General features: G+C 72.4%; 689 protein-coding genes, 3 tRNA genes, 2 other RNA genes, 6 pseudogenes and 1 riboswitch (2 of these 701 running past the window's edge). Of the genes and pseudogenes, 357 read left to right on the top strand and 343 right to left on the bottom strand.

Going from position 1 to position 922,746, the window contains the following annotated elements:
• A protein-coding gene (locus tag WME89_RS40295; protein WP_438004895.1) for a glycosyltransferase family 4 protein crosses the window boundary here: on the top strand, positions 1-65 show its 3' portion. The gene continues 982 nt to the left of window position 1, outside the view; the window shows 65 of its 1,047 coding nt (coding positions 983-1,047); the start codon falls outside the window, past its left edge; it ends in the stop codon at positions 63-65.
• An 83-nt stretch (positions 66-148) separates the two neighbouring features.
• On the opposite strand, the gene WME89_RS40290 is transcribed toward WME89_RS40295, so the two are convergent.
• Complete coding sequence (locus WME89_RS40290) at positions 149-568, bottom strand: hypothetical protein (RefSeq protein WP_438004894.1); 420 nt, start codon at positions 566-568, stop codon at positions 149-151.
• 68 nt (positions 569-636) lie between these two features.
• Entirely contained in the window at positions 637-1,095 is a 459-nt protein-coding gene (locus WME89_RS40285; RefSeq protein ID WP_438004893.1) for an ABA4-like family protein, read from the bottom strand.
• 124 nt (positions 1,096-1,219) lie between these two features.
• Here WME89_RS40285 and WME89_RS40280 point away from each other — a divergent pair, with 124 nt between their 5' ends.
• Positions 1,220-2,023: a class I SAM-dependent methyltransferase gene (locus WME89_RS40280; protein ID WP_438004892.1), complete on the top strand. Its 804-nt coding sequence runs from the start codon at positions 1,220-1,222 to the stop codon at positions 2,021-2,023.
• Positions 2,024-2,072: 49 nt separating this feature from the next.
• Here WME89_RS40280 and WME89_RS40275 read toward each other — a convergent pair whose 3' ends face one another.
• Complete coding sequence (locus WME89_RS40275) at positions 2,073-3,074, bottom strand: hypothetical protein (RefSeq protein ID WP_438004891.1); 1,002 nt, start codon at positions 3,072-3,074, stop codon at positions 2,073-2,075.
• A 449-nt stretch (positions 3,075-3,523) separates the two neighbouring features.
• Here WME89_RS40275 and WME89_RS40270 point away from each other — a divergent pair, with 449 nt between their 5' ends.
• From WME89_RS40270 to WME89_RS40260, 3 genes are all read left to right on the top strand, one after another.
• On the top strand, positions 3,524-4,183 hold the full coding sequence (locus WME89_RS40270; protein ID WP_438004890.1) for an RNA polymerase sigma factor: 660 nt from the start codon (positions 3,524-3,526) through the stop codon (positions 4,181-4,183).
• Positions 4,170-5,381, top strand: a complete 1,212-nt coding sequence (locus WME89_RS40265) for a hypothetical protein (protein WP_438004889.1) — start codon at positions 4,170-4,172, stop codon at positions 5,379-5,381. The genes WME89_RS40270 and WME89_RS40265 overlap by 14 nt, the downstream gene beginning before the upstream one ends.
• A gap of 162 nt (positions 5,382-5,543) precedes the next feature.
• On the top strand, positions 5,544-6,224 hold the full coding sequence (locus WME89_RS40260; RefSeq protein WP_438004888.1) for a hypothetical protein: 681 nt from the start codon (positions 5,544-5,546) through the stop codon (positions 6,222-6,224).
• Positions 6,225-6,435: 211 nt separating this feature from the next.
• Here WME89_RS40260 and WME89_RS40255 read toward each other — a convergent pair whose 3' ends face one another.
• From WME89_RS40255 to WME89_RS40245, 3 genes are all read right to left on the bottom strand, one after another.
• A complete protein-coding gene (locus WME89_RS40255) occupies positions 6,436-6,756 on the bottom strand; it encodes a hypothetical protein (RefSeq protein ID WP_438004887.1) in 321 nt (106 codons plus the stop codon).
• 432 nt (positions 6,757-7,188) lie between these two features.
• Positions 7,189-7,830, bottom strand: a complete 642-nt coding sequence (locus WME89_RS40250) for a TonB family protein (RefSeq protein ID WP_438004886.1) — start codon at positions 7,828-7,830, stop codon at positions 7,189-7,191.
• Between the two features lie 60 nt (positions 7,831-7,890).
• Positions 7,891-10,305, bottom strand: coding sequence for an ArnT family glycosyltransferase (locus WME89_RS40245; RefSeq protein WP_438004885.1), 2,415 nt, complete (start codon positions 10,303-10,305; stop codon positions 7,891-7,893).
• 128 nt (positions 10,306-10,433) lie between these two features.
• Here WME89_RS40245 and WME89_RS40240 point away from each other — a divergent pair, with 128 nt between their 5' ends.
• The 6 genes from WME89_RS40240 to WME89_RS40215 all read left to right on the top strand — a co-directional run bounded on the left by WME89_RS40240 (position 10,434) and on the right by WME89_RS40215 (position 16,919).
• The gene (locus WME89_RS40240; RefSeq protein WP_438004884.1) at positions 10,434-11,240 is read left to right on the top strand and encodes a Uma2 family endonuclease; all 807 of its coding nucleotides are present in this window, start codon (positions 10,434-10,436) and stop codon (positions 11,238-11,240) included.
• A gap of 569 nt (positions 11,241-11,809) precedes the next feature.
• On the top strand, positions 11,810-13,474 hold the full coding sequence (locus WME89_RS40235) for a hypothetical protein (protein WP_438004883.1): 1,665 nt from the start codon (positions 11,810-11,812) through the stop codon (positions 13,472-13,474).
• A 36-nt stretch (positions 13,475-13,510) separates the two neighbouring features.
• The gene (locus WME89_RS40230) at positions 13,511-14,347 is read left to right on the top strand and encodes an HmuY family protein (RefSeq protein ID WP_438004882.1); all 837 of its coding nucleotides are present in this window, start codon (positions 13,511-13,513) and stop codon (positions 14,345-14,347) included.
• On the top strand, positions 14,344-16,131 hold the full coding sequence (locus WME89_RS40225; RefSeq protein WP_438004881.1) for an MXAN_6640 family putative metalloprotease: 1,788 nt from the start codon (positions 14,344-14,346) through the stop codon (positions 16,129-16,131). The genes WME89_RS40230 and WME89_RS40225 overlap by 4 nt, the downstream gene beginning before the upstream one ends.
• Before the next feature lie 117 nt (positions 16,132-16,248).
• A complete protein-coding gene (locus WME89_RS40220; RefSeq protein WP_438004880.1) occupies positions 16,249-16,452 on the top strand; it encodes a hypothetical protein in 204 nt (67 codons plus the stop codon).
• 38 nt (positions 16,453-16,490) lie between these two features.
• Positions 16,491-16,919 carry an STAS/SEC14 domain-containing protein gene (locus WME89_RS40215; protein ID WP_438004879.1) on the top strand — a complete coding sequence of 143 codons (429 nt, stop codon included), beginning with the start codon at positions 16,491-16,493 and terminating at the stop codon, positions 16,917-16,919.
• Between the two features lie 2 nt (positions 16,920-16,921).
• Here the strand turns inward: WME89_RS40215 and WME89_RS40210 are convergent, their stop codons facing one another.
• The 3 genes from WME89_RS40210 to WME89_RS40200 all read right to left on the bottom strand — a co-directional run bounded on the left by WME89_RS40210 (position 16,922) and on the right by WME89_RS40200 (position 20,656).
• Positions 16,922-18,511, bottom strand: a complete 1,590-nt coding sequence (locus WME89_RS40210) for a S8 family peptidase (RefSeq protein ID WP_438004878.1) — start codon at positions 18,509-18,511, stop codon at positions 16,922-16,924.
• A gap of 535 nt (positions 18,512-19,046) precedes the next feature.
• Entirely contained in the window at positions 19,047-19,691 is a 645-nt protein-coding gene (locus WME89_RS40205; protein ID WP_438004877.1) for a hypothetical protein, read from the bottom strand.
• A 485-nt stretch (positions 19,692-20,176) separates the two neighbouring features.
• A complete protein-coding gene (locus tag WME89_RS40200) occupies positions 20,177-20,656 on the bottom strand; it encodes a hemerythrin domain-containing protein (RefSeq protein WP_438004876.1) in 480 nt (159 codons plus the stop codon).
• A gap of 215 nt (positions 20,657-20,871) precedes the next feature.
• Here WME89_RS40200 and WME89_RS40195 point away from each other — a divergent pair, with 215 nt between their 5' ends.
• A complete protein-coding gene (locus WME89_RS40195; RefSeq protein ID WP_438004875.1) occupies positions 20,872-21,507 on the top strand; it encodes an FMN-binding negative transcriptional regulator in 636 nt (211 codons plus the stop codon).
• A gap of 202 nt (positions 21,508-21,709) precedes the next feature.
• Here the strand turns inward: WME89_RS40195 and WME89_RS40190 are convergent, their stop codons facing one another.
• The 6 genes from WME89_RS40190 to WME89_RS40165 all read right to left on the bottom strand — a co-directional run bounded on the left by WME89_RS40190 (position 21,710) and on the right by WME89_RS40165 (position 27,125).
• A complete protein-coding gene (locus tag WME89_RS40190) occupies positions 21,710-22,432 on the bottom strand; it encodes a pirin family protein (RefSeq protein WP_438004874.1) in 723 nt (240 codons plus the stop codon).
• A 126-nt stretch (positions 22,433-22,558) separates the two neighbouring features.
• Positions 22,559-23,518, bottom strand: coding sequence for a GNAT family N-acetyltransferase (locus tag WME89_RS40185; protein WP_438004873.1), 960 nt, complete (start codon positions 23,516-23,518; stop codon positions 22,559-22,561).
• A 55-nt stretch (positions 23,519-23,573) separates the two neighbouring features.
• Complete coding sequence (locus tag WME89_RS40180) at positions 23,574-24,749, bottom strand: hypothetical protein (protein WP_438004872.1); 1,176 nt, start codon at positions 24,747-24,749, stop codon at positions 23,574-23,576.
• Positions 24,746-24,976, bottom strand: coding sequence for an acyl carrier protein (locus WME89_RS40175; RefSeq protein ID WP_438004871.1), 231 nt, complete (start codon positions 24,974-24,976; stop codon positions 24,746-24,748). The genes WME89_RS40180 and WME89_RS40175 overlap by 4 nt, the downstream gene beginning before the upstream one ends.
• A gap of 14 nt (positions 24,977-24,990) precedes the next feature.
• On the bottom strand, positions 24,991-25,794 hold the full coding sequence (locus WME89_RS40170) for an acyltransferase (protein WP_438004870.1): 804 nt from the start codon (positions 25,792-25,794) through the stop codon (positions 24,991-24,993).
• 260 nt (positions 25,795-26,054) lie between these two features.
• Entirely contained in the window at positions 26,055-27,125 is a 1,071-nt protein-coding gene (locus WME89_RS40165; protein ID WP_438004869.1) for a lysylphosphatidylglycerol synthase transmembrane domain-containing protein, read from the bottom strand.
• A 137-nt stretch (positions 27,126-27,262) separates the two neighbouring features.
• Between WME89_RS40165 and gor the strand changes: the two genes are divergently transcribed.
• Positions 27,263-28,687, top strand: a complete 1,425-nt coding sequence (gor, locus tag WME89_RS40160) for a glutathione-disulfide reductase (protein WP_437659324.1) — start codon at positions 27,263-27,265, stop codon at positions 28,685-28,687.
• A gap of 177 nt (positions 28,688-28,864) precedes the next feature.
• Positions 28,865-29,455, top strand: coding sequence for a DUF420 domain-containing protein (locus tag WME89_RS40155; RefSeq protein ID WP_438004868.1), 591 nt, complete (start codon positions 28,865-28,867; stop codon positions 29,453-29,455).
• A 47-nt stretch (positions 29,456-29,502) separates the two neighbouring features.
• On the opposite strand, the gene WME89_RS40150 is transcribed toward WME89_RS40155, so the two are convergent.
• The 7 genes from WME89_RS40150 to WME89_RS40120 form a co-directional block, all read right to left on the bottom strand.
• Entirely contained in the window at positions 29,503-30,171 is a 669-nt protein-coding gene (locus WME89_RS40150) for a sulfite oxidase heme-binding subunit YedZ (protein ID WP_438004867.1), read from the bottom strand.
• A gap of 2 nt (positions 30,172-30,173) precedes the next feature.
• The gene (msrP, locus tag WME89_RS40145) at positions 30,174-31,205 is read right to left on the bottom strand and encodes a protein-methionine-sulfoxide reductase catalytic subunit MsrP (RefSeq protein WP_438004866.1); all 1,032 of its coding nucleotides are present in this window, start codon (positions 31,203-31,205) and stop codon (positions 30,174-30,176) included.
• Positions 31,206-31,249: 44 nt separating this feature from the next.
• Positions 31,250-32,032, bottom strand: a complete 783-nt coding sequence (locus WME89_RS40140; RefSeq protein ID WP_438004865.1) for a DUF5995 family protein — start codon at positions 32,030-32,032, stop codon at positions 31,250-31,252.
• Between the two features lie 1,179 nt (positions 32,033-33,211).
• A complete protein-coding gene (locus tag WME89_RS40135) occupies positions 33,212-33,985 on the bottom strand; it encodes a succinate dehydrogenase/fumarate reductase iron-sulfur subunit (RefSeq protein ID WP_437501812.1) in 774 nt (257 codons plus the stop codon).
• Positions 33,985-35,898, bottom strand: a complete 1,914-nt coding sequence (locus tag WME89_RS40130; protein WP_438004864.1) for a fumarate reductase/succinate dehydrogenase flavoprotein subunit — start codon at positions 35,896-35,898, stop codon at positions 33,985-33,987. Before WME89_RS40130 ends, WME89_RS40135 begins: the two co-directional genes overlap by 1 nt.
• Positions 35,899-35,917: 19 nt before the next feature.
• Positions 35,918-36,613: a succinate dehydrogenase cytochrome b subunit gene (locus WME89_RS40125; protein WP_437659330.1), complete on the bottom strand. Its 696-nt coding sequence runs from the start codon at positions 36,611-36,613 to the stop codon at positions 35,918-35,920.
• Positions 36,614-36,784: 171 nt separating this feature from the next.
• Positions 36,785-37,645 (bottom strand): response regulator, encoded by an 861-nt coding sequence (locus WME89_RS40120; RefSeq protein ID WP_438004863.1) that lies wholly within the window; start codon positions 37,643-37,645, stop codon positions 36,785-36,787.
• 1,248 nt (positions 37,646-38,893) lie between these two features.
• On the opposite strand from WME89_RS40120, the gene WME89_RS40115 reads away from it, so the two are divergent.
• The 3 genes from WME89_RS40115 to WME89_RS40105 all read left to right on the top strand — a co-directional run bounded on the left by WME89_RS40115 (position 38,894) and on the right by WME89_RS40105 (position 45,117).
• A complete protein-coding gene (locus tag WME89_RS40115; protein WP_438004862.1) occupies positions 38,894-40,204 on the top strand; it encodes a class I SAM-dependent methyltransferase in 1,311 nt (436 codons plus the stop codon).
• A 162-nt stretch (positions 40,205-40,366) separates the two neighbouring features.
• On the top strand, positions 40,367-41,503 hold the full coding sequence (locus tag WME89_RS40110) for an aminopeptidase (RefSeq protein WP_438004861.1): 1,137 nt from the start codon (positions 40,367-40,369) through the stop codon (positions 41,501-41,503).
• A 1,409-nt stretch (positions 41,504-42,912) separates the two neighbouring features.
• Positions 42,913-45,117: an ATP-binding protein gene (locus WME89_RS40105; RefSeq protein ID WP_438004860.1), complete on the top strand. Its 2,205-nt coding sequence runs from the start codon at positions 42,913-42,915 to the stop codon at positions 45,115-45,117.
• Between the two features lie 58 nt (positions 45,118-45,175).
• Here the strand turns inward: WME89_RS40105 and WME89_RS40100 are convergent, their stop codons facing one another.
• From WME89_RS40100 to WME89_RS40085, 4 genes are all read right to left on the bottom strand, one after another.
• Positions 45,176-45,694 carry a nuclear transport factor 2 family protein gene (locus WME89_RS40100; RefSeq protein ID WP_438004859.1) on the bottom strand — a complete coding sequence of 173 codons (519 nt, stop codon included), beginning with the start codon at positions 45,692-45,694 and terminating at the stop codon, positions 45,176-45,178.
• A gap of 132 nt (positions 45,695-45,826) precedes the next feature.
• Positions 45,827-46,237 (bottom strand): response regulator, encoded by a 411-nt coding sequence (locus WME89_RS40095; RefSeq protein ID WP_438004858.1) that lies wholly within the window; start codon positions 46,235-46,237, stop codon positions 45,827-45,829.
• A gap of 111 nt (positions 46,238-46,348) precedes the next feature.
• Positions 46,349-48,718, bottom strand: a complete 2,370-nt coding sequence (gene purL, locus WME89_RS40090; RefSeq protein WP_438004857.1) for a phosphoribosylformylglycinamidine synthase subunit PurL — start codon at positions 48,716-48,718, stop codon at positions 46,349-46,351.
• Positions 48,719-48,912: 194 nt separating this feature from the next.
• Positions 48,913-50,184 carry a SpoIIE family protein phosphatase gene (locus tag WME89_RS40085; RefSeq protein ID WP_437659338.1) on the bottom strand — a complete coding sequence of 424 codons (1,272 nt, stop codon included), beginning with the start codon at positions 50,182-50,184 and terminating at the stop codon, positions 48,913-48,915.
• Between the two features lie 317 nt (positions 50,185-50,501).
• Here WME89_RS40085 and WME89_RS40080 point away from each other — a divergent pair, with 317 nt between their 5' ends.
• Genes WME89_RS40080 through prs form a run of 3 tightly spaced genes read left to right on the top strand, consistent with a single transcriptional unit; the run spans position 50,502 to position 54,510 of the window.
• The gene (locus tag WME89_RS40080; protein ID WP_438004856.1) at positions 50,502-51,515 is read left to right on the top strand and encodes a LolA family protein; all 1,014 of its coding nucleotides are present in this window, start codon (positions 50,502-50,504) and stop codon (positions 51,513-51,515) included.
• Positions 51,515-53,590, top strand: a complete 2,076-nt coding sequence (locus WME89_RS40075; protein WP_438004855.1) for a class I SAM-dependent methyltransferase — start codon at positions 51,515-51,517, stop codon at positions 53,588-53,590. The genes WME89_RS40080 and WME89_RS40075 overlap by 1 nt, the downstream gene beginning before the upstream one ends.
• The gene (prs, locus tag WME89_RS40070; RefSeq protein ID WP_438004854.1) at positions 53,587-54,510 is read left to right on the top strand and encodes a ribose-phosphate diphosphokinase; all 924 of its coding nucleotides are present in this window, start codon (positions 53,587-53,589) and stop codon (positions 54,508-54,510) included. Before WME89_RS40075 ends, prs begins: the two co-directional genes overlap by 4 nt.
• A gap of 38 nt (positions 54,511-54,548) precedes the next feature.
• Here the strand turns inward: prs and WME89_RS40065 are convergent, their stop codons facing one another.
• Positions 54,549-55,091 (bottom strand): DUF4833 domain-containing protein, encoded by a 543-nt coding sequence (locus tag WME89_RS40065; RefSeq protein WP_438004853.1) that lies wholly within the window; start codon positions 55,089-55,091, stop codon positions 54,549-54,551.
• 702 nt (positions 55,092-55,793) lie between these two features.
• On the opposite strand from WME89_RS40065, the gene WME89_RS40060 reads away from it, so the two are divergent.
• Positions 55,794-56,012 (top strand): hypothetical protein, encoded by a 219-nt coding sequence (locus WME89_RS40060; protein WP_438004852.1) that lies wholly within the window; start codon positions 55,794-55,796, stop codon positions 56,010-56,012.
• A 458-nt stretch (positions 56,013-56,470) separates the two neighbouring features.
• Positions 56,471-56,941 carry a ferritin-like domain-containing protein gene (locus WME89_RS40055; RefSeq protein ID WP_438004851.1) on the top strand — a complete coding sequence of 157 codons (471 nt, stop codon included), beginning with the start codon at positions 56,471-56,473 and terminating at the stop codon, positions 56,939-56,941.
• A gap of 12 nt (positions 56,942-56,953) precedes the next feature.
• On the opposite strand, the gene WME89_RS40050 is transcribed toward WME89_RS40055, so the two are convergent.
• A complete protein-coding gene (locus WME89_RS40050) occupies positions 56,954-57,622 on the bottom strand; it encodes an HAD family hydrolase (protein WP_438004850.1) in 669 nt (222 codons plus the stop codon).
• Positions 57,623-57,761: 139 nt separating this feature from the next.
• On the opposite strand from WME89_RS40050, the gene WME89_RS40045 reads away from it, so the two are divergent.
• On the top strand, positions 57,762-58,559 hold the full coding sequence (locus tag WME89_RS40045) for a leucine-rich repeat domain-containing protein (protein ID WP_438004849.1): 798 nt from the start codon (positions 57,762-57,764) through the stop codon (positions 58,557-58,559).
• Positions 58,560-58,655: 96 nt separating this feature from the next.
• On the opposite strand, the gene WME89_RS40040 is transcribed toward WME89_RS40045, so the two are convergent.
• Together WME89_RS40040 and WME89_RS40035 are read right to left on the bottom strand one after the other, a co-directional pair.
• On the bottom strand, positions 58,656-60,293 hold the full coding sequence (locus WME89_RS40040; RefSeq protein WP_438004848.1) for a M23 family metallopeptidase: 1,638 nt from the start codon (positions 60,291-60,293) through the stop codon (positions 58,656-58,658).
• Positions 60,290-60,886 carry a hypothetical protein gene (locus WME89_RS40035; RefSeq protein ID WP_438004847.1) on the bottom strand — a complete coding sequence of 199 codons (597 nt, stop codon included), beginning with the start codon at positions 60,884-60,886 and terminating at the stop codon, positions 60,290-60,292. Before WME89_RS40035 ends, WME89_RS40040 begins: the two co-directional genes overlap by 4 nt.
• Positions 60,887-61,330: 444 nt before the next feature.
• Here WME89_RS40035 and WME89_RS40030 point away from each other — a divergent pair, with 444 nt between their 5' ends.
• The gene (locus WME89_RS40030; RefSeq protein ID WP_438004846.1) at positions 61,331-61,972 is read left to right on the top strand and encodes a TetR/AcrR family transcriptional regulator; all 642 of its coding nucleotides are present in this window, start codon (positions 61,331-61,333) and stop codon (positions 61,970-61,972) included.
• Here WME89_RS40030 and WME89_RS40025 read toward each other — a convergent pair.
• The 3 genes from WME89_RS40025 to WME89_RS40015 form a co-directional block, all read right to left on the bottom strand.
• Entirely contained in the window at positions 61,940-62,737 is a 798-nt protein-coding gene (locus tag WME89_RS40025) for a glutaredoxin domain-containing protein (RefSeq protein WP_438004845.1), read from the bottom strand. The two genes, WME89_RS40030 and WME89_RS40025, sit on opposite strands and share 33 nt — an antisense overlap.
• Positions 62,734-64,860 (bottom strand): ABC-F family ATP-binding cassette domain-containing protein, encoded by a 2,127-nt coding sequence (locus WME89_RS40020; protein WP_438004844.1) that lies wholly within the window; start codon positions 64,858-64,860, stop codon positions 62,734-62,736. The genes WME89_RS40025 and WME89_RS40020 overlap by 4 nt, the downstream gene beginning before the upstream one ends.
• Positions 64,861-65,069: 209 nt before the next feature.
• The gene (locus WME89_RS40015) at positions 65,070-65,747 is read right to left on the bottom strand and encodes a glutathione S-transferase family protein (protein ID WP_438004843.1); all 678 of its coding nucleotides are present in this window, start codon (positions 65,745-65,747) and stop codon (positions 65,070-65,072) included.
• Between the two features lie 746 nt (positions 65,748-66,493).
• On the opposite strand from WME89_RS40015, the gene WME89_RS40010 reads away from it, so the two are divergent.
• The 6 genes from WME89_RS40010 to WME89_RS39985 all read left to right on the top strand — a co-directional run bounded on the left by WME89_RS40010 (position 66,494) and on the right by WME89_RS39985 (position 90,771).
• Positions 66,494-82,000, top strand: coding sequence for an SDR family NAD(P)-dependent oxidoreductase (locus tag WME89_RS40010; protein WP_438004842.1), 15,507 nt, complete (start codon positions 66,494-66,496; stop codon positions 81,998-82,000).
• Positions 82,001-82,008: 8 nt separating this feature from the next.
• Positions 82,009-85,971 carry a type I polyketide synthase gene (locus WME89_RS40005; protein WP_438004841.1) on the top strand — a complete coding sequence of 1,321 codons (3,963 nt, stop codon included), beginning with the start codon at positions 82,009-82,011 and terminating at the stop codon, positions 85,969-85,971.
• A gap of 277 nt (positions 85,972-86,248) precedes the next feature.
• Positions 86,249-86,656 carry a DUF7793 family protein gene (locus WME89_RS40000; protein WP_438004840.1) on the top strand — a complete coding sequence of 136 codons (408 nt, stop codon included), beginning with the start codon at positions 86,249-86,251 and terminating at the stop codon, positions 86,654-86,656.
• An 89-nt stretch (positions 86,657-86,745) separates the two neighbouring features.
• The gene (locus tag WME89_RS39995) at positions 86,746-87,759 is read left to right on the top strand and encodes a PAS domain S-box protein (RefSeq protein WP_438004839.1); all 1,014 of its coding nucleotides are present in this window, start codon (positions 86,746-86,748) and stop codon (positions 87,757-87,759) included.
• 100 nt (positions 87,760-87,859) lie between these two features.
• Positions 87,860-90,097 (top strand): DUF3160 domain-containing protein, encoded by a 2,238-nt coding sequence (locus WME89_RS39990; RefSeq protein WP_438004838.1) that lies wholly within the window; start codon positions 87,860-87,862, stop codon positions 90,095-90,097.
• A gap of 287 nt (positions 90,098-90,384) precedes the next feature.
• Complete coding sequence (locus tag WME89_RS39985) at positions 90,385-90,771, top strand: hypothetical protein (RefSeq protein WP_438004837.1); 387 nt, start codon at positions 90,385-90,387, stop codon at positions 90,769-90,771.
• Positions 90,772-91,052: 281 nt separating this feature from the next.
• Here the strand turns inward: WME89_RS39985 and WME89_RS39980 are convergent, their stop codons facing one another.
• The 8 genes from WME89_RS39980 to WME89_RS39945 form a co-directional block, all read right to left on the bottom strand.
• Positions 91,053-93,311 (bottom strand): ATP-binding protein, encoded by a 2,259-nt coding sequence (locus WME89_RS39980; RefSeq protein WP_438004836.1) that lies wholly within the window; start codon positions 93,309-93,311, stop codon positions 91,053-91,055.
• Entirely contained in the window at positions 93,308-95,257 is a 1,950-nt protein-coding gene (locus WME89_RS39975; RefSeq protein ID WP_438004835.1) for an ATP-binding protein, read from the bottom strand. Before WME89_RS39975 ends, WME89_RS39980 begins: the two co-directional genes overlap by 4 nt.
• A 203-nt stretch (positions 95,258-95,460) precedes the next feature.
• Positions 95,461-96,516, bottom strand: coding sequence for a YihY/virulence factor BrkB family protein (locus tag WME89_RS39970; RefSeq protein ID WP_438004834.1), 1,056 nt, complete (start codon positions 96,514-96,516; stop codon positions 95,461-95,463).
• 253 nt (positions 96,517-96,769) lie between these two features.
• Positions 96,770-97,111, bottom strand: coding sequence for a hypothetical protein (locus WME89_RS39965; protein WP_437501720.1), 342 nt, complete (start codon positions 97,109-97,111; stop codon positions 96,770-96,772).
• A gap of 220 nt (positions 97,112-97,331) precedes the next feature.
• Positions 97,332-98,891, bottom strand: a complete 1,560-nt coding sequence (locus WME89_RS39960) for a DUF1552 domain-containing protein (RefSeq protein WP_438004833.1) — start codon at positions 98,889-98,891, stop codon at positions 97,332-97,334.
• A gap of 64 nt (positions 98,892-98,955) precedes the next feature.
• On the bottom strand, positions 98,956-100,407 hold the full coding sequence (locus WME89_RS39955) for a DUF1592 domain-containing protein (RefSeq protein ID WP_438004832.1): 1,452 nt from the start codon (positions 100,405-100,407) through the stop codon (positions 98,956-98,958).
• 263 nt (positions 100,408-100,670) lie between these two features.
• The gene (locus tag WME89_RS39950; RefSeq protein WP_438004831.1) at positions 100,671-100,817 is read right to left on the bottom strand and encodes a hypothetical protein; all 147 of its coding nucleotides are present in this window, start codon (positions 100,815-100,817) and stop codon (positions 100,671-100,673) included.
• Positions 100,810-101,613, bottom strand: coding sequence for an RNA polymerase sigma factor (locus WME89_RS39945; RefSeq protein WP_438004830.1), 804 nt, complete (start codon positions 101,611-101,613; stop codon positions 100,810-100,812). The genes WME89_RS39950 and WME89_RS39945 overlap by 8 nt, the downstream gene beginning before the upstream one ends.
• A 714-nt stretch (positions 101,614-102,327) precedes the next feature.
• Here WME89_RS39945 and WME89_RS39940 point away from each other — a divergent pair.
• The 4 genes from WME89_RS39940 to WME89_RS39925 all read left to right on the top strand — a co-directional run bounded on the left by WME89_RS39940 (position 102,328) and on the right by WME89_RS39925 (position 107,927).
• Complete coding sequence (locus tag WME89_RS39940; RefSeq protein ID WP_438004829.1) at positions 102,328-102,669, top strand: hypothetical protein; 342 nt, start codon at positions 102,328-102,330, stop codon at positions 102,667-102,669.
• Entirely contained in the window at positions 102,666-103,859 is a 1,194-nt protein-coding gene (locus tag WME89_RS39935) for an alpha/beta hydrolase (RefSeq protein WP_438004828.1), read from the top strand. The genes WME89_RS39940 and WME89_RS39935 overlap by 4 nt, the downstream gene beginning before the upstream one ends.
• A gap of 205 nt (positions 103,860-104,064) precedes the next feature.
• Positions 104,065-107,118, top strand: coding sequence for a TIGR03960 family B12-binding radical SAM protein (locus WME89_RS39930; protein ID WP_438004827.1), 3,054 nt, complete (start codon positions 104,065-104,067; stop codon positions 107,116-107,118).
• A gap of 119 nt (positions 107,119-107,237) precedes the next feature.
• A complete protein-coding gene (locus WME89_RS39925; protein ID WP_438004826.1) occupies positions 107,238-107,927 on the top strand; it encodes a sensor histidine kinase in 690 nt (229 codons plus the stop codon).
• Positions 107,928-107,972: 45 nt separating this feature from the next.
• Here the strand turns inward: WME89_RS39925 and WME89_RS39920 are convergent, their stop codons facing one another.
• The 3 genes from WME89_RS39920 to WME89_RS39910 all read right to left on the bottom strand — a co-directional run bounded on the left by WME89_RS39920 (position 107,973) and on the right by WME89_RS39910 (position 111,249).
• A complete protein-coding gene (locus tag WME89_RS39920) occupies positions 107,973-109,187 on the bottom strand; it encodes a vWA domain-containing protein (protein ID WP_438004825.1) in 1,215 nt (404 codons plus the stop codon).
• 2 nt (positions 109,188-109,189) lie between these two features.
• Complete coding sequence (locus tag WME89_RS39915; protein ID WP_437620036.1) at positions 109,190-110,029, bottom strand: AAA family ATPase; 840 nt, start codon at positions 110,027-110,029, stop codon at positions 109,190-109,192.
• A 71-nt stretch (positions 110,030-110,100) separates the two neighbouring features.
• Complete coding sequence (locus WME89_RS39910; RefSeq protein WP_438004824.1) at positions 110,101-111,249, bottom strand: phospholipase D-like domain-containing protein; 1,149 nt, start codon at positions 111,247-111,249, stop codon at positions 110,101-110,103.
• 379 nt (positions 111,250-111,628) lie between these two features.
• Here WME89_RS39910 and WME89_RS39905 point away from each other — a divergent pair, with 379 nt between their 5' ends.
• The 5 genes from WME89_RS39905 to WME89_RS39885 all read left to right on the top strand — a co-directional run bounded on the left by WME89_RS39905 (position 111,629) and on the right by WME89_RS39885 (position 119,285).
• Complete coding sequence (locus WME89_RS39905) at positions 111,629-113,542, top strand: glycoside hydrolase family 2 protein (protein WP_438004823.1); 1,914 nt, start codon at positions 111,629-111,631, stop codon at positions 113,540-113,542.
• A 278-nt stretch (positions 113,543-113,820) separates the two neighbouring features.
• On the top strand, positions 113,821-114,936 hold the full coding sequence (locus WME89_RS39900) for a glycosyltransferase family 1 protein (RefSeq protein ID WP_438004822.1): 1,116 nt from the start codon (positions 113,821-113,823) through the stop codon (positions 114,934-114,936).
• Between the two features lie 3 nt (positions 114,937-114,939).
• Entirely contained in the window at positions 114,940-116,061 is a 1,122-nt protein-coding gene (gene glf, locus WME89_RS39895) for a UDP-galactopyranose mutase (protein ID WP_438004821.1), read from the top strand.
• Positions 116,058-118,280 carry a family 1 glycosylhydrolase gene (locus WME89_RS39890; RefSeq protein WP_438004820.1) on the top strand — a complete coding sequence of 741 codons (2,223 nt, stop codon included), beginning with the start codon at positions 116,058-116,060 and terminating at the stop codon, positions 118,278-118,280. The genes glf and WME89_RS39890 overlap by 4 nt, the downstream gene beginning before the upstream one ends.
• A gap of 435 nt (positions 118,281-118,715) precedes the next feature.
• The gene (locus WME89_RS39885; RefSeq protein WP_438004819.1) at positions 118,716-119,285 is read left to right on the top strand and encodes a hypothetical protein; all 570 of its coding nucleotides are present in this window, start codon (positions 118,716-118,718) and stop codon (positions 119,283-119,285) included.
• 164 nt (positions 119,286-119,449) lie between these two features.
• Here WME89_RS39885 and WME89_RS39880 read toward each other — a convergent pair whose 3' ends face one another.
• Positions 119,450-120,307: a helix-turn-helix domain-containing protein gene (locus WME89_RS39880; RefSeq protein ID WP_438004818.1), complete on the bottom strand. Its 858-nt coding sequence runs from the start codon at positions 120,305-120,307 to the stop codon at positions 119,450-119,452.
• A gap of 676 nt (positions 120,308-120,983) precedes the next feature.
• Between WME89_RS39880 and WME89_RS39875 the strand changes: the two genes are divergently transcribed.
• Complete coding sequence (locus WME89_RS39875) at positions 120,984-121,547, top strand: ExbD/TolR family protein (protein ID WP_436621413.1); 564 nt, start codon at positions 120,984-120,986, stop codon at positions 121,545-121,547.
• 162 nt (positions 121,548-121,709) lie between these two features.
• On the opposite strand, the gene WME89_RS39870 is transcribed toward WME89_RS39875, so the two are convergent.
• The 10 genes from WME89_RS39870 to WME89_RS39825 all read right to left on the bottom strand — a co-directional run bounded on the left by WME89_RS39870 (position 121,710) and on the right by WME89_RS39825 (position 133,313).
• The gene (locus tag WME89_RS39870; RefSeq protein ID WP_438004817.1) at positions 121,710-122,291 is read right to left on the bottom strand and encodes a hypothetical protein; all 582 of its coding nucleotides are present in this window, start codon (positions 122,289-122,291) and stop codon (positions 121,710-121,712) included.
• Between the two features lie 29 nt (positions 122,292-122,320).
• On the bottom strand, positions 122,321-123,157 hold the full coding sequence (locus WME89_RS39865; RefSeq protein WP_438004816.1) for a hypothetical protein: 837 nt from the start codon (positions 123,155-123,157) through the stop codon (positions 122,321-122,323).
• Positions 123,154-125,199, bottom strand: a complete 2,046-nt coding sequence (locus WME89_RS39860; protein WP_438004815.1) for a BatD family protein — start codon at positions 125,197-125,199, stop codon at positions 123,154-123,156. The genes WME89_RS39865 and WME89_RS39860 overlap by 4 nt, the downstream gene beginning before the upstream one ends.
• Entirely contained in the window at positions 125,196-126,281 is a 1,086-nt protein-coding gene (locus WME89_RS39855) for a tetratricopeptide repeat protein (protein WP_438004814.1), read from the bottom strand. The genes WME89_RS39860 and WME89_RS39855 overlap by 4 nt, the downstream gene beginning before the upstream one ends.
• The gene (locus WME89_RS39850; RefSeq protein WP_437620023.1) at positions 126,268-127,422 is read right to left on the bottom strand and encodes a vWA domain-containing protein; all 1,155 of its coding nucleotides are present in this window, start codon (positions 127,420-127,422) and stop codon (positions 126,268-126,270) included. The genes WME89_RS39855 and WME89_RS39850 overlap by 14 nt, the downstream gene beginning before the upstream one ends.
• Complete coding sequence (locus WME89_RS39845; protein ID WP_438004813.1) at positions 127,419-128,564, bottom strand: VWA domain-containing protein; 1,146 nt, start codon at positions 128,562-128,564, stop codon at positions 127,419-127,421. The genes WME89_RS39850 and WME89_RS39845 overlap by 4 nt, the downstream gene beginning before the upstream one ends.
• Positions 128,561-129,835, bottom strand: coding sequence for a hypothetical protein (locus tag WME89_RS39840; protein ID WP_438004812.1), 1,275 nt, complete (start codon positions 129,833-129,835; stop codon positions 128,561-128,563). The genes WME89_RS39845 and WME89_RS39840 overlap by 4 nt, the downstream gene beginning before the upstream one ends.
• Complete coding sequence (locus WME89_RS39835; RefSeq protein ID WP_437620019.1) at positions 129,832-130,740, bottom strand: DUF58 domain-containing protein; 909 nt, start codon at positions 130,738-130,740, stop codon at positions 129,832-129,834. The genes WME89_RS39840 and WME89_RS39835 overlap by 4 nt, the downstream gene beginning before the upstream one ends.
• On the bottom strand, positions 130,737-131,723 hold the full coding sequence (locus tag WME89_RS39830; protein WP_438004811.1) for an AAA family ATPase: 987 nt from the start codon (positions 131,721-131,723) through the stop codon (positions 130,737-130,739). The genes WME89_RS39835 and WME89_RS39830 overlap by 4 nt, the downstream gene beginning before the upstream one ends.
• Positions 131,724-131,957: 234 nt before the next feature.
• A complete protein-coding gene (locus tag WME89_RS39825) occupies positions 131,958-133,313 on the bottom strand; it encodes a serine/threonine-protein kinase (protein WP_438004810.1) in 1,356 nt (451 codons plus the stop codon).
• A 199-nt stretch (positions 133,314-133,512) separates the two neighbouring features.
• Between WME89_RS39825 and WME89_RS39820 the strand changes: the two genes are divergently transcribed.
• A complete protein-coding gene (locus WME89_RS39820; protein ID WP_438004809.1) occupies positions 133,513-134,715 on the top strand; it encodes a hypothetical protein in 1,203 nt (400 codons plus the stop codon).
• Positions 134,712-136,385: a hypothetical protein gene (locus WME89_RS39815; protein WP_438004808.1), complete on the top strand. Its 1,674-nt coding sequence runs from the start codon at positions 134,712-134,714 to the stop codon at positions 136,383-136,385. Before WME89_RS39820 ends, WME89_RS39815 begins: the two co-directional genes overlap by 4 nt.
• A gap of 19 nt (positions 136,386-136,404) precedes the next feature.
• On the opposite strand, the gene WME89_RS39810 is transcribed toward WME89_RS39815, so the two are convergent.
• The 3 genes from WME89_RS39810 to WME89_RS39800 form a co-directional block, all read right to left on the bottom strand.
• A complete protein-coding gene (locus tag WME89_RS39810; protein WP_438004807.1) occupies positions 136,405-137,970 on the bottom strand; it encodes a dipeptidyl-peptidase 3 family protein in 1,566 nt (521 codons plus the stop codon).
• Positions 137,971-138,066: 96 nt separating this feature from the next.
• Entirely contained in the window at positions 138,067-138,996 is a 930-nt protein-coding gene (locus WME89_RS39805; RefSeq protein ID WP_438004806.1) for an SDR family oxidoreductase, read from the bottom strand.
• Positions 138,993-139,904 carry a 1-acyl-sn-glycerol-3-phosphate acyltransferase gene (locus WME89_RS39800; RefSeq protein ID WP_438004805.1) on the bottom strand — a complete coding sequence of 304 codons (912 nt, stop codon included), beginning with the start codon at positions 139,902-139,904 and terminating at the stop codon, positions 138,993-138,995. Before WME89_RS39800 ends, WME89_RS39805 begins: the two co-directional genes overlap by 4 nt.
• 422 nt (positions 139,905-140,326) lie before the next feature.
• Between WME89_RS39800 and WME89_RS39795 the strand changes: the two genes are divergently transcribed.
• Positions 140,327-140,797, top strand: a complete 471-nt coding sequence (locus tag WME89_RS39795; protein WP_437659386.1) for a GNAT family N-acetyltransferase — start codon at positions 140,327-140,329, stop codon at positions 140,795-140,797.
• On the opposite strand, the gene WME89_RS39790 is transcribed toward WME89_RS39795, so the two are convergent.
• The 3 genes from WME89_RS39790 to WME89_RS39780 form a co-directional block, all read right to left on the bottom strand.
• Entirely contained in the window at positions 140,764-141,084 is a 321-nt protein-coding gene (locus WME89_RS39790; RefSeq protein WP_437659387.1) for a hypothetical protein, read from the bottom strand. The two genes, WME89_RS39795 and WME89_RS39790, sit on opposite strands and share 34 nt — an antisense overlap.
• 447 nt (positions 141,085-141,531) lie before the next feature.
• Positions 141,532-143,424 carry a protein kinase domain-containing protein gene (locus tag WME89_RS39785; protein WP_438004804.1) on the bottom strand — a complete coding sequence of 631 codons (1,893 nt, stop codon included), beginning with the start codon at positions 143,422-143,424 and terminating at the stop codon, positions 141,532-141,534.
• A gap of 209 nt (positions 143,425-143,633) precedes the next feature.
• Positions 143,634-145,520, bottom strand: coding sequence for a radical SAM protein (locus WME89_RS39780; RefSeq protein ID WP_438004803.1), 1,887 nt, complete (start codon positions 145,518-145,520; stop codon positions 143,634-143,636).
• Between the two features lie 216 nt (positions 145,521-145,736).
• On the opposite strand from WME89_RS39780, the gene WME89_RS39775 reads away from it, so the two are divergent.
• From WME89_RS39775 to WME89_RS39760, 4 genes are all read left to right on the top strand, one after another.
• Positions 145,737-147,917, top strand: coding sequence for a HEAT repeat domain-containing protein (locus tag WME89_RS39775; protein ID WP_438004802.1), 2,181 nt, complete (start codon positions 145,737-145,739; stop codon positions 147,915-147,917).
• Positions 147,914-148,270: an exodeoxyribonuclease VII small subunit gene (gene xseB, locus WME89_RS39770; protein ID WP_438004801.1), complete on the top strand. Its 357-nt coding sequence runs from the start codon at positions 147,914-147,916 to the stop codon at positions 148,268-148,270. The genes WME89_RS39775 and xseB overlap by 4 nt, the downstream gene beginning before the upstream one ends.
• Before the next feature lie 16 nt (positions 148,271-148,286).
• A complete protein-coding gene (locus WME89_RS39765) occupies positions 148,287-149,015 on the top strand; it encodes a competence/damage-inducible protein A (RefSeq protein WP_437620005.1) in 729 nt (242 codons plus the stop codon).
• A 178-nt stretch (positions 149,016-149,193) separates the two neighbouring features.
• The gene (locus WME89_RS39760; protein WP_438004800.1) at positions 149,194-149,982 is read left to right on the top strand and encodes a JAB domain-containing protein; all 789 of its coding nucleotides are present in this window, start codon (positions 149,194-149,196) and stop codon (positions 149,980-149,982) included.
• 98 nt (positions 149,983-150,080) lie between these two features.
• Here the strand turns inward: WME89_RS39760 and WME89_RS39755 are convergent, their stop codons facing one another.
• A complete protein-coding gene (locus WME89_RS39755) occupies positions 150,081-151,271 on the bottom strand; it encodes a tetratricopeptide repeat protein (protein ID WP_438004799.1) in 1,191 nt (396 codons plus the stop codon).
• Between the two features lie 136 nt (positions 151,272-151,407).
• Complete coding sequence (locus WME89_RS39750) at positions 151,408-152,127, bottom strand: hypothetical protein (protein WP_438004798.1); 720 nt, start codon at positions 152,125-152,127, stop codon at positions 151,408-151,410.
• A gap of 223 nt (positions 152,128-152,350) precedes the next feature.
• Between WME89_RS39750 and WME89_RS39745 the strand changes: the two genes are divergently transcribed.
• The 4 genes from WME89_RS39745 to WME89_RS39730 all read left to right on the top strand — a co-directional run bounded on the left by WME89_RS39745 (position 152,351) and on the right by WME89_RS39730 (position 157,980).
• Positions 152,351-153,688 carry a Stp1/IreP family PP2C-type Ser/Thr phosphatase gene (locus WME89_RS39745; RefSeq protein ID WP_437659401.1) on the top strand — a complete coding sequence of 446 codons (1,338 nt, stop codon included), beginning with the start codon at positions 152,351-152,353 and terminating at the stop codon, positions 153,686-153,688.
• A 209-nt stretch (positions 153,689-153,897) separates the two neighbouring features.
• Positions 153,898-155,490, top strand: coding sequence for a hypothetical protein (locus WME89_RS39740; protein ID WP_438004797.1), 1,593 nt, complete (start codon positions 153,898-153,900; stop codon positions 155,488-155,490).
• A 61-nt stretch (positions 155,491-155,551) separates the two neighbouring features.
• A complete protein-coding gene (locus tag WME89_RS39735; RefSeq protein ID WP_438004796.1) occupies positions 155,552-157,030 on the top strand; it encodes a hypothetical protein in 1,479 nt (492 codons plus the stop codon).
• 5 nt (positions 157,031-157,035) lie between these two features.
• The gene (locus tag WME89_RS39730) at positions 157,036-157,980 is read left to right on the top strand and encodes an RluA family pseudouridine synthase (protein WP_437619998.1); all 945 of its coding nucleotides are present in this window, start codon (positions 157,036-157,038) and stop codon (positions 157,978-157,980) included.
• A gap of 132 nt (positions 157,981-158,112) precedes the next feature.
• On the opposite strand, the gene WME89_RS39725 is transcribed toward WME89_RS39730, so the two are convergent.
• The 4 genes from WME89_RS39725 to WME89_RS39710 form a co-directional block, all read right to left on the bottom strand.
• Entirely contained in the window at positions 158,113-159,033 is a 921-nt protein-coding gene (locus WME89_RS39725) for a M23 family metallopeptidase (protein ID WP_438004795.1), read from the bottom strand.
• Positions 159,034-159,244: 211 nt separating this feature from the next.
• Positions 159,245-161,545: a CapA family protein gene (locus WME89_RS39720; protein ID WP_438004794.1), complete on the bottom strand. Its 2,301-nt coding sequence runs from the start codon at positions 161,543-161,545 to the stop codon at positions 159,245-159,247.
• Positions 161,546-162,720: 1,175 nt separating this feature from the next.
• Positions 162,721-164,754 carry a hypothetical protein gene (locus WME89_RS39715; RefSeq protein ID WP_438004793.1) on the bottom strand — a complete coding sequence of 678 codons (2,034 nt, stop codon included), beginning with the start codon at positions 164,752-164,754 and terminating at the stop codon, positions 162,721-162,723.
• A 186-nt stretch (positions 164,755-164,940) separates the two neighbouring features.
• Positions 164,941-165,996, bottom strand: coding sequence for a hypothetical protein (locus WME89_RS39710; protein ID WP_438004792.1), 1,056 nt, complete (start codon positions 165,994-165,996; stop codon positions 164,941-164,943).
• A 100-nt stretch (positions 165,997-166,096) separates the two neighbouring features.
• Between WME89_RS39710 and WME89_RS39705 the strand changes: the two genes are divergently transcribed.
• On the top strand, positions 166,097-167,956 hold the full coding sequence (locus WME89_RS39705) for a hypothetical protein (RefSeq protein ID WP_438004791.1): 1,860 nt from the start codon (positions 166,097-166,099) through the stop codon (positions 167,954-167,956).
• A 174-nt stretch (positions 167,957-168,130) separates the two neighbouring features.
• Here the strand turns inward: WME89_RS39705 and WME89_RS39700 are convergent, their stop codons facing one another.
• The 6 genes from WME89_RS39700 to WME89_RS39675 all read right to left on the bottom strand — a co-directional run bounded on the left by WME89_RS39700 (position 168,131) and on the right by WME89_RS39675 (position 173,058).
• The gene (locus WME89_RS39700; protein ID WP_020739535.1) at positions 168,131-168,379 is read right to left on the bottom strand and encodes a hypothetical protein; all 249 of its coding nucleotides are present in this window, start codon (positions 168,377-168,379) and stop codon (positions 168,131-168,133) included.
• Between the two features lie 212 nt (positions 168,380-168,591).
• A complete protein-coding gene (gene rraA, locus WME89_RS39695; RefSeq protein ID WP_438004790.1) occupies positions 168,592-169,083 on the bottom strand; it encodes a ribonuclease E activity regulator RraA in 492 nt (163 codons plus the stop codon).
• A 240-nt stretch (positions 169,084-169,323) separates the two neighbouring features.
• Positions 169,324-170,721, bottom strand: coding sequence for a sigma 54-interacting transcriptional regulator (locus WME89_RS39690; protein WP_438004789.1), 1,398 nt, complete (start codon positions 170,719-170,721; stop codon positions 169,324-169,326).
• Positions 170,722-170,852: 131 nt separating this feature from the next.
• Complete coding sequence (grxD, locus tag WME89_RS39685; protein ID WP_438004788.1) at positions 170,853-171,776, bottom strand: Grx4 family monothiol glutaredoxin; 924 nt, start codon at positions 171,774-171,776, stop codon at positions 170,853-170,855.
• Between the two features lie 261 nt (positions 171,777-172,037).
• Entirely contained in the window at positions 172,038-172,556 is a 519-nt protein-coding gene (locus WME89_RS39680; protein WP_438004787.1) for a hypothetical protein, read from the bottom strand.
• Between the two features lie 79 nt (positions 172,557-172,635).
• Positions 172,636-173,058, bottom strand: coding sequence for a hypothetical protein (locus WME89_RS39675; protein ID WP_438004786.1), 423 nt, complete (start codon positions 173,056-173,058; stop codon positions 172,636-172,638).
• A 143-nt stretch (positions 173,059-173,201) separates the two neighbouring features.
• Between WME89_RS39675 and WME89_RS39670 the strand changes: the two genes are divergently transcribed.
• Complete coding sequence (locus WME89_RS39670; protein WP_438004785.1) at positions 173,202-173,843, top strand: RNA polymerase sigma factor; 642 nt, start codon at positions 173,202-173,204, stop codon at positions 173,841-173,843.
• Positions 173,840-174,100 (top strand): hypothetical protein, encoded by a 261-nt coding sequence (locus tag WME89_RS39665; RefSeq protein ID WP_437659429.1) that lies wholly within the window; start codon positions 173,840-173,842, stop codon positions 174,098-174,100. Before WME89_RS39670 ends, WME89_RS39665 begins: the two co-directional genes overlap by 4 nt.
• Before the next feature lie 54 nt (positions 174,101-174,154).
• Here the strand turns inward: WME89_RS39665 and WME89_RS39660 are convergent, their stop codons facing one another.
• Entirely contained in the window at positions 174,155-177,205 is a 3,051-nt protein-coding gene (locus WME89_RS39660) for a beta-propeller domain-containing protein (RefSeq protein ID WP_438004784.1), read from the bottom strand.
• Positions 177,206-177,675: 470 nt separating this feature from the next.
• Between WME89_RS39660 and WME89_RS39655 the strand changes: the two genes are divergently transcribed.
• Positions 177,676-178,536: a hypothetical protein gene (locus WME89_RS39655; RefSeq protein ID WP_438004783.1), complete on the top strand. Its 861-nt coding sequence runs from the start codon at positions 177,676-177,678 to the stop codon at positions 178,534-178,536.
• Positions 178,537-178,824: 288 nt separating this feature from the next.
• Here the strand turns inward: WME89_RS39655 and WME89_RS39650 are convergent, their stop codons facing one another.
• Complete coding sequence (locus tag WME89_RS39650) at positions 178,825-181,680, bottom strand: Hsp70 family protein (protein ID WP_438004782.1); 2,856 nt, start codon at positions 181,678-181,680, stop codon at positions 178,825-178,827.
• Between the two features lie 345 nt (positions 181,681-182,025).
• On the opposite strand from WME89_RS39650, the gene WME89_RS39645 reads away from it, so the two are divergent.
• The 3 genes from WME89_RS39645 to WME89_RS39635 all read left to right on the top strand — a co-directional run bounded on the left by WME89_RS39645 (position 182,026) and on the right by WME89_RS39635 (position 186,739).
• Positions 182,026-182,505 carry an OmpA family protein gene (locus WME89_RS39645; protein WP_438004781.1) on the top strand — a complete coding sequence of 160 codons (480 nt, stop codon included), beginning with the start codon at positions 182,026-182,028 and terminating at the stop codon, positions 182,503-182,505.
• A 673-nt stretch (positions 182,506-183,178) separates the two neighbouring features.
• Entirely contained in the window at positions 183,179-183,751 is a 573-nt protein-coding gene (locus tag WME89_RS39640) for a hypothetical protein (protein WP_438004780.1), read from the top strand.
• A gap of 546 nt (positions 183,752-184,297) precedes the next feature.
• On the top strand, positions 184,298-186,739 hold the full coding sequence (locus WME89_RS39635) for a GH36-type glycosyl hydrolase domain-containing protein (RefSeq protein WP_438004779.1): 2,442 nt from the start codon (positions 184,298-184,300) through the stop codon (positions 186,737-186,739).
• Positions 186,740-186,884: 145 nt separating this feature from the next.
• On the opposite strand, the gene WME89_RS39630 is transcribed toward WME89_RS39635, so the two are convergent.
• Entirely contained in the window at positions 186,885-187,853 is a 969-nt protein-coding gene (locus WME89_RS39630; protein WP_438004778.1) for an amidohydrolase family protein, read from the bottom strand.
• Positions 187,854-188,751: 898 nt separating this feature from the next.
• Between WME89_RS39630 and WME89_RS39625 the strand changes: the two genes are divergently transcribed.
• A complete protein-coding gene (locus WME89_RS39625) occupies positions 188,752-189,201 on the top strand; it encodes a hypothetical protein (protein WP_438004777.1) in 450 nt (149 codons plus the stop codon).
• A gap of 160 nt (positions 189,202-189,361) precedes the next feature.
• On the opposite strand, the gene WME89_RS39620 is transcribed toward WME89_RS39625, so the two are convergent.
• The 4 genes from WME89_RS39620 to WME89_RS39605 form a co-directional block, all read right to left on the bottom strand.
• Positions 189,362-190,234 (bottom strand): transglutaminase family protein, encoded by an 873-nt coding sequence (locus tag WME89_RS39620; RefSeq protein WP_438004776.1) that lies wholly within the window; start codon positions 190,232-190,234, stop codon positions 189,362-189,364.
• Entirely contained in the window at positions 190,231-192,108 is a 1,878-nt protein-coding gene (locus tag WME89_RS39615; protein ID WP_438004775.1) for an Hsp70 family protein, read from the bottom strand. Before WME89_RS39615 ends, WME89_RS39620 begins: the two co-directional genes overlap by 4 nt.
• Positions 192,105-192,755, bottom strand: a complete 651-nt coding sequence (locus WME89_RS39610; RefSeq protein ID WP_438004774.1) for a DUF2760 domain-containing protein — start codon at positions 192,753-192,755, stop codon at positions 192,105-192,107. Before WME89_RS39610 ends, WME89_RS39615 begins: the two co-directional genes overlap by 4 nt.
• A 101-nt stretch (positions 192,756-192,856) precedes the next feature.
• The gene (locus tag WME89_RS39605) at positions 192,857-193,507 is read right to left on the bottom strand and encodes a hypothetical protein (RefSeq protein ID WP_438004773.1); all 651 of its coding nucleotides are present in this window, start codon (positions 193,505-193,507) and stop codon (positions 192,857-192,859) included.
• A gap of 373 nt (positions 193,508-193,880) precedes the next feature.
• Between WME89_RS39605 and WME89_RS39600 the strand changes: the two genes are divergently transcribed.
• The 3 genes from WME89_RS39600 (at position 193,881) to WME89_RS39590 (ending at position 197,991) form a co-directional block, all read left to right on the top strand.
• On the top strand, positions 193,881-194,075 hold the full coding sequence (locus WME89_RS39600; RefSeq protein WP_438004772.1) for a twin-arginine translocase TatA/TatE family subunit: 195 nt from the start codon (positions 193,881-193,883) through the stop codon (positions 194,073-194,075).
• 108 nt (positions 194,076-194,183) lie between these two features.
• Complete coding sequence (locus WME89_RS39595; RefSeq protein ID WP_438004771.1) at positions 194,184-197,330, top strand: MXAN_5808 family serine peptidase; 3,147 nt, start codon at positions 194,184-194,186, stop codon at positions 197,328-197,330.
• Positions 197,331-197,445: 115 nt separating this feature from the next.
• Positions 197,446-197,991 (top strand): TerB family tellurite resistance protein, encoded by a 546-nt coding sequence (locus tag WME89_RS39590; protein ID WP_438004770.1) that lies wholly within the window; start codon positions 197,446-197,448, stop codon positions 197,989-197,991.
• Positions 197,992-198,021: 30 nt separating this feature from the next.
• Here WME89_RS39590 and WME89_RS39585 read toward each other — a convergent pair whose 3' ends face one another.
• On the bottom strand, positions 198,022-198,315 hold the full coding sequence (locus WME89_RS39585; protein ID WP_438004769.1) for a hypothetical protein: 294 nt from the start codon (positions 198,313-198,315) through the stop codon (positions 198,022-198,024).
• An 81-nt stretch (positions 198,316-198,396) separates the two neighbouring features.
• Here WME89_RS39585 and WME89_RS39580 point away from each other — a divergent pair, with 81 nt between their 5' ends.
• Positions 198,397-199,377 carry a uroporphyrinogen-III synthase gene (locus tag WME89_RS39580; RefSeq protein WP_438004768.1) on the top strand — a complete coding sequence of 327 codons (981 nt, stop codon included), beginning with the start codon at positions 198,397-198,399 and terminating at the stop codon, positions 199,375-199,377.
• On the opposite strand, the gene WME89_RS39575 is transcribed toward WME89_RS39580, so the two are convergent.
• Entirely contained in the window at positions 199,356-200,165 is an 810-nt protein-coding gene (locus WME89_RS39575; RefSeq protein ID WP_438004767.1) for a hypothetical protein, read from the bottom strand. The genes WME89_RS39580 and WME89_RS39575 overlap by 22 nt on opposite strands.
• 161 nt (positions 200,166-200,326) lie before the next feature.
• Positions 200,327-203,101: a tetratricopeptide repeat protein gene (locus WME89_RS39570; RefSeq protein ID WP_438004766.1), complete on the bottom strand. Its 2,775-nt coding sequence runs from the start codon at positions 203,099-203,101 to the stop codon at positions 200,327-200,329.
• 788 nt (positions 203,102-203,889) lie between these two features.
• Between WME89_RS39570 and WME89_RS39565 the strand changes: the two genes are divergently transcribed.
• From WME89_RS39565 to pdxA, 3 genes are all read left to right on the top strand, one after another.
• Positions 203,890-205,335 carry a TldD/PmbA family protein gene (locus WME89_RS39565; protein ID WP_438004765.1) on the top strand — a complete coding sequence of 482 codons (1,446 nt, stop codon included), beginning with the start codon at positions 203,890-203,892 and terminating at the stop codon, positions 205,333-205,335.
• 108 nt (positions 205,336-205,443) lie between these two features.
• Positions 205,444-206,409, top strand: coding sequence for a winged helix-turn-helix domain-containing protein (locus WME89_RS39560; protein ID WP_438004764.1), 966 nt, complete (start codon positions 205,444-205,446; stop codon positions 206,407-206,409).
• A complete protein-coding gene (pdxA, locus tag WME89_RS39555; protein ID WP_438004763.1) occupies positions 206,406-207,503 on the top strand; it encodes a 4-hydroxythreonine-4-phosphate dehydrogenase PdxA in 1,098 nt (365 codons plus the stop codon). Before WME89_RS39560 ends, pdxA begins: the two co-directional genes overlap by 4 nt.
• 163 nt (positions 207,504-207,666) lie before the next feature.
• On the opposite strand, the gene WME89_RS39550 is transcribed toward pdxA, so the two are convergent.
• The 4 genes from WME89_RS39550 to WME89_RS39535 form a co-directional block, all read right to left on the bottom strand.
• Positions 207,667-208,659 (bottom strand): ketopantoate reductase family protein, encoded by a 993-nt coding sequence (locus WME89_RS39550; RefSeq protein WP_438004762.1) that lies wholly within the window; start codon positions 208,657-208,659, stop codon positions 207,667-207,669.
• Between the two features lie 67 nt (positions 208,660-208,726).
• Positions 208,727-209,176, bottom strand: coding sequence for a D-aminoacyl-tRNA deacylase (gene dtd / locus WME89_RS39545; RefSeq protein WP_438004761.1), 450 nt, complete (start codon positions 209,174-209,176; stop codon positions 208,727-208,729).
• A gap of 2 nt (positions 209,177-209,178) precedes the next feature.
• Positions 209,179-209,643 carry a hypothetical protein gene (locus WME89_RS39540; protein ID WP_437619952.1) on the bottom strand — a complete coding sequence of 155 codons (465 nt, stop codon included), beginning with the start codon at positions 209,641-209,643 and terminating at the stop codon, positions 209,179-209,181.
• Positions 209,640-210,374 (bottom strand): hypothetical protein, encoded by a 735-nt coding sequence (locus WME89_RS39535; protein ID WP_438004760.1) that lies wholly within the window; start codon positions 210,372-210,374, stop codon positions 209,640-209,642. The genes WME89_RS39540 and WME89_RS39535 overlap by 4 nt, the downstream gene beginning before the upstream one ends.
• A 618-nt stretch (positions 210,375-210,992) precedes the next feature.
• Here WME89_RS39535 and WME89_RS39530 point away from each other — a divergent pair.
• From WME89_RS39530 to WME89_RS39490, 9 genes are all read left to right on the top strand, one after another.
• The gene (locus tag WME89_RS39530; RefSeq protein WP_438004759.1) at positions 210,993-212,576 is read left to right on the top strand and encodes a YcbK family protein; all 1,584 of its coding nucleotides are present in this window, start codon (positions 210,993-210,995) and stop codon (positions 212,574-212,576) included.
• A 12-nt stretch (positions 212,577-212,588) separates the two neighbouring features.
• Positions 212,589-213,137 carry an NUDIX hydrolase gene (locus WME89_RS39525; RefSeq protein ID WP_438004758.1) on the top strand — a complete coding sequence of 183 codons (549 nt, stop codon included), beginning with the start codon at positions 212,589-212,591 and terminating at the stop codon, positions 213,135-213,137.
• Positions 213,138-213,463: 326 nt separating this feature from the next.
• Positions 213,464-214,663: a serine hydrolase domain-containing protein gene (locus WME89_RS39520; RefSeq protein ID WP_438004757.1), complete on the top strand. Its 1,200-nt coding sequence runs from the start codon at positions 213,464-213,466 to the stop codon at positions 214,661-214,663.
• 260 nt (positions 214,664-214,923) lie between these two features.
• A complete protein-coding gene (locus WME89_RS39515) occupies positions 214,924-215,283 on the top strand; it encodes a hypothetical protein (RefSeq protein ID WP_438004756.1) in 360 nt (119 codons plus the stop codon).
• Between the two features lie 100 nt (positions 215,284-215,383).
• Positions 215,384-215,932, top strand: coding sequence for a hypothetical protein (locus WME89_RS39510; protein WP_438004755.1), 549 nt, complete (start codon positions 215,384-215,386; stop codon positions 215,930-215,932).
• Entirely contained in the window at positions 215,929-216,921 is a 993-nt protein-coding gene (locus WME89_RS39505; RefSeq protein ID WP_438004754.1) for an HTTM domain-containing protein, read from the top strand. Before WME89_RS39510 ends, WME89_RS39505 begins: the two co-directional genes overlap by 4 nt.
• Before the next feature lie 94 nt (positions 216,922-217,015).
• A complete protein-coding gene (locus tag WME89_RS39500; RefSeq protein ID WP_438004753.1) occupies positions 217,016-217,387 on the top strand; it encodes a hypothetical protein in 372 nt (123 codons plus the stop codon).
• Positions 217,308-218,141, top strand: coding sequence for a Smr/MutS family protein (locus WME89_RS39495; RefSeq protein WP_438004752.1), 834 nt, complete (start codon positions 217,308-217,310; stop codon positions 218,139-218,141). Before WME89_RS39500 ends, WME89_RS39495 begins: the two co-directional genes overlap by 80 nt.
• Positions 218,138-218,848, top strand: a complete 711-nt coding sequence (locus tag WME89_RS39490) for a hypothetical protein (RefSeq protein WP_438004751.1) — start codon at positions 218,138-218,140, stop codon at positions 218,846-218,848. The genes WME89_RS39495 and WME89_RS39490 overlap by 4 nt, the downstream gene beginning before the upstream one ends.
• A gap of 125 nt (positions 218,849-218,973) precedes the next feature.
• Here WME89_RS39490 and WME89_RS39485 read toward each other — a convergent pair whose 3' ends face one another.
• Both WME89_RS39485 and WME89_RS39480 read right to left on the bottom strand, forming a co-directional pair.
• Positions 218,974-219,807 carry a hypothetical protein gene (locus WME89_RS39485; RefSeq protein ID WP_438004750.1) on the bottom strand — a complete coding sequence of 278 codons (834 nt, stop codon included), beginning with the start codon at positions 219,805-219,807 and terminating at the stop codon, positions 218,974-218,976.
• Between the two features lie 24 nt (positions 219,808-219,831).
• Positions 219,832-220,848: an isocitrate/isopropylmalate dehydrogenase family protein gene (locus WME89_RS39480; protein WP_438004749.1), complete on the bottom strand. Its 1,017-nt coding sequence runs from the start codon at positions 220,846-220,848 to the stop codon at positions 219,832-219,834.
• Between the two features lie 278 nt (positions 220,849-221,126).
• Between WME89_RS39480 and WME89_RS39475 the strand changes: the two genes are divergently transcribed.
• Positions 221,127-222,011 (top strand): OmpA family protein, encoded by an 885-nt coding sequence (locus WME89_RS39475; protein ID WP_438004748.1) that lies wholly within the window; start codon positions 221,127-221,129, stop codon positions 222,009-222,011.
• Between the two features lie 93 nt (positions 222,012-222,104).
• Here WME89_RS39475 and WME89_RS39470 read toward each other — a convergent pair whose 3' ends face one another.
• Positions 222,105-222,974, bottom strand: a complete 870-nt coding sequence (locus WME89_RS39470; RefSeq protein WP_438004747.1) for an AraC family transcriptional regulator — start codon at positions 222,972-222,974, stop codon at positions 222,105-222,107.
• Between the two features lie 75 nt (positions 222,975-223,049).
• Between WME89_RS39470 and WME89_RS39465 the strand changes: the two genes are divergently transcribed.
• Complete coding sequence (locus WME89_RS39465) at positions 223,050-223,832, top strand: class I SAM-dependent methyltransferase (RefSeq protein WP_437619924.1); 783 nt, start codon at positions 223,050-223,052, stop codon at positions 223,830-223,832.
• A gap of 14 nt (positions 223,833-223,846) precedes the next feature.
• Here the strand turns inward: WME89_RS39465 and WME89_RS39460 are convergent, their stop codons facing one another.
• Both WME89_RS39460 and WME89_RS39455 read right to left on the bottom strand, forming a co-directional pair.
• A complete protein-coding gene (locus WME89_RS39460; RefSeq protein WP_438004746.1) occupies positions 223,847-225,670 on the bottom strand; it encodes a hypothetical protein in 1,824 nt (607 codons plus the stop codon).
• A 222-nt stretch (positions 225,671-225,892) separates the two neighbouring features.
• Entirely contained in the window at positions 225,893-228,511 is a 2,619-nt protein-coding gene (locus WME89_RS39455; protein ID WP_438004745.1) for an alpha/beta fold hydrolase, read from the bottom strand.
• Positions 228,512-228,734: 223 nt separating this feature from the next.
• On the opposite strand from WME89_RS39455, the gene WME89_RS39450 reads away from it, so the two are divergent.
• Positions 228,735-229,067, top strand: coding sequence for a transcriptional regulator (locus tag WME89_RS39450; RefSeq protein WP_436621496.1), 333 nt, complete (start codon positions 228,735-228,737; stop codon positions 229,065-229,067).
• Positions 229,068-229,112: 45 nt separating this feature from the next.
• On the opposite strand, the gene WME89_RS39445 is transcribed toward WME89_RS39450, so the two are convergent.
• Positions 229,113-230,081: a hypothetical protein gene (locus WME89_RS39445; RefSeq protein WP_438004744.1), complete on the bottom strand. Its 969-nt coding sequence runs from the start codon at positions 230,079-230,081 to the stop codon at positions 229,113-229,115.
• Between the two features lie 352 nt (positions 230,082-230,433).
• Between WME89_RS39445 and WME89_RS39440 the strand changes: the two genes are divergently transcribed.
• The 3 genes from WME89_RS39440 (at position 230,434) to WME89_RS39430 (ending at position 232,848) form a co-directional block, all read left to right on the top strand.
• Positions 230,434-231,045, top strand: coding sequence for a hypothetical protein (locus WME89_RS39440; RefSeq protein WP_438004743.1), 612 nt, complete (start codon positions 230,434-230,436; stop codon positions 231,043-231,045).
• Positions 231,046-231,353: 308 nt separating this feature from the next.
• Entirely contained in the window at positions 231,354-232,553 is a 1,200-nt protein-coding gene (gene thrS, locus WME89_RS39435) for a threonine--tRNA ligase (protein WP_438004742.1), read from the top strand.
• A gap of 160 nt (positions 232,554-232,713) precedes the next feature.
• Positions 232,714-232,848, top strand: a complete 135-nt coding sequence (locus WME89_RS39430; RefSeq protein WP_438004741.1) for a hypothetical protein — start codon at positions 232,714-232,716, stop codon at positions 232,846-232,848.
• 16 nt (positions 232,849-232,864) lie between these two features.
• Here the strand turns inward: WME89_RS39430 and WME89_RS39425 are convergent, their stop codons facing one another.
• Together WME89_RS39425 and WME89_RS39420 are read right to left on the bottom strand one after the other, a co-directional pair.
• Positions 232,865-234,208: a cytochrome P450 gene (locus WME89_RS39425; protein WP_438004740.1), complete on the bottom strand. Its 1,344-nt coding sequence runs from the start codon at positions 234,206-234,208 to the stop codon at positions 232,865-232,867.
• A gap of 211 nt (positions 234,209-234,419) precedes the next feature.
• Positions 234,420-234,842, bottom strand: a complete 423-nt coding sequence (locus WME89_RS39420; protein WP_438004739.1) for a Nif11 family protein — start codon at positions 234,840-234,842, stop codon at positions 234,420-234,422.
• A gap of 280 nt (positions 234,843-235,122) precedes the next feature.
• On the opposite strand from WME89_RS39420, the gene WME89_RS39415 reads away from it, so the two are divergent.
• Positions 235,123-235,692: a sugar O-acetyltransferase gene (locus WME89_RS39415; protein ID WP_437304061.1), complete on the top strand. Its 570-nt coding sequence runs from the start codon at positions 235,123-235,125 to the stop codon at positions 235,690-235,692.
• A 54-nt stretch (positions 235,693-235,746) separates the two neighbouring features.
• On the opposite strand, the gene WME89_RS39410 is transcribed toward WME89_RS39415, so the two are convergent.
• Positions 235,747-236,586 carry a phytase gene (locus tag WME89_RS39410; RefSeq protein ID WP_438004738.1) on the bottom strand — a complete coding sequence of 280 codons (840 nt, stop codon included), beginning with the start codon at positions 236,584-236,586 and terminating at the stop codon, positions 235,747-235,749.
• 644 nt (positions 236,587-237,230) lie between these two features.
• Between WME89_RS39410 and WME89_RS39405 the strand changes: the two genes are divergently transcribed.
• Complete coding sequence (locus tag WME89_RS39405) at positions 237,231-238,442, top strand: pectate lyase family protein (protein WP_438004737.1); 1,212 nt, start codon at positions 237,231-237,233, stop codon at positions 238,440-238,442.
• 377 nt (positions 238,443-238,819) lie between these two features.
• The gene (locus WME89_RS39400) at positions 238,820-239,143 is read left to right on the top strand and encodes a hypothetical protein (RefSeq protein ID WP_438004736.1); all 324 of its coding nucleotides are present in this window, start codon (positions 238,820-238,822) and stop codon (positions 239,141-239,143) included.
• Positions 239,144-239,188: 45 nt separating this feature from the next.
• On the opposite strand, the gene WME89_RS39395 is transcribed toward WME89_RS39400, so the two are convergent.
• Positions 239,189-239,974 (bottom strand): DUF481 domain-containing protein, encoded by a 786-nt coding sequence (locus tag WME89_RS39395; protein ID WP_438004735.1) that lies wholly within the window; start codon positions 239,972-239,974, stop codon positions 239,189-239,191.
• Positions 239,975-240,108: 134 nt separating this feature from the next.
• On the opposite strand from WME89_RS39395, the gene WME89_RS39390 reads away from it, so the two are divergent.
• Both WME89_RS39390 and WME89_RS39385 read left to right on the top strand, forming a co-directional pair.
• Positions 240,109-241,440, top strand: a complete 1,332-nt coding sequence (locus tag WME89_RS39390; protein WP_438004734.1) for an aminotransferase family protein — start codon at positions 240,109-240,111, stop codon at positions 241,438-241,440.
• 107 nt (positions 241,441-241,547) lie between these two features.
• Complete coding sequence (locus WME89_RS39385) at positions 241,548-242,375, top strand: Uma2 family endonuclease (protein WP_437619908.1); 828 nt, start codon at positions 241,548-241,550, stop codon at positions 242,373-242,375.
• A 123-nt stretch (positions 242,376-242,498) separates the two neighbouring features.
• On the opposite strand, the gene WME89_RS39380 is transcribed toward WME89_RS39385, so the two are convergent.
• The 6 genes from WME89_RS39380 to WME89_RS39355 all read right to left on the bottom strand — a co-directional run bounded on the left by WME89_RS39380 (position 242,499) and on the right by WME89_RS39355 (position 249,865).
• Complete coding sequence (locus WME89_RS39380; RefSeq protein ID WP_438004733.1) at positions 242,499-243,782, bottom strand: RNA polymerase sigma factor; 1,284 nt, start codon at positions 243,780-243,782, stop codon at positions 242,499-242,501.
• Positions 243,783-243,875: 93 nt separating this feature from the next.
• Positions 243,876-244,325: a YciI family protein gene (locus WME89_RS39375; protein WP_438004732.1), complete on the bottom strand. Its 450-nt coding sequence runs from the start codon at positions 244,323-244,325 to the stop codon at positions 243,876-243,878.
• A gap of 195 nt (positions 244,326-244,520) precedes the next feature.
• A complete protein-coding gene (locus tag WME89_RS39370) occupies positions 244,521-245,531 on the bottom strand; it encodes a tetratricopeptide repeat protein (protein ID WP_438004731.1) in 1,011 nt (336 codons plus the stop codon).
• Positions 245,522-247,075: a protein kinase domain-containing protein gene (locus WME89_RS39365; protein ID WP_438004730.1), complete on the bottom strand. Its 1,554-nt coding sequence runs from the start codon at positions 247,073-247,075 to the stop codon at positions 245,522-245,524. Before WME89_RS39365 ends, WME89_RS39370 begins: the two co-directional genes overlap by 10 nt.
• Before the next feature lie 361 nt (positions 247,076-247,436).
• Positions 247,437-248,111: a VTT domain-containing protein gene (locus WME89_RS39360; RefSeq protein WP_438004729.1), complete on the bottom strand. Its 675-nt coding sequence runs from the start codon at positions 248,109-248,111 to the stop codon at positions 247,437-247,439.
• Between the two features lie 227 nt (positions 248,112-248,338).
• Positions 248,339-249,865, bottom strand: a complete 1,527-nt coding sequence (locus WME89_RS39355) for a deoxyribodipyrimidine photolyase (protein WP_438004728.1) — start codon at positions 249,863-249,865, stop codon at positions 248,339-248,341.
• 137 nt (positions 249,866-250,002) lie between these two features.
• Between WME89_RS39355 and WME89_RS39350 the strand changes: the two genes are divergently transcribed.
• The 3 genes from WME89_RS39350 to WME89_RS39340 all read left to right on the top strand — a co-directional run bounded on the left by WME89_RS39350 (position 250,003) and on the right by WME89_RS39340 (position 254,281).
• A complete protein-coding gene (locus tag WME89_RS39350; protein ID WP_438004727.1) occupies positions 250,003-251,202 on the top strand; it encodes a hypothetical protein in 1,200 nt (399 codons plus the stop codon).
• Entirely contained in the window at positions 251,199-251,957 is a 759-nt protein-coding gene (locus tag WME89_RS39345) for a ferritin-like domain-containing protein (RefSeq protein ID WP_438004726.1), read from the top strand. Before WME89_RS39350 ends, WME89_RS39345 begins: the two co-directional genes overlap by 4 nt.
• Positions 251,958-252,145: 188 nt before the next feature.
• On the top strand, positions 252,146-254,281 hold the full coding sequence (locus WME89_RS39340; RefSeq protein ID WP_438004725.1) for a S9 family peptidase: 2,136 nt from the start codon (positions 252,146-252,148) through the stop codon (positions 254,279-254,281).
• 93 nt (positions 254,282-254,374) lie between these two features.
• On the opposite strand, the gene WME89_RS39335 is transcribed toward WME89_RS39340, so the two are convergent.
• Both WME89_RS39335 and WME89_RS39330 read right to left on the bottom strand, forming a co-directional pair.
• The gene (locus WME89_RS39335) at positions 254,375-254,833 is read right to left on the bottom strand and encodes a response regulator (RefSeq protein ID WP_438004724.1); all 459 of its coding nucleotides are present in this window, start codon (positions 254,831-254,833) and stop codon (positions 254,375-254,377) included.
• 178 nt (positions 254,834-255,011) lie between these two features.
• A complete protein-coding gene (locus WME89_RS39330) occupies positions 255,012-255,797 on the bottom strand; it encodes a TerC family protein (RefSeq protein WP_438004723.1) in 786 nt (261 codons plus the stop codon).
• Between the two features lie 435 nt (positions 255,798-256,232).
• On the opposite strand from WME89_RS39330, the gene WME89_RS39325 reads away from it, so the two are divergent.
• A complete protein-coding gene (locus WME89_RS39325; protein WP_438004722.1) occupies positions 256,233-258,413 on the top strand; it encodes a hypothetical protein in 2,181 nt (726 codons plus the stop codon).
• 62 nt (positions 258,414-258,475) lie between these two features.
• Positions 258,476-258,856 (top strand): STAS/SEC14 domain-containing protein, encoded by a 381-nt coding sequence (locus WME89_RS39320; RefSeq protein WP_438004721.1) that lies wholly within the window; start codon positions 258,476-258,478, stop codon positions 258,854-258,856.
• Between the two features lie 85 nt (positions 258,857-258,941).
• Here WME89_RS39320 and WME89_RS39315 read toward each other — a convergent pair whose 3' ends face one another.
• Positions 258,942-261,281, bottom strand: a complete 2,340-nt coding sequence (locus WME89_RS39315; protein ID WP_438004720.1) for an Rv1355c family protein — start codon at positions 261,279-261,281, stop codon at positions 258,942-258,944.
• A gap of 76 nt (positions 261,282-261,357) precedes the next feature.
• Positions 261,358-261,786, bottom strand: a complete 429-nt coding sequence (locus tag WME89_RS39310) for a hypothetical protein (RefSeq protein ID WP_437753246.1) — start codon at positions 261,784-261,786, stop codon at positions 261,358-261,360.
• Positions 261,787-262,421: 635 nt separating this feature from the next.
• Between WME89_RS39310 and WME89_RS39305 the strand changes: the two genes are divergently transcribed.
• The 6 genes from WME89_RS39305 (at position 262,422) to WME89_RS39280 (ending at position 270,754) form a co-directional block, all read left to right on the top strand.
• Entirely contained in the window at positions 262,422-263,870 is a 1,449-nt protein-coding gene (locus WME89_RS39305) for a CoA-acylating methylmalonate-semialdehyde dehydrogenase (protein WP_438004719.1), read from the top strand.
• Positions 263,870-264,742, top strand: a complete 873-nt coding sequence (locus tag WME89_RS39300) for a nitrilase-related carbon-nitrogen hydrolase (RefSeq protein ID WP_436621524.1) — start codon at positions 263,870-263,872, stop codon at positions 264,740-264,742. The genes WME89_RS39305 and WME89_RS39300 overlap by 1 nt, the downstream gene beginning before the upstream one ends.
• 199 nt (positions 264,743-264,941) lie before the next feature.
• Positions 264,942-266,345 (top strand): dihydropyrimidinase, encoded by a 1,404-nt coding sequence (hydA, locus tag WME89_RS39295; protein WP_438004718.1) that lies wholly within the window; start codon positions 264,942-264,944, stop codon positions 266,343-266,345.
• Positions 266,346-266,398: 53 nt separating this feature from the next.
• Positions 266,399-267,799, top strand: coding sequence for an FAD-dependent oxidoreductase (locus tag WME89_RS39290; protein WP_438004717.1), 1,401 nt, complete (start codon positions 266,399-266,401; stop codon positions 267,797-267,799).
• 3 nt (positions 267,800-267,802) lie between these two features.
• A complete protein-coding gene (gene preA / locus WME89_RS39285; RefSeq protein ID WP_438004716.1) occupies positions 267,803-269,191 on the top strand; it encodes an NAD-dependent dihydropyrimidine dehydrogenase subunit PreA in 1,389 nt (462 codons plus the stop codon).
• 84 nt (positions 269,192-269,275) lie between these two features.
• Positions 269,276-270,754, top strand: a complete 1,479-nt coding sequence (locus tag WME89_RS39280) for an NCS1 family nucleobase:cation symporter-1 (protein ID WP_438004715.1) — start codon at positions 269,276-269,278, stop codon at positions 270,752-270,754.
• Positions 270,755-270,796: 42 nt separating this feature from the next.
• On the opposite strand, the gene WME89_RS39275 is transcribed toward WME89_RS39280, so the two are convergent.
• Positions 270,797-271,054, bottom strand: coding sequence for a hypothetical protein (locus tag WME89_RS39275; protein WP_438004714.1), 258 nt, complete (start codon positions 271,052-271,054; stop codon positions 270,797-270,799).
• 248 nt (positions 271,055-271,302) lie between these two features.
• Between WME89_RS39275 and WME89_RS39270 the strand changes: the two genes are divergently transcribed.
• Both WME89_RS39270 and WME89_RS39265 read left to right on the top strand, forming a co-directional pair.
• A complete protein-coding gene (locus WME89_RS39270; RefSeq protein WP_438004713.1) occupies positions 271,303-272,160 on the top strand; it encodes an aldo/keto reductase in 858 nt (285 codons plus the stop codon).
• Between the two features lie 333 nt (positions 272,161-272,493).
• Positions 272,494-272,913: a hypothetical protein gene (locus WME89_RS39265; protein WP_438004712.1), complete on the top strand. Its 420-nt coding sequence runs from the start codon at positions 272,494-272,496 to the stop codon at positions 272,911-272,913.
• 49 nt (positions 272,914-272,962) lie between these two features.
• Here the strand turns inward: WME89_RS39265 and WME89_RS39260 are convergent, their stop codons facing one another.
• Both WME89_RS39260 and WME89_RS39255 read right to left on the bottom strand, forming a co-directional pair.
• On the bottom strand, positions 272,963-275,059 hold the full coding sequence (locus WME89_RS39260) for a DNRLRE domain-containing protein (RefSeq protein WP_438004711.1): 2,097 nt from the start codon (positions 275,057-275,059) through the stop codon (positions 272,963-272,965).
• Between the two features lie 555 nt (positions 275,060-275,614).
• Positions 275,615-276,838, bottom strand: a complete 1,224-nt coding sequence (locus WME89_RS39255; RefSeq protein WP_438004710.1) for a hydroxymethylglutaryl-CoA synthase family protein — start codon at positions 276,836-276,838, stop codon at positions 275,615-275,617.
• Between the two features lie 445 nt (positions 276,839-277,283).
• Here WME89_RS39255 and WME89_RS39250 point away from each other — a divergent pair, with 445 nt between their 5' ends.
• Positions 277,284-278,618, top strand: a complete 1,335-nt coding sequence (locus tag WME89_RS39250) for a hypothetical protein (protein ID WP_438004709.1) — start codon at positions 277,284-277,286, stop codon at positions 278,616-278,618.
• Between the two features lie 217 nt (positions 278,619-278,835).
• Here the strand turns inward: WME89_RS39250 and WME89_RS39245 are convergent, their stop codons facing one another.
• Entirely contained in the window at positions 278,836-280,266 is a 1,431-nt protein-coding gene (locus tag WME89_RS39245) for a formylglycine-generating enzyme family protein (protein WP_438004708.1), read from the bottom strand.
• A gap of 171 nt (positions 280,267-280,437) precedes the next feature.
• Positions 280,438-284,295: a serine/threonine-protein kinase gene (locus tag WME89_RS39240; protein WP_438004707.1), complete on the bottom strand. Its 3,858-nt coding sequence runs from the start codon at positions 284,293-284,295 to the stop codon at positions 280,438-280,440.
• Between the two features lie 376 nt (positions 284,296-284,671).
• Between WME89_RS39240 and WME89_RS39235 the strand changes: the two genes are divergently transcribed.
• The 6 genes and pseudogenes from WME89_RS39235 (at position 284,672) to WME89_RS39210 (ending at position 289,523) form a co-directional block, all read left to right on the top strand.
• The gene (locus tag WME89_RS39235) at positions 284,672-285,283 is read left to right on the top strand and encodes a Dps family protein (protein WP_438004706.1); all 612 of its coding nucleotides are present in this window, start codon (positions 284,672-284,674) and stop codon (positions 285,281-285,283) included.
• A gap of 163 nt (positions 285,284-285,446) precedes the next feature.
• Positions 285,447-286,199: a hypothetical protein gene (locus WME89_RS39230; protein ID WP_438004705.1), complete on the top strand. Its 753-nt coding sequence runs from the start codon at positions 285,447-285,449 to the stop codon at positions 286,197-286,199.
• Between the two features lie 415 nt (positions 286,200-286,614).
• A complete protein-coding gene (locus WME89_RS39225; RefSeq protein ID WP_438004704.1) occupies positions 286,615-287,355 on the top strand; it encodes an enoyl-CoA hydratase/isomerase family protein in 741 nt (246 codons plus the stop codon).
• A 457-nt stretch (positions 287,356-287,812) separates the two neighbouring features.
• A pseudogene (locus WME89_RS39220) lies at positions 287,813-288,046 on the top strand (RHS repeat-associated core domain-containing protein); the annotation flags it as partial.
• Between the two features lie 78 nt (positions 288,047-288,124).
• Positions 288,125-288,598: a YwqJ-related putative deaminase gene (locus tag WME89_RS39215; RefSeq protein ID WP_438004703.1), complete on the top strand. Its 474-nt coding sequence runs from the start codon at positions 288,125-288,127 to the stop codon at positions 288,596-288,598.
• 10 nt (positions 288,599-288,608) lie between these two features.
• On the top strand, positions 288,609-289,523 hold the full coding sequence (locus WME89_RS39210; RefSeq protein WP_438004702.1) for a hypothetical protein: 915 nt from the start codon (positions 288,609-288,611) through the stop codon (positions 289,521-289,523).
• 655 nt (positions 289,524-290,178) lie between these two features.
• Here the strand turns inward: WME89_RS39210 and WME89_RS39205 are convergent.
• From WME89_RS39205 to WME89_RS39160, 10 genes are all read right to left on the bottom strand, one after another.
• Positions 290,179-290,523, bottom strand: a complete 345-nt coding sequence (locus WME89_RS39205) for a DUF4288 domain-containing protein (protein ID WP_438004701.1) — start codon at positions 290,521-290,523, stop codon at positions 290,179-290,181.
• A 413-nt stretch (positions 290,524-290,936) separates the two neighbouring features.
• A complete protein-coding gene (locus WME89_RS39200; protein WP_438004700.1) occupies positions 290,937-291,206 on the bottom strand; it encodes a hypothetical protein in 270 nt (89 codons plus the stop codon).
• Between the two features lie 355 nt (positions 291,207-291,561).
• Positions 291,562-292,110, bottom strand: a complete 549-nt coding sequence (locus WME89_RS39195; protein ID WP_438004699.1) for a hypothetical protein — start codon at positions 292,108-292,110, stop codon at positions 291,562-291,564.
• A gap of 860 nt (positions 292,111-292,970) precedes the next feature.
• Positions 292,971-294,050: a hypothetical protein gene (locus tag WME89_RS39190; RefSeq protein WP_438004698.1), complete on the bottom strand. Its 1,080-nt coding sequence runs from the start codon at positions 294,048-294,050 to the stop codon at positions 292,971-292,973.
• A gap of 239 nt (positions 294,051-294,289) precedes the next feature.
• Entirely contained in the window at positions 294,290-295,903 is a 1,614-nt protein-coding gene (locus tag WME89_RS39185) for a protein kinase domain-containing protein (protein WP_438004697.1), read from the bottom strand.
• Positions 295,897-296,901 (bottom strand): hypothetical protein, encoded by a 1,005-nt coding sequence (locus WME89_RS39180; protein ID WP_438004696.1) that lies wholly within the window; start codon positions 296,899-296,901, stop codon positions 295,897-295,899. Before WME89_RS39180 ends, WME89_RS39185 begins: the two co-directional genes overlap by 7 nt.
• A gap of 156 nt (positions 296,902-297,057) precedes the next feature.
• Positions 297,058-300,828 (bottom strand): ATP-dependent RNA helicase HrpA, encoded by a 3,771-nt coding sequence (hrpA, locus tag WME89_RS39175; RefSeq protein ID WP_438004695.1) that lies wholly within the window; start codon positions 300,826-300,828, stop codon positions 297,058-297,060.
• A gap of 144 nt (positions 300,829-300,972) precedes the next feature.
• A complete protein-coding gene (locus tag WME89_RS39170) occupies positions 300,973-301,677 on the bottom strand; it encodes a hypothetical protein (protein ID WP_438004694.1) in 705 nt (234 codons plus the stop codon).
• A complete protein-coding gene (locus WME89_RS39165) occupies positions 301,674-302,612 on the bottom strand; it encodes a PEGA domain-containing protein (protein ID WP_438004693.1) in 939 nt (312 codons plus the stop codon). The genes WME89_RS39170 and WME89_RS39165 overlap by 4 nt, the downstream gene beginning before the upstream one ends.
• Before the next feature lie 12 nt (positions 302,613-302,624).
• Entirely contained in the window at positions 302,625-303,989 is a 1,365-nt protein-coding gene (locus tag WME89_RS39160; protein WP_438004692.1) for a serine/threonine-protein kinase, read from the bottom strand.
• A 927-nt stretch (positions 303,990-304,916) separates the two neighbouring features.
• On the opposite strand from WME89_RS39160, the gene WME89_RS39155 reads away from it, so the two are divergent.
• The 6 genes from WME89_RS39155 to WME89_RS39130 all read left to right on the top strand — a co-directional run bounded on the left by WME89_RS39155 (position 304,917) and on the right by WME89_RS39130 (position 315,443).
• Positions 304,917-305,564 carry an Isoquinoline 1-oxidoreductase subunit gene (locus tag WME89_RS39155; RefSeq protein ID WP_438004691.1) on the top strand — a complete coding sequence of 216 codons (648 nt, stop codon included), beginning with the start codon at positions 304,917-304,919 and terminating at the stop codon, positions 305,562-305,564.
• The gene (locus WME89_RS39150) at positions 305,561-306,019 is read left to right on the top strand and encodes a (2Fe-2S)-binding protein (protein ID WP_437619861.1); all 459 of its coding nucleotides are present in this window, start codon (positions 305,561-305,563) and stop codon (positions 306,017-306,019) included. The genes WME89_RS39155 and WME89_RS39150 overlap by 4 nt, the downstream gene beginning before the upstream one ends.
• Before the next feature lie 2 nt (positions 306,020-306,021).
• Positions 306,022-308,304, top strand: a complete 2,283-nt coding sequence (locus tag WME89_RS39145; protein WP_438004690.1) for a molybdopterin cofactor-binding domain-containing protein — start codon at positions 306,022-306,024, stop codon at positions 308,302-308,304.
• Positions 308,305-308,604: 300 nt separating this feature from the next.
• Positions 308,605-312,747, top strand: a complete 4,143-nt coding sequence (locus WME89_RS39140; RefSeq protein WP_438004689.1) for an RHS repeat-associated core domain-containing protein — start codon at positions 308,605-308,607, stop codon at positions 312,745-312,747.
• Positions 312,744-313,943, top strand: coding sequence for a hypothetical protein (locus tag WME89_RS39135; protein ID WP_438004688.1), 1,200 nt, complete (start codon positions 312,744-312,746; stop codon positions 313,941-313,943). The genes WME89_RS39140 and WME89_RS39135 overlap by 4 nt, the downstream gene beginning before the upstream one ends.
• Positions 313,944-314,156: 213 nt before the next feature.
• The gene (locus WME89_RS39130) at positions 314,157-315,443 is read left to right on the top strand and encodes a hypothetical protein (RefSeq protein WP_438012031.1); all 1,287 of its coding nucleotides are present in this window, start codon (positions 314,157-314,159) and stop codon (positions 315,441-315,443) included.
• Positions 315,444-315,474: 31 nt separating this feature from the next.
• Here WME89_RS39130 and WME89_RS39125 read toward each other — a convergent pair whose 3' ends face one another.
• Positions 315,475-315,930: a GNAT family N-acetyltransferase gene (locus WME89_RS39125; RefSeq protein ID WP_438004687.1), complete on the bottom strand. Its 456-nt coding sequence runs from the start codon at positions 315,928-315,930 to the stop codon at positions 315,475-315,477.
• Positions 315,931-316,154: 224 nt separating this feature from the next.
• Between WME89_RS39125 and WME89_RS39120 the strand changes: the two genes are divergently transcribed.
• The 8 genes from WME89_RS39120 (at position 316,155) to WME89_RS39085 (ending at position 328,199) form a co-directional block, all read left to right on the top strand.
• Entirely contained in the window at positions 316,155-316,847 is a 693-nt protein-coding gene (locus tag WME89_RS39120; RefSeq protein ID WP_438004686.1) for a DUF969 domain-containing protein, read from the top strand.
• A complete protein-coding gene (locus WME89_RS39115) occupies positions 316,844-317,800 on the top strand; it encodes a DUF979 domain-containing protein (protein ID WP_438004685.1) in 957 nt (318 codons plus the stop codon). Before WME89_RS39120 ends, WME89_RS39115 begins: the two co-directional genes overlap by 4 nt.
• Before the next feature lie 13 nt (positions 317,801-317,813).
• Positions 317,814-318,827, top strand: a complete 1,014-nt coding sequence (locus tag WME89_RS39110) for a DUF2891 domain-containing protein (protein WP_438004684.1) — start codon at positions 317,814-317,816, stop codon at positions 318,825-318,827.
• 603 nt (positions 318,828-319,430) lie between these two features.
• Entirely contained in the window at positions 319,431-319,613 is a 183-nt protein-coding gene (locus WME89_RS39105; RefSeq protein WP_438004683.1) for a hypothetical protein, read from the top strand.
• 42 nt (positions 319,614-319,655) lie between these two features.
• Entirely contained in the window at positions 319,656-321,170 is a 1,515-nt protein-coding gene (locus tag WME89_RS39100) for an RICIN domain-containing protein (RefSeq protein ID WP_438004682.1), read from the top strand.
• A 243-nt stretch (positions 321,171-321,413) separates the two neighbouring features.
• Positions 321,414-322,844 carry an RICIN domain-containing protein gene (locus WME89_RS39095; protein WP_438004681.1) on the top strand — a complete coding sequence of 477 codons (1,431 nt, stop codon included), beginning with the start codon at positions 321,414-321,416 and terminating at the stop codon, positions 322,842-322,844.
• Positions 322,845-323,755: 911 nt separating this feature from the next.
• Positions 323,756-327,124, top strand: a complete 3,369-nt coding sequence (locus WME89_RS39090) for a Kelch repeat-containing protein (RefSeq protein WP_438004680.1) — start codon at positions 323,756-323,758, stop codon at positions 327,122-327,124.
• Positions 327,125-327,332: 208 nt separating this feature from the next.
• Entirely contained in the window at positions 327,333-328,199 is an 867-nt protein-coding gene (locus WME89_RS39085) for an endonuclease/exonuclease/phosphatase family protein (RefSeq protein WP_438004679.1), read from the top strand.
• 155 nt (positions 328,200-328,354) lie between these two features.
• Here the strand turns inward: WME89_RS39085 and WME89_RS39080 are convergent.
• Positions 328,355-328,429 (bottom strand) — tRNA-Gly (locus WME89_RS39080).
• A 322-nt stretch (positions 328,430-328,751) separates the two neighbouring features.
• Here WME89_RS39080 and WME89_RS39075 point away from each other — a divergent pair.
• The 7 genes from WME89_RS39075 to WME89_RS39045 all read left to right on the top strand — a co-directional run bounded on the left by WME89_RS39075 (position 328,752) and on the right by WME89_RS39045 (position 336,416).
• A complete protein-coding gene (locus WME89_RS39075; RefSeq protein ID WP_438004678.1) occupies positions 328,752-329,459 on the top strand; it encodes a FadR/GntR family transcriptional regulator in 708 nt (235 codons plus the stop codon).
• Complete coding sequence (locus WME89_RS39070) at positions 329,456-330,847, top strand: FAD-binding oxidoreductase (RefSeq protein ID WP_438004677.1); 1,392 nt, start codon at positions 329,456-329,458, stop codon at positions 330,845-330,847. The genes WME89_RS39075 and WME89_RS39070 overlap by 4 nt, the downstream gene beginning before the upstream one ends.
• A gap of 463 nt (positions 330,848-331,310) precedes the next feature.
• Positions 331,311-331,535, top strand: coding sequence for a hypothetical protein (locus WME89_RS39065; RefSeq protein WP_438004676.1), 225 nt, complete (start codon positions 331,311-331,313; stop codon positions 331,533-331,535).
• 132 nt (positions 331,536-331,667) lie between these two features.
• Entirely contained in the window at positions 331,668-332,939 is a 1,272-nt protein-coding gene (locus WME89_RS39060; protein ID WP_438004675.1) for a hypothetical protein, read from the top strand.
• On the top strand, positions 332,936-333,481 hold the full coding sequence (locus WME89_RS39055; protein ID WP_438004674.1) for a glycine-rich domain-containing protein: 546 nt from the start codon (positions 332,936-332,938) through the stop codon (positions 333,479-333,481). Before WME89_RS39060 ends, WME89_RS39055 begins: the two co-directional genes overlap by 4 nt.
• Complete coding sequence (locus WME89_RS39050) at positions 333,478-334,647, top strand: MFS transporter (protein ID WP_438004673.1); 1,170 nt, start codon at positions 333,478-333,480, stop codon at positions 334,645-334,647. The genes WME89_RS39055 and WME89_RS39050 overlap by 4 nt, the downstream gene beginning before the upstream one ends.
• Before the next feature lie 125 nt (positions 334,648-334,772).
• The gene (locus WME89_RS39045; RefSeq protein ID WP_438004672.1) at positions 334,773-336,416 is read left to right on the top strand and encodes a flavin-containing monooxygenase; all 1,644 of its coding nucleotides are present in this window, start codon (positions 334,773-334,775) and stop codon (positions 336,414-336,416) included.
• A 93-nt stretch (positions 336,417-336,509) separates the two neighbouring features.
• Here the strand turns inward: WME89_RS39045 and WME89_RS39040 are convergent, their stop codons facing one another.
• The 3 genes from WME89_RS39040 to WME89_RS39030 form a co-directional block, all read right to left on the bottom strand.
• Entirely contained in the window at positions 336,510-337,949 is a 1,440-nt protein-coding gene (locus WME89_RS39040; RefSeq protein WP_438004671.1) for a PLP-dependent aminotransferase family protein, read from the bottom strand.
• A 3-nt stretch (positions 337,950-337,952) separates the two neighbouring features.
• Positions 337,953-338,540: a LysE family translocator gene (locus WME89_RS39035; protein ID WP_438004670.1), complete on the bottom strand. Its 588-nt coding sequence runs from the start codon at positions 338,538-338,540 to the stop codon at positions 337,953-337,955.
• Positions 338,541-338,632: 92 nt separating this feature from the next.
• Positions 338,633-339,163 carry a GNAT family N-acetyltransferase gene (locus WME89_RS39030; RefSeq protein WP_438004669.1) on the bottom strand — a complete coding sequence of 177 codons (531 nt, stop codon included), beginning with the start codon at positions 339,161-339,163 and terminating at the stop codon, positions 338,633-338,635.
• 621 nt (positions 339,164-339,784) lie between these two features.
• On the opposite strand from WME89_RS39030, the gene WME89_RS39025 reads away from it, so the two are divergent.
• Positions 339,785-341,050: a carotenoid oxygenase family protein gene (locus WME89_RS39025; RefSeq protein WP_438004668.1), complete on the top strand. Its 1,266-nt coding sequence runs from the start codon at positions 339,785-339,787 to the stop codon at positions 341,048-341,050.
• Positions 341,051-341,131: 81 nt separating this feature from the next.
• Here the strand turns inward: WME89_RS39025 and WME89_RS39020 are convergent, their stop codons facing one another.
• Positions 341,132-342,313 carry an FAD-dependent oxidoreductase gene (locus WME89_RS39020; protein ID WP_438004667.1) on the bottom strand — a complete coding sequence of 394 codons (1,182 nt, stop codon included), beginning with the start codon at positions 342,311-342,313 and terminating at the stop codon, positions 341,132-341,134.
• 214 nt (positions 342,314-342,527) lie between these two features.
• On the opposite strand from WME89_RS39020, the gene WME89_RS39015 reads away from it, so the two are divergent.
• Positions 342,528-345,392, top strand: a complete 2,865-nt coding sequence (locus tag WME89_RS39015) for a penicillin acylase family protein (protein WP_438004666.1) — start codon at positions 342,528-342,530, stop codon at positions 345,390-345,392.
• Positions 345,393-345,520: 128 nt separating this feature from the next.
• On the opposite strand, the gene WME89_RS39010 is transcribed toward WME89_RS39015, so the two are convergent.
• From WME89_RS39010 to WME89_RS38995, 4 genes are all read right to left on the bottom strand, one after another.
• Positions 345,521-345,925 carry a hypothetical protein gene (locus tag WME89_RS39010; protein WP_438004665.1) on the bottom strand — a complete coding sequence of 135 codons (405 nt, stop codon included), beginning with the start codon at positions 345,923-345,925 and terminating at the stop codon, positions 345,521-345,523.
• A gap of 223 nt (positions 345,926-346,148) precedes the next feature.
• Positions 346,149-346,565: a GFA family protein gene (locus WME89_RS39005; protein ID WP_438012030.1), complete on the bottom strand. Its 417-nt coding sequence runs from the start codon at positions 346,563-346,565 to the stop codon at positions 346,149-346,151.
• A gap of 237 nt (positions 346,566-346,802) precedes the next feature.
• A complete protein-coding gene (locus WME89_RS39000) occupies positions 346,803-347,711 on the bottom strand; it encodes a sigma-70 family RNA polymerase sigma factor (RefSeq protein WP_438004664.1) in 909 nt (302 codons plus the stop codon).
• Between the two features lie 3 nt (positions 347,712-347,714).
• Positions 347,715-347,846: a hypothetical protein gene (locus WME89_RS38995; protein WP_438004663.1), complete on the bottom strand. Its 132-nt coding sequence runs from the start codon at positions 347,844-347,846 to the stop codon at positions 347,715-347,717.
• A 1-nt stretch (position 347,847) separates the two neighbouring features.
• Here WME89_RS38995 and WME89_RS38990 point away from each other — a divergent pair, with 1 nt between their 5' ends.
• Positions 347,848-348,327, top strand: a complete 480-nt coding sequence (locus tag WME89_RS38990; protein WP_438012029.1) for a carboxymuconolactone decarboxylase family protein — start codon at positions 347,848-347,850, stop codon at positions 348,325-348,327.
• Between the two features lie 262 nt (positions 348,328-348,589).
• Here the strand turns inward: WME89_RS38990 and WME89_RS38985 are convergent, their stop codons facing one another.
• From WME89_RS38985 to WME89_RS38975, 3 genes are all read right to left on the bottom strand, one after another.
• A complete protein-coding gene (locus WME89_RS38985) occupies positions 348,590-349,675 on the bottom strand; it encodes an alpha/beta hydrolase family protein (protein ID WP_438012028.1) in 1,086 nt (361 codons plus the stop codon).
• A gap of 454 nt (positions 349,676-350,129) precedes the next feature.
• On the bottom strand, positions 350,130-350,693 hold the full coding sequence (locus tag WME89_RS38980) for an RNA polymerase sigma factor (protein ID WP_438004662.1): 564 nt from the start codon (positions 350,691-350,693) through the stop codon (positions 350,130-350,132).
• A gap of 125 nt (positions 350,694-350,818) precedes the next feature.
• The gene (locus WME89_RS38975; protein ID WP_438004661.1) at positions 350,819-351,925 is read right to left on the bottom strand and encodes an RNA polymerase sigma factor; all 1,107 of its coding nucleotides are present in this window, start codon (positions 351,923-351,925) and stop codon (positions 350,819-350,821) included.
• A 177-nt stretch (positions 351,926-352,102) separates the two neighbouring features.
• On the opposite strand from WME89_RS38975, the gene WME89_RS38970 reads away from it, so the two are divergent.
• The 4 genes from WME89_RS38970 to WME89_RS38955 all read left to right on the top strand — a co-directional run bounded on the left by WME89_RS38970 (position 352,103) and on the right by WME89_RS38955 (position 357,917).
• A complete protein-coding gene (locus WME89_RS38970) occupies positions 352,103-353,230 on the top strand; it encodes a PEGA domain-containing protein (protein ID WP_438004660.1) in 1,128 nt (375 codons plus the stop codon).
• Positions 353,231-354,684: 1,454 nt separating this feature from the next.
• The gene (locus tag WME89_RS38965) at positions 354,685-354,885 is read left to right on the top strand and encodes a hypothetical protein (RefSeq protein WP_438004659.1); all 201 of its coding nucleotides are present in this window, start codon (positions 354,685-354,687) and stop codon (positions 354,883-354,885) included.
• Positions 354,886-355,132: 247 nt separating this feature from the next.
• Positions 355,133-356,503: a hypothetical protein gene (locus tag WME89_RS38960; RefSeq protein WP_438004658.1), complete on the top strand. Its 1,371-nt coding sequence runs from the start codon at positions 355,133-355,135 to the stop codon at positions 356,501-356,503.
• A gap of 589 nt (positions 356,504-357,092) precedes the next feature.
• Entirely contained in the window at positions 357,093-357,917 is an 825-nt protein-coding gene (locus tag WME89_RS38955; protein ID WP_438004657.1) for a hypothetical protein, read from the top strand.
• A gap of 670 nt (positions 357,918-358,587) precedes the next feature.
• Here the strand turns inward: WME89_RS38955 and ssrA are convergent.
• Positions 358,588-358,931: a transfer-messenger RNA gene (gene ssrA, locus WME89_RS38950) on the bottom strand.
• A gap of 426 nt (positions 358,932-359,357) precedes the next feature.
• Between ssrA and WME89_RS38945 the strand changes: the two genes are divergently transcribed.
• Entirely contained in the window at positions 359,358-359,648 is a 291-nt protein-coding gene (locus WME89_RS38945) for an oxidative damage protection protein (protein ID WP_437619814.1), read from the top strand.
• Positions 359,649-359,777: 129 nt separating this feature from the next.
• Here WME89_RS38945 and WME89_RS38940 read toward each other — a convergent pair whose 3' ends face one another.
• Positions 359,778-360,527 (bottom strand): hypothetical protein, encoded by a 750-nt coding sequence (locus WME89_RS38940; RefSeq protein ID WP_438004656.1) that lies wholly within the window; start codon positions 360,525-360,527, stop codon positions 359,778-359,780.
• Between the two features lie 358 nt (positions 360,528-360,885).
• Between WME89_RS38940 and WME89_RS38935 the strand changes: the two genes are divergently transcribed.
• Together WME89_RS38935 and WME89_RS38930 are read left to right on the top strand one after the other, a co-directional pair.
• Positions 360,886-361,965 carry an alpha/beta fold hydrolase gene (locus WME89_RS38935; protein WP_438004655.1) on the top strand — a complete coding sequence of 360 codons (1,080 nt, stop codon included), beginning with the start codon at positions 360,886-360,888 and terminating at the stop codon, positions 361,963-361,965.
• Between the two features lie 160 nt (positions 361,966-362,125).
• Complete coding sequence (locus tag WME89_RS38930) at positions 362,126-363,901, top strand: hypothetical protein (RefSeq protein WP_438004654.1); 1,776 nt, start codon at positions 362,126-362,128, stop codon at positions 363,899-363,901.
• 25 nt (positions 363,902-363,926) lie between these two features.
• On the opposite strand, the gene WME89_RS38925 is transcribed toward WME89_RS38930, so the two are convergent.
• The gene (locus tag WME89_RS38925) at positions 363,927-365,168 is read right to left on the bottom strand and encodes a BamA/TamA family outer membrane protein (RefSeq protein WP_438004653.1); all 1,242 of its coding nucleotides are present in this window, start codon (positions 365,166-365,168) and stop codon (positions 363,927-363,929) included.
• Positions 365,169-365,763: 595 nt separating this feature from the next.
• Here WME89_RS38925 and WME89_RS38920 point away from each other — a divergent pair.
• On the top strand, positions 365,764-367,440 hold the full coding sequence (locus tag WME89_RS38920; protein ID WP_438004652.1) for an NTP/NDP exchange transporter: 1,677 nt from the start codon (positions 365,764-365,766) through the stop codon (positions 367,438-367,440).
• A 13-nt stretch (positions 367,441-367,453) separates the two neighbouring features.
• On the opposite strand, the gene WME89_RS38915 is transcribed toward WME89_RS38920, so the two are convergent.
• The 5 genes from WME89_RS38915 to WME89_RS38895 form a co-directional block, all read right to left on the bottom strand.
• Positions 367,454-369,046, bottom strand: a complete 1,593-nt coding sequence (locus WME89_RS38915; RefSeq protein ID WP_438004651.1) for a GDSL-type esterase/lipase family protein — start codon at positions 369,044-369,046, stop codon at positions 367,454-367,456.
• Between the two features lie 52 nt (positions 369,047-369,098).
• Positions 369,099-370,604: an FHA domain-containing protein gene (locus WME89_RS38910; RefSeq protein ID WP_438004650.1), complete on the bottom strand. Its 1,506-nt coding sequence runs from the start codon at positions 370,602-370,604 to the stop codon at positions 369,099-369,101.
• Between the two features lie 470 nt (positions 370,605-371,074).
• A complete protein-coding gene (locus WME89_RS38905; RefSeq protein ID WP_438004649.1) occupies positions 371,075-371,761 on the bottom strand; it encodes a TIGR00266 family protein in 687 nt (228 codons plus the stop codon).
• A 15-nt stretch (positions 371,762-371,776) separates the two neighbouring features.
• Positions 371,777-372,445 carry a TIGR00266 family protein gene (locus WME89_RS38900; RefSeq protein WP_438004648.1) on the bottom strand — a complete coding sequence of 223 codons (669 nt, stop codon included), beginning with the start codon at positions 372,443-372,445 and terminating at the stop codon, positions 371,777-371,779.
• Between the two features lie 31 nt (positions 372,446-372,476).
• Positions 372,477-373,172: an AIM24 family protein gene (locus WME89_RS38895; RefSeq protein ID WP_437303977.1), complete on the bottom strand. Its 696-nt coding sequence runs from the start codon at positions 373,170-373,172 to the stop codon at positions 372,477-372,479.
• 159 nt (positions 373,173-373,331) lie between these two features.
• Here WME89_RS38895 and WME89_RS38890 point away from each other — a divergent pair, with 159 nt between their 5' ends.
• Positions 373,332-375,935 carry a protein kinase domain-containing protein gene (locus WME89_RS38890; protein ID WP_438004647.1) on the top strand — a complete coding sequence of 868 codons (2,604 nt, stop codon included), beginning with the start codon at positions 373,332-373,334 and terminating at the stop codon, positions 375,933-375,935.
• A gap of 73 nt (positions 375,936-376,008) precedes the next feature.
• On the opposite strand, the gene WME89_RS38885 is transcribed toward WME89_RS38890, so the two are convergent.
• The 3 genes from WME89_RS38885 to WME89_RS38875 all read right to left on the bottom strand — a co-directional run bounded on the left by WME89_RS38885 (position 376,009) and on the right by WME89_RS38875 (position 379,773).
• Complete coding sequence (locus tag WME89_RS38885) at positions 376,009-376,530, bottom strand: hypothetical protein (protein WP_438004646.1); 522 nt, start codon at positions 376,528-376,530, stop codon at positions 376,009-376,011.
• A gap of 9 nt (positions 376,531-376,539) precedes the next feature.
• Positions 376,540-378,564, bottom strand: a complete 2,025-nt coding sequence (locus WME89_RS38880; protein ID WP_438004645.1) for an ABC1 kinase family protein — start codon at positions 378,562-378,564, stop codon at positions 376,540-376,542.
• Positions 378,565-378,630: 66 nt separating this feature from the next.
• Positions 378,631-379,773, bottom strand: coding sequence for a serine hydrolase domain-containing protein (locus WME89_RS38875; RefSeq protein ID WP_438004644.1), 1,143 nt, complete (start codon positions 379,771-379,773; stop codon positions 378,631-378,633).
• A gap of 130 nt (positions 379,774-379,903) precedes the next feature.
• Between WME89_RS38875 and WME89_RS38870 the strand changes: the two genes are divergently transcribed.
• From WME89_RS38870 to WME89_RS38845, 6 genes are all read left to right on the top strand, one after another.
• Positions 379,904-380,776: a protein-L-isoaspartate O-methyltransferase family protein gene (locus WME89_RS38870; protein ID WP_438004643.1), complete on the top strand. Its 873-nt coding sequence runs from the start codon at positions 379,904-379,906 to the stop codon at positions 380,774-380,776.
• Positions 380,777-381,258: 482 nt separating this feature from the next.
• Positions 381,259-382,476 (top strand): type II secretion system F family protein, encoded by a 1,218-nt coding sequence (locus WME89_RS38865; protein ID WP_438004642.1) that lies wholly within the window; start codon positions 381,259-381,261, stop codon positions 382,474-382,476.
• Complete coding sequence (locus tag WME89_RS38860) at positions 382,473-383,963, top strand: sensor histidine kinase (RefSeq protein ID WP_438004641.1); 1,491 nt, start codon at positions 382,473-382,475, stop codon at positions 383,961-383,963. Before WME89_RS38865 ends, WME89_RS38860 begins: the two co-directional genes overlap by 4 nt.
• A 359-nt stretch (positions 383,964-384,322) precedes the next feature.
• Positions 384,323-384,928, top strand: coding sequence for an MlaC/ttg2D family ABC transporter substrate-binding protein (locus WME89_RS38855; RefSeq protein ID WP_437619797.1), 606 nt, complete (start codon positions 384,323-384,325; stop codon positions 384,926-384,928).
• Positions 384,929-385,070: 142 nt separating this feature from the next.
• Positions 385,071-387,677: a tetratricopeptide repeat protein gene (locus tag WME89_RS38850; RefSeq protein WP_438004640.1), complete on the top strand. Its 2,607-nt coding sequence runs from the start codon at positions 385,071-385,073 to the stop codon at positions 387,675-387,677.
• Between the two features lie 80 nt (positions 387,678-387,757).
• Positions 387,758-389,038: an aspartate kinase gene (locus WME89_RS38845; protein WP_438004639.1), complete on the top strand. Its 1,281-nt coding sequence runs from the start codon at positions 387,758-387,760 to the stop codon at positions 389,036-389,038.
• Between the two features lie 75 nt (positions 389,039-389,113).
• On the opposite strand, the gene WME89_RS38840 is transcribed toward WME89_RS38845, so the two are convergent.
• Entirely contained in the window at positions 389,114-390,811 is a 1,698-nt protein-coding gene (locus tag WME89_RS38840; protein WP_438004638.1) for a hypothetical protein, read from the bottom strand.
• Between the two features lie 361 nt (positions 390,812-391,172).
• Between WME89_RS38840 and WME89_RS38835 the strand changes: the two genes are divergently transcribed.
• The 6 genes from WME89_RS38835 (at position 391,173) to WME89_RS38810 (ending at position 395,425) form a co-directional block, all read left to right on the top strand.
• On the top strand, positions 391,173-392,210 hold the full coding sequence (locus WME89_RS38835; RefSeq protein ID WP_438004637.1) for a DUF4388 domain-containing protein: 1,038 nt from the start codon (positions 391,173-391,175) through the stop codon (positions 392,208-392,210).
• On the top strand, positions 392,207-393,235 hold the full coding sequence (locus WME89_RS38830) for a PAS domain-containing protein (RefSeq protein ID WP_438004636.1): 1,029 nt from the start codon (positions 392,207-392,209) through the stop codon (positions 393,233-393,235). The genes WME89_RS38835 and WME89_RS38830 overlap by 4 nt, the downstream gene beginning before the upstream one ends.
• Positions 393,236-393,446: 211 nt before the next feature.
• On the top strand, positions 393,447-393,656 hold the full coding sequence (locus WME89_RS38825; RefSeq protein ID WP_437619790.1) for a hypothetical protein: 210 nt from the start codon (positions 393,447-393,449) through the stop codon (positions 393,654-393,656).
• A 7-nt stretch (positions 393,657-393,663) separates the two neighbouring features.
• Complete coding sequence (locus WME89_RS38820) at positions 393,664-394,386, top strand: hypothetical protein (protein ID WP_437619789.1); 723 nt, start codon at positions 393,664-393,666, stop codon at positions 394,384-394,386.
• Positions 394,383-394,946 (top strand): TlpA family protein disulfide reductase, encoded by a 564-nt coding sequence (locus WME89_RS38815; protein WP_438004635.1) that lies wholly within the window; start codon positions 394,383-394,385, stop codon positions 394,944-394,946. The genes WME89_RS38820 and WME89_RS38815 overlap by 4 nt, the downstream gene beginning before the upstream one ends.
• Positions 394,947-395,038: 92 nt before the next feature.
• Positions 395,039-395,425: a VOC family protein gene (locus WME89_RS38810; protein ID WP_438012027.1), complete on the top strand. Its 387-nt coding sequence runs from the start codon at positions 395,039-395,041 to the stop codon at positions 395,423-395,425.
• A 466-nt stretch (positions 395,426-395,891) separates the two neighbouring features.
• On the opposite strand, the gene WME89_RS38805 is transcribed toward WME89_RS38810, so the two are convergent.
• Together WME89_RS38805 and WME89_RS38800 are read right to left on the bottom strand one after the other, a co-directional pair.
• Entirely contained in the window at positions 395,892-396,728 is an 837-nt protein-coding gene (locus WME89_RS38805) for an SHOCT domain-containing protein (protein WP_438004634.1), read from the bottom strand.
• A gap of 265 nt (positions 396,729-396,993) precedes the next feature.
• On the bottom strand, positions 396,994-398,271 hold the full coding sequence (locus WME89_RS38800) for an aminotransferase class I/II-fold pyridoxal phosphate-dependent enzyme (protein ID WP_438004633.1): 1,278 nt from the start codon (positions 398,269-398,271) through the stop codon (positions 396,994-396,996).
• Between the two features lie 470 nt (positions 398,272-398,741).
• Here WME89_RS38800 and WME89_RS38795 point away from each other — a divergent pair, with 470 nt between their 5' ends.
• A complete protein-coding gene (locus WME89_RS38795) occupies positions 398,742-399,440 on the top strand; it encodes an alpha/beta hydrolase (protein ID WP_438004632.1) in 699 nt (232 codons plus the stop codon).
• Positions 399,441-399,702: 262 nt separating this feature from the next.
• On the opposite strand, the gene WME89_RS38790 is transcribed toward WME89_RS38795, so the two are convergent.
• Both WME89_RS38790 and WME89_RS38785 read right to left on the bottom strand, forming a co-directional pair.
• Positions 399,703-401,631: a 2-hydroxyglutaryl-CoA dehydratase gene (locus tag WME89_RS38790; RefSeq protein WP_438004631.1), complete on the bottom strand. Its 1,929-nt coding sequence runs from the start codon at positions 401,629-401,631 to the stop codon at positions 399,703-399,705.
• Between the two features lie 71 nt (positions 401,632-401,702).
• Positions 401,703-405,311 (bottom strand): BadF/BadG/BcrA/BcrD ATPase family protein, encoded by a 3,609-nt coding sequence (locus WME89_RS38785; RefSeq protein WP_438004630.1) that lies wholly within the window; start codon positions 405,309-405,311, stop codon positions 401,703-401,705.
• 299 nt (positions 405,312-405,610) lie between these two features.
• On the opposite strand from WME89_RS38785, the gene WME89_RS38780 reads away from it, so the two are divergent.
• The gene (locus tag WME89_RS38780) at positions 405,611-406,342 is read left to right on the top strand and encodes a TetR/AcrR family transcriptional regulator (RefSeq protein WP_438004629.1); all 732 of its coding nucleotides are present in this window, start codon (positions 405,611-405,613) and stop codon (positions 406,340-406,342) included.
• A gap of 33 nt (positions 406,343-406,375) precedes the next feature.
• Here WME89_RS38780 and WME89_RS38775 read toward each other — a convergent pair whose 3' ends face one another.
• Positions 406,376-407,122, bottom strand: coding sequence for a glutamine amidotransferase (locus WME89_RS38775; protein WP_438004628.1), 747 nt, complete (start codon positions 407,120-407,122; stop codon positions 406,376-406,378).
• 78 nt (positions 407,123-407,200) lie between these two features.
• Between WME89_RS38775 and WME89_RS38770 the strand changes: the two genes are divergently transcribed.
• On the top strand, positions 407,201-407,872 hold the full coding sequence (locus WME89_RS38770; protein ID WP_438004627.1) for a YkgJ family cysteine cluster protein: 672 nt from the start codon (positions 407,201-407,203) through the stop codon (positions 407,870-407,872).
• 172 nt (positions 407,873-408,044) lie between these two features.
• On the opposite strand, the gene WME89_RS38765 is transcribed toward WME89_RS38770, so the two are convergent.
• Positions 408,045-410,561 (bottom strand): SUMF1/EgtB/PvdO family nonheme iron enzyme, encoded by a 2,517-nt coding sequence (locus WME89_RS38765; RefSeq protein ID WP_438004626.1) that lies wholly within the window; start codon positions 410,559-410,561, stop codon positions 408,045-408,047.
• Positions 410,562-410,660: 99 nt separating this feature from the next.
• Between WME89_RS38765 and WME89_RS38760 the strand changes: the two genes are divergently transcribed.
• The 3 genes from WME89_RS38760 (at position 410,661) to WME89_RS38750 (ending at position 414,407) form a co-directional block, all read left to right on the top strand.
• Positions 410,661-411,218, top strand: a complete 558-nt coding sequence (locus WME89_RS38760; protein WP_438004625.1) for a DJ-1 family glyoxalase III — start codon at positions 410,661-410,663, stop codon at positions 411,216-411,218.
• Between the two features lie 346 nt (positions 411,219-411,564).
• Positions 411,565-412,521, top strand: coding sequence for a zinc-dependent alcohol dehydrogenase family protein (locus WME89_RS38755; RefSeq protein ID WP_438004624.1), 957 nt, complete (start codon positions 411,565-411,567; stop codon positions 412,519-412,521).
• A gap of 143 nt (positions 412,522-412,664) precedes the next feature.
• Positions 412,665-414,407: a carbon starvation CstA family protein gene (locus tag WME89_RS38750; RefSeq protein WP_438004623.1), complete on the top strand. Its 1,743-nt coding sequence runs from the start codon at positions 412,665-412,667 to the stop codon at positions 414,405-414,407.
• A gap of 198 nt (positions 414,408-414,605) precedes the next feature.
• On the opposite strand, the gene WME89_RS38745 is transcribed toward WME89_RS38750, so the two are convergent.
• Positions 414,606-415,655 carry a Glu/Leu/Phe/Val dehydrogenase dimerization domain-containing protein gene (locus WME89_RS38745; RefSeq protein ID WP_438004622.1) on the bottom strand — a complete coding sequence of 350 codons (1,050 nt, stop codon included), beginning with the start codon at positions 415,653-415,655 and terminating at the stop codon, positions 414,606-414,608.
• 289 nt (positions 415,656-415,944) lie between these two features.
• Here WME89_RS38745 and WME89_RS38740 point away from each other — a divergent pair, with 289 nt between their 5' ends.
• Both WME89_RS38740 and WME89_RS38735 read left to right on the top strand, forming a co-directional pair.
• On the top strand, positions 415,945-417,474 hold the full coding sequence (locus WME89_RS38740) for an AlkA N-terminal domain-containing protein (RefSeq protein ID WP_438004621.1): 1,530 nt from the start codon (positions 415,945-415,947) through the stop codon (positions 417,472-417,474).
• On the top strand, positions 417,455-418,033 hold the full coding sequence (locus WME89_RS38735) for a methylated-DNA--[protein]-cysteine S-methyltransferase (protein WP_438004620.1): 579 nt from the start codon (positions 417,455-417,457) through the stop codon (positions 418,031-418,033). Before WME89_RS38740 ends, WME89_RS38735 begins: the two co-directional genes overlap by 20 nt.
• 277 nt (positions 418,034-418,310) lie before the next feature.
• On the opposite strand, the gene WME89_RS38730 is transcribed toward WME89_RS38735, so the two are convergent.
• The 4 genes from WME89_RS38730 to egtD form a co-directional block, all read right to left on the bottom strand.
• Positions 418,311-419,018: a TlpA family protein disulfide reductase gene (locus WME89_RS38730; protein ID WP_438004619.1), complete on the bottom strand. Its 708-nt coding sequence runs from the start codon at positions 419,016-419,018 to the stop codon at positions 418,311-418,313.
• A complete protein-coding gene (locus WME89_RS38725) occupies positions 419,015-419,713 on the bottom strand; it encodes a hypothetical protein (RefSeq protein ID WP_436621635.1) in 699 nt (232 codons plus the stop codon). Before WME89_RS38725 ends, WME89_RS38730 begins: the two co-directional genes overlap by 4 nt.
• A gap of 7 nt (positions 419,714-419,720) precedes the next feature.
• Positions 419,721-421,067, bottom strand: coding sequence for a vitamin K epoxide reductase family protein (locus tag WME89_RS38720; RefSeq protein WP_438004618.1), 1,347 nt, complete (start codon positions 421,065-421,067; stop codon positions 419,721-419,723).
• A gap of 126 nt (positions 421,068-421,193) precedes the next feature.
• On the bottom strand, positions 421,194-422,150 hold the full coding sequence (egtD, locus tag WME89_RS38715; protein ID WP_438004617.1) for an L-histidine N(alpha)-methyltransferase: 957 nt from the start codon (positions 422,148-422,150) through the stop codon (positions 421,194-421,196).
• 219 nt (positions 422,151-422,369) lie between these two features.
• Between egtD and WME89_RS38710 the strand changes: the two genes are divergently transcribed.
• The 9 genes from WME89_RS38710 to WME89_RS38670 all read left to right on the top strand — a co-directional run bounded on the left by WME89_RS38710 (position 422,370) and on the right by WME89_RS38670 (position 433,462).
• The gene (locus WME89_RS38710; RefSeq protein ID WP_438004616.1) at positions 422,370-422,912 is read left to right on the top strand and encodes a hypothetical protein; all 543 of its coding nucleotides are present in this window, start codon (positions 422,370-422,372) and stop codon (positions 422,910-422,912) included.
• Positions 422,913-423,059: 147 nt separating this feature from the next.
• On the top strand, positions 423,060-423,611 hold the full coding sequence (locus WME89_RS38705) for a hypothetical protein (RefSeq protein ID WP_438004615.1): 552 nt from the start codon (positions 423,060-423,062) through the stop codon (positions 423,609-423,611).
• Positions 423,612-423,697: 86 nt separating this feature from the next.
• A complete protein-coding gene (gene ygfZ, locus WME89_RS38700) occupies positions 423,698-424,711 on the top strand; it encodes a CAF17-like 4Fe-4S cluster assembly/insertion protein YgfZ (RefSeq protein ID WP_438004614.1) in 1,014 nt (337 codons plus the stop codon).
• Between the two features lie 313 nt (positions 424,712-425,024).
• Complete coding sequence (locus tag WME89_RS38695; RefSeq protein WP_438004613.1) at positions 425,025-425,597, top strand: contractile injection system protein, VgrG/Pvc8 family; 573 nt, start codon at positions 425,025-425,027, stop codon at positions 425,595-425,597.
• A gap of 352 nt (positions 425,598-425,949) precedes the next feature.
• Positions 425,950-426,963 carry a phosphogluconate dehydrogenase (NAD(+)-dependent, decarboxylating) gene (gnd, locus tag WME89_RS38690; protein WP_438004612.1) on the top strand — a complete coding sequence of 338 codons (1,014 nt, stop codon included), beginning with the start codon at positions 425,950-425,952 and terminating at the stop codon, positions 426,961-426,963.
• Positions 426,960-427,922 (top strand): hypothetical protein, encoded by a 963-nt coding sequence (locus WME89_RS38685; RefSeq protein WP_438004611.1) that lies wholly within the window; start codon positions 426,960-426,962, stop codon positions 427,920-427,922. Before gnd ends, WME89_RS38685 begins: the two co-directional genes overlap by 4 nt.
• The gene (tkt, locus tag WME89_RS38680) at positions 427,919-430,015 is read left to right on the top strand and encodes a transketolase (protein WP_438004610.1); all 2,097 of its coding nucleotides are present in this window, start codon (positions 427,919-427,921) and stop codon (positions 430,013-430,015) included. Before WME89_RS38685 ends, tkt begins: the two co-directional genes overlap by 4 nt.
• 127 nt (positions 430,016-430,142) lie before the next feature.
• Positions 430,143-431,546, top strand: coding sequence for a mercuric reductase (locus WME89_RS38675; RefSeq protein ID WP_438004609.1), 1,404 nt, complete (start codon positions 430,143-430,145; stop codon positions 431,544-431,546).
• A 677-nt stretch (positions 431,547-432,223) separates the two neighbouring features.
• Entirely contained in the window at positions 432,224-433,462 is a 1,239-nt protein-coding gene (locus WME89_RS38670; RefSeq protein WP_438004608.1) for a hypothetical protein, read from the top strand.
• Between the two features lie 335 nt (positions 433,463-433,797).
• Here WME89_RS38670 and WME89_RS38665 read toward each other — a convergent pair whose 3' ends face one another.
• Positions 433,798-435,132 carry a hypothetical protein gene (locus WME89_RS38665; protein ID WP_438004607.1) on the bottom strand — a complete coding sequence of 445 codons (1,335 nt, stop codon included), beginning with the start codon at positions 435,130-435,132 and terminating at the stop codon, positions 433,798-433,800.
• 825 nt (positions 435,133-435,957) lie between these two features.
• Between WME89_RS38665 and WME89_RS38660 the strand changes: the two genes are divergently transcribed.
• Positions 435,958-436,524, top strand: a complete 567-nt coding sequence (locus WME89_RS38660; protein ID WP_438004606.1) for a hypothetical protein — start codon at positions 435,958-435,960, stop codon at positions 436,522-436,524.
• Between the two features lie 1,252 nt (positions 436,525-437,776).
• Here the strand turns inward: WME89_RS38660 and WME89_RS38655 are convergent.
• The 8 genes from WME89_RS38655 to uppS form a co-directional block, all read right to left on the bottom strand.
• Positions 437,777-438,001 (bottom strand): hypothetical protein, encoded by a 225-nt coding sequence (locus WME89_RS38655; RefSeq protein WP_438004605.1) that lies wholly within the window; start codon positions 437,999-438,001, stop codon positions 437,777-437,779.
• Positions 438,002-438,702: 701 nt separating this feature from the next.
• Entirely contained in the window at positions 438,703-440,286 is a 1,584-nt protein-coding gene (locus tag WME89_RS38650) for a protein kinase domain-containing protein (protein ID WP_438004604.1), read from the bottom strand.
• A complete protein-coding gene (locus WME89_RS38645) occupies positions 440,280-441,236 on the bottom strand; it encodes a hypothetical protein (RefSeq protein ID WP_438004603.1) in 957 nt (318 codons plus the stop codon). Before WME89_RS38645 ends, WME89_RS38650 begins: the two co-directional genes overlap by 7 nt.
• Positions 441,237-441,860: 624 nt before the next feature.
• Positions 441,861-442,961 (bottom strand): hypothetical protein, encoded by a 1,101-nt coding sequence (locus WME89_RS38640; protein WP_438004602.1) that lies wholly within the window; start codon positions 442,959-442,961, stop codon positions 441,861-441,863.
• A 911-nt stretch (positions 442,962-443,872) separates the two neighbouring features.
• Positions 443,873-444,745, bottom strand: a complete 873-nt coding sequence (locus WME89_RS38635; RefSeq protein WP_438004601.1) for a hypothetical protein — start codon at positions 444,743-444,745, stop codon at positions 443,873-443,875.
• 602 nt (positions 444,746-445,347) lie between these two features.
• A complete protein-coding gene (locus WME89_RS38630; protein ID WP_438004600.1) occupies positions 445,348-446,673 on the bottom strand; it encodes a Glu/Leu/Phe/Val family dehydrogenase in 1,326 nt (441 codons plus the stop codon).
• Between the two features lie 257 nt (positions 446,674-446,930).
• Positions 446,931-447,752: a phosphatidate cytidylyltransferase gene (locus tag WME89_RS38625; RefSeq protein ID WP_438004599.1), complete on the bottom strand. Its 822-nt coding sequence runs from the start codon at positions 447,750-447,752 to the stop codon at positions 446,931-446,933.
• A gap of 3 nt (positions 447,753-447,755) precedes the next feature.
• Positions 447,756-448,607 carry a polyprenyl diphosphate synthase gene (uppS, locus tag WME89_RS38620; RefSeq protein WP_438004598.1) on the bottom strand — a complete coding sequence of 284 codons (852 nt, stop codon included), beginning with the start codon at positions 448,605-448,607 and terminating at the stop codon, positions 447,756-447,758.
• Between the two features lie 58 nt (positions 448,608-448,665).
• Here uppS and WME89_RS38615 point away from each other — a divergent pair, with 58 nt between their 5' ends.
• Together WME89_RS38615 and WME89_RS38610 are read left to right on the top strand one after the other, a co-directional pair.
• Entirely contained in the window at positions 448,666-450,051 is a 1,386-nt protein-coding gene (locus WME89_RS38615) for a 3-keto-5-aminohexanoate cleavage protein (RefSeq protein ID WP_438004597.1), read from the top strand.
• Positions 450,048-452,768, top strand: a complete 2,721-nt coding sequence (locus tag WME89_RS38610; protein ID WP_438004596.1) for a hypothetical protein — start codon at positions 450,048-450,050, stop codon at positions 452,766-452,768. The genes WME89_RS38615 and WME89_RS38610 overlap by 4 nt, the downstream gene beginning before the upstream one ends.
• A gap of 96 nt (positions 452,769-452,864) precedes the next feature.
• Here the strand turns inward: WME89_RS38610 and WME89_RS38605 are convergent, their stop codons facing one another.
• Together WME89_RS38605 and WME89_RS38600 are read right to left on the bottom strand one after the other, a co-directional pair.
• Positions 452,865-453,773 carry a sigma-70 family RNA polymerase sigma factor gene (locus WME89_RS38605; RefSeq protein ID WP_438004595.1) on the bottom strand — a complete coding sequence of 303 codons (909 nt, stop codon included), beginning with the start codon at positions 453,771-453,773 and terminating at the stop codon, positions 452,865-452,867.
• Positions 453,774-453,976: 203 nt separating this feature from the next.
• Complete coding sequence (locus WME89_RS38600) at positions 453,977-455,152, bottom strand: DUF882 domain-containing protein (protein ID WP_438004594.1); 1,176 nt, start codon at positions 455,150-455,152, stop codon at positions 453,977-453,979.
• 294 nt (positions 455,153-455,446) lie between these two features.
• Between WME89_RS38600 and pilM the strand changes: the two genes are divergently transcribed.
• From pilM to pilQ, 5 genes are all read left to right on the top strand, one after another.
• Positions 455,447-456,508, top strand: a complete 1,062-nt coding sequence (pilM, locus tag WME89_RS38595; RefSeq protein WP_437303898.1) for a type IV pilus assembly protein PilM — start codon at positions 455,447-455,449, stop codon at positions 456,506-456,508.
• The gene (locus WME89_RS38590) at positions 456,505-457,149 is read left to right on the top strand and encodes a PilN domain-containing protein (RefSeq protein ID WP_437619750.1); all 645 of its coding nucleotides are present in this window, start codon (positions 456,505-456,507) and stop codon (positions 457,147-457,149) included. The genes pilM and WME89_RS38590 overlap by 4 nt, the downstream gene beginning before the upstream one ends.
• A complete protein-coding gene (locus tag WME89_RS38585; RefSeq protein WP_438004593.1) occupies positions 457,149-457,787 on the top strand; it encodes a type 4a pilus biogenesis protein PilO in 639 nt (212 codons plus the stop codon). The genes WME89_RS38590 and WME89_RS38585 overlap by 1 nt, the downstream gene beginning before the upstream one ends.
• The gene (locus WME89_RS38580) at positions 457,784-458,431 is read left to right on the top strand and encodes a pilus assembly protein PilP (protein ID WP_438004592.1); all 648 of its coding nucleotides are present in this window, start codon (positions 457,784-457,786) and stop codon (positions 458,429-458,431) included. The genes WME89_RS38585 and WME89_RS38580 overlap by 4 nt, the downstream gene beginning before the upstream one ends.
• A gap of 88 nt (positions 458,432-458,519) precedes the next feature.
• On the top strand, positions 458,520-460,895 hold the full coding sequence (gene pilQ, locus WME89_RS38575) for a type IV pilus secretin PilQ (RefSeq protein WP_438004591.1): 2,376 nt from the start codon (positions 458,520-458,522) through the stop codon (positions 460,893-460,895).
• A gap of 54 nt (positions 460,896-460,949) precedes the next feature.
• Here pilQ and WME89_RS38570 read toward each other — a convergent pair whose 3' ends face one another.
• Positions 460,950-461,888 (bottom strand): LysR family transcriptional regulator, encoded by a 939-nt coding sequence (locus WME89_RS38570; RefSeq protein ID WP_438004590.1) that lies wholly within the window; start codon positions 461,886-461,888, stop codon positions 460,950-460,952.
• A 283-nt stretch (positions 461,889-462,171) separates the two neighbouring features.
• On the opposite strand from WME89_RS38570, the gene WME89_RS38565 reads away from it, so the two are divergent.
• The 5 genes from WME89_RS38565 (at position 462,172) to WME89_RS38545 (ending at position 473,789) form a co-directional block, all read left to right on the top strand.
• Positions 462,172-463,527: a hypothetical protein gene (locus WME89_RS38565; RefSeq protein ID WP_438004589.1), complete on the top strand. Its 1,356-nt coding sequence runs from the start codon at positions 462,172-462,174 to the stop codon at positions 463,525-463,527.
• A gap of 11 nt (positions 463,528-463,538) precedes the next feature.
• Positions 463,539-465,362, top strand: coding sequence for an NAD(P)/FAD-dependent oxidoreductase (locus WME89_RS38560; protein WP_438004588.1), 1,824 nt, complete (start codon positions 463,539-463,541; stop codon positions 465,360-465,362).
• A 283-nt stretch (positions 465,363-465,645) separates the two neighbouring features.
• Complete coding sequence (locus WME89_RS38555) at positions 465,646-470,973, top strand: AAA family ATPase (RefSeq protein ID WP_438004587.1); 5,328 nt, start codon at positions 465,646-465,648, stop codon at positions 470,971-470,973.
• A gap of 583 nt (positions 470,974-471,556) precedes the next feature.
• Complete coding sequence (locus WME89_RS38550) at positions 471,557-471,847, top strand: hypothetical protein (RefSeq protein WP_437659848.1); 291 nt, start codon at positions 471,557-471,559, stop codon at positions 471,845-471,847.
• Between the two features lie 349 nt (positions 471,848-472,196).
• Complete coding sequence (locus WME89_RS38545; RefSeq protein WP_437659850.1) at positions 472,197-473,789, top strand: peptide chain release factor 3; 1,593 nt, start codon at positions 472,197-472,199, stop codon at positions 473,787-473,789.
• A gap of 145 nt (positions 473,790-473,934) precedes the next feature.
• Here the strand turns inward: WME89_RS38545 and WME89_RS38540 are convergent, their stop codons facing one another.
• The 5 genes from WME89_RS38540 to WME89_RS38520 all read right to left on the bottom strand — a co-directional run bounded on the left by WME89_RS38540 (position 473,935) and on the right by WME89_RS38520 (position 479,951).
• Positions 473,935-475,776, bottom strand: coding sequence for a DUF885 domain-containing protein (locus tag WME89_RS38540; protein WP_438004586.1), 1,842 nt, complete (start codon positions 475,774-475,776; stop codon positions 473,935-473,937).
• Between the two features lie 67 nt (positions 475,777-475,843).
• The gene (locus WME89_RS38535; protein ID WP_438004585.1) at positions 475,844-477,082 is read right to left on the bottom strand and encodes a hypothetical protein; all 1,239 of its coding nucleotides are present in this window, start codon (positions 477,080-477,082) and stop codon (positions 475,844-475,846) included.
• Between the two features lie 68 nt (positions 477,083-477,150).
• Positions 477,151-477,801 carry a DNA-3-methyladenine glycosylase gene (locus WME89_RS38530; RefSeq protein WP_438004584.1) on the bottom strand — a complete coding sequence of 217 codons (651 nt, stop codon included), beginning with the start codon at positions 477,799-477,801 and terminating at the stop codon, positions 477,151-477,153.
• A 14-nt stretch (positions 477,802-477,815) separates the two neighbouring features.
• On the bottom strand, positions 477,816-478,289 hold the full coding sequence (locus WME89_RS38525) for a peroxiredoxin (RefSeq protein WP_438004583.1): 474 nt from the start codon (positions 478,287-478,289) through the stop codon (positions 477,816-477,818).
• Positions 478,290-478,466: 177 nt separating this feature from the next.
• On the bottom strand, positions 478,467-479,951 hold the full coding sequence (locus tag WME89_RS38520) for a sigma-54-dependent transcriptional regulator (RefSeq protein WP_438004582.1): 1,485 nt from the start codon (positions 479,949-479,951) through the stop codon (positions 478,467-478,469).
• Positions 479,952-480,253: 302 nt separating this feature from the next.
• On the opposite strand from WME89_RS38520, the gene frr reads away from it, so the two are divergent.
• On the top strand, positions 480,254-480,811 hold the full coding sequence (gene frr, locus WME89_RS38515; protein WP_438004581.1) for a ribosome recycling factor: 558 nt from the start codon (positions 480,254-480,256) through the stop codon (positions 480,809-480,811).
• A 474-nt stretch (positions 480,812-481,285) separates the two neighbouring features.
• Positions 481,286-482,149: a Stp1/IreP family PP2C-type Ser/Thr phosphatase gene (locus WME89_RS38510; protein WP_438004580.1), complete on the top strand. Its 864-nt coding sequence runs from the start codon at positions 481,286-481,288 to the stop codon at positions 482,147-482,149.
• A gap of 212 nt (positions 482,150-482,361) precedes the next feature.
• Here the strand turns inward: WME89_RS38510 and WME89_RS38505 are convergent, their stop codons facing one another.
• The 4 genes from WME89_RS38505 to WME89_RS38490 all read right to left on the bottom strand — a co-directional run bounded on the left by WME89_RS38505 (position 482,362) and on the right by WME89_RS38490 (position 486,227).
• Positions 482,362-482,928 (bottom strand): hypothetical protein, encoded by a 567-nt coding sequence (locus tag WME89_RS38505; protein ID WP_438004579.1) that lies wholly within the window; start codon positions 482,926-482,928, stop codon positions 482,362-482,364.
• A 201-nt stretch (positions 482,929-483,129) separates the two neighbouring features.
• Positions 483,130-484,293: a cystathionine gamma-synthase gene (locus tag WME89_RS38500; protein WP_438004578.1), complete on the bottom strand. Its 1,164-nt coding sequence runs from the start codon at positions 484,291-484,293 to the stop codon at positions 483,130-483,132.
• 16 nt (positions 484,294-484,309) lie between these two features.
• Complete coding sequence (locus WME89_RS38495; RefSeq protein WP_438004577.1) at positions 484,310-485,251, bottom strand: protein kinase domain-containing protein; 942 nt, start codon at positions 485,249-485,251, stop codon at positions 484,310-484,312.
• A 55-nt stretch (positions 485,252-485,306) separates the two neighbouring features.
• Positions 485,307-486,227, bottom strand: coding sequence for a hypothetical protein (locus WME89_RS38490; protein WP_438004576.1), 921 nt, complete (start codon positions 486,225-486,227; stop codon positions 485,307-485,309).
• A gap of 258 nt (positions 486,228-486,485) precedes the next feature.
• Between WME89_RS38490 and WME89_RS38485 the strand changes: the two genes are divergently transcribed.
• The gene (locus WME89_RS38485) at positions 486,486-487,148 is read left to right on the top strand and encodes a hypothetical protein (protein ID WP_438004575.1); all 663 of its coding nucleotides are present in this window, start codon (positions 486,486-486,488) and stop codon (positions 487,146-487,148) included.
• Between the two features lie 17 nt (positions 487,149-487,165).
• Here the strand turns inward: WME89_RS38485 and WME89_RS38480 are convergent, their stop codons facing one another.
• Positions 487,166-487,687: a YqaA family protein gene (locus WME89_RS38480; RefSeq protein ID WP_437619727.1), complete on the bottom strand. Its 522-nt coding sequence runs from the start codon at positions 487,685-487,687 to the stop codon at positions 487,166-487,168.
• A gap of 170 nt (positions 487,688-487,857) precedes the next feature.
• Positions 487,858-488,361, bottom strand: coding sequence for a response regulator (locus WME89_RS38475; protein WP_438004574.1), 504 nt, complete (start codon positions 488,359-488,361; stop codon positions 487,858-487,860).
• A gap of 429 nt (positions 488,362-488,790) precedes the next feature.
• Between WME89_RS38475 and WME89_RS38470 the strand changes: the two genes are divergently transcribed.
• Complete coding sequence (locus WME89_RS38470) at positions 488,791-489,078, top strand: hypothetical protein (RefSeq protein ID WP_437659875.1); 288 nt, start codon at positions 488,791-488,793, stop codon at positions 489,076-489,078.
• Positions 489,079-489,148: 70 nt separating this feature from the next.
• On the opposite strand, the gene WME89_RS38465 is transcribed toward WME89_RS38470, so the two are convergent.
• On the bottom strand, positions 489,149-490,531 hold the full coding sequence (locus WME89_RS38465) for a hypothetical protein (RefSeq protein ID WP_438004573.1): 1,383 nt from the start codon (positions 490,529-490,531) through the stop codon (positions 489,149-489,151).
• Positions 490,532-490,853: 322 nt separating this feature from the next.
• On the opposite strand from WME89_RS38465, the gene WME89_RS38460 reads away from it, so the two are divergent.
• On the top strand, positions 490,854-491,444 hold the full coding sequence (locus WME89_RS38460; RefSeq protein WP_438004572.1) for a Uma2 family endonuclease: 591 nt from the start codon (positions 490,854-490,856) through the stop codon (positions 491,442-491,444).
• 306 nt (positions 491,445-491,750) lie between these two features.
• Positions 491,751-492,341, top strand: a complete 591-nt coding sequence (locus WME89_RS38455) for a Uma2 family endonuclease (protein WP_438004571.1) — start codon at positions 491,751-491,753, stop codon at positions 492,339-492,341.
• A 55-nt stretch (positions 492,342-492,396) separates the two neighbouring features.
• On the opposite strand, the gene WME89_RS38450 is transcribed toward WME89_RS38455, so the two are convergent.
• Together WME89_RS38450 and WME89_RS38445 are read right to left on the bottom strand one after the other, a co-directional pair.
• Positions 492,397-492,472, bottom strand: a tRNA-His gene (locus WME89_RS38450).
• Between the two features lie 321 nt (positions 492,473-492,793).
• Positions 492,794-493,906 carry a histone deacetylase family protein gene (locus tag WME89_RS38445; RefSeq protein ID WP_438004570.1) on the bottom strand — a complete coding sequence of 371 codons (1,113 nt, stop codon included), beginning with the start codon at positions 493,904-493,906 and terminating at the stop codon, positions 492,794-492,796.
• 81 nt (positions 493,907-493,987) lie between these two features.
• On the opposite strand from WME89_RS38445, the gene WME89_RS38440 reads away from it, so the two are divergent.
• Positions 493,988-495,436 carry an MXAN_5187 C-terminal domain-containing protein gene (locus WME89_RS38440; RefSeq protein WP_437619720.1) on the top strand — a complete coding sequence of 483 codons (1,449 nt, stop codon included), beginning with the start codon at positions 493,988-493,990 and terminating at the stop codon, positions 495,434-495,436.
• 114 nt (positions 495,437-495,550) lie between these two features.
• On the opposite strand, the gene WME89_RS38435 is transcribed toward WME89_RS38440, so the two are convergent.
• The gene (locus WME89_RS38435) at positions 495,551-496,780 is read right to left on the bottom strand and encodes a hypothetical protein (protein ID WP_438004569.1); all 1,230 of its coding nucleotides are present in this window, start codon (positions 496,778-496,780) and stop codon (positions 495,551-495,553) included.
• Between the two features lie 175 nt (positions 496,781-496,955).
• On the opposite strand from WME89_RS38435, the gene WME89_RS38430 reads away from it, so the two are divergent.
• The 4 genes from WME89_RS38430 to WME89_RS38415 all read left to right on the top strand — a co-directional run bounded on the left by WME89_RS38430 (position 496,956) and on the right by WME89_RS38415 (position 502,858).
• Entirely contained in the window at positions 496,956-497,939 is a 984-nt protein-coding gene (locus WME89_RS38430; protein ID WP_438004568.1) for a hypothetical protein, read from the top strand.
• A 202-nt stretch (positions 497,940-498,141) separates the two neighbouring features.
• On the top strand, positions 498,142-500,400 hold the full coding sequence (locus tag WME89_RS38425; protein ID WP_438004567.1) for a transglycosylase SLT domain-containing protein: 2,259 nt from the start codon (positions 498,142-498,144) through the stop codon (positions 500,398-500,400).
• Between the two features lie 120 nt (positions 500,401-500,520).
• Positions 500,521-501,837: a hypothetical protein gene (locus WME89_RS38420; RefSeq protein WP_438004566.1), complete on the top strand. Its 1,317-nt coding sequence runs from the start codon at positions 500,521-500,523 to the stop codon at positions 501,835-501,837.
• 322 nt (positions 501,838-502,159) lie between these two features.
• On the top strand, positions 502,160-502,858 hold the full coding sequence (locus WME89_RS38415; RefSeq protein ID WP_438004565.1) for a DUF4230 domain-containing protein: 699 nt from the start codon (positions 502,160-502,162) through the stop codon (positions 502,856-502,858).
• A gap of 45 nt (positions 502,859-502,903) precedes the next feature.
• On the opposite strand, the gene WME89_RS38410 is transcribed toward WME89_RS38415, so the two are convergent.
• On the bottom strand, positions 502,904-503,632 hold the full coding sequence (locus WME89_RS38410; protein WP_438004564.1) for a class I SAM-dependent methyltransferase: 729 nt from the start codon (positions 503,630-503,632) through the stop codon (positions 502,904-502,906).
• A 386-nt stretch (positions 503,633-504,018) separates the two neighbouring features.
• Between WME89_RS38410 and WME89_RS38405 the strand changes: the two genes are divergently transcribed.
• On the top strand, positions 504,019-506,916 hold the full coding sequence (locus tag WME89_RS38405; protein ID WP_438004563.1) for an endo-1,C4-beta-glucanase: 2,898 nt from the start codon (positions 504,019-504,021) through the stop codon (positions 506,914-506,916).
• Positions 506,917-507,077: 161 nt separating this feature from the next.
• On the opposite strand, the gene WME89_RS38400 is transcribed toward WME89_RS38405, so the two are convergent.
• A complete protein-coding gene (locus WME89_RS38400; protein WP_438004562.1) occupies positions 507,078-507,896 on the bottom strand; it encodes a Uma2 family endonuclease in 819 nt (272 codons plus the stop codon).
• A gap of 1,121 nt (positions 507,897-509,017) precedes the next feature.
• On the opposite strand from WME89_RS38400, the gene WME89_RS38395 reads away from it, so the two are divergent.
• Positions 509,018-509,551: a putative metal-binding motif-containing protein gene (locus WME89_RS38395; RefSeq protein WP_438004561.1), complete on the top strand. Its 534-nt coding sequence runs from the start codon at positions 509,018-509,020 to the stop codon at positions 509,549-509,551.
• 55 nt (positions 509,552-509,606) lie between these two features.
• On the opposite strand, the gene WME89_RS38390 is transcribed toward WME89_RS38395, so the two are convergent.
• The 4 genes and pseudogenes from WME89_RS38390 to WME89_RS38375 all read right to left on the bottom strand — a co-directional run bounded on the left by WME89_RS38390 (position 509,607) and on the right by WME89_RS38375 (position 513,867).
• The gene (locus WME89_RS38390; protein ID WP_438004560.1) at positions 509,607-510,659 is read right to left on the bottom strand and encodes a M20/M25/M40 family metallo-hydrolase; all 1,053 of its coding nucleotides are present in this window, start codon (positions 510,657-510,659) and stop codon (positions 509,607-509,609) included.
• Positions 510,660-510,982: 323 nt separating this feature from the next.
• A complete protein-coding gene (locus WME89_RS38385) occupies positions 510,983-512,374 on the bottom strand; it encodes a protein kinase domain-containing protein (protein ID WP_438004559.1) in 1,392 nt (463 codons plus the stop codon).
• Between the two features lie 272 nt (positions 512,375-512,646).
• A pseudogene (locus tag WME89_RS38380) lies at positions 512,647-512,841 on the bottom strand (VOC family protein); the annotation flags it as partial.
• 699 nt (positions 512,842-513,540) lie between these two features.
• A complete protein-coding gene (locus WME89_RS38375) occupies positions 513,541-513,867 on the bottom strand; it encodes a hypothetical protein (RefSeq protein WP_438004558.1) in 327 nt (108 codons plus the stop codon).
• Here WME89_RS38375 and WME89_RS38370 point away from each other — a divergent pair.
• Entirely contained in the window at positions 513,848-514,552 is a 705-nt protein-coding gene (locus WME89_RS38370; protein ID WP_438004557.1) for a hypothetical protein, read from the top strand. The genes WME89_RS38375 and WME89_RS38370 overlap by 20 nt on opposite strands.
• A gap of 44 nt (positions 514,553-514,596) precedes the next feature.
• Here WME89_RS38370 and WME89_RS38365 read toward each other — a convergent pair whose 3' ends face one another.
• Positions 514,597-515,004 carry a hypothetical protein gene (locus tag WME89_RS38365; RefSeq protein WP_438004556.1) on the bottom strand — a complete coding sequence of 136 codons (408 nt, stop codon included), beginning with the start codon at positions 515,002-515,004 and terminating at the stop codon, positions 514,597-514,599.
• Between the two features lie 43 nt (positions 515,005-515,047).
• Positions 515,048-515,551: an RNA polymerase sigma factor gene (locus WME89_RS38360; RefSeq protein WP_438004555.1), complete on the bottom strand. Its 504-nt coding sequence runs from the start codon at positions 515,549-515,551 to the stop codon at positions 515,048-515,050.
• Positions 515,552-515,744: 193 nt separating this feature from the next.
• On the opposite strand from WME89_RS38360, the gene WME89_RS38355 reads away from it, so the two are divergent.
• On the top strand, positions 515,745-515,963 hold the full coding sequence (locus WME89_RS38355; protein ID WP_438004554.1) for a hypothetical protein: 219 nt from the start codon (positions 515,745-515,747) through the stop codon (positions 515,961-515,963).
• Positions 515,964-516,059: 96 nt separating this feature from the next.
• Here WME89_RS38355 and WME89_RS38350 read toward each other — a convergent pair whose 3' ends face one another.
• Both WME89_RS38350 and WME89_RS38345 read right to left on the bottom strand, forming a co-directional pair.
• Positions 516,060-516,635, bottom strand: a complete 576-nt coding sequence (locus WME89_RS38350) for a hypothetical protein (protein ID WP_438004553.1) — start codon at positions 516,633-516,635, stop codon at positions 516,060-516,062.
• A gap of 1,161 nt (positions 516,636-517,796) precedes the next feature.
• A complete protein-coding gene (locus WME89_RS38345) occupies positions 517,797-519,215 on the bottom strand; it encodes a family 43 glycosylhydrolase (protein ID WP_438004552.1) in 1,419 nt (472 codons plus the stop codon).
• A gap of 120 nt (positions 519,216-519,335) precedes the next feature.
• Between WME89_RS38345 and WME89_RS38340 the strand changes: the two genes are divergently transcribed.
• Positions 519,336-520,751 carry a sugar porter family MFS transporter gene (locus WME89_RS38340; protein ID WP_438004551.1) on the top strand — a complete coding sequence of 472 codons (1,416 nt, stop codon included), beginning with the start codon at positions 519,336-519,338 and terminating at the stop codon, positions 520,749-520,751.
• Between the two features lie 16 nt (positions 520,752-520,767).
• Here WME89_RS38340 and WME89_RS38335 read toward each other — a convergent pair whose 3' ends face one another.
• Positions 520,768-521,523, bottom strand: coding sequence for an SDR family oxidoreductase (locus tag WME89_RS38335; protein ID WP_438004550.1), 756 nt, complete (start codon positions 521,521-521,523; stop codon positions 520,768-520,770).
• A 110-nt stretch (positions 521,524-521,633) separates the two neighbouring features.
• Between WME89_RS38335 and WME89_RS38330 the strand changes: the two genes are divergently transcribed.
• From WME89_RS38330 to WME89_RS38295, 8 genes and pseudogenes are all read left to right on the top strand, one after another.
• Positions 521,634-522,392, top strand: coding sequence for a helix-turn-helix domain-containing protein (locus WME89_RS38330; protein WP_438004549.1), 759 nt, complete (start codon positions 521,634-521,636; stop codon positions 522,390-522,392).
• A gap of 240 nt (positions 522,393-522,632) precedes the next feature.
• A pseudogene (locus WME89_RS38325) lies at positions 522,633-523,007 on the top strand (sigma factor-like helix-turn-helix DNA-binding protein); the annotation flags it as partial.
• A gap of 120 nt (positions 523,008-523,127) precedes the next feature.
• A complete protein-coding gene (locus tag WME89_RS38320; protein WP_438004548.1) occupies positions 523,128-525,335 on the top strand; it encodes a type VI secretion system Vgr family protein in 2,208 nt (735 codons plus the stop codon).
• Positions 525,332-527,488 carry a type VI secretion system Vgr family protein gene (locus WME89_RS38315; RefSeq protein ID WP_438004547.1) on the top strand — a complete coding sequence of 719 codons (2,157 nt, stop codon included), beginning with the start codon at positions 525,332-525,334 and terminating at the stop codon, positions 527,486-527,488. The genes WME89_RS38320 and WME89_RS38315 overlap by 4 nt, the downstream gene beginning before the upstream one ends.
• Positions 527,481-527,993 carry a hypothetical protein gene (locus WME89_RS38310; protein WP_437619686.1) on the top strand — a complete coding sequence of 171 codons (513 nt, stop codon included), beginning with the start codon at positions 527,481-527,483 and terminating at the stop codon, positions 527,991-527,993. Before WME89_RS38315 ends, WME89_RS38310 begins: the two co-directional genes overlap by 8 nt.
• Positions 527,990-530,536, top strand: coding sequence for a type VI secretion system Vgr family protein (locus WME89_RS38305; RefSeq protein ID WP_438004546.1), 2,547 nt, complete (start codon positions 527,990-527,992; stop codon positions 530,534-530,536). Before WME89_RS38310 ends, WME89_RS38305 begins: the two co-directional genes overlap by 4 nt.
• A complete protein-coding gene (locus tag WME89_RS38300; RefSeq protein WP_438004545.1) occupies positions 530,533-532,974 on the top strand; it encodes a hypothetical protein in 2,442 nt (813 codons plus the stop codon). The genes WME89_RS38305 and WME89_RS38300 overlap by 4 nt, the downstream gene beginning before the upstream one ends.
• Positions 532,916-533,650, top strand: a pseudogene (locus WME89_RS38295) (DUF6531 domain-containing protein); the annotation flags it as partial. The gene WME89_RS38300 and the pseudogene WME89_RS38295, both read left to right, overlap by 59 nt.
• Here WME89_RS38295 and WME89_RS38290 read toward each other — a convergent pair.
• Positions 533,581-533,838 carry a hypothetical protein gene (locus WME89_RS38290; protein WP_438012093.1) on the bottom strand — a complete coding sequence of 86 codons (258 nt, stop codon included), beginning with the start codon at positions 533,836-533,838 and terminating at the stop codon, positions 533,581-533,583. The pseudogene WME89_RS38295 and the gene WME89_RS38290 overlap by 70 nt on opposite strands.
• An 82-nt stretch (positions 533,839-533,920) precedes the next feature.
• Between WME89_RS38290 and WME89_RS38285 the strand changes: the two genes are divergently transcribed.
• Positions 533,921-537,040 (top strand): RHS repeat-associated core domain-containing protein, encoded by a 3,120-nt coding sequence (locus WME89_RS38285; RefSeq protein WP_438012026.1) that lies wholly within the window; start codon positions 533,921-533,923, stop codon positions 537,038-537,040.
• 125 nt (positions 537,041-537,165) lie between these two features.
• On the opposite strand, the gene WME89_RS38280 is transcribed toward WME89_RS38285, so the two are convergent.
• From WME89_RS38280 to WME89_RS38270, 3 genes are read right to left on the bottom strand one after another with little or no spacing between them, the layout of a single operon-like run.
• Complete coding sequence (locus WME89_RS38280; RefSeq protein ID WP_438004544.1) at positions 537,166-538,200, bottom strand: hypothetical protein; 1,035 nt, start codon at positions 538,198-538,200, stop codon at positions 537,166-537,168.
• 21 nt (positions 538,201-538,221) lie between these two features.
• The gene (locus WME89_RS38275) at positions 538,222-539,496 is read right to left on the bottom strand and encodes a hypothetical protein (protein WP_438004543.1); all 1,275 of its coding nucleotides are present in this window, start codon (positions 539,494-539,496) and stop codon (positions 538,222-538,224) included.
• Positions 539,489-540,478 (bottom strand): DUF2169 family type VI secretion system accessory protein, encoded by a 990-nt coding sequence (locus WME89_RS38270; protein WP_438004542.1) that lies wholly within the window; start codon positions 540,476-540,478, stop codon positions 539,489-539,491. Before WME89_RS38270 ends, WME89_RS38275 begins: the two co-directional genes overlap by 8 nt.
• Positions 540,479-540,639: 161 nt before the next feature.
• On the opposite strand from WME89_RS38270, the gene WME89_RS38265 reads away from it, so the two are divergent.
• Together WME89_RS38265 and WME89_RS38260 are read left to right on the top strand one after the other, a co-directional pair.
• Complete coding sequence (locus WME89_RS38265; protein ID WP_438004541.1) at positions 540,640-540,864, top strand: hypothetical protein; 225 nt, start codon at positions 540,640-540,642, stop codon at positions 540,862-540,864.
• A 138-nt stretch (positions 540,865-541,002) separates the two neighbouring features.
• Positions 541,003-541,212: a hypothetical protein gene (locus WME89_RS38260; RefSeq protein ID WP_438004540.1), complete on the top strand. Its 210-nt coding sequence runs from the start codon at positions 541,003-541,005 to the stop codon at positions 541,210-541,212.
• A gap of 1,072 nt (positions 541,213-542,284) precedes the next feature.
• On the opposite strand, the gene WME89_RS38255 is transcribed toward WME89_RS38260, so the two are convergent.
• Complete coding sequence (locus WME89_RS38255) at positions 542,285-542,413, bottom strand: hypothetical protein (RefSeq protein ID WP_438004539.1); 129 nt, start codon at positions 542,411-542,413, stop codon at positions 542,285-542,287.
• Positions 542,414-543,018: 605 nt separating this feature from the next.
• Here WME89_RS38255 and WME89_RS38250 point away from each other — a divergent pair.
• The 4 genes from WME89_RS38250 to WME89_RS38235 all read left to right on the top strand — a co-directional run bounded on the left by WME89_RS38250 (position 543,019) and on the right by WME89_RS38235 (position 544,692).
• Positions 543,019-543,462, top strand: a complete 444-nt coding sequence (locus WME89_RS38250) for a tyrosine-type recombinase/integrase (RefSeq protein WP_438004538.1) — start codon at positions 543,019-543,021, stop codon at positions 543,460-543,462.
• Positions 543,459-543,695, top strand: coding sequence for a hypothetical protein (locus WME89_RS38245; protein ID WP_438004537.1), 237 nt, complete (start codon positions 543,459-543,461; stop codon positions 543,693-543,695). The genes WME89_RS38250 and WME89_RS38245 overlap by 4 nt, the downstream gene beginning before the upstream one ends.
• Before the next feature lie 157 nt (positions 543,696-543,852).
• Positions 543,853-543,935, top strand: a tRNA-Leu gene (locus WME89_RS38240).
• Positions 543,936-544,491: 556 nt separating this feature from the next.
• On the top strand, positions 544,492-544,692 hold the full coding sequence (locus WME89_RS38235; protein ID WP_437659976.1) for a hypothetical protein: 201 nt from the start codon (positions 544,492-544,494) through the stop codon (positions 544,690-544,692).
• A gap of 121 nt (positions 544,693-544,813) precedes the next feature.
• Here WME89_RS38235 and WME89_RS38230 read toward each other — a convergent pair whose 3' ends face one another.
• The 3 genes from WME89_RS38230 to WME89_RS38220 all read right to left on the bottom strand — a co-directional run bounded on the left by WME89_RS38230 (position 544,814) and on the right by WME89_RS38220 (position 547,429).
• Entirely contained in the window at positions 544,814-545,119 is a 306-nt protein-coding gene (locus WME89_RS38230) for a hypothetical protein (RefSeq protein ID WP_438004536.1), read from the bottom strand.
• A gap of 149 nt (positions 545,120-545,268) precedes the next feature.
• Positions 545,269-546,804: a histidine ammonia-lyase gene (gene hutH / locus WME89_RS38225; RefSeq protein WP_438012025.1), complete on the bottom strand. Its 1,536-nt coding sequence runs from the start codon at positions 546,802-546,804 to the stop codon at positions 545,269-545,271.
• 478 nt (positions 546,805-547,282) lie between these two features.
• Positions 547,283-547,429, bottom strand: a complete 147-nt coding sequence (locus WME89_RS38220) for a hypothetical protein (protein WP_438004535.1) — start codon at positions 547,427-547,429, stop codon at positions 547,283-547,285.
• On the opposite strand from WME89_RS38220, the gene WME89_RS38215 reads away from it, so the two are divergent.
• From WME89_RS38215 to WME89_RS38205, 3 genes are all read left to right on the top strand, one after another.
• Positions 547,428-549,137: a hypothetical protein gene (locus WME89_RS38215; protein WP_438004534.1), complete on the top strand. Its 1,710-nt coding sequence runs from the start codon at positions 547,428-547,430 to the stop codon at positions 549,135-549,137. The genes WME89_RS38220 and WME89_RS38215 overlap by 2 nt on opposite strands.
• A gap of 229 nt (positions 549,138-549,366) precedes the next feature.
• Positions 549,367-549,870, top strand: coding sequence for a biotin/lipoyl-containing protein (locus WME89_RS38210; RefSeq protein ID WP_438004533.1), 504 nt, complete (start codon positions 549,367-549,369; stop codon positions 549,868-549,870).
• A gap of 52 nt (positions 549,871-549,922) precedes the next feature.
• A complete protein-coding gene (locus WME89_RS38205; RefSeq protein ID WP_438004532.1) occupies positions 549,923-550,912 on the top strand; it encodes a D-cysteine desulfhydrase family protein in 990 nt (329 codons plus the stop codon).
• A 252-nt stretch (positions 550,913-551,164) separates the two neighbouring features.
• On the opposite strand, the gene WME89_RS38200 is transcribed toward WME89_RS38205, so the two are convergent.
• Positions 551,165-551,935, bottom strand: coding sequence for an NTP transferase domain-containing protein (locus WME89_RS38200; RefSeq protein WP_438004531.1), 771 nt, complete (start codon positions 551,933-551,935; stop codon positions 551,165-551,167).
• A 142-nt stretch (positions 551,936-552,077) separates the two neighbouring features.
• Between WME89_RS38200 and WME89_RS38195 the strand changes: the two genes are divergently transcribed.
• Positions 552,078-552,851 carry an acyl-CoA desaturase gene (locus WME89_RS38195; protein ID WP_437619645.1) on the top strand — a complete coding sequence of 258 codons (774 nt, stop codon included), beginning with the start codon at positions 552,078-552,080 and terminating at the stop codon, positions 552,849-552,851.
• Between the two features lie 96 nt (positions 552,852-552,947).
• Here WME89_RS38195 and WME89_RS38190 read toward each other — a convergent pair whose 3' ends face one another.
• Positions 552,948-554,048, bottom strand: coding sequence for a hypothetical protein (locus WME89_RS38190; protein WP_438004530.1), 1,101 nt, complete (start codon positions 554,046-554,048; stop codon positions 552,948-552,950).
• Positions 554,049-554,195: 147 nt separating this feature from the next.
• Between WME89_RS38190 and WME89_RS38185 the strand changes: the two genes are divergently transcribed.
• The gene (locus tag WME89_RS38185) at positions 554,196-555,113 is read left to right on the top strand and encodes a TIGR01777 family oxidoreductase (RefSeq protein ID WP_438004529.1); all 918 of its coding nucleotides are present in this window, start codon (positions 554,196-554,198) and stop codon (positions 555,111-555,113) included.
• Between the two features lie 586 nt (positions 555,114-555,699).
• Here WME89_RS38185 and WME89_RS38180 read toward each other — a convergent pair.
• The gene (locus WME89_RS38180; RefSeq protein WP_438004528.1) at positions 555,700-557,571 is read right to left on the bottom strand and encodes a HEAT repeat domain-containing protein; all 1,872 of its coding nucleotides are present in this window, start codon (positions 557,569-557,571) and stop codon (positions 555,700-555,702) included.
• Between the two features lie 151 nt (positions 557,572-557,722).
• Here WME89_RS38180 and WME89_RS38175 point away from each other — a divergent pair, with 151 nt between their 5' ends.
• Entirely contained in the window at positions 557,723-559,060 is a 1,338-nt protein-coding gene (locus WME89_RS38175) for a glycosyl hydrolase family 18 protein (RefSeq protein WP_438004527.1), read from the top strand.
• Between the two features lie 152 nt (positions 559,061-559,212).
• On the opposite strand, the gene WME89_RS38170 is transcribed toward WME89_RS38175, so the two are convergent.
• Positions 559,213-560,298 (bottom strand): acyltransferase family protein, encoded by a 1,086-nt coding sequence (locus WME89_RS38170; protein ID WP_438004526.1) that lies wholly within the window; start codon positions 560,296-560,298, stop codon positions 559,213-559,215.
• 175 nt (positions 560,299-560,473) lie between these two features.
• On the opposite strand from WME89_RS38170, the gene WME89_RS38165 reads away from it, so the two are divergent.
• Positions 560,474-560,680: a hypothetical protein gene (locus WME89_RS38165; protein ID WP_438004525.1), complete on the top strand. Its 207-nt coding sequence runs from the start codon at positions 560,474-560,476 to the stop codon at positions 560,678-560,680.
• Between the two features lie 192 nt (positions 560,681-560,872).
• Positions 560,873-561,460 carry a thioredoxin family protein gene (locus WME89_RS38160; protein WP_438004524.1) on the top strand — a complete coding sequence of 196 codons (588 nt, stop codon included), beginning with the start codon at positions 560,873-560,875 and terminating at the stop codon, positions 561,458-561,460.
• 159 nt (positions 561,461-561,619) lie between these two features.
• Here WME89_RS38160 and WME89_RS38155 read toward each other — a convergent pair whose 3' ends face one another.
• Both WME89_RS38155 and WME89_RS38150 read right to left on the bottom strand, forming a co-directional pair.
• Complete coding sequence (locus WME89_RS38155) at positions 561,620-563,128, bottom strand: hypothetical protein (protein ID WP_438004523.1); 1,509 nt, start codon at positions 563,126-563,128, stop codon at positions 561,620-561,622.
• Positions 563,129-563,130: 2 nt separating this feature from the next.
• Complete coding sequence (locus WME89_RS38150) at positions 563,131-565,371, bottom strand: SUMF1/EgtB/PvdO family nonheme iron enzyme (RefSeq protein WP_438004522.1); 2,241 nt, start codon at positions 565,369-565,371, stop codon at positions 563,131-563,133.
• Between the two features lie 480 nt (positions 565,372-565,851).
• Here WME89_RS38150 and WME89_RS38145 point away from each other — a divergent pair, with 480 nt between their 5' ends.
• Positions 565,852-566,310: a VOC family protein gene (locus WME89_RS38145; protein ID WP_438004521.1), complete on the top strand. Its 459-nt coding sequence runs from the start codon at positions 565,852-565,854 to the stop codon at positions 566,308-566,310.
• Between the two features lie 130 nt (positions 566,311-566,440).
• On the opposite strand, the gene WME89_RS38140 is transcribed toward WME89_RS38145, so the two are convergent.
• Positions 566,441-567,340 carry a hypothetical protein gene (locus WME89_RS38140; RefSeq protein ID WP_438004520.1) on the bottom strand — a complete coding sequence of 300 codons (900 nt, stop codon included), beginning with the start codon at positions 567,338-567,340 and terminating at the stop codon, positions 566,441-566,443.
• A 450-nt stretch (positions 567,341-567,790) separates the two neighbouring features.
• The gene (locus WME89_RS38135; protein ID WP_438004519.1) at positions 567,791-568,003 is read right to left on the bottom strand and encodes a hypothetical protein; all 213 of its coding nucleotides are present in this window, start codon (positions 568,001-568,003) and stop codon (positions 567,791-567,793) included.
• Positions 568,004-568,043: 40 nt separating this feature from the next.
• Here WME89_RS38135 and WME89_RS38130 point away from each other — a divergent pair, with 40 nt between their 5' ends.
• Positions 568,044-569,318: a DUF4832 domain-containing protein gene (locus tag WME89_RS38130; protein WP_438004518.1), complete on the top strand. Its 1,275-nt coding sequence runs from the start codon at positions 568,044-568,046 to the stop codon at positions 569,316-569,318.
• Between the two features lie 230 nt (positions 569,319-569,548).
• Here the strand turns inward: WME89_RS38130 and WME89_RS38125 are convergent, their stop codons facing one another.
• The 3 genes from WME89_RS38125 to WME89_RS38115 form a co-directional block, all read right to left on the bottom strand.
• A complete protein-coding gene (locus tag WME89_RS38125) occupies positions 569,549-570,841 on the bottom strand; it encodes a lactonase family protein (protein WP_438004517.1) in 1,293 nt (430 codons plus the stop codon).
• A gap of 101 nt (positions 570,842-570,942) precedes the next feature.
• Positions 570,943-571,632, bottom strand: coding sequence for an NrsF family protein (locus WME89_RS38120; RefSeq protein ID WP_438004516.1), 690 nt, complete (start codon positions 571,630-571,632; stop codon positions 570,943-570,945).
• Positions 571,622-572,323, bottom strand: coding sequence for an RNA polymerase sigma factor (locus WME89_RS38115; protein WP_438004515.1), 702 nt, complete (start codon positions 572,321-572,323; stop codon positions 571,622-571,624). The genes WME89_RS38120 and WME89_RS38115 overlap by 11 nt, the downstream gene beginning before the upstream one ends.
• 135 nt (positions 572,324-572,458) lie before the next feature.
• Here WME89_RS38115 and WME89_RS38110 point away from each other — a divergent pair.
• Positions 572,459-572,797: pseudogene (locus WME89_RS38110) on the top strand (transposase); the annotation flags it as partial.
• Positions 572,798-572,897: 100 nt separating this feature from the next.
• Here the strand turns inward: WME89_RS38110 and WME89_RS38105 are convergent.
• The 8 genes from WME89_RS38105 to WME89_RS38070 form a co-directional block, all read right to left on the bottom strand.
• A complete protein-coding gene (locus tag WME89_RS38105) occupies positions 572,898-573,482 on the bottom strand; it encodes a hypothetical protein (protein ID WP_438004514.1) in 585 nt (194 codons plus the stop codon).
• 197 nt (positions 573,483-573,679) lie between these two features.
• Complete coding sequence (locus tag WME89_RS38100; RefSeq protein ID WP_438004513.1) at positions 573,680-574,579, bottom strand: hypothetical protein; 900 nt, start codon at positions 574,577-574,579, stop codon at positions 573,680-573,682.
• Positions 574,576-575,115: an RNA polymerase sigma factor gene (locus tag WME89_RS38095; RefSeq protein WP_438004512.1), complete on the bottom strand. Its 540-nt coding sequence runs from the start codon at positions 575,113-575,115 to the stop codon at positions 574,576-574,578. The genes WME89_RS38100 and WME89_RS38095 overlap by 4 nt, the downstream gene beginning before the upstream one ends.
• A 101-nt stretch (positions 575,116-575,216) precedes the next feature.
• Positions 575,217-576,290 (bottom strand): hypothetical protein, encoded by a 1,074-nt coding sequence (locus tag WME89_RS38090; protein ID WP_438004511.1) that lies wholly within the window; start codon positions 576,288-576,290, stop codon positions 575,217-575,219.
• A 58-nt stretch (positions 576,291-576,348) separates the two neighbouring features.
• On the bottom strand, positions 576,349-577,281 hold the full coding sequence (locus WME89_RS38085) for an HvfC family peptide modification chaperone (protein ID WP_438004510.1): 933 nt from the start codon (positions 577,279-577,281) through the stop codon (positions 576,349-576,351).
• Positions 577,282-577,329: 48 nt separating this feature from the next.
• Entirely contained in the window at positions 577,330-578,202 is an 873-nt protein-coding gene (locus WME89_RS38080; protein ID WP_438004509.1) for a DUF692 domain-containing protein, read from the bottom strand.
• A 23-nt stretch (positions 578,203-578,225) separates the two neighbouring features.
• The gene (locus tag WME89_RS38075; protein WP_438004508.1) at positions 578,226-578,612 is read right to left on the bottom strand and encodes a hypothetical protein; all 387 of its coding nucleotides are present in this window, start codon (positions 578,610-578,612) and stop codon (positions 578,226-578,228) included.
• Between the two features lie 146 nt (positions 578,613-578,758).
• A complete protein-coding gene (locus tag WME89_RS38070) occupies positions 578,759-579,598 on the bottom strand; it encodes a hypothetical protein (protein ID WP_438012024.1) in 840 nt (279 codons plus the stop codon).
• Between the two features lie 395 nt (positions 579,599-579,993).
• Between WME89_RS38070 and WME89_RS38065 the strand changes: the two genes are divergently transcribed.
• Together WME89_RS38065 and WME89_RS38060 are read left to right on the top strand one after the other, a co-directional pair.
• The gene (locus tag WME89_RS38065) at positions 579,994-580,629 is read left to right on the top strand and encodes a hypothetical protein (protein WP_438004507.1); all 636 of its coding nucleotides are present in this window, start codon (positions 579,994-579,996) and stop codon (positions 580,627-580,629) included.
• 147 nt (positions 580,630-580,776) lie between these two features.
• Positions 580,777-581,169, top strand: a complete 393-nt coding sequence (locus WME89_RS38060) for a hypothetical protein (RefSeq protein ID WP_438004506.1) — start codon at positions 580,777-580,779, stop codon at positions 581,167-581,169.
• 56 nt (positions 581,170-581,225) lie between these two features.
• Here WME89_RS38060 and WME89_RS38055 read toward each other — a convergent pair whose 3' ends face one another.
• The 3 genes from WME89_RS38055 to WME89_RS38045 all read right to left on the bottom strand — a co-directional run bounded on the left by WME89_RS38055 (position 581,226) and on the right by WME89_RS38045 (position 585,940).
• Positions 581,226-581,483, bottom strand: a complete 258-nt coding sequence (locus WME89_RS38055; protein ID WP_438004505.1) for a hypothetical protein — start codon at positions 581,481-581,483, stop codon at positions 581,226-581,228.
• 134 nt (positions 581,484-581,617) lie between these two features.
• Positions 581,618-584,179, bottom strand: a complete 2,562-nt coding sequence (locus WME89_RS38050; protein ID WP_438004504.1) for an ATP-binding protein — start codon at positions 584,177-584,179, stop codon at positions 581,618-581,620.
• 138 nt (positions 584,180-584,317) lie between these two features.
• On the bottom strand, positions 584,318-585,940 hold the full coding sequence (locus tag WME89_RS38045) for an ABC-F family ATP-binding cassette domain-containing protein (RefSeq protein WP_438004503.1): 1,623 nt from the start codon (positions 585,938-585,940) through the stop codon (positions 584,318-584,320).
• Between the two features lie 538 nt (positions 585,941-586,478).
• Between WME89_RS38045 and WME89_RS38040 the strand changes: the two genes are divergently transcribed.
• Positions 586,479-587,291, top strand: coding sequence for an SMP-30/gluconolactonase/LRE family protein (locus WME89_RS38040; protein ID WP_438004502.1), 813 nt, complete (start codon positions 586,479-586,481; stop codon positions 587,289-587,291).
• A 220-nt stretch (positions 587,292-587,511) separates the two neighbouring features.
• The gene (locus tag WME89_RS38035) at positions 587,512-587,868 is read left to right on the top strand and encodes an arsenate reductase family protein (RefSeq protein ID WP_438004501.1); all 357 of its coding nucleotides are present in this window, start codon (positions 587,512-587,514) and stop codon (positions 587,866-587,868) included.
• Between the two features lie 135 nt (positions 587,869-588,003).
• On the opposite strand, the gene WME89_RS38030 is transcribed toward WME89_RS38035, so the two are convergent.
• Both WME89_RS38030 and WME89_RS38025 read right to left on the bottom strand, forming a co-directional pair.
• Positions 588,004-588,717: a hypothetical protein gene (locus WME89_RS38030; RefSeq protein WP_437660038.1), complete on the bottom strand. Its 714-nt coding sequence runs from the start codon at positions 588,715-588,717 to the stop codon at positions 588,004-588,006.
• Between the two features lie 353 nt (positions 588,718-589,070).
• Positions 589,071-591,134: a hypothetical protein gene (locus tag WME89_RS38025; protein WP_438004500.1), complete on the bottom strand. Its 2,064-nt coding sequence runs from the start codon at positions 591,132-591,134 to the stop codon at positions 589,071-589,073.
• 209 nt (positions 591,135-591,343) lie between these two features.
• On the opposite strand from WME89_RS38025, the gene gndA reads away from it, so the two are divergent.
• Positions 591,344-592,876 carry an NADP-dependent phosphogluconate dehydrogenase gene (gndA, locus tag WME89_RS38020; protein WP_438004499.1) on the top strand — a complete coding sequence of 511 codons (1,533 nt, stop codon included), beginning with the start codon at positions 591,344-591,346 and terminating at the stop codon, positions 592,874-592,876.
• A 110-nt stretch (positions 592,877-592,986) separates the two neighbouring features.
• On the opposite strand, the gene WME89_RS38015 is transcribed toward gndA, so the two are convergent.
• The 5 genes from WME89_RS38015 to WME89_RS37995 all read right to left on the bottom strand — a co-directional run bounded on the left by WME89_RS38015 (position 592,987) and on the right by WME89_RS37995 (position 601,435).
• Positions 592,987-593,475: a hypothetical protein gene (locus WME89_RS38015; protein WP_437660043.1), complete on the bottom strand. Its 489-nt coding sequence runs from the start codon at positions 593,473-593,475 to the stop codon at positions 592,987-592,989.
• A 387-nt stretch (positions 593,476-593,862) separates the two neighbouring features.
• A complete protein-coding gene (locus WME89_RS38010; protein ID WP_438004498.1) occupies positions 593,863-595,005 on the bottom strand; it encodes a hypothetical protein in 1,143 nt (380 codons plus the stop codon).
• A gap of 130 nt (positions 595,006-595,135) precedes the next feature.
• On the bottom strand, positions 595,136-596,365 hold the full coding sequence (locus WME89_RS38005) for an AgmX/PglI C-terminal domain-containing protein (protein WP_438004497.1): 1,230 nt from the start codon (positions 596,363-596,365) through the stop codon (positions 595,136-595,138).
• Between the two features lie 167 nt (positions 596,366-596,532).
• On the bottom strand, positions 596,533-596,958 hold the full coding sequence (locus WME89_RS38000; protein WP_438004496.1) for a response regulator: 426 nt from the start codon (positions 596,956-596,958) through the stop codon (positions 596,533-596,535).
• Positions 596,959-597,310: 352 nt separating this feature from the next.
• A complete protein-coding gene (locus WME89_RS37995; RefSeq protein ID WP_438004495.1) occupies positions 597,311-601,435 on the bottom strand; it encodes a chemotaxis protein CheB in 4,125 nt (1,374 codons plus the stop codon).
• 269 nt (positions 601,436-601,704) lie between these two features.
• Between WME89_RS37995 and WME89_RS37990 the strand changes: the two genes are divergently transcribed.
• Complete coding sequence (locus tag WME89_RS37990) at positions 601,705-602,370, top strand: hypothetical protein (protein WP_438004494.1); 666 nt, start codon at positions 601,705-601,707, stop codon at positions 602,368-602,370.
• Positions 602,371-602,514: 144 nt separating this feature from the next.
• On the opposite strand, the gene WME89_RS37985 is transcribed toward WME89_RS37990, so the two are convergent.
• Positions 602,515-603,132 carry a hypothetical protein gene (locus WME89_RS37985; RefSeq protein WP_438004493.1) on the bottom strand — a complete coding sequence of 206 codons (618 nt, stop codon included), beginning with the start codon at positions 603,130-603,132 and terminating at the stop codon, positions 602,515-602,517.
• 99 nt (positions 603,133-603,231) lie between these two features.
• The gene (locus WME89_RS37980; protein ID WP_438004492.1) at positions 603,232-605,733 is read right to left on the bottom strand and encodes a M1 family metallopeptidase; all 2,502 of its coding nucleotides are present in this window, start codon (positions 605,731-605,733) and stop codon (positions 603,232-603,234) included.
• A 314-nt stretch (positions 605,734-606,047) separates the two neighbouring features.
• Here WME89_RS37980 and WME89_RS37975 point away from each other — a divergent pair, with 314 nt between their 5' ends.
• The 10 genes from WME89_RS37975 (at position 606,048) to WME89_RS37930 (ending at position 631,711) form a co-directional block, all read left to right on the top strand.
• A complete protein-coding gene (locus WME89_RS37975) occupies positions 606,048-607,310 on the top strand; it encodes a hypothetical protein (protein ID WP_438004491.1) in 1,263 nt (420 codons plus the stop codon).
• Between the two features lie 11 nt (positions 607,311-607,321).
• Positions 607,322-608,779: an OmpA family protein gene (locus WME89_RS37970; protein WP_438004490.1), complete on the top strand. Its 1,458-nt coding sequence runs from the start codon at positions 607,322-607,324 to the stop codon at positions 608,777-608,779.
• Between the two features lie 445 nt (positions 608,780-609,224).
• The gene (locus tag WME89_RS37965) at positions 609,225-610,301 is read left to right on the top strand and encodes a PAS domain-containing protein (RefSeq protein ID WP_438004489.1); all 1,077 of its coding nucleotides are present in this window, start codon (positions 609,225-609,227) and stop codon (positions 610,299-610,301) included.
• A gap of 712 nt (positions 610,302-611,013) precedes the next feature.
• Positions 611,014-618,177 carry an acyltransferase domain-containing protein gene (locus WME89_RS37960; RefSeq protein WP_438004488.1) on the top strand — a complete coding sequence of 2,388 codons (7,164 nt, stop codon included), beginning with the start codon at positions 611,014-611,016 and terminating at the stop codon, positions 618,175-618,177.
• Positions 618,174-623,897 carry a type I polyketide synthase gene (locus WME89_RS37955; protein ID WP_438004487.1) on the top strand — a complete coding sequence of 1,908 codons (5,724 nt, stop codon included), beginning with the start codon at positions 618,174-618,176 and terminating at the stop codon, positions 623,895-623,897. The genes WME89_RS37960 and WME89_RS37955 overlap by 4 nt, the downstream gene beginning before the upstream one ends.
• Positions 623,894-627,166 (top strand): type I polyketide synthase, encoded by a 3,273-nt coding sequence (locus tag WME89_RS37950; RefSeq protein WP_438004486.1) that lies wholly within the window; start codon positions 623,894-623,896, stop codon positions 627,164-627,166. Before WME89_RS37955 ends, WME89_RS37950 begins: the two co-directional genes overlap by 4 nt.
• A gap of 87 nt (positions 627,167-627,253) precedes the next feature.
• A complete protein-coding gene (locus tag WME89_RS37945; RefSeq protein WP_438004485.1) occupies positions 627,254-627,916 on the top strand; it encodes a glutathione S-transferase family protein in 663 nt (220 codons plus the stop codon).
• A gap of 87 nt (positions 627,917-628,003) precedes the next feature.
• Positions 628,004-629,410, top strand: a complete 1,407-nt coding sequence (locus WME89_RS37940) for an amidohydrolase family protein (protein WP_438004484.1) — start codon at positions 628,004-628,006, stop codon at positions 629,408-629,410.
• 85 nt (positions 629,411-629,495) lie between these two features.
• Entirely contained in the window at positions 629,496-630,122 is a 627-nt protein-coding gene (locus WME89_RS37935) for a hypothetical protein (RefSeq protein ID WP_438004483.1), read from the top strand.
• A 443-nt stretch (positions 630,123-630,565) separates the two neighbouring features.
• Positions 630,566-631,711 carry a cytochrome P450 gene (locus WME89_RS37930; RefSeq protein ID WP_438004482.1) on the top strand — a complete coding sequence of 382 codons (1,146 nt, stop codon included), beginning with the start codon at positions 630,566-630,568 and terminating at the stop codon, positions 631,709-631,711.
• A gap of 71 nt (positions 631,712-631,782) precedes the next feature.
• On the opposite strand, the gene WME89_RS37925 is transcribed toward WME89_RS37930, so the two are convergent.
• The 6 genes from WME89_RS37925 to WME89_RS37900 are packed head-to-tail and all read right to left on the bottom strand — an operon-like array spanning position 631,783 to position 638,568.
• Positions 631,783-632,817 carry a hypothetical protein gene (locus WME89_RS37925; RefSeq protein WP_438004481.1) on the bottom strand — a complete coding sequence of 345 codons (1,035 nt, stop codon included), beginning with the start codon at positions 632,815-632,817 and terminating at the stop codon, positions 631,783-631,785.
• Entirely contained in the window at positions 632,795-634,375 is a 1,581-nt protein-coding gene (locus tag WME89_RS37920; RefSeq protein ID WP_438004480.1) for a protein kinase domain-containing protein, read from the bottom strand. The genes WME89_RS37925 and WME89_RS37920 overlap by 23 nt, the downstream gene beginning before the upstream one ends.
• Before the next feature lie 4 nt (positions 634,376-634,379).
• Positions 634,380-634,529, bottom strand: a complete 150-nt coding sequence (locus WME89_RS37915; RefSeq protein WP_438004479.1) for a hypothetical protein — start codon at positions 634,527-634,529, stop codon at positions 634,380-634,382.
• 31 nt (positions 634,530-634,560) lie between these two features.
• The gene (locus WME89_RS37910; protein ID WP_438004478.1) at positions 634,561-635,598 is read right to left on the bottom strand and encodes a TOMM precursor leader peptide-binding protein; all 1,038 of its coding nucleotides are present in this window, start codon (positions 635,596-635,598) and stop codon (positions 634,561-634,563) included.
• 22 nt (positions 635,599-635,620) lie between these two features.
• On the bottom strand, positions 635,621-636,403 hold the full coding sequence (locus tag WME89_RS37905; RefSeq protein ID WP_438004477.1) for a SagB/ThcOx family dehydrogenase: 783 nt from the start codon (positions 636,401-636,403) through the stop codon (positions 635,621-635,623).
• Positions 636,404-636,414: 11 nt separating this feature from the next.
• A complete protein-coding gene (locus WME89_RS37900; protein ID WP_438004476.1) occupies positions 636,415-638,568 on the bottom strand; it encodes a TOMM precursor leader peptide-binding protein in 2,154 nt (717 codons plus the stop codon).
• A 228-nt stretch (positions 638,569-638,796) separates the two neighbouring features.
• Here WME89_RS37900 and WME89_RS37895 point away from each other — a divergent pair, with 228 nt between their 5' ends.
• Complete coding sequence (locus tag WME89_RS37895; protein ID WP_438004475.1) at positions 638,797-638,976, top strand: hypothetical protein; 180 nt, start codon at positions 638,797-638,799, stop codon at positions 638,974-638,976.
• A gap of 613 nt (positions 638,977-639,589) precedes the next feature.
• On the opposite strand, the gene WME89_RS37890 is transcribed toward WME89_RS37895, so the two are convergent.
• Together WME89_RS37890 and WME89_RS37885 are read right to left on the bottom strand one after the other, a co-directional pair.
• Positions 639,590-641,722 (bottom strand): TOMM precursor leader peptide-binding protein, encoded by a 2,133-nt coding sequence (locus tag WME89_RS37890; RefSeq protein ID WP_438004474.1) that lies wholly within the window; start codon positions 641,720-641,722, stop codon positions 639,590-639,592.
• Between the two features lie 257 nt (positions 641,723-641,979).
• Complete coding sequence (locus WME89_RS37885; RefSeq protein WP_438004473.1) at positions 641,980-642,303, bottom strand: hypothetical protein; 324 nt, start codon at positions 642,301-642,303, stop codon at positions 641,980-641,982.
• 411 nt (positions 642,304-642,714) lie between these two features.
• Here WME89_RS37885 and WME89_RS37880 point away from each other — a divergent pair, with 411 nt between their 5' ends.
• Entirely contained in the window at positions 642,715-644,601 is a 1,887-nt protein-coding gene (locus WME89_RS37880) for an amidohydrolase family protein (RefSeq protein ID WP_438004472.1), read from the top strand.
• A 79-nt stretch (positions 644,602-644,680) separates the two neighbouring features.
• On the opposite strand, the gene WME89_RS37875 is transcribed toward WME89_RS37880, so the two are convergent.
• A complete protein-coding gene (locus WME89_RS37875; RefSeq protein ID WP_438004471.1) occupies positions 644,681-645,772 on the bottom strand; it encodes a serine/threonine-protein kinase in 1,092 nt (363 codons plus the stop codon).
• Between the two features lie 1,068 nt (positions 645,773-646,840).
• On the opposite strand from WME89_RS37875, the gene WME89_RS37870 reads away from it, so the two are divergent.
• From WME89_RS37870 to WME89_RS37860, 3 genes are all read left to right on the top strand, one after another.
• On the top strand, positions 646,841-648,109 hold the full coding sequence (locus WME89_RS37870; RefSeq protein WP_438004470.1) for a hypothetical protein: 1,269 nt from the start codon (positions 646,841-646,843) through the stop codon (positions 648,107-648,109).
• A gap of 51 nt (positions 648,110-648,160) precedes the next feature.
• Positions 648,161-648,796 carry an MBL fold metallo-hydrolase gene (locus WME89_RS37865; RefSeq protein WP_438004469.1) on the top strand — a complete coding sequence of 212 codons (636 nt, stop codon included), beginning with the start codon at positions 648,161-648,163 and terminating at the stop codon, positions 648,794-648,796.
• 387 nt (positions 648,797-649,183) lie between these two features.
• The gene (locus WME89_RS37860) at positions 649,184-650,305 is read left to right on the top strand and encodes a branched-chain amino acid aminotransferase (RefSeq protein WP_438004468.1); all 1,122 of its coding nucleotides are present in this window, start codon (positions 649,184-649,186) and stop codon (positions 650,303-650,305) included.
• Positions 650,306-650,404: 99 nt separating this feature from the next.
• Here WME89_RS37860 and WME89_RS37855 read toward each other — a convergent pair whose 3' ends face one another.
• From WME89_RS37855 to WME89_RS37815, 9 genes are all read right to left on the bottom strand, one after another.
• Complete coding sequence (locus tag WME89_RS37855) at positions 650,405-651,799, bottom strand: sigma-54-dependent transcriptional regulator (protein ID WP_438004467.1); 1,395 nt, start codon at positions 651,797-651,799, stop codon at positions 650,405-650,407.
• A gap of 194 nt (positions 651,800-651,993) precedes the next feature.
• Positions 651,994-652,422, bottom strand: coding sequence for a CBS domain-containing protein (locus tag WME89_RS37850; protein ID WP_438004466.1), 429 nt, complete (start codon positions 652,420-652,422; stop codon positions 651,994-651,996).
• Positions 652,423-652,603: 181 nt separating this feature from the next.
• The gene (locus tag WME89_RS37845; protein ID WP_438004465.1) at positions 652,604-653,035 is read right to left on the bottom strand and encodes a response regulator; all 432 of its coding nucleotides are present in this window, start codon (positions 653,033-653,035) and stop codon (positions 652,604-652,606) included.
• Between the two features lie 96 nt (positions 653,036-653,131).
• Positions 653,132-654,751: a protoglobin domain-containing protein gene (locus tag WME89_RS37840; protein WP_438004464.1), complete on the bottom strand. Its 1,620-nt coding sequence runs from the start codon at positions 654,749-654,751 to the stop codon at positions 653,132-653,134.
• Positions 654,748-655,287, bottom strand: coding sequence for an adenylyl-sulfate kinase (locus WME89_RS37835; protein WP_438004463.1), 540 nt, complete (start codon positions 655,285-655,287; stop codon positions 654,748-654,750). The genes WME89_RS37840 and WME89_RS37835 overlap by 4 nt, the downstream gene beginning before the upstream one ends.
• On the bottom strand, positions 655,284-656,402 hold the full coding sequence (locus tag WME89_RS37830) for an aminoglycoside phosphotransferase family protein (protein ID WP_438004462.1): 1,119 nt from the start codon (positions 656,400-656,402) through the stop codon (positions 655,284-655,286). The genes WME89_RS37835 and WME89_RS37830 overlap by 4 nt, the downstream gene beginning before the upstream one ends.
• A gap of 255 nt (positions 656,403-656,657) precedes the next feature.
• Positions 656,658-658,643 (bottom strand): multicopper oxidase family protein, encoded by a 1,986-nt coding sequence (locus WME89_RS37825; RefSeq protein ID WP_438012023.1) that lies wholly within the window; start codon positions 658,641-658,643, stop codon positions 656,658-656,660.
• A gap of 327 nt (positions 658,644-658,970) precedes the next feature.
• Positions 658,971-660,044, bottom strand: coding sequence for a D-xylose ABC transporter substrate-binding protein (xylF, locus tag WME89_RS37820; protein WP_438012022.1), 1,074 nt, complete (start codon positions 660,042-660,044; stop codon positions 658,971-658,973).
• Positions 660,045-660,123: 79 nt separating this feature from the next.
• Positions 660,124-661,794 carry a glycoside hydrolase 5 family protein gene (locus tag WME89_RS37815; RefSeq protein WP_438004461.1) on the bottom strand — a complete coding sequence of 557 codons (1,671 nt, stop codon included), beginning with the start codon at positions 661,792-661,794 and terminating at the stop codon, positions 660,124-660,126.
• 495 nt (positions 661,795-662,289) lie between these two features.
• Between WME89_RS37815 and WME89_RS37810 the strand changes: the two genes are divergently transcribed.
• From WME89_RS37810 to WME89_RS37800, 3 genes are all read left to right on the top strand, one after another.
• Positions 662,290-663,411 (top strand): sterol desaturase family protein, encoded by a 1,122-nt coding sequence (locus WME89_RS37810; protein ID WP_438004460.1) that lies wholly within the window; start codon positions 662,290-662,292, stop codon positions 663,409-663,411.
• A 214-nt stretch (positions 663,412-663,625) separates the two neighbouring features.
• The gene (locus WME89_RS37805; RefSeq protein ID WP_438004459.1) at positions 663,626-664,741 is read left to right on the top strand and encodes an ADP-ribosylglycohydrolase family protein; all 1,116 of its coding nucleotides are present in this window, start codon (positions 663,626-663,628) and stop codon (positions 664,739-664,741) included.
• 272 nt (positions 664,742-665,013) lie between these two features.
• Entirely contained in the window at positions 665,014-666,018 is a 1,005-nt protein-coding gene (locus WME89_RS37800) for a GH12 family glycosyl hydrolase domain-containing protein (protein ID WP_438004458.1), read from the top strand.
• 71 nt (positions 666,019-666,089) lie between these two features.
• On the opposite strand, the gene WME89_RS37795 is transcribed toward WME89_RS37800, so the two are convergent.
• Positions 666,090-667,211 (bottom strand): hypothetical protein, encoded by a 1,122-nt coding sequence (locus WME89_RS37795; RefSeq protein WP_438004457.1) that lies wholly within the window; start codon positions 667,209-667,211, stop codon positions 666,090-666,092.
• A gap of 427 nt (positions 667,212-667,638) precedes the next feature.
• Between WME89_RS37795 and WME89_RS37790 the strand changes: the two genes are divergently transcribed.
• The 9 genes from WME89_RS37790 (at position 667,639) to WME89_RS37750 (ending at position 677,433) form a co-directional block, all read left to right on the top strand.
• Positions 667,639-669,582: a DUF1585 domain-containing protein gene (locus WME89_RS37790; RefSeq protein ID WP_438004456.1), complete on the top strand. Its 1,944-nt coding sequence runs from the start codon at positions 667,639-667,641 to the stop codon at positions 669,580-669,582.
• On the top strand, positions 669,579-670,454 hold the full coding sequence (locus tag WME89_RS37785) for a hypothetical protein (protein ID WP_438004455.1): 876 nt from the start codon (positions 669,579-669,581) through the stop codon (positions 670,452-670,454). The genes WME89_RS37790 and WME89_RS37785 overlap by 4 nt, the downstream gene beginning before the upstream one ends.
• A 10-nt stretch (positions 670,455-670,464) precedes the next feature.
• Complete coding sequence (locus tag WME89_RS37780) at positions 670,465-671,829, top strand: DUF1501 domain-containing protein (RefSeq protein ID WP_438004454.1); 1,365 nt, start codon at positions 670,465-670,467, stop codon at positions 671,827-671,829.
• Positions 671,826-673,157, top strand: a complete 1,332-nt coding sequence (locus tag WME89_RS37775; RefSeq protein ID WP_438004453.1) for a c-type cytochrome — start codon at positions 671,826-671,828, stop codon at positions 673,155-673,157. Before WME89_RS37780 ends, WME89_RS37775 begins: the two co-directional genes overlap by 4 nt.
• Positions 673,158-673,214: 57 nt before the next feature.
• The gene (locus WME89_RS37770; protein WP_438004452.1) at positions 673,215-674,072 is read left to right on the top strand and encodes a helix-turn-helix domain-containing protein; all 858 of its coding nucleotides are present in this window, start codon (positions 673,215-673,217) and stop codon (positions 674,070-674,072) included.
• A gap of 55 nt (positions 674,073-674,127) precedes the next feature.
• Entirely contained in the window at positions 674,128-674,622 is a 495-nt protein-coding gene (locus WME89_RS37765) for a VOC family protein (RefSeq protein WP_438004451.1), read from the top strand.
• Positions 674,623-674,846: 224 nt separating this feature from the next.
• Positions 674,847-675,338 carry a DUF1360 domain-containing protein gene (locus WME89_RS37760; protein WP_438004450.1) on the top strand — a complete coding sequence of 164 codons (492 nt, stop codon included), beginning with the start codon at positions 674,847-674,849 and terminating at the stop codon, positions 675,336-675,338.
• Between the two features lie 122 nt (positions 675,339-675,460).
• On the top strand, positions 675,461-676,684 hold the full coding sequence (locus tag WME89_RS37755; RefSeq protein WP_438004449.1) for a hypothetical protein: 1,224 nt from the start codon (positions 675,461-675,463) through the stop codon (positions 676,682-676,684).
• A complete protein-coding gene (locus WME89_RS37750) occupies positions 676,681-677,433 on the top strand; it encodes a ferritin-like domain-containing protein (protein WP_438004448.1) in 753 nt (250 codons plus the stop codon). Before WME89_RS37755 ends, WME89_RS37750 begins: the two co-directional genes overlap by 4 nt.
• Positions 677,434-677,586: 153 nt before the next feature.
• Here the strand turns inward: WME89_RS37750 and WME89_RS37745 are convergent, their stop codons facing one another.
• Positions 677,587-678,465 (bottom strand): hypothetical protein, encoded by an 879-nt coding sequence (locus tag WME89_RS37745; RefSeq protein ID WP_438004447.1) that lies wholly within the window; start codon positions 678,463-678,465, stop codon positions 677,587-677,589.
• A gap of 720 nt (positions 678,466-679,185) precedes the next feature.
• On the opposite strand from WME89_RS37745, the gene WME89_RS37740 reads away from it, so the two are divergent.
• Positions 679,186-680,187, top strand: coding sequence for a hypothetical protein (locus tag WME89_RS37740; protein ID WP_438004446.1), 1,002 nt, complete (start codon positions 679,186-679,188; stop codon positions 680,185-680,187).
• A gap of 168 nt (positions 680,188-680,355) precedes the next feature.
• Here the strand turns inward: WME89_RS37740 and WME89_RS37735 are convergent, their stop codons facing one another.
• Entirely contained in the window at positions 680,356-681,384 is a 1,029-nt protein-coding gene (locus WME89_RS37735; RefSeq protein WP_438004445.1) for a hypothetical protein, read from the bottom strand.
• 750 nt (positions 681,385-682,134) lie between these two features.
• Between WME89_RS37735 and WME89_RS37730 the strand changes: the two genes are divergently transcribed.
• Positions 682,135-683,538, top strand: coding sequence for an RNA polymerase sigma factor (locus WME89_RS37730; RefSeq protein WP_438004444.1), 1,404 nt, complete (start codon positions 682,135-682,137; stop codon positions 683,536-683,538).
• Between the two features lie 451 nt (positions 683,539-683,989).
• Complete coding sequence (locus WME89_RS37725; RefSeq protein ID WP_438004443.1) at positions 683,990-684,562, top strand: RNA polymerase sigma factor; 573 nt, start codon at positions 683,990-683,992, stop codon at positions 684,560-684,562.
• Between the two features lie 49 nt (positions 684,563-684,611).
• Here the strand turns inward: WME89_RS37725 and WME89_RS37720 are convergent, their stop codons facing one another.
• Both WME89_RS37720 and WME89_RS37715 read right to left on the bottom strand, forming a co-directional pair.
• Complete coding sequence (locus WME89_RS37720; protein ID WP_438004442.1) at positions 684,612-685,517, bottom strand: hypothetical protein; 906 nt, start codon at positions 685,515-685,517, stop codon at positions 684,612-684,614.
• The gene (locus WME89_RS37715) at positions 685,501-686,865 is read right to left on the bottom strand and encodes an AAA family ATPase (protein WP_438004441.1); all 1,365 of its coding nucleotides are present in this window, start codon (positions 686,863-686,865) and stop codon (positions 685,501-685,503) included. The genes WME89_RS37720 and WME89_RS37715 overlap by 17 nt, the downstream gene beginning before the upstream one ends.
• A gap of 420 nt (positions 686,866-687,285) precedes the next feature.
• Between WME89_RS37715 and WME89_RS37710 the strand changes: the two genes are divergently transcribed.
• Positions 687,286-688,206: an undecaprenyl-diphosphate phosphatase gene (locus tag WME89_RS37710; RefSeq protein WP_438004440.1), complete on the top strand. Its 921-nt coding sequence runs from the start codon at positions 687,286-687,288 to the stop codon at positions 688,204-688,206.
• Here WME89_RS37710 and WME89_RS37705 read toward each other — a convergent pair.
• Positions 688,188-688,466, bottom strand: coding sequence for a cupin domain-containing protein (locus tag WME89_RS37705; RefSeq protein ID WP_438004439.1), 279 nt, complete (start codon positions 688,464-688,466; stop codon positions 688,188-688,190). The genes WME89_RS37710 and WME89_RS37705 overlap by 19 nt on opposite strands.
• A gap of 683 nt (positions 688,467-689,149) precedes the next feature.
• Between WME89_RS37705 and WME89_RS37700 the strand changes: the two genes are divergently transcribed.
• Both WME89_RS37700 and WME89_RS37695 read left to right on the top strand, forming a co-directional pair.
• Positions 689,150-689,554 (top strand): RNA recognition motif domain-containing protein, encoded by a 405-nt coding sequence (locus WME89_RS37700; protein ID WP_438004438.1) that lies wholly within the window; start codon positions 689,150-689,152, stop codon positions 689,552-689,554.
• A 108-nt stretch (positions 689,555-689,662) separates the two neighbouring features.
• Positions 689,663-689,845, top strand: coding sequence for a hypothetical protein (locus WME89_RS37695; protein ID WP_437619520.1), 183 nt, complete (start codon positions 689,663-689,665; stop codon positions 689,843-689,845).
• 733 nt (positions 689,846-690,578) lie between these two features.
• Here the strand turns inward: WME89_RS37695 and WME89_RS37690 are convergent.
• Both WME89_RS37690 and WME89_RS37685 read right to left on the bottom strand, forming a co-directional pair.
• On the bottom strand, positions 690,579-690,944 hold the full coding sequence (locus tag WME89_RS37690) for a hypothetical protein (RefSeq protein ID WP_438004437.1): 366 nt from the start codon (positions 690,942-690,944) through the stop codon (positions 690,579-690,581).
• 384 nt (positions 690,945-691,328) lie between these two features.
• A complete protein-coding gene (locus tag WME89_RS37685) occupies positions 691,329-691,541 on the bottom strand; it encodes a hypothetical protein (protein ID WP_438004436.1) in 213 nt (70 codons plus the stop codon).
• Between the two features lie 611 nt (positions 691,542-692,152).
• On the opposite strand from WME89_RS37685, the gene WME89_RS37680 reads away from it, so the two are divergent.
• The 4 genes from WME89_RS37680 (at position 692,153) to WME89_RS37665 (ending at position 698,525) form a co-directional block, all read left to right on the top strand.
• Positions 692,153-693,229 carry a DUF72 domain-containing protein gene (locus WME89_RS37680; protein ID WP_438004435.1) on the top strand — a complete coding sequence of 359 codons (1,077 nt, stop codon included), beginning with the start codon at positions 692,153-692,155 and terminating at the stop codon, positions 693,227-693,229.
• Positions 693,230-693,475: 246 nt separating this feature from the next.
• Complete coding sequence (locus WME89_RS37675) at positions 693,476-696,793, top strand: hypothetical protein (protein ID WP_438004434.1); 3,318 nt, start codon at positions 693,476-693,478, stop codon at positions 696,791-696,793.
• Between the two features lie 68 nt (positions 696,794-696,861).
• Positions 696,862-697,965 carry a deoxyhypusine synthase family protein gene (locus tag WME89_RS37670; protein WP_438004433.1) on the top strand — a complete coding sequence of 368 codons (1,104 nt, stop codon included), beginning with the start codon at positions 696,862-696,864 and terminating at the stop codon, positions 697,963-697,965.
• 23 nt (positions 697,966-697,988) lie between these two features.
• The gene (locus tag WME89_RS37665) at positions 697,989-698,525 is read left to right on the top strand and encodes a hypothetical protein (protein ID WP_438004432.1); all 537 of its coding nucleotides are present in this window, start codon (positions 697,989-697,991) and stop codon (positions 698,523-698,525) included.
• A 17-nt stretch (positions 698,526-698,542) separates the two neighbouring features.
• Here WME89_RS37665 and WME89_RS37660 read toward each other — a convergent pair whose 3' ends face one another.
• The 4 genes from WME89_RS37660 to WME89_RS37645 are packed head-to-tail and all read right to left on the bottom strand — an operon-like array spanning position 698,543 to position 702,540.
• On the bottom strand, positions 698,543-699,703 hold the full coding sequence (locus WME89_RS37660; RefSeq protein WP_438004431.1) for a homogentisate 1,2-dioxygenase: 1,161 nt from the start codon (positions 699,701-699,703) through the stop codon (positions 698,543-698,545).
• On the bottom strand, positions 699,703-700,854 hold the full coding sequence (locus WME89_RS37655; RefSeq protein WP_438004430.1) for a 4-hydroxyphenylpyruvate dioxygenase family protein: 1,152 nt from the start codon (positions 700,852-700,854) through the stop codon (positions 699,703-699,705). Before WME89_RS37655 ends, WME89_RS37660 begins: the two co-directional genes overlap by 1 nt.
• Positions 700,855-700,891: 37 nt before the next feature.
• A complete protein-coding gene (maiA, locus tag WME89_RS37650; RefSeq protein ID WP_437619505.1) occupies positions 700,892-701,566 on the bottom strand; it encodes a maleylacetoacetate isomerase in 675 nt (224 codons plus the stop codon).
• The gene (locus WME89_RS37645) at positions 701,563-702,540 is read right to left on the bottom strand and encodes a fumarylacetoacetate hydrolase family protein (protein ID WP_438004429.1); all 978 of its coding nucleotides are present in this window, start codon (positions 702,538-702,540) and stop codon (positions 701,563-701,565) included. Before WME89_RS37645 ends, maiA begins: the two co-directional genes overlap by 4 nt.
• Positions 702,541-702,680: 140 nt before the next feature.
• On the opposite strand from WME89_RS37645, the gene WME89_RS37640 reads away from it, so the two are divergent.
• Together WME89_RS37640 and WME89_RS37635 are read left to right on the top strand one after the other, a co-directional pair.
• A complete protein-coding gene (locus WME89_RS37640) occupies positions 702,681-705,125 on the top strand; it encodes a substrate-binding domain-containing protein (RefSeq protein WP_438004428.1) in 2,445 nt (814 codons plus the stop codon).
• Between the two features lie 160 nt (positions 705,126-705,285).
• Positions 705,286-707,718, top strand: coding sequence for a substrate-binding domain-containing protein (locus tag WME89_RS37635; protein WP_438004427.1), 2,433 nt, complete (start codon positions 705,286-705,288; stop codon positions 707,716-707,718).
• Positions 707,719-707,754: 36 nt separating this feature from the next.
• On the opposite strand, the gene WME89_RS37630 is transcribed toward WME89_RS37635, so the two are convergent.
• Together WME89_RS37630 and WME89_RS37625 are read right to left on the bottom strand one after the other, a co-directional pair.
• Positions 707,755-708,126: a DUF1801 domain-containing protein gene (locus WME89_RS37630; protein ID WP_438004426.1), complete on the bottom strand. Its 372-nt coding sequence runs from the start codon at positions 708,124-708,126 to the stop codon at positions 707,755-707,757.
• A 265-nt stretch (positions 708,127-708,391) separates the two neighbouring features.
• Positions 708,392-709,798 (bottom strand): NAD-dependent succinate-semialdehyde dehydrogenase, encoded by a 1,407-nt coding sequence (locus tag WME89_RS37625; protein WP_438004425.1) that lies wholly within the window; start codon positions 709,796-709,798, stop codon positions 708,392-708,394.
• Between the two features lie 221 nt (positions 709,799-710,019).
• Here WME89_RS37625 and WME89_RS37620 point away from each other — a divergent pair, with 221 nt between their 5' ends.
• Genes WME89_RS37620 through WME89_RS37610 form a run of 3 tightly spaced genes read left to right on the top strand, consistent with a single transcriptional unit; the run spans position 710,020 to position 712,270 of the window.
• Positions 710,020-711,009: a hypothetical protein gene (locus tag WME89_RS37620; RefSeq protein WP_438004424.1), complete on the top strand. Its 990-nt coding sequence runs from the start codon at positions 710,020-710,022 to the stop codon at positions 711,007-711,009.
• The gene (locus WME89_RS37615; protein WP_438004423.1) at positions 711,006-711,752 is read left to right on the top strand and encodes a metallophosphoesterase family protein; all 747 of its coding nucleotides are present in this window, start codon (positions 711,006-711,008) and stop codon (positions 711,750-711,752) included. Before WME89_RS37620 ends, WME89_RS37615 begins: the two co-directional genes overlap by 4 nt.
• 23 nt (positions 711,753-711,775) lie before the next feature.
• Positions 711,776-712,270, top strand: a complete 495-nt coding sequence (locus WME89_RS37610; protein WP_438004422.1) for a metallophosphoesterase family protein — start codon at positions 711,776-711,778, stop codon at positions 712,268-712,270.
• Positions 712,271-712,332: 62 nt separating this feature from the next.
• On the opposite strand, the gene WME89_RS37605 is transcribed toward WME89_RS37610, so the two are convergent.
• The 6 genes from WME89_RS37605 to WME89_RS37580 form a co-directional block, all read right to left on the bottom strand.
• Positions 712,333-713,154 (bottom strand): alpha/beta hydrolase, encoded by an 822-nt coding sequence (locus WME89_RS37605; protein ID WP_438004421.1) that lies wholly within the window; start codon positions 713,152-713,154, stop codon positions 712,333-712,335.
• 186 nt (positions 713,155-713,340) lie between these two features.
• Positions 713,341-714,000 carry a glutathione S-transferase family protein gene (locus tag WME89_RS37600; protein WP_438004420.1) on the bottom strand — a complete coding sequence of 220 codons (660 nt, stop codon included), beginning with the start codon at positions 713,998-714,000 and terminating at the stop codon, positions 713,341-713,343.
• Positions 714,001-714,121: 121 nt separating this feature from the next.
• Positions 714,122-714,667, bottom strand: coding sequence for a hypothetical protein (locus tag WME89_RS37595; protein ID WP_438004419.1), 546 nt, complete (start codon positions 714,665-714,667; stop codon positions 714,122-714,124).
• 110 nt (positions 714,668-714,777) lie between these two features.
• Positions 714,778-715,245, bottom strand: a complete 468-nt coding sequence (locus WME89_RS37590) for a peroxiredoxin (protein ID WP_438004418.1) — start codon at positions 715,243-715,245, stop codon at positions 714,778-714,780.
• A 100-nt stretch (positions 715,246-715,345) separates the two neighbouring features.
• On the bottom strand, positions 715,346-716,548 hold the full coding sequence (locus WME89_RS37585) for a serine/threonine protein kinase (RefSeq protein ID WP_438004417.1): 1,203 nt from the start codon (positions 716,546-716,548) through the stop codon (positions 715,346-715,348).
• Positions 716,549-716,653: 105 nt separating this feature from the next.
• Positions 716,654-718,099 carry a hypothetical protein gene (locus WME89_RS37580; RefSeq protein WP_438004416.1) on the bottom strand — a complete coding sequence of 482 codons (1,446 nt, stop codon included), beginning with the start codon at positions 718,097-718,099 and terminating at the stop codon, positions 716,654-716,656.
• A gap of 173 nt (positions 718,100-718,272) precedes the next feature.
• Here WME89_RS37580 and WME89_RS37575 point away from each other — a divergent pair, with 173 nt between their 5' ends.
• Entirely contained in the window at positions 718,273-719,004 is a 732-nt protein-coding gene (locus WME89_RS37575; protein ID WP_438004415.1) for a hypothetical protein, read from the top strand.
• A gap of 165 nt (positions 719,005-719,169) precedes the next feature.
• On the opposite strand, the gene WME89_RS37570 is transcribed toward WME89_RS37575, so the two are convergent.
• The 4 genes from WME89_RS37570 to recA all read right to left on the bottom strand — a co-directional run bounded on the left by WME89_RS37570 (position 719,170) and on the right by recA (position 723,229).
• Positions 719,170-720,141 (bottom strand): HDIG domain-containing metalloprotein, encoded by a 972-nt coding sequence (locus tag WME89_RS37570; protein WP_438004414.1) that lies wholly within the window; start codon positions 720,139-720,141, stop codon positions 719,170-719,172.
• A gap of 222 nt (positions 720,142-720,363) precedes the next feature.
• Positions 720,364-721,224 (bottom strand): hypothetical protein, encoded by an 861-nt coding sequence (locus tag WME89_RS37565; RefSeq protein WP_438004413.1) that lies wholly within the window; start codon positions 721,222-721,224, stop codon positions 720,364-720,366.
• Positions 721,225-721,518: 294 nt separating this feature from the next.
• A complete protein-coding gene (locus WME89_RS37560; RefSeq protein WP_438004412.1) occupies positions 721,519-722,028 on the bottom strand; it encodes a SixA phosphatase family protein in 510 nt (169 codons plus the stop codon).
• 19 nt (positions 722,029-722,047) lie between these two features.
• Complete coding sequence (gene recA / locus WME89_RS37555; protein WP_437619486.1) at positions 722,048-723,229, bottom strand: recombinase RecA; 1,182 nt, start codon at positions 723,227-723,229, stop codon at positions 722,048-722,050.
• 342 nt (positions 723,230-723,571) lie between these two features.
• Here recA and WME89_RS37550 point away from each other — a divergent pair, with 342 nt between their 5' ends.
• A complete protein-coding gene (locus WME89_RS37550) occupies positions 723,572-724,939 on the top strand; it encodes a serine/threonine-protein kinase (protein WP_438004411.1) in 1,368 nt (455 codons plus the stop codon).
• On the opposite strand, the gene WME89_RS37545 is transcribed toward WME89_RS37550, so the two are convergent.
• From WME89_RS37545 to WME89_RS37535, 3 genes are all read right to left on the bottom strand, one after another.
• Positions 724,887-727,001 (bottom strand): ATP-binding domain-containing protein, encoded by a 2,115-nt coding sequence (locus WME89_RS37545; protein ID WP_438004410.1) that lies wholly within the window; start codon positions 726,999-727,001, stop codon positions 724,887-724,889. The two genes, WME89_RS37550 and WME89_RS37545, sit on opposite strands and share 53 nt — an antisense overlap.
• 102 nt (positions 727,002-727,103) lie before the next feature.
• Positions 727,104-727,727 (bottom strand): TetR/AcrR family transcriptional regulator, encoded by a 624-nt coding sequence (locus tag WME89_RS37540; RefSeq protein WP_438004409.1) that lies wholly within the window; start codon positions 727,725-727,727, stop codon positions 727,104-727,106.
• A gap of 92 nt (positions 727,728-727,819) precedes the next feature.
• The gene (locus tag WME89_RS37535) at positions 727,820-728,545 is read right to left on the bottom strand and encodes a tyrosine-protein phosphatase (RefSeq protein ID WP_438004408.1); all 726 of its coding nucleotides are present in this window, start codon (positions 728,543-728,545) and stop codon (positions 727,820-727,822) included.
• Positions 728,546-728,615: 70 nt separating this feature from the next.
• On the opposite strand from WME89_RS37535, the gene WME89_RS37530 reads away from it, so the two are divergent.
• Positions 728,616-729,161, top strand: a complete 546-nt coding sequence (locus WME89_RS37530; RefSeq protein WP_438004407.1) for a hypothetical protein — start codon at positions 728,616-728,618, stop codon at positions 729,159-729,161.
• Positions 729,162-729,365: 204 nt separating this feature from the next.
• The gene (locus WME89_RS37525; RefSeq protein WP_438004406.1) at positions 729,366-730,592 is read left to right on the top strand and encodes an ArsA family ATPase; all 1,227 of its coding nucleotides are present in this window, start codon (positions 729,366-729,368) and stop codon (positions 730,590-730,592) included.
• Positions 730,593-730,726: 134 nt separating this feature from the next.
• Here the strand turns inward: WME89_RS37525 and der are convergent, their stop codons facing one another.
• Together der and era are read right to left on the bottom strand one after the other, a co-directional pair.
• Entirely contained in the window at positions 730,727-732,688 is a 1,962-nt protein-coding gene (gene der / locus WME89_RS37520; RefSeq protein ID WP_438004405.1) for a ribosome biogenesis GTPase Der, read from the bottom strand.
• Positions 732,685-733,617: a GTPase Era gene (era, locus tag WME89_RS37515; protein ID WP_438012021.1), complete on the bottom strand. Its 933-nt coding sequence runs from the start codon at positions 733,615-733,617 to the stop codon at positions 732,685-732,687. The genes der and era overlap by 4 nt, the downstream gene beginning before the upstream one ends.
• Before the next feature lie 639 nt (positions 733,618-734,256).
• Between era and WME89_RS37510 the strand changes: the two genes are divergently transcribed.
• Together WME89_RS37510 and WME89_RS37505 are read left to right on the top strand one after the other, a co-directional pair.
• Positions 734,257-736,998 carry a glycosyltransferase family 39 protein gene (locus WME89_RS37510; protein ID WP_438004404.1) on the top strand — a complete coding sequence of 914 codons (2,742 nt, stop codon included), beginning with the start codon at positions 734,257-734,259 and terminating at the stop codon, positions 736,996-736,998.
• A gap of 213 nt (positions 736,999-737,211) precedes the next feature.
• Positions 737,212-737,628: a TIGR02266 family protein gene (locus WME89_RS37505; RefSeq protein WP_438004403.1), complete on the top strand. Its 417-nt coding sequence runs from the start codon at positions 737,212-737,214 to the stop codon at positions 737,626-737,628.
• Between the two features lie 165 nt (positions 737,629-737,793).
• Here WME89_RS37505 and WME89_RS37500 read toward each other — a convergent pair whose 3' ends face one another.
• Both WME89_RS37500 and WME89_RS37495 read right to left on the bottom strand, forming a co-directional pair.
• Entirely contained in the window at positions 737,794-738,765 is a 972-nt protein-coding gene (locus WME89_RS37500; protein WP_438004402.1) for a zf-HC2 domain-containing protein, read from the bottom strand.
• 19 nt (positions 738,766-738,784) lie between these two features.
• Positions 738,785-739,405 carry an RNA polymerase sigma factor gene (locus WME89_RS37495; protein WP_437619474.1) on the bottom strand — a complete coding sequence of 207 codons (621 nt, stop codon included), beginning with the start codon at positions 739,403-739,405 and terminating at the stop codon, positions 738,785-738,787.
• Between the two features lie 930 nt (positions 739,406-740,335).
• Here WME89_RS37495 and WME89_RS37490 point away from each other — a divergent pair.
• The 10 genes from WME89_RS37490 to WME89_RS37445 all read left to right on the top strand — a co-directional run bounded on the left by WME89_RS37490 (position 740,336) and on the right by WME89_RS37445 (position 754,464).
• Positions 740,336-740,902, top strand: coding sequence for a hypothetical protein (locus WME89_RS37490; protein WP_437619472.1), 567 nt, complete (start codon positions 740,336-740,338; stop codon positions 740,900-740,902).
• A gap of 25 nt (positions 740,903-740,927) precedes the next feature.
• The gene (locus tag WME89_RS37485) at positions 740,928-743,336 is read left to right on the top strand and encodes a tetratricopeptide repeat protein (RefSeq protein ID WP_438004401.1); all 2,409 of its coding nucleotides are present in this window, start codon (positions 740,928-740,930) and stop codon (positions 743,334-743,336) included.
• Positions 743,333-747,727: a tetratricopeptide repeat protein gene (locus WME89_RS37480; protein WP_438004400.1), complete on the top strand. Its 4,395-nt coding sequence runs from the start codon at positions 743,333-743,335 to the stop codon at positions 747,725-747,727. Before WME89_RS37485 ends, WME89_RS37480 begins: the two co-directional genes overlap by 4 nt.
• On the top strand, positions 747,724-749,082 hold the full coding sequence (locus WME89_RS37475) for a tetratricopeptide repeat protein (RefSeq protein ID WP_438004399.1): 1,359 nt from the start codon (positions 747,724-747,726) through the stop codon (positions 749,080-749,082). Before WME89_RS37480 ends, WME89_RS37475 begins: the two co-directional genes overlap by 4 nt.
• Positions 749,083-749,096: 14 nt before the next feature.
• Positions 749,097-749,345: a hypothetical protein gene (locus WME89_RS37470; protein WP_436621872.1), complete on the top strand. Its 249-nt coding sequence runs from the start codon at positions 749,097-749,099 to the stop codon at positions 749,343-749,345.
• 61 nt (positions 749,346-749,406) lie between these two features.
• A complete protein-coding gene (locus WME89_RS37465) occupies positions 749,407-749,997 on the top strand; it encodes a hypothetical protein (RefSeq protein WP_438004398.1) in 591 nt (196 codons plus the stop codon).
• 259 nt (positions 749,998-750,256) lie between these two features.
• Positions 750,257-751,636 (top strand): AgmX/PglI C-terminal domain-containing protein, encoded by a 1,380-nt coding sequence (locus WME89_RS37460; protein WP_438004397.1) that lies wholly within the window; start codon positions 750,257-750,259, stop codon positions 751,634-751,636.
• 211 nt (positions 751,637-751,847) lie between these two features.
• A complete protein-coding gene (locus tag WME89_RS37455) occupies positions 751,848-752,423 on the top strand; it encodes a hypothetical protein (RefSeq protein WP_436621875.1) in 576 nt (191 codons plus the stop codon).
• A 38-nt stretch (positions 752,424-752,461) separates the two neighbouring features.
• Positions 752,462-753,871: a hypothetical protein gene (locus WME89_RS37450; protein WP_438004396.1), complete on the top strand. Its 1,410-nt coding sequence runs from the start codon at positions 752,462-752,464 to the stop codon at positions 753,869-753,871.
• Between the two features lie 77 nt (positions 753,872-753,948).
• Positions 753,949-754,464, top strand: a complete 516-nt coding sequence (locus tag WME89_RS37445) for a polysaccharide biosynthesis/export family protein (RefSeq protein ID WP_437619464.1) — start codon at positions 753,949-753,951, stop codon at positions 754,462-754,464.
• A gap of 67 nt (positions 754,465-754,531) precedes the next feature.
• Here WME89_RS37445 and WME89_RS37440 read toward each other — a convergent pair whose 3' ends face one another.
• Both WME89_RS37440 and WME89_RS37435 read right to left on the bottom strand, forming a co-directional pair.
• The gene (locus WME89_RS37440) at positions 754,532-755,440 is read right to left on the bottom strand and encodes a PPC domain-containing DNA-binding protein (RefSeq protein WP_438004395.1); all 909 of its coding nucleotides are present in this window, start codon (positions 755,438-755,440) and stop codon (positions 754,532-754,534) included.
• Positions 755,437-757,395 (bottom strand): OmpA family protein, encoded by a 1,959-nt coding sequence (locus WME89_RS37435; RefSeq protein ID WP_438004394.1) that lies wholly within the window; start codon positions 757,393-757,395, stop codon positions 755,437-755,439. The genes WME89_RS37440 and WME89_RS37435 overlap by 4 nt, the downstream gene beginning before the upstream one ends.
• A 233-nt stretch (positions 757,396-757,628) precedes the next feature.
• Between WME89_RS37435 and WME89_RS37430 the strand changes: the two genes are divergently transcribed.
• The 3 genes from WME89_RS37430 (at position 757,629) to WME89_RS37420 (ending at position 760,153) form a co-directional block, all read left to right on the top strand.
• Positions 757,629-758,288 carry a Maf family protein gene (locus WME89_RS37430; protein ID WP_438012020.1) on the top strand — a complete coding sequence of 220 codons (660 nt, stop codon included), beginning with the start codon at positions 757,629-757,631 and terminating at the stop codon, positions 758,286-758,288.
• The gene (locus WME89_RS37425; RefSeq protein ID WP_438004393.1) at positions 758,285-759,802 is read left to right on the top strand and encodes a hypothetical protein; all 1,518 of its coding nucleotides are present in this window, start codon (positions 758,285-758,287) and stop codon (positions 759,800-759,802) included. Before WME89_RS37430 ends, WME89_RS37425 begins: the two co-directional genes overlap by 4 nt.
• An 87-nt stretch (positions 759,803-759,889) precedes the next feature.
• Entirely contained in the window at positions 759,890-760,153 is a 264-nt protein-coding gene (locus tag WME89_RS37420) for a hypothetical protein (protein ID WP_012238561.1), read from the top strand.
• Here WME89_RS37420 and WME89_RS37415 read toward each other — a convergent pair.
• A complete protein-coding gene (locus tag WME89_RS37415; RefSeq protein WP_438004392.1) occupies positions 760,134-761,165 on the bottom strand; it encodes an RluA family pseudouridine synthase in 1,032 nt (343 codons plus the stop codon). The two genes, WME89_RS37420 and WME89_RS37415, sit on opposite strands and share 20 nt — an antisense overlap.
• Positions 761,166-761,230: 65 nt before the next feature.
• A complete protein-coding gene (locus WME89_RS37410) occupies positions 761,231-761,791 on the bottom strand; it encodes an SMI1/KNR4 family protein (protein ID WP_438004391.1) in 561 nt (186 codons plus the stop codon).
• Between the two features lie 785 nt (positions 761,792-762,576).
• Here WME89_RS37410 and WME89_RS37405 point away from each other — a divergent pair.
• Together WME89_RS37405 and sixA are read left to right on the top strand one after the other, a co-directional pair.
• Positions 762,577-764,481: a MopE-related protein gene (locus WME89_RS37405; protein ID WP_438004390.1), complete on the top strand. Its 1,905-nt coding sequence runs from the start codon at positions 762,577-762,579 to the stop codon at positions 764,479-764,481.
• An 81-nt stretch (positions 764,482-764,562) separates the two neighbouring features.
• Complete coding sequence (gene sixA, locus WME89_RS37400) at positions 764,563-765,084, top strand: phosphohistidine phosphatase SixA (RefSeq protein WP_437619457.1); 522 nt, start codon at positions 764,563-764,565, stop codon at positions 765,082-765,084.
• A 24-nt stretch (positions 765,085-765,108) separates the two neighbouring features.
• Here the strand turns inward: sixA and WME89_RS37395 are convergent, their stop codons facing one another.
• Positions 765,109-766,143, bottom strand: coding sequence for an AAA family ATPase (locus tag WME89_RS37395; RefSeq protein WP_438004389.1), 1,035 nt, complete (start codon positions 766,141-766,143; stop codon positions 765,109-765,111).
• 130 nt (positions 766,144-766,273) lie between these two features.
• On the opposite strand from WME89_RS37395, the gene WME89_RS37390 reads away from it, so the two are divergent.
• A complete protein-coding gene (locus tag WME89_RS37390) occupies positions 766,274-767,794 on the top strand; it encodes a flavohemoglobin expression-modulating QEGLA motif protein (protein WP_438004388.1) in 1,521 nt (506 codons plus the stop codon).
• Between the two features lie 58 nt (positions 767,795-767,852).
• Here WME89_RS37390 and WME89_RS37385 read toward each other — a convergent pair whose 3' ends face one another.
• Positions 767,853-768,704 (bottom strand): RNA polymerase sigma factor, encoded by an 852-nt coding sequence (locus WME89_RS37385; protein ID WP_438004387.1) that lies wholly within the window; start codon positions 768,702-768,704, stop codon positions 767,853-767,855.
• 128 nt (positions 768,705-768,832) lie between these two features.
• Complete coding sequence (locus WME89_RS37380; protein WP_437619454.1) at positions 768,833-769,624, bottom strand: enoyl-CoA hydratase/isomerase family protein; 792 nt, start codon at positions 769,622-769,624, stop codon at positions 768,833-768,835.
• An 84-nt stretch (positions 769,625-769,708) separates the two neighbouring features.
• On the opposite strand from WME89_RS37380, the gene WME89_RS37375 reads away from it, so the two are divergent.
• From WME89_RS37375 to WME89_RS37355, 5 genes are all read left to right on the top strand, one after another.
• On the top strand, positions 769,709-769,975 hold the full coding sequence (locus WME89_RS37375) for a phosphopantetheine-binding protein (RefSeq protein ID WP_044989135.1): 267 nt from the start codon (positions 769,709-769,711) through the stop codon (positions 769,973-769,975).
• Between the two features lie 25 nt (positions 769,976-770,000).
• On the top strand, positions 770,001-772,319 hold the full coding sequence (locus WME89_RS37370) for a beta-ketoacyl synthase N-terminal-like domain-containing protein (RefSeq protein WP_438004386.1): 2,319 nt from the start codon (positions 770,001-770,003) through the stop codon (positions 772,317-772,319).
• Positions 772,316-773,236 carry a hypothetical protein gene (locus WME89_RS37365; RefSeq protein ID WP_438004385.1) on the top strand — a complete coding sequence of 307 codons (921 nt, stop codon included), beginning with the start codon at positions 772,316-772,318 and terminating at the stop codon, positions 773,234-773,236. Before WME89_RS37370 ends, WME89_RS37365 begins: the two co-directional genes overlap by 4 nt.
• The gene (locus tag WME89_RS37360; protein WP_438004384.1) at positions 773,233-775,140 is read left to right on the top strand and encodes a beta-ketoacyl synthase N-terminal-like domain-containing protein; all 1,908 of its coding nucleotides are present in this window, start codon (positions 773,233-773,235) and stop codon (positions 775,138-775,140) included. The genes WME89_RS37365 and WME89_RS37360 overlap by 4 nt, the downstream gene beginning before the upstream one ends.
• A 116-nt stretch (positions 775,141-775,256) precedes the next feature.
• Positions 775,257-775,742: a hypothetical protein gene (locus WME89_RS37355; RefSeq protein WP_438004383.1), complete on the top strand. Its 486-nt coding sequence runs from the start codon at positions 775,257-775,259 to the stop codon at positions 775,740-775,742.
• A 153-nt stretch (positions 775,743-775,895) separates the two neighbouring features.
• Here WME89_RS37355 and WME89_RS37350 read toward each other — a convergent pair whose 3' ends face one another.
• The 4 genes from WME89_RS37350 to asnS all read right to left on the bottom strand — a co-directional run bounded on the left by WME89_RS37350 (position 775,896) and on the right by asnS (position 780,203).
• Complete coding sequence (locus WME89_RS37350) at positions 775,896-776,810, bottom strand: patatin-like phospholipase family protein (RefSeq protein WP_438004382.1); 915 nt, start codon at positions 776,808-776,810, stop codon at positions 775,896-775,898.
• 41 nt (positions 776,811-776,851) lie between these two features.
• Positions 776,852-777,607: a hypothetical protein gene (locus WME89_RS37345; protein ID WP_438004381.1), complete on the bottom strand. Its 756-nt coding sequence runs from the start codon at positions 777,605-777,607 to the stop codon at positions 776,852-776,854.
• Positions 777,582-778,418, bottom strand: coding sequence for a class II glutamine amidotransferase (locus tag WME89_RS37340; protein ID WP_438004380.1), 837 nt, complete (start codon positions 778,416-778,418; stop codon positions 777,582-777,584). Before WME89_RS37340 ends, WME89_RS37345 begins: the two co-directional genes overlap by 26 nt.
• A gap of 444 nt (positions 778,419-778,862) precedes the next feature.
• A complete protein-coding gene (gene asnS, locus WME89_RS37335; protein ID WP_438004379.1) occupies positions 778,863-780,203 on the bottom strand; it encodes an asparagine--tRNA ligase in 1,341 nt (446 codons plus the stop codon).
• Positions 780,204-780,279: 76 nt separating this feature from the next.
• On the opposite strand from asnS, the gene WME89_RS37330 reads away from it, so the two are divergent.
• Both WME89_RS37330 and WME89_RS37325 read left to right on the top strand, forming a co-directional pair.
• The gene (locus WME89_RS37330) at positions 780,280-781,104 is read left to right on the top strand and encodes a PDZ domain-containing protein (protein WP_438004378.1); all 825 of its coding nucleotides are present in this window, start codon (positions 780,280-780,282) and stop codon (positions 781,102-781,104) included.
• A gap of 15 nt (positions 781,105-781,119) precedes the next feature.
• Entirely contained in the window at positions 781,120-781,647 is a 528-nt protein-coding gene (locus WME89_RS37325; RefSeq protein WP_438004377.1) for a TrmH family RNA methyltransferase, read from the top strand.
• A gap of 23 nt (positions 781,648-781,670) precedes the next feature.
• Here the strand turns inward: WME89_RS37325 and WME89_RS37320 are convergent, their stop codons facing one another.
• The 3 genes from WME89_RS37320 to groES form a co-directional block, all read right to left on the bottom strand.
• On the bottom strand, positions 781,671-782,204 hold the full coding sequence (locus WME89_RS37320) for a GNAT family N-acetyltransferase (RefSeq protein WP_438004376.1): 534 nt from the start codon (positions 782,202-782,204) through the stop codon (positions 781,671-781,673).
• 128 nt (positions 782,205-782,332) lie between these two features.
• A complete protein-coding gene (gene groL / locus WME89_RS37315) occupies positions 782,333-783,961 on the bottom strand; it encodes a chaperonin GroEL (protein ID WP_438004375.1) in 1,629 nt (542 codons plus the stop codon).
• A gap of 33 nt (positions 783,962-783,994) precedes the next feature.
• The gene (groES, locus tag WME89_RS37310; protein ID WP_020738934.1) at positions 783,995-784,285 is read right to left on the bottom strand and encodes a co-chaperone GroES; all 291 of its coding nucleotides are present in this window, start codon (positions 784,283-784,285) and stop codon (positions 783,995-783,997) included.
• A gap of 452 nt (positions 784,286-784,737) precedes the next feature.
• Here groES and WME89_RS37305 point away from each other — a divergent pair, with 452 nt between their 5' ends.
• The 11 genes from WME89_RS37305 to WME89_RS37255 all read left to right on the top strand — a co-directional run bounded on the left by WME89_RS37305 (position 784,738) and on the right by WME89_RS37255 (position 800,255).
• Positions 784,738-785,343, top strand: coding sequence for a hypothetical protein (locus WME89_RS37305; protein ID WP_438004374.1), 606 nt, complete (start codon positions 784,738-784,740; stop codon positions 785,341-785,343).
• Positions 785,343-786,008: a hypothetical protein gene (locus WME89_RS37300; protein ID WP_438004373.1), complete on the top strand. Its 666-nt coding sequence runs from the start codon at positions 785,343-785,345 to the stop codon at positions 786,006-786,008. The genes WME89_RS37305 and WME89_RS37300 overlap by 1 nt, the downstream gene beginning before the upstream one ends.
• A 140-nt stretch (positions 786,009-786,148) precedes the next feature.
• Complete coding sequence (locus WME89_RS37295; RefSeq protein WP_438004372.1) at positions 786,149-787,186, top strand: response regulator transcription factor; 1,038 nt, start codon at positions 786,149-786,151, stop codon at positions 787,184-787,186.
• 335 nt (positions 787,187-787,521) lie between these two features.
• Positions 787,522-789,468, top strand: a complete 1,947-nt coding sequence (locus WME89_RS37290; RefSeq protein WP_438004371.1) for a hypothetical protein — start codon at positions 787,522-787,524, stop codon at positions 789,466-789,468.
• Positions 789,469-789,540: 72 nt separating this feature from the next.
• Entirely contained in the window at positions 789,541-790,545 is a 1,005-nt protein-coding gene (locus WME89_RS37285) for an AAA family ATPase (protein WP_437619436.1), read from the top strand.
• 18 nt (positions 790,546-790,563) lie between these two features.
• Positions 790,564-791,535: a DUF58 domain-containing protein gene (locus WME89_RS37280; RefSeq protein WP_438004370.1), complete on the top strand. Its 972-nt coding sequence runs from the start codon at positions 790,564-790,566 to the stop codon at positions 791,533-791,535.
• Positions 791,536-791,537: 2 nt separating this feature from the next.
• Positions 791,538-793,457 (top strand): vWA domain-containing protein, encoded by a 1,920-nt coding sequence (locus tag WME89_RS37275; RefSeq protein WP_438004369.1) that lies wholly within the window; start codon positions 791,538-791,540, stop codon positions 793,455-793,457.
• Entirely contained in the window at positions 793,454-796,276 is a 2,823-nt protein-coding gene (locus WME89_RS37270) for a VWA domain-containing protein (protein WP_438004368.1), read from the top strand. Before WME89_RS37275 ends, WME89_RS37270 begins: the two co-directional genes overlap by 4 nt.
• A gap of 256 nt (positions 796,277-796,532) precedes the next feature.
• A complete protein-coding gene (locus tag WME89_RS37265) occupies positions 796,533-797,474 on the top strand; it encodes a homocysteine S-methyltransferase family protein (protein ID WP_438004367.1) in 942 nt (313 codons plus the stop codon).
• Positions 797,475-797,546: 72 nt separating this feature from the next.
• The gene (locus WME89_RS37260; RefSeq protein ID WP_438004366.1) at positions 797,547-798,878 is read left to right on the top strand and encodes a glutamate--cysteine ligase; all 1,332 of its coding nucleotides are present in this window, start codon (positions 797,547-797,549) and stop codon (positions 798,876-798,878) included.
• Between the two features lie 63 nt (positions 798,879-798,941).
• The gene (locus WME89_RS37255; protein ID WP_438004365.1) at positions 798,942-800,255 is read left to right on the top strand and encodes a hemolysin family protein; all 1,314 of its coding nucleotides are present in this window, start codon (positions 798,942-798,944) and stop codon (positions 800,253-800,255) included.
• A 1,805-nt stretch (positions 800,256-802,060) separates the two neighbouring features.
• On the opposite strand, the gene WME89_RS37250 is transcribed toward WME89_RS37255, so the two are convergent.
• Complete coding sequence (locus WME89_RS37250; protein ID WP_438004364.1) at positions 802,061-803,989, bottom strand: HEAT repeat domain-containing protein; 1,929 nt, start codon at positions 803,987-803,989, stop codon at positions 802,061-802,063.
• A gap of 185 nt (positions 803,990-804,174) precedes the next feature.
• Between WME89_RS37250 and WME89_RS37245 the strand changes: the two genes are divergently transcribed.
• The 5 genes from WME89_RS37245 (at position 804,175) to WME89_RS37225 (ending at position 809,616) form a co-directional block, all read left to right on the top strand.
• Complete coding sequence (locus tag WME89_RS37245; protein WP_438004363.1) at positions 804,175-805,146, top strand: XdhC family protein; 972 nt, start codon at positions 804,175-804,177, stop codon at positions 805,144-805,146.
• On the top strand, positions 805,143-805,778 hold the full coding sequence (locus WME89_RS37240) for an NTP transferase domain-containing protein (protein WP_438004362.1): 636 nt from the start codon (positions 805,143-805,145) through the stop codon (positions 805,776-805,778). The genes WME89_RS37245 and WME89_RS37240 overlap by 4 nt, the downstream gene beginning before the upstream one ends.
• 111 nt (positions 805,779-805,889) lie before the next feature.
• A complete protein-coding gene (locus WME89_RS37235) occupies positions 805,890-808,229 on the top strand; it encodes a xanthine dehydrogenase family protein molybdopterin-binding subunit (RefSeq protein WP_438004361.1) in 2,340 nt (779 codons plus the stop codon).
• Positions 808,226-808,708, top strand: coding sequence for a (2Fe-2S)-binding protein (locus WME89_RS37230; RefSeq protein ID WP_438004360.1), 483 nt, complete (start codon positions 808,226-808,228; stop codon positions 808,706-808,708). The genes WME89_RS37235 and WME89_RS37230 overlap by 4 nt, the downstream gene beginning before the upstream one ends.
• Complete coding sequence (locus WME89_RS37225) at positions 808,705-809,616, top strand: FAD binding domain-containing protein (protein WP_438004359.1); 912 nt, start codon at positions 808,705-808,707, stop codon at positions 809,614-809,616. Before WME89_RS37230 ends, WME89_RS37225 begins: the two co-directional genes overlap by 4 nt.
• Here the strand turns inward: WME89_RS37225 and WME89_RS37220 are convergent, their stop codons facing one another.
• The 4 genes from WME89_RS37220 to hisF all read right to left on the bottom strand — a co-directional run bounded on the left by WME89_RS37220 (position 809,617) and on the right by hisF (position 814,182).
• Positions 809,617-809,814, bottom strand: coding sequence for a hypothetical protein (locus tag WME89_RS37220; protein ID WP_437500728.1), 198 nt, complete (start codon positions 809,812-809,814; stop codon positions 809,617-809,619).
• 400 nt (positions 809,815-810,214) lie between these two features.
• A complete protein-coding gene (locus WME89_RS37215; protein ID WP_438004358.1) occupies positions 810,215-810,598 on the bottom strand; it encodes a TerB family tellurite resistance protein in 384 nt (127 codons plus the stop codon).
• A 33-nt stretch (positions 810,599-810,631) separates the two neighbouring features.
• Complete coding sequence (locus WME89_RS37210; protein ID WP_438004357.1) at positions 810,632-813,373, bottom strand: hypothetical protein; 2,742 nt, start codon at positions 813,371-813,373, stop codon at positions 810,632-810,634.
• Positions 813,370-814,182, bottom strand: a complete 813-nt coding sequence (gene hisF / locus WME89_RS37205) for an imidazole glycerol phosphate synthase subunit HisF (RefSeq protein WP_438004356.1) — start codon at positions 814,180-814,182, stop codon at positions 813,370-813,372. Before hisF ends, WME89_RS37210 begins: the two co-directional genes overlap by 4 nt.
• Before the next feature lie 173 nt (positions 814,183-814,355).
• Here hisF and WME89_RS37200 point away from each other — a divergent pair, with 173 nt between their 5' ends.
• Both WME89_RS37200 and WME89_RS37195 read left to right on the top strand, forming a co-directional pair.
• Positions 814,356-816,347 carry a zinc-ribbon domain-containing protein gene (locus WME89_RS37200; RefSeq protein WP_438004355.1) on the top strand — a complete coding sequence of 664 codons (1,992 nt, stop codon included), beginning with the start codon at positions 814,356-814,358 and terminating at the stop codon, positions 816,345-816,347.
• Positions 816,344-817,600, top strand: coding sequence for a hypothetical protein (locus WME89_RS37195; RefSeq protein WP_438004354.1), 1,257 nt, complete (start codon positions 816,344-816,346; stop codon positions 817,598-817,600). Before WME89_RS37200 ends, WME89_RS37195 begins: the two co-directional genes overlap by 4 nt.
• A 61-nt stretch (positions 817,601-817,661) precedes the next feature.
• On the opposite strand, the gene WME89_RS37190 is transcribed toward WME89_RS37195, so the two are convergent.
• A complete protein-coding gene (locus WME89_RS37190; protein WP_438004353.1) occupies positions 817,662-819,932 on the bottom strand; it encodes an alkaline phosphatase D family protein in 2,271 nt (756 codons plus the stop codon).
• A 214-nt stretch (positions 819,933-820,146) separates the two neighbouring features.
• Between WME89_RS37190 and WME89_RS37185 the strand changes: the two genes are divergently transcribed.
• From WME89_RS37185 to WME89_RS37175, 3 genes are all read left to right on the top strand, one after another.
• Positions 820,147-821,598, top strand: a complete 1,452-nt coding sequence (locus WME89_RS37185) for a DUF6986 family protein (protein ID WP_438004352.1) — start codon at positions 820,147-820,149, stop codon at positions 821,596-821,598.
• Positions 821,599-821,655: 57 nt separating this feature from the next.
• Positions 821,656-821,997 carry a hydroxyisourate hydrolase gene (gene uraH / locus WME89_RS37180; RefSeq protein ID WP_437619413.1) on the top strand — a complete coding sequence of 114 codons (342 nt, stop codon included), beginning with the start codon at positions 821,656-821,658 and terminating at the stop codon, positions 821,995-821,997.
• Between the two features lie 126 nt (positions 821,998-822,123).
• Positions 822,124-823,266 (top strand): formylglycine-generating enzyme family protein, encoded by a 1,143-nt coding sequence (locus tag WME89_RS37175; protein WP_438004351.1) that lies wholly within the window; start codon positions 822,124-822,126, stop codon positions 823,264-823,266.
• A 258-nt stretch (positions 823,267-823,524) separates the two neighbouring features.
• On the opposite strand, the gene WME89_RS37170 is transcribed toward WME89_RS37175, so the two are convergent.
• Positions 823,525-824,223 carry a TetR/AcrR family transcriptional regulator gene (locus WME89_RS37170; RefSeq protein WP_437619411.1) on the bottom strand — a complete coding sequence of 233 codons (699 nt, stop codon included), beginning with the start codon at positions 824,221-824,223 and terminating at the stop codon, positions 823,525-823,527.
• A 286-nt stretch (positions 824,224-824,509) separates the two neighbouring features.
• Between WME89_RS37170 and WME89_RS37165 the strand changes: the two genes are divergently transcribed.
• Entirely contained in the window at positions 824,510-824,947 is a 438-nt protein-coding gene (locus WME89_RS37165) for a CHRD domain-containing protein (protein ID WP_438004350.1), read from the top strand.
• A gap of 177 nt (positions 824,948-825,124) precedes the next feature.
• Here WME89_RS37165 and WME89_RS37160 read toward each other — a convergent pair whose 3' ends face one another.
• The 3 genes from WME89_RS37160 to WME89_RS37150 all read right to left on the bottom strand — a co-directional run bounded on the left by WME89_RS37160 (position 825,125) and on the right by WME89_RS37150 (position 828,950).
• Positions 825,125-826,669, bottom strand: coding sequence for an allantoicase (locus WME89_RS37160; protein ID WP_438004349.1), 1,545 nt, complete (start codon positions 826,667-826,669; stop codon positions 825,125-825,127).
• Positions 826,648-828,003, bottom strand: a complete 1,356-nt coding sequence (gene allB / locus WME89_RS37155; protein ID WP_438004348.1) for an allantoinase AllB — start codon at positions 828,001-828,003, stop codon at positions 826,648-826,650. The genes WME89_RS37160 and allB overlap by 22 nt, the downstream gene beginning before the upstream one ends.
• Before the next feature lie 68 nt (positions 828,004-828,071).
• The gene (locus WME89_RS37150) at positions 828,072-828,950 is read right to left on the bottom strand and encodes an MBL fold metallo-hydrolase (protein ID WP_438004347.1); all 879 of its coding nucleotides are present in this window, start codon (positions 828,948-828,950) and stop codon (positions 828,072-828,074) included.
• A gap of 370 nt (positions 828,951-829,320) precedes the next feature.
• Between WME89_RS37150 and WME89_RS37145 the strand changes: the two genes are divergently transcribed.
• From WME89_RS37145 to WME89_RS37130, 4 genes are all read left to right on the top strand, one after another.
• Positions 829,321-830,139: a DUF3025 domain-containing protein gene (locus WME89_RS37145; protein WP_438004346.1), complete on the top strand. Its 819-nt coding sequence runs from the start codon at positions 829,321-829,323 to the stop codon at positions 830,137-830,139.
• Positions 830,140-830,367: 228 nt separating this feature from the next.
• On the top strand, positions 830,368-831,345 hold the full coding sequence (locus WME89_RS37140; protein WP_438012019.1) for a LysR family transcriptional regulator: 978 nt from the start codon (positions 830,368-830,370) through the stop codon (positions 831,343-831,345).
• Entirely contained in the window at positions 831,342-832,055 is a 714-nt protein-coding gene (locus tag WME89_RS37135; RefSeq protein WP_438004345.1) for a glutathione S-transferase family protein, read from the top strand. Before WME89_RS37140 ends, WME89_RS37135 begins: the two co-directional genes overlap by 4 nt.
• Before the next feature lie 53 nt (positions 832,056-832,108).
• Positions 832,109-832,813: a glutathione S-transferase N-terminal domain-containing protein gene (locus tag WME89_RS37130; RefSeq protein WP_438004344.1), complete on the top strand. Its 705-nt coding sequence runs from the start codon at positions 832,109-832,111 to the stop codon at positions 832,811-832,813.
• A gap of 11 nt (positions 832,814-832,824) precedes the next feature.
• Here WME89_RS37130 and WME89_RS37125 read toward each other — a convergent pair whose 3' ends face one another.
• The 6 genes and pseudogenes from WME89_RS37125 to WME89_RS37100 form a co-directional block, all read right to left on the bottom strand.
• Positions 832,825-833,607, bottom strand: coding sequence for a class I SAM-dependent methyltransferase (locus tag WME89_RS37125; protein ID WP_438004343.1), 783 nt, complete (start codon positions 833,605-833,607; stop codon positions 832,825-832,827).
• A 105-nt stretch (positions 833,608-833,712) separates the two neighbouring features.
• On the bottom strand, positions 833,713-834,345 hold the full coding sequence (locus WME89_RS37120) for a DUF2306 domain-containing protein (RefSeq protein WP_438012018.1): 633 nt from the start codon (positions 834,343-834,345) through the stop codon (positions 833,713-833,715).
• 227 nt (positions 834,346-834,572) lie between these two features.
• Positions 834,573-835,229 carry a response regulator gene (locus WME89_RS37115; protein WP_438004342.1) on the bottom strand — a complete coding sequence of 219 codons (657 nt, stop codon included), beginning with the start codon at positions 835,227-835,229 and terminating at the stop codon, positions 834,573-834,575.
• The gene (locus WME89_RS37110) at positions 835,226-836,383 is read right to left on the bottom strand and encodes a sensor histidine kinase (RefSeq protein ID WP_438004341.1); all 1,158 of its coding nucleotides are present in this window, start codon (positions 836,381-836,383) and stop codon (positions 835,226-835,228) included. Before WME89_RS37110 ends, WME89_RS37115 begins: the two co-directional genes overlap by 4 nt.
• Positions 836,380-840,126, bottom strand: a complete 3,747-nt coding sequence (metH, locus tag WME89_RS37105; protein ID WP_438004340.1) for a methionine synthase — start codon at positions 840,124-840,126, stop codon at positions 836,380-836,382. The genes WME89_RS37110 and metH overlap by 4 nt, the downstream gene beginning before the upstream one ends.
• A gap of 97 nt (positions 840,127-840,223) precedes the next feature.
• Positions 840,224-840,343: pseudogene (locus WME89_RS37100) on the bottom strand (ArsR family transcriptional regulator); the annotation flags it as partial.
• Between the two features lie 424 nt (positions 840,344-840,767).
• Here WME89_RS37100 and erpA point away from each other — a divergent pair.
• On the top strand, positions 840,768-841,091 hold the full coding sequence (erpA, locus tag WME89_RS37095; RefSeq protein WP_272094801.1) for an iron-sulfur cluster insertion protein ErpA: 324 nt from the start codon (positions 840,768-840,770) through the stop codon (positions 841,089-841,091).
• Between the two features lie 428 nt (positions 841,092-841,519).
• Positions 841,520-842,371, top strand: a complete 852-nt coding sequence (locus WME89_RS37090; protein ID WP_061609350.1) for a sigma-70 family RNA polymerase sigma factor — start codon at positions 841,520-841,522, stop codon at positions 842,369-842,371.
• 162 nt (positions 842,372-842,533) lie between these two features.
• On the opposite strand, the gene rnpB is transcribed toward WME89_RS37090, so the two are convergent.
• The 3 genes from rnpB to proC all read right to left on the bottom strand — a co-directional run bounded on the left by rnpB (position 842,534) and on the right by proC (position 845,838).
• Positions 842,534-842,998, bottom strand: an RNA gene (gene rnpB / locus WME89_RS37085) — RNase P RNA component class A.
• 479 nt (positions 842,999-843,477) lie between these two features.
• Positions 843,478-844,176, bottom strand: coding sequence for a hypothetical protein (locus WME89_RS37080; protein WP_438004339.1), 699 nt, complete (start codon positions 844,174-844,176; stop codon positions 843,478-843,480).
• 804 nt (positions 844,177-844,980) lie between these two features.
• Positions 844,981-845,838 (bottom strand): pyrroline-5-carboxylate reductase, encoded by an 858-nt coding sequence (gene proC, locus WME89_RS37075; protein ID WP_438004338.1) that lies wholly within the window; start codon positions 845,836-845,838, stop codon positions 844,981-844,983.
• A gap of 278 nt (positions 845,839-846,116) precedes the next feature.
• Here proC and WME89_RS37070 point away from each other — a divergent pair, with 278 nt between their 5' ends.
• Entirely contained in the window at positions 846,117-847,598 is a 1,482-nt protein-coding gene (locus WME89_RS37070; protein WP_438004337.1) for a Do family serine endopeptidase, read from the top strand.
• A 60-nt stretch (positions 847,599-847,658) separates the two neighbouring features.
• Here the strand turns inward: WME89_RS37070 and WME89_RS37065 are convergent, their stop codons facing one another.
• Positions 847,659-848,900: a lysylphosphatidylglycerol synthase transmembrane domain-containing protein gene (locus WME89_RS37065; RefSeq protein WP_438004336.1), complete on the bottom strand. Its 1,242-nt coding sequence runs from the start codon at positions 848,898-848,900 to the stop codon at positions 847,659-847,661.
• A gap of 336 nt (positions 848,901-849,236) precedes the next feature.
• Between WME89_RS37065 and WME89_RS37060 the strand changes: the two genes are divergently transcribed.
• Entirely contained in the window at positions 849,237-850,361 is a 1,125-nt protein-coding gene (locus WME89_RS37060) for a 6-phosphofructokinase (RefSeq protein WP_438004335.1), read from the top strand.
• Positions 850,362-850,565: 204 nt separating this feature from the next.
• Positions 850,566-853,913: a response regulator gene (locus WME89_RS37055; RefSeq protein WP_438004334.1), complete on the top strand. Its 3,348-nt coding sequence runs from the start codon at positions 850,566-850,568 to the stop codon at positions 853,911-853,913.
• Between the two features lie 34 nt (positions 853,914-853,947).
• On the opposite strand, the gene WME89_RS37050 is transcribed toward WME89_RS37055, so the two are convergent.
• Positions 853,948-854,409 carry a cytidine deaminase gene (locus WME89_RS37050; protein ID WP_438004333.1) on the bottom strand — a complete coding sequence of 154 codons (462 nt, stop codon included), beginning with the start codon at positions 854,407-854,409 and terminating at the stop codon, positions 853,948-853,950.
• A complete protein-coding gene (locus WME89_RS37045; RefSeq protein ID WP_438004332.1) occupies positions 854,406-855,257 on the bottom strand; it encodes a purine-nucleoside phosphorylase in 852 nt (283 codons plus the stop codon). Before WME89_RS37045 ends, WME89_RS37050 begins: the two co-directional genes overlap by 4 nt.
• Before the next feature lie 101 nt (positions 855,258-855,358).
• On the opposite strand from WME89_RS37045, the gene WME89_RS37040 reads away from it, so the two are divergent.
• The 3 genes from WME89_RS37040 to WME89_RS37030 all read left to right on the top strand — a co-directional run bounded on the left by WME89_RS37040 (position 855,359) and on the right by WME89_RS37030 (position 858,350).
• Complete coding sequence (locus WME89_RS37040) at positions 855,359-855,745, top strand: hypothetical protein (protein ID WP_438004331.1); 387 nt, start codon at positions 855,359-855,361, stop codon at positions 855,743-855,745.
• Between the two features lie 365 nt (positions 855,746-856,110).
• Complete coding sequence (locus WME89_RS37035; protein WP_438004330.1) at positions 856,111-857,046, top strand: RNA polymerase sigma factor; 936 nt, start codon at positions 856,111-856,113, stop codon at positions 857,044-857,046.
• Positions 857,043-858,350 (top strand): FecR family protein, encoded by a 1,308-nt coding sequence (locus WME89_RS37030; RefSeq protein ID WP_438004329.1) that lies wholly within the window; start codon positions 857,043-857,045, stop codon positions 858,348-858,350. The genes WME89_RS37035 and WME89_RS37030 overlap by 4 nt, the downstream gene beginning before the upstream one ends.
• Before the next feature lie 75 nt (positions 858,351-858,425).
• On the opposite strand, the gene WME89_RS37025 is transcribed toward WME89_RS37030, so the two are convergent.
• Positions 858,426-858,731: a PilZ domain-containing protein gene (locus tag WME89_RS37025; protein ID WP_437660337.1), complete on the bottom strand. Its 306-nt coding sequence runs from the start codon at positions 858,729-858,731 to the stop codon at positions 858,426-858,428.
• A 178-nt stretch (positions 858,732-858,909) separates the two neighbouring features.
• On the opposite strand from WME89_RS37025, the gene WME89_RS37020 reads away from it, so the two are divergent.
• Complete coding sequence (locus tag WME89_RS37020) at positions 858,910-859,986, top strand: hypothetical protein (RefSeq protein ID WP_438004328.1); 1,077 nt, start codon at positions 858,910-858,912, stop codon at positions 859,984-859,986.
• A gap of 37 nt (positions 859,987-860,023) precedes the next feature.
• On the opposite strand, the gene WME89_RS37015 is transcribed toward WME89_RS37020, so the two are convergent.
• From WME89_RS37015 to WME89_RS37005, 3 genes are all read right to left on the bottom strand, one after another.
• Positions 860,024-860,587, bottom strand: a complete 564-nt coding sequence (locus WME89_RS37015; RefSeq protein WP_438004327.1) for a hemerythrin domain-containing protein — start codon at positions 860,585-860,587, stop codon at positions 860,024-860,026.
• 134 nt (positions 860,588-860,721) lie between these two features.
• The gene (locus WME89_RS37010) at positions 860,722-862,965 is read right to left on the bottom strand and encodes a hypothetical protein (protein WP_438004326.1); all 2,244 of its coding nucleotides are present in this window, start codon (positions 862,963-862,965) and stop codon (positions 860,722-860,724) included.
• Between the two features lie 60 nt (positions 862,966-863,025).
• Positions 863,026-863,430, bottom strand: a complete 405-nt coding sequence (locus tag WME89_RS37005; protein WP_436621957.1) for a PilZ domain-containing protein — start codon at positions 863,428-863,430, stop codon at positions 863,026-863,028.
• Positions 863,431-863,477: 47 nt separating this feature from the next.
• On the opposite strand from WME89_RS37005, the gene WME89_RS37000 reads away from it, so the two are divergent.
• The 3 genes from WME89_RS37000 to WME89_RS36990 all read left to right on the top strand — a co-directional run bounded on the left by WME89_RS37000 (position 863,478) and on the right by WME89_RS36990 (position 867,317).
• Positions 863,478-865,217, top strand: a complete 1,740-nt coding sequence (locus WME89_RS37000; protein ID WP_438004325.1) for a class I adenylate-forming enzyme family protein — start codon at positions 863,478-863,480, stop codon at positions 865,215-865,217.
• A 52-nt stretch (positions 865,218-865,269) separates the two neighbouring features.
• Complete coding sequence (gene dnaJ, locus WME89_RS36995) at positions 865,270-866,370, top strand: molecular chaperone DnaJ (RefSeq protein WP_438004324.1); 1,101 nt, start codon at positions 865,270-865,272, stop codon at positions 866,368-866,370.
• 101 nt (positions 866,371-866,471) lie between these two features.
• On the top strand, positions 866,472-867,317 hold the full coding sequence (locus WME89_RS36990) for a pyruvate, water dikinase regulatory protein (RefSeq protein ID WP_438004323.1): 846 nt from the start codon (positions 866,472-866,474) through the stop codon (positions 867,315-867,317).
• Positions 867,318-867,345: 28 nt separating this feature from the next.
• On the opposite strand, the gene WME89_RS36985 is transcribed toward WME89_RS36990, so the two are convergent.
• The gene (locus WME89_RS36985; protein WP_438004322.1) at positions 867,346-868,266 is read right to left on the bottom strand and encodes an MBL fold metallo-hydrolase; all 921 of its coding nucleotides are present in this window, start codon (positions 868,264-868,266) and stop codon (positions 867,346-867,348) included.
• A 34-nt stretch (positions 868,267-868,300) separates the two neighbouring features.
• Positions 868,301-869,161, bottom strand: coding sequence for an ATP-dependent sacrificial sulfur transferase LarE (larE, locus tag WME89_RS36980; protein ID WP_438004321.1), 861 nt, complete (start codon positions 869,159-869,161; stop codon positions 868,301-868,303).
• A gap of 190 nt (positions 869,162-869,351) precedes the next feature.
• Here larE and WME89_RS36975 point away from each other — a divergent pair, with 190 nt between their 5' ends.
• Complete coding sequence (locus WME89_RS36975; RefSeq protein ID WP_438004320.1) at positions 869,352-870,170, top strand: OmpA family protein; 819 nt, start codon at positions 869,352-869,354, stop codon at positions 870,168-870,170.
• A 47-nt stretch (positions 870,171-870,217) separates the two neighbouring features.
• On the opposite strand, the gene WME89_RS36970 is transcribed toward WME89_RS36975, so the two are convergent.
• Positions 870,218-872,707 carry a fused MFS/spermidine synthase gene (locus WME89_RS36970; protein WP_438004319.1) on the bottom strand — a complete coding sequence of 830 codons (2,490 nt, stop codon included), beginning with the start codon at positions 872,705-872,707 and terminating at the stop codon, positions 870,218-870,220.
• Between the two features lie 307 nt (positions 872,708-873,014).
• Positions 873,015-873,545, bottom strand: coding sequence for a hypothetical protein (locus WME89_RS36965; RefSeq protein ID WP_437660355.1), 531 nt, complete (start codon positions 873,543-873,545; stop codon positions 873,015-873,017).
• A gap of 132 nt (positions 873,546-873,677) precedes the next feature.
• Here WME89_RS36965 and WME89_RS36960 point away from each other — a divergent pair, with 132 nt between their 5' ends.
• A complete protein-coding gene (locus WME89_RS36960) occupies positions 873,678-874,883 on the top strand; it encodes a M14 family metallopeptidase (RefSeq protein WP_438004318.1) in 1,206 nt (401 codons plus the stop codon).
• 9 nt (positions 874,884-874,892) lie between these two features.
• Here the strand turns inward: WME89_RS36960 and WME89_RS36955 are convergent, their stop codons facing one another.
• The 3 genes from WME89_RS36955 to WME89_RS36945 form a co-directional block, all read right to left on the bottom strand.
• Entirely contained in the window at positions 874,893-876,092 is a 1,200-nt protein-coding gene (locus WME89_RS36955) for an MFS transporter (protein WP_438004317.1), read from the bottom strand.
• A 190-nt stretch (positions 876,093-876,282) separates the two neighbouring features.
• Positions 876,283-876,897 (bottom strand): N-acetyltransferase family protein, encoded by a 615-nt coding sequence (locus WME89_RS36950; protein WP_438004316.1) that lies wholly within the window; start codon positions 876,895-876,897, stop codon positions 876,283-876,285.
• 241 nt (positions 876,898-877,138) lie between these two features.
• Positions 877,139-882,073: a hypothetical protein gene (locus tag WME89_RS36945; protein WP_438004315.1), complete on the bottom strand. Its 4,935-nt coding sequence runs from the start codon at positions 882,071-882,073 to the stop codon at positions 877,139-877,141.
• A gap of 606 nt (positions 882,074-882,679) precedes the next feature.
• Between WME89_RS36945 and WME89_RS36940 the strand changes: the two genes are divergently transcribed.
• The gene (locus WME89_RS36940) at positions 882,680-884,731 is read left to right on the top strand and encodes a protein kinase domain-containing protein (protein ID WP_438004314.1); all 2,052 of its coding nucleotides are present in this window, start codon (positions 882,680-882,682) and stop codon (positions 884,729-884,731) included.
• Between the two features lie 151 nt (positions 884,732-884,882).
• Here WME89_RS36940 and WME89_RS36935 read toward each other — a convergent pair whose 3' ends face one another.
• On the bottom strand, positions 884,883-885,992 hold the full coding sequence (locus WME89_RS36935; protein WP_438004313.1) for a THUMP domain-containing class I SAM-dependent RNA methyltransferase: 1,110 nt from the start codon (positions 885,990-885,992) through the stop codon (positions 884,883-884,885).
• A 306-nt stretch (positions 885,993-886,298) separates the two neighbouring features.
• On the opposite strand from WME89_RS36935, the gene WME89_RS36930 reads away from it, so the two are divergent.
• The 8 genes from WME89_RS36930 to WME89_RS36895 all read left to right on the top strand — a co-directional run bounded on the left by WME89_RS36930 (position 886,299) and on the right by WME89_RS36895 (position 895,493).
• On the top strand, positions 886,299-886,652 hold the full coding sequence (locus WME89_RS36930; RefSeq protein WP_438004312.1) for an SPW repeat domain-containing protein: 354 nt from the start codon (positions 886,299-886,301) through the stop codon (positions 886,650-886,652).
• 189 nt (positions 886,653-886,841) lie between these two features.
• Complete coding sequence (locus WME89_RS36925; protein WP_438004311.1) at positions 886,842-887,579, top strand: pyridoxine 5'-phosphate synthase; 738 nt, start codon at positions 886,842-886,844, stop codon at positions 887,577-887,579.
• Between the two features lie 768 nt (positions 887,580-888,347).
• Complete coding sequence (locus WME89_RS36920) at positions 888,348-889,787, top strand: pectate lyase family protein (protein ID WP_438004310.1); 1,440 nt, start codon at positions 888,348-888,350, stop codon at positions 889,785-889,787.
• A 175-nt stretch (positions 889,788-889,962) separates the two neighbouring features.
• Positions 889,963-890,023: riboswitch (guanidine-III (ykkC-III) riboswitch) on the top strand.
• Positions 890,024-890,044: 21 nt separating this feature from the next.
• Positions 890,045-890,362, top strand: coding sequence for a quaternary ammonium compound efflux SMR transporter SugE (gene sugE / locus WME89_RS36915; RefSeq protein ID WP_437660375.1), 318 nt, complete (start codon positions 890,045-890,047; stop codon positions 890,360-890,362).
• A gap of 65 nt (positions 890,363-890,427) precedes the next feature.
• Positions 890,428-891,453: a dipeptidase gene (locus tag WME89_RS36910; RefSeq protein ID WP_437660377.1), complete on the top strand. Its 1,026-nt coding sequence runs from the start codon at positions 890,428-890,430 to the stop codon at positions 891,451-891,453.
• 83 nt (positions 891,454-891,536) lie between these two features.
• A complete protein-coding gene (locus WME89_RS36905) occupies positions 891,537-892,301 on the top strand; it encodes a class I SAM-dependent methyltransferase (protein WP_438004309.1) in 765 nt (254 codons plus the stop codon).
• Between the two features lie 121 nt (positions 892,302-892,422).
• Complete coding sequence (locus WME89_RS36900) at positions 892,423-893,661, top strand: NAD(P)/FAD-dependent oxidoreductase (RefSeq protein WP_438004308.1); 1,239 nt, start codon at positions 892,423-892,425, stop codon at positions 893,659-893,661.
• Between the two features lie 68 nt (positions 893,662-893,729).
• Entirely contained in the window at positions 893,730-895,493 is a 1,764-nt protein-coding gene (locus WME89_RS36895; protein WP_438004307.1) for a serine/threonine protein kinase, read from the top strand.
• Between the two features lie 30 nt (positions 895,494-895,523).
• Here WME89_RS36895 and WME89_RS36890 read toward each other — a convergent pair whose 3' ends face one another.
• From WME89_RS36890 to WME89_RS36880, 3 genes are read right to left on the bottom strand one after another with little or no spacing between them, the layout of a single operon-like run.
• Entirely contained in the window at positions 895,524-896,402 is an 879-nt protein-coding gene (locus tag WME89_RS36890; RefSeq protein ID WP_438004306.1) for a hypothetical protein, read from the bottom strand.
• Entirely contained in the window at positions 896,399-897,304 is a 906-nt protein-coding gene (locus WME89_RS36885) for a hypothetical protein (protein ID WP_438004305.1), read from the bottom strand. Before WME89_RS36885 ends, WME89_RS36890 begins: the two co-directional genes overlap by 4 nt.
• Before the next feature lie 9 nt (positions 897,305-897,313).
• Positions 897,314-899,491 (bottom strand): TonB-dependent receptor, encoded by a 2,178-nt coding sequence (locus WME89_RS36880; protein WP_438004304.1) that lies wholly within the window; start codon positions 899,489-899,491, stop codon positions 897,314-897,316.
• A gap of 369 nt (positions 899,492-899,860) precedes the next feature.
• Between WME89_RS36880 and WME89_RS36875 the strand changes: the two genes are divergently transcribed.
• From WME89_RS36875 to WME89_RS36865, 3 genes are read left to right on the top strand one after another with little or no spacing between them, the layout of a single operon-like run.
• Positions 899,861-900,832 (top strand): MbnP family copper-binding protein, encoded by a 972-nt coding sequence (locus tag WME89_RS36875; protein WP_438004303.1) that lies wholly within the window; start codon positions 899,861-899,863, stop codon positions 900,830-900,832.
• Between the two features lie 5 nt (positions 900,833-900,837).
• On the top strand, positions 900,838-902,094 hold the full coding sequence (locus tag WME89_RS36870) for an MbnH family di-heme enzyme (protein ID WP_438004302.1): 1,257 nt from the start codon (positions 900,838-900,840) through the stop codon (positions 902,092-902,094).
• Positions 902,095-902,108: 14 nt separating this feature from the next.
• Complete coding sequence (locus tag WME89_RS36865) at positions 902,109-902,786, top strand: hypothetical protein (RefSeq protein ID WP_438004301.1); 678 nt, start codon at positions 902,109-902,111, stop codon at positions 902,784-902,786.
• 22 nt (positions 902,787-902,808) lie between these two features.
• Here the strand turns inward: WME89_RS36865 and WME89_RS36860 are convergent, their stop codons facing one another.
• Genes WME89_RS36860 through WME89_RS36850 form a run of 3 tightly spaced genes read right to left on the bottom strand, consistent with a single transcriptional unit; the run spans position 902,809 to position 909,273 of the window.
• Entirely contained in the window at positions 902,809-905,715 is a 2,907-nt protein-coding gene (locus WME89_RS36860) for an FG-GAP repeat protein (protein WP_438004300.1), read from the bottom strand.
• A gap of 14 nt (positions 905,716-905,729) precedes the next feature.
• A complete protein-coding gene (locus WME89_RS36855; protein WP_438004299.1) occupies positions 905,730-907,511 on the bottom strand; it encodes a PEGA domain-containing protein in 1,782 nt (593 codons plus the stop codon).
• Positions 907,512-907,536: 25 nt separating this feature from the next.
• On the bottom strand, positions 907,537-909,273 hold the full coding sequence (locus WME89_RS36850) for a serine/threonine-protein kinase (protein WP_438004298.1): 1,737 nt from the start codon (positions 909,271-909,273) through the stop codon (positions 907,537-907,539).
• A gap of 376 nt (positions 909,274-909,649) precedes the next feature.
• Between WME89_RS36850 and WME89_RS36845 the strand changes: the two genes are divergently transcribed.
• The 5 genes from WME89_RS36845 to WME89_RS36825 are packed head-to-tail and all read left to right on the top strand — an operon-like array spanning position 909,650 to position 914,503.
• The gene (locus tag WME89_RS36845; RefSeq protein ID WP_438004297.1) at positions 909,650-910,234 is read left to right on the top strand and encodes a hypothetical protein; all 585 of its coding nucleotides are present in this window, start codon (positions 909,650-909,652) and stop codon (positions 910,232-910,234) included.
• Between the two features lie 49 nt (positions 910,235-910,283).
• Positions 910,284-912,062 (top strand): OmpA family protein, encoded by a 1,779-nt coding sequence (locus WME89_RS36840; RefSeq protein ID WP_438004296.1) that lies wholly within the window; start codon positions 910,284-910,286, stop codon positions 912,060-912,062.
• Positions 912,063-912,065: 3 nt separating this feature from the next.
• Positions 912,066-912,587, top strand: a complete 522-nt coding sequence (locus WME89_RS36835) for a Rab family GTPase (protein WP_438004295.1) — start codon at positions 912,066-912,068, stop codon at positions 912,585-912,587.
• Positions 912,587-913,738, top strand: coding sequence for a sensor histidine kinase (locus WME89_RS36830; protein WP_438012017.1), 1,152 nt, complete (start codon positions 912,587-912,589; stop codon positions 913,736-913,738). Before WME89_RS36835 ends, WME89_RS36830 begins: the two co-directional genes overlap by 1 nt.
• A gap of 3 nt (positions 913,739-913,741) precedes the next feature.
• A complete protein-coding gene (locus tag WME89_RS36825; RefSeq protein ID WP_438004294.1) occupies positions 913,742-914,503 on the top strand; it encodes a response regulator in 762 nt (253 codons plus the stop codon).
• A 161-nt stretch (positions 914,504-914,664) separates the two neighbouring features.
• Here the strand turns inward: WME89_RS36825 and WME89_RS36820 are convergent, their stop codons facing one another.
• The 5 genes from WME89_RS36820 to WME89_RS36800 all read right to left on the bottom strand — a co-directional run.
• On the bottom strand, positions 914,665-915,399 hold the full coding sequence (locus tag WME89_RS36820) for a high-affinity nickel-transport family protein (protein WP_438004293.1): 735 nt from the start codon (positions 915,397-915,399) through the stop codon (positions 914,665-914,667).
• 411 nt (positions 915,400-915,810) lie between these two features.
• Positions 915,811-916,146: a hypothetical protein gene (locus WME89_RS36815; RefSeq protein ID WP_438004292.1), complete on the bottom strand. Its 336-nt coding sequence runs from the start codon at positions 916,144-916,146 to the stop codon at positions 915,811-915,813.
• Between the two features lie 61 nt (positions 916,147-916,207).
• Entirely contained in the window at positions 916,208-918,916 is a 2,709-nt protein-coding gene (locus WME89_RS36810; RefSeq protein ID WP_438004291.1) for a vWA domain-containing protein, read from the bottom strand.
• A 204-nt stretch (positions 918,917-919,120) separates the two neighbouring features.
• Positions 919,121-921,502: a protein kinase domain-containing protein gene (locus WME89_RS36805; protein WP_438004290.1), complete on the bottom strand. Its 2,382-nt coding sequence runs from the start codon at positions 921,500-921,502 to the stop codon at positions 919,121-919,123.
• A 172-nt stretch (positions 921,503-921,674) separates the two neighbouring features.
• Positions 921,675-922,746: the end of a S8 family serine peptidase gene (locus WME89_RS36800; protein ID WP_438004289.1), read on the bottom strand. The gene runs 2,618 nt beyond the window's last position; only the last 1,072 of its 3,690 coding nucleotides appear in the window; its start codon lies off the right edge, out of view; it ends in the stop codon at positions 921,675-921,677.

Below are 922,746 nucleotides of genomic sequence, written 5' to 3'. Positions count from 1 at the left end.
GGTACGAGGCGCTCTACCGGACCCTCATCGACCCGAGGCGCGCCCAGGGCTCCCGGGCCGCATGAGCCCGCGGAGGATTGCCCCTCTCGCGCGACGCGGCGCGGTGCTCGTCGAGCGCGCTGTCCGCCGCCGCGCCGCCGCGCCGCCGCTATGCGCCGTGCGTGAAGGGGTTATAGAACACGGACCCCACGAGCAGCATCATCGCGACGAGCGACACGGCGCGACAGGCCACGTACTTTCTGATGTAGGAGCCCGGCAACCCCAGCGCTCGCAGCTTGCGCACCGCGAGGACGTTGCCCGCGATCAACAGAGCGACCGTGAGCGCGATCACCGCGGCGAAGATCTCCGTCGTGCGCTCGGGCGCGAGCTTGATGGCCGCGTAGTTGAGGATCAGGAGCGCGATCACGGGAACGAGGGTGAATATCCGCTGCTTCGAGAAGCCGTCGACCAGACGGGCCTTGTCGCTCGCGCTGAGCGCGGACAGCGCCCTCTCGCTCATCACGCGGCTGCCGACGATCAGCAGCAAGGAAACGATGAGCCACGCGAACTGCCACGTCCCTTGATCCATGCCGCCGGACCGTACGTGGGGGGTGATCGCGTGTCAACGCGGCCTGCGCTGCCCGCGCGGCCCGGACCTCACGGCGATCGCGGTGACGGCGCAGCCTCGCCGACGTCGTCGACGCTGAACCGGCGCCGCAGCGCCGCCCGGAGCACCAGGTAGAGCAGGAACCCCATGGGCCCGAAGAGCAGCGTCAGGGCCAGGCAGGGCACGACGATCCAGCGCGGTATCCCGAGCTTCACCGCGTCGCGCGCCTCCCAGGCCCCCGTGAACAGGTCGAACACGAGATAGTGGATCCAGCCGACCAGCAGCACCTCGGGCCGCGCGAAGAGCTGCGCGACGTCGTGCAGGCTGCCAAAGCCGCCTCCTCCCTTGCCGAAGGTGGGCACGATCGCGAGCACGTACACGAGCGCCAGCGCCGCCGCGGTGCCCGCGGCGACGCGCTGGGTCCACCTCCAGCGTGGAGCGAAGGCGAGCAGCAGCCATCCGGGGAGGACCGCCGCATTGCAGAGAGAGAACACCGCCTCGAGGTCCATGCGCTCCGCGCAGGGTAGGTGAGCGGGACCGGAAAGGACAGAAAGGCGAGCCGGGCCGCCCGTGCCGGCGCGCGCGCCCGGCGCGGGTCTCCGGGAGCGTGGGGCGCCGTGGTAAGAAGCGTCGATGAACGAGCTCTTGCAGGCCCTGCTCCGGCGCCCGTCGATCGGGCGCGCGGCGCGGGCCGCGTCGGACTGGGTGGATCTCCAGCTGGCGCACGTCGTCGACTCGCTCGCTCGCCTCGCCCCGCGGGCGCGCGGGCGGCTGCTGGACGTCGGCTGCGGTGACAAGCCGTATGAGCACCTCTTCCGCCCGCACGTGCTCGAGTACCTCGGCGTGGAGCACGAGGCCACCTACGGCGCCACGGCCGCGCGCTCGCGCGGCAAGGCCGACATGCTCTACGACGGCGAGCGGCTGCCCTTCCCCGACGCGAGCTTCGACACCGTGCTGAGCGTGCAGGTCCTCGAGCACACCCCCCGCCCGGACGCGCTCGTCGCCGAGATGGCGCGCGTCCTCCGCCCCGGCGGCCTGCTCATCCTGAGCGCGCCGTTCTCCTTCCGGCTGCACGAGGAGCCGCACGACTACTTCCGCTTCAGCCCCCACGGCCTCCGCGCGCTCTGCGGCCGCGCCGGCCTCGTCGTCGAGGAGATCCACCCGCACGGCAGCCTGTGGAGCCTGCTCGGCCACAAGCTGAACAGCTACCTGGCCCTGCAGGTCGCGCAGATCGGCGGCGTCGCGCAGTCGATGGGCAAGCTGGGCCACGAGGCCGCCGCGGAGGGCAGGGCGCGCGTCTGGACGCTGCCGCTGGTCGCGCCGGCCATGGTCGCGGTCGCCGCGGGCGCGCGCGCGCTCGATCGCGCGCTGCCGGACCGCACCGAGGCGCTCGGCTTCACCCTGGCCGCCCGGCGCTCGACGGCTCAGGCAGCCTGAGGGGAGGAGAGGGGCAAGGAGGGGAGAGGGGCACGAGCGCGCGAGGAGATCAGTTGATGTTCGGCGGGATGGCGACCTGGCACTCGTTGGCCGGCGTCAGCCACTTGATGGCGTTGAGCCAGAAGCGCTCGACCTGGTAGTCGGGGTGCTCGACCCACTCGCTGTTGTAGGTGATCCACTCGTCGCCCCAGACGAGCACCCGGCCGTCGCCGGACTCCAGCGCCTTCAGCACGTCGTGGCCGTCGCCGGTCGCCAGCGTGGTGCCCTCGCCGGCCACCGGGTAGCCGTTGTCCACGCCGACGGCCTGGATCCCGTCGAGCACCGGGTGCGCGCCGCCCCACTCCGTGATCGGGATCGTGGAGCCGCCGTGCTGCGGCAGGATCTGCTGCGCGTCGTAGCCGACCCCGAGCGGCTCGAGCAGCGTGTTGACGTTCTCGCGCTCGTCCGGGTCGCCGTAGCCGATCAACGTCATCAGGCCGCCGCCCTTCGCGATCCAGTCGCTCAGCGCCTCGACCTCGGCGCTCGAGTACGTGCGCCCGATGACGCTCACGTCCTGGACCACGATGACCTGATGCTTGCCGAGCTCCTCGGCGGTGAGCTCGGCGTCGTTCAGGTCGACGGCCCCGTTGATGCTGCGCTTGTTCAACCAGGCCTCGAACACGTCGCCCTCGCCCCATTCGCCCGGCTCGCCCAGGGTGGCGATGCGGAGGCAGTCGCACACGCCGTCGCCGCCGGCGTCCACGTCGTCGATGATGCCGTTGCCGTCGTTGTCCACGCCGTCGCAGCTGTCCTCGTTGCCGGTCACGCCGCTGCCGGAGCTGATGCTGCCGCCGCCGCCGGCGCCCACCGCGACGCCGCCGAAGTCGTCACCTCCGCCGCTGCCCGCGCTGCCCGCCGTGTCGCCGCTGTCGCCGCTGCCGCCGCTGGTGCTGGCGCCGTCTCCATCGCTCGAGCACGCGGCCGCCTGCAGCGCGACACCGATGCACGCGACCTGCAGCAGCTGTCCGACCGGAACCCGACCCAAGGACCAAAGGTAAGATCTCGAGTTCATGGCACTCTCCAAGAAGTTCGACGTTGATGACGACGGCCCCGGCGCGCCGTCGATCGCGCTCGGGTCGAAGACTTGGAGTGTCTCCCGGAGCGCGGCTCTTCGCAACGCGAAAGAGCGAGCTTCGATGAGAGACACGTTGGCTGACCGTGTGTGTCATGGTCTCCAGGTCTCCTGGCGTGATGATCCTGGTGATGCGGAGTGCGATTGAGGAGGAGTTGAACTGCCAGGCTCGATGAAGATATCAAGGACAGAATTTTCCATGTCCCTTGGCGTCTTGGCAGCGTCTGCGCAGCGTCCGCGCAGCGTCTGCCCCCGGCCCGGCGCGCGGCCCCGACCGCCGCGCGCCCGCAGCCGGCGGGGGACCCGCTGCGCGAGGCGGCGCGAGCGTCCGATCGACAATCCAGGAAACTGACGGCCGGCTCGTGTGTGATGGCAGCAAGGGACCCTCCTTGCCCAGCCCCGACCTCGCCTCCTCGAACCTCGCCGAGGCGCTCCGTCCGCTCTCCTGCGAGCAGCGGTCCGACGCGCCCCCGCCCGCCGTGGCCTCCGGGCGGCCCGCCGACGCGGCGCCCGCCGCGCCCATCGCGTCGCGGTCGGTCGACGGCGTCGAGGCGCTCTACCGCCGCCACCACCGGCTCGTGCACCGGCTGGCGCTCCGCTACGGCAAGGGGAACCTCGCGTGGGCCGAGGACGTCACGCAGGACGTCTTCCTCGATCTGTTCAAGGCGTTGCCGACCCTCACCGATCACGACGACCTCGAGGGGTGGCTGTACCGGGCGACCACCAACCGCTGCTTCAACCGCCTCCGGCGCGAGCGCTTCCTCTCGCTCGCCCCGGTCCGCTGGCTGCTCGGCGAGCAGCCGCAGGAGCCCCGGCCGCCGGACGCGCTCGCCATCGCCCGCGACGACCTCCGCCGGGCGTTCGACGCGCTGAACGCGCTGCCGGTCAAGGAGCGGGTCGCTTTCTCGATGTACTACCTCGACGGCAAGGAGCAGGAGGAGATCGGGCGGGTCCTCGGCCACTCGAAGGGCTACGTCTGCAAGCTCATCCAGCGCGCGGTGCAGCACCTCGGCGGCGCCGGATGGAAGGTGGATCATGGCGACGTCTGATCGCGACGACCTCGTCTCGCAGCTCCGGGCGCTCGACGAGCAGCTCGCCAGCGTGCCGCCGCGGCCGCACCTCGAGGCGCGGCTCCGCGCGCGCCTGCACGCCGCGGAGGCGGCCCCGGCGGCGCCTGCGCTGCGGGACGCGGTCCGGGGCTTCCGGCGCCCGCTCGCGGCCGGCCTCCTCGCGGCCGCGGCGCTCGCGCTCGGCCTCGACGACGGCGCCCGGAGCGCGATCGAGCGGTGGGGTGTGGCCGCCCGCAGGCTGGCCGCGCCCGCCGAGCCGGTCACCGGAGAGCCCCGCGCCGACAGCGGTCCAGCGGAGCCGGGACCCGCGCGGCCCAGCGTGTCGCCGCCGCCCGCGCCGGTGGCCCCCGCGCCCGATCCGCGCCGCCGCGCGCTCCTGCCCGATCCGCGCCGCGCCGTCGAGGAGCCGCCGCCGGCCGACGTCACGAGCTCCCCGCCGCCCGCGCCGGCGAGCCCGCCCGATCCGAGCAGCACGCCCGCGCCGCCGGAGCGCGGGCGCGATCTTCGGTTGCTCCGGCGCGACCCCGGCGGCTCGGCGCTGCCGGGCGTTCGCGAGCCGTCGGTCTTCTGGGTGCCCCGGACCGAGGAGCGCGGTCCGGGCGCGGCAGGGCGCGCGGGCGACGAGGAGGCAGGGCGCACGGGCGGCGAAGAAGTGGCGCGCGGGGGCGACGAGGCGGCGGAGCGCGCGGTCCCCGAGGCGAGCGTGACCGCCGAGGAAGAGGCGTGCTCGACCGATCTGCTGTTCGACGGGGTGACCTGCCCGGACGACTGCACGAGCGGCGTGCTGGGCGACGGGGTGACGTGCCAGGACCCCAACGCGCTGATCGAGCAGGGCGCCCCGATCTGCGAGGAGATCGGGCTGGTCCTGCGCGATCTTCAGATCGACAAGGCGGACTACGCGGTGTGTGACGGGAAGGTGCTGCGGGCGAACTACCTCTGCTGCCCGGCGTGGGAGGCGCCGCCGGAGGAGCCCAGGGAGCCGCCGCCGCCGCCCGAGGCCCCTTGCGAGACGACCGGCGTGGTGGGGGACGGCGCGACGTGCGAGGACCCGAGCGCGCTGAAGTACGAGGCGCTCGCGCTCTGCCAGGCGCTGGGGCTGCCGCTGAGCCACTTCGATGCCTCGATCGCGCCCTGCGCGGGCGGCACGCTCGAGGCGACGTATGCCTGCTGCCCGTAGCCGGACTGCCGATCTCGGATCGACGTCACGAAGCGGCGCGCGCCCAGGAAACCGGAGCCCCCTTCGCGGTTGGATCATGGCGAATGACGACGCGGCGCCGCGCGATGGCCGGCCGCGCGTCGCAGCCATCCTCGCGGCTCACCGCGAGGCCAAGGAGATCCCATGCGATTGGCTCATCACCACATCACCGCTCTCTCGATCGCCGGCGCCGCGCTGCTGGCGGGTTGCTCCACGTATGTCAGGTCCGGCGAGGATCTCGACACGAACACCGTCGACCAGAGCGTCGCCCCCGAGGAGGCCGTCGACGCCCCCGAGAGAGAAGCGGGCGACGCGCCCGAGAAAGCGGCAGGCGACGCCCCCGCGGCGGCGGATGACACCCCCGGGGAGGCGTGCTCGACCGATCTGCTGTTCGACGGGGTGACCTGCCCGGACGACTGCACGAGCGGCGTGCTGGGCGACGGGGTGACGTGCCAGGACCCGAACGCGCTGATCGAGCAGGGCATCCCGATCTGCGAGGAGATCGGGCTGGTCCTGCGCGATCTTCAGATCGACAAGGCGGACTACGCGGTGTGCGACGGGCAAGTGCTCCAGGCGAACTACCTCTGCTGCCCGGCGTGGGAGGCGCCGCCGGAGGAGCCCGTCGAGCCGCCGCCGCCGCCCGAGCCCCCTTGCGAGACGACCGGCGTGGTGGGTGACGGCGCGACGTGCGAGGACCCGAGCGCGCTGAAGGACGAGGCGCTCGCGCTCTGCCAGGCGCTGGGGCTGCCGCTGAGCCACTTCGATGCGTCGATCGCGCCCTGCGAGGGCGGCACGCTCGAGGCGACGTATGCCTGCTGCCCGTAGCCGGGCTCCCTCGCTGCAGGCAGGGGCCTGCCGCGGCATGACGCGCTGCCGCGCGGAGGAGCGCGCAGCACACGGCCGGTAGCGCTGTCCGTCGTGCTGCGCGCGCGGCGCGCGAAGGTGCTCGTCGCGGCGAGATCCTGTGAACGCAGGGCGGTCGCCCGGCTTCCGGACGGGATCAGCGCTGCGCGGCCAGGGAGCGGATGAGGAGGGGCTACTGGCCCGGGGCGGGCGCCAGGCCCGGCTTGAGCTCCCTGGCGATGCGCTGCACGCTCTGCATCAGCGTCTTGATCTGATCGCCGACGACCGGGCCCGCGTCCTCGACGAGCCCCTCGATCTGCGCGAGCACGGGCGGCAACCCCTCTGCGGTGACCTCGTTGATCCGCTCCCCGCCGAGCTTCGCCTCGATGCGAGCCAGCTCGTCCTTCAGCTCCCCGAGCGCCTGGGACACATGCTCCCGGTGCTGCACATGCTCGTGCCGCGAGAGCTCATAGGCAATCGCGATGGCGCTCCGAACATCCCGCTGAACTTCCATCCTCTCCATGCTTCTTCACCCGTGCCGTCGCCGGCGGTAGTTGATCTCCATGCCAACCGGCCGCGGGGCGTCGCGCCGCCTGGCCGCCGGCATATCCATCATGGGAGTGGTTTGCTCTGGTCGTCTGCCGGTCGCGCCCGCGGGGCGGATCAGGCAGTCGGCTGTTGCTGGTACTTCAGCGTTCCAGCGTTCCAGCATGTCAACATTCCGAGTCTCGACACGCGACGTCGTAGCAGCTTCCGTGCCCTCACCGGCGCAGCGCCCTCTCGGGCCGCCCGGGGGAAGGCGCGGATCGGGCGCGCGAGCTCAGCGCTGGATCGATGGACGATCCGCCTCAGTTGTCGTGAATCGCCACGGTCTGCGCGGCGTGACAGGTCGGCTGTTCGCCGGGCGCGGTCCCCGGGCGAGCCGTGTTTCCGGGCAGGGGTCTCCTCAGGGCTGCACCAGCTCGACGCCGCTGAACTCGATGGGAAAGGTGATGACGGTCGTCACCCCGCCTTGCGGCGCGGGGAACTGCATCTTCTCGAACGCAGCGGACACGCAGCGATCGACCTGCTGGTTCTTCGTGGTCGACCGGATCACGTCGGCCTTGTTGACCGTGCCGCTCGGCCCGATGGTCGCCTTGACGGTCACCTTCCCCACGAACTTCGGCGAGCTCTTGACGCCGATCTTGTAGCACTCGTCGAACAGCTCGGCGTGCTTCTCCACGACCTCGCGGACCTGCGCCTCCGAGATGCTGCCCCCCAGCGTCCCGGTCGCGACGCCCGTGCTCGGCCTCGTGCTCCCGGTGCCGCGCGCCGCGCCCGGCTTCGACGCGGGCGCCTCGACCGGCGCGGCTGCCCCGGGGACCTGCGCGCCTGGCGGGGGCGCCTCCCCGGCGGCGGGCGTCGGGCCTGCCGCGGCCGGAGGTGTCGTGCCTGCCGTCACCGGAGCTGCCGCGCTCGCCGCCGCCGGGGGCGCCGTGCCCGCCGGGTCCGAGGAAGCGGGCTGCGCCGGCGCCTGGGCGGGCGGCGGCGGGGCGCACCCGGCCGCGAGCGCGAGGACCAGAACCAGACCTGTTCGGCGAGAGCTCATGCCCGAAGGTAAAACCGGAATGCGGGCCCTTGTCCACGAGGATGGAGGCGTGTCGCCCGCTCAGCGCAGCCGCAGCACCTCGACCTCGGACGCGCCGCCGCCGTCCACGAGCGCCGGCGCGCGACCCCGGTCGCGGGCCCTCAGCGATGCCCAGAACACCTCCGTCCCCGGCCTCTTCCGGATCGGGACCGGATCGGCGTAGAGGAAGCCCGCCCGCCAGCGCTGCGGCGCGATCGCCGTCGGGAGGCCGACATCGCGGTAGATCGGGTCCGCCATCGTCGTGGACAGCGGGGCGCGCTCGACGACCCGGGAGCGCACCGAGAGCGCCACGTCGCTCGCCGCGGGGCCGCCCGCGCGCACGAAGATCGTGAGGAGCGAGCGCGCGCCCTCGTGGAACGTGGTCCCGAGCAGCTCCGTGCCGTCGTCGAACCGCGCCCCGAGCGGCGCGAGCGCGGCGCTGATCTCCGCGAGGAGCGCCGCCGCGCGCGCGCCGTCGCCTGCGGCCAGGGCGATGTTGTGCGCGATCCGCTTCTGCTCCAGCGTCTCTGGCGCCCCTGCCGGCGGCTCCGCCGGCTGTCCGAAGTGCGCGCGGAGCTCCCACGTGAGGAACGGATCGGGCGCGATCTCGCGCTCGGGCTCGGTGCCCGAGACGAGGTACCAGGCGAGGAGCCCCGGCTCGCGCTCGCGGAACGAGAACGCCTCGATCCCGCGGGCGCGCGGGTCGACGGCCGCGCGCGGGTCGACGGCCGCCTGCGGATCGACGGCCGCGCCGAGCGCCCAGAACGGGCCCACGGCCGTGATGTCGAAGCGCCGCGCGAGGCTCGCCTGGTCCCGGTCGAGCATGAACCGCGTGTCGACCAGGTAGGCGCCGCGCGGCGGCTCCTGCTTCGGCGCGGGCCGCGCCGGGGTCACGACGCGCCCGCCGAGGGCCCAGACCTGGGCCCAGCTGGCCTTCATGCCCTCGTGCATCTCGACCGGCGCGCCGGCGGGCAGCCTGGGCCCGAGCCAGCGCAGGAACGCCGTCTTCGCCCCGTCGGAGTCGATGAGGTGCCCCCGCTCGTTGAAGCGTCCGCCCGTCTCCCGCGCGTACCGCAGCGCCGGGAGCCCGTCGCGCAGGACGGCCGCGAGCGGCACGAGCCAGAGCGCGAGCGCCGCGAGCGCCGGCCACGCGGTCAGCGCGCCCGGCGCCGGCCACGCGGTCAGCGCGCCCGGCGCTGGCCACGCGGCTGGCGCGGGCTGCGCGGGCTGCGCCGCGTCGTCGGGGGCGTGCCGTGCGGCGGCGGCGCGCTCGAGCAGCGCCGCATTCCCGGGCGTGCGCCGTGCGGCGGCGGCGCGCTCGAGCAGCGCCGCGGCGGTCTCGACGAGGGCGGCGCCGGCGAGGGCGAAGTACGCCCCGAAGTAGTGCGGCCAGAAGATGTGGATGTCGGCGCCCTGGCGGAAGACGACGTACTGCACCGTCGCGGTCGCGAGGTAGAGCAGCGGCAGCGCGTCGTGCTCGCGCCGGAGCAGGACGAGCCGCGCGGCGCAGACGAGCGCGGCGAGCTTTCCGGCGGCGATGGCGACCGGCGTGAACGAGAGCTCGATCCAGTACCGCCGGCTCGCGAGCACCTTGCTGAGCGGCTCGGCGTTGCCCGAGGACCGGAACCCGTAGCTCGCCAGGAGGTCGCCGAGCTTGCCGGCGTGGTGGAAGAGGGCGACGTAGAGCGCGACGGTCAGCGCGGCGATGAAGGCGGTGAGCACCCACCACTGCGCGTAGCGCCGCGCGTGGACGGGGCCGAAGACGCGCTTCGGGAGCAGGTACGCCCGGATCGCGCCGAAGACGAGCAGCCCGCCCGTGAGCACGAACGCGGGCCAGTCGGCGTTCATCCCGATCGCGAGCCCGAGCGCGCTGACCGCGAGGTAGCGGCGCCGGGACGTCTGCGTCAGCCGGACGTACCCCCAGAGCCCGAGCAGCGTCCAGGCGATGACCGGGACCTCGAGCGCGTTGAGGTTCGCGAACGACAGCGTGATCGGCAGGACGACGAACGACGCCGCCGCGGCCGCCCCGGCGGCGGGGCGGTAGACGCTCCGGCCGATGGCGTGGAGCAGGGGCGGCGTCGCGGCGCTCAGCAGGACGGCGGGCAGGCGGCAGATGACGTCGTGGCGCCCGAAGACCTTCATGAACGCGGCCGTCGTCCAGAAGATCCCCCACGGGTGGTGGCAGTAGTACATCTCCGGCGGCGGCTGGCTCGCGGTGTACTCCCAGACGGGCCCGGCGATCTTCCAGCGGAGCATGTTCTCCGCGATGATCCCGACGCCCGCCGACGACGCGTAGTGGCCGGCGAGGATGGGCCCGAACATCTCCCACGCCGCCGCGAGCGCGAACCACGCCGTCGCGATCGCGGTGATGGTGAGCGCGACGCGGGCCTCGAGGCGGGACGCGGCGGGGAGGCCGTTCAGATCGAGCGGGCGCGAGGCGGGTCGGGGCAAAAGCACGGCGCGCGCAGCCTATCTCCGATGGAGCCTGCCGGAGAGGTGAGAAAGAGGTGAGAAGTAGCCGCCGCCCGCCGCCCGCCGCGACGGCGCGGGTCGATGCGCGCGCGCGTCTCGGGTAGGATTGGGGCATGTCGAGCGAGGCGCACAGGCAGGTCCATCGGCGGGCGCACCGCGACGGCAAGGAGCGCGATCCGACGTTCTATCCCGTGGAGAAGAAGATGGGGGAGGACTCCCTTCAGACGTGGATCGTGGAGCTGCTCCGCCCGCTCATCGAGCGCTGGTACGGCGAGCTCGGTCGACCGAGGTTCGTGGGCGCCGACCAGTTCATCTACTACCGGCAGTTCGACCCTTCCAAGGTCGTGGCGCCGGACGTGTACGTGCTCCCCGGCGTTCAGCCGGGGCGCCGCGTGCGGAGCTGGAAGGTGTGGGAGACCGGGATCGCCCCGAGCTTCGCGCTCGAGGTCGTCTCGTCGGACGAGCCGTACAAGGACTACGTGGACGCGCCCGAGCGCTACCGGGAACTCGGGGTGAGGGAGCTCGTGATCTTCGATCCCGACTGGGAGAAGGGCCGCGACCGGGTGCGCTGGCAGCGCTACCGGCGGCTGAAGGCGCGCGGCTTCGTCCGGGTGGAGACGACGAACGTCGACCGGATCCACGCGCGCGTGCTCGGCTGCTGGCTGCGGGTGATCGGCGCAGGCGAGGAGGCGCGCCTCCGCCTGGCCACGGGGCCCGAGGGCGAGGAGCTCTTCCCCACCGCCGCGGAGGCGGAGCGCGCCGCGAAGGAGGTGGAGCGCGCCGCGAAGGAGGTGGAGCGCGCCGCGAAGGAGGTGGAGCGCGCCGCGAAGGAGGCGGCGCTGGAGCGCGTCGCCGTGCTCGAGGCACAGATCGCGAGCGCCGCGAGGGCGAGCGGCAAGGGACCCGCGGAGCGGGGCTGAGCGAGGCGCGCCCCCGTCAGGCCCGGAGCAGCGTCACCCGCCGCCCCGAGGGCGTCCGGGTCTGCTCGAGCGGGGGGCGACCGGACCCCCTCGGGAGGTGGCGCTGGCACATCGCGACCTCTCCACGCAGGCTTCCGAGGCCCTCGGGCCAGCTCTGGATCGACCGGACTCCCTTCCGGAGGTGGCGCTGGCACATCGCGACCTCTCCACGCGGGCTTCCGAGGCCCTCGGGCCAGCTCTGGATCGACTGGACCCCCCTCGGGAGGCGGCGCTGGCACATCGCGACCCCGCCGCGTAGCCCTCCGAGGCCCCCGGCTCGGTTCCGGATCGATCGGAGCTCCCTCCAGGAAGCCGCGCCGGCACATCGCGACCCCGCCGCGCCGCCCTTCGAGGCCTCCGGCTCGGTTCCGGATCGAGCGAACCCCCTCCGAGAGGCGGCGCTGGCACATCGCGACCTCGCCCCGCAGGCCTCCAGCGCCGCCGGGTCGGTTTCCGGCCCCAACGCGCCCTCTCCGGGGGCGGCGCCGGCGCGTCCAGCGCCACCCCGAGATGGTAGCTTCCCCGCCACCTTGGGTACCCCGTCCCTCCCGGTGGAGCCTCCGGCGGCGCCCGGCCCCGCGCGGCGGGCGCCGCTCGCCGGCCCGCTCCGCCGCGCCGCGGGCGCCGCGCGCCGCGCGCCGCTCGGCGCGGCGCTCGCGCTCGTCGTCGTCGCCACGTCGGTCTATGTGATCGCCGTCCCGCTCGCGGTCGTCCGCTATCCGCCGATGACCGATCTCCCGTTCCACGCGGCCCAGACGGCGGCGCTCCGGCACTACCTCGACCCGGCGTGGCACTTCCGCGAGCAGTTCACGCTCCAGCCGCTCGCGGTGCCGTACATGTCCATGTACGCGCTCGGCGCATTGCTCATGCTCTTCCTGCCCCCGATGGCCGCCGTGAAGATCGCGGCGGCGGCCATGCTCGCGCTCCTGCCCGCGGGCCTCGCCGTCCTCTTCCACGGCCTGAAGCGGAGCCCCCTCCTCGGCGTCCTCGGCCTCATCCCCGTCTGGTGCAACCTCACCCACTGGGGCTTCCTCAATCACATGGGCGCGCTCGGCCTCTTCGCGATGGTCGTCGGCCTGACGCTCCTGCTCCTCGATCGCCCCTCGCGCGGGCGGCAGCTCGCGCTCGCGCTCGCGCTCGTCGCCCTGTTCTTCACCCACGTCTTCCGCTTCCCGTTCGCCCTCGCCGCCGTGGTGGGCGCCGCGATCGTCGTGTTCCCGGCGACGCGGCGGCTCCGCCCCATCGCGCTCCCGCTTGCGCCCTCGCTGGTCCTCCTCGCCGTGTGGCTCGCGGTGCGGACCGGCACCCTGCACGGCGCCTTCGCGCCCGCGCTCCACTGGGAGCGGCTCGGCGAGGTCCCCTCGCTCCTGTTCACGAGCTTCACCGATCCGGCCGAGGCCGCGGCGGCCCGGCGGGCGGCGCGCCTCGTGCTCGCCGCGCTGCTCGTGTGCGCCGCCGGCGCCGCCGCGCAGCTCGCCGGCATCACGCCGAGCCCGCCAGAGGCCGACGCGCGGGAGCGGACCTTCGCGCGCCTCGCGGCCCTCGTCCCGGTCGCCTGCGCGGCCGTGTTCCTGGGCCTGTTCCTGAGCATGCCGCTCCAGATCGGCCTCTGGTGGTACGTCTACCCGCGCGAGATCGTCGCGGCCCTGTTCCTCGCCTTCGGCGCCTTCCCCGACCTGCCGCGATCGCCGTGGCTCAGGGTGCCAGCCGTGCTCGCGCTCTCGGCCGCGGCGGTCTCCCTCGGCGCCGTGGTCCGGGACAACTACCGCCGCTTCGACCACAGCACGCAGGACTTCGAGGCCATCATCGCGCGCATCCCGCCCGCGCCCAGGCTGCTCTACCTCGTCTTCGATCACGGCGGCTCGTCCCGGTCGACGACCCCGTTCATCCATCTCCCCGCCTGGGTGCAGGCCACGCGGGGCGGCTGGCTCAGCTTCCATTTCGCCGTCTGGGACGCCTCGCCCATCGCCTACAGGCCTCGCTCGGAGCCGGGCGCCGTCGTCCCGCCGCCCACGCCGCTCCGGTGGGAGTGGACGCCGGAGAAGTTCGACGTGCGGCGCCATGGCGCCTTCTTCGACTGGTTCCTCGTCCGCCGGCGGGCGGGGGCCGACCACCTCTTCGCGAGGGACGAGAGCATCGTCCCCGTCGATCACGTCGGCGACTGGTGGCTCTACCGGCGCAGCGGCGGGCCGTAGCGCGCGCTGCCCCGGGCTTCTGTTACCATGCCGCGCATGCGCACCTCCTCCGCTTCAGCGCTCCTCGCTGCCGGCTTCGCCCTCCTCTCCCTGTGCGCCTGCGGCTCCGACGACCCGCCGGCGGATCCCGGCGCGGGCGGCGCGGGCGCGGGCGGCGGCTCGAGCGCGGAGGGCGGCGGCGGCTCCGCCCCGGAGCCAGCGTCCTCGTGCACGGAGCCGACGCCCGTGCCCTGCGAGGACGAGGTCTTCCAGCAGATGAACTTCCAGTCGACCGTCGCGCCCGGGGGGATCGACAACGAGCCGGACGGCGACGGGTTCCGCTCGCTCGTCGACGCCACGGCGGGGGGCGCCTTCGCCTCCGAGCCCGACGCTTACGTCTATGCCCGCTTCACGGCCGAGGGCCTCGAGAAGGTCGAGATCTCGGACGAGGACGCGCTCGGATCCATGGCCTGGGACATCGCCTTCCGGCGCTACGTCGTGCGCATCAACAGCGGCCACTCCGGCCCGTCCTGCGTCTCCGCCGCGCGGCTCCCGGGCACGCCGGACTACGACGCGCTCACCGAGGCCCCCGGCGAGCTCAGGCTCCGCCGCGACGAGTACTTCACCACCGAGAGCTGCGAGCTCATCCCCGACGGCTCCGGGCTGGAGTCGCCCGCGACCGCGCTCTCCGGCTACTGGACGTACCCCGGCTGCGTGGCGATGAGCGGCCACGTCTACGTCGTCGAGCTCGCCGACGGCCGGAGGCTCAAGCTGACCGTCACGAGCTTCTACAACGAGGAGGCCCAGGCGCAGTGCCAGGAGACCGGGATGGTCCCGATGATGACGGACACCGGCGCCGCCAACCTCCAGCTCCGGTGGGCCTTCCTCCCGTGACGCGGAGCCCCGGCGAAGGGCGCCCCGCGCTGGCGCGCCGCCGCGACGGCGGCGCCGCTTCGTGCCGCCGCGACGACGGCGGCGCCGCTTCGTGCCACCGCCGCGCTGCCGCCCTCGTCGCTTCGTGCCGCCGCGCCGCCTGCTTCACGGCCTCGGTCGCCCCGGCGCTCGCCGCGCTGCTCGCGCCGGCGCTCTCGGCCTGTGGCGCCGACGACGCGGTCCCGGGGCCGCTCGACGTGCCCGCCGCGGCGCCGCTCGACCGGCCCGATACGCGCGGCGCCGACCTCCAGTTCCGGTTCGATCCGGACGACGTCGTCGAGACCTTCGCGTCGGCCTCCGGGGCCTTCCTGGTCCACTTCGCGCGCGAGGGGCGCAGCGCGGTGCCCGGCGCGGACGCCGACGCCTCGGGCGTCCCCGACTTCGTCGAGGAGGTAGCGGCCATCTACGACGAGGTGATCGTCCACTACCGCGACGTCCTCGGCTTCCGGCCGCCGAGGAGCGACGAGGACCTCGCCGACAACGGCGGCGACGGTCGCTTCGACGTCTACCTCGTCGACTTCGCCGGCGTCGGCGACGGCGTGTTCCGCGTCGACGCCTGCGCTCCGGACGAGGACCGCTGCGCCGGCTTCATGACCCAGGAGAACGACTACAGCGGCTACGACTACCCGTCGACGCGGACCGCGAACCGGATCCTCGGGAGCCACGAGCTCTTCCACGCGGTGCAGGCGGCCTACGATCACGGCCAGGACACGCTGATCACGGAGGGGACGGCGGTCTGGGCGACCGAGTCGTTCGACCCCTCGCTGCGGGACTTCGAGGGCTTCGTCGACGGCTACCTCTCGAACACCGATCGATCGCTCGACGTGCCCATGGTCGGCCCGGTCGACCCTTTCAGCTACGGGAGCGCGCTCTTCTTCCAGTTCCTCGACGAGCGCTTCGGCGACGGCACGGTCCGCGCGCTCTGGGAGCGCGTCGAGGACGGCGCTTCCGGCGAGGCGGACCCCGTGTGGTTCGAGCAGCTCGACCCCCTGCTCTCGTCGCAGGCGCAGACGACGTTCGCCGAGGCGTTCGTGGAGTTCGCCACCTGGAACCTGCTCACCGGCGCCGCCGCGGATCCCGAGCGCTCCTACGCCGCCGGGGCCGGCTACCGGGGGCTCGCCCCGCAGGCGGTCGAGGCGCCCTACGCCGACCGGCTGCGGGTCTTCCACGCGTCGGCGCAGTACTTCAGCGTGCCGCCGGGCGGGCGCGCGACCATGACGGCCGCGCTCGCGGCGCCGGCGGACGACCCGGCGCAGCTCGACGGCCTCGCCCTGCTGCTCGCGCCGCGGCGCGGCCGCGCGTACGGCGAGGTCGTGCGCGCCGGCGACGTCGCCGGCGGCGAAGCGCTGATCGACATGGCCGGCGCCGATGGCCTGGCCGTGATCGTGGTGAACGGCCTGCAAGAGGGGGAGTCGCGCAAGCCGACGCTGTGCATCGGCACATCGGACGAGGTCACCGCATGCCGGGCCGCTGCGGAGGGCGGGGCCGGCGGTGGTGGCGGCGGCGGTGGCAGTGGCGGTGGTGGTGGTGGCGGCGGGGCCGGCGATGGCGGCGAGGCGCCGCCGGAGGACACAGGCGGCGTGGCCGACGAGGGTTGCGGCTGCCGCGTCGGATCGCCGGCCGCCGCGGTCGGCAGCTCCGCTGCGGCCGGCAGCGCCGCGCTCGGCGCTTCGCTGCTCGGGCTTGCTGTGCGCCGGCGCAAGCGCAGGGGGAGGCCTCTCGCCGGGCGGCGTCCGCTCGCGTGACGCCGCGCACAGCGGCGCTCGCGGCCGTCTGTTCTGGCTGACGCCAGGCGCCAGCAGGCGAGCGCGAGCAGGTCGACTGGAGTCTGCGGTCGCACACAACCCATCACGGTGGACGAGATGCGCACAGCGCGCCTCGACGTCGTCGCGATCATCGGGGCGGCGTTCTCCGTTCGCGTCGACGCGACGCTCGCCACGAAGGGCGTACAGCTCCTCACCTCACGATCCTATCCGGTGGAGTTCTTCGACACGGAGCGCGAGGCGCGCGCGTGGCTGCTCGCGCAGCGGGACGCGCTCCGGGCCAGGCGGCGGCCGCTCACGTGAAGCAGCCGCCGGCGACGGCGAAGCGCTAGCATGCTCGCATGAGCGATCCCGGCGCCGAGGACGCGAGCTCCTCTCTTCTCCGCGAAGATTCCGACGGTTTTCTGTTCACCGTCACGGTGGGCGACATCTCGGAGGACACGGCGCGCGCGATCGCCGCCGCGTGCCGGCGCCTGATGGACAGCGGCCGCGAGGTCCTCGTGCTCTCCGATGCGAGCCGCACCGGCACCATCACCCCGTCGGCGCGCAAGGTGATGGCGGACAGTCTTCGCGGCGTGCGCTTCGACGCGATCGCGGTCTTCGGGGGCAGCTTCCCGCTGCGCGTCGTCTCGACGCTCGCCGCGAAGACCGTCCAGATCCTCACCGGGCAATCCTATCCCGTCGAGTTCTTCGCGACGGAAGCCGAGGCGCGCGCGTGGCTGCTCGCGCGACGGGACGCGCTCCGGGCCAGTCGGCGATCGCTCGCGTGACGTCACCCTCCGCGGCGCGCGCGGGCCGCGCGTCGCCCGCGCACCGCCGCGGCCAGGCCGAGGATCGCCGCGGCCGCCAGGCCGCGCCGCTCGCCTGAGGGAGCGCCCGCCGCCGCGCATGCGCAGCCGACCTGCTCGGCCGCGTCGGGGCCGGGCTCGCCGTCTCCCTCCAGCGGCGGGGGCGGCGGCTCGTCCCCCAGCAGCTCCCTGAGCGCCGCGACAGGGTCGATGATCCCGTGCCCGAAGATGGGGTCGTGCCCGCTCTCGTCCGGCACCGCGTACGGCGCCGGCCGGGCCGTGCGGATCATGACGTCGTAGAGCTCGCTCGCGGTCCGCTCGGGCGCGGCGCTCACGAGCAGCCCCGCGACGCCGGCCGCCACCGGGCACGCCGACGAGGTCCCCCCGAAGAGCGAGGTATAATCGGTCGGGCTGTCTCCCTCGCTCCCGGCGATATCAGTGCTCAGCGTCCCGGTGGGCGCGACCAGATCGATGGAGCTCCCGCGGTTCGTGAACGACGTCTGCTCTTCCAGATGGTTGACGGCGCCCACGGTGAGCACGCCCCGCACGGCCTGGAGCTCGTCGTCGTTGATCTCCCGGTCATCGTTGCCGGCGGCGAAGAGGACGAGCGCCCCCTTCCCGTCGCGCCCGGCGTCGAAGAGCCGGTCGATCGCGTCCTCGACCACCCTGGGGACGGGCATCGGCTCGGCGTATCCCCAGCTGTTCGACACCACCGAGGCGTTCACTTGCAGCGCGAACTCGAAGGCGTCGACCGACTGGGAGATGGGCCGCGGCTCGTCGTCGAGCAGCCGCACGCACCGCACCCTGCAGGCCGGGCAGCCGCCCGCGATGCCCACGCCGTTGTCGGTGTCGGCCGCGACGAGGCCTGCGCAGGCCGTCCCGTGGCTCACGCCGTCCTCGCCCGGCTTGTAGGTGGGGTCGTCGTCGCCATCGATGACATCCCGGCCCGGATCCATCTTCGCCGCGAGGTCTGGGTGGTCGAGGTCGCAGCCGGTGTCGACGACGACGATGGATGTGGACGCGTCTCCTCGCGTGCGCCCCCAGGCCTCTTCCATCCGGAGGTCGTCGAAGTACCACTGTCCGGGAAGTCGCGGGTCATTCGGCGTGAACGGCGCCCCGCGCGCGACGAGGCGGACGTGGAGGTCCGGGATCGCCTCGCGCAGGAACGCTGGCCGCGCCGCGCCCTGCAGCCGCTCGGCGAGGTCGAGGCCGTCGCCGCCGCTGGTGTCCTTGACGAGCCACAGCCCGATCGAGGGCATCAGCGGCCTCACCACCTCCACGCCCGCCGCGGCGAGCGCGCCCTCGGCGCCCGGCTCGACCTCCACGATCGCGGTCGCGCCAACGCTCGCCTGGACCGTCCGGCCGCCGGGGTAGTGGAGCCGCACCGGCGCGAGCACGGCGCCGGTCGCGCCCAGCGCAGCCGGCCCGAGCCGCTCGGCCGAGACGCGCCGCCCGCCATCCAGGAACGACGCCGTCCGCGCCGCGGCCGGGCTGGCGAGGGCGTCGCCGGCCCCGGCCGCCAGGAAAAGGAAGAGCGCCGCCGAGAAAAGCGTGGTGAATCGCTTGCGTCTCATCGCTCTCCTGGATGTACAGGACCGCACGGCGTCCTGCCAGAGCCGCTCTGGAGCGGTGCCCGGACGAGAAGGAGAGAGCCGGCAAAGGCGAAGGGAAGAATAGAATTTTTCATCTCCTCGGCTTCGCGTTCCTGGTGTCCTGGTGAATTCTTCTCTCGATCTCATCAGTCCAATCGGATTCCTTCCCTGCGCCCCGAGGTTGTCTCCGGCGCATGAGGAGAGGATGAGATTGCGCGGCACGGGGGCTCCTGCCGGACTCGGGTGCCCCTCGCGCGTGGGGCTCACTCTGGACTGAGCATTCTGGAACGAACGGTCCAGAATGATCCGCCCGCTGGCAGCAGGGCTCAAGCAGGGGGGCCTGCCCGGCGGATCGAGCATTCTGGAACGAACGGTCCAGAATGATCCGCCCGCTGGCAGCAGGGCTCAAGCAGGGGCCTGCCCGCGCCGCGCAACTACCAGCTGTGCTCCTCTGGCCGGGCAGCTCGCCACCCGCAGCGCAACCAGGGAACCAGAGACGTACGTGAGCGGCGAGGTATCAGCGCTTCTCGGCGCCGCGGATCACCATCGATGCGAGCAGGTCCCGCAACCTCGCGAGGTCCTCCCGGGCTGTTCCGTCGGGGAGCCCGGCGATCCGCGTCGCGACGCGCTCCAGGAACTGCTGCCTCGCCCGCTCATAGCCCGGCGCGAGCTGGTCGTGCAGCGCGCAGGTCACGAGCTCCTGGTCGAGCTGCCGCCAGAAGAACTTGCCTTCGACGGTCGTGGCGCAGAGCCGCCCCGTGAAGCCGACCACCGCGCGCGCCCCCGCGTCGAGGAGCCGGTCGAACAGCGGGCCGCTGGCGGTCTCGCCGCAGCAGAAGTAGAGCACGCGACCGCGCGCCCAGAGCTCGATCTCCGGCGCCGGGCTCTCGTGCGATAGCAGGATGCCGTCCGGCGACTCGTCGTCGACAACGCAGCTCGTCCTGCCGTGGGACGACACAACGATCGCGCGGAAGGGGTTGCCCGCGCCCTCGGCTCGCGCGATCTGGCGGAGTATCCGCCGCCGCTCCGCGCTGGCGCGCCCGAACGGTACGATGGAGAACTGCTCTCCCATGCGACCATAGAGCTGCGTCCGGCCCGTCGCGAACCAGGCGCTGTCGGGGTCGAAGGATGTGTCAATCGAGAGTACAGGTCGAGCAGTCATCCTACCTCCTTCGAAGGTTCCCCGTGCGCGCCGCGCGTCGACGATGATGCTCGCTCGCGCCGGCGACCGCCAGCGCCGTTCGCGCCAGCGGCGCCGGGGAGCAGGCGCATGGTATCAGGCACTCTCCACCGGCTCCTCCGCCATGTGCCTTGTCGCCGATGCCATCCCGGACTCCTGCCGCGAGACTCGCGGCAGGGTACGATAACAACGGTAAGGGAAACCCTTCTACAAAAATCGTATTGCGCCGGATGGAATTCTCGCCGCGAAGACAGCGCGTGGCCAGTGTTAGCGGCGTGAGCGACATGAGCGGCGTGCGTGACGTGCGTGGCGTGCGTACCGTGAGCCGAGGCACGCGCGCATTGCATCATGATGTCATTCCAGCATCCAGCCAGCATCCAGCACGCTCGCGCGCGGCCGGCTCGCGAGGGGCAGAGCCGCGGCTCCGTCCCGCGCCGCCGGTCGGCGCGGGACGATCGCCGCGCTGTTCACGGAAGGGGTGCTGCCTCCTCGGTCTGGCCCAGGACGAGCTTGCGGGGCTCGCCGCGTCGCAGCTCGCCCATCCTCGCCTGCATGGTCTGCCCGAGCTCCTCGCGCCCGGCCTCGTCGAGGAGCTTCTTCACCTTGGGGAAGAGGTGCTCTTCCTCCTCCTTGTGGTGGTGCTCGAGCTGCTCGGCGAGCACGTGGAGCTTGGGCCCGAACTTCTCGTCCGTCGTCTCGAGCGCCAGCAGATCGGCCAGCACGCGCTTGAGGGACAGGTGCTCCTCCAGCGACTCGAGGAGGATATCTTCGGTGCGGCGGGCCCTGACCGCCGGGTAGAAGTGCTGCTCCTCGACCGTGATGTGCGTGGCGAGGAGGTCGGCGGCCGTGGAGAACTGCTCAGCGGTGACGGAAGATGCCTTTTTCAGCCCGGAAAACTGCTCTTCGAGCTCGCGGTGCTGGCGTTCGAGAAGGTCGATGGCGTCCATAGATCTCTCTATGTAGCGGGAGCCGTCCCTGGAGCAAGCCGGGCCGCGCCTGCGGAAGCCCCGCGACGCGGCGCTCGTTCCGGCGCCGCGCGCGGCTTGTCAGGAGCAACCCGCGCGTCGTACAGCCCTTCGGAGGGTGCCGACGCCGACCTCAGGCGCGGCGCCGCGCACGGGGCCAGGTGACCCGCGCGGCGGGGCGGGTGTAAGCTCCGTGAATGTACTCGCCCGGATCCTTCCTGGAGACTGACATCGATCGGCAGTTCGATCTCATCGAGGCACACAGCTTCGGCTGCCTCATGGTGCAGGACGAGCAGGGAGGTATCGAGATCGCTCATCTGCCCTTCGTGCTCGATCGCGGCGCGGGGCCCCACGGCCGCCTCCGCGCCCACGTCGCGCGCGCGAACCGCATCTGGCGGCTGGCGACGGAGGGCAGGCCGCTCGTCGCGGTGTTCTCGGGGCCGCACGGGTACGTCTCGGCGCGGTGGTACGAGGAGCCCGGAAGGCAGGTGCCGACCTGGAACTACGCCGTCGTGCACGCCCACGGGCGCGCGGCAGGGCCGATGAGCGACGAGGAGCTGACAGGGCTGCTCGACGACCTCACCAGCATCCATGAGCGCGGCGCGGCGGAGCCCTGGAGCACGCGCGGGCTCGATCGCGCGCTCCACGAGAGCCTGCTTCGGGGGATCGTGGGGTTCTCGATCGCGATCGAGCGCCTCGAGGGCAAGTTCAAGCTGAGCCAGAACCGCTCGCCCGCCGACCGCGCGCGCGTGCTCCGCGCCCTCGGCGAGCGCGGTCAGCCAGACGATCTCGAGATGATGCGCCTGATGACGCCGAGCGACGAGGACCGGTGAGCGGACCGCCGCGCCGACTCGTGCGCTCGATCCTCGCTGACCGGCGTGCGCGGCGTGCGGCACCTGGCGCGGGGCGCGCGCAGCGCTCCGGCTGCCCTCGCCGCGACACCCCGCTCTCTCCTCGGTGACCTCGCGCGGCAGCGGCGAACACACCGCCTCTCCCCTCGGTGACCTCGCGCGCGGCAGCGGCGAGGCCCGCGCTTCAGGCGAGGTCGAACAGCAGCACCTCGCCCGGGTCCTTCCCGACCAGGCGGAGCGCCCCGCCCGCCGTGATCGCCGCCGCGTCCCCCGCCTCGAGCAGCGTCCCGTTCAGCTCGACGCTGCCGCGCGCCACGTGGACCCAGGCATTCCGCCCTTGTGCCAGCTCGTACCGCGCCTCTTGCCCCTGTCCGAGGAGCCCCACGAACAGGCTCACGTCCTGGTGGACGGTCACCGAGCCATCGCGCCCGTCCTGCGAGGCGACCAGCCGCAGCTTGCCTCGGCGCTCCTCCTCGGAGAACGCCTTCTGCTCGTAGCTCGGCGTGTACCCGCGCCGGTCCGGCAAGATCCAGATCTGCAGCAGGTGGGTCACGCCCGACTTCGAGGCGTTGATCTCGCTGTGGTACACGCCCGTGCCGGCCGACATGCGCTGGACCTCGCCGGGGCGGATGGTCGAGCCGTTCCCCATGCTGTCCTTGTGCTCGAGCTCCCCCTCGAGAACATAGGTGACGATCTCCATGTTCTGGTGCCCGTGCGTCCCGAACCCGCGCCCCGGAGCGACGTAGTCGTCGTTGATGACCCGCAGCGCCCGGAAGCCCATGTGGTCCGGGTCCTGGTAGTCGGCGAACGAGAACGTGTGAAATGACTGGAGCCAACCGTGATCGGCATAGCCGCGCTCGCTGGATCGACGGATCTGCATGGCCTGCGTGGAAGAGCTGTTGTTCATGAGACCCAGCATGCGCCCGCCGATCCATCTTGTGAATCGGCATTCACTTCATGGATCCCATCTGCTCCGGAGATGGTTGCCTCGCCTCGCCGCGCCTCGCCTTGCCGGGAGTCGCCTCGCCTCGTTTCAGACGACCTCGAGGTTGGTCACCTCGGCGTCGAGCCACGGCGCGCCGTCGGGGTGCACGACGAACGCGTCGAAGGTCGCGCCCGTCGCGCGCGCGCCGGCCGGCCTGAGCTGGTCCTGCGGGACGATCGCGAGGTTCGGCGCGCTCACCACCGGCACGGTCGCCTCCCCGGCGAACGCCTCCGACGCCGCGCGCAGCACCGCCGCGACCCGCTCGGCGGTCGGCTCTGGCAGGTAGAGCGCGTCGACGGTCGGTACCCGGTCGACGCGCGCGGCCGTCGCGATCTCGGACAGGAACACCGCCGCGGCGCCGACGGCTCGGCCGGCCTCCTCGACGCGCAGCAGCCTGCGCGATCGCGGGTCGCGCAGGCTGTGCTCGAGCTGCGCCGCGTCGGGCGCGGACCAGAGGACGCGCACGCCGTCGCACGCCGCGATCGCCGCGAGCACCTCGTCCACGGCCCCCGCTGGCGTGGCCACGGCCTGCGCCGGCCTGGCGCTCGCCCGGGGGACGAAGCCGTGGTTCTGGCACGCGGCCAGCGCCTTCAGCTTGAACCCCGCCTGCTCGACGGCCTTGAGGAGCACACGCCGGGCGGCCACGGAGCGCGCCTCCACGAACACGACGATCGGCAGGCCGGACCCGCGAAGGCCGTCGAGGAGCTCCGCGTACAGCCGGCTCGCCAGCCCTTGCCCCTGGAACTTCGGCCGCACGCTCACGAACGAGAGCACGTACCCCTCGGACGCGGCGCCGCGGAAGCGGAAGCGGCGCGGCGCGGCGCCGATGAAGCCGGCCGGCTCCCCGCCCTCGCGCGCGAGCACGGCCCGCGGCGCCGGGCCGGGGAAGCCGAGCTGCCACCTCAGGTAGTCGGCCGTGTAGTGGAGCGCCGGCGGCGCCCACGCCTCGCGCAGGACAAGGCTGGCCTCCTCCGCCACCGCGACCGGGTCGACGTGCTCGAGCTGCATGGCCGCGAGCCTGGCAGAAACACCGAGCAAACGGAACTGCGCGCCGGCCTCGTAACTAGAGGTTGGCCATCTCCGGGGCGCGACGCACGATGTCCGGCCAGCCGGCCGGGTCGTTGCCGTGCTGGGCGAGGAACGCGTAGACCCACCGCTCCAGGCCGAACGCGATGCACACGCTGTGCATCGGGCCCGCGCCCTCGACGTTGCAGCTGAACGCGCGGCCGAAGAAGTCGGTGTGGTAGTTCAGCGAGCCGGCCGCCACCCGCTCGCCCTCCGGGAGCATCAGCGAGATCTCGTACTTCGTCTCGCTGCTGATCTGGAAGTACGTCTTGGCGGCCGCGTCCGGCGCGATGAAGAACGGATCGCTCGCCGTCCGGATCTCGCCGGCCAGCCGGTGCTCGTCGAGGTAGCGCGCCACGAGCTCGTTCCCCTGCTCGCGCAGCCCGAGGACGTTCTCCCGCGAGCCGAGGAAGACGATCTCCCGCATCGTGAACTCCCAGAGCCGCCGCAGGTCGACCATCTTGCTCGACTCGTAGCGGAAGCAGCGGCCCGCGAGCGCGTAGCGCGCGCCGCCCGCCGGCAGCACGCGGTCCCGGTTCGCCGCGTACACGTGGTAACAGACCGCCGGCGAGAGGCACACCTCCGGGGGCGCCATGTCGCTCAGCGCGCGCTCGTCGAGCGAGTCCCGGTCCTGGTGCCGAGCCCGGAAGTCCTCGATGCGCGGCATGTCCTCCGGCAGGTGGCACGTGAACGTGACGATGTGAGGAAAGGAGCGGAAGTAGTCGCACTTCGCCAGCGTCGCGGCCGGGATCAACGTCGGCACGAGGATCGGGCTCGGCGAGAAAGGCGCGCCGAGCGCCTCCAGGGAGCGATCGAAGTAGCGGTAGAGCCGCAGCGGGATACCCTCGAGGGCGACCTGGCCCTGCCCCATCTGCGTGACGCCGTCGGGGAGCGCGCCGCCGCGGAACTCCACCCTGTCGCACGCCGGGCTGCGGTACACGAGCTTCCGCGTCAGCGCGCGCAGGCTCCGCTGCATCGTGCGCGCGAGGCCAGCGGCCGCGCTCGCGAGGTCGCCCGCGCGCTCCTCGGGGGCCTCGAACTCGAGCGCGGCGCCCTCGCGGACGAAGCGGATGTTCGAGATCTCCTTCGACAGGAAGGCGATCTGCTTCGGGATCTCCTCCTGCGCCATCTCGGTCGCCGGCGTCGCGAGCTCGACGGTGACGGTCTTCCTCACGGGGCAAGCTCCTGGATCAGCTGGCTCAGCGCGCGCGGCGTGCGGGCGACGCTGAACTTGTCGTCGGGCAGGGTCACGTTGAACCTGTCCTCCAGCTCGGTGAGGAGCTGGAGCGCGCGAATCGAGGAGAACCCCGCGTCGTAGATGTCGTCATCGGGCTTGATCGCAGCGGGGAGGCTGCCGACCGTGACGATGACCTCGATCACCTTCTCCACCTCAATCGCCATCAAGAGCTCCAGGGTTAAGATGCGCTGTCGGACAGCGAGCGCCTCGCCGCGTCCTCCGCGCCCTTGCTCCTTGCATCGGAGCGGTCCGCGGCGGGCTCGACGAGCGGCGGCGGCGGCTCGGTCCGGAGTGATGCCACCCGGCGCGCCGGGTTGCCAGCGACGACGGTGTACGGGGGGACATCGGCCATCACGATCGAGCCTGCCGCGACGACGCTGCCCTCGCCGACCGTGACCCCGGGGAAGATCATCGACCGGGCGCCCAGCCAGACGTTGTCCTCGATCACGACGGGCCTCACCTCGCTGTCCGCCGGCGGCAGGCCCCGCTTCCGGTCCTCCGGGTCGCTGGGGTGGCCGCTCGAGTCGAGGATGTAGACGCTGCCCGCGATCCGGCAGTGCTTGCCGATGGTGATCGACTTGCCGACGATGATCCGGCAGTCGTGCCCGATCCCGGTGTTGTCGCCGATCCGCAAGGTCGGGCGGTCCGAGAAGCGCGCGGCGAAGACGAAGTTGATCTTGCCGTCGAGCACCACATTGTCGCCAAGGATGATGTCGCCCCGCCCCTGGATGTAGTGAATGAAGTTCCCCGTCCGGACGCCCTTGCCGTACTGCGTGCAGTACGACTTGAAATGCGGCTCGCAGACGAGGACGCGAGCGCCGAAGTAGTACGCGTCGCGCGCCGCCTCGAACGCCACGCGCGCCGGGAGCACGACCGGCCGCGGCGCAGGCAGCGTGAACGTGCGGACCTGATGCCGCACCTGGCGCACGGCGCGGGCGACGCTGTGATCGGACGAGGCGAGGAAGCGATAAAGGTTCTTCATGGACGGTGGGCTCTGCCCGGATCGACCGAGCAGCGATGTTCAGCGGGGGGCGCCCGTCAAGAGCGGAGAAAGACGCAGCGAGGTACCGGAGCCTATCGCTCCAGGCTTGTCGCGTCGACCATTCTCTTGGTTGTCCGCTCAGCGACTCCTATTCAATGCCGTGACAGCCCGTTGCCAGATCGTTGTCCGCGCTTTGTCCGTGTCCGTTCGTACTTAGCAAATACCGTGACAACGCCAGCAGCGAGCCGCGTCAGGCCGCGTCATGCAGGCTCGCTTCGAGCAACGCCGGAGCCCGCGTCGCCGGAGCCCGCGTCGCCCGCCGCGCCGGAGCCCGCCGCCCCGGTGACCCGTTTCGCCTCCATGTGGGGCAGAGCGCCACGGAGCAGGGCCAGGCCGAGCGCGGCCTCGACCAGGGTGAGCGCCACGGCCCACGTCGTCGTCGTCGCGGCGACGGCCGCCAGGCGCTCCTCGCGCGTCGCGCCGGCCGCGAACCGCTCGAAGAGCGCGGCGGCGAGCACGTCGCGCGTGCCGAAGCCCTGCGGGGTGAGGGGGAGCGTCACCGCCACCATCAGGATCGGGATGTAGGTCAGGGCGGCCGCGAAGGGGATGCGCACGCCGAAGAGCCCGAAGGGCAGCCAGGTGCCGACGAACAGCACGAGGAGGTGGGGCACGCGCGCCGCGAGGGCGATGAGGTGGCCGCGCACGCCCGCCTCGAAGAGCGGGGCGAGGAGCTTCGTGCGGGCGAGCCGGGCAGGGCGCAGCGCGAGGATCGCGAGGTAGAGCACGCCGGCGCCGAGGAGCAGGGCGGACCCGGCGAGCGGACCGCCGTTCGCGGGCACGGCGACCGCGCCGAGCAGGAGCAGGCAGCCGAGCCACGACGCGTAGACGACGAGCGTCGCGCCGGCGACGCGCGCGAGCGGCACGCCGTGCGCGCGCGCGAGGAACACCGTGATGAACGCCTGACCGACGTGGTGGTTGAGCAGCGACGGGAGATAGGACGCGCCGCGGAGCACGAAGAAATCGCGGAAGGCGACGGGCGCGATCAGGCGGCGGTAGACGAGCACGGTCGCGAACGTGTCGGCGGCGAGGAGCGCGAGGATGAAGACGGCGGCGAAGGCGCCGAAGAGCGGGGCGTCGACGCGCGACAGGGCGGCGCGGAAGGCGCCGAAGTCGAGCCGGCCGAGGACGAAGGCGACGAGCCCGATCGCCAGCGCGAAGGGCAGGGCGCGGCGCGCGCGCCCCCAGAGGCGCGGCGCGCGCGGCTCGGGCAGCGCGCCGCCGCGCGGCGACGGGGCCGCGGCGAAGGTTCCGGTGTGGGTCGAGGAGCGCAACGGCGGGACGGTAGCAGAATCCCCGCCGGTGTGGCCGGAAGGAGCGGCGCCTCTCGGACCGCCGCCCCCGCCGCCGGCGCCCCGACCGGCGTACGCTGCGCGGCGACCGCGCCCCGCATGGGGCATAGTCGTCCACCATGTCCAAGTACGATTACGATCTGTTCGTCATCGGCGCCGGCTCCGGCGGCGTGCGCGCAGCCCGCATGTCCGCTTCCTTCGGCGCACGGGTCGCCGTCGCCGAGTCGCGCCACCTCGGCGGCACCTGCGTCAACCTGGGGTGCATCCCGAAGAAGCTCCTCGTCTACGCCTCGCACTACGCCGAGGACTTCGAGGACGCCGCCGGTTACGGCTGGACGGTGCCCGGCCACGGCGCCGGCGGGAGCGGGCACGCCGGCCCGTCGTTCGAGTGGTCGACGTTCCTCCGCAACAAGAACAAGGAGATCGAGCGCCTGAACGGCGTCTACGAGCGGCTGCTGAAGAACTCGGGCGCCGACATCCACTGGGGGCAGGCCAGGGTCGTGGATCCGCACGCCGTCCAGATCGACGGCGCCACGATCACCGCCGAGCGGATCCTCGTCGCGACCGGCAGCTACCCCTGGATCCCCGACCTGCCGGGGCGCGAGCTCGCCATCACCTCCGACGAAGCGTTCCACTTCCAGACGATGCCGCGGCGGGCGGTCATCGTCGGCGGCGGCTACATCGCGGTCGAGCTCGCCGGCATCCTGCACGGGCTCGGCGCCAGGGTGTCGCTGATCCACCGCGGCATGCACCTGCTGCGCGGCTTCGACGACGACATCCGCGCGTTCCTCGCCGCCGAGATCCAGAAGAAGGGCCTGGACCTCCACCTCGGCGCGAGCGTCGAGAGCATCGAGCGGCGCGGCGACGGGCTCTGCGCGGCGCTCGCCGACGGCACCGAGCTCGAGGCGGACTGCGTGCTGTACGCGACGGGGCGCCTGCCGAAGACGAGGGGGCTCGGCCTCGAGGAGGTCGGGGTCGAGCTCGACGAGGACGGCGCGGTCGTGGTGGACGACGCGTTCCAGTCGTCGGTCCCGTCGATCTACGCGCTCGGCGACGTGATCTCTCGCGTGCAGCTCACGCCCGTCGCCATCACGGAGGCGATGGCGCTCTCGAAGATGCTCTTCCGCGGCGAGCCCGCGCGCGTGGACTACACCGGCATCCCGACCGCCGTCTTCAGCCAGCCGAACGTCGGCACGGTCGGCCTCTCCGAGGCGCAGGCGCGCGAGCACCACGACGTCGCCGTCTACGTCTCGATCTTCCGCGCGCTCAAGCACACCCTCTCCGGGCGCGACGAGAAGACGATGATGAAGCTCGTCGTCGATCGCGCGACCGATCGGGTGCTCGGCGTCCACATGGTCGGGCCGGACGCGGGCGAGATCATCCAGGGGTTCGCCGTCGCGCTGAAGTGCGGCGCGACCAAGGCGCAGTTCGACGCGACGATCGGCATCCACCCGACCGCGGCCGAGGAGTTCGTGACCATGCGCGAGCCGCTGCGGAACGCGGATCGCAGCCCCCCGATGGGGATCGCGCCGAGCTCCGCGTAGCCCGCGGGCGCGCGGGCGTCAGCGCGACGCCGGCGCCCGCACGCGCCTCGGCCCGTGCGCTTCGATCTGCATCGGTCAGCTTCGGTCGCCCCGGTTCGCTTCCGTCCGCTGCTGCTCGCTCGCTCGCGCTCGAGCCCGCTCGCCCGCCCGCGTTCGCGCCCAGCGCGCTCCTCTGGTATGGACCGCGCGATGTCGACCCACGCCTCGAGCCCCTTGAAGCCCGTCGGCCTGCTCACCCGCACCAGCGACAGGTCGTTCTACGTCTTCAACGCCGTGCTCTCCGCGGCCGCGCTGGCGTTCCTCGCCTATATCCTCATCATCCGGCGAGGCGCGGGCGGCGCCGATCTCCGCTTCATGCCGCCGCTGAACGCCGCCCTGAACGCGACCGCCGCCACGCTGCTCGTCGCGGGCTGGCTCGCGATCAAGCGCCGCGCGGTGGTCGTGCACAAGTACCTGATGGTCTCGGCGTTCGTCGCCTCGTCGCTGTTCCTCGTCGGCTACCTCGCCTACCACTTCGTCCACGGCGACACGAAGTACCAGGGCACCGGGCCGCTCCGCGCCGTCTACTTCGCCGTCCTCATCTCGCACATCGTGCTGTCGGCGGGCATCGTGCCGCTCGCGCTGACGTCGTTCTACTTCGCCTACAAGGCGAACTTCGCGAAGCACGCCCGGGTCGCGCGGGTGACGCTGCCCCTCTGGCTCTACGTGTCGGTGACGGGGGTGCTCATCTATTTCATGCTGCGCGGGAGCCCGCCGGCGGTGCCCTGAGCGCGCCGCGGCCGCTGTCGGCCTGGCCTGACGTCGCGGCGCAGGGCTCAGCGCCGCGCCGCGCGCCTGTGCAGGACGGCGCTCGCGACGCGCACGGCGAAGAGCAGCGCGAGCAGCGCCGCGTAGATCATCGGCTCCGTCGCGTCCTTCTTCACCCGGAGGAAGAAGTGCACGACCCCGAGGACGGCGGCGACGTACGCGAGGCGGTGCAGGCGCTTCCAGCGCGCGGCGCCGAGGCGCTTCAGCATGCGCGCGGTCGACGTCGCCGCGAGCGGGACGAGCAGGAGGAGCGCGACGAAGCCGGCGAGGATGAAGGGCCGCTCCGTGATGTCCTCGACGATGGCGCGCACGTCGAGCCCCTGATCGACGCCGGCATACGTCAGGAAGTGGGCGCACGCGTAGAAGAAGGCGAGGAGCCCGAGCGCCCTGCGGATGCGCAGGGGGAACGTCCAGCCCGAGACGAGCTTGAGCGGCGTCGCCGCCAGCGAGGCGATGAGCAGCACCAGCGCGAGGAGGCCGAGCTGGTTCAGCGCCTCGGCGACGGCGTTCGGGCCGAGCGCCCCGGTGAAGGCGCGCAGGCCGAGCACGGCCAGCGGGATCAGGCCGCCCGTGACGATCGCGGGCGGGAGCCAGGGCTGCTTCCTGCGCGGCGGCGCGGCGGCGCGCGGCGGCGACGCCGCCTTCACCGCCCTCACCGCTTCGATCGGCGAGCTCATCTTCAGAAGCTCTCCCGCAGGTCCATGCCGCTGTACAGGCCCGCGACCTCCTCCGCATAGCCGTTGAACGGCAGCGTCTGGCGGCGGCGCAGCTCACCTATCCTCCGCTCGGTCGCCTGGCTCCAGCGCGGGTGAGCCACCGCGGGGTTCACGTTCGCGTAGAACCCGTACTCGTCCGGCGCGGCCTGGCTCCAGGTCGTCCTCGGCTGCCGCTCGGTGAGCTTGATGCTCACGATCGATTTGCACCCCTTGAACCCGTACTTCCACGGGACCACCAGGCGAAGGGGCGCTCCGTTCTGGCCAAGCAGCGATTTGCCGTAGAGGCCCACCGCCAGGAACGTCAGCGGGTGCATCGCCTCGTCGAGCCGCAGCCCCTCGACATAGGGCCAGTCGAGGACGTCGCTCCGCTGCCCGGGCAGCTGCGCCGGGTCGAGCAGCGTGGTGAACTGGACGTACCGGGCGCGCGAGGTCGGCTCGAGGCGCCGGAGCAGCGCGGCCAGCGGGAACCCGAGCCAGGGGATCACCATCGACCACGCCTCGACGCAGCGCATACGATAGACGCGCTCCTCCAGGGGGAACCACCGGAGGAGGGTGTCGAGGTCGATGACCTCGGGCTTCTTGAGCTCCCCCTCGCACGCGACGGTCCACGGTCGGAGCCTGAGCCGTCCGGCGTTCTCGGCCGGCTCGGACTTGCTCAGGCCGAGCTCGTAGAAGTTGTTGTACGAGACGATGGCCTCGTAGTCCGTCCGCGGTTCGTCGGTGACGAACGGGCTCCTGCCGCTCGCGGCGCTGGGCGGCGGCGCGGCGCCGGGGAGCGGCGGCGCGCTGTCGTCACCGGCGCGCGCGCCCTCACCGCCTGGCGCGGCGACGTCCGCCACGCCTGCCGAGCCGCCCGTGAGCCAGACGAGGCCGCCGCCCACGGCCGAGGCGGTGCCGGCGAAGAGCGCCGCGTTCTTGAGGAGCTCGCGCCGGCGCATGTAGAGCGCTGGAGGGGTGATCTCGTCGGCGGGCGGCTCCTTGGGCAGCTGGCTCATGCCCCCATTCTACGATCGCGCCGGGCTCCGGTTTCGATCCGCGATCAAGCGGCCCTTGACAGGAGCCGGAGCGCCGCGCCAGGCGTGTGGTGGAGCGACGGCAGCGCGAGCACCTGCGCGATGCGCGCGGAGCGCTGCTCCACCGCGCGGGTGAGCGCCGCCCGCTCGCCCGCGCCGCCCGCCGCGAGCAGGGCGAGGACGTCGGCCCAGACGCGCTCGCGCCAGCGCGAGAGCATCTCCATGGCCACCCAGGTCGCGAGGTCGGGGGCGTTGTCGTGGAAAAAAGTGCTCAGGGCGCAGCCGTGCCGGGCGGCGAGGCGCTCGAGCGCCTCGGTGACCGCGAGGCGGAGCAGCGTATTGACCTGATCGTGATCGTGCTTGAGCCGCGCGAGCATCCGTGCGTCGCGGCCGTGCCCGAACTCGACGACCGTGGCGTGGATCCCGAAGACCAGATCGTAGTTGATGTGGGCGCTGAAGCCGAGCAGCGCGTTCTGCACGGGAGGCGTGAACCGGGATGACGTGCTCGCGTACGCGACGTGCCAGGCGTCGCAGTCCTGCGCCACGCCCCGCTCGGACCAGCGGAGCGTCTCGAGGTACCGCGTGCAGAAACGGCCGGCGAGGCGCGAGATCCACGCCGGCTCGAGGAACATGCCGTCGGGCCGCTCGACCTGCGCCGCGACAGCGCGCGTGACGATCCCGTAAACGTCGGTGAACGCCGCGCGGCGGTCGCCCGCGGCGATGAGCCGGTCCGTCACGGTGTCGAGCACAACGGCGGCATCGTGGACGCTCTTTGGATACAGGTTCAGGCCGTCGATGCAGCTGCTCATGAAGTCCCCTCCTACTTCTTCGCTCTCAGATAGACCTGTTCTGATGTTCCAACTCCCGCATCCGACCACCTCGTCGCCCCGGCGCGGCGTCGCCGGCCCGCAGCGCGAACAGTGCAGAGGCGCCGGCCGGCGGTCTGCCCGGCCCGGTCGACCCGTCTGCGGTCCCGGTGCGCGTCGTCCCCATGTCGAAAGCGGATCTGCGGACCCGCCGAGAGATAGATCGCCGCGTGTGGTGCCCTGCTTCTCCTACTGCCGGCCCCCCTCTCGACCGGCTCCTCGCAGAAGAGCGATGATCTGATGCGATCCTGGCGCGCTCGCAGCGGGATGCCCCCCCCTCGCTGCGGCGCTCTAGGTTCAATCTACTCTACGACACGGGGTGGGGTGACCACAATTGCCTTATGAAGCATGCTCCCGTTCGGGACAGCTTCCGAGGCTATTCGAACTAGCGAGCTCGAACAAGCGGCTGTTGACCCTGACACGTTTCTTTGTCGCGCGGGAGAGCCCCACGTCATCTTCCCGGTTGCGCTGCTACTGGAGTGTCTAGGGTTCGTCGCATTTGGAAGGTCGCCATCGCCACTCCCGTAGACGCAAATCGCGGCGAGATGTTCTTGAAACAAGCCGAGTGGTTATCCCACTTTGGCTGTACGGTCTGCTCATGATTCGCGACGACGGTTTAGGAACTCCCTGAGTCGACGCTCAGGAGATTCCTGATCGGTTGCCCACAGGCCCCGCGCAATTCCCGCCTATTGGTAAAAATCGCGGGAGGACGATACGGATTTTTATCCGTTGAGGACGTTCTTGAGGCCTGCTGGCGTGCTGACAGCGCCAGGGTTCGCCTGTCATGGCACGACGCGTACAGGGGTGACCCCGGTGCCTAGGCTGCGCAGCCTGCTTCCGCGGCCGGGGGAGGGGGGGCCTGACCCGGAGGCGGCGGCCGCGGGGCTCGCAGGGGCCGGCCGCGGCGCGGCCTCTCGACGGCGCCCGGGCCAGCGGGCGCGCGACCGCCCCGCGGCGGCGCCGCGCGCCCGTGCGGTGAGACGGCCGCGACGGGGCGCCTGCGTCCGTGACGTGTGTGGACGTGTGGGGTGGGGGGGCTTCGCCGGAATCGTGCTGAAATTTGCTGAAACGAGGGCGCGTCAGCCTCCGGTCGAGGCCGGCGCTGCGGCGTGTCCGCGCGCTTCAGCCGGTGCCGCCCTTGGCCTGCTGCTCGCGGTGGCGCAGCGTCGCGCGCAGGTAATCGCGGTTCATCTGCGCGATCACGTCGAGCGGGATCTCCTTCGGGCAGACCGCCTCGCACTCGCCGACGTTCGTGCAGTGGCCGAAGCTCTCGACGCGCATCTGCCCCACCATGCTGAGGCTCCGCTGATCGCGCTCCGGCTGGCCCTGCGGCAAGAGGTTCAGGTGCGTGAGCTTCGCCGCGGTGAAGAGCGAGGCCGACGCGTTCGGGCACGAGGCGACGCAGGCGCCGCAGCCGATGCAGGCGGCCGCGTCCATCGAGCGCTCGGCGACCGGCTTCGGCACGGGGATCGCGTTGGCGTCGGGCGCGCTGCCGGTCGGCACCGAGATGTAGCCGCCCGCCGCCACGATCCGATCGAACGCGCTGCGATCGACGGAGAGGTCGCTCACCACCGGGAACGCCTGGGCCCGCCACGGCTCGAGCCACAGGACATCACCGTCCTTGTAGTGTCGCATGTGCAGCTGACACACGGTCGTCCCACGGAGGGGGCCGTGTGCCTGGCCGTTGATCATGAAGCCGCACATGCCGCAGATGCCCTCGCGACAGTCGTGATCGAACGCGATCGGCTCCTCTCCCTTGAGGATGAGCCGCTGATTGAGCACGTCGAGCATCTCGAGGAAGGACATGTGCTCGCTGGCATCGGGCACCTCGTACGTGACGAACCGGCCCGCTTCGTACTTGCCCTTCTGCCGCCAGACATGGAGGGTGAGGCGCATTATTTGTAACTCCGCTGCGTGGGGTGAACCTCGTTGAACTGGAGCGGCTCCTTGTAGAGCTCCTGGGCCTGGCCTTCGCCTCGCCAGCCCCAGGCGGCGACATAGGTGAAGTTCTCGTCGTCGCGCTTCGCCTCGCCCTCGGGCGTCTGGTGCTCTTCCCGGAAGTGCCCGCCGCACGACTCCTCGCGGTTGAGCGCGTCGCGGCACATGAGCTCCGCCAGCTCGAAGAAGTCGGCGACGCGCGCCGCCTTCTCGAGCTCCTGGTTGAAGCCGGTGCCGGTGCCCGAGACGCGGACGTCGCGGTGGAACTGCTCCCGGAGCTCCGGGATCCGCGCGAGCGCGCCCTTCAGCCCGGGCGCGTTGCGCGCCATCCCGCACTGCTCCCACATGATCTTGCCGAGCTCGCGGTGGAACGAGTCGACCGTGCGCGAGCCGCTCGTGGCGAGCAGCTTGTTCAGCCGGCCGCTCGCGTCGCGCTCGGCGTCCCTCACCGCGGGGTGGAGGTCGTCGACCCGCTCGAGCTTCGTCGACGCGAGGTAGTCGCCGATCGTGTACGGGATGATGAAGTAGCCGTCGGCCAGGCCCTGCATCAGCGCGCTCGCGCCCAGGCGGTTCGCGCCGTGGTCGGAGAAGTTCGCCTCGCCGAGCACGTAGAGGCCGGGGATCGTGCTCATCAGGTTGTAGTCCACCCAGAGCCCGCCCATCGTGTAGTGGATGGCCGGGTAGATGCGCATGGGCACGGCGTACGGGTCGTCGCCGGTGATGCGCTCGTACATGTCGAAGAGGTTGCCGTAGCGCTCGGCGATCGCCGGCTTGCCGAGGCGCCGGATCGCGTCCGAGAAGTCGAGGTACACGCCGAGCCGCGTCGGCCCGACGCCGCGGCCCTCGTCGCACACCGCCTTCGCCGCGCGCGACGCGACGTCGCGCGGCACGAGGTTGCCGAAGCTCGGATACCGGCGCTCGAGGTAATAGTCCCGCTCGCCCTCGGGGATGAGCTCCGGCGAGCGGGTGTCGCCCCCGTTCGCCGGCACCCAGATGCGGCCGTCGTTCCGGAGCGACTCGCTCATGAGCGTCAGCTTCGACTGGTAGTCGCCCGAGACCGGGATGCACGTCGGGTGGATCTGGGTGAAGCAGGGGTTGCTGAACAGCGCGCCGCGCTTGTGCGCCCGCCAGATGGCCGTGCAGTTCGACCCCTTCGCGTTCGTCGAGAGGAAGAAGACGTTGCCGTAGCCGCCCGAGGCGAGGACGACCGCGTCGCCGAGGTGCGTCTCGAGCGCCCCGGTGATCAGGTTGCGGGTGATGATGCCGCGCGCCTTGCCGTCGACCACGATGAGGTCGAGCATCTCGGTGCGCGGGTACATCTTCACCTTGCCGAGGCCGATCTGCCGCTCGAGCGCCTGGTAGGCCCCGAGGAGGAGCTGCTGCCCCGTCTGCCCGCGCGCGTAGAACGTCCGCGACACCTGCGCTCCGCCGAAGGAGCGGTTCGCGAGCACGCCGCCGTACTCGCGCGCGAACGGCACGCCCTGCGCGGCGCACTGGTCGATGATGTTCACGCTGATCTGCGCGAGCCGGTAGACGTTGGCCTCGCGCGCGCGGTAGTCGCCGCCCTTCACGGTGTCGTAGAAGAGGCGGTAGATGCTGTCGCCGTCGTTCTGGTAGTTCTTCGCGGCGTTGATGCCGCCCTGCGCGGCGATGCTGTGGGCGCGGCGCGGAGAGTCCTGGAAACAGAAGCTCTTCACGTTGTAGCCGAGCTCGGCCAGGGTCGCGCTCGCCGCGCCCCCGGCGAGGCCGGTGCCGACGACGAGGATCGTGTACTTCCGCTTGTTCGCCGGGTTGACGAGCTTCAGGTTGAAGCGGTGCTGGTCCCACTTCTTCTCGATGGGACCTTCGGGGATCTTCGCATTGAGCTGCATGGTGACGGACGCTCCGGGCTCAGCGGACCAGGCCGAACAGGACGGCCAGCGGGATGGAGGAGAAGCCGACGACGAGCAGGACCGACGACGCGGCCGCGAGCTTCCTGAGCGCGGGCGTGTAGCGGGGATGGCTGAGGCCCATCGACTGGAACATGCTCCACGCGCCGTGGTAGAGGTGCAGCCCGAGCAGGCCCATCGCCACGACGTAGGCAATCGTCACGGGCGCCGAGCTGAAGGCCTTCACGACGTTGTCGTAGGCGTCGAGCGGCACGAAGTCCGGGTGGACGGTGCCCGTCGTCAGGTGGAGCAGGTGAAAGAGGATGAAGGCGGCGAGGAAGCCGCCGCTCAGCAGCATCGTGCGCGCGGCGATGTTCGGGTGCCTCTGCCCCTTCACCTGGTAGCGGACCGGCCGGGCCGCGCGGCTGTGCAGCGTCAGCGTGATGCCGGTGTAGAGGTGGACGACGAGGGAGAGGAAGAGGACCAGCCGCGTCCCCCAGAGCAGCGAGGGCGTCCCGTGGAGGAAGGCGGCATAGTCATTGAACTTCTGTCGGCCGAGGTAGACCTGGAGGTTGCCGGCCATGTGGCCGATCACGAAGCCGAAGAAGACGACGCCGCTCAGCGCCATCGCGAACTTCTTGCCGACGAGATCCCGGTAGAAGAGCGCGACGCGCTGAGCCCTGGTGGGGAGAGTCGATGGGGCAGCAGTGGGGCTCATCGCTCCCCTCCTTTAGTGGGGTGCGAACGCATTAGCCAGAGGGAATCTCGCGCGAGATCGCCGAAGAATTTGCGGGCGTGGGCCGCAGATCTCGGCCCGCGCGCCGGCCGGGGGCGCGCGCTGTCCGGGCTCCGCGCGGCGGGGGCGCGCTGTCCGCGCGGCGCGCGGCGGTCAGGCGGCGCGCGGGCCGCGCGCGCGCTGTACCTTGTGGCCGTAAAACGCGAGCGCGAGCTGGATCGCGAAGATGCCGATGGCCTGCTCTTCCTGGCTGGTGAACGGCGGCAGGCGCTCGTCGCGGAGCACCACCAGGCCGCCAAACAAGCTCTCGCCCAGGCGGAGCGGCGCCACGATCGCGGCGCCGAAGCGATCGCCCTCCGCGGTGCAGAGCAGGTCGGGGGCGTCGTCCGCGGACAGGCGGACGGGGGCCAGCGCGCCCTCGAGCTGACCGGCGAGCCGCGCGATGAACGCCGCGGGCACCTCCACGCCGGAAGCCGCCTGGTACAGCGCGGGCCCCTGATCGAGGGCGAGGGAGAGGGCTGCGCCGGTTGTGTAGACCACCTTCGCCGCGAGATCCACGGCGCGCTCCGGGAAATCATCCCGCGACAGGGACGCGGCCAGGGCCGCGCTCGCCTGGTGGACGGCGGCCACGGCGTCGAGGTGCGTGCGCAGCATCGCCGCCCCGAGCCGCCGCTTCATGTCCTCGATATTATATGGCTTTTCGAGGATGTCGTAGGCGCCGCTCTCGATGCACGCCACCGCGGCCTGGGCGCTGGAGCACGCGGCGCCGACGAGGATCTCGAGGTCCGGGCTGATCGCCTTGAGCGCGGCGATGATCTCGGCGCCTTCCATGCCGGGCGCCCGCACGTCGGCGACCGCGAGGTCGAACCGGCGCGCCCTGACGAGCTCGATCGCGGCGCGGCCGCTCTCCGCGCAGGTGACGTCGAAGCCGCCTTCGCTGAGCTCGACCGCAAGCCGGTCGAGGACTCTCTTCTCGGCGTCTACCACGAGCACATGGGGTCGGGCCTGGCTCACTGATGCCTCCTCCTCTGGTGTCCACAAGGGGTGGCCGCGCCGCCTCGCCGTCCGGCGCCGCCGTGATCGCTCGATGGCCACGTCTCGGTCGCGGCCGATGTCGCTCTCCATCCGGCGGGGATCTCTTCGTTCTCCACCGGCCGCCGAAGTCCGCCTACGGTCCAATAGAGCCTGTATTCCAGCGAAACGGAAGCTGAAGTGGCGTCGCCGCCATTCTCCTTGACAGGGCGCGGCGTCGCGCTTCCGGCGCGGATGTGCTCCGGTATACCGACTCGTGCGGGCCGCGCGCGCAGCTCGCGCGCCGCGCGCGCTCGTCCTGGAGCGCGGATCGCGCGCGCTCGTCGCAGGGAGAGGAGCGCAGCGGAGGTGCGCGCGTGGAGGCCTGTCTCGCCGAGCCGCCGCGGAGGTCGCGCGCCGATCACCGGGCGACCTCTGCGCCCGCGCGACCGCGACGTCTCTGCACGAGCGGTCGCGGCGGTGCTCGTGGGTGTGGCCGCGCGTGAGGTCGTGGTCGTGCGCGCGGCCGTGATCGTCGTCGCGCGCGGCCGCGCGGGTCGCGGCCGCGCCCACCTCGGCGATCCTCTGCCTCGCCAGCGCCGCGCGCGCTCCGGCCCGAGGACATCGCGTCCACCAGCACGAGGCGCACGAGCGACGCGTCGTCGGCAAGCGCGACGCCGACGCCTCCGCTCGTCCCGCGAGGCGCTGCCGGCTGCCCGCTGTCGAGGCGCGATCGGTGGACCTGGTCGATGCTCGGGCCCGAGCGGCGCGGCGATCCGGTGAGGCGCCCCGCGTGCTCGCGGGCCGGCGCGCGTACCACGGACCGCCCTCCGGCGGCGAGCGCTTGCTGCGCAAACCGGCGATGGAGACCCGAGCCGGCGGCAAGGCAGGGAGAAAATCGAGTCATCTCCCCGACTTCGCGGCTTGGACTCACCCATTCGTCGGGAACATGAAACCTTCCGGACACGGAGGCGTTATCGGGACTCTCCCGAAGACACCTCTCTCTATCAGGATCATCCTTAAGAATCCTCGGATGCAGCCGCGAGCTTGATTACGTTCGTCCTGTCATTGACGACATCGAATGCCCTGGTTGTCCGCGTGCCGTTGCGGGCGTCTCGAGGCTCGTTGTCGGGCGCTGGACGAATGACATGTCGCTTGACGGGAAAGCTCAGCTCAGCTCAGCTCGTCGAGCGGCCGGGGGGTCGCGGAGGGGGTCCGATGTTCATCGTGAGGAAGGGCGAAGTTCCGCTGTTGTCCCGTCGTATCCAGGAGGCGGCCTCACGCCTGCTCGAGCGCCATGACGGGACCCCGATCGAGCTGCGCTTCTGGGGCGGCGAGCGGCTGCGCTTCGGCGCGGGCGCGCCCGCGCTCTCCGTGACGTTCAGGACGCGGCGGGCGCTCTGCGCGGCCGCGCTCCGGGGCACGCTGGGGCTCGGCGAGGCGTACATCCGTCGCGAGGTGACCTTCGAGGGGGATCTCGAGGACGCGCTCGCCGGCCTCTTCGAGCTCGCGCGCGCCGCCGAGGCGCGCCTGCCGCGCCTCGCGCCCTCGTCGTCGCTCGAGCTCGGCGCGGCCGACGTGCTCGACGCGCTCGGGCTCGGGTGGCTCTCCGGCGCGGCGAAGCGCGAGCGGCTCGCGGTCGAGCGTCATTATGGGCTCGGCAACGACTTCTACGCTCTTTACCTCGACAGGCGCCTCCAGACGTCGTGCGGCTACTTCAGCTCGCCGGGCGAGGCGCTCGACGACGCCCAGGCGCACAAGATCTCCCTCGTCGCGCGGAAGCTCGCGCTGCGGCGCGGGCAGCGGCTGCTCGATCTCGGGTGCGGGTGGGGGCACCTCATGCTCCACGCCGCGGAGGCCTACGGCGTGCAGTGCCTCGGGATCACCCTCTGCGAGAACCAGGCGAGGTACATCCGCGAGCAGGCGGCGGCGCGCCGGCTGCCGGTGGAGGTCCGCGTGATGAGCCACGAGGAGGTCGAGGACGAGCCCCGGTGGGATCGGCTCGTCTCGCTGGGGTCGATGTGCCACGCCGGCGAGCGCCGGATCGAGGTGTTCTACGACCGGGTGAAGGCGCTGCTCGCCCCGGGCGGCGTCTGCCTCCTCGAGAGCGTCACGAGGGCACAGGAGTCGCCGTGGACTGACCCCTTCCTGCAAAAGCACATCTTCCCGGGCTACTGGCCTCCGTCGCTCCGGGGGATGACGGCGCGCGCCGAGGAGCGCGGCCTCGGCGTGCTCGACGCGGAGAACCTGCAGCGCCACTCCGAGCTCACGGCGCGCTGCTGGCGCCGCAACTTCGTGGAGAACCGGGACAAGATCGCGCGGGTCACCGGCTTCGACGCGGCCTTCATGAGGAAGTGGGAGTTCTACCTCGCGTGCGCCGCCGCCGCGTTCCGCACCGGGCACCTGAGCTTCATCCAGATGGTGCTGTCGAACGGCGCGCCGCGCGACTATCCGCTCGCGCGCGAGCCGCTGTACGCCGCGGAGGAGCCCTCGCCGCGGGAGCGCGCGCCGATCGTCCCGGCCGTGCACTTCAGCGCGTGGGGGGCGGCCGCGCCGTCCTGAGCCGCCGGCCGCGCCGTCCCGAGCCGCCGGCCGCGCCGTCCTGAGCCGCCGGCCGCGCCGTCCAGCCCCGCCGGGTGCCGTCCAGATCCGCCGGCCGCGCCGTCCTCACCGGCGCGCGCGGAAGATCTTGTGAAGCCTGCGCCGCCAGCTATCAGCTAGAGCATGAGCGAAAGGCTTCCGGCCACCGCGCGTCGCGGCGCCGCGCGCTCGTTGTCCGCGCCGCTCCATCGGCTCGTCCTCCTCCTCCTCCCCGCGCGCGGAGCCAGCGCCGCCTCCGCGCTCTTCGCGCTCGCGCTCTGCTCCCTGCTCGCCGGGTGCACCGAGATCCGCTACGTCGCGCAGGCGAGCCTCGGGCAGCTCTCGATGGCGTGGAAGACCGAGTCGCTGAAGGACGCCGCCTTCGACGCGCGCAGATCGTGGCGGACGCGCGCCCTGCTGCGCGAGGTCCCGCACATCAAGCGCTTCGGGGAGCGCCACGGGCTCACGCCGACGGGCAACTACAGGACGTACGTCGAGCTCGAGCGCCCGGCGGCCGTCTGGGTGGTGAGCGCGTGCGAGCCGCTCCGGTTCCGCTCGAAGACATGGAGCTTCCCCATCGTCGGGACGGTGCCCTACCTGGGGTGGTTCCATCTCGAGGACGCCAGGGCGTTCGCGGCGCCGCTCAAGGCGGCCGGCTGGGACGTGGACGTGCGCCCGGCCGGCGCCTACTCGACGCTCGGCTGGCTGGAGGATCCGGTCCTCTCCACGATGATCTCGAGCGGGGACGACGCGCTCGGCGACCTGGCCAACGTGGTGCTGCACGAGTCGCTGCACGCGACGCTGTACGTGAAGGGCCAGACGAGGTTGAACGAGAGCCTCGCGAACTTCGTGGGAGACGAGCTCGCCAAGGCCTACATGGACGAGCGCGTGGGCCCCTTCTCGGCGGAGAAGACATCCTACATGAGGGAGCAGGAGCGGGGCGAGGCGCGGGCGCGCGCGCTGCACGATGCCTACATCCACCTCAACCGGCTCTATGCGTCCTCGGCGCCCGACGCCGAGAAACGGGCGGAGAAGCAGGCGGTGCTCGCCCGGCTCGCGGCGGACATCGGGGCGCGCCGCCCGCTCAACAACGCCGCCCTCGTGCAGTTCCGCGTCTACAACTCGGGCAACGAGGAGCTCAGCGCGCTGCTCGCGACCTGCGGCGGCAGCTGGCCGCGGTTCGTGGGCGCGCTGAAGAAGCTCGAGGGCCAGCGGTTCTCCGCGCCCCAGGAGAACATCGGCAGGGTGGTGGAGCCGTTGATCCAGGCCGGCTGCAGGTAGCCGCGCCGCACCCCTGCGTGCCGCGCTGCGCGCCGCGTGCCCCGCTGCGCGCCGGGATGCGTGCCGCGCTGCGCGCCGCGCGCCGACGCTGGGCCCCGCGCCGTGAGGCGCCGAGCTGGAGCCGTGCCGCTTCATCGCAATCGTTCGCTCTCACGGTGTGGCGCAGGGCGATGATCCCCTCGATAAGTGGACTCATTCATGTCCAGGGGGGGATTGCGTCCTGGATCTGAACCCATCCCTGGATCGAAGCAGTCCCTGCGGAAATGTATGAACTGCGTCGCTCTTTGACGCGATGCGGCTCGCGGCGGAGGGCAAGTTTTTGCGGATTTTTGGGCTCCGGGCACCGGTCTGGCGGCGGTTTCACCGTTGGCCCGCCCATTGCTGAATGTATCCGGCAGATGTCGCTCTCGTCGGTCGAACTGTTTCGTGGAGACTCGACGGGCGCGGCGCCCCTGGCACACCGTTCGCAGTACAAGCCCCGGTCGTTGGGGGGCGCCGAGCGAGGTGATCGACGGCCGCTTGCGCCGGGCGATCGTTACCCCGCCGCCACCCGGATGCCATGGGTCTTGCTGTTGGGCTCATTGATTGACTTGGCGCATGGCGCCGGTGAGAGCTTCGGTTCGCGCGATGACAGCCGCCTTACGAGGCGATTAAGGAGGATGGTTGAGGCGCGTGCGACGCGCGCCGCCGAGTTGGCTTATCGTGATCAGCTTGTCGATCTTGGTCCGAGCTTCGCTTATCTGTTCTTCGGCTCTGTTCGACCCAGCTTCATGCTTCGCTTCAGCTTGTCACCAGCTTCCGCTTGAGCTTGTTCGCCGCTCTCCGCGCTTCACTTCTCGAGCTTGTCCCTACGATTCCTGGCTGCGCTTACTCCTTTGCTTCTCCTTGCTCTTTCGCTTTGACTGGCTTCTTGAATTGTCTTATGCTTCCGATTCGTCTTCGCTTCCTCTTCGTTCTTCGTTCATCAAGCTTCGTATCCCTTTCCTGACTTTTCTGTCTTCACCTTTGTGACCGCGGGCCTCTTCAGGTACCGCCGGCGGGGCTCTCCTCCACCGGCGCTCCTGTGCGGTCCCGGTGGGTCCGCCACGGCGGGCTCCAGGCCGGCGGGTTCTCCCGACCGGCCTTTCTTTTTTTCTCTTGCGCGCACCGCTGCATGAGCGCGTCCGTCCGTCGCGGCCCGCGTCGGGCGCGGCCTTATCCGGGCGGCCGCCGCATGGGGGCGCCGGGCCGGCGCAGGTGGATCCGCTCGACCTTGCCGCGGGAGTACAGTAACGACCAGCGGGTCGTCGGGAGCCCGTGTCCTCCTCGCCGTCCTGGATCGTCGTCGAGGGGTCACGGCCGCTGGAGAGCAGGACATGATGCAGCGTCGCGGTGGGCCTGGGCAACGCGTTGACCTCACGAACTGCGCCGTGGAGCCCATCCACATCCCCGGCAGGATCCAGCCGCACGGAGCGCTGCTCGCCCTCTCTCCCGGCGATCTCGTCATCCGGCATGTCAGCCGCAATGTCGGCGCCCTGCTCGGGAGCGGGCCGGAGGGGCTCGTCGGGCGCTCGCTGCTCGACGTCGTCGCGCCGGCGGCGGGCGGAGATCTCGAACCCATCCTCCGCTCCCCGGACCCCGCGGCGATGAACCCGCTCAAGGTGAGCCCCAGGACGGGCGCCGCGGCGGCGTGGTTCGACGCGATCGCGCACCGGGCGGGCGAGCGGCTGATCGTGGAGCTCGAGCCCGCGGGCACGCCGGGCGACATGTCCTTCTCGAGCGTGTACCGCGTGATCCACACGGCGATCGAGCGGATCCAGTCGGCAGGGGGCCTGTTCGACGCGTGCGAGGTGACGGCCGAGGAGATCAGGCGCCTCACCGGGTACGACCGGGTGATGATCTACAGGTTCGACCGCGACTGGAACGGAGAGGTCATCGCCGAGGCCAGGGAGGCGGATATCGAGCCTTACCTCGGGCTGCGCTACCCGGCCTCCGACATCCCGCCGCAGGCGCGGGAGCTCTACCTCCGGAACTGGCTCCGTATCATCCCGGACGTCGGGTATCAGCCGTCGGATATCGTCCCGCAGCCGGACGCGCCCATCGACCTGAGCTTCTCCGTGCTGCGGAGCGTCTCGCCGATGCACATCCAGTACCTCAAGAACATGGGAGTCGGCGCCTCGATGAGCGTCTCGCTCATCCGCGAGGGCGTCCTCTGGGGGCTCATCGCCTGCCACCACTACGCGGCGAGGCAGCTGTCGTTCGAGATCCGGCAGGGCTGCGAGCTATGCGGCAGGTTCCTGTCGATCCAGCTCGCGGCCAAGGAGAAGCTCGAGGATGGGGGGCGGAAGCTGGAGCTCAAGGCCCTGTCCGACGAGGTCGTCGCGACGGTGTCGCGCCAGGAAGATCTCATGGTCGGGCTCGCGGAGAGCGCCGGGGCGCTGATGAAGCTCGCGGACGCGTCGGGCGTCGCCCTCTTCCACGGAGACACGGTGAGCCCGCTCGGCCTCTCGCCCGCGCCCGAGGAGCTCAGGAGCCTGCACGCGTGGCTCAGGCGCAACGTCGCGGATGATCCGGTGTTCCACACAGACAGCCTCGCGAGGATCGAGCCCGCCCTCGCCAGCATCAAGGACGTGGCGAGCGGCGTGCTCTGCATCTCCATCCCCGAGCCGGATCCCTGGTACGTGGTCTGGTTGCGGCCCGAGGTGATCCAGACGGTGAGCTGGGGCGGGAACCCCGAGAAGCCCGTCGAGAGCTCGGCCGAGGGCACGGTGCTCGGCCCCCGGCGCTCGTTCGCCCTCTGGAAGCAGGTCGTCGAGCAGACCGCCATCGCCTGGAACCCGGCCGAGATCGAGGCGGCCGAGCTGCTCCGGCGCGCGCTCATCGAGCTCGATCTCACGCGGCAGGTGATCCGGGAGAAGAGCGCGCGCGCCGCGGCCGAGCGCAGCAACGCCGAGCTCGAGCAGTTCGGGTACATCGTGGCGCACGACCTCAAGGAGCCGCTCCGCGGGATCAAGTCGTTCTCGACCTTCGTGATCGAGGACGACGGAGCGGCCCTCTCGTCCGAGTCGCAGCGCAACCTGCGGCGCATCGGCGAGCTCGCCGGGACGACGATGGAGCTCATCAACTCCCTTTACGAGTACTCCCGCGTCGGCAACGTGGACTTCTCCTTCGGAGAGGTCGACCTGAACGACGTGCTGGCGGACGTCGAGCGGCGGCTCGCGGGCACGCTGCTGCTGCGCCGCGCCGCGATCCGCGCGCCGCGGCGGCTCCCCAGGGTGGTCTGCGACCGCATCCGCATCGCCGAGGTGCTGGCCAACCTCATCTCGAACGGCATCAAGTACAACGTGAGCCCCGAGCCCTGGGTGGAGGTGGGCTTCGACGAGACCTCCATCCCCGCCATCTTCCACGTCAGGGACAACGGGGTGGGCATCCCCCCGGACGAGCGGCACCGGCTCTTCACGATGTTCGAGCGGCTCTCGACCGCGGCGCAGTACGGCGAGGGGACCGGCTCGGGGCTCGCCATCACCCAGCGGATCGTCGAGCGGCACAAGGGGAAGATCTGGGCGGAGTCGCCGCCGGGCGGCGGCACGACGTTCTACTTCACGCTCGCCGAGGCGCCCCTCACGGGCGCGTGAGCCCGGGCGAGGCCGCGCGGCGCCGCCGCCGGGCGCGCGCGGCGCAACGTCAGAGGCGTCAGAGGCCGTCGTCGCCGGGCGCGCGCCTGGGGCTGACGGTGGCGGAGATGATCTTCCAGTCGCCGTCGACCTTCTCCAGCCGGAGCGCCACGGGCAGCTCGTCGCGCCGGACCGGGTGTCCGTGCCGGGCGCCGGTGACCGTCGCGGTGGCGGTCACCTCGGCGGTCATGCCGGCCGGGTCGACCTTGATCTCCGTGTCGCCGAGGCTCACGTCCGCGGTCTGGTAGACGATCGCGGCCTGGGTCGCGGCCGCCGCGAGCTCGTCGCGGCCGCTGAGCCGGTCGCCGATCTCGACGACGCTGGCGCTCGCCTCCTTCGTGAAGATCGCGGCGAACTCCTTGCGAACGCGGCCGTGGCGCACGATCGGGTTCCGCTCGCCGTCGTCGATGCGCACCGCTTCCTCGAGCTGGGTGAGGCGATCGCGGATCCGGTCCTCGTCGGAGGGCGAGAACAGCAGCGCCACGACGGCGAGGACGACGCCGACGGCGATGAGCCCGAGCGGGAGCCAGCGCTTCATACGGGGAGTATAGGCGACGGCGCCGCGCGAGCGCGGGGAAGGCTGAACGCGGATCGCGGCAGCCTCGGCGCCGCAGAGGGCGGCCGGATCCCGCGGGGCGGGCGGGCCGAGCGCCTCAGGCGCGCAGCGCTGTCAGGCGCGCAGGCCGACGACCGCGAGCGCGCATACCTTGAGCGCGCTCAGGATGGTCTCGCGCAGCCTCGCGGAGCCGAGCACCTCTTTCCAGAGATAGCCCGCGATGCCGAGCGACTGGGCCCGCGTCAGCATCATCGGGGCCGGCTGGCCCGTGATGAAGATCACCGGGGCTTCCGTGACGCGCTTGAGCTTCTCGAGCAGCTCCAGGCCGTCCATGTCCGGGAGACGGTAATCGAGGATGATGCAATCGGGCGGGCTCTTCCTGCACTCCTCGAGGGCAGCTTTGCCCGTCGCCGCCTCGATCAGCTTGACCTCGACGTCCGCCCAATCCCGCAGGTAGCGCCGGTAAATGGTGCGGTCGCTCTCGCTGTCATCGATCAGCAGGATCACGGCTTTGCGGAGCGCCATGGACCCAGGTTCCCTTTTCCGGGTGCCTCGCGCAATCGCAATATGGACGGCGCCCAGCGCGGTGGGGACATGCCCCGGGAGCGCCGGGGCAGAACCTGATGTGGAGGACGGCTAGCTCCCGACGATCGGATCGAGGCAACGATCGCGCGCGTCGCGCAGCGCGCCGAGCTCGACGTCGAGCACCTTGCCGCCGCCCGCCTCGATCGTGAGGCGGTCGCCGCCGGTCGCGCCGAGCTCGACGCAGGGCACGCCCGCGGCGCTGGCCCGCCGCGCTACCTCGGGCGCGTCCTCGGGCCGGACGCTCACGACGATGCGGCTCGGCGCCTCGCCGAACAGCGCCTCGGCGAGCTCCTCGCGCGCTCCATCGCTCGAGCCTCCCGGCAGCCGCACGCTGGCGCCCACCATCGCCGCCGGGTCGCCGGCGGCGGCGCAGCACTCGCCGAGCGCGATCGCGAGCCCGCCGTCCGACACGTCGTGCGCGCTCTGCAGGAGCCGCGGCCGCGAGCGCGCGAGCGCGAGGCAGAGCCCCTGGAGCCGCGCCTCGCGATCGAGGTCGAGCGCGGGGCTCGGCCCCTTCACCTCGCCCGTGTGGCGCGCGACGTACTCCGAGCCGCCGAGCGGGCCGCCGCGCGGGTCGCCGAGCAGCAGCACCGTGAGGCCGGCGGCCGGGAACGAGGCCCGCAGCACGTCGCCCGCGTCCGCGACGAGCCCGACCACGGCGACCGTCGGGGTCGGCAGGATCGCGCGGCCGTCGGTCTCGTTGTAGAGCGACACGTTGCCGCTCACGACGGGCACGGAGAGGGCGCGGCACGCCGCGGCCATGCCGTCGATCGCGAGCGCGAACTGCCGCATGATCTCGGGGCGCTCGGGGTTGCCGAAGTTGAGGCAGTCGGTGAGGCCGATCGGCTCCGCGCCCGCGCACACGACGTTGCGGCACGCCTCGGCCACGGCCATCGCCGCGCCCTGGAACGGGTCGAGCTCGCAGAGGCGGCCGTTGCAGTCGCTCGAGAAGGCGAGCAGCTTCTCGAACCGCTGGCCGTCCTTGTCGCAGGGGACGCGCACCACCGCGGCGTCGCTGCCCGCCCGGACCTCGGTGCCGCCGCGCACGATCTGGTCGTACTGCCGCCACACCCAGGCGCGCGAGCCGAGGTTCGGGGAGCCCGCCATCGCGAGGAAGAGCTCGGACCACGAGGGCGGCGCCGGGATGGTGCGCGGGTCGAACGCCCGGCGCGCCGGCAGCGAGGCGTCGTCGCGCTGCGGGCGGTCGTACTTCGGCGCCGCGTCGGTCAGGAAGTCGACGGGGAGATCGCAGACGACGACCGGTTTGCGGGCGTCGGCGGCGGCGGCGGCCGCGCCGCCGAGCGGGTCGTAGCCGGGCGTGGCGCGCACGACCCAGCGCCCCGTGTCGGTCACCTTGCCGATGATCGCCGCGTCGAGCTCCCACTTCGTGCAGATCTCGATGACGCGCGCCTCGCACCCGGGCTTCGCGACGAGGAGCATGCGCTCCTGCGACTCGCTGAGGAGCATCTCGTAGGGCGTGAGCCGGGCGGCGCGCCGCGGGACGAGGTCGAGGTCGAGGTCGAGGCCGCTGCCGCTCCGGCCCGCCATCTCGACCGACGACGAGGTGAGCCCGGCGGCGCCCATGTCCTGGACGCCGACGAGCAGGTCTTCCGCGAAGATCTCGAGGCACGCCTCGAGCAGGAGCTTCTCCATGAAGGGGTCGCCGACCTGCACGGTGGGCCGCTGGCTCGGGCCGCCCTCGGAGAACTCGTCGGAGGCCATGGTCGCGCCGTGGATGCCGTCGCGCCCCGTCTTGGCGCCGACGTAGAGCACGTTGTTGCCGACGCCGCTCGCGCGCCCGTAGAAGATGCGGTCGGCGCGGACGACGCCGCAGGTGAAGGCGTTGACGAGGATGTTGCCGTCGTAGGCGCGGTCGAAGAAGAGCTCGCCGCCGACGGTCGGCACGCCGATGCAGTTGCCATAGCCGCCGACGCCCGCGACGACGCCGCGCAGCAGCTGCGGCGTGCGCGGGTGCTCGGGCCGGCCGAAGCGGAGCGAGTCGAGGTTCGCGATGGGGCGCGCGCCCATGGTGAAGACGTCGCGCAGGATGCCGCCGACGCCGGTGGCCGCGCCCTGGTAGGGCTCGATGTACGACGGGTGGTTGTGCGACTCCATCTTGAAGACGGCCGCGAACCCGTCGCCGATGTCGACGACGCCGGCGTTCTCGCCGGGCCCCTGGATGACGCGCGGGCCGGTCGTGGGCAGGCGCGCGAGGTGCACGCGCGAGCTCTTGTACGAGCAGTGCTCGCTCCACATGACGCTGAGCACCCCGAGCTCGGTGAACGTTGGCTGCCGCCCGAGCCGCTCGCGCGCGCGCTCCCACTCGCTCGCCGAGAGCTTGTGCGCCTGCGCCAGCGCGATGTCGACCGGCGGATCGCCGGGAAAAGAGGAGGGGGAGGTCACGGGTGTGGCAGCGCTCATCGCGGCCCTAGCTAGCGCAAGGACGCAGGGAGGGGAAGCAGGGGAGCGGCCCCCCGGAACAGAGCGGGGCTCACCCGCACAGGAGCCGGGTCCAGATCGGCGTTTTCGGCGCGCAGGCGTGCTCCAGCACGCCGAGCACCGAAAACGTCGAGATGGGCCCGGATCCGCCGCGGGTGAGCCCCGCTCTACCCGCTCTAGTCGCGCTTGACTAGGAGGGCTGTGAGATCGTCGATCTGCTTGGCCGAGCCGGCGAAGCGGCGGACCTCGGCGAGGAGGGCGCCGAGGATGTCGGACGTGGGCCGCGCGTGCAGCCGGTGGATGAGGTCGCCGACGCGCTCCTTGCCGAACACCTGGCCGGCGGCGTCCTGGTACTCGTAGAAGCCGTCGGTGAGCAGCACGAGGAGGTCGCCCGGCGCCATCACGAGGGGCGGCGTCGGGGGCAGCTCGAGATCCTTGAACATGCCGAGCGGGACGGTCGACGGATCGCGCCACACGACCTGGCCCTCGGCCGCCCGGTAGTGGAGCAGCGGCCCCTGCCCGGCCGCGTGGTAGCGGAGCTGGTGCGTGGCCGGGTCGAGGATGCCGAGGAACGCCGTGATGAAGCGGTCTTCCGGCAGGTCCTCGAGGAGCTGCTGGTTGATGTGGTGCATGAGCGCGTCCATGTCGGCCGAGAGGCGCAGGCCGATGCGGAGCATCGCGCGGAACTGCGTCACGCTGAGCGCGGGGCCGATGCCGTGGCCGGCCGCGTCCGCGAGCAGGAGGAGGACCGGCGACGCGTCGGCGCGCTCGTCGAGCCGGATGACGTCGTAGATGTCGCCGCCGGTGTCGTCCGCCGGCTTGCTGAACGCCGACAGCGAGTATCCGGGGCAGCGCGGCAGCCGCCGCAGCAGGATGTTCTGCTGGATGTCGCGCGCGATGGTGAGGTCGTGCTCGAGCTTGATCTTGATCATCCGCTCCTCGAGCAGGAGCGTGCGCTGCACGGCGACCGCCGCCTGCGCCGCGAGCAGCTCGGCCACGTCCCGCTCGTCCGGGCCGAAGTGGCCCACGACCGAATTCAGCATCTGCAGCACGCCGACGAGCTTGTCGTCGAGCCCGATGAGCGGCACCGTGATCAGGGATTTCGTGTGATATCCCGTCCGGCGGTCGATCTCCGGGTTGAAGCGCGGGTCGGCATAACAGTCCTCGACGAGGATGGTCTGGCGCCTGCGCGCGCACTCCCCGGCGATGCCCTTGTCGATGCTGACGCGGATCTGCGTCTCGCCCGTGGCCACACGCGAGTAAAGCTCTTTGGCCTCCTCGTCGTAGAGGAAGACGCTCCCGCGGTCCGCGCCTATCACCTCCCGCCCCGTCTTGATGATGAGCTCGAGCAGCTCCGTGAGATCGCAAGGCGCCGCGAGCTTGCGCGACACGTCCAGGATCAGGATGAGCGACGACGCATCGATCAGGGAGGGAGTGCCCACGCGCATGCGGCCGGAGAGTTTGGGCTACGTGGAAATAGGGGTCAAGACATGGTCTCGCCCGGGATGTCCGCGGCGAACCTCTCACCCCGCGCGCATCGCGTCGCTCGCGCCGTCGGGCGGGCGTTCTTCGCTGCGGCGCTCTTCGGCGCGCCGGCGCTTTTCCGGAGCGACGGCGGTCGCGAGCGCCCCCGGCGACGCAGGGAGATCGCCATCGACGCGGGCGGCGTCGCGGGTGGGCAAGGGCCCGCGCAGGTCGGCGCTACCACCTGGGCCCTACCTGTCCTAGAACACGCGACGCACACTCCTTGAAAGCGAGCTCTTCGATGATCCGCCTCCGCCTCGCCGCCCTCGCCCTGCCCATCGCCCTGGCCACGGCGGCCTGCGACGCGCCGCCAGCTCCCGTGGGCGCGGCGCCCGACGCCTCGGCCGCGACCTCCGCCGCGCTGCCGGAGCCGCCTGCCTCGTCCGCCGTGCCGCCGGCGAGCGCCCCCGCGGCGCCGGAGGACGCGGGCGCGCTGGCCGCCGCGGACGCGGGCGGCGCGACGCCAGAGCGCGACGCGGGCGCGCTGGCCGCCATCGACGCGGGACAGCAGCCGCCGAAGGACGCGGGCGGTGCGCTGGCCGCCACGGACGCGGGCGCGCCGACCGACGCGGGCGGCGGGCGCGCGTCGACCGGCGGGCCGGTGTCCTCGTCCGCCGCGACAGGCGCGGGCGCGCCGCCCGCGATGCCGCCCGCCGAGGCCGGCTCCGCGGAGGCCATCGCCGCGGAGGTCGACACGATATTTGTGGGCAAGAAGACGTATTTTGCCCGCTTCAAGCAGGAGCACACGCAGAAGATCTCCGGCGCCGTGAAGAAGCAGAGCGGCACGATCTCGGTCGAGAAGCCGGAGAAGATCTCGTTTCGCTACGATCCGCCGAGCCAGAACCGCATCGTCTCCGACGGCGTGTCGCTCAAGGTGTACGTCGCCGAGGACCGGCAGATGTTCGTGACGCCGGTGCAGAACTCGGAGTACCCGGGCGCCCTCTCGTTCCTCATGGGCCACGGGCTGCGGCCGTCGTTCACGTTCACCTTCAACGAGAAGGCGAAGTTCGAGGGGGGCCCCGTGCTCGTGGGCAAGCCGCGGGCGCCGACTCCTCACTACGACCTCGTGATGTTCTATATCGACAAGGCGCTCCTCGCGAAGAAGGACCCGGGCGTCGTGCGCCGCGTCCTCATCGTCGACGCGCAGGGCAACCGGAACCGGTTCGACTTCGAGAACGCGTCGCAGCCCGCGTCGATCGAGCCCGCGGAGTTCCAGTTCACGGCGCCGCCCGGCACCGACGTCAAGCAGAATTGATGATCCCGCGACTCGCGCTCTCGGAGCTCTTCCCCGACTTCCACCCGGAGTGGATCCTCGCCGAGGACGAGGATCTCATCGTGGTCGACAAGCCCGCTGGCCTGTCGACGCACGCGCCGGAGGCGGACCGGATCGACGACGTGGTGACGCGCCTCCGCGCCTTCCTGCGCGGCCGGGGCGACGCTGACGACTACCTCGGGATCCACCAGCGGCTCGATCGCGACACCTCGGGCGTGCTGCTGTTCACGCGGCGCCGCGAGGCGAACGCCGCCCTCGCGCGGCAGTTCGAGGGGCGCACCGTGCAGAAGACGTACGTCGCCGCCGTGTCGGGCTTCGGCGATCGCGCGCCGCGCGGCACGCTGCGGCACCGGCTCGTCCCGGCACCGGGCGGCGCGATGCGCGCGATCGCGGAGGCCAGCGCGGGGCGAGAGGAGCGGGGTAGGGGGCGAGAGGAGCGGGGTAGGGGGCGAGAGGAGCGGGGCGCGGGCGGCAGGAAGAAGGGCGCGGGCGGCGCGGAGAGGGGCGCGGGCGGCGCGGAGAGGGGCGCGGGCGGCGCGGAGAAGGGCGCGGGCGGCGCGCTGGCGATCACGCGCTACCGGCTGCTCGAACGCCGCGGCGACCGCGCGTTGCTCGAGCTCCGGCCCGAGACCGGCCGCACCCACCAGCTCCGGGTGCAGCTCGCCACGATCGGCCTCCCCATCGCCGGCGATCCGCTCTACGGCGGCGCCGAGGCCCCGCGCCTGCTCCTGCACGCCGCCGAGCTCCGCCTCGAGCACCCGGCCACGGGCGCGCCGGCGGCGTTCCGATCGCAGCTGCCGGCGGCCTTCGAGGCGTGGCTCGCGGCCGCGCCGGCGGATCCGTACGCGGGCGGCGTCGCGGCCGTGGAGCGCGCGATGCAGGAGGCCGCCGAGCGGCGCTACGGCGTCGCGCGCGCGGGCGACACGACGGCGCTCCGGCTCGTCCACGGCGCGGGCGACGGGCTCCCCTTCGTCTCGGTCGACCTCTACGGCGAGCACCTCGTCGTGGCGCTGTTCGGCGCAGGCGAGGGCGAGCCGGGCGCGCCGCCGCGGGACGTCGTGCTCGACGCGGCCCACCGGCTCGGGGCGAGGGGCGTCTACGTCAAGGTGCGCCCGAAGCACGCGAGCGTCATCGTCGACGCGCGGCGCGAGGAGTTCGCGCCGCGGCACGCCGTGCGGGGCGAGAGCGCCCCGGACGACTTCACGGTGATCGAGCACGGCTTGCCGTTCAAGGTGCGGCTCGGCGACGGGCTCTCGACGGGCATCTTCCTCGACCAGCGCGAGAACCGGCGGCGGGTGCGCGAGCTCGCCCGGGGCGCGCGGGTGCTGAACCTCTTCGCCTACACGGGCGGCTTCTCCGTCGCGGCCGTGGCGGGCGGCGCGCGCGCGAGCGTCACGGTCGACGTTTCCCGGGGCGCGATCGCCTGGGCGCGCGACAACCTCGACGCGGTCGGCGCGGACCCGGCGGCGCACGTCGTCGTCGAGGCCGACGTGTTCCCGTGGCTGAAGACGGCCGCCCAGTCCGGCGAGCGGTTCGACCTGATCGTGCTCGATCCGCCGAGCTTCGCGACGACAAAGAAGAGCCGCTTCAGCGCGGCGAGCGACTTCGGCGCGCTCGCCGCGCTCGCGTTCCGCCTGCTCGCTCCGGGCGGCAGGCTGCTCGCCTGCACCAACCACCGCGGCATCGCGCGCGCGAAGTTCCGGCGCCATTTGCACGAGGCCGCGCGTGAAGCAGGATGCGACGTCGTGCAGATGAAAGACCTCCCCGATCCCATCGATTTCCCGAGCGAGCCAGGCGCGGAGTCCCACCTGAAGAGCGTCCTCGCCAGCGTGGGCGCGGCGGCCGCGCCGGCGGCGAAGGGCGCGCCGGCGGCGAAGGGCGCGCCGGCCGCGAGGAGCTCGCAAGGCGCGCCGGCGGCGAAGGGCGCGCTGGCCGCGAGGAGCTCGCAAGGCGCGCCGGCGGCGAAGGGCGCGCTCGCCGTGAGGGCCGCGAAGCCTGGAGGCGCGCGCACGGGGCCTGCCGCGCCGTCGCGGTCGCCCCGCCGAGGTGCGCGATGAGCCAGCGCCGCCTGCTCATCACGATCCGGTCGTACGCGTACCTGGAGCCTGCGTTCCTGGCCGCGGGCGATTTCGAGACCGGCCTGGTCGAGCGCAAGAGCTTTCCGGACGGCGAGCGTTACCTGCGCGTCGTGGTCGACTGCTGGGGGCGCGACGTGGTCCTGCTCGGCGGCGCCCCTCAGGACCTCGACTGGCTGGAGATCTACGACCTCGGCTGCGCCATCTCGCGCGCCGGCGCCCGGTCGCTCTCCATCGTGATGCCGTATTTCGGCTACGCGACCATGGAGCGGGCCGTGAAGCCGGGCGAGGTGGTGACGGCGAAGACGCGGGCTCGGCTCATCTCGGCGATCCCGACGTGCGACGCGGGCACGCGCATCTTCCTCTTCGATCTGCACACCGACGGCATCGAGTTCTATTTCAGCGACTCGCACGTGACGCGCCATCTCTACGGCGCGCCGCTCATCACGCAGGCGGTGCGCGAGCTGATGGGCGACCGCCCCTACGTGCTCGCGGCGACGGACGCCGGCCGCGCCAAGTGGGTGCAGAGCCTCGCCCGCGGCCTCGGCGTCGAGCCGGCGTTCGTCTACAAGGAGCGGCGGGGCGACGGCGTCGGCGTGACCGGCATCAACGCCGATGTCTCCGGCCGCGAGGTGGTCATCTACGATGACATGGTCCGCACCGGCTCATCGCTCGTCCAGGCGGGGCGCGCCTACCTCGCCGCCGGGGCCTCGAAGGTCCACGCCGTCACCAGCCACCTCGTCCTGCCGGGCGACTCGCTCGAGAAGATCAGGAAGGCCGGCGTGTTCACGACGCTGCTCGGCACCGACTCGCACCCCGGCAGCCAGCAGCTCGCCGACACGCCCGGAGCCCTGCACTCGGTGGCGCCGCTCGTGGTGCGCGCGCTCGAGCGGGAGACATAGAGCACCTCCGCGAGGGGCGACTCCAGTGTCGACCGCGCTCACGGCTTCATCTTCTCCGTCACGGCGCGTCCGCCCTCGGCCACGCCCGAGAGGACGATATGGTCGACCCCGAACGGCCATTTCAGGTGCACGAACACGCGCCTGAGCTGCGCGGTCACCCCGGCGACCCGGAGCGACGCGACGGCCTTGCACCCGCCGTCGCCCCGCGTCGTCTCGATCACGAGCGGGCGCGACGGCAGCGCGCGCAGCGTGAGGCGCACGATCCCGGTCCCCTCCCGCGACGTGACGTCCTGGCGCGCGATGCCGTACGCCGGCTCCTCGAGCGCGGTGAGCCGCGACGTCGTGTCGGGCACCCGCTCGAGCTCCCGCCAGTAGGGAAAGACGGGGCGTTCACCGTACGGCATGCAATTCGAATCGAGTCGCACGGCGTAGTGCACCTGATTCCGATTCTCGCTCTTCGCGATGAAGAAGGCGGACCGCGCGTCGGACGGCCCGAAGCGCAAGGGAGCATCCGCCCCGGCGGGCACAGCGATGAGCGAGAGGGCCACGCACGCCGCGATCGACGATCTGCGCGTCAGCATACGCGCATGCTGCTCGTGCGCACTGAAGAAGGTGTGACAAGCCGGCGGACGCTGCGAGACACCCTGCGCCGGCGCGAGCCCTGCCCCCGTTCATTCCTGCCCGGCGGGCCTGTGACAGAGCAGTCCGTCGTACTGGTCGTTGGGAGCTCCGCAGCAGCGCACGCTCGCGTGAGCCCACTCGTGCGCACGATCGATGGTATTCTGCCTGATGAGGCTCGACGGCCTCACGCCCGTCGCCCGACGTCGATGATGCGACTGTCTCCCAGGCGCACGCGTGGATGTCATCGCTGCAGGTTCCATGGTGCATGACTGCTGGGCAATGCAGGCCCGTCCATGCGGCGCGCTTTCAGCGGACTGCATCACCTCCCTTGACGTGCCATGCAGCTGGTCCCGCGCCAGCGCTCTCCGAGATCAGATCCGGTTCGCTCCCGGAATCTGACGCTGACGCTGACGCTGACGCTGACGCTGACGCTGACGCTGAGGCTGAGGCCAGCGGCCGACTCGACGGCCGCGGCACACGGTGAGATCTCGCATGAACGAAGCAGCCACAGCGACCTCCGCCGTGGGGCGCTACCCGCCGCGCGCCGGTGCGAGCGACCACGTCATCGAGCGCGCGGCGCTGAATTCCCTTGCCCGCGCGGATCTACCCGTGGATGCTCTTCCGCAAGCGCGTCTCGCGCGGAAAGGATGAGCGTCGAGGCCATGGATGAGCTGGTACGACAGGTCGCAGAGAAGGTTGGCGTCTCGGAGGACAAGGCCCGCGTGGCCGTGGAGACGGTGGTCAATTTCCTGAAAGAGAAGCTCCCCGCGCCGCTCGCCGCCCACGTCGACACAGCGCTCGGCGCGGCGGCCCCCGCCCTCGCCAACCTGGACGTCGCCAGCCTCGCTGGCTCCCTGGGCGGCCTCTTCGGCAAGAAGTAGCAGCCCCTCCCGCGCCGCGCGGAAGTCGCGCTCTTCCACCGACCACCTCCACCTCTCCTGACGCCCGGCGACGAGGCCTCCGCTCCTCGGCGCGCTCCTGTCCAGGACGCGTCCGGGCATCGGACCTCGCTCGGCGCGCGCAAGCCCCTTGCGCCCGCGGCGCTCCACGCACCCGACCCGGCCTGCGGCGCGCGGCCGCAGCCTCCGGCCTCCACCTGCGTCGGGCCTTCGCAGCGCCCGCGCGCTCGCACCTCCGGGAGCGGGGCGCCGGCGGCGCGGCGGGGACGGCGAGCCGGGAGAGTCGCGGGCTTTCTGGACAGTCCGCGCGCCGCGTTGGATATCCGCTGCACAGGCCGGCTCCGGCACCGCGCTTGCGAGCGTCGAAGACCTGGAGAAGCTCCCGCCCACCTCCCTCTTCGCGGGCGGTCCAGCTTCCGCGGCGAGAGGAGCGATATTCCATGGCGTCCGTGATCGGCGGCGAGGCCGCGTTCATCGGGTCTTTGACTGAACTGATCGAGCTCAATTGGTCCGCGGTGGACGCGCTGGCAGCGGCGCTCGCGCGGATGAGCCGCCCAGGCGACAAGAGCCGGCTCGCGAGCTTCCTGAAAGACCACGAACGCCACCTCGAGGAGCTCTCCGCCATCGCCCACGAGCTCGGCGACCCGCCCGCGGAGAGCGCCGTCCGGCCCAGGCTGAAGAGCAGGGCGCTGACGAACGGGATCGTCGGCGACCGCGCCATCCTGGAGGCGATGAGGCACTGCGAGGAGGATAGCTGCGCTGCTTATGAGCGGATGATCGCGTCCCGAGATAGCCTGTCCGACCGCGCGCGCGACGTCCTGCGGCAGTCGCTCGCGGTGGAGCGGCGTCACCGGGAGTGGTTCTCGGAGCAGCTCGACGCCCGCCAGGGGCTGCTGCTCTTGCCGCTGTGACAGGCGCGCGCGTTACACGGCGCTGCGCGCGTCGAGCTCGAGCAGCGAGGCCAGCTCGAGGAAGCTGCCCACCATGAAGTCGGGGCTCGCCTCCTTCAGCTCCTCGCGGCTGAACGACGTCGTGATCGCCACCACGGCGCAGCCCGCCGCCCGGGCCGACAGGACGCCGTTCGTCGAGTCCTCGATCACGAGGCACGCGCCCGGGCTCAGCCCCAGCCTCTCCGCCGTCTTCTGGTACGGCTCCGGGTGAGGCTTGGTCCGGCTGATCTCCTCGGAGGTCACGACGACATCGAAGAACGGGCGCAGGCCGAACCTGTCGAACGCGAACTCCTGGTTCTTCTTCGTCGCCGAGGTCGTGAGCGCAAGCCTGTCGAAGCGGCGCCGCGCCAGACGGATGAACTCCAGCGCTCCCTCGATGGGCGCTATCTTCTCGTGGAGCGTCCTGAACACCTCGTGCTTGTGGCCCACGACCTCCGCCGCCGACAGCGCGCCGCCGGCGAGCTCCCTCACGACATGCTCGACCATGTCGAGGTCGGAGCGCCCCCTGAACTCCACATAAAGGCGCTCGGGCACCGTTATCCCGTATCTCTCGAACGTGATCCGCTTCGCCTCGGCGTGCAGCGGCTCCGTGTCGATGATGACTCCGTCCATGTCGAAGATTAACGCTCTGAATTGATCCATGTTCTCTCGGGCTTCGCTGCGCGCGCGGCTGCCGCCACGGCCACCCGGGCGAGGACCTGTAGGACGTCAGCGATTCGAACCAGGAGGGTCCTTTGCAGCCGGTGGTTCTTCTTCCGCTGTCTCGTGTATCATCGATGCGATGAATCGTCCTCTGGTCCTTGCCTCCCTTGGCCTCGCCTTTTCCCTCATGGGCCTCGCGGGCTGCGACGAGCCCCAGAAGCCCGCCGCCGCGGCGGCCTCGGCCGCTCCTGCCGCGCAGGCGCCCGCCTCCGCGCCTGCCGCCGCGAGCCCGGCGCCCGTGGCCAGCGCGCCGCCGAAGCGGCAAGAGGTCGTGTGCACCAGCAAGAGCGACCCGGTGACCTTCTCTCATCCTGCGCTCGAGGCGAGGGTGCGGCAGCAGCTCCAGAAGCCCGAGGGGCCGATCGCGCGCGCCGAGCTCAAGAACATCAAGACGATGAACCTGTCCGACGCCCAGGGGCTCGACGAGCTCGACCCGTGCATCTTCTCCGAGCTCACGGGCGTCAAAGGGCTCTACCTGCCGCCGGGCAAGATCGACGACCTCCGCCCGATCAAGGGCCTGCTCCGGCTCGAGTCGCTGCGCGTCTCGGCGACCCTGGTCAAGGACCTCTCCCCGCTCGCCGGCCTCGCCAAGCTCGACCGGCTCGACATCGGCCGCACGCCCGTGACCGACCTCTCCCCGCTCGCCGGCCTCACCAACCTGACCGAGCTCCAGATCGACGAGACCGAGGTGACCGATCTCAGCCCGCTCGCCGGCCTGAAGAAGCTCGAGATGCTGCAGATGAAGCGGACGCGCGTGAGCGACGTGTCGCCGCTCCGGGATCTCAAGAGCCTGAAGAACGTCTACCTCGAGGGCTCGCGGGTCGACGACGCGAGCCCGCTCCGGACCATCCCCGGGGTCAAGATCCACGAGGGCTGAGGAGGCAGGGCGGCGCGAGGCGCCGTCGGTCGCGAAGGGGTCACGGGAAGGAAGAACACCGGCTCTCCTGCCCGCCTCCCTGCTCGATGGACGGCGCTACGAGGCTCCCCGTCGCCGCCTCCGCGCCGCGCCGAGCGCCACCGCCGCCGCGAGGAGCCCGAGCTGCCAGCCCGCCGCTGCCCCGCCCGCGCTGCCCGCGCCGGCGGCCCCGCACTCGCAGCGCATCTGCCCGTGGATGACGCCGTTCATGTGCGGCTCGTCCTCCTCCGCCGCGCCTCCAGCGCCGCCGGCGCCCCCGGCCCCGCCTGCGCCCGCGCCGCCCCCTTCGCCGCGCGGCGGCGGCGGCGTGTCGATGACGTAGAGCGCCGGCCCGGAGCCCTGCGCCAGGAACGGGCGCGGCGGGAGCGCCGGCCCGAGCGGGAGCGCCGCCAGCCGCGCGGCCGGCCACACGGCGGCCCCTTCCGGATCGAGCCGCCACGCCGCGGCGGCCTCCTCGTCCGGCACGGCCCGCCGCGCGGCGCCGTCGACGAGCCACAGGGAGGCCGCGCCGTCGTCGCCGCGCACGAGCTGCGGCGACGGCGGGAAAGCGTCGCCCTCGGGCAGCGCCTCGAGCGCCGCGTCCGGCGCGCTGGCGACGTCCCAGAACCGTGAGAACCGCCACGCGTCCAGCGCCTCGACCTCGCCGAGCGGCCGCCGCACGCCACCCGGCAGCTCGAGCGGGCACGAGAGCGCCTTCGGGCTCCCCTCGAGCTCGACCTCGTCGCCGCTCAGCGCGTCGATCCCGTAGGCGCGGACCGCGTGCTCGCCCCCGAGCAGGCTGAGCGGCATCGGCGCCGCGAAGCCGTGCGCGCACGAGCCGAGCGGCGCGCAGAGGTCGTCCCGGTGCCGGTCCGCGGGGAACGTGTAGCCCTCCGCGCCCGCGTCCGTCGCAGCGGCGTCGAAGTAGAGCCGCGCGCCGCCCGGCGCGCCCTCCGCGTCCGGGTCGCGGGCCCAGCCGGTGACCCCGGCGCAGCCCGCGGCCTCGAGCGCGCCCTCGGGCGGCTCGTTGAGGAGCGCCCGGTACGCGGCGACGAGCGAGGTGTACGGCGGTACATAGACCATGCCGACGCCGCTCAGGGACTGCCGCACGTTGAAGTGCAGGTGAATCGTCGTGGGCGTGTCGCCGAAGACATTGGACACCTTCCCGATGCGCTCTCCGCGCGACACGTCCTGTCCCGGCGAGACCTGGACATCGGACATGTGCAGGTAGTCGTAGCGGGTCCCGTCCGCGCCGGTGAGGTACACCGAGTAGCTGCCGACGCTGGTGATGGTGCCGTCCGCCACCGCGACGACCCAGTACTTGCCCGCCTCGCACGTCGGCGGCCGGACGTCCTGCCCCTGGTGCCCCGCGCCGGAGGGGCAGAGCGGCATGTCCCACGACCGCGACTCACAGTAGTTGTCGCGCCACGGATAGGCGTAGTTGTCCGCGTCGCACTGGCCGCCAGCGGGGCCCGCGCTCCCGCCTTTGCTGTACACCTGGGAGTTGGCGAACGCGGGGCCCTCCTCGAGGGGAAAGCGCATGGCCGGCGCGTACACGACGTCGTCGGCGCGCCCCTCGCCGGAGCCTGGAGCGAGCTCGCCGGCCGGGTGGTACGAGAACGGATCGGCCGAGGCCGGGCGCGGCAGCAGCGCGAGCGCGGCCGTCGTGGCCAGCGCGGCGAGGCGGGGGCGCGGAGGGCGGGGCGGCGCGCTCATGGCCTGTCGCCCGCCTTCACGCCGGCGCCGCCCACGTACACGAGCTCGGCGGCGAGCTCGCGGACGAGCGCGTCCGAGGCGCAGGCCGGCGACTCCGGCGCCGCGCACTCGACGTCGAGCGCGTACGAGACGCCGTTCTCGATCCAGGAGGCGGTCCAGATGCCCTCGTTCGCCGTGATGAACGCCGGCTCCCCACGCACGGAATGCGCGCCGCGGAGCGGGGGAATGCTCGGATACTTGCGGGAAAGCCGGGTCATTGTGAGCGAGACCGCGAGCGTCTCCGTCCGCGCCCAGAACGAAGTCCAGTGCTCCTTGGCCACGATCACCGGGGCCATGAGGAGCTCGCGGCGGGACGGCACGAGCACGGGCACCTGCGAGGTCCTGGCGGCGTGGAACGCCGTCTTCGGGAGCGCCGCGAGCGCGGTCCGGTCGATCGAGGCGGCCGGTGGCCAGGTGACCGTCGCGATCACCGGGGCCACCGCCGCGGCGGCCGACAGGGCGGCCGCCTGATCGCGCGGAGTCTCGGAGGCGGGGGCGGTCTGCTCGCACGCGGCGATCGCAGCAGAGAGGATGACGAGAACAGCCGTGGGCATGCCGCGCATGGGCCCTCCCGGAAGGGGACCCTCGATTCTAGTCGAAAAAATGCACCCCAGGCCAAGAGATGATGGGGCGCACGCGAGATGTCGCCGTGGTGTGACCGGGACGACTTGACGCTCTGCGCGAAGCCTCGACGAGCGGACACGTCAGGAGAGGCCACGCTGCGCTGTCGGGGGTGTGGGCGCTGACAGCTCGTTTGTGAATCTCGCTATCTCGGGTGTTGCGCGCGACGCGCAGAGCGTATCTCGTGTTGCCGACTTCACGTCGGTACCTCGAGCGTCTCGTCCCTGCGAGCTCGCGAGCGGGGCTGTCGGTCGAGCTGGTGAAGCGCGGCCAGCGCCCGCGAGCTCGCGCCTCGTCGCGCCCGGCGCCTCCGCGCCTCCCTACAAATCGGCGGATGCCTCGGCCTGGATGCCGAGGTACCCTGCACATCGCAAGCGATGGCGAACGCCGCGAGGAATCCTGGTGACGAGGCGCCCCAGCGCGGGCTCCGCGCCGACGCCCAGCGGAACCGCGACAAGCTGCTCGCGGCGGCGGAGGCCGTGTTCTCCGAGCGGGGCGCGGACGCGTCGCTGGAGGACATCGCGAGGCGCGCGCAGGTAGGCATCGGCACGCTCTACCGCCACTTCCCGACGCGCGACGCGCTCCTCGCGGCCGCGTGCGACGAGTGCCTGCTCGCGCTCACGGAGAAGAGCCGCTCCATGGGCGAGTCCGCGGCGCCAGCCGAGGCGCTCCGCGTGTTCTTCGAGGAGCTCGTGCGCAACGCGGGCAGGTACCGCGGCCTCGCGGCGTCGTTCGGCGTCGTCCTCCAGAGCTGCTCGCCGGGCTGCCAGGCGGCGACGGAGGAGGGGCAGCGGCTCCTCGCGCGCGCGCAGGGCGCCGGCGAGATCCGGCGCGACGTCGAGTTCGAGGACGTCGTGTGCATGGTGACCGCGATCTCGCTCGCGGCGGCGCAGAGCCCCGACGCGGCCAGCCGCATCCCTCGCCTCGTCGCGCTGTTCATCGACGGCCTGCGCGCCCGCGCCGAGGGCGGGGCGCTCGACGTGGTGTCAGAGCGTGGTGCCGCGCGCCGCCCGCGCTAGCGCCTGATCGAGCGCGCCCGGGCTGAACCCGACGAGGATCTGCCCGCGGACGTCGATGATCGGGATGCTGCCGCCGCGCTGGTGGCTCTTCGCGAGCTTGTCCTGCATCTCGGCGGCAGCGGCCGGGTCCTCCTCGATGTCCTTGACCACCGCGGCGACGCCCTTCGCGCGCAGGTAGTCCGCGGCCTGGTGGCAGGGCTTGCACCACGAGGCGCCGTAGATGATCACCGTGACGCCGGCGAGGTTGCTCGGGGCGGCCGGCCCGCCGGCGCCCGCGGAGCCGCCGGGGCCCGGCGCCGCCGGGGGCGGGGGCGCCGTCTTCGCGATGTGCTCGGCGCGCCGCTTCTCCAGCAGCGACTCCCACTCCCTCCGCGCCATCGTCCGGACCGCATACGTGCCGTCCGGGCGCTTCTGCGTCAGATCCGCGACGTAGAAGGCGTCGCGCGTGCCCTCCGTCCGGTCCGAGAGCATGGCGCGCACGAGCGCGCGGCCCTCGGCCGGCACGTCGGCGGGGCGGAGCTCGACGTGGGTGTCGCCCTTCTCGTCGATCCACGTGAGCATCAGGTTCGCCGTGTCGTCGCGCAGCTCGAGCGGCGGCAGCTCGGCGACGGCCGGGGCCGGGGCGGTGCCGTCGGCGCGCTTCTCGGTGCACGCCGCCGGGGCGAGCGCGGCCGCGGCGAGCGCCAGCAGCGCCGCCGCGAGGCGGGCGCGCGCGTGCCCGACGTCGCCGGCGCGCGCGTGCCCGACGTCGCCGGCGCGCGTCACGCCTCGCCTCCCGCGGTCGCCGAGGCCCCGAGCTCCTCGCTGAGCGCCATCCACTCGGTCATCGCCGCGTCGACGCGCTTCGCGAGCGCCTGCTCCTTGCGCGCCGCCTCCGCGAGCTTCGCCCAGTCGCCGCCGGGGTCCTTCTTCAGCTGCTCGCGCATCTCCTCGAGCTGCGACTCGCCGGCCGCGATCTCCGCCTCGAGCTCCTTGATCCGCTTGCGCTTCCGCTCGGTGGCCCGCGCGGTCGCCTTGTCGCTCTCGAAGGCCCGCCGGCGCGCCGCCGCGTCCCCGGCGCCCGCGTCGTCCGGCGGCGGCATCGTCGCGCCGCTCCGGCGCACGGCGCGCGCCGGCTTCGCGCTGCGATTGGCCACGTCGGCCGCGTCGGCCGCGGCGCCCCGCCGCTCGTCGCGCGGCTCCGGCGCCCCGCGCCCGCTCGCGGCGCCTCGCGCGCGCCCGCTCGCAGCGCCTCGCGCGCGCTCCGCCTCGCGCACCGAAGCCTCGCGCTCCTCCGCCTCGGCCGCGAGCTTCTCGAGGTTGTCGCGGTAGTCGCGGAAGCCGCCGGGGTAGACGTCCACGCGCCCCTCGCGCACGGCGACGATGCGCGTCGTCACCCGCTCGAGGAACCGCCGGTCGTGCGAGACGAGCAGCACCGTGCCCTCGAAGCCCGTGAGCGCCTCCTCGAGGATCTCGGCCGCGGGGATGTCGAGGTGGTTCGTCGGCTCGTCGAGGAAGAGCAGGTTGCGCGGCTCGAGGAGCAGCTTCCCGAGCGCGAGCCGGCTGCGCTCGCCGCCCGAGAAGCCCTGGACCTTCCGGAGCGCGTCGTCCCCGTAGAAGCGGAAGCGCGAGAGGTACTGGCGCGTGGCGTCGACGTTCATGTCGGCGCGGACGCTGCGGATCTCCTCGACCGCGGTCCGGGCCGGGTCGAGCGAGCCGAGGTGCTGGTCGAAGTAGCCCTGGCAGAGGTTCGTCCCGCGGCGCACGTCGCCGGCGTCCTCGGGCGCGCCCGCGCCGGCCAGCAGCTTGAGCAGCGTCGACTTGCCGGTCCCGTTGGGGCCGACGATGCCGACGCGGTCGCCGCGCCGGATCAGGAGCTCGACGCCCGAGAAGAGCGTGCGCCCGCCGCGGGCGGCGCCGAGCCCGCGCGCGTCGAGCACGATGTCCCCGCTGCGCGGGGCCGGCGCGAACCGGAAGCGGACCTTCTCGGCGGTCGCCCAGACGTCCTCGGGCCGGTCGATCGTCTCGAGCTTCTCGAGCATCTTGCGCCGGCTCTGGGCCTGCTTGGTCTTCTGGCCGGCGATGTTGCGCCGGATGAAGTCCTCGGTCTTGGCGACGAACGCCTCCTGCCGCTCGGCGAGCTCCCGCTCGCGGGCGAGGTCCTCCTCGCGGGCGACCGCGTAATCGCTGTACTTGAGCGGGTAGACCCGGAAGCTGCGGTGGCCGAGCTCCATCGTGTTCGGGCAGACGGCGTCGAGGAAGGCGCGGTCGTGCGAGACGCAGAGGAGCGCGCCGCCGAGGCCGGCGAGGTGCTTCTCGAGCCAGGTGATCGTCTCGATGTCGAGGTGGTTCGTGGGCTCGTCGAGCAGGAGGAGGTCCGGCTCGATGGCGAGCACGACGCCGAGCTGGAGGCGGCCGCGCTCGCCGCCGGACAGGCTCGCGACGGGGCGGTCCATGTCGGCGGGCGTGAACCCGAGGTGGGCCGCGATGATCTCGACGCGGCGCTCGAGGTCGTCGCCGCCGGCGATGTGGTAGCGGTCGGTGAGGTCGCTGAGCCGGTCGAGGTCGGCCTCGCTGCCGCTGGCGGCGGCGTGCTGCGCGGTGGTGAGGGCGTGGCGCAGCTCGAGCACCTCGGCGAACCCGGAGAGGAAGGCGTCGAGCACCGTGCCCTCGGCCTGGAGCTCGTGCGACTGCCGGAAGTAGGCGACCCGGATGCCCTTGCGGATCACGACCGAGCCCGTGTCCGGGGTGAGCTCCCGGGCGACGAGGCGGAGCAGCGTCGATTTGCCCGCGCCGTTCGGCGCGACGAGCGCGGCGCGCTGGCCGTGCTCCAGGGAGAAGGTGATGCCCTGGAAGAGCTTGTCGGCGCCGTAACCGAAGCTGAGGTCGGCGACCTGGAGGACCGTCATCGCGGCCGAGTTCTAGCATGGGTCGGGCGCGCGCAAGGGCGCCCGGGGCGAGGCCCGGGTCGCGCAGGGCGCGGGGCCTGCTCACGTGGACGGCCACGTGGGCGACGGACGGCCACATGGGCGACCGCGCCGGCGGCGGTCCCGACGTGGCCGTGCGGGCGCGGACGAGGGGCGCCTCGCCCGCGCGGGCGAGCGAGGCGCGCTCGGGCTCAGGTCTCGGCCATCGCCGCCTTGACGGCCGGGCGCTCCATGATGCGGCCGAGCCAGCCCTTCAGGTTCTTCCGCTCGGAGAAGTCGATCTTGGCCGCCATCAGGCCCCAGCCGAGCACGGACGCGAGGTCGAGGTCCGCCAGGGTACAGCGCTCGCCGGTGATGTACGCGCGGCCGTCGAGGCGGCTGTCGAGGATACGGAGCAGGTCGTGGATCTCGGCCAGGCTCTGCGCGGCCTGCTTCTCGTTGTGCATCTCCTTGGGGAAATACTCGCTCGTGTTCCCCATGTAGCGGAACAGGGCGCCGGTGACGCTGACCTGGCCCCAGACGAGCCAGGTCAGGGCCATGAGCTGCTCGGGCGTGCCGGGGGCCGGCCACAGGCCCTTCTGGATGCCGTAGCGCTCGCCGAGGGCGATCTGGATCGCCACCGACTCGAACATCGGGGTGCCGTCGATCACGAGGGTCGGCACCTTGCCATTGGGGTTGATGGCGAGGAAGTCCGGCTTCTTCTGATCGCCGGCGCGCAGGTCGAGCCGGACGGACTCGTACGGGACATCGAGCTCGGCGAGCGAGACGCGGACGCGCCCGGCGCTGGACTGCGGAGCGTAATAGAACGTGATGGACATGCGGTTAGCCTCCGGCGACCCCTTGTAGTGGATCTGGCCCGCCGTCGTCACGCCCGGGCTGCTGCAGACCGCCAGATTCGTTCCGATCCCGCTGGTGCGATGGATGCGAGGTATTTGCCGTGCGGAGCAAGAATCCGACGTGGGTTGTTGGCTACCGGAGTGGGCGAGCCTTCGCTTGTCCTGCCGTCCGCATCCGAGATCCGTCGAGACCGACCGCTCCGGCGCTGAGGGGGGCGGCACTCAATACGTCGCCCCGGCCTCCTGCTCCTCGCCCGCGTGATCGGCGGGTGTGGGGGGTGGAGAGTACATCAGCTCATCTTGTCGGAGCCGCCCGCCAGCTGCTGCAACGCGCGGATATGATTGACAATGGAGCGCTTGTGCTGCTCCAGTAGCTTGCGATCTTCGACACAATTCGATCTGCAAGGCGCGGCGCCGGAAGCCCCGAAAAGCCTGACAGCTTCCGCCCTCCCGGCTGGGAGCGCGGCATCTGGCGCGCTCTTCAGCAGGCCCGCGCGCACCCCCGGGGCGTCACGGCGCGGAGCGACACCGGAGACACGGACTCGATCCAATTCACGAAGCCCGCATCGAATATCGCGAAAACGCGCTCGTTGCATTCGCGAATGTTTGATTGGTTACTGCTGGATAGTACATTTAACTATCCTTGCATAGGCATTGATCCCCTGTAATGATGGTCATGGGGAGGGGTTGTGCTTTCGGTGTCTTGGCCCTGAGATCTGGCCGACACTGGAGCTTCCTCGGAGGCGATGTTTTTACACCCTCGCCTGAAGGAGATCGCTATGTCGCGCGAGTCACAGACGCAGCTCTCCACCATTGCTGAGGTGCAGAGATGGCTCACGGAGAGGATCGCGGAGCGCTCGGGCGCGTCGCCACGGTCGATCGACCCCGGCGCGCGGTTCAGCGATTGTGGGCTCGACTCCATGGCTGCGACGAGCATGCTCGCCGAGCTGGGGAAGGCCATCGGGCGGCGGCTCCACCCCACGCTGATATGGGAGTGTCCCACGATCGAGAGGCTGGCGCGTCACGTGGCCGAGGGACCGAGCCTTTCGCCTGCTCCTCGTGGCGCGCACCCGGGTGAGGGGGCCCTCGGGGCGCGGGGCGCCGAGCCCATCGCCATCATCGGTGTCGCCTGCCGGTTCCCGAAAGCGCCGGACCGGGAAGCCTTCTGGCAGCTCCTGCAGGGTGGCGTGGACGCGACCGCCGACATCCCTCCGGGGCGGTGGGACGTCGACGCGCTCTACAGCGCAGATCCCGGCGCTCCCGGGAAGATGAGCGCGCGTCGTGGCGGGTTCCTGGACCGGGTCGACCATTTCGATCCGCAGTTCTTTGATATCTCGCCGCGCGAGGCCGTCCAGATGGACCCCCAGCAAAGGCTGATGCTGGAGCTCTCGTGGGAGTCGCTGGAGGACGCCGGCGTGCCGCCGCGGTCCCTCGAGGGCAGCCAGACCGGCGTGTTCGTCGGCGCCATGTGGGGCGATTACGCGAGGGTGAATGGCGGTCAACTCGACGCGATCGTCCAGCATACGGCCGCCGGGCAGGACCTGAGCATCCTCGCCGCCCGGGTCTCCTATGCGCTCGGCCTCCAGGGGCCCAGCCTGCACGTGAACACTGCCTGCTCCTCATCGCTCGTCGCGATCCACCTCGCGTGCCAGAGCCTGCGGCTCGGAGAGTGCGACCTCGCGCTCGCCGGGGGCGTGAACCTGATCCTCGCCCCGGAGAGCATGATCGCCATCTCCAAGTTCGGAGCGCTCTCGCCCGACGGCCGCTCGAAGGCGTTTGACGCGCGCGCGAACGGGTACGCCCGCGGCGAGGGCGGCGGCGTGGTGGTGCTCAAGCCGCTCTCCCTCGCGCTCGCGGCCGGCGACCCCATCTACTGCGTGATCCGTGGCAGCGCCGTGAACAACGACGGGCTCAGCAACGGGCTCTCCGCGCCGAACCCGAAGGCGCAGGAGGCCCTCCTCCGCGAGGCCTACGCGCGCGCGGGGGTGAGGCCGGAGCAGGTCGATTACGTCGAGGCCCACGGCACCGGCACCATCCTCGGAGACCCCATCGAGGCGCGGGCGCTGAGCGCCGTCCTGTGCGCAGACCGCCCGCCGGAGCGGCCGCTCCGGATCGGGTCCGTCAAGACCAACATCGGCCACCTCGAGGGCGCCGCGGGCGTCGCGGGGCTCATCCGCGTCGCGCTCTCGATGCGGCGCCTGGAGCTCCAGCCGAGCCTCCACCTGGAGCAGCCGAACCCGCACATCCCGTTCGACGACCTGCGGCTCTCGGTGCAGCGAGCGACGGAGCGGTGGCCCGAGAACGAGCACGGGCAGGCCCTGGCCGGCGTCAGCTCCTTCGGCTTCGGCGGGACCAACTGCCACGTCGTGCTCGAGGCGACGCAGCGCCGAGACGTGCAGCTCCTGCCGCTGTCCGCGCCGAGCGCCGAGGAGCTCGCAGCGCTGGTCCGGCGCGTCCATGCGCTCGCCACCCGGAGCGGCGAGCGGCCCCCCCTGCAGGCGCTCTGCGGCGCGGCCGCGGCGCGGCTGAGCGGGCAGGAGCACAGGCTCGCGCTCACCGTCTCCTCCCATGAAGATCTCGCCGCGCGCCTCGGCGCCCTCCTGGCCGGGCACGCGCAGCCCGAGGGCTCGATCGGGAAGGCTGCCGGGCAGCGGCCGAAGATCGCCTTCGTGTTCGGCGGGCACGGATCGCAGTGGCTCCCCATGGGGCGCGATCTCCTGCAAGAAGAGCCCGTCTTCCGGTCAGTCCTGCAGCGATGCGACGCGGCGATGCGGCCGCACGCGAGCTGGTCCCTGCTCGCCGCGCTGGCGACGGGCGACGAGCGCCTGCTCGAGGAGGCCGAGCTCGTCCAGCCTGCCATCTTCGCGATCCAGGTCGCGCTCGCGGCGCTGTGGCGATCCTGGGGCATCGAGCCGGATGCGGTGGTCGGGCAGAGCATCGGCGAGGTCGCGGCGGCCTGCGTCGCCGGCGCGCTGACCCTCGAGGACGGCGCCGCGGTCATCTGCGCCATGGGCAGGCTCGTCGGGCAGAGGAGCGGCTCGGGCAGGGTGGCCGTCGTGGAGCTCTCCGTCGCCGACACGGCGCGCGCGCTCGACGGCCACGAGGGCCGCCTCTGGATCGCGGGGAGCAACAGCCCGGGATCCACCCTGATCTCGGGCGAGGCGGCGGCGCTGGAGGAGCTGCTCCAGGCGCTCGCCGATCAGGGGGTGGCGGGCAGGCAGGTCCGGATGGATTACGCCTCGCACAGCCCGCACATGGACGCGCTGTGCCCCGAGCTCCAGCGGGCCCTCCAGGGGATCGCGCCGCGCGGCGGCGGGGCGCCGATCTACTCGACCGTGACGGGGGCGCGCCTCGACGGCGTGGCGCAGGACGCCGCGTACTGGGCGCGCAACCTGCGGGAGCCGGTGCAGCTCGCCGGCGCGCTCGAGCGCCTGATCGACGACGGGCACAGCGTCTTTCTCGAGCTCGATCCTCACCCCGTCCTCACCCATGCCGTCACGTCCAGCCTGGCCCGGAAGGGACGGAGCGGCGTCGCGCTGCCGTCCCTGCGGCGGGACGAGGCGGCCCGGGCGTGCCTGCTCGACTCGCTGGGCGCCCTGTACATGCTCGGCGCGCCCGTCGCGTGGCGCCGGCTGGCTCCGCCCGCCGCGCCGGACGCCCTGCCGGCGACGCTCGAGGGGCCGCGCGCTCCCGGGCCGGAAGCGGCCTCCCGGCGAGCGGAGGCGGGTGAGCCTGCCCCGCCCGAGCTGCTCGTGCTCTCGGCGCGCTCCGGGCCGGCGCTCCTCGATCTCGCGCGCTCGGTGGCGTCCCGGCTGCGCTCGCCGGAGGGCGCTCTGCTGCGCGATGTCTGCTACACGGCGAGCGTCCGGCGCAGCCATCTCGAGCACCGGCTGGCCGTCGTGGGCTGCTCGCAGGAGGAGATGGCCGGCGCCCTCGATGACCTCGCGCGCGGGGGCGTCGCGCGTTCCGCGGCGCAGGGCGAGGCGCCGCCGGGGCAGCGCCCCACGGTGGCGCTCGTGTTCTCGGGCCAGGGGTCGCAGTGGCCGGGGATGGGGCGGGCGCTCCTCCGGCAGGAGCCCGTCTTCCGCGGGGTGGTGGAGGCATGCGACAGGCTGCTCGCGGCGCTCGCCGGCTGGTCGCTGCTGGAAGAGCTCGACGCGCCGGAGGCCTCGTCGCGCCTGCAGGAGACGCAGGTGGCCCAGGCCGCGCTGTTCGCGGTGCAGGTCGCGCTCGCGGCGCTCCTCGGCTCCTGGGGGATCGCGGCGGATGCCGTGATCGGGCACAGCGTCGGGGAGATCGCGGCAGCGCACGTCGCCGGGGCGATCAGCCTCGAGGAGGCGGTGCGCATCGTCCACCACCGGGGGCGGCTCATGCAGCGGGCGACCGGCCTCGGAAAGATGGTCTCCGTCGAGACGTCCCCGGAGCAGGCAGCGCGCGCGCTGGACGGATACGAGGGGCGGCTCTCGATCGCCGCCGTCAACGACCCCGGCTCGGTCGTGCTGTCCGGCGACGCGGCGGCGCTCGGCGAGGTGGTGGAGGAGCTCCGGCGCGGCCGGGTGCACTGCCGCGAGCTGCCGGTGAACTACGCGTTCCACAGCCCCCAGATGGAGCCGTTCCGGGGGGAGCTCACGAGCGCGCTCGGGGAGATCGCGCTGCGTCGCGCGGACAAGCTCATGGTGAGCACCGTGACGGGTGCGGGCATCGGCGGCGAGGAGCTCGACGCTTCCTACTGGGCGAGGAACCTGCGGGAGCCGGTGCTGCTCGCGCGCGCTCTCGACAGCGCCGTGACCGCCGGACACCACATCTTCCTGGAGGTGGGGCCGCACCCTGTGCTCTCGGCCAACGTGCAGCGATGCCTCTCCGCGCGCAGGGTCGACGGGGTGGTCGCCCCGACCTTGCGCCGGGGCCGCGACGAGCGGCGCTGCCTGCTCGAGTCGCTGGGCGCCCTTTACACGCGCGGGTGCCAGGTCGACTGGGCCCGTATGTATCCGACGGGCGGGCGCTGCGTGCCGCTGCCGGGTTATCCATGGCAGCGGAAGCGATACTGGCTGGAGGCGCCCGGGGACACGGGGCGGCGCGAGGCGCCGGCGGCGCCCCTGCCAGCGCTCCCGTCGCTCCTCCGCTCGGCGGACGCGGCGGCCTTCGCGGCGCAGCTCGGGCTCTCGGCGGCGCTCTCGGCCGAGGAGCTCGGCGTCGTGGGCCGGGTGCTCGACGCGTTGCGGGCAACGGTGGATCAGGAGCGCGCGGCAGCGGAGATCCAGCCGTGGCTCCATCAGCTCTCGTGGAAGCCGCAGCCCCTGCCGCTGCGCCCGCGCTCCTCCACGCCCGGGCACTGGGTCGCGCTCGTGGACGAGGGAGGCACAGGAGACAGGCTGGCGGACGCGCTCGAGGCGGCGGGCGGGGCATGCTCCCGGCTCCGCCTGGGGAGCGCCGTGCGGCGCGTCGCAGAGCACACCTGGACCAGCGATCCGACGCCGGAGAGCCTCGCGGCGTGGTGGGCGGAGCGCGCGGCCGAGCGCGGGCCGGTGCGCGGCGTGGTCCACCTGTGGAGCCTCGGCGGCGCGCCGCAGGGCGAGGACACGCTGGACGCCGCGCTCGCGCGAGGCGTCGAGAGCGCGCCGGCCTTGCTGCGCGCCATCCTGCAGACAGAGCGAGGCCACCGGCCGCGGCTCTGGCTCGTGACCCGCGGGGCGGTGTCGGTGGGCGCGGGCGACCCGGTCATGGCGCCCGCGCAGGCGGCGCTCTGGGGGCTCGGCCGGACCCTGTCGCTCGAGCATCCGGAGGTCTGGGGAGGGCTCGTCGACCTGCCGTCATCTCCCGGGGAACAGGATGTCCCCGCGCTCCTGGCGCAGGTGCTGAGCCCCGAAGCGGAGGACCACGTCGCGCTCCGGCCGTCGGGGCGGTTCGTGGAGCGGCTCGTGCGCTGCAGCGGGCCGCCAGCCGGCGCGCAGGCCTGGTCGACGTCGGGCACGGCGCTCATCACCGGGGGGCTCGGCGCGCTGGGCAGGCATGTCGCGCGGTGGGTGGCGCAGCGGGGCGCGCGGCACCTCGTGCTCACGAGCCGCAAGAAAGTGTCGGGCGATGACCGCGCCTTCATCGCGTCGCTCGAGTCGCTCGGGGCGTCGGTGACCGTCGCGCAGGCCGACGTGGCCGACGCGGAGGCGATGGCCGCCGTGCTCGCGGACATCGACGCCCGGCTGCCGCCGCTCTGCGCGGTGTTTCATCTGGCGGGCGTCTCCGATCGGACGCCGCTCGCGGCCCTGGACCGCGCGGGGCTGCGCCGGGTGCTCTCGCCGAAGGTCCACGGGACCTCGGTGCTCGACGCGCTGACGCGCGACCGGCCCCTCGACGCGTTCGTCTGCTTCTCGTCGATCGCCTCGGTGTGGGGCTCGGCGCGGCAGGCCAGCTACGCGGCGGCCAACGCGTTCCAGGACGCGCTCGTCAGGGCGCGCCGCGCCGCGGGGGCGCCGGCGGTGGCCGTGAGCTTCGGGCCGTGGCGCGGCGGCGGCATGGCGACCGGCGCGATCGCCTCGCTCGAGGAGCGCGGGGTGCGGGCCTTCGGCCCGGAGCAGGCCATGGCGGCCCTGTCCTTCTGCCTGACCGCCGGGGCGGCGCAGGTGGTCGTGGCCGACGTCGACTGGCCGAGGTTCTGCTCGGTGGTCGAGAGCAGCGGCCCGCGCCCGCTGCTCTCGGAGATGCCGCACGCCGCCGAGCCCGCGCCGGGAGCCGCCGAGCCCGCCCTCCTCGACGAGCTCGCGGCGGCGCCGCCGCGGGAGCGGCGCCGGATGCTCCAACGATGGATCCAGGCCTCGGTCGCCGAGACGCTGGGGTTCGCCGAGGCCGATGAGGTGAGCCCGACCCGGGGCTTCTTCGATCTCGGCATGGACTCGCTGATGGCCGTGGAGCTGTGCAAGCGCCTGGGCCGCGGCCTCGGCCTGCCGCTGTCGTCGAGCGTGATGTTCAACCACCCGAACGTCGTCGCGATGACCGACTTCTTGCTCGAGGAGCTGTCGCCGATCAGCCCGGGCGAGGCCCCTCTGGCAGGGACCGAGGTGCGCGCGGGCGTGGATGGCGCGGCCTCCAGCGGCGCCGAAGGGCGCGCCGCGACCGGCGACGAGCCGATCGCGATCGTGGGGATGGGGTGCCGCTTGCCGGGGGGCGTGGAGAGCCCGGAGGACTTCTGGCGGCTGCTCGAGCAGGGGGTCGACGCCGTGACGCCGATCCCGGCGGACCGCTGGGACGCCGCGGCGTACTACGACCCTGATCCGGACGCGGCCGGCAAGATGTATGTCCGGGAGGGCGCGTTCCTGGCCGCGGCGCCCGATCAGTTCGACGCGCGCTTCTTCGGGATCGCGCCGCGGGAGGCGGTCCACCTCGATCCGCAGCACCGGCTGCTGCTCGAGGTCATCTGGGAGGCCATGGAGGACGCGGGCGTGGTGCCCGGCGAGCAGCCGCAGACAGGCGTCTTCGTCGGGATCGGGCCGAGCGACTACGGCATCCTGCAGCGGGCGCACGCGGACCTCGAGGCGCTGGACGCCTACACGCTCTCGGGGACGTTCACGAGCTTCTCCGCGGGGCGGCTCTCGCATGCGCTCGGGCTCGAGGGGCCGAGCATGGCCGTCGACACGGCGTGCTCGTCGTCGCTGACGGCGATCCACCTCGCATGCCGGAGCCTGTGGGCGGGGGAGTGCCGGGTTGCGGTCGCAGGTGGCGTCCAGCTGATGCTGGCCCCGCATCTCCAGGTGTACCTGTCACGCCTCCACGTGCTGGCGCCGGACGGGCGGTGCAAGACGTTCTCCGCGGACGCGGACGGCTATGGCCGGGGCGAGGGCTGCGGCATGGTCGTGCTGAAGCGCCTGTCGGACGCAGCGCGCGACGGCGACCGCGTCCTGGCGGTCATCCGTGGCTCTGCCGTGAACAGCGATGGCCGCAGCGCCGGCATCACCGTGCCGAACGGCAAGGCGCAGGAGGCGGTCGTTCGAAAGGCGCTGGCGAGCGCGGGGCTCTCGCCCGGCGACATCGATTACGTCGAGGCGCACGGCACGGGAACGGCGCTGGGCGATCCCATCGAGGTCGAGGCGCTCGCGGCTGTCTATGGCGAGGGGAGGCCCGGGGGCCGGCCGCTCAAGATCGGCTCGGTGAAGACGAACATCGGCCATCTGGAGTCGGCGGCGGGGGTGGCCGGCCTGATGAAGGTGGTGCTGTCGCTGGGGCGCGGGGAGCTGCCGGCGCAGCTGCACGCGCGCGCGCTCAACCCGCGCATCCCGTGGGCCGAGCTCCCGATCGCGGTGACGGCGGCGGCCGAGCCGTGGCGGCGCGGGGGGCGGCCCCGCCGGGCGGGCGTGAGCTCGTTCGGGATGAGCGGAACCAACGCCCATGTCGTGCTGGAGGAGGCGCCAGAAATCGCAGCGCCGCCCCCTCTTCCGGACGCCCCCGTCACGCTGCTGCCCCTGTCGGCGAGGACCCCTGGGGCGCTCGCCGCCCTGGCCGAGGCCTATGAGCGCTTCCTGAGCAGCGCTCCGGCCGACACGCGGCTCGTGGACATCGCTTACACGGCGAGCGTGCGGCGTCGCCATCATGAGTTTCGCCTCGCCGTGGCAGGCCGGTCCCGGGAGGAGCTGGCCGAGGCGCTCGGCGCCTGCGCGCGTGGTGAAGGGCACCCCGCCGCGGCGAGCGGGCAGACCGTGCTCGGATGGCAGCCCCAGGTGGTGTTCGTGTTCTCGGGGCAGGGCTCGCAGTGGGTGGGGATGGGGCAGCAGCTGCTCGCCGAGGAGCCCACCTTCCGCGCGGCGCTCGAGGCGTGCGAGCCCTTCGTGAAGCTCCACGCGGGCTTCTCGCTGCTCGCCGAGCTCGCCGCCCCTGCGGCGACCTCGCGGCTGGATCTGACGGAGGTCGCCCAGCCGGCGATCTTCGCCGTGCAGGTGGCCCTGGCGGCGCTGTGGACGTCGCTGGGCGTCATGCCCGACGCCGTGATCGGCCACAGCGTCGGCGAGGTGGCGGCCGCGCACGTCGCCGGTGTTCTGAGCCTGGACGAGGCGATCCGGCTCGTGACGATCCGCGGGCGGATCATGCAGCGGGCCACGGGCCTCGGGAAGATGGCCTCCGTCGCGCTGTCCGAGGACGAGGCGGCGGCCGTCCTGGAAGGGCGCGCGGACCGGCTCTCGATCGCGGCGATCAACGACGCTCGCTCCGTGGTGCTCTCCGGCGACGCGGCCGCGCTCGAGGAGGTGGTGGCGAGCTTGCGCGCGAGGCAGGTGCCCTGCCGCGCGCTGCGGGTGAACTACGCCTTCCATAGCCCGCAGATGGAGCCCTTGCAGCGAGACTTCCGGGCCGCGCTGGGGGAGGTCGCGGCAGGCCGGGCGTCGATCGCGATGTACAGCACCGTCACGGGCGAGCGCCTCGAGGGCGAGCCGCTCGACGCGGGATACTGGGCGCGGAACATCCGTGAGCCCGTGCAGCTCGCCCGCGCCGTCTCCGCGGCGTGGGCGGACGGCCACGAGATCTTCCTGGAGGTCGGCCCGCACGCGGTGCTCCTGGCCAACCTCCAGCAGCTCCTGTCGGAGCGGGGCACGGGCGGGAAGGCCCTCCCCACGCTGCGGCGTGACCAGGGAGAGCGGCGGAGCGTGCTGCAGGCGCTCGGGGCCCTCTATGCGCACGGCTACCCGGTGCGCTGGAAGCTGCAGTATCCGTCGGGCGGGCGCTGCGTCCCGCTGCCGGCGTACCCCTGGCAGCGGGAGCGGTACTGGATCGAGGGCGGCGCGCTCGCGCCCGAGCTCTCGGCGCCCCCCGAGGCGCCCGGGGTCGCCGAGGAGCTGCTCTACAGTGTCGCGTGGCATCGCAGCCAACCTGCGCTGCCGCCCGCGGCACCGCGCCCGTCGCGCGGCGCCTGGCTCCTGCTCCTGGATCGGGCCGGCACGGGCGAGGAGCTGGCCGCGCTCCTGAGACAGCGCGGCGATGTGTGCGTGTGCGCCGTTCCGGGGGAGCGTACCGCGAGCCTCGAGGACGGCCGCTACGAGGTGAACCTCTCGGACAGCAAGGCGCTCTCGGCGCTGCTGGACGACGCGTTCGAGGGCGATGCGGCGTGCCGGGGCGTCGTGCATCTCGTCGGCCTGAACGCCGCGGCGGCGGAGGCGACGACGCCGGAGACGCTCGAGGGAGACCTGCGCCTCGCAGGCCTGAGCGCGCTGTCCCTGGCGCAGGCGCTCTCGCGTAAGGGGTGGCGCGATGCGCCGCAGCTCTGCCTCGTGACCCGCGGAGCGCAGACCGTGGCCGAGACAGCGCCGGTGGCCGTGGCCCAGGCGCCGCTCTGGGGCGTGGGGGGCGTGCTCTCGGCCGAGCACGCCGAGCTCCGGTGCAAGCGCGTCGATCTGAGCCCGACCCCCGCGGCCGGCGAGGCCGCCGCGCTGCTCCGGGAGCTCGACGCCGCCGATCGCGAGGACCGGATCGCGCTCCGCGGCGCGGCGCGGTACGTGGCGCGGCTCGAGCGCGGCGTCCCCGGGGACAGCCCCGGCGCGAGCGCGAGCTTCCGCGCCGACGGAGGTTACCTGATCGCCGGAGGCCTGGAGGGGTTCGGCCTCTCGCTGGCGCGGTGGATGGTGGAGAAGGGCGCCCGCCAGCTCCTGCTCACGGGCGAGGGTGGCGCAACGGAGGCGGCCCGGAGCGAGATCGCCGCGATGGAAGCGGCAGGCGCTCAGGTGGCCGTGGCCGAGGTCGACGTGGCGCAGCCGTCGCGGGCGGCCGAGGTCGTGGCGGCGATCGAGCAGCGGTTCGGCGCGCTGCGAGGGGTCGTCCACGCGGAGCCGGCCGCCTCGCGCGGCGGCGCGCCGGAGCGCGACGTGCACCGCTCCTGGACCGCGGCGGCCGCGCGGGCGCGCGGGGCGTGGAACCTGCACGAGCTGACCGCGGACAAGCCCCTCGATGTCTTCCTCCTGCACGCCTCGGCGATGCCGCTCCTCGGAGCTCCTGGCGACGCAGGCTCCGCCGCGGCCGACGCGTTCCTCGGCGCGCTCGCCCACCACCGGCGCTCCATGGGGCTGCCCGCGCTGAACATCGACTGGGGCCTCTTCTCCGAGGAGACCCCGGCGGAGGGACGCCACGGCGCCGCGGCGCGCCTCTCGAGCAGGGGGACGGGGCTCCTCACGGAGGCGGACGCGCTGGTCGCGCTGGGGCGCCTGCTCGGGGGAGGGGCGGCCCAGGCCGGCGTGCTGAGGTTCGACCTGCGCCAGTGGCTCGAGTTCTACCCGACCGCCGCCGTATCGCGCTTCTGGGAGCACCTGCGCAAGGAGGGCGATCGCGCGAAGCAGCGCGCGCCCGAGGTCGCGCGCCTCCGGGCGATGCTCGACGGCGCGACGCCGGAGGAGCGACCCTCGCTGATCGAGCGCTTCGTCCGGGAGCTCGCGGCCAGGGTCCTGCGGCTCGATCCGGGCTCCATCGACCGGCACGTGCCGCTCAACGATCTCGGCATCAACTCGCTGATGAGCCTGGAGCTGCGCAACGGCCTGGAGGCCGGCCTGGGGCTGGCGCTGCCGTCCACCTTGCTCTGGACCTATCCCCATGTGGCCGGGCTCTCGGCGTACCTCATCGAGCAGCTGGGCTCCGGCGCCGGAGCTCAGCCCGCGTCGCCTCCGCCGACGCCGGCGCCGCGCGCCCCGGGCGCGGCAGCGCCGCCCGCGGGGGCGCCGGAGGTCGAGCCGATCGCGGTCGTCGGCCTGGCGTGCCGGCTGCCCGGAGGCGGAGACGGCCCCGAGGCGTTCTGGCGAGCGCTGGAGGCCGGCGTCGACGCGATCCAGCGGGTCCCCGCGACCCGGTGGCCAGAGGACGCGATCCCCGACGGCCCGCCGGGGACGCGCTGGGCCGGGTTGCTGGACAAGGTCGACGAGTTCGATGCGCGCTTCTTCGGGATCGCGCCTCGCGAGGCCACGAGCCTCGACCCCCAGCAGCGACTCCTGCTCGAGGTGGCCTGGGAGGCGCTCGAGGACGCAGGGCAGCCCCCCGAGCGCCTCCTCCGCAGCCGGACCGGCGTGTTCGTCGGCATGGCGGCCCAGGACTACCAGCACCGCGTCGCCTCGCTCGATCCCCGGCAGCTCGACGCCTACTGCGCGACCGGCACCTGGGCGAGCACCGCCGCGGGGCGGCTGTCCTACGTGTTCGGCCTCGAGGGGCCGAGCATGACCGTGGACACGGCGTGCTCCTCCTCGCTGGTCGCGATCCACCTCGCCTGCCAGAGCCTCCGGAGCGGCGAGAGCGACATGGCGGTCGCGGGGGGCGTCAGCCTCATCCTGTCCCCGCTGACGATGTGCCTGGTGGGCCAGACCCACGCGCTCTCTCCCGACGGTCGATGCAAGACGTTCGACGCCGCCGCGAACGGGTATGTGCGGGCAGAGGGCTGCGGCATGGTCGTGCTCAAGCGGCTCTCGGATGCGCAGCGGGACGGCGACAGGATCTGGGCGCTCGTCCGGGGCTCGGCCGTCAACCAGGACGGGCGCTCGTCGGGGCTGACGGCGCCGAACGTGCTTTCGCAGCAGGCGCTCCTGCGGCAGGCGCTGGAGAGCGCCCGCGTCTCGCCGGCCCAGGTGGGCTACGTCGAGGCCCACGGCACCGGCACCTCCCTCGGGGATCCAATCGAGCTGCAGGCGATGAAAGAGGTGCTGGGCGGGCCGCGGCCTGACGGGCTGCCCTGCTGGCTCGGCTCGGTGAAGACCAACATCGGCCACCTGGAGGCGGCGGCGGGGGTGGCCGGGTTCATCAAGGTCGTGCTGGCGCTGCGCCACGAGATGATCCCGAGGCACCTGCACTTCCAGACGCTGAACCCGCGGATCTCGCTCGAAGGCACGCCGTTCACCATCCCGGCGGCGCCGCTGCCCTGGCCGTCCGGAGGCGCGCCGCGGATCGCCGGGGTGAGCTCCTTCGGGATCAGCGGGACCAACGCGCACGTCGTGCTGCAAGAGCCGCCGCCTCCCGCCGCGCCCGCGCCCGTCGACCACGCGCCCGTCGTGCTGCTCCCGCTCTCCGCGAGGAGCCCGGCCGCGCTCTCGGCCATGGCGGAGGCTTACCGGTGCTTCCTGGTCGAGGGCCCCGCCGGAGCTCCTGTGGACCTCACGGACGTCGCGTACACCGCGAGCGTACGGCGCGGCCACCACGAGCATCGCTTGGCCCTCACCGGCGGCTCGCGGCAGGAGCTCGCCGGGCTGCTGGAGGCCTACGGGCGGGGCGAGGAGGCCGCCGGCATCGCCCGCGGAGACGCGCGCGCGACGGCGCGGCCCCGGGTCGTGTTCGTGTTCCCGGGCCAGGGCTCGCAGTGGCTGGGGATGGGGCGGCAGCTCCTCGCGGAGGAGCCGACCTTCCGCGAGGCCGTGGCCGCGTGCGACGCGGCGATCGCGAGGGAAACGGGGTGGTCGCTCCTGGAGGAGCTTCACGCTGGCGAGGAGCGATCGCGCCTCGCGGAGATCGATGTCGTGCAGCCCACGCTCTTCGCGATCGGCGTGGCCCTGTCGGCGCTCTTCCGCTCGTGGGGCGTGGAGCCGGACGCCGTGGTGGGGCACAGCATGGGCGAGGTGGCGGCGGCGCACGTCTCGGGCGCGCTGACGCTGGACGACGCCGCGCGCGTCATCTGCCGCCGGAGCAAGCTGCTGCGGCGGCTCAGCGGCGCGGGGGCGATGGCCCTCGTGGAGCTGCCCATGGAGCAGGCGCGGCAGGCGATCTCCGCGTACGCGGGGCGCGTGTCCGTGGCGGTGAGCAACAGCGATCGATCGACGGTGCTGTCCGGCGAGCCCCTCGCGCTGGAAGAGATCCTGGCGGAGCTCGCGCCGAGAGGGGTGTTCTGCCGCCGCGTGAAGGTGGACGTCGCGTCGCACAGCCCGCAGGTGGACCCGCTCCTCGGGGAGCTGCGGGCGGCGCTCGACGGGCTCGCGCCGGGGGCGGGGCGGGTGCCCATGCGCTCGACCGTGAGCGGGGAGATCTGCCGCGGCGAGGAGCTCGGGCCGGACTACTGGGCGAGGAACCTGCGGGATCCGGTGCTGTTCTCGAGCGCCGTACAGCGGCTCGCGGACGACGGGCACGCGCTGTTCATCGAGATGAGCCCGCACCCGGTCCTGACGCCCGCCATCGAGGAAGGGCTGCACGCGAGGGCGCCCGGGGGCGCGGCGCTCCCGTCGATGCGGCGTGAGCGGGACGAGAAGCGATGCCTGCTGGAGGCGCTCGGGGCGCTCTACGCGCACGGCTACCCGGTGGACTGGAAGCGGCGGTATCCGTCAGGAGGCCGCTGCATCTCGCTGCCGGCGTATCCCTTTCAGCGAGAGCGCTACTGGATCGACGAGGGCCCTCGGGCGCCCTCGCTGCAGGGGCACCTCGCGGCGCCGGACGACGACGAGGAGCTGCTGTACGCCGTCGCATGGGAGCGCCGCGCGCCGGTGCCGGCGAACGGCGCGGGCCGCTCGCCGCGCGCCGGCGCCTGGCTCGTGCTCGAGGACCGGACCGGGACCGGCGCGGAGCTCGCGGAGCTCCTGCGCCAGCGGGGCGATACCTGCGTCACCGCGGTGACAGGCGAGGTCACGGCGCGCCTCGGGCCCGGGCTCTACGAGCTGGACCCCGCAGATCCCCTCGCGTTTCGGTTTCTGCTCGAGGACGCGTTCGGCGGCCAGCCGTGCCGGGGCATCGTGCACCTGTGGAGCCTGGACGCGCAGGCCGCGGACGGCGCCACGCTGGAGACGCTGGAGCGGGATCAGCGCCTCGGGACGCTGAGCGCGATGTTCCTCGCGCAGGCGCTCCTGCGCAGGGGGTGGCGCGACACGCCGAGGCTGTGGCTCGTGACCCGCGGCGCGCAGGCGGTGGCGGAGGCCGCGCCGGTCTCGGTGTCTCAGGCCACGCTCCTCGGCTTCGGCCGCGTGCTCGCCTCCGAGCACCCGGAGCTCCGGTGCACGCGCGTGGACCTCTCGCCCGCTCGCGCGCGGGAGGAGTCCGCCTCGCTCGCGCGCGAGCTCGACGCGACGGACGACGAGGATCACATCGCGCTCCGGACGAGCGGGCGCTACGTCGCGCGGCTCGCGCGCAGCCCGCTGCGGGGCAGGCGCGCCGGCGACGTCGATCTGCGGCCGGACGGCAGCTACCTCATCGTCGGCGGGCTCGGGGGGCTCGGGCTCTCGCTGGCGCGGTGGATGGTCGACCGGGGTGCCCGCCACCTCGTGCTGTCGGGCCGCAGCGGCGCATCGGAGCAGGCGCGGCGCGCGATTGACGCGCTGGAGGCGCGGGGCGCGCAGGTGGTCGTGGCCCAGGCGGACGTGTCGCGCCGCGACCAGGTCATCGACCTCCTCGCGGCGATCGACCGGCGCGCGCCGCCGCTCCGCGGGGTCGTCCACGCGGCCATGGTCATCGCCGACAGCACGGTGGTGCAGCAGAGCGCCGAGCGCTTCTGGAAGACCATGGCCCCGAAGATGCACGGCGCGTGGAACCTGCACGACCTGACGGCGGGCAGGCCGCTCGACTTCTTCGTGATGTACTCGTCGGTCGCCTCGCTGCTCGGCGCGCCGGGCAACGGGAACTACACCGCGGCGAGCGCGTTCCTGGACGCCCTCGCGCATCACCGGCGCGCGCTCGGGCTGCCGGCGCTGAGCATCAACTGGGGGATCTTCTCCGACGTGGGCATCGCGGTCCGGCAGGCCGACGTCATGGGCCGCGTGGGCGACCGGGGAATGGACAGCCTCACGGAGGCGGACGGGCTGCGGATGCTGGAGCGCCTGCTCGCGGCGGACATGCCCCAGATCGCGGTCGTCCGGTTCAACGTGCACCGGTGGCTCGAGTCCTACCCGAGCGTCGCGCGGTTGCGCTACTGGGACCAGCTCACGCGCGAGAGCGCCCGCGCGACGCCGAGGTCGTCGGAGATCGTCCGGATCCGCGATGCGCTGGAGAGGGAGCCGCCCGAGGAGCGCCGGTTCCGCCTGGAGGGGCACCTGAAGGAGCAGCTCGGCCGTGTGCTCCGCGTGAACCCGGCCGCGGTTTCTCCGGTCGAGGTGTTCGCGAGCCTCGGGATGGACTCGCTGACGAGCCTCGAGTTCCGCAACCGTCTCGAGTCCAGCCTCGGGCTCAGGCTCTCGGCGACGCTGCTGTTCACGTACCCGAACATCGCATCGCTCGCCGATCACCTGCTCACCCAGATCGAGGCGGCTGACGCTCCTGCTCAGGAGGCGACCGAGCCGACCTTCGCCGACATCCTCGGCGACCTCGATGGAAGTGCGTTGCTGAGCCTTCTTGACGAGGAGTTGACGCTAGCCAGCGGGAGGAAATCGCTATGAGCGCGCCGGTGACAGATTACGAGGCTCGTTTACGGCAAGCGATCGCCACCATCCGGGAGCTCCGATCCGAGCGAGATGCCCTCGCGCGCGCCAGGTCCGAGCCGATCGCCGTCATCGGCATGGCGTGCCGGTTCCCGGGCGGCGCGTCGACGCCGGAGGCCTACTGGCGGCTGCTCGAGGACGGCGTGGACGCGGTCATGGAGATCCCCGCCGAGCGGTGGCGCCTCGATCTGACGCCCGACGAGGCCCCGGATCCGCGGGCGCGCGCTGTCCGCTGGGGCGCCTTCCTCCGGGAGGTGGACCTGTTCGACGCGCGGTTCTTCGGCATCTCGCCCCGGGAGGCGATGACCATGGATCCGCAGCAGCGCCTCCTGCTCGAGGTGGCCTGGGAGGCCCTGGAGCGGGGGGGGCAGGTCCCGGAGCGGCTCGCGGGCACCAGCACGGGCGTCTTCCTGGGCATGAGCAACAACGATTACGCCCACCTGTGCGGCGCGTTCGAGCCCGGCGCGCAGGACATCCACGCCATGACGGGCAATTTCTTCTCTTTCCCCGCAGGCAGGCTGTCCTACACGCTCGGCCTCCAGGGGCCGAGCCTGACCGTCGATACGGCGTGCTCGTCGTCGCTCGTGGCGATTCACCTCGCGTGCCAGAGCCTGCGGAGCGGCGAGTGCTCGCTCGCCCTCTCGGGCGGGGTCAACCTCATCCTGTCGCCCGTGATGATGCGGCTCATCTCGACGACAGGGGCGCTCTCGCCGGACGGCCGGTGCAAGGTCTTCGACGCGGAGGCGAGCGGCTTCGTTCGCGGCGAGGGGTGCGGGCTCGTGCTCCTGAAGCGGCTCTCTGACGCGCAGGCCGACGGCGACCCCATCTGCGCCGTCATCCGGGGCTCGGCGGTCAACCAGGACGGCCGCTCCACGGGGATGACCGCTCCCAACGTCCTCTCGCAACAATCGATGCTGAAGAAGGCCCTGGAGAGCGCCGGCGTGCAGGCCTCGGAGATCGGGTATGTGGAGACGCACGGGACGGGGACGCCGCTGGGAGATCCGATCGAGGTCGAGGCGCTCGCCCAGGTCCTGGGGGGGCCGCGCGCGACCGAGGCCGGGTGTGTCCTCGGGGCGGTGAAGACGAACATCGGTCACCTCGAGGCGGCCGCCGGTGTGGCGGGGTTGATCAAGGCGGTGCTCGCCCTCCAGCACGGCGCCATCCCGGCGAACCTCCACTTCAGGGCGCTCAACCCGCGCATCAAGCTGGAGGGCACGTCGCTCACCATCCCCGCGCGCAAGCTCGCGTGGAAGGCGGGCGGCGCTGCGCGCCTCGCCGGCGTGAGCGCGTTCGGCCTGAGCGGGACCAACGCGCATGTGATCCTCGAGGAGGCGCCGCCGAGCGCCGCCGCCTCTGCGGGCGAGGCGCCGGTCGTGCTCCTGCCCCTCTCGGCGCGGACCCCGGAGGCGCTCCTCGCGGCGGCACGCGCGCTCCGCGATCTCCTGCGCGAGCCCGTCACCGGCGCGTCCCCGCGCCTCTCGGACATCGCCTACACGGCGAGCGTCCGGCGGAGCCACCACAGCCACCGCTTGGCCGTGGTGGGGAGCTCTCGGGAGGAGCTCGCGGCGTCGCTGGACGCCTGCGTCGAGGGACAGGCGCCTCCGGGGGCGACCCGGGGCGTCGCGGAGCCGGGAGCGCGGGCCAGGGTGGTCTTCGTGTTCTCGGGGCAGGGGTCGCAGTGGGCCGGTATGCACCGGGAGCTGTTCGCGGAGGAGCCGAGCTACCGCGCCGCGCTCGAGGCCTGCGACGCGCTCGTGCGGCGCCACGCGGGCTGGTCGCTCCTGGACGAGCTCGCGGCGCCCGAGGCGACCTCGCGCTTGCAGGAGACGGAGGTGGCCCAGCCGGCGCTCCTCGCCGTCCAGGTGGCGATGACCGAGCTCTGGCGGTCCCTGGACATCCGGCCCGGCGCGGTCGTCGGGCACAGCGTCGGCGAGGTCGCCGCCGCGCACATCGCGGGCGCCCTGAGCCTGGACGAAGCCGTCCGGCTGGTGGTGCTGCGCGGGCGCCTGATGCAGCGGACGAAGGGGCGCGGGAAGATGGCCCTCGTCGCGGTGCCGGCCGAGCAGGCGGCGCATGTCATCGAGTCCTCGGGCGATCGGCTCACCATCGCCGCCGTCAACGATCCGCGCTCGGCCGTGCTGGCCGGCGAGGAGGCGGCGCTCTCGGACGTGCTGCGCCGCCTCCACGAGGAGGGGGTGGACTGCCGCATGCTGCCGGTGAGCCACGCGTTCCACAGCGCGCAGATGGCGCCGCTGGATCGCGAGCTCGAGATCGCGCTCTCCGGGCTCTCTCCGCGGAAGGCGGCGCTGCCCCTGTTCAGCACGGTGACCGGCGCGCCGGTCGCGGGGAGCGAGCTCGAACCGGCGTACTGGGCGAGGAACATGAGGGAGCCGGTGCGGTTCGCGGGCGCCGTCGACGCGGCGCTGGCCGCGGGGCACCGGATCTTCCTCGAGGTCGGGCCGCACCCGGTCCTCTCCGGCCACCTCCAGCAGTGCTTCTCCACGCGGGGGGCGGAGGCTCATGCGGTCTCCTCGCTCCGGCGAGGGCTCCCGGCGCGGCGGTGCCTGCTGCAGTCGCTCGGGGCGCTCCACGCGCACGGCCATGCCGTCGAGTGGAAGCGCCTCTATCCGGCTGGAGGTCGCTGCGTCTCGCTGCCGACGTATGCCTGGCAGCGGACGCGGCACTGGGTCCAGCGCGAGCGACCGGAGGCGCCGGACGCCCCGGGCGCGCCGCGCGCGTCCGGCGGCGCGCCCGCGCCCGAGCCGGCGGGTGGGGCGGCGGCGAGCCCCCTGGTCGAGCGTCTCAGGGCGGCCACGGCCGACGAGCGCCGGCGGCTGCTGGAGGGGTGGCTGCAGACCTCCGTGGCGCAGACGCTGGGGCTGGACGGTCCAGAGAGGATCGCGCCGGGCGCGAGCTTGCTCGATCTCGGGCTCGACTCGCTGATGAGCCTGGAGCTCCGCAACCGGCTCGAGCTGAGCTTCAAGGTCAAGCTGCCGGTCAACCTGCTGCTCGAGCATCCGAGCGTCGCGGCGCTCGCGCGAGGCGTCGAGCGCACGCTGGACGCGCTCGATTTGCCCGCGTCGCCGGGCGGCGAGCGCGCGCGCCAGGACGGCTCCGCGCCGCGAAGGTCGCCGCTCGTCGCGATCCAGCCCGGCGGCGAGGGATCGCCGTTCTTCTGTGTACACCCGTTCGGCGGGCCGGTGCTCTGCTACACCGATCTCGCTCGCCACCTTGGGACGGAGCGGCCCTTCTACGGCATCCAGGCGAGCGGGCTGGACGACGGCGCCGCGCCCGACGATCGGATCGAGGACATGGCCGCGCGTTACCTCGAGGCCATCCGGGCCGTGAAGCAGACTGGCCCTTACCTGCTCGGCGGCTGGTCGCTCGGCGGGCTCGTTGCGTTCGAGATGGCCCACCAGCTCGTGAGGTGCGGTGAGCGCGTCGCGCTGCTGGCCATGATCGATGGTTACACCTCGATCCGGAGCACCCCTGAGCGCCGGCTGTGGCAGCTCGTCGAGTCCGCGAGGATGGCCCGCCCCGCGATGGCGTACGACGAGCTCCGCCGGCTCGACGAAGGCGAGCTGACGGAGCTCGTCCTCGGCGCGGCGCGCGGCGTGGCGCCGGGCTTCACCGACGCAGTCAAGCGGCTCGGGGCGGCTCACGGGCGGGCCGCTCGCTCCTACGTGATGCCCTGTTATGCAGGTCGTGTGGTCTATTTCAGGGCAGCGCAGCAGCCGCCGCCCGGCCCCTTCGGTCCGGTGACGGAGCCCTACGGGACTCTCTATCAGCCCTTGGATGGGATCTCGTCGCAACCGATCGAGATCCATGAAGTGCCAGGATCTCATCATACGATGCTCCGAGAGCCTCACGTCAGGGTCCTGGCAGAGCGGCTCAGGGAGCGCATGCTCGCCGTGGATATCCGCCCCTGAGGACCACAGTGAGGTGCGCGGGGCGCCGGGCGGCCGCGCCGCGCGTCGAGGGCAGAGCGGAGCACACGGAGCGCTCCTGTGGTCCCTCGCTCGACGTCTGCTCGGGCGTGCAGCTGCGCTGCTGTTCCCGAGGTGTCTACAATGAAATGCTACACTCCCCGATGGAACTCCTGTAACTACGGTAGGAGATGAAGAGGCAGCCCTGGGAGCGGCCGCTCTGGTGCGTCCACGGCGGGGGGGTCTCCAGGAGCGTTCTGTCGGTGTGAGGAGGACAGGGATGGGCAACAGTGCGGCAGTAACCTTCTCGTCCGGCAAGATCTGGCTCGACGAGGTGAACGGGATTGTCCGGGTCGAGTTCGCGCCCGGGACCCATCAGACACTCCAGATCGCCAGAGAGGTCATCGCCGGCATCAACACGATCGGCAACGGCGTGCGGCGGCCGGCGCTCGTCGATCTCACCAAGGTGAGGGCGATCGACCGCGACGCCCGGTCCTACTACGGAGGCCCCGAGTCGATGGCGAGCTGGCCTGCTCTGGCGATGCTGACCGACTCGCCCTTGAGCACGACCATCGCGAACATCTGGCTGGCGGTCTACAGCGCGATCAACGGGAGGCGCGCCAACCCGTCGAAGATTTTCTCCGACGAGACGGCCGCGGTCGAGTGGTTGAAAGGGTTTCGTTCGTGAGCGAAGGAGAGCCGTCGACCGACTCTCGTGTTGCGGAACTCTGCTCGGTCCTCCTTGAGGGGAATCCAGCGCTGGGCGTGGTCCCAGGCGTGGCCAGCTTCGACCTGGCGAAGCGCGCCGCCCAGGCGCTGGTGGAGGAGGTGCTCGACCGGCGAGCGAGGGAGGAGCGGTTGGAGCGCCGGCTCAACGAGATCATGGTGATGCTCAACTCCATCGTGTCGTTCGACTTCTCGAAGCGAGCGGAGGTCAGCGAGGAAGGCGACGCCTGGGACGCGCTGGCGCTCGGCCTGAACATGGTGGCCGAGGAGCTGGCCTCCAGGGTGGTGTCCAAGGAGTACGTCGATAACATCCTCCAGTCGATGAGCGATCTGCTCGTCGTCGTGGACAAGGCGGGCACCATCGCCAGCGTGAACGCCGCGGCGTGCCGCCTGTCGGGCTACGCCGCCGAGGAGCTCGTGGGCGCGCCTGCCAGCAGCATCTTTCCAGCCGCGTTCCCCTGCGCCATGGGCACTGACGAGAGCAGCATCCTGCTCGAGGAGACGGCGTTTCAGAAGAAGGCAGGGGAGATCATCGCTGTCTCTCTCTCGACCTCCGTCATCTCCGACAGCGTCGGGGAGAGCCAGGGGCTCGTCTGCGTCGCGCGAGATCTCACCGAGCGCAAGCGCCTCGAGGAGGAGGAGCGCCAGCGCCTCCAGCAGGTGGTGGAGACCCAGGCGCTCCTGCTCGAGGAGCTCTCGACGCCGCTCATGCCGATCGCGGACCAGATCCTGGCCATGCCGGTGATCGGCTCCGTGGACGATCGCCGCTCGATGCAGATCATGGAGACGCTGCTGAACGGCGTCGTGGCGCGGGAGGCGCGGATCGTCATCATCGATATCACCGGCGTGCGGAAAATCGATGCGCGGGCGGTGCAGGGCATCGCCAACGCGGTGAAGGCGGTCAAGCTCCTCGGCGCGCAGGTGGTGCTGACCGGCATCCGGCCAGAGGTCGCCACGGCGCTCATGGCACTCGAGTTCAACCTCGGTGGCATCTACACGTTCGGCTCGCTGCAGACTGGTATTGGATACGCCATGAAGCAGCTCCAGAAGCCCAGGCCGGCTTGACTTGACAGGCATCGTGGCCGCGACGGCGAGCCCGGCATCGTCCTTGCTCACGTCGGGCATGCCGCGCCCACGGAGAGGCGCGCTCTGAAAGGGGAACCCGATGCCCAGAACGCTCCTTCACTTTTCCATCGCCGCGATCCTCCTCGCCCTCGCCGGCGGCTGCTCCGGCGAGAGCCGCCCGCAGCCCGAGCCCGGCCCGGGCGGCACGGAGACTCCGCCCGCGCAGCTCGGGCCCGAGCAGCAGGCGGAGCTCACCGCGCTGCTCGGCGAGCGCGAGGCCTCGGCGGACATGACCGCCGGGGACTTCGCCTCGAAGTACGCCGTCGCCTTCGCCTCGAGCCTGCCCTACGCGCCGGCGGACGCGGAGCACCTGTCGCTCATCCAGGGCTCCTCGCTCGGCCTCGACGCGGACGAGCTCGCGAAGCTCTCGAAGAACGGCTTCGTCATCTCGGAGAAGAAGAGCTTCCCGACCTTCGTGTACGGATACGAGAGCATCTACGCGCTCGACCTGCCGCTCTACGTCTCCGCGGACTCGATCCTGTACGCGGTCCACCGCTCCTACGACGCGATCCTCAAGGCCGTGGAGCTCGCGGCGCTCGCCCCCGAGCTCACCAGGATGCTCGAGGAGATGCGCGCGCGGCTCGCCGCCGGCGCGGGCAGCGAGCTCGGCGACGAGGCGCGCGCCGACGCGGACCTCTTCACGGCCGTGGCGCTCGCGCTGCTCACCGAGGAGAGCGTCGCGCCCGTCGCGGGCGCCAGCGCCGCGACGATCGACGAGCTCGTCGCGGGCGCCAGGGCCCACCAGGGCACGGCCGAGGTGAGCCTCTTCGGCTCCGACCGGACCATGGACTTCTCGCAGTTCGAGCCCCGCGGCCACTACACCGACCAGCCCGAGCTCGGGCGCTACTTCCGCAGCATGATGTGGCTCGGCCGCGTGGACTTCCGCTTCCTGGAGACCCAGCCCGACGGCACGCAGCTCTTCCAGCGGCGGCAGCTCGAGGGCGCGTACGTGCTGCGCGCGCTCGCCGAGGCGAAGACCCTCGACCGCTACACGCGCATCGACGACGCGATCCAGGCCTTCGTCGGCGAGAGCGACTACATGACGCTGCCCGAGCTCGACGCCCTGCTCAAGGACCTCGACCTCAGCGACGCCGCCGGGCTCGCCGGCGTCGCGGACGAGCGGATCGCCGAGGTCATCGTGAAGAAGGGGCACGGGACGCAGCGGATCTCGAGCCACATCATGATCAACGGGCTCGGCAAGGGCACGCTGCCGCTCTCGTCGAGCTTCGCGATGCTCGGCCAGCGGTACGTGGTCGACTCGCACGTGTTCTCGAACGTCGTCTACGACCGGGTGCAGGGCGGCGCCGTCAAGCGCATGATGCCGAACCCGCTCGACGTGGGCTTCGCCGCGCTGGGCAACGATCAGGCGGGCCTGCTGCTCGGGTCCGAGCTCGGCCAGTTCCGCTACGCGCCCGACCTGCACATGATGCGCGTGCTCGTCGACGCGCACCCGGCGGACTTCTGGAGCAAGAACCTCTACAACCGCTGGCTCGTCGCGCTGCGGGAGCTGTCGCCGGCGCGGGCGCTCGCCGACACCGAGGGGCTGCCGGAGGTGGCGAAGACCGAGGCGTGGGGCCGGCGCCTGCTGAACACCCAGCTCGCCTCCTGGGCCGAGCTCCGGCACGACACGTTGCTCTACGCCAAGCAGTCGTACACCGGCGGCGCCACCTGCGAGTTCCCGGACGCCTACGTGGACCCGTACCCGGCGTTCTACGCGCGCATCGCCGAGCTGGCCGAGCACGGCGGCAAGGTCGTCGAGACGCTCGATCTCTCGAGCGCGCCGTGGCTCGAGGAGGCGATCCCGGCCTACTTCACGCGGCTCCACGACGTCGCGACGATACTCGGCGAGATGGCCACGAACGAGCGCGCCGGCGTGCCCCTCACGCAGGCGCACCTCGATTTCATCAACCAGGCGGTCAAGATCCAGATGGGCTGCGGCTCCCCCGAGGGCGCCGAGGGCTGGTACGCCGAGCTCTTCTTCAACGTGATCGAGGGCGTGACCCAGGATCCGACGATCGCCGACGTGCACACGCAGCCGACCGACGAGCTCGGGTCACCGGTCGGGCGCGTGCTGCACGTGGGCACCGGCCTGCCGCGGCTCATGGTCGTCACCGCCGACCCCTGCGGGACGCCGCGCGCGTTCGTGGGGCTCGCCTCGTCGTACTTCGAGAAGATCACCGAGGACTTCGCGCGCATGACCGACGAGGAGTGGGCCGGCGCGATCCAGGAGACGAGGCCCGACGACGTCGCCTGGATGAAGGACCTCGTCTCCCGCTGAGCCCCGGAGCGCGCGGCCCCGGCGATCGCGCGCCGACGGAATGTGCCGAGCTGTGCCGGCCAAGGTGTCCGTGGGGCAGTGTGATCACGGTCTGAGAGCGCCGCGACGGCGCGCTCCTCCGCCGGTTCGGCCTCGTCGCTATCCTCGACGAGCGGCGCCGCGGGGGCGGCGCGATCGACGGGGCTGCCGGCGACGCGGCGTTCTCCACCAGGGGCTCGATCGCATCGTCAGCTTCGAGCGAGCCGAGGCGCTGTTCCTTCAATCCCAGGTGCTCCGAGCGAGCGAAGGTGAGCGCCTGTTCGAGCGTCGTCCAGATTGAGATCAGCCTCGCGGACGTGCTCGCCGCGCAGGGGCGTCACGCGGAGGCCGAAACGTTCGCCGGCAAGGCCCTCGAGGCTGCGCCACTTCACGCCAGCATTGCTGCGCGAGGTGAGGCGCTCTCCAGCACCGGACAACATCCCCATCAATGGCAACTCGATGGTGGCCTCGCTTCGCAAGATGGGGCGCTGGCGCTCTGCCGGATCGCCGCGAGCCGCTCGGCGCTCGGTAGGCCGGACGCGCGCGAGGCGGCACAATGGGCCCTCGACGCGCTCCGCGCCGAGTTTGAGGAACAGGAGCCGTTCCGGAGGGAGACGGAGCTCCATCTCTTGCGCATCCTCGGGCTCGACGCCTGAAGCTCGGTCCGAAGTGAGCTTTCTCACGACAGCCTGCTCACGATAGCCTCGGGTTGAAATTCAATTCACCCCCACTACCTGCGGACAGCCTCCAGGTTGAAATTCAATTCACCCCCATCACCTGCGGACAGCCTCCAGGTTGAAATTCAATTCACCCCCGAGCCTGCGGACAGCCTCCGGGTTGAAATTCAATTCACCCCCGAGCCTGTGGACAGCCTCCAGGTTGAACCGCAGCCGCCGCGGTGGCCTCAAACACCGCTCCCCAGCGAGCCGCGCACCCTTCACGCCGCCGCGGCCGCCGCCTGAAAAGCCCGCGAGAGCTCCTCCGGGGCCGGCAGCGCCGAGCTCACGAGCCCTCGCCGCGCGACCGCGAGCCAGCGGATCGGGTCGACGACAGCGCCGCTCGTGATCGCCGCGAGCAAGCGGCGTCGCATCCAGTCCTTGCGGCGGTAGAAGCTCGTGCCGTGCTCGGCCATGGGGCGCGGGACGTAGCTCGCCAGCGAGACGTGCGTCTTCTCGTGGAGCAGGAGATCGGTGAGCGCGGTGAACGCGACGGCGTCGTCGCGCAGGAGCACCGCGGTGAGCAGCGCCCGCACCCGCGCCGAGGCGAGGTTCACGCTGATGCCGCTCCCGTCGGTGTGCGCCATCTCGTCGGGGCCGTAGAGGTCCTGGTGCGCCCAGATCGGCGACGTCGGCAGGTCCGCCGACTCGGAGATCGCCGCGTCGAGCCGCTCGATGATCGTCATGGCCGCGGCCGCGGCGCGGACGCCGGGCACGTCGGCCGCCGTCTTCAGGAGCACGTCGCGCGAGGTGCGGGGCATCGGGCACGGCGCGGCGCCCGGCGGCCGCGGCGGCGCCGCCGCCGCGGCGGGCTGGGCGTGCTGCGCGGCCGCGCCCTCGGTGGCGAGGCGCCGCCAGAACGCCAGCGCCAGCGGCTCGTCGAGCGCGAGGTACACGAGCTCCCCGGGCCGCGCGCCCGGCGCCCCGGCCGCTGGCTCGGGCGCCGCCGACGAGGCGCCCAGCGGCCAGCGGGCGGTGCTCCGGGCCTGGGTCGACGGCAGCAGCGGGGCGCCCTCGAGCGGGCGGAGCACGCCGGCACGGTGGGCCTGGAGCAGCTCGCGCAGCGTGAGCGCCGCGCCGCGCCAGTGGAGCTGGCCGAGGGGCGCGGGCGGCGCCCCCGGCGGCCGCTGGCCTGCGTCGACCACGATCGACCGGAAGAGGGGCGCGTCGAGCAGCCCGCCCGCGAAGCGGATGACCTGCTCGGGCGCCGCCACCGTGGGCGTGCGCGCGAGCGGATCGAGCTCGTCCGCCGCCTGGGCGGAGGCGATCATGATGCTCTCGCCGAGCAGCGCCGCGTGCACGAGCCGGTCGAGCACCGACGAGAGCCGGTGATCCACCGCGCGCAGGAGCTCGCGGTCGTACAGGGCGTCGCGCAGGATGAAGCGCTCGAACGCAGCGACGAGCGCCGCCTCGACCGCCGCGGACGCGCTCGCCGCGACCGCGGAGCGGCCCTTGTTGAGCGGCACGCCGAGCGGCAGCTCCGCGACGAGGCCGAAGCCGGCCGCCGTGATCGCCCGCGCGAGCTCGCGGTGCAGCCCGAGCTCCGGGCCAGGGAAGGGGTCGACCCGCGTCGCCACGGTGAGCCCCTTCTGGGTGATCGTGAGCTGCGGCTCGACGCCGTCGCCCCGGCCCACGAACAGCTCGAGCGCGCCGCAGATGTCGCCCGACGGCGGCAGCCGGAGCGGCACCTCCGCGGCGCGGCGGAGGCGCGCCCGCGCCGTGTTGACGAGCGCGCCGTCCACGTAGATCCGCGCGACCGCCGGGTCGACAAGCCCCGCCGCCGCGGCGATCTCCGCGGCGAGCGCCGGCCGCGAGATCGGCTGCGCCAGCGAGAGCCGCACCGAGGTGCCCGTCGCCGGGCGGCGCGGCGGCGCCGGCACGCGCCCGGGGCGCGCGGCGTGTTCCCCCGCGGGCGGCGAGGGCGTGGGAGACGGCCGGGGCAGGGGCAGCAGCGTCCACGAGAAGTCCTCGTGGCGCGGCCCCGCGCCGAGCGGCGCGACGAGCAGCCGGTGCCCGCCCGAGGCCGTCGCCGTGACGACCTCGATCCAGGGCGCGATCTCCAGCGCCGAGAAGAAGCCGATCCCGTGCTCGCCGATCGCGTCGAGCTCGCCTGCCTTGCCGCTCCGGAAGGGGACGAGCAGGTCGGTCAGGAGCTCGGTCCGGGTCATGCCGCGGCCCTGGTCGGTGACCGAGATCTCGCGCCCGTCCTCGGTCGAGCGGACCTCGATGCGCGCGCCGACGGGCGAGGCGTCGAGCGCGTTCTGGAGCAGCTCGCGCAGCGGGCCGATCCGCGACGACGCTTGCGCGTAGATGGTGCGCGAGAGGATGCGCTGCGCGAGGTCGGGCACCGTGGCCTCGCTGCGGCAGGCGGCGACGAGCGCGAGGCGCTCGGCGCTGCTCGCCTCGAGGTAGGCCTCGGCGCGGCCGTGGATCCGCACGAGGAGCAGCTCCGAGAAAAGCCCGTAGGAAATCTGGGTCATGGCTCGCCTCCGGACGTCCTTTCACCGGGCCGGGACGCGGCGCAGGCCGCCCCGTCCACGGGTTCGCCGACGATGAGATCGCGCTCGAGATCGGCCTCGCGCACCCCGGAGGCCCGGTCGAAGGCGGCGCGCAGCGCGTACCAGTCGCTCCAGCCGGAGGGCCGCCGCACCGCCGGGCTGTCGTCGCGGATGAGCAGGAGCCGGCGCGTCCCGAGGCACGGCAGCGGGCCAGCAGGCCGCCGCCCCGCCGCCTCAGGGAGCGGGGGCGCGCCCGGAGCCCGGCGCGGCGCCGCGCCGTCCGCGCCGCCGCGGTCGGGCGGGAGCCGGCTGCGGCAGAGGGCGACCATGGTCGTGTGCGGGTTCGCCGCGCGGGCGAGCAGCAGCGGCAGCCCCGCGAGGTCGCCGCGGCGCCGCGCGAGGGCCGAGAGCGTCTCCGCGGGGTCGAGCTCGAGCTCGTCCTCGAGGAGCTCGCGCTCGCCGGGCAGGTACGGCTGCCACTCGCGCTCCGCCCAGAAGCTCTCGGGCACGAAGAGCCGCTCGGCCACGCTCGGCCCGAGGAACCCGAGCAGCGCCTCGCGCCGCTCGGGCGTCACCATGCAGCGGCCGGGGCCGAGCAGGGCGCGCGCGAGATCGCGGGCCACCTCGTCCCAGCCCGCGGACTGCAGCATGAGGGCGCTGATCTGCGCGGCCATCTCGGCGAGCCGGTCGCGCGTGCGCCGGCCCTCGCCGCTCGCGGCGGCGAGCTGGATGAGCCGCCGGTAGAAGGCCGTCGCGACAGCGGTGAACTCCGGCCCGACCTTGAGCGCGTCGCGCCCCTCGGTCAGCTCCACCGCGGCCGGGAAATCGATGAGCGCGAGCTCGGCGAGGGCGAGGCAGGCGTCGACCTTGACGCCGGCGTGGAAGGTGGCCGCCGAGATGCTCGGGAGCAGCCCCCGCCCGCCGACGTGGAAGCGCGCGAGGAGCGCGCGCTCGTGCGCCTCCTCGGCCTCCTCGAGACGCGCGCGCGCCGCCCCCGCGGGGCCGCCCGCCCCGGCGCCCGGCGCGCCCGCGCCGGCGGGGCCGCCCGCCCCGGCGAGGGCTCCACCGGGATGCGCGATCCGCTCCTGGACGAGCTGCCCGCCCGAGATGAGCCGGCCGTCGTTCACGGCGGCGCCGTCGAGCAGCACGAGGGCGCGGCTCGCGGGGAAGAAGTGGAGCGCGTCGCGCAGGTACACGCGCACCGCGCTCGCCTCGAGCAGCGCCGACGTGACGCGCACGCGCGTGCCGAGCAGCGGCGCGATCCGGCGGACCGAGCACATGAGGGCGGCGGCGAGCTCGGGCGCCGCGCGGCCGCGGGCGCTCCCGACCTCCTCCGGCGCCGAGGTGGGCGCGTCCGGCGCGTCGCCCGCGCCGGGCCAGGCCACGACGCGGATCGCCCACCCCTCGATGCCGTCGCCGGTGGTGAGGTGCAGGCTGAAGCTCTCCGGATCCGGGAGCCCGAACCCGAGCACCGAGAAGAACCCGACGCCGAAGCGGCCCAGATCGATCCCGGGCCGCTTGTCTGTCGCGAACGGGATGAGCAGCCGTGAGAGGATTGCCCGCAGCCCCATGCCGACGCCGGTGTCGCAGACGTCGACCCGCCCGTCGGTGACGGTGACGTCGACGAGCGGCTGCGGCGCGCGGGCCGCGTCGGCGGCGTTGAGCACGAGCTCGATGAGCGGCCGGAGCGGGTGACCGAACTGCCGGGAGATCTCCTCGTCGAGGATCTTGAGCAGGTACGCGCGATCGATGGGCGGCTCCGCGAGGTCGCGCTGCCCTGCGCACAGCGCCTCGAGCGCCGGGCGGTGCAGGCCGACGGCGACGAGCTCGTGCAGCGATCCGAGGAAGTACAGCCCGGCATCCCCTGGCAAAGGCGCGGCGCGTCGGCTGCCGCCCCCGTCACCGCCCGCTCCGTAGTGCGCGTGCACGCTCGACTGCTCCCCCTCACGCCCGCCCTCGACACCTCCCTGCGCGAAGTGCGCGCACCCACCGTGCGAATGCGCGCCGAGTGAGCGCCGAGCGGCGAACGATCGGCGGAGCTTTCACCGCCCGTGCCGAGCCGAGCTGTCGGGCGTCGACCGTCCGTCCTTCAGCGCAGCCGCCGGGGGCATCGGCCTCCCGGCGCGCCGGCCTAGCCCGCGGCGCGCCGCGCCGGAGGCGAGCTCGGGGCGCCGCGCTCCTCGTCTTGCTGCGCGCCGTCGCTGTCGGTGAGCAGCCCCGCGGAGCCGCGGGGCAGCGTGGCGCTCTGCGGCTGTGTGGAGCTCTGGGGCAGGGGCGTGGAGCTCTGGGGCAGGGGCGTGGAGCTCTGGGGCAGGTCGGAGATGTGGAGCAGCTGGGAGAGCTCCAGCGCGCTCCACTTGCCCGGGGGCGGGATCGAGATCATCCCATCGCGCTCGCGCTCCAGGCGGGCGTTCAGCTCGCCGCCGATGAGGAGCGCGAGGGCCAGCAGCCACAGCCAGAAGAGGAAGATCGCGACGGTCGCGAGGCTCCCGTAGAACGTGGCGTAGCGGCCGAGGGTGGCGACGTAGAGGGAGAAGAGGGTCGACACGATCGACCAGAGCACCACGGTGAGCACCGCGCCCGGGAAGATCCGGCGTCGCTCGACGTTCGGCCGCTGGATCGAGATCCTGAAGAACGCGGCGACCATGCAGATGACGAGCCCCGCGGGGAGCGCGAACGCGACGATGCGGGCGCCGATGGAGCCCGACAGCGTGCTGATCAGCAAGCCGACGCCGGCGACCACGGGCACCACGGCCAGGCTGGCCATCACGCACGCCGCCGCGATCGCCCTGCGGATGTACCAGGGGCGCTCGCGCGTGTTGTAGATGGTGTCGAACACGCCCATGGCGGTCGAGAGCCCGGAGGACGTGATCCAGAGGAAGCCGGTGATGCTGATCGGGGCGACCGCCGAGGACTGCGAGAGCCGGATGAGCTCCTCCGAGACGAGCACGGCCACCCCCGGCGGCGCCGCCTGGAGGATCGGCCGCACCACGACGTCCGACCACTGGTGGATCCGGCTGAGCACGTAGCCGGCGAAGGCGGCGAGGGGGATCAGGCTGAGGAACGCGTCGAAGGCCATGGCGCTCGCGGCGCGCGGCGCGTTGTGGCGATCCAGGCTGATGATGACGCTCCACACCGCCTTGGCGGCGCGGTGGCGCTCGATGTGTCGCCGGATCGGAGCGGGCACGCGAGCAGACTCGCTCTCCCTGGTGCTGGGCGCAATACCATCTGCCGCGCGCTCCCGGCTCCGGCGATCTCGGGCCGGCGGCAACTTCCGGCGTGCGCCGCCGAGGGCGCGGGCCGGGGAGGCGCGGGCGCGGCGTACGTGCGGGTCGGTCCCACACCACGGAGAGCGCGCCGGAAGCGGTGCTGATCGAGGCGCGCGAGAGCGGCGGGGGCCGCGCTCGATCCGCGAGCACGGCTCCTCCGAGCGGGCGCGCCTAGGCGCCGGCGTTCCTGTCGGCGGCGAGGAGGCTCTGCACCGCGTAGGGCACCGACTCGACCCCGGCGAGCTCCGCGAGGGCGTAGGCGATGTGCTCGCGGCTCGCGTGCGGCGGGATGCCGACGATCGCCCAGGAGCCCCCCTCGCCGCGCTGCAAGTTGCTCCCGCGCTCGACGCGGAGCGATGCCAGGGCCGGGTAGACGGCCACGGTCATCCGCTTCGGCCGCAGGCGGTCCAGCGCGCGCATGGCGAAGGCGATCCGGTCGAACTCGCTGGGATCGCGGTACTCGACGTGCCGCTGCCGGTCGATCTCCACATGGTGGGCATCACGCTCGCGCACGGCGTGAGCATAGCCCAAGCAGGCCGCCGCGCCGCCAAGGCGCGAGCGGCCTCGACGGGCGCCGGTGCCGGCGGCGCCCGCCGAGGCGGCCCGAGGCGCGTGCGACCGCCGCGATCGGCCGGCCTCGGCCCACCCCGTGGCCACCGCGCTGGAGCAGATGCCGTGAAGAAGCTCCTCGTGGAGGTCGCCGTGGAGCGCCGGCGCCGACGGGGGGACCGCGCTACCGCAGGATCTCCTCGAGCAGCGCGTTCGGCTGGCCGCGGCGATCCTCGCCGAACGACGAGACGCCCAGGCCGTAGTACTGGTTCATGATGGTGAACCAGAGATCGCGGAGCTGGCGATCGCTGCCGAGGGCGCCGTAGGCGACGTGCGCGTCGTTCAAGAAGACGCCGTCGCCGCCGAGGAGCACGATGGGCAGGTCGTACCCGTCGTGATCGTGCGAGCGCATCTCGCTCATGTGCACCATGACCGAGTGATCGAGCACCGTGCCGTCGCCCTCGGGGATCGCGTCGAGCCGCTGCGCGAGCTCCGCGCTCTTCTGGTTGAGCCAGCAGTTGATCGCCGCGTAGTCGAGGTTGCTCTGTGTGATGATCTTGTACTGGCCGTCCTGGGTCGCGCGGTCCAGGTTGCCGGCGGCGTGCTGGGCGGAGTGGTAGTGCAGGCTGCTCTCTCTCCTGTACGCGAGCCCCACCTTGGCGCGGACGTCCTCCGGGATGCACCGATACTCGAACTCGGAGCGCATGTCGTCGTGCATGTGGGTGATGACGCGCGTCACGTCGCATTGGATGGCCATGACGATGAGGTCGATCATGACCTTCGCGTGATCCTCGTGCTTGTACGGGCCGGCTCCGGTGTTGTCGTTCTCGTTGAGCCCCTCCGCCTGGCCCGGCGGCTCGGGGACCACGCCGGGCTGGCTGATCGGGCTGCAGCCCAGGGTCGTCGGCGTCATCGTCGACTCGACGCGGGTCGCGTTCTTCTCGATCTCGCGCAGCGAGTCCAGGTATTGCTGGACGATCTTGCGATCGCCGGAGCCGACCCGGTTCATGAGCGAGTTCGCGTCCGCGAGCACGCCGTCGATGACGCTCTTCTCGGTCGCCGCGCGGCGCTCCGCCTCGATCCTGGCCTCCTCGTCGCTCTGCCCTGGCACGGCGGACCCCGCGCCCGCGCCGACGAGCGCGTCGAACACCGCCTTCGGGTTGACCGAGCGCTTCAGCGGCTCGCGCGGGCTCTTCCAGGAGACGACCTGGTTGTAGGCGTAGCTGCGCTGGTCGAAGAAGCCGGGCTTGACCCCGAGCCCCGTCTGCAGCGACGGGATGCGGGTCGCCTGCTCCGGGCCTGCCTTCTGGACGATGAGCTGGTCGACCGAGACGCCGTTGCCCACCCACTCGCCGAGGTCCTGGCGCGCCTCCCTCCCCATCTGATCGGCGTCCACGCAGGTCGAGAGCGCCGCGCCGAGGCGTGAGTGGGAAGGCTCGATGTAGGGGTGCTGCTCCGTGCTCCACGTGTAGTTGCCGAGGCGGCTTATCATGAGCATCTTCGACTTCACCGGCGCGAAGTGCTCGAGCACCCTCGGCAGCTTGAAGTCGGCGCCCTTCAACGTCTTTCCGAACGCCGGGGCCGTCTCCCACCAGTGATGGGGCGCCCCGTTCGGGAAGGTGCAGAGCAGGAAGCGCTTCGGGGTGCCGGGCTCCCCTGCGCGCGCCCCGCGCGGCGCGAGGCTCTCGAGCCACGGCAGCGCCAGGCAGACGCCCGCGCCGCGCAACAGATTTCTGCGTGTCATCAAGCGTTTCATGTGCGCATCGCTCCTTCGTGCCTCGTCTCGTGCAGCAACAACCCGCGCGGCCTCACCGCCCCTCGCCCTTCGCTCGAAGGCGGAACGCCTCGCTGATCACCACCTGCTTCACCAGATCCGCGACCGTCCCGCCGCCCCAGCGCGCGGTGATCCCCTTGAGCCGCGTCCTGTCCTCGCCGCTCGGGCGTCGGCGCAGGGCATAGCTGAAGAGCTGCTCGGAGGGGCACGTCCCCGACTGGGCGGCCTCCATGAGCGCCGGCACGAGGCCGGAGATGTCCTGGAACGTCACGCCGCCGTACACCCCCGTCGCGTCGATCGGGTCGCCGTTCGGGTACGCGGTCCGGTAGGCGCCGATCGGGTCGAAGTTCTCCAGGCTGAGCCCGATCGGGTCGAGCACGTCGTGGCAGCTCGCACAGTCGGGCGACGCGCGGTGCTTCTCGAGCTCCTGGCGCACATTGAGAACGGGGGCCTCGTCCCCGCCCGCGGCGCCGAGCTCCGGGATGTCCACGTTGGCGGGCGGCGCCATGGGCACGCAGAAGAGCTGTTCCATGATCGTCTTTGCGCGGGACGTGGGAGAGGTCCGGTCGGCGCGCGACGACAGCGTCAGGAACGCGGGGAGCGTGAGGAACCCCTCGCGCCCGCCCTCGGGGTCGTTCGTGTAGAGCGGCTCGAGCAGCTTGCTCTCCGGGTGGGGCGCCGTGAGGAACTCGGACCAGGGCCGCCCGCCGGTCGTGAAGCTCGCGAAGTAGGCGTTGACCTGCTCGAGCATCGCGTCCTTCACCTCGTCGTTCCAGCTCGGGAACCGGGTCGCGTCGGCGTTGTGGCTGGGGAGCGTGCGCGTGCCGAGCCACTGCCCGAAGAAGTTCTGGAAGAAGGCGGCGCTCTTCGGGTCGGCCAGCATCCGGTCCACCTGCTGCTCGAGCTCGCCCTCGGTGGCCAGCTCATCGGCCTCCGCCGCGTCGAAGAGCTCCTCGTCCGGCAGCGAGCTCCAGAGCAGGTACGAGAGGCGCGACGCGACCTCGTAGCCGTTGAGGGCGCCCGGCGATCTCGCCGAGTCGGGGCCCAGCTCGATCCGGAGGAGGAAATGCGGCGACGTCAGCAGGGTCCGGACGACGTGCTGCACCGCCTGGACGGGGGACATCTCGAGGGCGGTCCGCGCGTTGGTGTACTGCGCCGCGTACCGATCGACCTCCGCCGCGTCGAGCGGGCGCCGGAACGCGCGCAGCCCGAAGCGCTCGATGATCTCGCGCGCGCACACGCCGTCCGCGCCTTGAGCCGGGTCGCACACGAGGATCTTGGCGCGCTGCGCCTCGTCCGAGAACGCGTCCTCGGCGAGGTCCCTGGCGGCGTCGTAATACCCCTGGACCAGGACCGGCGAGAGGTTCGAGAGCGCGCTCACGTTCGCGTCGAAGCCCTTCGCGCCGAAGGCCGGGAAGCCGTCCGCGGGCCTCTGGCTCGTTCCCAGGAGGTGGGCGACCGTGGAATTGTACTCCGAGGCTGTCATGTGGTGCAGGGGCATCGCATCTACAGCGATGTCGGCGCCCTGCTCCGGAGCGCCATCGCTCCGCTCCGGAGCGCTATCGCTCCCGAGGGTGCCAGTGCACGAGATGCTCAGGAGGCATCCCCCGGCAGCGAGCCAGGGACCTGCGAACACTCGGTCCAATCTGAACGTCATCATGGGCTCCCGCGTGTGAAATCGGCTGTTGGTTCCTTGTGACCGGTGAGCTCGGATTTCGTGATCAAATCGACCTCGCGGCCACACGAAGATCAGGACGTGTCCTGTGCGTGGAAGACTACGGTGATGGTGTTCCTCCTCGGGCTGCCCGGGTGTGGGGTGGACGTCGAGATCGCAGTGGGGCGCATGAGTCCACCATCGATGGCGATCGCCTGCTCGCCGGCGCCCAGGTCATCCATGGCGGCCTCCTCGGATCCTGGCGTGGTGGCGCTGCACCGCGTCGGAGAACGCCTGTCGAGCGGCCCTCAGCCGCGCATACACGGTGTTGATGTTCACCCCGGTCCCCTGCGCGATCTCCGCCGGCGGCATCTCTTCCAGCTCGGCGAGGACGAGCACCGAGCGCTTCTCCTCGTCGAGCGACGCCAGGAGGTCGTGCACCACGCGCGCGGTCTCCGCCCTCGCCATGGCCTCGTAGGGGCTGAGGTTGCTCGGCCCTGCGAGCTGATCGGGATCCACGATCTCTTCTGGCCCGCGGTGGGTCGGGCTCTGGCGGCGCAGCGACCTCCGGTGCGCCTGCACGACGTTGACCACGATCCCGAAGATCCACGTCTTCAGCGAGGAGCGGCCCCGGAACTCCGGGAGCCGTCGGTACACGACGACGAACACCTCCTGGCACACGTCCTCGTGCGCCGAGGCCTCCACGCCGAGGCGACGCACGGTTCGCCCGACGAGGGGAAAGAGCTTGCGGTACAGCTTGGCGAAGTCGAGCAGAGCGGCCTGTACGTCGGCCTCGGGGACGGCGGAGACCACGTCGGCGGGCGGAGCCGTCGACGGAGCGACCGCCGCGCGGGCGGTCACGGGCTGCACCTCGCCGTGCGGGCGAGCGAGGCGTGGAGCTCGCCCGCGCGGCGAGGGGAGCTCTCCGCTCGCGCCGAGCAGGTCCGCGTTGGGGAGCGCCTCGGTCCACCCCGAGAACCAGGCGTGCCGGAAGACGTGGGGGTTCGATTCTTCAAAGAGGGGCACCGCTTCTCGCATGGTTGCTGCCTGCGCTCCGGGCGACCGATCCGCGCCGTCTCCGCACGAGAATCCGGTCAGCCAGGGCGAGCGCCGGTCGCGTCGGAGCTCGCCCCGGTGCCGCTCGAGGGCAGACCTGTCGCAATCATCAATGCGCCGCGATGATGTTGACGCGGCAGCCTTCGCGCGCGGCGAGGCGAAGAGGGCGGCGTCAAATCAGCGGTGAGAAACCATTCAAGCCGACCACGCGCGGGTCCGCGGCCAGGCGCGCCAGATCGGCGCTGAAGCTCGGCGAGCCGGTCTCGAGCTGCGCGACGAGCGACCTGAGAACTCGCTGTCCTTCATCAGGGCAAAGCCGAAGTAGTAGGTCAGATTGTGAGCGCTCACATTTCTGATGTCAACGACGATCTATCCCTCCGCGGCCGAGCTCGACATCGGATGGCTGGCGAGTCTCCTCCGAGCGGCGCGTCACGACGGCGGGCGCAGGCCCACGGTATTGTTCAACGTGGATTCCAATTTCGGGATCGAGGCTCGCCTCGCGCCGGTTCATTTGGGTTGACATGGATTATGTGAACGCTCACAAACCTGTGCTCAGGGCGTGTCCTTCCGCTTTGTCCCGGGTAGCCGTCGCGCGCGCCCCCTGCGGCGGCACCGCCTGCGCCGGCGGCGGCCCCCGCGACGGACGCCTCTTCAGCGGCCCCGGCCGCCAGATCCGAGCCACCTGGTGGTGAAGCCGTGAACGCAAAGCCCGCTTCCGTTTCCAGGGCGCCCTTCGGCGACGCCGATGGTAAAGAGGTGGTCCTCTACACGCTCACGAACACGAACGGCCTGGTCGCGAAGGTGATGACCTGCGGCGCGACGGTGACCGAGCTCCACGCCCCCGACAAGACAGGGAGGGTGGGCGACATCGTCCTCGGCCACGACGACCTCGACGGGTACCTGAAGAGCAGCCCGTACCTCGGGGCTCGCGCAGCGCCTGCCGCTCTCGCCGATCACGGCGAACGTCGTGCTCGTGGCAAGTCGACGAGATTATTTGCTCAGCAGCGTAACGCAACCCAATCCCAGGAGGATCCATGACCCGCTCGATCACATGCAGTATCTCGCTCCTTGTCGCGCTTTCAATCGCTGCTTGCGGGTCCGACAACGACGCCGCCGACGGCTCGGGCGGCAGCGGAGGAAAGGGGAGCAGCAGCTCTTCGAGCAGCAGCAGCTCTTCGAGCAGCAGCAGCTCTTCGAGCAGCAGCGGCAGCACCTCGGGCACGGGCGGCACGGACGACCCGAACCCGAACGGCGGGGGAGGACAGGGCGGGACGGTCGATCCGGTCGGCACCGAAGGCGACGGCGATTTCGAGATCGGGCCTGACTACCAGGACGCCCCGGAGATCAAGAGGATCGACGGCGTTCCCAGGGGGCGGACGTTCACGCTCTCCATGTCGTCCCGGGACAGCGAAATCTTCACCGGCCACGATCCGACCTTGAACGACAACGCCAAGGGGGATTTCAACCGCCGCGTGGAGGTCGCGATCCCCGCGACGTACGTCGACGGCGCGGAGGCGCCGTTCATGGTCGTCCAGGACGCGACCAACAGGGACGAGATCATCAACACGATCAACAACTTCGTCGCGGACCCGAACAACCGTTTCCCGAGCGTCATCGCCATCTTCGCCGCGAACGGAGGGGGCGACTCGTACGGCAGCGAGCGGGGGCTCGAATACGACACCATGTCCGACGCCTATCAGAGGTTCGTCGATACGGAGCTCCTCGAGGCGGTCAAGAACGACCAGGCCGTCCACGCCGCGTACCCCAACCTGAAGTTCACGAGCAACCCGGACGGCCGCGCCACGTACGGATGCAGCTCGGGCGGGGCGGCGGCGCTGACCATGGGCTGGTTCGGCCACGACACCTACCGCAAGATCGTCACCTACTCCGGCACGTTCGTCGACCAGCAGAACCCCCGCGCGCCCACCGAGGCCGAGTATCCCGACGGCGCCTGGGAGTACACGGAGGGGCTCATCCGGGACAACCCGGTCAAGCCGCTGCGCGTCTTCCTGCAGGTCGGCGAGAACGACCTCGGCAGCACCCGCGATGAAGCCAGCCACCACAACTGGGTGATGGCGAACCAGCGCGTGGCGGCGATCCTCAAGGAGAAGGGGTATCATTACCGCTTCGTCTACGCGAAGGGCGCCAGCCACTGCGACGGGAGAGTGCTCAGGCAGACGCTCCCCGACACGCTGCGCTGGATGTGGCGGGGCTATCCGGTCGATTGACGCGCGGTGGTCCAGCGCATGCCAGCGTGATGTAGGCCGCCGCCGGCCGGCGGCGATCCGCGCGAGGCGCCGGGCTGCGCCGCCGCTCGGCCGCCCCGCGGCGGTGACCCCGCCCTGCCGAGCCTGCCCGAGGCGCCCACCCGCCGGAGGAACCCGTGGCCCGCGGGTGCCGCCACGCGCCCGCCATGCTACGCGCCGGAGCGCCATGGACAGCCTCCCCCTGCTCGCCGACCACCCCTACGCCTCCTTTCTCGATCAGGTCGAGAAGCCCGCGCGCTACGCGGGCGGCGAGGTCGGCTCGGTCGTGAAGGATTGGGCGTCGGTCGAGGCGCGCGTCTGCCTCGCCTTCCCGGACGTCTACGACATCGGGATGAGCCACCTCGGCTTCAAGATCCTCTACAAGCTCCTGAACGACGACCCGCGCACGCTCGCCGAGCGCTGTTATGCGCCGTGGGTCGACATGGAGGCCCAGCTCGTGAAGCGCGGGCTGCCGCTCGTCTCGCTCGAGTCCGCGCGTCCCCTCAGGGACTTCGACGTGGTGGGCTTCTCCCTCCAGTTCGAGCTCACCTACTCCAACATCCTCACGATGCTGCACCTCGGCGGCGTCCCGCTGCGCGCGGCGGACCGCGGCGAGGACGACCCGATCGTGATCGCGGGCGGCCCGACGGCGACGCACCCCGAGCCGATCGCGCCGTTCCTCGACGCCCTCGTCATCGGCGACGGCGAGGAGAAGGCCACGGAGGTCGCCCTCGCGTGGGCCCGGCTCAAGCGCGAGGGCGTGCCGCGGCGCGAGCGGCTGATCGCGATCGCGCGCCTCGGCGCCATCTACGTGCCCTCGCTCTACGCGACCCGCCTCGACCCGGACACCGGCTTCGAGATCGTGGACCGCCCGCTCGTCTCCGGCATCCCGTTCCCGGTCGAGCGCGCCCTCGTCGACCTCAACCAGTACCCGTTCCCCGACGAGAGCCCGACCGGCGGCCCCGAGGCGATCTTCGACCGCATGTCGATCGAGATCGCCCGCGGCTGCACCGAGGGGTGCCGCTTCTGCCAGGCCGGCATGATCTACCGCCCCGTCCGCGAGCGCGATCCCGAGCAGATCGTCGACACGGTGATGCGCGCGGTGCAGAAGTCCGGCCAGGACGAGGTGTCGCTCACGGCGCTGTCGACGGCCGACGTGTCCTGCATCTCGCCGCTCATCAAGAAGGTCACCGACCGCCTCACGGCGGAGCGCATCTCGCTCGGCGTCTCGTCGCTGCGCGCCTACGGGCTCGAGCCCGATCTCCTCGACGAGCTCAAGCGCGTGCGCGCGACAGGCCTCACCTTCGCGCCCGAGGCGGGGACCCAGCGCATGCGCGACGTCGTGAACAAGAACGTCACGGAGGAGCAGCTCCTCGAGACGGCCGAGCGGGTGTTCAGCCGCGGCTGGGGCAAGATGAAGCTCTACTTCATGATCGGCCTCCCGACCGAGACCGACGAGGACGTGCGCGGCATCGTCGAGACAGGCGCCCGCGCGGCCGGCGCCGGGAGGAAGGCGGCCGGCAGGGGCAAGCCGGCCGACGTGACGGTCAGCGTCTCGACCCACGTGCCGAAGCCCCACACCCCCTTCCAGTGGGCGGCGATGGACACGCTCTCCGAGGTCGCGCGCAAGCAGCAGCTGCTCCGGGACGCGGTGCGGCCCTACCGCGCCGTCAAGCTGAAGACCCACGAGGCCCACGCCAGCGTCCTCGAGGGCATCTTCGCCCGCGGCGACCGCCCCCTCGCCGACGTCCTCGAGCGGGCCTGGCGCAGCGGCGCCCGCTTCGACTCGTGGGACGACCAGCTCAAGCTGTCCATGTGGGAGGAGGCGTTCACGCACGTGGGCGTCGACCGGCAGAAGTACCTCGGCACCCTGCCGGTGACCGCGCGGCTGCCGTGGGACCACATCGACGTCGGCCTTGAGGAGGGCTTCCTCGCGCGGGAGTACAGGAAGGCGCTCCAGAACCGCCTCAGCCCGCCGTGCGGCAAGGTCGCCGGCGCGTTCGTGCACCACACGAACCTCGAGGACGCCACGGCCGATACGCGCCGGCTCGTCTGCTACGACTGCGGCGTCGCCTGCGACATGACGCAGATGCGCGAGGAGCGGCTGACCTTCCTCGACCGGCTCGGCGCCCACCGGCGATCGTTGCCGGTCCTCACGGACGCCGCCGCGACGGCGCCCGCTGCCGCGACGGCGCCCGGTGCCGCGGCGCCCGCTGCCACGACGGAGCCCGCTGCCGCGACGGAGCCCGCCGCCGCGACGGCGCCCGCCGCCGCGACGGCGCCCGCTGCCGACCTGCCTGGCGAGCCGGCGCCCGCCGGCGACGCGGAGCCGCCCCGCGCCGAGGCAGAGGCGCCCCGGCGCGCGCAGCGGACCGCGCCCGCGCCGAAGGGGCGCGGCGGCTTCCGCTACCGCTTCCGCTTCGAGAAGGCCGGACCGGTGGCGCTGCTCGGCCACCTCGACGTCGTGCGCGAGCTGCCCCGCGTGCTCCGGCGCGTCGGCGCGCCGATGACCTACACCGCTGGCTTTCACCCGAAGCCCGACATGACGTTCTCGCCGGCGCTCTCGCTCGGCGTGATCAGCCTCGACGAGTACGTCGACCTCCGTCTCGAGCGCGACCTCGACCCCGCCGCGCTCGACGCGCTCGTCGCGTCGATGACCGCTGCGAGCCCGCGCGGGCTCGTGTTCCGCGGCGCCGCGCAGCTCGGCCCCGAAGACCCCGCCGTGAGCAAGCTGATCGCCGGGGCCCGCTACGCGCTCGCTTTCGCGCGCTCCGCCATCGGCGTCGACGCGGAGGCGACCCTCGCCGCCCGGTGCAGCGCCGCGCTCTCGGCCGCGTCGCTCCCGATCCGCCGCGAGATCGACCGGCTCGCGAAGATGGTCGACGTGCGCCAGTACCTCGTGCGGGCCGAGGTCGGCGGGCCCGACGTGCTCTCGGCGCTCGCGCGCGCCGGGCTCGTGGGCGACCTCGTCGCCCTCGACGTCGAGGTCGACATCCGCGGCTCGGGCGCGGTGAAGTCGTCCGAGGTCGCGGCCGTGATCCTCGGGGAGCCCGGGGAGGCGCCGGGCGCGATCACGCCGCCGCCGCACCGCGCCGTGCGGCTTCAGCTGTTCGGACGCGCCGCGCCGTCAGGCTCCGCCTTGCCCGAGCGCTTCTCGCTCCTCGATCTCGAGCGGGCGCGCCGCGTCAAATCCGCGCCCGAGCGGGCGCCGTCCGCCGCGCTCGCGGCCGACGCCGGGTGAGCCAGCCAGGGTGACGGTCCCATCGTAAAGATCCTTCGCAGGACGCGGCGCATCGACGCGCATCGACCGCCAACCGCGCGGGCGATCGCGCGGGGATCGGCTACGCTGCGCTCGTATTCATGGCAAAGGAGGCTCACGACACCGAATGCTGCGCCGCGCGCCTCGCCGCGGCGGGAGCGGTCGGCGCGAGCGTCGCCCACGAGCTGCGCAACGCCCTCGCGGTCGCGGAGTCGTCGCTCTTCCTGGCGCAGCGGGACCTCGACGATCGGCCTCGCCTGCTGCGCCACCTCGACCGGGTGACGTGCGAGATCCGCAAGGCGCACGAGGTCATCGGCAGCGTCCTCGGGCTGGCGCGCGGCGAGCCGCTGCGGCGCGAGCCGGCGCCCGTCGGCAAGCTGATCGAGAGCGCCCGCCACGCGCTGGTCCTGCCCACGGCGGTCCGGTTCGAGGTCGCCGTCGCGCCGGCCGAGCTCACGCTCCTGTGCGACCCCATCCTGCTCGAGCGCGTCTTCTCGAACCTCTACCTCAACGCGATCGAGGCGCTCGACAACGCGCCCGGCGGCTCGATCGTCACGCGCGCGTGGCGAGGCGACGAGCGGACGTACCTCGAGGTGGAGGACAACGGCCCCGGCGTCCACCCGTGCGTGGTCGACCGCCTCTTCGAGCCGCTGGTCACCGCCAAGGTGAAGGGGACCGGCCTCGGGCTCGCGCTGAGCCGGGTCATCATCGAGGCCCACGGCGGCGAGATCACCGCGACGGCGGGCTGCTCCCGGGGCACGGCGTTCCGCATGTGGCTGCCCAGCGCGTAGCGCGCGGGGAGCCCCTCTCCGCGACGCCGACGGCGCGCGCGTCGATCAAGCACGGCCGCGGCCGCGGACGAGCTCGGTGACGGCCTCTCCCAGGCCCTCGAGCGTGAGCGCGAACATCGGGAAGATGGCCTTGATCGCGTCGACGGTCGGGTGGGGATAGGGGCTGATCCCGTCCGGGTTCAGCCACACGGCGCGGTCGAAGTGGTCGCGGAGCATCATCAGCCAGGCGACGCCGGGCATCCGCGCGTCGGACTCGAACGAGGCCTGCCACCCGCCGGGCCCCGGGCCGCCGAAGCCCGCCGAGCCGAGCAGCTCGTAGGGCGCCATCGAGGCGTCCCCGACCATCACGAGCTTGTAGTGCTTGCCGCACTCGTGGAGGAGCTCGCGCACCGGGATGGGGTCGAGGAGCCCCTCGGTCCTGTAGACCTTCTCGTAGACGCAGTTGTGGAAGTAGTAGCTCCGGAGCTCCTTCCAGTGCGTCGCGCGCTTCGCCGCGCTGAAGAGCTGCGACACGAGCGCGGCGCTGGGGTCCATCGAGCCGCCCACGTCCATCATCAGGATCACGCGCGTGTTCGGCCGGCGCGGGGGCCTCGTGACGACCTCGATCTCGCCCGCGTTCCTGGCCGTCGCGTCGATCGTCGCCTCGATGTCGAGCTCGCGGTCGCCGCCCTCGCGCGCGAAGGCGCGCAGCTTGCGCAGCGCCACCTCGATCTGGCGCACGTCGAGCGTCAGATCGCTCCGATAAGGCCGGTAGCGGCGCGCGTCGGCGTTCTGCACGGCGCCGCTCCGCCCGCCCGCGGAGCCGCCGACCTGGATCCCGCTCGGGTTGTAGCCGCCGCGGCCGAACGGCGAGGTGCCGCCGGTCCCGATCCAGCGGCTGCCCCCGTCGTGGCGCTCCCGCTGCTCGCGGAGGCGCTCCTCGAACCGCCGGAGCACCTCCTCGAGGTCGAGCTCCTCGATCATCGCCTTCTCCTCCTCGGAGAGGGCGCGCATCTTGATGGGATCGCGGAGCCACGAGAGGAGCTCCTCCGCGACCGCCTTGGCCTCGACGTGCGCGCCGCGGAAGTGCTCGGCGAACGCGAGGTCGAAGTCGTCGAGGTGCGCCTCGGAGTGGACCAGCATCGCCCGCGCGACGTTGTAGAAGCCGTCGAGCGAGCTGTCGTGGAGCCCCGCGGCGAGCGCCTGCGCGAGGCCGACGGCCTCCTGGGCGCCGACAGGGACCTTGCGGGCCCGGAGCTCGTAGAGGAACTCGATGAACATCGCTACGACCTGTACCGCTTGCCGCCGGCCAGCTGGTCGGCGAGGGCGACCAGGTCCTGCTCCTTCTTGAGCAGCGCGCCGAGGAACGGCAGCGTCTTGTCGAGCTTCACCTCCTGCACGCCCGCCCGGCGCAGCACGGCGATCCAGTCGATGAGCTCGCTCGTCGAGGGCCGCTTCCGGATCCGGCCGTTCTTGCGGATCTCGTAGAAGGCCTGCATCGCCTGCTCCGCGAGCGTCCGGTCGAGGTCGGGGTGGTGGACGCGGACGATCTCCCGCATGAACTCCGCCTCCGGGAAATCGATGAAGTGGAAGACGCAGCGGCGCAGGAAGGCGTCCGGCAGCTCCTTCTCGTTGTTGCTGGTGATGATCACGACCGGCCGCTCCCGGGCGGCGATCTCGTCGCCTGTCTCGGTGATGCGGAAGCGCATCCGATCGAGCTCGTGGAGGAGGTCGTTCGGGAACTCGAGATCGGCCTTGTCGACCTCGTCGATGAGGAGCACGACCCGCCGCTCCGCGCTGAACGCCTTCCCGAGGGGGCCGAGCTTGATGTAGCGGCGGATGTCGCGCACGTCGCCGTCGCCGAAGCGAGAGTCGTAGAGCCGTTGCACCGTGTCGTAGACGTAGAGCCCGTCCTGGGCTCGCGTGGTGCTCTTGACGTGCCACGGGATGAGCTCGGCCGACAGGCTCTGCGCGATGGCCTCGGCGAGCAGCGTCTTGCCGGTGCCGGGCTCTCCCTTGACGAGGAGCGGCCGCTCCAGGACCAGCGCGCAGTTGACGGCGGCCTCGAGCGCCTCGTTGGTGAGGTAACGTTCGGTGCCGCGAAAGCGACGGAAGTCGGACATGCCGAACGGTAGCACCCCGCCGGCGCGCGCGGCGGAGCTCGCCGCCGGAGCGACCCGGCGCGCGCGGGGGATCAGAGCCAGTTGCGCGCGAGGTAGGCTGTCCACGAGGCCGCCCGCTCCCAGAGGGGGCGCCGGGCCCAGTGCGCGACGGTGAACTCGCGGCAGTGGGCGACATCGTCGGCGAACATCCGCTCCATGGCGCCGGCGAAGCCGCGGTGCGAGATGACGGCGTTCGCCTCGAGGTTCATGCGGAGCGACTGGCTGTCGAGGTTGGTGGAGCCGACGGTGGACCACGCGCTGTCGATGACCGCCGTCTTCGCGTGCAGGACGCGGCCGCGCCACTCGAGCATGCGGGCGCCGGCGTCGAGGAGGTGGCCGTAGATGGTGCGCGACGCGAGCAGGACCGCAGGCACGTCGGTGGTGCCGGCGACCATGATCCTGACGTCGACGCCGCGGCGGGCCGCGGCGGTGAGGGCGTGGATGATCCGGAGCGGCGGCAGGAAGTAGGCGTTCGTGATGAAGATCCGGTGCCGGGCGCGCTCGATGGCGTGGCGGTAGGCGTCGCGGATGCCGTGGCGGTGCCTGCGGCGGGGGAGGTCGTTGCTGATGATCTGGACGGCGGGGTCGGGCCTGCGCCCGGCGTGGCTGTAGCGCTGCTCGTCGACGGGGGCGCCGCCGGCGCGCTGCCACGTGCGCAGGAAGAAGTACTGGAGCTCGGCGGACGCGGGGCCCTCGATGCGCAGGTGGGTGTCGCGCCAGCCGGCGCCGCCGTCCTCCGGCGCGGCGTAGTCGTCGGAGATGTTCAGGCCGCCGGTGAACGCGACGGTGCCATCGACGATGAGCGCCTTGCGGTGGTCGCGCCGGGCGACCTTCCCGAACGGGGCGGAGAGCTCGATGGGGCGGAAGGCGAGGGGCCGGACGCCGGCGCGGCGGAGCCCGTCGAGGAACGACGACGAGACGGAGGAGCCCCAGGCGTCGAAGAGGAGGCTCACCTCGACGCCCGCGGCCGCCCGCGCGGCGAGCGCCTCGGCGAAGCGCTGGCCGGTGCGATCGCCCCGGAGGATGTACGTCTCGAGGCAGATCGTGCGCTGGGCGCGGGCGATGGCCTCGAGCATGGCCGGGTAGGCCTGGGCGCCGTCCTTGAGGAGCGCGACGCGATGGGCGCCGACGATCATCTCGGCGAAGGCGGGCTCGGCGGGCGCGAGGGGGGGGTGGGACATGCAGCGAGGGGCCGGGCTCCTCGGGGTGAGGCGGCATGGATGATAGCGCGGTCGGTGGGCGGCGCCGAGATACGGGCCGGGCGCCGAAGCGGGGTGGCCGGTCCGCCGCGGGCCCACCGTGATGCCGGGCGGGCGGGTGATCGTGCGGGATTGCCGGAGAAGGGAAGTTGGAGCGAACGCGCAATGCCGGGAGACACCTTGAGATCCGGTCGATGAAGGATGAATGTCAAGGCGAGGAATGGATGTTTGCGAGGGGCGGGTTGGACTCGGCCTGTGCGCGCGGGCATCATCCACCGCCGTGGGCGGGAGAGCCGCGATCCCGCGCTTCGGTCCGGCGGCGGCTCGCGCGGAGACGCGCGGAGAGAGGACACGTCACGCGATGGCACCGAGGCGAGCGAAGGGGCAACACGCCGTGCAGGACGAGCTGTCGAGCGCGGGCGGCCGGGAGCATGGGTATCCGAGGCCGCAGCTCCGGCGCGCCGGGTGGACGTCCCTGAACGGGACCTGGGCGTTCGCGCTCGATCCGGAGGCGAGGTGGAGGAGGCCCGGCGAGGTCGTGTGGGATCGCGTCATCGAGGTCCCGTTCTCGCCCGAGACGAAGCGGAGCGGGATCGGGGACATGGGCTTCTACCGCGCCTGCTTCTACCGGCGGACGTTCGAGGCGCCCGATCTCCGGCAGGGCGAGCGGCTGGTCCTGCACTTCGGCGCCGTCGACTACGAGGCCACCGTCTGGGTAGAGGGGAGCCTCGTCGCGCGCCACGCCGGCGGCTACACCCCCTTCAGCGTCGACATCACCGACCACCTCGGCGCGTGCGGGGCGCAGGAGATCGTCGTCCGCGCCGAGGACGACCCCACCGACCTGGCGAAGCCGCGCGGCAAGCAGGACTGGGAGGACGAGCCCCACTCGATCTGGTACCCGCGCACGACCGGGATCTGGCAGACCGTCTGGATGGAGCGCGTCCCGGGGACGTCGATCGGAGCGGTGCGCTGGGCGTCGAGCCTCACCCGATGGGAGCTCGACTGCTACGCGAGGATCGCGGGGGAGCGCCGCGATGATCTGCGCCTCAGGGTGCGGCTCCACTACGACGACGCGCTGCTCGCCGACGACACGTACACCGTCGTCGCTGGCGAGGTGCACCGGCGGGTCGCGCTCTCCGACCCGGGGATCGACGACTTCCGGAACCACCTGCTGTGGAGCCCCGAGTCGCCCACCCTGATCCAGGCGGAGCTCGAGCTGCTCGGCCGGGGCGGGGAGGTGCTCGACCGCGTCCGGAGCTACACGGCGCTGCGCTCGATCGCGATCCAGGGCGATCGCATCGTGCTCAACGGGAGGCCGCTCCCGCTCCGGATGGTGCTGGATCAGGGCTACTGGCCCGAGACCGGGATGACGCCGCCGGACGATCTCGCGCTCCGGCGAGACGTGGAGCTCGCGCGCGAGATGGGCTTCAACGGCGTGCGCAAGCACCAGAAGATCGAGGATCCGCGCTATCTCTACTGGGCGGACACGCTCGGCCTCATGGTCTGGGAGGAGATGCCGAGCGCCTACCGCTTCACGGCGCAATCGGTCGAGCGCCTCACGCGGGAGTGGATCGACGCGGTCGAGCGCGATTACAGCCACCCCTGCGTGATCGCGTGGGTGCCGTTCAACGAGTCCTGGGGAGTGCCGAACCTGCCGGACAACGCGCGGGAGCGCCACTGGGTCGAGGCGCTCTACCACCTCACGAGGACGCTCGACTCGACCCGCCCCGTGGTCGGCAACGACGGCTGGGAGAGCGTGGCGACCGACATCATCGGGATCCACGACTACGACGCCGACGCGGAGCGGATCGCGCGGCGCTACCACGCCGAAGACGTCCGGCCCAGGCTGTTCCAGCGCGAGCGCCCCGGCGGCCGCCTCCTCGTGCTCGATGGACACCGCGGGACGGTCGAGCTCCCGATCATCCTGTCCGAGTTCGGCGGGATCGCGCTGCGGCGGAGCGCCCCGGGCATCTGGGGCTACTCGCTCTGCAACGACCCGCGGTCGTTCGCCCGGGCCTACGAGAGCCTGCTCGCGGCCGTGCGTTCGGTCGAGCTGCTCAGCGGCTTCTGTTACACGCAGTTCGCCGACACGTACCAGGAGGCGAACGGCCTTCTCTACGCGGATCGAACGCCGAAGTTCCCGCTCCACGAGATCCACGCCGCGACGCGCGGCCGCGTCTCCGGCCACCTCCAGCCCGACTGCCTGGATCTGCGGGGGCGCGAGGGGCCTCGGCAGGAGGGCGTGCTCGATCCCATGGTCGAGGACGGCAGATAGCCGCGCCGGCGCGCCGACCGACCTCCAGCGGTCCTGGGCGCGAGCTGACGCACGATCTCATCCACCCTCGGTGGGCTCAACGGTCCGCTCCTCCTCGAATCCTGACGCCCTTGCCCCGCAATCGCGTTGCGATCTCGCGAGAGGCGCGGTCACGCCGCGTCGCGGCGCGCTCGCCGGCATGCTCCTTGAATAGCGCCTGTCCGATGCCCGGGCCGGGACCCAGGTGCACACCGAGACTCGATCGGGAGGGACCGATGGACGCGAGATCGCAGCCAGACGTGATCTGCTTTTCGCACCTGCGTTTCAACTTCGTGTTTCAGAGGCCGCAGCACCTGCTCACGCGCTGCGCGCGGCGGCGGCGCGTCTTCTTCTTCGAGGAGCCGGTGTTCGACGGCGAACCACCGCGCCTCGAGGAGACCGAGGCCGAGCACGGGGGTGTCCGCATCGCGACTCCGCACCTGCCCGCCGGCGCCGGGACGTCGCGGGCCTCCGCGATGCAGCGCGAGCTCCTCGATGACATGATGAAGCGCCACGCGATAACAGACTACGTGCTCTGGTACTACACGCCGATGGCGCTCTCGTTCTCTCGGCACCTCGTGCCCGCCGCGACCGTGTATGATTGCATGGACGAGCTATCGGCCTTCGCCGGGGCGCCCCCGTCGCTCAAGCAGCGCGAGGCAGAGCTCCTGGGCCGCGCCGATCTGGTCCTCGCCGGCGGCGCGAGCCTCTACGAGGCGAAGCGGGCGCTGCACCCGAGCGTGCACGCGCTCCCGAGCAGCGTCGACGTCGCGCACTTCGCCCGCGCGCGGTCCGCTCCCCGCGCCGAGCCCGCCGACCAGGCGGCGATCCCGAGGCCGCGCCTCGGCTTCTTCGGCGTCCTCGACGAGCGCATGGATCTCGAGCTCATCGCCGCGGTCGCCTCGCTCCGCCCCGCCTGGCAGATCGTGCTCGTCGGGCCCGTGGTCAAGATCGACCCCGCGGCGCTGCCCCGCGCGCCCAACATCCATGTCCTCGGGCAGAAGCGGTATGAAGAGCTCCCCGCGTACCTCGCGGGCTGGGACGTGGCGCTCCTGCCCTTCGCCCGGAACGGGGCCACGCGGTTCATCAGCCCCACGAAGACGCCGGAGTATCTGGCCGGCGGCAAGCCCGTCGTCTCCACCTCGATCCGCGACGTGGTGCAGCCCTATGGCGAGCTCGGGCTGGCGCGCATCGCGGACGCGCCGCGCGACTTCGTGGCCGCGGTGGAGGCGGCGCTCGCCGAGGATCGCGGCCCGCTGCTCGCGCGCGCGGACGACCTCCTCGGGCGGAGCTCGTGGGACGCCACGTGGGCCAGGATCGAGCGCCTCCTCGAGGGCGCGCTGGAGGGCCGCGCCCGGGCGGCGGCGGCGGAGTGAGCCATGTTCGATTACCTCATCGTGGGCGCCGGCTTCGCCGGGTGCGTCCTCGCCGAGCGGCTCGCCCGCGGAGCCGGCAAGAAGGTGCTGCTCTGCGACGCGCGCGCGCACATCGGCGGCAATGCGTATGACCATCACGACGCCGCGGGCATCCTCGTGCACAGGTATGGACCGCACATCTTCCACACGAACTCGCGGGAGGTCTTCGATTACCTGTCGCAGTTCACCGAGTGGCGCCCGTACCAGCACCGCGTGCGCGCCTGGGTCGACGGGCAGCTCCTGCCGATCCCGATCAACCTCGACACGATCAACGGCCTCTACGGCCTGAGCCTCAACGCGCTGGAGGTCGAGGGCTTCCTCGCGTCGCGCGCCGAGCGGCGCGAGAGCATCCGCACGTCGGAGGACGTGATCGTCAGCAAGGTGGGGCGAGAGCTCTACGAGAAGTTCTTCCGCGGCTATACCCGCAAGCAATGGGGGCTCGACCCGTCGGAGCTCGACGCCTCGGTGACCGCGCGCGTCCCTGTCCGAACGAACCGGGACGACCGCTACTTCGCCGACACCTACCAGGCGATGCCGCTCCACGGGTTCACGCGGATGTTCGAGCGGATGGTCGATCACCCTGGCATCAAGATCCTGCTCAACACGGACTACCGCGAGATCCGCAATGTCATCCCGCACCGCGAGGTGATCTATACAGGCCCGATCGACGCCTATTTCGATCACCGCTTCGGGAAGCTGCCTTACCGCTCGCTCGAGTTCAAGTTCGAGACCAAGGACCAGGAGGTGTACCAGGCGGCGCCTGTCATCAACTATCCTAACGAGAACAGCTACACGCGGGTCACCGAGTTCAAGTACCTCACCGGCCAGGCGCACCCGAGGACGACCATCGTCTACGAGTTCCCGAACGGCGACGGCGACCCGTACTACCCGGTGCCGCGGCCGGAGAACGCCGCGCTCTACCGGAAATACGAGGAGCTCGCCCGCTCGACCTGCGGCGTCCACTTCGCCGGCCGGCTCGGCACGTACCGTTACTACAACATGGATCAGGTCGTCGCCCAGGCCCTGACCCTCTACACGAAGCTGACGGGCGCACCGAGCTGGCGGTCTCTCGCGGAGGCGGCGTGAGCGGGGCAGCGGGGGAGGGCGGCGAGCCGCCGCTCGAGCTCTGGGGCGGTATCGAGTGCACGGTGAACCGCGTCCGCGACGCGTACCACGATCAGCTCGAGCGGAGCGGCCACGCGCACCGGCTCGATGACCTCGATCGCTTCGCCGAGCTCGGGATCCGGGCGCTCCGGTACCCCGTGCTCTGGGAGCGCACCGCGCCCGATGGCCCCGCGCGCTTCGCGTGGGCCGACGCGCGCCTCGGCAGGCTGCGCGAGCTCGGCGTCCGGCCGATCGTGGGCCTCGTCCATCACGGCAGCGGGCCGCCGCGGACGAGCCTCGTCGATCCGAGCTTCGTCGAGGGGCTCGCGCGCTTCGCCCGCGCTGTCGCGGAGCGCTACCCGTGGGTCGAGGACTACACGCCGGTGAACGAGCCGCTCACCACGGCGCGCTTCTCTGGCCTCTATGGCCACTGGTACCCGCACGGGCAGGACGGCCGCTCCTTCCTCCGCGCGCTCCTGACGCAGTGCCGCGCGACCGCGGCGGCCATGCGCGCCGTCCGCGAGATCAACCCGCGCGCGCGCCTCGTGCAGACGGAGGATCTCGGGAAGACGTTCAGCACGCCGCTGCTCGCCTACCAGGCGGAGCACGAGAATCACCGCAGGTGGCTGAGCCTCGACCTGATCATGGGGCGGGTGGACCGGGATCACCCGTTGTATCCCCAGCTCCTCGAGTGGGGCGCGTCCCCCGGCGAGCTCGAGGCGCTCGTCGCGTCGCCCTGCCCGCCGGACATCCTCGGCATCAACTACTACATCACGAGCGAGCGGTTCATCGACGAGCGCCTCGATCGTTACCCGTCATGGATGCACGGCGGCAATGACAGGCACGCTTACGCCGACGTCGAGGCGGTGCGCGTCGTCGCTGGCGGCGTGGGCGGGCACCTCCCGCGCCTCCTCGAGGTCTGGGAGCGCTACGGCCGGCCCGTCGCGATCACCGAGGCGCACCTGGGCGGCTCCCGCGAGGAGCAGCTCCGGTGGCTGGCCGAGGCGCACCGCGCGGCGGTGGCCGCGCGCGCGGCGGGCGCGGACGTGCGGGCGGTGACCGCGTGGGCGCTGCTCGGCTCGTTCGATTGGGACAGCCTCGTCGTGCGCAATCGAGACCGCTACGAGCCGGGCGTCTTCGATGTCCGCGGCCAGGCGCCGCGCCCGACGGCGCTCGCCGGGCTCGTCCGCGCGCTCGCGCGCGGGGAGCCGTTCAACCACCCGGTGCTCGCGTCGCCGGGGTGGTGGCGCCGCCCGGAGCGGCTCCTCTACCCGGCTGTTCGCGTGGAGGAGCGCGACGGCGCAACGCGCGTCGAGCCGTCCGGCCGCGGCCCTGCCGTGTCGACCGAGGGGCCGCCGCTCGTGATCACTGGCGCCGCGGGCACGCTCGGCAGGGCGTTCGCGCGCGTGTGCGCTCGCCGCGGGCTGCCGCACCGCCTGCTGAGCCGGCGCGAGATGGACATCGCCGACCCCGCCTCGGTCGAGCGCGCCCTCGAGCGCCACGCGCCGTGGGCGGTCATCAACACGGCGGGCTACGTGCGGGTCGACGATGCGGAGCTGGAGCCTCACCGGTGCGCGCGGGAGAACGCCTCCGGGCCCGCGGTGCTCGCGGCGGCGTGCCGCGAGCGCGGCGTCCGGCTGGTCACGTTCTCCTCCGATCAGGTCTTCGACGGCACCGGGACGACTCCCTATGTAGAGACCGACCTGGCGAGGCCCCTCAGCGCGTATGGGCGGAGCAAGGCTGTGGCCGAGCAGCAGGTGCTCTCGATCCTGCCGACGGCCCTGGTGGTGCGCACGGCGGCCTTCATCGACCCCTGGGACGCTTCCAACTTCGTCGCGGCCGCCCTGCGCGCGCTGCGCGACGGCCGCCCCTTCAGCGCGGCCGAGGACCTGATCGTGACGCCCACCTACACGCCCGACCTCGTCAATGCGGTCCTCGATCTCCTGATCGACGGCGAGCGGGGCCTCTGGCACCTGGCGAACCGCGACGCGGTGACCTGGGCTGAGCTCGTCACCCGGAGCGCCGCGCTTGCGCGGGTGGACGCGAAGTCCCTCGTCCGGTGCCCGAGCCACGCGCTCTGTTTCGTCGCGCCGCGCCCCCGGTACAGCGCCCTGGGCAGCCAGAGAGGGCTCCTGCTCCCTGCGCTCGACGACGCGCTCGAGCGCTATCTGGTCGATGTGGACGGCGGCCCGGCCGGATGACGGCCGCGTGGAGCCGGGATGCGCGGCGCGCCTCACCGTGGATGACGGACATCCCCGATCGACCCTCAGGAGAAGGCGGTAGTCGTATCCGGGAGGTCCTTCATGCGAGCATAAGACATCAATGACATCTTCCGGCTTCTTCCCGCATGTCGACCGCGTGTCCGGAGCTCGACGTCCAGCACGGTGCGGGTTAGCGCCGATGAGCTCGCTTTGCCGGCTCGCGCGTCATTCCGTCGAAGATGGCGCTCGCGCGTCCCGACGTTTCGTTATGACAGACGGTTGTCTGCTGGATTGGCGCGCCGTCTGTCGAGGGCGTCGACACGTCTGTTCCACCGGAGGAAAAGTGGGCGGTCCCGGCGGCGTTGCTTGCCCGTCCCTGCTTGCGCGCCTAGCCTGGGCCGCAGACGTAACCACGAGATTGCGGAGGAAAACGCCATGATGCCGATGATGAACATGCCGATGATGAGCTCGATGGGTCAGATGCCCGGCATGATGGGGATGATGCCCCAGATGATGGGTCAGATGCCCGGCATGATGGGGATGATGCCCCAGATGATGGGTCAGATGCCCGGCATGATGGGGATGATGCCCCAGATGATGGGGATGATGCCCCAGATGATGGGCCAGATGCCCGGCATGATGGGGATGATGCCCCAGATGATGGGGATGATGCCCCAGATGATGGGTCAGATGCCTGGCATGATGGGGATGATGCCCCAGATGATGGGTCAGATGCCGATGATGGCGCGGATGACCTGTGAGATGGACAAGGAGGGGATGGTCTGCAAGATGATGCCCATGGAAGGCATGGGTATGGACATGCTGCGCGAGCGCTGTGACGCCATGATGAAGATGATGAGCATGGGCATGCCGATGATGCTCATGTGCGGCAACATGCCGATGATGATGTGCATGAACACCGGCATGGGTATGGGCATGGGCTCCGGCTCGGGCAGCACGAGCAACATGGGCTCCGGCGCGCATGTCGCCAGCATGAACAAGTGATCGCGCGCTCCTGGCGCAGCGCCTGAGCCGGCGGAGCACCGATCGGCTCGAAGGCGGACCGCCAGGACAATCAGAGAGAGCGCGAAGACGAAGAGAGCGCCAAGAGGAGAGGAAGCTCTCCTGGCGCTCTCTTCGTCTTCGCGCTTCGGCGCGTCGAACGCTGGTTAGCTCGTCTTTTCGATGTACGTCATCACCAGGTACATGATGACGTCCTGCTTGGTGGGGTTCCTGTACTGATGGGGCACGTCGGCCTCGAACAGGATCGCGTCGCCGGTCGAGAGCAGGTGGCGCTCGGCGCCGACGATCATCTCCAGCGTCCCGGAGGTCACCACGAGGTTCTCGACCGTGCCTGGCGGGTGCGGGTCCGCGTGCTCCGTGGCGAGGGGGGCGAGCTTGAGCTCGTAGAACTCGACGGTCCTCGGCACATCGAACGGGAACAGCGCGCGCGAGGAGAACGAGCCGTCGTGCGACGTCAGCACCTTGGCGCGCGCGGCCGGGATGATCGAGGTGCCGCCGATCGACTGGTCGCTGATCAGCGCCGAGAAGGGCACGCTCAGCGCCCGGGCGATCTTCCAGACCACGTTGATCGTCGGCGTGCTCTGGCCGAGCTCGATCTGGCTGAGCATCGCCCGGCTCACGTTCGACGCCTTCGCGAGCCGCTCGAGGGAGAGCCCGCGCTTGGTCCGGAGGCGGCGCAGGTTGGCGCCGACGATGCCCGTGAGCGCCGAGGAGGCGTCCTGCGGGGCCATCTCGTAGGTCCAGGCTTCTTCAGAGCCGTCGTCCGCTTCCCGTTGCGGCGGGGCCTCCCCCTTGGCTCGGCTGGAGAGCGAGCTCGCGGGGCCCGCGGCGCTCTCCGGCCTGCGCTGCGAGGGCGGCCCGGCCAGCGACGGAGCGGTCCCCGCCGACTGGATCGACGCGCTCGCGCCGTTCGCCAGGCCCGACGCCGTCAACGAGGGATCGAAATCCTCGCCGTGGATCGACGCCGGGAAGGGGCGTCGCGTGTTCTGGCGGACCGACTTCATCGCAGCTGCCAGACTGGCATCCAGGTCCAGACGGGGTACCACCAGAGGGCGACCGGCATGGTCGCTGAACTGCCCGACGACCTCTCCTTGTCGTCTTCGAGGGGGCGTTCGTTCCGAACCACCCGACGCTGCCGGTACTCCTGTAGGTCGATCACTTGAGCACTCTGGGGGCGCATCCGCTTTACCTCCAACCCGTAAGCACATCATCCGTTATAACGGATTGTCTGTCAAGGGACAGCGCGATCATGACGCGCGGGTCACGGCACGCCGCGTCAATTGGCGGGTCGTGTCATGCGGACTCAGCCATGGCGCACCGTGTCGGCCTTCGAGCCCGCAGAGCAGGCCACGGCACGCGCTGCGTCCGCGTGAATACAGTGATGGTGAAATTTGTCAGGGTGCGCTGACACGACGCGTTGCGTTATCCTGGCGGAGCCTTCCGGCGATGGACCTCCGAAATAGTGGACAGGCGGAGCGCACGACCGCGTAGCGCCGCCTCCGTTCGTCCGTTCATCCGCCGGGGCGCGGCGTGTCGCTGGGCTGGTGGGCGTGATCTGGCGTTTCAGGAACATCCTGCGCGCGTCGTCGTCTGTCCTTCACGTCGCGGCGTTGCGAGCCGGAGAGCGCCGCAACGTGAAGAACACACATCGCGGCATCACGAACGCACAAGGAGGCAGCCATGGCAGGCGTCGACGTTGGGGGAGGCGAGAGGCGGGCGCGGAACAGCGAGATCAACATGATCCCGTTCATCGATCTGCTGATGGTGACCATCGCCTTTCTCCTGATCACGGCCGTGTGGGTCACGAACTCGCGGCTCAAGACCAGCGCAGAGGTGCCTGCCGCCGCCGGGTGTGGTGAGGAGTGCCAGAAGGAGCCTCTCAGGACGATGCACGTCCATGTCGGAGAGGACAGCTTCAACCTCGTGTGGAAGCAGGGCGCGACCGTGCTGAGCGAGGTGACCGTCCCCAAGCATCCTGTCGAGATCGGCGCGGCGGGAGCCACCGCGATCCGCTATCGGGAGCTTGGCGAGGCCATCCAGCGCGAGTGGGAGCGGAGCGGCGAGCACCGCGCCCCGAGCGACCGTCGCGCCGACCAGGCCGTGCTCCACAGCGACGACAAGACGCCTTTCCGCGAGCTCGTCGCCGTGCTCGACGCCATCAACGCCCCGCGCCGCGCCGTCGTCCTCGACGATGGCCGCAGCGTCGAGATGCCCGCGTTCCTGGCAACGTTCTCCGCGCGCTAGAGCGGCGCTCACCCGCTTCGGATACGGGCCCACCTCGACGTCTTCGGTGCTCGGCGCACCGGAGTGCGCCTGTGCGCCGAAGACGCCGATCTGGGCCCGTCTCCTGTGCGGGTGAACGCCGCTCTGTCTTCGTTATCTGAGAGGGGGAGTGCGCTCGCGGCGCTACGCCGTGAACTCCGTCGTCAGCGCCACCCAGTTCGAGGGCGGGCGGACGGCATAGCTCAGCGCCAGCACCTCGATCAGCACCACGCGGTAGATCGCGTGGACGTCGTCGACGTCGACCTCGTGCGCGTTCGCCTCGAGGGCCGCGTCGAGGTGCTCCTGCACGAAGGCGAGCACGTCGGGCTGCTCCATCGCGATGACGTCGTCCGAGTCGACCGCCTCGGCAGGATCGTGGAGGCGGATCTGCTCGTCCAGGTTCAGCGACTCCTCGACCCCCGTGAGCGCCGTCTCGGTGACCTCCTCGAGGTCCTGGCCGAACAGCTCGTCGAAGGCGAGCCAGATCGAGAGCGTCAGGAAATAGCCGAGGGCGAGCGCCGTCTCGTCGAGCGGGCCCGAGAGCACCGAGGAGATCCGGTCCGCGAGCGCAGGCTGCGTCTGCTCGAAGCGCGTGAACGCGTCGTCGAGCTGCTTGCGCGAGTCGTCGTCATCTTCGGCGAGCTGATCCTCGATCTCGGACAGGACGCGCGCAGGCACCTGAGCGTACGAGGGGACGGGGCGAATGGCTGCGCGGCGTACCCACACGCGGACAACCTAGCACACGATGGCGCGGTTCATGGAGCGAGCAACCGGATGCTCGACGCCGGGACCCACCCCTCGGTCGCGCCCCAGCGAACCTCGGCGAGCCCGCCCGATCTCCTGCCGACCTCGACCGACGCGCCCTCGGGGATCGGGCTCTGCTCCGCGCGGGGCAGCGCGCGCCCGCCCTCGTCGAGCAGCCGGACCTCGGGGACCACCACGACGCCGGCGCGCGTCGTCAGGCGGAGGTGCCGCGCCGCATAGGTGAGCGGCACCAGCGCGAGCAGCGCGACGAGCGCCGTCGGCGCGAGGACGCTGCCCGCGACGTGCGCAGGGCCGGCCGGGCGGCGCCGCAGCACCACGCCGAGCGAGAGGAGCAGCGACGCGAGGAGCGCGGCCGCCGCCCAGGTGCGCTCCGAGGCGAGGCCGACGATGACCCGGTCGAGCGTGGGGCGCGCGTCGACCGCATCGGCGGCGCGGCGCGAGCGCCGGCGCGTGATCTCCGCGCGCACGAGATCGAGCGAGCGATCCGCGTCCGTGTCGCCCGGACGGAGCCGCAGCGCCTCCTCGAACGCGGCCGCCGCCCGGCCCAGGTCGCCCGGGCGATCCGCGCCCTCGCGGACGCGCAGGACATAGGCGAGGCCGCGGTTGTAGCTCGCGTCCGGGTGCACGAAGCCGCGATCGGCGAGCAGCTCGAACGTGTCGACCGCCGCGCCGTACTCGCCGCGGCCGAGCGCCGCCGTACCCTGCTGGAACAGCGCCTCCGGGGGCTCAGCCGGCTGCGCACGCGCCTCGCTCGACGGGAGCGCCGGCGCGAGGCACGCGGCGAGGAGGAGCGCGGCGGCGAGGGGGCGCCTGCGGCGACCGTTCACGTCGGCTTCCATCGGGCGAGCTCGGTCATGACGGCGCGGCTCTTCTCGACCAGCGCCGCGGCGGCGCCGCCGCCGCCCTCCTGCTCGGCCGGCTCGAACCGGATCGCCTCGCACGCGGCGAGGGCCTCGCAGGCGCGCGCCGACAGCGCCTCGGGGACGCCGCGCTGGCCCAGCTCACCCGGGAGCGCCGCGAGCAGGACGCCGCGGGAGCGGAGGCCCGTCGCGGACTCGATCGCTCGGTGCAGGGCGCGCTCGATCGCCGCGGCCGTCGCCTTGAGATCCCCCTGCGCCGCGGCCTCCTCAGCTTCGCGCAGCGCGAGCGCCGCGAGGCGGGCGGGCGAGGTCGCGCCCGCCGCGCGGCGATCGCGCGCCCGGCGCACGAGCCGGTCGCCCGCGCCGAACAGCGTCACGACGAGCGGCGGCGCGGCCAGGAGGAGCCAGAACGGCGCCCCGTCGAGGGGCAGCGTCGCGGGCGGGGTGTACGGGCCGAGCGACGTGCGGAGCCCCGGCATCCCGGCGAAAGGCTCGGCCCGGCCGGCGGCGCCGCGGTCGGCGGCCGGCGCGCCGGGCGCTGGCCCGGAGGGCGCCGGGGGAGCGACCGCGCGCACCTGGATGACGCCGAGGTCCGCTACCTCGACCACGTAACGCTTCTGCGCCGGATCCCAGTACGGGAACTCGACCTTCCCGAGGTTCACCGCGCCGCTCTCCTGGACGCGCACGACGTAGCCGAACGAACGGAAGCCGCCGATCGCGCCGGCGCGCGGCTCGAGCGACTCGCGCTTCTCCGGGTCGAGCCACTCGAGGCCGGTCCGCTCCGGGACCCGGAGCGACTGCGGGAAGTTGCCGGTGCCGGTGACCTGCACGTTCACGGCCACCGAGCCGCCCTGGTCGATCTCGCGCGGCTGCACGGTCGCCTTCAGCGTGAACTGACCGACGTCGCCGAGGGCATAGCCGGACGGGCGGCCGGCGAGCGGCGGCTCCGTGACCCGGACGACGACGTCGTTCGACTCGCGCAGCACGCGCGCGCCGATGCGCCGGCCCGTGATGCGCGCCTGCATGCTGCCCGTGTGCAGCTCGCCCGCCTTCAGCGGGAACAGCGCCAGCTTGTCGACGAGGCGCGCGGCGTAGCGGTGCCCGCCGACCCGCGTGTACACGGGCCGCTCCTGGCGGGCGTCCTCGAGGAGCTGGTAGCGGAGGAAGTCCGCGCTTGGCGCGGCGCGCGGCTCGCTCATCTCCGCGTTCTCGCGGAAGTACAGGTAGAACGAGACGGCGACCTGCTCACCGACCACCGCGGCCGTCTTGTCGGGGACGGCGCGCAGGAACACCACCGGATCAGGCTCGCTCGGCATCGCCAGCTCGGGCGCCTGGTCCTCGGGCTCGTCCTCGGCCTCCTCCTCGTCGAGCAGGCCGCCCGGGCCGCTGAACGGCCACGGGAAGCCGTGCAGCGGGCCGCCGGGCAGCAGGAACGGGTTGTTCGGCCGGCGCGGCCGACCGCTCGCGGGCACGACCTTGATCAGGATCGGACCCGCCGGCAGTCGCCTGCCGTTCCACGTGATCGTCGGCCCCGGGATCGTGTAGCGGCCGGGCTTGTTCGCGACGAGCTGCCACGTCGCGCTGATCCCCAGCTGCGTCGTGACGACGCCGCCCCCCATCTGCGTCTTCATCTGCGTCCCGATGCTCGGGCCGGAGACGATGTCGAGGTCGGGCGGGACGCGCAGCTCGGGATCGGACGGCATGCCGGCGCCGCGCTCGACGAGCGCCTTCACCTCGACAGAGAACGGCTCGCCGACCTCGACCTCGGTGGAGCTCGCGCGCGACGAGAGCTCCGGCTGCTGGGCGCGCGCGCGGAGCGGGGCGAGCAGCGTGAGGAGCGCCAGCAGCAGCGCCGTCGCGAGCGGCGCGAGGCGGCGCGGGGAGGCGAGCGGGGCAGGGAAGCGGGCGGCGAACGCGAGCGGGGCGGGGAGGCGCGCGGCGAACGCGAGCGCGAGCGTGGCGGCGGGGCGCGTCGCGAGCGGGGCAGGGGAGCGCGGCGGGCGCGTCACTTGTCCTCCATCGCGCGGCCGCGCCGCATGCCGGCCCTGCTCTTCGCTTCCTGCTCCTGGTACGTCGGCGCCTCCTCGAGCTGGTCGAGCATGCGATCGTCCTGCCGCCCGGACTGCGGCTGCTCCTGGGGCTGCTCGCGCGGCGGCTCGGGCTGATCGGGCTGGCCGGCGTCGGGCGGCTGGTCCTGCGGGCCGGCGTCCGGGCTCTGGTCCTGGTCGCCGCCGTCGTCGCCTGCGTCTTGCTCGCCGCCGTCGTCGCCTGCGTCTTGCTCGCCGCCGTCGTCGCCCGCGTCTTGCTCGCCGCCGTCGTCGCCCGCGTCTTGCTCGCCGCCGTCGTCGCCCGCGTCGGGCTCCGCGTCCGGCGGCGCGTCGGGCTCCGCGTCCGGCGGCGCGGCGTCCTTCTGCTCCTCGATGCGCCGCAGCGCGATCGCCCGGTTCCAGGCCGCGTCCCTGCCGATGCCGTCGCCGCCCGCCTCCTCGAACAGGCCGGGGATGATGGCCAGGGCCTGGTCGTAGTACTTCACGGCGTCCTCGTACTTGCGCCGCAGGAACTCGAGGTTGCCCGAGAGGTAGCGGGCGCGCGCGCGCAGGTCGGCCGGCACGCTCGGATCTGCGGCGATCGCCTTCACCAGGGTCAGCGCGCAGTCGATCTCGATCGCGCGCAGCGCGTCGTTCTGCTCCTGCTCCGGCCCGCCGTCCGCGAGCCCCTCGTCGCCGAACCGGTGGCCGTAGCGCTCGGCCAGGTGGAACAGCGTCAGCCCGAGGTCGAACGAGCCGTTCGGCTTCTGGCGCACGGAGTCGGGCAGCCCGATGCCGGCGTCGCTGCACGCGCCCGTCCCGAGGTAGCTCTGGAGCGCCTGCTCGGCGGACTCGAGGTTGCCCGCGTCGAGATCGCGGATCGCCTGGTCGACCGCCGGCGCGTTCCGCTCGAACGGGGACGTCGGATCCCACCCGCTGCACCCGGAAGCCGCCGAGAACGCGGCCCCGGTGAGGCACGCCGCGGCGAGCCCGATCGCGAGGACACGCCCGTGGCGCGCGATGAACCCGGCGAGCTCCGCCCGCTTGCGATCACGACGCGGCATGCTGCCCTCCCGCGTTGCCCCCCGCGGCCGGCCCTGCCCCCGCCTCGGAGCCCGCGCCGCCCGCGCGCCCCTTCAGCAGCGAGGAGCGCTTCGGCCTGGCCTCGGGGCTCGTCGCCACGAAGCGCCGGCGCGGCGCGTCCTTGAGGAACACCTCGGCGATGAGGAGCAGGATCGCGAGGCCGAGGGGGTAGAAGTAGACGTCGGCGTAGACCGTCTCGACCCGCTCCGAGAGCTCGCTCTTCATCTGCCGCCTGAGCTCCGCGGCGATCGTCTCGATGCCCGTGGTCCCCTTCTCCGCGCGGATGATCTGCCCCCCCGGCGTCGCCTGCGCGATCGACGCGAGCTGCTGCTCGCCCGACAGCGACAGCTCGGTCGTGAGCGGCTTTCCCTGGCGGTCGGTCCGCCACCCCACGATGCGGCCGTCCGGGCCGATCTCCGGGATCGGCTCCGGCGTGCGCCCGCCGATCTGCACGACGTGGACCGTCGTGCCCTGGGCGCCGATCGCCTGGGCGACGCTCAGCGGGTAGCCCTCGAGGTCCTCGCCGTCGGTGACCAGCAGGATGATCCGCTTGTGCTCGGCCGACTTCGGGTCGCGCCGCAGCAGCTCATTCGCCTGGTCGAGCGCGCGCGCGATCGCGGTGCCGCCGATCGGCATGTCGTTCGGGTCGAGCTGGCGGAAGAACTGCGCGATCGCGGCGCCGTCGGCGGTGAGCGGGAAGCCCATCGGCTCGCCCGCGAACGCGACCGCGCCGAAGCGCGCGCCCTCGAGATCCTTGATGAGGCGGGCGACCTCGACCTTCGCCCGGAAGATGCGGGAGGGTTCGACGTCGCGCGCGTACATGCTCTTCGAGTAGTCGAGCACGACCACCACGTCGACGTTGGTCGCCGGCACGAGCCGCGTGCCCTTGCCGTACTGCGGCCGCGCCGCGGCCACGAACGCGAGCGCCGTCGCGAGCACGAGGAGCACGCCCTTCCAGGCGCGGCGCTTCGCCGGGTCGGCGGTCGTGAGCGCCTTCACGCGATCCTCGTCGCCGAAGCGCTTGATCGCGCGCGCCACGCCGAAGCCGCCGAGGACGAGCAGGAGGCCGATCAGCGCGGCGAACGCCGTCCCGAGCAGGAACCAGGGGGCCGCAAAGTTCACGGGAACCTCCGGAGCAGCCAGGCGCGCAGGAGCGCGTCGAGCCCGATCAGGAACACCCCGGGCAGGAGCAGGAAGGGGAAGAGATCTTCGTACGCCGAGATCGACGCCTCGAAGCGGGTCTTCTCCAGACGGTCGAGCACGTCGTGCATGCTGGCCGCGAGCGCCTTCGCGTCGGTCGCCACGTACGACGCGCCGCCGGTCTTCTGCGCGATCTCCTGGAGCAGCGCGGGGTTCACCGGGAAGCGGTGGCGCACGTAGCGCGGCTGCCCGAAGAGATCGATGCCGTCCTCGACCTCGACCTCGTCGTCGGTGCCGATCTGGATCGTGTAGACCTTCACGCCGAGCGAGGTCGCGAGGTGCGTCGCGTACTCGGGCGCGATGGCGCCGGCGTTCGAGTCGCCGTCGGTCAGGAGGATGACGACCTTCGACTGCGCGTCGCTCCTGCGCAGCCGGGCGACCGCGGTGCCCAGCGCGTCGCCGATGGCCGTCGCGCTGCCGTCGATCACGTTGAGCGTCATCTGCGAGACCATCTGCGTCAGCAGGTGGTAGTCGAGCGTCGGCGGCGACAGCACGTAGGCCGCCTTGCCGAAGACGACCACGCCGAGGCGATCGGTCTTCCGCCGGCTGATGAAGTCCTGGAGGACGAGCTTCGCCGTGTCGAGCCGGGTCAGCCGCTTGCTGCGCGGGAGCTTCGGCTGGCCGGGGAGGTCGCTCGGCCGCGCGTCGAGGATCGCGCGCATCGAGCCCGACAGGTCGAGCGCCACGACGATGTCGATGCCCTTGTCGTCCGAGCGCTGCTCGCGGAGCACGCTGACCGGCCGCCCCATCGCCAGGATGAGCAGCGCGAGCGCGACGGCGCGCAGCACGCCGGGCACGTCGCGCAGGTAGCTGCGCAGCCCGCGCGGCCCGCGCGCGAGCGGCGCGACCGTGCCGAGCCGGAGCCGGGGCCGGCGCGCGTCCTCCGCGAAGATGCCCCAGTACCAGACGACCGGCACCGCGAGGAGCGCGAGCAAGAACCACGGGTTCTGCCAGCTCGCGCCGGACCACGCCTCGCGGCGCGCGACGTAGGGGTAGACGCAGGCGATCGCCGCGACGACCAGCGTCGCCGCGATCGCGAGCGCCGCGCGCTTCGTCCGGCTCACGGCGCCTCCTCGGGCGCCCGCGACGGGCGGGCGGGCGGCGCCTGCCTGGCGGAGGGCGGGCCGCCGGCGTCGCCGGGGCGCACGGCCGGCGGCGTCGTGCGGTGCACGATGACCTCGCCGCGCTCGATCGCCTCCAGGCAGTCGGTCTCGGTCGGCTGGAGGCGCGCGAACTTGACGAGGTCGCAGTCGGCGAGGAACCGAGCGATCTGCGGGAGCACCGGCACGGGCGGGCGCACCCGCGCGAGCAGCGCGCGCATCTCGTCGCTCGTCGTCTCGAGGCCGTCGAAGCCGTACCGCGCGCCGAGGTACTTGCGCACGCAGTCGCTCACGCGGTCGAAGTACTCGTCGGTCCGCCCCTCGCTGAGCAGGCCGGAGCGCCGCAGCGCCTCGAGCTCCTCGAGCGCGGCCACCCACGGCAGCTTGGGCGGCGGGGCGACCACGACGCGGGGCCGGCGCAGCCAGCGACGGACGAGCCAGGCCACGAGCACCCCGAGCGCCGCGCCGATGAGGATGCCGACCGTGAGCTGCTTCGCGAGCACCCACTCCTCGCGCTGCGGCCGCGGCGGCGGGTTCGGCTTCACCTTGGGATCCCGCTCGTTGGCGATCGGGTCCTCGACCACGATCTCGTGCGGCCGGGTGCAGACCGTGACGAGCTCCCCGCTCGCGCGGGAGACGGCGATCGGCACCGGCGGCAGCTGCAGCACGGCCCTGCCCGGCTCCTTCGGGAGCGGCACGAACGGGATGAGCAGCCTGGTGGTCGCGCCGGTGTCGGTCGCCGTCGTCGTGCTCGTCGGCCCGGCGCCCGCGTCGGCCTCGGGCAGGATGAACCCCGCCTTTTCCAGGGCGCGCGCGGCGTCGCTGTCCCCCTGGACCTTGAAGCCCTCCGGCAGCACCGTCTCGCCCTTGCCGTGCGCGACAGTGATCTCGAGGTGGGCCGCGTACCCGCTGAACCCGTTCCTCGGGAACGTCTCCTGGATCTGCGGTCGCGTCGCGCCGGGCGGCACGTGCTCCGCGCACGAGGCCCACACGCTCCCCGCCCCGCGCTCCGTCGGGCCCGGCGCTGGCGCCGGCGCGGGCAGCGGAGGCGGCGGCGGGGCGTCGTCGTCCCGAGCGGCGGGCCCGCCGGCGTCCGGCTGCGAGCGCGCCGGCAGGGCGCACGCGAGCGCCGCCGCGAGCGCGGCCCACGCGAGCGGGCGCGCGGCCCACGCGAGCGGGAGCGCGGCCCACGCGAGCGGGCGCGTGCGGCCAGCCGAGGAGCCGCGCGTCGTCATCGCCTGAGCCTCCGCGCCCGCTTGGCGAACAGGTCGCGCAGCGGGGTAACGAAGCTCTCGCCCGTCTTCACGATCACGGCGTCGAGCGCGAGCTTCTTGAAGAGCTTGTCCCGGTCGCCCCGGAGCTTGCGCATGGCGGCGCGGTAGTGGTCGCGGACCGCACGGTCCCCGGTGTCCACCACGACCTCCTCCCCGGTCTCCAGGTCCTCGAACGTCGCGAGCCCCACGTCGGGCAGCTCCTCGTCGCGCGGGTCGACCAGCATCACCGGGATCACGTCGTGCTTGGCGGCGGCGAGCGCGAGCGAGCGCTCGAAGCCGGCGGCGAAGAAATCGCTGATCACGAACGCCACGCTCTTCCGCTTCGCCACCTTGACCAGCGTCTCGAGCGCGAGCTTCAGGTTCGTCCCCGTGTACTTCGGCTCGTGCCCGAGGATCTCCCGGATGACGCGCATCACGTGCTTGTCCCCCTTCTTCGGCGGCACGAGCTTCTCGATGGCCTCGGTCGCGAGCACGAGGCCCACGCGGTCGTTGTTCTTGATCGCGCTGAAGGAGCAGAGCGCCGCGATCTCGGCGGCGACGCGCGCCTTCGACGCCCGCCGCGTGCCGAACTGCTCGCTCTGGGAGGCGTCGACGACCAGCATGACGGTCATCTCCCGCTCCTCGACGAACACCTTCACGAACGGCTCGCTCATGCGGGCCGAGACGTTCCAGTCGATCCAGCGGACGTCGTCGCCGGGCAGGTAGGCGCGGACCTCGCGGAACGAGAGGCCTTGCCCCTTGAAGACGGACGAGTACGTCCCGGAGAGCTGCTCGTTGGCGAGCCGTTGCGTCCGGATCTCGATGCGCCGGAGCTGCTTCAGGAGCTCCGGCGGCAGCGGGTTCTTCGAGCCGGAGTCCTTGATCACGGCACCTCGACCACCTCGAACACGCGCCGGACGATCTGCTCGGACGTCACCTCCTCGGCCTCGGCCTCGTAGGTCAGGACGACCCGGTGCCGGAGCACGTCGGGGCCGATCGCCTTCACGTCCTCCGGCGTGACGTAGCCCCGGTGGCGGAGGAACGCGTGCGCGCGCGCCGCGAGCGCCAGCGCGATCGAGGCGCGCGGGCTCGCGCCGTACTCGATGAGGCTGCTCAGCTCTTTCATGCCCTTCTGCCCGGGCTCGCGGGTCGCGAAGACCACATCCACGATGTAGTCCTTCACGCGATCATCCATGTACACGTCGCGCACGACCTTGCGCGCGGAGACGAGCTCCTCGGGCGTCGTCACCTTCGCGGCCTTGCTCTCGATCAACGCGGTCGTGCGGTCGATGATCTGCCGCTCCTCGGCCCGCGCCGGGTACCCGACCTTCACCATGAGCATGAACCGGTCGACCTGCGCCTCCGGCAGGCGGTAGGTCCCCTCCTGCTCGATCGGGTTCTGCGTCGCCATGACCACGAACGGGCTCGGCAGTGGGTAGGTCGTGTCGCCGATCGTGACCTGCCGCTCCTGCATCGCCTCCAGCAGCGCGCTCTGCACCTTCGCCGGGGCGCGGTTGATCTCGTCGGCGAGCACGAGGTTCGCGAAGATCGGGCCCAGCTTGGAGGTGAAATCGCCCTTCTGGTGGTTGTAGATGACCGTGCCGATGAGGTCCGCGGGCAGGAGATCCGGCGTGAACTGGATCCGGGAGAACTTCGCCTCGATGGCGTCGCAGAGCGTGCGCACGGTGAGCGTCTTGGCGAGGCCGGGGACGCCCTCGAGGAGCACGTGCCCCCCGGTGAGCAGCCCGATGAGGATGCGCTCGATCATGTACGTCTGGCCGACGATGACCTTGCCAACCTCGTTGAGCAGGGTGTCGATGAAGGCGCTCTCTTTGGCGACCAGCTCGTTCAGGGCGCGTACGTCGTGCATAACGGGTGGGAGCTCATAGCAAGCCCGGCCGCCCGAGGACAACCGGCGCCGCGTGAATATTCCTCGGGCGCGAGGCCACGGCGCCCGCGAGCGGCCACGGCGCCCGCGAGCGGCCACGGCGCCCGCGAGCGGCCAGGTCGCCCGCGAGCGGCCACGGCGCCCGCGAGCGGCCAGGTCGCCCGCGAGCGGCCACGGCGCCCGCGAGCGGCCAGGTCGCCCGCGAGCGGCGCGGCGCTAGAAGCCGGGCTCGCGGAACTTGGCGCGCCCGGTCTCGGCGGGCGGTCGCGGACGGGGCGGGACCGCTGTCGCGCTCGTGGCGGGGGCGGAGGACGGCGGCGTCGCCGGCGAGGCGGAGGGCGCCGGCGCGGTAGCGCGCGGCGGCTCCGGCGCGACCTGCTCGGCGGCGGCGACCCTCGTCCGCGGCTCCGGCGGCGCGGGCGGCGCCGCGGGCACGGCCTCGCCCGGAGCGGCGGGGCCCTCGCCGAGGCCGACCCAGAGGAGCGTCGCCGCCCCGAGCAGCGCGCCCGAGGCCACGAGGGCCGCGGCGGTGGCGATCGTCCGGGCGCGGCGGCGCGGGTCCAGGCGGGAGAGCGGCCGCGCCCGCGACCTGCCGTCCGCGGCGCGCAGCGCGTCCTTGATCACCGCCGCCCGCCGCGCTGTGCGCGAGGCGAGCGCGTCGCGGATGTACCCTGTGACCTCCTCGCGGCGCCCGCCCATCGCGGCGTCCACCGCCTCGAGCGCGTCGGCGAGCTCCGCCATCGTCGCGAACCGCTCGGCCGGATCCTTGGCGAGCGCCCGCACCACCGCGGCCTCGAGCGCGGGCGGGTAGTCGGGGATGAGCGAGCTCGGCGGGTCGACCGGCTCGGGCCGCGCGATGCGGGCCATGGTCGCGAGGTCGTGGCTGGCGGCGAAGGGGTGCGTGCCCGTCGTCAGCTGATAGAGCACGATGCCGAGCGCGAAGATGTCCGAACGCCGGTCCAGCTGCTCGCTGTAGACCTGCTCGGGCGCCATGAAGAGGATCTTGCCCTTCATGTGCCCGGTATTGGTCGTCGGGTTGTCCGCGTGGGCCATGGCCTTGGCCACGCCGAAATCGGCGATCTTCACCGAGCCATCGCGCGTGATCAGGATGTTGTGCGGCGAGACGTCGCGGTGCACGAGCCCGACCAGCGCGCCGCTGTCGTCGCGCAGCTCGTGCGCGGCGTGCAGCCCGCGCGCCGACTCGATCGCGACCCGCACCGCCACGGGCAGGGGGAGCGGCCTGCCCTGCTTGCGGGTGCTGCCGCCGAGCAGCGCCACCAGCGCGTCGCCGTCGATCCACTCCATCACGAAGTAGAGCACCCCGTTCTGCTCACCTTGATCCAGGATCGCGCACACATTCGGGTGCTTGATCCGGGACGCGATGCGAGACTCGGTGAGGAACATGCGCTTGCAGCGCGGATCGCTGGAGAGTGCCGGCAGCATCGTCTTCACTGCCACGATCCTGTCGCCGCCCGCTGCCCCGCCGCGCTCCCGCGCCGCCCACACCGTGCCCATTCCGCCCTGTGCGATGGCGATCAGCAGCTCATAGCGGCCGAGAAGTTGACCTGGCACAAGATCGACGGGCGCTATCACAGCTCGTACCTGCGACTCCTGTGTCGTCGTGAATCCGACCACGCTGAAGCTCTCACGGACGATGGAAGAGCGTTCCAGGATCGGCCACCAATCTCAAACAATTTTCCAGTTGTCGAGAATCGAGAGGCATGAGTACGGTTAGATTGCCTCTATCGCTTCGTTGAGGAAGGAGGCGCAGGTGGAGCATCGGATCACCATCGGCGGAGTGGTATTCTTCGCCGTGGTCGGCGTCGGTCCGGCTGCGTCCGCAGATCCTTCCCCGCAGGCCGAGGGGCGCGCGCCGCTGCCCGTCGTCGCGAGCGCGCCGCCGCCTGCCGCCGCGAGCGCGCCGCCGCCTGCCGCCGCGAGCGCGCCGCTGTCCGTCGTCGCGAGCGGGCCGCCGCCTGCTGCCGCGAGCGCGCCGCCGCCTGCCGCTGCGCCCCGGCAGCCGAGCGCCGCGGAGCTCGCGTCCGCGCGGCGCCTGTTCGCGCTCGGCCTCGCCGCGGAGGATCAAGGCCGGTGGGCAGAGGCGCTGGAGGCCTACGAGCGGATCCGCAAGATCGTCGTGTCGCCATCGCTCTTGTATCACCTCGGCGCGTGTCACGAGGCGCTCGGCCACGTGGTCGAGGCGCTCAACGCGTTTGAGCTCGCCCTGTCCGGCGCGACAGCGCGGCGCGAGCTCGCGCTCGCGAGGGAGTCGCGGTCACGCATCGAGAAGCTCCGGGTGAGGACGTCGCAGATCGTCCTGCGCCTGCCCGAGCACGCGGCCGGCGTGCACGTCGAGATCGACGGCGAGCCGATCAACCCGGCGCTCGTCGGCGCGGCCATCCTCGTGACCCCCGGGGAGCGGCGGGTCGTGGTGAGGGCGGAGAACTACGCGGAGCGGTTCGAGGCCACGGTGCAGGCCGAGACAGGCGCGATCGTCGAGCTCCGGGCCGAGCTCGGCTCCAGGCGTCAGGTCGCGTCCGCGCGCCCGCTCGCGCCGACGCGCGCGGCGCCGCTCCGCGCGCCCGCGCCGGGCCCGCGCATCTCGCCGGTCGCCGTCGTGGGGGCGGCGGCCGCGCTCGCCGCCGGCGCCGTGGTCACGGGCGTGATCGCGTACGACGTGCGGCACACCTTCCTGAAGAAGAACGCGAACCCTGCCCCGGGCTCGCTGGACGAGCGGCAGGCCCTGCGCGACCGCGGGCAAGCGCTCGCCGTCACGAGCACGGTGCTCACCGGGGCCGCGCTCGTCGCGGGCGGCTTCGCCACGTACCTCTTCTGGCCTTCTTCCTCGCCGCGCGCGGCGCCCGCGGACACCGCGGGGAGGCAGGCGCGGCCAGCGCGCGCGCCGGGCCCGACGGCGCTCTCGCCGTGGATCGGCCTGGATGGCGCGGGCGTCGCCGTCAGGGGGGCGCTGTGAGCCGCGCGCGCCGCCTCGGCATGGGCGTCGTCGCGGCGCTCGCCCTGGCCTGCACGGGCGCGTGCGCCTTCATCGCGCCCTTCCCCGAGCTCGCGCCGGACCCGGTCGGCGAGGGGGGGAGCGGCGGCGGCGGGGCCGCGGGCGGCGGCGCCCCGGAGGGCTGCGTCCCGCTCGCCGAGACGGCCTGCTACGCGGGGCCGCAGGGCACCGAGGGCGTCGGCCTCTGCGCGGCCGGCGTGGCCACGTGCAACGACGACGGGACGGCGGTCGGCTCCTGCGTCGGCCAGGTCCTGCCCGCGTTCGAGAGCTGCACCACGCCCGAGGACGAGAACTGCGACGGGCGGGCGTGCACCGGCGATCCCGTGCTGAGCGCCGCGCTGGGCGGCGCCGGCGTCCAGCACGGCACGGCCATCGCCGTCAGCGAGGACGCCGTCGTGGTGGTCGGGTCGGCTTCCGGCAGCACCGACCTCGGCGCGGGCCCGTCGGACGAGCTGGGCACGCTCGGCGACGCGGACGCGTTCCTCGTCGCGTTCCCGCGCGGCGCGCTCTCCCGCGACGGCCGCTCGCGGTTCGGCCGTCGCTTCGCCGACAGCGTCGCCCGGGGCGTGGCGCTCTCGCCGGACGGCGACGTGGTGCTCGCGGGCAGCGCCTCGGGCGACGTCGATTTCGGCGGCGGCGTGCGCGAGGGCCACGGTCACCGCCCCGACGTCGTCGTCGCGCGGTTCGACGCCGCGGGGGCGCACCAGTTCAGCCGGCGCTTCGGCGACTCCGCCAGCCAGCAGGCGACGGCGGTGGCCGTGGACGGCGCGGGGAACGCGTTCGTCACCGGCGAGTTCTGGGGCACGCTCGACTTCGGCGAGCGCCAGGAGGGCGAGGGCTTCACCCTGACGAGCCAGGGCAAGCGCGACGTGTTCCTCGTCAAGCTCGACGCCGCCGGCAATGTCCAGTGGGCCAGGCAGTTCGGCGACGCGGAGGACCAGGCCGGCACCGGCGTCGCCGTCGACGGCGCGGGCAACATCGTCCTCGTCGGCTGGTTCAGCGGGAGGATCAGCTTCGGGGGCGACAAGGGCCTCGTCACCGAGGCCAAGAGCGACCTGTTCATCGCGAAGCTCGACCCGGCCGGCGACCACCTCTGGAGCAAGTCGGCCAACGCGACCAACGCCGCCGAGGCGCTCGGCGTGGCCGTGGACGGCGCGGGCAACGTCCTCGTGACCGGCTCGTTCCGCTCCTGGGTGAACCTCGGCGAGTCGCCGCTCACGACGTCGGGAGACAAGGACATCCTCCTCCTCAAGCTGGACGAGAACGGCGTCCCGCTGTGGAGCGAGGACTACGGCGACGACGCCGACCAGGAGGGCGCCTCCGTCGCGGTCGACCTTGCCGGCAACGTCCTCCTGACCGGCTCCTTCCTGGGGAGCGTCGAGGTAGGGGACGACGTGCACGTGGCCGCGGGCGCCGCCGACGTGCTCGTGGCCAAGCTCGACCTCGGCGGCAGCCCGATCTGGTCGCGCGCGTTCGGCGACTCGGGCGAGCAGCGGGGTACCTCCGTCGCGGTCGATCTCCTCGGCAACAGCTGGGTGACCGGCCACTTCAACGGGGTCCTCGACCTCGGGGGCGGCGCGCTCACGAGCCGCGGCGCCAGCGACGCGTTCCTCGTCCAGTTCGGCCCGTGAGCGCCGCGGCGCCGCCGGCTCACTCGCCGGCGAGCGGGTAGATCGGCCGGACGTCGATCGGGATCCCCTCGAGGCCGCCGAGCGCCTGCTGCATCGGCCCCGAGACCTCTCCGTACCTCGAGAGGAGCTCGCTTGCGGCCTGCCGGTCGCCGCGGTGCTGCACCATGCAGAGATCGCGGACGAGGCGGGCGATGGCCGCCTCGAGCCCCGCGGGGTCGACCGTGAAGCGGCGGGTCGCCGGGTCGAAGCGGGCGGCGCGCTCCTCGAGGAAGCGGTTGATCTGGAGCGCGGCGCCCTTGCCGTGCGCCTCGGCCACGCCGAAGCGGGTGCTCCTGAACAGCCCCGCGAAATACGACACAAGGAGCTTCTCCCTGAAGTCGGCGGGGAAGTGTCCTCTCTGGATCATGAAGAGGACGTTGTGGGCGCCCATCACGTCGGCCTTGGCCTCCTCGAGGGCGGAGTAGGTCGAGCCGAGGGCGAGGCGCACCTCGACCCGGGCGCCGCCGACGTTCGTGAACGCCGGGCCCAGGCTGTGCGAGAGCTCGTGGAAGAGCGTCTCGTTGAAGAACGCGTCGGCGGACAGGTGCTCGAGCTGCGCCGGGTCGAGGATGCGCTCGGCGATGGGGCGCATGATCAGCTCGAACTTCGTCTCGATGACGTTGCGGAGCAGGACCTTCTTGGCGCCCTTCTCGGCGCGGACGCGCTCGTCGTTCGGCAGGTTGAACGCGATCGTCTGGACCGATTTGCGGGCGTCGCCGGCGCTGTAGACGAGGTCCACGACCTGGATGGGGCTCTCTCCGCCGCGCTCCGTCTTCACCTCATCGGGGATGGGCAGGTTGCGCTCCATCTCCGGGAGGAGCTCCTTGTACTTGGCGAGCCTCCGGGAGGCCTCCGGGTCGCTCACCGTGACGAACGACTCGAAGGAGGCCTTGAGGCCGAGGAGCTCGTCCTCGTAGGTCTCGTAAGGGCCGATGGTCACCTCGACCGGGCTGTCGAGGTCCATCCAGTCCTTGTCCGATGCGTGGTAGTCGTCCGAGCGGAACGCCTCGGCCCGCGATCTCAGGAACCGCCGCAGGCTCTCGTTCGCCGTGAGCGCCGCCGCCTCCTCGAGGAGCGCGCCGGCGGGGCCGAGCCACGCCGCGTACGCCTGGCTGTACGGCACCGCCACGAGCCTGCCCGCGTCGCGGCGGATGAGCGTGAAGAGGCTCTCGAAGGCCTCCTTGTCGCCCGGGTGCTGCGCTGTCCAGGCGTGGAGCTCGTCGGCCGAGAGATCTTCCGGGTAGAAGCCGGCGCCCGGCGGACGAGGCCTGTCGGTGGCGAAGGGGCGGTGGTGATCCTGCCTGTCCCACGGGCCGCGCATGATGTCGAAATAGGCGAGCTTGTCCCGCCCTTCCGGGGTGGTGTCCGAGGCGAGCTGCTCGCGGAGCTCCGGGTTCGCGGCGTGGGCCTGCCGATCGAAGACGGGATCGAGCAGCCGCGAGGCCTCGATGAGCTTGCCGAGCACCTGCCTCTCCCGCTCGGGCAGCTTGCTGACGTCCGCGGTGAGCCTGGCCGGCGCGAACTGCTTGACCTTCTCGGACAACAACGGGACCTCCTCTCGGGCGACGTCGTGATGTCGTGATGTCGTGATGTCGTGATGCCGTGACGTCGTGATGTCCAGCAACCGCCGGACGGCTCAGGGTCAGCTCGTCTGGACCAGGCGTGCGTCGCGGTACTCGCGGACCGCCTGGGCCTCGTCGATGGCGTGCTTGAACCCGGTGGCGGCGCGGAAGGCCGCGCTGTCCACGACGACGGGGTACTTGACGTGGGTCAGCGCCGCGCGCGGGAGCTTCGGCAGGCCGAAGCGGCCGAGCGCGTTGCGCAGCACGAACTCGGGCAGGGGCACCGCCACCCGCCCCGCCGCCCGGATGATGAGCGACAGGGGCACGGGCTGCGGGCCCGAGACGTTGTAGACGCCGCGGATGCGCTTCTCCAGGGCGAGGCAGATGGCGGTCACGACGTCCTGCTCGTGCATGAACTGGAACAGCGGGTCGAACCCGAGGACGTACGGGACGTGGGGGCCGCGAAGGAAGCTCGCCAGCGTGCCGTGGCCGGTCGGGCCGAGCGTGTAGCACATGCGGAGCACGGTCGTGCAGAGCTCGGGAGCGCGCCAGAGCGCCGTGCAGGCGTAGAGATCGGCCGCGACGAGGTCGGCGAGCTCGGGGAAGGTGGACACCGCCATCGGCGGGTCCTCCTCCGTGTGGTAGAGCGGCGACTCGGGGCCAGCGCCATAGTAGGTGTGTCGGCCGACGAAGATCACGTGCTCGACCCCGCAAGCGCGGCTGTTGTCGAAGACGACGCGCGTGCCGCCGAGGTTGATCCGATACCGCTCCTCGGTCTGCTCCACGAGGTGCGTCACCGTCGCCATGTGGATGACGGCCTGGGGCCGGCTCTTGCGGAACACGTCCTCGGCGGCGCGCTTCTGCAGATCCACGTTGTGCATCTCGACGCCGGCGGGGGCGGACGGCCAGGGCCGCCGGTCGATGCCGATCACCTCGTGTCCCGCCTCGAGGAGGCGCGTCGCGACCATGCGACCGAGCTGTCCGGTGATTCCAGGGATGAGGATCCTCATGCGCGCTCCTTCGATGAGGCAGGCTCCGCCGGCGTGGCGCCGCGCTGCCCCGCCGGCGTGGCGCCGCGCTGCCCCGCCGGCGTGGCGCCGCGCTGATCGAGCGCGAGCCCCCCGCGGCGCCGCTGCCGCCCGACCTCGATGAGCTCGGCGATTTTCGCCTTCACCTGATCCACGTGGCCCATGATCACCTCATCTTCCTCCGCGCCGGTCCCGGGGAACGTCATCGGCTCGCCATAGGTGATCTCCAGCTGGACTGGCAGCGGCGCCGGGACGAGATAAGGGGTGATCGGGATATAGGGGACCCCGAACAGCCGGCCGATCGTGTACGAGTTGGCGATGGTGGGCACCGCCTCGCCGCCGCCGACGAAGCCGAACGGGATGATGGGCGTCCTCGTCTTCTGCGCGAGCCGGACGAACCCCGAGCCGAAATGCACGAGCGAGTTGCGCTCGCTGTAGAGCTTGGCGGTGCCGCGCGCCCCCTCGGGGAACACCATGAGCAGCCGCTCGTCCTCGAGCAGGCGGCTCGCGTGCTCGGGGAGGCCGGTGAAATGCCCTGTGCGGCTCGACCAGAGCGAGGTGAAGGGGAGGCGGTTGATGAACTTCTCCGCCATCCCCTCTGCCAGCCGCGGCGGCTCCATCTCGAAGAACATCGACGCGACCACCATCGCCCCGTCGATGGCGACGCCGCCCGAGTGGTTGCCGACGAGCATCGCGCGCCCGCGCGCAGGCACGTTCTCGGCGCCCGCCACGTCCACCGAGAAGTAATGATGGTAGAAGAAGTCCAGCGCAGAGAAGAAGAGGCCGAGGTGCTTCCGGGAGATGCCGTAAGGATCGACCCCGAAGCTGTTGAACGGGATCTCCAGCCGCTGTACGCGCTGTGCAATTGAGTCGCTGACGAGCAGTGTCAAAGGTCACCCTCCGGAGACTTCGGCGCCCGGAGGGTACGCGCGATCGGGCGGGGAGCACAACCTCCGCCACGGCCGCGGAGGAGCCGGCGGCCGCCCTGCGCCGCCGGCGCGCCGGTGAAGGTGCGCCCGCTGAAGCCGCGCGAGCCGCTGGGCTCGAGTCGCCGCAGGCCGCAGGTTTCGCGCCGTTGTCGTCGATGATCACGTCTCGAAACATAACGCGCCGCGGCGGGCTCTCCGCGGCGCAGCGCTGGCTGCTGCGCTCTCGACCGTGGCGCGCGGCGCGGGGCCATTGAGCAGCCCCGCTGCCCGCGGTATGGGTCGGCCATGTCGATCCGACGCCGCGCCCCCGAGCTTCCTGGCCAGGCGCCCTCCGGCCGCCCGCCGGAAGGACGCCCCCGCAACGCCCGCCGGGAGGTCGCCCCGTGACCGAGCTCGTGATCCGCCGGGCGGCGCCCATGGATGCGGCGATCCTCGCGGCGAACAACAGGGCGATGGCGCTCGAGACGGAAGGCAAGGTGCTGGACACGGCCACCACCCTCCGCGGCGCCGCCGCGCTGATCGCCGACGAGTCCAAAGGGTTCTATCTGATCGCCGAGCGCTCCTCCGAGGTGGCCGGGCAGCTGATGGTCACCTACGAATGGAGTGACTGGAGAAACGGCACTTTCTGGTGGATCCAGTCCGTTTATGTGTCTCCCGCGTCGCGCCGCAGCGGGGTCTTCCGGGCGCTGTACCGGCGAGTCCGGGAGATGGCGGCGGACGCGGGGGACGTATGCGGCATCCGCCTCTACGTGGAGACCGCGAACGCGCGCGCGCAGTCGACCTATGTCGCGCTCGGAATGCAGCGCTCGCATTACGAGCTCTACGAGCTCGACTTGGCCTCCGGCTCCTCCTGAGGCGCCCGGATTTCCTGGCTCGGGGCGGGGGGAGCGACCGCGGGCATCGACGGCCAGGAGCCCTTGACGAGGGCGCGCATCGCGGCCGTCTTCAGCGCTACCTCGCGGGGATCGAGGAAGACACCGAGCGCCTGGCGAATGTGGGGAAGCGAGCGGATGAGATCGGCAGGGGTCATCGCGTCGGGCGGCGACACGCCGCTCCGCTCGCAGGCCTCCTGGATGATCTTCCTGGCGAACGCGGGCGCGAGGCCACAGCACTCGACCACCTGCTCGAAAAGCGAGCGCATGAGCTGGTTCCCCCGGGGTAACGTCTGACGCGCGGCGCGTCTTTCACTTGGGCGAGCACATTCCGCCCCACGACAAGAATAGCCTACGTCCCATGTCACGCTCGTGAGATGACGACTGACCTTCTGCGGTGCTTTGCGAAGATGTGGGTGACGAGGTGCGCTCAATGTGTGACAGCGCGGCCTCGTGCCGCGCGATCGGAGCTGCTTCGGGACCGGCGCAGAGGGAGGCCGTGGCCGCCGGTGATTGGACGGGCCTCGACCGCCGGAGTGTTGGACGTGGCGGCGAAAAGGATCATCGCCAGGCCGGCCGCGCGCGTCGCGCGCCGCGGGGGCAGCGCTCGGACCCCGTGAGATAGCGCCTGTCCCTGACTGACGTCAGGGGAGCCCCGGTCCCGGGCTGGCGTCGATGGTGTCTCGTCGAGGCGATGACGTCGCGCGTCGTGCGCGTCAGAGCCCGCTGGGCTTGAAGGGCGTCCGGGAGGTCGTCCGCGGGGCGCTTCGCTTCGGGTCCGGGGCCTTCGGCGTCGCGCCGCGAGCGGCCGAGGAGCGGAGCGGCGGCTTTGCCGTCGAGGACGCGGATCCGCTCGCGGTGCGCGGGTCGGACCGGCTCGGCTTGGGCTTGGCGGCGGGCGGCGTCGCCCTCTGGCCGGGCCGCGGCGCCGCGCGGTTGGCGGTGGACGCCGGCGCATGGGCGGCCCTGGCAGGAACGACGCCCTGAGCGGCCCTGACCGGAACCGGGGCCGGGGCGGCTCTGGCGGGAAGGGGCGCGTGCGCGGCCCCGGCGGGAAGGGGCGCGTGCGCGGCCCCGGCGGGAAGGGGCGCGTGCGCGGCCCCGGCGGGACCGATGCCCTGGGCGGAGCCGCCGGGTGCAGCGGCCTGCGCTGGGGCGTCGAGGGCGGGGCCCTGGGCGGGCGCGCCGGGATGCGCCACAGCGGCCACATGAGCGGGCGCGCTGTCCGCGATGGCCGCAGGGAGCAGCGGCGAGCTCGGGGAAGCGGCGACGCTCTCCGTCACCTCCTGGGCGACGGGCTCGCGCTGGCCGACGGCGAAGAAGACCCCCACGCCGATCGCGAGCGCGACCGCGCAGAGGCTGGCGATCACGCTGCGGCGCACGATGTGCTGCCGGCGGAACACGGCCTCGGAGACGACCGCGCCCAGCCCCTGCGCGCTGTCGGTGCCCAAGAGATCCGTGGCCGCGCCGACGCCCTGCTGGCTCCGGGGCGCGCGGTGGCTGAGGGGCAGCGGCTCGCTCCCGGGAGAGCGCTGGCTGAGGGGCAGCGGCTCGCTCCCGGGAGAGCGCTGGCTGAGGGGCAGCGGCTCGCTCCGGGGAGAGCGCTGGCTCAGCGGCGACCGCACCGACCTCGGCCCGGTGCCCGACGCCGGGCCGTTCCGCGCGCTGGGCGGACCGAGGCCGTCCGGCGACCCGCGCAGGCCGACCTCCTTGATGAGCGCCTCCACCGCCCGGGGGGACGAGACAGCGAGGCCCGGCGTCTGCGCGGCCGCCTCTTCCAGCGCCTCCGCGAACGCGGCGGCGGTAGGGAACCGGTCGTCCGGATCGGTGCTCAGCGCGCGCAGGCAGATCCTGTCGATCGCGGCCGGGACCGACGGCACCACCCCGCGCGGCCCCGTGGGCGGGCCCTGGAGGATGTGCGCGATCAGCGCGCCGTCGTTGTCGGCCTTGAACAGGCGCTCCTCCGTGAGCATCTCCCAGAGCACCACGCCGGCCGAGTAAACGTCGCTGCGGCGGTCGACCTGCTGGGCCCGGATCTGCTCGGGCGCCATGTAGGCGAGCTTGCCCTTGAGCGCGTTGCCCTGCGTCGACATGAGCCGCGTCTCGGCGCGGGCGACGCCGAAGTCGGTGATGCGCGCGACGCCGTCGATGCCGACGAGCACGTTCTGCGGCGAGACGTCGCGGTGCACGAGGTGGAGCGGCTCGCCGTCCGACCCGGTGAGCTCGTGCGCCGCGTGGAGACCCGCGAGCACGTCGAGGAAGATGCGGAGCGCGATCCCGAGCGGGACGGGCCGCTTCGCCCGCGCGCACGTGCGGAGCAGGAGGTGCAGCGACGGGCCCTCGATGTACTCCATGACGAGGAACAGCGGGTCCTCGACGAGGTCGAACGTGGCGACGACGTTGGGGTGGCGCACCCGCGCCGCGAGGCGCGCCTCGTCGAGGAACATCGCGACGAACTCGGGCTCCGCCGCGATGTGCGGGTGCATCATCTTCAGGGCGACGAGGCGCTCGAACCCGCCGGCGCCGACGGCCCGCCCGAGATACACCGTGGCCATGCCGCCCGACGCGATGGCGCGCAAGCTCTCATAGCGGCCAGCGTGCAAGGTCACATGCCGAGGCTACACCATGCCTGGTGCGTTCTCCATGAGTCCCGCGCTGTCCTTCGCGCGCGCGCACGTCCTGCACAGCCATGACGAAGAGCGGGTGCACCCGTGTCGATGTGAGGCGCCATACGACCGATCGCCGACAGCCAGCGCCGGCGTGGCCTGCTGGTCGGCGATCGGCGCTGGCGGCGCAGGCCTGCGCGGTTGCTGCGGGATCAGCTCACGATCGGCAGCCGCCTGGCCGCCGGTCGCGCGCCGCCCTGCTCGCGCTCGCGCAAAGCAAGGTCGTGCTCGACTATCGTAAGGGGATTGTCGTAGGCCGGCAGCGGAAGATCCTTGTTCTTCGCGTACACAGGGTGCCTGCCGTGCTTCTTGTACCACTCGGCCACCGTGGCGTTGGCCTTCATCTTCTCGAGGATGTTCCGCCACCCAGCGCCGGTGTTGTAGGCGCAGAAGCTGATCTCGCCGAGCTGCGTTCCGTACGGAATGATGCACATCTCCGTGCGACGGAAATCGTAGTTGAACAGGTCCTGGAACCACATCCCCGCGACGAACAGGACCCGCCACTCGTACTTGTGAGCGTCGCCCTCGCCGGCGTGCGCGGCGCCCGTCTGGCTCATGAACTGCTTCACCAGCGTCGCAAGGTTAAAATTGGGCGGCGCCTTCTCGGGCCGGTAGTGGCGTAGCAGCGCGGCGACGACCTGGGCCTTCGTGAAGGCGCGGCCGCGGCCGGCGTCGAAGATCGCGCGGAGGTCGGAGAGCAGCCCCTCGACGTCCACGAAATCGAGCAGCGGGACCATCTGCTTCGTCTGCTTGTGGACGAACAGCACGGTCCCGATCCCGCAGTTCGGGTGGCACCCGCAGTTGATCTGCCCCCAGTCCTTGTCCGGGCCGTCGAGCAGGTCGGTCACGTCGCCGAAGGGGCTGAGCGACGAGAGGGGGAACCAGTCGCGGAGCGGATCGGTCACGCCCGTCTGCCGGGCGACGTCGTGCGCGAGGTGGCTCAGCGTGTAGCGCTGCTTCTCGCGCAGCTCGTCGGAGATGTCCTCGTCGCGGCCGGTGAAGCTGACCGGCTGGAAGCTGACGACCGTGACCTTGTCGGCGTTCTGGACCGCGAAGTCGATGATGGGCCCCACCTGGTCGTTGTTCACGCCGTTGACGATCGTCACGACCAGGATGACGTCGATGCCGGCGGCCGAGAGCTCCTCGATGGCCCGCAGCTTCACGTCGTAGAGGTTGCCGATCTTGCGGTGGCTGTTCGCGGCGTTCGTGACCCCGTCGAACTGCAGGTACGCCATCCGGAGGCCCGCCTCCTTGGCCTTCCTGGCGAAGCCCGGCTCCTCCGCGAAGCGGATCCCGTTCGTCGCGCACTGGACCGCGAAGTACCCCTTCGCGCGCGCGTACCGGATGGCGTCGAGGAAGTGCGGGCTCAGCGTCGGCTCGCCGCCGGAGAACTGGATCGACATCTGCCGGCGCGGGCGCACGGCGGCCGCGTCGTCGAGGATCCGCTGGATCTCTTCCCAGGAGAGCTCGTGCACATAGCCGACCTGATTGGCATCCATGAAGCACGGGTCGCACATCATGTTGCAGCGGTTCGTCAGGTCGACCGTGAGGACCGCGCCGCGCCCGTACCGGATGGTGCTCGAGCCGTGGTTGTGGATCCGGTCCGGCGTCATCTCGACGTCGCGCCCGCCGAAGAGGCGCTCGATGCGGGCGAGGAAGTCCGGGTCGATCGAGATCGTGTCCGAGAAGGAGCCGTGCTTCGGGCAGGTCTTCTCCATGACCACGCGCCCGTCGCGCGCGACGATGCGGGCGCGGATCTCCCCTGGCTTGTCGGTGATGAGCCGGGTCCAGTCCGCCTTGCCGCCCAGGATCTCGGCGCGCGCCTCCTTGACGCAGCGCGGGCACAGGCTGTCCGTCTCGCGAGGCCAGCCGAGCGGGGGCTTCGATCGCTGGCCGCCCCTCGGGATCGGCTTGTCGCTCCACTTCGGGTGGAACGGCCTGGGCTCGTCACCGAGCCGGCTCAGCTGCTGCAAGACCGGCCATACCTTGTTGGCGGATACCGTGATGGCCTTTTCCAGTGTCCGTACCAGGTCGATCAAGCGTCACCTCTTCTACAGCCGCTACAGCCGCAATTCGCGGCTGCACCGTAGGTCGACCTGGCGCGTGCTTCCATCAAATTCCAGGCTTGTCACGCGGGGCCGACGCGCCCCGTCGGGCGGTCGGCACGGCGCCGCCGGGCAGCTGACGGCGGCCGACGCGGCGCCGCCGGGAGCGTGACAGCGGGCCGCCGATCGCGGGATAGTGCGGCGCAGCGAATGCGATTGCTCCCTGGAACCCCCCGCGCCCTCGGCCTCGCGGCGGCGCTCGCGGCCACCGCGCTCGCCGGCGCGGCGGCGCCGCAGCCCGTCGCGCGGACCGCGCGCGCCCCGCAGGCGGAGGACAGCAGCGGCGCGCCCGCGGCTGCTGAGCCCGGCACGTCGCCGCTGCGCGGCAACCTCGGCGTGCCGGTCGCGGAGCGGCTGCTCGCCTCGAGCGACCCGGAGGCGCGGCTCCGCGGCATCGAGCGGCTCGGATCGATCGGCACCGAGGAGGCGATCGACGCGCTGCTCGCGGCGCTCGAGCAAGGGGCGCCGGCGGCGCGCGACCCGAAAGCGCGCCTCGCGGCGGTGCGGGCGCTCGCCCCGCACGCGCCGCGCGACAGCGTGCGCCAGCTCCTCTCGCGCGAGCTCGCGGAGGGCGGCGCCCCCGCGCGCAGCGCCGCCTCGCCGCTCGGCGAGCTGCTGCGCGGCACGGCGGCCCTCGCGCTCGCTCGCTCGGGCGACAAGCGCGCGCTCGCCGCGCTCGTGAACGCCATCGTGCAGGGCGGCGCCGCGGGCGAGGCCGCGGCGCGCGCGCTCAAGGCGTACCCGCCCGCGTCGCTCCAGCTCCTGCTCGGCAGCCGCAAGCGGCTCGAGCCTGCGCTCGTCGCCTTCCTCGGCGAGCTCGGAGACCTCCGGGCGCTCCCGGCGCTGCGGCCGATGCTCGAGGGCGGCGACAGGGCGGCGCAGGTGGCCGCGGCGCGCGCCCTCGCGCGGCTCGGCGACGAGGCCGCGCTGGCGAAGGCGCGCGCGTGGCTTCGCAGGCCGGAGCCGGGGCTCCTCGAGGCGAGCGCCGAGGTCCTCGTCCAGCTCGGGGCCCCGGAGGCGCCGGACGCCGTGGCCGCGCTGCTCGGGTCCGAGCTCGCGCGGCTCGAGGGGCTCCGGCTCGCCGAGCTCGCGCCGGCGGAGCGGCTCGCGCCGGCGCTCGCGCGCGCGCTCCCGCTGCTCCCGGAGGACGCGCGGCCGCGCGCCGTCGCGGCGATCGGCCGCGCGGGCGGCGCGGAGGCGGCGCGGCAGCTGCGCCGCCTCTCGATCGAGCGCCCCGAGCTCGCGACGGCGGCGGCGTTCGCGCTGGCGACGGCGCCCGGCGCCGAGGCGCGGGCCGCCGTCGCGGAGATGATCGACGGCCCGCGCGCCGCCAAGGACGCGGACCTCCGCCGGCTCGGCCTGCGCGCCGGCGTGGTCCGCGGCCTCGCGCTGCGCGACGCGCCCGAGGCGCTCGAGGGGCGGCTGCTCGCCGCGCTGGCCGCGCCGAGGGGGTCGAGCGATCGCGCCGTCGCGGCGTTCGGCGCCGTGGCGCTCGGCCTGCGCGACGCCAGCGAGGTCGTCGGCGAGTGCTCCCCGGCCTCCTGCGATCGCGCGGCGGTCCATGCGGCGGCGCGCGGCGCCCTCGCGCGGGGCGAGCGCGCCCTCGTCGCGCTCGCCCCGCTCTTCGCGGAGCTCGCCGCGCCGGGCGGCGGCGGCGCGCCCGACGCGGCGGCGATCTCCGCCGGCGTCGCGCTGCTCGCGGCGCCCCGGGGCGGCGCTGTCGCGACCTCGCGGCTCGCCGCCCTCGCCGAGGCGGGCGGTCCCCTGGCGCCGCTCGCCGCCCGCGCGCTCGCGGCCCGCGACGACGAGGTGATCCGCGGCAGGCTCAAGCGGCTGCTCGAGGGCAGCGACCCCGTCGTCCGCGCGCACGTCGCGCTCGGCCTCGGGAGCGACCCCATGCCCGACAGCGTCTCGCTCCTCGCGCGCGCCTATCGCTTCGAGGACGACGCCGCTGTGCGCCGCGCGATCGTCCGCGGGCTGTCCCGGCGCGCCGAGGTGCAGCGCCGGCGCGTCCTCGAAGCGGCGCGGGACCTCGATCCGGACGAGGGGGTGCGCGCGCTCGCGCGGGCCGCCCTCTCCGGTGCCGACCGGCGGGCGCTCGATGCGCCCTCCGCGCTGGCGACGGGGGTGGTGTGGATCGCGATCGTCCCGAACGACCGGAGCGCGGCCGCGAGCGCGTCGTCGCGCCCGGCGCGGCTCGTCCGCCCGGACGGGCTGGCCGTCCCGGTCGTGGCCGATCCCGACGGCGTGCTCCTCGTGCCGGGGGTGCCGCCCGGGGTGAGCTCCGTCCTGCTTGCGCCGGCCGCATCACCGGGGGACGCTGGCTCATGACGACGATGAGCAACGCGACGGACGAGAGCGGCACGGACGCGGAAGCGGGCGCTGCATCCCGCGCCGCATCGGCGGCGTCTGCGGGCGATGCCGATCGCGCGCCGGTGAGCGGCGACAAGGCGGCGAGCGCCGGCGCGATGTCCTTCGAGGAGTCGACGCGCCGCCTCGCGAAGATCGTGGCGGAGCTCGAGGGCGGCGACCTGCCGCTCGAGCGCGCGCTCTCGCTCTTCGAGGAGGGCATCCGCCTGTCGCGGTCGGCGCAGGAGCGCCTCGACCGCGCGGAGAAGCGCGTCGAGGAGCTGCTCGGGATGGACGCCGACGGGCGCCCGGTGACGCGCGAGTTCGAGGGTTGAGCGGAGCAAGGGTGAGATGAGGACCGCGGCGGCGCTGATCATCGGCAACGAGCTGCTCACCGGGAAGATCGCTGACGAGAACCTCTTCGTGCTCGCGGGCACCCTGCGCGCGCTCGGCGTCAAGCTGGAGCGGGCCGTCATGGTGCTCGACGACATCGAGGTGATCGCCGCGGAGGTGCGCGCGCTCGCCGCGTCGCACGACTGGCTCTTCACGAGCGGCGGCGTGGGCCCGACGCACGACGACCTCACGATCGCGGGCGTCGCGCGCGCGTTCGGCGTGCCGGTGGTCAGCGCGCCCAACATGGAGAGCATGCTGCGCGAGTACTACGGCGACCGGCTCACCGAGGGGCACCTGCTCATGGCGCGCGTCCCGGAGGGCGCGCGGCTCGTGACCGGCGGCAGCGCCGCGTGGCCGGCGGTGGTGATGCGGAACGTGTGGATGCTGCCCGGCGTGCCGCAGATCTTCCGGGCGAAGCAGGCGCTCATCCAGGCGGAGCTCTCTGGCGGCGCGCCGTTCATCTCGCTGGCGGTGTTCACGACCCTCGACGAGGGGCAGCTCAAGCCGATGCTCGATCGCGTGGTCGACGCGCACCGCGACGTCGACATCGGCTCCTACCCCCGGTGGTCGGGCGCCGAGTACCGGACCAAGCTCACGTTCGACGGCCTCATCGAGGCGAGGGTGCGCGCGGCGCGCGACGCCTTCGCCGAGAGCCTGCCCGCGGAGACCATCGTCCGCGTCGAGTGACGCGCGCGCTTCAGCCGGCGCGCCGGGCGCATCATGCCGAGGCGCCGCGCGCCTGGCGCGGCCCGCGCGCCTGGCGGCCGCCACCCCCGCCGCCGCGCCGCCACCTCCGCCGGCGCGCGCGATCTCCGGGGCGCCGCGCGCACGGCCCCCGGGCCCGCCGCGTGCTTGTCGCTCGCGCATGAGCCTGTGGAAGAGCGCCGCGCTGCCGTCCAGTCACCTCCTCGATCCGTACGCCGACGAGCCCTCCGCGCTGACCGGCTTCGCCGGCCCGCGGGAGCGGGCCCTCGAGGAGGGGATCTGGTCGCTCGGCGACGCCGACCTGCTCGCGATCGTGCTCGGCACCGGGCTCGCGGGCCGGCCCGTGACGCTCGTCGCTGCCGCGCTCCTCGCCCGCTTCTCCGGGCTGGAAGGGCTCTCGCGCCTCGGCCCGCACGCGCTCGCCGAGCACCCCGGCCTCGGCCTCGTGAAGGCGCTCCGCATCGCCGCGTCGCTCGAGCTCGGGCGGCGCGCCTTCGAGCGCGCGGTGCGCCCGCGCCCTCCGGTGCGCACGTCGGCGTCGATCGCTGCGTGGTGCGCGGCGCACCTCGGCCCGCTCGAGCACGAGCAGATGTGGGTGATCTCGCTCGACGGCCGCAACGGGATGAGGGGCGCCCGCAGGGTCGCGCAGGGCGGGCTGCACGGCTGCTCGGTCACGGCAAAGGACATCCTGCGCGCCGCGATCGCGGACGCGGCCTCGGCGCTCGTGCTGGTGCACAACCACCCGAGCGGCGACTCGGCGCCGTCACCCGAGGACGTGATCATGACCAACGCGGTCGCCGCGGCCGGCGAGGTGATCGGGGTGCCGCTCGTCGACCACGTCATCCTCGCGCCGGACGGGCACTACTCCTCGCTGCACGACCTCGGGATGATCGGTCCCGGCGACGCGCCGCCCGACGCTGCCGTCGCTGTCGACCGGCCGCGCCCCTGACGCCGCGCGGGCCTCGCCCTGCGAGCGTGAGCTCCCGCTGAGGCTTCCGGGAGCGCACCTCCAGCAGAAAATTGAACCATCAACGGCGCCCAGGCAGCCTAGCCCTGCCGGCTGACCAGGATCCCGTGCCGCGCTCCGCCGGGCGTGCTCGCCGCGCCAGGCACGCTCGCGAGCCGCAGCGTCGCGCCGCCCCAGCCGACGGAGGGGCTCCCCTGGAGCAGCGACGCGTAGAGCGCGCTCGCCTGCGTCATCGGACAGCCGAGCGCCTCGCGCAGGAACGTGAGCGACACACCCGTCGCGTAGTTCACCGGTGTCTGCCGGCCGTCCTCGGAGATCACCGTGACCTTGAAGACGTCGTCCTCGGCGCGCGCGGCGCGATCCGGATCGGTCAAGACGAGGTGCAGCGCCTCGATGACGCCGCTGCCGGGGCCTCCGCCCGCGTCGAGGGTCGCGTACAGCTCGAGGAGCGGCGCCGTGTAGCGGACGAGCTGCCGCGCCGCCCCTTCCCCCGCCGCCTCGGGCGCGGGCAGCTGCTCGCGGCGCCTGAGCTGCGCCTCCACGACGAGTGCCGACCGCGCGAGCTCCCGCTCCGTCTTGCCGAGCAGCCGGCGCGCCCGCATCTCGGCGAGCGCGCGCTGCAGCACCTCGCGGTTGCGCGCCGCCCGCTCGTGGCTGCGCTCGCGCGCGAGCAGCGCCTCGAGCTCGCCCAGCGCCTGCTCGTGCTCCCCGATCGACGCGAGCGCGTCGGCGAGCGTGAGCCGCGCGTCGGAGAAGCCCGGCGCGCGCCGCACCGCCTCGCGGTAGGCCGCGATCGCCGACGCGATGTCCCGCCGCGCCTCGTGCGCGAGCCCGAGCGCGAAGGCCGCCCGACCGTCGTCCGGCGCCGCCTCGCACGCCCGCGCGAGCCAGCGCGCCGCCTCGTCGTGGTCGCGTTGGTCGTAGAGCACGATCCCGAGCTCGCGCAGCACCCGCGGGTCGGGCGGCTCGCTCGCGGCGCCCTGCCGGAGCTGCGCGGCCGCGGCGTCGAGCTGGCCGAGGCGGACCAGCGCGCGGGCGTAGGTGAGGCGCGCGTCGACATCGCCGCCGTCGAGATCGACGGCGCGCGCGAGCGCCCGCGCCGCGTCCGCCCAGCGGCCCTCCGCCGCGTACGCCGCCCCGAGCGCGCGCCACGCCCCCGCGTCGTCCGGCTCGGCCGCGAGGTGCTCCTCCAGGCCGGCGATCCCGCCGGCCATGTCCCCGCGGCTCAGCAGATCGAGCGCGCGGGCGCGCAGCGCTTCGGGCGGCGTCATGGCGGCAGGTTACGCCGGCGCGAGGAAGCTGGTCGAGCGCCGCCGGGCCGCGCGGCCGAGCGCGAGCCGCCCTGTCGCCGCCGCGAGCGCCCGCGGCCGCGCGGCCGCGCGGCCGCGCGGCCGCCATCTGACGCGGTCAGTAGCCGGGCGGCAGGTCGCTCGCCAGGCATGAGACGGTGTTCGGCGCCGTGCGCGACGACCACAGGGCGCCGGCCGGCGCCCCGCCCGAGAAGCGCACGCCCTCGCGCGGATCCCACCCCGGCGCCTCGCCCGGGCGGAGCGAGTGCGCCCCGCTCTGATAGAACGCGATGATGTACGTGTGCCCCGCGACCCGGCAGCCGAGCCGGCTCGCCAGCGCCTTCGCGAACGCCTGGCCGGTGTGGCCGAAGGCGCTGCAGCAGCGGAGCCACACGAGCGCGTCGGGGCCCGCGAGCTCGCCCCGCAGGGCGTCGAGCGCCCCGTCGAGCGGCGAGCCGGGCCGGAGCGCGTCCACGTCGAGCCGCGTCTCCCCGAGCCGCATGTACCCCCAGCCGCCGTGCCCCCACGCCTGCAGCGACGTGATCTTCCGGCCGCGCTCGCGCGCCGTGCGCGCCGCCCACCGGAGCGCGTCGTCCCACCGCGAGGCGGCGTGCCACGTATGGGCCGCGCCCGTCACGCGGTGCAGGAACGCACCGGCGCGCCAGATCGGCGTGAGCCCGATCGTCGCGCCCACCGCCTCGCCCACGACCTCGAGGTCCTCGGGCTCGGCGGCGGCGCGGTGCTCGCGCGCCGCGCCCTCGCGCCGCCGGCGCGCGACGTTCGGCCGCCGAGAGCTGCCCCACCCGACGTCGGTGTTATCGAAGAGGACGAGCCGCATCGAACCTCCCATTCTGCGCATTCCGAATGTACCGCCGCTCGCAGCGGCCGCCACGCGGTCGATCCCCCACCCTCACCCCGAGCATCTCCCGATAGCGCAGGCACGTCCCGGGCGCGGCGAGGCGCGGCGAGGTGCGCGGAGGACGGGCGGCGGTCGGCCAGTTCGCGGTGGGCGCAATCGCTAGTGATTTCCTCCCGCGCCCTCGGGTAGCCTGCCCGAACCGATGGGCCTGTCCGAAAACATCAGGTTTTATGCGGCCACCGACGTGGGCCGCATGCGGGACCACAACGAGGACAACTACCTCGTCGACAAGAAGCTCGCGCTCTTCGTGGTTGCCGACGGAATGGGCGGACACGCCGCGGGCGAGGTCGCCAGCGCCCTCGCGGTGCGCATCATCCACGAGGAGCTCAAGAAGGAGCGGGACCTCATCGAGAACCAGGCGCGCAGCAACGTCCGGCGCGCCGCGATGAAGGAGGTCCTCAGCCTCCTCGAGCACGCCGTCCAGCGCGCGTGCGCCCGGATCCACGAGGAGGCGAAGGCCGACACGACGAAGCGCGGCATGGGCACGACGCTCTCCGCGCTCCTGATCGCGGGCTCGCACGGCTACATCGCGCACGTCGGCGACAGCCGCATCTACCTCCTCCGCGAGGGCCGCATCCAGCAGGTCACGGAGGACCACACCGTCTACAACGAGCTGATCAAGCGCGGGAAGCTCACGCGCGATCAGATCGAGAAGGTCGCGCAGAAGAACGCGATCACCCGCGCCGTCGGCGTGTACGAGCGCGTCGAGGTCGACACGCTCACGATCGAGGTGCTCCCGGGCGACCAGTTCCTCCTCGCGTCCGACGGGCTCCACGGCTACATCGCCCACACCGCCGAGCTCGAGCCGTTCTTCGAGGAGGAGAACGGCGAGGTCGCCGCGAACGGCCTCATCGATCTCGCGAACAAGAAGGGCGGCAAGGACAACATCACCGCGGTCCTCGTGCGGCTCGGCCAGGGCGATCACCGCGACAGCGTCCGCGCCCGCCTGCTCGCCCTGAAGCGCGACGTGCTCGCGAAGATGCCGCTCTTCGCGCGCCTCCAGGAGCGCGAGATGCTCCGGGTCATGCAGGTCGCCGAGGTGCTCTCGTTCGAGCCCGGCCAGATCGTGGTCCGCGAGGGCGATCGCGGCGACGAGCTCTTCATCGTGCTCTCGGGCCTCGTCCGGATCGTCCGCGGCGACGCGGTGCTGAGCGAGGTCGGCCCGGGCGAGCACTTCGGCGAGATGGCGCTCATCCGCAGCATGCCGCGCTCGGCCACCGTCTCGGCCGTCGAGCAGAGCGAGCTCATCGCCGTCCGGCGCGCCGACTTCTTCGAGATCCTCCGCAAGGAGCACGAGCTGGCCGTGAAGCTGCTCTGGCAGTTCCTGGGGGTGCTCGCCGACCGGCTCGACCAGACGTCGCGCGACCTGACCACCGCCCGCGAGGAGCTCGCCGCGGAGGACATCACGAGCGAGATCTTCCCCGACAGCGAGGAGGGGAAGAGCCCGTTCGCCCCCGAGGAGCGCGCCGAGGCGCGCTGAGCCCTCGCGCCGCCGCGGCGCCGCCGGCGGCGCCCCGACACGGGGGACGGAGCGAGCGGGATCCCGGCGGCTGGCGGCCGCGCCCGTCAAGCGACGGGGAGGCGACGGGGAGATCGACGGGGCGCGGCCGGGCGTGCCGGGCGAGCGATTCGCGGATTGACACCCTCCTGCCCCGGCCGGTAGCGTCCGTCCGACGGATAACCATGAGCATGCACCGCAGAAGGTACGGCGAAGGCCATCTTGCTCGCGTCTCCATCAGCGTGGATGGAGGTTCGGCGCTCGCGTCGCTCGCCGTCGCGGCGGCGGCTCTCCTCGCGGCGTCCCCCGCGTCCGCTGACGAGCCGCGCAGCGCCACCGAGCCGCGGCTCATGATGGAGACGGGCGAGATCACGAGCGTCGTCGACGCCTTCGACGACGGCGACACCTTCGACCTGAACTTCAGCTTCGGCTTCGAGCACGCGACGAAGAGCGCGAAGATCCGCCGCGAGACGAGCATCGCCGGGCCGGGGCTGTCGACGGGCGGCTACACGTCGAACCTGCTCAACGTCGCGAGCTACAGCGAGGCGACGTCGAAGTTCAACATGCGCCTCGACGTCGGCCTGTACCGGGACCTCGCGCTCTACCTCAAGATGCCGCTCATCTTGAACAACTCGCGCGAGCTCACCGGCCTCGACGGCAGCGCCGATCACCAGAGCGTCGTGCTCGCGGGCGCCCCGGGAGAGCAGCTGTTCTCGCTGCCCTTCACGTCGCCGAACCGGAGCGGCATCGAGCACCTCGCCGTCGGCCTCGACGTGAACATCATGAACCAGGCGCGCGACCGGACGAAGCCGACCTGGCTGTTCGGGATCGAGGGGCGCTTCCCGGTGAGCGAGCCGATGCACGCCTGCTCCGAGACGCCGAAGAGCGGGCAGGTGAAGTGCGCCGACCCGGCGGACATCAACCGGAACGGCGTGAGCGATGTGAGAGCTCAGACCCCCGTCCCGTTCGAGGGGGAGCGGGTCGCCCAGCGCGATCCTGGCGTGTCGCGCGGCACGATCGGCCTCGAGGTCCACACCTTCCTGTCCAAGCGGGTGAAGTACGTCGAGCCGTACGGCGGGTTCAAGGCGCTGTTCGAGTTCCAGCAGGAGTCGAGCGACTACGGCCTCACCGACCTGAAGACGTCGCTGGTCAACCACCCGCCGCTCGTCGGCACCGTGCTGCTCGGCCTGATGATCCACCCCTGGGAGAACCGCGAGAAGTTCACCGGGCTCACGTTCGATCTGCGCTTCACCGGCGAGTACCACTCCGAGGGGCGCGACTACTCCGAGCTGTTCGACGCGCTCGGGTCGACCGACGCGAGCTCGCTGCGGCAGCCGCAGTGGTCGGCGTTCCGCAAGAACGACGCGTACAACGTGACCGCGTGCAGGAGCGGCGACCCGAGGGCCTGCGCGCCGTCGGTCATCGACGAGGGCTCGCAGCGGACGTACTTCACGGGGCTCAGCGACGTCCAGCCGTACGGCTCGTACCGCGGCTCGGCGAGCGTGACGTGGAGGGCGGCCGAGCTCGTGAAGTTCCAGCTCGGCGTCGGCTTCCGCCACGATCAGGGGCACGGCATCGGCGGCGACCAGCCGTGCAACTCGCAGTACAAGGACAGCATCGATACGGCCGGGCCGTGCCGCCGCCAGAACGACGACGGGAGCTTCACCGTCACCGGCAGCCCGAACCCCAACTACCGCCCGACCATCAACGCGGTCGGCCGCCGCTTCTACGTCACCGACAGCAACACGTTCGACATCTTCGCGAGCGGCACCTTCATGTTCTGATCGACGCCCCGTGCGGCGGTGGCCACCGCGGCGTGCGTCGCCGGGGCCGAAGCAGCGACCCATGATCGACCCCTGGCACCTCCGCGGTCGCGCGCGCGCTCTGGCGCTCGCCGCGGCGCTGCCAGCGTTCGTCGTCGCGCTGCCCGCGTCGGCCGAGCCTGCCGGGGCGGCCTCGCCCGCGTCGGCCGCGACAGCGCGACCCGCGTCGGCCGCGACAGCGCAACCCGCGTCTGCGGAGAGGCCGACCGTCGTGCTCCCGACGGCGCTCGCGCCCGACGCCGTCGAGCGCGCGGCGCCGCTCGCGAGCGCGCTCGACGCGCTCCTCTCGGACACGGCGCAGGACCTCGGCCTGTCGGTGGAGCTGGCCGGCCGCGCCGCCTCGCGCGCGCGCCCCGACGAGGCCGAGCTCATCGAGCGCGCGCGCGCGAGCGACAAGCTCTTCATCGCGCCGAGCCTCGAGCTGCGCGGCGACGACGTGGAGCTCAGGCTGGCGCTCGCCTCCGGCGGCGCGCGGTCGCTGCGGGTGCGCGTGGAGCGCGTCGCGCGCGACGAGCTCGCGGTGCGCGCCGCGGTGATGCTCCGCGACCTCGTGGCCGAGCTCGACGTCGGCGCGGGCGCGGCCTCGCCGCTCGGCCAGGAGGCGCCTTGCTCCGAGCCGTGCCGCGGGCGCCTCGCCACGCCGGCGCGCAGCCTCGGGAAGGCGACGCTCGCGGCGAACGCGACGCTCTACGGCGGCCTCGTGGGCTTCTCGATCCAGCGATCGAGCGGCTCGGATGATCCGCGCCTGCTCTACCCGCTCCTGGCGGTCGGGGCGGGCATCGGGCTCGGCGGGGCGATCATCATCGCGGAGGAGTGGGACGTCGGCGTGGCCGACGCGTGGTACCTCGGGTCTGGCACGTGGTGGCCGACGATCGCGGGCCACCTGATCTACGAGGGCCGCTTCGCGGAGCACGCGGAGGATCCGGACCAGGAGCGCTGGGCCTCCGGGCTGATCGGCGGGACGGCCGGGATCACGCTGGCGGCGCTGGGGCTCTCGCTGGGCCGCATGTCCGAGGGCGGCGCGCTGATGGCGCAGTCGGGCGGCGGGCTGGGGCTCACCCTGGGCGGGCTGGTCGAGTGGGCGGCGCGCGGCGACGTGCAGCGGACGCCGATCGCGGGCATGGGCTACGGCGCGGCGCTCGGCTGGCTGGCGGCGGCCGCCGCGGCGACGCAGCTCGACATGACAGCGGCCCAGGTGCTGACGATCGACGTGGGCGCGCTGCTCGGCGGCCTCGGCGCGGCCGCGCTCGCCAGCCCGCTCGTCTTCGAGTCCCCGACGCAGGCCCAGCAGCGCGCCTGGGTCGGCGCCGCCGCCGGAGGATTTCTGCTGGGGGCGGGCGTCGCGTGGTACGTGACGCGCCCCGCGTTCGCTGGCGCCCGCGCCGCGAGCCCCTCGTGGAACCGGTTCGGCCTGCCCATGATGGGAGTGATAGGAGAGAGCGTGGTCGGGAGCCGGCGGGCGCCCGCGCTCGGCCTCGGGTGGCAGGGGGCGATTCCGTAGGAGCTATGAAGATCACGATCACCGAGCTGGATGCAGGGACGCGCCTCGACAAGCTGCTCGTGCAGGTGCTGCCCGGGCTGGGACGTGCGGGCGCGAAGCGGCTGTTCTCCGAGGGGCGCGTGCGCGTGCTCGGGGAGGGCAAGAGCGGCGCCGGCCGGCGCGCGTCGAAGGGCGACGTGGCGGTGGCGGGCGAGGTGCTGGAGGTCGACGTCGAGCCCACGGAGGCCTCCGGCGCGGCGACGCCGGACCCTGACGTGCCGCTCGACGTGGTGCTCGAGCGCGACGACCTCGTGGTGGTGAACAAGCCCGCCGGGATGCCGACGGCGCCGCTCGATCCGGGCGAGCGCGGCACGCTCGCGAACGCTCTGGTCGCGCGGTACCCCGAGATGGCGGCCATCGGGTTCTCCCCGCGCGAGCCTGGGCTGTGCCACCGGCTGGACACGGACACGAGCGGCCTCGTGCTGGCTGCGCGGACGAGCGCGGCGTTCGCGGCGCTGGGCGCCGGCCTGAAGGAGGGGCGGCTCGACAAGCGCTACCTGCTGATCTGCCAGATCGGCGACCTCCCGGAGATGGGCTCGATCGAGGTGCCGCTCGCGCCGCACCCGAAGGACAAGAAGCGGGTCTATCCGTGCATCCACCCGCGCGACGTGGCGCGGTACGCGCCGCGGCCGGCCGCGACGATGTACAAGCGCGTGCGGCAGGTGGGGCTCTGGGAGCTGGTGGAGGCGCGGGCCCCGCGGGCGCTGCGGCACCAGATCCGGGCGCACTTCGCGTCGGTGGGGCACCCGCTGGCCGGCGACGTTCTCTACGGAGGGCCCGCGGTGGAGGGGCTCGGCCGCCACGCGCTGCACGCGCACCACATCGGCTGGGGCGGCAGCGACGTGGTGCCCGCGTTCGTGGTGACCTCGCCGCTGCCCGCGGACATGGCGGCGCTGCTCGGCGAGGTTTGATCGCTCGCCGCGCCGCGCGCTCGCCCGGCCGCCGCGGTGAGCGCATGCGGTCGCGCCATGTCGTCCTGCGCACGCGGTCGTGCCGCGTCGGCCTGCGCGCGCTCGATCCTCCGTCGTGCGCGCCGCGGCGGCTCAGGGCGCGTCGACCTCGACCACGTGGCCGCTCACGTCGCGCGCCCGCGCCGTGATCCGGAGGTCGTCGGCCGACGCCGTCCCGTCGAGGTTGCTGAAGCGGAACGCGATGACGTAGGTCGACGCCTGCGCGTTGAACTTCGCCGGCTCGATCCGGATGCCCCCGAGGCTCTCCTGGTCGATGACCGCCGCGTCTCCCTCGTCCGTGTACTGGCGGTTCCACTCGTCGTAGTTGAACGCCCGCTCCTCGATGACCTCCCCGGTCGAGCGGCTCGACGTCGCGACCGCGACCTCGACGAGGCCCGGGGAGATGCCGGGCAGGGTGGCCTCGACCTCGACCGAGACGGCCGACGTGGAGTCGTCGTCGGTGCGGCGCACCGCGAGCGCCGGCGGCAGCCCGCCCGGCGTGGGGAGGAAGCGGAGCGGGTGCACGCAGAACACCTTCTCGGTCCCCCCTTCGCGGATCTCGAAGTGCAGGTGGGGAAACAGGCTGCTCGCGGCGAGGCCGGTGTAGGCGATGTGCTGACCGCGCCCGACCTCGTCGCCGGCCTCGACGAGCGGCATCGCGAGGTGGACGTAGGTGCTGTAGAAGCACGCGCCCGGCGCGTCGCAGTGCTCGATCTGCACCACGACGTCATCGAAGTCCTTGTAGCGCCCGGCGCGCGTCACCTTCCCCGCGGCGACCGCGTACACCGGGGTGCCCATGACGGTGGGGATATCGATGCCTCGGTGGAAGTCGTAGACGCCATCGCGCGAGGCCTGCAGGCGGGGGCCGAAGCTCGACGACATCGGCTGCATCTCGTCCGTCCCCCCGATCGGCCACACGAGGTCTGCTCCCTCGGGGTCCGAGCCGCAGCCGGCGACGGCCGCAGAGAGGGCCAGGAGCGGCGCGAGATACGATGGCTTCCGCGAGGGCTTCATGGTGGCGAGTCCGTGGCGCGCAGGCGCGGTGCAGGTGTCGAGTCCACGGCGCAGCGCCGCCTGCTCATGGTATCGAAGCAGAGCACAGAAGTCGAGGTCAGGGGGGCCGTGAGGCGGTGTGCGGGGCTCGCGCGCTCGGGGCCTTCGCGCCCTCGCCCTCCAGCCGTCCGACGCGCCCGGCGCCGCCTCCGCCTCGGGCCGCGCGGCGCCCTCAGGGCGTCGCCGGGGCCAGGGCGTACGACCTGTGCGTCAACGTCACGCCGAGGCTCGTGAGCGCCGTGCTCGTGGCCGTGCAGCGCACGAAGCTCCAGTCGTTCGGCGTCGCGAAGGCGAACCCGAGTGAGCCGTCGGCGACCGTGCCCTCCCACTCGATCAGCGACACGTCATCGAGGAACGTGGTGGCCTCGCCGCTCGGCGGCGCGGCCGCCCTGAAGTAGACCCGCACGGAGCCGGCGGTCGAGGGCGGGGTGAGGTCGACGTTGAACCGCTGCCAGTCGTAGGTGCCGGCCGCGCGCGTGTACACGATGCTGTTCGACACGCTCGCCCCGCCGCTCGTGTACCAGTAGACCTGCGCGCGCATCTGCCCGGCGTTGTCCCCCTTCAGGTACCCGCTCAGCGTCAGCTTGCGCCCGGGCTCGAACTTGATGCGGTTGTTCATGTAGGTCGACACCTCGGAGGTGCTGTTCGACTTGCGCAGGAACACCATCGCGCCCGTCCCGCCGTGGACGACGCTGTTCTCGATGTAGCGGTATTCGCTCATCGACCACATCGAGCCCTCGTGGGAGGCGTCGTCGATGTCGCCGTCCTCGAAGTCGCCGTAGATCATGATCTCCCGGCCGTAATCACAGCTCGCGGCGGCGCTCGTCCGGAGGGCGGCGAGCGAGTCCGCGCCGTCCGAGCGCAGGTGCGCCACGGGCCCTGTGCTGCGGCTCGTGAGCGGCACGCTCCGCGTCTCGACCTGCTCGGTCGTCGTGTACTGCGAGGGGGCGCTCACGGCGGCGGCCCGCGGGCCGCTCTGGAACACCACCGCCCCGGTGAGGCCGTCCGCCGTGTCGCCGGCCACCGCCGCCGCCGGGAGGGTCGTGGAGAGGTGGCCGATGTGGCGGCTCGCGCGGCCGAGCCAGGCGCCGCCCACGAGCTTCGGCACGTACTCCTCGTTCTGGAACGGGATGAGCTGCACGCGGTGCACCGCGCGGCCGCCGCTCTCGTCCTCGTCGATGTCGACCACGGCGACGTACGATTGGTACGTCTCGAAGATGTCCTGATCGAAGACCATGTTGCCGAGCGACATGAAGATGAAACGGGGGCCGGCGCCGCCGTCGTAGAGCCCGACGCCGTGGATCGTGTGCGGGTGGTGCGCCACGACCATGCCGGCGCCCATCTGGATGAGCTGGGTGAACCGCCGCCGCATGCCGGACGTCGGATAGTCGCTGTACTCGGTGCCCCCGTGCAGCACCGGGATCGCGAAGCGCCCGACAGCGTCCGTGTTCATGAAGTCGCTGATCTCGGTGAGGCTGAGCTCGAGCGCGCCGGGCTTGGGAGGCGGCCCGTCGGAGGCGGTGAGCGCGTACTCGGTCAGCGTCGTCCCGTCGTTCACGATCTGGCTGAACCCCTGGAACGCCACGTCGACGCCGCGGAGCGTCCGGTAGAGCACGGTGTCCTTGGCCATCGCCTCGTCGAGGCCGGCGCCGAACCAGTCGAGCCCCGCGTTCGGCACGGCGCTGAGCGTGTCGGCGACGCCTTCGCCCAGGTAATCGAACATGTGGTTGTTGCCGAGGCTCACCCCGTCCACCCCGGAGAGCGCGAGCGCCCGGACCGTCTCGGGGTAGGAGAAGAACGTGAACGACTTGTAGGGGTGCGGCGTCTCCGGGTTCGCCGTGACCGGGGACTCCAGGTTGACCTGGGTGTAGTCAGCCGACGAGAGGACATCGCGCATGAAGGAGAGGATGGCGCGCGCGTCCGCCTCGCGGGTGCCGGGCCGGATCAGGTCGCCGGTCTCCCCCTCGACGCCGTCCTCGTCGCTGTCGATGAAGCGCCGCCCGAACATCGTGTCGCCTCCGACGAGGATCCGCGCGCGGTTCGGGCGCTGCACGGTGAGGACGACGCGGCCCATGTCGGCGGCCGCCGCGGCGAGCGGCCGGTGCAGATCGGCGGGGATGATCTCGCTGTAGTACCCGTCGACCTCGACCCGCAGGAGGACCGAGCGCCGCGCCAGCGCCGCCAGCGTGAACGCGCCCTCGTCGTCGGTGAAGGCGAGCTCGCCGTGGTTCACAGCGCCGCTCCCCCAGCCGATGGCCGTCACCTCGGCGCCCGCGATCGGCGACCCCGCCTCGTCGACGACGACGCCGGTCACATCGATGGGTGTCGCCTCGTACGTCGCGTCGAACGCCGCCTCGGTGGCGTCGAAGCGATACGCCGCCAGCGCATCGCCCGCGGCGAGCGAGGCGCAGAGCGCGGCGCTCGCACATATCCATCGGGACGTGAATGTAGGGATGACGGGTCTTCTTGCCATGAACGCTCCCGGTCTGTTGGGGCCTGCCCCAGGACGGCCGACATCAAGAGAGGATGACGAGGCCAGAGCAGAGCTCCGCCGGGGCCGGTCAACCACGTGTAAAATTGCCGTGTGACCGTATACCGGCGGTTCTCATCACATCTGGCCGTTGAAGGGCCGCGAGCGTCGACTGGCCGCTCGGCCCTCGCCGCGAAGACAGCGAGAGCGCCGACCCATGCACGATTCGATCCGTTTCAATGTCGAGCTGTTCGACAGAGATGATCAGCGCGAGACTATCATGATCAGGTCAGCTCTAGCTATACGCTCGAGTGGCGCGCGCGCGTTTTCTTGGCTCGCCCGCGCGGGCGCCGTCGACGTCGATGTCGGAGGGCCGTCCTCGCCATGTCACGTCGCTGTCGTCTCTTTCGTGTGGGGGCGCGAGCAGGCAAGGCGCGCTGCGGCGATGCGCGCTGGCGTCGCACCTGGACACACTGCCCGTCACGGCGATTCATGGGGTCTCTGGAAGAGTGCCAGTCCAGAGAAGCTCGGAGCTTGGCAGCGAAAGCCGACTCTGTCGACCGTCGGCCGGGCTTTGGGCTGCTGGCGCGCGCACGGCGGGAGCTGCGATTTGCCGCTTTTTTCTCGGTTGTCGGAGAGCGGAATATCGGTACCCTCGTTCATGCGGCCGGCGGCGTCGGTCACGCGGAACGTAAACGGTCCTTCTCCCATGCCGTCTGGCTCGACGAAGTGGCTGTAGCTCGCGGGAGGTCTCCCGGAACGGGCCGTCCCTCGTCAGGTACCCGAAGCGCGCGATGGGGTAGCGGCGGTCGCGGACCTGCACGGCGGTCCGGGACGGGCCGCTTCCTTCCTTGAAGTCGTGGCTCACGGGGCCGTCGGCGCTGCAGGCGACAACCGCTTAGGAGACGGGGATGCGGCCGGCTCCGATCGGGGCGATCGGCGCGAGCGCCTCGACGCCGACTACAACGGATCCGCGGCGCGCGGCGCGCGCGGGCGCGTCCGCGCGGCGAGAGCAGCAGCGCCGGGGCGCAGGCCGCGACCGCCGGATGAGCCCGCAGGTGGCCGCTCCGTCCCCGCTCCGGCGCGCCGCGCGTCGGTGGATTGTAGAGCTTGCTCGGACAGGGTTGAGGGACTCCCCCGGGAGTCCGGGGCGCGCCGGCGCGTCGACCCCGCGCGCGCTACGCGGCGGCGGAGATCGCCTTCTTGCCGGGGCGTGGCGCCTTGGTCGCTCCGGCCGCTCCGGCGCCCTGCGGCTTCGTCGGCGTGGCGGCCGCGGGCGGGGTGGAGACGGCGCGGACGAGCGCGGCGGCGATGGCCGCCGTCATCCGCGCGGTCGGCAGCCGCGGCGTGAACGCGAGCACGCGCTCGCCGGGGCGCCGGCCGCGCGAGGAGCGGCCGCTGCTCGCGAGCCGCTCGACGGCGCGCTCGCAGGGCGAGCCCGGGGCGACGCGCAGCAGCACCTCGGGCAGACCGATGGCGCCGCCGGCGCCGGGCGCGTAGACCACGCCGACCTCGATCGCGACGAAGCCGGGGAGCGCGGCGCGCGGCGAGAGGCCGAGCCGGAGCTCGTCGGCGTCAGGGCTGCCGTCCGGGATGCGGAGGCGGCCGACGACGCGGAGCTCCGTGGCCGCGGCCGCGCCGCGGGCCGCCGCGCTCGCGGTCGCCCTGGCCGCCGCGCCGGGCGCCTTCGCCGCGGCGCCGGCAGGGCCCTTCGGCGCGGCCGCCGCGCTCGCGGTCGCCTTCGGGGCGCGGAGGTCTGCGCTCGCGGGCGCCCCGAGCGAGCGCCGCACGCGCCGCGCGACGTCGCGCAGGAACGCGACCGGCCGCGCCGCCGGATCGGCGGGGAGCTCGGCGAGGCGGCCAGTGCAGAAGATCGCGAGCAGCGCGGTCGCGTCGAGCGCCAGCAGGTGGGCGTGGTACGGCGAGACGCGGGCCGCGGCGTACACGCCCCCGCCGAGCGCCGCGAGGAGCGCGACGAGCAGCGCCTTGCCGGCGCGCGTCGTGACGTCGAGGTAGACGCCGCGCACCCGCGGCGGCTCGCGGAAGGCCTCGGCCTCCGCGACGGGGAGCCACTTGCCAGGGCGCCGCAGCGCCCCGCCGGCGCGCTCCGGGCGGGGGGTGCGGTGCGCGGCGAGGGCGGTCGCCGCGGCCACGAGCGCGGCGCCCGCGGTGCCGTCCCTGAGCAGGAGCTCCAGCGCGACGCCCGCGACGAGCGCGAGCCCCGCCAGGGCGGCGCGCGGCGCGAGCGGGATCGGGACGAGCGGCCGCGGCGCGACGCCCGCGGCGCGCGCGAGGCGCTCGTGCTCGCGCGCCTTGAGCGCGACGAGCGCGCTGTAGATCGCGAAGAGCACCACGCCGGCGGCGAGGTAGACGGTGCGGCTGCGATCGGGGCTCGCGGCCGCGGCGTCCGCCAGCCGCCCGAGCGTGTCGGCGGCGGGCGTCGCCGCGGCGGGCGCGGGCTGGAAGGCGCGCGCGTCGGCGCGGACCGCCCACCGGATCGGCTCGCCCTTCGGGGCGTACGGGCGGAGCAGCTCGAGCTCGTCCTTGTCGAGCGAGCGGCGGAGCGTGGAGAGCGTCATCGGCGCCGCGAGCGCCTCGGCGCCGTCGCCCGCCTCGGGCGCCTCGTCGATGCGGGGCTCGTCGGGCGCGGCCGGGAGCTCGACGGTGAGCCGCGCCGAGTCGTAGCCGTCGTCCCAGAGGGGGCCGGTCCACGCGACGCGGGAGCTCGGGCCGTCCTTCTGGATGAGCCCCCGCTTCATGAGGTCCGTGCGGTAGCGGAAGAAGAGCACGAACACCCCGCGGCTCAGGCCCTTGCCGTCGAAGCGGGCCCGCAGCGCCGGCGGGCGGAGCGTGCCGTCCGCGCGCGGGCGGACGTCGGGGGGCAAGAGCTCGATCTCGACCGGCGTCGCGGAAGCGAGGGAGCTCGCCTCCGCGGCCTTGAGGGGCACGGCGTAGCTGCCCTGGTCGAGCTGGGCGTCGGGGTCGACGCCCTGGATGTCGAGGGCGCGGAGGGGCCCGCCCGAGATCTTCAGCGTGACCTTGTGCTCGACCGTGGCGGCGCCGGCGCGGTCGATCGCGAGCCGCACGTCGTCTCCGGCGACGTGCACCTCGACCCACGCGTGCGCCGGAAGAGCGAACGCGATCGTCATGAGCGCCGCCAGGAACGGGAGCAGCAGCGCCGGCCCGGGGCGGCGGGCGATGCGAGAGGGCATGGTGCAGACGTCCCACGGCGCCGCGCGCGGGGCCAACTTCTGTGGCCGGCGCGCGCTCCTGGCGCCGCGTTCCGCGCGGCACGGGCGCGCCGCGTTCCGCGCGGCAGGGGGCGCTCCCCTTCCACCGATTCCGCCGAGCGGCGGCCGCGTCGCGCGCTGCTGCCGGTCAGGTGGCAGCGGGCGTGATCAGAAAGCGACGCCGAGCGAGAGCGACCCCATGAGCTTGATCTTCCCCGCCTTTTCGTAGAAGGGATACTCGTAGTTGCCCGCCCTGACCCTCACCGGAGGGGCGAGCGCGACGCCGAGCCCGAACCCGCCAGACATGGCGAACCCGCCGTCGCGGCCGAAGATGTTCGTGCTGCCGATGATGAGGCCGAGCACGGCGCTGCTCACGTCGCGCTTCCCGGTGATCGCCGCGGACGTGGTGGGGGTGTAGACCGCCTCGAACGACTCGTAGCCAAAGCGCCCTTTCACCCAGAACCCCCGCAGCGGCTTTCCCTCCACGTAGACACCGACGTCAGCCGCGAGCGCGTATCCGGTCGTATCGATCGTCGTGTCGTCGAGCGAGCCCCAGATCCACGACGGGGTGATACCGATGGTGAGCGGTCCGACGACGGCGAGCTCTCCCTCGAAGGTCATCCTGCCGAACAGGAGATCCAGGGCGTTGTAGCGGACCGACCAGCGGCAGCAGGTGGCCTCGGGCGGCCTCGGCGGCGGCGGCGGTCCGTCGGGCAACGCCTCATAGCCGGGCGGCCGCGGGGGATAGCCTTGCTGGGGATAGCCTTGCTGAGGGTAGCCCTGCTGCTGAGGATAACCTTGCTGAGGATATTGCTGCTGCTGGGGGTACCCCTGCTGCTGAGGATACCCCTGCTGCTGGGGGTACCCCTGCTGCTGAGGATATTGCTGCTGCTGGGGGTACCCCTGCTGCTGAGGATACCCCTGCTGCTGGGGGTACCCCTGCTGCTGAGGATATTGCTGCTGCTGGGGGTACCCCTGCTGCTGAGGATACCCCTGCTGCTGGGGATACCCCTGCTGCTGGGGATACCCGGTCTGCGGCGGGGCACCTCCGCCGGGCTGTCCCTGGCCTTGCGGGAGCGGCTGCGCGGGCTGTTGCGCGGCCGACGCCGGCGCGAAGAGGAGCGCGCCGAGGCCGAGAAGGACGCCGCAAGCTGCCGAGCGGGGAGCCATCCAGGAGGCGGGCGCGCTCGCGGAGCCCCGACCCGTGCTGAAAGCGCAATCCATGGCGGTGGACTCTACCGAATCCCGAGCAGGCCGGCTACACGCGCGCCGCGAACCTCGCCGTGCTCGCGCGCGCGATCTCCAGCTTGTAGTCTCCCGCCCGATGCCGCCTGTCCCCGATGTCGTCACCGCCGCCGCCGATCCCGCGCCCGGAAGCCTTGCCGCCAGCGACACAGCGGCCGCGCTGGCGGCCGAGCCCGGCGCTGCGCCCGGGCCGGAGACATCCCCGGCAGAGCTCGACCGCGCGCTCTCCGAGCTGGGCGACGCGGCCCTCGGGTTCGCGCGCATGCCGCCGCGCGACAAGGCCTCCCTGCTCCGCTCGCTCCTCCCGGGCCTGCTCGCCGCCGCGCGCCCGCAGGTCGAGGCGTCGTGCGCCGCGATGGGGCTCGACCCGCGCTCGGCGGCGAGCGGCGAGGCGTGGCTCGCCGGGCCGTACCCGACGCTCTCGCACGTGCGCCTCCTCGCCGAGGCGCTCGAGGACATCGCCGCGCGCGGCCGCCCGCGGCTCGCCCGCGGCGCGGTGCGCGAGCGTGCGGACGGCCGCGTCGAGGTGGAGGTGTTCCCGGCGCGCCGCGGGGACGCCGCGCTCCACGGGCCTGTCCGCGCGCGCGCGCTCATGCTGCCCGGAGCGACGCGCGCCGGCGTCCGTGAAGAGCAGGCGCGCTTCTACCAGCAGCGCGACCCCGAGGGGGGCGTCGCGCTGGTGCTCGGCGCGGACGACGTCGCCAGCGTCCCCCTCCGGGAGGCGCTCCACAAGCTCTTCGTCGAGGGGCGGGTCGTGGCGCTCGCGACGAGCCCGCGGAGCGCGCCCCTCGGCGTCATCCTCGAGCGCGCCCTCGCCCCGCTCGTCTCGCGCGGGCTCCTCCGCTTCGTGTACGGCAGCGCGGACGTGAGCGCCTACCTCGCGGCCCACCCCGCGATCGGGGAGGTCCACGTCACCGGCTCGGCGGCCGCGCACGACGCGCTCGTCTGGGGGCCGCCGGGCCCCTCGCAGGCGCTCCGGCGAGCGTCCGGCGAGCGGCTGCTCCAGAGGCCGATCTCGTCCACGCTCGGCGGCGTCAGCCCGGTCCTCGTGATGCCGTGGCTCTACGGCGGCGACGAGCTCTGGTTCCAGGCGCGGGTCCTCGCGAGCCAGGTCGTGAGCAACGCCTCGCCCGGCAGCCACGCGGCGCAGGTCCTCGTGCTGCCCAGGGGCTTCGTGCAGCGGCCGCTGCTCCTCCGGCTGCTCCACCGCGCGCTCTCCGCCGTGCCGCCGCGGCGCCCCGGCCATCCGGACGCCGAGGCGCGGTACGCCGCGCTCACGGCCGGGCGCGCGCCGCTCGAGCGCGAGCTCCTCGACGGCACGCCCGATGTGCCGCTGCCGCGCGGGGTCGTGCGCATCGGCGAGCCCGGGCCGGGGGAGCTCCCGTGGACGCTCGTCGCCGGGCTCTCCGGCTCGGACGCCGACGAGCCGCTGTTCTCGACCGAGCCGCGCTGCGGCCTCCTCTCCATCGTCGAGGTCGGCTCGAGCGATCCGGTGGAGTTCCTGGCAGCGGCGACGCGCTTCTGCAACGACCGGCTCCGGGGCACGCTGGGCGCGTCGATCGTGGCGCACCCGATCAGCGCGGAGGACCCCGCCGTCGGCGCCGCGCTCGAGCGCGCCCTGCTCGAGCTCCGGTACGGCGTGATCGCGGTGAACCAGGCGCCCGCCGCCGCGCACGCGGCGGTGGTCCCGCCCTGGGGCGCGCACCCGAGCGCCACGCCCGCCGACATCCAGAGCGGGCTCGGCTTCGTCCACAACACGGCGATGCTCGGGCAGGTCGAGAAGACGATCCTGCGCGCGCCGCTCACCACCTTTCCGCGGCCGCCCAGCTTCTGCGATCACCGGCGCTCCCACGTCGTGGGGGAGCGACTCGCGGCCTGCGCGGCGGACCCGGGGTGGGGCAACATCGCGCGCGTCGCCTCGGCGGCGCTGCGGGGGTGACCGCGCGCCGCCGGCGCTCCGCGCGAGACGCGCCGTCGCTGGGCCGCGCCGCTGGGGCCGGAGGGCGGCGCTCGAGGCAAACCCACAAAACCAGGCTGGCGGCGCTCACCGGATCCCTCAGGGGCTCGGGCGAACGCCGCCAGCGCGCTGTCGACGTCGAGATGCGCTCGGCGCTCAGGACGGCAGCGACGAGCGGAACTCCTTCACCTTCTCCAGGATGTCGCGCAGCGCGTTCCGGGAGGTCTCCGAGACGTCCTCCGCCAGCTTCTCCGCGTCGAGGAGCGTGGGCTCCAGCTTGCCCCAGGCGTCCTTCGCCTCCATGCCGGCCAGGTGGAGCCTGACCCGGATCTCGTCGCGCAAGGTCTGCAGCGACTCCAGGCTCTTGGTCAGATCGCTCTTCAGCTCGGACGTGATGTTGCTCATTCTTTTCCTCCCGTATCTACGAGGTGTTGGGTGCTCGTCGGCCAATGCATCCGCCGCGCCAGACGGCGCGCTTCAACGCAGCGCGCGACGTCCGCGCGTCCGGACCGGAGCCGAGCACATCAATCTCTGGAGCAATCACCGCGTGGCGTCCGCACGAGGTGTGGCGAAATTGCTCGGCGAGCGCGTTTTTGCCCCGGCGCCGCGCGAGCCCTTCAGGTGAGCTGGCCCTGCGCGAAGAGGACCCCGTCGAGATCGGCATAGACGAATCCGCCAGGAACATAGGTGATCCCGGCGAACGTCACGGGGACATCGCGGTCCCCCACGTCCTTCTTGCCGCTCTTTCGCGGGTGTGTCGCGAGGGCCTTCACGCCGATCGGGATGCGGGCGAGCTCCTCCGCGTCGCGGATGCAGCCGTACACGAGCAACCCGGCCCAGCCGTTCCGATGGGCCATGTCGGCGAGGTTGTCCCCGAGGAGCGCGCAGCGGAGCGACCCGCCGCCGTCCACGACCAGCACGCGCCCTTCGCCCGGCTCCTCGAGCGCCTTGCGGACGAGCACGTTGGCCTCGTGGACCTTGACCGTCGCGACGCGCCCGTGAAACAGGCGCGCTCCGCCGTAGTCGCGGAAGATCGGATCGGCGACGGCGATCGCGTCCGGGTGCTTATCGCACAGATCCGTGGTTCGAACCTTGATCTCTGAGCTCATCGAGGCTCCTTGGCATGCTTGACCGGAACAGCCCGCGGCGTTTCCTCCCGCGCGCCTCCGCCCTCCCGCGCGCGCCCGCGCGAAGGAAGCACGACGCCCGATGGAGGACCGAACAGCGAGGCGAGGCGTCAGGAAGAACATCGGGCTATTCCCCGATTCACTTCTTCACGCCAGCTCACTCTAGGGGACCGAGCGCCGGATTCAACCGCTCGCGCGCTTGCGCGCTCGTCTCGTGATCGCTCAGGACGGCTCGCGGCGGTCGGCGTCCCCGGGAGAGGGGATGCGCTCGTCGTCCTCCCCCGTGCGCCCCCCGCGCGGGTCGGCGAACGCCGCCGCGTCGACGCCGTGGCGGGCGAGCCAGCGGCGCAGCTGGTTGCGGTGCATCCCGAGCGAGCGGGCCGCGCGCGTGACATTCCCCCGCTCGCGCCGCAGCGCCATCTCGATGGCGATCCGCCGCATCTCCACCGGCGCCGGCGTGCGCTTCGCGACCTCCGTGATGTCGAGGCCCGCGGACGGCGCGAGATCCGACGCCTCCACGACGGTGCGCCCTGCCTCGAGCGCCGCGAGGCCCGCCTGCCGCACCTCGCGGAGCAGCTCCCGCACGTTGCCGGGCCAGGCGCGCAGGGCGCAGGACTCGAGGAGCCCGACGCTCGGCGCGAGCCGCCCGCCGTCGCGCCCGAGCTCCGCCGCGACGAGCCAGGGCAGCTCCTCGAGCCGGTCCGTCAGCGCCGGGATCCGCACCTCGGGCCGGCCGATCCGGTAATAAAGGTCCTCGCGGAAGCGGCGCGCCGCGACCTCGGCCTGGAGATCCCTCAAGGTGGCCGCGCAGAGCCGGAACTCCACCTTGCGCGGGCGCGTGTCGCCGAGCGCGATCACCTCCCTCGTCTCGAGGACGCGGAGCAGCTTGGGCTGGACCGACGCGTCGAGCTCCGCGACCTCATCGAGGAACAGCGTGCCGCCGTGGGCGGCCTGCGCGTAGCCCTCGGCGTCGGCGTTCGCGTCCGAGTACGCCCCGCGCCGCGCGCCGAAGAACAGCCGCTCCGCGAGGCCCTCCGGGATGGCGGCGCAGTTCACGGCCACGAAGGGGCCGCTCTGCCCGGTCGCCGCGTGGAAGGCGCGCGCCGCGAGCTCCTTGCCCGAGCCGCTCGGCCCGGTGAGCAGCAGCGTGTCGCCGCGCATCCCCGCGCGAGCGACCTTCTCGCGGGCCTCCCGGAGCGTGGGGCCGACAAGCCCGTCCTCGTGCTGCAGCACGCCGCCCCGCTGGAACGGCGCGATGTCCGCGGCGAAGCGCAGCAGCGTGCTCCCGAGCCGGAGCACGCGCGGGAGCGACGGGAAGACTCGGCTCTCGATCTGCTTGCCGTCGACGAAGGTGCCGTTCCTGCTGCCGAGATCGGCGATCTCGATCCCCTGACCCGAGAGGGAGATGCGGGCGTGACGGCGCGACACCTGGTCGTCCTCGACGACCACCATGTCGTCCCCCGGCGCGCGCCCGAGCTCGATCGCGCCGCTCCCGAGCGGGATCGGCGCGCAGGCAGGCTGTCCGCGGGTGAAGATGACCACGACGCCAGGCACCGCGGTCTCCGGCGGCACGTTCGCCGCGTCGCGCGCCCTGATCGTCGATTGAGCGTCAGCAACCACACCGTACGCATACCCGATCCCGCGGCAGCCCTGAAGGGACCCGAGGAGCTCGTCGAGGTGCGGCTGGAAGATTCAGGTGAGGTGCGACGCCGGCGCGCTCGTCGTCGTGAGCGCCGCGCGGCTGAGTCTCGTCAGTACCGCGGCACCGACGGGTCGACCCGCTGCGACCACGCGTCGATCCCGCCTTCGAGGTTGTAGAGGTTCCTGAAGCCCTTCGCGAGGTAGTGCTCCGCGGCCGCCTGGCTGCGCCCGCCGTGGTGGCAGTGGAAGACGATCCGCGCTTCCTTGGGGAGCGTGTCCAGGTACCGCTGCCCTTCCTGGTCGAGGAGGCGGGCCCCCTCGATCTTCGCGATCGCGCGCTCCTGCGTGGTGCGGACGTCGAAGAGCTCGAGCGCCTCGCCGCTGTCCAGCAGCGCCTTGAGCGCGGCGGGCGAGAGCTGCTTGACCTTCGGCGGCTCGCTCGGGCTCTCCAGCTTGAAGCCGCCCGAGGGGCCGTCGACGAAGTCGACCGACAGCCCCTCGGCGCGCCGCGCGCTCGCGCGGTCGAGCAGGAACACCGCCCCGCCCGCGTGGACCTCGACGTCGCCCGCCTGCCGCGGGCCGAAGTAGAGGCCGTAGCTGTAGGAGGGGTCGATCTCGATGTGCACGAAGTCGGCGTCGGACTCCCGCGCGGACGCGAACGCCGCGACGGCCGCCGGGGTCACGCGGATCGAGGGCGGCGCCTGCGGCTCGCCCTGCGAGAGCCCGAGCGCCTTCACCAGCTCCCCGGTCGCGTGCAGCTCCTTCACGATGTCGCACCCGCCGACGAACTCGCCGCGGATGTAGAGCTGCGGGATCGTCGGCCAGCTCGAGAACTCCTTGATGCCGTCGCGCAGCGCCGGGTCCGACAGGACATCCACCGTCTGGTACTCGGGCAGGTGCTCATCGAGGATGCCCACCACCGTGGCGGAGAAGCCGCACTGCGGCATGCTCCGCGTCCCCTTCATGAACAGGACGACATCGTTCTCGCGGATGATGGTGGCGATCCTGGCCCGCATGGGCTCGTTCAGGCTCATGTTCTTGCTCTCCCTCCGCGGCCGTGGCGCCGCGGTCGACTCTTCGCGCGCGTCCGCGGGCCTCTCGCTAGCATGGGCAACGCACGGCAGCGAGGCCCCGCGGCCCGCAGCGCTTGCGTCTGCCGCGGGCGTCTCGCCGGTGCCGCGGCGCTCGGCGCGGGCGGCGGACGGAGCGCGCCGCGGACGGCGAGGCGCCCTGCGGATGAGCCGCCTTGCGGATGAGGCGCCAGCGCGGCGCAACGAGGTGGCTGCGCAGCGCGCTCAGCGGCCGAACAGGAGCCCCACGAGCGCCGCGATCGCGGCGAGGGTCGCGAGCACGGCGGGCGTGCTGAGCTTCGCGCCGAGCGCGCGCGCGCGCCCGCCGCTCGCGCTCGAGGGGCGCGCGAGCGCGTCCGAGGGCGGCGGCGCGACGCAGCGCACGCCCGGCGACGCGGCGCTGTCCGCGCGGACGTCGACGAGCAGCTGATCGAGCGGGGCGTGCTCTCCGAAGGGGCGCACCAGGCGGAGCGTCACGCAGTCGTTGAGATCGGGGGGCAGCCGGAGCCGCAGCGTCCTCGCGGCGACCTCCGCCGGGGCGCGGTGGGCGCCGCTCCGGGCGCAGCTGTCGCAGCCGCCGCCGTCGCAGCGCGCGCAGGTGACCCGGGCGGGCACGGCGATCTCGATGTCCGCGCCGCCGCGCGCCCACGCCGCCGGGACGGCGATCGAGAGGCGGCCTCGCGCGCCGTCCGAGGCGTCGAGGTCTTCGCGGTCGATCAGCTGCCCGAGCTCGGCTCTGCCCATGGTCCTTGTGTGCCGCACCCGGGAGCCGGCGCCAAGCGCCGGCGCAGCGCGGCCCCGGGAACGCGCGCGGCGCGGGCCCTCAGGGGGGCGCGTCGCGCGGCTTGCGCGGCTCGCGCGGCTCGCCGTGGAGCGCGCGACCGCCCCCTGCCGGCGCCCGCCCGGCGCGCAGGACGCCCACGGCCGAGAGCAGACACGCGAGCACGAGCAGCAGCCCTCCGAACGAGCCGGGCCGCGTGCTCTCCTTCAACCCCACGATCAGCACCCGCGCGAGCTCGGCGTCCGGCACCCGCGCCGGGTCTTCCAGGTAACCGAACACAGCGCCGAGCGCGATCCATGTCGCGTGGATCGTCGCCGCCAGCGTGGTCAACCCCATGGCCGCGATGAACCTGAGCTTGCCGGGCTCCGGCCGCCGCGCGAACTGGACCCCCGCGCCGACAGTGACCATCCCGAAGACCAGGATGGGCCACATCCCCCAGCCGCCCTCGACGAAGAATTCGAACATCGGTCGCCTCCCGCTCCTCTCCCTGCGTTGGTGAGCCGCCGTCGCCGTCCGCGCCGGCCTGCACACCCCTCAACGCGGCGCCGGCGGCGGCGTGACCGAGAAAGTTCCTTGTCACGCCCGGCGCGCTCGCGCGTTATGGCGGCGTGGAGAGGGGAGGCGCAGCTGCTCCGTCCGACGCCGAGCTCGCGGCGCGCCTGCGGCGCCGCGACCCGCGCGCCTTCGACGAGCTCTACGCGCGCTACCACCCCCGGATCTTCAGCTTCCTCGTGCGCCTCGCGGGCCGCCGGGACGTCGCCGAGGACCTGTTCCAGGACACCTGGCTCGCTGTCGCGCGCCACGCCGACCGGCTGGCCGAGGACACCGATCTCGCCGCGTGGCTGTTCACGATCGCGAGGAACCGCTACCGGAGCCACCGCCGCTCCGCCGTGCTCGATCTGGCGCGCGCCGCGCTGTTCTCCCGCGAGCCCGCGCCGGCCGCGCCCGGGCCCGAGGCCGCGGCGGACGCCCGCGCCGAGGTGGCGGCGCTCGAGGGGGCGCTCCGCAGCCTCGCGGCCGGGCACCGCGAGGTGCTGCTCCTCGGCGCCGTCGAGGGGCTCGAGGCGGCGCAGGTGGCGAAGGTCCTCGGCGTCCGCGAGGAAGCCGCGCGCAAGCGGCTGTCGCGCGCCCGCGCCGAGCTTGCGGCCTGCCTGGAAAAGCGAAATGCTGAGCGGCCCCGGACGGGATCGACGCCCCCGATCTCCGCCGCGGACGCCGCCGATCGACGCGCGCGCGGAGGTTCTCGATGAAGCCGTTCTCAGGAGAGGATCCGCTGGCGAGAGGCCTCGCCGAGCTGCCGGCCGTCCCGCTCGACCCGGCGGTGGCCGACGCGGTGAGGCGCCGCGCCCGCGCCGCGCTCGCGGAGGGGGCGGAGCGCCCGGCGCCGCTCGCGCGACCCTCGCCCGCCTGGGCGGCGGTGCTCCTGCCGGGCCTGCTGCTGAGCTCGGGCGCGGTGTACGTGTGGGATTCGGTGCAGAAGATCGGGCAGATCTACGGGGGAGGGTAGGGGCCGGGCGGCGCCTCCGCTGCCCGCGATGGGCAGCGAAGGCGCGGCGGACGATCAGTCCCCGAGGTCGACGACCTCGAGCCCGTGGTGCCCGAGCGAGCAGAGGGCGCGGTCGCCGGAGACCGTCACCTGGTAGGTGTACGTCGAGAGCTCGCCCTTCGTTTCGTACGTCAGCTCGTCGAGGTCTGCCGCATCGAGGACGGCGATCGACGGCGGGCTGTAGCTGGAGAGGATGAGGCGCGTCCCGTCCGCGAGGAGCGGCCCGCCGAAGCCGATCTCCGCGCTCGCCCGCGTGGCGGTCTCGATGCTGCCCGCCTCCAGCCCGCTGGCCACGAGGATCCCGGAGCGATCCGAGGTGCCGCCGTCGTCCGCGTAATAGTAGTTCCCGTAGGTGTACATGAAGACGCGGTCATCGCCGACGAACACCTGCGAGATCGACCTGTCGTCGTCGAGCGGGCTCTCGTCGCGGAGGCGCGCCGTCTCGGCGCCGACGTCGACCAGCTTGAGCGTGTAGCTCGTGCCTCGGCAGAGGCCGGGCCCCTCCCAGGTCTCCTGGTTGTGCGGCTGGAAATCGGCCCGCGCGAAGGCGCCGTAGCACGCGACGTAGTCCGCCGCCTCGAACTCGACCGTCTGGTAATCCATCGTGAGCGCGCGGCCGGACGCGCGGTCGAAGGCGAGCAGCGAGCCGGGCACGTTGACCGGCGCCCGCACGACCGGCGACGACGGGTCGGCCACGTCGATGCGGTCGATGTAGAAGCGCGCCTTGGAGGGATCGTCGGGCAGCGGCACCCAGTGCGAGGTCAGCACGGTGGTGCCGTCGATCTGCAGGCCGGTGTAACCAGCGCCCTCGGGCAGCGCCACCGAGCGGTGCGCCGGGCTCGACGGATCGGAGAGGTCGATGATCTCCAGCGTCGCCTCGGAAGGCGGGGGCGCCCCGGCGTCGCCGCCCTCGTCGTAGTAGTAGTAGCCGTCGGTGACGTTACGGACGACGAGGGTGCTCCCGGCCTGGACCACGGAGTAGCCCGTCTGGACGACATTGCCGTAGTACCCCAGGTAGGAGAGCCCGTCGCCGCGGAACGGCAGGACGCGCTGGCTCGCGACGCGGGGAGCTGCGGGGTTCCTGAGGTCGATCACGGCGAGCTGCGTCTGCGACGTCCAGTCCGCAGAATACGAGGACCAGAGCAGGTAGGCGTACTGCCCGTGCGCGAAGATGCTCGCGCCGGCGAGGCCGGAGCCGTAGCAGCCGTTCTCCGACCCGGTGGACAGCTCCGCGAGGTCGAGCTTGCCGAGCGGCTCGGCGCGGCCCGGATCCGCGGCGGGGACGACCTCGATCTGCGCGCCGCTCGTCCACCAGTCCGCGCTCAGGCGGACCACGAGGTCGCCGGTGGTGACCGCGTTCTGGACGATCGTCGCGAGGGTGAGGTCGGCGACCTGGACAGGGGCGTCGCGGTCATCGATGTTGAACGTCCCGACCTCCTCGTCGGAGACGGCGAAGAGCCGGTCGTCGTGGACGAAGGCGCGGCGGGCCTGGCCGCGCGCGGGGGCGGAGCCGCGCTTCGTGAGCGTGTCGGCCGTGAAGTCGATGAGCTGGATGCCGCTCGCGTACGAGCCGCAGCCGTCCGTGTCGCCGTTGAAGTTCCAGCCGCTGTAGGGCACGAGGATCGTGCCGAGGTCGTCGAGGATGGTGAAGGCCTTGTGGATCCGGTCCTGGTCCTCGGCGAAGCTCCCCCACGAGCCGCCGAAGTGGACGCGCTCCAGCATCGTCGGGTTCGCGAGATCGGAGACGTCGAAGAGCGAGACGTGGAGCGCGCCCTCGGTGGAGGCGTTGTCGAACCCGAGCGCGAGCAGGCGGTTGCCGCGCGGCTCCATGTGGTAGACCCAGCCGGGCATCTCGAGCTCGCCGAGCTGGGCGGGGTGCTCCGGGTCGCTGAGGTCGATGGTGAACAGCGGGTCGGTCTGCTCGGCCGTGATCGCGTAGGCGCGGTCGCCGTCGAAGCGGACGGAGCGCAGCGTCTCGGGCCGGGGCAGGGTGAGCTCGGTGTAGCCGAGGGGCGTGATCTCCTCCGAGGAAGCGACGGAGAAGGTCTGGACGCCGGGCCTCGCCTCGTTGTTCCACCAGAGGCCGGGCTGGCTGATGACGCGGAGGACGCCCTCGTGCTCGTCCATCTGCCAGCGGCTCTCGATCTGGCCGGTGGCCTCGACGGTCGCGCCCTCGACGAGGGCGCCGCCGGGGTCGGAGATGTCGATGATCTGGATGGTGGAGTGTCCCTCGTCGGTGCCGTCCCACTCGATGCCGGCGACGTACATGCGATCCGCGGTGACGCTCACGCTGCGGCGCCACCCGTAGCCGTAAGGGTCCTCGTCGCCGTAGGTCAGCTGATCGACGACGTCGATGTCGGCGGGGTCGCCGACGGACAGGGAGGTGACGGTTGTGTTCGGCGAGCTTGAGCACCCCCAGCAATAGCCGTTCTCGAACGTGACCGCGTAGAGCACGTCGCCGACGATGCGAGAGTCGGAGATGCTGCCCGGCAGGTCGAACGACCCGATCGGCCGGATGTCCGTCGGGTCGGAGACGTCGAGCGCCTCGATGCGGCTCGTCTGCACGGAGGAGTAACTGCCGGTCGCGTCGTCGAGGATGTATTGCTCCCACGCCGAGAACATCGCGTAGACGACCCCGTCCCGCAGGTACATCTCGAAGGGGATCCCGCTCGCCTGGTATTGCCCGACGAGCCTCAGCCTGTCGCGCCGCGAGATGTCGATGATGCTGAGCCCCGAGTACTGCGAGAGCGCGTAGAGCTTGCCGTCCTTGACCTGGATGATGTCGGCCTCGGTGATCGCGCGCTCGGCTTCGCCGTCGCCTCCTCCGTCGTCGTCGGGCGCCGCGGCGCCGCCGCCGGCGCCGGCGCCCGTACCTTCGCCGTCGGACCCTTCGTTCACGTCTCTTCCGCCGGGGCCATTCGGGTTGCCGGAGACGAAGTCGGTCGGCGTGGTCTCTTCAGGTGAAGGCCCCGTCGAGGTGTTTACCTGGCAGCCGGTGAGCCCGGCCGATACCGCTGCCGCCGCGAGGACGAGCCAGCTGGCGTGAGATCTGGACACGAACGTCATTGTCACCTCGTTCAAGACAAGACACAGGGCGTCATGCCTGCGCCGGTGCGTGCTGCACTCGTGGAGTCCCGTGCCCAGCGCACTAGCAAGCGGCAGGCCAGGCGGATCGCGCAGGAATCCCGCGGGTATTCGCGGTCTGCGTTCTCGCTGTGCCAGAGTGTGCAGCCAGCGGGATGCCTCGGTCAGCCACCTGCCCGCAAACCGTGCGCCTCCGCCGCCCTTACGCCCGGATCCCGGGGTGAGCTCTCGGAGTGTGGGGGGGCGGCTTGCTCTCCTGGTCGGAGCTCCTGGCCGGAGCTGCTCGCGGTGTCGGGAGCGTCGCGTTCGCTCCGGGATGCCCGGGCACAGCGCCATGGAGCGACAGGCGAGCCTGGCGCCGGCGGCTGCCGGGTGGCACGGTCGATCGTTCGACAGGAGGCTTGATGATGGAACTGTTCAGCAAACGTCACCGGCTTGTTCTTGGGATGTTCATGGTCTTCGTTCCCCTGCTCACCGGCGCCAAGGGCCAAGGCTGTCAGCCCCCGGGCGACGGCGGGCCCGGGCCTGGGGGCGGCGGATCCGCCGGCGGCGAGCCCGCGGCGTGCATGGTGACCGGCTGTAGCGGTCAGGTCTGCGCGGACGAGGACGTGATCACCACGTGCGAGTACCGCGAGGAGTACGCGTGCTACGGGGAGCACGGGGTGTGCGAGCGCGGCGCGTCGGGCGAGTGCGGCTGGCGGGAGACGCCGGAGCTCGAGGCGTGCCTCGGGGGCGGCGAGCCGGCGCCGTGCGTGGTGACCGGCTGTAGCGGTCAGGTCTGCGCGGGCGAGGATGTCGTCACGGACTGCGAGTACCGCGAGGAGTACGCGTGCTACGGGGAGCACGGGGTGTGCGAGCGCGGCGCGTCGGGCGAGTGCGGCTGGCGGCAGACGCCGGAGCTCGAGGCGTGCCTCGGGGGCGGCGAGCCGGCGCCGTGCGTGGTGACCGGCTGCAGCGGTCAGGTCTGCGCGGACGAGGCCGTGGCCACCACGTGCGAGTACCGCGACGAATATGCGTGTTACGCGGAGCACGGGGTGTGCGAGCGCGGCGCGTCGGGCGAGTGCGGCTGGCGGGAGACGCGAGAGCTCGAGGCGTGCATCGCGGACGCGTCGGGCGACAGGACGCCGGTCAGCGGGCGCTGCATCCGGAACGCCGGCGACGCCTGCGCCTCGGACGCCGACTGCGCCGTCGGCGGCTGCGGCGGGGAGGTCTGCCATAACCCCGCCGTGAGCGAGGGCATCTCGACCTGCGACTGCACGAGCCCGGGGCTCGCGTGCGGGTGTGTGGATGGCGTCTGCTCCTTCTGGAACTGAGGCTGTCACCGGAGCAAGCCTGTGATCGTCAAGGCACCTCCGGGGTCGTCGGCTCCTGAGCAGCGCCTCGCGGTCACCCTCTCCGCGGCCCCGGATACAAGGCGCGAGCGGCTCAGCGGTTCAAGGACATCTTCTCGGAGGATCCCGCCGTTCTGCGCCAGCGCATCGAACTCGACGGTTCGCTCACCCAGCTTCCTGCGTGGCAGAGGCCCATTGCCGACGTGCAGCGGGCGGCGTCGGAGCCGTGAGCCCGTCGCTGAGCCATCATGACGCCCGCCGGAGCAGCCCCTACTCTCCCACCAGCCGCAGCCCCACCGGCAGCCCCTCTCCGAAGAACGCCGCGCGCTCCGCCTCCTCGACGGCCATGACCTCGCGCACGGCCCTGACCCACGCCTCCGGCGCGCCCACCTTGACGAGCCGCCGCTCCACCTCGCCGCGGGTCCGGTCCGACACGTCGCGCGCCCGGTCGCCGGTCCGGCGCGCGAGCTGCACCGCGGCGGGCGCGGCGGACGGCAGCTCCTCCCACTTCTCGCGCAGCAGGTGGTCGAGCCACCGCTCGGCCGCCGCCGGCGACACCACGTGGTGCACGCTCGCGTAGGCGGGGACGCGCGCGCCGATGCGGCCGATCGCCGCCCAGAGCCGCGCGTCGCGGTCCGTCCACGTGCGCTCCAGGACCCAGGCGCCGAGCTCGCTCCGCCGGCCAGCCGGCACGCGCTCGAGCGACGCGCACAGCTCGAGCAGGTCGTCGAGCGCCTCCGGCTTCACCCCCTTCGGCTTCTTCAGCCGCTGCTCGGCAGGGGCCAGGAACGGATCGGCCAGGTCCCGGATCGCCACCTGCAGCGCCTCGTCGAGCCCGGCCGCCACGCGGCGCCACGCGATCCAGAACTGCTGCCAGGAGCGCGCCTCCTGCGGGAACGCGAGCTTCTCGGCGAAGAGCGGCGCGAGCGCGGCGACGCGCGCCGGGTCGCCCGCGTCGCCGAAGCCAGGCCGGAGGCAGTAGCCGGCCAGCGACCAGAAGACGCGCTCGTGATCGGCCGAGCGCCGCCGCGACCGCGCGCTCGGCGCGAGCGTGTCGAACAGCGCCCGCGCGGTCTCCGTCGTCCAGGTGGCGCGCTCGCCGAGGACGCGCTCGAGCTCGCGGACGAGGTTCTTCACCTCCCGCGGCGCGACGTCCGGCCGTCCCTTGCCGAACACCCGCTCGATCGCCTCCCGCGCCTCGTCGAGCCGCCTGCCGCCGGGCGTCGCCGCGGCGTGCGGCCTCGCCGGCGCCCGCTCCCCCGGCGCGCCCCCCTCGGCCTCGCCGGCGCGCGCGCCGCGGCCTTCCTCGCGCAGCTGGAACGCGAGCCGGAACCGGCGCGGCGCCGGGGCGCCCAGCTCGACGCAGGCGAGATCCAGCGTGCCGATCGCGGTGAGCTCCCCCTCGATCTGGACGCGCACCTCCGCCCGCTTGCCGGCCGCGGCGCGCGCCGCGTCCCCGGCGTCGAACGCCACCGCGACCGGCGGCAGGGGCTCGAACCGGTCCTCCTCGAGCGGGACGATATCGCCCGCGCGATCGGCGCGCGCGTCGTCCGACGCGAACAGGTCGAACCGGACCGGGCGGCCCACGACGAGCGCGAACGTCCGCCCGGCCGCGGCGTGCACGCTGCCCTCCTTCGCGCCGCGCGGCACGACGCAGACCGCGGGCCGCGGCCCCCCGCCGGCGGGCGGCTCGAGCCCGACGTAGTAGCCGCGCGCCGCGCCGCCCTCGATGCGCACGCCGCGGCCCGCGAGCGCGAGGCCGTAGGCGACCGCGCCCCGCGCCACGGCGAGGTCGGGATCGGCGTACGGCAGCACCTCGAGCGGCGGGCCGCCCCAGCGCTCGATGGCGTGCGCGAGCCGCTCGGCGACGCGGCGCGCGCGGAAGACGCCGCCGTTCAGGAGCAGCGCTGTCGGCCCGCGCGACCCGGGGGCGTGGCGCGCGAAGAACCAGGCCACGTGCCGGGTGATCGCCACGTCGCGCTCGTACGGCAGGCCGAACGCGACGAGCCCGCCCCGCCCGCGCTGCGGGCGCGCGTCCGCCGGCGCCTCAGGGAAGAAGCCGTCGAGCACGACGCCCTCGACCTCCGCGCGGCCGAGGCGCGTCGTCAGCGCGCCGCCGACGAGCCGCGCGCCGTGCGAGAGCACGGTGACCGGCGCCTCGTCCGGCGGCGCGGGGCCGCCCGCGCCGGGCTCCGCGCCGCCGCCGAGCAGGCGCTCCTTGGCGGCGCGGCAGGCCAGCACGAGCTGCCCGAAGCGCGCCGGGTCGAGCTTCTCCCCGGCGCCCACGAGGCGCGGCTCGCAGAGGTGGGCGAGCGCGAGGTCCATGTTGTCGCCGCCGAGCAGCAGGTGGTGGCCGACGGCGACACGCGCGACCTCGACGGGGGGGGCGCCGGCGGCCCCGGCGCCCCGGGCGACCCGGATGAGCGACAGATCGGTGGTGCCGCCGCCGACGTCGCAGACGAGGACCATCGCCTCGCCGCCCGAGCGGGCGAGCAGGCCGTCGAGGCCCTGCGCGCCCGCGAGCCGCATGAAGTCGTAGAACGCGGCCTGCGGCTCCTCGAGGAGCCGCGCCGACAGTCCGGCGCGGCGGGCTGCCTCGACGGTGAGCTCGCGCGCGACCTGGTCGAACGAGGCCGGCACGGTGAGCACGACCTCCTGCTCCGCGAGCGGGCGCTCCGGGAAGGCGTCGTCCCAGGTGCGCCGCACGTGGGCGAGGAGCCGCGCGCTCGCGTCGAGCGGCGACACGCGCGGCAGGGCGGCCGCGTCGTCGCCCGCGCCCCACGGTAGAATGGGCGCCGTGCGGTCGACGGCGGGGTGGCAGAGCCAGCTCTTGGCCGAGGCGATGAGCCGGCCGGGGACCTCCCCGCCGCGCCGGCGCGCGTGCTCGCCGAGGGCGAAGGGCGCGTCGCCGAAGGGGTCGGCCGGCGCCTCGCCGGGCAGGGGCGCGTAGAGCAGCGAGGGCAGCAGCGGGCGCGCCTCGATCTCGGTGGCGGTCACGAGCTGCGGGATCGGAAAGACGCGGATCGCGCCGGGCTCGGCGTCGCGCTCGGCCCACGCCACGACCGTGTGCGTGGTGCCGAGGTCGATTCCGACGATCAGGCTCGGGTTCTTCGCGGGGGCGGACATGCGTGGGCGCAGCAACGATACTGCATCGCCGCGGCGCCTTCCGCCCGCAGGTCCAGCGCGCCCCTGGCGCCGCCCCAGCGCGCCCCTGGCGCCGCCCCAGCGCGCCCCTGGCGCCGCCCCCCGCGCCCGTGCCCGCGCCGGGCCGCCGCAGGGGGCCTCGCGGGCCGCCGTGGGGGGGCCCTCGCGGGCCCCGCCGCAGGGGGTCTCGTGGGCGTCCGCCGGTGCGCGGCTGGCGTGGCGGCGCGTGGCGGCGCGTGCCGGCGCGCCGCCAGCGTCCTTTTTCCGGGCGATGCCCCGTGCTAGAGGCGCGAAATGCGAGCGAACCGAGCGATCTGGCTTGTGGTCATGGCCGTCCTTACGGCGGGGTGCGGGTCGGGGAAGGCCGAGATGTCGTTGGCGGCGAGCGCTGCCCCGCCGCCCCCTCCGCCTCCGCCTGCGCCCGTCCAGCCGGCGGCGCCCGCCGAGGCGGTCATCGAGGGGGATCGCATCAAGATCGCCCGGCCGATCTTCTACGACCTCGACAAGGACGAGATCCGGCCCGAGTCGTTCTCGGTGCTCGACGCGGTGGCGAACATCCTGCGGACGCACCCGGAGATCGTCGCGCTCACGGTCGAGGGGCACACGGACAATCAGGGCACGGTCGAGCACAACATCAAGCTGTCCGAGCGCCGCTCGAACGCGGTGGTCCGCTACCTCGTCCAGCGCGGCGTCACGACGCCGATGACGGCGCCCGGGTACGGCGCCGGCGCGCCGCTCTGCTTCACGAACGACGAGGGCTGCCGCGCCATGAACCGGCGCGTGGAGTTCCGTATCAAGACGAAGTGATCGCCCGGCGGGCCGCTCCGACCGCCGGCCGCTCGTCCTTCCCTCATCAACACCTCACCTGCGCTCGCTCCTGGCGCCGCCCGTGCGTCGGGACAAACAGGCCAGGTTAACACAGCTCCTCCCTCGAAATCGACCGCTTTCCGCCGCGCCGCCCGCGGGTCGGTCACGTGCGCCACGTGCGCCAAGTTGGTTACGCCGGTCATGCCGGTTACTTCGGCTGCGCCGCTCACGTTGACCGCAGGGGCCGCTTTCGCCCGCGCCCTCTCGGCCGCGCCGTGGCCCGTGCCCAGCCGCCCAGCCAGCTTGCGTCGCCTCGCGGGGTAGGCGGCGCGCGAGGATGCCTGTCCGTCTGTGCGCCTGTGGGACAAGGGACTCCCAAACTCGTTCGTGCTGCAAAATTCTATTGAACGATGTCTCCGGATCGTGGTTAATACATCACGGGAATACGCGCGCTGAGTGCGACGCGCCGGTCCGAACAACTCATCGCAGTACATGGTGGATCATGGCGAGCTTTCGTCGTTGTCCGTTGGGGATCGCCTGTCTCGTCCTTTCGGGGCTATCGTGGTTGGCGCCGCGGCCTGCGGCCGCGCACGACGCCGATCACCTCAGGTGGGCGGAGAGCCTCGTTGATAACCTCGCTCCTGAGAACAACGAATACTCGACTTCCAGCTTCGTGTCCTGGGCTGGCGTGGCCGGCGCGCGGCGTTACGTGAACCGGACGCAGTGCGCCACCTTCGTGACGGAGCTGTTCAAGCGGAGCTATGGGTGGACCGAGTCGTCATTCGACGACTGGCTGGGCAGCCGGAGCCCGAGCGCCGCCGCGTACTATGACGCCATCGTCGAGGAGAACGGATTCGAGAGGATCCGCGACCTTCAGGACGCGCGCGCCGGCGACATCATCGTCCTCCGTTATCCTGCGGGCGAGTCGTCGACCGGGCACGTCGCGATCCTCCGCCGGGCGCCGAGGGTGAGGCTCCCGCTCAACCCCTTCGTGGTGGGCACGTTCCAGTACGAGGTCAGCGTGGTCGACTCGACGAGCACTCATCACGGCCCGTCCGACTCCAGGATGTCCTCGGGCGGCCGGGGGGACACCGGCGCGGGCTACGGCGTGATGCGCGTCTACACGAACATATTCGACACCATCGTCGGGCACACCTGGAGCACGGCCACCACCACGACCTACTATCCGACCACGCAGCGCCAGGTCGCCATCGGCAGGCTGGTGCTCGACGACGACGATCGGTAGCGACGCGCCCACGACAGGCACCGTCCCCCGGGCGCATCGCGCCTGAAGACCGCACGCCAGTCTCTGGCGCGAAGACCGCACGCCCGCCTCTTGGTCCTGCGGAGACCGCGTGCCCGTCTCCGATGCTGCGAAGGCCGGGCCACCGGCACATCCTGCACCCGAGGGCCACGCGCGCCCGCACGCCGCGCCGCGCCATGCCGCGCCCACAGGGTCGTGTAAAATTCGCGTCACGCTGTAGCTTTCGTTGTCTGCCACACACCGGCCACGCCATGGGGTGTCACGGGAGTGCGACCGAGCGAAGTGACGCATTTCGCCCAGAAAAACGCCGACCTACGCGCCCGCGGGCCCCGTTGACAAGCAGCGGGGCGGGGATCTAGAGTGCCGGCCCTCTGAGCTTCTCGCTCGGAGGCCCCAGACCCAACAATCATCGGCTCATCCAACCCGGGGCAGCTCTGCCGCTGGGTTTTTTTCTGCCGTTGATGGGAAGAAGCTCTTCGCTTTCGACCCAGCTTTCGACTTCACCGAACCCACGGAGACCGCGCGTCCATGAGCAATCAGTACGGCCACTTCGACGACGAGAGCCGCGAGTACGTCATCACCCGGCCCGACACGCCGCTGCCCTGGCTCAACTACCTGGGTTCGGACGAGATGTTCGGCCTCTGCACCAACACTGCGGGCGGCTACACGTTCTGGAAGGACGCCAAGCTGCGCCGGCTGACGCGCTATCGGTACAACAACGTGCCCATGGACGTCGGCGGGCGCTATCTGTACGTGAACGACGGCGGGGTGGTGTGGAACCCCATGTGGAAGCCGGTCAAGACGGCCCTGGATCGCTACGAGTGCCGCCACGGCCTCGGCTACACGAAGATCACGGGCGAGAAGAACGGCGTCGAGGTGGAGGTGCTCTTCTTCATCGTCCCCGGCGAGAACGTGGAGATCTGGCGCACCCGGGTCACCAACAAGAGCGGCGCGAAGAAGGACATCCAGCTCTTCTCCTTCCAGGAGTTCTGCTTCTTCGAGGCGCTCAATGACATGACCAACTACCAGCGCACCTACTCCATCGGCGAGGTGGAGATCGACGGGAGCGCCATCTACCACAAGACCGAGTTCCGCGAGCGCCGCTCCCATTACACGCTCTTCGCCTGCACGCGGGCCGTCGACGGGTTCGACACGAGCCGCGACGCCTTCTGCGGCAGCGTCCACCACGGCCTCCACGAGGCCCAGGTGCCGGCCAAGGGCAAGGCCACGAACTCCAAGGCGTTCGGCTGGAACCCGATCGGCAGCCACCAGGTGAGCCTCTCGCTCGAGCCCGGCGCGAGCGAGACCCTGAGCTTCGTGCTCTCGTACGTGGACCAGGGGGAGCTGCCCAAGTTCAAGGCGCCCTTCGTCCTCAACAAGCAGAAGGGCAAGGAGATCCTGGCCAAGTACTCCGCGCCCGGCGCCGTGGACGGGGCGTTCGCGCAGCTGAAGGAGGACTGGGCCGGGATCCTCTCGAACTTCCAGGCCGACTGCCCGGACGAGCACGCGCGGCGCATGCTCAACACCTGGAACCAGTACCAGTGCATGGCCACCTTCAACCTCTCGCGGTCGGCCAGCATGTACGAGACCGGCATCGGCCGCGGCATGGGCTTCCGCGACTCGAACCAGGATCTCCTTGGCTTCGTGCACCTCATCCCCGAGCGCGCCCGCCAGCGCATCCTCGACATCGCCGCCACCCAGCTCAGCGACGGCACCTGCTACCACCAGTACCAGCCGCTGACGAAGAAGGGGAACGCCGACATCGGCGGCGACTTCTACGACGATCACCTGTGGCTCATCCTCTCCACGTGCGCGTACATCAAGGAGACCGGCGACAAGGACATCCTCAAGGCGGCGGTGGGCTACGCCGACAAGCAGGGCTCCAAGGAGGACCTCCTGCACCACCTGGAGACGTCCATCGCCTACACGATGAAGAAGCGGGGCCCGCACGGCCTGCCGCTCATCGGCCACGCGGACTGGAACGACTGCCTGAACCTGAACTGCTTCAGCACCGAGCCCAACGAGAGCTTCCAGACCGCGGGCGACGTGAAGGACTCGAAGGCAGAGTCCGTGATGATCGCCGGCCTCTTCCTCTACGCCAGCCGCGAGATGGCCGCCCTGTACGACTGGATGGGCCAGAAGTCCGACGCGGACCGCATGCGCGCGCACTACGCGGACATGCTGGCCGTGGTCGAGAAGGAGGCCTGGGACGGCGAGTGGTACCGCCGCGCCTACGACGCCGAGAGCCGGCCGGTCGGCAGCAAGGAGAACGAGGAGGGCAAGATCTTCATCGAGAGCCAGGGCTGGTGCGTGCTCGGCGGCGCCGGCGCGGACAACGGCCGCGCGAAGCAGGCGATGGAGAGCGTGCACAAGCACCTCTACACGAAGAACGGCATCGTGCTGCAGCAGCCGGCGTACTCGACCTACCACCTCGAGCTCGGGGAGGTCACCTCGTACCCGCCGGGCGTGAAGGAGAACGCGGGTATCTTCTGCCACAACAACACCTGGATCCACCTGGGCTGGTGTCTGCTGGGCGAGGGCGAGCGCGCGCTCGAGTACTATCTCTCCATCTGCCCCTCGGCCAAGGAGAGCCAGATCGAGACGTACCGGGCCGAGCCCTACGTCTATGCGCAGATGATCGCGGGCAAGGACGCCCCGGTCTTCGGCGAGGCCAAGAACGCCTGGCTCACCGGCACCGCGGCCTGGACCTTCGTGTCCGTCAGCCAGGGGATCCTGGGCGTGCAGCCCCAGTACGACGGCCTGAAGCTCGACCCCTGCGTCCCCAAGGACTGGAAGAGCTTCTCCATCTCCCGCCGCTTCCGCGGCGCCAGCTACGAGATCAGCGTCAAGAACTCGGGGGTGTGCAAGGGCGTGAAGAAGCTGACCGTGGACGGCAAGCCCGTCGCGGGCAACGTCATCCCGCTGTCCCCCGCCGGCAAGACGGTGCGCGTCGAAGTCGAGATGGGCTGAACGGCCCCCTGTCCGCGCGCGCTGGCGCCGGCCGGCGCGCGCGCCCCCCATCCCCGCAAACTGCGCAGGTGAGCCGCGCGGCGGCTCGGTCGTCTCGGCTGGCGCGCACGCGGCCACCAGTCGCCTCGGGCGGAGCGCGCGCGGCTCAGTCGCCTCCAGGCGCGGCGACCCATCGCCCGTTCAACATGACCTGCTTCACGCGGCGCATCGCCCGGATGTCGGCGAGCGGATCGCCCTCGATCAGGACGAGATCGGCGAGCTTGCCCGGCTGGATGCTGCCGAGCCGGTCGTCGATGCCGAGGAACCTGGCGTTCTCCAGCGTGCCGGCGACGAGGACCTCCATGGGCGAGAGGCCGCTCTCGACGAGCAGCTCCATCTCGCGCTGGTAGGCCCACCCTCGCTCGGCGCGCGGCGCCGTGCCGTGAGAGCCGACCACCACCCGCACCCCGGCCCGGCGCGCGGGGCGCGCGGCGCCGGCGAGCCTCCTCCTGTTCTCGAAGCCGAGCACGTGGGCCTCGGCCGCGCCCTCGTCGCTGGCGCGGCGCTCGAGGAGGGCGAGGGTGGGGGCGGCCGCGTCGCGCACCAGCACCGCGCGCTCCGGGCGGGCTCGGGCCGGCTCGTCGAGCAGCGGACCGGCCAGGAAGAGCCGCGGCACCGGGCCGAGCCTGCGCGCGGCGTCATACGCCTCGACCCATTGCCCCGGCGCGCGCAGCGAGGTCACGCCGCGCTGCAGGAACAGCCCGGGCAGCCCGTCATCGCCGTCGAAGCGGAAGCGCGCGTCGATGAGGCCTGGCAGGACCGAGAGCCCGGCGCCGGGAACGACCTCCGCGCCGGCCGGGACGTCCGTGGCGCCGCGCGCGCCCGCGGCCACGACGCGATCGCCGCGGACCACGACGACGGCGTCCCGCACGGGCGGCCCTCCCCGGCCGTCGACGAGCGTGGCGCCGACGATCGCCACGGAGTGCGCGGCGTCCGGCCGCGCGATCGCGTTGATCTCCCGTGCGGACGGGACTTTCGGCTGCTCTTCCGGAGGTGGCCACTGCACGGGCGCGCTCGCGCAGGCGTAAAGGCCCGAGAGCGTCGCCAACAGACACACGCGCAACCGAAAGCTCATCGTGCCCTCCCCGGTGACGTGAAGTGTGCGAACTGTGCGCGGACAATGTGAGAACAGCGCGCGGACGATGCGCAGACGTGCGCGGACAATGCGCAAACAGCGCTCCACCGGTCCCTGGTCAACCACGCGCGTCGCCGGAGCTCCGCGGCGCGCATGGATCCGTGTCGCTGCGCCCAGCGCCAGCGACCGCAGAGCGAGGTCCGGATCTCCGGCCGCAGGCGGCTGAGGCGTCGCACCGTTGATCATAGCATCTCCGGCTCGCGGGGCCGCTAACATGAGCGCTTTTCAACTTCCACCTTCGCGCCGGAGGAGTGCTCGCGGCGAGGTCCGCCCCGATCTCCAGATTCGCTGGTGCCACCCAGACGGCGTGACGCCGCGAAGAGCGCCGGGCGCGCGCAGGTCCAGTCCGAGCTTCGCCGTGCAGTGTCTCGTGGGGCACAAGAAAGCTTGGAACTCGCGGCTTGCTGGATCCGGCGCGACGCTCCGCGGCCGCGGCGAATGCGATCGCGGGCGCCCGTACAGCGGCGATGCGCGCTCGGCTGGCGATGCGCGCTCGGCTCACGAACGGCGACTGCCGTTCTGCCACGGCGGGACGCCGCCATCGGGCGATTCCCGAGCCGCGCAGGCCCCGCCGGTCTCGTCCTCGTCGGCGCTCATGTCACGATGTTTTGGTCGCCCGGGGGGGTGGCCAAGCGCGGAAAGTCGATTCCGTGCGCCGCTCGAGATAGTTGAGCGTCACAGCCTGGGTGGGGTAGGGTGCCACCGCCGGCGCGGCGGGGACGCCGTGACGGGCATGCACCGGTGGGACCGGCTGACAAATCGATTTTCGAAGACTGGCGCTCGTTCAAGCGCGCTGGAGGACATCATGCGTAGCATCAATCTTCTTAGCATTGGCTCGATGGCTCTCATGTTTGGCGCGACCGCGTTCTCCGCAGGGTGCGGGGACGACACCGACACGGGTGGCTCGGGCGGCGGGAGCACCGCGAGCAGCACCACCTCGGGCACGACCGGCACGACCGGCACGGGCGGTAGCGACGAGGGCGGCGGCGGCTCGGGCGGCAGCGGCTCGGGCGGCGAGGACGCAGAGTGTGTGACCTGCTCGGCGCCCCTCCTCGCCGACGCCGACCCGAACGACCTGTGCGAGGCCTCGAAGCCGAAGTACGCCGCGCTCACGGACTGTATCTGCGAGGCCTGCGGCGCGGCGGAGGGCGACGTCTGCTATACCGCCTGCACCACGGACGAGGCGGCGGACGACGCGTGTACGCAGTGCGGCACCACGGCGGCCACCACCGCGGATGGCGCATGCGCGGCGGAGGGCACCGAATGCATCCAGGACAGGGTCGAGTGATCTCCACGCGCTGAGGTCTCGCGGCCCGTCCGCTCGACCTCCGGCGCTCCGCTCCGCGGCCGCAGCGGCAGGCAGGCGACTGTCTCCCTGCGGCCGTTTTCGCGCCCTCCGCCGGCGCTCCTCGGCGCTGCGACGCGCCGTGGCGAGCCCGCGCAGACGGCTATTCCACCTCGGACACGGTCACGTCGACGGTCATCGTCTCGGCGGCGGACGTGTAGAGCGTCCCCGCCGTGGGGGTGGCGTCGAGGTAGTTGCGGCCGTAGCCGACGCGCACGTGATCGAGGCTGGTCAGCACCCCGTTCGTCGGGTCGAACCCCTTCCAGCCGATGCTCGGGATGTACAGCTGCACCCACGCGTGCGTCGCGTCGGAGCCGGCGCGGCTCGTGCTGACATTGCCTGTATAGATGTACCCGCACACATAGCGCGCCGGAATACCCAGGAGCCGCGCCAGGCAGATGAACAGGTTCGCGAAATCCTGACAGACCCCGCCCCGGCTCACGAAGACGTCGTGAGGGGTGGTCGTCAGGGTTGTCGAGCCCGGCAGATACTGGTATTCGCGAAAGAGCGTCAGGTTGATCGCGAAGAGCGTCTCCAGCAGGTCCCCATCATTCTGCTCGACGAACGACATGGCGTAATTGAAGAGCTCCTGGAGCTGCGTGTCGGGGAGCTCGACGGGGCGCACGTACGGCGCGATCATCGCCTGCTCCCAGGGCATCCAGACGAGGGGGAACGCGGGCCGGATCCTCTTCTTCGCGAACGCGAACGGATCGGCGTCGAGCAGCTCCACGGTGGAGTCGGCGGAGATCCTGAGCGCTGTATACGGGGTGGTGATCTCGAAGCGCGTGGCCCAGTTTCCGAAGACGTCCTCGAACTCGACCGCGGGGACCTCGGGGTCGATCGCGAGCGTGTGCGAGAGCACGCGCTGGTCCCAGTCGTATATCGGACACAGATGTAGCTTGTGGACGCTGCGCTCCACCGGGCGATCGTAGGTGTATGTCGTCGTATGGACGACACGAAGCTTGCGACGCGTCACGCCTCGGCGCGCACCGACAGCTCGATGCGCCAGCGCTCGTTCGGCTTCTGCGCCTCGCGGGGGATCGCCTCCAGGAGCAGCGTCCCCACCTCGGTGACCGAGGCGCGCAGCTGCACCGGCACCATGTCCCCCTCGCGGCGCCCCTCCGCGGGCAAGGTGACCTCGATGGGCGAGAGCTCCTCGAGCTCGCCGGGCTTCCAGTGCTCGAGCTCGGTCCCGGCCTGGTCGTCCCGGCGCACCGACGAGCTGAAGAAGCGGAAGCGCACCGGCTCGCCGACCACCACCCCGAACTCCTGCGGCGGCAGCGTCGCCTCGGTGCCCTCCTCCATGCCGAACGGCGCGAGGCAGAGCGCCGTGATCGGCGGCTCCAGGCCCGGCACCGCGGGCACGGCGCCCTCGATGCCCACGTAGTAGGCGCGCGCCGTCCCGCCGCGGATCCGGAGCCCCCGGCCGCGCCGCGCCAGCCCGTAGGCGGCGGCCCCGCGCGCGACAGCGAGGTCCAGGTCGTCGATCGGGAGCACCCGCGGCCGCGGCGCGCCGTCCTCCTCGAGCCACGCGCCGAGCGTCGCGATGAGCCGCTCGCGCAGCGCCGCGCTCTTCATGACGCCCCCGTTGAAGAGCACCGCCGTCGGGTGCAGGAGCAGCGGCGCGCGGCCGGACTCGGCGCTCGCCGCCCCCTGCGGGACGAAGCCCTCGAGCCGCGACGTGGCGCCGGCCTGCCGGCCGAGGAAGGCCGCGAGGTGGCGGGTGATCGCCGGATCCTGCGCGTACGGCAGGCCGAGCTGCGTCAGGCCGGCGCGCGCGCGGGTCGCGGGGCGCGCGGAGGACGGGACCTCGGGGAAGAACCCGTCGACGAGCGTCCGCGTGATCTCGTCGCGCGTGAGCTCGGTCCGGATCGACGCCCCGAGCAGCTTCGACCCGCGGCCGGCGATCACGATCGGCGCCTCGTTCAGCGACGGATCGCCGAGCAGCCGCTCCTTCGCGACGCGCGCCGCGTGGGTGAGCGACGTCATCTGCCAGCGGTCGAGCTCCTTGCCCTCGGCCGCGAGCTTCGCCTTCACCACGTGCGCGAGCGCGAGGTCCATGTTGTCGCCGCCGAGCAGGATGTGATCGCCGACCGCCACGCGGACGAGCTCGAGCGAGCCGTCGCGCGGGACCGCGGCGATGGCGGAGAAATCGGTCGTACCGCCGCCGACGTCGACCACGAGCAGCACGTCGCCCGGCTGGAGGTGCTTGCGCCACGCCTCGCCGGCCGCGTCGATCCAGGCGTACACGGCGGCCTGCGGCTCCTCCAGCAGCGTGAGGTCCTCGAAGCCCGCGGCGCTCGCGGCCTCGACCGTGAGGTCGCGCGCGGCGGCGTCGAACGACGCGGGCACGGTGATCACGAGCTCCTGCTTCGTGAGGGCGAGCTCCGGGTCGTCCTTCGCGAACAGGTGGTCCCACGCCTCGGTGAGGTGCTCGAGGTAGCGCCACGACGCCTCGACCGGCGAGATCTTCTCGATGTCCTCGGGCGCGCCGACCGGCAGCGTCGGCCCGCGCCGGTCGATGCCGGGGTGGCAGAGCCAGCTCTTCGCGCTCGAGATGAGGCGCGCCGGCGCGTCGACCCCCCGCGCGCGCGCGTGCTCGCCGACGACGAACCGCCGCTCGGCGTCCCACGGCAGCGCCTGGAGGCCCTCGCTCTCGTGGGGGATGTACATGAACGAGGGCAGCAGCGGCCGCGCCTCGAGCGTGCCCTGCGCGACGAGCTGCGGGACGGCCAGCACCTCGGGCGAGGGCGCGAGCCGCGGATCGGCGCCTTCCTCGGGCAGGCGCGCGTAGGAGAGCGCGCAGTGCGTCGTGCCGAGATCGATGCCGATGATGTAGCGCGCGCTCATAGCTCGACCTCCGCGGGGGCGATGATGCTGGCGTCGTGGCCGGCGACCGGCGTCGGCAGCGAGAGCTCGTCGGCGCGCCAGCCCCGGTGGCGCAGCACCCCTCGGTATGGCGCGCTTCCGGACACGTTGCCGATGAGCTTGATCTCGGACGGGTTGTAGCCGGCCTCCAGCGTGACCCTGGCCCCCTCGTCCTCGCGCCGCACGGGCGCGAGCTTCGCGTGGCCGCGCAGCGCCTTGCGGCAGCCCTCGTGGACCATCCTCGCCGCGACGCCGACGTCCGCGTCGCCGAAGGAGGCGATGTCCTGCTCGAGGAAGTCGACCAGCCGCCCCTCGCGCTGGAGCAGCGCGAGCAGCTGGAGCGCCGAGCTCGCGGCGGGCGGCGAGGGCGGCGCGGGCGTGGCGCGCGGCGGGGGCGCTGGCTCCTTCTTCGCGGCCTCCGGGGCCTCGGCCAGCGGCGGCGCGCTGCCTTCACGAGCTCGCTCGAGCTGCTCCGGCTCACGCCGCCCGGCCGGCGGCAGGGCGGCGGCCTCGCGCGCCTGCCAGGCCCGCGCGGCGAACCGGGGGTCGAACAGCACGCGGAAGAAGCACGCGAAGGCGAACCAGAGCCGCGTGGACCAGGGAAGCGGGGGATCGTGGAGGTCGGCCACGGCGAGAGCCTAACGCCGAGCGTTGCGATCGGTACAGAGACCGGCGAGCGGGGCAGGAGGGCGCCTGTCCGGCGCCGCCGCGCGGGACGCCGCCGGGCGGATCAGAAGGTCGCCCGGAGGACGGGGAAGCGGAGCTCGTGCCCCTGCGTCACGCCGAACTTGAACATCTCGTCCTGCGAGTACAGCGGCCTGAGCGAGAGCGACGGCATGCCGAGCGCGACCCGGCCCGGCGTGATGTCGACGAGGCCGAGCCGGGGCTGCTCCCAGCGGCCTCCCCGGAGGAGCGGCGCCGCGTCCGTCGTGATCTGAACATTGACGCCCGGCTGGGGGGGCTCCGTGGCCGGCTCGTTGCGGATCGGCTCGCTCTGATCCGTCTCCGGGGGCTTGTACGCGGTCGCGTTCAGGGTGACGACGAGGGTCGGGATGACCAGCGCCATGCCGCCGGCGAGCATGTAGAGCGGCACCTCCGAGGGCGGCTCCGCGGACTCGATGAAGTAGCCGGCGACGCCGCCGCCCGCCGCGCCGAGCCCGCCGAAGACGAGGTAAGGCCAGGCGCGCTCGACCCCGATCGCGCCCATCGTCAGCATCACGACCTCACCGCCGAGCAGCGCGCCGCCGACGATGCCCTTGCCGGTGACGCTCACCCTGTCGCCCTCGCTCGCTTGCTGGGCGCTCGCGCGCCCGGGTGCGCCGGTCAGCACCGCCGCCGCCACGGACGCCCCTGCCAGACACTGCGCTGCCTTTCGATTCATGCGGTTGAGCGGCATCGTGTTTTCCCCGTGTCGATTGTCGCGAAGCCTGCGAGGGCTGGAGCTCTGGACCGCCGCCGGCCGCGCGTCGCGCGACCTGCGCCCGGGCCGGCCGGCTGGCGGCCCCGCCTGGGCCGTCGCGCCGTTCTCGAATTGTGAACCGCTGGCGGAGAGCGGGGACGCACGCGCCTCCTCTCTCCTCCAGCGAAGCCGGTCGCGCGAGACTAGCACGGGTTTCAAGGCTCCGAACCGCTGCATTGCCCGTGCGGAGGATGGGTGGTATGGCTCCACCGGAACCGGGCCGTGGCCCGCCGCCGCCTGCCGCCCAGAGCGCGGCAGCCTTCGAGGGATTACCGCTATGGGCCGCATCGGACCGATGGAAATCGCCCTTCTCATTGGGCTCGCCCTGCTCCTCTTCGGCGCTGGGAGGATCGCAGACGTCGGCAAGGGCATCGGCGAGGGCATCCGGAATTTCAAGAAGGGGCTCAAGGACGACGAGGACGAGGACCCCGCCAAGCAGCTCCCGGCGAAGACCGACGCCAAGGAAGAGGACACACACAAGCCCGTGTAGTCCGGGCGCGGCGCGGCGCGGCGCGTGGACAGACGCGCAGCGGCGCGCGCCCGGCGCCGCCAGACGCTGGTCGACGCTCGCTGGCGCGCGTCTATACTCGATCGCCGTATGCCTCACCGACTCCTGGAGCGCATCGTCAAGGCGCTCGTGGTCTCCGCCGCGTTCCCGCTGGCAGCGTACTTCGTTCTTCAGTTCGGCCCCGGGGGGCTCTGGCGAGGGTTCGAGCCGGCGCTCGCGGTCACCGGGCAGGTGGCCAAGGCGCCGTACGACCTCACCCGCCTCGAGGCCGTGAACGAGACGCTCAAGATGATCCGGGACAAGTACGTCGAGCCGGATCGCGTCAAGCCGAAGGAGATGCTGCTGTCGGCGCTGAACGCCGTGCAGCGCGACGTCGCGCAGGTGATCGTCCTCAACGAGGATCCCAACGAGGTCACCGTCCGCGTCGAGACCAGCGAGAAGAAGTTCCGCATCGACAACATCCAGGGCCCCTGGGACGTCTCCGCGCGGCTGCGCGAGGTCTTCGGCTTCCTGCAGAAGAACCTCAAGGGCACGGAGGTCGATCTCCGCGACGTCGAGTACGCCGCGTGCAACGGCATGCTGCACACGCTCGACCCGCACTCGACGTTCCTGAGCCCCGAGGCGTACAAGGAGATGAACCTCTCCACGTCGGGCGCGTTCGGCGGGCTCGGCGTCGTGATCTCGATCCGCGACCAGATGCTCACGGTCCTGAACCCGATGCCCGACACGCCCGCGGGCAGGGCGGGCCTCAAGCGGCTCGATCGGATCGTGAAGATCAACAACGAGTCGACGCTCAACATGCCGCTCGACGACGCCGTGCGGAGGCTCCGCGGCGATCCCGGCACCGCGGTCACCGTGTGGGTGACCCGCGACGGCGACGGAGGGTGGCAGGGCCCGAAGGCGTTCGAGCTGACCCGCGAGGTGATCAAGGTCAGGTCCGTCGAGTCGCGCGCCCTCGACGGCGGCGTCGGCTATGTCCGGCTCAAGACGTTCCAGGCGACCTCGACCGCGGAGCTCGACGCGGCGCTCGACGGGCTGCGCGCCAAGGGCCCGCTGAAGGGGCTCGTGCTCGATCTGCGCGGCAACCCGGGCGGCCTGCTCGATCAGGCCGCGCGCATCGCCGACAAGTTCCTCGCCGACGGCGTCATCGTCTCGACGGTCGGCGCCTCCGAGGGGCGCGAGGAGAAGCGCGCCAAGGGCCCCGGCACCGAGCCGCTGTACCCGATCGTGGTGCTGGTGAGCGGCAACAGCGCGAGCGCGAGCGAGATCGTGGCGGGCGCGCTGAAGAACAACGACCGCGCCGTCATCGTGGGCTCGCAGACGTTCGGCAAGGGCAGCGTGCAGCTCGTGTTCCCCGACGTCACGGCGGAGAAGGCGGCCCTCAAGCTGACGATCGCGCAGTACCTGACGCCGGGCGACATCTCGATCCAGGGCGTCGGCGTCACGCCGGACATCGAGCTCGACCCGATGACGGTCGACGAGCTCGAGATGGATCTCACCGTGCAGAAGGACGGCCTCCGGGAGCGCGACCTCTCGGCGCACCTCTCGAACGCGCGGGCGGCGGCGGCGGGCAAGCCGTCCGAGGTGGTCCGCTACCAGCTCACGAGCGCCGAGCGCGAGGAGATGCGCGAGCGCGGCGGTGACATCGACGAGGACTTCGCCCTCGACTTCCCGATCCGCTTCGCGCGGGATCTCGCCGCGCGGATGCCGCAGAACACCCCGAGGCTCCAGCAGCTCCGGGCGGTGCACGACCACATCGAGCAGGTCGGCAAGGAGGAGCTGGGCAAGGTCGCGGCCGAGCTGGCGAAGCTCGGCGTCGACTGGTCCGACGCCCCCGAGGCCGCGACCCCGGCGGCCAAGTCCGAGCTCGACGTGAAGGTCGAGACCGATCGACCGAACGCCGAGGTGACCGCCGGCCAGCCGATGGAGATCCGGGTCACCGTCAAGAACAACGGCAAGCAGCCGGTCTACCGGCTCCGCGGGACGACGGAGAGCGACAACCTCTACTTCGACAGCAAGGAGCTCATCTTCGGCAAGATCGGCCCCGGCCAGACGAAGTCCGCGAAGGCGCCGCTCGGCTGGTGCGAGGTCGAGGGGCGGAAGGTCGGCTCGACGAAGCCGAGGAAGGCCAACGAGAAGCGCTCCTGCAAGATCCCGATGGACGCCCTGTCGCGGAGCGACGGCCTCAAGGTGAAGTTCGAGGCCGCCGCCGCGCCGGAGCCGCCCCCGGTCGAGATCCGGCCCACGGTGCGCGCGCTCGACCGGCCGCTCTTCCAGTACGCCTACCAGATCGTCGACGACCGCGAGGGCAACGGCGACGGGCTCATCCAGAAGGGCGAGCGGGTCAGCATGTACCTGACCGTCAAGAACGTCGGCAAGGGCCCGTCCTACGAGACCCAGGCGAACATCGCGAACCTCTCGGGCGAGGGGCTCATGCTGCACGCCGGGCGCTTCGACGTCTCGAACATCAAGCCGGGCGACGTGCGCAAGGTGGTCTTCACCTTCGACGTGGAGCCGCAGCTGTCGGAGCCCGAGGCGACCCTCACGCTCTCGGTCGGCGATCGCGACCTCCGCGAGTTCGCCAGCGAGAAGGTGAAGATCCCGATCTCGCCCCGCCTCCAGCTCAAGGGCGGCGGCTCCACCGCGAAGGCCGGGGCGGAGGGGGCGATGCTGCTCCCGACGCCGGAGCCGAGCGCGCGCGGCTTCGGCCGGCTCCCTGCGGGCGCCGTGGTCAAGGTGCTCGGCGAGGCGCCCGGCGGCTTCCTCAAGGCCGACCTCGGCGGAGGCCGCTTCGCGTTCGTCGCGCCGCGGGAGGTGACCCCGGGCGGCGGGCCGGCGCCCGCGGCGGTCGCGTTCGAGGACGTCTACTCGCACGCGCCGCCGACGCTCGACATCGCCGCGGCGGCGCTCGCGACGACCGCCGACACGGTGAAGATCACGGGGACGGCGTCGGACAGCGAGCGGCTCCTCGACACCTTCATCTTCGTCGGCTCGCGGAAGCTCTATTACAAGTCGAACCGCGACGGCGCGGACCCGAAGAAGGCCGAGTTCTCGTTCGAGGCGCCGCTCCGGCCGGGGGTCAACGTGATCACCGTCGTCGCGCGCGAGACGCCCGACACGACCACGCGGCGCACGCTCGTGGTGCGCAAGGACGGGCCCGACGGCTCGATCCTGAAGACCCCGAAGTCCGACAACCCCGTCGACGACTGGATTGCGGAGCGCGGGGGCGAGGACTAAGGCGCCAGGCATGGATGACGGGCGCAAAGAGCGGTGCTTCGCCGGGCGACCCTGCCCGGCGAGGCAGTGCTGCGCCGGGCTGCCCTGCCCGGCGAGGATCTGGTAGCTTCGACGCGTGGGACTCCTCGCCTGGCTGGGCCTGAAGCAGGGGGGCTCGTTCCCGAACCTCGACGCCCTCCTGAAGGAGCTCCGCACGGCGCTCCCGGACGACGAGGCGGTGGTCCTCCGCTACATCGCGACCGTCATCGTCCTGCTCGGCAAGGTCGCCTGCGTCGACGGCCGCTTCTCCGACAAGGAGGACGAGCTGCTCCGCGACCTGCTCACGCACGTCGACGGGATCGCGCCGAGCGGCGTCGACGCGGTGTTCAACGCGCTCCAGGGCAAGCTGCCCTCGCTCCAGGACGGCGAGGTCGATCGCTGCTACCGCGAGCTCAAGGCGCTCTGCAACGCGAGCGAGCGGGTGGAGATCGTGCGCCTGCTGATCCGGCTCGCGGCGGCGGACGGCGCGCCCACGCCGGCCGAGCGGGCGGAGATCACGGGCATCGCGGAGGAGCTCGGCGTCCCCCTCGCCGAGATCGAGCCGGATCTCGCCGGCCGGGCCGGCGGTCAGGCCGGCTCGTCGGGGGAGCCGGAGGAGCCTGGCGGAGAGACGCGGGGATGAGCGGGCGGCGCAGCGGCGCAGCGGCGCTGCTCAGTCGCGCGCGTCTCGCTGCTCGGCGCCGCTTTCAGGGCTCGCGGCGCGGCTCGCGCGGCGCTGCTTCAGCGCCGTGAGCGTCACGAAGAGGACGAACAGGACGGCCCCGAGCACCGCCACGAGCACGCCGAGGTTGAAGAGGTAGTGCGCGCCCTGCGCGCCGCCCACCCCCATCAAGAAGATGCCGAGCAGCGCGATGCCCGCGCCGATGACGGGATCGGGGCCGACGTCGTTCTCCGAGGTCGCATGCGAGAGCCCGCCCCCTTGCACCCCGCCGGCCTCGTTGCTCATCGGATGGCTCACAGGAGGAGCTTAGCAAACTGGTCAACGGCCCGAAACCCGCCAGCGCCGTACCCGGGCTATGCTGCGCGGGTGAGCACGCCCACGAACCCCCTGAACGACCGTCCTTCCCGTCCCGCGTCGCCCGACTTCGCCGGGCGCCGCGTCATCAGCTTCGAGAGCCGCCGCGCCGCCGAGATGGCGTCGCTGATCCAGCGGTATGGCGGTGTGCCCGTCACGGCGCCGACGCTCCGCGAGGTGCCGATCGAGCGGAATGAGCGCGCGCTCGACTTCGCGCGGCGCCTCGCGGGCGCCGAGTTCGACCTCGTGATCCTGTTGACCGGCGTCGGGACCAGGGCGCTCGTGGCCGAGGCGGCGCCCGCGCTCGAGCCGGGCCAGGGCGACGGCGGGGCGCCGGCTCGGGACGGAGCAACAGACGCCCAGGGCGTATCGCTCATCGCCGCGGCGCTGTCCTCGGTGCAGCTCGTCGTGCGTGGCCCCAAGCCGGCCGCGGCCCTGCGCGAGCTCGGCCTGACCCGGTTCATCACCGTCCCCGAGCCGAACACGTGGCGGGAGATCCTCGACGTCGTCGGCGCGCTCGGCGGCCTGAGCGGAAAGCGGATCGCCGTGCAGGAGCACGGGGCACCGAGCCACGAGCTCTACGCCGGGCTCGAGGCGGCCGGCGCCCGCGTCACGCCGGTGCCCGTGTACCGGTGGGCGCTCCCGGAGGACACCACGGCGCTGCGGCAGGCGCTCCGCCTGCTGGCGGACGGCGGCGCGGCGATCACGCTGTTCACGAGCCGCGCGCAGGTCGAGCACGCGCTGCTCGTGGCGGCCGAGGAGGGGCTCGTCGAGCCGCTGCGCGCCGGGCTCGCGCGGGGCGTGGTGGCGTCGATCGGGCCGGTGTGCACGGAGGCCCTCCGCGCCGAGGGGATCGAGCCGGATTTCGAGCCCGAGCACCCGAAGATGGGCCACCTGGTCAAGGCGGCTGCCGCGCGCGCGGGCGAGCTCCTCGCCCGCAAGGGGAACCAGGCCGACGCGCCCGCGCCGGCTCAGTCGTCGCCGTCTTCGTAAGCGGATTGCGCCACGGTCGCCGGCCGCGGCTCGGGCCGGGCCGCCGGCGCGGCGGCCGCAGCGCTCGCGCGCTGCTGCGCGTCCGCGTGGCCCCTGTCGACCAGCTCGGCGCGGTAGAGCACGCGCCCGTCCTCGGCGGTGATCTCGCCGCCGACGTCGCCCCAGGCGAAGTCGTCGCTCTGGAGCGTGCGCATCGTCGCCTTCGTCTTGCCGATGCGGACGCGGAAGCTCGTCTTCTGGCAGGCGATGGGGGCGCCGCCGACCTCGACGTTCACCGCCTCGGTGCCGAGCACCTCCTCGTTCTCGTCGGCGGCGAGCGCGGTCTTGGCCATCATCGCGTCGTAGTCCGAGAGCGTCGCCGGCCGCTCGGCCCCGCCCTCGATCCACGCGGCGCTGAGGATCTCGCCGCGCCGGCTCGGCGCGTCGCTCATGCGGACCCGCAGCGCCTCGGTCTCCCTGTCGCCCTCGAGGGTCACGTCGACAACGAGGACATCGCCCTCGCGCGCGACCACCCGCTGCGTGAGGAGCAGCGGCGTCTTCCTGAAGCTGCCCGAGAACCGGTGGGCCACGTAATCGCCGGGCTCGCGCGCCGCGGCCGTCTCCTCGGCGGTCGGGGCGCTCTCGTCGGTTGCGCCCTTCGCGCCCTTCGCGACATCGCGCCGCGCCTCGACCGCCGTCTTCACGGCGATTCCGTGGGGGCGGCCAGCTCGAGCGTTCGTTCCGATCCCCGCGCCGCAGCCAGCGGCCAGGATCGTGGTGAGGGCGGCGAAGAGGAGCGGTCGGTTCATGCACCCCCGGTACCTGAGGGCGCCCTCCATGGCCCAGTTTCTGGCAGCGTCGCGGGCGCGCCGAGGCCGACGGCGCGGCCGTCAGACGCGCCGAGGCCGACGGCGCGGCTGCGACCCCGCGCGCGAGGCCGCGGCGAGCTCGCCGACGTCGTAGCGCGCGCTCAGGGCAGCTTGCCGCTCGGGAGGAGATCGTCGAAGGCGGCGTCGAACTCGTCCGCGAGCATCTCGGCGCCGACGGCGCGCGCGGCCGGCTTCGGCACGTCGATGCGGCGCAGCCGCTCCGCGACGCTGCCGCGCGGATCGCTGTAGCTCGGGCTCATGCGGGCGACCCGCTGGAAGTAGTAGAGCGCCTGCTCGGGGATGCCGCGCATCTCGTAAGCGTTCGCGATCTCGTACGTCAGCGCGAGCTCCTGCTCCACGGTCTTGTGCGAGGCGTGCAGCCCCCGGATGAGCGCGTCGATGCCCACCTCGATGTTGCCCATCTGGAGGTGGGTGACGCCGATCATCGACTGGCAGACGCACTCGCGCCCGGGGTCGCGTGAGGCGAGCTCGAACTCGGCGATGGCGTCCGCGTAGAGGCCCATCTCCTTGTAAGCGACCCCGAGATCGTAGTGCGTCGACGCGTCGCCCTCGGAGATCTGCGCCGCGACGCCCGCCTTGAACTGCTCGAAGACGCTCTCGACGCTGACCTGTCGAGGATCGTCCTGGACGCCCGTGACCGAGCCCGGCGCTACCTCGAGCTCATCGATCATCTTGAGGGACTCGGCGATGTCGAACGCGCGGTCCTCGTCCGGCCGCTCGCTGCCGCGCGGGACGACCCGCGTGCCGCTCTGGTTGTCCGTGGCCGCGCGCGTCTGCGACGTCAGCTCGGTCACCTCGCGCAGCCGCTCCATGAGGAGCGGGTGGTTCGGCAGGCGCGCGAGCTGCTCCTCGAGGATGTTCCGCGCCTCCTCGAACATCCCGTGCTGCGCGAAGAACTCGACCTCCTCGAGCGCGTCCTCGTCGAGCGCGTCCGCGCGGCGAGACCCCGGCGGCACGGAGCGGCCCGAGGCCGGCCGAGCGGACGCCGGCCGAACGGACGCGGGCCGGGACGACGCCGGGCTGTACAGGGCCGGCGGCGCCGCGAGCACGGGAGGCGGGGGCATGGAGGACGGGGAAGGCGCCGGCGGAGCCTGAGAAGCAGCGACGGCCAGGGGGTGCCCGGGCGAGCGGCTCGGGTGGACCGACGCCGTCTCCTCGTCGTCGTCCTCGACGTCCTCGACGTCCTCGACGTCCTCGACCTCTTCGACCTCCTCGACGTCGTCGATCGGGAAGCTCGGCAGCGGCGGCTCGTTCGCGAACGGGTCGTCGAGGTGCGTGACGAGCTGCGGACGCCGGGGGAGCGCCTCGACGACGCCGTCCTCGTCGAGCGTGTACGCGGGCAGCGGCGCGTCGGGATCGTAGAGGTCCTGGCTCGGCACCTCGGACGCGTACGCGTCGTTCTCGCCGGCCGTCGGCGAGACCTCCGGCCCTGTGTGCTCCTCGTCGGCGAGCTCGTCCTCCTGCGGCACGGCGTAGCCGAGCAGGTTGAGCATCTCCGTGGCCTGCGCGTTGCCCGGATCGAGGAGCAGCACCTCGTCGAGGAGCCGCGCGGCGTCGTCGACGGCGCCCTCGCCGGAGAGCTGCTCCGCGAACTCGAGCATCTGCTCGACCGCGCCGTCCTGGTCTCCCGCCTCGATCAGGATGTCGCAGAGCTTCTCGCGCAGCTCCCGCGCGCCAGGCAGCCGGGCGACGCCGCCCCTGAGGAGGGTGATCGCCTTGTCGTACTGGTGGTCGCGCCGGAGGTTCTCCGCGTGCGCGACGAGCTGCCGCGGGCTCGCGACCGGGGCGGTCGTGGGCTGGGACGCGCGCAGCGGGATCGGCGCCGCGGATGAGGGCTCGGCGTCCTCGACCTCGAGCTCCTCCGCGTCGGCGTCCTCGTCGTCCTCGATGTCGACGTCGATCGACGCGCGCGTGTTCCTCGCGTTGGGAGCGAGCTGGGCGGCGAGCTGGCGGACGCCCTCGTCGTTCGGGGCGCGCGCGACAAGGGCGGCGACGAGGGTGGCGAACTGGTCGACCCGGCCCGCCTCCTTGGCGATGCGCGCCGACTCCTTCTGCACCTCGATCGCCTTGGCCGGCTGCCCGAGCAGGTCGAAGGCGCGGGCGAGGAGCGCGAGGGTCTCCAGGTCCCGCGGGTTCTCCTTGAACGCGATCTGCAGCTTGGTGAGGGCCGACATCCCGTCGCTCGGGTCGCCGCGGTCGAGGTAGATCTCGGCGGCCATGCGGGCGAAGCGGGCGTCCGGGCGGTGCTGCAGCAGGCGCTCGACGACCTTCAGCGCGTCGTCGCGGCGCCCGAGCTTGAGGAGGAGCTCGGCCGCCGTCCCGAAGCGCTGGATCGCGGCGTCGTAGTCGCGGACGCGGATCAGCGCCTCCGCGAGGCGGAGATACGCAAGCGGGTTGTTCGGGTCGAGGTCGACGACCCTCTTGAAGATGTCGATCGCGTCGCGGTCGCGCCCCGCGCGGAGCAGGCGCGTCGCGACCTCGTCGTAGGCGGTGAGCGCGTCGCTCGTGAGCCCGAGCTGCGTGTAGATCTCCGCGAGGCGCGGGACGATGTGGCCGAAGCGGTCCTCGTACTGCGGGACGTGCTTGTGGATGATCTCGCGGATCTGCTTGTAAACGGCGATCGCCTTGAGCGCGAAGCCCTGAAGGGAGTAGAACTGGCCGACGCGCTCGTAGGTGGTGATCGCCTCGACGTACTCCTCCGTCCTCAGGTAGAGGTCGCCGATCTTGAGCAGCGTCCGAACGTCCTTCGGATCCTCCGCGACCAGCTTCTGGTACTCGGCGATGGCCTTGTCGAAGCGCTTCCGCTCGACAAACTTCTGCGCGGTCTGGAGTACCTTGTCGCGATCGACCGCCACGGCGATGGGAATCTCCTACTGAGGACAGCGAGGCGCTGCTCGGACGCCCCGTCGGCATCCCTCACCTCGCCTAAAAACACCTAGCCAATCCCGCTACCACGTACAAGCACGCGGCATCGGAAGTTCGGGAAGCTACCGCCAAGGTGCTTGTTTGCAGCACGCGGCATGCGCTCCCCGCGGGTCCATGTGGGGAGCACGGGGAGCGCGGGGACCGCCTGGCACGGTGGCCTTGGCCCCGCCCCGGTCGGACGCCAGGCAGGTCCGGTCGAGGCGCGTCGAGAGCGCGCCAGGGCGCGCCGATCAGCCGGGAAATGTGAAGATCGCGGAGAAGCCGGCCAGCGCCGCCATCAACGCGAGGACAGCGCGAAGCATAGCAGTCGAGCGGCCTTCTTGCACATTTCTGCACACATGTCGGCAGCTCGCCCCCGGCGGCGGCGCTGGTGACGCCGCTGAGCGCTGCGCGCCTGACCCGCCGGCGCGCGCGACGGATGGCGGGGATTCGGGTCGCGAGCTCTGCTGTCATCCGTACGCTGGCGTCGCTGGCGGTCCGCCCCGCAGTGGGTTCCTGGGCACGGCTGCGAGCGCTCGAACAGGTGGTCGCAGGTGTTCAGCGTGTTCAGCGTTCCTCGCCGGAGGGCGGGCCGGCGGGTGAGGTGCCGCGCGGGCGGGGCCGTGCGCAACGATTGCGCGCAGGGCGCGCCGGCGCCGGGGCGGCGGGGGCCGGATGGGGACCCGAACCGGTGAGCGCTTCTCGACCGCCCCGGTGAATGGACCTAGAGTTGGCCACCATGTCGCGCAGCCAGGCCTACCGCGCCCCGTTCGCTCCTGGAGAGGAAAATGCCGTCGACGCAGCGCTCTGCGAGCGGCTCCTCTCGGTCGCCCTGTCCAAGGGAGGCGATTACGCTGACCTCTTCTTCGAGTACCGGGCGGGGGGCGGGTTCACCTTCGACGAGGGCATCCTCAAGGCGGCGTCGCGCGGGGTGTCGATGGGGGTCGGCGTCCGCGTCCAGCGCGGGGACGCGACAGGCTACGCGTACACGGAGGACCTGACCTGGGACGCGATGAAGCGCGCGGCCGAGACGGCGGCGCAGATCGCGACGGGCTCCGGCGGCACGGAGAAGATCGAGCTGCGGCGCCGCGCGCTGCCGAGCCGCTACGAGCTGCCCGTCCTCTCGCTCGACGTCCCCGGCCTCGAGAAGCGCGCGCTGCTCGAGCGCGCGAGCGCCGCGGCGCTCGCCTTCGATCCCAGCATCGTCAAGGTCGAGGCCAGCTTCGCCGAGGAGGTGCGCGAGGTGCTCGTGGCCACGAGCGACGGGCGGATGGCGCACGACGTCCAGCCGCTCCTCCGCTTCGGCGTGCGGGCGCTCGCCGAGCGCAGCGGCAAGCGGCAGGAGGGCTCGAGCGGCGGCGGCGGGCGCATGACGACGGCCTACTTCGAGGGCAAGTCGCCGGAGTGGCACGCCGAGGAGGCGGCGCGGCAGGCGGTCGCGATGCTCGACGCGCGCGACGCGCCCGCCGGCGAGATGAACGTCGTGCTCGCGCCGGGCGACAGCGGCATCCTGCTCCACGAGGCGGTGGGGCACGGGCTCGAGGCGGACTTCAACCGGAAGGGGACCAGCAACTACTCCGGACAGGTCGGGAAGGACGTCGCGAGCCCGCTCTGCACGGTGGTCGACGACGCGACCCTCCTCCAGTCGCGCGGCACGATCAACGTGGACGACGAGGGCCACGAGCCCGAGCGCAGCACGCTCATCGAGAACGGCAAGCTCGTCGGGTACATGCACGACCGGCTCTCGGCCAAGCACTACGGGCTCACGCCGACCGGCAACGGGCGGCGCGAGAGCTTCGCCGCCGCGCCGATGCCCCGCATGACGAACACCATCCTGCTCGCCGGCCCGCACGATCCCGAGGAGATCGTGAGGTCCGTGAAGCGGGGCGTGTTCGCGAAGAAGTTCGGCGGCGGCCAGGTCGACATCTCGAACGGCGACTTCGTCTTCTCGTTGACCGAGAGCTACCTCATCGAGGACGGCAAGCTGACCGCGCCGCTCAAGGGCGTGAACCTCATCGGCAACGGCCCCGAGGTGCTCCGGCGCGTCACGATGCTCGGCCACGACGTCGCCACCTCCGACGGCATCTGGACTTGCGGCAAGGACGGACAGAGCGTTCCGGTCGGTGTGGGCTGCCCCACAATCAAGATCGATCTCATCACGGTCGGCGGAACGCGGATCGGCTGATTTTCAAGGGCTGGAGCGGTGGGGGGAAGGTAAGCCCCGTAGCGGTGTGGGTGGGTTTAGCGCGGTGCGTCTTGCCGGCCAGACGCCGCACCCGTATACGGGGCGGACATGGCGCGTCGCTCGTTCATAGCCATCGTCGGACACGGACCGGACCTGGAGCGCGATGAGGGCGCGGCGTCGGTCCTGCGCTCGCTGGGCGCTGATGTGAGGACCCTCGACCTCTGGGATGATCCGCCGCGGCTCTTCCTCGATGACGAGAGCAAGGCGCGCGCGATCGTCGTCGAGGCGCTCGATCGGCCGGACCTGGCCGCGGCAGCGCTGCGCGCCCTGCGCCGCGAGCCGCGCCTCGAGGAGGTCGGCGCGCTCGTCGCGGTGAGCGTGGCGCAGATCGCGCGCATCGAGCCGTCCAGCGGCTTCGACGACTTCCTGCTGGTGCCGTACGTGCCGGCCGAGCTCTACGCTCGCGTGCGTCTGGTCGAGTGGCGCCGCAGCGAGTTCGCGACCGAGGAGCGCGTGAAGGTGGGCGCGATCGTCATCGACCGCGCGGCCCACGACGTCTCGGTCGGCGGCATGCACGTGCCGCTCACCGCGAAGGAGTTCGCGCTGCTGTCGTACGTGTGCGAGCGGCGCGGGAAGGTTGTGTCGCGGACAGAGCTGCTCCGGCGCGTCTGGGGGAGCCAGTACGAGGGCGGCGCGCGGACCGTCGACATCCACGTGCGGCGCCTCCGGGCGAAGCTCGGCGCGGCGCTGCCGCTCGTCACGCTGCGCGGGGCCGGCTACCGGCTCGAGTCGCCCGTCCCCGGCTCCGGCGGGCCCGAGGGGGCCGACGCGGGCAGGGCGCAGCGGGGCGGAGCCGGCGCGGAGTCCCACGGCGAGGAGCGCGGCGAGCCGCGCGACGAGGACGAGGACGACGAGGAAGGCGACGACGAGGGCGACGAGGAAGGCGACGACGAGGGCGACGAGGACGAGGAAGGCGACGACGAGGGCGAGGCGAGCGCGCGAGGGGAGCAGCGCTCCGGGACGTCGGCGTCCACCTCCACGGCGACCGGTCGCGAGCGGCGCATCACGCGATGAAGTCGCCTGACCGCCGCGCGTCGCGCGCCGCCGCTGGCGCCGTCGCGGTGCGCGGCGGAGGTCGCTCGCGCCGCGCCGCGCCGCCGATCGTCGCGATCAGCGTCGGGTGTCCGAGCGGGGTGGGCCCCGAGGTGGCCGTGGCCGGCGCTGCGTCCGTCGAGAACGTTCGCTGCGTGCTCGTCGGCGATGAGGCGATCCTCCGGCGTGCTGCGCGGCTCGTCCGGGTCGCCGCTCGCCGGCTCGTCGTGGTCGACGGGAGCGCCGCCATCGAGCAGCTCGCGCCCGGCGAGGTGGGCGTCTGGGCGGGCAGCACGCGGCTCTCGCGGCCGAGCGCGTTCGGCCGGCCCGAGGCCGAGGAGGGGGCGGCGCAGCTCGCGTGGATCGACACGGCGACGGACCTCGTGCGCAAGGGCGTCGCGGCGGCGCTCGTCACGGGGCCTGCGTCGAAGCACGCGATCGCCACGAGCGGGGCGCCGGGGTCGGCGGACTTCCTCGGGCACACCGAGCACCTGGGCCGGCGGCTCCGCGCGCGCGAGGTCACGATGGCCTTCGCCTCGGGCAAGCTCGTGACCGCGCTCGTGACGACGCACGTGCCGCTCCGCGAGGTGCCCGAGGCGGTGAACCCGCGCGAGGTCGCGCGCGCCGCGGTGTGGCTCGCGCGGCTGCTGTCGGATCTCGGCCGCGAGAAGCCGCGCGTGGCCGTGGCCGCGCTGAACCCGCACGCCGGCGAGGGCGGCCTCCTCGGCGACGAGGAGCAGCTGCGGATCGCGCCGGGCATCCGCCTCGCGTCGCGGCGGCTCGCGCGCTCGGGCCTGGCGGCGGAGCTCACGGGGCCCGTCGGCGCGGAGACGGCCTTCCGGCTCGCGGCGCGGGGCGCGCTCGACGGCGTCGTCGCGATGTACCACGACCAGGCCACGATCCCGAGCAAGCTCCTCGGCTTCGGCGAGGCGGTGAACGTCACGCTGGGCCTGCCGATCGTGCGCACGAGCGTCGACCACGGCACCGCGTACGACCTCGCGGGCACAGGGCGCGCCGACCCGCGCGGCATGCGCGAGGCGATCGCGCTCGCGGCGCAGCTCGCGGCCGCGCGCTGACGCGCGGGTCATCGCCGGCGGCCGCGCGCTGACGCGCGGATCATCGCGGGCGGCCGCGCGCTGACGCGCGGGTCATCGCCGGCGGCCGCGCGCTGACGCGCGGATCATCGCGGGCGGCCGCGCGCTGATGCGCGCGGTCGGCGCGACGGCGCGTCAGCGTGCGTCAGCGCGTCTGAGCGCGGCCCTCGATCATGGCCATCAGCCGCTCGAGCGACGGCAAGCTCACGCCGCGCTCGCGGCCGAGCGCGACGATCGTGGCGCCCATCGCGAGGTGCTGCTCGCGGAGCTTCGGGCCGAAGTGGACGTCGAGGAAGCGCAGCGCCTCGGGGGCCAGGAGCCGCGCGAGCGCGGCGCCGGGCTTCAGCGTGAGCGGTCCGATGGCGCTGGTCAGGAGCTTCGTCCAGGGGGCCACCTTGCCGAGCCGCTCCGCGAGCGCCACGCACTCCTTCGTGGCGTGGAGCGCGGTGCTGAGCACCTCGTCGTCCGCGACGAGGGCCCCGGTGCCGCCGCCCGCGTCGATGGCGGCGATCAGCGGGAAGAACGCGGTCGTGGTGGCGACGTTCTGCGCGCCCACGTCGCGATCGAGCTGCGCGGGGAGATCGGCGCTCGTGAGGCGGCGCGCGAGCTCGTCCAGCAGCGGGCGCTCCGCGGGGAAGCCTCCCTCCTCGTCGATGAGCGTCGAGGCGAACCCGACGATCCAGTAGCGGACCACGCCGCGCTCATCGAGGTAGCCCGAGACGCTCGGCATCGCGGGGGTGATGCGGCGCACGGCCGCCTCTTCGAGCGCCGTGCGCTCCGGGGGCATGAGCGGCGTGAGCACAACGACGGGGACGGCCGGCCCGCCGCGGAGGAGATCCGCGACCGTCCTGCGCCCTGCCTCGCGCGGCGCGGCGCCGCCGGGGTCAGCCCGGGGAGCAAGCTGATCGAAGCGCACGGCGACGAGGACGAGCTCGGCGTCGGCCGGGATGTCGGCCGCGAGGCGCGGGCGCTCGAGCGTGTCGCGGCGATCAGCGCTGTTCACCTGCTCGATGACGAACGGCCGTACGTCCGCGACCCGCTCGGGACGGACCACGAACGTGACGTCGTCTCCCTGGGTGGCGAGGCGCACGCCGTAGACTCGCCCGAGCGCGCCTGCGCCCACGATGCTGATCCGCATGGCTGCCCTCGGTAGCCTGCGCGGCGCCGGGCGGGAAGAGCCCGCCGACGCGCAGCGGACCGGCGGCTCAGAACGTGCGCTTCGAGTCGATGAGGATGGTGACCGGTCCGTCGTTCTCGACGAACACGCGCATGTCGGCGCGGAAGCGGCCGGTGGCCACCGCGAGGCCCCGCGCCCGCAAGGCGGCGACGAAGCGGTCGTACAGCGCCTCGGCGCGCACGGGCTCCATCGCGCCGTCGAAGCTCGGCCTGAGGCCGCGGCGGACGTCCCCGAAGAGCGTGAACTGGCTGATCGCGAGCACCCCGCCGCGCACGTCCGCGAGCGCTCGCGACATCTTGCCGGCGTCGTCGCTGAACACCCGCAGGCCCGCGATCTTGTTCGCGACGTGGTCGGCGTCCGCGTCGTCGTCGTCCCTGGCGGCGCCGACGAAGGCCACGAGGCCGCGCTCGATCGCGCCGACCACCTGGCCCTCGACCTCGACGCGCGCGGCGAGCGCGCGCTGCACGACCGCGCGCACGGCTAGCGGTGGGCTGCGCGCGGGGCGGCGGCGGGCTCCGCCCCGCTGCCCGCGCTGAGCCCGAGCTCGCGCATCAGCTTGGCCGTGAGCTTGAAGTAGCTGCTGCGATCGTAGGGCTGGTTGAGGATGTGGAAGTCCTTGCGCACGAGGCCCACGCAGCCGAAGCAGTAGGTGCAGCCGGTGCAGTCGACCGAGCGCACGAGGTACGACGACTGCGTGCACCGCTCGGACGCGACGCAGTGGCTGCACGCGATGAGGTCGCGGCAGCCGCGGCAGTGCGTGCTGTCCGAGCAGCGCTGCGCGTCGACGCAGAAGTGGCACCGCTGCAGCGCCTTCGAGTTGCGGCAGAACGTGCAGTCCACGCAGCGCTCGCACGCGACGCACTCGACGCACCGCTCGTTGCCGGTGCCGGTCTCGAACCCCTGGATCAGCTTGCGGAGCTCGGCCTCGAATTCCGCGCGCGTCATTCCGCCTCGCCGCTCGCCGCGGAGATGACGCCGTCCACCGCCGCGCCGGGCGCGATGGCCTGGGGGCTCGCCGGCCGCGCCTGGAAGCCGGGCTCGGCGGGCGCGCCGCCCGCGATCGGGGCCTCGGGCCTGCCGCTCACCTGGCGCCGCAGCCGCTCGGCGGCCTCGCGCGTCGCGGGCTCCTCCGCGAACTCCTCGATGCGCCGCAGCCGCGACTCGAGCACGGTCTTCCGCTTCGGCAGCTCGCCGACGAGGATGCCCGAGAGCTCGTCGATCGCCTGCTGGATGCGCTGCTCGTCGCTGTGCTCGAGCAGCTGCAGGTACACGTCCTGCTCCGCGGGGAAGGTGTGGCCGGCGCGGAGGAAATCGTTCGCGGCCTTGGAGATGTTGGGCCTGCCCGACGCGCAGAGCAGCTTCGACAGGAGCCGCTGGCGCTCGACGGCCTTCGGGTCGCTCTGCGGAGGCGGCGCGAGGACGATGCGCCCCGGCGTCTTGGACGCGGCGTCGCGCCCGGACTTGACGCGCCCGCCCTTGCCGTCGTCCACCTCCGGCTCCTTGCGCGGGGAGAACAGCGCCTCGAGCGCGGCGCGGTGTTGCTTCGCCGCCTTCCGGTCCTCGCCTGTCTGTGTTGGGCGCGGCAGCCCCGCGCTGTTCGGCTGACCCCGGCCATAGGCGGTGTGGAGCTCGGGGTTGTGCCAGACCTTGGTTGCGTCTCTACGAATTCGGCGCATGTCGTGCCCCTGCTGACCTCGGAGCGATCATGGGCGCGCCACCGGGTTCGGCTTCCGCATCCCGCGTGTGGCGCCCCGCTTGCATCGATGGTGTGGTGAATGAGGCTGGTGCGTGTTGGACCGGGCTTCCCCCCGCGATCCGCGATGGCCCGGACGATGGTTGCTAGGGACGCGACGCCTGTCTCTCCGCCGATGGTGTCGATCGAGGAGGACGGGCCGCGCCGCTGTGCGCCGAGAGGTACCCGGCCGCGGACCGCGTGATGAGGGGCTCTGCCCCCATGCACCCCGGATCCGCGCTCACGACCCGACCGCAGTCGCGAGGCAGCTGGTTCCTACCACAGCCTCTGGTCAGCGCCGCAGAAAATTGGGCCGCCCTCCGCACTTCATGACAATCCGGTCCTCAGAGGTCCTCGATCCCCTTCTGAATTCTGAGCTTCCGCGAGGGGCGTCCTGGAGACGCTGTGTCGAGGTCGCTGACCTCGTCCCAGGGTGATTCAAGAAGCGGACCGCCGACTGCCTTTCCCAATCCCCCATCGCACGGACGGGCGGCGACGCCATGTCTGGGAGATCCGATCCCAGGGTGGATGGCATTCGCACCCGGCCCGACTGGAGCTTTCCATGATGAGCCTTCGTTCCGTGAGCAGTGCGGGCGCGGCGCCGCGGGCCGCAGGGGAGGCCATGCGCACCGCGGAGCCGCGGGCGCGCCTCACGCGTGCTCGCGCTGCCATGCTGGCAGCGCTGGTGAGCATCGCGGTGCCGGCCGTCCCGGCAGGGCCGCTGCACGCGGAGCCGCTGCCCAGGGCGCACGCCGCCGACAAGGCCGGAGAAGATGCCGGCGCCGGTAAACCGACCCGTCGCGAGCGGTCGCCGGCGAGCCCCGCTGGTGAGGAAGCGGAGCACGCGCGCCGGACAGAGACGCGGGCGAGGGCGCGCCGCGGCGATGGCGGCGCCGCCTCCGCGGCGAGCGGCGACGAGAAGAAGACGAGCGGCGCGGCGAACCGGAAGGGCCGCGCCCGCGGGAAAGCGCCGCACGCGGCGGAGAGCGCGGCCGGGAAGGAGACCGGCGCGGCGAAGGCGGGCAAGGCGAAGCGGAAGGAGAAGAAGAGGGCGGCGCGCACGGTCGAGAGCAAGCGGCGCGCGACGAAGAAGGGGGTGAGCAGGGAGGCGCCTCCGAAGCCGTGCCTCGGGCCGGCGCTCTCGATCGATCGCAGCGGGATCGAGCCCGAGCGCCTCGAGCTGGTCGACTGCGCGGGGAAGCCGCGCGAGGCGGCCCGGCGCGCCCTCTCGTTGCTCGCCCGACCGTGGGGCACGCCGCGACCGGTGCTGCCCGACGAGCGCGCGCCGGCGCCGAAGGCGGAGGCGGCCAGCGACAAACGGCGGACGGCGCGGACGGCGCGGACGACCGCAAACAAGCGGGAAGCGGCCAGAGACAGGCCAGCAGGGGCGCAGGCCGGAGAGGTAGCGCCCGGCGTGCGGCTGCTCGATCCGGGGCTGCTCTCCCGCATCGACGCGCTCGCGCGGCAGTACCCGGGGCGGCTCGTGTCGCTCGTGAGCGGGTACCGTCCGCAGAGCCAGGGGAGCCTGCACCAGACGGGGCGGGCGCTCGACCTGCGCATCACCGGGGTGCGCAACGACGAGCTCGCTGCCGCCTGCCGCAAGCTCGCGGATACCGGATGCGGGTATTATCCTAACAGCTCGTTCGTGCACATCGACGTGCGCGCGCCGGGGACAGGGAGCGTCTCCTGGATCGATGCGTCCGGGCCCGGCGAGGTTCCCCGCTATGTCACCGCGTGGCCACCGCCCCAGGAGGAGCAGCGGGCGGCGACGAACGGCGTGTCCAGCGAGGATGCCGAGGAGGTGCTCCGGCGGGAGCGCCGCGAGCAACCCGCGGGGGCGGCGAGCGCGGCGCCGGAGAAGGCGGCGAGCGCGGCGCCGGTAGCAGCAGCGAACGCCGTGCTGGAGAAGGTCGCGAGCGCGGTGCCAGAGAAGGCGGCGAGCGCGGTGCCGGAGAAGGCGGCGAGCGCGGCGCCGGAGAAGGCGGCGGGCGCGGCGCCGGAGAAGGCGGCGGGCGCGGCGCCGGAGAAGGCGGCGGGCGCGGCGCCGGAGAAGGCGGCGAGCGCGGCGCCGGAGAAGGCGGCGGGCGCGGCGCCGGAGAAGGCGGCGGGCGCGGCGTCGAAGAAGGCGGCGGGCGGCGCCCTGTAGTATCAAGGCGCGATGGGCATCACGATCCCTCGCCGGCACGCCTCCGCGGTCGCCGGCAGCTTCGGTCCGCTGGCGGTACATCGTCACGAGGTCGTGGCCGCGGGCGCCTCGTATACCGCCTTCACGATCGAGCTCGCCGACTGGATCTCGGTGGCCGCGATCACCGATGCAGGGGAGTTCGTCCTGGTGCGGCAGCACCGGCACGGCGTCGACGCGGTGACCATCGAGACGGCAGGCGGCCTCGTCGATCCCGGGGAGGAGCCTGCCGTCGCGGCGCCGCGCGAGCTCCTGGAAGAGACGGGGTATGCCGCGGCGTCGCTCGAGCCGCTCGGGTGGGTGCACCCGAACCCGGCGCTCCAGGCGAATCGCTGCTTCCTCTACCTGGCGCGCGGGGCGCGGCGGATCGGCGAGCCCGCGGGCGACGAGCACGAGAGCACCGAAGCGGTCTTGATGAGCGCAGAAGAGGTGACCGCAGCGATGCAGGACGGCCGGATCAGCCACTCGATCGCGGTGATCACCCTGCTGCGCGCGCTCGCCGTCACGACGGCAGCTCCGCGCTGACCGCTGCGCCCCCCGAGCGCCGGCGAGCGACGCGCAGCCGCCGGAGCACCGGGCACGCGGGAGCTCCGCGTGGACAGTATCCAACGCTTCCCCGTCGAGCATGCGTGAGTCCATGGGAGCGACCTGTCGGCTCGCTCACGCGATGATCCGTGCTTTTGTTGAATGGAGTAGGGAAGAGCACTCCCGCTGTGCGCGCAGGTTGACACGGTCGGATCTCTCGCGTCTTGATGCGCGCCCTTCGCCGAGCCGCGCCGGGGTGCCTCTCGGGAGCAGCGCGGGGGAGCGCAGCAGTGATCCTCGTGGGGGGAGCCATGGAGATCTGATCGATGAGCCGTGTTCTTCGGCGGACAGCTATCCTTGCTTGCGCCGGCGCCGTCCTGCTCACGGGGTGTAGCAGCGTCTCCCCCGCGCCGCTTGATCAGGCGACCGATGCGCACGGCAACGGCGGCGGGAGCGACGGAGTCGGGAGCGCTGGGCCCGGCGGCGCGGGCGACGCGCCCGCCGCCAGCTGCGACGAGCTCTCGGCCGCGCTGGAGGGCGCGCTCGACGGGGCCATGGAAGCCCAGCGACTCCCTGGCGTGGCCGCCGCCGTCCACGTCGGCGGGTGCAGCTGGCTCGGCGCCGCCGGGGTGGCGGACGCAGAGGCCAATCTGGCGATGCAGCCCGGTGATCTCTTCCGCGTCGGGAGCATCACCAAGACCTTCGTCGCCACCCTGGCGCTGATGCTCCGCGCGGAAGGACGGCTGTCGCTCGACGACGCTGTCTCCACGTACGTGGACGGCGTCCCCCGCGGCGAGCAGATCTCCGTGCGGCAGATCTTGAACCACACGAGCGGGCTCTTCGACTTCACCGAGAGCGACGCTTTCTGGGCCGCGGCCCTCGACGACCCGACGCACACGTGGACGCCCGCGGAGCTCATCGAGATCGTCGCGTCGAAGCCGCCGTATTTCGAGCCGGGGCAGGGGTTCGCCTACTCGAATACGAATTACATCATCGCTGGCCTGCTCATCGAGGCGGCCTCGGGGGAGCCCGTCGGCGAGCTGCTCCGCAAGCGCGTCCTCGAGCCGGCGGAGCTCGCGCACACCTACCTCGACGGCGCCGAGCCGGCCCTGCCCGGCCTCGTGCACGGCTACGGGCGGAGCCGAGGGGAGCTCGTCGACACGACCTCCGCGATCGACCCGTCCGCGGCCGGCACGTCGGGCGCGCTTGTCTCGACCACGAGCGATCTCACGAGCTTCTACCGCAAGCTGCTCGACGGCACGCTGCTCGGCCCCGCCGAGCTCGCAGAGATGACCACGTGGGTGGACGCGCCGCTCGGCGAGGTCAACGGATACGGCCTCGGCCTGTCCCGCCGTGAATCATCGCTCGGCGTCCAGTACGGACATGACGGCAGCATCTGGGGCTTCACGTCGTCGTCCTATTACACACTCGACAGCGACGCTTCTATCACCGTGCTCGTCAATCTGGAGAGCGGCGACGCCGGCAGGATCGTCGATGATCTGTCGAATGTCCTGGTAATGCCCTGAACCGCGCGGGGGCCGTCGCCTCGATCCCGACACGGGCGCGCGCTCACGAAAGGACCGCAAGGGCCGGGCGCTGTCCACCGCGTGCACATAGGACGACGCGAGGGCAGGGCGCGCCGCGCGGATCCGGGGTTTATCAGGAATCGACGCACTGGCGCGCAGCATCGTCGTGCGCTGCGAACGGGCCTTTCGATTGCATCACCACGGACGCAGCCTGCGGGATGACACCCGGCAGGCCGCTCGCATCGCGAAAGGAGTCCGTGATGAAGCTGGTGAAAGCGCTCGGTGCGCTGGCGCTGTTCGGGACGGCCATCGGCACCGCGCAGCTCGCTGCAGCAGAGACCACAACACCGATCCAGGATCTCGTGCTCGTCGAGGAAACAACGAGCTCGGCCCTCGCCGACGCTCGTCGCCCCCCTGACGATATCCCGTATCATGGGCCCTACCGGCCGTATGGGCCCTACCGGCCGTATGGGCACTTCCAGCCGTTCAGGCCCTACCGGCCGTACGGGCACTTCAGGCCCTTCCATCCGTACGGCCATTACCATGGCGATCGGAGCTCCGAGGCAACGCCGAGAGGGGACCTCCCCATGCCGCTCGTGAGCCTCGCCGACCATCGCTGACCTTGAACTGGGAGCGGCGCCGGGGGCGGGGCGGGCCTCCGCTCCCCGCGCCGCGTGCGATGGCCAGGCCTCCACGGAGGAGGACATCGGAGGGAGCCTCATGGGTGAAGGAAGGCGACGTCGAGCCCTCGCGCTCCTGACCCTGGCCGCCGCGGCGCACCTCGGCTGTGTCGTCCTCGGGGCGCTCCAGGTCGACCTGAAGAAGGCAGGGCGGCTCGGTGAGGTGCTCGCCGTGCACAGCGCGCTCTCCGGGGCCGACAGCGGCTACAACTTCTTCGCTCCCTCGGTCGGCGCGCTGCCCTGGGCGAGATTCCAGGTCACCGAGGCGAGCGGAAAGGTGAGCGCCGACGCGCTGGAGTCCGGGGCAAACCACGAGGCAGATCTCCGGGTCAGGAGCATCGTCGCGCTCTTCATGATGGAAGCGGACGAGTCGCTGCGGCGCGCGCTCGCGGCCTCGTGGGCAGGCAAGGTGCTCGCGAGGCACCCCGGCGCCGAGAGCGTGGTCGTCCGGCTGGAGATCTGTGATCTCCCGTCGATGAAGGGGTACCGCGACGGCAAGCGGCCGACGTGGGACCTGGTGTATCAGGCGAAGCTCGTCCCGCTGCCCAGGTCTCCGGCCGGCTCGCAGGGGAAGGGCGGGGCGCCATGATCGGGCCGAGCGGCGCCTCCCGCGCTCTCGCGGCGGTCGAGCGCTTCGCGCTCGCGCCGGCGTCCGCGGCGCCCCTCGCGGCGCTCCGCATCGGGCTCGCGGCCGTGCTCCTCGCGCAGGCGGCGCTCGTCGCTCCTCAGCTCTTCGAGCTCTACGGTCGAGCGGGCATCCTCCAGGGACCGCTGCGGGACGCCTTCACGCCGGTCGACCTGCCCGACATCGGCCGGCTGGCCGAGCTCCTCGCGCCGCTCGGGATCGGCGAAGCCGCGGTCCTGGTGAGCACCGGCGCCCTGTACGTGCTCTCCCTCGCCGCGCTGCTCTGCGGGCTCAAGACGAGGGCCTCGGCCCTGCTCGCGTGGTGCACCCACATGCTGCTGATGGTGTCGGCGGACCCCACCACCTACGGCGCGGACGTCTTCGCCAACATCTTTCTCTTCTATCTCCTCTGGGTGCCCTCGGGCGCCGCGCTGTCCCTCGACCAGCGGGCGCGTCATCGGCGGGTCCACACGCGCTCTCGTAGGCTCGCCGGCGCGCCCGACGTGCCGACGCCGGGCGCGCGGCTCGGGCTCCGCGTCGTCCAGCTGCACCTCTGCATCGCGTACCTGGCGAGCGGGCTGGAAAAGGCGTCAGGCGAGCAGTGGTGGAACGGCGAGGCGATCTGGCGCTCGGTCATGCTCCCGGAGTATCGCCAGCTCGACTTCTCCTGGCTGGCCCATCACCCGTGGGTCGCGCAGGTCGCGGGCTGGTCCGTGCTCGCCGTGGAGATCGGGTATGCATTCCTGATCTGGCCACGGCGCACCCGGCGCGCCGTCGTCGTGGCCACCGCCCTGATGCACCTCGGGATCGCCGCGTTCATGGGGCTCGGCGTGTTCGGCGCCATCATGCCGGTCCTCACCCTCGCCGCGTTCGGGGTGCCCGCCGACCCCCGCGCCCCCGCGCCGTCGCGCCCGGCGCAGCACCCCGGGCTCCCGCGCCTCGCCGGCGGGTGAGGCCCGCGCGCCGCCGAGCTCGCCGCCGAGCTCGCCGGTGACGCGCCGCGCTCGGGACGCGGCGGCGCCGGGCGGATGAAGTACCCTGCGCCCGATGCGCTCCCCCGACGCAGCCCGCCCCGGCGCCCCGCAGGCCCTTCCCCTCTCGCCTGCCGAGCTCTTCCAGCGCGTCTTCGAGCTCCTCGCGGCCATGGAGGAGGCGCAGCGGGCCAGGGTCATCGACCTCGCGCGGCGCCTCCTCCCGACCCTCACGGCCGAGGACATCCGCAACCCGCACGACTTCCCCGACCTCGACGACCCCGACTGGCACTTCGAGGACGGGCAGCTCGCCGGCATCGAGGCCGTCCGGTTTGCGCTCCGCGGTCTCGCGAGCGATGTTCTGGGGGATGGCGAAGAGCGCGAAGCGCGAGCGAGACCCGAGAGCGGCGCAGAGCCCCGCGAAGGCGGCGGCACGCAAGGCGAATGAGGCGTTCTACCAGCCGTTCTCCGCGCTCCGGCAGCTGACCAAGCCCAAGCCCAAGGCCGGCGCGCCCGCCGCGGCGCCCGAGGGGAAGGGGAAGGCGACCGAGGGAAAGCCGAGCGCGAAGGCGCCCGCGCCGCCGGGCGCCAGCGCGAGCGCAAAGGCGTCCCCGGGCGCCAGCGCGGCGCGGGCGAGCGTCGAGCCGGCGCCGCGGCCCGTCGACCCCGAGACCTTCGCCATCTACATGGCGGGCGTCCGCGTGCTCGAGGACCGCGTGAACCGGATCCCGGTCACCGCGAGCCGCGTCGAGCGGGCCGCGCTGCCGACGATCGCGTCCGATCCGGACGAGGACGCGCGGTCGCGCATGCGCTCGCTCGTCATCGACGGGATCAAGTTCGAGATCACGGACGACAGCGAGCGCATCGAGGGCAGGCGGCTCGACGTCGATCCGCGCGAGCTCAGGCGGCTCCGCCGCGCCCGCTACGCCGTCGACGGCACCCTCGATCTGCACGGCCTGCGGCTCGAGGCGGCGCGCGACGCCGTCGAGGCGTTCGTCTGCAAGCGCCAGCGCGACGGCGACCGCGTCGTCGCCATCATTCACGGCAAGGGCAGCCACTCGCCCGGCGGCCACGCCGTGCTCCGCGGCGAGATCGCCGCGTGGCTCAGCCACGGCCGCGTCGCCCGCCACGTCGCCGCGTTCGCGACGGCCCCGGACGGCGAGGGCGGCGCCGGTGCCCTGCTCGTGCTGCTCGCGCGATGAAGCTGTCGACGCGCGCCGATCTCGCCGGGGCGCCCGGGCGCGCGCGGCGCCCTGCCACGCCCGCGACGCGCCTCGTCTGCTGGCCCGCCCTCGCGCTGCTCACCCTGCTGCCCGCGTGCGCGCCGGCCCCCGCCGCGCCGCCCGCGCCGCCGAGGGCGGCGCCGCCCGCGCCGCCGCCATCCACGCTCGGCGAGGGCCAGCTCGGCGAGTACCGCTCGGAGCGCTTCGATCTCCGGCTCCCGCTGCCCGATGCGCGCGGCTTCCGCGTCGAGGACGGCGAGGGCCCCTGGCTGGTCGCGACCCACGCCGCGTCGTCGACGTCGCTGCTCGTGCGCACGTGGCGAGCGGACGGCCGCGCGAGCCGGGCCGCGTGCGAGGCGCGCGCGCGGCTCTGGCGCGACCTGCCGCGCCCGGATCGCAGCCTCACCGCCGTGGAGCGCCGGATCGACGCGCCCGAAGGCTTCGACACCATCGTGGAGATCGGCGTCGCCGACGCCCCGCCGGGCGCGCCCATCGAGGGCTTCGCGGTCGCCTTCGGCGGCTCCGGCCGGCGCTGCTTCGCCTTCATCGCCGAGACGCGCGCCGCGGGGCCCTCCGCCGAGCGGCTCGTCGCCGAGCGGCTCGCCGCGGTGGTCGAGATCTCGCTCGGCGGCGTCCGCCTGGAGCGCGAGGTCGCGCCAGCCATCCCGCGCGAGCCGCTGCCGTGAACGCGCGCGCCATCGCCCCGCGCCGCCTCGCGAGCCGCTGCCGTGAACGCGCGCGCCATCGCCCCGCGCCGCCTCGCGCGCCGCTGCCCTGAACACCGGCAGCGGCGCTGCGCTGCTGCGCAGGCTCAGCGGTAGACGCCGCCCCGCGCGCGCGACTCGAGGGCGGCGGCGAGCTCCTCCTCGCCGATCGACCACGCCTCGGCCGACAGCTCGCGCGCGTCCGCGGGCCTGAGCGCCTCCAGCGCGTGGGGCACGAGGCGCAGGCGCGACAGCGACAGGAGGCGCTCCAGCGCCTCGGACGTCACGCCGCCCTGGAGCTCCCTCCGCCACGCGCGATCGATCGCCTCGAGCCGCGCGGGGCTCTTCCAGGCGTCGGCGAGCACCACGCGGCCGAGCCGCGCGTCGATGGCGTCGATCCCCGTCGGCAGCGCGACGATCGCCTGCTGCGCCGCGCGCGCCGGATCGCCGAGGCCGAGCGAGAGCAGCGCCCGCGCCGCGTCGAGCAGCCGCACCTCGTCGGGCCGGAGCGCGGCCCGGTCGACATACGGGAGGCGCTCCAGCGCGATCGCGTAGCGCTCGCGGCGCGCGGCGTCGATCACGTCGGCCAGCGCGCGCAGGACCCTCGCCGTCGGCGGCGAGAACCACGGATCCGCGCGCTCGCCCGGCCGCTGCGCGGGATCCTCGAGGTCGAGGGCGGCGGCGCGCCACACCGCCGCGCGCGCGTCGAGGACGGCGCGCGCCGCCTGCACCGAGAGCGCGAAGAGCGCGATCGCGGGGAGCAGGCCCCGCGCGCCCCAGGCGCCGCGGAGGAGGAGGCTCGCCGTGACGACCAGCGAGAGCACGAGGAAGACCTGCAGCCGGCGCCGGCGCCGCGCGCCGCCCGCGGAGCCGGCAGCCCCGTCCGTCGCGCCGACGACCTCGGCGCACCGCTCGAGCAGCCACGTCCAGGCAGATCCCACGTCCGGGGATCAGGATGCCCCCGGCTACGCCTCCGCGCGAGGCCTTTCGATCGCCGCGCAGAGCGCCCGCGTGAAGTCGTCGGTGCTCGCGGCGCCGCCGAGGTCGCGCGTGCGCACCTGCCCCGACCGGTAGACCTCCGTCAGCGCGCGCTCGATCCGATCGCCCGCCTCGTGCTCGCCGAGGTGCCGCAGCATCATCACCGCGCTCTGCACGAGCGCCGTCGGGTTCGCGTAGCCCTTGCCCGCGATGTCCGGCGCCGACCCGTGCACCGCCTCGAAGACCGCGGCCTCGTCGCCGATGTTCGCGCCGGGCACGATGCCGAGCCCGCCGACCAGGCCCGCGCCGAGGTCCGAGAGGATGTCGCCGTACAGGTTCTCCGTGACGAGCACGCCGAGCTTGTTCGGGTCGCGGACCATGGTCATGGCCGCCGCGTCGACGATCATCTCGCCGAGGTGGACCTCGGGGTGCCGCACCGCGACGCGCCGCGCGCAGTCGAGCGCGAGCCCGTCGGAGAGCTTCATGATGTTCGCCTTGTGGACGATCGTCACCTTGCTCCGGCCGTGCTCCTTCGCGTACCGGAACGCGAACTCGGCGATGCGCGTCGAGCTGCGCTCGGTCGTGAGCTTGATGCTCTGGGCCACGCCGGGCAGGATCATGAGCTCGAGCCCGGCGTAGAGCCCCTCGGTGTTCTCGCGCACGATGACCATGTCGACGTCGAACCGCGGCTCGACGTTGGGCAGGCTGCGGATCGGCCGCACGTTCGCGTAGAGGTCGAGCGTCTGTCGGAGCGTGACGTTGACCGAGCGGAACCCGCCGCCGATCGGGGTGGTGACCGGGCCCTTCAGGGCGACGCGGTTCTTTCGCACGGCGTCGATGACCGGGAGCGGGAGCGGCGAGCCGGTCAGCTTCGCGACCTCGATGCCCGCGTGGTGGATCTCCCAGTCGACGGCGACGCCAGCCGCGGAGATCACGTCCTGAGTCGCCGTCACGACCTCCGGTCCGATGCCGTCGCCCGGGATCAGCGTGATGCGAAAGGCCATGGTCGCTCCCATAGCAGGTGTGCGACGGCGCGAACAACGGCAAGCGAGCTCCCCCCCCCCCCGCGCGCGGACACGCGCCCACCGCAGCGGGCGCGAGGTGGACGACGCGCAGGGGGGCGGGTGGGGTCGGGTGATCAATGCGGCTTTTACAATCGGGCGCGACCTCGCTAGGGTACGCCTCCGCACGGCCTGACGGGCCGCTGTCACCTGGAACCGGGCGCAGGTCGAGCCCGTCGACCCGGCCCATGTTCACCAACTGGAAGTGAAGGAGCGTGCTCATGCACCCTCGTATCTTGAAAGGTCGCCTGTCCGTTTTCGCGGCCTTCCTGCCTGCCGTGATCGCGTCGTTCTCGCTGCCGGGGTGCGGGTACTCCGAGGAGGAGTGGAAGGCCCAGCTCGACAAGTACAACCGCCTTCAGAGCCAGCAGCAGTCGACGGAGAGCCGCCTCGCCGAGACCCAGAAGGCGCTCGAGGTGGAGCAGGCGAAGGTCGCGGAGCTGACGAAGCAGCTCGAGGCGGCCGGCGTCGACATCAGCAAGCTGAACGAGAACCTCCAGGCGACGAGCACGCAGGTGTCGCAGCTGAGCTCGACGCTGGAGGAGCGGGAGAAGGCGCTCGCGGAGTTCAAGGCGCGCGCCCGCCAGCTGGAGCAGATCAAGGCCCGCTTCGAGACGCTCCGGAAGAAGCTGGACGAGCTCACGAAGCTCGGCCTGGCGGTGAACATCCGGAACAACCGGATGGTCATCTCGCTGCCGGGCGACGTCCTCTTCGACTCCGGGCGCGAGACGCTGAAGAAGGAGGGGAAGGATATCCTGACCAAGGTGGCGACGGTCGTCCGGAACGACCCGTCGCTGCTCCAGCGCTACTACCAGGTCGCCGGTCACACCGACAACAAGCCGCTCGCGGGCGGCCCGTTCCGCGACAACTGGGGCCTGTCGCTGATGCGCGCCCGCGAGGTGCTGCTGTTCCTGGTCAGCCCGGCCGACGTCAAGGGCGGCGGGGGCGCGCTCCCGGCCGCGAAGTGGAGCGCCGCGGGCTTCGCGGAGACCGACCCTGTCGCGACGAACGACACCGACGACGGCCGCCGCAAGAACCGCCGGTGCGACCTCATCGTGGTCCCGAGCGTCGAGGAGATGCTCGACCTCAAGGCGATCGCGCAGTAACCCCGCCGGGCGCGGCGCTCGCCGCGAGAGCGGCGCGCGCCGCGGGCCGGACCCGAGCCCGCCGCGGGGCTGCGCCCGCGGCATCAGGCAGGCTCAGGCCACCTCCCCCTTCATCGCTGGTCCTTGCTCGTCGTCGCCCGGCGTGGCCGGCGTGGCTCCAGCGGCCCGGCGGAACTCGCTCGGCGTCTGGCCGGTCACGGCGCGGAACGCGGCGGCGAACGCGCCGAGGCTCTGAAAGCCGACGTCGAGCGCGACGCGCGTGACGCTGGCGCCCGGGCTGGTGAGCAGGTCGATCGCCCGGAGCACGCGCGCGCGCGTGATGAAGGCGCGCCACGTGACGCCGGTCTCGTCGCGGAACCGCCGCCGCAAGGTCCGCTCGGTCGCACCGGCGAACGCCGCGGCCCGCGAGAGATCGGCGCTGGCGACGTCGCGGAGCGCGCACTCGATCGCCCGCTGCACGGGCCGCGTCCTGCCGCGGGGCAGGCGGTACGTGGCGCCGCGATCGAGGAGCGGCGCGAGGATGTCCGCCATCGCCGCGAAGAACGTGTTGGCCGTGGCGTCGTCCGGGCGGCGCGCGACGGGCCACCGCCGCGCGTAGATCACCATCTCGCGCAGGAGCGCGGGGACCTCGAAGATCCTCACGGCCGCGACGCGGCAGGGGAACGCCGCGGGGTCGAAGTAGATCGAGATGACCGACGCGTCGCGACAGCTGGTCGCGTGCCGCTCGCCCGCGGGGATGAGCGCGGCGCGCTGCGGGGGGAGCAGGAAGGAGGCGTCCTCGACGTCGAGGCGCGCCGTGCCGGCGAGGGGATAGAGCAGCTGGTGGCGCTCGTGCGTGTGCCAGGCGTAGGCGGCTCCCCGCAGATCGTCCTCGTAGGCGAACGCGCGCGCTCGCGCCTCATCGAGCCCGAGCAGCACGAGGCGATCGGCGGTCTCCGCCGGGGTCAAGGCGCGGGGGTGCATGGGATGGCCTCTCGGCGACGATCTTTGTCCTTTCGTCGGCAGCCGTCCAGCCTGAGCTCGTCCACCATCGACCCCATGACCCAGCACAATCCCACCGAGCACGATGCGCTGATACAGGAACAGTTCACCCGCCAGGCGAGGCCGTTCGCCGAGGTGCGGGCCCATTCGGCGGGGGCCGCGATGGAGCTGCTGCTCGACGCGCTCGCCCCGGCGCCGGGCGACACGGCCCTCGACGTCGCGTGCGGGCCGGGCATCGTCGCGTGCGCGCTGGCGCCGCGCGTGGCGAGCGTGCGGGGGCTCGACATCGTCCCCGCGATGCTGGACGAGGCGCGCGAGCGGCAGGCGAAGCTCGGCCTCTCCAACGTCGCGTGGGAGCTCGGCGACGCGAGCCGCCTGCCCTATCCGGACGACAGCTATCGCCTCGTCACGACGCGGTACAGCTTCCATCACCTGCTGGATCCGCTCGTGACGCTGCGCGAGATGGCCCGCGTGTGCCAGAAGAGCGGGCGAGTCGCCGTGATCGACGTGGCCCCCGCCGAGGACAAGCGGGACGCGTACGACCGCGCCGAGAAGATCCGCGACCCGTCCCACGCGCGCGCGGTCACCGAGCGCGAGCTCGTCGCCCTGTTCGACGCGGCGGGCCTCGAGATCGAGAAGACCGTGCGCTACCGGCTCGAGGTCGAGCTCGAGACAGCGCTCCGGGCCTCCTTCCCGGAGCCCGGCGGGGCGGACCGGCTGCGGGCGCTCTACCGCGCCGACGTGGGCGTCGACGCGCTCGGCGTGGGCGCAGAGCTCCGGGGGGACGAGCTCCACTTCGCGTATCCGATCGTCATCGTGGTCGGGCGCAAGCGAGGCTGAGCGCGCGCTCCGGATCAAGGGACCGGCGCGGCCGGGCAGGAGGGGTCGGTCGTCACCTCGACGTCGTCGACGTACAACGTCTCGTTGTCGAGCGGATCGTCACAGACGCCGCTGGCTCCGATCTTGAAGGAGAGGTGCTGCGGCCTGCCCGCCGTGCGCGGCTCCAGGCAGATGGTCCGCTGGGTCCAGCGCTCGCTGGGCGGCAGGGCGGCGCCGGGCGTGGAGGAGGCGGTCGCCGCGGTCAGGGCGCTCGTGCGGTACCAGAACTTCAGCGCCGGGCCGGCCGCTCCGTCGGGCTCGGGGACCGTGAACACGGTGGAGGCCGTGGGCTCCCGGCACGGCTTCCGCACGGACAGCGAGAGCGAGGCCTCGCCGGAGCGCGCGACCGCCGGATCGACGGCGAGCGCGGCGGTGCCGCCCGTGGCGTCGTCCTCGTTCAGGACCCATGTCGGCGCGAGGCTCGCGTCAGAGCTGGCGTTCTCGAAGCCGGGATCGAAGAGCGGCGCGTCCTCGGGACAGCGCTCCTCGGAGACGAACGCGAGGTCGTCCACCGCGAAATCCCGCTTGTTCTCGTCCGTGCACGGCTGGCTGCTCCGGTTGCGGTAGGCGAACACGAGCCGGTGCGCCATGCCGAGCGCCCACCGGGGCAAGCAGAGGTGCGAGACCTGCGCCTCGCCCGTGCCCTTCAGGGTCGTGAGCTGGTGTGTGCTCAGCATCACGTTGACGATGGCGCCCGGGCTGCCCTGGCTCCAGACGCGGAGCGCCGGGCGCGGCAGCGCGGCGGAGGGCAGGGGCGCCGAGACCGTGCCCTCGAGCGAGGGATACTGGCAGAAGAACGTCGTGGCGATGTGCCCGCCCTGGCCGCTGCGCGCGCCGAGGCCGCTCTTGACCTCGGAGACGCCGCTCTCCGGGGTCGCGGTCCAGCCGGAGGCCCCTGCCTCGAAGTCGCCGTTCAGCACCTGCCCCGGCGCCGGGCACTCGTGCATTGCGTCCGGCTGAATCGCGACGTCGTCGAACGCCAGCGTGTAGCCCTGTCCGGTCGCCTCATCGCACAGGGGAGAGCGCCGGGAAGGCCCGAGGAGCAGCTCGATCGGCCCGCCGTAGGCGCGCGCTCCCAGGCACACGCGCTGGGGGGTGAAGGACGAAGAAGGCATGAGATCGATGTTGCTGAAACCGCCGTCGATCCGGACCCCGACCCCCGGGGGGCCGATGCAGTCCATGGAGTCGCAGCCGATGTGCGCGGCGAAGGTGAGGAGGAGCGGCTCGGCGCACGCGAGCTCCGGCATCGTGAGCTGCTGATAGAAGCCGGCCATCTCGCACACCGCCTCTGTTCCGATGACCCCGGCCCCCGGGTTGCCGTCGCCCTCGGCCTCGGGAGAGACGAGCGCGGCGCCCCTGGTGCTCCAGGCGTCCGCGCTCTGGAACGAGGGATCCAGCGGGCCTCCCTTCCAGACGCACTCGCCGTCGACCACCTCGTAACCATCGGTGCAGCCGCAGCCCGAGATACACACGCTGTCCACGCACCGGAGCTCGCCGTCGCACTGGCCTTCAGGCCCGCACGCGCAGCCTTCCTCGCCGGCGGGACAGCCGGCGCCGCCCGCGCCGCCGGCACCCTCGCCCGCGCCGCCCGCGCCGCCCGCGCCGCCGGCACCCTCGCCCGCGCCGCCGGCGCCGCCCGCGCCTTCACCCGCGCTGCCGGCGCCCTCGGCGACGCCCCCGCCTCCGCCCGCGCCGCTCGACGTCGCGGGAGCAGGGCGCTGCTCCGCGTCGGAGCAGCTCGCGAGCGCGCCGACCAGGACCCAGCCGCAGCAGGTCAACGCGCGTGTCCGTCTGATCATCAAATCAAGTTAGCGGCCACTACATGCTGCTGCAAGGAAGAGACCTTATTTCAACAACAAGACAGCGAGATAAGGAGAACTCTCAAGTGGTGTCGGGTAAAACCGTATACAGCGACGTCCGCTCGCTGAACTCGGGCTCACCGCGAGGTGCTCAAGAGGGTTGGGGTCGAGCGCGAGCGCCCGAGAGGCAACTCACGATTTGGCCGCGAGCGAGAGCGCGCGTCAGCTGCCGGAGGCCGCGCCGCTCGAGCCCAGCGTCGGGCCCGATATCGGGGAAGACACGAGGCTCGATACGGGGCTCCCCCCGGCGGCGCCCGCGCCGAGGAAGGCCCGCAGCTCGGCGAGCAGCGGCCGTGGCTCGCCGACGAACGGCAGGTGGTCCTCGCCCGGGAGCTCGACGTACCGCGCGCCGCGGATGCGGCCGGCGAGATCGCGCCCGGCCGCCGCGGGCACGGCCCGATCGCCGGCCCGGTGCAGCACCAGCGACGGGGCGCTCACCCGGTCCAGCGCGGGCCGGAGGTCCGCCGCCGCGTGGGCCCGGAGCATGCGCGCCGCCCCGCTCGGGCTCGCGCCGAGCCGCAGGTACGAAGCCCAGAAGCGCCGCAGCGCGGCGTCCTCCGCCGCCGACGGGGCGAGGCGATCGAGGAACAGCGGCTCGCCCCAGCCGCTCCGCAGCGACCGCTCGGCCGCGTCGGCGTCCGCGCCCGTGACGCCGAAGAGGCACCCCGGCCAGGCGGCCATGTGCGCCGCGCTCCCGATCGCGACCAGCGCGCGCGCCCGCGCCGGGTGCGCCGCCGCGAGCAGCGCGCACGGCGCGAACCCGGCGCCGACGCCGAGCAGCGCCGCCCGCTGCACGCCGGCCGCGTCCAGCACGGCGAGCAGGTCCTCGGCCTGCTGCTCCGCCGGCGCGCCGGCGCCCTCGCGCTCGCTCATCCCGGTGCCGCGCTGGTCGAGCACGATGAGCCGCGACCACGCGCTGAGCTCCGCGAAGAGCCGGGACATCGGCGGGTGCTCCCACGCGGCCTCGACGTGCGTCACCCACCCCTGGACGAGCACCAGATCGATCGGCCCGTCGCCCGCGGTCTTGTAGGCGAGGCTCGCGTCGGCGCTCGTGGCGAAGCGGGTCTCCGCCGCGCGCTGCAGCGCGGGCGCCCGCATGGACGAGACCGTCGCCTCCCGCCCGGCGTCGAGCCCGCGCCGCATCGCCTCCGCGAGCTGCGCGTAGGCGCTGGCCCATGCCCGCGCGGTGGCGGGCGTCCACGCGTCGCCCTCGAGCTCCTCCAGCGCCCCGAGCAGCGCGCGCCCCACGGCGTCGAAGTGCTCGGGCAGCGCGGCGTAGGCGGCGTGCCGGCGCCCGAGCGCCTCGAGCAGCTCGAGCAGCTTGTCCGGCGCGCGCAGGTTGTCGACCACGAGCTGCAGCGTCGCGGCGAGCTTGAGCCGCTGCTCGCGCATGTCCGGCGGGAACAGCGCGCGGAGCGCCGGCTCGGCGGCGAAGAGCCGCTCGTAGAAGCGCGCGACGAGCGCCTCGGCGCGCGACGCGAGGCGCGCGAACGAGGCGCGCACGACGTCCGCGTCCGTCTCCTGCGCCCCCGCCGACCCCGAGGGCGGCGCCACGGCGCGCACGATATGGAACGCACGGCAGAGCGCCTCGGTCTCCTCGAGCGCGGCCTGCACGTCCTCGGCCGACGCGAAGCGCGCCTCGGGCGCGCGCAGCACGCAGCGGTCGATGACGTCCGCCAGCATCTCCGGGACCTCGGGGCAGAGCGAGCGCAGCGGCGGGAGCGCCCGCGCCGTCACCCAGCTGGCGATGGCGTGCACCTCGAGCCCCGCGTGGGGCAGCCGGCCCGCGCACAGCTCGTAGAGGACCAGCCCGAGCGCGTAGACGTCGGAGTGGGGCGTGGCGGCGGTCCCGGCCCAGAGCTCCGGCGCGAGGTAGAGCGGGGTGCCCATCATCATGCCGCCGTCGGTCAGGTTGACGGTCGGGATCGCGCCGGGCGCGTCGGGCGTCGCGGGGATGGCGGTCGTCACCGCCGACGGGTCCGAGGGCGACCAGGACGCGGGCGCGGCGGGGACGATGGGCGCCCGGGGCGGGGCGAGGTCGAGGCCGGGCTGGTCGGCGAGCTTGGCGAGCCCGAAGTCGAGCAGCTTCACCTCGCCGCGCGCGTCGAGCATCACGTTCGCGGGCTTGATGTCGCGGTGCAGGACGCCCCGCCGGTGCGCGGCGGCGAGCCCGCGCGTGAGGCCGAGCGCGATGCGCAGCGCGGCCTGCCACGCGACCGGCTTGGGGAGCAGCTCGAGCGGCTCGCCCTCGACGAACTCATAGGCGATGTACGGCCGCCCGCGCACCTCGCCGATCCGGAAGACGGCGACGACGTTGGGGTGCTGGAGGCGCGCGATCGCGCGAGCCTCGACGCGCAGCCGCTCGATCGTCCTCGGATCGGGGCTCTCCGCGGCGACGAACTTGAGCGCGACGGGCCGGTCGAGGACCTCGTCGTGGGCGAGGTACACCTGCCCCATGCCCCCGCGGCCGAGCGGCCGGATCACGCGGTAGTCGTCGAAGGTGGAGGGCGGCGCCCAGGGGACCGAGGACGACGGCGGGGGCTCGTCGCCGTCGTCCAGGTACTGCACCGTGGAGGGCAGGGCGAGCGGGGCGCCGAGGTCGCTCTCCCTCGGGCGCGCCGCGATCAGCGCGCGGCAGTCCGCGCACCCGTCCACGTGCCCGCGGAGGCTCGCCGCGGCCTCGTGCGGGAGCTGGCCCTCGATCCAGGCGGCCAGGGCATCTTCGGGCGGGCACGGGCTCATGGCGCTGCTGTTCTCCGGAGGGGCATTGTCGGTGTCCATCGCGGGCAGCGCAATGGCCGCGCGGGATCTTCCGCGCTGCGCCGCGATCTCCGAGGCGAGCCCCGCGCGCCCGTCCTGGCCGCGACGCGTCGGCGCGCGGCGCGGGCCTCGCGCGCCTGTCGTGGCGCGTTTGTGCGCTGGCGGTGGAGGAGCGCGCCGGCGCGCCGCGCCGCGCCGGCCGGCTCTGGCCTGGCGCAGCCGGGGTGTCACGCTCTTGCGACCCATGAGCAATCCGAAGCCACCGCCGAGCCCAGCGCCCCGCTCCGAGACGGTGCGGCAGGCGCTCCTCGAGGAGCTCCGCAGGGGCGGGGCGACCGCGTGGGAGCTCTCCACGCGCCTCGGGATGCGAGAGCGCGACGTGACGCCGCACCTCGAGCACCTCGCGCGCTCGCTGCGCGCCCGCGGCGAGCGGCTCTCGGTCGCGCCGGCCCACTGCCTGCGCTGCGGCTACTCGTTCGACGAGCGGCGCTCGCTCGCGAAGCCGAGCCGCTGCCCGGCGTGCCGGGGGGAGCGCATCGAGGCGCCGCGGTTCCGGATCGACGCCGGCGACGGGTGAGGCGCTTTCGTGGGCGGCGGCGGGGGGAGCGCCGCCCGGGCGCGCTCACAGCGCCGGCCGATCGAGGAGCCCGGGGCGCCGCCGCCGCGCGGCGCGCGCCTCGAGCTCGCCGAGCAGCCGCGGGCCCGCGCGGTCTCCGGCGCCGGCGAAGAACGCGCGCGCCTGATCGAGGTCGCCATGCACGGCGTAGAGCTCGACGAGCTCGCGCTCCGCGGCCTCGTCGATCGTCGCCTCCGGCGAGCCGGCGCGCGCGGGGCCGAGCCGCACGATCGCGCGCAGCGCCTTCATCGCCTGCTCGGTGGCGGCGCTGCCGCCGAGGCCCCGCAGGCTCCACGACTTCACGTAGAGCGCGCGCTTGCGCAGCCCCGCCCTCGCGGCGCCGCGGAGCGCGGCGTCGCAGGCGCTCACGGCCTCGTCGAGGCGCCTGGCCGCGAACGCCAGGTCGGCCAGCGCGAGGTGGGCCTCGGGCGCCTCGCTGGACGCCGGGTGCTCGAGGGCGAGCTGGCGGAGCCGCGCCTGGGCGCCGCGCAGGTCCCCGCCGTCCTGGAGCGCCCGCGCGAGCCCGAGGAGCGCCGCGGGCCGCTGCCTCGCCGCGCGCAGCGCCGGCGCGTCGACGAGCGCGGCGTAGGCCGCGGCGATCCTCGCCTGCACCCGCGCCGCCTCCGCCTCGAGCGCCGCCCGCCGCGCCGCGCCGCGCTCGCCCGCCGCGCCCGCCATCGCGGCCTCGTCGAGCACGAAGAGCTGCACGCCGATGACGCGGCGCTGGCGCGCGAGCGACTCCGCCTCGCGGAAGAGCTGCTCCGCCCTCGCCCCGCGCGCGCCGAGGTCGCCGCCTCCCTGCGCGGCGCGCGCCGGAGCTCGCGCGCTCGCGCCAAGCGCGTCGCCTCCGCGCGCGGCGCACCCCGCCGCGGCGAGGGCGATCGCCACCAGGGCGGCGAGCCGCCGCGCTGCCGCGCCGCGCGGCTCCGTGGACCTCCCGGCGGGCCTCGCTGCGCGCTCCAGCACCCGTGACACGTCCTCTCCTCGAGTCCTCGCGGCTCGCCCGCAGGAGGCGCGAAACGTCGCGCGCCCCGTCGAGCCGAACGGCGCCGGAAGATAGCCGCGAGCGCCCCGCGGACCAGGGCAATCCACGGTGGACGCGGCGATTCCTGCCCTGAACCGCGCGGAGAACAGGGCCTTTCGAGCGCCCTGCGCGGCGGCGCACACGCGGGCGCCGGGCGGAGGGCGGCGCGCCGCGTGTGCGCCGCTGCGCGCACAGGGAGCCCGCTCCGCGTCGGCCCGCCCGTTGCGTCTTGGCCTTCATCTCCCCCGCTCGGGCCGGCGCTTCACACAGGGCGGGGAACGCATCGAGATGGAGAGTCACGACATGGCGACAAAAGTGAACTGCCTCCCGTTCACGATCCCCACGCTGCCGCGCCTCGGGCTCGCCGACCTCGAGAAGCGCTTCCGACGGCTGGCGCTCCTCATGTACGACACGAGCGTTCCGGCCGCGACGCTGGAGAAGGAGGTCTATCCCTACCTGGCCCCAGGTATCGAGTTCGTCAATCCATGGCGGCGCGTGCGCGGGGTCGAGACGTACCGGGTCGATCTCTCCGGGGCGCGCCGGGCCGCCCGTTTCGACCTCGACATCTCCCAGCTGCACGTCCAGCTCTCCGAGCCGCGCCACGCGGGCCGCGCCCTCGTCGACAGCACCATGCACCTGAGGCTGTCCCCGCGCCGCGCGGCCCCCGTGCGGATGATCCTTACCTACGATTTCGACATGATCGACGCGGGCGATCGCTTCCAGATCACGCGCCACGAGGAGATGTGGAGCTTCGGGGACATCCTCCGGAGCGCTCCGCTGATCGGCCGGTCCTACGATGTCGTCCGTTCCTGCTCGGGCTACCTCTTCACCGGGGCGGTGCTCCTGTCCCGCGCCCTCGCTGGCCACCTGTCCGGCGCCGCCCTCGCGCCGGACGCCCCGGCGCGCTCGCGTTGACACGCGTCGACGCGCGTCGAAGCTCGATGCCCGTGCCATGTCCGCCCGGCTGCCCCCTGACCGAGCCGCAGCGCCGTAAAGCAGCCACGCAGACGTCCCGCTTGACGAGCCATGCACGGCGCGATACACCTGTCCTCGTGAACTCTGGTTTCACCGCGACCACGACGACCACCACCCGCAGCGGCGGGATTGGTCTCGTGTGCGTGCGGTGAACTGACGAGCACACGAAACCAAGCCCCGCCGGAAATCCGGACGGGGCACGTCGCATCGAGCGCTCCGTCTGGCCGGCATCGCCGACGGAGACTGACATGCTCGACGAAGACGATCATCGTTCTCTAGGCCAGCGCCTCGACCTGTTCCACTTCCAGGAGGAGGCGCCCGGCATGGTGTTCTGGCACGCGCGCGGCTTCGCGCTCTATCGCCTCCTGGAGGAGGCGATCCGGCGCCAGATGATGCGCGACAGCTATCGAGAGGTCCGCACGCCGCTGATCCTGCGCCAGGCGATCTGGAAGGCCAGCGGCCACTGGGACAATTTCTCCTCGAACATGTTCCGGCTGTCCGAGGAGGATCACGCCGCGGCCATCAAGCCCGTGAACTGCCCGGGTCACATGCAGATCGTGGCGCGCATGGCGCCGTCGTACCGTGATCTCCCGCTGCGGATCGGCGAGTTCGGGATGGTGCACAGGGACGAGCCGAGCGGCACGCTCCACGGCCTCTTCCGCCTGCGGCAGTTCACTCAGGACGACGGCCACATCTTCTGTGTCGAGGAGCAGATCGAGGCCGAGGTCGCGCGCTTCGCGAGGGCGCTCCGCGACTTCTATGCTGGCTTCGGCTTCGACGACATGGTGGTCGGCTTCTCGACGCGCCCCGCCGAGCGCTCCGGGAGCGACGAAGTGTGGGATCGGGCGGAGGCGGCGCTGTCGGCCGCCGCGACGAGCGCGGGGCTCGAGTACCGGCTGCAGCCCGGGGAAGGGGCCTTCTACGGGCCCAAGCTCGAGTTCGTGCTGCGCGACCGGCTCGGGCGGAGCTGGCAGTGCGGGACGATCCAGCTCGATCTCGTGCTGCCGGAGCGCTTCGACATCACGTATGTCGACGCGTCGGGCGCGCGCCGCCGACCAGCCATCCTGCACCGCGCGCTGCTCGGCAGCGTGGAGCGCTTCCTGGGCATCCTGCTCGAGCATTACCGGGGTGCGCTCCCGCTCTGGCTATCTCCCGAGCAGGTCGTCGTCGTGCCGGTGACAGACGCGCAGCGCGCCTATGCCGAGGAGGTCCTCCAGCGGCTCCAGCAGAAGGGGGTGCGCGCGATCCTCGACGCGGGTGACGACTCGCTGTCGCGGAAGATCGCCGTCGCGCACGCGTCCGCGATCCCCCTTGTCGCGGTGGTCGGCAAGCGCGAGGCCGAGCGCCGCTCCGTGGCGCTCCGGGAGCGCGAGGGCGGACAGCAGCGCGAGCTCCCGCTCGACGAGGCGGTCGTCGAGATCGTGCGGCGGAGCGAGCTGCGGTCCTGATCGAGCGCGCGCCGGCGATCTTCCGGAACCGGACGCCGGCGCGCGTGTCGTACGGATCCCCGGCGCCCTCGAGCGTCCGGCCCGGCTGCGGCTCGAGAGCCAGGCGCCCGTCCGGCACGTGCGACGGGGGCTCACCATGGGGCCGAGCGGGCGAGTGGCGATGATCATGGAAGGAGAGCGGGAAAGGCGCGCGGCGGAGCGCCGGGCTGTCGCGGTCCAGGGCAGCCAGGCGGAGCCGGCGCTCGGGGACGTCACCGCGCCGCCGGCGGCGCGGTGCCCCATGGGCCTCTCCTGAGCGCTGCTCGCCTGCCTCACCGGCTCGAGGCGCAGCCGGCAGCACCAGCGGCCACCGCGTCACCCCGCAGCCAGCGATCCGTCCTGCTGCGCCGCTCCACGACGAGCGGCAATCCATCCCGCGGCACGAGCGGCCGCCGTCCGCCGACGCTCGCCTCGTACCCTGCGGGCAGCTCGAACCGGAACTCCCGCACCAGCGCGGCCAGCATCAGCTTCATCTGCAGGATGGCCGTCCGCTCGCCGATGCACTTCCGGATGCCGAGCCCGAACGGCAGGAACGCCGCCGACGGGCGGTCCTCGTGCCACGGTGAGCCCGGCAGGAAGCGCTCCGGCAGGAACGCCTCCGGACGCTTCCAGTACCGCGGGAGCCGCTGCATGACATAAGGGCTCACGAGCACCTCGTTGCCGGCGCTCACCGCGTGCGGGCCATGGCGGAACTCCCTCCGCGCCTCGCGCGCCAGCACCCATACCGGCGGGTGCAGCCGCAGCGTCTCCAGCACCACCGCGGAGAGCAGCGAGGCGCGCTCCACCTCGGCGCCGTGCGCGCCGGTCGCGTCGAGCTCCTCCTCGAGGCTGCTCCGCACCTCCGGGCGCAGCGCGAGCTCGTGGAGCGCCCAGGCCGAGGCAGCGGCCGTCGGCACGTGCGTCACCAGCATCATCACGATCTCGTCGATCATGGCCTGCTCGTCCATCTGCCCGGCGTCCACGGCGCGCACGAGCGGGTCCAGCAGGTCGGGGGTACCGGGGCTCCCTGCGGCCCGGCGGTGCTCCGCCGCCTCCCTGATCGACGCCGCCAGCGCCTCTCTCGCCTGGTCGTAGGCCGCCTCGTCGTCTGCGGCGTGCCCGAGCCACGCCTCCACGCGCGGCAGCTCGGTCGCGATGTGCTCCACGACCCGCTCTCCCGCGTCGCCGAGGAGCAGCATCGACGCGCTCCGCAGGGCGACGTCCTCGAGCACCGGCAGCGCCGCGCGCGCCTCGCCGGTGTGCAGCCGCCCGAGCGCCCCGCGCACGACGCGCGCGGCGCCCTCGGCGCGCGCGAGGAGCGCCTCCCGCTGAAACGCCGGCGCGAGCGCCCTCCGGCGCTCGAGGTGCTCGCTCCCCTCCAGGCGGGCGACGCTCCGCGGATAGGCGTCCTGCATCCGGTGCGGCGGCGTCTTGTCGGTGAAGCCTTCCCGGTCCGAGAACACCTTCTGGATCGCGGCCGGATCCGAGACGGCAAAGCACTGCTGCAGCCCCAGCCGGAACCGGAAGAAATCGCCGTGCGCCAGCGTGCCATCGAGCAGGAATGCGAGGGGATCCGCGCGGAACTCCGGCCAGGAGCCGTGCAGCGGGTGCCCTTTGGGACCGGGGGATGAGCTCATGGAAAATCCTCCTGAGAGCGCTCAACGTGGTTTGCACGCAAGGTGGTGAGATCGCGAGGACGGCGCCGCGGGCCGCGTCCGCGGTGGTGGGAGTCGCCGTCCGGCTCGCGCGCTCTCGAGGGAGCGGACGCCGGCGGCCCGACCCGAGGCTCGCCTCGGAGGTCGGGTCGGACCGATAGCGTTTCCGCGCTCGAGGGCGCGCGCGGGTCGTTCAGGAGGGCATCGGGCGGCCGGCGTCCGAGGGCGCGCGGAGGCTCAGGTACACCGCCGCGTGGCTGAGATCCGAGGGCGCGCGGAGGCTCAGGTACACCGCCGCGTGGCTGAGATCCGAGGGCGCGCGGAGGCTCAGGTAGATCACCGGATATCCGAAGTCGTAGGCCGAGTCGCCGGGCTCGGCGCGCACGTGCTCCTCATAGGCCCTCGCGAGCTCCTGCGCGGTGCACGCACACCCCGCCTCGGCGGCGATCGCGAGGATGCGCGTCATGTCCCCGTCCGCCTCCGCCATCTTCTCGGCGAGGCGCTCGTCCACCTCGACCTGCGCCAGGAACGCGCGCGCGTCGCTCCTGTTCACGTCTCCTGCCTTCGTTCCCTGGTCCATGCGAGAGAAACCGGTCGTCGCGAGCTGTTCGTTCATGGTGATGAGTTCTCCTTCGGGCCGCCCGAGGTCACGGGGCGGCGGCGGTGGCGCCCCGCGCGCCGTCCGCCGTCACTCCCCCTCACAGCAGGTCCCGCGCCAGCGCCGCGAGCGCGCGAGATGGCCGGGAATCGTCGCTCTCGCGGCGCCGGTTGCGCGCGCGGCTGCGCGAGTCGCGCGTGGGTTGCGCGAGATCCCGCGCAACCCGCGCAGCGCTCTCCCTGGACCGGTCGCGCGGGGCGCGGTACTTCCGGCGCATGCTCACGGACAAGGGAAGACGATGAAGACCGAGAAGGAAAAGATGCTGGCGGGCGAGCTGTACGACTTCCGCGACCCCCAGCTGACCGCCGAGCGGCGCCGCGCGCGCGACCTGTGTCAGGCGCTGAACGCCACCCGCGACGAGCAGCAGGACGAGCGCGCCCGCCTGATCCAGGAGCTGTTCGGCGCGCCCGTCGTCGCCTGGATCGAGCCGCCGTTCTACTGCGACTACGGCACCAACATCTCGCTGGGCGAGCGGGTGTTCTTCAACTTCAACTGCGTGGTCCTCGACGTCGGCCCGGTGCGCATCGGCGACAACGTCCTGTTCGGCCCGGCGGTGCAGATCTACACCGTGAACCACCCGATGTCCGCCGCCGAGCGGCGCACAGGGGTGGAGTTCTCGCGCCCCGTGGAGATCGGCTCCGACGTGTGGATCGGCGGCGGCGCGATCCTCTGCCCCGGCGTGCGCATCGGCGCCGGCACGGTGATCGGCGCCGGCAGCGTGGTCACCCGGGACATCCCGGCCAACGTGTTCGCCGCCGGCAACCCGTGCCGGGTGGTGCGCCAGCTCGTCGAGCCGCAGGGGGCATGAGGCGAGCGGCCAGCGCCGCGCTCGCTCGCCGCGACGGGGGCCGGGCGACGCGCCTCAGTCGTCGTGCGGATCGCGAGGATCGTACTCGTCCTCCTCGACGTCGAGGTCCAGCTCGTCCGCGATGTCCTCCCAGCCGAGGAGCTTGAACTGCGTCGAGCCGTCGTAGTCGAACCCGTTGATCGGAGCCTCCGACGAAGGCCCGCTGGCCTGCCCGTTCTGGACGACGAAGAGGCCGTGCGGGAAGTCGCTGCCCGCGGGCACGTTCACGACGTCATGGCCGTTGGTCTCGCCGGTGCCCTCGACCTGGAAAGCGGCGATATGGTCCGTCGGGTCTTCCCGGTCGTACACGTGAAACGTGTCGTCGCCCTGGCTCGACACGAGCAGATATCCCTCTTCGTCCTCGCCGTAGTAGATCGCCAGCCCCTCGACGTCCCGCTCCAGGTGCAGCCCGCCGGCCGAGGGGTTGCCGGGCGCCGCGATCGTCCCGGCGACCGGCGTGCCCGGCGCCGAGTCATCGCAGGCGTACTCGCCGTCGTCGGGGACAGCCCACCACGGCTCCCCGAACGAGCGGGCCCGCTCGACAAGCCGGCTCGCCGGCACGGTGACGGTGGCCGGCAACGCGTCGTTGAGCGGCACGCGCCAGACGCCGACCACCTCCTGCGCGGCGAACAGCACGCCCTCCCGCTGGTCGACCGCGAGCCCCTCGAACTGAGGATCGCTCTCGGGCTCCTCGCGGCAGGGCGTCCACTGGATCGACGGGCTCCCGGCGCTCGCTCCCGGCACGGTGAAGACCGGGTTGAACCGGAGCTCGCGCACCCTGCTGTAGGACACCTCGCCGTTGCCGGCGGCGTACAGCGCGAGCTCGGCGACGACGCTGCGGTTGCGCTGCGTCACGAAGGCGCGGTATCCGTCATCGTCGTCCTCGAGGCGGTGGAGCGCGAGCCCGTAGGCGGTGTTCTGGTCATCCAGGTCGTTGTCGTGGACCCCGGGCGACTCGCCGGTCGGCTGGAGCGAGGAAGGCTGAACGAACTGGCTCGGAAAGACGCGCGGCGCGCTCGACGCGCCACGGCCGCATGAACTTTGGGTGTGCTCCCCGTGAACGGGCCGGCGGTTCCGTGGGCAGCGCTGTTCGCGCCCACGTCCTTCGAGCAGCCCCCGACCCGCGCGGAGGCCGTCAGCTCGCCTCGCCCCTGAGCCGGCCCCGCGCGGATGGGCCACGATGAGCCCGGCCCGCGCGCGGCTGTCAACCGCAGGCGTCAACCCGTGTCAAGCGCCGGTTGACAGAGCTCCTGGGCGCCCATCCGGCGAGCAGCCCCGAGATCGTTCCCATCCCGACCGACAGGAAGCCTCGCCGGACGGTCCATCGCACGGCGCTGGATCGCCGTGTGCAAGGAGCCGCTCGGCGCTCGATTTCATCGATCTGCCGATGAGGCGCTTTGCTTGAGAGGGAACCCGTGAGCATCCATCATTCCAGGTCTCAGCTTGATGTCGCAACGAGGAGGCCGACGCTGCGCGCAGCAGCGGTGGCGCTCGGATGCGTGACGCTCCTCGCCGCCTGCGGCCAGAGCGCGACGGACGACGGCACGGAGCCCGACCCTGGAGGCGGCGTCGCTCCGGGCGGCTCCTCGTCGAGCGGCAGTCCCGATAACGGATCTTCCTCGGGCGACGGCTCCGGCGCTTCGTCCGGCATCGGCGCCTCGTCGGGCGGCGGCTCGGGCGCCTCGTCGGGCGGCGGCTCGGGCGCCTCGTCGGGCGGCGGTTCGGGCACGTCCTCCACGGGCGGCGGCTCGGATGGAGACCCCACCCTGGTGGGCTTCGCGGCCTACAGCGCCGATGGCCTGGACACCACGACCGGCGGCGCCGGCGGCGAGGTCGTGACCGTGACCTCCTACGCGGAGCTGGCCGCCGCCGTGGGCGACCACACCCCGAGGGTGATCCGGGTCTCGGGCACCATCGCCGGCCCCGGGGGCGTGGAGATGCTGGACGTGGGCTCCAACAAGACCATCATCGGCCTGGGCGCGAGCGCGACGATCGACGGCTTCGGCCTCGACGTCAACGGCTGGACGCCAGACCTTGTCGCCGCTCACGGCGTCACGTGCGATCCCGACAAGGCATCGCTCTTCACGCCCATCTCCAACGTCGTCATCCGCAACCTGACGTTCATCAACTCGACGGACGACTCGATCAACGTGCAGTGCTACTCGCACCACGTGTGGGTGGATCACAACACGTTTTACAAGAGCTACGACGGCTCCGTCGACGTCAAGCGCGGGTCGGACTGGGTGACGGTCTCGTGGAACCACTTCGTGGAGACGGACAAGACCATGTTGCTGGGCCACGACGACAGCAACGGCCCGCAGGACACCGGGCGCCTGCACGTCACCTACCATCACAACTGGCTCGACCACACCATCCAGCGGAACCCACGCGTGCGGTTCGGCCAGGCGCACGTCTTCAACAACTTCGCGAACGAGATCAACGACTACTTCATCGGCGTCGGTACGGGCGCCTCCGTGCACGCGGACGGCAACTACGTCGATGTCGTCAAGCGCACCTCCAAGGACTACGGCGGGACGGATCTGACATGGACAGACACCAACATCGTGGGCGAGACGCTGCACGGAGGCGTCGAGAACGGGAGAGGGTTCGACCCGGGGACGTACTACGCCACCACCCCTGATCCGGCGGCCGACATCCCGGCCATGGTCATGAGCCAGGCTGGCGCAGGGAAGCTGACCGGGATGGAGTAGCCGCGTCCCCGTCACCTGGTGGCCGGAGGAGCCACCTTGTCAGGGAGCGCCGGCCTGGGCTATCCCCGCGCCCCAGGACATGTCCCCGAGCGGCAGCTCGACCGTCGCGCCCGCCTCGAGCGCGCGCTCCCAGCCTCGAGCGCACGCTCCCAGGTCGCATCGACCTCGGGCAGGTCGAGGTGGATCGTCACCGCGGAGCCGCCGAGCGCCTTCGGCGTGCGGCTCACCCCGCCGCCCATCGCGCCGGCGCTGCGGCGGGCTCATCGGCCTCGGCCCGCTCCCCGGCACACGGCGGAGACCTGGACGGCTTGTGATCCGGGCGAGCGGCTCCAGGATGTCCTTCCAGACCCACGGCGCGAGGAGGCGCGAGGAGAGCCATGCTGCAAAAACCTATCGAAGGTGGTGCGTGTTTCTTGTGCGAGGCCAGCTCGGCGCGCTGGAACGACCCGGCGGCCGCCGGGGATCCGGCCCAGGCAGGCCACGAGACGGCGGGTCTCTCGAGGCGGCTCGACGAGCTGAGGAGCGGGAAGTGCACCCCCGAGGGCCTCCGGTCCCACCTCCTGGAGATGTGCGCGATGTGTCAGAAGGTGCTGATGGACGTGGGCGAGGGCGCGACGAAGGAGGACGTCATCTCCCGGCTCGAGTACCGCGTCGCCCGCCTCCGGGACGTGGCGCAGGCGGAGGGCGGGGCCGCGCCCTGAGGGTACCGGCGGCGCCGGTCGGGCCGCGCGCCGCCGCGAGGCGGCTCAGAAGCTTACCTGCAGCGTGCTCTTCAGCGTCGCGTCGAGCGGGAGGACGCCCGCCGGCGGCTCGGCGTCGTACGCCGAGCTGAACGACACCTTGAGCGAGAGGTGCTTCGTCGCCGCGGCGAGGATCGATGTCTCGCTGAGCACGCGCACGTCCCCGGCGCGGCCGAGCCGCGGCTGGAGATAGAAGGTGTTGCCGAGCTTGAGGTGGGGCGTGACCGACGACGAGAGCACGAGATACGCCGACAGCCGCGCGTCGGTCACGCGCTGGCCCGCGTCCGGCTCCGGGCCCACCGCGAGCTGCTCGTGCTCGAGCAGGAGCGCCACGCTGACGGCGGCCTCGAAGCCCTCGAAGGGCGCGACCCGGAGCCGCGGCCCGGCGCCGACGAGCGCCCGCAGCGCGAGCCGCCGGAAGTCGTCGCGGTCGTGCTGGACGAACACCTCGCCCTCGAGCGGCCCCGTGATCGCGAGCCGGTAGCGGAGGTGCTCGAGGTCCTTGTTCACGATCGGCTCGCCGTTCTCCTCGGAGAACTCGGCGCGCGTCATGAGGAAGGCCTGGTGCCGCCGGGCGCGGTATCCCGCGATGGCGCTGCCGGAGAGCGCGATGAGCCGCGTGTTGCCGGTCCGGACGTCGGCCGAGCCCTCGACGGCGATGGCGAACCCGTCCTTGCCCCCGTTCGCCGCGATCAGCGGGTGGACATTGACGATCTGGGCGCTCGCCGGAGAGGCGAGGAGCGCGAGCGCGAGGGCGAGCAACGTGCAAGCGAGGCCATAAGGACGGATCACGGCCCTCCGTTTTAGGCGATCGCGCGCCGCGCGGCGAGCGCGCGGGAGCGGGCGAGCGGCTCCGGGGAAATTCGCGTGCGAGGAGGTCGGATCACCCTCTACGCTGGGCGCCTCCTCGAACCGCGAAGGTTGCCATGAGCGATGACATCGTCGAGCTGACCACGAAGCACACGTACGGCACCTGGCGCGCCCAGCGCGGCTGGAAGCCGATCCACGTCACCCGCGCGGAGGGTTGCGCCTTCTGGGACGCGTCCGGCAAGCGCTACCTGGACCTGTCCTCCCAGCTCATCTGCTCGAACCTCGGCCACCAGAACGAGGCCGTGATCGAGGCCATCTGCGCGCAGGCGAGGCAGCTCGCCTACATCAGCCCGGCGCACACGTGCGAGGTGCGGGCCAGGGCGGCGCAGAAGCTCCTCGAGGTGATGCCGAAGGGGCTCGACAAGTTCTTCTTCGCGACGTCGGGCACGGAGGCGAACGAGGCGGCGTTCAAGATGGCGCGCCTCTACACGGGCAAGCACAAGATCATCGCGCGCTACACGTCGTACCACGGCTCGACGGCGGGCTCGGTCGCGGCGACCGGCGACTTCCGCCGCTGGTTCATCGAGCCGACGGGCAAGATCCCGGGCGTCGTGTTCGGCCCGGAGGTGAACTGCTACCGCTGTCCGCTCGGCCGGAGCTACCCCGAGTGCGGCGTCGCGTGCGCCGACTACCTGGCCTACATGATCGACCACGAGGAGAACGTGGCGGCGGTGCTCGTCGAGCCGATCGTGGGCACGAACGGCGTCCTCATCCCGCCGGCCGAGTACCTGCCGAGGATCGCGGAGGTCGCGCGGAAGCGCGGCGTGCTCCTCATCGCGGACGAGGTGATGAGCGGCTGGGGCAGGACCGGAAAGTGGTTTGCCGTCGATCACTGGGGCGTGGTGCCGGACATCCTGACGACCGCGAAGGGCGTGACGAACGCGGCCGCGCCGCTCGGGGTCGTCGCGACCTCCCGCGCGATCGCGGACTACTTCGATGACAACGTGTTCGCTCACGGCCACACCTACGAGGCCCACCCGCTCACGCTGGCCCCGGTGATCGCCGCGATCGACGAGTATCGCCGGCTGGACCTCCTCAACCGCTCGACGAAGATGGGTGAGATCGTGGGCGAGAAGCTCCGCGCCCTGAAGGAGAAGCACCCCTCGATCGGCGACGTGCGCGGGCTCGGCCTGTTCTGGGCGGTGGAGCTCGTGAAGGACCGCGCGACGAAGGAGCCGTTCAACGTCCCGCAGGACAAGGCGGCCCGGCGGCCGCTGGTGGTCGACGCGGTGGTCGCCGAGGCGGCGAAGCGCGGGGTGTCCGTCATGGGGTGGGTGAGCCACCTGCTCGTGGCGCCGCCGCTCATCATCAGCGAGGCGGAGATCGACGAGGGCATCGCGGCGCTCGACGCGGCGCTCGACGTGGCGGATCAGAAGCTCGCGGCCTGAGGCGCTCCGCGGGCGAGGCGGCCTCTGGCTGGCTGTCCGCCGGCATGTCCCTGGTCGACGCGGGCGCGCCGGGCAGGAGCGCTCGCGATGCGTGCTATGCTCGCACCATGACGGCACGTACGAACGGCTTGCAGCCCCGTCCGCCCCGGAACACGGGGCCGATCGAGCTGCGGGACTTCGGCCCGACCGGCCGCCGGCTGGGGACGGAGGCCGACTGTTACGACGGCAGCCCGTGGGAGCTGCACCGCGGGGAGCTGATAGAGCAGATGGGGAGCAAGGATATCCACGGCATCGTGATGGCCCTGCTCGCCGCCCTCTTCCGCACGCACGCGCGCGAGGGGTTCACGGTGATGACGGACGTCTACTGCGACCTCAGCGACCCCGGGGGGCCGTCGCTCCGGGCGCCGGACGTGGTGGTCGTGGGCGATCTCTCGTCGCCCCGGAACGACGCTTACCGCGGCACCCCGTTGCTGGCCGTGGAGATCCGGGGGACGCAGTCGAGGCGTTACCTCGAGGAGAAGGTGAAGCTCTACCTGGAGCACGAGTGGCCGTGGGTGTGGATAGCGCACGCGGAGCGGCGAGAGCTCGAGGTCGTGCGGCCGGGGACGGCGTCGATCACCTACCGGCCGGGCGCGGACGTGCCGCTCCTGCCGGAGCTGGGCAAGCACGGCCTCGGCGCCGTGCCCGTCGCGGCGCTGTTCGAGGAGCGCGACGCGTCGCGGTTCACGGACGAGTGGGTGCAGGCGCGCACCCAGGCGCGCACCCAGGCGCGCGCGATCCTCGCGGTGCTCTCGGCGCGGGGGATCGCGGTGCCCGAGGCGGTGCAGGCGCGGGTGCTCGCGTGCGAGGAGCCGGCGGCGCTCGGGCGGTGGCTGACCAGCGCGGCCACGGCGGCGAGCGGGGCGGCGTTCGCAGCGGCGGTCGATCGAGGCTGATCCGGCGGCCGCGTCTTCCTCCGCGGCGGGCCGCGTCTTCCCCGGCTGCGTCCCCGGCGGGCTGCGTCTTCCCCCGCGGCGGGCCGCGTCTTCCTGGATCGCCCCGGGACGCCGCGCCCCACGTCACCGCGGCGGCGGCGCCGAGCTGCGGGCGCACTCGGCGGCGCGCCCGAGGAGCAGCTCGCGCTCGCGCGCGTTGCGCGTGAGCGACGCCGCGCGCTCGAACTCGGCGCGGGCCTCGCCGAGGCGGCCGAGCTTCGCGAGCAGGTCGCCGCGCACGCTCGGCAGGAGGTGGTAGTTCTCGAGCGAGCGCTCCGAGCTCAGCGCGTCGACGACGGCGAGGCCCGCGGCCGGGCCGAACGCCATCGACAGCGCCACGGCGCGGTTCAGCTCGACGACCGGCGACGGCGCGATCCGCGCGAGCGCCGCGTACAGCGCCGCGATGCGCGCCCAGTCCGTCTCCTCCGCGGCGCGCGCGCGCGCATGGCAGGCGGCGATCGCGGCCTGGAGCGCGTACGGCCCGAGCGCGCCGCCGAGCGCCCCGGCGCGCTCGAGCGCCGCGAGGCCACGGCGGATCAGGAGGTGATCCCAGCGCGCGCGGTTCTGATCCAGGAGCAGGATGGGCTCTCCCGACGGGCCGACCCGCGCCCTGGAGCGCGAGGCCTGGATCTCCATGAGCGCGACGAGGCCGTGGACCTCCGGCTCCTTCGGGACGAGCTCGGCCAGGATGCGGCCGAGGCGGAGCGCGTCCTCGCAGAGCGCGGGTCGCATCCAGTCGTCGCCGGCGGTCGCCGAGTAGCCCTCGTTGAAGACGAGGTAGATGACCTGGAGCACCGACGACAGGCGGGGCGCGAGCTCCTCCCCGCGGGGGACCTCGAAGGGGACGCGCGCCTCGGCGAGGGCGCGCTTTGCGCGGACGATGCGCTGCGCGACGGTCGGCTCCGGGACCAGGAACGCGCGCGCGATCTCCTCGGTCGTCAGGCCGCCGAGCAGGCGGAGCGTGAGCGCCACCTGCGCCTCGGTCGAGAGGACCGGGTGGCACGCCGTGAACACGAGGCGCAGGAGGTCGTCGCCGACGTCGTCGTCGAGCGCGGCGTCCAGATCCGGCGCGGCCTGCGCGCGCTGGGCCTCGATCTCGTGGCCGAGCTCCTCGTGCTTGCGCTCGAGCCGCTTGTTCCGGCGGAGCTCGTCGATCGCGCGGCGCTTCGCGGTGGCCATGAGCCACGCGCCCGGGTTGTCCGGGACCCCCGACCCCGGCCACCGCTCGAGCGCGGTGACGAGCGCGTCCTGCGCGAGCTCCTCGGCGAGGCCGACGTCGCGCACCATCCGCGCGAGCCCGGCGATGAGCCGGGCCGACTCGATCCGGAAGACCGCGTGGATCGCGCGGTGCACATCGGGGGCCGTCACGGCGACCGATCAGAGCACCTTCCTCCGCCGCCGCAAGCCCCGTCCGCCGCCGGGGCAGGCCCCCCGCCGGCGCGAGCCCCGGGCGCGCCGCGGCTACTGCTTTCCGGACGACTCCGCGCGCAGGCGCTCCTCGGTCTGCGCGCGCAGGCGCTCCTCCTGCTCCCTGAGCTCGGGCGTGAGCATGGGGCCGAAGTCGTCCGCCGTGAACACCTGGCGAATCTCGACCTCGGAGTCCTCGAGCATCGGGTTGGGGCAGCGCTTCACCCACGCGATGGCCTCTTCCTTCGACTTCACCTCCCAGATCCAGAAGCCGGCGATCAGCTCCTTGGTCTCGGCGAAGGGCCCGTCGATCACGGTCCGCTTGTCGCCCGAGAACCTGACGCGCGCGCCCTTCGCGCTCGGGTGGAGCCCGTCGCCCGCGACCATCACGCCGGCCTTGACCAGCTCCTCGTTGAACTTCCCCATCTCGGTGAGGAGCTGCTCGCTCGGCATGACGCCCGCTTCGCTGTCCTTGGTGGCCTTGATCAGGATCATGAATCGCATGGTCGTGTCTCCTTGCTTCCGGGTTGGGGTGGGCCTCGGGGGAGGCTCCGGCGGGGGTCGAACCCTGGCTTCATCGTCACGACGAACGGGGGTCGGTGGGATCGACACGCCGGGCGATCTTTTTTTGCGGCGCCTCTAAGTGACCGAAATGTTTGAAAAATTTCTGTTTGTGCGCCCGTCGCGCGGGCGAGGAGCTCAGAAGCGGCTGCGCAGCAGCGCGCCGCCGCCGCCGGGCAGGATCGCGGGCGTGAGGGCGACCGAGGTGCCCTGCGCTGGTGCGGTCAGGAGGAGCACCACGCCAGCGCCGAGCCCGACGAGCCCGACGGCGCCGAGCACGGTGCTCGTGGTGGTGAGCGTCTGACCCCGTGAGCTGAGGGACATGCCGTCATCGCTGCACCGCGAGGGGGTCGGACACTCCTCTTCGAGGTCACCCTTCGTGCCGAGCGCGAGCCCGCCCGTGACGAGGCTCACGCCCAGGGCCGCGGCGCCGACGCCGCCGATCGCGAAGGCGAGCGTGCGCCGGCCGCTGGAGGGGGGCGTCGAGGGCGCGTCCGGGGGAGGCGAGGGGGCCTGCGCCGCGGGCGGCACGGAGGCCGGGGGCGGCGCGGCGGCGGCCGGGGGCGGCTCGATGCGGACGTCCTTGCGCGCGCTCTCCGGGAGCGACACGCGCGTCTCGGTCTGCCGGCCGTCTGCCCATCTCACGACGAGCACGTGATCCCCGGGATCGACCGGGAGCTCGCTGCCGACGCTGGCCTGCGGCAGCGGGGCTCGATCGAGGAGCAGCTCCGCGGGCGCCGGCGCGCCCTGGGCGAGCTCCAGGACCAGCCTGGGCAGGCGCGGCTCGAGCGACGTGAGCTCCTGCTTGGCGGTGGGGAGGCGGGGGTCGCCGGGCTCCAGCTGCGGCAGCAGCTCCTTGAGGTGCCGCCAGGCGCTCGCCACCTGGCCGATCTCCCTCTCGCACAGGGCGAGGTTGTACAGGGTGCCGCGCGCCGGATAGGTCTCCTGGCTCTTGCGGAAGAGCGGAATCGCACGGGGGCAGTCGTGCGCCTCCGCCGCGGCGAGGCCCTGCTCGAAGAGCGCCTGTGCGTCGGCCGCCCTGGGATTGCTGGGCTGCGCGGCGGCCGCGTGGCTCATGGCGCAGACGAGGGCGAGCGACAGGACGCCACGCCCCGCAGCGGGAACTCTTGCTTGCTTCTTCAGTCCCATTTCTTCCTCGGGTCCACGGGCTGCTTCTGCGGAGTGGTCGTCTTTGACGGTATCGGCCTGGGTGAGGATGACGTCGCGGCGCTCGCACGCGGCTTCGGCGCCGGCGCCGCGGGCGATGGTGCTGGCTTCGTCGTGGGGGCGTCGGACGGGCTCGCCGTGGGCGGCGGGACGGGCGCGGGCGTCGCGGGGCCCACGGTGGGCTCCACGGTCGCCGGGCTGGGAGCGCCCGGGGACGTGGACGCGGCCTCGGGCACCGGGATGGAGGCCATGGGCGCGCTGCTGTCCGCGGGCGCGCTCGCCGTCAGCCGCCACGCGAGGGCGAACCCGGCCAGGACGAGCGCGCCGGCGGCGCCGGCGAGCAGCGCCACGCGGCTGCGCGGAGCGCGGGATCGCGTGGTGTTGCCCCAGGAGGCGTGGGGCAGCGTCCCGTGCGACGCCCCCGCCGCCTCGCTCCCGGGCGATGAGGTCATGTCCGGGCGAAACGGCATGGGGGCCGTCGTGGCCTCGGGCGCGCCGGGCGCTGCGTCCCACGAGGGCGAGGAGGTGCCGAGCGCGCCGCGCGCCCCGGAGGGAGCGCCCGCCACGGGCGGGTACCCGGCGCGGGCGGTGGCCTCGGGCAGGAGCCGGTCGATGCTCTCGAACGAGAGCCTCGCGCGCTGCGACCCGAAGGGCGCGAGCACGCGGCCGATCTCGGCCACGCTCTGGGCGCGGGCGGTCGGGTCCTTCACGAGGCACCGGCTCACGAGCGCCCCGACGGCCGGCGGCAGATCCGGACGCAGGGCCAGGATGGACGTGGGCGTATCCATCATGATGGCCGCCGTGACCGCGGTGATGCTGTCGCCCTCGAACGGGTGTCGCCCCGTGAGCATGCGATACAGGATCACGCCGAGGGCCCAGATGTCCGTGCGCACATCCGCGTATTTCAGGCTGCGAATCTGCTCGGGCGACATGTAGTGGATGGAGCCCATGATGAGGCCCGTCGCCGTCAGGCTCGCTTCCTTCACGGAGTCGCCGGTGGCGATGACCTTCGACAGGCCGAAGTCGAGGACCTTGAGGAGGGGAGTCCCGTCGGGGCGGCGGGTGAGGAACAGGTTCTTCGGCTTGAGGTCGCGGTGGATGATGCCGCGCGCGTGGGCCTCGGCGAGCGCCTCGCAGGCCTGGAGGAGGTAGTCGGCGGCCTCGACGAGCGGGAGGGGGCCGCGGGTCTGGAGCACGTGGCCGAGATCGTCGCCGGTCAGGTACTCCAGCACCATGTAGGCCGCGCCCGAGTCGAGCGTGCCGACGTCGATGACGCGCGCGATGTGCTGTCCGTCGAGCGCGGCGGCGGCGCGGGCCTCGCGGAGGAAGCGGGCGCCGGCGTCAGGGAGCGCGGCGGCCTCCGGGAGGAGGAACTTGACGGCGACCCGCCGCTCCAGGACGAGGTGCCAGGCCGCGAGCACCACACCCATACCGCCGACGCCGAGGACGCGCTCGATGCGGTACTTGCCCGCGAGGACGTCACCCGGAACGGGGACGCCGGCGGGCCCGGGTTGCTGCTGCTGCATGGTGCGAGGAGAGCGTAGCTGGGGGGTGGTGCCGAGTACAAGAGGCGGGCGGACCGCAGGGGAGGGGCGTGCCGGCGGCGCCGCGACGGCGGGCGCGGCGCCGCACCTGGACGGCGGCGGCTCCTCGCGGGGGAGCCTCGCGGCTCACCGGCGGCAGTCGCCGGTCCGAAGGGCGCGACCGGCCATCGCCACCCGGAGATCTGGAGCCGACTGACAGGACATCGTCCATCGTGCAGTCGCCTGCTTCGCTCCCGCCTCCGGGGCAGTTGAACAAGGCTTTGTGTGAGCTGTGCAGGTCGAGCCGCGAACGCCGTCTTCCACCGCCGGCTCGGCCAGCCTCGCCCCGCCTGGCCTGAGCCGACTACGGCTCGGTCCCGAGCCGCTCGGCGGCCTTCTTCTGCTGGAGCCTGTGCTTGATGGCCCCGAAGAGCACCGGCGCCACCGAGACGAAGATGATCAGGTAGACCACCCGCTCGATCTGCTTCGCGTCGAAGACCTTGCCGAGGAAGTACCCGAGAAAGGTCATCGAGAAGACCCAGAGCACGCCGCCCACCACATTGAACATCGCGAAGCGCTGGTACGCCATCTGACCCACGCCCGCCACCACCGGCGCGAACGTCCGGGCGAACGGCATGAAGCGCGCCAGGATGATCGTCTTGCCGCCGTGCTTCTCGTAGAACTTCTGCGTCGCGATCAGGTGATCCTTGCGGAACAGCAGCGACTGCTCGCGCGTGAAGATCTTCGGCCCGGCGCGCCGCCCGATCGAGAAGCCCACCGCGTCGCCGATGATCGCCATCGCCATCAACGTGACGTTCATCAGCAGCAGGTTCTGGAAGTTCGTCAGGTTGAGCGGGTTGATGAGCCCCGCGTTGACCAGCACCCCGGCGGTGACGAGCAGCGAGTCGCCAGGAAGGAAGAACCCGATGAGCAGCCCCGTCTCGGCAAAGATGATGAACATCAGGACGGGGTAGCCGCCCCACTCGAGGAGCGACTCGAGCTCCCTCAGCCTGCTGAAAAATTCACGGAGGAGTTCCACGCCCGCTCGATAGCTCACCTCGGCGGCCGCGTCGAACCCCGCGTACGCCCCGCAGCGACCCGCGCCGCCGGCGCGGGCGCGCCCGCGAGAGCGCCCGGCAGCGCCGCCGCCGGCCGAGGGAGCACCCCCGCGCGGCGGCGCCGCGCCCGCCTCGAACCCCGACGGCGAGCTCCCCGGAGAGCTCCCCGGCGCCCCGCGCGCGGCCCGGACGGCGGCCGCGCCCGCTGCTACCGCGCATACCGCGCCAGGTACTCCTTGAGGTGCAGCTTCCGCGCCGTGTTCTCGGACGACATGTAGCGCACCGTGCCGAAGATCTCCCGCTCCGGTCCCCAGGCCCGATCGTAGCGGCCGAGCACCCAGAAGATGCCCGAGTAGGAGTTCGGATCGCGGCCGTCGAGCGCATACCGGTTGTTCAGCTCGAGCATCACCTCGAGCGCCTCGCGCGGGCTCGGCGACCACTCCAGGATCTTCTTGCCCCAGAGCATCCGCAGGTAGTTGTGAATCCGCCCCTCGCGGAGGAGCTCGCCCTGCGACGCGTTCCAGATCCGGTCGTAGGTCGCGCCGGCCGCGAGCGCCTCGAGCGAATAGACGCGCGGGCGCCGGTCGCGCTCGTGCTTCTTCAGCGTCGCGAGCGCCCAGTCCGGGAGAGACTCGTACTCGGTCGGCTCGCGCTTCCAGGAGAGGCGCGGCCCGTCGCCCTCGCTCGCCCCCAGCGCGAAGGCGTTGAACCCGAGCTCCCGCCAGGTGACGAGCTGCTCGAGGAACGCCTCGGCCGCGGGGCTCAGCCCCCAGAACCCCTCGCGGCTGCCGCTCGGCCGCTTGATGCCGTCGTCCGGCCGGCCGAGCCGCTCGAGGCGGAGCCCCTCGCGCCGGGCGACCGCGGCGAAGACCTCGTGCGCCGCGAGGTGGCCGAAGTGCAGGTACGGCGACAGGCCGCTCGCCGCGCCGGCGTCGGGGTGATCGCGCTCGTCCAGGTAGCGCGGGAGCCGCTCCGAGACGAAGCGCGCGAGCTCCTTGCCGGCCGCCTCCGGGCCGCCGCGGCAGGGCGCCGGCGGGACCGCGTGATCGATGGGGAGCGCCGAGAGCGCGGCAGGGTCGCCCTCGAGCAGCGCCGGGGAGGCCGCGGGCCACCGCCGCGCGATCGCGCGGGGGAGGGGCGCCGCCGGCCGGAGCCGCGCCTTCTTCAGCGGATCAACCGCCGGGAGCGCGACGAGGTGATCGGCGATCACCCGCTGCCAGAAGATGCGGAAGGAGCGGGCGGTCGTGAACACCCGGTCGGCCGCGCGGACAGGCAAGAGGCCGTTCGAGTCGACCTGCTCCAGGCGGACCGGCGCCTGCCGCGCCGCCGAGGCGACCATCCGGGGGAGGAAGAAGCAGGGATAGTCGTCCGTCACCACCACGCACGCCCGCGCCGCGAGCGCGCCGAGCAGCCCCTTGCCGGCCCCCTCGGCCGGCTCGACGTAGGGGTGATACAGCACGCCCGCCGCCGCGAAGCGGCGCGCGTTGTCGGCCATGCCGTCGATCACGAAGCGATGGAGCCTGTCGCTCGCCCACCGGTAGCCGCACCGGAGCGCCTCCAGCACGACGAGCGGCCGATCGAGCTCCAGCGACCAGGCGATCGCGCGCTCCAGGGCGAAATTGTGGCGTGTCCGGCGATTCGCGATCATCCAGTAAAGGACGTGATCGCCGGCCTCGCGGACGGGCATCGCGTTGCGGGTGCGGAGCCGAAGCTCGGGGACGCTGCTGGAGATCACGGTTGAGCGGTGCTCTAGCACAGCGCCGCCCGGCCCGCGCACCCGCGCCCGCGCTTGCGCTGCGGTGAGGGCGGCCTCAGGTACCGGCGCAGCGGTCGGCCATCGACGCACGAGCACGACGCGCGAGGAGGGGCAACATGGCTCTCGATATCCTGAAAGAGCGGGGGATACCGCTCGATCGCCAGTCGTTCAACTGGCGTGATCTCGTCCAGGTGCCGTTCAGCAAGCTCGACGACGACGCGTTCACCCGCGTCCGCGTCATCCTGATGAACGGCATCGAGCTCGAGAGCGTGCGGTTCCTGCACAGCTTCGCGCGCATGAACCGGGATCTCCGGCGCGTGCTCGCCCAGGTGCGGCGCGTCGACCACCACCAGACCACGGTCGTCAACTGGCTCAACCCGCCGGACCAGTCGCCGCTGGAGACCACCATCGGATACGAGCAGGTCGCCATCGAGATCACCGCGCACGCGGCCCTGTCCGAGCCGGATCCGTACCTCGCGCAGGTCTATCGCTTCGGCATGCTCGAGGACTACGACCACCTCTATCGCTACTCGGCCCTCCTGGATCGCCTCGAGGGCAAGGACGCGAACAACATCCTGCAATCGTACACCGACGTGACCGTGGGTCGCCCCACCTCGGTGGAGCACCGCGCCCCCGAGGACGACGTGCGCGCGCCGTACGACCGGAAGACAGCGCACGTGATCACGAAGCTCAACGCGCTCACGATCATGGCGGCCGAGCAGCAGACGCACAACTACTACGCGAACGTCGGGCCGTTCTTCGCGGACCCGGTGGCGCGGCTGCTCTACGCCGAGATCGACTCGATCGAGGAGCAGCACGTCACCCAGTACGAGGCGATGATCGACCCCGAGGAGACATGGCTCGAGAAGTGGGTCCTCCACGAGGCCAACGAGGTCTACAACTACTGGAGCTGCCTCCAGCAGGAGCAGAACGCCCGCGTCAAGCGCATCTGGGAGCGGTTCCTCGATTACGAGCTCGGGCAGCTCCACGTGGCGATCGAGCATTTCAACCGGATCGAGGGGCGCGACGCGGCCGAGATCCTGCCCGCCTCGCTGCCGGACCCGGTGTCGCACGAGAGCCACCGCCAGTTCGTGCGCGACGTGCTCTCCAGGGAGGTGCACCTGCGCGCCGTCGGCGAGCACATCGTCGACCCGAACGTCGTCCCCGAGAGCGCCGCGACCATCGCTTACCGGCGGCAGATGAACTCCGCCGGCTCTCCTTCGGAGATCGTCGCCGCGGGCTACCGGTACACGCCGGGCACCGAGCTCTCGCGGCGAGCCGAGCAGACCGACGGACAGAAGGAGGCCACGCCATGAAGCAGATTGCGATCGGGACCAACACGACAGGGATCGCGACCTCTCCCCTCGACAGCAAGGAGCTCATCGCGGCCGCGCTGGCGGTCCCGCCGAGCTCCCCCGGGAGCGAGGCCGACGCCGCGGCGGTCAGGACCGAGTACGCAGCGGGATCGGGCACCGTCGGGAGCGTCCCGCCGCCGGCGAGCCTGAAGGGGATGGTCAAGGCGGCCGGAGAGCTCATCCAGGGCAGGCCGCCGGCGCTCCTCATCGACAAGCTCGGCGAGCGCCTCCAGTTCGAGCGCTCGGGCACGCGCCTCTACGAGGCGATGATCGCCAAGCACGACGCGGAGGGCAGCTTCGAGGGGGGCCCGACCCGCGCCGACCTCGAGGCGATCCGCGACGACGAGCTCCGGCACTTCGCGCTGCTGAAGCGCGCGATGGAGCGGCTCGGCGCCGATCCGACCGCGATGACGCCAGGGGCCGACGTGATCGGCCTGGCGTCGGCCGGCGTGCTCGCCGTCGCCGTGGAGCCGAGGATCGACTTCGGGCAGAGCCTCCAGGCGCTGCTCGTGGCGGAGCTCACCGACAACGACAGCTGGCGGATGCTGATCGACCTGGCGACGGCCTATGGCCAGGACGAGATGGCCGCCGAGTTCCGCGTGGCCGAGCAGCACGAGCTGCGCCACCTCGAGCTTGTGCGGGCGTGGATGTCGAGCAAGCTCGCGCTGGACGCCCGCGGCGCGCCCACCACCACGACACCGCAGCGAGCCGCCTGAGGGCCGCGCCGGCGGCCGCGCCCCGTCGGGGGACGGCCGCGCGCGGGCGCGGGGCGATCGGGAGCCGGACGCGCGCGGCGCCGGGCGACGCGGCCGTGGACCGGCCTCCGGGATCTCGGTATGACGCTCGGCGCGCGGGCGCGGTGCATGTGGGGTGCCGCCGGCGGCTCCGCGCCTCGGGTGAATCCATGAACCTGCCCCAGAAGCTCCGAACGCTGTTCCTGCTGCCCCTCGTCGCTCCGCTCGCCTGCGGCGGGGCCCCGGCGCAATCGCCGGCGCCGCCCCAGAAGGCCGCCTCCGCGCCGTCCCCCTCGGCCCCGGCGAACGCGGCCGCCCCGGCGGCCGCCGCCCCGGCCGCGCCGTCGAAGGCCGGGCCGCGCGCCGATGCGACGCTCGTGCCCCGGCGCCTGCTCTTCGGCAACCCGGATCGCATGTCGCCCCAGATCAGCCCCGACGGGCAGCGGCTCGGCTTCCTCGCCCCCTCCGAGGGCGTGCTCAACGTGTGGGTCGGCCCGGCCCTGGAGCCGGCGGCGGCCAGGCCGGTCACGAAGGAGAAGAGCCGCGGCGTGCGCACCTTCATGTTCCCGTACGCGAGCGACGTCGTCCTGTATCGGCAGGACAAGGGCGGGGACGAGAACTGGCACGTCTACGCCGTCGATCTCAAGACCGGGCAGATCAAGGACCTCACGCCGTTCGAGGGCATCTCCGCGACGATCGAGGGGCTGAGCCAGAAGATCCCGAACGAGGTCCTGATCGGCATGAACGACCGGGACAAGAAGCTCCACGACCTCTACCGCGTCGACGTCCGCACCGGCGAGCGCAAGCTCGTGCGGCAGAACGACGGGTTCTCCGGGTTCGTCGCCGACGACGACTTCAAGGCGCGGCTCGCGGCGCGGATGACCCCCGCCGGAGGCCAGGAGTACCTCGATCTCACCGGCAAGGAGCCGAAGCCGTTCGTCGCGTTCGGGCCCGAGGATGCGGTCACGAGCGAGGCGATCGGCTTCGACGCGACCGGCAGGACGCTCTATTTCCGGGACAGCCGCGGCCGCGACACCTCCGCGCTCGTGACGCTGGACCTCCGGACCGCGAAGCCCAAGGTGCTCGCCGAGGACGCGAAGGCCGACATCGCCGGCGCGATCGTCCACCCGAAGACGGGCAAGGTCCAGGCGGCGGCCTCCGAGCGCGAGCGCAAGCGCTGGCAGGTGCTCGACAAGAGCATCCAGCTCGACCTCGACGCCCTGCGCGCCGTCGCCGACGGCGACCTGGAGGTGCTGAGCCGCTCGCTCGACGACAGGCGCTGGACGGTCGGTTACACCGTCTCCAACGGCCCGGCGCGGTATTACCTCTACGATCGCACCACGAAGCGGGCGACGTTCCTCTTCACGAACCGGCCGGCGCTCGAGTCGGCGCCGCTCGTGAGGATGCGGCCCGTGGTCATCAAGGCGCGCGACGGCCTCGAGCTCGTGAGCTACCTGTCGCTGCCGCGCGCCGCCGACCCCGACGAGGACGGCAAGCCGGACAGGCCGCTCTCGACGGTGCTCCTCGTCCACGGCGGCCCCTGGGCGCGCAGCTCCTGGCGCCTCGACCCGATGCACCAGTGGCTCGCCAACCGCGGCTACGCCGTGCTGAGCGTCAACTTCCGGGGCTCGACGGGCTTCGGGAAGAAGTTCGTCAACGCGGGCAACCTCGAGTGGGCGGGCAAGATGCACAACGACCTGCTCGACGCGGTCGCCTGGTCGGTGGCGCAGGGCGTCGCCGACAAGGACCGCGTGGCGATCATGGGCGGCAGCTACGGCGGCTACGCGACGCTCGTCGGCCTGACCTTCACGCCCGAGACCTTCGCCTGCGGCGTCGACATCGTCGGCCCGTCGAACCTCGTGACCCTGCTCGAGTCGATCCCGCCCTACTGGGCGCCGATGCTCGAGCTCTTCGCCAAGCGGGTCGGCGACCCCCGCACCGAGGACGGCCGCGATCTCCTGCGCTCCCGCTCGCCGCTCTACTTCGCCGACCAGATCAAGCGGCCCCTCCTCATCGGCCAGGGCGCGAACGACCCGCGCGTGAAGCAGGCCGAGAGCGATCAGATCGTCAAGGCGATGACGGGCAAGGGGATCCCGGTGACGTACGTGCTGTACCCCGACGAGGGCCACGGCTTCGCCCGCCCGGAGAACTCCATGTCGTTCAACGCGATCGCGGAGACCTTCCTCGCGCAGTGCCTCGGCGGCTCGTACGAGCCGGTCGGCAACGACTTCAAGGGGTCGACCGTCACCGTGCCCGTCGGCGCCGAGGCCGTCCACGGGCTCTCCGCGGCGCTCCCCGGGCGCTGAGCTCCCCGCCCCGCCACGGGCCCGCCGGCGCATCGGGCGGGCCTCCACGGTCCCGCCCGCCGCGCCGGGACCTGGCGCGCCGTCCCGCCGCCGCTACGTCTGCGGCGGCGACGCGCTCCGCGGGCGCCGCCGCGACCCGGGCTCGCTGGCCGTAGAGACGCTCGACAGGTCGTCGAGCGTCTCGAGCAGCTGCTCCAGGTCGAACGGCTTGTTGATGATCCGCGTCGCGTCCGGGTGGTTCGGGTCGATGCAGAACCCGGGGTCGCTGAGCGCGGTCACGAGCACGACCGGCACCGCCTTCCCCTCGGCCGCGAGCGTCTCCATGAGGCGCGGCCCGTCCATGAACGGCATCACGCAGTCGAGGACGATGACGTCCGGCAGCGCCTGGGAGCGCAGCCGCTCCAGCGCCTCGAGCGAGTCGGTATACCCCTCGACGTCGTATCCCTCGGCCAGCAGCACTTCTTCCAGCGTCTCGACGATCGCGTCGTCGTCGTCGACGATGACGATGCGCCGCCGCCTCCCTCGTACCGCGTCTCCTTGCTCGTCGCTCACACTCACCTCGGTGGAGAACTCCGGTGTCACTTCTGGGACCGGCCGCTGTCGCCGTCGACCCTCGGGCGCTCCATCTGTGCGAATTGTTTACAGGCTCTCCCGGTGCTCGCGCCAGCAGCGCCAGCAGCCCCCGCCTCCGCCGCCTCTCCGGCTCTCCCGCGGCGAGCCGGCCACGGCCTCACCCCTGGCGCTGGGCCTGCTCGGCCGGCGGCACGAGGTCTGGCGCGTTCGCCATCTTGGTGTGCAGCTGGACAGGCTGCTGCCGCAGCCGGAGGCGCATGTTGATGAGCTCGACGCCGAGCGAGAAGGCCATGGCGAAGTAGATGTAGGCCTTGCTGATGTGCTGGCCCATGCCGTCGGCCATGAGCACCACGCCGATGAGCAGCAGGAAGCTCAGCGCGAGGATCTTCATGCTCGGGTGGCGCTGGATGAACGTGCCGATTCTCCCGGCGAAGACGAGCATCACGCCCACCGCGATGAACATGGCAAGCATCATGATCGAGATGTGCTGCGCCATGCCGACCGCGGTGATGACCGAATCGAGCGAGAAGACGATGTCGAGCAGCACGATCTGCACAATGACGGACGGGAACGACGCCCTGGCCTTCGGCTGCTCATCCTTGACGTCGGCGACCTCGAGCTTGTCGAACATCTCGTGCGTCGCCTTGCCGATCAGGAACACTCCGCCGCCGAGCAGGATCAGGTCACGCCCGCTGAAGTCGTGTCCCAGGAGGCTGAACAGCCTGGCCTTGAGCCCCATGACCCACGAGATCGTGAGCAGGAGGAGCAGCCGCATCCCGAGGGCGAGCACGAGGCCGATGCGCCGGGCCAGCGGCTGCTGCTCCGTCGGCAGCTTCGCCGTCATGATGGTCAGGAAGACGATGTTGTCGATACCGAGGACGATCTCCAGCGCGCTGAGCGTCGCCAGCGTGATCCAGCCATCGGCGTGCAGAAATGCGCTCATGTCGGGCATCGGGGTGGCCCTTTGTAGCATGAGGCGCCGCGGTCGCCCGCAACGTCGTCGTCACGCCGGCTCCGGCTCCCGCTCGTTCCCCGCTGCATCCAGGGAGGATCTTGCTTCTGTGCTCAGGGAGCGCGGGCGATCGCAGGGTCGCGGCGGCATGCGCCGACGGGCGCGCCGGCGCGCTGGTGACCGCGCTGGCGTGCTGGTGACGGCGCGCCGGGCGCCGCTTGACGTGGCATGTTGGGATCCGGTACAGATGGTAGGGAAGTACGATCAAGTGGATCTGCCTCCTTCCTGGCTTCCAGGTGAGCTCCTGAGGGGTGTTGGCGAGCTCTCCGGTCATTGCCGTGCCTTCGCGATGCCACAGGGGCGAAGCGCCAGGGTCGCCTGTTCCTCACCCGGGACAGGTAGTCTGGCGCGAGAGGAGACGACCTCGTGACGGTGGTTCCGAAGGTCGGCTTTGGGCAGGAGGAGCGCTGGGCCGCCGGCGGCGATGACGCCGTGTCGCTGGAGCGGGCCATCTTGGGGAGAGAGCCGCAGGAAGAGCCGCAGGAAGAGCCGCCGTCGGAGCTGCCTCAGGCGTGCTGGCTGGACGGCGACGCGGTCTGGCTGCGACTCGATGGGCTCGACCACGGCCACCCGGTCGTCCTGCTCGGCGCGATGGGCGCCTGGGTCGAGCCCGATTATCAGACCTCGTTTCCCTTCGGCAGCGTCGTCGGCGTGCGCCTGTACTTCCGCGGCGTCGAGATCGGCCCGCTCCCCGCCCTCGTGGGCCTGCAGTCGATGGGGCTGCGGGGCCCGCTCATCGGGCTGTGCTTCCAGGAGCTGTCCGCGCGCGCGAGCGGCCAGATCCGCGACGCGCTGCGCGCGCTCGTCGCCGCCGGCATGGCGAAGGCCGCCGCCGCCAACCTCTTCAGGCCCTCGGCCACGGGCGCCGCGCAGGTGCGCGAGATCATCGACGACCCGCGGCGGGTGCGCGACATCCTGAGCGTCCTCCTGCGGAAGAAGGGCGTCGTCCGCCGCGCCGCCGAGGGCGCGCCCTCCATGTGCGTGATGCTCAGCGAGGTGGGGGTCGGGACGGTCCGGTGGTTCGGCGTCGAGGGCTGGAGCGAGGCCGCCGCGGTCGAGATCGCCGGGCACAGCTCCGTCTTCCGGTTCAACATCCGGGCAGAGCAGGTGCGCCCGGGCGAGATCGTGTCCGCGCTGCCCGCCCGGGTGGAGCGCCTCCGCCAGAGCCTCCAGCAGCGGGGCGTCGAGGTCGAGCTCACCGCCCGCTTCCTGCACCCCCACTGGCTCCACCTGCCGCCCGTCGAGGCCGAGGTGGTCGACGTGTCGTTCTCGAGCCTGCGGCTCGCGCTCGGGGAGGGGCAGCCCCCGCTCACGCCCAGGCTCAAGCTCGCGCTGGAGCTCCCGGACGGCGATGACGGGGTGATCCACCTCCTCGGCGAGGTGCGGTCCGTCGCCGCGGGCGAGGGCGCCGCCGCCCAGCTCGGCAGCTTGCACGTCGTGGCCGCGAAGCGCGAGGACGAGCGGCGCTGGCTGCGGCTCGTGTCGCGCATCCTGCACGCGACGACCTACGGGGGGAGCGCCTGGCAGGCGGAGTTCTGGGACCTCTTCGCCTCGTCAGGCTACTTCAACCTGTCCGGGCGGCGCCCGGAGCACTTCGAGTCCATCAAGCCGTGCGTCATGAGGATGGCGCAGAAGGCCGCGGCGACGCCGCACCTCCTGCACAACGTGACCTGCCTCTCCGAGCACGGCATCGAGGGCAATTTCTCGGTGATGAAGCCTTACCACAGCACGTGGATGTTTCATCAGCTCGCGAAGCGGCCGAAGAGCGCGTCGAACATGAGCTCCCGGCAGGTGCTCCGCGACATCTTCACGCGCTGCTGCGAGTACGCGCTGGCAGACCCGGAGTGCCGGTCGGTCATCGTCTACGCGGAGGCGCACGTCGCGTGGAACGAGCGGTCGTTCTTCGAGTTCGCCCGCAGGCACGAGGCGACAGGGCTCGTCCTCGCGATGCCGTTCCGCCTGATCGGCGTCGACGTGCCGGCGCTGCCTCCGCAGGTCGTGTGGGCGGGCGCGGGCGCGGGCGAGGGGCCCTTCGAGATCGGCGAGGCGACCCCGGGGGAGCAGGCGGCGCTGCTCGGGCAGCTGTGCGCCACGTCGCCGCGCCTGTACACCGAGGCGCTCGACCTCGTGCCGGGCAGGCTCGCGCTGGGGCCCTGCGTCGAGCGCTGGCGCAGCGCGGGCCTCGAGCGGGAGCGCGCGCTCCTCGTCGCGCGCCAGGGCGGCGAGCCCCTGGCGGCCGCCGTCCTCGAGCTCGGCGAGCTCGGCACGAACCTCTTCCGGCTGCTCGACTCGGTCCGCCTCGTCCCGCTGTGCCCCGGCGGCGACGCCGCGTTCGGCCCGCTCCTCGACGCTGTGTGCGGCTGGTTCCAGGAGCACCACCGGACGTCGTTCATCTACTTCGGCGAGCGCGGCAGGCTGACCTACTCCGGCCCTGCCAGCCTGAACGACCTCGGCGAAGGGCGGCTGTGGATCGTCGCCAGAGAGCTCGTCCCGGAGTTCGTGGAGCACGTTTACCAGCTCACCGAGCCAAAGCCGCCGCACCGCTAGCGGCCTGGGCCGCCGGGACAGGCGCTGTCGTCTCTGGATCTCGGCTCCCCAAGCGAGGAGGCATGTACCAGCTCAAGATCGACAGGATCAACGCCCTCATCGAGGTCACGTTGAAAGGCGTGGTGCGGGCCGAGGAGGCGCAGGCGTACGCCGCCGAGTACAGGAAGGCGCTCGGCTCGCTCTACGGCCGGAGGATCCGCGTCCTCGTGGACTTCCGGGGCTTCTCCATCGCCTCCGAGCAAGCGACGGAGCTGCTCCGCGATATAGGGGCGACCTCGGCCGCGATGGGGGTGATCCGGACCGCCGAGCTGGTCAAGAGCGACCTCGCCGCGCTGCAGGCGGGCCGGATCGCGCGCGAGTCGGGGACCGCGGACATCGTGCGCGTCTTCAAGGACGAGGGCGCGGCGCGCGCCTGGCTCGTCGGCGACCGCGCCGCGACGTGAGGGCTGCCCGGGCCCGGCGCGCGCGAGCTGGCCGACAGCGCGCCAGCGCGCCAGCGCGCGCCGGGGCTGGCCCGGCGCGGCCAGCTCAGCGCGCGACGAGGACCTCCTCGAGGGGGCGGCGGAGCGAGCGCGTCGACGCCGGGTCCGCGAGCGACAGGCGGAAGAGGAGGATCTCCGCCGTGGCGTCGGTGACGTGGAACAGCCGGAGGTACCGCTCCCGGAGCGCCCTCGCGACCTCGACGGTCTCCGGATCCATCCCCTCGCCGGCGCCCCGGACGAGGCGCGCGAACAGGTACGGCAGCGTCGCCATCGGGTAGACGGCGATGCCCCGCTGCGTCGCGGTCAGCCACGCCCGCTCGAGCGCCCTGCCGCCCTGGAAGTAGTCCGCGAGCCCGGCGCGCGGCATGGTGATCAGCGCGACGGCCATCGCGCCGGCGACCGCCTTGTGCGCCGTCTTCTCCAGCGCGCCGCCGCCGCCCCAGCGCCGCACGAGGTCCATCGTGCGCCAGTCCCGGCAGATCCTGAACCCCGCCACATCGGACGGCGACAGCTCGAAGGCGCCGACGAAGATGCCGTCCCGGCGCGCCGCCGCCTCCGCCTCGGTCCAGCGGATCTCCTTCATCATGTCGGCGTGCGTGCGCTGCGCGAGCAGCCGGGCGCGATCGCCGGCGCCGATCAGGGCGGCGATCTCCTCGAGCTCCGCTGGCGCCTCGAGCAGATGGAGGTCCGCCCCGGGGACGGACCGGACCGCGGCGGCGAGGGCTTCCCGGTGCTCGTCCGCGAGCGCCGCGCGCCCGCCCTGGCGCCGGTTCGTGTGCCGGAGCCCGATGGCGTCCGCCAGGGCATCCATCGCGTGGCCCTCCGCGCCGCCCACGGGCGCGCCGAAGAACTCGAACGCGGCGGTCAGGTCCTCGTCGCCGTCGCGCGGGAAGGGGGAGACGCGCACGCTCAGCCCCTCGCGGTGCGCGGCGAGGACGACGTTCTCGGCGGCCGCGCCGAGCGCGACGACGCCGCCCGCCCCCTGGAAGTCGGCGAGCGACTCGGAGCGCGCCCGATCGTGGAACAGCCCGAGGCGGCCCGCCTCGTAGACCCACAGCCAGGGCTGGCAGTTGCCGCCCGAGGGCGCCGCGGTCCCCGCCTCGACGAGCCGGCGCAGCCGCTCCCGGTCGAGCTCGACGGCGCCGGCCTCCCCGGCGGGGAGGCGCGCGAGCGACGCCGCGGCGAGCGCGGGGCGCGGCGGCTCGTGCGCGGCCGATGCGGGCGGCGTGGCCAGCGTGGCCACCGCGGCGGCCGGCTCCTGCTCCGGGCCGCTGATGATCTGCTCCAGGTCGACGTAGTACCGGCCCGACCGCACCGGCTCGCCCAGGGCGATGCGGCGCGCCGTGTCCGCGGCCGCCGCTCCGCCGTGGACGACCGCCGACCCGAGCTGAGGCCACGTGCTCACCGTCTGCTGCACCTCGAGGAGCGTGGCGGCGAAGCGCGTGGAGAGCGTGTCTTGCCCGATGATCTGCATGACATACGGCACCTTGTCCTCGGTCGACAGGCCGCGGATGCGCTCGGGCCTGAGGTCGCCGACGAGCCCGTGGAGGATCGGCCGATCCGGCTCGAGATCGAAGCGCTCGACGTCGATGAGCCCCCTGTCGCTCGTGTCCATCACGACGGGGATGCGGTGGGCGCGCGCGCGCAGGCGGAGCTCCAGCTTGATATCGAGGCTGTCGCACTCGTCCACCGCGATATCGAGCTTGCCGCCCTCGAGCAGGAAGCGCTCCAGGTTGTCCGAATTGACCCCTTCAGAAAAGCACTTTACCTGGAGGAACGGGTCGAGCTCGGCGATGTCTCGCGCCGTGGCGACCACCTTGGGCACGTCGAGGTTGTGCACGCCGGTCCGGATCCGGTTCATGTTCGAGAGCTCGAGATCGTCGAAGTCCGCGATGCGCAGCTCGCCGGCGCTCCGCTCGAGCGCGACGGTCAGCGCCACGGACTGGCCCACGGAGAGCCCGACGACGCCGATCCGCCGGCCCGCGAGCGTCGCCTGCTCCTCGGCGCTGATCTTGTACTTGTTGCGGTTGGTCCGCAGCTCGACGAACTCCGCCTCATCGAGCAGGTGCACGAGCCGGTGCGACCACGGGTAATGAACCCAGACGCCGTACGAGAGGCGCGGGACGCCGCGCAGGTGCTCCTCCACGAGCCGCGCGATCTCTTGATCTCCGAGGGTCCGGCGGGGGTGCCGGGTCTTGACGAGATCCCTGAGCTGCCGGTCGATCGTGTCGAAGACCTGCACGCGCGGGTCGTCGCGGAGCAGGCGCCCGAGCTCTTCGGCGTCCTCCTCGCGCGTCGGCCGGAAGAAGCGCGGCCGCCACCCGGCCGACTCGGCGTCTCGTTGCGAAGGATGCGAGATGAGCTGCTGCCAGCTGGTCGTGGTCATCGTTGGTTCGGCCTCTCCCTGCGCGCCCGGCGCCGCCCGTGCCAGCGCCGCCGTGACCTCCAGACGCTCCCGCGGCTCAGCGCGTCGTGCGCGGCGCCCGGCCGTCGATCTCGAGCCTCATCTTCGCGACCTTGTGGTGCACGAGGGCGGCTTCAGGCCCGTTGACCTCGAGATAGCGCAGGGCGGCCGCGATGTCGTTGCCCCGGAACGACCTGACCCGCGGGTTGAACCAGCTGAGCGCTATCCCGATCTGCCGCACGAGCAGCGCGTCGGTGCAGATGGCCACCGTGAGTGTGTGTTTGCTTACGAAATCGTTGATCGACGCGCGCTGCTTCGCGTTGGGGCCCCCACCGGCGGTCACCACCAGAGTCCTGGTGCACGTGGCGGGGAGCGCGAGCACCGCCTGCATGTAGAGCTCCCAGTCCTCGTCGCTCGGCGGTTCCCTGCCGTGGACGGCGATGAGCACGTGCTCCGTCGTGTCGAACAGCATGGTGGGATGGGTCATCGTCTCACCGAGCGCCCGCAGAGCTTACGTCCTCGCGCCGCCGAACCGCCAGTTCGCGCAGGCGATCCCGGCGGCAGCCGCGCGCGCGGCGGCCTGGCAGGGGTCCGCGAAGTCCATGGGTTGCACCTAGGACGGTTCGAACGACGCAGCAACGCTCCGGAGCGACTTTCGACGCCGTGCTGGCCTGATGCGCGGCGCGGCGCGCGACGACGCGCCCGCGGCATCGGGCCCCGCGCGCTGTCGCGTCCCCGTCGCGGCGCGAGGGGGCCGCGGCGGATGACGCCGCCCGAGCGCGTTGACGTCGGTGGTCGTTCGTGGCGCTCGTGGCGCGCGGCGCGCTCGGCGCGCGGCGCGCCCAGGGCGGACCCGAGTTGTTTCCAAAGGATTTCATGACGTGATGCTGGGCAGTTGCACCGGAGGCTGTCAGCTTCGCTGTGGTCTATACTACGGAACGTGCGTGAGAGGTCACCCTCCCGTCGCGGCGACGCACTGCAATGCTGCACCGAGGCTTGACGGATGACCCCAACCGCATGTAGCGCTCGATCGGTGGGTTGTATTGTCCAGCAAACAGGGCCGGCGCCCTGCCTGCTGCGGATCTCGATGTGACCACCTCGCCGGGGGAGGGTAGTTTCGCGATGCGCGTCCTGGAAAACTACGTCGGCGGCGCCTGGACTCGCTCTTCGGGGAAGACACACCTCGAGGTGAAGAACCCGGCGACCGGGGAATCTCTTGCCAGGGTCCCGCTCTCGACGGCGGCGGACGTCGACGCGGCGGTGAAGGCCGCGCAGGCGGCGTTCCCCGGCTGGAGCGCGACGCCGGCGGTGCAGCGGGCGCGCTACCTCTTCAAGATGCGGGAGGTCTTCGACGCCCACCGCGACGAGATCGCGGCCATCTGCACCGCGGAGCACGGCAAGACGCTGACCGAGGCCAGGAACGATTTCGGGCGCGGCATCGAGAACGTCGAGCACGCGGCCGGCATCCCGGCGCTCATGATGGGGCAGGCCCTCGAGGACGTGGCGTCCGGGATCGACTGCCAGGCGATCCGCCAGCCGCTCGGCGTCTTCGCGGCGATCACGCCGTTCAACTTCCCCCCGATGGTCCCGCTCTGGTTCCTGCCGTACGCGATCGCGACGGGGAACACCTTCGTCCTCAAGCCGTCGGAGCAGGTGCCGCTCTCGCAGCAGCGCATCTTCGAGCTGATGGAGCAGGTCGGGCTGCCGCCCGGGGTCGTGAACCTGGTCCACGGCGGCCGCGACGTGGTGAACGCCCTCTGCGAGCACAGGGACATCGCGGGCGTGTCGTTCGTCGGCTCGTCGTCGGTCGCGCGCCACGTGTACAAGAGCGCCGCGGAGGCGGGCAAGCGGGTCCAGGCGCTCGGCGGGGCGAAGAACTTCCTCGTGGTGATGCCGGACGCCGAGCGGCTGAAGACCATCGTCAACATCGCCGAGTCCATCTACGGCTGCTCCGGCCAGCGCTGCCTCGCCGGCAGCGTCGTCGTGTGCGTCGGCGACACCTACGAGACCGTGCGCGAGGGGCTCGCCCGCTACGCGCAGGCGATCGTGCTGGGCGACGGGTCGAAGCAGGGCGTGACCATGGGCCCGGTGATCTCGGCGGCCCACCGGGACCGGGTGCTCTCGTACATCAAGCAGGGCGTGGCGGAGGGGGCGACGCTGCTCCTCGACGGCCGGGACGCCAAGGTCGAGGGCTACCCGCACGGCAACTGGGTGGGGCCGACGATCTTCGACGACGTGCGGCCGGGGATGGTGATCGCGACCGAGGAGATCTTCGGCCCGGTCGCCTGCCTGATGCGCGCGAAGGACCTCGACGAGGCGATCGCGATCGCGAACCGGAGCGAGTACGGCAACGCGGCGTCGATCTTCACGTCGAGCGGCCGCGCGGCGCGCGAGTTCCAGCACCGCGTCGGCGCCGGGATGGTCGGCGTGAACATCGGGGTCGCGGCGCCGATGGCCTTCTTCCCCTTCGGGGGGCAGAAGGGCAGCTTCTTCGGCGACCTCAAGGCGCATGGCCCGACGGCCATCGACTTCTACACGGAGCGCAAGATCGTCATCACGAGGTGGTACTGATGGCACGAAACGTACTTGGCGGGCTGATCCAGTGCTCGACCCCGATCAACGACGAGGGCGCCTCCGTCGCGGCCATCCGGGACGCGATGTTCGAGAAGCACCTCCCGTTCATCGACGAGGCGGGGAAGAAGGGCGTGCAGATCCTCTGTTTGCAGGAGGTCTTCAACACGCCTTATTTCTGTCCCTCGCAGGACGCGAAGTGGTGTGACGTGGCCGAGCCCGTCCCCGGCCCGACGGTCGAGCGGCTCGCCGCCTACGCCAAGAAGTACAAGATGGTGATGATCATCCCCATCTACGAGCGGGAGATGGCCGGCGTCTATTACAACACGGCCGCCGTCGTCGACGCCGACGGCACCTACCTCGGCAAGTACCGGAAGACGCATATCCCGCACACGAACGGGTTCTGGGAGAAGTTCTTCTTCAAGCCGGGGAACCTCGGATACCCCACGTTCCAGACGCGGTATGCGCGGATCGGCGTGTACATCTGCTACGATCGGCACTTCCCGGAGGGGGCGCGGCTGCTCGGCCTGAACGGCGCGGAGATCGTGTGGAACCCCTCGGCGACGGTGGCCGGGCTCTCCCAGTACCTCTGGAAGCTCGAGCAGCCCGCGCACGCCGTGGCCAACGGCTACTTCATCGCCGCCTCGAACCGGGTCGGCACCGAGGCGCCGTGGAACATCGGCAAGTTCTACGGCACGAGCTACTTCTGCGACCCGAGGGGCAGCTTCCTCGCGACAGGGAGCGAGGACAAGGACGAGCTCGTCGTCGCCGAGATGAACCTCGACCTGATCGAGGAGGTCCGGAGGACGTGGCAGTTCTACCGCGACCGCCGGCCCGAGAGCTACGGCGAGCTCACGAAGCAGCTGCCCTGAGGGCCCTCGGCCGCGGCGCGAGGGCGGCGCGCGCCGGCCTCGCGCCTCGCGCCGAGCCACGCGAAGCCCACCGCGAGGGCACCAGCAGCGCCGGGGCGCTGGTCGCGGGCGGCACTCTCCCCCGGCGTTTCCCTCGCCATGGCGGCGCCGCCCCCCCGGAGGGGACTCGCCGCCCGGCGCTCACCCGCGGAGAAGCGACATGGGCATCCTGATCAAGAACGGCGAGATCATCACGGCGAGCGACCGGTTCGTCGGCGACGTCTACTGCGAGGAAGGGAAGATCGCCGCCGTCGGCGCGGGGCTCGCGAAGGAGCGCGCGGGGGACACGGTGATCGACGCCTCGGGCCAGCTCATCTTCCCCGGCGGGGTCGACGCCCACGTGCACATGGAGCTGCCGTTCATGGGGACGGAGAGCTCGGACGACTTCGAGACGGGCACCGCGGCGGGCGTCGCCGGGGGCACGACCTCGATCATCGATTTCGTGATCCCGAGCCGCGGGCAGTCGCTGCTCGACGGGCTCGCGATGTGGAACGAGAAGGCGAAGAAGGCGGTCGCCGACTACGCCTTCCACATGGCCGTCACCTGGTTCGGCGACGAGACCCTCGACGAGATGGCCGTGTGCACGCGCGAGCACGGCATCCCGTCGTTCAAGACCTTCATGGCCTACCGCGGGGCCATCGGCGTCGACGACCCGGAGCTCATCCAGGTGATGGAGGCCGCCAAGGGGCTCGGCGCGCTGGTGACCGTCCACGCCGAGCACGGGGACGCCGTCGTCGCGCTCCAGAAGAAGCTCCTGAAGGAGGGCAAGACGCACCCGCGGTACCACGCCCAGAGCCGCCCCGCGCCGATCGAGGGGGAGGCGACGGGGCGCGCGATCATGCTCGCCCGGGTGCTCGGCGAGCCGATCTACATCGTCCACCTCACCTGCAAGGAGGCGCTCGCCGCCGTCGCCGAGGCGCGGAGCCGGGGGCAGGTGGTCATGGCCGAGACGTGCCCGCAGTACCTCCTGCTCGACGACTCGGTCTACGAGAAGCCCGGCTTCGAGGGGGCGGCGTACGTGATGAGCCCGCCGATCCGGCCGAAGGGCCACCAGGACGCGCTGTGGGCCGCGCTCTCGTCGGGGCTCATCCAGACCGTGGCGACCGACCACTGTCCCTTCAACCAGGTCGGCCAGAAGGACATGGGCAAGGACGACTTCACGCGCATCCCGAACGGCGCCGCCGGCATCGAGAACCGCCTCGCGCTCCTCTGGACCTACGGGGTGCTCGCGGGGCGGATCGACGTCCACCGCTTCGTCGATCTCTTCTCCACGCAGCCGGCCAAGATCTTCGGGCTGTACCCGCGCAAGGGCTCGATCGTGCCGGGCGGCGACGCGGACCTCGTCGTCTTCGACCCGCAGGGGACGAGCACGATCTCCGCGAAGACCCACCACCACCGGTGCGACAGGAGCATCTTCGAGGGCTTCGAGGTGAAGGGGAGGCCGACGCACGTGGTCGTGAACGGCCGGGTGCAGTGCTCGGACGGCAAGCTCGACGTGGAGCGCGGCGCGGGCCGCTACCTGCCGCGCCGGCTCGGGCGGAGCCAGGGCGCCCGGGCCGTGTAGCCGCGACCGGCTGTCGATCACCGCATGCACCGCATGACCGCGCGAGCACCAGCATGACCCGAGCCCCGACCCGCCTTTCAGCCCTCCCGTCCGGCCGGATCGAAGAGCGATTCGAGGACAAGAACCCGCGCTACACCGAGGCCGAGGCGTTCGCCGAGGCGAACCGGTGTCTCTACTGCGTCGACGCGCCCTGCGTGAAAGCGTGCCCGACGGAGATCGACATCCCGAGCTTCATCCGGAAGATCGCGACGGGCCAGGTGAAGGGCGCCGCCCGGACCATCCTCACGGCCAACCTGCTCGGCCAGTCGTGCGGGCAGGCCTGCCCCGTGGAGGTGCTCTGCGCGGGCGACTGCGTCTACAACGCGTGGGGGCGCGAGCCGATCGCGATCGGCCGCCTCCAGCGCTACGCGGTCGAGGCGGCCCTCGCGAAGGACCCGGGGCTGCTGCGGGCGAAGCCGCCCACGGGCAGGAGCGTCGCGCTCGTCGGCGCGGGGCCGGCGTCGATCGCGGCGGCGGGCTACCTCGCGCTCGAGGGGCACCGCGCCGTGATCCTCGAGCGCAAGGCGATCCCGGGCGGGCTGAACACGCTCGGGATCGCGCCCTACAAGATGAAGGGGCACGAGGCGCTGCGCGAGCTCGAGTGGGTGCTGTCGCTCGGGGACATCGAGCTCCGCGCCGGCGTGTCGGTCGTCGAGCAGGCGGCGGCGCCCGGGGAGGTGTCGGCGCGCGACCTGCTGGCGGAGTTCGACGCTGTCTTCCTCGGGCTCGGCCTGGGCGACGACGCGCGCCTCGGCATCCCCGGGGAGGACGGCGAGGGCGTGGTGGGCGCGACGGCGTTCATCGAGCGGCTCAAGGCCGATCCGCGCCTGGAGCTGACGGGCGTGCGGCGCGCGGCCGTCGTCGGCGGCGGCAACACGGCGCTCGACGTCGCCCACGAGCTCGCGCTGCTCGGCGTGGACGTGGCGATCGTGTACCGCCGGTCGGAGGCCGAGATGTCGGGCTACGCGCACGAGCTCGAGGGCGCGCGGGTCGCGGGCGCGCGGCTCATCGAGAACCGGGTGCCGGTCGAGGTGGTGCGCGACGGCGGGCGGCTCGTCGCGCTGCGGATCGCGCCCGCGGAGGCGCGGCGGGAGGCGCCGCAGGGCGCCGCGCCGGCCGCGGAGGAGCTCGTGCCGGCCGACCTCGTCGCCGTCGCGATCGGGCAGAGCCGGGCGACGCGGGTGGCGCTCGCGTTCGAGGGCGTGGCGCTCGACGCGCGGGGGCGCGTGGTGGTCGACCCGGCGACGCACCGCACGGGCAACCCGCGGGTCTACAGCGGCGGCGACTGCGTGAACGGCGGCAAGGAGGTCGTCAACGCGGTCGCCGAGGCGAAGGTCGCCGCGCGCGCGATGCACGAGGCGATGATGCAGCGGGCGGGCGGCGCGGCCCCCGGGCCCGCAACGCAAGGGGAGTGAGCGATGGCCGATCTCTCTATCGACTTCGCCGGGATCAAGAGCCCGAACCCGTTCTGGCTCGCCTCGGCGCCGCCGACCAACACCGGCGACCAGGTCCGGCGCGCCTTCGACGCCGGCTGGGGCGGCGCCGTCTGGAAAACGCTCGGAAACCCGATCGTCAACGTGTCGAGCCGCTTCGGAGGCATCGACTACGGCACGATGCGGCTCATGGGGCTCAACAACGTCGAGCTCATCACCGACCGCCCGCTCGAGGTGAACCTCCGGGAGATGCGCGAGGTCAAGCGGCGCTACCCGGGCCACGCGCTCATCGCGTCGCTGATGGTCGAGACGAAGGACGAGTGGCGCGAGATCATCCGCAAGGCCGAGGACACGGGCGCCGACGGGCTCGAGCTCAACTTCGGCTGCCCGCACGGGATGTGCGAGCGCGGCATGGGCTCGGCGGTCGGCAACGAGCCGGCGGTCCTCCAGGAGATCGCGCGCTGGGCCGTCGAGTTCGCGACGACGCCGGTCATCGTGAAGCTCACGCCGAACGTCGGCGACATCCTCGAGCCGGGCGAGGCGGTGCTCCGCTCCGGGGCCCACGGCGTCTCGCTGATCAACACGATCAAGTCGCTCATGGGCGTCGATCTGGAGCGCATGGTCCCGCTGCCGCGGGTCGGCGGCGCGTCGACCAACGGCGGCTACTGCGGGCCTGCGGTCAAGCCGATCGCGCTCCACATGCTGAGCCAGCTGGCGCGCCACCCCGAGATCGGCCGGCTGCCGATCTCGGGCATCGGCGGCATCTCGAACTCGCGCGACGCCGCGGAGTTCATCGCGCTCGGCGCGACCAGCGTGCAGGTGTGCACCGCGGTGATGCACCACGGCTACCGCATCGTCGAGGAGATGATCGAGGGGCTCGGCGACTGGCTCGACGAGCACGGGATGCGCTCGGTGAGCGAGCTCCGCGGCAGGGCGGTCGCGCAGGTGCAGGAGTGGGGCGAGCTCGACCTCTCGTACCGCGTGGTGGCCGACATCAGCGCCGAGAAGTGCATCGGCTGCCAGCTCTGTTACGTGGCGTGCATGGACGGGGCGCACCAGTGCATCCACCTGCCCGGCAGGACGGAGGCGGAGGCGCGGGCGGCGGGGCACACGCACATCCCGAAGGTCCTCCCGGACCGCGCCGTGACGGCGGATCCGAGCGGGGTCGCGGCGCCGTCGCGCGTGCCGTTCGTGGACGAGGAGGAGTGCATCGGCTGCAACCTGTGCGCGCTAGTGTGCCCGGTGTCCGGGTGCATCACGATGAAGGAGGTGCCCTCAGGCAGGCCGCCCGAGACGTGGAACGACCGTGTCCAGAAGGGGACAGACTTCGTGCCTGGCGGCCTGGAAGCGACCGCCCGCGCGCGCAGCTCTTGATCCCGGGCTCCTCACCCGCCGGCCTGGAGCCCGCGACGACCGCGACCGCGCACGCGCCGGCGGAGCTCGCAGGGAGGAGCATCGATGTCCTTGATTAACGACGATCTCGCGCCCACGCCGGAGGCGGCGCGCACCTGGAAGCTGGGGCATTTCGCGGCGCTCTGGATCGGGATGGCCGTGTGCATCCCGACGTACACGATGGCCTCCGGGCTCATCGATCAGGGGATGAGCTGGCAGCAGGCGCTCGCGTGCGTGGCGCTCGGCAACGTCATCGTGCTGCTCCCGATGATCCTGAACGCCCACGCGGGCACCCGGTACGGCATCCCGTTCCCTGTGTTCGCCCGCGCGTCGTTCGGGGTGACGGGCGCGAACGTGCCCGCGGTGCTGCGCGCGCTGGTCGCCTGCGGGTGGTTCGGCATCCAGACGTGGCTCGGCGGACAGGCGCTGTGGCAGCTCCTCGTCGCGCTCGTGCCCTCCGTGGAGGCGCCGCTCACCTCGGCGGCGTTCAAGGGGGCGCTCGGCATCCACCCCGGCGAGCTCCTCGGGTTCGCCGTCTTCTGGCTGATCAACCTGTATTTCATCCTGAAGGGCACGGAGTCGATCAAGTTCCTCGAGACCTGGGCGGCGCCGTTCCTCATCGTCATGGGGCTCGTGCTGCTCGGCTGGGCGTACGCGCGCGCGGGCGGGTTCGGCCCGATGCTGTCGCAGCCGTCGAAGATCCCCGAGGGGCAGCTCCTCAGCGTGTTCGCGCCGGGCCTCACCGCGATGGTCGGGTTCTGGGCCACGCTCTCGCTGAACATCCCGGACTTCACGCGGTTCGCGCGCAGCCAGCGCGACCAGGCGCTCGGGCAGGCGCTCGGCCTGCCGGCGACGATGGTGCTCTTCTCGTTCATCGGCGTGGCGGTCACGTCGGCGACGCCGGTGATCTTCGGGGAGCTCATCTGGGACCCGGTGAAGCTGCTCGCCCGGATCGGCGGCGCGTTCATCATGGTCCTCGCGATGGTGGGCCTGTCGGTCGCCACGCTGTCGACGAACCTGGCGGCCAACGTCGTCTCGCCTGCGAACGACTTCTCCAACCTGGCGCCCCACCGCATCTCGGCCAGGGCCGGCGGCGTGATCACGGCCGTCCTCGGGGCGGTGATCTTGCCGTGGAAGCTCATCGAGTCCTCGAAGGGGTACATCTTCACGTGGCTCGTCGGCTACTCCGCGCTCCTCGGGCCGATCGGCGGGATCATGATCGCCGACTACTTCCTCCTCCGGAGGACGCGGCTCGAGGTCGACGACCTGTACCGGCGCGGCGGGGCCTACGAGTACCAGGGCGGGGTGAACTGGCGGGCGATGGCGGCCCTCGCGATCGGCGTGCTCATCAACCTGCCCGGCTTCCTGGCCGAGGCGGTCCCGTCGATGAAGGACGGGGTGCCGGAGGTGCTGCGCTCGATCTACACGTACGCGTGGTTCGTGGGGTTCTTCGTCTCGGGAGGGCTCTACGTGCTGTTCTCGCTGACCGGCCGGGCCGCGCCCGCGGCCGCGACGGCGGCGCGCGGGCCGTCGCCGGCGCGCTGACGAGGGAGGGCGCCCCCGCGGGAGGCGCCGCGCGGGCGCGGGTCAGGGGGCGAGCTTCACGACGAACGTGTCGCCGCCGCTGTAGTAGCCGACGCCGATCGCGTTGCCCTCGCTGTCCACGGCCACATCGACGATCCCGCGAGGGCTCGTCCCGCCGAGCGGGCCGCTCGTCCACAGCACGTCACCCACCGGCGAGAGCTTCGCGATCCAGCCACCCGGGTTGACGCCCTCCGCGCTGACGCACCGGTGCGCCGGCGCGCGCCGCGCGGAGGGGCAGCGAGCGCGCGACGCAGTTCGCAAATCCCGCGCCCTCTCCGCGGAGCGAGCGCGCCGCGTCTCCGCGTCGTTTCAGCCGGAATACGCGGCGATCCTGCTGTCCGCTCCCGGGCCAGTGGCCGGCCATGGGCCGGCCGAGCGACGGCTCGCTGCAAGGCGAGAGCGGCGCGGCAGCGTCGCCCGGCTGGGCACGGCGAGGCCCTGTCGCGCGCCGCCTCACGCTCCGAGTTCACGCTCCGAACAATGTCCGCGATGGATTAGGCTCGGTCTTCATGATCGAGAAGCTCGTTTTCGGCCGCACCGGACACATGAGCACGCGCGCCATCTTCGGCGCCGCTGCCCTCGGTCGGGTCACGCAGGAGGAGGCGGACGCGACGATCGACCTGCTCCTCACGCACGGCGTCAACCACATCGACACAGCGGCGAGCTACGGCGACTCCGAGCTGCGCCTCGCGCCGGCGCTGCGCCGGAATCCCGGGCGGTTCTTTCTGGCCACGAAGACCGGCGAGCGCACGTATGACAAGGCGCGCGACCAGATCCATCGCTCGCTCGAGCGGATGGGCGTCGACAGCGTGGATCTGCTGCAGCTCCACTGCCTCGTCGAGCCCGCGGAGTGGGAGGTGGCGATGGGCCCCGGCGGCGCGCTCGAGGCCGCCATCGAGGCGCGCCAGCAGGGGCTCGCGCGCTTCATCGGCGTGACCGGTCACGGCCTCTCGGCCGCCCGGATGCACCTGCGCTCGCTGGAGCGCTTCGATTTCGACACGGTGCTGCTGCCGTACAGCTATATCCTGGCGCAGAACGGCGCGTATGCCGCGGAGCTCGCCGCGCTGCTCGGCGAGTGCGAGCGGCGCGGCGTCGCCGTGCAGACCATCAAGTCCGTCGTCCACCGGCCGTGGGGCGAGGATCCGCAGGCGCGTGCCACCTGGTACCGGCCGCTGGAGGAGCAGCGCGACATCGACAGGGCGGTGCACTGGGTGCTGAGCCGGCCCGGGATCTTCCTCAACACGGTGGGCGACATCCACGTCCTGCCCCGGGTGCTGGACGCCGCGGCGCGGTACGAGAAGCGGCCCCCGGAAGAGGAGATGCGGGCGCAGGTGGCGTCCCTGGGGATGGCGCCGCTCTTCGTCTGAGGCGCTCGCGTTTCGGGCGCGGCGGTCCGTTGGTTCGGGATGGCGTGCGGCGGCCCGCTCGGACGGCGTGCGGCGGCCCGCTCGGACGGCGCGCGGCCGCGGCGTGCGGCCGCGCTCGGCCGTGCACCACGCCAGCCTGGCTCGCTGAGCGGAGCGCACGCGCGTCGCCGCGGCTGATTTCGTGACACGCGCTGCGATGTGACCGGAATTGACAACAGTGAGGGTGAGGAGCCCTCGCTGGAGGACACATGGTTCAAGAACATGCAGCGACGAAGAACCTGCTGAAGGGCGGTCTCACGACGATCGCCATCGTGAAGAAGGGAGAGGCTGAGCATGTCTGAGCATGCCGAGCGGGCCGAGTTGCTCGACGACCACCGACCGGAGCTCGCGCGGCTGCTGCGGAGCCAGCCGACGCGCAGCGGCGCCGCCGCGGCGCTCTCTGGATACCTCCTTTCCCTGCGAGAGCCGACAGGCTATCTCATCGCGGTCGGCCTGCAGCAGCGTGACCCGAACCTCGAGCCCGAGCGCATGCTCCGCTCGGCCCTGGCCGCCGGCGTGCGCGCACCGGTCCTGACCGGCGTGATGGCGCGCTCGGCGCTGGCCGAGATCATCGCCCCGCTGGCGCCCGTCACGCGAGCGGTCGCCGCGGAGCTGAAGAAGCCGGCCTCTTCCGGCACGGTGCGCGTCATCGTGGCGGCAGCCGGCGGCGCGGAGCTCTTCACCGTGAAGCTCTCGGACCTGCCGTCCGGCTGAGCGATCGGCCCCGCCCAGGCGCGCTGGGCCGTCCCCGGCGCGCTTGCCCTCAGGGGGCGAACCTCACCACATAGGCGTCCTCGCTGCCCGCGCTGCTCGTCATGGGTCCGAGTCCGAAATCGACCGTGTCCTTGAAGCGACCGACAGCGATCAAGGCTCCCGTGGTGTCGGTGGCGAGGGCGTGGCCGAACGCGTGGACCCCCCAGATCCACTGGCTGCCTTCCGGGATGTACGGGGTGGCGCCTTTTCTGCTCCAGACCAGCTCCCCGGCGGTGTCGAGCTTGGCGATGTAGGCGTTCGGGATGAAGGTGGAGAACATGTCTCCAGCGCCGAAATCGATCGAGCTGGTGAAGTAGCCCGTGAAGAACGCGTTCCCGGCGGGATCCACGGCCACGCTGTCGAGGTCCATCGCGCCGTTGTCGTCCCCGAAGCTGCGCGCCCAGAGGGTGTTGCCCGCGCTGTCGAACCTGGCCCCGAACGCCGCCTGGTACCCGCCGACCCAGAAGCCGGGGTCCAGCTCGAAGCCGTGGAACCCGTTCCATCCGCCGATGACGATGTTGCCCCCGGCGTCGACCGCGATGCTCCTGCCGTGATGGTCGGAGACGCCGTCGAAGCGCCTGCCGAAGACGTGATGTCCGTCCGCGTCGAGCTTCAAGAGGAACACGTCCGTCCCGCCCCCCGGGATCGGCCCGCCGCCGAAGTCGACCGTGCCGCTCACGCCCCCTGTCAGCACGGCGTGGCCATCGCCGTCGACGGCCATGGCCACCCTGCGGTAGAAGTCCGCCTCGACGCGCTTCGTCCAGAGGGGATTGCCCGCGGGATCGAGCTTCGCGACGAGCAGGGCGTCGCCGGCGCCGGGCGCCACCACGCCGCCGAGGTCGGCCGCGCCGCGCACGGAGCCGGCCAGGAAGACGTTTCCGGCGCCGTCCACGGCCACGCCGTCGGGCGAGGCCTCGAAGACGCTGAAGTCGCCCGCGACGCGGCGGCTCCAGAGGTGCTGGCCGGCGCCGTCGAGCTTCGCCACGAAGAGCTCGACGCCGCCCGCGCTCGTGAGCGGCCCGCCGCCGAGGTCGATGCTGCCGGTGAACGTGCCCATCAGCACCACGTTCCCCGCGCCGTCCACGGCGAGGCTCGCGCCCCGCTGATCGCCGCCGCCGCCGAAGCGAGCGCTGAAGAGGTGTCCGCCGGCCGGGTCGAGCTTGGTCACGAAGACGTCGAGGCCGCCCGCGCTCGCGAGCGGGCCGCCGCCGGCGTCGAGGCTGCCCCGGAAGCCGCCGAGGAGGAAGGCGTTGCCGTCGCCGTCCGCGGCGACGTCGATGCCGGCCTCGACGTCCGCGCCGTGGAGCACCCGGGTGCCGGGCGGGTCCACCGCGGGCGTGAAGCAGACATGGAGCCTGGGCCGCGTCGCGACGTCGGCGTGCTCGCTGCTCCGGAAGGCCGTCTTGTCGCTCCCGTACTCCTCGATCAGGACGCCGTGGTTCGGGTAGCTCGGGTCGTCGCGGTACCAGCCGTGGACCATCCGTATCAGGTTCACGGTGCGACTGCCTCCACCGGCTGCAGCGGCGATATGCGCGGTCTCATAAGGCCAGTGGTTCTGGAAGCTCTGCCAGGTGACCGTGGATTCGCTCCACGCGCCATCGAACGCGCTCACGACGACGTCGCTGCTCGTGAGCTTGTTGCTCTGGTACAGCGTGAGGGCGGCCGACTCCAGGCGTGTGCCCGGCGGGATGGCCGGGAGATCGAACCGGAGGAGGCTCTTCCGCTGGCCCGCGCTGCCGGTGCCCGTCTGCAGCAGGGGACCGGCGCTGTCATTCCACTTCGGGCTGCTCTGCCATAGCGTGGCGTCCTCGACAACGCCGTTGGTTCCGCGCCGCACCGTCACGCACGTCGACGGATCGCACGCGTCGCCGTCACCGTCGCCGTCGGCGTCCGACTGCGCGGGGTTCGGTGATCCGGGGCAGTTGTCCGCCGCGCTCAGGACGCCATCGCCGTCTGGATCATCGGGTGAGGCGGACGCCGGAGAAGCGGCCTCCAGCACGTCGTCTCCGGTCGTCTGGGGGCCTTCCGCGGCCGCGCTGCACGCGGCGGCGGCCGACGCCAGGCAAGCCAGACCGCTGACTCGGATCCACATGAACGAAGAATGCATGGTCTCTATCTCCTCCCCCGCTTGGAGGGGCAGCGGGGATGACCGACGTGCGTCGCGCGCTCCGGCGTCCGCGCGTCCGCGCGCTCCGACGTCGGCGCGTCCCCGCCTGTGCACGCCGCATGCCCCGGGGCCGCGCCGCCCGGCCGGGCTCCTTCGCGCATCGCGCGCCGCGTGGTGGCTCACCGCCGGACCGCTGAATCTCGCAGCGCCGCGCGAGGCGAGCTCGCCGCGCGTCGCTGTCCGCCACCCCGGCTCGTAGCCGGCGACGCCCGAGCCACGCCGGCGGGCCGGCCAACGGCCGGCCAGGAAAGGCCGTGGAGCTGTCCGCGGACGAACGATCCCGGAGGGCGATGCGGGCGACGCGGGCGGTCTGGTTCACGCCGGCGATCGCCGGGAGCTGCTCAACGTCGGCGCGGTCGCGCGCGGGACCTCAGCACGGGAATTCGGCGGCGTGTGCCGAGGGCGACGCGAGTCGAGCGCTCATGCGTTGAGCGCTCATGCGTCGAGCGCTCATGCGTTGAGCGCTCATGCGTCGAGCGCTCACGCGTCGAGCGCTCAAGCGTTCGCGTAAATGCGCCGCTCGCTCGAGTCGAGCCCCAGGTACACGACGCGGCGGTCCAGGCTGGGGCCTCCGCGCTCCGCGTCCTCCGGCGCCGGCCGCCGGTCGGCGGCCTCGTCGCCCCGGCGCAGCGCCTCGTACTCCTCGACCGAGGCGTGCTGGCACGCGTCGAGCGCGGCGTCGATCTGGAGCTGGGCCACGAGCGCCCCGGCCTCCGGACCGACCCTGGCCGCGAAGAACTCGGCGCAGCAGCCCGATCCGTAGCTGAACAGCCCGACGCGCTTCCCCTCGAGGGCGCGGGCCTCGGTGTTGAGCAGGGAAGCGAGCGCGAGGTAGAGCGAGCCCGTGTAGATGTTGCCGATGCGCGCCGGCAGGTCGAGCGAGGGCTCCACCTCGACGGCGAAGCTCTCGTCCGCGGCCTGCTCGGTCAGGCCGTCCATCACCCGCCGGTGCCGGTGGGCCTTGCGGGCCATCTTGCCGTAGGGGACGTGGTAGCAGGTGCGCGCGAGCGGCTCGCCGTCGCCGCCCAGGCGGCGCCACTCGTCGTAAGCGCCGGCGAGGGCGTCCAGGTAGCACTGCACCGAGAAGTGGCCGTCGACGAGCGCCTCCTTGTGGTGGAGCGGCCGCCAGAAGTCGTAGACGTCGCGCGCGTAGGTGCCGGTCCGGCCGACCTCGATCTCGACGAGGCGCGGGCGCTCGCGCACGAGCAGCGCCACGGCGCCGGCGCCCTGGGTCGGCTCGCCCGCGGAGCCGAGCGCGTAGCGCGCCACGTCGGAGCAGACGACGAGGGCCGCGCGGCCCCGGGCCGAGCCCGAGGCGATCCAGTCCACCGCGTTGAGCAGGCCCGCCGTGCCCCCGAAGCAGGCGTGCTTGGCCTCGAAGACCCGGCACGCGCTGGGCAACCCGAGCAGGCCGTGAAGGAACGAGGCCGCCGGCTTCGAGTGGTCCACGGCGGTCTCGGTGCCCACGACGCAGAGCCCGATGTCCGCCGGGCTCGCGCCCGAGCGCTGGAAGAGGCGGCGGGCCGCGTTGGCCGCGAGGGTGATCGGATCCTCGTCGGGCGCCGCGATCGCCATCCGGCGGGTGCCCAGGCCGGTCAGGTACTTGGACGGCGCGACGCCCCGGGCCTCGGCGAGCTCGCTGAGCTCGACGAAGCGGCGGGGGACGCTGAGGGCGATCGCATCGATGCCGATGGGGGGAAAGTCAGGACGTACGCTCATCCCCTGCATCGTAGGGGCGCATTGTGCAGAGACCATCGAGCCCTCGCGGAAGCTCGGAGGAGCCCGCCGGCTCGCCGGCCGTCCAGCCCCCGGGGCGCGCGCCCGGCCTGCGCTGATTCGCGGCGCCCGGCCTGCGCTGATTCGCGGCGCCCGGCCTGCGCTGGGGCGCCGCGCCTGGCCCGCGCTGGTGCGCCGCACCTGGCCCGCGCTGGTGCGTCGCTCGGCGTGCGCTGAGCCGCCGCGCCCGCGCGCCCAGCCCGCACCCCGCCACGCACAACCACCCTTACAGGACACATGTCATGTAACCGTCACCAGGACAGTCACCAGGAAAAATCGCGTTCGGGTCAAATTCGTCACCACATCTCGTTTCAATTGTGCAATCTAGTATATGGCGCGTTCTTGCGCCCTAGCGCTCGAGGTTCATGTGAAGCTCTCCCGGTCTACCATGTTGGTTCCGCTTCTTGGGTTGGGTGTCCTGGTGATGACCGGCGCGGCGGGGTGCTCCTGCAGCTCCGGAGCCGAAGGCGACGCAAGCTCGGCGGCCGGAGACAGCAGCGTCGGTGGCGGCGACGAGGGCGGCGCGGGTACCGCCGGCGGCGGCGAGGGCGGTGAAGGGGGCGAGGGCGGCGAGGACGGGATCGGCTCCGGCTCCACCGGCAACATGGGAGGCGCGCCGCCGGTCACGCCCGACACGGCGTGTGTCGCCACGGTCGCCGAGGCCACGCTCACGAAGCGGCCGGTCGACATCATCTTCGTGATCGACAACTCGTCCAGCATGGCGAACGAGATCATCAGCGTACAGAACAACATCAACGAGAGCTTCGCCTCGATCATCGGCGAGAGCGGCATCGACTACCGTGTCATCATGATCTCCGCGCACGGCACCGCGCAGGTCGACGACTCGATCTGCATCGGCGCCCCGCTGAGCTCGGCGAGCTGCGCCCCGGCCGTCCCGGAGCAGCCGGGGAACAACCCGCCTGTCTTCTACCATTACAGCCACGAGATCAGGAGCAACGACGCGCTCTGCGTCCTCCTCGGCAGCTACAACGCCGTCCAGCCCGACCAGTACGGCCTCGCGCCGAACGGGTGGTCGGAGTGGGTGCGCGAGGACTCGCTCAAGGTGATCACCGTGATCACCGACGACCACGTGGGCTGCCAGTCGACGCACCTCGAGCGCAACATCTATATCGACGACACCAGGCAAGAGCTGGACGATGTCGTCGCGGATTTCGAAGGTCTGCTGTTCGACCTGGACCCGGTGGTCTTCGGCGACGCGACGGCGCCCAACTACGTGTTTCACAGCATCGTCGGGCTCCAGGAGAACACGCCGGCCACGGACGCTTACGGGCCCGACGGCGACGTGGTCGAGGGGACGTGCGGCACCGCCGTCGCGCCCGGCACGGGCTACCAGGCGCTCAGCAAGCGGACCGGCGGCCTCAGGTTCCCGCTCTGCGAGACGAGCTCCTACGACGTGGTGTTCCAGGCGATCGCCGAGGGCGTCATCACCGGCGCGGTGGTCGCGTGCGACTTCGCGGTGCCGGACTCGCCGCCGGGGGAGGTCATCGATCTGTCGACCGTGGTCGTCCAGTACACGCCCGGCGACGGCAGCGAGCCGCAATCGTTCGACCAGGTGGCGAGCGCGCAGGCGTGCGCCGCGGGCTCCTTCTACATCGCGAACGACACGATCACGCTCTGTCCCGACGCGTGCCAGGCGGTCCAGGCCGACGCCGGGGCGGCGGTCGACGTCCTCTACGGCTGCGATCCCGAAGCGGCGAAGTGAGCTCCCCGGCCGGCCGGGCGCGCTTCCGCCGCCCGGCCGGCGATCTCGCCGGGCGCGTCGACGGCCTCGCCGGCGACCCCGCCGGCGGCCCTGAGGGCACGCAAGCACGCCAGCGCAGCCGCTGGAGCGGCCGCCCTGGCGCCGCGGCTGCCACCCTGGCTCGGCGCTCCAGGGACGACGTCGGCCGCTCCTGAAGCGCGGAGCCAGGCACAGCCGCTCAGAGGCAGCAGCGGAAGCCGATGTTCGGATCGGTGTTGTCGAGCCGCGGCGCGGACTCGACCGCATCGCACCTGACGTCCGTGAACTCCGTCGCCGCTTCCCCCGCGTCCCGCTCGGACGCCCGTGAGCCGCCACGGACCAGGCAGCGGCCTTCCGCGTCGCAGGAGTTCTCCCACTCGGCGGCGTTGCCGCTCATCTGGTAGAGGCCCGTCACGCCGCCTTCGCAGGCCGGGACCGGCGGGGGCGGGTTGGGAGGCACCGGCTTTCTGGCGAACTCGCCGTCCGGGTCGTCGACATTGCACTTCGCCTCGTAGGTGTGGCCGTACGGGTACTCGTTCGTGCCCTGGCCGGAGCACGCGTTGAACCACTCGCTCCGCGAGGCGTTGGCCGCGTCGGCGGGCGAGCTCTCTCCGCCGCCGATCCTGCCGCAGAGGTGCTTGTCCACATAGGTGCAGTACGCGTACGCATCGCACCAGTCGACGTAATTGACGGGCACTCTCCCCTCGGTGTAGGGCCACCCGTTCGAGGGCCGGTAGATGTTCCCTGCGCAAGCGGCCGGCAGGCCGGCGAGCACCGGGTTCGCCTGCATGAACAGGTCATACTCCTGCTTCGTCACCTCGTATTGATCGATGCAGTAGCTGCCGCCGCCCGCCACGGGCGAGATCACCATCCACGCGGGGCACGCGCAGGTGTGGCTCGTGGGGTTGCAGATCGACGTCGCGCAGTCGGTGCTGGTCGTGCACCGCTGTCCCGCGGGGCACCGGGTGCTGCAATCCGCTCCGCCGCAGTCGATGTCGGTCTCGTGTCCGTTCTTCACGCCGTCACGGCAGCTCGACCCGAGGCAGACCTGCTCGGCGCAGACGAGCTCGCGGCAGTCGGTCGACCTGGCGCACCCGTCCCCGGGCTCGCAGCCGGCGCAGAGCGCACCGCAATCGATGTCGGTCTCGTCGCCGTTCTTCACGCGGTCGCTGCAGCTCGGCTCCAGGCACCTGCCACCCACGCAGCTCCGCGACTCGCAGTCCGAGCCGACCGCGCACGCCTGGCCCACGTGGCAGGGAGCGCAGCGGCCACCGCAATCGAGGTCGCTCTCGTTGCTGTCCTTCATGCCGTTGGAACAGCTCGCTCCGCCGCTCCCGCCGCTCCCGCCGCTCCCGCCGTCGCCGCCCTGTCCGCCGGTGCCGCCGCCCTGTCCGCCGTCGCCGCCCTGCCCGCCGGTGCCGCCGCCCTGCCCGCCGCTTCCGCCGGTGCCGCCCTGCCCGCCGCTTCCGCCGCCCTGCCCGCCGGTGCCGCCGCCGTCGCCTCCGCCCGTCGTGGCGCTGCTCGTGGTCAGGCTTCCCGCCGTGGGAGGCGGGCGCTTCTCTTCGCTGCTGCACGAGGCAGCCACGGCGAGGGCTACGAGGGGAACCAGAACAACGGACGACCGCATCATGACGCTTCCTCCCTGTGCTCAATCACAAGGTCAGATGGAGGCGCTCAGCTTACTTGCGACATCGCCTGTACAGCGCGACAAAACGGATTCACCCGCCGAGGAGCCGAAAGCGTCATGGAATGTGCTCTCCCCTTGGCGCCTGGCGGCCTGTCCCTGCAACGGCCCGGCGCTTCAGAGCTCGCCCTCGTCGAGCCAGCCGTGGGCGAGCGAGAGGATCCGCGCGTTGTCGGGCACGTCGCGCAGGAAGCGCTCGCGCCAGGCCGGGTCGCTGATCCTCCCGGCCCGGACGAGCAGCCCGTTGCGGGCCAGGGCGATGGCGCCCCTCGCCTCGGCCAGCTGGCCTGACGCCCACAGCGCCTCGGCGTGGACCAGGCGCACGAGGAAGCCCTCCTCCTCGTCGCGGTCCGACTCGAGCAGCGACAGCGCCTCCGTCGTCGCCGCGAGCGCCTCGCCGGCGCGCCCGAGCTCGAGCAGGGCGCGCGCGCGGGCCGCCATGGCCGCGGGCAGCCGCTCCGGCACCGCCCTCGCGAGCGCCTCGGCCGCCCGCGACTCCTCCTCGGCGAGCGCCGGCTCGCCCGCGAGCAACAGGACCCGCGCGAGCTGGAGCCGGCTCTCGCACTCCCGGCGCCGGTCGCCGCGGCGCTGCAGCGCCTCGATCGAGCTCCGCAGGGCCGCCCTGGCCTCGTCGACCTCGCCCGAGTGCGCGAGCGCGAGGCCGAGGTTCTGGAGGGCGTTCGGGACCCTGTCGTCGAGCGCCATCCTCTCCGCCTCCTCCAGCCCGGCGCGGAGCACCTCGGCCGCGGCGTCGAAGTACCCGAACTGGACGTAGCAGAGCCCCATGTTGAGCCGCGCCCTGCACGCCTCGCGGCGATCGCCGACGTCCTCGAACGCGGCGAGCGCCGCGCTCATGCTCGCGATGCAGGCGCTCGGATCGCCGTTGTGCTGCCGGAGCAGCCCGTGCAGGTAGAGCAGCTTCGCCTCGGTCATGAGGTCGGCGGCCGACGCGTCCTCCGTCGCCTGCTCGACCGCGTCGATCAGCGCGTCGACGCACGCGTAGCGGCCGCCGAGCAGCAGCACGATCGCCCCCTCGAGCAGGCAGGCGTTCCGCGCGATGAGCGCGCCCGCGAGCGGCTCGGTGCCGAGGACCGCCATCATCCAGCGCTCGACGCGCTCGTAATGGCCCTGCTTGTGCCCCGCCCCGGCGAGCTGGGTGAACGCCGAGAACCACGCCACCGAGCCCGGCGCGAGGTGCCGCGTCGCCTCGACCCCGCGCTGCTCCGCGAGCGCGGGCTCCCCGCGCCAGAGCAGCGCCTCGGCCTCGACCAGGCGGAGCGCGCCCACGGTGTCCGGGTCCGGGGCGCAGGCGATGCCGCGCTCGGCGCAGGCGATCGCCGCGGCGAGGTCGTTGCCGTGCAGGGCCTTGTCGGCCGCGCGCAGGTACCACTCCGCGGCCTTCGCCGTCTCCTCGCCGCGCTCGAAGTGCTCGGCGAGGACCATCGGGTCGCCCTCGCCGGCCGCCTCGAGGAAGCTGCCCGCGAGCGCGTGGCCGATGCGGAGGTCGCGCGCGGTCAGCATGCCGTACGCGGCCTCGCGCACGAGCGCGTGGCGGAAGCAGTACTCGGCGTGGTCGCGCCGCCGCCCCTCGCCGCGCCGCACGATCACCTCGCGCCGGAGGAGCTCCGAGAGCAGCGGCGCGATGTCGATGCTCCCGAGCAGCGCCGCGACCGCGCTCGCCCGGAACGTCTCGCCGAAGATGCTCGCCGCCCGCAGGAGCCGCCGCGCCTCCGCGTCGAGCGTCTCCAGCCGCGCCTGCACCATCGCCACCACCGTCTCCGGCTGGCCCTCGCTCTTGCCCTCCGCGACGGCGCGGATCTGCTCCTCGAGGAAGAACGCGTTGCCGTCCGCGCGCTCCACGAGCCGCGCCACGAGGTCGTGCCGCGCGTGCGCGCCCAGCGCCTCGCGCACGAGCCGCTCGCTCGCGCGGCGCGGCAGCGGCGTCAGGTGGAGCTCGTGCACGAGGCGGCCGTCCCAGAGCTTCGGGAAGACCCGGTGCACGTCGGGCCGCCCGAGCGCCAGGACGAGCAGCGGCGTGTCCCGGAGCAGGCGCAGCGCGCCCTCCACCATCGTGACGGTGGGGAGGTCCCCCCACTGCAGGTCCTCGAGCACGAGCAGCACGGGCCCCGCGCCGCACGCCGCGCCGAGGAAGTCCTCCCAGGCGAGGCGGAGCTGGTCGCCCATCAGCACCGCGTCGCGCCGCGCGAGCCGGAGCTGCACGTCGTTCTCGTCGGGGAACGGCGCGCCCACGAGCTCGCCGAGGAAGGCGGCGACGCGGGGGACGTCGAGCCCTTGGTGCTGCTCGACGCGGCTCCGGACCTTGCGCTGCCGCGCCTCCAGCGGCTCGCCCTCGACGATGCCGAGGGCGTGGCGGAGCGCGCTCGCGAGCAGGCCGAAGGCGGCGCCCGCGCCCATGGGGTCGCCTTGCCCGATCCAGACCTCGATCCTGTCGCCGCGCTCGCGGAGCTTGCGGATGAGCTCCTGGCGCAGGCGCGACTTGCCCATGCCTGCCTCGGCGGTCACGAGCACCGCGCCGGCGGCGCCCTCGTCGATGCAGCGCTCGACCTCCGCCTCGAGCATCGCGAGCTCGCGCTCGCGGCCGACGTACGTGGTCGGCCTGCCGAGCAGCTGCGCGGTGCGCTCGTCGCGCGCCCCGTGCAGGACGCGCCCGGCGGCGTCCTCGGTGACGTCGAACCGGGCGCCGATGAGGCCCGCGGTCACCTCGTCGATGCGGACGCCGGCGAGGGGGAAGCGGTCGTCGTCGGCCGCGAGCATCTGGAAGGCGCGGTCGATCAGCTCGCCGACGGGCACGCGCGCCGCCAGCTCCGCGCGGCCGGTGGCGAGGGCGACGGGCGCGCCGCCGAGCAGCTCCTTGAGGGCGAGCGCGCACCGGGCGGCCCGCGCCGCGAGGTCGGTCGGCGTGCCGGCGCCCGACAGCACGATGATCGGCGAGCGGCCCTCGAGGAGCTCGAGCTCGCCGCGGTACTGCTCGGCCACGTCGTGGAGCTGCCAGAGCTGCGCCCGGCGCGGCTCCTCCGCGGCGTCGCCCTCGGCGGGGCGCTCGTGGGTGACCACGAGGCACATCACGCGGCGCTCGCCGGTCGTGAGCTCCACCGCCCGCGGCGGGAAGGTGCGGGGCCCGCCCAGGTTGCTCTCGGGCGCGCCGATCTGCGCGAGCTCGTCCGCGACGGCGCCGCCGTCGGCGGGCCGGTCCGACGGCGATTTCGCGAGCATGCGGGCGACGAGGCGGTCGAGCGCGGCGGGGGTGCCGGGCCTGAGCTCGCGCACGCGGGGCGGGTCTTCGAGGAGGACCTTCATCAGGACGGCGAGCCCGCCGTTCCCCTGGAAGGCGGCGCGGCCGGTCAGGCACCGGTAGAGGATGCACCCGAGCGCGAACACGTCCGCGCGGGCGTCGACGCTGAGCTCACCGCGCGCCTGCTCGGGGGCCATGTACCCGGGCGTGCCGAGGACGAGGCCCGCGGCCGTGAGCGGCTCGTCGGTGACGGCGCGGGCGAGCCCGAAGTCGATGAGGCTGACCCGCTCGAGCGAGCCTTCCTCGATCAGCAGGTTGCTCGGCTTCAGGTCGCGGTGGACGAGCCCCAGCGCGTGGATGGCGCCGAGCGTCCTCGCGACGCGCAGGCCGAGCTCCACGGTCTCCTCGAGGGTGAGCCCCTTGTGCGTGAGCCGCTCGGAGAGCGTCTCGCCCTCGAGCCACTCCATGGCGATGTACGGCTGTTCCCACGCGGTCGTGCCGTGCGCGACGTACCGTACGACGCCCGGCACGCGGGCGGCCGCGAGCGCCTGCGCCTCGCGCGCGAAGCGGCCGAGGTGCTGCGCGCCCTCGTTGGTGAGCAGCTTGATGGCCACGGCCTCGCCGGTCTCTCGATCGTGGGCCCTGTAGACGGCCCCCATGCCGCCCGAGGCGGCCAGGTGCTCGATGCAGAACCGGCCGTCTATGATGTCTCCTGCCTGCATCGCTCGCCGAGGACCCGAGGACGGTCCTCACCGGCTACCAGCGTGCCAGCGAGCCGAGCTCTGAGTCCAGTGCTCATTCGGCGCGCGCGGCGCGCAAGACGGCGTACGCCTTGTGGAAAACCGGGCGGGGCGGCGCCGCGAGAGCGCGCGCGGCGGGCGCCGGAAAACTTCGCGAAACAAACTGTCGCGCGGCGGGCGCGGCGGGCGAGGCAGCGCGAGAGGAGCCAGCGCGACGGGTGGGTGCCGCGACAGAGCAGCCAGCGCGGCAGAGGAGCCGGCGCGACCGGCGGCGCACAGGCGCGTTCGACGCGCTCCGGGTGGGGTTGCCAACGGGCGACTCGAACGCGAAGAAGGCCTGGTAACGGGAGGGGCGACCATGGCGACCATGACTCAGTTTCGTGAGCAGACGACCGGAGACGGCCGGCCGGGGCCCGAGGCTCAACCGATCTTGCGGCAGCGCGGGGAGGAGATTCAGCCCTACGGGGCGCTGGCCCGCTATCCGCTCGGCCTGGGCGACGACGTGCGCGCGGCGAGCGTCAAGGCGCTCAACCAGATCTTGAGCGACACGATGGTGCTGCGCGACATGTACAAGAAGCACCACTGGCAGGTGTCGGGGGCGACCTTCTACTCGCTGCACCTCTTGCTCGACAAGCACTATGAAGAGCAGGCCAAGCTCGTCGACGACCTGGCCGAGCGGGTGCAGACGCTCGGCGGGATCGCGATCGCGATGCCGCACGACGTCGCGGAGATGTCGAAGATCGAGCGGCCGCCGCGGGGGCGCGAGGAGGTGCCGGTGCAGATCTCGCGGCTGCTCGAGGCGCACGAGCAGATCCTGATCGAGGCGCGCGAGGCGGCCGGCAAGGCGGCCGAGGGCGGCGACGACGGGACGAACGACCTGCTCATCAGTCAGATCGTGCGCGTCAACGAGATGCAGGTGTGGTTCATGTCCGAGCACCTCGTCGACACACCGCTCGTCCGGGCGCGGTAAGCGGGAGACGGGAGGGACGTTATCGCCCTGACAGGCGGGGTGGGCGAGGAGAGCGAAATCCAGAAGAGCAGTAGCGCTCTCCTCATCGAGGTCCATCGACGTGTGACGCGGAGGTCCAGGACAGAGGTTGTTCCTGCGCGGGTCGCTCGTGTACAAGCGGGCCATGACGTATCCGCCCCCCGCCGCGTCGGCGCCGCTCGAGCTCGGCTTTGCTGCGCTGGCGCTGCTCGTCGCGGCCCTGTTCGTGTGGGGGTTCGCGCGCGGGAGCGCCGCCGTGGGGGCGGCGCGGTCCGCGCGCGCGGCCGCGATGGCGGCGGCGGGGGTCGTCCTGTGGATGGGCGCGACATGGGCGCTCGCGGCGAGCGGGGTGCTCGCGCACTTCGATCTGCGGCCGCCGCCGATGGCGCTGGTGTTCGCGAGCGTGCTCTGCGGAGGGCTCGGTCTCGGGCTCTCTCCGGTCGGGCGGCGCTTCGCGCTCGGCCTGCCGCTCGCGGCGCTCGTGGGCGCGCAGGCGTTCCGCTTCCCGCTCGAGCTGCTCATGCACCGGGCGGCCCTCGAGGGGGTCATGCCCGCGGAGATGTCCTATTCCGGGCACAACCTCGACATCCTGACCGGCGCGAGCGCGCTCGTGCTCGCGCCGCTCCTCGCCTTGAGCCGGGTCCCGCGCTGGGTCGTCGCGGGGTGGAACGCGCTCGGCAGCGCCCTGCTCTTCGTGGTCGCGGCGGTGGCGCTGCTGTCATCCCCGATGATCCGCGCGTTCGGCGATGAACCGGGCCACGTGAACACCTGGGTTTGCTACCCGCCGTTCGTCTGGTTGCCCGCGGTGATGGTGATGGCGGCTCTCTTCGGCCACGTGGTCGTCGCGCGGCGGCTGCGTGCGGAGCGCCGGAACGACGTGGCGCCGGGGGGAGGCTGAGCGGCAGCGCTCGGCGTCGTGCAGCGGGCGGTGGGGGACCGTGGCCGGCGTGCAGCGGGCGGTGGGGGGACCGCCGGCGTCGTGCAGCGGGCGGTGGGGGGACCGTGGCCGGCGTGCAGCGGGCGGTGGGGGGACCGTGGCCGGCGTGCAGCGGGCGGTGGGGGGACCGTGGCCGGCGTGCAGCGGGCGGTGGGGGACCGTGGCCGGCGTGCAGCGGAACGTTCCAGTACGCCTTCTCATCGTGATCACGTGTGCAAGCCCACGGAAGGAAGATGCGCCGTGCTGGTGAGCTTCGTCGGCGGGCAGGTGCCGCCGCCGTTCGCGCTACTCCTCCTCCCGCACCCCACCGCGCAGCTCGTTCGCCGCCGGACGCGCGAGCTTGCGCCGCGATCGGCCCGTGCGCGATGCTCTCGCCATGCAATTCATCGAGGTGCTCACGAGGGACGGCATCGCCGAGGTCACGCTGAACCGACCCAAGGTCAACGCCATGAACCAGGCGGTGCTCCGCGAGATGACCGACGTCTTCCGGCGGCTCGCGGAGGACGACGCCGTGCGCGGCGTCCTCGTCCGCGGCACCGGCAAGTGCCTTTCGGCGGGGCTCGATCTGCGCGAGGTCGCGTCGCTCGATCGCGCGGGGCTCGCGGGCTTCCTCGACGATTTCGACGCCGCCTTCGGCGCCGCGTTCCGCTTCGCGAAGCCCTTCGCCGCCGCCGTGCACGGCCACGCGATCGCGGGCGGCCTCGTGCTCGCGCTGTGCGCCGACTTCATCGCCCTCGGCGCCGGCGACCACAAGCTCGGGCTCACCGAGCTCGCCGTGGGTATCCCCTTTCCGGGCGTCGCCTTCGAGATCGTGCGCGCCGCCTGTCCCAGCCGAGCGTTCCGGAGGCTCGTCTTCGGGGCGGACCTCCATTCCCCCGCGGAGGTCTTCGAGATGGGCGTCGGCGACGCGCTCTCCGCCGATCCGCTCGAGGACGCGCGCCGCTTGCTCGCGAAGGCGTGCGACCGCCCGGCCGCGGCGTTTCGCTTCGTCAAGGCGAGCCACCGAAAGGAGGCGTGGGAGCGGATCGCCGCGCCGCCGCCGCCCGCCGAGCGGGAGGCCCTGATCGACGCGCTCCTCTCCGCCAGGCAAGCCCTGGCCGCGCCGCTCGGCGGGTGAACCTCCCCGCCACGGTGGACGGCGGCGGCGCCTTGTTCCGCCCGCTAGAGGTCCGGCCAGGGATAGCCGGACTTCTCCACCTTTCGCCGCGATGATGCCTGTCGACGCCATGGCCGAACTGCGGACGCCACGGGGAGCGGTGAAAAAAGGAGCGGCGAAGGGGCTCCTGCATGTTGGCACGGAGGCCGCCGAGGCCCGCTCCGTCCGGTGGTCGCCTGAGATCCTTGTCTTCTGCAGCCCCCGTTGAGATCATTCCGGCGCTCGAGCACCAGGTTCCTGTGGGATGGCGCGGCGGTCATACAGGAAATCAAGCGCTCGGCCGACGATCTGGGCAACCCCGTCGTCGACGATCGGAGGTACTGGGTAGCGGGAGATGGCCCCGTCGTGCTCGCTCATCGCGATGTGCGCTGGGACGCCCGCGGCGCGGCCGCCGGCGAGTGGGTGCACTACGTGAACGATCCGAACGGAGCGCCGACGCACCTCGTGGACGCTGGCGGCGCCGTCGTGGGCGAGCTCTCGCGATCCGGGCTGGGCAGGACGGTGCCCGCTCCTGGTTCCAAGGTACGCACAAGCCGTTCGCTTCGCGGGTCAGTACGAGGACGAGGAGACGGGCCTCCACTATAATCACTTTCGCTATTACGATCCAGACACGGGCCGGTACCTGTCGCACGACCCCATCTCGCTGCGCGGCGGACACAACTTGTACCGTTATGTGCGAGATCCTAACACGATGACGGACCCGCACGGCCTTGTTCCCTGCCAGTGTGTCATGGTAACCAACAACGGGCCTCCGGAGCGGCTCGTGGGGCAGGACGCCAACGGAAGTAACTTGTACGCGTGGCGGCGCAACTCTGGTGGTAGCCCACAGAACGTTCACCCGGACATCTCGGATCACATTCCCAACGCGAACCAGCTGCCTCAGGGCTCCACGGCGAGCCCTGATCAGCGAGGAAAATGCGCGGAGCCGGCGGCGCTCACCGATTATCGCAACTGGCTCGCGAAGCAGCCGAACCCCGGCGACGCCACCATGTTGAACCGGATCCAACAGGGGGTCGTCGCCGTCGTACCCATGAACAAGGGCGGCCCGACCTCGGGCAGCTACAAGGCACCGTGCGACTTCTGCGGCCCGACCCTGAACAACATGGGATTGTCGAACCGGGTCATGACGCCGCAGGCCGTCGCGCAGGCCATGCCCAATATCGCCCAGGTGTTCACAATCCAGAACGTGCCCGTGTTCCGCTGACAGACGGCCTATGCGACCTCCCCTGCCCCTGCACCTGTTTTCCCCTCGCGCTCAGCAGCTCCTCCTCTCCGCGGAGCGCGACGACAGCGAACGCGATCGCGAGAGCGTCGCCCGCCGACTGGCCGATTGCCATCGACCGCTGTTCGCTGCGGCCATCGACTTCGAGCACCTCTACGGCGGGCTGTCGTGGGGCGAGGACACCCTCGGGATCTACTATGACGAGCCGATGCGCGACGAGAATGACCCGCTCGACCTCGACGGCACGATGGTGCCGATCGGCAGCGAGGGGGTCTGCGGCCTGTTCATGAACGAGGCGGGGGAGGTGATCACCCAGCCCAACGTCAAGAGCGCCTCGATCGAGAAATACATCGAGCAGCGCGCGTTGCTCTCGGCCGCGGAAGCGCATCGCGCATACCGGGTCAAGGTCCGCCCCGCGACGGGCGACGCCCTCGCGGCGTCGCTCGGTCTCACCGTCGTCTCCGAAGCGACCGACGCGTATCAGGCCTACTTCGCTTCGGGCGGCGTGCTCCTGCGCCACTACGGGCAGCCGGAGGTGTACGAGGCGCGCGCGGACCTCGTGCTCGCCCCCTCGCTCGAGCACGTCGCGGCGATCCTGGCGTCGGCTGCCCACGTTGTCGGATCGCCCCGCGTGAGCGTCCACCGCGTGGGGGCGACGGTGGTTCGTCTGTCCGCCGATGAGGAGTCGAGCATCCCTCCTACGGGCTCGTGGAGCGCCGCCCCCGATGCCATCCGTTTTCATTACGGCGATGAAGACGACCACCACAATGGTACCGTCTGGCTCATCGGCGCGCGCGGCTCGCGGCGGATCGAGCAGTACCAGACCACCGCCGAAGGACGGCTGCTCAGCTGGACCACCTACGAGGACGGGAATGCGACCCTGCGGATCCCGTCAGGAGCGCCGTGACCCCACCTCGGCTCGCGGCGGCCGAGCGGAAACAGTCACGGTTCCGCGCCCCCCAAGCCCGTCCCGTCGCGAGCCCCCCCGTCCCCCGCTACCCCCGCAGCGTCTGCCATGGATCGTCTTGGTGGATGTGGCCTGGGCAACTTCGCCCCGCTGGATGAAACAATCCCCGCGCTGGAATCATGGATACTGCCGCCGGTGTGGGGATCTGAGGGGCCGCCTTCAAGATCGTGCGCGCCGCCTGTCCCAGCCGAGCGTTCCGGAGGCTCGTCTTCGGGGCGGACCTCCATTCCCCCGCGGAGGTCCTCGAGATGGGCGTCGGCGACGCGCTCTCCGCCGATCCGCTCGAGGAAGCGCGCCGCTTGCTCGCTCGGCGTGCGATCGCCCCGTCGCGGCGTTCCGCTTCGTCAAGGCGAGCCACCGAAAGAAGGCGTGGGAGCGGAGCGCCGCGCCGCCGCCGCCCGCCGAGCGGGCGGCCCTGATCGACGCGCTCCTCTTCGCCAAGCAAGCCCTGGCCGCGCCGCTCGGCGGGTGATCGTCCCCCGCCGCGGTGGATGGCGGCGGCGCCGAGCTCACCGACGCGCGCCTCGATCTGGCGCCTGCGGCACCTCCGGGCGCCATGGACTCCGAGAGGCGGGGCTCCCCTCCTCATCGTCTGTCAGTCAAGGCCACTGCCGAGCAGCGGCTCAAACGCGTGATATGCGCCGTAATCCTTGAAGTGTCGTGAGTAGAGCTCCGCGCCGTCGTCGAGAGTCTCCGACAGAACACGGCTCACATCTACAACGTGCTTCAGCTTCCAGTGGATCTCCTGGCCTGCGGCATTGTTGAAGCACGTCTCATGCGCGCGGCTGTGTTGCTCGGCGCGCACACGTGCCTGCTCGTCATTGTCGGCGCGGAGGAGGACGAAACACTCTTCGAACAGGGGTGTGTAGGATGGGTCCAACGACCATGACTCGTAGAGTAGGATCGCAACGTAGAGAGGTGGTTTCAAGCTGGAATGCATAGATGTAACTTGCTTGGCTCTATGGCTCGGCCAGATGACGCTGAGGGGGCAGGTAGATCGGCGGGATCACGTATCCCGCTCGACGGATCTACTTATGATCGCATAGCCAGACAAATGCATGGAGGCCACTGCCGGGAATATTTGGAATTCCTGGTCTGCGGGCGCCCATGCGGCCCGACAGAGCCAGCGGCCCAGCTCGATAAAGTCGGTGCTCCCGAGACGTGCTCCCGCGCTGCCGCGGGCCGGAGGCCTCACCCCGTGCTCCCCGGGCAACGCGGCGCAGGCCGGCCTCCCTGCCACAGGCTGGTCCTCACAGCCGAGCGAGCCGACCGTCTTCGAGCAGCACCCAGGGAGCTGATGCTGAGTACGCCTCGGTCCCAGCGATGGGCAGGCTTGGCGCATCCGTGAGTCGATTATTGGCCCTCCTTCATTCGCGGCTCGAGGGGCGGATCGAGCGCATCGCCATGGAGCTCGCGCAACAGGATCGCGGCGTGACGAGCTCCGCTCTCGATCGCATCTAGAGGATCCTCCCCGGGTACGTTGTAGCTGCGCCCGTCAACCTCCACAGGGATAACCCACGGCCACTTTCCCTCCGGTGTGTTTCGGGTTGGCTCGTGGATGCGAACCAGGATGTCACGCGACTCGCCGCCCTCTCCGGTCACCTTGAAAACTAGATCCAGCATCACTTACACCTTTTGTCACACTCTTTGAGGCATCGCCCAAGTTCCTCGGTGCATTGGCTCCGACAGTTCCTGTCTCCTTTGGAGCAATTGTCCCAGCATCGTTCCCATGCTTGGTCGCACTTTTCCTTGCACGCCTCTAGGCAGTCGGGGGTGCACCCTGCCATCGCCTCATAGGATCCGCTTCCCACCGGCGCGTTTTGCGGCCTTGCCGGCACATGTCCGAAGGCCCCATCCCCTCCTGTCGGGGTGATGATGCTACCGCCGGCGCCTTCGTCCCCCTCACCGCGGAGATAGCACTCTCCAACATCGTAATTGCACGCCACGAGGCCGAGGCTTATAACAACAAACAGCTTGCTCATCTCGGGTTTACCTCAATTCTCCAAACGGGTCCAGTGGTCACCATCACGACCAGACTTCCAGGAAGAACGCGACTACTGCCACCAGCCCAGTCCACATGGACGCTGGTGGACACGCCCAAGGGCCCGGCGAAGTACCAATCGGACTGGGCGCGGCCGCCTGGTGCGACCCCCACCACGCGGTCACAGATTACGGCACCACACACCGGCATTGAGTAGATCGCAAGGGACGGCCCGAGGCTGACGGTCGTTGTCTTCGTGGCGTACCCAAGAGTGACGGCCGCTCGGTCGTAGATCCCGACACCAGCGCCAGGAACGATGCTGAGCATGTTGTGGGCTTCGAGCCTGAAGTCTCCCTCGCTGCGCCAGAGCCACCCGGCGAAGGGGCTCACGGCGAGCCTGGGCTCGATCCCGACCTGGATCCCGCCCACGCTGACGCCGCCGCTGAACTCGAGTGCGTGTGCCGGCGCCGGAACACTACTGACGAGCGCACAGGCACAGCCGCATAGCACGAGCACGCGCGTCTTTGCCTTCAGACCGTGCCTCATGCCCTCCCCCGATCCCGGATGCTTCTCCTACCGGAAGGCGGCGTCAACAGGTGACCTGGACCACATTACGTCCGAACGGTCCTTGCATACGAGGGCCGGTGCGCGACAGGCAACGTGGATCGTCAAGGCGTGCGTCAGCGAGTTCGGCACCGTCCCGTTCACCCGCTGGCTCGCTACGTCCGAAGCGGATCTCGACGGCTCTCCGCCCCGTTACGGGCATCGGCTGGGCTCGTTCGCCATCGTGTGACCTGCGTGTGCCCCGACTCCGGGGCACGGGGCGCCACGAGAGGGCACTCGGGTATACGAGAGGAACTGAGCCCTCGATGGCCTCCGACACCGCTCCGACGCCTCCGACGCGGCATCTGCCGTATCTCTCGCGCATCCGCCCCGTAGATTCAGCTCCGGGGTCGATTCCCGGCGCCTCAACCGAGAAGACACGGCGAGAGCCGTATTTCCTGCTGTTTGTATGCCCTGCGTGTGACCTGATAAATTTCAGCAAGGGTGAATTGCTGAGCAGCCGGATGTAGGCAAGGCTACCGCGAGCGGGCGTGGCAGGGACTTACCGAAACGTGGGATGCGGCTTCGAGGCACGGGGATCGATCAGCTCACCGATGCGAAGCATAAGCGCCCTCAGCCCTCTGGGTGTTGCTCGAAGACGGCCGGCTCGCTCGTTTGTGAGGAGCAGCGCGACAGCGCTCCCGATCCGCGCGGCTGATCGAGGGCGCCGGCCGGAGGTCCAGGCGACGGAGAGGGAGCGCGTCTTCGCGAGCATCGATTGGCCGAGCTGGACCGCCTGGCCGAGCGGGGCAGCGCTCGGCCAGGCCGCCTTCACGATGGCGCACAACGCTTCGTCCGCTGTGCTACCTGCACGGCGCGCAACTGCCGCCGCAATCCACGCCGTTCTCGCCCTGGTTCATCACGCCGTCGGTGCACGAGGCCTCCCGGCACATGCCCGCCCAGCAGACGCCGCTCTCGCAGCTCGCGCCCGTCCTGCAGCCTCGCCCCGCAGGGCAGGGTGGACAGGGCGGTCCCCCGCAGTCGATCCCCGTCTCGTCCCCGTTCCGTACGCCATCGTCGCACGTCGCCGGCGCGCAGCGATCCCCGTCGCAGACGCTGCTCTTGCAATCGGCGCTCGACCGGCAGGCCTCGCCGATGATGCAGGGCCGGCACGGACCGCCGCAATCCCTCGCGGCCTCCCCGAGCGCGGCATCGACAGCATCGTTTGTGCAGTGCGCTGGTACGCACAGCACGTCGTCGCACGCCATGCCGCTGGGGCAGTTGTTCATCGTCGGATCGGCCGCGTAGCACGCGACACAAGTCCCTCCATGACATATGCCTTCGCGGGTGTCCGGGCACACCACGCCGGCGAGCACGAGCATATTGATCGGCCCGCTGGCACCGCAGCTATCGTACGTACACTGTTCCCCGTCGTCATAGACGTCCGACGGGTCGTCGATCTCGACGAGCTCGCCCGCGGTCGTACACTCCACCCGCCGGCAATCTCCCTTTCGCTGCGAGGCGATCGGTCCGGGGTGGATCTCCACATCGCACGCTCCCTCGACGCAGCGCCCGGCGCCGCACGCCGAACTCGGCGGTCCTGGGCACTCGGCGTCGCTCCGGCAGCCCGCGTCGACGCCGCCATCGGGTGCGCACCCCTCGGTGCCCGGCGCGCACTCCGGGCAGGGCCTGCACGCGAGGGGGCAATCCGGATTGCTCGACTCGCTGGGAAGGCAACAGATGTGGGTATCCGGATCGACACACACGCACCGGCTGCCCGTGCAGACCGCGCCGGGGACGTCCTGGTACCCGGTGTGGCAATCGGCGTCGGTATCGCAATAACCGCCGAGCCACGGCGCATCTCCCGAGCAGGAGGCGACGAGCCCCGCAGCGATCGCGATGGCCGGCGTGGCGAGCACCACGCCACGAAGAAATAGTCTCATAGGAGCAGCACCTCCGGACATCCACCGTCGCTCGCCAGCGAAAGAGCCAGCGGAGGCGCGCGGACTGCCCATGTGCAGCCCCTCCTATACAGGACTGGAGTTGAGGACGCGCGTAAGAAATCGACAGAAAGGGCCGGAATAAGCTGGAAAATCGCGGTGCTTCACTGGAAAGTGGTGAACACGCACCTGGTCACAGCGTTCGGCAGAAAGTGCCGGGGTAGATGGAAAATCCAAGTGCGTTAATGGAATGTGGAGGAGCGCGCGCCTGGCCATTGGGCTCCGCAGGTGTACCAGTCGGCGCCGCAGGGGGGCTGCGGCTCGTCCTCCTCGAAGGGCCGACCTGACGCTGGTACTCGGCCTGTCGTTTCCGGGCGGGCGCGTGGCGGCACGGGCGCGGTGCGCGGCGGGGGAGCACGGGGGACAGACGTCGCCGGGCGGCGCTCCGACGGAGGGGCCGCGGGGCTCAAGATCAGCGCGCGAGGGTGCGGAAGCCGGGCGACGGCCGGGACGTGCGCTGTTCGGGGCAAGATGAGCTGGGACCAGGCGACGAGCGCCGCTGCCACAGCGAGGACCAGCGCGCCTGCCGCGCAGGCGATCCGCCGCCGGCCGCGGCGAGGTCCGGGCGCGGTCGGCGCGGCCTCAGCCCGCGCGAGAGACGGCGCTGCCAGCTCCCGCAATGCGACCGGAGATGCCGGCGGCGCGGGCGTCGGTGCCGGCTGCGGCGCCGCGAGCGGCGGCTCAGGCACGAGGAGCGGAGGTACCTCGGGCAGCACGGCCGAGGTCCCAGGACGGGGCGCGTGCTGCTCCTCCAGGTCAGTCGAGGTGCCGAGACGAGGCGCGTGCTGCTCCTCACGGTCGGCCGAGTCGACGGGCGGCGGCGTGTGCTGCCCCTCGCCGTCCTCCGAGACCCCGGGCGACCTGCTCGTCACGCCGGAGGGCAGCGTCGGCGGTCCGGACGGCGTCGACAGCGGCGCCGGATGCCTGGAGCGCGCTCCATCCGCGGCCGGCATCGGGCCGCGCACCCCGGAGCCTGCGCCCGGCTCCATCCCCCGCTCCAGCTCGGCTTGCCAGCGACACCAGCCCTCGATCGCCGCGTGGAGCGCCCCGATGAGCTCCGCCATGTCCCGGTACCGGACGTCGGGGTCCTTCTCGATCGCCCTCCTCACGACCCCCGCGACCGACGGCGCCAGCGGCACGATCGTCTCGATCGCCGGGGGCACCTCGCACGCGACGCGGCAGGCGAGCTCCTCCGGCGGACCTCCGGCGAACGGCCGGCGTCGCCCGAGGAGCTCGTAGAGGACCAGGCCCAGCGCGTACACGTCGGTCCGCTCGTCGAGGATCGCGGGCGTAGAGAGCTGCTCGGGCGCCCGGTGCGCCATGGCCGCCGCGTCGAGGCCGAAGAGCTGCGCGATGCCCAGCCCGGCGAGCTGGAACGAGCCGTCGCCGAACAGGACGAACGCCTCCGGGCAGAGGTCCCCGTGCAAGATCCCCGAAGCGTGCGCGGTCCTCAGGACCTCGGCGAACTCGGCGACCTGCGAGAGCGCCCATGACGGCCCGAGATCCCTCGATCGGTCCTCGATGAGCGCGCGCAGCGACGGGCCATCGCGCCGCTCGATGGCCGCCCAGCAGAACGAGCCGCCGAGGCCTCCGTCGAGCACCCGCGGGACCTCGTCGAGGAGCAGGCTCACCGCGCGGAGCCGCTCCAGCGTGTCGAGGAACCCCTCGGGCACCCGCTCGCTCACGTGAAGCAGCGCGCTCCTCCCCGCGCGATCCACGGCGGCATAGACGTCCGCTCCGCCGCGGCCCGCGAGCTGCGCGACGATCCGGTACCCGAGCCCGGCGCCGTCTACCACGTCAGCTCCAGGCCGAGCCCCGGGCCGGTGGCGGTCAGCCTGGGGCCGCGGCTCCTTGGAAAGAGGGCATAGACCAGCGTCCCCGCGCCGAGGAGCGCGCCGGCGACCAGCGCGACAGCCGCGCGCTCGTCGGCGCGCTCCATGGCGCTGTAGGCGCTCTGCGCGCGCTGCAGCTCCGCGCCGGCGATCCGGTAACCGCCGTGGTTGCGCGCGATCAGGTCGTCGAACCTCCGCTCGTGTCCGCGCGACTCCGTGAGGAAGATCGCGCCGAGCGTGAAGCAGCCGGCGGTCGCCACGCCCCCCACAAGGATGAGCCCCGCCGCCGGTCCTTCATCCGCCTGCCCCGCCGGCGCCAGCAGGCGCGGCGGCGCCGGCGCGCGCGGCGTCGCCTGCCGGCGCTGGTCGGCGACCGGCGCCGGCGCTGGCGCCGCGAGGTCGATGACGACCAGGCGCGCCTCCCCGGCGCGCGCCTCGACGGCCGTCTCCTTCGCCGCCGTGCCGAGCGCCGCCCGGACGCGGTGCGACCCGGGGGCGACGAACACCTCGCGGCCGAGCGGCGCGCGACCGACGGGGCGATCGTCGATCGAGAGCTGCGCGCCCTGCGGCACGGCGAAGGTCAGCGCGCCGACCTCCTGCCTTGCTCGCGCCAGGTCCAGCGCCCGGCTCGCGTACCGCTCGCGCGCCTCGCCGCCCCCCGGGGCCGGCGTCTTCTCGAGGCACAGGGCGAGAAACTCCGCCGCTCTGGGCATGTCCGCGACGCGGAACGCGAGCTGCCCGACATTGCAGGCCGCCTTCTCCGACGGCTCCAGCTGCCAGAGCTGAAGCCAGATGTCCCGCGCCTTCGCGAGCTGACCTTCCGCGACGGCCCGGTCGGCCGAGCGCTCGAGTCGACGCTGGGCGTCGCTCGCTCCCGTTTCGGCGCGACCGGCGGTGGTCACGAAGACCGATGCGGCGAGGATCAACGCTCGAGAGAGGGCTCGCGAGGCCTTCATGCTCATGACGAGCTACATATCAGGTCGGGTCGGGCGAAGGGGAACCTGCCGGCGCTTCTCTGGAGAGACAGAGAAACAAGAAAAGAGACGGAGGCGTGAGAAGCCTGTGTGTCGAATGGGAATGCGATCGGCGGCGCCTCATCGCTCGTCGCGCTGGCCGCGTTACCCCATCATCCGCTTCCACTGCTCCGACAGCCGCTGCGTCGACACCGGGACAGCCGCCTTCAGCTCGGGCGCGAAGAGCGACACCCTGAGCTCCTCTATCAGCCAGCGGAACGACTCCAGCTCTTCCGCGGGAACCCCTTTGTCGCGGAGCCCCTGCTGGTGCTTGAGGTAGTCCTGCCAGAACGGCAGCACCTGCGCTGCCTTGGCCTGGTCCTTCTGCGGCCCGTTCGGCAGCCGCTCGAGCCGGATCTGGACGGCGCGCAGGTAGCGGGGCAGGTGCGCGAGCCGGTCGAGCGGGGCGCGCGAGAAGAGCCCCACGGGCAGCAGGAGCTCGACCTGCGTGCGCGCGTCGTCGAGCGCCGGCCGCGACGCGCCCGGCTTTCCCGTCATCGACCGGAGCATCGCCTGCACGCGATCGAGCTCGACGCCGATGTCCCGCGCCAGCCCCGCGACCTTGCCCAGCACGCCCGGCAGCGACCGCCGGCCGCTGTCCAGGCGCGCCTGGAACGCGGCCCGGGTCCTCGGCAACGCGGCGAGATCGCCGAGCTGGAACGTCTCGTCGAGCGCGCGCAGCGCGATCTGCCGGGCCAGGCCGGGCTCGCCCGGCGCCACCTTGGCCCCGAGCCCGCTCACGGACACGGCGCTGCGCAGCGGCTGCTCGATCTGGCTCATCTTGCACCCGAGCTGCAGCACGAAGAGCCGCCGCAGCCCGGCGCGCGTCGCCTCGGCGGCCGCGGCGCGCGACGCGAGCACGCGCACCGACACCGACGCCTCCCCGTCGATCAGCGCCGGGTAGCCGAACACCTTCTGCCCCCCGGCGTCGACCTGCACGCGCTCCGGCAGCGACTCCAGGCTGAACGACGTGAGCCCGTCCCGCTCCAGGCCCGCCTTGCCCACCTTCGCCCAGGCGTCGCGCGCCCGGCCGGACAGGCGGTCCTTGAGCTCCCTGAGGTCGCGCCCCTCGCCGATCACCCGGCCATCCTCGCCGATCACGCGGAAGTAGAAGCGCAGGTACGGCGGGAGCTCGTCGGGCCGGAACGCGTCGGGCGGCACGCGCTCGCCGGTGCGGTCCTCGACCGCGCGCGCGAGCGCCGCCCGCATCGGGCCCTGGAACGGCCGCAGATCCGCCGCGATCTCCCGGGCCACCTCGCGGAGCGGCACGAGCGCCTTGCGCAGCGCCTTCGGCAGCGACTCGAGCAGCAGCGCGGTCTTCTCGGCGTGCCACCCGGGGATCATCCACTCGAGCTCGTCCGGGTCGGCCTGCGGCAGGAGCACGAGCGGCAGGGCGAGGGCGATGCCGTCGTCGTCCTCGCCCGGGTCGAAGCGGTACGAGAGCGGCACGGTAGCCCCGTAGAGCTCGAGCGCGTCGGGGAAGCGCTCGGGCGAGAGCTCCGCGGCCTCGTCGAGCAGGACATCGGCGATCGACAGGTGGAGCACCCGCGGGTCCTTCGCCTCGGCCTCCTTCCGCCACGCCTCGAACGTCTTGCCGCTGTAGACGCCCTCGGGCACCCGCCGGTCGAAGAAGAGCTCGAGCGCGTGCTCGTCCGCGAGCATCTCGCTCCGCCTCGCCTTGTCGCGCAGCCGGCTGACCTCCTCGAAGAGCTGGCGGTTCGCGTCCATGAAGGGCGCGCGCGTCGCGTACTCCTGCCGGACCAGGGCGTGGAGGAGGAAGATCCGGCGCGCGGATTCTGGACTGATCGGTCCAAAATCGATCCTGCGGTCGCGCGCGATCGGCAGCCCGTAGAGCGTCACCTGCTCCTTGGCCATCACCGCCGCCGGCTTCGCGGCCCAGTGAGGGTCGCCGTAGCTGCGCTTGCAGAGCGGCCCGGCCACGGCCTCGATCCACGCGGGATCGACGGCCGCCGCCATCCGGGCGAAGAGCTGAGACGTCTCGACCAGCTCGGCGGCCATGATCCACGCGGGCGGCTTCTTCGCGAGCCCGGACGAGGGGTGGAGCTGGAAGCGCGTCTGCCGGGCGCCGAGATAGACCTTGTTCTCCTGGTTCCACATGCCGATACGGCTGAGCAGGCCGGGCAGGAGCGCGCGGTGGATGGCGTCGCCCTTCGCGGGCGTCGTGTTCGGCGAGAACCCCATGTCCTTCGTGATGCGGCTGAGCTGCCGGTGCACGTCGATCCACTCGCGCATGCGCAGGTATGAGAGGAAGTGATCGCGGCAGGTCTTCCTCAGCTGGTTCTGGGTCAGCCGGCCCTGCGCCTCCTGGTAAAAGGCCCAGATCTTCAGGAGCCCCGCGAAGTCCGAGCCCTCGTCCTTGAACCTCCGGTGCGCGTCGTCGGCCTGCTTCTGCGCGGAGAGCGGCCGCTCGCGCGGGTCCTGCACCCCGAGCGCGGCGGCGATGATCAGCACCTCGGCGAGCGCCCCCTCCTGCTCGCCGCCGAGGACCATCCGGCCGAGCCGCGGATCGAGCGGCAGCCGCGCGAGCTTCCTGCCGATGTCCGTGAGCGCGCCCGCGTCGTCGAGCGCGCCGATCTCCTCGAGCACCCGGTAGCCCTCGTCCACGGCGCGCTTCGACGGCGCGTCGAGGAACGGGAAGTCCTCGATGTCGCCGAGCCCGAGCGCCTTCATCTGCAGGATGACGCCCGAGAGGCCGACGCGCAGGATCTCCGGATCGGTGTACGCGGGCCTCGCCTGGTAGTCCTGCTCGGCGTAGAGCCGGAAGCAAACCCCGCTCTGCACGCGGCCCGCGCGCCCCTTGCGCTGGTCGGCGCTCGCGCGCGAGATCGGCTCGATCTGGAGCTGGGTGACGCCCGTGCGGGGGCTGTACCGGTTGACGCGGGCGAGCCCCGCGTCGACCACGTACACGATGCCTGGAATGGTGAGCGACGTCTCCGCCACGTTGGTGGCGAGCACGATCCGCCGCCCGGGGAGTGGCTGGAAGACGCGCTGCTGGTCGCCCTGGGGCAGCCGCCCGTAGAGCGGCAGCAGCGTCGTGTGCGGCAGGCCGTGGCGCTCCAGTTCAGCCATCGTATCATGGATCTCCCGCTCGCCCGGGAGGAAGACGAGGATATCGCCGCGCGGGTCTATCGAGGTGATCTCCTCGACCGTGTTGGCGACCGCGTCGGCGACCTCCGCCTCTCCGCTCTCCGGGGTCCGGTGGATGACCTCGACAGGATACGTGCGGCCGGAGACCTCGATGACGGGAGCCCCGTCAAAGTAGGAAGAGAATCGATCCGTCTCGAGCGTCGCGGAGCTGACGATGACGCGGAGGTCTGGCCGCCTCGGCAAGAGGCGCTTGAGATAACCGAGCAGGAAGTCGATGTTGAGGCTGCGCTCGTGGGCCTCGTCGATGATGAGCGTGTCGTAGTCCGAGAGCCGCGGATCGCCCTGGATTTCGGCGAGGACGATGCCGTCGGTCATGTACTTGACGTACGTCGCCCGGCTCGTCTTGTCCGAGAACCGGATCTTGTAGCCCACCTCCTTGCCCAGCTCGACGTCGAGCTCCTTGGCGACGCGGGCGGCGACGCTGGTGGCGGCGATGCGGCGCGGCTGCGTGACGCCGATGCGGGCGGAGAGCCCGCGGCCCATGGCCAGGCAGATCTTGGGGAGCTGCGTGGTCTTGCCCGAGCCGGTCTCGCCCGCGACGATCACCACCTGGTGCCCCTCGATGGCCCGGGCGATGTCGAGCACCCGCGCCGAGATGGGCAGCTCCTCGGGAAAGCGGACCGGGCTCCCGGACGCGGGCGGGGGCGAGGTCCTGCCGCCGGGGGCGGGCGGCGGGGCGGATTGTTCTTGCGGAACGCGGGTGCTCACGGTGCGCGAGGGGGTAGCACCTCCCGCCGCGGCGCGCCGTTCGAAGCCGTGCGCGCGCCGGTGCGTGGCCCGCCGCGCCGTCGCTGGAGCGGCGCCGGCGACGGGTCGTTCAGGGGGCCCGGTCGAGGAGGGGGCGCGAGCGCGTCAATCGTCGCCGATTTCGCAATCGGGCTTCGGGCAGCGGCCTTGCACGATGTCGCGGCACGCCTGGTCGCGCTCCACGACGTCCGTCTCGTCCAGCGCGAGATAGATCTGCTGGAGGCGGCACGCGAACGAGCCCTCGGCCTGGAACGAGCTGCACGCATCGAACACGTCCGGCATCGACCAGGGAGAGCACATGGACACGCAGCTCTCGAGATCCGGCGGCATGTCCGGGCACAGGGCCGCGTAGAGCGTGCAGATCGCCTCGCACTGCCCGATGCACCCGTCGCCGCCCGGCGGGCCGAGCAGCCCGCTGGCGGTGCAGCCGGCAGGATCGCCGGTCTCCACCGCGCGGCACGCGGCGTACGCGGCGGGCGACGGCATCGCCTCGCAGACGGCGCAGCACGTCTCGACCGACGGATACTGCGGCGTCAGCTCGCAGAGATCCATCGACCGGGCGCAATGCGTCGAGCACTCGGCGATCTCGCAGGGGCCGCTGTTCTCCGAGGCCGGGGGCGTGGGGTCCGGCGTGATCTCGCTCCCCTGGCTCGCCTCGCCCTCGTCAGCGTCCACCGCTCCGCCGGCGCCTTCGGTCGTGGGGTCGCCGCCCTCTCCGCCGACGCCGGGCAGCGGGGCGATGACCTGGCACCCCACGAGCCACGTGGCGAGCGTGGCGAGCGTCCAGAGCGCAGCGGAGCGCTTCCTCATAACGTACCTCGTACGCTGATGTAGCCAGGCCCGACCGCCCAGGTGACGCTCGAGGCCGGCTCCCTCGAGCTCTCCAGGCCGAGGGCGATCCCCCCGACGGCCGCGCCCGCGATGGCGAGGCCGAACCCCACGTTCGAGGCCCAGCCGAGGGCGTTCGCGCCGCTCCGCGCGTCCTCGGAGCAGCTCGCCGTGCGCTGCCGGCACGCCTCCGTGAGGTCGCCCCGCGCGCTCAGGTAGGCGGCGCCCGTGCCGAGCCCCAGCGCCAGCCCGGCGCCCGAGGCCACGAACCCGCCGATGATCCACGGCATCGCGCTGCCGGACCTGGGGGGCACCGGCGTGAGGGCGACGTCCAGCGTCGTGGTCTCCTTCTCCGGAACGTAGACCCGCTGCCGCTCGGCCACGTAGCCGTCCGCCTCGATCTCGACCCAGTGGTTGCCCGGATCGATCGAGGCCCCGTCGAACGAGGCCTTCACCACCTGGCCGTCGACCTTGAGCCTGGCGCCGGGCGGGCTCGGCGTGATCGTCACCTTCAGCCGGGGGATGCGCCCGTCGAGCTCGCCGCGCAGGGCGTCGGCGCGGCGCCGCGCCTGCATGAACGGCCACGGCTCCCCGGGGGTCGGGTGCGACGCGGCGATCGTCGCCGCGAGCTCGCGCGCCTCGCTGAGCCGCCCGATCGCGGCGAGCGTCTTGGCCACCTCGATGGCGGTCGTGGGCACGCTGACGAGCTGCTCGGCGCGCTGGTAGGCGCGGAGCGCCTCCGCATATTTCCTCTGGGCGAAGAGCTCGTCGCCCGTGTACACGAGCTCCCGGGCCTCGGTCCGCGCCTTCTCCTCGGCCTCGCCGCCGCCGGCGCCGAGATCCTGAGCGGCGAGCGCCGGCGAGGCCGCGACGACCAGGCTGGCGAGCATCATCAGCGTCCTGGGCCGGGGGTGCATGCGTTTCCTCGATCAGAAGCCGAGATCGCGGCGGGCGCGCGTGCGGACCGCGACCTTCTTGGCGGGCGCCTCGGCCGGGGCGGCGCGCGTCGCCTGGACCTCGGCCGGCGCCTTCACCGTCGCCTGCGGCTGCGGTGCCTTCGCGGCGGCCTGCACCTGGGACTGCGGCGCCTTCGCCGCCTCGGGCAGCGGCGCGGGGGTCGCGCACTGCGCCGCGGGCTCGACGACGGGGGCGGCGGGCTCCGCCGGCCCGCTCCCGACCATCGCGAGCGACGCGGCATGCACCGCCGGCGCCGTCCGGCCCACGCCGGAGACGCCTGCCCAGGCCAGCGTGCTGATCCCCATGACCGCCGCCGCCGCCACGGCCCAGGTGCGCGCGCGCACCCGCTGCCCTGGCGAGCCGGTGCCGAGCGTGGCGAACGGCATCAGCGTCGTCACGAGGGACGAGAAGCCCTCGCCCGAGGCGAGCGCGTCGCGCGGGGGCATGGGATGGGTGGCCGCGGGCTCGGTCTGCCCGCGGGCGGTGAGGGCGGCGTCCAGCGCCTCGAGGACGGCGCGGGCGCTCTGGGCGCGGCGCGCCGGGTCGGGCTCGAGCAGCGAGAGGACCCAGGCGTCGATCGCGGGCGGCACACCCGGGACGAGGCGGGACGGCGGCGGCGGCGGCCCGCGGTCGATCGCGACCGCCACCGCGGCGATGGTGGCGCCGCCGAAGGGGATCTGCCCGGTCAGGCAGAAGTAGGCCACGACGCCGAGGGCCCAGAGGTCGCTGTGCGGTCCGACCTTCGCCCCACCCGCCATCTGCTCCGGCGACATGAAATGCGGCGTCCCCATGATGGCGCCCGTCACCGTGAGCCGCTCGGCCTCCTCGACGGTGTTCTTGGCGATGCCGAAGTCGAGCACCTTCACGAAGGGCTCCCGCTCGCCTTCCACGAGGAAGATGTTCTCGGGCTTGATGTCGCGGTGGACGATGCCTGCCTCGTGGGCCCTGGCCAGCGCCGCGCCGATCTGGCGCACGATCGAGACCGTCTCGTCGAGCGAGAGCCGCCGGCGGCGCTCCACGAGGTCCTGGAGCGTCTCGCCCTCGAGGTGCTCCATCACGATGTAGGGGACCCCCTGGTCGGCGAACCCGAGGTCGAACACGCGCACGACGTGCGGGCTCTGGATCCGGGCGGCGGCCTCTGCCTCGCGCCGGAGGCGAACCACGGCGAGCGGGTGATCCACGTACATGTCGCGGAGGAACTTCACCGCCACCTGGGTCTTGAGCGCTGTGTGCTCGGCGAGCCAGACGCTTCCCATCCCGCCCTGGCCGAGCGCGCGGATGAGACGGAGGTGGGAGCCCACCTGCATGCCCGGTAGGGGCCCACGCTCCGAGCTCAAGGGCGCGGTGTAGCACCTTGCCTCAGCTGGGGCGATTCGGCACGGCGATGGCTGTGTGGCCTCGACCATTCCTACCGTCTTGCTCATGCCGGGGGGAGCTTGCACGTGGCGAGCCAGCGCCTCGAGTCGAGCGGTTACGCGGGCATGACCTGGAGTCGGCATGGCGCATCGTGGCGTGGAGCCGCGCTGCAGGGAGCCCTCGTGACAGTTCGCTACAGGCATGTACGCTGCTGAGGGCAGCTCTCGCGCGCCCTCTGCGTGTACTCACGTTCGCTGTCATCGAGCGGTGCGGGCCTCGCTACATCGCCGTCACGTCGCGCGGCGCCGCCGAGCGCGGCGGCGTCGCGCTGGCAGCAGCAGGTTTCCGTCGTCGACCTCGGCGCTGAGCAGACGGGAGTCGGATCGCATTTCCTCATGAGATCGCCGCAGCGGCGAGAGGGTTTCCACCCGAGGCATCGCCTCGAGCTCTTCGGAAAATTCACAGGGAGGCGGGGAGACGGGGAGGGGAAACCTTCAAATACTCGCTGTCTCCCCGCCTCCCGGTTCGATTTCTCCGCTGAAAAGGGCTGCAAAATGAGGGGTTCCTCGGGGTTTCCACGCGGCGCCGTGGAGCCCACGGGAGCGGGACGCGCCGCCGTGGAGCTGCCGACTGCGCCGGACCCGCGATGTGGACGACGGGGCGCGGATTGCGTCTTTTAGCTCGATACGGGGCCATGTCGAGGCGTGGGCGCCGATCGCGCCGCGACTGCGCCGCTGGCCTGTCGAGCGGCGGTGAGGGTCGAACGGTGTCGCGTGCGATCTCGCGCGATCCGCGCGATGGATCGCGACGGATGAGGAGCGCGCCGGGCGAGCGAGCGAGCGGGCGGCTGACACCTGGCGACGAAAGGCTTGTGTCGCGCGCTCGAAACAAGCAGTCTACGCCGAGCGATGCAGCCTTTCCTTCTCTGCCTTCTGGCGGGCGTCGGCCTCCTCGCCGCGGCGTGCGACGCCCCTCCCGCGGAGGCACCCAAGCCGGTCCATCTGCCGCCCGTGCCCCCGGGCGAGCTCCGCAGCCCGGAGGCGTTCGCGTCGATCCGGGACAACGACGCGCGCGCGGCCTCGCTTTTTCTCGAGGCGAGCAAGGTGCTGCTCCACCCGCGCTGCGTGAACTGCCACCCGCACGATGGCGTCCCGCGCCAGGGCGACAGCGGCGGGCGCCACAACCCGCCCGTCGAGCGCGGGCAGCGCGACCGCGGGCTCGCCGCGCTGGAGTGCACATCGTGCCACCAGGCGCAGAACCTCGATTTCGCGCGCGTGCCCGGCGCGCCGGGCTGGCACCTCGCGCCGGTGGAGATGGCGTGGCTCGGCCGCACGCCGGCGGCGATCTGCGCGCAGGTGAAGGATCCGGCGCGCAACGGCAAGAAGACGCTCGCGCAGATCGTCGAGCACTCCGCGCACGACGAGCTCGTGGCGTGGGGGTGGGCGCCCGGCCACGGCCGCACGAAGGCGCCCGGCTCGCAGGCGCAGTTCGGCGCGCTCATCGATGCGTGGGTGAAGGCGGGCGCCGCGTGCCCGCCCGAGGAGGCCCGTCCATGATCATCCTGAAGGTGAACGGCGCCGAGCAGAAGCTCGACGTGGATCCGGAGATGCCGCTCCTCTGGGTGCTGCGCGACGTGCTCGGCCTCACGGGGACGAAGTACGGCTGCGGCCAGGCGCTCTGCGGGGCGTGCGTGGTGCACCTCGACGGCGAGACGGTGCGCGCTTGCGTGACGCCGGTGAAGCGCGCCGCGGGCGGCTCGGTGACGACGATCGAGGGGCTCAGCCCCGGCGGCGATCACCCGCTCCAGCGCGCGTGGGTGGAGCTCGGCGTCCCGCAGTGCGGCTTCTGCCAGGCCGGGCAGATCATGAGCGCCGCCGCGCTTCTGCGGAAGAACCCGCGGCCCTCGAACGACGACATCGACAAGTCGCTCGCCGGCAACATCTGCCGGTGCGGCACGTACACGCGCATCCGCGCGGCGGTCCGCAAGGCCGCCGGCCTGCCCACGGAGTGAAGATGGAACAGCAACGCGTCGTGCTCCTCCGCCGCTCGTTCCTCGCGGGGCTCGGGCTCGCGGTGGGCGGGCTCGCGCTCGGGCTCGCCGAGGGCAGCGCCGAGGCCGCGCCGCCCGCGCCCGCCGCGCCGCCCGGGCCTCAGGTCGCGCCGGGCGAGCCCGGGCTCCGGACCGGGGTGTTCCTGCACATCGCGACCGACGGCACGGTGTCTATCGTCTGCCACCGGTCGGAGATGGGGCAGGGGATCCGCAGCTCGCTGCCCGTGCTCGTCGCCGACGAGCTCGGCGCCGACATGGCGCGGGTGAAGATCGTGCAGGGCGTCGGCGACAAGGCCTATGGCGACCAGAACACCGACGGCTCGCGCAGCGTGCGCGACGGCTACGAGCCGATGCGGCGCGTGGGCGCGACGGCGCGCGCGATGCTGGTCGCGGCCGCCGCGAAGAAGTGGCGGGTGCCCGCCGCGGAGTGCGTCGCCGAGCAGCACGCCGTCCATCACGCCAAGTCGAAGCGCTCGCTGGACTTCCGCGAGCTCGTCGCCGACGCGTCGAAGCTCCCGGTGCCCGACGCGAAGACCGTCGCGCTCCGCCCCGTCGCGGAGCTCAAGCGCGTCGGCGGCCCGCTGCCGCTGCTCGACGGCCCGGCCATCGTCACGGGCGCCGCTCGGTTCGGCGCGGACGTGCGCCTGCCGGGCATGCTCACCGCGGTCATCGCGCGTCCGCCGGTCGTGGGCGGCAAGGTCGTGCGGTACGACGGCGCGCGCGCCCTCGCCGTCCCCGGCGTGAAGAAGCTCGTGGACCTGCCTGGCCCGAAGGGCGGCGCTGTCGGCTTCCAGCCGCTCGGCGGCGTGGCGGTCGTGGCGGACTCCACCTGGGCGGCGATGCGCGGCCGGGCGGCGCTGCAGATCGAGTGGGACCACGGTCCGAACGCGGCGTACGACTCGGCGACTTACCGGGAGGCGCTCTCGAGCGCGGCGCGCGCGCCCGGCAAGGTGGTGCGGAAGGTCGGCGACGTGGACGCGGCGCTCAAGGCGGCGGCGCGCACGATCGAGGCCGACTACTACGTGCCGCACCTCGCGCATGCGGCCATGGAGCCGCCGTCGGCGGTGGCGCGGGTGGACGCGAACGGCTGCGAGGTGTGGGCGCCGACGCAGAACCCCCAGTCGGCGCGCACCGAGGTGGCGCGGGCGCTCGGGGTCGACGAGGGCAAGGTCACGGTGCACGTGACGTTCCTCGGCGGCGGCTTCGGCCGGAAGTCCAAGCCGGACTACTGCTCCGAGGCGGCGCTGCTCGCGCGCGCCATGGGGGCGCCGGTGCGCGTGCAGTGGACGCGCGAGGACGACGTGCAGAGCGGCTACTTCCACAGCGTGAGCGCGCAGCACCTCACGGCGGGGCTCGACGCGGCGGGCAAGGTGACCGCCTGGCTGCACCGGACGGCCTTCCCGCCGATCCCGTCGACGTTCGACGCGAGGGCGAAGACGCCGAGCGAGAACGAGCTCGGCCTCGGCGTGCTCGACCTCGCGCTGTCGGCCCCGAACGTCCGCGCCGAGGCGTGCGACGCGCCGGCGCACGTCCGGATCGGCTGGCTCCGGTCGGTCTGCAACATCTTCCATGCCTTCGCGGTGCAGAGCTTCATCGACGAGATCGCGCACGCGCGGCAGGCGGATCCGCGCGACGTGCTGCTCGAGGTGCTCGGCCCGGCGCGCCAGGCCACGCCGGCCGAGCTCGGCGTCGCGAAGGTCCCCAACTACGGGGCGCCGATCGAGCAGCACCCGGTGGACGTGGGCCGGCTGCGGCACGTCATCGAGCGGGTGACGGAGCTCTCGGGGTGGGAGGCCGCGCGCAAGGCGGGGCGCGCGGTGGGCCTCGCCGCGCACCGGAGCTTCCTCACGTACGTGGCCGTCGTCGCCGCGGTGTCGAAGGACGCGCTCGGCAAGGTGAGGGTCGACGAGGTGTGGCTCGTCGCGGACGCGGGCACGGTCATCAACCCGGACCGCGCGCGCTCGCAGATGGAGGGCGCGGTCGTGTTCGGGATGAGCATCGCGCTCCACGGCGCGATCACGGTGAAGGGGGGCGCGGTCGAGCAGACGAACTTCCGCGACTACCAGGTCGTTCGCAGCCCGGAGGCGCCGAAGCGCATCCACGTGGAGCTCGTGAAGAGCGACGCGCCGCCCGGCGGCGTCGGGGAGCCGGGGGTGCCGCCTGTCGCGCCGGCGATCGCCAACGCGGTGTTCGCCTTGACGAAGACGCGCGCGCGGGAGCTCCCGCTGCGGCGCCTGGGGCTGTGACCGAGGCGGGGGGGTCGAGGGGGGGCCGGGTGAATTGAAATTCAGCCCGGGGGCTGTCGAGAGGGTCCCGGGTGAATTGAAATTCAGCCCGGGGGCTGTCGAGAGGGTCCCGGGTGAATTGAAATTCAGCCCGGGGGCTGTCGAGGGGGTCCCGGGTGAATTGAAATTCAGCCCGGGGGCTGTCGAGAGGGTCCCGGGTGAATTGAAATTCAGCCCGGGGGCTGTCGAAAGGTTACCGCCCCGGGGCCATCCGGCACGGCAGCGGATTGACACCCTGGCCGGTTCCGCGACCATCGCTTCATGGCACGCACAGCTCCGGTTCCGAACATCCCGGCCATCCCGGGAATGAACCCCGGCGTCTTCATCATGGGCGGCGGCGCAGGCGGCGGAGGCAGCGGCGGGCGCGGCGGCAATGGAGCCGGCGGAGACCAGGGCGCAGGGGGCAATAACGGTGGCAACGGCGCCCAGGGTGGCGGCCCCAACGCCTCCAGCTGCGGCCAGGGTAGCGGCGGTGGCTGCCCCAACCCGTCGCACGGAGGCGGGGGAGGAACGCAGGCGGGTCACCCCATGGATCCCGTCACGGGTCGCGTCTACACCCTCGCCGTCACCGACATGGCCCTTCCGGGCGCGTTCCCGCTCGTGATCGAGCGCGCCTACAGCTCCGCGCAGCGCGACCGCGACTACGGGCTCGGCCACGGGTGGAACCACTCGCTCGGCTGGCGCGTCATCGAGCTCCGCCGCCGCAGGGTGCGGATCGTCACGGCGACGGCGCTGGCCTGCGAGGGCCGGTGCCCCGACGAGGGCGAGACAGTGAAGCTCCCTGTCGGACTGCTGACGCGGACCCGCGACGGCTATCTCCTCGAGGCCGACGATGGGATCACGCGGGTCTTCGATGACGTCTTTGCGATCGACAACGAGTTCCGCCTCAGCGCGCTCGTGGACCACAACGGCAACCAGGCCCGGCTCTTCTACGAGAACGGGACCGGACCGCTCCAGTTCGTGAATGACAGCGTGGGCCGCCTGCTTCGCGTACGGAGGCACAGCGACGGCCGAATCGCGGCCTTCGAGGTGAAGAACGCGTCCGTGAGGGGCGCCTGGACGTCGTTCCGAACCTACGAGTACGACGAGCGCGGAGACCTGGTGGCCGCGCGCGACGCCCTGGGGCACGCGATGACCTTCGCGTACGACTCAGACCATCGGCTCGTCACGGAGCGCTGGCCCACGGGCCTCACGGTGCACTACCGCTATGACCAACACGGTCGCTGCGTGGAGACGTGGTGCAACGACCCCAACGAGCGTGCGCTCCTGGCCGAGGGCGTGCCGGAGGTGCTCGCGGACGGCAGCCGCGCGAAGGGGTTCCTGCACGCCAAGGTCGAGTATGGCGCGGGCGAGAACAACATCATCACTTCGCGCGCACTGCGGAGGATCGAGGTCAACGCGTTCGGCAAGGCGGACCGGATCGTCTGGGCGGGGCAGGTGCACGACAACGCATTCGACGAGTCGGGCGAGCTCGTGGGGTACCGCGACGGCCTCGGGCGCGCGTGGAAGATGGGCGAGGCCGGCGGCGCCTACCGCGTGGTCGACCCGCTGGGGCACGCGACGGAGTACCTGTACGACGACCGCGGCAATGTCGTGGTCACGCGCGGCCCCGACGGCCTGGAGACGCAGCACGCGCGCGACCCGAACGGGAACCTGATCTACCTGTCTGACGCGATGGGGCTCGTCGCGAGCTTTCGCCATGATGAGCGTGGCTGTCTGGTTCACGCCGAGACCGCCGATGGCGGCAAGACCACGATGAAGTACGACGCGCTCTGCAACCGCGTCGAGATCGTCGAGCCGCACGGCGGCACGCGAGCTCTGCGCTACGACTTCCTCGGGCGGCTCGTGGAGATGCGGGACGAGAAGGGCGGGGTCCACCGCTGGCTTTATGACGCGATGGGCCGCGTCGTCGAGTACTGCTCTCCGCTCGGCGCGCGCACGTCCACGATCTACGACGAGGCCGGCCGCTTCGCCGGCGAGCGCGACGCGGACGGCCGCTGGTTCCGGCTGATCTACGCGGGCCTCGGCGAGGTGATCGCGGTCGAGCGGAGCGACGGCACGCGCGTCTCGTACGCCTACGATCGCGAGCTCGGCATGGTGCGCATCGTCAACGAGGAGGGCGACGTGCACACCATCGAGCGCGATCTCGAGGGGCGGATCCTCGCCGAGCGCACCTTCGACGGCCGCTCGCTGCGGTACAGGAACGACCAGGCCGGGCGGCTGTCGAGGATCACCTTCGACGATGGCGAGTTCGTCGAGATGACCTACGACGATCTCGATCGGGTGATCGAGCGCGCCTTCTCGGACGACACGTTCCACAAGCTGGAGTACGACGAGCGCGGCCGCCTCGTGCTCTTCGAGACGGAGGCCGCCCGCACGCAGTACACGTACGACGCGCGCGGGCGCTGCGTCCGTGAGGAAACGGCGCTGGCCAACGATCCTTCCTCCGCCACGAGCGTCCAGCAGCTGTACGACGCGGGCATGAGCCGCACGAGGATCAACGTGCCCGGCGCCTTTTCGCTCGCCACCCCGCGCGACCCGGCCGGGCGGTGCTCCGCGCTCTTCTTCTCGGATGACCGGGGCGCGGACCAGCCGATCGCGACGTTCGCGTACGATGCGATGGACGCCGAGGCGGGGCGCCTCTTCGCGGGCGGCGGGGGCATCGCGCTCACGAGGGACGCGCACGGCAACGTCCTCCGCTCGGCCGTCTCCGGCCGTGGGACCGCCGTCGACCGTCCGGGTGAGCCCATCTGGGTCGGCAAGCTGGGCGGCCCGGAGACCTTGCGGTTCGACTACCGATGGTCGCCCGCCGACGAGCTCCAGGTGCTCGCCGATCGCGATCGCGGGGCGCAGTCCTTCACGTACGACGCGCGCGGCCGCGTCGCGCAGAAGCGGCACGAGAAGCGGGCCTCGACCGAGGATTACGTGCTCTCGCCGCGAGGCGACGTGCGCTGGATCGGCGGCCGCGCGCAGTCCCACCTGGTCGGCGGGCGCCTGGTGACCACGAACGGCGCGACGCTCACGTATGACGCGCGCGGCCGGCTCGTGAAGAAGGTGGAGGGGACCGCAGTGACCACCTACTCCTGGAGCGTGCTCGGCCTGCTCTCGAGCATGACGCTGCCCGACAGGACGCGGCTCGAGTTTGTTTACGACGGGTTCGCGCGGCGCCTCGAGAAGCGCGTGATGCGGCGAGACGCGGCGATGGTGCGGCACCGCTACCGCTGGGATGGCGAGGATCTCCTGGAAGAGACGGTGGAGCGCGAGGCGAGCACCGCCGGCGCTGGCGCGCCGTTCACGCTGCTGGAGCGCCGGCGCTACGCATACTCGCCGGACTCACCGGCGCCGATCGCGCAGGCGGTCGACACCGAGGCGGGCCCGGGCGCGTGGAAGTACTTCGTGCACCGGGACGGGGCGCCTGTGCCGCTGGCGCTCGTGGACGCCGACGGGACGGTCGACCAGGTCTTCGAGACGGAGGCGTACGGTCGGGTGATCGCGGGCGACGCGGCGGCGACGCTGAGCCGGTTCCCGGGGCACTGGTACGAGCCGGAGACGGGGCTCCACTACAACCGGTGGCGGTACTTCGATCCGGCGAGCGCGACATACCTGAGCCCGGAGCCGCTGGGGCTCGAGGGGGGGCTCGAGGCGTACGGGTACGTGAGCGGGAGGCCGCTCGCCGTGATCGACGCCGATGGCCTGATGCGCTCGACGGTGACCTCTCGCCGTGGAGGAGGTCCCACGCAGACAGGCTATTCGGCGCGCGATCCGAGGACACCACCGACCGAGCCTGGCAGCAATGAGCCGTACCAGCGGCAGCTCCACCCCGCCGTCGCGGCCGCGCTCCCGACGCGCAACGCCATGCCAAGACCGGCCGGTGGTTGCTCCGAGCCGGACGCCGTGAGCCGCTACCTTCAGGACTACGAGCGGCGAAATGGGGTCTCGTGCGACCCCGGCACTCCGCGAGGGCAGCGGAATCTGCGGCGGGCTCTTCGTCGGATGGGCAGCATCGGGAGCAACGACAGCGACCCCAACGCTACCGCGTGCGCTCCGTGCCCTAACTGCTCGCAGATGCTCTCCCGCCTCTATGCCATGGCGGGCGCGGGTCAGCCTCCGCCCGTGACCCCGGCGTCGCCACCACCACCGCGAAACGCTCCGCCCGGCACCCCGCTGCCGCCGCCAACGGCGGCTCGCGGGGCGCTCCCCAACACGCAGCTCCGCAACGACATCAACGCCGGAAATGTGGCCGACGCGAACCGCGCAAATACCGCGAGGTACGCGGAGACGCTGGACCAGCAAGTGGCCGCTGGACAGATGTCACGGGCCGAGCGGGACCGGCGCGTGCGGCGGGTCGGCGGCATGAACCCGGGCACGTACGATTACGTGAATGGCCAATGGCAGCAGCTATGACCTCCTCGCTGGAACCAGAGACGCTCGACTTCCCCGCGCTCCCCGGCGTGCCGTCCAGGGACCGCGCACGGCTCCGCTCGCGTTTCGCGGGCTGGGACGACAGCTACCTCGCCTGCACAGGCGCCCCCACCATCGCCCGCGACGAGATCCTCGACGCCGTGCGCGCGCGGGGCGGTGACGTGCCGCCTGCCCCCGAGGCGTGTGGCTCCTTCAGATGGTACGAGGGCTCGGTGCTGGTCACCGAGAGCCGGGACACGTGGTGCCTTTATGCGCGAAGCGCCGAGCAGCTCGTCCCCTGGCTCCAGGCCTTCGGTGAGCGGCGGCCCCGCAAGCCTATCTGGTTCCCCGCCTACTCGGCCGTGCTTGCCGAGAGCGATCCGCTGGAAGGCGAGGGGCTGTTGTTCGAGGACCGGGAGCCCGGCGTCGAGGGGTCCTTCCAGGTGCGCAACGGCAGCGCGGTGGTCCGCTACCGCCTCCCTGGCGGCGGGATATCACAGGGGCTCGGAAGACGAGCGACAGCGCGCTTGCACAACCCGTGGCGGTCGTCGTTCGACCTCGTGCCCACGGTCCCGGCGTTCGTGGCCGTCGACGACGAGGGCTGCCCCGCTTTCCTCGCATGGCTTCACGAGCAGGGGCCGTCGTCACGCCTCGTCGATGCCGTCTCGGAGGCGCTCGGCGTCGCGCGTGGCATCCGGCGGTTCGATCGAACCGCCATGTGTGGTCCAGTCCTCTGCCACGCAGAGTTCTTCGCGGGTGAGGCATCCGCACAGGCGTTCGAATCGCCGCTCCTCGTCTCCGGCGACCCCTGGCTGCCGGCGGGGGAGCCCTCGCGCTTGCTGGTCGGTTACTGGGACATCGGGACATCGGACGCGTTCGTTTACCTCGGTGAAGACCGCCGCATCTACCGTTACACGTTCGAGGAGGACCTGTGGTCCGTGTCGGCGTCGAGCTACGCTGCCTACGTCGAGCGGATCCTCCGCTTCGACGCGAGGATCGCGGCCACGCAGGCGTCGGATCTTCCCATGACCGAGCTCTGCGCGCGTCTGGGGCTCGTGGTCGACCCAGTCGGAACGGATGGCTGGGCGACCCTGGCGGTTTCCAGCGACCTCGTGGCGTTTCAGCGACCCGGTGAGCCGGCGCTCTTGAAGTGCTTCACCCAGCAAGCCGAGGCACGGACGTGCGAGATCATCGCGTAGCAGGTCGTCTGCTGGGGCTGTATCCGACCCCCTGCACGACGCTCGTCGCGCCAGCGCGACGAGGTGCCGACAGGAAATCGAGGCCGATCGGGCGGCAAGGCGCAACAGTCACTCGGATGCGGAGATCCAGCGCGGCAGCAATCGTGTCGTCCGAATGACACCGGGCGTCTTCGGGGGTACCTGCGAGAACAACGACCGGGGGCCGACGTGAAGATGCGATTCAGCCATCCCCTCCTCGGAACCATAGCGAAGGGCATGTTCAGCCCCGAGCTCCAATCCATCTGCGGAACCAAACAGCTCACGGCGTCCATCTCTCAGCTGAACGAGGTGGCGGAGAGGCTCGAGCGGTGGCGTGCTCCGGGGTTCGAGCTGCGCGTGCGCGTTCATCTCGGTAACTTCGAGCCGGAGACGGGACCGGTCACCGCGCTCGACAAGACGAACGCTCTCGTCAAGGGCGTTGCTCGTCGGATCGGCCAGGAAAGCCGCTCGTCTCGTCTGCACGGGTTCGTGTGGCATGTCTGCGACGGGGTGCTCGCCCTGCGCGACGACGTGTTCTTGCGCGTGCTGGGCCCCACGGCAGCCAGCCTGCGGCCCTGGCTCGAAGAGTGCGCGGCCCTGCGGTTACAGTGCTTCTTTCCGGTGCTTCGAGCCGCCGGAGAGTCGCCTGCCGCACCCGAGTCGGGCTGGATCGAGTTTCGCGACGACTACGCCGATTCGACGGGGCTTGCGGCTCTGGACAACGAAGCCGTGCACCTCGATCTCCCGCTTGAAGAGGCGAGCGAACGGTTTCGACAGAGCGTGATCGGGTTTCTTTGCGCAACCGTCGATCCTGCGTCGAAGACGCTTCCGCTGTCGCCTCGTGCGAGAGAGGCGGCATCGCGCTGGCTCTGTCGGATGCACGATCCCGGCGACCCTGCGCGGCTCGCCTCGTGGGTGCGGGAGAACGGCGGCAGCGAGGCGCTTGCCAGGGTGGCCGCGGACGCCGAGAGCTCGTTCGGCGGCCTGCGCAGCGTCGACCGGATCCAGCGCTTCGGCGGGCTCCAGATGCTCGATCGAGCCCTCGCCAAAGGGAGCGTCGCGGAGTGGCCGCTTCAGCAGACGCCGGACGGCCCCGCGCTCCTGGTGAGCCCGCGAGATTTCGACAACCTCGACACACTTGCGTGCATCACGCAGGACGGCCGGATGTGGGCCTACGGGTTCGGCTGGGATGAGTGGGAGCGGACGAGCGACTCCGTGCGCACGTTCGTCACCCGCGTCGCGCTGTGGGGACACCCCAAAGAAGTGCCGATTCATGTCTCACGGTCGTCGCACGGCCGTGAGCTCGCCCGGGCGCTCGGCCTGGACGAGGTTGAAGAGGCCAGCGACTCCACTGGCACCTTCTACGCTGGCGACGCGGCGCTGGTGTTCGAGCGTAGACTACAGGGGCTAACTGTGACGCGCATGCGGGAGCTTCGCCCCGAGGCGGTGCTCGCCTGGGACAACGTCACCTCGCCTGCCTGAGGCGCTGCGTGTCCGTGGACGCGCGCCGCGGCTACGAGGTCCTCGCCTTTCCCTGCTGGTAGATGTCCTTGACGTTGATCTCCATGAACCGGTCCGGCTTCTCGAGCGGCGTGAAGCCGAACTGCCGGTAGAGCCCGTGCGCGTCCGCGGTGGCGAGCAGCGTCCGCCGCAGCCGGAGGTGACCCAGGGCCTCGGCGACGTGAGCGAGCAGCGCCTTGCCGTACCCCTGGCGTTGCTCCGCCTCGACGATGAACACGTCGGCCAGGTACGCGAACGTCGCGTGGTCGGTGATCACCCGGGCGAACCCGATCTGCGCTCCCGCCTTGTAGACGCCGAAGCAGAGCGAGCCCTGGATGGCCCGCTCGACCACCTCCCGGGGGATGCCCGTGCTCCAGTAGGCGGACGCGAGGAAGGCGTGGATCCGCTCGACGTCGAGGAGCGCCTTGTCCGACGAGATGACGATGTCTTCAGCTGCCTTGTGCTCCACTGCGGCGATCCTCCGTTCAGCCTGCGTGCTCGGGGTCCTGGGCCCTGACGGCTCCTCCAGCGACCCGCGTGTCCGTCGCTCTCCGGGGAGGCCATCCGAAGGACCGGGCGGCGTCAAGAGGAGGCGCCGGGCCGCGCGGTCCGGCGCGCGCTCGATCCAGCGCGCGCCCGTGGACGGTGCCCCCGCTGGCGTGCGAGGTTGCCCGCGAGCACGAGGGAGGAAGCATGCTCACGCTCCTCGGGGTCGCGGTCGTGGTCGTCGGCTTCGTCGCCCGGCTGAATCCGCTCCTTGTCGTCGCCGCGGCGGCCGTCGCGACGAGCCTGTCGGCGGGGATGAGCCCGATCCAGGGGATCTCCGCCCTGGGGAGGGCCTTCAACGACAACCGCTATGTCAGCCTGGTCTGGCTGGTCCTGCCCGTCATCGGCCTCCTGGAGCGCTCGGGCCTCCAGGAGCGGGCGCGCGCGCGGATCTCGCGGGTGAAGACCGCGACCACCGGGCGCCTCCTGCTGGTCTATTTCGCGGTACGGCAGCTCAGCGCGGCCCTGGGCCTGACCTCGCTCGGCGGCCACGCCCAGATGGTCCGGCCGCTGATCGCGCCCATGGCCGAGGGCGCGGCGGAGAGCCGCTACGGGCCGCTGCCCGACCGGGCGCGCTGGCTGATCCGCGCCTCCGCGGCGGCGGCCGACAACGTGGCCCTGTTCTTCGGAGAGGACATCTTCCTCGCCATCGCGTCGATCCTGCTCATCAAGGGGTTCCTCGAGCAGAACGGCATCGTCGTGGAGCCGCTCCAGGTGTCGGTCTGGGCCATCCCCACGGCGGTCCTGGCGCTCCTGATCCACGGGACTCGGCTCCTCCTGCTCGACCGGCGGCTCCAGCGCGAGCTCGCGCGCGAGGGAGCCGGGGAGGAGCGCGGGTGATCTCGCTCGACCTCGGCTACGCCCTGGCAGGGCTGTTCTTCGCGGCGTCGGCCGTCCTGAGCGCGGTCGATCGCGAGAACGCGAAGCGCTGGAAGAACGCCCTCTTCTGGGGGCTCCTGGCGACGAGCTTCCTCTTCGGCTCGCGCCTCGGGGACCTCGGGAACGGGGTGCTCGTGCTCGCGCTCGTGCTCCTCGGCGGCGTCGGGGGCCTGGGGCAGGGGCGCCCCGCCACCACGACGCCCGCGGAGCGGCTCGCCGGCGCCGCGCGGAGCGGGGACCGCCTCTTCGTCCCGGCGCTGATCATCCCGGCGACAGCGCTCCTCGGCACGCTGGTCCTCCGCCGCGTCCAGGTCCTGGGGTCTCCCCTGATCGACCCCCGGCAGGCCACGCTGATCTCGCTCGCCCTCGGCGTCGTGCTGGCGCTCGCGGTCTCGGTGGCGTGGCTGCGCCCGCCGTGGCTCGCCCCCTTGCAGGAGGGCCGGCGGCTGCTCGACACGGTGGGCTGGGCGGCGATCCTGCCCCAGCTGCTGGCCGCGCTCGGGGTCGTCTTCGCGGCAGCGGGCGTCGGCGACGTCGTCGGCGGGCTGGCCGGGAGCGTGATCCCGCCCGGCAGCCGCCTCGCCGCGGTGGCGGCCTACACCGTGGGCATGGCGGTGTTCACCGTGGTCATGGGCAACGCGTTCGCGGCGTTCCCGGTCATGACCGCCGCCGTGGGCCTGCCCCTGATCGTGCGCCGCTTCGGCGGCGACCCGGCGATCATGAGCGCCATCGGCATGCTGTCCGGCTTCTGCGGCACGCTGATGACCCCGATGGCAGCGAACTTCAACGTCGTGCCCGCGGCGCTGCTCGGGCTCCCCGACCGCGACGCCGTGATCAAGGCGCAGCTCCCCACCGCGCTGCTCCTGCTGGTCGGGAACACGCTCCTCATGTACCTGCTCGTCTTCCCGCGCTGAGGCGCTCCTCTCCATGACGCACGCCCTGACCCCCGAGATCGCCTCGCAGCTCGCCGCCCTCGCCCTCGGGCACGTGACGCGGGAGTACCCGCACAAGCTCGATCACGTCATGGCCGGCCCCGAGGACGTGAGGGGCCCGCGCGACCTGCACCCCCTCTTTCACGGCAGCTTCGACTGGCACTCGTGCGTGCACGGCCACTGGCTGCTTGCGCGGGTATACCGCCTCTTCCCCGGCGCCCCGGGCGTCGCGCCGGTCCGCGCGCTGCTGGACGCGCAGCTCACGGGCGAGAAGGTCGCCGCGGAGCTGGCCTATCTCCGGCGCCCGTCGAGCCGCGGATTCGAGCGGCCCTACGGGTGGGCGTGGCTGCTCCTGCTCGCGGCCGAGCTCGAGCGGCAGGGCACCGAGGAGGGCCGCCGGTGGTCGGCGGCGCTGGCCCCGCTCGGCGACGCGTTCGCCGAGCGCCTCCTCGACTTCCTGCCCACGGCCACGTACCCGGTCCGCGCCGGCGCGCACACGAACACCGCCTTCGCCCTCGCGCTCGCGCTGGAGTACGCCGCCGTGAAGGGCGACGCCCGGCTGTCGCGGCGCTGCGCCGAGGCGGCGCGGGCGTGGTACGGCCGCGACGCGGACTGCCAGGCGTGGGAGCCCTCGCAGGACGACTTCCTCTCGCCCGCCCTGATGGAGGCCGAGTGCATGCGCCGGGCCCTGCCCGGGCCGGAGTTCCTCGGCTGGTTCGCGCGGTTCCTGCCGCGCGCCGCGCAGGGCGAGCCCGCGACGCTGTTCGAGCCCGCGGCGGTCAGCGACAGGAGCGACGGCAAGATCGTCCACCTCGACGGGCTCAACCTGAGCCGCGCCTGGTGCTGGCGCTCGCTCGCGGCGGCGCTGCCCGGCGGAGACCCGCTGCGCGCCCGCGCCCTCGACGCGGCGGAGCGGCACCTCGACGCGAGCCTGCCGCACGTCGCGGGCGACTACATGGGCGAGCACTGGCTGGCGAGCTTCGCCCTCCTCGCGCTGGGCGCGGACTGACACGCCTCGAGGAGCCGAGCCTCGTTGTGCGACGAGGGCACTGCGCGCGACGTCACGGCGGCCTCGCCGGCGCCGGGCTGGCTCTGCAGCGTCCAGCTCACCGGTACATCCATGGGCTCTAGGGCACGCACAAATGCGCACAGCCTGGCCAGGGGGCGGTCCACGTGGGCGCGGGATCGGTGCGGCGCCGAGCGCGGCAGCAGGGGCGCGCTGGATGACGTGCCACGGCTCAGCACGCGAGCGCGCTGGCTGGGTGAAATTATGAATGCTCAGCAGCGAATACCTCACTTGTCGAGCGGCGGGCTGGTCGATCGAAGTTGACACGAGACATGTGAACGCTCACAGTGTGGACCGGTCGTCATGCTTTTGCTTCGCTCCGGATGGGCCGTCATGCGCATCCAGGAGACAGTCCTGAAGTAGCGATCGACTATGTTGCTCGCGGCCGGGATCGCGATCCTGGTCAGTGGCACCCTGATTGCAGCATCGGTCCCAGCGACGGTGGGACCCCGGTGCAGCCGGCAGCGGCGGGAACCCCGGAAGCGATCCGACGTATCTCGCCCGGCAGCAGGCCTCTCCGGGGGGCTGCACCATAGACATCTGGTCGTGCTGTACGGCAACGCCAGCTGCTCGGTGATGGGGTGGCTCCTGCTCGTGCGCTTCACTGTCATTGCAGCAGGTCCTGAGGCGCTCGGCGCGGCGCGCTTCATGCGCAGCCAGGGCCGGCGACGTACTGTCGAGCGCGCGGCGCGCGACCCCGACCCGAGCAAGGGCAGCGCTGAGCAGTGAAAGATTCCAGTTTCACTTACTTGATATGACGAGGATAACAAGATGAGATTCGGAACCAAGCAGAGCTTGCTTGCGGCGGCGACGTGCGTCCTCGCCGTGTCGTGCGTCATCGGCCCCGAGGGGGCGTACGACGCCGAGCTCGAGGAGCAAGGCTCGCTCGAGGGCGCCATCACGATCGATACGAGCGCGGTCTACACGATCGTCGGCGTCCAGAGTGGAAAATGCGTGCAGGTGGCTGGAGGCAGCACCGCTGATGGAGCGGCCATGCAGATCGCCAGCTGCAACGGCTCGACGCGGCAACAGTTCCGCATGGAATCGGCGGGCGGCGGCTACTATCGCATCCGCAACGTCAACAGCAACCGTTGCATGGACGTCGCGAGCGCCTCCACCAGCGACGGCGCCGCCATCCAGCAGTACTCCTGCTGGACCGGGAACAACCAGCAGTGGTCGTTCACGGACGTCGCCAGCGGCGTCGTGCGCGTCACCGCGCGCCACAGCGGCAAGTCCCTGGACGTCTACGGCCGCGGCACCGCGGACGGCACCGGCGTGATTCAATGGGCGTCGAACGGCGGCACCAATCAGCAATTCCGACTCACGCCCGTGGGCTCGGGAACCGGCAGCACGAGCAGCACGAGCAGCACGAGCGGCACGGGCGGCACCGGTGGCTCCGGCGGCACGGGCGGCACGGGCGGCACGGGCGGCACCGGCGGCACCGGCGGCACCGGCGGCGGCACCGGCGGCACGTGCACCGCGTCACAGCCGACTGGTCGAAACGTGTCGGGGAGCGGCCCTCACAGGGTGGTCGTCGAGACGAATTCGGACCCGGGCATCAACCAGGGCACCATCTATCGTCCGGCGGATCTCGGTGGAGGCGCCAAGTATCCGATCTTCGTCTGGGGGGAGGGCGCATGCTCGCGAGACGGGCTCGCGAATCAAGCGGCCATGGCCGAAATTGCCTCGCATGGCTACTTCGTGGTGGCGGACGGGACACCGGTCAACAGCCAGCCCAACCGCGACCTCGGGAGCGGAGGCGACGTGCTGCGCTCCTACGTCGACTGGGTGATCGCCCAGAATGAGAAGCCTTGCAGCGCCTACTACCAGAAGATCGAGACCACGAAGGTCGCCGCGAACGGCTTCTCCTGCGGCGGCTTGATGGCGGCGGGGACCGCTGCAGATCCCAGGATGACGACCTGGGGACACACGAGCAGCGGCTCTTTCTCGGCGAATCAGTCGTTCTACAACTCGATACACACACCCGTCTTGATCGTCACCGGCACCGCGGACAGCCTGGGCGCGAACGCGAACGGCGCGAGAGACTTCCAGAACATCGCCGCCTTGGGTGACATTCCGGTCATGATGTTCGCCAAGGTCGGCGCGGATCACGGGGGCGATCTGTGGGCCCGGAACGGCGGCGAGTTCACTCAGGTCAACCTGGCGTGGCTCAACTGGTGGCTCAAGGGCGACGAATCGGCCACCGGCAAGGGCATGCTCGTCGGCCCGAGCTGTCGCTTCTGCACCGACAGGACCTGGCAGGTCTCTTCTGCCAACCTGCCCTAGCGTGGCTCGCTCTCGAACCGCCTTGCTCCGAGGAGCAGGGCGGTTCGACCGACCCTGGCGCGCGCAGCGCGAACCTTATCCACCCTGCGCGCGTCTCGACATTCATCCGCAGCGGCGATGGCCGGCGCGCCGGACCGCTCGGGAGCCTTGAGCGCGCGGCGCGCGACCCCGACCTGCGCAAGGGCAGCGTCGAGCAGTGAGAAGATGGCAGTTTCACTTACTTGACAGGACGTGGAGGACAAGATGAGATTCGGAACCAAGCAGAGCTTGCTCGCGGCGGCGACGGGCGTCCTCGCCGTGTCGTGCGTCATCGGCCCCGATGGGGCGTACGACACCGAGCTCGAGGAGCAAGGCTCGCTCGAGGGCGCCATCACGATCGATACGAGCGCGATCTACACGATCGTCGGCGTCCAGAGTGGAAAATGCGTGCAGGTGGCTGGAGGCAGCACCGCTGATGGAGCGGCGATGCAGATCGCCAGCTGCAACAGCTCGACGCGGCAACAGTTCCGCATGGAATCGGCGGGCGGCGGCTACTATCGCATCCGCAACGTCAACAGCAACCGTTGCATGGACGTCGCGGGCGCCTCCACCAGCGACGGCGCCGCCGTCCAGCAATACTCCTGCTGGACCGGGAACAACCAGCAGTGGTCGTTCACGGACGTCGCCAGCGGCGTCGTGCGCATCAACGCGCGCCACAGCGGCAAGTCCCTGGACGTCTACGGCCGCGGCACCGCGGACGGCACCGGCGTGATTCAATGGGCGTCGAACGCCGGCACCAATCAGCAATTCCGACTCACGCCCGTGGGCTCCGGAACCGGCGGCACGAGCAGCACGAGCAGCACGAGCGGCACGGGCGGCACCGGCGGCACGGGCGGCACGGGCGGCGCCGGCGGCTCCGGCGGCGCCGGCGGCTCCGGCGGCTCCGGTGGCGGCACCGGTACCGGCGGGACGCGCAGCGCCGGCTGCGGCATTCCCACCTCGCTCGCCAGCGGTAACCGCACCATCAACGTCAACGGCACCACGCGCCAGTACGTGCTCGACATTCCGGCGAACTACGACGCGAACAAGGCGTATCGGCTGGTGTTCGGCTGGCACTGGCGCGGCGGATCGGCCAACGACGTCGTGAACAACGGGTACTATGGGCTCAAGGCGCTGGCGAACGGCAGCACCATCTTCGTCTCGCCGAACGGCATCGACAACGGCTGGGCCAACACGGGCGGGCGCGACATCGCCTTCGCCCGCGCCATGGTCGACACCCTCAAAGCCAACCTGTGCGTCGACACGAGCCGCGTCTTCTCGACCGGGTGGAGCTTCGGCGGGATGATGTCGAACGCGCTCGGCTGTGATATGGCGGACACCTTCCGGGCCATCGCGCCGATGTCCGGCGCCCTCTACAGCGGCTGCAACCAGTCCAACACCCAGCCCGTCGCCGTCTGGATGTCGCACGGCCTGTCCGACAGCGTCGTCCCCATCTCGGCCGGAAGGCAGGCGCTCGACGTCTTCGTGCGCAAGAACGGCTGCAGCACCGAGACGAGCCCCGTGGGCCCCAGCTCGTGCGTCGCCTACCAAGGGTGCCGGGAGGGATACCCCGTGCACCGCTGCGAGTTTCCCGGTGACCACCAGCAGCCGAGCTTCGCGAGCTCGGCCATCTGGAACTTCTTCACGCAGTTCTGACCTCGCGCCCCGCCGGCGCGGCGGCTCGGGCAGCGGCAGACGCGCCCGCCCGAGCCGCCGCGTTGCCTCGCCCGGCCCGTGCGCTGTCGAAGCAGCGCGCTGGTACCTCTGTGCGCGCGCCAGAGCGGGTCGTGTCGCTCGTGACCCCCCATCGTCAGGCTCTCGACGGCCCTTCCGCTCGCGCCGGTCCTGCCCGTCGCGCAGCGGCCGGCGCAGCTTCTCCCCGGCCAGCCCTGCGGGCTGTGGAGCGAAGGCGGCCCCTCGGATGCATGGATGAGTCGTTGGCATAACCCCGGATATCGTCCTATCCGACGCCGTGATGTCGAGCGATGTCTCGAGCCCCTTGAGATCCCCTGTGGGGGATACCTCAACGGGCTACGCTGACGGGTTGCTCACAACCGGGATGCCCGCAGGTACAGCCGTGGACATCGCGGTTGGCCATCGTCGATTGACGCTCACAATGATCGGAGCAGTACTTGTTGCCCTTCGCCGCGCGCTCCGCCGGGACCGCGCAGCGACACCCTGCGTGCAAGCATTCCGTCTGATTCACCATCGCCGTGACCTCCACGACGGACCTGCTGCCGTCCTCGATGGACCACCATCAGGGTCGTGCGGCGTTCACGTTCAGGTCGTTCCTGGTATGGGGACGGTCTCCACGGCCGCAGCGCCGGATGCCGGCGCCGCGAGACCGGCGTGAACGGCGTGAGCGGCGTGAGCGGCGTGAGCGGCGCCTCATCTGCCTCATCTGCTTCGGCGGCGCGTCGAGGGGGCCCGCGTCGCGCGGTCAGGAGGGGCTCGAACAGGACACCTCCTGTCCGCGCGTCGCCCCCTCCGCCGACGACGTGACGTTCCGTGCGCGGTGAATGCTCACGCGCCCCCACGCAACAGAAGCCGCGGAGGCAAAGAGGACCATGCGATCGGTATGGAGGTTCGGAGCCGCCCTCGCCTGCGGGCTCGCGCTACCCGGGGGCGCCGCGTGGGCGGCCAGCACGCCATCGTGGGAGGCCGTGCCCTCGATGATCACCCCGCGGGCCGAGCACACGGCCACGGTGCTCCAGGACGGCCGCGTGCTCGTCGCAGGGGGGTTCACGGAGGTGGACGACGGGTCGCCGTACGCAGCGCCCACGGCGGTCGGCCTCACGGCGGTCGAGATCTACGATCCCGCGACCCGGACGTGGTCGCCCGCGGCGCCGCTCTACCAGGGCCGGCGCGGCCACGCGGCCGTCCTCCTGCCGGACGGCCAGGTCCTCGTGGCGGGCGGCCGGTTCAGAAGCGAGCAGAGCGGGACAGAGATCAGGTCGGCGGAGCTGTATGACCCGACGAGCAACACCTGGACCAAGGTGGGGAGCCTGGCCAAGCCCCACCCCGTGCCCTCGATGGTGCTCGTCGACGGCAAGCCCGTGCTGGTCGGCATGGCCTGGTCCAACTTGCTGTTCATCGACGAGATGAACGCGGCCGTCTACGACCCGGCGTCGCGCACCTGGACGGACACGGCCCGCTGCGTCGATTCGACGATCTACCCGGTGAGCGCGACGCTGCTCCACGACGGGCGGGTGATGTCGGTCGGGAGCGGCTGCAGCATCTATGACCTGGAGACCCAGCTCTGGACCTCCGAGCACAGGCCCGTGCTGACGACGTCGGTGTACAAGTACCCTGACGCGATGACGCTCGCGAGCGGCGGTGTCCTCGTCACGGGAGGCACCCTCTCCGGTCCCGACCCGGCGGTCCACGCCTTCTCGCAGGTCTACTTCCCGCAAGACGACCGCTGGGCGGCGACGTCCGGGCCCTATGCGCCGGCCTCGTCGTGCGGGACGGACCCGGGCTCGAGCCTCCGCGGGACGCGCACATCGCTGCTCCCGAGCGGAAAGGTGCTGCTGACCGGAGGCCTGGAGACCTGCAGTACGTACGGCAGGAGCACTTACAGCGTTCCCTTCTACGCGATCAAGGCGCTCTTCGACGAGGGGACCCTCGCCTGGTCGAGCCTCGAGCTGGAGTCGCCGGTCACCCTGGCGCGCGCGTTCCACTCCTCGACGCTCCTCGAGGACGGAAGCGTGCTCATCGCCGGCGGGTACACCGGCGCCACGACCCCGACGGCGTCGGCGGTGCTCTTCCACGAGCGCTCGCCGCTCGGCGCGGGCTGCGCGACGGACAGCGACTGCGGCACCGGCTTCTGCGCGGACTCGGTCTGCTGCGACGCGCGCTGCGACGGCCCCTGCGACGCCTGCGCGGCCGCCTCGGGCGCGTCGCAGGACGGCGTCTGCACGCCGGTCACGGGCGTCGCCTGTGACGACGCGGACGCGTGCATCGCGGGCGGGGTCTGCGAGGCGGGCGCGTGCGTCGGCGGCGCGGCGGCGCCTGACGGGACGCCCTGCGGCGACGGCGACGTGTGCTCGACGGCGAGCGCCTGCGTGGACGGCGCCTGCGTCGGGTCGAGCCTCGCGGTGTGCCTGCCCGCCGACGACTGCCACGAGGCGCCGGCGTGCGATCCCGCGGCCGGGTGCGCGGCGCCCGGACCCGCGCTGCCGGACGGCGCCCCCTGCGCTTTCCCGGGCGCCGAGGATCGGTGGCAGGAGACGGCGCGGATCGACGCCTCCCTCCTCTCCGGGTTGCAGACCACGGTGCTCCTGGACGGGACGGTCCTCGTGGTCGGCGGGGCGCCGGTGTCCGGCCGGAATGAAACGCGCATCGTCTGGACCCGCTATGATCCGAGCACGGGCGCGTGGGCGCCGACCGGGCCGATCGACGGCTTCCGGAACGTGCGGATACCCACGTTGCTTCCGGACGGGACGGTCCTGGTGTTCGGGTCCTCCGGCTTTGGCCCCGCGCCGACGAGGCGCTTCGACCCGGCGACGGGCGTGTGGACGCCGGCCGCGTCCACGGTCGCGCCGCGCTTCTCTCACACCGCCACGCTGCTCCAGGACGGCCGGGTCCTCGTCGCTGGCGGCGACAAGTCCGGCGGTCCCGGTGGACTCCTGGTCGAGGTCTACGATCCGGTCGCCGACACGTGGACCGCGAGAGCGCCCATGAACGTTGCGCGACAGCGCCACTCGGCGACGCTGCTGCCGGACGGCCGGGTCCTCGTCGCGGGCGGCGCCGACGGGTATCCCTCCGAGAGACCGGAGCACCATCTGGTGAGCGCGGAGGTGTACGACCCGGCGACCGACACGTGGACGCCCGTCGCCTCGATGCGCTGGGCTCGCATGTGGCACACGGCGACGCTGCTTCCGGACGGCCGGGTGCTCGTCGCCGGGGGCTGGGACGCTGCGAGCGGCAAGACGGCCGAGATCTACGATCCTGCGAGCGATACGTGGACCTCGGCGGGGGAGATGGCCACGGCGCGGAGATCTCCTGGAGCGGTGCTCCTCGCCGACGGAAGGGTCCTGATGGCGGGCAACTCGCTGGACTCGGGCGATGGCGCCCTCGCCGCCGAGATCTACGACCCGGCGAGCAACACCTGGGCGCTCGGGCCGGCGCTGGATGTGATGATCAACGGCCACGCGACGGCGCTGCTCGACGACGGCCGTGTCCTGATCGCCGGCGGCGGCGCCGGTCCGGCGCCCGTGGGGTACCAGAAAATCAACCATGCGTGGCTCTATGTCCCGGCGCAGCCCGCGTCGGGCGGGGCGTGCCAGGCGGGCGCCTGCGTGCCGGGTGGAGGCGGCACAGGCGGAGACGGCGCGGGCGGCGATGCCAGCAGCGGCACGGGCGGCGATGGCGGGGCGGGCGGCACGGCCACAGCCGGCCACGGCGGCGACCCGACCAGCGGTGGTGGCGGCGACCCGACCAGCGGTGGCGGCGGCGACCCGACCAGCGGTGGCGGCGGCGACCCGACCAGCGGTGGCGGCGGCGACCCGACCAGCGGTGGCGGCGGCGACCCGACCAGCGGTGGCGGCGGCGCAACCGGCAGTGCCAGCGCCAATGCAACCAGTGGCGCCGGCGGCGATGCGACAAGCGGCGTCGGCACCGGCGCAACCGCCGGTGGCGGTGGCGAAGGCGGCGCTGCCCCCGGAGGCGACGGCGGAGGTACCAGCAGTGAAGTTGGCGCCACATCCACCACGACCAGCACGACCGCGGCCGGCGGCGATGGCACCAGCAGCGCCGGCACCGGCGCCACCGGCGCGCAGAGCAGCAGCGGCGGCGATCTCCCGGGCGCAGCAGGGGGCGGCGGCTGCCGCATGACGCCAGGTAGCCAGGGCGCGCCGGTCTGGTTGCTCGCCCTCGGGGCGCTCGCCACCCCACGGCTGCGCCGGCGCCTCGCGAGGTCCAGCCGCTCCGCCTGAGCTGCGACGACCGGCGATCCAACCCGGGTTGTTCCCCTGGACGGCACAACCCGGGTTCAGGTTGATCCCCGCCCGCCCAGGTTGCACGCCACCCGAAGTCGATCCCGCTGCCGCAGGGCCTCGACATCGTCGCGTCGCGCGGCCGCCCGCTCGTCATCTTCCTGCGGCGGGCGAGCCCGGCTCGCCTCGGTAGGTGGTAAGATGCGCCATGCGGACGGCTCCCAGCCCCTCGGTGCTCCAGCCGTTCGTCTTCGCCGGAGCTGGATGGCAAGCGGCCGAACCTGCGGCGCCATCGTCCCCTGCCGCCTTGACGCTCCTCACGTGGAACGTGTGGTTTGGCGCCCTGAAGTCCCGGGCGCGGGGCGACGCGCTGCTCGCGGAGCTCTCGCGGCGAAGCCCCGACGTGATCGCGCTGCAAGAGGTGACGCGCGAGCTCCTCGCCGCGATCCTCGACGCACCTTGGGCTCGCGCAGAATATCAGGTGTCCGACGTCGACGGCAGCACCTTCGAGCAGTATGGCGTCGTGCTGCTCTCGCGCATTCCCATGCGACGTCTGGTCGTGCTCAACCTCCCCACCGAGATGGGGCGGTGCCTCCTGGCCGCCGAGCTGTCGTGCGGTCTCACCGTGGCGACGAGCCACCTGGAGAGCACGTCATTCCGCGCGTCGACGCGCGCGATGCAACTCGGCATCATCCAGCCGTACCTCGCCCGCTCCAGCCCCGACGTGGTCTTCGCCGGTGACATGAACTTCACGCAGGACGCCGCAGCCGAGAACGCCGCGCTCGATCCGACCTTCGTGGACGTATGGCCCGCGCTGCGCGGCGATGATCCTGGCTACACGGTCGACACCAGCATCAACTCGATGCGCTACAAGGTCGATGCCCGGCATTCGCAGAGGCGCATCGACCGAGTATTCCTGCGTAGCCGTGCCTGGTCCGCCCGCGCGGTGGAGCTCGTCGGCTCCACGCCGCTCGACCCCGAGGGCACGTTCATCTCGGATCACTTCGGGATCCAGGTCGAGCTCGCGCATCGAGGCGCGGGCCCCGTCCGGCCAGCGGAAGGGAGCGGCGGCTGAGGCCGAGCCCCGTCGGTCCACGCGCGTACACCCGGTCTCCCCGGGGCGGCCCCACCTCGCCGCCTCGAGCGAGCGCGCCCGCCTCAGGCTCAGCGCTCGCGGCTTCGCGACGGTCGATCCTCCGCCGCGGAGCTCTGACGCGCGAAGCTAGATTGTGGAGCGGGAGACGGGATTTGAACCCGCGACGTCAACCTTGGCAAGGTTGCACTCTACCACTGAGTTACTCCCGCAAACGTCGATCACACGAGCCAGGAAGCCACGTTGCGCGAACGCATGCGGGGAGATCCTGAGTGCGCCGAGTCCTCGACCGAGGTGGTCCCCGTCGAGGCGGCGGAGGAGTACCAACCGGCGTCGTCCCAGTCAAGCGCTGAAGTGCGGGACCTCGGCGGCCAGCGACCAGGAGCGCCTGGCCAGGCGCGCGGAGCAGGCGGGCAAGGGCGCCTGGTCGCGCCTCTGCCCTGCTGACGGCCTCCTCCGAGCGCCCCTCCGTCCAGGTTGACAGCGGATCCCCGCGCCGGTAACGTTGGTCTGACCAGAAGGCCAGAAGGCAATATGACCAACCCGATCCGCTTCCAGCCCGTGCCCCGGTCGGCGATCTACGTGCACGTCGCCGACCAGATCCGCGACGCGATCCTCAACCGCTCGCTGTCGTCGGGGGAGCGCCTGCCGCCCGAGCGCGAGCTGGCGCAGCAGTTCGGGGTCAGCCGCGCGACGATCCGCGAGGCGCTCCGCCACCTCCAGGCGCAGGGGCTGCTCGCGCCGCGCGGCCGGACCTCGCCGATGCAGGCCGCGAGCCCCGACGCGGCGGTCGACCGCTTCCGCGAGGCGCTGACCCACGTCGTCCAGCTCCAGAACGTGCCGCTCCCGGACCTCATCGAGCTGCGCGTCGCGATCGAGACCGCCGCGATGACGCGCGCGGCCGCCGCGCCGGTCGAGGCGCACCTCGCCGAGGCGCGCGCGGCGCTCGAGGAGATGGAGAGGCCGCAGATCTCGCCGGTCGAGTTCCACCAGGCGGACGTCGCGTTCCACGTCGCGCTCGTCGCGGCCTCGGGCAACCAGGCGCTCGCCCTGGTGATGCTCGCGGTGAGGGACAGCATCCGGCTCCACCTCGACGAGGCGCTGCGGGGGCGCTCGTTCGCGACGATCCGCCCGCGGGTGGTCGAGGAGCACCGGGGGCTCCTGCGCGCGATCGAGCGCGGCAACGCGAAGTCGGCCGCGACGCTCCTGCGGGCCCACCTCTCGGAGTTCTACGGCACATGAGCCTGCTGGACGAGCTGGTGCGCGCGCTGGGCGACGGAATCGTCACCGACAGGGACGTGATGGACGGGTACCGCCACGACAAGGCGATCTGGGCGGTGGGCGGCTGGCCGCTCGCGGTGGCGCGGCCTTCATCGACAGCGGAGGTGCAGGAGCTGGCGCGGTGGGCGACGCGGCACGGCGTCGCGCTGGTGCCGCGCGGCGCCGGGACCGGGGTGGCGGGCGGCGCGACGGCCATCAACGGATGTGTGGTGGTGAGCTTCGAGCGCATGCGCCGGATCCTCGCGATCGACGAGGCGGCGATGCTCGCCGTCGTCCAGCCGGGGGTGATCAACGGCGATCTCAAGGCCGCCGCGCGCGAGCGGGGGCTCTGGTATCCGCCCGACCCGTCGAGCTACGCCATGTCGTCGATCGGCGGCAACGTCGCCACGAACGCCGGCGGCCTTTGCTGCGTGAAATACGGAGTCACGGCCGACTACGTGCTCGGCCTGGAGGCGGTCCTCGCCGACGGGACGGTGATCCGCACCGGCGGACGCAGCCGCAAGGACGTCGCCGGCTACGATCTGACGCGGCTCCTGGTCGGCTCCGAGGGCACCCTGGCGCTGGTCACCGAGATCACGCTGCGGCTGCGGCGGCCGCCCCCGCCGTCGGCCACGCTGGTGGCGACGTTCGGGTCGCTGGAGGCCTCGGGGCGGGCGGTCGCGGCGATCGTCCGCTCGGTCGACGCGTCGCTGCTCGAGATCATGGATCGCACGGCGGTCCGCGCCGTCGAGGCCCACGCGCGGCTCGAGCTCGACACCGAGGCCGCCGCGATGCTGATCGCGCAGAGCGACGCGCCCGGCTCCGTCGAGCTCGGGCGCATGCAGGAGGCCTGCGAGGGCGCCGGCGCGACCATGGTCCTCACCACCGAGGACGAGGGCGAGGGGCAGATGCTGCTCACCGCGCGCCGCCTCGCCTTGACGGCGCTCGAGCGGCTCGGCACGGTGCTCGTCGACGACGTCGCGGTGCCGCTGCCGCAGCTGCCGGAGATGTTCCGGCGCATCGACGCGATCGTGGCCGAGTCGGCGACCATGGTCGGGACGGTGGCGCATGCGGGCGACGGCAACCTCCACCCGCTGGTCGTCTTCGACCGCAACGACGCCGCCGCCGAGGCGCGCGCGGTGGCCACCTTCGAGGCGGTGATGGCGCAGGCGCTGGAGCTCGGCGGCACGATCACCGGCGAGCACGGCGTCGGCACGCTCAAGTGCGCCTTCCTCGCCCGCCAGGTCGGCGCGGCGTCGCTCGCGCTGCAGCGACGCATCAAGGCAGCCTTCGATCCGGGCGGCATCCTGAATCCCGGGAAGGTGCTCGGGACGCCTCCGGGCACGAGGCCTGGCGGCGATCCGACGTAGATCAGCGACAGCTCGGCCGCCTCGACCTCGACGCGGGCCGCTCGCCCTGCGCACGTCGCGGGCGAGGTGAAGCCGACCGCGAGCGCGCCTCTTCGCGGGGCAGTTTGCCACGCCGTGATCACGGCGTCCTCGCAGGCCCTCACGCCGGAATCCTATCGCGTCGGTCGAATCATCCGCTCGCGGCGCGCGCATCCAGCGCGTCGCGCTCCGCCTGGAGCTGCCCTGTCGGGCGGACGGGCGATTGGCGCGGCGCATCCACGAATCGCCTCATCGAGATCGGTATTTCATTTCAATCGAGGCCAGGGCGCGACCTTGACCCTCATTGGTGGAACCATATAGTCCTGAGACGGTCGGGCGGCACACAGTGCGTGTGCGCCGGGCCGCGGGGGCACACGACCGCAGCAGCGCGCGGGCTGCGGTCGTGTGCGCCGTTCACGCCACCATCACGTCATCGGAGGTTCACATGAAGCAATTGATTCAGCAGCTCGCCCAGGATCACCTCTGGAATCAATGGGTCGCGGCCAACTCGGCCACCGAGCCGGCGCTCGCCGCTGGCTGCATCTCGCGGAAGGACGGCTGTATCTCGAAGAAGGCCGGCTGTATCTCCCGGAAGGCCGGCTGCATCTCGCGGAAGGCCGGCTGCATCTCCAGGGTGCGCCGCCCCGTGAAGGCCGGCTGCATCAGCTGACAGCTCGTCCGGGCTCGCGGGCGAGGCGGGGAGAACATCGTACCGGTGGTCTCCTGCCTCGCTCGCGGCCGCCTGGACCGATGGGCAACAACGCTTCTCGATGGCCGCTCTCCGCCTTCCTGGACTCGACCCATGGACGACCAAAGACAGACGCTCTCCGGGATGCTCGATCAGGTCAGGGACATCCCCATTTACCGCCGGTCGATCGAGGAGGGCTCCTTCCCGATCCTGGAGAAGCCGGAGATCGCCAGGGGCTTCCCGGACAACTGGATGACCCCGAGGCTCGCCGAGGCGCTCAGGGCCGGCGAGGCGGAGTTCGTGCTCTCGACCGGGACCAACCACGCGCGGATGCAGATCATCCGCCCGCCGTTCTTCCTCTTGCAGTCGTATTACCGGCTGTGGAGCGAGCATCCCGACGTCGCGGTCACATGGCAGCAGGGCTGTCAGCGCGTCTCGATCACCACGGTGCTGGCGACCGAGCACGTGGCGCGGGTCAACGCGCGGCGGCGCGGCGTCCCGGCGCCGGCGCTGCCGAGCCTCGAGGAGCGCCGGCTCGACGCGCGCACGCTCTACCTCAACCTGCGGCTCGACCCGGCGCTCTGGGAGCGCGGCGACGTCGAGCGCATGCTCGAGGAGATGAGCGCCGTCCAGGCGGCGCACCCGCGAGGCTGGTACCACCTCGACTGCGACAGCTACCACCTCGCTCACCTCGTGCGAAAGGCGCTGGCCTGGGGAGCGTGGCAGCGCTTTCCGCGGCCGGCCAGCGTCATTCACGCTTACGAGTACACGCCGCGGAACGTGCGGCGGTTCTTGCAGCAGCACCTCGACTGCCCGATCATCGATCTCTTCGGCAGCACCGAGCTCGGGTATCTGTATTACAGCGATCGTCACGGGCGGTACTGGCCCTACCTCGACAAGATGCACCTGGAGCTGATCCAGGTCGAGGAGGGCAGCTCGATCTACAGCATCATCGTCTCGAGCGTGCGCAACCCCTACATGCCGCTCATCCGCTATCGCTCGGGCGACTGCGCCGAGACGGTCGATGGCTCCCCCGATCCGCTCCGGATCCGCCGGTTCTGCGGGCGCGAGCGAGAGCTGCTGCGGCTCCATCGCGGGGGGCTCCTCTCTCAGGCCCACCTCGACGACTGGATCGCCGAGGCGGCGCCCTCCGTGTTCGTCTATCAGCTCCACCCGGAGGGGCCGCGGCAGGCGCGGCTCCTGTACACCACCTTCGACGGCAGGCCCGTCGAGCCGAGCGCGGCGCGCGCGCTCCGGGAGAAGGTCCAGGAGGGCGCCGGGCTCGATTGCTCCCTCGAGCACCGCGCGCACGTCGCCATCGGCAAGTCCGGGAAGTACGCGTGGCTGGTGCAGGGCGGCGAGGCCGCGGAAGGAGGTGGCTCGTGAAGCTCGAACGACCCAGGGTGACGACCGCCGCGCTGAAGGCGCTGCTCGATGAAGCGCTCTTCTCCGGCGTGGTGCGCCACTTCGTGAAGACCACCGGCGAGGAGCCCGCTTACGTCGAGCGTCAGGTGATCGAGTGCCTGAGGTACCTGTACCTGATCTCGCGCTATCCGGAGCCGCTGGCCGGGCTGTTCTTGCCCGTGGAGCAGGCGATCGACGAGGTCTGGCACTACCTGATCTTGCAGACGCGGGAGTACCGTGAGCTGTGCGAGGAGCGCCTGCCAGGGCGCTTCTTCATCCATCACCGCAGCCTGCCGTACGAGGACTACCAGGAGGCGCAGCCCAGCCGGGAGCGGTCGCTCGAGGAGGCGCTCTGCTGGCTGCCCCTCTACCGCGAGGAGTTCGGCCCGTTCGACGAGGGCGCGCTGCCCCACTGGACGATGGTGCGGTTCCTCCACCAGCAACTCGGCCTCTCCCTGCAGGCCATCGCGGCGCTCGAAGCGGAGGAGCAGGCCGCGCAGCCCGGCGCGGGGCGCGTCCGGTGATCGGTCGGGCCCTGCGGGCGGCGCCCGCCACGTCCATCAACACCCTGGTCCTGCTGCTCTGTCAGGTCCTGGGCATCGCCGGTGTCGTGTCGATCCAGTTCGTCGGCAGCCTGGTGGGCGAGCGGCTGGCGATCGACATGCGGCTCGCGACCCTGCCGGTGGCCCTGCTGGTGCTTTCCTCGGCCCTGGGCACCTGGCCGGCCAGCCAGCTGATGCGCCGCTTCGGGCGCAGGCCCTGCTTCATCGCCGCGGCGCTGCTGTCCGCCGGCTGCCTGGCGCTGGCGGCGCGGGCGGTGGACCGGTCGGACTTCGCGCTGTTCTGTACGGCGGTCCTCGGCGTCGGCCTGCAGGGCGCCTTCGTGCAGCAGTATCGCTTCGCGATCCTCGAGGGGCAGGAGAGCAGCAGGGCGCCGCGCCTCCTGACCATGATCCAGCTCGCCAGCGCTGCTGGCATCGTCCCCGGCGTCTCGCTCTTTGGCCTGCTGGAGGGGCGGACGTCCAGGTACATGCCCTGTGCCCTGCTGATCCTGGCGGCCCTCCAGGTGGCGGCCGCGCTCGCTTTCCTGGCGTACCGGCCGCAGGAAGCGCGCGTCGCCGAGGCCTCCGCCGCGCCCGACGCGCGCGCTCGCGCCATGTACTGGCCGATGGTGGGCATGGGCGCCGGGGCCTTCCTGGTGATGAGCCTGATCATGGTGCCGACTCCCTTGCAGATGTGCGGCATCGAGCAGAGCTCGGTCGAGCAGGCGAGCTGGGTGATCCAGGTGCACCTGCTGAGCATGTACCTGCCGTCGCTCTCGGTCGGAGCCCTGCTGAGGCGGGTGTCGATAGCGCAGCTGCAGGGCCTGGGGCTGCTGTTCCTGCTCGTGGGGTTTCTGATCAGCTGGCTGCCCGGCTTCGAGGGGCACCTGGTCGGGCTGGCGCTGGTCGGGGTCGGATGGTGTTATGTGTTCGTGACCGCGACGACCCTGGTGGCGCGCAGCCGCTCGGGCTCAGAGCGTTTTCGAGCGCAGGGCGTCAATGACCTCTGCGTGTTCGCCGCCAGCGGCGTGGCGTCGCTGACGTCCGGGGCCCTCCTGTCGGTGCTGGGGTGGAGCGGCCTTCTGTACCTCGGCCTGGTGCTGGTCCTGAACTTGATGGCGCTCGCCTGGAGCGTCCACCGCACCTGAGCCGGCGCCGGCGCCGTCGCCGTCGCGCGGGCGACGCGGCGCCGCGCGCATCTTCGCAGCCATCGCGCGGGCCACGAGGCGCCCAGGCGCACATTCACGTCCAGAGCCAGAGGGAGGCGAACATCATGTCTGACTTGCAGTCGAACCGTTCTGAAGAGGGGGCGGCGCCCGCCAGCCGCTTCGATGCCGTCGTCGTCGGGGCAGGGTTCGCGGGCCTGTACATGCTCTACCGCCTGCGCCAGCTCGGCCTGTCGGTGCGGGTCTACGAGGCGGGCAGCGGGGTGGGCGGCACGTGGTTCTGGAACCGCTACCCGGGCGCGCGCTGCGATATCGAGAGCATGGATTACTCCTATTCGTTCTCGCCCGAGCTCCAGCAGGAGTGGAGGTGGACCGAGCGGTACGCCACCCAGCCGGAGATCCTGCGTTACCTCGAGCACGTCGCGGACAGGTTCGAGCTCCGCCGGGACATCCAGCTCGGCACGCGCGTGACCGCGGCCGTCTTCGACGAGGCGACGGGTCGGTGGGCGATCCGGACGGGCGACGGCGCCGGCGCGTCCGCCAGGTTCTTGATCATGGCGACAGGCTGCCTGTCCATCGCGAAGCGGCTCGATTTCAAGGGGATCGAGGCGTTCCATGGTGACTCGTACCACACGAGCCACTGGCCGCGCGAGGGCGTCGACTTCACCGGCAAGCGCGTGGGCGTCATCGGTACCGGCTCGTCCGGCGTCCAGGTCATCCCCGTCATCGCCGAGCAGGCGGCTCGTCTCTTCGTCTTCCAGCGGACCCCGTGCTTCAGCGTGCCCGCGCGCAACGCGCCCATCGACCCGGCCCACGAGGCGTCGATGAAGGCGAGCTACGACGAGCACCGGCGCAAGGCCCGCGAGACGCGCGCCGGGGTCGTCATGGAGGTCAACCCGAAGTCCGCGCTGGAGGTCTCGCCCGAGGAGCGGGAGCGCGAGTTCACCGCCCGGTGGGAGCGGGGCGGCACCGCCTTTCTCGCCACGTTCTCGGACGTGATGCGCTCCCGGGAGGCCAACGAGACGGCCGCCGAGTTCGTTCGAGCCCGGATCCGAGCGACGGTCCGCGACCCGGCCGTCGCCGAGGCGCTGTCGCCGAGGGGCTATCCGCTGGGCACCCGGCGTCTCTGCGTCGATACCCGGTACTACGACACGTTCAACCGGGACAACGTGACCCTCGTGGACGTGAAGGCGTCGCCGATCGAGGAGATCACGCCGAGGGGGCTCCGCACGGGGAGCGCGGAGTACGAGCTGGACAGCCTCGTGTTCGCGACCGGCTTCGACGCCATGACGGGCGCCTTGACCAGCATCGACATCCGGGGGACAGGCAACGAGTCGCTGAAGCAGAAGTGGGCCGACGGCCCGCGCACGTACCTCGGCATCGCGGTGGCCGGCTTCCCGAACCTGTTCACGATCACCGGCCCCGGCAGTCCCTCCGTGTTCAGCAACGCCGTCGTCTCCATCGAGCAGCACGTGGAGTGGATCTCGGGCTGCATCGCGTACCTGCGCGAGCGCGGGATCGAGCGCATCGAGGCCACCGCCGAGGCGGAGGACGGGTGGGTCGCGCACATGAGAGAGGTGGCCGAAGGCACGCTCTATCCCCTGGCCAACTCCTGGTACATCGGGGCAAACATCCCTGGCAAGCCGCGCGTGCTGATGCCTTATGCCGGCGGCGTGGGGGCCTACAGGAAGCAGTGCGAGGCCATCGCGGCGCAGGGCTACGAGGGGTTCTCCCTGTCGAAGGCAGGGTGAAGGACATGGGCGGGGCCTCCGCGCGACGTGCGCGCGAGCGACTCCGGAGCGGCGCGCCTCGAGGGTGGATGTGCGGGGCCGCGCGGCGTGGCGCTACGGCGCCACCCCGGCCCTCGCGAGCGCGCTGCGCACCGTCGCGAGGGCGGCGAACCGCTGCGTCAGGTACTCCTCCAGCCGCACGTGCTGGCTGAACGTCACGTTGAAGCGGATGTGCGGGTCGGCCGCGTTATCGGCCATGAACGTGGCGCCGCGGACCAGCAGGATCTTGTTGAGGTAGGCGTCCTTCACGAGCTCGTCGACGTCCACGCCGCGCGGCACCGCGCCCCAGAGGAACAGGCCGCCCTCGCCGGGGTGGTCGAGCAGCACGCCCGCGTCGCGCAGCCGGCGCGCCGCCGCGTTGCGCGCCGCGCCGAGCTTCTGCTGCAGCCGGTCGATGTGCTTGCGCCAGCGGCCGGTCGACAGCAGCTCGAGCAGCACGAGCTCGTTGAGCGCGCCGGTGGTCAGCACAGAATAGATCTTCTCGCGCAAGAGGGGCTTCAGCAGCGCGGGCTCGGCGGCGATGTAGCCCAGGCGCAGCGCCGGGCTGAGCGCCTTGCAGAAGCTGGAGTAGTAGATGACCCCCTCCAGGCTCGAGAGCTGCGCGAGCCGCGTGGGGTGGCCAGGGTGGAAGTGGCCTTGCACGTCGTCCTCGGCGATGAGGACGCCGTGCTGGTGCGCGATCATCAGCGCGCGGTGCAGGTTGGCCGCGCTCGAGCCCCAGCCGGTCGGGTTGTGCAGCACGCTCTGGATGAACAGGAGCCTGGGCCGGTGCTCGCGGCAGGCCGCCTCGAGCGCGGCGAGATCGATGCCATCCGGCCTTCGCGCCACCGGCACGAGGCGATAGCCCGCCTCGCGCAGGCGGCCGAACATCAGGAAATAGCCGGGGTTCTCCACGAGCACCGCGTCGCCCGGCTGGAGGAAGCTGCGGCAGATCAGGTCGATGGCGTGCGTGCCGCCCCACGTGGTGAGCAGGCGCCCCGCGTCGGCGGCGATGCCTTGCGAGCGCATCAGCATGGCGATGCGCTCGCGCAGCGCCGGGAGCCCCTGCGGCGGACAGCGCGCCGCCATGCCCGCCTCGTTGCGGGCGAGCGCGCGCTGCACCGCGGCGGCGGGGATGGCGTCGCTCAGCCAGCTCGCGGGCAGCGCGCCGCTGCTGGCCAGCAGCACGCCGGCGCGCTGGTCGTTGGCCTGCTGCGCCAGCCACACCGGCTCCTGCTCCTCGCCGGCCTCGAGCAGGGCCTCGTTGGGGATCGCCGGCGCCGCCTCGCAGACGAAGAACCCGGCCGTGCCGCGGGTCTCGATCAGCCCGGCCGCCACCAGCCGATCGTAGGCGGTCACCACGGTATTCGGGCTGACGCCCAGCTGCCCCGCGAGCTGGCGGATGGACGTCAGCCGCGCGCCCGGCGGCAGCTGCGCGCCCTCGATCAGCGCGCGCAGCCGCGCCTCGACCTGATCGGCCAGCGGAACGGCGGAGTCGCGGTCGAGCGAGAACATGGGTCAGCGCAGGAACATGAGCGCCAGCACCGCCAGCGCGCCGGCCATGATGCCATTGAACAGCCGCTGCCGTCGCGGGTCGGTGAGGAAGCGCCGGATCGCCACGCCGAAGAGCGCCCACGCCGAGATGCACGGAAAGGCGATGGCGAGGCCGACGACGGCCACGATCAGCGCGCCGCTCGCGACGCCCATCCCCGCCGGCATGAACACCGCGGCCAGCGTGACCGCCTTGACCCAGCTCTTCGGGTTGACGGCCTGGAACAGCGCTCCTTGCGTGAACGACAGCGGCCGCGGCACCTCGGAGCTCTTGATCCCGACGCCGCCCGTGAGCTTCCACGCTAGCACCAGCAGGTACAGCGCGCCAGCCACGCGCAGCGCGCCATGCAGCACCGGGTAGGTGACGAACAGCGTGCCCAGGCCCAGGCAGGTGACGAAGGTCTGGAGCGCTCCGCCTGCGCTGATACCGAGGACGTGCGGCAGCGATCCGCGGTATCCGAAGTTCGCGCCCGAGGCGGCGAGCATCACGTTGTTCGGTCCCGGGGTGCTGGACATCACGAAGCAATAGGTCGCCAGGGGCAGCAGCTCGGTCATCGCGGTTGTCTCCGGTCGGGTGTGGCCTGGAGCGTAGGAAGGCGCCTGTCGCCGGTGAAGGCACAAGGGCCGCGCCGCCTGGCGGAACTGTGTCAGTCGCGGGACCGATACAGGTCGAGCCGCATGGCGCAGCGCTGCCCCGGGTCGAGGCCGTTGCGCGCTTCGTTCTCGAGGATCGCCGCGAGCCGCGACGGCGTCTCGGCTGGCGGCAGCTCTCGAAAGCCCATGGCGGCGTAGAACGGCCCGTTCCAGGGGACGGCCCGGAAGGTGGTCAGGGTGAGCGCCCGGAGCCCAGCGGCTCGCGCCCACGCGATCACGTGGCCGAGCAGGCGTCGACCGAGCCCCTGGCCCTGGCGGTCGAGGTCGACGTCGAACTCGCGGACGTGAAGCTCGTCGCCGACCGCCTCGGCGCCCAGGAACGCGACCGGCCTGCCGGCGCCGTCGTCGACCACCCAGAGCGTCCCGGCCCGCAGCGCATCTCGCCAGCCCTCCGCCGGCGTCACGCTCGCCAGGGCCTCCAGGTTGAGGTCCGTCCCCCGGAACGCCTCGCTCGCCGAGCGCTCGATCTCGGGCAGGCGCGGCAGATCGGCCTCGATGGCTGGTCGCACGAACGTCGATGTCATGGATGTCGGTGATCGAAGAATAGCCTGGTTCACATGCCGCGATCTCGATCCTGGCGAGCGCGGCCTTGCCCCACTCGACGAGGTGCGCCTCGGCTCGTGTGTCTCGCCGGTTGCGCGCCGTCTCGCGGCTGCTACCATGGCCCGCGGGTGCGCAGGGGCGCCCATCCCGCCGAGAAGAAGCTTTCACCCTGCACGCGCGACGAACGCTGGTGTCTCATTGCGATTTCCTCCGGCCGAGGGGAGCGGGTACGGCCACGACGAGGAGAGAGCCATGACTGGACCCTGTTCGTGAACTGAAGATCCGCGTCGGAATCCGCCATCAGGGCGTGCAGGCCGCCGACGCGGCCGCCTTCGAGCGGCCGCGGGCGCTCGACGAGCCACGCAGGCCGGGGTTCGCCTTCATGGCGGCTCGCCCTCGTGGCGGCTCGTCGTGAGCGCGCTGCTGCACGTCACGCCACCGGGAATCGCTCCGTGTTTCCCGGTGAAGGAGTCGTTGCGCTCGCGCTGCGCGCGACATCGGCCCGTCCACCAGCGTGGGCGGCTCGGTTCGCCGCGTTTGCGGGCATCGATAGCTCCTGGCTCGGTGTCAATGCTTGAAGCTGGAACCCAGAGGTTGCCTCCATGACCACATCGACTTCCGCCACATCGCCCGAGACGCTACCGTTTCACCTGACCGGCAACTTCGCCCCGGTGCTCGACGAGATCACCGCTCACGACCTCGAGGTGACCGGGACGCTGCCGCCGGAGCTCGCGGGCACCTACGTCCGCAATGGGCCGAACCCGAGGAGCGGCCCCACGCCGGCCTGGTTTCTCGGCCAGGGCATGTTGCACGGCGTTCGCATCGAGGGCGGTCGAGCCCGCTGGTACCGGAACCGCGCGATCGACGCGCCGACGACGTCGAACACGAACATCGTTCGTCACGCGGGAAAGATGCTGGCCCTGGTCGAGACGGCGCCCCCCGTCGTGGTCAGCAGCGAGCTGGAGACCGTCGGCGCGTTCGACTTCGCGGGCGGCCTGACCCGTGGCATGACCGCGCATCCGAAGATCTGCCCTTTCACCGGCGAGCTGCTGTTCTTTGCCTATGGCCTGCAGGCTCCGTTCGTCACGTACTACCGCGCGAGTGCGTCCGGTGAGCTGGTCCAGTCGGAGCCGATCCAGGTCGGGAGCCCCACGTACATGCACGACTTCGCGATCACGAGGCGCTACGCGGTCTTCCTCGATCTCCCCGTGCTGTTCAATGGCTGGCGTACTCCCGTGCCCATCCAGTGGAGCGACGACTACGGCGCGCGCATCGGCGTGTTGCCGCGCGACGGCCGGGGCGACCAGATCCGCTGGTTCCCGATCGCGCCCGGCAACGTCGTCCACACCGCCAACGCGTACGAGGAAGGCGGGACGATCGTGCTCGACCTCATGCGCTCGTCGACGCTGAGCACGCCCACCCGGCTGCACCGCTACACGCTCGACCTCGAGAGGGGCGCCGTCCATGAAACCGCGCTCGACGCGCTGCACACCGAGTTCCCGCGCATCGACGACCGCCGCACGGGGGCGGCGCACCGGTACGTCTACGCGCTCGAGCTCCGCAACATGGTGAACGGCATCCCGACCGACGCCGCGCTCCGCAAGTACGATGTCGCCGCTGGTCGCTCCACGGTCCATGAATGCGGGCCGGATCGCGTCCCTGGCGAGTGCATCTTCGTTCCCAGGGCGCCGGACTCCGGCGAGGACGATGGCTACGCCATCTGCTACGTCTACGACCGCAAGCGCAACGCGAGCGACCTCGTCGTGCTCGACGCAACCGACTTCGCGGCGCCGGCGCTCGCCACCGTCGCGCTGCCCAGGCGCGTTCCCTTCGGGATCCACGGGAGCTGGTTCCCGGACCTCGGCTGAGCCAGTCGGCGTGCCGAGCGCGGCTTCAGGGAGATGTCCTGGATCGAGCTGGACGCCAAGATCGAAGCCGGAGCTTTTTACCTACGCGGCGCCCAGATTTCCGCTCATCGGGAGGCCGCTGGCCCAGCCCCTTGCCATGCCGCGGACCATGGCCTCGTAGTCGGTCGCCTTGCTGTTGCGATCTCTCTCCTCGCAGAGCGCTGGATCGGTCGCGAACAAGGAGCGAGCGAGGTGGCGGGCGCCCGCGGCGATCGCGGCGTTCTTGGCGCGGCGGCGCTGCGTGAACTCGGTGAACGCCGCGTCGAGGGAGGTCGCGCCGCCCAGGCAAGCGGCCAGATGCCACGCATCTTCCAGGGCCTGACAGGCGCCCTGACCTGACGTGGGCAGCACCGCGTGCGCCGCGTCGCCGATCAGCAAGACGTTGTCTCGATGCCATGGCTCGATGGGATCGTGGTCGTGGACATAGATCTTGTTGATGCGCTCGATCGGCGTCTCTTCGATCAACTCCGGTATCGGGCTTGGCCATCCTCCGAAAAGGGCGCGGAGCTCATCGCGGTAGTCCGCTGGCACCCTGACCCCGACGTCAGGGCAGGCCGCGCCGCCGGCCCAGTACGCCTCGGTACGGGACACGGGGACGACGCCGAAGCGCGCGCCGACGCCCCACCAGTCCGTCACCTCGATCTCCGAGAACACAGCTCGAGGGCTGGTGAACGTGCCGATCCAGTTGATGAAGCCCTGGTATCTCGGACGATTGTCGCCGTGGACGAACTGCCTGGAGGCCGAGCTCATCCGTCCCTCTGCGCCGAGGATCACGTCCGCCGAGACCGTGGCTCCGCTCGCGAAGTGAACGCTCGCCGATCCCGTGGCAGAAGGCTCGACCCGCTCGGCGACGTGCCCGTAGCTCACGCGCACTCCCTGCTCGGCGACGCGGGACAGCAGGACCGACTGAAGATCTTTCCGCAGCACGGAGAGGCTCGGGTAGCCCATCAGCTCGTCCAGCTTCCGGATGTCCAGCGCCCCGAGCTCCTCGCCGGCCCTGGAGACCCTCCGCATCCGGGCCGGGCGCCCCGCCAGCTCGGCGACCGCGTGGAGCAGCCCGAGCTCCTGGAGCACGAACGAGGCGTTCGGCCAGCAGACGATCCCGGCGCCGATGTCCGCAGGTGCTGCGTGCCTCTCGAAGACCTCCACCTCGAACCCTCGTCGAGAGAGGGCCAGCGCCGCGCTCAGTCCGGCAATCCCGCCTCCGAGAATAGCGAGCTTCAACGTGATTCCTCCGGTGCCTCGTCGTGGTGCAAGGACGCGCGCAACCCCGGTTGTCTATACTGCATGTTTGTCTGCGCAGGGGCCAGGAAAAGCAAAGGCAAGACGATCGCGGCGGCCAAGGGCGCGGCGGCGCAGAGCCAGTGAAGCTCTGCTGCCGCGGGGCGCATCCGCGCCGCGCGCCGTGGTAGCTTCCGGTCGTCCCCCTGGAGGTGTCATGCGCCGCAGAGCCCACGCAGCATTCCTTGGCCTCGTCACCCTGACCTTGCTCGGTGTCGCGGGGTGCGCCGACGAGGAGGTGAACCCGGTGAACCCCGACACCACCACGACCGGCGAGCCGCCGCGCGACGGCGTCGCGCTCGCCGGCCTCGAGGGGGACGTCGAGGTGGTGGTGGACGACCGCGGCGCGCCGCACATCTACGCGACCACCTTCCGGGATGCCGTGAGGGTGCAGGGCTACCTGATGGCCCGCGATCGCTTCCCGCAGATGGAGATGATCCGGCGCAACGTCACCGGCCGTCTCGCGGAGTTCATCGGCCCCCTGTCCCCCGAGGCGTTGCAGGCGGACATCGCCGCGCGCGTGATCGGCTTCAAGCGCATCGCCGATCGCATCTACGACGAGCTCCCCGCGGACGATCTCGCCAGGGTGGCGCTCGACGCCTTCGCCGCGGGCGTGAACGTCTATATCCAGGAGGTGCGCGACGGCAAGGTGAAGCTGCCGGACGGCGCCTACCTGCTCACCGTGCTGCTCCTCTCGAAGCCCGAGGTCTTCACCGACTGGACCCCTCAGGACTCGCTCGCCATTGGCCGCTTCCTCGCTCACACGCTCTCGTACGACGCCGATCAAGAGGTGCAGCTCACCAGGATGGCCGCCGTCGCGGCGGCCACCTTCCCGGCCGGCGACCCGCGCGCGGGCATCTTCCGCGACTTCTACTCGTTCGCGCCGGCGCAGGCCGTGTTCACGCGCGACGGCTTCCCGAACGTCGGCATGGATACAGGCACCCGCGCCGCGCTCCCGGAGCGGCTCGATCCCGCGCAGGCCCCGCAGAAGCGGCCGGGGGGGCCGCCGTCCGGGCCGGCTCTACCGGCGCTGGACGTGCTCACCGCGGCGCAGGGCTTCTTCGATAGTGCCGGCCGCCTCCGCGACGAGCTCGGCGACGAGTTCCGCGGCTCGAACAACTGGGTGGTCTCGGGCGCCAGGACCGCCTCGGGCGCGCCGCTGCTCGCCAACGATCCTCACCTGTCGCTGCCGAGCCCGCCGCTCTTCTGGTACGCGCACCTGAACACCGCCCGCGCGGGCGGCGACCTCAACGTGCAGGGCCTCGCCCTCGCCGGGTTGCCCGGCGTGCTCCTCGGCTACAACGACCACATCGCCTGGGGCGCGACGACGGCCGGCCACGACGTGACCGACGTCTACGAGGAGACCATCACCGAGGGGCAGGGCGGCGCGGCCGACACGGTGCTCTTCAACGGCGAGCAGGTGCCCATCGAGATCGTCACCGAGACCATCAAGGTGGCGGGCAAGGACGACGTGGTGATCGAGCTCGAGCGGGTCCCTCACCACGGGTTCATCATTCCCACGATCGTCGAGGGGAAGGTCGAGCCGCGCGCCTCGACCACCGCGCTCAGCGTGCGCTGGACCGGCGACGAGCCCTCCGGCGAGCTCGGCGCCTTCCTCGGCCTGGACCTCGCGAAGGACGTCGCCGAGGCGCAGGCGGCGCTCGACCGATTCGAGGTCGGAGCGCAGAGCTTCGTCGTGATCGACCGCGCGGGCGACGTCTTCTGGTCCACGCAGTCGCGCGTGCCCATCCGCGCGGAGGCGGCGATGACCTGGGATCCAGAGACCGGCACGGGCCTGTCGCCCGCGATGGTGCTGCCCGGCGACGGCAGCGCCGAGTGGATCGGCACCCTGGAAGACCGCTACCTGCCGCACGACATCAACCCGGCGCGCGGCTTCATCGCCACGGCCAACAACGATCTCGTCGGCGTCACCGCGGACGGCGACCCGTTCAACGATCCCCACTATATCGGCCACAGCTACGACCCCGGCTACCGCATCGCGCGCATCACCGAGCGCCTCGAGGAGCTCACCGCCGCGGGCGGGGTGACGCCCGAGGACATGAGCCGTCTCCAGGGCGATCACCAGTCGCCGCTCGGCCGGCTGCTCGCGCCCTCCTTCGTCGAGGCCGCCGCGCGCGCGGCCGAGGAGCGCGCCACGCCGGGCACGCACGCGGAGCTCGCCGCGTTCGTCGCGGGGGCTTCGGCCGAGGACCTCGACGCGCTCGCCGCCGCGGCGGCGCGCCTCTCGGCCTGGACTTCTCACGAGACCCCGGCCGGCGTGGACATCGGCGACGGCGCGCCCTCGACGAGCGAGGTGGAGGACTCCATCGCGGTCACGATCTTCAACGTCTCGATGGTTGAGCTCGTGCCGCTCGCCTTCGGCGACGAGGCCACGGCGCTCGGCGCGCAGCCGAGCAGCGCCGCGATCGCCCGGGTGCTGCAGAGTGCCATCCTCGCGCCGCAGCAGCTCGCGACCTTCGACCCCGCGCTCGGCGATACGGTGCTCTGGGACGACCTCGCCACCCCGGACCTGGAGTCGCGCGACGAGCGGATCGTGCGGGCGATGCTGGAGGCCGTATCCGCGCTTCGCGACCGGCTCGGCGCCGACATGGCTGGCTGGCAGTGGGGTCGCCTGCACACGGTCCGCTTCGTGTCGCAGGTGCCCATGCTCGCCGGCGGCAGCCCGGTCACGCTGCCGACCGAGGATGATCCGGAGTTCCCCGGCGGCTTCCCGCGCCCGGGCGACAACTTCGGTGTCGACGTCGCCAACTTCGGGATGTGGGACACCGACTCGTTCGACTACGGCGCGGGCGCCGTGCAGCGCCTCGTCGTCGAGATGACGCCGGACGGCCCGCGCGCGTGGAACGCCCTGCCGGGAGGCCAGCACTTCGCTCCGGAGAGCCCGCACCACGCCGACGAGGCCGAGCACTGGCGGCGCAACCAGGCCCCCGAGATGTACTTCACCGACGACTCCGTGCGGGCGCACCAGGAGTCGCGCATCCTCTTCGTGCCCGGCGGCTGACGCCGGCGTTCCATCGCGCTGCCCGCCGTGGGCGGCCGATGCGCTCAGCCAGCTCTCTCGTTCGTGGATCGTGACACGGCGATCCCCAGGCAATCAGCCCAACCCGACCGGCGGCGGAGGCGATCTCCTCAGCAGCCGGGTTCGGATTCGGTCCAGACACCGCCGGTGCACGTCAGATCGCTGACGCACGCGCCGTCCTCGTCGTAGCGGCATTGAGCCCCGTCGTCCGAGCACGGCTCGCCAGCCGTCAAGCCTTCCGGCGGGCACTTCTTCGTGCCCGAGCAGGTGCGGATGGTGGCCCAGGAGCCGTCCTTGCAGTGGCTATCGTAGTCGCATCCGCCGTCGTGGAAGCTGCATTCCTCACCTGCGCTGCACGACCCCGTGGCCGGTCCTTGCGTGAGTCCGCATTCAGGCGCGCCTCCCCCGGCGGCGGCCGCTTCATCACCGCCGGTGGCCGCTTCACCACCGTCGACGCCTTCGGCGCCGCATCCAGCGAGCACATGAGCCATCAAGATCGCTGTCGCAAGTCGCATGATCGTCGCCTCCGGCCGCAGCACTGATCAATAAACATGCCATTATTGAACGAACAAAAAGAAGCGTTTGCGAGCCGGTTTGCCGCGAATGTGCCGCAGTGTGCCCACGTCCATGTGTGCCACCGGATCGTGGCGTCACGGATGTGTACAGGTGGGCCTGGATCGTCATCGAGCGCGTCGTGGACGAGACCCGGGGTCGTGCCGCAGGCCGTTCGGCTGAGCGTCATTCCGCAGATAGGGACGGGCTCGGGGGCCGCTCCTCGAACTGGGGGGCGTCCCCGGCAATGTGATCCCACGGCGCCTTTGACCCGACGAAGATGTGCATCTCTATCCTGACGCCTGGATCCCCGTCGATGCACCCGAGCGTGACACCATGTACCTGGTCCCCGAACATGCCGCACAGGGTCGAGCCACATGCGCTGCAGAAGGCCAGGCCCCAGCCATGTCCAGACATGTGCCTGGTGAGCTTGTCTTCCCCTGCTATCCACCTGAACGTGCTGCCCGCGGCTACCTCGGCGTAGGCCGACGATGCTCCGCTGAAGGCTTTGCGGCAGCGGGAGCAATGGCACGCGCGAGCATGCTGGAGTGCTCCTTCTATCTGATATCGAATCGACCCGCAGAAGCAGCCACCCTCGATCATATCGAATCCTTCGTGTTTGATGGTCAACCAGGATCTGCTCGATCTGGTTCGTGCACCGGGTCCTCGCCGCTGCTCCAGCCTCCGCATGACGGCGTCCTCCTGGGAGGCCATCCGAGATGCCGTCCCACGTCAAGACGAGGCCACCCGCCGTCGTCACCTTCGTGTGCCGCAGCCGAGGAGCGCGAGCGCTCCGATCAGGGGCAGGCTGCTGGCGAGCGCGTCTCCGAGGAGAGCGCTTCACACAGGGCTTGTCCGGGTCTCCGGGGGCGGTCCGTCGTCGAGGACCGACAGGTCGAGATCGCGGAGCTGCTCGGGGTCGCCCATGACGTCGATCTGGGCGATTTTCCCCTGCGCGAGTGTAAAGCGGAGCACCCGGAAGAGCCGCCCGTGCGGGGCCACGACGACGCCCACCGTGCCGTCCACAAGGGCAGGGCGGGCAAGCTTGGCGCCGCGCGCGCCGGAGATCGCCTGCTTGGCCCAGGCGTGCGCGCCGCGGACCTCGGTCCCGGTCGGGGGCGCGGCCGTGGCGTCGGCGCGGATCACGACGTCCGGATCGAGGATCGCCACGAGCGCGTCGAAGTCGCCGCCACGCATGGCCGCGAGGAAGGCGTCGACCACCTCGCGCTGGCGGCCGACGTCGGCGTCCGGAGACGCGGGCGCTCCCTGCACGCGTCGGCGGGCGCGGCTCGCGAGCTGCCTCGCCGCGGCCGGGGAGCGGCCCACGATGGAGGCGATCTCCTCGAAGGGTACCGCGAACAGGTCGTGCAGTACGAACGCGAGCCGCTCGGCGGGGGTCAGCGTATCGAGCACCACGAGCAGCGCGAGGCCGACGGAGTCGGCCAGCACCGCCTCGCGCTCGGGGTCGGTCCCGGCCTCGCGGTCCGCGGCGGGGTCGGGCGCGGCCATCGGCTCCTCGCGCCGCGCCTTGCGCGCGCGCAGCATGTCGAGGCACACCCGCGCCACGACCGTCGTCAGCCACCCGCCCAGGTTCTCGACGCCGCTCGTGTCGGCGCGGCTCAGGTGGAGCCAGGACTCCTGCACGGCGTCCTCCGCCTCGCCCAGGGAGCCGAGCATCCGGTACGCCACCGCCCGCAGGTGGGCCCGGTGGGCCTCGAACCGCTCTGCCAGCCAACGATTTTCATCCATCGGTCACACTCCCTCGTCGCGCTTCGTCATGGCTGTGACGAACGAACCCTGGCCGATGTGACGACGCGAACGGACGTTCAGCGCCCCGTCACGGTTGGCGAGCACACCCGAACCGATCGAGAGGATCACGATCATGCTGAAAGCACGGATGAAGAACCCCGCGATGCTCCTCCCCGACGTCATGCAGCCCATCCACGCCCTGGTCGGCGTGGTGAAGAAGGGCGGCGTGCCGGCGCGGACGCTCGAGCTCGTACACCTGCGGGTGAGCCAGATCAACGGGTGCAGCTTCTGCGTCGACATGGGCGCGCGTGAGCTCAAGAAGGGGGGCGAGGCTGACGAGCGCATGTTCGCCGTGGCGGTCTGGCGCGAGGCGCCCTATTTCACCGACGCGGAGCGCGCCGCGCTGGCGCTCGCCGAGGCCGCGACGAGGCTCAGCGATCGCGCGGATCCGGTGCCCGACGACGTCTGGGAGGACGCCGCGAAGCATTACGACGAGCCGGCGCTCGCGGCGCTGATCCTGCACATCGCGCTGATCAACTGCTTCAATCGCGTCAACGTCACCACGAGGCAGGTCGCCGGCTCGGTGAAGTGGGAGGCGCGCGAGGACCTCCGCTGAGGAGGCGTCGATCTCTTCCGGTGCCTCGCGACGCGCGTCGGTGTCCCCGAGCGAAACGCCGCTCGTGATCGCGCTGGTGCGTCCTGCGCGGCCCACGAGGGCGAGGCGTCGCGGCGCTGGAGGTCGGGTCCACCCACCCGGGCCTCAGAGGAGGGGCCCAGGTGGCCACGGAGCGACTGTCCATGCCCACAGCCTGCGGGGCGCTCCTTGTCGGTCAAACCGCCCTGCTCCTCGGAGCAAGGCGGTTTGAGGGCGAGCCACGCTAGGGCAGATTGGCAGAAGAGACCTGCCAGCTTCTGTCGGTGCAGAAGCGGCAGCTCGCGCCGACGAGCATGCCCTTGCCGGTGGCCGATTCGTCACCCTTGAGCCACCAGTTGAGCCACGCCAGGTTGACCTGAGTGAACTCGCCGCCGTTCCGGTCCCACAGATCGCCCCCATGATCCGCGCCGACCTTGGCGAACATCATGACCGGGATATCACCCAGGGCGGCGATGTTCTCGAAGTCTCTCGCGCCGTTCTCGTTCGCGCCCAGGCTATCCGCGGTGCCGGTGACGATCAGCACGGGTGTGTGAATCGAGTTGTAGAATGCCTGATCCGGTGAGAAAGTGCCGCTGCTCGTGTGTCCCCAGGTCGTCATCCTGGGATCTGCGGCGGTCCCCGCCGCCATCAAGCCGCCGCAGGAGAAGCCGTTCGAGGCGACCTTCGTGGTCTCGATCTTCTGGTAGTAGGCGCTGCAAGGCTTCTCGTTCTCGGCGATCACCCAGTCGACGTAGGCGAGCAGCACGTCGCCTCCGCCCCCGAGCTCGCGGTTGGGCTCGCTGTTTTCCGGTGTCCCGTCCGCCACCACGAAGTAGCCATGCGAGGCAATTTCGGCCATGGCCGCTTGATTCGCGAGCCCGTCTCGCGAGCATCCGCCCTGCCCCCAGACGAAGATCGGATACTTGGCGTCCCCACCGAGATCCGCCGGACGAAAGATGGTGCCCTGGTTGATGCCCGGCTCCGAGTTCGTCTCGATGACCACCTGATGAGGGCCGCTCCCGGACACGTTCCGACCGGCCGATTGTGACTCGGTGCACGTGCCGGTGAAGCCGCCGCCTTCGCCCGCGCCTCCGCCCGTCGTCGCCCCGCCGCCAGTAGGCGCTGCTCCGCCCGCGCCGCCGGAGCCGGAGGCCTCAGACCCCCCGGTCGTGCTCTGTGAGCTACCCGAGCCCGTGGGCAGAGGCCCTCCGGTGGGGCCCGCCTGCTCGCCGCCCGAGCCGCTCACGCTCGTTCCTGTGTCCGCCGGGGCTCCGCCGCTTCCGCCGAGATTGCCGTCGTCATTTGAGCCGCCGCAGGCGCTGACAATCATGCCCAGCGCGGCCCAGGTGAAAGCCCAAGTCGATTTAGTTTTCATAGCGACTCCATAGGGTGCCCCAACGACCCCGGAGGTACGCCGTCGATCTCCGTCGATCGCCGAAGCAAGAAGCAGAAGGATGACCTTCACCGACAGTGTGAGCGTTCACAAATCAGATGTCAATTCCAATCGACCGGCCTGCGGCTGTCCTCGATCTCGAGGGAGGACGAGTCTGGCGGGTCTCTTCGGAGCGCCACGTCGAGCGAGGGTTCGTTCGGAGCGCGGTATCGAGCGGGGGCTCGTTCGGAGCGCCGCGCTCAGAGGGGTGGGCGCAGGATCGCGATCTTCGCCGGCCCGCTCGACTGGCGCGGAGGCGATGTGGTCATCGACGTGTGTGTACGTTCACAAGCAATAGCGCGTGCGCCCGCTGGTCCATCGCCCAGCGGGCGCGCGGCGGTGGCGAGCTCCGTCAGGGCCTCGCTCGGCGGAGCACCTTCTGCAGCTGCTTTCGCCCGCGGTGTATCCGCTTGTTCGTGGTGCCTGGATGGGCACCGAGCTCCGCGGCGATCTCTTCAGCGGTGTGGCCCAAGGCGGCGCGCGCGAGCACGGCTCGCAGCTCGGGCTTGAGCCGCTCCAGGCCGCGAAGCGCCAGCCGAGCCTCCACTTGCCCGAACGGTGACGGCGCGTCGCTTACAAGCCCCGAAGTGGTGTACGCGGTGCGCTCCCTGGACCACCGGCACACGCGCTCCCGGTAGTGGAAGATGTGGTGCCAGGTGACGGCGAACAGCCAGTGCTTCAGAGCCTTCTTCAGCGGCATGTCCGGGGAAGGCCGAAAGCTTGCAGCTTCGACGCTGCGCCAGGCGGACAGGAAGATCTCCTGCATGATATCGGGTTGATCGCGAGCAGGCACGGCGAACTGGCGCAATACGGCGCGGATGATCCCCGAGTGCCGCATGAGGGCATCGAACGGAACGCGCACTGCCGGATGCGCGACAACCTCGACCGGATGCGACGTGCGCCCATGCTCCGCCACGGCTTCTTTGCGTCTCCTGGACGTGCTCATTCTCCTGCCCCGGCCCAGGGCGGAGCTCGGCCTGGCGTCGCGCAAGGACACCGCCGCCTCCACCGCTGGCTACGTGTTGCTGGACTGCCGATGATTCAGCGAACTTGCAGCAGCAGCGCCTGGCGCTCCGCGGCGAGCTGACCTCGCGGGAACTCCATCGCGTGCATGTCGAGCAGGCGTCGCGCCTCGACGTCAGCCCTGGCGTTGTGGGCCTCGATGGCCTTGCGCGCCTGATGGATCAGGTTCTTCTCGCGCTCGCTGGCGGTCGGGCGTGCTGCGCCGACCAGAGACAGAGACGAGGCACCAGCGGCTGCCGCGGCGGGCGAGCTGGGCTTGCCGTTCACCGCGGCCACTGGAGGCGCCTCCCGAGGTTCGAGGGGCAGCGCGATGCCCTGCCCCCTGGGCGCCGTCATGGCGACCGCTGAAGGTACCTCGCGTTGCTGGCCGGGCGGCACGGTGCCCAGCGCCACGGGTGCGGCCGCGGGCGCGTGGACCGTCGCCGGCCGGAGCCACGCCTCGGTGCCGGACGAGGGCGGGAGCGCCGCAACGACGGCGCCGGCGAGCACGACGAACGCCCCCTGTCCGAGGAGCTTCGCGCCCAGCTTGCGTAGCGAGTCGGCCCACGCCTCGCGGGGATGCAGGCCGAGCGCCACCGGGACGCAGGCCTCCTCGTCCCACCCGTGTGAGCGCTGCTGGGCCCTCCAGCGCCGCTTCGCTGCCTTCAGGTGCTGGCGAGCCCGGCTGTGCTGGGTCTTCACCGTCTCCAGATGGAGCCCCAGCTCGGCGGCGATCTCGGCGAGCGGCTGCTCCTCGAGCTCGTGCCGGATCAAGACCTCGCGGTACCTGGGGTCGACCTGGCTGATCAGATCCCGGATGAGCGCTTCCCGCTGCCGCCTGCGGATCAGGTCCTCCGGACTGGGGCGCTCGTCCTGGAGCTCGCGATCATCGAACGCGGTCAGTACCTCGCCCCGGCGGCGCGCGTTCCGGGTGTGCTTCCGCGCCTGGTTCAGGGCGATGGTGACGGAGTACGGCGCCGGATCCTCGCCCGGCTCGATCCGCTCTCGTGCCTCCCATGCCCGCAGAAGTGCATCCTGCGCGACGTCCTCGGCGTTGCGCTCGGGGACACCGACGCGCCTCGCGAGGCGCCGGAAGAGCTCGAAGCGGGGGGTGGTTCTTGCTGGCCTGCCCACAGCGGGTAGCACCCCTGAGCCGCCCGGAAGGGTTCAGGAAAATGCATGGAGCGGCAACTTTGGTAGGGCAATGTGTCCTAATGTGGGTATTCGGCCTGTGATGCCCTCGGAGGAGAGTCGACCAGTCCTTTACGTTTTCGATCTGATCTTTACCGTCGAAAAGGTCCTCTATCGGCGAATCTGTCACGGTTGACGCCGCGCACCGGGCGTAAGTACGTTGCCGCCATGCGATTCGTTGCGCCTTCGTTGCTGTTCTGCCTGATGCTTGGCGTCGCAACTGGCTATGCGAGCTCGGCCAGCGCGGAGGATATCTATTCAACGCTGGAAGAGGGCGACGGTTCGACAGTGAAGGACGACGTTCGCCGTGCGAAGAGAGCTCGCGACGCAGGGCGGTGGACCGAGGCGCACGCGGCTTACAAGGCAGCCTTCGAGGCAGCGGATCCGGCGTCGAGCACGGAGAGAGAGCGCGCGGAGCTCGCCGGAGAGCTCGGCCTGTGCGAGATCGAGCTGCGCAAGTACCGTGATGCAGCCGAGCATCTGGCCTGGAGCCTCGAGCAACGCGACGCGCTCCCCCTTCAACTACAGCTACGGTTCGAGGCCGGGCAGCGCAAGGCAGCGCCGCACGTCGGGACGCTCTACCTCTCGGTCGAGCCGCCCGATGCAGAGGTGCTCATCGACGGCAAGGCCATCAGCGCACCTGCGCGGACCTACCGGCTGTTCCTGGAGCCCGGGGAACACATGGTGCGGGCCCGGTCGGGGGGCTATGAAGAAGCGTTCCAGTCGTTCGACGCGCAGGCGGGCAAGGCGACCACGATCTCGATGCGGGTGCCGCGTGCCGCGACAAATGCAGCCGTCTTGAAGGACACGGCGACCGGGACTCGGGAGACGAAGCGAGCCGCGCGGGGAGCACAGGCGTCGACCGTGGCGCCGTCCTCCACCGCGTCGAAGCTCCGCGTCGCCGGCGCGGTCCTGGCGGGGGCAACCATGGTAGCCGGCGGCGGGTTCCTGATGTGGAGCGCCTACACGGAGGACGAGCTCCACGATCGAGCTAGGGTGCTGCGTGGTGCAGACAAGGAAGCGGACCGATGTGCCCGCCCGAACGCTCCGCGCGCGTGCTCGGAGCTGGGCGATCTGCAAGAGCAACGCGATCTCTTGAGGCAAGTTGGATGGGTGGGCCTTGCGACCGGCGGCGCAATCGGTGCGCTGACGCTCGCGTCTCTGCTCGTGAGCCGAACCTCGACGCCCAGCGATGGGGTGCGCGTCGTGCCCACGGCGGGCGGGCGGAGCGCGGGGCTGATGATGGTCGGTGCCTGGTGACGAACGTGGAGCTCGGGAACATGGGGACCTCATCGAAAGGCCGGCGCGGGGTGGCTACGTTGGTGTCCATCGCGCTCGCGTGCGGAATCGCTCTTGTCGTGTGCGGGTGCTCGTCCGGCCCAATCGGGGAGCCCAACTGCGACGGTGATCCCATGGTGAAACCTCCGGAAGACGGGTGCGGCATTTTCGTCAGCGCAAGCCTCGGGGACGACGCGAACCCGGGCAGCCGCGCTGAGCCGGTGAAGACGCTGCGCAAGGCCTTCGAGCTCGCAGACGCTGGCAGCCACAGTGTCTACGCGTGCGCTGAAACGTTCGACCAAACCCTTGGCTTTTACGGAACGAGCATCTGGGGCGGATTCGACTGCGCGCACGGCTGGCGGCACCTCGGTGCAGGTGGGAAGACCGTCATTGCTCCGGAGGGACCCGTTCCTCAAGTGGTGTCCTTCGGAGGACAAGGAATCACGTTCGCAAACCTGCGGATTGTGGCTCCCGACGGTAACGATGTGGATCGAATCCAAAAAGGCTCCATCGGGATTGCTACACTCGAGGGCGTCCAGCTCAAGCTCGTGGCGAGCGAGATCATCACCGGGCGGGGTGGGAAGCCGGGCGGCAGCTCGATCCCGATCTATCTGCGCAAGGGCAGCGAGATCGAGGTGATCGACAGCCGTATCGTTGCAAGCGACGGAGCGGATGGCGAGCCCGGAGCTCCGGCGGAGGGCGGAGCGGCGGCCGACGGAGCACCAGGACACCCGGGAGCCGACGCGTGTACGGTGGACGCCGTAGCCGGGACGGCGGCTGTCATGACCGAGTGTGATGATGGGAGCTCGGTCAGCGGCGAGGGCGGCCTCGGGTTGGCGGATCGGGGCTCCGGGGGCGGATACGGGGAGCTACTTCTGGAGCCCAACCCGACGGGGGCCGGTCTTGGAGGCGTCGGTCAGCAGGGAGACACGGCGTGCAGCGATGGTCAGCGTGGTCTGGACGGTGCCGTCGGAACGCAGGGCCAAGGAGCGAGACGTCCAGGCGTCGCTGTATGGGGTCGGACGCTAGGCAAGGGACAGGATGGGCAATTCGGGCGCCCTGGTCAGGGTGGAGGCGGTGGCGGCGGCTCGCGCGGCGGTCCCGTCGCCTGTGGTGCAGGCCCTGAAGGCGGGGCGTTCGGCGGCTCGGGCGGTTCGGGCGGTTGCGGTGGCAAGCCGGGGAAGGGGGGCTTCGCCGGGGGGGCGAGCATCGGCATCGTCACGCGCGGCGCCAAGGTCGCGGTGCGCGGGTCGACAATCGAGACGGGTCGTGGTGGGCGGGGTGGCGCTGGAGGGGCGGGCTTGCCAGGCGGGAGCGGCGCTCCTGGGGGCGAGGGAGGGAGAGCGGTGTCCGGTACGCTTCCCGGATGCCGCGGAGGCGACGGCGGCAACGGGGGACCGGGCGGCGGTGGCGGCGGAGGACTCGGCGGTCATTCGGTGGGCATCGCGTACCTGGGAACCGTGGACGTGACGCGGGAAGACGTGCAGGCGACGTTCGTTCTCGGAACTGCCGGCAAGGGCGGGCCTGGCGGGGATCGAGACGCGACGGAGAGCGCGGGCGATGACGGCGTGGCGGCCGAGTTCCTGCCCTTCATGGCCAACGACCCGAACGACCCAGAGCCGGTGATACGCGAATAAGGGGGCAGCGATGCGAGAAGGCACGATGATGACCACAGCTTCGAGGCGCAACGGGCGCCATCGCGCTTCGAATGGATCGCCTCTGCTGCTCGGAGCCGCTCTGTCCTGCGGAGTCGCAGCGACCGGGTGCGGCGCTGACTCAGGTACGTGGGAGCTATGCGAGGAAACTCTCACGTGCGCGCCGGTGGAGGCGTGCAATGCAGATCACGGTATCCCTGGCCTGCCGGTCGACTGCCAGGGAGTGTACGTGGCTGTGAACGGCGACGACAACGATCCGGGTACGCGAGAATTCCCGGTAGCGACCTTCGCGCGCGCGTTTGCGCTCGCCTCCGACCATGGCATGCGGGTATACGCGTGCGCCGAGATATTCACTGTTGATGTGCGCGTGCCAGCAGGTATGGAAGTGTGGGGTGGGCTCAACTGCCGTGATCCCCGGGGGCATTGGCCGCTGCATCCGTTCGGCGAGCTCACCACGATTGCTCCAGGACCGAACCTGATCCCCATCACCGTCGTGGATGAGGCGGCCGAGCCTGCATCCGACGGCGCTGTGGCCACGACGCTCACGAGGATGCGGATGATCGCGCAAGACGCCACGGTTCCCGGTGGCTCCGCTATCGCCATGCGCGCCTTGTCCGGGGTTACGGTGGAGGTGCGTTTAAGCGAGATTGTTGCTGGGAATGGCGCAGATGGAGTCGTCGGCGCGGACGGCGGCGCGGAGCCAGCACACGAGGGGGCTTTTGGCAATCCAGGAGCGATGGCGTGCTCTGCGGATGCCGTGGTAGGAGGGGCGCGAGTCACCACCGCATGCGACGATGGCATTTCCTCGGGGGGAATTGGCGGCGTAGGAACCAAGGGCTTTGGCGGTGACGGGGAAGCTGGCGACCCTCTCCCAATGTCCAATCCGACGGGCTACGGCTTGGGCGGAGCCGGACAACGCGACGTGCCAGCGTGCATGGGCGGCAACGAAGGACTCGTCGGCGACGACGGCGCGAACGGTAACGGCGCGACAGCGCAAGGAGCGGTCAGAATCACCGCTGCTGGTCTGGAAGGACTCGCCGGTGCAGAGGGCAAGCCCGGGCAGCACGGCTACGGAGGCGGCGGTGGCGGCGGCTCGCGTGGCGGCTCGATGTTCTGCGGCGCAGGTTCGGCGCAGGGCGGCGCTTCTGGCGGATCGGGAGGAGCTGGAGGTTGCGGCGGCAAGCCCGGAAAGGGCGGCGGTCCAGGCGGATCCAGTATCGGGATCCTGTCTCATCACGCCAGCGTCCGCGTGAGCAGGACGAGCATCGCCACGGGCCGAGGCGGCAACGGTGGACGCGGCGGGAACGGCCAGTATGGCGGCATCGGTGGTTATGGCGGCGCTGGCGGCGCGAACACGGCTGGGTCGCAGCCAGGATGCCGTGGCGGCGATGGTGGAAAGGGCGGAAACGGCGGCCGCGGCGGCGGAGGACTCGGCGGACACTCGATTAGCATCGCATACACGCTCGGCGAAGCACCGTACGTGGATCTCGATTCTACCGTCAATGTCGGAATCGTGGGTAAGGGGGGTGGCATGACCGATTCGGACGCCAACGCGGGCGACCCAGGCACCTGGGGGCTCGAAAGCGGCTTCGAAGATTAGAGCCGTGGCTCTACACTCGAAGTGGCTGATATACACCGACGAGCGAGGTAGCCAGCGGCGCGCGTCCGAGCGATGGCCATCGCTCTCCTTGACCGCAAGTTCACCGCAACCGAGCGTGCCCGCGATGGCCATCGCGCTCCGTGGCTGCAGCCGAGCTCGCCCGTGATGGCCATTCATGGGCTTGCTCCACGAACCCTCAGCCAGCCTGAGCGTCAACACCAGCAGGGGGGCGCCAGGGCCGGCCCGCAAGGCAGAGACCCCGCCCGCCGCCTACATCCCTGCGCCGTAGCGTCCGGTCGCTCGGCTCCGGGCTGCGCCGGCACCCAGGTTCGGCTCCGGAGTCCGCCCCGCCGGCCTGGTGCTCGCCGTGGAACTGCATGGAGCGACGTACCCTGGCGTCACCCGCCGCGCCCGGTCCCGGTGATTCCGCTCACGCCGGATCCGCCCCAGATCCAGCGCTGCTAAGTTTGCCAGAATACACGCAAGGCACACAAAAGAAAGAAGACACGGCTCTGGCCAGCGTCTTCTTGACTGCGGGAGCGCAAGCGGACGACGCTACACTGTCATGGCAAGTTTGAAGTGGCCGCACATGTCCGTGCTCCTGGCTGGATTTGCGATTTCCGGATCGGGCGGCTGTGCGTGGTTGATCGGCGCGGACTGGTCCAGCTACGGACCGGCCGGAGGGGCGGGCGATGATGCCGGCAGCACCGCAAGCGCTAGCAGCAGCGTGGAACCTGGAACCGGGGCTGGTGGAACCGGCGGTTCAGCGCAGGGCAGCGGCGGCGCGGGCGGAGCGGGAGCTGCCAGCGCTGGCGGCACGGGCGGCGCTGGCGGCGCTGGCGGCACGGATGGCGCTGGCGGCACGGGCGGCGCTGGCGGCACGGGTGGCGCTGGCGGCACCGGCGGCACCGGCGGCACTGGCGGCACGGGCGGCGCTGGCGGCACGGGCGGCGCTGGCGGCACGGGCGGCGCTGGCCACGACATCTCTTACGAGATCTCCTGTTGGAGCGGCTACGTGGCTGTCGGCATCCACGGCCGGAGCGGCGCCGCGCTCGACCGTATTGGCCTGATCTGCGCGCCGCTCGCCAGCGACGGCACCCTGGGCACCGCCTTACAGACCATGGCCGCCGGCGGCGACGGCGGCTCGCCGGCCAGCGCGATCTGCCCAGCGAACGAGGTCCTGGTCGGGATCAATATCTGGGACGACTCCCCGGTTTTCCGGATCGAGCTGCTGTGCCAGACGGTCGAATTGTGGAAAACGAGCGATATCAACTTCAATCTCATCCCTGGCATCGGCGACGCCTTTGGCACATCGCACGTGATCAAGTGCCCGATCGGAACCGCCATCAAACAGATCCACGGCGATGCCGATCAGATTGTGCGCTCCCTGCGTCCGGGTTGTCGCATGCTGTGACGGGCCGTTCTCACTCCGGGGCTGCGGCTCTCGTGAGAGCGCCTCACTGGATCGGCCCGAGCCAGCGACAAGAGACGCGAGCCGGCCAGGACTGCGAGGGCGGAGCACAACACCTCTGCCGCCACGCGACCTCGGCGCCGAGCGTGACACCGAAGGCATCGCGGGCTGGGCGGACCAGGCCGTCCAAAAGGCAGCGGTGCGAATACCTCATTCGCTCTTCACAGCGCCGCTCACGCCACATAGCCGACTCGAGAACGACCTTGCGCCTGCGCTTCGTCCCCGTGGCGATGCGTTGGGCGGCGTAGACCGTCGGCGCTGCCGAGCGTTAGCGCTGTCAACAGCGACAGTGCTACTCTCGTTTCCGAGGTTTCTTACGGCGATAGGGACGTTCCACTGACATGACGGAGATTGCCACCACGTCTTCGCTGGACGAGCGTGTGCCGCACTTGCGGAGGCATCTTCCTGGCCTTCGGGATCTGTCCGGCTACCCCCATGGCCGCCTCGCTCTGCGAGGTCAGCGGAGATACCGTCCCCCCTGGCGTCACCCGCCGCGGCGGTGCCCGGTGATGCCGCTCACACCGGGGCATCCCATATCCAGCGTCGCCGAAATTTGTCAGGTCACACGCAGGTCACACGCAAAAAAAAAGACACGGTTCTCACCGTGTCTTTTCAGTGGAGGCGCCGGGAATCGAACCCGGGTCCGCAAGGCATCCAGTCTACCTTCGTTCACGTGCGTAGTCGTCTTACGCTGACGACGGCGTTCGTAGATTCGGCTACGACCTATCCCTCACTGAATCTCGGCCGCGTTATCGAGGGCGTCCTCACGCGACCCAGCCCTGTGGTTGACACCCTTAGAGTACTAGGACGACCTTCTCCTCGGATGGCTTAGCGGTTCTTAGGCCGCAACAGCGAATGCGTTGTCGTTCGCAATTGTACGTCCCGCTTGATAGGCGGAGCAGGAGCCGCCAGCACGCAGACAGACCTTCAGTCCCCACGTCGAAGCCGATCGCCCCCTCGTGGTTCGTTCAGACGGACCAAACATTGCTAGAAACTGCGCTGCCGTCAACCCCTTCGCGCCAGATCGCTCCGCTGCCGAGCGCGCCCCTGGGGCCGTTCTCCGGATCGTCCGCCTCTGGCTTCAGGCTCCGGGGTCCGGTCCTGCTCGTTCCGGGCATCCCCAGCCCCCCCGCGCGGTTCCCGGCACTCCCGCGCCCGCGCCCCCGCGCCCGCGCCCCCGCGCCCTCACGCCCCCGCGGCCTCACGCCCCGCACAGCTCCCCCGGTCTTCCCGTCCCCCCGTCCGCTCTCCCCGCCCGCTCTCCCCGCCCGCTTCCCCCGTGCCTCTCCGCTGCGCTGACCTCGCCCGCCTCCCCGCCGCTCTCGACGGCTCCCCCTGGCTCGGCTAAGAACCTCGCGAAAAGAAAAAGGAGACGGGCACGTCATGACGAGGATGGTGCAGTGCGTGAAGCTCGGCCGTGAGGCGGAGGGGCTGGAGAAGCCGCCGCTCAAGGGCGAGCTGGGCAAGAAGATCTACGACAACGTCTCGAAGGAGGCGTGGCGGCTGTGGCTGGAGCACTCGAAGATGCTGATCAACGAGTACCGCCTCGATCTCATCTCCGAGGCTGGCCAGCGGATCTGGATGACCGAGCTCGACAAGTACTTCTTCACCGGCGGGAACGAGACCGCCGCGCCCCCGCCCGACTACGTCGCGCCCAAGGACAAGCAGGAGTAGCCGCGCACCGTCGGCCCCGACGCCGGCGGTGCTCCTTCCACCCGCACCCGTCCGGCGTCACGCCCGCCGCCCGCACCCGTCCGGCGGCGCTCCCCCCTCTCCTCCGCCGTCACTTCCCCCTGGCCCCCCTCACGGCAGCGGCCCCGGCGCCGGCAGCGACCCTCCGTTGCGCACGTAGTCGATCAGCGCCGCGCTCATCTGCTTGTCGACCTTCTCGCACTTCGCGCTGACCGCCCCCATCGTCGCCCCCTTGCACTCTTTCCTCCGCTCGGCGATGAGCGGGCCCACCTTCTCGTCGGCCTGGAACGCGTCGCGCGTCTTCTGGTCGAGGCTCTTCCACGGGATCGGCGCGAACTTCGGCTTCGGCGGCACGTGCAGCCGGACCTCCTCCGTCATCAGCGACGCGCACGTCCCGTCCCACCGCAGCACGTCGTAGCCGCCCCCGGCGCCGCTCACGACCATGCCCCCCGTGTCCGCCACCCGGCGATACAGGATCAGCACCTCCTCGTCGAAGAGCAGCTTGTCGTTCGAGGACGACCCGCCCGACGCGTTCCACGCCTCCGTGTCGCGCGTGAGGTACCCGCGCGTGAACGGCGTCCCCTTGGCGAACAGGCTGAGCGCCACGTCCGGATAGAACCCACCGCAGAGCCGCTTCACGAACGCCGCGGGCGGCAAACACATGGCGTCCTGCTGCTCGCACGTGGTCGGGATCTGCTTCGACGCCTCCGCCGCCGCGTCGTCCTTCTTCTTCCCGGCCCCCTCCTCCGACTCCTCGCCGCCCGCCTTCTCGGCAGGCGCCGCCGCCACCTCGGCCCCCGCAGGATCCGGCTCCGCCGGAGGAGGCGTCGCTCCGCCGCAAGCGACCAGGGAACCCGTCAACAGTACAAGCGCAAAAGAGCTCTGGACAGATCGCATGGCCCAAGAACCTACCGGAGCCGCCCCGCCCCTCCGCATGGAAAAACAACACCACCCCGCGACGCAATGCGCCAGCGCGGCGTCCAACGGACATGGCGCATCGCAGGAACCCGCGCCATGTCCGCAACGCAATGCGTAAGTACGCCACACGGGTTCAGTTTTCCGACAGCGCTTGACACAAGCGCTCCTTCAGCGGAGTCTGCGCTGATTCCGGCAGGAGGTGGTCATGCTGGATCTTTCTTCGTCAGCAATCTCGATCTCGTGCGTTGGCGGTTCGCGTAAGTGCAAGTCTCACACGGACGCTCGCTCGAAGCGAAGACGGGTGTCCGCTGGTCTCGGAGGGTGTGCGATACTCGCCTCCTTTGCGCTCCTCGCCGGCTGTGGCGCCGCCGAGGAGCAGTTCGAGCCGTGGGGCACCGAGGACGTGATCACGGGCGCCGGCGGCGGCTCCGCGTCGGGCGGCTGGACGGACGCCGCGGACGGGTCGGGCGGCAGCGGCGGCGGGTGGCCGTCAGGCAAGCTCGGCCCGCCGTATCCCATCGTCCTCGCCCACGGCTTCTTCGGGTTCGAGGACTTCGCGGGCGCGGGATACGTCAGCTATTTCTACAACCTCAAACAGACCCTCGCCGAGGGCAATGAGGTGGTCTACACCCCCTCCGTCGACCCGTTCAACAGCTCGACCTACCGCGGCGCCCAGCTGCTCGCGCGCATCGAGCAGATCCTCGCGGAGACGGGGCACGAGAAGGTCAATATCATCGCCCACTCGCAAGGTGGCCTAGACGCCCGCGTCGTCGCGCACGAGCGGCCCGATCTCGTGGCCTCCGTCGTGACCGTCGCGACGCCTCACCTGGGCTCGAAGGTCGCCGATATAGCGCTCCAGCTCGTGGCCTACGAGCGCCTGCAGGACGTGCTCGACGACCTCCTCAACGCCATCGGGGCGCCGCTCTACGACCAGATCGGCAACGAGACGAGCGTCTTCGCGTCGCTCGAGCAGTTCTCGACACCTGGCATCGCGGAGTTCAACGCGAAGTACACCGACGCGCCCGGGGTGTTCTATGCCTCCTTCGGCGGCCGGACGGACCGCGCGATCGGCGGCAGCGACTGCCTCGCCCTCGACCCGGCGCCGTTCGTCGCGCAGTTCGACGACGGGCTCGACCCGGTACACCCGCTGCTGTCGCTCACCGAGACCATCCTCGACGGCGGCTTCGGCGAGGCGATCCCGAACGACGGCCTGGTGCGCGCGCGCGACGCGCGGTGGGGGAACTTCTGGGGCTGTCTGCCGGCCGACCATTTCGACGAGATCGGCCAGCTCTTCGGGCAGAGCCCGGGGGAGGGGAACCCGTGGCTCTATATCGACTTCTACCGCGCCGTGATCGAGCGGCTCCGGCAAGAAGGCCTCTGACCACCCGCTGATCACCCGCCGACCGCGGCGACCCGCCCGCCGGCCACGGCGGAACCACTCGCCGGCCACGGCGAACCACCCGCCGACCACGGCGGCACCCGCCGCGCCGCCGTCGAAAACCGCCCCGAGCGGCGCCCCCGTCCAGTACCATCGCGCGCCGATGCTCAAGGCGCTGCTCACCGGCTCGCTCCCGCTGCTCGCCCTGCTCAGCGCGGGCTGCAGCAGCGACGTGCGCCGGTTCCCCCTGCGCGATCCGGTCTGGCGCGACGCCGACCTGAACCCCGTCTCGCTGCCCTGCCGGCCCGACCCCGAGGCGCCCAAGGACGACCCGCAGCACCGCCTCTGCACGCCCGAGGAGTACGAGTCCTCGTTCGCGTGGGACGCCGCCGACAACGTCGTGTTCCGGCCTGTGTCGCGGTTCTTCGCCGTGGAGCCAGGCGGGGAGGCGGTCAACGTCAACAGCCTCGACGAGGTGCCGGACTCGAGCTGGTTCACGAACCGGATCGGCAAGAAGCCGATCTCCGCCGAGGAGCTCGTGCGCGGGCCGTGCGGCGACAAGACGCTGGACCCCGAGGCGCCGGACGGGTCCTGGGTCATCGACATGGGCAAGCCGAACGGCGCGAACCCCGGCTTCCGCGTCAAGGTCGAGGGCGTCGGCAAGTTCATGCTCAAGGCCGACCCCCAGGACCAGCCCGAGCGGGCCACCGGCGCGACAGCGATCGCGGCGCGCCTCTACCACGCGGCCGGCTTCTGGGCGCCCTGCGACTCCGTCGTCTACCTGAAGCCGTCGGTCCTGAAGCTCTCGCCCGGGCTCACCGTGACCGACAACAGCGGCGTCAGCAGGTCGTTCGACCAGGCGGCGCTCGACGGCGTGCTCGCGAAGGCCGCGAAGCGCGGCGACCGGGTGCGCATGGTCGCCTCGCGCTGGCTGCCGGGCCGCGCGATCGGCCCCTTCAGGTACGAGGGGACCCGGGACGACGACCCGAACGACGTCATCCCGCACGAGGACCGGCGCGACCTGCGCGGCGGGCGCCTGCTCGCCGCGTGGCTCAACCACTTCGACTCTCGCGAGCAGAACTCGATGGATGTCTGGCTCGCCGAGGACGAGAAGGACAAGGACGCCTCGCCGGGCCACGTGCGCCACTACTACATCGATCTCGGCGACTGCTTCGGGAGCGAGTGGGAGTGGGAGGAGATCTCGAAGCGCCTCGGGCACGCGTATTACTTCGACACCGAGTACGTGCTGCTCGACTTCATCACCCTCGGCATCCCCGAGCGGCCGTGGGACCGGGCGCGGCATGACGCGCAGGGCGATATCTTCGGCTTCTTCAGCGATCGCGACTTCCGGCCGGAGGCCTGGCGCGGCGGCTACCCCAACCCGGCCTTCGGGCGGATGACCGAGCTCGACGGGGCCTGGGCCGCCCGGACGCTCGCGCGCTTCACGCCGGAGCTCATCGAGGCGGCGGTGCGGACCGGCGACTTCACCGCGCCGCGGCACACGACGTTCCTCGTCGACAAGCTCATCCAGCGGAAGCGCGCGATCATGGCGCGGTACCTCACGCGGCTGTCGCCGATCGCCGACGTCGCCCTGGCCGCGCCGGCGGAGCTGTGCGGCGTCGACCTGGCGCGGCGCACCGGCGTCGCGCGCCCGCAGGACCTCCGCCACGAGGCCGCGATGTACGCCGGCGAGGCGCTCGCCCTGCGCGCGCGGCCGGCGGTGCGCCCGTCGCCGGACGGCCGCGTGTGCCTCTCGCTCCCGCACATCGCGCCGGACGGCGGCGCGCCCGACGACGCGCCCTCCCGCTACGCCATCGTCGATGTGGTGAACGGGCACGCGCCCGGTCCGCTGCGCGCCCACCTCTACGACCTCGGGCCGCGCCGCGGCTACAAGCTCGTCGGCATCGAGCGCCCCGACGAGGCCGATCCGCCCGGGTGAGGTCGCGGGGCGCGCGCCGCGCCGACTAAAATCCGTGGCTGGTGCCGATCATGAAGCGTAGCTCCTCCGGGCGGGCGCCCTGCTCGAAGGTCTCGGTCGCGGTGCCGACAAGGAGGTCGAACGAGTGGTCGCGCGAGCTGCTCGTGCGCAGGCCGAGCACGAACGACATGCGGAGCAGGTCGAGCTCGAAGTCGCTGAGGTGCTCGCCGAAGACGTTGCCCGCGGCGACCTGCACCGTGCCGTCGACGAACGCCCAGATCGGGTAACGGTACTCGAGCGTGGCCGCGGCGGCGCTGCGCCCGCGGAGGCGCCCCTCGCGGAAACCCCGCATCGGAAGGTCGCCGCCGAGCGGGGCGAGCTCGGTGAAGGGGACCTCCGCGACGCCGAGCGGGTCGGCGAAGGCCGCCCAGAGGGCGAGGCTGACGATGCGGTCGTGCCCGGTGAGGTCGACGAACCCGCCCAGCGAGCCGCCGTAGCGGACCCACCGGCTCTGCAGCGGCCGCTCCAGGTCGGCGGCGTGCTCGCCGAACATCTCCATCCGGACGCCGTGGCCGCGGGCGGGGCGCGGCCGCCGCGAGTCGAGCGCCGCGTGGGCCCCGATCCGGTAGGCGGTGAACCCGGTGTCGAACGAGGGGGGCAGCGGATAACGGCCGTTCGCGACGCGCCAGCCGACCGTCGGCTCACAGCAAATATCGTCGAACTCGACGGTCTTCGCGCCGGTGTACGCCTCGACGAAGCTGAACGCGTCGAAATCAGCGTGGAGCGTCAGGCTCCCCTGGAGGCTCTTGGCGCTGTAGCGGGCCGAGTCGCGCTCCAGGGTCCTCGGCCCGATCCCGGCGAACAGCCAGTCTGGCCGGGTGTCCGCCTCGCCGCGGAGCTTCACGTACGCGCGCCCGTCGAGCGGAATGCGGTCGGCGATCGTGAGCCTCAGCCAGTCGATCCCGCCGGTCGCCGCGTGGAGGCGGAGCTCGTTTCCGGGGAAGAACAGGTCATCATAGAAGAAGTAGACGCCGACGCTCGCGCGAAAGCCGAAGTCGAAGAGCGCCGTCGGGACGATGCCAATGTTGTCGTTCGGCCCGAACGTGAAGATGTCCTTGAGGTCCTCGATCCACTCGCCCTGCTCCGCGGCGACGGTGAGGTAGCCGAGCGGCCGCCGGACGAGGTACTCGCTGACGAGGTAGGCGGGATAGAAGACGACGCGCGGCACCCAGAGCAGCACGTCGCCGGCGCTCGTCCCCTCGTCCGGGCGACCATCGTAGTCCGGCAAGGGGCGCTTCGCGCTCGGCGCCTGCGCCGCCGCGGGGGACCGGGCGGGCGCTGCCGATGTGGCCGCCGCTCGAGGAGCCGCCGGCGGAGCCCCCTGGGCCTGCGACGGCGTCGCGGCGGCAGGTGACGCCGCGGGCGCGCGCGGATCAGCGCCCGCCTGCGGCGTCGCGGTGCCGGCCTGTGCCGTAGCGGTTCCCGCCTGCGGCGCAGCGGCCCCCGCCTGCGGCGCGGCCAGCGCCTCGGCGCACGCGAACAACAGGGCGAAGCTAGCGAGCGCGGCCGCGCGCCGCCGCCACACCGTACCGAGCGCGCGCGTCCATCCCTTCTCTCTGGTGCCCAATCCGCCTCGTCTCTCGCACGCGAACCCGTCGCCGCGCGCGGGAGCATAGCGGAGTTCCCGACCCGCACGACGTTTGTCTGCGTGCGCCGCGCGCGGGTCGGGAGCGGTGTACGGCGCTTCACACGCCGGCGTCGCGACGGAGGTTGCCGGCCGGGAGCAGGCTCGATAGCCTCCCGCGCTCGGGCATCGGTCCTGTCGGGCATCGGTCCTGTTCCGGTGCCGCCTGATCGGCGGTCTTCCCGGGATGGAGCGAGGCGTGGCGAGCACAGGCGAGACCGAGACACAATCCCGAGGGGTGCTTCACCGGCTCCTGGCGATCTTCGCCGAGGTGAAGCCGCGCGAGGTCTTCAGCGTCCTCGTCCTGACGCTGAACGTCTTTCTCCTCCTCACTGGCTATTACCTGCTCAAGGTCGTGCGCGAGCCGCTGATCCTCGCGGGCGGCGGGCTCGAGATCGGCGGCCAGAAGCTCGACCTCGACGGCCCCGAGGTGAAGGCCTACGCGGCCGCGGGCCAGGCGCTGCTCCTCGTGGGCGTGGTCCGGGCCTATGGAGCCATGGCCAGGCGCTTCGGCCGCATGCAGCTCACCACCGCGCTGACGCTCTTCTTCGCCGGGAACCTGGTCCTCTTCTTCTTCCTCGCGCGCCTCGGCGTCCCGCTCGGGGTGCCGTTTTACCTGTGGGTGGGCTGCTTCAGCCTCACCGTCATCGCGCAGTTCTGGTCGTTCGCCAACGACATCTACTCGCCCGAGCAGGGCAAGCGGCTCTTCGCCATCGTCGGTATCGGGAGCTCGCTCGGGGCCATGCTCGGCGCGCAGATCGCGAAGCGCGTCTACGTGCCAATCGGCCCTTATAACATGATGCTGGTGGCGGCCGGCGTGCTGCTCGTCTGCCTGTGGCTCACGTACCTCGTCCACCGCAACGACCTCGCGAGCCCGGGCGGCGAGAAGGCTGCTGCCGACGCCCCGCCCGGCGGCGCGTCGGGCGGCTTCAAGATCATCGCGCGCGACCGCTACCTCCTCCTCATCGCCGGCCTGACGCTCGTCCTCAACTGGGTGAACTCGACCGGCGAGTACATCCTCGATCGCACCCTGATCGAGTCCGCCACGAGCGCGCTCGCGCCTGCCGCCGGCTCCCCCGGCGAGCCGGGCGGCGGCGCCGGCGGCGAGCCGAGCGGCGCCCCCGGCGAGCCGGGCCGCAACGCCGGCGGCGAGCCAGCGCCGGCCTCCCAGGGCGCGGCGCCGGACGCGCCGCTCGCGGCGGGCGCGCCGGTCTACCTCGTCGATCCGCAGGCCTCGCGGCTGCTCGAGGGGAAGATCACCGCCGTCAAGGGCGGCGCGTTCGACGTCGAGGCAGGCGGCAAGGTCGTCGAGGGCGCCGAGAAGGGGCTCGTCCACCCGCACACGGAGAAGGGGAAAAAGGCGGCGCTCGGCGCGGTCATCGGGACGTTCAAGGGAGACTTCTTCTACTGGGTCAACACCTTCGGCGTCCTCGTGCAGCTCTTCCTGGTCTCCCGCATCTTCAAGTACCTCGGCGTGCGGTTCGCGCTGTTCATCCTCCCGACCATCGCCCTGTTCGGCTACTCGGCCCTCGCCGTCCTGCCGGCGCTCGCCGTCGTGCGCGTCGCGAAGATCGCCGAGAACAGCACCGATTACTCGGTCCAGAACACGGCGAGGCAGGCGCTCTTCCTGCCGGTCGGCCGCGACGCCAAGTACAGCGCCAAGGCGGCGATCGACACCTTCGTCGTCCGCGCGGGCGACGTGCTCGCCGCCGGCGCGGTGATCGCCGGCCAGGTGCTCGCGCTCTCCATCCGCCACTTCGCGATGATCAACATCGCGCTCGCGCTCGTGTGGCTCGGCGTCGTGGCCGGCATCGCCCGGGAGCACCGGCGGCGCACCGCGGACGAGGAGAAGGCCGAGGACCTGAAGGCCGCCTAGCGCCGGGCTCGCGTCAGGGCTGGGCCGCGCTCGCCTTCCAGCCCTCGTAGGCTTCCATCAGGGCCAGGTACAGCCAGCGGCCGATGACCTCGGCCCCCGCGCCCGACGGGTGCGCGAGATCCGCGCCCCCGAGCCCGCGCTGCACCCAGATCCCCATCGAGCCGGAGCCGCCCATCGCGCCGAACGTGTCGAAGTAGCCGCAGCCGACCTGCCCGGCCACCCGGCGCTGGATCGCCGCGAGCTTCGGGATCACCGGGCGGCTGCGGTAGACCTCGCCCTTCTTGTCGGCGCGGTCCATCGGGCCCACGAGCAGGCACGACGACTCGGGCAGCGCCGCCCGCACCTGGTCGAGCACCGCCTTCATCGTCGACTCGACCTGGTCGAGCGGGAACAGCTCGCCGTCCTCGCTCTCGTTCATGCCGTAGTGGAACACCGTGAGCGACGGGCTCCGCGCGCGCAGCTGCTCGGCGAAGTGCGCGTCGTCGCTCTTGTCGAGGAAGCGGATGCGGCAGCCCTGGATGCCGATCGCGTCGAGCACCACCCCCGGCGTGTCCCGCTCCATCCACACGCCGAACGCGCGCACCCCCGGGCCGTGCGCGCGCACCTCGAGCGCGTGCGGCCCGTCGGCGACCTCGTAGGTCGCGATCGCCGAGGCGGCCGCGTCGGCCCGCGTGTCGATCATCTCGCGGGTCTCGCCGTCGATCTTGACCTCCATCCGCCCGCCCTCGGGGTGCTTCAGGTAGTCGACGGCGAACCGCGAGACAGCGCGCCCGTAGCTCCCGCTCTCCGCGGTGCCGAAGCGCGAGAACACCCCCGCGCCCTGCGACCGGAACGACACGCCGCCGAGCCCGTAGAGCCCGTCCTTGGCGAACGGACCCACGACGCGGCTCACCTGCCAGCCGGGGCCGGCGAAGCGGACCACATCGTTGTGGAAATATCCCGGCCAGGCGTTCGCCATCAGCATGAACCCGTGGCCCGCGTCGCCGAACCGCTTCTGCAGCTTGCGCCGCAGCGTCGCCGTCACGAAGTCGCTCGCCACGATGGAATCGCCGAAGTAGGTGACGCGCGCGATCGACCCCGGCGCCTTGCGCTCCACCGCGGCGAGCGCGCGGAAGAACGGCGTCATCGCCTTGCCGCTCGGGTCCTCGATCGAGCGCGGCGGCTTGCCCTCGGAAGCGACAGCGGCCGGCATGAGCTCGGCGGCCGCGGCCGGCAGCGCGACCTCCTCGGGCTGGCGCAGCTCGGCCTGGTCGGTGGTCTCCATGACGAGCGCCGTCTCGCCGACCGACGCCGAGGGCGCCGGCGCCGGGACCACGACGAGCCCCTTGCCCTCGGGCAGCGGCGAGAGAAGCCGCAGCCGCCACAGGCTCGGGTGCGCGTAGGGCACGAGCACGAGCAGCGCGAGCGTCGCCATCGCCCGGGCCGCGGACGAGGTGAGCCCGTTCCGCGGCGGCGAGCTCGCCGGCGCCGCGTCAGCGCCGCGGCCCTCCGGAGGAAGAGCGCGCTCGCCGGGCGCGGGCGCCTCGTGAGCGGGCGGCTCGTGAGCGGGCGGCTCGGGTGCGCTGGTGCGCGGCTCGGGGGCGCTGGTGCTGCGGGAGGAGGTCATCGACGCGGGCGGAGAGGGGAGGGGCGCGCTGCGGCGGCTTCAGGCCGCTCCGTTACGGGGTGCGCTTCTCCAGCTTGTCCAGGGCCGCGCTCGCCTTGTCGCGGCAGCTCGCGTCGCCCTGGTGGATGCAGATCGCGCGCAGCAGCTTGATCTCGCTGGCCGACGCGCGCCCGCCCCACACCTTGGGCTCGAGCGCCTTGCGCTGCGCCGGGTACGAGCTCGAGTCGAGCTGCGAGCTCGCCTGCGTCGTGCCCGAGTCCGAGGCCTTCGGCGCCGAGGCCGACGCCGAGGGCGTCGCCGCGGGCGGCGGGGGCCAGAACGACGTCGTGCCGCCCTGCGCCGTGTGCTCCGGCTCGGGCGGCGCCTCGGGGTCGACCTGCCGCCGCAGCTCGGCCACCTTCTCGCGGAGCGTCGCCGGGACGCTCGTCGTCTTGGCGATCTCGTTGAGCAGCGCGAGCTTCTCGGTCTTCGACTCGGCCCGCTCCACCCGCTGGAACATCCCCTCCGCCCAGCGCTCCTCGATCTGCTTCTCGACGTCCTTGAAGCGCTGCGTCTCGCGGATCGGCGCCGTCTCGCCGACCTCCTGCAGCCGGCGGTGCGCGGCGTCGATGTCCCCCGCCTGGAGGCGCTCCTGCGCCCCGTCGAGGATCTGCACGTCGTTGCCGCCCAGCTCCGGCGCGGCGGGCCGCGCGTCCGGCTGGAGCGCCGGCACGTTCGAGCGGGCGCGGGTGAGCGCGACCACGGCGATCGCCAGGATCACGGCGACGGCGAGGAGGATCCCCATCGCCTTGCTCGCCCCGCCCATCCCGCTGGACGACTGCACGGCAGGGGCCACGCTCGCGTAGGACCCCGGCGCCGGCGCCACGCCCGGCGTGCCATCCGGTCCGGCGCGAAAGATCTTGCCTGCGGCGACGAAGCGGAGCCGCACGTCGCCGAGCTCGAGCGCGTCGCCGGCCTCGAGCAGGCCTCGCTTGAGCTCGACGCCGTTGATGCGCACGCCGTTGGCGCTCTGCTTGTCGACGACCTCGTAGCGGCCGTTGCCGAGGCTGATGAGCTCCGCGTGCAGGCGGCTCACGGAGCTGTGGTTGATCGAGATCGTCGCGTCCTCGGAGCGCCCGACCGTGAAGCGCTCGCCGTCGAGCGGGAACTCCGCGCCCGGGGTCGGGCCGACGACCATGACGAGCCGGTTGGGGCGGGTGTGGAGCGGCAGGTGCGCCGTGCTGCGGCTGCCAGGCGGCGGCGTCGGGCTCGTCACGGCGGACGAGAGCGCCTCATCGACGATCTCGATGCGGTAGTCGCCGAGCTGCACGAGGTCGCCGTGGCGCAGGTGCTGCTCGCCGGTGACGCGCGAGCCGTTGACGTACGTGCCGTTGTAGCTCTCGAGATCCCGGATGACCCAGCCCTGGCCGTTCTTGGCCAGCGTCGCGTGACGGCGCGAGACGTTGCGATCGGTCAGCCGGATCGAGTTCGACTCTCCGCGTCCGAGCGCATACTCCTCATGGGCGAGGGGAAGCCCCGTCTGTTTCCCCTCGTCATCCTCGATCGTCAGCTTCCACATAGCGGGTTCGGGGCATTCAGGCGGAGCCGGGCTCGCCCCGCGAGCCCCCTGTGGGTCCGTGGCACCCACCGCTCGCCGTGCGAGCCTCCTCAGCGAGGCCCGACTACTTTAGCGAGTCCGCCTCCGGGAAGGCAACGACGGCGCACCAGCCTCTGCCGGGCGGCCGGGACCGCGCGGTCGCCGCCGCAGGGCGCGCGGTCGCGCGGCGCAAGCACCGGGCGGGCCAGGCTGCTCGAGCCGGCGGCTGGACGCGCCTCGTCCCGCGCGCCGCGCCCTCGGCAGGCGGGACGAGGCGCGCCGCCCGGGCGCCGGGCGAGGCGCGCAGCCCGCAGCAGCCGGCCGGCTGGACGAGGCGCGCCGCCCGCAGCTGGCCGGCCGGGCGACGCGAGGCGCGGCGAGCCCGCGCGCAGCCGCGGCGGAACACCCGCACCCGAGCATTCCGCCCCTGACCGCGGGTCTCTCGGCGCATGTCAATGGCTCCCGCCCACGGGCCGGAACGGGTGGAGGAACGCCGAGAGCGACCCCGGGTTGCGGGTCTGCAGCCAGAGCCTGCCGTGCCCCTGGAACTCGCAGACGAGCCCCTCGCCCGAAAGGAACAGGCCCTTCAGCCCGGCCAGCTTGCGCACCTGATAGCGCAGGCCCTCGGTGAACGCGAGCAGGTGTGTGTTGTCGCAGATATATCCCTGGTGCTCGCGGCCGACGTCGATCGTGTGGATACCGCCGTAGCTCGAGAACCAGATCAGGCCCTCGCCATACGCGCGCAGCAGCGACAGGCCGCCGGCGAAGAAGCCCCTCGCCCCCTGCCACTTCGTGTCGAGCGTGATGCCGGGCGTGGACGCGAGATAGGCGCCCGACTGGAGGAAGACCTCCATCCCCGAGCGCAGGATGATGCGCTCGATCGACCCCTCGGGGGCGGGGGCGAGCCGCATCGACTGCATGGGCGCCGTGGCCGTGAAGGTGTTCTGGAAGAGGCTCTCTCCGGCCGTCAGCCTGCGCTTGAGCGCGCTGGCGAGCCCGCCCTGCAGGCTGGTCTTCATGTCGATGGCCGCGTCGCGCGCGACCATCGCGCCGCTCTCGGCGATGATCTGCTCGCCGGCGTGCTCGAACGTCACGTGGAGCACGCCGAACTCGGGGTTATCTCGGATCTCGTCGCGCACGCCGTCCCCCGCTCATCAAGGTTGCCGCGGCGCGAGCCGCGCGCCGATCGCCGCGCCGTACCGCCCGGCGTTGCGCGACTGCACCCACAGGCTGCCGCTGCCCTCGACGTGGCAGACGAGGCCCTCGCCCGAGAGCCACGTGCCGAGCCACGTCGACGTGTTCTTGCCGATCCGGCACGAGAGCGTCGACTCCCACGCTGCGAGGTGGCCCGTGTCGATGATGACGTGGCCTTTCACCGGGAGCTCCTCGAGCGCGCCGAAGGCGCCGATGATCATCTGCCCCTGCCCCCCCGTCTCCAGGGCGAAGAGCCCCGCTCCCGAGAAGAAGCCGCGCAGGCCGCCCGAGCGCGTCTTCACCTCGACCTCGGGGCTGGAGGCGACATAGGCGCTGCTCTGGACGCACCATTGCTTGTCGCCCACCTCGAGCACGGCCATGTCCCCGGGGAGCGGTGTCGCGAACAGCACCTCTCCGGGCCCGCCCTCCGCCGCAAAGGCGTTCCGGTAGAACGACTCTCCGGCGAGCATCCGCTTCAGGCCCGACATGATGCCGCCCGACTGCGTCTCCACGCGCACGTTCGTCGACATGCCCACGAGCGCGCCGCTCTCGGCGATCACGCGCTCGCCGGGGGCGAGCCAGCACCGCGCGAGGGCCTGCGAGGGACGGTAGAGGAGATTCACCTGCATCGGACGCCTGTCTGTCTTCTTCTTCGCTCGCTCAGGGCGGGAGCAGCGGCGCGAGCCAGCCCACGAGCGCGCCGGCGCTGCGCGACTGGATCAGCACGCGCCCGCGGCCGGTGAACTCGCACACGACGCCTTCGCCGGAGACCACGAGGCCCATGAGCCCGCCTCCAGGGCTCCTGATCTTGAGCGCGAGAGACGCGTCGAACCCGACGAGGTGCCCGCTGTCCACGACGAGCGACCCGTCGCACGGAATCTCCTCGATCGCGCCGTAGCTCGTGATCCAGAGATCGCCGACGCCGGAGGCCTCGATGAAGAAGATGCCCTCTCGCGCGAGGACGGCGCGTAGCCCACCCCAGCGCACCTTGACGTCGATGTCGCCCGCGCTCGCGAGGTACGAGCCCGTGCTGAAGAGCATCGTCTCTCCCTGAAGGGCGACGTGCTTGACCCGGCCGCTGAGCGGCGGGGCGAGCCACACCCACCCGCCCTCCGGCGCGGAGATGTGGTTCACGAAGAACGTCTCGCCGCCCGCGAACTTCCGGAGCAGCGCGACGACGAGCGCCTTGAGCCGCCCGAGGAACCCGGCCCCGCGCCCCGCGTTCAGCCGGACCTCGGTCCGCAGGCTCGGCGAGCGCGCCACCATCGCGCCTGCCTCGGCGAGCAGCGCCTCGCCCGGGTCGAGGCTGACCTCCAGCAGCGAGGACGACGGCTCATGCTTGGTGCGATGCTGCATTCGTCCACCGGCGGGGCACGTACATATAACGGACCGGCGCCGGGAGCGGAAGCAGGAATAAGGTGTGTCGAGGTGAGCTGGACTCGGTGAGTCCCAGGTTTTCTGTCCAGCGGCTCGCTCGCGCTGACTTCTACCCTTGGGCGTGAGTAGACTGAGCGCGTGAGCGACAGGCGATTCACGGCCTCCGAGCCGACGCCCCGCGCGGAGCCTCGCAGCGAGAGCCAGGGGTCCGGCTTCGTCGCGGCGCCGCAGCGCATCGCGGGGCGCTACGAGATCCTCGGCCTGCTCGGCACCGGCGGCATGGGCAGCGTGTACCGCGTCCGCGACGTGGAGCTCGACGAGGTGGTCGCCCTCAAGATGCTCCGGCGTGATCTCGCTGAATCCGTCGGGATGATCGAGCGCTTCCGGCAGGAGGTGAAGCTCGCGCGCCGCGTGACGCACAGGAACGTGGCGCGGACGTTCGACTTCGGCGACCACGACGGCGAGAAGTTCCTCACGATGGAGTGCGTCGAGGGCGAGTCGCTGCACAACGTCCTCGCGCGGACCGGCCCGATGCCGGCGCAGCAGGTCATCGGCATCGGCTGCGCGCTGTGCGACGGGCTCAGCGCCGCGCACGCGGCGGGCATCGTACACCGCGACCTCAAGCCCGAGAACGTGCTCCTCGACCGGGGCGGGCGGGTCGTCATCACCGACTTCGGCATCGCCCGCACCGCGTCCGGGTCGAGCGCCGGCGAGTCGGCGGGCTTCGTGCTCGGCTCGCCCGCGTACATGTCGCCGGAGCAGCTGACGGGCGAGCCCGACATTGACGCGCGCACCGACATCTACGCGCTCGGCATGATCCTCTTCGAGTGCCTGACGCACCGGCGCGCGTGGCCGGGCGCCGGCGCGATCGCGGCCGCCATGTCCAGGTTGAAGTCGCCGCCGCCCGACCCGCGCACCGTCCGCCCGGACGTGCCGCTCGCGGTCGCGGACGTCGTCCTGAAGTGCATGGCGATGCGGCGCGAGGAGCGCTACGCGAGCGCGGCCGAGGCCCACCGCGCGCTCCTCCTCGCGCGCTCGCGCGTGTCGATCGCCCCGCAGCCGGCGCAGTCCCTCTTCTCGGCCATCGCCGCGTCCGCCGCCAACTCCGCGCCGACGGCGCCGCAGCCGATCGAGCAGAACCCGACCCGGGTCGCCGCGGCGCCCGAGGCGATCACCGCGCCGCAGCAGCGGCTCATGTCGCCCACGCTGGCGGCGCCCACGCCGGTGCCCACGCCGTCGTCCGCGACCTCGCCCGCGCTGAAGACGGTCGCCGTGCTCCCGTTCCGCAACGTCGGCGCGCCGGACGACGAGTACCTCGCCGACGGCTTCACCGAGGACCTCACCGACACCCTGTCGATGACCGCCGGCCTCAAGGTCCGGCCGCGCGCCGCCGTGTCCCGGGTGCGGCTCGACGGCCGCGACCCCCGGGACGTCGGCCGCGAGCTCGGCGTGCAGGTCGTCGTCGAGGGCTCGATCCGCCGCACCGGCGGCGGCGGCTACAGCCAGGACGGGCCGCGCTCGCAGCCCCCCGCGCCGCGCTCGCAGCTGCACGCGCCGTACTCGCGGCCGGGGTCGCGCCTCCCGCCCGGCGGCTTGCGCGTGACCGTGCGCGTCATCAGCGTCGAGGACGGGTTCCAGCTCTGGGCGAAGCGCTTCGACAGCTCGCCCGAGGCGCTGCTCACGGTGAGCGACGACGCGGCGGCCGCCATCGCCGAGGCGCTCACCGTCGACGTCGCCAGCCGCGACCGCGAGGCGCCGAGCGACCCGCGCGCGATCGACCTCTACCTTCGCGCGCGCCACCAGCTGCGGCACCTCTGGTACGGCGACGCCGCGCCCGCGGTGACGCTCTTCGAGGAGGCGCTGTCGTTCTCCCCGAACGACCCGAACATCCTCTCCGGGTACGCGATCGCGTCGGCGCGGCTGATGGCCGCGCGGGGCGACGGCAGGGCGCAGCTCGCGAAGGCGCAGCAGGCGGCCGAGCGGGCGATCGCGCTGGCCCCCTCGCTCGGCGAGCCGTGGGTGGCCCTCGCGACGGTCCGGTTCAGCGCGTGCGACCCGGTCGCCGCGGTCCCCGCGCTCCGCAGGGCGCTCCAGTGCGCGCCGAGCCTGGCCAAGGCGCACGAGCTGCTCGGCCGCATCCTCCTCGAGGCGGGGCTCATCGACGAGGCCGTCTTCCGGCTCGAGACGGCGCTGGCGCTCGATCCGAGCGAGCTGTTCCCGCGCTGGGAGCTCGCGCGCGGCCGCGCCCTGCTCGGCGACTGGACGGGGGCCGGCGCGCTGCTCGACCTGCCGGCCGACGACCCGTCGAGCCGCTTCCACAAGGCGATCATGCGCGCGCGCTTCGGGCTGTGGCGCAACAAGGCGTTCCCCATCGACGACCTGCCGCTCGCGACGGAGACCATCCCGATCCAGTACGCGCGCATCTACCGCGACGTGCTCGCGACGTCGCGGCTGTCGGACGAGCAGCGGGCGTTCCTGCGCGCGAAGGCGGACAGCTCCGAGCCGGGCAGCCGCCTGCGCCCGCTCTTCCTCCAGATGTACGCCGAGATCCTCGCCCACATCGGCGACGACGACGCGCTCTTCCCCGCGCTCGCCGGCGCGGTGGAGGCGGGGCTCTTCGACGCCCTCTGGATGCAGCGCTGCGCGGTGCTCGATCGCGCCCGGGCCGACGCGCGCTTCGCCCCGCTCCGCGCGCGCGTCGAGGAGCGCGCCGGGGCGATCCTCGCGGCGCTCAAGGCCTGAGCGCCGCGCGCCCTGCCGCGCATCGTCCACGCGCCTCGCGCGCGGCGCCGCCGCCTCGGGTCTACCCGCGCGCTCAGCCCCTGCGCGCGTTCTTGGCCCCCCGGGTCACGGCGGGCATCAGCACGTCGCCCTCCACGTGCCCGGACACGTCCAGGATGGTGCGCCCCTCCGCGTCGCGCCCCGGGCGCTCCCGCGTGTAGCGCTCCACCGGGGCGGCGAGCACGACGCCGAGCTCGCGCGCCGCCTCCGTGAGCTCGGCCGAGAGCGCCTCCTCGACGATCCGGGCCCGCGCGCCGCTCGGGGTGCCGGGGGGGATCGCGACGGCCACCGAGCCCGCGACGACCCCGCCCTGCGCGAGCAGCCCGTGCGGCGAGCCGCTCTTCTGCGCGAGCTTCAGCGCCACGCGCGCCGCGTCGCAGCGGTCGCGCGCGGCGGCGAGCGACGCGGCGCCGCGGCGGAGCACCTCGTGCGTGTCCTTCGTCGGATCGTCGCGGTACGTCTCGGCGAGCCTCGCGTTCTCCTCCCTGATCCGCGCTACCTCGGCCTCGGCGGCCGCGACGTCGGCCTCGTACTTCGACAGATCGATCGAGCTCATGGCGTGTCGTCACCCTCGGTTCGTGAACAAGAGGCTCCCGGCGAGCAGCGCCCCGGCCGCCGCGGCGCCGTAGAGGCAATAGCGCGCGAGCGCCGCGTGGCCAGCCAGGTAGAGCTGTAGCCCCGCGAAGCCCGCGGCGATCGCGAGCGCCGCGTAGATGAGCTGGCGCACCCCGGTGTAGACGAGCGACGCGGCCTGGGCGAGGCCCCGGACCTTCACCTCGGCCTCGCCGCGGTTGGCGCGCGTGAGGTACTTGCGCAGGTCGTCCGGGATCGTCAGCGCCTTGATCCCCATGTCCTTCGCGGCCTCGAGCGCGATCTGGGCCCAGTCGCGGCTGCCGAGGACGAAGTCCTGCAGGTAGGGGCGCACGACATCCATCGGGTTGAGGTCCGGATCGAGCTGCGTGCACACCCCGGTGAGCAGGAGCAGGGTGCGCTCGAGGAGCACGAAGTCGCGCGGCACGTGGAACGCGCCGGAGAGCTCCTTCAGGCCGATGTTCATGCGCCTGAGGTCGATCAGGCTCTCGATGCCCTTCTGCGGATCGAGCTTGATGTCCTTCAGGTTGAAGGACTCGAGCTTCACCTCGTCCTGGAAGCGCTGGTGGAAGAACTCGACGACCCGCTCGCTGATGTCGACGGTGTCGCGCCGCGACAGGAAGCGCATCTTGCGCAGCGCCTTGATGATCCCCTCGGTGTCGCGGCGGATCACGGCCTCGAGGAACTCGGGGATGCCCTCGCGCATCTCGTGGGAGAGCTCGGCGACCGCGCCGAAGTCGAGCAGGATGAGCTCCCCGCCCGGCCCGACCAGCATGTTCCCCGGGTGCGGATCCGCGTGGTAGATGCCGTCGACGAAGATCTGCTGGCAGAAGACCTGCACGATATGCCGGGCGAGCGCCTTGCGGTCGACGCCGTGCGCGTCGAGCGCCGCGATGTCGCCCACCTTGAGCCCCTCGACGAACGTGGTCGTCATCACCCGGCGCGTGCAGTAGGGCTCGATGGGCCGGGGGAACCGGACCTGCGGCTGCTTCGCGAAGTTGTCGGCGATGCGCGTGATGTTCCTGGCCTCGCGCACGAAGTCGAGCTCCTCCAGGATCATCGAGCGGATCTGGTGGTGGTAGGCGTCGAGCCCCTGGATGGGGACGAACTTCGCGACGATCGCCATGATGCGGCGGATGGTGCGCAGGTCGAGGCGGACGATCTCGTCGATGTCGCGGTGCTGCACCTTCACGGCCACGTGCGTGCCGTCCATGAGCCACGCCTCGTGCACCTGGCCGAGCGACGCGCTCGCGAGCGGCTCCGTGTTGAAGCGGGCGAAGACCTGCTCGATGGGGCGCCCGAGCTCGTCGGCGATGCGCGCCTCGATCTCCTCGTAGGGGCGCGGCGGCACCTGGTCCTGGAGCCCCTCGAGCCCCGCGCGCAGCGTCGCGGGGAGGAAGTTCGCCATGATGCTGAGCATCTGGCCGACCTTGATGAAGAGCCCCTGGAGCTCGACGATCGTGCGCTCGATGCGGCGCGCGTTCCTCGCGTGGACCTCGTCGACGCGGCTTTGCGCCCACGTCTCGCCGAAGAGGCGGCGCAGGAAGAAGAACCAGAGGTAGCTCGCGATGACGGTGAACGTCGTGAGGTAGGCGCGGATGAAGCGGCCGCTCTGCGCGGCGTTCTGCCGGAACGAGGGCGGCTTGCCGGCGGGGCTCTGCGGGGGCCGCGCCGCGCCGACCACCGCGGGTGGCGGGGGGATACCGGCGCCCGCGAGGAGACCAGGCGGCGCTGCGGCCGGCGGGGCGGCGCCAGCGCCCTCGAGCGGCCGCGGCGACGCTGCGGCCGGGGCGGCGCCGGCGCCCTCGAGCGGCCGCGGCGACGCTGCGGCCGGGGCGGCGCCGGCGCCCTCGAGCGGTCCCGGCGCGCCGTCCGCGCCGTCCGGCGCGCGCTGGATCGCGCCGGCGCGCAGCTCGCCGGGCGCGCGCGTGGGCTCGGCGGGCGAGCGAGGCAGCCCGGAGGACGAGCCCAGCTCTTCGGGGGCGGCGCCGTGTGACACCGCGGCAGCCTAGCATCGGTCGGCGCTGGCCCACGAAAACGCGGGTTCGATGCGGCGCGCCATCGCTCATCGCGCCTGCGCCATGGCCTCCGCGATCGCGTCGTAGGCGGCGGGCCGCGCGCGACGGATCGCGTCGGAGGCGCGCGTCGGGTGTACCCGGTTCGTCAGCAGCACGCCGACGAGCCCCGCGTCCGGATCGATCCAGAGGCTCGTCCCGGTGAACCCGAGGTGGCCGAAGGTCCGCGGGCCGAAGCGGGCGCCGGAGCTCGGCTTCTCGCCGCTCTTGCCGTCGAACCCGGCGCGCAGCGACCCGCCTGGCCGCGGCGCGACGAGCGGCCAGAGCTCGTCGCGCGAGAGCCACTCCGGGCGCTCGTCCGCCAGCGCCTCGAGCAGCGCGACCCCGAGCCGCGCCACCGACATCGCGTCCCCGAAGAGGCCCGCGTGCCCGGCCATCCCGTCCTGCGCGATCGTCCAGGCGTTGTCGTCGTGCACCGCGCCGCGGATCACGCCCCCGCGGAAGCCGACGTCCTCCGTGGGGACGACGCGCTCGTCGAACCGCGGATCGCGGCGCCGGTGCGCGCGGGCCGGCGCGACAGCGAGCCCGAGGGGGCCTGTCACCTCGCGCGCCACGATCTCGTCGAGCTCGGCCGCGCCGCGCCGCGCGAGCGCCGCGCCGAGGAGCACGTAGCCGAGGTCGCTGTAGACGGGCGGGAACCCGCCGTCCGGCGGCTCGCCCGCGCACGCCTCGCGGCGCCCGTCCGCGCAGGCGAGCAGCGCGCCGAGCGGATCGATCGGCGCGCTGTCGCCGGCCGGATGGAGCACGCGGTGCGCCTCGAGCCCGGCGCGGTGCGCGGCGAGCAGCTCGAGCGGCGCGCGTGCCGAGCGCGTCCCCGCGAGCTCGGGCAGCACCTGCGCGAGCGGCTCGTCGAGCCTCAGCGCGCCGGCGCGGGCGAGCCGGGCGAGCGCGAGCGCGGTGAACGGCTTCGTCACCGACGCGAGATCGAAGATCGCCTCGGCCGTCGCTTCGGTCGGCGCCGCGCCGCGCGCGCCCGCCGGCGGGCTGTCCTCGAGCCACAGGCGCCCCGCGGCCCCGAATCCGTACTGGACGTTATGTCGGGTACGCACGGCTGCGGCGACGCATGCGCAGGGCGCGGCGCGGTGCTCTGCGATCACGAGCTCCGCGACTGGCGTGAGATCGACGAGGGTCATGCCCGAAGATGAAAAGGCCGGTGCGCCCCTGTCAAACGGCCTCGGGGGGCGGCCGGATGGGGCCTGCAGAAACGCGGAACGATCCCCGAAAGATCGAGCGGCGCGGGCGGTCCTGCTTCAGGATCTCGCCGTGCCTTCCCCCACGAGCACCGAACCACGCGCCGCCGTTGCGTCGCTCGCCGCGCTTGCGGTGAGGTACGACGATCGCCGGCCTGATCGCTGGGCGCCGGTCCCTGAGCAGCTCGACGCGATCATCGCGCACGACGTCGATCTCGCCGAGGCCGGGCGCGTCGCGCGCGCGCCGCTCGTGGCCGAGCTCGCGCGCCGCTTCGAGTTCCCGGCGCACTACCTCGACTCCATCCTGCTCGTCCCGCGCGAGCGCTTCGTCTTGCCGGAGGACCTCGCGGCCTCTGCGGACGACACGCCGCTGCCGCTCGACCGTGCCGGGCACGCGACCGTGAGCGCGCCGCACGCGTACCTGCTCACGTACGGCCTGCTCGGCCTCTCTCCTGGCGATCGCCTCCTCGAGCTCGGCACGGGCACTGGCTACGGCGCGGCGCTCGCGCGGCGCATCCTCGGCCCGACCGGCCACGTCACCTCGATCGAGATCGACCCTGCCCTGCACGTGCGCGCGGCGCGGCTGCTCGGCGCGCGGCCGGATCCCCGGGGCGACGAGGCGCTCGTGTGCAGCGGCGCCGGCCCATCCCACGAGGCCGCGAGCGTCACGCTGCTGTGCGGCGACGGGCGCTCGCTCGCGGAGCACGTGCTCGCGGTCGGTCGCACGCTGCCCTCGGAGCGGCCCTGGAAGGTCGCGGTGACGTACGCGCTGACCGCGCCGCCTGCCGCGCTCGAGGACCAGCTCGCCGACGGGAGCGTCCTGGTCGCGCCGGTCGGCCCGTGGGAGGGGCACCAGGAGCTCATGCGTGTCGAGCGCCGGCAGGGCGCGCTCCTCCGCGAGGTGCACGGGGCGGTGCGTTACGTCGCGGAGCGCGGTCGCGGCTAGCGTCTCGGGATCCAGCGAAGTCTCCCCCGGCGGTTCCAGGTGAGCGCCGGCGGGGGTCTCCGCGCGGTGGGGGCGGGTGGGCGCGGCGAGCACCGACCGAGGTGCCATCCGGTGTAAGGGGGCGTCACGTCTCAGGCGCGCCTTGTGTGGCGCGCGACGAAACGTTTCAGGTGGCATGGCCCGAAGGGAGACATGCCGGGCGGTGTTTTCGGCGCAAGCTCTTCGGTCCCCGTCTTGGCGGATGGCCGAGCGCCCGCCCGCCCCCGCCGCGCGGAGACCCCCGCCGGCGCGTGCTGTTCGGATCGCGCTCATCCCGCGTTCCGCCTCCTCCCACGTTGCACCACTGCCCCCGCTGGATCGGAGAACGACCCACCGTCTTTGACCCTGGCCCTCCCGCAACTTTATCCTGGGCTTCCCCGAGGCGGGGCCGCCCCGGCGCGTCGGCTCGGCCCGTCGTGACCAGGGAGAAGACCGGGAGCACTATGGCGGAGTTCGTTTGGGAGGCGCGCGGCCGCACCGGAGAGATCCGGAAGGGCACCATGGAGGCCGAGAACGAGGCGGCGGTGCAGAACCGGCTCCGCGCCCAGCAGCTCAACCCGACCCGGGTCAAGAAGAAGGGCGCCCAGTTCAGCTTCAGCCTGAGCTTCGGCTCCGGGGTCGAGGCCAAGGACCTCGTCAAGTTCATCCGTCAGTTCGCGACGATGATCGACGCGGGCCTCCCGCTGGTGCAGTGCCTCGAGATCCTGTCGAACCAGGAGCCGAACAAGATCTTCCAGGCGGCGCTGCGCGACATCAAGAACACGGTCGAGCAGGGCGCCACGTTCAGCGACGCGCTCCGGCGCCACCCGAAGATCTTCGACGACCTGTTCGTGAACCTCGTCCAGGCCGGCGAGGTGGGCGGCATCCTCGACAGCATCCTGAACCGGCTCGCGATCTACATCGAGAAGCGCGTGAAGCTCGCGCGCCAGGTGCGCGGCGCGCTCGCGTATCCGATCGCCGTCATCATCATCATGATCGTCGTCATGATCGTGCTGATGTCGTTCGTCATCCCGTCGTTCGAGACGATGTTCGCGGAGTTCGGGGCGAAGGACGCGCTCCCGCAGCTCACGAAGATCGTCATCGCGGCGTCGAAGGCGTTCGTGACCTACCTCCCGCTCATCATCGTGCTGACGGTGGCGGGCGTCGTCGGCGGGGTCTACTTCTACCGTTCGCCGTCCGGCAAGCGGCTGGTGCACCGCGTCCTGCTCAAGCTGCCGATCATCGGCCCGGTCATGCAGAAGATCGCCGTCGCGCGCTTCTCGCGCACGCTCGGCACGCTGCTCGGCTCCGGCGTCCCCATCCTCGACGCGCTCGACATCGTCGCGAAGACGGCCGGCAACGTCGTCGTGGAGGAGGGGCTCATGTACTCGCGCCAGAAGATCTCCGAGGGGAAGAACATGGCCGAGCCGCTGGGCGAGATGCAGGTCTTCCCCGGCATGGTCGTGCAGATGGTCGCGGTCGGCGAGCAGACCGGCGCGCTCGACACGATGCTGAACAAGATCGCCGACTTCTACGAGGAGGAGGTCGACGTCGCCGTCTCCGCGCTGACGTCGCTGCTCGAGCCGCTGCTCATGGTCGTCGTCGGCGGCATGGTCGGCGTCGTGCTCATCTCGATGTACCTGCCGATCTTCGATCTCGCCGGCAAGGTCAAGGCGGAGTGATCTCGCCCGCGGCCCCCCCGGCGAGCCCGGGCGGCGAGGCCGGCGCGCCGCAGAACCGCGCCGACGTGGACCGCGCGGGGGCGGGGTCGCCCCCGGCCTCGCCGGTCGCGACGCCTCTCCCGCCCGGCGCTCCCGGGGGCGCCGAGGCGCCGCTCGCGAGCCGGCTCACCTGGCTCATCGCGCTGCGCCTCGCGGTGCTCACGGTCTTCCTCGTCGTGACCGCGGCGGTGTACCTCGGCGGCTTCACCCCCGGGAGCTTCTCCAGCATCGTCGCGCTCGTGACGGTCGCCGCGGCGTACGGCGTCTCCGGGATCTACGCGGTGTTCCTGCGCATGAACCGGGCCCTCCGCGCGATCGCCCGGGCGCAGCTCGTGACCGACCAGATCACCTGGACCGCGCTCGTGTACATCACCGGCGGCGCCACGAGCGGCGCCACGTCGCTCTACGGCCTCACCTGCCTCACGGGGGCGATCCTGCTCGGGCTCCCGGGCGCGATCGTCGCGGGGGCGTCGGGCGCTTCCGCGTACCTGCTCCTGTGCGCCGCGCTCGGGCTGCACCTCGTCGGCGTGCCGCCGGACCAGCCTTCCGGTGCGTACGTGACGCAGTGGGGCGAGCTCCGGTACCCGATGTTCGTCAACCTGCTCGCGATCATGGTGGTCACGCTGCTCGCGAGCTACCTGGCGGAGCGGCTGCGCGCGACCGGCGGCCGGCTCGTGCAGGCCACGGCGCGCGCGGAGCAGGCGGAGCGGCTCGCCGCGCTCGGCCGCCTCGCCGCGGGGCTGGCCCACGAGATCCGCAACCCGCTCGGCTCGATCGCGGGCTCCATCGAGCTCTTGCGCACGGGCGGGACGCTCTCGGACGAGGACCGGAAGCTCTGCGAGATCATCGAGCGCGAGACGGCGCGCCTGAACGACCTCGTGGGCGACATGCTCGACCTGTCGCGCCCGCGGGTGCCGGCGCTCGAGGCCGTGGACCTCGCGGCGACGGCCCGCGACGTCGTCGTGCTCGCGGGGCGCTCGGGCCGCGGCGGCGACGTCGAGGTCCGCTTCGAGGGCCCGGCGTCCGCGCCCGTGACCGCCGACGCCGCGCAGATGCGCCAGGTCGTCTGGAACCTCGTGCGGAACGCGATCCAGGCGAGCTCGCCGGGCGCGTCCGTGACCGTGCGCCTCTGGCGCGACGCGGGCGCCTGGCTCCTCGAGATCCGCGACAGGGGGCGCGGCATCCCCGCGGGCGCCCGCGACCGTCTCTTCGACGCGTTCTTCACGACGCGCACGCACGGCATGGGCATCGGCCTCGCCGTGGTGAAGCGGATCCTCGACGACCACGGCTTCGGCATCGAGGTGGACAGCCGCGAGGGCGAAGGCACCGCGTTCCGGGTGAAGATCCCCGACCCGCCGGTCGCGGCGGGCGAGGCGGAGCGCCTCGCGGGCGCCGCGGCGGCCGCGCCGCTCTCCGAGCACCTCCCGCGCTCGCGCGCCGCGGGCTGAGCAGAGAGGCGCCCGCTGCCGTGTTCGGCGCGCGCCACACCGGCCGCGTGGCGCTCCGTTCACGCCCCTCGCGCCTGTCGACAGGCGTGCCGCGCGCGCCGCGGCAGATTGCGGCGGAGCCCGCTTCCGCGCATGAATAGCCCGCGACGGCCGCCGTCTGCCCCTCGAGGCGGACCCGCGCCGGCGGATTGCTGACTCTTTTCGCGGTGTTCGTGGAGAGCAGGGACAGGACGTCATCGAGCCGCAGCGGCTCCCGTCCGACCTGGCAGGCCGTTTGCCTGGATGCGTAGTGACAGGGCGAGCAGTACAAGCGACCAGCGGCTCGCTCGCGGCTCGCACGTAGAGAAGGAGAACCACACGTGACACGCAGGATGAACCACCTCTTCGCGGCGACGTTCTCGCTGCTCGCGCTCACGCTCGGCCAGGTGGGCCTCGCGAACGCCGGGCCGGCGACGGACGTCGTCAAGGCCAAGCAGACGGTCCTGTTCGACCTCCTGAAGAAGGGCGGGGGCGAGAGCCAGAAGAAGGTCGGCGCGGTCTTCGACGAGATGCTCGACTACTCGGCGCTGGCGGAGAGCTCGCTCGGCAGCGAGTGGGCCGCCCGGACCGACGCCGAGAAGAAGCAGTTCAGCGATCTGCTCAAGCAGCTCGTGCGCAAGGCCTACGAGCGCAACCTGAAGAAGACGCTCGACTTCAACATCGAGTACACCGGCGAGACCGAGAGCGGCGGCGTGATGACGGTCAAGACCAAGGCCGTCTCCAGGAAGAACGCGCGCGAGGAGCCGGTCGAGATCGCCTTCAAGCTCTCCGAGAAGGGGGGCACCTGGCTCGTGCGGGACATCGTCACCGAGGGCGTCAGCCTGGTGGGGAGCTACCGCGCGCAGTTCACGAAGATCATCAAGAAGGATGGGTTCCCGGTGCTCATCCAGAAGATGAAGGACAAGCTCGCCAAGGGCGACGTCTGACCAGCCCACCGGCGAAGCTCGCCTCCTCGGCGCACGTTCAGCGCCGTTCTCCCGCCCATCTTCACGTCTGATTCACGTCTGATTCACGTCTGATCGCCGCGAACTCGCCTGAATTGCCGCAGGGTTGATACCCTTGGCGAGTATGGCTGCTGGACAGAGGCGCGGCCGGTCGGCGCGCGCGCTGGGCCTTCCGCCGTCGCTCCGCGCGCTCGCGCCCGGCGGCGGTGCCGCCCCGCGTCCGCCCGACGACCGTCCTGTCCTCCGGCTCGCCGTCAGCAAGGGGGCGCTCGCGATCGAGCTCGGCGAGCCGTTCGCGCTCGGCCCGCTCCGCGTGACCGAGCTCGTCGTGCGGCTCGCCGGGATCCGGTTCCCCGTCGACCTCTCCGGCGGCGTCGCGCGCTTCCGGCACCGGCGCGGCCAGCTCGCCCGGCTCGCCGTCGAGGCGCAGGGGACCGATCTCGCCGGCTGGGCCGCGCCGCGGCTGCGTGGCTTCTTCGGGGAGGGCACGCCGCAGCTCCTCGTCGCGCCGGCCGAGGACGGCGCCCTCGTCGCGCTGCGGTCCGGCGAGACGGCGCTCGCGTTCGAGGTCGCCATCGCGCCCGGGGAGCGCGCGCTCAGGCTGATGCCGGAGCGCGCCCGTGGCGTCGGCCTCGAGACCCCGCCGCACGCGCTCGCGCTGCGGGCGCTCTCGATGATCGCGGGCGCGCACGGGCGCGTCGTCGAGGGCGCGGTCGTGCTGGACGCCGCGGTCGAGCGGATCGTCCGCCTGCTCCTCCCCGCGGCGGGCGCGAGGGCGCCCGCGGTGGCGGGGGTGCAGTGGGCGGCGGTGTCCGCCGAGGCGGGCCGCTTCCGCGCCGAGGGCGCGCTCGGCGGAGCGCCTCCCGCGCTGAGCGACCGCGCGCTCCGGGCGCTCGAGACGGCCGAGCTCGCGGGCGTCGCCGACGAGCTCGCGCTCGCGGGCGGGCTCGACGAGGCGCGCTACGCCTACCTCGCCGCGCTGGAGCGCGCCCCGCGTCACCCCGAGATCTCCGCGCGCCTCGCCTGGATCGACCTCGTCATCGGCGATCGCGCCGAGGGGGCGCTCTCGACCGTCGTCGACGCGATGCCCGCCGTGGACGCCGGCCTCCTCGGCGGCGCGCTCCTCGAGGCGGTCGGCGATCGCGACGGCGCCTTCTCGGCGCTCGCCCGCGCCGCGCACGCCGAGCCCTACGGCCCGCTCGCCGGGCTCGCGTGGCTCCGCGCGGCGCGGCTCGCGGACGCGACCGACGTGCGCCTCGACGCGCTGAACCTCGGCGTCGCGCGCGCGCCCGGGCTCGAGTCGCTGCGCTGGGCGCGGCTCGAGGCGCGGCTCGACGTCGCGGACGTGCGCGGCGCGCTCGCCGACGCCGAGCACCTCGAGGCCTCCGCGCGCGGCGCCGACGCGCGCCACGCCGTCTTTCGCCGGGCCGCGGAGGCCTACCTCGCGCGGGGCTACGCGGCCGACGCGCGCGCGCTCTTCGAGCGGGCCCTCCGCTACGCGCCGGAGAGCCCCGATGTCGTCGCGGGCCTCGCGCGCTCGCTGCGGGCGGCCGGGGAGGGGAGGCGCGCGCTCGACCTCCTCGCCCGAGCGCGCGCGCTCGCCGCGCGCAGCGGGGCGTCCGCCTGCGCGCTCGACCTGGAGCTCGGCCGCGGCCTCGCGGAGATCGCCGGGGATCTCCCGGCGGCTGTCGCGCGCGTGCGGGCCATCCCGCCCGGCGTGCCGGAGGCGCTCGAGGCGCGCCTGCTCGAGGGCCGCTGGTGCGCCGCGCTCGGCGACCTCGGGGGCGCGTCGGTAGCGCTCGGGCGGCTGCGCGACGCGGTGGAGCTCGCGCTCCAGGGCCGCGCCGACGACGCGGGGTCCGCCCGCGCGAAGGGAGCGCCGCTCGGCGACGGCCCCGCCGCGCTCGCGGCCATGCTCGCCGAGGCAGCCGAGATCGAGGAGCGCTCCCGGGGCGATCTCCTCGCCGCGCAGCGCCACCTCGGCCTCGCCCTGCGCTTCCGGCCGCGCGATCCGGGCATCCTCGCCGCCTTCCGCCGCCTCTCGGCCGAGATCGCGCCCGTGGCCGCGCCTGCAGCCGTGCCTTCCGCGGTCGCCGCGCCGAGCCCGCCCCCGAAGCCCCGCGCGACCGAGCAGCGGATCGAGGTGCACGTCCCCGCGCCGCGCCGGCGCACGATCCCGCCCGGGCCGGTGGTGATCGCCGCCGCGCCGACCGCGCCCGCCGCCGCGCCTCCCGCTGTCGCCGCGCCGGCCGCCGCGCGGACCGCGCCCGCCGGCGCGCCTCCCGCTGTCGCCGCGCCGGCCGCCCGTGCGCCGGTCGACCCTCGGTTGATCGAGGAGATGTCCACGCTCGACAACGCGGACACGTCCACCGAGCTCGGCGCGCACGTTCCGAACAGCGTCACGCTGGCCGAGGGGCAGGGGCCGTTCGCCTACGGCCTCGGCCTCGAGGACGAGATCCTGGCCGAGCGGCTCGCCGATCGGCTCCGCGCCGATCCCACCGACGAGGGCGTCGCGGCGGCGCTCGCCGAGGTGCTCGCCCGGCTCGGCCGCGATCTCGACCTCCTCGCCCTGCTCTCGGCGCGCATCGACGAAGGGGACGAGGCCGTCCGGCAGGAGCTCGCGCCGCGGCGCCGCGAGGTGCTCTTGCGGCTCGCCGCGAGGGCGCGGAGCGAGGGGCGCGAGGCCGAGGCGGAGCTCTACGAGATGCTGCTCCACGCAGATCTCACCTGAGCGTCGCCCGCTTGGCCCGCGCTCGGCGCCCGTGATAGCCGGATCTCCTGCGCAGCGCGCGCAGCTCTTGGAGGTGCAGCATGGCCGAGGAGCCGCCGAACCGCGTCCAGCCTGGGGGCTCGCCGTGCGAGCCGGGCGCCTCGCCCGCGAGGGCGGGCCGCCCGATCATCGTGCAGAAGTACGGCGGCTCGTCCGTCGCCGACGTCGACCGGATCGGCAAGGTCGCCGACCGTGTCGTCGCCGCGAGGCGCGCCGGCAATGACGTCGTCGTCGTGGTCAGCGCGATGGGCAAGACCACCGACGGCCTGCTCGCCCTCGCCCGGCAGGCGGCGGGCGAGGGCGCCGACCCGCCCCGGCGCGAGCTCGACATGCTGCTCTCGACGGGCGAGCGCGTCTCGATGGCGCTCCTCTCCATCGCCATCCAGTCTCGCGGCTTCGAGGCGATCTCGTTCACGGGCTCGCAGTCCGGCATCCTCACGAACGATCGCCACTTCGACGCGCGGATCATCGAGGTCCGCCCGTTCCGCATCGAGGACGAGCTCGCCCGCGGCCGCATCGTGATCGTCGCCGGCTACCAGGGCATGAGCTACCGCCGCGAGATCACGACGCTCGGGCGCGGCGGCTCCGACACGACCGCCGTGGCGCTCGCGGCGGCGCTGAGCGCCGAGCGCTGCGAGATCTACAGCGACGTCGACGGCGTGTACTCCGCTGACCCCCGCGTCGTCCCTGACGCGCGCCACCTGCCCGAGCTCGACTGCGCGGTCCTCCAGGAGATGGCCGAGTGCGGCGCGAAGGTGGTCTGCGCGCAGGCGGTCGAGTGGGCGCGGCGCTCCGGCGTGGCCCTCTACGCGCGGTCGACCTTCGACGCCGCCCCCGGCGCCCGGGAGACGGTGGTGCGCCGGTTCGCGCCCGGCGCCGCGTCCTCGACGATCGCCGCGCGCGCGATCGTCGCCGAGGGCAACGTCGTCCTCGCGCGCGCCCCTGCCGGGCTCCGGCTCGACGCGCTCCTCCGCGCGGCGAGCGAGCTCGGGGTGAGCTTCCGGGATCTCTCCTTCGGCCCTGGCGGCGGCGCGTTTGCGATCCCGCTCCTCAACGTGCCCGACTGGCAGGGGGCGAAGCGCCAGCTCGCCGCGCTGCTGCCGTCGCTCGAGCTCGTCGAAGGCCTCGCGTCCGTCAGCGTCGTCGGCGACGGCCTCACCGCCACGGCGGAGCCGCTCGCCCGCTTCGCGGAGGTCCTGCAGCAGGCCGGCATCGCCTCGCGCTTCACTGTCGCGGGCCCCCTCCGCCTCGGCGCCCTCGTCGACGCCGCCGAGGCGGCCCCCGCGCAGCGCCTGCTCCACGCGTCGTTCGTCGGCTCCTGATCGACGCAGCGTCCCCCGACCTCGTCCCCCTCCGTGGGCCGTGCTCTCGGCGGGGGCTCAGGTCGCCCCGCGCGCCTAGTGCTTGCGCTGCCGCGTCAGCGCGAGGAGCCCTGCCGAGCAAGCCACCCACGCGACCTCGCGCGACGCGTCCCACGCGATCGCCGCCCGCGGGCTCGACGCGCCCCCCTCCTCGAGCGCGCCGTGGGCCGTCGCCTCGATCTCGGCGACCAGCGTCGGCGCCGCGTTCGACGGCACGTGGACCAGCTGCGCCCGGCGCTCGCCCTCGCGGGCGACGAGCGCGAGCAGCGGTGACCCCCGGTGATCGCCCGCGAAGGCGAGCGCGATGACCAGCGGGAGCCCCTCGATCACGCGGAAGGTCTCGCCCCCGTCGCGCGACACGCAGAGCAGCCCGGCGCCGGCGAGCGCGATCGATCGGCCCCCGGCCGCCGCCGTCAGCCGCACGTCGTCGGCCTCCGCGGCGCGCCGCGCCGCGCCGGACAGCGGCACGACCGGCGAGCCCTCGTCGTCACCGCGGAGCCGCTCGAGCTGCGGGCCCGCCGGCGTGCTCGTGAGCGCCACGATCACGCCCTCGCTCGCGCTCATCCGGAGCACGCCGTCCCGCAGCGCGGGCCCGAGCGACAGCGACAGCGCGCCCCGCGACGGCGCGGGCGCGCTGTCACGGCGCGACGACCCTGGCGTCACCGCGGTGCCCGTCTCCGGCGGGACGACCACCGCGCCCGCCGCGGGCGACCACAGCGTCTTGCCGCAAAGCACCCAGAGCCGCCCCGGCGTCGTCGCGAGCGTCACCGGCGCGCCGCCCGACCCCCACGCGCCCAGCGGGCTCGCGGTCTTCCCCCGGTCGTCGCTGAGGAGCAGGCTGCCGCGGCGCGTGGCGATGAGCAGCGCGGCGTCCGAGAGCGCGATCGACGCCGCCGACGCGTCGACGCCGGCGCGCCGCGCGGTCAGCGCCCCCGCGTCGACCACGAGCACGGTCCCGCGATCGCCGGCCGTCCGGTCCGCGCGCCGCGCGCGGCCTCCCGGGCGCGCGGCGGGCTCGCCCGTCGGCCCCGGCTCCGCGCCCGCGCCTCCGGCGACGACGTAGCCGCCGGCCACCGCGAGCGTGCTGCACGGCACGGCGGCGCCGGCGCCCTCGACGACGACCCACGGCAGCGCGTCCCAGACAGGCGCCTGGTCGTCCGCGAGATCGGGCAGCTCCGCGAGCAGGTCCTCGCCCTCGTAGGTGCCGTCCTGATCGGCGTCGAGCGCCGGCAGCTCGTCCTCGTCCACGTCCTCCGACGGATCCTCCCCTGTCCCTTCAGCGCCGCCGTCGTCGGTGTGCGCCCCGCCGTGCTCGTCGAGGTCGTCGTGCTCGTCGTCGTTGTGGCCGGGCGTCTCGTCGGACAGCCACGAGCCCGCCTCGGCGTCCGCGATCCCCTCGTGGAGCGCCCCCACGTCGACGCCCTCCTCCGCGGCCTCGTCGTCCCCGGCCCCGGCGTTGTCCTCGACGAGCTCGACGCCGACCTCGAGGTCGTTCGCGTTCACGTCGTCGAGCCCGCCCTCCGCCTCGTCGAGCGTCTGCAGGAGCTCCTCGAAGGTCTCCTCGCCTTCCTCGTCCTCGTCGTGTCCGAGCGGCGGCAGGTCGACCAGCTTGTCGTCGTGCTCGTCGTGCTCGCGCTCGATCTCGTCATCGTCGACGGCGGTCTTCGGCTGCGGTGCCGGGCACGTCTCGCGGCGCTCCGCGTTTCGCTCGCTGCAGGCTCGTGAGGCTGACATCGGCGGGAGTGTAGCGCCCCTCGCGGCGCTTTCGCCCCGCGCGACGCCCCGCGCTGGCGCGCCGCTCCCCTCCAGAGCCCGACCGCCGAGGCCGGCCGCGGCCTCTCCCGCCCGGCAACGCCCAGGAAGGCCGCTGCGCGCCGGCGACCCCGCCTGGAGGGCCCTGGAGCACATCATGTTTGTATAAGCTTTGTGGCATGTAGGCGCTTCACGTCCATTAATGTAATATAATTTACATAAACGGTGTTCCGACTACATGAGTTTCCGGACTATTTCATGTCATCCCGCATCGAGCTGTACGTATAATGTTTGTAGATGTAATTTGACGGAGGGTGTTCATGGCCATAGAGTCGATTCCGCTATGTTCGACATCGTCGTCTCCTCCGCGCCGGCAACGCCCTTTGCCCATCGCGTCGCGGCTGCGCTCCGCGAGGCCCGCATGCGGGTAGTCACCTGCGAGATCGCGCCGAACCGCCCGCCCCCGGACGCGCTGCGGGTCGACGCGGCGGTCGCCTGCGCGCAGAGCCCTGCAGCGCTCCTGGACATGGCCCGCTCGCTGCGCGCGGTGCTCGACGGCCCGCCGCCCGTGATCGGCGTCAGCTCCTCGCGCGCGATCTTCGCGATGGCGGAGCTCTCGGGGGCGCTCGCGGACGATGTCCCGAGCTCGGTGCTCGCCGCGCAGGTCCAGCGGCTCGCGGCCCAGGCCGAGCGGCAGCGGAGCCGCGTCATCCTGCGTGGCGAGCTCGACGACGTGGGGCTCGACGGGCTCCTCGCCTCGCTCGGGTCGCGCAGCCGCAGCTGCTTCATCCGTGTGCGCGCCGGCGCGCTCCGCGCCGAGGTGACGGTGGACGCCGGGCGGCCCATCCACGCCCGCGCCGACGGCGTGAGGCCCTCGGAGCACTGGACCGACGCGCTCGCCTCGCTGGGTACCTGGCAGGGCGCCACCTTCGAGGTCGTCGCCAGCGAGGCGGGCGGCGCGCAGCGCGGCGAGCGCGAGAGCCAGCGCCCCCCGGCGTTCCCCGTCGACGACGCGGCCGACGTGGCCCTCGCCGCCGCGGTGGTGAACGCCTGCGCGGCCTATGCGCGCGCGTGGCTCGGGCCCCCGATGACGTCGCGCCTGCTCGCGTCGTCCTGGATCACGGTGCGCGAGCACCACAGCGCGCTCGACGCGTTCGCCATCAGCGGTGACGCGCTCGTCTCTGTCGCCCAGATCGATCGCGCCCGCTCGGCGATCCCGCAGGCGGTCGCCGCCTGGATCGTCGCCTTCTTCGACGCGGCCGCGGAGAAGGAGCCCTCGCGGTTCCAGCGCCGTCGCATCCGAGAGGTCCTTGGTGGGCTCACGCGCCTCGTCGAGCAGGTCGGCTGGGCGAGCGTCTTGTTTGAAGGAGTCGAGCGATGAACCAGATGTCGACGATGGACGAGGCGCCGGAGAGCCTCGCGGAGTCTCTCCCCGTCAGCGTGGAGCGCCTCGCCGAGATGACCTCCGACGAGGTCGACGACCTGCCGTACGGCTTCATCATGCTGGACGAGGACGGCGTCGTGCTGCTCTACAACCGCTACGAGCAGCGCATGAGCCGCCTGCCGTCAGAGCGGGTCGTCGGCAGGAACTTCTTCCAGGACATCGCCCCCTGCACCCGGGTCGAGGCGTTCCTCGGCCGGTTCCGCGCGCTCGCGCACCAGCCGCCGGGCGCGACCGACAGCTTCGCGTTCCGCTTCCATTTCCTCCACGGGGCGCAGGACGTCTATGTCCAGTTCGCGCGCGCGCCGGTCAACCGCGTGTTCATGACCGTGCACCGCATGCCGCTCGAGCAGGGCGAGCACGAGCGCCCGGCGACGATCCGCCACGAGCGCGAGCGAGGCCGGCTCAACGGTCCGCTCGGCGCCATGTTCCCGCTCGCGTGGGATCAGGTCGCCGCGCTGCTCGCGCGCGTCGGCCACGGCGCCGCGCGCGAGCTCGGCCGGGGCGTCGGCCGCAGGATCGCGGGCGTCGCGGAGCACACGGTGGTCGAGGCGGGGGCTGCAGCGCTCGACAAGGCGCCGGTGCTGCTCGCGGTGGGCGCGCTCGACCAGGCGCTCGCCGAGCTCGGGATGGGGAGGCTCGCCGCGGATTTCTGCGCGAACCCGCCGCGCGTCGCGTGCTTCGTTCGGCCCCCGGTCGAGTCGGGATCGGTCGAGCTGTCCGCCTTCTACGAGGGCCTCCTCGAGACGACGATCAGCGCGGCCCTCAACGCGGCGCACGTCGCCCGGTGCATCGAGGGGACCGATCTCGCGGCGCTCCCGTGGCGCTTCGTGGTCGTGCCGATCGAGCGCGCCCCCGAGCTCCGCGCCCTCGAAGGTGAGCGGCCCGACGATCTCGCGAAGCGTTTCGGTATCCTCGAGAGCGGCTCGGGGGCCGCGGTTCGAGGGACGAACGCGGCCTCTTGACGCGGAGCGGGCCCCGGTCATCCCCGGCCGGCGTGCCCGCTGGATCCCTCCGGCGAGCGGTGCTTAGCTCCGCCGTCCAATGCGCCGGCGCGACAGCAATTCCAGGCAAGTCGCCTCCGCGCCTCCGGCCGGCGAGCAGCCGTCGGCGGCGTCCGCGGGGGCGCTCGGGCCTGCTCGCGGCCCACTCTCGATCGCGGAGGCGAGCGCCGGGATGCTGGTGCAAGACGTCGTGGTTCATCCAGCGGATGTCGTGTTCGTGAAGGGTATCGTCGAGGCGAGCGATGGCATTGCGCTCCTGCTCGGGGATCGCGGCGGGGAGCTCACCCTCGCGGCGCCGCTCGGCCGGGGTGACGAGTTCGCCGAGCTCCTGCTCGATCTGGAGCGAGACGTCGGGTTGCGGCGCCGCGGCGCGCAACGCTGAGGCAGGCATGACGGAGCGCCGCGACCCGAGCTCGGTCGATCTCACCCAGGAGCCCGCGCTGGACGCCGCTGTCCACGAGGGCGCGGCTCCGGGCCTGCCTCCGCCGTCGGGCGCGCTGCTCGACCCGCGCATCCTCGCCGCGTGGAGGGAGTGGCTCGCCGCGCTCGCGACCGACGCCGAGGCCGCGATCGCCGCGGCGCACGTGTACGGGGAGCTCGGCCCCGAGGCGCGCGAGGCGTGGCTCGACGTGCTCGCCGAGGACGCGCCCAAGCTGCAGGTCCCGCCGGTCGCGATCTACGCGCCGCTCCTGTCGGTCGAGAGCGACGCCGCGCGCCGCGAGCGGATCGAGGAGGCGATCGGGGCGGGGGAGCGCGCGTCGGGTCCTGCGGGCGGCTTCGCGCTGCGCGGCATCGCTGCGGGGGGCGACCGGGTGGTGGCGCTGGTGACGCCGCTCTATCTCCGCTTCGTGCGGGTGCTCTGGTGCCGCTACCTCCCCGAGGACGGCATCGCGTGGGCCCGGCACGACCCGATCGTCCGCGCGGAGGAGGCGCCTGGTCCCGGGATGCTGCTCGACGGCGCGCAGCTCGAGACCACGCCGATCAAGCTGGTCATCGAGGAGCTGTGCCATGCCATTCTCGCGCAGCAGCGCAAGGGCGCCGAGCTCCCGCCGTCGCTGCAGCTCTGCGCCGATCTCTTCGACGCGCAGCTGGAGGGGGATCCGCTGCCATGAGGCCGCTCGCGCCGGTCTGCTTGCCGCTGCTGCTGCTCGCGATCGGCTGCGGTGGTAGCGGCGACGCGGCCCGGGAGCCCGTGGCGGGCCCGCCGGCCGCCGCGGCGGACCCGGCGCGCGGCCCGGTGCGGACCTTCTCGTACGAGACGCTCGACGGCCGCGAGCTCTCCACCGCCTCGCTGGCGGGCAGGCTCAGCGTGATCGGCTTCGTCGCGACGTACGACGTGGCGTCGCAGGCGGAGGCGCGGTTCCTCGCGGGGCTCTTCCGCGATCACACGCCGCGCATCAACGCGGCGCTCCTCGTCCTCGAGGCGAGCGAGAACCGTCCGCTGGTCGAGGCGTTCGTCGCCGCGCTCAAGCTCCCGTACCCGGTGGCGCTCGCGGACGCCCCGACGATCGCCGGAGAGGGGCCCTTTGCCGGGCTGCACCATGTGCCGAGCGTCGTCATCCTCGACGCCGAGGGGAGGGAGGCGTTCCGGCACGTGGGCCTCATCACCCAGGAAGCGCTCGAGGAGGTCCTCCGCCGGATTGAGCGCGAGAACGCGCGGTCGGCGCGTTAGGCAGCGCGTCGCGGCGGCCGGCGGGAGGGCGGCTGACGCTGCGCCAATTCTTCGATCGGCGCGCGACGGATCGAGCGATGATGGCGCGCATGATGCTCGACCACATCGGCTTTCCGGTTTCGGATTTCGCGCGGAGCAAGGCTTTCTATCTGGCGGCCCTGGCCCCCCTTGGTTACGGGCTCGTGATGGAGATCACGCCCGAGATGACCGGGGGCGCTGGCAGCCATGCTGGTCTGGGGGCCGAAGGGAACCCGCAGTTCTGGATCGGCACGGGCGGCGCCGTGCAGGGCAGGTTGCATGTCGCGTTCATCGCGAAGACGCGCGCCGACGTCGACGCCTTTTACAAGGCCGCTCTGGCGGCCGGCGGCGTCGACAATGGGCCGCCGGGGCTCCGGCCGCAGTATCACCCGGGGTATTATGGGGCTTTCGTGCTCGATCCCGACGGACACAACATCGAAGCTGTGTGTCATGGCCCCTGAGGCGTGAGGGATTCAGGGAAGCACGTTCTGCGGAGCTGCAGTCTCGCCGCTCGGCGAGATCGAGAGAACGCGCGAGGACGCCAGGAGATTTTTACTCCGCCTCCCGCCTCCCGGCGCTCGTCTCCCGTCTCCCGTCTCCCGTCTCCCGCCTCCCGCCTCCCGTCTCCCGGCGCTCGTCTCCCGCCTCCCGTCTCCCATCCTTCGTGCGCGTGCGCGTGCGCGTGCGCGATTGATGCCGTGAGATCGCGCGCACGCGCACGCGCACGCGCACGGCAGACGAGCACGCGGCGCGGAAGACGTGAGACGGAAGAGGGAAGACGGAAGAGGGAAGACGGAAGAGGGAAGACGGAAGAGGGAAGACGGAAGAGGGACGACGGAAGACGTGAGAGGAACGGCGGACAGCGCGCGTCCATCCGCTGGAAGACGCGAGACAGAAGGCGAGCGTTCCGCGCCCGCGGCCTCGCCCTCAGAGCCTGCTCAGGAGATCCGTCTTCTTCGCCGCAAACTCCTGCTCGCTGATGATCCCCTTTTGCCGCAGGTCGGCGAGCCGCTCGATGGCAGCGAAGATGTCCGACTCCTGAGCTGAAGAGGAGCGCGGCAGCGCCTCGACGGCTTGCGCCGGCACCGGAGCAGGCACGGCGCTCGGCGCCTGCTGCACGGCGGCGTCGCCGGAGATGATCGGCAGGTTGAGCACGCTCACGACGCCGTACTGGCTGGTGAACGTGACCGACGACCCCGACCCTTGCTGCTGCGACACGCCGCCGATCTGGTGATCCAGCGTATCGTAGACGCTGACTCGCCCGTTGACGTCGACGGCCAGGCGACGCGCGCCGGGGAAATAGGCATACCGGACGTTGTTCTGCGACCCGGTGGAGCTCGGAACCCCGAGCTCCCCGGGCCACCAGCTGCCCGAGCCTCCCCCCGACGAAGGCACGAAAAGGCTGACCGGCGAGCCGCCGAAGCCGCCCCCGCCACCCTGCTGCTGCTGCTGTCCACCCTGCCCCTGGGACGAGTAGCTGGCAGGCGCAGGCGCGAAGGGTTGGCTGGCCAGGAGACTGGACAGCTCGGAGCACAGGCCGTCCACCTTCGCCTTGAGGCCGTGATTGAACATGTCGCCGACCATGGTCATGCCGCCCTGCATCCACTGCCCTCCGCCGCCAAGCTCGGGGTGGTAGAACTGCGCCATCGTTCCATGACCGTTCACGAGCGCTTGCAGCAGCGTCATCACCGCGTCGGTGCTGACGAAATAGCGCTGTGACAGATCGGAAACTCTGCGCTGACCTTCAGGGGTGAGTGGCTGCATGGTGAGGCGCTCCAGGAGGGAGCGGCGAGCCTGGCACGGCGGTCCGTCGCTCGCAACGCAGGCTATTCTCGCGCGTCAGAAATCCCGTCAGGGATCCCTGACGCACGAGGCTGGCGCGGCCGAGAAGCGGACGCCGGGGTTCGGGGCGGAGCCCCGAGGAAACAAAGCCAGTGCCGCCCCCGCGAAGCCGCAGCGAAGCGGCGCAGCAGTCCGGCCATTCATGGCCAGACTGCTGGCGGGCGGAACTGACGGCGGCGAAGGTGATTCAGCCCGCGAGCTTGCGCACGCTCGCGAGCTGAACACAGACCGCGACGACCTCCATCGCGACGCGGATCTGATCGAGCGGCGGCAGCGACGGCGCGATCCGGATGTTGCGATCGCGGGGATCGCGGCCGTAAGGGTACGTCGCGCCAGCGCCGGTGAGCTTCACGCCCGCCTTGTTGGCCAGGCGCACCACCTCCTTGGCGCAGCCGTCCAGGGTGTCGAGGCTGGTGAAGTAGCCGCCGCGCGGCGAGGTCCAGGTGGCGATGCCCTTCCCGCCGAGCTCGCGCTCGAAGATGCTCGTCACCGCCTCGAACTTGGGCCGCAGGAGCTCGGCGTGCCGCTGCATGTGGCCCAGCAAGCCCTTGTAATCCTTGAAGAACCGCACGTGCCGCAGCTGGTTCACCTTGTCCGGGCCGATGGTCTGGATGCCGAGGTGCTTCTTCGCGTCCGCCACGTTCGCGGGGCTCGACGCCATCGCTGCGATGCCGCTGCCGGCGAACGAGATCTTCGACGTCGAGGCGAAGACGAGCGGCCGGTTGGCGTTGCCCGCGGACTGGCACGCCGACACGATGTCCGCGAGCCGGTCGCCCTCGGCGTAGAGGTCGTGGACCGCGTAGGCGTTGTCCCAGAACAGGCGGAAATCCGCGGCCGCAGTCTTCATGCTCGCGAGACGGCGAACGACCTCGGGAGCGTAGGTGGTGCCCGTGGGGTTGCTGTACTTGGGGACGCACCACATGCCCTTGATGGCCGAGTCCTCGGCGACGAGCCGCTCGACCTGAGCCATGTCCGGCCCGGCGTCGTTCAGATCGACGGTGATCATCTCGATGCCGTGGTGCTCGCAGATCGCAAAGTGACGATCGTAGCCAGGGCTCGGACAGAGGAACTTGACCTTCGGCTGCTTCGACCAGGCGCCGTTGCCGTCCGGCACGCCGTGGACGAGCGCGCGGACCACCGCGTCGTGCATCATGGTCAGGCTGCTGTTCCCGCCCACGATGACCTGCGCCGCGGGCACCTCGAGCAGCTCGGCGAAGATGGCCTTCATCTCCGGCAGGCCGTCGAGGCCCCCGTAGTTGCGCGTATCCGAGCCGTCGGAGGCGGTGAGATCGCTCGCGTCGGGCAGGGGGAGCATGCCGTTCGCGAGGTCGAGCTGCTCGGACGACGGCTTCCCGCGCGTCATGTCGAGCTTGAGCCCGCGGGCTTCGAAGGCGTCATAACGTGCCTCGAGCTCCCGGGTGAGCGAGGCAAGAGCATCAGGGGACAACGAGCGCAGTTCAGTCATGGCGGGCGATGTCTAGCAGAATTTCGCGCGCGCGTCCCGACCCGCGTGGATCCCCGCTATCCGCCGCGGAAATGCCGCAGCCGGGCCGCCCGCCGGCGGCCTGCCCCCGCGCGGCCGCGACCCGCCCGTCGCGCCGGGCGCCTCGCCCCCGCCTGGGCCCGCTGTGACAGGCGCCCTCCTCATGATGCGTTTTGCCACGAGCGCTCGCCCACCGCGCTTGTGTCCGCACGCCGAGGGCCATGTCGACGAGGATCTCGAGTTGCCCGAGGCCCTGTATCGGCACATCAACACCTCCCATGGACAGCAGGCGGCGAGCCGAGGGCTGTCGCGGTCCGGCGGGGCTGAAGCCGCGGCTCGGGCGGCGGCGCCTGCTCGGCATGGGGAGTGCTGGGGCTCTGACAGGGCTGCTGGGATGCGGGCGAGGTCAGGCGCCTGCGGGCGCGTCCGGGCCTCGAGAGGAGGATCAGGGAATGAGCGCCGCCGTCCACAAGAAAGACCCTTCGCGCCTGAGCGCGCGGCCGCAGGCGAAGCTCGCGGGCGAGCTACCGGCCGGGCTGACTCCGCTCGGGCTGTCTCCGCGGCGCGACGGGCTGCTCTACGTCCCCGCGGGGTACCGGGCCGACCGCCCCGCGCCGCTCGTGGTCCTGCTGCACGGGGCCGGGGGCAGCGCGCACCACGGCATCGCGCTGCTGAAGGAGCTGGCGGACGAGGCAGGCCTGCTGCTGCTGGCGCCGGACTCGCGCCACGCGACCTGGGACATCATCGCCGACGACGCGTACGGCCCCGACGTCGCGTTCCTCGACCGCGCGCTCCACCAGCTGTTCCGCAGCGCCGCGGTCGACCCGGCGCGGCTCGCCATCGGCGGCTTCTCCGACGGGGCGTCCTACGCGCTGTCGCTCGGGCTCACCAACGGCGACCTGTTCACGCACGTGATCGCCTTCTCGCCAGGCTTCATGGCCCCCGCGGAGCAGCGCGGCCGCCCGCGCATCTTCATCTCGCACGGCACGCAGGACCAGGTGCTGCGGATCGACCCCTGCAGCCGCCGCCTCGCGCCGCTCATCCGGCAGGCGGGCCACGACCTGCGCTACCAGGAGTTCGAGGGCGCGCACGCGGTGCCTCCGGAGATGGCGCGGGACGCCCTCGGCTGGTTCCTGCCCGGGGCGGGCTGAACCTGTAACGGCACCAGGAAGAAAGAGGGTTTGACGCGCCGAGACGCCTAGCGCGAGGGCGGAAGAAGATGTGAGAAGAGAGAGAGTGAACCGCCAGGACGCCAGAGCGCGAAAAGGAGAGGAAGAATTCTTATCTTCCTCTCTTCTTGGCGTCCTTGGCGTCTTGCCGGTTTGTCATCCTCCCCGCTCCATGTTCGCTCGCGGTACCGGAGCGACGTGAGCGAGCGAGGAGGCCGCCGGGCGAGCCCGCCCGGCGCGTGCCTCACTCCGCGGCGATCGGCTCCACGCTGTGGACCGTGTGGCTCACCTCGGGGTTGTTCTCGAAGTACGCCTTGCCCGCCAGGCGCTTCACGAGCGGGCTGAACCGCTCCGCGGCCTTGCCGGCGAGGAGGTCGCGGACAAGCGCGACGTCCTCGCGCGCCCGGCCGAGCGTCTCGGGGTCCGTGAGGAACTCCTTCGCCGCCTTCGCCTTCGCCGGAGCGGCCTTCACCGCGTCGCGGAGCGCCCCCGCCGCCGACCTGGCCTTCACCACGGCGCGCTCGGCGGCCGTCTGCTTGATGAGCGGCGCCACCTCGTAGACGAGGTTGGCGGCCGACCCGGCGACCCGGTGCGGCGCGTGGTGGAGCGGGCTCGCGTACTTCGGGTTCCTCTCGAGGAACGCGCGGACCTCGGCCTCGGTGACGCCCGCCTCCTCGTAGGCGCGGGTGAGCTCCTGCTCGGCCAGGATGCGCGCCTTGAACATGTACATCTGGATGCGGGAGTAGAAGTTCGTCGCGCCGTCGCCGCTCGTCTCGACCGCGCAGAAGATCGTCCCGGGGTAGCGCGACGTGATCAGCGACTGCACGCCGTCGGAGACGCCCGAGGAGGGCATGCACCCGAACGGCTTCACGCTCACCGTGACGTGCGCCTTCGACTTCACGGCGTTCACGATGAGCTTGCCGACCTCCATGTGCCCCTCGCCGCCGCGGAGGTCGTTGGAGTAGTAGTCCTTCGCCACGTCCGCCACGAGCTCCATGTCCGGAAGGTGGTAGTCGAAGAGGCCGAGCGGCAGCGCGAACGCCTGGAAGCCGACGCGCAGCGCCCCCTCGGCGAGGCGCATCGTCGCGAGGCGCTTCGCCACGCCGAACTCGTCGAGGCTGGCGAGGCCGTAGTTGCCCTCGTCGGCGCCGCGAAGGTCGCGCCGCTCGCGGGTGTCGCGGGCGCACTCCCAGATGTTGTAGAGGAGCCACGCGGTCGTGAGCTGGATGTCGTTCTCGCCGCCCTCGCTCTCGAGGAACCGCTGCAGGGCGTAGTTGCCGTCGCCCTCGGTGGTCATCGCCCAGAACTCGCCGATGATCGACGTCTTGGCCTTGGGACGGAGCTTGTCCACCCGCACGGCCTCGAACTCCTTGCGCGCCTCGTAGAGCGCACGGAAGACGTTCGTCTGCTCGTAGAGCGCCTTGTAGAGGATGCGCTTCGCGCTCTCCATCGCGCGGTTCGTCGCGCCGGGCTCGACCTCGTAAGGCCGGATGCGGTAGCCGAGCGCGTTCAGCGTGTCGCCGCAGACGATGGCCTTGATGATCGCGATGAAGAAGGCAGGGTTCATCTCGAGGCCGACGTCGTCGCCGGTCGCCTGCGAGAGGCCGCCCGTCTGCTGGAAGAGCATCACCCGGAAGCCGTCGAAGCCGGCGTCGCGGAGCGCCTTCCGGTACTCGGTCACGTACATGCCGAACCGACAGGGGCCGCACGCGCCCGCGGTCAGGAACACGTAGTTCTTGATGATGTCCTCGGTCGGGATCCCCTGCTTGTCGCGCAGGTCGATGAGGTGCTTCACCAGGCCGCCGACGGTGAAGTACGTCGGGTTGCACTGACCGCGGTTGCCGAACTCCTTGCCCGTCTGCAGCCCGGCGTTGTCGCTCATCCCGAAGTAGTGGACGTTGTAGCCGAGGCCCTTCAGCGCGCCCTCGCACAGGAAGTCCTGCGCGGCGGTGAGGCCGCTGATGAGGAGCGTCACGTTGTCGCGCTCCTTCTTGGTCATCTTCGGCTTGAGCATGCCGTCGACCCACTGCCGCCGCTCGGCCTTGATCCCGAGCCGCTCGCGCTCGGCCTCCTCGAACGCCCTGAGCTCCGCCTCGATGTCGATGTCAGCCTTGTTCGCTCTCGTCTCGCCCACCAGAGGAAGGCGCGTCTTCTGCGTGATCGTCTGTTCCATGGCGTGGCTTCCCTTCGCTCGGATGCTGGAAGGGGCGGCCGCGCCGTCCCCCCCTCGACCTCGGCCGTAATTCACGCTTCCAAGGGGACGACGGTCCCGTCGGACTGCTTCTTCTTCAGCTGCACGAGCCCCGTCTTCGGCGCATCCGGCGGCGACACCGGCGCGACGTAGCTCCGCACCCTGTCGGCGAGCGCGGCGATCTCCCGCTCGAGCGCGGGATCGGTGATCTTGCGCGCCGCCTGCTGCTCCCGCTTCAGCTGGAGCAGCTCGAGCCGCTTCTCGTCGATGCGCTGGACGAGCTGCGCCTTCTTCTTCGCCGCGTCCTCGAGCGCCTCCTCGTGCAGCTTGAGGCTGTGCGCGTACGTCTTCACGCGGATCTTGATCGAGCCGCCGGGCTTGTTCGCGTCGATGTCGTGCAGCGCGGCGTACGGCGTGGCGCTCGAGCTCACGATGCTGTCGATGATGCCGTAGGTCGGCGCGTCGTGGCCGCACTTGAAGCTCGACAGGTCGAGCAGCACGACGTTCGGGTGCCGGGCGGCGAACTTGACCGCCCAGACCTTCTGCGCGCTGTTCGCCGAGTAGTTCTCCGGCCAGACGTCGTTGATGTCGAGCGGGTGCTGGCCGTTCGCGATCTCGTCCTTGAAGTACCGCGCGAGGTACTCCATGTCGCGCGGGATGGACCGCACCGAGAGGACCGGATAGCCGAGCACCTGGAACTCCTCCGGGATGCCGTGGTTGAGCCCCGGATCCGAGTGGTACGGCCGCCCGATCATCAGGATGGCGACCCGGTTCTCGGCCTCGACCGTCTCCAGGATCGCCCGCCCCTTGTCCTGCAGGTCGCGCTCGAACTGCGACAGCGCCCGCATCCCCTCGCGGTGCGCGTGGTCGCTCTCGTCCTCGGTGATGCCGAGCCGCGGGCCCCACGTCTCGAACATCCGGCGCGCCGTCAGCGTCATCTCGGAGAACGTGAGCGGCGGATCGAGGTACTCGATCCCGCGCGTCTTGAAGAAGTCGACCTCCTTCGTGAACGCGGCCTTCATGACGTCCGGCACGCCCGCGACGATCGGGCAGCTGGTCTTGTCCATCACGCCCTCGCCGAAGCTCGGCACGTGCGTGAGGATGGGGAAGAAGATGTAGTGGAGCTTCTTCTCGTCCGAGTGGTGGTGGAACAGGAGGTTGTGGACGTGGGCCTGCGCCACCTTCGAGGGGAAGCACGGGTCGATGGAGCCGTACTTGCCGCCCTCGACCCACATCTCCTCGCTCGTCGCGTCGCTGAAGACGACGTTCTGCTTGGGGATGCCGAGCGCCTCGAAATAGGCCCGGTAATACGGGCCCGTCGAGTAGATGTTGAGGACGCGCGGGATGCCGATGCGGACGCGGCGGAGGCGCTCGCGCGTCTCGGGGCCGCTCCGCCGGAACGGGCGCGTCGTCTCCACCCGGCGGATGCCGAGGAAGCCCTTCTTGACGACGACGTCCTTCACCGGCGCTCCCGCCTCGGGCAGCGGCGCCGTGTCGTAGAAGTGCCGGAAGGCGAGCTTCGACTCGTAGTCGACGAGGTTCGGGAACTGCTTCGCGATCTTCTTCCGCTCGGCGACGAGCGCGAGCATCGCCTGCTCGCTCTCGACCGTGCCCTTCTCGCACGAGAAGCCCGAGATGTAGCGGCTCGTCGTCCCGTCAGGCCGCTTCGCGTCGATGAACGTCCGCTTGCACTCGTTCGGGCAGAAGTGGCAGACCGTCTCCTCGTCGTTCTTCGTCGTGTATTCGAGCGCGATCGCCGCGTCGATGCCGATGAACGTCGAGCGGCCCCTGCGCTTCACGACCCGGAGCGTCTCGAACGCGGCGCCGAGCGCGCCGGCCTCGCCCGTGTGCGGGTGGACGAACACCTCCGCGCCGGGGACGCGCTCCTTGATGTAGTCGACCTGCGCCTTGACCGCCGCGAGGTTGTACTGCGTGCCGCCCTGGAGCACGTAGCGCGTGCCGAGCGCCGCGAGCCGCGGGATCTGCACGACGTACTGCCACACGTTCTTCGGCAGCACCTGCGCGAGGCCGGCGAGCAGCTCCTCCTTCGAGAAGCCCTCCTTCTGGAAGTTCACCCGGTCGGTGTCGAGGAAGACGGCGCAGCCGTAGCTGAACTTCGGCGCGAGCTCGGCGCCGAAGGCCGTGTCGGCGTACTCGGTCACCTTGAGGCCGAACTGGTCGGCCATCGCCTGGAGCAACATGCCGTTGCCCGCAGAGCACGAGTTGGAGAGGCGGAAGTTCGCTATGTCGCCGTTCTTCATGAACAGGACCTTGATGTCCTGTCCGCCGATGTCGCAGATGACGTCGACGTCGCCGAAGAACTTCACCGCGCTCATCATGTGCGCGACGGTCTCGACGATGTTGACGTCGGCCCTCATGCACTCCTGGAGCACGTCGGCCGCGTAGCCGGTGCCGCCGAACCCGAGCACGTCGAGCGTCGCGCCCTGGTCGGCCACGTACTGCCGGAGCTGGGCCAGGAGCTCCTTCGCGTCCTGGATCGGGTTGCCCTTCGAGAGCTGGTAGGCCTTGCAGACGATGTTGCTGTCCTCGTCGATCAAGACCGCCTTCGACGAGGTCGAGCCGCCGTCGAGGCCGATGACCCCGCGCACCACCTGGCCGGGCTCGAGCTTCATCGGCGTGAACCTCGGGATGCTGTAGAGCTTGCGGAACTCGTCGACCTCGTTCCGCGTCTTCACGAGCGGCGGGCCCGCGCTCTCGCCGAGGCGCGCCTTCCTGCCGTTCGTCATGTAGTCGATGAGCCCCGCCTTGCCGGCGTAGCGGCCGACCTCCGGGGCCTCCTTGAGCCCGTACACGCAGGCGCCGAACGCCGCGTAGTACTGCGCGTTCTCCGGGACGAAGATCGTCTCCTCGACCGGCCGGTCCTTCGGCCAGGCATAGCCGCGCTCGTCCCAGGTCTCGGGGATGCGCTTGCGCCAGCACTCCTGGAGGAAGGGGAGGTAGGTGTTGGGGCCGCCGAGCAGGATGACCTTGTGCTTGAGCGTCGAGCCGCGCGTCAGCACCGACAGGTTCTGGAGGACGATCGCGTCGGCGAGCGAGCAGAGGATCTCCGTCGAGGGGATACCGCTCTTCACGAGGTTCACGATGTCCGTCTCGGCGAAGACTCCGCACTTCGCGGCGACGTGGTGGAGCTTCGAGTCGTCGAAGTGGATCTGCACCACGTCGGACGACGGGAGGCCCACCTTGATCATGCACTTGTCGATGGTGGCGCCCGTGCCGGAGGCGCACTTGTCGTTCATCGACGGGGCGGCGGTCTTGTCGCCCGTCTTCTCGTCCCGCTGGAAGATGATGATCTTCGCGTCCTGCCCGCCGAGCTCGATGACGCTGCCCACGTCGGGGTGCAGGTTCTCGACCGCGAGGGTGACCGCGTTCACCTCCTGGACGAACTTGGCGCCGAGGCCGGCGCAGAGGGGCGCCGCGCCGGAGCCCGTCATGAACACCCGCCAGCTCTCCCGCGGAGACGCGGGGAACGTCGCCTCGATGACATCGAGGAGCTCGAGCACCTTCTCCGGCTGCTTCGTCTGGTGCCGCTGGTAGTCGCTCCAGAGAATCTCGAGCGTCTGCGGATCGAGCACGACCGCCTTCACCGTCGTCGATCCGACGTCGATGCCGACCACGACCGGATCCTGGATCTGCCTTCCCATCGGGGCTCCTCCCACCACCGTCGCCGGCCACCAGCGGTCCGACTGACTGGCTGGTCAGTCGTGATGGCTACAACGGGATGCCCGGAAAATCAAATGATTCGGTGCATCTCGATCGTCGTGGAACGCCGTTTTGCCTGCATCTGCGTCCAGGGCGCACGGTTCCGCCGTCGCGCTCGGTGCAGGATGCCGTGCGCCTGGCGAGGATTTTTCCGGAGCTTCTCCGGGCGGCGCTCCCGCGCGGCCCCGGGGGAGACATCGAGCCCCAGGTGACGGGCCGGTGATGGTAAAGCGACCGGCCCATGGACAAATCCGAGCGCCGCCAAGCGCTCCTGCGCGCGGCGCGCACCGTGTTTTCCGAGAAGGGCTATCACGAGGCGAAGGTCGATGACATCGTCGCGCTCGCGAAGGTCGCGAAGGGGACGTTCTACCTCTATTTCCCCGACAAGCGCTCGGTCTTCGGCGAGCTCGTGCGCGGCCTCTTCTCGCGGCTCGGCGGCGCCATCCTGCGCGTGGATCCGTCGGCGGACGTGGAGGCGCAGGTCAAGCACAACATCCGCGCGATCGTGGCTGTCCTGCTCGACGATCCGGCGCTGACGAGCATCCTCCTGTCGCACGCGGCGGGGCTCGATCCGGCGTTCGTCAAGGAGCTGCGCGCGTTCCGCCAGGAGGTGAAGCTGCTGCTGGAGCGGAGCCTCGCGGACGGGCAGCGGCTCGGCATCATCGAGCCGGGGGACACGGAGCTCTACGCGACGTTCACGATCGGCGCGCTGAAGGAGGTGCTGTTCGAGAACGCCCTCGAGGAGCAGGCCCGCCCGCGCGAGCGCATCGTCACGGCGCTCTACGACCTCTTGCGGCGCGGCTACCTCCGGATGGACGCCGGGCGCGCGGCGCCGCCCGCGGAAGCGGAAGGCGAGCGCGGCGAGCGCGGGGGGAGGAGCCGCGACCGCGCGCCCGCGACGGGGGACGCCGCGCGCGAGCAGCCGGAGCGGCCGAGCCCGGCGCGCCGCCGCGCCAGGGCGAAAGGGGACTGACCGGCGCGTCAGTCAGGCAGGTGATTACCCAGGTCAGGCGGACTGCGTACGTCCGGCGCCGCGCGGGACGATGTGCTCGATGAAGTTGTGCAGCGTCCGGGTGCCGAGCTGATCCGGGGAGAGGCGGGCGAGGAGCGCCGGGACGTCGAGGCCCTCGGCCTCGATGATCTCGCGCCGCCACGCGATGTAGCCGGCGATGACGTCGTGGTCCATCTCGGGGTGGAACTGCACGCCGTAGCAGGTGCTGGTGAAGCGGATGGCCTGGTGGTCATCGAGCTCGGTGAACGCGAGGCTGCGCGCGCCCTCGGGCAGCGTGCCGACCGTGTCGATGTGGGTCGCGTGCGTCTCGAAGCTCGACGGGAGCCCGTCGAAGAGAGGGTCGTCGGCGCGGCGCTGGACGCGGATCCGGCCGATCTCGCGGCCGCGCGGGTTGCGGATGCACTCGCCGCCGAGGGCCTGGGCGAGGATCTGGTGGCCGAAGCAGATGCCGAACGTCGGGGTGCCGGCGCGCACGACGTCGCGCAGCCACGCCTCGGTGCGGAGCATCCAGGGCTCGCGGTGGGGGACGTTGGCCGACGAGCCGGTGATGACGAAGGCGGCGGCCTCGTCGGCGTCGGGCGCGGGGAACTCGCCCGCGCGGGCGTCGAAGGTGGCGTATCCGCCGCGCCAGGCGGACCCGATCGCCTGCTCGATCAGGGCCGCGAACTGGCCGCGCCGCTCGAGGACCGGGGGAACGGGCTCACCGGTCTTCACGATGACGATCTTCTTGTCTCGTACCACCCTTTCAACATAGCAGAGCGGCCGCCGCGCGAGGGCGGGACTTGGCAGCGCGGCGCGGGAGCGCGAAGATGCTCCCCCATGTCCGCCTATGTCGTGTCGCGCCCGGTCTGGCGTCGGTTTCGCCCGCGTTTCCTGGCCCGCGCCGCGGCGCACGTCAGGGCGGGCGGACAGGCGGCCATCGTGCTTCCGGACGAGCGGGTCGATCTCCTCCTCGCCGTCGACGCGCAGGGAGAGCTCACGGAGCTCGGGCTGTGGTCGCTCCTGTCGATCGAGCAGCAGCGCTTCCGCCGCGTGAGCGAGGGCCCGGCGCAGGGGCTCGCGACGGCGCGGGTGAAGCGACAGTACGAGGGCTCGGTCCTCGACTGGTGCGAGCGCGACAGCGTGCATCCGGGGGCGGTCCGCGAGGTGGCGCTCGACTGCCTCGAGTGCGGGGCATGCTGCCACGACGCCAACGTGGTGCTCGACGACGTGGACCTCTCGCGCTGGCGGGGCGCCGGGCGCGGGGATCTCGCGGGGCGCGCGTACGTGCAGCGGGCGCGGGACGGGAAGATCACGCTGCGCTTCGCGGCGAGCGGGCGCTGCCAGCACCTCTGCGAGGACAGGCGCTGCGCGATCTACGAGCTCAGACCGGACAACTGCCGCGCGTTCGTGGTGGGGAGCGAAGCGTGCCTGTCGGCGCGCGAGGAGACGCTCGGCCTGCGCGACGGGGCGCCTGTCGACGCGGCGCACGCGGCGCACGCGGCGCGGTAGCCGCCGGCGGGCGCGGCCCGCGATCTCGCGATGCGCGAGCGGGACATGGAGGCGGCGGAGCGGGCGCCCGCCGCGCGGATCGGGGCGCAGCGCATCGCTGGACTCCTGATCTTCTTCGCCAGCGGCTCCTGCAGCCGCGGGCGGCGCCTCCACCCCCGCGGCCCGGCGATCATCAAGGCGTCGGCGCGTCCTCCTGAGCCGGCGCGGCCTGATCGTCGCGCGCCGGGGCCGGGCCGCCCTCCGGCGCGGAGACATCCATGGCGCAGCGGAAGCCGATCCAGGCGTGCGCCGTCACCGGCGCCGCGGCGGTGCGGTACGTGGCGGAGAGCTTCTCGGCGCCGTCCAGGAAGCTCCCGCCGCGCACCACCTTGAGCGGGAACGACGGGTCGCCCTGCGGGTTCTCGCCGCCGGGCGGGGGGAAGACGAGGCCGTCCGAGACCCACTCGGACACGTTGCCGCCGAGATCGTAGATGCCCTCCGGCGTGCGATCGCTGGGGTGGGCGCCGGACGCGCAGGTCGCCACGTCGGCGCCGCGCGGGAGGCAGCCCTCGTTGCGGTCGTAGCAGGCGCGCTCGCACGTCGGCGCGTCGTCGCCCCAGACGTAGGCGCGCCCCGCCGCGCCGCGCGCCGCCACCTCCCACTCCGCCTCCGTCGGCAGCCGGCGGCCCCGGAAGCGGCAGTAGCTCTCGGCCTGGGAGTAGTCGACGCAGTTGATCGGGTGCCCGGTCGCGCCGCGGGGCTCGTTGCAGCGCCGCGACCAGATCTCGGCCTCTCGCTGGTCCTGGGCCGCCACGGGCGCCTGCACGCCGGGCAGGAGCTCGGGCGTCAGCGAGACGTGATCGGCCGTCGAGCACATGCGCTGCTGCATGCAGGCGCGGTAGGCGCGGACGGTCACCTCGTTGCGATCGATGTAGAAACCCCGGGTGAGCGTCACCTGGCGCGCCTCGCCCGCGCCGCCGATCGTGGTCGTGAGCGGCGCGATGTAGACCATGTCGGCGGGCGGCGCCGGGAGCGTCGCCGCCGCCGACACCGCGGCCGAGGCGCTCTCGGCGGGGGCGGCGGTGGCGACCGCCGCCGTGCCGGCCGGGGCCGAAGCGGCGCGCCCGGCCGGCGACGCCGCGGCCGAGGCGCGCGCGGCGGGCGCCCGCGCCGGCTTCTTGCTGTCGGGCGCCTTCGCCAGGACCAGGAAGTACGCCGCCGCGCCGGCGCCGCCGAGCAGGACCGTCGCGAGGAGGAGCCAGGGCAGCGCCGCGCGCGCAGGGCTGCGGCCGCCCTGCGGCGGGGCGACGGGCGGCGCGGCGTGAGGCGGCCCGCCCGCGGGGAGCGCGGCGTGAGGCGGCCCGCCCGCGGGGGGCGGGGCGGCCGCGGGGTGGGCGGGCGGCGGGGACGGCGGGCGCGCGGCGGGGTACCCGGCGGGCGCCACCGTCTCGATCATGGAGTCGTCGACCTGCGCGGTCCGGGAGCCACCCGTCGCGAGCGCGCTGGCCGCCCCGGCGGCGCCGCCCGTCGCGCCGGCGCGGGCGTCCGCGAAGCCGCTCGCGCCGCCGTGGCTCACCTTGACGACGGCGGGCCGCGCCGCGGCGGGCGCGAGCGAGTCGGCGAGCACCGTCGGCCCGACCGGCGAGCCGGCGTCTCCGGCCCCGACGCCGAGCCCGCGCGCGGCCGCGTACTCCGCCGTCGACAGGCCCCCGGCGTGCTCCGCGCCGGGCGCGTCGAGCCACGCGCCTGCACCTGCGCCCGAGCCCGCGCGCTCGCCGCGCGCCGCCGCCGAGAGCGCGTCCCAGAACTCGCCCGCGCTCGTGAAGCGGTGCTTCGGCTCGATGGAGAGCGCCTTGTCGAGCACGCGCTCGATCGCCTCCGGCGCGTCCGGGAGCCCGCGCGCCCGCAGCGTCGGGCGCACCGCCGGGTCGGCCGAGGCGATGTAGAGCTGCGTGGGGTCGTCCCCCTCGAGCGCGCGCTTGCCGCTCACGAGCTCGACGAAGATGAGCGCGAGCGCGAACACGTCGGTCCAGGGGCCGGTCGCGCCGCGGGCCTTGTTGAACTGCTCGGGCGCCCCGTAGCGCGGCGTGAAAGCGCTCGGCCCCTGCCGGGTCGCCGCGAGCGCCTCGGTGAAGGTGGGGTGGTCGGCGAGCACCTTCGCGATGCCGAAATCGAGCACCTTGAGCGTCCGCGCCCCGCCGACCTCGGAGAGGAACAGGTTCGCGGGCTTCACGTCCCGGTGCGCCACCTTGTGCGCGTGCGCGACCGCGAGCGCGCGCGCGGCCGGCGAGAGCAGCTGGAGCGCCTCGGCGATCGACATGCCGGCCTCGCCGCGGTCGCGCCGGTCGCGGAGGTACTGCCCGAGCGTCTGGCCCTCCAGCCACTCCAGCACGAGGTAGGGCACCCACACGCCGGCCCGGGTGGTGAACGCGCCGACGTCGAGCGCCTGCACGATGCCCGACGAGGCCCGCGACAGCCGGTGCAGGATCCGCCCCTCGCCGCGCAGCGTCTCGAGCAGCGCGTCGCGCTCCGCGGCGTCGAGCGAGGTCGGCAGCTTCAGGCACTTGATCGCGATGAGCTCGCCGAAGCCCTCGTGCACCCCGCGGTAGACGACGCCGAACCCGCCATCGCCGATGACCGCGTCGACGCGGTACTTCCCTTCGATGGTGTGTCCAGCGAGGCCGAACGGGTCGTCGGAGGGCTCCGTCATGCCCCGCTCCTAGCGCGGAGCTGTCCCCAGGCAAAGGGGGGTCGGCGCGCGGCCTGGCTCCGCTTGCATCCGGCGGCGCGCGGCGCCATGCCGGCGGTCATGAAGACACCGCGAGCGCTCGTGATCCTGGCCGAGGGGGCTGAGGAGATGGAAACGACCATCATCGTCGATGTCCTCCGGCGCGCCGAGGTCGAGGTCGTCCTCGCCGGGCTCGACGGCCCGGGGCCGGTGCGCTGCAGCCGCGGCGTGCGCCTCGTGCCCGACGCGGAGCTCTCGGCGGTGGCGGGCGACTTCGACGTCGTCGTCCTCCCGGGCGGCAAGGGCGGCGCCGACCGGCTGGCCGCCTCGCCGGCCGTCGGGGAGCGCCTTCACGCGCAGGCGCACGCGGGCCGCGCGGTCGCGGCGATCTGCGCGGCGCCGATGGTGCTCGCGGCGCACGGGCTCTTCCAGGGCAGGAGGATGGCGTGCCACCCGTCCGTGAACGACGTCGTGTCGGCGCACGGCGAGCTCGTCGCGAGCCCGGTCGTGGAGGACGGGCAGCTCGTGACCAGCCAGGGGCCTGGCACCGCGCTCCCGTTCGCGCTCGCGCTCGTCGCGCGGCTCCGCGGCGAGGAGGTCGCGGCGAAGGTGCGCGCGCCGATGATGCTGCCCTCCTGAGCGAGGGCGGCGAGCGGAGCGTTCAAACGAAGCTGCCGCGTCGGGCCAGGGTGACAGCCGAGGAGTCCCCTCATTCTGCGGCCCTTTTCAGCGGGGAAATTGAACAGGGAGGCGGGGAGGCAGGGAGTATTTGAAGACTTGTCTCCCCGTCTCCCCGCCTCCCTGTGAAGTTTCCGAAGAATTCGAGGGGTTGCCTCAGGGGGGACAGAACATCCTTTGGTGCAGGCTCCCGAGTCCATCGAACGCGGGTGCTCTGGGAGCGGCTCGGGGCCGCTCCTGTTCTAGGATGGCGGCCGGCCGGCGCGCTCCAGGACGTGCGCCACGCTGGCCGGCGAGGAGAGGTGAAATGCGAGCCATGGTCATCCCCGCCTTCGGCGGGCCCGAGCTGTTCGAGCTGCGTGAGGTAGAGCGACCTTCGCCCGGCCCAGGCGAGGTCCTGGTGCGCGTCGTCGCGTCGGGGACGAACCCGGTCGACGCGAAGATCCGGGCCGCCGGCGCCTGGGCGCAGATCGCGCCGCCGGCGGTCCTCGGCTACGACGTCTCCGGGGTCGTCGAGGCGGTCGGCCCGGGCGTCCGCGACCTCGCCCCCGGCGACGAGGTCTTCTACACGCCGGAGATCTTCGGCAACCCGTCCGGCAGCTACGCCGAGTACAACGTCGCCCCCGCGTCGATCGTCGCGAGGAAGCCGCGCGGCATGTCGCACGTCGAGGCGGCCGCCGTCCCGCTCGCGGGCGGCACCGCGTGGGAGGCGGTCGTGCGCAGGCTCGCGGTGAAGCCGGGGGAGACGGTGCTCATCCACGGCGGCGCGGGCGGCGTGGGCTCGTTCGCCGTGCAGTTCGCCCGCGCCGCCGGCGCCCGCGTGCTCGCCTCCGCCGGCGCGGCCAACCAGGAGCTGCTGCGCGGGCTCGGCGTCGACCGCCCCATCGACTACACGTCCGAGGACCCGGCCGACGTCGCCCTGAGCGAGACCGGCGGCGCCGGCGTCGATGCGGTCTTCGACACGGTGGGCGGAGATCTCGTCGCCAAGAGCCTGCGCGCGACGCGCCCGGGCGGCCGCCTCGCCTGCATCCTCGCGCCGCGGGGGGATCTGTCCCAGCTCTACGTCAAGAACCAGACGCTCCACGGCGTCTTCCTGACCCGGGAGGGGGCGCGCCTCCGCGAGATGACGCCGCTCTTCGAGCGAGGGCTCGCGTCGCCCCTCATCGCCGGGGTGCTGCCGCTCGAGCAGGTCGCCGAGGCGCACCGGCGCCTCGACTCGGGCCACGGCGCCGGCAAGCTGATCCTCGCGATCGCGAAAGGCTGAGCCGCCCGCCCGCCGCCCGTCGCCACCCGCCCGCCGCCACCCGCCCGTCGCCACCCGCCCGTCGCCACCCGCCCGTCGCCCGTCGCAGATCGGGCCCGTTTGCGGGACCACAACCGCGCGTGGTTGGCCTTATACTGCGCCGCGTGCTGCCGCTGCTAGCCCTGACCGTCGTCGTCGTGCTGTGCCTTGGCTACCGCTTTTACGGGAGGCTCGTCGCGCGCAACTACGCGCTCGACGACAGCGTCGTGACGCCCGCGGTCAAGGTGAACGACGGCGACGACTACGTGCCCACGAAGCCGTTCTACCTCTTCGGGCAGCACTTCAGCGCCATCGCCGCCGCGGGGCCGATCGCGGGCCCGATCCTCGCCGGCCAGGCGTTCGGGTGGCTCCCCTGCGTGCTCTGGATCGCGATCGGCGTCGTGTTCATCGGGGCGGTGCACGACTTCTCCGCGCTCATCGCGAGCGTCCGCCACGAGGCCGAGAGCGTCGCCGAGATCGCGAAGCGGCACATCGGCCGGCGCGCCTGGCTGTCGATGATGATCTTCATCTGGCTCGCGCTCGCGTACGTGATCGTCGCCTTCACGGACATCACGGCGAGCACCTTCGTCGGCAAGACCGAGGAGTTCGAGGGCGGCACCTTCCAGTTCAACCCCGGCGGCGCCGTCGCCGCGGCGAGCGCCGCGTACCTCGGGCTCTCCATCGTCATGGGCGTCGTCGAGCGGTACCTCAAGCCGCCGCTCTGGCTCACCACCCTGATCTTCGTCCCCGCGACGCTCGCCGTCGTCTGGATGGGCACGAAGATCTCGACCGCGTTCGTGCTGCCGGTCGACAACCCGCAGCGCGCGTTCGGCCTCATCATCCTCGTCTACTGCTTCGTTGCCTCGCTCCTGCCGGTCTGGCTGCTCCTCCAGCCGCGCGGCTACCTCGGCGGGTTCGTCCTCTACATCGCGCTCGCTGTGGGCGTGATCGGGATCTTCTTCGGGAACCTCCGGTATCCGGGGGAGTTCGAGCTCCGGCAGCCCGCCTTCACCACGTTCAACGCCCCCGGCGCGACCGGGGCGCTCTTCCCGTTCCTCTTCGTCACCATCGCCTGCGGCGCCTGCTCCGGCTTCCACGGGCTCGTCTGCTCCGGGACCACGTCCAAGCAGATCTCGAAGGAGTCGCACACGCACTCGGTCGGCTACGGCGCGATGCTGGCCGAGGCCTTCGTCGCGCTGATCGCGCTCGCGACGCTCGTCATCGTGGCGCAGGGGACGAAGCTGGGCGGGCCGGGCAAGATCTACGGCGACGGCATCGGCAAGTTCCTCACGGTGATCATCGGCAAGGAGCACTTCCTCTTCGCCGCGACGTTCGGCGCGATGGCGTTCTCCACCTTCGTGTTCGATACGCTGGACGTCTCGACGCGCCTCAGCCGCTACATCCTCCAGGAGCTGTTCCACTGGAAGGGGAGGGCCGCGTCCGCGGCGGCGACCGCGCTCTCGCTGGCGCCGCCGACGCTGTTCATCATGACCGCGCGCCCGCCCGCGCCCGGCGTGCGCCCGGCGTACCTCGACTTCTGGACGCTGTTCGGCACGAGCAACCAGCTGCTCGCGGCGCTGACGCTCCTCGCGGTCACGGTCTGGCTGCACCGCGAGAAGCGGCGCATCTGGTACACGGCGATCCCGATGGTGTTCGTCATGGTGATCACGGTGTGGGCCCTCGTCCTCCAGGTGCGGACCGCGCTGAACGCGGTGCGGACCGAGGGGCTCGCGCTGAACGCGACGACGATGAACGGCCTCGTGGGGCTCGCGCTGATCGGGCTCGCCGTGTCGCTGCTTGTCGAGGCGGTGAAGGCGATGAAGAACGGCGGGCCGGTCGGGGAGCCGGTGGCCGGCCCGGCGCGCTGAGGGGCGCCCGGGCGATCGGGGACAGCGGGCGCCGGGCAGAGGACGGCGCGCGGCGGGAGAGGACGGCGCGCGGCGGGAGAGGACGGCGCGCGGCGGGAGAGGACGGCGCGCGGCGGGAGAGGGCGGCGCGCGGCGGGAGAGGGCGGCGCGCGCCGGGAGAGGGCGGCGCGCGGCGGGAGAGGGCGGCGCGCCCGGGCGTCACCCCGCCGCGGCGCGGTCGCGCAGGCGCCGCTCGGCCAGCCGCTCGGCGGCGAGGTGCGGCGGGACGCCGTCGACCTTCGCCATGTCGAGGACCAGGAGGACCGTGTCGAAGATCGCATGGACGCGCCGCTCGACCTCCGCGCGGGACCAGCCGAAGAGATCCGCGCCGCCGCTCAGCACGCCGCCCGCGTTGGCGACGACGTCGGGCACGTAGAGGACGCCGCGCGCCGCGAGCGCGTCGCCGTGGCGCGGCTCGAGGAGCTGGTTGTTGGCCGCGCCGGCGACGATCTCCGCGCGGAGCGCCTGCACGGCGCGGTCGTCGAAGACGCCGCCGAGCGCGCACGGGGCGAAGATGTCGGCCTGGACCGAGGCGATCTCGTCCGGCGGCGCGACGGAAGCCCCGAGCTCGGCCGCGACGTGGCGGGCGCGCTCCGCCTCGACGTCCGCGACGATGAGCCGCGCGCCCGTCCGGTGGAGCTCGGCGGCGAGCCGGCTGCCGACGCTGCCGCAGCCCTGGAGCGCGACGGTCCGGCCCGCGAGGTCGTCGCTGCCCCAGCGGTGGCGGGCCGCCGCCTGGATGGCGCGGAGCACGCCCCTCGCGGTCCACGGCGACGGGTCGCCCCCCTCGCCGGCGAGCCCCTTGACGTGGCGCGTCTCGCGCCGGATGAGCCCCATGTCGGCGGGCGTGGTGCCCACGTCCTCGCCGGTGATGAACCTGCCGCCGAGGCGCTCGATGAACCGCCCGTGCGCGCCGAAGAGCCGCTCCCGGTCGAGCGGCTCCGCGCCGCTGCGGAGGATGACCGCCTTGCCGCCGCCGACGTCCATGCCGGCCAGCGCGTTCTTGTAGGTCATGCCGCGCGACAGGCGCAGCGCGTCCACGAGCGCGTCCTCGTCGCTCGCGTACCGGAGGAGCCGCGTGCCGCCGAGCGCGGGGCCCAGCGCGGTGCTGTGGATGGCGATGATCGCGCGGTAGCCCGCGGGCTCGTCCGCGCAGAACAGCACCTGCTCGTGCCCCATGGCGGCCAGGGTGTCGAAGACGCTCTTCATGCCGCGCCGAGCGTACCACCCCGCCGCGGCCGCCTGGGCCGGCGCGCCCGGCGTCCAGCCCGCGCCGCGGCTCACCCGGCGCGGCGGGACGGCCAGGCTCCGCGAGCGGCGGTGGTGAGGGGACCCGCGACGGCGGCGAGGAGGAAAGAATGAAATAGTAAACGATATCAAATGCTTGGTATCCTCTGCGAGCCTCGCCGGAGGCGCGCACGACCGCCGCTGCCAGCGTCCTCCCTCTCAGGTCCGAAAAGCGCCAGAGGCGCGGCGTCCCCCGCGCTAGACGCTCCGCATGCGCCTCGACGAAGACGCTTGCTACCGCGCGCTCGAGACCCGCGACCATCGCTTCGACGGTCGCTTCTTCACGGGCGTGCGCTCCACGGGCATCTACTGTCGCCCGGTCTGCCCGGCGCGCACGCCGAGGCGGGAGCGCTGCGTGTTCTTCCCCTCGGCGGCCGCCGCGCAGGAGGCCGGCTACCGCCCGTGCTTGCGCTGCCGCCCCGAGGCCTCGCCCGGGACGCCCGCGTGGCTGGGCACGTCGGCGGTCGTCTCGCGGGCGCTCCGGCTCATCGCGGAGGGCGCGCTGGACGACGCGGACGCCCCGGCGCTCGCGGCGCGGCTCGGCGTGGGCGAGCGCCACCTGCGGCGGCTCTTCCTGCGGCACGTCGGCGCCCCTCCGCTCGCGGTGGCGCAGACGCGGCGCCTGCTCTTCGCGAAGAAGCTCCTCGACGAGACCGCGCTCTCCATGACGGAGGTGGCGCTCTCGTCGGGGTTCTCGAGCGTCCGCCGCTTCAACGACGCGATCCGCGCCACCTACGCGCGGACGCCGCGCGAGCTGCGCCAGGCCGCCGCGAAGCGGGGCGGGGGGGCGGCGCGAGCGGACACCGGCGCGCCGGACATCGCGCTCCGCCTTCCGTTCCGCCCGCCCCTCGACTGGGGCGCCCTGGCGGGCTTCCTCGGCGCGCGCGCCATCCCCGGCGTCGAGTCCGCGGGCCCCGGCGTGTACCGCCGCACGGTGCGCGCGGCTGGCGGGCACGGCGTGGTCGAGGTGCGCCCGGTGCCTGGCGAGCCTTACCTCCTCGCGCGGCTGCGCCTGCCCGGCACCGACGGGCTGATCCACTGCGCCGAGCGCCTGCGGCGGCTCTTCGACCTCGGCGCGGATCCCGACGCGATCGCGGCGCACCTCGGTGCCGACCCGCGGCTCGCCCCGTGGGTCGCGGCGATGCCGGGCGTGCGCGTGCCGGGCGCGTGGGACGGCTTCGAGCTCGCGGTGCGGGCGATCCTTGGCCAGCAGGTGAGCGTGCGCGCCGCGACGCAGCTCGCCGGCCGCCTCGTCGCGCGGCACGGCGAGCCGCTCTCGCTGCGCGGCGGCCTTCTACCCGAGGACGCTGGCGGGGGGCTCTGCTTCGTCTTCCCGGCGCCCGAGGCGCTCGCCGCGGCCGACCTGACGCATCTCGGCATGCCGCGGGCGCGCGCGGCGGCGATCTCCTCGCTCGCGGCGCGCGTGGCGCGCGGCGAGGTAGCGCTCGACGCCTCGCGCGGCCTGGAGGAGACGGTGCGCACGCTCGCCGGCGTGCCCGGCATCGGCGAGTGGACCGCGCACTACATCGCGATGCGGGCGCTGCGTGAGCCGGACGCCTTCCCGGCCACGGATCTCGGCCTCCGGCGCGCGCTCGGCGGGATCTCCGGCGCGGGTCTCCTGGCGATGGCGGAGGCGTGGCGCCCGTGGCGGGCCTACGCGGCGATGCTCTTGTGGATGGCGGACGCGCAGGGAGCGCGTCCCGCGGAGAGGGAGGTGTCGAGTGGAGCTCTTGTTGGATGAAGTGGAGACGCCGGTCGGGGCCTTGCTGCTGGTGGCCGGGGGCGGCGCGGTTCACGCGCTCGAGTTCGCTGACTGCGCGCCGCGTCTCCACCGCTCGCTGGCGGCGCGGTATGGCGCCGTCGCGCTCCGCGGCGCCGCGGACCCCTCTGGCTTCTCCAGCCGGCTGAGGGCGTACCTGCATGGCGATCACGGCGCGCTCTCGGGCGTCCCCGTCGAGCCTGGCGGGACTCCCTTCCAGCGCCGCGTCTGGGCGGAGGTGCAGCGCATCCCTCCTGGCGCGACGCGCGCGTACGGCGAGGTCGCCGCGTCGCTCGGACAGCCGTCGGCGTCCCGCGCTGTCGGCCTGGCGAACGGCCGGAACCCGGTCTGTCTGGTCATCCCGTGCCATCGGGTCATCGGGGCCGGCGGAGAGCTCACGGGCTATGCCGGCGGCCTCGAGAGAAAGCGATGGTTGCTCGCGCACGAGGCCGGCGCCGCTGTGCGCGGCGCTCCGGAGCGCCCCGGCGGCGCAGCGCGCGGGCACGCGCAGGCAGACCGCCTGGCGGCTGGACGATCTTGAAATGAGATGACGTCGCTGCCGTGACTCAGATGCTCATCGGGCACGAGGCCACATGATGTGAAGAGGGATAGCGCCCTCGACGCCGGCTGGCCTCATGCCTGAGCCAAGTCGTCCTCGCGCCTGTTCATTCTGGAATGATCAGTCCAGAATGAGCAGGCGCGAGGGCACGTGAGTCCGGCAGGGTCCCCCGCACCGCGCGATGCGCAGAGCTCTCGAGCTCTCGAGCTCGGCAAGACCTCCCGCCTCCGAGCGCGAGAGCCCGCGACGCCTCCGCCGCCTACTTCTTCGCCCCGAGCAGCGCCGCGATCGTCGGGTAGTCGCTGTCCTCGACGGCCCCCTGGATCACGCACGTCACCTGCCCGCCCGGCGTCGCGATCGCGTGAACCGGCAGCTCGTTCGCCTCCTTGACGCCGAGCGACCGCAGCCATCCGGTCCGCTGGGGCCCTTCCGGCAGCCAGTACGAGGCGCGCACCCCGGTGCCCGGCTGCGCCTCCAGGAACCGCGAGAGCTGCCGCTCGTCGTCGTCGATGGAGATGAACGCCAGGTCGATCATCACGCCGGCCGCCCGGAGCTTCTGCTGCCACCCGAGCAGCCGCGGCATCTCCTCCAGGCACGGCTTGCACCACGCCGCCCAGAAGTTCACCCACACCCACTTCCCCACGCCGAACCCGATGTTCGCCGGCAGCGGCTCCGCGCCCTTGGCGGCGACCGCCGAGAGCCCCCCTGACGAGGGCGCCGGCCGCGGCGACTGCCCCGCGCACAGGAGCCGCGGCGCGGCCGGCGCGACCGACGCCGCCGCGCTCGCGGGCGCCCTCGCGCTCGCGGTCCCCGCCGCGCCAGGCGCCGTCACCGCGTTGCTCCGCCCCTGGCCTGGCGTCGGCGGCGGCGGCAGATCCGCCTTCTTCTCCCCGTCGCACCCGCCCGCGAGCCCTGCGGCGACGGCCAGGGCAGCGAGGGTGCAGCGGAGCGCGCCGCTCCTCCTCACAGCTGGCAGTCCACCCAGGAGACGAACGCGCTCCGGTTGATGGCCTCTGCCGTACATGCCTTGTTCTTGCGCGAGACGTTCCATTGGCAGTATTCCGCGCCGAGCTGGGCGAACTCGTTCCCGAGCCACAGCATCCCGACCTTCTTGTCCAGGTCCTGCTCCTTGTACTTGTCGGAGATGTCGAAGAGCACGCTGTTCGCGCGCTTGTGCGACAGGGTCCGGTTGAACTCCGGCGTCCCCGTCTTCGACGCCCGCGCCACGATGAAGAAGTAGCGCGCCCCGCGCCGATCGAGCCACATCTCCTCGATCATCTTCTTCGAGTCGTCGTCGAGCTTCTCCGAGCCGTCGTCGAACATCACGACCCCTCCGCGCCCCTTCAGCGGCGTGAAGAGCGCGTTGAAGTCGTCGTCGCTGATCGACGCGAGCGTCTTCACGTCGGCCGGCTGGCACCCGCGCCGCGCCTCGGCCCCGACCAGGCCGCACGCGTTGAGCACCCGCTGCAGCACCGTCTTGAACGCCGGCGTGCAGTACGGCGCCTCGGCGTCGTTGGCGATCGCCACGGCCGGCCTCACCGCCTCGGCGACCCCCGTCTTCAGGCGCTGCGAAGCGGCCTGCACCTGCCCGTGCACCGTCACGCCGGACGCGACCAGCATCGCGCACCCGGCCACGATCCCGATGATCCCTGCGCCTCTCATGACCACCTCACCTCGTCCGGAGGGCCGGCGCGAGCTGCCTTATCGAATACGACAGCCCGATGTCGGTATCCTCGTCACAGAGCCGCGTCGTCCCCAGGAACATCTGCGGCGTCGAGACCTGGAGCTTGTTGTCCACGATGTACCGGAGCATCCGGTTCAGCCGCAGCGCCGTCTCCTTCGAGTCCATGCACGCGTCGAGCCCCGGCCAGCGCTGCCGGATCGCCGCCTGCACGTTGGCGACGCCCGCCCCCGCCTTCGCGCCCGCGAGCAGCTCCTCCTGGTTGTCGTAGGCCCACTCGAGCACATCCATCGCCCGGTGCTCGCTGCAGAGGATCGCCTTGGAGAGGAGGCACGCGCCCGGGTGCACCGGCCGGTCGAGCATCCAGTTGCAGTCGCTGTCCAGCGGGAAGAGCACCAGCGTGGTGTCGAGCTTGTCGAACACCCCCTCGGAGACGAGCCGCTGGTGGAAGGCCTTGCACGTCGGGCAGAGCGGATCGACGAAGATCGTCGCCGGCTGCACCGCGCCCGCGGGCTTCACGTGGAGCAGCGCGCCGTTCGGCTCGGTCGGCTTCTCCAGCTTGCCGCAGCCGTTCAGGTAGCTCGCGTAGCTCGGCAGCGCGCTCGCGTAGAGCAGCGCCGGCGTGACCGTGCACGCGCCCAGCGCGACGAGCCACCCCGGCAGGAGCAGCTTCGAGCCCATGCGGCGCGCCGGCGCGGGGGGCGCGGCGCCCGGCCCGCCCGGCCCTTCCACGCCGAGGGGCGCCATCGGCACCGTGGGCCCCACCCCGGCCGCGCCCGCCGCGCTGGCCGCGCGCGGCGCCGCGCTGGACCAGGCCGCGGCGCGCGCCTCCCTCCGGTCCTCGAGGAACGCCCAGATGCCGCCGGCCGCGAGCAGCGCCGACGAGACGTACATGCCGACGCACGTCTTGCAGAACACCCCGAGGCGCACCGCCGAGATGATCGCCATCATGATCGACACCGCGAGCGGCGTCAGGCCGGCGACGAAGAGGAAGTGCGCCGCGCGCCGCGGCGCGTGCTCGGCGGAGAGCAGCACGTAGAGCGCGAACGCCGCGAAGAACGCGAACGCGCCCAGCGCGAACAGCGAGATCGGGATACCGCCCCAGAAGCCCTCGCGGAACAGGGCGGAGTAGGGGCTGTACATCGCGACACGGCAGGCCGTATCGGCGCCCTCCTGCGCGCTGAGGCCGGGGATGAAGCTGCAGTGCAGGTCGTGGACCTGCCGGTCGAGGTGCCGGATGTAGTCGAACGTCGACGAGGCGCTGAACGCCAACCCGAGCAGCGACCCGCCGAGCGCGAGCGCCGCAGGCCAGCGAGGGCTACGACTGCGTGACATGGCCGAGTGGTTACGCGAGGGCAGGCAACGCGTCAAATAGGACGCCCGTGCGTACGGGCATCCCCCGAGGCCCGGGCGCGCCCCGCCGAGGGCCGACGCGAGACGCGCCGCGTTGAGCCCGCCGGCTCACCGGCTCGCCGCGCGCTCCTCGGCGAGGAGCAGCGTCGTCGAGAACTGCCCGTTCGGCTCGATCCATTGCTTGAAACAGCGGAAGCCCGCGCGCTCGCCCATGCGCGCCACCCCGTCTGGCTCATATTTGTACGAGCTCTCTGTCCAGATGGATTCGCCCTCCTCGAAGGCGACCTCGAGGTCGAGCGCGCCCACGCGGACCGCCTGCCGCCGGCGGCTGACGAGGTGCATCTCGACGCGCGCGCTCTGCGCGTTCCACGCGGCGCGGTGGTCGAACGAGCGCAGGTCGAACGTCCCGCCGAGCTCCCGGTTGATGCGCGCGAGCAGGTTCTTGTTGAAGGCGGCGGTGACGCCGAGCGGATCGTCGTACGCGAGCACGAGGTCCGCCGCGGGCTTCACGAGGTCGGCGCCGAGCAGCAGCCCGTCCCCGGGGCGGAGCGAGGCGCGCAGCGTCTCGAGGAACGCCGCCGCGGCTTCCGGGTCCAGGTTGCCGATGTTCGAGCCGAGGAACAGCACGAGGACCGCGCCCCCGCCGTCCGGCCCCGCCGGGCGCCGCGCCGTCGCGCGGGAAAGGCCTTCCTCGTACCTCGCCCGGTGCGCCGAGGCCTCGACCCTCGGCAGGCGGCTCAGGGTCCGGCGCGAGAGGTCGAGCGCCGTCTCCGAGACGTCCACGAGGTGCACGCTGAGGCGCGGGATCCGCCGGCAGAGCGGCGCCGCCAGGAGGGCGAGCTTCTCCCCGCTGCCACAGCCGAGCTCGACGAGCGAGGCGCCGGCCCCGAACGGCGCGACCATCTCCTCGGCGTGCCGCTCGAGCAGCGCCCGCTCCGCGCGCGTCAGCGGGTACCAGGGGAGCTGACAGATCGCCTCGAACAGGTGCGAGCCGAGCGCATCGTAAAAATACTCCGGCGACAGGTGCTTGGGCGACGCCTTCAGGCCCGCCCTGACATCGGCCATGAACCGCTCGAGTGATTCTGTCCTGTGCATCACCGGACCTTAGCGGCAGACCCGCGAGCGCGCCTTCAAATGCGTGGAGCCCCAACGATTCAGGGCGGCGCCGCGCGCATTCCGCCGAGTCGGCTCGTTTTCTCCGGGGCAGCGGCGACCCGTTGCCCGCCCGATCCACCGCTGCTAGGAGCTGCCTCCGGGGGGAATCCGGGATCCAGAGCCATACCGATGACGACCCCTGCACCCGGCGCGGCGAGCGGCGCGCCCCACCCTGTGAAGCTCGGCCCGTTCGATGCCGAGTTCCTCGCGGACCTGCCTTACGACCCCTCGGTGCTCTTCTTCGACGAGCTGCTCGAGGTGGACCCCGGGAAGAGCCTCGTGCGCTGCCGCATGCCCACCGACAGGCCGATGCCGCTCGTCGACGCGCAGCGGGCGCACCCGCTGCTGCACCCGCGCCACGTCGCCGGCGCGATCATGGTGCACGCCACGGGCATGCTCGGCTTCGTGCACGCCTACCACCTGCTCGGCCTGCGGCACCGCGAGGGCTGGATCGGTTATGGCACCAACATTCACCGGGTGGTCTTTCGCAAGCTCGTCCAGCCGGGCGCGCCCATCGAGGCCACGTGCGTGGCGAAGCGCTCCCGGATCGGTGTGACGCGGCACATGATCCGTTATGAGTTCGAGTTCCGCCACGAGGGCAGCGTCTGCTACGAGGGTGATCAGACGGCCGTGTGGATGCGCGTGCAGGACGTTCCAGCCATCGATTCCTGAACCGAGCTCGAGGAAGATGGAGCGATCCCTCGCTTGACCCGCGCGTTCGGCTCGTCTACCGGCCCTCCCATGCCTGAATTCGATGCGGGATCGATCGTCCCGTCCACACGCGATCTTCTCCAGGTGATCTCCACCCGTAGAAAGAGCATGGCTCTCGTCGGGCTCGTTGGCTCGGAAGCGCCGGCGGAGGACGCGGCGCGGTTGCATGAGCTCAACATCTCCGCGCTCGCGTTCGCCGAGGCGGGGCTCGTCATGCAGGGGGCGGCGCGCGCGACGAAGACCGTGCCGTCGCTCTGTCTGTCGAAGGTGGGCGACCGCGACGGCGTGCTCGCGGCCCGCTACCACGGGGCGGACGGGGTCTGCATCGACGCGCTCTTGCCGCTCGACGAGTGGGATCGCCTCGCCAAGGTGGCGCGGACGATGCGCATGCTGCCGCTCGCGCTGGCCGAGGGCCAGGAGGGGGCCGAGGCCGCCGCGAAGGTCGGGGCGCGCGCGGTCCTGGTCCGGGGCGCCTCGGCGGAGGCGGTGATCGCGAGCGTCGCGTCGCTCCCGAGGACGCTCACGGTCGTTGCCGAGGTGCTCTCGGCCGACGCCGACGCGCTCCGCCGGCTCGTGGGCCACGTCGACGCAGCGATCGTCCCGTCGGCCGTCCACACGTCCGTCCAGTTCCCGGCGCTCGTCGCCGAGGTCGATCCCTAGAGCGCGCCGGGCGCGAGCGCGGCGGCCGGCGAAAAGTCGAGCCGCCCCTCGACGCCCCGGGCTTCCGCCTCCACGATCTGGCCCCGATGGACCCCACCCACGAACTGGACGAGCAGCGGCGCGCGCTCCGCGAGGGGGCGCTCGTGCAGGCCATGCCCGAGCTCGGGACGCTGGTCGTCACCGGCTCGGACCGACAGAGCTGGCTGAACGGCCTGGTCACCTGCGATCTCGCGCCGCAGAAGCCGCTCCCCCCCGGGGTGAAGGCGGCGCCTCCCGCGGGCGGGGCGTACGGGCTCAACGTGGTGAAGACGGGGAAGATCTTCGCCGAGGTGTGGATCGTGATCGCGGCCGATCGCATCTTCGTCGGCGCGCTGCGCGACCGCATCGAGCGGCTCCGCGAGAGCTTCGAGCGCTACCTCATCATGGAGGACGCCGAGATCCAGGACGCCTCCGAGGAGCACGCCTGGGCCTTCGCCCACGGCCCGCGGTCCGCCGATCTCGTGGCGGCCGGGCGCGCGGCCGGGGCGGAGGCCGCGATCGTCGACTGGACCGGCCTCGGGGGCGCGCTGTTCGTCGCGCCGCGGCAGGCCGAGGGCGCGGTCGTCGCGGCGCTCCTCGCCTCGGGCGAGGGGGGAACCGTGCTGCCCACGACCGCGGCGGCGTGGGAGGTGCTCCGGGTCGAGAGCAACGTCCCGCGGTTCGGCGTCGACTTCGACGATCAGAACTTCCCGCAGGAGGCCTCGCTGGAGGAGCGCGCCGTCTCGTTCAACAAGGGCTGCTACCTGGGGCAGGAGACGGTGTTCATGCTCCAGATGCGCGGCCACGCGAAGAAGCGGCTCGTGCAGCTCGCCGTCGAGGGCGAGGGCGCCGTGCCCGCCGGCGCGGAGATCGCGCTGCCCGACGGCGCGGCCGTCGGCGCCGTCACGAGCCAGGTCACGGATCCGGTCGGGCAGCGGGTGATCGCGCTCGGCTACGTCAAGTACAAGCACGCCGTCCAGGGCACGGCGCTCCAGGTCGCCGGCCGGCCGGCCGAGATCACGCGCGCGCCGGGGACGAGCGCCGCGGCGCCCGCCGCGAGCGGCGCTGCGCCGCGGCTGTGAGCGCCACGGAAAGAATTTTTCAATCTAGCTGACGCTCGGCGCGTACCGGCGAGAGGGCGGGGATCCTGACCCGTCAAAACGCATTGTCGTCAATGCGGTCGTTTTCTCTCTTCGTGTCGACGAAAGAGGGGAAAAGAAAAACGTCGCGATGATGCGAATTTTGATTCTTGAGAATCAATGACATCTCCTGGGGTGAATACGGCCGATCTTCGCTGGCAGACGCGCTGAGCAGTCTTGACATGGAAAGCCCTCTTGATAGGGTCGCGGCGTTCGGCGTTCCCTCGGAGACGGGGAGAGGCGCGGAGGGCTCGCGATGGCTCGACGTTCCGTTCGCCTGGAGTCGATCGCGCTGGCCGGCGTCCCTTTCGTCCTGTGCCGGACCCGACGCTCATCCGGAGTTCGTGGGCTGTACCGTCACGATGTTGAGCTCGCGGTGGAGGACCCGGCGAGCCTGCGCGGCCTTGCGCTCTGGAAGAGCCGCGCGACGCTGGTGTTCGTGGCGAACGGAGAGGAGACGTTCGTGCACGGCATGGTCGCGGAGCACTCGCAGGTCCAGCACGCGGACCTGGACGGGATCTGCCTGCACCTCGCCATCGTGCCGCGTGTCTGGGAGATGACCCGGGTCACCGCGAGGGGTACGTTCCTCAACCTTGCCGTCCCCGAGATCGTGACCCGAAAGCTCACGGCTGCGGGGTTCAAGGAAGGGGAAGACTTCCGCTTGAACCTGCACCGCGAGCACCGGCCGCACGATCGTCTGGTCCAGCACGACCGGAGCGACTTCGACTTCATCGAAGAGCTCTGCAAGGTGGCGGGGCTGTCCTTCTCCTTCCTCCACAGCGGTGAGCGCGAGGTGCTCGTCATCTCGGACACGGACGGCGTCTGGTGATCGTGAGACGCTCGAGCTCCACCGATCTCCGCCGGGTCGGTTTGCGAGCTTTGCGCGCCGGTGCACCGCCGTCCGCCGCCTCATCCGTCGCGGCGGCCTGACTGGCGGGCTGGAGAGGCGACAACTTCCCTGCACACAGGGCTTGCTCCCGGTGCCCGTCGTCCTAGGTAACGCTCTGGCAGGAGGCGCTCGAGCGGTACGCGGCCGGCAAGCGCTCACGCCAAGACACGAGAGACGAGATCGCCGGCCGCTGTCTGCCGGCGATTCGCGGCGACTCGCGCCGATGACCGCGACGAGCACGAGGCCAGGGCGCCGGCCGCCCTGCTCGCATGGTTGGTGAGGGGAGGGGGGTATGAAGCTCGGTATGGTTGGGCTCGGTCGAATGGGCGCCAACATGGTGGCGCGCCTTCTCCAGGCCGACCATCAGGTCGTCGCCTTCGATCGAGACGCAGACAGGGTGCGAGAGCTGGTGAGCCAGGGGGCGATCGGCGCCGGCTCGCTCGAGGAGCTGGTCCAGGAGCTCGAGCCGCCTCGTGCGATCTGGCTCATGGTGCCCGCGGCGGTCGTCGACGGCACCCTCACTGCGCTGGCGCCGCTCCTGTCGCGCGACGACGTGATCATCGATGGCGGCAACTCGCACTACCGCAACGACATCCGCCGCGCCAGATCGCTCGCCGCGGCCTGCATTCGCTACGTCGACGTGGGCACCTCGGGCGGTATCTGGGGCAAGGAGCGCGGCTACTGTCAGATGATCGGCGGCGACGCCGACGTGGTGGAGCGGCTCGATCCCATCTTCGCCGCGCTGGCTCCGCCCTTCGAGGCGGCCCCGCGCACGCCGGGGCGCCACGGCCCGCCCACCGCCGCGGAACACGGTTACGTGCGCTGCGGACCGAACGGCGCGGGCCACTTCGTCAAGATGGTGCACAACGGGATCGAGTACGGGCTCATGGCCGCGTACGCCGAGGGGCTCAACATCCTCCGCCGCGCGAACGCCGGGAACGAGGAGCGCCCCATCGACGCCGAGACGGCTCCCCTGCCGGAGCCCGAGCTCTATCGATACGACCTCGACCTGCGCGACATCGCCGAGGTCTGGCGCCGCGGCAGCGTCATCGCCTCCTGGCTGCTCGATCTCACGGCCGCGGCCCTGGCGCGCAGCCCCGATCTGAGCGAGTTCACCGGCTACATCTCCGACTCCGGCGAGGGCCGTTGGACCCTCGACGCCGCGATCGACGAGAGCGTGCCGATACCGATCCTCGCGACCGCCATCAGCGAACGCTTCGCCTCTCGCGGTCAGGCGGAGTTCGCCGACCGGGTGATGTCGGCGATGCGCTTCGAGTTCGGCGGGCACGAGGAGAAGCATCCATGACCGTCCCGCCGCGTTCGGACGCCCTGGTGTTCTTCGGCGCCACGGGCGATCTCGCGTACAAGCAGATCTTCCCGGCATTGCAGGCGATGGTCCGCACGGGCGCGCTGGACGTGCCGGTGATCGGCATCGGCAGATCGCCGTGGACCGTCGAGCAGCTCCGCGCCCGCGCCCGCGACAGCCTCGAGCACCATGGCGGCGTCGATCGCGACAGCTTCGCGAAGCTCTGCTCGCTGCTGCGCTACGTCCACGGCGACCACGCGGACGTCGCGACCTTTCATGCCTTGCGTCGCGAGCTCGGCCGGGCCGAGCGTCCTCTGTACTACCTCGCCATCCCGCCCAGCGCCTTCGCCTCCGTCGTCAGCGGTCTCGGCGAGTCGGGTTGCGCCGGTCGAGCGCGGGTCGTGATGGAGAAGCCGTTCGGGCGCGACCTCGCTTCGGCGCGCGCTCTCAATGGCACGCTCCACGAGATGTTCCCTGAATCGTCGATCTTCCGCGTCGACCACTACCTCGGGAAAGAGCCGGTCCTGAACCTGCTCTATTTCCGGTTCACCAACCGCTTCCTGGAGCGCGTGCTCAACCGCGACAACGTCGACAACGTGCAGATCACCATGGCCGAGAGCTTCGGCGTCCAGGGGCGTGGCAGGTTCTACGAGGAGACGGGCGCGATCCGCGACGTTCTCCAGAACCACATGCTGCAACTGACGGCCATCCTGGCCATGGACCCGCCCGTCGGGGAGGACGTCGAGGCGATCCGCGACGAGAAAGCGCGCATCACCAACTTGTTCGCGCGCGAGGACTCCATCGAGGCACAGTGGCGCATCGTCGAGCCCGTCCTCGACTTGCCGACCCTGCCGCTTCCCTACGAGCCGGGCACCTGGGGACCTGCGGAAGCCGATCGTCTGGTGGCGGCGGTGCCCGGTGGCTGGCAAAGGCCGATCGAGCCGAGGGCGGCCGCATGAACCAGGAAGAGCTCGACCGGTTGTGCGTCAACACCCTCCGCTTCCTCGCGGTCGACATGGTGCAGCACGCAAACTCCGGCCATCCCGGCATGCCCCTCGACGCGGCGCCCATGGCCTACGTGCTGGCGACGCGCTTCATCCGCAGGGACCCGGCGGATCCGGGCTTCATCGATCGCGATCGCTTCGTGCTCTCGGCCGGCCACGCCTCGGCGCTCCTGTACGCCCTCATGCACCTCGTGGGCTATCCGGAGATGACCCTCGAGCAACTCCAGCGCTTCCGTCGATGGCAGAGCCTGACGCCCGGCCACCCCGAGAGCCACCTCACGAGGGGAGTCGAGGCCTCCACAGGGCCGCTCGGCCAGGGGATCGCGAACGCGGTGGGCATGGCCATCGCCGAGGCGCACCTGGCTGCGCGCTACAACCGCCCGGGTCACGAGGTGTTCGACCACCACACCTACGCGCTCGCGAGCGACGGCGATTTCATGGAAGGCGTGCAGGCCGAAGTGGCCTCGCTGGCGGGGCACCTGGACCTCGGCAAGCTCATCGTCCTCTATGACTCGAACCGCGTCACGCTCTCGGGCACCACCTCGCTCACGTTCACGGAGGACGCGGCGGCCCGCTACCGCGCCTACGGCTGGCACGTGCAAGAGGTCGGCGACGGCAACGATCTGGCGGCCATCTCGCGCGCGATCGAGGCGGCGAGGGAGGCCCGGGCGCAACCGTCGCTGATCGTGGTCAAGACGGTGATGGCCTACGGCTCGCCCGATCTGGCCGGCTCGTGGCACGCGCACGGTAACCCGCTGGGCACGGAGGAGGTGAAGAAGACCAAGCGCAACCTCGGCTGGCCCGAGGAGCCGCCCTTTTACATCCCGGCCGAGGCGCGCGCGCGCTTCCGCGCTGTCGGGGAGCGCGGCAAGGCCCTGCACGACGAATGGGACCAGCGCTTCGCCGCCTACGCCAGGGCGTATCCCGAGCTGGCGCAGGAGATCAAACGGCGCTTCAGCGCAGAGCTCCCTGCCGGCTGGGACGAGAGCCTGCCCAGGTGGCCCGCCGATGCAAGAGGGATGGCCACCCGCAAGGCCTCCGAGGCCGTGCTGCAAGAGCTGGCGAAGACGGTGCCGGAGCTCGTCGGCGGCTCGGGTGACCTGGATCCTTCGACGTTCACCTGGCTCAAGGAGGGCGGCGACTTCGAGTCACCGGCAAGGCAACGTGAGGGCGTGGACGGGGTCGTCGGCGGCGGCTGGGGTTACGCGGGGCGCAACATCCACTTCGGCGTCCGCGAGCACGCGATGGGCGCGATCGTCAATGGCCTGGTCTATCACGGCGGCTTCATCCCCTTCGGGGCGACGTTCCTGGTCTTCGCCGACTACATGCGTCCACCGGTCCGGCTCTCGGCCATCGCTCGGCTGCGATCGATCTGGGTCTACACGCACGACAGCATCGGCGTCGGCGAGGACGGGCCGACGCACGAGCCGGTGGAGCAGATCGCTAGCCTGCGCGCCATCCCGGGGATGATCGTGTTGCGCCCGGGGGACGCCAACGAGACCCGCTGCGCCTGGCAGGTCGCCATCGAGACGCACGACACGCCGATCGCGCTCATCCTCTCGCGCCAGAGCGTACCCACCCTCGACCGCCGCGCCTTGGCCCCGGCCGAGGAGCTGCGCCGGGGCGCGTACGTGCTCAATCGAGGCGAGGCCGATCCCGAGCTCATCCTGATCGGGACCGGCTCCGAGGTGCCGCTCATCGTCGCCGCCGAGCCGGTCCTGCGCCGACGCGGCGCCCGGGTGCGCCTTGTGTCGATGCCGTCGTGGGAGCTCTTCGCGCAGCAGAGCGCGGCGTATCGCGAGAGCGTGCTGCCCCGCGCGGTGAAGGCCAGGCTCGCCGTGGAAGCCGCGGGATCGTTCGGCTGGGAGCGCTGGGTCGGCTCGGACGGCGACGTCCTCTCCGTCGACCGGTTCGGGGCTTCGGCGCCCGGCGATCTCGTGATGAAGGAGTACGGTTTCTCGGTCGATCACGTCGTGGAGCGGGCCCTCGCGCTCCTCGAAAGGCGGACAGGCCCGCTGCCGCCCACGAGCCCGCTGGGGGGCGCATGATCCAGTGGGAGTCGTGAAACAGACGAGGGGTTCGCGAGCGCCGTCGACCGGTTCGTCCTCGGCGGGCGCGCCGACCCGTCACCGCGACATGGTCAGCTCCAATCACCCCTGGAGCCAGGAGGGCTTCATGTCTCCCGAACAGTTCGACATCCTCATTCTCGGCAGCGGTGCCGGCGGAAAACACGTGGCCTGGGACATGGCCCCTGCCGGGTGCCGTACGGCCGTCGTGGAGCGGGATCGCCGCATGATCGGCGGCTCGTGCCCGAACACCAATTGCCTCCCGAGCAAGAACGAGATCTGGAGCGCCAAGGTCGCCGACCTGGTCCGCCACGCGGCCGCGTACGGCACGAGCACCGGCCCCGTTGCGGTCGACATGGCGCGCGTGCGGCAGCGCAAGCGCGACATGGTCGAGGCGCAGGTCGCCCGTCATCTGGAGCACTTCCGCGCGAGCGGCGCCGACCTCATCATCGGCGCGGGACGGTTCGTCGCGCCGAAGACCTTCGAGGTGCCATCCGACGGCAAAACACGCCTGCTGAGGGGAGATCGCGTGTTCCTCAACCTGGGGACACACGCCACGATCCCGGACGTTCCAGGCCTTTCGGCCGCGGGACCGCTCACGCACGTGGAGGCGTTGGAGCTCGACAGGCTGCCCGAGCACCTCATCGTGCTCGGCGGGGGCTACGTGGGCCTCGAGTTCGCGCAGGCATACCGTCGCTTCGGGAGCCGCGTCACCCTCATCAGCCGCGGGCCGCAGCTCGCCCCTCGTGAGGACCCCGACGTCGCCGGGGCGCTCCGGCAGATCTTCGAGAGCGAGGGGATCGAGGTGCTGCAGTCGGCCGAGCTGCTGCGGGTGCAGGGCCGGTCCGGCGAGCATGTCAGCCTGCGCGCGCGCACGCCGGACGGCGAGCTGACCATCGAAGGGAGCGATCTCCTGGTCGCGGTGGGGCGCACGCCCAGCACGGCTGGGATCGGCCTCGAGACCGCCGGGGTCGAGCTCGACGCTCGAGGTTATATCAAGGTCAACGAGAGGCTGGAGACCACCGCGCCTGATGTCTGGGCGATGGGCGAGTGCGCCGGCAGCCCCCAGTTCACCCATGCCGCCATCGACGACTTTCGCGTCGTCCGCGACAACCAGGCGGGGGGCCACCGGACCACGCGCGACAGGCTCATCCCCTTCTGCATGTTCACCGACCCGCAGCTCGCCCGTGTCGGCCTGAACGAGCGCGAGGCCAGGAGCCGTGGGGTCGAGGCGCGCGTCGCCACGCTGCCGATGAGCGACGTGCTGCGGGCAGCGACGACCGGCGAGACGCAGGGCTTCATGAAGGCCCTCGTCGACGCGCGGAGCGACCGTATCCTCGGCTTCGCCATGCTCGGCGTGGAGGCCGGTGAGGTGGTCGCCGTGGTGCAAACAGCGATGTTGGCCGGCATGCCCTACACGGGGCTGCGAGACGCCATCCTGGCGCACCCGACGATGGCTGAAGGCCTCGGCTCGCTGTTCGCAAAGGTGCCGGCCCGCCCTGCAGGCCTTTGACGAGCGCCTCGAAGGTCTCGCTGAACGCGAGATCGACGAAGCGCCAGCTTACTGTAGGCGAGCAGCGGCCACGTGGAACACGGGCCGCTGCTCGCCCCGCCGCGCGCGAGCGGACGGAGGCGGCGCCCATGCCCCTCGACAAGAAACGGTTTTACCCACATCGGGGAAATGTCAACATGGTGCTTCAGTGTCTCACCAGAGCTGGCAGCCTGCGCGCTCGCCGGCTCGCAGGCGGCGATGGGCCCCGAGCGCGCCCGCGCACGCCACAGGAGGAGCTTATGTCCAGGTTCTCGATCTCCGTTTCGAGCAGCGGCAGGATGTGTGCCGCGGTTGTGATGACAACCGTCATGATCGGCTGCTCCGTGGAGCCAGAGGGCAAGCAGGCGATGCCCGAGCCGGATGGCCTGGCGTCGTCATCCAGCGAGCTCAGGGCTAAACGACACAGCCCGGATCGTCGTCATTGCCGGGCTCGGTGCAACGATCACAATCCGTGCACTGAGGACGCATGCGTCGCGGGCGTGTGTGTTCATTCTCCGGCGCCTTATGGGACGTCGGACACGAGGGGGCGCAATCGCTGCGGCGAAGGGGAGGTCTGCGACGGCCACGGCGCCTGCGTGGAGCCGGGCGCGCCGCTCTGGGCTCGGCGCTGGCCGCCGCCACCGGCCAGCTTCGGGAGCATGACCGTTGACCGGGCCGGGGCCATCCTCCTCTCCGGCTCGTTCACCGGCACGGTCGATCTCGGCGCCGGGCCGCTCACGAGCGCGGGGGACAGCGATATCCTGATCGCGAAGCTCGACGAGGACGGCGCGCTCGTCTGGGGGAGGCGCTACGGCGGCCCTGGGTTCGAGTACGGAGCGCGGATCGGCGTGCTCGGCGACGGGAGCCTGGTGAACGCTGGAGTGTATGTCGACTCCCTGGACGTTGGCACCGGCCCGATACCCGGCGCCGGGCTGAGCGACATCTACGTGATGCAGACGGATCCGCTGGGGAACCCACGATGGGTCCGCACCTTCGGCGATCCGGAGCACCAGGATGTAGGGGACATGGCGGTCGACACGGAGGACAACGTGGTCCTCGTCGGCTCGTTCGAGGGGACGGTCGATTTCGGCACGGGTCCGCACACCAGCGTTGGCGCGCAGGACGCCTTCGTGGTGGAGCTCGATCGGTCGGGCAACACCGTCTGGAGCAGGATTTTTGGCAGCGACGCCAGCGATGGAGTGACCGCCGTGTCGGTGGATCCGGAGGACAAGGTGGTCTTCATCGGGAACACGAGCGCCGGCATCGATCTGGGCGGCGGGCCGCTCGCGCCCTCCCGCGCCTACGTCGCGAAGCTGGACACCGCGGGCAACCACGTCTGGAGCAGGCTGCTCGGAGACGGTTCCACCTACTTGCAGGACATCGACGCCGACCGCGCGGGCAACCTCATCGTGACCGGGAGCACCCCGACGACGATCGATCTAGGCGCGGGGCCGCTCGTCAACGAGGGCTGGGGCGCCGCGTTCATCGCGAAGCTCGATCCGGAAGGCAACGCCGTCTGGAGCAGGAGCTTCACCACGTCGCTGAGCTTCACCGTCATCGGCTCGGTCGCGGCCGATGGCCAGGGGAACGTGATCGCTTCCGGCGTGCTCGTCTCGGACGTCGCGAACAGCAGCATCGACTTCGACGGGACCCCCTTCTCGTCAGGGGACATCCGCGTGAGCTACAGCGCGCGCACCTTCCTGGCGAAGTTCGACGCGGCCGACGGGCACGTGCTCTGGGTCAAGGGGTTCGATACAGCGGGGCTCTACGATGTCACCACCGGCCCACGCGACCGCGTGCTGGCGAAGGGGGTCTTCACCGGAACCATCGATTTCGGCACGGGGCCGCTGACCGCCACGAGCGAAGCGGACCCGTTCATCGCGGCGTTCGGGCCCTGAACGCCGTCAGCGAGCTGGTCCTCCCCCGCTTCCGTGGACACCCCCGGACGGCACCAGGGCCATGTCCACACGCACGTTTACTCCGGCGCCGAGACGACGAGGACGGTGCGCCGGGCGGTGGTCCCCTGGGGGTTCTCGCCCTGACGCCCCGCGCGGCGCTCCCCGCGGGGAGCGGCGGCGCCCGCCGTCGCGCGCCAGCGCGAACCCCTGCCAGCTCATCACCAGGTTTCACAGGCCGTGCGGAGCCGTGGCCTCGCGCGGCGCGCTACCACTTCACGCCCAGACCGCGCGCACCGGCGCGCGGCAACGGGTCTACTTGTGATGCCGTCGGCAACTCAGCCGGCGTCTGCATGCCGTGCGCGCGGGCGCGCCGTCGATCCTGACCGCCTCCGCCGCCAGGCGAACATGCCGGGTGCGACGAGCAGCATCGCCGCGTGGCCCGGCATGGCGCCGAGATCGAACCATGGCGGCGAGCACCCGCCCCCTGGGGGCCCGCCGGGGTCCCCAGGGCCGGCGCCGGTTCCACCGCCGTCGTCGGTGCAGCGCCCGTCTTCGCACGTGCCGTCCGCACACTCCTCCGTGATAACGCAGGCTTCTCCCTCGGCTGTCGCCCCGAGCGCGTAGAGCTCGGCGGTGCTGCCGCTGATCACGAGCAAGCCCTTCCCGGGAATGTACGTCGTGGTGTGGCTCTGCCGGTCATGCGACAGAGAGGGCAGCGCGATGAAGGCGCTGGTCGCCGGATCGTACAGCTCAACGGCCCTCCCGGCGCCGGCTCCGCCGACCATCACGACGCGCCCGCTCGGGAGCGTCGTCGCCGTATGCAGCGCGCGCCCGGCGGCCATCGTGGGTCCCGAGGTCCAGGCGTCGGTCGCGGGATCGTAGATCACGGTCGACGGCAGGTGCTCGTATCCCGTGCCGACGCCCCCCGTGACGAGCACCCGTCCATCGGGCAGCAGCGCGGCCCGATGGTCATAACGAGCTTCCGGTATCGGCGCCGCCACGGTCCAGCGGTCGGCCACGGGATCGTAGATCTCCGCGCTGGTCAGCGCCTCGAAGTTCTCGATCTCGTCGACAAAGCGGAGTCCCCCGGTCACGAGCACCCGCCCGTCCGCGAGGAGCGTCGCGGCGAGCCTGCGGCGAGGAACGGGGAGCGATGCGACCGTGTCCAGGGTGTCCGTGTCCGCGTCGAAGCGGTAGGCGGAGCCCCAGTCATCGAAGTCCATCCCGCCACCCACGAAGAACACGTCCCCATCCGCAAGCTGGGTAACGGCCATATCGGAGTCGAACACCGCTGCGTCACCCAGGGTGGTCCAGGTATCGCTCGCGGGATCGTAGGTGTCGAAGGGGGCCTCCATGGACGCGACGAGCAGGCGTCCATCGGGGAGCGGCAGCACATGCACGAAGGTGTAATGGTCCCCCGGCGATTCGCCGAAGGTGGACCACGTCCCCGTTGAAGCGTTGTAGCGCTCCACGGTCCTGGCCGTCCACGTGGACTGGTCGATGTACCCGCCCACGACGAGGACGTCCCCACCGGGGAGCGCGGCTGCGCCGTGCAAGTGCCGTGAGATGCTGAAGGAGCTCGTCTCCCAGGACTGGGCGGCCGCCGGCAGTGAGACGAGAAGGGGCGCGCAGGCGGCCAGGAGCTGCGAAAGCGTGAGGAGAGAGCGCATTGATGATCTCGTGCCGAGGTGTGATCAGGCGTGATCCGCCTCGATGCTCATCGTGGATCGTGAGGCAAGCGTTCATCCTCTGCGCGGGGGCGGGCGAAGGCAAGGGCCGACACGCATTGCGCGAGGCTGAGCCGAGGCCGCGCGCGACGGACGGGCTCGGAAGCGTCTGGGCGCGTCGTGTGGCGGCGTACGGAGAGGTCGTGGGCCGCCGGACAGGATGCTGAACCCTGCGAGACGAGGGCGGCGACGCCGAGCGCCGCGAGCAGCTGGCGCTTGCCGCTGGCGCGCGCACAGGTGGTCAATCGCGCTCCAGAGCAGGATCGCCTCCCAGCGGCCGCTCGTCACCAGCGGCTGCCCGACCGGGTTGCGCACGCCGAGTTATGCGATGCTCAGGCCAGTCCCGCAAACGCCCGTTCGTTCTGCACGCCCCGTCGGCGCCGCGCATGGAGGCGACACGGAGGCGGGCGCCGGCAGCACGGGCGCGCCGCGGGGGCGCCCCTCGGCCAGACATCATCTCCTCCAGATAGAAGCGCCGTGCGAGCTCCGGGCCGTCGCCGTCCAGAGCACGGGGCCGCCGCCGGCGAGCTCCTCGGGCGCGGGTCTTGTCCCGTTGCTCGCGACCCCGAGCTCCTCGAGCGCGGGCTCGACGTCGCAGCCCCTGGTCGACCGCGGAGCGTGGAGGAGGCCGCCGGCGAGCTCGGAGCGGCCGCGCAGGTCGAGGGCGACGTCGGGCGCTGGTGACTGGATCTTCTCCGAAAGGTTTCACCGCGCGGTGGACGCTGCGTTCAAATTCAAGTACCCGAAACTAGGCGCCTCGGTGACGAAATGATGGTGATAAACCGCTCCGATCTGCTCGACCTCGTCTACCGCTTCTACCCGCGGGGCGTGCATAACTTCGAACGCAGGCACGTGCCTCCCAACGAGCCCTTCTACGACGACACGGAAGAGCACCGCCGCCTGGTGGAAGCCGCAAACCGCGGGCGAGCGGAGTACCCAACGTGGGAAGCGATGATCCACCGCATGTACGAGCGATACAGCCTTCAAAACGAATCGCTCAGCCTTGTGGCAGGGGGGAGCGACCCGGCGTACTCGGCCCGCATCTATCGCCCCCAGGACTCGGGGCCCGTTCCCTCGCTCAGCGACAGGGCTTCGCTCAGCTTCCACGTGAGCCTCCTCGGGCCCTATTATGGGATCCACGATACGGGCGAGCCCGACGAGATACCGGCGGCGGTCGCAGAAGAGATCGAGGCCACGTACCCCGGTTACCAGACGATCCCGCCGGAGCTCGGGAACGAGGTGGTGCCGGACGTGGCGATGGACGGGGCGTTGATGGGCGAGGCGACGATCTACATGTGCCTCTTCTCGGACGTCTGGACCTGGGTGGATCCGTAACTACTCCCCCCGGGCGGCCGCCGTCCACGTGGCTGAGCTCGGGCGCTTCGTCCTCGGAAGCGCTCGCGGGGAGATCGGCGGCGCTCCGCCGCCGCGGCGCGGTCGTGGCCGCACGAGCCGGGGGAACTCTGGCGGCTCGCATCTCGGCAGGGGATCTTCTCCTCCAGGTAGAAGCGGTCACATCGCTGGCGGGCAACCTGGGCGAGCTCGAAGACCGCGAGCTCGGCGCGATCGTCGTGCTCGTCACGCGGGCGTGGCCGCCGCTTCCATCTCGCTGAGTTCGGGTGCGGCGCCGGCGACGAGGACCGTGAGCGCGGGCTTGGCCGCCTCCCCGTCGCAGTGCAGATCCGGGTCCAGAAGTATGGGGCGGTCCTAACGGTTGCAGCAGAGCACGTGCGTGTCGCCGGGCTCCAGTTCACCGCTCACCACCTTGGAGTCGGTCGAGGGGGCGCAAGTAGGCTCGTCCTTCACGAGGATAGACCGAATCGCACCGATCTGTCCGTCGATCGTATCCGTGCAGAGCGGTCCATCCAGCCCGGAAATGAAAACGGCTCCGAGCTCTTCGGAGCAGTCTGCCTGATAGTACACCGTGGTCTGTACGCGGCACTTGTCGCGGCTCGGCTCGCTACAGGAGCACGGGCTGCACGTGCGCGTGTCGTTGTGGAGCTGCAAATCCCGCCGGACCCGGTAGGAGTCCCAGCACTCTCCGTTCGGCTGCGGCGGATAACAATGGAGGAAGTCTGTGGAAAAGAAGTCGATATCCGGACTACATGCCCGAACGAATGTCATGTTCGTTCGCCGCAGCGGCGGCACCGGGGTAACAGGCTGGCAGTCAGTCACAAGCGGCGGCTCGATCGTCACAAATTCATAGGATTCTCGAGGAATGGGATGGGTAAGAGGAAAGCATGTGCCATCCCAACTGTTGCCCGCATCGATCATAGCAACGAGGTCACTACTGGAGCAATCGGACGAGGAGTGCAGGAGCACCCTGTCCGAGAGCAGACATTGAGCAGGTCTACACTCGCAAGGCTCGCACTCCACCGGCCCAGGCGTCCCCGCCCACCCTTCCCACAAGGTCTTGTCACCGCACCGTGGAGCACTCTCGTATCGGCCGTCCCAGAGCAGGATGAGCTGGCTCGGATCTGGATCTGGTAAATCTTCGGGCACCGGCGACGAGCACCCGATGAGCACACACGTGGCCAGCGTGGAGAGCGCAACCCAGCGCATCGCGGCGGCCACCCCTCTGCCTCGGTCAATTGTCAACATTGCCATAGATGATCTCCGCGCTGGAGCAGCAAAACGTTCGGGTCTCGCCGCTCTCGATCGTGGCGTCGACCATGGAGACGGTGGCCATTGGCGTGCACGTGCCCGGCTCGTCCCGTGCGAACACCACGCGAACCCCTGCCAGCGGCGAATCGGCAGGTGCGCCGTAGCAAATTTCCTCTTCTGTGCCGATTCCGTTGATCGAGATCAGCATGTCCAAGCATGTCGTGTCGCTGAAGAGCAGTACATCCGCCACGCAGCTTCCGCCGACGGGGGCGCCGCATTCGCATGGCGTGCAGGTACGAGCGTCTCTGCTCTTCTCCTGAAACTCGAAGCGCGCGGAGAAGCCCGGCCGGCACGAGCCGTCGTGCTCGGGTGCGATGCACACCAGCCCATCGAACCCTGTCCTATACTCACCGGTCCACGGGCAAGCTCGCGCAAAACTCCCTGTAAGGGGGGGCGGAGTGTGCTCCGACGGCTTGCATGCGGGAGCCATCGTAGGCGGCTTGATGGTGACCGAGGCGAACGCGTCACCCGGGACAAGGGGCGAGGCCTTGACACAGTGCCCTGGCGGGTCGGCTGCACCGGCGAGGTTGACCTTGACTCCCTCGTCAGCGCAGAGAGGCGCCTCATGCGCCTTCACGCTGTCTGGCAGCACACACTCGGCAGGGCTGCACGCGCACGTCCCGCATTCGTTCTGGTACTGAGGATCCGTGCGCACGTCAGCCCATCCATCCCAGTAATCGAGCCGACCTTCCGGACAGCTAGGAAAATCTGGCGTGTCGCCGATCCACAACAACACCGGATTGTCGTCGGTCCGGGGCCTGGGGATATCGATGTCCTCCCCGCAACCGAGCAGCGCAGCCATGCTGAAGGCGAAACAAGATGTCGACCGCATGAGAACCCCTCCGCTGCTCAGTAAAAGACCTTCTGACAAGGGAGCAGACCGTCACAGAGGTCGGGCTCCTGCGCCGGCATCTTCATGGTCTGCCGTGTGGGAGCGGCGGGCCGGGTCGTGCGCGGCCGCGCCGCGACGGGCGGCGTGGCGGCCCCTGGGAGCGGCTCAGGGCGTCGATCGAGCGGTCGAGCTGAGGGAGGCAGGGTGGCTCGACCCGCCGCGGCCTGGACCACTGGCCCCAGGCGAGGCACGACGTGACGCGGGGATTCACGCCGCAGGACCGCGGTCGCGCTGCCCAGCACGAACGCCAGCGCGAGCACCGCGCCGAACCAGCGCGGCGGGGAGCGTCGCCCTGGGGTGCGGCTTGAGTGCGGAGGGGTCGAGGGCGCCGGCGGCACCGGCAGCACCGGAGAGCGCGGAGGGGTCGAGGGCACCGGCGGTACCGGCAGCATCGGCTCGAGGTCCGGTAGCTCGGGCGCTGGAGGCGACCGCAGCGCGACCGGAGGCACGTGGGTGACGTTGTCCCGCGCAGCCCGCGGCGGGATCGCGCTCTTGAGGGTGGCGGGCGTCTCGGAAGGGCCCTGCGTGGCGACCGAAGACGCGTCGGTGACGCTGTCCGCCGCGTCCCGCGGCGGCACGCTCTCGACCGTGTCGGGCACGTCGGAAGGGCGGGGCGTGGGGAACTCGCCAGCTCGCCCTCCCGCTTCACCCGCTTCACCCGAGGCAAACGCGTTCGCCTCGTCTTCCACGAGGATGGGCGCCGCCTCGTGCGGCTTGCGCCGAGCGCCAGACTGCTGGGCGAAGATGTCCGCGTGGGGAGGGGCCGGCGGTGCGCCAAGCTCTTCCCACTCGCGGGCAAAGGGCGTCAGGACACAGAGCATCTTGTCGATGCTCGGCAGCCGCCGGTTGGGGTTCTCCTCAAGCGCCCTTTGCATCATCACCTGAAGCATCGGATGGATCCCGTTGGGAAAGCTCGGGGGACGGGTCCACGGCGAGAGGGCGCGTTTGCACAAGAGCTCGTACATGATCGTACCGAAGCCGTACACGTCCGCGCGAGGTCCCAGCTGACCCCCCGAGAAGAGCTCGGGCGGTGCGTACCCGTACGTATCTTGACGAGCGTCCTCCGGGCCGAGCTGAAAGAGACGGGCAAATCCGAAGTGGGTGATCGCGTATCGGCCATCGCCCCCGATGGAGACCCGGTCCGGACTGAGGGCGCCATGGATGAACGAGAGCTCATGAGCACGCACGAGACACCGGCCGATGTCGATCAGCACCTCGAGATCCGCCGGCCCGAGGTCGTTTCCGCGCGTGGCGTCGATGAGCGGGATCGCGTCGCCGAGCACAGGCGACGCTGCCCACGCGACGGCGCCGTTCACCCCACCGTAGAGCACGGGGACGACCTCCGGGACCTCGTCGGAGAGGCGCTGCAGGCGCGCAATCTCCTCAGCGAACAGACCCGCATCGAGGCGCGCGCCCTCGCGGAGGTGCAACCAGACCAGAGCCCCCGTGTCGCCGACCTGCCTCGCGAGGAAGTGACGGAGCAAGCCGCGCTCCTCGTTGAGCAGCTCGTGGCCTTCCCAGACGTCGCCGGCGGCTACCATACGAGCTTGACCTCCGCGCCGGCGCCTCTCGTGCGGATCTCGGCCTTCCGCGGCCAGACGACGTACACGACCGTTGCGGCACCGAGCGCTGCCCCGACGACGAGCGCGGCCGAGCCGAAGCCATGGAACAGGCTCGCTCGTGTGTTCGCCGCGTGCGCTTCGTCGTAGGTCTTGCGGAACTGCGCGCTGCTCGGGAGCATCGAGCCGTCCGAGAGGCGCGACACCTTGGCGGCCGTTTCGCTCTCCGCGGCGTCGCCGGCCAGGTGAAGGCCGACGCCGGCGCCGAGCAGGGCCGCCGAGGCGGCCGCGCCGGTGCCGATGGTCCACGGGTTGCGCGCCCGCGCTGGAGCGCTGGCGGCTTTCGGGGCCTCGAAGGCGAGGGCGACGCGCCGCGACTGCCCCGCCGTCACCTTGACGCGCGCACGGGCTACCTGCCCCTGCTTGCCGGTCGCCGTGACCTCGTGCTGTCCAGGGACGACGAAGACGGGGCCGCCCGCGCTCACCTCGCGACCGTCGACCAGCAGCCGCGCCGTGCCCGGCGGGGCGCTCACGTGGAGCTCGGCCACGCGTTGCCGGACGGCCGCGAGGTCGGCGCGTCGGACCTGGTAGCGGCGGCGCTCGATGTCGTTGGTCGGCGCGGGCATCTGCGCGACGCACGTGGAGAGCTCGGCCGCGGCCTCCTCGAACCGGCCGAGGCGCAGGTCGAACACGCCGAGCTGACACACGGCCATCGTCGAGGGCTCGAGCTCGTTGATCCGCGCCCAAAGCTCGCGGGCGCGAGCGAGATCGAGCCGCTTGGCGGCCTTCTCCGCCTCCTCGATGAGCTCTTGGACCTCGCGGGACCGGGGAGGAGGGTCCGCGGCCGCGGCCTGTACGGGGAACGCGGAGGCGAGGACGAGGGCCAGGACCGCCGCTTGCCGGGGGTGGACCAGTGGAATGGAAGCACGCACGGTTCACCTCGGGGTGAACGAGGGGGACCACAGCGCCGCGCTGACCCATCCAGCGCGGCGCTGCCTTTCATACCACCGCGACGACGCGGTCGAGCGTGCAGAAGTGCCGCGTGTTTCGCGGCTGCTCATTGTGAACACGCGACGAAGATTCTCGTTTGCGGCCTAGAAAAACGCCGCGGCCGGTGACGACTCTCGCGGCGGTCCATGACCGCGAGAGGAGCGAGGCGCGCTGCACCGGTCCGGTACGCTCGGAGCGTGCGTCCCGCCCGCCATCGCGGAGATGGGTGCCACCCGTCTTTTGATGGAGGCACGTCTATCGGGAGATGGGTGCGACCCATCTTTTGATGGCGGCACGTCCATCGCGGAGATGGGTGCGACCCATCTTTTGATGGCGGCACGTCCACCGGGAGATGGGTGCCACCCATCTCCGGCATGGACGAGCCACTTCACCCGGATGGGCTCACGGCGTCCCGCCCGCCCCGCACGGGGGCGCTGGGACGGCTTCGGGCTTCCTGGCGGGGGCTCCTCCAGGGGATCGCGCGAGTCGTCCACCGTGTCGTCGTCATGTTCGAGGGGGCATCGGGGGCCGCCTGCTCACCACGATCGCGCCTGACACGGAGCGTGCTACGACGACGCTACGGGCTCCGAGTTCACGGGCCAACTCGCCAGGAAGCTCCAGGCCCAGGCGACCATGGCGGCCGGGGGCTCGCCTTCACCGTCCCACGAAGCGACCAGCGCTTCGAGCTCACGGGTGGCAGCTTCGAACTCGCGCTTCGCAGAGATGCCCCATGGAGTCATCGGCGGCTCGAGGAGCACGCGAATCTTCGCGAGCGTGTCGATCAACTCGTCCTTGCGAAGGACTCCATCCGTCTCCACCACGCAGTAGCAAGAACCGCTCTGCAACTCTGGCGTCAGGGGCCACAAGATGCAGTAGAGCGCCGCGAGCACCGTGAGCACCGCGATGAGCGGCTGTGTCAGGTTGCTCGCTTCGAGCTGGACGCCGGGTGCCGGCTCATCAGACGGCGATGGCTCCACCCACGTGTGATGGTCCGTGAACAGGCAGTCGTAGAGTCTAGCCTCCCCGGGGAGACGCGGGCCCGGCATCACATCGGGCACGAGCACGGTCCCGATCTCCGGCGGCATGCGTTCGCAACCGAACGTCGCTTCGATATCGCCGGAAATCCACTCCGCGCATGGCCGCTCATCGGGCAACAGATCGAAGGTGACATATTCCTTCCTGACGATAGCGAAACTTTGCCCATGGTCCGGATGAGCGACGAACCTCGGATCGAACGGGCTGCGCGGAACGATGAAATGTAACCCTAGAAACTTGACCGAGAACGAGTCCCTCGTTCGCTTCACGATATCGACCGTGCGTTCGCTATGGACGATGTAGTAAGGAGCCAGAAAGCTCACATGGAACCACAGCGTTCGCCCCGTGGACTCCGGCATGTCGATCGAGAAAGAGTAACAGGCGTCGCAGTCTCCGGCGGGGAGATACAGCGAATGGTTCATGAACCTGCCAGGGAATCCGTCTCGGAGGCGACGCCGCAGGTCGCGCCATCGGTCGCCCTTCGATGCCTGGATCCGCGCGCGCACGAGCCGGTCGTGCTCTTTGGTCTCCATGCATCGCTGAACGTCGATATCGCCGTCGTCGGTCATCCCAACACCACGGGGATAGTATCGATAGACGATATCGAGCAGCTCGTCAATGCTGTGCTTCATGGATTCCCAATCCTTGGGTCGATGTGTCTGTACGGCCACGGATGGCCCGATGCGGTTCCGTGGGCCCCGCAGCCCGGACGATCCCGCAGGCCGCACCGCTGCTCGAGGGCGTCGCCGCTGTTGCCGCGGCGGCCTCTCGGGGTCGTCGAGCTGCTGAGCCGCGCCTACGCCGATCACCTCGCGCATGCGTTGCACCACAGCGCCGCGCTGGCCCATCCAGCGCGGCGCTGCTTTTCATACCACCGCGACGACGCGGTCGAGCGTGCAGAAGTGCCGCGTGTTCCGTGGCGAGCATTGTGATCGCGCGACGGAATTTCTCGTTTGCGACCTAAAAACGCCGCGGCCGGTGACGACTCTCGCGGCGGTCCATGACCGCGAGAAGAGCGAGGCGCGCTGCACCGGACACGCGCGTCCAGGCCGTCCGCTTGCGTCGTCTGGTACGCTCGGAGCGTGCGTCCCGCCGGCCGCTTCCGCTCCGCCGAGTCTGCCGCTATAGCCTGCACCAAATTCCCTGGTTCAACGGCGGTCGTCGCGTCTCAGGACGGTGCGCTCTCGAGCATGCGGTGGAACGAGGAGCGCCAGGCAGTTCTCGTTCACCGTCACTTGGAGCTGACGTTGGATCTGTGAGGCGCGACGGCGCGCGAGCTCAAAGTGGGGGGCCCGCGCTCCGCGAGTTCGATATAGCGGGGGCTCTACTCGCCAGCCTTCCGGGCTGTTGACGCTCAGGCTGGCTGATGGCTCGCCGAGTAGATCCCTTGCTCGCCGGAACCAGGGAAGAAGCCCAAGTTCGTCCCTGGTTCCTCTCCTTCCTCAATCGCGGAACCAGGGGCACCAGGGGCTGGGTGACGCGCTCCTGACCAGCGCGCCCGCGCCCGGCCCGGGGTCAACCGGACCGGGCCGCTCCCGCCCGCTCAGCCGAGCAGCGGCGCCTCCGCCGGCACCTCAGGCGCGGCGGCGCCCTTCGCCTTGGCGCGCCGGGCCGCGGCGCGCTTGCGCCGCTCGTACGCGCTCGTCGCCTCGCGGGCGATCTCCGGGTGGTTGCGGAACACGAAGCGCGCGGCGGCCCTGACGGCGTTCATCCGGTCGAGCAGCATGCCAGCGAGCCGGTTGCGGAGGTCGATCGCCGAGCGCGCGGGGCCGGCCAGGGCCGCGACGGACGCGGGCCTGTCGCGTAGGGCGGCCGCGACCGCATGCGCCTCGTCGATGTGCCCGGACTCGAACCCGCCGAGCCCCTGGAGCTCGTCGCGGTGGGGCTCCGCGAGGTGGGCGTAGTCGTCGAGCGCGCTCGCGAGCGCGTCGGCGGTCTGCGGATCGTCGGCGTGGGCGGCGTCCACGCGGGCGAGCTGCGCGTCCTTCTCGTCCTCGACGCCATCGTCGAAGTACCACTCGAGGACGGCGGTGAGCTCGTTCAGGAGGAACCGGCCGCGCGCCGCGGGATCCTCGCCCTTCGGGTTGATGGTCAGGAGATAGCGCGTGTGGGCCTCCTGCGTCGCGCGCTGGAGCGACAGGATCTCGTCGCCGGTCTTCACATGGATGCGGCCGGCCGCGCCGGCGGGCTTCTTCTTGCCCTTGCCGGCGTTGCCGACCGCGGATTCGAGCCCGGGTCGCACGATGCTGCCGCGCTCATCCGCTTCTGGCTTCCAGTACCTGTCAAAGAATCTGGCGACATCGACCGCCTCTCCGAAGAGAACGTGCAGCGGCTGATTGATGACCGGCGACGCGCTGTCTGCCATCTCGGCAGCGGCGCTGATCCACTGCTCCAGCTCCTTGCTCGGCTTCTTCATGTTCCTCCTGGGCCACCGCCTCGCTTTCGACGAGCCGGTGCCCGGAAAAGGGAGATGAGTGTCTCACCCCCCAAGTACGGTGACGAACCGTATGCACGCACCTCCCGCTCGCAAGCGGTGAGCATTGCCGAGATGCTGCTCGGAGGAACACGCGTCGTGTCGCCCGCAGGGCAGGGGAACACGGGCGCCCATGTCCCGGAAGAGCCGCCCCGTGTCCCGGAAAGGGGCTGCGTGTCCCGGAAGGGCGGTTCCGTGTCCCGGAGGGGCGGCTACGTGTCCCGGAGGGCCGGTTCCCTGTCCCGGAAGAGCCGCCCCATGTCCCGGAAGGGCGGTTGCGTGTCCCGGAGGGGCGGTTGCGTGTCCCGGAAGGGCGGTCCCGTGTCCCGGAAGAGCCGCCCCGTGTCACGGGAGGGCGGTCCCGTGTCCCGGAAGAGCCGCCCCGTGTCCCGGGAGGGCGGTCCCGTGTCCCGGAAGAGCCGCCCCCTGTCCCGGAAAGGCGGTCCCCTGTCCCGGAAAGCCCGCTCCCGCTCCCGCCCCTCCGCCCCGGACCCCTCCGCCCCGCCCCGCCCCTCAGCCCCGCGCCGCGCCCCCCCGGCCCCGCCTCACGGGAAGATCTCCCGCTCCCCGTACGCCGCCGCCAGCCGCTGCAGCGCCACCGCGTACGCCGCCAGGCGCAGCGTGCACTTCTTCTGCCGCGCCATCTCGGTCACGTCGCGGTAGGCCCGCTTCATCGCCTTCTCGAGCCGGGCGTCGACCTCCTCGAGCGTCCACGTCTCGGAGCGCTTGTTCTGCACCCACTCGTAGTAGCTCACCGTCACGCCGCCCGAGTTGGCGAGGACGTCCGGCAGGATGTCGATCCCGCGCTCCAGCAGGACCTTCTCCCCCTCCGGCGTGCACGGCCCGTTCGCGCCCTCGGCCACGAGCCGCACCTGGAGCGAGCTCGCCTCCTCGACGCCGACCTGGTTCTCCAGGGCCGCGGGGATGAAGATGTCCGCCTTCAGCCGGAAGAACTCCTCGCGGCTGATCGGCTTGCCCGCCGGATAGCCCGCGATCGAGCGGTGCTTCTTCACGTAGTCCTGCAGCTTGTGCGGGTTGAACCCCTCCGGGTTGTACAGATACCCCGCGTGGTCGCCGACCGCGACGGTCGAGGCGCCGAGCTTCGACAGCAGCACCGCCGTGTGCGAGCCGACGTTGCCGAACCCCTGCACGAGCAGCGTCGAGCCGCCGAGGTTCACGTCGTTGTCCTCGGCCCACTCCGTGATGCAGTGCACGACGCCCTGCCCCGTCGCCTTCTCGCGCCCGTGCGTGCCGCCGGACGCCACCGGCTTGCCGGTCACGACGCCCTTCACCGCCTGCTTGAAGAACTGGCCCACGGTGTTCATGTACGTGTCCATGGCCCACGCCATCGTCTTCGCGTCGGTGCCCACGTCGGGAGCCGGGATGTCCGTCTCCGGGCCGATGTTCGCGCCGAGCGCATGGAAGAAGCGACGCGTGATCCGCTGGAGCTCGGCCCGCGACACCTCGTTCGGGTTGAACTTGATGCCTCCCTTGCCGCCGCCCAGCGGCAGGTTCATGAGCGCGCACTTCCACGTCATCATCGCGGCCAGCGCCTTGAGATCGTCGAGCGACACCGACTCGTGGTAACGAACACCCCCCTTGAACGGCCCGAGGAGGTTGTTGTGCTGGATCCGGTAGCCCTTGAAGAGCCGGATGCTGCCGTCATCCATCCGCACCGGGAAATTGACGATGATCTCGTTCTTGGGCTGGCTCAAGATCGTCGTGATGTAGACCGGCAGCTCGATCAAGCGGGCAGCCTCGTCGAGGTAACCCTGGACGACTTTGAAGAACTCGTATTTGTGCTTCTGGCTCGGAGCCGGAGGCGCGCTCACCGGCGGAGTCGTGGGCTTGGCACTGAATTGATCTTCCATGGCTCTGTAACTTTTTAGTCCGCCGCGCCCCTCCGTTCAATGTCAGGGAGCTATCACGCGACGCGTTATCGCGTATCCGGAGGGGCGGGACATCGCGTCAGGCTGGGAATGCGCGATGCGGCGGCGCGTTAACGACATCGGCGGCAAGTCCGCAGTGGGTGGGCGATGCCCCGGCGCGGGCGCGCCGCGCGTGCTTCTCGTGTCGCTGGACGCGGCTGTCTCGCGCCGCGCGCGCAGCGCGAGGCGCGCGGCGTCGATCACGTCCTCGACCACAGGACATACAGATACGTGATCGTCCCGGTGACGAGCAGGGCGTCGACCCGATCGAGGATGCCGCCGTGGCCGGGCACGATCCCGCCAGAGTCCTTGATCCCGAAGGAGCGCTTGAACAACGACTCGCCGAGGTCGCCCGCCTGGCCGAGGCCGCCCGCGACGATCGCGAGCGCGACAGCGTCGACGAGCGGCAGCGACCGCAGGAACCAGAAGTGGGCGATCAGCGCGCCGATCACCGCGAAGAGCAGGCCGCCGACGGCGCCCGCGACGGTCTTCTTGGGGCTCACCGCCTCGTAGAGCTTGCGCCGGCCGAGGAAGCGGCCGGCGAAGTAGGCGCCCGTGTCGGAGAACCAGGAGAGCAGCAGGGCCAGCACCACGAACGACGGGCCGTCGGCGCCGGCGTCGCGCCGGAGCAGCGCCAGCGCCCCGAGCCCGCCGCCCACGTAGAGCGGGCCGAAGGTCATCGCCAGCACGCGCAGGGCGGCGGTGCGCATCTCCCCGAGCCGCGTGAGCGTGACGAGCATCGCGGCGAACGGCAGCAGGAAGATCAGCGCGAGGAGCGCGACCGGCGAGCCCCCGAAGCGCCAGAGCACGCCGAGCACGGCGAGGGTGAGCGCGACGCCGGCGACGCGCGAGGCGCGGTCGTCCGGGTGGGTCATCGCGAAGAACTCGAGCGCGCCGACGGCGGAGGCGGCGGCGACGAGCGCCGCCCACCCCCAGGCCGGGCCGAGGTAGAGCAGCGAGAGGAGCACGGGCGCGGCCACGACGGCGGTGATGAACCGCATCGCGAGGTTGGAAGCAGCCAAGCGTCAAACCCCCGTCCGTGAGCCGTTGTGAGAGGCGAGCTCGCGCGCGCGCCACGGCCGAGCCCCGTCGATCGCGCCGCGCGCGGCGACCAGCTCGCCGCCGCCGCCACCGCCGCCGCCGCCGCTGCCCTCCGCCCTGTACGCGGGCTCGACGGCGCTGTCGCGCTGCTGGTAGGTGGCGATGGCCGCGAAGAGGTCGTCCTCGGTGAAGTCCGGCCACAGCCGCTCGGTGAACGACAGCTCGGCGTACGCGGCCCCGTAGAGCAGGAAGTTCGAGAGCCGCTGCTCGCCGCCGGTGCGGATGATGAGATCCGGCTCGCCCACGCTCAGGCTCGGCAGCCGCGCGGCGAGCAGCGCGCCGTCGATCGCCTCCGGGTCGAGCCGGCCGGCGACAGCCTCCATCGCGAGCTCGCGCGCCGCGGCGGCGATCTCCTCGCGCGCCCCGTAGGACAGCGCGAGCGCGAGCGTCATCCTCATGTTCGCGGAGGACGCCTTCCGCAGCGGGTCGAGCACCTCGCGCACGACCTCGGGGAGCCGGCTGATGTCGCCGATCGCGACCAGGCGGATGTCGTTCTCGAGGATCTCGCCGCGCTCGCTCATGAGGAACTCGCGCAGGAGCCCCATGAGCGCGTCGACCTCGTTCCGGGGCCGCGCCCAGTTCTGCTCGCTGAAGGCGTACAGCGTCAGCGCCTCGACGCCGAGCCTCCGGCAGACGCGCACGATCCGCCGCACGGCGGCGCTCCCGGCCTTGTGGCCGGCCTCGCGCGGCTCGCCGCGCAGCTCGGCCCAGCGGCCGTTGCCATCCATGATGATTCCGACGTGGCGCGGGAGATTTCTGGCTTCTACGAGGTTCATCGGCGGGGGGAGTTTCCCTTGTTGACTACCGACTGTCGACTGTTGAGTCTTCACGCCCATGAGCACTGGGGTTGGTCTCACGGTCACGCTGCGCGTCAGGATGGGCGCGCATGACGCACATTACGCGGGGGAGCTGTGTGACGGCGCGCGAATTCTCGCGCTCTTCGGCGACGTCGCCACCGAGCTCCTCATCCGTCTGGACGGCGACGAGGGGCTCTTCCGTGCGTACGAGGCGGTCGAGTTCCTCGCCCCGGTCCGAGCAGGCGACTTCATCGAGGCGACCGGGGTGGTCACGAAGGTCGGGGCCACGTCGCGCGCGATGGCCTTCGAGGCGCGCAAGGTCGTCGCCAGCGTCCGCGAAGCCGGGGTGGCGCCCTCGGCGGCGGACGCGCTGGCCGAGCCGATCGTCGTCTGTCGGGCGCTCGGGACGTGTGTCGTCCCGAAGGAGCTCCAGCGTCGGCCGCGCCTCGTCCTGCCGGCGCTGTCGGCGCCGCCCCCGGATCACGCGAAGCTCCCGGAGCCGCGGCCGATCATCACGCCGCCCCCCCGGATCATCGTCACGCCGCCGAACAGCGCCCTCATCTTGACGGCGGCGATCGTCGGCGCCGAGACGACCCGCGCGCAGACGCCGCACCTGCCCGTCACGGCGCGCGAGCTCGCCGACGAGGCGGCGCGCTGCCGCGACGCGGGCGCCGCCGTGGTCCACCTGCACGTCAGGAACCCGGACGGCTCGCCGAGCCAGTCGCGCGAGCTGTTCGCCGAGGCGATCGCGGCCATCCAGGAGAAGACGGACGTCATCGTCCAGACGTCGACCGGCGGCGCCGTCGGGATGAGCGTCGACGAGCGCGCCCAGCCGCTGCTCTGCAGCCCCGAGATGGCCACCTTGAACTGCGGCACGATCAACTTCGGCGACGGGATCTTCGACAACGCCCGGCCGCTCATCCGGGACATGGCCGCGCGCATCCGCGCGGCGGGGAGCGTCCCCGAGCTCGAGTGCTATGAGGTCGGCCATATCCATGAGGCGCTCAGCTTGTTCGCCGACGGGCTCCTCGCGGAGCCGCTCCACTTCCAGTTCGTGCTGGGGGTGCCCGGCGGCATCGCGGCGCGAGAGGACGTGCTCCGGTTCATGATCACCCAGATCCCCCAGCGCGCCACGTGGGGGGTGGCCGCCGTCGGCCGCCACCAGCGCCCGATGACCGAGCTCGCCATGCAGCTCGGCGGGCACGCCCGGGTCGGGCTGGAGGACAACATCTACCTGGACAAGGGCGTGCTCGCCGAGGGCAGCGCGCCGCTCGTCGCGCGCGCCGCCGCCTTCGCGCGGAGCATCGGCCGCGAGGTGGTCGAGCCGGACCGCGCGCGCCAGCTGCTCGGGGTCCGCCCGCGCGCCGCGGCGGCGGCCCAGGCCGGCGCCGCCGGGGGAGGGAGCGCGCTCGCGCAGGGATGATCGGACGACCGCTCTCCACCTGGGCCGATCACCTGCGTGGCCGGCTCCCCATCGCGCTCGGCGTCGCCGTCGTCGGGGCCGCCGCGCGGCTCTCGATGCCGTCTCCGCCCGCGCGGACCGCGGACGCGATCGCCGGGATGCTCGGCGAGGCGATCGGCGGCTCGGTCAGCCCGGACGACTTCGTCTGGGAGGAGCGCGGCGGGTTCCTCTCCGACGCGCTGCTGGGCCGCCGGGTGCTGTTCCTGGGCGTCGCGGGCCCGCGGGACGTCGCGGGCCCGCGGGACGTCGCGGGCCCGCCGGACGGGGAGCGCGCGCCGGACGCGGAGCGCGCGCCGGAAGGGCGCGGCGCCGCCGACCTGTACCGCGCGCGCGTGCGGCTCACGCGCTCCGGCCGGCCGGTGAGCCTGAGCGGCGTCCGCAACCTGACCGAGACGCCCCTCGGCGACGACCGCAACCTCGTGGCCCGCGGGCGCCGCGTCGCGGTGACCACCTCCGCCTTTGGCGCCGTGCAGGGGATCACGCTGCTCGATCTCGGCGGCGGCGCCCGCCCGGGGGCGCCCCTCGGCGAGCGGCTCCGCGCGGCGGTCGACGGCTGGCTCGAGACAGGGAGCGCGGACGGCGTCTCGCGCACCGAGATCTCGTTCGACAGCCCGCCCGCGTCGGCGCGGCTCGACCTCGCCGACGAGGCCCTCGTGATGGCGCTCGGCCCCGAGGCGGTCCCGGCGGCGCTGAGCGCCGGCACCGGCGAGCTCGACACGGGCGGCAGCGATCCGTTCGGCGCCCGCGCGCACCGCGTCCCGCGCCGCGTGTCCTCGTTCGCGGAGCTCGCCGGGCTCTCCGCCGGCCGCCTGCTCGGCCCGGGGGCGGCCGCCGCGGTCGAGCGGCTCGCGCTCGCCGCCGACAGCGCGGCGGCGGGGCTGCGCGCCGGGCCGGACGCCGCGTACCTGACCCACGGGCCGGCGTCCCCGGAGCCCGCGCCGCCGGGGTGGCCCTCGCTCTGGCCGCCGCCGCCGGTCCAGCCGGCGGTCGATCCGCCGCTCCCGGGGGAGGGGGCCTGGGTGCTCGTGGCCCCTTCGCTCCCGCGCGTGCTCCCCGGGATCGACGGCGACCCGCAGCGCCCGTCGAGCCCGTTCGCGGCGACGACGATCCGCCCCGATCCGCAGCGGCGAGAGGTGCGCGTCCACCTGCTCGCGATCGACACGCGGCACGTCAAGTTCACCCTGCAGGCCGGCTTCGAGGCGCCCCGGCCGACGGCCGGCCTGCACGGCACGGGGACGCTCCCGGACGCGCCGGCCCTCCGCGGCGCCATCGGCCTCGGCGCCGGCCCGCGCGACCCTGTCGCGCTCCACGAGGAGGCGGAGGCGCTCGGCATGGTCGTCGGCGGCCGCCCGCTGGTGCCCCCGCGCGACGGCGCGGCGACGCTCGCGGTCGACGCCTCGGGCCGGCCCTACTTCGGCGCGTGGCCCTCCGGCGCCGGGGTCGAGCGCGTGCCCTGGGTGCTCTGGCAGCGCCCGGCGGCGGCGAGCCCCGGCGAGCCCCGCGGCGAGGGGCCGAGGCGCTTCCCCTGGTCGCTCTGGCAAGGGCCGTCCCTCTTCGAGGCCGCGAGCGCCGCGGCGCCCGCCGGCGACGCGGCGCTCTCGCCCGGCGAGGGCGACGACCTCGTCGTCGAGCGCGCGGCGCTGTGCGCGACCGACCGCGGCTTCGTGGTCCACGCGTGGGGCAGCGCCCTCGACGCGGCCGCGCTCAGGGCGGCGCTCGCGCGCGCCGGGTGCGTCGCCGGCGTCTCGCTGGGCAGGGCGCCGGACCCGCTCGGGGTCGCCTTCCTGAGCGCGCAGCCGGACGGCCGCTTGACCGCGGAGCGCCTCTCGCCCGCGATGTCGCTCGCGCCGCCCGCGCACGTCGCGTCCGCCTCCCCGGGCCCCTTCCTCTACTTCTCGTCGCGCTCGACGGACGGCCCGCCGCCGCCCGATCTGTCGCTCCCGGGCGAGCGCGTGGGCTGGACGGTCGACGGCGGCGCGCAGCCGCCCCCGGCGTGGAGCCCGGCCGTGTACGCCGCCGACACGGTGCACCTCGGCGCGCAGGTCCGCGTGCACGCCTTCGCGCCGGACCGGTTCCTGTTCCGCCTGCGCGCGGGGTCGCGCGAGATCTCGCCGCGCAACGCGCCGAAGCTCGCCGCCGAGGTGCCGGAGGGCGAGCGGCAGCAGGTCCTGGCGGCGATCGGCGTCGGCACCGGCCGGCGGCGCGGCCCGCGCGGGCTCGCCGTGGGCGGCACGGTCGGCCTCCGCTTCCGGGGCGAGGGGGGCCTGCTGCTGGTCCGTCGCGGCCGCGTCGAGATCCGCCCGGCCGGCGGCGTCGAGCTCGCGCCGGACATGGATGCGACCGAGGTGCCGCTCACCGCCGACGACGGCAGGCTGCGGCCGGAGGCGCGCGAGATCGGCACCATGCGCCGGCGCGGCGCCGCGTGCGCGCTCGACGACGGGACGCTCCTCGTGGCCACGACGACGTTCGACAGCGACGAGGCCACGACCGAGGCGCTGCTCGATCTCGGCTGCGCCCGCGTCGTCGCGCTCGATCGCGGCGCGCACCGCAACGCGTTCGTGCACCGGGCCTCCGGCGACCCCGCCCTGCAGCAGGGGTACGAGGAGACCGCGCTCTTCGCGGTCGGGCTCGCGATGCCCGGCCGGGCGCGCCGGCTCACGGTGGACGCGCCCCCCTGATCGCGGCGGCGGCTCGCGGTGGTCCTCACGGGCGCGGCGGCCCGCGGTGGTCCTCACGGGCGCGGCGGCCCGCGGGGGGCCCGACCGGCGCGGCGGTCAGGCGTGGGACAGCATGCCGCGCAGCATCCCGAGCGCGCGCGTGTGCAGCTGCGACACGCGCGGCTCGCCGACCCCGAGCTCCGCGCCGATGTCCTTCAGCTTCGCCCCCTCGAAGTAGTACATGCCGATCACGCGCCGCTCCCGCTCGGGGAGCTGCGCGATCGCGAAGGCGAGGGCCCGCCGGGTCGCTTGCGCGGAGATCGCCTCGATCGGGTCGTCTCCGCCGGACATGTGCACCGACTCCTCGGTGGGCGTGACCTCGCTCAGGCTCACGAAGACGGTCGAGCAGCCGACCGTGCCCGCCGCCCCGGCCTCCACCGCCTCGCGCGCCCGCCGCGAGAGCCAGTCCTGTGCGCGGAGCTCATCGACGATCGCGCCGCGGATCCGGAGCTTCGCGTAGCCGGCGAACGTCTCGCCGTCGCTCCCGCCGTTCTTGCGGAGCGAGTCGACCAGGCCGAGCATCCCCGCGCTGAGCAGATCGTCGCGCTGCACGTTGGGCGGCAGGTGCCGCGCCACCTGGCGCACCAGCTTGCGGACGAGCGGGAAGTACCCCTTCAGCACCTCCGGACGGAGCGGCGCGCAGGGCGCTTCGCGGTCGCGCGGCCCGCTCGCGCAGGCCGCGCCGGTACAGCTTGGCGGGTCGCTCGCGCCGCGGTCCTGCTCCGCGGACTCCCACGCTTCCTCGTACGTGCAGGGCGACGTGCCCTCCGCCGATTCCCAGAAGTCGTGCGCGCAGCTTGACGTGAGCTCCGCGGACTCCCATGCATCGTGCGCGAGCGCCGCGCCCGGCTCCTGCGCCGCGGCGACCGGCCCTGCGTCGTGGGCGTCGAGAGAATCGAGAGCCAGCGCGACCTGCGCTTCGATCAGCGCGCGGTCACACGTGACGACCGGGCACGCTGTGCCCATGATGACCGGCTGGACAAGCTCGTCCCCGTCACAGCACGGGGCGAGTGACCTGGGAGAAGGGAGCCCCTCCCGCTGCAGTCGGGTCGATTGCTGCACGTGAGGTGGATTGGTGCCACAACTCTCGCAGCGTGCAAGGTAGAGCCGCGCAATTGTGTCTGGTGCGGATGTTCAGTGTGTGGAGTATGCCCAGCCGCCTCGGCAGCTCACCTTCCGGCCGGTGAAGCGGCGGGCGTCGGGGTGGGTGCTCCTGAACCCACGCCCCGCTGCGCTTCATTGCCGCTGCGCCCCGCGTCCGAGTTTGTCCCTGTAGTATTCGCTGGTTGCGGCGGAGTGGCGCGGGGCTGGCCTGACCCATACACCTCTTCTTCCGCCGAGAGGGGGACATCTCGGGCCGCCTCGTCGGCCCCGACAGAGCCCCTCGCCCCTTCGTAGCGCGGCGGCTCTCCAGGCCTCGAGTAATCCACCCAGTACACCTTATCTGATCTTGCGTCCAGGTGAACGAACGTCGAGTTGGGGTAATATCCGACACCCGCGTTGCGGAAACCTCGGCAGAAATCGCGGACCACGGTGTTGGGCACGCCCTCGACCATGAAGTCGACGGCGCGGCCGAAGTTGTGGTTGGAGTGCGGCGTGTACTGGGTCGGAGAGTAGGGGCGATACCCGCTCACGACGCGGATGGTCCTGCCGCCGAAGTGGTCGCTCACCATGCCGATCAGCGTGGCGAGGCGCGGGTCGATGGGAATCGACGCGGTGGGCGACGCGCGCATCAGCCGGCTGAGCTTGGGGAGGGCCTTGGGGACGAGGCGCCCCTTCGACGTGAGCAGCTGGAGGTCGAGCCGCTCGGCGCCGCGCACCAGGCGGACCCAGCCGGGGCGCTTGGGCCGCTGCGCGTAGCGCTTGCCCGGCGGCATCGACCGGGGGTCGGGCTTCGGGTCCCGCTTCATCGACCCCTTGCCCAGGGGGCGGGTCTCGGCGCTCCGCTCCTTCGCGCTGGCGCCGCGGCTCCGCTCCGGCCCGTCGCGCAGCGAGGCCGCCCGGTTCGACGCGCCCGGCGCGGACCGGCCGCCCGGCTTGCCCCGCTCGGGGATCACGAGGACGAGCCCGGGGTGGATCCGCTGGCCAGGCTTGAGCCCGTTCGCCTCGCGGAGCGCGTCGACCGTGATGCGGTACCGCTTCGCGATCTTGCCGAGCGTCTGGCCGGCGTAGACGGTGTGCTGGCCGTCCTCGGCGACCGCCGCGCCGGAGGCGGCGAGCAGGACGAAGGCGGCCGCGAGGGCGGCGAGGGCAGAGCGCAGCCGCGATGACCGAGCGCGGGGCTCCAGGGCGGCGCCGGCGGGGAGGCCGCGGGGGCCGCAGAAACGCGAGAAGTCCGGATGCATGAGGCGACTCTGACCTGACGTCATCCGTGCCCGACGACCGAGCCCCGGACGGTGCTACCCTGGGCTGGCGCGCGCCGGCCGGCCATACCGGGGGCGCCGCACCGCGTATCGGGCTTCGATAGGCGGGCGAGAGGCGAGCGTAAAGCGGTTTTTTGCCCCGCGATCGACGGCGGTGCGAAGCTTCGCCGGAAGCGACCAGAAGCGATCAACGGGGATCGGGCGCGCGAGGGCCCGGGCAACGCGGCCCGGGCTCCCCTTTCTTCACCCAAGGCGGCGCGGACCAGGACGGACGGGATGTCGGAAGGCAAGAACTTGATCGGGGTCGACATCGGATCGAGCGCGATCAAGATCGCTCAGATCAAAGAAGGCCGTAAGGGCTACGGCCTCGTGCGGCTCGGCTACGCGCCGCTCGCGCCGCAGGCGATCGTCGACGGCCACGTCATGAACGCGCAGGCGATCGTCGAGGCGCTCGGCCGCGCCTTCTCCGACGCCAAGATCCGCCAGCGCGAGATCGCGCTCAGCATCAGCGGTCAGGCGGTCATCATCCGCAAGATCACGGTGCCGCTCATGACCGCCGCCGAGCTGGACGAGCAGATCCAGTGGGAGGCCGAGCAGCACATCCCCTTCGACATCAAGGACGTGCACGTCGACTACGAGGTGCTGCGCCGCCGCCCCGAGGCCGGGCAGATGGACCTCCTGCTCGTCGCCGCGAAGCGCGACGAGATCAACGACTACACGCAGATCGCCAGGACCGCGAAGCTCAAGCCCATGGTGGTCGACATCGACGCGTTCACCGTGCAGAACCTGTTCGAGGTGAACCGCGGCATCCCGCCGGACCAGACGTTCGCCATCATCAACGTCGGCGCGAGCCTCGCGTCGATCAACATCGTGTCGCGCGGCGCGAGCGCGTTCACCCGCGACATCGGCAACGGCGGCAACTACATCACCGAGCAGATCCAGCGGAAGCTCGGCATCAGCTTCGAGCAGGCCGAGGAGTTCAAGTGCGCCAGCGTGACCTCGGGCCCGGGCGGCGTGCCCGCCCAGGTCATCGAGACCATCGAGCAGGTGTGCGACTCCATCGCCGGGGAGATCCAGCGCTCGCTCGACTTCTTCCTGGCCACGAGCGGTGAGGGCGACATGCACCGCATCTACCTGACGGGCGGCTCGTCCAACCTGCCCGCGCTGCCCGCGGCGATCGGGCGGCGCGCCCGGGTCGCCGTCGAGCTGATCCAGCCGATGGAGCGCATCACCGTGGAAGCGAAGGAAGTCAACCAGGAGCTGCTCCGGCTCCGGGCGGCGCAGTTCTGCGTCTCGCTCGGGCTCGCGATGCGCAAGGACCGGGAGAAGCGCTCGTGATACGCGTCAACCTGCTCCCGCAACGGCGCGGCACGCGCGGGGCCGCCCCGCAGGCGAGCCAGCGCTGGCTGCTCGTCACGCTCGGCGTCGTGATCCTCGAGATCGTCGCGCTCTTCCTCTTCCACCAGACCAAGGTCGAGGAGCTCGAGGCGCAGTCGCAGAAGAACTCGGTCCTCCAGAGCCAGATCCAGGACATCCGCACGCTCGTCTCGAACCACGAGGAGATCAAGAAGTCGCTCGAGGTGCTCCGCGCGCGCGAGGACGCGATCGCGAAGCTCCAGGCGGCGCGCAGCGGGCCGACCGCGGTGCTGCTCGAGCTCGCGCAGCTCCTGACGAACGGCAAGGGGCCGACCGCCGACCCGGACAAGCTGGCGCAGCTCCGCAAGGAGAACCCGCTCGCCGTCTACAACCCCTCCTGGGACAGCCGGCGGCTGTGGCTCTCGAGCTACGTCGAGTCCGAGCGGACCGTGCGCGTCGAGGGGCTCGCGCGCGACGGCACCGACGTCTACGAGCTCGCCCAGCGGCTGAAGCTGTCGTCGTACTTCTATGACGTGCAGCTGCTCCCGGGGAAGAAAGAGAACGAGAAGGCGTCGCGGCTCGAGCTCGTCTCGTTCGCGCTGCAGCTGAAGGTGAGGTACTGATGGCCACGAAGCCCAACCCCGCGCCCGCCGGCTCGGCGCTCGACCGGCTGCCGCCGCTCGCCAAGGTCGGCGTCGGCGCGCTCTTCGCGGCGCTCGTCGGCATCCTGTACTTCGTCGGCTTCTACGCCGACGTGGACTCGCAGATTGAGGGCGCCGTGCAGAAGCAGCAGGCGCTCCAGGCGGAGCTCACCAAGGCGCAGGCGTCGAAGGCCGCCTACCAGAAGGACCTCGACGAGAAGACCCGGCGCGAGCAGCTGAGCCGCGAGCAGAAGAAGATCCTCCCGGACGAGTCCGAGACGCCGGCCTTCCTCTCCGCGATCCAGGGCGTCGCGACCGTCTCCGGCGTCAACCTGACGTCATGGAGCCCGACCGAGGAGATCCCGCAGGAGTTCTTCTCCAAGGTGCCGATGAAGCTGACGCTCTCCGGCAAGTTCCACCAGGTGGCGAAGTTCTTCCACGGCGTGGGGCAGCTCGACCGCATCATCAACCTCGAGGAGGTCCAGATCAAGCAGCCGAAGGTCGTGGGGACCGACGTCGAGGTCGAGGTGGAGTGCCTCGCGACCGCGTTCCGCGCCGTGCGCGCCGGAGAGACCCCGACGGCCGGCGTGAAGCGGCGGAGCGGCGGAGGTGTCCGGTGAGCGGCGGTCGCTTGCTGCTGCTCGCCCTCGGGGCGACCACGGCGTGGGCGCTCGCGCTCACCGGGTGCGAGGACGAGCCGGTGATCACCTCCGCCCAGCTGGGCGGCGCGGCCGCGCCGCAGGCCACCGCCTCGCCGCCGCGCACCCCCGCGGCCGGCGCCTCGGCGTCCGCGGCCCCGGACGCCGGCGCGCCCGAGATGCCGCCGCTGCCGCTCCGCGAGTTCCAGGAGGCCGACTTCTCCGAGAGCGACCGGAGCCGCGACCCGTTCCGGAGCTTCGAGTCGCTCTTCGCGACCCAGGCCCGGGGGCGGGTGACGATCCAGCGGCAGGTCCTCGTGGACCGCTTCGCGCTCGACGAGCTCAAGCTGGTCGGCGTCGTCTCGCGCGCGCCCGCCCGCGCGCTGCTCACCGACCCGACGGGGCTCGGGTGGGTGGCGAAGGTGGGCGACTTCGTCGGCAAGGCCGAGATCGTGCACGCGGGCGGCCCCACGGGCGTCGACGTGGCCGTGAACTGGCGCGTCGACCGGATCCGCGACTCCGACGTCGTCTTCATCCGCGAGGACCCGTCGCACCCGGAGATCCCGCCGACGACGCGCGTGATCGCGCTGCGTCCGCTCGGCGAGCAGAACGAGCCCGCCCCCTGACCGCCATGAATTGGGCCCGCCCCGGGCACCCGAAGTAGCCTCCCGGCAGCGTGACGCAGACCTCGCGTCACCGCGAAGCGGGAGTGCAATGAAGAGCAATCGAGACTATCGCCCGAAGCGGGGCGCGCTTCGCCGTGCTGCGGCGCTCGGGATGATGTTGATCCTCGGCGCTCCTGCGGGAGACGCAGACGCCGCGGCCCCGATCAAGGTCAGCGACGTCAGGCTCACGGCGCCGGCGGACGACCGGGCCCAGGTGGTCGTGGCGACGAGCGGCGCGCCGCGCTTCTCGGCGCGGGTCGCGGACGGCGGCAAGCGGCTCCTCATCGATCTCGACGGCGCCGAGATGAGCGGCGCGCCCGGCGCGATCACGAACGGCAACGCGATCGTGGCCGGGGTGATGACCCAGGGCTTCGGCAAGGCGGCCCAGCGCACGACGCGGGTGCTCGTGCAGCTCGCGCGCCCGGCGGCCTACCGAATCCGCGCCGACCAGGGCGCGCTCGTGATCGAGCTCGCCGCCGCCGACGCGACCGCGCCCATGGCGGCGCGGGCCCCGGCCGCCCCCGCGACGGCGGCGCCGGCGCGCGAGCCGGCGGCGATCACCGACGTGCGCTTCGAGCACCAGGCGACGCTCGACCGGGTGATCATCGAGCTCTCGTCGATCCCGAGCTACCGCGAGTCGACCGGCAAGGGGGGCCGCCGCGTCATCGAGCTCCAGGGCGTCCGGCTGCCCGACGCCCTCCAGCGCAAGCTCGACGTGGGCGCCTTCGGCGGCCCGGTGCGGGCGATCTCGACGTTCCGGCGCAACAGCGACGGCTCCAGGGTGGTCGTCGAGGTGGAGCAGGCCGAGGGCGCCTCGGGCGCCGTCGCGCGCGAGGGCAACACGCTCGTGCTCAGCGTCGCGCGGGGGGCGCTGCCCTCGACGCTCTCGGGGATCGGCGCCGACGGCGGCGCGGCGCGGCGGACCCGCACGGTGGCGCGCGAGGAGCTCGTCGACGGCGGCGCGCCGAAGGTGGAGACGTCGTTCGAGGGCATGGACGGGGTGGGGGCGGAGCCCGGCTTCGCGGGGCGCGGCCCCGACCAGCCGGCGGGCAGCCAGGAGTCGGTCGTCGAGCCCGACCAGGCCGGCGCCTTCATGCCCGCGCTCGCCGGGCAGCAGCGGCGGTTCACGGGGCGGCGCATCGACCTCGACCTGAAGGACGCGGACATCCACAACGTCCTCCGGCTGATCTCCGACGTCGGGCGGGTCAACATCGTGACCGCCGACAACGTGAGCGGGACGGTCACCATCCGGATGCGCAACGTCCCGTGGGACCAGGCGCTCGAGACGGTGCTCCAGGCCAAGGGCCTCGGCGTGGTGCGGCAGGGCAACATGATCCGCGTCGCCCCGATCGCCGACCTCAACAAGGAGCGGGAGCTCGCGATCGCGCGGCGCAAGAGCGAGCTCCAGCTCGCGCCGCTCGAGACGCGGCTCATCCCGATCAACTACGCGGACGCGGCGGACCTGCAGGATCGCTCGAAGGACATGCTGTCGCCGCGCGGCTCGCTCGCGGTCGACGAGCGGACCAACGTGCTCATCGCGCGCGACGTCGCGGGCAACCTGAACCAGATCGAGGAGCTGGTCCGCTCGCTCGACACGCAGACGCCGCAGGTCCTGATCGAGGCGCGCGTGGTCGAGGCGACGAGCCGCTACGTGCGCGACGTCGGCATCCAGTGGGGCGGCGACGGGACGTTCAGCGCGGCGACCGGCAACCCGACGGGGCTCGTGTTCCCGTCGGCGATCGGCGTCGCCGGCGGCGCGACCGACTCGAACGCCCCGACCGGCGGCCTCTCGCCGTTCACGAACCAGGTCGCGAACCCGAACTTCGCGGTCAACCTGCCGGCGATCGTCGGCACCGGGCAGGGCGGCGCGCTCGGCTTCACGCTCGGCTCGATCAACAACACGGTGAACCTCGGGGTCCGGCTCTCCGCGGCCGAGGCGAGCGGCATGCTGCGGATCATCTCGAGCCCGCGCATCCTCACGCTCGACAACCGGGAGGCGCGGATCAGCCAGGGCACGCTGATCCCGTTCTCGCAGATCAGCGCGCAGGGCGTGCAGACGACCTTCCAGGAGGCGAAGCTCCAGCTGCTCGTGAAGCCGCACGTCACGTCGGACGGCAGCGTCGCGATGCACGTGAAGATCAACCGCGACGAGCCCGACTTCAACCAGACCTCGGCCCGCGGCGACCCCACCATCCTGAAGCGCGAGGCGGAGACCGACCTCCTGATCATGGACGGGCACACGGCGGTGATCGGCGGGATCTTCACCCGCAACACCGGCCGGAACCTCGATCAGGTGCCGTTCTTCGGGGACATCCCCGTCCTCGGCCTGCTCTTCCAGCGGCGCCGCGCGAGCGACACGCGCAGCGAGCTCGTCATCTTCCTCACGCCGCGGATCGTGAACCGCGCCGAGGCCCTCGGCCGGTAACGCCCCGGCGGGGCGCGCGCCACCTCGACGGGGCGCGCGCGGGCCCCGCGCCCTTCAGACGCGCTTCCGCCGGGTCGCCTCCCGCATCAGCGGGACCGCGTCCGTCACGACCCCGCGCAGCCACGCCCGCGCGGGGTCGTCCTCGGTCCGGCTGTTCCACGCCATGGCGATCTCGAGGGGCGGCAGCTCGAACGGCAGGTCGAAGGTGCGGAGCGGCAGCAGGCTCGAGAAGGCCCGGCTGAGGCGCGTGGCCACGGTCGCCACGAGGTCCGACGCCGTGACGACGTGCGGCACGAGGAACACGTGCGGCACGGCCATGACCTCGCGGCGCGAGACGCCGCGCGACGCGATGAGCTCGTCCGCGACCCCCTCGTGCGCGCCGTGCCGGGGGATGACGACGTGCGGGAGGGCGGTGTAGGTCGGGAGGTCCACGCGACCGCGCGCGGTCGGGTGGCTCGCGCGCGCGAGCCCGGCGAAGCGGTCGTCGAAGAGCGTCACGCGGCGGAGATCGGAGGGGAGGGCGTCCCGCGAGAGGACGCCGATCGCGAGGTCGATCTCGCCGTTCCGGAGCGCGTCCGCGGCGCGGGCGTCGAGGGGCAGCAGGTGGAGCGCGAGCCTCGGACCGCCCTGCGCGAGCGCCGCGTTCAGCTGCGGCAGGAGGAGGAGCTGCACGTACTCCGTCGTGGCGATCCGGAACGTGCGGTCGCTCCTCGCGGGATCGAAGGCCGGCGCCGGCCCGCCGAAGAGCCTCGTGAGATCGTGCATGAGCGCCGCGACCTGCGGGGTCATCGCCTCGGCGCGCGAGGTGAGCGCCATCTGGCGGCCGACCCGGATGAGCAGCGGGTCGGCGAAGAGCTCGCGCAGCCGCGTGAGCGCGTGGCTCATCGCCGGCTGGCTGAGCCCCACCCGGCGCGCCGCGAGGGTCACGCTGCGCTCCTGGAGCAGCGCGTCGAGCGCGATCACGAGGTTCACGTCGATCGCAGAGAGATTCACGGGTGGAATATATACATGGATGCGTATTCCCGGAGTGGATACTTACGTTATCTTGCGCGCCGGGCGCGGGCGCGCTGGAACATGCGGCGACGCGAGGTGACGCGAGGTGACGCGAGGCGACGCGAGGCCAGCGGGGCGACGCGAGGCCAGCGAGGCGGGCGAGGTGGCGCGGCGGCGCGCCTTGACGCGGCCGGTCGCCCGCTTGCGGGCGCTGGTCGTGCGGCCGCCATGGCTGCTAGGGTCGCCCGCGGCTCCCCCTGACCGGCGGCGCCCCGCGGAGACCATGACATCGCCCGTTCTGCTCGGGGGGATCGACTTCTTCCACCTCATGAACGATCGCGCCATGCGATCGCGCGGCCAGGCCGGGAACCACTGCCTGTACGTGCTCGAGCTCGACGGCCGCCTCGACATGGCCCGGCTCGCGGCGCGCCTCGAGCGCGCCACCCAGGTGCTGCCCGAGCTCCGCTTCCGGCTCGACAACAGCGTGCTCGGCCGGGCGGGGCGGCCCCGCTGGGTCGTCGACCACCACCGGCGCGCCCCCGAGCCGCGCCTCCACGAGGTCGCGGGCGAGCGCGAGCGCGCGGCGCGCATCGAGGCGCTGCTCGCGGACCGGACCTCCGGGGAGCGGCCGTGGGCGCTCGACGTCGTGCGCGGGGCGGGGGAGGGCGACACGGTCGTGCTCCGCCACTTCCACGCGCTCACGGACGGCAAGGGCGCCGACCGGCTCGTCGCCTGGCTCGGCTCCGGCAGCGGCGACGCGCCCGACGACCCGCCGCTCCGGCAGGAGCGGCACGACGCCCCCGAGCGCCTCCTCGCGCCCCTGAGCCGCGACGAGCGGCTCGCCCTCGCGCGCGCCTACAAGGCCCACGTCCTCGCGCTCGGCCGCGCGCCGATCCTGTCGCTCGCGCGGGCCTGCGCGAGCGACAGGATCGGCGCGCGGGCGCGGCCCACGGGCTCGCGCGTCCTCCGGCTCACGCTCTCGGCGGAGGAGACCCGCGCCTTCGACGCCCGGGTGCGGCAGAAGGCGCGGCTCGCCGAGTCGAGCCTCATGCTGATCGCGGCGACCCGGCTCGCCGACAGGGCGCTCGTGGGCCGCGGCTTCGCCCCGCCGCACCACGTGATCCCGCTGCCGCTCTCGCTCGACCCGAAGGTGGGCGCGCGGCGGCTGTTCGGCAATCACCTCACGATGGTCCTGCTCTCCCTCGGCCGCGACGAGCTCCACGACGACGCCCGCGCGGTGGCCCGCCTGGCCGAGCAGCAGCGCGCCATGGTGCGCGACCGGCTCGACCTCGGGATGATCGCCGCGCTCGACCTGGCGCGCTGGCTGCCCGGGCCGGTCTACCGCTGGCTCGGCGACCAGCCGTTCCAGGGCGAGCTCGCCTCGCTGATCGTCTCGAACCCCGGCGCCGTGACGGTGGAGCGGTTCGCGGGGCTGCCCGTGCGGTCGGCGTACCCGCTGCCCGCGGTCGTCACGCCGCCGGGCTTCCAGGTCATCTTCAGCCGCTTCGGCGGGCGCCTGTCGGCGTCGATCGTCCACGGCGACGGGCTGCTCGGCCCGGACGAGGCGGCGGCGATGCCGGAGGCGCTCCGCGCCGAGCTGCTCGGAGAGCCCGGGCCGCCGGCCGCGGGCGGGGTATAAGGGGCGGCGTCATGCGTACGTTCGATATCGTCATCATCGGCAGCGGCATCGCCGGCGGCCTCCTCGCGCGGCAGCTCCGCCTCACGTGCCCCGACCTCGGGGTCCTCGTGCTCGAGGCCGCCGAGGCGATGGAGGACTACAAGGTCGGCGAGAGCACGGTCGAGGTCGCGGCGAACTACATGGTTCGCCGGCTGAACCTCGGCACGTACCTTTACCAGCACCAGCTGCCCAAGAACGGGCTCCGCTTCTTCTTCGACTCGCAGGGCAAGGACCTCCCGCTCCCCCGGATGAGCGAGATCGGCTCCGACCACATGCCGTTCCACCCGAGCTTCCAGCTGGAGCGCGCGCGGCTGGAGCGCGATCTGGTCGCCATGAACCGCGCCGCGGGCGCCGAGGTGGAGCTCGGCGCCAAGGTGGTCGACGTCGCGATCGACGGGCGCGGGCGGCACAAGGTCGTCTACGAGCAGGGCGGCGAGCGGCGCGAGGTCGCCTGCCGCTGGGTGTGCGACGCGTCCGGGCGGCGGCACGTGCTCTGGCGCAAGCTCGGCGTGAAGGTGCACAAGGAGACGCGCCTCAACACGGCGGCCGCGTGGGGGCGCTACCGCGGCGTGGCGGGCCTCGACGCCGTCGCCGACCCGGCGTGGCGGTCGCGCGCGCGGTACACCTCGCGCCACCTGTCGACGAACCACTTCATGTACGACGGGTACTGGATCTGGTTCATCCCGCTCGCCGGCGACCTGATGAGCGTGGGTGTCGTGTTCGACAAGGACCGGATCGGCGAGGGGTCGGGGGCGGCGCTGACCGGGCCGCGCACGCGCGCGGACTTCGAGCGCTTCCTCGGCGCCCACCGCGCCGCGCGCGAGCTGCTCGAGGGGGCGGAGCTCGAGGACTTCCAGGGCTACGCCCACCTGCCGTACCACGCAGATCGGTACTTCTCGACCGACCGTTACGCCGTCACCGGCGAGGCGGGCGCGTTCACCGATCCGTTCTACAGCCCCGGATCCGATTTCATCGCGACAGCGAACGAGTTCATCACGCAGATGATCCTCTCCGACGTGGCCGGCGACAGGGCCGCCTTCGAGGAGAAGGTCGCCGCCTACGACGCGTACTATCGATTCAAGTACGACAGCACGCTCCGGCTCTACGAGCGCATGTACCCGGTGTTCGGCAGCTTCGAGCTCTACCGGCTCAAGTACCTGCTCGACTTCAACAACTATTACAACCTCGTCGTCTGGCCGTTCATGGCCGATCGCGTGACGGACGTGGGCTGGATCCGGGAGGAGCTCAGGTTCACCGATCTCGTGCTGCGCGCCCTCTCCACGATGGGCGAGCACTTCGCGTCGCTCGCGAGCGACCTGCGCGCGCGCGGCGAGTACTTCGCGCAGAACGAGGGGCGGTTCGCCAACGGGCTGAACGGCGTCGCGCAGCTGGAGACGCGGCTCGGGCCGGCGATCGACGAGCGCTTCCGGCGGGAGCAGGTCGACCGGGCGTACGGGAGCGTCTTCGCGGCGCTCGTCGAGCGGCGGCTCGGCGAGCAGGGCCTGTCGGACCGCGCGTGCGTCGTCTCGGAGCTCAAGCTGCCGCAGGTGCTCGTGTTCCGCGACATCACGCCCGAGCGGCTCTCGCGGCTCCTCCAGCGCGTCGCGGAGCGGATGACCAGGGAGCTCCGCGACGAGTTCCCGGACGCAGGGATCGAGCGGGTAGAGCTCGGGGCGGGCGGCGAGGTGTCGGTGACCGGGCTCGACGCGGGGACCGCAGCGCACGCAGCGGTGCTGTCCCGGGCGCACGCGCTCTGGGACGCATCGGCGGGGTCGCTCGCGCATGTCGCCCTCTAGCTTCCTGGGGCGGTGAGTAGAAGGCGACACGGCTCGCTGTGGGGGGAAGACGTATATCCGGCTGCTCGCGATAGGCGCGCGATGCGGCGGGATGGCCTTGCCTTTCGTGGCCGGATTGGATTGCATGATCCTTGAACCAACCTCGATGAGCGGGGGCTCACGATCGAGGGGGAACAGGGGTCGAAGGGGCGTGACTCCGCCGGAATGGTGAGGAGACGTGTACCCGGGGTCGGTCATACGGTGATCCCGGCTACCATCGGACGACGTCGAGAGGAGCAGAGCGTTGCAGGCACCTCGGGGGTACCGGATCGAAGGCGTGATGCAGACCAACGAGGGCTGGATCACTGCCTATGCCACGCGCGAGAGCGACGGGCGGCGCGTGCTCCTCAAGGCCCACGCCGATTCACCGCGTCACGCCGCGGGCTCGGCCGCGGGCGCGCTCCTGAACGAGCTCGAGATCGCGAGAGGCCTCGACCCGGAAAGGGTGCTGCACGCCGCCGCGATCGAGCGGGAAGACAGCAGGGCTTTCCTCGTCTTCGAGGACGCGGGGCTCGTGCCGCTCGGCGCGATCCTCGAGCGATCTCCGCTCCGGATCGAGCGGTTCCTCGCGCTCGCCGTGGCCATGGCGGACGCGCTGTCCGAGGTGCACCGGGGCGGCGTCATCCACAAGGACATCAAGCCGCAAAGCTTCCTCGTCGAGCCGAAGAGCGGCGCGGTCCGGCTGACCCACCTCGTGGCCGCGACCCGCCTGCCGAAGGAGCACGCCTGGCCGCACGGCGCGCAGAGCGCCGTCGTCGAGGCAAAGCTCCCCTACATGTCGCCGGAGCAGACGGGCCGCATGAACAGGGCGCTCGACTGGCGCACGGACCTCTACTCGCTCGGGGTGGTCTTCTACGTGATGCTGGCCGGGCGCCTGCCGTTCGACGCGGCGGGGCCGCTCGAATGGATGCACTGCCACCTCGCGCGGCCCCCCGCGCCGCTGCCCGAGGACGCCGTGCCCAGGGCCGTGGCCGACATCGTCATGAAGCTCCTGGAGAAGGACGCGGAGGCGCGGTACCAGAGCGCAAGCGGGCTGTCACAGGACCTGCGCGCGTGCCAGCGCTCGCTGCGCGACGCCGGCCGGATCGAGCGATTCCCGCTCGGCCGACACGACGTCTCCAGCCAGCTCCGCACGCCGCACCGGCTGTACGGGCGCGAGCAGGAGGCGGAGCGCTACCTCGCGGCCTTCGACCGCGTGCTCCGGGGCAGCCGGGAGATGATCGCCGTCACCGGGTACTCCGGAATCGGCAAGTCGTCGCTCGTCCACGAGATCTACAAACCCCTCACGCGAGAGCACGGGTATTTCGTCTCGGGCAAGTTCGACCAGCTCCACCGAGGGATCCCCTACTCCGCGGTCATCCAGGCGCTCAAGGGCCTGCTCCGGCAGGTGCTGGCCGCGAGCGCGGAGAGGGTCGACGACGCGCGGCGCGCGCTGGAGAGCGCCCTCGGGCGGAACGCGTGGCTGCTCGTCGAGATGCTCCCCGAGATCGGGATCATCCTCGGCGCCGAGCACATCGAGCCCGCCCCGCCGGGGCTCAGCCCGGCGGAGACCCAGCACCGCCTCATGCTCGCGTTCCGGAGCCTCCTCCGGGCGTTCTGCGCGCGCGAGCACCCGCTCGTGCTCTTCCTCGACGATCTGCAGTGGGCCGACGCCGGCTCGATCTGGCTCATCGAGGGGATCCTCGACGGCGACGACCTCGGGCCGTTCCTCCTCGTCGGGGCGTACCGCGACAACGAGGTGAGCGACGGAGACCCGCTGCTCGTCACGCTGCGCTCGGTGCAGGCGCGGGGCGTGACCGTGAGCACCCTGGAGCTCGCGCCGCTGTCGTTCGCGTCGCTCCAGCAGGTCGTGGCCGACACGCTGAAGCTCGCGCCGGGAGAGGTGGAGCCGCTCGCGCGGCTGGTCATGCGCAAGACCGAGGGGAACCCGTTCTTCGCCGGCCAGTTCCTCCAGGCGCTCCACGCGGACGGGCTCGTCCACTTCTCCCCGGAAGAGCGCCGGTTCCGCTGGGATCTCGCGAAGATCGAGGCGCGCGGGCTCACCGAGAACGCGGTCGAGCTGATGAGCGGGAGGGTGCGCAGCCTGAACGCCGAGGCCGTCGAGATCCTGCGGCTCGCGGCCTGCATCGGCGGCACGTTCGACCTGGAGACGCTGTCCGTCATCGCCGGCCTCGACAGGGCGGAGACAGCGCGCCGCCTCGAGCCGGCGATCCGCAGCGAGTACGTCCTGTGCAGCGCGAGCGAGCTCCCGGAGATGAAGGTCGACGCGGCGCCCGCCGTCCGGTTCCGCTTCCTGCACGACCGCGTGCAGCAGGCGGCTTACGGCCTCATCGAGGAGGCGCAGCGCAAGGCGGTCCACCTCCAGATCGGCCGGCGGCTGCTCGCGGGCACGACGGCCGAGGAGCGCGCCGAGCGCCTGTTCGAGATCGTCGAGCAGCTCGATCAGGGGCTCGATCTCGTGAGCGACGAGGAGGAGCGCCTCGCCATCGCGCGGATCAACCTGGAGGCGGCGATCCGGGCGAAGCAGTCGACCGTCTACGCCGCCGCGCGGCGCTACCTCGAGGCAGGCCGCCGCCTGCTGCCGGAGGACGCGCTCGCCGCGCACGACGAGCTCGCGTTCGCGCTGCTCCGGCAGCTGGCCGAGGTGGAGTACCTGCTCGGGGCGCTGGACGCCGCGGACGCGCTGATCACCGAGGCGCTCGGCTGCGCGCGGACCTCCGTCGAGCAGGCGGATCTCCTGCGGCTGCGCGTGGTGCAGTTCGCGATGCGCGCGCGCTTCGGCGAAGCGGCGGAGGCCGGGCGCGAGGCGCTCGCCCTGGTCGGCGTCGCGCTCCCGACGCTCTCCGCCGCGGCCGAGATCGAGGCGCTGGTCGAGGCCGAGGCCGCGAGCGTCGAGCGGCTGCTCGCCGGGCGGACCCCGGCCTCGCTGATCGATGCGCCGGAGATCGCCGACGAGCGACAGCGGCTGGCGGTCCGCGTGCTGAACGACCTGATCCCGCCGCTCTACATGCTCAACCAGGAGCGGCTCAATTTCCTCGTCTGCTGCAGCATCGTGCGGATCTCGCTCGAGCACGGCCTCGCGCCCGAGGCGTCGTACGGCTTCGCGATGTACGGCTCGTGGCTCGGCCACTTCGATGGCCGCTACCGGCAGGGCTACGAGTTTGCCCGGCTGGCCGTCGAGGTGGGCCGCAGGTTCCAGGTGCAGGGGGATCTGTGCCGCGCTTGCTACATCCTCGGCAACAACATCCAGTCATGGGTGCGCCCGCTCGAGGAGGCGGACGCGCTGTTCCGGGAGGGCTACCGCGCCGCGATGGACGCGGGGGATCTCCAGTTCGCCGGCTACTCCCTCGCCTACCTGCTCCTCAACCCGTTCCTCCGCGGCGCGAGCGCGCGCGGCCTGCTCGAGGAGCTGCCCGGCGCGCTGCGCGTCACGCGGCGGCTCCAGCACACGCTCGCGACAGACACCCTCCTCGGCCTGCTGCTCGCGCTGCGGGACCTGACCGGCGGCGACGCGGCGTCGGCCAGCGAGCCGCTGCTGCGAGGCCTGACCGGCGACGACGCGACGTCGGCCGGCGAGCCGCTGACGGAGGCGCGGTACCTCGCCGACTGCGCCGCGCACGAGACCAGCTACGCGCTCTGCCATTACCAGATCCTCAGGACGATGTGCGCCTACCTGCATGGCGCTCCGGCGGAGGCGCTGCGCTTCGCGGACCAGGCCGAGGCGAGCCTCGGCTTCATCGCCGGCAAGTACCAGACGGCGGCGCTGCGGTTCTACCGGGCGCTCGCCCTCGCGGCCGTCCTCCCGGCGGCGGGGGAGGGCGAGCGGGCGCGGCTGCGCGCCGATCTCGACGCGTGCCGGGAGCGGCTGCGCGGCTGGTTCGAGGGCTGCCCGGAGAACTTCTCGCACAAGCGCGCGCTCGTGGAGGCGGAGGCGGCGCGCCTCGACGGGAGGGTGGACGACGCGGCCCGGCTCTACGACGACGCCATCGCGCTGGCGCGGCAGCACGGGTTCGTCAACGTCGAGGCCATCGCCTGCGAGCTCGCGGGCCGCTTCTGGCTGGCGCGCGGCAGGGCGCGCGTCGCGCAGGACTACCTGGCCGACGCGCTGCTCGCCTACCGGCGCTGGGACGTCGGCCGCAAGGCGCTGCTGCTCGCCCGGGAGTTCCCCGCGCTCAGGCAGGAGCGCGACGCGGTCCCCCTCCGGGCCGCGCGCGCGGACGTCTTCGACGTGGACACGCTGTTTCAGGCGGCGCGCGCGCTGTCCCAGGAGCTCGTGCTCGACCGGCTCCTCGGCAGCATGGTGCAGGTGCTCGTCGAGAACGCGGGCGCGGAGCGGGGGACGCTCCTGCTCGCGCGCGGCGAGGGCCTCGTGCTCGTGGCGCAGGGGGTGGCGCACCCGCCGGAGCACCGGGCGCTGCCGTACCTGCCGCTCGAGGAGCGCAGCGGCGAGGTCTGCACGTCCGCGGTGCGGCTCGCCGTGCGCACGCGGCAGAGCGTGATCTCGGCCAACGCGTCCCGGGATCCGGCGCTGCGGGACGACCCTCACGTCAGCGCGCACGGGGTGAAGTCGCTGCTCTGCGCGCCGCTCCTGCACAAGGGGCGCGTGCTGGGCGTCGTTCACCTCGAGAACAACCTGCTCGAGGGGCTCTTCGGGCCTGAGCGCCTCGAGCTCCTCCACCTGCTCGCCGCGCAGGCGGCGGTGTCGCTGGACAACGCCCTCGTCCACGAGAACCTCGAGCGGATGGTCGAGGAGCGCACGCGCGAGCTGCGGGCCACGCAGCAGCAGCTCGTCGAGCGCGAGGCGCACCTCCGGGCGCTCATCGACGCGCTGCCGCAGTCGATCTTGCGGGTCGATCGCGAGGGCCGGTGCTTCGAGTACCGGCCGCGCCGCGGCGGCGCGGAGCTCGGCGCGGGCGCGGTCCCGTCGTTGCTGGCCGAGCTCGTGCCTGCCGCCGAGGTGCCGCGGCTGCTCGAGCTGATCGAGCGCTCGATCGATCGGGCCACCATCGAGCGGGCGGAGTTCTGCGCGGGGGGCGCCGGGGGGCGCCGGCACGTCGAGGTGAGCATCACGGCCCTGGGTGGTGGGCGCCTCGAGGCGATCGTCTCGCTGATGGATGTGACCGAGCTCAAGCAGCGCGAGGCGGAGGAGGCGCTGCTGCGGGAGCGGGAGATCGCGCTGGAGGCGCAGGTGGAGGCGCTCGGGGCGCTGTCGACGCCTGTCGTGCCGATCTCCCGGAACGTGGTGGTGATGCCGGTGGTCGGGGAGCTCGACGCGCGCCGTGGCGAGCGGATGCGCGCCGCGTTGCTCGAGCAGATCGCCGCGCGGAAGACCCGCATCGCGATCCTCGACGTCACGGGCGTCCCCGAGCTCGACGAGCGCGCGACCGCCGATTTCGAGCGGACGGCGGGCGCGGTCCGTCTGCTCGGCGGGGAGCTGGTGCTGACCGGCCTTGGCCCGCAGGCCGCGCGGCGTCTGGTCGAGCGTGGCATCTCGCTCTCGCGGGTGAGGACGTTTCTCACGCTCCAGGAGGGCGTCAGGTTCGCGCTCCGGCAGCGCGGGGTGGGCGCGTAGCCCCCCGCCGCCCCGCCGCCGCCGCCGCCCCGCCGCCGCCGCCGCCGCCGCCGCCGCCGCCGTCGCCCGCCCCGTGGCTGCCTGCCGGCCCCCCCGGCGGTTCCTCCCGCCGATCGCCCGCGGTTTCTCCTGTACGCGCGCTCGTTCCGCAGTATCACAGGCGCCGATGCGGTGGAGAGCAGCGGGTGGGCGAGTGGGTCAGTGGGCGGTCTCCCTGGCGCTGTCGGCGGGCGCTGTTGGTGCGTGCGTGGGAGCGGCTGCCGAGGGTGGCGCGCGTCCTGCGTCGCAGGATTCCCCGGATCCCGGCTGGATCTCCGCGGCGACGTCTGACGCTGGCGGTGCTCCGCGGTGTCCGCATGGTGCGCTGGAGGATCCGCATCGTGGTTTCGTGCGGTGTCTGGAGCCGGGCGAGGCGGATGCTGGCTGGCTCCCGCCGTCGCCGCAGCCCGAGCCCTCGCCGGACGACGCTGGCGCCCTGCCTGACGGCGGCGCCCCTGACGCCGCTCCCATCGACGGTGGCGTTCCTGACGCCTCGGTCGTCTCGGCTCCGCCTCCGCTCGTGGAGGTCAGGGAGCCGGAGTTCATGAACGGCGATGTCCCGAACGTGGCCAAGCGGCTCGAGAAGGTCTCCACCGATCTCGCGCAGTGTGTCGCCAACAATGGCGGCCTGTCGGGCGCCTCTGGCAGCGTGAAGATCCAGTTCCTGGTCCGTGTCCGCGGCCGTGCCGAGGGCGTCGAGATCCTCGAATCCCGTGGCGTGACCCCTGACGCTCAGCGCTGCATCCGTCAGTTCCTCAAGAACCGACCCATCGGCGCTCCCAGCGCCGATCCCGTGGGCGTCACCGTCACCCTCTCCCTTCGCGCCGCGAAATAAGTCCCCGCCCCCCAGAGATCGTCCGCCGCCCCCACGCCCACCCCCCCATCAGGAGCCGGGGCGGGAGGGGGTGGCTCGCGGGCGGGCGGGCGGGGGTGGGCCCCACGAATCCGAGGGCCGGCCCGCATCGCAGTTTTCACCTCCCGGACCGAGTCCCCCGTTCCCACGGCACTGGCCTTCCAAAAGGCCCGAGTTCGTGGGGGGACCCCCGCCCGCCCGCCCGCGAGCCACCCCCTCCCGCCCCGGCCGTCCCCCGGCCGTCCCCCGGTCGTCTCGCGGTGCAGTGCGGTGCAGTGGGTTGACGCAGCCCCCGCCGATCCTATCCTGGCCCGCCGCTGTGCCCGACCCCATGCTCACCCGCGAGATCGCGCGCCGGAAGACGTTCGCGATCATCTCCCATCCTGACGCTGGCAAGACCACGCTCACCGAGAAGCTCCTGCTCTACGGTGGCGCGATCCAGCTGGCCGGCGCCGTGAAGGCGAAGAAGGCGCGGGCCCACGCGGTCAGCGACTGGATGGAGATGGAGCGCGAGCGCGGCATCTCGATCTCCACGAGCGTGCTCCAGTTCCCGTACAAGGGCCGGCTGCTGAGCCTGGTGGACACCCCCGGCCACGCCGACTTCAGCGAGGACACCTACCGCGCGCTGATGGCGACAGACGCCGCCATCATGATCCTCGACTCAGCGAAGGGCGTCGAGACGCAGACGAAGAAGCTCTTCCGGGTGTGCAAGCTCCGGCAGATGCCGATCTTCACCTTCGTGAACAAGCTCGACCGCCCCGGCCGCGAGCCGTTCGAGCTCATCGGCGAGGTCGAGGAGGTCCTCGGCATCGGCGTCTACCCGGTCACCTGGCCGATCTCGGTGGGCGGCAAGTTCCGCGGCGTGTACCACCGCGAGCGCAAGCAGGTGTTCCTCTTCGAGCTCGTCGCGCACGGCGCCGAGATCGCCCCGATGGAGGTCGTCTCGCTCGACGCCCCCGAGCTCGTCGAGGTGCTCGACGAGGAGGGCGCGCGCCAGCTGCGCGAGGACATCGAGCTCATCGACGCCGCCGGCGACGCGCTCGACCGCGACAAGCTGGCCCGCGGCGAGGTCACGCCGATGTTCTTCGGCAGCGCGATCACCAACTTCGGCCTCCCGCAGTTCCTGGACGCCTTCATCGAGCTCATGCCCCCGCCCGCGCCGCGCGGCAGCGACAAGGGCCCGATCGCCCCGGACGACGACCGCTTCACCGCGTTCGTCTTCAAGATCCAGGCGAACATGGACCGGGCCCACCGCGACCGGATCGCGTTCCTCCGCGTCTGCTCGGGCAAGTACGAGCGCGGCATGAAGGTGCACCACGTGCGCCTCGGCCGCGACATCCGGCTCACCAACCCGGTGCAGTTCATGGCCCAGGAGCGCACGCTCGTGGAGGACGGCTTCGCGGGCGACATCATCGGCGTCTTCGACCCGGGGCTGTTCCTCATCGGCGACACCCTCTGCAGCGGCTCGCCCGTGAAGTACGCCGCGCTGCCGCAGTTCCCGCCGGAGCAGTTCGCCCGCGTCGTCATGGTCGACCCCATGAAGCGCAAGCAGCTCAAGAAGGGGCTCGAGCAGCTCGCGCAGGAGGGCTCGGTCCAGCTCTTCCGGCCGCCGGAGGGCCGCGAGGGCGAGGCGATCCTCGGCGTCGTGGGCGAGCTCCAGTTCGACGTCGTGAAGCACCGGCTCTCGGCCGAGTACGGCGTCGAGGCCCGGATCGAGCGGCTCTCGTTCAGCATGGCCCGCTGGGTCGAGGGCGAGCCGGTGCCGCTCGCCGAGCTCGAGTCGAACCTCTACGGCTACGGCGCCCTCGACGTGCACGGCAACGCCGTCGTGCTCTTCAAGGGCGACTGGCAGCTCGAGAGCTGCGGGAAGGCGTTCCCCAAGACGCGCTTCGTGGAGCTCGGCGGCTCGATCAACCCTGTCTGAACGAGCGACGCGCACCCGCTTCGGATACGGGCCCACCTCGACGTTTTCGGTGCTCGGCGTACTGGAGTACGCCTCCGCGCCGAAAACGCCGATCTGGGCCCGTCTCCTGTGCGGGTGCGCGTCGCTCTGTTCCGTGGAGGGGGCGCTACTCCGCGAGCAGCGCGGCCAGGTGGCGCACCGACGGCGAGCCGTAGCTCAGCAGCCGGTCGTGGTAGGCGCGCTCCGAGAAGCCTGGCTTGGCCTGGTGCTCGGCGCGCAGGCGCATCATCTCGGTGAAGCCGTGGTAGTACGTGGTGAGCTGCGCGCTCGTGAGTCGGGCGCGCCGCCACTTGCCGACGGCCTCGCCTTCCTCCTGGAACGCTTCCTTCGTCATCAGCGCGAGCGCCTCCTTCTCGTCCATCGCGCCCGCGTGCACCCCGTGGTCGAGGATGGCGTTCACCGACAGGCGCAGCACCATCTTCTGGCGCTGCATCCGCACCTTCGGGCCGCCGAAGCCGTGATGCGACATCAGCCACTCGGTGTAGACCGCCCACCCCTCGACGAACGGGCCGCTCGAGAACACAGCGCGGATCTTCGAGGGGAACTTGTTGTTGTGCATGAGCTGCAGGAAGTGGCCCGGCATCGCCTCGTGCACCGTGAGGTCGGCGAGCATGCTCGTGTTGTACTCGCGGTAGAACGAGTCGACGCGCGCCGCGGGCCAGTCCTTCGGCGTCGGCGCGATCGCGAAGAACGTCTCCTGCTTCGCCTCGAGCGGGCCGGACGCGTCGCAGTAGGCGACCGCGACGCCGCGGCGGTACTCCGGCATCTCGATCACCTGGCAGGGCTCCTCCGGGATGCGCACGAGATCGCGCTCGCGGACGAAGGCGGTCGCCGCCGCGAGCAGCCGATCCGACTCCTTCACGATGGTGGCGTTCGTCGGGTGCTCGGCCGCGAGCGCGTCGAGGACCCTCCGGATCGCGGCCATCTTCTCGTCCTGCGTCTCGGCCTTCGGGAACGGCTGCTTCCCGAAGAGCGTCGGCCAGAGCTCCCGCGAGGTCTCGAGCATCTCCGCGTGCGTCTGCGCGAGCAGCGCGCGGGCGCTCCTGACCACGCCGTCGATGTCGACCGTGGCGTCATCCAGCGTGAAGCGGAGCTTCTTCTCGAAGCGCGCGCGGCCGAGCCGGAAGTCGCCGTTGCTCCTCGGGAGCAGCTCCTTCTCGAGGAACGCCTGGAAGTCCTCGAGCGCCGCCGCCGCGGCCCGCGCGGCGGCCTCGAGCTCGGCCCGCTGCGCCGGGGCCGACGCGAACAGCTCCGGCAGGTCGGCCTTGCAGAGCGCGATGAGCCCCTGGTTCTGCGCGATCGCCGTCTCGGTGTGGATCCGCGGCGGCGCCCCCGTGAGGCGCTGCTTCGCGGCCCGGACGAGCGCGGGGACGCCCGAGAGGCGCCCCCCGAGGCTGCGCAGGCGCTCCTCGAGCGGCGCGAAGCTCCGCGTGATCAGCGGGTCGAGACCGTCGCCGACGAGGCCCGTCGTGACCATCGGGTTCCACGTCGCCTCGCGGAGCTCGTCGATCGCGAACAGCGTCGAGCGCAGCTGGTTCTCGATCATCGCCGCGTCGACGCGGCTCTGGAGGCCGAGCTGCGCGGTGGGCACCGAGAGGAGCTCGGACAGCGCGCCCTCGATCGCGCGCCGCCGCGCCGCCTCGCCCTGCTCGGTGACGTCCGGCCACGCGGCGTCGTACCGGTGGTCCCCCGCCTCGGTGGCCCGGACCGGCTCGTCCCGCAGGTGCTCCTCGAGCACGCGCGCCGACAGCGCCGCGAGCGCCTGCTCCGCGCCCGCCCTGGTGTCGGCCGCGCTCACGACGGCCTCCTTCGCCCCGGGCTGCGCGGGCGCGAGGGCGGCGGGCTCGGTCGAGCCGCACGCGCAGAGCAGCGCGATGAGCAGGGGGAGGCGGCGAGGGAGCGATCGGCGGAGCGGAGAGGGTTCATCGGAGGCACCATGTCGTCGCACTTGCGCCTTCTACTGCCGGCGCGCGGAGAAGGGAACGTGCCCGGGCGAGCGGCGGCGTGGAGGGGCGTCATGGCGCGCTGCCGAGCGAGGCCCTCGCCAGGCGGGAGATCCCGTCCATGTCGCTGTGCACGGCGTCGAGCAGCGGGCCGAGCGCGAGCCGCAGCTGCTTCGAGTTCGGGTGGCGGAGGATGCGCGCCACGGTCTCGGCCGCCAGCTCGCTCAGGTCCTGCTCGGCGTAGCGGTCGATGTGCGCGCTCGACAGCGCGAGGCCCGGGAACGCGGTGCGGCAGAGCGCGTCCACGAGCTCCCCCGCGACGCCCGGCGCGATCTGCGCGGTGCTCAGCGCCATCCGCGCCTTCTGCGCGCTGATCGTGCACGACTCCGTGCGCAGCTGGCTGATCACCGGCGAGCCGAGCGCCGAGTGCCAGCGGGAGAGCTCGGCGGCCCGGCTCGCCTCGAACTCGCCCGGCGGCGCCTCGGAGACCGGCAGGAGCGCCGCGAGCTGCTCCGGCGCGCCAGGATCGATCGCGACGCGACGCACGATGATGAGATCGTGCGCCCGCAAACACCCGATGAGCAGCCGCGCCGACGTGTCGCGCAGGAGCGGCGCGAGCGCGGCCGCGATCACCGTGGGCGGCGAGCCGATGAGCCCCGGGCTCGACCCCCGCGCGGCGCTCGCCCCCGCGCCGCGGAGGCGATGCGCGCCGGAGCTCGGCGGCGAGCGCACGCTCTTCGGCGGGGGCACGCTCGAGGGCGAGTTGCGGCCGACGATCGGCGGCGCGCCCTGCATCAACCCGAGGCCGCGGGTGCTCGCCGGCGGCGCGCCCTGCATCAACCCGAGGCCGCGGGTGCTCGCCGGCGGCGCGCCCGCGCCCCAGCCCGTGCCGCTCGGCGGCGGTACGCTCGACGCCGGCGCCGGCGCGCGCGGCACCTCGTGGACGAGCGGCGGCGCCGCGGCCGGCCCGGAGCGCCGCGCTTGCGTGGTGCGCTCGGCCACCACGTGCAGCGACGCGAGCTCGATCGCGCGCAGCGCCGGGACGTTGCGCGGCGCGCGGGCCGCGATCGCCGCGGCGAGCTCGGCCTCCCTGCCGAGCAGCGGCTCCTGCCCTCCGAGCTCGCGCAGCAGGTCTCCGGCGACCTGCGAGCACCGCTCCGCGGCCCTGTCCGCGGCGCCCTGCGTCTGCGGCTCCTTGAAATAGAGCGTTAACTTTCCCCTGATCTTCTCGCCGCGCGCGGCCGCCGTCACGATCTGCGATACGGTCTCGACGTTGGCAGGTTCGCGCCCCCCGAAAGGCCAGAATCCCATACGGCCCATTCTCGCGCGATCTCGGGCCCGGGCGCGAGCGCTTCGAGGGGCGGGCGCCTCACGCCCGCTCAATGGCGAGGCGGAACCGACACATAGCGATTCCCGCGCTCGTAGAAGCGCCACGGCTTCTCCGCCCACGAACCTGCGTAGTCCACGTTGATGCGAGGCGACCTGCCGACGGGGCCCGCCTTGCCGGGGAGCAGCGAGAGCTGGGGTCCGCAGACATCCATCCCGTACGCGGCGCGGTCGAGCGCCAGCGCCTGGCAGAGCTTCCCTGGCCCGTTGGTCAGCTCGACCCGCTCGGGCGCGACGCCCCGCCGGCGGCTCATGAGCGGTAGCCCGAGCAAGGGCTCGATGGCGCGCACGAGCACCGCGTGCGGCTTCCCCTCCGAGGCCACGACGATGTTGAACGCCCAGTGCATACCATAGAGCAAGAACATGTAGGCATGGCCCGCCGGGCCGAACATGACCTCCGTCCGTACTGTCCGCCGCCCTCCGGCGCTGTGGGCCGCGAGATCTTCCGGGCCGCGGTAGGCCTCGGTCTCGACGATGCGCCCGGCGGCGGTGCCCTCGGGGGTCCGGTGGACGAGCACCTTGCCGATGCAGGCCCGCGCCACGACGAGCGCGGGGCGCGCATAGAACTCGCGCGGCAGCGGCGCCGCTGCTTCGAGGAGCGCGGCGCCGTCGCGGGGCGCGCGGGGCTCGGGGGCGGGGCGCACGGCGGGCTCCGGGCTCAGACGGCGGGGGGGCGCGCCGCCCGGAAGCGCTCGTCGATGAACGAGAGCACGTCGTCGCGGTGCTTCTTGGCCTGGAACTCGTGGTGGAACACCGCCGCGATCTCCATCGTGGGGGCGATGACATAGGTGATCCGCCGGGCGATGCCGATGAGCGGCCAGAGGACGTCGTACGCGCGGCAGACGCTGCGATCGCGGTCGGCGATCATCGGGTAAGGGACCTTGTGCGTCTCGGCGAACCGGCACTGCGTCGTGTGATCGTCGGTGCTGATGCCGACGATGCTCGCCCCCGCGAGCGCGATCTCGGTGTGGTTGTCGCGGAAGAGCTGGGCCTCGACGGTGCAGTCGCGCGTGAAGGCCTTCGGGAAGAAGTACACGACCGTGCAGAGCCCGCCCTGGCTGGACAGCACGAAGCGCTGGCCGTCGATGGCCACCTTGTCGATCTCCGGCGCGCGCTCCCCGACCTTCAGCATGTCGCCGCAATGTGCCGCAACTCGCCGCCCGCGTCGACAGGCCAGGCGGTCGGCGGGCTGCGCCGCGCGCGGGCTCACGAGGCGCGCGCCGCGCGCGGGCTCACGAGGCGGGCGGCAGCGACGCCGGCGGGCTTGCGATCGGCGAGCTGCGTCGCGCGCGGGCTCACGCGGCCCGCGTCACGTGTCGATGCCGAGCCGCTTCAGCCTGTAATAGAGGGTCGTGCGCTGCATCCCGAACTGCCGCGCGACCTCGGCCTTGTTCCCCCCGCAGCGCTCGAGGGCGGCGAGGAGCTCCCGCCGCTCGATGTCGTCGAGCTGGGAGCTCAGGTCGAGCTTCGGCCGCGAGGACGCCGGCGCGGCCAGCGCCTTGCCTGCCCCGTCCGCCTCCGGGCCCGCCGCGGGGGCGGCCTTCGGCGCGCGGGCGGGCGGCTCGGCTGGCTGCGGGCGCGCCGTGAACGCGAGGTGCTCGGGCAGGATCACGTCGCCGCGCGAGAGGATGGCGGCGCGCTCGACGACGTTCTCCAGCTCGCGCGTGTTCCCCGGCCACGCGTACGCCGTGAGCTTCGCGATCGCCTCCTCCGAGAGCGAGGTGGCCGCGCGCGCGTTGCGGCGCGCGTACTTGCGAAGGAAGTGCTCGGCGAGGGCGCGGATGTCCTCGCGCCGCTCGCGCAGCGGCGGCAGCCTCAGCGGGAACACCGACAGCCGCGAGACGAGCTCCGGGAGCACGCCCGCGCGCGCCCAGGCCTCCTCGATGCCGGGCGTCAGCGACAGCACGACGCGCACGTCGACGCGGGCGGTCTCGGTCGACCCGAGCCGCTCGACCTCGCCGTCGGTGAGCGCGCGGAGCAGCCTCGCCTGGAGCGACGGCGTGAGCGGCGCCGGCTCGTCGAGGTAGATCGTCCCCCGGTGGGCGAGCTCGAGCCGGCCTGCGCGCTCGGTGAACGCGCCGTCGAAGGCGCCCCGCCGCCAGCCGAACAGCTCGCGCTCGAGCGCCTCGCCCCGGAACGCGGCGCACGTCACCTTGACGAACGGCTGCTCCTCGCGCGGGGAGCCCACGTGGATCGCCCGGGCGACGACCTCCTTCTCCGCCCCCTCCTCGCCCTCGATCAGCACGGGCGTGGCCGCCTTGGCCACCTCGCCGATGCGGGAGGTGACCTCGCGCATGACCTCGCTCTCGCCGGCGATCTCCCCGAAGTCGATCGGGTCCCGCTGCTCGCGCTCGAGGTAGCCGGCGTAGTGGGCGAGCTGCTCGCGCAGCCGCCGGTTCTCCCGGAGGGTCGCGAACCCGGAGATCGCCTGCCGGAGGATGACGGCGAGCTCCTTCGAGTTCCACGGCTTCTGGACGTACCTGTCGACCGCGCCCGAGTTGACGGCGTCGATCAGCACCGTCATGTCCGCGTAGGCGGTGAGCAGCACGCCCGCCGCGTCCTGCCGCCGCTCCTTCGCCTGCTTGAGGAACTCGATACCGCTCATCCCCGGCATCCGCTGGTCCGCGACGATCACCGCAGGATCGAGCCGATCGAGGAGCGACAGGGCCTCGGCGCCGCCGAGCGCGTAATGGAGCCTGAACGACTTCCTGAAGGCGAACCGGAACGCGTCGAGGTTGTCCTGCTCGTCGTCGACGACGAGGACGTCGAAGCTGTTCCAGTCCAGATCGCGCATCGGGTGGCCCTGCCTCCCAGAGTTACTACAGCTCGGCGCGACCGTGACAGCGGAGGTGGCGCGCCTGGCGAGCGGGCTTCCCCGGCGCGCCGTCTCGGTCGGGCGGGCGCAGGAGCGGGCGCGGTCGCTGCGCCTGCGCCTGCGCCCGGCCGGAGGCGAGCGTCCTTCCGACCGCGACGCGCGACGTGGGCCCGCGCGCCGGGCGGATCGATTTCTCCGCCGGCCCAGAAATACGCGGTAAGCTCCGCCCCCGCCGCCGAAGAGGGCGGGCTGGGCGAGCCCCACACGGAGGAAGCCGGATCATGCTCGAGGACGTCATCAAGGAGCTGCGCGAAGGGATCGACAAGGCCATCGAAGCTCTCCGGCGGGACCTGGCGAAGGTGCGCACCGGGCGCGCGAACGCGGCCATGCTCGACGGCATCCGCGTCGATTATTACGGCGTGCATACGCCGATCGTGCAGATGGCCACGGTGTCCGTGCCGGAGCCGCGGCTCATCACGATCAAGCCCTGGGAGAAGAACCAGGTGAAGACGATCGAGAAGGCCCTCCGGGAGAGCGATCTCGGCTTGAACCCGCAGGTCGACGCGGACCTCATCCGGCTGCCGATCCCGCCGCTGACGGAGGAGCGGCGCCGGGACATGGTGAAGCTCACGAAGAAGAACGGAGAGGACTGTAAAGTTGCCATCCGGAAGCACCGCCGGGATGCCAACGAGATGATCGACGCCCTCGAGAAGGACGGCGAGGTGAGCGGCGACGAGGCCGATCGGGCCAAGAAGAAGGTCGAAGACGTGGTGGCCGAGGGGACGCGGCAGGTCGACGCGGTGATCGCGGGCAAGGAAAAGGACATCCTGGACGTGTGAGCCGGGCCGCGGCGGCGCCGGCTTCGGAGGTGGGGGACACCGGAGATCGGAGACCGGGGCCACGGCGCTCCCGGCCGTGCACGACGGGCCGAGGCGCCAGGCGGACCTCGCCGGGATGGTCAACCCGGAGCCGGCCGCCGACCGGGCAAGCGCCTGCCGCGCGCGGCGTGTCGGGGACGTCGACGCGCGACGGCTGACGACCGGCGCGCGACGCGCGACGCCCGACGACCGACGCCCGACGACCGACGACCGACGACCGACAATGATGCGTCGAATGAAAAAGAGGCTTGCGGTCCCCCCGGTCCGAGTCGGTAGGATCAGGAAGGTCGGCGAGCGGGCGTTTCAAGACGCCCAATACGGTGCGAGAGGCCCTGCTTGACAGGTTTTCGGTAGCATGAAACGGTTGGTGTTCGAAGCCTCCGACCCGGAGCCGTCTCAAGGATTCCCGAGGTTATGCGAGCGATCGCTTCAGGAATGACGGACGTTGGTCTCCAACGCGACCACAACGAGGACAGCTACGCCGTCCTGTCGGAGTATGACCTGTTCATCGTCGCGGACGGCATGGGGGGTCATCGCGCGGGGGACGTAGCCAGCAGGTTGGCGACCGAGTCGATCGCGGACTTCTTCCGGTCCACGTCGCGGGAGGACGCCACCTGGCCATTCCACTTCGACACCAGCCTGTCGGAGGAGGAGAACCGGCTCCAGGCGGGCATCCGCGTGGCCAACCGCCAGATCTTCGAGCGCAGCATCCGCTCTCGCGACTGCGCCGGGATGGGCACGACGGTCGTGGGGGCGCTCTTCTCGAAGAAGAAGAACCGCATCTACGTCGGCCACGTCGGCGACAGCCGCGCGTACCGCGTCCGCAAGGGCTCGATCAGCCAGCTGACGCGCGATCACTCGCTGTTCAACGACTACATCATGGCGATGCCCGAGCTCACCGAGGAGCAGCGGGCCGAGCTTCCGCGCAACGTCATCACCCGCGCGCTCGGGATGAACGACAACGTCGCCGTGGATCTGCTCAGCGACGAGCCGCAGCCCGGCGACGTGTACCTGCTCTGCTCCGACGGCCTGAGCGGGATGCTCTCGGACGACCAGATCCTCCAGATCGTGAGCTCGACCGAGGAGGTGCCGGAGATGTGCCGCCGCCTCATCGCCAAGGCGAACGAGAACGGCGGCGAGGACAACATCACGGCGCTCGTGATCCGGATCGACGAGCAGGACGAGGCCGAGCTCCCGAACAGCGCGACGATCGGCCCGCCCGCCGACTCGCAGCAGGTCAACAGCGGCGAGCGATCGACGGTCCCGGCGGCGTCGGCGTCGCGCTCCGAGAAGAGCTGACGACGGGCGAGGGACCGACGGTCCCGGCGGCGTCGGCGTCGCGCTCCGAGAAGAGCTGACGACGGGCGAGGACGCGCGGGGCACGTCGACGGCGCGCTATCGGGGCGCGGTCAGCGCGTATTCGACGCCCCCGCACGCCCCCGCACGCCCCCGCACGCCCCCGCACGCCCCCGCGCGCTCCCCTGCGCGCCCCGTCCAGCCGCCGGATCAGCTCAGGTTCCGCAGCTGTCGAAGGCCAGGGCGCCTCTCCTGAGCTCGCAGATGTACCGGTCGTTCCGCACGGTCGTGCACTCGAAGACGACCCAGATCTTGCCCGCGTCGACCCCTTGCTCGCTCTCGGGCTCGAACCAGAACTGGCACGGGTCCGCCACGTCGGAGACGAAGGGTTTGCCGGCCGTCTCCACCGACGAGAAGCTGATGCTGCCCGTGGCGGGCATCTCCTGCGTCGCCGCGGGGGAGATGCTGTCGATGTCGATCCGCATCTCCGTGGCCGTGGCGTTGTTCCTGATCCTCGCCGCGACGTTGAAGCTGCCCGAGCCGGACACGGTGCAGTCGACCGTGGCGTCCTCCTCGCCGTCGGCGAGCACCCGGGTCCTCGAGGCCGCGGTCACTTCGCCGAGGACCTCCGAGTGCCCTGTCACGTTGCAGTCGGCGCCCGGGTCGGCGAAGTTCACGGAGAACGCGCCGCGCGGGGTAGGCGGCGCCGGGTCGCTGCAGCCGAAGCCGAGCAGAGGGAGGAAGCCGAGCACGGGCACGAAGCCGAGGCGGGCGAGTCGCATGGAAAGCTCCGGTGGGTAGATGGCGGCCCCGAGGCCGCACCTCGCTTCTATCGTACTCGGGGCCCCGCGAGCAAACGGCGGCCGCGTCCGGTGCGCGCGTGCAACGACGCTGAAAGACGCCGCGCGCGCTTCAGCCGAGCGCCTGCGCGCGCTTCAGCCGAGCGCCTGCGCGCGCTTCAGCCGAGCGCCTGCGCGCGCGCTTCAGCCGAACGCCTGCGCGATGTCGTTCCAGAGGTCCTCGCTCGCCTCCAGGCCGACCGAGAGCCGGACGAGGCCGTCGGCGATGCCGAGCGCCTCGCGCGCCGCCGCGGGCACGGAGGCGTGGGTCATGATGGCCGGGTGCTCGGCGAGCGACTCGACGCCCCCGAGGCTCTCGGCGCAGGCGAAGATCGCGAGCCGCTCGAGGAACCGCGAGGCGACGGGGAGGCCCCCGCGCACGGTGAACGAGATCATCGCCCCGGGCGCGAGCATCTGCCGCGCGGCGAGCGCGTGGCCGGGGTGCGTGGGGAGGCCGGGGTAGTTCACCGACTGGACGGCGGGGTGCTCGGCGAGCCTCCCGGCGATGAGCGCGGCTGACACGCACTGCTGGCGCACGCGCACGCCGAGCGTCTTGATCCCGCGGAGCACGAGGTAGCAATCGAACGGGCTCGGGACGCCGCCGATCGCGTTCTGCAGGAACCCGATCCGCTCGGCGAGGGCGTCCTCCGACGTGATGAGCGCGCCGCCGACGACGTCCGAGTGCCCGTTCAGGTACTTCGTCGTCGAGTGCGCCACCACGTGGGCGCCGAGGTCGAGCGGCCGCTGGAGCACCGGCGTGGCGAAGGTGTTGTCGACGACGAGGAGCGCCCCGTGCGCGCGCGCGACCTCGGCGAGCCCGGCGATGTCGAAGATCTTGAGCATCGGGTTCGTCGGGGTCTCGATCCAGATCATCCGCGTGGCCGGGGTGAGGGCCTTGCGGACGACGTCGAGGTCGCTCATGTCGACCGGGGTCGAGGTGATGCCCATCGGCCGCATGACCTTGTCGAAGAGCCGGAAGGTGCCGCCGTAGACGTCGTCGCCCGAGAGCACGTGGTCCCCGGGCCGGAGCGTGTGGAGCAGGGTGGCGGTCGCTGCGGAGCCGCTGCCGAAGGCGAAGCCGTGGCGCCCTCCCTCGAGGGCGGCGAGGCACGCCTCGAGCGCCTTGCGGGTGGGGTTGCCGCTGCGCGAGTACTCGAACCCCTTGTGATCGCCCGGCCGCTCCTGCGCGAAGGTGCTCGCGAGCACGATCGGGGTCATGACCGCGCCGCTCGTCGGATCCGGCGGCTGGCCCGCGTGGATGGCGAGCGTGTCGAGGGCGAGCCTGTCGTGACTTACGTGGGGCTTCATGCGGTCGAGACTTATCTCACGCGCCGCGTGCGTCCACGGTTTTGGGGCTCGGGGGGCCAGCGGGGCGCGCCGCGTCCGGGCCGGGCTCGCCCCGCGGGGAGGCCGCGTCGAGCGCGTCGAGCAGCGCGCGCGCGCTGCCGACGCGGCGCGCCGGGTCGCGGTCGAGCGCGGCAGCGAGCGCGCGGCGCTGCCCCCGCGAGAGCGCGTCCGCGGCAGCGAGCGCGTCGAGGCAGAGGCCCGCCTCGCTGATCTCGACCAGCACCGCGGCCTGCTCTCGCGCGCGTGTCAGCTGCGCGCCGGTGGCGAAGTAGGCGAGGGTGGCGGCCAGCGCGTAGACGTCGCCGCGCTGGGTCGGCGGCGACTCGCCGCGGGCGATCTCGGGGGCGACGAACGGGAGGGTGCCCCGGTCGGCCGTCTCGAGGTCCGGCTCCATGCCGCGGAAGCGCGCGGCGCCGAGATCGACGAGGCCGATGTCGCCCAGCGGACCGAGCAGCACGTGATCGGGGCCGAGGTCGCCGTGGACGAAGCGGATCGGGCCGCCGGCGTCCTCGAGCTCCTGGAGCTCGGCGAGGGTCTCGATCGCGGTCCTGACGACGTGGACGATGAGCGAGGCGGGCGGCGGCCGGCCGCGGCCGCGCCATCCGTCGAGCACGTCGCGGAGCGAGGCGCCCTCGCGCCGGCTCTCGAGGAGGAAGGGGCCGTGGCGATCGGCGCCGACGCGCGCGAGCGCGGGCAGGGCGGGGTGCCGGGCCAGGGCGAGCGCCTTCGCCTCGCGGACCATGGCGGCCCGCCCGGCGTGCTCGTGGAGGGCGCCGGGGGCGAGGCGCTTGCACACCAGCGTGGACCCGAGCGCGGGGCCGGGCGGCTGCCCGCCGAGCCGCACCAGCGCCACGTCGAAGGTGGCGCCGGTGCCGAGGTGCTCGATCAGCTCGGTGCCGTCGGGGGCGGGGTAGGGCATGGCGGCCGCCTATAGCGTGAACCGGGCGGGCGCCGAAGGAAGCGCGACGGGCGCCTCAGCCGTCCCCGCGCCGCGTCGGGGCGAGCTCATCGCACTCGCGGAGCCATCGCAGCGCCTCCGCGGCGCCGTCGCTGCCCCGCATCGCCAGCGTCCACCGCGCGCCGCGCCAGCGCGCGACGAACGCGTCCCAGCGCGCCGGCGCGTCGTGGCGCGCGGGGAGGGCGGAGAGGGCGGCGACCTTTTCATCGATGCTCTGGAGCGGAAATTCCGGCTTGCCGAGGCCGAACCTCGCCTGCGTCCAGTGCACCACGCTGATGAGGAGCCCATACCGGCAGCGGCGACTCGCCTCGTTCACGCCCACCACCGGGGACTTCCAGTCGAGATGGATGTCGTCGAGCTCCGGCAGCCGCGGCTCGCGCTTGCCCACGCAGACGTGCACCGCCTCTTGACCGGGCCGGTGCACCTCGCGCCAGGTGTCCGCGTCGAGCGGCTCGCCGCCCCGGAGGAGCAAGGCCACGCTCCCCGGGAGCGCACCGAGCAGCGCGCCCCGCTGGTGCTCGATCCCCCCGAGGATCGTGTCGCGCGCCATGCGGCGGCCGCCCGCCCCCGCGAGCTGGCCGTCGAGGAGCTCGCGCATCGCGGCCGGCTCCGCGTAGACCACCTTGAATCCCGCGCTCCCACCGTGCCACACGTTGCGCAGATACCTGATCTGTCTGCACAGCCCGAGCGCAGGGTCGATGTCCCGGAGACGCTCGAAGATGCGCACAACCACGTTGACGCCCGTCGGCCCGAGGCGGGTGAGCGCCTCGCCGAGGTCGCGCGGCGCGGGGGCGCCCCAGAACGCGTTGTCCAGGTTGAGCTCCGCGCCGGCCTGCCCCGAGAGCCGGTCCGCGAGGCTCCTCTCCAGCGCCTCGCGCAGCGTCCCTTCGAGCCCGTCCAGGTGCGGGCCCGCCCCGGCGTCGGGTGAACCGGCCATGCCGACAGCTTATCACGGCCGCCCGCGCGGCTAGAGCGGCGATAGAGCGGCGAGGCGCGCCCGCGGGTCGCTTCTCGATGGCTGGGCGCCGGCTGGGCGCTGAAGGCGCGCTCGCCTCGCCAGCGGGCGCCGGCGCCGCGGCCGCCTGTGGGATGGCGGCGCACCTGCACGGGAGGAGGGCGGTGGCCAAGTTTTCCTCGCCTCATGCGGCATATCACTGCGTTCAGCGCGATCGTGCTAGAAGTCTTTAGAACCAGCATGGATCCCAAGATTCTGGAGATGCTCTTCATCGCTGTTAGCAACGGCGTCGCCCTCTTCATCGGCGCTTACCTGGCGCGCAGATCGGCAGAGCTCAGCGGGGATCGCCGGGCCGAGCACGAGGAGAGAGCGGAGGTCCAAAGACAGCGGCGAGAGGCGCTCTTGGAGCGACTGACCCTCCAGCGGCGCGCGCTCGACGACTATGGGCGGATGGTGGTCCGGTGGTCCTCGGTGCCGCCGTCCGGCGCGCCGCGCACGAAGGAGGAGGACCTCGCGGCGGACCAGGAGTCGCTCGCGATGTACGCGCAGATGGCCAACGCGTTCGGGAGCCGCCAGTTCGCCGAGCAGGCCGCCGCGACGCTGCACGCCGTGCGCGCCGGCCGGGGCAACGCCCAGGTGTTCCCGTTCTCGGTGCAGATCGCCTCCGCCTGCTACCAGGAGATGATCCGCGCGATCTCCGAGCTGGAGAAGGAGATCGGGCTGCCGGCGCCGCGGTCGACCGCGCGGCCGTTCCTCCCGGACGAGGAGCTCGCGAAGGAGGCGACTCGGCTGTTCTCCAGGAACGTCGTCGAGCGCTCCGGGATCGACCTCGGCATGGTCGACCAGATCCTGGAGCGCGTCCGGGTGAACCAGTCCCCCGAGGAGGCGGACAGCCGCCGGTAGGGCTCACGCCGCCGGCGTCACTGGCTCCATCCCATCCGGATGAGCGCGTAGAAGAGCAGCAGCCGGGGCACCCGGAACAGCACCAGAGGGAAGAAGTAGCGCGGCGGGATGCGGTAGAGCCCCGACAGGTAGCAGAGCATCGAGAAGGGGACGGGCGAGATGCTCCCGATCGCGATCGCCCAGATGCCGTAGCGCTCGAACAGCCTGTCTATCTTCGGCCGCGTCCGCTCGAGGCGCGCCGCGAAGATGCGGAAGCGCGCGAGGTGGCCGGCGAGGCGGTAACCCGTGCAGCCGGCGAGGAGCGAGGCCGCGGAGATCGCGATCATGGGCCCGACCTGCGGGCCTCCCGAGGAGATCGCCGTCAGCATGTAGAACTGCGGCGGGATGGGGAACGAGAACGCGTCGGCGAGGTAGGTGCCGACGAACATGCCGGCGAGGCCGAAGCGCTGCACGAACCCGCGGCCGAGCGCGTCGAGCTGGTCGCGCGCGAGGTGCGCCGCGAGCGCGATGAGCCCGAAGAGGGCGCCCAGGCTGAGCACCAGCTGGACGAGCGTCCGCCACAGGTCGCTCCGGTCGCCGCCCGAGCGCGCCCCGCCCCGCTGCGCCGGCGGTGTCGGGGGGTCTGTCGAGCGGGCCTCGTCCTCCTGCGTCGGCGATGCCGGATGGCCGCTCGAGCCGGCCTCGCCCTCCTGCGACGCCTCCTGCGATGTCAGACAGCCTCCTGCCGGCGGCGCTGCAGCCGCTCGATGATCCGCCTGCTGCGGAGGGTGCTCTGGAAGATCCGCGTCGCCTTCTCGAGCGCGTCGAGGAGCCTCTGCGCGGCGCCGTGCTTGTCGACGTAGGCGAACGGCCGGTGCGCGTTGATGACCTCGAACGAGTCCTTCTCGTCCTGGTAAGCCGAATAGAAGATCACCGGGACTTCGGGCTGCACCTTGCGGATCTGGTCGCAGACCCAGAAGCCGTCCTGCCCCGACATCCGCACGTCGATGATCACCGCGCAGGTGTCGTCGGTGAAGGCGGCGACCGCGTCGAGGGCCGAGGCGCACACGACGAGGCGGTATCGCTCCGAGAGGAGGGCGCCGAGCGCTTGCCAGCTGCTCCTGTCCTCGTCGACCACGAGCACGAGCGGAAGCCGCGTGGACTCGGGCTTCTCGCGATCCGGCCGCTGGGCTGGATGGGCCACGAGCAGGGTATCGGATTCCTTGGCGGACATTCGTCGATCTCGGCGGGCGCGTCAGGACGCCCATGACGCAATGTACCACGCCTGGCGGATCGAGCCAGCCAGCGGGCGCGCTCGCCGGAGCGGCGCCGGGTGCGTAGTGCTCCGCGCAGTGCGCGGTCAATTGCGGCGCGGCGCGGCGCGGCGGGCGACGGCGCGGCGACGGCGAGACGAGGCCGTCGCGCGGGGCTGCCGGGCGCGGGGCCGCCGGGCGCGCGCCGCCGGGCCTTGGGCGGCGCCTGGGGATTCGTCTATGCTGGGCGCGAGGGCGTGGCCTCATGGTGAGGCTTGCAGGCCTGATGCAAAGCGCTGGTGTCGTGACGGCTCCCGCGCTCGTCTCCTCGCGCGCTGCCCCGGGCTGCCGGTCGGCATCGGGTCGCTCGCCGGGGAGGGTCGCTGTTCCACAACCGAGATGAGCTGCCCATGAAGAACGCAGGACTCCGATCGATCCCCCTCGTCATCGTCACCGTCGCCGCGCTCGGCCTCTTCGCCGCGGGGGCCTCAGGGTGCAGGGACGAAGAGAACTTGCACGCGTGCAGTGAGCTCTGCAAGCACCGTATCCTCTGCGCGGAGGAGAAAGGGACTCCGCCGCCCAGCCAGACGAGCTGTGAGACAGCGTGCCTCGGCCTGGAGGGAGAGGACCTCGTGGAACGAACCGAGGAGTGCGTGGCCGAGGCGTCCTGCGATTACGTGCTGTGCGCGGACCAGTGAGGCGCTCGGGCGCGCGGCAGGCGAGGCGCCTCGCCTCCGTGTCGCCTCCCGGTCCGAGAGGGCGCCGTGATCAGGGCTCCGCGTCGCACTCGGGCGCGTCGCGGAGCTTGCCCGAGGTGTGCGGGCCGTCGAAGCGCAAGAGCTCGAGATCGACGAGATCGAGGCTCTTGAACGTCAGGTCGAGCGGGCCGACCGACACGCCCGCTTCCGCCTCGGCGTAGGCGCGGACGCCGCCGTCGACCCGCGCGTCGTACGAGCAGTAGGGCGGCGCGGTCTCCGCCGTGACGCGCGCGTAGGCCTGGACTCCGACGTTCGGGCCGAGGATGCCGTACAGGCGCGCCCGGAGCTCCGCGCCGGCGCTCACCTTGCCGGACGCCGTGATCGCGCCGGGCGCCCCGACGGAGGCTGTCCCCGAGGCCGCGCACGAGGGCTCCCAGATCGTGCTCCACGTCTCGTCCGTGTAATCGACCCCGGCCTCGATCTCGGCGGTCGTCTGCGCCTCGGCCGCCAGCTCGGCGGCCGTGAAGGAGAGCGCCAGGTCGGCCTTCGCCCTCGGCACGACCTCCGTGGTGACGATCACGGGCACGGGGCCCACCCAGAAGGTGAGCGTCGGCAGCGGCAGGCTCGGGACGCCGCCGGCGAGCTCGAGCAGGTCGACCGTACAGCTCCCCGTGACCGTGCCGGCGCCCTCCAGCCTGGCCCTCACGTCGAGCTTGCCGGACGCGACGAAGCGGAGCTGCTTCAGCTCCGGCACCGGGTTGAGCTTGCCTCTCGGGCCGACGTGGACCTCGAGGTCGAGCGCCGGGGAGAGCTCGGCCGTGACATCGAGCGCCGCCGCGCCGTGCGCGGTGATCCCGCACGAGGCCGGGAGGGAGGCCGACGAGAGATCGAGGAGCTTCATCGAGGCGCCGGACGAGACCTTCAGGGCCTCTGCCTGGCTCGCGATCTGCTCGCCGTCCTCCTCGCCGAGCTCGCGGGCGCGCGCGAGGTGCTCGTCGATGGCGCGCGCGTACTCGCGAGCGTCGTAGTGGACGTGGAAGTGTCCTTCGGTGAGGAACTCCGTGAGGCGGGCGGGCGTCGTCTCGAGCGCGACCCGGGCGTCGTCGAGTGCGCGGACCCTCACGACCCGGACGAGGTAGCCGCCGCCCGCCGTGCCGCCGAGCACGTCGCCCGCGGCGAACGGCGGCAGGCTCCCGTCGTGGGTGATGACGATCTCGTGGGCCTCGAGCTCTGCAGCGACGAACCCCGGCTCCTTCTCGGGCACGCGGGCGCGCTCTGACAGCTTGAGCGGCCGGACGACATCGACGTCGCCGGGGGCCGGCAACTCGGCATGATCCGCGGCGTCGGCCGGCTCGACGGCGCACGACGCGAGCCCCGGCGCGCCGAGCGCGAGGAGGGCGGCAGACATGAGGCGCGCGGCCAGCGCGCGGCTCCCAGGGAGAGTGGTTTTCATGGGCGCGGACGCTACGCGGGTACTGTGGCAAACTGGTTACAGAAAAAAGACTTGCTGTCTCCGGGGGATGGGGCAATGGCTCACCGCGATGGATGGATATCCAGAAATCGATGTCTCCGGGGCGCGCGGAGAGTACTTATTGAATCGAGCGATTCGCACCATGCCGTGCGGGCGCGCTCATCGTTGTGTGCCGCGCGGGCGCGGTCGTGGGTGAGCAGCCCGCCTCGCGTCGAGCGCTCGGTTCGGTGGCCGCGGGGTCGTGCTCTCGGCAGCGCCCCTCACCGTCTTGCCCCGCCGTCTGCCCCCGGGCAGGCTTCGCTCCATGGGTCAGCCCGCCGAGAAGCAGCGCCGCGCCACGTACGCCGACCTCGAAGCCGTCCCGCCGCACAAGGTCGCGGAGCTCGTCCGCGGCACCCTGCACGTGTTCCCCCGGCCGGCGCCGCGGCATGCACAGGCAGAGACCGAGCTGGCTACCGAGCTCGTTGGCGCCTTCGGTCGCGGGCGCGGTGGCCCTGGTGGCTGGCGCATCCTGATAGAGCCGGAGCTCCACTTCCCCGACCCGGACGCGCCGGGCGAGGTGGAGGCGCTCGTGCCCGACCTCGCCGGCTGGCGCCGCGAGCGCATGCCCGAGCTGCCCGAGACGGCTTACTTCGCCGTCGCCCCGGACTGGATCTGCGAGGTCCTGAGCCCGTCGACGGCTTCCTTCGACCGCGACGAGAAGATGCCGGTCTATGCGCGCGAGGGCGTGCGTTACGCGTGGCTCGTCGACCCGATCGCGCGGACGCTCGAGGTGTACGTGCTCGGCCAGGATCGTCGCTGGGGGCCCGCGGTCGTCCACCGCGACGCCGCGCACGTCCGCGTCGAGCCCTTCGACGCGATCGAGCTGGATCTCGCGGTGCTCTGGGCGAAGTAGCGGAAGCGAGTCCGCCGGCCAGGGGATGAGCGGCGCCCCGGCAGAAACCAGGTTGCGCGTGGCGCGCCGCCGGTGTGCCGCGCGTCACGCCGACTTGCTTGGCGGCTTGAATTGCTGGCCAGTGCCATGCACGCCGATCGCAAATCGATGGCTCATCCGGCCTTCTCCGGACACAAGGCTCGGTGGAAACGAGAGTTGAGCGGCGCGGTCGTAGCCCTGAGCCGATAAGCGCTCCAGCCGACGCGCCGCCCTGCGCGTGCTCCTCGCCGCCTTGCCTTGCCTCGCGTCCCCGGGCAGGCTCGGGTCATGGGTCAGCCCGCCGAGAAGCAGCGTCGCGCCACGTACGCCGACCTCGAAGCCGTCCCGCCGCACAAGGTCGCGGAGCTCGTCCGCGGCACCCTGCACGTGTTCCCTCGGCCAGCGCCGAAGCACGCCTGGACGTCGTCGGGCCTGGGAGGCGAGCTCATCGGCCCCTTCCAGCGTGGACGCGGAGGCCCGGGGGGCTGGGTCATCCTGGACGAGCCGGAGCTCCACTTCCCCGACCCGGACGCGCCGGGCGAGGTGGAGGCGCTCGTGCCCGACCTCGCCGGCTGGCGCCGCGAGCGCATGCCCGAGCTGCCCGAGACGGCCTACTTCGCCGTCGCCCCGGACTGGATCTGCGAGGTCCTGAGCCCGTCGACGGCTTCCTTCGACCGCGACGAGAAGATGCCGGTCTATGCGCGCGAGGGCGTGCGTTACGCGTGGCTCGTCGACCCGATCGCGCGGACGCTCGAGGTGTACGTGCTCGGCCAGGATCGTCGCTGGGGGCCCGCGGTCGTCCACCGCGACGCCGCGCACGTCCGCGTCGAGCCCTTCGACGCGATCGAGCTGGATCTCGCGGTGCTCTGGGCGAAGTAGCGGAAGCGAGTCCGCCGGCCAGGGCATGAGCGGCGCCGCTTCGGGCTGTTCTACCTGGGGTGAGTAACGGGATTCGAACCCGCGACAACTGGAGCCACAATCCAGTGCTCTACCAACTGAGCTATACCCACCGTTCTTCGCGGCCCGTGGGCTGCGAAGGCCTGGCAGAATACTCAGCTCGGCGCAGAGTGCAATCGGGTAAACGCACCGTCGCGTCGCTGTTTTCTCCCCCCGCCCCCGGGAGGCGCTGGCGGCCGCCGCCTCCCGCGGCCCGCGCGCCCGTTCCTGCCGCCTCGGCCCGCCCTCGTTCACACCCGCGCGCACACCCGCGCGCCGCGGCCACCCCCTTGCTGCGAGCCGCGGCCGCCCCCTTGGCCGTCTGCTTCAACCCCCCGCGCCCGGCGGCCTCCTCCTCCACGCCCCCGGCTGCGGCGCGGCGCCGGGCGCCTCGCTCAGAGCGTTGCCCAGCGGCGCAGCGCGACCCGGCGGGCCCGGTCCAGGTCCGCGCGGTGGCGCGTCGAGATCGGCGCGCGCGGCGGCGGCGCCGATTGCCCGGGCGCGCCGGACTGCCCGGGCGCGCCGGCCAGCTCCTCCGCGGCCTCGCGGCCGGAAGCCGCGAGCAGCGCCGCCGCGAGCGAGCTCTCGAGCGCGGCCAGGTCGTAGCCACCCTCCAGGAGAAAGGCGAGCCGCCCCTTCGCCTTCGCGGTCGCCATCGCCGCGAGCCGGCGGCCCATGGCCGCGTAGGCCGAGCGCGACAGCTTCATCGTCGCCATCGGGTCGCGCTCGTGCGCGTCGAACCCCGCCGAGACCAGGATGAGCTCGGGCGCGTACTCGTCGAGCACCGGGAGGATGATCTCGTCGAACGCCGCCTCGTAGACCGCATCCGTCGCCCCGTCGGACAGCGGCACGTTCACCGTGTAGCCCGCGCCCTCACCGCCGCCGACCTCCTCGGCGGCGCCGGTGCCGGGGTAGAACGGCCACTGGTGCAGCGAGCAGAACAGCACCCGCGGGTCGTCCCAGAAGATGTCCTGCGTGCCGTTGCCGTGGTGCACGTCGAAGTCGATCACCGCCACCCGCGACAGCCCGCTGCTCAGGGCGGCCCTCGCCGCCACGGCGACGTTGTTCAGGAGGCAGAAGCCCATGCCCGCCTCGCGCGTGGCGTGGTGGCCAGGCGGGCGTAGCAGCGCGACCCCGAGCTGACCGGGGCCCGCGAGCACCGCCTCGACCAGCGCCACCGCCGCGCCGGCGCCCCGCCTCGCCGCGTCGACCGAGCGCGGGACGACGTAGGTGTCCGGGTCAAGCGCCGCGTAGTGGCCGCTGAGCCGGCCGAGCGACTCCAGGTACCGAGGGGCGTGCACCCGGGCGAGCTCTTCCTCGGCGGCGTCGCGCGACGCGACGCGCTCCAGCGTGAGGCCAGACGCGGCGCAGCGCTCGATCGCGCGACGGGCGGCCTCGAGGCGCTCCGGGCGCTCGGGGTGCGCGCCGCGCGCGCGGTGTTGTTCGAACAGCGCATCGTCGACGACGTAGAGGCGCGGGCCTTCGGAGTGCTGATTCAAGTGCACCATGAGCTGGGTGGAGAGTTGTAGCAGCGCCGCAGCGGATGGTAGCTTGCCCTGAGCCCCGGCAAGAAGGAGTGGAGACGCAGGATGCGCGGAAAGATCATCGCAGTCTTCGCCGTGATTGTCCTCATGGTCGGAGGGCTCTCGTACGCCCTCGCGCGCGCCTCCCTCGGCGAGATCGCGAGCCCGGGCGAAGCGCCCCGCGCCCTCGCGGCCGCCATGGCGCAGCTGCAGGTGGACGGCCTCGTGCTGGAGCGGTGGCTCGCCTCCCACGCGAGCGACCCGAAGCTGCGCGAGCCGTTCAACGCCGGGACCGCCCCGGCGCGCGCCGAGGCGGCCACCAGCGCCGCCAACGCCATCCGGGAGGCGGTCGCCGCCTCGCCCGAGCTGGCCAGGACCCCGCCCTCGCTCGTGGTCCTCGTCGACACGAAAGGCGTGGTGCTCGGGCGGAACGCCTCCGCGCTCATGCGCGGGGACAACCTCGGCGCCGTCTACCCGTCGCTGAAGCTCGCCATCGAGCAGGGCGTGACCGGCTCGGACGTGTGGGTGAGCCGGGCGCGCAACGAGCAGTTGCTGGCGTCGTACGCGCCCATCCGCAGCGACGCCGGGCAGATCATCGGCGCCGTCGCGGTGGGCACCGCGCTGAACGACGAGCGGCTGACGAACGCGAGCGAGCGCACGAGCGGGCGCCTCCTCGTCGTCGCGATGCAGTCGGGCGACGGGCTCGACGTCGTGGCGAAGTCGCGCGACGCCCCCGCGCCGCTGCTCGCGGCGCTCACGGCGTCGCCGGCGAAGGACAGCGCCCTGCAGGCGCTGAGCTACGGGCGGACGGTCGACATCGGCGGGCTGTCCGGCGAGTACACCGCGGTCGGGCATGCGCTCGACGGCTACGGCGACGGGCGGCGGGCGGTGCTCCTCAGCATCGCGCAGCCCCGGACGCCGGGGCTCGCGAGCTCGCTGCTCTGGCCGCTGCTCGGCGTCTGCGCGCTCGGCCTCGTGCTCGTCGTGGTCGCCGCCTACTTCCTGGACGCGTACATCTCGCATCCGGTCTCCGAGATCGAGGACGGCCTGCTCGCGATCATGAACGGCCGCACGGATCTGAGGTTCGAGATCGAGCACGCCGAGCTCGGCGGGCTCGTGTTCCGGCTGAACTCGCTCCTGAACCAGCTGCTCGGCGTGCAGGAGGACGAGACCGACGCCGAGGGGCGCCCGTCGCGCGCCCCGACGTCGGCGTCGTTCCGGGACGCCCTCGAGGTCGACGAGCGCATGGCCGCGCTGCCCGCCGACGAGATCCCGGCGGACGCCAAGGCGCTCTTCGAGGAGCCGGAGGACGCCTACTACGCGCGCATCTTCGCCGAGTACATGTCCGCGAAGAAGTCGCTCGGCGACCCGGTGGATCACATCACGCGCGACGCGTTCGTCGCCCGCCTCAAGTCGAGCGAGCAACAGCTCGGGCAGAAGCACGGCAAGCCGATGCGCTACAAGATCGAGGTGCGCGGCAAGGAGGTCGTGCTCCTCGCTGTGCCGCTCGCCTGACGCGCTCGGCGCGCCGCTGGAGCGGCGTGAGCCCGGGGCCGCGCCGCGTGGCGTGACGCAGGGGCGCGCGCCTCGGGGACGGGTGAACCCGGGACCGCGCCGCCGCCGAGCGGCTCAGTGCAGCACGGCGTCCGGGCCCTCGTGCAGCTCGACGCGCCCCGACGAGGGCTCGCGGCGGAGCGCGATCACGTCGGAGAGCTCGCAGCCGAGCGCGATCGCGGGCGACGAGGTCGTGATGATCCACTGCACGTTGGGCAGCGCCGCGCGCAGGCGCGCGGCGAGCGATCGCTGGCGGTGTACCGGCTGCTGCGCCTCGATGTCGTCGATCAGCACCACCCCCTCGGCGAGGCGCGGATCGCCGCTCGGGTGCGCGGCCGCGAGCGCGCGGAGCGCCAGCGCGCCGAACGCGATCGTGTGCCGCGCGCTGCGCCCGAGGTCGTCGAAGTCGACGCGCTGGCCGTCCGCGCGCTCGAAGATCGGCTCGAGCCGGAGCGGATCGACGCCCACGTACCGCGCGCCGTGGCCGTCGAGCAGCGCCGAGAGCACCTCCTTCAGCGCGCGATCGAGCGCGTCGAGGCGGGCGGATTGCGCGTGCAATCGTACGTCCAACGGCGCGTCCGACTGCGCGTTCGACGGCGCGTCCGATTGCGCGTCAGGCTGCCCGTCCGCGTGCGCATCGGGGCGCGCGCTCGACGGCGCGTCGTGTCGGCCTGGCCCCTCGTGCCCGTTCCGCCCGTCGTGCCCGCCTGGCGGCGCGACGGGCCTCTCCGTCGCGTTGCCGCGCGCGAGCGCGGCCGCGACCGGGACGAACGAGAGCACCTGCTTCGTCTCGCGGGCCAGGTCGGTCCGCGTCGCGTCGTCGAAGCTCGCGGCCGCGCGCACGTCGTAGCGGAGGATGCTGCGCTCGGGCGTCGTCAGCACGATCGAGGTGCGGGAGAACCAGCGCGCGCCCGAGAGCGCGACGAGGACGAAGCCGCCCTCCGCCGCGCGCCGCTCGAACAGCGACTGCTCCCGCCGACGCAGGAGCGCCGCGTCCTCGGGCTCGTCGAGGCGCGCGTTCGGGCTCGCGATGCGCAGCGGGTGCGCGCGCGCCGGATCGTCCGTCCCGAGCATCCAGTCGGTGACCACGACCGGGGGCGCGCTTTCCTCACCGCGCGACCTCAGCTGTGCGACCGCGTATCCGGGCCGCGTCGACGCGATCGCCGACAGGATCGAGGTCTTGCCCACACCGTCTCCGCCGAAGAGGACCACGAGCCGGCGCGGCGCGCCGGAGGCGTCCCCGAAGGACAGCGAGAGGTCATCGAAGGGGCCGACGTGGGCGAGGCGGACGCGAGAGAGCAGCACCGCTCGCGAAGCTATCACCGCGCAGCGCGCCCGCGGAACGCCCCCAGCACCGACGTTCGGCCGCTGGCGCGCCTTCGACGCGCCGTGGCATGCCTCGCGCGTGCGCGCGGCCGCCCGCGCACCCGGTAGCGCGCGGGGGCGCGGCAGCCTAGATTCGTCTTCCGGGGTCGTCACCGTGCTGCGCAAGCTGCCTCCGCCGGATTTCCGCTACGTGTGCCTCCACCCGGAGCCCGGCTCGACCGGCGCGCTCGCCGCGGCGGGCTCCGCGGGGCTCGCGGGCATCTCCGCGGCCGTCTGGAGCGCCGGCAGCCAGACGCTCTCGCTGGGGCTCATGGCCATGGGGAGCGCGCTCGGTGTGCTCGCGCTGGCCCGCGCCGAGCCGCGCCTCCCGGCCCAGCGCGGCGCGCGCGAGGTGACGATGGCCGTCGTCCCCTGGGGGATCCTCGTCGACCCGGACACGGAGCCGCGCGTGCTGCGGTGGCCCGCGGTGAAGCGCGTGAGCGTGGACGTCTCCCACACGATGCGCGGCGGGACGCCCGCCATCGTGTCGAGCCTCGTGACGGTGCACACCGAGCGCGACGTGCTCGCCGGCCGCGCCGCGGGCGCGGTGGACCTGGAGCGGCTCCTCGCCAACCTCGAGGGCTACGCGCAGGAGGCGGCGCGGCCCGTCGCCGGCGACATCGAGGGGCAGACCGTGCTCGGCGACGGCGTGACCGAGCCGATCGCCGCGGCGTTGCTGCAGGTGGCGGACGGCGTCTGCGCGACGAGCCGCGGCTCCGCGCAGCTCGCGCTCCCCGGGGGCGGCTACCGCACCGCGGCGACGCGCACGGCGGCGCCCGAGACGATCGCGGTGCTGCGCTCGGCGCTGTCGTGGAGCTACGACTGCCCCGCCGATCCGCGGCCGCTGGCGGCCATCCTCGCGGGCGTGCTCGGGGCGGCGGAGCTCGTGCCGGAGCTCCTGCGCCTCGCGAGCTCGCCGCACCCGGTGGTCGCCGCGTTCGGCAAGGCCGCGGCGCTCCGTCTGGGCGCGCCGCCGAACCGGGCCGGCTCGCTCGATGAGGTGGCGGCCTTCCTGTTCGAGGAGGACGTCGAGATCGGAAAGCAGTGGATCGCGTCCGTCCCGCCACTTTGTTTGCGACCTGGCATCGAAGCTTGCTAGCTAGAGTGGTCGGCAGCGCGAGCGCTGCGGTGCGAGCGGCCTGCGCGCGGTGGCCGTCGCCCCGTTGGGCTCTTTCCTCACGGCGCGCTGCCGGCGGGTCGTCCACCGCGCCGGGTCGGCTATGAAACGGGCTCCGTCGTTACCGAAGCCGTCTTCACGGGTAGCGCGTCGCCGGCTGGCCGCCGCGTGTGTCCTCGGCCTCTTGCTCGCCGCGTGCGCAGAGCACCACGCGGCCGGGCCGCCGCCGTCGCAGAGCACCGCGCGCGCCGCGCCGCCGCCCGTGCCGCTCGCCCTGAACGGCCTGGCCGCCGCCGTCGCGCCGCTCGCGCCGCTCGCGCCGTCCATGGTGGACGGCGCGTGGGTCGAGGCGGTGCGGCTCGAGCGCTGGGCCGAGGCGGCGGAGCGGCTCGACGCGCTGCCCGTGGACCAGCGGACGCTGCCGGCGATGAAGTACGCGCGGGCGCGCGTCGCGTTCGAGCTCGGCGATCACGGCAAGGCCGTGGAGCTGCTCCACGGCCTGGAGCAGGCGCTGCCGCTGCTCGCCCGCGAGGTGGCGCGCTACCGCGCCGAGGCGGCGTTCGAGGTGGGGCCGTTCCTCGCGGCGGCGGCGTACTTCGAGGGCGTCGGCGACGCCCCCGGCCTCTCGCGCGCGGCGATCGCCGCGATGAAGGGCGGCGATCTCAAGCAGGCCCGCGCGCTCGCGGATCGGGCCGTGGCGGCGGCGCAGCGCGCGCGCAGGTCGCGCGACGAGGCGGCGGCGCGGATGGCGCGGGCGCGCGTCCTGCTCGGCGTGCGCGACGCGGCCGAGCGGTCTGGCGAGAAGGGCGGCGCGGGCGCCGCCGCGGCGGCGCTCGCGCTCGCGGATCTCCGGTGGCTCGTGAAGAGCGCGCCTTCATCGGCCGACGGGCGCGAGGCCGCGGAGCTCCTCGCCGCGATGCCGGGGCAGCTCTCGCCGCAGGATCGGCTCCAGAAGGTCGACGCCATGGTCGCCGCGGGCAGCGCGGCCGAGGCGATCGCCGAGCTCGACGGGCTGTCGGGCGTGCCGGCGTCGGAGCTCCACCACCGGCGGGCCGCGGCGCTGTACCAGGCGCGCGACTACGAGGGCGCGGCCGCGGCGTTCCTCAAGGTCGCGGCGTCGCCGTCGGCGCGCCAGGCGGAGCAGCTGCACCTCGCCGCGCGCTCGCTCTCGCGGCTGCAGCGCGAGGGCGAGGCGATCGAGCGGCACCTCCAGGTCGCGCGCAGGTTCCGGAAGACCCGGTGGGGAGAGCTCTCGAGCCTGCTCGCGGCGCGGCTGCTCGTGCAGGTCGGGCGCTACGCGGACGCTGTCGCGCAGTACGGCCGGTTCATCGACGCCTACCCGAAGAGCGAGCGGCGCGGCGACGCGCTCCGCGAGCGGGCGCTCGCGATGCTCTCGACGGGCAGCGCCGCGCGCGCGCGGCAGCCGCTCGAGCAGCTCGCGCGCGACGCGGGCGCGGCCGACGTGGCGAGGCTGCGCGAGCTCGCGGGGCTCGCGGCGCTGCGCGGCGGCGACCGCGACGGCGCGGTGCGGCTCTGGACGCAGGTGATGCGGGAGCAGCCGCTCTCGTGGGGCGCGCTGCTCGCGCGGTCGCGCCTCGCGGCGGTGGGCGCGCCCATGCCGCCGCTGCTCGTCCCGGCGTCGGTCCGGGACGCCAGCGCCGTGGAGGTGAAGCTGCCGCCGGCCGCGGCGCTGCTCGCCTCGATGGGGCTCGATCGCGACGCGGAGGCCCACCTCGCCGACAACGAGCGCGAGGTCACGCTGCCCTACGCGGGCCAGGAGAGCGAGGCGCTCTGCAGGATGTACGGCATGCTCTCGTCCGCGAAGCGCCGCTACCGGGTGGGCACGCGGGCGGTCTCCGCCGCGGCGCTCCAGCGCGCGCCCTCGCAGGCCGAGCGCTGGACGTGGGAGTGCGTCTACCCGGAGCCGTACGCCGGCGAGGTGCGCGCGCTCGAGGCGCAGCACGCGCTGCCGAGGGGCCTCGTTCACGCGCTGATGCGCCAGGAGAGCGCGTTCGATCCCGTCGTGGTGAGCCCCGCGAGCGCCGTCGGGCTCATGCAGCTCATGCCGGCGACGGCGAAGAAGGCGGCGAGCGAGCTCTCGCTCGGCTTCGAGCTCGATCAGCTCAAGAGCGCGCCGCTCAACCTGCGCCTCGGCGGCTTCTACATCGGCAAGCTGCTCCGGACGTTCGCGGGCAGCTTGCCGCTCGCGACGGCGGCGTACAACGCTGGCCCGAAGGCCGTGTCGCACTGGCTCGAGGGCAGCATCGACAGGGATACCGACGTGTGGGTGGCGCGGATCCCTTACGACGAGACGCGCACCTATGTGGGTCGTGTCCTCTCGAACCTGGCGCGGTACCAGTGGCTCGACGGCGGGGACGCGGCCGTGGAGATGCTCCCGCTCACGCTCCCCGCGGACGCGCGCGCCCCGGCCGACGCGTACTGAGGACGGCCGCCGCCGCGACGGCGCGGGCTTCCTCCTGCGCTGAAATTGCGCTGTGTGCTTGAACTGGCGGGCGGGGGACCTCACCGTGATGGGGTGGCAGGAACCGCTGGAAGTGACGGCGTGTTCAAGCGTTGCGGGGTTGTCGTCCAGCCCTACGCGGACGCCCGGTTCATCAGCCGGATGTGGACCTCGACGCTCGCGTGGCTGCTCGTCCTCTTCTCGGTCGCCTCGCTCGTGGAGCCGCTCGCCGGCCCGCTCGCGACGAGCGTCCTGATGCCGTTCGCGCTGCTCGGGTCGCTGCTCGCGCTGGTCTGCGTGATGTGCATGCTGTACGCGCCGTTCGCGTGGCTGCTGGCGGCGGTGGGCTCGTCCGGCGCGGCGGTCGTCCGGGTGAGCAGCGCGCTGTGGATCGAGCGTCCTGGCGATCGGAGGTCGTTCTCGCTCCCCTCGCTCACGAGCGCGCGGCTCTCGAGCTCCGGCGGCGAGGTCGCCTTGAGGACGGACGACGGCGACATCATCCGCGTGCGCCTCGACGATCCGGGCGACGCGGAGCGGCTCGTCGGCGCGATCGCCGCCGGCCGGGCGCGGGGCACGTGGAGCGCGCGGCTCTACGACGACGTCCCGCCGCCGCTCCGGCGCCGTCTGTTCGTCGGGGTCGCGGCGCTCGTGTCGCTGATCTGCTGGTCGGTGCTGGACGCGGACGTCGCGCTCTCGCTCGGCGCCGTCACGGGCGCCGCGGCGTGGGTGCTCGCGGCGCTGCTCAGGGAGGGCTCGGCGCGCCGCGTGCTGGTGGCTGGCAGCGACGGGCTCTCGCTCCGGGACGACGCGGGCGAGCGCTTCATCCCCTTCAGCTGCATCGAGCGGGTCGACGAGACGGCGCTCGGGGTCGAGCTCGTGCTCGCGGGCGGCGAGGAGCTCCCGCTCACCCTCGTGCCGCTGCAGCTGCTGCGCGATCCCCGGGAGACGGGGCTCAGCATGGTGCTCGCGGAGCGGCGCCGCGAGCACCTGCTCGCGCTGCTCCGCGAGCGGAGCGGGCGCGGCGCTCCCGAGGCGGCGCGCGCGGGCGCGCTGCTCGAGCGCCGCGGCCTGCCGGCGACGGCCTGGCGGGCGGCGCTGCGCCGGCTCGTGAGCGAGTCCGGCGCCGACTACCGCACGGCGAAGCTGACGCGGGAGCAGGCGCTCGCGGTGCTCGAGGACGGCGCGGCGCCGGCCGAGCTCCGGATCGGCGCCGCGCTCGCGCTCTCCGCGTGGCGCGATGGACAGACCGCGGAGCGGCTGCGGATCGCGGCCGAGGGCTGCGCGAGCCGCGATGTGCGGCTCGCGCTGGAGCAGGCGGCCGAGGGCGACGTGGACGACTGGATGCTCGAGCGGGCGCTCTCGTCGGCGAGCGCGGGCCCGAGGGCGGTCGCGCCGCGGTGCACGTTGCCCGCGGCGTGAGGTCGTTTCGCGGCGGCGTGAGGCCGATGCGCGGGTGCGCGGGCGTCGCGCGATTTCTCGGGTGCGCGGGCGTCGCGCGGTTTCTCGGGTGCGCGGGCGTCGCGCGGTTTCTCGGGTGCGCGGGCGTCGCGCGGTCGCGGCGGTGGGGGGCCGCTTCGCGGGCGGGGCGGGCCCCGGCGGTCGCGGCAGGTTGATTTCTTCTCGCCTTCCGGCCTTCCTGTTCTCAGAACTCTTTCACGAGGACGCGCGGCTCGCTGGTCTCTGTCCAGCGGCGCTGCCGCGAGCGCTTGCAGCGCGCCCGTGGTCCTCGGAGGTAGCCCTGATGGAAGGCCCGCTCCAGGACCCTTACGCTTCGGTCGCCGTTCACGCGCCGCGCCCCCGCGCGCCGGCGGGCCGCGCCGCGCGGATCGCGCTGCTCGTCGTCGCGCTGCTCGCGTCGGTCGGGTTCGGCGCGCTCGTGGTGGCGCCGCGCCTCCGCGCCCCCGCGCCTCCGGACACCGTCGTCGCGCGGCCGTCCCCCGCGCTCGTGATCGCGATCCGCGATCTGGCGCGGCTCGAGACAACGGAGGTGCACGTCGAGAAGGTCGTGGATCTGGCCGACCGGCAGAGCCGCCTCTTCGGTCTGGTCCAGGCCACCGACGCCCTCCTGCTCGTCGCGGTCGGCCACGTCACCATCGGCGTCGATCTCGCGCGGATCGGCGAGGACGACATCGCGATGGATCCAGAGACCGGCGTCGCCCGGCTCACGTTGCCGGCGCCGGAGGTGTTCTCGACGCGGCTCGACGAGGAGGAGACGTACGTCTACACGCGGTCGACGAGCCTGCTCGCGCGGCGCAACGAGCAGCTCGAGTCGCGGGCCCGGAAGGAGGCGACGGCCGCGATCGAGAAGGCCGCGCTCGAGGGGAACGTGATGGCGCGCGCGAAGGCGCAGGCCGAGCGGCAGCTCACGGCGCTCGCGACCCAGCTCGGCGCGAAGCGGGTGGATATCCGCTGGCGCGAGGTGGGGGGCGGGGGGGACTGACGCGGGGGAGGGGAGCGACGTCGCGGAGGCCCGAGGGCGGACGCGCTAGCCCTGTGCGGCCACCAGCAGGAACATCGGCCGCTCGCGCTCCTCCGCGAGCTCCGGCCGGGCGGCGATCTGCGCGTCGGTCGGGCCCCATTCCTCCACGTGCGAGACGGCGAAGCCCGCGCGGAGGAGCGCGTTGAGCGTGGCGCCGAGGGGGCGGTGCTGCTTCACCACGCCCTCGGCCAGCCAGCTCGTCGTGCGCGGGCCTTCCACGAGGTAGCCGTCGACCGGCCAGGTCCTGCGCCCGTCCGCGTCGACGCGCCAGCCGGGGCGGCTCGGGGCCGTGTAGATCGGGTGCTCGACCGAGAAGACCAGGCGCGCTCCCGGCGTCAGGGCGCGGCGTACGGCCGCGAGCAGCCCGCCCAGGTTCTCGATGTAGTGCAGGGCGAGGGAGCTGTAGGCGAAGTCGAACGCCGCCTCCGGCAGGTCCAGGCGCTCCAGGTCCATCCGCGCATAGGCGATCGCCTCGTCCGACGTCGCTGACCTGGCCCGCTGCAGCATGCGCTCGGACACGTCCAGGCCGAGCACATGGGCCGCGCCGTTCTCTCGCGCCCACCGGCAGAACCAGCCGAAGCCGCAGCCGAGGTCCACCACGCGCAGGCCCGTCAGGTCGGGCACGAGGGCCCGCAGGGCCGGCCACTCCGGTGCGCCGTCGAGGCCCTCGACGGACCGGCGGAGCTGGCTGTAGGCCTCGAAGAATCCGGGATCGTCGTAGATGTTCTGGGTCATGGTCACATGCCTTTGCGACACACGCGGATAGCTGACACGAGCCGCGCCGTCGCCGGTACTCGGGACACCGGCAATCGCCGGGACCGCCGTCCCGCATGCGGTCACGGGCAACGGCGAGGGTTACGTCAGACCTTCCGATGCCCTCCGGGGGCATACCACAAAAGTAGTATATCGACCCGCCGAGCTCGGGCTTACTTTGCAGCGCGGCTCGCCAGTTGAAGTCAGCCGATTCTCGAGGCGGCCCGTGAACGACCACGGCGAACCTCGCGCACGCTGTGCGGGAGAGCCTCGCCGTATCCGCCAGCGCGGAGAAGCGGGGCCACTTCTGCGGGCCGAGCGTCAGCTCGCCTGCGTCGAGATGGAGAGACCAGGAGCGAACTATGCGTGTGCGATCGAAGAAATCGCTGGTGTGGGTAGCGGGCGGCGCGGTGTTCATCGCGAGCTTGGTCATCGCAGGCGGCGCCGCCGCGTCGACCGTGTTGATCCTCAATCCCGCGGAGATGACGGGCAAGCTGTCGTTCAGCGGCGAGACGCTCACGAGCGCCACGGTGTCCGCCTCTTCCCCCGACGGATTCGGGGCGAGGGAGTCAGTCACGACGAGCACGTACTCGATGACCGTGGAGAGCGGCCACAGCTATACCCCCAGCATCGAGGCTTACTTCAGCAATCCTACCGCTGGGTCGACGTTTCTGCGGATCGGCCGGTCGGCGTCGGTGTTTGTCGACAACGCGAACGGGCCGACCACGGTCGACTGGCAATACCCGAGTACCCGTCGCGTCAACTTCACGATCAACGTGACTGGAGGTGCGATCGCCTATTATGACGTGTATGCGTCCGTAGGCACCAGCGCCGAGTCTTACTTCGCGAGGACATACAACAACCTCTCCGGCCCGCGGCCGTCATCTGTCACGAGCTGGAATGTGATGGTTCCCCGGGATGCGGTCAGCGTGTACGGCACGGTCGGCCTGGTCGCCGCAGACGGGACGACCCAGGTCACGCGTCCCCTCAGCGCGCAGACGGTCAATCTGCAAGCGGAGCAAGCGAGCGTGAGCTGGCCGATCGATCTCACCAGCACGGGGACGCTTGAGGGGATCATCGCCTTTGACCCGGGCGGCGGCATCACCGATCAAACTTTGTATTTCAGGGGTGTCAACAACACGCCAACCCAGGGATCCAACGGTTCGATGCAGGTATCTCCTGATGGCTCCTACACGATCGACCTTTCGCCTGGCCAGTACGACGTGTACCTGCGGAGCAACTTCGCATCCCAGTACTCCGAAACCAGGTCGCATCGTGTCACCATCACCGCCGGAGCGACGAGCACCCAGGATTTCGTCGAGACGCTGGGCACGGGCCAGGTGACTCTGAACGTGAGCGGTCTCTTCTCCAACGCTGATCTCTCCTGGGTACATACGCAGCTCCTACGCCAGGATCCGAGCCCGGCTATCCAAACGTCGGCCGAGCACTTCACGCCGACCGATGGTCGGTTCGATCATTTGCTCCCGAGCGGAGTGTGGAAACGCTACCTTCTGAGGTTCGGCCTCTCCGACTCGTCCGACCCACAGCTCCCGCTCAATGTTCAATACTACCGCTATCTCTACAATGACATCGGTGTCTCGCCGATCACGGTCGCTCCGGGTGCAGCGCAGAACATCGGCGCCGAAGACGTGACGCTGGTCAAGAGCAACGCCTATTTCTCCGTCAGAGATTCATCGGCCCTCCTGAGCAGTCCTTACATCGATGCCTACCGGAACGAATTCAATGGTGATGGTTCGCCGAGATCGTACCGATGGTTCCGAGCGTTCGGCTCCTCGGATCCGAGCGACATGCCCGCCTTGACCATGGCCGCCGAGCCGGGCACCTATATCATGAGCTCGTACGCCACGATCAGTGGATCTGTGACACAGCTCGGCACCCAGGAAGTCACGTTCGGAACGCCGGTACCCACACTCCCGAGCGCAGATCCCTCCAAGCCAAAGGTATTGGTCACGCCGATCGAGGGCACGGCGCTCAAGGTGAGCCTGGAGTTTCCTCAGGTGACGTCGCCCGGCGTCACCACCGTGACCGAGACCCCCTTCGGTCCCGCGCCGCCGGAGGGATTCGTGGCGTTCTGCGCGAATGGGGATGTCGCCGCAGATGTCGGATGTAACCCTATTTATTACGACATCAAGACAACGGCCAGCTATCCAATTGGTCCAGGCGACGACCAGTTGGTGAAGGTGTGCGTGAAGAGGCAGTTCCTGGGTCCCGAGCCGACCGAGTTCCTCTCCCTTGGTCATTATGATGAGACGACGAGCGCGTGGGAGGTGCTTGAAACTCCGCCGGGAGCGGACAGGCCAGCGATGAATTGTATCGACGATCTCGCGGCGTGCGGTTGTACCGATGAATGGAGTTGCGGCATCGATTACAGCGATCCAGACAATCCGGTGAGCGTGGTCCAGGTCTGCGGCATGACCCAGGGCTTCTCGCCGTTCACGGTGCTGAAGGGAAAGCTCAAGTTCACCAACACGGTGGACGGGGTGTCGTACGAGGGACCGACGGGACCGCCTTCGCTGCAATCGTGGACGGTGCAGGAGAGCGGCGTCTATCGCATCACGGCGATCGGCGCTCGCGGCGCCAGCGCCTCGCAGGCGATAAACATCTCTGGCGGCTGCGGCGCTCAGATCAGCGGAGACTTCACGCTGTCGGTCGGTGACAACGTCGCGATCCTCGTCGGCCAGAAGGGTACCCCCGCCCCCTACAGCGGCGGCGGCGGCGGCGGGACGTTCGTCACGTTGAACGGCTCCCCCCTGCTCATCGCCGGTGGAGGCGGCGGGGTCCGCTCCGGCGCGCTGGTCAATGGTCGCAACGGAAGCGTCGGCGCGGCTGGTGTAAGTGGCTCGGTGAGCTCCAGCTATACGTCCGGGTTCATCGCGGGCGGTGCCAACGGCCTCGGTGGTACCAGGATCGCGTCCTACGGCTCCGCCGGCGGTGGCTGGCTGGGCAACGGCGCGTCCGACGGAGCCTACGGCGAAGGCGGCTTCGCCTTCTCGGCAGGGATCCTGGGTGGTAAGGGCGGGGTTGGGAAGTCCTGCGGCGGCCTGGCTCACGGCGGGTATGGCGGCGGCGGCGCTGGCAACGGCTGCTATGGCGGCGGCGGCGGCGGCGGTTACTCGGGAGGCGGCGGTGGCCGTGTGGGAGGCGGCGGCGGCTCCTGGAACGGCGGCGCCAACCCCGCGGGGGAGGAAGGCGTGTGCACGCCGAGCGGCCACGGCGTGGTCACCATCGAGCACCTGAGCCAGTAGCCTCGCGTCGTCCGTTGGAGACGGGGAGACGCTTGCCCCGCATTGTGTCGAGGTTGGCGGATCGAGCCATCAATGTCCCCGCGACAACAGGCACTTCAGGAGCGAGGATGCGCTCCCATGAGCCGCGCTCTCCGTCGCCACGCCGCGCGGCTCAGCTCGCCTCACGACCGAGCGCGGGCGAGCAGCGCCTCGAGCTCCCGGACGCGCCGCTCGGCAGCCTCGCGGGCCGCGCGCTCGGCCTCGGCCTCTCGCTGCGCGGCCTCGGCCTCTCGCTGCGCGGCCTCGGCCTTGCGCTGGGCGCGCGCGGACTCGCGGTGCGCAGCTTCCTTGGCGGCGCGCTCCGCCTCTTCGGGCGTCAACCAGCGCTCCGCGCCCGCCGCGCTGGTGCTTATATCGAAGGACCCACCAGCCGGCGTCTGTACGGCGTGGAGCCACGCCTGCAGGAACTCTGACCGCGCGGGCCCTTCGCCGGCATGCACCTGCGCGAACGAGGCGTCGCTCAGGCGACGCCAGATCTGGATGCGGAACGGGCCTCCGTGTGCGCGCGGCCCCTCCAGGGATGGGTCGAGGATCCACAGCTCCTCGACGCCGCAGGCCGCGTACTTCTGCGGCGCGACGACGTAGTCCTTCGTCGGATGCTGCGCGCTCACGATCTCCACCGCGAGCCGCGGCGCTGCATGGCCCTTCTTCCAGAGCTTCAGGCTGCGCACGGCGTCCCCCTCCGGGGGAGGCGGCTCGACGAGGTAGACGTCCGGATCGACGCCGAGCCGCGGATGCTGGCGGTCCCAGCGGACAGCGAGGTTGCGACCGATCTTCACGACGCGCTGGGAACGGGCAGCCCATCCGAGCAACAGGTCGCGGATCCGCTCGCTCAAGAGATCGTGGGGGCTCGACTCGGGCACCGTCTCCTCCGTCAGCACCCAGCGCTCGGGGTCCGGCACGACCTCGGAGCGACGGATCACGCGGAGAGACGGCGGCATCGACGCAGAGGGTAGCACGGGGGTGGACGCGCGCTGCGCGGCGGATGAGGTCGGCGGAATCCTGGGTGCGGTCATGGTAATACCTCCCCCCGGCGCGGAGGAGCCGCGCTGCGGGGTGTCTCTGCAGAGGAGTTCCGGACGGGCGGGGCGGGTGATTTGAAAAAATGCATCGTCGCCTCGCGCGGGGCGCACATCGAGAGGGGGAGCTTGCGCTCGGGCAGCCGGGGCACAAGTCATCGGGAGGGAGGCGGTGCGCATCAGGGCCGCGGGTCACGTGGAGGTTGTTCGAGCCATCCATCGTGATGTCCTTCATGTGATCATTCGACGAGCTGTTCAGGGCATCAGCCCACTGGTACGCTCCATCCGGGGTGAGCTTCGCGAGGGGCGTATCGGACGAGTAGCCGGCGGTTCCGAGATGTTCGAGCGTCACCGTGGCCTGCACTGCCAGGGATACGGGCGCGCGCCACCAGGCGCGCCGCGGCGTCTCCAGCGCGGTGGGCCGAGAGCGCCTCCAGCATGTACGGCAGGAGGGCCGCCAGGATGCAGGTCCATGCCGAGGCAGCCGCGGCGGGCGCCCGTTACCTCGGGGTTGGGCAGGAGCAGCCGGGCGGTGGCGATGGGCTGCCCATCCGCGTAGGCGACGAAATGGAGCGTGGTATCGAGGGTGTCGTACGGGTCGACCTCGCGCGGCGCAGCGGGGGCGGCTGCGAGGAGATCTAGCTCCTGACCGAAGACCGTCCAGCGGACGCGGAGCGCGTCGTCAAGATCCTTGCGCGTGTGTGCAATACGACATTGAATTGAGGTCGTCTCCGACTCCTCCGGCCTGGTGCGCAGGCATTCTGCGATGGGTTCCGGGCTCGCGGCGCCATCGCCCACTCGCCCCGGCGGGGGTTAGCAGCGTGTGCAGGATGTTGATTGCAACTGGCGTGCCGTAGCGTTTTATGGTGAACTGGGCGCATCTTTGGGTGAGGGGGCCAGGAATGGCTTCAGCTGGAAACAGGGGGGGCGCGGGAGGGCTGCCTGTGGCGCCGGCCGGAGACAGCGCTCGGTGAGGTGGGTCGCGCGGCCGGTGACCGTCGTCACTCTGTGCTGACGGTGCTCCCTTCCTCACGTCTCGAGCCGTGGTGGCGCGGAGACGGAGGGAGTTACTGGCGCTCTGGAGTAACAAACAGGTTGATGTCGTGAGGATTTTGAACGACTTGACACGGCGATTGAGGAGGTCGGAGGCCCATGAGCTCGTCCGCGATGTGCGCGTGTTCGAGTTCGTCCGTGGTCGCCATGTAGACGGAAGTCGAAAGGAGCGTGTTTCGAACGCGGCTGTCTACCCGGGGCGAGCCGAGAGGTGCACCGACAGCATCGACAACAATTGTGACGGGCGGATCAACGAGGGCTGCGCGGATCCGGAGCCCGACCCCGAGTGCACGTCAGGCACTACGACATCCTCCTGCTATTCTTGCGCAGTATCCCGCACGGATAGCCTCACCGGCAACTCCGATCCGGCGCTGCAGAGCTACGATGATTCCGCACCCGGCTCATCGCAAATTCGCGCGTGCCCATCGGGCTATTGTAGCTGCGTGCAACGGTGCGTCGGAGGGCGGTGGAGCGGGTGCAACGGCGGAGTTCTGGCGCCCCGCACAGGTCCGGTGCCAGAGTGAAACCACGGTCGCCGCCCGAGTCCTCGATCGCGTTTGAGCCGACGCAAGGGACGCGTCACTTCATGCTGGCGAACCAGCGGTCGAGGATGGTCTGCGCCCGCTCGAGCTCCGGGAGCTCCGTCACCTCGTTCTGGGCGTGCATCGTCCGCTCCGCGCCCGGCCCGAAGTTCGCCGCCGGGATCTGAAGCGCCGCGAAGCTCGCCACTTCCGTCCAGGTCTGCCGGGCCTCCACGCCGTGGACGCCGCTCTGTTCCAGCGCGGCGATGAGCGCGTGGCTCCGGTTCGGCGGCGCCGGCTCGGAGAGCTCCTCGAACCGGACGGCCCCCACGCGGTCCACGAGCGCCATCAGCCGGTCCTGGGAGGTGTGGGAGTCCGTGCTCGGACCGAACGTGTGGTGCACGTTCACCTCCAGCTGGTCCGGCACGACGCTGCCGGATCGGCCCCCGTGCGCCGAGGTGGCGCTCATCGTTTCGTACCAGGTGAGCCCGTCCACGATGTCGGGCACGGGCTCGAACGCGGCCAGATGAGAGAGCACGCGCGCGAACTTGTGAATCGCATTCACGCCGGCCCCGGGCAATCCGCTGTGCGCCGTGCGGCCTGAAAACGCCAGTGTCGCGTGCGTGGAGCCTCCCGAGCCGAGCTGAAGCTTGTTGTCCGTGGGCTTGAGGACCAGGGCGAAGTCGGCGCCCCGGAGCTCGGCGTCCTTCGCCATGACCACCCTGAGCTCGCTCGCGTCGAAGCCGCACTCTCCGCGAGCGTGAAAGACAAGGGTGATGTCGGCGCGTACCGGCGGCCTTCGCTCGGCCAGATCGAGCATCAGGCAGAGGCCGCTCTTCTCGGCAGCACCAGGACCCAGCACGCGGTTGTTCTCCGCCCGCGCCCCTCCTCGTTGCCCCGCGTTCGCCACGTCGAGCTGCCCGACGAGTAGAACCCTCGGGCCGCCCGACCCGCGCGAGAGCGGCGCTACCAGAGAGTTCCCGTAGCGGCGCAACGGTGAGGCCAGGGGTAGCGCTGCGAGACGTTGATCCAGCTCGTCGGCCAGCAAGCGCTCCTCACCGGTCGGCGAGGGGATCTTGCACAGCCACAGCAAATTTTCGAGCAGCTTCAAATCGACCTCCGATCAGAAGAAAGGATGCGTGCTGGCTCCTCGGTTACTCTATCTCTTCTCGGGCGTCCCGTCGTCGAGGTGGTACGCGGCCCAGGCCGGAAGGAAGGCGCTGAAAGGTCGGAGTTGAGGAAGCCGAGCGCCCTGTCGACGCGACTGAGCTCCCTCGTTCAGCGGCGGAGCGTTCCATGCGCGCCATCCGTCAGGTCCAGGTCGTCACCGGAGCCAGGACGAACCAGACACGAAGTCGCTCGCCGATCCGCGAAGACGTTTCTGGATCTCTACTGGTCCCCGCCGTCGGCCCGGGGGGAGGACACAGCAACCGCTCAGTGGCGCGTCCTGAGCAGCTCGCCTTCGGTGGGCCCGCTTCGCGCGCCCGTCGCGCGGTTGCCGCGGAGGGGGCGCGCGCTCCGCGGCGCCGGGCGGGGGTCGGCCGGGCGCGCGGCCTGCGCGGAGAGGGGGCGCGGCGCGGCGGCGGGGACGGAGGCCTCCTCGGGCGCGGGGACGGCGGCCCTGACCGCCGCGGCGTCACCCGATCTCGCTGCTGGGCGTGGGCTCGCCTGGGCCGCGACGCGCGCCTGCACGGCGTCAACGATGGACGCGGCGCGCGCGTCGACGCTCGACGCCCGCAGCGCGGCGGGGACCTGGGCCTGCGCCCGCAGCGCGCCGGTCGACAGCACGACGCCCAGCGCCACGACGAGGCCGGCCGCGAGGCCCAGCTTGCCCCGGCGCGCGAGCTCGGGTCGCGCCGGCGCACCCGACGGGCCGACCGCGGCCTTGTAGGCGGCGACCATGGCGTCGATCGAGGGGAACCGCTCCGCCGGATCCAGCGCGAAAGCGCGCGTGAACCAGGCGGAGAGCGCTGGCGGCGCCTCCGGGTACAGCGCCGCCCGCGGCGTTTGCGCGCTGGCCAGGATCGAGGCGAGCACGTCGCTCATGGTGTGTCCGGGGAAGGGCAGCCGGCCCGTGAGCGCCTCGTACGAGACGACCGCGAGCGCCCACATGTCCGAGTGCGGGTTGGTGTCCCCGTCGCATGTGTGCTCCGGGCTCAGGTACGCCGGCGTGCCCAGCACCACGCCGTCGGCGGTCCGGCGGGGGAAGTCGGCTGGCAGGTCCTTCCGGATCCACTTGGCGATGCCGAAGTCCGCGACCTTGGCGCGCACCTCACCGTTGCGCTCCTCCTCGAGCAACACGTTCGTCGGCTTGACGTCGCGGTGCACGATGCCGAGGCCGTGCGCGACCGAGAGTGCCTCTCCGATCTGGCCGAGGAGCGGGGCGAGATCCGCCGGGGATATCGGCCCCCGCTCCTGCATGAGCTGCCTCAGGGACCGACCTCGAACGTAGCCCATGACGAGGTACGGACCCACGTCGGGATCGTCGCCGACGTCGCGGACGGCGACGACGTGGTCCGTCTTCTGCGCCAGCTGCGCCGCGAGCTGCGCCTCGAACCGGAAGCGCTCCAGGGCGGTGCCAGCCTGGCTCTCGCGCTGGACCGTGAGGAGCTTGAGCGCGACGTCGATCCGCAGGGCCCTGTCGTGCGCGAGCCACACCTCGCCCATGGCGCCGCGTCCGATCAGCCGCGAGAGCTTGTACCGCCCGGCGACGAGCTGGTTGCGCCGCGGGTCCGGCGCTACCTCGCCCCGCCCGGCTGCAGAAGAAGCGGGACCGGCGTCGCCAGAGCTGCTGGAGCGCGCGGCAACGACACGCGCGCTGTCCACCCTCTGGAGACTGGCGTCAGATTGTCCACCGGAAGCGGATGCTTGCCACACGAGCGGTACCCTCCGTGCCGTCGCCGTGCCCAGGCTCATTGACGCGCTGATGCGACAACGCTCCTGGATACCGAGACCGGGGCATGTCAGTCACGATACCACCGGGAGGGCGAAAGTGGAATCAGGAACGATGGAGGCGCCTCGCTGGGAAGTCCCCGGATCTGCCATAAGGTGCGCAAGGGTGGCGGATCGGCGCCATGGCGGCGCGCTCGACCAGGCCGGAAGGTGATGTTCATGGCGTCCACCGCCCTGTTCGGCCGGTCCTGGTGGACGACCTCCCTGTTGTTTCCGTCGGGATCGAGCACGAACGCGGCATAGTGGCCAGGGCGGTACGGGCGCTCGCCGGGAGCGCCGCGATCCTTGCCGCCCGCGGCGAGCGCGGCATTGCGGAAGCGCTCGGCCGTCGCGCGGGCCCTTCTGCTGCGCTCCCCCGAACACCCAACGCCGCGACGCGACGCGACGTCGTTCTTTCTCCAAGCGCATACGAGTTTGACTCGCATCGAGATATGTCTGGCTCCGAGAGCGGGTGACCAACGAGCGCGCCGCCATTGAATATTTCCTCGTCCCCCATCGCGAGAGCATCACGCGCCGAGGCAGCGCGCGCCTGTCGGAGCTCGGCGGCGGATGAGCCCAGGGGACTGACGCCGGGATCGCCGGTGTCCGTGCGGGGAGCTTCCGCAAAAAAACATTGACTTCCGGTCCCGCGGCGTCGCCACATGGTCATCTGGATGTTGCAAAGAGTTCGCTGGATTGATAACTTCACGACTCGTGAGACGGATTGGGCGCCAGCGCCCTTGGCTGGGTCGTCGCCCCCCATGTCTCTCGCCTGCTCGAGCGCGGTGGGCGTGGCTGGTAGCAACGACACGTCGGGCTCGGGGGGGCGCAGGGCCGTGGGCTCGACGACGATCGCGCTCCGGCCGGGTCGATCTGGTCATCTCGTCCGGCGTCGAGCAACCGGTGGTGATCGCGGGGCTCACCTCATGCAACGACAGCTCACAGTGCCCCGAGGGCGAGACCTGCCAGAGCGCTTTCACATACCAGTGAGCCTCGCCGCTCCGCGGCGCGGCTGCCCTCCAGCTTAACAAGGAAAAGGAAACGGAGACCATGACACGCACTTATCGCCCCTTGCTGCTGCCTCTCTCCCTCGCGCTGTTCTCGCACGTGGTCGGCTGCTCCGGCTCGGACTCGGATGCGGACGCCTCGAGCGACGGAGCGACCAGCACCTCGTCCACCTCCGGCGGCGGCGGCACCTCGTCATCCGGTGGCGGCACCACCTCGTCCACCTCCGGGGGCGGCACCGCCTCGTCATCCGGTGACGCCGCGTCGTCCACCTCCGGCGGCGACGCCGCGTCGTCCACCTCCGGCGGCGACGCCGCGTCGTCCACCTCCGGCGGCGGGACGACCGAGAGATTCAGCTTCTTCGTGACCAGCCTCGCCGCCATGCGGGAGCTGTCGGGCTCCCAGGACGGATTCGGGGGCGACCTCCGCTTCGGGGAGACGGGGCCGGGCGCCGGTCTCCGCGGCGCGGACAAGATCTGCGCGACGCTCGCCGAGAAGAGCCTCCCGGGCGCAGGAAGCAAGACGTGGCGCGCGTACCTGAGCGCCGTGGCAGGAGAGGACGGCAATCAGGTCGACGCGATCGATCGGATCGGCGAGGGGCCCTGGTACGACCGGCTCGGCCGGCTGGTCGCGAACAACAAGGAGGAGCTGCCCAACACGCGTCCCAGCGGGGCCGACGAGGCGATCATCGACGATCTGCCGAACGAGGACGGCGTCCCCAACCACCAGCCCGATCCCGGCCAGCCCGAGGTCGACAACCACGACACGCTGACGGGCTCCAACGACCAGGGGCGGCTGCAAAGCGCCACGGCGACTTGCAAGGACTGGACGAGCGCGACAGGCGACAGGGCCTCCGGGCAACCGCGACTCGGACACTCGTGGCCGAGGGGCGGCGGCGGCGGCCCGGGCGGGGGCATGAGCGGGGCCCATTGGATATCGTCCCACGATGCGCCGGGGTGCGCGCCGGGCGTCAATATCGTGGACACGGGAGGCCCGCAGCCGGGCTCGAACACCGTCGGCTCCGGCGGCGGCTACGGCGGGATCTACTGCTTCGCCCTGACGCCCTGACGGTCTCCCGCTAGCATCGACGCGGAGCGTTGATTCGAGCGAGGCTATCCCTTCGCTGCACGCACGATAAAGTGAAGCGATCTGCCGACGACGTAGCCAAATGTACACTTCGCGGCGACGGCAACCCAGCCTGCGTCGAACGGACCGCTTTTGCTGGAGGCTCCCAGCGAGTCAGAGAGTACATATCCAGACCACGCGAGAACTGCCGCCCAGATTACGAACGTGATGCTGTCATATATCTGTGAACGCGCCGCTGCGGGTGCTGTCGGGCGCTTGATAAGCTCCGACAGCGCTCGAGCGAAGGGCTCGTGTGCGCCGATGGGCCGCCAATGCTCTTTGCCGACTGGCCTCGCCCTCGTTGTCGGCGACAATCCTTCGCGGATCTTTTCAATGACGGCCGCCTCGGTGAACGGGCCCAGCACCGTTTGCCCTTCCAAGATCTCCCATTCCATGACCACGAGCCTACCGCAGCTGGCACGGAGCCAGCTTGCTGTTTTACGCAGGGCGGATCCAGCGCCGCTTCTCTTCTTCCAGCCGCTCGAGGGCCCGGCGCTGTTGCGTCTTCACCGCTTCCGTCGTGAGGCCCAGCTCGGCGGCGATCTGGGCGAGCGGGATCTCCTCCAGATCGTGCCTGATCAGGAGGTGCCGGGACTTCGGGTCCACCCGTTCGAGCAGGCAGCGCCTGCGCGCGTGCCGCTGCCGCCCACGGAGCAGCTCCTCGGGAGTCGGGAGCTCAGCTCCGATTTCGCTCTGGTCGAACGACGTCAGGACCTCTCCTCGACGGCGCGCCCTGCGCACATGGTCGCGCGCCCGGTTGGCGGCAATCACGATGCGGTAGGCCGCCGGATTCTCACTCAGCGCGATCCGCTGGTCCGCTTCCAGCCCACGGAGCAGCGCGTCTTGCGCGACGTCCTCGGCATGGCGCGCAGGGACTCCCAGACGCCGTGCGATGCGCCGGAAGAGCTCGAAGCAACTGGAGAGGCCCGCTGACTTGTCCACGCCGGTAGCACGTCTGAGCCGCCCCCTCGGGGTCAGCAAAATGCAGGGACATGATCATTTTGGTAAGATATTGTGGGTTGAAATGCTACGCGACGTCCTGATCGCTACAAGCCACAAGATGACCGGCGCTCAAGACGTGCGCCCATTCCGCCAATCGTCCAACATTTCTCGCGCGAAGCGCTGCTCTTTAGCATTGAGGGGTGGTCTGGGAGGGCCCGGCGGCTACGGCGGCCCGGGGCGCGGCGGCGACTCGATCGGCGTCGACTACCTCGATGAGGACCAGCTCACGCTCGAGGGCGTCATCTTCGAGATCGGACCGCCGGGCACGGGCGGCATGAGCTGGAACCACGATGGCACCACGACGGTGGGGCCGAGCGGCGAGAGCCACGAGACGCTTCGCTTTCCCGAATAGCCGCAGCTACGTCGCGAGAGGACGGCGCGGACCTCCACGAACGCTACGCGCGAGCCTCGGGATCCGAGTCCACGAGCCAGCTCGCCAGGAGGCATCTCAGGGCGTGGTTCCGCGAGGTCGCCGGCGCTTCTTCGAAGGCGCGTCAGGCGTGGACGCGACCGGCGGCGCAGCGAGCGTGGACGCGACCTGCGGCGCAGCGAGCGTGGACTCGACCGGAGGCGCGGCGAGGCCGGCCTCCTGAGCGGGCGCTTCGGAGCGGGCGCCGAGCCGGTCAATGAGCGCCCTGAGCGCGGCTTGAACCGCGGCGTCGGCTTCGTGGAACTCGTCGAGTCGACATCGCCAGGTCGAGGAGCGCACGCCCGGCGGTCGTCGCGGGATCGGCTCCCGCGGGTCCGGCCCAGCGCCGAGCGCGGCCCGCGCCTTCGTCCGGCGTGCGAGCGCCTGCTCGAGGACACGCTCCTCGGGACGTTGCCGTGTCGATGGGTAGACGAGGCCGGCGCAGCGGCGGCAGCGCAGGCCCGGCGCATTGAGGTAGAGCACGACTGCCCGCGCGGAGCACCCGGGGCAGCGCGCCCAGAGCCGGAGACCGCCCGAGGCCACGCGGGTCGCCTCGAGCGGCAGGGTGAGCGTCCCGGCCAGCACGAGGCACGCGCCGACAATGTCGAACTCCACGTCGGTGTCGACCTCGCCGCGTCGGGCGGCGCTGGCAAGCGCAGCGACATTGATAGAGGCGATCGCAGTGGTCGTGAGCGTGGGCACGCCGGCAGCGTAGCAGGGTTCGATGGCCGCAGCCGGCGGCGTACGTCAGGGGCTCGGCGCGGAACCTCGTGTCGACACGTCCTGCCCGCGCGCACGCATCGCAGGTCAGCAGACGGCCCACCGCCGGCCTGCGTACGTTGATCGCGCGGGGATCCCGGTGGATACGCTCGAGGAAGGCGGCCGCGGTGGGAGCTCAGTCGACTCTCCAGGTCATCGAGATCGATGCGTTCTTACCTCCGCGACGACGTCTTCGTGCGGGATCCACAGGTGCCGTCAGCAGCAGCCGCCACCGCCTCACGCTCCTCGTCGGTGCTGCGCGCCCTTACCTCCGCGACGACCTCTTCGTGCGGGATCCACAGCCGCGACCGCCTCAAGCTCGGCGTCGGTGCTCTCTCTCCAGGTCATCGAGGTCGGCGCGCTCTTACCTTTGCGACCACCTCTTCGTGCGGGATCGATCCATGGGCCGTCAGCAGCAGCCGCGATCGCCTCACGCTCGTCGTCGGTGCTCTCTCGTCCTCGACCACGGGCATGGGTGCGCGAAGAAACGCCTGCCTTACCAGGTTGTTCTCGGAGACAGCGGGCTCGCGGACGCCGGCGGTGCTGGCTCGTCGAGGGCTCATGGTTCGAGGCTACGACGGGACGTCTGTTGGATCGACGGCGCCAGATACGGCAAATGCACATCGAAGCGCGGATTGGCCCCCTCGACGTAGCCCTTTCTCCCGCTCCCAGCGCTCCTGTGCCGCGACCGCGTAGTCTGCGGCACGGACACCCGAGACGAAGAGCGCCGCGTCCTCGTGGGTCTCCGTCTTGGATCGTGAGCGTTTGTGGCGCGCATGCGTGAGAATGTAAAAAATCGATATCGCTCCACGTCAAGAGGCGATTGTTTCGCGCGACTCAGTTGTCGACTAAATGACGAATCTGGGAGGAAGCGGTTTGCTCGCCTGTCCGCTCCCGACCTGATGATGGCCCCGTACGTGCTCGATCCGTTGCGTGTGCCGGTTGCATGGTGCCGGTCGGCTACGCTTCAGGGGACACGCGGCAGAGCGCACTCACTCTCGCACGTAAGGTAGCTCACTAGACGGACCCGTCCACCGAGACGACGCCGCCCTCGAAGCGGATCGGCGCGGTGAGCAAGGCGCGGAAGGCCTTGTATCCGGCGACGCCCGCCCGGAAGGCGTGCAGGAAGACGTGATGGCGCCCGTCGGCGCCGATGGCCACGGAGGGGTGCCCTGGCCCCCACCATTCCGCGCTGGAGCTCAAGAGCACCTCCGATGACTTGCGGTAAGGGCCCGTGGGCGCGTCCGCCACGGCCGCGCCGATGCCGTAATGGGCGGTCGAGAAGTCGTTGCCAGCGTAGAGCAGGTGATAACGCCCGCCCTCCTGGGTGATCCAGGCGCCCTCGATGAGGTGCGCCTCCCAGGGCTGGTCATTCTCGAGGATGACGGCGGGCTCCCCCTCCAGCCTGCGGCCGTCCGCCGACAGCCGCTGGGCGTGGATGCGCGTCCTGAGCGCCCGCGATATCGCGGCGATGTCCTCCGCCTCCGCGCCGCCCGCCCGCGCCCCGAGGCCCGAAAGTCGCGCCGCGAACCCGGTGAAGTCCGCGGTCGCCGCCTCGATCAGCGGCTGCAGCACGAAGAACTGCTCCATGGGCTCGAGCGTCTCCACCCACGGCCACAACGTCAGCGCCAGGACCGCAGTGCACTGGTCCTCGCCGGCAGCGAAGAGCTCGCTCACCCGGGCGGGCTCCCGGTGGAGCAAGGCCGCCAGTCTGCCGGGCCACACGCCGTTGTCGTCCTTCTTCCAGATCAGCCAGGGCGCGCCCCCAGCGTCCACGAGGATGTGCGCGTCGATCACGTCGCCCGTGACGAGCGGGGCTTCGTCGGCCTTGAACGGGCCATCCGGGCTCCCGGACCGGGCGAGGCCGATCGCCAGCGAGCGGTCCTGCGCGCGGGCCGTGAAGCAGACCCAGTGCTCGTCGCCGACCCGGTGCATCTCCGGCGCCCAGAAGTCCGCCCGGTTCAGGCCGGTCAGCGCCCACGCCGGCGTCTGCCCCTCCGGGAAGACGAATCCGGTGAGCTGCCAGGTGGTCAGGTCGCTGGAGGCGAGGATGGGGAAGGCATTCGGCGCGTCGTTCGAGGTCACCAGCAAGCGCCATTCGCGCTCGCCCACGCGCACAACGCAGGGGTCGCCATAGCCGTAGAGGATCTCCGGCGCGACCGCCTCGGTCAGCAGCGGTCGCAGCGGCGGTCCGCCCTTCCGTGGCGGCGGCGGGGTGCGGGCGAGCGGCACGCGGGTCCCGAGGTCACGCGCCAGCCCCTCGAACAGGTCGAGGTAGTCCGGCTGCTCCGCCCGGGCGAGCTCGTAGCTCCGGGCGTCCCGCCCGGGCTCGGTCACCCGGAAGCGGCGCGGCAGCCGAGGGGCGATGACGACCTCGAAGGCGAACGGCGCGCCGGGCGGCGTTTCCAGGCGCAAGGGCATGGCTTCGGCGTGCATGGGATGGGCTCCATCGTGATGACACGTGACACCATGAGTCTAGACCACGCGCGTGCCGCGTGCGCCTCTGGCGCTCGAGCTGACGAGGCCCGGCGGCATGTTTCGTGGTTCACCGGGGGTATGAGAAAGCCCGTGGCGCAGCAGGGGGACGGACTCGGTGAAAAGCACCTCTCGACGGTACGGGTCTCCCTTATCGCGTCCGTCGCCGCGCTGGGCGGCTTCCTGTTCGGGTTCGACACCGCCGTGATCAACGGCGCCATCAGCGCGCTGGAGAAGAACTTCACAGCGCACGCGGCCGCGGTCGGCCTCTCCGTTTCCTCGGCGCTGCTCGGCGCGGCCGTCGGCGCGGTGCTCGCGGGCAGGCTGGCCGACCGCTACGGCCGGACGCGGACCATGCTGGCGACCTCCCTGCTCTTCGTCGCCAGCGCGGCGGGCTCGGGGGCGGCGATCTCGCCCTGGGACTTCAGCGCGTGGAGGGTGCTCGGCGGCGTGGCCATCGGCGCGGCCAGCGTCGTTGTGCCGGCGTACATCGCGGAGATCGCGCCGGCTCACCTGCGCGGCCGCCTCGGATCGCTCCAGCAGCTCGCGATCGTGCTCGGCATCTTCGTCGCCCTGCTCGGCGATTATGCGATCGCGGTCTCCGCGGGCTCGGCGGCGAACCCGTTCTGGTTCGGGGCCAGCGCCTGGCGATGGATGTTCTGGAGCGCCATCCCACCGGCGGTCCTCTACGGGGTCGGCGCGCTGCTGATCCCCGAGTCCCCGCGCTATCTCGTGGCGAGGGGGCGTGTTCGCGAGGCGCTCGTCGTGCTCCGTGGCTTCATCGGCGGGGCCGCCCAGGCGAGGCTCCTCGACATCCAGAGGACGCTCTCGTCCGAGCACCGGCCCAGGCTCGCGGACCTGCGCGGGCGCTTTGGATTGCTGCCGATCGTCTGGATCGGCATCGGCCTCTCGACGTTCCAGCAGCTCGTGGGCATCAACGTCATCTTTTACTACTCGAGCGTCCTCTGGCAGGCGGTCGGGTTCTCCGAGCGGAGCTCCCTCGTCATCACGGTCATCACCGGCGTCACGAACATCGTGACCACGCTTGTCGCCATCGCGACCGTCGACCGCATCGGGCGCAAGCCGCTGCTCGTCGCGGGATCGATCGGCATGGCGCTGACGCTCGGCACGATGGCGGCCGTGTTCGGGACGGCGGGCGTGGACGCCTCGGGCAGCCCCGTTCTCGAGGGTGCTGCTAGCCTTGTCGCGCTGCTCTCGGCCAACCTCTATGTTTTCTTCTTCGGAGCTTCCTGGGGCCCGGTGACGTGGGTGCTGCTCGGGGAGATGTTCGAGAACCGGATCCGCGCCCTCGCGCTCTCGATCGCGGCCGCCGCGCAATGGCTCGCGAACTTCCTCGTGAGCGCGACGTTCCCCGCGCTCAAGATGGCCGGCCTGGGCATCGCGTATGGGCTCTACACCGCCGCCGCGGCAGCCTCGCTGGTGTTCGTCATCGCCTTCATCCCCGAGACGAAGGGCAAGGAGCTCGAGGAGATGTGATGTGCGCCATCTCTCCTCACCAGGGGACCGGGCCTGCGTCGTCCGAGAAGGTGCCAGTCGGTCCGTCGGCGCCGAGCAGCGCGAGCCGCACCGGTTCGCGCGCGCCTTCGGCGACGGTGCGCGTTCCGCTTCGGTTGTTGAGATCGGTCGCGACGTAGCCGGGGCACACCGCGTTGACCTTGATCGCGGTGCCGGCGAGCTCCTGCGCGAACGCGATCGTCACCGCGTTGAGCGCGCTCTTCGACGGGCTGTACGCGACGCCGCCGACGCCGCGGTGCGGAGTGGCGGGATCGCTGATCCAGGTCATCGAGCCGAGGCGACTCGACACGTTGACGATCCGCCCGGCCGGCGCCTCGCGGAGGAGCGACAGCATCGCCTGGGTCACGGCGATGACGCCGAACACGTTGGTCTCGAACACGGCGCGGACGTCGGCGAGCGAGGCCACGCTCGGCCTCCCACTCTGGGCGATCTCGTCGATCGTGGCCCCGCTCTGCGCTGCGCCTCTGGCGATGCCAGCGTTGTTGACGAGGACGTCGAGCCGGCCGAGCTCGCGACGGATCCGCGCTGCGGCGGCGGCGATCGAGTCGGCGTTCGTGACGTCGAGCGCGATCGCGCGAGCATCGCCGGTGATCTGCTTCGCCGCGGCCTCGCCGCGCGCGAGGTCGCGCGCGCCGACGAGCACGGTGTGGCCGCGCGCCGCGAGCTCCTTCGCGATCGCGTGGCCGATACCTTTGTTGGCCCCGGTGACCAGGGCGACGGGTTTGTCTTGCATGTCCCCCTGGATAGGGATCTCCGCGGGCGCTGCCTTGGCGATTCTTGGCCGGTCGAGAGGGGGCCAAGAATGCCCAAGCCGAGGGGGCGCGTCGGTCATAGGATGGAGGCGTGGCGACCCGTGCCGACCTCCTTGCTGTCCCGGTGCCCGGCGTGCGCGTTACGCGCTGGTCGACCGACGAGCTCTACGCCAGCATGAAGGAACTGTACGCGATCGCTCGCATCGAGGTTGGGCGTTCGGAGTGGTGGAGCCGCGGAAAGGTGTGGAGTTGCGGCCCGGGCTCGTTGCAGATCCTGCAACCCGGCGACGTGCACCGCGACATCTCGCGCGACGGCCCGGGCACGGGCCAGTGCGTCGCGTTCTCGGCGGATATGGTCGAGCGCGTGATCGGCAAGGTCTGCGTCCATCCAGTGCTCGCCGCCGGTGACGAGCGGGGCGCGGCGTTCCACCGCCTGCATCACGCGGTGCGCGCGGGCGCCGATCGTCTCGTGCTCGAGGTCGCGGTCGCCGAGGCGATCGACGCGCTCGCGGCGGTTGGTGACGCGCAGCGCGAGCACACGCGACCGGTGCGCCGCGCGATCGAGCTCCTGCGAGAGCAGCTCGCCGAGCCGGTGACGCTCGACGACCTCGCTGCGCACGCCGGCCTCGAAAAGTTCCACCTGTGCCGCGCGTTTCGCGCGCAGGTCGGCATGTCTCCGTACGCGTACCTGACGCGGCTGCGGATCATGCGCGCGAAGGAGATGCTCGCCGCCGGCGTGAGGCCGCGCGACGTCGCCCCGCAGGTCGGCCTCTACGACCAGAGCCAGCTCAACCGGCACTTCCGGCGCATCGTCGGCACGACGCCAGGCCAGTACGCGCGCGGCGCCTAGAGCGGGGCTGTATCAAGCTTGCAAGCTTGGCTGAGCGCCGGGCTGGAGGGCACCCCGACCCACATTGGCTCTCGTTCGCGAGTCAACATCGATCCGTGCGACGCGGAGCCCCTTGGCGAGGGATTGTCGGAGAGCCATTGTCGCGTCGCGCTGCCGAAGTAGCAGCACGCGCGCGCGAGCGAGCGGCAGAGCGAGCTCGCGGACAGGTCGACAGGCTCCGTCTTCGACGAGCAGACACACACGCTCCAGGAGATCGGTGACATGTTGTCCCTGAGCCCAGAGCGCATCCGGCAGATCGAGGAGAGCGCGCTGAAGATGCTCCGGGCGCTCTCGCAGCGGCAGGCGATCGAGGGCTGCTGGGGAGCTGAGGCCTTCTCCGCTAGGTCGGGAGCGAGGGACTCGACGCCGGTCCTCAGGGATCGGTCTCCGGGTCGTCGCTGTCGCGCCGCCCCCAACCGCGAGCCCACGACGGCGTTCGACCAAGGGGGTCGGCTCTCGCCCGCGTGCCTGCCGCGCGCCGGAGGACGCCGGCGCGCGGCAGCGGCCGGCAGGCTGGCGGGCGGAGGGGGAGCGGACCCAGCTGCGGATGCTGCGCAGGTTCGCGTTACCGCATAGACTGGCCGCCCGGGCCAGGCAGGCCGGGAAGGGTCTCACGATGCTCGCGCACACGCGCCGATCCCAGGAAGACGACGGCCGCATCCCTCACGCAGCCCGGGCGCGCCGGAGCCGCGCGTCGTGAACGACATCGACGTCCGGCTCGCCTGCGAGCCGCTCGGAGACTGCATCGTGCTGGAGCTCCTCGGGCGGGAGGCGATGGATGCGCTCTCGTCCTGGGAAGTGGTCGTCGCCATCCCCGGAGAGGTGGATCTCGCCGCGTTGCTCCGCGCCCCGGCCACGCTCGCGATCGTCGATCCGGCCGAGGGTACGGCGCGGCTCGTCCGCTTGCTCGTGATCGAGGCCAGCTTCGATCTGCGGCACGGCCGGGACCGCGTCTGCGCGCTTCGCCTCTCGGATCCTCCGTGGCTCCTCACGAGGCGCGGCGGGTACCGCGTCTTCCTCGAGAAGACCACCGAGCAGATCATCACCGAGGTGCTGACGGGCGCTGGCATCCCCGCGGCGGCCATCGAGCCCCGGCTCGCGGGCGCCTACCCGCTGCGGCCCCAGTGCGTCCAGTACGCCGAGGCGGAGTGGGCGTTCGTCGAGCGCCTCCTCGCCGACGAGGGGATCTCGTACTGGTTCGAGACCACGGCCAAGGGTGAGCACCTCATCCTCTTCGGCGATGGCACGGGCTCACACGACGGAATCGAGGGCGGCGCGACCCTCCCCTACGCCGGGCCCACCGGGACAGAGCTCATCGCACGCGCGCTCTTCTCGCTCGAGTGGGAGGAGCGGGTCGTGACCGATCAGGTGACCGTGCGGGACTTCGACGTGCGGCACCCGGGCGTCTACGTCGACGGCCACGCCGGCGAGGGGGAGATCGGCTGGCTCGAGTACCCGGCCGGCGTCACCACGCTCGAGGCCGCCAAGGCGCGGGCCGAGCGGCGCCTCGAGCAGCTCCAGCGGGACAGGGTCACCGTGACCGGGGAGAGCGACTGCGCGCGCCTCATGCCGGGGCGTATCGTCGAGATCGCGGGCGCGGAGGCGGAGCTCTTCGAGCAGCGAATGCTCATCACCGAGGTCTCGCACCGCTTCGCCCGGCCGCTCCCGGACGGCGGCCGGGCAGCGCCTTACGGCAACCGGATCACGCTCAGGCCCACGAAGTCGTCGGACAGCGGCGATCACCCGCCCTATCGGCCCGCGCTCCGCCCGGCGCCCGCGGTGGAGCACCTCGACAGCGCGGTGATCACCGGCCCCCCAGGCGAGGAGATCCACGTCGATGATCTCGGCCGGGCCAAGGTGCGCTTTCTCTGGGATCGCGCCGGCATCCAGGACGATCGCTCCTCGCACTGGACCCGCTGCCTCCAGCTTCCGCTCGGCGCTTCGATGTTCCTTCCCCGCGTCGGCTGGGAGGTCACGGTCGGATACCTCGACGGCTCGCCCGATCGACCGTTCGTCCTCGGCCGCGTCTACAACGCGACCGCCGTCGCGCCGTACCCGCTCCCCGCGGCGTCGGCGACGACCTCGTTCCAGTCCTGGACCACGCCGAAGAGCGGGATGACCCAGGAGATCAAGATGGTCGACGATGCAGGACGACAGGAGTTCTTCGTCCACGCCTCGAGGGACCTCTCGGTCAAGGTCGGCGACTCGGCGACGACCCAGGTCGACGGAGACGAAGAGCACCTCGTCGGACTATCGCTCACGAGCGAGGTGCTCGGCAGCCACATCGCCGGAATCGCGGCGATGCAGACGGTCGACGTGGGGCAGGAGATGCTCCTCTCCGTCGAGGGGTCGAACCGGGAGCTCATCGCCGGGGCGGAGCTGGTCAATGTGACCGGCAACCGCGCCGTGCTGGCCGACAGCGCGTGCGTCGAGGTGATCGGCGCTCAATATACGCTGCTCTGCAACCAGTCGAACACCCACACGACCGGCGCCTGCACCCGCGTGGTGCTCGGGACCACGTCGCTCACGGGCGGCCTCGGCGTCACCGAGTCGGTGGCGGCGGCGCGCACCTATGTTTGCCGTGGCTCGCGGACGATCACCTGCGGCGGATATGCCGAGTCGGTCCTCGGCGGTAAGCGGAGCAAGGCAGGCGCGGTGAACGAGCGGGCCGCGGGCAACGCCGGCGTCAACGCGTCGAGCGGCTCGATCACGGCCGGGACCGTGGCGATCCACGCCGGCGGGAAGGTCTCGATCAGCGCGCCCGTCGTGACCATCGACGTCACCGGGAGCATCGAGGCGGGCACGCTGAACCTGGGCGGCGGCAAGCTCAAGACGGCCGGGAGCATGACCGAGGTGAGCGGCGGCACGACCACGAGATCCAGCGGAGGGAAGGTGGGCGGTTGAGCGACCGGAGCATCGTCCTTGAAATCCCCGGCGTGAGCGCCGAGGTGCGCGTTCATTCGTGCGAGATCGAGGAGCGCGTGGGCGCCCCGACGGTGGCCCATGCGCGCTGCGCGGCCTTCGTCGGCGGCGCGCCCGCCGAGCTCACGTCGCTCGATCTGATCGGCCGCGCCGCGACCCTCTCCCTGCACTTCCACGACGTCGCGCGGCGCTTCGAGCTCGCGGTCGAGGCCGTCGAGGAGCGCGCCGGCCACGCGCGCGTGACCCTCGCCTCGCCCGTGGCGCGGCTCGACGACACGCGCGACTACCGGGTCTTCGTGGACGAGAGCGCCACCGAGATCGCGGCGCGGGTCCTCGGCGAGCATGGTGTCCGCCTCGATCTCCGCGCCCGCCGCGCGGCGGCGAAGCGACCCCACTGCGCCCAGGTGTTCGAGAGCGATCTCGCCTTCTGCGCCCGCCTCCTCGCCGACGAGGGGATGAGCTGGTTCCCCGACGACGAGGATCCCACGCTCCTCCACGTCGCCGACGCGCCCGAGACCTTCCTCGACACGGGCGTCGCGGTTCCGTGGCACGACGAGGCGGGCCTCCTGCTCGGGCGGGCCGTGCACGCCGCCCGGCTCCGGAGGCGGGTGACGGTCGAGAAGATCGCGCTCAAGGACCACGATTTCACGCGGCCGATGCTCGATCTGAGCGGCGCCTCGGGGGACGGCGCGCTCGAGTGGTACGAGCACCCGGGCGGCTTCCGCGATCCGGACGCGGGGAGCGAGCTCGCCGCGATCCGCCTCGCCGAGCGGAACGCCGAGGCGACCGTCCTCGAGGGCGAGGCCACCGAGCCGGAGCTCCGTGCCGGCGGCGTCTTCGAGGTGACGAGCGCGCCCGAGGAGCTCGGGGAGGCGCGCTGGCTCCTGCTCTCGGTCGTGCATGAGGCGAAGGCACAGGGCGGTCCGGCGGAGCTCCTCTACGTCGCGCGCTTCCGGGCCGTCCCCGCGCGCAGCGGCTTCCGGCCGGCGCGCGCCTCGGCCGCCCCCCGCGGCGGCGCCGGCACCGCGGTGGTCACCGGCTCGCCGGGCGAGGAGATCGCCCTCGACGAGCACGGCCGCACCCGGCTCCTGCTCCGCTGGGATCGCCGCGGCAGCCCCGACGCCCGGAGCTCCGGGTTCGCCCGCGTCGCTCAGCCCCAGCTCTCGGGGGCGATCTTCAACCCCCGGGTCGGCTGGGAGCAGCTCGTCGGGTTCGGCGATCAGGGCGGAGAGATCCCGGTGATCCTCGGCCGGATGTACAACGCCGTCCAGGCGCCGCCCGCCTCGCTGCCCGCGAAGCAGGTCGAGACCCACTTCGGCACGGCGACCACTCCGGGCGGCTCGAGCGGCAATGGCCTCCGGATCAGCGACGCCGCCGGGCAGGAGGGCTTCGCGATCCAGGCCTCGGGCGACTACAAGGAGCAGACCGAGAACGACAAGGTCGTCGAGATAGCCGCGAGCTACACGCTCACCATCGCCGGCGAGCGGAAGGTCGTCGTCAAGGAGCGGGTCGTCGAGAAGGTCGACGGCGAGCAGTCGATCAAGGTCGGCGGCCTCCGCAAGGTGACCGTCGACTCGAACTACGGGCTCCACGCGGCCTCCGAGACGGTCGCGGTGGGCGCCGCCCGGGTCATCCGCGCGGGGGGCGACTACATCACGAGGACGCCGACGTTCGTCCGGGTGGTGGGCGGAGCGAAGCAGGAGATCGGCATCGAGCACCAGAGCGTCTTCACCGAGGGGATATCGACGCTGCTCGTCGGCGGCTCGGTGAACACCACCGGGGGTCTGTCGGAGTCGGTGGGCGTCGCCGGCGCGGCCGTGATCAAGGTCTCGGGCGCGCAGACCATCGCCGCGGGCTCCTATGGCCTCACCGTGCGGGGGCTCTACGCCGAGAGCTACGCCTCGCGCAGCGCCACGGCAGCGGGCAACGTCGCGGAGAGCTTCGGCAAAGTCACCTACGCGTCGAAGGGCGCCGCCAGCATCACCGGCTCCGAGGTCGCGATCCAGGCGATCGCGAAGCTCACGATCAAGGCGCAGGGCGTGACGGTCACCATGACGCCCGCGTCGATCACCGTCTCCGGCGACTACGAGAGCTGGACGTCGAGCATGGAGGAAGGGACTCACTACTATGGCTAGATCGCGCACGGTCCAGCAATCGGCCGCCCGCCCCGCCCGGGGCAGGGCAGCGCCCCTCGGCCCGGGGCTCCACCCCGGCGTCGTGGAGATGGCCGTCGCGCGCGGCGACGGCGAGCCGCGCCCCGCGTACCAGGTGCGCACGAGCGGCGGCCGCCGGCTCCTCGCGGCGCTCGACCCCGGGGTCTCGCCCGCGTTCATGGACGAGTGCATGCGCGAGGGCCGCACCGTGGTGCTCGCGGACGCGCCCGGCGGTGTCGGCGGCGCCAGCGTCGCCATCCTGGGCGCGCTGCAGACCGCCTCGGCTCCGGCGCCCGACGCGCACGGCACGCTCGCGCTCGAGGGGCGCCACGTCCGGGTGCGCGCCAGAGAAACGCTGGAGCTCGAGGTGCCCGGGTCGAGCCTCCGGATCGAGCCCGGCGGCGCGGTGCGGCTCGAGGGCGACCGGCTGGTGATCGACATGGCGGCGCTCGTGCGGATCTTCTCGGCGCGGGTGGAGCTGCCGTGAGCGGCGTCGCGCTGACAGTGGAGGGCGCCTTCGACCTCGTGCCAGCGCGCCTCGGCGGCGTGGAGCGGCTCGGCGAGGCCTCCGTCCTGGAGCTCGATCTGCACGGCCCGAAGGACGCGCCTGTCGCCCCCGGCGCCGTGCTCCGCAAGGCGGGCCGGGTCGTCCTCGACGCCCCCGGCGGGACCCGGGTGATCGTCGGCGTCGTCACCCGCTTCGTCGTGATCGCGAGCGATCACGAGCACCGCCGCGCCTACCGCATGACGCTCGCGTCACGCTTCGCCCTGCTCGCGCTCACCCGGAGGGCGCGCACCTTCCAGGAGCTCACGGCGCCGGAGATCGTCGAGCAGGTCGCGCGCGGGGGCGGCTACACGACCGTGCGCAAGAACCTCCGCGCTTCGTACCCCAGGCATCCCTTCGTGGTGCAGTATCAGGAGAGCGACGCCGCCTTCGTCCGGCGCGTCTGCGAAGAGCACGGGCTCTACTTCCGCTTCGAGCCGAACGGCGACGGCAACGACGAGATCTTCGTCCTCGAGGACGACTCCACCGCGGCCGAGGACGCAACCCCGGACGGCATCTCGCTCGTCTCCCGCAGCACCCTGGACGAGCCCCGGCTGGTCGCGGTGGACGCGGCGCGGCGGCTCCGACGCGCGGTCGGCAAGGTCACCCTCCGCGACTACAACCCCGACCGGCCGCAGCTATCGCTCGAGGGCAAAGCTTCAGGCGGGATCGAGGCCGAGCAGGAGGTCGAGGTGTACGAGGCGCCCGGCGGCTTCACCTCCCCGGCGGAGGGCGAGGCGCGGGCGCGGATGCGGCTCGAGTCGCTGCGGGCCGACGCCGCGCGCGTCTCGTTCGACACGAACGCGCTCGTCCTCGCGCCCGGCGGCGGCTGCCGCCTCATCGAGCCATCGGACGGCCATGGCGTCGTCCGGATCGCGGGCGAGCACGTCGTGACGGCGATCCAGCTCCGCTGGGAGGCCGGGGAGGGCGTCTTCCGGGCCAGCGTGGACGCGATCCCGCGGCGCGTGCCCTTCCGCCTCCCGAGGATCACGCCGAGACCGCGCATCCCCGGGGTGCAGTCGGCCTGGGTCACCGGCGAGCGCGGGCGGGAGATTCACCCCGACGCGCTCGGCCGAGTCCACGTCCGCTTCCACTGGGACCTGCACGGCGAGACCGACCATCGGAGCAGCCTCCCGGTGCGGGTGGTACAGCCGCAGGCTCCAGGAGGCATGGTGGTGCCGCGCGCGGGCTGGGAGGTCTTCATGATGTTCGAGGACGGCAACCCCGATCGCCCCATCGTGCTCGGCCGCTCGTACAACCAGATGCAGCCGCCGCCGCTCCCCCTGCCCGCGAACAAGACGGTGACCTCGATCGCGACCGACAGCTCGCCGGGCGCGGGCGCGCGGACGGTGATCCAGATGGACGACGCCGCGGGCCGCGAGCACCTGCTCATCCACGCGCCGTTCGCCAAGGACACCTCGGTCACCCGCAATCACGCGGTGCAGACGCTCAAGAACGAGAACCTCCAGATCGGCGCGACGCTGAAGGCCGACATCGGCGGCAACGAATCGACCTCGGTGCACCTCGGCTACATGGGCAGCTACGGCTCCCGCAGCGTCACGGTGGGCGCGGCGCAGTACCAGAGCGCGGGCGGCAACTTCGTGAGCCAGGTCGGCAGCGAGACGGACGTGGTGCTCGGGGTGCTGGCGGAGCAGGTCGGCAACCCCGTGAAAGGCGCCGCGAACCTCGCGGTCTCCGCCGTGCTCTCGAAGATCGGGACGAAGGGCGTCGCCGGGCAGATCGCGGCGGCCACGCTCGGCGCCGCCCGCGCCGCCCACGAGGGATACCAGGCCAGGGGCGTGGATGGCGCGCTCGCCGCGGCCAGGGACAGCGCGATGGGGAGCGCCACGGCGCTCCTGCCCGGAGGCGACGCGATCATGGCGGCGGTGAAGGGCTCGTCGCGGCCGATGCCCTGGGATCACGGCCGCCCCGATCAGGGCACGGCGGCGCCCGGCGGGGGCGGCGCGGGCGCGGGCGGCGCCGGGGGCGGCGCCGCGGGCCCGGGTCCCGGCCACCGCAGCATCGCCGCGCTCTCCTCGTACACCGAGGCGGTCGGCGCGGCCTACGCGGTGATGACCCCGGGCCCTGTCTCGTGGGTCACCGTCGGCCCGGCGGCGACCTTCATCAACGGGAGCCACACGAGCAAGGCCGCGAAGGCGGGGCTGCGGGTCGGCGGCGGCCTCGGCGAGTGGCTCGGTTCGTTGAACATCAACAGCGCGGGCGTCATCGGCCGGAACGTCACCGGGATCATGAGCTCGGACGTGAAGGGCGCGCTCCGCGTCAACGCGGGGGGCACGTACACGCTCACCGCGAAGACCGCGCTCACCCTCAAGGTGCAGGGCAACCTCCAGATCGGGGGCAGCCCGATCACCTTCAGGTGCGGCGCCTCCGAGCTCACGGCCACGCCGGGCGGCGTGAAGATCAAGTCCCCCTCCATCACGATCACCGGAAGCTCGAACCAGTCGGGCTCGCTCACGCACCGATGACGCTCTCGGTCCTCGGCCTTGGCCTGATCTCGCCCGCTGGCGCCTCGGCGCGTGATCACGTCTTCTTTCTGCGCGCCGGGGCGCCGCCGCCCCCGCCCTCGCCTTTCCTCGGCCCCGACGGCCGCCGGATCGACGCCCGCCACTGCCCGTGGATGAAGCCCCGGAACGCCGACGCGGACCGTCTCCTCGCCCTCGCGCGGAGCGCCGCCGCCGAGGCCCTCGCCGCGCTGCCCAGGGGCGCCGCCGCCGCGGTCCCGCTCTTCCTCGTGACCCCCGCGCCACGCCCGGGCCTGCCCGAGGAGGCGCTCGCCGGGCTGGCCCGGGGCCTCGCCCCCTCGGCGCAGCGCTTCACGGGGGCGGCCGGCGCCTTCGCCGCGCTGGCTCAGATCGCAGAGCGCTTCGCGAGCCGCACGATCGGGGCCGCGCTCCTCGTCGGCGTCGACTCCTTCGCCGGCCTCGACGCGCTCGCCGAGCGGCAGGAGCGGCCCCCGAGCCCCTGGCTGCTCGCGCCGCCGCCGCCCTCCGAGGGCGCGGGCGCGGTCCTCCTCGCCTCCCCGGAGCAAGCCTCGCGCTTCGGCCTCGCGGTCCTCGGCGAGATCGTCGCGAGCCGGTGCGCGCCCGGGCGCGCGACCGACGAGGACGACGAGCCCGTCGACGCCGCGGCGATGACCGCGCTCTTCCAGGGCCTGCCCGCATCGAGGCCGGTCCAGGCCGTCTTCGGCCAGGGCCGCGTCGACGCGCTCCGCTGCCGCGAGTGGGAATGGACCGCGGCGCGCTCGGCCGATCGCCTCGCCTCGAGCTACTTCGGCCCCTGCCTCGAGGCGGAGGTCGGCGCGCTCGGCGCGGCGGCGGGCGCGATGAACCTCGCCTATGCCTTCGCGTCCTTCCGCCACGGCGCCGCGCCCCCCGACGCCGCCTCGTGCTTCGTGGCCTGGGCCATCTCCCGTGACGGCACCCGCGGCATCGCGCTCGGCTGCGCGCCTCCTCCGCCAGCAGACACGACCGCGGACGGAGCCCCGGTGCTGCGGCCGCTCGCCGTCGAGGTGACCGCGCGGCGCGTGGAGCGCGACCCCTTCGTCCCGCCGCCGGAGCCGCCCGAGGAGGAGACGGACGACGAAGCGTGGCGCGACGAGGACGGCGCCGGGACGGAGGCAGCGGCGCCCGTGGCGGCGGCGAACGACGTGGATCCGCTGCTCCCGGCGCTGCCACGCGAGATCGCCCCCGCGGAGCCGGTGCGGCTCGACCCCGAGCGCTCGATCGAGCTCGCGCTGCCCGACTTCTACGCCTCCGTCGTGGCCCACTGCGGGGAGCTCACCGCCGCGCTCGCCCGCGATCGCCTCGAGGCCCCGCGCGCGTGGCTCCCGTCGACCGAAGCGCGGCTGCTCTGCCAGATCGACGCGATCGTCGCTGCGGGCCCGCGCGCGGTCATCGAGCTCGCCGCCTTCTGGGAGCGCTCGATCGACGACCCCTGGAGGTCATCCGCGGCCGCGCTCGCGCTCGCGGCGTTCGCGGGCGACGACGCCCTCGCCGCGATCCACCGCGCCGTGCACCTCCTGCCGCATGACGCCGAGGACCACGCGATCACTGTCGCCGAGGCCCTCGCGCACGCGGATCACCCCGGCATCGAGGACCTCACGCGCGCGCTCTCCGCGTCGGCGCACCCGATCGCCCGGGCCATCGGCGTGACGCTGCTCTCCTCGCGCGGCGAGATCCCGCTCGCCGCGCTCGGCGTCGCGCTCGACGACGACCACGACGCGGTGGTGCGCGCCGCGATCTGGGCCTGCGAGCGCCTGCCTGTCGCGCAGCGCGCCCGCTTCACGGAGCAGCTCTGGGATCGCTGCCGCGCAGCCTCCCCGGCGGTGGTCTGGTCGGCTGCGCGCGTGCTCGCGATCGGGGGCGAGCCCGATCTCCACCGCGACGACGCCCTCTGCGCGCGCCTCGGCCCGCGCGCGGCGGAGCTGTTCGTGCTCGCCGGCGGCCCCGCCGACTGGCCGCGCCTCGAGGCCCTGCTGGGCCGCCACCGGCCCACACGCGCGTCCCTCTCCGCCGTGGGGCGGCTCGGCTGCCCCGCGTCTTCCGACTGGCTGGTCCGGCACCTCGACGAAGAGCTCGCCGACGACGCCGCGGAGGCGCTGCGCACGCTCCTCGGCCCGCTCGTCCCGGCGGCGCGGGCGTTGGACGCTGGCGCCTGGCGGGAGGCGCTCGCGGCGCAGCCCCTCGACCCGAGGGCGCGCTACAGGCGGGGCCGTCTCTTCTCGCCCGCGGTGGTGGCGGACGAGTGTGCCTCGGGCGAGCTCTCGCGCCTCGCCCTGGAGCAGCGCCTCGACGAGCTGCGCGCCCGCCTTCGCCTGCCCGAGTTCGTCGACGTGAGCGGCCCCCATGCGCGGGCCGAGGCGAACCTCACGACGTTCCTTGCCCTCGCGCGGAGCCGGGGCTGAGCGCCGCGCGCGCCCCAGAGACGAGAGAGACACCGTGGCGACGATCAACCTCAAGGCCATCGCGACGACGCAGAGCAATCATTTCTGTCCTGGCCCCGTGCCGGCCGTCAGCATGTCGCCACCGACGCCTCCGGCCGGTCCGGTGCCGGCCCCGTACTTGTATATGGCGTACTCACGGAGCGCGACGGACACTGTCGACCGCCTCCTGGTAGCGGGCGCGCCGGTGCTGGTGAACGGCAGCTCGATGACGATCGAGCCGCCGGGCAACGCCCCTTCCCAGACGACTGGCGGCGACATCCTGACGCACGCCGTGAACGATGCGTGCGACGTCTTCACCGCGTCGACCAAGGTGATGGCCGGCGGCCGTGGCGTCGCGTGCACCGGCGACCAGGTGCACCTCAACACCAATGCGGCGGCCGTGAAAGCCATCTCCCAGATCAGCGGGGTGCTCCTGATGGCGACCATGATCCGGGCCGCCGCGCACGATGGCAGCACCGTGAACGTGATGGTGACGCTCGATCCGATCTCGGTCGCGTCCGGCGCCATGATCGACGAGAACCTGGATCTCTCGGTCCCGGGGCTCATCCCGATCGACTGGAAGCGCCTCTACAGCTCCGCGCGCAGCCGCGAGCACACCCCGCTCGGGCGCGGCGGCTGGACGCACGCGTACCACCAGTGGATCGACGTCGACGGCGACGTGCTGCGCCTCCGCGACGAGGACGGCGCGACGATCACGGTGCGCGACGCGAAGCCGCGCGAGCCGGCCTTCCACCGCGGCAGACGCCTCGTCGTGACCCGCGACCTCCGCGGCGGCGCCACCGTCTTCTCCCTCGACACGCGCCGCACGCGGACGTTCTTGCCCACCGGCGGAGGACGCGCCTATCTACGCGAAATTTCTAATGAATCCGGTCACAAGGTCGTCCTGGAGTACGAGGCGGAGCGGCTCGTGCGGATCATCGACACAGCGCGCCGCACGATCGCCCTCACCCACGACGGCGACGGCCACGTCGTGCGCCTCGAGGTCTTCCCTCCGGGCCGCGAGGGGGGCGCCCCGGTCCACGCCGTCTCGTTCGCGTACGGCGACGACGGCGAGCTCGTGCGGGCGACCGATCCGCTCGGCCACAGCGAGTCGTACGGCTACGACGAGCAGCGCCGCCTCACCGTGAAGACGCTCCCGAGCGGCCTCTCGTTCCACTACCGCTACGACCCCGACACGGGCCGCTGCGTCCGGTCCTGGGGCGACGGCGACCTCCACGCTGGCGACCTCACCTACGATCTCGAGCAGGGGATCACCCGCCTCACCGGCAACCTCGAGCCCCGCGTGTTCACCTGGCGGCTCACGGACGGCTCGGTGGTGCGCGAAGCCTCGCCCGACGGCCTCCGCGCGCAGGATCTCGAGTTCGACGACGACGGCCTGCTCCTCCGGGCGAGGGACGCGGCGGGCAACACGCTGACCTTCACGCGCGACGCGCGGGGCAACGTCACGCGCTACGCTGATCCGCTCGGCCCGCTCGTCGAGCTCGAGTACGCGGACGACCTCCTGGTGCGGCGCCGCATCGGCGGCGTGACGACCGAGCACGCCCACGATCACCGGGGTCGGCTCGCCGCGGTGAAGTACGCGTCCGGCGCGTCGCTCTCGATGAAGTACGACGAGCAGGGCCGCCTCGCCGCGGTCTACGGGCCCGACGGGCTCCGCGGCGGGTTCGTCTACGACGAGCAGCACAACGTCGTGGAGGAGCGCACGCCCCGTGGCGGGGTGCGCCGCTTCCGTCACGACGCGCTCGGGCGGCCGGTGGTCTACATCGATCCTCTCGGCCGGGTGACGCGCCGCGAGATCGACGCGCTCGGTCGGACGCTCGCGCTCCACCTGCCCGACGGGACCACGCTGCGCTTCGAGTACGATGCGCTCGGCCGCGTCACGCGCCGCACCGACGCGCTCGGGCGCACCGAGACGTTCCGTTATGCCGGCCTGAGCTCTCCTGTCGAGGTGGTGGCGCCGGACGGCTCGATCTGGTCGCTCTCCTACGATCTGAGCGAGCGGCTCCAGCAGGTGAAGAACCCGAAGGGCGAGACCTTCGATCTCCGCTACGACCGCTCCGGCAGGCTCCGCGAATACCGCGCCTTCGACGGCCGTGTCGCGCGGGCCTGGCACGGCAAGAACGGCCGCCTCGCGCGCGTGGAGAACCCCGACGGCACCTTCCGCGCGCTCCGCTATGACGGCACGGGCAGGATCCTGGCCGAGGAGACGCCGCACGGCGCGATCAAGGTCGAGGCGCCCGACGACCGCACCGTCGAGTATGCCTTCGACGATCCGGCGGGCGTGGTCCGCGTGCGCATCGAGCACGACGCGCTCGGCCGCGTGGCGGCCGAGACGCAGAACGGCCGGACGATCCGCTACGAGTACGACGCCCAGAACCGCTGCACGGCGCGCCACCTGCCGACGGGGCACGTGACCCGCTACGCCTACGACGAGGAGGGCAACGTCACGTCGATCGATCACGACGGCTACCGTGTGGACCTCCAGCGCGATCTCGCCGGCACGCTGCTCCGGAAGCTCTTCGTGGGCGCGGGCGTGGACGCGCGGCGCGAGATCGATCCGATGGCGCGCCCGACGCGCGACTGGGTCGGCGCCGCCGGGCGCACGCTCGTGGATCGCCTCTACGTGTACGACGCGCGAGGCGCGCTCGTGGAGCGCAACGACCTGCGCTGGGGCGTCACGCGTTACCGCTACGATCTGCTCGGGATGCTGCTCGACGCGAGCTCGGCGAAGGGGCGCGAGTCGTTCGAGTACGACGCCGGAGGCGCGCTGAAGCCGGCGGGCGCCGCCTGGGAGACGGGGCCTGGCGGGCTCCTGCTCCGCACCGAGGAGGCCGCGTACGCTTACGACGACGCGAACCGGCGCACCCGGGAGGTGCGCTCCGACGGCGAGACCGAGTACCTCTGGGACTGCCGCGGCCAGCTCCGCGAGGTCCGGCGTCCTGACGGCTCGCGCGTGCTGTTCGCCTACGACCCGTTCGGTCGCCGCGTCAGGAAGGAGATCCTCCCGCCTTTCTCGCCGGCCGCGCCCGGGTCGACAGAGGCGCCGAGGCCCCGCGTCGTCGAGTACCTGTGGGACGGCATCTGCCTCGCCGCCGAGCTCGACTCCGAGCGCGGCCTGCGCGTCTTCGTGCACGAGCCGGGGACGATGCGCCCGCTCCTCCAGCAGGAGGGCGGCGCGATCTACGCGGTGATCACCGACCACCTCGGCACCCCGACCGAGCTCATCGGTCCCGGGGGGGAGGTCGCGTGGTCAGCGCGCCACGCGGCGTTCGGCACCGTCGTCCAGGAAGCGCGCCCCGAGGGCGGCGCGCCGGTCGCGTCCCCCTTCCGGCTGCTCGGCCAGTACCACGACGAGGAGACCGGCCTCTGCTACGTCCGCTATCGCTATTTCGATCCCAGGGTGGCGCGCTTCCTGAGCCCGGATCCGCTCGAGCTGCTCGGCGGCCGCAACCTCTTCGCCTTCGACGGCAGCCCGACCACGCACGCGGACCCGCTGGGCCTCGCCTGCGTCATCGTCGGCAACCCGGCGAGAGACCGGTTCGTCGCCTACTGCATCTCCCGCATCAAGCCGAACCCGAGCAATTACGCGATCGCGGTGCACGGGACGACCCATCACGTGGCGGTGCAGGACGCGCATGGGATCCACTCCTTCCATACGCCGGGCCAGCTCCTGGCCATCGTCAACGCTGCCGGGAACTACAACGGCGCGGCGCTGATCACGCTCAACTCGTGCAACACGGGCCGGATGCCGAACGGCGTGGGCGCGCAGGTCTCCGCCGCTTACCCCAACCGTCAGGTCCTCGCCCCGAGCGACCTCGTCTGGGGTCTCGGCGAGGGGATCGCGCCTCCGAAAGGGGTGGCCAACAGCGCGAACTATGTGCCGCGGCCTGGCGAGCCTGATCCCGTCCCCGACCCGGCGCGCCCCGGACAGTGGAACTCATTTTATAACGGCATGCCCAGCGCCGATAACCGGCACGACCAGTACACGACGCTGCCCACGCCACCTGCGCCTCCGCCAGGCAGCTAGTCCCGCGGCGATCCGAGCGTCCCTGGTTGCGTGAGAGGTCTCGCCCAGCTGCTCGGCCCGCGGCGAGGCGGTCCGCGTCGAGCCGCCTTGCCAGCGCGGAACCAGGGACGAACCTGGGCGGGGTGCTAGCCGCGCGCGTGGTAAAGGACGACCTCATGCCGGTAGCGATCGCCGAAATCCACGGTGAGCCACAGGTCGCCTTCCTCGCCGGCCACCAGACTAGATGGGAGGAAATCGCCCGGCTTCGTGTGGAACTGGATCGGAATAAGCTCCCAGTCCCCTCCTCGACCCAGCCGGTAGATGCAGACCGGCGACGCGCGATCGCGAGAGCACACGAGGATCCCTCCCGACGGCGTGGTCACGAGGCCCTGCACCTCGTGGTCCCCCCAGAGGGGGGGCAGCATCTGCCATCTGCCCTGGGCGTGACGCGCGATGAAGCGCTCTCCCGATCGCAGCGAGCCCCACGCGAGGAGTCCGTCGCCTCCACGTCCGGTGAGTAATCCGACGCTCCTTTCATCCACGCCGGGTGGCAACACGAGCCTCTCCGGCGTGAGCTCACCTCGCGGGAATACCCACCACCCAGGTTCGAGGCGCGTGGACTGTGTCACGTAGACAATCACGTCGCCGGATTCCGTCGTGCTGAGCATCATGGGCGGGTTCCAGCCATCCCATAAAAGCTTCTCGGCGAGAACGGGAGGGATGGGCCTGTTCGAGCCGTCGAGCCACCGGAGGGCGCCGTCGACGCCCATGGCGAGCACCCCATCGGCCCACGTGCTGATCCATGCGAGATCTGGCTGCTCCACCCATTGCCCGCGCTCCTCGTCCCAGCGGACGACCGCGTTTCGCGGAGATGCCCCCGTGAAGAGCCCCGGCATCGCCGGAGACGGGCCGGCGGCCGCCTGCGCCTGCCACCCCACGTTCATGGCGAGGGCCCAGACGCGGTCGGGCCATCGACCGGCCATGTCCTTGATCTCTCGCGGAACGACGGGCGGCGGAGACACCCCGTCGGTGCGCGGCGCCAACACGACCTCGGTCCTCCGCGGATCGTGGAGCCGCCCGCCTTGTGCCCGCGCCACGTGAGGCCCGGTGACCGCGAGGACCGCTCCTTCAAGGCGGTGAAGCTCGATGGGCTGCTGTGATGATGCGATTGCCGTGAACATGCCGGGACCTACTCCTCCTCGTCACCGCTTCCCTCGGATGCGCTCGCCTGCCGTGCGCAGCTCATCCAGCCACTCCATCCGCAACCGCGGGTCCGCCGCGAACCTCGCCATCCACGCCGAGTCCTCGTCGCGCTTCCCTTCGGGGGTGAGCCCGTACCGCACGATCGTCGCCCGCTCGGACGCCGGGCTCGCCGCGATCTCCGCGAGCATGGCGACGTAGTCCTTGAGCGAGAGCCGGGGCCCGGGAGCGGCCGGCGAGGGCGCGGACGAAGCGAACGGAAGCGTCGGCTTCGCGGTCTCGAAGACCTCGCTCGTGGCCTGCTCGACGAGGCCCGGCGCGGCGCCCGCGGCCGGCGGGGGCGCGGACGAAGCGAACGGAAGCGCCTGCTTCGCGATCTCGAAGACCTCGCTCGTGGCCTGCTGGATGAAGCCCGGCGCGGCGCGCGCGGGCGGCGGTAGGGCCGGATCCTGGGACGGCGGAGCGGCGCGCTCGCTCTCGCGCGGCGCTCTGCCAGCGAAGGGGAGCGCCGGCGCCATCGGGCCCGGGAACGCGAGCGCCGTCTGCTCGTCGAGCCCCTTCCGGACCACCGGCGCACGCGGCGGAGGAGGAGGCGGCGGCGGGGGCGGCGGGGGCGACACCGCCGCCGCGCTCGCCGGCTGCAGGAAGGGCAGGACGGGCTCCGAGAGGTTGGACAGCGGTAGCGTCGTCTCGCTCAGCACGACGCTCGCCGTCCGCTGCTTTGCTTGCGCCTCCGCGGCGCGGCGTGGCCTCCGCGTCGGCGCCTTCAGCGTCGGCGGCTCCGGTCGGACCTCGGGCGGCGGACCGGGCGCAGCGGCGAGGAGCGCGGTCGCCTCGTTGCGCACCGCCTCGTCGGCCGTGATGCGCTCGTGCCAGAAGCCGAGCAGGCGGAAGACGTCGCCCTCGCCGAGGCCGCGCGCCTCGAGGAAGCCGAGCGGGTCCTCCGCGGCCGTGAAGGCGCGGAAGAAATCGAGCCAGGCGCGGAGCTCTGTGTCGAGCGGCGGCACCTTGCGGTCGACGTGCGCCTGAGCGGCCAGGCGATGCTGGTCGCACGCCTCGATCAGCGCCCCGTCCTCCATGGCGCTGTCGGCGAGCCGCGCGGACCACGCCGCCTCCACCTGCGGCCACGCTGCGGCCGGGATCGCGGCGTGATCCAGGCTCTGCTCCAGCGGAACGCCCTCGGCGACGTACGCAAGGACCGCCGCGTACGCCGAGAGCGCCACGCCCGCGATCTCGGGATCTGCGGGCGGCGTCGGGTCAGCGGTCATCTCAGCCATCGCCGCGCACCACCACCTCGCGCAGCACCCGCCGGCCCCGGCCGATGGGGAAGACGGCGCGCGCCACGAGCTCCACCCGCCGCGCCTCAGGCTGGATCAGCACGGTGTCGATCGGCGGCCGCGTGACCACGCGCTCCCCTGTGTCGTAGCGCGCGCTCGCGGCCACCGGGAGCGCCGGGAGCGCGAACACGAGCGGATCGAGCGACATTCCGTGTACGCCCACCGGATCGCCGGGCGCGAGGTGCTCCTCGAACTGCAGCGTGGGGTGGGCGACGTTGCCGAAGCGGATGTCGTGATCGTCGGGCGGGAGCGGCATCCGGGTGGACTTCCACCGCGCGTCGAAGGTGCCGGCGTACTCGAGGCGCGGGGACCAGTGCGTCATGATCGCGCCGAAGCCCATGGGCGGATGGCCATCCGAGGGCGAGCCGTGGGGCCGGTCCGGGTGCTCGATCTGCGGGGCTGGCTGGTCCACGAGCTCGGCGGCGCTCCTGGCTGCGCCGACGCCCGCGGGATTACGGAGCTCGATGACCGAGAGGTCCTCGGACATGCCGCCGTAGGCCCGCTCGTAGACGATCGGCGTCCGGAGGAAGGGCTGGGCGGGCCCGATCCTGACGCCGAGGACGCCCCGGGTGAAGACGCGCAGGCCGTGGACGCGCAGCGGCGTCAGACGCCGCCTGACCTTCACGGCGACGTCGAGCACCGTGACCTTCGCCGGGGCTATCGCGTCGCCGGTCACCACCACGTCCGTGCCGAGCTTGGCGACGCCGAGGTCGCAAGGGAAGCGGAGGCTGCTCCGCGGGTTCCCGGGATCCCAGGGCTCGTCGGCGATGCGGATCGGGGCCGGATCGTCGGCGAGCCTCGGTCTGCCGCTCCGGTCGACGATGAAGGTGCCCTTGATGATGGCGACGAGGACGTCGTTCCCATCCCGATCGATCAGGGGGACGGGCTGGACGGCGAAGGGGGACTCGTTGGCGACGCTCATGAGAAGGTTCGTTGAAGGCCACCGCATCGTACATGCGCAGGTCGCGGTTCATCCCTCAAAAGTGCACTGAGAGCGCGGCCGCTGGCGCTGAGCTCCGCGGCCCGACGGAGCAAGGCGGCGCCCTCCTCGTGCCCTGACCGGAGTGCTGGACATCGCACCATGTGCATGTTTGCGGCCCCGTCGAGAGCGTCGGAGGCACGCACGTCTTCGCCTCGATGTCGGGCGACTGGCAGGTCCTGGTCTATTCGGCTTCGGTCAGGACCAGGGTCAAGAACGCCATGGTCCTGCCCATCCCGCTGAAGCCGGGGACCGCGGACGCGATCGAGCTGATCGACCTCTCGGGATACCCTAGGTTCTTCACCCACCTCTACGAGATGTCCAGATGATGAGCGCACATTATCCCGATCACGCCTTCGTGGTCTACCAGTTTGCCCCTGGCGAACACAGACTTCACCCCTTCGCGTTCCGCTTCAGGAGCCGTCATGACCGCCTCTTCTTTCCGACGCGCCACATGCACGAAGGCGATGTCCCGCAGACGGGTCCCGCAGGCGGCCGATTTTGATCATGAATACTACGCGCAGCGCGCGCAGCTTCACACCCGGGGCCCTCACGCGCCGCAGGACAGGCCGGATCTGGAGATGCCGTGGTTCATCGAGCGGATGCAGCCAATCGACTACGGCCGGATCCAGGGCATGCGAATGAACGAGGACACCTTCGCAGAGCGCTCGACCTGAGCGTGGACCTTGAGGTCGTCTGCAGAGGCGGCGCACAAGCGAAGGTCGTTCCCCGACGGCGGCTCGGTACCGAAGCAGGTCACACTCCAGCCGTTCGGCGAGCTCTGGACCGCGGGCCGTCTCCCCTGCCGCCTCCTCGCGACGAGCCCGCTCCCCCGCGGCTTCCTCCCGAAGCTCGGCCGTAGCGCGGGTCCGCCTGGCGCTGCCAGCGGCGTCGCGCGGCGCGCGTGGCAGGCCGGGAGCCAGCCACGACAGCGCCGGTCGTCCAGCTCCCCGTGCTGGGCGTTTCGCGCGGGGCCGCCTCGAGGTGGAGCACCGCCACGCTCGAGGGCGCCGGAGGTCCCTCAGGGTGTGGTTCCGCGAGTTTGCTGGCCCTCTCTAAGGCGTCTCAGGCGTGGGCACGGCCGGCAGCGCCGGGGAGGGGGAGCCGGCCTCCTGAGCGAGCGCTCCGGAGCGGGCACCGAGCCGGTCGACGAGCGCAGCGAGCGCAGCTTGCACCGCAGCCTGGGCTTCGTGGAGCTCGTCGAGACGACGTACCCATATCGAGGAGCGCACGCCCGGCGGTCGTCGCGGGATCGGCTCCCGCGGGTCCGGCCCAGCGCCGAGCGCGGCCCGCGCCTTCGTCCGCCGTGCGAGCGCCTGCTCGAGGACACGTTCCTCGGGACGCTGCCGTGTCGCAGGATAGACGAGACCGGCGCAGCGGCTGCAGCGCAGGCCCGGCGCAGCGCGGTACAGCACGGCCGCCCGCGCGGAGCATCCAGGACAACGTGCCCAGAGCCGGAGGCCGCCGGAGGCCACGCGGGTCGTTTCGAGCTGCACGGTGATCGTCCCGGCCAGCACGAGGCACGCGCCGGCAATGGCGAGCTCGACATCGGCATCGACCTCGCCGCGTCGGGCGGCGCTGGCAAGCGCAGCGACGTTTACAGAAGTGATCTCAGCGGTCCTGCGCCTGGGCACGCCGGCATCGTAGCAGGGCTCGACGCCGAGCTTCGAGAGCAGCAGCGGAAGGTCCAGGTCATCGAGGCCGGCGCGCTCTTACCTTGGCGACGATCTCTTCGTGCGGGATTCCACCTCAACGTAGCGCGTTCTCCCGCTCCCAGCGCTCCTGCGCCGCGATCGCGTCGTCCGCGGCGCGGACACCCGAGACGAAGAGCGCCACGTGCGCAGGGTCGTCCAGGTCGAGGCCAAACCGGAGCATCATGATACGTTCGCGCGGCGAGACGGAGCGGAGGACCTCGGCAGCTGAGTGGGCGCGTCGGTAGGAGGGCATATTACGAGCATACCAGCGTTGCGGGGGGACGTCGTGAACGAGAAGTATACCATGTTGCCGCTCGTCAATACCGGGCTGCCGTGCATGAGAACCGTCCTCGGCTGCCCGTTCTTGCAGTGCAACAGCGGAATCCTCGACGGGACGGCGGGTCTTCCGCCTTGAGCATTCCTCGCGGCTTCGTCGCAGCTCCATGCGCATCGGCTGTCGCAACGAACCCGCCCCAATGGCCGGCATCGCACACAATAGAGTGTCCGCGACACCGCAGGCTCCGGGGTTGACGACGGTCCTCGAGCCGACCTTCCCGCTCCCGGTGATGCTCCTCGGAAAGCTGCGTCTTGGCGGGCGAGCGGCGTTCATCGCCCGGCTCGACCCGGCTGGAGACGAAGCGTGACGCCGCCCCCGCGTTCCCGGAGCGCGCGGCGGACGACGCCGAGCAAGGGGGCGGCGCAGCGGCGGTGCTCCGTGAGGCCGGCCTCCTGCCGGTGGGCTGCCTCAGGCGTGGGCGCGGCCGCAAATCGCGGTAGAAGAGAGCCGCCATGCCCCGCAGGCCCACGGGATCGCTCTTCCGCAACGCCGCTGACCGGCTCTACGTCCGCGTCCTCATCGGCGACAACGACCGCGAGAGCTTCCCGCTCGACCCCAGGCTGACCGAGAAGCAAGCCGAGCAGCGCAAGGAGCTCGTCGCCGACCTCGCCGCGCGGCTGCGCGCCTCGCGCAACGTCACGCGCGACGCGATCGTTGCCTTGCTGGAGCGTGCGGCGGTACGTGAGGGCGGCTTTCTGAACCGCGAGGGCCTCCGCATCAGCGAGGCGGCACGCCTGCAGCTGCAGGACGTCGATCTGGATCGCGGCGCGCTGCGCCTCGAGAAGACCAAGACGAACGACCCGCGCGCCTGGGCGCTCTCTCCCGGCGTGCTGCAGGCGTTGCGCGCCTGGCTCGCGCTCCACGGCGACCCGGCCCCTCCGCGCCGCTGTTCGTGAACGAGGACGGCGAGCGCTTCAGCGTCGAGCACGCGGCCGAGCGGTTCCGCGTCCATCTCCAGCTCGCCGGCATCGACCGCTCGGAGCTCTTCGAGGACTCCGACGAGCGTCAGCAGGTCCGCGTCCACGACACGCGCTTGCCCTTCATCCCCGTCGCCCTCGCGAACGGCCGGAGCGAGACCTGGGTCGCCGACCGGACCCGGCGCCGGAGCTCCATCATGGTCCAGAGGTAGCGCCGGGCCGTCAGGACGTTTGCAGAGCTGGGCCTTGGCGAGCTAGCTTCCCTCGCCGAGGCGGTCCCCGAGCTCGTGGGAAAAGGCACGCGAAACGGCACGGAGGAGGGTGGGGGCGGGGCGAAGAGACGAAAATCGACAATAGAATCAATCACTTGGCCCCGTGGCGAAATGGCAGACGCGGTGGATTTAAAATCCGCGGCCCTCGCGGGCGTGCCGGTTCGAGTCCGGCCGGGGCTACCTCGTGATGCGACGCGCCGAGCGTCCCCGGGGGCGGGCTTCACCCTGGAGACCGCCTCGATCGGCCGGGCAGATCCAGCTTCGACCTGGCGCGTCGAGCTGCGCGTCACCACTTCACCCGCCCGGCACACGCCCTTCCTGGGGGCCTGCGGCGTCGGGCTCTTCCTTCCTACCTGGGACACGCCCGGGACCGCGCCGGATACACCCTCTGCCAGCGCGACCACGGCCTCTCACACCATCCGAGGTTGTGGAGCGCATCGCCCGCCTCTGTGGTGAGCTCGGCACCTTCCGCCTCGTGGAGCGCATCGCCTGCCTCTGCGGTGAGCTCGGGGAGCTTCGGCCTCTCGCGGCAGCAGCTCACCTGAGCTGCTTGCCCGCCTCGAACGGGACCGCGGCGCTCGCTGCCTCTCGTGACGCCGGCTCGCCCGAGACGTCGCGCGGCCGTCGCGCCTGATCGAGGCCTGTCGTGGTCTGAAGGGGAGCAGCGCGCAGCTCGTTCGGTGGCCTCTAGGCTAGACAAACGAAGTGAACTCGACTAATGGGAGCGCCACACTACATGGATCTGGATATCGACTGTCTGCGTGAGGCCAAGGTAGAGAACGTAGAACGGCTTGCGCACGCTCTGGGCGTCAAGCTGCCCGTCCACAAGCGCCACGACAGGCGCGCTTACTCCCGCGAGCTCGTCCGCGTCGTGATGCAGGGCATCCGCCGCGACGCCGATCGGTCGCGCGGCCGCAGGTTCTTCGGCCGCAGCTGATACGCCCTCAGGGGCCGATCAGCTCTGAAGGCCGTCCCTCCAGGACCCCCAGCCGCTACGCCCTCCCAGCCGCCACGCCCCCCAGCCGCCAGCGCTCTCTCCGGCCCCCCGCCGCCAGCGCCTACCGCGCCTGCGGCTTGCTCCGCACGGCCAGCCGCCCCCCCGTGACCCGGCTCCGTGCTGCGAGCAGCAGCGGCGCCGCCGGCGTGAGCGGATCCACCAGGTCGTTCACCTGGAGCATCGCCTTGTCCGTCACCTTCCACGCCGCCGCGTGACCCGACACCCCCTGCTGGGGCGATCCCGCCAGGTCCAGCGCCCGGCTCAGCTCCCTGCCCACCTGTGCGATCCGAGCGAGCTCCTCCCGCGACGCTCCCCCGTCCTTCGCCGCCGCATAGATCGCCCGCACCACCCCGAGCAGATCTCGCACGGCATCGAATGGAAACGGCGGGGTGCTGACCGGAATGGGCACTGCGCCAATGTACAGCAACTCGCCCTTCGATGGAGCATTTGCATTCCGATGACGCGCATCAGATTTCCACAGAATCGTCTCGATTGTAATTGTGGAAACAGAAAAAATCAGTTGAGCGGCCCGACCGCCTCCTCGACCGCGGCGATGAGCGCCCCGCTCTGGATGAGCTCCGCCGCCGCCGCGATGTCCCTGTAGAGCGGACGGTCCTCGGTGAGCTCCGGCACCACCCGGCGGATCGCCGCGTGGGCTGCGGCGACGCCCGCGCTCGGCCGGAGCGGGCGCCGCTGGTCCACGCCCTGCGCCGCCGTGATCAGCTCGATCGCCAGCGAGCTGCGGACGTTCTCGATCACCTGCGCGAACTTGCGGGCGCTGATGCTGCCCATGCTCACGTGGTCCTCGCGGCCGGCGCTCGAGGGGATCGAGTCGACGCTCGCCGGGTGGCAGAGCACCTTGTTCTCGCTGACCAGCGACGCGCTCGCGACCTGCGCGATCATGAACCCCGAGTGCAGCCCGCTGCGCGGCGCCAGGAACGGGGTGAGGCCGGTCGAGAGCGCCGGGTTCACGAGCTGCTCCACCCGCCGCTCGCTGATGTTCGCGAGCTCGGCCGCCGCCATCGCGGCGAGATCCAGGGCCAGCGCGACAGGCTGCCCGTGGAAGTTGCCGCCGGAGATGAGCTCGGCGCCCCCCTCCGCGAGGAACACCGTCGGGTTGTCGGTGACGCTGTTGACCTCGCGGGTCAGCACCTCCGCGGCCCAGGCGAGCGCGTCGCGCGTCGCGCCGTGCACCTGGGGCATGCAGCGGAGCGAGTAGGCGTCCTGCACCCTGGGGCAGTCCGCATGGCTCTGCATGATCTCGCTGCCCGCGAGCAGCGCGCGCAGGTTCCCGGCCGTGCCGGCCTGGCCCGGGTGCGGGCGGACGCGCATGAGCCGATCGTCGAACGGGCGCTTCGAGCCCATGAGCGCCTCCAGGCTCACCGCGCCGGCGATGTCCGCGACCGTGCAGAGCGCGGCCGCGTCCCGCAGCGCGAGCGCGCCGAGCGCGGTCATGTACTGGGTCCCGTTGATCAGCGCGAGCCCCTCCTTCGCGGCGAGCTCGAGCGGCGCGATGCCGGCCTTCTGGAGCGCCGACGCGCTCGGCAGGAGCTGCCCCTCGAAGCGCGCCTCTCCCTCGCCGATGAGCGCGAGCGCGAGGTGCGCGAGCGGCGCGAGATCGCCCGACGCGCCGACCGAGCCCTGCGCGGGGATGCGCGGGCACACGCCGCGCTCGAGCAGGGCGGTGAGCAGGTCGAGCACCTCCGTGCGCACCCCGGAGTGCCCGAGCGCGATCACCTGCGCGCGCAGGACGATCATGGCGCGCACCTCCGCCTCCCCGAGATCGGGCCCGACCCCGCAGGCGTGGCTCCGCACGAGGTTCCGCTGGAGCGCCCGGATGTCGTGATCGGCGATGCGCGTCTCCGCGAGCGCGCCGAAGCCGGTGTTGATGCCGTACACGGCGGGCGCCGCGTCGCCCGCCGCCGCGATCGCGTCGATCGCGCGGCGCGAGGCCGCGGCGCGCTCGCGCGCCTCGGCGCAGACCGCCACCGGACGGCCGCGCCGCGCGACGTCCTCGAGATCCGCGAGCGACAGAGGACGGCCGAGGAGCAACGGAGAGAGCGGAGAGGGAGCGGCGGGGCGCGGCGTGGAAGGGGTCACGGCGGCTCACGCTAGAGCGGCGGATGCCCCGAGAAAAGCCGTCGCTGCGGCCGAGATCGGCCGCGACCGGCGTCGCCCGGCCGCTCGCCGGCAGCTCGGGCCACGCCCCGGGCGCGCCCTCCCGGGAAAGCGCGGAATCCTGCTCTGTCCGCAGCGACGAAGCCGGACGGGACGGCCGGAAGAACGGCGCTTTCTCGCCTTCTTTCCGCCCTCCGACGCACCCCCGGAGCCCGCTCGCCGCCGGCGATCCTGCCGGGGGCCCGCCGGCGACGGACGAATCCGGTGCCCCGCCGGGATCGATCCGCCTATCCTCGCCGGGCGCATTTCCCGGCCGGGCGCCGGTGCGCGCTCGCTTGCTTCCGATGCGCTTCGCCTCCGTCCCACTCGCCACGCTTGCGTTTGCTGTCGGGCTCGCCTCGAGGAGCGCCGCTCAGCCCGCGGCAGGCGCGAGCGCGGGAGCAGGAGCGCCGCCGGCCGCCGCGAGCGCGGGAGCAGGAGCGCCGCCGGCCGCCGCGAGCGCGGGAGCAGGAGCGCCGCCGGCCGCGGCGGACGTCGAGCGCTCCGAGGAGCGGCTCATGCTCGACACGGGCCGCGCGCCGCCGCCAGAGCCGGCCGCGGCGGACGTCGAGCGCTCCGAGGAGCAGCTCGTGCTCGACACGGGCCGCGCGCCGGCGCCGGAGCCGGCCGCGCCGGACATCGATCGCTTCGAGGAGCGGCTCGTGCTCGACACGGGCCGCGCGCCGCCGCGGGCGCCGGACCCCGACCGGGTGACGTTCTCGCTGCAGGGCGAGTACCAGCTCCGCTACAGCGCCATGAGCGATCTCCGGCTCCGGGCGCCGCCGCTCTCGGATCCGGGCGCGACGACGCTCGGGCAGAACCAGTACATCGCGCACTGGCTGCGCCTCTCGCCGCGGCTCCACTACAAGGACAAGGCCTCGCTCATCGCGCAGATCGACGTCGTCCGGGGGCTCCTCGCCGGGGACGTCACGCGGCACGTCGAGCAGGTGCGCGACGCGCGCGCCGCCCTGACCTGGTACGACGTGCACCCGCGCTACCTCTACCTGGAGGTGCCGTCGACGATCGGCGTCTTCAGGCTGGGCCAGCAGGGCGCCCACTGGGGGATGGGGCTCGTCGCCAACGACGGCGAGCGCGCGAGCCTCTTCGGCGACTACGAGCGCGGGTCGCTGGTGGAGCGCGTCCTCTTTGCGGCGACGCCGATGGGCCCGAGCGGGCCGCTGGTCGTGACGGTCGCGGGCGACCTCGTGTTCGAGGACAGCGCGGCCGACCTGCTCGGAAACGACGTCGAGGGGCAGGACGAGGGGGAGGGCGATCGCGCCCTCCAGGCGGTCGTGTCGGCGCTCTGGCGAGCCCGGCGCGGCGAGGTCGGGATCTACGGCGCCCTGCGGCGGCAGGCGCGCGAGCGCCGCGCGAAGACGAGCCTCGCCCAGTTCACCGAGGCGTTCACCGCAGGGGTGATCGACGTGGCGGGCAAGTTCGACGCGCCGGTGCCGGGCGGCGGCGCCCACGTCTACGGCGAGCTCGAGGCCGCGGTGGTCCTGGGCTCGGCGTCGTTCACGCCGAGCGGACCCACGCCCACTCCCGGCGCGGCGGCGCAGCGCGCGCCCGTGGCGATGCGCTCGGCCGGCGGCGCGGTCACGCTCGGCGCGGTGCATGTCGCGGGCCGCGGGCGGCCGGCCGAGCGCTGGGGACGCGTCGTCACGGAGGTCGAGGCGGGCTACGCCTCGGGCGACGACGACCCAAGGGACGGCGTGGCGCGGCGGTTCACGTTCGACCCCAGCCACAACGTCGGGCTCCTCCTGTTCGACCAGGTGCTCGCCTGGAAGACCGCTCGCGCGGCCACGATCGCCGAGCGGGAGCGCTTCGCCGCGACGCCCGAGCCGGGCATCAGGTCGCTGCCCTCCAAGGGCGGCGTGTTCGGCGCCGCCTACGTGAACCCGCGGATCGTCGTGCGGCCAGCGCGCTGGCTCGACCTGAAGGCGGGCGCGGTCATCGCCGAGACGACGTCCGACCTGGTCGATCCGTACGGCATCCCCCGGGCAGGCGGCGGCCTGCCCAACTACGACGGCGGCGACCGGCGCCGCCACGATCTCGGCGTCGAGCTCGACCTCGGCGTCGACGCGCGCATCGCGATGGGCAGGCTCGTCACCATCCAGCTCGGCACCGAGGCCGGCGCGTTCTTTCCCGGCGGCGCGTTCGACGACGCCGCGGGCACCGAGCTCCCCGATCAGTACCTGCTCACCCTCAAGCTGGGCGTGATCCACTGAGCCACGGAGGGCTCCCCGGCCCTCACCCGCTTGTCCCCGCGCCGGGGGCGAACGGCGCGCCGGCCAGGTCATCGGGCCCGAGGCCGCGCCCGCGCGCGAACCAGCAGACGAGGGCCGCGCAGGGTGCTAGATGGGCGGCTGCGCGGCGAGCGGGGCGCGGCGAGCGCGGGCGCCGCGCCGGCGTGCTGGAGAGCAGCGGACGCCACCTGGTAGAGGTCAACGAGACGCGATGCGATACCACGTCACCCTCCCATCCGGCCGAGAGATCCCCGTCGACGTGACGCACCTGCCGGACGGGCAGGTGCAGGTCTCGGTCGAGGGGCGCACGCTCGCGGCCGACGCCTTCGGGGACGGCGCCTCGACGCACCTCCGCCTCGACGGGCGCGGCGTGGAGCTCCTGCTGGAGGGCGCGACGCCCGACGTGGGCGTCGCCGCGAACGGCCGGCGCTTCACGGCGCGGGTCGAGAGCGAGCGCGCGCGCGACCTGCGCAGCGCCGCGAGCGCCGGGCCGGCCATGGGCGAGGGGCTCGTGACGTCGCCGATGCCGGGGCGGGTGCTGAAGGTGCTCGTGCGCGAGGGCGACGAGGTGCTGGCCGGCGCGCCGCTCGTCGTCGTCGAGGCGATGAAGATGGAGAACGAGCTCAGCGCGGCGCGCAGCGGCGTGGTGAAGAAGATCTACGCGACCCCGGGCGCCACGGTGGAGAGCGGCGCGCGGCTCGTCGAGGTCGGGTGAAGGCGCCGGCGGCCGACGGCTTCCCCCGGCAAGGAGAGATGGGAGAGCAACGATGCGCAAGCGACTCGCGCTGAGCCACCTTCCGACCCCGATCCAGCGCCCGCAGCGGCTCGCCGAGGCGCTCGGCGTCGACCTCCACGTGAAGCGCGACGACATGACGGCGGGCGCGGAGGCCGGCAACAAGATCCGCAAGCTCGAGTACCTCCTCGCCGCCGCGCGGGAGGAGCGCGCCGACTGCGTGATCACCTGCGGCGGCCTCCAGTCGAACCACGCGCGCGCGACAGCGCTGCTCTGCGCCTCGCTCGGCCTGCGCTCGGTGCTGTTCCTGCGCACCGCGGATCCGGCGGCCGGGGCGCCGCTCGAGGGCAACGTGCTGCTCGACCGGCTGGCGGGCGCGGAGATCCGGCTGATCTCGCCCGAGGTGTACAGGACCCGCGACGTCGTGATGGCCGAGGCGGCCGCCGAGATCCGCGCGGAGGGCGGCCGGCCGTACGTGATCCCCGAGGGCGGCTCGAACGGCCTCGGCGCGCTCGGCTACGTGCGCGCGATGGAGGAGATCCGGAAGCAGCTCGACCTCGGGCTCGCGGGGGGCAAGCCGTTCGACGTCATCGTGCACGCCTGCGGCTCCGGCGGGACGGCGGCGGGCGCGGCGCTCGGCGCGGCTCGCTACGACGTGGCCGGCGAGGTGCGCGCGATGGCGGTGTGCGACGACAGGGAGACGTTCGCGCGCATCACGCGCGCGATCATGGACGACGCGCGCGCGCTCGAGCCGCGCCTCGGCGCGCCCGCTCAGCTCGTGATCGACGACTCCGCCAGGGGGCCGGCCTACGCGGTGTCCACGCCCGAGCAGCGAGCGCGGATCCTGAAGGTCGCGCGGCTGTCGGGGCTCGTCCTCGACCCGGTGTACACGGGCAAGGCGTTCTCCGGGCTCTGGGACATGGCCGAGCGGGGCGAGCTCTCGGGCAAGCGGGTGTTGTTCCTGCACACCGGCGGGCTCCCTGGCCTCCTCGCGCAGAGCGCGGCCTTCGCCGAGTTGTTCTAGAGCGGCGCTCGCCCCGGGGTGTCCCAGCGCCGGGCCGGAGTGATCATTCTGGAACGATCATTCTAGAATGATCGTTCCAGAATGATCGGTGATCCGGGGGCCGAGACAGGGCCGGTCGCCTGTGGCCTCGCCGCCGCCTGTGGCCTCGCCGTCGCCTGGAGGCTCCTCTGGCCGATGCCCCGGGGCGTCCCAGTGCCGGGCCGGAGTGATCATTCTGGAACGATCATTCTAGAATGATCGTCAGCAGCCGCTTCAGGTCGCGCCGCGCCACCACGCGTCGGACAGCGACGCGTCTTCCAGGGTGTCGATCTCCATGTAGCCGCCGTGGGTGTCGACCTTGTGGAGATCGGCGCCGGACTCGAGCATGTGCTGCAGCAGATCGATGAGGTAGGCGCGCCGGAACGACCGGCCCTCGCGGAACTCCGGCCGCTCCGAGAAGGCGGCGCGCGCGGCGTCGAAGGCGGACAGGAACCGCGCGGCGCCGCGCGCGGAGAGCTTCATCACCCCGATGAACTCGCCCGTCGCGGACTCCGACGGGATGCGGCGCGAGATCTCCACGACGCGACCCGCCGCGTCGGCGCGGAGCTTCTCGGCGTCGGTCTCGGGGTGCTGCGAGCGGCCCACGTAGCGTCGCCGCCAGTCCGTGTCGCAGGCGAGCGTGATGTCGTGCGGAGAGCGGACCAGATCCGCCACGATCTCGGGCCGGTACACGATGTCCGCGTACGTCGAGACGAAGCCGCCCCCGAGGTGCTCGCGCGCGCAGAGGAGCGAGAGCAGGATGTTGTTCTGCTCCCAGTCGCGGTTCTCGACGTACGTCAGGTCCGGGTACGCGGCGCGGATGACCTCGGCCTTGTAGCCGCAGACGAACACGACGTCCGACCGCCTGAAGCCGCCCGCCGCGAGCGCGTCGAGGATGCTGTCGAGCATCGGGCGGCCAAGGATGGGGACCAGCGTCTTCGGCAGCTCTTCGGTCAGGTGACGCAGCCGGCTGCCCCGGCCCGCCCCGATGATCACGGCCTTCACGACTCCGCCGTTACCACGGACGCACTCGGGCGATCACGGGAGACCTCGGAAGCAACACGAAATCCCACGGATCCAGGCCCCGTTACGGAATCGTGACCGTGAGCTGACCCCCTGCCCCGGACCACCGGGCTAGAAGCCGAACATGGAGATCGCGGTCGTCCTTATCGCCCACTCTACGCTGTCGGTCTTTTTCCAGACCTTCTTCCTGCACCGGTACGCCTCCCATCGGATGTTCACGATGTCGAAGCGCTGGGAGCGGATTTTTCACTTCCTCACGTACCTGACGCAGGGCTCTTCGTATCTCGTTCCGTGGGTTTACGCGATCTTGCACCGCATGCACCACGCCTACAGCGACACGCCGAAGGACCCGCACTCGCCGCGGTATTACTCGGGGGTCACGCCGATGATGCTGGACACCGCGAAGAAGTACGACGCGATCTACGCGGGCACGGCCGACGTGGAGCCGCGCTTCCTCGGCGGCTACCCCGAGTGGCCCACGCTCGATCGCATCGGCAACTCGTGGATCAGCCGCCTCGCCTGGGGCACGGGCTACGTCGCCTTCTACGCGGCCTTCGCCTCGCACTGGTGGCAGTTCCTGTTCCTCCCGCTCCACTGGACCATGGGCCCGCTGCACGGCGCGATCGTGAACTGGTGCGGCCACCGCTACGGCTACCGCAACTTCAACAGCGACGACGACTCGCGCAACACGCTGGTCCTCGACGTCGTGACGCTCGGCGAGCTCTTCCAGAACAACCACCACAAGTACTCGATGAGCCCGAACTTCGCGGTGCGGTGGTTCGAGATCGACCCGGCCTATCAGGTCATCCGCGTGTTCGCGTGGATGGGCATCCTCCAGATGTCCGAGAAGTGCCAGGTCGCCCGGCTGGAGCCCGAGATCGCGCGGGCCGAAGGGTAGGGGGCGGCCGCCAGCCGCGCTCCCCGCGCGGCGCCGGCCGGCACGCACCACCGTGGAGAGAGGCGCGCGGAGCCGAGGCCCCGCGCGCCTTTTTTTCTAGGCGTTCTCGAACAGCAGCCGGAACGCGCCCGGGACGTCGTTCGGCCCGAGCTGCTCCTTGCGCTTGTTGAACTCCGGCAGAGCGGCCTGGTAGGCCGCGTCGACCCGCAGGTCGCTGCCGTCCCAGCTCGGGCGCCAGATCTCCATCGTCTCGCCCGCGAGGTCGATGACGTCCTTGAACTGCCCGCGCTCCTTCAGGATCTGCGTGCTGAGCCCGTACATCAGGAGCCCGCCCGGGATCGCGCCGAGCGCCGTCGTCGCCAGGGCCGGATAGCAGATGCGCGCGGTCCGCACCCCGAACCGCTCCTGGATCTCCGCCATCGTCTTGCGCTGGAGCTGCTTCGCGCCGGCGAGGGGGCCCATCGCGTAGACAGGGTCGTCGCTCGGGTAGTCGTAGTCGCAGAAGGACACCACGCTCTCGCCCCGGGCGAGGAGCCCCGCCGCGGCGAGCGGCTCGGCCCACAGGAGCGACGACGTGCCCATGAACTTGTTCGTCCGCTCGATGTCCACGTCGTTCGCGACGTCCACCTCGACGAGCCCGAGCTTGCGGATGTTCTCGGGGCGCGAGAAGTCGGGCACCTGGAGCACCGGGTCGAACGCGACGTCGAGGTCCTTCACCTTGGTCGGACCGTGCTCCGCGTACCGCTTCATCGCGCCCGCCGCGATGCCGTTCACGAGGTGCACCGCCCGATACCGCTCCTTGAGCGCGGCGACGACCTCGTCGATCACCTGCGGCTTCGTGGCGTCGTTGTTCCAGAAGCGCGCCGTGAGCCCCTCGGCCTCCGCCGCGTCCGAGATCGCCTTCACGTGGTGCGGGCCGATCTGCATCTTCTCGCTGTCGAAGTGCACGGCGAAGACGGCCGCCCGCTCCCCGAAGAGCAGCTGCAGCGCGAGCGCCCGGGTCATGCCGTTCGAGCCGCCCAGGATCAGCACCGCCGTGTCCGGGGCGATGCGCGCGCCGGCCTGGCTGATGCGCGCGCGGTGCGCCGCGAGCTGCTCGGTCGCCACGCGCGCGCCGTGCTCGGCCAGCGCGCCGACGAGTGCGCGGCGATCGAGGCCGCCGAGGGGAAGCTTCTTGAAGGTCTCTAGGTCATCCATCTCGTCCGGCGTCTTACCGTCTCCCGCGCTCCGCGTCACGACTGGACAGCTGCCCGCCGTCGCCGACGAGGACGAGCGCGCGCGCTCGACGGCGACGGCGCCGAAGCGGGCGCCCCGCCTCCGTCCGAGCCGTGATAGATAGATCCCGTGAAGACGGTTCTTGTCACTGGGGGCAGCGGGTTTATCGGGCGCGGTCTCGTGAAGGACCTGCTCGCGCGGGGTGATCGCGTGACGGTGCTGACGCGCGACGTGGGGCGGACGCAGGCGTCGCTGCCCGGGGCGCGCGTCGTGTCGTGGACCCCCGACAGCGCGGGGCCGTGGTTCGAGGAGCTCGACGGGGTGGACGGGGTCATCCACCTCGCGGGCGAGTCGATCGTGAAGCGGTGGTCCGAGGACGCGCGGCGCGAGATCGTGAGGAGCCGCATCGACACGACCCGCCTCATGGGCGAGGCGATCGGCAAGGCCAGGCGCAAGCCGGGCGCGTTCCTCTGCGCCTCCGCCGTCGGCTACTACGGCCCGCAGCCGGGCGACCAGGTGCTCGACGAGGGCGCGGCGCCGGGGGAGGGCTTCCTCGCCGACGTCGTGGTCCGCTGGGAAGAGGCGGCCCGCGCCGTCGAGGAGCAGCACGGCGTGCGCTCGGTGCAGCTGCGGATCGGCGTGGTGATCGGCGAGGGCGGCGGCGCGCTCGACAAGATGATCGCCCCCTTCAGGTTCTTCGTGGGCGGGCCGATCGGCGACGGCAAGCAGGTGACCTCGTGGATCCACCGCGACGACGTCGTGGGGCTGACGCTGCTCGCCCTGGACAACGAGGCGGTGCGCGGCCCCCTCAACGTGACCGCGCCGCACGCGGCGACCGGCGAGGAGGTCGCGCAGGCGATCGGCGCCGTGCTCCGCCGGCCGTCGTGGCTCCGCGTACCCGAGGCGGTGGTGAAGCTCGGGATGGGCGACGCGGCCGAGATCATCACCACCGGGCAGCGCGTCTATCCGAAGCGCGCCGAGGAGCTGGGCTACCAGTTCCGCCACGCCCGCCTCGTGCCGGCGCTCGAGTCGATCTTCGGCCGCTGAGCGCGCTGCATCAGGCGCTCAGCGCGTCGCGCGAACCGCCGAGCGCGCGGCATCAGCCGCCGAGCGCGCGGCTCGAGCTGCCGGGCGCCCGGGCGGTAGCGCCGGCGCCTCGTTCCGCCCGGCCGCGGATGGGCAGGGCAGCTGGGCGCCGCGCCGCGGCGCCCAGCTGCTGCCCACGCAACACAAGAGCCGCCGGTGGCGCGCTGAGAAGTCGACCGTTGTCGAGCAGCGCACCATCGGGAGCCCCGGACGGCGGTTTCCCAGCGCTCCCCCAAGCGCTCCGTCCGCTTCTATGCTTACGACATCATGCGCCGAGAAGCTCTCGGGATGAGTTGGATTGGCGCGTGCAGGGTATCCCGACTGGAGGCCGACGCGCACGCCCTCGAGGAGCCCTCGAGAGACAAAGCGTTAGGGAATCCCCTTTGGCGCAGCGCACAATCGCGGGGTTGCTCGTCTGAGGCGGTCTTGCCTGCGTGAGCGCAGGTGGGGACCGAACACACGTGCGGTCTCCGTCCGGACAGACGACCACCCCGGGCCTGCGCCGCGCGGGGCGGCCGGCGGACGCGCGCCGGACGCGCTCGTGCGCTCATGGGCTGATGCCGCGACTCTGGAGGATCTCGCGCACCACGGCCTGCGCGGAGCCTGGCAGCTCGGCGAGCGCCCCGCGGGCGAGCTCCACGAACTTCATGCCGCGCGCGCGCTTGAGCGCCTCGACGGCCGCGGCGCGCTCCTCGGCGCCCTCGTGCTGGAGGATGCCGAGGAGCATCTCGCCGGCCTCGAGGGTGTCTATCTTCGCGATCGCGCGCACCGCGCTGGCGCGGACGGCGGGCGCCTGCGACTCGCGGTAGATGCGGGCGAGCGGATCGAAGGCGTGGGCGAAGCGCAGCTCCTCCAGCGCGCGCGCGGCCTCGTGGACCACGGTGGGGTCGGGGTCGACGAGCGCGTCGCGGAGCGTGATGAACGTGCGCTTGTAGAGGAAGCGGGAGAGCGCGCGGACGACGGCCACCCGGATCTTCGGCTCGGGGCGGCGGAACAGGTGCTCGAGCGGCGAGAGGATCGTGTAGAGCTCGACGGTCGCGAGCTGCTCCGCGAGGCTGATGAGCTGCTGCGCGGGCGACCGGGAGAGGGGCGCGGCGGCGGGCGCCGCGCTCTCGACGGCGAGCGCCGTGAGCCGGGCGAGCATGGCGCGGCGGCGGGTGACCTCGGACCACTGCGTCGGGTCGAGCACGATGTCACCGCACGCCTGGCTGGCGCTGCCGGCCTGCTCCCACTCGACCAGATCGATGTGCCACACGTCGGGGAAGCCGAGCTCGTGGCGGAGGTGCGCGGGCAGCGGCGACGCGTCGATCGGCAGGTCCTGCGCGTCGACGTAGCGGCCGCCGGCGCGGGCGTAGTGCTTCTTGCGGTTCTCCTCGAGCGGCAGTTGCGTGAGGGCGCGGTAGACGCTGCCCACCTTGCTGTACTGCCCCGCCTCGCCGAGCGCGATCACCGCGGCGAGCAGCGCGTTCTCGGCGATCTCGGGCGGGGCGGCGCGCTTCTGCGAGACGGCGGACACCTCCTGCCAGAGGCGGGCCTGCGTGAGCACCGCGAAGTTGGCGACGGCGGCGAGGCCCTCCTTGCGGGCGTACGTGGCCATCTCGCGGGCGAGCGTGGCGGCGGCGGAGATCTCGCCCTGCTTCTCGGCCGCGGCGACCGCCTCCTCGTAGGACTGGAGCGCGTAGTAGCGCAGGTGGTCCTCGCGCAGGATGCGGATGACGTTCACGTAGCCCTCGAGCACGTGCTCGAAGGCGCGGCTCTCGCGCCCGACGGCGATGAGGACCTGGTAGCAGTCGAAGGCGCGCTCGCGCTGGCCGATGGTCTCGTACCGGTCGGCGGCCTCCTCGAGCAGGTGGACGGAGGCGAAGACGGCCTCGCGCGCGGCCGCGGCGTCGCCGGTGCGGAGCGAGGTGCGGGCGAGGTTGAAGCGGGCCAGGCCGGCGGCGTAGAGGTCGCTGCCCGACGAGGAGAGCAGCTGGGCGAGGCGCGACCAGAGGGCGCGGGCGCGGGCGAAGTCCTGGCCGCGCTCGCGGGCGATGGCGGCCTGCGCGACGAGGCCGGCGGCCTCGTACTCGTCGGCGGCGCGGGCGTAGAGCCGCTTCTGCCGCTCGGGGTCCTGCTCGCGCTCGGCCCAGGCGAGCATGGTGCGGGCGCGGTCGATGGACGGGACGTGGGTGATGAGGGGCCGCTGGCTGTGCTCGCTGCCCGCGTACCAGGCGACGGTGAGGGCGCTCCGGTGGTCGCCCAGCCGGACCAGCACGTCGCGGAGCTCGTCGGTCATGGCGACGTAGTCCTCCTCGCGGGCGATGGTGTGCTGGAGGGCGCTGAAGAGCGCGTCCCGCGCGCGGGAGAGATCGCTCCTGGCCAGCGCGGAGCGGGCCTCGTCGCGGAGCTCGTGCAGGGGGCGGACGCCTTGGGTCATGCCTGGAGTGAGCGTAGTACAACGCCGCGAGAGCGGCGCGCGGCGATGGAGTAACCGTCAAAAGGCGCATCGCGGGCGCGCCGTGAGGCGCCCCGCGGGACCGCGAGAACCCGCCTGTCGCTGCGGGGGCCGGCTGCTAGAGCGGCGGCCGATGATGAAGCTGATCCGTCACGCCCTGCCGATCGCCTGCGCTGCTGCGTCCGCCCTCTCCTGCGGTGACGGGGGCCAGCGCACGCCGCTGCTCGTCGACGCCACGAGCGCCGAGCCGGGCGCGCCGGGCGCGCTCGGCGCTGGCCGCGCGGCGCCCGACGCGCTCGGCGCTGGCCGCGCGGCGCCCGACGCGCTCGGCGCTGGCCGCGCGGCGCCCGACGCGCTCGGCGTGGGCCGCGCCGCGCCGCCGCGCGAAGGGGCGTCCGGCGAGCACCGCTTCTGCGGCTGGCTGCACGAGTTCCTCGGAGATCCCAGGTCGACGGAGCTCGGCTACGACACCTTCGCGGCCCACGCCGGGGCGTTCGACGCTGTCCACCCGAAGTGGTGGCGCGTCGCCTCGCCGACGACGTTCGAGAACCACCCGCGCGGCCGGGCGACGCCTTTCGCGGGCTTCCACGACCGGCGCGTCCTCGACGCGACGACGGGCGGGACGGCCGGCGGCGGGCGGACCCGGCTCGTCCCGCTCGTCGCCGCGGTCGACCGGCCCGACGTCGTCGCCGTGCACGCCATGATCCACGACCCCGCGCTCCGGGCGCAGCACGTGGCGGGCCTCGCGGCGCTCGTGATGGAGAACGGCTACGACGGGATCGACGTCGACTACGAGCACCTCGCGTCCGTGCTCGGCCCGGGCGAGACCGTCGAGGCCGAGCGATCGGCGTTCTCGGCGTTCATCGACGAGCTCGCGCGCGCGCTCCACGCGCACGGAAGGACGCTCTCGCTCGCGGTCCCGGCGGTCGCGTCCGCGAGGGGCGTCTTCGACTACGAGGCGCTGAGCGCCTCGGCCGATCACGTGCACGTGATGAGCTACGACTACCACTGGGGCGGCGGGCCGCACGCGGGCCCGGTCGCGCCGCTCGGGTGGCTCCGGCGGACCGTCGCGTACATCGGGGGCATCGACGGCGGCGCGCGGCGGGAGAAGTTCATCCTCGGGCTGCCGAACTACGGTCTGCTCGGGCCGGAGGCGCCGGAGGGCGGGGGCGCCGTGGTCGGGTGCGAGCCGCTCAGCAAATGCCGGGAGCTCGCGGGCGACAGCTATGCGACGAGCACCGACCACATGAGCCGGTGCGCGGAGGACGGGGGAGAGCGGTTCGAGGCAGGGAGGGCGCCGAACCGGGTCCTCGCGAGCGGCGCGCACCTCTTCTTCGAGGACCTCGAGTCGCTCGAGGAGAAGGTCGTCGCCGCCAGCCAGGGCGGGCTCGGCGGCGTGACGTACTGGAGCATCGGCGGCGAGCCGGGCGGCGCGGCGTTCTTCTCGATGATCGAGCGCCACTTCCGGTAGTGGTCGCATTTGCCCAGTGAGAGCTCACATGAAGGCGGGAAGAGTGGAAGAACATTGAGCTTTTCTCCCCGCCTCCCCGCCTCCCCGCCTCCCTGTTCAACCCCGACCACCACCCCACTTCCCGAGGTGATCGCGGCGCGCCGGGCGGCGCCTCAGACCTTGAGGAAGATGCCCCGGCGGTGGAGGGGGTAGAGGAGCACGAGCCAGAGGGCGACCGCCGCGAGCGCGAAGGCGAGGGAGGCGTTCAGCGGCGAGAGCCACGACGCGAAGAGGCGCGCGTACAGGAGCTCCAGCGCGCTCGTCCTCGAGCCGTCGTCTCCGGTGCTTGTCACGAAGTAGAGCAGGTGTCCCATCATGGTCGAGCCCACGTAAGCGGCGATCGGGTTCGCGCCGAAGATCAGGAACGGAGCGCCCCACCGCTGCCATCGCTTCACGTCCACGATCCACATGCAGGCGGCGAGGACGACCGCGGCCACGCCGGCGGTGAACAGCGCGAACGAGCTCGAGTAGAGGCTGCGGTTCCAGGGGAAGACGCGGCCCCAGAGCAGGCCGAGCGCGACCCCCGCGGCGCCGGCCGCGAGGAGCCCGGCGACGCGCGCGCGGAGCCCGGCGGTCGCGCCGAGCCAGCGGCCGGCGAGGCCCCCCAGCATCACGGTCATCGCCGCGGGGACGGTGGGGAGGACGCCCATCGCGTCCCAGCCCTTGCGCGCGATGTGCCCTCCGAGCAGAGCCCGGTCCACGAGGGCCGGCAGCGTCCGGTGCGGGTCGTCGAGCGGGTAGAGCCGCAGGAGGAGCCAGTAGCCGAGCAGGGCCGCGGCGATGATCATGGCCTGCTGCCGCGCCGTGGTCCTGAGGCTGAGGAGCGCGGCGAGCACGTACGCGGCGCCGATGCGCTGGAGGACGCCCGGGATGCGCAGCTCGGTGAGGCGCTCCGCGGGAAAGAACGGGAACGCCGAGAGGAACAGCCCGAGCAGGATGAAGATCGCGCCCCGCTTGACGATCTGGCGGGCGAGCTCGCCGTCTGTCGCGCCCCGCGCGCGGCGCGCCGACAGGGAGATGTGCAGGGTCACGCCGATGATGAAGAGGAAGCAGGGGAATATCGTGTCGGCGAGCGTGCAGCCTTCCCAGGTCGAATGAGCCAGCGGCGGATAGATGGCCGGGAAGCTGTCCTGGAAATTCACGAGGAGCATCGCGACGATCGTCATTCCACGGAAGATGTCCAGCGATTTGAGCCGCATGCGATGAATGTAGTGCGCGTGGATCGATGAGCCACGGAAGCGTCGCTCTCTCGTGCGCTGTCCGTCAGCGGCATTGCTCCTGTGGTTCTCCCTTCGTGGCTGTCTCGCGTGCCCGGTTGTCCAGGGGGGTCATGGCCACGGCGGCGCGCTGGAGCCTTGTTATTCGAGTCCCTCGATGGTCTCGGTCACCGTCGAGGCGTGGTACGTGTGCGGGTCGGTCGCCGTCCACGTGAGCGTCGATGCGAGAGCGGATGACACCACGGCTCCCGCCGGCGGCCTCTCGGCCATCGTGTTCCGCAGCTCGAGCGACAGCCACGTCCGCGAGCTGATGCTCGACGGCTCGGGATGGCAGGACCGGGATCTGACGGTGAGCTCGGACTGACGGAGCTGCTTCCGAGCGGCTGACCGTCCTCGACCCTCCGGTGGAGCGAGCGCTCAGCCGAACGAGCTCGTCGAGCCAGCGGCCGCCGGGGAGGGGAGCGGCCGCGCTGCGGGGCCCGCGCGCGCGGCGCGGGCGCTCCTGCCGCCCCGCGTGGTATGGTGCGCGCCGTTACAGCGAGAGGAGAATCCTGTCATGGCACGCACCCCGTCCACGATGCTCGAGCTGGGCACCCCGGCGCCCGACTTCCGGCTACCGGACTACACCGGAAAGCCCGTGGCGCTGTCGGATTTCACGAAGGAGCGGGCGCTCCTCGTGATGTTCATCTGCAATCATTGTCCGTTCGTCAAGCATGTGCGCCAGGAGCTCGCCAGGCTGCGGCGCGATTACCGCCCCGAGGACGTCGCCATCGTGGCGATCAACTCGAACGACATCGCTGCGTATCCGGCGGACAACGCCGAGGCGATGGCGAGGGAAGCGCGCGAGTTCGGCTACACGTTCCCCTATCTCCTCGACGAGGCGCAGCAGGTCGCCAAGGCGTACATGGCGGCCTGCACGCCGGACTTTTACCTCTTCGGCCCGGATCGCCGGCTGGTCTATCGCGGCCAGCTCGACGACAGCCGCCCTGGCAACAACGTCCCTGTGACTGGCCGCGATCTCCGCGCCGCCATCGACGCGGTGCTCGCCTCGGCGCCCGTCCCCTCGGATCAGCGCCCGAGCATCGGCTGCAACATCAAGTGGAAGCCCGGCAATGAGCCGGAGTATTACGGCCGTACCTCGTAACATCTCTCCATCGCGCAGCCCCCCGCGCCATCCCCCCCGCGCCCGTCAACTCCGCCCCTCTATTCCCGTAAGCCCCAGGAGGGAGGTGCCGCCGCACGGCGCCTGCGGGATGGGCCGATGTCCGAGCATGCGCATCGAGCCTTACCCTCAGGGCGAGGCTCAATGCGCATGCGAGCTCGGCGGGGCCCCCAGGCGCCGTGCGGCGGCACCTCCCTCCTCGGGCCGGTCCTGCCGGTCTTGCCGGTCTTTCTCCCCGAGGATGGCCTTGGCCGCGCTCGCCCGCGCCGCCCCGCTCGCCACGGTCGCGTGGTCGACCACCCAGTGCGCGTCCAGCAGATCCAGGTAGTCGAGGTCCAGCTGCCCCCCGGACGGCAGCATGAACACCGCCGAGATGTGCGCGTGGTTGCGCACCGCCTGCACCATCTCCCGGGGAATGTAGAGCGCCGCGTGCGTGAAGAGGTGCACCACCGGCGTCCGCGGGTCGTGGTGCCGCGTCAGGTCGAGATCCGTCGAGAGCTCCGCGAACACCCGCGCCGGGTTCCTGCCGCGCTCCCCCTTGAACGACAGGAGGTGCGCCGTCGGGAGCTGGCCGTTCTTCGCGCGGTAGAGCTCGTAAAGCCGCGCGTCGAAGAAGCGGAACGCCACGTCCTCGCCCTCGAGCAGGAGCCGCTTGCCCGTCGCGATCGCCATCCCCCGGGCGAACGTCTGGCGATCGCCGCGCATCGACGCCGACGCGTCGATCAGCAGGTAATGGATGCGCTTCTGCTCGTCCCGGCTCTGCTCGCGGGAGAAATAGAGCACCTCGTTGTCCGCGATCCGGCGCGCGAGCTCCATGTCGTCCCAGGCGAGCTCCGTCAGCACCATGCTGTCGATCGAGCCGCGCGTGCCGAGCCCCGAGTAGCCGTGCGCCGCCGTCGTGCCCGCCGCCGGCCGCGTCTTCGTCTCGAGCACGCTCGGCAGGATCTCCAGCGAGAAATTCACGATGTCGTTCGCCTCGGGCGACGAGAGTGCCGCGAGCAGGTCGACCTGGGCGAGCGCCCCGGCCGACGCCTCCGAGCCCAGCATCCCGAACAGGCGCAGCGTCTCGATGTCGAGCGCGTCCGACATCGTGAGCACGTAGAGCCGCGAGACGTCGAGCGCCTCCAGCGCCCGCTGCTCGAAGTCGCGCCGCGTCGACAGGAACAGGCCGCGGAGCTGCGGCTCGATCCCGTCGAAGAGCGCCGCGTCCACGGGGAGCATCGCCCGGTACGCCGGCGCCGTGTGCGTGCGCGCCGCGACGGCGCCGAACAGCCGCGACAGCACGACCGTGACGAGGTCGTCGTTCATCCGGAGCTGCGCCGCCCCGCGCGCTGCCTCGCTCTCGGCGAGCTCGCGGAGCACCGTCCGGTACCCCTCCAGGATGCGCTCCGCGTCGCGGAGCCGGCCCACGAGCTCCCTCGGATCGCAGCGCGGGCCTACCTCGAGCTGCTCGCGCGGCGTCGAGAAGAGCAGCCCCGCGTCGTGCACCAGCGCGAACGGCAGGACCACCCCGAGCCGCTCGAGGCTCTGGTGCCAGCGGATCGCGCGCAGCGCGAGCGACGAGCTCAGCGGGCGCACCTGCGAGAACGCCAGCGTGCCGAGCGGGCCGGTGATCGAGGGGTTCGCGAGCTGCGCGGCGGGGACGGGCACGGCTACAGGTTGGTCACGCAGCGGAAGCCGATGCCCGGCGCGCTCGCCGTCGCGACCTGGTGGTAGCGGAACGCCGGGTTGAGCCAGAGCAGGACCCCGCCGTTGTAGCCGCCGCCCCGGATCGCCTTGCGATCGCCGGCCGGCGCGCCCTTCGGGTTCACCTGCTCCTCGTCCTTGTAGGTCTCGAACCAGTCCGCGGTCCACTCCCAGACGTTGCCGACGACGTCGTGGGCGCCGAACCGCGTCTTGCCCTTCGGGAACGAGCCGACCGGCGCCGTGCCGAAGAAGCCGTCGTCGGCGTCGTACATGCGCGTGCTCGGCCTGAGCCCGCGCGCCTTCTCCCACGCCGTGCACTCGGTGCCGCACGCGTTCATGAACGTCTTGTCGCCCGGCTCGTCGCCCCAGGGGAACCTGCGCCCGTCGGAGCCGCGCGCCGCGTACTCCCACTCGGCCTCGGTCGGCAGGCGCTTGCCGTGGACCTCGCAGTAGGCGTCCGCGAGGCTCCACGACACGCAGTTGATCGGGTGGCGCTCGAGGTCGGGCTTGCCGAAGGTGCAGAGCTCGGCGAGGGCGGTCAGCGTCTTCTGGTGCTCGGCGGCGGTGATCCCGTCCTGCTTCGGGAAGTCCGGCGTGGCCGGCGGCCGCTTGCACTCCCCCTTGTCCGAGCACGCCTTGTAGTCGCCCGCGGTCACCTCGTGGACGTCGATGCAGAAGGTGTCGAGCGTCACCTTGTGCGCGGGCTGCCACAGCTTGAAATCCGGCTCGTCGGAGCCCATGAAGAACTTGCCGCCCGGGACGAGCACCATGCCGGAAGGACACTCGGTCCGGCGCGCGGCCGCCGCGGCCGACGCAGGCGGCGCGGCGCTCGCCGTCGCCACCGCCGCGGCGGACGCGGAGGCGACCGGCGCGCTCCGCGACGCCTCGTCGGCGGACGACAGCGGCGGCGCCGGCGCGCGCAGCAGGCTCCACGCGATGGCGCCGCCGGCCGCGAGCGCGACAGCGACGCCTCCGAGCGCCAGCGCGCCCTTCGACCGCGGCGCCGCCTTCGCCGCGAGCCGCTGCGCCGCCGCGTCGTTCGCGGTGCCGCCGGTGGTGCTCACCTCGGTCCCGGGAGCGGCCCGCACGGCCGAGGGGGCGGAGCCCGGCGGCAACGCGGTGGGCGGCGCCGCCATCGTCGGCGCGGTCGTCGCGGCGTGCGGCCAGGACATCCGCGGGGCGGAGATGCGGGGCGACGACCCGCCGGACGGGGGCGCGAGGGAGCCGCCGCCCGTGGCGACAGCCCAGCCAGGCGCCTCGGGGAAGACCGCCCGGTGCAGCGCCGCCCAGAAGCGGCCCATGGTCGGGAAGCGGTCCGCCGGCGCGACGGCGAGCGCCTTCGCGAAGACCGCCTCGACCTCGTCGCTGACCGTGAGGCCCAGGGTCCGCGGGGTCGGCCGGCGCGACGGGTCGCGGCTCGCGACGGCGAGCTGGATGTAGTCGTCGCCCTGCAGCGCCGGCGCGCCGCCCAGCATCGCCTCGATCATGATGAGGGCCATCGCGAAGACGTCGGTCCAGGGTCCGGTCGCGCCGTGGGTGCGGCTGAACTGCTCGGGGGCGCCGTAGCTCGGCGTGAACGCGGTGATGTCCTTGCCCGTGTGGGCGAGCGCCGTCGCCGCCGCCGCGTGGTCGGCCATGACCTTGGCGATGCCGAAATCGAGCACCTTCACGAACGTGGACGTGTCGCGCGGGGGGCCGATGACGAACAGGTTCGCCGGCTTGATGTCGCGGTGCGCGATGCCCCGCGAGTGGACGAGCTCGAGCGCCACCGCCGCCGACTCGAGCAGCGCGACCGTCGCGTACACGTCGCGCGGGGGCAGGCCCTGGCACGTCTCGTCGTAGAGGACCCGGTCGAGCGGCTTGCCCTCGAGCCACTCGAGGACCATGTAGGGCAGCCACTGCCCGTCCGGCGCGTTGAACGTGCCGATGTCGCGCGCCTGGACGATCGCGGCCGAGCGGCTGGAGAGCTCCGCCATGAGCTTGCCCTCCTGGATGAACGCCTGGAGCAGCTGGTCGCGCTGCTCGGCCGGCGCGTTCGCGAGGAGCGTGAAGCACTTGAGGGCGACGGGCTGCTTCCAGATGACGTGCTCGGCCTTGTAGACGACGCTGAAGCCGCCCTCGCCGACGGCGTTTTCGATCCTGTACTTGTCCGCGATGAGGGTGCCGGCGATGTCGAGCGGATCGCGGCGGTCCGGGTTCTGGCTCATGAGATCCCTGCGCAGCGCGGCGGGGCGCCGGTCGGAGCGCCTCGCGCGTGCGTCGGGCCATCTTAGTGGGCCCGCGGTCGGTTGGAACCCTTTCGCGCGATCCGGCGGTCCTCACCGCACCGTCCGCCCCGACCCGACCGCCCAGCCCGCCGTCCGCCGCCGGGCGCGATCCGCGCCGCGAGGGCGATCGGGCGCCGCGCGCCGGCGGAGGTGCGCCCGCCAGGGCGGCAGGTAAATTTCGTCCAATCTTCGGGAGGCGTGACGCTCTACAACGGAAGGCAACCCGGGACGCCGAGGCGACGGGGGCACGCCGGAGGACGGCGCGGTTCCCCTGGCCCTCGGCGGTCTCTCGCGGCGAGCGCCGCTCGTGCTCCGGCCTGTGCGTGCCCGGACGCGCGAGGAGCGCCGCAGGGCTGCAAGGCATGACCCGCCGTTCCCCTGGAGGGGCTCGACGCGGTACGAGCACGAAGGAGCGCGACGATGACGAAGAGCCAGGTCCCCCCTATCCCGGAAGGTCAGACGTGCATTCCCTACCTGAGCGCGCGCAGGGCCGCGGAGGCGATCGACTTCTACAAGCGTGCGTTCGGCGCGCGCGAGGCCTCGCGCATCGCGATGGCCGACGGGCGGCTCGGCCACGCCGAGCTGTCGATCGGCCGAGCCCGCTTCTACCTGTCGGACGAGTATCCCGAGCTGGGCGCCGTCAGCCCCGAGACGCTCGGCGGGACGAGCGCCAGCGTGGTCGTCTACGTGGAGGACGTGGACGCGCTCGTGGCGCAGGCCGCGGCGACAGGCGCGACGGTCGAGCGGCCGCCGCAGGACCTGCCGTTCGGGGACCGGATGGCCTGGCTCCGCGACCCGTACGGCCACCGCTGGGCGTTCGCGAGCCGGATCGAGGACGTCTCTCCGGAAGAGATGCAGCGGCGCCTCTCGGCGACCTAGCACCGCGTCGCTCGAGGGCGAGCTCGCGGTGGCGAGCCGGCGCGAGCGGTGGGAACGAAGCCGTGGTGCCCGGCGAGCGGCACGGCCGGCCCTCGGCCCGAAGCGGCTTGGGTGGGCTCTTGGCCTGCGATCAGCTGCCCTTGCAGATATCGGCGCAGGTGCCCGTCGCATCGACACACGCGGAGGACGCGCAGTCCGAATCGGAGGAGCAGGGCGCGCCGGCGGCGCCGAGCGGCGCGCAGGTGGCGCCATCGCACGTCGTGCCGGCCGCGCAGTCATCGTCCGACGCGCATGGGCCGCCCGCCTGCTCGCGCGCCTGGCACGTGCCGTCCTGTCCGCAGCGAAGCTCCTCCTGGCAGTCGAGGCTCCCCTTGCACGACCCGCTCACGGCGAGCCGTGGCGCGCACGTCCCCGCGTCGGGCGGCGAGGGCTGGTCGCACCGGAGCGCCTCGTCGCAGTCGAACCTCGACGAGCATGGCTGTCCGGCCAACGCCGTCGCTTTGCACGCCGATGTCCTCTGCCCGCTCGCGTCGGTCGTGTGCACGCAGCGGTCCCCGGCGCAGTCCCAGTCCGTGCCGCACGCCCCGCCCTCGGGCGCGGAGCCGTCCCACGCATCGAGGCAGGATGGCGTGAACTTTTCGTTCACCCCCAAGAGCACGCCCAGAATCTGAAGTTCGGCGCACGGGGCCGCGTTCACCTCGGCGAGGCACGCCTCCGCCTTTTCCGGGACGAAGGTGCCTTTCACCTCGCCTCCGCCGCTGAAGGCAACGAAGATCGCTTCGAAATCCGAGGCGCATGCGTCGGCGGAGCTCGCGTCCAGGCCATGCGCGGCCCGGGTCGCCGCGTCGCAGCACGCGAATGTGCGGTCGCAGAGGGCCTTCGCATACCTGGAGAGGAAGTCGGTGCCTGTCGGCTCCAGGCCACCGCTGCTCGCCCGCGTCTCGTCGTCCCCGCATCCCGGCACGGCGGACATCGCGACAGCGAAGGCCGATAGGAGCGTCGCGAGCAAGACAGGTCGATGCGTGCGCATGAAGAACCTCCTCGGCCTGATCTTATATGGATCACCGGAGCCAAGCGAGCGTGAGTTCCATGACAAACCTCGGATGATTGTCGCCGAAGCAGCTCGCCTCTTCCCCGACGACAACGCCGGCACATGGCCGCGAGGGTGCCGGTGGCGGTGGTGGTCGAGCGTGTGGGCTGCCGTAGCGCGAGCGCCTTCATCGCGTCATTCCGGCGCCTCCTCGGCGTGGCGCCGGGGGCGTACTTCGCCACGCCGCTTTCGTGACCCACGTCGAGAGACTCGGGCGCATAGACACCGTCGTTAACAATCGTTAACAACGCAGCATCGCGTACCGTCGTACAATGGACGGCGCGCCCGCGGGAGCGGGCGGCCCAGCTTCATTGATTCACGAACGGAGAGGAGATCGCTTATGCTTCACGAGAGCAGCCGGTCATTGTGCCATGTCATGTCGCGCGTACTTCAGGGCGGCGGCGTTTGCTGCCTTTCCTTGGCGCTCGTGGCGGCGTGCGGCGCTGAGGTCGGCGACGACAGCCCGGGCGACTCGCTCGCGTCCAGCGTCAGCGGCAACAGCAGCAGCAACGGCGGCAGCAGCAGCAACGGCGGCGGCAGCAGCAGCAGTAACGGCGGCGGCGGCAGCAGCAGCGGCAGTAACGGCAGCAGCAGCGGCAGCACGGGTCTCCCGCCCGGCAGCTGCGGATGGAGCGGCGCCACCGTGGAGCGCTCCTACGCGCCCAGGCTGTTCGCCGCGGGCGACGATCCCTCGGGCGATGTCGAGTGCCGGGGTGTGCTCAACCCCGAGCGCGGCGTCTTTCGCTTCATGGATCTCCGAAGCCTCGACCCGGTCTCGGATCTCCGGGAGGAGGGCTACTCGCTGATCTACGGCAAGGTGCTCATCGACGACTACCGCACGCGGGACATCGATCAGACCCTCATCGATCAGCTCGACGAGAGCTTCGCCGCCGCGCGCTCGGCCGGGCTGAAGGTGCTCCCCCGGATCTACTACGCAACGGACATCGGCGAGCCGGACGCGCCGCTCAGCCGCGTGCTGGCCCACATCGAGCAGCTCAGGCCCGTGCTCGAGGAGAACGCCGACGTCATCGCCGTGCTGAACCCCGGCTTCGTCGGCGCCTGGGGAGAATGGCATTCGTCGACGAACGATCTCACCGAGCCGAGCAACCGCAAGCAGATCTTCGACGCGCTGCTCGAGGCGCTGCCGAGCAGCCGGATGACGCTCGCGCGCCGCCCCTCCCACAAGCAGGAGGCGTACGGCGGCCCGCTGACCGAGGCGACGGCGTTCTCCGGGGCGCCGCTGTCGCGCGTCGGTCACCACAACGACTGCTTCCTCGCGAGCGACGACGACGAGGGCACCTACCAGCTCCCCGGCGAGAAGGAGTACGCTATCGAGGACTCCGGGTTCGTGCCCGTCGGGGGCGAGACGTGCGCTCTCAATCCGCCACGCAGCCAGTGCGCCTCGGCGCTCGCCGAGCTCTCCCTGCATCACTGGAGCTTCCTCCACACCGACTATCACCCCGACGTGATCGCGGACTGGAAGGCCGAGGGCTGCTTCGAGACCATCGCCTGCCGCCTCGGCTACCGCTTCGTCGTGATGGGTCACGAGTCCCCCGAGCAGGTCGCCCGCGGGCAGTCGCTGCAGCTCCGGCTGCGCGTGTCCAACGACGGCTACGCTCGAGCCTACAATCCGCGCCCGGTCCACCTCGTGCTCGAGCAGGGCGCCACGCGGCACGTCCTCGAGGTCGACGCCGATCCGCGCCGCTGGGCGCCGGGCGCGGAGAGCGATCTCTGCCTGCAAGCGCAGATCCCGGCCGATCTCCCCCCGGGCGACTATCAGCTCGGCCTGTGGCTCCCGGACGGGTCCGAGCGCTTGCGCGACGATCCACGCTATGCGATCCGGCTCTCGAGCGGCGCGACGTGGGACAGCGCGAGCGGCGTCAACCTGCTCGACGCCACGGTCCACGTGGTCGAGTGACCGCTCGCGCGGCGCGGGGTGGCTGATGCTCGAGCCGAGCTGTCCTCGCTCCTGCGGCTCTTCTGGACCGGTCATTCTGGAACGATCAGTCCAGAATGCGCTGCTGGAGCAAGGGGCACGGTCGCTCCTGCGGCTCTTCTGGACCGGTCATTCTGGAACGATCAGTCCAGAATGCGCTGCAGGAGCGATGGGCACGTGAGGCCGGCAGGGTCCCGGGGGAGGGCGCCTCGTCACCGCGCCGGCGGGGCCACGATCCCGACATAGGTCGGCGCCGGGACCTCGGTGACGCGGCCGGTCGGCTCGAGGGCGCCCGTCGCCTCGTCCACGCGGAACGCGACGATGTTGTTCGAGTCCTGGTTCGCGACGAGCAGCAGCTTGCCCGTGGGCGAGATCTGGAAGTGGCGCGGCGTCTTTCCCTGCGTCGGCGCGTGGCCCACGGGGCTGAGCGTGCCGCCGTCAGGAGCGACGGCGAAGATGGCGATGCTGTCGTGGCCGCGGTTCGACCCGTAGACGAACTTGCCCGACGGGGCGACCTGGACCTCGGCGCAGGCGTTCTCCTCGGCGCTCACGCCGTCCGGCAGCGTCGAGACGGTGGCCACGGCGGAGAGCGTCCCGCGCTCCGGATCGTAGCTCATGGTGGTGATCGAGCCCGAGCTCTCGTTGATCACGTACGCGAACCGGCCGCTCGGGTGGAAGTCGAGGTGCCGGGGGGTCGTGCCCGCGGGCAGGGCGAGCGTCGGCGGGTCGCTCGGCTCCATCCGGCCGGTGGCCGCGTCGAAGGTGAGCTGGGCGATCGTGTTGAGCCCGAGGTTGGTGACGAAGGCGAAGCGGTTCGCCGGGTCGGTCACCGCGTGGTGCGACCTCGACCGGCGCCCGAAGGATGCCTCGTCGACCGCCTGCCCGAGCGCGCCGTCCTGGCCGACGGGGAGCACCGCCGCCGTGCCGCCGCCGTAGTTGGCGACGAGGACGAAGCGCCCCGAGCGATCCGTGGCGAGGTGGGCAGGGCCCTGGCCCTTCGAGGACGCCCTGTTGATGAACGCGAGCGTCCCGTCCTCCGGGCGGATCTGGAACGCGCTGACCGCCCCCGACAGCTCCCCGTCGACCTCGCCGAGCTCGTTCACCGCGAAGAGGCGCCCGCGCGCGGGGTCGATGGCGAGGAAGGTCGGGTTCATCTCGGCGTCGAGCGGGCCCTGCACCGGGGAGAGCGCCCCGTCGGCCTCGTCCAGGCGGAACACGAAAATCCCTTCATGGCCGCCCACATACACGAGGGGCGCGCCCGCGGGCTGCGGCGCGCCGCCCCCCGCTCCGCCGCTGCTCGCGCCGCTCGCGCTGCTCGCGCCCGCGCCGCTGCCGCCCGTGCCGCTGCTGCCTGTGCCGTTGCCGCCCGTGCCGTTGCCCTGGCTCATGCTGCCACCGCCGCCGCTGGTGATCCCCGATGAGGTGCCGTCCCTCGCGGTCCCGCCGCCGGAGCTGCCGCATCCGAGCCACAGGCCGGCCGCCAGCCAGAAGAGTGTGCGCTGCATCGATCGACTTCCTCTACGCCAAGCGTTACCCCCGGCGAGCGCCGCCGGGCAAGCGCCACGGCGCTCGCCGCCGCGCCACCGGCGTCGGGCGTGCGCGGCGATCAGGCGCGCCCGTGCAGCGCCCCGGCGGCGGCGCCGAGGAGCGCGCCGGCCGCGATCGGGAAGCCGTGAGCGAAGGTGACGTGGAGGAGATCGTCGAGCGCGCAGTGCGTCTCGAGGCCGACGGCCACGCCGAGGCCGCACAGGGCCCCGATCGAGGCGCCGCGCCACGCCGGCGCCGAGAGGAACGAGCGGCGCAGCACGAGCGCCGCCAGCGCGAACGGCGGGAGCGCCGTGGCGAGTGCGCTCGCGATGCACCGGATGTGCAGCTCCAGAGGCACCGGCGGGTCGGCGACGCGCGACCTCACGACGGCCGCGGCCAGGAACCCGACCGGCACCGCGACGACGAGCGCCTGGAGCGCCCTCACGCCGGCCGGCAGGCCCCGCGCGCGCCGCCTCAGCGCGAGCAGCAGGCCGAGGCCGGAGAGCACCGCCGCGACGGCGAGCGGGACGATGACCCGGGGAGACCCGAGATCGTCGCGGAAGCCTTCGATCCAGCTGAAGAGCAGGATCCAGGCGAGCCCGCCCATGATCGCGAGGAGGCCGCGGCGCTCGCGCGCAGGGCGCGTCAGCGACGGCTCGGCCGGCGCCTCGACCAGGGCCGGCGGGCGGGCGGCGAGGCGGGTCGCGACGTGGGCCGCGGGATCCGGGATGTCCTCGAGCCGTTTCAGCAAGTCGCGCTCATCCGTCATCGGTATCTCCTCGGACGCCTCCCTGCTCCTTGCCGCGGCGGCCGCTCCGCTCCGGCTTCGCGGCCGCGCGCTTTCCCGCGGCCGTCTCCGCGGCGATTCCCCCGGTCTTTTCTCCGGATCTCTCGTCGTGCGGCCGCGACCTCCGCTCCTCGAGCTCGGCCCGCAGCGCCTCGTAGGCGCGGAACGCGCGCAGCTTCACCGCGGTCGCGGTCGTCCCCAGGATGGCGGCGGCGTCCTGCACGCTCAGCCCCTCGTACCGGAGCAGGATGAACGCCTCGCGCTGCGACGCCGGGAGGCTCGCGAGCACCCGCTCGACCGCCCGCGCCGTCTCGGAGGCGAGCGCGACCGCCTCGCCGTCGGCCCCGCGCGCGTCCGGCGGCTCCGCGCCCGGATCGCTCGGGAGGCGCTCGGTGCCGCGGTGCTTCTGGGCGCGCGCGTGGTCGACGTAGACGTTGCGGGCGATGGCGTAGGCCCACGGCGCGACGGCGCCGCCGCGGGCGAAGGTGGCGCGGGCGCGGTGCATCCGCAGGAACGTCTCCTGCGTCAGATCGCCCGCGAGCGTCGCGGAGCCGCACATGCGGGTGAGGTACGCGAGCAGGCGCGATGAGAGCGCGCGGTGCAGCTCCGGGAACGCGCGCGCGTCGCCGCACGCGTACCGGTCCATGGCTGCATTGATGGCGGGCTCGTCCATGACAGCTCCGCCGGTATACACCTTCCGCGCGCGGCGCGCAGCGCGGCGCGCCAGGGGCCAGGGGAGCCGTCGCGCTCGGTCCATCGTCGGCCGCGCGCAGGTCGTCCGGATCCATGAGCACCTCGCGACGGCGACATGCCTGCCCGACGTTTGCCCGGGCGTTCGGGGCCGCGACGGCCGTTCGGGATCGGCTCGGGCAAGCTGACGTGGGCGTTCGGCACGCGCAAGAGCAGCGACTTGTTCATCGCTGCGCTGGCCGCGCTGCTGCGCCGCTACCGGCGCTATCGACGGCCGCACGTCATCGTCGACAACTTCGACATCCACACGAGCAAGAAGACCCGGGCGTTCGTCGAGCCGACCGGGGGCAAGCTTGTGCTGCACTTCCTGCCGCCGTACGCGCCCAAGTACAACCGCATCGAACAGGTCTGGACGCAGCTCCACGACAACGTCACCCGCAACCATCGGTGCGCAAGCATCGACCAGCTCGCCACGGCAGGCACGTCGCGCAGAACGCCACCAGCGCCCGCGCGCGTCGCGCCGCGCCGCGAGCAGCAGGATTTCGCCGTTGGCCCCGTCATGGGAAGACCTGGTACACCCACGCCGTGCAGGGGGCATACGTCTCGAGCGCGCAGCTCTTCACCTCTTCACAGCTCGCCAGATCGAAGCACTTGGTCATCGTCTCGAGCGCCTCGTCCGTGAAGAGCGCCCCCGCCATGCAGAAGTCCTCGAAGACGGGGCAGCCCTTCCCGCAGCGCTCCTCGAACTCTTTGGCGGCTTCGGTGTGCTCCACGGTAGAATGGTCCGAGTAGTCGAGGTAGACGGTGGTGAGGCACAGGGGCGGCGAGCAGGAGTCCGCGAGGCAATCGAACAGCGGCCCTCCGGGGTGATGGAGCAGCATCGAGTCGCACTGGGCGCTGGCCTTGCAGGCGGCCGTGTCGTACGAGGAGCCGGGTTCCGCCTCGCAAGCGGCCAGGGCATCGCAGAAGGCATCGTAGAGCCCGGGGCCGGCGGACGACTCGACCCCTCCGGCGGCGCCATCGGGCTCGACCTCTTGACCGTCGCTGCCGCTGTCATCGCCGACCTGCACCCGGGCGGTGCAGCCGGCGCCGGAGGTCTGGAACATCATGAGCCCGAAGAACAAGAAGATGGATGTGTTCACGAGACGTCGCATTCATATCTCCCCGGGCTTGTAAGCGCAGCCCGTCGTCACTCCATGAATGGCGTCAATCGTATGTTTCTATGATCTCCCGATCGATCTCTCGTCCGGGTGCGACGGTGGCTCTGCTCGATGCGGAGGCGGCCGAGCCGCGCGAGGCAGCGGCAGCGAGAAGGACGAGCGCGGCCCGCTGCCTCCTGTCAGCGCTGCTCGCCTCTCAGCTCCGGGACGAGGATCTCGAGCCTGCGGCGGTAGGCGGAGCTCGGGTGCTCCGCGATGAACCGGTTCGCGCGGGCGAGCGCCTCGCCGCCGCGGCCGAGCGCCTTCAGGGCGCCGACCGCGATCACCTCGCGCTCCTGGGCGAGCGCACCGCCCGGGAAGCGCCCGAGGTGGGCGTCGGCGAGCGCGAGCGCCTCCGCAGGGCGCGCCGCGAGCGCCTCCTGCGCGCGCTGCAGCAGGCCGAGCTCCGTCTCCGCGTCGTGCAGCGCCGGCCGCGCCGAGCCGCCCGCCGCCGGAGCGCCGGTCGTCGAGGTGGACGCGCGCGCGGGCAGCGGCGCGCTCGCTGGTTCCGGAGCAGGCGCGCGGGGCGGCGCCGCCGCAGGGGTCGCCTCCGCGGGCAACTGCGGCGCCTCTGCGGCAGGCGCTGGCGCTGCAGCGGCCCCCGCCGGCGTTGCGGGCGCGACGACCGCGGCCCCCATCGGCGCGGGGGGCGGCGGCTGCGAGCGCGACGGCATGAGCCACACCGCCCCGACGAGGACGACGCCCAGCGCCGCGCCGACCGCCAGGCCGGAGAGCACCGACGGCGGCGCGCCAGCCCCCGTCGCGGCGATCCCTGCCTGAGCGAGCGTGGCCGGCGCGCCCGCGCCACCGCCGGTCGCCGGCGCGCCCGCGCCACCGCCGGTCGCCGGCGCGCTGCCGTCCGCCGGGCCGTCGAGGTCCTTGCCGCCTCCCGGTCCGCCCGGAAGGTGGAGCGGCAGCCGCGCCGCGAGCCGCGCGAGCTGTGCCTTGTCCGGCGCGTCGCGCCGGGCCGCTTCGAGGGCCATGCGGAGCACGTCCGGGCCGCCATTCGAGCCGAGCAGCTTGCGAGGATCGCCGCTCATGCGCTGCTCCTCTCCGGCAGCCGCGCGGCCCCGGCCCGCGGCGCGCCGAGCTCGTGCCGGCGCATCGCCGCCTCGATCTGCGCCCGCGCCGCGCGCAGCCGCGAGTACGCCGTCTGCAGCGGGCACCCCGCCGCCTTCGCGATCTCCGCCATCGGCATCTGCTCGATCTCGTGCAGGACGAACACCGCGCGCTTGTCGTCGTCGAGCTGATCGAGCGCCGCGTCGAGCCGATCGAGCGCGCGACGGCGATCGAGGGTCTCGTCCTGCGGCGCCGCCATCACCTGCTCGGGAACGGTGTCGGCCACCTCTTCACGCCTCCGGTGCGGCCGCCGCCGGTACTCCGACGCGAGCCGCAGGCAGATGCCGTAGAGCCACGTGCGCAGCGCCGAGCTGCCGTCGAAGGTGTCGAGCTTCCGATGGACGATGAGGAAGACTTCCTGGCAGACGTCCTCGACGTCGGCCTCGCCGACGCCGAGCCTTCGCAGCACGCGCCACACGTAGGCCGCGTTCTCTTCGAAAATCTCCTCGAGGGTCATCGCGAGAGGCCAGGGCGCAAGGAAAGCCAGCCCCAGCCCTTCATGGTCGCGAGGGCGACGTTTTATGAAAGAAAAGCGATGCCGGGCGTCGATCAGGGGAATCAGGGGAAATCGACGCCGAGCAGGACGTCCGCCGTCCCGGCGAGCGGCGCCATCTGGAAGACCTCGCGCTCCCGGCCCTGGGCATCGATGTAGTAGAAGGTGTCACGAACGAGCGGCGTGATCAGCCCGAGGCCGCCGCCGGCGGTGAACGGGCCGGACAGCCGCCGGGCCAGGCGAACGTCGAGCGTGACGCCCGCGGTCAGGCGCTCGTCGGTGCGGTCGACGCCGAACCCGATGCCGTTGACGCGGAGCGCGCCGAGGCGGGCGCCCGCGCACGCGGAGAGCCGCGTGGTGCTCCCGACGGAGACGGGGCACGCGGAAACGAACCCCTCGCTCCAGGAGAAGCGCGTCGACGAGGCGCCGGTGGTCGCCTCGTTCGGGAACCAGACCGCCCCGCCGAACTCGAACGCCCAGAACCCGGGCGGCGTGAGGCGCGCGTGGATCACGGCGGCGACGCCGGGCGAGGGCAGGAGGCCGAGCCCGAAGAGCGGACCGGCGCCGACCTCGACGCGCCACGGCGCCGGCGGCGGAGGTGCCGGCGGGGGGACCGGGATCAGGATGCGCTGCACGATGACCTGCGGCGGCGGCGGCGGCGGCGGCGCGGTCGCGGGCGGTGGCACGGGCGCGGACGCGGGCGCCGGAGGCGGCGCCGGCGCGGCCAGAGCAGGCGGCGCGCTCGGGGGAAGCCTCGCGCTGGGGTCGATCATGAGCGCGATCGCCAGGGCGAGCTCGCTGTCGATCGCGCCGCAGCGCGGCGACGCCGTGGCGATCTCGCGCGTCCCGAGCACGGCGCCTTCCGCGTCGGCGATCGCGATCACCGCGCGCCACCCGCCGGAGCCGCCCGGCTCGATCCGCCCCTCGATCGTGAGGTCGGCCCGGGCGGCCGAGACGAGCGCCGCGCGCCCGAGGCGCGCCTCCACCGCCTGCGCGAGAGCGCGCGCCCCGACGCACGCCTCGGCGCCAGCGAGCCGGACCCAGCTCAGCGATGCCGTCTGCTCCCCGGAGGACGCGCGCGCGGGGGACGCCGCAGCGACGAGCGCCGCGGCGACGAGCGAGGAGAGTGTGCGCTGCATCGGCCGGTCGACGTCCTCCGAGCATGCGTTACCCCTGGCCAGCGCCGCGGGGCAAGCGTCACGGCGCGGCGGCGCCGAGGAGCGCCCCGCGCTCGGCGAGGTCGCTCAGGAGGGCGGCGGTGCTCTCCAGCACCGGGCCGTCGACCGGGCGTCCCAGCGCGGCGCAGCCCTCGACCACGGCGTCCCGGAGCGCGGCGCCCGCGAGGAGGCGGCCGAGGATCTCGGCCGCGAGGGGCGTGAGCTCCAGGAAGCGGACCTCGTGCCCGGCGTCGCGGTACACGAGCAGGCGCGTCGGCTCGCGCGCTGGCACGTCGCGCGCCGACTCGCCGCCTTCCAGCCTGTGGACCGCGTGCTCGTGGCGCACGAGCGCCGCGGCCCGCTGGAAGCGCGCGCCCCGGTCGAGCGAGAGCTCCTCGCGGGAGGCCGGCGCGTCCCGCGCGTCCGCTGCGTCCCGCGCGTCCGCTGCGTCCCGCGCCCCCGGCGCGCCCGGCTCGCCGGCCTCGTCCTCGTCTGCCTCGGCGCACGACGCCGCGAACGCGGCGAGCTCGTGGCGCGCGAGATCCGCGAGGTACGCGGGCACCTCCGGGTCCTCGGCCCAGCGCGGCGCCGCGAAGCCCACGAACTCGAAGGTGACGTCGCGGAGGTAGCGCGACCGGGGCAGCTCCACCTCGAGGAAGCGCGCCACGTCCGCCTCGAACCGCGCGCCGAGCCGCGCCGCCGTCCGCGGGATCCCGGCGCGGATCGCGCTCGTCAGCCCGCGGCGGATGAGGCTCCGGTAGAGGAGCAGCCGCCCCGGCGGGAGTGAGGCCATCGCCTCGAGGTCCGCCCCCTCGAGCCCGGCGCCGGCGAGCCACGCGCGCGGATCCGCCGCGATCGCCGCGCCGTCCGGCTCGCTCACGCTGCGCTGGAGCGCCCGCTGCAGCGCCGCGAGCTCCGGCGGCGGCGCGCTCGACGCCTCGCGCGTCTCGCCCGTCTCGCGCGCCGCGCTCATGCCCGCGCCTCCCGCGCCGCGCTCATGCCCGCGCCTCCCGCGCCGCGCTCACGCCCGCGCCTCCCGCGCGGCGAGCCCGCGCCGGTACGCCGCGTCGACCTCGGCGCGCTCGGCGAGCAGCGCCTCGAGCGGCGGCACGTCGTTGTCGCGCTCGAGCACGACGGGCACCGGCCCGGTCCGCGCGACGGCGCGGGCGAGCAGGTCGAGCACGGGCTCGATCACCGGCGCGCCGTGCGTGTCGATGAGGAGCTCCGCGTCGTCGCGCCACTCGTGCCCCGCCACGTGCATCTCCACGACGCGCCCGGGCGGGATCTTCTCGAGCAGCGCGACCGGATCGACGCCGTGATTCCGGGCGTTCACGTAGAGGTTGTTCACGTCGAGCAGGAGCCCGCAGCCGGCGCGCTCGAGCACCTCGGCGAGGAAGTCGGCCTCGTCGAGCGAGGCGCGGCCCGGGGCCAGGTAGTACGTGATGTTCTCGATCGCCATCGGGCGCTCGAGCCGGTCCTCCGCCTCCCGGATGCGGGCCGCGGCGTGGGCGGCGGCCGCGGAGGTGAGCGGCAGCGGCAGGAGGTCGTGGAGGAACCTGCCGTCGACGCCGGAGAAGCAGAGGTGGTCGCTGTGGAAGGGCGGATCGAGCCGTCTGAGGAAATGCCCGAGCTCGCGCAGGTAGCCGCCGTCGAGCGGATCGAGCCCGCCCACCGACAGCGTGAGCCCGTGCGTCAGGATCGCGCAGCGCTCCCGGACGCGCTCGATCGCGGCGGGGAAGTACCCGCCGCGGCGCATGTAGTTCTCGGGGGAGAGCTCGAAGAAGGGGACGGGCAGCGCCGCGCCGCCGTCGAGCAGGTCGAGCACCTCGTCGAGGAACTCCCAGCGGAGCCCGAGGCCGACGCCGGTGAGCGCGCTGCCGGTCGTGGGGGGCATGGGGCGGGCGGGGCTGGCGGCGATCAGCCGCAGGTGCCCTGGCCGCAGCCCGCGTGGCCGGCCTTCTTGCCCGCCGGCTTCTTCGCGGTGGGCTTGGCCGTGGGGGGCGGCGCGGGCGCGCCGGGGGCGGGGGTGGCCGTGGGGGCGACCTGCGGCGTGGCCGCGGCGGACTGCACGTCGGTCGGCGGCGCGGGCGCCGGAGCCGGCGTCGCGGGGACGTCCGCGCCCGCGGCGGCGTCGCCCGAGGTGGCCTCTGTCGGCGCGGCGGGCGCGGCCGGGGCCGTCTCCTGCTGCTCGGCGGGCACCTCGGTCGCGTTGACCGGCGCCTGCGCCGCGCCGCAGCCGCTCATCACCATGGCACCGGCGCTCAGCGCGGCGAGGGTCTCGTAAATGCTCTTCTTCGACAGCATCGTGTGCTCCTCTGGTTCTCGTCTCGACGGTCCCTGTGCCCGGTACGGGCGAGGCGTGGCTCGGTTTCGCGACCGCGTCCGGAGCCCCGTTTCATCTCAGACCCGCTGCGGCGCCGCAACGGCTCGGTGGCTGGAGGCGCGCGCGCTCACCGCGCGCCGTTCGCGGGCGCCTCGGCCGGCGCTGCGGCTGCGGCCGCGGGGCCGGCGGTCGCCGAGAGCTCCAGTGACACCAGCGCCTCCTTGGCCACCTTGGGCGACAGCACCTCCAGCGTCTTCTGGGCGAGCTTGCCGAACGCCTCGCGCGGGCGGACGTCGTGCTCGGCGAGGCCGACCGTGAAGGGCTTCGCGGTCTTCACGGTCAGGCCGGCGAGCCTGTCGCCCTCGTACCTGAACGTCGCGATGAGCTCCACGGTCCGCGGCGACTGCCGCTGGTGCAGCAGGAAATCGCCCGACGCGGTGACGGTCACTGTCCGCTCGGCGCCGGACATCTTCGTGAGGTCCTTCTCGCCGGAGGTCGAGATCGACCGGATCGCGAACTGCGCCTTCTCGTTCTTCTCGCGGACGGCGTCCGGCGTGTCCTTCGAGATCTCGAGCCAGGTGCGCGCGTGCTCGTTCTGCAGGTCGCTCTTCTTCTCCTCGCCGGGCTTGCCGTCGTCGCCGACGGCGGTCTGGAAGAGCTCGAGCGTGGAGAGGTCGACCGTGATGAGGCCTGTCGTCCGCGTGACGTCGGCGGGATCGACCTGCAACGTCCCCGCGGCGGCGCCCTGGATCCGCCCGCGGATCTTCTCCCGCGGCGCATCCATCGCGAGCTCGACCTTGCTGCTCGCCCTGTCGATCGCGAAGCTCGCGGCGGCGGGCGCCTTCACCTCCGGCGCCTTGAGCTCGGTCGCGGCGGGGGCGAGGCGCGGCTTCTCTTCCTCGCACGCGGTGGCGCCCAGGCAGGCGGCCGCGAGCGCGCCGAGCAGCAGGGTCCTTGTCCAGATCATCTTCACGCTGGTCTCCTCACCTTCTCGACTCGAGTGGATGCGCGCCGCTCCCGGCCGCGCGCTGCTCTCAATTGAACAGGATGGCAGGTGGACGGGAAGGCCGATCGAGGTCGTCCCGGTCTCCCACCTCTCGCTCGACATCTCCTCTGGCCCCGGCCATGCCGCGGCCACCGTGATGCCGGGGCCGGCGAGCGCTCGCTCGAGCGCTGCACCGTATCCCTGCGGTGGAGTACGCGCGAGGCGCGGCGCGGTTTCGGAGAGCGCCGCGGTCGTGCGGGCGCGGGCGCGCGGGGCGGGGAGGCGCCGCCGGACCTGCGCTGCACAGCCGCGGGTGGCCTGCGGCGTGCACCAGGCGGTCGTCGAACGTGGAACCGGTCAACGGGGGGAGAACAGCGATGAGCACGCGACGACTCGCGGCGGCGGTCCTGGCCGTCGCTGCCATGGTGGCGCTCGCCGGCACGGCGGAGGCGCAGGGCGGGGCGCGAACGGATCAGCAGGGCCGGCCGGCGGGCAACGTCCCTCCGGCGGATCAGCCGCTCATCCGGCGCATCCCCGAGCCCTCGATCTCGGTCGAGGGCGGCTTCGGCATGCTGGGCTACCTGGGCGGCGCCGCGGGCGTCGGGCCCACCTGGAACGTGCGCGTGACCGGGACCATGTCGCGGCGCCTGGCCGTCGAGGGCAACTACACCGGCTCGGTGAACCAGCGCGCGACGCTCGGGAGGTCGCTCGTGATGACCTCGCTCGACGCGGGGGTGCGCTACAACGTCCTGCGCGCCGACGAGGCGATCGTGCAGCCGTTCGTCGTCGCGGGCGTGGGCTACACGGGCTGGGCGGGCGAGGGCGGCGACGCGTTCGCGCTGTCGGTGCCGCTCACCGCGGGGGTGGAGCGGCTTGTCACGCGCAACGTCAAGCTGGGCGCCCGGTTCAACTTCCGCCCGGCGTTCTTCGACGACCTGAGCGTGCGCGGCGCGGCCAGCCAGACGGGCGGGGACAGCTGGGCGCTGCTCGCGCACGGCGGCGGCGCGTTCTGACCGGGCTCGCGGCGCGCGCGGCGGCCTCCTGGGCGGAGGCGAAAGCGTCGAGGAGACGGCGTTCCGTGGAGTAGTCTGCCGGGCGCGCCGGGCGGCGACCTGCCTTCCGGGTTCCCGGCCGGACCTCACCCACGGAGTAACGACGGCATGAACACGCGCAGCAGCTCGCCCCGGCGGGGCCTGTTCTTCTTCTTCACGACCCTCGCGCTCGCCGCGAGCACCGCCTGCACGACCCAGCCGCAGGCGGCGCAGGGGACGACGGCGGCGACGACGGACGCCAGGGAGGAGCCGGGCGCCAGACGGGAGAACGACTGCTCGACCGGGCCGCTCCTCAACTGCCCCGAGGGGCAGCTCGACGGCTGCGCGAACGGGACCACCACCGAGCACCGCTGCGTGGAGGCAGGGCCGGGGAAGTGCCTCGACATCCGGGCGGCGCTCGTGAAGTGCCAGGACAGCGAGATCCTGACCCACGAGGGGTGCCCCGAGCCCGCGTACATGCAGCGGTGCGCGCCGAGGCCCACGCAGCAGCAGCAGCCGTGAGGCCGGGGCCCTCCGCGGGCCTCAGCGCTCCGTTTCGGTCGAAGAAATTGCTGTAGTTACGCAGGCTTGCGGCCAGATTCCTCCGCCGGGAGCTTCGTGTCCGAATACTCCGGCCCGCCCCCGTAGTTGCCGGCGCCGCCTTCGCTGCCCCAGGTCTCGACCTCGCCGGGGGGAGCGTCCTCACGCTCGCCGGTCGACTTGATCGCCCCGCGGACGCCGGGGACGTCAGCCTGCGGGTGAGGCTGCTTCGCCTCGCTGACCTCGCGCTCGGGCTTCTCGGCTCCCAGCTGGTCCTGCGTCTTCTCGTCTCCCATGGTTCCTCCTTCCGGTGGACCTCTGGGGCCGGCGTGCTCGATCGTCCACTCCTCCGCCAGCGCCGCGCTCGCCATCCGCGCCAGCGCTGCGCCCGCCACGCCCTCGCCAGCGCCGCGCCCCCGCCGCCCTCGGCTCAGACCTCGCCGTCTCCGACAGGGATCGTGAACCTGAAGGTGGTCCCCACGCCCACGCGGCTGTCCACGCTGATGGTCCCGCCGTGCGCGGCGACGAGCTCCCGCGCGATGGCCAGACCGAGCCCGGTGCCCTTGTAGCCGTTCCGCTGGCCGCGCCAGAACCGCTCGAACAGGTAGGGCAGCTCGTCCTCCGGGATCCCCGGACCCGTGTCCGACACCGAGAACACCACGTGCTCCTCCCGGCGCTCGCACCGGACCGTGACCGACCCCTGGGCGCCGGTCACCTTGAGCGCGTTGCTCAGGAGGTTCGAGAGCACCTGGAGCACGCGGTCGCGGTCGCACGCGATGATCGGCACGTCGTCGTCCGCCGCGGCGCCGAGGCGCACCCCCTTCTCGTGGGCCTGCGACTCGAACGTCTCGACGGCCTCCCGGCCGATCTCCCGCGGATCCTGCGGCTGCCGGCGCAGCTCGAGCCGGCCGGCGCGGAGGCTCGCGAAGTCGAGCAGGTCGTGGATCAGCCGGTCCATCCGGTGCGCCGAGCGCTGGATCGCCTGGAGCGCCTTCGTGTCACCCCGGTCCCCCCCGCGCGCCGCCGCGCGCTTGGTCATCACGGCGGCCGCGGTGATGATCGCGCTCAGGGGGTTCCGGAGGTCGTGGGACACGGTGGCGAGCACGTTGTCCCGCAGCTCGATCGCGCGCTGCGCGGCCTCGTAGAGCCGCGCGTTGTCCGCGGCGAGCGCGGCCCGCTGCGCCAGGTCGTGCGCGACGGCGAGGTCCGCCTCGTCGTAGACCCGGCCGGACTCCGCGGTCGCCAGCGCGATGCAGCCGAAGGTGCGGCCCCGCGCGACCATCGGGACCAGCATGGCCGACGTGATCCCGAGCTCGCGGACGAGCCGGCGGAAGGCGGCGTTCTCGGCGAGCGGGGCGAGCAGCGGGTGGGAGAGGTCCCGGATGAGCTCCGGGCGCTCGCTGCAGAGGACGTCCTCCACCAGCGCCGACAGCCCGGGCAGGGGATCGACGTCGCGGAGGAGCGCGCGCGCCTTCTTGATCGTCTCCGGGCTCGCGTGCGTCACCGTGACCCGCCGCGCCGCCTCGACCTCCGGGAGCGTCTGGATCACGCACCAGTCCCCGAGCTCGGGGACCGTGATGCGCCCGAGCCGGTCGAGCGTGCCCTGGAAGTCGAGGCTGTCGCTCAGGGACGCGCTGGCGGCCGCGAGGAACCGCTGCGCCTGCTCGGCGCGCGTCCGCTCGGTGATGTCGAAGAAGGTCACGACGCCCGCCGAGACGCGGCCGTCCGGATCCCGCACCGGCGTCGAGCGCACGAGGATCCGCCCCCACGTGCCGTCGCCGCGCAGCACGTCGATCTCCTCGTTGTTCACGACCTCGCCGGTCGTGACGGTGCGCGAGAGCGGCCACTCCCACGTCTCGTACGCCTTGCCGGACTGCACGTGGAAGCCGCGGCCGATGTAGCCGTCGATGCTCTGGATGCCCTCGAACGACTGCCGGAAGATCTCGGTGGCCTGCCGGTTCGTGAGGAGGAGGCGCCCCGTCTCGCGCTCGCCGATGATGAGCCCCGCCGGCATCTGCTCGACCACTGTCGCGAGCAGCGCGCGGGCGTCGTCCGCCTGGTGCCGCGAGGCGCGCTCCCGCGCGACGAGCTGCGCCTGCACGATGATCCCGGTCGCCCGGCTGGTCATCGTGCGGAGCATCAGCGTGTCCTCCTCGGAGAACTCCTCGGCGTTGCGGGAGCCGAGGATCGCGACGCCGATGGGGTGCCCGTCGTGGATCAGCGGCACCCCGTAGACGGCGCGCAGCCCCCTCGACCGGATCTCGCGCGCCGTCGCGGGCAGCGTCCGGAGCGCGGCGTCGAGCGACGTGGGCCCGCGCAGCGCGAGGACCGCGCGGGCGAACTCCCGCGTCGCCTCGAGCGGGGGGCCGAGCAGCGGCCCGTCGTCGAGGCCCGCTGTCGCGTGCACCTCGAGGGCGTCGCCGTCCCCGAGCAGGACCATCGCCACGTCCACGGCCGCCGCCGCCTCCCGCGTGGCGCGGATGAGCGCGGTGAGGAACGCGTCCAGGTCGGTGCTGCCGAGGGCGGCCGCCGAGATGAGGTCGAGCGCCTGCAGCAGGCGCACGCGCGCCTCCTGGTAGCGCGTCACCGCGTCCGCGATCGCGTCGTCGAGGGCGCCGTTCAGCCGGATCAGCTCGTGCCCCTCGTCGCCGCCGCCGTCGCGCTCCCAGAGCTCCAGGATCACGGCGCGGAGGGCCGCGTACTCCTTCACCACATCGGCGAGGTCGTACCCGTGGGCCAGCCGGTTCAGCGCGTGGTACCCGGGCATGCCCCGGAGCTTCCGGTCGACCTCGGCCCCGGCGCCCGCCTCGCCCGTGACCTCGGCGATGTAGGCGAGGACGCCCGGGACGTGGTCGGTGAGCATCGGATCGGACAGCTGCCGCGCCGGGCTCAGCGTCTGGACCCGCTGCTTCCACGTCTCCAGGATCGCGTCGCGGTGGCGCCGGATGAAGTCGGAGAGCCGCCCTTCGTTCGGTCTACCGAGCAGATCCATGCGAGGCCCTACGATAGCGCGAAACCTTGAGCATGTGTTCACCTCGCCGCGCGCTGCATCGAAGCGATCGACGTGAGCAACGTGAGTCGAGCCCGGGCGGAGCTCGCGCTGCCGCGTGTCGCGCGCCACACAGGCGCTTCAGCTCCGGAGGCCTGGCGCCTCGTGCCCGCTCTGGGCGACGTACTCCAGATATCCGCCCCCGTAGACGTGCGGCCCATCCGGCAAGAGCTCGAGGACGCGGTTGGACAGCGCGGCGAGAAAGCGGCGATCGTGCGAGACGAACAGCATGGTCCCCTCGAACGAGGCGAGCGCCCCGACGAGCATCTCCTTGGTCGCCATGTCGAGGTGGTTGGTCGGCTCGTCGAGCACGAGGAAGTTCGGCGGGTCGTAGAGCATGATCGCGAGCACGAGGCGGGCCTTCTCGCCGCCGGAGAGGATGCGACAGGGCTTGTCGATGTCGTCGCCGGAGAAGCCGAACGCGCCGGCGAGGGTGCGGAGCGAGCCGATCGAGGCCTGGGGGAAGGCCGCGACGATGGACTCCCAGACCGAGCGGGTCGGGTCGAGGAGCTCCATCGCGTGCTGCGCGAAATATCCCATCTTGACGCTCGCGCCGACGCTCACCTCGCCGGCGTCGGGCGCGGCCGCCCCCGCGATCAGCTTGAGGAGGGTGGACTTGCCGGCGCCGTTCACGCCCATGATGCACCAGCGCTCGCGGCGGCGGATCAGGAGATCCAGCCCGTCGTAGATGGGGCGGCCGCCGTAGGATTTCTTGACCCGCTCGAGCCGCGCGACGTCGTCGCCCGAGCGCGGGGCGGGCTTGAACTCGAAGCGGATCGTCCTCCTGCGCTTCGGCGGCTCGACCTTGTCGATCTTCTCGAGCTTCTTCACGCGCGACTGGACCTGCGCCGCCTTGGCGGCCTGGGCCTTGAAGCGCTCGATGAAGCGCATCTCCTTCGCGAGCATCGCCTGCTGGCGCTCGTACTGCGCCTCGGCCTGCTGCTCGTTGATGGCGCGCTGCTGCTCGTAGAACTCGTAGTCGCCCGAGTAGCTGGTGAGCTCGCCGCCGTCGATCTCGATGATCTTGGTGACGATGCGGTTCATGAACTCGCGATCGTGCGAGGTCATGACGAGGGCCCCCGGATACTGCTTCAGGTACCCTTCGAGCCAGATGATCGACTCGATGTCGAGGTGGTTGGTCGGCTCGTCGAGCAGGAGCGCGTCAGGCCTCATGAGGAGGATGCGCGCGAGGGCGACGCGCATCTTCCACCCGCCCGAGAGGTCGCCCACGTCGCCGTCCATCATGGCCTGGCTGAAGCCGAGGCCGGCGAGGATCTCGCGCGCCTTGGCGTCGAGGGCGTAGCCGCCGAGCTCCTCGTAGCGGGCCTGCGCGTGCCCGAAGCGCTCGATCAGGCCCTCCATTTCATCCATGCGCTCGGGGTCGGCGAGCGCTGCCTCGAGCTCGCGGAGCTCGGCGGCGACGACGGAGACCGGGCCGGCGCCGTCCATGGTCTCGGCCACGGCGCTCCTGCCCTTCATCTCGCCGACATCCTGGCTGAAGTACCCGATGGTGACGCCGCGGTCGATCGCGACCTGGCCGCCGTCGGGCGCCTCCTCCTTGGTGATCATGCGGAAGATCGTGGTCTTGCCCGAGCCGTTCGGCCCCACCAGGCCGACCTTCTCGCCGCGGTTCACTGCCGCCGACGCCTCGAGGAAGAGGATCTGCTTACCGTGCTGCTTGCTGATGGAATCGAGGCGGATCACGAGGGGCGCTGCCGCCGGAGGCGGCTCCTTTCCGCGGACGTATACCAGACGGCCCGTCAAGCGCCGCGGCATTTCGTCCGCCGCGGGCGGTGACCCGACGCGGTGGCGATCCATGTCAAACTACGCTTTGCTCGCTTCAGGACGGAGGTCTTTGCGTATGAAAGCTTGTTTTTCTCCCTTGCTATGGCGAATCCTCTCTGCGGCAGCCCTCGGCTGCTCTGCGGCCGCTCTCGGCTGTGGTGACGGCGGTGAGGCTCCTGCATCTTCTTCGGATGGGGGCGGCGGTCCGGGCGGCTCTACCGGCACCGAGGGCGCGACCGTTGTAAGCGGGAGTACGGGCGCGAGCGGCGCGACGGGTGGGTCCGTCGGGAGCGGCGGCAGCGGCGCCGCCGGGAGCGGCGGCAGCGGCGTCGCGACGAGCGGGTCTGCCGGGAGCGGCGGCGGCGGCGGCGGTGCAGGCGGTGGCGGCGGGGGCGCGTCGATCTGCCCGGGCGGCCCGTATGCAACGAATCCGCTGCCGGCGGGTCGACCGCAGCGGGTGCGCGATGGGTTCGAGTATGTCGAGGGGCCGGTGTGGGTCGCGGAGGAGGGGGCGCTTTTCTTCTCGGTGATCCACCTCACCGCCGAGAACGCGCCGCCGCTCAACGGCCCGAAGGCGACGATACACAGGTTCACGCCGCCGGACTCGTTCGAGGTGTTTATCGAGGACAGCTCGTCGAACGGGCTCGGCATTGACCTCGACGGCAACCTGATCGCGTGCACCCACGACACGCGGAGCGTCTCGGTGTTCGATCTCGGCACGAAGGCGCGGCGCACGGTGGCCGAACGCTACATGGGAAAGCGCTTCAACTCGCCGAACGACGTCGTCGTGCGGGGCGACGGCAACATCTATTTCAGCGATCCGGATTTCCAGCTCAGCGGCCGCTCGGAGCTGCCGATGGCGGTGTACCGCGTGTCGCCGTCCGGCGACGTCAGCGTGATCGACACGATGGACAGCCCGAACGGCGTCGCCCTCTCGCCCGACGGCAGCGCGCTCTACGCCGGCGAGTTCGGCGGCCCGATTTGGCGGTACCCGCTGAACGCCGACGGCTCGGCCGGCCCCGCCCCGGAGCGCGTCGCCGACCTGGTGGACGCCGATGGCATGGGCGTCGATTGCGCGGGCAACCTCTACGTGGGGTGGGAAGGCGGCGTCGAGGTCATCGCGCCGAGCGGCGAGAAGCTCGGCACGATCCAGGGCACGGGCAAGGCGTCGAACGTCGCGTTCGGGGGGCCTGACCGGAAGACCCTCTACATCACCGCGGGCGGCGCGCTCTACGCGGTGGAGATGAACATTCCCGGATACCCCTACTGATTGCCAGACGCCCGACCGGACGGCGCGTGACGAGGTGAAGATGAGAATTTGAACCACAGAGGCACAAAGGGCACAGAGGAGAGAAAAATTATCGAATTTTCTCCCTCCCCCTCTGTGCCCTCTGTGCCTCTGTGGTTCATTCTTTCTTCACCTCCCCGACCCTCTACGACCCACCATCGCCGGGCTTGCTCTCTCCCGGCGGTGAGGGCAGAAGGCCGGCATGAGCAAGGTTCAGATCCTGTCCTATGCCGGCTGCAGCACCTGCAAGAGAGCCCTGAAGTGGCTCGGCGAGCGCGGCGTCGACGTCGCGGTGCGGCCCATCGTCGACGAGCCGCCGACGGCCGAGGAGCTCGCCAGGTGGATCCCGGCGAGCGGGCTCCCGGTGCGCCGGTGGCTGAACACGAGCGGGCAGAGCTACCGCGCGCTCGGTAAGGCGCGCGTGGACGCCGCGAGCGACGAGGAGGTCGCGCGGTGGCTCACCGCGGACGGGAAGCTCGTCAAGCGGCCCGTGCTGGTGAAGGGGAGCAAGGTGCTGGTCGGCTTTCGCGAGGACGACTACGCCGCGCTGTTCAGCTGAAGCGGCGAGGGCTCATGGGAGTGAACAGCCGAGGAATCCCCCTCATTTGCAGCCCTTTTCAGCGGGGAAATTGAACAGGGAGGCGGGGAGACAGGGAGTATCTGAAGATTTCCCTCCCCGTCTGGAGAGGGCGCCTCAGGGCGCCGAGGTGAAGCGGCCTCCCCGGACCTGGCTCAGCTCGAACGAGCTCTCCGGATCCAGGGCCTTGTCCGTCGTGCCCTTGCGCGTGCGGCTGATCACGAGATCCACATCGCAGCTCTCGGGCTTCTGCGAGCTGGTCGCTTCGAGCTCGTCCGCGCTGATGGTGTACGTCCCCGGGTCGCCCCCCACATCGAACGTCTTCGAGAAGATGCAGTCGCCGTCCACGCGGATCACCATGTCGTCCCCCGACCCGCTCGGCGCCCACGCGATCGTGACCTCCTCGCCGCGCGGGACCGGCTCCCTGGGCAGCGCCTCGAGCTCGAACGGGTCGGGGAGCGTCCCGGCGTTGTTGGGCGCGTCGTCGTCGTCCGCGCGGTCCAGCAGCACCTTGAACTCGGTGTCTCCCGCGCCGACGTCGAACTGGGCCAGATAGACCCCCTGGCTCTCGGCCGACATCTCGACCTCCTCGCCGTCCGCCGTCGCCGAGATCCGGTCTCCCGAGCTCAGGATGACGTACGTGTTGCTCTCGTCGCCGCCGGCCTTGAGGGTCGCCTTCAGGCTCGTCGACGACTCGCTCTCGGCGGTCGCCTCCAGGGTCGCCGAGATCCCGCCGGTGCGGAGCTGCTTCGAGTCGAGCGTCTCCGTGCACCCCGCGAGCAGGCCAGACGCCGCGAGCCCGAACATCGCCATCGTGGTCTTCGTGATCATGAGCTGTCCTTTCATCCTTCACCTCTCATCCCGCTCGAACGCGTGGATCTGTAGTTTTTTATTGATACTACATTCGGCCGCGGTTCACGGCAGAAACGCACGGTCCCGGCGGGAATAGGGGAGGTCCCGTCATGGATTTCCCTTGCACCGCGCGTCGGCGCCTGCTCGCGGGGTGCGATCGCGGCGGCGGCAGCAAGAGGCTCCCGGCGGCGACGCGCCGACGTGGCGACGTGTGCCGCCGGGCTCACCAGTGGCTGCGCACCGCGAGCGCCCGCGCCCGTGGGCGGGGAGGCGCACGCCGTCGGGGCGGGGCGCCGGCGCAGGACAGCCCCCCGCGAGATGGCAAGCCGCCTTCAGAGCACGAGGACCGCGAGCAGCCGGGGCCCGTGGAACAGATCGAACCCGCCGATATCGAGCTTGCGGCCGATCGTGTACGTCGTCTCGTCTCCGCGCCTCGTCGCGTGAATGCTGGAGACGACCCCCTGGCCGACCGCCTCGAGGTTGTAGGAGAGCTCGGTGAGCAGGCGGAGGCGGCTGAGGCTCGAGGTCAGGCGGAGCCGGAGCCCGAGAGACAGGTTGGCAGAGAGCGCGATCATCGTCGCCTCGTCGACCTCGCGCTCGCCGCCAGGCGCCGTGGGGTCGTCCGAGAAGGCGTAACGCACCGGACCGGCGCCGCCGTACAGGCCTATATCGCCGAACGGGGCCAGGCGCGGCCACTCGCCGTTGCCCATCCGCAGGCTGAACCCGCCCTGGTAGAACCGCGACGTCACGCTCTGAGCAGGGCTCTGCCGCTCGAAGACGTAGAGTTCGCCCGTGCCCGGCTCCTGCTCCCGGAGCGCATAGAAGATGCGCGGCAGCTTGTAATCCATGTACCGGAAGCCGGCGAGCAGCTCCTCGAGATAGAGGTCGTCCGCGGCCTCAGGGAAGAGCTTCGTGACGTCGAAGCCGACGTCGATCTGGCGGACCAGGAGCTGAAAGGGCGCGCTGGCCACGACGCCGGCGTCCCGCCCGGACGCCGGATCCACGGCGATCTCGGCCACGCTCCCGGAGGTGAACCGCGCTATCTTGAGGCTCGTGCTGATGCCGACGAGGTCGGCGCCGATGTCGAAGACGTCGCTCGCGAAGCCGTTCAGCCCGATCAGCTTGCCGAGCGAGCTGTCGTACCGGATGTCGCCCCCCGACGAGAACAGCCGGTCTGTCTTGAACCCGGCGTTGAGGCGCGCGGCGTTGCGCACGTGCTCGAAGTCGTACGTCAGCATGGCCCGGCCGCCGACCATGAACACCGGGTCGACGTCGTAGGCGAGGCGCCGGGTCCTGCCCCGGTAATCGTTGATGCCGCCGGAGGAGTTCGGGCTCGCGAGCTGGTGGAAGAAGAGCAGCTCCACGTCGCTGTTCAGCCGGAGGTGGACGGCGTCGAGGCTGATCGCCCTGCCCTGATCGAGGAGGCCCTCCTGCATCTCGAAGCCCGCGGCGTCCTCGAGCGGCGTCCGCGCCGGGACGGAGAGCGCCTCGGCGCAGGCGGAGAGCGCCTCGCGCTGCTCCTCGAGGACGCGGGAGACCGCCTCGGCGCGCGCCACGGTGGCCGCGTAGCCGGGCTCGCCCCGCGCGACGCGCCGGGCCTGCTTCACGACGTAGGGCGCCACGGCGAGCGCCTCGATGTGCATCCGCAGGAGGAACGACACCGCCTGGAGGGCGTCGCGCGCGATCGTCGCGGCGGGCTCCTGCCCCGCGCTGGCCGCGCGCAGCGCCACGGCCGCGCCCGCGATGTCCCGCTGCGCTCCGGCGAGCGCCCGCCGCCGCGCGGCGGCCCTCCCCCGCGCGGCGGCGATCTCGGGCGTGTCCGGGGCGCCGAGCGGCCTCCCGGCCGAGAGCCGCGCGACGGTCCGCTCCTCGGCGGCGAGCGCCCTGGCGTGCTCCGCGAGCGCCTCCCACGCGGCCGGCAGGGCGCCCGCGGTGCTCGCGGCGCCCTCGGCCGGGGCGGGCGCCGCGGGCGCCGCGAGCGAGGCGAGCGCGTCGAAGAGCCGCGCGAACGCGGGCGGCGCCGACCGCGGCCCTCTGGCGCGGGCGAGCGCCTCGTCGATCTTCACCCGGTAGAGCTTGGCGAGCGGGACCTCGTACTCCCCGTCGTACGGGGGCGCCTCCTCGAAGCGCTCGCGCAGCCGCTCGCCCTCGTCCTCGTCGAGGCGGAGCGCGGCGACCCACGCGTCCCCTGGGGAGTACGGGGTGCGGCCGAGGACCTCGTCGGCCAGGGAGATCGCTCGTTCCAGCTCGACCGCGCGGTCGTCGATGATCGCGCGGCGGGCGTCCTCGTTCGCGAACGCGCGCGCCGCGCGGACGTTGTACGTCGCGGGGACGCAGGCCGGGGCCGACGCCGCGACGAGGAGCAGGAGACCTACGAGCGCCGGGCCCGGTCGCACTGGCGCGAGGGTACCACGGCGCGAGCGCGGCTCCACACTGGACGCCGCGCCGCCGGCCTGCTCAGAATGCGCGGCCGTGGCTGCCAGCCGACCCAGTGAGATCGACGGCGCGCGGGAAGGAAGATGCCTTGCTGTGCCGGCCGATCTGCGCAAGACAGGACAGCGGTCGCTGACGGAGCATGAGCAACGTGTGAAGGAGAAGAACCGGGATGAATGATGCCACATCCAGCTGCGACATCGGCATGATCGGGCTGGCCGTCATGGGCGAGAACGTCGCGCTCAACATGGCCGACCACGGGTTCAAGGTGGCCGTGTACAACCGCACGGTGCAGGTCGCGAAGGACTTCGTCGCGAGGAACCCGAGCACGCCCGGCGGCCTGGTCTACTGCGAGACGCTGAAGGACTTCGTCCGCTCCCTGAAGAAGCCGCGCAAGGCGGTGATCCTGGTCAAGGCCGGTCCGCCCGTGGACATGGTGGTCAAGCAGCTCCTCGAGGCGGGGATCGAGCCTGACGATATCGTCGTCGATCTCGGCAACTCGCTCTGGACCGACACCATCCGGCGGGAGCAGGAGTACGCGAAGCAGTGCAAGTTCTTCGGCTCCGGCGTCTCCGGCGGCGAGGTCGGGGCGCGCTTCGGCCCCTCGCTGATGCCTGGCGGCGACCCCGAGTCGTGGCAGCACCTGGAGCCGATCTGGCGCGCGATCGCCGCCAAGGTGGATCCCGCGACCGGCAGGCCGCTCGAGGGCGCGACCCCCGGCAAGCCGGTGGAGGGCGGCGTCCCCTGCACGGCGTACATCGGGCCGAACGGCGCGGGCCATTACGTGAAGATGGTCCACAACGGGATCGAGTACATCGACATGCAGCTCATCTGCGAGGCGTACACGCTCCTCGACGGGCTGCTCGGGATGTCGAAGGACGAGATGTCGCGCGTGTTCTCCGAGTGGAACAGCGGCGATCTCGACTCGTACCTCATCCAGATCACCGCGGACATCCTCCAGCAGAAGGATCCTGTCCAGAAGGACAAGCCGTTCGTCGACTTCGTCCTCGACACGGCGGGGCAGAAGGGCACGGGCAAGTGGACGAGCAGCAACGCGCTCGACATGGGCATCCCGGCGAACGCCATCGCCGAGGCGGTGTTCGCGCGCTGCCTCTCGGCGCTGAAGGACGAGCGCGTCGAGGCCTCGAAGCACCTCGCGGGTCCGACCCCGGCCCCGGTCGAGGACCGGCAGGGGACGATCACCGCGATCCGCGACGCCCTGTATTGCTCGAAGATCTGCGCCTACGCCCAGGGCTTCCAGCTCATGGCGGCGGCCCAGGCGGAGTACAGCTGGAAGCTCGACTTCGGCACGATCGCGAGCATCTGGCGCGGCGGCTGCATCATCCGCGCCCGGTTCCTCCAGAAGATCACGGAGGCGTACACGCGCAATCCTGGCCTGACGAACCTCCTGCTCGATCCGTACTTCAACGATCAGATCAAGAAGGGTCAGGCCAACTGGCGCAAGGTGGTCTCGATCGCCGCGCAGAACGGCGTCTGGGCGCCGGCGTTCATGTCGGCGCTGTCGTACTACGACGGCTACCGCGCGGCCCACCTGCCCGCGAACCTCCTGCAGGCGCAGCGCGATTACTTCGGCGCGCACACCTACGAGCGCACGGATCAGCCGCGCGGCAAGTTCTTCCACCTCGACTGGCCGCACCCCTCCCGCCCGCAGCTCGATATCAAGGGCACCGGCGGCGGTCACTGACCTTCGCCAGCTCCTCCGTACTCCCATCCTGAACTCGGGCGCCCACCGTGGGCCGTCCCCCCTCCTCGGGCCCGGCTCCCTGGCGGGCCCACTCCCCCCGGACGTCCCGCTCAGGTGAGGCTGAATCGCGGCCGCAGGTTCCGCTCGCGCAGGAAAGGCTCGATGTCGTCCACGACGTCGAGCTGCACGCCCGCGAGGCTCATCGCCGCCGCGATCGTCTGGATGCCCATGCGCCCCAGCTTGTTCATCTCCGGCGGCGGCCGGACGACGATGTGCTCGATCCTGTCGCGCACGCTGAGGCCCCACTGGGTCAGGACCACGCGCGCCTCGGTCTCGTAGCGCACCATGAGCGCCATGTCGTAGATGAAGAACGCCCGCTCGCCCGGGCGCATCACGCTCACGAGCTTCTGGTAGGCGTCCACCGAGATGAACCGCGCGATCTCGCCCGTGGCCACCGTCTCCCGCACGAGCTGCACCAGCATCCCGGCCGGCTGCGTGATCCACACGCCGACGCTCCCGCTGTCGTCGAGCAGGTGCGGCTGCCTTCGGAATGGAGTCTTGTGGCTCGGCGGAGGCATCTCTCTAATGACAGTAGCCATTCTGGCGATCACGTCCCGCCCGTGGCAACCGGCGGCGCCCCGTTCGCCCGATCCGGACGGCAGAGCCGACGCGCGCTGCTGTCTCACAACTCACCGGCCAGCTCCTCCCACATCGTTCACGCTGCGTCATCGTGGTCGTAAACGGCGGATACGGCCAGAAATGTGCATCCAGCCGTCCGGGCTGCCCGCGGCGCGGGCGCAGCGAGCGGTGTGCAGGCCGCCACGGACGGGCCCGGAACCGAGGGAACCCTGGAAGATCGCTGGCTTTTTTCCCGCGCTCCGGCCCTGCTGCTCAGCCCGGGCCCCGCCGGTCCGGGCGCCCGCCGCGCGCGTTGGCATGCGGCGCGTGCGGCGCGTGCGGTGGGACACGGCGGCGCGCGCGGCCGATCAGGCGAACAGCGCGGCGCAGGCGGACCCGATCAGGTTGACGTGCTCGAGCCGCGCGATCCGGGGCTCGACGCGCGAGCCGAGGAGGGCGCGCAGCGTCTCGTTCACCCGCGGCGCATAGCGCGGATCGCCCCAGAAGAGGCTGCCTTCGGCGAGGACGCCGAGCCCCGGGGGGGTCTCGAGCACGTCGGCGACCGCCGCGAGCCCCGCCGCCACGAGGTCCGCCGAGCGCTGCAGCAGATCGCCGGCCACCCGCCGCTCGTCCGCCGTGCCCTCCTCGCGGAGCCGCACGAGGTCCGCGGCGCTCGTGAGGGAGGCGTGGTCCGGGCACAGCCGCCCGAAGAGCCGCGGCAGGTAGGCCCCGGACACCGCCTTCTCGAAGCGCTGGGCCCCCGGGTTCTCCGAGCTCGCGTCGAGCTCCGCGTCGAAGGGCTGGAGGTGCGGCGGGTTGAAGTTGCCGTTCTCGAGGTTGACCGCCATCGGCGCGACGAAGTGCCCCGTCTTGAGCTTCGGGATGCGACCGGCGGGGAGGAAGGTGGCCATGTTGGTCCCCGTCCCCACGATGAGCCCGATGAACGCCGCGGGCTGCGACCCGCCGTGCGCGAAGGCGCCCCCGAGCAGGCTCGCCACCGTGTCGTTCAGCACCCGGACCGGGCCGGGCCGGAGCTTGCGCGCGGCGAGCGCCCGGCCGAGCCGCTCGCCCACGCTGGTGCCCTCGACCCCGGCGATCTGGACGCCCTTGGTCCAGCGGAGCAGCCGCGCGTCGAGCGACGGCAGCGTCTCCGACGGGTACGAGAAGCAGTAGCCCACCGGCAGGCCGTGCACGGCGCCGAGGCGCTCGACAAGCTCCGCCTGCACGTCGAAGAAGGCGTCGCCCGCGACCTCCGGCCCGCCCGGGAACTTCGCCGGCACGGGCCCGGCGACGATGCGCGACACGCCGCCCGGCAAGAGCTCCACGACGGCGGCGCGCAGGTTCGTGCCGCCGGCGTCGACGACGACTGCGCGCCCGGTCATCCCCTCCGGCGGCGGCGCGAGGTAGGCGGGGAGCGCGGCGATCTCGGTGCCGGGCGTGGAGAGGCCAAAGACGGTGCGCGCCGCCAGGGTGCGGCGGATGTCCTGGAGCTCGGTGAGCGAGAGCTTCATCAGGGGAATTCTTACCCTCGGGCTCCTGAGAAGGAAATAACTTTGCACGTCGCGCCGCGAGCATGCTTGACGCAGGCCTCGCTCGGACGGCGGAACGGCAGCGGCAGGCCGCTGGTGATTGCGCTGTGCGTCACCTGGCGGACGTGGCCGAAGAGCGGTTGTCGTCCACACCGAAGACGACGGGATAGACCACCGTCGCGACGCTCTTGCGATCCGCCGCGGAGGGGAATCGGAGGCCGCGGAAGACCTCGAGCACGCAGCCGACGACCTTCTCGTCGCGGAGCGGCGGCGCGGGCGACGACGGCGCCGCCGCGCCGGGCGAGGGGAGCGCAATCAGCAGGGGCGCGTCCGCGGGCGGTCGGTCGGCGTCGCCTGCGTACGTCACCTTTCCCTGGCCGTCGACGGCGAGGTGCACGGGTATGCGCCCTTCGAGCTTGGGATTCTGGCGAAGGCCCTTTTCGTAGCAGGCGCGCATGGCGCCGAAGTTCTCCTGGACGACGCGGCGCACGACGTGGGGCGGAATGTGGGATTTGCCCTTGATCGTCTCATAGGGGTTGCTCTTGCAACGGCCGGCGATGCTCCTCACGACCTTCGCGTCCTTGTCGAGCTCCCGCTCCAGCCCGGCGCGCGCGGCGCCTGCCTTCTTCAGGTTGCGCGCTCTGGCGTTGAGCGACGTCCGGAGCTTGCGGACCGCGGCGCCGGTGCGGGCGAAGCTCTCCCGGACGGCCCTGGCCTCCCGCGCGAGCTCCGGGTCGGCGGCGTGGACCGCGGCCGCGCGGCCCCAGAGCTCCAGCCGATCCGCGATCCGCTCCAGCACGTCGGGCGGCGTGCTCAGATCGGCCTCCCGGAGCACCTCGATCATCCGCGAGGCCTTCTGCACCTCGGGCCCGAGCGCCTTGCAGTCGGCCTCGATCGAGCGCGCGGGGCGCCCCTTCTCGGGCCTGCCGGCCTTCGGTGCAGGGGCGCGCTCCTTGTCCTTGTCCTTGTCCTTGTCCTTGTCCGGCGCGCGCTCAGTCGACGGCCTGGGCGACGGCCTGGCCTCGGGCTTGCTCTCGGCCTTGGAGGCCAGGGCGCGCCCCTTCTCGGGCTCGGGCGCGCCTTCGCGGGCGCGCTGGCTCCCGGGCGAGCGCAGCGCGACGCGCTCCTTTTCCTCGGGCGAGCGCAGCGCGACGCGCTCCAGGTCGGCCCACGGGGCGTCGTCCCGCGCCTCTACCGCCGAGGTCTCCAGGCGCTGGTGCTCCGGGGCGGCTTCCGTGACCAGCGCGGCGTGGGCGGCGACCGCCGGCTCTCGCCGTGACGGCGCCCCGCCGCAGCCAAGCAAGACATGAACTCCGACGAGGACGAGCAGCGCGCTTCGCATCGGTCCCTCCGACGTGCGTCCGACGTACGATCCGACGATCCGATACAGTACACCGGTCCGATCGGTGTCCGCACGCGAAACGGCGGGGCGCTTCCGGTAGGTGGGATACGCGGGGCAGGGGCCGTCGCGCATGCGAGACCCCGCGAGAGCGCCCCGGAGCGCAGGGCTCAGTACGGCGAGGAGGGCGGCCGGGTCACCTTGTCGGGCTCGACGGGCGGGGACTTCGTCGAGGAGGCGATGAGCTCCCGGATGCACCGCTCCAGCTGCTCTATCCTGATCGGTTTGCTCAGGAACAGCGCGTTCTCCACCTGACGGAGGCTCTCGCGGATGGCCGGGTCGCGCGTCCCGGTGAGCAGGATGATCGGGAGGTCGGCCCGGATCTTCCGGACCATGGAGACGAGCGTCAATCCATTGATGTCCGGCAGGTAATAATCGGTGACCAGGACGTCGGCCTGCATGATGAGCGTCCGGTCCTCCAGCGCGGTCCTTCCGTTGAGGAAGCACTGCACGCGGTGCCCGTCGAGCGAGAGGATGTCCTGCCACCCCTCACACAGCTCCTCGCTGTCCTCGACGATGATGATGTTCAGGAGCATGCTCCCACCACCGCGTGGACCTGCGCTCCGGGCATTCATGACGGACTAGCAGCTCACACGACGGGCGTCGAGGGCCCCAGTCCCCAGGGATTCGTCCCGCTCGGAGATCTGGCCGCAACCGAGGTCCTGCACGGATGCCAGTATAAGGGTTATCCTTAGGTAACCTCAGGTAGTTTACGAAAAAAACGAGCGGAATCAAGCGGATTCAGCCGGGGCCCGAGGCCTCGGCACCGCTCGTCGACAAGCACGAGCCCGAGGGATGTCAGCGGGACGCCGGAGGCGCACGCCCGCCACGCCCGTGAGGCCCATCGCGCCCGCCTCGCCACGCCTCGCCCTGCGCGCCCGTGCGGCTTCAAACTTGCTTCTCGGGTAGCTCCAGCTCGAAGCAGGTATTCTTTTCCTCCATGGCGAGGCGCAGATCGCCTCGGTGGTGCTGCGCGATGTTCCGCGAGAGGCTGAGCCCGAGCCCGGTGCCGTGCTCTTCCTTCTTCGTCGTGAAGAATGGCGTCATGATCTTCTCGGCGATCGCGGGGTCGATCCCCTTGCCGCTGTCGATGACGCGCACGTGGACCTTGCCGTCCGACGAGCGCGCCTCGATCCGGATCCATCGCTCCCGGAGCGCCGAGATGGCGTCCACCGCGTTGTTGATGAGGTTGATGAGGATCTGCACGATCTGGACGGGATAGCAGTCGATGACGAGCTCTTCCCGCGGGAGATCGAAGCTCAGGTGGACGCTCGCCTGCTGGAGCCGGAAGCCGCTGACGCGGACGGCCTCCCGGATCAGTTCCTGGACGTTGTGCGGGCGGAGCTTCTCCGACTCCATCCTCGTGATCGACTTGAGGCCGGAGATCACGTTGGTGATGTTCTCGACCATGCCGTCGATGTCGGTCGCGACCCGGGCGAGGCGCTCCTTCTCGAGCTGCCCTCGCTCCGCGAGCCGCTTCAGGAGATCGGTCTTCGTGGTGATCACGTTGAGGGGCGTGTTGATCTCGTGGGAGATCCCGGCCGCTACCTCGCCGAGCGAGGCGAGCTTGCTGAACCTCGAGAGCTCTTCCTGCTGGGAGAGGATGAGCCGCTGCGTCTTGACCCGCTCGGTGACGTCGAAGATGAGGAGGATGAGGTAGCTCGCCTCCTCGTCGCCGAAGGTGATGGTGGCGGTCATGAGCTCGATCCAGAGCTCGCCGCCCGCCTTCTCCGCCAGGTTGATGGTGAACGACGCGAGCGGCTTCTGGCGGGCCGCCTCCGAGAGCTCGGCCCTGCGCGACGACTCCACGCCGCGGAGGACGATCTCGAGCAGCTCGTCGAGGGGCAGCTCGTGGAGCTCGGGCGCGCCCTTGCCGATCTTGTCGGCGAACTCGTTCGAGGCGAAGGTCACCCTGTAGAGCCCCTCGTGCGACTCGAGGATCGCGAGGCCCGCGTTGGACGCGGAGACGACCTTCTTGAAGACCTTGAGTTGCTGCTCCTGCAGCACCCGCTCGGTGATGTCGAGCGCGATCGTGCACACGGACTGCGCGGTGCGCCGGTCGTCGAGCAGGGGGAACTTCGACGACAGCCAGTAACGGAGCTTCCCGCCCACGTGCAGGCTCTCCTCCAGCCACATGGGCGACCGGCTCTTCAGCACCTCGAAGTCGCGCTCTCGCAGCGCGCTGCCGGCCTTCTGGCCGAACAGCTCCTCGTCCGTCCGCCCCAGCACCTCCTTCTCGGAGCGCCCGACGACGTCGCAGAAGCGCTGGTTGACGTAGATGTACGCGCCGATCGAGTCCTTCATGGTCACGAGCGCCGGCGTGTTGTCGACGATGGCCGAGAGCCGCTCCTTGCTGACCCGACTCTGGGTGAGCGCGTGCACGAGCTCGGTGTTGTCGACGAAGCTCAGGACGAGCCCGTCGACCTCGCCCTTCGACCCGTCGATGAGCTGGACGCACGCCTCGAAGTGCCGGTCCAGGACCTCCAGCTGGAGCCGCATGGCCCGCCGCTCGCGCAGGCTCTCACCGATCATCTCGAAGACGGGCTCGACGCTCAGGTGCGAGAGGGCGGCGCGGATGTGCTGGCCGCGGTCCACCTCCGAGATGCGGAAGAGGTAGCGCGACGCGGGGTTGTAGTCGGTCAAACGGAGGTTCTTGTCGACGACGAGGAGGGGATAGGCGATCGCGTTCTGGATGGCGACGAGCCGCTGGTTGAGCGTCATCAGCTCGGAGGACTTGACGTTGATCTCCTGGTTCAGCGTCGTCAGCTCCTCGTTCGCCGACTGGAGCTCCTCATTCGTCGTCTCGAGCTCCTCGTTCGTCGACTGGAGCTCCTCGTTGGACGACTGGAGCTCCTCGTTGAGGGCCTGGAGCTCCTCGCTGGCGGTGTCGTGCTCCTCGAGGACGGTCTGGAGGTGCCCCCGCGCCGCCGCGAGCTCCTGCTCGAGCTGCCGGATCTGCTCCTCCGGCGCGAGGCGGGAGCTGCCCGCGGGCGCCTTCATGGGGCGGAAGGCGTCGTGCGGCGCCTGGCTGAAGCAGATGATGAACTCGACCCGGCCCTCGGAGGGGAGCGCGACGACGATGAGCTGGATCCTCCGCTCCTCGCGGTCGATGACGAACGCGTGCCGCTGTTCCCCCTTCGCGGCGTGGCCGGACCGCTCTGCCCGGTGGAGCAGCGCGCTGACCTCGACCGCCACGTCGGGCGGGAGCAGCTTCTGGATCGTGACGGTGGGCTGGCCCTTCGGGAAATGCAGGTACCGGTTGGCGCCCCCGAAGACGTGCCGCACCCGGTGGTCCTGGTCGACGAGGACCGAGTCCGGGGCGAAGCCGTTCACCATGGAGGTGAAGAGATCCAGGGCCGTGGTGGACTGGCGATCCTTCGTGATGAGCGCGCTCTCGCGGTTGAACTCCTGCCTCGAGTACGAGCGCGGGAGATCGCCCTTCTTCGCGGACCGGACGAAGATCTTCGCGTTCTTGTCCGTGAGCTCGAAGAGGTCGCTCACGGTGGTCGCGGACTCGGATTTACCGAGGAACAGGACAGCCTGGCTGTCCATCGCGAAATGGAACGTCCTGAGCGTGTGCTCCTGGAGGTGGGAGTTGAAGTAGATCAAGACGTTGCGGCACGAGACGAGATCCAGCTTGAGGAAGGGCGGGTCCTGGGCGACGTCGTGGCGCGCGAAGACGATGGCGTCGCGGACGTAGTCCTTGATCCTGAACCACTGGTCCTGCTCGTCGAAGTACCTGGACCGCAGCCTGGGGGGGATGTCGGCGACCAGCGCCTCCTGGTAGAGCCCCTTGCGCGCGCCGGACATCGCCTGCTCGTCGATGTCCGTCGCGAAGATCTGGACGTTGAGCTGCTTGCCCGCCTTCGCGAGCGCCTCGAAGACGAGGATGGCGATCGAGTACGCCTCCTCGCCCGTGGCGCAGCCGACGACCCAGGCGCGGAAGCTGTCGCCGGTCCGCTTCTCGTCGATCCGCTCCGCGATGGCGGCCGCGAGGGCCTTGAACGAGTGCTCGTCGCGGAAGAAGGAAGTGACCGAGATCAGGATGTCCTGGAAGAGGAGCCTGCCCTCGTCGGGGCGCACGCGGAGGTACTCGGCGTAGGCCTCGATCGACTCGCAGCGCGTGGCGATGACGCGCCGCTCGATCCGCCGTCGCACGGTGGACTGCTTGTACTGGGCGAATTTCACCCGGCTCGACTTCTCCAGGAAGGAGAGGATGCTGTGGTACGGGTCCTGCTGGGTCAGGCTGAGCTGCCGGAGCGAGGCGTCCGGCTGGTCCTGGCGGCCGGCGAGCTCGTTGAACTTGCTGAGCTGATTGGCCATCTCCTCCAGGCCGAGCTCGAGATCGACGGCGCCGGTCTGCTTGGCGGCGCGCGGCATCCCGTCGTACTTGGCCGACTCGGGGGTCTGGCAGATGGTGACCCCGCCCGCGGTCTTGATGGCGCGGACGCCCTGCGCGCCGTCCGACCCCGTCCCCGAGAGGACCACGCCGATGGCGTTCTCGCCGTAGTGCTCGGCGATCGACTTGAAGAACAGGTCGACCGACGGCTTCGGGCCGACCTTGGTCCCGGGCTTCCGCAAAAGGAGGGCGCGGCCGTCGGTGATCACATCCGCGTTGGGCGGGGTCACGTAGACCGTGTTCGCGCAGAGGTCCTCGCCCTCGGTGACCTCTTTGACGCTCAGGGAGGTGGAGTGGCTGATGATCTCGACCAGCCGACTCCGGTGCTGCGGCGCGAGGTGCTGGACGATGACCAGGCTCATCCTGTCGGCGCTCTTCAGGCCGCCAATCAGGACCCGGAGCGCCTCGAGGCCTCCGGCGGAGGAGCCGATCCCGACGACGTAGGAGGGGCTCGCCTGGGGGGGGAGGGGCTCGGGCGGCGCAGGCTCGGGCGGCGCAGGCTCGCCGGCGGGGCCGAGCGCTCCAGCCTCCAGCTTCGGTGCGACCTGGGCATTCGCCGGCTTCTTCTTCCTGCTGGATGGCCGCCTGGCGCGGCTGCTGTTCTTCGTTCTCATGGACAACAGAGCGCGATGGCAACGGGGTCGTGAGAATAACGGACGGGCGCGTAGGGAGCGATCCGTACCATGCTGCGCGCGCCGGCGCAGGGGGCCCTCGACGCCGGCGCGTTGCGAGCGACGCGTTGCGAGCGATGGCGGCGCGCGGCGGCGCTTCCGCCGGGGGCCGCGCCGCCGGTGCGCAGGGGGCTGCCGCGCGGGCCGGGGATCGTGCAGAATGCAGGGTGCCGCACGCGGACGGACGCGAGAGGCGGTCGAGAGTGTACAAGGTGAGCAAGCGCGAAAAGAACGGCCGCAGCGTGGGCGGGAAGGATGATCACGGCAGGGGCGAGGGCGAGCTCGCGGAGGCGGCGCGCGCGCTCGAGCGGGAGCTCCTCCGCTTCGAGGAGCTCGCCGAGTCGGCGCGGCGGCTGTCGCTGGACACGCGCAAGGGGATCGAGCGCGCGGCGAAGTCGACGACGGAGGCCGCAGAGGCGCAGCAGCGCGTGAGCGTGGCGCTCGGGTCGCTGATCGCGGCGATCGCCGCGGCGCGGGATCGCCACGAGGCGACGGCCACGGCGCTGGCGGCGCGCGGGGAGGAGATCAAGCGGCGGGCCGAGCAGCTCGGGGAGCTGTTCCAGCGCTTCGCGGCGCTCGGCGAGGAGGGGCGGGGCATCAACCAGCTGGTGCAGGAGACCGCGGCGCGCCAGCGCGACGCGACGAGCCCGGAGCAGATCGGCGAGGTGGTGACGGCCATGGACGAGGTGGAAGGGCGCATGGCGCGCCTCGCGGACGACGCGCGCGAGCTGGCTCAGGCGGCGACGGCGGCGGGGATCGTCGATCTCGCCGAGCAGGCGGACGGGATGCGGCAGCAGGTGGCCGCGATGCGGAACAAGGTGGGGCTCCTGCGGAAAGGGATGATCGCGCGGCTGTCCGGGGGGGCGCCGCCGAACTAGAGGGAGCGCGGGGAGGGAGCTGCTGGCCTGGGTCGAGGAGCCCGGCCCCCTCTCCGCGGGCCTACGGTGGAGTTGGTTAGGACAGCAGCCGCGCCCGCCCCGCGCGAAGGGCTTCCTCTCCGCGGGCCTGCGGGGACTGCCGCGCTAGGCGCGGGGGGGCTCGCGGCAGAGCGTGAAGTAGTGATCGAGGGGCTTCTCGCCCTTGAACGCAGCGCCGATGGAGACGTCCTTCGAGAGACGACGCATGAAGTCGCGCGTTCCGTCGTAAACGACGGATTGGAGACCCTTGCTGTTCGGGACGACAGGAGGCCAGCCGGCAGGCACCGGGCCGTCAGGGACCTGGAAGTAGTCGATCACGACCGCGCCACGCTCCTGCCACGACTGGTTGCCCGCCGTGGGGACCGCAACGAAGAACCCCGGGCCAATCCAGGAACGCGTGAGCCCCTCGTTGTAACCGAAGAGACGAGCGCTGCCATCCTCGGGAAGGGCAAAGCGCTTCTCGAAGAAACGAAACGGCGAGGGAAGAGGAAGGCTGTTCCTCCCCTTGTGATGAACCCCCACCCGACGCGGGGTGCCGTCCGGGACGAAGAAGTCGAGGGTGAGCGCCGGGGTCTGGCTCGCGGCGGCGTACAGCGCGCGCTGATCCGCGCGGCTCGTCGTCGATAGGGCGCGGAGGCGCTCGTCGTGCGTCAACCCGTCAAGGTACTCGGCGAGGCGGGCCACCGGGGCGTTCTGGCGAAGAAGTTGGATGAGCTCCGACATGGGCAGGCGAGCATAGCAGCGCGCAGCTATCGCGCATCGCGCAGGTCGCCTCGCAGGAAGCAAGGTTGACGGGCGAGGCGCCCTGTCGCGGAGAGGGCTTCAGCGGCAGTGGGCAGGAGAACGCAGCAGGGCGGCGGCAGGAGCGGTCAGCTCCGCGCCATCGAGGCCGGCGACGAACCGGGCGAAGGCCGGCCCGTCACCGGCCGTCAGCGCGAACGCCGCGCAGACGGCAGCGGAATGGACCGAGCGGGCCGCGCGCGAGCGGAGCACGCGAGTCAGGCCCGCCAGCGCCTCCGCGTTGCCCGCCGCCGTCGGCGCGGCCGAGGCCACGACGGCGCGGAGATCCGCGCCGAGGACGTCGGCGACGTCGGTCGCGCCGAGCACGCCAGCGAAGAAGGCGCGCCACGCAGGGAGCGCGGCAGGGTCGAGCCCGTCGAGGTACGCCGCGAGGTGCCGGATCGCGAGCACGCGCGCGCGCACCGAGCCCGACGCCAGCGCGACCTTCCCCCACGCGAGGAGCGCGCGCTCGGGCGGCAACCTGAACTTGGAGAGGAACAGGAGCCGAGCGTCCGAGACGCCGCCCGACGCGAGCCCTGTCTCGAGCGCGGCCCAGTCCTCGGCGAACAGCGCCTCGGGCGACAGGACGGCATCGCACGCGGCGTAGCTGCCGACGTAGTCGAGGCCGTAGCTGTACGGCGCGGCGGCGAGCGCGGCGGTGAGCACGCGCGACCACGCGTCGCGGACCTTGACATCAAGGCCCGGCGCGCCCGCGGCGTCGCACGCCGCCGCGAGCGCCACGGCCCTGGCCGCCTCGCCGTCGAGGTCGTCCACGAAGGCATCGAGCTGATCGGGGGCGAGCCCCTCGGGCAGGCCATCCTGGAGCGCGGCGAGCTGGTGCGCGCCCCCGAGGTCGAGGAAGCGCGAGACGCCGTCGGGCTCGGACGGCACGCGGAGCGGGGCGACGAGCGCCGCGTAGGCCTCGATGTCGCGCTCGGCGCCGAGGAAGGCCCGCTCGGGGTGGCGATCTTCCGGGTCGACGACGAGGAGCTCGGAAGGACGCGCGGGCGCGACCTCGACGCGCTCGCCCGGCGCGAGCGCCTGCACGCGGGCGGGGCCGTCCCCGGCGAGCCACACGAGCTCCAGGGGCGCGACGAGCGCGCCCTCGGGGTCGCGCAGCGTCACGAACGCCCCGCCGGAGGGCGCGGCCTCGACCGCGAGCGACGGGAGCTCCCGCGCCGCGACCGCGCGCCGCGCGCGGGCCGTCGCCTCCGGGCCGAGCGCCGGCGCGAAGGCGTCGAGGAACTCGTCCGTGCCGATGCTGCCGAAGCGGTGCGCCTCGAGGACGCCGCGGAGCGCCGACCAGAACGCCTCCTCGCCGGTGAGGCTGCGGATCTGGGTGAGCAGCCAGGCCGCGCGACCGTAGGGGCCGCTCGTGTACTTGTCGTCCGGCGCGAGCGCCGGATCGCGGACGGCGTCGCCCCCCTGGAGGCCGAGCTCGTCGCCGTTCAGCGTCCCCGCGCGGCTCTCGTCCGTGTAGACGCGCACGCCCTCCTGCTCGAGCAGCGTCGCCATGCCCTCCTTGATCCAGAGGTCGTCCCAGGTCTCCACCGTCACGAGGTCGCCGAACCACTGGTGCGCGAGCTCGTGCGTCGTGAGCAGGAGATCGGAGGCGAGCGCGGGCTGCGTGCTCCGCTCCTCGCGCTGGAAGCTGATGCTCGCGTGCTCGACGCCCCCCGCCGAGAAGTCCGGCAGGAGCACGAGCGCGTACTTCTCGAAGGGGTACGGCCCCAGCAGCTCCTCGAAGCGGCCGATCGCGCGCGCGAGCTCGTCGACCATCTCCCCGTGATCGCCGGGCAGCCCGCGGCGACGCCAGACCGCGATGGGGAGGTCGCCCTTCGCCCCGCGCTCGACCTCGAAATCGCCGATCGCGAACGCCATGAGGTACGTCGGCAGCGGGTAGGCGGTCTCGTAACGGACGAGGTGGCCAGGGGGCCCGAGGTCCTCGTCGACCACGAGATCGCCGTTCGCGATCATCGCCTCGCCGCCGTCGACGCGCATGGACACAGAGAACAGGGCCCGGTCCGCGGGCGCGTCGTGGCAGGGCATCCACCGCGACGCGCCGAGCGGCTCGGACACCGTGTAGACGGCGCGCACGGCGACCGGGTCGCCCAGGCGCGCCGGCACCGCGCGGAGCGCTTCGCCGGAGAGCGCCTCGTAGTCGATCTCGATCGCGATCGGCTCGCCGCGCGTCGCCCCGGGCACGCTCGAGAGGTCGATCGCGAGCGCGCGGCGCGACGGATCGATCGCGTGCGGGAGCGCGCCGCCGCCCTGCTGCCGGACCTCCTTCACCTCGGCCACGGCGCTGTCGAGCACGACGCTCCGCGGGCCGTCCCCCGTGAGCGACAGCGTGATGCCCAGCGTCGCGACGAGGCGGCTGCGCTCCCAGTCGAACTCGCCCCGGAGCTCGTAGCGCTCGACGTCGCACGCGCTGCCCTCGAGCGGCGCCGGGCCTTCTCCCGAGCACGCAGCGACGAGCGAGCCAAGCAGCAGGCAGGCCCCCCGGAACGCTCCGGGGCGGTGTTTCTGGACGGTGCAGTGCATCGGGTCTCCTCGGTGGAAGAGGGCTTCACCTCGCGCGGCCGGGTCCCGCGAGCTCGGAGCGCCCGAGCACAGGCCGGCGCGGCGACGCGTAACTGACCGCGGGACAGTTACAGAAACCGCGGCCGTGGCCAAGCGGCCGTGAGCGCGCCGGAGGTCGCGGTGAGAGGGCGGTCACGAAAAACGGGAGCACTCGGTCGCCCGCGCCACGGCCGCGAAACGCGCTCCATCGCGGGCGCGTACCCCTGCGCACCATGGGCGCAAATCGCCTTTCATTTGTAAGGGTTGCAGCGACCTGTGCGAGGATGCTCGCCGCCATGGCACATCACACAGAGGGGTGGGTGAGGGGGCGTTCGTTCGCGGCGCCGCTGGCTCTGGGCGCGGCGCTCGCCGTCGCGCTCGTCCCGAAGAGCTCGGCCGCTCAGACGTGGACCGGCGGGCGGACGACGCCGGTGCTCGACGAGGTCGTCGCGATCGACCAGACCGGGGAGCCGCGCTGGCCGTACGGCGACGAGGACGTCGCGGGCGACGGCGAGGCGACCTTCGCGCAGCCGGAGCGGTCGATCGACTTCCGCACCGCCTACGCGATCGCCGACGCCGGGCGGCTCTGGGCGCGCGGGTACGTGTCGGAGACGACCGCGATCGGCGGCGAGGTCACGCTCTTCGTGTTCATCGACGCCGACAAGAACCGGGGGACCGGCGGCACGGCCCGGGCGCCGGAGATCGACGCGCGCTTCACGGCCGACGCGTCGATGGGCGGCTACGAGGTCGTGCTCGGCGTGAAGGGCGACGGCACGCTCTCGGGGGTCTGGTCCTTCGCCGCGTCGGGGATGTACGAGCCTCTCACGGTCAACGAGATGCAGGTCGCGACCGAGGCCGGGACCGACGTCGACCCGCTGCTGATCGGCGACGGGAGGCACGGGTACGCGCAGGGGTCGATCGATCTCACCATCGCGGGCGTCAGCGCGGCGTGCGAGGCGAACCTGTACTTCAGGTCGGTGACCGACGCGGCGGGCGTCGGGCCGGGCGATCTCGACATCGGCATCTCCGCCTCGTGCGTGCCGGACGACACGGACGACGACCGCGTGCCCGACGTGATCGTGCCGCCCTCCGGCTGCACCCGCGACGCGGACTGCGCCGGCGCGGGCGTCTGCGTCGAGGGCGACTGCGTGCTGCCCGTGTCGTGCACCGACGACGCCGACTGCGACGCGGACGAGGACTGCTCGCCCGACTACCGGTGCGTCCCCACGCCCTCGGGCACCTGCTCGTCGAACGACGAATGCGGCGACCTCGTGTGCGCGGCCGGGCAGTGCGGCCCGTGCTCGCTGGGCGGCGTCCAGTGCGGCGCGGACGAGCGCTGCGCGCCGACCGGGCGCTGCGTCGAGGGCGCGGCGTCGAGCGGCGCGGGCGGGCCCGGCGAGCCGGACCTCGAGGCGGGCGACGCTGTCCAGGGCGGCGCCTGCGCCTGCACCGCCGGGCCCGCGCCGTTCGGCGGGGGCGCCCTCTCGCTGCTCGCCGTGGGCGGGCTCGCGCTCGCCTTCCGCCGGCGCCCGCGCCGCGGCACCGGGGCTGACCGATGAACAGGAGACCCATGCGCGCACCGATCACCGCCGCCATCGCCTGCACCGTCCTCGCCGCCGCGACGAGCGCGTCGGCGCAGGAGACGGACATCGACATCGAGCGCTTCAAGCCCGCCGTCACGCACGACGCCTTCGTCGTCACCGAGGGCTCCGGCGTCCGCGAGCCCGCGGACCCGTGGGAGCTCGGGCTGCTCCTCAACTACGCGCGCAACCCGCTCATCGTCGCGACGGGCGACGGCGACGTGCGCACCCAGATCGTGAGCGGCCGCCTGGGCGCGGACCTGATGGCCTCGGTCACGATCGCCGAGCCGTTCGCGCTCGGCCTCGACATCCCGTTCTTCCTCGCGCAGTCGGGGGAGGGCTCGCCGTCGTTCGGGGGCCTCGGCGACATCCGGCTCGTGCCGAAGCTGCGCCTGCTCGACGACCGCGACTCCATCGGCCTCGCCCTCGTGGCCGAGCTGCGCGTGCCCACGCACACGGGTGACTTCTCGGGCGGCGCGCGCAACGTCGTGTTCTGGCCGCGCATCGTGCTCGATCACCGCTTCGCGCCCGGGCTGCGCTTCGGCGTCAACGCGGGCGTCGCGATCCGCGAGGAGACGACGTACGCGAACGTCGAGGCGGCGAGCGAGCTGACGTACGCCGCGGCGCTCGGTTACCGCTTCGGCGGCATCGACGGGAAGGTCGAGATCGGCGCCGAGGCGAACGGCGGCATCGGCCTCGCCGCGGACAACATGGCGGTGGAGGAGACGCCGCTCGAGGCGCTCGGCTACGTGAAGATCAACCCGAGCGAGGAGTGGGAGATCGTCGCGGGCCCGGGCATCGGCGCGCTGGCCGGCTACGGCGTGCCGATCTTCCGCGTGTTCGCGGGCGTGAAGTACACGCCGACCTCGCACGACGGCGACCATGACGGCGTCGACGACGAGCGCGACAAGTGCCCCGACGTCCCCGAGGATCGCGACGCCGACTACGACAGCGACGGCTGCCCCGAGGAGGACGCCGACGACGATCAGGACGGCGTGCCGAACGCGGACGACGAGTGCCCGGACGAGAAGGAGACGATCAACGGCGTCGAGGACGACGACGGCTGCCCGGACAAGGGCGATCCGCGGGTCACGTACGAGCAGGGCGAGTTCGTGATGCGGGACACCATCCGCTTCCGTACCGGGTCGGCCGAGCTCGAGCCGGAGTCGTACAAGACGCTCGATCAGGTGGCGCTCGTCATGAAGGCGAACCCCGAGATCGAGCGCGTGCGGGTCGAGGGGCACACCGACGAGACCGGCACGCGCGAGCTGAACCTCGAGCTGAGCCAGCAGCGCGCGGACACGGTCCGGAACTACCTCATCCAGAAGGGCGTCAGCCCCGGCCGGCTCACGGCGGAGGGCTTTGGCCCGGACAAGCCGCTCGCGGAGGGCGACGACGACGCGAGCCGGGCGAAGAACCGACGCGTGGAGTTCGTGATCGACGAGTGAGGCCCCCGCCCCCGGGGGCGCGCCCCTGAATCCCTCGCATTCCTCTGCGAGCGTACGAGCGCAAGGCGCGCCCCGCCCACAACCAAGCTGCTCGCGGAAGCGATAGAAGCTCCGTCCCCGGTCGCGTCCAGGTGCCTGGATCGGGGACGAACCTCGATCCTCCAGGAAAAGGTGGGCGCCAGCGCTCGCTTGACGGCGGTCGCTGGCCCACCTGGTCGTCGCAGGCTCATTTTAGCCTGCGACCTCGCTGCGGCCGAGATCGCCTGGGCTGCTCAGCCAGCGGCGTCCGCGGGCGAGCTCCGCTTGCGACCCAGGAACGAGTGTATCAGGTGCTGCGATAAGGTAAGCGCCTTCAGACGCAGGGAGAGGCCTTGCTCAGCCATAGCACTCCGCGCTACGTCTACACATGGACGGACGGGAGAGCTCGCCGATGACAGAAGGGCCGTTGGGGGAGCGTACGGAGTCAGCAGCGGGAGCTCCATCTCCCTCCGGCGAGGAGGCGATCGCGGCGGAGGCGAACGTCGACGAGCTCAAGGCCGAGATCGCGCGCCTCCGCGGCCGCGTCGCGGAGCTGGAGTCGGCGCCGCGCAACGAGTCGAGGGCTGGCGTCGAGGAGCGTGTCGTCTCCCCGAGCATCGGGCAGCACGGCTATGACTACCTCGTCGCCCTCGTCAATCACGCCCCGAATATCTTCTTCATCAAGAACCTCGAGCATCGTTACGTGGCGATCAGCAAGCTCGCGGCGCAATACCAGCAGATGACGCCCGAGCAAGCCCTCGGCCTCAGCGAGCGCGATATCTTCCCCCCGGAGATCGCCGAGAAGATGATCGCGGAAGAGGTGGAGGTCATGTCCAGCGGCAAGCCCCTCGAATACGAGCAGGAGCTGCCGGATCCGGGCGGGACCCGCTACTTCTACACCATCAAGTTTCCCATTTACGATACGAAGGGCGCGCCGCTCGGGGTGGGCGCCTTCGTCACGGACCTCACCGACCTCAAACGCCTGGAGCTCGATCGCCTGTCGATGAAGGAGCAGGTGATCAGGGCGCAGCAGGCCGCGATCCGCGAGCTGTCGACGCCGCTCGTGCCGCTCGGGCCGGGGGTGCTCGCGATGCCGCTCGTGGGGACCATCGATAGCATGCGGGCCCGCGAGATCCTCGAGACGCTGCTCGATGGGATCGCCCAGCAGAGCGCCCACACCGCCATCCTCGACATCACCGGCGTTCGCTTCGTGGACACCCAGGTTGCCAATGCGCTCGTGAGCGCCGCTCGAGCGGCGCGGCTGCTCGGGGCTCGCGTGGTGCTCACCGGCATCAGCCCGGCCGTGGCGCGAACGCTCGTGGATCTGGAATCCAGTTTGGACGGTATCGTTACCCTGGGCACGCTGGCGAGCGGCATCAGTTATGCGATGAGGGCCGGCGACAGCAAGAACAAGATGCCAGCACGCCCGGGCAGCCCTGCGGCCAGCAACGGCGTTCTCCAGGCGAATCCGACCACCGGCGCTGCGCCGCTGGCTCCGCGGTAGCCTGACCTCTTCACCCTGCTGCGCCGCGGTCGCCCGGCGCCTTGATAACGATGCGGCGCCGCGCCCGCGGTAGCCCTGGCTCTTCACCCTGCTGCGCCGCCTGACCGGCGTCTCGATAACGATGCGGCGCCGCGCCCGCGGTAGCCCTGGCTCTTCACCCTGCTGCGCCGCCTGACCGGCGTCTCGATAACGATGCGGCGCCGCGCCCGCGGTAGCCCTGGCTCTTCACCCTGCTGCGCCGCCTGACCGGCGCCGCGCCGCACGCGCCCAATCTCCCCTGTTGCGCCTGAGTCGCGAAAATTCATCCATTCTGAAGTCGGAATCGTGCGCCCTCAGGCGCCGCGCCGTCGAGCGCAGGGGCGGCGCGCGTCGTGGAGCCCCGCGCCCAGAGACCGCGAGCTGCGACCAGTCAGGCAAGTGACACTCATGGTCGCTTCTGTTTGGCGCCTTCCACCTACACGCCGACTCCCTTAGATAAAATGTCTTTACTCTGTGCGCTATTGCACTGCTTCGTTCGATATTGAGTGGCCGCTATCTGGATTGCGGGACAAGATCATTGGAGAAGCGAGCGGGGGCGGCCATTGCGTGGCGCTGAGGGGGTAGCACCGTCCCGGGGATAGCGTCTGCCTTGCTCGCGCCTGGCTTTGCAGTCCGTTCCGAGCGTCTTGCGCCGAACAGTCATCCACTTGCTGCCCGAAACCGAGGCATCCACATGCAAGTACAAATTGTGGCCCGCACAACGGAGCTCATCCGGGATTGGCTCGTCGATCGCATTGCGACGACGCGGGGCGTCGACCCGCGGGTCGTGAATGCTAACGAACAATTCAGTCGTTATGGAATCGACTCGCAGGGCGCTGCTGTCCTTATCGACGAGCTCTCGCGGATGGTCGGCCGCCCTCTATCACCCCTCCTGATCTGGGAGCACTCGACCCCGGACGCCCTGGCGCGCCATCTCGCCGCGCCAGCGGGCGCGTCGCCCGCGGCCCCGCGCTTGCCGCCGGCGATCGCCGCGGCAGACGAGGCAGCGCCGATTGCGATCGTCGGCGTGGCCTGCCGCTTCCCCGGGGCCCCGAGCCCCGCCGCCTTCTGGCGGCTGCTCCGCGAGGGGGTGGACGCGATCGCGGAGGCGCCGCGGTCGCGGTGGGATCCGGACGCGCTCTTCGACGCCGACATCTCGACGCCAGGCAAGATGAATACCCGCTCCGGCGGGTTCCTGGACCAGATCGACCAGTTCGATCCGCAGTTCTTCGGGATCTCCCCGAGAGAGGCAGTCCACATGGACCCCCAGCAAAGGCTCATGCTCGAGCTGTCCTGGGAGGCGCTGGAGGACGCGGGGCTCGCCGCCGGGGAGCTCAAGGGAAGCCGGACCGGCGTGTTCTTCGGGGTGGCCTGGATGGACTATGGAATGCTGGTCCACCGCGCCGGGCCCGAGGCCCTGACCCAGCATTCGGCGATCGGCTTCCACCACAGCATCGTGGCCAACCGCGTCTCGTACGCGCTCGGCCTGGAGGGGCCGAGCCTCTCGGTGGACACGGCGTGCTCCGCCTCGCTCGTGGCGGTCCACCTCGCGTGCGAGAGCCTCCGTCGCGGTGAATCGACGCTCGCGCTCGCCGGCGGCGTGAACCTGAACATCATCCCGGAGAGCACGATCGGGGTGGCCAAGTTCGGCGCGCTGTCGCCGGGGGAGCGGTGCTTCACCTTCGACGCGCGCGCGAGCGGGTACGTCCGGGGGGAGGGAGGCGGCGTGATCGCGCTCAAGCCCCTCGCGCAGGCCATTCGCGACGGGGACCCCATCTACTGCGTCATCCGCGGCAGCGCGGTCAACAACGATGGAGCCAGCAACGGCCTGACCGCGCCCAACCCCGCCGCCCAGGAGGCGCTGTTGCGGGCGGCCTACGCGCGCGCCGGCGTCGATCCGGCCGCGGTCCATTACGTGGAGGCGCACGGGACAGGGACCCTGCTCGGCGATCCCATCGAGGCCAGGGCGCTCGGCGCGGTGCTCGGCGCGGGCCGTCCGGCGGAGAGGCCGCTCCTCCTCGGATCGGTGAAGACCAACATCGGTCACCTAGAGTCCGCGGCGGGCGTGGCCGGGCTCATCAAGGTGGCGCTCTGTCTCAAGCACCGGGAGCTGCCGCCGAGCCTCCATTTCGAGACGCCGAACCCTCATATTCCGTTCGACGATCTCCGCCTCGCGGTGCAGCGCGCGCTCGGCGCCTGGCCCGAGCCGCACAGGCCTGCACTCGCGGGGGTCAGCTCGTTCGGCATCGGCGGGACGAACTGCCATGTCGTGCTCGAGGCGCCGTGGCCCTCCCGGGCGGAGCTGCTCCCCCTCTCTGCCGGGAGCCCCGGCGCCCTGCGCGCGCTCGCCGGGGAGGTCCTCGACGACCTCGCGGCGTCTGGAGACCTCGCGCCCCTCTCGAGGATGTGCCGTGAGGCGGCGGCGCGCTCGAGCGACGAGCCGCACCGGCTCGCGGCGGCGGCGCGCTCGCCTGGCGAGCTCCGGGGGCTGCTCGAAGGGTACCTCGCGGGCGAGCTGAGGCCGGGGCTGTCGGTGGGCCATGCGCGGCCTGATCAGCGCCCGAGGCCGGTCTTCGTGTTCCCCGGCCAGGGCTCGCAGTGGGCCGGGATGGGCCGATCGCTCCTCCACCGCGAGCCCGTGTTCCGGGCGGTCGTGGAGCGGTGCGACGCGATCATCCAGGAGCACCTGGGCTGGTCGCTGCTCGCGCTCCTCTCGGCGGGCCAGGGCGGGGCGTGGCTCGACGCGATCGACGTGTCCGTGCCCGCCATCGTCTCCGTCGAGGTCGCGCTCGCGGCGCTGTGGCGCTCGTGGGGCGTCGAGCCCGCCGCCGTGGTGGGGCACAGCGTCGGGGAGTGCGCGGCGGCGCACGTCGCCGGCGTGCTGAGCCTCGAGGACGCCATCCTGGTGACCTGCGAGCAGAGCCGGCTGATCGCGCGGCTCCGCGGCCGCGGCGCCATGGGGCTCGTGGCCCTGTCGTGGGAGGACGCCGGACGGGCGCTCTCCGGCCACGAGGGGCGCCTGTGCCGCGCGGTGCGCGAGAGCCCGGCGTCGACGGTCCTGGCAGGGGACCCGGAGGCGCTCTCCGAGCTCCTCGCGGCGCTCTCCCGGCAGGGCGTCTTCTGCCGCCGCGTGCACATCGAGGTCGCCCCGCACACGGCGCAGATCGACGCCCTTCGGGAGGAGCTCTTCCAATGCCTGCGCGGGGTGAGGCCCGGCCCGGCGTCGGTGCCGATCGCCTCCGGCGTGACCGGCTCGCTCCTCGACGGCGCGCGGTTCGACGCCGAGCACTGGGTGCGGAACCTCGCCGAGCCGGTGTTCTTCGCCGACGCGGTGTCGCAGCTGGTGCGGGAAGGATACGCGACCTTCCTCGAGGTCAGCCCCGCCCCGATGGCGAGCCGCGCGATCCAGGCGTGCGCCGAGCATGCGGGCCGGGACGCGATCGTCCTGCCTGCCCTCCGCCGGGGCGAGGACGAGCGCGCCGTGCTGCTCGAGTCGCTCGGGGCGCTCCACGCCGCCGGCCAGCCGGTGCGCTGGGAAGCGCTCCACCCGGCCGGACCGGTGCGCTGGGAAGCGCTCGACCCGGCCGGAGAGGAGCCGCCGCAGCTCGTGCCGCTGTCGGCGCACCGGCCCGAGGCGCTGGCGGCGCTGGCGGAGGCGTGCCGAGACCTCGTCCGCCAGACGCCGGCGGAGGAGGGCCCGAGCCTCCGCGATCTCGCCTACACCGCGGGCGTCCGGCGCAGCCACCACGACTGCCGCGCGTCGGTCGTGGCCCGATCGCGAGAGGAGCTCGCCGAGCTGCTCGACGCCTTCCTGCGAGGCGAGCCGCGCGAGGGCGTCGCCCGCGGCGAGCGGAGCCCGGGGAGGCGGCCGAAGATCGCCTTCGTCTTCCCGGGCCAGGGCTCGCAGTGGGTCGGGATGGGGCGCGCGCTCGCGGAGGCCGAGCCGGTCTTCCGGGCGACGCTCGCGGCGTGGGACGAGGCGATCCGGCGCGAGCTCGGCTGGTCGCTCCTCGAGGAGCTCGGCGCCGACGAGGGGCGCTCGCGGCTGCACCGGATCGACGTCGTGCAGCCCGCGCTGGTCGCGGTGGAGGTGGCCCTCGCGGCGCTGTGGCGCTCGTGGGGGGTCGAGCCCGACGCGGTGGTGGGCCACAGCATGGGCGAGGTCGCGGCGGCGCACGTCGCGGGGGCCCTCTCGCTGGAGGACGCGGCGCGCGTCATCTGCCGCCGCAGCCGGCTCCTCGGGCAGCTGAGCGCGGGCGGCGCCATGGCGCTCGTCGAGCTGCCGCTCGCCGAGGCGGCCCGCGCCCTCCGCGGCCACGAGGATCGCGCCTCGGTGGCGGCGAGCAACAGCCCGAGGTCCACGGTGCTGTCCGGAGACCGAGGCGCGCTGGAGGACATCGTGGCCGGGCTCGAGCGGCGCGGCGTCTTCTGGCGCTGGATCAAGGTGGACGTGGCCTCGCACAGCCAGCACGTGGAGCCTCTGCTCGACGCGCTCCGGGAGGCGCTGGCGGACGTGGCGCCGGCCGCCGCGCTGGTGCCGATCGTCTCGACGGTGACGGGGGAGCTCGGCCAGGGCCCCGAGCTCACCGCGGCCTACTGGGCCCGCAACCTGCGGGATCCCGTGCTGTTCTCGCCGGCGGTGTCGCGCCTCGCCAGGGACGGCCACGCGCTGTTCCTGGAGATGAGCCCGCACCCGATCCTCGTGCCGGCGATCGAGGAGGGGCTGCGCGACGGGGGGCACGAGGGCGTGGCCCTCGGCTCATTGCGCCGCGGCCACGAGGAGCGGCGGACGATCCTCGCGGCGCTCGGGGCCGTGTACGCGCACGGCCACCCGGCGGACTTCAGGCGGCTGTTCCCTGACGGCGGCCGCGTGGTCCGGCTGCCGAGCTACCCGTGGCAGCGCGAGCGGTACTGGATCGACGACAGCGCGCCTCGGGCCCCGGCCCGCGCCGCGGCGACGCGCGGCGCGGAGCTCGGGCACCCGCTCCTCGGCCGCCGCCTCACCTCGTCGATGCAGCCGGAGACCCATTTCTGGGAGCAGGAGATCGGCGTCGATCGGCTGCCCTACCTGGCGGATCACCGCCTTCAGCAGGACGTCGTGCTGCCGGGAGCCGCCTTCGTGGAGATGGCCCTGTCGGCGGCAGCCGAGCTGCGCGGCGCCGCCGAGGTGGCGATCGAGGCGGTCGTGTTCGAGCGGATGCTCGTGCTGCCGCCGGAGGGCGGGCGGAGAGCCCAGCTCGTCGTCACGGAGGACGGCGCCGGGGAGGCGGCGTTCGCCGTGTCGAGCCTCGAGGGCGGAGCCTGGGCCCGGCACGCGGCCGGGAGGCTGCGGTGGCGCGAGGGGCCCGCGGGCGCGGCGCCGAGCGGCGAGCCGCCGCGGGCGATCCAGGCGCGGTGCTCGCGCGCGATCATCGGCGGGGCGGAGCACTACGAGCGCCTCGGCGCGGCGGGGCTGTCGTTCGGCGAGAGCTTCCGGGGCGTGGAGCAGCTCTGGATCGGCGAGGGGGAGGTGCTCGGGCGCGTGCGCATGCCGGGAGCGCTGGGCGAGGAGGCGGCCGCCTACCGCGTGCACCCCGCGCTGCTCGACGCGTGCTTTCAGGTCGCGGCAGGGCTGCTCGACCTCGCCGCGGCGCCGGAAGGCGGCGCCGTGACGGTGCTGGTCGCGCTGGAGCGCCTGCGCGTCCTCCAGCAGGAGCCGGGAGCGGCGCTCTGGGCGCACGGCCGGCTGCGCTCCGGAGAGGGCGGCGAGGCCGGCGAGGTCACGCTGGATCTGCGCCTGCTCGACGACGCGGGGCAGGTCGTGGCGGACGCCGAGGGGCTGCGCCTCCGGCGGCTCTCCCCGCGCGCGCCGGCGCAGCGCCGCGCCGCCGACGCGTGGCTCTACGGCGTCGCCTGGCGGCCGAAGGACCACGCGCCCGAGGCGCTGCGCGCGCTGCCGCCCGGCGCCTGGGTGCTGCTCAGCGACCGCGGGGGGACGGCCGACGCGCTCGCGTCCCTGCTGCGCGAGCGAGGCCAGCGGTGCGTGCGGATCGTGGCGGGCGACCGGTACGCGCGCCTCGGGCCGGACCTTTACTCCGCCGACCCGTCGGATCCCGGCGCGATCCACGCGGCGCTCCGCGAGGCCTTCGCCGGCCAGCCCTCACCGCGCGGCGCGCTGCACCTGTGGAGCCTCGACGCCGCGGCGCAGGAGACGACGGCGGAGGCGATCGCCGCGGATCAGGCGCTCGGCGCGCCGAGCGCGCTGCGCCTCGCGCAGGCGCTGGTGCACATGGGGTGGCGCGACACGCCGAAGCTCTGGCTGGTGACGCGCGGAGCCCAGGCGGTGGGCGCGGGCTCCGCGGCCGTGTCGGTGACGCAGGCGCCGCTGTGGGGGCTCGGCCGGACGCTGGCGGTCGAGCAGCCGGAGCTCGGGTGCGCGCGCGTCGATCTGCGGCCAGACGGCGGGGGCGCGGACGTGGGCGCGGACGTGATGGAGGAAGCGCTCGCGCTGCTGCGAGAGCTCGAGTCGACGGACGGCGAGGGCGATGTCGCGCTCCGCCCGAGCGGTCGCCACGTGGCGCGCCTCTCGCGCGCCGCGCCGGAGCTGCTCGCGGGCGGGTGCGCGCGCCTCGACGGCGAGGGCTCGTACCTGATCGCCGGAGGCCTCGGAGACGTCGCGATCTCGGTGGCCGCCTGGATGGTCGCGCAAGGGGCCCGCCACCTCGCGCTCGTCGCCGAGGACGACACCCTCACGCCGGCCTGGGCCAGCGCCAGGGAGGCGCTCGAGGAGGCGGGCGCCGCGGTGCGGGTCCTGCGCGCCGACGTGGCGCGGCCCGACGACGTGGCCAGGGTGCTGGCGGAGCTCGATCGGAGCGCGCCCCCGCTCCGGGGGATCCTCCTCGCGCCCGAGGCGCTCGAGGACGGAGGCGCGCTGGAGATCGACGCGGCGCGCCTCCGCGACGGGCTGGTCCGGAGGGCGCTGGGCGCGTGGAACCTGCACGCCATGACGACGCGCGCGCGAGGGCTTGACCTCTTCGTCCTGTACGCGTCCGGCGCGTCGCTGATCGGCTATCCCCGACAGGCGGCCGACGCGGCGGCGAGCGCGTTCCTCGGCGCGCTCGCCCAGCACCGGCGCGCGAGCGGCCTCCCGGCGCTGAGCATCCACTGGGGCGATCTCGCGGCGCGCGGTCCGGACGCGGAGCAGCAGCGCCCGGCGGCGCGGCCGTCGCACCGGGGGATCGGCAGCTTCACGCCCGCGCAGGGCGCGGAGGTGCTGGAGCGGGTGCTCGCCGCCGATCTGGCCCAGATCGGGGCGATCGACCTGAACTTGCGCCAGTGGGTCGAGTTCTATCCCAGCGCGGCGGGCGCGCCGCTCTTGTCGGAGCTGCTGCGCGAGGACCGCGGCCCCGAGGCGGCGGCGCCGACGCCGTCGCGCTTGAAGGCGGCGCTGGAGGGCGCTCGGCCCGAGCGCCGCGCGGCCGTCGTGGAGCAGCACGTGCGCGAGGAGCTCGGCAAGAGCCTGCGCCAGGACGCGTCCCGCATCCCGCGGCTCGCGCCGTTCAGGAGCCTCGGCCTCGACTCGCTGATGGCCATCGAGCTCCGGAACCGGCTGGAGTCGAGCACGGGGCTCAAGCTGTCGGCCGCGCTGCTGTTCACCTACGGCGACGTCGCGTCCCTCGGCGACCACCTGCTGCGCGAGCTCGGGCCCGCGCCGGGCCCGGGAGAGGCGGCGCGGCGCGTACCCGAGGGCGGAGGCGCCGCCGCGCCGCCCGATCCGCTGTCGGGCCTCGAGGAAGAGATCGCGGGCATGTCGGACGACAGGGCCGAGGAGCTGCTGCTCCAGAGCATCCTGTCCGTCGCGGGAGGGCCGGTCGGATGAGCAGCGAACCTCTGCCTGTCGTCAAGCAGGCGCTCCTCACCATCAAGAAGCTGCAGGCGAAGCTCGACGCCGAGGCGCGCGCGAGGACCGAGCCCATCGCGATCATCGGGATGGCGTGCCGCTTCCCCGGCGCCGCGACCCCGGAGGCGTTCTGGGAGCTGCTCGAGCAGAAGCGCGACGCGGTGACCGAGGTCCCGGCGGCGCGGTGGCCCCTCGAAGCGCCGGAGCTCGGCGACGGCGGGGCCGAGCAGCGCGCCGCGCGCTGGGGCGCGTTCGTGAAGGACGTGGACCTCTTCGACGCGCGCTTCTTCGGGATCACGCCGCGCGAGGCGAAGAGCATGGACCCGCAGCAGCGCCTGCTGCTCGAGGTGACCTGGGAGGCGCTGGAGCGCGCGGGGCAGCCGCCGGAGCGGCTCGCGGGGACGCGGGCCGGGGTGTTCGTGGGCGTCGTGATGACGGACTACGACCGGGTCTGCGCGGCAGGGGACGCGGCGCTGGACATGTACGCCATCACTGGCACCGGGCACTGCTTCCCGGCCGGGCGGCTGTCCTACGTCCTCGGGCTGCAGGGCCCGAGCATGGCCGTGGACACGGCGTGCTCGTCGTCGCTCGTCGCGATCCACCTCGCCTGCCAGAGCCTGCGCGCCGGGGAGAGCTCGCTCGCCGTGGCGGGAGGCGTCAACCTCATGCTCGCGCCGTGGCTGACGCAGGCGCTCGCCGCGTCGCAGGCGCTCTCCGTCGACGGGCGCTGCAAGACGTTCGACGCCCAGGCGAACGGCTTCGTGCGCGGCGAGGGCTGCGGGATGCTCGTGCTGAAGCGGCTCTCGGACGCGCTCGCCGACGGCGACCCCGTGCTCGCGCTGATCCGCGGCTCGGCCGTGAACCAGGACGGCCGCTCCACGGGCCTGACGGCGCCGAGCGTCCTCGCGCAGAAGGCCCTCCTGCGGCAGGCGCTGGAGAGCGCCGGCGTCTCCGCCGCGGACCTCGGGTACATCGAGGCGCACGGGACCGGGACGCCGCTCGGCGATCCGGTCGAGATGGAGGCGCTGTCCGACGTGATCGGCGGGCCGCGCGAGGACGGCTCCACCTGCGTCCTCGGGGCGGTGAAGACGAACATCGGGCACCTCGAGGCGGCCGCCGGGGTCGCGGGCGTCATCAAGGCGGTGCTCGCGCTGCAGCGCGAAGCGATCCCGGCGAACCTGCACTTCAAGGCGCTCAACCCACGGATATCGCTGGACAAAACGCCGTTCGTCATCCCGACCGAGCCCGTCCCGTGGCGGCCGGGGGCGCGGCGCCGGCTGGCGGGGGTGAGCTCGTTCGGGATGAGCGGAACCAACGCCCACGCCGTGCTGGAGGAGGCGCCGCGCCCGCCGGCAGACGCGGCCGCGGGCGACGCGGCCGCGGGCGACGAGGCGGACGCGCCCGCGGTCGTCGTCCCGCTGTCCGCGCGCAGCCCGGGGGCGCTCCTGGCGCTGGCGCGGTCGTACCGGGACTTCCTGGCCGACGGGGCGCTGTCGCTCCGGGACGTCGCCTACACCGCGGCGGTCCGGCGCGGGCACCACGAGCACCGCCTCGCGGCGGTGGCGCGCTCGCGCGAGGAGCTGCGCGAGCTGCTCGACGCGGCCGCGGGCGGCGGGGAGCGCCCGGGGCTCGCGCGCGGCCAGGCGAGCGCGGAGCAGCGGCCGAAGGTGGTGTTCGTGTTCCCGGGCCAGGGGTCGCAGTGGCTGGGCATGGGGCGCGATCTGCTCGCGAGCGAGCCGGTGTTCCGCGAGGCGATCGAGGCGTGCGACGCGGCGATCCGGCGGGAGGCCGGGTGGTCGCTCCTCGACGAGCTGGGCGCCGACGAGGGCCGCTCGCGGCTCGGGCAGATCGACGTCGTCCAGCCGGCGCTGTTCGCGATGGAGGTCGCGCTCGCGGCGCTGTGGCGGTCGTGGGGCGTGGAGCCCGACGCGGTGGTCGGCCACAGCATGGGCGAGGTGGCGGCCGCGCACGTCGCCGGGGCGCTGAGCCTGGACGACGCGGCGCGGGTCATCTGCCGCCGGAGCAGGCTGCTGCGCCGGCTGAGCGGGCGCGGGGCGATGGCGGTCGTGGAGCTGCCGCTGGAGCAGGCCGAGGCGGCGATCGCCGGCCACCGGGACAGGCTGTCGGTCGCGGCGAGCAACAGCCCGCGATCCACGGTGCTGGCCGGCGCGCCGGAGGCGCTGGAGGAGGTGCTCGCGGCGCTCTCGGGGCAGGGCGTCTTCTGCCGGCAGATCAAGGTGGACGTCGCGTCGCACAGCCCGCAGGTGGAGCCGCTCCGCGGCGAGCTCCTCGAGGCGCTCCGCGAGATCGCGCCGGGGCCGCCCCGCGTGGCGATGCGATCGACGGTGACCGGCGGCTGGTGCGACGACGAGGCGCTCGACGCCGGTTACTGGGCGCGGAACCTGCGGGAGCCCGTGCTGTTCTGCCAGGCGGTGGAGGAGCTGCTCGAGGGCGGCCGCGCGACCTTCGTGGAGATGAGCCCGCACCCGGTGCTGCTCCCCGCCGTCGAGGAGGCGCTGCGCCATGGCGACCACGGCGGGGCGGCGGTGCCGTCGCTGCGCCGGGATCAGGGGTCGCGGCGCGTGCTGCTGGAGTCGCTCGCGACGCTCTACGCGCGCGGCTACCCGGTGCCGTGGGCGCGCCTGTTCCCCGCGCGGGCCCGCTGCGTCCCGCTGCCGACCTACCCCTTCGAGCGCGAGCGGCACTGGATCGACGCCGGCGCGCGGCCGCCCGGCGCGCCCCGGAGGCCGCGACAGGCGCGCGGCGAGGCGGCGGCGCACCCGCTCCTCGGCGCGTCGTTCTCGGTCGCCACCCAGCCCGGCGCGCGCTTCTGGGAGCGGGACCTGAGCCCCGACGAGGCGCTGGCCTACCTGGCGGACCACCGGGTCGAGGGCGAGATCGTCCTGCCCGGCGCGGCCTACCTCGAGATGGCGCTCGCCGCGGCCGCGGAGGTCCACGGCGAAGGGGCGCACGCGGTCGAGGACGTGACGTTCGAGCGCATGCTGGCGTTCCCGGAGGCGGGGGCGCGGGCGGTCCACGTCGCGCTCGTCGAGGACGGCGCGGGCCGCGCCTCGTTCCAGGTGTTCACGCGGGACGACGAGGGCGGCGGCTGGACGCGCCACGCCGCCGGCAGCGTGCTCGCGCCGCCGCCCGGCGGCGCCGGGCCGGCGGCGCCGCCGCGCGAGGAGGCGGGCGACATCGGTGACATCCGGGCGCGCTGCCCGGCGGCCGTGTCGGCCGCGGAGCACTACGAGCGGATGAGCGCGATCTCGATCCAGTACGGCGCGAGCTTCCAGGGCCTGGAGCAGCTCTGGCTCGGCGAGCGCGAGGCGCTCGGCCGGGTGCGCGCGCCGGACGGCGTGGCGTCGTCCGCGTACCGGCTCCACCCCGCCCTGCTGGACGCCTGCTTCCAGGTGCTGGCGCGGCTGCTCCTCGCCGAGGATGCGCGGCGAGCCGGCGACGGCGCGCTGGTCCCGGTGGGGGTCGAGCTCGTGCGGGTCCACCGGCGCCCCACCCGGACGGCGTGGGTGCACGCGTGCCTGCGCCCGCGCGAGGCCGGGGAGGCCGGGCCGCCCGCGGGGGATCTCCGGATCCTCCAGGACGACGGGCAGGTCGTCGCCGAGGTCCTGGGGCTGCGCGCGCAGCGGCTCGCTGCCGGCGCGCTCGCCGGGCGCCATCCCGCGGAGGAGTGGCTGATCGCGCTCGACTGGCGCCGGGCCGGCGATCTCCAGGGAGCGCCGGCGACGGCGGCCGCGCCGTCCGCGGGCGCCTGGGTGATCTTCATGGATCGCGGCGGCGCGGGGGCGGCCCTGGCGTCGCTGCTGGAGGGGCGAGGGGAGGCGTGCGTGCGGGTCGTCGCGGGCGCGCGCTACCGCCGCGTCGAGCCGGCGCTCTTCGAGGTGGATTCGGCCGATCCCGAGGGCTACCGCGCGCTGCTCCACGACGCGCTCGGGGGCGACGCGGCGTGCCGCGGGGTGGTGCACCTCTTCAGCCTGGACGCGACCGCGGCGGACGCCACGACCGCGGCGACGCTCGAGGCGGATCAGCGCCTGGGGAGCCTGAGCGCGCTCTACCTGGCGCAGGCGGTCGTCCAGCGCCGGTGGCGCGACCCGCCGCCGGCGTGGCTCGTCACGCGCGGGGCGCAGCCCGCGGGGGCCGGGGGCTCGCCGCTGTCCGTGGCGCAGGCGCCGCTCTGGGGGCTCGGGCGCACCCTCGCCATGGAGCACCCGGAGCTCGGCTGCACGCGCGTGGATCTCGACCCGGCCTGGGCCGCCGACGAGGCCGCGCGCGCCCTGCTCGGCGCGATCTCCGCGGGCGACGCAGAGGACCAGATCGCGCTGCGCGCGGACGGGCGGTACGTGGCGCGCCTCGCGAGGAGCTCCTTCGCCGCGTGCGCGGCCGCGGCGCAGCGCGGGGCCGGCGGGGCGCCGGCTCGGCCGGGCGTGCGCGCGGACGGCACGTACCTGATCGTCGGCGGGCTCGGGGGCCTCGGGCTCGGCCTGGCCGAGTGGCTGATCGCGCAGGGCGCCCGCCACGTCGCGCTCGTCGGCCGGAGCGGCGCGCCGGAGGCGGCGCGGGCGGCGATCGACGCCATGCAGGCGAACGGGGCCCGGGTGCTGGCGCTCCGCGGCGACGTGTCGCGGCCCGACGACGTGGCCAGGGTGCTCGCCGAGATCGACGCGCAGATGCCGCCGCTGCGCGGGGTCGTGCACGCGGCCATGGTGCTCGAGGACGCCACGACGCTCTCGCTCGACGCGGAGCGCTTCCGGCGGGTGATGGCGCCCAAGGTGCAGGGCGCGTGGAACCTGCACGAGGCGACGCGCGGCCGCGGGCTGGACCTCTTCGTGATGTACTCGTCCGCCGCCTCGCTGCTCGGGCCTTCGGGGCAGGGCAGCTACGCCGCGGCCAACGCGTTCCTCGACGCGCTCGCGCACCACCGCCGCGCGCTCGGCCTCCCGGCGCTGTCCATCAACTGGGGCATGTTCTCCGAGGCTGGCGGCGTCGCGGCGCGGGGGCTCGGGGACCGCCTCACGCACCGCGGCGTCGGCGGCTTCACGCCGGCGCAGGGGCTCGAGGCGCTGGGACGGCTGCTCGAGGGGGCGCCGGCGCAGATCGCGGTGCTCCGGCTGGATCTGCGCCAGTGGCTGGAGTTCTACCCGAGCGCAGCGGGCGCTCCCTTCCTGTCGGAGCTGCGGCAGGCGGAGCGGAGCAGGGCGCGCGAGACGCCTGATGCGGGCCGCGCGCTGCGCTTCCGCGAGGCGCTGATCGAGGCGGAGCCCGCGGAGCGCACGCGGCTCCTCGAAGGGCACCTCAAGGAGGAGCTCGGGCGCGTCATCCACCTCGGCCCATCCATGGTCGACGCGGCGGCGACGTTCCGCAGCCTGGGCGTCGACTCGCTCATGGGCCTCGAGCTGCGCAACCGCCTCGAGGCGAGCCTCGGGATCAGGCTCTCGGTCGCGCTGCTGTTCACCTACCCGACGGTGGCGTCGCTGGCGCAGCACCTGATCGACAGGATGGACCTGCCGGCGCCGGACGCGCCGCCCGCGCCGGCAGCGTCGCCGATGGCGTCGAGCGCGGCGCAGGACGGCGCCGCGCCTCCGGCGCAGCTCAGCCGGGAGGAGATCCTCGCGTTCATCGATGAATCACTGAACCGCGTGAACAACGGCCAGGACGAGATCCTGGGGAGCGAGAGACGATGAACACCTCCGCCATATCCGAAGACGATTACCTCTCACGCCTGCTCAAGGCGGCGACCGCCATGAAGGAGCTCGAGGCCAAGCTCCGCGCGTACGAGCGCGAGAAGGCCGAGCCGATCGCGATCATCGGCATGGGCTGCCGCTTCCCCGGCGGCGCGGACGATCCGGAGCGCTACTTCCGCCTGCTCGAGGCGGGCGTCGACGCCGTGTCCGAGGCGCCGCCCGGGCGCTTCGCGCTCGATCCGCCCGGGTACGACGTCCTGCCCTGGGGCGCTTTCCTGAAGGAAGTCGACAGGTTCGACGCGCAGTTCTTCGGGATCTCGCCGCGCGAGGCCGTGAAGATGGATCCGCAGCAGCGCCTGCTCCTCGAGGTGGCCTGGGAGGCGCTGGAGCACGCCGGCATCGCCGCCGATCGGCTGGCGGGGACGCGCACCGGCGTCTTCGTCGGCATCACCACGAACGACTACCAGCTGCTCAGCGCCGCGGGGGCGCCGGAGGAGCAGGACGCGTACGCCGCGACGGGCAACGGCCACTGCTTCCCGGCCGGGCGGCTGTCCTACTCGCTCGGGCTCGAGGGGCCGAGCCTCGCGGTGGACACGGCGTGCTCGTCGTCGCTCGTCGCGGTCCACCTCGCCTGCCAGAGCCTGCGCGCCGGGGAGAGCACGCTCGCGCTGGCCGGCGGGGTCAACCTCATCCTGTCGCAGCTCATCACGCGGCTCATCGAGCAGCTCCAGGCGCTCTCGCCGGACGGGCGCTGCAAGACGTTCGACGCGCGCGCGAACGGCTTCGTCCGCGGCGAGGGGTGCGGCGTCGTGGTGCTCAAGCGCCTGTCCGACGCGCTCTCGGACGGCGACCGCGTCCTCGCGCTGATCCGCGGATCGGCGGTCAACCAGGACGGCCGCTCCTCCGGGCTCACCGCGCCGAACCTCCTCGCGCAGCAGGCGATGCTCCGGCAGGCGCTGCAGAGCGCCCGCGTCTCGCCCGCGGACGTCGGGTACGTCGAGACCCACGGGACCGGGACCTCGCTGGGCGATCCCATCGAGGTGGAGGCGCTCGCCGGCGTGCTCGGGCAGCCCCGGGAGGACGGCTCGGTGTGCGCGCTCGGCGCGGTCAAGTCGAACATCGGGCACCTGGAGGCCGCGGCCGGGGTGGCGGGGCTGATCAAGGCGGTGCTCGCGATGGAGCACGGGGTCATCCCGGCCAACCAGCACTACCGGACGCTGAACCCGAGGATCGATCTCGCCGGGACCCCGTTCGTCATCCCCACGCAGAGCCTGCCCTGGGCGGCGGGGGGCAAGCCCCGCATCGCCGGCGTGAGCTCGTTCGGGCTGAGCGGCACCAACGCGCACGTCGTCCTGCAGGAGGCGCCCGTGCAGGCCACGGCCGCCGTCGCAGGCGAGCGGCGATCCGCCGTCGTGGTGCCGCTCTCGGCCCGCAGCCCGGGCGCGCTCGTCGCGCTGGCGCAGGCGTACCACCGCCACCTGACCGAGGCGCCGCGCGACGGCGCGGCGAGCGTGCACGACATCGCCGCCACGGCGGCCGTCCGGCGGAGCCACCACGAGCACCGCGCGGCGGTCGTGGCCCGCTCCACGGAGGAGCTGGCCGACGCGCTCGCGGCGCTCGCCTCCGGCGCGTCGCGCCCCGGGATCGCGAAGGGCCGGGCCAGCCCGGCGTCGCGGACCCGGCTCGCGTTCGTGTTCTCGGGGCAGGGATCGCAGTGGGTGGGCATGGGGCGCGCGCTCCTCGCGACCGAGCCCGTCTTCCGGGCGGCGCTCGAGGCGGTCGACGCGGTCGTGAAGCAGCACGCCCCGTTCTCGCTCGTGAACGAGCTCGCCGCGCCGGAGGCGAGCGCGCGCCTCGACGAGACCGAGGTGGCCCAGCCGGCGATCCTGGGCATCCAGGTCGCGCTGTCGGCGCTCCTCGGCTCGTGGGGCATCGCGCCCGACGCGGTGATCGGGCACAGCGTCGGCGAGATCGCCGCCGCGTACGTGGCCGGCGTGCTGAGCCTGGAGGAGGCGGCCCGGCTCGCGGTGATCCGCGGGCGGATCATGCAGCGCGCGACCGGCGGCGGGAAGATGGCCTCCGTGTCGCTGAGCGCCGCGGACGCGGCCCGCGCGCTCGAGGGGGTCGAGGACCGGCTCTGCGTCGCCGCGATCAACGATCCCGGCTCGGTGGTGCTGTCGGGCGAGGCGCCAGCGCTCGCGGAGCTCGTGGAGCGCCTCGGGCAGCAGGGCGTGGCGTGCCGCTCGCTGAACGTCGACTACGCGTTCCACTCGCCGCAGATGACGCCGCTCGCGGGCGAGCTCATCGCGGCGCTCGGCCCGATCGAGCGGCGGCGCGCGTCGCTGCCGATGTACAGCACCGTGACCGGAGCGCGGGTGTCCGGCGGGGAGCTCGACGCGGTGTACTGGGCGAGGAACATGCGGGAGCCGGTGCAGCTCGCCCGCGCCGTCGAGGCCGCGATCGCCGAGCAGCACCGCGCCTTCCTGGAGGTGGCGCCGCAGCCGGTGCTCGCCACCTACCTGGAGCGGTGCCTCGCCGCGTCGGCGATCGAGGGGCACGCCATCCCGACGCTGCGCCGGGGGAAGGACGAGCTCCGGTGCCTGATGCAGTCGGTCGGGGCGCTGTACGCCTGCGGCGCCGCCGTGGACTTCCAGCGGCTCTATCCGGAGGGGCGCTTCGTCGCGCTGCCGACGTATCCCTGGCAGCGGCAGCGGTACTGGCTCAGCCCGTCGCCCGAGCCGCGGGCGCCGCGCCGCGAGGTCGCGCCGGCCCCTCCGCGCCCGAGCGCGCTGCTCCTCGACGGCGTCCCGATGGCGCGCGACGGCGTCGCCGCGGCGGCCAAGGTCATCGCCGCGACGGCCAGGCTCATCGCGGCGGCGGGCGACGGCGCGGCGCTGGAGGACGCGGGCGCGGCGCTGGAGGGCGCCGCCGCGGCGGAGCGCGCGCCCGAGACGCCGACGCCGTGGGTCGAGCGGCTGCTGGCGCTCCCCGCCGAGGCGCGGACGGCGGCGGTCGAGGCCGCCGTGCGGGCCGACGTGGCGGCGGTCCTGCTGCTGCCGGACGCGAGCGACATCCCCACGGATCTCCCGCTGCGCGAGCTCGGGATGGACTCGCTCATGGCGGTGGATCTGCGCCACGAGCTGTCCGCGCGCACCGGCCAGCCGGTGCCGTCGACGCTGGCCTACGAGTATCCGACGGTCGAGCTCCTCACGCGCTACCTGCTCGAGCACCTGCCGCCGGCGGAGCGCGCGGTCGAAGGGCGTCCGTGACGGGCGCGCGGGCGCGGAGCGCCCGCGGATACGTCGGGCGTGGCGCCGATTGAGGACGTGAACGGCGAAGACAAGAAGGAGGTTTCCATGAAGGTCTATGGCATGCCGGAGAGCACGTGTACCCAGAAGGTCTTGACCGTCCTCGCCGAGAAGGAGCACGAGGCCGAGCTCGTCGAGGTGAACGTGCTGAAGGGCGAGGACAAGACCCTCCCCGAGCACCTGGCGCGGCACCCGTTCGGGGAGATCCCCGTGCTCGAGGACGACGGGTTTCTCCTCTACGAGTCGAGGGCGATCATCCGTTACCTCGATCAGCGCCTCCCCGGCCGCTCGCTCACGCCGAGCGACCTCCGGGAGTGGGCGCGGATGGAGCAATGGATCAGCTCCGAGCAATCGTATTTCAGCGGGCCCGCCTATGACGTGATCCGGAGCGGGCCTGTCTACAACCTCGTCTGGAGCAGCCCTGGCGCGGTGTACTTCCCCCCGCCGCCCGACGAGCCGATGCTGCAGAAGGCCAAGAAGGACGTGGCCCTGGCGTTCGATGTCATGGGCAGGACGCTCGCGACCCAGCCGTACCTGGCCGGCGGGACGTTCTCGCTCGCGGACATCACGCACATGCCGTACATCAATTACCTGATCGCCTCCGGCGGCGGCGACTTCGTGTCGAGCCGGCCCAGCGTGGCGGCCTGGTGGGAGCGCGTCACCTCGCGCCCGTCGTGGCGCAAGGTCGGGAAGGTGCTGGGACAGCCCTGAGCGATTGATCACGCCCTCTTCCTTTGCCTGCTTCATGGACTCGGCGCCGGCGCCGGCGCGCCGTCGCAACCGGAAAGGAGCTCTCACATGGAACATGTCGACACGCTCATCGTGCACGCACACGCGTTGACCATGCGCGGCGACGGCGTGGGGTACATAGGCGACGGAGCGGTCGCGATCCAGGGCGGGCGCATCGCGGCGGTCGGCGCGACGGCGGAGCTCTCGGCGCGGTTCAGCGCCCGGGAGCGCATCGACGCGACCGGCCACGCCATGCTCCCGGGGTTCATCAACGCGCACCTGCACTCGCCGGTCAACGTGATCCGCGGCGTGGCGCAGGACGTGGACCACTGGCTGGAGAAGGCGTACTGGATCTACTACAAGTACGTCGATGACGCGGACGCGGTGGCCCGCTCGCGCTTCACCCTCCTCGAGGGGATCAAGTCGGGGATAACCACCTTCCTCGATCACGTCGCGCCCTTCCCCGGCTGGCCGCAGGCGTACGCGGCCGCCGGCGTCCGCGGCCGCCTCGCCGCGTCGATCAGCGCGCTCGGCATGGACGCGAAGCTCGACGGGCTCTATCCGCTCGATCCGCAGGCGGGCAAGGGCATCGACGAGGCGGTCGCGTTCGCGCGCGAGTGGAACGGCGCGGCGGAGGGGCGCATCTCCGTGCTGCTCGGGCCGGTCGCGCCGGACATCGTGCTCCGGGAGCACCTGCTCGAGATCAAGCGCGCCGCCGATCGCGAGGGCCTCATGATCCACATGCACGTGGCCCAGGGAGACCGGGAGATCGCGCAGATGCTCGCGCGCTACGGCAAGCGGACCCCGGAGTACCTCGATGAGCTCGGCTATCTGGACGAACAGCTGATGGCCGTCCACCTCACCGAGGCGACGCAGGAGGAGGTGCAGCTCATGGCCCGCCGCGGCGTCCGCATGATGCTCTGCTCGAGCGCCATCGGCCTCATCGACGGCATCGTGCCGCCGGCGCTCGCCTTCAAGGAGGCGGGCGGCATGGTGGCCCTCGGCTCGGACAACAGCGCGTGCTCGATGTTCAACGAGATGCGGCTCACGGCGCTGTTCAACAAGATCGCCCGGCGCGATCCGAAGGTGATGCCGCCCTGGGAGGTGCTGCGCATGACGACCATCGAGAGCGCGCGGGCGATCGGCCTCGGGGACCAGATCGGGTCGCTCGACGTGGGCAAGCAGGCCGACCTCATCCTCATCGACCTCCGCGAGCCGAGCCTCTCTCCGGTGCTCGACGCCCCGGTGCGGAACATCGTGCCGAATCTGGTCTACAACGCGCGCGGCACCGAGGTGAAGACCGTGATCGTCGCGGGGCGGATGGTGATGCGCGACGGAGAGGTGCTCACGATGGACGAGCGCGCGGTGCTCGAGGAGGCGCAGGCCGCGGCCGACGCCATCGCGCGCCACGTCGCGTCCGACCCGGACCGCGACGCGCTCGCGCTCGTGTCGGCCACGAGGAGCGGCAAGCTGTGACCCGAGGAGGGCGCGGCGCCGCGGTGACGGCGTCGCGCCGGGGAGACGTGACATGGTGAAGGCGCGGCAAGCCAGCATCGCAGACATGGATGGGATCATGCGGGTCGAGGAGGACTGGCCCGAGCACCAGCGCGCGAGCCGGGAGACGATGCTCGTCCGGCTCGAGAAATTCCCCCAGGGCTTCTGGGTCTTCGAGCAGGAAGGCGAGATCATCGGCACGCTCACGAGCTGCCCGACGAGGTACGAGCGGGGAGGGCGCAAGGGCTGGAAGAGCTGGGACGAGGTCACGAATCAAGGCAACCTGCCGGACATCGACATGGCCAGCGCGAACGCCCTCTACCTCGTGTCGGGCACGCTCCGGCGGGAGGCGCGCGGGGCCCGGACGTACGCGCTCCTGATCGAGACGCCGGTCCGGCTGGCGGAGGAGCTCGGCCTCGATTACGTCGTCGCCGGCGCCAAGATCCCCGGCTACGACGCCTATTGCCGGAGGCACGGCGAGGTGGACGCGCGGGATTACGCGTTCCTGCAGCTGAACGGGTGCCTCATCGATCCGTTCCTCGAGGTGTACAGGGGGTACGGCTTCGCGGTGCCCGACAGGGACCATGTCGTCAGCGACTTCTACCCCGACGGCCCGAGCCGCAACTATGGCGCGATCGTCGTGCGAGAGCTGAAGCGCGCGGGCAGCGGCGGCAGGGCGACCGAGGGACGCTGACCCGCGGCGTGCGCTGCGACGCACGCGCGGGATACCGCGGCGACGTGCGGTGACGTGCGGACTTTCCGGATGTCCGCGCGCGCCGCACGTCTCATGTCGTCCACGCTCGCGCGAGACCGCGCGAGAGGGCCTGGCAGGCCAGCACAGCGCCGAGACGCTGCCCTACATCGACAGAAGTCAGGGCACCACTACGTGGCGCTGCGCGGTGCTGCGTGGAGCTGCGTGGCGCTGCGTGGAGCTGGGAGCGCCGCACCGGCGTCATGCCTGCATCCCGGGGCGCCACGACAGCTCACTCTCCGGGCGGGCCTCCCGCCGGGATGCTACGATACACGATCCCCTCTACCCACAGGAGTCGGTCCACGATGGCAGTCCACAGCACTGTGCCAAGATACGACCTTCTCAGTCCTGACTTCTTTGCCAATCCGCACCCGACATTCCAGCGCATGCGGGCCGAGGATCCCGTTTACTGGGACCCACAGCTCAACGTCTACTGCCTGACCCGCTATGACGACGTGCAGCTCATCACGAGGGATCCGCGCTTCTCCGCGGAGCGCGTCGACTATTACATCAACGGCGCCCCCGCAGCCCTCCGGGAGAAGCTGAAGCGCTACGACGAGTTCATATCCCACTGGATGGTGCTCGCCGACCCGCCCAGGCACACCCGGCTGCGCAGCCTCGTGGCCAAGGGGTTCACTCCACAGGTGGTCGAGGGGCTGCGCCCGCTGGTGCAGCGGGTCGCGAACGAGATGATCGACGCGGTGCGGGCCGACGGGCGCATGGATATCGTCCGCGATCTCGCCTATCCGCTGCCCGGCGTCGTCATCGGGAAGCTGCTGAGGATCTCGCCGGAGGACACGCGGCGGCTGAAGGGGTGGTCCGACGGCATCTTCACGCTGCTCGGGGCGCCGTCGCCGGACGAGGAGATCGTCGACAGGGGCCATCAGGGGGTCCTCGGGTTCGAGGAGTACCTCCGCGAGCTCGTGGAGGAGCGGCGAGCGCGCCCGGGCGATGACATCGTCAGCAATCTCCTGCTCGCGGAGGAGCAGGGCAGCATGCTCAGCGACGCCGAGCTCGTGTCGACCTGCGCGCTCCTGATCGCGAGCGGCCACGAGACGACGACCCACCTCATCGGCAACGGCGCCCTGGCCCTGATCAGCAACCCTGACCAGCTGCAGAAGCTCCGGGGGAGCCCGGAGCTCATCGACAAGGCGGTGGAGGAGGTCCTGCGCTACAACGGCGCGGCCTACCAATCCTCGCGCCGCGCCCGCGAGGACGTCGAGATCCGCGGCGTGCGCATCGAGGCAGGGCAGATCGCGTTCGGCTTTCTCCACGCGGCGAACCGGGACCCGGCCCGCTTTCCGGATCCGGACCGGCTGGACATCCTGCGCAAGGACAACCGCCACGTCGCGTTCGGCGGCGGCATCCATTTCTGCCTGGGCGCCCAGATGGCCCGCGTCCAGGCCCAGGTCGTGCTCAACACGATCGTCCAGCGGCTGCCGGATCTCGCGATCGCCGCGCCCCACCTGGAGTGGATCCAGAGCTTCCTCGTCCGCGGCCTCCGCGCGCTCCCGGTGACCTTCTCCGCCTGAGCGCGGGGCTGCCGCCGCCGCGCGCGCTCCGCCACCCACCGCCGGCAGCCGCGCGCGCCCGCGGCTGCTCGTCAGAAGCGGCCCTGGAGCTCCAGCCCGCCGCCGGCGAGCCCTACCGCGGGCGTGACAACGATCCGCGCCGCCGCGGGCTCGTCGCCGCCGAGCGACGTCACGAACAGCGCGACGCCGGCCGCGAGCCCGATCCCGCCGACGACGAAGCCCACGTTGGAGAGCGCGGCGGCGCGCCCGGCGTCGTCGACCAGCGCCACGCCCTGCGCGTCGCAGAGCGTCCTGGTCCGGCAGTGCTCGTCCTGGGCCCGGTTCCACCGCGAGCTGGCGACGAGCCCGAAGATCGAGCCCGTCACGACGCCGGCGACGCCGACGCCGCCCGCCACGAAGGAGAGGGTGCGCCGGGTGCCCGCGCCGCCGTCCCCGGCCGGCGCGGGCGGCGCGGCGGGCCCCGGCTCGGCCGCCCCGCCAGGCTGCGGCGGGGCCGCCGCGGCGGCCGCGGCGGGGTCGTCCTCGAGCGGCGGGACCTCCACCGTGACGACCTTGCCGGGGCCGGCGGTCTGCGCCTCCACCGAGAACGGCTTCTTGCCGGGCGCGGTCGCCTCGACGCGGTGCTGGCCCGGGTCGACCGGGAGCGCCGCGCCCCACGCGCCCGCGTCGAGGACCGCGCCGTTGCGCCGCACGACGAGCCCGTCGGCCAGCGCGCTCACCGCGATGGAGAGGCGCTCGAGCTTCGGCTCCAGATCGGCCGCGCGGCGCGTCGCCTTCGCCTCGCGGTCGGCCTGGCCAGCCCGGCTCGCCATGTCCGCCGCCTCGCGGAACGCGGCCCAGGCGCTCGCGCTCCGGCCGAGCCGCTCGAGGCAGTCCGCGAGGTTCCACTGGGTGCCGTAGCCCGGATCGAGCCGCTGGCTCGCCGCGAACTTGGGGCACGCCTCGGCGAGCTTGCCCTTGGCGACGAGCTCGCGCCCCTCGCGGAAGAGCGCCTCGGCCGCGGCCGCCTGATCCGCCGACGGCTCCGCGCGGGCGACGGCGGCGGAGAGCGACAGGAGCGCGGCGACACACCACGCCGCGCGGCTATTTCCTCGATGTCTCGTCATCGTCGTTCCTCGGGGGCCTGGAGGGCGGCCTGACGGCGGACGGCCGCGGCGCGGGCGGGCGCGCGACGACCCGCGCCGACGTCGACGCGGCGGGAGGCGCGGCCGGCGCGCTCGCGGAAGGCGAGGGCGGCGCCTCGGGCGTCGCGGTGGCGGGCGCCGGCGCGTCGGCGCGCGGCAGCTCGGCCTCGACCTCGTCGCGCGGGGCCGGCCTGACCTCGGCGCCCGCGGACGGCGGCGGCGGCTCGGCCTCGTCGCGCGGGGGCGGCGCCGGCTCGGCCGAGGAAGCCGCCGGCGGCGACCCGCCGCGCACCGCGAAGTAGACGCCGACGCCGCCCGCGACAGCGGCGGCCAGCACGCCGCCGACGAGCAGGGCGACGGGCGGGCGCGACGCCGGCCGGTCGGGGCGGCTCGACAGCCCCACGCTCGTGGCGGGCGCGGTGCCCGACAGCGCGTGCGGCCCGGTCGTCGCGCGCGAGGGGCGCGCAGCGGCGAACGGCGCGTCGAGCGGCGGCCCCGACCCGCGCGCCAGGCCCGAGCCGGTGTCGAAGGCCGCGCCCGGGCCGCGCGGCGGGCCCGAGGCGGCGTGGAACGACGGCGCGCTCGGCCCGCGCGCCGCGCCGTGGGCGCCGTCGAGCGGCGCGAACGACGCGCGCGACGCCCGCGCGGCGGCGTCGAGCGGCACGAGCATCGCGTCGACGATCGCCTCGCCGTTCGGCAGGAACGCCCGCAGCGCGGCCGCGAGCTCGGCGGCGCTCGCGGTGCGGCCGGCCGGATCGATGACCAGCGCCCGGTGCACCACGTGGGCGACCTCCGGCGGCACCCACGGCGCGACCTCCTGGAGCCAGCGCACGGGCGTCGTGCAGATGGCCAGGACGAGCTCTCCGAGGCCGGTCAGGTGCTGGTTGGGCCGCTGCCCCGAGAGCGCGTGGTACAGGCTGATCCCGAGCGACCAGATGTCCGAGCGCGCGTCGACGGCGCCGCTGCCGCGCGCCTGCTCGGGCGACATGTAGAGCGGCGAGCCGAGCAGCGCGCCGCTCTTGGTCATCCCGCCGTTGCCGAGGCTGTTGTCGGCCACCTTGGCGACGCCGAAGTCGAGCAGCTTGATCACGCGCTGGCCGCCCTGCTTCCGCGCGAGGAAGAGGTTCGCCGGCTTGATGTCGCGGTGGACGATGCCGGCCTCGTGCGCGCGCTCGAGCCCGAGGCACGCCTGCAGGCCGACGCGGAGCGCGAGATCGACGGGCAGCGGGCCGAGCCGCTCGATGAGGGCCTGCACGTCCTCGCCCTCGAGGAACTCCATCGCGATGTACGGCGCGCCGGTCTCGCGGTCGCGCCCGGTGTCGAACACCTGCGCGATGTGCTCCGACTCGACCGCGCCGACCGCGCGCGCCTCGCGCTGGAAGCGGCGGACGAGGTCGTCGTCCGCGGCCTGGCCGAGGATGACCTTCACCGCGACGCGGCGGCCGGTGCCCGTGTGCCGCGCCTCGTAGACGGCGCCCATGCCGCCCTGGCCGAGCAGCCGGTGGATCGCGTAGCGGTCGTCGAGGGTCCGGCCGATCATGGCGTCAGCTCCGGACCCCGGCGGCGGCCGCGTCGGCGGCCCGATCGCGCGGCGCGCCCTGGAGGCTGGCGAGCCGCGCGGCCGCGCGGAGGCCCGGCGGCGCGGCGAGCGCGGCGGCGCTCCGCGAGGCGGCTTGGAGGCGGGCCCTCTTCACGGCCGCAGGCTAGAGCACCTCCGAGCCGGCGTCACCCCTCGCCGCACACGCTGCACCAGGGCAGCCTCACCAGCGTGTGGTACGACGTCTCGAGCGTCGAGAGGTCCTGGAGCAGCACCCGGCCGCCGAGCCTCGACGGCGTGTACTCCGAGAGCACCTTGAGGGCCTCCATCGCCGCGAGGTGGCCGAGCATCTGCGCCATCGCGCCCGCGTGCGGCGGCGGCCCCGCCGGCGAGCGCGTCGCGAGCGGCGGGTTGAGCGCGTCGGCCGCGGCGCAGACCCGGCACGCCGTCTTCCCCGGGAACACGAGCGGGCCGAGGACGGCCGCCGTCCCCGCGAGGTGCGCGAAGAGCGAGGCGACCCGCGCGCGATGGCCGAACCGCGCGACGCGCGAGAGGAGCGCTGCGTCGTCGCCGCGCGCCGCCGCGACGACGAGGTGAGGGCGCCCCTCGGGCGAGAGGAGGTCCCCCGCGTCGAGCGCGGCGCCGGGGCTCTCGTCTACCCGGCACCGCGGCGCGCGCTCGCGGATCAACGCCGCCACGGCGCCCCGGCGGGGCGCGCCGAGCGCCGCCTCGCCGCGCTCCCGGAGCACGGCGACGTCGCGCGGGCCGACCGCGCCGTCGTCGATCAGGCGGAGCGCGGAGATCCCCGCCTCGGCGAGCGCGAGGGCCGCCGCGGCGCCCCAGGGCTCGAGGCCCACGACGAGCACGCGCGCGCTCGCCAGCCGCTGCGCCGCCTGCGGCGGTGCCGCCGACCACCTGCGGAGGAACTCGACCTGCCCGCGGAGGCGCTCGCGATCCGCGGGCTCCGCCGCGCCGGGCGCCGGCTCGATCAGCCTGCGCGTCTCCAGCAGGTCGAGGAGCGCGGTCACGCTCTGCCGCGAGTAGTCGGCGAGCGCCTCGACGATCGCCTCCCGGTCGCGCGACCCGTCGAGCAGCGGCGCCATCCGCTCGAGGAACGCGCCCACGTCTGCGCCGGTGAGCTGGAAGGTGCCGAGATCGGACCGGAGGATGACCCCTGCGTCCGTGGGCGTGATGCTGGCCGAGCGGCTGAGTCGAATGCTGGGCATGGTGCTCTCCGATGCTCCCTGTTCAGCCGCGCTGGGGCCGGGTCTGGCCCTCTGTCGGCCCGGGTTGACCGATGCAGACGACGTACATGGCGTCCTCCTCGGCCGGGAGCGCCAGGAAGGCCTTGAGCTCGTCGTCGTAGAAGCCGCCGATCGCCACCGGGCCGAGGCCCATGGCGGTCGCGACGAGGTAAAGGTTCTGGCCGAGGTGCCCTGCGTCGAGCCACAGGAAGCGATAGCCGCGCTGGCCGTACTTCCACATGGTGCGGAGCGGGACCGCCGTGATGATGACAACGACGTTGGTGTTCAGGACCATGTCCTGCGCCAGGGTCAGATCCGCGAGCGCGGCGTGCGCGAGGCCTCCCCGGCGGAGCTCGAGCTCGTGCGCGCGCGCGTCGTAGTGGTAGAGGCCGTCCGGAAGGTCCTCCACGGCCTGCGTCGCCACATAGATCTCGAGCGGGTACCGGCCGCCGGCCGAGGGGGTCGGGCGATCGCAGGTCCACTCTGCATCGATCTTGCGCGCGCCCCGGACGCCGTAGCTCGCGTGGAGGAGCCGCCCGAGCGTCTCCAGGGGCATCGCCCCGAGGGCGAAATCGCGGATCGACCGGCGCCGCTCCAGCACCTCGCCGAGCGGGGCGTCGATCGCGAAATCGCGTCCTGGCAGCGCCGTGCGCTCCGACCCTACGTAGGTGCGGAACTGGAGCGGCTGGGTGTCCGCGTCGAACGGCGGCTCCAGCGGCCGCGATCTCACGTGAGCGGACTGGAGATGATAGAGCCGCGCGATGTCCGCCTCAATGCTCCTTGCCATGGTGTCCTCTCTCAGGCCATCGGATGGGGGTCAGGGTTGATCCCGTGGGGCGCCAGCGCGTGGAGGCGCGGGTTGCCGAGCCGCGCGACCGCGTGGCCGAAATGGATCTGCTGGAAGTCGGGCCCGATGGCCCGGACGACGCGGAAGGGGGTCGCCGCGAGGTCGGGGGACGTCACGTCGACGATCGCGAGGCGGAGCCCCGCGGCGCTCACGCGGCGCGTGAGCGCGGAGAGCGAGATCTCCTCGGGCTCCTCGAGCTGCGAGGCGGTCACCGTGCCGCCCTCGCCGAGGAACGCGAAGGCGCCGGCGCGGCTCGGGGGGACGTAGTAGACCGCGTGATCCTCGAGCGAGCGCACGTCCTCCGGGCGCTCGGGGATGTCGAGCGCCTCGCCGGTCATGAGGCGGAAGACGTAAGTCCCTATCTGGCCCTGCTCCAGGATGGCTTTCCTGATGGCGGTGCGAGGGCTCAGGTGGGCGGCGAGCGACACCACGGCGCCGGGCCAGCGCTTGCCGTCGCCGTAGCCCACGCACATGACGGCGGGGACGGCGACGCCCGCGTCGAGGAGATACAGCTCGATCCGGGCGCCGCGCCCCTCGAGCTGCCGGGCGATCTCGCGCACCTCGGGATCGACCGAGTCGTCGGGCAGGATACGCCGACCGGGCCGGCGGGCCAGCCAGGAGATCGTGAAGGCGTCGCGCTCGATGAGCTCGAGGGCAGCCCCGAGCGACGCGCCGGCGATCGTCGCGCCGGCGGCGAGGCCGTTCGAGGTCACCTGGCAGAAATAGGCCTCTTTCGGCGCGCAGTAGTTGTAATAGGTCGGAAGCGCCGGGACGTACACGGGCGCGCGGGTGTCCATCCAGCGCCCGAGGGCCCACTCGATCGGCGTGCTCGGGTCGAGCCGCGGGTACGGGAACCCGGGGCGGGCGTACTGCGCCTCGTCGTACAGACAGAGGCGCTCCGGAGCGATGAAGTCGCCCTTCATTTCGGCGACCGAGGAGCGGAGGAGCTCCGCTTTCCGGAAGAGCCCGGAGGAGTAGCGCTCGACCGCCTCGCCCACCGCCCTGACGAGCGCCTCGACGGCCGTGATGCCCTTGCCGGTGCCGAGCTGGGGCTCGTCGCAGCGGTGAGCGTCTCCTGCGCCCTCGGTGTACTTGCTGAGCAGCGCGGTGGCGGTGCGCGGCGCCTCGGGGGCGAACGCCGGGCTCGTCGCGTCGAGCTGGAGATGCTGGACGATGCCCGCGCGCGCGTCGACGATGCCGGCCAGGAGCCGGCGGAGCTCCGCGGGATCGCCCGCGTCGCGCAGGCGCGCGGGCCGGCACGCCGGCGCCGTCCCGCGGCGCAGGGCCTCGGCGGCGCCGCCGCAGACAGGGCACCAGGGCATCTGCAGGACGGCGTGGGAAGAGACCTCCGCGTTGACGACGTTCTGCACCAGGAACCGCCCCGCGAGGCGCGACGCGCGCCGGCGCACGAGCAGCTCGACGGCCGCGAGGGCGACGGCGTGGCCCAGGAACGCCGGCACCGGCGCGAGGTAGGTGCGCGCACGACGCCCCGGGCGTTCGGCGAGGAGCGCCGCCTGGACGGCGTGATCGGCCTCGGCGCGCCGGCTGGTCGCGAGCCTCCGGAGACGGTAGCAGTTCCAGCACGCGGTCTCGCCAGGCACGACGACCGGGCCGATCACCGCGTCGAGCCCGTCGAGGTGGGCGCTCAGCGAGAGGATGGAGTGCGCGTGGGCGAAGCGGGCGACGCCCTGGAGGACGAGGAGATCGTCGCCCGGCACGCAGGCGACGATCAGATCCCAGCCCGTGTCCTCCTCGGCGAGGGGGCGGTCCGCGGCGGCGCGCAGCGTCCCCGACGTGACCGCGCACCCGGGCGCGATCCGCGAGAGCGCGGCGGACAGGGCGTCGGCGCGCTCCTCGCCGAGATCCGCCTCGCAGAAGGGGCCGAGATCGTCCGCCGTCACCTGCCGATCGTCGACCGCGCGCAGCGCGCCGACGCCCGCCGACGCGAGCTGCGCGGCCGCTACCGCCCCCCACGGCTCGAGCCCAACCACGAGGACGCGCGACCGCGCGAGCGCCTCGCGCGCCTCCTCCGGTTCTGGCCGGGGCGGGGCGGTCCTGTCGAGCGGTGAAGCGGCGGCCGATGAGCTGGGCAGTTGCGTGGACACGCGAGCTCTCCAGGAAGGATGAGCGCGGTGAGGCCTCGACCTGCGCCGCGCTACCCTTCGGCAAAGAGTTTTGAACCTGTTGAAAATCGATGCGGCGACAAGCGAAGGCGGGGAGAGCCCGGCGACTGGTCGGCGAGGCGGCCTGGGGGGATCGACCGCGCTCGGAGATATGCAGTATTCCTTGCGCGATCGCCCTGGGCTCGCGCCGTCCGCGACGCTCGTCGGATCGTGCCTAACCGCAGCGGCAACGGCAGCGGCAACGGCAGCTACAGCTACAGCTGCAACTACAGCTACAGCTACAGCTACAGCTGCAACTACAGCTACAGCTGCAACTACAGCTACAGCTACAGCTACAGCTGCAACTACAGCTACAGCTACAGCTACAGTTGCAACTACAGCTGCAGTTGAAGTTGACCGGAGTCGTTGATGCCATCGCCTCCAATCTCTCGTCCAGCTCATTGACGGCGTTGCGGATCTCCGTCACCGCCACATCCAGGTCCTTCGGCTTATCATTCGCGTTGCTCGAATCACTCATGGCAAAGCCTCCCACAAGTAGATGGGGCACGCAAAGAGTGTTCGTCAATCGATGCTTCCTGGATGACGGGCGGAATGCGCCGATGCGATCTCCGCGGTCCGCTCCTTCTTCGGGTTGGCGCGTCGCTTTCACCTTCTTCACCGTCCTCGTACGACTCCACCGCTGCCCGTCGGCGGGCCCAGCGCGCGCCCGGGGCGCGCGGCGGCCGCCGTCGATAAATCGCCTCCCTTGCACCGCGCCGCGCGAGGCGAAGAAACCTGGACAAGCTGGCGCGTCGCGTGCGCCCGCCGCGCCGTGAATACACCTTGATTCATCGCCTTTTTGCGCAGCCTCCCGTCCCCGCGAGCGACTCGCCCTCTGGCGCTCGGCGCTGGCTGGCGATCCCCATCGAACGGCGCCTCCAGCGGGCGCGACCTCACGTGGGAGGACTGGAGGTGACAGCGCCGCGCGACGTCCACCTCTTGCTCCTTGCCATGGTGTCCTCGCTCAGGCCATCGGGTGAGGGTCGGGGTTGATCCCGTGGGGGGCCATCGAGCGGAGGCGCGGATTGCCGAGCCGCGCGAGCTCGTGGCCGAAATGGATCTGCTGGAAGTCGGGCCCGAGGGCCCGGGCGACGCGGAACGGGGTCGCGGCGAGATCGGGCGAGGTCACGTCGACGATCGCGACGCGCATCCCCGCGGCCTGGACGCGCCGGGCGAGCTCGGACAGCGAGACCTCGCTCGGCTCCTCGAGCTCGGCGGCGGTCACGGTGCCCCCTTGGCGGAGGAAGGCGAAGGCGGCGGCGCGGCTCGGCGGAAGGTAATAGACAGCGTGATCCTCGATCGTGCGCACGTCCTCCGGCCGCTCGGGGACGGCGACGTCCTCGCCCGTCATGAGGCGGAAGACGAAATTGCCAATCTGGCCCTGCTCCAGGATGGCCTTCTTGATCGCGGTGAGCGGGCTCAGGTGGGCCGAGATCGAGACCACCGCGCCGGGCCAGCGCTTGCCGTCGCCGTAGCCCACGCACATCACCACGGGGACCGCGATGCCCGCCTCGAGCAGATACAGCTCGATCCGGGCCCCGCGCTCCTCGAGCTGCCGCGCGACCTCGTGCACCTCCGGGTCGATCGCGTCGTCGGGCAAGATCCGCCGCCCCGGCCGGCGAGCGAGCCACGAGATCATGAAGGCGTCGCGCTCGATGAGCTCGAGCGCGGCCCCCATCGACGCGCCCTCGAGCGTCGGGCCGGCGGCGAGCCCGTTCGACGTCACCTGGCAGAAGTGGGCGCCGGGCCCGGCGCAGTTGCCATAGTAGGCAGGGAGCGCCGGCACGTGCACGGGCGCGCGGGTGTCCAGCCACCGCCCGAGGACCCACTCGATGGGCGTGGTCGGATCGATCCGCGCGAACGGGAACCCGGGCCGGGCATACTGCGCCTCGCCGTAGAGGCAGAGCCGCTCCGGGGCGATGAAGTCGCCCTTCATCTCGGCGACCGGGGCGCGGAGCAGCGCCCGCGCGTCGAAGAGCCCGGCGGAGTAGCGCTCGACCGCCTCGCCGGTCGCCCTGATCAGGGCCTCGACGGCCGTGACGCCCTTTCCGGTGCCGACCTCCGGCTCCTCGCAGCGGTGCGCCGGCGCCGAGCCGTCGGTGGTGTTGCTGAGGAGCGCGGTGGCGATGATCGGCGCCTCGGGGGCGAGCGCCGGGCTCATCGCGGCAAGCCCGAGGTGCCGGACGATGCCCGCCCGCGCGTCGACGATGCCGGCGAGCATCCGCCGGAGCTCCGCCGGGTCGCGCGCGTCGCGGAGGCGTACGCTCGATCTCCGGCGCGCGCGGCCTGCGCCGGCGGCGCCCCCGCAGACCGCGCACCACGGCATCCGCAGGGCGGTGTGGAACGACGACTCCAGGTCGATCAGGCTCTGGACCACGAAGCGCCCTGCGAGCCGCGACGCGGCGCGGTTCACGAGCAGATCGACGGCCGCGAGCGCGACGGCGTGGCCCAGGAACCCCGGCACCGGCGCGAGGTAGGTGCGCGCGCGGCGCCCCGGGCGCGCGGCGAGGAGCGATGTCTGGAGCGCGCAATCCGCTTCGGGCTGATCGCTTGTCGCGAGCCGCCGGAGGCGGCAGCAGCTCCAGCACGCTGTCTCGCCCGGCACGACGGCCGGACCGATCACCGCGTCGAGCCCCTCGAGGTGCGCGCTGAGCGAGAGGACGGAGGCCGCGTGGGCGAAGCGGGCGACGCTCTGAAGGACGAGGAGGTCATCGCCCGGGACGCACGTGAGGACCAGGTCCCAGGCGGTGTCGTCCTGGACGAGCGGGCGACCCTCGGCCGCGAGCAGCGCGCCGTGCGTGACCGCGCAGCCGGGCGCGATCCGCGACAGCGCGAGGGAGAGCGAGTGAGCGCGATCCTTCCCGAGATCCACCTCGGCGAAGGGGCCGAGATCGTCCGCCGCGACCTGCCTGTCGTCGAGGACGTGGATCGCGGCGACGCCCGCGGAAGCGAGCTCGATCGCCGCGACGGCGCCCCACGGCTCGAGCCCGACCACGAGGACGCGCGCGCGCGCGAGCCGCTCGTGCGCCGGCGCGGGCGGGGCGGCCTCGTCGAGCGACGACGCCGCGGTCGATGAGCTGAGCAGTTGAATGGCCACGCGAGATCTCCAGGAAAGGGCAGCGCGGCGGCGTCTCGACCGGCGCCGCGCCGCGCCTTCGGTAAATAGGTTCAATCCTGGCGCTCAAGGAGCCGCCCCGACAAACCAAGGAGAGAAGACCCTCGCGTGCGGCCGGGGCGCGAGCTCGCTTGATCGTGGCGAGCCCGGGAAGACGGGAAGATGCCTTTCTTGAGCCCTCGCGCTCCTCGTCTTCCTCTGGCGGTCTACCGCCCCGCCTCACCGCATCAGGGCTGGCTTCAGCGACAGCCGCCGCCGCACCTGCAGCCGCCGCCGCCGCCGCAGCGGCCGCCGCACCTGCAGCCGCCGCCGCAGCCGCCGCCGCACCTGCAGCCGCCGCCGCACCTGCAGCCGCCGCCGCAGCCGCCGCCGCACCTGCAGCCGCCGCCGCCGCAGCCGCCGCCGCAGCCGCCGCCGCAGCCGCCGCCGCAGCTATAGCTGACCGGACGCGCTGATTCCATTGCCTCCAGCCTGCTCGACAACTCGTCGATGGCGTTGCGGATCTCCTTCACCTCGACATCCAGATTCTTCGGCGCCGCATTCCCGTTGTTCGAATCACTCATCGCACAGCCTCCCACGAGTAGGTGAGGCACGCAAAGGGTCTTCGTCAATCCGAAGGGCCCATTGAGCGACGACGGACGTCGCGCTGATTCCCTGTCATCCATGGCGACCGGCGCCGCGGGCAGCCCGGGATATCCCGCCGTCATGAGGACCAATCGCGATCTCGCGTCTCCCGCGCATCCCGCGAATGGCGCCTCTCTCTCATGCCCCTGATCGCCGCCGGGGCGTCGCGGACGAAGCGCCTCGATCGCGTCGCTCCGCTGGAACCCAGCAATCCTGGATAACGCGGCACGCTGCGTGCGCGCATCCATCGCGCCGTGAACGCGACCTCGTCGAATTGCCTTTCATCGCGCTCTCCGGTACCCGGCCCGCGCGCGCTTTCGAGCGCTCAGCGCCCTCGGCAAAGGAGTGTCATGCATCGTACTTCGCTCGGACTGGTTTTTGCTGGTCTATCTTCGTGTGTCCTTGTCGCTTCAACATGGCTTGCTGGCTGCGGCGCCGCGGAGCGCTCTCTGTCGCTCGAGTCCATCGAGGTGGGGTGCGCGGGCTGCACCGTGCTGACGGGAGGTACGGTGTTCGACGGCTCGCGCGCGGGCAGGGCGACGGTGGTGATCGACGGCGACAAGGTGCGACAGGTCGTCTTCAACGAGCACGAGGTCGAGGTCACGGGCGGCGAGGTCGTGGACGTCTCGGGGAAGACGGTGCTCCCCGGGCTGATCGACCTCCACGTGCACTCGCTGAGCGTCGCCGGGCCCTACGATTACTATGACGGCGAGCTCCACCTCGAGGACCACACGAAGGCAATGCTCCGGGCGGGCGTCACCTCGTACCTGGATCTCGGCTCATCCCAGCGCGTCATCTTCGAGCAGCGAGCGCGCGCCCGCGCCGGCGAGATCCTCGCGCCGCAGCTCTTCGCAGCCGGGCCGCTGCTCACGCCGACCGGGGGGCACCCCTGCACCCAGGGCGCCCCGCCCGGCGATTTCTGCGTCTTCATCGACTCGCCCGCCGACGTGGGCGACGCGTTCGCGGCGCTCCTCCCCCGCGAGCCCGACGTCATCAAGATCGTCATCGACTCGGACGGAGCCCGGCCGCGCCCGCAGATCTCGGACGCGTCGATCGCGGCCATCGAGGAGGCCGCCAGCGCCGCGGGCTTCCGCGTCATCGCTCATGTGGCGGAGGCCGCCGACATCGAGGCTGCGCTCGACGCCGGCGTGACGCTCTTCGCGCACATCCCGGATCAGGACCTCATCTCGCCCGAGCTCGCGCGCCGGATGGCCGCCGCGGGAGCCGTCGTCGTGCCGACGCTCTCCGTGATGGATGGCCTGTACCGCATCGCCCACGGCGAGCTCGACGAGCTCGACGACCCCGCCCTCCGTGATGACGTGCCGGCCGACGTGATCGCCGCCCTGCGCGACCCGTCGCTGCTCGCGGAGACCACGACAGCCCGGTACCGGGAGCTCGTGAAGGGGTGGCGCGACCACGCGGTCGCGAACGTCCACACCGTGGTTCAGGCCGGGGTCACCGTCGCCGCCGGCACCGACGCCGGCAACCCAGGCGTCTTCCACGGGATCGCCATGCGCCGCGAGGTAGCGCTCCTCGTCGAGGCCGGGATGCCGCCGATCGACGCCCTCGCCGCCGCGACGCGCACGGCCGCGGACGTGCTCGGGCGACCCGACCTCGGGCGCATCGAGGAGGGGGCGCTCGCGGACGTGCTCGTGGTCGACGGCGACGCTCTCACCGACGTCCGCGCGCTCGAGCGGGTCTCGCGCATCTACAAATCGGGCGTCCTCCTCGAGCGCGACGCGCTCGCGCTGCCCCGCGGCACGAGCCTCGCAAAGCAGCCGCGGACCGGCGCCCGTCCCGGCGAGACTTGCCTCGCCGCGTCGGAGTGCGGCGACGCGCTGTCGTGCAGCCTGGATCAGCGCTGCGCCGCGATCTGCGATCGCCCCTCGGCCTGCGCGCCGGGGAGCGCGTGCCTCTTCGACGGCGGCTCGCCCACCGGCGGCTCCTGCGCGGAGGGCGACGGCTGCGATCTCTTCGCGCAGGCGTGCGAGAACGGCGCTGCGTGCGTGTTCCTGGGCAACGGGGCGACCTCGTGCTGGTACGCGGGCGCGGGCTCGGGCGGGCAGCCGTGTGACGCCTCGTTCACCTGCGCGCCCGGCAGCGTGTGCGACCCGGAAACGGACACGTGCAAGGACCTCTGCGATCCGCGCGGCGAGCGCGGCGAGGCGTGCCCGGGCGGCAAGAAGTGCGTCGACCGCTCGGCGTTCGCGGGGCTCCCCGTGGGCTTGTGCGAGTAGGTCGAGCCGAGCGGGGCGAGGGGCCCCTCGCCCCGCGCTCACCGCGACGGCGCGCGGCGTCTCCCTCGTCGCGCCGCGCTCACCGCGACGCGAGCAGCCAGGCGATCACGCTCCCCACCGCGAAGAACAGGAGGCCCGCGCCCGCGAGCACGGCGCGCGACGTCCGCCGCTCGAGGAAGCTGGCGGCGGCCCGCAGGCTGTTCGGGGCGGCGATGCTGAGGCGGTTATCTGGCCCGCTCATCTTCTGGGCGGCGGCGTCGAGCGCCACGACGACGGCGCGCGCGTGGGGGAAGCGGTCGTCCGGGTCCTTGGCGAGCAGGCGCATCACGACCGCCTCGAGCGCGGGCGGGACGACGATGCCGGGCGAGCGCTCGGCGATGGGCGGCGGCACGGCCGACCGGTGCTGCGCGAAGAGCGCCGAGGGCTCGACCGCGGTGAAGGGGTGCTTGCCCGCGAGCATCTCGTACAGGATGACGCCGAGCGCGTAGAGGTCGGCGCGCCGGTCGACCGAGCGCATGCCGAGCGCGGCCTCGGGCGCCATGTACGCCACCGTGCCGAGCAGCACCCCGGCGTTCGTCAGCGAGCGGCGCGAGCCATCTTCGCTGGGCATGGAGCTGGGGATGGAGAACTGCTCTACCGGGACCTTGGCGAGGCCGAAATCGATGAGCTGCACGCGCTCGTCCGGGCCGTCGAGGACCATGATGTTGAGCGGCTTCACGTCCCTGTGCACGATCCCGAAGTCGTGCGCCGCGTTCAGGGCGGTCGCGATCTGGCGCGCGATGTTCGTGGCGCGCCCCGGCGGGATGGGGCCCTGGTCGATGAGCTTGCGCAGCGTGATGCCGCGGATGAACTCCATCACCATGAACCACGCGCCATTGTCGAGCTGGTTGATCTCGTAGACCGCGGCGACGTTGGGGTGGAAGATATGGCGGCCGGCGATCGCCTCGCGCTCGAAGCGCTCGATGAGCTCCGGCAGCTCCTCGGCGTCGGGGTGGAGCACCTTGACGGCCACGTCCTCGCCGGTCGCGAGCTTCTTGGCCCGGAAGACGGCGGCGATGCCGCCCATCGCCACGAGCTCCTCGATGCGGTACCGGTGCACGAGCGTGCGGCCGACGAGCGCCATCGCCCGCTCTCGCGCCGCGGAGCTCGCCTGGCCTCCCGCGATGAACATGGGCCCGCTCATGTGGCCTGGCCTCCAGGGAGCGACGCGCGAGCGCGCGCGCCGCAGCGGTGCAGGGCGCGCAGAGCCGCGCCGCGACGCGCTTGGCGGCGGAACGGTGATTCCACCCTGGCTGACATCGTGCGCTCAGACACCCGGCGCCCGAGGGTAGCGCCCCTCTGCGTCCAGCGCCATCTCCGCGGTCGGGCCTGGAGGTCGATGCGGGCGCAGCTGCGAGCGAGCGCCCGCGGGCGCGGAGAGGCGGGAGCCCGCGGAGCGCGCGTGAGCCGCGGCGCCACGGCGAGACAGCCAGCCTTTGACGACCCGCGCGCGCGCTCGCTGCCGCGGGCAGGGCGCCGGGCGGGTTGAACAACAAGGCTGGACGCGAGCGAGCGCGCGCGGCGCGACCCGCCGACGCCGGCAGCGGACAGGCGGTCACGTCACCTGGAGCAACGATCAGCGTGAAACTCCCGGGGATGAAGAGATTTGAACCACAGAGGCACAGAGGCACAGAGGACACAGAGGAATACAAAAATTCTGTTCCCTCTGTTCTCTCTGTTCCCTCTGTTCTCTCTGTTCCCTCTGTTCCCTCTGTTCCCTCTGTTCCCTCTGTTTCCTCTGTGCCTCTGTGCCTCTGTGGTTCATTTTCTTGGGGTTTCACATGTTCCCCATGTCCGCGCGCGAGGCGCCGACATGGCCTGTGCTCACGGCGGCGCGGAGGAGATGTGTCGCCGGCGAGGTGCAGAGTCGCGTCCGAGGTACGGAGTCACGCCCGCGCCCCGGGCCCGCGGAGGCGCCGAACGGGCGAGCCCGTCGCGCGGCGGAGCGCGACCACCTCTCGGCAGATCCCGCGACGTCGCCGAGATCCGGTGTCGGCGGACGCGCGCGATGTCGCCGCGTCGCCCGACCAACCGGGCCGATCTGTCGCGAACACCCCACATCCGCGCCTGTCGTGCGCGGACCGGCGCGCGGGCTGGAGCGCGGACGAAACGCGACGTGAGCGACATGCCAAGTTCGCAGATGCGTTTTCTCGACGGGCTCGTGTACCCTGTATGGGTGGAGGTTTCCATGCAGAGCACAATGCGTCGCACCGTTCTCCTCGCGCTCTTCTCTGGACTTGCCGTGGCTGCTTGCTCCTCTCCCGATGCGGGGAGTCTCTTCGCCACCGGCGGGGCCGGGCCGGGGAGCACGGCGTCGTCAGGCGGAGGGGAGGGCGGCGCGCCGGGCGAGGGCGGCGCGCCGGGCAATGGCGGCGCGCCGGGCGAGGGCGGCGCAGGGGGCACCGGGGGCGACGAGGGACCTGTCATCGTGGATCCGCCGGTCTGCGGCGACACCTACGTCGATTGCGACGGCAATGCCGAGAACGGGTGCGAAGTCAACGTGATGGGCGACGCCCTCCACTGCGGGACCTGTCCCGTCCCCTGCCGGGGCAGCTGCCAGGAGGGCACCTGCGTCCAGACCAGGACCCACGCCATGGGGCAGCATGACCCGCTGTACATCGCCGTTGCCGGCGGCGACCTCTTCTGGACCAACGGGGAGGAAGGCTCCGTCATGCAGTGGTCGCACGAGACAGAAGAGACGACCGTCATCGCCTCGGATCAGGTCGAGCCGGCGGGCATCAAGGCCGACGCGACCCACGTCTTCTGGGTGACCCAGGGCGATCGCGATCCGTACACCGGCGCGGTGGTGCGCGCGCGGCGCGGGAGCGACGAGGCGCCCGTCGTCGTCGCCGCGGCGCAGACCGCGCCCTTCGGCCTGGCGCTCGACGGCGAGTTCGTCTACTGGACGAACCGCGAGGGCGGCGGCGCTGTGGTCCGCGCGCGGAAGGACTCGAACGGCAACGGCCCGTTCACCACGATCTGGGGCGACGCGGGCTCGCCCCACGCCGTCATCGTCGACGCGACCCATGTTTACTGGACCGTCCTCCCGCTCGACGACGGAGACGGCCGCGTCATGGCCGCGCCCAAGGACTCCACGGGCGAGGGGCCGTTCACCACGATCGCGACAGCGCAGGGCGAGGTGCGCGAGATCGCGCTCGACGGGACGTACGTGTACTGGACGACCAGCAGCTCGGGCACCGTGATGCGCGCGCCCAAGGTCGGCGGGCAGGGAGAGGTCACGGCGCTCGTGACCGGCGCGCCGAACCCGCGCGGGATCGTCGCCGATCGGAGCGGCGTTTACTGGACCGACCCCGAGTCGGTGAACATCATGAAGATCTGGCCGAACGGCGTCCAGGGGACGTTCGTCGCGAGGGAGGCGTCGCCTTACGGCATCGCCCTCGACGCCGAGCGCGTCTACTGGACCAACGGGCTCGGCTCGAACGGCACCATCGAGAGCGCCCCGAAATAGGCGCGGCCGCCCAATGCGGTCCCCGGCCGGGGCGTGCTACAAGCTCGCCCCGTGCTGCTCGAGACGTTTCCCGTCGGTCCGCTGGGGTGCAACTGCTCGATCCTCGTCGACCCGGCCAGCCAGGGCGCGGTGGTGATCGATCCCGGGGGCGACTTCGACGTGATCCGCGCGCGCCTCGAGCGGGCCGGGGCGAAGGTCGCGGCCATCGTGCACACGCACACCCATATCGATCACGTAGGCGCCACGGCGCCCCTCCAGCGCTGGTCGGGCGCCGCCGCGCGCATTCACGAGGCCGACCGCTTCCTTTACAACATGCTTCCGGTCCAGGCGGCGCTCCTCGGCGTCGCGCTGCCCGAGCGGTGCGAGATCGACGGCGACCTGAACGACGGCGTCGTCGTGAAGGCGGGCGGGCTCGATCTGCACGTGCTCCACACGCCGGGGCACACGCCCGGCAGCGTGTCGTTCCTTGTCGAGGCGACGACCGGCGCGGTGGCGTTCACGGGGGACACCCTCTTCCGGCGCAGCATCGGCAGGACCGACCTGTGGGGGGGCGACGCGCGGGCGATCGTCTCATCGATCCAGGGCAAGCTGCTCACGCTCGACCCGTCGACCCGGGTCGTGACAGGACACGGCCCTTCCACGACGATCGGTGAGGAGCGCGATCGAAACCCGTATCTGAGGGCGTGACGCCCCGCCGCGCTCGCGCGGTGAGCCGCCGGCGGAGCGAGCTCGGGCGACGCGATGGCGGGCGCCCGGGCGCATCCCCGCGCGAGCGGACGCAAGCGGACGCCATCACAGCGCGCGCGTGCGGCGGATGTTCGGGATGAACATGAAACGGATAACCGGGTGAAGCTGGGTTCGGCCGGACGAAACAGACGAAACAGACGAAACAGACGAAACAGATGAACCGGACGAGCCAGATGAACCGGATGAAACGACCCGCGCGCCGGCGCGGCTCTCCCGCGAGAAAGTGCTTGCATCCCGCCAGGATTCTTCCGAAAAATGCCACACGACGAGACCCGCGCCGGCGCCCCTGAGCCGGTCGACCGCTGTCCGTCGCGGAAGTCGAGCACGATGAGCAACGAAAGCGCGCCCGCCACGAAGGTCGATCTGGAGATCCTCCCCACGCAGCACCCTCTCGGCGACGCGGAGCGCGCGCAGCGCATGCAGAACCCTGGCTTCGGGCGCCTGTTCACGGAGCACATGGTCGTGATCCCGTACGCCGCCGACAGGGGCGGCTGGCTCCGCGGGCAGCTCAAGCCGTACGCGCCGATCACGATGGATCCGGCGGCGATGGTGCTGCACTACGGTCAGGCGATCTTCGAGGGGTTCAAGGCCTACCGCCAGCCGGACGGGCGCATCAAGACGTTCCGGCCGGAGGCGAACGCGCACCGCTTCAACAGCTCTGCCCGGCGGCTGGCGATGCCGGAGATGCCCGTCGAGCTGTTCGTCGGCTCCGTCGACGCCCTGATCCGCCAGGATCGCGCGTGGGTGCCCGCGCCGGTGGGCGAGAGCCTGTATGTCCGACCGCTGATGTTCGCGACCGAGGCGGCGCTCGGGGTGCGGTCCTCGCGCGAATACGATTTCCTGGTGATCGCGTCCCCCGCGGGCGCGTATTTCCCGCAGGGCGTGAAGCCGGTGACGGTCTGGATCTCGGAGGATTTCGTCAGGGCGGCGCCGGGCGGCACGGGCGCGGCCAAGTTCGCCGGCAACTACGCGGCGAGCCTGCTCGCGCAGATGAACGCGGCGGCGGAGGGCTGCGCGCAGGTGGTCTGGCTCGACGCGGTCCACCGCAGGTATGTCGAGGAGATGGGGGGAATGAACATCTTCTTCGTTTACGAGGAGGGCGGGCGCCCCGTGCTCGTGACGCCCGAGCTGACAGGCACGCTCCTCCCCGGCATCACCCGCGACAGCATCATGCAGCTCGCCCGGGACTTCGGCTATGGCGCGGAGGAGCGCAAGGTCACCTTCGACGAGTGGGGCGCGGCGGTGCGCGACGGCCGCATGACCGAGGCGTTCGCGTGCGGCACGGCCGCGGTGATCACGCCCATCGGCGCGGTGAAGTCCCGGGAGGGGAAGTTCGCCATCCACGACAACGAGACAGGGCCCGTGGCGGCGCGCTTCCGCGAGGCGCTGCTCAACATCCAGCACGGCCTCGCCCCCGACCGGCACGGCTGGATGCACGACGTGGTCTGACGACCTGATGACCTGATCGCGCGGCGACCGCGCGTTGGTGATGACCTGATCGCGCGGCGACCGCGCGTTCGAGGTGCGCGCGCCGCGCGGGCGCCGCGCCTACTCCGCGGTCGGCGATCGCTTGGACTTCGCCGTCATGCCGTATTCGTGCAGGCGGTACTGGATGGTGCGTATGCTGATGTCGAGGAGCTCGGCCGCGCGCGTCGTCGAGCCGTTCGTCGCCTCGAGCGTCGACAGGATGGCATAGCGCTCGATCTCCGCCATCGTGGCGCCCGGGATGCGCAGGGCTCCCTTGGCCACCGGCGCCGCGTCGATGGGGAGGTGCTCCGCGTCGATGCGCGCGTCGTCGCAGAGCACGACGGCCCGCTCGATCGCGTTCTCGAGCTCGCGCACGTTGCCCGGCCACCGGTGCGCGACGAGCTTCGCCCGCGCCTCGTCGGTGAACCCCTCGATCTTGCGGTGGTTCTCCGCCGCGAACCGGCGCAGGAAGTGGTTCGCGAGGAGCAGCACGTCGGCGTCGCGGACGCGCAGCGGCGGCATGTCGATGTGGACGACGTTGAGCCGGTAGTAGAGGTCCTCCCGGAAGCGGCCCTCCTGCACCGCCGCCGTGAGATCGCGGTTCGTGGCCGCGATGAGCCGCACGTCGACCGACACCGTGTCGTTCCCGCCGACCCGCTCGAACATCCGCTCCTGGAGCACGCGCAGCAGCTTCACCTGCGTCGACGGCGCGATCTCGCCGACCTCGTCGAGGAAGAGCGTCCCGCCGTTCGCCTGCTCGAACCGCCCGATACGCCGCTTGTCGGCGCCGGTGAACGCGCCGCGCTCGTGGCCGAACAGCTCGCTCTCCAGGAGCGACTCCGCGAGCGCCGCGCAGTGCAGCGTCACGAACGGCGCCCTGGCGCGCGGGCCCTTCGCGTGGATGGCGCGCGCGAGCTCTCCCTTGCCCGTGCCGCTCTCGCCGGTGATGAGCACCGTCGCCCGCGCGCCCGCCACCTGCCTCGCCATCCGATAGACCTTCTGCATCGCCGGGCTCGCCCCGATGAGCCCCTCGACGCCCTCGCCCTCGCGCTCGCGCAGCTGCCGGCGGAGGTTCTCCGCCTCGACCCGGAGCGCGCTCCGCTCCAGCGCGCGCTCGATGGACAGGAGGAGCGCGTCGAAATCGACCGGCTTCGTCAGGTAGTCCTCGGCCCCCGCGCGCATCGCCTGCACCGCCGAGCTCACATCACCGAACGCGGTGACGACGAGCACCGGCAGCGTCGGATCCTGCTCGCGGAGCTTCCCGAGCAGCGCCACCCCATCCATCTTCGGCATCTTCAGGTCGGTGACGACGACGTCTGGCGGCCGCTCCGCCGCGACCTCGAGCGCCTCGACGCCGTTGCCCGCCGCGTCGACGGCGTAGCCCTCCTGTCGCAAGAGCTTCTCCAGCCCCGAGCGCGCGCTCGCCTCGTCGTCCACGACGAGCACCCTCGTGCCCTGTCTCTTCTCGGCGTTCATGGCGTCCCTTCCGAAGACCGCGCTGCAGTCGGAGGATACAGCGCCTGCGCGGCGGCGCGGCACCTCCCGACCGCGGCGCGGCAGGCAAGCACCACCCGGAGGGCGACGCAAGGGCCCGAGCCCAGGGGCGCGCGGCGCGCCTCGTGGTCGCCTGCTCTCGTGCTCTCGTGCCGCGCTGAAGGGAACGAGAGACGTCAGCGGCTCTCGGCGGCGCCGACGTTCCCCTGGATGCCGGCGCCGAGGTCGGCCAGCTCCTCGGCGAGCAAGATCGTGAGATCGTCGGCGGTGACGATGCCCGTCACCTTGCCGTCGTAGCGGACGATGGGCAGCCGCCGGACGCCGCGCTCGCGCATCAGCCGGAGCGCCGTCTCGATGCTGTCGGTCTGCTGGAGGGTCGTCGGATCGTACGTCACGATCTCGGACACCAGCGTCTTCTCGGGCTCGCGCGCGTCGGCCATCACCCGCATCACGAGATCGCGATCGGTGAGGATGCCAATGGCGCGCGCGCCCTGCGTGACGACGACGCACCCCACGCGGAAGTCGCGCATCCTGCGCGCGACGGCGGTCGCGGACTCGGTGAGCTCGGCGCTCACGGCGCCATGTTCGAAGCGGCTGAGGGACATGCCGAGAGCCTTTGCACGGCGTGCGCCAGGCTGGCTGTGCCCGGCGCCCGCCGCCGAGCCTCGCCGTGCGCGCCCGCGCGGCGGGGCTGCGCGGCGGATCGGCCCGGGGCGGCGGAGCTCGGGCGTCGCAGCGGTTGCGCGGCGGCGCAAGCCGTTCGCCGGGCCGGACGTGCGCTCCCGCTCAGGCCGGGGCAGGGGAGGTCGGCCTGGGGCGCGCCGCGCCGGAGGACACCGCGTCCACGCTGGAGCGGAGCTCGGCGCTCAGCGCGGTGTAGTCCACCGGCTTGGTGTGCACCACCGCCTCGGGCGCGAACCCTCGCCCGAGCCGCGCCACGAGCTCTGGATAGCCGGTGACCACGAACAGCGGGAGATCGGGCCTGAGCGATCGCGCGAAGCGCGCGACGGCGATGCCGTCGGCGTGGGGCATCCGGAAGTCCGTCACCAGGATGTCGGGGACCGGCGTCCGGGCGAGCCGCGCGATCGCGAGGGCGCCGTCGGTGGCCAGCTCCACCCGGAAGCCGTCGTCCTCGAGCAGGTGCGCGAGCAGGCGGGCGGTGCGGACGTCGTCGTCCACGAGGAGGATCAGGGGTTGTTCGACGCTGCGCGGTTCCACGCCGCGAGGACTATCAAGTTGCGCGCCACGCGCGCCGCGCGCGCCACGCGCCACGCTGAAGGACGCGAAGGCTGCGCGCCGCGGCCCCGCGGCGGCTCAGCCGGAGAGGCGGATCGGGAGCGTCACGCGGAACAGCGTCTTTCCCGGTCGGCTCTGGAACTCGATGGTCCCCTCGTGATCGGTCACGATCCGGTGCGCGATCGCCAGCCCGAGCCCGGTGCCGTTCGGCTTCGTCGAGAAGAACGGATCGAAGATCGGCGCCTCCGGGCTCGCGACGCCGGGGCCGTCGTCCTCCACCTCGAGGACGGCGTGGCGCGGCTGTCGCCGCGCGCGGAGCGTGACCGTGCCGCCGCCGGCCGGCCCCACCGCCTCGACCGCGTTGCGGAGGAGGTTCAGCAGCACCTGCTCGATCCGGGCGGGATCGAGGTCGAGCACGATGTCGGCCGACGGCAGATCGACCCTCACCTCGGCCGTCGCGCCGGCGCCTTCCGGCGACAGGGCGACGCGCGCCGTCCGCTCGCAGAGCGCGAGCACGGACGTCGGCTTCACGTCCAGCGGGCTCGGCCGGGCGAAGTCGAGGAACTCGCTCACCAGCCCCGACAGGCGGCGGATCTCGTCGCGGACGACCCGGATCGCCTCCACGGTGTCCGGGTCCTTCATGCCGGCGCGCGCGAGCCCCCGCTCGAGGAAGGTCACGTGGAGCTGCGCGCCGTTGAGCGGATTGCGGATCTCGTGCGCAAGGCCGGCCGCGAGCGTCCCCACCGCGGCGAGCTTCTCGCTCTGGCGCACGCGCGCGGCGAGCGCGTTCTCGTCGGTCGTGTCCTGCCCGATCGCGAACAGGACCACCTCGTCGTCCGCCGCGGAAGGCGCGTACGCCAGCTGCCATCGCACGTCGCGGATCTTCCCGGCGCGCGTGCGGAGGCTGCTCTCCAGGAGCTCGGCGCCCGCGCGCCGGCCTGCGGCGATCTCCTTCACGAGCGCGCCGTGGTCCGCGCGGAGCTCCTCGGGCAGGAGCGTCTCGACGAACGGCGTCCCGAGGATGTCCTCGCGCCCGAGCCCCGTGATCCGCTCCGCCTCGCGGTTCCAGAGCCGCACGACGGCCCGCGCGTCGAGGCCCACGACGAGGACGCGGGCGAGCTCGACGGCGCTCTTGTACCGGTGCTCCGTGCGCGCGAGCGTGCGGCCGACCTCCTCCCGGTCCAGGCGCTCGGCGCGCTGCGCGCGCGCGAGGAAATCGTCCCGGTAGGTCTCCAGCATGATGGCGAGCTCGAGATCGAGCACCTTGCCCACCGCGGCGCGGACCGGGGCCGTGTGCTCGCCGAGGGCGCCCGCGGCGATCTCGTCGAACGCGAGCCGGATGAGCGTCATCGCCGTGAACATGTACCGCTGCGGCAGCCCGACCCGGACGTGGATCCGCCCGATCTTCGCGGTCTCATCGAAGTACGCGCCGTCGTACGGCCCGGTGCAGATGCGCGTCATCCAGCGGACGAGCGATCGCTTGAGCCGCTCCACCTGCTCCTCGCCGGTGAAGACCTCGTGGGCGCCCTCGTGCTCGCGGATGCGGTCGTAGAACTCGTCCGCGATGCGGGGGAAATGGGGCTCCGCGTGCGCGCGAAACGAGGCGAGCCGGCCCGCGTCCTCGTCGTTGAAGCGGACGTACCGCTTGATCTCGTCGAAGAGCGTCTCTCGCGAGGGCACGGGGCTGGAGGCTATCACGCGCTTCCTTCCACGCCGGCCACGCCGTCGGACCACGATCTCGCGCGCTCCAGGATCGCCCCGAGCGCCGCGTCGTCCTCGCCCCCGCGCGCGACGAGCTCCGGCGAGGGCGGCGCCTCGTAATCGAGCCCGGCGCCGGGGAGCGCGTCGATCTCGCCGGCGCCGGCCGACCTGTAGAGCCCCTTCGGGTCGCGCTCCCGGCAGACCCCGGGAGGGACATCCATGTACACCTCGAGGAGCCGCGGCGCGAGCGCGCGCGCTCTCTCCCTGTAGGCGCGGCGGTGCGCGGTCGCCGCCACGATCACGATGACCCCTTGGCGCGCGATCAGCGCGGACAGGCGCCCGAGCGTCTCGTAGAAATCATCGCGCCCGCGCGGGTCGTAGCCGGGCCGCGGGACGAGCGCGTCGCGGACCTCGTCGCCGTCGAGCAGGCAGCTCGCCCGGCCCTCGCCGGCGAGCGCGCGCTGGACCCGCGCGGCCAGGGTCGATTTGCCCGACGACGGCAGCCCCGTGATCCAGACGACGCCGCCCTTCACGCGAACACCCGCTCCGCGTCGTCCGGATCGAAGCGCGGCGCGTCGAGGGCGCGCTCCACGAAGGAGAGCAGGGCGTCCCGCGCGCGCCCCGGGACCGCGGGGTACCAGGCAGGGTTGGCGAGCACGAGCGCGCGCCACGCGAGGAACGGCGCCGCCACGTCGAGCGCGCCCGCGCCGCCGCTCCCGTCGAGGTAGACCCGCCAGAACCGCTGCCACAGCGCGCGGAGGCCGCCCTCCCATGCGCCGGGCGCGTCCAGCGCGAAGAAGACGTAGTTGATGGCGAGGCAGGTCACGTCATCGGCCGGATCGCCCTGGGACCCGCGGCTCGTGTCGAGCAGGGTGAGCTGCGACGCCTCGTCGAACACGATGTTGAAGGGGTGGAAGTCGCCGTGCGTGCGCGTGAGCCGCTGGTCCCGGCCGCGCAGCCTCCACCGCCACGCGACGCAGCGCCGCTCGATGGCCTGGAGCCGCTCGGGCGGCGCGCCGGGCACGCCGTCCGGATAGCCGTCGATGATGCCGAAGATGCCCTCTCCGTGGCCCACGAGATCGCGCACCGCGCGGCGGTAGCTGCCCGGCTGGGCGCCCGGCGCCGCGTGGAGCGCGACGAGGTATCTGGCGAGCGCCTCGCAGCGCGCCAGATCCGCCGGCGTCGCGCGGCGCTCCCGCGCGATCCGGCGCAGATCCTCGGCGTAGACCTGCCCCTCCGCGTACGTGGTGAGCAGGTAGAACTCGCCCGCGTCCCGCAGCGACAGGAAGCGGCCATCGCGGGTCAGGGAGCCGACGTCCAGGACCTGCACGTGCGATGGAATCGATCCGAAGGTGTCGAAGGCGAGCACCATCTCCGCCGCGCGATCCGACCGCCTGTCGTGTCCGAACTCGTTGGCTGTCGACGTGTGCAGGACCAGCCGCTGCGTCGAGCCGTCGGGCCGCGCCACCGTGATCCGGCGGGGGGCGCCGTAGCCGGCTGCCTTCTCGGTCAGGTCGTGGCTGGCGCTGCCGTCCGGTCCCATGGCGGTGACCTCCACGACCCGCGCGTCCGGCAAGACCGCCTCGAGCAGCTGGCGGACTGGGCGTGAGGGATCGGCGTCAGACAGGACCGTCCGGGCGGCGCTCATGGTCTCCTCGTGGGGGCTGTAGGGTCGTGGGGGCTGTAGGGGCGTGCCGGCGTGACCACGTGGCCAGCAAGCAGCAAAAAGCAGGCCCCGTGCCTGACGGGCCTGCTCGTGTCGCACCGCGGGCCGCGGCGGGATCTGCGGCTTCGGCGGGGTCGGCGGCGAGCGGTGAGCGCGAGCGGGTACCGGGCCGGGCCCGTCGCGCTCGCAGGACCTGCGCCCCCGCGCGAGGCGTGCGCGGCGCCGCGCATGGCGAGCTCAGCGACCCGGGATATCGCGGGGCATGCGTCCGATCTGGTAGGGCCGCATCATCTCGTTGTCCTCGTGCTCGAGGATGTGGCAGTGCCACACGAACCGGCCAGGCCTGTCGAACCGCATCTTGATGCGCGTGATCTCGCCAGGCGGCGCGATCACGGTGTCCTTGAGGCCCTCCTCGCCTGCCTCCGGCGGGCGCGGCGGGAGATCGAACGGCTGGCGCTCGACGACCTCGAACTGGACCTCGTGGAGGTGGATCGGGTGCGAGTCCATGGTGAAGTTGTGGATCTCCCAGATCTCGGTCGACCCGACGGCCGGGTTCTCCGTGATGGGATCATCCCAGTGCAGCGCCAGCGGCGTGTCGGAGCCCGGAGGCCGGAACGTGCCCAGCAGGACCGCGAGCGGGCCGGCCTCGGGGGCGCTCAGGGAGAACTCCTCGTTGAGGGACACCCGCCGCACGGCGTCCTCGGCGCCGAGCCGCTCGATCCGTGGCAGCCTGAGCCGGTGGGGGGACGTGCTCGTGTCCCTGCTCGTCGCCGGCACGACGCGGAGCTGCATCACCTGTCCTGTCGTCGCCGGGTCGGCCGGGGTCTGCGGGCCGCTGGTGAAGGGCCCGTCCGGGCCGAGGTTGAGGAGGACGATCTCGGCGCCGGCGCGGACATCGCTGAAATCCACGATCACGTCCGCGCGCTCGGCCGGCGCGAGCACGAGGCTGCTGCGCCGCACGGGGGCGGGGAGGAACCCGCCGTCGGAGCCTATCTGCCAGAACGGGAGGCCGTTATCCATCTGGAGGATCAGGAACCGCGAGTTGCTGCCGTTCAGGATGCGGAAGCGATAACGTCGCTGCTCGACCTCGAGGTAAGGCCACGCTTGGCCGTTGACGACCATGACGTCGCCGAAGAACTCCGGGACCCAGATCGGCGGGAAGGGGCCGCACGGGACGTACAGGTCCGCGAGCTCGGGAGGGAGCGCGCGTGTATCGGGGTAGAAGAGCGACCCGTCGGCGTTGAAGGAGCGGTCCTGGATCACGATCGGGATCTCGTACGTCCCGGAGCCATGGCAATCGCCCCGCGTCGGGGACGAGCCGGGGAGCACGCCGGGCGGGAGATCGTCCGGGCCGCCGCGGAGCAGGTAAAAGCCGGCCGTCCCCGCGTAGACGTTGAGGCGGGTGAGGCCGAGCGCGTGATCGTGGTACCAGAGCGTCGTTGCCCGCTGGTCGTTCGGATAATGGAACACGGCCGCCCCTGGCTCCCACAGGTCCCCGAGCGGCGACGTGCGCCTGTAGTCGTCGTAGAAGGTGCCTGTCTCCGCGTACCCCTCGGGGATGTCCGTCGCCGCGGGGAGGTACCAGGCCTCCGGATAGCCGTCGCTCTCCTGCTCCACCCCGGCCATGCCGTGGAGGTGCGTGACGATCGGCACCGGCCCCCGGTACGCCTCCGGCGCGCATTCGCCCGGACATTCGCCGACGAACGTGGGCCGCATATCGCGGAACTCCACCCCGCCGGGCGGGTTGGCCCAGTGGAGGGTCGGGTCGACAGGGAGCAGGTGGGGGAGGAAGTTGCCCGTCGCGGGATCCTTGAGGTCGTTGATCCACTTCACGCGCACCGGCCTCCGCCACCTCGCCTCGATGGTGAACGCCGGGTAGCTGAACGTCTCCGGGCGGCCGAGCGCCCCGTATCCCCACACCGTGGTCAGGGGTAGATCCATCTCGGGCGGCAGGACCTGCTGCGGGAACTGCTGGACAGCGATCTCGTAATGATCGAAGCGCGCGCCGAGATCGTGGCGCCCGTTGGCCCTGGGCATGGTGGGCGGGATGCGCAGCGGGCGGCTGTACCGGAATGCGGCGATGTCGACGCCGGAGAGGGTCGGTCCCTGTGCCGAGGGGATCGGACATGCATCGAGGACCGCCCTCGCCACACCGCCGCGCCGGAGCACCAGGAGCCCGCCCGTCGCGGCCAGACCATGCTTCAGGAGCTGTCGCCGTTTCATGGAGGACATCGCATCTCCTTGCGCCACGGCCCACGCCGCGAACGCGCGGTATCATGACGGGCGCAGGGATGCGGACAATCCAGGAGGCTCCGGATTCGGGCGCCTGCGTGATCATGAGAGAGGATACGGAATCGCCGAGACCTCGGGTGAGGCGGGGATGCCTGTGTCCGCGACGCCCGGGAGAGCGATCGGGCGTGACCACGCGCGCGAGGGAGGGAGAGGGGAGGCGGGAGGCGTCCGCCGTCAGACGCCCTGGAGGACGTCCGACGGCAGATCGCCGATGGGGGCGGTGAGCGCTCGCCCGGGAGAGGCCTGCTCGGCCGCCGGCTACTGCTCCTTGGGGGCGTCCTTGTAGACGTCCTCTTTCTTGTGGAACCCGTCGGCGATCACCGTGGAGGCGAGGTTCTCCTTGTCCACGGCGACCGGCGTGATGAGCACGCTCGGGACGTCCTTCTTCCCGTTGTTGACCGTCTGCGTCTTCTCGCCGAGGTCCTCCTTCTTCGCCAGCTTGATGGCGAGCTCGGCGGCCTTCTCGGCGAGCAGCTTGATCGGCTTGTAGACGGTCATGCTCTGGGTGCCGGCCGCGATCCGCTGGCAGCCGGCGAGCTCGGCGTCCTGCCCCGAGACGGCGACCTTGCCGGCGAGCTTCTGCTCGCCGAGCGCCTGGACCGCCGCGCCCGCGAGCCCGTCGTTCGAGGCGACGACCGCGTTGACGTTGTTGTTGTTCTTGGTGAGGGCGTTCTCGGTGATCTTGAGCCCCTCGACAGGCTGCCAGTCCTTGGCCCACTGGTCCGCCACGACCTTGATGTCGCCCTTGTCGATGAGCGGCTTCAGGACGTTCATCTGCCCCTCGCGGAAGAGCTTCGCGTTGTTGTCGGTCGGCGAGCCGCCGATGAGGACGTAGCTCCCCTTCGGCTGCAGCTTCACGAGGTGCTGGGCCTGGAGCTCGCCCACCTTGACGTTGTCGAAGGACACGTAGAGGTCGACGTCGGAGTCGAGGATCAGCCGGTCGTAGGCGATGACCGGCACGCCCTGCTTGTGCGCCGACTCGACGATCGTGGCCGTCGTCTTGGCGTTGTGGGGCACGACCACGAGGATGTCGACGCCCTGGGTGAGCAGGTTCTCGGCCTGCGAGTTCTGAAGGGCGTCATCGCTGTTCGCCGACTGCACGAGCACCTGGGCCCCGAGCGACTCGGCCTTCGCCTTGAACAGGTCGCGGTCGCGCTGCCACCGCTCCTCCTTGAGGGTGTCCATGGAGAAGCCGATCGTGAGCTTCTTCTTCTCCGTAGCCTTGGTGTCCGCGGTCTTCGCGGCTTTTTCTTCCGTCTTGCCAGCGCTCACCTCGTTCCCGGCCTCCGGCTTCGAGCAGCCGGCCGAGAACGCGAGCGAGAACAGCGCCATGAGGAAGGCAGAACGACGAATCAAGATGACCTCCGCGTCAGATGAAAGGGTGTGGGGCCGTGATCGGCCCCACGGGGTATCACTGTATCGAGTTGATCTGGTCAGCGTACTGCATGATGAGCGTCAGCGTGTCGACGTCGGACGTGTACACCGAGTACCACCCCTGGAGCTCGTGGGGCGGATCGCCGATGTAGTCCTGGCCGAGACGCCAGTAGAGGTTGCCGTCGTTCTCCGGCCTGCCGGTCCCGCCCCACGCCCAGAAGTTCACGCCGGCGAGCTCGGCGTTGTCCTTGACCGCGTCGAAGACGGAGGCGTAATACGCGTTCCGCTTCGTGACCGGGGTGCTGACCGGATCGGACTTGTCGTCGCGCGCGAGGCCGAACTCCTCGACGACGATCGGCTTGTTCAGCGCCTTGGCGTGCGCGATCTGCGTCGCGATGAACTCGTCGCTCAGGTCGATGGCCGCGTTCAGCGACTTGTCCTCGGCGCTGTCGATCGGCAGCGAGGGGTCGTACCACGACCAGTTCTCCGGCCAGACGTGGAAGGTCAGGTAATCGATGCCGGGCACGTCGTGGAACGCGCGGTAGTCGCTGTTCGCGTAGTCGCCCCACTGGTACAGCTCGCCCTCCGAGCCGATGGAGACGAGGTGGTTCGGGTCGATGTCCTTGATGAACTTCGCGGTCCGCTCGACCCAGAGCTTGAAGAGCGCGCTCCAGCCCCTGAACGACCGCGGCTCGTTCGCGAGCTGCCACGCCATGATGCCCGGGTGGTCCTTGAGCGCCGCGATGACGACCTCGGCCCGGCTGTAGAAGAACTCCTGCGCCTTCTTGTTGCACAGGAACAGGGTCGAGAGGTTCTGCTGGTCGTCCCACGCCGGGCCGATGAGGTCCGGGTCGGTGATCGTGTTCGGGTGGGGGATCGCGAAGTCGCCGGCGAGCGGGACGGCCTGGCAGTCCTCGCCGGTGCCCTCCTCGAACCGGGCCGACCCGGCGAACGGCACGAAGTGGTTTGCCGCGAGCAGGTCGGCGCCGGTCTCGGGGTGGGTCAGGCCGACCTGGTACGCGCCGAAGTCCTTGCCGCACGTGGTCTCCGGCTGCTCGTGCGCCCACTTGATGTACTGGGGCATACCGCCGGACCAGTGGTACCAGTCGTTCAGCGTCATCACGGCCTTCATGCCGTGGCCGTGGATCTCGTCGAGCACCGTCTTCAGGTTGCTCACGTACTGCTCCAGCTTCGGGTCGGCGCACGGCGCGTCGGACGAGGCGGGGAAGATCCGCTGCGGCCCGAACGCCGGGTCGTTCTGCTGCGCCTCGGGGATGTCGCCCTCGCTGAGCGCCATGATCCGGAGGTTCAGCACGCCCTGGCTCTCGAGGATGTCGAGCTCGGTGCGCAAGCGCTCGAGGTCGACGTAGGGAGCTGCCCAGAAGTTCGTGCCCATGTACTTGTACGGTTTCCCGTCGAGCGTGAGCTTACTCCCATCGGTCCGGACGTAGCACTTTTCGGCTTGCTGGGCGCAATCGAGGGCCGCGCCGCCGCCGGTTCCGTCCCCGCCGCCCCCGGTGTCGCCGGCGCCGGTGCCGCCGCCGCCGGTGTCGCCGCCGCCGGTGTCGCTCCCGCCGCCGGTGTCGCCCCCGCCGCCGCCGGTGTTGCCGGACCCACCGGTGCCGCCGGAGGGGGAGGGGTCGACCGCGTCAGAGGAGCACGCGGCGAGGGAGAGCAATCCCAGAGCAAGCAACAAGGTTCTGTTCATGGTGTTTCCTTACCTGGTTGGAGGTTCGTTCCTCAAGCATGGCTGAGCGCTGTCGCTCGGAGCCTGCGGCCCGTTCACGGCGCTGTGCCGAGCGGCCGCGTCACCTGCGCGTTGATCGTCTCGCCGGCATGGCTGCGATTCCCCCGGGTGTCGCGCCGATACAAGCCTCCGTTCGGGGTGGTCGCTCCTGCTGGCGCGGCTGGTGGAAGACCACTTAATCGGTTCAGCGTCAACAGGGAACCGAGCGGCCGGCGGGGCCGCTCCGGAGCGGGCGTGCGGTGTTCCGGGCGCTGCTGGCGCGCGGCCGTCCGGCGGGCGGCGCCGGGTCCCGGGGCGGGGCGATCCGGGCCGGCGCCGGGGGTCGCTGCGCGCCGGCCGAGGTCGTCCGGGTGGCGCTCGTTTCCGGGCGTGCCGGCGGCGTCCGGGCGGCGATCGGGCTAGGATGAGCGGGCGTTGGCCGAGGCGCGGTGCGCCGGCCTCGCGGAGGACGGGGGCATGTCGTCGAGCCTGATCCTGCTTGCTGTACCGGCCTTTTTCGCGCTCATCGGCGTCGAGCTCTGGCTCTGTCGCCGCCGCGGGCGCCGCGACTACCGCTTCTCCGACGCGCTCGCCAACCTGTCCTGCGGGGTGGGCCAGCAAACGATTGTCACCCTCGTCAGCTTCGGCTTGCTCGTTTATGTCTTCCTCTTCGAGCGCGCCGCGCCGCTCCGGCTGCCGCCGGGCGCAGCGTCGACCTGGCTGGCCTGCTTCGTCGCCGTCGACTTTTGCTACTACTGGGCCCACCGCGCGAGCCACCGGGTGAACTTCCTGTGGGCGGCGCACGCGGTCCACCACCAGAGCGAGGACTACAACCTGTCGGTCGCGTTGCGTCAGAGCTGGCTGCAGCGGGCGTTCTTCTGGCCGTTCTTCTGGCCGCTCGCCCTGCTCGGCTTCCCGCCGGTGGTGCTCGTCACGACGTACACGCTGAACACGCTCTATCAGTTCTGGATCCACACGCAGCTCGTCGGCCGGCTCGGTCCGCTGGAGCGGGTGCTGAACACGCCGTCTCACCACCGGGTGCACCACGGCGTCGACGCGGCGTATCTCGACCGGAACCACGGCGGCATGCTCATCGTCTGGGATCGGCTGTTCGGCACGTTCCGCGCGGAGGGCGCGCTCCCGCGCTACGGCGTTGTCCAGCCGCTCGGGAGCTTCAGCGCGCTGCGCGCGAACCTCGACCCGTGGCGCAAGCTCGCGCGCATGGCGTCGGCGGAGCCGCGCCTCTCGGGCAAGCTGCTCGTCTTTCTCCGGCCGCCGGACTGGCGCTCCGAGGCGTCGCCGCTCGAGGAGGGCCCGCTGCGCACCGACCCAGGCTACGTCCTGCACGACGTGGAGCGCCCGCGCTCGACGCGCGCGCTCGCGGCGGCGCTCTTCCTGGCGGCGCTCGTCGGCGCGATCGCGTTCCTCCATGCGGCGCCGGGCCTCGCCGCGGGCCCGCTGTGGGCGGGGGCGGCCGTGCTCCTCGCGGCGCTCACCGGCGTCGGCGCGCTGCTCGACGGGCGGGCCTCGCCGGAGCCGGCGCGCGGCGAGGCGACGTCCGCGGGCTCGCCGAAGGGGCTGCCGATCTCGCCTGCATAGAAGATGGCCAGAGCGCCCGGCGAGCCCGGGAGTCGCGCCGCGGCGGCGGGCGGCGCCGCCGCGGCGCGACACGATGTCCATCGGCGCGGAGAGCGACTGCCAACCTGGCGGGCTGCTCCCGGGGCGGACGCGCGGCGGGGTGCGCCGAATCGCGCGGATCTCGGCGGCGCGCTGCGGTCATTTCCGCGGCACGGCGCGTGAAAGGCGCGCTCGCATGCCCATCGAGACGACATCCATCGATCGCGAGGACCGGCTCACCGGCGTCCTCCTCGGCGCGGCGGTCGGCGACGCCCTCGGCCTCCCGCGCGAGGGCCTCTCGCGCCGCCGCGCCGGGCGCCTCTTCGGCCCTGCGCCGCTCGAGCACCGCTTCGTGCTCGGCCGCGGGATGGTCAGCGACGACACGGAGCACGCGTGCATGACGGCGCAGGCCCTGCTGGCCGCCCCTCGCGACGCCGGGCGGTTCGCGCGCTCGCTCGGCTGGCGGCTCCGCGGCTGGCTCGCCGCGCTGCCCGCGGGCGTCGGATACGCCACGTTGCGGGCGATCCTCAAGCTATGGCTCGGCTTCTCTCCGGAGCGGAGCGGCGTCTTCTCGGCCGGCAACGGCCCTGCGATGCGCGCGCCGATCCTGGGCGCGGCGCTCGCCCTCGCGCCGTCGCGCATCGAGCCGATGGTGCGCGCGTCCACGCGCCTCACCCATACCGACCCGCGCGCCGAGGAGGGCGCGCGGCTCATCGCCCTCGCGGCCTCGTATGCGGCGGTGCGCGGGCCGGAGCAGGTGAATCCGGGCGAGCTCCTGGCGATGCTGCGCGAGCGCGTCGCGGACGGGGAGCTCCGCCGCCGGCTCGACTGCGCGGCGGAGCTGCTCGCCCGGGGCGCCTCGGCGGAGGAGTTCGCCGGTGCGATCGGGCTCCATCAGGGCGTGAGCGGCTTCATCGTGGACACCGTCCCTGCGGTCCTGTTCTGCTGGCTCGCGAACGTGCGCGATTTCCGGCGCGCGGTGGAGGACGTGATCCTGCTCGGGGGTGACGCCGACAGCACGGGCGCCATCGTCGGCGGTCTCGCGGGCGCGACGCTGGGGGCGCGCGCCATCCCGGGAGCGTGGTTGAGCGGGATCGCCGATTTCCCGCTGTCCGTCGAGTGGATGCGGCGGCTCGGGGCGCGGCTCGCGCGGGAGTTCCGCGCCGAGGGGGAGGGCGCCGCGGCGGGGGAGGGCGCTCCCCGCGGGGAGGGGCCGCTCGGCTATTTCTGGCCGGTCTTGCCGGTGCGCAACCTGATCTTCCTGGTGCTCGCCCTGAAGCACGGATTCCGGAGGATGCTGCCGCCCTATTGAGGCGGCTCGGAGGCCTGGAATTGCGTTCGAGGAGCGAGGAGCGATGTCTTGCAGACGCTCTCCACCCGAGTCCACGACAGCTGCCGCGTCACGTCCGCGCGGTGATTCGACGCACGCCGCACTTTTGGAGTCGAGCGGTGCGCCATCGCTGCTGCTACAATTATTCAAGTCGCGCGCTGCTTTTTGCGCACACCGGCGCCGTGCGACGGTGTCAAGGTGATATGGTCCGCGCCATGAGCGCGCGTTCCTTAACCGAGTCTTTCGCACGGCTGATGCTGGCGGCGACCCTCGTCGCCGGTTGCTCTGGGTCTTCCGACGACGGAGGCACCGGCGGTTCGTCGGGATCCGGCGGACCGCCGAGCGCGAGCGGCTCGGCGGGCGATGGGGCGGGCGGCACCGGCGCAACCAGCGGCGGCACCGGCGCAACCAGCGGCGGCACCGGCGGCGCGGGCAGCAGCGGCGGCACCACCACGGCAGGAACGGGCGGCGGCGGAGCGGGAGGCACTGGAGCTACCAGCGGCAGCGGCGGCACGGGCGGCACCACGAGCCCGGGCTCCGGGCTCGGCTCCGGCACCATGGAGGGCTCCGGCAGCTCGAGCGAGCGGTACGAGACGGGCCTCGTCTCGCGCGACGACACGCCGTACGTGCTCATCACCAACGGCTGGGGCCCCGGCTTCGGCAGCCACACCATCTCGTGGGAGGGCACGTCGTTCACGGTCGAGAGCATGAGCGGCACGGCCGGCGCGATGGGTCAACCCGCCTCGTACCCGACCGTGTTTTGCGGCCGCTACTCGGTGATGGAGGTGCCGGACTGCGGCTTGCCGGCGCCGAGCGCGTCCATCACGAGCCTTCGCACCGGCTGGCGCTGGGCCAAGAACGGCAACGACGGCGAGTACAACGCCGCGTATGACATCTGGATGGGCAATGGCACGCGGCTTCAGGGCTACCTGATGGTGTGGCTGCGCGATCCGCCGAGCTATCAGCCCGCCGGGCAGCCGAATGCCGCGCATCAGGGCGTGACGGTCGCGAACGTCCCCGGCACGTGGAACATCTGGAACGGCATGGTGAACGGCCTGCCGATCGTGAACTGGGTGCGCGCCGAAGGGAACGACAGCTACGAGATCGAGTTCGACGTGATGGACTTCGTGCGCGACGCGGAGACGCGCGGCCTCAGCGTGCCCGGCAACACGGTGAACGCTGTCGCCGTCGGGTTCGAGATCTGGGAGGGCCCGATCACGAACTTGCAGAGCCTCGACTTCTACGTCGACGTGAACTGACGTGAACTGACGTGAACTGACGTGAGCTGAGCGCGCGCTTCGGCCGAGTCCACCTCGCGCGAGAGCGCCGCTCACGGGCACATCGACGCGGCATAGAGCCCGTCGACGTCGATGCCGCCCCAGTTGAATTCTGTGTAGGACCCGTACACCCTGGCCGAGACGCCGCTCGCGTCGATGCTCAGGATGTCGACCGTGCCGCCCGTGAACGACCCGGAGATGAGGTTCTCGGTGACGCAGTCGGCCGCCGAGCGCGTCGAGACGGAGAAGGACGCGTGGACGGCTGGATCGGTGAGATCGATGAGCCCGGGCCGCTGAAGCTCTGGCGGGAGGCTCAGCGACATGCGCGAGGTGCCGGTGCACCCGATGGGCGGCGACGGTTGTTCGCAGCTCGTGGCCGCGGTCCCGAGGACCAGGTGGAGCGCGGCGGGGTCGAAAGCCGGCGTTGGGTCGTCGCCCTGAGGCGTGGCCTGATGACGTCCGCCCTGGAGCACCAGCCCGGGCAAGGGCGGGCTCACGGGGGGCGCGTCGCCGCAATACGTGGCTGTGTAATCGCCGTTGATATTGCCCCCGTCAAAGGGCGGATCCCCCCAGTCGAGCTTCACGGAGACGGAGCTCGCGTCGCTGCTCACGATCTCGAGCGTCTTCTCCCGCTTCCCCGGGACGATGGTGGTGCCGATGATCACGCTCGTCCACTCCCCCGAGCCTCCGCTGGAGCCGATACCCCCGGCGTAGGGTGAGTTCCAGAAGCCCAGGTACGTGCCGATGCGATCGTCCCTGAGGTCGATGAGGCCGGGTCGATTGAGCTCGGGCGGGATGACGAGGATGACCTGCCAGAAGTCGTGCGTGTCTGCGTCCGGGTCCGCCGGCAGCTCGGTCGAGGGCCGGAGCACCGGCTGGCTGCACTCCTGGACGGATTCGCTGAAGACGAGCACGAGCGAGTCGGGATGCGGCGGGGGGTGGCCCAAACTCGGCTTGGGATGGAAGAGGTACGATGTGAACTCCGTGAAGGATGCCGGGGAGGCCACGGGCGGGAGCGGCCAGTCGCCGGCGCGCATCGCGAGGGCGTTCGGGGATGGCGGGGGCGGCTCCTCCTCCGCCTCCACCGGCTGAGGCTCCACCGGAACGAGCACGATCGGGTCGCACCCGCCGTTCATCATCGCCACCGTCCCGATGGCCGTGATCCAGCGCTTCATTGGATTCCCTCCAGGCATGTTCCTGAGGTGAAGTCCTCCGACGGGCCCGCCACGGCTCATCGAAAGCGACAAACCTTGCGGAGCCGGAACTCTGGACACGGGGAGGCACGTCAGCACCAATGGCACGTTTGCTGTTCGCCACGGTCGCGGGGCGGGTACCGGCGCATCGTCGGGTGTCCCATGCTCGAGGCGGGCTCGTTCGATGCGATCCTGCGGGACGGAACTCCCGCGCGACGAGGGGAGACAGCGGCGGCGCATTCGGCATACATCCGCGGCTGATGGAGGCGCATGGCGCGTGCGTCCTCCACATCCGCGCCTGATGAAGGCATGCGGCGCGTGCGTTTTCCGAGGGACAGCCTCGCTTGGCGCCGGCGTCCGATGCAAGATCCCGTCTCTCCGCTTTGTTCAGGTCACGTAGGAGGCATCCATGCGACGAGCTGGAAGAATCGCGGCTCTCTTGCTCCCGCTGGCGCTGCTCGGGTCCCGCGCCGACGCGGCGCCGGGCCTCGGCGACTACCGGTATTTCAGGGCGCTATCCATCGATCTCCAGGGCAGGATGCCGACCCGCGACGAGATCGCCGCGTTCGAGTCGCCCGCGTTCGACGTCGACGCGTGGATCGACGATCGCCTGGCCCAGCCGGCGTACGCCGAGCGCATCCGGCGCATCTACATGGACCTCATGCGCCTCGACGTCGGCCCGTCGTTCCAGTTCGTGCCGAAGGCGTCGATGCTGCGCCGCCACGAGATCCTCGGCCCCGACGGCAGGCCGATGTACGTCTACTTTCGCCTGCTCCAGCGGCGCGAGCGCCCGGAGACCGACGGCGATTTCTGCTTCACCAAGGCCGAGACCGGGCTGCAGTTCCCCAAGTACGCGGCCGGCGTCGGCACGCCGATCCCCGTGTCGCAGGAGGCGCTCGATCGGAACACCGTCCTCGTGAAGCCCTGGTGGCTCTACCGCGACTACCGCACGGCCGATCCGCGCGATCGCTACGACCCGGCGACCTGGGCCTCGCGCTACCCGAACTTCACGCCGGCCGACGAGCTGCTCCGCGAGCCGGACGGCACCACGCAGGTCCAGGCCGTGCGCGTCTGCAAGGAGGAGGCGCAGACCGCGACGGCAGGCACCGTGTTCATCACCGGCCGCAGGCCCCAGGCGATCGGGACGCCGCCGCCCTACGATCGGCTCCTCCCGCTGCCTTATGATACCGACTATGCGCGGGCGCACCCGAACGCGCCGATCGATTGCCTGAGCGGCACCTCGGTCACGCTCGCGCGCGAGTGCGGCTGCGGCCCCGGCCTCGAGCGCTGCGTGCCTACCGCGGGCCCGAACCTCGAGCGGCGCGGGTTCGCCATGCCGCTCAGCGCGCCGATCGGCGCCGAGCGGCCGACCGTCGTGGACCCGGAGTTCACCGGCGCCTGGTCGCGCTTCTGGTGGGGTCAGGAGGCCGTGCAGTTCCTCGAGCGCATCGTCGCCGAGGACCGCGACTTCCGCGAGGTCCTCACGGCCAAGTACACCTATGTGAACGGCCCGCTCTCGCAGTTCTACCAGTGGATCGCTCCCTCGACGTGCTGCGGCGGCGAGTTCGGCAGCGCCGATTATGTGAGCGGCCAGCGCTTCGGCTACGTGAACCCGGTCTCGCTCTTCGAGCCGAGCCGGGCGCCGAGGGACCTCCTGCCCCACGACACGACCGCCTGGGTGAAGGTCGAGGACCGCGGCCCCTTCGCCTCGGGCCTGCTCACCATGCCGATCTTCCTCACGAAGTACGGCTCGCGCCGCGGCCGCGCGCACGTGCTCTACAACGTCTTTCTCTGCAGCGAGTTCGTCTCGACCGAGACGCGCCTGCCGCCGTCGAACGAGTCGAACCTGATGATCCGGCCCGGGTGCTCGGGCTGCCACGTCTCGCTCGAGCCGCTCGCGGCCTACTTCTCGCGCGTCGTCGAGAGTGACTGGACCTTCCTGCCCGGCTCGAGCTTCCCCCTCGAGAGCACCCAGTGCAGCGCGCCCGCCGGCGGCACAGCCCAGAAGGAGTGCGATAATTTCTACGATCCGGCGTTCACCGGCGCTACCTCGGCCAGCCTGCGCGGCGCCTACGGCTCGCACGAGCACGCCGACGAGGGGCCGGCGGGGCTCGCGCGGCAGATCGTGGCCTCCGAGCGGTTCGCCCCCTGCGTCGCGGAGAAGGTCGTCTCGTCGTTCCTCGGCCGGGCCCTCACCGGCGACGACGCCGAGCTCCTCGAGCAGGCCGAGGAGGCGTTCGTGGGCGGCAGCTACCGGATGAAGCCGCTCGTGCGCGAGCTCGTGCGCGCCGCGGCGTACGAGGACGCCAACAACCTCTCGTCGGCCGTCTGGCGCAATGGAGGCTCGCGATGACCCGCTCGTCTCGATATCTCGCGGCCCTCGCGGCCATGGCGCTCGCCGTGATCGCAGCGCCCGCAGCAGGGTGCTCCAGCAAGGAGCCGCCGGAGGCCGCCGCGACGGAGCCGCCCGCGCCGACCACGACGCCGACCACGCCGACCACGCCGACGACATCGACCACGCCGCCGACACCGCCGTCGCCGACCACGCCGCCGACCACGCCGTCGCCGACCACGCCGCCGCCGCCGCCGATCGTGGGCGTGCCGGCGCCGGCGATCCCGGGCCACGCCGATCCGCAGGACGACACGCCGAAGGAGGGGCCGCGGCTCGTCCCGCAGGAGGTGTACCTGCAGACCTACGTGAAGCTCTTCGGCGACGACCTCACGCCCCTCCAGGTCGAGGCGCTCGCGCGCGGCGCGGACGCGGGCATCGTGTTCGATCGGTGGGCCGATTACATGAGCCCGCTCGGCTTCCCCGACCACAAGCTCGACGTCAACCGCCAGACGAACACGAACACGCTGATGATGGGGACCTTCGAGCGCCTCGGCATCGCGCTCTGCGCGCGCAAGGCCGAGATCGAGCTCCGGAGCAGCCCGCCGCCGCCGTCGATCGCGGCGCGCCGCGTGTTCGCCTTCGACATGACGCCCGCGGATCCGACCGACGCGGAGTTCGCCGCGCGCTTCGACGTCCTGCACCGGACGTTCCTCGGGTATCCGGCGGCCCTGGCCCCGACCGAGCGTGCTGGCCGCTTCCGCGCGGTCTTCCGCGACGTGGTGCGGCGGCACGCCGCCCCCGGGGCGCCGACGTCGCGCTTCACCCCGCAACAGGCAGGCTGGGCGGTGGTCTGTTACGGCCTCGTCCGCCATCCGGAGTTCATCGTCTACTGAGGAGCCGACCATGAGATGCTGCTCGAACCGCAGGACGTTCCTCAAGGCGCTGAGCGGCGCCGCGGCGCTCGGGGCCGCCGGGGTTCCGGTGCTCCGCGCGCTCGCCGCGCCGCCCGACGGGGAGCACGAATACTTCATCTTCATCGACATCACGGGCGGCTGGGACGTGCTCCTCTGGTCCGATCCGCGCAACGAGCGCCGGGGCCTCGTGGACCCGCCGAGCACGGAGAGCCTGAGGACCGACGGGCTGACCCGCTGGGTCGACAGGCCGCTCGAGCCGGGCACGTCCACCTTCGAGCTCGTCCGGCCCTCGGGCAGCAACCTCGTCTTCGGTCCGGCGATCGGCAAGCTCGCGGACCTCTATGACCGGATGTGCATCATCAACGGCATTGCCATGAACACGGTCAGCCACCCCGACGGCACCGTGTTCTCGGCGACGGGGCAGCACCTCGTCGGCAGCCGCGCTGTGTCGCCGAGCATCGACACGATCCTCGCGAACGAGCTCGGCCTCGCGGAGCTCTTCCCGCTGGTCTCGGCGCGCTTCCCGTCGTGGTTCGTCGGGAGCAACCTCGATCGCCGCGCCATGCCGGTGCTCGTCGACTCGATCGGCGCCATCGGCAAGTCGCTCACGAGGACGACCCGCTACGACCGCGCCGAGGACCGCGATCAGATCTCGCAGCTCCTCATCCAGGAGGCCAGGGACCTGGCGGACATCTCGTATTACCCCGAGGTCTACGAGGGCATGGCCCTGCACTACGAGTCGCTGCGCAAGGTCCTCTCGAGCGGCATCCGCGACGTGTTCACGGCGAGCGAGCTCAAGGTAGCGCAGCCGAGCTTCGACTACGGCGGCAGGTTCCACGGGGACGAGGCGGTGAGCGCGGCGTTCGCGGTCGAGGCGATGAAGCGCGACGTGGTGCGGTGCGCGAGCTTCGGGCTGCAGGGCTTCGACACGCACACAGGCAATTACCAGAACCACGCGCTGATGCTGCAGGAGGCGTTCGACATGATCGCGACGCTCGTGCAGGTGCTCGACGCCTCGCCCCACCCGACGCTCGACGGCGAGCGGCTCTCGGATCACACGCACATCCTCGTGATCAGCGAGTTCTGCCGTGGGCCGATGATGAACCCCGCGGGCGGGCGCGATCATTACCCGAACAACTCGGCGCTCATCCTCTCACCGAGGTTCAGGGGCAACTTCGCGCTGGGCCGGAGCGACGAGGAGCAGCTCCTGCCCGTCGTGACGCGGTCGTTCTCGGACGGCGAGCGGCCGATCAGCCCCGCCGACGTGCTCGCTACCTTCCTCGGCGCCTTCGGCATCGAGCCGGGCAAGTACCTGCGCGACGGGGAGATCATGCCGGAGCTCCTGGCCACATGAGGGCGCGCCGCTTCTGGCTGATCGTGGGGGCGCTGCTCCCGCTCTCGTGCGGCGGGGGCGGGGAGGGCACGCCCACGCCGGAGCAGCAGGACCCGCAGGAGACCGGCCCGGAGGACACCGAGCCGCCGGACGCCGGCCCGGAGGACGCCGAGCCGCCGGACGCCGAGCCGCCGGACGCCGGCCCGGAGGACGCCGAGCCGCCGGACGCCGGCTCGCCGGACGCCGATCCACCGCAGCCCGACGAGGTGCTCGCCGTGTATCCGGTCGCCTGGAGCCGGGGTGACGCGGACGTGGGGAAGGTCGCGAGCGTGGTCGACGGCGGCGAGACGGTCGTCGTGCTCGGGAGCAAGGGCGCCGTGGTGCTCGAGCACGGCGAGGTCGCGAGCACGGACCCGACGAAGGTCGACTGGCGCGCTTGCGGGGTGGTCCCCGCGGCCGATCGCACGAGCGGCGGCTGGACGGTGGGGATCGACGGCGAAGGCGGCGTGTTCCGGATCCGGCCGCGGGCTCCGGTCGAGAGCATCTCGGCGCGCTACGGGCTCGAGCACGACGTGGTGACGGCCGTGGCGACGAGCGGCGGGAAGGCGGTGTTCGGGCTCGAGGAGGGCGTGGCGATCGCGGACGGCGAGCTGGTGACGCACTACGCGACGCGCCCGTTCACCAGCCTGACCGCTGGCGACGACGGGCGCATCGCCCTGGCGGGCGCCGACGCCGTCCAGGCCTTCGATCTGGCCGCCGAGGAGATCACGACGTTCGCCCTCCCCGGGGCCGCGCACGTGGCGTTCGACCCGGAGGGCAGGCTGGTCGCCGCGACCTCGACCTCGGTGTACCGGGAAAACGACGACGGCGCGCTCGCGCTCGTGTACGAGGCGGAGGAGGGCGGCCCGGCGATCCACGGCCTCGCGGCGTCCGGCAGCCGTGTGTGGCTGGGCATCGGGTCGGAGCTCGGCCTTCTGGAGCGCGACGCGGTGGTCCGCACGGAGGGGATCGGGCTCGCGCTCGATGCCCGGCTCATCGCGGCGAGCACGGGCGATGTCTGGGCCATTGCCGGCGGCGAGCTCCTGCGCTTCTCGGCGGACGCGTCGCAGGGCGAGGACGCCGAGAGCTGGGAGGCGCAGATCCGGCCGATCGCCGAGGCGTCGTGCAGCCTGTGCCACCTGCCGGGCGGGCCTGCGGGGATCGATCTGTCGACGTACGCAGCATGGGTGTCGCGCAGGACGGCCATCCGCCAGCGCGTGGTCGCCGAGCGCGACATGCCGCCGCCAGGGATCGAGTTCTCCGAGAGCGACCGAGAGATCATCGCGGCCTGGATCGACGGCGTCCGCTGAGGCGGCGGGCGCCCGCTCGTCCTCCGCCCGTGGCATGCTGTCTCCCCGGGCCGCCCCATGCGCTTCGTCATCCACACCCCGCCACCCCCTCTCGCCCGCTTCGTCAGCCAGCTCTGGTACTACGCCACCCCCGAGCTCCCCCATGTGCTCGAGCGCGTGCTCCCCAGCGGCGCGGTGAACCTCCTCATCAACATCGCCGAGGACGAGCTGCGCTGGTACGACGACCCCGCCGGCGTCGCCGCTGCCGGCGGCGCCCCCTCGCTCGCGCGCTGCCACCGCCTCCGCGGCATCGCCGTCTGCGGCGCCCACGCCGAGCACATCACGATCGACACGGCCGAGCAGCGGGAGATCATCGGCGCCGAGTTCACCCCGGGCGGCGCGTTCCCGTTCTTCGGCCCGGACGTCGAGGCGCTCGGCGGCGCCCACGTCTCGCTCGAGGCGATCTGGGGCCGCGACGCCGACCTCGTCCGCGAGCGCGTCCTCGAGGCGAAGGCCCCCGAGGCGAGGCTCCGCGCGCTCGAGTCCGCCCTCGCCGCGCGGCTCCTCCGCCCGCGCGCGCCGCCCGCGCGCGACCCCGCGGTCGACTTCGCCCTCGCCGCGTTCGCCGACCCGTCCCGCGCCTGCACCGTGGCCGACGTGACGGGGCAGCTCGGGATGAGCGCGAAGCGGTTCATCCGCAGCTTCACCGAGCAGGTCGGCCTCACCCCGAAGCGCTACTGCCGCGTGCGGCGCTTCCAGCAGGTGATCTCGGCGATCGAGCGCGGCGAGCGCATCTCGTGGGCGGGCGTCGCGGCCGCGTGCGGCTACTACGACCAGGCGCACTTCATCCACGACTTCCGCGCCTTCGCGGGCCTGACCCCGACCGAGTACGTCGCGCGGCGCCGCGAGCGGAACCACGTCCGGCTCGAAGGCTGAGCCGGCCGGCACGTTTTTACAATACCCACTCCGGCCGCGCGGCCATGTTCCGCCCATGACCAAGCGACCGCACCCCATCGCCCCGCCCCCCTACCACGCCGTCATGCCTCACCTCGTCGTCGCCGGCGCGTCGGACGCCATCGCTTTTTACAAGAAGGCGTTCGGCGCGACCGAGAAGCTGCGCCTCGCCGACCCGAAGCTGGGCGGCAACATCGTCTGTGCCGAGCTCATCATCGGCGACTCGGTCATCAGCGTCGCGGACGAGGCCCCCCAGTGGAACGCGCGCGGCCCGAGGGCGCTCGGCGGCTCGCCCATCGTCCTCACGCTCAACGTCGAGGACCCCGACGCCGTCGCCGCGCGCGCCATCGAGGCGGGCGCCAAGATCATCTATCCCATCGACGACCAGTTCTACGGCCGGCGCGAGGGCAGGGTCGAGGACCCGTTCGGCCACCAGTGGGTCCTGTCGGCCGTCATCGAGGACGTCTCGGTGGAGGAGATGCAGACGCGCATGGCGCAGTGGTGGGAAGAGAAGGGCACGAGCGGCGCCTGAGCCGCTCGACCGGGACGTGGGTCCCTCATCCGCTCTTCGACAGCACACCTCGCCCGCCGCACCCTGGATACCGCAGAGCCCGTTGCGCGCGGGCGCCTCATCCGTTGCCGCGCGATCACCAGCTCTGTTGAGCCCGCCAGTCGCCTCGGCCCAGTCGAGCCCGTCAGTTCGTCATCGAGGCTCCGCCGAGCCCGCGGGGCACGCAGGTTGCGTGTTGCGGCGCCATGCTGAGCTTCGATTCGCTGCTGGGGCAGGGCCATGAAGACGAGCCTCTCGCCCACTACGTCAAGCTGATGGGTGCTTATCTGGGCCTGTCGGCTGGCGCCTTCGCGCTCCTGGCGCGTGCCGGGCGACCCGTGCCGTCACGCATCCCCCTGCGTGACGCGGCGCTCCTCGGGCTCGCCACGAACCGCCTGAGCCGGCTCATCACGCGCGACAAGGTGGCCCGCGCCGTGCGCGCGCCGTTCACCGATGTGGAGCAGGACCCCTCGGGCGGCACGCACGAAGAGCCGCGCGGCGAGGGGATGACGCGCGCCCTCGGGGAGCTCCTCACGTGTCCTCGGTGCGCCGCCATGTGGGCGTCGCTGGCGTTGACCATCGGCTACTTCGCGTCTCCGCGCCTCACGCGCGGAGCCTCGTTCCTGCTCGGCGCTGCGGCGATCTCGGATTTCATCAACACGTGCTACGCGCGCCTCATGAGCGATGGAGGTAAGTAGCGCGCAGGCGATCTTGCGACAGCTGTGGCCGAGTGCCTCATCGTGGCTCTCGGCTGTCGTGGACAGGACCGGCGCCTTCCGTGGAGCGCCTCTTGCAGATACCCCGGAGATTGGAGGTCAAGGTGGCACTTGATTTGTTGAACGAGCGGGGCACACCGCTAGACAAGCAGCAGTTCGATTGGCGGGAGCTGGTCAGCATCCCGTCGAGCAAGCTGAACGATGACGCCTTCACCCGCGTCCGGATCATCTTGATGAACGGCATCGAGTCCGAGGCCGTGCGCTTCTCTCATGCTTGTGCTCGCATGAACGGCGCGCTCCAGCGGGAGCTGGCCCTCATCCGCCGGGTCGAGCAGCACCAGCAGACGATGGTGAACTGGCTCCTGCCGGGCGATCTGTCCGTGCTCGAGACCACCATCGGCTTCGAGCAGGTGGCGATCGAGGTCACCGCGTCGGTCGCGATGAACGAGCCCGACGAGTACATGGCCCAGATCTACCGGTTCGGGATGCTCGAGGACTTCGACCACCTGTACCGGTACTCGGCGCTGATGGACCGGGTGCATGGCAAGGACTCGAACAACATCCTGCAGTGCTACACGGACATCTGTCCGGGCAGGCCGACGAGCGTGGAGCACCGCCACCCCGACGACGACCTGCGGGCCCCCTATGATCGGAGGACGGCGGCGCCGCTGACCAAGCTGAACGCGCTCACGATCATGGCGTCCGAGCACCAGACGCACGACTACTACATGAACGTCGGGCCGACCTTCGCCGACCCGATGGCGCGGCAGCTCTACGCCGAGATCGCCTCCATCGAGGAGCAGCACGTCACGCAGTACGAGTCGATCATCGATCCCAACGAGAGCTGGCTCGAGAAGTGGCTCCTGCACGAGGCGACCGAGGTCTACAACTACTACAGCTGTGCGCAGTCCGAGTCGAACGCCCGGATCAAGGCGATCTGGGAGCGGTTCGTCGACTACGAGCTCGGGCAGCTTCAGCACGTGCGCCGCCTCTTCGAGACGATCGAGAAGCGCGACGCCGCGGAGATCCTGCCGAAGGAGCTGCCCGATCCCATCGAGTTCAGGAGCCACCGCGAGTTCGTCCGCCGCGTGCTGCAGAGCGAGGTGCACCTGCGCGCCGTCGGCAAGAACATCGTGGATCCGCGCCAGGTGCCTGAATCGCCGCAGACGCTCGCCTACCGCGAGCGGCTCAACATGGCCGGCTCGCCTTCCGAGACGGTCGCGGCGGGGTACGTCTGGGTCCCCGGCACGGAGCTCGCGCTCCAGGCGCCTCAGGGCAACGAAGCGAACGGCAACGGCGCGAAGGTTTACAAGATGAGGTCAGCATGAAGACCGAGACGACAGCGGGGATGAACCGCACCGGGATGGACATGTCGCCGATGGACTCGAAGGAGGTCGTCGTGGGCGCGACGATCATGCCGCCGAGCAGCGCGGGCGACGCTTCGGCCATCGCCAGCGTCCTCGCCCACTACGCGCGGCAGGAGGAGCGGGTCGGGACGATGCCCCCGCCCGGCACGCTCAAGGGGGCCGTGAAGACGGCGCTCCAGGCGCTGAAGGGCGAGGCGCCGCTCGTCCTGCTCGACAAGCTGGGCGAGCGCCTCGCCTTCGAGCGGGCGGGGAGCCGGCTATGGAAAGGGGTGCTCGCGAAGTTCGACGCGCTCGGCTCGTTCGAGGGCGGCCCCACGCGCGAGGAGATCGAGCAGATCTACCGGGACGAGGCGGAGCACTTCCTCCTCGTCGCCTCGGTGGTCCGGAAGCTGGGCGCGGATCCCACGGCCGAGACGCCGCTGGCCGACGTCCACGGGGTCGCCTCGTGCGGCCTGATCAAGGTCGTGACGGATCCGAGGACCAACCTGGCCGACGCGCTGGAGGCGATGCTGATCGCCGAGCTCACCGACAACGATGCATGGGACGTGCTCATCGAGATGTCCCAGGGCCTCAACGACCAGCAGATCACGGCGCAGTTCATGGACGCGCGCGCCGCCGAGGCGCGCCACCTCGAGATGGTGCGGTCCTGGATCAAGGCGTCGGTGCTCGCGCGGGCGAATGGCGATCATGCGAACATGGTGATGAGCTGAGCCGGAGGCTCGTCCCGTAGTCAGGCCCGCAGCTCGCGGGCGCCAGGCGCGCAGGGTGTACCCGGCGGGCGTGGCGCCCGCGAGCGCGTTTTGTGTTTCATGGGCGGTCTGGCGCTGGATGCACGGCTCGCCCCGCTGGAACTGGCCTGCATCTCAGACCGGCGCGCTCAGCTCTCCACCGCCAGGGGCTCCAGCCCCGGTCGCCTGCGGGGTGGCTCCAGGCCCGGCCTGCGGGGCGGCCGGGGAGGCCGGGGAGGCTGGCGCGGCAGGGGAGGCCGGCGCGCCGCTCGTCGCCTCGCCCTTGGCGGCGCCTTGCGTCCGGCGCGCGCCGGTCTCGCGGTGCGCGTCGAGCGGGCGGAGAGCCCTCCGGACGGCCTCGATCGTCGCGGGTTCGTCCTCGTCGACCATGCCGGCCACCTTGGTCGCATAGCTCACGATGGCGGACTGGATGGCGCGCACGACGGTGGCGAGGTTCGATGTCGCGGCGGCCTCCTTCTGCAGCCTGTCTCTCACCATCACGTCGTAGCGCGGCAGGACATTGCCGATCTGCTCGAGGAACTCGGGTCCGGCGAGCGCGTCGATCTCCGGCTGGAGCGCGGCTTCCTGGATGTGCTCCACGATGGAGGCCATCACCGTGTTCTGCGCGGAGTACTCGGTGGTGAGGAACGACAGGCCATCATCGCCGAAGAGCTCCTTGACCAGCTCCTCCGCGCGCCGCGCCCTCGGAAAGCGCTCGGCGGGCAGCATCGAGTAGGCGATGAGGCGCATGCGCAGCGCTCCGAAGCTCGCGTCGGCCTCCCGGTCGAGCACCCGCACGTCCTCCTCGGACAGGGCGCCGTTCTCCCGGCGGCGCGCGGTGAGCGCCTTCTGGCCTGCCTCCGCGGCGGCCTTCAGCTTCGTGCACGCCTTGGCGACGTTCTCCGGCGCCGTCTCCGGACAGGCTGCGACCAGCGCGTTGGCGAGGGTCACGCCGTTGGCGATGTTGATGATCGGGGCGCGAACATACACGGAAGCATCGAACGTTTGGTCCATCGTGCCACCCTATGAACGCAGGTGTCCCGAGTCCAGGGCTCCTGTCGTCGTCAATGTGCTCTCGGCGCCACAGCGGCGCTCGAGAGCATCGATGCGACGCGAGCGGCGGAGCATGGGAGGCACACGCGAGGAGGGGTGAGGGGAGGAGTGGCATTGAAGTTTTTCGCTCCTGTTCACCTGCCTCCCTGACGGACGGAGGCTCCTTGCCGTTGCGGGCAGGGGAGGGCGTGGCGCGGCGAGCCCTGTCCGGGAGCCTTCCGGGCATTCCGGACGGGTCGACGACCTGGTGGGGGATGCCTGGAGGGTTCCCGGACGGGCCGGCGACCCGCGGGCGAGGCTCCGGGGGTTCGCGGACGAGTCGCCGGCCTGCCCGGAGATGTCCCCGGGCTTCCCGCAACGGGTCGCCGTCGTGCGGGTGCAGACCGATCGGGTTCTTTTCAGAGGTCGTCGACCTGCTGGAAAGGCCGGTGGGCTTCCCGGAAGGGGTCATCGATCCGTTCTGCACGCCTCGAGGGTTCCAGCGCCTGGCAGGGCGGGCCTAGCGGATCGTGCCGACGCGGAAAAATGCATTGTCGGGTACCGGTCGTGCTCCGTAATTCCACTCGGAGCCGGTCGCATCCGGTCGTGGCCCGTTGGTTTTGGCCCTGCATCCGGTGCCTCACGCTCGAGCGGAGTCCCTTGCGCCATCCACGTCTGAACGTCCTCGGGTGCAGTCTTGCCGTGTCCCTGGTGCTGGCCGCGCCGCCGGCCCTCGGCCAGGCTCCGCCGGGCGGCGTGCGGCTGTCCTATACGCGCGGCCCGGGCGCGGAGGGGTGCCCCGAGGAGCAGGCGCTCCGGGACGTCGTCGCCGCGCAGCTCGGCGGGACCGACCCCTTCGTGGAAGGCGGCGGCCGGCTGGTCGACGTGGTCCTCGTGCGCCAGGGGCGCCGCTTCCTGGGGGAGATCGCGCTGTACGACAGCGACGGCCGGCGCCTCGGCGGCCAGGAGCTCGCGAGCACGGCCTGCGGGGCGCTCGTGGCGGATGTCGGCACCGCCCTCGCCATCGTGCTGCGCCCGGCGCGATCCGCGAGGGAGCCGGCGCCGGGGGTCCCGCCATCGCCAGAGCCGGCGCCACTGGAGGCAGCCTCACCGCCGGCGTCAGAGCCCTCGCCGCGCGCGCCGGCCCCGGTCCCGGCGCCGCCGTGCCAGCCCGGCGCTCCGGCACGGCCCGTGGCGCGCCCGGGCCCCTCGCTGGCCTGGCCGCGGTTTCAGGTCGGCCTTGGGGCGCTGATCGCCGAGGGCATCGCGCCTGCCCCGGCGGTCGGGTTCTCGGGGTCCGTGGGGGCCCGATGGGAGGCGTTCTCGCTCTCGCTCGAGGGAGGTTGGCACCTGCCGGTCGCCGCCGCGCCGTATCGAGGCAGGATCTTCGGGGTGTCCTGGCTCGGCGGCTCGGTTGTCCCTTGCGGACATGCAGCCTGGTTCTTCGGCTGTGGCCTGGTCACGGCAGGCCGCGTGCGGCACTTCGGCATGGTCAACGTCGTGGGGGAGGTAATGCTGCCATACGCGGGGCTCGGGCTACGCGGTGGCGTGGAGGTGCCGTTCTCCACCCATCTTGCCGGGCAGCTTGCGGGCGATGTCGTGATCCATGTCATCCCGCCGGGCCTTGCCACTCCGGGCCGCGTGCTGTGGTCCACGCCTCCAATATCCGGGACCGGGGTCGTCCGTCTTGTGGCTTCTTTCTGAAGCAAGCACGCTCTCGTGGTGATTCGAGCGCGCTCGCCGGAATAAGAATGAGACGGGCTGCACGCGCCCGGCACGTCCTGGCTGCTCGGCTCGCGTGGCGTTCCGAGGCAGGAAATGTACCGATTTAAGCTGGTCACGGTGGCTCGTGAGGAGCTGCGTCGATCTGCTTCAGGCAGGCACCGGCATTTCGGGGAGGCAGCAGAACGTCGTGGCGCCGAGCAGCGCGACGTCACCTGTCGGCTCGCCGCCGGTCGGCGTACATGTGCCCGGATCGAGGTGGACGACGCCCGCGGATTTGCTCCCGAGCGCCGTACCGGGGGAGATGGCGCCGCAGAAAGGGGCCTCGGAGCTCACCACGACGCCGACAACGAACTGCGAGCACGCGCCGTCGCTGAACGCGGATGCCAGAATACTGCACGTCGCTCCGCTGGGCTCGGCGCAGCCACAGGGAGCGCAGCTGCGCGTATCGTCGGCGCCTGCGTAGAAGACGTGCCGAGCCGGGTAGGTTGCCGGGCAGTTCTGATCTCCTTCGTGGTGGATGCAGGTCAGGAACTCGTCAGGGGGCGCGTCGTCGCCGGTTGGTGAAACCGGCGTGCAGGTCATCCCCGGATCGGCGCACTGCGCGATCACGGTGCCGGTGCACGCCCGCGCAAGGGTGGCGAAGCTTCCGCCGGTCCTGGGCTCTTGCTGCACTTCGGGCGCCTCTGCGCTCCTCGACGCGCAGCTTCCGGGGAGCACGTGCGGTGCCGCGATCTCGAGCGACTGCGCGCACAAGCCGCCATCGCACACGTGTCCGGCCGCGAGCGCGTTCGTCGACGTGCATGCGCCGTCCCATCCGTCCGGTGCCGCGAACGAGGTCTCGGTCGCGCCGGGTACATCGCAGGGAAAGCTTGCGTAGATGTTCCACGTGGCCGGCAGCTCGCACGAGGCGTCCGGCGGGTCGCACAGGCAGGTCGGGCACGCGGGCGGCGTCGCCGCCGTGAAATCGCCATGGCCCTCGTACCCGACGCTGGGCGCGGCGGCGGGGCAGTCGGGCGCTCGGTCCGGCGGGCCGATCCAGAGCAGTGCCGGCTCGGACCAGCCGAGCGGTTCCCTCGGCACGCACTGCCCCGCGCAGGTCTCCGGCAGGGTGGCGTCGAATCCGGGAGCGACGGCGCTGTCGATGCCGGCGTCGGCGCAGTCCTCGCCTGCGTCCACGCACGTGCCCGCGTCGGTACCGGCATCATAACAGGGACCGCCCGGGTCCGTGGCATCTGGAAGGGTTGGATCGTCACAGACCGATATGCCTACATCGTCAATATAGGCGATCCCGGCATCGCACCCCGCCAGCCAGGCCCCCAGGCCAAGCACCGCGGCGCCCCATGCTGCCATGACCGCGCGCTTCGTGCACCGAGTCAGTCGCATCGTCCCATCTCGCTCTCGCTCTCGCTCGCGCGGCCACGTCGGCAGGGACCACACGGCTCGATCACGCGTGCCAGGAGACCACGAGGCGACCCTCGTGACAAGACCTCTGCCTACGAGGAACTGATCTCATAGCATTGCGGAACCCGATCGATTTTTCTCAGGCTTGCTCCCCGACAGGGCCATGTCCCGCCCTCGCCGGCGCCGGCCGACACCCACGGCGCGCGATCTCGCCGGGAAGGGTCTCCTGGGTCCCCGGTTGGCCGCGCGTCAGGTCGATTTTACAACGGAACGATGAGGCCCAGAGCAATACGCGCAACGCGGGCGCGTGTGGAAGCTCGTCGGAAGCGAAGCGGGGCCATCAGCGCGCCGCACGTCCACGTGAGCCGCGTGCGATCTTCCGCCGTCGCCCCCAGCAAGCACGCGTCGCCGAGCTCAGGCGTCCGGCGGGACGGCCATCGCCCGAGCCCCGCCCTTCCGGCTTCTTTTTTCTGCCCAGCGGACGATTTCGCCACAACCCGGCCCATCTCGCCGGAATAAGTACTGATGAGGGAGTCACGACCTCGCCGGCTGACGCCGGTCCCCGCCCAGGACGCCGCCCCTGAACCCCCGGCAGCGCCGCCGCGGCCTTCCTTCGAGGACGTCTACAAGAGCCTGCTCCAGTACGTCCTCCGGGTGCTCTGGCGGATGGGCGTCCCGGCGCGGAACCTCCGCGACGTCGCCCAGGAGGTGTTCCTGGTCGTCCACCGCCGCTTCGATGACTACGATCCCCGCCTCCCCATGAAGGCATGGGTGGCGAGCATCGCGTCGCACCTCGCCCTGCGGCACCAGCGGCTCGCCCGGAACCGGCGCGAGCTGCTCGCGCGCTCCGAGGCCGACCGCATCGACGTCGTCGACCCGGGGTGCGACCCGGAGGCGCTGTTCGCGCGGGCGGAGACGCAGCGGATCGTCCGGGAGCTCGTCCAGCGCCTGGAGAGCGACAGGCGCGTCGTGTTCATCCTGTACGAGCTCGAGGGCCTCGACATGCGCGCCATCGCCGAGGCGCTCCAGATCTCGGAGAACACCGCGTGGGATCGGCTGCGGCGCGCCCGCAAGGAGTTCGCGGCCGCGGTCAAGCGGCTGAGCGCGAGCGACCGCGATGCGCTCGGCGTGTGCGGTGCTCGCTTCGCGCTGGCGCCGCTCGCCCTGGCCCACGGGCCGCTGCTGCTCGATCTCGGGGACGCTCGGCTCGCCGTCCCGGAAGACGTCGGCGAGCTGCTGTGGGCGCGTCTCCAGGCGCTGCTCGCCCCCGGGGACGGCCAGGGGATCGCCCGGGCCAGCCAGGCTGCGCGGGCCGACTTCCCCCTCCACGACGGCGCAGAGTCGATCCCAGGGTGGGCGGCCAGCGGCGCCCCGGCGGGCCTCGCGCGGGCGGGCATCGAGGTCGCGCGGGCGAAGCTCGTCGCGGCAGGCGCGGCGTTGTTCCTGGCCGGTGCCGGCGCTGGCGCTGGCGCGGTCTACGCCGCCTCGCCTCGCGCCGATCCACCTGAGATCGCCCTCGCCCGCGGCGACACGCTGGCGACCGCCCCCGTCGGCTCGGGCACGACGGTCGAGCTCACTGGCGTCCCGGCGGCTCCGTCATGGGTCGTTGCGGCGCCGGCACCGCCTGCTGCCGTGACCAGCGGGAAGGCGACCGTCCCGCCGCTGGACACGGATTTGACCGTGCTCCAGCGCGCCATCGCCGCGCTCGGAGCGGGGAAGGCGCCCGAGGCGCTCGATGCGCTCGAGCGCCACGCGCGGAGCTACCCGCGCAGCCCGAGAGCCCAGCAACGCGAGACCCTGGCGATCCAGGCCCTCGTCCAGACCGGCCGGCGCGCCGAGGCCGCAGCGCGAGCCGCCCGGTTCCGCGAGGCTTTCCCAGGCAGCGCGTACCTGTCCGTCATCGAGGACGCATTGGACAGCCCCCCGTGAAGACCGGCGCCCTTCATCCCCTCTGAAATGACCGGAAGAGCGAGTCGGCCGGATCGACTGGAAGAGGGGGCAGTCAAGGCACCATGGATATCATCTCCTCATCTCCCCTCCTTGGCGTCCTCGGCGTCCTCGGCGTCCTTGGCGGTTTGAGCTCTCTCCCGCTCCGAGCTCTTCAGCCAGCGTTCGCGCTCGATCTCTCGCCACATCAGCGCGAGCTTCGCGGGGCATCATGGGCATGAAACCGAGCGCGTCCGATCGATCTCGCAGCGAATCGCGGGCGCATCGGGGAACTCGCGCGCATGGACGCGCCCTCTCAGAAGCAGCGCTGGCTCACTGCACGACGTGAGCTCGGTGGGCTCCGATCTCCCGCCAGAAAACCCACCTCCCATGACAGCAACAGCTCGCCTGGCGGCCCGCGGGACGGACGAGGCTCGACGCACCGGAGAGCCTGGTGAGCCATCTGAAGCGCGGCGCGCCGCCCTCTCCGTCGCCGCCTACGCCGCTGCGGGCGGCGGCCTTCCCATCCGTCGGCGTCCTCGTGGCGGAGCAGCGCCTCATCGTGGCCAGGCTCATCGCGTGCGGCGTCCCCGCGCGCGATCGCGAGGATCTGCTCCAGATCGTGCTCGTTGCCGCCTGGAAAGCCATCCAGTCCGGCAGGTACCGCCCCGATCCGCGGGCCGACCCGCGCCGCGCGCTCCATGCGTGGCTGCAGGGCATCACGTGGCGGCAGGCGGGCCATCACCTGGGGCGCGCCCACGTCCGCCGCGAGGTTCCGATCGACGACCCGCGCGTGCTGGTCGACGAGGGCAGCGTCGACCCGGATGGCCGGCTCCTGGCCCGCGCCGCGCTACGCCTGTTCGTCGAGCTGCCCGCCCCCCATCGCGAGCTTCTCCTCGCCGCGGCAGGCCCCCGCACCGTAATCGCCCACGCCAGGGCTCACGGCCTCGCTCCGGCCACGGCCGCCCGACGGCTACAGCTCGCCAGAGAGGCGCTCGCCCGCCGGATCGCACGGCGGCTCTGGTAGGTCGGGCGCCGAGCGGCGCGAGCTGGTCTGTGCCGGACGACTTCGAACCTCACCGCGGCGCGGACGCGGCGAAGGTGGTGAACTCGACCCGCTCGGCCCAGCCGAGCCTCAGCCGGCCGAGCGCCGCGCGGATCTCTTCGACGAAGCTGCTCGCCGGTGCGGGCGCAGCGACGACAGCACGGTCGCTGTTCGCCACGAGCACCCCGTACTCATCGGCCGGGCCGCTGGGACGCACGTAGTTCAGGTAGATGCCCGAGCGGCCTTGACGGGGACGCACGTGCCTGGCGCGAAAGGGATCATCGATACGGACGGGGAGCGCGCACCGCGCGAGCAGCGCCTCGATCGGATTGAGCTCGTCTCTATCCCGCGGGAGCATCATGTGCTCGTACTGCTCCGCGATCGCGTTGAGCTTGCGGACGTAAGGGTAGAGCTCGGCCTTGTGCGTGTACCGGATGGGCAGGATCGTGAGGCCGGCCTTCGCTTCTTTCGCGAGCCTCGGCAGCGGAAGCTGCGCGTTGTGCGGAGCCAGCAGTATACCCTGGAACTTGATCTTGCAGGCCGTGGGCAGGTGTTCTCTCACCTCATCGTGGAGCCGGTCGCGAAGCGCCTTGATCTGGTCGACGCCGTGCTCGAGGTTCTTCTCGTCGCGCCCTTTCATCTCGATGATGGTGCAGAGGCAGCGCTCGGCCGTGACGTGGACCGTCAGGTAGTCCGGCTTGACGCCGGCCGCCGGCATCAGCGGATCGCGCTTGCGATCGACCTTGAAGAGCAAGCAGATCCCGTCGCTCTTGATCTTCGAGCTGATCTGGAACTGTACGCCGCTCTCGGGCGGGACGCTGCGCGTCCCCATGGCGCAGAATACGAGCAGGTTCTCGAGGAAGTGGAACAGGGTCCAGTTGAGCTCGTCCTTCTTGGCCGCGAGGAGGTCGCGCGGCGTCCTACTCTTCTTCGCCACTGGCCCTGCTGCCCTTCCCGTCGATCGCGAAGAACTTCTGCTGGAGCTCGACGGAGACGTCGCTCAGCGTGTCCCAGCGGACGCCGTAGTCGGGATCCTTGAGCGAGCGGAGCTCGCCGCCCTGCATCTCGTAGGCGCTGATCTTGCTCATGGGCAGGAACGCCCGCTCGTCGCCGAGGTAGAGCACCGGGGCCTGGGCCTTGAGCCTGCGCGGGTGCTCGACGTCGCCGTGCACCAGGTTATTGAGGTGCGCCATGATGTACGGGCTGTGCGTGGTGACGAGGACGCGCACGCCCAGGTTGACGAGGATGGCGAGCGCCTCGAGGAGGCGGGCCTGGGACTCCGGGTGCAGCCCCATCTCGGGCTCGTCGATGATGAGGAAATCGTTCGGTGCGGCGCGGAAGCGGAGGTAGAGCAAGAGCGGCGCGAGCTGCTTGATCGACGAGGACGCGTTGTAGAGGTCGATGCTTAGGCCGCGCTTCACGTCGACCTTGATCTCCTGGCCGCCGAGGCGCGTTGGCTTGAAGCGCGTCCTGTTCCCGCGCTGGATCTTCTGCTCGATCGCATCGGCGAGCGCGTGGAACGCGCTCTTGCCGCGCGGGAGCGGGCCCGCGGAGAGCTCGACGTCGGTGAGGAAGTCGAGGAAATCCTCGACAGGCCTCGGGTAGCGGACCTCTCCTTGCTCGCGGAGCAGGTCGAGCTGGCGCTTGGTGACGCTGCGCTTCGCGAAGATCTCCCGCTGCGCGTCCTTGAGGAGCTTGTAGCGGCGGTTCGCGAGCATCTTGTAGGTGATGATGAACGCGTTGCGCTCAGCGGGCAGCAGGAGGGGCTTTGGAAAGAGCTCGCGGATCAGATTGTGTATGAAGGCCGACGAGTAAACCCCGACTGCTGCTCGGTCACTGCCGTCCATCTTGATGAACACAGCGCTGCTCTTGACCGAGAACTGACCCGGGTAAGGCAATCGTTTGAGATTGCTTTCGACGGCAGCCCGCAACTCGGCCGACTCGATGTCCAACCTGAGCCTGGTATTCGAGAAGAGCTTGCCGCTGGAGTCCTGGAAGAATGTATCGAGCCGCCCACCGAGCTCTTCGGAGTGTGCACGGAGGATGCGAGCGACGAAGCTTTCGAGGTGCTTGTCGATGGGGATCTGCAAGGCGTCCCCTCGGACGACGACACGTAGATCGCGGACATGAGCAAACGCCAGCTCTTCCCCATCCTGAAACAGCCCATACGTCGCGTAGGCTACGTAGGTCTTCCCCGAGTTGTTGGGCCCGATGATCACCGTGAGCGGCGCAAGATCCAGCGTCGTCCGCCGGATCGTTCCCAGATTCGAGAAGGTGATTTTCATCGGAACGGTAGCCTCAGCAAGGCTGGTCCTAGCCGAGTCGCAGAGTTACCACGAGGTGCTCACCGGGGCCAAACGGGCCGGCCGTCGTGGTTGGCGCGGAGCGTCGAAAGAAGTGGGAAAGGGATTCCAAGGCGACCGGGAAATGTCAAGCGTGAAGGCTGCTCCTGTCGACCCGGGTCGACAGGAGATCCGAGCCACCATCCGCCTGCATCACGCAGCGGCGCCCGCACGTACTCAGGATCCTCAGCCACGCGGCCGTTCTGTCACGCCAGGGCGGCCGACCTCCGTCCGCCATCGCGCGGGCGTCCACCGCACACCCTGCCATCGCGCCGCCCCCGCCGCGCCGCGGCCCCGCCACGCCGCTCGATCCGGCGCACGCTCTCGATCCCCCGCCGCCCATGTGCGGATAGACTGCGCGCAATGTTCTGGTTCGACGCCGTCCTGCTCGGGGTCCTCGAGGGCCTGACCGAGTTCCTCCCCGTCTCGTCCACCGGTCACCTCATCCTGCTCGGCGCGTGGCTCGGCCACCAGAGCGAGGCGGCGAAGACGCTCGATATCGTGATCCAGCTCGGCGCGGTCCTCGCCGTGGTCGTCTATTTCCGCGAGCGCCTCACCGTCACCGTGCGCGGCATCCTCCGGCGCGATCCGGACAGCCTCCGCCTCGCGCTCGCGATCGCGATCGGCTTCCTCCCCGCGGCGCTGGTCGGCCTGCTCTTCCACAAGGCCATCAAGGCATACCTCTTCGGGCCAGGGCCCGTCGCGGTCGCCCTCATCGCCGGTGGCTTCCTGATGATCGGCGTCGAGTCCGCGCGCCGGCGCCGGCCGGACCAGGGCGCGCCGCGCGTCGAGGACGTCACGCTCCAGCGCGCCCTCGCGATCGGCTTCGCCCAGTGCTTCGCGCTCTGGCCAGGGGCGTCGCGCTCGATGACCACCATCGTCGGCGGCCAGCTCTCGGGCCTCAGCACCGCCGCCGCCGCCGAGTTCTCGTTCCTCCTCGCCATCCCGACGCTCGGCGCCGCGACGGTCTTCGACCTCGCCAAGAACGGCCGCACCCTCCTCGAGGCGCCCGGCGGCGCCACGGCCCTCGCCGTCGGCCTCGCCGTCTCGTTCGCGGTCGCCCTGCTCGTGATCGCCGTCTTCCTGCGCTACCTCAAGCGCTACGGCATCGCGCCGTTCGGCTGGTACCGCATCGCGCTCGGCGCCCTCGTCCTCTGGCTCTGGCTCGCGAGCCGCACCTCCCCCGCCGAGGCCGGCGCCGCCGCGGCCCAGCCCGGGCCGCACGGCGACGTCGCCGCAGCGGGCGCCAGCGCGAGCGCGGGCGATCAGCCGAGTCGCCCGTAGGCATACAGCCAGCGGGCCGTCGTCGCCCCGCGGTTGCGCACGGTGTGCACCACGCCAGCCCGGATCTCGATCTCCTCGCCGACGCGGGGAACGATCGTCTCGCCGGCGAGCTCCAGCTCGAGCTCGCCTTCGAGGACCATCAACAGCTCGTCGTCGCCGTGAACATAGTCCTTCCACACGCGGCCGGGCGGATCGGTCCACAGCCCGCCGTGGAAGCCGCGCGCGCGCCAGCGCTTCAACACCTCATCTCGAGCCGCCATATCCATACCCATTCATCTTGCCCGAGGCGCGGGACCTCGTCCACGCCGGCTCAGGCGCGACATGGCCGCGCGCGAGCCAGCTGGCGCGCGGCCCGCGCCGCGCCGTCGCCGCGCGCGCCGGGCCCGGCGACGACGCTCTCGCGCGATGGGAGAGGCAGCGTCCTCGTGACGCCGACACGCGCGGCGCGCGCCGCGCACGCCAGCCTTGCGCTCCGCGCGACGCACCCGGGATCGGCGAGCTGTCGCGCATCGTACCCGCCGCGGTCGCGGCTGGCCCCCTTTTCCGCCGATCAGCTCGGATCCAGCCCCGGATACAGCTCAGATCGCCCGGGACGAAGCGATGGCGCTCACGAGCTCGTCGGGGACTTCGCGCGCTTGACGTGCTCGACAACGGCCTCCGCGACGAAGGCGGACGAAGACGGAACGGCCCGCTTGCGGAAAACGTCACGTCGGGCTAGGATGCTCATCCTCACGAACGTCCCTGGCCCTCGACACGACGCTTTCCCTCTTCCCTCTCTCGCGAGGGAGACTGCAGCTCGCTCGGACGACTGGACGACGCACCGTGTGACCGCGCGGGGGTTCCGCGCGGCACGTCTCCGTTCGATCCCGCTACGGCTTCGTCGGATGGCAGGCCGAGAGCGCCTCATGGCGCAACAGAAAGCCGTAGAAAAGAGCAGGTTGGCATGGGAAATCGCCTCTACGTTGGAAACCTTTCGTTCAGCACCACCCGCGAGACCCTCGAGTCCGCGTTCGCCGCAGCCGGCGAGGTTCGTGAGATCGCGATGCCGACCGACCGCGAGACCGGGCAGCCCCGCGGCTTCGCGTTCGTGACCATGGGCTCTGCCCAGGCCGCGAACAGCGCGATCGCGCAGCTGAACGGCTCGGTTCTCGACGGCCGCGCGCTCAAGGTCAACGAGGCGCAGGAGCGCCCGGCGCGCGGCGGCTTCGGCGGCGGCGGCGGTGGTGGTGGCTTCGGCGGCGGTGGTGGCGGTGGCTACGGCGGTGGCGGCGGTGGCGGCGGTGGCCGGGGCGGTTACGGCGGCGGCGGCGGTGGCCGCGGCGGCCGTGGCGGCGGCGACCGTTACTGATCACGGGCGCGGCGCGGCGGCGTTCGTGCGCCGCCGCGCCCGCGCTGTCAGAACGCGCCGCAAGGCGCTGAAGAACGCGCCCGACGGCGCCGAAAGGCCTGGTTCCGCATGCAGAAGCAGGGAGCATTGAAGCGGCAAAAAGAACGCGCCCGGCAAGAGAAGCAGCGCGAGAAGGACGCGAACCGCGTCGCGCGCCGCAGGGAAAAGGGCCCCGGCGAAAACGGCTCACCGGGAGAGGATCCGGACATCGCGGGGATCGTCCCGGGGCCTCAGCCTCCGGTCGTAGAGTGAAACGCGAAGCGCCAAGCCAGGGCGCCGAGAGCGCCCCGTCCGGACCAGCAGCCGAGCAGGACAGCTCGGCGCAGACGACTGCCCGACAGCGGTTCATCGAGCAGAGCGCGACCACGCTGGGCCAGGCGTGGGCCAGGCGCTGGCGTCAGGACCTTCATCGAGAAGGCCGCCCCGCCGCAGGCGGATGGCCCGGCACGCTGCGCGAAGCGCGAACCCAGGTAGAGATCGCCATCACCGGCGAGATGCTTCACCGCAAGATGCCCGCGATCACCGGCGTGGAGCGCGAGCTCGCGGCCCGGACCGCTTACGCCAGCGCACGGAACGAGTGGCGCCGGCACATCGAGCCCGAGACGCCCTGAGCCCCCAGCCACGTCGTGCAGCGACCCGGACCGGGTCCTGAACAGCGTCGCCCGCGGCGTGGCGGAGCGAGCGCGCCGACGTGGCGGAGCGAGCGCGCCGACGTGGCGGAGCGAGCGCGCCGACGTGGCGGAGCGAGCGCGCCGACGTGGCGGAGCGAGCGCGCCGCGCCGGCCACCCTGTCCCGGGGCCATGCTCGCGCTGCGTCGGGCGCATCGCCGCCCGGCCGTAGCTCCAGGTCGAGCCCGCCCGTGGCATCACGGTGATTCAGCTTGTTGCTGGTGAGCTCGTTCGCCCCCGGCAGCCCGAGCTGCTCGCGGCGTGAGTCCAGCGTGCCTCACCGCCCGAGGCACGCCTCGGACGATGAGCGCTCGTTCTAGGCCCCGGCCTCGGCGTTCGTCCGGTACGTGGCCGTGGCGACGTAACGGAGGACCCTGGAGCAGAACTCGCTGCCACAGCTCCCCCGGCAGGCGCATTCACCCTCGAACCGCGCCGCGCGTGAGCTGAGGGCGTTCAGGATCTCCCGCGTGACGTCGTAGCCGCCGTTGTCGCAGGAAGAGTACGAGCACGGCATCTCGAACAGCGCATGCGCGTGCTCGACGACGACACGACGGATGTACTGCGTGTCGTTCGCCAGCCCGTTGGACCGGGTCTCGCGGATCTCCAGGTTCAAGCTCGTCAGCTCCGGGACCTTCTGAAGGAGCTTGCCGGCCGCCTGTTCCCGCTTCCCGCGTTGGAGCACGCGCTCCTCCCGCTCGATATTCCTGCGACGATTCGCTGAATACATCTACCACCTCTGTCACGCAGGAATGCACCAAGCCCCTGCCCTTATTCAGTATAGCGCAGTCGATGGCCCGGCGCATGCACAATCTGGCCACTCCAGGATGGCGTCGATCCGTGGCGAGCGGGCGTAACGGAAGAGCGTCTGCGTCGGTGTGACATCAGCCGGGGACAGCCAATCACGGGCTGTCGCGCTGCATGGCCGGCGGTCGCGAGCGCGCCTGTCCGGGGGCGCTTCCGGCGGAGAGGAGCGCACGAGCGCGCGGGGCGATCCGCGCCCGCCAGCGCCGAGCGCGCATTGCAGCGAGGCCGGCGCTTCCGCGCTGTCTCTCCGCTTCCGCTCGGCTCAGTCGTCGTCGGCCAGGACGATCCCCTCCAGCTCGGTGAGGTTCGTCCTCGCGGCCCGCAGCTTGGTGAACGCCTCCTGGACGACCTCGCTGACCGCCATCTTGTCCGCGCGCGGCGCGACCTGTATCGCCCCGAGCGCCTGCTCGAGGTTGCCCTCCGCGTCGGCGATCTCCTGCTTCGCCGCCGCGACCTTCTCCAAGAGAGACTTCATCTTCTTCTGCATCGACCTGTGCCCTTTCGACGTGCTGCGCGCTTCCGCTTCGACGAGCACCTCGCCTCGAGGCGCGGCGAGGTGGGGTACGAAATGCCCTTCGGTCCGGGCAGCGACGCAGCATAGGCCAAGTCCCGGCCGAGGGGGGACCGAAGCGCGCACGCCAGGCGCCGGCAGGCGCGGAGCGCCGCGAACGACCGCCCCCGGCGCGGCCGGCCTGAGCCGGCGGCCGGCTCCGGCGCGCCGCCGGCGGCAGCCGCGGGACGCGCCGCCGCAGCGACAGCGGCACGGCACGTTGGCGCTCCGGCCCAGCGGCGGCCCCGTACGCCCGCGCGGGCGGCCGTCTGCGAAGCGCGCGGCGCGCTCCATCGCTGCTCCGCTGCGAACGCGGGCCACAGACAGGGGGCCAGCGACTGCCCGTGACGCCCGGAGCGACCCCGGAGCATGCGAGAAATATCTGATGTTGAACGGAATGTGCCGCGCGCGGCGAGCGAGCGTGAGCGGTCGCGCAGGGCGGGAGAGCCGCGCTGCACGAGATGTGTTGATGATCAGGCTCCGCACCCCTGGACAGCGCTTCCGTCGCCGGAGAACGGCCTTATGGTGCTCTCGATATGCACGAAGCAGCCCTGCGCGACCCGCCGCGGTCGCCCTCGGAGGAGACTCCACCCCAGCACGACGAGCGGCTCGCGCGCGCCACCGCGCTCGCGGCGTGCGCGCCTGTGCCCGCCCGCCTCGACAACGTCCTCGCCGGGACCGCCGGGTGGACCGATCCTACCCTGGCGAAGAGCCAGCGCTTCTACCCGAAGGGCACGTCGAGCCCGGAGCAGCGGCTCAGGTTCTATGCGTCGCAGTTCCCCGTGGTCGAGGTGAACTCGAGCTATTACGCGCTCCCCGGCCAGGCGATGGTGGAGCAGTGGGTCAGGCGGACGGCGCCCGACTTCGTGTTCAACATGAAGGCGTTCGCGCCGCTCACCCAGCACCCGGTGGAGCCCGCCCGCCTCCCCGCGGACCTCCAGCGCGCCCTGCCGGCGGCGCTCCTCGATCGGCGGCGCCTCTACCCGGGCGACCTGCCGGCCGAGGCCAGAGACGTGCTCTGGGAGCGCTTCCGGCAGGCGGTCGAGCCGCTGCGCGCGGCGCGCAAGCTCGGGTACGTGCTCTTCCAGTTCCCTCCGTGGTTCACGGCCACGCGCGGGAACGTGAGGATCATCGAGGAGTGCCGCGAGCGCATGGAGGGGCTGCCGCTCGCCGTCGAGCTCCGTCACGGCTCGTGGGGCGAGCCCGACCGGATCGAGCGCGTCGTGGGCTTCCTGCGAGACCTCGGCGCCTCCTACGTCATCGTCGACGAGCCGCAGGGCAAGGCGAACAGCATGCCTCCCACCGCGCTCGTCGCGGATCCGCGCCTCGCCGTCGTGCGCTTCCACGGCCGGCGCGCGGAGACCTGGGACGCCTCCGTCAGCGTCGACGAGAAGTTCAGGTACGTTTACGATCCCGCGGAGCTCGACCCGTGGGCGGAGACCATCGAACGGATCTCCGGCGAGGCGGAGAGGGTCCACACGATCTTCAACAACTGCGTGTCCAACTACGCCGTGCTCGGGGCCAAGGGGCTCGTGACGCTCCTCGCCCGCCGCCGGGCCGCCGATCTGGAGTGCGAGACTCCGCCGCTCCCGGCGGTCTCGGCCGTTCACTGAGCCACGGCCTCGCCCGCTGCGTACGTGGACATCCTCATTCGGGTGAATCCGGAGTGGCTGCAGAGGTGGTGGTCGGAGTTTGCCATCAGGCCGGGAGACAGGCAGGTACAGCGATAACCTCTCCGCTCTCCGGTCTTCAGGGGAGCTCCCGCTGCGGACAGACGGCAAAGCCGCGATCGCGGACGTCGGCGCTCGCGCGCCGCCCGGCGCCGCGGCGGGCCCGGATCCACGGTAGGCTCCGCCGCGATGACGCAGTCCCGAGCGGCGGGCGCTCCCCGCCTCGCAGCGCCGTTGCGCCGGCCCGCGGCGCCTCCCCGCCGGCCGCAGCGCGCCGCCGTGCTCCTGGCAGCGCTCGCGCTCGCCCGCTGCGGCGGCGCGCCGCCCCGATCTGCGCCGGGGGAGGGCCGCGCGCCCGCCGGGACGCCCCCACCGCCTTCGCCTGAGCCCCTGCGCGCCCGCTGGGTCGACGCGAGCGGCGCGACAGCGATCGGCCCCCAGGTCCCCGGCGGCACGATCGCGCTGCTCGGCGGGAGGCGCGTCCTCGTCGCGAGCGACGGCGCCGCGCGGCCGGAGACGGCGCCCTGCCCCGAGCCGCTGCTCGAGCTCGCCCTCGTGCCGTCCGCCGCCGGCGCGAGGCTCGTCGGGCGCGGGGTCCACGGCGTGTACCGGTTCGATGATCCGCTCGGCGCGCCCGCGCTCCTCGCCCGGTCCGAGACCGAGCTCCTGCGCATCGGCGGCGGGCCCGCGGTCGTCGCGGTCTGGGACGCCGCCTCCGACCTCCCGGCCTTCCTCGACGTCGAGACGGGCCAGCCGCGCGCGTTGCCGGGCTTGCCCGCCCTGCCGCTCCGCGCGATGGCGTTCCGGGACCTCCAGCAGGGGGCCGGGCTCTTCGAGGCAGCAGGGCTCGCGGTCACGACCGACGGCGGCGCGTCGTGGCGCCCCGTCGCCCCGCCGCCGGGCGCCGACGGCCAGCAGGCCGACCCCGCCGCCCTGCTCCGCCTCTCCGGCCTGCGCCTGCGCGGCGACGACCTGCTCGCCTCCGCGCCGGGCGCGGCGCTGCCGGTCGGCGAGCGCGAGGCGCTCATCCGCGTCGCCGAGGCGCGGCTCGCGCCCCTGCCGCCGGCGCCGCCCGCGTCCGATGAGCGCGCGCCTGGGGCGGGCTCGCCGCTGCTCGCGTGGATCGAGGCGACCGGACGCCACCCGCTCGAGGCGGCGGTCGCGAGCGGCGCCCGCGGGGCCGGCTCCGCGATCGCGGCGAGCCACGGCCTCCTCGCCCGCGTGGACCTCGGCTCCGGCGCCCTCCTGGAGCTCGCCCGCTTCGGCCACGGCAGCTGGGTGAGCGCCTGCGGCGCCGGCCGCGCCGGGCGCTCGGCGTGGGTCGCGTGCGCGCTCGGCGAGGAGGCGCCGGCGCGGCGCGGCGTCCACGACCCGTTCGGCGTGCTCCAGATCCCGCTCGACGGCGGCCGCCTCGGCGCGGAGGCGCCGGTGGTCGTGCGGAGCGGCGAGGCGGAGCTCCGCGTGTCGCCGAGCGGCGGCGCCATGCTGCTCGCGCCGTGCGACGCGGACGAGGAGGGCAGCGCGTGCGTGCGCCAGCCGAGCGGGCGGTGGATCACCGTCCGCCCGGGCACCGACATCCACTGGCGCGGCGCTGGCCCGCTCGCCGATGGCCGCATCGCGATCGTGCGCGGCCTGTGGGACAGCGACGTCGCGCCCCGCGAGGAGCCCGCGCCGCGCGGTGGCGGCGCCGACGGTGAAGACGGCGCCGCGTCCGGCGCGCATGTGGCGGTGATCGACGCCCGCGGCAGGGAGCAGCCCCTGGTCCCGCTCGGCTGGCTCCGCGAAGCAGGCGGCGACGTCCACGTGATCAGCGCCATCGAGGAGGGGCCCGACGGCGCGCTGTCGTTCGTGGTGGCCGACGAGGCCGGCGAGCTCACCGCCGTCGTCGCGCCCCCCGGAGGGCAGGCGTCGCGGGCTCGCCTGGCCGGCGCCGCGCACGCCCTGATCCACGCCGGCCACGGCGTCGCCGTCGGGGAGGGGCAGGTGCTCGCGTCGGCCGACGCCGGCCGCTCCTGGGCGCCGGTCGAGGTCCCGGCCCGCGCCGCGGACGCGATCGCCGGGCTCGGCGATCAGCTCGCCGAGCCCGGGGTGCTGGCCGTCAACGACGTCGGCTTCAAGATCGACGCCCTCCTCCGCGTCGGCTGGGGGCCGGCGCTGCCCGTGACCTCGGGGCCCGCCGCCGGGCCGGCGCTCGGGGCCGCGCCGCTCCTGCCGGGCCGGCTGCCGCCGGCGCCCGCGCTCCCGGAGCGCGCGCTCGCGTGCACGGCGCGGCCCGGGCCGCCGCTCGGGCCGCGGGGGTTGCCGCCGCCGGCCAGCGCGCAGGAGGCGCTCGCGCTGCTGGCGAGCGACGCGCGGCCTGGGCCTGAGGGCCAGCGGCACGTCTCGTCGGCGAGCGACCGGCGCTGGGGCATGCTCTCGACCGTCGCCGCGCTCGAGGCGCGCGCGCCCGACGCCGCGGCCAGGAGCGCCGGCCAGCGCGGCCACGCCGACGCGGCGCCGCGCGTGACGTGGACGCTGCGCTGGCTCGACCCCACGGAGCTGGAGGGGCGGGTCCGCTCGTGGACGGGCCCCGCGCCCGAGGGCGTCGGCCGCGACGCGACCCTCGCGCGGTTCGCGGCGTCCGGCGACCGGGTCGTCTTCGCGGTGCGCGCTGCGGGCCGCGACCTGCTGGTCAGGGCGAGCGCCGGCCGCGGCGCCGAGGTCGCCGAGGTGCCGCAGGAGCTGATGCCCGAGGCGGAGATCGCCTTCAGCGAGGCGCCGGACGGGCCCGTCGCGTGGCTCCGCGACGCGTCGCTCGTCGTCTGGTCCTCCGGCGAGGCCCCGCGGGCGATCGCCGCGCTGGCGGGCGGCGGCGCGCGCGCGCTCGGGCAGCCGACGAGCGCCGGCGTCCCGCTGCTGCTCGGCTTCCGCGACCTGGCCCTCGCGCGCACCGTGCCGATCCCGCCCGCGCCGGGAGCGCCCGCGCAAGGCGCCGCGCCGGGGGCGCGCGCGCAGCGCGGCGCTCGGGAGGCGCCGGTGCAGCGGATCCCGCCGGGCGCGCTCGCGACGGCACCGCCGCTGCTGCCGCTCGACGGCTGGGAGCTCGCCCCGAATGTCCGCACCGAGCTCACCCGCCTGCCCGCGTGCGCCGCGCGCCCGCCCGGCGCGCGCTTCCTGCTGGGCCGCGCGAGCGCCTTCGCGACAGTCGACGGCCGCGGCGCGCCCGCGAGCGCGGCGGTCTATGACGTTCGTGTGTCGGGCCGTGACGGTTGCGTGGCGAAGATCGCCGCGCTGCTCGATCGCGAGCGGCGCGGCGAAGCCCAGCCCGGCGCGGCCCCGATCGCGTTCGTGCGCGCCGATCTCGCGGCGCGGCGGGCCGAAGGCGGCGAGCGTGGGATCGGCGAAGCCGCTGGCAGGCCCGGAGGAACGATGCGCGACCGCGCGCGGGCAGGACCAGGACCAGGACCAGGACCAGGACCAGGACCAGGAGCGCGCCGGCTCGCGTGCTCCTTGCCCGTCCGACCGTGAGCCCGCTGCTGCGCGCGGAGCTTCGTGCTCGACGCCCCACCCCCCGCGCGGCTATATGTTCGCGCGCCATGTCCTCTTCGAAGCATCCGCGCTCCTCGCACCGCCATCTCAGCGATGGGGTTGAAGACAAGCTCGTCCCGCTCGAGGCGCTCGACCCGCTGAAGATCGGGTCGTTCGACGACCTGCTCCGCGCGATGAGCCGGACCGCGTTCAGCGGCCGCGCGCTCGGCGAGGCGTGCGACGTGCTCGAGACGATGGTGCGCGACGAGGACTGCCTCGTCGTGGCGACCTTCTCCGGCGCGATGACGGTCGCCAAGATGGGCGTCGTCATCGTCCGGATGATCGAGGCGGGCATGATCGACTGCATCATCAGCACCGGGGCGCTCATGGCGCACGGGCTGAGCGAGGCGGTCGGCCTGACCCACTACAAGGCGAACCCGTCCATCTCCGACGAGACGTACTTCGACAAGGGGTACAACCGCGTCTACGACACGCTCGAGATGGAGAAGAACCTCAACGCCATCGAGGTCTTCGTCCGGCAGGAGCTCGACAAGCTGGACACCAGCTCGCCGTGGTCGAGCGAGATCATCTGCCGCCAGCTCGGCAAGGCGCTGGCGGATACGGGCGACTCGCCCGGCGTGCTCCGGAGCGCGTACCTGCGCAACGTGCCCGTCTACGTGCCGGCCTTCACCGACAGCGAGATGGGCCTCGACGTGGCGACGTGGATGCTGCGCAAGGTGAAGGCGCAGCACGGCGACAAGCCGGGCTTCGACGTGTGGCGCGAGGCCGTGCCGCCGTCGTACAACCCGTTCCTCGACCTCCTGAGCTACGCGCGCCTGGTCCGCACGAAGAAGAGGATCGGCATCTTCACCATCGGCGGCGGCGTGCCGCGCAACTGGGCCCAGCAGGTCGCGCCGTTCTACGACATCGTCGGCGACCGCCTCGGCATCGAGGTCGAGCACCCGCGGTTCCAGTACGGCGTGCGCATCTGCCCCGAGCCCGTGCACTGGGGCGGCCTCTCGGGCTGCACCTACTCCGAGGGCGTGAGCTGGGGGAAGTTCGTCCCGCCGCACGAGGGCGGCCGCTTCTCCGAGGTGTACGCCGACGCCACGGTCGCGTGGCCGCTGCTCGTGCGCGCGCTGCTCGAGCGGCTCGGGAAGATGCCGAAGTAGCGGAGCCGAACAGCGAGGTCGCCATGCCCCACCCGCCGCGCATCCTGGAGGTGCTCCTCTCCCTGGCCGTCGCCGGCGGCGCGCTCGTGTCCGCCGGCTGCCCCTCGCCGGAGGAGCGCACCTGCGACGTCCTGTGCGACTGCACCGGCTGCAGCGAGGCGAGGTACCTCGACTGCGTGGACAAGGCGGAGATCGCGCGGAAGGACGCCGAGCAGGCGAGCTGCCCGGCGGGCGCCTTCGACGAGCTCCTGACCTGCGTCGAGGACGAGGTCGAGTGCAAGGACGACCAGTTCGCCCTCGACGGCTGCGAGGATCAGCAGCGGAGCCTCCGCAACTGCGGCGTCTTCGTGTTCCGCACCGTCTGCGAGCACGCCAACGATGTCTTCATCGCGTGCGGGCAGGGGGCCGCCTTCGAGGTCGACCCCGACGCGTGCACCGGGCAGACCGCGTGCAACGCGGGCTGCATCGTCGACACGTCCTGCGCTGGGCTGAACGGGATCGACATCGAGGAGTCACAGCGCTTCAACGAGTGCAATGTCCTCTGCTTCCAGATGCGATGATCGCCTGACCCCGCCGGTCAGGCGCCGGCGATGAAGCTGTCCTGGTAGCCCGGGTCCTCCACCGCGAGCGCGGCCGGCGTGGCCGTGAGCGGGCGGGTGGTGTCGAGCATGACCGCGAGCTCGCTCGTCTCGCGGGCCCCGAGGCTCGCCTCGTACGCGCCCGGGTGCGGCCCGTGCGGGACGCCGGCCGGGTGGTGCGAGACGCTGCCGGGGCCGACGCCGCGGCGCGAGGTGAAGTTGCCGCGGCAGTAGAAGAGGAACTCGTCGCAATCGACGGACGAGTGGGGGTACGGGCACGGGATCGCCTCGGGGTGGAAGTCGACCGGGCGCGGCACGAAGCTGCAAATGAGCGCGCCCCGCGCCGCGAACGTCCCGTGCCAGTCCGGCGGCAGGTGCACGAGCCCGACGCGCGGCTGGAAGCTCAGGATCGGGAACACGAACGGGTACACCGCCCCGTCCCAGCCGACGACGTCGAGCGGCGAGCGCTCGCAGGCGAAGCCGTGGAAGGCGCCGCCGCGCTTCACCACCAGCGCGCGGATGCCCTCGTCGAGGGGGCCGACGAACGTGGGCCGCCGGAAGTCGCGGTGGGAGTACGGCGCGTCCATCCGCAGCTGGCCGACCTCGTTGCGCCACTGGCGCGGGAGGTGGAGGTCCGCGGCCTCGATCGAGAGCCACCGCTGGGGCGCGGGGTCGGGGATGAACCGGTAGAAGAGCCCCTTCGGGACGACGACGTAGTCGTCCTGCTCGAAGCGGAGATCGCCGAGCATCGTGCGCAGGACGCCGCCGCCCTGAAAGACGAAGAACAGCTCGTCGGCGTCCGCGTTCGCGAAGTACACCGGGTCGGCGGCGTCCGGCTGGGCGACGCCGATCACCACGTCGTCGTTGAAGAGCAGCGGCACGCGGCAGTCGACGGCGGGCCCGCCGCGCGGCGGCAGGTCCTGCGACCGGTAGTGCCGCTTCGCGAGCGGGCGCGGCGGCGCGGCGACCGGCAGCGCGAAGCCGTGCTCGGCCCGCGCGACCCGGTGCTCGTGCGGCCGGCGCTCGTGGTAGGCGATCGTGTACGGGCCGTCGAAGCCCTGCCGCGTCAGGCACTCCTCGTAGCGGAGCTCCCCCGCCTCGCTCCGGAGGGCGATGTGGTGCTTGCGCGGGACAGCCCCGACGACGACGCGATCGAGCATCAGCCGTGCCCCTCGGCCTTCTGCTGCCGCTCGATGCTCTCGAACAGCGCCCGGAAGTTGCCGGCGCCGAAGCCGCGGTCCCCCTTGCGCTGGATGAGCTCGAAGAAGAACGGCCCGGCGTCGGGGTCGCGGTGCGTGCCCGAAGACTCCTTGAGGAAGATCTGGAGCAGGTACGACCGCGCGCCGTCGCCGTCGACGAGCACCTCGAGGTCCCGCAGCGTCGCCACGTCCTCGTCGAGCTCGCCGATGCCGAGCTGGCGCACGCGCTCCGGCAGCATGTCGTAATAGGCGCCCGGGGTTGGCATGAACTCCACGCCGCGCGCGCGCATGCCGCGCACGGCCGCGAGGATGTCGTCCACGGCGAGCGCCACGTGCTGCACCCCGTCGCCGCGGTGCTCCTCGTTGAAGACGTTGATCTGAGAGCTCTTGAAGTGCGGCCGGTAAGGCTCGTTGTTGGCGAACTTCACGCCCGAGCCCGGGTCCCACATCACGGCCGAGCGCAGGCCCGAGCCGTGGCCGGCGTCCTTCGTGACGTCGTTCGTGTGAAACTCGATCTTCCAGAACGGCTCCAGCCCGAGCACGTGCTCCATCCAGAGCAGGGCCGGCGCCATCGTCTGGAAGTTCGAGGTGATGTGATCGAACCGGGCGATCCCGAAGCGGTTGTGGCCGCCGCGCGGCGCGTCGTGGGCCACGCAGCCGGGGAACAGCGCGGGGTAGTCGCGCCGCTCCACGAAGCGGAAGGTGGTGTCCCCGAACGGCGTCGTGATCGAGAACGAGGCGAACGTCCCGCCCCCGTCCGTCACCCGGTGGATCTCGTCGATCGGCGTGCCCCCGCGGCCTTCGAGCAGCCGGAAGGCGCGGTCGATGTCCTCGACCTCGAAGACGATTGTGCCCACCCCGTCGGGGTGCTTGCGCAGGTAGCGCCACGCCCGCCCGCCCTCGCCCGTCGGCTGCGAGCAGACGATGGCGCACTCGCCGGCCTGGAAGACGACCGACCGCTGCGCCGCCGCCGCGGTGAGCTCGGGCGAGCTCGCGGCGGTCTCCTGGAAGTCGAGCTTCTCCGTGTAGAACCTGCGGCTCCGCTCGAGGTCGCGCACGTAGTAGTGCAGCGCCTCCACCCGCTTGATGCCTATCGACTCCACCTTGGCCATACAGGTCTCCGTCGCGAGGGGTCCACGCGGGAGCGCGCTACGCGCCGTCCGGCACCGCGTCGGCTTGGCGGTCGGCGTGGGCGGCATGGAAGGCGGGCAGCGCCATGCACGCCGCCTCGATCCGCGTGAGCGTCGAGAGCGGCGCGAGGTCGACCTCGTAGCGTCGCGCATTGTAAAGCTGGGGCACGAGGAACACGTCCGCCACCGTGACCTCGTCGCCGACGCAGAACCGCCCAGCGTGCTCGCCCGCCGCCGCCTGGAACGCGGCGAGGCCAGACCCGATGAAGCGCCGGGCGAAGGCCCGGTGGTCGCCGCCGAGCTCGTTCTGCACGTACTTCAGGGTGGCGGTGTTCTGCATCGGCTGGGTGCCGGCGTTGATCATCTCCGCGAGCTGCCGCGCCCTGGCGCGCAGGTACGGATCCGCCGGCAGGAGCGGCGGCGACGGGAACAGCTCCTCGAGCAGCTCGATGATCGCCACCGACTGCGCCACGCGCCGGACGGCGCCGCCCTGCTCGAGCTCGAGCAGGGGCACCTGCGCCATCGGGTTCTTGGCCCGGTAGTCGTCGCGCAGCTGCTCGCCGCCGTCCCGCAGGAGGTTCACCGGCCGGTACGCGTGCTCGATGCCCTTGTGGGCGAGGGCGATGCGCACGCGCCAGCTGCACGAGCTGCGCCAGTAGCCGTAGAGCGTGAGTCCCCGGATCGCGGCGCTCATCTGGCCACCACCCGCTGCGCGATGCGCCCGAAGAGGCTCTCGCCCGAGCGATTCAGCATCTCGATCATGATCGTGTCTCCTGGCTTCATGAAGGGCGTCCTGGCCGCGCCGTGCGCGAGGACCTCGAGCATGCGCTTCTCGGCGAGGCACGACACGCCGCGCGCCGGGTCCTGGTTGGACACGGTGCCGCTGCCGAGGAGGGTCCCGGCCGTGAAGCTGCGGGTCCTCGCGATGTGCGCGATGAGGTCGAAGAACGAGAAGTGCATCTCCGGGCCCGCCTCCGGATCGCCGATGAGCTCACCATTGTAGGTCGAGCGGAGCCGCAGGTGGACGCGCCCATCGCGGAGCGCGTCGCCGAGCTCGTCCGGCGTGATCGCGAACGGCGAGAACGCCGTGGCCGGCTTCGAGCTGAAGAACCCGAACCCCTTCGCGAGCTCGGCGGGCACGAGGTTGCGCAGCGTGACGTCGTTGGCCAGCAGGAACAGGCGGATGTACCGGTGGGCCTCGTCGCGGCGCGCGCCCTGCGGCGTGTCGCCGAGGACGGCGCAGACCTCGGCCTCGAAATCGAGGCCCCAGGCCTCGTCATTCAGGACGATGTCGTCGGTCGGGCCGAGGAGGACGCCGGAGCCCCCCTGATACACGAGCGGATCGGTCGCGAGCGTCTCGGGCGGCTCCGCGCCGCGCGCCTTGCGCACGAGCACGATGTGATGGATGTACGCGGAGCCGTCGATCCACTCGTACGCGCGGGGCAACGGCGCGGCGAGCTCCTCCGGGGCGAGCGGCGCCACCGCCGCGCCGCCGCGCTCGATCTCCTCGGCGATGCGGCGCAGCGCCGGCTCGGCGCGCTCCCAGTCGTCGAGCGCGGCCTGGAGCGTGGGGAACGCCGACCCGGCCGGCGCGTAGGCGAGGCCGTCCCGGCGGACGACGATGAGCGTGCCGTCGCGGCCGGGGCCGCGGAGGGAGGCGAGCTTCATGCGGGTGCGAGCTCCTCGTGGGGCGTTACGGTGGCCCCATCGTCTTCGCTTGACAAGCACGGGGCCGCTCACGCCTGCTAGCGTCGGTGGTTTTTGCGCCGTGCACGACGATCAACCGGTGACCGGCTGAACGGATCTGCATGAATATCGGACTCGATATTTCCTCCACGCTCCACCAGCTGGTGCAGCGCGCCATGGCCAGCCTCCCCGGCGCGCAGCGCGGCAGCCTGCTGGTGTGCGCCGGACAGAGGCTCGTGTACAGGGCGGCCGTCGGGCTCGACGACATCCTGCCGGGCCGGGTGCGCATGCCGTCGGACGGCGGGCGCTTGAGCGCGTCGGCGCCGTTCGGCCCGGCCGCGGCGCCCGAGGCGGCGCGCGGCCCGTGCCTCGTCCCCGCGGCCGCGTGGTACGGGGCGCACCTGCCCGAGCTCGCGGAGCGGCCCGGCTGGCCTCCCGAGGGCGCCGCCATGCAGGTCGTGCCGGTGCACATGTTCGGCGCGCCGGGCGCCTACCTCGCCCTCGAGCAGCCGGACGCCACGCCGCTCCCGGGCGCCTCTCGCGCGCTCCTTTCGTCCGTCGTGGAGAGCGTCGGCGTCGCGCTCGCGCGGCGTGGCCTGTTCGACGAGAAGGCGCAGGTGGCCCAGGAGATCCGCCTGCTGGAGGAGGTGCTGAACGCCGTCGCCGAGTCGGTCGACGTCGTCGGGCTCATCGAGACGCTCGCGGACGGGATCCGGAGCGCGCAGACGGGCCCGCAGTGGGCCGCGATCGACCTGGCCCTCCTCGACGACGCGCGGAGCGGGCCTCGCGCGCCGGACGCGGCGCCGCCTGTTCGACGACGGACGGCGCGGATCCACCGGGCACCCCGCCGGCCCCTGACGTCGTACTGGAACAACGTGCACGAGGGCGCGATGGTCGCGGGGCGCGACCTCAGGGCCGAGGTGCAGTTCGAGCTCGGGCGGGCCGAGGGCCCCATGTCCCAGGAGAGGCTCATCGAGGAAGCGATCCGCCGGGGCGTCCGGGGGATCGCCGTCGCGCCCATCGACTCGGTCGCGCTCGAGCCGAGCATCCGCCGCGCCACGGACGCGGGGATCCCGGTCGTCGCGATCGACACGCCGCCCGTGGAAGGCACGCGCGCGGTGCTCTACATCGGCACCGACAACCGGGCCGCCGGGAGGCTCGCGGGAGAGCTGATGCTGCGGCTCCTGCCGCAGGGCGGCGCGGTCGCCGCCCAGTGCGTCTCCACGACGGTGCGCAACGTCCGCGAGCGCCTCGAGGGCTTCCGGGAGGCGGTCGCCGGCACGTCGGTCCGCCTGGAGCCCCCCTCGGAGAGCCAGTTCGAGCAGGCGCGCGCGCTCGAGCTCGCCAGGGTCTCGCTGGAGTCGCGGCCCGACATCGGCGGCGCCTTCGGGGTCTGCAGCGAGAATGGCCCGAGCTTCGGCGTCGCGTCGATGGAGCTCGGCAGGGGCGGCGACCTCAAGATCGTCGCCTTCGATCTCATCACGTCGACGCTCGCGATGCTCCGCGACGGCGTGATCCACGCCGCCATCGTCCAGCGCGAGCACGAGATGGCGTACCGCGCCGTGCAGGTCCTCCACGACATCGCGACGCGCGGCGCGGAGGCGGCCCTCGCGGAGCTGCCGGCGTCGCGCGTCGTCCACACGGGCGTCGACGTGGTGACCGTCGAGCGCTCGCCTTGTTCGATCTCGGTGGCAGACCACCTCGCCCAGAGCTCCTCCCACCGGATCGGGGGCCGCAGGCTCGGCGAGGCCCACGAGCGCCCGCTCGAGTTCCTCGTGATGGGCATCGCCGAGACAGCGCGCCTCAGCGACGACGAGGAGCTGCCCGTCGAGGAGGCGTCCGTGGTGGGCCAGGTGATCCGCTCGTCCAGCTCGCTCGTCATCGACATCGACGCCGGATCGAGCGAGCACCAGCGCTTCCCCGAGGTCGCCGCGGCCCGCGGGAAGGGCGCGCGCACGCTGGTGGGCGTGCCGCTGATCTCCGGGGACGCGGTCATCGGGGTCCTCCTCCTGAGCAGCGCGCGGGGCGACGCCTGCTCGGCGAGCGACCTGGCGCTGCTGGAGCGCATGGCCGCCGTGGCCGCGATCGTGCTCGAGAACGCACGGCTGCTCTCGCGGCTCAAGGAGCGCACGCGGGAGCTGGAGTCGCTGAGCCGCCGCCAGGAGGCGCTCTTCGCCACGATCGCCGAGCTGTCGAGCCCGGTCGTGCCCATCGCGAGCGGCGTCCTGGTGATGCCGATCGTCGGCGCGCTGGACGCGCAGCGCTCCGGCCGCTTCATCGAGTCGATGCTGCGGCAGATCGCCGAGCAGAAGGCGCGCGTCGTGATCGTCGACGTCACCGGGATGGCGGCCGTCGACGCCAGCGCGGCGAGCCACCTCGCGCAGGCCGCGCGCGCCGCCGCGCTGCTCGGGACCGAGGTGGTGCTCGTCGGGATCGCGCCCGAGGCGGCGCGGCTGATGGTCGACCAGGGGCTCGACCTGGGCGACATCGTCACCCGCTCCACGCTGGAGCTCGGGTTCTCCTACGCGCTCCGCAAGACGGGCGGCCGGGTCGTCTATCGCACCTGAAGCCACCGGCGCGCCTCGCCCGGCACCTCCAGCGCAACGGAGGCGCAACAGATACCGTCACGACGGTAGCTTGATGGCATCCCTTGACAGCGGAAGCGCCGTCACGCCTGCTAGCTGCCGGCGCTACGGGTCCTCGAAACGGCCGGCTGAGCGGAGCTGCATGGATTCCGGACTGGATGTCGTCGCAACACTTCATCATCTCGTCGAGAGTGCCGTCGCCCTCCTGCCTGGCGCGAGGCGCGGCAGCCTGCTCACGCGCGCGGGGCAGCGCCTCGTCTACGGCGCCGCAGTAGGGTTCGACGGCGTCCTGCCGGCCGGGGCGCGCGCGCTCCACGATGCCGGGGAGCTCAGCGCCTCGGACCCGATGGGGCCGGCCGGGGCGCCCGAGGCGGCGCGCGGCCCGTGCGTCGTCCCCGCGGCCGCGTGGTACCGAGCGCACCTGCCCGCCGTCGGCGAGGCGCCCGGCTGGTTGCCCGAGGGCGCCTCCATGTACATCGCGCCAGTGCACCTCTACGGCGCGCCGAGCGCCTACCTCGCGCTGGAGCAGGCGGCCCACGCCGCGCCGCTCTCGGACGAGCGCCGCGCGCTCCTCGACCGCCTCGTCGAGCGCGCGGGCTTCGTGCTCGAGCGTCACGGCCTGTTCGACGAGAAGGCGCAGACCGCGCGGGAGCTGCGGCTGCTGGAGGACGTGCTCGGCGCCGTCGCCGAGGCGGTGGATCCGATCGCCCTCATCAGGACGGTCGGCGACGGCATCCGCAGCGTGCAGCTCGGCCCGCAGTGGACCACGATCGAGCTGGTCATCCAGGAGGACCCGGGCCACGGGGCGCGCGCGGCGGACGCGGACCTCGCGCTCCGCGTCTACGAGGCGCCGCGCCGGCCCATGACCGGGTACTGGAACAACGTGCGCGACGGCGTGCTGGCGGCCGGGCGCGATCTCGGCGTCCACGTGGAGTTCAAGACCGGCAGGACCAGCGGCCCCGCCGCGCAGGCGTCGCTCATCGAGGAGGCGATCCGGGAGGGGGTGATGGGGATCGCCGTCGCGCCCATCGACGCGGAGGCGCTCGAGCCGGCCATCCAGCGCGCGGCGGAGGCGGGGATCCCGGTGATCGCGATCGACTCGCCGCCCGCGCAGGGGAGCCGGGCGATGCTCTACATCGGGACCGACAACGCTGCGGCGGGCAGCATCGCTGGCGAGATGATGGCGTGCCTGCTGCCGCAGGGCGGCCGGGTCGCCACCCAGACCTCCTCCATGGCGGCGCTCAACAGCCGCCTGCGCCTCGAGGGCTTCCACGCTGGCGTCGCCGGCGCGGCGCTCCGCGTCGACCCGCCCACGGAGGATCTGTACGACGTGGAGCGCGCCATCCGGCTCACCGCCGCCACCCTGGAGGCGAACCCCGACATCGCCGGCGCCTTCGGGGTGTGCAGCGAGAACGGCCCGAGCTTCGGCCTCGCGGCGAAGCGGCTCGGCAGGGGCGGGGACCTCAAGGTCGTCGCCTTCGATCTCGTCGCCTCCACGTACGCCATGCTCCGGGACGGCGTGATCCACGCCGCCATCGTCCAGCGCGAGCACGACATGGGGTACCAGGCCGTGCAGGTGCTTCACGAGACGATCGCGCGAGGGGTCGAGGCGGTCCTCTCGGAGATGCCGGCGTCGCGCTGCGTCGACACCGGCGTCGACGTGGTCACCCTCGAGCGCACGGAGCGCTCGATCGCCCTCGCGGACTACCTCGCCATGAGCTCGGCGAGGAAGAGCGCGAGCCGCAATCCGGACGAGCCGTCGCGCGATCAAGGGCGCAAGATCCTGGTCATCGGCATGGCCGAGCACGTGCACCCGGTCCAGGAGCGGCAGATCCAGGTGGGGCGCGACTCGCTGGTCGGCTGGATCATGCGCTCGGCCTGCCCCCTCGTCGTCAACCCCGCCTCGAGCGAGCGCGAGGCGTTCCGCGAGGTCGCCGACGCCCTCGAGCTCGGGACGCGCACGCTGGCGTGCGTGCCGCTGCGGTCCCGGGCCGGGGTCCTCGGGGCGCTCGTCCTGCACAGCGAGCGCGAGGACGCCTGCACCGCCGGCGACCTCGCGCTGCTCGAGCGCGTCGCGTCCGTGGCCGCCGTGGTGATCGAGAACGCGCGGCTGCTCTCGCGGATCAAGGAGCGCACGCGGGAGCTCGAGGCGCTGAGCCGCCGCCAGGAGGCGCTCCTCGACACGATCGCCGTGATGTCGAGCCCGGTGGTGCCGATCGCGCCCGGCGTCCTCGTCATGCCCATCGTCGGCACGCTGGACGCGCAGCGCTCCGGCCGCTTCCTCGAGGCGCTGTTGAACGAGATCTCCGAGCACCAGGCGCGCGTCGTGATCGTCGACGTCACCGGCATGGCGGTCGTCGACGCGAGCGCGGCGAGCCACCTCGCGCAGGCGGCGCGCGCCGCCGGGCTGCTCGGGTCCGAGGTGGTGCTCGTCGGGATCGCGCCCGAGGCGGCGCGGCTGATGGTCGAGCAAGGGCTCGAGCTCGGTAGCATCGTCACCCGCTCCACGCTGGAGCTCGGGTTCTCGTACGCGCTCGGCAAGACGGGCGGGCGGGTCGTGTACCGGCGCGGTTGACCCCGGGCGCGGCCACGGACCGCCCCCACGCCGCGATCAGCGGTCGCGGTGGAGCTCGATGGCGGCCGCGACGAGCGCGGCGATCTTGGGGACGTCCACGTCCCTGGTCGAGCGGATATGGACGTTCCTGGCCTGCTTGGCGCTGCCGGTGAGCAGGCCGTTCGGGTCGGGCGGCTCGGCGCTCTGCTCGAAGCCGATGGTCACGCCGAAGCGCTGCGGGGCCAGCCAGCAGACCTGGTGTTTTTGCCCGTCGCCCATCCGGAAGCTGATGATCCGCCAGCCCGGATAGACGTGCTCATGCACGTCGGGGATGATGCGGAGGAGCAGCTTGCGCACGCGCAACGTCAGCTGCTGCGCTGCGGGAGGATACTCGCTCAGCAGAGCGGCTACGGCCGGATCGTCCGACACAATCGATGACCGTAGGTCGCCGTCCACGAGGACGCAACCAGCTGCGCGTCGCAATGCGACGTTCCGGTTCGGGCGCTTTCACTTCGCCCAGGTCGAGGATTCAGGTCGACGGTTCAGGTCGACGATTCAGGTCGACGATGTGCGTCATGTGTACCGCTGCCCGCGCTCGGGCTGCGCTCCGGCGGCGAGCCGGAGCGCGACAGGCCGCCTCGTCCGCGCTGACCGCGCGCCGCGCCAGGAAAGGCGCCCGGCGATGGCGGACGGGTCACTCTGTCGCGGGCAGGCCCCTCGTGCGTTCGTCCTTGGCAATCCAGACGGTCTTGATGTTCACGAACTCGCGCAGGCCGTACGACGAGAGCTCGCGGCCGTAGCCGGACATCTTGATCCCGCCGAACGGCAGCCGCGGATCGGAGACGACCATCCCGTTGACGAATACCTGGCCGGCCTCGACCTCTTCGATGAGGCGCTCGCGCTCCTTCGCGTCGCGCGTCCAGACGCTCGCCCCGAGGCCGAAGCGGGTGGAGTTCGCCATGTGGATGGCCTCGTCGATGTCGGTGACGCGGAAGACCGCGGCGACCGGGCCGAAGAGCTCGTCGTCGGCCGCGGGGGAGGGGCTCCGCACGTCGGAGAGCACGGTCGGCGGGAAGTAGTTGCCCGGCCCCTTCAGCCGCTTGCCCCCGGTCAGGAGGAGCGCGCCCGCGGCCACCGACGCGCGCACCTGCTCCTCGAGCTCCGCGGCGATCTGCGCCGTGGCGAGCGGCCCGACGTCGACCGACGGGTCCATGGGATCGCCGATACGGAGCCGGCGCATGGCGGCGACGAAGCGCTGCTCGAACTCCGGCGCGATCGACTCGTGCACGATGAAGCGCTTCGCCGCGATGCAGGACTGGCCGTTGTTGATGATGCGCGCCTTGATGGCGGTCCCCACGGCCGCGTTGAGGTCGGCGCTCGGCAGGACGATGAACGGATCGCTGCCGCCGAGCTCCAGCACGACCTTCTTGAGGTGCTTGCCCGCGTGGGCGCCGACGCTGCGCCCCGCGTTCTCGCTGCCCGTGAGCGTCGCGGCCGCGATGCGCGGGTCGGCGAGCAGGCGCGGCACGACGTCGGTCCCGACGAGCAGCGCCTGGAAGACGCCCTCCGGGAAGCCGGCCCGGCGGAGGATGTCCTCGATCGCGAGCGCGCAGCGGGGGACGTTGGAGGCGTGCTTGAGCAGGCCGACGTTCCCGGCGACGAGCGCCGGCGCGGCGAAGCGGAACACCTGCCAGAACGGGAAGTTCCACGGCATGATGGCGAGCACCGGGCCGAGCGGCTGGAACGCCACGTAGCTCCTGTCGGCGTCGGTCGCGACCTCCTCGGGGGCGAGCAGGCGCTCGGCGTTGTCGGCGTAGTAGCGGCACGCGGTCGCGCTCTTCTGGGCCTCCGCGATGGCGGAGCCGATGGTCTTGCCCATCTCGAGCGTCATCAGCCGCCCGAGCTGCTCCTTCTCGCCCTCCAGGATGTCGGCGGCCCGGCGGAGCTTCTCGGCCCGCTCGGTGACCGGGGTCTTCCTGAAGCTGCGGAACGCGGCGTGCGCGCGCGCCACCTTCCGCTCCAGCGCCGCCGACGAGAGGGGCTCGAAGGTCTCGAGCGTCTCTCCCGTAGCCGGATTGATCGTCGCGATGGCGGTGTTCACGGAAATGCCTCCTCTTCGAGCGCCGGGAGCCGCGCCCCGTCGCCTGCCTTCTCAGAGCGCGCCGAGCAATCCCGGCAGGCGAGCTTGGTCCAGACCCGGCTCTTCTTGCAATGGCCAGCGACGACGAGCCCGCCTATCTTCCGTCTTCGGCGCGCAGGTCGCGGGCGCGTGAGGGCGGAGGGGGGTCGTCATCGCACGTCCTGTTCATTACGCAGAGGGGGATGGTGCGCAGCGCATCCCCTGCCGTGAGCGACGCGGAGCGCGCGGCTTCCGCCCGGGCGACGCGCGCCGCCGAGCGCACGGCGCTCTCGCCTCCGGTCGTCGATGATGCCGCCGGCCTGCTCTCCAGCGCGGGCGAGCTGGAGGTGAGGGTAAGGGCGCTGGAGTCGCTCCTCTGCGCCGGCGTGCCGTTCATGGTGGCGGGCGCGTATGCCTTCTTTGCGTACACCGGCATCTTCCGGGACACGAAGGATCTCGACGTGATGCTGGAGGAGCAGGAGGTGCCGGCGGCGTTCAGGGCGCTCGAGCGGGCCGGCTTCGAGACGGAGCTGCTCGACCCGCGGTGGATCGGGAAGGCGCACGCGGGCGAGCGCTTCATCGATCTCATCTTCTCGTCGAGCAACGGCCTGGCGGTGGTCGACGGCGGCTGGTTCGAGCACGCGCGCCCGGCCACGATCCTGGGGCACTCCTGTTTGATCGCGCCGGCCGAGGAGATCATCTTCACGAAGGCGTTCGTGGACGAGCGGGAGCGGTACGACGGGGCGGACGTGAATCACCTCATCTACGCGTGCGGCGATGAGATGGACTGGGAGCGGCTCCTCGGCCGCTTCGGCCCGCACTGGGAGGTGCTGTTCGCGCACCTCACGCTGTACCGCTTCGTCTATCCCGGCGCGCGGAGCCGGGTGCCGGCGTGGCTCGTCGAGGAGCTCTGCCGTCGCACGCTGGAGCAGTCGCGGGCCGGCGACGCGCCGCTCCGGGTCTGCCGGGGGAACCTGATCAGCCGGCGGCAGTACACGCACGATTACGAGCAGCTCGGGCTCGTGGCGTCGTCCGCTGCGCCCGCGCCCGAGCCCGAGGCGGCGCGGGGGGCGCTGCGCCGGAAGCGCCAGCGGATGGCGGGGCGGCGGCGCCCCGGCGGGGTGGAGCCGGGCGGCGCGGCTCGTACGGGGGCTGAGGTCGAGGCGGCGCGGCTCCGCAAGCCGGGGTCATGAGCGCCGGCGCCGCGGGGGGCGGCGATCATGGCAAGCGCCGCGTCGCGGCGGCCTCGGACCTGCACTGCCGTCCGGAGCACGGCGGCAGGATGCGCGAGCTCGTGCGGGCGGTGAACGCGGAGGCCGAGGTGCTCGTGCTCTGCGGCGATCTCACCGATCGCGGCCACCCCGACGAGGCGAAGGTGCTGGCGGACGCGTTCTCCGGGCTGTCGGTGCCGTGCGCGGCCGTGCTCGGCAACCACGACCTCGATCGCGGCGCGGGCGCGGAGATCTCGAGGCTCCTGGGCGAGGCGGGCGTCGAGGTGCTCGACGGCGATCACCTCGTCCTGCGCGACGACATCGGGGTCGCCGGCGTGAAGGGCTTCATGGGCGGGTTCGGGAGCGCGACGCTGCAGGCGTTCGGCGAGGGGCCGCTCAAGGCCTTCGTCCAGGAGGCGGTGACCGAGGCGCTGAAGCTGGAGGCGGCGCTGTCCCAGCTCGACAGCGACAAGCGGATCGTGATCATGCACTACACGCCTGTGCTCGACACGACGGTGGGCGAGAACGTGGAGATAAGGCCCTTCCTCGGGACGAGCCGGCTGGCCGCGCCGATCGACCTGTACGGCGCCGACGTCGTCTTCCATGGCCACGCGCACCACGGCGCGCTCGAGGGGCGGACGCCGAAGGGGACTCCGGTCTACAACGTGGCGATGCCGCTGCTCAGGAAGCTCACCGGGAGGTCGTTCCTCCTGATCGAGGTGTGATGTCGCGCGCCGATGGAGCCTTGATGACGGAGCGACGCGCGGGGCGGGAGCACCTTGTCGGGGTCATCTCGGACACGCACGGCCTGGTGCGCCCGGAGGCGCTCGCCGCGCTGGCGGGCTCGGAGCTGATCCTCCACGCGGGCGACGTCGGCGGCCCCGAGGTGCTCGCCGCGCTCGCGGCGATCGCGCCGGTGACGGCCGTGCGCGGCAACAACGATCGCGGGCGCTGGGCTGAAGGCCTGCCGGAGCGGGCGACGGTGCAGGTGGGGGGCGCGACGTTGTTCGTGCTGCACGACGTCAAGGAGCTCGACCTCGACCCCGCGGCGTCGCGGCTGTCGGCGGTGGTGGCGGGGCACTCGCACCGGCCGGGGATCCGGGAGCGGGACGGCGTGCTGTTCCTCAACCCGGGGAGCGCGGGGCCTCGCCGCTTCAAGCTGCCCCTGTCGGTCGCCCGGCTGACCGTGCGGGGCGCCGCGGTGATGGCGGAGATCGTGCCGATCGAGATCCAGGCGCCGTAGGGGCGCCGCGGTGGCGGCGTAGATCGTGCCGATCGAGTCCAGCCCCCATCGGGGCGCTGGCCTCAGTGCCTCTGCAGGAAGTCGCGTATCGCGCCGAAGTAAGCTGGCGCGAACAGGAGGATATCGTTGTGGCCGGCGCCTTCGAGCAAGCGCAGCTCCTTGTTCTCGTGCGGGACGGCCGCGTGGTTCTCGCGGGCGTGAGCCGGCGGGAGCAGCCTGTCGTTCGCGCCGTGCAGGGAGAGGACCGGGATCTCGACGTGCTTCAGGAGCTCCGTGTTCGAGAAGCGGCGGTGCGCCTCGTCGCGCAGGTCGCCGAGATCGACCTGGAAGAGGGCGAGGACGTACCGCACGTCGCTGAACCCGCTCTCGAGGATCAGCGCGCGGTACGCGCCGCCGCGCTCGCTGGCGATGCGCGACGCGGGCGAGCTGCCGAGCGAGCGCCCGAAGAGCAGCGGCTTCGGCGGCCGGTCGAGGCCCGCCTCGCGGCTCTTCTCGGCGAGCGCCCGCTCGAAGTAGGCGGCCACCTGCGCGGGGTCCTCGTGGAGCGAGCGCAGCGTCGGCTGACCGCCGCTCCAGCCGTAGCCGCGGTAATCGACGATGAAGAGGTTGAGCCCGATCTGCTGCCACCCTTCGGCGATATCGTCGTAATCGGGGACGGTCTCGCCGTTGCCGTGGAAGGCGAGCACGGTCGGGTTCCGCGGATCGGACAGGTGCCAGCGCGCCCCGAGCGTCACCCCGGGGGCGACGGGAATATCATGATCCGTCGCGCCGGCGGGCGGGGTCGTCTTCACCTGCCTGGGATAGAAGACGCCGGCAGAGCGGGGGCTCGCGTCGAGCGCGCGAAAGAGCTCATCGAGGGAGGCGCTGGTCTCGTGGGTCGGCATGGCGTGATGGCGCTCCGTGGTGCGGCGGGGGTGAGCAGAGGACAGCGGATGTAGCGGGTGAAGAGGATAACGGCGTGGACCCCGGCCGTCGACGGCCGGGCCCGCGCGACGGCGGTCGGGCGCCGCGGCGAGATCTGCCCGGATCGGATGACCGCCGCGCTCGCTCCCGGCGCCGGTCGCGCCGCCTCACCCGTTGTTCGCCGTGACCTGCCCTGCCTTCCACCGGGTCATGAAGGCGCGGTAGGCCTCATCCATCTCGCCCCAGATCGTGCGGGTCAGCTCCTGACCTCCGATGAACTCCACGTAGCGCGCGAGCTTGGGCCGGCGGGTCAGCGCGTCGTCGCCCTGCTTCGTCAGCATCGTGGCGTAGAACAGCCACGGAACCAGCGTACAGTCGGCCAGCGAGAGCGCCTTCGAGGCGGCGAATCCATCTCCGGCCAGGAAGATCTCGAGCGCGTCGAGGCCCTTGTCGAGGCCGGCGCGCTCCGCGGCCGCGTCGCTCTTGAAGCTCGGGTCGGCGGCCGCCCGCAGCAGCGACATGACGCCGCCGCAGTAGAGATCGACGGTGCGAACGACGAGGCGCACCCGGGCGCGGGCCTCCGGCGTGTCGCCGAGCAGCGACGGCGTGGGGAAGGCGTCCTCGAGGTACTCGCAGATAACGAGGCTCTCCGGCAGGACGAAGCCGTCGTGCTCCAGCACTGGGATCTTTCCGAGCGGGTTCATCTGCAGGAACTCGGGAGTGCGCTGCGCCGTGCGGCGGAGCTCGATCTGCAGACCTTTGGCACAGGCCTGCATGCGGACGCGCGAGAAGAACGGAGAGCCGGCGGAGCCGTGAAGGATGATCATGGTGGTTCGCTTTCCTCTTGTGGTGAGGAATCGCCATATCACCGCTGAACAGCGCGCACCAGGCCAGGGCGGTGGCCCGCCGGTCTCGCCCCTCTCGAGCGCTCGCGTGGTCTCGGGCTGCCTACTCCTCGACCCCGCCGTCGGTCGCAGGCACCAGCGCTATATCGACCTTCTGAGGGAGGAAGTCCTCGCATCCCTCGCGCTTGACCGGCGTGAGCGTCTGCTCGAGATCCTCATAGCCTGTCCCCGAGATCTCGACCCGCGTCACCCCCGCGGTCCACAGCTCGCAGACGAGCGCCTCCAGCGTGTCGGGAGGAGGCTTTGCGCGATCGACGGCGCACACGAGGTTGGCCTCGTCGAGCGTCTTCCAGGTGGTCGGGTCATCGAGGACGAAGGTCGGCTCTTCCGCCGCGCTCCACGCCACGTGAACGGTGGTGTCCCGCGGGACGGGGCCGCCCGGCGCGCGCACGGTGATGGTGAACATCGCCTCTCGCGGCCCGATCGGGCAGCCGCCGGCGTCGCCCGTACCCGAGCCGCCAGCCCCGCCGCCCCCCGAGCCCTCGCAGGCGCCCATGGCGGCGGCGGACACGAGCGCCGTCAGGGCGAGCGCCGCGAACGCCGTGAGCGGTACGGCTCGACCCGGCGCGAAGGGAGGGCGTGCAACCACAAAGTCGACAGGATAGGCGCGTAACTCCAGCAAATCCAGCGGGAGCACGCTTTGTACAGGGTAGCCGTCCCCCCTGGCTATCCAGTCATTCTTGCCTGGCGGTCGTCAGCTCAGGTCTGGCCCTTGAGCTCGGCGATGTCCTGGAGGAGCGCCTGCTCGTGCCCATCGGGCTTCACCTTCTGGTAGGTCTTCCGCAGCACGCCCGACGGATCGACGACGAACGTCGTCCGGTCCCAGTACAGGTTGCCTTTATACTCGCTCTGCCCGACGCCAGCGGCCTTGAGCAGCTCGTGCTTCGTGTCGGCGAGCAGATCGATGGTGAACGAGAACTTGTCGCAGAAGCTCTTGTGCGACGCGACGTCGTCCTCGCTGACGCCGACGACAGCGACGTTGGCCTTGTCGAAGTCCTCCTTGGAGGCCGTGAACGACTTGCCCTGGATGGTGCAACCCGGCGTGTCGTCCTTCGGATAGAAGTAGACGACGAGCCATTTGCCCGCGAAGTCCTCGAGCTTCACGGTCTTGCCGTCCTGGTTCGGCAGGGCGAAGCGCGGGAACGGCTTCCCAATCTCGATGCTCATCTTCTCTTTACCTCGTCTGTGGGCCGGAGGATGGCTCCTCCTGGCCGGTCACCGGCGCACGGTACCGCAGCGCGGCGGTCATGTCGCTGCCCGCGCGGGCTCAGCGCGGGATGAGCCCCCGGAACCAGGCCGCGACCGAGGAGGACGACTCGTCCTGGTGCATCGACTCAGGCCCTTCCAGCTCGTCGGCGAGCCCGCCGAGCGGCCCGTCGCTCCGCGGGGGGGAGCCCCCCTCGTCCGGCTCGTGCGGGTTCTCGGCCCCGTCCAGGCTGGGCAGCAGGCTGAGCCCGCTGCCGCCCGCGGTCGGCTCCTTGGTGAGCGACTTGAACTCGAGGAGCATCATGTCGATGAGCTCGGCAATCTTCTGCGTCCCGTCGACAGCCCGCGCCGGCCCGCCCTTGGCGCGCTCCACGAGCGCGGCGACGTCGTCCTCGCTCACCGGGCGGCCGTACCGGTAGAGGAAGCGGGTGAGGTCGCGCCCGAGGTCGCGCGCGTTGCGGTAGCGGGCCCCCGGGTCGCGGGCGAGCGCGCGGCGGATGATCTGCTCCAGCTCGCGCGGCACCTCGCTGTTGAGCTGCTGGAGCGACGGGATCACCGCGTCGCGCACGAGCCGCACCGTGATGTAGTCCGAGTCGCCGAGGAAGAGCCGGCGCCCGGCGAGCATCTCCCAGAGGATGATCCCGAGCGCGAAGATGTCGACGCGCTGGTCGACGCCCTGCTCGAGCACCGTCTCCGGCGCCAGGTAGCCGAACTTCCCCTTGATGATGCCCGCGTCGCTCTCGGCGAGCTGGCTCGACGCCTTCGCGAGCCCGAAGTCCACGATCTTCACCTCGCCGTAGCGGGTGATGAGCACGTTCGCCGGGGTGATGTCGCGGTGCACGATCTGGAGCGGCTTGCCGTCCGCGGTCGAGAGGTCGTGCGCGTAGGCGAGGCCCTGGCACATCTTCGCGGCCATGAAGGCGGCGACCTCGACGCTCATCGGGCGGCCGACCTTCTTCTGGTGCTCGAGGAGGGCCCGGAGGTCGGCGCCGTCCACGTACTCCATGACGATGAAGTAGGTGCCGTCGCCGACGCCGATGTCGAACACCGACACGACGTTCGAGTGCGAGAGGTGCGCCGAGAGGCGCGCCTCGTCGAGGAACATCGCGATGAACTGCTCCTTCTTGCTGAGCTGCGGCAAGACGCGCTTGATCGCGACCTGCTTCTTGAACCCCTCGATCCCCGCGCTCTCGGCGACGAAGACCTCCGCCATGCCTCCGGAGGCGAGGCGCTTGATGACCCGGTACCGTTGCTGCTCGGACATGCCCTGCTCGTCGTCTCCCGCCCCATCCCGTGATGGTCTGCTCAGTCTAGCGGCTCGAGGCGCGCCGCGGATGAAATCCATCCGGCGCCGCTCGCGCGCCCCGCGTCATCGGAACGTCGCGAGCGCCGCGACCGCCGCGAACGACAGCCCGACCAGCGCCGCCAGCGCCAGCACCGACAGCAGCGGCTCCGCCCGCGCCGCGGCGAGCAGCCGGCCGCGATCTTCCCTGGACAGCGGCGCCCCGGCGGTTCCGTCCTCGTCCGTGGAGGCGGCGGCGAGGTGCGCCTCCAGGCGACGCCGCGCGGCCCGGGACCGCAGCGCGAGCAGCAGCATCTGCGTGACGGCCGTCGCGCCGAGCACCGCGAGCCCTGCGCGCCGCGCCCCCGAGGCGCGGGCCTGCTCGCGCGCCTCGGCCGCCGGCAATCCGTCCGCGAGCAGCGCCACGCGCCGCGGCGGGGCCGGCCCGGCTGTCGGCGAGAGCGGCCAGGCCACGGTGCCCGCGCCCTGCTCGTAGGGGTCGCTCGCGATCACCGCCCATTCCACCGCGCCCGCGCCGAGCGCCGGTCCGTCCGGGAGCGTCAGCGCCCCCGCGAAGTATCCTGCTCCGTCGGGCGCGAGCGGCACGACCGCCCCCAGGAGGCGGCCGTGCGCGCCGCCGATCGAGACGTACGCCCGGGGCTTCGGCGCCGGGGAGATCAGCCGGAGCGCCGGCCGCTCGCCCGCGAGCCCGCCCGGGTCGAGCCAGATCGCGCCCGGGATCACGGGCATCGTCCCCTCCCAGGTGCCCTCGCCCGGCGACCCGCGCGTCCCCGGCGGCGCGCTGCCCGACCGGGTCGCGCGCAGCGACAGCTCGACGGCGTGCGCCAGCGGCTTGAGCGTGAGCTCCGCGGCGCCGCGCGCGTCGGCCATGACCTGGACCGGGCCGCTGCCCTGACCCTCGAGGTCCGCGCCGACGGCGCTCGCCTCGACGCGCGCCCCCGCGGCGGGCGCTCCGTCCTCGGTCTCGACCGCGACGCGCACCCGCTCGGGGAACGGCGCGGCCATCGCGCCCCGCGCGGCCGTGACCCGGAGGCGGAGCTCCCCGTGCGCCGTGCCCGGCAGCGCGCTCCCGTGCGCCGCGCCCGGCAGCGCGCTCGTCTCCGTCGCAGGGAGCGGCGGCGCGAGCGGCACCCGCTGCTCCTCGAGGAGCAGCTGCGCGCCCCCGCCCCGCGCGATCCGCACCACCACCGGCTCCTGCAGCCCGCCGGGCGCGCGCAGCAGCGCCTCGGCGATCCCGTCCTCGCCGGTCGAGCCTGTCCATCGCTCGAGCGGCGCCCCCGCGGACGCCGCGCTCACCTCGAGGTCCTGGAGCGCCGCCGGGTCATCGGCCCCGTAGCGCCGGCGCACCCCTTCGATGCGGAGCGCCAGCGCCTCGCTGCCGGCGACGGGCGCTCCCCACACCCGCACGCCGGTGGCCATGCGCTGGGTGCCTGGCCCCAGGAGCACGAGGGCTGCGAGCCCGATGCCGACTGCGGGCAGGACGTGGGTCGCCGCGCTGACCGTCGAGACCATCGCTTTCCAGCATACCGCTCCGTCCCTGCGGCGCGCGCGCCCCGCGGGACCAGGCTGGCTGCTTGCGCGGAGCGCTGTCGGTCGGCGCCGAGCGCTGGCCGCTGGCGTCGTGCGCCGGCTGTTTGCGCCGAGCCCCTTTGCGTCCTGGCGTCTCCTCCGATAGGAAGCCGCCGATGGCATCCGACAGAGCGGTGAAGCGCAAGCGCAAGGGCTCGGGGTCCACGGGGCAGGGCGGCGAGGTCTTCCTGCGGCAGCGGACCGATCCGCGGAGTGAGCGGCGCTTCGAGCCGAAGGCGTCGCTCGCGCTCGGCCTCACGATGCTGGGCATGTCCGTCGCGGCGCTCCTCGCCGGGGCGGGCGTTTACGGCATGTGGTTCCGTGGCGAGGAGGCGGGGTCCCACCCGTACGCGCCGTACCTCCTGGTCGCCGCGGTGCTCCTCGGCGCGGCGGCGGGCCTCTTCGGCCAGTGGTCGATGAAGCCCCTCCGTGTCGGCGATGCCGGCGTGGGCATCGAGAACGGGCCTGGCGAGATCGAGCGTATTGGCTGGCACGACGTCACGCGCCTGTTGCTCACGGAGACGGCGCTGACGGTCCAGGGCAGCGGCACCGCGATCGCCATCCCGCTACGGACGCACCTCCCGGCGGCGTCTCGTGTCCTGGCCGAGGCGAGGGCGCGGGTCCCCGCGCGCGCGGCCGACATCCAGGAGGGCGCGCTGCCCCTGCCTGACGATGCAGCCGGCGAGGTGCGCGCGCTGGAGCCGCCCCAGGTCGCCGGCCTTCGCTGCAAGGCGACCGACAAGCTGATCGCCTTCGAGGCCGACGCCCGTCTCTGCGGCCGTTGCGGCGAGCTCTACCACAAGGATGGCGTCCCCTCGCGATGCGCCACCTGCACCGCCCCCCTCTGAGCGCGAGCGGCGGTCGCCCGCTTCGGATACGGGCCCATCTCGACGTTTTCGGTGCTCAGCGCACTGGAGTGCGCCTCCGCGCCGAAAACGCCGATCTGGGCCCGTCTCCTGTGCGGGCGACCGCCGCTCGGCTAGCGGTTCGGAGTAGGCCCGAGGCGGGCGCCGTCAGAGCCCGAATCGGCCCGCGTTGTCGCGTAGAAACGCGATGTAGACGTCCGACTCCTGGTGCGATGCCACCTCGCCGGACTCGACCGCCTGCTCGAGCGCGCGCTTGACCTCGCCGACCCGCCGCGACGGCGGCAGCCCGAACGCCTGCATGATGGCGTCGCCGATGCCGCTCGGCAGCGGCGGCACGACCGCATCCTGGGCCTGCACCTGCAGCACCCGCTCGGCCAGGTCGCTGATCTGCTTCAGCCCCTTCCGCTTCTTCTCGGGCCGCTTCGTCGTGATGTCCGCCCGCGACAGGTCGAGCACGTCGTTCAGGCAGTCGCCCATCTCCTTGGTGAAACGGCGCACCGCGCTGTCGGTCCACGACGCGTCGTACTGGCTCGCCCGGAGGTGGTGCAGGATCAGGAAGCGGATGCTGCCCTTCAGCGCCTCCTCCTTCGCGAACAGCGGCAGCCGCCGGTCGATCTTGTCGAACATGCGCGCGCCGACCTCGGCGTGCCCGAAGAAGTGGACCTCGCCCGTCGGCGAGATCGACCGCGTCCTGGTCTTGCCGATATCGTGCAGCAGCGCCGCCCAGCGGACCTCGAGCCTGGGGACCGCCTGACGCACCACCTGCTTCGTGTGCTTCCAGACGTCCTTGTGGCGCCACTCCCCATCGCCGAACCCGACCATCGCCTCGACCTCGGGCAGCATCGCGGCGAGCGCGCCCGACTCGAGCAGGGCATCGAGCCCTACCTCGGCGTCGTGGCTCATCATGATCCGGTCGAGCAGCTTGCGGACATCCGGCAGGTAGATCGCCGCAGCGGCCTTGAAGTCGGCGGGGCGCCCGGAGATCACCCGGGGCGAGGGGCGCGGCTCGACGGCCGCCTCGGGCTGCGCGGCGTCAGCCTTCTCTGCTCGCTGAGCGGCCCACTCGAGCGCCTCCATGGCCCGCTTCGGGCTCGCTTCCTGGGTGAGAATCTCCTGCACGCTGGCCTTCCACACTTTCGAGAGGTTACGGGGTGGGGTCGCCCGCGCGGCGCCGGTTCACCTGGCCCCACGGGGGTCCGCCGGTTTAAAGCCAGCCGGTACTCCGCGCAATGGTTCGTCGCTCCGCGCCGCCGGATCGCGCGGGGCCGCCAGGGGCGGCGCGTCACGCGCGGAGGAGCCTGCTCACGTGGTCCTTCGCGCGGGGCCGCCAGGGGCGGCGCGTCAGGTGCGGAGGAGCCTGCCCACGTGGTCCTTCTCCCAGGAGAGGGCGCGCTCGTAGTCGCGGAAGAGCCGCTCGCGGGCGAGGAACTGGGGCGGATGCAGCATCCGGCGCCCGTTGCCGTGGCTCGCGGGCATCACGTGGTGGAGCATCTCGTGGTAGACGACGTAGCAGATGAAGTAGCGGGGGACCCAGGGCCGGTCGAGCACCGGGTGGATGCGGATCAGCCGCTCGACCGCCGAGTAGCTCCCGAGCTTGATGGTGCGCCGCGGCTTCCGCGCCTTGGTCCGCTTGCCCCAGGTGATCAGCGCGTCGACCCCGCCGCCGAAGTACGCGAGGTTGAGCTTCTGGAACAGGCTCAGCAGATCGTGCGTCCGCCCCTGCGTGAGGAGCGGCGTGCTCACCGGCCGGCTCGCCCGGATGCGATGGCCGTTCTCGTCGATGTACTGGCCCACCAGGAGCGACGCGGCCCGGTCCTGGTTCACGACGTACCGGACGAGCGCGTTCTGAACGACCACCGGCGCATCCAGGAACATGTGGTGGACGCGCGCCTCCAGGATGCCCTCCCGCAGGGAGGAGGAGATCATCTGCCGGTAGTTGTCGGTGACCGAGAGCAGGACCGGCCGCTTCTGCGCCAGCTCCAGGCGCCGGATGAGCGCCTGGCGCGCCCCCTCGTGCACGTAGATCTGCGGCTGGCCCGAGGGCAGCTCGATATGGCTGGGGTGGTGCCGGGGATCGGGCACCCGGACGACAGCCCGGGAGACGCGCGGCCACAGCGAAGAGGGCGCTGCGCCCTTCCCACCGCTGCGCGACAGACGGCCTGGAGGGGGTTGAGCGAAGGGGAAGGCCATCTGTCCCGCCATCTCAATCCTCCTTATTTGGGCGTATTCTCGGGTGGGATCCTTGTCAAGCGAGCGACCGAAGTCTTCGAAATCATTCGGTTTTGTGATTACGTAAGCGGGGGAGCGGTCCCGCTGGAGGGGTACGGCGGCCGTCTCGGCCGTCTCGCGCTGGCCATCCAAATTTCCGCCGTGAATTCATGAGCTTACCTGCTCCGTCGCGAGCCGCCGCGGGGGCCGCGCCGGTCGAGTCGCCTTCCGCCTCGGACGCGTGTCCTCTGCTGCTCCTGGTACGGCGCTGACGGCGCGCGCGGCTCGCTAGCCGAGCGCGCGCGGGTCGAGGATCTGCCGCACGCGCCACCGGACTTGCGGGTGCGGGTGCGGAGCTGGCTCGGGCTCGAGGGCGACGATCAGAGCAGTGCAGAAGCTGGAGAGGACCAGGCCCGGCGCGCCCCGGCCGGGCGCGTCGACCAGCGTGCGGACGAGGTGCTCCACGTTCGGCTGGTGCCCGACCAGGAGCGCGTCGGCGCCGCCCCGGCCGAGCGCGGCGACGAGCGCGAGCGGCAGGCCGGAGTCCAGCGCGAGCTCGTCCCGGAGCTCGACCTCCGGCGCGCCGCAGATGGGCGCCGCGATCTCGGCGGTCTCGCGGGCGCGCGCGAGGGGGCTCGCGAGCACCCGCGAGAGCGGGGCGCCGCCCCGGACGCGGTGGAGCTCGCTCGAGATCCGCTGCACGCGCTCGCGGCCCTCGGGGGTGAGCCTGCGGTCGGCGTCCCGGCCGCTCGGTGCCCGGTCCTCCGCCGGGCCGTGCCGCATCACGTAGAGGTGCATGGCGGGGCGCGGTCCGGCGTCAGTTCGTCTTGCCCGGGGCGCGCCGGGCGTCCTGACCGGCGGGGGCCGCCTCGCCGCGCCCCTTCGCCTGCGCGGGGGGCTCTGCCGCGGCCGCGCCGCCGCCCTTCGGGCCGGCGTTCGCCGCGCCGTTCGCCGCGGCGCCGCCGCTCACGCGGGAGACGCCATGCTTCGCGAGGACCATCGACTCGATCTTCTCGAGCACCGCCGGGTGCTGCTCGAGGTAGGTGCGGGCGTTCTCGCGGCCCTGGCCGATGCGCTCGCCCTGGAACGAGAACCAGGAGCCGCTCTTCTCGATGATGGCCGCCTCGGTCGCCAGGTCGATGACGTCGCCGCTGTGGCTGATGCCCTGGCCGTAGAGGATGTCGAACTCCACCTCGCGGAAGGGGGGAGCCATCTTGTTCTTCACGACCTTGACGCGGGTCCGGTTGCCCACGACCGCCGGCTCCTTCCCGCCGGCGGCGGCCTCCTTGATGGCGCCGATGCGGCGGATGTCGAGCCGGACGGAGGCGTAGAACTTCAGGGCGTTGCCGCCGCTCGTCGTCTCGGGGCTGCCGAACATGACGCCGATCTTCATCCGGATCTGGTTGATGAACATCAGCAGACACTGCGAGCGCGAGGTCGTCCCGGTCAGCTTGCGGAGCGCCTGGCTCATCAGCCGGGCCTGGAGGCCGACGTGGCTGTCGCCCATGTCGCCCTCGATCTCGGCCTTGGGGACGAGCGCGGCGACCGAGTCGACGACGATGATATCGACGGCGTTCGAGCGGACCAGCATGTCGGCGATCTCGAGCGCCTGCTCGCCGTAGTCGGGCTGGGAGATGAGCAGCTCCTCGGTCTTCACGCCGAGCTTCTTCGCGTAGTTCACGTCGAGGGCGTGCTCGGCGTCGATGAACGCCGCCGTCCCGCCCGCCCGCTGGACGGCCGCGATGGCGTGGAGGGTGAGGGTCGTCTTGCCGCTCGACTCCGGCCCGTAGACCTCGACGATGCGGCCGCGCGGGTAGCCGCCGATGCCGAGGGCGATGTCGAGGCCGAGCGAGCCGGTCGGCACGGCCGCGACCTCGTCGTGCAGCGACTGCCCGTCCTTGAGGCGCATGATCGCCCCCTTGCCGTACTCCTTCTCGACGCTGGCGATCGCGAGCTCCAGGGCGGCAGACTTCTGCTTGGTGTTCTTCTCGTCACTCATGCGTACCTCGGGGAGGGGGGCCGAAGAGAGGGGAGGCCGAAGGGGATCGCGGAGGTCGACCCCCGCCGGGCGGGGCAACAGTTTCCGCCAGACCTTTACTGTCCAGTTGTTCAGGAAGCAAGACCCCCGCATCCCGGATAGGACCGACAACGTCCGCGCAGGGGTCTCGCCCGGCAAGCTCGGGGGCGCTCGTCGAGTGTGCATTCTGGATCATGACGGCGCGCGCGCACAGGGCGGTGATGTCGCGGGCGGAGACAGAGTTTCCCGGCTGGGAGTGAGCCCCACAATCCGGGTAACAATCGCGATCCTCCCGCAGCGGGAACACTGGCGAGCTCTTCACCTGTGGGCCACACCTCCCACGTGGGGGGTGGGGGGCGCATTTGCCCGGGGTTTTCCCTGGGTCGGTACGAGCTCGTCCTGCGGGTTTCCGCAGGCGAGGTGGGTGAGGTCTGGGCGGCGCGGCTCAGGCGTGAGCATGGGTTTCAGAAGCTCTTTGCCATCAAGGTGCTTCGCCCCGAGCTCTCGCCCGATCCGGACGCCGTGCGGATGTTCCTGGATGAAGCCGCCCTGGCGGCGCGCATCAGGCACCCGAACGTGGTCCCGGTCGTCGATCTCGGCGAGCGGGACGGCACGCTCTTTTATGTCATGGAGTGGGTGGGCGGCGAGCCCCTCTCGTCGGTGCTGCGCGCCGCGCGCAGGCGTCCGGCGCCGGTGCTCGCCGCGGCCAGGCTCGCTTACCAGATCTGCGCGGCGCTCGACGCCGCGCACGAGCTGCGGGACGAGCTCGGCAATCCGCGCGAGCTCCTCCACTACGATGTCTCGCCGGACAACGTCCTCATCACGTCCGAGGGGCTCGTCCGGCTGGTCGATTTCGGCATCGCCAGGTTCGAGGAAGAGCGGCTCTCGGAGCGCTGGCCCCGGGCGCCGCGCGCCGACGTCACGCGCGGGGGCGCGGTGTCGACCCGCGGCGAGGGGGGCGCGCTCCTGTTCAGGAGCAGCGCGCCGTACATGGCGCCGGAGCACATCCGCGGGCAGCCGTGCGATCGCCGGGCCGATCTCTTCGGGGTGGGGGTGCTGCTCTACGAGCTCCTCTCGGGCGCTCACCCGTTCCAGGCCGACGACAGCGAGAGCACGATGACCCACATCGCGAGCGAGCGGCCCGCCGCGCCGCTGTCGACGCGCGCCGCCCCGTCCCGGCGCGGCTTCGCGGAGCGGCTGAGCGCGGCCCCTCCGCCCGAGCTGATCCCGCCCGCGCTCGACCGGCTCGTCTCGGAGGCGCTCGCCAAGTCGCCCACCGCGCGCACGGCCACCGCGGCGCAGCTCATGCGCGCGCTCGAGGAGGCGGTCCCGGGCGCCGCGCACCCGGGCAACGACGCGCTGGTCGCCAGCTGGATCGGGCAGATCCTCGGGGACGCGTCCCACCTGCGCACGCAGCAGCTGCGCGCGGCGCTCGAGTCGCTCGACCCCGGGGGCGAGTCGACCGCGGACGCGGAGCTCGCCCCGCCCCCGCGGCGCTGGGCGCAGGCGGTGTGGGCGCTCGGGGCCGCCGTGCTCGGGTGCGCGCTCGCCGGGACCACGGCGGTGGGGGACAGCCCTCTCCCGCCGGCCGCGTTCACCGTCCTGGCCGCGCAGAAGGCGCAGGGCGGCGCGGCGAGCGTCAGCTCGCCCCGGCGTCCGCCAGGAGCGGAGACCACGCGGCGCCGGCGATGAGCCAGAGCTGGTGCGACGTCCGCGTCACCGCGACGTGGAGCCGCCGGCGGGCCTCGTCGGTCATCGGGTACGCCGCCGCCGTCGCGTCGGGCACGACGACGTAGTCGAACTCGAGCCCCTTCGCGCTGTCCACGTCGGTGACGTCGATTCCCGCCTCGAACGAGAACGCCCCGTCGAGCACGAGCCTCGCCTCCGGCAGGTCGGCGACAAGCCCGTGGAACTGCCGCGCGGCGTCCTGGTCCCGCGCGATGACGGCGACCGAGGCGCGCGGCTCCCGGCCGGCCAGGTCGCGGAGCGCGCCCGCGAGGAACAGGTGCGCCTGCGCCTCGCTCGGGAAGCGGAAGAGCCCGATCGGCGCGCCGTCCCGCGCCGCGCGCGCGGGCGCCTCGGGCGCGAGCTTGCCGAGGAGGCGCCGCGCGAGCTCGGTCACCGGCCGCGGGCACCGGTACGACACGGCGAGGCGGCAGGTCGCCGCGTCGGCCACCCCGAGCGCGGCGAGCGCCGCGTCCCACCCGGCGAAGCTCGACGACGTCTGCTGCGCCTCGTCGCCGGCGAGCGTCACGCTGCGCGCCTCGCCGAGGAGCTTGCCCAGCACGAACAGCTCGAACAGCGAGAAGTCCTCGGCCTCATCCAGCACGAGGTGCGACCACCCCGCCCCGTCGAGGCCGCGGCGAGCGGCGCGAAGGAACAGCAGGATCGGCAGGTCGTCGACGTCGAGCGTCCCGGCGAGCTCGTCCGGCGTGCCCTCCGCGATGGCGCGGCCGTCGAGCGCCCGCTTCATCTCGGGCACGATGATCGAGGCGAGCTCCTTCTCGAGCGGCTCGGCGAGCTGCAGCACGGTGTGGCGGACGGTCTCCTCGATGGCGCTCCGCGGGAGGTCCCCGGCCGAGGCGGCGACGACGCCCTCGAGGAACCCTCGATCCGTGAAGACGTCGGCGAGGCGGCGGCGCAGCCGCGGGAGCGTCGTGCTCGACGGCGCGAGCTTCGCGAAGCGGCCCTGCAACGCGCGGTGGAGCGCCGGGTGGCGCTTGAGGCTCGAGACGAGCGCCGGCGGATCGGCGCACAGGGCGATCGGCCGGCCGAAGACCTCGCGCGCCGTCGCGGCGGACCAGGCGTCGAGCGTCTTCACCTGGGCCTCGCCCGCGCCGAGCGGCGAGAGCAGGCGGCGCGACAGCCGCGCGAGCCCCTCTTCCGGGACGACGACGCTCATGGCCGGGAGCGGGTACCGCGCCGGATCGAGCGCCGCGATCCGGGCGAGGCGGTGCAGCGCCACGGTCGTCTTGCCGCTCCCGGCGCTGCCGAGCACGAGGAGCGGCTGCTGCGCGGGCGCGCACACGGCGGCGTACTGCTCGGGGTCGAGCAGGGCGGTGACCTCCGCGGCCCTCGCCTGATCCAGGGCGCCGGCGCCGACGCCGAGGCTCCCGGGGCGCGCGGCGGTCCCCGCGCCCCCCGGCTGCATGGCGAGCGAGGCGCGCTCGGCCAGGGTCCACCGCCCGTCGCCCCGCTGCGTCAGGACGAGGCCGTCGCCGACGATCCGGGTGAGGACGCCGCGCTCGACGACGACGATGCGGCGCGCCTTGACCACGCCCTCGGCCACGCGCCCCGGGAAGGTCTCCTCGTACTCGTCGCCCTCGCGGTACCGGTAGAAGATCTGGGCCACCGGCGCGACGCGCCAGTCGAGGATCCGCACGTCGGCCGACGGATCCAGGAAGGTCGCGTGGCCGAGCAGGTAGTCCTTCGCCCCCTTGCCCTCGTCGACACGGAGGTGGGCGAGGTAGGGGCAGAGCGGGTCGGGCAGCGCCTCCCGCGGCTCCTGCTCGATGAGGCGCTGCCGCACGCTCAGCTCGAGGAGCACCGCCGGCAGATCGTCGGCCGACGCCGCGGCGGCCTCGTCGCGGAGCTCCCGGAGCGCGGCGATCGACCTGAGCTCGCGCGGCGCGCGCGGGGCTGTCCCGCGCTCCCGCGCCCTGTCCAGCGCGGCGCGCACGCGCTCGAGGAGCGCCTCCTCTTCCTCGAGGACAGCGCGCGCTTCGACGGGCAGATCAAGCCTGCTTTCCAGCATGGTGGGCCTCCGTGCGCCCCGCGCCGCGGCGAGGGGCAGAGCTCGCGATGAATGAACAGAGTGTTCACTTTTGGGACGAAGCGGACGAAGACGAAGAGAAGCTCACGCGAAGAAGCTCTTGAGTCCGGCGAGGTGGTACTTCGAGTAGCCGTCGACCGCCTCGCGGATGGCGGCTTCGTCCTCGAAGCGCGCCAGGGTGCTGACCGTGGTTCCGACGAGGCTCCGGTAGATCTGGTCGAGGTTGAACCGCGCCGCCTCGGTCACCTCCGTCGCCTCGGGGCGCGGGCTCACCGCGTGAAAGTGCTCGATCGCCAGCGCGACGAGGCGCTGCACGGTCTCCTCGGAGAAGCGCTCGTACCTGGAGCCCCCGGCGCGCCCAAGGAGGATCACGACGCGCAGCCGGTTCTCGATGCAGAAGCGGAGCAGCTCCTCGGACGCGAGGTGGTAGGCGGCCGCCGGCGGGAGCGTCCGGATGTCGTCCACGCCCTCGAGCGCCTTCACCCGGCGGCGGAGCAGGAGCGTGAACGAGCGGACGAAGCCTTCATCCACGACCGTGTAGAAGAGCGCGTCCTTGTTCGCGTAGGACCGGTAGATGTTGCCCGTGGAGACGCCGGCCGTCCGGGCGATCTCGGCCATCGTCGCGCTCTCGTACCCCTTCCGCGCGAAGACCGTCAGCGCGGCCGCGGCGATGCTCTCCTGCACGTCGTCTTTGAGGACCTGCGCCATGGCGACTCAATAATGAACGGTTCGTTCACTTATAGCCGCGCGCGCGTTCCCGTCAAGGGAGCGGGGCCCTCGCGGGGCCTCCCCTCGCTGCCTCAGGCGTCGACGCGGCCTTCGAGGATCGCGCGCGGGCCGTCGATCAGCAGGAACGTCGCTTCCTCTTCGCCCACCCTGGAGAAGAGGGCCTTGATGCCGTCGCGCACGTCGGCGACGTCCCTGGGGGAGTGGGCGTCGCTGCACGCGGCGTAGTAGTACCCCTCCTCGAGCAGCTGCTCTGCGGCCCGGCGGGGGGTGCGCCCGTACTTGCCGGTGAGCGCCGCGACGTCGAGGAGGAGCACGGCGCCCGCGTCGAGGAGCGGATCCAGCGAGGAGCAGTCGTCGAAGACGGGCTCGTAGCGCTCCGGGTGGGCGATGACGGGGCGGAGCTTGCGGCGGCTGAGATCGAGGAGCCGATCCGCGACGCGGACGGGGAAGCTCCGGGTCGGGAACTCGACGAGGACCGCGTGGCCGCCGGGGTAGGGGAGGGCGCTGCCGTCGAGGAGGCGCTGGAAGACGATGTCGTCGAAGAAGTGCTCCGACGAGAGGTCGAGCGCGGGCAGGTCGCGCGCCCCGGCCAGCGCGGCGCAGGTGGCGTCGTAGGCCGCGCGGAGGCTCTGGCGGGTGTTGTCGAACATCCCGGGGCGCATGTGCGGCGTGGCCACGACGGTGTCGAACCCGGCGCCGCGGAGCGCGGTGAGCAGGGCGAAGCTCTCCTCGGTGTCGCGCGCGCCGTCGTCGATGCCCGCGACCCAGTGGCAGTGCAGATCGATGAAGCCGCGCATCGTCGACCGAACTTAGCAAAGTTGGCCGCCCCCGTGCGCTACGACCATGCTTCGCGTCGAGGAGGTGTTCGTGTCGTTGTCGTTATCGAACCAGCAGCTTGTGCCTCAGCGCGGGTCGGATGACTGCGCGGGCGGCCAGCGCGGCGAAGGGCCGGGAGGCCGCCCGGGGCGCCCGATCGAAGCAGGGGCGCGCTCGGCCGAGGGCGCGCTCGCAGCCACCATGGATGAGGGGGCCCCCGCCTCCGAGCGGCGGCGCCGCCGCAGCGACGATCCGATCACCGCGCTGCATTATCAGCTCTCGACGACCCGCACCGAGGCGAACCTCGACGTCGTGGTCCTGGTGGACGACAGCGGCTGCCTCGTCGCGGGGGCGGGCGCCTGGCCTGCGTGCGAGGAGCTCGCCGCCTACGCCCCGCTCCTCGCCAACCGGGACGCCGTCCAGAGCGCGGCCGTCGGCTCGCGCATCGCCGCGCTCACCGCGGAGGTCGAGGTCCAGAGCCTCTCCGTGGCGGGCGCCGAGGTGCTGCTCTGCGGCCGAGGCGGCACGGCGGAGCGCGGCGCCTCCATCGCCCGGGCCGCCGCCGGCTGCCTGCGCATCCTCCGCACCGCGGCCTGACCTCCGCACCACGGCCCGAGCGACGCGCCGCGCCGCGGCCTGAGCGGCGCGCCGCAGCCTGAGCGGCGCGCCGCAGCCCGAGCGGCGGTCGCGCCGCAGCCCGAGCGGCGGTCGCGCCGCAGCCCGAGCGGCGGTCGCGCCGCAGCCCGGGCGCTCGCGTCCCCGGTTCGTGCTACAAGGGGCCGCGACCTCAGGTCGCGCGTCATGCCCGGCCCGCTCGTACCCCCTCGAAACACCTCCCCCGTCACCCCCGCGTCCCGCCGGACGGACGACGCCGGCCTGGCCCCGCTGCTCGCCTCCCGCAGGGTGATCCTCTGCGTCGGCTGCGGCGGCGTCGGCAAGACGACCACGACCGCGGCGCTCGGCCTTGCCGCGGCCCGCCGCGGCAAGCGCGTCCTCTGCCTGACGATCGACCCGGCGCGCCGTCTGTCCCAGAGCCTCGGGCTCGAGGAGATGAAGACGGAGGCCCAGACGATCGAGCCCGCCCGCTTCGCCAAAGCCGGGCTCGACGTGCCCGGCTCGATGACCGTCATGATGCTCGACACGAAGTCGACCTTCGACGGCCTCGTCGCGTCGCTCGCCCCGTCGCCCGAGCAGCGCGACCGGATCCTGGGCAACGTCCTCTACAAGTACATCTCCACGTCGCTCGCGGGGACGCAGGAGTACATGGCGATGGAGAAGCTCTACGCCGTGAGGGGCGACCCGAGCTACGACCTCGTCCTGCTCGACACGCCGCCCACGGCGAACGCGCTCGACTTCCTCGACGCGCCGGAGCGGCTCGTCGGCGCCATCGACAGCGCGGCGACGCGCTGGTTCGTGCAGGCCTTCCAGAGCTCCGGCAGGCTGTCGCTCAACCTGCTGGCGCGCTCGACCGCGGCGGTGCTGCGGGGCATCGGCAAGCTGACCGGCAGCGGCTTCCTCGAGCAGGTCGCGGCGTTCATCAGCGAGATGAACGCCGTCTTCGGCGGCTGGAAGCAGCGGGCGGACGCGGTGGCCTCGGCGCTGCGCGGCCCCGACGTGGCGTACGTGCTCGTCACGACGCCCGATCCGCTCTGCGTGCGCGAGGTGCTGTACTTCGCCGATCGCCTGCGCGAGCAGGAGATGCGCCGCGACGCGTTCGTCGTGAACCGGGTCCACCCGGAGTACGGCGCGCTCCCCGGCGCCGCGGAGATCGCCGCGGCGCTCGACGGGAGCGGCCTCGCGCTCGCCCCCGACGCCGCGCCGCGCCTGCTCCAGGCCGCCCAGGATGAGAGCCGCATGGGGAAGCTCGATCAGCTGAACCTGATCGCCCTCGAGGCGGCGCTGGAGGACGAGCAGAGCGGCGGCAGCGTCCGCGTGGACGTCCCGGCCTTCCCCTACGACATCTACGATGTGGCCGGCCTGGCGAGGATCGCCGACGTGCTGGCGCCGCTGCCCGGGGCGTCGGGGTAGGTAGAGGCCATCTCCGCGAGTGACGCGCGGCGCAGCGCGGGCCTGCGGCCCGGCCGCGCGCCGCGCCACGGATGGCGCGGCGCGAGCTCGCGCAGCGCCGCGTCATCCGTGGCGCGGCGCGTGCTCGCGGCGCGCTACACCCGCCGCCTCCGCTCCTTGTACTTCACCCGGACCGGCACGCCCTCGAGGCCGAACGCCTGTCGGAGCTGGTTCGCGACGTAGCGCCGGTAGCTGAAGTGGAGCTTCTCGGGGTCGCTCGCGATGACAACGAACAGGGGCGGCGACGTCTCGGCCTGCGTGATGAAGAACAGGCGCGGGGCGCGCCCGCCGTGCGTGGGCGGCGGGTGGGTGAGGAGGATCTGCTCGAAGAAGCGGTTGAGCTCTCCGGTGGGCACGCGCTTCCGGTAGGCGTCGGCCACCTGGCCCACCGTCTCGAGGAGCTTCGCCACGCCGCGCCCGCTGCGCGCGCTCATCTGCGCGATCGGCGCCCACGGCACGAACGCGAGCTTTCCGCGGGCGTCCTCCTCCGCCTTCGCGAGCGTCTTCCGGTCGAGGAGATCGATCTTGTTGAGGCCGATCACGATGCCGCACCCTCGATCGACAGCCAGCCCGAGGATCTTCGCGTCTTGCTCGGCCACGCCCTCGGCCGCGTCGCAGAGCAGGAGCACGACCTCTGCCCGCTCCATGGCGCGGATCGCGTGCATCACGCTGACCGCCTCGACGGCGCTGTCCTCCTTCGTCACCTTCGACTTGCGCCGGATGCCGGCCGTGTCGATGAGCAAGAGCCGCTTGCCGTCGCGCTCGACCAGGGTGTCGATCGGGTCGCGCGTCGTGCCCGGCTGCGCGTCGACCAGCATGCGCTCCTCGCCCGAGATGCGGTTCACGAGCGATGATTTCCCGGCGTTCGGCCGCCCGACGATCGCGATGCGGAGCGCACCCTCGGACGACTCCTCGGAGGCCGCGGGTTCAGCGGGCAGCGCGGCCTCGATGGCCATCTCCAGATCCGAGATCCCGCGACCGTGGAGGGCGCTGATCAGGATGAGCCGATCCATCCCGAGGCGGTACAGCTCCGCGGCCTCTGCCTCGGCGCGGGTCGAGTCCGCCTTGTTCGCGACGTAGATCACGGGCTTGCCGGCGCGGCGCAGGAGGCCGAGCTCGGCGTGCTCGGAGGGCGTGACCGGCGTCACGGCGTCGAGCACGCACACGATGACGTCGGCCTCGGCGATGGCGAGGTCGATCTGCCGCTTGATCCCCTGCCGCATGGGGTCGTCGCTCTCGGGGTCGAACCCGCCGGTGTCGACGAGCGTGAACCGCCGTCCTCGCGAGGTGACGTCGCCGTAGTGGCGATCGCGGGTCACCCCGGGCTCGTCGTGCACGATCGCGGCGCGCCTGCCGACCAGCCGGTTGAACAGCGTGCTCTTGCCGGTGTTGGGGCGCCCGACCAGCGCCACGATCCCGGCCGAGGGGATCGGCGGAGGCGCGTCCGACGCGGCGTCCTCGACCGCGGCGCGCGCCTCCTCGGCGAGCTCCGCCGGAAGCTCGTCCCTGTCCTCTGTCTGGTCGAGGAGGCGCTGCTCCGGGGCACCTCGCCTCTTGCTCAGGGTTGACTCGCTGCCCTCCCTTGAGCCGGGAGGTCGCTTGCTCGGCGCCCCGGGGCCCTTGCCGGTCGCGGCAGTCCTCTTGTCGGCCGCGGCAGGCCTCTTGCCGGCTGCGACAGGTCCCTTGCCGGTCGCGGCAGGTCCCTTGCCGGCCGCGGCAGGTCCCTTGCCGGCCGCGGCAGGTCCCTTGCCGGCCGCGGCAGGTCCCTTGCCGGCCGCGGCAGGCCTCTTGCCGGCCGCGGCAGGCCTCTTGCCGGCCGCGGCAGGCCTCTTGTCGGCCGCGGCAGGCCTCTTGCCGGCCGCGGCAGGCCTCTTGTCGGCCGCGGCGGCGCTCTTCCTGGAGGCTCCTGCGCCCTTGCTCGAGGCGACCGCGCCTTTTCTGGGGCCGGCTCCGCCCCTCTTCGCCGGGGCGTCGCCCTTCTTCGTCGCCCGGCCGCCTTCGGCGCCGCCCTGGCCGCGCCGGGTTGATCTGGAAAGAGCTGGTCTTGCCGCGCTCACGAGGTTTCTCCCTTGTTGTAACCGAGCTCTTCCAGCCGCTGGAGCGACTCGCGCCACTCCGGCGTTACCCGCACCCAGAGCTTGAGGTTCACCTGCCGTCCGACAAGCTCCTCGATCCGGAGCCGGGCCTCCGTGCCAATCCGCTTTAGCTGCTCTGCGCCGGTGCCGATCAGGATCTTCTTCTGCCCCGGCCGTTCCACATGGATGGTCGCGTCGATGTGCAGCGCGCCGTCGCCGGTCGGCTCGACGTAGCGCTCGATCTGCACGGCGCTCGCATGCGGCACCTCGGCCTTGGTGGCGCGGAGGATCTGCTCGCGGACGTACTCGGCGGCGAAGAAGCGCGTCGGCCTGTCGGTGAGCTCGTCGGGCGCGAAGCCCCAGTCCTTCTCGGGGCAGAGCTTCGCCACCTCGTCGAGCACGCGCTGGACACCGTCCTCGCGCAGCGCCGAGATCGGCACGATCGCCGCGAACTCCCGGACCTTGGCGAACGCGTCGAGGAGCGGCAAGAGCAGCGCCTTGTCCCGCATCCGGTCGACCTTGTTGAGCACGAACACCACCGGCGCCTCGCTCCCGAGGTCGGCGAGCAGCGTCAGGTCGCCCGGATGCGGCGCGAGCGGCGGGCCTTCCTCGTCCTCCTTCACGCGCCGCGGGAGGCGCGCCGGATCCGGCGCTTCGGTCACGAACACGATCACGTCGGCGCTCCGCGCCGCCTCGCGCGCCGCCTGGTTCATCACGCGCCCGAGCTCCGTGCGCGGCCGGTGCAGCCCCGGCGTGTCGAGCAGCGCGATCTCCGCCCGGCCGTGGTGCACGACCCCGAGGATCGCGTCGCGCGTCGTCTGCGGCATCGGCGAGACGATCGCGAGCGGATGGCCGAGCGCCGCGTTGAGCAGCGTCGATTTGCCCACGTTTGGCCGCCCTACCAGGGCCACGCGCCCGGAGCGTCTCGGCAACGAGGCGTCCGTCTCCTCCTCCGTCCGCCTCGGGCCGTCTTTCTTCTTCCGCTGCTGCTGAACGCCGCCTCGCGCGCCCGCCGTTCGTTCCGGGAGCGATCGCCCCGTCGCGCCCCCACCAGGGCGGGAGCCACGTCCGGCCTGGCTGCGGGCCGCGCCGGGAGCGCGCGCCGAGGAGCTCCGCTTGGTGGCTGCCCGTTCCGCGTCGCCCCGCTCCGCATCATCCCGCCCGACGGCGCGCTCGGCGCCGCCCCGTTCCGCATCACCCCGCCCGACGGCGCGCTCGGCGCCGCCTCGCTTGCTCGCGCGTCGCGATCCATCGCCGGCGTGCGCCTCGCTGTCGCGTCGGGGCGCGCGCGCCGGACGGATCGCCGCGTCGCCCGCCGGGGGCTCCTGGCCGGAGCGCGCGCCCCGGCGGTTGCCCTTCTCTGCAGGGCGGGAGCCAGCGGCGGCCGAGGAGGGCTTCGGCGCCTGCGGGCGCGCTCTCGCGCCCTGGGGCGCACTCTTGGGACGGCCTTTCACCACGCCGCGCGCGATAGCAGACGCCCAGGGGGGCCACAAACCATTCCCTGCGATCCGTGGTCAAGGGCGCGCGAAGGCGGTAAGGGGATGCCTCGCATGTCGAGCGCCCACCGAGGGGACCCACACAGCGGAGCCCCGCCCGCCGTCCCCGAGCCGCACGAGAGCGCGTCCCCAGCGCACGCCGAGGCGCCACCCCATGACGAGCGCTCGGCCGAGGTTGGCGGTGAGCGCTCGGCTGCAGTCGGCGGCGCACCGGCCCCGGGCGCGGCCGGCGCGGTCACCGGCAGCCGGCGCGGCGGCCCGGCGCGGCTCGCCGCCCTTGCGCTGGCGGCCCTCGCGCTGCTGCCCCTCCTCGGCAAGAGCGGCATCTGGGACCCGTATGAGCTCGACAACGCCGACCTCGCCCGCCGGATCGCCATCCACGTCTTCGGCGCGCGCGGCCTGGATCTCGCCGACGCCGCCGGGCAGCTGCCGACCCTGACCGACCTCGGCATGGGCGAGCTCGGGTTCACCTCGATGGCGCTCGGCTTCCGCCTGTTCGGCCTGCATGACTGGGCCGGGCGGCTCCCCCTCGCGCTGTGGGGGCTCGCCGGCGCGCTCGTCCTCTACGAGCTCCTCGCGCGGCTCGTCGATCGCAAGGCCGGCCTGTACGGCGTCGCGGTGCTCGTGACGATGCCGCTCTACGTGATGCAGGCCCGCACCATGCTCGGCGACATCGTCACCATGGCCGCGCTCACGATGGCGTTCTGCGGGCTGACCGGCGCGCTGCTCGAGGGCGGCCGCGCCGTGGGGCGAGGCGCCCTGCTCGCGCCGGCCGCATGGCTCGCGGTCGGGCTCGTCGGCCTCGCCGCGGGGTACCTCAGCCGCGGCCTGCTGATCGGGGTCGCCGTCCCCGCGCTCGGCGCCGGCCTGACCTGGCTCGTGCTCCGCACCTCCGGCGCGTGGGCCCAGCCGGAGGGCCCGCGGCCCACGCTGGGCGACCTCGTGGGCGGCGCTGCGCTGTTGCTCGGCGTCGCGGCGGCCGCGAAGGGGGTCCTCGTGCTCGCGAGCGCGAGCGCCGATGCGCCGCTCCCGCGCGCCCTCGGCGTCGCGCTCCTCAGCAAGCCGCCGGTCGAGTCGACGTTCGATCTCACGCTGCGCCAGCTCGGGCACGCCCTCTTCCCGTGGAGCGCCTTCCTGCCGTTCGCCATCGGCCGCCTCTTCCGCGCGCCCGCCGCGGATCAGGGGGCCGCGCCCGCCGCGCCCGGCCTCGGCCCCGAGGCCGGCGTCCGGATCGCGCTCGTCGTCACGTCGGCGCTCGCCTACGGCGCCTTCGCGCTGCTCGCGCCGCACGCCGGAGCGCTCCCGTTCAGCGGCCCCGCGCTCCTCGCCGCGATCGCCGCGCTCGCCATCCGCGATCTCGAGCGCGGCGCCCCCTCTTCCCGCGCGCTCGCCGTCGGCTGCTCCGTGCTCGCCTTCGTCCTCTATCGGGACTTCGTCCTCTCGCCCGACAAGGCCCTCAGCGTCTTCTCGGTCGACAAGCCCGTCTTCCCGAAGAGCTTCGAGGACGAGGCGGCCTCGGCGATGCGCCTGGTCCTGCTCGCGTTCGCCGGTCTCGTGGCGCTCACCTGGTTCGAGGAGCAACCCCGCGCGCTCGACCGCAGCCTCAGGGCGTGGGCGCGGCGCCTCGCCGACGAGGTCCAGGCCGGCGCCATGGAGCTCACCCGCATCTGGAACGGCAACCTGCTGTTCCTGATGATCGTCCTCGAGGCGGCGCTCGTCGGCATCGGCGCGATGCTCTTCGTGGGCAAGCGCATCGGGTGGGGGACCGTCGCGAGGATGCCGAACAACCTCGCCGCGTACGGGATGAACGCCTGGTGGGCGCTGCCCCTGCTGCTCGCCGTCGGCCCCGTGCTGCTGGTCGCGGTGCGCGACGCGTTCCGCTTCGCCGTCGCGCGCACCGCCATCCCTCGCGCCCTCGGCACGCCGCTCGCCGGGCTCATCGCCGGCTTCCTGCTGAGCTTCTGGTACTACCCGGCGCTCGCGGCCCAGCTCTCGCCGAAGGAGGTCTTCGAGTCCTACGCGTCGCTGCACAGGCCCGGCGAGCCGCTCGCGACGCTCGGCGTCCGGAGCCGCGCCGCGGCCTACTACCAGGGCGGCGAGATCACCTCGTTCGACGATGTGCCGCAGGCGTTCGCGTGGCTCACCGCCGCCCCCACGGAGGGCTCCGCGGGCGGAGCCCCCGCCGCCGGCGCGCGCCGCTGGCTCGTCGTGAAGTCCGACGAGCTGCCCAGGTTGAACAGCCTCTTCCGCAAGCGTCATCGGCGCAACCTGCCCGTGCTCGACGGCCGATCAAGCCAGATCCTCCTCGCGTCGAACGAGCCAGGCGGCAGACCGAACGAGAGCTGGCTCAGCCGCGTGGTGCTCGACGAGCCCGCCGCGCCCGCCAACCCGCTCGAGGCGATGTTCGAGGATCAGCTGGAGGTGCTCGGCTGGGAGCTGACCGACGACGAGGGCCGGACGGTCGCCAGCGTGATCCCCCAGAAGAGCTACCACCTGCGGACCTACTTCCGCGTCCACCGGCCCATCACCGGCAACTGGAAGATGTTCGTTCACATCGACGGGTTCCAGCGCCGCTACAACGGCGATCATCCCGTGCTCGAGGGGCGCTACCCGCTGAGCCTGTGGCAACCGGGCGACGTCGTCGTGGACGACCACGAGCTCCAGCTCGAGCCCAACTTCACCCCGGGCGACTACGCGCTCTACTTCGGCTTCTTTGCCGGCGAGACGCGCTTCCACGTGACGCGCGGGCCTGAACACGAGGACCGCGTCCGCGCCGGCGTCATCCGCGTGCGGTGACCCGACGCTGTGGGATTCCCGACGCATGCCGCGTCGCGCGGCGCCCCCGCCGCGGTACGACCGTGCGAGCGCGATCCATCGCGTCGAGCGCCCTCGACGCGCGTGCGGAAAGCGGCTAGTCGCAGGAACATGACCGGGGGCCGTGGTGATTCCAACCATCCACCCTCCGCGCCTGGCGGTTCACCGGCCTCCTGCGCGCAGGCGAGCGCCTATGTGGATGCGAGCCACACCGGCGACGAGGTCGAGTGCGAGAGCCCCGCACCGGATTCGCTCAACCGGCGCTCGTCCGAGCGCCTCGACGTGACGTGGCTCGTGGACTGCGAGACCGACGACACCTTTCTCTACGCGTCGATCACGAACATCTCCGAGATGGGCATCTTCATCCGCACGACGCAGCCCCTCTCGATCGGCACGCGGCTGACGCTCCGCTTCTCGCCGCCGGGGGCCGGCGGCTCGTACGTGCTCGAGGGGACGGTGCAGTGGATCAATGAGGTGCGCCCTCTCCACGACAACCCGAACCCGGGCATGGGGATCCGCTTCGTCGATCTCACGCCGGACGATCGCGAGCGCATCGTCGACACGATCCGGACGATCGCCTACATCCGCGACGCCCCGGTGAGCTCGAACTAGGCAGCCGCCTCCCTGGTGCCGCGCGCCGCAGCGGCGCCCCGCGCGGCGGCAGCATGCGCCGCGGCGGCGGTGGCGACCACGGCGCCGGCTGCAGCGCGGCGCCGGTGACGGCTGCAGCGCGGCGGCAGCATGCGCCGCGGCGCCGGTGCATGCCGGCCGCCCGCCTCAGCGTGACATCGTGCGGGGAGGCGTCGCCTCCACGGGCTTGCCGGCTTCGTACGCGTCGCTGGTGGCCGTCGGCGCGGCGGGCTTCGCCATCGGCGCGGCGCGCGCAGGCGCGGCCGCCGGCGCCGCGTTCTGGGCTCGCGCGCGCGCGGCGGTCGCCTCGAGGCTCTCGAGCATGTGCTCGGCGCGCTCCCCGTGGCTCTTCGAGGAGCGGAGCGAGAGGAGCAGCTCGCGCGCCTTCTCGGTCTCCCCGGAGGCCTGGTAGCACCGGGCTGCCTCCCACATCGCGGCGTGCGCGGCCGGCGTGCCCGGGTACTGCGCGCCGACCTCGTCGAGCTTGCCGACGGCGGCCGCGCAGCCCGACTTGTGCTGCAGCGCCTGCGCCTCACGGAGCGCGGTGCTCGCGCTGTCCTCGGGCTCCGCGGCCCCGCGCGCGCCCTTCTCCTTCGCCGCATCCATCGCCCTCGACGGCTCGGTCGCCTTGGCTTCGGCCGAGCGCCGGCCGTCGACCTCGTCGGCGGTGACGGTCGCGGCGGCCGGCGCGGCGACGCTGGGCGGCTCGTGCTGATCCGACGCGGGCTGGCCCCACTCGGTGACGCGCACCGGCGCCACGCCCGTCTTCGGCCGCAACAGCAGCAGGCTCGATCCGATGACGAGCACGAAGAGCGCCGCCATCGCCAGCTGCGGCCGCATCGCGTGGCTGCCAGCCCAGGCCAGCGCGCGGAGCGCCTTGCGCCGGAACGGCGTCTTCTTCTGCGCGATCTCGACCGCATCGAGGATCCGCGCCTCGAGCTCCTCGCTCGGCTCCTCGAGCGGCAAGGCGCCGACGTCGCGGGCCGCGCGCAGCCCCGCGAACGCCGAGGCGCAACGGGCGCAGCTGTCCATGTGCCGCTTCATGGCCGCATACGTCAGCTCGTCGAGCTCGTCGTAGAGCGCGTCCATCACGTGCTGATCGAACTTCTCGCAGTCCATAGGCAGCTCTTCCGCAACGCTAGCGCAGCGCCCTCGCGTAATCCTCGTACTCCGACAGGGCCTCCTGGAGCCGCTCGAGGGCGTAGCGCATGCGGCTCTTCACCGTGTTCTCGGGCACCCCGACGATCTGGGCGATGTCCTTGAAGGGCACGTGCCCGATCTCCCGGAGGAGGAAGACCTCCCGCTGCTCGTGCGGGAGACCCTCGACGGCCCGGACGATGAGCTGCCCCATCTCGGTCCCGATCGCGACCCGGTCCACCGCGGCCTGAGGCGCCGGATCCGCGGTGCGCTCGCCGAGCGTGGGCCCGTCGCCGCCGTCGCCCGAGCCCTGGTCGAGCGACGGGTGGCGCCGGAGCGACATCTTGCGCAGGTGATCGATGCAGACGTTGCGCGCGATCGCGTACGTCCAGGTGGTGAACCGCGCCTCATGCTTGAAATCGGAGGCGCTCTGCACAATCTTCACGAACACATCCTGCACCAGATCCTCGGCGACGGCAGGCCCCCGGACCTGCCGCAGGATGAAGTTGTAGATGGCCGTCTTGTGCCGCCGGACGAGCCCGGCAAACGCGGCGCGGTCGCCGCCCTGAAAGCGCATCATCAGGGCTTCGTCCGTGACCTCCTCTCGAGAAATCGGGACCATCCTAGCTCCCGGAGCGGCCGAGCCTGTGCGGCGCTCCTTCGGCGGCCCGGGCGGCGGGGTGTTCGTGGCGACGACCGCGGCGTCGGATCGGACGCGCAGCGCGGCTCGAAGATCTGAGGCGCTCTCCTTCCCCTGACACAAGCGCACCTTAGCGGATCCGCCCCCGAGCGAGCGAGCCCCCTTCGCCCGCAGCCAGAGCGGGCCGCGCCGAGCCGCGCGCCGAGCCGCGCGCCGGACCAGAGCCCGGGCCCGCGGCGTCCTCCGGGCAGCGCCTCGCCCACCGGCCGGAGGCGCCGTCCGCGCGCGCGCAAGCGGAACCGTCCGCGCGCGCGCAAGCGGAAGGAGAGCTCCAGCACGATTCCTGCTGCACGGTGTGACGTCTCCGTTCGTCGCAGGCGACGGGATGCTCCGCCGGAAAAGAGGAAGCTGTCCAGGTCGTTGCGCTCGGAAGCCTGCCGCCACTAGACTCGCCGCCACCGGGCGTGAGGTCGCCCCCCTCTGCTGACGAGGGTAAAACCAAGAGGTTACCTTTCGATGCGACTTATCAGGATGCTGGCTGTGGGGGTGGGGGCCTCCTTCTTGATGGCCATGCCCGCCCTTGCACAGAGCCCGAGCGGTGCGACGGGCAGCGCCGCTGCTCCCGCCGCCTCTGTGGCGCCGGCCGCCTCGGCAGCGCCTGCGAAGGGAGCGCAGGCCGCCCCGGCGCCTGCTGCCACGACGGGTGGATCGACGGCGGGTACGGCCGCCTCGCCGGGGACGACGGGCGCGCCGGCGGCGGGTACGGCGGCATCACCCGCCACGTCGGGCGCGTCGACAGCGGGTACGGCTGCGTCGCCGGGGGCGGCGGGCGCGCCGGCGGGTACGGCTGCGTCGCCTGGCGCCGCGGGCGCCACGGCCGCGGGCACGCCCAGCACCGCCGCTGCGCCGGCGATGGACGGCCCGACGTACTCGGTGCGGCTGCGCGACCTGGAGCAGCGCATCGATGAGCTCAAGGAGCAGATCCGCCGCAGCCATACGCGGCTCTCGCTCCTCAGCGACACGATCCTCTCAGGGGGCGGCGCCGGCTCGCGCGCCGCGATCAAGTTCAACAACGAGCTGTCGACCGCGTTCCGCGTGACCCGCGTGCTCATCGTCCTCGACGGCGCCGTCCAGTACAACAAGACCGATCAGTCCGGTGCCCTCGCGGAGCAGTCCGAGATCCCGATCTTCAACGGCTCGGTTCCGCCGGGAGACCACACCCTCCAGGTGCTCGTGAACCTGCAGGGCAACGGCTACGGTGTGTTCTCCTACCTCCGCGGCTACCGGTTCGAGGTGCGCTCCAGCCACTCGTTCACGGCGGTCGAGGGGAAGACGATCAACCTTCAGGCGGTCGCGTTCGAGAAGGGCGGGGTCACGACGCCGCTCGAGGAGCGCCCGGCCGTCCGTTTCGTCGAGAAGATTGTAAGCGGTCTCGCGGACGCTCCCGGGCAGCAGGCCGCCGCCGCGGGTGGCAAGTAGATCGAGCTCGTTAGGACAAGTCGCCATGACCTGGGACTCCGGATCGCGGGTTATCCCTGCCTTGCTTGGCCTGCTCACGATCGGCGCGGCCACGGCCGCGGCCCCTTCCGATGCGTGGGCCCTGGACTCCGAGCGCGCTTACACGAGCGCGTCTCAGCAGATCAGCAGCGTCTCTTCCGGGCTCGGCGCCATCCAGGCGGCGATCCAGAAGTCTCGCGGCGAGGAGCGCACCCCGGCGCAGCGCATCGCCGACGCCGCCCTCCTCATGGGCTCCAGGGACTACGAGCGCGCGGCGAACGTGCTGAACCAGGTGGTCGAGAAGTACCCTGACCACCCGACGGCCCTCCCGGACGCGCTGTCGATGCTCGGCGAGACGTACTTCCGCTCGAAGCAGTACCTCTCCGCACGCCGGGTCTTCCAGCGGATCGTCTCGAGCGGCGCCGAGCCGCGCTTCGCCGCCTACCAGGCGAAGGCGCTCGGCCGGCTCGTGGACATCTGCCTGCGGATCAAGGACTACGACGCCCTCGACGCCATCTTCGCGTCGATGAACAGCGTCCCGTCCGGCACGGCGGGGAGCGCCCTCTCGTACGCGCGCGGCAAGGGCCTCTACGTGAAGAAGGACTTCGGCGGCGCGAAGGCTGCGCTCGGCGCGGTCGACCCGCAGAGCGAGTACTTCCACCAGGCGAGGTACCTGCTCGGACTGATCGCGGTGAAGGAGGCGACGCCCCCGCCGGAGCCGCTCAAGGAGGGCGACGCGCCCCCGGCGGTGCCCAAGACCCGCTACGTCGCCGCGATCGACCAGTTCCAGCGGGTGACGCAGCTGCCGGCCGACACCCCGGAGCACCGGCGCGTCATCGACCTCGCGTGGCTCGCGATCGGGCGGCTCTTCTACGAGGCCGACCAGTGGGCCCAGGCCGTGAACGCGTACGGCCACATCGATCGCCTCTCGCCCGAGTTCGGGACCATGCTCTACGAGCTCGCCTGGGTGTATGTGCGCCTCGGCGACGTGGATCGCGCCCAGCGGTCGCTCGAGATCCTCGCCATCGCCGAGCCGGATAGCCAGAACATCGCGGACGGCTCGCTGCTCCGCGGCGACCTGATGCTCCGCGCCGGCCGTTTCGAGAAGGCGCTGAAGGTGTACGAGGGGGTCCGCGCCACCTACGACCCGATGCGCGTGCGCGTGGACGCCTTCCTCGGCTCGACGAGCGATCCCGCGGTCTATTACGACAAGCTGAGCCAGGAGCAGCTGGAGGCGCTCGACACGACCTCCGCGCTCCCGCCGCTGGCGGTGCAGTGGGCGCGCGAGGCCGAGGACGGCCCGGCCGCGTTCGCGGTGATCGACGACATCAACCACTGCCGCGACCTGATCAAGCAGTCGAACGAGCTCATCGAGAAGCTGAACGCGGTGCTCAGCTCGCCCAACCGGGTGCGCGCGTTCCCGGAGCTCAGGGCCGGCGAGGAGAGGGCGCTCGCGCTGCTCAACCGGGTCGCGCTGGCGCGCCTCGCGCTCGGCCAGGGCATGGACGACGTGGAGGACGGCTCGCTCTCGGGCGAGATCGGCAGCGTGCGCGCGCGGCGGCGCGCGCTGGAGAAGCGCCTCGCGCGCGTGCCCGTCTCCGACGCCGATTTCCAGGAGCGCGAGACGCAGGCGCTCAGGCAGTGGAACACCCAGTCGCAGCGCCTGCAGCAGCTGACGCTGCAGATGGACACGCTGCAGGCGACGATCAACGGGCTCCGGCGGGTGCTCCGCGAAGGTCCCCAGGCCGGCGTCGTGCGGGACCCCGCGAGCATCGCGCGGTTCGAGCACGAGCTCGCGCAGAACGAGCGCGATCTCGCGCTCTACCGACAGCAGACGGACGTGCTCCGCAGGCAGATCAGCGCGGGCCGGGTCCAGGTCGGCTTCGGCGATCAGCGCTTCATCGAGGACGCGCAGACCCGGAAGGCCCACCGCGACGCGCTGACGCGCGAGGTCGAGCTGGCCGCGGCGGGCGCTGGCGGCCAGGACCTCGCGGCGTACGCGCAGCGCATCACGCCGGTGCTCCGCGCCGGCGACTCGGCGGACGCGAAGGTCGAGGCGGCGCTCGGCGAGATCGAGCGCGAGGTCGCCCAGAAGTCCGCGGGCCTCCGGCAGATCGTCGGCCGGGAGACGGCGAGCGTCGTGCACTACTCGGTGCAGCTCGAGGCGCTCGACAGGGAGGCGCGCCTCGTCGTCGGCGAGGTCGCGATGAGGAACTTCGGCCTCGTCCGCGACCGGCTGAAGAACATCATCCTGCGCGCCGACGTCGGCATCACCGAGGAGGCGTGGGAGGTCCGCGAGGAGCAGATGACGCGTGTCCGCAGCCTGCAGGTCGAGCGCGCCCGGGAGGATCGGGTCCTCAAGGAGGAGCTCAACGAGGTCCTCGATGACAGCGGCGATCCGGAGGATGAGAAGTGAGCAAGGAGCAAGGCGGCGCGAGCGCGCCGCAGATCGCTGACGCGCCGCGCGCGGGGGCACGGGCGCAGATCCTCGGGCCGGGGGCCGCGCGCGCGCCGCTCGGCGTCGCGCGGGCGGGGCGTCGTCGCCCGCGCGGCGCGCTCGGGCTCGCCAGCCTCGCGCTGGTGCTGGCGGTCGCGCCGCTCGCGCTCTCCCAGCCGGGCGGCCAGCCGTCGCCAGCGCCGGCGACCTCCGCCGTCCCTGCGACGACGCCGACCGCGGCAGCGCCAGGCACAGCACCCGCGGCGGCAGGCACCACGCCAGGCGCTGCCGCCGCGCCGTCCGCCGCCGCCGCCACGCCGCCGGCCGCGGTTCCGCCGGTGCAGCCCTTCGCGCCCCCGATGGCTGTCGGGCGCAAGCAGGCGCCGCCGCCGCCTCCTCCGACGCCCGCGCAGCTCGCCGCGCTCGCTGCGCTCGAAAAGGAGGCGGCCGCCTACGAGAAGGCGGCCCGCGACTACCGCAGCGCCATCACGCGCATCGTGCAGCACCACTACGAGGACCGGCGCCGCCGCATCCTCTCGTCGCTCGACCGCGAGATCGAGACGGAGCGAAAGGGCCTCCGCGACGCTCGGGAAGAGGCGATCCGCCGGCTCGAGGTGTTCGTCCAGCGCTACAGCGGCCCGAACGCTCACCCGGAGAACACCCCCGACGCGATGTTCCGCCTGGCCGCGCTCTACGAGGAGCGCGCGCGCACCGACTCCGACGTGAGCGAGGATCTCAGCGTCGCGCTGCTCCCGGCCATCGCGCTCTACAAGCGCGTCATCAGCGAGTTCCCGCAGTACCGTGAGCTCGCCGGGATCTACTACTACCTCGGCCACGCGCTGAACGACTCGGTGCGCTTCCCCGAGGCGCAGCAGGTGTGGCGCTCGCTCGTGTGCCACAACAAGTACCCGTACCCCGTCGCGCCCGATCCGAAGGACCCGACGCGCGACACGGTCGGCAAGCTCCCTCAGGACCACGACGCCGACTACTGGACCGGCTGGGAGTCGCGCCACCCGACGCCCATCGGCTCCACGCCGGGCGGCCGGGCGGTCCAGTCCGCGCGCAGGGCCGCGAGGGGACAGGCGCCCGCTGTCGAGGACGAGACGGCCTATGTCGATCCCTACCCGGACGATTGCCAGCCGATCCCCCAGAAGACGGCGCTCGGCGCCGAGCCCCGCTACATCGCCGAGGTCTGGTGGCAGATCGGCGACTACCACTTCAACGAGATCGACCGCGCTGGCGGCCCGTTCAACTACAACAGGGCCGAGTCGGGGTACCGGCAGTCCATCAAGTACAAGAAGCCCCCTGTCCACGGCGTCGCGATGTACAAGCTCGCCTGGACGTACTTCAAGCAGCAGCGCTACGAGACCTCGGTACGCCAGTTCATCGAGCTGCTCCGCTACACCGACGAGCAGGAGAAGCTGACGGGCGATCCTGGCGCGGATTTCCGGGCAGAGGCGTACACCTACATCGCCGGCTCGCTGACGTACCTCGACTTCGTCGGCCCCGGGCCGGACGAGCCCTACATCCCGCGCAACGACGTCCTCGACGTCGAGACCGACCCGCGCATGGCCGAGCAGAAGATGCGGATCGCCATCGAGCGCGTCCAGGATCCGAAGCTGATCCCGCAGGACCAGAAGTGGACGGTCGAGATCTACAAGGCGCTCGCGATGGAGTTCAAGGAGCTCAACCAGTATCGGAACACGATCGAGGTGAGCGAGATCATCCTCCAGAAGTGGCCGATGCACCGCGACGCGCCCGTCGTGCAGAACCAGATCGCGGACATCTACGACACGCTCACGTCGCAGTCGCGCGAGGGGACGGCCGAGCGGGCGCTGAACTCGGCGAAGGCGCTCGAGGCGCGCACGAAGCTCGCCCAGTACGTGGGCATGACCCCGTGGGTCGAGGCCAACAAGGACGATCCGGAGGCGATCCAGACCGCGGAGCGGCTGGTGCGCGGCGGGCTCCGCCGGGCCGCCGCCGACCACACGAACGCCGGCAGCGCCCTCGTGCAGCAGGCGCTGACCGTGAACGAGAAGGAGACGCGCGACCCGATCTTCGAGCGCGCGCTCAGCGAGTACCGCCTCGCCGCGCAGGGCTGGGCCGGCTACCTGGCCCAGGACGAGAACGCCCCCGACGCGTACGAGAGCCGATACTGGCTCGCCGATGCGCACCACATGGTCGTCGTGATCACGGTGGCCATGGATCGCTCGCCCACGGCTCAGGAGGTCGAGCTGGCGAGGAGCTCTGCGGTCGGCGTGCGAGACTCCAACGAGGACGACAAGTACCTGCAGCCCGCGGCGTACATGGTCGTCGACACCGCCCACCAAGGGCTCCTCGATCGACACAAGCTCTTCCAGCGGACGAACGGCGCCGAGGGCCTCGAGCCGCGCGAGAAGCTCAAGATCGTGGGCGAGGGCGACGAGCAGCGCGTGCTCGCCGAGCCGCTGCCCCCGCAGGTGCAGGCGGCCGTCACGGCGCGCGACGAGTACATCCAGCGCGTCCCGCCCGCGCTCGACGCCCCGAAGAACATCGACCTCTACGCGTTCCAGGCGGCCGACTACTACTTCCTCTACGGTCAGTTCGCCGAGGCGCGCCGGCGGCTCGAGCCCATCTACAACACGCAGTGCGGCAAGACCGAGTTCGGCTACAAGGCGTGGGAGCGGCTCACGACGATGTCGAACCTCGAGAACAACGTCGAGCAGAGCCGCAAGCTCGCCGAGGCGGCGCTCACGCGGAGCTGCGCGGTCAGCGAGGAGCAGAAGCTGAAGGAGGGCGACATCGCCCGGCCGACGATCTCCCGCGGCTACTACCTCGACGCTGCCCGGGCCTTCGAGAAGGCCGAGAAGATGCCGGACGGCCCGGCGCGCATCGCCGCCTGGCGCGAGGCCGCGGCGCTCTACCGGGTCGCGCTCGAGAAGGCGCCGGCCCGGGACGAGGCGCCGGAGGCCGCGATGAACGGCGCCTACTGCTACAAGCAGGTCGGCGACTACGACCAGGCCATCGAGATGTACTCCCTGTTCATCAAGGAGTACGGCAACGAGGCGAACCTGGCGAAGCTCGAGAAGGGCGACCCGGACGCGAACCCCCCGAAGAACCCCGATCCGAAGCGCTACGCCGAGCGGGTGAAGTACCTGAAGCAGGCCTACGACGCGCTCTCCGCCGCGTACGTCCTCTTCTTCAACTACCGCAGCGCGGCCGAGACCTACGACACCATCGCGCGCAACCCGCGGTTCGAGCAGGCGGCGCGCCGGGACGCGGCGCGGAACTCGGTGCTGCTCTACGCGAACATCGGGGAGCGCGACAAGATGACCGCCTCGCGCGCCACCTTCATGAGCCTGAACCCGCCCCCCGAGCAGAAGGCCGACATCGACTTCCTCGTCGCGTCGGCGGACCTGAAGGCCTGGGACGAGCAGGGCTCCGACGAGGGCCCGAACCGCGCCGCGCGCACCAAGGCGACGCAGACGATGGAGGCCTATTACAAGGCCAACAAGAACAACCCGGCCGCGAGCGGGTACGTGGTCCAGGCGGCGTACCACGCGTCCAAGATGCGCTCCGCCGCCAGCGATCCGCGGGCGCTCGAGTGGTGCAAGAACACCATGACGGCGTTCACGTCCTTCCGGAACGCGGCGACCGGCGACAAGCCGAAGGCCCTCGGGTCGGTGCAGGCCGACATGGCGGCGGAGTGCGCCTACAAGGCCATCGATGACCGCATCAAGGCCGAGTTCGACTACGACACCGGGCACCACCGCTACGAAGGCGTCATCGACCAGGTGAAGCGGGCCTTCGAGGCCGACATCAAGAAGGCCAACGACAGGTACTGGAAGGAGCTCCAGGAGGTCATCACCGCGTACGAGTCGCGCCCGTGGTCGGCCGCTGCGCGCGCGCGGCAGGGCTCGCTCTACGACTCCTGCCGCACCGGCCTCTACAACGCCCGCCCGCCGGGCCTGCGGCTCTACACGGACAAGGAAGAGAAGCTGCTCAAGCTCGCGGAGACGAGCGATCGCGAGGACCTCCAGGAGACGGCCGACGCGCTCCGCCAGAACCGGCGCGAGCAATGGCGCGCCGCGCGCGAGCGGCTCCTCGCCGACGCCGACGTGGCGATGGTGAAGTTCTACGTCGAGTCCGTCGTCTGGGCGAAGGCGTGGAAGGTCCGGAGCCCGGCGGTGGATTATGCGATCCAGCGGCTCGCGTTCTTCACGGACATCCTCGGCGACGCCAAGCTCCGCGAGTGGAGTCAGGGGATCATCGATCCCGAGACGAAGCGCCCGTTCGAGTACAAGGATGGCCTCTTCCTCCGGACGCGGCCCGGCATGACCCCGCCGCTCGCGCCCGACGGCCTCCCCCTGCCCCTGCCGGTCGTCCCATGAAGCGCCGCCTCCCTGCCGCCCTCCTCGCCAGCCTGCTCGCGACCGTGTCGCCGTTCGTCCTCGCCTCCTGCGGCGACGAGGCGACGCCGCCGCCCAAGGTGCCCACCCGCCCGGCGGGTCCTGCCGGCGCGGCGCAGCCGCCCGTCCAGGCGCCGTACGGCATGAACGACGCGCCGAGCTCGGCGCGTCCTTACGACCAGCCCGCGCAGCCGACGCACCCGGCCATGAACGCCCGGGCGGCGGCGATCTACCAGAGCGGCCTGCAGGCGTTCGCGAACGGCGACCTCGCCAACGCGAGGGCGCTGTTCACGCAGGCGACGCAGGCCGATCCGCGCGCGCACCAGGCCTTCTACTCGCTCGGCGTGGTGCAGGAGCGGCTGCGCGACGGGGCCGCGGGCGCGAGCTACCGCCAGGCGTTCACGCTCGTGCCCGACTACGAGCCCGCCATCATCGCGTACGCGATGCTGCTCGCCAGGAAGGATCAGCTCGGCGAGGCCGAGCGGCTCCTGAACGAGAAGCGCGGCCAGATGCCGAAATCGGCGGCCGTGGCGGCGACGCTCGCGGAGATCAAGTCGCTTCAGCGGGACACCGGCTCGGCCCAGCGGCTCGCGCAGGAGGCGCTGAAGATCAACCCGGACTACCGGCCGGCGATGGTCATCATCGCCCGCGACCACTACCGGAACCGGCGCCTCGATCTCGCGCTGTACGCGCTCCAGGCGATCCTCGACGGGTTCGAGCCGGTCAGCGACAACCCGCCGCGCGACAGGGACAACGCCGAGGCGCTGCTGCTCCGCGGCCTGATCTACCGGGAGCAGGGCCAGCGCGCCGCGGCGCTCGAGGAGTTCCGCAAGGCGGTGACGCGCCGCCCCGACCTCGTCGAGGCGCGGGTGCAGCTCGCGACCTACCTGCTCGAGGCGGGCAACGCTCAGGAGGCGCTGCCGCTCCTGGAGGGCGCCGTCCGGTTCGACTCCGAGCACATCGCCGCCCACCTCAACCTCGGGGACGCCTACCGCCTGCTCGAGCGCTACGCCGACGCGAAGCGCGAGTTCGACTGGGTGCTCGCCCGCAACCCGAACCTGCCGCAGGTCCACTACGACCTCGGCCTGCTCTACCTGTTCGCCCCGAGCGTCCCCGGCATGACGCCGAAGCAGCAGGTGGCGGAGGCGATCAAGTCGCTGACGAAGTTCCAGGAGCTGCGCAACAAGGGCCAGCGCGACGACTCGGAGGAGCTCCTGAACCGCGCCAAGCTCAAGGAGGGCGAGCTCAACGCGGCCGCGGCCGCAGCTCAGCCCGTGGCTCCTCCTCCTGCTGCACCGGCGGATGGAGGCGTCGCCGACGCCGCGACCGACACGTGAGGGAGACCATGAGCATGTACAAGGCACTTGCGCTGGGTTCGGTCCTGCTCGCGATCCTCTGCCACGGCGAGCGCGCGGGGGCGCAGGAGAAGGGCAAGCAGCGCGGGGTCATCACGCTCGCGGAGGTGACGATCACCGGCCGCATCCAGAAGCCCATCGCGGCCGTCGACGTGAGCCGGATCCAGCCGAAGCTCACGCTCGCCGAGCTGCGTCAGCCCTTCCTGGACCGCATCGAGCAGGCGATCTTCAAGGAGCCGTTCTAGCGCCGCGCGCCAGAGATCCCCGCCGGATGTCTGGCCGCCGCCTGGCCCGCTTCTCCCTGGCATGCGCGCCGTGCTCGCCCTGCTCTTCATCGCGCTGTCGATCGCGGCGAGCGGCGCCTGCGCCGCGGTCTCGTGGAAGCACCCGGCGCAGGTCGCGCGCGCGACCGGCGTAGACCTGATGGCGCTCGCGCGCTCGCTCCGCGCGCTCCCCGTCGAGGCCCGGCTGGCCGAGCTGGCGAGGCGCTCCCCGCCGGAGAGCTGGGAGCACCGTCTCGCTCACGAGCTCGCGTCCGCCGCCGATCCGCGCGCGAAGATCGCGGCGGCGAACGACCTCCTGGTCGAGATCGAGCAGCGGCTCGACGTCGGCGCGGGGTGGCCGCGCGCGTCGGCGCGCCTGTCGGCGCTCTCCTCGCTGCTCCTGGCCACGCTCTCCTTCCTCGCGCAGGCCGGGCCCTCGGTCATCGTGCTCGTCCTCGGCGCGGGGGCCGCCGGCGCGATCGCGTCCGCGGCGGCGGGGCGCGCCGGGCGCGCTGGCGCCTCGCGCAAGCGCGAGGCGATCGACGCGCTCGTCGACGTCGTCATGGGACCGCTCGACGGAGCTCCAAGGGCGCCTTCCGCGGCGCCTCGCCGTTCGCGCCGCGCGCGCCCCTGAGCGCGGCGCGCTCTCCTGGACCGCCCCTGCGTGTGCGTGTACCCTCGCGAGCTGTGGTGCCCTCCGCTGCGCAGCGCTGCTCCCGCGGGCCGAGGCCCGGGGCCTGCCGGGCCCCGGAGCGCGGCGCCGCGCCGTTCGCGCCGCGCGCGCCGTCGCCCCCTGCTTCGTCCCCTCTCTCCCGGAGTCCCTTGGAATGAGCCAGCAGGTCCCGCAACCCACCCCGTCGCGCCCCGGGCAACCCGGGCAGATGACCGCGGTCATGCGGGCGGTCGCACCGGTGACCGGCCCGAAGGTCCTCAGGATCGGCCTGGTCCAGGGGGGGAAGGTGATCGAGGAGCGCGTCATCAAGCAGCGCACCCACGTCACCATCGGCCCCAGCGAAAAGAGCATGTTCGTCATCCCGAGCAAGAGCATCCCGCCGAGCTTTCGGCTGTTCGAGCTCGTGGGGGGCGAGTACTTCCTCAATTTTCTGGACGGGATGACCGGCCGGGTCGCCTTCAAGGCCGGCGTCTCGGAGCTCTCCGCGCTCAAGTCGTCCGCCAAGCGCGCGCCGGCGAGCAACGGAAACGCCTATCAGGTCCAGCTCACCGAGGAGGCGCGCGGCAAGATCGTCGTCGGGGAGACGACGTTCCTCTTCCAGTTCGTCGCGCCGCCGCCGGTGCAGCCCAAGCCGCAGCTGCCCGTCTCGGTGAAGACGGGCATCGCGAACGACATCGACTGGACGACCACGATCATCGCGGCGTTCTCGTTCCTGTTCCACTTCGGCGCCGTCGGGTCGATCTACTCCGACTGGATGGATCCGGTCGTCGACGACGAGGTCGACGTCGCGGCGCTGCTCGAGTCCGTGAAGCAGCTGCCCCCGCCGCCGGTGGTCGAGCAGCCCAAGGAAAACGCCGACGCGCCGGCCGCGAGCGCCGCGCCCACCGCCGAGGCGCCCAAGGCGGCAGGCGGCGGCAACAAGGGCGCAGCTGCCGGCCCGGCCAAGGGCTCCGGCGGCATGAGCGACGCCCGCGCCTCCGCGCTCACCAACGAGCTCGCGCAGCTCGACATGCAGATGCTGGGCGCGCTCAACTCGAGCGGGAACGCGACCGCCAGCGTCCTGAGCTCGGGCGACGTGCCGACCGGCCTCCTCGAGAATGCGGCCGCCTCCGGGTCCGGGGTCGGAAAGGGCGGCGTGGCAGGCTTGAACATGGGCGGCGCCGGTGGAGGCACGGTGCGACCTGGCGCGGCCGGCGGCGGTGGCCTCGCGAGCATCGGCAACACGGGCGCCAGCGGTCCTGCGACCGCCGGCTCGGCGCAGACGGTCAAGGGGCCGGTCGGGAACGCCCAGGTCGGCGGCGCCGCCGTCTCCGGCGGGAGCGTCTCCAACGCGCCCTCCATCGTGGCCGGGATGACCGCCGGTTTCCGTCGTTGCTATAACAAGGGGCTCCAGGAGGATCCGAGCATGAAGGGCTCGGTGAGGATCACGGCGAAGATCGGCCCCAACGGCGAGGTGATCTCGGCCACCCCCTCCGGCGGCTCCGGGCTCTCCGGGACGGTGGTCTCCTGCGTGGTCGCCCGCGTCCAGAGCGCGCAGTTCGCTCCACCCGAAGGCGGCGGCGCGACGGTTGTGATTCCTGTCACTTTCGTGAGCCAATAGCCCCGATCGCACCTGAATCCGTGGACAAAACGCAATCCCCTCTCCTCGCCCGAATGTGAATGGCGTGCCCACGTCGCGCATCCAATGGGAAGAACATCGTACGGATCCGCCTGATGGGTTCAAGTTGCTCGCTGCGCGGCACGCTCATTGCGTTTTGACAATTACGTCTGCCCGCACCTATACTGCGCGGGCCTGACTTTCGGAGGCTTCGATGAAGCGTGAACAGATCCCCGGCTTTGCAGCAGTAGCGCTGATCGCGGTCGTTGTCGGCCACGGCATCGCTGCTGCGCAGGCGCAGACGGCGCCTCCGCCGGACGCATCCGCGGGCCTGGCGCGGCAGGTGACCCTCTCCCCGGCGGAGCAGCTTGCCCAGAGCGAGACCTTCCTCGCCCGGATGGACGGGGCCCGCACGTCGGTCCGCCGGCAGCTAGAGACGGCCCGTTCGCAGCGCGATGTCGTGAAGACGCTCTGCCTGAACGACAAGCTGAATCAGATCGACGTCGCTATCCGGTCCGCCCGCGAACGGCGGCAGGGGCTGGAGCTCGCCGTGAACCGGCGCGACGCCGATCTATCCAACCACGAGTTCACGATTCTGACGGTGCTCCGGCAGCGGACTGAGCAACTGACGGCTGAGGCCAACCAGTGCATCGGCCAGGAAGCGGGCTTCATCGGCGACAGCGCCGTCACCGCCACGATCGATCCGAATCTCCCCAAGGACGACCCTTCCGAGTACCCGGTCAGCACGATCATCATCGAGCCGCCTGCGTGCAGTAGCTGTTTTCGGTAGGCGCCCGCCTCTCTCGGATTGCCACTGCCCAATAGGCGATGAAACTTCGTGACACCATAACCGCTGCCGTAATAGCCCTCACTCTGTCCCCGGCGTTGGCTCTGGCCCAGGATCAGCCCTGGCTCAAGGACCGCCGCTACACCGAGGGCATCGGTATACGCGCTGGCGACCTCGAGCTGCACCCGGGGGTCGCGGCTGAGTTCGGCTATGACTCCAACTTCTTCCGCAGGGACGAAGAAGACGAGGTTCGCGGAGGTGATGGAGATGATAGGGGGCCTGTGGGCTCCTTGCGGCTCCGGATCACGCCGTCCTTTTCACTCTCGACGCTCAGCCAGCAGCGTCAGGAGGTGACGCCTGACGCGCCGCCGCCGGACGTCGAGTTTCGCGGCGGTATCGCCGCGACCTATGAGGAGTTCTTCCCGGTGTCCGGGACAGAGCTCGGGCAGGAGCGGCTGAGCGAACAGCGGAACATCGGCGGCCTGCTCGACGCCAACCTGACGATCCTGCCCCGGCGCCCGTGGTCCGCGATCCTCGACGGGTCGCTCGGCCGGACCATCGCTTCTTCCGATCTGGGGATATCCAACCAGAGCTTCCGGCGCATCCACGCCGAGGCCGGGGCGGAGCTCGTGTGGACGCCGGGCGGGGGGCTGTTCGACTGGCGGCTCGGCTATCGCTTCCTGGGCACGTTCTTCGAGGTCGACGAATACGAAGGCCTGACGAACTTGCACCACGTGATCCGGACGCGGGGCCGCTGGCGCTTCCTGCCGCGGACCGCGCTCATCTACGACGCGTCGCTGGGGTTCGTCGATTACCCGAACCCGACCTCCCAGAACTCCTCTCATCCCCTCCGCGCGCAGCTCGGGATCAACGGTCTCGTGACATCGTCGTTCGGTCTCCTCGCGATGGCCGGCTGGGGCGCGAGCTTCTACACGCCGACCAGCGAGCCCGCCGTCGTGAACGACTTCGACAGCGTCATCGGCCAGCTCGAGCTGAAGTGGTTCCTGACGCCGAACCCGGGCACCGACCCGGCGGCGGCGACGCTCGCGCTGTCCTCCCTGTCGGCCGGCTTCACGCGCGATTTTCAAGACAGCTTCCTCGCGAGCTATTACGAGCGCAATCGCGGCTACCTCAAGCTGACCTACTTCTTTGGCGGACGCTTTCTGCTGATCGCCGACGGAGGCGTGGCAGCCCACGTGTATCCAGGGATCCCGGACAGCGACCAGAGCAACGCAGATGTGGCGCCGTGGACCGATGTCCGCATCGATGCCTCTCTGTTCGGCGAGTACCGGATAGGAGACTCCCTGGGGATCAACTCGACCCTGCGGTACGGCAACAACATCAGCAGTACCGCGCTGACGCCTCGCGGCGAGCCGGGCGATGGCGCGGTGCCGAACTACCTCGGCTGGCAGCAGTTCGAAGCCTACCTGGGCGTGCGCTGGTTCATGTGATGCGGCGTTCGCGTCAGTGGACTGCCGCCTTGCTCGCGCTGGCGATCGCGGCCTGCTCATCGCGTCAGCCCGAGCCAGTGAACCTCCCCCCTCCGGTGGAGGCCACGACCATCGGCGTCGGAGACGTCTTCGAGCTCCGCATCGTCGGGGAAGACAAGCTGCCCTCGACGTTCACCGTCGCGCCGGACGGCACGGTCGACCTCCCGTACGTGAAGCGGCTCAAGGTCGCGGGCATGGAGCCTCAGGAGGTGGCGGAGCTCGTGCGCGCGAAGCTCATGGAGGGGCAGGTCCTCACCGACCCCAGCGTGAGCGTGAGCATCCGGGAGTACAACTCGAAGCGGGTCGAGGTGCTCGGCGAGGTGCAGAAGCCCGGGTCCCTGCCGCTTCAGCCGGGCATGACGCTGCTCCGCGCGATCTCGATGGCGGGCGGGTTCAACAGCATCGCGAACAAGGATCGCGTCACGATCCGCAGGAAGTCCCAGGGCAAGACCGTGTTCGCCACGGTCTCGGTCGAGGACATCATCGACAACAAGATCCCCGATGTGCCTCTCCAGGCAGGGGACTCGATCCACATCGCCCAGCGCGTCTTCTGAGCGGCCACGCGTCGGCCGCCACCTCTCGACCGAGGTGGCGTGTCGACCGAGGTGGCGCGCGGCGCGCTCAGTTCTTCCGCGCGAGGCGGAACTGCTTCTTGCCGGTCGCCGGATCCACGGTGGGAGGCTCGATGCGGAGCATCGTCAGCGAGACTTCGCGCACGCGGCCGTCGCGCTCCTGGCGCAGGCGGATCCGCTCGCCGTCAGAGCTGATCACGGTGCAATCGCCGAAGTGGAAGTGCGTCACGCTGTCGCCCACCTCCGGATAGGCCTCCTCCTCCTGGCGACGGCGAACCGGGCGCTGCGGCAGCGGCACCGCGGAGGACTCCACGGCGGCGGCCGCTGGCGCCGCGCGGGTCGGCTCCGCGGCTGGCGCCGGAGGCACCACGGCGCGCGGCGGCTCCGCGGCCTGCGCCGGCGGCGCCGCGCGGGTCGGCTCTGCGGGCTGCGCCGGCGGCGCCGCGCGGCTCGGCTCCGCGGGCTGCCCCGGAGGCGCAGCGCGAGGCGGCTCGCCCACGATCGCAGGGAGGGTGGTCGACTGGGCGGTGAGCTGCGTGAGGCCCGTCCGATCGTCGAAGACCCGGACGAGGGGCAGATCGTCGAACGCGGTGACGCGGAGCTCGAGCCCGTAGACCCGCGCCCACACGAGCTCGCCGGCGGCGAGCTGGAGACCGACGCCGGCCTCGCGGGCCAGCGTGGCCGACAGGCGAAGCGAGGTCTCGCCCTGCTGGAGCGCGATGCTCCCCGAGAGCGCCACCACGTCGCAGGGGCCGTCGAGGACGCGCGTCTTCGCGTAGCTGCGGGAGGCTTGATCGAACAGCGCGATCTCCGCCTGCTCGAGCGAGCCCGCCCCCTCGATCCAGCCGGCGCGCGCCTCTGCCTCGTCGAGGGCGCGCACCAGCGCGGCAGGGAGCTCCTCGCCTCGATCGAGGCGGATGATCAAATGACGGGCACGGCGTGCCTCGAGAACGTTCATCGCAGTTTCTTCTCTCCGGTCGTCGAGGAGGCTGCGCCCGGAGCGCGGGGGGCTCGTTCCGAGCGCCGGACGCGGGTCGCCGTTACCTCGATCTGGGGCGCGCCAGGCGCGCGCTTAGCCGATGTGTCGCCAGCGGCGGCCGTGATCCGGTCCGCCGGGATACCTGCGCTCGCGAGGAGCTCCTTGACGGCGCTCGCGCGCGCGCCAGCGAGCTCGATCCCGCGCGTTGACTGATCGCCCTGGCGATCGGGGTAGGCCTCCACGATGATGACGTCGAGGGGCATGCGCCCGCGCATGAGCTGGGCGATCATGCCGACCTGAGCCGCGAGGGCCGGCGGTACGCGCGCGCTCCCCGCCGGGAAGCGGATCAGGCCGTCGAGGGTGACCCGATCGCCGGCCCATTGCGGCAAGGACCTGCCGGTCGGCTCGGGGCAGCCGTCGGCGTCGTTCGTCCCGTCGATCGTCTCGGCTGTCGCGGGGCACGCGTCGGCCGCGTCAGCCACGCCGTCCTCGTCGTTGTCGCGCTCGGGGCAGCCGTCGTCGTCCTGGAAGCCGTCGCGATCCTCGGGCTCGCCCGGGCACTGATCGCTGCCGTCCGGGACCTGGTCGATGTCGTTGTCGGGATCGGGGCAGCCGTCGGCGTCCTGGAAGCCGTCGGCGTCCTCTGCGCCCCTCGGGCACGTGTCGCGCTCGTCCGGGATGCCGTCGCCGTCGTTGTCGGGATCGGGGCAGCCGTCGCTGTCCTGGAAGCCGTCGCGGTCTTCCGCGGCGTTCCGGCAGGTGTCGGCGTCGTCCGGTACGCCGTCGCTGTCGTCGTCGTCGTCGGCGCAACCGTCGCCGTCCTGATAGCCGTCGACGGTCTCGCGCTCGTCCCGGCACCTGTCGCGCTCGTCGGGGATCCGGTCGCCGTCGTTGTCGGGATCGGGGCAGCCGTCGCCGTCCTGAAAACCGTCGCGATCCTCCGCGACGAGCGCGCACTTGTCGTCGCGATCCAGGACGTCATCCGCGTCCGCGTCGCGCCCCGTCGGCGCGTAGCGGACCCCGAGGTTGAACCGGAACCGCGGCGCGGTGAGGGCGCCCTCGGAGGCGAGCGGGATGGAGCTCCCGCCGCCCGCGGACAGCGAGATGTCGCCGGCGAGCAGCGGGGCGCTCGTGGCCGAGACGATCCACTCCGCCGGCACCAGCGCCGCGCCTCCTGCGGGCTGCTCGGCGAGCGTGTAGAGGGCGAACGCCTCCGCAGAGGCCGTGAGCCAGCGGTCCGGGAGCACGTCGACGGCGGCGCCGAGCGCGCCGAGGAGCTGCGAGCCGACCGCCGTGCTCACCAGCGTGCTCGAGCCACGGAGCCGCGCGCCGATCTCGGCGGCGAGCCTGAGCTTGCCGAGCTGATACGCCGCGGCGGCGCTCGGCGCGAACGTGGCCGTCCCGGCGCTGGCGAACACGGTCTCGTCGCCGGTGGGCAGGCCCAGCGAAAGGCGCGCGGCGAGCGAGAAGCCGTCGGGCGAGCCCCGCTGGGGCGGCGGCAAGATCGCGAACGCGGCGCCGAGGCGCATGTCGCGCAAGACGCTGCGCTGCAGCTCCACGTCAGTGGTGCCGAGGACATCGGAGAAGCCCGAGCCGTCCTGGTACAGGGTGACGGGAGCGGCGATCGTCACCTCGAGGCGATCCGTGAGCCCGAGCGACCACAGGAAGGTCGCGTCGAGCATGTTGTCGAGCAGATGGACGATCGTCCCGTCGGGGTCGGGCGAGGCGACGCGCAGGCCGACCGGACGCGACAGGTAGCTCGCCACGAGGCCGAACGAGGCCGTCGCGCCCGGAGCCGTCGAAGTGCTCCCCACGGCGAAGAAGGGGCCGGCGCCCGCGTGCGGCCAGAGGTTGTCGGCGTCGATGCAGCCCGACAGCCCGTTCGCCGGCGCGCACTCGCCCGCGCGCACCGGAGCCGGCAGAGAGACCGCCATGAAGACGCCAGAGGCCACCAGCAGCGGGAGGCTTGAACGTGCCGGCACCCTCCAGTTGGCGCGCATCGCGCCCGACCCTCTACTACTGCCGGGGGGAGAGTCAAAACAGCAATCGTCTCGATGCGATCCAGGGGGCGCCCGGCGCTCCTGCGCGCGCTGTGTTCCGCGTTCGCTCGCGCGCCGTGCTAGGACCACGCCCGGCCGGGGCCGGCGCCGCCGGCGTCCGCACGACCATGATCGACGACTCGCATCCGCTGCTGCTCGGCTCCGGCTCGCCGCGCCGGCGAGAGATCCTGACCACGCTCGGCCTGCCTCTCCGCGTCGCGGCAGCCGAGGTCGACGAGGCGGGGCGCGCCGACGAGGGCGCTGCCGCCTACCTGGAGCGGGTCACCCTGGCGAAGCTCGCGGCCGCGCGTCGCCTGCAGCAGGCGGCCGAGGCCGGCGCGATCCTCGTCGCAGACACCTCGGTCATCCTCGGCGATTCCATCCTCGGCAAGCCGCGGGACGAGGCCGACGCGCGCGCCATGCTCCGCGCCCTCTCGGGCCGCGAGCACCAGGTCTGGACCCGGTTCGCGATCGCCGGCGGCGGGCAGCACCCTCTCGCTCTGGACGCCGCTGCGGGCCGCGCCGACGCGCTCCACGCCGAGACGGTCACGACGCGGGTGCGCTTCCGCGAGCTCGGCGAGGACGAGGTCGCGTCGTACGCGGCGACGGGGGAGGGGCTCGACAAGGCCGGCGCTTACGCCATCCAGGGCATCGGCGCGTTCGCCGTCGCGCGCATCGAAGGCTCGTACTCCAACGTCGTCGGTCTGCCCGCGTGCGAGGTCATCGCGGCGCTGCGGGCCACCGGCCTGCTCGCGCGTTTTCCGCTGTCCCTCGCGCGCTCGTCATGAGCGCCGACGCACCGGCCGCCGCGCGTCGGCGCGACGGGGGCGCGATCTTCGCCCTCGCCCTCGCCGTGCGGCTCGCCGTCGTCATCTGGGCGGCCGGGCGCTTCCCTCCCACCGCCGACGGCACCTACTACCAGCGCGTCGCCGAGCGGATCGCGGCGGGGCTCGGCTACACGTGGCTGTGGCCGGACGGCGTCGTCACGTACGCCGCGCACTATCCGGTCGGCTATCCGGGCGCGGTCGGCGCGCTGTATGCGCTGCTCGGCGCGCACCCCGCGGTCGCGATGCTGCTGAACGCCGCGCTCGGCGCGCTCGCCGCGCTCGCCGTCCATCGCCTCGCGTCCCGCGCCGCGCCGCGCTCGCGCGCGGTCCCCGCGCTCGCGGGCGCGCTCGTCGCCCTCCACCCCGGGCTCTTCGCGTACACCCCGGCCCTCATGACCGAGGGCGTCACCGGCGCGCTCGTCACCTGCGCGGCGTGGGCGTCCGCGTGGGCGCGCGACCGCCGCCCCGCGCTCGCCCCGTTCGCCTTCATCGGGCTGCTCGTCGGCGCCGCCACCCTCGTCCGCCCACAGGCGCTGCTGCTCGCGCCGGTGTTCGCCTGCCTCGCCCTGTCGGGCCCTGCGCCCGGCGGCAGCCCCCGGCCTCATGGCGGCTTCGCCGCACGGGCAGCGCGGCGCGCGGCGCCCGTCTTGCTCACCGTGGCCGCGGCGCTCCTCGTGTGCGCGCCCTGGACCGCGCGCAACTGCGTGCGGATGAACCAGTGCGCGCTGGTCAGCGTGAACGGCGGCTGGAACCTCCTCATCGGCGCGGACCCGGCCTCCACCGGGGCGTGGTCGCCGATCCAGGTGCCCGACGCGTGCCGCGAGGTCTTCGACGAGGCCGGAAAGGACGCCTGCTTCGGCCGCGAGGCGCGCCGCTACATCGCGGAGCACCCGGGCGCATGGCTCGGCCTCGTGCCCCGGAAGCTCGCGGCGACGTTCGACTACTGCGGCGCGGCCGGGTGGTACCTGCATGCCTCGAACCCGGCCGCCTTCAGCGAGGCCGACAAGGTCGCGCTCGGCGCCGTCGAGACCGTCTTCGAGCGCGTCGTTCTCCTCCTCGCCCTCGTGTGGGCAGCTCGCCTACCTGCGCGAGCGCCCGGCGCCCCCCAGGGTCGCGCTCGCGAGCGCTCGCTCGCGCTCGCTCGGATCGCGCTGCTCGCGCTGGGCGTCGCGGCCGCGCTGCACGTCCATGCGTGGGTGGGCTACATCGCGCTCCTCGGCCTCGCGCTGCTCCAGGGCCGCGCGCTCCTCCGGGCGCCGCTGCTCGCGGGCGCCGCGCTCGCCGTGCTCGCCGCGACCGCGGCGACGCACGCCGTGTTCTTCGGCGCGGGGCGCTACGCGCTGGTCGCGTTCCCGCTCCTCTCCGGGCTCGCCGCCCTCGCCGCCGTGCGGCAGGGCTCGGACCCGCCTCGCGCCGACGCGCCGCCCGCGGCGGTCTCTGCCCCCGTCAGCGGGTCAGGAGACGAGCTACTTTGACAGCGCCGCCTGCGCTGCTGCATCCTAGGCGCCCCTCGGCTCGGGAGCGCGTGCCCCCGGCTGGCGACGAACCTGGAGGAGAGACGGATGCCCTTGATTGAAACGGAAGAGGCGGCGCGCCGCCTCGCGCGCGCCATCGCAAGCGATCTCTCGCTCTACAACGAGGAGAAGATCGTGCAGGGCATCCAGCAGGATGACCTGTTCACGGTCCTGTCCGAGGAGATCGAGGAAGGGCGCGCCCTGTACAAGAGCCGCGTGTCGCCGGACCTCTACCAGAAGAATTTCTACGATCGCGCCCTCGTGGACATCCTCATCAAGTCCAAGGGCCACATCAAATCGAAGATCTGGTAGCGAGCCCCCGCAGCTGGTCGAGCGCCTTGCGCATGTCCGCTGGCAGCGCGCTCTCCCAGCGCACCGGCCGCTGCGTGGCGGGGTGGACGAACCCGAGCACGCGCGCGTGGAGGGCCTGCCGCCCTAGCTCCTCCGCGATCGCCCGCAGCGCCGGTTTCTTCGGCGGCTTGCCGTAGAGCGGGTCGCCGAGGACCGGCGTCCTGCCGCGCTCGGCCAGGTGCACCCGGATCTGATGGGTGCGGCCCGTCTCTAGCGAGCACGCGACGACCGTCGCCGCGTCGCCGAGCCTCTCGAGCACGCGGACGTGCGTCACCGCGCGGCGCGGCGCCGCGCCGCGCGCCCCGGGGACGCCGGCTTCCCCGCGGATCCACGACGTGAAGCGGAGCCTGTCGGTCGGGTGGCGGCCATGGAGCGTGTCGTAGGTGGCGTCCTGCGCCGCGCCGGCCACGATCGCGGCGTACTCGCGCTCGATCGCGTGCCTCGCGAACCGCTCCTTCAGCGCCTCGCGGGTGGGCTCGTCCTTGGCCACGACGAGCAGGCCGCTCGTGCCGCGGTCGAGCCGGTGCACGATCCCCGGGCGCACATGGCCCATGGGGTCGCGCGGATCGGCCGGGGCAAGGGCGAACCCAGGCAGGGCGAGCAGCCCGTTGACCAGCGTGCCCGACTCGTGGCCGCGCGCCGGGTGCACGACGAGCCCCGCGGGCTTGTCGATCACGAGCAGGTGCTCGTCCTCGTACACCACCGGGACGGCGACGTCGGGCTCTGCGGCCGTGGCGGCGGGCGGCGGCTCTTCCGGCCGGACCTCGACCAGGGCGCCCGGACGCACCGCCGCCGACGCGCGCGCGGGCTCCCCGTCGACGAGGACCCGGCCGGCGGCGATCCACCGCTGCACGGCCGCGCGCGAGGTCGCGCGGCCGGCGCGCTCGAGCAGGTGCACGACGAGCTTGTCGAGCCGGTCCTGGGGGTCGCCGTCGCCCACCTGGAAGTGGAGCGCTTCCGCACCGGCAGCCATCGCGTTCGTCACGGCCCTCGTCCGCAGCCGAGCGGCGCCAGCGCGCGGGCGCGGCTGCGGCCCGATCAATACTCCGTATCGCCCTCGTCGTCCTCTTCGGCGGTCCCGAGCTCGGGGTTCAGCGCGACGTGCGACTCGAGATCCTCGAGCCGCTGCGCTTCGGACAGCCTGGCGAGGCCGCACCGCTCCACGAGGTACAGGTCGAACGCCGTGTAGCGCGGGAAGACCCGGACGTTGGTGTCCTCGTTGTCGAGGCCGAGGATGACGAGCTCGCCGTCCCGTCGCGCCTCGCCGAGGTAGAGCGCGTTCCACGGCTGCCCGGGAAGGTTGGGCAGCCGGACGACCTTGGCCCGGAGCCGTGACTCTGTCCAGCCGAGGTCGGTCTTCGCTTCGGCCAGCTTGCGGACCGACGTGAGCTTCGGTCGCGGCGCCGCGGGGTCGCTTCCGAAGCGATGCCGCCCCTTGAACCGTGGACCCAGGCTGTCGAAGGTGAAGTCGAACTCGAGGAACGCCCGCAGCGTGGGCGGCAGCTCGACCATCAGCTTCGACTCGAGCGCATCGAGGGCCGCCTGGCTCGCTCCCACGGCGGCATGGCTGGAAGGGCGCTTCCTCAGTTGCGCGATCACGCGCTGCACAAGCTCAACGCCACGTTCGATCGGTGCCATGTATCCACGGGCCGCAGTTGCGCGGCGTTCTTCAGGACCCAAAAGGCCTCACGGGGGCCGCGTTCTGGGCCCCGGTTGTTGCGGGCTCCTCGCGCGCTCGGGCGGCACTCTACATCAGCCGACCGGGAGCGCGTCCCTCTATGGTGCCTACCGGTCTGGTCCGCTCGGTGTCAACCGGCGATCGCACCCGCAGTCGATCATCCTCGTCATCATCGCCGTCATCCGCCCGGCCTGCGCCTCGTCACCGTCGGGCCGAGGACCGTGGCCCACCTCGCTCCCGTGCGCGGAGGGCGCGCCGCGCCCGCCAGATCAGGACGAGAGCTGCGCCGAGCACCACGGCAGCGCCCACCGCCAGGATGACCCATTGTGGCGCAGGGTAGCGGCCGCGCTGAAGACCAGGAGGCGGCCGCTCGTACTCGGTCTGGAGCTGCGCGCGCACCGAGCCTCGTTACACGCGGATGCATCGATCCGCAACCGATCCGCGGCGCGACCCGGCCAGATCCGCGACGCGCCGGCCCACCCCGCCAGGCGTTCCTGACGCTCCCGGTTCAGCCGCGCCGCGGGCAGCAGTAGCCCCTGTCCAGGTTGAACGAGGCGGCCCAGCTCAAGGGCTCAAAACTTGCTTCCCTGGAAACGCGGGCGTGTAAAGTGAGCTTACGCGTGGCCATGCGGCCGGTGCGAGAGGGTGAGAGATGAAGCCGGGCTCTTCAGCATGGGTCGGGGCGGCGCGTCCGCGGTCCCCAGGGATGCGGCGGTTCTTCTTCGCGTTCGCGGCGTTCGCGGCTCTCGGCGCGTCGGCGGGAGCCTGCGGCCGGACGAGCCTCCTCGAGCTGTCCAGCGCCAGCGCCGGCGGCTCCGGCGGCGCGGCCGGCGGTGATGTGTCGACCTCGTCGACAGGCGGCGGAGGTGGCTTCGGCGGCTCCGGCGGCTTCGAGGAGTGCGGCGGCCCCACGGACTGCGACGACGGCGACGAGTGCACCAGCGACGAGTGCGTGGGCGGGCGCTGCGAGCACCGCCCACGCGACGACGACGGGGACGGCCTCCCCCCGACGGCGTGCGGCGGGGTCGACTGCAACGATCTCAATCCCGCCGTCTTCCCGGGGATGTCCGAGCTCTGCACGGACGCGGCGGACAACGACTGCAACGGCGTCGCCGACTGCTTCGATCCCGCGTGCGCCGGGGCGGAGACCTGCGGCTGCACCCCGAGCCCCGCCGGCGAGAGCTGTCAGAACGGCGTCGACGACGACTGCGACACCATCGTCGACTGCTTCGACACGGAGTGCTCGGGGACCGCCGCCTGCGGGTGCTCCGCCTCCGAGACCGGGAAGTGCGGCAACGGCTTCGATGACGACTGCGACGGCCTCTTCGACTGCGACGACGGCAACTGCGCCGCCGACCCGCTGTGCGTCTGCAGCCTCCAGCGGGAGGCCTGCGACAACGGCGCGGACGACGACTGCGATCTCCTGGTCGACTGCGGCGATCCGGACTGCCGCGGCGTCTTCCCTTGCGCGTGCGTGCCGCCGGGCTCGCCGGAGCGGTGCGACGACGGCGCCGACAACGACTGCGACGGGCGCGTCGACTGCGCGGATCCGCAGTGCATCACCGCGCCGGCTTGCAAGCAGTGCGTGCCGGAGGTCTGCGACGACGGCGTCGACAACAACTGCGACGCTCGCATCGACTGCGCGGACGCCGCCTGCGCCTTCGCGCCGAGCTGCGCGCCGACGCCGGAGCAGTGCAACAACCGCCTCGACGACGACAACGACGCCCTGGTCGACTGCGGGGACCCGGACTGCGCGAGCAACCCGTCGTGCGTGCTCGCGCAGGCCAACTGCCTGTCGCCGAAGCTCATCCCCGGGACCGGCACCTACACGGGCGACACCACCGGCCACGTGAGCGAGACCCGGGGCGCGTGCGGCGGCGACGCCGGCGAGGCGGTCTTCTACTTCGTGCTCACCGAGCCTTCGCGCGTGCACCTCGACTCGCGCGGGTCGAGCTTCGACACGGTGCTCTATGTTCGCACCGGCATCTGCAACTCCGGCCGGGAGATCGGCTGCGACGACGACAGCGGCGGGGACTCGTGGTCCTCCCTGCTCGAGTTCAGCATCCTGTACCCGGGTACGTACTTCGTCTTCCTCGACGGCTACACGATCGATCCCGGGAGCGGATCGAACGAGGGGCCCTTCGCGCTCAACGCCGAGATCATCCCGAACCCGAGCGAGGTCTGCGACGATGAGCTCGACAACGACGGCGACCACTACGTCGACTGCGCCGATCCCGACTGCGCGACCTTCGGCCCTTGCCGGAGCTGCGTGCGCGGCGCCGCGCCCGGCCCGGAGTTCGGGGTCGTCGCGTGCACCGACGGGCTCGACAACGACTGCGACGGCACGCTCGACTGCGCCGACGAGGACTGCAGCGCAAGCGACTTTTACGTGACGGAGTGCTGCGACGGCCTCGATGAAAACGGCAACGGAATCCCGGACGACTTCAACTGCCGGTGCGCCTCGGACGCGGACTGCAGCGACGGTCAGATCTGCTACACGCACACGTCGTACACGTGCGGGTTGCCCTGCAACGGCTTCTTCGGGAGCGTCTGTCCCTTCGTGGCGCCGGGCTCGCACTGCAACGACGCCACGAGCCAGTGCGAGTTCTGACCTCCAGAGGTCGGGCGCTCTCATCACGCCGATGCGCGGCGGCTCTCCCCTGCTGGCGGTCGTCCGGGCTAAGGTCACGCCATGGAGATCCTCATCATTCGCCACGGCCAGGCCGTGGATGACGCGCCTGACCTCGGCGACGCTGGTCGCTGGCTGACGGGCAAGGGCCGCAAGGTCACCCGGCGCGTCGCGAAGTGGCTCGCGAAGCAGAAGGACCGTTGTCCTGCGGCGATCTGGACGAGCCCTCTCGTGCGCTCGGTGCAGACCGCGGAGATCATCGCCGAGGCCGCGGAGCTGACGGACGAGGTCTCGGTGGTCGCCGAGCTCTCTCCCTCGCGCGACACCGCCGAGATCCTTCGCCTGCTCGCGCAGCACCAGGGGGCGCAGCCGCTGGCGCTCGTGGGGCACGAGCCGTCGCTGTCGACGCTGGTGACGTCGCTGCTCGGCGACGTCGGCTGGACAGGCCTGAAGAAGAGCGGCGTCGTCGCGGTGAGCTGGGACGGCCGCGGGCCGGGGGTCCTGCGCTTCGCCCTGGACCTGAAGTCCATGAAGGCGGTCAACCCGGTGAAGGAAGCGCAGCAGCAGGCGCCCCGATCCCGGTAGCCGTCGTCCGCGCCTCCACGCGGCTCAGCGCACCGACCGCTCCACGGCGCTCAGCACGTCGACGTCGCGGACGCCGTCCGCTTCAGCGCGGTACGAGAGCACGATGCGGTGCCGCAGCGCCGGGATGAGCAGCGCCTTCACGTCGTCGACGTCTGCAGCGGCCTCGCCGCGCAGCGCCGCGCGCGCCTTGGCCGCGATGACGAGCGCCTGGCTCCCGCGCGGCCCGGCGCCGTAGCGCACGTAGTCTCGGACCTCCTGCGCGGCGCGCTCCGCCCCGGGCCGCGTCGCCCTGGTGAGGCGCACGGCGAGGTCCACGGCCTCGTCGGTCACCGGGATCCTCGGGATGAGGCGCCCGATGGCGCGCACCTCGTCCGCCTTGAGCACCGCCGCGATCGCCGGCGGCTTCCCCGAGGTCGTCCGCCGCGCCACCTCGCGCTCCTCGGCCTCGCTCGGGTACGTGACGTGGATCTCGAGCAAGAACCGATCGAGCTGCGCCTCGGGCAGCGGGTACGTGCCCTCCTGCTCGATCGGGTTCCGCGTCGCGAAGACCTGGAACGGGTCGGGGAGGGCGTGCGTGGCGGTCCCGACGGTCACCTTGCGCTCCTGCATCGCCTCGAGCAGCGCGGCTTGCGTCTTCGGCGGCGTCCGGTTCACCTCGTCCGCGAGGACGAGGTTGTGGAAGATGGGCCCGGGCTGGAAGCGCAGGCTCCGGGAGCCATGCTGCTCGTGCAGCACGTCGGTCCCCGTGATGTCGGCGGGCAGCAGATCCGGCGTGAACTGGACGCGCCCGAAGCTGAGGTCGAGCGCCCTGGCGAGCGACGACACGAGCAGCGTCTTGGCGAGCCCGGGGACGCCGACGAGCAGCGCGTGTCCGCGCGCGGCGAGCGTGATCAGCATGGCCTCGACGACATCGTCCTGCCCGACCACCGCTGCAGCGATCGCCGAGCGGAGCCGCTTGGCGCCGTCCGCGGTGCGCTCGAGGAGCGCTGCATCCGACAGGGAGCTCGACCCGTCATCGGCGGTCATCTCGGCGTCGTTCCTGTGCTCGGGATCGCTCATAGGGGCAGGGCTCGTACCCTGAGGCCGCGATGCCGACAAGGACCGGGCGCCCCCCTTCCTCGTGGCGGCGGCGGTCCTGCGGCGTGGAGGTTTGCTCCTACAGGTGAGCCGGTGTTAGCAATCGATCGCAATGGCGCAGAGCTCTGAAGCCCGGGAGAAGAGGGGTGCGCGCGAGGCGGAGGCGAGCGAGCCAGCAGACGAGCTGCGCAGCGGCGACACCGGAGCGGTCGAGGGAGACCCGGCCGCCCCTGCGACGGGTGAACAGGACGGCCCTGACCAGGGCGGCGGGGACCGCGGGGAGGCGCCGTCGGCCCCGCTCGAGTCGCTGAGCCTGCACGACGGGCCGATCCCGCACGCGCCGATCCCGCCGGCCGGGGGGCCGTGGCGTTCCTACAAGGAGATCCTCGCGAACCTTGCCCAGCGCGTGCTCGATGCGCAGCGTCCGATCCGCGTCCTCCAGGCGCTCCGGTGGGAAGCGGAGGTCGAGGAGCAGTTTCTCCGGTCGAAGCAGCGCGAGCTGCCCAGGGTGACCTACTCGGACGATCTGGGCTTCGATCCTGCGGCCAAGCTGCGCGAGATCGAGGAGATCCTCCGCGACGCCGAGCGGGAGCTCGGCAAGCGTGACCGGCTCGGGCAGATCCTCCGCACGACCGCGGACGAGTACCGGAAGGTCGTGAGCATGCTGATGGGGCGGGGAACGAAGGCGTTCTACACCCTGTCCCGCGAGCTGTACGGCTCCCCGAAGGACAAGCTGCCGGACGGCAAGACGAGCGTGCGGGACATGGGCTTCGTGCTCTACGACCTCCTGACGGCGATCGGCGGCGAGCGGCTCGGCCCGGCGCAGCAGCGCGAGATCACGGCGGAGATGGCGGCGCTCGAGCTGAACGCGCGCTTCGACCGGTTCTTCGGCGGCGCGTCTATCCGCGTGCAGGTGGACGACTCGCTCCTCGCGGACGCCGCGGCCGGGAGCGACTACGTGAAGATCCGGAGCGGCGCGATGTTCTCGAAGAGCGATGTCGACATCCTCGAGGCGCACGAGGGGTGGGTCCACGTCGCGACGAGCCTGAACGGGCAGGCTCAGCCGGTTGCGCGCTGGCTGTCCAAGGGGCCTCCGCGCACCACGGTGGTCCAGGAGGGGCTCGCGGTCCTGGTCGAGATCCTCACCTTCAGGAGCACGCCGCGCCGCGCGAAGAAGCTGAACGACCGCATCCTCGCGGTGGACAAGGCGGAGGATGGGGCGTCGTTCCTCGACGTGTTCGAGTGGTACCGCACCGAGGGGTACGAAGAAGAAGAGTGCTTCCAGAACGCCCGGCGCGTCTTCCGCGGCGGTGTGCTCGCGGGCGGGGCGCCGTTCACCAAGGACGCCTGCTACTGCAAGGGGATCGTCCTCAACTACGCGTTCATGCGCGCTGCCATTCAGCACGATCGCGCGATGCTCATTCCCTTCCTGTTCGTGGGCAAGGTCGCGCACGAGGACGTCCCCATCCTCCATGCGCACGTGACCGACGGGATCGTCCGCCCGCCGCCGTATCTCCCGCCGATGTTCGACGACATGAACGGGCTGGCGATCTGGATCTGCTACTCCTCGTTCTTCTCCCGCCTCGGGGGGGCGGCGCTCGCCGAGCACTACGGCCGGATGCTGGAGCACTGAGCGCGGCCGACCGCGAGGCCTGCGGCGGGGCGCCAGGCGGCGCTCCGGCCGAGGCTGCTCAGGGGGGCGGCGCCGCCGCGAGGACCTGCGCGCTGGAGCCGGCCATGCGCGCGCTGGCGATCGCGTGCGTCACGGCGAGCCACAGCCGCTGCCTGACAGCGTCTGGCACCTCGGGGATGAGCCGAGCCGCGCTCAAGAGCGACTCGTCGTCGGCCGCTCGGGAGCCCTCTGCGACCGGGAGCGTCAGCGGATCGCGGAGCGCGCGCCGGTCCTCGGCGTTCATGCGCTTGACCGCCACGCGGAAGTCCTCGCGGGCGAGCCGGAGGCGGTTGCGCACCGTGTTCTCTTTCACGTCGAGGTCGCGCGCGATGTCGGCGGCCGTCATCTCGAGCAGGTCGTGCATGATCAAGACGATCCGCCGGTCGAGGTCGAGCGCTCCGAGTAGCCGGCCGACCAGCTGGCCTCGCTGCTCTCGCGCGAGCAGCTGTTCCGAGCTCAAGCCCGGGTCGGCGAGATCGAACGGCCAGCTCGTCCCGGCGCCAACCGCTACCTCTCGGCGGCGGTGGGCGCGCTCGCGATAGTGGCCGGCCTGTCGCCAGGCGATGCCGAACAGCCAGCGCCTGAGGGGCTCGCCGGGCGGGCTGGCGCCTTGCGGAGCGCTGCGGGTCGAGCCCGGCTCACGGCCGGACGGGTGATGGCCGGCGCGCGCCTCGTCGGTGCTGTGCCCCGGATCGAAGCCGTCGAGCGCGTTATAAGCAGCGATCATGACGTCTTGCAGGACGTCGTCGATGTCGCGCTCCGCCACCCCGAGCCAGCGGAGCGCTTGCCGGAGGAACGAGAGGCCAACCGTGTAAACGGTCTCGAAGCTGGGCCGCTCCGGAAGCGGCACGTGCTCAAGAGGCTCTTGCATGCCTGAACTTACGTGCAGCATCCTCCACTGATTTGAGAATCGTCAAGCCACGCGCAGGAAGCCGTTCAATGGTGATTTAAATTACCATTGTGCGCGCTCAGTCCAGCGCGGGTGTCCGTGCGGCGCGCTCACTTACCCTGGAACGTCGGCTTCCGCTTCTCCATGTACGCGGCGAGCCCCTCGCGAGCATCGTCGGACGCGAACAGCTCAGCCTGGAGCTCCCGTTCCAGGGCGAGCCCCTGTTCCAGTCCCACCTCGAAGCCTGTCTGCACGGCGCGCTTGATGCGTCCGACCGCCAGCGCCGCGCGGTCCGGGAGCGTGAACGTGTGACTGTACGCGAGGACCCGGTCCATGAACTCGTCATGGGAAGCCGCCTCCCAGACGTCGTTCACCAGGCCATACGCGAGCGCCGTCTCGAAATCGAACGTCTGCCCCTCGCACATCAGCTGGATCGCTCGCGACTTGCCGATGAGCCTGGCGAGGCGCTGGGTGCCACCCGTGCCCGGCAGCACACCGAGCGTCACCTCCGGGAGGCCAATCTTGCCGGCGCCCTTGCGGGCGATGCGCAGATCGCACGCCATCGCGATCTCGAGGCCGCCGCCTACAGTGTGACCGTTCAGCGCCGCGATGCAGAGCTTTGGCGTGTGCTCGAGGCGGCTCAACGTCTCGTTCGCGTGCAGACAGAAGTAGTATTTGAACGTCGGGTCCGACTCGCGGAGCATGTTGATGTTCGCTCCGGCGCAGAAGAACTTTTCGCCATGCCCGGTGATGACGATGACATGTACATCGTTGTCGAAGCGGGCCTCCAGGATGGCCGCATCGAGGTCCTTCATCATCTCGTGCGTGTAGCCGTTGACGGGCGGATCATTGAGGGTAAGCAGCGCGACGCCGGCAGAGGTGGCGTAGTCGACGAGAGCCATGCGCGCTCTTTACCAAACCGACAGAAAAAGCGCTGCCCCCTGGTAGAAAGGCGCGGGATTGTGCTACCCCGCAGGGACGTGCTCATGAACGCGCAGGACGTGCGGCAGAAGTTAAAAGAACTGATGGTCGAGGAGCTGAACCTCGAGGGGAAGACGCCGGCCGACATCGACGACGCCGCGCCGCTGTTCGGCGAGGGGCTCGGCCTCGATTCGCTGGACGCGCTCCAGCTCGCCATGAGCGTGGAGGAGCGCTTCGGCGTCCGGATCCCGGAGGGCGACGAAGCGAGGCCGATCTTCGCGTCGGTGGACGCGCTCGTGGCCCACATCATCAAGTCGACCGCGGCGGCGTGATCGCGCCGCAGAGAGCCGTTCGAGCGTGCGCATCTGGGTGACGGGCATCGGGATCGTCTCGCCGCTGGCGCGCGGGGCGAGGGCGACGATGGACCGGCTCATCGCAGGGGATCGGGCCTTCGCGCCGCTCTCGCTGTTCGAGATCGCAGGGACGCGCGCGCGCATCGCCGCGGAGGTCCGCGACCTCTCGCCCGAGGAGGTGGCTCCCCCGGGAGAGGCGGAGGGGTGGTCTCGAACCGACGCGATGGCCGTGATCTCGGCGCGCGAGGCGCTCGCGCACGCGGGCATCGACCCGGGGGCGATGCCGGTCGACCTGGTGGTCGGCGGGACGACGGCCGGGATGTTCGAGACCGAGGAGCTGCTCGCCTGGCTGTCCCACGATCCCAGCGCCATCGCGCCGCTGAAGCGAATGCTCTCGCACCCGCTCTCGTCGACGGCGGACCACGTGCGCGCCGCGGTCGGCCCGTTCCGACGGGTGAGGAGCGTCTGCAGCGCCTGCTCGAGCGGCGCGAACGCGGTGCTGCTGGGCGCTGCCTGGCTCCGGGCCGGCCTGTCCACCCGCGTCCTGGCGGGGGGCGCCGACGGCCTGTGCCGGCTGACGTACACCGGCTTCGGCGCGCTCGCGGCCGTGGATCCCGAGCCGTGTCGCCCGTTCGATCGGCGGCGCGCCGGGCTGAACCTCGGCGAGGCCGCGGCGTTCCTGGTCCTCGAGTCGGAGGACGCCGCCCGCGCGCGCGGGGCAGCGCCGATCGTCGAGCTCCGCGGCTGGGCGACGGGGGCCGAGGCGCACCACATCACGAACCCCGAGCGCGAGGGGCGCACCGCCGCGCGCGTCATGCGCGACGCGCTCCGGTGCGCCGCCCTCGCGCCCTCGGACCTCGACTACGTCAACGCGCACGGCACCGCGACGCCGCTGAACGACGTCATGGAGAGCGCCGCCCTGCGCGCCTGCCTCGGCGCCGAGGTGAGCCGCATCGCCGTCTCGTCGTCCAAGGGGCAGATCGGGCATACGCTCGGCGCGGCGGGCGCGGTCGAGGCAGCGATCACCGCCCTCGCCATCGCGCGCGGCGTGATGCCGCCGACCGGCGGCCTCGAGGAGGTCGATCCGGAGTGCCAGCTCCTGCACCTCAAGGAAGCGCGCGAGGCGCCGATCCGGTCGGCGATGTCGAACTCCTTCGGCTTCGGCGGCACGGACAGCGTGCTCGTGTTCGCGCAGCCCGAGCGCTTTCCGCCGCCGCCCGGCGCCGGCAGCGCGCCCCAGCGGCGCCCGGTCGTCGTGACCGCGGCCGCGACGATCGGCCCGCTCGGCGTCCTCTCGTCCCGCGGCGGCGCCGCCTACCTCGAGCCGGGCCCGCCCCCGGCGGAGGGGCCGATCGCCTTCAACACGGGCGAGCACCTCGATCTCGCGCGCGCGAGGCGGCTCGACCGCGCTGGCCGGCTGACGACCGCGGCGGTCCTCACGGCGATCTCGGACGCCGGGCTCGGAGGCGCGGCTCCGGTCGACGCCGGCGCGAGCGCGGGCGATCCGGCTGCCGACGTCGCGCCGAGCCGCACGCTTCCCGGCGCCATCGTCGGCGCCTCCTTCGGCAGCGTCGACGCGTCGACCGCGTACATGCGGCGCATCTATGACAAGGGGGCGAAGTACGCGAGCCCCGCCGACTTCCCGAACCTGGTTCCCTCGTCGCCGGTCGGGCACGCTTCCATTTACCTGGGCCTCCGCGGGCCGGTGTTCGCCATGGCCGATCTCGGGGCGACGGCGGAGGCGGCCATGGTCACGGCCATCGAGCTCATCACGGCCGGCGAGGGGGAGGCGCTCGCCGCCGGCAGCGTCGAGGAGGCGAGCCCCATGATCGAGCGCTGCCTGGGCCCGATCTGCTCGGAGGTCGTCAACTGCGGCGTGCGCAGCGAGGGCGCCGCCGTGCTGCTCTTCGAGAGCGCCGCGCGGGTGCGCGAGCGCGGGGGGCGCCCCGTGGCGGCGGTGGCCTGGTGGAGCTCCTGGCGCGGCGACGGCGCGGGGGCGCTCGCGGGAGCACCAGCTCCGGCGCCCCTCGGTTCTCCGGCCGACGTCGCGCCGCGCGCGCAGCCCTGCGTCCCGGCGCCGGCCGCTGTCTTCGTCGGGCGGCACGAAGAGCGCATCGTCGCCTGCTTGCGCGGCTCGCCGTGGGCCGAGGTGCCGCGCTCCACGCTGGCCTCGCGCGCAGGCGATCACGAGGGTGCGGGCGGGTTCGCTGCTGCCGCGGCGGTCGCGGCGCTCGCGAGCGGCGCCCTCGCGAGCGTGCTCATCCTGGGCGGCGCACCCGACCGCGGATACGCCATCCTGCTGGTCGCTCCCGGCGACGCGTGATCTCGTCGCTGCCTGCGTCCGGCCGTCGTGCGCGCCGCCTCGTGGGCGCCGCGTGCCTCCTGCTCTCGCTCGCAGGCACCCCCGCCTGCGCCGCGCGACACGCGCGGCGAGGCGGCGCGCTCGACGCCGAGCTCGCGCAGATCCTGCCGCGCCCTTCGCCGGGCGCGTCCGCCGCGGGGCTCGACGCGTCCGCGTGGCGCGCGGGGCGCCAGCGCCTCGCCGACCTCCGCCGCATCGTCGAGGGGGCCGGCCCGCGCACGCTCCGCGTCCGCCTGGCGCTGCGGGAGCCGCGCACGGGCCAGGTGCTCGAGGCGCGCGGCGCGATCGCGATCGCCCCACCGGCGATCGCGACCGACGCGCGCGCGCACACGGCGGGGAGCGCGTCCCTCGATCCGGAGGGCGCGCTCCGGATGATCCTCCTCGGCCCGGGCGGCACCACCGCGCTCGATCTGTGGGCGCGCGGCGATCGCTTCCGCTTCGCCGTCCCCGCGCTCGATCTTCTGAAGCGCGGCGATGCGTCGACGCCGCGCGCGGCGCTCCGAGGCCTGCCGGTAGATTTCCTCCGCTGGTGGATGCTGCACCCGGCGGCGGGGACGCTGCTCTGGTACGAGCGCGCCGCGAGCACAGATTCCTTCGTCCTTCGCGACGGCGACGCCGTGATCGACCTGCGGATCAACGACCGCGGCTTGATCGGCGCGCGCCGCACGACGTGGTCGACCGCGGAGGGCGCGCGCCGGCGCCAGCTCGACGAGGAGGTCGTGATCGCCGAGGGCGTCGGCTGCGGCAACGTCCGCTACGCGCAGGCCTCGACCGGGCTGCTGGTCACGGTGATCTGCGAGGCCGAGGAGCGCGATCGCGCTCCGGATCCGCGCGCCTTCGTCGATCCCGACGCGATCCGGCCGGGGGACGGCTCATGAGCGACGCGTGCGTGATCGCCACGGGCGCTGTGTCCGCGCTCGGCCTCGGCCCTCTCGCCTACCGCGTCCCCGACGCTGGCGAGCCCGCGCCCGTCGCCATCGCGCACGACGCGGAGCTCGCGCGCGCCGGTCTCCAGCGGCCCTTCGCCGCGCGCGCCCCCGCGGAGCTCGGCGTCGCCCCGGCGAGCGACCGCGCCACGGACCTCCTGAAGGCGGCGCTCTCGCAGGCGCTCGCCGCGCTGGAGGTCGTGCGCCCGGGCTGGCGCGGTGAGCGCATCGGCATCGCCCTCGGCACCTCCAGCGGCGGCATGCTCACGGCGGAGCGGTTCTTCGCGGCGCGGGCCGATGGGGCCGACGCCAGCTCGCTCGCCGCGCTCGCCCCGGGGGCGACGTATTTCGCGCCCTTCAACGACGCGCTCGCCGCGTTCGGGCTGGAGCGCACCCCCTTGCGCACGCACCTGCTCGCCGCGTGCGCCGCGAGCACCCTGGCGATCGGCCTCGGCCTCCGCTGGCTCGATCGCGACGCCTGCGATCTCGTGCTGGCCGGCGGCTACGACGCGCTCAGCGTCTTCGTCGCTTCCGGCTTCGAGGCGCTCCGCGCGACAACGGCGTCCAGGTCGCGCCCCTTTCGCCTCGGCCGCGACGGCATGGCGCTCGGCGAAGGCGCCGCCCTCGTCGCCCTCGTCCGCGAGGATCGTCGCCGGGGTGCCCCGGTGATCGTTCGCGTCGCCGGCTTCGGCGCGTCGACGGACGCGGTGCACATCACCGCCCCGGATCGCACGGGCTCGGGGCTCGCGCGCGCCGGCGCTGCGGCGCTGGCTGACGCTGGCTGGCCTGCCTCGCGCGTCGGCCTCGTCAGCGCCCACGCCACGGCGACGCCCTACAACGACGCGATGGAGTCGCGCGCGATCGCCGCGGTGCTCGGGGCGCGCCACCCTGGAGAGGGCCCGGGCGGACTGCCGGGCTCCCCGTCTCCGCCGGTGGTCCACCCGTTCAAGGCCCAGATCGGGCACACGCTGGGGGCCGCGGGCGCGCTCGAGACGCTCGCGGCCGCCGCCGCCCTCGCCGCCTCGATCGCGCCGCCGGCGGCGTCCGAAGGTGAGCTCGATCCCGACGCTCCGGTCCACCTGCTCGAGCGCGCCGAGGTACGCCCGCTCTCGGCGGCCCTCAAGCTCTCCGCGGCGTTCGGCGGCGCCAATGCCGCCCTCCTGCTCACGTCCTCGGCAAGCGGGCGCTGCCCGCGGTCCCCCCGTCCCGTGTATGTCCGCGCGCATGCGCGCGTCACGGACTTCGAGCTCGGACGCCTCGCGGAGGCGACCGGCATCGCGCGCGACCGCCTCGCGCGCCTCGACGCGCTCTGCCGCCTCGGGCTGTCCGCGGTGGCGGCCCTCGCCGCTGTGGTGGGCGCCGACGCCTTGCGGGGCGCCGGCGTCGTCGCTGGCCATGCGCTCGCGACGATCGACACCAACGAGGTCTACGATGCCCGCCGTCGTGCGCGCGGGGCCCGCTTCGTCGATCCGCGGCTCTTTCCCGCCACGTCGCCGAACGCGATCGCTGGCGAGTGCGCCATCGCCTACCAGCTCACCGGGCCGAGCTTCGCGGTCGGCGCCGGGCTCGGCGGCGCGCTGGAGGCGCTCCGCGCCGCGGCCGAGCTCGTCGCATCGTCCGACGCGGATCGGATGGTCGTGGTAGCGGCCGACGACGCGGGGCCGGTCGCGCGCGAGCTCCTCGGCCTCACCGGCGCGCAGCCCCGCGCGCTCAGCTGCGGCGCCGTCGCCCTCCTCCTCCAGGCCGACCGTGGCGACGCGGGACCCCTGCGCGAGGTCGCTCTCGATCTCCCGGTCGACCATGACGGTCCGGTCGGCCACCTCGCCCTGCTTCGCTGGCTCGAGGCGCGCGGGTAGCCTGTCCGCGCCGTCCGCGGCCGTCTTGATCGCTTCGCTTGCCGATCCGCATCCCGATCTGGCAAGGTCCCCCAGCTGGAATCGGCTTCTTCCCCTGAGCGTTGTCCTGCCCGCGTATGCTCTGCCGCAAAATAAAAGCTGTCGCTTCACTCCTCGTCGTTGCTTCGACCGTCCTCGCCGGCTGCGCGACCCACTACATCCCGAACACCGACGTCGAGGACAACGAAGACAACCGCAAGATCATCTCGTTCTGCGAGAAGTATCGAAACGCGGTGGAGAGCAAGAACGTCGGCGCGCTGCTCCAGCTCGCCTCGCCCAAGTACTACGAGGACGGCGGCAACATCGACGCGGCGGACGACCTCGATTACGCCGGCCTGCGCCAGTACCTCACCGGCAAGTTCCAGGACGCTCGCGCGATCCGCTACGAGATCCGCTACCGTCGCGTCCTCAAGGACGATGACGCCATCTACGTCGACTACACCTACAGCGCCAGCTACCGCATCCCGGGCCGCAAGGGCGAAGAGTGGCGCCGCAAGGTGGAGGACAACCGTCTCGAGCTGGTGGAGCACCAGAACGAGTACCGCATCATCGCGGGGATGTAGCGCGCCGACGGCCGTCCGGCGCGACGCCGCGGGGCGCTGTTTCGCGCGCGTCGCGAGCGGCTCGAGCGTAGGGGGGAGGCGAGCGAGGCGTGTTGCAGCGCATCGGGCGAGCTCGACGCGACCTGGGCCGCGCAGCAGCTCGTCGGGTCGCGTCTAGTTGAGCGCGCTCTTCGACGAAGGGGCGTCGAAGACGCCCTTCTCCTTCGCGGCGGCGAGCACGCGGAGCGCCGTCCGGTAGCCGCGCAGGACGAGCGGCTTCGCGGCGAACCGGTTCATGTAGCTGTACCGGCCGATCGCGGGCGCCACGTCCAGGAACGTCACGTTCGGGTAGAGCTTGGAGAGGAGCTCGACGCCGCGGCGCTCCTTCTCGGCCAGGAGGATGCTGAGCGACTGCCGGACGACGCCGAGCGCGCCGCTCCTCGCGATCGAGCGCTGCGCCTCGTCGCGCTCCTCGGGACGGTAGATGTTGGAGATGATCACGATGCTCGCGCCGGCGTTCACGGCCACGTCGGCGGACAGCGTCCGGATCACCTCGCCGCTCAGGTGATAGCGGCCGTTGATGCGGTAGGGCCGGAACAGGCCGGGCACGCAGCAGCTCGCTGCGACGGCCTGGCTGATCGGCGTGGCCTCGTCGTAGCCCGGGCCGAACACGACGCGCTTGGCGCTGTCGACGTCGACCGCTGTTACGTAGACGGCGTGCGGCAGCTGCCGGAAGTCGTTGATCGGCAGCGTCTGGCGCACGTAGCGCTCGAGCCGATCGATCGAGAACACGCCCGAGAAGAGGTACCCCGGGTCGAACAGATCGCGCAGCCCCGGCGCCCCGAAGAAGCTCGACACGTGGAGGCGCGGCCCGCGGTGACGTCGCCTCCACGGCAGGCGGTAGGCGTCGAGCAGCACATCGAGCGGGATGTCCTGTCCGTACGTCGCGCTGACCAGCGCGCCTGCTCCCGCGCCCACGTAGATCTCTGGATGGATCCCCAGCTCCTCGCAGGCCTTCAGCACGCCGAGGTGCGCCAGGCCCCGCGCCGCCCCCCCGGAGCCAACGAACGCGATCTTGAGGCGGCTCATGGAGCCCTGATCTTGCCGGAGATGCGGCACAGGCGCAAAGCCTACTGTAGCTGGAAGTCCTCGAGCAGCCGATAGATCCGGAATCGCGGGCCGTCTCGCCGCAGCCACACGACGATCTCGTCGCCGAGCAGCCTGTCGGCCGCGATCCGCGCGGTCATGATCGGCACCCGGATCACGATGTCCTGGTCGTCGAGCGTCTCCGGCTGGATCGCGGGGTGGTGCGGCGCCGCGAGCACGTCCTCTGCCCGGAAGATCTGGACCTCCGACTCCCGGTAGATCGGCTCTCCAGCGAGCTTCCCGTACTCGAGCCGCCGGAAGCGCTGCTCCCACCAGGTCCCCGCGCTCGGCGGCTGCCCTTGCCCGCCGGATCCGGTCTGGATCGCGAGGGCATCGCGCGTCAGCAGCTCGCTCAGCGCCTCGCTGTCCTCGGCGATCACCCGCTTGAAGAACTCGGCCACGACGTCCAGCGCCAGGCCGACGCCAAGGGGCGTCCGGAGCGTGACGACGCTGTCCCGGGCGTCGGCTTGATCCACCGGCTGCGGCGGTGTGCTCGCCGGATCGATCGCCACGCCGTCGGGGCGTCGGCGCTCGTCGGGCAGCTCGGAGGCGGCGGGGAACGACGCCGAGCCCCCGAGCGCGCACCCCAGCAGGAGCGACGAGCCGAGGAGCGCGGCGAGGATCAGCGAGGGAGGCGGAGGCGGCGCTCGCGGGGTGTCCGGGGCGCGGGCCGGCGATGGATGCGCCCGCGTCCCGTGCGGGCAGCGGCGGCGTTCAGATCGGCTCGATCGCTGGCTCATCGGCGCGGGTGAACGTCACGATCGCACGCTCACCGACGTGGGTCCATCCCGCGGGGGCCTGGTCGTCGTCGAAGTCCGACGCGACGAGCGTCAGCCGGCTCGCGGCGTAGTCGGGCATGCGCATGCGACCCAGGCCGCCGTCGCTCAGCAGCCGCTCCATGTCGTCGCTGCCCTGGTAGATGCGGTACGCCATCGGCGTGCCGCTGTGGGCAACGAGCAGGTACTCCGGGTTTGTGACCACGATGTTCATCGCGCTCGGCCCCGCCCCTTCCTCCGCGCAGAGCCGGTCGACGAGCGCGATCGAGGACCGGAGGGCCGCCCGCGCGCTCGCCGCGTCCACGGTCGGCCGATCGAGCTGGTTGCTGTCGTGGAGGAAGGACAGGAACAGGTGGAAGAGGAGCTCGCTGTCCGTCTCGCCGCGGACGTCCCGCGCGAGGAACTGCGGCAGCGAATCGCTGAGCTGGCTCCGCAGCCGGGCGAACCCTTCGACCGTGCCCGTATGGGCGAACAGCCACTGCCGGTAACGGAAGGGGTGCGTGTTCTCGGTCCGCAGGCTGCCGACCGTCGCAGCCCGGACATGCGCCACGAGGATGTCGGCGCGCACGTCCTTCGTCATGTCGCCCAGGCTGATCTCGGGACGATCGTCGATAGGTCGGCGCTTGAGGAGAATCTCTCCTCCCTGGTAGAACCCGACTCCCCAGCCAGGGATCACACCCTCCCTTCGGCGAACCGTGAGGGCACGACCTTCAAGCTCGATCGCACGCGCGCCGAGATCCGGACGGTTACCGATAAAGCCGACGAGACGAGCCATAGCTTTGTCCTCGCGAGGTGGGTCGGGGGGCGGGGGCCGTGTCCGGCTCGCCGGTAGAGCGCTCCCTCATCTGCAAGCAGGGGTGGCTCCGTCGGTCGGCCGCGTGAGCGTGGGTCGCGGGTTGCGCCCTATGCTTTCTTGATACGACAGAGTCGACCTGCAAGCGGAGCAAAAACGGATCCCCGGCGCCGCCGCCGGCTGCGGGCACGGGTTGACCACACCGCCCGCCGCTTGTTGCGCTGGTCGCCGCGGGTCGCGTTATCTCTCACTCACGCTCCTCGCACGTCGGTCTCCTGCGCTCTCCTGCGCTCTCCTACGCTCGGGCAGCGGCTAACCTCGCTTGCTCCACGCGTCGGCCCGTCGCGTCGACGCTGTGGCGCATCGCGCCGTGGCCCGAGCCCGCACGCGGTGACCAGGACCCTGGCGGGGCTCTGACGCGAGGCACTACGGCGAGAGCCGGTTCAGCATGCGCGGGAACGGGATCGTCTCGCGCACGTGGGGCAAGCCGCAGATCCAGGCGACGCTCCGCTCGACGCCCAGCCCGAAGCCCGCATGCGGGAAGGTGCCATACCGGCGCAGATCCAGGTACCAGCTGAACGCCTCGGGGGGCAGCTTGTGCGCCTCGATTGCCCGCTCGAGCGTGGCGAGATCGTCCTCGCGCTGCCCGCCCCCGATCACCTCCCCGTAGCCCTCCGGCGCCAGGACGTCGACGCAGAGGGCGAGCCGGGCGTCCGTCGGATCGCGCTTCATGTAGAAGGCTTTCACCTCGGCCGGATAGCGGTGGATCATGACAGGGCGATCGTACCGGCTGGAGATGATCGTCTCGTCCTCACCGCCGAGGTCCTCGCCCCACGGGAAGTCTGGAACTCCAGCTTCTCCCGCCGTCTTGCGTTTCTCCGCGCGCGACTCGTTCAGGATGGCGACGGCCTCGTCGTAAGGGATGCGCGGGAACGGCTTCTTGACCGCCTCGAGCTTCCCAACGTCGCGCTCGAGCACGGCGAGCTCGGGGCGGCGCCGCTCGAGGACGCGCTCGACGATGAAGCAGAGGAAATCCTCGGCGAGGTCCATGTCGCCATCGAGGTCCATGAACGCGACCTCGGGCTCGACCATCCAGAACTCGGCCAGGTGGCGGCGGGTCTTCGACTTCTCCGCGCGGAACGTCGGCCCGAAGCAGTACGCCTTGCCGAACGCGGCCGCCGCAGCCTCCATGTAGAGCTGCCCGGACTGGGTGAGGTACGCCCTGTCGCCGTGGTAGTCGGTCTGGAACAGCGTGCTCGTCCCCTCGCACGCGTTCGGCGTGAAGATGGGCGCGTCGACGAGCGTGAACCCTCGCCCGTCGAAGAAGTCGCGGATGGCCTGGATGATGGTGTGACGCACGCGCAAGATCGCGTGCTGCCGCCTCGAGCGCAGCCAGAGGTGGCGGTGATCCATGAGGAAGTCGGTCCCGTGCTCCTTCGGCGAGATGGGATACTCGCCGGTGGTCGGGCCGAGCAGGCGGAAGCCGGAGGCGACGACCTCGAAGACCCCGGCGCGCTTCGGGTGCGCCTTCACCTCGCCCGTGATCTCGATCACGCTCTCCTGTGTGACCTTGTCGGCGGCCGCGAAGACCTCCTCGCCGACGTCGCTCTTCGCCATCACGCACTGGACGGTGCCGAAGCCGTCGCGCAGCTCGAGGAAGTGGAGCTTGCCGCTCGAGCGCTTGTTGTAGAGCCATCCACGGAGCGCGACAGTGCCGCCGACATGCGCGCTGAGGTCGCTGGTAGCGATGACGGGCGAGTCCTGCATGGGAGCCCGAAATAGCACGGTTTAGTTGCGGCTGACGCCGGCTACGGCCAAAAATGGCGCCATCTTGGTCCGCCGAATGCGTCGCGCGCTCCGCCCGCCTGCGTCCCTCATGCTGCTCGCCGCAGGGGGCTTGCTGCTCGCCGCCGGCGGCTGCTCGGCCCTCTTTCCGGAGCTCGAGTCCAGGCTCCATGCGCCCCCTCCAGGGCAGGAGCTCCACCCGTCGCCGCCCGAGGACGTCCGCTGGCTCCGGGTCCTCTCGGCGCGGATCCCGGAGCGCACGCGGGACGGTCGGGCCTGGGATCCCGAGGTCGGCGGCCTCCCGGACCCCTATGTCCGCGTCCTGGTCAACGACGTGGAGCTCTTCCGGACCGCGGTGCAGTCGGACACCCTGGAGCCGACCTGGCCCGGTGGCCCCAGCGGAAACTTCCATGTTTCGCCGGAGGACCGGCTCCGGGTGGAGGTCTGGGAGTCGGACCCGCTCGTCGACAAGCCGATCGGGCTGCGCGACATCGGCCGCCCCACCGACTCGCAGCGCGCCGCCGGCGAGATCCAGGTCGATCTGGACGCGGGCGGCTCGCTCACGCTGGCGTTCCAGCCGGCCCACGCCCGGGTCGGCCTCGGCCTCTGGTACCAGCTCTACTCGGGCTCCGCGTTCATCTCGCGGACCGAGGAGGGCGGGCCCGCCGAGCGCGCCGGGCTCCGCAAGGGCGACGAGGTGCTCGAGATCGCGGGGCGGCCCGTGCGGCGCATGTCCGTGGCCGAGATCCGGGGCACGCTCGACGCCGCGCCGCGCGGCGGGCTCGTGCTCGTGGTCAAGCACGCCACGGGCGCGACCGAGCGGATCCGGGTCCACGCGGGGCCGGTCTACCCGCTGTTCGAGCGCTACGGCGCCGTCGAGTAAGGGAGCCAGCGCGCCGTGAAGATCCCGCCGTTCGGGCTCACCACCCGGGAGATCCGCGAAGAGCTCGCGCCGCTGCGGAACGACTTCTCGATCGCCGTCTGCCGCGCCAAGAACCCGTTCAACATCGGCGCGATCATCCGCGTCGCGCACTCGTTCCTGGTGCGGGAGATCTTCCTGATCGGGACCGAGCCCTATTACGAGCGCGCCTCGATGGGCATGCAGAAGTACGAGACGATCGTCGAGTGCCCCGACGAGGCGACCTTCCTCGAGGCGGCGCGCGGCCGCCCGCTCATCGGCGTCGAGCGCGACCACGCGCGGCGGACCCTCTGGGAGGCGCCGCTGCCCCACGGGCTCGTCTTCCTCTTCGGCAGCGAGGACGACGGGCTGCCGCAGGTGCTGCTCGACGCGTGCGAGGACGTGATCGCGATCCCCATGTACGGGATCAACCACTCGTACCCGGTGGCGATCGCCGCGGGCATGACCATGTGCGAGTGGGCGCGGCGGCGCGACCCGCGCGGCGGCGTGATCCACGCCGGGGGGTGATCCGCGCCGCCCGCTCGGGGGCGCTACTCGCGGAAGCGTTCGAAGACGAGGAGCTCACCGAGGAGATCGTGATCGAGCGTCCCGGCAGGGCGCATCCCGAGCTTCTCGATCACCCGGAGCGAGGCGCGGTGCCAGGCCGGCGTGGTGGCGATCACGCGCTTCACGCTCGCCTGCTGCAGCGTCCAGTGCAGGACCGCGCGCGACCCCTCGGTCGCGTAGCCCTGTCCCTGGGACTTGCCCTCGACGCCGTAGCCGATCTCCACGGTGCCGGTCGCGTCGGGCCGGCCGTTTAGCACCACGCTGCCGACGACGACGCGCGCTTCTTGCCCGCGCGTCACCATCAGCCGCGTGCCCCACAGGAAGGCGTCCGGATCCTCGCGCAGCCGGTCGAGCGGCGAGCTGAAGGCGCGCTCGACGAGCGCGCGTCCAGGCCATGCGTCGGGGAAGCGCGCGCCGGACAGGGCCTCAGCCTCCAGGCGATCGCCGCGGATGACCGCCTCGAGCAAGGGCAGCGAGACCGGGGTGAGCTCTAGGCGCTCGGTAGTCAGGGTGCTCATCGCGAACCTGCAGCGGATCAGATCACGCGTCGCGGCCTGCCGGAAGCTGAAATGGCGAAGGGCCGACTTCCCCGGGAGGAAGCCGGCCCTTGCCCGGCTGGCCTAGCGGTCAGCGCCGCGCGCCGCGATCAGAAGTCGTGGCCGTGGCCCGCGTGGGCGCCACCAGCCGCCGCCTTCTCGTCCTTCGGGCGCTCGGCGATGAGCGCCTCGGTGGTGAGCATCAGGCTGGCGACGCTGGCCGCGTTCTGGAGCGCCGACCGGACGACCTTGGCCGGGTCGATGACGCCCATCTCGAGCAGGTTGCCGTAGTCGCCCGAGGCCGCGTTGTAGCCGAACGAGTCCTTGCCCTCGCGCACCTTCTGCACGACGATCGAGCCCTCTTCCCCGGCGTTGGCCGAGATCTGGCGGAGGGGCTCCTCGATGGCGCGGCGGATGATGTTCACGCCGAACCGCTGCTCGTCGTTGACCTGGAGCTTCTCGAGCGAGCTCTGCGCGCGGATGAGCGCCACGCCGCCGCCCGGGACGATGCCCTCCTCGACGGCCGCGCGGGTCGCGTGGAGCGCGTCCTCGACGCGAGCCTTCTTCTCCTTCATCTCGGTCTCGGTCGCGGCGCCGACCTTGACCACCGCGACGCCGCCCACGAGCTTCGCGAGCCGCTCCTGGAGCTTCTCGCGGTCGTAGTCGCTCGTCGTGTTCTCGATCTGGGCGCGGATCTCCTGCTGCCGGGCCTTGATCTTGTCCTTCTTGCCCTGGCCGCCGACGATCGTGGTGTTGTCCTTGTCGATGATGACCGTCTTGGCGCGGCCGAGATCGCTGATCGTGACGTTCTCGAGCTTGAGGCCGAGCTCCTCCGCGATCACCTGGCCGTCGGTCAGGGTCGCGATGTCCTTCAGCATCTCCTTGCGGCGGTCACCGAAGCCCGGCGCCTTCACGGCCGCGCAGTGCAGCGTGCCGCGGAGCTTGTTCACGACGAGGGTCGCGAGCGCCTCGCCCTCGACGTCCTCGGCGATGATGAGGAGCTGCTTCTGGCTCTTGGCGATCGCCTCGAGCACGGGGAGCAGGTCCTTCATGTTGGAGATCTTCTTCTCCGAGATGAGGATGTAGGCGTCCTCGAGGGTCGTCTTCATCGCCTCGGGATCGGTGACGAAGTACGGCGAGAGGTAGCCGCGGTCGAACTGCATGCCCTCGACCACGTCGAGCGTCGTGTCGGCGCTCTTCGCCTCCTCGACCGTGATCACGCCCTCCTTGCCGACCTTCTCCATCGCGTCGGCGAGGAGCTTGCCGATCGTCTCGTCGCCGTTCGCGCTGATCGTGCCGACCTGCGCGATCTCCTTCGCGTCCTTCGTCTGCTTGGCGGAGCCGCGGAGGTGCTCGACGATCGCCTCGACCGCCTTGTCGATGCCGCGCTTGATCTCCATCGGGTTGTGGCCCGCGGCGACGAGCTTGGAGCCCTCGCGGTAGATCGCCTGCGCGAGCACGGTCGCGGTGGTCGTCCCGTCGCCGGCGATGTCGCTCGTCTTCGAGGCGACCTCGCGGACCATCTGGGCGCCCATGTTCTCGAAGCGGTTCTCGAGCTCGATCTCCTTGGCGACGGTCACGCCGTCCTTGGTGACCGTCGGCGAGCCGAAGCTCTTCTCGATGACGACGTTGCGCCCCTTCGGGCCGAGCGTGACCTTGACCGCGTCGGCGAGGGCGTTGACGCCCGCGAGGATGCTGCTGCGGGCGGACTCGTTGTAGATGATCTCTTTGGCTGCCATGGTGTCTCTCCTAAGTTCCTGCTGTCGCCCGCGTCACTTCTCGATCACGCCGAGGATGTCGTCCTCGCGGAGGATGAGGTGCTCCTCGCCGTCGATCTTCACCTCGGTGCCCGAGTACTTGCCGAAGAGGACGCGATCGCCCTCCTTGACGTCGAGCTTGCGCACGGTACCGTCCTCGCCGACCTTGCCGTTGCCGACGGCGATGACCGTGCCTTCGATGGGCTTCTCCTTCGCCGTGTCCGGGATGTAGAGACCCCCCTTGGTCTTCTCTTCTTCCTTCACGCGCTGAACGATCACGCGGTCCTGGAGCGGTCGAATCTTCATCTTGACGAATCCTCCGGGGACGAGCGCCGCGTCCCACGAGCCGGCGGGACCCCAGCGGCCTGAACAAAAGGCCGCGAGGTCCCGTACGATTGCAGCCTGGGCACTTTGCTAGCACTCGCTTCTGACGAGTGCTAGCGGGCGGCGCGGAAGATAGTCACCCCCCGGAGGGTGTCAAGCGCGGCCCAGACCGGTACTTTGCGCGTTAGCAGCCAGGCGCTGAGGTGGCTGTAAGTCCCGAAGATCGCAAGGGAAGTGCGCGGCGTGAAGCTGGGCTCGTCGAGGTGCGTCGGCTAGAGTGACCTTATGAGGGCGGAACTGCGGCAGCACGACGAAGCGACGCCCTCACGGTCCCCTGCCCGAGGGAGGCCGACCGGACGTGTCTGGTTGACCTGAGCGCGCGGTGGCCCGGGTTACGTTGGTATCCAGGGCACCCGCGCAAGTGAGGTGCCCCTGTGAGCCAAGCGATCTCTGTGTCCCCGAGCATGACCCGCTACTTCCAGGAGGTTGTGGACGAGGCGCTCCGAGTTCGGAACGTCACCGCGACCGAGGCGGCGTCGAGTTACCTGGTCGGTCTGCTTTGTGCCTTCGCTCACCCGGACGAGCACGCCGAGTCTGCCTTCAACCAGCCCCTGACCTTTCTGCTGCGTGATGCCCTGGAGGCCTCCGGCGCCGAGCGCTTCCGGCGGCTGCGCAACCTCGGCGACGGCGTGCTCTACGTGGTCGGCTTCTTCGGCGGCCACATCGAGCTCAAGGGGATCGATCGCGGCTACGTGGTCGGGGTCGGCTCGACCGCCTACCACCATGCCGCCGCTATGCTGCGCCTCAACGCGCGCGTCGGCCAGGGCCCCGATGTTCTTTCGGAGATGGCGGAGAAATTCGAGCGCTTCGCGAGCGTCCTGAACGATGTCGCCGACGGTACGCTCGCGTCCGGCGCGCGCGACGAGCGGTCGGTGCTCCGGCTGTACGAGCGCTGGCTCCGCACCGGCTCCAGCCGCCTCGCCGATGAGCTCGGGGCACGAGGGCTCGTGCCGAGCCGCGGGACTGGCGGGCTCAACTGATGCAGGGCGCGACGTTTCCCGCCAGGATCCAGCAGCAGCTCGCGTGGACCTACGCGCTCGACGACGCGCCCGCCGTCGATGACTTCATCCGGCCGACGGACGGCAGCGCGCGCGAAGCGCTGCTGATCCGGCACGGGGACGGAGACATCGAGGTGGCGCTGCACCTGCCCCGCCGCGCGATCACGCGGGGGCGAGAGGGGACGTTCGACGAGATCTGCCAGATCGTCGAAGGGGTGAGCCACTTCCTCTATGTGGCCGAGCGGGCGCGCCGGGAGCTCCCGGCGACCCAGCTCGAGCTCGAGCTCCAGGCCGAGGTCGACAAGTACGTGGTGCTCGTCTACGGCGGTCTGGCCGAGGAGGTCGAGCTCCCGGGCCCGCCGCTCCGGCGCCGCGACGAGGGCGCTCCGCCGGGGCGACAGCGCTTCGAGCCCGAGCGCGCGGCGCAGATCCGCGCCCACCTCTTCGAGCGGGTCACCTTCATGGATCCCCCGGGCACCGAGACCGGCGATCGCTACCGGATCGCGAACGACCTGGCGGCGCGGTTCGCGGGCCGGCTCGAGGCCGAGTTTGCCCGTCGCGGGCGACAAGCGGAGCTGCTGGCAGCGCTGCGACGCTTCTACGCGGCGGGGCAGACGGAAAAGATCGCCCTCGCGCGCGCGGCTTGATCGTCGCGTCAGGCAGGGCGCTCGGCGTCCGCGCCGTGGGGGGGCGGATGGCGTCGGGCGCCCGTCGCGGCCGCGACGCGCGGCGCTGAATCGTTCTCTCTTGACCAGTTCGCGCGCACGTACTCTCATCCGCATCCACGATGCCTTCCGCGAGCATGACGCCGCCCCGTGTACTGGTGGCTGAAGACGAACCGGCGATGTTGAGCCTTGTTGCGCGTCACCTGAGGAACATGGGTTTCTCGGTGATCGAGGCCTCCGAAGGCGATGCCGCCTGGGACCTCGCGCGCGAGCACCAGCCGGACCTGGTGATCCTCGACGTGATGATGCCCGGCATGAGCGGCTGGGAGATCTGCAAGCGGCTGAAGGGCGACACGTCCGACGGGCGTCCCTTCGCGAACACCGGCGTCATCATGCTCACCGGGATCGGTGAGAACCTGAACGAGATGACCTCACCGCTCTTCGCGGCGGACGCCTGGCTGAACAAGCCGTTCGATTTCTCGGATCTCGATGCGCGGGTGCGCGAGACGCTCGCGCGTTACGCGAAGCAGCTGCCCGGAGCGAGCGGCGGCAAGGGCCAGGCGAGCGCCGAGGGCGAGGAGCGCGAAGCCGCCTCGCAGCCGTCGCCGCGCGAGCAGCAGTCCTCCGGGGCGCGCGCGTCGGGGGCGAAGAAGTCGGCGGCGAACGGTGCCGCGGCGAAGAAGCCGGCGGCGCCGAAGCAGGCCGCGGCGAAGAAGCCGGCGGCGCCGAAGCAGGCCGCGGCGAAGAAGCCGGCGGCGCCGAAGCAGGCCGCGGCGAAGAAGCCCGCGGCGTCGAAGCAGGCCGCGGCGTCGAAGCAGGCCGCGGCGAAGAAGCCCGCGGCGTCGAAGCAGGCCGCGGCGAAGAAGCCCGCGGCGTCGAAGCAGGCCGCGGCGCAGAAGCCCGCGGCGCCGACCAAGGCCGCGGCGCAGAAGTCGGCGGCGAAGCCGCCGGCGCAGAAGAAGACCGCGGCGAAGCCGCCGGCGCAGAAGTCGGCGGCGAAGCCGCCGGCGCAGAAGAAGACCGCGGCGAAGCCGGCCGCGGCGCAGAAGTCGGCCACCCCGCAGAAGCCGGCCGCCCCGCAGAGATCGGCTGCAAAGCCCGCCGCAGCGAAAAAGGCAGCCGCCACGAAGGCGGCACCCAAGAAGAAGACGGCGAAGTGATCCAACCCGGGCCCGCGCTGCGCGCGGTGCCCGGTCACGTCGTTTCCACACCACACACGCGCTCGGCCGCCACGGTCGAGGTGCAGGGACGCCGCCGGTCAGAGCGCGCGGCGAGGGCCCTCGCGCGTCAGCGGCGCTGCGCATCCGTGCCCTCGGTGCGCTGACGTCAGAAGCCGTCCTGCGCGGGAATTGTCGGGGATCGCCGCGCGTCATGCCTCGCACGCCGCGCGCTCGTCTCCCAGGAACTTTCGGGCGCGTGACCCGTCAGCGGGTACAATGCTGCGACGTTTCCACTTCGAAGGCCCCCGCGGGGGGCGTCCGGAGCGCTAGGCACCGTGAGCGACTCTCGCACGAAGCACCTGGACCGCATCCGCAGCGCCGCGCTGGCTGTCGAGCTGAGGCTCCGGTTCGGGCGCGCGCTGCGCGCTCTGCCGAGCGCGCTGACCCTCGCGCTGGCGATGGCTGCCGGGACGCTCGCGGTCCACAAGGCGCTGCCGGCGCACCTCGGCGAGCAGCGCGCGCGGCAGCTCCTCGTCGGCGCCGGGCTGCTCGTGCTGGCCACGCTCGTCGTGGCGATGCTGCGCCGCCTGCCCCCCCGCGCCGGCACGATGGCGCTCGACCGGCACCACGGCCTCCAGGACCGGCTGACCAACGCCCTCGCCTTCGAGGCGCTGCCCGCGGCGCAGCGGACCCCGCTGATGGAGGCCGCCATCGACGACGCCTGCGAGCACGCCGGCGGGCTGCGCCCCGCGGGCGCCGCGCCGCTCGCCGTCCCGCGCGAGCTCCTGGCCTCGGCCGCGGTGGGCCTCGGCGTGCTCGCGGTGGCGCTGCTCGAGGTGCGCACCCCGCGAAGGCTGGCGCCCGTCGCGCAGACCATCGACGCGCTCACCATGTCGCCCGACGACATCGAGCTCTTCAAGGATGCGGCGAAGGCGCTCGATCGGCAGGACCAGAGCCCGGAAATGAAGTCCGCGGTCGAGCGGTTCAACCAGCTCATCGAGGACATCGCCAACAAGCGCCTCGACCGGACCGAGGCGTTCCGCCGCATGGAGGCCCTCGAGCGCGAGCTCCTCAAGGGGGCCGAGGCCGACCTGAAGGCGCTCGAAGAGGCGCTGAAGGAGACCGGGATCGACCTCAAGAAGAGCGACCTGGCGAAGGGCGTCGGGGAGTCTCTCGAGAAGAAGGACCTCGAGAAGGCGAAGAAGGACCTGAAGGAGCTCGCCGAGAAGCTCCGCGACAAGAAGCAGAAGTTCGACAAGGCCGAGATCGAGCGGCTGCGCAAGGCGCTGGCCGAGGCGGCCTCGCGCCGCAAGGAGGCCCTCGCCGCGATCAACGAGAAGCGGGCCGAGGTGCGCGAGCAGCTCCTCAAGCAGAAGCAGAAGGCCTCGACGAGCGATCAGCAGAAGGCCGAAGAGGAGCGGCTGCTCAAGAAGAAGGAGCGCGAGCTGGAGCGGCTCGACCGGGAAGCCGAGCAGAAGGAGCGGACCGGGCGCCAGCTCGACCGGCTCGACCGGGAGCTCGCCAAGGCTGCCGAGGACCTGATGCGAGATCTCGGGATGTCAGCGGACGATCTCGAGCAGGCCGCCGAGGACATCAACCGGATGCAGCAGGAGGAGATGTCCGAGCAGGAGAAGGAAGAGCTCCGCCAGCGGCTCGAGGAGCTCCGGGAGCTCGTGCGCCAGCAGGGGCAGGGGGGCAAGCAGCGGATGGCGAGGATGCTCCGCTTCGGCAAGCGCGCGCGCGGCAGCCAGGGCGGCGGCGAGGAGCAGCAGGGGCAGGGGCAAGAGGGACAGCAGGGCCAGGACGGGCAGGGCGACGGCGAGCAGGAAGGCCAGAACGGCCAGCAAGGCCAGGGCAAGGGCGGGCAGGGCCAGGAGCTGGTGATCGGGCCGGGCGGCAAGAAGATCATGATGCCGGGCGGGCAGGGTCAGGGTCAGGGGCAGGACGGGCAGGGGAGCGGCCAGGGCAACAGCAACGGCGGCAACCAGCCCGGCGGCGACGGCGCCGGCTCCGGCCGCGGCGGCGAGGTCGCGGGCAAGCGCACGGACCCGAAGCTGGGGACGCAGGACGTCCAGGCGCAGGGGCTCGACACGCAGGAGGGGCCCTCGAACAGCGAGGTCATCCTCAGCGCCGCCGAGCGGGGCTTCAAGGGGACCGGCTACAAGAAGGTCTTCACCGACTATCACACCGTCGCAGAGCAGCAGATCAACAAGGACCAGATCCCTGATGGGTACAGGTTCTACGTGAACCGGTATTTCCAGCTCATCAGGCCGCGCGAGTGAGTCGAGCCGGCGGCTCGAACGCGACCGCGCCTCCACGGACGCTCCGCGACAGCGGGCTCGAAGCAGGACGTTATGGCCGAGAAGACGAAGGAAGCAGCGCGGGCTGAAGTGGACGACTTCCGCGCGAGCATCGGAGGGCTGCGCGAGGAGGTGGGGAAGGTCATCGTCGGCAACCGGGAGGTGGTCGACGGCGTGCTCACGTGCATGCTCGCGGGCTCGCACGCGCTCCTCGAGGGCGTGCCGGGGCTCGGCAAGACGATGCTCGTCCGCACCATGGCCGACGCGCTCGACCTCCAGTTCTCGCGCATCCAGTTCACGCCCGACATGATGCCCGCGGACATCATCGGCACGACGGTCATCGACGAGAGCGCGGGCGGGCAGCGGTCGTTCTCGTTCCGCAAGGGGCCGATCTTCGCGAACATCGTCCTCGCCGACGAGATCAACCGCGCGACGCCGAAGACGCAGAGCGCGCTCCTCGAGGCCATGCAGGAGCACCGGGTGACGGTCTCGCGGCAGAGCTACACGCTGGAGGAGCCGTTCTTCGTCCTGGCGACCCAGAACCCCCTCGAGAGCGAGGGGACCTATCCGCTCCCGGAGGCGCAGCTCGACCGGTTCTTCTTCAAGCTGCACGTGCCGTTCCCGAGCCGCGAGGAGCTGAACTCGATCCTCGAGCGGACGACCGGCACGGACGCGATCGAGGTGCGGCCGGTCCTGAACAAGGAGCGGATCGTCGCCATGCAGCGGCTCGTGCGCGAGGTGCCCGTGGCGAAGCACGTCCAGGACTACGCGGTGCGGCTCCTCCAGGCCACGCACCCGACCGAGGGCGAGAGCCTCGACGAGGTGAAGCGGTTCGTGAAGTTCGGCGCGTCGCCCCGAGGGGCGCAGGCGCTCCTGCTCGCCGCGAAGATCCGGGCCCTCTTCGAGGGGCGGTTCGCGGCGTCCGTCGATGACGTGCGCGCGAGCGCGCTCCCCGCGCTGCGCCACCGCGTGCTCCTCAACTTCGAAGGAGAGGCCGAGGGCGTGAAGACCGACGAGGTGCTGCAGGCGATCCTCAAGCGCTTGCCCGAGAGCAAATGAGGGAACGTCGAAGGTAGCATGGGGCTCTTCGACACCTTCAAGAGGGCCGCTGCGCCGCTCCGACGGCTCGCCGCGTTCTCGCCGCTCTCCCCGCTCTCCGCGGGGGCCTCCGACGAGGACCTCTTCGACGACGAGTTCCAGCGCAAGCTCGACTACCTCGCGATGGTGAGCCGCCGCGTCTTCTCCGGGGCGATGCGCGCGGAGCGGCGGACCAAGAAGACCGGCTCCGGCGTCGAGTTCGCCGACCACCGCGACTACGCCCCCGGCGACGACTTCCGGTACCTCGACTGGGCCGCTTACCAGCGCTTCGACCGGCTCCTCATCCGGCTCTACGAGGAGGAGGAAGACCTCTCGATCTACTTCATCCTCGACACGTCGGCGTCGATGGCGTTCGGCGACGGCGCGAAGCTGCGGCACGCGAAGCGCCTCTGCGCGGCCCTGGCGTACGTGGGGCTCGCCAACCTCGACCGCATCGCGATCGTCACCGCGACCGACGAGATCAGCGGGCGCATGCAGTCGACCCGCGGCAAGGCGCGCATCTTCAGGATCTTCCGCTTCCTCGGGCAAGCCCGCGCCGACGGCGCGACCGACCTCGGGGAGGCGATGAAGACGTTCGTGGCGCAGCACAAGCGGCGCGGGCTCGCCGTCATCCTCAGCGATCTCTACGACCCGGTCGGCTTCGAGCGGGGCATCAACGTGCTCCGGTACAACCGGTTCGAGCCGTTCGTGCTCCACGTCGCCGACCCGCGCGAGGCGCGGCCCGCGCTGCGCGGCGACGTGCGCGTCTACGACTGCGAGACCGGGGACGAGCGTGAGGTCACGGTGACCGCGAAGGTGCTCGATCGCTACGCCGCGGCGTACGAGCAGTACCTCGACGAGATCCGCCGCTTCTGCACGTCGCGGCAGGTGAGCTACTTCCGCGCCGACGTGTCCGTCCCCTTCGACGAGCTGATCCTGCGCGTGTTCCGCAGAGGCGGCTTCCTCCGGTAGCCATGCTGCACTTCACCGGCGTCCCGCTGCAGACCCTGCTCCAGATCGGCGCCGTCGCCGGGGCCGTGGTCGTCGTCTTCTACATCCTCAAGCTGCGCCGCCGGCCCGTCGCGGTCCCGTTCTCGAAGATCTGGGAGCGCGTCCTCCGGGACAAGGAAGCGACGAGCCTGTTCTCGCAGCTGAAGCGGCTCCTCTCGCTGCTCCTGCAGCTCGCGCTGCTCGCGCTGCTGCTGCTCGCGCTCGGGGACCCGCGCCCGCAGGCGAACCTCGTCGAGGGGCGCAACATCGTGGTCCTCATCGACGCGAGCGCGAGCATGCAGGCCATCGACGTCGCGCCCTCGCGGATCGAGCTCGCGAAGGAGGAGGTGAGGAAGATGGTCCGCGGCCTCTCCGGCAGCGACCGCATGCTGCTCGCCCAGATGGACGCGGCCGTCACGCCGCTGTCCACGCTCACCGGAGAGATCTCCGACCTCGAGGCGGCCGTCGCGGCGGTGAAGCCGACCGACGCGACCGCCGACTTCGCGCGCGCGCTCCGCTTCGCGGGCGACACCCTCAGCGGGCTGCCGTCGCCGGAGGTCATCGTCGTGAGCGACGGCGCGCTGGGCGAGGCCGCCGACGCCGGCGGGCCGGTGCGCCTCGGCGACATCAAGCTCTCGTTCCTGCCCATCGGCAAGGGCGCGCGGAACGCCGCGATCACCGAGTTCTCGGTGCGGCGCTACCCGCTCGACAAGAGCCGCTACGAGGTGATGCTCGAGGTCACGAACACGAGCGACGAGCCGCTCGATCTCGAGCTGTCGCTGCTCGGCGACGGCCAGCTCACCGACCTGACGCGCATCCGGCTCAAGCCGAAGGAGAAGCTGCCCCGCTTCTACCCGAACCTCTCCGGCGCCTCGAAGACGCTCGAGGCGAAGCTCGCGCTGGCCGACGGCAGCTCCGACGACCTGCCCGCCGACAACCGCGCCTTCGCGCTCCTGCCCGAGCGGCGCCGCGCGCGCGTCCAGGTCGTCTCCGCGGGGAACATGTTCCTCGAGGCGGCGCTGCTCCTCGACGAGTACCTCGACGTGACGTTCGTCGACCCGCAGCGTTACCCGGCGGCCTCCTCGTTCGACGTGACCATCTTCGACGGCGTGGCGCCGAGCGTCGCGCCGGGGAGCGGGAGCCTGCTCTACCTCAACCCGACCGGGACCAACCTCCCGTTCGAGGTGGGCAACGAGGTCCTGGACGACGACCCGAACTACCGCCTGGGCTTCGATGAGCTCGACGCGAAGCACCCGCTGCTGCGGTACACGGCGCTCAGCGACGTGAACATCGCGCGCGCCCACGTGCTCAAGGGCAACAAGGAAGACAGGGTCGTCGGTCGGAGCCACAAGGGCCCGCTGCTCATCGAGGGGCGGCGCAGCGGCGTGAAGTTCGTCGCGCTCGGCTTCGACGTCCGCGAGAGCGACTTCCCCCTCCGGATCGCCTGGCCGCTCTTCCTGCTCAACGCGATCAACAACTTCGTCGAGGAGGACACGAGCTACATCTCCTCGTTCCGCACGGGCGCCGTCTGGCACATCCCGGCGTCCTCGTCGGCGGAGACGGCCAGCCTGGAGCAGCCCGACGGGACGACGCGGACGGTGCCCATCCAGGACGGGCGCGCCGTGTTCCTGGGGCAACACGCCGGCTTCTACACGCTGCGCGTCGGCGCCGCCGGCGCGCAGGCCGGCGCGCAAGAGGAGAGCATGTTCGCCGCGAACCTCTCCGCGCCGCAGGAGAGCGCGATCGCCCCCGCCGCCGAGCTCAAGGTCGACGGCCGCGGCGCGGGCGCGGTGAGCGAGTTCAAGATCGGCGTCCGCCGTGAGCTCTGGATCTACCTGCTCGCGGCGGTGCTCCTCGTGACCGCGATCGAGTGGTTCACGTATCACAGGAGGGTGACGGTGTGAGCGCGTTCAGTGGCCGCAAGTTCCGCGTCCTCGCGTGGGCCATCACCTGCGCCGCCCTCGGCGGGATCCTGTTCTGGGCGTACCGGAGGTACGTCCTCTTGCACCCGGATCCGACGCTCACATGGGTGCGCGAGGGGGTTAAATACGAGCTCCTCAACCCGAAGATGCTCGGCGCGCTCCTGCTCGCGCCCTGGTTCGTCGGCGTCCTCGCAGGGTCGCTCGCCGACCTTCCTCTCCCGCAGCGCGTGCTCTCGGTGCTGCTGCGGATCGCCTTCGTCGCGCTGATCGCGCTCGGGCTGTCGCGGCTCGCGCGGACCGCGACGACGGAGAAGGTCGCCACGACCTACCTCATCGACGTCTCGGAGTCCGTCACGGACGAGGCGCTCGACGACGCGCGCGCGACGCTCGACAAGGCCTTCGCCGAGAAGCCGGAGGACGGCGTCATCAAGGTGATCACGTTCGCGCGGCGGCCCCGGCTCGTCGAGCGCGCAGCCGGCGAGGCGGCAGGCCGCGACGCGGAGCGACGCGCGCCGGCGATCGGCCGTCACCTCGACGAGAAAGGGCAGCGCGGGGACCTCGGCGCGGGCTCGAACCTCCAGGCGGCGCTGCAGCTCGCCTACGGGCTGTACCCGCCCGGCTACCTCAAGCGCGCCGTGCTGATGTCGGACGGCGTCCAGACCGACGGCGACGTGCTCGCCGAGGCCAACCGGGCGCGCGACTTCGGGGTGCGGCTGTTCACGATCCCGTACCGGCGGCCCGCGCCGCCCGAGGTCGCGGTGCGAGAGCTCAGGATGCCGGACCGGGTGAAGGTCGGCGAGACCTTCGAGATCCACGCGGACATCTACGCGAGCCGCGCGACCAAGGCCCGGGCGCGGCTGTTCCAGGGGGAGGCGCTGAACGGCCTCGAGGGCATCAGGGACCTCGAGCTCAAGGCGGGGCCGAACGACGTCATGTTCAAGAGCGTCGTGCGCATCGCGGGGCAGGTGACCTACGCGCTCGAGCTCGACCAGATCGCGGACGACAAGTTCAAGGAGAACAACCGGTACGCGACCACCATCGACGTGCCCGGGCGCCCGTCGGTGCTCTACATCGAGGGCACGCCGCAGCACGCCGGCCCGCTCTCGAGCGCGCTCACCGCGCAGCAGCTCGACGTGGACGTCAGGCCGCCGGCCGGCTTCCCCGGCTCGCTCAAGGAGATGGAGCGCTACGATTTCCTGATCGTGTCCGACACCCCGAAGGAGGCGCTCAGCTTGCAGGGGCAGGAGATCATCGAGAGCTACGTGCGCGACCTCGGCGGAGGGTTCCTCTTCGCCGGCGGCGAGTCGGGGTATGGCCTCGGCGGCTGGTACCGCACCACGATCGAGCGGATCCTCCCGGTGCGGATGGACAACGAGCGAAAGAAGGACATGCCGAGCGTCGCGATGGCGCTCGTCATGGATCGCTCGGGGTCGATGACCGGGCTGCCCCTCGAGATGGCCAAGGCCGCGGCGAAGGCGACCGCGGGGGTCCTCGGCTCGGACGACCTGATCGAGGTCATCGCGTTCGACTCGGCGCCGACCCGCTACGTGAAGATGCAGCCCGCGCGCAACCGCTCGCGCATCGCCGGCGAGATCGCGCGCATCCAGCCGGGCGGCGGGACCGAGATCTTCGCCGCGCTCGACGCCGCTTACCAGGACATGACGGTGACGCAGGCGCGCAAGAAGCACGTCATCCTGCTCACCGACGGCAAGGCGTCGACGGGCGGCATCCGGGACCTCGTCTCCGCCATGATCGCCGAGTCGATCACCGTGACCACCGTCGGGCTGGGGAACGATCTCGACGAGCAGCTGCTCAAGATGATCGCCGACGTGGGCGGGGGGCGCTTCCACGCGGTGCCCGACCCGAACAACCTGCCGCGGATCTTCACCAAGGAGACCGAGATGGTCGCGCGCGCCGCCGCCGTCGAGGAGTGGTTCCCCGTGACCCAGGTCGGCGACGCGGCGTTCCTCCGCGGCATCGACGTCCGCACCGCGCCGAACCTGCACGGCTATGTTTCGACCAAGCTGAAGCCGCCCCCGGCGCAGGAGCTGCTCACGAGCGACACCGAGGAGCCGATCCTCGCGCGGTGGCGGGTCGGCCTCGGGTGGACGCTGGCCTGGACGAGCGACGTCAAGGCGCGCTGGGCCGTGGAGTGGCTGAGGTGGCCGGGCTTCGAGAAGTTCTGGGGGCAGCTCATCCACGAGCACATGCGCCAGAAGCACCGGCGCGAGCTCGACATGAAGGCCGAGATCGTGGACGGAGAGCTGCGCGCGTCCGTCGACGCGTTCGGGGCCGACGACCGGTTCGAGAACAACCTGACCTCCCGGCTCAGCATCATCGGACCGGAGCCGGGCGGGACGACGCGGGTCGTCGACATGCGTCAGACCGCGCCGGGGCGGTACGAGACCGCGCTCGCGCTGGACCAGTATGGCTCGTTCCTCCTGAGGGCGGAGCACCTGCGCGAGGCCGAGGACGGGTCGCTGCGGCCGGTCGCGGTCAGCTACGGCCACGTCTCGAACCCGTACCCCCGCGAGTACGCAAGCTTCGAGCCCGAGCTCGCGACCCTCGAGAAGGCCGCGACGTCGACCGGCGGCGTGGTCGATCCGAGCGGCGTGGCCGCCATCTTCGACCCGGCAGGGGAGAAGGTGACCTTCCACGAGGAGCTCTGGCAACGGTTCATCTACGCCGCCATGGCCGTCTTCCTGCTCGACCTGTTCGTCCGGCGGGTGCGGCTCTTCGACCGCAAGTTCGTCGCGCGCCGGGGCCGAGGGGTAGGGGGCCGGAGGCTCCCCGCCGTATGACAAGCGGGCCGGAGGCTCCCCGCCGTGTGACGGCCCAGCGCGCACCACGGAGGCCTCATGACCGCTGATCCCCCGTTCCGCCCCTGGTTCGCGCCCAGCGCGGGCGAGCGCCCGTCAGGTTGCCCCCGACCGCGCTGCGTGGATCGCTGTGCTCCAGCCCGCCGGTCTGCACCATTTCGCGACGCGGAAGGGCCGTCTTGGGCTAGTTTCCCCTTATAGACCGGTGGTAGAGGAGCCCTGGAAAGCAGCGAAGGACGTGAACGCGCTCGAGGCCTCCACCTCTCGGCCTCCGGTAGGTCGTCCGCTCATTATCAGCGGCGATCCGCTCGCTTCTCTCCGCTACCGGGGCGCCGCGGTCTCCTCCAACACCGCGCTCGGCCGGCTGCTCCGCGAGTCGCCCAGGGCGATCGCAGAGCTGCACGAGCAGGAGATCGCGCTGGGGATCGACGTGGTCCGGGCGCTCACGTCCGCGACGACGACGCGCGCCCTGGCGCCCATCGGCATGGCGTTCCGCGCCGCCGCGCTGACAGGGACCGCGGTCGAGCTCGCGACCGAGGCGGCGGGCGCGGCCACGCGACGCGTGGCGGTGGCCGGTATCCTGGGCCACACTGCTGCCGCGCCCATGGCCGACCGGATTGCGGAAGATTACGCGGTCCATGCGGCCAGGCTCGCGGCGGCCGGCTGCGAGATCCTCGTCGCATGCGGCTTCGATGCAGCCCAGGCCGCGTGCGTCTCCCCCGCGGTCGCGCGGCTCGCGCGCCGCGCGGCGGTGGTCAGCGCCAGCACGACGCAGCTGGCGACGTGGGCGCTCGTGGAGCTCGACGGCGTCGGGCGCACCGCTGACGGCGAGGGCTTCGAGGAGGTCGCCCGAGGGGCGCTCGACAGCGGCGCGGACGCGTTGCTCTTCGAGGTCTCGTCGCTCGACCTCGGGCTCAACGTCCTCCGTCGCCTCGAGGGCGTCGCCCACGAGGCGCAGGTCGGCGTGCTGCTCAGCGCCGAACCCGCGTCAGCGGACGGGTCCGATCGCCTCGCGTCCGCCGAGGCGTGCGACGCCTGGGCCGCCTCCGCGGTGCGGCTCATCGAGGCGGGCGCGCGAATGCTTGGGGGAGGGACGGGGACAACGCTGGCGCACCTCGGTGCGCTCGCGAAGATGCTCCGAACGACGCAGCGCGCGCCCCTGCTTAGGCGCGCGCTCTAGGCGAGAACGAAACAAACCGGAAACGTGATGATGGCCGATGCAAGCCACGCGAGCGAGTCGAAGTCTCAACCGTTGAAGACGTTCGACGATCTGCTGTTTCCCTTCCACGAAGCCATCAAGCCCGAGTCGCTTCACCGGATCGGCGCCGAGGCGGAGAAGTTCGGGGTCGACGCAAGAACAGGCGCCGCCATCCCGTACGAGGGCGAGAGGAGCGTGCTGTCCGTGCTCCAGGCGCTCGTCGAGCGGCACGGCTGGACGCCCGAGCACGAGACGCCGGGCGGTCCGCTGATCGCGCTCCTCCGGGCCGGCGCCTCGGTGACGCTGGAGCCGGGCGGGCAGCTCGAGCTGTCCGGGGCGCCCCTCGATAGCATCCACCAGATCTGTTTGGAGATGAGCGGGCACCTCGCGGAGCTGCGCGACATCTCCGCCGAGCTCAACTTCGCCTGGCTCGGCATCGGGTTCCACCCCTTCGCGTCGCAGGCCGAGCTCTCCTGGGTGCCCAAGTCCCGCTACGCGGTCATGCGGCGCTACCTGCCGACGCGCGGCGCGTACGGCCTCGACATGATGCGCCGCACCGCGACCGTGCAGGCGAACTTCGACTACGCCAGCGAGGAGGCGGCGATGCGCGCGCTCCGCGTGTCGCTCCGCCTCTCGCCCCTCGTGACGGCCATCTTCGCGAACTCCCCGTTCTACGAGGGGGCGATGTTCGGCGGGCGGAGCTACCGCGCCAGGGTCTGGCTCGACGTCGACCCGTCGCGGCAGGGGCTGCTCCGCAACGTGCTCGAGCGCGGCCGCCGCTTCTCGGACTACGTGGCGTGGGCGGTCGACGCGCCGATGTTCCTCATCAAGCGCGACGGCGCGGTGATCGAGAACACGGGGCAGACGTTCCGCGACTTCCTCGAGCACGGCTTCGAGGGGCACCGGGCCACCCGCGCCGACTGGGAGATGCACCTCAACACCCTCTTCCCGGAGGTCCGGCTGAAGCGGACCATCGAGGTCCGCGGCGCGGACTCGCTGCCCGCCAACCTGGTCTGCGCGCTCCCGGCCCTGTGGACGGGGATCCTCTACGACGCGCGCGCGCTCGACGAGGCGGACGCCCTGTCCGAGAGCTTCAGGTTCGACGAGCTCGAGGCCGTGCGCCCGATGATCGCCGAGCGCGCGCTCCGCGCCACGTTCCGCGGCAAGCCGCTCGCGGCGCTCGCCGAGCAGCTCGTCTCCATCGCCTCGGGCGGCCTCGAGCGCCGCGCGCGCCTGAACAAGAACGGCAAGGACGAGCGCGTCCACCTCGGTCGGCTCAGCGCGCTCATCGCCAAGGGGCAATCCCCGGCCGACGCGCTCGTGGAGGGGCTCAGCAACGACGACCCGGAGCTGCGAAGCAAGATCCTCGAGCGTGCGAGGATCTGAGCGCGCCTTGTCGCCGAAGAGGCGCGGGGGGGCTGGCGCACCGGGCAGAGGACGTCGACCGGCATGACGTTTGTTTATCTCCTAGGCACCGCGCTGCTGGTGCTGTTGAACGCGTTCTTCGTCGCTTCCGAGTTCGCCATCGTCAAGATGCGGCCGACGCGGCTGGAGCAGCTCGTGCGCGAGGGGGACGCGCGCGCGCGGCTCGCCCTCCAGATGTCGCAGCGGCTCGACGAGTACCTCTCCGCCAACCAGCTGGGCATCACGCTCGCGTCCCTCGGGCTCGGCTGGATCGGCGAGCCGGCCATCGCCCACCTGATCGAGCCGATGCTCGCGCCGCTCGACGCCTGGTCGGGGATCGGCGCGCACGCCATCGCCGTGGGCATCGCGTTCATCCTGATCACGTCGCTCCACACCGTGATCGGCGAGCTCGCGCCGAAGTCGCTCGCGATCCAGCGGACGGAGAAGGTCACGCTCTGGGCGGCGCGGCCGCTGCACGGGTTCTTCGTCGTGATGTGGCCGGTGATCTGGGCGCTCAACTCGATGGCGAACGGGTTCGTCCGGCTCTTCGGGCTCCGGCCGGTCGGCGAGGCGGAGATCGCGCACACCTCGGAGGAGCTCCGGCTGCTCCTCACCAAGAGCCCCGCGGGGCTCGATCCGGCGCTGCGCAGCATGCTCGTGCGCATCTTCGACCTGCGACGGCGCACGGCGAGGCACGTGATGTCGCTCCGCTCCGACGCGGCGACCCTGCGCGCGAACATGACGATCGACGAGGCGGTGCGGATCGTGGCCGACGCGGGGTACTCCCGGTACCCGGTGCTCGACGAGCAGGGCAAGAACGTGCTCGGCTACCTGCACCTGCGCGACCTGTTCGACGTCCTGAGCCACCGCCGCCGCGCGACGCGCGTGGCCGAGCTGCTCCGCAAGCCCATCATCGCGCGCGAGAACACCTCGGTCGAGCGCCTCCGCCTCGAGATGCAGGCGCGCCAGGTGCCGGTGGCGATCATCACCTCGGCCTCGGGCGAGTTCATCGGGCTCGTCACGATGGAGGACCTCATCGAGGAGATCGTCGGCGAGATCCGCGACGAGAACGACGAGGAGGTGCCGCCGATCCACCGCCGCGGCGGCGGCATCGTCGACGTCGACGGCCGCGTGCTGCTCGCGGACCTGGAGCGCGACGCCCATATCGTGCTGCTGCCCGAGGTGAAGACCGTCGAGACGGTCGGCGGCTACATGCTCGGCCGGCTCGAGCACCCGCCCGAGGCAGGGGAGCGCGTGGAGTGCGAGGGGTACACGCTCGTGGCGATGGACGTCGCCGGCCGGAGGGTACGCCGCGTCCGCATCGTCCCGACCGAGGGCGCCGGGGGCGAGCGGTCGTGACGCGCGCCTCCCCCCTCGCCGCGGATCGGCGGAGCTGCGCCGTCCGTCAGGGGCGCCGCCCCGGGGCGCTCGCGGCGAGGCGCGTCCCCGGGATTTGGTCGTCCGGGGTGCGAACTGCACGCGGATCCAGGTACAAACTTCGGCGGACCGGTACTACGCTGGCTTCGTAAGTGGAAACGCTTGCAACTCGGATCTTGCGCGATGGCCCGCTGAACGAGCTCGACGCCGTCGGCTGGGCCATCCGTCTCGCGAAGAGGATCGAGGCGCTGCACGCGCTCGGCGTCGCGCATGGCGCCATCTCGCCCGAGTGCGTGCTCACGGCCGCGGTCGATCGCACGTCGAAGGCCATCCTGGCCGATCTGCGCCAGACGCCGAGCCGCATCGCCTACCAGTCGCCCGAGCGCGTCGCCGGCGGGACGCTCTCGCCCGGCGACGACGTGTGGGCCATCGCGGCGACGCTCTACGAGGTGCTGACCGGCACGAGCGCCTTCGGCGGCGGGAGCGACGCGGAGACGCGGCAGCGGATCGCGAGCGCGTCGCCGGCGCCGCTCGCCGTGTTCGACGTCGGCGACGACGACCTCCAGCGGGTCCTCGACGACGCGTTCCAGCGCGATCGCTCCGCCCGCACCACGAACGCCGCCGCCTTCCGGCGCGCCCTCGAGGAGTGGCACCCCGATCCCGCGGCGCGCACGCTGCTCCCGCTCGACGACGAGGACTCGACCAGCGACGAGGACGACGACGAGGTGCGCACGCTGATGCGCGTGGCGCCGCTGAGCTCCGCCCAGCTCGATCAGATCATCGCGCAGCGCGCGGCCGCAGTCGCGGCGGGGCAGCCGCCGCCGCCCGTGCCGCCCGAGCGCCCGCTGCCTCCGGCGGCGTACTCCGGCGCGTCGGCCCCGAGGTTGGGCGCCGCCCCGAGCCCCAAGGCAGCCCCGGCCGCCCCCGCCGCGCGAGACCGCGCGCCGGTGCCGCGCGGGCGCGTTCCGGGGATGGGGGCGGTCCCGCTGACCCAGTCGTTCGGCGACGACCGCGAAGGGAACGCCATGACCGTCATGCGGGAAGGTTCGCCCCTGGACCACCACGGTGGTACCGGGGCGGCGGTCCCGGCGCCGCCGCGCTTCGGCGGAACCGCGTCCGTCGCGCACCGCGTGGGCGGCGCCGCGCGGCCCGGAGCGGGCGCGGCGTCGCCGGCCGGCGGCCCGCGCGAGCAGCCCGCCGTCGGGGTGCCGGCGTCGCCGTTCGTCGCGCGCGAGCGCCCGGGCGCGGAGCGCGACGCGCCGGCGGGACGGCCTCGCCAGAGCGACGCCATGCCGTTCCTCGGCGACATCGACGACGACATCCACGACGAGCCCACGCTGGATGCGCCCACGGTCGTCGATGACGAGGACGACGAGGACGACGTGCCGACGCGCGCGCGGGAGGCGCCGGTCACGCCCCCCGTGCCGCATCCGATCACGGCGGTGGCGCCCTACAGCGCGCCGCAGGGGCTCGCCGAGGGGACGTCGAGAGGCCGCGCTCCCGCAGCGCCGCTCGAGCGAGCGGCCGGGGCGCCTGCGGTGACCGCGCCTGGCAACGCCGACGCGGGGAGCGGCCGCGTGCTCGGTCCGAGCTCCGCGGCCGTGGGAGCGCTCGGTCCGTCGCAGCAGGCCTCTCCGCCCCCGAAGAGCGCCGTCGCCGCATCGCCGAGCGCCGTCGCCGCATCGCCGAGCGCCGTCGCCGCATCGCCGAGCGCCGTCGTTGCATCGCCGAGCGCCGTCGTTGCATCGCCGAGCGCCGCTCCAGCGCAGCGGGCGGCGGTGCAGAGCTCAGCCGCGCCGGCGTCGCCCCTCGGGCTGCCCGACAGCAGCAGCTTTGCCGCCGACGATGCGCCGCCCGACCGCTCGGGGCGGCTCGGGATCATCATCGCGGTGGTGGTGGCGATCCTCCTGGCGGTGGGGGCGATGCTGTTCGCCGCGCAGCTCGGGCTGCTGGGGGCCGCGCCCGCCGCGCCCGCCGCGCCCGGCGTCGGGGCGGTCGGCGCCGTCCCCGCGCCGACGGTCGCCGCGGTCGCCCAGCGCCTGCGGCCGGGTCGCTGCCTTGTGGAAGCTCTGGATCTGGGCGTCGAAGCCGCCCATGTCCACGCGCTGGAGCGCCTCGGGCCTGAGGCCTGAGCGCTGCGCGACCGCCTCGGTCCGCTCGGGGAACGGCGAGATCCACACGAGCCGACCGCCCGGCGCGAGCGCGCTCGCGGCGCCCTCGACGAAGCGATCGAGCATGGCATCGAGATCTCCCGTGCGCTCGACGCGCCTCCCGAGGGGCGGGTTCGTCAGGATCAGCGTGGGAGCGTCGCCCGGGGGCGGCGCGCCGCACGCGTCGCGCTGAAGGAGCTCCGCGCCGCGCGCGCCCGCGGCGTCGAGGTTCTCCCGCGCGATCTGCAAGGCGCGTGGGTCGCGATCCGAGCCCACGAGCCGCCGGTACGGCCCGAGCAGGGCGCGCTCGCAGAGCTCCAGGCCCGAGCCGACGAACGGATCCCAGACGACGTCGTCGGCGCGCACCCCCGCGATGCGCGCGAGCGCCGCCGCGATCGTCGGGTGCGACGCCGCGGGCACGTCGCCCCGGCGGTACGCGAACCGCGGGTCGGGCAGGCGCGGCGCGAGCTCGACGCGGACGCGGCCAGCGCCCTCGTAGATGACCACGTCCCAGGTGCTCTGGGTCGGATCGTTCACGAGCTCCGGGGCCTCGGCCTCCACCGCCGCCGCCACGCGGAAGACCGCCGCCCGGCGCTTGCCGCCGCCGGCCCAGTCGATGCGGTAGCGGATCGCGCCGACGGTGAAGCGGCGCAGGATCTCGCGCGACTCCCGCGAGGCCAGCCGCTCCGCGACGGCCGCGGCGAGGTCTGTGCCGGCGTCGAGCTTCCGCAGCGGCAGCGGGAGCGCGAACGACAGCATCGTGCGCGCCCCGAACAGGACGTCGAGGCGGCCGCTCAGCATCGCCTCGACGCGCGTGCCGCCGCAGGGATCGCTCCGGAGCTCGGGGACGAGCGCCCCGCCGGGGGAGCCCTTGTCCAGCGCCGCGAGCTCCTCGGCGAGGACCGCCTCGAGCCCGCGCCGGCACCGCACCGCCACGCGGACAGGGCGCTCCGCCGCGCGATCGCCGGCGATCTCGGACGGCTCGCCGCGCGACAGGGTTCGCCTCGCCAGGAGCTCGGCGCGCGCGCGCACGCCGGCGACGTCCTCGTCGCCGCCGAGCTCGGCGAGCACGTCGAGCGCGGCGCCGCCGCCGACCTTGCCGAGCGCGTCGATCAGCGCGCGGCGGACGTCGGGCGAGCCCTCGCCGCGCGCCGCCTCGGCGAGCGCCTGCTCGACCAGCGGCCGCCCCGGATCGGCCGCGGGCAGCTTGCCGAGCGCCACCGCCGCCATGCGGCGCGTGCGGCGATCGTCGTCGCGGAGGCAGGCGATCAGGTGGCCGCGCGCCTGCTCGGCGACAGCGGGATCGAGCGGCGCGGCGGCCATCAGCTTGCCGACGAGCCGGGTGAGCGGCGCGCGCAGCGACGGCGCCGCGCCGGCCGCGCGCTCGAGGGCGGCGGGCAGCGCGGCCGCGCCCGCGCGGCGCAGCGCCCGCTCGGCCAGCTCCGCGGGCTCGCCGGCCGTCTCGAGCAGATCCATCAGGGCGGCGAAGTGACGGCGGCCCGGCGTGAAGCCCGGATCGGAGAGGGCGCGCTGGAGGTCGGGATCGGGCGTGGCGGGGGGGCTCATCGGGTCGGGGATCTCCGCGTTTTCATGGGGATCCCGGCGGGCGCAGCCGGCCGGGATCCAGGACACCTGCGCCGGTCGCCGCGCGCGCTCGACTTTCGCGACAAGCGCAGCGTTCCGGCAAGCTCTTTCAGCGCCGGGCCTCTTGGCGCTCTCGTTTTCGGTGCCCGGGTCGCTAGAGTTCCATCATGCCGGATCTGAGCCAGGTCATCCCGCGGACGGCCTCGCCGCACGACGTGCTGCGCGCCGCGCTCGGCGCGCTCGAGGCCGGGCGGCGCGTGGTGCTCGCGTCCGTGGTGGCGCGGCACGGCTCGGCGCCGTCGACGCCGGGGCAGAAGCTCTGCCTGTTCGATGACCTCACCGCGATCGGCACGATCGGCGGCGGCGCCGTCGAGCGGGCGGCGCTCGGGATGATGGGGCGCGCGCTCGACGAGCTCGTCAGCACGCCGAAGCTCGAGACGTTCCGCCTGGGCCCGAGCCTGGGCATGTGCTGCGGCGGCTCGGTCGAGATCCTCATCGAGCCGATGCTGCCCGCCGCGCACGTCCTCGTGATCGGCGCCGGGCACGTGGGCGCGTTCGCGGCGCCCCTGCTCGCCTCGCTGGGCTTCCGGGTCACCCTGTGCGACGCGCGCGCCGCGGCCGCCGACCCCGCGCGGGTGCAGCTGCCCGCGCCGCTCGCTGGCGCGCTGCCCGCGCCGCTCGCTGGCGCGCTGCCCGCGCCGCTCGCTGGCGCGCAGGAGGAGCCCGGGCCGGCGCTCGGCGAGCAGGTGCGGGTCGTGCTTGCCGACCACGACGATCCCGAGGTGACGGCGGACATGCCGAGGGACCTCGGCGAGGCGGCGGCGCTCGTCATGACGCACGATCACGGGCTCGACCAGGCGGCGATCGAGTGGGCGCTCGCGCGGGGCTTCGGCTACGTGGGCGGGGTCGGGAGCCGCGCGAAGGCGGCGCGCACGCGCGCGCGGCTCGAGGCGAAAGGGGTGGCGGAGCGCGACGTCGCCCGGGTCAGGATGCCGGTCGGCGTCGACATCGGCGCGCGCACGCCCGCCGAGATCAGCGTCGCCCTCGCCGCGGAGCTGGTCGCCTGGCGCGCGGGGCGGCGGCGCGCGCGGTGGATGCCGGCCGCCTCCGCGCCGGCGGGGGAGGAGCAGGCTGAATGAAGGTGATCACGATCGTCCTCGCCGCGGGCGCGGGCAAGCGGCTCGGGGGACCGAAGGCGCTGCTGGCCTGGCCCGCGGCGACGAAGGGAGGGGCGGAGCGGCCGCTGGCGATCGCGCACGCGGAGGCGCGCCTGGAGGCCGAGAGCGCGCGGGTGCTCGTGGTGGTGCGCAGCTCCGTCTTCCATGCGCTGCTGGCCCACGTGCGGCCTGGTGTCGACCTGGTCTCGTGGACTGCGCCGGACGACCTCGGTCCGGCCGGCTCGCTGGCCGTCGCCGCGCCGCGCATCGGCGACGCCGACGCCGTCGTCGTGACGCCCGTCGACGTGCCCCCCGCGAGCGCCGCCACGGTGGCGCGGCTGCTCGCCCGCCTCGACGCGGGCGCCTCCTCCGCGGCGCCGCCGCTCGCGGTGCGGCCGCGTCACCTCGGCCGCGGCGGCCACCCGGTGGTGCTGCGCGCCGAGGCGCTGCAGCGCTACCTCGAGGCGGATCCACCGCCGCTCCGGGACCACCTGAGGGCGCTCGGCGACAGGTGCGTGGACGAGGAGGTGGACGATCCGGGGGTGCTGCACGACCTGAACGTCCCGGTCGACGTGATCCGCGTGCTCGGCGGGCCGCCCCGCTTCCTGGCCTGAAGGCCGGCGGGGATCGCCGGCTCCGCGCGCCGCGCCCATCGCATGGCGCGGCGCGCCCGGGTCGACGTGGCCCGGGGGACGGGGCTATCGTCAACAAGGAGGAGCACACGAATGGCGACGAGCCCTCCAGCTTCAGCGAGCGCCGTGGGGATCAGCGTGCCCCGCACCGACGGCCCCCCCAAGGTGACGGGGGCGTCGCGCTACGTCGACGACATCCCGGCGATGCCGGGGGAGATCTTCGGGCGCACCGTGCGGAGCCCCGTGCCGCGCGGGATCCTCCGGGGCGTGCGGTTCGACCCCGCGTTCGACTGGAGCGACGTCACGGTGGTGCTCGCCGAGGACGTCCCGGTCAACGTCGTCGCGCTGATCCTGGACGATCAGCCGATCCTCGGCACCGGCAAGGTGAACCACGCTTACGAGCCGATCGCCCTGCTCGGCTGCGCGGATCGGCTGAAGCTCGCGCGGGCGGTCCAGGCCGTCACGCTCGACATCGATCCGCTGCCGCCGGTGCTCGACGCGCGCGACGCGCTGGAGGGCAAGGAGATCATCTGGGGGACCGACAACGTCCTCAAGCGGTACCTCATCACGAAGGGGCGCGCCGACGTCGAGCAGGAGCGCGCCGAGGCCGCCATCGACGCGGCGCTCGCGCGTTGCGACGTGGTCGTCACCGGGACGTACGCCTCGCACCACCAGGAGCAGCTCTACATCGAGCCGCAGGGGGTCATCGCCTGGTGGGACGAGGCGGGCGCGCACGCGACGGGCTCGATCCAGTGCCCGTTCTACGTGCACAAGGCGTTCCTGAAGGCGTTCGGGCTCCCGCCCGACCAGATCCACGTCACCCAGTCGGTGACCGGGGGCGGCTTCGGGGGCAAGGAGGAGTACCCGTCGATCATCGCGCTCCACGCGGCGCTCCTCGCGAAGAAGAGCGGCCGCCCGGTGCGGATGATCTACGACCGGACGGAGGACATCGAGGCGACGACGAAGCGCCACCCGGCGTTCTGCGAGATCACGAGCGGCTGCGATCGCGACGGGACGCTCCGCGCCCTGAAGACCCGGATCCTCATGGACGGCGGCGCGTACGCGACGCTGACGCAGGTGGTCCTGTCGCGCGGCGCCCTCCACGCGGCGGGCGCCTACCGCTGGGACGACGTCTGGATCGAGGCGACCGCGGTGGCGACGAGCACGCCGCCGAACGGCGCCTTCCGCGGCTTCGGCGCGCCGCAGACGATCTGGGCGATCGAGCGGCACCTCGACCGCGTCGCGCGGGAGCTCGGCTGCGATCCGCTCGACGTGAAGGCGAAGAACGTGCTGCGCCCCGGCGACGCGACCGCGACGGGTCAGGTGCTCCGCGCGAGCGTCGCGGGCGAGGAGTGCATCGCGAAGGCGATCGCGGCGAGCGGCTACCGGCAGAAGCGCGCGGCCGGGCCCGTCGTGCGAGGGCGCGTGGCGCGCGGGGTCGGGCTGTCCGTGTTCATGCACGGCGCGGGCTTCACCGGGTCGGGCGAGCGTTACTACAAGGGCAAGGTCGCGCTGGATCTCGTGCCCGGCGGGCGGCTCCGTATCCGCACGGCGTCGACCGACATCGGCCAGGGGACGGAGACGGTGTTCCGGCAGATCGCCGCGTCCGCGGCGGGGCTGCCGATCGATCGGATCGATTTCGCGGTGCCGTGCACGACGACCGTGCCCGACTCGGGGCCCACCGTGGCGTCGCGCACGGTGATGGTGGTCGGCTCGATCCTCGAGGTCGCGGCGCGCGAGCTCTCGGGCCGCGTGCGCGAGGAGCAGGAGGCGGCGCGGCAGCAGGGCGCCGCGCACGAGGGGCAGGAAGGCGCGGCGCCGGCGCTGACGTTCGAGGAGGCGGCGGACAGGCTGCTCGCCCGCGAGGGGCAGGTGACGTCGCTGAAGCAGTACGAGCCGCCGGGCTACGTGCGCTGGGACGACGAGGCGTACAAGGGGGACGCGTACCCTTGCTTCGGCTGGGCGTGCGACGTGGCCGAGGTCGAGGTCGACCTCGACACCTTCGAGGTGACGGTCGTCGACTTCTGGTCGGCCACCGACGTGGGCAAGGCGATCCACCCGGTGATGTGCAAGGGGCAGATCGAGGGCGGCAGCCTGCAGGCGATCGGCTGGGCGCTCTCCGAGGAGATCGTCTGGCAGGGCGGCAAGATCAGGAACCCGCGGATGACCAACTACATCATCCCGACGTCGCTCGACGCGCCGCCGTTCCACGTCGTCCTGGTCGAGGAGCCCTTCCCGTTCGGTCCGGGCGGTGGGGCCAAGGGCATCGGCGAGATGCCGATGGACGGCGGCGCGCCGGCCATCGCCGCGGCCGTGGAGCACGCGACGGGGATCGCCGCGCGCGCGCTGCCGCTCACGCCGGAGCGCCTGTTCGAGGCGGCGCGCGGCGCCGCAGCGCCGCGGCAGGCGGCGGGGGGAGGGGATCACTCATGAAGGTATCGCTCGTCGTCAACGGCTCGCCGCGCGAGGTCGACCTGCCGCCGCTCTCCCGGCTGCTCGACGCGCTCCGGGGGCCGCTCGGGCTCACGGGCACGAAGGAGGGGTGCGCCGAGGGCGAGTGCGGCGCGTGCACGGTGCTGATCGACGGCGACCCCGTGAACGCCTGCCTCGTCGCGATCGGGCAGTGCGATGGGCGGCACGTGACCACGGTCGAGGGGCTCGCCGGCGCCGGCCACCTGTCGCCGCTCCAGCGCTGCTTCATCGAGGAGGGCGGCGCGCAGTGCGGGATCTGCACGCCCGGCATGCTCCTCGCCGCCGAGGCGCTGCTCGTGCGCAACCCGGCGCCGTCGGAGCTCGACGTGCGCGAGGCGCTCGCGGGCAACCTGTGCCGCTGCACGGGCTACCAGCGCATCGTCGAGAGCGTCCGCTCCGCCGCGGCGCTGCGCCGCGGCGGGGGAGGGGGGGCGCCGTGAGCATCGCCGATCTCCGCCTGTTCGAGATGCGGCGCGTGACCGGGCTCGGCCCGCTGTGCGAGCTCGTGGCGGAGCAGGCCGCGCTCGGCGCGCCGGTCGCGCTGCTGGCCGGCGGCACCGACTGGGTCGTCGAGCAGGAGCTCAGGCCTCCGCTCGAGCTCCCGGCGGGCGCCGGGGCGGCGGCGCCGCCGCTCGTCGTCGACGTGTCGCGGCTCGCGGATCTGCGCGGCGTCTCGCTCTCCGGCGACACGCTGCGGGTGGGCGCCGCGACGACGTACCTGGAGATGCGCCGGAGCGACGTGGTCCTGGAGCGGGCGCCGCTCCTCGCCCGGATGAGCCGCGACGTGGGCGCGGTGCAGATCCAGGCGCGCGGCACGCTCGGCGGCAACCTCGCCACGGCGTCGCCGGCCGCCGACGGCGTCGCCGCGCTGGCCGCCTACGACGCGACCGTCGTGGTGCAGAGCGTCCGCGGGGAGCGGCGCATCCCGATGAGCTCCCTGCAGACGGGGTACAAGCGCACGGCGCGCGCGCCGGACGAGGTGATCGTGGCGGTGGAGATCGCGCTGCCGGAGCCCGGGTCGCCCTGGTACTGGCGGAAGATCGGCGCGCGGCGGGCGCAGGCGATCTCGAAGGTCGCGCTCGCGGGCGTGGCCGAGGTGCGGTCCGGGCGGCTCGCGCGGCTCGGGCTCGGGATGGCGTCGGTCGCGCCCACGACGGCGCTCCTGCCGAGCGTGCGCGCGCTCTGCCTCTCGCGCCCCCTCGCCGAGCTCACCCCGGCGGAGGTGGACGCGGCGGTAGCGCAGGACATCGCGCCCATCGACGACGTGCGCTCGACGCGGGCCTACCGGGAGCACTGCGCGCGCGGGGTGGTGCGAGAGCTCCTCCGGCAGCTCGGCGCGCCGGTCTGATCACTCCATCCAGTCGAGCTGCGCTACCTCGAGGCGGCGGCTGCGCCCGCCCGGGCGCGTCGGCCGCTCGCGCAACGGCAGCGCGGGCGGAGGGTCGATGTCGTGGCAGCGAGCGCACTGCCGCGGGGTGTTGGTCCCGGCCTGAAATATGGTGATGCTGCTGCAAGCAGGGCAGATCATGCCGATGTCGTGGTTCATGAGCACTCCTCGACGGCGAACGCTCCGGGGCGGCCCGAGCGGCGGGAAGATGCGCTGGACGGGCGACGCACCGGCGACGGCTCCGCAACATCGCGTGAACGCGTGCTCCCCACCGCCCCCTACCCCGGGGTCTACTTGGTCTTGCCTTTCAGTCCATGCGGACACGTGACAGTCGCGGCCTGAAACGCTGCACCCGCCGAGGGTGCGGTGCAGTGAGCTTCCTGTGTTTGTAATATAAAACACATTTAATGCCGCTACGTACCCCCCTCGCCGGCTCGCCTCGTGGTTCGGTCTCCGGAGCATGTCCGAGCCCGATCAGCCGGCCAGCGAGGGGCCGAGCTCGCCATGGGAGCCCGGGCAGCGGCGAGGCCCGCGGCGCACGGGCGCCGCGGCAGCCGCGTCAGAGCAACGTGAGGAGGCGCCGGGCGCGGGCCTCCGCGGACTTGATGAGCTGCTCCGATTCGAGCTCGGGGATCTCGAGCTTCTTGCACAGCGCAGCGATGTATTGCTTCTCCGCGTCGTGCTGCTCGCCGTCGACGAAGGTGAGCAGCACCGCGTGCTGGAGCAGCGCGCGGCGGTCCTCGCCGCCGAGCTCGCCGAGGGGCGCGTCGTCCAGGGTCCTCCGCTCGGCGGCGTAGGCGCGGATCTCCGTGGCCTGCTCCTCGTTCGCCTCGAACGCCGCGATCAGCCCCTCCACCATCTCGCGCTCGGCGTCGTGGAACTCGCCGTCCGCCCACGCCACGCTCACGAGCGACTTCACGATCGCCATGCTCTGCTCTTGCATGGCGACGAGTGTCGTCGCTCCTCCGGGGCAACGTCAATCGTGCGGGGGCGGCGTCCTCGCCTCCGCGCGCGGCACGGCGCGGAGCGCGCCGCGTGCGAGCGGCTCCGCGAATGAGGCGAAGAGCTCGGGCCGCAGCGTTCCGACGAGCACGGCGCAGAGCAGGGCGAGCGCGACGAGCGCGAGCCACAAGGAGAGGCCCTTGCGGCGCGGGGTCACCAGGGGCACAGGCGGCCTGCTGCTCTCGCCCACCGCGACCTGCCCGGCGTCGGGCGCGGGGACCTCGGACGGAATGGGGCGCCTCGTGTCGGCGAGGGGCGAGCGCGCGTCCGGGAGCGCGCGCGCGGCGGTCGCGGAGAGGGCCGCGACAGGGGGCGGCGTGAGGGTGAGGTCGAGGCCCGCGAGCGCCTTCATGCTGCGCGCGGCGCGTCGTTGCGCGCTGTGCTCCGACTGCGCCATGAAGCGCGCGACGAGCTCGTCGACCCGGGACGTGCCGGCGCCGTCCGCCGGCGGGTGCGCGCTCCGCGATCGCCGCGAGGCGCTCCACACGATGGCGTCGATGGGGCTCAGGCCTGCCGGGCACGGCTCTTCCGCCGGCTCCGCGCCGGCGTGGGCGGCCGTCGTGGCCTCGGCGTGCGGTGACGGCGAGGCTTCGGCCGGCGCCGGCGCCGGCGCAGCTGTAGGGGTGGCGGGGGCTGTCGCGGCCTGTGCGTCGTCGCCGCGCTGCGCCGGGATCGGCCAGGGCAGCGTGTGCCGCGCCGCCGGCGTTTCCTCGAGCGAGGCGACGGTTTCCTCGAGCGAGGCGACGCTCGCTCGAGGACCGACGGACACGGCGGCGGCGTCGCGGTGGTGGACGAGTGGCCAGCCGCCGTAGGCCGGGGTGACCTGGAGCCCGGCTTCCGCGTCGAGCAGGAAGTGGATGGCGGGCGGGCGCGCGGTCTCGACAGCGTCGGGGGCGATGCGGGGGATGCCGGCGGGCGCGTCGGCGGCTGCGTCGAGGATGTCGGCGGGCGCGTCGGCGGCTGCGTCGAGGATGTCGGCGGCTGCGTCGATGATGTCGGCGGGCGCGTCGGCGGCCGCGTCGATGATGTCGGCGGGCTCGTCGAGGATGTCGACGGGCGCGTCGAGGATGTCGGCGGGCGGCTCCGTGGCTGCGTCGATGACGTTGGCGGCTGCGTCGATGACGTCGGCGGCTACGTCGGCAGGCGGCTCCGTGGCTGCATCGACTACGTCGGCGGGCGCCTCCGTGGCTGCGTCGGCTACGTCGGCGGGCGGCTCCGTGGCTGCGTCGGCTACGTCGGCGGGCGGCTCCGTGGCTGCTTCGACTACGTCGGCAGCCGCGTCGATGGCGTCGACAGGCGCTTCCGTCACGCGGATGACCGCGGCGCTGTCGGCCGCCACCCTCTCTTCCCAGACGGCGGTGGCGACGGTCGGTGTGGGCTCCTGCGAGAGCGTTACGACGCCGGCGGGGTCCGGGGAGAGCTCGACGAGGATCGACTCGGAGGGCGTCGGCTCCTGCGAGAGCGTTACGACGCCGGCGGGGTCGGGGGAGAGCTCGACGAGGATCGACTCGGAGGGCGTCGGCTCCTGCGGAAGCGACACGATCTCCGTGGGGGCAGGGGAGAGCTCGATGAGGAGCGCCTCGATTCCCTCAGGGCTCGTGAGCGCTTCCCGGCACGCTGCGCCGTCGCCGTCGCCGTCGGCAGGCGACAGCGCGGGAATGGCGCGCCCGTCGGCAGCCACGATCGACGGCGCGCTGGGCGCGATCGGCGCCACGCGCGCGACTGCTCGCGCAGGCTCGACGAGCTCCGGGACGACCGGGATCTCCACCAGCGCCGCCGCCGTCTCGATCTCGACCACCGCCTGCACCACCGTAGGCGTCGGCTCCGGGAACGCCTCGGCCTGTTCGCCAGGATGTGTCGCGTGCGCAGGCGCCAGCGCGACCTCGGAAGACGGCTCGACCACCGCGGCTCTGGCCGCGATCTCGTCAGAACCGGTACCGAGTGCGGGGGCCGGGAGCGTCGGCCCCGCGGTCTCGCATGCGACAAGCCCGGGGCTGAGCGTCAGCTCCACGATCGCCGGAGCAACCGGCCCAGGGCTGAGGGTGAGCTCCACGACGGTCGGCGCGAGCGGCGCAGCCGCGACCTCCCCGCGCTGCGCACCGCCGACCTCGTCGCGCGGCGCAGCCGCGGCGCACGCCGGTCGCACCGGCGCCGCCGTCTGCTCGTTCGCCGCCGGTCGCACCGGCGCCGCCGTCTGCTCGTTCGCCGCCGGTCGCACCGGCGCCGCCGTCTGCTCGTTCGCCGCCGGCGCCGCCCGGACCTCCGCCCGCGCGCGCTTCAGCCGGCCGGCCTCCCTGGCGCGCAGCGTCTCGCGGGCGAGCCGCGCCAGCGCGCGCCGCGCGGCATTGCGGTTCACCGGGATCAGCGCGGCCTCGAGCTCTCGCGCGACCATGTCCGGGTCCTGCTCCGCCGTGGGGCGCGGGCGCGCCGTCGCCGCGAGGTTCGGCATGCTGCCCGCGGACGCGGCGAGCAGCCGCGCGAGCAGGTCGCGCAGGAGCCGCGCCGCCTCGGCGGGCGCCACCGGCTCGCCGCGCGAGCGCACCGTGACCGTGCCCTCGGTCGTGAGCAGCACCGCGCGATCGTCGAGCCGGAGCGGCAGCCGCGACGTCGCGTCGCCGACCGCCAGCGCCAGGTACCCCGACGTCTCCGGCACCAGCGAGGCGCACCGCGCGTGCGCCGCCGCGAGGACCTCGTCCAGCGTGACGCACGCGCTCACGAGCGCCCCCGCGCCGCCGCGTCTCTCGACCCGCCAGCGCGCGCCGGCCTGACCGGCACGCCCGCCGCTTCGAGGTACGCCTTCGCCTCGCCGATCGTGTACTCGCCGTCGTGGAAGATCGACGCCGCGAGCGCGGCGTCCGCGCCGCCCTCGACGAGGCCCGCGCGCAGGTGATCCAGCGTCCCGACGCCGCCCGACGCGATCACCGGGACCGGCACGGCCCGCGCGATGGCGGCTGTCAGCAGGAGGTCGTACCCGTCCCGCGTGCCGTCGCGGTCCATGCTCGTGATGAGCAGCTCCCCCGCGCCCGCGCGCGCGATCTCCTCCGCCCACGCGACCGCGTCGCGCCCCGTGTCCCGCCGGCCGCCGTGGGTCACCACCGTCCAGGCCACGCGCGACGGATCCGCGATCCGGCGCGCGTCGATCGCCACCACGATCGCCTGGGTGCCCCACCGGTCCGCGGCGCGCCGCACGAGGTCGGGATCGTTCACCGCGGCCGTGTTGATCGCCACCTTGTCCGCCCCCGCGTGGAGGAGCGCCTCGATGTCCTGCTCGGACCGGACACCGCCGCCGACCGTGAGCGGCGTGAACAGCACGTCCGCCGTCCGCGCCACGACGTCCAGGATGATGCCGCGCTTCTCGTGCGACGCGGTGATGTCGAGGAACGTGATCTCGTCCGCGCCCTCGGCGTCGTAACGCCGGGCGGCCTCGACAGGATCGCCGGCGTCCCGCAGCCCCACAAAGCGGACGCCCTTCACGACGCGGCCGTCCTTGACGTCGAGGCACGGGATGATGCGCTTCGCGAGCATACGTCCGCGTTAGCGTACCGGCCGCGTCCGGGCCAACTGTTGCGCGGCGCGCCGGCGGCGTGGAGAGCGCCCGCCCGCGCCCTTGCCGGCGTTTCCGGTGGCGGGGCCGGCGCCGCGGCGGACCGGATCGCCCGGAGCCTGACCGCGCCGCGGTTCCTCGCTACCATGGCGCCATGCATTGCCCGCATTGCGGGAAACCGATCCCCGAGGGCTCGATGGCGTGCCCGCACTGCGGCGCTGCGCTGGGAGCCGCGGGCCCCCACGGCCTGAAGCCCGTGTCCCGCACCATGGTCGGCGTCGCGCTCCCCGATCTGCTCCGGCAGCCGCCGACCGCCCCGGCCGAGCCGGCCGGCGCGGCCCGCGGCAAGGCCGCGCTGCCGCCCATGGCCGGCGCGCCGGGCGCCAGCTCGCGCACCATCGTCGGCATGCCCGCCGCGGTGTTCGGCGCGGCGCCCGCGCAGCCGGACCCGCGCCTCGGCGGGGGTACGCTCGTCGTCGGGACCCCGGCCGCCCCGGGAGCGCGCCTCGATGCACCCGTCGCGCCGCACCCCGCCGCGCCGCACTACCCAGCGCCGCACTACCCAGCGCCGCACCACGCGTTGCCGGGCATGCCGCCGCTCGAGCACACCATGCCGATCGCGCCGGCCCTCGGCGCAGCGCGTGGCCCGGCGCTCCCGCCCGCCGCGTCCCGCACGCTGGTCGGCGTCGCCCGGCCCGGCATCGCGCCGCTCGCGCCCGGCGCCCCGGCCGCGCTCGATCTCGGCCCCGAGCCCGAGCTCGACGCGCGCTACCGGCCGGCCGCAGAGCTCGGCGCGACGATCGCGCCCGCGCGCTTCCGCGCCCCGGCGCTGCGGAACCCGGCGCTCATGCACCCGCAGCGCCTGAAGCACCGCCTCGGGCCGCCGCCGCCCAGGAAGCGCGCCCGCACCTCGCGCCGGGCCGTCGCCGTGGTCGCCGCGGGCGGCGTGCTCGCGCTCGGCGCGGTGCTGTTCGCGCTGCTCTGGCCGAGCGCGCCCCCGGTCACCGCGCGCGCCCGCGCCGACGCCGGCGGCCGCGAGGTCATCGAGCTCCGCTGCGACAGCTGCCCCGACGGCACGGCGGTCTCCATCGGCGAGGGCCGGGCGACGATCGCCGGCCGCCTGGCGCAGATCCCGCTCGCGAGCCCGCTCTCCGTCGGCGAGAACCGGATGAAGGTCGCGATCGACCGCCCCGGGAGCGGGCGCGACGAGGCGGTCGGCGTCTCGATCCACGTCGCCTACCGGATCCGCCCCGACCTCGGCACGCTGCAAGGGGAGCGCCCCTCCATCCAGGTCGTGGTCGAGGCGAGCAAGGGCACGCAGGTGGCCCTCGACGGCAAGGAGGTCGCGCTCGCGAGCGGCCGGGCGGTCGAGTCGATCGACGTCGCCGAGTCGATCACGGGGCTCTCGGACGAGGCGAAGACGCTGACCCGGCAGGTGCCGTACACCGTCACGCCGCCAGACGGCCCGCGCGAGCAGGGCGTGGTGAGCGTGGCGGTCGGCATCGTCCCGCTCTCCATCGAGGCGCCCGGCCCGAGCGTTGTCATCGACAAGGAGAGCTTCGTGCTGGCCGGGCGCACGGCCCGCGGCGCGCAGCTCCTCGCCGGCGGGCACCCGATCGCGGTTCGCCCCGACGGCTCGTTCGCGCACGTGATGAACGTCTCGTCCGTGGGCGCGACCCAGTTCGAGGTGCGCGCGAAGATGCAGGGCATGGCGCCGCGCATCGCGAAGATCGCGGTGCGCCGGGTCGACCGCATCGAGACAGCCGCCAGGGAGTTCGCCGGCCGGAGCCCCCTCGGGTACGCCGCGCTCGCCGCGGGCGGCAAGGACCACATCGGCAAGCCGATCGCGCTGACCGGCGAGGTCCTCGAGACGCGCCGGCAAGGCTACTCGACGCTGCTCCTGCTCTCGGTGTCGCCCGCTTCCGGCTGCAAGGAGGGCGGCGCGACCGCCGCGAGCGCGAGCCCCGGCGGCGCGCTGGGCTCCCCGGGGGCGTGCAAGGTCCGGCTCGTCCACGGCGCGGAGAACCCGGCTCAGCGCGGCGACACCCTCACCGCCTACGGCACCGTCGCGCCCCCCTTCACGGCGCCGGACGGCGCCGCGGTCCCCGAGGTGTCGGTCGAGTTCACCCTGAAGGGCGCCCGGTGAGCGCCGCGCGCGCGACAGAGCGCCGGCCGCGCCGCCTCTTCCGGGCGGGCCTCATCGCGGCCGCAGCCCTGCTCCCGGCCGCGGCGCCGCTCGCCTTCGCCGACGCCGTGGACACGAGCCGGCCGCACACCATCGTGGTCGGCGCGCCCCGCGGCTTCGCCCCGAGCGAGCGGCTCGACGCGCGCCGCACCGGCCGCTCCGCGGCGCGCCTGCCGTTCCCCGCGCGCGAGGCCTGGCGGCGGCAGCTCCGCGGCGGCATCGACGCGGCGCCGCTCGCCGACGCCGAGGGCGATCTCGTGCTCACGCTGACGATCCCCGAGGTCGTCAAGCTGGGCGCGGACGGCCGCGAGCGCTGGCGCGTGCGCATCGGCGACAGCGCGCCGCTCGCGCCCGCCGTGATCACGAGCGACGGCACCGTCGCGATGATCACCTCGTCCGGCGTCGCCCTCGGCCTCACCCCCGCGGGGGGCGTGCGCTTCGCTGTCCCCCTCGGCCTCCGGGGGCGCGACGCCGACGTGACGCCGCTCGCGCTCGACGACGGCGGGCTCGTGGCGGCCGTGGGGCGCTCGCTCGTCGAGCTCGCCGCCGACGGCAGCGTGCGCGCCCGCGCCGAGCTCCCCGACCGCGCGACCGGCGCCCTGCTGGCGGGTCCGGACGGCACGCTCGTGACCACCGAGTCGGGCGCGGTGCTCACATGGCGCCCGCCGAGCGCGCCTCGGCGGCTCGGCGAGCTCGGCGGCCTCCCTCGCCGCGGCGCCGCGCTGGCCGACGCCCGCACGCTGCTCGCGGTCGTCGACGGCCGCCGCCTCGTCGCGCTGGATCTGCCGACCGGGACCACCGGCGTCCGCGCCGGCAGCGCCTTCGGCGCGCTCGACGGCCCGCCCGCCGTCGGCGCCGGGGGCGTCGCCGTCGTCCTCTCGGCGGCCGGGCTGCTCCTCGGGATCAACGCCGCGGGCGACGAGGCGCTCCGGGTCGCCATCGACCGACCTCCGGCCGCCCCGACGGCCGACGCCGGGCTGTCCGGCCTCCTGGGCCCGGTGGACGCGAAGCCGAGCCCGCCGGTCGTGATCGACCGCGCCGGCCGCGTCGGCTTCGTGCGCTCGGGCGGCCGCGCCGGCGTCGTCGAGGCGGACGGCAACGTCTCGATCGCGGCCGAGCGCCTCTGCTCCACCCCGGTCGCCGTCGTCCCCGCCGGGGAGGAGCGGATGGCTGTCGCGTGCCGCGACGGCACCGTGGTGATGCTGGCGCGCTGAGCGCTGCGCTCCGCCCCGGCGCCGCCCTGCCGCGCGCGGCCGGCGGCCCGTCATCCGCCGATCAGCCGTCCCAGTCCGCCGTCTCCGGGTTCCACCTCTTCCATTTGCTGCCGTCCTTCCAGTACAGATCGCGCGTGCCCGCGACCGTCTTGAACCGCTCGGTCGTGATCTGCTTGTCGAGCGCGGCCTCATCGGCTTCCTCGTACAGGGGCGCGGCGAGCGCGCTGTCGGGCAGCATGTGCATGGTGACCACGAACTCGTCGGCGTTCGCCTCGGCGACGCAGAACCCGTTGCTGGTAGACTTGCGGAAGGCGAGGCGCGGGTTGAGCTCCGTCGCGCCGGCCTTCGCGCTCTGGACGAGGAGATTTTCGATGTTGTCGGCGATGTTCGCCGACTGGGGGACGTCCTTCAGGATCGCATGGGCCGCCACCCGCTTGCGCAGCAGCGAGCGGTAGGTGGCCGACGAGATCGCCGCGACGACGAACTCCACGATGTTCATCGAGGAGGAGGTGTCCTCCGCCGGCGTCCCCGCGATGAAGGCGTGCAGATCGCCCGTGATCGCCACCACGTTGCTCTGCGCGGCGAGCTTCCCGAGGATTTCGTTCCGCTCCTTGCGGAAGCCGTCCCAGCCGTCGCAGCTCATGTAAAAGCGCGGGGGGGGCGGCGGATCTTCAGGCGGATCTTCAGGGGGCGGCTCTGGGGAGGGGATCGGGCTATCGATGACGAGCTGTGAAAGACAGTACTCGTTTCCCCACACCTTCCAGGTGCTCTCGGACTTCTCGATCGTTTCCTTGAACCACGAGCTCTGCGCGGCCCCCATGACGGGGACGTCCTCGGCGAGATCCGACACCGCGTCGAAGGCGTCCTTGATCACGAAGTAACGCGACCCGAACTTGCTGAAATAGTCGGTCTTCCCCAGGTCGAAGTAGGAGATCCCGCGCTCCATGAAGGCGATCTGGGCCTCGTCGATGAGAGGCAGTTGCTCTTCCCGCTGCTCGTTCAGCTTCGCCACGACGGCGTTGATGAAGGTGGCGCTGATGACGCGGGGCCGCTCGCTCGGCCCGTACCCGAGGCCGGGGTCGAAGCCGAACGTGGGCGCGATCTCCTCGAACATCTCCCTGTAGATACGATGCTGTTCTGCATCGATGTCGTCGATGTAGGGGCTCGCAAACGGGGGCGTCACATTATCGAACTTGTCCAGGAGCGGCGCCTGCCTCACGACGACCTTCCCCGGGAACGCGTCCTCCGGGATCAGGTGATCGGCCCGGTAGGAGCGGAGATCCGTCATCACGAGGTGGACGTGCTTCCCGAAGGTGAAGTCCCGGTAGATGGTGATGTCCTCCGGGTACGCGGCCGTACTGCTGTACTGGAACTCATCTCCCGCGCGGTAGTCGACCGGCATGTACTCGAACCAGGCCTGGTTCGCCGCCTTGCGCCGGTCCTCGTCCTCCTCTGCGTCTCGACCGTCGAGGTAGGCCGCCGTCGCGCCGTGGCAGTCGTCGGAGAACTCGTGATCGCTCCAGGTCGCGATGATCGGAAAGAGCTCGTGCACCCGCTGGAGCGCCCGGTCGGCCCGGTAGGTCCGGTAGAGCTCCCGGTAGTTGCTCAGCGACCTCGCGGCGTGAAACTCGATGTCATCCGCCTTCAGGGCGATGGCGCCGTCCACGTCGGAGAAGGCGACCGTGCGCTCCTGCGACGGGGCCTGGAAGCTCGGATCAGCGGTGGTCTCGTAGATGTAGTCCCCGAGGTGGACGACGAAGTCGATCTGCTGTTTCGCCAGGGCCGCATACGCGTTGTAGAAGCGACCGACGTAGTCCTGACACGCCACGAAGGCGAAGCGCACCGGCACGTCCGCGTCGGGCGCCGGCGCCGTCCGCGTCCGCCCGACGCGCGAGCTGAAGCAGCCATTTCCAGTCGTGTAGTAGAACCGGTAATAGTACGTGGTCCCGGGGCTCAGGCCGCTCACCTTGACCTTGACGCAGTGATCGAACTCCGCCCTGGCCGTCACGGGGACCCGCGTGCCGCCCGACCCGGTGGTGGCCACGGTGCTGGAGGTCGACCTGAGCTCCACCAGCTGGGTGAACGCCTCGTCGAGCGCGACGACGAGCGCCAGGTTGAGATCCGTCTCCCCGTCGCCGTCGACCAGCCGGGTCCACAGCACGACGCTCTCGGGCCTCGGGTCCCCGGAGGCCACCGACTGGGGGAAGAACGTGTCGTCCTCGTTCATGTCGCACGCGCCGGTTATCCCCTCTCCCTCGGAGCAAGCTGTCGGCACGACCACCGAGCCAGCGGTCACCAGGGTGGCGCGAAGAAAGTCTCGACGTCTCATCATCGATTGAAGTCCTCCAACGACCGATACACCCCGAGCGCTGCGCACGCAACGGCGGCGCCTGGGCCGCCCGTCGCGCCGCCCGCACGGGCGCTCCGCGGGCTCGCCGAGGCGGCCCAGGGCGCAGCATGGCGCCTCCCCGCGACGGGCGCGAGCGCCACTTGACGTGCCGAGTCAGGCGGCCTCTCGTGTGCGCCCGACCTGCCGAAAGCACACCATGTTCCAGACAAGCCTCTCCCCTGAAGCGCTGCGCGGCGCGCTCTCGCGCCTCCGCAGCGGGCATTCTGTTTTCGACCGCACCGGCGGCCGCGGCGCGCCGGCAGCGCGCCAGCCGATCCATACCGTCTACGGCGGCGCCCACCTGTTCAAGGCCGACACGGCCCGGAAGCTCGGGGCGGTGGCGCTCGGCGCCCTCGAGGAGCACGCGCCCGACTTCGCCGCCTTCGCGCGGGCGCTCGGCCTGCCGGGGGCGGACGAGCTCCCGGAGGGCCCTGCCGAGGCGCTCGCCCTCGCGGCCGCGCTCGACGCCGGCGCCCTCCCGGCGGGCCCCGCCGCCGGGCCGGCGCGGCTCGCGCGGGCGGTGCACGCGCGCGTGCTGGACAAGCTCCGCCGCGAGCCCGTCGAGGACCTGCGCATCGATTTCGAGGACGGCTACGGCGTGCGCCCCGGCCACGAGGAGGACGCGCACGCCGCCGCCGCCGCGCGCGAGGTCGCCCTCGGCATGGCCGCGGGCGGCCTGCCCCCGTTCCTCGGGATCCGCGTCAAGTCGCTGGGCGAGGGGTGCGCCGAGAGGAGCCTGCGCACGCTCGACATCTTCCTCTCCACGCTCGTCGCCGCGTCGGGCGGCGCGCTCCCGCCCGCCTTCGCGGTGACGCTGCCGAAGGTGGAGGCGCCCGGGCAGGTCTCGGCGCTGGCCGACGCGCTCGACGCGCTCGAGGTCGCGCTCGGCCTGCCGGGCGGCGCGATCCGGATCGAGCTCATGGTCGAGACGACGGCCTCGATCTTCGGCCCGCGCGGGGAGATCGCGCTGCCCGGGATGGTCGACGCGGCCCGCGGGCGGTGCGTGGGGGCGCACTTCGGTGCTTACGACTACACGGCGAGCTGCGAGATCACGGCCGCTCACCAGCACCTCGCGCACCCCGCGTGCGACTTCGCGCGGCACGTGATGCAGGTCGCGCTGGCCGGCTCGGGGCTCTGGCTCTCCGACGGCGCGAGCAACATCCTGCCCGTCGCGCCGCACCGCGCGCGGCCCGGCGGAGCGCCGCTCACACCGCAGCAGGTGGACGACAATCGGCGCGCGGTGGTGAGCGCGTGGCGGCTGAAGTACGGGCATGTCCGCCGCGCGCTCGAGGGCGGCTACTACCAGGGCTGGGATCTCCACCCGGCGGAGCTCCCGGTGCGCTACGCGGCGGTCTACGCGTTCTTTCTGGAGGGCGTCGAGGCGACCGCCGGGCGGCTGCGGAGCTTCATCGATCGGGCCGCCCGGGCGACCGTCGCCGGGACGGTGTTCGACGACGCGGCGACGGGGCAGGGGCTCCTGAACTTCTTCCTGCGCGCGATCAGCGCGGGCGCGATGACGGAGCGCGAGGCGGCGGACCGGACCGGCCTCACGCCGGACGAGCTCCGGGAGCGCTCGTTTCATGCCATCGTGACGCCCCGGAGCGCGTGATATGACACGTCGGAAGCGGAGAGCGTCGCGGGGACGCCTGGGCACCGGGGAGGAACGATGAGCGCGATCACGACGCACGTGCTGGACACGTCGCGGGGCCGCCCGGCGAGCGGCGTGCTGGTGGTGCTGGAGGTCAGCGACGGCGGCGGCTACCGGGAGGTCGGCCGCGGCACGACCGACGACGACGGCCGGCAGAGAGGCCTGCTTTCCCAGGGCGAGCGCCCGGTGCCGGGCACGTACCGGCTCACCTTCCACACCGGCGCCTATTTCGCGGCGCTCGGGTCCGAGAGCTTCTATCCCAGCGTCTCGATCCTCTTCGAGGTCCGCGACCCGGCGCAGCACCATCATGTCCCGCTGCTGCTCAGCCCTTTCGGCTACACCACGTACCGCGGCAGCTGAGCGCGCGTTACGATGGACGGTGCCCGGCGCTGGGCCACGGGGGGAGGGGTGACGGTGGGCTCTCTACGAACTCGGTCAGGCGAATATCGGGGTTGCTCGCGCGCTGCTGGCTTGCTGGTGGTCGCGATGGCCGCGCTCTGGTCGGGGTGCGCGTCGAAGGAGCGGCGCTTCGTCGACGGAGACGCCGCCGCGGGGGCTGGCGCCGCGGGCGGCGCAGCAGGTGGTGGGCCGGCCGCTGCGGGAGGGGGCGGCGGCGAGGCTGGCGGCGGCGGGGCTGGCGGCGGCGAGGCTGGCGGCGGCGGGGGGATCTCGGTGGCGTGTTCTCCCGAGGAGGCGCGGTGCGCTGGCGAGCTCGTGGAGGTGTGCGGCGGCGACGGGCAGTGGCGGGATGTCGGCTGTGCCGGGTGGTGCGGCGCCGGCTCCGAGAGCTCGTGCGTCGTGCCGCCGAGCTGCCGCGAGGGTCGGCCCGGCGCAGGCGAGGCCTGCGGTCCGGAGCGGAACCAGCCCTGCTGCGCGAGCCCGCGCGTTCCGGGCGGCAGCTACCGCCGGAGCAACGAAGCCGCGCATCCCGCGGAGGTGAGCGACCTTCGCCTGGATCGATACGAGGTCACCGTCGGACGATTCCGCAGGTTCGTCGAGGCGTACCCCGAGAGCCGACCTGCCGCCGGTGCGGGAGCTCACCCCGGGCTCCCGCGAAGCGGCTGGGACGAGGGGTGGGACTCCCGTCTGCCGGCGAGCCAGGCCACGCTGAGACAAGACTTGAAGTGCAAGGCGGGATTGCACTCGTGGACTGACGACGTGGGCGAGAACGAGGCCAGGCCGATCAGCTGCGTGAGCTGGTTCGTCGCGTTCGCCTTCTGCGCCTGGGACGGCGGGCGGCTCCCGACAGAAGCGGAGTGGAACTACGCGTCTGCCGGCGGGAGCGAGCAGCGGGAGTATCCGTGGGGCAACGCGTTTCCGAACTCGACGTACGCCGTGTACGACGCGGCGGGCAGCGCGGTTGTCGGCTCGAGATCGCCGAGAGGCGATGGCCTGTGGGGGCACGCCGACCTCGCGGGCAACCTGTGGGAGTGGACCCTGGACTTCGAGGGGCCGTACCCCGATCCGTGCGCTGATTGCGCGAACCTCGAGGGGGGCCCTGCGCGGGTGATCCGCGGCGGCAGCTGGTGGCAGCCCAGCGCGGACGAAATCTCTACTTCCTACCGGAGCGGGTGGGACCCGGCGGATCTCACCGACGCGCTCGGCGTCCGCTGCGCGAGGCCGCTGTAGCGCCGGCCGCGCCTCGTAGCGGCCAGCGCCGCGGGGCGCCGCTCAGGGCGAGATCATGTAGATGACCGAGAAGGCCACGACGAGCGTCGCGGCTGCGAGCGCGATGAGCTTGGGCATGGTCCAGTCGCCTTCGGTCCTCGTGTGATCTGTGCTCATCGGGTGCCTCCGCCGTGCGCTCTGCGCGCCTCGCGCGCCCGTCTCCTGGCAGAAGGCGCACTCGTCGTCAACCCTGAGCCGGCCACGACGGACCGGAAGCGCTCACGCGGGGGTCTGCGCCGCTGCTTCGGCCGCCCCCGCGCCCTTTCCGCCCTGCTCGCCGCCCGCGTGGAGGATGGCCAGCCTCACCACCTCTGGCAGCAGATCGGCGAGCAGGTCGCGCAGCGACGTCCGGTCGAGCTCGTGGCGCTCGACCCAGTCGAGGCTCGTCGCCTCCACGAACCCGATCCACCCGCGGAGCGCCACCCGCAGCGCCGGAGGCCGCTCGGTCACCGGCGTGTCCGCGAGCAGCTTGTCGAGGAAGCGGCTGCGCGTCTCCTCGATGATGGCCAGCACCTCGGCGTCGGAGCCGATGCCGCCCCGGAAGACGGCCGCATAGGAGATCCCCTGTCGCTCGACATAGGCGAGGTAGGCGTCCAGCCCGGTGCGCAGGCGCTCGTCCACCGGCAGATCGTCGACGTCCAGCGACCGCTCGACGAGCTCGCGCGCCGCTTCGCGCAGGACGGCGATGTAGAAATCGCGCTTGGTCGGAAAATAATGGTACAGCAGCCCTTTCGAGATCCCTGCGGCCTGCGCCACCTCGTCGATGGCGACGTCGTCGTAGGCTCGCTGGCTGAAGAGCTCGAGCCCCAGCGTGAGCAGCTGCGCGCGGCGAGCGTCGAGGTCGAGCCGCTGGCGGGGCGGCTTGCCCTCACCGCGCCGGGGCGTCGCGGCGCGGGACGGCTTTCGGGTCGAGATCATGAATGGGCGGGTACCTTACGCCGCCACGGATCCGGGTTCAATCGCGGCAGAAGCGGCGACTCGGCTTGATGCGTTGCGTGGGCGGCGTCCCGTCGCGTCTTCGATTCAGCCCGACGCGGACGGCGGCGACGAGCACCCGTGTCCGTCGCCGCGCGCCTCGCCGGGCGCGCTCACCGCGCGCCATGGCCCGTGGCGCAGCGCATCCCTGCGGCGCGGCCGGCGGGCGTCGTCTTTGCTCCTGCGGCGCCTTCGCGTTGCGCATCCCTGGGATGTGCAGGAGGGAGACATGCAGCGTTTCACGATGTCCGCTCTGGGCGCCGTGGTCCTCGCGACGTCGCTCGTGCGCGCGGCGTTGCCGGAGCGCCCGGTCCGCCCGCTCACGGCGGCGCTGAGCGGGCAGGCCGAGGTGCCCGGCCCCGGGGATCTGGACGGGACCGGGACGGCCCGCATCGCGCTCGACCTCGTCCGCGGCGAGCTCTGCTTCGATCTCGCGGTGGCCGGCATCGCGCCCGCGACCGCGGCGCGCATCCACGAGGGCTCCGCCGGCCGCGCGGGCCGCGGGGTCATCACGCTGATGCCTCCGACGGGCGGCAGCTCCAGCGGCTGCGTGACGGCAGAGCGCGACGACCTGAGGGCGCTGCTCCTCGATCCGGCGAGCTATTACGTCGCCGTCCGCACCGCCGATTTTCCCGACGGCGCCTTGCGAGGCCAGCTCTCGCGGTGAGCCCCGGCGGGGACGCCACCCTGCGAACTCAAAGTCCTCGCCGGGTACAGGGACAGAGTCCGACAGTGCACCAGCGCTCTCGATATCTCATCCACCTCTCGGACGTGCCTCGGGCGATGGACGGTAGGCGCCCGGAGAGGGGGCTCGTCGGGCGCCGGGCAGCTCGGACCCCGCCAGCTAGCCGCCCCAGAGCAGCTTCTTCAGCCTGATCTCCGCGATCTTCCGCTGCTCCTCCGCGGCGATGAGCAGCTCCTCCTCCGGCGTATGCTCGAGCCGCTCGCGCAGCGCCGTCAGCATCTCGTCCGCGCTCTTGCCCGTCGCGCAGAGGATGTAGATGAACCCGAACTTCTCGTCATAAGCGCGGTTGAGCCGCGCGAGCGCCTCCCGCGTCTCGTGCGCCGCGGCGCCCATCCCCGCCTGCTCCTGGCTCGAGAAGCGCCGCGCCGTCTCCGCGGTCTCCGCCTGCGCCTTCGTCTCCCCGATGCGCGGGTGCGCGCGGAACGCCTCGAGCCAGTCCTCCGGGGCGAGCCGCGCGAACGCCTGCGCCGCCGCCGCGAGCAGGCGCTCCTCGTCCCGGAACGGCCGCGCCGCCGCCACCTGCGCCGCCCACGCCGACGACCCGCACGCGACGCGGAGCTCCGCCGCCGCCTCCGGCTCCGTGAGCGCGTCGAGCCAGCGGAGCCGCTGCTCCGCCGCCCCGCGCCGGGTCGCCTTGCCGAGGACGCGCAGCCGGCTCACGCCGCCGTCCGGGTAGATGTTCAGGCGCACGTGCGTGAACGGCCCCGCCGCGAGGAGCTCCTCGGCGAAGAGGTGACGCGTGTGCGCCTGGAGCTTCGTCCGCGGCACGATCTCCCGCCAGTCGCTCGCGCCGCCGAGCTCCGCCGCCGGGCGCCCCGCCGCGTCGATCCCCTCGATCATGCAGGTGTCGGGGTAATTGCCCTTGAAATGGTTCGTGTCGACCTCGATCCGGCTGATCTCCCCCTGCGCCGCGAGCGCCACGAGCGCCCAGTCGTACCCGGGCCCCCGCCGCCGCCGCGTCTCCCAGCCGTCTCCCATGTTCGCCGCCCGGCCCGGCATGATCAGGTTGTGGCGCACCCCGAAGAACATGTCGCTGCACGAGAGCACGCTCGCCCCGTTCTCCGCGGCCGCGAGGTCGAGCTCCGCGCCAGGACGGTCGAGCCGGCGCCAGTCGGGGACGGCGTCGCCGTGCACCCGCAGCCGCGCCACCCCGCCGTCAGGATAGATGTTCAGGCGAAGGTGCGTGAACCGCGACGAGCAGCTCACGGCGAAGGCGTTCTGCGAGTCGCCCGCGAGCGGCGAGCGCGGCAGGACCTCGACCCAGTGGGTCCGCGGGTCGAGCAGCTCCTCCACGCGCGCGTCGGGCCGCGCCGCGCACGCCTCGATGGAGCAGTGCTCCGGGTAGTTGCCCCGGAAGAACGCCGTGTCGACGATGACCCCGCGGAGGATGCCCGGCAGCCCCAGCCGGACGAGGCACCAGTCGAACCCGGGAGTCCGGCGCCGGCGCGTCTCCCAGCCATCCATCCACTTCCCGCGATCGGTGTACTCGTGCTCCAGGAACACCGGCCTCGACGCCTTGAGCAGGCTCTCCTTCGGCGCGAAGAACTCGTCGTTCGCCGCCAGCACCGCGCCGCCCAGGCGCTCGGACGCCAGATCGAGCGCCTCCGCGAACGCCGGCCCCGTCACCCCTCTCGCTTCAGCCATCGCCCTCTCGCCTCCTGCGCGAAGCCCCCGCGCTCATAGACCTTCTCGCCGCGAAGGTAGGTGGCCTGCACGACGCCGTGGAGCTCCTCCCCGGCGTACGGCGTCACCTTGTGCCGGTGCTGGATGAGCGGCGGCTCGACCCGGAAGCTCGCCTCGGGATCCCAGATCACGAGATCTGCGTCGAACCCGCTCGCGATCTCCCCCTTGCGGCGCAGCCCGGCGAGCCTCGCCGGCCCGCGGCAAAGCCATGTCGCGAGCCGCTCGATCGGGACGCCCCGGCGGCGGGCGTCGGTCCACACGATCGACAGGCCGAGCTGCAGGCTCGAGATCCCGCCCCAGGCCGCGTCGAAGTCGCCGGCCTCGAGCCGCTTGAGCTCGGGGGTGCACGGGGAGTGGTCGGAGACGACGAGATCGATGAGCCCGCCCTGCAGCGCGGCCCAGAGCTCCTCGCGGTTCTCCCGCTCCCGGATCGGCGGAGCGCACTTGAAGGGCGTGGCGCCGTCCGGGATCTCCTCGGCGGCGAAGTGCAGGTAGTGCGGCGTCGTCTCGGCGGACAGCGCGGCGCCGCTGTCGCGCGCCCGCTTCAGGATGCCGAGCGCCGTCGCCGACGAGAGGTGAACCACGTGCGCCGTCGCGCCCGTCGCCTGGCAGAGCGACGCGAGCAGCGCGATCGCCTGGTCCTCCGCCTCGCGCGGCCGCGAGCGCAGGTAGGCGGCGTAGGTCCGCGGATCGAGGCCGACGAGCGCCGCGCGCGCCGCGTCGATGGGGCCGGGGAGCTCGGCGTGCACGAGCAGCGGCGCCCCCGTGCCCGCGAGCACCTCGAGCGCGGCCCTGAGGTCCGCCTCGCCGACGTGGCCGAACTCCGCCACGCCGGAGTCGACCATGAAGCACTTGAAGCCGAGCGCGCCGGCCTCGAGGAGCGGGACGAGCTCGCCCGCGTTGCCCGGGACGGCGCCGCCCCAGAAGCCCACGTCGACGAGGCACCGGCCCTGCGCGGCCCGCGCCTTCGCCTCGAGGTGCGCGACCGTCGTCGTCGGCGGGATGCTGTTGAGGGGCATGTCGACGAGCGACGTCACGCCGCCCGCGGCCGCGGCGCGCGTCGCTGTCTCGAACCCCTCCCACTCGGTCCGTCCGGGCTCGTTGATGTGCACGTGCGCGTCGACCAGCCCGGGCATCACCACCGCGCCCTGCGCGTCCACGACGGGGCAGCCCTCCGGCACCTCGTCATGGCCGGCGACGGCGAGGATCGTGCCGCCCTGGATATGCACCGAGGCCGGCCGAACGGCGCCCCCGGTGACCACCCGCAACCCGCGAACGATGAGGTCCGGCGTCATCAGGGACGCGAGGATACCACGCGCCGCGCGGCCCGCCGAGGCGGCGCTCGGCGTGTTTCCTGCGGCTTTCAGGCGGCTTTCATCCGCGCGATGAGCTCGGTGAGCTCGGCGCGCATGGCGCCTTCGGAGGCGGCGCCGTAGCGGCGGCCGTGCCCGGGGAGGACCCACGTGAACCGGTGCTCGAGGAGGCGCTCCATCGAGCGGACCTGCTCCGTCCACGAATACCAGCAGACGTCGCGCCCCGCGTGGAGGCGGCCGAGCTCGCCGGAGAACCAGAGGTGATCGCCGCTGAAGAGGTACCGGTCGCGCAGGAGGAGCGCGACGCTGCCGCGCGTGTGGCCGGGCACGGGGATCAACGTGAGGTCCGGGGCGAGGGCGATGGGGTCGAGCCCCCGGACCTTCACCTCGACGAGCGATGTCCCGCCGTCGACGTCGGCCTCGTGGATGACGCGATCGCAGCCGAACGCATCGCGGAAGATCTGGTGATCGGCCACATCGTCGCGGTGGGTGAGCACCATCGTCCGGACGCCGCCGAGCTCGCGGATGCGCTTGAGGAGCGGGCGCGCGGCGCGGGGCGAGTCGACGAGCACGTTGCCCTCGGGCCGCTGGATGAGGTAGCTCGCCGCGCCATAGGAGGACGACGAGGTGTAGCCGCAGTAATGAATGCCCTCGTCGAGCGGCTCGGGGAAGGCGGTGGCGGCGGCGGTCATGCCCTCGCGGGCGGCGGTGCCGATGGAGGCGGTGGGGCACGAGACGAGCGCCATGGCCGCGCGGAGGTGCTCGTCCGGCGTGGCCGGCTGGCGGGCGACGATGCTCTGGTCGAGGGCGACCGCGCGCTCGAACACGGAGGGGGCGATCTGGCGGCAGACATCGCAGTCGATGCACGTCCTGTCGACGAAGTAATCGCCAGGGGCGTTCTCGGGCAGGCGGTCCTCGGGTCGAGCCATGTCGCTCGCTCAGGATGACACGCGCGCGGCGGGCGTGGAGGCCGATCCGCAGCGGGAGCGCCGTGGTTCTCCGTCGCTTCCCCGATGAAGGCAACCCTCCAACGCTTCCTCGATGGCGGCAATCCTCCAGGGTCGGGAGAGCTGGAGTGCTCCGGGCATCGACCATGTGAAACACGGAGTCTCGGGACGCTGACGCGGCGCCCTGCGGAGCGTCGGTGTCGCTCCGGCGCGCGCGGTCGAGCCTGCACCGGCGCGCCGATCCCGGAGCTACGGCGCGGGCGTTTCATCTACCCGTCCGCTGGGCCGGCGTCCGGGCGCCGGGCTGCGCGCGCTGCTTGAGCTCTCGCCGTCCAGCTCCTACCCTGCCCGCGTGAGCGCCTCTGGCCCAGCTGCGCCGCGCCAGAGCGGCCCCGTTCCCTGGGATCCGCTCTTTCACGAGAAGAGCCGGCTTTACTGGCCCATCCGTCCCCGCGCCGAGGTGTTCGCGGGGAGCGCCGGCTGGCCGCCGGTCGAGGACTACAACCGCGCGCTCGGCGCGGGGTTCCCCGTGCGCTTCGCGGAGCAGGCGCCGAGGCCGCGGCGGCGCAGGCGGCGCGAGCCCGTGGATCCCGCGGCGCTCTACGACGCGCGCATCCACGTCGAGGGGTGCGTGCCCACGCGGCCGAGCAACTGGCACGACTTCCTCAACATGCTCGTGTGGGCCGCCTTCCCGCGGGCGAAGGCGGAGCTCCACGCCCGCCAGCACCGCGCGATCGCCGCGCGCCTCGATCCCGGCGCGGCGTCGCTCCCGCCGGCGCGCACGCGCGAGCTGGACGGGCTCGCGCTCCTCGACGAGGGCGGGCTCCTGCTGCTCTACGACGACGCGCGCGCGCGCCCCGCGCCCCTGCCGGGCGACGCCTCCGACCTGCGGCGCTGCGCCGACGAGGTGCGCGACGCCGTGCAGCGGGGCGAGGCGGCGGCGCTCGTGTTCGGCCATGCGCTCTACGAGAGCCTCCTCCAGCGCGGTCCGGCGGTCCACGCGATGGTGCAGCCCCTCCCGTGCGAGGGCCCGCTGCCCGCGGCGCCGGAAGCGCTCGTCTCGCTGGCCGACGCGCGCCTCTGCGACGCGCTGCGATCGCCGGGCAGCTTCACCCAGCCGGAGCGCAGCGCGCGTCTGCCCCTCGACGAGCGCGTCCTTGTGCGCGGCTGAGCGCCGCTCCGGGGCGCGGCGCGCGGGCCGGCGCCGGGGGCATCTGCCGCGCCGGCGCGGTGCCGTGGCGGAGGCGGGATGCACCCGCGGGGGCAGGGGAGGCCGGGAGCGCACCGGTGCGCAGCAGGGCTGTGCATTCTTGCACAGCCAGCGCGCGCATTTGCCGGCTCCCCGGTACGCTGCCGGCAGCGCATGCTCGCGCGGCGTGGCCGGGAGAATCGCATCGTGATGAGCTGGGATGACCTGCGGTATCTCCTCGCCCTCTCCCGGGCGGGCTCTCTCGCCGGCGCCGGCCGCGCGCTCGGCGTGGACCACACCACGGTGGGCCGCCGCGTCGAGGCGCTCGAGGCGTCGCTCGGGGTCCGGCTGTTCGTGCGGTCGCCCTCGGGATACGCGCTCACCAGCGAGGGGCTGAGCCTGATCCCCGACGTGGCGCGCGTCGAGGACGCGATCCTCGCCATCGAGCGCGGGAGCCTCGGGCGCGACAAGCGCCTCACGGGCTCCGTGCGCGTGACGGTCGCCGAGGCGTTCGGCAGCCGGTTCCTCGCGCCCCGGCTCGGCGCGCTCCACGCGGCGCACCCGGGGATCTCCGTCGAGCTCGTGACCGCGTTCCGCGCGCTCGACCTCTCCCGGAGGGAAGCGGACATCGCGGTCCGGTTCTTCCGCTCCACCGAGGGCGGGCTCGTGGTCCGGAAGGCAGGCGTCGTCGGCTGGGCGGTCTACGGCGCGCGCAGCTACATCGAGCGCCGCGGCGCGCCCACCGCGGCCGACCTCCCGGCGCACGCGCGCATCGGCATCGAGGCGCCCGGCGCCATGCCGCCGGAGCACGTCTGGTTCGAGCGCATGGCGGCCGGCGGCCCCTGCGTCTTCCGGAGCAACAGCACGGCGTGCATGCTCGGCGCGGCGCGCGCCGGCCTCGGCGTCGCGCTCCTGCCGTGCTTCATCGGCGACCTCGAGCCGGACCTCGCGCGCATCCCCCTGCCGGACGAGCCCCGCCGCGCCATCTGGCTGACCGTGCACGGCGACCTCCAGCACACCCCCCGCGTCCGCGCGGTGCTCGACGCGATCGCGCGCATGCTGGACGACGAGCGCGCCGTCCTCTGCGGCGACGCCCGCCCCCCGCCGCCCCCGGAGAGCCCGGGCGAGGGCGCGAGCGCCGCCGCGGCGCCCCGCAAGATCCGACGACACAAGGAGACGAAACGATGACCACCACCGCCCCGCTTCACCTGTACATCGGCAGCAAGAACCTCTCGTCCTGGTCGCTCCGCCCGTGGCTCGCGATGTCCCACGGCGGCGTCCCGTTCGAGGAGCACGTGATCCCTTACGAGCTCCCGGACTGGGTCGACCAGGTTGCCCAGCACTCGCCGACGCGCAAGGTGCCTGTCCTGCGCCACGGCGACCTCGTCGTGTGGGAGTCGCTCGCCATCTGCGAGTACGTGGCCGAGGCCTTCCCCGGAGCGCGGCTGTGGCCCGAGGGGCGGGAGGCCCGCGCCGTCGCGCGCGCGGTCAGCAGCGAGATGCACTCGGGCTTCGCCGACCTGCGCCGGGAGCTGCCGATGGACATCGCGCGGCGGCACCCGCGGCGCCAGGTCTCGGACGGCGCTGCCCGCGACATCGCCCGCGTCCTCGGGATCTTCCGCGACTGCCGCGCCCGGTTCGGTCAGGGCGGGGCGTTCCTGTTCGGCGCCTTCTCGATCGCGGATGCGATGTTCGCGCCCGTGGTGACGCGCTTGCTCTCGTACGACGTCGAGATCGATGAGGTCGCGCGCGCGTATGCGGGCGTCATCACGTCGCTCCCGGCGATGGCGCGCTGGTCCGCGGCGGCCGCGGAGGAGGTCGCCAGGAATCCGCACATCACGGCGCCGGCTGGCAGCTCGTACACTACCAAAGCGGCGGGCGGCGCGGCGGCGCCCTGAGCGTGCGCGAGGCTTGCGGCGGCGGGCGGGTTGCCTGGAACATGGCCGCCGCCATGACACCCATCCGGCTCTACGACCTCCAGGTGCGCGACGACCGCCGGCCGAGCCCCTTCTGCTGGCGTATCAAGTACGCGCTGGCCCACAAGGGCCTCCCGTTCGACGCCGTGCCCATCGCGCTCACGGACATCCCTTCGATCGGGGGCGGCGCGCACAAGACCGTGCCGATCATCGAGGATGGCGGCAAGACGGTCGGCGACTCGTGGGCGATCGCGGACTACCTCGACGAGGCCTATCCGGACCGGCCGCGCCTCTTCGGCTCGCCGGCCGAGCGCGAGCTCTGTCGCTTCGTCGAGGCAAGCCTGTTCGTGAGCGCCGGGAAGCCGCTCTTCTTCGCATACGTGAAGGACGTCTTCGACCACGCGCTCGAGAGAGATCGCGACTACTTCCGGCAGAGCCGGGAGAAGCTGCTCGGCTTCACGCTGGAGGAGCTGGCCCATGGGCGCGCGGAGCGGATCGAGGCGGCGCGCGCGGGTCTCGACTCGGTTCGACTGACGCTGAAGGGTGGCGGGCCCTTCCTGTCGGGGGCGCACCCTGGCTATGCGGACTACATCGTTGGTGGCTTCCTGCTCTGGGTCGCGTCGGTCGCCACCGCCCCGCTCCTCAAGGGCGACGACCCGCTGCTCGAGTGGCTCGGCCGTGTCCAGGACCTCCACGGCGGCCTCGGGCGGAAGAGCCCGCTGAACGCGCTCGCCGCCTGAGCCGCCGCCGCTCAGGCACGCCGTCGCGCCGCGAGCGCATAGACGAGCGGGATGCGGCGCCCGAACTTCTTCATGCGAAACTGCCCAGCTGGCCCTTCTTCCATGTCCGGGAAGATGTCGTAGGGAGACCAGTCGAACTCGCGGAGCCGCTCCAGCGCGAGCCCCGCGTCGAGCAGCGCTGTCACCACCGTCCCGATCCCATGGTTGAAGCCGATCTCCTGGAGCTTCACGGGCGCGCTGCGATCGGCGTACGTGCCCGTCTGCTCGGTCATGATCGGCTCCCCGTGCCCGTCGTAGGCATAGGCGATGTGCTCGAACGCGTCGTCGAAGGTCCACACGACGGGATGGAACTCGACGAGGTGCAGGACGCCCCCGGGCTTCAGGCACGCGGCCGCCGCGCGCGCCCAGCGCCCCATGTCCGGGAGCCACCCGAGCACGCCATACGAGGTGAAGACGACGTCGAACGTCTCGCCGCCGAGGGCCGCGGGCGCGTCGTAGGTGTTCGCCTCGACGAACCGCGCGTCGACCGACAGCTCCTCGGCGAGCCCGCGCGCGGCCTTGATGGCCTCGTCGGAGAGGTCCAGCCCGGTGACGCGCGCCCCCTGCCGCGCCCAGGAGAGCGTGTCCTGTCCGAAGTGGCATTGCAGGTGGAGGAGCGTCTTGCCGCGCACGTCGCCGACCTGCTCGAGCTCTATCGGCTTGAGAGAGCTCGCGCCGGCCCGGAACGAGGCCAGATCGTAGAACTTGGACGCCACGTGCACTCGGGTGCGCTCGTTCCAGGCAGCGCGGTTCATGTCAAACCATTCGGCCTCGGTCATGGAAGGCTGTCTATCACGGCTCCTGCCGCGCCGCATCGCGGGGGTGCAGCCCGACCTCTTCGCCGACCCGGACGATGGCCTTCATGGCGCGACTCCGAGCGCGCGGGGCCGCGCCGGAAGGGCGGGTCGCCTGCGGAGGATCCACTCGGCCACGGCGAGGTTGATCGCCCAGCCGGCCCCCATGGCGAGCGCCCTGCTGAGCTCGTCCTGGATGCCTCCGAACAGGAGCCAGGGCACGTGGGTCAGCACCTGCGTGCCGGCGCCGAGGCCGAGCGCATAGCCACGCACCATCCAGGCGCGGTGCCCGGCGATGTCCCGGCGGCGGATGGCGACGAAGCCGAGGCAGATGAACAAGACCATCGCCGAGCCCACCACCAGCCGCATGGCATGAAGGAGCGGGCCGTCGTGATCGGCAGGGGGGTAGGTCCGGGTCAGCCAGAGTCCCGAGAGCGCGGCGGCGAGCCCGAGAGGAACCAGCACCCGTCCAGCAGCGCGGTGCCAGCCGGGGCTCCGGCGGCGCAGGCCGGAAGAGAACTGGAAAGCACCCAGGACGCACCACACGCTGACGCTGACGATGTGCAGCACCGCGGACAGGGGCGCCGCGAAGAACCGCGCGTTCTCCGGTGTGATCTGCGCGCCGCCGGCCAGCCCGACCAGGCGAACGATGCCGGCGGCGACCGGGACCGCGCTGAGCGCGATCAGCAGCGCGGGCACTCGCCCCACCCCCTTCGCCGAGGGGACCGTCGTGCTCGACGGCTCTTGTCGTCGGCCCTCCAGGCGCCGGGCGCTCGGCGGCGACACGGAGGGCGACGAACAGGACACCGCAGCGCTCTCATCCATCATGCGCTCGAGAGTAACGATGGCTCCGTCGCGGAACATCGGCAGAGCGGCCAGATCTGAGCCGGCCGAGAGGCCGATCGTCAGATCGTACTTTCGGCTGATCAGCTCCGGACGCGATGGGTCTCGTACGCCCAGATCGCGATCTCGACCCGGTTGCGCGCGCCGAGCTTGGTCATGAGGCTCGCGATGTGGCTCTTGACGGTGCCGAGGCTGATGTGGAGCTCGTCGGCGATCTCGGCGTTGGTGCGCCCGCGGGCCACGGTGAGGAGGACCTCTTCCTCCCGGTCGGTGAGGGCGTCCCTCGGCTGCGCTCGCGGCAGGTCGCGCCGGGAGTCGGCGAACGCAGCGAGGAGCCGTGCGGTGATGCTCGGAGCGATCAGGGCGTCGCCGCTCGCGGCGGCGCGGATGGCCTGCGCGAGCAGGTCAGGGCCGGCGTCCTTCAGCAGGAAGCCGCGGGCGCCTGCCTTGAGTGCGCCATACACATAGTCGTCGTGGTCGAAGGTGGTGATCACGACGACCCCGACGGGCCGGTCGACATTCGGGCCGGCGAGCCGTCGCGTGGCCTCGATGCCGTCCATACCGGGCATGCGAATGTCGAGCAGGCACACGTCGGGGTGAAGGTCGAGCGCCAGCCGCACGGCCTGGAGTCCGTCGGCGGCGACGCCCACGACCTCGATGTCGGGCTGGGCGTTGAGGATCATCGTGAGCCCGGTGCGGACGATCTCCTGATCGTCGGCGATGATGACTCGAATGCTCATGTGGCCGGTCCTTTTCGAGGCAGCACGGCGGTCACCGCCCAGCCGCGCTCCGGGTTGGGGCCCGCGTGGCAAGTGCCGCCGAGCAGCTCCGCTCGCTCGATCATACCGAGGAGCCCGTAGCCCGCCGAGGCGGACGGGCGAGCGTGCGGGGGGTCGCCGTCGTCGCTGACACGCAGGCGCACCGAGGCATCGTCGGCGGTGACTCCGACGTCGATCCGCGTCGCGTGCCGCGCGTGTCGCCGAGCGTTGGTGATCGACTCCTGCGCGAGGCGGTAGATGGCGGCGGAAACGGACGGTGAGAGGTCGTCGAGGTCCCCGGAGATATCGACATGGATCTCGGGGCCTTCGGCGGGCCGATGGGCCAGGCGCTCCAGGTCCGCGATGCGCGGGTTGGGCGCGAGATCGGCGGATTCGTCTCGCCGCAGGAGCCGGACCATCGCGCGCATCTCGGTGAGGGTACGCGACGCCTCGGTCGCGATGACGCGGAGCGCGTCGATCGCGGCCTCCGGGTTCGTGGGCGCCGTGGCCAGGCCGGCCTGCGCGCGGATGGCGATGGCCGACACGTGGTGGGCGACCGTATCGTGGAGGTCGCGGGCGAGCTGCTCGCGCTCGCGCATCTTCACCTGCTCGATCTCGTGGGAGCGCGCGCGAGCCCGATAGCGGACCGCCGCACCGAGCGCCATGGCGGAGAGCAGGACGGCGACGCCCCCGATGACGTCGCTCACCTTCGCGTGATCCGAGAGGAGACGCAGCGACGCCGAGGCCAGCATGAGGGTCGAGCCCATCATGACCTCGCGTCCTGCACCCCACCGGAGCAGCGAGTAGGGGAGCAACAACAGGGAGGCCGCCGTGTACAGCGGGGGGAGGTCGCTGCCGGTCGAGAGCCGGGCCAGCGCGATGGCTGCGGTCGCGCCGAACAAGATCGAGACCATCAAGAGCGGCCGCGAACGCCGCCACAACAGCGTGGGCATGAGCGCGACGCCGACCACCAGAGAGGCGGACGTCCACGACCGTTCCAGCTTCGCGGCCGCTTCGAGCAGCCCGATCGCGACGAGCACGCCGAGCAGCACCCAGTCTCGCTTGCCCGGACCAGAAGGATGCGGTGCGCTCGGCTCGAACCCTGCGAGGCGAGGAAGACGGCGCGCCTGCCTCATGAGCTGGCAGCCGCCTTCGGGTCGTAGCCGAGGCTCGGCGACAGCCACCTCTCGGCCTCCTCGACCGTGATCCCCTTGCGCTTCGCGTAGTCCGCGACCTGATCCCTGCCGAGGCGCCCCACCATGAAATACCGCGATGCGGGGTGCGCCAGGTAGATGCCGCTGACGCTCGCCGCCGGCATCATCGCGAAGCTCTCGGTCAGCTCGATGCCGACCGCGGGCGCGTCGAGCAGCGCGAACAGCTTGCTCTTCTCGGTGTGATCCGGGCACGCCGGGTACCCGAATGCCGGCCGGATCCCCCGGTACTTCTCCTCGATCAGCTCCTCGTTGGTCAGCGCCTCCCCCGCGCCGTACCCCCAGTCCTTCCGCGCCCGCGCGTGCAGCAGCTCCGCGAACGCCTCCGCGAGCCGGTCCGCGAGCGCCTTCGCGATGATCGCGCTGTAGTCGTCCTTGTCCTTCTCGTACGCGCGCACGACCTCCTCGAGCCCGAGCCCCGCCGTCACCGCGAACGCGCCGACGTGATCGGCGAGCCCGCTCTGCCGCGGCGCCACGAAGTCGGCGAGCGACAGGTACGGCCGCTCCCCGCCCACGGCCTTCTCACCTTGCTCGTCGGCGGCGCCGCCGCCCGCGGCCTTCACCTGCTGCTGGCGGAGCATGTTGAACCGGACGAGCTCGCGCGCGCGCGCCTCGTCCTCGTAGAGCACGATGTCCCGCTGCTCCCCGCTCGCCGGCCAGAACCCGTAGACGCCCCGCGCCTTGAGCAGCGCGCCGTCGATGATCCGCCGCAGCACCTTCTGCGCGTGCTCGAACAGCTCGCGCGCCGCCTCGCCGTACTGCGGGTGCTCCAGGATCTGCGGGAACGGCCCCCGGAGCTCCCAGGCGGTGAAGAAGAACGTCCAGTCGATGTACTTCGCGATCTCGGAGAGCGACACGTCGTCCACCACGCGCCGCCCCGTGAACGACGGCCTCGCGATGTCCTCGGGCCGCCACGCGATCTTGAGCCGCCCCTCGTCCGCCGCGGCGAGCGTCACGAGCGGCTTCGCCCGCTTCCTCGCGAAGAGCTCGCGCAGCTTGGCCTGCTCCTCCCGGTTCTGCGCGTCGAAGGCCGGCCGGTTCGCCTGATCGAGCAGGCTCGACACGACGCCCACGGCCCGCGACGCGTCGAGCACGTGCACCACGGTCCCGCTGAACTCGGGCGCGATCTTCACGGCCGTGTGCTGCCGGCTCGTCGTCGCCCCGCCGATGAGCAGCGGCAGCTGGATGCCCCGCCGCTCCATCTCGCGCGCCACGCTGACCATCTCGTCGAGCGAGGGCGTGATCAGGCCGCTCAGCCCGATCATGTCGGCCTTCTCGGTCAGCGCGGCCTCCAGGATCCTGTCCTGGTGCACCATCACGCCGAGGTCGACGACCTCGTAGTTGTTGCACCCGAGCACCACGCCCACGATGTTCTTGCCGATGTCGTGGACGTCGCCCTTCACGGTCGCCATCACGACCTTCCCCTGCGACGACGAGGCGCCCGCCGCCTTCTCGGCCTCCATGAACGGCATGAGGTACGCGACGGCGCGCTTCATCACGCGGGCGCTCTTCACCACCTGCGGGAGGAACATCTTCCCGGCGCCGAACAGCTCGCCGACGATCTTCATCCCGTCCATCAACGGCCCCTCGATGATGGAGAGCGGCTTCTGGTACTTCTTCCGCGCCTCCTCCACGTCCGCCTCGATGAAGTCGACGAGCCCCTTCACGAGCGCGTGCGACAGCCGCGCCTCGACCGGGCCCTCGCGCCAGGCGAGGTCGAGCTCCTTCTTCTTCCCCTTGCCCTTCACCTGCTCGGCGAACTCGACGAGCCGCTCGGTCGCGTCCGGGCGCCGGTCGAAGATGACGTCCTCCACCCGCTCGAGCAGGTCCTTCGGGATGTCCTCGTAGACCGCGAGCTGCCCCGCGTTCACGATGCCCATGTCCATGCCGGCCCGGATCGCGTGGTACAGGAAGGCCGAGTGCATCGCCTCGCGGACCACGTTGTTGCCGCGGAACGAGAACGACAGGTTCGACACGCCGCCGCTGATGCGCGCCCCCGGGCAGGTCGCCTTGATGATCCGCGTCGCCTCGATGAAGTTCCTGGCGAACTCGTTGTGCTCCTCGATGCCGGTCGCGATCGCGAGGATGTTCGGGTCGAAGATGATGTCCTGCGGATCGAAGCCGACCTCCTCGGTGAGGAGCTTGTAGGCGCGCTGGCAGATCGCGACCTTCCGCTCCACCGTCTCGGCCTGGCCGACCTCGTCGAACGCCATCACCACGACGCCCGCCCCGTAGCGCCGGACGGTGCGCGCCCTCTCGAGGAAGTCCTCCGGCCCCTCCTTGAGGCTGATCGAGTTGACGACCCCCTTGCCCTGGATGCACTTGAGCCCCGCCTCGATGACCGACCACTTCGAGCTGTCGATCATGATCGGGATGCGGGCGATCTCGGGCTCGGTGGCGATGAGATTCAGGAACGTCGTCATCGCCTGCTCGGAGTCGAGCATGCCCTCGTCCATGTTGACGTCGAGGATGTTCGCCCCGCCGCGCACCTGATCGAGCGCCACCTCCAGCGCTGTCGTGAAGTCGCCCTTCTTGATGAGCTCCATGAACCGGGCGGAGCCCGTCACGTTGGTCCGCTCGCCGATCATCAGGAAGTTCGTGTCGGGGCGGATGACGAGCGTCTCCAGGCCGCTGAAGCGCCCGAAGCCGTCGCGCTCCGCGGGCACCGGGCGCGGCCTGAGCTTCGCCGTCGCCTGGGCGATCGCGCGGATGTGGTCGGGCGTCGTTCCGCAGCAGCCGCCGACGATGTTCACGAGCCCGCTGTCCGCGAACTCCGCGAGCAGCCGCGACGTCGTCTCCGGTAGCTCGTCGTACTCGCCGAACGCGTTCGGCAGGCCCGCGTTCGGGTAGCAGCTCACCCGCGCCCGCGCGAGCTTCGCGAGGTCCACGAGGTAGGGCCGCATGTCGGCCGCGCCGAGGGCGCAGTTGAGGCCGACGCTGAGCGGGCTCGCGTGCTCCACGCTCGTCCAGAACGCGTCGATCGTCTGGCCGGCGAGCGTCCTGCCGCTCCGGTCGGTGATCGTCACGCTGAGCATGATCGGGAGGCGCCGCCCCTTCTCCGCGAAGACCTCCTCCATCGCGACGAGGCACGCCTTCATGTTCAGCGTGTCGAGGAACGTCTCCGCGAGGAGCACGTCGGCCCCCCCGTCGACGAGCCCGCGCACCTGCTCGGCGAACGACCGCCGCAGCTCGTCGAAGGTGACCGCGCGGAACGACGGGTCGTTCACGCTCGGCGAGATCGACAGCGTCTTCGGCGTCGGCCCCATCGAGCCCGCGACGAAGCGCGGCTTGCCGGGCGTGCGCGCCGTCCACGCGTCGGCCGCCTTCCGCGCGATCTGGGCCGCGGTCAGGTTGATCTCGTACGCGAGCGACTCCAGCCGGTAGTCGGCCTGGGCGATCGAGGTGCCCGTGAAGGTGTTCGTCTCGATGATGTCGGCGCCGGCCTCCAGGTACGCGCCGTGGATCTCCGCGATGACGTCCGGCCGCGTCAGGACGAGGAGATCGCTGTTGCCCTTGAGGTCGATCGCGTGGTCGCGGAAGCGCTCGCCGCGGTAGTCGGCCTCGCCCAGGCGGTAGCGCTGGATCATCGTGCCCATCGCCCCGTCGAGGCACAGGATCCGGGTGTCGAGGATCTCTTCGAGGCGCGCGGGGCGTTCGCTTCCGTTCATGGATCTGCTCGTCTCCTGGGCTTCTTTACCGTGGGGGTTACGGCGTCGAAGCGGCCGTTCTGCGGGTCGGGCTGCGCGGCCCGGGGTCGTTCGTCCTCGTGGAGACGCGGGGCTCCGCGAGCTGCGTGATGTCGTTGATCTCCGCGCCGGTGAGCTCCTCGCGGCCGAGCAGCGCGAGCAGGCGGACCCGGGCGGGGTCGCCCAGGAGTCGGAGCAGCTCGGTCGTGGCGCTGAGATCGGGCAACGGACATCCCTCAATCCGGATGGTGGGATGGCAGCCTGGCGGCCCCGCCCGCGGGCGTCAAGCGGCAGCTCGAGGCCGGGCGACGGCTGCCCTCGAGGAGGCGAGCGGGCGCGGCCCGGCGGCGCTCTCGGCGCCTGCCTTACGGCTGGCCTCGCCGCGCCGGATGGGGAAGCGTCCCCATGACGGACGGGCAATCCGGGCCCTGCCGTATCCCGCTGCGGCTGAGGCACTGGCGGATATCCCTGGAGGTGCGTATCTTTGGCTAGCCCTGAGCACCCCACCCCAGGGCACGGCCGGCCGGGCTCGTGCTGGGTTGCCCTTCCACCGGCGGGGCGAGCGCCCCCGGGAAACACCCCACCGCCCATCGCCGGACTAAGCACGCAGAGGAGATTCCAGGATGATCACGATCACGCAGAAGGCAGCCGAGAAGGTGATGGAGATCGCGACCGCGGAGGAGCTGCTGGGGCAGGGATTGCGCCTGCGCGTCGTGGGCGGCGGATGCGCAGGCTTCTCCTACGACCTCTACTTCGAGGACAAGCCCACGGAGTTCGACGAGGAGTTCGAGGACCGTGGCGTCAAGCTCTACATCGACCCGCTGAGCTTCCAGTATCTCGACGGCACCGAGATCGATTACGTGGAAGGCCTCCACGGCTCGGGGTTCAAGTTCAGCAACCCGTCGGTGAAGAGCACCTGCGGTTGCGGCTCCTCGTTCTCGGTCTGATCCGGCGCTCGCTTCTCCCCCCCGGACCACGCTTCCGTCCTGGCCCGCTCCGCCCATCGCCGGAGCGGCCGACGTGAGATGCACACGGGCAGCGTGAGCGCGTCTGCCCGGAGCGTCCAGCGCTTCCCGGCTCTCTAGCGCATCCTTTTTGCCTCGCTGCTCGCGCAGATGCGCCTGAGCCGTCGTGCGCCACGGGGTCGCGCCATGGTGCACAACCTGCCCGCCCGGGGCGGCATGCCAACTGCATCGCAGTCTTGGTGGGCTGCTCCCTTCGGAATCTCGAACCAACCACACCGTCGGCAAGTGCCGGCGAAGCGATCAACGCGATCGAGGTCCGGCGCAAGCCGGCCTCGACAGCAGGAGCCGAGGTCCGGCGCAGGCCGGCCTCATCAATCGAACCGGGGTCTTCGGACCCCGAAGGAAACCCTGTGCAAACGTCCCGAGATCAGGCCAGCGCCGTTTCGCGCTACATCACGCATGTTCGGCAGATCCCGGAGCTGTCGCGCGAGGAAGAGGTCGAGCTCGCTCGACGGTGGCGGGACCACGGCGACGAGCAGGCCGCGGCTGCGCTCGCGCTCGCGAACCTGAGGCATGTTGTCTCGATCGCGATCAGCTACCGGCGTTACGGAATCCCTCTGTCCGACCTCATCGCCGAGGGGAACTTCGGGATCGTCCATGCGATCCGCAAGTACGACCCCGATCGCGGAAATCGCTTCGTGACCTACGCGGCCTACTGGATCCGGGCGTACATCCTGAACCACGTCATCCACTCCTGGAGCCTGGTCGGCGTGGGCTCGGGCCCGCTGCGCTCGAAGATGTTCTTCCGGCTGCGGCGGGAGCGGGCGCGCATCGCGGGCCTCGTGGGCGAGGGGGAGGAGGGCGACCGGCTGCTGGCCGAGAAGTTCGGCGCGCCCGCGGAGAAGGTGCTGGAGATGGCCCACCGGCTGGAGGCCCGGGACGTCTCGCTCGACACCAAGGTGTTCGAGGATGGCGCCCGATCGCTGGTCGACACGCTCCCGGCCGACGACCAGGACCAGGAGGAGCGCTTCTCCCGCGCGGAGGAGGGGGCGCTGCTCCGCGAGCGGCTCACGCAGGCGGTGGAGAACCTCGATCCGCGCGAGCGGTACATCGTCGAGACCCGGATGATGGCGGATCCCGAGGAGGAGCTGTCGCTCGCCGAGATCGGGCGTCGCCTGGGGGTGTCGCGCGAGCGGGCTCGGCAGCTCGAGGCGCGCGCCAAGAAGAAGCTGCGCGACCGCCTCCAGCCGCTGGCGGCGTAGCGCCGCTGGCGGCGTGGCGGCGCGCCCGCGGCGTGGCGGCGCGCCCGCGGCGTGGCGTAGCGCCGCTGGCTGCGTGGCGGCGCGCCCGCGGCGTAGCGCCTTGCCACACGTGAGCGGTGGTCGATCACAAAAGCGCGAGGCCCCGCCGGGGCGGGGCCTCGTGGTCACAGGGGACGTAAGCCGAGTTCTGTTGCGCGGGGGGTCGCCCCCCTTGCGCCGGCGATCATTCCTCTAGGACGCGCGTCACCGCGCGCCTCAAGCAGCCAACCCGGAGGCCTGGGGCGGGCAGCCCTTGCCGTGACGGCTTTCGCCGCCGCGGACGCCTCCCTACGCGGCCTTGCTCCAGGTGGGGTTTGCCGTGCCGCCCTTGTTGCCAAGGGCGCGGTGGGCTCTTACCCCGCCGTTTCACCCTTGCCGCGCGGCGAGCCAGCGGAGGCTCGGAGCGCTGCCCGTCCGGGCAGGAGGCTCCTCGCCCTCGCGAGGCGCGCGGCGCGGCGGTCTGTTCTCTGTGGCACTTTCCTCGAGATCGCTCTCACCGGGCGTTACCCGGCACCCTGCCCTGCGGAGCTCGGACTTTCCTCCCGCGCCCGGGTTTCCCCGGCCGCCGGCGATCGCCTGTCCCGCTGCGACGCGGCGAACATAGTCAAGAGACGGCCGGTCGCCAACACCTCCGCGCGGCGCGGCGCGGCGCGGCGTGCTGCCAGCGCGGCGCGGCGTGCTGCCGGCGCGGCGCAGCGTGCTGCCGGCGCGGCGCAGCGTGCTGCCGGCGCGGCGTGCTGCCGGCGCGGCGCGACCCGTATGCAGTTCCGGGACGGGCGCGTGGCCTCGGCTTCTCGAGTGCGCCGGCTGGGCGAGAGGCCACGCCGTCCCCGTGCGATGTGGACACCGGAGGCGCCGCCCGCGGCGGAACCGGCCATTCCGTCCGACGACGTCGTCGTTCAAGATGGCTCTACCGCGCTGGACTGGTATCTCGCGTGGCGATCTGTGACAGCTGTGGCAATTCGCCCATCGACGCGTCGGGCGCGAGACGCGCGGAGAGGGCCGGAGCACAGGGCCTTTTCACAGCAGGGAGGCACGGCACGGGAGCCGCGCCTCCCAGGGCGCGATCAAAGGGCGGCGCAGACCGCCGATTCTGTCCCGATGTGCGGGCAGTGCGTCGTCGGGTCGACCGTGGCCTCCGTGAGGTGATACAGGCGGCAGGCGAGCGTGTCGCCCATGCTGTCCGGACCCGTGTAGGGCTCTTCTGCATCGAAGTCGGCGACCGCTGTATCGCAAGCATCCGTATCTGCGAAGACATCGGGGCACGCCGCGGGCGCGACCGAGCAGAACGACTCGGCCGGCGTGCCGCAGGCCCCGGCGCCGGCTGGACCCGCGTGGACGCAGTGCGTGGCTGCGTCCATCTCGGCCGCGGTGGCGTGGTAGGCGCGGCAGGCGAGCGAGTTGCCCGACGTGTCCCCCGCGGCTCCCTCGGGGAGATCGGCGCAGAAGGCTTTACAGGAAGCCTCGCTCTTGTACTGCGCAGCATCCCCGGTACAGTTCGCCATGATCGCCGCGCAGTAGGTGGTACAGCTGACGTCCGGCGCGCTGCCGCCGCCGCCGTCGCCGCCCCCTTCACCGCTGCCTCCTTCGCCGGTGCCGCCGTCACCGCCGTCGCCGCCGGTGCCGGAGGCAGTGGTGGTCCCGGTGGTCCCGTTCCCACCACTGCCGTCGTCGTCACCACAGCCAGGGAGCGCGACGAGGGCGCCAACAACCGTCAGTATGCTTGTAAAGAGAAATCGTGATGTCTGCATGCGATGGAGTGTCATGCGTTCTGCTCTCGAGGTCAAGCTTCGTGGTGACAAACCAGGTTGGGCTGTCCCGAGCAACATTCGACAAACCCGGATACGCATGGAATGAAGCAGCCTACCCTCCACGAGCGCGACAGCGGTGTTCAGCGTGAACCCACCAGATGAGGAAAATCAATCACCTGGGTTCGCCCGCCGCCGCGGCAGATCCGCGCGCCCGGGCTCCGCTGCGCGCTGCCAACGCTGCACGCGACGCGCTTGAGCGGAAGTGAGGATGATCCAGAGAGCAAGATCTCGACGCAGGCTCGAGCCGACGAGCTCATGGAGTCTGTCGGCCCAGGTGACTTCAGCCGTGCTTCGACGTCTCGCCTTGTGTGCTCGATGGCTCCGTGTACTCGAACAAAGCGCTCTCGGTGGCTCGTGCGCGCTCCGCATGCCATGTCGTCACACCCCTCCTCGTAGGCGGTGGGATAGAGCGCCATCGCTCGTTACATCTGCCCTGCTCCCCAGGAACACCCTTGCTCCTGTTGACTCCGCCTACGTGCGAGCGACGCCTGATGCAGAGTGCGAGCGGACGCGCATTCCGTCCTCCGCGTCAGGCCCTTTCCAGGCCGACGCGGGACAGCGCCGGTGCTCCGGGGGATCTCCACGAGATCGGAGGGAGACTCCGTCTTTGCGCTTCAGAGCTCAGAGGCGATGTCGTGGCACGCTCCTGTTGATGCATGCCACCTGGCGGGCATGTCGACTGCCGACTGTCGACTGCCGCGCTGGCTCCGCCGGCGCGGCGCCCGATGCGCCGCCGGCCTCCTGCAGCTTCTTTACGCGTCAGGTGCGGCGGAGCTTCTTCGCCATCTGGGCGCCCAGCTCGGCGGATCGATTGGACGCGGCCTCGACCGCGTCGATCAGCGTGCGACGGAGGCCGCCTGCCTCCAGCGTGTGGAGGCCGGCAATGGCGGTGCCGCCGGGGCTCGTCACCATGTCCTTCAGCCGCCCGGGGTGCTCGCCTGTCTCGAGCTGGAGCTTGGCGGCGCCGTACACCGTCTGCGCGGCGAGCAGCAGCGCCGCGTCCCGGCCGAGGCCGACCTTGACGCCGCCGTCGGCGAGCGCATCGATTATCAGCATGACGTAGGCGGGGCCGCTGCCGGACAGGCCGGTCACCGCGTCGAGCAGCGACTCGTCGAGGACGACCACGCGGCCGACCGCCTGGAACAGGGTCCGCGCGATCTCGACATCATCGGTCGTGGCGTGGTTGCCGGCGGAGATCGCGGTGGCGCCGGCGAGCGCGATCGCGGCGGTGTTCGGCATGCTGCGGATGACGCGCGCGCCTTCCGGCAGGCGGGCCTCGATGGCGTCGATGGGCACGCCGGCCGCGACCGAGATCACCACGTCGGTGCCGCCGAGCCCCGCCGAGATGGGGGCGAGGACGCGATCGACGATCTGCGGCTTGACGGCGATGACCAGGACGTCAGCCCACCGGCAGAGCGCGTCGTTGTCCTCGGTGGTCTCGATGCCGTAGCGCTCGTGCAGGAACTTGAGGCGCTCGCCCTTCAGATCGCTCGCCCGGACCTGCGCCGCGCTCACGGCGCCCCCCTGGAGCAGGCCTCGGATGAGCGCCTCTGCCATGTTCCCGCCGCCAAGAAACCCGATCTTGCGCCCTCGCAGTAGGCCCTCGTCGCTCTGCATCGCTCGCCTCCAGGAGCGCGCACCCTAGCAGCCCTGCCGAGCTCGCGGCTCAAATCTCGACATGCCCCGCCGCCGCGGCGAACCGCGCGGCGCCGCCATGGACCGCGGACCGGACGGCGGCCGGCGCGCGCCGCTCGGAGCGCGCGCCGCGCTCCGATGCCCGGCGCCCGCCCTTGTCAGCGGAGCATGGGGCGTTATTTCTGCGGCGGAATGAACGCAGTGCGTCCCCTGTTCGCCGATCGCAGGACGGGACCCTTCGACTGCCCGACGGAGATTCCATGATTCAAGCGGTTTCCCATCGCTCCCGCGCTTCGGCCCTCGCGCTGCTCTCGCTGGCGGCGCTCTCGCTGGGCGGGTGCGGTCAACAGGCTCACGCCACGCCCCCTTCCACCCAGGCCGCGGCCGTCGCGCCGGCGGACGCGGCGCCGCCCGTGTCGACCGTGACGCTCCCGCCCGCGCCGGTGCCGGCCACCTTCGACGTCGCCGCGCTGTCCGACCGGGTGAGGCCCATGGTCGTCAACATCACCACGCTCCACGAATCCGTGGGTCGCGAGGGGCTCGATCCCTTCGACTTCTTCTTCGGCCCCCAGGGCGGCGGCCGCGGCGCCCCGCGCGGCCCGCGGCCCACGCAGACGGCGCTCGGCACCGGCTTCATCATCGACCCGAGCGGCTACGTCGTGACGAACGAGCACGTCATCCACGACGCGTCCGGCGTCCGCGTCCGGCTCGCCGACGAGCGGGAGTTCGAGGCCGAGGTCGTCGGCCGCGATCCCAAGCTCGACCTCGCGCTCCTGCGCTTGAAGGGCGCGAACGGCTTGCCCGTGGCGCCGCTCGGGTCGAGCGAGCAGCTGCGGGTCGGCGAGCACGTGCTCGCGGTCGGCAACCCGTTCGGCCTCGGCCACACGGTCACGCTCGGCATCGTGAGCGCGAAGGCGCGCGCGATCGGCGCGGGGCCCTACGACGACTTCATCCAGACCGACGCCTCCATCAACCCGGGCAACAGCGGCGGGCCGCTGTTCAACTGGCGGGGCGAGGTCGTGGGCATCAACACCGCCATCAGGGCGGGCGCCAACGGCATCGGCTTCGCGATCCCGATCGACGCGCTGAAGGACGTGCTCCCGCAGCTCCGCGAGAAGGGGTTCGTCGAGCGCGGCAAGCTCGGCCTCCTGTTCCAGCCCGTCACGCGCGATCTCGCCGCGGCGCTCAAGCTGGACGGGCCGAAGGGCGCGCTCGTCGCCGAGGTCGAGCCGGGCGGCGCCGCCGCGCGCGCCGGCATCAAGCCGGGCGACGTCATCGTGGACGTCAACGGCATCCCGATCCTCCACGCCGAGGAGCTGCGGCGCAACGTGGCGCGCAACGCCCCCGGCGCCGAGATCAAGGTGACCGTGGTGCGCGCCGAGAAGCGGCAGGAGCTCGTGGCCAAGCTGGACGCGCTCCAGGACGAGGAGGGCGACGCCGGAAGCCGCCCGCGGCCGACCCAGGGCGCCCGGCCCGAGCGGCAGCAGAGCGCCGAGAAGCTCGGCATCCAGGTCTCCGACGCCGCCGGCGGCGGGGTGCGGGTCGACGGGTTCGCGTCGGGCGGCGACCAGCAGGAGATCCAGGTGGGCGACGTGATCCTCGAGGTGAACGGCGCGCCGGTCAAGGATGTGGCCGGGCTCCGCGCGGCCATCGCGAAGGTCAAGGACGGGTCGATCGCGCTCCTCAAGGTGCGGCGCGGGAAGGTCGTCCAGTTCGCGGCCGTGCCCATCCCCGCGCGCTGATCCCGCCCCGAGCTCGGCGGCGCGGCCGGCGCGGGCCGTCCCGCGCCGCCCCGCCCCGCGTCACCCCACGCCTCGCCGCTGGCCGGCGGTCTCGTCTTGCGCCTCGGCGGCGCGCGCCGCCTCCTCGGCCGCGCGCGCTGCCTCCTCGAGCGCGCGCTTCTCCGCCTCCGTCTGCTTCACGCGCTCCTCGAGCACGTCGGTGCCGAGGTAGCGGAAGACGTAGATGCCCCCCACGAACATGCAGAGGAACAGCGTGAGCACCCGCCAGAGGACGACGTACGGCACCACGAACGCGCCCCTCACCCAGGGCGACATCAGCGCGTTCGATCCGAGCTCGGCGACGCCGCTCGCGCCGGGCGTCGGGCTCATGTAGAGCGCGAAGTTGAGCAGCGTCTGCGTCAGGATCACCTGGAAGATCGGCGGGCCCACCGAGACGAAGGTCGAGGGCGAGGTCGGGATGCCGAGCCCGAGCAGGATGAAGTAGGCGACCGCGAACCGCGAGCAGAAGAAGGCGAACGTGAGCAGCAGGGCGGCGGCGTAGGCGCGCTTGCCGCGGCGCATGTAGATGCGGAAGCCCTGGTGGAACTCGTCGACGCTCCGCAGCAGGCGCGCGGTCGTGCTGCCGGGCGCGGCGAGCGCGGCCTCGGCGCGGGCCCGCAGCCGAGGCACGCGCCGGGCGCCCAGCAGGACGGCGCGCAGGAGCCTCCCGAGCGGCACCGACAGCGCGCGGACGACCGCCTTGAGGAGCGGCGGGTACGCCGCCGCGGCGATCAGCGCCACGAGCCCCGAGCCGAACATGGCGACGGTGAACAGGAGCAGCCACTCGATCTGCTGGCCCCCCTGCAAGACCAGCATCCCGTGGTGCCGGAGCGTGAAGATGGCGACGGCAGACAGCAGGAAGAACGAGACCGTGCACGAGGCGGTGAGCAGCGCGGCCGTGGCGACGTCGACGAGGCGCATGCCGCCGTGCACGAGGACGGCGGCCTGCGAGGGCGCCGCGCCGGCCTGCCCGGGGGTCACCCCGGCGCAGAACATCAGCACGAACTCCGACGTCACCGCCGTGCGCACGCGGAGCCCGGGCCAGAGCACGCGCCCGAGGACCCAGATCCTGAGGCCCCCGAACACGCCCTCCTGCAGCGCCAGCACGGCGCCGACGAGCAGCCAGCCCGGCCGCACGTGCGCGAGCCCTGCGGCGAGGCTCTCCTGCTTGTCGTGGATCTCGCTGTAGAGCACGTACGCGAACGACGCGAGCGTCAGCGTGACGATGAGCTGGATGCCTCGGATCAGGGTGGCGCGGTTCATACGGGGGCGCGCGTCCGGGGTGGCCGCATGCGCATGCCTATACCCCGTCGGCGGCGCTCGCGACCGTCATGCCGGCGCTCCGCCGGCTCGAGGCGCTTTCCGCGGCGGCCCCGACCGCGCGCGACACGCCTGCATCGCGCGGCTGGCAGCGAGGTGCGAAGGTCGCTTCGCGGCAGGCTCGCTCGCCCTGCGCTCGTCGCAGCGCGGGGTCGCGGCTCGTCGTGGCGCAGCGACGGCGCGGAGGCGCGCGCGCCTCCACGCCGCCGCGCCGAGCGAGGCCGCGACGCGGAGATGTCTATTGCGTCGCCGAGGAGGGCTCGCAATGCTGCGCTCCTCATGGCGGCACGCAAGATCGCTATCAGCACCGGCGGAGGCGACGCGCCCGGGCTCAACGCTGTCATTCGCGCGACCACGCTCGCCGCGCTCGAGCGCGGCTGGGAGGTCTGGGGGATCCGGCAGGGCTACCGCGGGTTGCTCGACGACGCTCCGGACGGCCTCATCCGGCTCGACCGCGAGCGCGTCCGCGGCATCGCGCACCTCGGGGGCACCATCCTGGGCACCGCGAACCGCGGCGATCCGTTCCACTTCCCGACCCCAGGCGAGCACGGGCTCGTGCCGCGGGACCGGTCCGACGATCTCGTGCGGAGGTTCCGCGCGCAGGGGTTCGACGCGCTCATCGCGGTGGGCGGCGACGGCTCGATGCGGATCGCGAACCAGCTCCTCGAGCGCGGGCTGCCCCTCGTGATCGGCGTGCCGAAGACGATCGACAACGACGTCTGCTGCACGGACATCACGTTCGGCTTCGACACGGCCGTCTCCATCGCGACCGAGGCGCTCGATCGGCTCCACTCCACGACCGAGGCGCACGAGCGGATCATGGTCGTGGAGGTGATGGGGCGTCACGCGGGCTGGATCGCCCTCAACGCCGGCATCGCCGGGGGCGCCGACGCCATCCTGATGCCGGAGATCCCGTTCCGGTACGAGGCGATCGCCGAGAAGATCCGCCTCCGGGAGTCGCGCGGGCGCCATTTCTCCATCGTGGTGGCGGCGGAGGGGGCGTACTCGCAGGGCGGGGAGCTGACCATCAAGGACGCGGGCGACGCGTTCCGCCGCACCGTCGTGCTCGGGGGCGTGGCCGAGCGCGTGGCCAAGGAGCTCGCGGCCCGCACCGGCAAGGAGGCGCGCTCCATCGTGCTCGGCCACCTGCAGCGCGGCGGCGGGCCCACGACGGCGGACCGCTTGCTCGCGCTCCGCTTCGGCGCGGCCGCGGCGCGCTACCTCGTCGAGGACTGCGGGAGCGGGATGGTCGCGCTGCGCGCGAACCGGATCGAGCTCGTCCCCCTCGCCGACGTCGCCGGCAAGACGAAGACGGTGCCGCTCGACTCGGACACGGTCGTCACGGCCCGCGAGATGGGCCTGTGCTTCGGCGACGAGCCGCCGGACCACTTCGTCGACAGGTGAGCCGCGAGCGAGTCTACCGCTGTCTGCCCTCGTCCCGGCAATAGAACCCTGGATCGTCCGGTATCGCACCCTGGACCGGTCGGCTCATCGCTCCTCACGTTGTCGGCCGGACGGCCTGAACGGCGCGTCCAGCCTCGTGTTTGACACTCGTCGAAGGGGGCCGATATCTTGGGTTCCCCTCCGAACCCGCGCACACCCCGGAACATGACGAAAGTCCTCGTATTTGAGAGTGATCCGGCGTTCGCCGGGGAGCTCCGCACGGAACTGGGCCGCCTCGGCTGCACCGTCCAGGTGGTCGATGACGGCAACGTCGGCCTGCAGGTCGCCGCGGCCGATCGCCCCGATCTCATCCTGCTGTCGATCGAGCTGCCGCGCATGAACGGCTTCTCGGTCTGCAACAAGCTCAAGAAGGACGCCCAGCTCAAGGATGTCCCGCTCGTCATCATGTCGAGCGAGTCGAGCGAGGAGACGTTCGAGCAGCACCGGAAGCTCAGGACCCGCGCGGAGGACTACATCCACAAGCCGATCGCGTTCGGCGAGCTCCTCGAGCACATCCGCACCTACGTCCCGCTCGACGGAGAGGACGCGGAGGCCGATCCGATCATGATCGATGAGGCCGAGGTGCTCGAGGCCGACATCGACGAGGACTCGGGGGACCCCACGATCATCACGGCGACCGTGATCGCGAACGGCTCGCGCGCGAGCGCCGCGCCGCCGCCAGCGCCGCCGCCCTCCGCCGCGCCGCCAGCGCCGCGCTCTGCCGCGCCGCCGGCGCCGGCATCTGCCGCGCCGCCCGCCGCCGCGGCGGATCCGCGCGCCGTCCGGGTGCCGGGCCCACCGAGGCCGCCGCAGGGGACGGGGGCGAGGTCGCCCGGCAAGCCGGACGAGGACATCGAGGAGTTCATCGGCGGCGCCTTCACCCGGCTCATCCGCGACGAGGAGGAGGAGCCGATCGACGATCGGACCGTCCCCAGACCGTCGGTCGCGCCGTCGACGCGGGCGCCGACGTCCACCAGGACGCCCGTGCCCGCCTCGGCGCCTCCGCCCGTGAGTTCGTCGCCGATCGCCGCTTACCGCGCGCCGGTCTCCGAGCGCGGGGCCGCCGCTTACCGCGCGCCGGTCTCCGAGCGCGGGGCCGCCGCTTACCGCGCGCCGATCTCCGAGCGCGGGCGGATGACCCCTGCGCCGCCGGCGCCGCCTCGCTCCGACGTGGACTCGGGCGAGGCCGAGCGCCTGCGCGCCGAGCTGGATCGGTCCAAGGGCGAGATCGTCCGCCTCACCAAGGAGGTGGCCGCCGCGCGAGCGACCTCGCTCCGCCTCGAGGGCGAGCTCTCCACGGCGAGCGACGGCACCCAGGAGGCGTCCCGCCTCCGGCGCGAGCTCGACGAGGTCAAGGCGAAGCTCGCGGCCGGCGGCAGCGGCTCCCGGCCCGGTGGCGTGTCGAGCCGCGAGTTCCTCGACCTGCGCGAGGCGCTGAACAAGAAGGACAAGGAGATCCTCGCGCTCCGCGACCAGATGTCGCGCAAGGACAAGGAGCTCCTGGAGCTCCGGGATCAGACGCTGTCGCTCGAGCGAGAGAAGGCCGATCAGGGCGACAGGCTCCTGGAGCTCGAGCGCTCGAGCGAGGATCTCGGCGCGCAGCTCGCGTCGCTCCGCGCCGACAAGGAGCTCGCCGCGAAGCGCGCCGACGACTTCAAGGCGCGCACCGACAAGCTGCAGGCGCAGGTCGCCGCGCGCGACGCGGAGCTCTCGGCGGCGCGGCAGGCGCTGATGGACGCGGAGGCGGCGCACACGGAGGCGCTCCGCTCCGCGGCGGACGAGAGGTCTCAGGCGATCGAGGCCGCGGAGGCGTCGGCGCAGCGCGAGATCGAGGAGCGCACGCAGGCCGAGCGGGAGCGCTTCGATCAGGCGGTCGCGGGCCACCGGGCGGAGATCGAAAGGCTGAACGCCGAGCACGCCGCCCGGATCGAGCAGCAGGCCACCGAGCACCGCGCGGCCGTCGACAGGCTCGCCGGCGAGCACGCTGCGGCGCTCGAGCGGGCGAGGGCCGAGTCTGCCGCGACGGCGGAAGGGCTGCGGGCCGAGCACGCCGCGGCGATGGACGGCCTGAAGGCGGAGCACGCCGCGGCCACGGACGGGGTGAGGGCGGAGCACGCCGCGGCCGTGGATGGGCTGCGGGCCGAGCACGCCGCGGTCGTGGATGGGCTGAAGGCGGAGCACGCCGCGGCCGTGGATGGGCTGAAGGCGGAGCACGCCGCGGCCGTGGATGGGCTGAAGGCGGAGCACGCCGCGGCCGTGGATGGGCTGAAGGCGGAGCACGCCGCGGCGCTCGACCGGCTGAGGGCGGAGCACGCGGCGGCGGCCGAGGCGGCGCAGCGCGAGCAGGAGGCTGCGGTCGAGGCCCTCCGGCGCGAGCACGCCGCCGAGGCGGAGCGGCGCGATCGCGAGCACGCGGCAGCGCTGGACGGGGCGCGCGCCGAGCACGCCGACGCCGTCGAGCGCATCCACGCGGAGCACGCGGCCGCGCTGCAAGGGGTGCGGGCCGAGCAGGTCGCCGCGATCGAGCGGCAACAGGCCGAGCACGCCGCCGCGATCGAGGCGCTGCGGGGCGAGCACGCCGCGGCGATCGAGGAGCTCCGCGGCGGGCACGCGACCGCCATCGAGGAGCTCCGGCGCGAGCACGCGGACGAGGTCGAGCGGCGCGATAACGAGCGCGCGGCCGCGCTGCTCGGCCTCCGGACCGAGCACGCGCGCGCCGTCGAGCGCCAGGCCGAGGAGCACGCGCGCGCCGTCGAGCGCCAGGCCGGGGAGCACGCGCGCGCCGTCGAGAGCCAGGCCGAGGAGCACGCGCTGGCGCTCGAGGCCACGCGCGCGGACTTCGCGGCGCAGCTCGCGGTGCGGGAGCGCGAGCTCATCGAGGAGCGCGAGCAGGCCGTGCGCGCCGCAGAGCAGGCCCACGCGGACCGCGTGGCCGAGCTCGAGGCGCGCGCCGCCGATCGGCAGGCGCAGACCGAGGCGGCGCACGCGCAGGCGCTCGCCGACGCCCGCGGGGCGCACCAGGCCGAGATCGCCGAGCGGGACGCCGCCTGGGCGGCGCAGCGGCACGAGCTGGACGAGATCGCCCGCGGGCTCTCGACCGAGCTCGGGCAGGCGCGCAACCAGGTCGCGCATCTCCAGACCCGTATCGAGGAGCTCGATCAGCAGCTGGAGCAGCGCGCGGGAGAGCTCTCCGCGCGCAGCGAGGAGCGCGACCGCCTGCTGGGTGAGCTCGCCGATCGCGCGCGCGCCATCGAGGAGATGCAGGGCCGGCTCACCGAGGCCGAGCAGCGGGAGAGCGAGCTCGGCGCCCAGCTCTCGCACCGGACCGAGGAGCGCGACACCCTGAGGACGCACGGCGAGCAGCTCGCCGAGCAACTCGCCGTGGAGCGCGCCCGCCTGCAGAAGGCGCGCTCGAAGTGGGGCGACGACCGCGTCTCGCTGGAGCGCGCGCGGGAGGCGCTCGCCGCCGCGCTGTCTCAGATCGAGCAGGCCGAGGCGCTGTCGGTCGAGTGAGCCGGCGGCGCCCCGGGGAGGGCGCGGGGGGCGATCAGCGCGAGAGCGCTGCCGCCCCGAACGCCTCCGGGAGGAGCGCTGACAGGGAGGTGTGCCGCGGCGGCGCGCCGCCGCCGGCGGCGATGAGCCGGATCGGGAGATCCACGGCGAACTCGGCGAGCGTCTGCCGGCACATGCCGCACGGGCTGCCGAGGACGGGCCCGCTGGTGGCGACGGTGATCGCGACCGGATCACGCTCGCCGGCCGCCACCATCTGCACGATGGCCGAGCGCTCCGCGCAGATGGTGAGCCCGTACGAGGCGTTCTCGACGTTGCAGCCGGCGAACACGCGGCCGGAGCGCACGAGGATCGCCGCGCCCACCCAGTAGCCCGAGTACGGCGCGTGCGCCCGCTCCCGGACGGCGAGGGCCGCCCGATCGAGCGCCGCCCAGTCGATCGCCAGCGCGGGCTCGGCAGCGGCGGGCGCCTCGCCGGCGTCGTGCGGGGCGCGGCTCACGAAGCAGCGCTCCCTTCCGCGGCGCCTTCGCCCGCGCGGCGGACCCACGCCGAGAGCAGCGCCGTGAACCGCGAGCGCGCCTGCCTGGCGGTCTCCTCGACCTCCCGGTGGTTGAGCTCGCGCCGCGTCAGCCCCGCGGCGAGGTTCGTGATGCACGAGATGGCCGCGGCCGGCACGCCCATGTGCCTGAGCGCGATGATCTCCGGCACCGTGCTCATCCCGACAGCGTCGGCGCCGAGCGTGCGCAGCATCCGGATCTCCGCGGGCGTCTCGTACGTCGGCCCGAGCAGCCCGGCGTAGACCCCCTCGCGCAGGGAGACGCCCGTGTCGCGCGCCGCCGCCCGCGCGAGCTCGAGCAGCCTGGGGTCGTGCGCGTAGGTCATGTCGGGGAAGCGCGTGCCGAGCGCCTCGTCGTTCGGCCCGACGAGCGGGTTCACCCCCATCAGGTTGAGGTGGTCGATGAGCAGCATGAGGTCGCCGGCGGCGAAGCCGTGGTGGATGCCGCCGGCCGCGTTGGTCAGGAGCACGGCGCGGCAGCCGAGCCGCGCGAGCACGCGCACGCCGAACACGACCTTCGCCAGCGGGTGCCCCTCGTAGAGGTGCGCGCGCCCCTGGAGGCAGGCGACCGGCACGTCGCCCACGCGGCCGGCGCACAGGAAGCCGGCGTGCCCCTCGACGGCGGGCCGGGGCATGCCGGGGATCGCCGCGTAGGGCACCTTCACGAGGTCGGAGAGCTCGTCGCCCCAGCCCCCGAGCCCCGATCCCAGCACCACGCCGACGCTCGGAAGCGCTGGAATTTGTTGACGAATAATGCGAGCGGCCTCGTCGAGCTCGGGCAGGATGGTCACCGCGACAGGCTACCGCAGGGCGACGCGAAGGGTAAACGTCGCAGATGCACAGCGGCAAAGCCCGTGATAGGGTCGCCGCCCTTTCGGGGCAAGTGACGACGATGGGCACCAAGATCGAAGATTTCTTGAAGGATAAGAAGATCGACCCCCGCCGCATTCTCGCGACGTCGGTCAAGATCGAGCGGCTGCAGCCGGAGGATCGGGCGATCCGCCTGACCAAGCGGCTGGCGCGTGGCAGCGAGGACGCCGCGAAGAAGAAGGAGGCCGCTGGCGCCAAGAAGCCGCGCAGCGGCCGACCGGTGACCGACCGCACGCTGAGCGCTGCGCTTCAGGGCAAGCCGATCAGCGGCCCCGCGAAGACGCGCCTCCTGCGCGCGGTCAACAGCATCCTGGAGCAGAAGAAGCAGGAGAAGGTCGAGCTGTCGGCGCTCTTCGACCTGCCGAAGAAGGGCGGCGCAGCGGCCGAAGGGGCCGAGGCCGCGGGCTGAGCCGACCGGACGATCCGGACAGCTCCCTCGCACCCTGATCCCGGCGTGAGCACGCTTCGGCCGAGGCCGGAGCGGGTTCTCGCCGGGCTCTTTTTTGTCTCTCGTTGTCTCCCGTCAGAGGCCGAGGCCGGTCGCTACGCGCGATCGCGGCGGCGGGAGCCCAGCTCGAAAAGATCGGCAGCGACCAGGGCCACGGTCAGCGACACGGCGATGAAGATCATGCGCCGGAAGGTCGCGCCAATGTGCCTCAAGGAACAACTTTTGTGCGCTTCCTGGCACGACCTGGCTCCGGGGCGGCGCTCGATCGCGCTGCGCCGCCGTGAATGATCCGGCTGCCCGGCGCATCAGAAGCCTCTGTGCATACCGTGACGATCGAGACAGGGGCGTTCTGGGCGCACCTCTCGCGGTCGTTCCTCCCCCCGGGCTGGGGTGCGCCGAATGGCCGCGTGGACGACCTGCCCGAGCGAGCCGCCGCGGCCGCCCGGGCGGCGCTCGACGCCGTGCCCGCGGGCGACGACCTCTTGCGCCGCCCGGCGCTGGTCGCCTTGCCATCGTGCTCCATGAGCGCCGAGCGGGCGAGTAGGCTTCCGCCCGTGACCGAGCCCGACGACGTGGGCGAGTGGATCCGCCGGTTCCAGAGCGGTGACCCGACGGCCTTTGCCGAGATCTTCCGGCGTTACCGCCGTGACGTCGCGCGGCTCGTTTTCAGGATGCTCGGACCGACCGCCGACGCCGAGGACGTGATCCAGGAGGTGTTCATCCAGGTGCACCGGAGCCTGGGCGACTTCCGGGGGCAGTCCAAGTTCACGACGTGGCTCCACCGGGTGACGGTCAATGCCGTGCTGATGGCGCGGCGCGCGGCGCGCAGCCGCCCTGTGTTCGCTGGCGAACCGAGCGCCGATCTGGAGGTCGACCGCGGCATGCTCCCGGACGAGGACGCCGCTCGCGCTCGCAGGATCGACGCCTTCCGGAGGGTGCTGGAGCGCCTCCCGGAGAAGAAGCGGGTCGTCTACGTCCTGCACGAGCTCGAGGGCATCGCCCCGACCGAGATCGCCGAGATCGTCGGCGCGCCTGTGCTCACCGTCCGGACGCGGCTGTTCTATGCGCGGCGCGAGATCGAGGAGATGATGCGCGCTGAGCCCGCGCTCGCCCAGCTCGCCGCCGAGCTGGCCGAAGGGGGCGCGGAGAAGGCGGACGGCGCGGCGGCGGCGGCGGCGACGCGCGCGCGGGTATCTGTGGGGAACGCGGCCGGGGGGTACCCCGCGGCGGACGGAGCGGCTGTCGACACGGAGGACATGTGAGCGGCGCAAAGCAGTACGAGCGGGCACGCGAGCACATGGAGCAGCTGCTCCGCGCCGCGGAGCCTCCGGAGCCACGGTGGGACGCCATCGAGCGCGAGCTGTTCGCGCGCATCGAGAAGCCCGCTCCCGTCCGTCGCGCCGCGCCGCCGCAGCGCTCGCCGTTCGGGCGCGCGCTCGGGTTCGCCGCGGCCGCGGCCGCCATCGCGTTCGCGATCCTCGCGGCCGGTCGCTCCGCCCCGCCCGTGGTGGCGACGTCGACGCCGCCGCGCGCCCGCGACGTCGCGGAGATCCCCAGGGCAGCCGGTGACGCCGGCATGGCCGGCGATCTGGACTTCCGCGCCCTCCGGCCGGGCGACTCCGTCGAGACGGCGGCCTACAGCGTCTCCTTCACCGACGTCGGCTCGGTGCGCTGGACGCTGCTGCCGAACAGCCGCGCCGTGGTGCGCGCCGTCGGGACGGCGGGCGTCGGCCACGTGATCGCGCTCGAGCGCGGCTCGGTGCGCGCCGACGTCGTCACGCGCGCGCCCGAGGAGGGGCTCGTCGAGGCGTTCGCCGTCGAGGTGGACGGCACCCGCGTCGCGGTGCACGGCACGCTCTTCACCGTGACCCGCCTGGACGGGCGCGTGGAGGTCGACGTGGAGCACGGCACCGTCGCGGTAGGTTCGGCGGCGTACCGCGGCGCGACGACCGCGCGCTTGCTCGTCGGCCCGTCGCGCGGCTCCTTCTCGCTCGACGGCGGCCGCGACGCCCGCCTGCTGCAGCGCCCCGCGCAGCCGGACAGCGCCCCCTCGGCCGCGCCGCCGGAGCCTTCGCGTCCGCCGGCTCTACCCCGGCCGACGACCGCCAGCGCGCATCCGCCGAGCGGGACTGCTGCGGCCGCGGCGGTCGGTGTGGCCTCGGATGAGCCGGCAGCGGCCACCGCCTCCGCGGTCGCCGAGCCGCTCCCGCCGCCGCCCGCCGAGTCGGCATCCGCCGAGCCGGCGCTGACCGCTTCGGCGCCTGTCGCTGCGGCGTCTGCCTCCGAGCCGCAGGTGGCATCCGCTCCGCCCGTGCTCACGCCCGCCTCCGTGCAGTCCATGCTGTCGAGCTGTTTCGTGCGCGAGACGGCGGGCAGCTCGTCCTCGGTCCGCAAATCGGTCGTCTCGACGCTGCGCATCTCCGTGCGCCCCGACGGGAGCGTCGCCGCCATGCGCTTCAACCCGCCGCTGCGGCCGGCGCTGCAGGCGTGCGCGGAGGGGCTCTACCGAGGGCGCTTCGCGGAAGGCCCGCGGCAGCTCGACATCCCGCTGACCATCGACGACTGAGCGCGCGCCGCGCGACGGCCGCGCGGCGCAGCGCTGTCGTCGCGTGGCCCGCGCGGCGCGGCCGTCGCGCGGAGATCAGAGCGAGCCGAGGAGCTCGGTGAGCGCGTAGGTCTCCCGCGCGCCCATGGACCCGAACTGCACCCCCATCCCTTCGGCGGTGGTCCATCGCACGATGGAGGGGATCGCGGCGGCCTGCTTCAGGCCCGAGAGGGACAGCAGCACCTCGACGGTCGCCCCGAACGGAGCCGGCGAGGTGGTCTCGATGAACATCCCGCCGAGGCTGATGTCGCGGCATATCGCATCGATGCGCGGGCCATCGCCGATCCGGAATGCGATCGAGAGCTCGATGGGCCTGCGCGGGTGCTTGCGGTGATCTCGCACGTTCCTCCTTGGCCAGCTGCGCGGCGCTGAAAGTAGCGCGCGTGGGGTATCCTGAAGCGCAGAGGAACGATCAATGTCGCGAGCGGAGAGCGTCGCTGTCAAGCGCCGGGAGCCGCGGTCGGCTCCGGCGAGCCGCGCCGATGTCGGCGCGTTGGCGAGCCGCGCCGATGTCGGCGCGTTGGCGAGCCGCGCCGATCCCGGCGCGGCTGGGCGCGGCGGCGCGGGCGCGCGCCCCGGCTGGAAGCGGCACCTCGACGGCTGGCAGCCGGGGCTCGTGGCCGTCCTCATCGCGGGCTCTGCGGCGATCCTCGCGGTGCCGCGGTCGGTCGAGCCCGCCGAGCTGCCGCTGCCGCTCGCCGACGCGCGAGCCCTCGAGCGCGCGCGGGAGGCGGACATCGCCCACGCCCGCCAGGCCGAGCAGCTCGGGCTCGACGCCGAGGTGCGAGAGCTCGGCTCCGCCGTCCGCGCGTTCGGGCTCGTGGACGCCGACGCGGACCACACCGAGGCCGAGCTCCTCGCCGCGCGCAAGCGCGTGCTCGACGCCGTGGGCCCCGCGCTCGCCCAGGGGGACGAGGCGGTGCTCCGGCTGAGGGCCTACCAGCTGAGCTCGTTCATCCGCGAGGTGCGCCGCTTCGAGTCGACCGGCGAGGAGTCCGGGGAGCTCCGCGAGCTCGGCGGCGACTTCCTCGGGCTGCTCCGCCGGAGCGGCTGGCTGAAGCGAGGGGACGCGAGGTCGCGCGGCGGCGGCGAGGCGCGCCGCGTCGCCATGGATGGCGCCGTGCTCGGGGTGCTCTTCAAGAAGCGCTGGGACGCCATCGTCGGCATCCAGCGAGAGCCCTTCGGCCTGGCGCTCGACGAGGAGCGGGCGCTGTTCAAGTTCCTGCTCTCGCACCCCGTCAGCGTCGCGCGGGGCTCGCGGGACCTCGCGGCACCTCCCGCCGACGAGGCGGCGGCGCGCCCCACGCAGGCCAGCGAGCCGGGGCCGCGCTCGCCCGCGGCGGCGCTCCGCGATGCGGAGGCGCGGCGCGCCGCGGAGCAGTATCGCCTGAAGAAGATCGACGAGCTCGCCGCGCTCGACCCCGCGTACCCGAGGCACCTCGCCCGCGGCGTCGCGCTCTACCGGCTAGGGAAGTTCGTACAGTCGGCGGAGGCGTTCCGCAGCCACCTGGACGAGCACCCGGACGGGGCGCACACGCTGCGGGCGCAGAACTACCTGCGCGCGGCCCTGGAGCGCGCGCGCGAGGAGCAGCTGTAGCGCGGTGAGGTGCGCGCTCGTCGAGCGCGCACCGCCGCTACGGGCCCCTGCGCATCCCGCCAGGGCGGTGGGGGCGGCCGCTGATCCCCTTGGCGGGGTTGCCTTGCGCGCCGCGCCCGCGACGTGTCTCCATCTCGTGCATGATCCCCTGCATGGCCGAGGACTGCAGGAACCGGCGCGCGGCCGGGAATACCTCCTGCTCCTCGCAGGCCACATGGCGCTGGTGCGCCGCGCGCAGCTCGTCGATGAGCTGGGGGATCACCTCGATCGGCTCGGGCCCGCCGTCGCGCGCGATCGCCGCGCGCAGCTCGTTGATCGCGCGCTGATGCGCCTTGTGCTCCTGCCGGAGACGATCGAGCGTCGGCGCGATGGCCTCCAGCACCGCGAGCCGCGGGAAGAGCGAGCGCTCCTCGTCCTCGTGGTGCCGGCTCAGCGACCGCTCGAAGTAGGCGAAGACGCTGGAGAGCCCCTCGAGCGCGGCGGCGCGCCCCCGAGCCTCGCCGAGCGCGCGCGCGGCGCGCGCGAGATCGTTCAGGTTCTCTTCCAGGCTCCGGTGAGCGGCGGCGAGCTTCTCGAGCGGATCGTTCCGGTCATCGGCCATCAAGCGATGATCGAGCAAGAACGCGCGGGCGTGGGAAGTTTTTCTCTCCGCGACAGGGTTCGCGGCGCCGACCACCGGCGCTGGTCATCCGACCATCTCGCCACCTGCCCAGCGCAGGAGGCGACATCGCACCTTCAGGGGAGGCTCGCGTTGCGGGGCACATCGAGGCGCAGCTCGGGGGCCAGCATCTCGCGCGCGAGCTGCACCTCGAGCAGGTCGATGACGGGGCTCTTCGACACCGCCCGGAGCCGCTCGTCCGCGCTCGCGTCGCCGGCCGCCTTCCTTGCCATGGCGGTGTAGAATTGCGCCTCTACGCGCTGCGCCGCGCTCTGGGCGAGCTTGCCGAGATCCGCGTCGCTGATCCTGCCGTTCGCCCACGCCGCGAGCCTCCCGGTCCACGAGGTGCGGCCGGTCGAGCCTTCGAGCGCGCGGCCCGCGGTGCCGTCGGTCGCGACGCCGAGGCTCCGCTCCAGCAGCAGGACCCACAGCCCGCCGTAGGCGAGATCGTCCTCGTCCACGTTCGCCTCGAGGCCGCGCTTCAGCGCCCGGCGCGCGGCCGGGAGGTCGCGCTGCACGAGCGCGCGCCCCACGGCGTCGAGCATCGTGGCGCCGAGCTGCAGCGGCTCGGCGGCCACCAGGGCGAACGCCCGGTCGTAAGCCCGCGCCGCGCCCTTGTCATCGCCGTAGCCGTCGAGGATGCGCCCGAGCAGCCGCTCCGTCCGCGCCTTCGCGCCCGGATCGCGCGCGCGCTGCCGGGCGTCGAGCGCGGCGGCGAGCGCCGCGTCGAGCGACTCCTTGGCCCGGTCCTGCGTGCCCGCCTCGCGGTGGAGCTCGAAGGCGAGCAGGTGCGCCTGGATGATCTCGAGCGGCGAGGTGCGCGCGTCCGGCGCGCCCAGCGCCCGCCGCACGTCCTCCAGCGCGGCCTGGGGCTCGCCCGCCTGACGCTCGGCCATCGCGAGCACCGTGAGGCCGTTGATCGTCGGTTCGGCCGCGGTCGCCGCGCGGAGCAGCGGCAGCGCGGCGGCGAGGTTGCCGGCGCGCAGCTCGAGCGACGCCATGAGGGACCGCACGCGCGCGCCCGACGGGTCGAGGGCGGCGCCGCCGCGCGCCGCCTGGTCGGCGAGCACGAGCAGCGGCCCCGCGGCGTTGTAGGTGCGCCGCGCGGCGTCGAAGTCGTCGTTCGACGCTTCCTCCGAGAGCGCGCTCAGCACGAGCCCCAGCGCCGCCCCGAGCGCGCCGGGGCTCGGCCGATCGCCGAGCGCGCTGCCCATCACGAGCGGCGTCGCCTCGGACATGCCGAGGCGGATCATCACCTGCGAGAGGAGCGAGGCGCTGTCGTAGCTCAGCGGATCGCGGCGGTACGCCTCGAGGGCCGTGCCCCAGACCGCCCCGTCGAGCAGCTCCTGCGCGATCCCTGTCTCGGCGTCGCGCTCCTGCGTCTCGTGGTGCGCGAAGGCCGCGGCGAGCGCCTGCCACGACACCGCGTCGTCGTCGGACGCGGCGGCCTTGATCCGCTCGTAGAGGCCGGGCGGGATCACCCGGCGCGCGCTCGTACGATCGATCTGCTCGACCGCGCCCTTCGCGTCTCCGAAGCGGAGGAACAGCGCGGCCATGCTCGCGCCGCCGGACTCCAGCGCGCGCGCCGCCTCGACCGCCTCGTCGCGCTCCGGCCGCTTCCCGCCCTGCCGGTACTCGATGTTGAACTCGATCGCCCGGTCGATCCACGCCGCTGTCGCGGCGGCGGCTCGCTGGAGCGCCTCCGGGCGGCCGTCGACGAGGGCGCGCGCGACGGACGCGCGCTGCTCCATGCCGAGCTGCTCGAGCGGCCCGCCGGTGCGCGTGTCCTTCATCCAGCGCTCGAGCGCGGCGAGGTGCTCGTCGACCTCGGCGCGGGCGCGGCTGCCGCTCGGCAGCGCGGCGGCGCGGAGCTCCAGCAGGGCCCGCACCCGCCCCTCGTCGCCGCGCGGGCTCAGCCGCTCGATCGCGCCGGCGAGGGCGCGCTCGCCCACGGGGTCGATCATCTCGGCGCGGCCCTCGCCGGGGCGGACGAGGTAGAGCGCGCCGAGCACGCTCTCGATGCCCCGGTCCTGGTGCCCGGCATGGAAGCGCGCCGCGGCGTGCGCGAGCTGCCTGCGGATCACGCCGATGAGCAGGCCCGTGCGCTGCGGGCTCGGCTTGCCGTCGCGCACGATCGTGTAAAGGCTGGCGGAGAAATCGGCGTCGCGGACCTCGACCACCGCGGCGCGGCCCTCGGCGCCGGGCGGTCCCTTGGCCCCCGGCGAGCCAGAGGCCCCGCAGGCGAGGGGAGACATCGCGAGGGCGAGCGCGGCGAGGCCCCGAGCGAGACGGCGCCGGGGGGGCAAGGTCGGCAGCGACATTGCGGGGCAGTGTACACGGGGGACGCGTGCGCGCACCCCCCCGGCGCTCTGCCTCCAGCGCTACCGCGAGCCGTCGCTGAGCCTGCGACCGAGCAGCTTGGAGGCGAGCGTCTCGCCGAGCTCGCTCATCATCAGCTGCTCGACCACCGACTCGGTCGCGGCCCGCTCCGCGTCGTTCGTGTACTGGAACTCGATGCCCATCCCCGCCGGAGCCGTCTCCGTCGCCTCGGCGGGCATCACGATCCACTTCACCCGGCCGCGCAGGCGGAGCGGCTCGGCCAGGTTGCGGATCGAGAGGGCGAACACGAACTCGGTGCCGATGGCGAGCGGGCGATCTGTGCGGATGAACGTCCCGCCCTTCGAGATGTTGCGCGTGTAATCGGCGAAAAACGTGTTGAGTCGTTTGTACTCAACGCTCAGCTCGATCGCGGCGCGCTGGGCTGAGCGGCGGTCACTCTCCGTCACCAGGCCACCCTACCACGGCGCGCGCGGGCGAGAGTAAAGTCACCGGTATGGACATCGGTGGTGCCAGGGCCGCGCTCGAGAGGGGGCGGCGCAAGGTCGGCGCGCTCAAGGACGAGGCGCTCGTCGTGCGGCGGGCGGTGACGCAGACAGGGCTCCTCGCCGCGCTGCGTTGGCCGGGGCTGAAGGTGCTCGCGCGAGAGCTCGCGAAGGGCAGGGCGAACCCGTCGCTCCTCTTCCGGTACTACGCCGAGAACAGCCCGAGCCGGGTCGCGGTGGTCGACCCGCGGAGCCTCGCGCGCGGCGCGGCCGTGGGAGGCGCGGAGGGCCCGGTCGAGGACCGAGTGTACTCCTTCTTCGCGCTGAACGAGGCCATCGACCGGCTGGGCTACGCCCTCGACCGGCGCGGCGTCGGCCCGGGCGTGACCGTGCTGCTCGTGCTCAAGAACCGCCCCGAGTTCGTGATGAGCCAGATCGCGCTCGCCCGCGTGGGCGCGTCCGTGGTGACGGCGTCGTGGCGCTCGACCCCCGCGGAGCTCTCTTACCTCGCCGGCCACTCGGGGGCGCGCCTGCTCGTGTTCGACGCCGAAATCGCCGACATGATCCGCGAGGCCGCGCCGCTCCTCGCGGGGATCCCGCGCGAGGGCATGATCGCGGTCGGCGCGCGCGCCGCGGGCTTCTCGCACTTCGACGAGCTCCTCGCGGAGCGCGGCGACGCCCCGGATCGGAGCGAGCAGGCCGCGGTGGTGATGTACACGTCCGGCACCACCGGCAAGCCGAAGGGCGCGGTGCGCGGCTTCGGCCGCAGCGTCGTCCTCTCGGCGCTCGGGGCGATCGGCGCGACCCCGATGCGCGTCGGCGACGTGCACCTCGCCGTGTGCCCGCTCTACCACCTGACGGCGTTCGGCTTCGTGAGCCTGTCGCTCGTCCTCGGCGCGACGATCGTGATCCTCCCGGAGTTCCAGCCCGAGCTCTTCCTCGAGGCGATCCAGCGGTACCGCGTCACCACCACGGCGGTCGTCCCGACGATGCTCCACCGCGTGCTCGAGCTCGGCGAGGCGCGCATCCGCGCGTACGACACGTCGTCGCTCACCGCGATCTTCGCGGGCGGCGCGCCGCTGCCGCCGGCGCTCGCGGCGGAGGCGATGAGGGTGTTCGGCGACAGGCTCTTCAACTTCTACGGCGCGACCGAGACGGGCATCGTGACGGTCGCGAGCCCCGAGGATCTGCGCGCCTCGCCGGGCACCATCGGGCGCCCCGTCGCCGGCAGCGAGCTCATGCTCGTGGGCGAGGACGGGCGGCCGTGCCGCGACGGCGAGGTGGGTGAGCTCTACGTGAGGAGCCCCCTGCTCGTCTCCGGCTACCACAGAGATCCCGACGCCACGCGCGAGTCGACGCTGGACGGCTTCTTCTCGGTCGGCGACCTCGCGCGCCGCGACGCGCGCGGCTGCTACCACATCGAAGGCCGCAAGCGAGACCTGATCATCTCGGGGGGCGTGAACGTGTACCCCGCCGAGGTGGAGTCGGTCCTCCACGACCACCCGGCGATCGCCGAGGCCGCCGTGGTGGGCGTCCCGGATCGCGCCTGGGGGGAGCGCGTGCGCGCGTTCATCGCCCTGCGCCCCGGGGCTTCCGCGAGCGAGGACGACATCAAGGCGCACTGCCGCGCGCAGCTCGCGGGCCCGAAGATCCCGCGCGAGATCGTCTTCGTCGACGCGCTCCCGCGCAACCCGACGGGCAAGGTGATGAAGCGCGAGCTCGTCGGACCCGAGGAGAAACCAGCGGGATGAGCGCCCCGGTAGCCGCTGTCCCGGGAGCGCGATCGATGCTATTTCGCACCTCGTGCGCGATCCGTACGAGGTACTAGGCGTCGAGCGCTCCTCGACGCAGGATGAAATCAAGAGCGCTTTCCGGCGGCTCGCCGCGCAGCACCACCCCGACAAGAACCCGGGTGACCAGGGGGCGCACGTCCGCTTCAAGGAGCTGAACGCGGCCTACCAGATCCTGAGCGACCCGCAGAAGCGCGCGGCGTTCGATCGGTTCGGCCCCGCCGCCGTCGGCGCCCCCGCCGGCTCGGGCTTCCAGGGCGTGCCCTTCGACATGCAGGATCTGAACCTCGACGCCATCTTCGGCGATCTCCTCGGCGCGCTCGGCATCCGGGTCGGCGACCGCGGGACGCTGCAGAAGGAGGTGCGGATCACCTTCGAGGAGGCGGCGTTCGGCTGCACGAAGCAGATCACCTACGATCGCGTCGAGCCGTGCGGCGACTGCGCCGGCTCGGGCTCCGCGCCCGGGGCGTCGACCGAGCGCTGCGCGGCGTGCGCTGGCCGCGGCCGCGTGCGGATGCAGCAGGGGATGTTCCCGATCGCGATCGAGCGCCCCTGCGGGCGTTGCCGCGGCACGGGCCGGCTCGTGACCGACCCGTGCAAGACGTGCCGCGGCGCCGGCCTCGCGGCGAAGCAGAAGACGATCGAGGTGACCATCCCCGCGGGCGTGGAGAACGGCGCGACCCGGCTCGTCGAGCGCGGCGGCAACGCCGTGCGCGCCGACCGCGGGCCGGGCGACCTCGAGCTCACCATCCGCGTCTCGCCGCACGAGTTCTTCCGCCGCGTCGGCGACGACGTCGTGTGCGCCGTGCCGATCTCGTTCGCGCGCGCGGCGCTCGGCGGCGACCTCGAGCTCCCGACGCTCGACGGCAAGGGCCGGCTGCGGATCCCCCCGGGCACGCAGCCCGGCTCGGTGCTCCGCATCAAGGGCAAGGGCATACCGCGCCGCGTCGTCGGCGGGCGCGGCGACCAGCTCGTCGAGGTGAGCGTCGAGGTGCCGACGCAGCTCACCGCGACGCAGAAGGAGCTCATCTCGCAGCTGGCGAAGGAGCTCGGGGAGAGCGTGCAGCCCCAGCAGGCCACCTTCATGGACAAGCTGAAGGGGCTGTTTGGTTGACCTGCCGCGCGGCCGCGAGCGATCCTCCATGCCCCGCTGAGCGCCGAGGCACGAGCCCTGCCTCGCGCGCCTGAGCCGAGGTGGCGACGGAGGCATCGGACATGGACAAGCCGAAGTTCATCGACGTCCTGAGCGACTCCACGGGAGAGACGGCGGAGAAGGCCGTGCGCGCCGCGCTGCTCCAGTACCCGGACGCGGGGGTGCAGATCCGCCTGCACACGCGGGTGCGCACGCCGGACGTCGCGCGGCCGGTGCTCGAGCGCGCGGCCCGGGAGGGCGCGCTCGTCGTGTTCACCGTGGTGAGCCCCGAGCTGCGCGAGTTCGTCCTCGTCGCCACGGCCGAGCTGAACATCGAGGCGATCGATCTGATCGGCTCGCTGATCGTCCGGCTCGGCACCTTCCTCGACCGGGAGCCGATCAACCTGCCGAGCGCGATGCTCCCGCTGAGCGAGGAGTACTTCCGCCGCATCGAGGCGGTCGAGTTCGCGGTCAAGAGCGACGACGGCAAGGAGCCGCGGAACTTCAAGAAGGCGGACATCATCCTCGTCGGCGTCTCCCGCACGTCGAAGACGCCGCTGTCGACGCTGCTCGCGCAGCGCGGCCTCAAGGTCGCGAACTACCCGCTGGTGCTCGGCGTCCCGCCCCCGCCCGAGCTGATCGAGGCCCCCCAGGACCGGATCGTCGGCCTCATCATCGGGCTCGACCAGCTCTGCGCGATCCGGCAAGCGCGCCTGCGCCAGCTCGGCATGCCCGCGGAGACGAACTACGCGATGCGCGAGCACGTGCGGCAGGAGCTGGACTACGCGCGCAAGCTCTTCGACGCGCACCCGGAGTGGCCGGTGGTCGACGTCACCGGGCGGGCCATCGAAGAGACGGCGGTGATCATCCTCGAGCACCTGAAGGAGCGCGACGAGCGCGCGAAGGCGGCGCGCGTGACCCTGATGTGAGGCCGCGCGGGGCCTGGGCCTCCGCGCGTCAGCGGGCGAGCGCCCGGGTCTCTCCCACGTCGAGGATCCAGAGCGCGTCGTCGGGGAGCCCGCGCTCCTGCCAGCCTGCGCGCGCCCGCGCCGGCGGCTCGCCGAGGGGCTCGTCCGTGAGGCGGTAGGTGCCCCAGTGCATCGCCACGAGGTGACGCGCGCCGAGCAGGAGGCTCGCCTCGATCGCCTCCTCCGGGCACATGTGCTGGGGCTGCATGAACCAGCGCGGGTCGTAGGCGCCGATCGGCAGCATGGCCCAGTCGATCGCGCCGGCGCGCCGGCCGATCTCCGCGAAGCCGTCGAAGAACGCGGTGTCGCCCGAGTGGTACGCCGTGCCCTCGGCGGCGCGCATCAGGTACCCGCCCCAGAGCGCGTCGTTCCGGTCCCAGGGGAAGCGCATCGACCAGTGGCGCGCGGGGACCAGCGTGATCTCGACCCCTCCGACCGAGGTCGCGCCCCACCACTCGAGCTCGACCACCCGCTGCGCGCCCGCCTTGCGGAGGAGCTCCTCGTGGCCGACGGGCGCGATGTAGAGCGGCGCGCCGCCCAGCTGGGACAGCGTCCACGTGTCGAGGTGGTCGCGGTGGTTGTGGGTGATCAGCACCGCGTCGATCGGCGGCAGCTCGCCGAGCGGGATGCCCGGCGGCGCGAGGCGGCGCAGCGGCCCGGGCCCGTCGCGGTAGATGGGGTCGATGAGCAGCCGCGCCCCGCCGAGCGTGACAAGGAACGAGGCGTGGCCGATCCAGGTGAGCGACGGCGCGGCGCCCGCGACGAGCGCGCGGTCGTAGGGCCGCGCTGGCGTCGAGAACCCCCCGGGATCCTTGCGGTTCCGGCCGGCGAGCGCGTCGATGACCTTCCAGCGGAGGATGTCGGCCGGGCCGCGGCGCGGCTGCGTCGCGAGGTGATCGAAGCGTCCCATGGTCGGCGATCCTCTCGGCGGGGCGCGCCGCCGGTCAGCTCACGATCTTGAGGGCGCGGCCGACGAGGACCTCGTTGTGGCTGCCGGTCCTGTACCCGCCGAGATCGAGCGTCACGTACCGGAAGCCGTGCCGCTTGCCGGCGGCCACGATCTCGGCGCGGATCGCCGGCTCGGCGGCGCGCCCGAGCTCGCCCGCGTCGAGCTCGATGCGCGCGAGGTCGTCGTGGTAGCGGACGCGGACCTGGCGGAAGCCGAGAGCGCGCAGCGCGGCCTCGAAGCCGCCGATCTGCGCGAGCCGCTCGCGCGTGACGCTGGTCCCGTAAGGGATGCGGCTGGAGAGGCAGGCGGCGGCCGGCTTGTCCCAGATGGGCAGGCCGACGCGCGCCGCGCCGGCGCGCACGTCGGCCTTGCTGAAGCCGAGCTCGACGAGGGGGCTCAGGACGCCGGCCTCGCGCGCCGCCTCGAGGCCGGGGCGGTAGTCGCCGAGGTCATCCGTGTTGGTGCCGTTCAGGATCGCCGCGAGCCCCCACTCGGCGCGCTTCCGCGCGGCGATGCTGTAGAGCTCGCTCTTGCAGTGGAAGCAGCGGTCGGGGTTGTTCGCCACGTAGCGCGGGTCGTCGATCTCCGACGACTCGACCAGCCGGTGGTCGGCGCCGATCAGGCGGGCGATCGACGCGGCCTCTTCCTTCTCGGCCGGCGCGAGGCTCGGCGAGACGGCGGTCATGCCGACGGCGCTCGGGCCGAGCTCCTGGTGGGCGACGGCGAGGACGAAGGCGCTGTCGACCCCGCCGGAGTAGCAGACGAGGACGGAGCCGAGCTCGCGGAGGCGCTCGCGAAGCCGGGCGAGCTTGTTGTCGATGGGCGAGCTCTCGGGCGTGAGCGACGGCGCGGACATGGCGGTCGTTCCTTTACCACATGCGGCCCGGCGCGCCGGCCAGCCCCGCCCGGAGCGGCCCGGCGCGCCGGCCAGCCCTGCCCGGAGCGGCCCGGCGCGCCGGCCAGCGCGGCGCCCGCCGCTCGATTCCGCCCGGTTCCGCCAGGTTACTTGCGGTTCGAGCGCCGGTTCTGACACGCTAAAGGACCAGATGGACTCGAAGAGGAAGCAGGCAGGGCGCACCGCCTTGCCGTTCGCGGTCGCGGCGGCGCTCGCGGCCGCCGCGCACGCCGGCCAGGGGTGCGGAGACAACCGGCTGCCGCCGCGGGAGCTGCCGCGCGCCGACGAGCAGCGCCAGCTCCCGCGCTGGTACCCGGAGAAGTCCTGGTCAGAGAAGGGCGGGGAGACCCAGGTCTACATCGAGGGCAAGATCGTCTTCGACACGAACAAGGCGATCGTCCGGCCGGGCAGCGAGAAGACGCTCGAGACGCTGCTCCAGTTCCTCAAGGAGCACCCCGAGGTGACGCGGCTGCGGATCGAGGGGCACACGGACGCGCAGTCGAGCGAGGAGCTCAACCAGGAGCTCAGCGCGCGGCGCGCCCTCGCGGTCGCCGACTGGCTGGTCGACCACGGGGTCGAGAACCTCCGGCTGATCGCGGTCGGCTTCGGCGAGTCGCGCCCGCTCGGGCCGAACGAGATCGCGGCAGGGCGCAGCGAGAACCGCCGGGTCGAGTTCCACGTGGCCGAGGTGAACGGGCGCCCCTTCATGGGGCAGGACCCGTACATGGGGGGCCTCGCGCTGGAGGTGCTGAGCCTCGAGGAGCGCAAGCTGCGCGCGGAGCAGGCCGCGCAGCTGAAGGCGCCGCCGGTCCGGAAGGGCTTCGTGGCGACGGGCGACGAGATCAGGCCGGTGCCGGTCAAGCCGCGGGGCGAGGCGGGGGCGCCCGAGGGCGAGCCCCCCGCGCCGAGCGCGCCGGCCACGGGAGGCGCGCCCGCGAAGGGCGGCGCGTCGCCGGCGGGCGGCAGCTAGCGCGCGCGAAGGGCGGCGCGTCGCCGGCGGGCGGCAGCTGGCGCCCCTCAGGGAGCGAGGTGCCGCGCGTGCGGCGCCGGCGTCCGGTACCGCTCCAGCAGGGCGAGCGTCGCGTCGAGCGACGCGCCGTACGGGAGCACGTTGCCCTTCGGCGTGGCGTACTCGAGGTAGAGGTTGTCGTCGGTGGAAAGGATCGGCCCGCCGTCCTCGGCCGCGTCGGCGACGAACCGGTCGAGATCCTCGCCGGAGGCCATGAGGTTGCCGAGGAGATCCGCGAGCCGCGCGCCGGCGAGCGTCGCCTGGAGCTCCGGGCGCGCGTCGAGCCCGGCGAGGCGCGCCTCGGAGGCGACGAGCGGCGCGGCGCTCGCGACGAGGATGCCCTGCGCGCCGCCCACGAACAGCGCCACGTGCGGGAAGGCGCTGCGCATCGTCCGCACCACGACGGCGAGCTCGCGCCGCCGGATGTGGTGGAGCTGCACCCATTGCTGCAGGACGCCGCCGTCGGCGAGGCGCGACCGGGCGAGCTCGTAGAACTCGCGGCTGTAGAGGCTCGCGGCGCCCGCGAACCAGACGCTGGTGAGCTCGATCGCGATGAGGTCGTAGCGGTCCTGGGCGACGAGCAGCTCGTTCCTGCCGTCGTTGAGCGAGAGGCGCACGCGGGGATCGTCGAGCGCGCGGAGGCTCGGGCCCGCGAAGAAGAGGCGAGAGGCCTCGACGATGGCGGGCGAGATCTCGGCGACGTCGATGCGCTCGAACGGATAGGCCGCGATGGTGCCGGTCGTCGTGCCGGTGCCGAGGCCGATGACGAGCGCGGCGCGCGGGTCGCGGACGAAGAGCGAGGGGAAGTGCGCGAACCGCCGCTGCGCCGTCATCTCGGGGCCGTCGTCGCCCTGGAACTTGCCGTTCGTGTACATGGTCGTGACGCCGGCGCGGTGCGCGACGGTGGTGACGCCGCCGTGCACGTCCTCGCGCACGAAATCGATGCGCTCGGGGCGCGGCCCCATGGCGAAGTAGACGTTGGCGCCGCTCGTGAGGCGGGCCATGTCCCAGCGGGGCGAGAGCGCGGCGAGGGCGGCCGCGGCGGCGGCCAGCGCGAGCGCGCGGGGGAGCTCGGCGCGGGCGCGCGTGGCGGCGAGGACGGCGGTGAGCGCGAAGGCGAGCGCGATCGCGAGGAGGGCGCGCTCGGAGCCGAGCGCGGGCAGGATGAGGTAGCCGGTGATGATGGAGCCGGCGATCGTGCCGAGGGTGTTCGCGGAGGTCAGCCTGCCGACGCGCGCGGCCACGTCGGCGTGCGCGGCGGCGCGCCCGAGGAGCAGGGGGAAGGTGGTGCCCATGCAGAGCGTCGGCAGCGCGAGGATCGCGAGCGCGGCGAGCGCGCGGCACGCCTCGCGGCCGGCCCACCCGTCGACGTGCTTGCCCGCGAAGGCGAAGATCCGCGGGAGCTGATCCCAGAGCGGGATGGTGGCCGCGAGCGAGAGGGCCGTCGCGACGAGCCCGCGCCAGAGCGCGCCCTCGCCGTGGCGGCGCGCGAGGGCAGGCGAGCGCGCGGCGCCGGCCGCGAGGCAGACGAGGAAGACGGCGAGCATCAGCCCGAAGGCGTAGGCGCTGTTGCCGATGAGCAGCGCCAGCAGGTGGGTCTCGACCACCTCGGCGGCGAAGACCAGGAAGCCCGAGGCGAACGCGAGCGTGAGCAGGAACGGCGGCTCGGCGCGGCGGCTGCCGGCGGGGAGAGGGCCGCCCGGGGAGCGCGCGCCGGGGGAGCGAGCGTCTGCTGCATCGGGTACGGCAGCGGATGAGCCGGCGGCGGAGCGAGCATCGGGCGCGTCGGGCGAGCCGGCGGCGGTGCGCGCGTCCGGAGCGTCGGGCGAGGCGGAGGGGCCGGGCACGGGGCCACGGAGCCCGGCGAAGACCGCGACGGCGCCGAGGGCGAGGTTGGCGATCGCCGCGGACCACAGCGTGCCGCGGATCCCGAGGTGCGGGAGGACCACGTAGGCGCCGGAGAGCGCGCCCGCCGCGCCGCCCGCCGTGTTGATGGCGTAGAGCGCCGCGAGGCGGCGCGCAGGGTCGTGCTCGGAGGCGGGCGCGCCGCCGTCCGGCGCGGCGTCGGCGCGGAGGATGCGCGAGAGGACGGGGAGCGTGGCGCCCATCGCGACGGTGGGGACGACGACCACGAGGGCGGTCAGCGCGGCGCGCGCCGCGGTGAGCAGCGCCAGCGAGTCGGGCGCGGCGCGGGCCACGGCGACGTAGGCGGACGTCAGCGCCTCGAAGAGGAACGGCGAGACGGCGCAGATGGCGCCGACGATCGCCTCGAGCGCGCCGTACACGACGAGCGGGCGGCGGGAGGCCGCGGCGTGGCGACCGCCGAGGTGCGCGCCGAGGGCGAGGCCGCCCATGAAGGCGGCGAGGACCGTGCTCACGGCGTAGGCGGTGGCGCCGAAGACGTAGGCGAGCAGCTTGGAGAAGGCGACCTCGTAGAGGAGGCCGGTCGCGCCAGAGACGAAGAACAGCGCGGCCACGAGCGGGAAGCGGGAGCGCACGGGCGCGCAAGCTAGTACAGGCGCCCGGGAAGCAGGCACTTTAGCGGCGCGCGAGGCGCAGACGGCTCGCCGTCCGCGGCGGCGCTCCTCTGGCAGCTCCGGACCCCCGAGGAGCACCGGCGCGACTGGCACCACGCCAGCGCGGGCCGCTTGATCCCCGGCGTGGTCGCCCAGCGTCCCCCGCCGGCCCCGCAGAGCACGCCGACCTGTGACCCCGGCGAGCCCACCTCGGTCCATGGGGTCCGCCGCCATCGTACCGCAGGAAGGAGGCAGGCGCTCCGCGGACGAGCCCGTCCCCGCCGCCCCGTCACCAGCCGAGCCGATCGAGCCGCTCCCGCGCCCCCTTCACCCCGAAGATCGTCTCCTCTCCCGGCGGCACCACGGGAGCGAGCAGCACCGCCGCGAGGACCGCGGTCACGACGAGCGGCGCGCGCGCGTCGTCGCCCGCGACCTGCGGCTCGCGCACCTGCCAGGCCCGCCGCGCCCGCCCGAGCAGCGCGTCGAACCCGCGCCCGCCGATCGCCCGCACGCCCGCCGCGGCCGCCGCCCGCACCAGGGGCGCGCGATCCAGCGGCGCCGTCACCACGAGCACCCGCGTCGGCGCGCCGCCGGCGCGCGCGATGTCGACCTCCACGGCGTCGACCATCGGCGTGGTCCCCGACGGGTACGCCTTCTTCTGCGCGAGCGTGAGCTCCGCCCGGAAAAAGACGCGCGCCTGGTGCGCCCACCGGTGCTCGTCGATCCGCGCCTCGGGCTCCGGCGACAGCAGCGACCAGCCCTCGCTCGGCGGCAGCAGCTCGATCCGTCCTTCCGCCCACCCGTTGCTATCGAATTCCATAGATGCGCCCGCTGCCACGGTAATCCAAGGCTGGTCCGGTCTGGAACCGCGCCGGCCGGCCCGCGCCAGAACGTGCGAACGCGCGACCGGCGCTCCGTGATCCATGTCATCTAGGGTAAAGGTTAGCCCTGCATGCCGAAGTCCGATCAGGGGTCGGAAGAGCAAGGCCGGGACGCCCTGAGGGCTGCCCTGTTCGTCCATCGCCGCGCGCCCCTCTCGCGCCTGCTCGGCCGCCGCGGGCTCGGCCCTTACCGCGGGTACGGGGAGCTGCTGGAGGCGCTCGACCGGCTCGCCGACCGCGGCGCGCAGCTCTCCCTGATCGGCCGCTCGGTCCGCGGCGAGCCGCTGCTCGCGGTCCAGCTCGGCGCCGCCGGCCCGGCCCACGCGGGCGGCTACCGGGAGGGCCCCGGCCGCGCCGCGCTGCCCGCCCAGGGTGGGGGCAGCTCGATGAACGGCGCCTCGCTCGCCGGGGCGCACCACGGCCGCAGCGGGCCGGACGGCGCGGACGAGCCAGCGCCGGACGACGCCGCCGTGCCGCATCCAGCCGAGCGCGCCGGCCCACCCGCCCGGCGAGGCGCGTCCGCGGTGCGCGCCGGGCCGCGCGAGCGGACCACCGTGATCCTGTCCGGGATCCACCCGCTCGAGTGGATCGGCGTCGAGACCCACCTCGCGCTGCTCGAGCGGCTCGCGACCGAGGACCTCGGCGGCCGGTCGATCTTCGCCGTCCCGATCGTGAACCCCGACGGGCTCCTCCGCGTCGAGATGAACCTCCGCGCCGGGCGCCGCCGGTTCGTGCGCGGCAACGCCCGCGGCGTCGACCTCAACCGGAACTTCGACGCGGGGTGGTACGAGCGCGGCCTCGTGCAGCGCCTCATCGGGCTCGTCTCGTCGCCCGGGAGCCGCCCCGGGAGCGAGCCGGAGGTCGAGGCGATCGCGCACGCGCTGTCCCCGCGCCGGATCGACCGCGCCCTGTCGCTGCACAGCGCCGGCGGCGCCGTGCTGTACCCGCCGGCGCACAGCCTCTGGCCCGTCGCCGACGCCGCCGAGCACCGCGCCTTCGCCCAGCGCATCGCTCGCGCCGCGGCCCGGAAGCCGTACCGCGCCATGTCCTACGTCCGCTTCGCCTGGGGCATCCGCAAGGCGGGCCTGGAGATCGACTGGCTCCACGACCGCCACGGGGCGCTGTCGCTCCTCGTCGAGTGCTCCCGCGGCGAGCTCGGCCTGCGCCCGTCGCGGCTCGTCGAGCCGTTCGCCTGGTACAACCCCCGCAAGCTCGACGACGCCGCGCCGCAGCTCGTCGAGGCCGTCCTGCCCTTCGTGAGGGGCGCGCGCGCCTGAGCGCGCCGCTCAGAGCTCGACCGGCTCGCCGACGGGGATCTTCTGCAGGCCGAGGACGAAGCCCATGGCGGCGAAGCTCGCCGCCATCAGGCCGTACGCCGCGAGCGCCCGGTGCTCGATCAGCCAGCCGGCGCCGATGGGGCCGATGATCTGCGAGACGCTCGCCAGCGACTGGCTCACGCCGAGCGCCGCGCCCTGCTCGTCGCGGCCGACGCTCTTCGTGAGCAGCGTGGTGACGCTCGGCCGCACCACCGCCGCGCCGAACGCCGCGATCGCCACGAGCACCAGCAGCGTGGGCAGCGTGTATGCCGCGCCGAGCAGGCCGTAGCCGATCACCATCGTCGCGAACCCGACCAGCGCGAGCCGCTCCTCGCCATACCGCTTCGCCAGCCGGCCGATCAGGCCGCCCTGGATGCTCCCGCCGATGAGGCCGGAGAAGGCGTAGAGGTAGCCCGTCTCCTTGACGCCGAACGAGAAGCGCCGCTCCAGAAAGAGCGCGAGGCCGCCGATGAGCGTCGAGAACGAGAGGGAGAAGGCGAAGAACTCGAGCAGCCGGCGCCGCGCGAGCGGCCTGTCGAAGTACCGCCGGAAGGCGTCCCCGCGGCCGATCGCCGCCGGCCGGGGAGCCGCGGTCGCCGCCTCGGGCGAGGCCACCGGCACGACCGGCTTCGCGGGCAGCAGCGTGGCCGTCAGGAAGATCGACGTCAGCGACAGCACCGCCGCGCCGTAGGCCGGGGCGCCGTAGCCGAACCGGCTCGCGAGCTCCCCGGTGATCGCCGGGCCGAGCAGGAACCCCGAGCCGAAGGCGATGCCGATCAGGCCGAACGCCTTGGTGCGATCCTCCGGCCGGGTCACGTCGCTGATGTACGCCTGTGCGATCGTCAGGTTCCCGGCCGTGAGGCCGTCGATGATCCGCCCCAGGAACAGCATCCAGAGCGAGCTCGCCGAGCCGAGCACCAGGAACCCGATGAACGTGCCGGTCTGGCTGGCGAGCAGCGTCGGCTTGCGGCCCGCGCGGTCGGAGATCCGCCCGAGGATCGGCCCGGAGACGAGCTGGCAGACCGCGTAGCTCGCCGCGAGCACGCCGACCACGAGCTCGCTGGCGCCGAAGTGCTCGGCGTAGAAAGGGAGCAGCGGCAGGACGAGCGTGAGGCCGAGGACGTCGACGAAGACGGTCAGGAAGATCGGCAGGAGCGGCGAGCGGCGCATGGTGGCTCTCGGGGTCGATGGACGGCGGTGAGGACCGCGGGCGAGCCGCCGGCGATGGCCGGATCGGAAGACGGGCGCCCGGACGGCGGTGTCCTCATGACCCATCTGCGGGGCGGTGGGTACCCTCCAACGCGCCCGACGCGCCTCGCCGAGCCCCCCGGCCCCGCGCCGGGGGCTCCGGCGCCGCGGTTCAGCGCGTTCCTGGCTCCGCCGCGCGCTCCGCCGCGCGCTCCGCCGCGCGCGGCTCGGGAGGCTGGAGCGCGAGCGTCATCTGGATGTCGTCCAGGATGGCGCCGTCGACCCGGAACGCGTCCTCGCGGGTGCCGATCGGGACGAAGCCCATGCGCGTGTAGAGCCGCAGGGCGCGCTCGTTGTTGGAGAAGACGCCGAGGTCGAGGTACGAGAGGCGGGCCCTGTCGCGGGCCCAGGCGATCGCCGTCTCGAGCAGGCGCCGGCCGTGCCCCTGCCCGGTGTACGGGCCGAGGATGCCCATCGCGAGGACGGCGCGGTGGTTCTCGGACCGGACGCGGCCGCCGCGCAGCTCGATGTGCCCGAGGACGCGCGCCCGCGGCTCGCTCGCCCTGAGCAGCCAGGCCCGGCCCCACAGCGGCTCGTCGAGCGACCTGCTCCAGCGGTCGCGCGCGGCGTGCTCGACCTCGTCGGGCGCCAGCGATGTGGCGACGGCGAAATGGGGCGCGCCGCGCCGGCCGGACTCGGCCACGTGCTCCATGAGGTAGACCATGAAGGCCCGCGCGTCCGAGCGCTGCGCCGGAACGATGGCGGGGAGGGCGGGGGAGGGGTCCATGCCGTGGCGCGCGCCGCGCCGCGGGGAAGCGTAATGCCGCCGCGGCGCCCGTGCGACAGGGAAGGCGGCGTGCGGCCCGGGCGCGGGCGGGCGATGGCGGGGCGACCCGGCCTGACGGGCTGAGGGCCCGCGCGGGGGGCGCCCGCGCGCGCTCAGGTCGCTGGAGCTTGTGGGGGGGAAGGAGAGGGAGAGAGGAGGGCGGGGGCCCCGGCGCGGGGCCCCCGGCGCGGCGAGGCGCGGATCAGTCGGGGTACACGCCCAGCTGGTCAGGAGCGGCGAGGCCGAACCAGGACATCATCTGGAGCATGTAGTCGGGCACCGACTTGTAGCTCTTCAGCTCGTACGCGTAGTGGTTCTTGTAGATGGTGAGCTGCGTGCAGGTCGAGTTGACGTTCTGATCGCAGGCAGGCACGTCCTTCAGCGCGCCGACCGGGGGCACGTCCTTGATCGCGGGATCCGGGACGATGATCGCGACGCCATCCGGGTGGTACGTCAGCATCGCGCGGCCGTACTTGTTGAAGCCGGGGCCGTAGCCGGCGGCGTACGCGGGATCGCCGGCGACGGCGCCCTCGTACCGCGCGTCGAGCTGGTAGCCCTTCGCCGTGAGGGAGTTGGCGTACTCGAGCACGCGGGCCGCGATGCCCTTCTGCACCCACTTGCCGCCGGTGCCCTCGCACGACGCCCGGTCCGCGCCGGCCCCGAAGAGGCACTCCATGCCGTACGTGCGGGCGTAGTAGATCTGCCCGGACGACGGGTCCTGCCACTCGATGCGCTGCTCGATCCCGGGCTCGGAGTCGGTGCCGAGGCGGTAGATGCGCATCATGTCCATCCAGTTCGTCTTGCCGTTCGCGGGGATGTACGCGAGCGTCCAGGCGATCAGGAACTTCTGCACCTCCCAGCCGACCTGGGGGTCGACCGCGATGGTCCGGCTCACGGTCTCCGGGTTGAAGTCGCCGCCGAGGTAGTTCGAGCAGAGGTTCTTCCCGTCGCTCGGGAAGCAGACCTTCGGCCCCTCGTTCGGCCACCAGCTGACCCAGCCCATCGGGCGCGCCGGGAACTCCTTCGCCAGCGGGTCGGGATCCGTGCTGTTCGCGTCGAGCACCGGGCGGCCGTTCTCGTCAGCCTCGAGGCGAGGCGCGAGGAGCGCGCGGTCGCCGGTGAGGGCGTTCGCGAGCAGGCGGCGGTACCCCTCGGGCAGCACGTCGGCCATGCCGACCGCGCGGAAGCGCGCGTCGTAGAAGTCGCGGCGGGAGCTGCTCACGAACCGGTCCTCCGACTCGGAGAGCAGGATCGCCGTGCTGATCTTGTCGTAGTAGCTGCCCGCGTTGATCGTGAAGTCGGTGTCGAAGTCGCCGTTGTTCTCCGAGTTCGCGTTCTCGAGCGGGTGGCCGCCGAACCCGATGTCCTTCAGGTAGCCGGTCGAGCCGTTCGGGATCTGCACCAGCACGGGGCTGTTCGTCGTGCCGCCGAAGGAGCCGAAGTCGGTGCCGGCGCCGTAGTCGTCGCCGTCCTTGTTCGAGCGGAGGACCGGGTCGTTGAACAGCGGGTCGCGCAGGTAGTGCGGCCCCTCCTCCGGGCGGGAGAGCTGCCTGGCGAAGTGGTCGAAGGCCACCGTCGCGGCCACGACGTTCTCCTGCAGGCCGCCCTCGATGAGGAGCGGCCACAGCGTGTCGAACGACAGGCCCTGGTTCGTCGCGAGATCCTGGTAGATCGTCCCGAAGAACCCGATACCGCCGGCGATGCCGAGCAGCTTCTCGTTGTAGCGGCTGTAGGACCGATCCGCCGCGCCACGGACGCTGAACGTCGTGCGGCCGCGCCGGAAGTTGTCGAAGATGTGCCTGTTCTCCTGGGAGGTGATCAGGAACATCAGCTGCTCGTACGGGTCGGCGCCGTTGTCGTGGCGGAAGACCGAGACGTTGCCGGTGTCGGCCCAGTTGTCGCTCGCGAACGCGTACGGCACGCGGACGCGCTTCTTCTCGTCGACCGCCGGACCGCCGCGGTAGCTCCCGACCGCGGTCTCGCCGTCCGTCGGCTTGCGCAGGTTGCGCCAGGCCACGTAGTCGACCGGCTGCTGGCGGCAGCGCTTCGTCTCGCCGTCGACGGTGACGACGCCGCCGTCCATGACCTGGTGCCACTTGCCGTCGAGCGCCTCGTTCCAGCTCGCGGGCGGCTTCGCCGGCACGTCGTAGCAGTCCCGGATCACGCTGTACTGCGACTGCAGCTGCGAGTAGTGGAAGTCCGTGACGCTGTCGTCACCCCGCGAGAACGTGCCGTACTTGATGCCGGCCAGCCCGCCGAAGTTGTCGGTCGCCGCGAGGAGCGCGCCGCCGACCTTGCCGCCGGCCTGGTAGTTGCGGTCGCCGTTGTCGTAGACGCTCACCGTGTCGCCGTAGAAGAAGCGCGCGGCGGCGAAGTCGTAGACGCCGAGGCCGACCAGGTCCTGCGAGACGTCGCCCGGGTAGTCCATGACCGTGGAGTGCTGGAACATCCAGATCATGTTCTTCTGCTCTTCGTCCGTCATCGCGTCGAAGTAGCGGGGGCCGACGCACTCCGACGCGTCCTCGCCCGCCGCGCCGGTGCACGGCTCCTTGATCTTCCCGTTCCGCGTCCTGAGCTGCCAGTACTGGGGCCGGAAGAAGAGCGAGGCGTAGGTGCTCACGAAGTTGTGCCGGAGGCCGACGGAGTGACCCATCTCGTGCGCGATGACCGCGTACTGGTACCGGCGCTGGATGTACTTGAACATCCGCTCGTAGCGCCCGCGCTTCTCCGCGTCCGTCTCGTTCTCGCCGACGGGGAACTTCTCGCGGAGCGCCTCGGCGAGGCCCGTCATGGCCGACGCCTCGGGGGCCTCGTGCAGGATGCAGGCGCCGCGCTCGGCGAGCGCGTTGTCGTGCATGCGGCGGAGCTGCGACTGCACCTTCGGGTTGTTCATCGCGAAGGGCGAGGCCGCGTCGGCGAGCGGGCCCTCGACCGGCATGCCGGCGGGGACGCCCGAGCGCTGGAGCATCGCCGGGTTCATGAGCTCCGCCTCGGCGACGCTGCCGCGGGCCGCCCTCATGCGCGCGCCCACGACCGCCTGCTGCGGCGAGGGGAGGTCGCCCCGCACCGCGATGTCGGCCACCTCGGCCTTCATCGGCTTGAGGATCGCCTTGATCTGCGGGGAAGCGCCCTGCGCGACGAGGCTCTTGTACTGCTCGGAGTCGAGCTTCGTGGCGCTCGCGAGCCGCGACGTGACCTCCTGCTTCGTCATCGTGGGCCCCTGGCCGCCGCCCGAGATGCGGCTCGCCTGCGCCCAGTCGCGGATGTACTTGCCCTCGGTGATCTCCGAGGTCGGGAGCTCGCCGTTGATGTAGCGGACGAGGTCGAGCAGCTGCTGCGCCGCGGAGTCGGTGACGTGGCTCCAGATGTTGATGCTGGCGGCCACCTTCTCGCCCGTCACCGGGTCGTCGGCGTCGACCATGATGCCCCACGCCGAGGGCGTCTGCGGCTTGTCGATGACGAGGACGCTGTTGTAGCGGAGGTCGCCGAGCCGCGGGGAGAGCCCCTCCTCGCCGCAGGACGGGTGATCGCCCGCGATGACGGGGTTATGGCAGAGCACGATCACGGACGGCTGCGCCACGACGCTGCCGATGGCGAGCGTCGACTGGTCGTTGCCGCGCCGCTCCGAGAGCTCCGCCACGGCGGCCCTGGCCGCGTCGTCGCACGCCGGCGCGTCCCAGCCGTTCGCGCGGCGGCACGCGTTCAGGTCGCGGGAGATCGCGACGGCCTCGTCGATGTCCTCCTGCTGGCCCTTCCACATCGGGAACCGCGCGTCGCAGTCCTGGCCGCCCGTCTTCCGGCACTCGACGAGGCGCGACGTCTGGATCGCGGTCTTCATCGCGAGATCCCACTCCTCGGTGGCCCAGTTGGTCGCCTCGAAGAGGTCCTCCGACGAGTTGCCGCCGATGTACCAGGGGATGGTGACGGCCTCGCGCTGCGCGTAGGGCAGCGTGCACTTCTGCTTGTAGACGTCGCACTGCGAGCCGGGCCCGGCCGCGACGCACTCGTCCGCGGTGCCGTCGTTGTTCTCGTCGCGGTTCGGATCCGCGTTCAGGGCGCCGCTGGCCTGGGTCGTCTCCGGGGTGGCGCAGGCGATCGCGCCCTCCATCGTCTCCGGGGTCGCGTAGGCGTGGCTGCGCTTCCAGAGGTTGTAGCGGGCCGCGAAGCGCCGCCACTGGTTGTCCACGATGCCGTAGTTGCGATCGTAGCCGTAGCGGTAGTCGAAGTTGAAGATGCCGAACGCCTGGAACCGGACGCCGTCGAAGTCGACCGGCTCGTAGTCGTTGTCGACCACCTTCTTGAATGACTGCCGGATCGTGATCTCGACCGGGTTGCAGTTGCCGTAGGGGTCGGTGCCGCCGGCGAAGTCGCCCGGGAGCATGCAGGACGGGTACTTGTCGATGCCCCAGCCGAGGCTGGACAGGTCGATCATGGCGGGCGTGGCGAACGCCTTCGTCGTCACGTCGAAGTAGCCGTTCTTGGCGTCGAACTGCGGGGCGTCGGCCGCGGCGGGATCGTTGACGTAGTAGGCGAGCGGCTCGTACTCGACGCCTCCGTAAAGGCCGAGCTGCGAGAGGGTGTCGAAGTTGTAGGCGTCGGTGGCGAGGTTGCGCGACCAGTCGACGCGCATGTACTGGCGCTCGTACCAGGGCTTGTCCGTCGTGTTCTCGACCACGACGTTCGACTTCTCGCCCGTCGCCGGGTTGTAGTCGTAGATGATGTCGAAGTGCGACTCGATCGCGTAGCTCGCGACGATCTGGCCGTCGTTCGTCGTCTTCTTGGTGAGGCCGTTATAGGCGTTGCCCTTGCCGTCGGTGCCCTCGATGCGCTCGTAAGCGAGCCGAGCATTGATCTGGTGCTCGGTGACCTCCCACTTGATCCGGGAGACGGGCTGGGCGTATGTCGAGGTGAACAGGCCATCCTGAGCAGCGCCGTACCCGACGTCGACGATCGTGCCCCGCATGTAGAACTCGGGGTCGTCGACGATGTCCCGCAAGTCGCTTCCGATGAAGAACGACTTGGCGAGCGCGTCGCTCTGCACCCTGTTCATTTCCTGCCGCTCCTCGGCGCAGCCCGCCCCCACGACGGTCAGCGCGACGGTGCCGAGGAGCACTGCACGCTTAAAAATTCGATTCATCAACGATCCTCCGAAGCTGCCTGTCGAGATCGATGCACAAGCTGGCCCTTCACGACGCACGCGGCGCGTCGCGAGGCACTTCCCCCCCAGGCAAGAACGCTGCCAACGTTCGAAGCCGTTCCCTTTCGATAAGTTAAGCACCTGTCGCACATTTGCACCGGGGGTGGCGTTAAAGAGTTAACTGCTGCCTGCCGAGTCCGCGACCGGCGCCGTGTGCGGGGCGACGGCGGTCTGGACGGTCGTCTGGACGGTCGATTGCGCGCTTGCGCGCTCGACGGCAGCTGTGCCGCAGCGCCCGACGCGGGCCGCTGCGCCGCTGCGCCGGGCGCTGCGGTTCCGGGCGCTGACGGCGGCTCCGCGGCGCCGCTGCGCCGCTGCGCCCGAAGCGCGCCGCCGCCGGGGTCGACAAGTCGTCCCCTGTCACGTTCTTTGGTATGGTCGCCGCGTGCACTCCCCCTCGCATCGGTCGCGCGGGTCGCGTATGCGCGCGGACAGCCCTGGAGGCGGAGCTCTTCTGCGCGAGCGGCGCGGCGGCCCGGGAGCGAGCGAGCGGCGCGGGCGCGCGTCGGGCAGCGGGCGGCGCGAGCGGCGGCGGGTGCCAGGCGCATGAGGCATGAAGCTCTCCTCGGCCGCAAGGTGGCCGGGCGGTTCACGATCACCCGGTTCCTCGGCGAGGGCGGCATGGCGAGCGTCTTCGTCGCCGAGCGCGACGGCGAGCCCCGCCGGGTGGCGATCAAGATCATGAACCCGGAGTTCACCGCGGATCGCGCGTTCGTCCGGCGCTTCCAGCGCGAGGCGAAGGCGGCCGCGCGGGTGAAGCACCCGAACTCCGTGAAGATCTTCGAGTACGGGGTCGAGGGCGCCCTCAGCTACATCGTCATGGAGCTGCTCGCGGGCGACGACCTCTACGCGCTCATCGAGCGCCACGGCGCGCTCGGCCAGGCGAGGGCCGTCCGCATCCTCTCGGAGGTGTGCGAGGCGCTCGCGGTCGCCCACGAGATGGGCGTCGTCCACCGCGACCTCAAGCCCGAGAACATCATGGTGATCGCCGACCCCACGCACCCCCACGGCGAGCGCGTGAAGGTGCTCGATTTCGGCATCGCCAAGATCCTCGACACAGCGTCCGGCGGCGAGCCCGACCCCCACGCCGATCCGATGTCCGTCGTCACGCGCGCGGGCACGTTCATCGGTACCCCGGCCTACATGTCCCCGGAGCAGTGCGGGCTGCTGCCCGTCGATCAGCGGGCCGACCTGTACACGTGCGGGGTGCTGCTGTTCCAGCTCGTCACCGGGCGGCTTCCGTTCGAGGGCGAGACGCCGCTCCACACGGCGACGCTCCATATCCACGCCCCCGTGCCGGAGCCGAGCAGCTGCGCGCCGGGGATCGACGCGCGGCTCGAGGCGCTGATCCTGAAGGCGCTCGCCAAGCAGCCGGAGGACAGGCACCAGACGGCGCGCGAGCTCGGGTACTCGCTGCACACCTTGCTCGCCACCCTGCCGGACACGGCGGTCGGCCTCGGGCCGATCTCGGCCCGGCAGCCGAGCTCGCTGTTCAGGCGCGATGTGTCGCCGGGGCGGGGGCCGCTGTCCTCGCTGCCGCCGCTGACGTCGCTGCCGAGCTCGACGTCCGTGCCGCTCTCCCCTTCCGAGGCGAGGGCGGAGATCTCGATCGAGTCGGCCCGGACCCTCGTCTCGGGGACAGCCGGCCCCGAGGCCGGGCACCCGCCGCCGGCGCTGCTCCACGCCCCGACGTCGGAGTTCCCGCCGACGCTCGAGCCTCCGGGGCTCTATCCGTCGATCAGCGACGAGCTGCGCGACGAGCCGCCGCGGTGGACAGGCGAGTCGGCGCCCGAGATCTCGCTCCAGCTGCCTTCCTGGTCCCACAGCGCCAGCGAGGCGCTGCTCTCGGGGGACGGGCTCGCCCCGCCGAGCTCGCCCGACGATGGGGGCGAGGACGAGAGCACGCTGACCATGGTCCGCGAGGACGAGCTCCGCGGTCCGGCGAAGGTCCGCGTCCACACGGCGTCGTACGATGAAGGCGACGAGCTCGACATCACACCGCCAGGCCGCGAGGTGAAGGCGACGCTCCGCTCCGCCGAGGACTTCGGGCTGGGCACGCCGGAGAAGCGGGCCGAGGTCGGCCTGGTGCGCGTCGACTCCGCGCCGGCCGTCCCGCCGGTGACGCCGCAGAGCCCGCAGTTCGACGCCGGCGCGGCGTGGGACCGGAGGTCGAAGCGCGTCGCCAACACGCTCCGGCTCGTCTCGTCGCACCCGCCGGCCGACAGCCAGATGCCCACGGTGACGCCCGGCGAGCTCCAGGCGCCGAGCCTGTACGATCCGGACGGGGCGAGCGCCCAGACTGCCGGGAGCGCGGCGTCGTCGATGGCGCGGGGGAGCGCCGCCGGGGCCGGCGCCGCGCCTGCGGTCACGCCGGAGCCGCTGCCGCTGGAGCTCGCCTCGACCCTCGCGGAGCAGCGCGCTCTCCTCGAGCGCCGCGCGACGGTGCCCGACACGTTCGTGGTGCCCCAGGCGCCGCCCGCGCCCTCGCCGGTGCGGGAGCCGAGCTGGCTCGCCGGCAAGCGCGGGCTCATCATCGGCTTCGTCGCCGGGATGCTCATCACGGCGCTGGCGATGTTCCTCCTGATGCGCCAGCTCTGACGCGCAGCGCGGGCCGCGCGTAGCCGAGGCCCGGCGCGCGGGCCGCGCGGCTCAGGGGACGCGCGGGCCGCGCGGCTCAGGGGACGCGCGGGCCGCGCGGCTCAGGGGACGCGCGGGCCGCGCGCCTCAGGGGACGCGCGGGCCGCGCGCCTCAGGGGATGTCGTACGTGAGCAGCCGGCACTCGATCGGGCCGTTGAAGACGGTGAGCGAGCGCTCCGGCCGGCGGCGCATTGCGCGCTCGACCTCCTCGGTGCCGGAGAGGATGGCGACGCGGTGGCCCGAGAGCCGCGAGCAGGCGGCCGCCATGTCGCGGTAGAGCGCCGCCGTCCCGGGGAGGCGCTCGCCGTAGGGCGGGTTGGTCATCACGTGGCCCGGCGGCGAGGTCTTCGCGAGCGCGGTGATGGGCTCGCAGCGGACCTCGATCTGCACGCCGGCCATCCGGGCGTTGCCGCGGGTGATCTCGGCGGCGCTGGGGTCGATGTCGGCGGCGAGGATCGGCGGGCCCTCGGGCCGGATCCGCGCGCGGGCGGCGTCGCGGAGCGCGGTCGTGCGCTGGGCGGCGGCCTGGTCGTGGCAGGCCCACCGCTCGAAGCCGAAGCGCTGCGCGCGCAGGCCGGGGGCGATGTCGCGCGCCCAGAGCGCGGCCTCGAGCGCGATCGTGCCGGCGCCGCACATCGGGTCCACGAGGGGGCGGGCGCGGTCCCAGCCGGAGAGGCGGAGCAGGGCGGCGGCGAGGGTCTCCTTGAGCGGCGCCCCGCCGATGTGCGTGCGGTAGCCGCGGCGGTGGAGCGCGGCGCCGCCGAGGTCGGCGTAGAGCGTCGCGCGGTCGTGGACGAGGTGGACGAAGAGCGCGAGGTCCGGGTCCTCGAGGTCGACGGACGGGCGGGCGCCGACGCGGCGCCGGATCTGGTCGACGATGGCGTCCTTGGTGCGCTGGGCGATGAACTGGGTGTGCGTCAGCGCGCTCGAGCGGCACGAGGCGCGGACGGCGAGCGTGTGGACCGGGCTCAGGTAAGGGGCCCAGTCGACGCTGGAGATGCCGTCGTAGAGCGCGTCGCCGTCGGGCGCGTCGAAGGAGGCGAGCTCGGCGAGCACGCGCACGGCGGTGCGGAGCTCGATGCAGGCGCGGAAGCCCTCGTCCGCGGCGCCGGCGAAGTGGACCCCGCCGCGATCGGCGCGGACGCCGCGGAAGCGGTGCTCGCGGAGCTCGTCGCGGAGGGCGGGCTCGGTGCCTTTGGCGGCGGTCGCGAAGAAGTCCATGGCGACGGGGCTTGTAGCCGATCGATCGCGCCGCGGCCCTCACGAACGCGCCCGCCGGCTCCCGCGCGGCGGGCCGCGGCCGTGGCACTGGATTCGCACGGTGGCCGGGTGGGCTCATTGATGTGTGGGCCGGGCGCAGGCGCGACGGCGAGCGGGAGAGGGGATGAGCGGACTCGGCCCCTGGGGGCCTCCCAGGGGAGCGACGCCGCGGGCGGGGCGCGGCGAGCGGGCGGGGCGGGGCAACGGCGCGAGAGGGTCGGGCGGCGGAGGGCGCCGGCGCGGCCATGCGAGGAGGAGGGGAAAGCCATGCAGCAGCAGCAGATGACGGCGGCGCGCGGCATCAACGTCGCGCTCGGGATCTGGTTGTTCGTCTCGGCCTTCCTCTGGCGGCATAGCCAGGGGCAGTTCACGAACACCTGGGTGGTGGGCGCGCTGTGCATCGTCTTCGCCCTGCTCGCGATCTGGGCGCCCAGGGCGCGGTACCTCAACACGATCCTGGCGATCTGGCTCTTCGTGAGCGCCTGGGCGATACCGGCGCTGTCGGTCGGGACGGTGTGGAACAACGCGCTGGTCGCCCTCGGCATCCTCATCGTGTCGCTCCTGCCGAGCGTGCCCGCGGCGCGCGCGGTGCGGGGCCCGCGGGCCGCGCCGCGGCTGTAGGGGCGCCGGCCGCGCCGGGCGCGGCCTTGGGGGCGGGGCCGGGCGCGGCCTTCGGGGCGGCGGCGCGCGGCGTCGCCCCGAAGGCCGGTAGCGCCGCCGCGGCCGGGTCGTGGCGTGTTCGCCTCGCGGCGTCGATCGTGTATAGCGGCGTCGCGAGCGCCGCGCACAAGCCCGCGAGAGGATGCCCCGATGAAGCTCAGCGTCAACGTGAACAAGATCGCGCTCCTGCGGAACTCGAGGGGACACGACGCCCCCAGCGTCCTCTCCTTCGCGCAGAAGATCGTGTCGTACGGGGCGCACGGCATCACGATCCATCCGAGGGCCGATCGGCGGCACATCACGCCGGACGACGCGCGGGCGGTGACTCGCCACATCACCACGGTGGAGACGAACTTCGAGGGCGACCTCCGCGAGGAGTTCCTGGATCTCACGCTCGAGCTCAGGCCGACGCAGTGCACGCTGGTCCCGGTCACGCCGGGGGAGCTCACCTCGCACCGCGGCTGGGACGTCGCGAAGTGGCGCTTCCTCCTCCAGCCGGTGGTGAAGCGGCTCAAGGAGGAGGGCATCCGGACGAGCCTCTTCGTCGAGGCGGATCCGTCGGTGGTGCCAGCGGTCGCGGACATGGGGGCCGATCGCATCGAGATCTACACGGGGCCCTACGCGCAGGCGTTCGATCGAGGCGATCACCGCGCGGAGCTCGACAAGATCGTCGCGACCGCGGCGGCGGCGGCGGACGCGGGGGTCGGGATCAACGCGGGGCACGACCTCACCGTGGACAACCTCGCGCCGCTCGTGCGCGAGGCGCCGCAGATCCAGGAGGTGTCGATCGGCCATCACCTCGTGGCGCACGCGCTGGAGGTCGGCATGCAGCAGGCCGTGGTCGACTACCTCAAGGCGGTCAAGGGGCACGACAAGCCCGCGCGGTAGCGCGGCGCGGCCAGCCGCGCCGGGTGTAGCGAGCCGGAAGGGGGAGGCCGCCAGGGTGCCAGGGGCGCCAGGAGAGCCCGCGCCCGCGCCCTGGCTTCCTTTTGTCGGCTCAGCGAGCCCGAACAAGAAAACCGCCACGGACGCGACGGGCGCGACGGACGCGAAGGACGCCAAGAGAGCGCAATCTCGCGTCTTGCCGGCTCATCTCATCTTGTCAGCTCATCGAGCCTGAACAAGCAGTCCTCCGGGGACGCCAGGAGAACGCAGCCTCGCGTCCTGGCTGTCCATCTCGTCCTGTCGGCTCGGCGAGCCTGAACAAGACAGCTGCCGAGGATGCCAGGAATCCCATCTCTCTTCTTGGCGCCCTTGGTGTCTTGGTCGTTCATGCTCCCTCTCCTCGCCGCTTTCGGTCGCGACGTGGCCACTGCGCACCGGCCGCGAGCTGGTGTCGTGATGTTCACGTGTTCTGGTGAGAGCTGCGCGATCGACGAGACTGGCAATCTCCTTGCTCGCCTCCGCGTTCTCCCTGCGTTTCGGGCCGCATGTCGTGGCGGGTGGGAGCATCTCGGCGCTCCATGAGCCCGCTCGTGCGCTGCCCGTGCAGGATAAACCAGGTTCGTGTCAGCTGGCGAGTTGAAATTGATGGATCGGTTTTGATGTGCCCTGTCGTACAGATAGGCAATTGGCGATTGCCGTCGATGAGGCGAGTCCTGTAGGGTCATCACATTAGGGCTTGCGGTTAAGACGTACGAAAGGGGAGCGAACGTCATGGCATACCTTCCTACTTGTTCTTTCATTGGCGCACAGGCTCTTCGCCGCTTCGGCTGCGCCATCGCGGCGGTCTCGGCGCTCACCGCGCTGTCGACTCCGGCGAGCGCGCTACCGGCGTTTCCCGGCGCAGAGGGCTTTGGCGCCGTCGCCACGGGCGGGCGCGGCGGGCGCGTCATCAAGGTGACGAACCTGCGGACGAGCGGGGAGGGGAGCCTCCAGGCGGCCCTCGACGCGACAGGGCCGCGCATCATCGTCTTTGACGTGAGCGGCGTCATCGAGGGAGATGTCGTCGTCCGGAATGGAAACGTGACGATCGCAGGCCAGACGGCGCCAGGCGCGGGCATCACCGTGCGCGGCCGCCTGCTCTCCAGGTACTCGGCCGCGGTCAGCAACGTCATTGTAAGATTCCTGCGTGTCCGTCCGGTGTTCAGCAGCGGGGACGGCGCGCAGTTCGATGGAGCGCAGTTCTCGCTGAACTCGAAGCTGATCCTCGATCACGTCTCGATCGCGTGGGGCGTCGACGAGACCCTCGACCTCTACGAGGCGGACGACGTGACCGTGCAGTGGTCGACCATCGAGTCGTCGTCGACCACCGGCCATCCAGAGGGGGCGCACAATTACGGTCTCATCAACGGCCCTGATGGACACCGGATCACGCTTCACCACAACCTGTTCGCGCACCACAAGGCGAGGTGCCCCGCGGTCGCGAACGGCCCCGCCGATATCCGCAACAACGTGGCCTACAACGTCAGGCATGGGTTCGTGCACCACAACCAGGCGAGCGGCCAGTTCAACATCGTGGGCAACTCCTACATCAAGGGGCCGAGCGATCAGCTGATCCCCTTCTATTTCGACGGCGGCGCCGGCGCGGGGCTCAAGTACTTCCTCGCCGACAACTACATCGATGACCCGGGTAGGTTCACTGGCGTCGTCGATAACCCGTGGCAGAAGCCGTATCTCCACCCGAGCTTCAGCCGGCTCAACAAGCCCGAGTCGTACCGCGCGTCGACGCAGTTCAACTTCTCGCGCGACGTCCCGGGGTACATCCCCGTGACGACCCACCGCGCGCAGGACGCCTATCGGCTCGTCCTCGCCCAGGCGGGCGCGCTGCCGCACGACGTCGTGACCAAGGGTGTCCTCGCGAACATCGAGCGGCGCGACGGCGCGTGGGGCGCTCGCTACGCGCGAAACCTGATGGAAGGGCTCACCCCGGGGACGGCGCCCGCCGACGCCGACCGCGACGGCATGGCGGACGCCTGGGAGCGCGAGCACGGGCTCAGCCCGTCGAGCGCAGGGGACCACAGCAAGGTGATGCCGTCCGGTTACACCGCGATCGAGGAGTACATCAACGAGCGCGCCGCCGCGCTGATCAGCGACGCAGAGGAGAGCCTGGCGGCGCTCCAGGGCGAGGAAGCGCGCGAGGAAGAGATCGACTAGCGCGGACCGCGCGAGGACGACTGGCGCGGACCGCGCGAGGAGGGCTGCGCGCCGCGCTGTCCAAGGGAGATGACCGGCCGGCGCGACGGAAGCAGCAGCGACCGCCCGGCCGGCGCCGCGCCGGCTCGCCCTTTGCACAGATCACCTCCCCTGCTAGGTTCCCCGCGGCGCCTCCGCGACGCGAGGGCCGCCCCGGACGAGACGCGCCGTACCCGGTCAGGACAAGACGACGCAGCCACATCACGAGGAGAGTCGTCTTGTCCTGGCTGACGTTGCTCCTGGCAGGCCTGCTCGAGGTCTGCTGGGCGATCGGGCTCAAGTACACGGAGGGGTTCACCCGTCCGCTGCCCACCGTGTTCACCATCGCGGCGATCGTCGCGAGCCTGTACCTGCTCGAGTCCGCCTCGCGCACCCTGCCGATCGGCACGGCCTACGCCGTCTGGGTCGGCATCGGCGCGTCGGGGGCGGCGATCGCGGGCATCTTCCTGTTCGGCGAGCCGGCCACGCCCGCGCGCCTCGGCTTCCTCGGGCTGCTCGTCGTGGCCATCCTCGGCCTCAAGCTGTCGAGCCCCTGAGCGTCCCGCGCGCGCGGCGAGGCAGCGCGCCGGCCGACCGCCCCCGGCTCGACTAACCTCCCTTCATGCACGGAAGCCCCGAAGCTCGCGCCCTGCACGAGCAGTTCCCCGCCATCGATCTCCACGCCGACAGCCTCATGTGGTCGCGCTGGGTCGGCTACGATCTGCACGAGCGCCACGAGCCTCCGCTGCCCTTCGCGGCCCTCGGCGGGCACGTCGATGTCCCGCGGCTCGCCGAGGGCGGCGTCGGCGCGCAGTTCTTCGGCCTCGTCTCGCTGCCGATCGGACAGCGGCGCGGCCTCGCCGCCGTCGTCCACGAGCAGATCGACCTCCTGGAGCAGGCCGCAGGCGCGCAGCCCGGGCGCCTCGTCAAGGCGCTCACCGCCGAGGACGTCGAGGCCGCGAGGGCCCGCGGCGCCGTCGCGGCGCTGCTCGGGATCGAGGGGGCGCACGCGCTCGAGGGCGAGCTCGAGACGCTCGACCGCTTCGCCCGCCGCGGCGTGCGCTACCTCGGGCTCTGCCACTTCACCGCCAACGAGGCGTGCTTCCCCGCCTACGGCAGCGGCCGCAAGGACGGGGAGGGCCTCACCCCCTTCGGCCGCGAGGTCGTGCGCCGCGCCGAGGACCTCGGCGTCATCGTCGACCTCGCGCACATCAACCGGGCAGGCTTCCTCGAGGCCTGCGCCCTCGCGCGCCGGCCGCCGATGGTCAGCCACACCGGCGTCGCCGGCGCGTTCGCGCACTGGCGCAACATCGATGACGACCAGCTCCGCGCCGTCGCCGACCGCGGCGGGTGCGCCGGGATCATCTTCTGTCCGCTCTACCTCGGCGGCGACGGGCTCGCGCCCGTGGTCAAGCACCTGCTCCACATCATCAACGTTGCAGGCGAGGACACCCCCGCGCTCGGATCCGATTGGGACGGCTTCATCATTCCCACGCGCCAGCTGCGCGACGCCGCGCACCTTCCGCTCCTGACGGATGCGCTGCTTCAAGCGGGCCTGAGCGAGCGTGTGATCGGCAAGATGCTGCGAGGGAACGTGATGCGCATTTTGAGGGATAACCCGATTCCAACGGGCGTCTCGGTTGCGTAGCCTCTGCCTCCGAGGGGGGCAGTCGGGGCGGGTGGTCCCTCCGGCGCTGCATGGGATCCCCTCTCGCGGAGCGGATGCAGCCTATGACTCTCCATCGCCTCGCTGCGCAGGGGTACGCGACTGCAGCAGATGCCTACGAGAAAGGGCGCCCCGACTATCCGCGCGCCGCGATCGAGCTGCTGCTCGACACGCTGCGCATCGACGCCGCGAGCACGGTGCTCGATCTCGGCGCGGGGACCGGCAAGCTCACGCGCCTCCTGGAGCCGACGGGCGCCCGGCTCCTCGCGCTCGAGCCGGTGGAGGGGATGCGCCGCAAGCTGGGGCAGATGGTCCCGGCCGCCGCCCTGCTCGACGGGGTCGCCGAGGCCATCCCCCTGCCCGACGCGTCGGTCGACGCCGCGGTCGCCGCGCAGTCGTTCCACTGGTTCCACGGCGATCTCGCGCTCGCCGAGATCCACCGCGTGCTCAGGCCGAGGCGGCGCCTCGCCCTGCTCTTCAACCTGCGGGACGAGCGCGTCGACTGGGTCGCCCGCATCTCTCACATCCTCGACCGCCACGGCCGGGATGCCCCGGTCCACCGGATCGGCGCGTGGCGCCGGCCGTTCGTCGACAGCCGCCTCTTCGCGCCGCTCGGCGAGCACGAGTTCACCCACGTGCAGGAGCTCGACCTCGACGGGCTCCTCGAGCGGGTCGCCTCGATCAGCTACATCTCCGTGCTCCCCCTCCACGAGCGGTACTCGGTCCTGAACGAGGTCCGCGATCTGGTCGGGACCCACCCGGACATGGCAGGCAAGGGCGCGTACCTCTTCCCGTACCGCACGATCGTCGCCTCGTACGAGCGGCGCTGAGCCGCCGGTCGCACGACCGGCGCTGAGCCGTCAGCGCGCGGCGCGCGACGCCGGCGCCGGCGCGGGGCGCCGAGCATCCCGCGCGCCCGCCGAGGGGGGCGCCGTGCTAGAGCGGCGCCGCATGTCGGCGAACGAAGTCGTGATCGTCGGCGGCGGGCCGGCGGGCATGAGCACGGCGATCTTCCTCGCCCACCATCGCCCGGCCCTCGCCGACAGGATCGTGGTGCTCGAGAAGGAGCGCTACCCCAGGGACAAGTGCTGCGCGGGCGGGCTCGGTGAGCGGGCGGACAGGGCGCTGTCCGCGATCGGGGTGCGGGTCGACGTGCCCTCGGTCCCGGTGAACGGCGTCAGCGCGGCGTTCCAGGTCGGCGAGATCGCGCTCCGCGAGGGGAGCATCGGCCGGGTCGTCCGGCGCCTCGAGTTCGACCGCGCGCTCGCGCTCGCCGCGCGGGCGCGGGGCGTCCGGATCGTCGAGGGGGCGCGGGTCACCGCCGCGTCGGCGAGCCCGCGCGGCGCCCTCGTCGAGAGCTCGGCCGGGACGTTCGCCGGCCGCGTCGTCGTGGGCGCGGACGGCGTCGGCAGCGTCGTTCGCCGCGCGCTGGGGCTGCCGTTCGGCAGGCTGCGCGCGCAGGCCGTCGAGGTCGACACCGAGCCCGTCGCGGGCGATCGCGCGCGCGACCTGCTGCACTTCGAGATGCGGGATCGCTCGTTCCCCGGCTACCTCTGGGACTTCCCCACGGTCGTGGACGGGCGGGAGCTCGTCTGCCGGGGCGCGTACGTGCTGCACGAGGGCGCGCTCGGCGCCGGGCGCGGCGCGGGGCCCGCGCCCGACGCCGAGCGCGTCCTCCGCAGCAGGCTCGCGGCGCTCGGGCTCGACCCGGACCGTTACCAGCGGAAGCGCTTCGCCGAGCGCGGCCTCGACCGCACGACCGCGATCGCCCGGCCCGCGGCGCTGCTCGTCGGCGAGGCCGCGGGCATCGATCCGATGCTCGGGGAGGGGATCGCCCAGGCGATCGCGTACGGCGCGCTCGCGGGCGAGTACCTCGCCGAGAAGCTCGAGGCCGGCGACCTCCGCTTCGACGACTGGGGCCGGCGGGTCGAGCGATCGCTGCTGGGGCTCGACATCCGCTTCCGGCGCCGGGTGATGCGCGCCTTCTACGGCGCGCCGCGCGAGCGTGTGGAGCGCTACCTCCTCGACGAGCCGTCGTTCCTGCGCTTCGGCATGCGCCACTTCGCCGGCAGGGCGCAGGCGGCGCCGGACGCGCTGCGCGCCGCGGCGACGGGCGCGCTCGTCGTTGGACGGATCGGGATCGAGCGCCTCCTCGCGTCGCTCCCGCCGCGCGCCGCCGCGCACCCGTAGCGGCGCGCGGCGGCGGCGCTGAAGAGGGCGAACACCCCGCGACGGCGAGCGTGATAGCATCGGCCGCCATGATCGCGCCGTTCCAGCCGGCGGCCGGGATGCTCTTCGGGGAGTTCCGGATCGTACGGCCTCTCAGCGCCGGGGGCATGGGCGCCGTGTACGTCGCCGAGCAGGCGAGCACCGGCAAGCTGCGGGCCCTCAAGCTGATGCACCCTCAGCTCTGCGCCGACACCCGGCTGCGCGAGCGCTTCGAGCAGGAGGCGCGCGTCGGCGCGCTCGTCGAGAGCGATCATGTCGTGCAGGTGATCGGCGCCGGCGTCGACGCGGCGAGCGGCGTGCCGTGGCTCGCGATGGAGCTGCTCGACGGGGAGGACCTCTCGCTGCGGATGCGGCGCTGCGGGCTGTTCTCGCCGCAGGATATGCACGAGATCTTCCGGCAGCTCTGCCACGCGCTCGGCGCCGCCCACCGGGCGGGCGTGGTCCACCGGGACATGAAGCCGCAGAACATCTTCCTCGCGAAGAAGAGCAGCGCGACCGCGCCGTGGTCGGTCAAGGTCCTCGACTTCGGCATCGCCAGGGTCGCCGCGGAGGCGAACACGATGGCGACAGCGTCGCTCGGCACGCCCCTCTGGATGGCGCCCGAGCAGACGGAGGCGCGCGGGCAGATCTCGCCGGCGACCGACGTGTGGGCGCTCGGGCTCATCGCGTTCGCGATGCTCACGGGGCGGATGTACTGGCGCGCCGCGAACGACCCGATGGGCACCGCGATGCCCGTGCTGCTCCGCGAGATCCTCATCGAGCCGCTCGACCCGGCGTCGGTGCGCGCGACGGCGCTCGGGCGCGCCGGCTGTATCGTGCACCCGTTCGACGCCTGGTTCGCGCGCTGCGTCGCGCGCGAGCCGTCGCACCGCTTCCCGACGGCGCAGGAGGCCTTCGACGCGCTCGGGCCTGCGCTCTTCGCCGACCCGCGCGCCCTGCGCGCCCCGATCTCGGTGACGCCGCCCGGGGCCGCGGCCACCGGCGCGGGGTCGCCGCTCTCGCTGAGCGGACCGACCGAGGTGTCCCTCGACACGCAGCGCCCGCCCTCGGCGACGGGCGGCGCGCGCGGGCGCGGGTCGCTCGCGGCGGAGCCGGTCGCCGCGCGGTCTTCTCCTTCTTCTGGCGCGCGGCCGGGCGCGTCGGTCCCGCCGGCGAGCGCGCCGCTCCTGGCGAGCAGCGCGCCGGCGGAGGGCCCCCGCAAGCCGTCCCCGTGGGGGCCGCTGCTCCTCGCTTTCTGCCTGCTCGGCGGCGCCACGTTGGCGGCGATCGCGTACCACGCCGGCGGCGCGTCGCGCGAGGTCCGCCTGGCGCAGCGCCTGCCCGCGCCGGCGCACCCCACGCTCGCCAGCGCGGGCGGCGACGCGCGCGCGACGGCGCCGGCGAGCGAGAAGGAAAAGGCGCCCGCCCCCCCGCACAACCCGATGCCGCTGCTCTTGCCCAAGGCGCCGCGCCCCTCGCGCGACGCCGACGCGCCCGCGACGACGTCGCAGCCGGCGGCGACGACGCCGCAGTCGGCCGCGGCGCGGCCGTTCGATCACGCCGCGGCGCACGCGGCGCTGCAGCAGAAGGGGTCGACCGCGCGGATCCACTGCAAGGGCAAGGCGGGGCCGAAGGCGGTGGCGGCGCGGGTGTTCTTCAACCCCGCGGGCGCCGTGCAGCGCGTCGGGATCGATCCGCAGGTCGCGATGACCCAGTCCGGGCTCTGCGTGCAGATGATGCTCGGCAGCACGCGGGTGCCGGCGTTCGACGGGACCGAGCTCCAGGAGGTCCCGACCACGGTCGCGATCGAGTGAGCGCGCCGGGCGACCGGGCGGCGGCGCCGGTCACGGGTCGACGGAGACGCACTCGCCCTCGCCGCGGAAGTGCCCGATCGTGCGCGAGAGGGCCGCGACGAACGCGCCGAGGTCGTCGACGTTCCCCGCGCTGCCCGTCCCGTACGTGCCCTCCTCGATCGCGACGAGGCGCACCGCGGCGAGCTCCTCCAGGGTGACGGCGCCGTCGTCGTCGGCGTCCGCGGCCGCGATGGGCGCGAAGCGGCGCGCCGCGGTCGCGGCCTGGAGGTCGTCGTAGAAGAAGTGGTCGCCGTGGATCGTGAGCTCCACCGTGTCCGTGCCGCCGTTCGTGACGAGGACGCCGTCGGTCTCCTTGCCGGCCCTGTCGCCCTTGCAGTCGGCGTAGCGCGTCGCGAGCGAGAAGGTCCAGTCGAGGCGCTTCTCGCCGCCGCCGTCGCCCTTGCGCGCGATCGCCTCGATGTGCACCGACGCGCCCGCGTCCAGCATGAGCGCCTTGTCGTCCTCTGTCGCTCCTTCGAGCGCGGCGTCCGCGTCGATGGGGCCGATCTCGTAGGAGACGCGCTCCCAGGGCCTCGCCTCGAGGCCGTCGAACGTCACCACCGGCTTCGCGCCGGCCTTCGTGTGATCGAACAGGATCGAGCCCTGCATGCGCGCCCCGACGTTCCCCTCGCGGTCGGCGACGGTCACGTTCCGGAGGACGAACAGGAACTTCTCGTACTGGATGCTCCAGCCGTCCGCGAGATCGGCGGCCGGGATCTCCTGCTCGATGTAGTCCTCTCCCCACGTCGAGAACGCCACGCTCCCGGTCCCCGACGCCCCTTCATCGCCGCAGCCGGCGAGCGCCCCCGCCGCGAGCGCCGCCACCGCGAGCGCCCGCGCCGCCGCGCCCTGTCCTCCGCTGTACCTCATCGGTCTTTCTCCTCCAGCTCCGCCGGGGGGCCTGGCGCGAACGAGAGCGCGTAGGCGGTCCCCTTCTTCAGCCCGCGCGTGAAGCCGCGCAGCGCCTGGCTCTCCGGCTCGAGATCGACCGGCGCGCCGCCCTCGCCCTCGGCCACCTCCTTGAAGTCGACCTGATCGAGCCATACCGCGGGCTTCACCACGAGCGTGACGACGCCGGGCCCGTCGAGGAAGACCTCCTCGAAGACGCACCCCTCCACCGCCGGCTGGCCGGTCGCGTCGCTGCGGACGTCCGCGGCCAGGGCGCGCGCGCGGAACACCCGCGCGAGGTCGCCCTTCTCGGCGCGACCCTCGACGGCGACCACGTGCCCGTCGAGCTCCGCGGCGAACGGGCCCGCGGGCGGCGCGCCGAACGTGAACCGCGCGGACCGCACGACGCCGCTCACCGCATCCGCTTCCGCGAGCGCCGTCGTCCCTCGCAGCAGGTCGATCGAGGTGGGCTCCGCCATCAGGCCCCGCGCCTCGCCGGCCTGGTAGTGGCCGGGGTGGGCGTGCGCCTCGGGCACCGCCCACCGGGCGAGCTGCTCGAGCAGCGAGGGGGCGCGGCCCGGCGGCGCGCGCCGCGCCGTGACCGGGGCGCCCTCGAAGTAGTGGAGCGGCCCGATCGAGAGGTGCGCCTTCGAGAGCGTGACGGTCCACCCGAGCGCGTTCGTGAACGGCTCGACCGAGGCGGCGTCCGGGGCGACCTGCGTCGCGAGCGTGAGGCGCTTGCCGGTCGTCGTGTCGCCGTCGCCGGCGCCGCACCCGGCGGCGAGCGTGCCCGCGGTGAGCGCGCCCGCGGTGAGCGCGAGGAGCCCGGCCGCGCCGGGCGCGGCGCGCCGCGGTGATCTGCCTTGTGTTGCGGTGGATGTCATCGATGGACCTCAGCCGATGTAGAGCGAGAGCGACGCGAAGACGCTGCGCGGGGCGCCGACCGTCACGTGCCGCGCGGGCAGGAGATCGGGCGCGGCGCCCCGGGTGAAGCTCGACGGGTAGACGAACTCGCCGTCGAACCAGGCCGCGTCGAGGAGGTTGTAGACGTCGAGCCCGAGCTCGACGCGGTGGTAGCGGAGGTGCGCCGTCACGTCCGTGAGGAGCGCGTCGTGGCCGACCTCCCCGTAGGGCAGGGGGCGGCGGTGGAGCAGCGTCACGCCGGCGCCGGCGCGGGCCTCGAGGCGCCGGCCGAAGAGCGCGCCGAGGCGCGGCGTCACCGCGAGGTCGGCGCGCGCGACGACCTGCGGCACGAACGGCAGGAGGTCGCCCGCCGCGTAGCGGCCCCCGGAGGCGGTGAAGGCGGCCCGGGTGTAGGTCAGGCCGACGCTCGACACGAGCCACGGCGCGGGGTGCGCGACGGCGTCGAGGGCCACCCCGGTGCGGGCCGTGGCGGGCACGGGCTCGTTGCGGCCGGTCGCCTCGTCGAAGACGAGGTCGTCGCTGAGGCGCGTGTGGAACAGCGCCGCCGACGCCCTCACGCGCTCGTCGGCGTAGCGGAGCCCTGCCTCGGCGGAGAGCACGCGCGTGAACGGCGCCCGCTCGCCGTCGCCGAGGCTGCGCGCCTGGGGCGAGCGGAACCCCTGGCCCACGCTGGCGAGCGCGTGCAGCCCGGGGAGCAGCGCCGCGTCGACCGTGCCCTTGCCGCCCACGTGGACGCCCTGCGCGCCGCGCGCCGCCGCGCCCTCGCCGGCGCCGTCGAGGACCTGGTACGCGAGCCCGTCGGCGCGCAGCCCGCCGCGCACCTCGAGCCGCCGCGCCGGCCGGATCGACGCGTCGAGGTAGCCGGCGATGTCGGTCGCGCGCACCCGGCCGTCGACGAGCGTGGCGGTCGGCCGGTCGTCGACGGCCGCGAGGCGCCGCTGCGACTGCTCGATCCAGTCGCTGCGCGCGACGACGCCCGCCTCGAAGGTGTCGCGCTCCGAGAGCAGCGGGAACCTGAGCCGGTACGATGCCGTCGCGCCCACCGTGACCGCCTCGTTGAGCTGCTGCGTGGCGTCGCCGGAGGTCGGATCCTCCAGGTAGCCGGTGAAGTTCGAGCGCAGCCGGAGCGCGCGCAGCACGACGAACGGCGCGAGCGACAGGCCCTCGCCGGGGGCAGCGCCGGCGGCGCGCAGATCGACGACGAGCTGCGCGCGCGACGAGTCGCCGCCCTGGTCCGGGTCGTAGGAGGCGAGCCGGTCGACCTTGCCCGCCTCGAGGTCGTCGAGGCGCAGGACGCCGGCGGAGGCGAAGCGCGCGGCGAACGCCGACGCCATCACGCGCGCGCTGACCCCCGCGGCCAGCGGGTAGACGCCCTGGGCGACGAGCGAGGTCCGGCTGGCGGCGCGGGCGGGGCCGAAGCCGTCGGTCGCGTACGCCTCGAACGCCGCGAACGTGGCCTCGTCGGCCTGCTCGGGGTGGTAGGCGAGGAAGAGCCGGCGCGCGCCCGCCGAGCCGGCGCCGGCGGAGACGGTGATCCCCGGCTCGTCGTAGCCGAGCTCGAAGCGCACGGTGCCGGCGACGGCGAAGTCTCCCTGGCGGGGGTCGTACGACCCGGGCTGGGCGCGGAGCTCGCGGATCACCTCGGGCATGATGAAATGGAGGTCGGCGTAGCCCTGCCCGTGGACGTTGGAGACATCGTTCACCGGCGCGCCCGCGACCCAGAGCTCGAGGTCCTGCCCGTGGACGGCATCGAAGCCGCGGAAGAAGATCTGGTGCGCCTTGCCCTCACCGCTGTGCTGGGCGGCGAACAGGCCCGGCACGAGCTGCAGCACGTCGCTCGCGGTCCGGTGCGGCGCGGCCCTCACCTCCGCCCGCTCCCGCACCGTCTCCGAGGCGCTGCGCGGCGCCGGCGCGCCCTGCACGACCACCGCGAGGGGCGCGCCGACGTCGGCCGCGCCAGGGTCACCGCCGCCCTCCGGCGCCGCCGCCGAGGCCCCGGGAGTCGCGCCGGGGTCGTCGCCGCCCTCCGGCGCCGCCATCCCGGGAGACGCGGCGGTCGCCGCCGCGTCGGCGTCGCCGGCGCGCGCCGGCACGGCGGCGGTGGTGATAAGGAGCGGCAGGAGCGCCGCGCGCAAGGAGAAGATCATCCAGCCGGGCGGGACCGTAGCACGAATTTTTGAATTCGTGCTACGAACTGGAGGCGCGTTCGCCCGCGGCGCTGGCGCGCCCGCGCAACGTTCCCGCCCGCGGTCGCGCAACGTTCCCGCCCGCGCCCGCGCAACGTTCCCGCCCGCGCCCGCGCGGCGTCCGCGGCGTCCGCGGCGTCCGCGGCGCTCCCGGTTGCTTCCTGGCTGCCGGCCGCGGCGCCGGGGCGGTCGACGGCTCTTTTGTGACGTCGACCCGACTCGCGCGCTGGAGCGGATCGCGATAGCGATAGCGATCGCGACAACATGTCGCATTCAGCTTGGTTGCGACGCGGCCTATCGTGGCGCGCGTCGTTCCCCAGGAGGGCTCTCATGAAATCCGGTATTCGTGCAACAAGGCTCCTGTTCCCGCTCGTCGGGGCGGGGCTCTCGGTGATGGCGTGCGGCGGCGAGAACGGTGTGAATCCTGTCGATGCCACATCGACCTCGACGGGCTCTGGCGGCGCCGGTGGGAGCGGCGGGGCGGGCAACGCCGGCGGGAGCGGCGGAGCGGGAGGCGACGCCGCAGGGGGCGGCGGGGCAGGCGCCGACGGTACGATTCCTGTGGAGCTGAAGTTCGAGGGCCGCGTCGGTGATGACGTGTTCTCCTGCGAGGAGTCCTACGCTGTCGGCACCTCGGCGACGGAGGTGAAGCTCAACGACTTCCGCCTGTACATCCACGATGTACGCCTGCACCGTGCAGACGGCGAGGCGGTGCCCGTCGCGCTCGAGCAGGACGGGCTATGGCAGTTCCAGGACGTCGCGCTGCTCGATTTCGAGGACAAGACGGGCAGCTGCGCCAACGGCACGCAGGAGACGAACGCGACGGTGCGCGGATCGGTCCCGGCCGGGGAGTACGACGGCCTGTCGTTCAAGCTGGGCGTCCCGTCCGAGCTCAACCACGGCGACGCGTCGGTGGCGCCCTCGCCGCTCAATCTGTCGGGGCTGTGGTGGAACTGGACCAACGGTTACAAGTTCCTGCGCATCGACAGCGCCGTCGAGGCGGACCAGGGCGCCTTCATCGTGCATGTCGGCAGCACCGGCTGCATCGACGGCGCGGACGGCAAGGTGACGTGCGATCGCCCCAACATCGCCGAGGTCGTCCTCGAGGGGGTCGATCCGCTCACGACGAAGGTGCTCGTCGACTATGCAGCGCTCGTGCTGGACAGCGACGTGGCGGGGAGCGATGGCTGCATGTCAGAACCGACAAATCCCGAATGTGCACTGGTGTTCACTCGGCTCGGTATCGATATCACCGATGGCTCGCCTCGCCCCGAGCATCAGGCGTTCTTCAGGGTAGAGTAGGAGCCATGCCGATGTCTGGTCTGGTGATCGCCCTACGTTGCTTCGCGACCTCCTCTGTCCTTGCCGCGCTCGCGGCCCTCTCCTCTGGCTGCGGCGGCGGGGTCGAGCCGGACCCGGGCGTGTCGACAGGGGAGGGCGACGGCGGTCAGGGTGGCGGCGCAGGCGGCGCGGGCGGCGCGGGGGGAGGGGACGCGGCCGTCTACGACTGGGGGCTGCCGCCGGGGTTCCCGGTGCCGAAGGTGCCGCAGGGCAACCCGATGTCGGCGGTCAAGGTCGAGCTCGGGAGGCGGCTCTTCTACGACACGCGCCTGTCGGGCAACGGCACGTACTCCTGCGGCTCGTGCCATCTCCAGGAGCTCGCGTTCTCTGACGGCCTCGCGTGCGCCAAGGGGTCGACCGGCCAGATGCACACGCGCGGCTCGATGAGCCTGGCCAACGTCGCGTACCTCACGACGTTGACCTGGGGGAATCCGCTCCTCGACACGCTCGAGGAGCAGGCGCTCTCCCCGATGTTCGGCGAGACGCCGGTCGAGCTCGGGCTGGCGGGCAGGGAAGACGAGATGATCGAGCGGCTCCAGGACGAGCCGCTGTACCGCGACCTCTTCCCCGAGGCCTTCCCGGGCGACGGCGAGCCCATCCGCCTCGACAACATCACCAGGGCGATCGCGGCGTTCGAGCGGTCGCTGCTCTCGTACCGCTCGCCCTACGATCGGTACCGCTACGACGGCGACCCTTCGGGGATGTCGGAGGCGGCGCTGCGCGGCCTGGATCTCTTCTTCTCCGAGAAGCTGGAGTGCTTCCACTGCCATGGCGGCTTCAACCTGTCAGACTCGGTGCAGCACGACGGGACCACGTTCACGGAGGTGATGTTCCACAACACGGGCCTCTACAACATCGGCGGGAGCGGGGCTTACCCGGAGGGCAACGCCGGGGTGTACGAGATCTCGGGCAAGGAGGCGGACATGGGCCGGTTCCGCGCGCCCACGCTGCGCAACATCGCGGTCACGGCGCCTTACATGCACGACGGCAGCATCGAGACGCTCGAGGAGGTGCTCGACCATTACGCGGCGGGAGGGCGCACCATCGAGTCCGGGCCCAACGCCGGTGTGGGGAGCGAGAACAGGTTCAAGAGCGAGCTCATCAGAGGGTTCGATCTCACAGCAGAGGAGAAAGCAGACGTGATCGCCTTCTTGAAGACCCTGACGGACGAAGCTTTCTTGCAGGACCCGCGCTTCGCGGATCCCTGGGCGGAGGCGCCGTGAGCCGCGGGCCCTCCATGCACCGAGCGCTCCTCATCCCCGCCCTGGCGGCGCTCGCGTCGGCCGCGATGTACGCCGGGGCGTGCGGCGGCGGCCACGACCACGGCGACGCGTCGAGCGGGACGTCGTCCGGGCCGAGCCTCGACGATGTGATCTACGAGGGGGGCGCGACCGACGAGGCGCTGGTCGTGCTGCTCGCGGCGGAGCCGAAGGACGACCCCGCGCAGGGGACGGTGTTCGACGCGCCCGAGGAGGGCGCGGCGCTCCCCGGCGGCGCCGCGCCGGAGCTGACCTTCCACATCGCGGGCGCGGCGCAGGGGGCGGCGCCTCGGGCGGCCCCGTGGCGCGCGGCGGGCGCCGCGCCGGGAGCGCGGGAGTCCAGCCCCGCGGGGGCGTCGGTCCTGGCGGAGCTCGGCGCGCTCCTCGGGCCGGTGCGCGCGGCGCGGGCTCACGGTACGCCGGTCAACGGGCGCGCCTACTTCCTGGTCTTCTCGACGGCCGAGCGCGAGGGGCTGCTCCGGGTGTTCACGACCAAGCTGAGCTACACGCCGGACGCGGCGGCCTGGGACAAGCTCCGCGCGGCCGGCGCGCCGATCACGGTCGACGTGGTCAACGCGGTGTTCGAGAACAACCGCATCGCGCAGGGCGGGGGGCCGTTCCACGGCGAGCCGGTCACGTTCTCCGTCGAGCCCTGAGGTCCTCGGGGGCCGCCCCGGCTCAGCTCCGGCCGCGGCCGCTCGGGCTGCCGCGCGGCCGCGAGCGCCTGCGCGCCATCGCTCCCGCGGCGGCGAGCGCGGCGAGCCAGCCCGACCGGGGCAGCTGGCCGCTCCCCGGCGCCGCGCAGCCGCAGTCCGCCGGCCCCGTCGTCCAGCTGCCTGGCAGCACGCAGGTCCTCGTCGTCGCGTCGCACACCGCGGGCGCCGCGCAGTCGTCCACCGTGGCGCACGCGACCGAGGGGACGCAGGCGCCGCCGCTGCACGCGTAGCCCTTCGCGCAATCGTCCTTGCCCTCGCAGCGCTTCTTGCAGGTCCAGGCGTCCTCGCAGACGAACCCGTCGCAGGACGTCTCGATCGCCGCCGCGCACCGGTGCTCGCCGTTGCACTCCATCACCGAGAAGCGGGCGCCGTCGCACGCGTCGCCGCACCGCGTGCCGCTCGCGAGGTACGCGGCGCACGTGTCCGGATCTCTGCCGTCGCACTGCGGCTTGTCGCAAGGATCCTCGCTGGCGGGGCACCTCGGTCGCCCCCCGCGCGGCTCGCCGATGACGGGCGAGCACGTCCCCCGCGCCGCGCCGTCGCACGCCTCGCACTGGCCGTCGCACGCCTCGTTGCAGCAGACGCCGTCGACGCAGAACAGCCCCGGCTCGCAGACCCCGCGGCCGCTCTCCAGGCGCGCCGCGCCGGGGTCGCACGCCTCTCCGCGCCGGCTCTCCGGCGCGCACGTTCGATCGGCGGCGCAGTAGCTCCCCTCGGCGCACTCGGCGTCGGAGCTGCAGCGCGTCAGGCAGCTGTCGCTGCCTTTCCTGCACGTGTACGGCGCGCACGTCAGCTTCGTACACACCCCGTCCGCCGTCGCCCCGAGGCTGGAAGCGCACACGTCGCACCCGTCGTCACAGGCCGTGTCGCAGCAGAGCCCGCGCACGCAGTGCCCCGTGATGCACTGGTCATCTCGCTCGCACCGATCTCCCCCCGCGCGCCCGAGGGTGAAGACCCGGGCGAAGCCCGCGCCGTCCCTGTCCTCTGACCTGACGACGATCGTGTCCCCCGAGATCGCGACCGCATCGCCGAGCAAGCGACCGTCCGAGCCGTCGGGAGACAGCAGCTCTTGCTGCTCGCCCCAGGCGGCGAAGGGGCGCGCGAAGACGCGGGCGAAGCCCGACTCCGCGCCGTTGTCGTCCTTGAAATAGGCCCCCACGACGATCGCGTCCCCCGCGATCGCGACCGACGAGCCGAAGAAGTCGGACGAAAGGCCGTCCGCGAGCACGAGCCTTTGCGGCGCGGACCAGCCGGAACCGGCGCGGTCGAAGACATAGGCAGCGCCCGAGCTCGCGCCGTTGCGCTCGTCGTCCTCGCCGCGCGCCCCCACGACGATCGCGTCCCCCGAGGTCGCGACCGACGAGCCGAACCGGTCGCCCGCCGCCGGGCGCAAGGGCAGGAGCTTCTGCCGCTGCGGCCAGGCGGAGTCCGCCCGGACGAAGACATACGCGGAGCCCGACCCCACGCCTCGGTCGACGTCCCCCGGCGCCCCCACGACGATCGTGTCCGCTGCCACCGCGAGCGAGTGACCGAAATGATCGCCCGCTGCCCCGTCGGCGGGCAGGAGCTTCTGCTGCTGCGACCAGGTCGCGCCGGTGCGGACGAAGACATGGGCGGCGCCCGACCCGGCGCCCCGGTCGCCGTCTTCGGCCGCCCCCACGACGATCGTGTCCCCCGAGATGGCGACCGACGAGCCGAACCGGTCGCCCGCCGCCTCGCCGTCGGGGAGCAGCTTCTTCGGCGGAGACCACGCGGAGCCAGCGCGCGTGAAGACGTAGGCGGCGCCGGAAGCCGCGCCCCGCGTGTCGTCCCCGGGCGCGCCCACGACGAGCGTATCGCCCGAGATCGCGACCGCGGCGCCGAACTGGTCAGCCGGCGACGCTCCCGCGGCGGGAGCGAGCCTTTGCTGCTCGGACCAGGCGGAGCCGGCGCGGACGAAGACATGGGCAGAGCCCGATGCGCCGCCGTGCTCGCCGTGCTCGTTCACCCCGACGACGGCAGTGTCCTGCCAGACAGCGACCGACCGGCCGACAGGGGCCTTGCCCGGCTCGCTGGCCACGAGCGCGCCCTGATCCGCCCAGACCAGGGGATCGATCACCACCGGATAGACCGCGCTCGCCGCGTCGACCCGGATCGCCAGCCGCCGCTCCTCCACCTCGAGCCGCGCGGGCAGCGCCCGCCCCGCCGCGTCGATCCCGTGCAGGTCCGTGTACCGCAGCACCTCGCGGCCAGAGGGGGCCCGCAGCGACACGGCGGCGCCGCCCTCGACGAGCGTCGCCTCGAGCCCGTCGCCGAGCGACAGCTCGATGACGACCTCCGCGCCCTCGTCCGCGCACGGGCGCGCCGGCAGCGTGAACCCCTGCTCCAGCCCGAGCGGGCCGTTGACGTACCACTCCGTCAGCCCCGCGCGCCGGTACTCGATGCGGTTCCCGCGCGCCTCGGGCGCCGCGGCCGCGACGGGCGCGAGCTGGCCCGCGCACCCCCAGCGCGACGCGGCCATGGACCAGCTCCAGACGGCGTCGCGACGGGGCGCGAGCTGCACGCCCGCGCCGGTGAGCCGGGCGGCGAACCCCTGCGCCGGGTTGTCGACGCGCACGCCGTCAGCGGTCCGCGCCGCGCTGTACGCCGCGGGAGCGCGCGCCTGCACGGCCTCGATGTACGCAGCCCGCGGCGTGGCCAGCGCCATGTCCGGCGCCGAGGCGGATGACGCGCCGGAGGCGCCGGGTGGCTCACCCGCCGGGCTGTCCGGCGTGCACGACACGGCGGCCACCACGCCGGAGGACACGGCGGCCGCGACGCCGAGCCCGAGCCTCAGCCGCCGCACCCAGGGGATCCCAACGTGCGCGGTCTCCCAGGCGACTCGCACCATCGCGCTCTCCTCCTTCAGAACTCATACCGCGCGATGAGCCCCGGTGTGAAGGCGGTGAGCACGGGGCCGCTCAGGCGCGCATCCGGGAACTGCCCCTGACCGTCGGCGGCAGCCAGGACATAGCCCTCCTCGGGAGCCCACCGGGGCTGCCTCGGGAGCACGACGACGATCGCCCTCGCGCCGGCGCCGAGCTCCAGCCGCTCGCCGAGCCGCGCCCGGATCTGGACCTCGGGCGCGACATACAGCCCCGGCGCGGCCAGCGCCTCGGTCGCGCCGACCTCGTACGGGGAGCCCGAGCGCGGCGTGAAGCGGCCGGTGCGCCGATCCACGAGCGCGCCGAGGAACGCGCCGGCGCCGAGCGCGAACGTGAGCGGGACAGGGCCATCGAGCCGCACGCCCGGCGACACGCCCAGGAGCGCGCCGCGGAGCAGGAGCGTGTCGTCCGCCGTACCGGGGTTGGGCGCGAGGCCCGTGGGGGTCACGGCCTCGGGGCGACCGGCGATCGTCTGGCGCGCGGTCAGGTAGCCCGCCTCGACCGCGAGCAGGACGCCCGCAGGGAGGCGGTAGCCGGCGCGCCCCAGCGCGGCGAAGGCGAGCCCCGGCGGCGCCGAGCAGCTCCCCGCGCACCGCCCCGCGACGTCGCCCCCGAACCCGGGGAGCACGCCCAGGTAGCCGTCCGCCTCGACGAAGAGCCGCGCCTGCGCCCACCAGAGCGGCGGACCCTGGACCGGCTCCAGCGCCGCGCGGAGCACCTCCCGCGCGCCCTCCCGCAGCGTCACGTCGCGCGCCTGGGGGACGAACCCCTCGGCGGCGATCGCGACGCGGTGCGCCCCTGGCCGGAGGGCGCCGTCCCAGCTCCCGCGCCCGACGCTGACCCCGTCGATGACGAGGCTGGCGCTCGCCGGCGTGGGCTCGACGCGCAGCGCGGCCGAGAGCCTCTCGGCGAGCAGCTTCAGATCCGTGACCTGGTCGAGCCGCACCGACGCCGGGGCCGGCTGCGTCCCGAGCCGTCCTTCGCCCCTCAAGAAGACGACGTGCTCGCCGGGCGGGACCAGCCCCTCCCACGGCGTCTTGCCGACGACCACGTTGTCGACGACGACGTCGAGCACCTTGCCCGCGGCCTCTTCCACCCGGATCCACCCGGAGTGCACGAGCGGCGTGAGCTGGATCCGGACTGGAACCGATTGCCCGCCCGCCACGTCCACGCGCACCTCCGCCGGCGCGAATCCGGGCTTGAAGACGCGCACGAGGCGCGAGCCGGCCGGCACGCGGAGCGGCGCGGGCGCGGGCGTCGCGCCGCGGGGGCGGCCGTCGATGGAGATGGCCGCGCCGGCCTCGGCGACGTCGAGCACCAGCGAGCCCACGAGCCCGCGCACCGCGGCGAGCTCGCGCTCGGTCCAGGCCCGCTCGGGCGCGGTGAGCTCCGGGAACGCGAGCAGGAGCTCGAGCATCTCGAGCTCCTCGTCGTACCGCCTGAGCCGGCGCAGGCAGAGCGCCGCGTTCTGGGTGGCCGCGCGGGTGGGATGGAGGCTGCGCGACCGGAGAAACTCGGCATACGCGGCGTCCCAGGCGCCGGCGTCGTAGAGCGAGAGCCCCTTGTCGAAGTGCCAGCGCGCGCCGTCCCTCGCCCCTGTCTCCGCGCCGCCAGGACGGGCCTCCGCGCCGGGAGCCGGCGCGCTCGGCGCGTCGGTGGGCGCGTCCGGCGCGGCCTCTGCGGGCACGGACGCCAGCGAGATCGCGACAAGGCCGGCGATGGCCGCGGTGCGGCGCCGGGATCCCGCGCTCCCCTTGATCATGAGCCTCGGCGCGCTCTGGCCTGGCTCACTCGAACTGCCTGTTCAGGTCGGGCTCGAGCGGCGCGGTGGCAGGCGCGGAGGCCGCCGCCCTCGCGGGAGACGCGGATCGATCGGCGTGGGCGGAGGTCTGCGCCGGAGCGGGCGCGGCGTCGCGCGGGGCGGAGCCGGCGTGCCGGGGGGGCGCGTCGGCGCGGCCAGGCGCCGGCGCGGCGAGCACCAGCCTGTCCGGCACGGCGCCCGACGCCTCGACGACGACGGCGCGGGTCATCTGGCGGCCGTCCTTCTGCACGTCGACCACGTGCGTGCTCCCGATCGCGCCGTGGATCTCGACGGCGCCGCCGTCCACGGCCACCGCGCGGCCGTCCACCTTCACGATGGCGCCGGGCGGCTCGATGGCGAGTCGCACCGGCACCGGCGCGTCGCGGGCCGCGGGCGGCGTGAGCGCGGGCGGCGTGGGCGCAGCAGCGGGCGCCGGGGCCGACGCTGCGGGGGCCGCGGCTGCGGTCGGCTCCCCGGTGCTGCGCTCCGGGCGCAGCTCCAGCGCGGCAGCGGCGGCCATGCCCGTCGCGCCCGCGGCGAGCAGCCCGGCCAGCTTGCCCCAGGCGCGCTTCTTCTTCGGCGCTCGCGTGGCCAGCGCGGCCAGGGTTGTGTCGTCCGCCGGGGCGCGCGGCGCGACCTCCGGCGCCGCGGCCGGCGCGACCTCCGGCGCCGCGGCCGGCGCGACCTCCGGCGCCGCGGCCGGCGCGACCTCCGGCGCCGCGGCCGGCGCGACCTCCGGCGCCGCGGCCGGCGCGGGGCCGGCGCCGTCGTGGCGCGCCGCGATCCCGTCCTGGGGAGCCGTCGACGCTGTGGGATCGACCGAGGCGTCGCTCCTCTCCGCGCGCAGCAGGGCGGACTCCGAGCGCATCGGCGGCCGCGCCCCCACGAGCGTGGCGAAGGCGTCGATCATCTCGTCCGCGCTCTGGAAGCGCGCCGCCGGGTCCCGCTCGAGCGCGCGGGCCATGAAGCGGTCCACGCCGGCGCCGAGCGCTGGCACGAGCGCTGACGGGAGCGGCCACGGCTCGGCGCAGATGGCGATGATCAGCCCGCCGAGGGTGTCGTCCTCGAACGGCGTCCGCCCCGTGAGCGCCTCGTACACGATCACGCCCATCGACCAGAGATCGCTCCGGTGATCGAGCTGCTTGGCCGCGCGCACCTGCTCGGGGCTCATGTAGCGCGGGGAGCCGATGATCACGCTGGAGGTCGTCATCGCGGACGGCGGCTGCTCCTGGACCTGCTTGGCGATGCCGAAGTCGAGCACCTTGACAATCACCTCGTCGCCGCAGCGCGCGAGGAAGATGTTGCTCGGCTTGAGGTCGCGGTGCACGAGGCCGATGCTGTGGGCGCGCCGCAGCGCCCTGCCGAGCGGCGCGAGCAGCTGGTACGTCGCCTCGAGGGAGAGCCGCCCGGCGCGCTCGAGGTGGGCGCGCAGATCCTCGCCCTCGAGCAGCTCCATCACCATGAACGGCGTGCCTTCCTCGACGCCATAGTCGAGCACCTGCACCACATGAGGGCTCTTGATACGGAGCGAGGCCTTCGCCTCTTGCAGGAAGCGCGCGCGCAGAGACCCTGGCGCGTCGCCCTCGGTGTTGATGAACTTGACCGCGACGTCCGTGTCGAGGAGCAGGTGCCGCGCGACCCAGACCGCCCCCATTCCGCCGCTGGCGAGCGGTCGCTCCAGGCGGAGCTTGCCCGCGATGAGCGCGCCCTCCCTAGCGAGCACAGAACGCTTCGAGGTCGTGGCGTCGCTGACCACAGGAGAGCGCCCCCATGTGCTCCCTTGTATCATGAGCCACAGCGCTCGGGGAAACTCAGGTCCTCCGAGCTCCTCCGGGCGGCGCGGCGCGCCGCTCGATCTCCGCGCGCTCCGCGCGCTCCCCGCCGGCCATGCCCTCTCGAGGGCTACCAGCGGCCATGGCGCTGACCCATGGAGCGCGGTGCGTGACGTGATGAACGAGGGCCTCGTATCCAGACAAGAAAGAAAACCCTGAGCGGGCCGGCGTCGCGGGCGCGACCGCGCGACTGGCAAGGTGCGGTGACGGGCGGGCTCGGCGCTCACCTGGAACACGCGCTGCACGTGGGGAGAGGGGGAATTGATCATGGTCATGAGGGTGAGCGGGCGGACGGAGCACGAAGCGAGCGCAGGACACGCAGAGTCCGCCGTCATCAACAGCCTGGAGCAGGTACGCGACATCCTGTGCGGCGCGCAGCTCCGCGAGCTCGCTCGCCGGCTCTCGCACACCGACGCGCAGCTCGCCGCCCAGGCGGAGGAGATCCGGAGCGAGGCCCGGCGGCGCCTGGACGTGCTGGAGGCCCACGTGCGCAGGGAGATCGAGTCGCTCAGCACGTCGCTCGAGGCCCACCGTTCGTCCGGCGCCTGCGCGCTCGGCAACGTCGCGCGCGAGTCGAGGGAGGCGCTCGGGCTGTTCGAGCAGCGGATCCAGCGGCTGGAAGATCTCGTGTCGCGCACGCAGCGCGAGTTCCGGCAGCAGCTGCTGGAGCAGTCCAAGTCGTTCCTGGACGAGACGCGGCGCACGCGGGACGAGCTGAGCGCCGCGCTCGAGCGCGAGCTCGCCGCGGCCTGGGCTGACGGCGCCGACGCGCCCGACGCGCCGGCGGCCGAGGGGAGCGCGGAGGCGGAGCGGTACCAGAAGGCGGAGCGTCGCTCGGACGAAGCCGCGTGAGGCGACGCCGCCGCCTCGGCGAGCAAGCACGGACATCCGGAGACGAACGATGGGACCACCGAGAGCGCGCCGCGGGACACCCCCGCCGGTCAAGACGCTCGAAGACCTCCGCCCCCTGCTCGTGGGCCCCGAGCAGCGCCGGATCCGGCGGATCGAGGAGCGGCTGGACGGGGCCATGGCCGGGATGGTCGCGGAGGTGCTGCCGCAGGCCGTCGTCGCGAGCCGCAAGAGCGGCGAGGCGCTCGCGTGGGCGATGGATCCGCTCATCACCCGCGCGATCCACGAGAGCGTGCGCAGGGACCCGGCGGCGTTCGCGGAGGCGATCTCCCCCGCGATGGGGCCGGCGATCCGCAGGTCGGTGACCTGCCTCCTCCGCGCGATGCTCCAGCGCCTCGACGAGGCGCTCGCCCTCGGCTTCTCCCTGAAGAGCGTGCGCTGGCGCATCGAGGCGCGGCGCACGGGGCGCCCCTTCGCCGAGGTGGTGCTGCTCCGCACGCTCGTCTATCGGACCGAGCAGCTCTTCCTGGTCCACCGCGGCACGGGGATCGTCCTCGGGCACGCGAGCGCCGAGGGCGTCCCCTTCAGGGATCCCGATCAGGTCTCGGCGATGCTCACCGCGATCGACGCGTTCGCGCACGATGCCTTCCGGACCGAGGAGCGGCTGGAGCACTTCCGCGTGGGCGATCTCACGGGGTGGGTCGAGCACGGCCCTTCGGCCCTCCTCGTGGCCATCGTGCGCGGCGCGGCGCCGCAGGAGTACGAGATCGTCCTGCGCGAGACGCTGGAGCGCCTCCACCTCACCTACGGGGATGAGCTCGCCGGCTTCCGCGGAGATCATGCGCCGTTCTCCGGCAGCCGCGAGCTGCTCGCGAGCTGCCTGCGCGAGCAGCGCCGGCCGGTCTCGCGCCGGGGTCGGTCCGCGCTCGCGGCGGTCGCCGTGCTGGCCGCGATCGCCTCGGTCGTCCTCGGCTCCTGGGCGCTGGGCGCGTGGCGGGATCAGCGCCGCTTCGCCGGCTGCGCCGAGGCGCTGCGGCGCGAGCCAGGCCTGCTCGTGACCGCGGCGGAGCGGCACGCTGGTCAGTATGCGTTCACCGGCCTGCGAGATCCGCTCGCCGCGGACCCGACGGCGGTGATCGAGCGCGGCGGCCCCGTGCGCCGGGCCGTCACGCTGCGCTTCGAGCCGTTCTACTCGCTGCACCCGCAGATCGTCGAGCGGCGGGTCAGGCAGGCGCTGCGGCCACCGCCGGGGGTCTCTCTGGTCGTCCGCGGCGGCGCCCTCGTGGCGAGCGGGGTCGCGCCCGAGCGCTGGATCGAGCGCGCGCGGTGGTCGGCGGCGGTGCTCCCGGGCGTGGCGTCGTTCGACGGCGAGCGCCTCCACGCGCAGGAGTCGGTGGATCGGGCGCGCGCCGCGGCGAGCGCCGTCGAGTCGATCGAGCTCCTCTTCTCCCGCGGCGCCGCCCGGCTCGCCGCCGAGCAGGCCGCGCGCGCCGGCGAGGCCGCGGCCGCGGCAGAGCGGCTGCTCGCGCTCGCGCGCGAGGCCGGCATGACCGCCGAGATCCGCGTGATCGGCCATGCGGATCCGGTCGGCGCGGAGGCGTCGAACCGAGCGCTCAGCCTGGCCCGCGCGGAGCACGTCGCGGCCGAGCTCCGCGCGCGCGGCGTCCCGCCCGACCGGCTGCGCGCGATCGGCGCGGGCGTGCGGCTCGCGCCTCCGTCCCCGTCCTGCGAAGGACGAGCGGCCGGCGCCGGGTGCGCTCCCGGCGAGGCCGAGCGGCGCGCGCGCAGCGTGATCTTCCTTGTGGACCTGCGCGCGGCGTTCAAGGACTAGGGCATGGCGGAGAAGCGCAAGGTCTGCATGCTGGGAGCCACCGGGGTCGGCAAGACCAGCCTCGTCGATCGCTTCGTCCGCAGCATCTTCTCCGGGTCTTACCGGACGACCATCGGTGTGACGATCGAGACGCGGCGGGTGAGGTGCGATGACCGAGAGCTCGACCTCATCCTCTGGGACCTCAGCGGAGAGGACGAGTTCCAGGAGGTCCAGATATCGTATGTGCGCGGCTCCGCGGGCTTCCTCCTCGTCATCGACGGCACGCGGCGCGCCACCGTGGAGACCGGGCTCCGGCTCCACGCCGCCGCGCGGGCGGTCGCCGGGGAGCTCCCGTCCGTCATCGTCCTGAACAAGGCCGATCTCGCGGCGGCCTGGGAGATCGACCGGGCCGCCGAGGCCGCGCTGAAGGGCGCCGGCGCGCTGGTCACGAGGACGAGCGCCAAGACAGGCGCCGGGGTCGAGGGAGCGTTCAGCGCGCTCGCGCGCGCGATGCTGGCGAGCGAGGCGCTCCTGTGGCGAGGCTGATGGACGTGGACGCCTCGCTCCTCTCGGCGCTGGACAAGCTCGTGATCGAGCGCCTGCACGACGGCAGCTTCGTCGTCCGCGGGGAGCCGCCGCCGTGGTTCCTCCGGCTCGGGGGCGCGGCGTCGTGGCGCGAGGAGCCGCTCCAGATCGACGGCGCGCTGCCGTTCCTGGAGGTGTTCCTCCCCGAGGCGGAGCGGGCCTGGTCCACCGAAGGAGCGCCCTGCGCGCGGTCCGACTGCTGGACGCAGAGGACCGACGACGACGAGGCGCTGCACCTCGAGGCGACGGCGCTCCGCGTGGGCCCGTCGCGGCTGCTCGTGATCACCCGGAACGACGCGCTCGTCCACGAGCGCCGCCGCGTGCTCCAGCGGGCGCGCGAGCTGCGCCTCGTGCACGAGGCGCTGTCGCGCGAGGTCGAGCGCAAGGAGGTCCTGGTCCACTGCATCGTCCATGACCTCTCCGGCCCGCTGAACAGCCTCCTCGGCGCCCTGTCCCTCCTGCAGGAGCAGCCGCTCCCGGAGAAGAGCGCGGCGCTCACCGAGATCGCGCTGAGGGCGGCCTTGCGGCAGCGCGAGCTGATCCGCGAGATCCTCGACGCCTTCGCGGGCGAGGGGGCCGCGCTCGACGCCTCCGGCGACGACCTCGCCGTGTCGGCGGACCTGCGCGGCACCGTCGCGCAGGTCGTCGAGGCGCTCGCGCCCGCGGCGTGCGGCCGCGGCGTTCGCCTCGAGGGGCCGCCGGAGCCCTGCGGGGGACCGTCGTGCAACGTCGTCGGCGAGGAGCGCAGGCTCGCCCGCGCGCTCTCCAACCTCGTCGAGAACGCGCTCCGGTTCACGGCGGCGCGGACGTCGGTGCGTCTCCTGGTGCACGAGGAGCCCGGGTGGGTGCGCGTGACGGTGGACGACGAGGGGCCGGGCGTCTCGCCTTCCGTGGCGCCGCGCCTGTTCCAGAAGTTCGCGCGCGGCGGCGATCCGGGGGCGGGCAGCGGCCTCGGGCTCTACGGCGCCCGGATCGCGGTGGAGGCGTGGGGCGGAGCGATCGGGTACGAGGCGCGCCCGGAAGGCGGGGCGAGGTTCTGGCTCCGGTTGCGGCGCGCCAGCGCGGGTGGCGCGAGGGGCGCAGGAGCCCAGGAAGAGACGCAGAGGGGGTGAGCCATGGCCAAGCTCTTGGTGATCGACGATGACTCGGGGACGCTCGCGTGGATGGCCGAGGCGCTGGAGGGCGCCGCGCACGACGTCCGGGCCGTGTGCAGCGGGAGCGCGGCGCTGGAGCTGCTCAGGACGTGGAAGCCGGACCTCATCGTCACCGACTTCCTGATGCCCGAGATGGATGGCTTCACCTTCAGCCGCCTGGTGCAGTCGCGCGATCGGGTGCCCGTGATGCTCGTCTCCGCGGTGAACAAGCCGGCGGAGGCGATCCTGCGAGGGGTCGCCGGCTACGTGAAGAAGCCCGTCACCACGCAGGAGCTCCGGGCCGCCGTCGAGCGCGTGCTCGGCGCTGCCGCCGAGGGGGTCACCCTCCTGGTCGTGGACGACGACGCGAGCATCCGGGAGTGTTACCGGATGATCCTCGAGCCGCGCTTCGTCGTGCGCGAGGCCGAGAACGGGCGTGACGCCCTCGCGCTCCTCTCGACCGAGGCGGTGGCGCTGGCCATCGTGGACGTGCACATGCCCGTGATGAACGGGGTGGAGCTCATCCGCGCGATGCGCGACGACGTGCGGTTCTGCACGATCCCGGTCGTGGTGCAGACGAGCGACCGGATGGCGGCGCGCGCCCCCGTCTGGACCGACCTGCACGTGGCGCAGACGATCATGAAGGACGAGTTCATGGACTGGCTCCTGACCCAGATCGACGCGCACATCGCGCCGGCGCCGCCGCGGGAAGCCGAGCGCGCGTGGTCGACCGCGAGCCGCTGAGCGGCGAGCGCAAGGAGAGCTGGCGTGAGCTCACCGACGTCGGCGCGGCGAGGAGCGCCGAGCTCCCCGCCACGGCTCCGCCGTGGGCATGGCGAGAGCAGATGGCTTGTCCGTCATCGAGGCTGACGAAGACGCGGAGCTCCGGGTCGGCGCGGGCGCCCTCAGCCGGGCGTCCACTGCGGGTTCGCCGTGAACAGGCCGGACCCGATGCTGATGTCGTAGGCCAGGAACAGGCCGAAGCCCACGCTGAGGACGGCCGCGACCGCGGCGAGCGCGTTGTGCATCCCGCTGGAGCGCGCGCGCGTGAACGCGAACGGCACCGCGAGCGCCCCCGTGATCAGCATCATCCCGGCGACGGTGCCCACGCCGAACAGCGCGATGTAGCCGACGCCCCACCGCGGGTCGCGCACCGTGGTGAGCACGAGGAGCGCCACCGCGGCCGACCCCGCGAGCCCGTGGACGACGCCGATGAGCAGCGGCCGGAGGCTCACGTAGACGCGCGACGCTCCGAACACGCGGTCCGCCCAGCCGAGGTCGTGCCGGTGGCCGTGGCGGTGCTCGGCCGCGTGCGCCGGCGGCCCGCCCCGCCCCGCCGCCCGGTAGAGCCGCGTCAGGTGATACCCCCCGAGGCCGATGAGCATCAGCGCGACAGCGAGCTCCATGGCCAGGCCGACGTGCGGCGGCACCACGAGGCCGAACAGCAGGATGGCGCCGCCGATGACCATCAGCGTGAGCGTGTGGCCCAGGCCCCACATCGCGCCGATCAGCAGCGCCACGCCGAGGCTCCGCACCCGGCTCACGACCGTCGCCACAGCGATCACGTGATCTGCGTCAGTCGCGTGGCGCATGCCGAGGGAGAACCCGAGGAGCAGCAGCGGAAACGCCGAGGCGAGCATGCCCCGTCTCGTAGCACGGACCGCGCGCACCGTGCTACGACGGCGTACGGCGGCCCGATCTTCCGGCGCGACCGGCCACGGCCGTCCTCCAGCGCGACCGGCCACGGCGGTCCTTCCGGCGCGACCGGCCACGGCCGTCCTTCCGGCGCGACCGGCCACGGCCGCCTTCCAGCGCGACCGGCCACAGCCGTCTGCCGGCCCGCGAGCTCAGCGCAATCAGCAGAAGAGGAGATCTGGCGAGCTCACGAGGTCAATCCGGAGACACCCGATCAGCGCGGTCTCTCTGGCGCGCTCATCCATGACAGGGACACAGCGATCGTCCTCTGGCGCGCTTGCGCTTCTTCCAGCGCGCCTCGAGGAATACAGACTCCTTGTACCAGCGTCAGGAGCGGCGCTGTTCAATCGAGCATGTCAGTTCGCCCTGTCTCGACTCAGCGCGTCGATGGCCTGCTGCATCCAGATCGCGTCCTCCTCGGCTTGCTTCAGGCCATGCATCATCTGCGCGCGCAGCGTCCCCGATGTCTCGCGGATCCCGCGCCGAAAGACCTCTGCCGCGCGCTCGTGGACGACCTTGAGCCACGGGGCAAGGAGGCGTCTGTCGAGCGGTCCGGGAGCGTCCAGGACGGTGATGCAGGCCTCGATGGCCTCGCGCATGGCACGGGATTCGAGCGCGTCGGCGAAGGCGGAGAACTGGAGAAGCGACTCTCGCAGCGCAGCGCGACCGGTCGATGAGACTCTCTCTGTCATGGCCGCGCTCAGCCTACCACCTGACCGGCGCCTCCGCCCGTGCGCGCACGGCGATCGCGCATCAATGCAGGTGCGATCGCCCCGCCGTCTCCAGCAGCATCGCGAGCACGAGCGGATCGCCGAGGCCTTGCTCTGCGCCCATGTGCGCGCGGAGGCGCGCCAACCGCGCAGCGTCTTCCAGAAACAGCGGCTCGTTCAGCCGGGCCGCGGCCTCATGAAGGATGCCCTCGCGCTCGGCGAGCAGCGCGGCGGCGCCGCCGCGGTCGCCTCGCCCGACGCGAGCCGCTGCCTCGGCGAGCGACTCGCCCGCGGCGAAGCCTTGAAGAGTCCGCGACACAGAGGCGTCGACGGACGCCGCGCTCGCCGCGTCGCTGTCCGCATAGCGGACCTCGATCGGGATCTCGTCGATCACGTTCTTCCTGGAGATGCGGTCCTTATATCTGATCTCGACGGTCGCGACGGTGCGCTTCCCCACGCCCGGGCCGGCCCTCAGCTTCAGCAGCAGGGCGTGCCGGTCATCCCGCGCGAACACCGGCATGAAGAAGCGCATGCCGCCCGCGGCGTCCTCGTGGCGATCGGCCGCGATCCGGTCACGCGAGAGGGCGGCGATGTCCGCCGCGATCTCCTGGGCGCGCACGCGGGAGGCCTCGGCGTCGTTCAGCCGCCGCGAGCCGTAGACGCGGAGCACGTCGACGCCGCCCTTCACGCGCACGCGCACCTCGACGGCTGTCGCGACGGGGTCGAGGCGCCTGTCGAGCTCGGCGGAGAGCGCCGGCGCGATCTGCTCGGGGTCGCGCAGGTAGTAATAGCCGCCGGCCCCGTCGCTCGCGATCGCGCTCATGAGCTCACCGTCGAAGTCGTCGCCCAGCCCGAGCGCGCTCGTCTGGACGCCGCGCTGGAAGGCGTCGAGCGCGAGCCGCGCGAGCCGCCCGCCGTGCGTGAGCCCGCTCGTGGCGCGGCCGTCGGAGAGGAGCAGCACCACGCGCACGGCGTCCTCCGGGATGTCCGGCCGGCTCGCCTGCGCGTAGCCCAGCGAGAGCCCCGCGCCGATGTTCGTGCCGCCGCCCTCGTGGAGCCCGGCGATGACGCGGCGGATCGCCTCGCGGCGGGCGCCCACCGGGCCGTCCTCGATCATCACCTCGGCCTCGCTCGAGAAGGTGGTGAGCGAGAAGTCGTCGGTCGGCGCGAGCCGGTCGACGAGCGCCTGCGCCGCGCGGCGGGCGCTGTCGATCGGCGCGCCGGCCATCGAGCCGCTCGTGTCGAGGACGAGGTGCACCGAGAGGTGCGGCCGCGCGGGCGACGACACCGCGGAGGAGCGGAGCGCGAGGCGCAGGTGGAAGGCGCCGCCGCCCGGGGCGAGCGCGGCCCGCTCCAGGTCGGTCCGCAGGCCGAGCGCCTTGCCGGGATCGATCGGGATCGCCGGGGCGTAGCGGGCGCCGACGTCGCTGACGAGCTCGCGCTCCTCCGCGGGCACGACGCCGCGCGCGAGGGCGGCCTCGAACGCGGCGAGGTGGCCGCCCCCGGGCCGGTAGGTGGTGGCGAAGCGGCCGTTCGGATCGATCGGGGCCTCGGCCTGCGGGGCGTAGTCGCCCGGCGCGGCGATCGACGGCGCGGAGCCGCCGGGGCGCCCGTGCCCGCTGCCGAAGCCCTGGCCCGATCCGGCGCCCGCGCCGTGGCCGATCGTCCCGACGGAGCCGAGGCCGAGCCCTCCGCCGCGGGCGTCCCCGATGCCGTCCAGGGGGAGGCCCGCGCCGCCAGCACCTCGGGGCGGGCTGTCGTGTCCCCACGCCGCCGTGGGGGCGCTCGGGTCGCCGCCGGCCCCGGCGTTGAGCAAGCCGATCATCCCGAACTCGGCCGAGTCGCGCAGCGCCTCCAGCCGCGTCACGCGCGGATCGGGGCTGTCGATCGGGCCCGTCACCCCCCACCGGTTGCCCATCGCCTCCGCGCGCCCGGGGCGCTTGCCCATCGAGCCCTCCTCGCCCTTCGCCCTCGTCCCGCTGCCGCCCTCCTTCGCGTCCGCGGCGCGCTCCGCTGCGAGCTCGTGCTCGGGCGACGCGCGCAGCTCGCGCTCGTCCGCGGAGGCGAGGTACCGCTGCACGAGCGCGATCCGCTCCGCGCTCATCCCGGACGACGGGTCGAGGAGGGGCGGCGCGCAGCGCGCGAGGGCGCCGAGGAGCCCGAGGTGCAGGGCCGCCGAGGCGGCGTGCAGGGCGAGGCTCTTGCGGCTCACGAGCGAGCGGCGCACGCGCTCGCCTGGGGCGACGTCCGCGCCGACCTGGATCCGCACGCCCGCGAGCTCGACGTCGATCCGGGCGTGCGCGGGCAGGGGCACGAGCACCGCGCCTTCTACGTTCGCGACGTCCGCGCGCGTCGCGCCGGCGTGCCGCTCGCGCGCCGCGGCGGCGGACACGGGCGCGCCGCCGAGGGCGAGCGTGCCGGTCGCGGCGGCGAGCAGGACGAAGCGGACGCGCCCTGCGCGGTCGACCTCGAGGAGCGGCGCGCGGCGCGCGCCGAGCACGCGCTCGGGGAGGAAGACGTCGCACGGGCGGCCGTCGTCGCGCCGCTCGCCGGCGTCGAGCGCGCGCGGCGGCGTCAGGTGCTGGACGAAGAGGACGGTCGTGCCCCAGGAGATGAGGATCTCCACGGAGCGCACCGCGGCCTCGGTCGCCTCGCAGGTGCTCGCCGCGTCGGGCTGCCCCGCGGCCGTGGGGGTCGCGTCGGTCGTCGCGGCGACGCCACGCCCGGCGCGCGTCGTGTTCGCGTTGCGCATAGATCTCCCTGTGCGCCGCGAGAGCGGCGCGCTGGCGTCGTTGGATCCGCTGGAGGACGCGTCGCCCCGCGCCCTCGCGGCGAGGCCCTCCGGCCGCGGTGGCCGGCCGTCTCCCTCGCGCCCTGAGAGACAGCGGCCCCGCGGCGAGGTTCCGGCCGATGGGGCGGCGCTGCGCGGCGTCGCCGCGTCACCGCGGCGGCGCGATCAGCTCCACCCCACCTGCAGCACGCACGCCCCCGCGCAGCCGGACCCGCAGCGCAGCTCGAGGAGGCGCGTCGTGCGCCCCGACGTCGCGAGCAGCGCCCGCAGGAAGCCGCTCACGTAGCGGCACATCACCGGCGCGAGCCCCTCCGGCAGCCAGAGCTCGACCTTCGCGCTGTGGGTCGAGGTGCGCTCGAACTGGACGCGTCCCCATGCGTGGAACCGGCGGAGCAGCGGCCCGGCCACCTCCAGCAGCGCCTCCGGCGTCCGCGCGACCTGGAGCCTGCGCAGCATCTCGGTGAGCGCCGCGCTCGCGAGCGCGGCGCCGAGCGCCTCCACGCTCACGAAGGCCTCGCCGTCCAGCGCGCGCAGGTACGCCACGAAGGGCGCCACCGGGTAGAGCGCTCCGTCGTCTGTCACCGCGGCGAGCGCCTCGCGGTCCGCTGGAGCGAGGCCGCCCAGCACGCGCGCCTCGCCCGTGTCGCCGAGCCGCCGCGCCACCTCGGCCCTGCAGAGGCGGAAGGCCAGGCCGCGGCTCTGCGGCACGCCGTCCTGCGGCGCCGAGACCGGGCCCTGCGCGCGCTCCCCGGGGCTCGCGAGGAGCGCGGCCGCGAGCGCGTCGACGAAGGCGACGGGCGAGGCGAAGCGCCGCGACGGCTCCGGATCGAGCGCCCGCGAGAAGAGGGCGTCCACGCTCGGAGAGAGCCCCGGCCGCGCGCGCGAGGCGGGCGTGACGTCCCCGCGCTGCTGCAGCGCGAGGATGCCGTACGAGCTCGCGGCCTCGAAGGGCGCCCTGCCCGTCAGCATGGCGTAGGTGACCGCCGCGAGGGCGTAGGTGTCGAGCGCCGGCTGCGGGTGGGCCGCCCCGGGGATCATCTGCTCCGGCGCCGCGTAGCCGCGCGTCCCGCCGACGAGGTGCGGCCTCGGGCTGCCCAGGCGGAGCCCGAGCCCGAAATCGATGAGCACGGCCCGCTCGATCCGCGTGTCGAGCAGGATGTTCCCCGGCTTCACGTCCGCGTGCACGTACCCCTCGGCGTGCATGCTCGCGAGCGCGCCCGCGATCTGGCGGATGACCGCGAGGACCTGGTCGAAGGGCATGAGCCCGCCCTGCGGCGCGCGGTCGACGATGTGGCGGTGGATCGTCTCTCCCTCGACGTACTCCAGGATGAGGTACATGCGCGCGCCGTCGAGCTGCCCCCAGCCGTAGAGCTGCACGATGCTCTGGTGCCTCAGCCGCACGAGCGCCTCGGCCTCGCGGAGCAGCGCGCCGTCGTCCGGCTGCGTCAGCACCTTGAGCGCGACGAGCTGGCCGAGGAGCTTCTCGCGCGCCAGGTAGACCTGCGACTGCCCGCCCTCGCCGAGGATCGCGGTGATCCAGTACTTGTCGTCCACGAGATCGCCGGGGGCGAGCCGCGCGCAGCGCTCGCCGCCGTCGCCCCGCGCGGGCGCCTCGGCGCTCTCCGGCGCGCCCGGCGACGTCGGCTGCTGGTTCGGCTCGGTCACCTGGGGTGCCAGCCCGGAGCGCCGCGCGAGCTGCTCGCTGACGAGCCTGGCCGCGAGCTGGAGGGTCGCGATGCTCCCCGCGTCGAACTGCCGGGGCTCGCCGGAGACAGCGCACACGCTCCCGACGGCCCCGACCCCCTCCAGGACGACGGGGAACCCCGCGTACGACCGGACCAGGTTCATGGTCACGAGCGGGTTGTCCGAGAGGACGGGGTGCTCGCGGGCGTCCTCGACGATGAGCGGGGCGTTGTCGCGCGCCACGTGCTGGCAGAACGACCACGAGCGAAGCGTCCCTCCGGCGATGGACAGGTCGCGGGGGAGGCCGGTCGCGCCGATGAAGATCTGCTTCGCGGAGTCGATGATCGTCACGACGCTGGCCGGCGTGCCCACGCCCCGCGCGACGAGCTCGGCGACGGCGACGAGCTCGGGGTCGGGCGTCGTGCTGCGCAGGCCTCGCCGCTCGAGCTCGGCGTCGCGCGCGGGGTCGTCGAGGGGGTCGGCCGCGCCGTCCGCCGCCCCGCGCCTCAGGGTGGCGACGTCGCTCCTCGACGGGAGCAGCGCATCGAGGAGCGCCTCCGCGGTGGCCGGCTTGTGAACGACCGCGGCGACCTGCTCGTGCCCGCGCAGCCGCTCGAGGAAGGCGCGGAACCGGGAAGTGACGATCAGCCGCGCGGGCGGCGGCGTCGGGGCCACGGCGCGGATCCAGCCCTGGCCGATGGCGCTGTCGAGGTCCGCGACGATGGCGTCGGCGGCCGCGCAGTCCTCGAGGGTGGGGCGGGCGCCGGGGGGCGTGCAGACCGACCACCCGGCGTCCCGCAGCACCTCGGCCATGTAGTCGCGCTCGGCGGGGATGGGCTCCAGGAGCAGGACGTTGCGCGTCATGGCATCGCCAGCGTACCTCGCCGGGGCGGCGGGAGGCGTGGGGCCTCTGCCGGTCGGCCGTCTCCGGTGTCCCGGCGGCAGCGCGGCTGTCCCTGGCAGACCGTCTCCGGTGTCCCAGCATCAGCCGAGCGAGCCCAGCGCCACCGCCTCCGGTGCCGCCGCGGTAGCCCGGCTACACCGGCATCGACGGCGGGGCCCCGCGGCCAGCCCCGGCGGCGGTCGCGCCCCGCCGCCTGCGCCAGAGCGCCGCCGCGCCGACCAGCATCGCCCCCAGCGCCGCGCCCTCGCCGCGATCGCCCGGCCCGCGCCGCGGCTCGCCCCCCGGGGTCGCGCAGTCGCAGCCGCCGCTCAGCCGGAGGATGAGCGGGTCCTGCTGCCGCGCCTCGCACATATCCAAGGTGAGCGGGCGCGCCGCGCTCCGCGCGCCCCCCTGACCGAGCGGCGTCTCGAGGTTGCCCGTGTTCCGGTTGTCGTGGTGGAAGCTCTCCCACGCGACGAGCGCGTCCGCCGGCGCCTCGGTGTGCCAGGCGAAGAGCCAGCCGTCGCGGGTGCCCACCACGACCTCGAGCGTGCCGTCGCCGTCGACGTCGCCCACGGCGGGCGTCGTGGTGATCGACTGGCCGGTGAACTTCGGGAACCCGCGCGGCTCCCGGCCGCACCCGTCGAAGGCGTGCAGGAAGTAGCCGCTCGATCCCGTCAGCACCTCGGGGTAGTCGTCGCCGTTCAGGTCGACGACCGCCTGGCTGTTCCCCAGCGTGTGATCCTCGAGGACGAAGGGGGCGCGCGGCAGCATCGCGCCCGACCTGCCGCTCCAGACGGCGAGCAGGTGAGGCCCGGAGTGCCCCGCGCCGCGCGCGCCCGTGAGGGCGATCGCGGTCGCCTCGGTGGCGCCCGAGGCGATGACGTCGGGGGTGCCGTCCTGATCGATGTCGCCGAGCGCGGGCTGCGAGAGCAGCGGGATCATCGTCCGGGCGCCCGCGGCGGGCGAGAGGGGGCCGAACGTCGGGTCGAGCCCGGCCTGCGCGCCCGCCCGCGCCCGCGGCAGCGCGCCCGCGGGCGTCGCCAGGAGCTCCTCCTGCGCGCCGGGCGAGGCCGGAAGGACGAGCGGCGGCGCGCCGTTGCCCTGGACGACGCCCGCCAGCGTGCCGTCGAACTGCCCGACGACGCCCGAGGCCGTGATCCCCTCGGCGAGCGGGCCGAGCGAGAGCGACGGCACCGTGACGGGCCAGCCCGCGAGCACGGGG

It is taken from the genome of Sorangium sp. So ce321 (genome assembly GCF_051530195.1).
Taxonomy (GTDB): domain Bacteria; phylum Myxococcota_A; class Polyangia; order Polyangiales; family Polyangiaceae; genus Sorangium.
Note: the sequence above shows the minus strand (reverse complement) of the source record. Positions and strands in the feature narration are given on the sequence as shown.

Excerpts from the sequence above, each read along its gene's own strand:
- WME89_RS40290 (WP_438004894.1), bottom strand. The coding sequence starts at position 568 with ATGGATCAAGGGACGTGGCAGTTCGCGTGGCTCATCGTTTCCTTGCTG.
- WME89_RS40285 (WP_438004893.1), bottom strand. The coding sequence starts at position 1,095 with ATGGACCTCGAGGCGGTGTTCTCTCTCTGCAATGCGGCGGTCCTCCCC.
- WME89_RS40280 (WP_438004892.1), top strand. The coding sequence starts at position 1,220 with ATGAACGAGCTCTTGCAGGCCCTGCTCCGGCGCCCGTCGATCGGGCGC.
- WME89_RS40275 (WP_438004891.1), bottom strand. The coding sequence starts at position 3,074 with ATGAACTCGAGATCTTACCTTTGGTCCTTGGGTCGGGTTCCGGTCGGA.
- WME89_RS40265 (WP_438004889.1), top strand. The coding sequence starts at position 4,170 with ATGGCGACGTCTGATCGCGACGACCTCGTCTCGCAGCTCCGGGCGCTC.
- WME89_RS40260 (WP_438004888.1), top strand. The coding sequence starts at position 5,544 with ATGCGATTGGCTCATCACCACATCACCGCTCTCTCGATCGCCGGCGCC.
- WME89_RS40255 (WP_438004887.1), bottom strand. The coding sequence starts at position 6,756 with ATGGAAGTTCAGCGGGATGTTCGGAGCGCCATCGCGATTGCCTATGAG.
- WME89_RS40250 (WP_438004886.1), bottom strand. The coding sequence starts at position 7,830 with ATGAGCTCTCGCCGAACAGGTCTGGTTCTGGTCCTCGCGCTCGCGGCC.
- WME89_RS40240 (WP_438004884.1), top strand. The coding sequence starts at position 10,434 with ATGTCGAGCGAGGCGCACAGGCAGGTCCATCGGCGGGCGCACCGCGAC.
- WME89_RS40230 (WP_438004882.1), top strand. The coding sequence starts at position 13,511 with ATGCGCACCTCCTCCGCTTCAGCGCTCCTCGCTGCCGGCTTCGCCCTC.
- WME89_RS40220 (WP_438004880.1), top strand. The coding sequence starts at position 16,249 with ATGCGCACAGCGCGCCTCGACGTCGTCGCGATCATCGGGGCGGCGTTC.
- WME89_RS40215 (WP_438004879.1), top strand. The coding sequence starts at position 16,491 with ATGAGCGATCCCGGCGCCGAGGACGCGAGCTCCTCTCTTCTCCGCGAA.
- WME89_RS40210 (WP_438004878.1), bottom strand. The coding sequence starts at position 18,511 with ATGAGACGCAAGCGATTCACCACGCTTTTCTCGGCGGCGCTCTTCCTT.
- WME89_RS40205 (WP_438004877.1), bottom strand. The coding sequence starts at position 19,691 with ATGACTGCTCGACCTGTACTCTCGATTGACACATCCTTCGACCCCGAC.
- WME89_RS40200 (WP_438004876.1), bottom strand. The coding sequence starts at position 20,656 with ATGGACGCCATCGACCTTCTCGAACGCCAGCACCGCGAGCTCGAAGAG.
- WME89_RS40195 (WP_438004875.1), top strand. The coding sequence starts at position 20,872 with ATGTACTCGCCCGGATCCTTCCTGGAGACTGACATCGATCGGCAGTTC.
- WME89_RS40190 (WP_438004874.1), bottom strand. The coding sequence starts at position 22,432 with ATGAACAACAGCTCTTCCACGCAGGCCATGCAGATCCGTCGATCCAGC.
- WME89_RS40185 (WP_438004873.1), bottom strand. The coding sequence starts at position 23,518 with ATGCAGCTCGAGCACGTCGACCCGGTCGCGGTGGCGGAGGAGGCCAGC.
- WME89_RS40175 (WP_438004871.1), bottom strand. The coding sequence starts at position 24,976 with ATGGCGATTGAGGTGGAGAAGGTGATCGAGGTCATCGTCACGGTCGGC.
- WME89_RS40170 (WP_438004870.1), bottom strand. The coding sequence starts at position 25,794 with ATGAAGAACCTTTATCGCTTCCTCGCCTCGTCCGATCACAGCGTCGCC.
- gor (WP_437659324.1), top strand. The coding sequence starts at position 27,263 with ATGTCCAAGTACGATTACGATCTGTTCGTCATCGGCGCCGGCTCCGGC.
- WME89_RS40155 (WP_438004868.1), top strand. The coding sequence starts at position 28,865 with ATGGACCGCGCGATGTCGACCCACGCCTCGAGCCCCTTGAAGCCCGTC.
- WME89_RS40150 (WP_438004867.1), bottom strand. The coding sequence starts at position 30,171 with ATGAGCTCGCCGATCGAAGCGGTGAGGGCGGTGAAGGCGGCGTCGCCG.
- msrP (WP_438004866.1), bottom strand. The coding sequence starts at position 31,205 with ATGAGCCAGCTGCCCAAGGAGCCGCCCGCCGACGAGATCACCCCTCCA.
- WME89_RS40140 (WP_438004865.1), bottom strand. The coding sequence starts at position 32,032 with ATGAGCAGCTGCATCGACGGCCTGAACCTGTATCCAAAGAGCGTCCAC.
- WME89_RS40135 (WP_437501812.1), bottom strand. The coding sequence starts at position 33,985 with ATGCGCCTCACCCTCCATGTCTGGCGGCAGAAGGGCAAGTACGAAGCG.
- WME89_RS40130 (WP_438004864.1), bottom strand. The coding sequence starts at position 35,898 with ATGCAGCTCAATGCGAAGATCCCCGAAGGTCCCATCGAGAAGAAGTGG.
- WME89_RS40125 (WP_437659330.1), bottom strand. The coding sequence starts at position 36,613 with ATGAGCCCCACTGCTGCCCCATCGACTCTCCCCACCAGGGCTCAGCGC.
- WME89_RS40110 (WP_438004861.1), top strand. The coding sequence starts at position 40,367 with ATGAGCGAAAGGCTTCCGGCCACCGCGCGTCGCGGCGCCGCGCGCTCG.
- WME89_RS40100 (WP_438004859.1), bottom strand. The coding sequence starts at position 45,694 with ATGAAGCGCTGGCTCCCGCTCGGGCTCATCGCCGTCGGCGTCGTCCTC.
- WME89_RS40095 (WP_438004858.1), bottom strand. The coding sequence starts at position 46,237 with ATGGCGCTCCGCAAAGCCGTGATCCTGCTGATCGATGACAGCGAGAGC.
- purL (WP_438004857.1), bottom strand. The coding sequence starts at position 48,718 with ATGAGCGCTGCCACACCCGTGACCTCCCCCTCCTCTTTTCCCGGCGAT.
- WME89_RS40085 (WP_437659338.1), bottom strand. The coding sequence starts at position 50,184 with ATGCGCGTGGGCACTCCCTCCCTGATCGATGCGTCGTCGCTCATCCTG.
- WME89_RS40080 (WP_438004856.1), top strand. The coding sequence starts at position 50,502 with ATGATCCGCCTCCGCCTCGCCGCCCTCGCCCTGCCCATCGCCCTGGCC.
- WME89_RS40075 (WP_438004855.1), top strand. The coding sequence starts at position 51,515 with ATGATCCCGCGACTCGCGCTCTCGGAGCTCTTCCCCGACTTCCACCCG.
- prs (WP_438004854.1), top strand. The coding sequence starts at position 53,587 with ATGAGCCAGCGCCGCCTGCTCATCACGATCCGGTCGTACGCGTACCTG.
- WME89_RS40065 (WP_438004853.1), bottom strand. The coding sequence starts at position 55,091 with ATGCTGACGCGCAGATCGTCGATCGCGGCGTGCGTGGCCCTCTCGCTC.
- WME89_RS40060 (WP_438004852.1), top strand. The coding sequence starts at position 55,794 with ATGGATGAGCTGGTACGACAGGTCGCAGAGAAGGTTGGCGTCTCGGAG.
- WME89_RS40055 (WP_438004851.1), top strand. The coding sequence starts at position 56,471 with ATGGCGTCCGTGATCGGCGGCGAGGCCGCGTTCATCGGGTCTTTGACT.
- WME89_RS40050 (WP_438004850.1), bottom strand. The coding sequence starts at position 57,622 with ATGGATCAATTCAGAGCGTTAATCTTCGACATGGACGGAGTCATCATC.
- WME89_RS40045 (WP_438004849.1), top strand. The coding sequence starts at position 57,762 with ATGAATCGTCCTCTGGTCCTTGCCTCCCTTGGCCTCGCCTTTTCCCTC.
- WME89_RS40040 (WP_438004848.1), bottom strand. The coding sequence starts at position 60,293 with ATGAGCGCGCCGCCCCGCCCTCCGCGCCCCCGCCTCGCCGCGCTGGCC.
- WME89_RS40035 (WP_438004847.1), bottom strand. The coding sequence starts at position 60,886 with ATGCCCACGGCTGTTCTCGTCATCCTCTCTGCTGCGATCGCCGCGTGC.
- WME89_RS40030 (WP_438004846.1), top strand. The coding sequence starts at position 61,331 with ATGGCGAACGCCGCGAGGAATCCTGGTGACGAGGCGCCCCAGCGCGGG.
- WME89_RS40020 (WP_438004844.1), bottom strand. The coding sequence starts at position 64,860 with ATGACGGTCCTCCAGGTCGCCGACCTCAGCTTCGGTTACGGCGCCGAC.
- WME89_RS40010 (WP_438004842.1), top strand. The coding sequence starts at position 66,494 with ATGTCGCGCGAGTCACAGACGCAGCTCTCCACCATTGCTGAGGTGCAG.
- WME89_RS40000 (WP_438004840.1), top strand. The coding sequence starts at position 86,249 with ATGGGCAACAGTGCGGCAGTAACCTTCTCGTCCGGCAAGATCTGGCTC.
- WME89_RS39990 (WP_438004838.1), top strand. The coding sequence starts at position 87,860 with ATGCCCAGAACGCTCCTTCACTTTTCCATCGCCGCGATCCTCCTCGCC.
- WME89_RS39980 (WP_438004836.1), bottom strand. The coding sequence starts at position 93,311 with ATGACCCAGATTTCCTACGGGCTTTTCTCGGAGCTGCTCCTCGTGCGG.
- WME89_RS39960 (WP_438004833.1), bottom strand. The coding sequence starts at position 98,891 with ATGACACGCAGAAATCTGTTGCGCGGCGCGGGCGTCTGCCTGGCGCTG.
- WME89_RS39955 (WP_438004832.1), bottom strand. The coding sequence starts at position 100,407 with ATGACAGCCTCGGAGTACAATTCCACGGTCGCCCACCTCCTGGGAACG.
- WME89_RS39950 (WP_438004831.1), bottom strand. The coding sequence starts at position 100,817 with ATGGATGACCTGGGCGCCGGCGAGCAGGCGATCGCCATCGATGGTGGA.
- WME89_RS39945 (WP_438004830.1), bottom strand. The coding sequence starts at position 101,613 with ATGCGAGAAGCGGTGCCCCTCTTTGAAGAATCGAACCCCCACGTCTTC.
- WME89_RS39935 (WP_438004828.1), top strand. The coding sequence starts at position 102,666 with ATGACCCGCTCGATCACATGCAGTATCTCGCTCCTTGTCGCGCTTTCA.
- WME89_RS39930 (WP_438004827.1), top strand. The coding sequence starts at position 104,065 with ATGGACAGCCTCCCCCTGCTCGCCGACCACCCCTACGCCTCCTTTCTC.
- WME89_RS39925 (WP_438004826.1), top strand. The coding sequence starts at position 107,238 with ATGGCAAAGGAGGCTCACGACACCGAATGCTGCGCCGCGCGCCTCGCC.
- WME89_RS39920 (WP_438004825.1), bottom strand. The coding sequence starts at position 109,187 with ATGTTCATCGAGTTCCTCTACGAGCTCCGGGCCCGCAAGGTCCCTGTC.
- WME89_RS39915 (WP_437620036.1), bottom strand. The coding sequence starts at position 110,029 with ATGTCCGACTTCCGTCGCTTTCGCGGCACCGAACGTTACCTCACCAAC.
- WME89_RS39910 (WP_438004824.1), bottom strand. The coding sequence starts at position 111,249 with ATGTCCCACCCCCCCCTCGCGCCCGCCGAGCCCGCCTTCGCCGAGATG.
- WME89_RS39905 (WP_438004823.1), top strand. The coding sequence starts at position 111,629 with ATGGCACCGAGGCGAGCGAAGGGGCAACACGCCGTGCAGGACGAGCTG.
- glf (WP_438004821.1), top strand. The coding sequence starts at position 114,940 with ATGTTCGATTACCTCATCGTGGGCGCCGGCTTCGCCGGGTGCGTCCTC.
- WME89_RS39885 (WP_438004819.1), top strand. The coding sequence starts at position 118,716 with ATGATGCCGATGATGAACATGCCGATGATGAGCTCGATGGGTCAGATG.
- WME89_RS39880 (WP_438004818.1), bottom strand. The coding sequence starts at position 120,307 with ATGAAGTCGGTCCGCCAGAACACGCGACGCCCCTTCCCGGCGTCGATC.
- WME89_RS39875 (WP_436621413.1), top strand. The coding sequence starts at position 120,984 with ATGGCAGGCGTCGACGTTGGGGGAGGCGAGAGGCGGGCGCGGAACAGC.
- WME89_RS39855 (WP_438004814.1), bottom strand. The coding sequence starts at position 126,281 with ATGCCGCGTCGTGATCGCAAGCGGGCGGAGCTCGCCGGGTTCATCGCG.
- WME89_RS39840 (WP_438004812.1), bottom strand. The coding sequence starts at position 129,835 with ATGACGACGCGCGGCTCCTCGGCTGGCCGCACGCGCCCGCTCGCGTGG.
- WME89_RS39830 (WP_438004811.1), bottom strand. The coding sequence starts at position 131,723 with ATGCACGACGTACGCGCCCTGAACGAGCTGGTCGCCAAAGAGAGCGCC.
- WME89_RS39805 (WP_438004806.1), bottom strand. The coding sequence starts at position 138,996 with ATGAGGATCCTCATCCCTGGAATCACCGGACAGCTCGGTCGCATGGTC.
- WME89_RS39790 (WP_437659387.1), bottom strand. The coding sequence starts at position 141,084 with ATGCGCTCGCTTTTCGAGCAGGTGGTCGAGTGCTGTGGCCTCGCGCCC.
- WME89_RS39775 (WP_438004802.1), top strand. The coding sequence starts at position 145,737 with ATGCGATTGCTCCCTGGAACCCCCCGCGCCCTCGGCCTCGCGGCGGCG.
- xseB (WP_438004801.1), top strand. The coding sequence starts at position 147,914 with ATGACGACGATGAGCAACGCGACGGACGAGAGCGGCACGGACGCGGAA.
- WME89_RS39765 (WP_437620005.1), top strand. The coding sequence starts at position 148,287 with ATGAGGACCGCGGCGGCGCTGATCATCGGCAACGAGCTGCTCACCGGG.
- WME89_RS39760 (WP_438004800.1), top strand. The coding sequence starts at position 149,194 with ATGAGCCTGTGGAAGAGCGCCGCGCTGCCGTCCAGTCACCTCCTCGAT.
- WME89_RS39755 (WP_438004799.1), bottom strand. The coding sequence starts at position 151,271 with ATGACGCCGCCCGAAGCGCTGCGCGCCCGCGCGCTCGATCTGCTGAGC.
- WME89_RS39750 (WP_438004798.1), bottom strand. The coding sequence starts at position 152,127 with ATGCGGCTCGTCCTCTTCGATAACACCGACGTCGGGTGGGGCAGCTCT.
- WME89_RS39745 (WP_437659401.1), top strand. The coding sequence starts at position 152,351 with ATGGGCCTGTCCGAAAACATCAGGTTTTATGCGGCCACCGACGTGGGC.
- WME89_RS39740 (WP_438004797.1), top strand. The coding sequence starts at position 153,898 with ATGCACCGCAGAAGGTACGGCGAAGGCCATCTTGCTCGCGTCTCCATC.
- WME89_RS39735 (WP_438004796.1), top strand. The coding sequence starts at position 155,552 with ATGATCGACCCCTGGCACCTCCGCGGTCGCGCGCGCGCTCTGGCGCTC.
- WME89_RS39730 (WP_437619998.1), top strand. The coding sequence starts at position 157,036 with ATGAAGATCACGATCACCGAGCTGGATGCAGGGACGCGCCTCGACAAG.
- WME89_RS39725 (WP_438004795.1), bottom strand. The coding sequence starts at position 159,033 with ATGAAGCCCTCGCGGAAGCCATCGTATCTCGCGCCGCTCCTGGCCCTC.
- WME89_RS39720 (WP_438004794.1), bottom strand. The coding sequence starts at position 161,545 with ATGGCAAGAAGACCCGTCATCCCTACATTCACGTCCCGATGGATATGT.
- WME89_RS39715 (WP_438004793.1), bottom strand. The coding sequence starts at position 164,754 with ATGCCCTCTCGCATCGCCCGCCGCCCCGGGCCGGCGCTGCTGCTCCCG.
- WME89_RS39710 (WP_438004792.1), bottom strand. The coding sequence starts at position 165,996 with ATGGATTGCGCTTTCAGCACGGGTCGGGGCTCCGCGAGCGCGCCCGCC.
- WME89_RS39705 (WP_438004791.1), top strand. The coding sequence starts at position 166,097 with ATGCCGCCTGTCCCCGATGTCGTCACCGCCGCCGCCGATCCCGCGCCC.
- WME89_RS39700 (WP_020739535.1), bottom strand. The coding sequence starts at position 168,379 with ATGAGCAACATCACGTCCGAGCTGAAGAGCGATCTGACCAAGAGCCTG.
- rraA (WP_438004790.1), bottom strand. The coding sequence starts at position 169,083 with ATGAGCTCAGAGATCAAGGTTCGAACCACGGATCTGTGCGATAAGCAC.
- grxD (WP_438004788.1), bottom strand. The coding sequence starts at position 171,776 with ATGAGCCTGAACGAGCCCATGCGGGCCAGGATCGCCACCATCATCCGC.
- WME89_RS39680 (WP_438004787.1), bottom strand. The coding sequence starts at position 172,556 with ATGGGCAGAGCCGAGCTCGGGCAGCTGATCGACCGCGAAGACCTCGAC.
- WME89_RS39675 (WP_438004786.1), bottom strand. The coding sequence starts at position 173,058 with ATGTTCGAATTCTTCGTCGAGGGCGGCTGGGGGATGTGGCCCATCCTG.
- WME89_RS39665 (WP_437659429.1), top strand. The coding sequence starts at position 173,840 with ATGAAGCCGTTCTCAGGAGAGGATCCGCTGGCGAGAGGCCTCGCCGAG.
- WME89_RS39660 (WP_438004784.1), bottom strand. The coding sequence starts at position 177,205 with ATGACGTTCGTGTCCAGATCTCACGCCAGCTGGCTCGTCCTCGCGGCG.
- WME89_RS39655 (WP_438004783.1), top strand. The coding sequence starts at position 177,676 with ATGGTCTTCGTTCCCCTGCTCACCGGCGCCAAGGGCCAAGGCTGTCAG.
- WME89_RS39650 (WP_438004782.1), bottom strand. The coding sequence starts at position 181,680 with ATGTCCGCCCCCGCGAAGAACCCGAGCCTGATCGTCGGAATCGACCTC.
- WME89_RS39645 (WP_438004781.1), top strand. The coding sequence starts at position 182,026 with ATGGCCGTCCTTACGGCGGGGTGCGGGTCGGGGAAGGCCGAGATGTCG.
- WME89_RS39635 (WP_438004779.1), top strand. The coding sequence starts at position 184,298 with ATGAGCAATCAGTACGGCCACTTCGACGACGAGAGCCGCGAGTACGTC.
- WME89_RS39630 (WP_438004778.1), bottom strand. The coding sequence starts at position 187,853 with ATGAGCTTTCGGTTGCGCGTGTGTCTGTTGGCGACGCTCTCGGGCCTT.
- WME89_RS39625 (WP_438004777.1), top strand. The coding sequence starts at position 188,752 with ATGGCTCTCATGTTTGGCGCGACCGCGTTCTCCGCAGGGTGCGGGGAC.
- WME89_RS39615 (WP_438004775.1), bottom strand. The coding sequence starts at position 192,108 with ATGAGCGCGCGCTACATCATCGGCATCGATCTCGGCACGACGCACTGC.
- WME89_RS39605 (WP_438004773.1), bottom strand. The coding sequence starts at position 193,507 with ATGAATCGAAAGGCAGCGCAGTGTCTGGCAGGGGCGTCCGTGGCGGCG.
- WME89_RS39600 (WP_438004772.1), top strand. The coding sequence starts at position 193,881 with ATGGAAATCGCCCTTCTCATTGGGCTCGCCCTGCTCCTCTTCGGCGCT.
- WME89_RS39595 (WP_438004771.1), top strand. The coding sequence starts at position 194,184 with ATGCCTCACCGACTCCTGGAGCGCATCGTCAAGGCGCTCGTGGTCTCC.
- WME89_RS39585 (WP_438004769.1), bottom strand. The coding sequence starts at position 198,315 with ATGAGCAACGAGGCCGGCGGGGTGCAAGGGGGCGGGCTCTCGCATGCG.
- WME89_RS39575 (WP_438004767.1), bottom strand. The coding sequence starts at position 200,165 with ATGAACCGACCGCTCCTCTTCGCCGCCCTCACCACGATCCTGGCCGCT.
- WME89_RS39565 (WP_438004765.1), top strand. The coding sequence starts at position 203,890 with ATGTCGCGCAGCCAGGCCTACCGCGCCCCGTTCGCTCCTGGAGAGGAA.
- WME89_RS39560 (WP_438004764.1), top strand. The coding sequence starts at position 205,444 with ATGGCGCGTCGCTCGTTCATAGCCATCGTCGGACACGGACCGGACCTG.
- pdxA (WP_438004763.1), top strand. The coding sequence starts at position 206,406 with ATGAAGTCGCCTGACCGCCGCGCGTCGCGCGCCGCCGCTGGCGCCGTC.
- WME89_RS39550 (WP_438004762.1), bottom strand. The coding sequence starts at position 208,659 with ATGCGGATCAGCATCGTGGGCGCAGGCGCGCTCGGGCGAGTCTACGGC.
- WME89_RS39540 (WP_437619952.1), bottom strand. The coding sequence starts at position 209,643 with ATGACGCGCGCGGAATTCGAGGCCGAGCTCCGCAAGCTGATCCAGGGG.
- WME89_RS39535 (WP_438004760.1), bottom strand. The coding sequence starts at position 210,374 with ATGCGCCGAATTCGTAGAGACGCAACCAAGGTCTGGCACAACCCCGAG.
- WME89_RS39530 (WP_438004759.1), top strand. The coding sequence starts at position 210,993 with ATGATGAGCCTTCGTTCCGTGAGCAGTGCGGGCGCGGCGCCGCGGGCC.
- WME89_RS39525 (WP_438004758.1), top strand. The coding sequence starts at position 212,589 with ATGGGCATCACGATCCCTCGCCGGCACGCCTCCGCGGTCGCCGGCAGC.
- WME89_RS39520 (WP_438004757.1), top strand. The coding sequence starts at position 213,464 with ATGAGCCGTGTTCTTCGGCGGACAGCTATCCTTGCTTGCGCCGGCGCC.
- WME89_RS39515 (WP_438004756.1), top strand. The coding sequence starts at position 214,924 with ATGAAGCTGGTGAAAGCGCTCGGTGCGCTGGCGCTGTTCGGGACGGCC.
- WME89_RS39510 (WP_438004755.1), top strand. The coding sequence starts at position 215,384 with ATGGGTGAAGGAAGGCGACGTCGAGCCCTCGCGCTCCTGACCCTGGCC.
- WME89_RS39505 (WP_438004754.1), top strand. The coding sequence starts at position 215,929 with ATGATCGGGCCGAGCGGCGCCTCCCGCGCTCTCGCGGCGGTCGAGCGC.
- WME89_RS39500 (WP_438004753.1), top strand. The coding sequence starts at position 217,016 with ATGCGCTCCCCCGACGCAGCCCGCCCCGGCGCCCCGCAGGCCCTTCCC.
- WME89_RS39495 (WP_438004752.1), top strand. The coding sequence starts at position 217,308 with ATGGCGAAGAGCGCGAAGCGCGAGCGAGACCCGAGAGCGGCGCAGAGC.
- WME89_RS39490 (WP_438004751.1), top strand. The coding sequence starts at position 218,138 with ATGAAGCTGTCGACGCGCGCCGATCTCGCCGGGGCGCCCGGGCGCGCG.
- WME89_RS39480 (WP_438004749.1), bottom strand. The coding sequence starts at position 220,848 with ATGGCCTTTCGCATCACGCTGATCCCGGGCGACGGCATCGGACCGGAG.
- WME89_RS39475 (WP_438004748.1), top strand. The coding sequence starts at position 221,127 with ATGCACCCTCGTATCTTGAAAGGTCGCCTGTCCGTTTTCGCGGCCTTC.
- WME89_RS39470 (WP_438004747.1), bottom strand. The coding sequence starts at position 222,974 with ATGCACCCCCGCGCCTTGACCCCGGCGGAGACCGCCGATCGCCTCGTG.
- WME89_RS39465 (WP_437619924.1), top strand. The coding sequence starts at position 223,050 with ATGACCCAGCACAATCCCACCGAGCACGATGCGCTGATACAGGAACAG.
- WME89_RS39460 (WP_438004746.1), bottom strand. The coding sequence starts at position 225,670 with ATGATCAGACGGACACGCGCGTTGACCTGCTGCGGCTGGGTCCTGGTC.
- WME89_RS39455 (WP_438004745.1), bottom strand. The coding sequence starts at position 228,511 with ATGGACACCGACAATGCCCCTCCGGAGAACAGCAGCGCCATGAGCCCG.
- WME89_RS39450 (WP_436621496.1), top strand. The coding sequence starts at position 228,735 with ATGAGCAATCCGAAGCCACCGCCGAGCCCAGCGCCCCGCTCCGAGACG.
- WME89_RS39440 (WP_438004743.1), top strand. The coding sequence starts at position 230,434 with ATGGCGACAAAAGTGAACTGCCTCCCGTTCACGATCCCCACGCTGCCG.
- thrS (WP_438004742.1), top strand. The coding sequence starts at position 231,354 with ATGCTCGACGAAGACGATCATCGTTCTCTAGGCCAGCGCCTCGACCTG.
- WME89_RS39430 (WP_438004741.1), top strand. The coding sequence starts at position 232,714 with ATGATCATGGAAGGAGAGCGGGAAAGGCGCGCGGCGGAGCGCCGGGCT.
- WME89_RS39425 (WP_438004740.1), bottom strand. The coding sequence starts at position 234,208 with ATGAGCTCATCCCCCGGTCCCAAAGGGCACCCGCTGCACGGCTCCTGG.
- WME89_RS39420 (WP_438004739.1), bottom strand. The coding sequence starts at position 234,842 with ATGAACGAACAGCTCGCGACGACCGGTTTCTCTCGCATGGACCAGGGA.
- WME89_RS39415 (WP_437304061.1), top strand. The coding sequence starts at position 235,123 with ATGAAGACCGAGAAGGAAAAGATGCTGGCGGGCGAGCTGTACGACTTC.
- WME89_RS39400 (WP_438004736.1), top strand. The coding sequence starts at position 238,820 with ATGCTGCAAAAACCTATCGAAGGTGGTGCGTGTTTCTTGTGCGAGGCC.
- WME89_RS39390 (WP_438004734.1), top strand. The coding sequence starts at position 240,109 with ATGAGCGATGACATCGTCGAGCTGACCACGAAGCACACGTACGGCACC.
- WME89_RS39385 (WP_437619908.1), top strand. The coding sequence starts at position 241,548 with ATGACGGCACGTACGAACGGCTTGCAGCCCCGTCCGCCCCGGAACACG.
- WME89_RS39375 (WP_438004732.1), bottom strand. The coding sequence starts at position 244,325 with ATGCGATTCATGATCCTGATCAAGGCCACCAAGGACAGCGAAGCGGGC.
- WME89_RS39370 (WP_438004731.1), bottom strand. The coding sequence starts at position 245,531 with ATGGGACTGAAGAAGCAAGCAAGAGTTCCCGCTGCGGGGCGTGGCGTC.
- WME89_RS39365 (WP_438004730.1), bottom strand. The coding sequence starts at position 247,075 with ATGCAGCAGCAGCAACCCGGGCCCGCCGGCGTCCCCGTTCCGGGTGAC.
- WME89_RS39350 (WP_438004727.1), top strand. The coding sequence starts at position 250,003 with ATGGCTCTCGATATCCTGAAAGAGCGGGGGATACCGCTCGATCGCCAG.
- WME89_RS39345 (WP_438004726.1), top strand. The coding sequence starts at position 251,199 with ATGAAGCAGATTGCGATCGGGACCAACACGACAGGGATCGCGACCTCT.
- WME89_RS39340 (WP_438004725.1), top strand. The coding sequence starts at position 252,146 with ATGAACCTGCCCCAGAAGCTCCGAACGCTGTTCCTGCTGCCCCTCGTC.
- WME89_RS39330 (WP_438004723.1), bottom strand. The coding sequence starts at position 255,797 with ATGAGCGCATTTCTGCACGCCGATGGCTGGATCACGCTGGCGACGCTC.
- WME89_RS39320 (WP_438004721.1), top strand. The coding sequence starts at position 258,476 with ATGTACCAGCTCAAGATCGACAGGATCAACGCCCTCATCGAGGTCACG.
- WME89_RS39315 (WP_438004720.1), bottom strand. The coding sequence starts at position 261,281 with ATGACCACGACCAGCTGGCAGCAGCTCATCTCGCATCCTTCGCAACGA.
- WME89_RS39310 (WP_437753246.1), bottom strand. The coding sequence starts at position 261,786 with ATGACCCATCCCACCATGCTGTTCGACACGACGGAGCACGTGCTCATC.
- WME89_RS39305 (WP_438004719.1), top strand. The coding sequence starts at position 262,422 with ATGCGCGTCCTGGAAAACTACGTCGGCGGCGCCTGGACTCGCTCTTCG.
- WME89_RS39300 (WP_436621524.1), top strand. The coding sequence starts at position 263,870 with ATGGCACGAAACGTACTTGGCGGGCTGATCCAGTGCTCGACCCCGATC.
- hydA (WP_438004718.1), top strand. The coding sequence starts at position 264,942 with ATGGGCATCCTGATCAAGAACGGCGAGATCATCACGGCGAGCGACCGG.
- WME89_RS39290 (WP_438004717.1), top strand. The coding sequence starts at position 266,399 with ATGACCCGAGCCCCGACCCGCCTTTCAGCCCTCCCGTCCGGCCGGATC.
- preA (WP_438004716.1), top strand. The coding sequence starts at position 267,803 with ATGGCCGATCTCTCTATCGACTTCGCCGGGATCAAGAGCCCGAACCCG.
- WME89_RS39280 (WP_438004715.1), top strand. The coding sequence starts at position 269,276 with ATGTCCTTGATTAACGACGATCTCGCGCCCACGCCGGAGGCGGCGCGC.
- WME89_RS39270 (WP_438004713.1), top strand. The coding sequence starts at position 271,303 with ATGATCGAGAAGCTCGTTTTCGGCCGCACCGGACACATGAGCACGCGC.
- WME89_RS39265 (WP_438004712.1), top strand. The coding sequence starts at position 272,494 with ATGTCTGAGCATGCCGAGCGGGCCGAGTTGCTCGACGACCACCGACCG.
- WME89_RS39260 (WP_438004711.1), bottom strand. The coding sequence starts at position 275,059 with ATGCATTCTTCGTTCATGTGGATCCGAGTCAGCGGTCTGGCTTGCCTG.
- WME89_RS39255 (WP_438004710.1), bottom strand. The coding sequence starts at position 276,838 with ATGAGCGTACGTCCTGACTTTCCCCCCATCGGCATCGATGCGATCGCC.
- WME89_RS39250 (WP_438004709.1), top strand. The coding sequence starts at position 277,284 with ATGTTGGTTCCGCTTCTTGGGTTGGGTGTCCTGGTGATGACCGGCGCG.
- WME89_RS39245 (WP_438004708.1), bottom strand. The coding sequence starts at position 280,266 with ATGATGCGGTCGTCCGTTGTTCTGGTTCCCCTCGTAGCCCTCGCCGTG.
- WME89_RS39240 (WP_438004707.1), bottom strand. The coding sequence starts at position 284,295 with ATGCAGGCAGGAGACATCATAGACGGCCGGTTCTGCATCGAGCACCTG.
- WME89_RS39235 (WP_438004706.1), top strand. The coding sequence starts at position 284,672 with ATGGCGACCATGACTCAGTTTCGTGAGCAGACGACCGGAGACGGCCGG.
- WME89_RS39230 (WP_438004705.1), top strand. The coding sequence starts at position 285,447 with ATGACGTATCCGCCCCCCGCCGCGTCGGCGCCGCTCGAGCTCGGCTTT.
- WME89_RS39225 (WP_438004704.1), top strand. The coding sequence starts at position 286,615 with ATGCAATTCATCGAGGTGCTCACGAGGGACGGCATCGCCGAGGTCACG.
- WME89_RS39215 (WP_438004703.1), top strand. The coding sequence starts at position 288,125 with ATGGTAACCAACAACGGGCCTCCGGAGCGGCTCGTGGGGCAGGACGCC.
- WME89_RS39210 (WP_438004702.1), top strand. The coding sequence starts at position 288,609 with ATGCGACCTCCCCTGCCCCTGCACCTGTTTTCCCCTCGCGCTCAGCAG.
- WME89_RS39205 (WP_438004701.1), bottom strand. The coding sequence starts at position 290,523 with ATGCATTCCAGCTTGAAACCACCTCTCTACGTTGCGATCCTACTCTAC.
- WME89_RS39200 (WP_438004700.1), bottom strand. The coding sequence starts at position 291,206 with ATGCTGGATCTAGTTTTCAAGGTGACCGGAGAGGGCGGCGAGTCGCGT.
- WME89_RS39195 (WP_438004699.1), bottom strand. The coding sequence starts at position 292,110 with ATGAGGCACGGTCTGAAGGCAAAGACGCGCGTGCTCGTGCTATGCGGC.
- WME89_RS39190 (WP_438004698.1), bottom strand. The coding sequence starts at position 294,050 with ATGAGACTATTTCTTCGTGGCGTGGTGCTCGCCACGCCGGCCATCGCG.
- WME89_RS39180 (WP_438004696.1), bottom strand. The coding sequence starts at position 296,901 with ATGAGCATGAAGGCCTCGCGAGCCCTCTCTCGAGCGTTGATCCTCGCC.
- WME89_RS39170 (WP_438004694.1), bottom strand. The coding sequence starts at position 301,677 with ATGAGGAAGCGCTCCGCTGCGCTCTGGACGCTCGCCACGCTCGCCACG.
- WME89_RS39165 (WP_438004693.1), bottom strand. The coding sequence starts at position 302,612 with ATGCACCCCCGGCCCAGGACGCTGATGATGCTCGCCAGCCTGGTCGTC.
- WME89_RS39155 (WP_438004691.1), top strand. The coding sequence starts at position 304,917 with ATGCAGCCTTTCCTTCTCTGCCTTCTGGCGGGCGTCGGCCTCCTCGCC.
- WME89_RS39150 (WP_437619861.1), top strand. The coding sequence starts at position 305,561 with ATGATCATCCTGAAGGTGAACGGCGCCGAGCAGAAGCTCGACGTGGAT.
- WME89_RS39145 (WP_438004690.1), top strand. The coding sequence starts at position 306,022 with ATGGAACAGCAACGCGTCGTGCTCCTCCGCCGCTCGTTCCTCGCGGGG.
- WME89_RS39140 (WP_438004689.1), top strand. The coding sequence starts at position 308,605 with ATGGCACGCACAGCTCCGGTTCCGAACATCCCGGCCATCCCGGGAATG.
- WME89_RS39135 (WP_438004688.1), top strand. The coding sequence starts at position 312,744 with ATGACCTCCTCGCTGGAACCAGAGACGCTCGACTTCCCCGCGCTCCCC.
- WME89_RS39130 (WP_438012031.1), top strand. The coding sequence starts at position 314,157 with ATGCGATTCAGCCATCCCCTCCTCGGAACCATAGCGAAGGGCATGTTC.
- WME89_RS39120 (WP_438004686.1), top strand. The coding sequence starts at position 316,155 with ATGCTCACGCTCCTCGGGGTCGCGGTCGTGGTCGTCGGCTTCGTCGCC.
- WME89_RS39110 (WP_438004684.1), top strand. The coding sequence starts at position 317,814 with ATGACGCACGCCCTGACCCCCGAGATCGCCTCGCAGCTCGCCGCCCTC.
- WME89_RS39100 (WP_438004682.1), top strand. The coding sequence starts at position 319,656 with ATGAGATTCGGAACCAAGCAGAGCTTGCTTGCGGCGGCGACGTGCGTC.
- WME89_RS39095 (WP_438004681.1), top strand. The coding sequence starts at position 321,414 with ATGAGATTCGGAACCAAGCAGAGCTTGCTCGCGGCGGCGACGGGCGTC.
- WME89_RS39090 (WP_438004680.1), top strand. The coding sequence starts at position 323,756 with ATGCGATCGGTATGGAGGTTCGGAGCCGCCCTCGCCTGCGGGCTCGCG.
- WME89_RS39085 (WP_438004679.1), top strand. The coding sequence starts at position 327,333 with ATGCGGACGGCTCCCAGCCCCTCGGTGCTCCAGCCGTTCGTCTTCGCC.
- WME89_RS39075 (WP_438004678.1), top strand. The coding sequence starts at position 328,752 with ATGACCAACCCGATCCGCTTCCAGCCCGTGCCCCGGTCGGCGATCTAC.
- WME89_RS39070 (WP_438004677.1), top strand. The coding sequence starts at position 329,456 with ATGAGCCTGCTGGACGAGCTGGTGCGCGCGCTGGGCGACGGAATCGTC.
- WME89_RS39065 (WP_438004676.1), top strand. The coding sequence starts at position 331,311 with ATGAAGCAATTGATTCAGCAGCTCGCCCAGGATCACCTCTGGAATCAA.
- WME89_RS39060 (WP_438004675.1), top strand. The coding sequence starts at position 331,668 with ATGGACGACCAAAGACAGACGCTCTCCGGGATGCTCGATCAGGTCAGG.
- WME89_RS39045 (WP_438004672.1), top strand. The coding sequence starts at position 334,773 with ATGTCTGACTTGCAGTCGAACCGTTCTGAAGAGGGGGCGGCGCCCGCC.
- WME89_RS39040 (WP_438004671.1), bottom strand. The coding sequence starts at position 337,949 with ATGTTCTCGCTCGACCGCGACTCCGCCGTTCCGCTGGCCGATCAGGTC.
- WME89_RS39035 (WP_438004670.1), bottom strand. The coding sequence starts at position 338,540 with ATGACCGAGCTGCTGCCCCTGGCGACCTATTGCTTCGTGATGTCCAGC.
- WME89_RS39030 (WP_438004669.1), bottom strand. The coding sequence starts at position 339,163 with ATGACATCGACGTTCGTGCGACCAGCCATCGAGGCCGATCTGCCGCGC.
- WME89_RS39025 (WP_438004668.1), top strand. The coding sequence starts at position 339,785 with ATGACCACATCGACTTCCGCCACATCGCCCGAGACGCTACCGTTTCAC.
- WME89_RS39015 (WP_438004666.1), top strand. The coding sequence starts at position 342,528 with ATGCGCCGCAGAGCCCACGCAGCATTCCTTGGCCTCGTCACCCTGACC.
- WME89_RS39010 (WP_438004665.1), bottom strand. The coding sequence starts at position 345,925 with ATGCGACTTGCGACAGCGATCTTGATGGCTCATGTGCTCGCTGGATGC.
- WME89_RS39005 (WP_438012030.1), bottom strand. The coding sequence starts at position 346,565 with ATGATCGAGGGTGGCTGCTTCTGCGGGTCGATTCGATATCAGATAGAA.
- WME89_RS39000 (WP_438004664.1), bottom strand. The coding sequence starts at position 347,711 with ATGGATGAAAATCGTTGGCTGGCAGAGCGGTTCGAGGCCCACCGGGCC.
- WME89_RS38995 (WP_438004663.1), bottom strand. The coding sequence starts at position 347,846 with ATGATCGTGATCCTCTCGATCGGTTCGGGTGTGCTCGCCAACCGTGAC.
- WME89_RS38985 (WP_438012028.1), bottom strand. The coding sequence starts at position 349,675 with ATGATTGTCAGCGCCTGCGGCGGCTCAAATGACGACGGCAATCTCGGC.
- WME89_RS38955 (WP_438004657.1), top strand. The coding sequence starts at position 357,093 with ATGTCCGTGCTCCTGGCTGGATTTGCGATTTCCGGATCGGGCGGCTGT.
- WME89_RS38945 (WP_437619814.1), top strand. The coding sequence starts at position 359,358 with ATGACGAGGATGGTGCAGTGCGTGAAGCTCGGCCGTGAGGCGGAGGGG.
- WME89_RS38930 (WP_438004654.1), top strand. The coding sequence starts at position 362,126 with ATGCTCAAGGCGCTGCTCACCGGCTCGCTCCCGCTGCTCGCCCTGCTC.
- WME89_RS38915 (WP_438004651.1), bottom strand. The coding sequence starts at position 369,046 with ATGACCTCCTCCCGCAGCACCAGCGCCCCCGAGCCGCGCACCAGCGCA.
- WME89_RS38910 (WP_438004650.1), bottom strand. The coding sequence starts at position 370,604 with ATGTGGAAGCTGACGATCGAGGATGACGAGGGGAAACAGACGGGGCTT.
- WME89_RS38900 (WP_438004648.1), bottom strand. The coding sequence starts at position 372,445 with ATGCAGGTGAATCTCCTCTACCGTCCCTCGCAGGCCCTCGCGCGGTGC.
- WME89_RS38895 (WP_437303977.1), bottom strand. The coding sequence starts at position 373,172 with ATGCAGCATCGCACCAAGCATGAGCCGTCGTCCTCGCTGCTGGAGGTC.
- WME89_RS38885 (WP_438004646.1), bottom strand. The coding sequence starts at position 376,530 with ATGAGCTCGATCGATCTGTCGAAGTACGAGGCCGACGTCGCGGCCGCC.
- WME89_RS38875 (WP_438004644.1), bottom strand. The coding sequence starts at position 379,773 with ATGACCCTCGTCGATCTCACGCCAGTCGCGGAGCTCGTGATCGCAGAG.
- WME89_RS38865 (WP_438004642.1), top strand. The coding sequence starts at position 381,259 with ATGGCGGAGTTCGTTTGGGAGGCGCGCGGCCGCACCGGAGAGATCCGG.
- WME89_RS38850 (WP_438004640.1), top strand. The coding sequence starts at position 385,071 with ATGGCTGCTGGACAGAGGCGCGGCCGGTCGGCGCGCGCGCTGGGCCTT.
- WME89_RS38845 (WP_438004639.1), top strand. The coding sequence starts at position 387,758 with ATGGCCGAGGAGCCGCCGAACCGCGTCCAGCCTGGGGGCTCGCCGTGC.
- WME89_RS38840 (WP_438004638.1), bottom strand. The coding sequence starts at position 390,811 with ATGTCAGCCTCACGAGCCTGCAGCGAGCGAAACGCGGAGCGCCGCGAG.
- WME89_RS38835 (WP_438004637.1), top strand. The coding sequence starts at position 391,173 with ATGTTCGACATCGTCGTCTCCTCCGCGCCGGCAACGCCCTTTGCCCAT.
- WME89_RS38830 (WP_438004636.1), top strand. The coding sequence starts at position 392,207 with ATGAACCAGATGTCGACGATGGACGAGGCGCCGGAGAGCCTCGCGGAG.
- WME89_RS38825 (WP_437619790.1), top strand. The coding sequence starts at position 393,447 with ATGCTGGTGCAAGACGTCGTGGTTCATCCAGCGGATGTCGTGTTCGTG.
- WME89_RS38820 (WP_437619789.1), top strand. The coding sequence starts at position 393,664 with ATGACGGAGCGCCGCGACCCGAGCTCGGTCGATCTCACCCAGGAGCCC.
- WME89_RS38815 (WP_438004635.1), top strand. The coding sequence starts at position 394,383 with ATGAGGCCGCTCGCGCCGGTCTGCTTGCCGCTGCTGCTGCTCGCGATC.
- WME89_RS38810 (WP_438012027.1), top strand. The coding sequence starts at position 395,039 with ATGCTCGACCACATCGGCTTTCCGGTTTCGGATTTCGCGCGGAGCAAG.
- WME89_RS38805 (WP_438004634.1), bottom strand. The coding sequence starts at position 396,728 with ATGCAGCCACTCACCCCTGAAGGTCAGCGCAGAGTTTCCGATCTGTCA.
- WME89_RS38800 (WP_438004633.1), bottom strand. The coding sequence starts at position 398,271 with ATGACTGAACTGCGCTCGTTGTCCCCTGATGCTCTTGCCTCGCTCACC.
- WME89_RS38795 (WP_438004632.1), top strand. The coding sequence starts at position 398,742 with ATGAGCGCCGCCGTCCACAAGAAAGACCCTTCGCGCCTGAGCGCGCGG.
- WME89_RS38790 (WP_438004631.1), bottom strand. The coding sequence starts at position 401,631 with ATGGAACAGACGATCACGCAGAAGACGCGCCTTCCTCTGGTGGGCGAG.
- WME89_RS38785 (WP_438004630.1), bottom strand. The coding sequence starts at position 405,311 with ATGGGAAGGCAGATCCAGGATCCGGTCGTGGTCGGCATCGACGTCGGA.
- WME89_RS38780 (WP_438004629.1), top strand. The coding sequence starts at position 405,611 with ATGGACAAATCCGAGCGCCGCCAAGCGCTCCTGCGCGCGGCGCGCACC.
- WME89_RS38770 (WP_438004627.1), top strand. The coding sequence starts at position 407,201 with ATGTCCGCCTATGTCGTGTCGCGCCCGGTCTGGCGTCGGTTTCGCCCG.
- WME89_RS38765 (WP_438004626.1), bottom strand. The coding sequence starts at position 410,561 with ATGACGGAGCCCTCCGACGACCCGTTCGGCCTCGCTGGACACACCATC.
- WME89_RS38760 (WP_438004625.1), top strand. The coding sequence starts at position 410,661 with ATGAAGACACCGCGAGCGCTCGTGATCCTGGCCGAGGGGGCTGAGGAG.
- WME89_RS38755 (WP_438004624.1), top strand. The coding sequence starts at position 411,565 with ATGCGAGCCATGGTCATCCCCGCCTTCGGCGGGCCCGAGCTGTTCGAG.
- WME89_RS38745 (WP_438004622.1), bottom strand. The coding sequence starts at position 415,655 with ATGAAGAGCGTCTTCGACACCCTGGCCGCCATGGGGCACGAGCAGGTG.
- WME89_RS38740 (WP_438004621.1), top strand. The coding sequence starts at position 415,945 with ATGCGCCTCGACGAAGACGCTTGCTACCGCGCGCTCGAGACCCGCGAC.
- WME89_RS38725 (WP_436621635.1), bottom strand. The coding sequence starts at position 419,713 with ATGAGAGGCGCAGGGATCATCGGGATCGTGGCCGGGTGCGCGATGCTG.
- WME89_RS38720 (WP_438004618.1), bottom strand. The coding sequence starts at position 421,067 with ATGTCACGCAGTCGTAGCCCTCGCTGGCCTGCGGCGCTCGCGCTCGGC.
- egtD (WP_438004617.1), bottom strand. The coding sequence starts at position 422,150 with ATGGCCGATGTCAGGGCGGGCCTGAAGGCGTCGCCCAAGCACCTGTCG.
- WME89_RS38710 (WP_438004616.1), top strand. The coding sequence starts at position 422,370 with ATGACGACCCCTGCACCCGGCGCGGCGAGCGGCGCGCCCCACCCTGTG.
- WME89_RS38705 (WP_438004615.1), top strand. The coding sequence starts at position 423,060 with ATGGCTCTCGTCGGGCTCGTTGGCTCGGAAGCGCCGGCGGAGGACGCG.
- ygfZ (WP_438004614.1), top strand. The coding sequence starts at position 423,698 with ATGGACCCCACCCACGAACTGGACGAGCAGCGGCGCGCGCTCCGCGAG.
- WME89_RS38695 (WP_438004613.1), top strand. The coding sequence starts at position 425,025 with ATGGCTCGACGTTCCGTTCGCCTGGAGTCGATCGCGCTGGCCGGCGTC.
- gnd (WP_438004612.1), top strand. The coding sequence starts at position 425,950 with ATGAAGCTCGGTATGGTTGGGCTCGGTCGAATGGGCGCCAACATGGTG.
- WME89_RS38685 (WP_438004611.1), top strand. The coding sequence starts at position 426,960 with ATGACCGTCCCGCCGCGTTCGGACGCCCTGGTGTTCTTCGGCGCCACG.
- tkt (WP_438004610.1), top strand. The coding sequence starts at position 427,919 with ATGAACCAGGAAGAGCTCGACCGGTTGTGCGTCAACACCCTCCGCTTC.
- WME89_RS38675 (WP_438004609.1), top strand. The coding sequence starts at position 430,143 with ATGTCTCCCGAACAGTTCGACATCCTCATTCTCGGCAGCGGTGCCGGC.
- WME89_RS38670 (WP_438004608.1), top strand. The coding sequence starts at position 432,224 with ATGACCGTTGACCGGGCCGGGGCCATCCTCCTCTCCGGCTCGTTCACC.
- WME89_RS38665 (WP_438004607.1), bottom strand. The coding sequence starts at position 435,132 with ATGCGCTCTCTCCTCACGCTTTCGCAGCTCCTGGCCGCCTGCGCGCCC.
- WME89_RS38660 (WP_438004606.1), top strand. The coding sequence starts at position 435,958 with ATGATGGTGATAAACCGCTCCGATCTGCTCGACCTCGTCTACCGCTTC.
- WME89_RS38655 (WP_438004605.1), bottom strand. The coding sequence starts at position 438,001 with ATGCTGATCTCGATCAACGGAATCGGCACAGAAGAGGAAATTTGCTAC.
- WME89_RS38650 (WP_438004604.1), bottom strand. The coding sequence starts at position 440,286 with ATGGTAGCCGCCGGCGACGTCTGGGAAGGCCACGAGCTGCTCAACGAG.
- WME89_RS38640 (WP_438004602.1), bottom strand. The coding sequence starts at position 442,961 with ATGAAGCACAGCATTGACGAGCTGCTCGATATCGTCTATCGATACTAT.
- WME89_RS38635 (WP_438004601.1), bottom strand. The coding sequence starts at position 444,745 with ATGAAGAAGCCGAGCAAGGAGCTGGAGCAGTGGATCAGCGCCGCTGCC.
- WME89_RS38630 (WP_438004600.1), bottom strand. The coding sequence starts at position 446,673 with ATGGAAGATCAATTCAGTGCCAAGCCCACGACTCCGCCGGTGAGCGCG.
- uppS (WP_438004598.1), bottom strand. The coding sequence starts at position 448,607 with ATGAACCTCGTAGAAGCCAGAAATCTCCCGCGCCACGTCGGAATCATC.
- WME89_RS38615 (WP_438004597.1), top strand. The coding sequence starts at position 448,666 with ATGAGCACTGGGGTTGGTCTCACGGTCACGCTGCGCGTCAGGATGGGC.
- WME89_RS38610 (WP_438004596.1), top strand. The coding sequence starts at position 450,048 with ATGATCGGACGACCGCTCTCCACCTGGGCCGATCACCTGCGTGGCCGG.
- WME89_RS38605 (WP_438004595.1), bottom strand. The coding sequence starts at position 453,773 with ATGGGCACAGCGTGCCCGGTCGTCACGTGTGACCGCGCGCTGATCGAA.
- WME89_RS38600 (WP_438004594.1), bottom strand. The coding sequence starts at position 455,152 with ATGCATCCGGACTTCTCGCGTTTCTGCGGCCCCCGCGGCCTCCCCGCC.
- pilM (WP_437303898.1), top strand. The coding sequence starts at position 455,447 with ATGTCGGAAGGCAAGAACTTGATCGGGGTCGACATCGGATCGAGCGCG.
- WME89_RS38585 (WP_438004593.1), top strand. The coding sequence starts at position 457,149 with ATGGCCACGAAGCCCAACCCCGCGCCCGCCGGCTCGGCGCTCGACCGG.
- pilQ (WP_438004591.1), top strand. The coding sequence starts at position 458,520 with ATGAAGAGCAATCGAGACTATCGCCCGAAGCGGGGCGCGCTTCGCCGT.
- WME89_RS38565 (WP_438004589.1), top strand. The coding sequence starts at position 462,172 with ATGACATCGCCCGTTCTGCTCGGGGGGATCGACTTCTTCCACCTCATG.
- WME89_RS38560 (WP_438004588.1), top strand. The coding sequence starts at position 463,539 with ATGCGTACGTTCGATATCGTCATCATCGGCAGCGGCATCGCCGGCGGC.
- WME89_RS38550 (WP_437659848.1), top strand. The coding sequence starts at position 471,557 with ATGAACGGCGATGTCCCGAACGTGGCCAAGCGGCTCGAGAAGGTCTCC.
- WME89_RS38545 (WP_437659850.1), top strand. The coding sequence starts at position 472,197 with ATGCTCACCCGCGAGATCGCGCGCCGGAAGACGTTCGCGATCATCTCC.
- WME89_RS38535 (WP_438004585.1), bottom strand. The coding sequence starts at position 477,082 with ATGGGATTCTGGCCTTTCGGGGGGCGCGAACCTGCCAACGTCGAGACC.
- WME89_RS38525 (WP_438004583.1), bottom strand. The coding sequence starts at position 478,289 with ATGCTGAAGGTCGGGGAGCGCGCGCCGGAGATCGACAAGGTGGCCATC.
- WME89_RS38520 (WP_438004582.1), bottom strand. The coding sequence starts at position 479,951 with ATGCGCGATCTGGACTGGAACAGCTTCGACGTCCTCGTCGTCGACGAC.
- frr (WP_438004581.1), top strand. The coding sequence starts at position 480,254 with ATGCTCGAGGACGTCATCAAGGAGCTGCGCGAAGGGATCGACAAGGCC.
- WME89_RS38510 (WP_438004580.1), top strand. The coding sequence starts at position 481,286 with ATGACGGACGTTGGTCTCCAACGCGACCACAACGAGGACAGCTACGCC.
- WME89_RS38505 (WP_438004579.1), bottom strand. The coding sequence starts at position 482,928 with ATGCGACTCGCCCGCCTCGGCTTCGTGCCCGTGCTCGGCTTCCTCCCT.
- WME89_RS38500 (WP_438004578.1), bottom strand. The coding sequence starts at position 484,293 with ATGAAGCCCCACGTAAGTCACGACAGGCTCGCCCTCGACACGCTCGCC.
- WME89_RS38495 (WP_438004577.1), bottom strand. The coding sequence starts at position 485,251 with ATGCCCTACCCCGCCCCCGACGGCACCGAGCTGATCGAGCACCTCGGC.
- WME89_RS38490 (WP_438004576.1), bottom strand. The coding sequence starts at position 486,227 with ATGGCCGGTTCACCCGACGCCGGGGCGGGCCCGCACCTGGACGGGCTC.
- WME89_RS38485 (WP_438004575.1), top strand. The coding sequence starts at position 486,486 with ATGGATCCCAAGATTCTGGAGATGCTCTTCATCGCTGTTAGCAACGGC.
- WME89_RS38475 (WP_438004574.1), bottom strand. The coding sequence starts at position 488,361 with ATGTCCGCCAAGGAATCCGATACCCTGCTCGTGGCCCATCCAGCCCAG.
- WME89_RS38470 (WP_437659875.1), top strand. The coding sequence starts at position 488,791 with ATGAAGAACGCAGGACTCCGATCGATCCCCCTCGTCATCGTCACCGTC.
- WME89_RS38465 (WP_438004573.1), bottom strand. The coding sequence starts at position 490,531 with ATGAAAACCACTCTCCCTGGGAGCCGCGCGCTGGCCGCGCGCCTCATG.
- WME89_RS38460 (WP_438004572.1), top strand. The coding sequence starts at position 490,854 with ATGGGTCAGCCCGCCGAGAAGCAGCGCCGCGCCACGTACGCCGACCTC.
- WME89_RS38455 (WP_438004571.1), top strand. The coding sequence starts at position 491,751 with ATGGGTCAGCCCGCCGAGAAGCAGCGTCGCGCCACGTACGCCGACCTC.
- WME89_RS38445 (WP_438004570.1), bottom strand. The coding sequence starts at position 493,906 with ATGGTGCACTTGAATCAGCACTCCGAAGGCCCGCGCCTCTACGTCGTC.
- WME89_RS38440 (WP_437619720.1), top strand. The coding sequence starts at position 493,988 with ATGCGCGGAAAGATCATCGCAGTCTTCGCCGTGATTGTCCTCATGGTC.
- WME89_RS38415 (WP_438004565.1), top strand. The coding sequence starts at position 502,160 with ATGGAAGGCCCGCTCCAGGACCCTTACGCTTCGGTCGCCGTTCACGCG.
- WME89_RS38410 (WP_438004564.1), bottom strand. The coding sequence starts at position 503,632 with ATGACCCAGAACATCTACGACGATCCCGGATTCTTCGAGGCCTACAGC.
- WME89_RS38400 (WP_438004562.1), bottom strand. The coding sequence starts at position 507,896 with ATGCCGCCGTCTCTCCGCGTGATCCGTCGCTCCGAGGTCGTGCCGGAC.
- WME89_RS38375 (WP_438004558.1), bottom strand. The coding sequence starts at position 513,867 with ATGGCGGCGAGGCTGGTCACGAAGAAGCTGAATCTCTCGGTCGTCCCG.
- WME89_RS38365 (WP_438004556.1), bottom strand. The coding sequence starts at position 515,004 with ATGGAATGGGAGATCTTGGAAGGGCAAACGGTGCTGGGCCCGTTCACC.
- WME89_RS38345 (WP_438004552.1), bottom strand. The coding sequence starts at position 519,215 with ATGCACGCCGAAGCCATGCCCTTGCGCCTGGAAACGCCGCCCGGCGCG.
- WME89_RS38340 (WP_438004551.1), top strand. The coding sequence starts at position 519,336 with ATGAGAAAGCCCGTGGCGCAGCAGGGGGACGGACTCGGTGAAAAGCAC.
- WME89_RS38335 (WP_438004550.1), bottom strand. The coding sequence starts at position 521,523 with ATGCAAGACAAACCCGTCGCCCTGGTCACCGGGGCCAACAAAGGTATC.
- WME89_RS38310 (WP_437619686.1), top strand. The coding sequence starts at position 527,481 with ATGGCTAGATCGCGCACGGTCCAGCAATCGGCCGCCCGCCCCGCCCGG.
- WME89_RS38300 (WP_438004545.1), top strand. The coding sequence starts at position 530,533 with ATGACGCTCTCGGTCCTCGGCCTTGGCCTGATCTCGCCCGCTGGCGCC.
- WME89_RS38280 (WP_438004544.1), bottom strand. The coding sequence starts at position 538,200 with ATGTTCACGGCAATCGCATCATCACAGCAGCCCATCGAGCTTCACCGC.
- WME89_RS38275 (WP_438004543.1), bottom strand. The coding sequence starts at position 539,496 with ATGGCTGAGATGACCGCTGACCCGACGCCGCCCGCAGATCCCGAGATC.
- WME89_RS38270 (WP_438004542.1), bottom strand. The coding sequence starts at position 540,478 with ATGAGCGTCGCCAACGAGTCCCCCTTCGCCGTCCAGCCCGTCCCCCTG.
- WME89_RS38260 (WP_438004540.1), top strand. The coding sequence starts at position 541,003 with ATGTCCCGCAGACGGGTCCCGCAGGCGGCCGATTTTGATCATGAATAC.
- WME89_RS38255 (WP_438004539.1), bottom strand. The coding sequence starts at position 542,413 with ATGATGCTCCGGTTTGGCCTCGACCTGGACGACCCTGCGCACGTGGCG.
- WME89_RS38250 (WP_438004538.1), top strand. The coding sequence starts at position 543,019 with ATGCCCCGCAGGCCCACGGGATCGCTCTTCCGCAACGCCGCTGACCGG.
- WME89_RS38235 (WP_437659976.1), top strand. The coding sequence starts at position 544,492 with ATGGATCTGGATATCGACTGTCTGCGTGAGGCCAAGGTAGAGAACGTA.
- WME89_RS38215 (WP_438004534.1), top strand. The coding sequence starts at position 547,428 with ATGCTCGACACGGGCCGCGCGCCGCCGCCAGAGCCGGCCGCGGCGGAC.
- WME89_RS38220 (WP_438004535.1), bottom strand. The coding sequence starts at position 547,429 with ATGAGCCGCTCCTCGGAGCGCTCGACGTCCGCCGCGGCCGGCGGCGCT.
- WME89_RS38210 (WP_438004533.1), top strand. The coding sequence starts at position 549,367 with ATGCGATACCACGTCACCCTCCCATCCGGCCGAGAGATCCCCGTCGAC.
- WME89_RS38205 (WP_438004532.1), top strand. The coding sequence starts at position 549,923 with ATGCGCAAGCGACTCGCGCTGAGCCACCTTCCGACCCCGATCCAGCGC.
- WME89_RS38195 (WP_437619645.1), top strand. The coding sequence starts at position 552,078 with ATGGAGATCGCGGTCGTCCTTATCGCCCACTCTACGCTGTCGGTCTTT.
- WME89_RS38190 (WP_438004530.1), bottom strand. The coding sequence starts at position 554,048 with ATGGATGACCTAGAGACCTTCAAGAAGCTTCCCCTCGGCGGCCTCGAT.
- WME89_RS38180 (WP_438004528.1), bottom strand. The coding sequence starts at position 557,571 with ATGACCCAAGGCGTCCGCCCCCTGCACGAGCTCCGCGACGAGGCCCGC.
- WME89_RS38175 (WP_438004527.1), top strand. The coding sequence starts at position 557,723 with ATGATGAAGCTGATCCGTCACGCCCTGCCGATCGCCTGCGCTGCTGCG.
- WME89_RS38170 (WP_438004526.1), bottom strand. The coding sequence starts at position 560,298 with ATGCGGCTCAAATCGCTGGACATCTTCCGTGGAATGACGATCGTCGCG.
- WME89_RS38165 (WP_438004525.1), top strand. The coding sequence starts at position 560,474 with ATGGTCTCGGTCACCGTCGAGGCGTGGTACGTGTGCGGGTCGGTCGCC.
- WME89_RS38160 (WP_438004524.1), top strand. The coding sequence starts at position 560,873 with ATGGCACGCACCCCGTCCACGATGCTCGAGCTGGGCACCCCGGCGCCC.
- WME89_RS38150 (WP_438004522.1), bottom strand. The coding sequence starts at position 565,371 with ATGAGCCAGAACCCGGACCGCCGCGATCCGCTCGACATCGCCGGCACC.
- WME89_RS38145 (WP_438004521.1), top strand. The coding sequence starts at position 565,852 with ATGACGAAGAGCCAGGTCCCCCCTATCCCGGAAGGTCAGACGTGCATT.
- WME89_RS38140 (WP_438004520.1), bottom strand. The coding sequence starts at position 567,340 with ATGCGCACGCATCGACCTGTCTTGCTCGCGACGCTCCTATCGGCCTTC.
- WME89_RS38125 (WP_438004517.1), bottom strand. The coding sequence starts at position 570,841 with ATGCAGCGCACACTCTTCTGGCTGGCGGCCGGCCTGTGGCTCGGATGC.
- WME89_RS38120 (WP_438004516.1), bottom strand. The coding sequence starts at position 571,632 with ATGACGGATGAGCGCGACTTGCTGAAACGGCTCGAGGACATCCCGGAT.
- WME89_RS38115 (WP_438004515.1), bottom strand. The coding sequence starts at position 572,323 with ATGGACGAGCCCGCCATCAATGCAGCCATGGACCGGTACGCGTGCGGC.
- WME89_RS38100 (WP_438004513.1), bottom strand. The coding sequence starts at position 574,579 with ATGAGCGGCGATCCTCGCAAGCTGCTCGGCTCGAATGGCGGCCCGGAC.
- WME89_RS38095 (WP_438004512.1), bottom strand. The coding sequence starts at position 575,115 with ATGACCCTCGAGGAGATTTTCGAAGAGAACGCGGCCTACGTGTGGCGC.
- WME89_RS38090 (WP_438004511.1), bottom strand. The coding sequence starts at position 576,290 with ATGCAGCGCACACTCTCCTCGCTCGTCGCCGCGGCGCTCGTCGCTGCG.
- WME89_RS38085 (WP_438004510.1), bottom strand. The coding sequence starts at position 577,281 with ATGAGCGCGGCGCGCGAGACGGGCGAGACGCGCGAGGCGTCGAGCGCG.
- WME89_RS38080 (WP_438004509.1), bottom strand. The coding sequence starts at position 578,202 with ATGCCCCCCACGACCGGCAGCGCGCTCACCGGCGTCGGCCTCGGGCTC.
- WME89_RS38075 (WP_438004508.1), bottom strand. The coding sequence starts at position 578,612 with ATGCTGTCGAAGAAGAGCATTTACGAGACCCTCGCCGCGCTGAGCGCC.
- WME89_RS38070 (WP_438012024.1), bottom strand. The coding sequence starts at position 579,598 with ATGATCTGGACAAGGACCCTGCTGCTCGGCGCGCTCGCGGCCGCCTGC.
- WME89_RS38065 (WP_438004507.1), top strand. The coding sequence starts at position 579,994 with ATGAGCACGCGACGACTCGCGGCGGCGGTCCTGGCCGTCGCTGCCATG.
- WME89_RS38060 (WP_438004506.1), top strand. The coding sequence starts at position 580,777 with ATGAACACGCGCAGCAGCTCGCCCCGGCGGGGCCTGTTCTTCTTCTTC.
- WME89_RS38055 (WP_438004505.1), bottom strand. The coding sequence starts at position 581,483 with ATGGGAGACGAGAAGACGCAGGACCAGCTGGGAGCCGAGAAGCCCGAG.
- WME89_RS38050 (WP_438004504.1), bottom strand. The coding sequence starts at position 584,179 with ATGGATCTGCTCGGTAGACCGAACGAAGGGCGGCTCTCCGACTTCATC.
- WME89_RS38035 (WP_438004501.1), top strand. The coding sequence starts at position 587,512 with ATGAGCAAGGTTCAGATCCTGTCCTATGCCGGCTGCAGCACCTGCAAG.
- WME89_RS38030 (WP_437660038.1), bottom strand. The coding sequence starts at position 588,717 with ATGATCACGAAGACCACGATGGCGATGTTCGGGCTCGCGGCGTCTGGC.
- gndA (WP_438004499.1), top strand. The coding sequence starts at position 591,344 with ATGAATGATGCCACATCCAGCTGCGACATCGGCATGATCGGGCTGGCC.
- WME89_RS38015 (WP_437660043.1), bottom strand. The coding sequence starts at position 593,475 with ATGGCTACTGTCATTAGAGAGATGCCTCCGCCGAGCCACAAGACTCCA.
- WME89_RS38010 (WP_438004498.1), bottom strand. The coding sequence starts at position 595,005 with ATGAAGCTCTCGCTCACCGAGCTCCAGGACATCCGCCGCACCCTGGCG.
- WME89_RS38005 (WP_438004497.1), bottom strand. The coding sequence starts at position 596,365 with ATGCGAAGCGCGCTGCTCGTCCTCGTCGGAGTTCATGTCTTGCTTGGC.
- WME89_RS38000 (WP_438004496.1), bottom strand. The coding sequence starts at position 596,958 with ATGCTCCTGAACATCATCATCGTCGAGGACAGCGAGGAGCTGTGTGAG.
- WME89_RS37995 (WP_438004495.1), bottom strand. The coding sequence starts at position 601,435 with ATGAGAACGAAGAACAGCAGCCGCGCCAGGCGGCCATCCAGCAGGAAG.
- WME89_RS37985 (WP_438004493.1), bottom strand. The coding sequence starts at position 603,132 with ATGTCGGAGCTCATCCAACTTCTTCGCCAGAACGCCCCGGTGGCCCGC.
- WME89_RS37980 (WP_438004492.1), bottom strand. The coding sequence starts at position 605,733 with ATGCACTGCACCGTCCAGAAACACCGCCCCGGAGCGTTCCGGGGGGCC.
- WME89_RS37975 (WP_438004491.1), top strand. The coding sequence starts at position 606,048 with ATGGCACATCACACAGAGGGGTGGGTGAGGGGGCGTTCGTTCGCGGCG.
- WME89_RS37970 (WP_438004490.1), top strand. The coding sequence starts at position 607,322 with ATGCGCGCACCGATCACCGCCGCCATCGCCTGCACCGTCCTCGCCGCC.
- WME89_RS37960 (WP_438004488.1), top strand. The coding sequence starts at position 611,014 with ATGCAAGTACAAATTGTGGCCCGCACAACGGAGCTCATCCGGGATTGG.
- WME89_RS37955 (WP_438004487.1), top strand. The coding sequence starts at position 618,174 with ATGAGCAGCGAACCTCTGCCTGTCGTCAAGCAGGCGCTCCTCACCATC.
- WME89_RS37950 (WP_438004486.1), top strand. The coding sequence starts at position 623,894 with ATGAACACCTCCGCCATATCCGAAGACGATTACCTCTCACGCCTGCTC.
- WME89_RS37945 (WP_438004485.1), top strand. The coding sequence starts at position 627,254 with ATGAAGGTCTATGGCATGCCGGAGAGCACGTGTACCCAGAAGGTCTTG.
- WME89_RS37940 (WP_438004484.1), top strand. The coding sequence starts at position 628,004 with ATGGAACATGTCGACACGCTCATCGTGCACGCACACGCGTTGACCATG.
- WME89_RS37935 (WP_438004483.1), top strand. The coding sequence starts at position 629,496 with ATGGATGGGATCATGCGGGTCGAGGAGGACTGGCCCGAGCACCAGCGC.
- WME89_RS37930 (WP_438004482.1), top strand. The coding sequence starts at position 630,566 with ATGCGGGCCGAGGATCCCGTTTACTGGGACCCACAGCTCAACGTCTAC.
- WME89_RS37925 (WP_438004481.1), bottom strand. The coding sequence starts at position 632,817 with ATGACGAGACATCGAGGAAATAGCCGCGCGGCGTGGTGTGTCGCCGCG.
- WME89_RS37920 (WP_438004480.1), bottom strand. The coding sequence starts at position 634,375 with ATGATCGGCCGGACCCTCGACGACCGCTACGCGATCCACCGGCTGCTC.
- WME89_RS37910 (WP_438004478.1), bottom strand. The coding sequence starts at position 635,598 with ATGCCCAGCATTCGACTCAGCCGCTCGGCCAGCATCACGCCCACGGAC.
- WME89_RS37905 (WP_438004477.1), bottom strand. The coding sequence starts at position 636,403 with ATGGCAAGGAGCATTGAGGCGGACATCGCGCGGCTCTATCATCTCCAG.
- WME89_RS37885 (WP_438004473.1), bottom strand. The coding sequence starts at position 642,303 with ATGAGTGATTCGAACAACGGGAATGCGGCGCCGAAGAATCTGGATGTC.
- WME89_RS37880 (WP_438004472.1), top strand. The coding sequence starts at position 642,715 with ATGCATCGTACTTCGCTCGGACTGGTTTTTGCTGGTCTATCTTCGTGT.
- WME89_RS37875 (WP_438004471.1), bottom strand. The coding sequence starts at position 645,772 with ATGTTCATCGCGGGAGGCCAGGCGAGCTCCGCGGCGCGAGAGCGGGCG.
- WME89_RS37870 (WP_438004470.1), top strand. The coding sequence starts at position 646,841 with ATGCGTCGCACCGTTCTCCTCGCGCTCTTCTCTGGACTTGCCGTGGCT.
- WME89_RS37860 (WP_438004468.1), top strand. The coding sequence starts at position 649,184 with ATGAGCAACGAAAGCGCGCCCGCCACGAAGGTCGATCTGGAGATCCTC.
- WME89_RS37855 (WP_438004467.1), bottom strand. The coding sequence starts at position 651,799 with ATGAACGCCGAGAAGAGACAGGGCACGAGGGTGCTCGTCGTGGACGAC.
- WME89_RS37850 (WP_438004466.1), bottom strand. The coding sequence starts at position 652,422 with ATGTCCCTCAGCCGCTTCGAACATGGCGCCGTGAGCGCCGAGCTCACC.
- WME89_RS37830 (WP_438004462.1), bottom strand. The coding sequence starts at position 656,402 with ATGAGCGCCGCCCGGACGGTCCTGTCTGACGCCGATCCCTCACGCCCA.
- WME89_RS37825 (WP_438012023.1), bottom strand. The coding sequence starts at position 658,643 with ATGAAACGGCGACAGCTCCTGAAGCATGGTCTGGCCGCGACGGGCGGG.
- xylF (WP_438012022.1), bottom strand. The coding sequence starts at position 660,044 with ATGGCGCTGTTCTCGCTCGCGTTCTCGGCCGGCTGCTCGAAGCCGGAG.
- WME89_RS37815 (WP_438004461.1), bottom strand. The coding sequence starts at position 661,794 with ATGAACAGAACCTTGTTGCTTGCTCTGGGATTGCTCTCCCTCGCCGCG.
- WME89_RS37810 (WP_438004460.1), top strand. The coding sequence starts at position 662,290 with ATGTCGTCGAGCCTGATCCTGCTTGCTGTACCGGCCTTTTTCGCGCTC.
- WME89_RS37805 (WP_438004459.1), top strand. The coding sequence starts at position 663,626 with ATGCCCATCGAGACGACATCCATCGATCGCGAGGACCGGCTCACCGGC.
- WME89_RS37800 (WP_438004458.1), top strand. The coding sequence starts at position 665,014 with ATGCTGGCGGCGACCCTCGTCGCCGGTTGCTCTGGGTCTTCCGACGAC.
- WME89_RS37795 (WP_438004457.1), bottom strand. The coding sequence starts at position 667,211 with ATGAAGCGCTGGATCACGGCCATCGGGACGGTGGCGATGATGAACGGC.
- WME89_RS37790 (WP_438004456.1), top strand. The coding sequence starts at position 667,639 with ATGCGACGAGCTGGAAGAATCGCGGCTCTCTTGCTCCCGCTGGCGCTG.
- WME89_RS37785 (WP_438004455.1), top strand. The coding sequence starts at position 669,579 with ATGACCCGCTCGTCTCGATATCTCGCGGCCCTCGCGGCCATGGCGCTC.
- WME89_RS37780 (WP_438004454.1), top strand. The coding sequence starts at position 670,465 with ATGAGATGCTGCTCGAACCGCAGGACGTTCCTCAAGGCGCTGAGCGGC.
- WME89_RS37775 (WP_438004453.1), top strand. The coding sequence starts at position 671,826 with ATGAGGGCGCGCCGCTTCTGGCTGATCGTGGGGGCGCTGCTCCCGCTC.
- WME89_RS37770 (WP_438004452.1), top strand. The coding sequence starts at position 673,215 with ATGCGCTTCGTCATCCACACCCCGCCACCCCCTCTCGCCCGCTTCGTC.
- WME89_RS37765 (WP_438004451.1), top strand. The coding sequence starts at position 674,128 with ATGACCAAGCGACCGCACCCCATCGCCCCGCCCCCCTACCACGCCGTC.
- WME89_RS37760 (WP_438004450.1), top strand. The coding sequence starts at position 674,847 with ATGCTGAGCTTCGATTCGCTGCTGGGGCAGGGCCATGAAGACGAGCCT.
- WME89_RS37750 (WP_438004448.1), top strand. The coding sequence starts at position 676,681 with ATGAAGACCGAGACGACAGCGGGGATGAACCGCACCGGGATGGACATG.
- WME89_RS37745 (WP_438004447.1), bottom strand. The coding sequence starts at position 678,465 with ATGGACCAAACGTTCGATGCTTCCGTGTATGTTCGCGCCCCGATCATC.
- WME89_RS37730 (WP_438004444.1), top strand. The coding sequence starts at position 682,135 with ATGAGGGAGTCACGACCTCGCCGGCTGACGCCGGTCCCCGCCCAGGAC.
- WME89_RS37715 (WP_438004441.1), bottom strand. The coding sequence starts at position 686,865 with ATGAAAATCACCTTCTCGAATCTGGGAACGATCCGGCGGACGACGCTG.
- WME89_RS37710 (WP_438004440.1), top strand. The coding sequence starts at position 687,286 with ATGTTCTGGTTCGACGCCGTCCTGCTCGGGGTCCTCGAGGGCCTGACC.
- WME89_RS37705 (WP_438004439.1), bottom strand. The coding sequence starts at position 688,466 with ATGGCGGCTCGAGATGAGGTGTTGAAGCGCTGGCGCGCGCGCGGCTTC.
- WME89_RS37700 (WP_438004438.1), top strand. The coding sequence starts at position 689,150 with ATGGGAAATCGCCTCTACGTTGGAAACCTTTCGTTCAGCACCACCCGC.
- WME89_RS37695 (WP_437619520.1), top strand. The coding sequence starts at position 689,663 with ATGCAGAAGCAGGGAGCATTGAAGCGGCAAAAAGAACGCGCCCGGCAA.
- WME89_RS37685 (WP_438004436.1), bottom strand. The coding sequence starts at position 691,541 with ATGAAGTCTCTCTTGGAGAAGGTCGCGGCGGCGAAGCAGGAGATCGCC.
- WME89_RS37680 (WP_438004435.1), top strand. The coding sequence starts at position 692,153 with ATGCACGAAGCAGCCCTGCGCGACCCGCCGCGGTCGCCCTCGGAGGAG.
- WME89_RS37675 (WP_438004434.1), top strand. The coding sequence starts at position 693,476 with ATGACGCAGTCCCGAGCGGCGGGCGCTCCCCGCCTCGCAGCGCCGTTG.
- WME89_RS37670 (WP_438004433.1), top strand. The coding sequence starts at position 696,862 with ATGTCCTCTTCGAAGCATCCGCGCTCCTCGCACCGCCATCTCAGCGAT.
- WME89_RS37665 (WP_438004432.1), top strand. The coding sequence starts at position 697,989 with ATGCCCCACCCGCCGCGCATCCTGGAGGTGCTCCTCTCCCTGGCCGTC.
- WME89_RS37660 (WP_438004431.1), bottom strand. The coding sequence starts at position 699,703 with ATGCTCGATCGCGTCGTCGTCGGGGCTGTCCCGCGCAAGCACCACATC.
- WME89_RS37655 (WP_438004430.1), bottom strand. The coding sequence starts at position 700,854 with ATGGCCAAGGTGGAGTCGATAGGCATCAAGCGGGTGGAGGCGCTGCAC.
- maiA (WP_437619505.1), bottom strand. The coding sequence starts at position 701,566 with ATGAGCGCCGCGATCCGGGGACTCACGCTCTACGGCTACTGGCGCAGC.
- WME89_RS37645 (WP_438004429.1), bottom strand. The coding sequence starts at position 702,540 with ATGAAGCTCGCCTCCCTCCGCGGCCCCGGCCGCGACGGCACGCTCATC.
- WME89_RS37640 (WP_438004428.1), top strand. The coding sequence starts at position 702,681 with ATGAATATCGGACTCGATATTTCCTCCACGCTCCACCAGCTGGTGCAG.
- WME89_RS37635 (WP_438004427.1), top strand. The coding sequence starts at position 705,286 with ATGGATTCCGGACTGGATGTCGTCGCAACACTTCATCATCTCGTCGAG.
- WME89_RS37620 (WP_438004424.1), top strand. The coding sequence starts at position 710,020 with ATGGTGCGCAGCGCATCCCCTGCCGTGAGCGACGCGGAGCGCGCGGCT.
- WME89_RS37615 (WP_438004423.1), top strand. The coding sequence starts at position 711,006 with ATGAGCGCCGGCGCCGCGGGGGGCGGCGATCATGGCAAGCGCCGCGTC.
- WME89_RS37610 (WP_438004422.1), top strand. The coding sequence starts at position 711,776 with ATGACGGAGCGACGCGCGGGGCGGGAGCACCTTGTCGGGGTCATCTCG.
- WME89_RS37605 (WP_438004421.1), bottom strand. The coding sequence starts at position 713,154 with ATGCCGACCCACGAGACCAGCGCCTCCCTCGATGAGCTCTTTCGCGCG.
- WME89_RS37600 (WP_438004420.1), bottom strand. The coding sequence starts at position 714,000 with ATGATCATCCTTCACGGCTCCGCCGGCTCTCCGTTCTTCTCGCGCGTC.
- WME89_RS37590 (WP_438004418.1), bottom strand. The coding sequence starts at position 715,245 with ATGAGCATCGAGATTGGGAAGCCGTTCCCGCGCTTCGCCCTGCCGAAC.
- WME89_RS37585 (WP_438004417.1), bottom strand. The coding sequence starts at position 716,548 with ATGTCCGAGCAGCAACGGTACCGGGTCATCAAGCGCCTCGCCTCCGGA.
- WME89_RS37580 (WP_438004416.1), bottom strand. The coding sequence starts at position 718,099 with ATGGTCTCGACGGTCAGCGCGGCGACCCACGTCCTGCCCGCAGTCGGC.
- WME89_RS37575 (WP_438004415.1), top strand. The coding sequence starts at position 718,273 with ATGGCATCCGACAGAGCGGTGAAGCGCAAGCGCAAGGGCTCGGGGTCC.
- WME89_RS37565 (WP_438004413.1), bottom strand. The coding sequence starts at position 721,224 with ATGGCGGGACAGATGGCCTTCCCCTTCGCTCAACCCCCTCCAGGCCGT.
- WME89_RS37560 (WP_438004412.1), bottom strand. The coding sequence starts at position 722,028 with ATGCACCTCTACGTGATGCGGCACGGCCCGGCGGAGGACCGGGCACCG.
- recA (WP_437619486.1), bottom strand. The coding sequence starts at position 723,229 with ATGAGTGACGAGAAGAACACCAAGCAGAAGTCTGCCGCCCTGGAGCTC.
- WME89_RS37545 (WP_438004410.1), bottom strand. The coding sequence starts at position 727,001 with ATGCTGGAAAGCAGGCTTGATCTGCCCGTCGAAGCGCGCGCTGTCCTC.
- WME89_RS37540 (WP_438004409.1), bottom strand. The coding sequence starts at position 727,727 with ATGGCGCAGGTCCTCAAAGACGACGTGCAGGAGAGCATCGCCGCGGCC.
- WME89_RS37535 (WP_438004408.1), bottom strand. The coding sequence starts at position 728,545 with ATGCGCGGCTTCATCGATCTGCACTGCCACTGGGTCGCGGGCATCGAC.
- WME89_RS37525 (WP_438004406.1), top strand. The coding sequence starts at position 729,366 with ATGCCCGGCCCGCTCGTACCCCCTCGAAACACCTCCCCCGTCACCCCC.
- WME89_RS37510 (WP_438004404.1), top strand. The coding sequence starts at position 734,257 with ATGTCGAGCGCCCACCGAGGGGACCCACACAGCGGAGCCCCGCCCGCC.
- WME89_RS37500 (WP_438004402.1), bottom strand. The coding sequence starts at position 738,765 with ATGGACTGCGAGAAGTTCGATCAGCACGTGATGGACGCGCTCTACGAC.
- WME89_RS37495 (WP_437619474.1), bottom strand. The coding sequence starts at position 739,405 with ATGGTCCCGATTTCTCGAGAGGAGGTCACGGACGAAGCCCTGATGATG.
- WME89_RS37490 (WP_437619472.1), top strand. The coding sequence starts at position 740,336 with ATGGACGGCCCGACGTACTCGGTGCGGCTGCGCGACCTGGAGCAGCGC.
- WME89_RS37485 (WP_438004401.1), top strand. The coding sequence starts at position 740,928 with ATGACCTGGGACTCCGGATCGCGGGTTATCCCTGCCTTGCTTGGCCTG.
- WME89_RS37475 (WP_438004399.1), top strand. The coding sequence starts at position 747,724 with ATGAAGCGCCGCCTCCCTGCCGCCCTCCTCGCCAGCCTGCTCGCGACC.
- WME89_RS37470 (WP_436621872.1), top strand. The coding sequence starts at position 749,097 with ATGTACAAGGCACTTGCGCTGGGTTCGGTCCTGCTCGCGATCCTCTGC.
- WME89_RS37465 (WP_438004398.1), top strand. The coding sequence starts at position 749,407 with ATGCGCGCCGTGCTCGCCCTGCTCTTCATCGCGCTGTCGATCGCGGCG.
- WME89_RS37460 (WP_438004397.1), top strand. The coding sequence starts at position 750,257 with ATGCGGGCGGTCGCACCGGTGACCGGCCCGAAGGTCCTCAGGATCGGC.
- WME89_RS37455 (WP_436621875.1), top strand. The coding sequence starts at position 751,848 with ATGAAGCGTGAACAGATCCCCGGCTTTGCAGCAGTAGCGCTGATCGCG.
- WME89_RS37450 (WP_438004396.1), top strand. The coding sequence starts at position 752,462 with ATGAAACTTCGTGACACCATAACCGCTGCCGTAATAGCCCTCACTCTG.
- WME89_RS37440 (WP_438004395.1), bottom strand. The coding sequence starts at position 755,440 with ATGAACGTTCTCGAGGCACGCCGTGCCCGTCATTTGATCATCCGCCTC.
- WME89_RS37435 (WP_438004394.1), bottom strand. The coding sequence starts at position 757,395 with ATGGCGGTCTCTCTGCCGGCTCCGGTGCGCGCGGGCGAGTGCGCGCCG.
- WME89_RS37430 (WP_438012020.1), top strand. The coding sequence starts at position 757,629 with ATGATCGACGACTCGCATCCGCTGCTGCTCGGCTCCGGCTCGCCGCGC.
- WME89_RS37425 (WP_438004393.1), top strand. The coding sequence starts at position 758,285 with ATGAGCGCCGACGCACCGGCCGCCGCGCGTCGGCGCGACGGGGGCGCG.
- WME89_RS37420 (WP_012238561.1), top strand. The coding sequence starts at position 759,890 with ATGCCCTTGATTGAAACGGAAGAGGCGGCGCGCCGCCTCGCGCGCGCC.
- WME89_RS37415 (WP_438004392.1), bottom strand. The coding sequence starts at position 761,165 with ATGGCTGCCGGTGCGGAAGCGCTCCACTTCCAGGTGGGCGACGGCGAC.
- WME89_RS37405 (WP_438004390.1), top strand. The coding sequence starts at position 762,577 with ATGCGGCGGTTCTTCTTCGCGTTCGCGGCGTTCGCGGCTCTCGGCGCG.
- sixA (WP_437619457.1), top strand. The coding sequence starts at position 764,563 with ATGGAGATCCTCATCATTCGCCACGGCCAGGCCGTGGATGACGCGCCT.
- WME89_RS37395 (WP_438004389.1), bottom strand. The coding sequence starts at position 766,143 with ATGAGCGATCCCGAGCACAGGAACGACGCCGAGATGACCGCCGATGAC.
- WME89_RS37390 (WP_438004388.1), top strand. The coding sequence starts at position 766,274 with ATGGCGCAGAGCTCTGAAGCCCGGGAGAAGAGGGGTGCGCGCGAGGCG.
- WME89_RS37385 (WP_438004387.1), bottom strand. The coding sequence starts at position 768,704 with ATGCAAGAGCCTCTTGAGCACGTGCCGCTTCCGGAGCGGCCCAGCTTC.
- WME89_RS37380 (WP_437619454.1), bottom strand. The coding sequence starts at position 769,624 with ATGGCTCTCGTCGACTACGCCACCTCTGCCGGCGTCGCGCTGCTTACC.
- WME89_RS37375 (WP_044989135.1), top strand. The coding sequence starts at position 769,709 with ATGAACGCGCAGGACGTGCGGCAGAAGTTAAAAGAACTGATGGTCGAG.
- WME89_RS37360 (WP_438004384.1), top strand. The coding sequence starts at position 773,233 with ATGAGCGACGCGTGCGTGATCGCCACGGGCGCTGTGTCCGCGCTCGGC.
- WME89_RS37355 (WP_438004383.1), top strand. The coding sequence starts at position 775,257 with ATGCTCTGCCGCAAAATAAAAGCTGTCGCTTCACTCCTCGTCGTTGCT.
- WME89_RS37350 (WP_438004382.1), bottom strand. The coding sequence starts at position 776,810 with ATGAGCCGCCTCAAGATCGCGTTCGTTGGCTCCGGGGGGGCGGCGCGG.
- WME89_RS37345 (WP_438004381.1), bottom strand. The coding sequence starts at position 777,607 with ATGAGCCAGCGATCGAGCCGATCTGAACGCCGCCGCTGCCCGCACGGG.
- WME89_RS37340 (WP_438004380.1), bottom strand. The coding sequence starts at position 778,418 with ATGGCTCGTCTCGTCGGCTTTATCGGTAACCGTCCGGATCTCGGCGCG.
- asnS (WP_438004379.1), bottom strand. The coding sequence starts at position 780,203 with ATGCAGGACTCGCCCGTCATCGCTACCAGCGACCTCAGCGCGCATGTC.
- WME89_RS37330 (WP_438004378.1), top strand. The coding sequence starts at position 780,280 with ATGCGTCGCGCGCTCCGCCCGCCTGCGTCCCTCATGCTGCTCGCCGCA.
- WME89_RS37320 (WP_438004376.1), bottom strand. The coding sequence starts at position 782,204 with ATGAGCACCCTGACTACCGAGCGCCTAGAGCTCACCCCGGTCTCGCTG.
- groL (WP_438004375.1), bottom strand. The coding sequence starts at position 783,961 with ATGGCAGCCAAAGAGATCATCTACAACGAGTCCGCCCGCAGCAGCATC.
- groES (WP_020738934.1), bottom strand. The coding sequence starts at position 784,285 with ATGAAGATTCGACCGCTCCAGGACCGCGTGATCGTTCAGCGCGTGAAG.
- WME89_RS37300 (WP_438004373.1), top strand. The coding sequence starts at position 785,343 with ATGCAGGGCGCGACGTTTCCCGCCAGGATCCAGCAGCAGCTCGCGTGG.
- WME89_RS37295 (WP_438004372.1), top strand. The coding sequence starts at position 786,149 with ATGCCTTCCGCGAGCATGACGCCGCCCCGTGTACTGGTGGCTGAAGAC.
- WME89_RS37285 (WP_437619436.1), top strand. The coding sequence starts at position 789,541 with ATGGCCGAGAAGACGAAGGAAGCAGCGCGGGCTGAAGTGGACGACTTC.
- WME89_RS37280 (WP_438004370.1), top strand. The coding sequence starts at position 790,564 with ATGGGGCTCTTCGACACCTTCAAGAGGGCCGCTGCGCCGCTCCGACGG.
- WME89_RS37275 (WP_438004369.1), top strand. The coding sequence starts at position 791,538 with ATGCTGCACTTCACCGGCGTCCCGCTGCAGACCCTGCTCCAGATCGGC.
- WME89_RS37255 (WP_438004365.1), top strand. The coding sequence starts at position 798,942 with ATGACGTTTGTTTATCTCCTAGGCACCGCGCTGCTGGTGCTGTTGAAC.
- WME89_RS37250 (WP_438004364.1), bottom strand. The coding sequence starts at position 803,989 with ATGAGCCCCCCCGCCACGCCCGATCCCGACCTCCAGCGCGCCCTCTCC.
- WME89_RS37245 (WP_438004363.1), top strand. The coding sequence starts at position 804,175 with ATGCCGGATCTGAGCCAGGTCATCCCGCGGACGGCCTCGCCGCACGAC.
- WME89_RS37240 (WP_438004362.1), top strand. The coding sequence starts at position 805,143 with ATGAAGGTGATCACGATCGTCCTCGCCGCGGGCGCGGGCAAGCGGCTC.
- WME89_RS37235 (WP_438004361.1), top strand. The coding sequence starts at position 805,890 with ATGGCGACGAGCCCTCCAGCTTCAGCGAGCGCCGTGGGGATCAGCGTG.
- WME89_RS37230 (WP_438004360.1), top strand. The coding sequence starts at position 808,226 with ATGAAGGTATCGCTCGTCGTCAACGGCTCGCCGCGCGAGGTCGACCTG.
- WME89_RS37220 (WP_437500728.1), bottom strand. The coding sequence starts at position 809,814 with ATGAACCACGACATCGGCATGATCTGCCCTGCTTGCAGCAGCATCACC.
- WME89_RS37215 (WP_438004358.1), bottom strand. The coding sequence starts at position 810,598 with ATGCAAGAGCAGAGCATGGCGATCGTGAAGTCGCTCGTGAGCGTGGCG.
- hisF (WP_438004356.1), bottom strand. The coding sequence starts at position 814,182 with ATGCTCGCGAAGCGCATCATCCCGTGCCTCGACGTCAAGGACGGCCGC.
- WME89_RS37200 (WP_438004355.1), top strand. The coding sequence starts at position 814,356 with ATGCATTGCCCGCATTGCGGGAAACCGATCCCCGAGGGCTCGATGGCG.
- WME89_RS37190 (WP_438004353.1), bottom strand. The coding sequence starts at position 819,932 with ATGATGAGACGTCGAGACTTTCTTCGCGCCACCCTGGTGACCGCTGGC.
- WME89_RS37185 (WP_438004352.1), top strand. The coding sequence starts at position 820,147 with ATGTTCCAGACAAGCCTCTCCCCTGAAGCGCTGCGCGGCGCGCTCTCG.
- uraH (WP_437619413.1), top strand. The coding sequence starts at position 821,656 with ATGAGCGCGATCACGACGCACGTGCTGGACACGTCGCGGGGCCGCCCG.
- WME89_RS37175 (WP_438004351.1), top strand. The coding sequence starts at position 822,124 with ATGGCCGCGCTCTGGTCGGGGTGCGCGTCGAAGGAGCGGCGCTTCGTC.
- WME89_RS37170 (WP_437619411.1), bottom strand. The coding sequence starts at position 824,223 with ATGATCTCGACCCGAAAGCCGTCCCGCGCCGCGACGCCCCGGCGCGGT.
- WME89_RS37165 (WP_438004350.1), top strand. The coding sequence starts at position 824,510 with ATGCAGCGTTTCACGATGTCCGCTCTGGGCGCCGTGGTCCTCGCGACG.
- WME89_RS37160 (WP_438004349.1), bottom strand. The coding sequence starts at position 826,669 with ATGGCTGAAGCGAGAGGGGTGACGGGGCCGGCGTTCGCGGAGGCGCTC.
- allB (WP_438004348.1), bottom strand. The coding sequence starts at position 828,003 with ATGACGCCGGACCTCATCGTTCGCGGGTTGCGGGTGGTCACCGGGGGC.
- WME89_RS37150 (WP_438004347.1), bottom strand. The coding sequence starts at position 828,950 with ATGGCTCGACCCGAGGACCGCCTGCCCGAGAACGCCCCTGGCGATTAC.
- WME89_RS37140 (WP_438012019.1), top strand. The coding sequence starts at position 830,368 with ATGAGCTGGGATGACCTGCGGTATCTCCTCGCCCTCTCCCGGGCGGGC.
- WME89_RS37135 (WP_438004345.1), top strand. The coding sequence starts at position 831,342 with ATGACCACCACCGCCCCGCTTCACCTGTACATCGGCAGCAAGAACCTC.
- WME89_RS37130 (WP_438004344.1), top strand. The coding sequence starts at position 832,109 with ATGACACCCATCCGGCTCTACGACCTCCAGGTGCGCGACGACCGCCGG.
- WME89_RS37125 (WP_438004343.1), bottom strand. The coding sequence starts at position 833,607 with ATGAACCGCGCTGCCTGGAACGAGCGCACCCGAGTGCACGTGGCGTCC.
- WME89_RS37115 (WP_438004342.1), bottom strand. The coding sequence starts at position 835,229 with ATGAGCATTCGAGTCATCATCGCCGACGATCAGGAGATCGTCCGCACC.
- WME89_RS37110 (WP_438004341.1), bottom strand. The coding sequence starts at position 836,383 with ATGAGGCAGGCGCGCCGTCTTCCTCGCCTCGCAGGGTTCGAGCCGAGC.
- metH (WP_438004340.1), bottom strand. The coding sequence starts at position 840,126 with ATGAACGGAAGCGAACGCCCCGCGCGCCTCGAAGAGATCCTCGACACC.
- erpA (WP_272094801.1), top strand. The coding sequence starts at position 840,768 with ATGATCACGATCACGCAGAAGGCAGCCGAGAAGGTGATGGAGATCGCG.
- WME89_RS37080 (WP_438004339.1), bottom strand. The coding sequence starts at position 844,176 with ATGACACTCCATCGCATGCAGACATCACGATTTCTCTTTACAAGCATA.
- proC (WP_438004338.1), bottom strand. The coding sequence starts at position 845,838 with ATGCAGAGCGACGAGGGCCTACTGCGAGGGCGCAAGATCGGGTTTCTT.
- WME89_RS37070 (WP_438004337.1), top strand. The coding sequence starts at position 846,117 with ATGATTCAAGCGGTTTCCCATCGCTCCCGCGCTTCGGCCCTCGCGCTG.
- WME89_RS37065 (WP_438004336.1), bottom strand. The coding sequence starts at position 848,900 with ATGAACCGCGCCACCCTGATCCGAGGCATCCAGCTCATCGTCACGCTG.
- WME89_RS37060 (WP_438004335.1), top strand. The coding sequence starts at position 849,237 with ATGGCGGCACGCAAGATCGCTATCAGCACCGGCGGAGGCGACGCGCCC.
- WME89_RS37055 (WP_438004334.1), top strand. The coding sequence starts at position 850,566 with ATGACGAAAGTCCTCGTATTTGAGAGTGATCCGGCGTTCGCCGGGGAG.
- WME89_RS37040 (WP_438004331.1), top strand. The coding sequence starts at position 855,359 with ATGGGCACCAAGATCGAAGATTTCTTGAAGGATAAGAAGATCGACCCC.
- WME89_RS37015 (WP_438004327.1), bottom strand. The coding sequence starts at position 860,587 with ATGGCCGATGACCGGAACGATCCGCTCGAGAAGCTCGCCGCCGCTCAC.
- WME89_RS37010 (WP_438004326.1), bottom strand. The coding sequence starts at position 862,965 with ATGTCGCTGCCGACCTTGCCCCCCCGGCGCCGTCTCGCTCGGGGCCTC.
- WME89_RS37000 (WP_438004325.1), top strand. The coding sequence starts at position 863,478 with ATGGACATCGGTGGTGCCAGGGCCGCGCTCGAGAGGGGGCGGCGCAAG.
- WME89_RS36990 (WP_438004323.1), top strand. The coding sequence starts at position 866,472 with ATGGACAAGCCGAAGTTCATCGACGTCCTGAGCGACTCCACGGGAGAG.
- WME89_RS36985 (WP_438004322.1), bottom strand. The coding sequence starts at position 868,266 with ATGGGACGCTTCGATCACCTCGCGACGCAGCCGCGCCGCGGCCCGGCC.
- larE (WP_438004321.1), bottom strand. The coding sequence starts at position 869,161 with ATGTCCGCGCCGTCGCTCACGCCCGAGAGCTCGCCCATCGACAACAAG.
- WME89_RS36975 (WP_438004320.1), top strand. The coding sequence starts at position 869,352 with ATGGACTCGAAGAGGAAGCAGGCAGGGCGCACCGCCTTGCCGTTCGCG.
- WME89_RS36965 (WP_437660355.1), bottom strand. The coding sequence starts at position 873,545 with ATGGAATTCGATAGCAACGGGTGGGCGGAAGGACGGATCGAGCTGCTG.
- WME89_RS36960 (WP_438004318.1), top strand. The coding sequence starts at position 873,678 with ATGCCGAAGTCCGATCAGGGGTCGGAAGAGCAAGGCCGGGACGCCCTG.
- WME89_RS36955 (WP_438004317.1), bottom strand. The coding sequence starts at position 876,092 with ATGCGCCGCTCGCCGCTCCTGCCGATCTTCCTGACCGTCTTCGTCGAC.
- WME89_RS36950 (WP_438004316.1), bottom strand. The coding sequence starts at position 876,897 with ATGGACCCCTCCCCCGCCCTCCCCGCCATCGTTCCGGCGCAGCGCTCG.
- WME89_RS36945 (WP_438004315.1), bottom strand. The coding sequence starts at position 882,073 with ATGAATCGAATTTTTAAGCGTGCAGTGCTCCTCGGCACCGTCGCGCTG.
- WME89_RS36940 (WP_438004314.1), top strand. The coding sequence starts at position 882,680 with ATGAGGCATGAAGCTCTCCTCGGCCGCAAGGTGGCCGGGCGGTTCACG.
- WME89_RS36935 (WP_438004313.1), bottom strand. The coding sequence starts at position 885,992 with ATGGACTTCTTCGCGACCGCCGCCAAAGGCACCGAGCCCGCCCTCCGC.
- WME89_RS36930 (WP_438004312.1), top strand. The coding sequence starts at position 886,299 with ATGCAGCAGCAGCAGATGACGGCGGCGCGCGGCATCAACGTCGCGCTC.
- WME89_RS36925 (WP_438004311.1), top strand. The coding sequence starts at position 886,842 with ATGAAGCTCAGCGTCAACGTGAACAAGATCGCGCTCCTGCGGAACTCG.
- WME89_RS36920 (WP_438004310.1), top strand. The coding sequence starts at position 888,348 with ATGGCATACCTTCCTACTTGTTCTTTCATTGGCGCACAGGCTCTTCGC.
- WME89_RS36910 (WP_437660377.1), top strand. The coding sequence starts at position 890,428 with ATGCACGGAAGCCCCGAAGCTCGCGCCCTGCACGAGCAGTTCCCCGCC.
- WME89_RS36905 (WP_438004309.1), top strand. The coding sequence starts at position 891,537 with ATGACTCTCCATCGCCTCGCTGCGCAGGGGTACGCGACTGCAGCAGAT.
- WME89_RS36900 (WP_438004308.1), top strand. The coding sequence starts at position 892,423 with ATGTCGGCGAACGAAGTCGTGATCGTCGGCGGCGGGCCGGCGGGCATG.
- WME89_RS36895 (WP_438004307.1), top strand. The coding sequence starts at position 893,730 with ATGATCGCGCCGTTCCAGCCGGCGGCCGGGATGCTCTTCGGGGAGTTC.
- WME89_RS36890 (WP_438004306.1), bottom strand. The coding sequence starts at position 896,402 with ATGAGGTACAGCGGAGGACAGGGCGCGGCGGCGCGGGCGCTCGCGGTG.
- WME89_RS36885 (WP_438004305.1), bottom strand. The coding sequence starts at position 897,304 with ATGACATCCACCGCAACACAAGGCAGATCACCGCGGCGCGCCGCGCCC.
- WME89_RS36880 (WP_438004304.1), bottom strand. The coding sequence starts at position 899,491 with ATGATCTTCTCCTTGCGCGCGGCGCTCCTGCCGCTCCTTATCACCACC.
- WME89_RS36875 (WP_438004303.1), top strand. The coding sequence starts at position 899,861 with ATGAAATCCGGTATTCGTGCAACAAGGCTCCTGTTCCCGCTCGTCGGG.
- WME89_RS36870 (WP_438004302.1), top strand. The coding sequence starts at position 900,838 with ATGCCGATGTCTGGTCTGGTGATCGCCCTACGTTGCTTCGCGACCTCC.
- WME89_RS36865 (WP_438004301.1), top strand. The coding sequence starts at position 902,109 with ATGCACCGAGCGCTCCTCATCCCCGCCCTGGCGGCGCTCGCGTCGGCC.
- WME89_RS36860 (WP_438004300.1), bottom strand. The coding sequence starts at position 905,715 with ATGGTGCGAGTCGCCTGGGAGACCGCGCACGTTGGGATCCCCTGGGTG.
- WME89_RS36855 (WP_438004299.1), bottom strand. The coding sequence starts at position 907,511 with ATGATCAAGGGGAGCGCGGGATCCCGGCGCCGCACCGCGGCCATCGCC.
- WME89_RS36845 (WP_438004297.1), top strand. The coding sequence starts at position 909,650 with ATGGTCATGAGGGTGAGCGGGCGGACGGAGCACGAAGCGAGCGCAGGA.
- WME89_RS36840 (WP_438004296.1), top strand. The coding sequence starts at position 910,284 with ATGGGACCACCGAGAGCGCGCCGCGGGACACCCCCGCCGGTCAAGACG.
- WME89_RS36835 (WP_438004295.1), top strand. The coding sequence starts at position 912,066 with ATGGCGGAGAAGCGCAAGGTCTGCATGCTGGGAGCCACCGGGGTCGGC.
- WME89_RS36830 (WP_438012017.1), top strand. The coding sequence starts at position 912,587 with ATGGACGTGGACGCCTCGCTCCTCTCGGCGCTGGACAAGCTCGTGATC.
- WME89_RS36825 (WP_438004294.1), top strand. The coding sequence starts at position 913,742 with ATGGCCAAGCTCTTGGTGATCGACGATGACTCGGGGACGCTCGCGTGG.
- WME89_RS36820 (WP_438004293.1), bottom strand. The coding sequence starts at position 915,399 with ATGCTCGCCTCGGCGTTTCCGCTGCTGCTCCTCGGGTTCTCCCTCGGC.
- WME89_RS36815 (WP_438004292.1), bottom strand. The coding sequence starts at position 916,146 with ATGACAGAGAGAGTCTCATCGACCGGTCGCGCTGCGCTGCGAGAGTCG.
- WME89_RS36810 (WP_438004291.1), bottom strand. The coding sequence starts at position 918,916 with ATGCGCAACGCGAACACGACGCGCGCCGGGCGTGGCGTCGCCGCGACG.
- WME89_RS36805 (WP_438004290.1), bottom strand. The coding sequence starts at position 921,502 with ATGACGCGCAACGTCCTGCTCCTGGAGCCCATCCCCGCCGAGCGCGAC.